Here is a 922,746-nt window from a genome sequence, read left to right on the forward strand (position 1 = left end):
TTGCAAAAACTGGATAAAATTGAAAAGGCGTTAGTTTTCTATCATTTAGAAAACTACTCTCACAAAGAAATTGGCGACAACCTTGGTATTTCCGAGGGAAATGCAAGAGTGAAATTAAACAGAGCAAAAAACAGATTAAAAGAATTGATTAAAGAACAAGGTTATGAATTTTGACGATTTAAAATCAGCATGGAATAACGATTCCGACAATAATATAGAAGTCCCTAAAAATTTAGATAGTTTAAAAGGTGCACAATCTCCAATTGATAAGGTTAAGAAAAACCTTCGATCAGAGTTTTGGTTAAATGTGGTATTTATTATACTTTTCTTTGCCCTACCATTCATCATTGATCGACTGGTTCCGATGTCTACCGTATTATATTATACGATCCTAATACTGACAGCTCTTCCAATGACCTACTATCTTATCAACTTCTACAAATTTTACGGAAGGATCAATAAGTTGGAAGTTAGTACAAAAGATAGTCTGAATGAGGTTTACTTTGAATTAAAGCACTTTATAGAGATCTACAAAGTAATGCAACACTTTATCTCGCCTAACTTCCTACTGATGGGGTTCATTATTGGAATTGGACCGAAGGTTGGCAAACTGTTGGATAAACTAGTTACCATTAAAGACCTGCACAGTGATGGCGTTTGGCTGGGAGTAGTAATCTTAGGGGCCTTTATTGTAGTAATGGTTGGCTTTTACTTTTACATTAATGCCCATATCAAATATTTTTATGGAAAGTATTTAACAGAACTAGGGAAAATAAGGGATGAATTAAAAGAAGATTAATTATGATTTATAAAAAGGGACGAGGTTATTGTTATCATTAACCTCGTTTTTTTATGCCTTTAAGCAGTTAATAAATATAGCAATCGCCGCAAATTATGCGGTGATTATTACTTTGTTTAAAACAGAAATTCTCTTTTTAATTACACAATAACCATCCCTTTCATAGAAATACTAACTACAACTTAAATGAAGGAATATTCCAGGGGTCATAAAGGTTATTAAAATCCATTTTTCCTACTTTTGCAAAATGGCCGGAATTTATATCCATATCCCTTTCTGCAAAAAAGCTTGTTATTATTGCGATTTTCATTTTTCAACCAACTGGAAAGTTAAAACTGAATTATTAGCTGCTATTGAGCAGGAACTTGAACTGCAACGAAATTACCTGAATGGAGAATCTGTTGAAACGGTCTATTTTGGAGGTGGAACTCCTTCTATTCTGACCGGGGAAGAAATAAATGCTATTTTGGACAAAATAAACACCCTCCATCATGTTGCTGCTAGTGCTGAAATCACTTTGGAAGCGAATCCTGATGATTTGGATGCAGCAAAAATTAAAGAGTTGCGCCAAACCGCTGTTAATCGTTTCAGTATTGGCATTCAGTCATTTTTTGATGAGGATTTGCAATGGATGAACCGTGCGCACAATGCTTCAGAAGCTAAATCGAGTATAATGCGAGCGCAGGATGCTGGCTTTGAGAATATTACTTGCGATTTGATTTATGGTTATCCGTTGCTGACCAACAAAAAATGGAAGGAAAATATTCAGACATTAATCGACTTACAAATTCCTCATATTTCTTCCTATTCAATGACTGTTGAGCCGCAAACGGCTTTGGCTTCGTTTATCAGAAAAAATAAACAACAGCCAATGAATGAAGAGCAAAGTGCTGAACAATTTCAGTATTTAATCGAAGAACTATCCAAGGCTAACTTTTTGCATTACGAAATCTCCAACTTTGGAAAAGAGGGCTGGCTTTCTAAGCACAATTCCAATTATTGGTTCGGCAAAAAATACCTGGGAATAGGACCATCTGCTCATTCTTTTAATGGAGAAACACGCCAATGGAACATTGCCAATAATTATAAATACATCGACTCATTAAGTCAAAAGAAAATTCCGTTCGAAGAGGAACTATTAAGCCCTGTTCAGCGTCTTAATGAATATGTAATGACTGCGTTGCGAACCATGTGGGGTATTGATCTGAAAAAAATTGAAAACAATTATGGAAAAGAATTCCTGGAAGAAATTATGCACACCGCTGAAAAATATATTGATAAGCAATGGGTAACCAATAATGAAGATAAATTAATATTAAGCAAAGAAGGTAAACTCTATGCAGATTTAATCGCTTCAGAACTATTTATTACCTAAAAAGTTCATTCCGTTAAAAACAACTTCGTCAAAATTACATTATATATACCACGCTTAACATTCATTGAAGTTATATTTGCATTTTCTTAATCGATTCTTAACATGGGATTTATACTTGAACCTATTGAGCGGATATCAAACATTAGCAAAGAAGAATTCGAAGAAAAATACCTTAAGCCCCGTAAGCCTGTTGTGATAACTGCCATGGCCCAAAATTGGCCAGCCTATGAAAAGTGGACTTTTGATTATTTAAAACAGGTAGTTGGCGACAAGGTAGTTCCTTTGTATGACAATGCTAAAGCGGATCCGTCTAAACCTATTAATGCGGCAGCCTCCGAAATGGCATTTACAGATTACATCGATCTGATTCAATCACAACCTACCGAACTTCGCATCTTTTTATTCGATATTTTCAAGCATGCTCCAAAGCTGCTGGATGATTATAAATGTCCGAAGGAACTTATGGGCGGTTTTTTAGATCGTTACCCTAATATGTTCTTTGGAGGAAAAGGCTCTGTTACGTTTTTACATTACGACATAGACCTTGCTCATATCTTTCATACGCATTTTCACGGACGTAAACATATTATTCTATTTGACTATAAGTGGAAAGACCGTTTGTATTGCATTCCGTTTGCCACTTATGCACTCGAAGATTATGATATTCTTAATCCAGATTTTCAAAAATTCCCAGCCTTAGATGGCATTCAAGGTATCGAATGTTATCTTGAGCATGGAGAAACACTATTTATGCCCACCGGATGGTGGCATTGGATGAAATATTGGAATGGCGGCTTCTCTATTAGCCTAAGAGCATGGGACCGCTCTCCAATTATCAAAGCAAAAAGTTTATACAATCTTACGGTTCAGCGCAAGTTCGATGATTTCATGAAAACCCAATTCAAAGTTAAATACATGAACTGGAAAGAGGAACTTGCCATTAAACGTGCCGAAAAAGCCCTGGCAGAAGGGTTGCCGAGATAGAAAAAGTCCATGGACCATAGTCCATAGTCCATAGTGAAGTAGATCGTAATATGATCCTTACTATGGACTATGGACTATGGACCATGGACTATGGACTATGGACTATTGTCCTACATTCTCCGCAAACGGAATTGGGAATGCTGGCCAAACATCATCACCTGGTCTATCCAAAGGCAGTTCTGCCAATCTGTTATACCTGCGCATATCTACCCAGCGATGTCCTTCACAGAATAAGGAATATCGACGTTGTTCAAGCATCTCATTCGTTAAAGCTGCAGCGGTAACCCCTCCGCCATAAACTACAAGATTATTACCTGTTCTAATTCGATTGATAGCAACAACTGCGTCTGGTAGCACATTTGTCTGAATCTTAGCTTCAGCATAAAGTAGAATCAATTCCTCATTTCTGATAATTGGAATTGGAGCCACATTGCTTTTATATACGGCTACATCATAATTACTAGAAAGCCCACTTTGTGTTGCCGGAGCATTTCGCAATGATGCTTTTTGCAAGCGAGTATCACCTGCTACACCATCCGTTATGAAATCCGGATGTGCAACCCTTACCTCACCGGTTGCATTAGGAGCTAAAAAGAACCTGTTTAGCTGATCTCCGGATGCGGTAGAAAAAACATGAAACACGCCAGTTTGAAAGCTCCCATTAAGATTAAAAAAAGATGCATTCAAATAGGTCAAGACATCAGTATATAATCCCCTGTAAGCCGCCACCCTCGCAGCTAAAGCCCGGTTAAACTTTTGAAAATCAGCAACACTGGGCGCCAGTGTTGTGGTAAATGCAAATTCTGCATTCGTTAACTGCGTGTTTCCTTGTTCTAAAAGGCCTGCAATTGCAGTTAAGGCATCATTGTAAGGAACTATAGGCCCAAGATTATTTGGATCTGCTACTTCTATTCTAACTCCATTGCTGCCTGTAAGGTTCAATGCTATTAAAAGTTCATATGCTTTGATTGTGTTAGCATATCCCCTATAGCCTTGTTTTTGAGCATCAGTAGGAGCTCCTGTATTATCAACTGAGGCCAATAATATATTACAATTCTTTACCGCACGATAAGTAGCATGCCATTGACGAGTCGTATAAAATGCATTATTATCCAACGTAGCGTTTTCCTGTCCAAGCAAATCTTGAGTGTAACGAGGTTCTGATCCGGCAAAACGATACATCTCACGACCAACTACTCCAACATCATCAAGGTAATACTCAATTGCATCACGCATTCCTGACTCACTACCAATGACAATATTATTAAGCTCTGAGATTGATGCATTAGAAAGCACTCCATTCAAACTCGGGTTATTAGGGTCAACTTCGTCATCGAGACTACACCCCGACGGTACGAATAACAGTAAGCCTAATAAAAAACTTAGTGTCAACATTTTATTTATATGACGTTTCATAATTGATTCTGTTAAGGATTAAAAGTCTATGCTAACGTGAAAAAACATACGTCTTGAAGAAGGGTAAGGAGTTACCTCCACATTGGTTGAAAAACCGGCCGAACCGAAGTTAGATACTTCAGGGTCATAACTGTCATAATTAGTTATTGTGAAAAGGTTCGTCGCTGATACTCCTACTTTAATACCTGATACAACTCCATTGAATGCATTCTTAAGCACATTAGGAGTAAAGGTGTAGTATAGTCCAATGTCTCTCAATCTGAAGAATGAAGCATCCTGAACAAATATTCTTGATGAAACACCTACTGTACTTATTCTGTCTAATGCATCAGGAACTCCATTGCCATTGGCATCACTATCATAATCATGACTAGTTCCTCCTAAATCATTTAAGAATTGAGAAAGGTTAATATTATCTCCTTTGTTTTTCCAGTGAAGCGTGAAGTTTAAAGATATATTTTTATAGATGGTAAAATCATTTATAAAATTCATCTGGAACTTAGGTTCAGCATTACCAAGTACGAAAACTCCATCCGAAGCCCCATCACCATCTATATCATCCAACCCTACAATCTGAGTTGGTGATTTACCCTCTTCAATACGGAAGCTACCTAATGTATTACTAAAACCACCCACGTTAAATGCAGGAATATCCAATTCCAGCATTTTTGCTCTGTTCATCCAGTACGCCGTCCTAAAATTCCACCTGAAGTTTGGACTAGTGAAAGGAACAATAGTCAACCCTAATTCAACACCTTGATTTTGAAGCGTTCCACCATTGATAACTTTTTGAACAAAACCCGTTGAAGGTTGAACATTCTGGGTAAATATTAAGTCGAATGCACGTTTATTATAATAAGTGGCATCAAAAGAGACCCTACTTTCCCAGAAACTTAGATCAAAGCCTGTTTCAAATTCTTTCTGACGCTCCTGCTTAATTTCGTCATTACCTTGTTGAACTGAACCTTGACTATTGATTACACCGATAAGTGTACCCCCCTGGCCTCCGATATTTGAGGCTGAAAACGAAGTGAATTTAGAACCGAATGGAGGGAAATTACCCGACTCGCCATATGCTGCACGCAATTTAAGCTGGGTGATTGAGTTAGATTTCCAGAAATCAAAGTTCTGTAAATTAACGGCTATTGATCCCTTAGGGAATGCCTGAAACTTATTTACATCTCCGTTATCGGAAGATTTGTCAAAACGAACACCTCCGGTCACAATCACTCTGTCAGAAAAGTTTACTTCTTCTTGAATAAACAAACCCCTGTTTTTACGTGGAGCCCTGTACTGAACTGCTGTTAAAGCAGAAGCCTGATTGACGTTGGTTTGAGTACCTATCAATTTCGTTGCGACATCCAAAATCTGATTCTGGTCAAAGTTTTCGGCTGTTGCTCCTGCTGATGTTGTAAAATTCCACTTTGTATCGCTCGTAGAATAAGTGTTAACAAGCATTGCAGAGTAGTTAGTATTTAAATTGTTTGTATTTCCTTGTATGGACGCACCGTCTGTACCATTACCATTCGATTGGAATTGCAATGAATTTGGAAATATTCCTTTTGTATAAAGGTTATAATAATCCAGCCCTCCTCTTAAAATGAGCTTAGTTGTCGAACGGTTATTCTGTTGAATAAAGGTTGTCAATGATAAGCCTCCAACAAAACGATTAACCCGCTCATTATTGGTCATTAACTCACGTGTTTGAAGTGGGTTAGATGCAGAATAAGGGTTATTAGGAAAAATACCTGATGCATTAGGATACAGGTTGGCATATGTTGGCGTCGATGAAAGAGCTACCCCATATGAAACACTATTATTATCATTATTGGTTAACCCACGGTCTGTAGAAGAATTAATATAATTAGTGGTTAACTGCACATTAAACCGATTGGATATCCGATGATCAACGTTTGCTCGTATTGAGTATTTTTGATAACCGCTGTTTTGGATAATCCCCTCTTCGTTTTGGTACAATCCTGAGAGATAAAAACTAGTCTTTTCACCTCCTCCTGAGACACTCAAAGCACTTGTAGTTAAAAATCCAGTTTCTCCATACATCTCTTGCTCATAGTCATAGATTTGACCAGCTGAAGAAGCTGTTCTAAAGGCTGATTTCTGAGCATCAACAGCAGGCTGATTGGTTACATTTCCATCATCATCTACTGTTTGGAAAAAGCTTTGGATTTTATTTTCATCCCATTGTCTAACCCCCAAAAGCTTTTGAGCTTTGGCCATTCCTAAATCTTGAGAGAAGGAAACTTTAGTTTTACCTTGCGTTCCTCGTTTAGTGGTTATAATAATAACACCTGATGAAGCTAACGCCCCATAAATAGCGGCTGCAGATGCCCCTTTAAGCACCTCCACATTTTCAATATCTCCAGGATTCAAATCGGCTATACGATTGGATGGGTTATCCTGGTTAGATGTTGCGCTACCATTTCGAGAAGCTGCCGTCACCACATTTAACCCTCCGGAAATAGATGAGTTATCCATCATTACACCATCAACAATATACAAAGGCTGCATTCCACTATTAATAGATGTTAAACCACGCAAACGAACAGACATCCCGCCCCCAGGGGCACCAGAAGAGGAAATAATATTAGCTCCCACTAATTTTCCGTTCAATGCCCCATCGAGCGTTTGCATAGGAGCATTCCCTGTAAGTTCCTTGGATGAAATTGTGGCTACAGCATTGGCTAGATTACTCCGTTTAACACTTGTTGCCAAACCAGTAACAACTACCTCCTCTAAACGGGCAACGTCTTCAATTAGTTTAATGTTTACTGTTTCACTTGCTGTTACAGTTTGCGGTTTGTAGCCAATTGAGACAAACTGAAGTTGCGAACCACTTGGAACATCTTTAAGTGAATATTCACCAGTGGCATCTGTGCTGGTTCCTTTTGTTGAGCCTTTTACTGTAACGGTTACGCCGGGAAGTGGCTCGTTTGTTCCCGCATCCGTTACCTTCCCTTTCACATTTAGTTGTGCAAATGCTAATTGGGGCGCTATTAACACCAATAAGAAAAATGAAATTAATAGCTGAGAACGTAAATGTCTTATTATCATAAGAATAATTGGTTATTTATATTAAGTTACTTAAAATAACTTAATATTAAATAATCACAACTTACTCATTATCAAAGATTTTACATCAGCACCTAAATCAATGCTAAAAAATGTAAATAAAGTCTGTTTTTTGACCTAATTACATTGATTTACTTGAACTTAGCATTATCATCTTGCCTTTGTTAACAATATTGTGCAATAGTCAGTCGATTTGTCTTTTTCTTGTTGCAATTTATGATTGTCTTAAGGGTCTAAAATCTATTTAATAGTCATTAATCCAGAGGTGTTTTGTAATTACCCTTAACGTTTAAGCGCCATGGCAGAAAATTATTTAACCAGACTTCAACATCATCTACCGTTTTAAAACATTAAATTTAGATATGCGTTATTCATCATTACTAGAATGTCGTGATTACAAATAATCACAACCAATAGCTATTAAATTCAGACCGTTATGAGAGGCTACGCTTTTACCAAATATATTCCGGAAAATTTACCCAAGGGTGGATTTGATAACTTGCTAAAGCTATTCATTCAATTGCTAAACTATACTGCAGGAGATGCTAATGAAGCCCTTTCGTGGATGAATGAACTTGACAAGCAATATAATCTTACCAATGACGAATACGGAATTGGTGATTTTATTGAAGACCTAAAGAAACGAGGTTATTTAACGGACGACAACGAAAAAGGCGGCTTTGTAATTACAGCAAAGTCTGAACAAGTAATTAGAAGGTCGGCTCTGGAAGAGATCTTTGGAAAGCTGAAGAAATCCGGTAATGGTACCCACCAAACTAATTATTCTGGACAAGGTGATGAACCCAACGCTGAACGTCGCGAATATCAGTTCGGCGACAACCTGGAACAGATTGACATGACTCAATCTATTCATAATGCCCAAATTAATCATGGTTTAGGTGATTTTCATTTAACAGAGCGAGATCTGGAAGTAGAAGAAATGGATTACAAAACATTAACCTCAACTGTTTTAATGATTGATATTTCTCATTCTATGATTCTGTATGGTGAAGATCGTATTACCCCTGCCAAAAAAGTGGCAATGGCATTGGCTGAATTAATTTCAACTAAATACCCTAAAGATACCTTAGACATTGTTGTTTTTGGTAATGATGCCTGGCCAATATCGATTAAGGATTTGCCTTACCTGCAGGTTGGCCCATATCATACAAATACTTACGCTGGCCTGGAATTAGCAGTAGATATTTTAAGAAGAAGAAAAACGCAGAATAAACAAATTTTTATGATTACTGATGGTAAACCGACTTGCTTAAAGGAAGGCCTGAGATATTATAAAAACAGTTTTGGTCTCGACAGAAAAGTAATCAACAAAACGCTGACGATGGCAGCCCAATGTAAAAAACTAAAAATCCCTATCACCACATTTATGATAGCAAAAGACCCTTATCTTCAGGCATTTGTTAGACAGTTTACGGAGGTAAATGGCGGTAAAGCTTTTTACAGTACATTATCGGGTTTAGGAGAATACATTTTTGAGGATTATATAAAAAATAGAAGAAAAACCGTACGCTAATTTGAGAATTGGGACTGAAGAATCCGAACATTTGAAGCAACATGTAACCCGAAACTCGCAATCAATAATAACATGATCAAAACATTAGGTGATTTAAAAGCATCAGGATATAAACCCAAAGGAATTAAGGACGAACTACGCGATAATTTAATTAAGCGACTTAAAAGTGGTCAGAAATCTTTTGAAGGAATTATTGGATATGATGAAACTGTAATTCCTGATTTATTTACATCTATTCTTTCCCGTCATAATATTTTACTGTTAGGCTTACGCGGACAAGCAAAAACCCGTATTGCCCGTCAGATGATTGAATTACTGGATGAGTGGATTCCATATGTAGATGGTTCAGAATTGTATGATGATCCATTAAATCCGATCAGCTGGTTTGCCCACAATGAAATAAAAGAAAAAGGAGATGATACTCCGATTGCATGGTTACACAGAAACGAACGATACACCGAAAAGTTAGCAACACCTGATGTTACCGTAGCCGACCTTATCGGTGATGTTGATCCAATTAAGGCAGCAGCATTAAAACTTGCTTATTCTGATGAAAGGGTTATTCATTACGGATTGATTCCACGCACTCATCGCCAAATATTTGTAATAAATGAGTTGCCCGATTTACAGGCTCGCATACAGGTAGCACTTTTCAACATTCTTCAGGAAAAAGATATTCAGATCAGAGGATTCAAACTTCGTTTACCATTAGACATTCAGTTTGTCTTTACGGCCAATCCTGAGGATTATACCAATCGCGGTTCGATTGTTACTCCATTAAAAGACCGTATAGAGAGCCAAATATTGACTCATTATCCAAAAACTACGGAGATATCAAAACTAATCACTCATCAGGAGGCGCGGGTAACAAAAGACCAATCAGCCAAAATTGAGGTACCTGAACTTGCCAAGGATCTTATTGAGCAAATTGCTTTTGAAGCACGTAGCAGTGAATATGTCGACAAGAAAAGTGGTGTATCAGCTCGCTTAACTATTTCAGCTTTCGAAAACTTAATGAGTACTGCTGAACGTAGAATGTTAATTAACAATGAAGATAAAACACATATTCGTTTGGCCGACTTTATTGGGGTGATCCCGGCAATTACCGGCAAAATTGAATTGGTTTATGAAGGAGAGCAGGAAGGTCCGGCTAAAGTAACACATATTTTAATAGGTAAAGCCATTAAAGCACTTACGTCCACCTACTTACCTGACCCTGAAAAAGCTAAGAAAAGCAAAACCAATAATCAGTACGCAGCCGTAATTGACTGGTTTGGAAAAGGTAATTCACTTACAATATCGGACGGTTTGAGCAATAAGGAATATGCAGCTGTTTTACGTTCCGTTCCAGGACTGGAAGCTCTTATTAAAATCCTTTATCCAGACCTCGACGAAAGCAACCGTTTATTATTGATGGAGCTTGCATTGCATGCTTTGTCTGAACATTCATTGTTAAGCAAACATTACATGAGCAATGGTTTTGAATTCAAAGATATGTTCAGTAGCCTGTTCAATGCATCTATTGATGATGAAGATGAACATGGTTATCAGGATGACAGATATTAACAAAAAACCTCTCCAAGTGTACAAGGAGAGGTTTTTCTTTTATTATACTTCCAAGGTCATTTCGTATTGTCCAATTATCGATTGCAATCCTTTTTTCTTGAAAAAGCCATGGATTTCAATATCAGAAACATCAACATTAAAAATGGAAATTTCACCTTCAAACTGCTGTTGAATATGGCTTAACAATACTGAACCATACCCATTCTTTCTATAGACCGGAGCAATTGCAAATAATGCAATACGCCCATTTTCCGGATTAAAACTTGCAAAACCTACCAGTACTTCATCAACGTAAGCTCCAATAGTTTTACGCTTACCCTCTGCCCTCTTCACTGATTCAATACTATTTTGCCATGAAGGTTGTAGTGTAAAGAAAGCTTGTAAATGTACCCAGTCAACATTTTCTAATTCTTTGAATGACAGACCCTCAATGTTTGGAACTGATTCTACACTCCCTTTAAGGCAATCCAACTCACGCACAATTTTAAAACCTACATTTTCATAAACCTGTCTAGCATAATTATTTCCAATAATGAATTCGAGTAAATGAGTGGTGATACCGTCATTATCGGCAAGTCTTTTTATGATGTAATGATAGATTTGCTGTGTTATACCTTTTCCCCGATGAGAGGGGATCACTCCAGTACCTCCATTATAGACCACCTTCTTCCCGTCGATTTCATCATAAGCATTCAAAATAAACCCTACCAATTTATCGTCATCAAACATACCGACTGAATGATTAAGTGATGTTCCTTCACTTTGCATTTTATCAATCAGTTGCTGCTCGGTCAGATGAAATTTTACAATATAATCAGAGAATGATTCATTAAAAGTATCCAGAATAGTCGTAACAGGTACATTTTCAAGGGTTCTTATTTCCATAAGTGTTAATTGATTGAACCAGCAAGATAATATGGTTCATAGACTAATATGGCTTATTTTATGTAAAATTCTTGTAAGAAGTATATATACTTTAAATGTCAAAATTATGCTGGAGTAGAACTTTTTAACTTTCACAATTGTACATTTATAGCTTGTGTTTTTTTAACGATTAATGTTCCATTTGGAACTGACTTAAATAATAGTATGAATTCAGGACGAATTATTTTTTTAATTGTATTTAACTTAATAATAATTGGTGCCGATCTGTATGTTTTTCAGGCATTCAAGGCCATGTTAAAAGGCAGATCGACTCAAAAGCAAAAGTTTTTACATTATTTATATTGGATTATCAGTATAACCTTTTTCATTGCTGCCGGCATTAGTATTTTCTTTAATGTACCACGTACATTCCGAACAGTTGCAATGGTTGGCTTTATATTAATCAACTTCTCTAAGCTATTTGCTCTTCCTTTTATTCTTTCTGATGATCTACGACGCGTTTTTATTTGGATTAAGCGTAAATTTCAAAGAGAAAGACTCCCAGCAGAGCAAGAAGCCACTCTTGTGGAGACTTCGCAGGAATCGAGTCCAACTAAAATTTCACGTTCTGAATTTTTAAGTAAAGCGGGGATTATTGCTGCTTCTATTCCTTTTGCGACGATGACCTTTGGAATTATTGAGGGCGTATATGACTACAGAATTAAACGCGTAAAACTTAAACTCCCTAATCTTCCAAAGTCATTTGAAGGATTAAAAATCGCACAGATATCAGATATTCACTCCGGTAGCTTTTACAACAAAAGAGCTGTTCAAGGTGGTATAGATATGCTCCTGGCCGAAAAGCCTGACATGGTATTTTTTACAGGTGATTTAGTTAACGACGAAACACCGGAAGTAAAAGACTATGTTGATATTTTCAATAAAGTTAAAGCTCCATTGGGTGTTTATTCAACCCTAGGAAATCATGATTATGGCGACTATAAACAATGGCCTTCCGCTCAGGCGAAAAAACAAAATCTTGAGGACCTTAAGAATGTCCACCGCAAAAACTTTGGATGGGATTTATTAATGAATGAAAACCGCATAATTGAGCAAGGTGGAGATAAAATAGCGATTGTTGGAATTGAAAACTGGGGCAAGGGGCGTTTCCCTAAATATGGACGCATGGATTTAGCAACCCAGGGAACCGAAGATGCCGCTGTTAAACTTTTGCTCTCGCACGATCCAAGCCACTGGCGCATGCAGGTTTTACCAGAATACAAAGACATTGATGCAATGTTCTCAGGCCATACACATGGAATGCAATTTGGCGTACGTTTAGGTAATTTCCAATGGAGTCCAGTGCAATACATGTATCCGGAATGGGCCGGCTTATACCAGGATGGCCAACAGCAGCTATATGTAAATGTTGGTTATGGTTTCTTAGGATATCCTGGTCGCGTGGGTATTTATCCTGAGATTTCTATTTTTGAGTTAACCAGAGGTTAAGATACAAGGAAGAACAAAGAGAAAAGACTACTACGTTTCATCTTTAATCTTTTCTCCTTGTTCTTTGCTCTCAATCTCATATGAAAAAAGCATTCGATTTTTTTGTTTTTGCTAATTTTTGGGTTGGACTTTGTGCGGTAGCACAAGGGCTCATCACCTACATTTTTATCAATACTACTCCATCACCTATTGCTATTTCAGTTCTGTTTCTGGCTACTTTCTTTATTTATAATATCCGTATCGTATTAAATTATCCGTTGATTATAAAGAACAAAGACAATTATACCTCCGACCGGATGAAATGTGTAGCTGCACATGTTGATCTTATCCGATTACTTACCATTGTTTCTGTCATTATTCTTATTCCACTATCTCTTTTACTACCCATACAAGCAATCATATCATTATCAGTTGCGGGGATTTTGGCACTGGCTTACTCACTTCCGATATTCAAGAGTAAAAAAGGCGGCTTACGACAAATCCCAGGGCTCAAAACACTAATTATCGGGTTGATATGGGCGTCCAGCACCGTTTTGGTTCCCATGATGGCATCAGGAGAAGTTATTACCCAGCAGCTTACCATATTGTTATTCATTAAACGCTTTCTACTGGTATTCTCGTTAGCGCTGTTATTTGACCTGCGCGATATGGAAACAGATCAAAAACATAATTTAAAGACCATACCGGTAGCATTAGGGGCCGTAAAAACAAAATGGCTATGCTTTTTCCTAATCTGTATTCATTCAATAATCATTTTCTTTGCAGACATTCCCGTTGTAGCTCCAGATCTGATCGTTATTATGCTCATATATATTGCCATTAACATATACCTGATCATACAGAGCTTTCCGCGTAAGAGTGATTATTTTTATTTGTTTTGGGTAGATGGAATGTTTGTACTCCAATACTTCTTATTTTACTTTATCAAATACATGCCATAAAAAAAGCTCCCGAAGGAGCTTCTTTATTAGTTTGCTGTTCCAACCAAAACCACTTTTGATTTATCAGCTTTTGAGATTGCTGTAAGAAACTCAAACAGCTCATTATATTTTTCGGCCGAAAAACGCCCTGCATTTCTGACAAACTTCCGGGTATAAATTAACTCATTGTTTTCGAGTTTTACCGAACTTGAAAACTCTCCGAATGCAGTTTTTAGCACTACATCATTGGGTTTGCTTTCTAAGGTATAGCCGGCAGGTATTTCGTAAACAATTTTATCTTCATCAGTACTGCCAAAATGAAATAGCATATCAGACCGGCGCTTTTCTATTTTTTCTGGCCCCGAAGTCATACGATTTAACAGATTTGGCTGAATAAAAATCCGTTTACCCGAAATATTTATATAATTAGAAAACTCCAGTTCCAAATGCTCATTAATTACAGGTTTACTACCTTTTTCCGCTTTATAATTAAAACTCTTAATTCGTAAACTCGGAATATTGATCGTTTCATATAAATGCTTCTCCACCCTTCCCTGGCTCACCATATTTGTCCAGTCACTTAAATCATCCTGACGAGTACATTTATACTTCGCATCAACAGTTGCTGCAACAGTTCCAGACAGATCAAATTTAACCTTTGCACTACGTATCAATGAATTATCAGCGGCGTTATATTCCGGTGTTTTAACCAATTTCCCACCTTCAGGAGTAAACAATAAGGCTTGTCTGTTACCCGTAAATTCACCCATATAATTAAATGAATTATACTGACTTGTACATTCTAACCAAACTGTCTCTTTTTCAGTTGGTATTGCTAGCACAACGTGATTAAAAGGATTATTGACAAAATCCTGATAAATGGTTGAAGGTTCATATCCACCATAGATCAGAGCCGCATGAGCTGTCACTCCGGCTTCTTGTAATAATGACTTCATGTAATTTGATAGAGCCTTACAATCTCCGTAGCCACGAGTGGCCACATAGTTAGCATCAAACGTTTGAAGCCCTCCGATTCCTAACTGAACACTTATATAACGAGTGTTCTTTTGCAGATAATCATACAATATCTGTGCTTTCTCAATTGGATCTTTAGCCGCATCCGTCAACTCATGGACTTTAGCCTTTACATTATCCGGTAATTTATCACGGTCTTTATTGATTTTGTAGATCCAATCGCCAAAAGACTGCCATGAATCCATTTTACCATCATAACCTTCATAAGAAAAGTCAATTGGTACACATAAAATGCCAGGTCCCTGTTCAAATATCGGAACACTATAAGGCTCTCTTTTGATTGATTTCAGATTGGAAGCACTCCATGTATAGTTATTTTTACCGTTAATAATTTCCTTTTTTACAGGAACGGCAAGATTGAATTCCTTATATCGTATATTCATGTCTTGCGGAAATACAACCGTGTAGCTACTGTTTTCTACACTGGTTTTATAGCCACTTAAACCGCTCCATCCGGGATAACTTACTAGACCTACATACTCATATTCGTACTCAAATTCAACTGTATACGGAAAAGTATGATGAGTAAGCGTAGCAACCTTTACTCTGTTATCATCATATAAACTAATGTCTTGGGTAGCTTTATAATCTTTAATCTCACTACTCTTCAGTTTTCTAACCACATTACCTGTAGAATCATACACTGTTCCTTTAAATGCTTTAATTGGACGCAGCTTATCATAGGATAATACTTGTTCTGACCAATGTTCACCATTAGAATTCAGAATAGTAACCATGAAATGGTTTGTAAACTTTCCTGAGCCTTTATTTACGATTGTAAAAACGGCATCATCAAAACGTACCACTGCATCAGCATCTTTTCTTAACTCTGCGGATATATCCTTTGTCGGATATTTTTTGCCATCATCTGCCCATGACTGAAATATAGTTAATGAGCAGAAGATAGCGATAAGGAATAACTTCTTCATCAATTTTTATTGATTAGCTTTTTTGAGAACAATCTGTTCTGATTGTTTGGAAATAATACCAGCGTAAAATGCCTTCAACCCTTCATACTCTTCTGGTAAGAACATCGTTTTATTAAAACTAACTATAGTTCTCACCTGGATTTTAGTTCCCACCTGACCGATTGTATAAGAAAATTTAGCACCACCTTCTGATAGATCAAAACGTGCTGATTTAGGCAATTCATCAACAATATAACCTTCCGGAATATCAATGGTAACCATGTATGAGTCTTCCTTTGCAGTTGGAAAACTTACCGGATATTTTCTGTCTTTTGCTTTAAAAACATTCTCAGTAAATGAACCGAATAGTATAGGGTTTATATAAATAATCGAATTGTTATTTAATTCTTCTTCTGATTCAAATGAAAGCTTAGTAACTAAAGTCGTATCAATATTTTTTAAATTATCAAAACTGTGCTTAGAGATTACAATACCATTTGTTTTAAATGCCTTTTTAAAATAATCATCTTCATTAGTAATCTCCGCAACTGAGCTTCTCATATTGGCAGCCTCGTAATCTTTTGCATAAACAATAATATCTCCTGCTAATTTTCCATCTTTAAGTCCTAAAGACGCCACAGTCAATCTTTTAGCTTTTAAATTATCATTCTCCAACTCAACCCAACGACCTTCACTTTTTTGATTAATTAAGCGCCCTTTGCCATTTAAACAACGCTCCGGGAGTAGGTATGATGGTCTGTGTGCATCGGTTGCGTCAAGTAATAAATCAGTGCTATCTAAACGAACAGCTGCAATTACATAGTTAAAATTATCAACCATAGGGTAGTATTGATTCACCCTTCCGTTTCTCCGGGTACTTAATAAAATCGGATTAGCCTCTAAACCGGCTTCTCGTAACATACCCACTAATAAAAGGTTAATATCAGCAGCACTTCCTGTTTTCTTTTCAAATACTGTTTTAGGAGTTTGTGACGCTAGGTATCCATTATTGCCATTCCATTTAACATTGCTTTTAAGAAATGAAGCAATAGCTACCGAACGTGTTGCCATGTCCGGATACTTATCCGCAATTACTTTAATTTGATCTTTTAAAAACCCTGTACGATTCATTGAACTTGCAAAACCGTCGGTATTGTAAATTGCTTCCGTAACTTTCTCCCATGTATTCAATACCCCATGATAAGCCGATTGTGGATATTGATAGCCCTGAAGCTGAAACTTGATTTTCGAAATATAATCATCTTTGGTGGTGATGAATTTATCATCGGAAAAAGCAGGTACATCTTTCATAACCCAACGATAATCTGTAGTACGTGCAGAAACACTTGCAGAACCTGCGCGATTTCCTTCGTTGCCTTGGGTAGCGATGTTTGAACTCCACCTGATCATGAATTGTTCATTACCATCTTTCTTCTCGTTAATAGCAAATGGGTTATACCCTTGCATTTCCAGTTTATAGAAATAATACTCAGGAATACGGGCTGTGTATTCACTCCATATTACCGGATATTTCCCCTGAAACTCCCATTCTTTAAAAAAGGTAGTACGATCTGTTTTGATAGTATAGATAAACTCAATAACTGCACCCTCTTTAACATTAGGTAACGTGAATTTCCTATTGTTTAAGTTGTCAGTTATCTTTTCATCAAAGATTCCTTTACTGTCTAGCTTATACTCATTGATTTTACCATTTTCGAGCAGATAGGTAACCCCTTTTAGCTGAGTGATCTTTTCTTTGGAATAAGCTCCACTATAATATGGGATCTCAAATGTAGCATCATCAAAAGCTGCTTTATTAAAAATTTTGATGCGACAGTGACGTTCATGTACTAATTCAAAATCGTCTTGTCCCCATACAAAATAAGAGTTCCCGACGTCGGCTAATACTACAGCATTGGCACTTGAATCTAATGAATAAATGGGCATGGTTAGTTCTTCCATGCTTACTTTCCCGTATTTAACGGGTGTCTTTTGAGCAATTGTAGATAACGGCAGTATAATGCATAGGCAAAATGCGCCAATCAATCTAATAAAAGAATTAGTTAGGTAAAAATTGGACATAAAAGTGTTAGTTTTCAGATTAGTTGTATTTATATTCTTAGGTAGCGAGGTAAACTTGAATGATCGAAAAGTAGTAAATAATTTGCTAAAAACTACTGATAAATAATTCCTTTATTAATATCGCATAACCAAATTGGTTTTAAGTAGAATTGACAGGTTAATGTTCTATTCGGGGCCGAAAGTAAAAATTAAAATGATAGACGCAAAAAAATATATAACTAAAAACTGCTAGTAAAATTTAATTAAATAAAACTTACAAACCTCAATAAACAAGAAAACCGGCATGCACCGGTTTTCTTATTAGTCAATATTAAATTTATATCCTATACCTCGTACAGTTTGAAGCAACTGCGGATTTTCCGGATTGTCTTCAATTTTCTTTCTCAAACGCACAATATGCATATCGAGGGTTCTGGTATTAACATCAGAGTTATACCCCCAAACCACCTGCATTAATTCGTCGCGATTAATCACTTTATTTGGGTTTTTAAGGAAATACAGCAAAATTCTATTTTCAAGAATAGTAAGCTCTATCTTCTTATCATCACTTGTAATAAGCGAATGAATGCTTGGGTGATGTTCCATATTGTGGAACTTATGTACTTCGCTCTTATCCTGTGTAAGCAGGAACTTCACTTTATTATCCAACAAAGCCAACATTACATCCATGTTGAATGGTTTTGTAATATAGTCAGATACGCCAAAGTTATAAGCGTCAATCTTATCAACATCCTGAGCTTTGGCAGTCATCATGATAATCAGGTTTTCAAAATTCTGCTGACGCAATGATGCACATACTGCCGAACCTTGTTTACCAGGCAACATCCAGTCCAATAAAACCACTTCGGGTTCTTCACGTAAGATTAAAGCCTCTCCGTCAGGGCCATTGGCTGCTTCAAATACTGTATATCCTTCTTTTTCTAATCTACTTGCTACTAAAAAGCGGAGATTTTCATCATCCTCTACAACAGCTACTTTTATTCTTTTCTTTTCCATAGAGCTATCTGTATTATATGGTATTTAATTCTTTCTTAAAGGTAATACAATTTTAAATTCTGAGCCTTTACCAGGCTTACTTTTTACGTTTATCTCTCCATTCATGAAATTAACTATTTCTTTGCAAAACGCCAGACCAATTCCGACGCTTCCGTGCCTGTTAAATTCATTTTCAACTTTATAGAACTTCTTGAAGACATTTTCAAGTTCCTGCTTTTCAATCCCAATTCCCTGATCAATAAACCTGAACACTACTGATTTCCGCTGCCTTTTAACATTAATATTTAAAAACTTATTGCCCGGAGGAGAATACTTGTAGGCATTGTCCATCATGTTTGTAAAAACACTGTTCAGCAAAACCGCGTCTGTCTCAAAGTGTTCAATATCTTCAATGTGATATTCAACGTTAAAATCAGGGTATTTAATATGATAAGCATCTACTAAATTCTGACAAAATACTTCAAGGTTTATGGTTGAATATTTGAGTTTTATTGATTTATTTTCTAATTGCGTAAAAGACAGCAACTTGGTCATTAAATCATTCAGTTTATCAGCTTCCTCATTTAATATCCTTCCATAATTCAATCTTTCCCTATCGGTTAAAGAATCACTACTCCTTATATTATCGCCCGCTATTTTAATAACACTTACAGGTGTTTTAAATTCATGCGTAAGGTTATTAATAAAATCATATTGAAGTTTAAATAACTTTTGATTAATATTTAAGTTTCTGAAAATCAGAAAAGCAATAAATAAAACTAATAAATAAACTACAATAAAACCGATAGCCAACGGAGTAAATATGCGGTATATTTCCCTATTGAGAAAATCTCTGCTGGAGATAAAATACAATTGATAATCCGAAAATGCCCCAGGCAAAGAAATGCCTGTAGTGTAATAATGTCTTCTATCAGTACTTAATGAATCAAACATAAAGGAATGAATACTTATATGTTGATACAACTGAGGGTTAGTATTCTCAATCCTTAATGCTGCAGGGTTTAAATTAAACACCATCAAATCCTGCTCATAAACCGCCGATGGTGCTTGCTTTTCACTGCCAAAAAATTCTTTATACGTCCTTATCTCTTGTCGTCGTGGAACATTCAAGAAGCTGATCTTATTATCGTTAATAGAGTAATAAGTATTAAATATTTGACTAGTTTCGGTTACTCTATTTGTATCTACTTCTTCTACGTAAGAAATAAACTTTAACAACGCACTGCTAAAGTCGCTTTCAATGACTGGTGCGTAATTAAACACCCGATCTTTTCTACTGTATAATAGTTCAGTTGAATGGTGTTTATTGAACTTATAAATAGACTTAAATTCAGCGGAAAAATGATCTTTAGTTAAGCCCGTAATAATTTTATGGTTACTTATTTCCAGGTCATAAAACACAAGTGAATTAACGAAAGAATAACGTCTGAAAAGATCTTTGGAAACCTTAGCAATCGATACAGAATCAAGGAAGCCTTGATAAAGTGAAAACTTAGGTATTTCAGAATTCACGAACTCATTGTATGGCTCTATTGTTTTATCCAATACTTTAGCTTTTTCACTATCAAACTGGCCTTCAACAAATCGTTGAGTAAACTTGTAAGCTAAAAAAAGGGCAAGCAAAAAAGATAACGAAACAAGGATAAAAAAGCTGGTAATTAGCACCAGGTTTTGTCGATATGTATTTTTTTGTTGCGGTTGTTGTCTTGTTTCCAAATCGGCAAAAAACTTATTTCTTTAAATTTTCATTAAAAAACTCTTCCATTGCATTATAAAATGCCAGCCTGTTCTCCTGTTTTGTAAAATAAGCCCCTTCATTTTGCTTAAGAATGTATTTTACATCCACACCACGCTTTTGAAGTGTTTTCACCAATTGGTTGGTTTCCTCCACATTTACACGAGGATCTTTAGCTCCTTGCGCTATCAGCATAGGCGTGTTTATTTTTTCTGCGTGAAATATCGGGGATACATCTCGCAATGCATCTGCATCCGATTCCGGATTTCCAACCAATGCATAATACATACCTTGCATGGATTTATAATAAGGAGGAATATCTTTTAAATAAGTGAAAAGATTTAACAGTCCACAATATGAAACTCCACATCGGTACAATTCTGGAGTTTTTATACATCCTATAAATGCACTGTAGCCGCCATAACCATTTCCATAGATGGCAATACGATTAGAGTCTGCTACATTTTTCTTAATTAACCATTTTACTCCGTCAGTAATATCGTCCTGCATTTTACCACCCCATTCTTTAAAAGAAGCTTGAAAAAATGCTTTTCCATATCCGGTAGACCCCCTGTAATTAACTTGTAAAACAGCATATCCTCTATTGGCCAAAAATTGTACTTCAGAATTATAGCCCCATTTAGTACGCGACCATGGACTAGGTCCTCCGTGAGGAATTACTACTAAAGGCAATTTTTCTGATTCCTTGCCTTTAGGAAGAGTAAGGTATCCGTTAATGGTTAGTCCGTCCCTTGATTGATAAGCAATTGGCTTCATATCAGCCATTTCAGACTCATGAATCCAAGGAGAAACATCACTAAGTTTGGTTAACTTATCGGAATTGTTTTCATATAAATAAAAAGTTCCGGGATTTTTATCGCTATAAGTACGAACAAGAAATTTTTCTTCCTTTTTGTCGACACCTGCTATCCATAGATCTTTACCCGGAAGCTTTTTGGAGATATTTTCATAAAAACATTGAGAAGGCTCATCCAAAAAGTGTACTTCATACTTCCAGGTAGTAAATCCTACCCATAATAATCTTTTTAATACTTTAGAGTATCCAATTTCTGCTACGTCAACATCTTTATTCTCATAGATTGTTTTTATTTCCTTTCCGGTTTGCAGGTCAATCTCTACCAAAGCCATTTTATCACGACCAATGTTCGAAAGAGCATAAATGTGTTTATTATTTTGGAATGAGAAGCATTGTGGATCAAGTGTTTCATTAAAGCCGATGCTGGTTACAACTTTAAAAGGCTTATCTTCTGATGGCCTGTATAATAATCGCTCATTAACACCGTCAGTTTCAATTGCTAATAATAATTTCCCTTCGTGGTCGGCCTGCCAGAAATTAATATTTCCTGGGTTTTCAGCAATTATTTTGGACTCACCTGTTTCAAGATTCATTCTATAAGCGTCGAACTTTTTAGGATCACGCTTATTCATTAGCATTAAGATATTACCATCGTCTAAAATATCAATCAAGCGAACAGTAACTTCCGGGTAAGGAGTAATGTCATGACTATTTGAGCCATCCTTATTTACAGCATATAAGTGATATTTCTCATCGCCATTATTGTCTTTCAAGTAAACCAGTTGATTATTTCCACCCCACCAATATTTCAATACAGCATCTTCACTTTCAGCTGTTACCTGAGTAACTTCATTGGAGCTCAGCTTCTGAACAAAAATATTAAGCCGATTATTATATGGTTGCAAAAACGCCACGTATTCACCGTCGGGTGATAAGCGAAAATACGTTCGTTCAGGATTTCTGAAGAAATCAGCAATAGGTATTTCCCGTACTGCAGTTTTTTTATCACACGCACTTATCACAACAGCAAATAAGAACAACACGTATTTACAAAATACCTTCATAAAGTTTACTTCTTCTCTCTTTTATTTAAGTTAACGTGTTAAAAATAGTTAAAATTGAAGGCCCTGAAATGGGCTGTAACAACAATTTTACCCCCTAAAAACAATAATATTACGCTGTTTTAACGGTTGTAACAAAGAAACGATATAAACTCGCATATTATTTAATATGCGTTCCACATTGACTACCGTAGAAGAGGTTTTATTCTCAATTAATCAGCAGTTTGCCCCATCAAAACGTATTGTTCGTATTGATTTAGCAGACTCATTAAATATGTTTTTAGCAGAAGACCTGCTATTGCCGGAAAAGCAAAACATATATGAGCACAGTAATTTTGCAACATACGAAACTACTTTGAAAAAAGGTACATTGTTGCGCCCTTATGAATTAGGTATTTTACACAAGGTGGATATTGAACAACTTAATGTTTACAAACCTATTGAAGTTTGTATTCAACCGGTTTATACCAATCTTTATCCATCAAAGCCTATTATTTCGCCTATCATTAAGAGTCTGATCAAGCATTTCGAAGGAGTGAACACTACCTTAGAACCCATGCTTATAAAAGAAAATCCGGATGTGGATTTTCAGATCAAGACACTAATTGATAAGTCTGATATTATATTAATTACTGGATATGATCATCACATGCTTGCCCCTAAATTTGAACAGTTTGGTATAAAATTCACCACAAACAATATCGATCAGACGCCAGGCAACAAAACGCTGGTGGGCTTTGATGATCATAAAATTGTTATGTTTTTACCAGAAGAACAAACCGGTGCTTTGCTAAATGCAGAACTTTATGGCCGTGCAGCTATTTTAAAAGCCTTAGGAAGACCTTTTGAGTTTATTAAAGCAATTTCTGCAAGCATTTATGAAAATGATACTCATAATACTCATTTTTCAATAGGTCGTTATTCAGTATTTGATAAAGATGTAATTGTTAGCTTTCAACAGAAAGTAGATGAAATTATTCTCACCGATTACGCCTCTGCAAACTGTTATGTACGAATATTACCTAACACCACTATTGCAAAAGGCGCCACAGTTGAAATACTTCCATTCATTGGAAATTAGCCTATTAGTTACGAGCAAATTATTATTAAATACGGCAAACAGTTTGTAGTGAGTGTAAAACTGCAAACTGTTTGCTATTTTTACGATATGCGTCGAATCATTTTATACCTTTTGTTCACTGTTGTTCCTGCCCTCTCGTTTGCTCAGAAAAACGTTGATGAAACATTGGCGCAAGATTTTTTGCGTAACGGAGAGTATCAAAAAGCAGCAGATCTTTATGAAGAGGTATTTAATAGTTCTGGCTCAGAAAACAGCTTTAATAATCTAATGAGCTGCTTGCTGAAACTTAAACAGTTTGACAGAGCTGAAAAGATAGTTGCAAAGCAGATCAAGAGAAATCAGAACATCCTTCGCTATCAGATAGATTTAGGAAACATTTATAAGCAAAGCGGGAATTCTAATAAAGCAAAAGATGCTTTCGGCAGGGTTATTAATGAAATAACGCCCGATATGTTATCCATTACTGATGTTGGTCAGAAGTTTTACTCTATTGCTGAATTTGACTATGCGATCGCTACTTTTAAAAAAGGGCGGCAATTAATGGGTAACAATACACTTTTCACCTATGATCTCACCCGTTTATACAACATTAAGCAAGATAAAACATCCATTATTGAAGAAACACTTACTCAATTAGCAGAAAATCCCAGTTTTTTAAGCCAAGCAAAGGCGATTCTATCCAGTTCACTTCAAGAAAAAAAAGATTGGGAAAATTTCAGAAGTATCCTTCAAAAGAAAATTAATAAGGATAATAAAAATCCGGAACTGGCAGAGCTAATGATCTGGCAATATTTACAAGAAAATAATTTCAATAAGGCACTTGACGCAGCAATTACTTACGATCGTAATTTATTTGAAGACGGTGAGAAATTATTCACGGTTGGAGATGCTGCATTAGAAGGCGAGGATTATGACTTAGCCATTAAAGCGTTTAACAATGTGGTTAACCGTAAACCATTAAGTCCGTTGTATGGTGAAGCTAAAATGGCCATGATCAGTGCTAAAAATAAAAAAATAATGAGTGGCAAATACACTCAGGAAGATTTAATATCACTTGAAAGCGATTACCAGCAGGCTATACAAGAATTTGGAAAAAGCAATGAAAGTTTATTCCTAGTAAGAGAACTTGCCAGCCTAAAAGCATATTACCTTCAGAAAGTACCGGAGGCCATTCAACTATTAGAAGATGCCATTAAAACACCCCGTATTTCGTATACGTTGCAAGCTCAATGTAAACTTGATTTAGGCGATGTTTATGTTTTATCCGGAGAAGTATGGGAAGCTACTTTATTGTATGGTCAAGTTGATAAAGCATTACGAGATAACCCAATGGGCCAAGAAGCACGATACAGAAGTGCTCGTTTATCATTTTGGAATGGAGATTTTGAATGGGCAAAAGCTCAGTTGGATGTATTGAAGGCATCAACCTCACAACTATTTGCTAATGATGCACTTAATTTATCACTGGTTATTAGCGATAATATGGGACCCGACAGTACCAACATTCCTTTAAAAATGTATGCTCGGGCTGATTTACTTTTATTTAAAAATCAGTTTAAAAATGCCACAGCAACACTCGATAGTCTAAAGACTCAATATCCCACACATGCATTAATGGATGACATCCTAATGTCGGAATCTAAAATTGCAATGAAGCAAAATGATATTGACAATGCGGTTAAAAAACTTACTGAGGTTATCGAAAAATACAGTTTTGATATTTGGGGCGACGATGCGCTATTTACGTTGGCTGAAATAAATGAAGAAAAACTAAACAATAAACCAAAAGCTCAAGAGTTGTATGAGCGTTTATTAACCCAATATCCTGGAAGCTTATATGTTCTCGAAGCCCGAAAACGATTCAGGGCTTTAAGAGGTGATATTGTTAATTAAGGAAAACCGTTGCAAGCAGATCCATATTTACGTTTTTAAAACGTTGTTTCCCTACTTTCGCTCTTCTTTCCATTACTTCTCTCCAAGTAGTAAGTATAAAGCCCTGATCTTCTAAAAATTTGCGGAATTTCGGATCCATCATGGCTAACATATCACCTTTTCTACGGTTTCCTGAACCGGAAAATTCTTTAAAGAGGTCAGTCGTTTTTGTACAATGCATAATCACCATAGTCAGACCTGGTTTAAGCCTGCTCAAACTTTCCTGATACTTACCGGAAAACCATTCTTGAAGAGTACTATCCGTTATCTCCATATCATCCGGAAATTTCCAATCCTGGCTCATTCCATGTAAATCATCTAAAACCGGCAATCCGGCATTCCAAACTTTTTTACCGAGTGTTTGAGCAAGTTTCATCATTTTCATCAATTTGGCTGACGCCTGATCATTTGCATATATGAATTTGGCCTTATCTAACTCTGATAAATCACGTGTTTTAACTTGCTCTAAAAGCATCGAATTATGTCCGCCTGGAAACATTATTGGAATTCTTTCTTTCTTACCAATATGAATATACTTAAGCAAATAGCCCGGCTTAGAAAAGACTGTTCCCATATGCGTATCAAGGTGAGTTGGATAGAATCCCATCTGAGAAGCACGTTTAAGCTGAGCTCTTATTTCTCTACCAACTTCTTTGGATGAAGCATGTTTACGTACTTGTCCAACGTCTTCCCAGAAACAGCCATCTTTATCTGTTAAGCCTGGAACCCGTTTTTGTCCGGCTAGTGGTCCCCATCGGTAGGTTTCCCATTCTGAAGTTAATGTAATGTGAATACCTGCATCCACCGTTGGATTTTCTTTTATGTATTTAACCATCGGAGATACCCAGGGACAGGGCATCATCACACTAAAAGAATTGGCTACACCTTTTTCCAGGGCCTCAATAGTCCCTTGGTTGGAGTCAAATGACATACCGGCATCATCAACATGCAAGATCAATACTCTGGAGCCTTTAGGCCAGCCTAATCTTTCAGCATATGTTGACTGTGCAACTACTTCCTGTACTGAAAATGCAATAACTATTGCTATCAGGGATAACTTTTTAATATGAGAATTAAGCGCAAACATAAGGCAGTGGGGATAAGGAGGGATTAGTCTAAATATACTGATTTTTAAACTATTATGCTACAAAAAGCCCTACAATGATCATATATTTTTTTCTACAATTCACATCTTTTCTCTTTTTTTTCCAACCTTTGTTTCAAACTACATGGATATGATACAATATAATGTAACCATTAATATAGAGAACGACGTTTTAGAGGAATGGATGCAATGGATGCGTACCGAGCATATTCCAAGTGTTATGAAAACAGGAATTTTTCTTTCATACCGAATTGCTGAACTACTCGCCCCAATAGATCCAGAGCAAGAAGGAAGCACCTTTTCATTTCAATATTTCTGTCATTCCATAGAAGACTACAACCGCTACGAAAATGAATTTGCTCCAGCCTTGCGTGCAGAAACAACAGCAAAATATGGCAATAAAATAGTCGCTTTCCGGTCAATTATGCAGATTTGGGAAGAAGGATCTGCTCAATAATTTAACATCTTTTTTAAAACCTAATTTGCCAGTTGTTCAACTGGTTTTATTTCTAAATGAAAATTACTACAACACCCATTAAAGACTTATTGATCATTGAGCCTCGTGTGTTCGCCGATAATAGAGGATATTTCTTTGAAAGTTTTAATAAAAACAGTTTTACTGAAGCAGGAATCACAGATGAATTTGTGCAAGACAATCAATCAAAATCTTCAAAAGGAACTTTAAGGGGATTGCATTTCCAGGCCCCTCCTTTTGCACAGGGGAAATTAGTTCGTGTAATACAAGGTGCTGTTTTAGACATTGCAGTTGACATCAGAAAATGCTCGCCAACATTCGGACAATACTTCACAGTTGAATTGACTGCTGAAAATCAATTACAGTTCTGGATTCCACCAGGTTTTGCCCATGGATTTCTAACCTTGGAAGATGAAACCATTTTTACTTACAAGTGTACCAACTTTTACAATAAAGCATCAGAAGGCGGAATCATCTGGAACGATCCGGATGTTAATATCAATTGGGGAACTACCGATGTATTGGTTTCAGAAAAAGATATGATATTACCTAAGCTAAGCGAGTTTACAAGCCCTTTTTAATTTTTATATAAGTAATAAAGGCTCGAATATCCGAGCCTTTATTGTAAGTTATTATTCTAAATATTTGTTAGGAATTGGGTTCTCCGAACTTTCTGCATTCCAGGTAATGTTCATTATCTTCCAATCAACACCATCATACATTAACTGAAAACTATTAATACCTCTTTGAAAAGGTTCTCGATCATCAGCATTGTGAAACGATTGGTAAGTTGATAATACCTGGGCCATATTTCCAAAGATGTCAGTCTTTCTGAAAATCTCCTTTTCAAAAAAACCTTTATCCTTTGTTAACTTGACCAAACCTGATAAATATTGACTAACGCTTAAAACCCGATTAACAATTTTTCCGTCTTTAACGCCAATCGGACAAAGACGACCATCCGCAATAAACAATGTACGAATAAGTGTCGTATCTCGTACCTGTCCCGCACCACCTGAAATAGATGCATAGAGCGATTTTATAGTCTTATCCAGTTTTTCTTCTTTCGACTGAGCAAAAATTGTATTGGAGCAAAATATTATTAACAGTATAAAAATTAAACGTTTCATACTTAATTAGTTTTTCTGAAGTAAATTATATAATTCATCCAACTTAGGAGAAATAATAATTTCAATTCTTCGATTTTTGCTCTTCGCTTCGGCAGTCGATTCCTGTGTAATCGGCATGAATTCACCGCGTCCGGCAGCCTCAAGTTTAATTGGCTCTAGTTTTTGAACTTCCGTTAAATACCTGACTACTGAAGTTGCTCTAAGCACACTTAAGTCCCAGTTATCTTTAATCTGACCCAGGTTTCGTACACGTGCATTATCAGTATGGCCTTCAACCAGAATATTAATATCCATTTGTGTTTTCAATACTTTAGCTAATTCATCCAAAGCCTCTTTTCCTTTACTATCGATAACGATACTTCCTGTATCAAACAAAAGTTTATCTGTTAATGAAACATACACCTTACCATCCTTTACAGAAACCGTTAAGCCGCTCTCCTGGAAACCCAACAGTGCTTTTGATAGTTTTTCACGCAATGCATTAGTTGCTTCTTCTCTGCTCTTTAAAATGACCTCTACTTCTCTTAAATTCTTTTCCCTTGCAGCTAAATCACTGCTTAACTTTTTAATCTCACCACTGCTATTATTGCGTAAAGCAGAATAATCTTTAAAAAGCTGATCGTTCTGCTCCTGAGATAGTCGAAGCTGATCTCCAAGATTTGATGTATCACCCTTTAATTTATTGGCAACAGCCATTAAACTGTCGCCATGGGTAAAACAATTTACAAGTGCATTTTGTAATGAGTCGCGTTCACCAATTAGTTTTTTATAATCCTTTTTACTGAGGGCCACACATGACGATAAACCAATAACCGAAGCAACAAATAACGATGGAACGAAAGTATTCTTGATCATTTCTTATGATGTTTAATGCTGCCAAAATAACGAATGCCCAATTGTTAATCGTATAAACACGAAAATATTACCCATAAAAAAGCGACAGATAATTCATCTGTCGCTTTTAGAGCTTTTTAATATTCTTTAAGACGAAATAGCGTTTTGTAGAAATTGATTTAGCAAAAACAACTCACTAAAAATATTTACAATCTTATCAACCACTTTATTGTCCAACAGTTCTTTAGCATTTAGCTGGGTTGAAGCCGTATAACTTTTCAGTTTTAGCAACTCAATATCAGGATGATCTGAGGGGTATCCTTTAGGAGCTGTTTTTAACTTCTCTTCTACATCCAGCTCTTTGAAATACTGCTTAAAACCCTTCCCTCCAATTATTGATTTAAATTCTTCGGTATTATAATCAATCTCCTGACGGATAGCTTTCACATGATCTGCAGGTGGCATCCAATATCCTCCGGCTACGAAACATTGTCCGGGCTCAACATGAAGGTAATAACAAGGGCCATTAACCCCCTTTTCTGTTGTCCCCAGTACTATACCAAAGTTCTTTTTGTAAGGAGACTTATCTTTACTGAAGCGTACATCACGATAAATACGCATAACGCTTTTCTTGCCGGTAAGACCAGCAACCGCGGGATCAATTGTTGCAAGTTTCTTAATTATTGCGTCAACCAATTCTTCTACGTTTTTTCGTGCAGTTTCATAACGTGGCTTATTAGCCATAAACCATTCACGGTTATTATTAATGGCTAATTCAGCTAAAAAATCAAAGGTAGTTTGATGTAACATATCAGCGTTTTGAATAGGATGGATCATAATGCACCGGAGCAAAAAGGTGCAACATCAAAACCCGACCGAATCTAAAGTTAAGAGGCATAAATAAAAAAATTGCTCCAATAATTATAGTTAAATAAACCCATGCAGCAGGATTATTAAGAAAATAGTAGGTAGCAAAACCCAATACAACGCTTTGCGCTACATTCAAAGCATAACTAAAATACATACCACCCCAAAAAAAACCTGGCTCAATTTCATAACGTAAACCACAAACCGGACAGTTTGTATACATCTTTTGATAATTGGCCAAATTATAAGTAGGATATTTAAACATCTCACCCTCCCTACAGCGTGGACATTTTTGCTGAAGGATAGCTTGTGTTTTTGAAATAGCCATAATTACTATGTTTTTATCAAAACTCTATAAATGATAGTTTTGAGTTTTTTTATTAATGTAGATGAAGCTTATATCTTCTATTAATTCAGATTAAGTTTCTGATCCGGAATATCAATATTTACGTTTTTACGACGATAATTTCTATACCATAGAAATCCGACGCCAGCAACTGCAAAATAAGGAGCAATCAATAAGTAGATAATCCCATTATTTAAACCTCTACCCTTTTTACCACCCTCTGAAATTGATGATTCTACAGATGATTTACACATTGGACACTGTGCATTTGCATCTTTTGGCATTGCTAGTAAAAACAGGCCGAACAAACTCAAACAAGCAACTAACTTCTTCATATTTACCTTATTTACAGGTTACAAAATTAACGTTTTTAGCGTTTACTTTGTTTTTATTAACTGATATAATACTGAGAGATCATCAGGTACACAACCACTCCGGTTATTGTTACATATAACCAAATTGGGTAAGCCCAACGAGTAATCTTCCGGTGTTTTGTTACTTCCATTTTTAATCCCCAGTAAAAGGATAATAATACCATTGGAAGCACCAATGCGGCCAAAATAATATGGCTAATTAAGATTATCAGGTAAATTACACGTGATACACCTGCTGCTGTAATTTCAGAAGGATCGACTATACCATCATGATTTAAATCCCCAAATCGAGCTTCTTGCGGAGCTAACCAATGATAAGCTATATACGACACTAAAAATAAGCTCGACAAAAAGAAAGCGGTCAAGTTTAACTTTTTATGTGTAGCTATGTTCTTTTGCCTAATGAAATACAGTGACAAAAGAAGTAAAACCGTACAGGTACCGTTAATAATAGCGTTTATCTTAGGTAGTATTAAAATAGCAACCGGATCAACAGCCGGTGCCGGAAGTATTTTACGGTTCAATATAACAACTACCGCAAATACAAAAATGGATACCCCTGCAACTATTCTAAAAATTGATTTTTCCGACATTTTACTTTAATTTTTTATCATCCTCTTCCCGAATCAACTCAACTGTTAATACCTTAACTTCATCCATCAACGTATCAATATTAAAACGATTTTCCATCTTATACATTCCTCGTATCCGGTGATGGCTATCAAGCATCACATATCTGCGGGCTGCAGTATACTTTTTGGTAATACTATCTAACTGAATCTCGCTAAGTAAATACTGTTGCTTTGCAATCGCTGCCAGCGAATCTGCCGGAGCGTAAACAACTTTCCAATTATCGTTTTTGCTACTATCAGCCAACCATTTAGTATCACCGGTATAAGTAATGAATGAAAGCTTCGGATTCTTTTTAAAATACTGAACCAAACGCCATGTTTGCTCATTCATTGCCTTATTCCCGAATGAATCATCGGTTAATAGGAAATTAGCCATTATGATTTTCCCTGTATCAGCTGCGGGATAAAAACTAATGGTGTGATAAATGGTATCCTGTATTTTTCTGCCTTTCTTAGTATGAAAAGTAGAAGCCACTTCCTTAGGTCCTAGAACCCGAAGTGGCTTGTACATATTTTGGCCTGTTTTTAACCAGAAGAAGGTTATAGCAGGTAAAGCAAATACGAAAAACAGGATAGCCAATTTTTTCAAGAGACTACGCCTTTCTGACATACTTTATTTTACTCCAAGTAATAAATGATTGCCCTCAATAATCATCAAGGAAACAAAATAGATTAAGAAAATCATCGGTAGTACAATAGCCAAGATAAGTCCGATCTTTTCAAACTTTAAGTGCATAAAGTACGCTACGATATAAGCTGCTTTAACAATTGTTAAGGCAATATACAGGAAGTTGGCAACTTCCTGAGAAAACCATGCATGTGGAAGACAATATAACGCAATAAAGAATTCCAGTACAGTAACTCCTAACAAAATGAAGAATACTCTCCAGATCTTGCCTTTGCTCATTGTTTCGTGTTCGCCGTGATGCTCGTGAGCGATAGCGTGTTCGTGTGCTGACATTTTATATTAAAATTCAGAGTTAACAGATTAAACTAAATAGAATAAGGTAAATACGAATACCCAAACAAGGTCTACAAAGTGCCAGTATAAACCAACTTTCTCCACCATCAGGTAATGACCGCGGCGTTCATAAGTACCAGCAATTGCATTGATCAGAATAACAAGATTGATCACAACTCCTGTAAATACGTGGAAACCGTGAAAACCAGTGATAACAAAGAATAATTGCCCAAATTGAACAGCTCCGGTAGATCCATCAGCGTTCATAAATGGATTGTGGTGTAGAGTCATACCTTCATGAATAAGGTGCGACCACTCCCAAGCCTGACAGCCTAAAAAGGTAAATCCACCAATTACGGTAAGAATTAACCATTTAACTACTTCGCTTTTAGAGTTACGGTGACCAGCTTCAACAGCTAATACCATCGTAACAGAACTAAAGATGAGGATAAAAGTCATAATACCCACAAACACCAAAGGTGCTCCATGAGGTATACCTGGCGCCGACTGGAAAACTACGTCAGGATCAGGCCAGCTAAGGCTTTTAAAGCGCATTGCGCCATAAAAAATCAATAAAGCTGAAAAAGTGAAAACGTCTGATAAGAGGAAAAACCACATCATCAGCTTTCCGTACTCAACAGAAAACGGAGATTTTCCACCACTCCAAGGACCCGATTTAACTTCTTCTAATTGTGCAACAGTACTCATCGATTAAATTATTAGTGGTTCAAAAGTAAAAAAACGTATAAATAAATCCATAAAATATCAAGAAAATGCCAAAATATAGAGGCTAACTCTAATCGTAACACGTTCTTAACCTGAGCGATATTGCGATATACTCCAATCAATGCTGCGAGTAAAAATGCAATACCTGCAAAAATGTGAACTCCATGTAAGCCTGATATTACATACAAAAATGATCCTGAAGGATTACCAACAAAAAACACTTTCTCTGCAACCAATTGCTGCCATGAAATATATTGACAAACCAAAAATGCAAGCCCTAATAGCATGGTTAGCCATAAGCCTAATTTTTGACTGCCGAAATTTAATTTCTTACCCGAAAGGTATGCCCAATGCATAGTTAAACTACTTGCTATGATTATAACTGTAGAAACCATAAACATGCTCGGCATCTCAAATTCAACCCAGTTTCCTTCAGCTCTACGAACAATGTAACTTGATGTAAATGCAGCAAACAACATAATGCTTGCTACAATGAACAACCAAAGTACAAACTTTATAGGTCTGATATTGAGTTTAGTATTTTCGGTATTCATCGCTATATTTTGCATACTTAAATCTTATCTACTAACATCATCACTTGAATTACCATAATATACAGAAAACCTGTAAGCATCACCTTCTTTGCAGAGACAACATCGCAATTCTTAATTAACTTGTAAGCAGGAAATAATCCCCAAATACCCATAATGATTGCTGAAACAAGATAAATCTCTCCAACATAATTATACGTATACAGAAGGATACTTACCGGAATCTGGATAATAGAAGAAGCCATAATCCAATAAGCACTTGCTTTAGTTGTGCCCGACAGAGATGGTAGCAAATAAAAACCCGCCTTATTATAATCCTCATTCAATAACCAGGCAATTGCCCAAAAATGAGTGAATTGCCATACAAACTGAACGGCAAATAATAAGCCTGGCTCCATTCCAAAGTGATTAGCACTTGCTACATACCCTAATAATGGCGGCATTGCTCCTGGTATAGCTCCAACAAATACAGCCAAGCGAGAAACTTGCTTTAATGGCGTATAAATAAAAGCATACGATAACAATGAGAATATTCCAAAGAACGCGGTTAAGTAATTAACTTGATATCCTAACAACAACACTCCCGAAACACCCATTACAATGCTGGCAATCAATGCTTCGGTAACCGTCATGCGACCTGATGGAAGCGGACGGTCTTGCGTGCGACGCATAAATTTATCGAGATTTCTCTCCAGTATTTGATTAAATCCATTGGCTGAACCTGTTACCAGAAATCCTCCGATGATTAATGAAATAAACTTTGACCAATCCATTACCTCAACACCTTTATCGGCGTAGAGATAAGAAATAGCAGCCGTAAACACGACCAGAGAGCTCAAACGCATTTTTACCAACGAAGCATAATCAGCGTACTTGGCAGAAATAACGGTTGATATATCGGTTTTAACTGTTTTTTCTAAAAACACTTTCTTCTTTCTTAAGCGGCAACTGTTACGGTCGCCTTAATTCTAAACAAAAACAAAATGGCCCAAACCTGAACTCCGAACATTAAGCACCCAAAAACAAGGTGCAATGTTTGAAACACTGGAGGAAGTGCCAATTGTGCTAATACAATTCCTGTGACTATTTGTAATCCAACAAGAATCGTATTGTAGTTTACCAACTTCACAAGTGTTGTTGATGAAACTTTTCTTAGCAAATAATATAAAAATGCAGTTAAAACAGCCACTCCTATTGCCAGTTCTCTGTGAGTAAAAAATAGTGAACCTACTCTGCTTACCCACTGATCTCGTGCGTTGTCATTTAAAACAGCAGCAATTTCGTCAATCACCTCTCTAACCTGAGTTCCTATAAGAATTTGCACAATGGTTAAGATCAGCAATAAAGAGGTTGTCCACTTTACTTGTTTAAACTTAACGCCTTCAAACTCCGAAGATGAAAACTTTCTAACCTTGGCCAACTCATATATATAAATGAAAAGAGCCAAAATTACCAAGGCAATCAGCATGTGAATCGTAACCATATAAGCTTTCAGATTACTCTCCACTACTTTAGCCCCCATCCATCCCTGAAAACCAATAAGAAAAAGATTTAACAGACTTAATGCAAACACATTACCTTTTCCCAGTTTAATATAACTGAATGAAAAAATCACGGTTGCAATTGCGCCAAAACCTAAAAGAACACCTGCTAAACGATTTACATATTCAGTCCAGGTATGATATACATTGAATTTAGCATAATCATGCTTGGTATATTTTTCCCAGTCGCTCGGAATAAATTCTTTGCCTGTTGTAAAATCGCTTTTAGCTTTATAAAGGGCTTCATTCCAAATTACTACGTAACCTTTTTTGAAGAACTTCCCTTCAGAAAAAGTAAGCTCATCAATTGTAGTAGGTGGAATATAATGACCGAAACATTTAGGCCAATCGGGACAACCCATCCCAGAACCTGTACTTCTTACCACACCACCTGCAAAAATTACAAGGTAAGTGAGCACAATTGTTATAAAACAAACGGATAAGAATTTTTTTTCGGATTTACTCTGCATTTCTGTATAAAAGTTGAGTACCTGATCAATAAATGATCAGATACTCAATTTTAATATTAATTAGATTCCTGAGCTTTTTGCTCTTCTGAAACCGATAAAGTTTTTGATGAATAGTGCTCATGTGTAAACTGAGCCTCATCTCCATGATATCCAAAATCATGAGGAGTATTTGAACTTACGGTTTCAGCCAATGTTACAGTTTGAGGGATGAAATCTTTTTCAGCTCCAGGTTTACTGTAATCATATGGCCAACGATAAACAGCAGGAATTTCACCTGGCCAGTTACCGTGGAAGTGCTCAACCGGAGTAGTCCACTCTAAAGTATTAGAGTTCCAAGGGTTTTGAGGAGCACGTTTACCTTTGAAAATGTTTACAAAGAAGTTATACAAGAATAAAACCTGCGCAATAGCACCTAAAATAGCTGCTAAAGTGATGAACTTATTCAATGATAACCATTTAGTGAACATTTCAAATTCAGTAAAGGTATAATAACGACGAGGAACACCGTCTAAGCCCATAAAGTGCATTGGGAAGAATACCAGGTAAGCAGAAATAAAGGTTAACCAGAAGTGTAAATAACCTAATTTGCTATCCATCATCTTACCAAACATTTTAGGATACCAGTGGTAAACACCCGCCAACATACCAAAGATTGCAGAACAACCCATTACGATGTGGAAGTGAGCAACTACGAAATATGTGTCGTGTAAGTTGATATCTAATGAAGGGTTTCCTAAGAACAGACCTGTTAAACCACCAGAGATGAAGAATGACACCAATCCGATAGCGAACAACATTGCAGGAGTAAAGTGAATATTACCTTTCCATAATGTTGCAAGGTAGTTAAAGGTTTTTACAGCAGAAGGAACCGCAATGATCAACGTAGTAAACATGAACACCGAACCTAAGAATGGGTTCATACCGGTTACAAACATGTGGTGTCCCCAAACGATGAACGAAAGGAACGAAATACCCAACAATGAACCGATCATTGCACGGTAACCAAAGATTGGTTTACGTGCATTAGTAGCGATGATCTCTGAAGTAAGACCTAAAGCAGGCATAATGATGATATATACCTCTGGGTGACCTAAGAACCAGAATAAGTGCTGGAATAAGATCGGGCTACCACCTGTATTAGGTAAAGCCTCTCCACCTAAGTAAATATCAGACAAGTAGAAACTTGTTCCGAAGCTGCGGTCAAAAATCAAAAGAATTACTGCTGCAAATAATACAGGGAATGACAATAGACCCAAAACAGCAGTTAAGAAGAACGCCCAGATAGTCAATGGCATACGAGTCATTGACATTCCTTTGGTACGCATATTTAATACAGTACTGATGTAGTTGATACCACCCATCAAAGATGAAGCGATGAACATTGCCATTGAGATCAACCACATTGTCATACCCACACCTGAACCAGGCATTGCTTTAGGCAAAGCAGATAACGGTGGATAAATTGTCCATCCCGGACCGGCAGGACCGGTTTCCACGAAGAATGAAGCAACCATCACAACGCTTGCCATAAAGAAGAACCAATATGAAAGCATGTTCATGAAAGGCGAAGCCATATCACGAGCACCAATTTGATAAGGGATCAGTAAATTTGAAAAGGTTCCACTTAAACCAGCTGTCAATACAAAAAATACCATGATGGTACCGTGTATTGTAACCAATGAAAGGTAAAACGCAGGATCTAAACGCCCACCAGCTCCCCATTTGCCCAAAAGTACTTCGAACAAAGGAAACTCTTTATCAGGCCATGCCAACTGGATACGGAAGATGATAGATAATATCATCCCGATTACACCCATAATAATACCGGTGATCAAAAACTGCTTGGCAATCATCTTGTGGTCCATACTAAAAACGTATTTCGACAAGAATGATTCATGGTGATGCCCGTGAGCATCGTGGCCATGAACATCGTGATGATGAACTGCCTCAGGAGAACTTATTGCTTGAGTAGCCATGGTAATACTATTTTTCTCTCTAATTATTTAATATTAATTGCCAATGATTTATTTGCCGCTACAGTATCTGCTTTTGTTGAATCAGCAGGAGCCGTTGCCGGAGTTGGAGCAGCAGGAGTTGGTTTTTCGTGCTTTTGAACCCAGAAAGGTTTTTGCTCTTTTAACCAAGCTCTGTATTCTTTTTCACTTACTACTTTGATTACAAACTTCATATTGAAGTGAGATGCACCACAAATCTTGTTACAGTACAATAAGTAATCAAATTTAGCATCGTTTACTTTTGAACGCATTTCATTAGTCGTAATGGTTGGAGTAAACGTAAAGTAAGTGTTCATACCAGGTACACAGTTCATCTGCACGCGGAAATGCGGCATATAAGCTGAGTGAATTACATCTTTTGCTCCAAATTGGAACTGTACCTGTTTATTTACTGGCAATACAATTTCTTGAGGGAAAAAGTCGTCGTGAGAAGTGCTGTCTTGATCAAACTTAACACCTAACACGTTATCACCACCAATTAAACGATAGTTACGAGCACCTAACACATTGTCTTTACCTGCATAGCGCACTGTCCATTTAAACTGTTCTGCAACAGCCTCAACTTTAATAGTGTTCGCTAAATCGCCTGGGTACATAATGGTTGTCCAGGTTTTCCAACCAAAGAACACCAAAATACTTAATACGATAGCAGGAACCAATGTCCAGATTTTCTCTAAATTGTCGTTGTGAGGATAGTAATAGGCTTTATGTCCTTTGCGATTTCTATAAAGGAAAACATAAAGGAATAATAAAACGTGAGTGATTACGAATACAGCGAAAGTGATGTAAAACGTAACATGCAACAGGTTATCCGTATCAACACCATGCTTTGAAGCAGGCTCTGGTAAAATCATTTTACCATGGTGAGCAAACTCCCAAAAAGCACCATATAAACCTAAGAAACCAATTGTAAGGAATAATGTTGCGTTGATTGAATTCCAGTTAATGCCTTTTTTCTTTCCGGTAGCAGAGGCTGTAAGTTCATACACTTTTAATGCACGACCAACTACACCAAGAATAAAACCGGCAGCAACAAACATTAATATGTAGAAAGCAACAGAAAGCCACATATCTGAGCGTGCAGCTGCCTTTGTAGCTTCAGCGCCAGCGTCGGTAGCTTTATCCTGCGCCATTGCTACATTAGTGATTAATGTAGCAAGAGCGGCAGAAGTAAAGAATGTTATTTTTTTAAGTATCGACATAGTTATAGGATAACGATTAGATATTTGGAATATGGTGGTGAGTACTCTCCTCGAGGTACGGATGGTTTTTAGGTGCCAAAGGTGCTTTGCTCAAACCTCTCAACATAAAGAATGTGAACAAACCTGCAAAACCGATCAAAGTACCAAACTCATAAAAACTGAATCCGCGTTCTGCACCAACAGATCCTGGCATAACCATTAAATAATAATCTAACCAGTGGCCCACAAGGATAATGATTGCAGCCCACTTCATAGTTTTGAAGTTACGCTTGCTATCGCTGGTCATTAACATAAGGAATGGAATCAAGAAGCAGATCACAATATCTAACCAGAATAGGAATTTATACTCAGGGGTCCAACGATTCACGAAATACGTTAACTCTTCCGGAATATTTGCATACCATATCAATAAGAACTGAGCAACCCAGGTATAAGTCCAGAAAATAGTAAAACCAAACATCAGTTTACCTAAGTCATGCAACTGACTTGTGTTAAACCAAGGTAAGTAACCATTTTCTTTTAACAGAATTGCCACTAAAGCAATTGCCGAAAGACCTGTAACCCATAAAGCTGCCAAATTCCACCAGCCAAACATTGTCGAGAACCAATGTGCTTCAACAGACATCATTGCATCGAACGCGAACAATGGGAAAGTGAAACCAAAGATCACTAAAAAGATAGCTGATACTTTAATACTTTGACTATAGTTGTTCATTCCACCCTCTAAGTCTTCACGTAAAGTGAATTTTCTCAAAAAGTAAACGAACGCTCCCCAAACGATCACATATAATGCAATACGGGTAAGGAAGAATGGCATATTTAACCATGCTGCTTTACCAGCGATCAGGTGATCATAGTGAGGACTATTAGGATCAGTAATTCCTTCTGCATGCCAGTGATGATATAATTGGTGAGTATATAATCCACCAAAGATAACCGCAAACAGAATTACACCCGCGAAAGGAATAACTGTAGTGAAAGCACTTGGAATACGCAATATGCTTGTTGCCCATCCTGCATTTGCTACATACTGAATTGCAATAAACATTGCACCAGCAAAACTTAAACAAGTCATATAGTATGCACAAACCAACAAGTTAGCCCAAGTACGTTCAGTATTTGTTGCAAAGCCAATACCTACACACACCACTCCAATAATAATTGCAGCAATGCTTAATGTTTTGGCTTTACCTGAAAACTCAAATTGTTTTGAAAGATCTAGTTGCATTGAATTTTAATTTAAAGTCCAAAAATTATTGTTTTTGAAGGAATTGAACATACTGAATTACTTTCCAACGCTCTGTAGCACTTAACTGAGAAGCATGAGAACCCATCGCTCCTTTACCATAAGTGATTGAATAGAACATTTTACCTTCTGACAAATCTTTCAGCTGAGCTGAATTATATGCCGGAGGAGCCGGAAATCCACCGTTTTTAACTACTTGTCCGTCAGCCATACCAGTTTTACCGTGACAGTGAGAACACATATTTAAAAACAACTGTTTACCTTCTGCTAAGCTAGCCTCAGTATGAGCAATAGGGCTTTTCAATTCAGCACCGGAAGCTTCATAACCTTCTGGTGTATGAGGATAATGGAACGATTCAAAATTTTGCGGAATAGTTCCGGCAACAGGAGTTTGAGCAGTTTTACCATCAGCAAAAGCAGCATTCTTTTGATCCGGATTGTAAGCAACAGGACGATACATCTGTGGAGCGTATTCAAATCCCGGATCACGTTTAACCTTTGAGCAGGAAGTCAAAGCAACTGCGGCGGTTAAACCCATTACTAAAACGCCTCTCATTTTATTTTTTAACATAATCATTGGCAATTAAAACGTTTTGTATTTAACCTCTACAGCACCTGACTGTGTAAATAAATTAGCTAAAGCTTCTTCGTTGTTTGTATCTACTTCGATAGCTACAACAAAACGATCGTCTGTTGCACGCTCATCCATAACTCTTGGAGTAGCCCCAGGAATTAAACGATTAGCCATGAAGAAGGTGAAACCCATACCGAATGAAGCAAACAATACGGTCCACTCAAACAAGATTGGAATGAAACTCACAATTGGGAAATTTGGTTTACCACCAATATCCATCGGCCAATCATAAGTGATCATGTACCACATCATCAGGAATGCCAATGAGAAACCTAAACAACCGAAGCAAAATGCTGCGATAGGCAGGCGTGAACGTGGAACAAAAAATACGTTCTCTAAACCGTGAACAGGATAAGGAGTGTAAACGTCGTAAATCTTTTGTCCTTTGTTCTGAATTGATGTGATGCCTGATTTCAGTACATCCTCATCGTCGAATAATCCGATGGCGAATTTTTTATTCTTCATTTGACTCTCCTTTCTTGATACTAGCAGTTGTAGCTATTACAACGTGCTCAGTAGCATGTGAGTGGTGTTTTGCTTTTAATTTTGCCTCTTCACTTGAGTGTTTCAATAATAACTTCACCTCTGCCATCGCAACCGAAGGAAGGTAACGGATGAACAATAAGAATAAGGTGAAGAATAAACCTATCGAACCAACGTATAAACCAACGTCAACCACTGTAGGAGTAAACATTGCCCATGAAGATGGTAAGTAATCTCTGTGAAGTGAGGTTACGATAATTACGAAACGCTCGAACCACATACCAATGTTTACTACAATTGAAATAATGAAGGTAAACACTAAACTGGTACGTAATTTTTTGAACCACATTAACTGAGGTGAAATTACGTTACAAGTCATCATTGTCCAGTATGCCCACCAGTAAGGACCGGCAACACGGTTTAAGAATGCATATTGTTCGTATTCAACACCTGAGTACCATGCGATGAATAACTCAGTAAGGTATGCAACACCTACGATAGAACCCGTTACCAAGATGATGATATTCATCAATTCAATGTGATAAAGGGTAATATAGTTTTCTAGTTTTAATACTACACGAGCAATCAATAACAGGGTTTGTACCATTGCAAAACCAGAGAAAATCGCACCAGCAACGAAGTAAGGAGGGAAAATGGTCGTGTGCCATCCCGGAATTACCGAAGTTGCAAAGTCAAATGATACAATGGTGTGTACAGAAAGTACTAGTGGAGTTGAGATACCAGAAAGAATCAAAGAGATTGACTCAAAACGGATCCAACTGCGAGCTGATGAAGTCCAGCCCATACTTAAAACTGAATATACTTGTTTGCGAACACCTGTAGCACGGTCACGAACAGTAGCGATATCAGGCAACAAACCAACAAACCAGAATAAACACGATACCGAGAAATAGGTCGAGATCGCGAATACGTCCCAGATAAGTGGAGAGTTAAAGTTTACCCATAATGAACCGAACTGATTCGGTAAAGGGAAAGCCCAGTATGCCAACCATGGACGGCCCATGTGAGCAATAATATAAGTAGCAGCACAGATAACGGCGAAGATAGTCATCGCCTCTGCTGAACGGTTAATTGAGTTACGCCAACTCTGACGGAATAGTAATAGTACCGCAGAAATCAAGGTTCCCGCGTGACCGATACCAACCCACCAAACGAAGTTGGTAATATCCCATGCCCATCCTACGGTTTTATTCAAACCCCAGGCGCCAAGACCAACCCACGTAGTGTAACCAAAACTGATTAACCATAAAACCAACCCTGCGAAGGCCAGGGAAAAACCTATCCACCACGCCTTTGTTGGCTTGTTTTCGAGCGGGCGGCAAACATCTTCGGTAATGGTATGCATGGTTGGCGTACCGGTTACCAAAGGCTTTCTAATAATTGACTCGTGCATAATATCGTGAGTTTAGAAACTTTAAAATTATGAATGACTCTCTGCTTTAGCCTCGTGACCGTGACCTCCATGACCATGTTCCGAAACTTTTTCTTTGTTACGAACAGCGGTTAAGTAGCCGATACCAGGTTGAACACCGATTGATTCTAATACGTAGAACGTACGCTCATTGTGAAGTAATTTCGATACTTCACTGTTTGGATCATTGATATCACCAAAAATGATAGCGTTTGAAGGACAAGATTGCTGACAAGCAGTTTTGATATCTCCATCTTTTAACGGACGGTTTTCCATCTTAGCTTGTAGTTTACCAGCCTGAATACGTTGTACGCACATAGAACATTTTTCCATAACACCACGTGAACGAACGGTAACATCAGGATTTAACACTAATTTACCCATTGGATTGTTCATATAGTAATCAAATTTGTCATTATCAGCGTAGTTGAACCAGTTGAAACGACGAACTTTGTATGGACAGTTGTTTGCGCAGTAACGAGTACCGAAACAACGGTTATAAGCCATTTGATTTAAACCTTCTGAAGAGTGCATGGTTGCCAATACCGGACAAACAGTCTCACAAGGAGCGTGATCACAGTGCTGACAAAGCATCGGCTGGTGAATTACTTCAATGGCCTCTTCTTTGCTGTCTTTGCCCATGTAACCTTCTGTACCTTCTGATACTTCTGAATAGTAGCGGTCAATACGTAACCAGTGCATTTCACGACGACGGCGAACCTCATCACGACCAACTACTGCAACGTTGTTTTCAATGTTACAGCTGATGATACATGAACCACAACCTGTACAAGCGTTCAGGTCGATAGCCATACCCCAGTGGTGACCTCTTTTCTCTTTGTCTTCCCACAGGTTTAATAACTTAAGGTTACCATGTTTATCACGTTTAGCATTACCTTTTTCATCAGTTTCAGCCAAAGTTGATAGATCATGATGACCGTGACTTCCAGCTGAAGGATCTTTAGCATATTCAGAAACTGTAGTTTCTCTTACGATATCACGACCTTCAATTGAATGGTGAGTTTGAGTTTGTGCTAACTCATAAGAATCACCAGTTTTTCTGATTGTAACTGCGTTAAAGTTTTGCAAGCTTCCATTAACAACACTTACAAATGGGAACGCATTCTTACCCACTTCGTTACCTGCCTTACCTGCATCAGTACGACCATAACCTAAAGCGATAGAAGCTGTAGCATATGCCTGACCAGGTTGTAACAACACTGGTAAAGTTACGCTATATCCAGCACCTTTAACCTCTAATACATCACCTTCTTTAATACCTTGCTCTTTTGCATATTTAGGAGAAATAGCAACGTAGTTATCCCAAGTAACTTTTGAAATAGGATCAGGACATTCTTGCAATAACGGATTATTAGCATTGCGTCCATCACCAAGGTTCGTATGTTTATAAACAGTTAACTCTACTTTGCCTGCTTCAGCTTTGCTGTTACTGGTAATAGTTGAAATAACTGTACTTAAGTCTTTAGTGAATGTATAAGGTTGAGCCGGAGCACCTGCAGTTTTAACAAAACCTGCACGTAACAAATCGTCCCATTGAACCTGGAATACTCCTGCACCTACCTGAGGGAAAATAGTGGTATTCCAAACATTTTTCACATAATCAATATACTCTACTGTATTGTTAGCCCAAACTAATAAGCTTTTCTGAGCTGAACGAGTATCATAAATTGGATTGATAGTTGGCTGACCAATCAAGAACACACCTTTGCGAGGCTCTGCATCAGTCCACGCTTCTAATGAGTGGTGATCAGGAGCAATTACGTCAAAACCTTTAGCTGTTTCATCTTCACGCTCAGCAAAAGAAACTTTTAAAGCTACTTTCTTTAAACCTGCTGCGAAATCAGCTGCTTTAGGATACGAGTAAAGTGGGTTAACACCGTATATAAATAATGCACCTACTTCGCCTCTGTTCATTTCATTTACTAATTCAATTACTTCAGCATCACTACCTTTATATAATTGACTAGCATTATCTAAATCGATTGTTGTACCGTAGTTACCCAACAATGAGTTAATAGCATTTACAAGGATTTGAGTAGAAACATCATTTGAACCTGCAACAACTAGTGATTTTCCTTTGTTATCCCAAAGTTCTTTAGCTGTTTTAGCAATGATGTTACCTGCAAATTCAGGAGTTTCAACACTGAAAGACTGAACTCCAGCCAATTTTGCAATGTTGTTGTATAAACCGATAAGTGCTAAACCTGATTGTGAAGGACGAACAGGAATACGAACGTCAGCATTAGAACCAGTCAATGACAATTCAGTTTCAAACTGAATGTGACGTGACATAGCTTTATGCGCTTTTAAGTAAGCAGCGTTACGTTTTGAAGCATATTGACGAGCAAATTCTACCGGTGAAATCCAGCTACCTAAGAAATCGGCACCGAAACTCACGATAACATCTGCGTTCTCAAATTTATAAGTAGGAACTACTGCTTTCTCGAAACTGTTTTTGTTTGCGTTGATAATACCAGAGTACGAAACTGCATCATAAGTAACTTGTTTTGCAGTTGGGTACGTTTTGATAAAATCAGCAATAACAGCATTTGTAGTAGGGCTGTTGATTGAATCTGTTAAGATAACAACCTTTTTGCCACTTGCAGCAACCTTGGTTAATTGCTCTTTAACAAAGGTATCAACATCTTCCCATGAAGATTCGCGACCTTTTAATAAAGGTGATTGTAATTTAGTAGAATCATAAAGGTCAATTACTGAAGCATGACCTGCTGCATCAACACCACCCTGACCGATTGGACAGCTTGGATTACCTTCTACCTTGATCGGACGACCTTCGCGGGTTTTAACTAAGATACCATAACCATCTTTTGCGATACCAGTATAGTAGTTAGGAATACCCGGAGTAATTTCCTCCGGTTTAATTAAGTAAGGAACAGCCTTATTTACAGGAGTTTTGTTACATGCAGCTAATGCTACCGCACCTACACCAAAACCCAGTGACTTTAAGAAATCGCGACGAGGCATAACCGAGTTATCACTCGCTTTACCTGAAAGGATCTCTTCAATTGGTAAGTCTTCAGCAAATTCTCTTTTCTGTAAAGCTTCAAACTCAGGCGTAGGATTCAACTCCTCTAAACCTTTCCAGTATGTTTTGTTATTGCTTTCCATTTATAATCGTAAGAGTCTTTTAATAATTAATAATGACATTTAGCACACTCAAGGCCACCCATTTCGGCAACGGTAACTTTCTCACCCTTCTTGATTCGCTCATGAAGTTCAACCATACCGTCATAATAGTGGTTCTTAGGAGCATGTTTCATTTCTGTACTACGGTGACAGTCAACACACCATTTCATGGTTAACTGAGATGCCTGGAATACTTCGTCCATTTTGGCAATTTCACCATGACAAGCATAACATACCGGATCTTCTGCTTTTAATCCTTTCGCAGCACGAATTGACTCTTCAGCAACTTTTACGTGTTGTGAGTGATTGAAGTAAGCAAAGTCAGGTAAATTGTGAATACGAACCCATTCAATAGGACGTTGATTAGTGCCATATTTCTGAGTACTTGGATCATAATCTAATGCTGCATAGATTTTTTGGATCTCAGCAGTTCCATCGATTTTCTCACCATCAGCATCAAACAAAGGCTCGCCTTTATATTCGCTGATCTGATTGTGACAATTCATACAAACATTTGCAGATGGAATACTGGCATTTTTACTTTTCCAAGCTCCTGAGTGACAGTACTGACAGTTAATTTGGTTAACACCAGCGTGTACTTTGTGGGAGAATTTAATTGGTTGAGCAGGTTGATAGTTTTGAGTTATACCTACATTCCACATTACGTTCCATGACCATGCAGAACCTACGATCAAAACAAGAACTACAACTAATGCAATTACCTTTTTATTTGAAGCAAGTTTCTTAAACGTTTCAGCAAATTTTGAAGGCTGTTCCTCTTCTTCTTCTTCTTCACCTTCCTCTGCAGTTAATTCTGCTTTTTTACTTAATACTAATTGCTCTAAAGTTTTAATAACACGGTTTAACACCACAATTACTAAAAACAATACAACAACAAGACCTAATAAGCCGATAACAGTGTATTTATCATTCCCTTTTTCAGCAGCACCTTGGGCACCAGCAGCAGGACCAGCTGCAGCAGCTTTATCCAGTGCTTCACTTTCTTGGGCAACGTAAGCCAAGATTGACTTCACGTTATCTTCAGAAAGATTAGGAAATGCGGTCATTACCTGTTGATTGTACTCATTAAATATTTTCACTGCTTCAGGATCACCGGCTTTCACCAATTCCTGTGAGTTGTGAATCCATTTAACTAACCACGCTTCATCTCTGGTTTTGTGGATATCCTTTAATGCAGGACCTACTACACGTTTGCCAATGGCGTGACAAGAAGTACAGTTAGCTTTAAAGAGCGTTTCCCCTTCCTTAGGGTCGGCAGCAAAGGCTTGCGCAACGCTTAAAAAGGCGATTGTGAGGATTAATGCACCTTTTTTCAGACAAGTTTTCAAAAAAACGTTCGAGTTCTTACTCATGCTCTATGTAATTCTACTATATATTACGAACTTATAATCAAAATGTTAGCTCAACGAAAAATGATTTCACTCCTAATTAACATTTAGCGCACAAAAATAGGTATAAAAGTGTGTCTATGGCAATAGTGTGACACTTTTTATCAATTTATAACTATTCTAAATAAAGCTATTTCCATATAAATAAACTACTTACAATCAACACAATAGCCGCCATGAAGCAGCTATTGATATATATCAGTAAATAATTTACATGTCTAATAACCAGGCAAAAATGAGGGGAGCAACAATAGTGGCATCCGATTCAATGATGAATTTTGGTGTATGAATGTCCAATTTTCCCCACGTAATTTTCTCATTTGGAACAGCGCCTGAATACGATCCATAACTTGTGGTTGAATCAGAGATCTGGCAGAAATAACTCCAGAATGGAATAGTTTCCATTTCCATGTCCTGATATAGCATTGGAACTACACAAATTGGAAAATCTCCTGCAATACCACCACCTATCTGGAAGAAGCCTACACCTTTACCTCCTGAATTCTTGATGTACCAATCAGATAAGTAGGTCATATATTCAATACCTGACTTCATGGTCGAAGGATTTAGCTGTCCTTTTATACAGTATGAAGCGAAGATATTACCCATTGTAGAGTCTTCCCATCCTGGACAAATAATAGGAAGGTTGCGTTCAGCAGCTGCTAACATCCAACTGTCCTTAGGATCAATTTCATAGTATTGTTCCAAGTCACCAGAAAGTAGCATCTTATACATGAACTCATGTGGAAGGTAGCGCTCACCTTTATCTTGGGCAGACTTCCATTGATGGAAAATGTGTTTTTGAAGGCGACGGAATGCTTCTTCTTCAGGAATACAGGTATCAGTAACACGATTAAACCCATTTTCTAATAAATCCCATTCTTCCTGAGGGCTCAGGTCACGATAATTAGGAACACGTTTGTAGCTATTATGAGCTACCAGGTTCATAATATCTTCTTCTAGGTTGGCACCAGTACAAGAGATAATATCAACCTTGCCTTGACGGATCATTTCGGCTAAAATCTTACCCATTTCAGCTGTACTCATCGCTCCCGCCAGCGTGATCATCATTTTACCTCCTTCTTCAAGGTGTTTTTCGTAAGCCTTTGCCGCATCTACCATCGCCGCAGCGTTGAAATGCAGGTAGTACTTTTCCATAAACGATGAAATAGTATTACGTTTCTTTTCCATGCTGTATAAATTTTGCCGCAAAGGTAGAATAAATAAGGTATCAAACGAAGAATTGTATGATGTAAGTCATTTATAATAAAAAAGGTTGCCACATAATGTGACAACCTTCTTAGTTATAGTGTTAGAAATGGATTCTTATTGGTCAGCTTTATCCCAAAACAGTTTGGTTTCAACTTTATCACCACCAATTGCTGCAGAAGCCTCATTATATTTATCAGTGTTCAGATTTTGTTCTTGAGCAGGATAAGTATAACGAACAGGTATTCCAGAAATAGCATCAACCGCTGGAGAAATTTTAGGATAGTCTAATCTTCTCCACTCAGTCCAAGCATCATAGCCTCTATTATATAATGCAATAAATTTCTGCATACCAATTTTTTGCTTGTAATTACCGGCAGCTGTTGAATATGCTACATCTGGATTACTTAGATAAGCACTAACATCATCAGTACTTCCTCCCCAATAGATAATTGAAGCTCTAATTGCATTATTATAATGTTCTTCTGCTGTTCCAGTAACCAAAGTCCAATTAAGCGCCTTAGCTTCTGCTAAATAGAATTCAAGCTCTGAATAATCTAATAGTAATGCAGGCATTGTTGGATCAAAGAAAATTTCACCAGCATGTGAAAATGAATCGTAGTTACTGCTTGCACCAGGAGTAGCACCTTTGTAAGCGCCTCCAACTGTTGAGAAGTAGAACTGACGACGAGGATCATTTAAAGTATTCATTTGATCAACAATTGTTTTTGCCGCAACAAAATCATAACGACCGCTTCTTACTAAATCTTCCCAAATAGGGTTTGTATTAGGATAGGCTCCAAGATACTTTAAAACAGCGTTATCGGCATTTGACGTGAATCCTTTATTGTAAGCTGCTTCAACTGCTGCTTTAGCCACTGCAGGTTCTACATCTACAATAGTCATTGCAATTTTCACTTTAAGTGTATTGCCAAATTTGATCCATTTTGATGCATTACCGCCGTAAATAATATCACTATCGTCAAAACCAGCACCTGCAGCATTCATTGTACCTAATGCTTTATCGATACGTGCTAATAAATCAAGATAAATAGTTTTTGCATCATCATACTTAGGATGAGGATTGTTTGTATCAAAAACTTGAGAATATGGAACGTTACCATACGTATTTACTAATACAGAATAGGCATATACTTCCATTAGCTCAATTTCCGCCAGCTTATTAGTTTTAGCAAGTTGATCAGTGTGAACATCATTATCAGCAGCTACTAACTTCTTACATTCTGAAAAGTTTTTTAGAACGTCACGATACATAATATTCCAAAATGTTTGAGGAATATTTCTTGTAGTCAGATCATAGTTACTTTCATCAGTATAAGTAGTTTCCTGCCATTGCTGAGTTATTAACCTAAAAACGTTTCTGTTAACGTTAGAGCTGGTCATAATATCCGTCAAACTTTTTTGAGCTGAGGCAAATATTGTTTCCGCCGGTACTGTTGATGGGTTCTTCGTATCATCGTTTAGATCGTCTTTAATACAAGACGTTAGCATAATAACCGAAGCAACCACTATATAGATTTTTTTCATTTTCATAATTCGTACTATTAGAATTTCAATTTCACATTAAATCCAAAGGTTCTTGCTGTTGGATAGCTACCAACCTGATAACCTTGAACGTTACCTGAACTCATACCATCTTCTGGATCTGCATTCGGAAGATTTTTGTGGATAATCCATAAGTTTCTTCCAATTAATGAAAGGTCAATTCCTTTAAATGGAGCAATACGAGAAACTACACTTGCAGGTAAAGAATAAGTCAACGACATCTCTCTTAACTTAACAAAACTAGCATCGTAAACAAAGGCAGCAGCAGGATTACGACGGTAACCAAATGTTCCAAAGTTAGTAGCACTAACTCTGATATCGTTTGGAGTTCCATCAGGCTTAACACCAGGAAGTATAACACCTCCACCCTCACTCTTAGGATTTCTAACAGGATTTCCTAAATCATTTAAGCCAGCAGTTTCTTCATACATACCAGTAGCCAATCCGTAATACTGGTCTAATGAAAATACTTGACCACCTTGACGAACATCAATCAAAAAGCTAAATGCCAAGTTTTTATACCTGAAACTATTAGTCATACCGCCAATCCAATCAGGATTAATATTTCCAATGATTTCATTTGAAGTTGCTGATGCTTGGTAGAAACCATTTAATGCATCATTATCAGGATTGTTGTCTTTAGAGTTATCAATAACTACTTTATTGCCGTTATCATCAAATACGAAGTTACCACCTCTGATAGTACCGTAAGGCTCACCTAAAGCTGCATTAATTGAAACACCACCTTGCATACTTGCTAACAACAAGTTATCAACACCAGGTAATTCAACAACCTTGTTTCTATTTCTTGACCAGTTTAAGTTAATCTGCCAAGAAAATGAAGGAGTTTTAATTGCAGTACCGAATGCAGACACCTCAATACCTTTGTTTTCAATATTACCAGCATTTACATACATACGATCATAACCTGTTGCTCTTGAAACTGGAAGAGGTACAATCTGATCAACAGTATTTTGCTTGTAATAGGTTACATCAAAACCTAAGCGTTGATCAACAAATGACATTTCCAAACCAATTTCAGAGCTCTTAGTACGCTCAGGTTTTAAATCTCCGTTATTTTTAGTAGTAGATACCACGTACAATGGAGTAGAACCAAAGCTGCTATATGGATTACCATCATTATCCAAAGGCTTCTTATAAACATCAACCAAGCTGCTTGCAGGAGCACTCGCACCTACTTCAGCATAGTTTAATCTTACTTTACCTAATGAAATCCAAGGAGCTGTGGCAGCTGTGAACTTAGAGAATACAAAGCCCAACGAAGCTGATGGATAATAATAAGTATTATTAGCCGAAGGCAAAGTTGATGACTGATCACGACGACCGGTAAGATCTAAGAATAAGAGCTCTTTATAGCCAAAAGATGCACTAGCGAAAATACCATTTACCTGCTCTCTAGGAGCTGTTTCTAAAGGAGGTTGTACTGGACTTGCCGAGTTTGACAATGAATACAATCTAGGAACAACTAAACCACCGTTAGTAGTTGCATCAATTGTTGAAATATTGGTTTTTCTGATATTACCACCTACTAATCCTTTGAATGTTAAAGCAGGTGAAATATTTTTATTAAAGTTAACTAATAAGTCATAGTTATACTCGTCAAAATTTCTCTTAAAGTTCGAATAAGCTGAAGTAGTAACACTACCATAAGCCTGTCTTTCTTCTTGAGTTTCTGAATAAGAGTCGATAGCGGCTCTTCCCATCACATCCATCCAACTTGTAAGCTTGTAGCTTAGGCTAAAATTTCCGTTGAAGCGGGTGCGACTATCATTCTCATAGTTTTCATAACGAGAAAAATATGGGTTATCCCAGAAAATAGGTTTTAAGTTAGTTGCACTAGCCCAGTTCCAGGTAACATTATCTCTGTTTCTGAAATAAGCATCTTTTTGCTCTTTAATATCAACGTTATTTTGCCACCACTGTCTGAAGTTGTTTGCAATGTTTTTATCATCATAACCAGTTCCATAACGACCAGTTGCAGCAGTTTTCGATGCATTAATAGTAGCGGTTGTGGTTAATTTATCAGTAATTTTATAAGACGCTCCAAAGTTGAAGATATTCTTATCTATTTTACTGTTAGGCAGCATACCATTTTCATGGTTATTTACATAACCAAATTTATAGTAGCCTTTTTCACCACCACCATCAACCATGATACTATTGTTAATAGCTACAGGGTTTTCAAAAAATGTTGTGGGATCGTTAGCCGCAGCAACCCAAGGACGAGGTTTACCATAACTTGAAGAAGTTGGGTCAAAAGATGCCCAATCATAAACCATTAAATTTGAATCAAACTTAGCGCCCCAAGAAGCATCTTCATAAAAAGGAACAATAAGGTCAGTTACTCCATCTCCGTTCACATCACCTTCATTGAACCATTTAGGGTCATTATCAGGATCTGGACCATAATATTTACCATAACCAGCACCATACTGTTTTTGGTATTTAGGGAAAGTACTCTTATCCAGGCTACCTACAGTAACACCTGAATTAATTGTAATACCCATACCTTTGGATCCTTTTTTGGTGGTTACCATTACCACACCATTAGAAGCACGAGAACCATATAAAGCTGTAGCAGCCGCACCCTTCAAAACGTTAATTGATTCAATATCATCCGGGTTTATATCAGCAGCAGCATTACCATAGTCATAACCACCTCTACCAGTTTTTTGGTCAGTAGTATTCGTATTTGAGTTATCATAAGGAACTCCATCCACAACGAATAATGCTTGGTTATTACCAGTTAATGATTTAGAACCGCGCAATACGATGTTGGTAGAACCTCCCATTGTATTGTTTTTACGAATCTCTAAACCTGCTACTTTACCAGAAAGTGAATTAACAAAGTTTGCATCGCGTGCTTTACTAATGTCTTCACCCTTTACCTGTTGTGCAGCGTAAGGCAACTCATTTTTCTTTCTTTGAACACCCATAGCAGTTACAACCACTTCTCCTAATTGGCGTTCATCAGATTCCATTGCAATGTTAATGGTAGAAGTAGCACCTACTTTTACCTCACGCGATTGAAAACCGACATAAGTAAAAACGATTGAGCCTCCATTTGGTACACTGATAGAATACTTTCCATCAGCATCTGTTTGAGTACCTAATGAAGTACCTTTTACTACCACACTAACCGCAGGCAGAGGCAATCCATCGGATTTTGCTGTTACAGTACCCGATACTTTTTTCTGCTGTGCATACGTGCTCAAGGTAGCCAGCGAAAAAAGGAGTACTAAAAATTTTGTAAACTTCTCTTTCATACTTTTAAAATTTATGATTTTAAGTCGCCAAAGTAACAACTTTAGTACACTAACCAAATATGATGTAATTTTTTTGATCTAATTCATTTACACAGACTTAACATTGGGATAATTATAAAAAAGCGTGTCAATTACACCAAAAATTGCAATCAAATAGGACTATCAAAGAAAATATCATAATTCAAATTATTAATACTAAACACAATTATATGCCGAAAAGCATCAAATACTGAAAATAATATTTCACGAAGTACCAAATAAATACAATTATTTATCACAAAAACGAGACATTATTTCCACTTTCAATTAGATCCAAAATTTACTTAATAAAAAAAGGGGCGTGATTAGCGCCCCTTTTTTAGTTATAAGAAGATGGATTATTTTACAACTATTTTAACTTTTTGATTAGCAGCCACATTGTCCTGTCCAATTGTCAAAGTTTCTCCACTTTCTGTAACAGCTTTAACTAACGTTAATGTAGATTCCGACCCAACAGCCAATTCAGCTGGAACCAAAATTGATATAGAAGCGGTTGTTTTATCCCGTTCGATAACAACTGTTTGGTCGTTAAGCTTAATAGCCCCATCAACTTTATAAGTTGCAGTTACTTTTTGCTGCAAGCTTGTTCTCATTTGTAAGTTTACTGTAGCAGACTCTCCTGCCACAACCGTTACAGTCTTTAAACTTTGAATAGTAACATATGGTGGCAGTGTATTAGTAAATTCATAGTTATCTCCAGGAGAATCTTTTTCACAAGATTGCAATAAAACAACTGAAATAACTGAAAACAAAAACAATATTTTTCTCATAATTAATCTCTTATAAATCAAACCACATTTTCTCATGATACTTTATTAATTCTTTAGGAGCACTAGGGTTTGCCGATAGCTCAGTTGTTGGATATTCGTATCTTCTGAATAAACCACCAGCTGGCGCGTTAATTGGCAACCCTAACATTGGCACCTCGTGTCCTTCGGAACCAGATCTCCTCCATTGAGTAAATGCATCAACTCCACGATCCATTTTATCAACCCAATGGTGCATATTGATTAATGCAACTGGTGTAGGAACCGTTGAAAGATTTGGCAATGCTGTAGCAAACGTTGCAGCAGATGTTGCATCAATTCCATAAGACTTACAAGATTCTTCCACAGCCTTTTTATAAAGTGTGTTTGCTACTGCAAGATCAGTAGGAACACCAAGTCCTCTTGCGTGAATTTCAGCTTCATAAAACAATTCTTCCTGGTATGTAAAAATTACCTCTGGAGCATCAGCAGCTTGCAATGCATTTGAAATACGAACATCATGTTTATCATCACCATCTGCGCCTGGTTCAATACCATAATAATTATCTGCTTCAGCTGGCTTAGAAAAGAACTTAGGAAGTCGAGGATCGTTAAGATTACGCATAAAATCTACAACGTATTTAGATCCAAAAAAGAAGTTTTGTCCTCCATTATATTGCTCATTAATAGCAAACTTTGGATTCTTTTTACCGGATGTAGTTTGATAAGCAATCTTTAAATTATCACCTGATGAATTTATCAAACCACCTTCCGTTACCATCTGACCAATTTTAGTTGCAACAGACGGATCTTTATCAACCATGGTCATCAAAGTTCTAAGCTTTACCGACTTAGCCAGTCTTTTCCATTTAGAAAGATCTCCTTTATAAAAAAGATCATAATCAGAAATCTTTAAAGAACTTGCATCATCAAACTGAGCCAAAGCATCGTCAATTAAAGCAATTGAACCATTTAAAACAGATTGTTGTGAATCAAACTTAGGATAGGTAATATCCACATTCCATGCTTCCGAAAAAGGAATATCACCATAAACTGTGGTAATTTCATAAGCAACCAATGCGAGTAAAATCTTACACTGAGCTGCAGCATTATTATTTTTTGGAGAAGCACTTTCTGCTAAAGATATAGCTTGCTTTAAGTTTGCACCAATAGTTGTGTAATAAGCTCTCCAAGGATTACTTAAACTAAATGTTGAAATCTGGTATTGTTCTTCACTTGGAGTACCCCAACCAGTTGGATTATTACCTCCAGTGGTGATGGACTGACCAGCTAAGGCCATCGGGATATACAAGTCACCACCTGACCTTAGGTTTATATAGGATGTACTAGCAAACGAAAACAAAAGTTTGGGATCAACCCTTTCTGCTGTATTTGGATTCTGATTGATATCTAAATATTTATCGCAAGAAGGAAGTGTCGTAGCACATGTTAAAACACCCAAAAAAACATATAAAAGTTTTCTTTTCATACCTTAAATTCTATTAAATTTTAACACGTAAATTAAATCCGAATGATCTTGTTGATGGAGCTGAGTTAAATTCGACACCATCAGCCAAACTACCAGGTCCGAAGAAATTTACTTCAGGATCTACGTGAGGCACATGATCATTGATAATCCACAAGTTTCTACCTTCAACACCAATATCTAAGCCTTTAATAAATTTGGCTGTTTTATCAAGAAATCTAGCTGGAACCTTATAGGATAATTTTATCTCCCTTAATTTCACGTATGAAGCATCAAATATATTCGCCTCTGTGTTTGAAGTTGAAAATTGGCCCCAAAAATCTTGCATACTTTGAACTGGAACTGTATTTGGCACATATTCATTGCCTTGTTTAACAACTCCTTTATCAATAAAGATACTTCCTCTGTTGGCTAAGGTTTCTTTTGCTAATCCTAAAGTTCTAAGCGTTGAAACAGTATTAGAATACACTACACCACCTTGTCTAATATCAACCAAAAAGCTCAAGTTAAATCCTTTATAATCGATAGAGTTGTTAATACCCAACATCCAATCAGGATTAATACTTCCTAAACGCTGATCTAATTTGGTTTTTCTTAAACCAGTAGCTGCATCAATTACAATATTACCATCAGGATCTCTTTCCCAAGCCGATCCGAAAATACCGAACGACTCACCTGTGCGTGTTTTAACCACTAAACCACTCCAACCACTTTGTAAAGTATAGGCAGTTACCTCACCAGGAAGCTCTGTAGTTTGCTGATTTTGAGAAAAATTAAAATCAACATTCCAATTCAATGATCTTGATTTTAAAGGAACAACACCTAATGAAACTTCAAAACCTTTATTTATTAACGACCCCGCATTAGTTCTTTTGGCGGCAAAACCAGTTGACTGAGGAAGTGTTAAAGCAATAATTTGATCTTCTGTTTTAGAATTATAATAAGTTACATCAAGCCTAACACGACTGTTTAAGAATCTTAACTCAGTACCCAGCTCAGTTGTAACCTGATTTTGAGGTTTCAAATTAAAGTTTGGAATTGTACCAGGAATGCTAAATGCTAAAACTCCATTGAAAGGAAATTGAGATCCATAACCATACTGCGCAAACGCTGAGGTAACAGGAGAATAAGTAAATGCTAATTGGTATGGCTCAGTTCCGCTACCAACATTTGCCCAACTCGCTCTTAATTTACCATAGTTTAACCACTTATTTTGAGGCAATATTTCCGTAAATACAAAACCACTACTTACTGATGGATAGAAATAAGAACGGCTTTCAACAGGCAAAGTAGAACTCCAGTCATTCCTACCTGTTACGTTTAAGAATAAGAATCCCTTGTAAGACAAACCAACATCCCCATACAAACCAAGGATTCTGGCTTTATTTGAGGTATTGGTAGTAACCACTGACGCAGCGTTGGCAAAATTATATAATTGATCTACGGTTAAAGTTTGGGCATCAGACTGCTCTCTTTGATAATAAGTTTCGTACACGTTAGTACCTGCAATAACTTTAATATCTAGATCTTTTGTAATCTGATGATCCGCTGTAGCAATAAAATCATTATTAATAAGTCTATTATATATGTTTGCTGTAAAGAAGTTACCAGTTAATGCCCCAATCGTTCCATTTCTGGTATTTCCTTGACGGAACTCATTATAATAGTCAACACCAAGGTTATCTGAAAGCGTTAACCAGTTCAATACTTTATAACTTAAGATTACATTACCGTAAACACGATTAACATCATTAGAGAAGTTATTATTATTGACTACCCAGAATGGATTGTTACCATTTCTTGAAGGTGTAAGTGTAATTTGCTGACCCGTTTCAGGATTAATGGAATTATTTCGCAACAAGTCCATATCTACTGTTCTTGGCACACCATAGATCAAAGGCATAATTACATTGGGATTATTAGAACTTTGAACCGGACGACCATCACCACCCGATTTGGCGTAATTAATAGTTGTTCTAATATTAAAGTCCTTACCAATTAACTTACCTGCATTTAATGAAATGTTATTTCTATTAAATTTTTGATTAGGAATTATACCTTCTTGACTAGTATTAGCATAACTAAAACGATAATCACCGCTTTCATTACCACCCTCAAACGAAACTGAGTTTATGTATGATTTACCAGTTTGGAAAAAGTCTTTAATATTACCATCAAAAGCCTGTAACTTAACCTGTTGATTTAGGAAATTAGGAAAGGTTTTATCCTGTACTTCACTAATTTTAGGTCCCCATCCATTGGTATTAGCAATATTATAGGTCCCTTGAACACCTTGTGCATATTCATTTTGAAACTCCGGCATTTTCAGAATATCATCAAAGCGAAAAGAAGAATTTAAGGTTACAGAAGACTGGCCTTTAACTCCTTTCTTTGTTGTAATCACAATTGCACCACTCTTAGCACGTGCACCATAAAGTGCAGTAGCTGCGGCTCCTTTTAGAACTGTCATTGTTTCAATGTCTTCAGCGTTGATATCTGCCGCTCTGTTACCAAAGTCTGCACCCGCTGTACCCTGAGGAACACCACTCGATACAGTGGAAATCTGAGGAGCACCATTATCTACTGGCATACCATCAATAATGAACAAAGGTTGGCTACTACCATTTAATGAAGACTCACCTCGAATGATAATTTTCGAAGATCCTCCTAAAGTACCTGATTGAGAACTAACTTTTACCCCGGCAACTTTCCCTGCCAATGAATTAATAACGTTAACTTCTCTCGCTTTTGTCAACTCCTCACCTTTAACAATTGGAGCCGAGTACCCTAATGATTTACTCTCGCGAGTAATACCCATTGCTGTTACTACAACCTCACCCAATTGTTTTTCATCGGACTCTAAACTGATATTAACAACAGTAGAAGTTCCAGCTTTTATTTCCCTAGTTACAAAACCGACATAGGAAAAAATAAGTACTGAGTTTTCTGGAACCAGAATAGAATACTTTCCATCTTTATCTGTCTGGGTTCCTAAAGTTGATCCTTTGACAAGAATGCTTACTGCAGGTAATGGGATACCGTCAGATTTTGCAGTTACTGTACCAGTTATTTTTTTCTGTTGAGCATTTGCACCCAATGTTAAAATGCAGAAAATAAAAAGTAACAGTTTAGTAAACTTTTTCTTCATAGTTAATTATTTAATTTTCTTAACCGCAAGGTAATATTTTTGCTATTAGATTACAATTGATCGTAACTTTTTTTTAACATACTTGCTTAAAAGGCCGAAAAAAATTCTTTTTTATTAAATAAAATAATGAATAATTAGCAGCGGATTTAAGGATTATTTTACATTATTCTGCATCCTCATACTCTACAACAAATTTTAACTGGATTTAATTTATAGACAAAATTTTATTTCACACGACCGTGTTTTATGCCAAATTCCCAAAACAAACTTTCCCACAATCTCCAAATCAATGTCATTTTTTAGATGTAGATAAAAATGTAAGCCTCAGTAAAAGATTATTAATGCTATTTTTAGTGCTTAATTTTCACACTTATAGATGCGCGCATTATTTCTTTCACTAACTATATTTACTTCACTTTTCTGTTACCATTCATTTGCTCAAAACAGCACTCCTCAAACTGATTCGATTTCATCTAAACTTAAGAATAGCTTACTTCCTATTCCGGTTATAGGGTCTTCACAAGAGCGGGGATTTGAATTTGGAGTCGCTTCGGTTTATTCATTTTATTTGGATAAGTCTTCTATCGACCAACGTAACTCTACTTTGGGCTTAATTGCATCTTACACTACTAAAAACCAATCAAAAGTTAGCTTAAATGCAAACTTGTGGTCTAAGGCACACAAATGGCATATTACTGGAGATATAAAGTATTATGATTTTCCTAATTACTATTATGGAATCGGTGATAATACCAAAGAAAGTGACAAAGACTTGATTAATGATCGAAAACTGAGGGTAAATATTGATGCAGAAAGGGCTATTAGCAAAAATTTCTACTTAGGAATTGGGGCTTGGTTTTTACATGAATTTATTAGTGAAAAAGATGAACTCGGTATTTATTCAACAAGTGACCTGGAGGGTAAAAGTGGTGGAAATGTAACATTTCTCTCTCTCTCTGCAACTTATGATAACCGTGATATTGTTAACTATCCAAGTAAAGGAGCTTTCCTCCGTTTTTATATTCAGAACTCCTTTAAAGCATTAGCTAGTAATTACAACTTTGTCCTACTTACGTTGGATGCTCGTAAATACTGGAAAATTCACCCTACCACAATTGTGGCTATACAAGGATATGGACAATCATTACAAGGGGCCGACCAGCCTTTTTTTATGATACCGCAAATGGGTAATGATCTTCTAATGCGGGGTTACTACACGGGAAGATATAGGGACCAAAATTACGTGGCAGCTCAAGCAGAGGTAAGATACAGACCTTTTGCTAATCGCCAGGATAAAGGATGGTTTTCATTATCAAGAGGTGTAATTGCCGTTTTTGCGGGAGGCGGAAGTGTATTTAGTAATAGTGGGTTTGACGCTAATTCATTAAAACCGAACTACGGTATTGGCGGACGTTACATATTTGACCCGCGGAATAAATTAACCTTGAGAGTGGATTATGGTTTTGGCAGTAAAAATCCTGGAGAGAAACGCAGTCAAGGTTTTTATTTATCACTTAATGAAGCATTTTAAATCATAAGATTACACTTACTATGTATTGTAATAAGCACTTAAGCGATTATTTCCGATCATTATTTAAAATGAAGTAAATAGCGATCGGAAATAAATACGTTATCGGGAAAACTAATATTTAATTTTAAAGTGCTCTTTTCTTTGCCCTTCTTTAAAGAAGACTAATCCTATTGCAAAAAGGTCTATCGTAACGGTCACTTTCGGATGATTTTGAATAATCTTCCAAGCTTCTTCCATTCCCTCAGACCAATGAATGTCATCAAAAATGAAAACACTATGCTCGTCGGCCTTTTTTAAACACAGTTCAAAATAGTTTAAAGTAGCTTCTTTCCGATGATTACCATCAAAGTAAACAAAGTCAAGTTTCTCTTTTCCTTCTACTAACTCGGGCAATACAACATCAAAGTTACCTACTAACACTTTCACATTGGAGTTATTAGTTGCATTTATACTTTCCCGTGCAACAGCAGCGGTTTCCGGGCAGCCTTCAATAGAAGTAACCGAAGCGTTGGGAACTGCTTTAGCGAGATAAGATGTTGTTACTCCTAAACAAGTACCTAATTCGATAATTGAAGTTGGTTTCCTCCATTCAGCTAGTCGATGAATTAACTGGGCCCATTTTGGAGCCTTAAGTGCATTGGCGGCAATTGTTTTTACCAATTTTTGTTTATTATTGTTATAATGAGAACCTGCACCCAAATCTGTTAATGTAATAACACGATTATCACTCAGCAACTTTTGGCGTTGGTTTTCTATTTCATTGTAAACAATTCTTGGACTTCTATTGTATATGATCTCATCAACCAGGTTATAAACAAATGGCGAATGTGTTCCATGACGTGTTTTTGCTGTTAACTGATGAGTGATATAAGCGGTAAGGAGTTTGCTATTAAACATATTGGCAAAAGTACAATATTTAACTTATTGCCGAACATTTGAACTAAACGATGTCGTATATAGATATGGGGAATACATTGAGGGGAGATGAATTTATGATTGATAGAAATGAATTAACTTCATTGGTAAAACTTTTAGATGATCCAGACGAGCACGTTTTTGAGCACATCAAAAGCAGGCTTGTTTCTTTAGGGCCTGAAATAATTGATTTCTTGGAAGATGTATGGCAGCAATCGTTAGATGCTTTATTACAGGAACGGATTGAGAATATTATCCACAAGATTCAATTTAATGAAGTAAAGAAAGAACTGAACCTGTGGCTGCTTGGTGGAGCCTTTGATTTACTTTCAGGCATATTGGCTGTAAACAAATACCAATACCCTGATCTGGATGAACAAAAGATCATTAACCAAATCGATACTATAAAGCGAGATACATGGCTTCAATTAGGCTATGAAATGAGTCCGCTTGAAAAGGTGAAGGTTTTAAATCATGTGTTCTTCCATATACATGGATTCAGTGGCAACACTGTCAATCATCAGGATCCGCAAAACTCCTATATCAATCTTGTTCTCGAAAGCAAGAGAGGAAATCAAATTTCTCTGGCAATTATTTATTCATTAGTTGCTCAAAAGTTGGATATTCCTATCTATGGTGTTAATCTTCCACAACATTTCATTTTAGCTTATGTGGATGAGCAGGAGCGATTACTTCCGGGATTTGAAGCTGTAAATGGCGTTATTTTCTACATAAATCCGTTCAACAAAGGATTTATCTTCGGTAGAAAGGATGTTGACTTCTTTTTAAAGCAACTTAAGCTACCCCAACGTGATGAGTATTATGAACCTTGTTCAAATATTGAAATTATAAAGCGTGTTTTCAGAAATCTAATCAGCTCTTACAATAAGTTGGGTTATTTAGATAAAGTAGAAGAACTTGAGGAATTGTTGCAGGTAGTTGAAAGTCACTAATTTTATCACGAGATATAGATTGAGGGTTACGAGTTCATTTTTACTAAACAATTGTTCAATCGTAACCCCAAATCCATTAAAACTCCATGAGATAGGCCTTGATAAAATCATCAAGTTCTCCGTCCATAACAGCTTGTACGTTCGAAGTCTCCTCCCCTGTGCGTAAGTCTTTCACTAATTTATAAGGATGGAATACATAATTCCTGATTTGTGATCCCCATTCAATTTTCTTTTTAGTCCCCTCAACAGCCGCTTTGGCTTCATTACGCTTTCTTAATTCCAACTCATACAATTGAGATTTAAGCATTTTCAATGCCTTTTCTTTATTCTGCAGCTGTGAACGTTCCTGTTGACATTCAATAATTATACCCGACGGAGCATGCTTCAATCGCACCGCAGTTTCAACCTTGTTCACATTCTGACCGCCTTTTCCCCCTGCACGAAACGTGTCCCATGAAACATCTGCTGGATTAATTTCCACACTAATAGAATCATCCACTAAAGGATAAACATATACCGATGCGAATGAAGTATGGCGCTTAGCATTTGAATCAAATGGTGAAATACGCACTAAACGGTGAACGCCGCTCTCTCCTTTCAAATATCCATAAGTAAAATCGCCTTCAAACTCAAGCGTACAGGTTGTTATACCTGCTACATCTCCCGGCTGATAATCAATCTCCTTTACTTTATATCCATGCTTCTCGCCCCACATAATATACATACGCATCAGCATTTCGGCCCAATCACAGCTTTCTGTTCCACCCGCACCAGCATTAATCTTAAGCACTGCATTAAGCTGATCTTCTTCTCCACTAAGCATGTTTTTAAACTCGAGTTCTTCAACAACTTTAATTGTAGTGTCAAACTGTTGTTGCATTTCCATTTCAGAAACATCACCTTCTTTATAGAAATCAAAAAGCACATAAGTATCTTCTGCCGATGTGTTTACTATTGCAAACTCATCCGTCCATACTTTCTTGCTTTTAATATTGTGAAGGATTTTTTCAGCAGCCTTAGCATCATCCCAAAAAGTTGGGGCTAATGTCTGCTCTTGTTCAGAAGCTATTTCGTTAAGCTTATTGTCGATGTCAAAGATGCCTCCTCAGGGAAGCTATTCTATCCCTTAAATCTTTTATTTGTTCAATTGTCATGATACAAAGATAAATTTATGATGTGTAGTTGTGAAAATGAGCACGAAATTACTTAACACGTTTTAATCCAGCTTTGGCTTTTGCGTCAATGCTACTTTTATACTCATGACCTTTCATACCTAAGCACAACTGATAATATTGTTTAGCTTTCGGAGTATTATTCTGGCGTTCATATATTTTGGCCAAAGCTAATGATGAGTTCGCTGCAAAATACCATTGCTTACCAGATCCAGCATTAATAGTCTGCGAGTAATATTGAATAGCTTTAGCCTCATCCTGCAAACTGTCGTAAATCCGACCCATTCGGTAAGTATATTCCAGTTTATCTTTCTCGTCGGCTAACTCTGTGGTTTTTTTTGCCCTCAGTACACTTAAAGCTCTGTCGTAATAACCTCCATCATACAATAACCTTGAACCTAATAAATAAAGATCAGGCACTCCATCTTCAATTTCTTTCAGTGCGTGCTTGTCTTTATCATTAAAGCTATAACCTTTAGATTTTGCCTGATCAGATAATTCATTATATCTTTTTAAATCGCCTTTTAACAGAGCAGCCCATGCCATTCTGAGGTATGAATCTTTAATATTAAAAACACCCTGGTAATTATTGAGATATTTCTGGAAATAGGCAGCCGCATCATCATCCATCCTATTAAGCTTAGCTGTTGCAAGCAAATAGTCGATGTGTTTAAAGGATGTATAACTACTACTAACAGGCCGTGACATAAAAACAGAAATAGCCTCCGTATTATGTGCGGTTTTCATACTTACAAATCCTAAAACAAAGCTTTTTAAAAGGCAGCTATCACTAACCGGCTTAAGATACCGCATTGCCTTAGAATAGGCATTTTCGTCAGCAACTACATCATTCAACACATAGCTTAAATAGAGGGCAGTTTCGTCATAGAAAAACGAATATTCAGATTTAGGCATTTGGGCTAACGCTTGCTCCATAAGACTAACACCTGTTTTAATATCAGCATTTACACCTAAAGTATTCAACACCGTTTTTAAACTGGATGGCACATTACCCAAAACGATATTTAGTATACCTAAATCTTTATTATTAGGCAAAAACTGAGGAAATTTAGACCTGTTCTCTTTTAAATAACTATAAGCTCTGTTAATTTCCAGTGCTGAAGTATAATACTCTCCAAATCGAGCCCGCGTGATTGCCCACTGCATATTCACCTCTGCCTGACAAAATAGGTAATACGGAGATTTTTCGTCTTCTTTCTCTAAACGCCTCAATCTGGATGATTTATTACCTTTTAAGCGATTAAAATCAGCATGGCTTTCTGAAGTGAAAATAGTATAGAAATCCAGGTAATTTTCGAGCAACGCAGATATTGCATTGGTCGGACGCTCACGTTTTTCTTTTTCGATCAAAGCCTTTCCATGTTCCAGACGTAAAGAAACTATAGCCTTGTAAGCTTCAACACAATTAGCATTAAAATCGAAATTAGCTTTAGTGTGGACACTAATACTTAAGAGTAAAACAAGCGCAAATATTTTCTTCATAAATAATACAAAGCTGTGCCGCAAATTTAGCGGTTATAAGAAAGGAGTAGCAGCTGAAATTGTAATATTTCCAATAAGTTGGCACCAGATGTAAAAAAACACCCAGACGATTGGTCGCCTGGGTATTTATTATTTTTTTCTGATCTTAAATTAGATCGCTACTTCTTCCAAAGTAAATCCTTCATCAACAATGATACGTCCACAGTGTTCGCAAACGATGATTTTTTTACGTTGACGAATATCAGCCTGACGTTGAGGCGGGATTTTATTAAAACAACCTGAACATGAATCACGAGAGATCGTTACTACAGCAAGACCATTTTTAGCGTTTGATCTTAACTTTTTGTAAGCAGTAAGCAAACGATCTTCGATTTTAGCTTCTTGTCCGTTAGCTTTGTCTAACAAAACATCTTCTTCTTTTTGAGTTTCAGCAGTAATGCTATCCAACTCATCTTTTTTAAGAGAAAGATCTTTTTTACGTTCTTCTAAAACTGTAACTGCACTATCTAATGCAGTTTTCTTTCCTTGGATATCAGCCTGATGCTCGCGAATGCGTTTTTCGTTTACCTGAATATCCAATGACTGAAGCTCGACTTCTTTGCTTAACGCCTCAAATTCACGGTTATTTTTTACGTTATTTTGTTGCGTTTCGTATTTCTTGATGAGACCTTGCGATTCTTTAATATTGTTCTTACGCGTTACAATAGTATCTTCTAAATCATCAAGTTCATGCTTCAATTTATTGATACGCGTTTCTAAACCAGCCACTTCATCTTCTAGATCATTTACTTCCATAGGAAGCTCGCCACGTAACGTGCGAATTTTGTCTATTTTAGAATGGATAGTTTGTAAGTCCCAAAGGGCCTGAAGTTTTTGTTCTACTGTTGCTTCCATGTATGGCGAAACAAAAATTTGGATATGTTACAGATAGTTAACCGGGTTTGTTTTTACCCTGCTTAACAGAACGGCAAAGGTAGGAAATTTTTTTGACAATTTTTCAAGCAATAACTCTGATGTAAACTGCTCACTTTCAAAATGCCCGATATCAGCAATAACAATCTGACCATCGGCGTCAAAAAACTCATGGTACTTATAATCTGCTGTAATAAAAACATCTGCACCTGCTCGTATTGCATCTCTTAAAAGAAACCCTCCGGCTCCTCCACAAACGGCCACTTTTTTAATTCGTTCTTTTACCGGGTCTGTGTACTTTACTACACCAGCTTGCATACTTTGTTTTAGATGACGTAAAAATTCAATAAGATCTACTTCTTCCTCCAACTCAGCAATCATTCCTGAACCAACTTGAGGTAATACATTACTTATAGGGTAAAGATCATAAGCTACTTCTTCATATGGATGCGCTTTTAACAATGCTGCTATTATTTTTTTTTCCAGGTGAATTGGGTAAATAGTCTCAATTTTTACTTCTGCTTCTAATTGTAATTTTCCGGGAACTCCTGCAAAAGGAGAGGTATTATCATCGCCTTTAAAGGTTCCTGTTCCATCAACATTAAAACTACACTCACTGTAATTGCCAATCCGTCCCGCTCCGGCTACAAACAAGGCTTCTCTAACCTCAGCGGCTTGGGCAGTCGGACAAAAAGTTACTATTTTTTTTAACGTACCTTGTTTGGGTGATAAAATTGACTGGTTTATTAACCCTAACCTATCGCAAATCCTGGCGTTTACTCCATCCATCACGCTATCTAAATTAGTGTGAATTGCATACAAGGCAATATCATGTTTAATTGCCTTCATTACCACTCTTTCTACGTAACTATTACCATTAAAACGTTTCATCCCTTTAAAAACGATGGGATGATGCGAAACTATGAGATTCGCTCCCACTCTTATAGCCTCATCAACTACAGCTTCTGTACAGTCAAGGCTTATAATGGCTTTTGTAATATCCTGATCAAAATTTCCAACAATTAACCCTGCATTATCATATTCTTCCTGATAACTTAGCGGCGCAATTTGCTCAAGATAGGATGTTAAATCAATTAGTTTCATTCTAAATAAACTATATAAGTAACTGAAAATCTAAGAAGTAATTTAGTTTTTAAATAAAAAATATATCTTCGTTCTATCGTTAACAAAAACCAATGGACTACCTGGCGTTTATAGACAAATATGGACTTTATTTAATTCCCGCTTTGGTAGTGGCAATTATTAATTATAAAAATACGGCACAAAGTTATAAACCTATTTTATGGTATATCTTTTTTCTTGGTTTCTCACAATTAGTTGAAATAATTCTGTTAGAAATATATCGAAATAACTTACCTGCTTATAACATTAGTAGCTTAGTTGTCTTTTTACTTTTTCTTTATATCCTAAACTCATGGGGTTATTTAAATAAAAAAAACAGAAAGCTTATTGTTGCTTTAATAATAGTTTCAACAATTCTTTTTATCGTAGAGGTTATTTATAAGGGTAGCTTATTTATTGAAATCAATTACTCTAAAGCACTGTATTCATTTTTATCTATCCTTTTTGCCCTTAACGCTATCAATCAAACCTTATTTAAAGATTCTAGTTTGAGTATTTTGAATGCTAAAAATTTGTTTTGCATAACTATTATAATTGAATCTGTATTTTGGATTTACCTTGCCATTTTCTTGAACACAAGCTTCAATTTTACCTCCGATTTTTTAGAAGCTATTTATTTAGTTTACCGATACTGTAAGATCTTCGTAATTTCCTCTCTTTATTTCTTCACCTGTCTAAAAATTCCAAAATTAAATTCAAATTTTATAACTTTTAACAATTAATCTTCGTATGAAAAATTCAATTGACCCGGAAAAAGCAAAAAAAATAATTGAAAAGTTTCAAAAACAGTTTGGCAAATCCGATAGAAAAGTAGACAATTTTGACTTGCCGAATTCTGTTAGGCTTAGCCGTAAAGATGTTGAAGATATTCTAAAAGATGACTCTGTTGATGGTTTATTACTCTATTTTGCTATCGGAGAGGTAGAGGTTGATAATATTAAACGTCAATACTTAAATGTAGTAGCCACTGGATTACCTTCAAAAAAAACTGACCAAGAAGCTGCTGCTTTAAAAATAGCTTCCGAACCAACCTATTCGGAGGGAGGCTGCCCCTGCCCTGTTGTTAAAAGCTGCTGCTAATAATAATTTATAAAAAGGCCATGTTTGCACTCCATGGCCTTTTTTAAACTATTGGCTATACAAAATCAATTATTACTCAATTCCAATCAGTCGCCCGACTACTTTTTATTTATTTATAACTGATGCCAATACGCCAATAAAATTCTAACTTGCACCCACCAATCTAAAAAAATCTAAACTAATAAAACCTGATGGAGTCGATAAGTGCATTCGAAATCATTAAAGTGGGTATTGGACCATCCAGCTCACACACAATGGGACCTTGGAAAGCAGCAGAGCTTTTCATTGATGAAATTAAACAATCACAACCATTGGCTAACATTAGCCAAATCAATGTTCATCTTTACGGATCATTAGCCAAAACGGGCCACGGTCATGGTACTGATGTTGCGGTATTAATGGGCCTTGCTGGTGAAGATTACACCCAGATTAATACAGATACTATTCCAGAGAAAGTTAACGCTATTAAAAGCAGTAAAACTATTTTGCTTGGAGGTGTACATACCATTTCCTTTGACTACGATAAAAACCTGGTCTTTGAGTATGAACAAACCCTTCCTTTTCATGCAAATGGAATGGAATTTATTGCCATTTTTAATACTGGGGAACTTTTAAGTAAAAAATATTATTCAGTAGGTGGTGGTTTTGTCGCTACTGAAAATGATAATACGATTACTCAAAACGCCATTGTTACACCTTACCCTTGTCATCATGCAATTACCATTGCAGAAAACTGTGCAAAACTAGATGTTCGTGTATCAGATTTGGTAATGATTAATGAACAAGCATGGAGAACTGAAGAGGAAATTCGTCAACAAGCATTATACATTTGGAACGAAATTAAAAACTGTATTTTCAGAGGAGTTAACAAAACAGGTATACTTCCAGGTGGTTTAAATGTTAAACGCCGTGCCGCCGAAATGAACGAAAAACTTCTTGCAGGCCGTCACTGTGACAATGTTGATGAGTGGATAAGGGCGGTTAAAGCTTCGGATAAAAGTTTCACGTCCATTAATAAATGGATCAGCTGTTTTGCGCTGGCTGTAAATGAAGAAAATGCATCATTTGGCCGCATTATTACAGCACCTACCAATGGAGCTTCCGGAGTAATTCCTGCCGTATTAATGTATGCATGGTGTTTTGTAGATGGTTTTAATGAAGATAAAGTAATCCGGTTTATCATTACAGCCGGTGAAATTGGCACCATCTTCAAGAAGAATGCGACCATATCTGCTGCAATGGGTGGTTGCCAGGCAGAAATCGGTGTTTCTTCAGCAATGGCTGCTGCTGGATTAACGGAGTGTCTGGGAGGAAGTCCAGAACAAGTATTAATGGCGGCTGAAATTGCAATGGAACATCACTTAGGCCTAACCTGCGACCCAATTGGCGGTTTGGTTCAGATTCCTTGTATCGAACGCAATTCTATGGGAGCAATTAAAGCCATTACAGCTTCAAATATTGCTATTGAAAGCGATCCTAAATCGGCAAAAGTTAGCTTGGATGCAGTAGTTAAGTCGATGTGGGATACCGCCAAAGACATGAATAACAAATATAAAGAAACCGCAGAAGGTGGTTTAGCCATAAATATTCCGGTTAATAATGCGGAGTGTTAGATAGGATTACACTGATAATTGTGGGATTACACTGATTAGTTTTGCTACTGCTATTATTAAGATTTAATATTTGAAGCAATTACGATTTTGTATGTAGAACGATAATGTTTTATCTTACAACAATCTTAAAATAATCGGTGTAATCACACTATCATTGGTGTAATCATTTCTTATGAAAATTATCGCTATCTACAATCTGAAAGGAGGAGTTGGAAAAACAGCTACTGCTGTAAATTTAGCCTATTTAGCTTCTATTGAAGGAGCTAAAACCTTACTTTGGGATCTCGACCCGCAAGCATCAACTACCTTTTACTACCAGGTCAAAGCAAAAATAAAAGGTGGAATGAAAAAACTGATGGGTAATAAGTCAGAGATTGAAGAGGCTATCAAATCTACTCATTACGACAATCTGGACATTTTACCTGCCGATATTTCCACACGAAATCTTGATATCATCCTGGATGACATGAAGTCTTCTAAGAAAAGACTTAAAAACATTTTAAGTGAATTAAGCGGTGACTATGATTATGTATTCATCGACTCCCCTCCCGGTTTTTCAGTGCTTTCTGAAAATATTTTTTCAGCAGCTGATTATCTTCTTTTACCGATGATACCAACAACGCTCTCTGTAAGGGCTTTTGAAACGATCACTGAATATTTTCAGGATAATGGCCTTGAAAAGAAAAAAATAATTCCCTTTTTCTCAATGGTTGATTTGCGAAAAAACATGCATAAAGACATTGTTGATGAATATCAAAACAATAAGCATCTGCTTAAAACCAGTATAAATTATTCATCAGAGGTGGAGAAAATGGGCATTTTCCGAGCACCGTTGTCTGCATTTGCTCCCAGATCAAAATCAGCTAAAGCTTATCATTCCTTATGGAAAGAATTTAAATCATTGATTACAACAAAAAAATAATCAGAATCCCCGAAGTAATTTAATTTTTCTTAAAACAAGGGCAACAATGCTTCTGTTACTATTATTGAAAATTCTGTTAATTAAATTCTACTAATAACGATCTTTATTTATCCTCAAAAAACGATTATGAGTTACTTAGAAAAAGCAAAAGCCCTTTATGTAATGGTTGGTGAAGGTAAAATTCTTGAAGCCTTTGAGAAATTTTACTCGGATAGAGTTACAATGGAAGAATTAGGCGAAGAGCCTCGCAAAGGGAAAGAAATAAACCTCAATTATGAGAAAAATTGGCTCGCAGGAATAAAAGAGTTTCATGGTTCGGGTGTTGATGCCATTACTTCCAATGAAGAAGAAGGTGTAACAATGGTTGAAAGCTGGATGGACTTAACTTTCCAGAATGGTCAGCGAATGAATCTTGAACAAGTTGCAGTTCAGCGTTGGGAAAACGACCATATCGTTTATGAAAAATTCTATCATAAATAAGAAAATTTCACACACAGAGCTGCAAAGTATCATAAGAAACTTATTCTTTGGCCTCATTGCAGCTTTGCGTGTAAATTGTCACCTATCATCTTAAATCCTACCGATTCTCTAATTATTAAATTCCGATTATCTTTGCTGATAAGCAATGCAAACTATTCAGGAAATTCTTTCTCTCTATCAGAACGATCCTCGCTTACAGCAATTAGGATCGTTGATTCAATTACAGCAACAACGAATTCATTTAAAAGGATTAATTGGTTCGTCAGATGCAGTATTGTCAAACGCTCTTCATGCCTCTACAGAGCAAACTTTCATTTTTGTTCTGCCAACTTATGAAGAAGCGGTTTACTTTTTGAATGATATTGAAAACATTAGCGGTAAATCAGCGCTATTGTTTCCTGCATCGTATCGAAAACCTTTTGAATTTATTCAACCAGATTCAGGCAATGTTTTGCTAAGAGCAGAAGTTTTAAATGAAATAAAGTCAAAAAGTCGTTTATCAAAACTAATTGCTACTTATCCGGAGGCGTTGGCGGAGAAAGTTATTAGCAGAGAGACTTTAGAGAAAAATACGCTTGACATCAAAGTAAATGATAAACTCAGTATTGATTTCATCAATGAGTTTTTACACGAATATGCTTTCGAACGTGTTGATTTCGTTTACGAGGCTGGACAATACTCTGTGCGTGGAGGAATTGTTGATATTTTCTCCTTCTCTCATGATCTGCCTTACCGTGTCGAGTTTTTTGGTGATGATGTGGAATCCATTCGAACTTTCGATCCGGAAGACCAGCTTTCGGTTGCTAAAATGGACCGGATTACCATTGTCCCTAATGTTCAGTCTAAGCTGTTAACAGATAACAATACTTCGTTCTTAGATTATATTGATGAGAATTCGGTGCTTTGGTTCAAAGATGTAACGTTTACTTATGATATAATTGAAAAAGGTGTCAAAAAAGCGAAAGACCTTTATAAAGCACTTCCTGATGAAGAAAAAGGCATTCATACCGAATGGATGGACCCTAAGTATTTATTCGATGAAAGTTCAGCTGTAAAAAGAAACATCGACAGGTTTACAGTCATTGAATTTGGCAAGCAGTTCACTTATGAGCCAACTTCGGTATTCAATTTCGACTTAAAACCTCAGCCTTCCTTCAACAAAGATTTCAACCTACTTCAGCATAATCTTAACGAAAATATTAACGAAGATATCCATAACTTCATTTTTGCAGATAGCGCCAAACAGGTTGAACGGTTATATGCAATCTTTGCTGATCTTCCAAAAGAAGAAGGTGCTAAAACAAAAAGTTCCGGATTAAATGAAGTTCCTTTTACGCCTATAAACCTTTCCATTCATGAAGGTTTTGTAGACAAGGAATTAAAAGTCGCTTTTTATACAGATCACCAGATATTTGATCGTTATTATAAATATAAATCCCGTAAAACCTATACCCAATCCCAGTCGATTACACTTAAAGAACTTCGTGAACTAAAACCGGGAGACTTTGTTACGCACATTGATCATGGAATTGGTAAATATGCCGGTTTGCAAAAGATGGAAGTTAATGGCCAAATACAGGAATCTATCCGATTGGTATATGCCGACAATGATTTATTGTATGTTAACATCAATTCATTAAACCGAATTTCTAAATATACCGGTAAAGATGGCACTCAACCTAAGTTGAATAAACTAGGAACGGATGCCTGGGACAAACTAAAAAAAAACACTAAAAAAAAAGTTAAAGACATAGCCCGTGATCTTATTAAGCTTTATGCCCAACGGAAAGCAAAAGAAGGATATGCTTTTATGCCAGACACTTATCTTCAAAACGAACTAGAAGCTTCGTTTATTTACGAAGATACTCCAGACCAGGAAAAATCAACTGCTGATGTTAAAAAAGACATGGAGGCCCCTCATCCTATGGATCGATTGGTTTGTGGAGATGTCGGTTTCGGTAAAACTGAAGTGGCAATTCGTGCAGCATTTAAAGCAGTTACAGACAGTAAACAAGTAGCCGTTTTAGTACCAACTACTATTCTTGCATCACAACATTACCGAACTTTTAAAGAACGTTTAAAGGATTTCCCTTGTAACATTGATTATATCAACCGTTTTAAATCAAGTAAACAGATTAAGGAAACACTTAAAAAACTTGAAGAAGGTAAAGTTGATATTATCATCGGAACACATCGCTTGGTAAGTAAAGATGTGAAATTCAAAGACCTTGGCCTTCTGATTATCGATGAGGAACAAAAATTTGGTGTTACAGTAAAAGAAAAACTAAAATCGATGCGGGTAAACGTGGATACGCTAACGTTAACGGCTACTCCTATTCCCCGCACCCTCCATTTTTCATTGATGGGAGCCAGAGATCTTTCAATCATAAGTACTCCTCCAGCAAACAGACAGCCTGTAATAACTGAACTTCATGTTTTTAATGAAAAGATCATTAAGGATGCTGTTGAATTTGAGGTTGACAGGGGCGGACAAGTGTTCTTTGTTCACAATAGGGTAAGTGATATTCATGATGTTGCCGGGTTAATTCGCAAACTGTGTAAAAATGTAAAAGTTTGTGTTGGTCACGGACAAATGGAAGGAGAAGATCTGGAGGATGTAATGGCTGATTTTATTGAAGGCAAATACGATGTTTTAGTGGCCACTACTATTATCGAAGCCGGATTAGATATTTCCAATGCCAATACCATTTTAATTAATCAGGCTCATAATTTCGGTTTAAGTGATTTACATCAGATGCGCGGACGGGTAGGTCGTTCAAACAAAAAAGCTTTTTGTTATTTGTTGAGTCCGCCATTATCTGTTTTAACCCCTGAAGCCCGCAAACGATTAAGTGCCATCGAAGAGTTCTCCGATTTAGGAAGCGGCTTTAATGTGGCTATGCGCGATTTAGATATTCGCGGAGCAGGAAACCTGTTAGGCTCTGAACAAAGTGGTTTTATTGCAGAAATTGGATACGAAATGTATCATAAAATTTTGGATGAAGCTGTTCAGGAGTTAAAAGAGGATGAGTTTAGTGAATTATTTAAAGATGAAAAACCTCGTCCTTTTGTAAGCTTTACCACAATTGATACCGATCTTGAACTACTTATTCCAACCGAATACGTAAGCAGTACACAAGAGCGCTATAATTTATACAATGAACTAAGTCGTGTTGAAAATGAGACTGAACTTCAGGCCTTTTCAGATCAGTTAATCGATCGTTTCGGTCCTTACCCGCGCCAGGTGAAGGAATTACTAAACACGATGCGTTTACAATGGCTTGCAAAAGATATTGGATTTGAAAAGTTAATGCTAAAGAATAAAACGCTACGTGGGTTCTTTATCGCCAATCAGCAATCTCTTTATTACGAATCGGATCAATTTACCAAAGTGCTTAATTATGTGCAAACACACCAAAGGGAAAGCCGATTAAAAGAAGGAAAGAATGCACTTTCTATTACATTCGATAGTGTTCAAAACATTGAACAAGCAATCTCGATACTGGCCGAATTAGTTGGCGTGGAAGTATCCTAAATCTTTTACAAATTATTTTATTCCAAATTGTTTAATTTGAGGTTAATAAACTTTATACTCAGCCCGAAAGTAATTAACCTTAATCAAACATATTTTGAATTATAGATCGCATTTCATGACTAAAACACTCTCTATTTCATTATTTGCATTGTTAGCGAGTTCTGCCGCATTTGCACAAGCTCCAACACAAGCACCTGATAACTGGTTCAATCTTGATCCTAAATTGGATAAAGTACAAGGTGTCAGCACTGAAAAGACTTACAAAGAGCTATTAAAAGGCAAAAAATATCAATCAATTGTTGTTGCCGTAATTGACGGTGGGGTAGATACTACTCACGAAGACCTTAAATCAGTTTTGTGGAAAAACAGCAAAGAAATTCCGGGTAATGGAATTGACGATGATAAAAACGGGTACATTGACGACGTTTACGGATGGAATTTCATAGGCGGTAAAGACGGTCGCAATATCAACCATGAAACGATGGAGTTAACCCGTTTATATGCACCATTAGCTACAAAATTTAAAGACGGAAAACCACTCGATGCTTCATTGCAGCCGGAGTATGAAAAATACCTGAAGCTTAAATCAGACTACGAGAAAGAATTTAACGAAACTAAAGAGCGTTATGCTAACTACGAAGGATTTTTGCAGCAGTTAAACAAGATCAACTCCATGCTAAAAATGCAATTAAAAGTTGAAAAGCTAGATGTTGCTACTTTATCGAAGGTAAATACAGGAGATGAAAACATTAATAAGCTTGCCGGCAATCTAAAAAACATGTTGGAAGCCAATGGTAGCCCTGATTTGGATGACCAGATTGAAAAATTAGGTGAAGCCGTAGATGATTTAAAGGGACGCCTTGATTTCGGCTTAAATACAACCATTAATGAGCGTACAATTGTCGGAGATGATCCTACCAATTCAAGTGAGCGTTATTACGGAAACAATGATGTTACCGGCCCTGATGCAGGTCATGGTTCACATGTTGCAGGTATTATTGCAGCAGCCCGGAACAATGGAATTGGAATGAACGGCGTGGCAGATCATGTTAAAATCATGGCTGTTCGTGCAGTTCCAAACGGTGACGAACGTGATAAGGATGTTGCCAATGCGATCCGTTATGCTGTTGACAATGGAGCCAAAGTAATCAATATGAGTTTTGGTAAATCCTATGATTATGATAAAAAAGCAGTTGATGAAGCTGTTAAATATGCAGCATCAAAAGATGTTTTATTAATTCATGCTGCAGGAAATGACGCTTCTAACAATGACACAGTTGGTAATTACCCTAATAAAAACTTTATCAGCGGCGGAAGCGCAGCCAACTGGATTGAGGTCGGGGCACTTTCTTGGAAAAGTGGAGAAGAGTCAGTTGCAAACTTTTCAAATTATGGCAAAAAAACAGTTGACGTATTTGCACCTGGTGTAGATATTTACTCAACAGTTCCTTTCTCAAAATACAAATCGAATAGCGGAACAAGTATGGCCGCGCCTGTTGTTGCAGGTATTGCAGCTGTAATTCGTTCTTACTTTCCTAAGTTAACTGCCGAGCAGGTAAAAACTATCATTGTTAATTCAACTGAGAAATTCCCAACACTGCAGGTTGTTGCACCTGGTGCTGAAGATAAAAAACAAGTTAAGTTCAGTGACTTATCTATAACAGGTGGAGTAGTTAATCTTTACGATGCTGTTAAATTAGCGGCTACAATGTCAAAGAAATAGAAAACTAATTTCTTATAAATAAAGGAAAGACGATCATGTACATGATCGTCTTTTTTTGTGAGACACAGTCAATAACTATTGAATATCAGTTATTTATAATGTATTTTTAAGTAACATATTTAAACCATTGACTATGAACGCTCTTTCTCTCCTACCCAAAACTTTACAAGCCGGATTGGTGTTATTGCTTCTTTTTAGTTTGTCAACTTCAATATCTTGTAAAAAAAGTGATGATGATAATAATCCCACTTCCACAACATATGATAAACTTAAAGGTAAATGGACGGTATTATCCATAAATGAAAAGAAGTACGAGAATAACGCTTTAGTAAAGGAAGAAAATCAACATCTTCCGTCCGGAGCTTATACAATTGAATTCAAGGAAAAGGAAGTAACATTTGTTATTCCTAACGGAACCTTTACCCATCCAATTGACTATAATAAAGATTTAAATGAATTCGAATATGATGATTCGGGATTGAAAATAAAAAGCTCAGTAACTTTTAATGGAGATAAGGCCACCTTTATTGCTACGGAGGAACATACAGATGACGGAGTAGTAAAGAAAGAAGTGATTACTACCTTGTTGCAAAAAATATAAACTTAATAAATGGAAGACACTATACTGTCTTCCATTTATTGTTTATCCAGACATTTATGAAATTCATTTACCTAGCCTGGTTGGACTGATTTAATTATGGGGAGTTCCGGCGGAAAACTGGCTGCCGGAACTGTTTTATTTTACCACATAAATATCTTTATAGTTTCTTCCCAATCCATCATAGTCTAATCCGTAGCCTACAATAAAATCATTAGGAATTTCAAAACCGGTATAATCTACTTTAATCGGATATTTTAATGCATTAGGTTTTAACAATAACGAAGCGATTTTAACAGATGCAGGAGTATGTTTAAATAACTCATCTAAAAACACACTTAATGTTTTTCCGGTATCTACAATATCTTCAAGGATAATTATATCCCGTCCTGATAAATCAACATCAATACCAACGCTTTGGGTTACTGTTCCTGTACTTTCTGTCCCGTGGTAAGATTTGAATTTCACAAAACTTACTTCACAGTTTCCGTCATAATTCTTGAGCAGGTCGGCTGTAAACCAAAATGCACCGTTAAGCATTGAAATAAATACAGGTGTTTTTCCCTTATAATCATCACTTATCTGTTCTGCAATTGCGTTAATTCTATTTTGAATAGCAACCTCCTTAATATAAGGTTCAAAGCTTTTATCGTGTAGCGTAATTATCATATCGTTTATATGTATTCTTTTATGATAGTATAAGTTAAAAATAATTCGTGTATCTATTGTCGTTATTCTGTTACACATTCTTTATCAACCATTAAGCAAATGGCAAAACCCGATCAAAAATTAATCCTCCAACCTAAATATGTATCTTTGCCGGTTCAAATGGAATATAGTTTAATAACACTCAAAAACGGTATCAGAGTTCTGCATAAGCCAGCTCAGGAGTCAGGCATTATGCACATGTGTTTGGTGGTTAATACCGGTTCGCGCGATGAAACAGCCGAAAAAGCAGGCCTTGCGCACTTTATTGAACATCTATTATTTAAAGGCACAAAGAAACGCAATACTTACCAAATTTTAAACAGACTGGAAGTAGTTGGTGCAGATCTGAATGCTTATACCACAAAGGAACAAACCTGTATACACGCCTCCTTCTTAAACGAACATTTAGAACGTTCGTTAGATTTACTAACGGATATTATGTTCTATTCAACATTTCCGGAAAATGAATTGGAAAAAGAAAAAGGTATTGTACTTGATGAATTAGACTCTTATAAAGACACACCTGAGGAACACATACAGGATGAATTTGATGAAATAGTCTTTAAAGGACATGTGTTAGGGCAAAACATCCTCGGTACTCCTGAAACCATTAAGGCATTTAAACAAAGTGACATTTTCAACTTTGTGAATGATAATTATAACACCCATGAAATCGTATTAGGTGTTTACGGAAACATTTCGGAGAAGAAACTTCAGAAACTCACAGAAAAGTACTTGGGCTCGATCCCTGAAAATAATCATAAAAAAAATCGGGTTGAAGCAAATGGCTATTCTCCTCAAATAATTCAATTAGAAAAGAACTGTAATCAATCTCATTGTATAATTGGTTCCAGATCGTATAATCTTACAGACTCGCACAAAATGGGCATGCTGTTACTGAATAATTTATTGGGCGGTCCTGGCATGAGTTCTAAGCTTAATCTTGAAATCAGAGAACGTTTCGGAGCGTGTTATACAATTGAATCCAACTTTGTTCCAATGACTGACACAGGAATGTTTTCGATCTATTTTGGAACAGATGCAGAGAAAACAAATCGTTGTATCAAGCTTATTCACAAAGAATTAAAAAAACTTAGGGAACAACCATTAAGTACCCTGCTACTTCAGCAAGCTAAAAGACGTTTTAAAGGACAAATTGCATTAGCTGAAGAATCCCGTATCTCAGTAATTATTGCCATGTCTAAAAGCTTATTAGATTATGGTCGCGTTGATAGCCTGGAAGAAATCTTTAATAAGATAGATGCAGTAACCTCTGTAGAATTACTCGAAATAGCCAACCAAAATTTTGACCCGGCACAGTTAAGTATGTTAACATTTATGCCAACAGAATAATTACGAGTTACGAGTTATTTATTACGTGTTAAACGAATTCGCAACTCGCAACCCTTAATTCGCAATCAACAATGGAAATTATCAATAAAAAAATAGACGCATATATAGATGCTCATACAGATATAGAACCTGAAGTTCTAAAAATTCTCAACAGAGAAACCCACCTGAAAGTATTATTACCCCGTATGCTGTCGGGGCATTTCCAGGGACGTGTATTGAGTATGATCAGCAAAATGATAAAACCTCACCGCATTCTGGAACTTGGAACTTATACCGGTTATTCAGCTATTTGCCTATCAGAAGGATTAGCTGAAGAGGGAAAGCTCACTACTATAGACATTAATGCTGAATTGGAACCATTTGTACGTTCTTTTTTTGAAAAAGCTAAAGTGGATCACAAAATCGAATATATTATTGGTGACGGCACACAAGTAGTACCTGAACTGAATGAACTATTTGACCTTGTTTTTATAGATGCCGATAAGAAAAACAATGGTACCTATTATGACCTTGTATTTGATAAAGTAAAACCAGGTGGATTCATTTTAATTGATAATGTATTGTGGAGCGGCAAGGTTATTGACGAGAATCCTGATAAGGACACCAAAGTTATTCTTGCATTTAATGAAAAAGTGCAAAACGATGAACGTGTAGAAAATGTAATGCTACCTATCAGAGACGGCGTTTTATTAGTTCGCAAGAGATAACAATTACCTAAAAAAACCGTTCAATAGGTTGTTTGTGTTCTAACTACTTGTATTTTCAAATAAAATAATAGTTATTTATAGCAATAATTAAAACTTATAAGAATTTTTATTAACTAAAATTTAGCTAATGAAGAAATTAAAGCTCTTTTTGTTGCTTTCAATAATTAATATATATGCATACGGACAAAATCGTTTGGCAACAACGTATGCAAAAAAATATGGAGAACTTGCCGTTTCAGAGATGAAACGTACCGGTATTCCGGCAAGCATAACACTTGCTCAGGGCATAATTGAGTCTGGAGGAGGAACAACATCACTTGCCAGAAAAGCTAACAATCATTTCGGAGTAAAAGCCGGTCGTAGCTGGAAGGGTAAACGCCATGGAAATTTTAGAAAGTATGAAACCGCTGAAGAAGCGTTTGACGATCGTTCCGATTTCCTTTCTCAAAAAAAGACTTACGCTTCTTTATTTAAGCTCGACCTTTGTGACTATAAAGGATGGGCCAGGGGTTTACAAAAAGCCGGATATGCCACAAGTAAGCGATATGCAACTGATCTAATTCGTTGCATTGAACAAAATAATTTACACGAGTGGGATAAGCTGGTTTGTACAGATAAAGAAGACAATAATGAGTTAGTTGTCCCAACCGAATTAATTGCGTCGGTTGACAGTGTGGCGGTAACGACGGCCTCAAAACCTACAGTTCGTGCTAAATCTGCGCATACTTACCATAAGATAAAAAGCGGAGAGTCTCTTTATACAATCGCGAAAAAATATAAAACTACCGTAAATAAGCTTAAATCATTAAATTCGTTGCAATCTGCAAAAATTAAACCCGGACAACGTATTCGCATTAACTAATGAACAATTGGAAAATTTTTACGCTGTGTATTATCACGCTCTCACTTGCATCATGTTCAGCAAGCAAAACTTCAGTAAACTCTCAATCAAAGGCAAGTGTTACTAGCAGTAGCGCTGGAGGAGGTTCAGTAACTTCTTACCCTAAATCAAACAGTACCCAACAATACATCAATAAATATAAACAAATCGCAGTTGAAGAGATGCGACGTACGGGTATACCTGCAAGTATCACTTTAGCTCAAGGTATTTTTGAGTCTGCAAGTGGTAATAGTGATTTAGCTATTAAAGCCAATAACCATTTCGGAGTTAAATGCACCAGTGACTGGAATGGAGAAACCTATCATAAAGATGATGATAAACCGAACGAGTGCTTCAGAAAATACCCTCATGCTGAAGGATCGTTTCACGATCACTCTCAGTTTCTTCAACGCCCTCGTTATGCTTCTTTATTTAAACTTGACCCTGCCGACTACAAAGGATGGGCAAATGGATTAAAAGCAGCCGGCTATGCAACTAATCCTCAATATGGCCCTAAACTAATCGAATTAATTGAGCGATATGAGCTGAATAAATTCGACAAAGCAGGACAAAAGGATATGGTAGTTGCCTCAACCAATAGAGGTAGCTTATACTTTGAGCAAAAACCGGTAAATGAAGAAGGTTATGTAAAAAAAACAGCCTCAGTTCCTTCAATTGTTGAAGAAGTGGTACCGGAAGGCTTTTACAGAGTTAAAGCAGGAGATACTTTATACGGTATCGCTAAAAAATTTAATGTAAAAGTTGAAAATATTGTAACCTGGAACAGCCTTGAGTCGTATTCAATTGAAGTTGGTCAAAAACTAAAAGTTTCTAAATAATATTTCGGATAGCACTTTTAATAACATAAGTTAATAATGATTCTTCATGTGTTAAATGGCGATGCGCTACTTCCAAATTTCAAGCGCTGTAGCTTTTTAGGTGATGTAATGATTTGGCGAGAGTGTCTCGTAGAGGGACCGGTGAGCGCTAAAACGGATGAAGAATTTTGGGAGCAACGTAGTAATTACATTTGCGAGACTTATCAGGTTACTAATGAGGAGTATCACCACCAGGTTATTGAGAAGCTATATAAAATTGAAAATCCTGCCAGATACTCCGAAATAAATCTTTGGTTTGAATTTGACCTCTTTTGTCAGGCCAATCTGTTTTTTATTCTTCAACGCCTGGCCAAACATACTTTAAACCATACTACTATTTACTGGGTTCAGCCGGAACAACAATCGGTTAATGAATATTTCAGTGGATTTGGAAACACGAATAATCAGCAGTTAAGAACCTATTTTTCAAACCGTTTGCTGCTTACTTCTACTGATCTGGGATTTGGAACGCAAGTTTGGGAGGCCTACGCGCAAAACAAAAAAAACCTTCTCCACGAACTTACTTCTAACCCTCCTCCAAATTTTCATTTCTTTGCTGAAGTATTCAGGGCTCATCTGCAACGAAGCAATGACGACGAATCTTCTGCTAACAGAATAGAGAAACGATTATTGGAAGCGATAAAAAACGGCGTAGATTCTGAAATTGACTTATTGCATCGCTTTTGGGAAACGGAGAGTATTTATGGACTGGGTGATTTACAAGTTGTAAATTATATTAATAACCTCCAACAAAAAAACTGGATCGACGGACTTGAGCTTACTTCTGAAGGAGAAATAGCACTTAACAAAGCTTTTTAATGATTTAAGCCTTTATTATTTTTCTGTATAAACCTTTCTTTTCAATAAACTCACGCACTCCATCAGTAACTAAAAAACGGATGCTTTTATTCTCAGCAACGGCCTTGCGAATAAATGTTGCTGAAATATCCATTTGAGGTGTATCCGTAATTATTACTGCCGGATGATTAGCCCACTCGCTCACATCTGCTCCCGGACGAGGATAAACAACTATTTTATAGTATTTGAGAATAGACTCGTAATTCTTCCATTTTTTCAGCGATTTCAGGTTATCGGCTCCCATAATTAGCCAAAACTCATGCTGTGGATATTTCTCTGATAAATAAGTAAGCGTATCAATGGTATACGAGGGCCGTGGAAGCTTTAATTCAACATCGCTCACTTCGATCTCATCCGTATCTTCGGTTGCAATCTTAGCCATTTCCAGCCTATCGTGGACATGAATCAGATCGCCTATCGCTTTAAAAGGATTATGCGGAGACACCACCAACCACACTTTATCCAGTTCAGTATAATTAGCCATATAACTGGCAATCACCAAATGTCCTAAATGAATAGGATTAAATGACCCAAAGAATAATCCGATTTTCATGATTGATGGTTCATAGATCATGGTTCATAGATCATGGCAACTATTGGCTATGATCTATGAACCATGAACTAACTCGCTATTTCACTTCCCTTTTTCCAAATTTCATTTTATCCTTCAGGAAATATTTAACGAACACTTCTGATTCTTCACAAGCTGTTTCGAGTTCGTAATTTTCCAGGATTACATCAAATTGAGGGGCGTAAGCTAATTCCTTTTCAGCTTTTGCATAACGTTCTGCAAGTTTTTCAACGCTATCAGTACCGCGACCAGCCAAGCGCTCTCGAAGAACCTCTATTGACGGCGGTTGAACAAATATGGCGATAGCCTGTTCTGGATATTTACGTTTTAAACGCAAACCTCCAATTACATCTACATCAAAAATAACATGCTTACCCTCCGCCCAAATCCGTTCAATCTCAGCCCGTAAAGTACCATAAATAGTCCCATTGTATACTTCTTCAAACTCAACAAACTCATGATTAGCAACCCGATGAAGAAACTCTTCCTTACTTATAAAATAATAATCTTTATTATTTACCTCTTCACCGCGAGGCTCCCTAGTTGTCGCCGATATAGAAAACTGCAAATCAGGGAATCTGGTAAGCAAGTGTTTTACAATGGTAGTTTTACCTGCTCCTGATGGAGCTGAAAATATGATAAGTTTACCTGACATTTTTTTATTGTATTGGCTATTAGCATTTAGCCACTAGCCATTAGTATTCTTTATTAAAATTAATTGCTAATCACTAACAGCTAATGGCTGATAGCTATAAAACATTCAATAACTGCTCTTTAATTTTTTCGAGTTCGTCTTTCATTTCAACTACCAGTTTCTGAATACTGGCATCGTTCGCTTTTGAACCCATTGTATTGATCTCACGACCAATCTCCTGGCTGATAAAACCTAATTTTTTACCTCCTGCATCCTTACTGTTCAAGGTAACCAGAAAATAATCACAATGACTGCGTAAACGCACTTTTTCCTCCGTTATATCAAACTTCTCAATGTAATACACAAGTTCTTGTTCCAAACGATTTTGATCGATATTCTCAGTACCAACTGCATCTTCCAGGTATTTGTTAATACGCTCCCGAACAACAGGCATACGACTAGGCTCAGCAAGCTCTACATCTGCTAAACGATTCATAATAGTAGAGATACGCTTTACAAGGTCTTTCTCAAGCTCAGCCCCTTCGGTAGCCCTAAAATCATTAAAAGCATTTACAGAGGCCTCAAAGGTAGTATAAACTGCTTTCCACTCCTCTTCATCAACATCTTGTTCATCCTGCTTAATTACTTCAGGCATTTGTACCGCTAAAGCAAATAGATCTGTGGTATTAGCATTTAACTCATTTGCACCCTGCAGCAGCTGTTCATAATATGCTTTTAGTAAGGCCTGATTTATGGAGACAGGTTTACGTTCAGCACCTGCGTTATATTCAATAGAAATAGTAAGATTGACCTTACCACGTTCGATCAATCGATTACAATCCGTTCGGATTAATAACTCTTTATCGGAATGCGCTTTAGGTAGCTTTAAGGTAAGTTCCAGAAATTTACTATTTAATGACTTGATCTCAACGGTAATTTTGGCTTTGCTTGTTTCTTTGGTAGCAATTCCAAATCCGGTCATGGATTTAAGCATAGTTAAACGGTTAGAGAGTGACACTATTACAATTTAGCGTCATACAAATGAATATACAATTAAGGATGAAATAGAATTAATTTGCTACTGCAACCTTGGGCCTTAGACTCACCAGATAAACTCCGGCAAAAATCATTGCTGCAAAAATAAACTTTTGCAACGTTATTTCATCTTTTCCAAGTGCAATGGCGATAATAGATGCAAGAACCGGTTGCAAATAAATATAGGCTCCAACAACTGACGAGTTCACGTATTTTAGGGCCCATCCATTGAGTAAGTACGTGAGAAACGTGGTACAAACTATCACAAATATAATAGCTATCCAAATACTATATGGAATATGCAACCAATCTACCTTTAAGATATCTGTTATCCCGAAAGGAAAAACCAATACGGCTCCCAGGATAAAAGTCCATTTTACAATATGAATTGCCTGGTACTTCTGAATCAGTGGTTTTGCTATAATCAGGTAATAAGCATAAATAATTGCATTCAGGATAACATAAATATCGCCGAGAACAGTCCCACCACTCAATGAGAAATCAGGCCAAAGAATCATAAAAACGGCACCAGATAATCCTAATATCAATCCGCCGATTTTCAGCACTGTAACCTTTTCTTTCAATACCCAAAAAGCAAGTAAAGCCACAAATAGTGGGGTACAAACCATTTCAACGGCAGCCTTAATAGGCGTTGTTAATGATAATCCCTGAAAAAACAATAACATATTTGCGCCCACTCCCGTAACTGCCGACAAGAATAAAAGTTTATAGTCTTTCTTTTCAATGGGTTGTGATACACCTCCAGAAACCTTGCTCATTAGAATAAAAAGCAATGCTGCACCCCAAACGCGGATCACAATAAAACCATACGGTTTTATATAAACAGGCATTACTTCTTTAGCGATGATAAATGTTGCTCCGTAGATAAATGATACAATAAAAAGTGCGAAATGCACTTGTAAAGTTTTATTCATAAGATTGTTTAAGGCGGAGCAAATATGGTGTTTTAAGTTGACTTACAGTACTATTAAATCAACTTTGGAAGCACAAATGAAGTAGGAGCAATTAATAATTTCTCCATGGATTGATAAACATGTTCTTTTAAATAAGGAAGATCATCCATTGTTAATCCGGCTGTCTCAACTACGTCAGCATACACCACTTTAACTATACCAGGCTTAATAGCTAAAGGGTTTTTACGAGGCAATAGTTGTTTCGAATTTACAATCACGACAGGAGCAATTGGAGTTTGCGTTTCAATAGCGATACGAAAAGCGCCGTCATAAAATTCAGTCAGCGGTTGATCAGTCTTGTTCATCGTTCCCTCCGGAAAGATTAAAACCGACATTCCATTATTTAGTTCCAGCTTAAGATCTTCAACACATCTCTGACGGCTTTCCTTACTGCTTCGATCGATCATCACTACTAACCGCTTATAAATAATATCAAACAAAGGAACTTTAGCCATCTCAATCTTGCCTAATGGCTTAAAAGATTGATGAATACCTAACACAACAGCAAGTGAATCAAGATACGAGCCATGGTTGCAAACATATACATAGGCGCGATTTTCAGGTGCTTTATACTTATTGAATGACTTAAATAGAATAAGTGAACCCAATGAAGCTAACAAGGCCCAAATACGAAGAAAGATGAATGATACATCTGTTCCGGTTTTCCCGGGAAGAATTAATGTGGCTAATACAACAAAAGGCAATGCTGCAATCAAGCCAACAACAAATGCTACTAATCCTAAAAACAACTGAACTACAGCAAAAACCTTACGCATACTTCTTTATTACTAAGTGAAAGACACAAGAATAAAGATTGATTTTAGCATTACAAAGTTTTTTTAGCAATTGGCAGTGAGCTGATCAGCAATTAGTAAGAAAATAGAGAATGGTTGATTATGTCCCGGATAATGGGATATTAAATATTCAAGAATGTGCAGGCTCTCTCTGCAGCGGTTTTCTCTGCATTCTTTTTGGTAAAATCCTGACCGGTACCGCATTCATCTCCATCAACAAAAACTTTTACCGTAAATAATTTTGACTTACTGCCTTCTTCATTCGGCATCAGTTCAAATAATACTTCTTTGCCGTGGCGTTGGCACCATTCAATAAGTTTGCTTTTAAAGTTAGTTTCTGTTTGCTCAAGTGCATCTACATCAACATGTGCTTTTAGAATTCGCTTTAAAATAAATGATTTGGTAAATGCATAGCCCTTATCCAAATAAACAGCACCGATCAACGCCTCAAAAGCGTCACCCATTAACGAGCCTTGCTTAATTGGATTATTGATCATTCGGGTATCATAATCCATAAGATCACCAATGCCAATTTTTTTGGCCAGCTGATTTAAATGATTACGATTTACGATTTTGGAACGCATTTCGGTAAGGAAACCTTCGTCCCTAAACGGATACTTTTTAAATAACATCTCTCCCACCACTGCACCCAAAACAGCATCGCCTAAAAATTCCAGACGTTCATTACTGTTTTTCAATCCTTCTTTTAATTGAGGAGCTACAGACTTATGGCGAAATGCCAGCTTATATAAGGTGAGATTTCCAGGAACAAATCCCAGCATGTTATTCAAAGCTCTGACATAATTTCGCTCACGAGAAATATAAAGCCTGTATAAACGCATTGCGGGCATTCTGTATCCTAATTATTTGTAAAGAATGGGAGATATAAATAAGTTACAGGTATTCCAGCGGAAGGCACTTCCGTAAAAACCTGTAACTTATTTTTGGTATTATTCTTCAAATTTCTTGAAAATTACCGAAGTATTATGGCCACCAAAACCAAAAGTATTTGATAAAGCAGCACGTATAACACGTTTCTGAGCTTTATTAAATGTAAGGTTTAATTTCGGATCAATTGCCGGATCATCGGTAAAATGATTAATAGTAGGAGGAACAATATCATTAACAACAGCCAGGATAGAAGCAATTGCCTCTACAGCACCGGCCGCACCTAACAAGTGACCTGTCATTGATTTTGTTGAGCTAATATTAAGCTTGTAGGCGCTTTCGCCGAACAAATTAACAATAGCTGTAGTTTCACTAATATCGCCTAATGGAGTTGAAGTTCCGTGAACGTTGATATAATCAATATCATCAACACTCATACCAGCATCTTCAAGCGCCGCAATCATTACATTACGAGCACCTAATCCTTCAGGATGTGGCGCAGTAATATGATTAGCATCGGCACTCATACCGCCACCAACAATTTCAGCATAGATTTTAGCACCGCGTTTCTTAGCATGCTCATACTCTTCCAGAATGATAGCACCTGCACCCTCACCGGCAACGAAACCGTCGCGGTCAAGATCAAACGGACGAGAAGCCGTTTCAGGAGAATCATTTCGGGTTGACAATGCATGCATCGCATTAAATCCACCGATACCGGCCTCATTAATGATCGCTTCTGAACCACCGGTAATAAACATATTAGCTTTGCCTAAACGGATATAGTTAAAGGCATCAATAATAGCATTATTAGAGGAAGCACAAGCCGAAACTGTTGCAAAATTAGGGCCGCGTAAGCCATATTTGATAGAAATGTGACCGGCCGCAATATCAATGATCATCTTAGGGATGAAGAAAGGATTGAGACGCGGAGTTCCATCGCCTTTAGCAAACGTAGAGACCTCATCAAGGAAAGTTTTCAGACCGCCAATTCCGGCGCCCCAAATAACTCCGATACGATCGGTGTCAAGTTCTTCAAAGTTTACTCCCGAGTCTACAACAGCCTCGTGAGTTGCAGCCATAGCGTATTGAACAAAAGGATCTACCTTACGGGCTTCCTTTTTGTCCATAAAGTCTTCAGGGTTGAAATTCTTTACCTCGCAGGCGAACTTCGTCTTGAATTTTTCGGTATCGAACTTTGTGATCATGGCTGCGCCACTCACGCCATTGATCAAACCATTCCAGTACTCTGGAACGGTATTACCCAACGGCGTAAGTGCACCTAGCCCTGTAACAACAACACGTTTAAGTTGCATTAAATACTTTTAAGATGAAATTTTCTTATTTAACGTTCTTTTCAAGGTAGGCGATAGCCTGACCTACAGTAGCAATTTGCTCAGCTTGTTCGTCAGGAATAGCCACGTTAAATTCTTTCTCGAATTCCATGATAAGCTCAACTGTATCAAGCGAATCGGCACCTAAATCGTTAGTAAAGCTAGCCTCAGGTGTAACTTCGTTCTCGTCAACACCTAATTTCTCAACGATAATCGCTTTTACTCTTGATGCAATATCTGACATAGTTTTTTGTGTTTAAAAGGTTATTTTTCTAAAATTTTCTGCAAATAAAAGTAAATTAAGGGAACTATTCAAAACTTTTTTTCGTTGTGGCAAGTAATCGCTCATTTATATAGCTTTGCATTAAGTTTAGCTCCTCTTGAATAAAAAAATATTAAAGGTATCATTTGACTACGATTTTACGCTGATCGGCATTATTGCTCCGGCCAGAGACTATCGTTTCTGTTGGTTCTTCAATAAAGAATTGTTTTTCAATTTAGTAAAAACTGATGAGATTATTCTTACGAATAAATTAAATCAGGAAGTTTATTTTTCTAAATACCACCAATTTTTTGAAGAAGGCGAACAAGATTTTTACGTGCTGGCCAATAAAGGTTCGGAAGGATACCTTGTACCCGAAAGAAAAGAAGTCGACTTTTTTCTTCTTATCCATAATATGAACTATAAAGCCGACAAAGAGACCTTATTAAGCCGTATTAACAAAATGAGCATCACGCAAACTGCCTTTTTTATAGATGCCAATCAACTAAAATCGAGAGATAATTTGCTCTTTTAGACTATTAACATATTATTATATTGTTGATATAAAAGTTAGCATACAGTTATAGAAACAAATTGTATTTTTGCCCCCGCAAACTCGAAACTTATTATGAACGAATTACACAACAGAACAAAGATTGTGGCTACCCTTGGGCCTGCTTCCGCAAAAAAGGAAGTACTGCTGCAAATGATAAAGGCAGGCCTTAACGTTTGTCGAATTAATTTCTCCCACGGCAAACACGAAGAACACCTCCAAACCATCAACCTCATCCGCGAAATCAATCTAGAAAATAATTTTAATGTGGGAATACTTGCTGACCTTCAAGGCCCTAAGATCCGTATTGGTGATATGGAGAATAATGGGGTGGCGTTTGCTGCAGGTGATATCGTTAACATCATTACTACTCCTAAAGTAGGTGATAAGGAATCTATCTACATTACTTATACAGCTTTTCCTAAAGATGTTAATCCGGGTGAAATTTTCTTGTTGGATGACGGTAAAATGCAGATGCGTGTTTTAGATACCAACAAAACTGATACCGTTAAAGCTGAAGTAATTTATGGCGGCATCTTGTCTTCTAAGAAAGGTGTTAACCTTCCGTTTACGAAAACAAGTACCCCAAGCTTAACGGAAAAAGACCGTGAAGATCTTGAATTTGCTTTAAAGCATAATATTGACTGGATCGGACTTTCATTTGTTCGAGAAGCAAAAGACATTATTGATCTTAAAAAGATCATTGCTAAAAGTGGCAGTACAGCTAAAGTTGTTGCTAAGATTGAAAAACCAGAAGCTATTGACAACATTGATTCAATTATCGATGTTACGGATGGTGTGATGGTTGCTCGTGGTGACTTGGGTGTTGAAATGCCAATGGAAGAGGTTCCATTATTGCAAAAGCAAATCGTTAGAAAATGTAATGCCTTGGCAAAACCGGTAATTATTGCTACTCAAATGATGGATTCGATGGTTGCTAACCCTCGTCCAACACGTGCAGAAGCAAATGACGTTGCCAACTCAGTATTAGATGGTGCTGATGCAGTAATGTTAAGTAACGAAACCTCAGTTGGTTTATACCCTGTTATTGTTATTGAGGCCATGAGCTCTATTGTCCGCAATATTGAAAACGGAATGTACCCTTATTATAATGATTCTCAGATTGAGGAGCATCCTGAGACTTTCTTAGCGGACTCAGTTTGTAATTCAGCCGTTTATCTTGCTGAGAAAACCAGTGCAAAAGCAATCGTTGCCATGACATTCTCAGGCTATTCAGCTTATCAAATTGCAAGTCAGCGCCCTAAAGCACGTACCTTTGTCTTTACTGGTAATCGTGATTTAATGAACAGTATAAGTTTAGTATGGGGTGTAAAAGCATTTTACTATGATAAGTTTGAAACCACTGACCAAACAATCAAAGAGGTGAACAACATTTTAAAAGAGAATGGATTTGTTCAAGAAGGTGAAGTGATCATCAATACTTTCTCTACTCCTATTGCTGAAAAAGGAAGAACAAACACGATCAAAGTAAGTGTAGCTTAATAGCTGTTCTCGACGTATAAATTTTAAAAAGGCGACTTCTGCAGAGTCGCCTTTTTTATGTCTCCCTCACTAAGTTTTCCACATCCTTACTTCCTCAATTTCAGGCAATAATATTTCACCTTGCGCCTCTGGTAAGGCTCTGTATTTTTTATGTGGAAAACTGTAAATCACATTCTTATCATAGCATCGTTAAATTTAATGTACGGCTCTCCTGCTTAAAAATGCAATCGTTTGACTGTGGAAAACGTGTTCATTTTTTATAGCACTTACTGTCATGATCTTAAAGATCAAACTTATGAAACCTGCACAATATCATGCATGCAGGATAGAGCAAAACCTACATTTAAACAATAATAATTGATTCGTATGAAAAAGAACACTGACCAACGTAGAGGGTTAAAAGTCAACCGGCATTTTACCCAGGAAGGCATAAGTCCACTCGACATGTTTAGCTATGAAAAGCGATCATCAGTAATCAGAAATCCGGCAGGCGATGCCGTTTTTGAGATGAACAATGTTGAAGTGCCTACTTCGTGGTCGCAAGTGGCTACCGATATTCTTGCTCAAAAATATTTCAGAAGAGCCGGCGTCCCTCAGCCTGATGGAACATTAGGATCAGAAACTTCAATTAAACAAGTAGCACACCGTATGGCCAATTGTTGGATGGACTGGGGTAAACGCTACAACTATTTTGCTTCTGATGAAGATGCACAAGTATTTTATGACGAATTAGTGTACACCCTTACAGCACAAATGGCAGCACCTAATTCACCTCAATGGTTTAACACCGGACTTTATACTTCCTACGGCATATCAGGATCGCCGCAAGGACATTATTATGTTGACCCTAAAACCGAAGAGTTAAAAAAATCTACTTCTGCCTATGAGCGACCTCAACCTCACGCATGTTTTATACTATCTGTTGATGATGATTTAGTGAATGATGGTGGAATTATGGACCTGTGGGTACGTGAAGCACGCATTTTTAAATATGGATCAGGAGTTGGAACCAATTATTCTAAGATAAGAGGTGAATATGAAAAACTTTCTGGCGGCGGAACTTCATCAGGCTTAATGTCATTCTTAAAAGTTGGAGACAGAGCTGCTGGAGCAATCAAATCAGGAGGAACAACCAGACGCGCAGCCAAAATGGTATGTCTTGACCTTGATCATCCAGAAATCGTTCAATTTATCGACTGGAAAGTTGAAGAAGAAAAAAAAGTAGCCGCCTTAATTGCAGCCGGATACGCATCTGACTACGAAGGTGAGGCTTATCGAACAGTTGCCGGTCAAAACTCCAATAATTCTGTTCGCATACCAAATTCATTCTTCAAAGCATTGGAGCAAGATCTGGACTGGGAAACAAAAGCCCGAACCAATGGTAAAACAATGAGCAGCATACCATCCAAAAAACTTTGGGATAAGATTGGTTTTGCGGCCTGGGCTTGCGCAGATCCGGGCGTTCAGTACGACACCACCATCAATGAATGGCATACCTGTCCGGAAGGAGGTAGAATCAATGCATCTAATCCGTGTTCGGAATACATGTTCCTTGATAATACAGCCTGTAATTTAGCTTCAATCAATTTACAACACTTCTTTAATCCCGAGACATTAACTTTTGATGTTAAAGGATTTGAACATATTTGTCGCCTATGGACCATGGTACTCGAAATATCAGTATTAATGGCTCAATTCCCATCTAAAGAAGTTGCTCAACTATCTTATGATTACCGTACACTTGGACTAGGTTATGCTAACCTTGGCTCTATGTTAATGGTAGCAGGCATTCCGTATGACAGTGAGAAAGCTCGCGCCATTGGAGGAGCTCTAACAGCTATCATGACTGGAACAGCTTACGCAACTTCAGCCGAAATGGCTCAGCATTTAGGCGCATTTAAAGAGTTTAAAAAAAATAAAGAGCACATGATGCGCGTTATGCGCAATCATCGTTATGCAGCTTACAACACAACTGATGCCTACGAAAATTTAGAGATAGCTCCACCGGGTATTGATCCTAAATTCTGTCCGGACTATTTATTGTCAGCAGCATGCAATGCGTGGGATAAAGCAGTTGAACTGGGTGAGAAATATGGCTACCGAAATGCACAAACCACTGTTATCGCCCCTACCGGAACCATCGGATTAGTAATGGATTGCGATACCACTGGAATAGAGCCTGATTTTGCTTTGGTAAAATTCAAGAAACTTTCAGGTGGTGGTTATTTCAAAATCATTAACCAGGCCATTCCAACTGCTCTTAAAAATCTTGGATATCAGTCTCATGAAATTGAAGGAATTGTGAATTATGCCAAAGGTACAGGCTCTATCCAAAATGCACCGCATATCAACTTTAAATCATTAGCAGCAAAAGGCTTTACTGATGCTGATCTTGAGCGTTTGGATAAAGCAATTCTTTCAGCATTCGAAATCAGTTTTGCTTTTAATGTTTGGACCTTAGGAGAAGAGTGCCTTTCGCGCTTAGGGTTTAAGTCGGAACAGTACAGTGATTCATCTTTTAGTTTATTGAAAGCACTTGGCTTTAGCAATCAACAAATTTCGCAAGCAAATGATTTTGTTTGTGGAACCATGACTATAGAAGGTGCACCTTATTTAAAACAAGAACATTACCCTATTTTTGATTGTGCTAACCGATGTGGAAATATTGGTAAACGCTATATACATGCACATGGCCACATCCGCATGATGGCATCAGCTCAGCCTTTCTTATCTGGAGCCATTTCTAAAACAATTAATCTTCCAAATGAAGCTACAGTTGATCAAATTTTAGATTGTTATCAATTGAGCTGGGAATTAGGTTTAAAAGCCAATGCGCTTTATCGGGACGGTTGTAAACTTTCGCAACCATTGTCAACCAAGTCTGATGTTAAGGAAGAAGAAAAAATTGATGCTGTTGAAGATGCTTTAGGTAGAGCTGCTGAACTAAAAATACAAGAATTATCACCTGAACAGGTGTTGGAGGCAGCAATCCATATTCTAAATAAATCGGAAGATACCGTATTTAAACGTCAGCTTTCGAGCATAGTGGAACGCAAACGTTTACCACAAAGGCGTGGTGGATTTACTCAGAAAGCACATGTTGGAGGCCAAACTATCTTTGTTCGCACTGGTGAATACCAAGATGGCACATTAGGAGAAATCTTTGTTGATATGCACAAAGAAGGGGCTTCTTTCCGTTCGTTGATGAACTGCTTTTCAATAGCTGTATCCCTTGGACTTCAATATGGGGTTCCTCTGGAAGAGTTTGTAGATAAATTTACTTTCACCCGTTTCGAACCATCTGGAATGGTTATAGGCCATGACAATATTAAAAGCTCGACATCGGTAATTGATTATATTTTCAGGTTACTGGGTTATGAATACCTTAACCGCACAGATTTGGTACATGTTATTACTAAACAAAATGCATCCTTAAATAATCCTCAATTAATTGATGAGGATATTAATCCAGATAAAAACAATGTGTTTGAATCATCCGTTATTAATACAAGAGTAACTTCTGATTCTTCAGAAATGAAATTTAAGTCACTTGATATCAGCGGTGGAGTTCAATCAGATGCACCTGCTTGCAACACTTGCGGACATATTACTGTTAGATCAGGTACTTGTTATAAATGCTTAAACTGCGGTAATTCATTAGGCTGCAGTTAATTAAGAGAAACCTTATAGAGCGTAAATATAGGTTTAAAATGGAATAAGCCGGTCGGGAGATCGGCTTATTTCGTTGTGTAAGTTTTAAATTAGTTAATTATAGAGAGAGGTAACATTAAGATATCTGTGTTACAATAAAAACCTTTTTAAAGTTACTTGGAATATCTTTGATACAGATTTAAAACAACTTGTATGCCAACGATATCTGGAACATACGGTTTTTAAATTCCAAACCGTCATTTTCAACCTTGCTTAAACCCCAAACATAACGGGCATCCAGTTGAATGTTTGAAATAGACACACCGGCACCAATTACAGCTCCCCAATCGCCGCTTTTAAAACTGTCAGCATTTAAAGCACTGGTAAAATCACTTGGACCACTGATTTTGTCAGCTAATTTAATTGACACCTGTGGACCAGCAACAAAATGAAGTAATGGTAATGGTTTGAACTTAGCTAATAAAGGAATATCCAGGTAATTCATCTTTACTTCAGCCTCTTGCCCAGTCTCATTAGTGGTTTTAAAACCTTTACGAGAATACAACAACTCAGGCTGGAAAGAAATCGTAGGAATACCCACTTCAGCCCAAACACCTAAATGATAACCGGTAACTCCGTCAGCTGTTTGTTTATAGGAGTCACTTAAATCTCCTGTAAATTTAATGTCATTTGCACTCGCAAAGTTCACCCCACCTTTAATACCGAAATCTAATTTCTGAGCACTTGCAGATAATGATATGAATGCTACTGTTATAGCTAAAAGAATTCTTTTCATATGGTTTTTTAAGTTTAATTATGAACAGGGCGAAAATAAACAAAAGGCATTCCACTTTCCTATATATTATTGTAACGCAATGTTGACAATTGTATACTTCCTTGAATAGAATTGAACACAATGACATAAAAAAAGCTATTAGGTAAAACCCCTAAAACAGCTTTAAAACAAAGAATCCAAAATATTGTCACACAGTTTGTTATTAACCATAATTATGTAACATATTTATCAAAAAACCTTATTATTTACGCTCTATGAAATTAAAAGCAGTAATGGCCTTAATGGCCATTGGCGGCCTCATTGCCGTAGGAATGTACAGTTGTCAAAAATCGGAATCAGATGTAAAAGAGAAACCTAAATCAGTCAGTTGCGCAAACTACAAAGACACTGGAACTGAAGGTGTTATCAATCCATGCTCAACCCCGCAAGAGTATCCACTTTATGCAGGTAACCCAGCAAACAATCCGGAAGACAAGTTAATTGGAAGTATTAAAGTTTTCAGAGATGAAAATTATTTATACGTTCAATACTCTGTTAACAAAGAAGGATGGAGTTTACATCTAACTCACACTTATGTAGGCCCTTGTGATGAAGTACCAAGCACTAGAGGAGGTGCAACTCCTGGCCAGTTTGATAAAACTGAGTGGGGTGTTGCCACAGAACAACCTGATTGTGGTGTTACTTGCTGGGTAGAAAAATTCCCATTATCAAAATTCGCAGGGTTAGAATGTATTTGTATTCTTACTCATGCTGAGGCTTGGAAAGATTGCAAACCAGCAGAAACAGCTTGGGGCGGTAATGAAGAGTTCCCTGGAAACAATTGGGGTCGTTACATCAGCTGCTTCCAAATACCTGATTGCGGTAATGGAAATGACTAATTCCAATAAAGAAGTCAACTAAAAAAAGTCCCGTCTAGGTTGAACCTAGACGGGACTTTTCTATTATAATTCATACCTAAACGTGAGTAGCAGATTTTGGTACTTGCCTGATTTATCAAAAATGTTGGTAGCCGGATCAAAAGTTTTAGCAAAAGACATCTTATAGTTTAAGCCGATGCGGAAATACGAAACCTTATAATCAACCAACGTCGATAAACCATAAGTAAAATCGGTAAAATTAACGACATCATAACGATCACTCTTTGTCCGTATCAGATAATTAACTTCAGGACCAATTCCTACCCTAATTTTATTAAAAACATATTGTACAGTAATCGGTAATGCGAGGTAAGTATTCTTAACCTCATAGCCCACCTTAGCACCGGCAGTTCCAACGGTAAGTTGTTCGGTGAAATTATTCGCTATAAATCCGAAGCCAGGCTCCAATACCAAATGCTCAGTAAAGAAGTAATTATAATACCCAATAATATGTAAACAAAAACCCGGATCATAGCTATGCTCAAAACCGTCACTTGATTGGGCGGGAGCAATTGTACTGGCACCAACCGCAAATAATACTCCCACCTTATTATCGGGTTTATCTTGCGCACGGCAAACGCCTGTGATTAATAAAACAACTGAGACTGCGTATATAAATTTTACCATAAGTTTAGATGTATTGCTATACATTTTTACAAATGCCTAACTATCAAAACATATACCTTAATAAGAACAAGCCTGCAGTTAACTAAAAAAAGCCATTTTCAGCATCAATTAACTAATTTTCGGCAACTATGGCTTTCCTTAAATTGATTAGAACTGTATACACATAAACAAAAAACCGTCCCGGTAAACTACCGAAACGGTCCATTATTGCTTAAAACTTAGTTATATCAACTATAGGTTAGAAGTTAAACCCTAAGGAAACCTGAATATTATTGTTTCGGGCTTTAACACTAGCATCATTTTTATCCAGCTTTTGTAGTCCAAAATTGTAACGGGCTCCCAGATTAAATTTTCCAAAATCATACTCGCCTCCAACAACTCCCCCTATATCAGCTTTACGAAAATTATCCTCATCAATTACCCCATCTCCAGTTTCGAAGCTACCATCATCTCCACTGTCTTTAACTTTTCTATCCATCAAAAACGAAACAGCTGGCCCGGCGAAAACATTAAAGCCTGTACCGGTTTTTATTTTTGCCATAAATGGGATATCAAGGTAGTTGTAGGAAACAGTTGTTGTTCTGTCGACTCCTAAAAATGAATAATTGGTTCTATACCCCTTTTGAGAATAGATAATCTCAGGCTGGATAGAAATCAAATTGTTAATTCCAATATCAGCATAAACACCTGCATGAAACCCCGGCTTATATTCAGTTGACACCGCCTGCTCAGAGGTTCCGTTGTTTGTTTTGTAACTAAAAGAACTAACCTTTGAAAGATTTAAACCACCCCTAATACCAAATTTTACATTCTGGGCTACTACATTTCCTGTAATAAAAACACCCATCGCTATAGCTAACATCAATTTTTTCATATGCATATTAAATTTGTTACTAAAGCAGAAATGACAAAAGCATGCCACTATAAACAGTATATTTGGGGATTTAGGAGTTCCTTTTTGACATTAAGCACTAAATAAGAAATACTTACAGAATGATTCTTAAACAGAAATTATTTTTCACTACCCTAGTTTTTTGCCTATTGGCTTGCTTCGGAGTAAAAGCTCAAACGGAAAACATTTCCCCACTTCGCGCTTCGGCTTCTTCTTTTTTCCACCCAACCGGGGCTGATTCGGCTTGGGTTGATTCGGTATTCAGAAAAATGAGCCGTAAAGAGCGTTTGGCGCAATTATTTATGGTACCGGTTTATTCACGGGACCCGCAAAATAAACAAGACTCCGTTATTAACCTGATCCATAAATACAAGGCAGGAGGAATTATAACCTTCCAGGGTGGACCAGTAAGAAATGCCATACTAGTTAATCGAATCCAACAAGGTTTGGATGTTCCTGCATTGGTAGCTACGGATGGTGAATGGGGATTAGGAATGCGATTAGATAGCACAGTTTCGTACCCATTCCAAATGACTTTGGGAGCTATTCAGGATAATAAACTGATTTATGAAGTAGGACAGCAAATGGCAACTCAGTTCAGACGAGCAGGGATGAATGTAAACTTTGCTCCTGTAGTGGATGTGAACAATAACATTAACAACCCGGTTATCAACTTCCGTTCTTTCGGCGAAAACAAGTACAACGTAGCTGCTAAAGGAATTGCAATTGTTAAGGGTATGCAGGATGGAGGATTATTAACCACCGCCAAACACTTTCCGGGCCATGGTGATACTGATGTGGACTCTCATTATGATTTACCACAACTTAAGTTTACTCGTGAGCGACTTGACTCATTAGAGATGTATCCTTTTAAGCAACTAATCATTGAAGGAATAAGTGGAGTAATGGTGGCTCACATGAATATTCCGTCGCTTGATACAACCAAAAACCTTCCTTCTACCCTTTCACAGCCAATTGTTACCGATTTATTAAAAAACAAACTCGGATTTAAAGGACTGGTATTTACTGATGCCATGAACATGAAAGGTGTTGTGAAATATCATCCTAAAGGAGAGGCTGCGGTTTTAGCTATTAAGGCAGGAAACGACATGCTTGAAATGGTTGAAAACCTACCTGAATCTATCAATGCGGTAAGAAAAGCAATCAGAAAACGCGAAATACGTAGAAAAGATGTTAACGCTCGTTGCAAGAAAATTTTGGCAGCAAAATACTGGGCAGGATTAAATAATTATCAACCTGTGTACCTTGAAAACCTGACCAAGGACCTTAACCCTGCATCAGCAACCGATCTGAATACCCGTTTGGCAGAAGCGGCCGCTACAACATTAGTAGCTCCTGCAGACACAATTATTAAAACAACAGAAAAAGTAGTAGTACTTTCAATTGGATCAGTGGATTTAACTGTTTTTCAGAAAAGCATTTCATCCAATAACCAGGTAACACTTTTAAACCTAGCTAAAGATGCCGATGCAAAAAAGGTGGATGCAATCCGTAAACAATTACAAAGTGCTGATAAGATCATCGTGGGAGTACATGATTTAAGAGAGCGTCCACGCAGTGTGCTAGACCATAACTCTGCAGTTATTAATTTCGTAAATGAACTGGTGCTCACCAACAAAGCTTACATCAATATATTGGCCAATGCCTATGCTATGGCAGGATTTAAAGACCTGGAGAAAAGCCGTGGATTGTGGGTGTATTACCAGGATTCACCTTTTACTGAGCAAGCAGCAGCCAAAGTAATGCAAGGGGAGCTTACTACATCAGGAAAGCTTCCGGTAACCGTTAATACTACATTCTTATCCGCCCAGGGATTATAAAAATAAAGGCAGACCTTAAAAAGTCTGCCTTTATTCGTAAATTGGAACTACAAACTTCCTATTCATCTATTCTTAAAAGCATAAGGTCATGTTCGGATCAATTGTTCTTGATGTAGTTATAGGGCTTGTTTTTATCTATCTCCTATACAGTCTACTCGCCACCATTTTGCAGGAAATTATTGCTACCTGGTTAGGGTTCAGGGCAAAAATTCTTGAGCGTGCGATTATTCGAATGCTTAGTGATATTAGTGAAGGAAACGCAAAAGGCTTTTGGGCACGATATTATGATCGCATAAAGAGTTTCGTCGCGTTGTTTGTTCCGCCCAATCTTGCTCCCACGACTAAAATTGTAGAAGGACATAATACTACCCTGGCTAACGCTTTTTATAAACATCCGCTAATAAAATACCTTGCTGAAGATACCTGGCACGATAAACCCGGTTACATTAATGCACAGAACTTCTCTAAAGTTATTGTTGATCTTTTAAAGGGAATTGATCATGATTCCGATGAGAGTCAGATGTTACGGATTCAGAAAATCCTCAAAACCGGAAAAGTTCCGATTAAAACGAAAGATGGCGAAATCGAGATTCAGCTGGATGAAGAAACATTGAGTTTTTTAAGGGGATTGGTAGAGGATGCAGAGTTTGAACTTGAAAAATTCAAGCATCTGTTAGAGGGATGGTTCAATGATACGATGGAGCGTGCCACCGGTTGGTACAAACGACACATTCAACTGGTTCTACTAATTATTGGATTCAGCATTTCATTCGCGTTTAATGTCGATTCTATTCAGATTGCCCAAAAGCTTATGAAGGATAAAGATGCGCGGGATAAAATGGTTGAACTTGCCGGCAATTTTAATGAAAACGCACAGCGAACTAAATTTGAAATTTATAGAACAATTAGAGATACCGTTACTGAAGATACAGCAATGGGCAAAAGAATGGATACGTTACTTGTAAACAGAGCCACTAGTCTTGTTAAGAAAGCCGACTCGTTGTTAAGCACCGATCTCAACAAAGCGCATGAAATATTAGGGCTAAAGAAAGGTATTATTGAATGTGAAGGAGGACACTTTTGGGGCAAAATCGGGTGTTACCTGAAAGCTATTCCCGGCTATTTGATCACAGCCTTAGCTTTGTCATTAGGAGCACCGTTTTGGTATGATTTGCTCAATAAGCTTATGCAATTAAGAGGCGCCGGAAAGAAACCGGAGGAAACCACAGGAGCTTCTATTTCTGCAACCATACAACGAAAGGTAAATAAATAAGTTAAGGCCGATTCATAAAGCGAAACGACCTGTAACCATCACTAAGAAGAAGCTCTTTAATTCATTTGCATTGCGGGAATTGAATTCTTAAATAAATTGGTCATCCCTTCTGCATATTTGTCAATCTCTGCTGTTAGTTGAGCCACTAATGCTTTTTTAGCATCACCTTTTCCATCAACTCTCACTACCCACTTTACTTCAGCTTTATCATCAACAGCTTTGGTAAAAACTGCAATATTAACTTGGGTGATTCCTGCCGGCAATGAGTTTTCTTTAAATTGATAAGCCATAAACTTATATCGTTGATCCACCTGATCAATTTGTTCTGTTCTCTTAGTGCCGTCTGCAAAAGTAATTATTCGATCAAATGGCAACTCTGAACCTTTTATTTCAACATCGCTGATATATCCCTTTGTATACATTTTGATCTCCCTTAAATTAGAAAGCAAGCTCCAGGCGCCGTCCTGATCAGCTTTTACGACTGCTACTTTTGTAATATCCCACTGAATCGTTTGAGCTGCTCCCATTTGTGCATGTGCATGTTTAGGAGAAGCAATAACCACTAGTGAAAGTATAAGTGCAGAAAATAGTATTTTTTTCATAATGAACTTTTTTAGAAGATTTTAGGATAAGGGGCTTTTAGGAAAGCCCCCATCGCTGATTTAGGTTATATGAAAAAGAAGAATTAAAATCCAAATAGCTCTTTAAGTTTCTTATCAAGTGTTTCACCTCTAAGGTTCTTTTCGATGATTTTTCCATCTTTATCCACTACTACTAAGTAAGGAATACCACTAAACAGATAAGAACTCATTACTTCCTTAGATTGAGGAGCATTAACTTGTGGCCAAGTCATCTTTTCCTCATCTAACGCTTTTTTCCATTGATCAGCCTTTGCATCAATTGATACCGCAAGTATGTCGAGACCTTTCTCTTTGTATTTTTTATACACCTCTTTTAAGTGAGGAATTTCCTGACGACAAGGACCACACCATGAAGCCCAAAAATCGACAATCAGGTATTTACCGCGGAAATCTTTAGGCCCCCATTTCTTACCACTCAAATCAGCGTAAGCAAAATCAGGTGCTGGCATACCGTTGGCAATTTTTTTGGTTTGAGCCATGTTGTCCAAAATTTCCTTTTTTTGTTTTTTAACCTGTGGCATGTTTGGATATTTCTTCTCCAATGCATCCAGTGTTTCCATAATTAACGCTCCATCACGTTTCCAGTTCAGCATTTGAAGTGGATATAAAACAGTAGGCCTGTCTTTATACATTTTAATCAGGTAACGGATTCTTGAAGTAAAGTCGGTAGAAAGACTATCCGTATTTCTTGTCGCACTTTCTATCCAAAGTGAATCTTTGGCCTTCTGAGCTTTGTACAATTGATTATAGAACAATATTTGTCCCTGATAATGTCTATAAAGTGCAAAATTGGTGTGATTGATCACATCATTATCTGCTGATCCTTCAATATGTATGTGTGGAGGATTCTTGATCTTCATTTTTGCGGTATCAATTCCTCTAAAGGAAATTGACAAGTCGTCTTTATCTGCCCAAATATCAATTCTGTCCATATAATACACACGGATTTGATAAAAATCAGGGTTTGTGGTATTAATCTTAAACTTAAAAGTATTATCAGCAGATAATGTTGCACTATCCATTGGTTTAAAGGCTTTGTTGAATCCTTCTCCAACATATTGCCCTAAATAGATTTTATCCTTTCCGGTAGGGTCTGGAAACTTCACCTTTCCGGTTACAGTAATTTGCTTACCAGTCTGAGCATACAGAGACCCTGCTGCCATTAGCATTGTCATTACAACGCCTAATCCTTTTTTAATTGTCATTTTCACGTTTATTCCTTTGGTTTTCATTCTATATTAATCTTTCATTAGTTGAGGCGTCATGCTTCCTTTTTGAGCGGCTTGCTTTCTAAGGCTTTCTGATTTGGCTGCAAAAACCTGTGCTTCCTCCTTCTTCCCTTGTTTTTTGCTTACCATTTTATGTAAATCACTGATCATGATTTGAGTGTACAAGTCATTTTCCTGTTGTTCATAATGAGCAGCCCATGCCAACACTTTAGTACAATAACTTGCAGGTGCTTCTTTAACCATTTCCATTCCGGCCCATAATAATGTCGAAGGATTTGATTTTCTGGTCTCCGGAGTTTCTTCCTGAATAATTTTATCGATCAGTGCACAGTAATTATCCCATTGTTTAGTCCCTGCAAACTGAGTTAGATGCAGGTTAAGTAATAAGCGTGTTGATGCTTTGAACGACTCATTTGGAAGCAACTTCTCAATTGCTGCAATTCTATCCTTAAAGACATCCACATTTTCTTTCTTGCCATAAGCACGTTTAAGTGCGTAAATCGTAGTTCCAAAAACCTGGTTATAATACATATCTACTTCCCCTGTTCCGTAAGCCGTACCTAGTTCTTTACTATGGTTGAAGAGATAGGCAAAAGCCTTCGAACTTGGGTCCATTAAAAATCGCTTAGCCATATCCCAGTTTTTACTTTCGATTAGCGTTGCTTCTGGGAGTTTATCGAAATACACTTTGGCCACCACTCCCATTTTATCGTTTTCATATGCAGCTTCAAGGGCTGTCATATAAGCAATGCAAGTAGCATCCGAATGATCGCCTGCATTAAATTTCTTTGCCAGACCAAAAACTGTTTTCTCCGGATCTAAGGCCTTGCGAGCCTCAGCCATAAATTCTTTCACCGGAGCTGAACCAACCATTTTATGCACCAGATTTCCATCACCATCAATAAATAATAAAGTTGGGTAAGCACTTACTCCAAATCGTTGTTGTAATGCCGGCCCTTCTCCTTTTTCCATATCTACTTTAAGGTTCACAAAAGTTTGGTTAAAGAAATCGGCCACACTATCAGTTTTAAAAACTGTATTTGCCATTACCTTACATGGACCACACCATGACGTGTAAGCATCAAAAAAGATAAGCTTATGCTGTTTTTTGGCCTCAGCAAGAACCTCTTTAAAAGGAGCATCATGTTTAAAATTAATCTCACGGGTTTGTGCAAATGCACCCAGAGATATCGAACAGCCAATGGCTGCTGACAAAAGAAACTTGTTCATTACTTTTTCCTGTTAGTTAACAAATTAGCCAAACGGCTACTGATCAAGTAAAAATGTTCTATAGGCCTCTTTAGCTAGTTTAGTAAAGTAACGGGGCCTTTAATCCACGAAGCGGCCCCGTACTTTATAGTGTATTGATTGGTTTAGGTTTAATAGCCTGAATTTTGCTTGATCAATCCATTAGTGATATCGATCTCACGCTGTGGAATTGGCAATGCATATTTATTAGCAGGTAATGTTGCATTAGGCTGTCTTCCGGTACGGATGAAATCGTATCGATCATGACCTTCAAAAGCCAGTTCCCATCTACGTTCCTGTAATATTCTGTCGATCAAAGCTTGCTTTGAAGAAAAGTCGCTAACAGTATATGGTAGTGGTTTTTTATTATCAGGAAAAGCACGCTGATAAACCTGATTTAATAGATCAACAGCAATTGTTGTTACACCATTTTGATTAGCTTCTGCTTCTGCCTTGTTCAATAAAACTTCTGAAAGGCGGATCATCATCAAATTATCTACAGAACCCGGACTTGAGAACTTAAGAGTTCTGTTTTTATTAGTTGGATCAACAAAAAACTCTGTTCTTCTCATATCATCTGCATTGTAGGTTTTTAAGAAAACCGTTGTATCAGGCTTCAGATAACCAAAGTAATAGCCAATATTATGCTCTTTGTATTGTGTTACATCCTTATTCCAGCTGAAAGGAAACCCGAACAACACTTCTTTGCTAAAAGGAACATCTTTAACACCTTGATTATAGATTGGAAAAACAGACTTCAGAGAACTCTCCAAAGAAAAACTCGCATCAGCTAAAACCTCATTACTATAATCTATGGTTGCCGTATAGTCTCTTTTATAAAGACTCACTCTTGATGCCAATGCGCGGGCTGATGCTCTGGTTGCACGTGCATGTAAATCAACATTAGTGGTAAATGTTGCATTTAACTCAGGAATTGCCTCGTTGAGATCTTTTAGGATCTGGCTGTAAACCTGCCCATTAGTTGATCTTGGAATATTTTGCGAACCATCATAACCATCAAAAGCAGATAATCGTAAAGGAACACCTAAGTTCTCCATTTTGCCTTCCAAAGCCCCTTCTCCAAACAATTTGATAAGATTCAAATAAGAAGCAGCTCTTATAAACTTGGCTTCAGCAATAAATTGTTTTTGTATAGCCTTGTCATAAGTTGCATAAACAGGTAATTTATCAATGATAACATTCACCAGATTAATGGTAGCATAATTATCAGACCACATAGCTCCTGTAATGCTATTACGAGAATCAATAGTTCCGTTTTCATAATTCTTTGAAAAACCGGTTGATAATTTGGTGGTCATATCACCTATGATGTAGGCATCTCCTTTAGATGCTTTCATTAGATTGATATAAGCATTTGCCAATAAACGTTCCGATCCTTTCTGATAGGTTAGCGCATCCTTTTCTGTTATAATGGATTCAGGAGCAAGATCGATTTGTTTATCACAAGCGGTAAATAACATCAAACCTGATAGTACTGCCGCAAACAATGTTTTATGAAGGGTTAACTTGTTCATAATTAAATTTGATGGTTAAAAATTAAAGCCCAACTTGTAATCCTAATCTGAAAGTGCGCATTGGAGGCAAGGTTAACTCATCGTAACCTGTATTAAGCGCTGATGATCCGAATGCACTTACTTCCGGATCTAATCCGGTGTATTTAGTAATGGTGAATAAATTATTTCCTTCAACAAATACTTTAACACGATACAGATTTGAAGCCCACTTTTTCTTAAGTGTATAAGCAAGTGTTAAGCTGCGTAATTTTATATAAGAAGCATCCTCCAGGAATCGTGAAGTGTAACGTCCTTGTGTATAATCAGTTGAACTACCAAAACCACCTACATTATTTGAAGGATTTACCAATGATGGGATTTCAGTTTGATCTCCTGCATTTTTCCAATAAGCTAACATGTCTGTTGAAAGATTAACAGCATTTATTCCTGTCATTGTTCCTTCTGTGTAATTCATCATGGAAGCTTTTGCACCGTTGAATAGTTTATTTCCATAAGAGAAAGACAGAAATGCATTTAACTCAAATCCTTTGTAGATGAATGTATTACCCAATCCGCCAAAGAATTTTGGCAAAGCGTCTCCTAATACCTTGCGTTGGCTATTAGGATTGGTTGTATAAGCAACTGGTATTGGTTTATCACCTTTGTTCCCATCCTTATCGATCCAAGCCGGATTACCTGTTTCGCTGTTTACACCACCCCATTCATACATATAGAACGAAGTAGCTGAGGCGCCTGGCATCCAGTAACGACCACCGTTAAGTTCTATATCTCGAGCATTTTGCTCCGGATCAATAGCATGCAGTTTATTAATGGTATTGCTGTTTCTTGAAATATTGAATGTGGTAAACCATCCGAATTTCTTGCCTTGAATGTTTTGAGAATTTACTGTCAACTCCCAACCTTTATTGGTAAGATCAGCCAGATTTTGTTGTTGATTGCTGAAGCCCATAAAGCTTGGCAAAGGTGAACTAACAATAGAGTTACGAGTATCCTTTTTATAATAATCAACACCTAAAGTAACTCGTGAACGAAGCAAGGTCAGATCCATACCTACGTCAATCATAGTAGTAGTTTCCCATTCCAGATTCGGGTTATTCGGAGAGGTTACTTCCAGTGGGCTTAAGGTTCCGTAAGTTGCACTATATGAACTAGGTTTATAAGTTCCCTGGTTACCGTAATATCCTGTTCCGCCATCATTTCCGGTAAATCCTAAACTACCACGGAACTTAAGTTGATCAATCCAGTTAACATCTTTCATGAAAGTTTCTTCACTAGGTATCCATCCTAAAGAGAAAGAGGGGAAACCTACATAACGATGATTCTTTCCAAATTTAGAGGAGCCATCCAAACGATAAGTTACTCCCGCCAGGTAACGATTATTGAATTGATAATTCAAACGACCGAAATACGATACCAATGCCCATTTTTGATCTAATGAATTGGTTACTTTTTTGGTTGTCGCGGCATTTATACTTAAAATATCATCACTCTGAAAACCTTCTCCTACTACACTATTTATACCTTCAACAGATGATTCGAATGATTGTCCAAGTGTAGCATTAAATGCATGTTTGTAGTTAAGCACTTTATTAATGCGTAACTCATTACTAATTACCCAGCGACGATTATTATTTGTCGTCGAAACCGCCATTCCTTCACGAGTGCTAATTTTATCAGCTTCACGAGAATAAGCCTTTCCATCGATCCAGTCTACACCAAAATCGGTATGCCAGGTAACCCAAGATGCAAATTTGATATCCGCATAAATATTTCCAAGCACACGTGTATCGATACGACTATTTTTGCCTGTATTGGCCCAGGCCACAGGATTAGTATCCTCATTAACACCTTGAGGGTTACTGCCGTAACGCCATACATATTTACCTTGTCCATCCATAATTGGTGTATTTGGAGCCCGCAATACAGCATTACGATAAATACGTTGTGTGTTTAATGCATTATTATCAACATAAGACATCCCTATATTGGTACCGATCTTTATGCTTTTTGAAAGATTACCCTCCAAATTCACGCGACCTTGATATCGGCTAAAATCATTATTAACGATATAACTTTGTTGGTTGTCAAAACCACCGCTAATAGAGTAGATCATATTATCAGAACCACCTGATATTGCCAGGGCAGCGTTAGTTCCTAATGCTATACGGGTAACTTGATCCAGCCAGTTGGTACTTATTCCTTTCGGAAAAACAACTGTCGAAGCCGGATTCTTAGCCTTTAAATAACTGGTATAAAACTCGGCGTATTGATCACCATCCATCATTGAAGGTGTTTTTACAGGATCACTAACTGAAGATGATAAAGAGAAATCAACTTTCATTTTACCGCTCTTACCTTTTTTAGTAGTAATTAAAATTACACCTGCCGCGCCACGAGAACCATAAATGGCCGTTGCATAAGCATCTTTCAATACCTCAATGGATTCAATATCGTCCGGGTTAATACTTGCCAAAGGATTATTCTCAAAAGAGCTTTCTGCACCATTTTTATAATTTTCATTTACACCCGTGCCTCCAAACGTAAATTGAGGAGCTTTTGCGCCACTAAAATCGGTGGTATTATTATTACGGTCGATGCTGTAAACCGGAACTCCATCAACAACTACCAATGGAGTATTGCCATTTTTATTCAACGTACTTACACCGCGAATAATAATTGCAGAAGCGCTTCCGGGTATACCTGACGATGGAGCAACCTGAACACCGGCGATTTTACCAATAAGTGCATTATCGATTGTCATTGGCACTTTACCAACCTCTTCCAGAGGTTTATAGGTACCAATAGCACCTGTAAGATTACGCTTTTCTTGAACACCGTAACCTACAACCACTGCTTCTTGCAGGTAAGCAATAGAAGGTTTCATACTGATGTTTATCTCGCGAACTTTGCCATCTTCTACTACCACATTATCAACTACACGGGTATCGAAACCAACAAATGAAAATACTAAACGATACTTACCAGGAGATAAACTCAATTTATAGTTACCATCGGCATCTGTTGAGGAAGCCATTGAAGAACCATCAATACGCACGGTTACTCCAGGAATTGGTGTGCCATCTGAAGAATTTTCTACAACTCGGCCCTTAATAAAACCTGTTACTTTATTATTTTCCTTCGGTGCTTTGACAATCAGAATGGTATTGTTCTTTACTGAAAAAGTTAAACCGTTTGAGGATAAAAGGGCATCTAAAATCTGATCTAATGACTCATTAAAGAAGCGGTGCGGCGCTACTTTAATATTTTTTAACAAATCGTAATCGTATGCAAACCCGATCTTACTCGTAGTTTCGATACGCCTGATAGCAGATTCGAGAGATCCACTTTCAATGTTAATACTTACTTTTCGATCCTTCAGCATTTGGCCCCAGCTTTTTTCAGCTTTGAGCACTCCGAAGGTCATCATAACAATGCTTACTACAATTACACTGAGCCTCATAGTTTCCCAGATTAGCTTTGTAAACGTTTTCTTCATATATTTGAACTGTTTTGGGTTGAACACTAAAACACAAAGCCATCCCATTATAGTTGCGAAAGCAACCATTCATAATGGCTTTAAAAAACACGACATTTTTGTTCGTTCAGCGCTTGTTGCAGCAAGCGCTGATTTTTTATTCTTTATTACAGCCTTTTGTACTTACTGTTACCTCATTGCCTTTGATCTCATACTTTATTGTGTGAATTCCATTTACAATTTCCAGTACCTCTTCTACCTTTAATCGGGTGTTAAAACGAAGGTTGAATTTGCATGCTTTGAACTGGGCTGTATCGTATTTTACGTTTACCCCATATACATTATGAAGTGTGGTAAAAAGTTCATCAAATCCTGCTCGTTGCATCACAATATCTCCGTTAACAAAACCGGCAGAAGCCGCTGTATTAAACTCTTCTATCTCAGCCTTTGCAGAAGCTTTATGATAGGTTAGCCTTTTATTAGGAGTAAGTTCTCCGATTACATTTTTATCATGACTCACACGTACCCGGCCGGTAAGTAACTCAACTTGCACATCCTCCAACTGTTTGTAAGTTTTGACAACGAAGGAGGTTCCCAGCACTCTCGTGTCAATCTGAGGAGTATGTACTATGAATGGCTTACTTTCATTATGAGTAACTTCAAAATATGCCAATCCATCTTCCAGGTATACTTCCCGGCTGGTATCGCTGAATCTTTTCGGATATTTCAACGTGGTTCCTGCCTGCAACCAGATGGAAGTGCTGTCGGGTAAAATCACCTGCATTACTTTTCCATTAGTTGCAGTTACTGCAACATACTCTATTGCTTTTACATCGGGTTTAGCTACATATTTATATGCGGCCCAACCAATTACAGAGATCAATGCAACGGATGCAGCAATCCTTAACCATGGCCAACTTATTTTTCGAACGTTTGTACTGCTGTTCTCCTGCTCTCTTTCATTGATTCTGGTCAACACATTATCAAAAATGTGCTGCTTTAGCATCTCTTTATCAGCTTCATTTACAAAAGGCTTAGTTGATTCATTGGTATTTAATGAATCAAACCACTCATCAAGACGCTGCTGCTCTTCGGCATTGGCCGGCAGGTTCAGGTTTGACTTTGATTGATTAATATCCTTTTGTACCACTTTATTTCGGTTTTCAGTCATAAGGACAATTATGAGAATAGATAGTACTATAGAGGTGTGAAATTTTTTATAGATTTTATATTCGAATGCAAAATTTTTATTGGCTGAACGCTTATTCAGCCGAATAATTACCGCCAAACTTTGCGCGCAAACGCTTAATCGCATTACTAACCTGGTTTTTCACGGTTTGCTCTGAAATAGATAAACGGCTGGCAATTTCACTCACAGGCAACCCGTCTTCACGACTTAACATAAATATCTCACGCATTTTTTCAGGCATGGCATTTATTTCTATTGCCAAGGATTTGTTCAGCTCATTAAAGTTCAATTGGTTCAAGGTAGATTGATCTGAATCATTATGAGTAGCCTTTACATGATCTTTGTGCTTTTGTTTTACTTGCGTATGCTTGTAAAAATTAAACACCCTGTGCTTAAACATTACATTTAAATAAGACGAGACAGATTCAGAAATAACAATCTCTTCCCGCTTCTCCCAAAGCAGGAAAAACAGGTCTTGAAGCAAATCGATAGCATCATCTTTTGAGGGAAGTTTTTGACAGGCAAGAACAAATAATCGTTCCCAATGTCGCTCATATAACTCCCCAAAAGCATTTTTGTTACCTTGCTTCACTAGTTCAAAGAGTTCTATATCTGAATACTTATTCACCGGAAAGCATTAAGCAGGAGGTGAATATAGAAAAGAAATTTAAAAAAGTAATAAGTGTGAATTTGATATTTCTCCGATGTCCAACACTTTATAAAGGCCATTTCTTGTCCATTTTGATCAAAAAAGCTTAAAAATCATGATCACAACAAATGATACTTTTTTCAAAAAAAAGGCGATCAATTTATGACCGCCTCCCAGCTTAACTTGAATATCTTATTTTCCAGTATAAGACTTAGGATCTAATGCCTTCGGACTCCATTGTTTAAAGAACTCCATAACTTTTTCTTTGCTGTAACTTTTATCCTGTTCGAGATAAGCGCTATTCTGCGTGTGAAGCCTATTTCCTTTTCCGTCTAAAATTACAAATACCGGAAATCCAAATCGTTGTGGATAACCTAAGCCAGCTAATACCGCTTCGTTTTTATTTTCTTTACTATAGTTGAGATGATAGATCACGTAATTTGCATTTAGTGTAGAATCAAGCTGCTTATCTTCTGTAACCATTTTATTAAAACGAAGACACCAACCACACCAATTACCTCCAATTTGTAGCATTACATGCTTACCTTCCTTTTCAGCTTTAGATACAGCAGCTTTCACGTCGGCTTTGGCATCTGCAGCCGGGTTATAGATTTTAGGAGCAGCATCTTGCGCATATGCTGTAACAATACCGCCGATAATGATTAACGTAATTAAAAAACTTTTCTTCATAGCTTAACTTTAATTTATTGCAAAAATAACCAAGAGGTTTATTATTTTATCGTTTCAAGTTCATATATTGTATACTTAATCAACGATCTTCTGCAGTGTTCCCTTGTTAAAAAATTCTAAATGGATAATTTAACTAAATACAAAGCTTTCTGTGATGTAGAAGACACCTTACCAATATATTCAACTTACTGGTGGCTCGACGCAGTATGCGGCACAAACAATTGGAACGTATTAATTATTGAACGCGATAATAAAATTATTGCGTCATGGCCAATTTACATCAAAAAGAAATTGGGTTTTAGAATGATTACTTCACCCCTACTAACACCCATTTTAGGTATATGGCTGAAAGATCTTCCTAATATTTCTCTTACAAACAAAATTAGCCACGAAATTGAAATCTGTAATGAGCTTATCGATATGCTACCAAAACATGATTTCTTTTTTCAGCGATTTGGCTATCAATTCACCAATTGGCTGCCCTTTTATTGGCATCATTATAAACAACAGACGCATTATTCTTATGTTATCAATAACATAAAAGACTATGAACATGTTTTAAAAGGTTACCCTCAAGAAAAAAGAAGAAAAATCAGACGGGCAGCAGAGCTGCTTTCCATTAAATATGATTTATCGGCACATCAGTTTTATGAGTTCCATACTAAAATACTCCAACAAATAGGAAAAACCATTTCATATCCATTTGCTATTTTTGAAAGATTATATAATGCTTTATATAAGCATAATGCTGGAAGAGTTATTTATGCAGTAGATAAAGATGGTAATATACATGCTGCACTTTTTATTGCCTGGGATAAAATGAGTGCCTATGGAATTTTAAGCGCAATTGATAGAAATTTTGGAAGTGTTGGAGGAGCGAGTCTATTAGCATTTGAGGCCATAAAAATGGCATCTTCATTTGTCGACACCTTTGACTTTGAAGGAAGTATGATTCCAAAGGTTGAAGAAGTAAATCGACGCTCAGGAGGAATTCAGACTCCTTTCTTTGAAATTAGTAAAACACCTTCAAAGATTTTAAGTTTAGGATTATTTCTATTTAAAAACCTATATCTGAAACGGAAAGGTTTTTTTCAATAAAGCACTTCACCGTACCCACTCTTTTTTCTTATTTATTAATGATATTTACTTTTGTAAAAACGTTACGACTGCAATCCCAAGTTCGCTCAAGGTTATTACAGTCAGGAAGGTTCTTACTTACCACTTTAGAGTTATCAGATGTCATCACAATATAATCAACAATTTCAACAGGCTCTTGAAAAATTAAACCAAAAACAACGAGAAGCTGTTGAAACCATCGACGGACCTGTATTAGTTGTTGCAGGGCCGGGAACAGGAAAAACCCAAATATTAGCCGCACGTATAGGTAAAATTTTGAAGGATACAGATACGGATGCTCGTAATATTTTGTGTTTAACGTTTACCGATGCCGGTGCGATTAACATGCGCAAGCGTTTGGTTGATTTTATTGGCCCCGATGCCTACCGGGTGAATATTTACACCTTCCACTCATTTTGTAATGAAGTAATCCAGGAGAATCTTGAATATTTCGGAAAAATTAATCTGGACCCGATTTCTGATTTAGAAGAAGCTGAATTACTAAAAGAACTAATTGACGAATTTCTAAAAGACAGTCCGTTAAAAAGATATACCGGCGAGGTTTATTTTGAACGTGACCGCTTACGAAATCTCTTTGCGTTAATAAAAAAGGAGGGCTGGAAAACAGACTTTATCAATGAACGCATTGATGAATATATAACAGACTTACCTCTCCGTGATGAGTTTATGTATAAACGTAAACATAAGCATCATAATCCGGGAGATCTCAAAGAAGATAAAATAGCCGAAGAGATCCATAAAATGGAGATTTTCAGAGCGGCTGTGCAAGAGTATCCAAAATATCAGGCAAAAATGCGCTCACGAAATCGCTATGATTTTGATGATATGATTGTTTGGGTATTAGAGGCGTTTAATAACGATAGCAATCTGTTAGCACGGTATCAAGAACAGTTTCAGTATTTACTTGTGGACGAATATCAGGATACTAGTGGTGCTCAAAATGAACTGATTCAATTATTGATTGCTGACCGTGAAAAACCTGATATTTTTGTTGTTGGAGACGACGACCAATCTATTTTCAGGTTTCAGGGAGCGAATATGAGCAATATCCTTGATTTTGCTTACGCTTATCAGAGTGACCTTAAAACAATTGTTTTAACCGAGAATTATCGGTCTACACAAGCTATTCTGAATGCTTCACGGCAATTGATCAATAATAATATTGAACGACTAACCAAAGCCCTTAATCTGGATAAAAACCTGAATTCGTCTAACCCAGCAATTTCAGAGCTAACGGTATTACCTCAAATTATTGAATATAGCAATACAGACCATGAGACGGTGGGTGTTGCCGATTCTATTATTGAATTGTTGGATGACGGAGTTCCTGCGGAAGAAATTGCTATTATTTACCGCAACCATAGTCAGGTAGAGGAATTGGCAAAATACCTCGCTTCTAAAGGTATCCCGATTAATACAAAGCGGAAGATTAACATACTTACTTTGCCATTTGTCGAAAATATCATTAATATTTTGCGTTACCTGGCAATGGAGACTGATACGCCATATAGTGGTGATGAACTGCTTTTTGAGATCATGCATTATGATTTCTTTAAAATACCGCCTATTGAAACAGCTAAAATTAGTGTGGAGGTTTTCCAAAAGAACTATACCTATAACAGCAAAGAGAGTGAAATAGCATTTGGTAAATCTTCCATCCGTCGCTGGATTGCCGATATGGCTAATCCTAAAAAATTGACCTTATTTGATCAATATACAGCAGTTGAAATTAAAGAGCTAAGTAACAACCTTGAGCTCTGGATAAAAGAGTCGCAGAATTTAACACTACAAGAGCTTTTTGAAAAGATCATTCTTCGTGCAGGAATTTTAAAATACATTATGCATTCCACTGAGCGAAACTGGTATATGGAAGTTTTAACCAGTTTGTTCGATTTCATGAAGGAAGAAAACCGCAAGAAAACAGACCTCACTCTTCAGCAGTTTGTGGACACAATTGATTTAATGAACCTGAACAATATTGCCATTGATCTGAATAAAACACTATTCGCTGAAAAAGGAGTAAACTTTATGACTGCCCACGGAGCCAAAGGATTAGAGTTTGAGTACGTTTTTGTGATGGGTTGTACGAAAAAGATTTGGGATACCGGTAAAAAGAATGGAGGAACTAAAAATTACAAATACCCCGATACACTGACGCTAAAAGTGGCTGAAGGTTCTGAGTTGGAAGAATCACGTCGATTATTCTACGTAGCCTTAACCCGTTCTAAACACTCTTTATTTGTTTCCTATCCTGCTGAAGATAAGAATGGAAAAGAACAAGAGCATTCACAGTTTATTTATGAAATGCGCCAAGAGTCATCCTTGAGCATTGATCGTAAGCAAATAAACGATGATACTATGTTTGATTTCATTGCAGCTCAATTCAGTAGCGATAATAAACCAAACATTCAGTTAATTGATAAAAACTACCTCGATCAGTTATTACAAAAATATACACTAAGTGTTACCCACTTAAGCAGTTATCTAGATTGTCCGTTGCGGTTTTATTTCCAAAATCTTATACGTGTTCCCGCAGGCAAGAGTCCAAGTGCCACATTTGGTTTGGCCATTCACTGGGCACTAAACAGGTTATATTTACGCATGCATGAAAACAATCAATTCCCTGATGAAAACTATCTCTTTGAACAGTTTGAGTGGTTCATGAAGCGAAACCGCGAATCGTTTACCAAGGATCAGTTTAAATTACGAATGGAGTACGGTCAACGGATCATTACTCCGTATTATCTTAAATATGTAACTACTTGGAATAAAGTGGCAGTTACCGAAAGAAGCATTAAAAATGTGATCATTAATGATGTTCCTATCAAAGGTAACCTAGATAAAATCGAGTTTCAAGGAAAACAGGCAAACGTTGTCGATTACAAGACCGGAAAATATAAAAATGCTAAAGATAAATTTAAGCGACCTGACGAGAAGCATCCTACTGGTGGCGATTATTGGCGCCAAGCTGTTTTCTATAAGATATTGGTAGACAATGACAAAAGCAATGATTGGGAAGTGGTAAGCACCGAATTCGATTTTGTTGAACCGGTTAATGACAATGAATATCACAAAGAAAAAGTAATAATAACTCCTGAAGATATTGAAATTGTAAAAGAGCAGATCTCCAGCACCTACTCTAAGATCATGAACTATGAGTTTTCACAAGGCTGCGGAAAAGAAGATTGCCACTGGTGTAATTTTGTTCGAAGCAATTTTGAGCAGCAAGATATTTTAATAGCTGAAGAAGAGAAGGAATAGTTTTAACTTAGTATTGATGAAATTTAAATTAGATAGAAGCCAGTTTCAGGCTTATAATTATGCAGAATCGAAAAAACATTCTGTGTATTATAAGTATTTACCTTGGCAAGAACGCTTAAGAATTGCTTTTTACCTAAACAGTATTGCTTACAATTATCCATTAAACAATCCACCACAAATGGATAAATCCGCCTTTACTATAAAAAAACGATAGGTTGGGAAATATTTTCAATGATGACTTTAGAGAATTTATTCAATGCTTTACGAAAGCAGTGTTGAATATATTTTAGTTGGCGGTTATTCTGAAGCTGGTCAAAGCCTTTCAATTTCATATGCCTGTGTTTGATATGACATTGGAAAATTACCTATATCATCCATCTTGGGATGTTTATTCATTTGGAATTCCTCCCGTTTCAATTGACATCATGACTAGTGTAAAAGGGTTGAATTTCGATGAATGCTTCAAATCATCGGTATTGTTTAAGGATGATGATCTTACGATAAGAACCATTAATATAAATCATTTATTAGCTGCGAAAAGAGCTTCATCGCCCCAAAGATTTGCATGATATCGAAAATCTTGAAGATTAAGCAAATAAGTAAAATCGCTAAGAGATACTGTAAATTGCTTTGCATTTGATATATTTGCCACGCTTTAACTACGACCATAAGGTTTAGGTTTAACAAACACACAAACATAATGAGAGAAATACAATTCCGTGAAGCGCTTCGCGAAGCTATGAGCGAAGAAATGCGCAAAGACGAGAACATATTTATTATGGGTGAAGAAGTAGCTGAATACAATGGCGCTTACAAAGTTAGCCAGGGTATGTTAGCCGAATTTGGCGCAAAACGCGTTATTGACACCCCGATTTCTGAACTTGGCTTCGCCGGTATTGGTGTAGGAGCTGCAATGAACGGCTTGCGTCCGATCATCGAGTTCATGACTTTCAACTTTTCGTTAGTTGCTATTGACCAGGTTATCAATGCTGCTGCTAAAATGTACTCAATGAGTGGCGGTCAGTATTCTATCCCTATGGTTTTCCGTGGCCCAACAGGTAATGCCGGACAATTAGGAGCTCAACACTCTCAAAACTTTGAAAACTGGTATGCAAACTGTCCAGGCTTAAAGGTTGTTGTACCTTCAAACCCTTATGATGCAAAAGGTTTATTAAAAAGCTCAATCTTAGATCCAGATCCGGTAATTTTCATGGAGTCGGAAGTAATGTACGGCGAAAAAGGTGAAGTTCCGGAAGAAGAATATTACTTACCAATTGGCAAAGCTAACGTTGTTCGTCAAGGAACTGATGTTACTTTAGTTGGTTTTGGTAAAATTATGAAAGTTGCTATTGCTGCTGCTGCTGAACTTGAAAAAGAAGGTATAAGTGCAGAAGTAATCGACTTACGTAGTGTACGTCCGATCGATTATTTAACAGTAACTGAATCGGTAAGAAAAACTAATCGTATGGTATTTGTTGAAGAATCTTGGCCTTTAGCTTCTATCTCGTCAGAGGTAGCATTTAAAGTGCAAAAAGATGCATTTGATTATTTAGATGCTCCGATTCTTCGTGTTACAGGCGCAGATGTACCTCTTCCTTATGCCCCTACTTTAATTGCTGAGTATTTACCAAATCCAGCTAAAGTAGTAAAAGCGGTGAAAGAAGTTATGTACATTAAAAAATAAGCACCCAATTTATCTATTTCCTTATAATGAACCTCAGTCCGAAAAAGACTGAGGTTTTTTATTGACTATCTCAACTACTTCTTTAAGTTCCTTTTAGAAGTATTTTTTAAGATGTTGTTGCTATCCACCTTCAACTTTCGCTGAACTTTTTTAACATCTTCATCGGCAGGAAGATTCTCTGGTTTGATACCACGTCCTAATAACATTTGTCTTACTGCATTACTATTTTCTATATGCTCATTCTCAATAGGATTATGTTTCTTCAAATCTTTACTCTGAACATTTAAGCTTGTCATTTCTGCTGCTAAATCCTTGGCTTTAATACTAATTGTTGGTAAAAAATCAGCAATTGGTCTTTTTTCAGGAATGCCTAATTTATTTTTCAGTTGTTGAGTTGATAAAAGAAAAAGAGGTCTTATCTCCTTTGAACGAATTATAGCAAAACCTTTTTCAATAAGTCTGAGCAAACGCTATCTCGGATTTACGGCTATCTCCATTTTGAGCAACTAAGTAACAAGCATAGCGTGTTAATGCAATGTCATTGACTAATTGTTGTGCACCTTTTCCTGCTTCTATCACTTTCCTGACGTCAGGTAAGTGATCCTCTGCTGATCCTCCAACCTGCTTGCAAGCCTCTTTAGCTTTTTAAGATTACCTTTTCAAAGTTTTCCCATTTACTATAACCCTAATAAGAATTGTAATTCTCTTGCGCTCCAGCATTCAACATCTTCTACTATTAGGGTAGCTTGCTCAAATCGATTAAATAATTGTTGAATTTCTTCATTTTTCATAGCTGCTAACGTTTATGTGATTTTTAACCAAAAACAGGTCACCTATAAAGGCAACCTGTTTAATTTATTTTCTAATATTTGCTTATTGATTGATATCTGCCGAATCGAGGCTATCATGGATGCCGTTTTTTAACGAGTCCATTTTACTGCTATCATCTAAAACCTGAACAACTGTATCGCTATTCAACACAATCACTTTTCCGGCAGATGTATACTTCCACATCTCTACCATGATTAAATTGGTTTCTTTTTCGGGCTTACCTACCAATTTAATCACTTCACTTTTTGTCATTCCTTGTTTAACAGCAGAGAAGTCTTGCTTGTCAGCTGTTTTATTTGAGCAGGAAATAACAATGCTAGCTAATACCAACAGACCAAAAACTTTTTTCATTTATCATACAATTACTTCTCGTTATCAAGCAAGGTGATCTGACGTTTTATACTTTCTTCCAACGAAATGAAAGTTTCTGTACGCTGAATACCTGAGATAACTTGAATCTTCTCATTTAATACTTCACGTAAATGTGCCGTATCACGACAGATAATTTTTGCGAACATACTGTACAAGCCAGTTGTATAATGCAACTCCACGATCTCCTTTACTTCATGCAGGCGGTTAACCGCATCATGATATTGAGAACCTTTCTCAAGGAAAATCCCAAGGAACGCGCATACATCGAAGCCGATACGCTGTGGATTAACAACAAGATTAGATCCTATTACAATACCCATTTCCTGGAGTTTTTTCATACGTACGTGTACGGTACCGCCAGAGATGATCAACTCTTTTGCAATATCGGTGTAAGGAATAGTAGCATCATTCATTAACATCGATAAGATTTGTAAATCGAGTTTATCAACTTGTAAAATTTGAAGCTTCTTTTCAAACATAAATTTTTATTTTAATACCGAATCAGTTATTTATTTGTTAATATAATAATTTTTAAAGTTTTTTCATAAAAAATTTGCAACAAATCACACTTCCTTCTATATTTGTATCAACAACAACGGCAAAGAAGTTGAAACTTTAACAGCCGAAGTTATTTAACAATGTAGGGTGGTGAAATTGGCAGACACACCTCCTTGTCTCGGTGGCGGAGAGTCCGGAAAATCAAGCCTCGGCTTGGCTAACCGCTCCGTGAAGGTTCGACTCCTTCCCCTACAGCAAACTTCATAAGGTTTATTGATTGGTACTAAAACAACCTGTCTCCCCGGCAGGGTTTTTAGTTTTATAAACCTTATTGCAAATAATCTACTATTTTAGCAATTATTATTTTATTTCTGCAACAAAAATTATCATTTTTTTAAAATAAAGCTCAAAAACTGCATCTATGTTAAAATTACAACGGTTTTTAAAAATCGTGTCATTTTGAATTATTGCTTCTTTCCTTTAACCATAAGTCACAAAAAGGAAAAATTAACATCAGAGGCTGATTTTCTAAAACAAACAATCCGTTCAGCTTGTGACTGAACGGATTGTGTTTTCAAAAATTAGTTTATTACTTAAGACTGTATTTATCAGCAAATTTTTGCATTAACTGTTTTTGCTTATTAGTCAGGTTGATTTTTCGACCTTGAATATAAGCTTCGTCAGTTACACTCTCTTTCATATCCAGCAAATCACCACTGGTAATAAGTAAATTAGCATCTTTTCCAACTTCTAAACTCCCAGTGCTTTTATCAATTCCTAAAATCCTTGCGGTATTTAATGTAACTGACGATAATGCTTTTTCTCTATCAACACCATAAGCTACGGTTGTTCCGGCCATAAATGGCAAATTACGCTGTTGCCAGAAGCCATCCATACTTAAACCATATAAAATTCCCGCTTCATCTAACTGCTTAGCGAGCTTATACGGTTGGTCTACATCATTATCTTCTCTCCCAGGCAGAGAATGTACTCGTTGCACCAATACTTGCACATCATTTTCTTTCAAAAATGACAACAAAAGGTAGGCGTCACTTGCTCCAACAATTACAGGCGATATACCATAAGACTTTGCAAAATTAGTTGCCGCTATGATTTCTTTGGCCGAATTAGCTGAAATAAATAATCTCTTTGATCCAGTGAACAATCCTCGCATCGACTCAAATTTTGGATTCTTAACTGAATAAGATGCTACTTCTGCATAAGCTTTTGCCTGCTTGAAATAAGAGTTAAGCAACTGCAGATTCTTCTCCCTTTGTTCTTTCTGTTGCTCTGCCGGCGGTGCAAACGGACTATTAAAATTAGTCATCGACGGCCAGTTAAGATGCACTACATTATCGGCAGCATAGGCTGCATCTTCCCAGTTCCAGGCATCCAATTGTACAACAGAAGAGGTTCCACTAATTAAGCCTCCCTGAGGTACAACTTGGGCAAGTAAAACTCCGTTTGATCGTACCGTTGCAGGAACGTCAGAATCTGTATTATAAGAAACTAATGAACGCACGTTTGGATTAATATTGCCCACTTCTGCATCATCATTTGTGGAGCGAACGGCTTCTACTTCCACCAAACCAAGCGTAGTATTAGGTGCTATAATCCCAGGGTAAACGTGTTTTCCACCGGCATTAATTACCGTTGCATTAGTTAAGTCGAACTTTACAGTAGTTGCATCAGCTACTATAGTCAGCTTTCCTTTATCGAACACAATCAGCGAATTATTGATAACTGTTCCATTGCCAATATGGGCAATTGCTCCCATTATTGCCACGGGCTTGCTTTGGGCTGGTGCCGGAGTTGGCGTTTGGGCATTAACAACGCCAATAAGCGCTATCGATGATATTATTGATAGAAATACTTTTTTCATGTTAATTAATGTTGATTTTCCGAGTGGTCTAAACGATACTGGAAGTTATATTCTGCATCACCTTCATTTCCTCCAAAATGATAGTCAGAATCACAGTGATAATCGAATGCAATTTCGCTTGAAGGCTTTTGTGTCTTTGCTCCCTTAGATTTTGCTTCAATCATTTTTTGGATAAGGCGAGCCCGTTCTGTTTTTACTTCCTGTTGCATTTGCTTATCCTTCTCGATATCGAAATAGGCAATTCCATCCACAAATGTTTTTTCAGCTTTTGCATAAATAGAAAGTGGATGATTACTCCACAACACTAAGTCGGCATCTTTTCCAACTTTAACACTGCCTACTTCATTATCAACATGAAGCATTTTTGCCGGGTTAAGTGTCACAAACATCAGCGCTTCTTCTTCAGAAACATTTCCATATTTAACCGCTTTTGCTGCTTCCTGGTTTAAGCGACGCGCCATTTCTGCATCATCTGAATTAAATGCAGTTAACAGACCCACATTATGCATAATTGCCCCATTATAAGGAATCGCATCTTTCACTTCCATTTTATACGCCCACCAATCAGAAAAGGTAGAACCGGCAGCTCCATGTGCCTTCATTTTATCGGCAACTTTGTAACCTTCCAAAATGTGGGTAAACGTGTTTACTTTGAAACCCATTGAGTCTGCCACATGCATCAACATATTTATTTCCGACTGAACATAAGAGTGACAAGTAATAAATCGTTTTTTGTTCAGAATTTCAACTAAAGCATCTAGCTCTAAATCTCTACGAGGACTCAATCCGTTTTTAGCTTTTGCGGCAGCTTCGTTTAGTTTTTGATATTCCTTAGCCCGTTGAAAAGCATCTGTCATAACCTGCTCAACACCCATACGGGTTTGAGGAAAACGATAACGCTGATTTTCGCCCCAGTTTGCTTGTTTAACGTTTTCGCCTAATGCAAACTTGATGAAACCGTCGGACCCTTCAAATTTCAATTCTTCAGGAGCTTTACCCCAGCGAAGCTTAATCAACTGACTTTGCCCTCCAATCGGGTTAGCAGAGCCGTGCAATAGGTGCGAACTGGTTACTCCTCCAGCCAGCTGACGATAAATATTGATATCTTCAGAATTAAGCGCATCACCAATTCTAACTTCAGAAGTAACTGCTTGCGTACCTTCATTTACTCCACGAGTAATTGCAATATGTGAATGCTCGTCAATAATTCCTGGAGTTAAGTGCTTACCGGTTCCATCTACTACTTTTGCTCCTACAGCTGAGAGATTCTTTCCAACCTGAATAATTTTACCACCATCTATTAAGACATCGGTATTTTCTAGTTTCCCTTCTTTTTCGTTGGTCCATACCGTTGCATTTTTGATTAATACCTTTTCTGCTTTAGGTTGTTCGCTCCAACCGAATGCTACAAATGGATAAGTAACTTTTCCTAAATTCTGATCTGCTTTTTCTGCCTCTTTTTTACCGTTCTCCTTACCGGCTTCTTTCCAATCAGCAACCCAGTTTACAGAATTTCCATTTGGAAGAACTGCTGTTCCTTTTAACTGAGCAGGCTGACGATTAGCAACATACCCACTTAACGAAACAGCCCCCTGAGTAAGGTTTTTGAGTGAAAAACTAAGGGTAAGCATGTCGTTTAATCGAGTACTTGTTACCTTGCCTTTAACAGTATCCAATTGAACACTCCACTCCGCTGCAAAAGGAGAATTTCCTGAAGCAGTTAACTTAACCGGCTGCATCCCATCAATTTTCAACTCATAAACTCCACGAACATCAGCCAATGAGGCATCATTAATCACCAATCGCTGACCTTGGGACCAGTTTTCCAAAATCAAATTATCCTTTTTAAATAAGTTTCCTGATGAAATAATAAAGTTAGCGTACATGCCTGTTTTAAGGCTACCGACTTTATCAGAAACTCTTAATAGCTCTGCAGGTGTTTCTGTAAGTGCTTTTAAAGCCTGCTTTTCAGTTAATCCATATTCAATTGCTTTCCGGATATTATCCCAAAAATCCTGTCCGTCGCCCGCTGTAATTGCAAACTTTATCCCAGCTTTTTCCAATTGTCCAGGATTGGTTGGTGCCAGCTCCCAATTTTTTAACTGAGCAAGACTGATCTGGAGAGCATCATACTGATCCTCCACATCAAACGCTTTAGGAAAATTAACAGGAACAATCAACGACCCGTTTGTAGCCTTTACATAATCCAACCGTTTGTATTCATCTCCTGCAGATTTGAATATATACTGAATACCAAATTCGTCACCTAATTTATCTGCACGCAACAAATCAAGGTCGTTATCTACTTCAAATAACTGCGGAATGGCCTGTTGCTTATTTAATTCATCTAAAGAAATATTGTACTCTACCTTGCCTTCATTAGTTTTATACCAACGGGCGTCATAATTAGTTTGACGTAACAAAGCGATACATCCCATTAATGAACTTGGGTAATCTTGGGTAGAAGTTCCTTTATTAAAAGAATAATTTGACGACGATTTATCTTTTACAATTACTTCATTCTCTTTACCCGCTGCAAGATTTACGAATACTGAAGTCCCCCTCGCTATACCATCCTTGTTAACCACATTCACAGCACCGAAACCTAGTTTACGAAGTTCATTTGCTTTTTTCTCATCTACCTGAAAAGTTCTCTCTGCAGAAAACTCAGGGACAATAGCCTCATTCCAGTTATAGGCTCCTTTTTTATTAGAAAGGAACTGAGGGTTCCCTCTGAAATTTCTTGCTGTAGCCTTTACTTCCGGCAATCCATAAGCGCTGTATGCATCAATTAAGGCTGGATAAATATATTTGCCTTGCAAATCTGCAACAACGGCTCCTTTAGGGATGGCTACGTTTGGACCAATGGCCTCAATTTTTTTATCGCGCACTATTAACGTGGCGTTTTGTAAGACGGTTTCAGCATTTACCACAATGGTTGCATGGGTAAATGCATACAAATCCGGCCGCTTGTCGTTAACACCATTTACAGGAAAAGTTACCTGTGCCATGGCCCAGGTTGAACTTGCCGTAATCAATGCAATGAGTAAACTTTTCTTCATATAACAATATTTTATAAGACCTAAAGTAATTATTTACAAAATGAAATTTTGATTTTTTAACTGTCATTTTTCAGCTGGTCTTTAACATCTTTGATACTAGTAGCCACTCTCATCAGTAAACTGTATATTTGGCTGAATTAAATTCATAAAATATGTATACCGGACTATTACATCTTCACTCTTTTATGCGCTGGATAGCGCTGATTCTGCTGATCATTGCAGTAGTAAAAGCTGTTAGCGCATGGAATAATAGCAGCAAGCTTTATACAGAAGGAAATCGCAAATTAAATTTGTTTACCTTAATCTCTGTTCACTTACAGTTGGTTATAGGCTTTGTACTTTATTTCGTAAGTCCTAAAGTTCAATTTGGTGCTTCTACAATGAAAGATGCTCTTATCCGTTACTTTTCGGTTGAACATGCATTTATGATGATTATCGCAATTGTATTGATCACAATCGGATACTCAAAAGCTAAACGTCTTGAAATCGGTTTCGAAAAACACAAAAAGATAGCTGTGTTCTATGGACTTGGTTTATTGGTAATTTTAGTGAGCCTTGCATTAGCACCTTATAACATTATTACCAAGCTTTATTAAATTTTATTTGGAAAGCTCGTTTGAGTTTTTCATTTTTGAATCCATGAACAAAATCAACTCAAATAATTTTGCCTGGTGGCGTTGCAATAATTAATTGCGACAAGGGCTTTTATTTGAGTTTATGATATAACCATCACAATAAGATATTATGAAGCTTGTCGCACTGCGGCAAGCTTTTTTTATGCTCTTTCCGCAGCAACGAGTAATAGTAATTTGTTATTGATGAATTAGTTAACAGATTTAAAACATTTTCTTCAATCAACAGAAAAAACACAATTATGAACTATAGATCAGAAACAACCTTTAAAAAACTATTAGCAGATACGGCCACTCCGGTTAGTATTTACCTGCGTTTACGGGATGAGTTTCCTAACAGCGTACTGCTTGAAAGCTCAGATTACCATACCCGACAAAACAGCATGTCTTACATCTGTTGCAACTCCGTAGCAGAAGTAAGAATTGAAGACGGAATTTATACAGAACAGTTTCCGGATGGCTCATCCACTCGTTTCAGTGCAGCTGAAGAGAGTATTACCAAACGTTTAACTGCATTTTGTAATCGGTTTGAGTATGATAATACACATAAGTTCAACTTTATAACTAACGGACTTTTTGGTTATTTTAATTACGAAATGATTGAGCATTTTGAAGACATTAAGCTTCATAGCGCTCCCCGACCAGAACGAAAAACACCTGAATTATTATACAATGTTTACCAGATTGTAATTGCCATCAATCACTTCAAAAACGAATTATACATTTTCAATCACAACTATGCTGATCATCAAAGCAAAACAAGTATTGAGCGCATTGAATACTTAATTCGTAATAAAGATTTTCCTCAATATAAGTTTAAGGCATTAAACCATGAAACCTCTAATTTTACAGATGAAGAGTTTCTGTCGGTATTAGAAAAAGCCCAGAATAATGTATATCGTGGTGACGTTTTCCAAATTCAGATATCAAGGAGTTTTTCTCAAGAGTTTCAAGGCGATGATTTCAATGTTTACCGTGCATTGCGTTCGATCAACCCTTCTCCATACCTGTTTTACTTTGATTATGGAAACTTCAAACTTTTTGGTTCTTCACCGGAAATCCAACTTGGAATTAAAAATGGAGTAGCCTCTATCCACCCTATTGCAGGCACGTTTAGAAGAACCGGAGATGACGCCGCAGATGCAGAATTAGCTGAAAAACTAAAACAAGATCCGAAAGAAAACGCCGAACATGTAATGTTGGTTGATTTGGCTCGGAACGACTTAAGCAGACATTGCGACCATGTTAAGGTTGATCGCTTCTGTGAAATTCAGTATTACTCTCACGTAATTCACCTTGTATCGGCTGTCACCGGAAAACTTAAAAAACATACTGAACCGTTAAATGTGGTTGCCGATACTTTTCCGGCAGGTACACTATCAGGTGCGCCAAAATATCGTTCAATGCAATTAATTGATGAATACGAAAACGGACAACGTGGTTTCTACAGCGGTGCGATTGGCTTCTTAGGCTTTAACGGAGAGTTTAACCATGCCATTATGATCCGTACCTTTATGAGTAAAAACAACACCTTAAACTACCAGGCTGCTGCGGGAGTTGTTGCAGACTCGGTATTAACGAGTGAACGCCAGGAGGTATATAACAAGATGGCCGCATTGAAAAAAGCAATTGAATTGGCGGAGGAAATATAACACCTCACCCGGCCTTCCTCAAGGAGAGGAGTACTTAGCAAACGGGAATGGCTTAGGTGTAATCACACAAGCAATCAGTGTAATCCACTCAAATAATCGGTGTAATCACATAAAAAACAATGAAAATATTAATTCTAGATAATTACGATTCGTTTACTTACAACCTAGTTCATTTGGTTGAAGAAATTGGGATCGGTGAAGTTTCTGTATTCAGAAACGATAAGATCTCATTAGCTGATGTGGCTAATTATGACAAAATAATTCTTTCTCCTGGTCCGGGTTTACCGGAAGAAGCAGGGATTATGCCTCAGCTGATTAAAGAATATGCGGGCAAAAAACCGATTTTCGGCGTTTGCTTAGGTCATCAGGCAATTGGCGAAGCTTTTGGAGCAAAACTTTTTAATTTATCACGTGTACTACATGGTGTTGCTTCACCCATCAACATTACAGATGCTAATGAACTTATTTTCAAAAATGTTCCTCAAGGTGTAAATATTGGTCATTATCATTCTTGGGCTGTTGCGAATGAGGATTTGCCTGATACATTAACCGTTACTGCGGTTTCTGGTGATGGGACAATTATGGCAATGCGCCATAAAGAGTTTGACGTATGCGGTGTTCAGTTTCATCCCGAATCTGTATTAACGGAGCATGGTAGAACGATGCTTGAAAACTGGTTGAAAAATTAACAAAAAAATGACCATTCTTGATAAAATAGTTGCCCGGAAACGGGAAGAGATAATTGAAAACAAAGCGCGCGTTTCAACTGATGAACTGGAGCAGGCTGAGTTTTTTGACCGCAAATGTTATTCATTGCGGGAAGCATTAACTCAACCCGATAAAGTGGGCATTATTGCTGAATTCAAACGCAGATCGCCTTCGAAAGGAATTTTAAACGCAACTGCTGATGTGGTGGAAACCACACAAGGTTATGTAAATTCAGGAGCATCGGTGCTTTCCATTTTAACAGATATCGACTTTTTTAATGGCAGCAACGAAAATGTAATAAAAGCACGCAGAGCTAATGAAGTTCCTATCCTAAGAAAAGATTTCATTGTTGATGAATATCAGATTCTGGAAGCAAAGGCTATTGGAGCCGATGTTATTTTGCTTATTGCCGCTTGCCTTAATCCTGAAGAACTGAAAAGATTAGGCGCATTTACGCATAGCTTAGGAATGAGTGTTTTGTTAGAAGTACACGATAAGGAAGAATTATTACGAAGCATTAATCCGCATATTGACGCTATTGGTGTTAACAATCGTAACCTTGCCACTTTTAATGTAGATGTACAAACATCATTCGAACTAGCAGACCTCATACCAAATGATTTCGTCAAGGTTTCTGAAAGCGCCCTGTCACAAGCCCAAACCATTATCGACCTTAAAAAGGCCGGATTCGGTGGCTTCCTGATCGGCGAAACGTTTATGAAAACTAATGATCCCGCGAAGGCATGTAAGGAGTTTGTGGAGGAAGTAAAGAACCTATCATAAGGACCATAGTACATTTATAACGTTTTATAATATCCGTAAATCAGCTAAAAGTTTACATGGGGTTTTAAGTCTATAGTTCGTAAACAATTATAAAACGTTTTATAATCAGGCAGTAAAGAGACTATGGACTTTGGACCATGGACTATGGACTGTAATTTTTTCCGTAACTTTGCACCCTCTAAAATTATTGATGGGAAATTACAGTACAGCAAGAAAACAAGAACGTGCAGTTTTAGTGGGGGTGGTTACTCCTGATGAGACTGAATTGCAGGAAAGAGAATACCTTGATGAGTTAGCGTTTCTGGCAGAAACAGCCGGGGCCGAGACCATTAAAATATTTATGCAGAAGTTACAACGACCAGACAGTAAAACATTTGTCGGAAGTGGTAAACTGGAAGAGATCATTGAATATGTGCAAGCTGAAGAAGCTGATATGGTGATCTTTGATGATGAGCTTTCTCCTTCGCAATTAAGAAACCTTGGACGTGAGTTTAAGGAAATAAAGATATTAGACCGAAGTAATCTTATCCTCGACATATTTGCTAATCGAGCCCAAACTGCTCAGGCTAAAACACAAGTAGAGTTGGCTCAATATCAATACCTGTTGCCAAGATTAACTCGTATGTGGACTCACTTGGAGCGTCAGCGTGGTGGTATTGGTATGCGTGGGCCAGGTGAATCGCAAATTGAAACCGACCGTCGTATTATTCTTGACAAAATCGCTCTATTAAAAGAACGGTTAGAAAAGATTGACAAGCAGAATGCTACTCAACGTAAAAATCGCGGAGAATTAGTACGTGTTGCCTTGGTAGGTTATACCAACGTTGGTAAATCAACGATCATGAACATGTTGAGTAAATCCGAAGTTTTTGCAGAGAATAAACTTTTCGCAACACTTGATACAACGGTTCGTAAAATGGTGATCAACAATTTGCCATTCTTACTTTCGGATACGGTTGGTTTTATTCGTAAGCTTCCTCACCATTTGGTTGAATGTTTTAAATCAACATTAGCAGAGGTTCGTGAAGCGGATATTCTTATTCATGTGGCCGATATTTCTCATCCAAATTTTGAAGATCATATTATCACCGTTAATGAAACGTTGAAGGAGTTAGGCGCTCGTGACAAAGAAATGATCACGGTATTTAACAAAATTGACGCTTATAAAGGAGAAGGGGATACGACTTTATCTCTTGAAGATTTTAAAAGCACCTGGATGGCTAAACACAACTCTCCGGCAATATTCATTTCGGCGAAAGACCGATTGAATATTGATAGCTTGCGGAAGGAGATTTACGAACGTGCAAAAGCGATTCATTTAAGTCGCTTTCCTTATGACGGATTACTGTACAACATGGATTACGTTGAAGAAACTGAATAAAATCTCCAACGATAATTGTAATAGATCTTTGACAATACAACTCAGAGATCTATTCTTTTATATATCAACCACTTGAATAAGCAAACGAAGGTTTTTAATCTTAAATGCTTTTTATCACCAAAACTACTGCAACCCTTTTCTTATCTCATTCATCTACTAAATAGATTAATCCTTACAGCTATGAACAGTAATTACCTTAAAATAACAGTCGCTCTTTTTCTAAGCTTTATTTCTATTAATACTTTTGCATTCAACCAAACAGTAACTGTTTCCTTATCGAACAGAGAATCAATAATTGTTGAAATTGACGGTCGAGTTCAGAATTCAAGACCACAGCGACAAGTGATTATCTCTTCTATGAATCAGGGTGTTCATTCGTTAAAAGTGTATAGAAGTTCATCCAACTCCTCTCGTCCTGTTGCCATTAATAACCAAAAAGTGCTTTATACAGGCAACTTTTATTTAAACAATAACAGATCTATGGCAGTTACTATTGATAACTGGGGCAGAGCGTCATTTGTTGAAGTTGACACTAGAAGCAATAATAACGACAATTACGATCGCTATCCTGACAATGATTATGATCGTTATCCTAATAGCAATTACCACGACTGTATCCCAATGACTTCAGGAGAATTTGATCAGTTAAAAAACTCTCTTAAAGACCGTTCATTCGACGATAAAAAAATGGATCTTTTAAAAGTGGTGATCAACAACAATTACTTCTCAACAAATCAGGTGAAAGAAATTGTAAAACTATTTTCTTTTAACAATAATCAATTGAATGCAGCGAAGTTACTATACCCTTACACTGTTGACCAGGAATATTATTATACTGTTGGAGATGCATTTACGTTCAGTTCATCAAAAAATGACCTGGATAAGTTCCTTGCCACTCAATCTCAAAACAGAAAATAGATTCAATAATATATAAACAAGAATCCCATGATTATAAAAACTCATGGGATTTTTTTATGTAATTATCGTTTGTATAACACAAATACTGTTGGTCTTTTATGTAAATCAGGCTTATCGGCTTTCCATTGAGCAATTGTTTTGGTTTTCAAAAACTCTGTATCAAGGGTTAAATCACAGGCAATACATAACTCTGTACCTGACTGGCAGTTTTTTAACATATCGTCTAATAGCTGATTATTTCTGAAAGGCGTTTCAATAAACAATTGCGTTTGCTTTAGTCGCTGCGAAAGGCTCTCCAACTCTTTTAGCTTGCGTGAACGTTCTCCTTTATCAATTGGTAAGTATCCATGAAAAGCAAACCCTTGTCCATTAAACCCTGAACCCATTAAAGCTAGCAATAATGAACTCGGACCAACAAATGGAACAACCTTAATGCCTTTTTGATGAGCCAAAGCAACAATATCACTTCCCGGATCAGCAATCGCCGGACAACCAGCCTCGGATAACAAACCAACGTCTTTACCCTTTTCAAGTGAGGCTAAAAATTTGGCTTGATCTCCATCTCTTGAATGTTTACCATAATCATGCATGATCAGTTCACTTTGAGGCTTCGTAATTCCGACCTCTTTCAAAAACTTACGAGCCGATTTCTCATTCTCCACGATAAATTCATCCAACTGATTAATAGTATCCTTTAAAGCTGGAACTATAGATCGATCTATCACATTTTCACCTAACGAACACGGGATAAGAAAGAGGGTGCCTTTCTGCATAATTGATAAATAACTTAATTTTTAGTAATTTTTACTAATCAAATTTGATGAGTACAATTGACGCAAAAGTACATATTATTGATATTTATGTTCAATTGCAATACAGGCGAGTTACTAATGAGATAACGTTATGAAAACTTTAAACGACAATTGGTTTACCGAAGGTCGGATCGATTTTGAGTTAAAGAAGTACACACTTCTCTCCTACCTGCAAGACATCAACCTGCATTTTCGCAAAAACAAACTCTACCCACCACTTTCCGACCTCATCTATCACTATGGCAAGCTTATTGAATTCAAGGAGAATAAAAGTTCTTTCTTTAAACTATTTCCCGAACACCTGATCGATATTAATCTGAAAGAGCTACAATTTACTTATGATAAAATAATTGCTGATGACCAGTTAATGCAGGAGATTGAAAACATTATTTCTTATGCCATTGCAGAAATGAACAAACCATTGCAAGACGGCAAAGAAATCTATGATTTTGTGGAAGAACAGCTAACTATTGAACCAGTCGGAGTTATACCAATACATAAAGATGAGGGCTATCTTTTCATATGTGATGGTAATTTCAGGGATGTCAAGGTGTATCAATATCGCATCACTTTAATCGAAGATGCCAAAGAAAGACTAAGAGGCATACACACCTCTTATATTATGTCTTATGCTAATACTTTTTTTAACACACTTGAAAACATCAAAATTGACCTGATAAAAACCCGAAAAACGTTACCGATTCCGGCAGTATACCGGATCGAAACCGATTTAACATTTCCGATCGAAGAAACATTATTACCGGTTGCTAAAAGAACCTTTGTAAAATACATATCTGCGGCATAAAAAACGCGGCACAAAGGCCGCGTTTTAGTAAGTAAACAAGTCTTATTATTTATCCCAGAACAAACGATCGTCGAGTTTTACCTGCGGCATATTTTTAGCATTGGTTGCAATCTCAGATGAAGGATAGGCAACTCTTCTGATAAACCCATTAATATTGGTGTTCACATTAAGCGGCAAGGTAAAATTGGTGTAATTATAATCATATCTGCGGGCATCTACCCAAGCCTCCGGATTTAAAAACATGGCCACATATTTTTCTTTAAAAATCAAATCTAACGTTAACCCAGCAGCGCCTACTCCAACAGATGGATTTTGGAAGTAGGTAGTCCCATCAACCGTTAATCCTACTTTCGCAAAATTTGCCTTGATACCTGCTTCATAGGCACTGTAAGCTCTGGTAGAATTACCAGCTCTAAAAGCGGCCTCCGCCTCAATAAATTTTAATTCAGAAAAAGTGATAATCGTTAATGGCGAAGTGTCAAGGGCATAAAAAGTTGAATTTTGTAAATAACACTCATCATCACCCGTTCCACCACTTACGCGACCTGCACCATTTCTGGTACCCACATATAATCCATTTTTATTGGGCAACGTAACAGCCGTAAGTCGAGAATCAACCACGGTATAAGTGGTACCGTTCATAGCGTTCAGAATAGTGCTTGAAAGCCAACCTCCCAATAAATTACTAGCATTATCAACTGCTACCTGAGCCCATGGGTTCCGATTTAGAAACTCGGCTACCTGGGCATCCTCTATATTAGCTACATATGCCTGATCAATTTCTGCAAGAACAGCCGTTGGATTATACGAACTTTGCTTACTAAAGTGATTTAATAATCTTGCTTTTAACGCGTGCGCAGTTTTGGTCCACCGGGTAAGATTAGCCTGATGAATAAAATCATTAGTGGCAGTTAAAAACTTATCAGCATCAGGTTTAGCAAACTCTACAATGGCCTCATCTAACAAACCAAGCATTGTATTATACAGCTGCTCTTGATTATCGTACGCGGGGCGAAGTACCTCCCCTCCAAAAGCCTGGCTATACGGAACATCTCCCCACACATCAACTACCATACTTAAGTTCATCACCATCAACACATCTGCAATTCCTTTATGACCAGGCGATTGTTTTTCAATAGCCATATTTTTTAGGTCATATATATCTGCCATGTTGCTGTAAAATGCTTTCCATGTGGTACTATAGTCCACTTCATCATATATATCCGTTGGACTTGCTTCATTCGGAGATGCTAAATATTGAGTAAAATAAGATGTTATTACTCCGAGTTCATAAACATTCTGAGCTGTGTTATAAGTAGCCGAAGCCAGTAAACCATTTATTGGTGGCGTGGTCGGTCTGTTGGGGTCAGTATTAATATCTAAGTAATCATTACAAGACGAAAATGCCATTAAAGAGAAGATGACAATACTGATTCTATATAAATTGATTCTCATGATCTTCGGTTTAAAATGAAACATTCAGGTTAAGGAAATAGCTGCGTAATCCGGGATAGGTGAATCCAGAAAAGCCGTCAGCATTTGTTTCAGCACCAGTACTACTTGACTCAGGGTCAAAACCGGTATAATCAGTGTGTAGCCACAAGTTATTTCCGGTTATGGAAAGACTCAATCCGGAAATTGGCGTATTGGTAAACCATTTTCCAGGCAGGTTCCAATTTAATGTAACCGTTCTTAGTCGTACCCACGAAGCGTCTTCTACAAACTCTTCAGTTACACCTCTGAAAATATTCCTGTAATACCCGTTTGTATAATCTTTTCCATCCGGACCAACTCCCTGACCTAAGTAAACCATTTGGGTATTAGGCTGACCATTTGCGATTACACCATTAAATACCTGGCTTTGGGTTCTGTTTTCAGTGTATTTTGCAGTTCCGAAAGCAGCCATGAAATTGGCAAATTGATTATACTTTTGAAATCCCTGACGTGTGTCTAATAGTACATATAAACTAAAATTCTTGTAAGTAAAAGTATTGGCCAGCCCCCCAATCCACTTTGGTTGTGTATTACCCAAAATTTTCTGATTAGGATCTGTATTTCGTACCGGAAAACCATCTGAAGTTGCCGAACCAGTACCACTCTCAATTAATAATGGCTTATCCTTCTCTGCGAAAGGAGACCCTGAATCGCCATAACGAGTCCAACTGGTACCATAAATATTTCCATAAGCCTGACCAGGAATTAATTTTAATGTGGCTGTACTGCCTAAATAACCGAATTGCTCACCTACTGTAATTTCATCACTTCCTTCAATAATCGATATTACCTTATTTTTATTGCGCGAGTAAGTAAGCTTAATATCCCAGCGGAAATCATTCGTTTTTACCGGTTGAGCATCGAGCATAATTTCAAAGCCCTTATTTTCAATTTCACCGGCATTTGCTACAATCGTTGAATAACCGGTAGCATCTGAAACAGTAACTGGAATAATCTGATCAATGCTATTTGATTTATACCAGGTAAAATCCACCCCTAATCTGTCTTTTAAAAATCTTAGTTCGGCTCCTGTTTCAAAGGTTTTTGTACGCTCTGGTTTTAACGTATTTTGTCCTTTTTCATCACTGCGAGTCCAGCCAATTGCTGAGGCAGGCAGATCAACATCTTTTTCATAGTAAATATTTGTTCGATAGGCGGTCGTTCCCTTTCCCACCTCTCCATATGAAATCCGGAATTTACCATAGTTCCAAAATTCAGGTAACTTAAATTGGTCAGAAAACACATAACCCAAACTAACAGAAGGGTAGAAAAATGAATTATTCCCTTTAGGCAATGTAGACGTCCAATCATTGCGACCTGTGATATTTAAAAACAAGAAATTCTTATACGCCACCGACAAATCTCCATACAAACCCACCAAACGTTCTTCCGTTGACGTTTGGCTACTTGTTATAATCTTAGCATTATTCATACTAAAGAGATTATAAATATCCAGTTCCTCACCTTCTGTACTTAAACGATCAAACTTCTTCTGAAAAATATCATTACCCACTCGGAACGAAGTGACAAAATCTTGTCCGAAGTCTTTTTTAAATGTAAGGTTAAGTGTAGATGTAAGATCTCTGCTTTGGATATTATACTCATTATAAAAACCTAGCTCATTATCTGAAAAAGGTACTTCATCCGGTAATCCTGCAGGAGCTGGTCCATATCCTTTTCTAAAATCTGTATAATAGTCCATCCCAACGCGATAGGTTACATCAGCCCACTTAAAGGGTGAATAGGTAAAATGCAAATTCCCCAAAAAGCGATTAACATCATCTTCATATCTGTTAGAATGAACCCCAAATACTGGATTATCCGTTTCTCCATAGGCTTTCATTGTTCCATCCACCTTTTGATAATCCGTTACATCCAAGCGAGGAGTCCAATAAATCAGTTGTTCGTTAAAACGATCAGCATTAACCCTGTCTCCTCCAGATTTTATATAGTTTACGGCAGCGCCTAATCTAAATTTTTCACTGAAATTTTGATCTCCCGACAGCCTTATTGAAGTATTTTTATATGAACTAACTGGCAATACGCCATCCTGATTGAGGTTTGAAGCAGAGAAGTTAAAAGTTGTTTTATCATTGCCTCCGCCAAAACTTATATAGTTTTTAAATTGATTACCTGTTTCATAGGCATTTCTAAAATTATCATAGATGTTATTAGGATGAGAAGGGTCTATCTTCTTCGCATCAGCTATAGATGGGCCCCAGGAAGGCCAAAAACTCTCCGGATCATATTCCCCACCAAACCCTTGAGTAAATGTTCGTTGAACATCCGGATATTTATTAACCTGATCAAAACCAAAGGTGCTTGAGAAATCTACTCGAAGGCCTCCTGATTTTCCTTTTTTAGTGGTTATAACCACAGCTCCATTAGCCCCGCGAGAACCATAAAGTACCGTGGCTGCACCTCCTTTTAAGATTGATACCGATTCAATATCCTCCGGATTAATATCCGTAGCCCGATTACTTAACCCTCTGGTTCCTGCAATAGTTCCAACTTCTGTAGTAGAGTTATCAATAGGAATACCGTCGATTACAAAAAGAGGCTGGTTATTAGAGTTGGGATCGAGTGAATTTATACCCCGAATAATAATCCTTGAACTTTGTCCCGGAGCCCCTCCCATACTCGATATTTGTACTCCTGCAAGTTTTCCCTGCATCGCATTCAGCAGGTTGCTTTGCTTAGATTCCATTAATTCCTGGCTTTTCATATTCTGGAACGAATATCCAAGCGATTTTTTTTCCTGAGCTGTGCCTAATGCTGTAACAACCACTTCATTCAAAACACGCTGATCTGTCTCAAGTACAATAGTTAATGTTTGTTGGCTACCTACATTGATTTCTTTAGAAATAAAACCAACTAAAGAAAAAACCAAAACTGAGTTTCCTGCTGGTACATTTACTTTAAAATCCCCTCCACCATCAGTATTGGTTCCTTTTGAACTGCCCTTAATTAATACAGTTACTCCGGCCAATGCGCTTCCATCGGCGGCAGATGTTACTTTTCCACTAACCTCTCGGTTTTGGGCTAAAGACGAGAAATAAAAAAGGAAAATTAACATCAAGAGCAATAAAGTAGATTTTTTCTTCATATCCTTTATTAGGTTGATAATGTTAATTCTAAGTTAATTTTTATTTCTCAAATTTCAAGATTTAAAAGCGGGAACTTTATACACTAAAATCCAAGTTATGAACACGTTACAAAACAAAAAAACGCCCGATTTTTAACAAATCGGACGTCCTCTCTTCATAGACTATTTTCCAAATATCGGTTCATTATTGGAACTGTAATTTTAGAAATATTTTTTCTGAAAACAGAAATAGTATGCATGAATAACAATCAATAAAAATGCAAATAACTCATTTTCAGTTAATTAATTTTAGCAACAATTAATAAAAAAAGCGAAAGATATGATCTTTCGCTTTTTAAATAATTAAAAATTAACTATTTAAGCTTAGCTAATGCCTCTCTGAAACGAGGAATACCTCCTTCAATATCTGCTAATGATGCAGCTCCGATCGATGAACGGAACCAAAAATCATCTTCAGATGTACCAAATGCAGAAAAAGGCACTAACGCCATTCCTGCTTCTTTTATCAAATAAAAGTTAACCTCAGAAGCAGTATTCAATACTTTTCCATCCGGAGTGGTTTTACCTTTCATGTTTACTTTTACAGTGAGATAAATTGCACCCATTGGTTCGATAGAATCCACATCAAAACCTTCTGATTTTAATTGCTGAACACCGTTATGCAATGCAGATAAACTTTTCTGAACTTTTTCTTTGAAGTTGTTCATATAAGTATCTACGTTGTCTTTTTGCAGAAGGAATACTCCAGCTGCTACTTGTTCTGCTTTAGGTGCCCATGCTCCCATGTGCCCAACAATTGGTTTCATTTTAGAGATAACGCTCTCAGGACCGAATCCCCAACCAACGCGTACACCTGTTGCAGCAAATGCTTTTGAGCTACCATCAATATAAATCACATAATCTTTTAACTCCGAACGTAGGGAAACCGGGTCATAGTGAACATGCTCTCCAAAGGTTAGCATCCAATACATTTGATCGAACATAATGTATAATGGTTTTTCACCTTCTTTGCGCGATTTATTTTCTGCAATCACCAAATCACAAATCTCTTCCAGGTCTTTCTTAGAGAACATGGTTCCGGTTGGATTTAACGGAGAACACAAGGCCAATAAAACAGCACCTTTCACATGCGGGGCAATATCAGCTGCTGAAGGCATGTAATTGTGCTCTGGCTTGGTTTCCAACATAACCGCATTAGCCTGCGTTAAATAAGAGTAGTGGTTATTGTTCCATGATGGAATCGGGAAAATAACTTTATCTCCAGGATCAACAATGGCCAAATACGTAGAATAAATTAGCGGACGGGAACCTCCTGCTATCATAATTTCTTTTTCAGCAGAATAATCTAACCCCAAACGCTCCCTCAAAAATGAAGATACTGATTGACGTAATGATAAAACGCCATCAGCAGGAGGATAATTTGTATGCTTTGCCTGGTAAGCTTTTGCAATTTCTTCTTGAAATGCTTCAGGAATAGGAAAAATAGCTGGATCAAAGTCTCCCACAGTTAAATTACTAACTTGTGCGCCTCCTGCTTTTAATGCATTTACCTGTGCGGCAATTTTCAATATCTCTGAACCGATCAGGTTTTCTGCTAATTTAGATACAATCATGGTTGTTATTGATTTGTAAAACGGCCAAAGATAGCATTTCTCTAAGGTTGAAGTCAATGAGTTACTGTAAAAATGACGACAAATTTAAAAAAAGAAGGCCCCTATTGGGGCCCTCAAAAAACAATCAACTAGCATCGATGATTAGGTTCGATATTTTAGTATCCCGTATTATTTGGCTTTAAGCCGGGAGCAAGATCAATTTGAGATTGTGGAACAGGCAGTTTCATTAGTTTGTCATACCATGCTCTGGGCTCCACTGTTTCGTTTTCTAAGTTTACAATGGTTTTCATCACATTTTCTCCAATACCCCAACGACGGATATCGAAATATCGATGACCTTCAAGAGCAAGTTCAACGCGGCGTTCATTTCTAATTAAACTGCGTAAACTTTCTTTGGTGTTATACGTAGTTCTGTCGATAAGAGGCATGTCCACACGTTCACGGATTTTATCAAGCGCATCGTAAATGATAGCATCAGGACCACTTAATTCGTTTTTGGCTTCAGCATAAGTAAGTAGTATTTCAGCATAACGAATCAGAATAACATTGTTATTCCCTGACCAATCACGTACTGTTTCTGTTGGATCAACCAATTTTCTAAAGTTATATCCTGTTTGAGAGCAGTTGTTCCCGCCTTTAACCCATTCAAACACATAACCCGATTGAATAGCAGCCCATGGATTACCTTCAAACTGTATGGTAGCGTAAAAACGAGGATCACGGTTTTTATATTCATTATAAAAAGCCGGATCAGTTTGCCTTGCTTTATAACGGGTAGCACGTGTTGCAGGAGAAATTGCAGTTGGTACTCTTCCGTCTTTCATTAAATACGCATTTACCAATTCTTGTGTTGGTGCTACAGAACTCCATCCACTTTGTGCATCAGTACCTAACAATGTATATAAACCATTAACGGTAGATCCCCATGCCTCGCCAGCCATATACTGACGATCAAGTATTACCTCTGAATTACCTTCATTGACAGCATAAAACAATTGCTCATAACTACGAATTCCCAATCTGAATTTTTGGCGATCGGCATCATTAGTAAAATCAACCCAGTTATCATAGTTATCTAACTTATCCGCATCCGATTCGCTGTTAACTTTAAATAACTGATAACCCATACCCATTACTTGCTGAGCAGCTTCAGCAGCTTTATCCCATTGTCCGTAGTACAAATGAACACGAGCTTTAAGTGCCAATGCTGCTCCTTTAGTAATTCTACCTTTTTCATTTGCAAATCCTCCAGAATAACTAGCAGGCAACAAACTACTTGTTTCTTCAAGTTCCTTTAAAACAAAAGCCAAAACAGTTGCTTCTTTTTCACGGGTTACTTGTTTAGCTTCGTCGGTAGTAAGTGTTTTCAATATTAAAGGCACATCTCCATAGGTAGAGATCATATTAAAGTAGCGAAACGCTCTAAGGAAACGCGCTTCTGCTTTATAACGTTCTTTCAATGCATTGTCTTTAAAGGAAACCTTATCTATGTTTTCCAATAAATAGTTACAACGTCCGACAGAGATAAAATCCCACCCTTGATTAAAAGCGACAAATGCATAATCTTTCGGACTTTCGCTAGACGGACTTACATCACCACTGGCAATTAACCCCGAAATACTTTCCCAAGGATACTGAGCATGAGCATTATCAGTAGCCCCATCTCCATAGATAACACCATCCCCTCCGTCCAAATAAGCATAGCATCCGTTTAGAGCTAAATAAACATCTTTTTCAGTGGACCAAAAGGAAGCGTTAGAAATAGTAGAAAGTGGTTCTTTATCTAGAAACTCTTTTTCACAACTTGTTAATGACAATGTTGCGGTTAACAAGGTTAGTATATATGTATTTCTTTTCATTTGTTTACTCTTTTTTGTGACACTGATTACTAAAACTGTACATTCAATCCCAATGACCATGTTTTTGTAGCCGGATAGTTAGCACGGCCCGATGGTGCTTCCGGATCATAATCTTTCAACCGGTCATCAAACATAAACGTATAGGGGTTTTGGGCGCTTATGTAGAAACGAGCTGATTTTACAGGAGTCTTACTGATTAATGTTTTAGGCAAATTGTACCCAAAAACGATACTCTTAATTCTAAAGTAACTTGCATCAAATAACCAGAAGTCAGAAGCTTTGGTATTGGTCGTTTTACTATTGTCAGCCGAAGGCAATAAACGAGGATACGCTGCATTTGGATCAGGATTCTCTTTAGTCCAGCGTTTTAAATGTAAGCCTTTAACACCCGAGCCATTAAAAAAGGCAAAAGAAGCTTCGTTATCTAAGTAGATTTTAACATCATTAGCACCCTGTCCCATTATTGCAAGATCGAAGCCTTTGTAAGATGCTCCTAAATTGATACCATAGGTAAAATAAGGCACATCATTTCCAATAATTACGCGGTCTTCATCATCAATTTTATTATCACCATTTTGATCTTTATATTTTATATCACCAGCTTTGGTGGCAGCACTTTGAAATGCATGTTTCGCAACCTCTTCGTCGGTAGCAAACAACCCTTGCGATTCATATCCGAAAAAAGAACCTCTTGCAAACCCCAACCGATCGATATAACGACCATCAATTTGCTGATTATCACCGTTTAGGTTGGTTACCTCATTAGCAATCTTCGCTAAGTTTACACCGATATTATAATTGAAACTGTTGATTTTGTTATTATAATTAAGTCCCAGCTCAAACCCTTTATTCCTAACTGCTCCGGCATTAATGTATGGTGGATCCTGATAATAGGTATTCGGTAATGTTTTCTGTTGAAGAAGAATATCAGTTGTATTTTTAATGAAGTAATCGGCAGTTACATCCAACTTTCCATTAAAAAATCCGGCATCAATACCAATGTCTGTAATTTCAGCCTTTTCCCAGGTAGTTAAAATATTAACCCCTTTACCAGCCCATACTCCATTTACAGCACTACCATCAAAGTTGTATGCATATCCGGTTTCTAATGCTTCAAAATAAGGATAGTCGTCCGGTTCATTATAATCATTTTTGGTAATTAAAGGTTGATTGGCGATGTTACCCAATTTTCCCCATGATGCTCTTAACTTTAAGTTACTTAACCATGAGATATTCTTCATAAAGCTTTCTTCACTCATTCTCCAACCGGCAGATACTGAAGGAAAATATCCCCAACGATGATCGGGATGAAAAATAGAAGACCCATCGGCTCTTAAATTTGCTTCGATCAAGTACTTATCTAAAAACGCATAGTTAAATCGGCCAAAAAATGAAGCTTGTGCTGTTTCAGAAGAAAATCCGTTAGAACCAACAGCATTTATTGGGGTGGCACCACCATCAACAACATGCGTATTGTTATTTACAAACTCTTGTCTATTGGCGCCTATAAAATCACCACGGTAAGTTTCATATGACCCACCGGCCATCACCTTTCCATAATGATCTCCGATTTTTTTCTCATAATCAGCAAAACCCTGCAAGGTTATTCTATTCTTTTGCGTCCAGTTCTCGTTATACTTATTAGGAGTTGATGCCGAACCAGGAATTTCAGATCCGTTTAAATAATTGATAAGCGGTTTAGTCTCATTTTCGAATTTGCCATATCTGCGCTGGAAATAATTCAGGGAAGCAATACCATGGATAAACAATCCATCAATAATCTTAAAATCTGCATTTAAGGAGGTAATTAAACGATAATCCTTACGAAAATCCAATCCCCCTTCTTCTTGCAATCGCAATGGATTGTCTTTTGCTAAGGTTGCATCAAGTTTTCCTCCATTGATTGTTCCCCACTGCCAGCTTCCGTCAGTCAACGTTTGTTTGGCAGCCATACTTGGCACCATACGGTTAAGAGAAACAAAAGAAAAGTCACCACCGTCATTCTTTAAATTTTCATATACAAACGAAGTCTTTGTTCCGATCTTTAAACGGGCTCCAACTTCTGAATCAGTATTAATGCGGAGACTATAGCGATCAAAGTCTTTTGACACCTTTAAAGATTGCTGATCCATTACACCCATTCCAATGTAATAACTTGTTTTTCCGCCTCCGGAGATATTTAACTGATAATCCTGTATTCCGGCATTTTCACGTAATGCCAGGTCATACCAATTAGTGTTTGGGTATAAATTAGGATCCGAACCCGATCTGAATTTCTCTATTTCATCGGCAGTAAAACGAGCAGCCTGACCGGCATTGGTTCTGGCTTCATTGGTTAAGGTAGCATAATCAACAGAACCTAAATAATCAGGTAAAACTAACGGATTTTGCCATCCAAATGAACTATTAAATGATACAGATGCTTTACCGTTTTTCCCTTTTTTAGTGGTCACCAAAATAACTCCATGTGCCGCACGGTTACCATAAATAGCCGCGGAAGCTGCATCTTTTAATACTGAAATGCTTTCTATATCATTAGGATTTATTGCGGTAAAATCACTTGTTGTAACCGGAATACCATCCACTACATAAAAAGGAGAAGATGTCCCAAAGTTTCCTCGACCACGAATTGTTACGGTTACATTTGAGGCATCAGTACCTACATCACCCGGACGAGAGAGTACCGTAACACCCGGCATGGTACCTTGCAATGAGCTTTGCAATGACGAAACCGGACGACTGGTAAGCATTTCTGTTTTAACCGTTCCAATAGCTCCGGTAAGATTTACCTTTTTCTGTGTGCCATAACCAACTGCAACCACCTCTTCTAGTTGAGTTATATCATTTTCAAGGGTTACATTAATTGTGGTTTGTGACCCAACCGTAATTTCTTTGGTACGGTAACCGATCATGGAAAAAACAAGGGTTTGCCCCGTGTTTACTTTGATTGAATAACTTCCGTCAGCAGCCGTACTTGTTCCTAAAGATGATTGTTTAACGCTCACACTAACACCCGGAATTGGTCCATCCTTGTCAGAAACAATCCCTTTAACCGTAACCTGGTCCGAAGCTTCAACAGAACTGGAAGTAAGATGTTGTTCCTGATTTTGGGATGATCTAAAAATAACAACCCCATTTTCTCCTTCTTTATATTGAAAGTTTGTACCACTCAAAATGGAATTTAGTACCTGCGATAATGGTTCATCGGTAAACGTTAATTGTTTAGCAGAAAGCTTACGGAGCTCATTGTGATTATAATTAAATGGTACTTCCGAAACCTCGCTCAAACGTTTCATAGCTTTTTCGAGTGTTTCACCATGAAAGCTGATTGTTACTTTAACTTGCTTAATATCCTGGTACAGCTCGTTGGCCCAGGCATTAAGTGAAACAACAGATAGCATGGTCAATACACCCAGTTGAGCCATCTGCCGTTTAAACAATAGTTGTAATTTTTGCTTCATATAATATTTAGGTTAGGATGGATAGATTTTTCTTATCTGCACGGTTTTCCTGTAATTAATACAGAATCGTTCTTGATGGTATATTTAATTCCCTGAATGTCTTTCAGGAGTTTCAATACATCTGTTAATGATTGCTTTTGAGTGAATTGAATGCTATTCTGACAATTACTAAAAGCTTTGGCATCATAAATCATTTTTACATTAAACCGGTTTTCTATTGCCAGCATCATTTCATGGAAATAAACTCCTTGTAGTACAAACTTCCCTCCCGTCCACGACGTTGCATCTTCCGCTACCACCGTTCTATTGATTGCTGTATAGTTGGCTTTATTTACGATCAACTGCTTATTGGGAGTAAGCAATCCCAGGTTATTGTTCTTCTCATCGACCCGTACCTTGCCTTGCTGCACTGTTACAGTTATCGAAGGCAATTTTTTGTACGCTTTAATATTAAAGGCGGTTCCGAGTACTCGGGTACTTACACTACCTGTGTGTACAATAAAGGGTTTGGATGCGTCATGCGATACATCGAAAAAGGCTTCTCCTTCGAGGTAAACATCACGAGTATTTTTAAATTTTACCAGGTATTTTAATGTACTGGCTGCGTTCAGGACAATTCGACTGCTATCGGGAAGCAGAAATTCCATCACTTTACCTTTAGGAGCACTAAGGGTTATGTAAGCTCTCTTATCTTCTTTGAAATAATAATTGTAACTGATAAATAAAAAACTAGTCACCGCAATTAAAGCAGCAGCTACTTTGTAGTTTAACAACGACTTAACAATACCTCTTTTCTGAAGCTGTTGTGAGGCAATGCTCTGTTGCAAACGCTGATGAATCTCCTCTTTGATTTGTGCTTTTTCTACTTCACTTTCAAATGATAAAGGATACTCAGGCACCTGAAACTCATTATATAAATCTTTCTTTATCGACATTAACTTTTTGAATTATTGACGTAAAGACGAATGATTATTAAACTGGTACTAGGGAAAGTTATTTTTTTAGAATAAAATTGTCATCATGTGCTGAACCACCTTTTTACGCAAAAACTTCAGCGCATTACTAATCTGATTTTTAACAGTTTGGGGAGATAATAATAACCGATCTGCAATTTGATTAATCGACAGACCTTCTTCACGGCTTAAAAGATAAATCTCCCTCATTTTTTCAGGAAGTAAATCTATTTGTTGATTGAGGAAAGTATTGAGTTCATTATAATTTAACTGCTCGTTAACTGCATCGTACACCTCCGACTGCTTTTGCCCAATTTCCGTATTCTTCTTTTGACGGCTAACTACCAATCGTTGTTTATCAATGATTTTATTTTTTAAGCTGATAAATAAGAAACCAGAAAATGACTTGTAGACATGTAGAGAAGCCCGGTTGTTCCAAAGTTGAAGGAAAAGGTCATGAACGATATCTTTGGCGTCATCTTTATCATGCAGTTTTTTGCAGGCAATATCAAAAAGCATCTCCCAATAACGACTATAAAGCTCATCAAATGCGGCCATGTTATCGCATCTTAGTAAGTCTAATAACTCTATGTCGTTATACAGTTTCAACTTTGTTTTATTGGATTAGAATACCAAAAAAAACAAAATTGAGATTATATACAATTTGATAAATACTGCTTAACGCATAAACCTAATTCTAGGGCTAAATCAACCGTTTGCGTAATTTTCACAATTTCAAGAAAAAAATCAGGGTTGTATCAAAAAAGGCATTCATTGTTAAAATTAATCATGGATAAACTCGTTGTTAACCAATTGATTTATGACTTAGCTTAATAGTTTACCAACAATCGTTTTTGCACTTCTTACAGAAGCCTCCATAAATCCGCGGTAAGAAGTCAGGTAATCACCACAAAAATGTAATCGATCATGCCACTCAAGATCAATTATGTTATCCATATCTAATGCACCATATGAAATCATTTTCGATGCATCTAAACCCGCGTAATAGTTTATTGAAGAGATATGACGAGTAACATTACCCAAGGCCGGCATTAAGGTTGAAACTATGGCTTCTTTACGTTCCCAATGATTCATCCGAAGTAAATGCTTAGCCTTATCCCCTGCGGCTGCAAATGTCAGGCATTTATCATCACCTTGACCACCGTCATATACATAAGGCAGATCAAGATCGGAAATCATCTGAAAATCACTATTGTCCCATAATCGCTTATCAAAATTCACTACTATTTTAAGGCAAGTTTGGTAATCGGCTTGTGCAATTGAATGAACAGTATCTGATGGTAAATCAGGTTCCCATCTAATTGACTTAATAAAAGGTGCAGGCAATGCACAAATAACAGTTGAAGATTTGTACACTTTTCCATCTACACACCCAATAATAAACTCTTTACCCGTATCAATCACTTTCGCGACCTTGCGTCCTGTCTTTATTTGTGCTGAGCTTAATTTGCCAGCAATACTTTCTATGATGCGATAATTCCCTCCATCAATCTTAAAATCCATTTCATTATTCGGGTTACTAAACACAGATGAAGATCTTAAAGCAGGCAATGAATTAATACCGTCATCATTGTTTATCGGATATCTGCCAGGTTTGCAATAAACTCCATTCTGCAGTCTGTGCAAACTGAAACGATAATGAGCTAGTTGAAGTTGAAGTTCATCACATAATTTTCTTACGGATGAATGGCTAAAACCAATCCATTCCGCTCCCATTTCAGTTATACCCCATTGATTACATGTTGTAACGATACGACCACCCAACCGATCAGATCCTTCCAAAAGCAATAAATCAACTCCGGCTTTTCTGAGTTCGTAGGCCGCGGTTAGTCCAGCTAAGCCTCCACCTATAATGATTACTTTATCAGGCCTTCTGACAACTTCTTTAAACCCTTTTGACGGAGCTACCAATAACCCTGCGGTAGTGATACCCGTTCGAACAATAAAATCATGCCGATTCATCAGGTATTGATTTATGGAAAAGATCGAAGAAATATACCTAGGAATGCTGGTCTTTTGATGATGCAAATAAGAATAAAATGGATGTAAATCTATTCCATTAGGATGCTGATCATTTATAAATTTAACAAAAATGCTTCAATTACTACGAACTAATTTCATAAAACATTTTCCAACAGAAGTGTGTTTTTGCTTTTAGTTAACGAATTATGGGAAAATAATTAGGTAAATCTTTTGACTGTTAATAAATATACTCTATCTTTGCAGTCCCAAATTTTGGGAAAAGAGTATTAAATCATTATTAATCAATTAATTATTCACAAGTGAATACGTTAAGTTACAAAACTGTCTCTGCAAACAGTAAAACTGTTAAAAAGGAGTGGGTCGTAATTGACGCCAACGCAGAGATTTTGGGGCGCTTGTCATCGAAGATCGCAATGATCATCCGTGGTAAACACAAGCCTGATTTCACCCCTCACGTAGACTGTGGAGATAACGTAATCGTTATCAATGCAGACAAGATCAAATTAACCGGTAACAAACTTACTGAAAAACAGTACGTACGTTACACTGGTTATCCAGGTGGTCAACGCTTTATTTCTCCAAGAGATCTGATGGCAAAGCATCCAAAAGCAGTAATTGAAAAAGCTGTACGCGGTATGCTTCCTAAAAACAAATTAGGAAATGCGTTAATTAAAAACCTGTTTGTGTATGCTGGTAATGAGCACCCACACGCAGCGCAGAACCCAAAAACCATTAAATTTTAATTTCAAGGAGAATGGCAACTACAAACACCTCAGGTAGAAGAAAGACCGCAATTGCGCGTATCTACTTAAAAGAAGGTAGTGGTAACATTACCGTAAACGACAAAGATTACAAAGTATACTTCCCTACTTTACCTTTACAATACATCGTTAACCAGGCGTTAGAAACTTCTAATCAGGCTGGTAAATTTGATATCGCTGTAAACGTTAAAGGTGGTGGTATCACTGGCCAGGCAGAAGCTACTCGTTTAGCTATTGCTAAAGCGTTAGTTGAGCTTGATCCTGAAGTTAAAGCGGCTTTACGTGCGAAAGGTTTAATGACCCGTGACCCACGTATGGTTGAGCGTAAGAAACCAGGACGTAGAAAAGCTCGTCGTAGATTCCAATTTAGTAAACGTTAATATTTTTGGAGGAACACTAACATGGCAAGAACTTCATACAACGAATTGTTGGACGCAGGTGTACACTTTGGTCACCTTACTCGCAAGTGGAATCCAAAAATGGCTCCGTACATTTTCATGGAGAAAAATGGAATCCACATTATCGACTTGAACAAAACTTTAGTTAAAGTTGAAGAAGCTGCTTCAGCAATTAAGCAGATCGTAAAATCAGGTCGTAAAGTATTATTTGTAGCTACTAAAAAACAAGCTAAAGACATCGTTGCTGCACAAGCACAAAGCGTAAACATGCCTTTCGTAACTGAACGTTGGTTAGGTGGTATGTTAACTAACTTTACTACTGTACGCAAGTCAATCAAAAAGATGACTAACATCGATAAATTGACTAAAGACGGTACTTACAGCATTTTGTCTAAAAAAGAGCGCTTAATGATCAGCCGTGATCGTATTAAGTTGGAAAGAGTGTTAGGCGGTATTGCCGACCTTAACCGTCTTCCTGCTGCATTGTTCCTTATCGACGTTAAGAAAGAGCATATCGCTGTTTCTGAGGCGTTGAAATTGAACATCCCTACTTTCGCGATGGTTGATACTAACTCAGACCCTACTAATATCGACTTCCCTATCCCAGCGAATGATGATGCAACTAAATCAATTTCATTGATCACAGGCGTTATCTGCAAAGCTATCGAAGAAGGTTTAGAAGAGCGCAAGCGCGAGAAAGAAGAAGAATCTGATAAAGAAGCTATCGCAAACGCTAAAGCTGAAAAAGCTGAAGGCGAAGCTCCTAAAGCTAAAAAAGCTGAGAAGAGCGAAGAAGCTGCTGAATCAGCAGAATAATATTCTTTAAATTATCGGGTTGCGGGTTACGGATTACGGGTTAAAACTCGCAACACGTAACCTGCAACCCGTAATTGTTTTAAAAATTTTCAAATTAAAGAAATATGTCAACTGTACAAATTAGCGCTGCAGACGTAAATAAATTACGTTTACAAACTGGCGCGGGTATGATGGATTGCAAAAAAGCATTAACTGAAGCTAACGGTGACTTTGAAGCAGCTATCGACTTATTACGTAAAAAAGGTCAGAAAGTATCTGCAGCTCGTTCAGGTAATGCTACTGCTGAAGGTATCGTTTTAGTAAACCTATCTGCTGATGGTGCTAACGGTAAATTAATTGCTTTAGCTTGTGAAACTGAGCCTGTATCTAAAGTAGAAGATTTCCGTAACTTAGGAGATGCTATTTTAGCTGCAGCTGTTGCTAACAACCCTGCGACAACTGAAGAGTTAGAGCAAATTAAATTAGCTGATGGCCGTACTGTTGCTGAAACTATAACAGAACTTACCGGTAAAATTGGTGAGAAAATCGTTATTCAAAGCTACGAGAACGTTAGCGGCGAAGCTGTTACTTCTTATATTCACTCAAACGGTAAAATGGGTGTATTAGTAGTATTTGGTGGTGCTCAAGGCGCTGATCTTACAGAGGCAGGTAAAGATGTTGCAATGCAAATTGCTGCAATGAGCCCTATCGCTGTTGATAAAGACGGTGTTGACGCAAGCACTATCGAGCGTGAGTTAGAAATTGCGAAAGACCAAATCCGTGCAGAAGGTAAACCTGAAGACATGGTTGAGAAAATTGCTCAAGGTAAATTGAACAAATTCTACAAAGAGTCTACTTTATTGAACCAAGAGTTCGTTAAAGACAGCTCTAAAACAATCGCTCAAATGTTAGACGGTGTTAAGAAAGGCTTAACCGTTACTGCATTCAAACGTATTGCAATCGGTGCATAATTAATCGCACTTTCTAGAATATTAAAGCGGCTGCTTCTTAATTGAGGCAGCCGCTTTTTTGTTGTTAATTTTGAATAATATCTATAGGAATACTCCTAAAATCTCATTGGTAGAAATATTAAAAATCAGACAAATTGCCAATTGTAATTGGACTTTTTCCGGTTTCTAACTCTTGGTAGGTACTTTGCACAATATCTAATCTCATAGCCATGTATTCCTGACTAGAATTTAGCTCCTCTCTGATTTTACGTATGGAAAGGCCTACTTGTTTTGAAACGTCCACGATGGTATTTTGCTCATTTGCTGGATAAATTTTGGCTGTCGGTTTGAGTGTAAAATATACACCAATATGAATGTAATTATATTTGAAGAGCATGAAGCAGGCAAATCCATTTTAGAAGTAAATACAGAGAAATTATGGCAGGCTATTTCAGATTTACGTTTCTATCTATTAGTGTATTTTATAGCACAACAGGTCTTGCTCAGCAAAAATTTAACGTTACTATACAGTGGCCAAAGAGATTAGTTATCAATAAAATGGGGATATTTTAATATAAGGGGATTAAAGGCTCTCAGATACAACCTCTTATCAATAGAAATAAAATTATCATTTCAGATATTTTTATTTCTAAGTATGCCACAGTTTCAATTATGACAGATAGCAACAACTATCATTTACCTGCCTATAGTCGATTTTATGTCGGGATGCAAACCCTGCGCTCCAATTGATTGTGCATCCGGAGTTTGCGCCAATTGGATATCCCCTGGGCATCCCATATGTGGAACAGGTAAATTTTGTTTGTAATCTACTAATGTGCCCCTAGGGGGCACATTAGTAGAAATTCGAATAAAGCATTATTTAGAAAGTAACTTAAATAATGCTATTTGCATTTTGAAAGTGAGTGAACATGCTTGTCGATTTCATGTCACAGATCGAAAAGTAATATTGATACAAGTTCTCTAACAACAATAGGTAAAGGCGAATAAGACATATGACGACATATGAACATTAAATTAACTTGTTTTACAGATAATAATATAGCATATTAAACTGAAAACCATTGTGTTAAAAATGAAACGAATTCGATATCCAATTAGTTTATTCGAATAGTAAAATTAATAGTTTGCTTATAACTTGCTGACGTTTAATAAACAAACTATTGAGGAGTAAGTAAACATATCCCCTACCTACCAATGAAAGTATGAATACTTATTCCTCTTTTTATTTAGATGGCCTGGATAAGCACTATATGGATTGTCCTTCATTTAGATCAGTCAAAATCATTTTATCTATTTTTTTAGCACTTGCACATATCAACCTTAATTAAAAAAATCAATTTTTCAGATATTATTAAGGAAACGTAAAATCATAAATTCCATTAAAGGTATTTTTTCCTATTTTTGCCCAGTTTTTATCTTATCCCATGAACTATAAAAGAATTCTACTCAAACTTAGCGGAGAGTCTCTAATGGGCAACAAGCCTTTCGGCATTGACCCTGAGCGTGTTAATCAATATGCAAAAGATATTAAAGAGGTTGCCGATAAGGGTGTAGAAGTGGCCATTGTTATTGGAGGTGGAAATATTCACCGTGGACTCGATGCTGAAAAAGGAGGGATGGACCGCGTGCAGGCTGATTATATGGGAATGCTTGCCACTGTTATCAATAGCATGGCTTTGCAAGATGCTCTTGAAAAGGCAGGTATTAAAACCCGTTTGCTTTCTGCTATCAAAATGGAACAAATTTGTGAACCATTTATCCGTCGCAGAGCTGTTCGTCACCTTGAAAAAGGACGAGTGGTAATTTTTGGCGCAGGAACTGGAAATCCATACTTTACTACTGATACTGCCGCTTCTCTTCGCGCTATTGAAATCGAAGCTGATGTTGTATTAAAAGGCACCCGAGTTGATGGTATTTATACCGCCGATCCTGAAAAAGATCCGAATGCTGTTAAATTCGAAAAAATCACTTTTAACGAAGTGTATAAAAAGAATTTAAATGTGATGGATATGACTGCGTTTACGCTTTGCCAGGAAAATAAACTTCCAATTATTGTATTTGATATGAATAAACCAGGCAACTTTATGAAGATTGCATTAGGTGAGCCTATTGGAACTTTAGTTGAAGGATAGTATTGATTGAGATATCAAATTTGATATTGAGACTGAAGTGAACAACAGACCCTCAATTCACCTTATCTAAATAAAAATTTGATTATTATTTTTGATTGACATATCCCGATTAGCACCGGGACTAATCACTTATCTAAATAAAAAAGTTATGAACGACCTGATAAAAAAACAGTTGGATGATGCTAAAGAGCACATGGAAAAAGCTGTTAGTCACACAGATGCTGAATTATTGAAATTGCGTGCTGGTAAAGCAATGCCCTCAATGGTTGATGGCGTACATGTTGATTACTATGGCAGCCCTGCTCCTATCAGTCAAATTGCAAATGTGAATACTCCTGATGCTCGTACAATTGTAATTCAACCTTGGGAAAAAACCATGATCAGCCCGATTGAAAAAGCAATTCTTGAGGCTAACTTAGGTTTTAATCCTCAAAACGATGGTATTATTATCCGCATTAATGTACCTCCTTTAACTGAAGATCGTCGTAAAGACTTAGTTAAAAAAGTAAAGGCTGAAGCAGAAAACGGTAAAGTTACCGTTCGTAACATAAGAAAAGACGCAAACGAAAAGATTAAAAAATCAAGTAAAGACGGCGTCTCTGAAGATGAAATAAAAGGTGGTGAGGCTGAAGTTCAAAAACTTACTGATGCATACATCTTAAAAATCGATAAGTTGGTTGAAGTAAAAGAAAAAGAAATCCTTACCGTCTGATCCACTTTCAAAATATCAATCAAAGGCTTCCCTCTTAGGAAGCCTTTTTTATTTATTGTCACTATTCATCACCCTCTATTTGCGGTTTTCAAACATTACTCGCTATCAAATCAGTAAAAAGTACAATAAAACAGTTTTTAAAGTCAATCTAAACGGCTCATTAATTTGCACCTTTGTATATCAATAATACCTTAACTAAAAGATGGAGATTATAGGATATCTGGGAGCAATTATTATGGGTTTAACCTTAGGACTTATTGGAGGTGGAGGTTCCATCCTAACAGTTCCTATCTTGGTGTACTTGTTTCATGTTGACACAGTGCAGGCCACAGCCTATTCATTATTTATTGTAGGTCTGACGAGCATGGTTGGTTCTGTGAGTCATTTTAAACAGAACAATATAGATTGGCGAAGTGTTCTTCTTTTTGGAGTTCCTTCTGTATTGTCTGTATTTATCACCCGTACATACTTGGTTAAACTTATACCCGAAACAGTGGTATCCTGGGGAGATGTAACGGTTAACAAATCCTTGTTTCTGTTATTGGTTTTTGCTGTAGTAATGTTATTTGCGGCATTTTCAATGATTAAAAAACCAAAATATCAAACGATAGAAAATCAACAGCCAGAGCCTAATAATACCTTACTAATTGCTCAGGGGTTATTTGTGGGAGAAGTTACCGGACTTGTTGGCGCTGGTGGTGGTTTTTTAATTATTCCGGCATTGGTTATTATGGCTAATTTACCAATTAAAAAGGCTATAGGCACTTCACTCGTAATAATTGTACTGAATTCGCTAATTGGATTCCTTAGTAACCATGTTGGGGTGCAACCATCTGATTGGAGTTTTATGTTGAAGTTTTTCGGTATTGCTTCAGTAGGAATATTAATCGGAAGTGGATTATCGAAAAAGATTAGCGGAGAAAATCTCAAACCAGCTTTTGGTTGGTTTGTTTTGATAATGGGCTCATTTATTATCATTAAAGAATTACTGATAAAATGAAGAGGAAGGATAAGTATAAAGCAATTTTCCTATTCATCTTAATAAACCTATTATTCTGGGGAACGATGAGTTGGATACAGGCAAAACATAAGCCTAAATCTGATAAAACAACTTCCAGCACTGTTAAAACGCTGTAATAAAAAAGAGAGGATTAAATAATGGCAACATTTTCAGAAATTATTAATTCAGATAAACCGGTCTTGGTTGATTTTTTTGCGACCTGGTGTGGACCTTGCAAAATGATGGCCCCAATTCTGGAAGATGTAAAAGGCCAGGTAGGTGATAACGTCAGCATCATTAAAATTGATATCGATAAAAATCCGGCCGCTGCCGCTGCATATAAAGTTATGAGCGTGCCCACTTTAATGATCTTTAAACAAGGAGAAATTAAATGGAGACAATCGGGTGTTGTACAAGCAGGCCAACTAAAAAGCTTATTAACAAGTTTCATCTAATGACAAGCTCATCATTAACTAGTTTAGATGCCGCATTTTGGGATACTAATTATCAAACTCAAAATACTGGCTGGGATTTGGGAGTAGTTTCACCCCCTCTGAGCAGTTATATTGATCAGCTTGAGGATAAATCAATTTCCATATTAATACCCGGCTGCGGAAATGCCTACGAAGTGGAGTACTTGCTGAATGCTGGCTTTTCAAATGTTACTGTAATTGATATTTCATCAGTTTTAACGGAGCGGTTAAAGGAAAAATTACAACCAAGTGTGGGGAAAGAACTCAAAGTTTTAACAGGTGATTTCTTTGAGCATACAGGTCAGTATAACCTCATCATTGAACAAACTTTTCTCTGTGCCTTAGATCCTGAGTTAAGGATTAATTATGCAAAAAAAATGATTGCACTCTTAGCTCCTGGAGGAAAACTAACCGGCTTACTTTTTAACCGGACATTTGAACAACCAGGGCCACCATTTGGAGGCGACAAGAAAGAATATGAAGCCTTGTTTTCTTCCAATGTTAGAATAAAAAAAATGGAAACGTGTTATAACTCTATTAAACCAAGAGCAGGTTTCGAATTATTCTTTCAAATAATTAAAGACAATTAATGTTAACAAACATAAAATTAAACAAAATGAAAGTCGAACAAATATATACCGGGTGTTTAGCACAAGGTGCTTACTATATTGAATCTAATGGTGAAGCGGCAATAATTGATCCGCTTCGTGAGGTAGCTCCATATATTGCAAAGGCAGAAAAAGAAGGTGCCAAAATTAAGTACGTTTTGGAAACGCACTTTCATGCCGATTTCGTGTCAGGACATGTTGACTTGGCTAAAAAAACAGGCGCAACCATCGTTTACGGACCAACTGCCGAAACTGGTTTTGAGTCACACATCGCAAAGGATAATGAAGAATTAAAACTTGGTAATGTGACAATTCGTGTATTACACACTCCTGGCCATACAATGGAATCATCAAGTTATTTGTTGATTGATGAAAATGGCAAATATCACAGTATATTTAGTGGCGATACCCTGTTTATCGGAGATGTAGGCCGTCCGGACTTAGCGGTGAAATCTGATCTTTCAAAAGAGGATCTGGCAGGCTTACTCTATGATTCATTACGTAATAAGGTTATGCCATTACCGGATGAGCTGATTATATATCCTGCCCACGGAGCAGGGTCGGCTTGTGGTAAAAACATGAGTAAAGAAACATGGGATACATTAGGCCATCAAAAGGAAGTGAATTATGCGCTTCGTGATATTAGCAAAGAACAATTTATAAAAGAAGTATTGGATGGTATAGCGCCTCCTCCTCAATATTTTCCAAAGAATGCTTTAATGAACAAGAAAGGTTATGACAGTATTGATAGCGTTTTAAGTCATGGGGCAAGGTCTTTGGATCCAGCAGAATTTGAAGTTGTAGCAGAAGCAGAGGAAGCTTTGGTTTTAGATACACGTAAACCAACGGATTTTTCTAAAGGTTATGTCCCTAACTCCATCAATATTGGTTTAGACGGTCAGTTTGCTGCTTGGGTTGGAGCTTTAATTACAGACTTAAAACAACCAATACTATTAATTACTGACATTGGTCGTGAAGAGGAAGCTGTTACACGTTTAGCGCGCGTAGGTTACGATAATACAATTGGGCATTTAAATGGCGGCTTTGATGCATGGAAAGCTTCAGGAAAAGATATTGAAACAATTAAGAGTATTACTGCTGATGAATTCTCAAACATCTTTAAAAAAGATGAAACGATTGTATTAGATGTTCGTCGTGAGAGCGAATACAGAGCCGAACATGTGGAAGAATCATTTAATAAACCATTGGATTTCATTAACGACTGGATGAGTACAATTGACCATAAGACTCATTATTATATTCACTGTGCAGGAGGATATCGATCAATGATCACAGCTTCGATCCTGAAGGCCCGTGGTTTCAATAACTTCACTGAAGTTGCTGGTGGTTTTGGAGCAATAGCTAAAACAAATGTGCCAAAAACCGATTTTGTTTGTCAAAGCAAGCTGCAAGGATAATGAGTTTTTCACGAAAAGAACATTGGGAAGGCATTTATGATACAAAGAAATTAGAAGAAGTAAGTTGGTTTCAACCCAAACCAACTACTTCCTTGAGTTTCTTTGAGGAATTTGATGTTCAGAAAACTGCCTCCATAATTGACATTGGTGGAGGAGATAGCTTCTTAGCTGATAATCTTTTAAAAGAAGGATACAACCATATTTCGGTGCTTGACATTTCTGCTCGTGCATTGGAGCGTGCTCAAAACCGACTTGGTCCGGATTCGGTCAAAATAACCTGGTTGGCAGAAGATATTACTCTTTTTAAGCCAGATCAGAAATTTGATGTATGGCATGATCGTGCGGTTTTTCATTTCCTAACCGACGAGGAAGATATTAATTCATACATCAATACAGCATATCAGGCTATTAACCCAGGTGGACTATTAATCATCGGGACTTTCTCAACTGATGGTCCTACAAAATGCAGTGGCATCCCAATAAAGCAGTATTCCGATACTACGCTAACTGAAATGTTTAGCAATGGGTTTACTAAAGTAAATTGTTTTTATATCGATCATTCAACGCCTTTTAACACTATGCAGAACTTTGTATTCTGCAGTTTTAAGAGAGATAACCATTAAATAGAAATGTTAGAGTTTATTAAACAACCATGGCCCTGGTACATAGCCGGGCCATTAATTGGACTTACGGTCCCTTTATTACTTTTGATTGGAAATAAATCGTTTGGGATCAGTTCTTCCTTGCGTCACATATGTGCAGCATGTATGCCGTCAAAAATCCCTTTCTTTAACTATGATTGGAAAAAAGAAGCATGGAACTTATTCTTTGTTGCAGGAATTGCAATTGGGGGTTTTATTGCAACTTTCTTATTAACAAATCCTGATCCAATAAAGCTAAACCCTCAAACTGTTGCTGACCTTCAGTCGTTAGGTGTTAAGGACTTTACGCATTTATTGCCAACTGATATATTCAACTTTGATAATTTATTCAGTTTGCAAGGCTTCGTATTTATGGTTCTTGGCGGTTTCCTTGTTGGCTTCGGAACTCGGTATGCGGGAGGTTGTACATCAGGACACTCGATTATGGGGTTATCTAATTTACAATGGCCTTCATTAGTAGCAACTATTAGCTTTATGGCCGGGGGATTTATTATGACGTGGTTAATTCTGCCTCAACTATTTAAACTTTTTTAACATGGCGAAAGAGATTATTGAAAGAGAAGAGTTTGTGATTGAGCACCCTATAGAATGCGAGGCTCCTAACGAACAAACATCATTTGAAGGAGTAGGTTCAAACTTAAAATACCTGGTAGCAGGTGTATTATTCGGAATCGTATTTGTTAAGGCTGAAATTGTTTCATGGTTTAGAATCCAGGAGATGTTCCGCTTACAATCGTTCCATATGTACGGCGTTATTGGCTCAGCTGTTGTTGTTGGACTAATTTCGGTACTCCTGATCAAACGATTTAATATAAAAACGATGTCGGGTGAAAAGGTAATTTTTCATGACAAAACCTTTAACAAAGGTCAGATAATCGGTGGATTGCTATTTGGATTAGGATGGGCCATAACCGGTGCTTGTCCGGGACCATTATTTGCTCAAATAGGCAGTGGATTTTTAGCAATCACTATTACTTTATTAAGTGCAATTGGCGGCACCTGGACCTATGGTTTGTTAAGAGACAAATTGCCTCATTAATAATATAGAAAATCGATTTTTAATGAATAAGATTCCAACATATAGTATTTGCAATTTATTCGGAGCTGAGAATTGTACTAAAGACTTTATGGCCTGTGGTCTGCGTAGATTTTTGGATAATCAGTCGAGGCTTGTTATGCCTCATCGACATAGTTTTTACCAGATCATGTACATCTCAAACGGTTCAGGCAAATACATAGTCGATTTTACAACTTTTGAAATTGAACCCGGTCAGATCTATTTTTTATCACCGGGTCAAATTCATTCGTGGGAGTTTAGCGACGATGCAGATGGCTTCATTATTAATTTTGATGAGAGTTTTTTCACAGCAGTATGTTACAATCCTTATTTCTTAAATGAGTTTCCTTTTTTCAATTCGATGACCCAACGCTCTATGACGTTATTAAAAGAGGAGATCAAGCCGACAGTATTAAGTCTTTTTCAGCACTTGAAAACAGAGCATGAAGCAGATAATGATTTTAAAAATGATTATTTAAGAGCCTTGTTACTCCAATTACTTGTTGTTTTAGCCAGAGCTTGTCAGCCCGAAAAACAAACTGAAGCGACGCGGTACAATTACACATTATTGAGGAGTTTTGAAAAACTGATTGAAAGTAACTTCAAAACCAAAAAGTTACCAAAGGAATATGCTGAATTACTGTTCATTACGCCTAACCACTTAAATGCTGTTGTTACAAGTATTACTGGAAAATCGGCAGGTGAACTTATCCGTGATCGTGTTCTATTAGAAGCCAAAAGAATGCTGGTAAACTCTGGACAAAGTATTAGTGAGATTGCATGGGATTTAAATTTTGAAGATAATGCCTATTTCAGCCGATTCTTTAAAAAATATACCGGTGCCAGTCCTGACGAATTTCGAAGACAATTAGCTTAGAAAAGAACTTTTTTTGCTAAAAGCAAAACAATTTTAGCTCAGATTTTTTTATTACTCTGTATTTTTAATCCAAAATTACAGTCGATATTAAAATCTGTTAGCAAAATAAATGAAAATCCTCTACTCATACCTTAAAAACTATAAAGGCTTATTAGCATTAGCTCTTTTATTAGCCACAATTAATCAGGGCTTTTCCATGATGGACCCCTATATCTTCGGAAGGCTAATGGATGATTATGTAACCAAATTCAAAACGTTAAATTCCGACGAATTTTTCCACGGGGTAGGATTATACTTATTGGCAATTGTGGGCGTTGCATTTGTGTCTCGAGTTGCCAAAAACTTTCAGGATTATTTCGCGAATGTAATTGTTCAGAAAATGGGAGCTCAAATGTATAGTGATGGCTTGGCTCACTCCCTTGAATTACCCTACCAGGTTTTTGAAGATCAACGAAGTGGCGAAACGTTAGGAAAACTTCAAAAAGTAAGAACCGATGTTGAACGACTGATCACCACTTTCATCAATGTGTTGTTTACTTCCATCGTCGGAATTGTTTTCGTAACCGTTTATGCAATTAAAGTGCATTGGATCATTGCTCCGATGTTTATACTTGTTATTCCGATATTGGGTTTTCTAAGTTCAGTGCTGAGTAAACGCATCAAAAAAATGCAGAAAACAATTGTTTCAGAAACAACTGCATTAGCCGGATCAACTACTGAATCCCTCAGAAATATTGAACTGGTAAAATCATTGGGGTTGGCAAACCAAGAAATTGATCGTTTAAATGGCACTACTGTTAAAATATTAGGGCTAGAACTTAAAAAGGTAAAATACATCCGAAGTTTAAGTTTTATCCAGGGAACAACAGTAAACCTTTTACGTACCTCTATTATCTTCCTAATGATGTATCTTATCTTCCGGGAACAAATAACGGTAGGTCAATTTTTCTCGTTAATGTTTTATTCATTCTTCATTTTTGGACCACTTCAAGAGTTAGGAAATATCATTAATATTTATCGGGAAGCAGAAGTATCGCTTAACAACTTTGAATCAATTTTAAACACGCCAAAAGATGTGAAACCTGATCGTCCGGCCCATTTACCGAAAATTCAAAAATTAGATTTTGAAGAAGTAAGTTTCAAACACCAGTCGGCCAACAGAAACGCCATCTCAGATATTTCGTTTAGTGTAGAGCAAGGAGATACCATCGCATTTGTAGGTCCGTCCGGGGCAGGAAAATCAACCCTAGTGAAATTGTTGGTTGGTTTGTATCGTCCACAGGAAGGACAAATCCTCTACAATAACATTGATAGTAACAGAATAGATTTAGATGAATTAAGGGAGAAAATAGGATTTGTAACCCAGGAAACTCAATTATTTGCGGGAACGATCCGAGAGAACTTGAAATTTGTCCGCCCTGAAGCAACTGATGAAGAATGTATGGATGTTTTATATAAAGCTGCCTGTCATACTTTGCTCGCAAGGGCCGATAAAGGACTTGATACATTAATTGGAGAAGGGGGCGTAAAAGTATCGGGAGGAGAAAAACAACGATTATCAATAGCAAGAGCTTTATTACGTCAACCAGATTTACTTGTTTTCGACGAGGCAACCTCCTCACTAGACTCATTAACTGAAGAAGAAATTAGCAAGACAATTAGAGAAGTTTCTGAAAAAGCGGAACATATTACCATTCTGATCGCCCACCGATTAAGTACAATTATGCATGCTGACAGAATTTATGTATTAGAAAAAGGAATCATCACTGAGGCAGGAGGGCATCATGAGCTGCTAGACCAGAAAGGCCTTTATTACGCCATGTGGAGACAGCAAATCGGTGAACGACTCGAAGTATTAGATTAATAAGAAAATACAGTATATTAAGGGTAATTATGTACTATAACACATAATTACCCAACACTATGCTGCATGACTAATAGTACTCGCCAAAAACTTACTGCTTTAACAAAAAATGCAGCTTTGGCTAATAAGTTAGCGGCATTACAAGCTATCGACATTGAATTACCCACCATTTTTATTGTTCATGACCTGAACACGATGACAGTTGAATACATGTCACCCAGAGGAGAACAATTTTTGGGCTTTACAGTTAATGACCTTAAAAGCTTAGGCTCCGAATATTTCTCAAAGTTTTTTAACCCTGATGACGTTGCCGATTATCTTCCAAAAGTGTTAAGCTTATTACATGATAATGATAATGACGAAAAGCTGGTATGTTTCTTCCAGCAAGCAAGAGCATCAGAAAAACATGAATGGAAATGGTTCTTAAGCAGCACCAAAATTTTCCTAAGAAATGAACAGAATGTACCTTCTCACATTATTACAAATGCTACCCCTATTGATCCTCAATATCATATTACATCCAAGGTAAATCGATTGCTTCAGGAAAAAGATTTCCTTAAAAAGAACGAAGCCTTTTTTAACATGCTTACCAAACGAGAGATCGAAATTCTTCGATTAATTGCATTAGGTAAAAACTCTATTGAAATAGCTTTCATTCTTCATATCTCTGAAAAAACAGTGGTAACCCACCGAAGAAATCTTCGCTCCAAGCTTAATGTGCAAACATCTTATGATATTACCAAGTTTGCTCAGGCTTTTGACCTCATTTAATCACACCTATTGCATATACCCTAATTTTTGAATAACTTAAAAACAGTTAAGATTTATGCTCAATGATTTCTATTATTAAATTTAAACCGCTATTCTACTGCTCGGTAATTCTTGTTTGTTGCACATTGTTGGCGAACGGCCAGACAGTAAAAGTTTACCGAGATTCAACCTATAATTTTACTAATGACAGCACTTATAAGTTCAGGAATGGGAAAGTAATAATTAATAGAGACACGGTCGACAGAACACAGGCAAACAGCAACATGCAAGCGGTTTTTGAAGCCAATTATTTCCAACATCATCTAAAATTAAATCCTGTTAAAGGCCAGCTTATTTTTACGTTCTTAGGAGGGATTCAAAATCAAACTAACCTTGCCACCTATGGGCAACAAATAAGATTACCCAAAGGAGTAATAAATAGTGCTACTGAACAATGGCAAAGTGATGAACGACCCGAAGGCGTTTTAGTTTTAGCGCTTATCAATCCTAAAACAAACAAACCGGTTTGGGCGGCCGTTGGGTATGATCGCTTTTTTACGCGTGATTCTCAGAAAATAATCGATGCAATGTTTAAAGAAGCTTTTGAAAATTTCCCAAATAAAGGCACTTACTTTCCGGCAGATTACTATAAGAAACCTACTGTAAAAAAAACTCCGGCTTCGCCTAAGAAGCAGAAACAATAAACGGGTTATTTAAACTCTTTCCCAACCAAACGTATTGGCAACAGAGATTTTGTTTTAGCAAATGTTGCGGCAACGATTAACACTGTCATACAACCGCCAAATATCACCGCTCTGGTGGTCCCCATTATTTTTGCAGTTACCCCAGATTCAAAAGCGCCTATTTCATTAGATGACCCTATAAACATGGTGTTTACAGCAGATACTCTGCCACGCATATGATCGGGAGTAAGCATTTGAAAAATGGTCGACCGAATAATAACACTTACACTATCAAAAGCTCCCACCAAAAACAAAAAGACAATAGACAAGTAAAAATTCTTAGAGATACCAAACAAAATAGTGCAAATGCCAAACCCGGTTACGGCAACTATTAAATTCCGCCATGGACGAACAGCTGGTGTATATCGGGTCATTATCAGCATGGTAATTACAGCACCAGCAGATGGTGCCGCCCGCAATACGCCTAATCCCTCTGCTCCTACTTTTAAAATATCATTGGCAAATACAGGAAGTAAGGCAACGGCCCCGCCAAAGAAGACAGAAAACATATCAAGAGTCATAGCTCCGAGCATCATTTTCGTGTTAAAGACAAATTTAATTCCCTCTCCTAAACTACTCCACATCGACTCTTTCTTCTCTAATACATTAACAGGTTTACTTTTCAGCATTAAAAGGCTAGAAATAGATAATACCATTAATAGCAATACAATACCCATCGTAACAGACATTCCATAAAAACCATAAATCAGACCACCTGCAGCCGGGCCGGCGACAGCGGCTAACTGCCAGCACGAGCTGTTCCAGGAAGATGAATTTGGATATAATTCGCGCGGCACCAATGAAGCCATTAAAGAAAAAGCTGCTGGGGCAAAAAAACCTCTGGCTAATCCGTCTAAAAAAACAACCACATAAACAATTGCTATCAGTAAATGGGTGTTAATAGATTGATGCATTGAAGGCATTGTTACAACAAAAAGTAATGTAGCAGCCGTTAATATGGTACTGATGACAATGATCAGCATACTTCTTTTATTGGACCTGTCGGCTACATATCCCCCAAACAAAGCAACACAAAGTGCGGGTATCGCTTCAGCTAAACCAATCATTCCTAATGAAAGCGGATCTTTGGTTACACTATAAACAAACCAGCCCACAATAACAGCCTTCATTTGAAGAGCGAATGTTAAAAAGAAACGAGTACCTAAGTAAAAACGGAATTCAGGATAACGCAATGCAGCAAAGGCATCGGGTTTTACGGGAGAGTCAACTGTTTCTGACGGCACTTAATATTAATAGCTAAGAATGAAAAAGGGAATTAACCGGAACAAAGATAAATAACGTGCATTAAAACAACGCGTAACCAAAACAAAAGAGTTACCTAAAATTTGGTAACTCTTTAGACTGGCTATGTTATTATTAATTTAATTAAGACCGTTTTGATCGATAAGATAAACTAAAGTTGCCATTGCTGCGGCGCCAAGCTTTAACTCTCTTTCGTTTACATTTTCAAAAACATCTGTTTTTGCATGATGATAATCAAAGTAACGTTGTGAATCCGGTCTGAAACCGAACAAAGCTGTTCCCAATGATTTTAATGGACCAATATCTGATCCGGCACCCCCTCCTCCACCTATCTCTTTTAATCCATACTCATCAAATATCGGCGACCAACTCATTATTCTGTTTACGACTTCCGTGGATGCGTCAATAGAAAAACCACGAGGAGTTAACCCACCGGAATCAGATTCGATGGCTGCATAATGCTGTTCATTTGTTACTTTCGCATTTTCTGCATATTTAAGTCCTCCTTTTGTACCGTTCTCTTCATTCATGAACATTACAGCCCTAACAGTATGCTTGGGTTTAATACCCAATGCTTTAATGGTTCTCAATACCTCTACAGATTGCATAGTCCCTGCACCATCATCATGAGCGCCTTCAGCCAAATCCCATGAATCAAGGTGCCCTCCAACTGTTATTATTTTCTCTGGTTGCTCAGATCCTTTTATCTCGCCAATTACATTGTATGACAGTACATCTGGCAATGTTTTACAATTCATTTGATAGAAAAATTTAAGTGAAGGATCTGTTTTAAGAGCAGCACTTAAACTATTTGCATCTTTTGTACTGATAGCAGCTGCAGGAATTTTAGTAAGCTTTTCATCATAACGCATGGTACCTGTATGAGGAAACTCATCAATTTTGGTTGTCATAGACCGAACAATTACCCCTATTGCTCCATATTTTGCGGCCTCAATTGCACCTTGTACTCGCTGATTAACTGCTGCTCCATAAGCATTAAAGGTATGCAGTGTTTTAGGATTCATTGGACGATTAAAAAAAACTATCTTTCCTTTAATCTTCTCCTCTCCTAATTCCTTAAGTTGATCGAAGTTGAACACCTCAATAATAGTCGTTTCAATTCCCTTTTCAGAAGTTGCAACAGAACCGCCAAGAGCAGCTATTTCCACATTTATTTTTTTTCCGCCTGTTGCAAACCAGGCTTTTTCTTTAGCACCACGCTCCCAGTGCGGAACCATTACTTCCTGCAGATAAACACGGTCAAATCCGTACGATTCCATTAATGATCTGGTCCATTCTACTGCATTTTGTGCATTTGCTGAGCCGCTTAATCTCGGACCAATATTTTTACATAAATAATGTAGATTTTCATAGACTTTCCCATTTCCTAATACCTCTTCATAAATTTTACTTACAACCATAGAATCTGGATTGGAAGCATAGCTGCCTGTAGTAAACATGGCTACTGCAACTAAAAACAATAAACTTTTCTTCTTCATATATTAACCAAAAGTAATTCTCGACAAAATAATTCAAATAAAAACCCGGCAAGATTAAATCGGCCGGGCGTATATCTGGATTATTCCATCATTGCATATCGGGGTTGTTCAAAATACCAATTTGGTTTTGGTAAAGGCAAAATATCATCAAAACGTTTCACAAAGAACTTCCCTACATTTCCATCCGTTAACGTTACAATGTTAAGGTGCTGGTCAGAAACCTGCATTACCTGAACTAATACACAATCAAATGTTGTATCTACTCTGGATAAGTAGATATTATCATTGGTTACAACAATATCAGGCCCTTTTTTTGATTTCTTGTCTTTTTTATCAGCTTCTGTTGGTTTATAGGTGAGTCTAACAGGAACCTTTACAAAGTCTTTTCCATCACTATATAATTGTTGGGCCTTGTCCCATTCTGCACTTAAACTATCACAGTTCTTAGGCGTTAATTTCTTTAAAAAGCCCTCAGGAGTATTCAGGTACCAATTTTCTGCCTGTTGAATAATTCCTTTAGTTTGGGCAAATGAGAGATGAGCGGTAAATAAAGAAATGATAAGAACGACTAATTTCTTCATAAATTTATAACAGAATGTTTACTGCTGATAAATATATCAATTATTACGAAATTTTATCCCAAGTTATTTCCCTTTTACTTTTTTTCTCAAAATAAATACGAAGAGTTTTATTTTTTTCCATATTTAACATAGGATCCTCCTCCAATATCTGTTCTACACACCGACGCGCTTCGATCAAAATTTGCTGATCTTTTGCCAGATCTGCTAACCTTAAATCAAGCACACCACTTTGCTGAGTTCCTTCCAAATCTCCTGGTCCGCGTAACTTTAAATCCACCTCAGAAATCTCAAAACCGTCATTAGTCCTTTCCATGGTATCTAACCGAACTTTAGCTTCAGAAGATAATTTATGACTACTCATCAAAATACAAAAAGATTGTTCTGCTCCACGCCCAACACGTCCTCTCAATTGATGCAGTTGAGATAATCCAAATTTCTCTGCATTTTCAATAACCATTACGGAAGCATTAGGAACGTTTACCCCAACTTCAATAACTGTTGTAGCCACCATAATATGAGTTTCCCCATTTTTGAAACGATTCATCTCAAAATCCTTTTCAGCAGCTTTCATTTTACCATGAACAATACTTACCTGGTACTGAGGCTGTGGAAAAGATTTAGTGATGTGTTCATAGCCATTCATCAGATCGAGGTAATCCATTTTTTCTGATTCCTCAATTAAAGGATAAACAATATACACCTGTCTCCCTTTGGCAATCTCTTCTTTCAAAAATCCATGCAGGCGCAACCGGTGATTTTCGAATTTATGTAAGGTTTGAATAGGCTTTCTACCGGCAGGAAGCTCGTCAATTACAGATACATCTAAATCTCCATATAACGTCATTGCTAGGGTCCTGGGAATTGGAGTAGCTGTCATTACCAAAATGTGTGGAGGGCTACTATTTTTTTGCCACAATTTTGCACGTTGTTCTACACCAAACCGATGCTGCTCATCAATAATAACTAACCCCAGGTTTTGAAACTGAACTTTATCTTCAATTAATGCATGCGTTCCTACCAGTAATTTAAGTTCTCCGTTTGCCAATTCTTCAAATAACTTCTCACGTTGCTTCTTTTTAGTAGAACCGGTTAACAACTCAACCTTAACAGGCATATCTTTCAGCATCATTGAAATGGAATGAAAATGCTGAGTGGCAAGAATTTCTGTTGGAGCCATCATACAAGCCTGAAATCCATTGTCGATAGCCAATAACATCGACATTAACGCCACTACCGTCTTTCCGCTTCCAACATCACCCTGAACCAGCCTGTTCATTTGCATACCAGAGTTGGTGTCTCTCCTGATTTCCTTAATAACTCTTTTTTGGGCACCGGTCAGTTCAAAAGGTAAATGATTCGTATAAAAACCATTAAAATTATCACCCACTACTGAAAATAAGCTACCATTATGTAGACGTTTTTTGATTTGCTTATTAAAAAGTAATCGTAACTGAATAAAGAATAGTTCTTCAAATTTCAAGCGCGCTTGGGAACGCTGTAACAGCTTAGAGTCTTTGGGAAAATGAATTTGAATTAATGCATCTCTTCTTGACATTAATTTATATTGTTCCAAAGGAGCTTCAGGCAAATCTTCGTCTATAAAATTAGCACCCTGTTCCAAGAGATTATACACCAAACGCATAATACCTTTGGTGTCCAGGAAAAATAGCTTTAATTTTTCTGTAGACGAATAAACGGGTTGCAAAGCTGTCTGAAATTCTTTTTTAGCTTCTGAAACTAATTCCAGATCTGGATGAGGAAGATTCGCTTTATTATTAAAAAAGTTAGGCTTCCCGAAAGCAATATACTCCTTCCCTATATGAATATGTTTCTCTATAAATTTAATACCTTGAAACCATACTAATTCGAGATGAGAGCCTCTTTCATCCTGCAACGTCGCAACCAATCGCTTACGACGCTGCTCTCCAATTAATTGCTTGTCGACGATAATTCCTTTTAACTGGATATACTGAAGATCAGGCGTTATTTCTCCAATTCTATAGAACCTGGTTCTATCAATATAACGAAATGGGTAATGCCTGAGGAGGTCACCATAAGTATAAATATTCAGTTCTTTTTTGAGCACATCTGCTTTTGAGGGCCCAACGCCTTTCAAGAATTCAATAGGTGTATCAAAAAATCCTTTTCTTTCCACTAAAGCTAAAATAGTTAAACTTCCTACGCCATTTTGGGAAGTATTCTCTTTAAATATTCCCAATTAAAAAGTACCACGGCAACCCCTAACAAACTGTAAGATATTAGCTTTTGTGTTGTAAAGCCTTCATTATAATAAAAGTAGGCCACTGCAAATGCTATTATCGGATTAATGTAGATCAGAATTCCAGCAGTAGATGCAGGTATCTTGATCATGGAGTATAAACTTAAAAATAAAGGAATAATAGTAAATACCACAGCAAGTATTAAAATATTAACCCAAAAGCCAATTGTTACGGGAACTGTATGATGATTGATTACCTCAAGTGGGATAATAAATAAGCAGGATAGTAACAACTGTAAACCGAGGAGATTAAGTTTATTAAACCCTTGTATACTTCGCTGTACGATAAGATAACCAGCAAACAAAATAGCGACAAAGAAAGACCAAAATACTTCCATCGGGTGTCCCCATCCAAGTATGATTGCACTCACTATACTGATGCTTATCGCAATCCATTTTAGAGAACTAAGCTTTTCCTTTAATATAAAGAAAGCTCCGATAGCTGTTAATAGAGGGCAAACCATGTAAGCAAATGCCCCTGCCTGAACACTGATATAATTGACCAGATAGATATATGACAACCAATTACCAGTTAACAATACACTTGACAAAAATAATATCCCCCAAAAGTACTTTTTGTTCGAGGTTTGCTGTTTGTAATAAGCGAGATCTTGCCTTAAATAGGCTTTCCTAAATACTAATACCACTAACCACAAAATGGATAATGAGGCAAAAACTCTATAATTTAATATTTGATTGGGGGGATAACTTTTAAGATTTCTTACTAATACTGCCATAAATCCCCATATTACAGGAGAAATAATGGCAGCAATAAAGTATTTTAAGTTGGACTGATTTCCGTCTTCTTTCAAGATTTGTTAAAATTTAACGGCAACAACAGATATTTCAACACTTACATTTTTGGGAAGGCCTGCTACTTCAACAGTCTCACGAGCAGGGTAATTTCCGCTTAAATAACTTCCATAAATCTCATTCACAACAGCAAAATCGGCCATACTTTTTAAGAAAATTCCGGTTTTAACAACATTATCAAATGATAAACCTGCTTCTTTTAGAATTGCTGCCAGATTTTTCATTACTTGACGAGTTTCATTAGCAACATCACCGGTTAAAACTTCATTTGTCTCCGGATCAATAGCAATCTGTCCGGATACAAACAGTATATTACCTGCCCATACAGCCTGACTGTATGGACCAATCGGAGCAGGTGCATTTGTGGTATTTACAATTACTTTCATTAGAATATCTGTTTATTATTTGAGTATTTGATTTGAAGTTGATAGCCAAATCCGCTTATTTACGCGTTAGCAAGTCGATGATCTTATAAATTACCCCTGCCAAGAACATAATAATTGCGATTCGGTTAATCCAATGCATCACCCTTAGATTAAAGTTAATTGGACGATTGGGGTCTTTTTTACGAAAGAAATACATGTTTAGCTAATAATTAACCTTAACCACAAAAATAGAACTTTATCAACTATAAATTAGTACCAAATAAAAAAGGAGTCCAATTGGACTCCTTTTTTTTAATCATATCGTGTTACGATTATTGTTGTTTGAACTCAACACGACGGTTTTTCTGACGACCTTCTTCAGTATCGTTAGAAGCTACCGGACGAGTTTCGCCGTAACCTTTAGTAGTGATGTTACCTGATTTTACACCAGCTTTAACTAAAGCTTTCTTAACTGAAGTTGCACGACGTTTAGAAAGATCCATGTTATAAGCTTCAGTACCTTCAGCAGAAGCGTGACCTTCTAACAATAATTTACCGTTAGATGATTTTAATTCGCTAGCTAAGTTTTCGATAGCTGGAGCTGACTCTGGACGTAATTTATCAGAGTTAAAGTCAAACTGGATAGTATTGCTTGGTGCTTCAGGAGTTGGAGCAACTTCTTGTTTAGGGAATACAATAGTACGACCTGCACCGTCAACAACATTACCAGCTGGAGTGTTAGGCTCTTTGTCAAATACATCAGATACACCGTCACCGTCAGAATCTTTCTTAATATTAGAAACATCACCTTCGGTAGCAGCTACACGTGATTTAAGAGCTTCAACTTCTTGACGTAATTCGTTGTCTTTCAACTCATCATACATCAAAGCATATGGATTAACCCAGTCTAAGTTTTTCTTAGATTTGTTTCCTAATGCAAAGCTTAAACCAGCATAACCGTATGACCATTTGTCGTTAGTAGGACCAAACCAAGTTCTGTCTAAGTTGTCAGCATCTAAGAAATTCATGGTATAACCTAAATCTAAGTTAATACCTTCAGATAATTTGAATTTCAAACCACCGCCAACAGGGATAAACTGCTCAGTACGTTTTGCACCATCACCTGGATCGTATCCGGTTAAACCGTAACCACCTTGTACATATAACGCAACTTTGCTATCACGTTTTAATAATAAGCTGGTTAAATCAATTTGAGCTTGTAATGAAGCTGCATAGTTGATAGTAGTTTCGAAACTAGGAAAACCAGGATTAACTTGGCCGTTTGTGTTACCATTATAAGTACCAGAAACTTTACCACCTTGGTAATCTAATTTCAAACCGAATGCATGAGTAATTTGCTTTTGAATGTAAGCACCGTAACCGAAGTTAGCATCCCACTCATTGTAATCATTATGGCCACCTAAGAAAATAACTGGAGCAGCAACTCCACCATTGATTCCTATTGACCATGTTCTGAACTGTTTGGCTCCTCCAAACACTTTAGCGCCCCCATCCTGGGCAAACGCTGATAGCCCGCCAAACGCTGCAACCAGCGTCAATGCTGCTACCTTTTTAAAAGTAGATTTGTTCATAGTCGATCAAATATTAATTAGAATATATATTGTTCTGATAAAAAATTAGCGTAAATGCCATGCAAATATAGAACTTTTTCCTTAATTACATAACTTAGCCAAAAATCGTTCCAGTTTTACTTACGGTTATAATTACCTAAAAAACAAATAATCATTATGAAATATACAAATATTAATAACAATTTGTTTATCGAAAACAGAAAGAGATTTAATAAAAATTTACGCCCAAAATCCCTTGCTATATTTAATGCAAATGATGAGTGCCCTCAAAGTGGCGATCAGACATTCCCTTTCAAACAGAATGCCGATTTATTTTACTTGTGCGGAATTGACCAAGAACAAACAATATTGTTACTATTTCCCGATTGCCCGAATCCACTCTATAAAGAGGTTCTTTTTCTCAAAAAAACAAGTGAACATATAGCTATTTGGGAGGGTCATAAATATACGAAGGCGGAAGCTCGTGAAACATCTGGAATATCAACAATATTTTGGCTTGAAGAGTTCGAAGGATTACTCCCATCAATTATACATTATGCTGATAATGTGTATTTAAACACAAATGAAAACGACCGGTATGTTCATACTGTTCCGTATCGTGATCTTCGATTTGCTCAAGAACTGAATCAGAAATATCCTCATTTTAATTATCTCCGTTCAGCACCGATTATGTGTGATCTCCGAATGGTAAAATCAGCTATCGAAGTACAGCTTACACAGCTATCTTGTGACATTACAGAAAAAGCATTCAGAAGAGTTTTAAATTTTGTCAGTCCGGGTGTGACAGAATATGAAATTGAGGCAGAAATTATACATGAATTCATCAGAAATAGGGCAACAGGACACGCCTATAACCCAATCATTGCTTCAGGGAAAAATGCATGTGTGCTCCACTATAATGATAATAATCAAATTTGTAATAATGGAGATGTGATCCTTTTTGATTTTGGGGCTACCTACGGAAATTACAATGCTGATATGTCACGCTCTATTCCTGTAAATGGCAGATTCTCGGCACGTCAAAAAGCTGTTTACAATTCTGTGCATCATGTAATGAAGGAAGCTACTAAACTTCTGGTTTCAGGCACAATATGGAATGATTACCATGAAGAGGTGGGTAAAATAATGGAAGCTGAACTCGTAAAGTTAGGACTTATTGACAGGCATGATATTGAAAAACAAGATCCGAAGAACCCAGCTTATAAAAAGTACTTCATGCATGGAACCTCTCACCATCTTGGTTTAGATGTACATGACATCAGCAACCGTTACACACCTTTTCAAGCTGGAAACATATTAACTTGTGAACCTGGAATTTACATACTGGAAGAAGGATTGGGCATTCGTCTTGAAAATAACATTCTAATTACCAAAGAGGGCAATATTGATTTAATGAAAAATATTCCGGTTGATGCAGAAGAAATTGAAGAATTAATGAACGTTAATTAAAAACAATAAAGAGATTGAGAACTCCTTAACTCTCAATCTCTTTATTATCAAATTGTTTAACAAATCTATACAGGTTAAAGTTATCATTTCCCAGATTTGCCAATATCGATTTTAATAGGTCAGCTCTCCGGATGTTTCTCATCCTGTTTTGCTGTATTAATTTAAATGCCTTTTCCACTAATAGAAAAGGTTTTTTTGTGTTTTCTGAAACAGGATGATGTTGCTCGATATGTGCAAACAATTCCCCAATGCCTTCGTTTTTGTCTGCTATCGTCTTTACAACAGGAACACTCCAATTCGACTGAGGACGCTGATGTAGGAGTTTTTTAATATTTCCTGCAAATTCGTCTGCACCAATATGGTCGGCTTTGTTTACAACAAAAATATCTGCGATTTCCATCAAGCCCGATTTAATTGTTTGGATTTCATCGCCAGCTTCTGGGACAAGAACTACAATTGTTGTATCAGCCAACCCAACAATTTCTACTTCTGACTGTCCAACTCCAACCGTTTCAACTAAAATATAATCGAATGACGCCGCTTTCATGATATCAACAACTTCAATGGTTTTAGTAGACAAGCCACCTAAGGAACCTCTTGTAGCAAGTGATCTTATGAAGACGCTATCATTATTGAAATGCTCTACCATTCTAATTCTGTCGCCTAATAGAGAACCGTAATTAAAGGGGGAAGTTGGGTCAATTGCTACTATTCCTACCTTTTTACCCGCATTAGTGATATGACGTATTAACATATTAACCAATGTACTTTTACCGGCTCCTGGAGGCCCCGTAATACCAATTACAGGCACTTTCTTCGAAAAATCAAGCTTTAACAACAATTCTCTTGAACCTTCAGATTCATTTTCAACTAAACTTATCGCTCTTGAAATTGCACGAAAGTTTCCTTTAGTGATTTCGTCCATGAAGGTATTTTCTTTCATCGATTATTTGTTTTGTTTTCAAAATAAATAAATAATTACGATTCACCGTCATATAAGGAGTACCAGAATATCCTCTCAAACTGTTTTTAATTTTTACCTTTGCGCTTTAAAAGTTTTTTAAATACTCTATGCATCATAAGTTAAGTGCAGTAATAATAACATATAATGAAGAACGCAATATTGAGCGGTGCATTAAAGCATTGGTTGATTGGGTAGACGAAATTATTATTGTTGATTCACAAAGTACTGATAACACTGAAAATATTTGTAAAAGATATCCAGTAAAATTCTATTCCACTCAGTGGTTGGGATATGGTCCTACAAAAAATTATGGATCTACTTTAGCTACGAATGAATATATTTTATCACTTGATGCTGATGAGGAAATTTCTGAATTATTAAGAAATAACATAATTGAGGCACGCAAAAATGGATTAGACGCTGTTTACCGTTTTAACAGGCTAACCAATTTCTGTGGAAAATGGATAAAACATGGCGATTGGTACCCAGATACAAAAGACCGTATCTATCCTCGAAATATAGAGTGGAACACAGCAGCAGCTCACGAAGAACTTTTAATACCTGCAGATATCAAGCGCATTCATCTGAAAGGTAACTTATTACATTATTCGTATTATAGTAAAGAAGATTTAGTCAGAAAGTACAAGAAATATGCAGAATTACTTGCTGAAGACAGAAAAGATAAATCCAAGGTTTTTCTTTTTTTAAAAACAGTATTTAGTCCCCTGGTATATTTTATTAAAAACTACTTCTTAAAAGCTGGCTTTTTGGATGGCAAGGCCGGCTTTATTGTTTATTCTCAAGGCGCCTACTATACTTTTTTGAAGTATAAATTGGCATTAAAAAAATCTTCTGTTAACTGATTTATCACTATTAAATAATGAAGACCTACCTTCGTTTACTTTCATTTGCAAGACCCATTGGAAAATTTGCAATTCCCTATATACTTACCACACTTCTAGCTGTAATATTCGGAACGCTTAACCTTGCTCTTTTAATTCCGCTTTTAGAAACATTATTCAAAAGTGGGGCTGATACAATTCAGCACATACCATTGCCAGAGTTTAGCCTTAGTACAGATTATTTTAAAAATCTGTTTTATCATTACTTCAATGAAGCTGCTATTACAAAAGGTAAATTCGGAACTCTTGAGTTTGTATGCATAATCATTATTTCTTCAGCATTTTTAGCCAACTTATTCCGATATATTTCTCAACGGATTATGGAAGAGTTAAGAATTCATACGATTGAAAACTTACGAGTATCTGTTTTCAATAATATTATGAACCTTAATATTGGTTACTTTAATAATGAAAGAAAAGGAGATATAATTTCCAAAGTAGCTTCTGATGTGCAAGTAGTGCAATTTACAGTAACCAGCACATTACAGGTTATTTTTAAAGAGCCCCTTCAGCTAATTGCATTCTTCTATGCATTATTTGAAATATCTACAAGACTTACGCTGTTTTCATTACTTGTTGTTCCGGTTTCCGGCTTGTTAATTGCCGGCATTGTGAAAAGACTACGTCAACAGGCTAAAGAGTCACAAGAGCGTTTTGGCAATATGATAAGTTTCCTGGATGAGGCATTATCCGGCATTAAAATTATTAAGGCATTTAATGCAACTGCATTTATCAAAGATCGATTTACAAATGAGAACAAACAATATTCTAAGCTTTCAAGATCAATGGTGAAACGCCAGCAAATGGCATCTCCCCTTTCCGAATTCTTAGGTATTGCAACTGTGGCGGGAATACTCCTATATGGAGGGAATATCATCCTGAACAGTCAAGACTCAGGACTTACCGCATCTCAGTTTATCGTTTACATTGCTATTTTTTCACAAGTAACCAGACCTGCTAAGGCTATCTCTGAAGCTTTTACACAAATTCATCAAGGACTGGCTGCCGGAGAAAGAGTGTTGGATCTTATCAATACTCCTATTCCGATTGTTGATAAAGAAAATGCACTTATTGCTGATGCATTTAATAATAAAATTGAATTTAAGAACGTCAGTTTTTCTTATCATGAAAAGTTAGTTCTTGACAATGTAAGCTTTACTGTAGAAAAGGGGCAAACAGTTGCATTGGTGGGCCCATCAGGAAGTGGAAAAACTACAATTTGTGATTTAGTTCCTCGTTTTTATGATATTAAGGAAGGATCAATATTGTTTGATGGAACTGATTTACGAGAATTACAAGTAGATTCGATTAGAGGCCAAATAGGCATTGTTCCTCAGGAATCATTATTATTTAATGACACAATCTTCAACAATATAGCATTTGGCAAACTTGATGCAACAATGGAGGAAGTTGTTGCCGCAGCCAAAATCGCCAATGCGCATCAGTTCATTGTTAACTCCGATAAAGGGTATGATACCAATGTAGGTGATCGTGGTGCAAAACTATCCGGTGGGCAACGCCAACGCTTGTGTATAGCTAGAGCTGTTTTAGCCAACCCGCCAATTATGTTGTTAGATGAAGCTACATCTGCTTTAGATACAGAATCCGAAAAATTGGTTCAGGACGCATTGAATAATTTGATGCAAAATAGAACTTCATTAATTATTGCACATAGATTAAGTACGATTAAAAATGCAGATAAAATTATTGTTCTTGAACAAGGCAAAGTTCTTGAAGAAGGATCCCATAATGAACTTATAGAAAAAGAAGGCCTTTATTATAAATTGGTTAACATGCAATCATTCACAACCGAGGCTTAATCTCTCATAAATGCAATAACTAACCACCAAACCACGCATGGAAACTAAATTAAGTGTCATAATTTGTTGTTATAACAGCACTCATTTGTTAGAACCAACATTAAAGGCATTAGCATTACAAGAAAAAACAGAGAGCTTTAAATGGGAAATAATACTTGTAGATAATAATAGTAATGATAATACAACTGCTTTTGCTAAGAATGTTTGGGACAAGTTAAATTGTCCATTTACATTGAAGGTTGTTCAAGAGCCAAATCCAGGATTAATTCATGCAAGAGAAAAAGGTATCTCAGAATCTTCCGGAGACTTTCTTATCTTTTGCGATGATGACAACAGGCTCTCTGCACACTATGTACATACTGTTGTTGATGAGTTTGAAAAAAATGAACGTATAGCAGTTGTTGCCGGACGAGGTATTGCTGTTTTTGAAATCGATAAACCCGATTGGTTTGATGAATTTGCAATGAATTATGCTATTGGAAAACAAAAGGGTGCATTTTCAAAACTTAAAAATATTTATGGCGCTGGTATAGGAATAAGAAAATGTCATTTAGATACCCTTTATGCAGGTGGGTTTAGTCCGCTTTTAGTTGGACGAACAAAATCAATTCTGTTAGCAGGAGAGGATACTGAAATGATCTTTGCTCTTCAATTATTAAGAGTAAAAATCAGGTATAATAATGATTTAACATTTGAACACTTTCTTACAAGAAAACGTTTAACCTTTGACTACCTATGTTCCCTTAGAAAAGGAATCGGAGCAGCTAGACCTATTCTAAGATTATATGTTTTGGCACACAAAAACAGGTCCCTAGGGCTTTTCTATTTTCAACGTCAATTAATGAGTTGTTATTTAAGAATTGTAAGACAATACTTATTTCATTTTAGCAAGTCAGGAAGAAAAGCTCGCTTAGCTTACAATTTAGGTTATTTACATTCACTGAGAAGTTACAAAACTGAATTTTTGAATATGTATAATAAAATAATGATTCTTAAAGGGAATTTAAGGAAAATCCCTGATCATAAAAATAAATTGAAAAGTGGTTGATGGGATTATCAACCATTTTTCAATTCAATATCTATCTTAGTTTGTAATTTGATCTAAGAAACGCTGTTCTACGTTCTGAGGAAATTTACTTTCAAATAATTCAAAACTTCTTTTCCCCATTTTTTGCAAGTTCATTTTGTTGAGCCACAACAGCTCTAAAACTCTATCAATTTCATCATAGGAGGTATCTTCCGCAATCCATCCATTTTCATTCTCCAATACCCATTTAGGCATATCGCCAATACGGCTCGCAATTATTGGTCTTCCTACTGCCATGGCTTCTATAACTGCAATTGGCATCGCATCCTGACGTGTTATCTGTAATAAAACATGTGCATTATTTATCACTTCTTGTACATCTTTAGTAAATCCACGTAAAAACACTTTATTACCAAGTTCTGCCTTTGCAATCATTTTTTCTAACTGCTCTTTATCCGGCCCATTACCATAAAACTCTAATATCCAATCACGTTTTTTCCATTTCTCAGAAGACAATACTGTTATTAAACAATCCTGTGACTTGGTAGAAGAAATCAGGGCTGCCAGCATAATCATTTTTAAACTTTCATTCTCTGAAACTGCCAAATCGGAATATTTTGACTCAAAAGCTATTGGATTATAAATTAATTCAGAATTAGGAATAGAAAAGTTCAATTGTTTGGAAAGTACATGATGCATATGATTGGCAGCAAACAAATTGTGAGAAACAGCATTAAGTCTTTTTCTCATTTTATCGGCCTTTGAAGTTGAAAATACATACTTCTCAATGTAGTTATGGTATACTAATGAACTAACCTTACATTTAAAATCTATATCGTTCCATGGATCATTTACAATGTCCATAAATCCAGATTGATTAATCACAATATAGTCGTAATAATGTTTTTTTAAATCATTTACAACTTTATTAAGTTTATAGTTAGTTACATGTTTGGAGAATAATTTATAATATAATTTTTTAAAAAACTGTCTTTTCTTTTCACTAAAAGGAAGTAAAACAATTGTACACCCTGCTTGTCGTAAGACATCCAGCTTATCTTCCTTCCCTTTTAAATCAAAAATCGCACAACTTACCTGATACCCATTTTGAGCAGCATACAATGCTGTTTTATACCACAATTGCTCACTACCGCCCCAAGATGCGCCTTTTAATAACGAAATAAATAAGATTGATTTGTTACTCATTAACTGCTTTATTATTTAATACTTGATATCCAATCATTAATATTGGTAGAAAAATTACAAGACTTAACTAACTACAACTCAACCTAACTGTTTTTAGAATCCAGTCCTGATCATTTTTGTTTGATGTCGCTTCGTTCTGCCTCAGGCTCTAAATAAAGCCTTATTTAAACATGGAATGTCATGTGTTTTATTTTACATAAGCGAGACTTCTCCTAAAACAACATAACATTTCAATTTCTTTTTTATTTCTTTGCATAAAAATTTACATGGTTCTGAAAAGATAATCAGCGCCTAAATTAGTATGAATTATCCACTTATTTCAATTGCTCTTTGTTCTTACAATGGTGAAAAATATATTTCGAAACAGCTTACAAGTATAATTAACCAAACTTATAAAAATTTAGAGATTATAATTGTTGATGATTGTTCAAACGACCAAACCGTTAGTATTATAAAGGCTTTCCTTTCTTCCGATCCGCGAATCAAGCTATTTGTAAACGAAAAAAATATAGGTTTTAATAAGAACTTTGAGCAAGCAATAAATCTCTGCACTGGTGATTTTATTGCAATTAGTGACCAAGATGATATTTGGTTACCTAATAAAATAGAAACACTTATTAATTCACTGGGAGATAAAGGCATGGTCTTTTCTAATTCATTATTTATAGATGAAAACGATATCTCATTAAATACTCTCCTAATTGATCAGGACAGAAAAAAAGAAACGTATGAAACTTATAGAAATATCTTATTAAGCAATTTCGTAACCGGACACACAATTCTATTTAGAAAGGAAATGTTAGCCTATTTCCTGCCCTTTCCTCCTAATATTTTCTATGATTGGTGGATGGGATTCGTTATGCTATACGAAAATCAACTGGTTTATTGTCCAATGGTTCTGACAAATTATAGGATACATAAATCTTCTGTCATGAATAAGGAAACCGTAAAAATCCAGGAGAGTAGAAAAAATAAGTACAGGATAGAGACTACAACTATTTTCAATCAACTTAATAGCTTTAAGGAATACAAAGGTTTATCAGTAAAAGATCAGGCTTTTTTGAATAGATTGACAGAAGCTTTCAGAAAAAAAATGACAGGGTATTATTCTGCAACATTGTTTAGAATTATTCTGAAAAACTTTAGTGATTTATTTCCACTTCATATATCATCAAGACTGAAAAAAGTCCTGTTCCTGCAACGCTATTGCAGGGGCCTTAAGTTAACTGACATTGTTAGTCATTGATAAATATTAATCCTGATTTAAAGGCATTAATCTCACCCTAAAAAACACATCCCACAATCACAGCTATTTGAGGCATTTTTACCTTCAATTTTAATAGATTACAATCTCAATAAAATGAACAATAAAATAAAACCAATTGCAATATATTTACCACAATTTCATCCAATAAAAGAAAACAATGAATGGTGGGGACAAGGATTTACAGAATGGACAAATGTTACTAAATCTCTGCCGAAATTTAAAGGTCATTATCAACCACATTTACCTACAGATTTAGGGTTTTATGACCTAAGATTACATGACACGTTAATTGAGCAGGCCAAGCTTGCACAAGAGCATGGTATTTATGGTTTTTGCTTTTATCATTATTGGTTTAATGGTAAACTTCTATTAGAAACTCCATTACATAATTTGTTAAAAAACAAAACACCTGATTTTCCTTTTTGTCTTTGTTGGGCAAATGAAAATTGGACCAGAAGATGGGATGGGCTGGAAGAAGAAGTGTTAATTAAACAAGATCATACCATACAGGATGATTTAGAGCACATTAAATACCTCATCACCTTTTTCAAAGATGACAGATACATTAAGATTGAAAATAAACCTGTTCTGTTAGTTTACAGATCAGAGCTTCATCCACAAATAAATGAATGTACAAAGATGTGGAGAGAAGAGGTCCGAAAAGAAGGATTTGAAGATATCTACCTAATTAGAGTTGAGAATTTTGTAACAAATGTAAATCCTGAATCTCATGGATTCGATGCTGCAATGGAATTCGCTCCCAGTTTTTCAGGACAGTTAAAAAAGACATACAAAAAAAATGTCGCAAAATATCTTACAACTAAGGTGCTTGACAAATTAAAGATTCAAACAAGAGCAGATTTAAATAATAATATTTATGACTACAGGGATTTGATTGATTTAATGACCAATAGACCTGTTCCTACATATAAAAGATTCCGAGCGATTTGCCCTGGTTGGGATAATTCTGCTCGAAGAAAATCTAACGCCACGATATTCATTAATTCGAGCCCAAAATCTTATTCCGTGTGGTTAAAAGATATTATTGATTATACCAAAGAAAATTTCAGTGATGGGGAACAATTGTTTTTTATAAACGCTTGGAATGAATGGGCTGAGGGTTGTCATTTAGAACCTTGCATTAAATGGGGTAAAGCCTATTTAGAAGAAACTAAAAAAGTTGTTGAATCGAGATAACTCCAATTTCATTATCCCTATATCAAGACAAAATAACCATGAAAAAACATAAACTGCTAATAATTTCTCATGGAAGTACTTTAAATGGAGCCGAAAGAGCACTTTTTGAAACCATAAAAGCTCTTTCCTTGCGAGGCTATGAATTGTATGCGCTATTCCCTTATGAGGGTCCTATTATAGAAATGTGCTTACCTTTTTTAAAAAAACATTATATCACTAATGAAGTTGAGCCCTGGTGGCTATGTCGAAAGAAACTCACATTTTTACATAAGATAAAACGCTTTTTTGTTTTATTAAAAAATATTTGGATTAATTACAAATATATCAAGCTAATAGATCCCGACATTGTTATAACTAACACATTAACGACACCTTGCGCAGCCATAGGAAGTAAGTTTGCACAAAAAAAACACATCTGGTATTTACATGAACTTGGTGACGAAGATCATGGATTTCATTTTTTATTGGGAAAAAGGTTTTCATTACGAATGGTAAATTCATTATCCCAATCTGTTTTTTTGAATTCTTATTTTTTAGATTCAAAATTTAAAAGATGTATTGAGCAAAATAAGCGTTCTGTTGTCTATCAATCTGTTGAATTTACAAGTACTATTCCATCAAATAAAGCTAAAGAGAATTCATTAAGATTAATTCTCTCTGGACGTTTTGCTCCTGGGAAAGGTCAATTAGACGCCATTAAAGCGCTGAATATATTAAAGCAAAACAATGAAAATATAACACTTACATTAATAGGTTCAGGGGAAGACAGCTACTCATCGCAAGTAAGAGAGTACATTAAGAAGAACTCTCTGGAAGAACATGTTGAATTAGTTAACTTTGCGAAAAACACGTCACCTTACTATTCGCGTGCAAATGTTGCCCTTGTTTGTTCACGGTGTGAAGCTTTTGGTAGAATTACAATAGAGGCAATGAAAATGGGTGTAGTAGTTATAGCTTCGGACACTGGAGCTAACACCGAATTAATAAGAGATAACTTTAATGGCATACTTTATCAGTATGGCAATATTGAAGATTTAGCAAAGAAAATAATTTTAACAAAAGATAGTAAACTAAGAGAAAGATTATCTGAACAAGCAAATAAATGGGCCAATGATACCTTCAATTTAGAAAAATATTCATATAAACTAGATTCAGAAATTAAGAGGGTACTTGAATTACCACTTTAGATATCATTAAGATTTTGACTAATCATAATAAATTCTGCATACATCCTAGACATTGGCAAGATTGGTCTTGACACTCCCATACGATGCAACAGGACCCTACATTGCAATACACACCTTCTGCAAAATGGTAGTAGACTAATGCCTACTCCCATTTAAATTGAAATGTATTAGTTACTAAGCATGAGCCTAGTGTTTTAAGAAGAATGTTACTAAATAATAGCCTTTATAATTGTGGTTTTGCATAATTAATTACCCAAACTCCATCATTTTGTTTTACACTCAAATTAGCTTTTCCATCGCCGTCGTAATCAGCTTGTGCATTATGCGACATAGAATCGCCAAATCCATAGGCTACAGCATTAAATTTTCCAAATTGATCTTTTGCGTAGTCAATATACCATTCACCTTTGTTATTTCTAATTGCTAAATCTGCCTTTCCATCGCCATCATAATCGGCTGGACAAGGTTTATCCGATGAGCTTGAACCATAACCATTAAATGACATATCCCATGCCCCAAATCCATTAGATGCATAATCAATATACCATATTCCATTAGTTGAATTCTTAATACTCAAATCTGCCTTGCCGTCGCCGTCATAATCCGCAGGAACTGGAAATTCTTGACCTGTGAAGCCGTAATTACTATAATTGATATCCCATTTACCAAATCCATTTGATGCATAGTCAATATTCCATTTACCTTGGCCATTTCTTATGGATAAATCTGCTTTCCCATCGCCATCATAATCGGCAGGACAAGGAATATCAGTTGAGCTAGATCCATAACCACCATAAGAAACATCAAATCGTCCAAAACCATTGGATGCATAGTCGATATACCATATTCCGGTATTTGAATCTTTAATACTTAAGTCAGCTTTTCCGTCTCCATCGTAATCTTCAGGAACCGGTACTGCCCCAACAGATGTACCATAACCAGAAAAAGAAGAGTCCCAATTCCCGAATCCATTAGAAGCATAATCAATATACCATACGCCAGCTTTATCTTTAATACTTAGATCAGTCTTTCCATCTCCATCATAATCGGCTGGTACTGCAATTGCATCAGATGAAGATCCATAATTCGGAAAGGATCTTATTGTTGAGGGATAAAAACTCAAAACATCAATCTGGCAAAATCCACCTTTAATTGTATGCGGTTTAGGGTTTGGCTCAATATTAGGATCATACGTAGTATAGGTACACCGAACCTCGACATTTAAAGGTCCTGTTATAGGATAAGGAATTTTTACGTCTGCAACATTTTCGCCATGAGTTGTTTTATATATATAAAAGAAATCACCCGTTGGTCCGATAGAGAATTGCCATTCTGTAATACCTGGATTAGGCGCTTCATAGTTTAACTTAACACGATAGGTATAGTATTCCAAATTAATTCCGATTAACTCAATACTGGGATAAATTGTACCATTAGGAAAGGAACCAGGTATTCGTTCTATACTTTTACTATCATTAACAGATAAAGAATCAATATAAGCGTTAACTATTATTCCTTTATTGTTGGTGTTATTAATTGTTTCCCTAATTGGACCTATTTCCTCTTTCTTACAAGAAACAAAAGATAGACAAACCATAAGTAGCCCTAAAAGGCTCTTTAATGAAATTTTCATAAAATGTGTAATTAGATGTTAATATGTTTTTCCCGGGAAGATTTAAACTGTTGCTATGTTACTTAATAAATCAATATTGCCCCAAACTGCAATTATTTTTGTTACACAAACTCTTAACGAAGGCCTATTGTCGATCTTTTTGTTGCAACAAAAAGAGTGGAAACAAAAAATGCCCGACTGTTAGGTCGGGCATTTTATATCTGAATGAAGAATGATTATAACTTACGTTTTACTTCTACTTCTTCGTATGCTTCGATGATGTCACCTTCTTTGATGTCATTGAATCCTTTAATATTCAAACCACATTCGTAACCGGCAGCAACTTCTTTTACGTCGTCTTTGAAACGTTTTAATGATTCAAGTTCGCCATTGTGAACCACTACTCCATCACGCACTATGCGGATTTTACTATTACGGTTGATCTTACCATCCAATACCATACATCCTGCAATGGTACCAACTTTACTAATTTTGAAGGTTTCACGAATTTCAACGTTAGCAACCACTTTCTCTTCAATTTCAGGAGAAAGCATGCCTTCCATCGCCAACTTGATTTCTTCAATAGCTTTGTAGATAACCGAGTACATGCGGATATCGATTTGCTCTTGTTCTGCAAGCTTACGCGCACTGGCAGAAGGACGAACCTGGAAACCAATGATAATCGCGTCTGAAGCTGATGCTAACAATACATCAGACTCTGAAATCTGACCAACCGATTTGTGAATGATATTAACCTGAATCTCTTCAGTTGAAAGTTTCAGTAATGAGTCTGATAATGCCTCAACAGAACCATCCACGTCACCTTTAACGATAATATTAAGCTCCTTGAAGTTACCGATAGCCAAACGACGACCGATCTCATCCAATGTAATATGTTTTTGAGTACGTAACCCTTGCTCACGCAATAACTGCATACGTTTGTTTGCAATTTCTTTTGCGTCCTGCTCAGATTTAGCCTCAATAAACTTATCACCCGCCTGAGGAGCACCTTGCATACCCAGTACTAATACTGGCGCTGAAGGGCCTGCCTTCTCAACCTTAACACCACGCTCATTGAACATTGCCTTAACTCTACCATGATAAGAACCTGCTAAAATAGGATCTCCCATGTTCAATGTTCCTGTCTGAATAAGCACTGTAGTAACAATACCACGGCCTTTATCCAAAGCTGCTTCAATTACTGTACCGACAGCTCTTCTATTAGGGTTAGCCTTTAATTCTAATAACTCTGCTTCGAGTAATACTTTCTCTAATAAAAGTTCAATGTTTAATCCTTTTTTAGCTGAGATCTCTTGAGTTTGATACTTACCACCCCACTCCTCAACTAAGATATTCATTGCTGAAAGTTGCTCACGTATTCTGTCTGCATTAGCTCCTTCCCTATCAATCTTATTGAACGCAAATACAATAGGAACCCCTGCTGCCTGAGCGTGATTGATCGCCTCTACTGTTTGAGGCATTACGGCATCGTCTGCAGCAATTACAATAATCGCAATGTCTGTAATCTTGGCACCACGTGCACGCATGGCTGTAAATGCCTCGTGACCTGGAGTATCAAGGAAAGTAATTTTCTTGCCGTTCTCTAATTTCACTTCATATGCTCCGATGTGCTGGGTAATCCCTCCTGCCTCACCAGCAATAACGTTAGCCTTACGAATAAAGTCAAGCAATGAAGTTTTACCGTGGTCAACGTGACCCATTACAGTAACAATTGGTGAACGATCAACTAAGTCTGCCGGATCATCAACATCCTCTTCTAACTCTTCCTGAACATCTGCAGTAACAAACTCTACAGTATATCCGAATTCATCGGCAACGATTGTTAATGTTTCAGCATCCAGACGTTGGTTAATTGAAACGAACATACCTAATGACATACATGTTGCAATAACTTTTGTTACTGGAACATCCATCATATTCGCTAATTCGTTTGCAGTAACGAACTCTGTTACTTTTAATATTTTCGATTCAAGTTCGTCTTGCATCATTTGCTCTTCACGAGATTGTGCATAGTCATCACGTTTCTGACGACGGTGCTTACGTCCCGCTGCAAATTTGCTTTTACCGGCTCCGGTAAGTTTAGCAAGCGTTTGCTTGATTTGTTCTTGAACTTTTTTCTCGTCAATTTCTTCTTTCTCCGGACGAGCATTGCCTGTTCCACGGTTATCGTGACGATTTGGTTGATTTCTATCAAATCTTCTTTCACCGCCGTGACCATGACGCTGTCCTCCTCCGTGTTGGCCTTGACCCTGACCCTGACCTTGACCACCACCTTGATGTTGGCCTCCGCCTTGTCCTTGTCCGCCGCCTTGACCCTGACGTTGTCCGCCTTGTCCTTGACCACCTTGGCGATTGAAATGACCACCCTGACGTTGTCCGCCTTGTCCTTGTCCTCCACCTTGGCCCTGACCACCTTGTCCTTGACCTTGATTGGTGCCCTGTTGTTGGCCATGACCACCCTGCTGACCACCATCTTTGCGCTTACGTTTACGTTTATGGCGATCATTGTCAGAAGATGACGCTACTGGCTGACTTTTACGTTCAACTGGTAACTGAATTTTTCCAACGATGTTTGGTCCGCTTAACCGTTGTGCACGGGCGCGAATTACTTCATCTTCCGAAGCTGCCGCTTCCTCTTTAGCAGGGGCAGTTTCTGCTTTTGGCCTGTTCTCAACCTGAACTGGTTTCTCAGTTTGCTTGGTCTCATGAACAGGAGTTTTTAATTCTTGCACAATTTCCTGTTTTGGTTCTTTAATTTCCACCGGCTTTTCAGTTTTCGCTTCAACTACCGGCTTTTCTTCAGAAACCTCAACAGGTAAGCTTTTTTCTTTTTCTTGCTTAACTGTCTGTTCTTCATTCTGAACCTGTTTTTCTACAACTGGTTCATCTTTGACAAGCTTTTTCTTAGGATTTAAAGCGTCAAGATCGATTTTTCCGACAACTTTAACACCTGGAATATCTTCGTTCTCTGTAACCGGAGTAATTTCCGGACCCGAAGTAGTTGGTTGAGCCGGAGTAGGTTCTACTACTCTGGATTCTTCTTTTTGTTTTTCGACAACAGGCTGAGCATGAGTAATATTTTTAATTAAAATCTCCTCTGTCTCCTCCTCTTTAATTTTTGGCTTTTCTAATAGCGTTTCATCGATAGATACTTCGTCACGACGTACCTTTCCCACATGAATATGCTTAGCCTCTTCCTTAATAATTTTTCCAAGCTGGAACTCCTTCTGCAACACAGCATACATCTCGTCGTTGATCTTGGTTGTAGGTTTCCCATCCACCGCATAACCTTTCTTATTAAGGTGATCAACAGCTGTATTAAGGCCGATATTGAGTTCCTTTGCTACTTTAAATAATTGATATTGTTTGTCTTCTGACATTCCGTACGTTTAGAATTTCGACTGTAAAAATAGTTATAAGTTCTCAGTTAATATCTATTAAAGCTTATTTAACTGATTATCTTATTATTATAGCATTGCATGTTGATTAACAGAGGCAACTTTAACAAGGTTATCATCACAACAACCGCAACAAATATGCTAAAATCCTTTGGCTTTAGACTAAGTTTTAAGGATTTAGAATAGAAAGCCTATTCTAAATCCTTAAATATTATGATTTATTCAAATTCTGAACGAAGAACCTGCAATACTTCTTTAATAGTTTCTTCTTCCAGATCTGTACGTTTTACAAGCTCAGCTACAGAAAGTGCCAATACACTTTTAGCACTATCACAACCAATTGCTTTTAACTCATCAATTACCCAGCTATCAATTTCATCTGAGAATTCTTCTAAGTCAACGTCTTCCTCATCTTCATCTTCCGCATCACGGAATACATCTATCTCATATCCCGTCAATTTACCGGCCAATTTAATGTTATGACCACCTTTACCAATTGCCAATGATACCTGGTCTGGTTTTAGGAATACTGAAGCATGTTTTTTGTCTTCATTAATCTTAATAGTGGTAATTTTAGCTGGACTCAAAGCACGAGTGATATACAATGACGCATTATTGGTGTAGTTAATAACGTCAATATTCTCATTTCTTAATTCACGAACAATACCGTGAATACGAGAACCTTTCATACCTACACAAGCACCAACCGGATCAATACGATCATCAAAAGATTCAACTGCGACTTTAGCGCGCTCTCCCGGCTCACGAACAATTTTCTTGATACTGATAAGTCCGTCAAAAATTTCAGGGACTTCCAGCTCAAATAAACGCTGTAAGAAAGCAGGAGCTGTACGAGAAATAATAATTTTCGGGTTATTGTTGATCATTTCAACCTTTGCAACAACCGCACGGATACTATCTCCTTTTTTGTAGAAATCGGCAGGAATTTGCTCCGTTTTAGGAAGCAACAACTCATTACCTTCTTCATCAAGTACTAAAATTTCTTTTTTCCATACCTGATAAACCTCACCCACTACTATCTCTCCAACACGATCTTTATATTTTTTGTAAATATCGTCTTTCTCAAGCTCCATGATTCTCGAAACCAAGGTCTGACGAGCCGCTAAAATAGCACGGCGTCCAAAACTTTCAAGAGTGATCTGTTCAATGGCATCATCCCCAACCTCTAAATCAGGATCAATAAGTTTTGCTTCAGCAAGCTCTACTTCAAGTGCATCATCTTCTGAAAACCCATCTTCCATTACTTTACGTGTACGCCAAATCTCAAGGTCTCCATTTTCGGTGTTCAAAATCACGTCGCAGTTTTCATCGGTACCATATTTACGACGTAACATGCTACGGAAAACGTCTTCCAACACGCTCATCATCGTTGGTCTGTCGATGTTTTTAAATTGCTTAAACTCCGAAAAAGAGTCGATCAAATTGATATTACTACTCATTTTTTTTAAAACTTATCTGTAATTAATAATCCTCGCGGACTACTCAATATGTCTTTTACTTAATTATATTCTATTTAAAGCTTACAGTTACCTTAATCTCAGTAATTTGATCAAAAGTATATTGATTTTCAACCTGTAGCGCTTTTTTGCCTTTCTCTTTTACAGTTTCTTCAATTGTAACTGCTGAATCTGTAGCTGCAATAAGTTTCCCTTCTTTCTTAGATCCGTCATTGAACTTTATCACAACAGTACGCCCAATATTTTTCACAAACTGACGATTAAGTTTTAATGGATAATCTAAACCAGGCGAAGAAACTTCTAAGGTGTAAGCGTGATCAATTAAGTTTTCTTCTTCAACATGAAAACCAACATGTCTGCTAATTGCTGCACATTTATCAATCTCTACCCCTTTATCACCATCTATAAGGATCATTAATTTATTGTTTGGCAACATTTTAATGTCGACAATAAACAAATCTGTACCGGCAATTTTTTCCTCAACTAAGGATGTTACTCTATTAATTACTGCACTCATCTAATTGCTTAATAAACAAAAGAGGGGACTCTGTCCCCTCTTTTTTCTCTTTTGCAGTGCAAAGATACTATTTTTTTAGTTCAATGCAAAACCTTTTACTTTCAACGGCTTACAAAGATTATTTAGTGTTCAGTAATTGCCTTGCGGTTTCTTCTACCATTGGTGATTTATCTTTAGTGGCTTCAGTATATACTGTTTTGTTATCCTTTGATTTATACACTTGTGACAGAATGCCTAATGCTGCAGCACGAACGTAGGATTTACTATCGGTCTTAGCCAAATTAACCATAAGAGGATAGAATTGTTCTTTAGCTTCAGCTGTTAATCCGGCAACACTTTGAACAGCAAAAATACGAACACCCCAAACTTTATCGCTTAATGCCTTTCTAAGAATTTCCTGTACATCAGAAAATGAGCTGTAATATTCAAGATTTGAAAGCGCTTCTATTTTATCCATAAATAAGGGCGCATTATTGTATAAAGCTATCCACTCTTCGCGTGTTTTAGTCTCGCGTTTCAAGCCTAGCAACATTTTCTCGGCATCAAAGTTTACTACCAATGGCTTTTTATCATAGTTGAAGGTAAATTTCTGTGCTGCTTTATTAATAACAACTCGTTTACGTTCAACCTTTCCATCAACATAAAAATCAACATCTACAGGAAGCTTATACAATGGTGAATTATCAAAGTTTTGCAACTGAGCAACATTAATTTCCACCTGTTTTGTTGCTTCATTATAGGTTGTTGCTACACTTAATTCTGGATGACCGGCCGCTAAAAACCATTGATTAAAGAACCAGTTAAGGTCTTCACCCGTAACTTTTTCAAATGCCATTCTCAGATCATGAATCTCAGCAGTTGAGAACCGGTGGTCGTTCAGGTAATTCTTCAGTGCCGTAAAGAATGCATCATCACCAACATATTTGCGAAGCATGTGCAAAACTCGACCACCCTTTTGATAGGAGACCAAATCAAACATTTTTTCCCGATCATCGAGATTAAAGCGAATCAAATCCTTTGATGCATCATCCTTTGAACTAACATAGGCCATCATATCCATTTGGCTCTTAATATCAGCTTCAGCTCTTCCATACTTATATTCATACCACAAGTATTCTCCATAGGTCGCAAACGACTCATTTAATGGCAAATTTGGCCACGATTCACATGTCACAAGATCGCCAAACCAATGGTGAAATAATTCGTGACAGATAATATCCTCATGTGTTTCATCTAAGTACTCACGATCTGTCATATTTAGGCGATCAAAATGGACAGTTGCTGAGGTATTTTCCATAGCTCCAGAAACAAAATCGCGGACTACAATTTGTGAATATTTATCCCACGCATAATCTACACCCATTTTTTTTGAATAGAATTCTATCATTTCTGGCGTATTGCCAAAAACGAGCTTTGCATACTTTTCGAACTTCGGCTCCACATAGTAATTCACCTCAATATTTCTCCATTTATCCTTTACAACTGCAAAGTCACCTACAGCTATCATTGTAAGATAAGTACTGTGCATTTTATCTTGTTTCCAAGTATCAGTATGTGTACCATCTCCATTGTCTTTTGAAGTGATCATTAATCCATTTGACAGTGTTACATATTTTTTGTCAACTGTAAGTGAAATTTCCTGTGTGTGCTTTTCTTGCGGTCCATCAATTGTAGGAAACCAACACGAATTAGCTTCAGTCTCACCCTGAGTCCATATTTGTTTAGGTTTCTCAGGATCTTTACCATCATTATTGATAAAGTATAACCCTTTGTCTTGAGTAATAGCTTCACTTCCCTTCACAATGATCTTGTTAGGCATGGCTACGTAATCCACAGCAATCGTGTACTCATCATTCCGTGTATAGGTTTTATCCAATTTTACCTTAATCGATTTACCATCGTAATCGTACTTAAGAGACTGCTTCCCTCCCGATGTAATTAATGCTACTTCATTAATTTTAAAACCCTTGGCACTTAATTTCAATGAATCCGTTGGATAGAAGTATGGTTTAAATTTTAACTGGGCTTTACCCAAAACAAAGGCACTATCCCAATTAAACTTTAAATCTAGCTTAGTACTGATCAAATCATTGATGGATGTGTACGTCGCAAAATACACTCTATTCTTGTGAAGAGAGTCAGTTTTTGTCAAAGTTTGATTAGAATTCGCACTAACAACCATTTCTGGCAACTGTATGTGTTTTGTTGATGAACATGCTGCCAGTGAAATAAATATCGCACCAGTTACTAATAAATGTTTTTTGATCATGCTTCTTATATCTATTTAAGTAGAAATCTATACTAAAAATAAAAATCCCATTGGTTTTCGGAAGAAACAAGTATAAGTTCTTTATTCCGAAAACCAACGGGAAGTGATAAAATAGTTACGCTGGTCTATGCTGCAGTTTTTACAGGTTCAGCAATAAGTTCATCAATATATTTAGTGAATTCTTTTACAAAGTCGTCATAATGCTTACCGGTCCCAGGTCCACTAAAACCAGTATGTATTTTGCGAACTTCGCCATTCTTATCAATAATAATGGTAGTTGGAAAACCCATAATTTTGTCAAGCATTGGCAAAGCTTCGTTGCGTTGTTTACTATCACTGGTTTTGTTAGTTACTAATAGGTCATACTGAACATCAAATCGATCTTTAAATTTCATGATTGATTTTTTTGAACGTTCAAAATCTGCTGTACGTTCAAATGCTAACCCAACAATTTCCACACCTTTGCCTTTATATTGTTTATAAAAATCTGACAAAAATTTCGTCTCATCCATACAATTCGGACACCAAGAGCCCAAAAGCTGTACAATAACCACTTTGTTTTTAAATTTCTCATCTTTTGAAGAAACAATGTGTTTATTTAAGTTAGGATAAGCAAAATCAAGCTTTTTCTGACCTTCTTTCAATTTGGTTAACGAATAAGCATCAGGCAAAACAGCACTATCGTTTTTAACTGCACACCAGTCTTCTACATGATTTAATCCGGCGTAGAATTTTCCGTTTACAATTTTATCTTCTTCAATTTTCCCTGTAAAAAGATAAGCATGAGTACCGTCGAAACATGATAAATAAAACTCATTATTGGCTACTGTACCTTCGAGAAAACGATAATCACCTGTAGTGGTTAAAAATGTGCCTGTTAACTTGCTCCCTTTCTGAACAAACTCTCCTATTGCGAAACTTGAATCTTTATCTGAAGCAAATGTGGTTGCCCATCTTCCGGTTACATCAGCCTTCGCCTTTATTTTTGATTCAATAAAGCGCCAATAAGTATCAGGCTCAGCAACAAAATTCATTGCGACATCTTTATCAGCAAGATGTTTTACCCAAACACCTTTTATTGCGTCTCCTTCAAAATGCCCCCGAAATTCAGAGTCGAAAAATGGCATTTTAATAAGTACAGAATCCTCCTGAAAAACAATATCATCAACTTTCAAACGCTCATCACCGTTAATAATCTCTATTACAGGTTTTTGATCCTGACTGTTAGTCAATCTAAAATTAAAAGGGATCTCCTTTCCTGATTCAGTATGCAAAGTAGCACGCCAGGTGCCTTCCTGCATTATTGTTGTACCTACACCTTTGCAGCCAGAAAGCAACAAAACTGATATAAGTAAATAAAACAATCTTCTCATTTCAATAAATTAAAATAATTGGCGGTTAAAAAATGTGGTGCAAAACTAACTAACCTGTTAACAAAAATCTTATAAAGTTCAAAAAATTAGCAATTTGCCAAACCGACAAGTTAACAAACTATTTAAACTACCATTTTAGTATAAAAACCATCTTAAAAAGTCAAAAGTTTTAACAATCTGTAACATTCACATTGCCAGAAATAAAAAAGGCGATAAAGATTTCTCTTTTTCGCCTTTCCCATTTATTGATTTGTATATCTGCTTTTCAGCAGTATTTTATTTTAAAACTTCGCGAGCAATAACTATTCGTTGAATTTCGGAAGTTCCTTCATAAATCTGTGTAATTTTTGCATCACGCATCAATCGCTCAACATGGTATTCTTTAACATAACCATAACCACCATGAACTTGAACCGCTTCAACCGTTGTTTTCATTGCTACTTCGGAAGCAAATAATTTAGCCATAGAACTTGCCTGAGCATAAGGCAAATGTTGATCTTTTAACCAAGCGGCTTTTAAGCAGAGTAAACGTGCTGCTTCAATTTGAGTAGCCATATCAGCAAGCTTAAATTGAATTGCTTGATGATCAGCAATTGGCTTTCCGAATGCTTTTCTATCTTTTGCATATTGCAATGCCAGTTCGTAGGCTCCGGATGCAATTCCTAATGCCTGAGAAGCAATGCCTATTCTTCCACCCTCGAGAGTCTTCATTGCGAACTTGAAACCAAATCCATCTTCGCCAATTCTATTAGCCTTTGGAACCTTTACATCTGTAAACATCAAAGAGTGAGTATCAGATCCGCGGATTCCTAACTTATTTTCTTTGGGGCCCACAGTGAAACCAGGCATACCTTTTTCAATAATAAAAGCATTAATTCCTTTATGACCCTTTGCTATATCAGTTTGTGCAATCACTAAATATATTGATGCACTATTTCCATTAGTGATCCAGTTTTTAGTACCATTTAATAAGTAGTGATCACCCATGTCAATTGCAGTTGTGCGCTGAGATGTGGCATCAGAACCGGCTTCCGGCTCAGATAAACAAAACGCACCAATTACCTCACCTTTTGCAAGGGGAACCAGGTACTTTTGCTTTTGTTCTTCAGATCCATACTGTTCTAAACCATAACAAACTAATGAGTTGTTTACTGAAACAACTACCGACGCAGACGCATCAACTTTTGAAAGTTCTTCCATTACCAATACATAAGACATCGCATCTAAACCGCTTCCTCCGTATTTAGGATCAACCATCATCCCCAAAAAGCCCAATTCACCTAATTTTTTTACTTGTTCTGCTGGAAATTTTTGGTGTTCGTCGCGTTCAATTACTCCAGGCTTTAATTCATTCTGCGCAAAATCTCTTGCAGCCTTTTGTATCATCAAATGTTCTTCTGTAAGCTCGAATTGCATATAGCTCGTTTTAGTTTTCTTATTTTAAGGTTAATTGATTGGTTCTCAAATCTAATAGGAAAACAACGTTTATAAAATAAAATCAAAAAAAATATACTATTTTAAAAAACGGTCTACCTTTATTAAAAAGTTATAAAAGAATTAACAATTAGTTTAACAAGTCTTTACTGTATGGAATAACAATGACCTATCTGGATGCCACACATAAAATAAATGTAGTAAGCTGATTTAGGATGTTAGGGTGTCGATTATGCTAAATATAGGAAATAAAAAATGTCCGAAGAACTCCGGACATCTACAAGAAGTTAAGTATTTTAAGTTTTATTGCTGACGGATTTTTTTCTCAATAGCCGAAGTTGAATAACCATCAATATAATTAATGGTTTTTACCTCTCCGCCTCTACCCAATACAACATCAGCACCAACTATCTTATCGATCGTATAGTCGCTTCCTTTAACTAAGACATCAGGCTGAAGAAATTTTATTAATTCAAATGGGGTTTCTTCATCAAAAAGAACTACTGCATCAACAAAACCTATTGCGGCCAATAACATTGCACGTGAATGTTCGTCTTGAATAGGTCTGTTAGGTCCCTTCAAATTTGTTGTTGAAGCATCCGAATTAAGACCAATCACTAAATGATTACCCAAATCTGCAGCCTTCGACAAGTAATCAACATGACCAAGATGTAGCAAATCAAAACAACCATTAGTAAACACAACCTTTTCATTAAGAAACTGCCAGATTGCGATCTTTCTCTTTAGCTCTTCTTTAGTTACTATTTTAGAAGAAATGAAATGATTATTGTCCATATTCAGGTTGTGTTTTTCGGGTATTTGAAGTTAGTAAAAGCCAAACAAAACCCAAAGCTCCAAAAATAACGATCATTAATGTTTGTGTTCCATGAGAAATGGTAGCATAAGCAAGTCCATCTAACTCAGCAATCCCATATAAAATCAGTCCTTTCGAAACAATCCAATGGAATGCGCCTAAACCACCCTGAACCGGCGCTGCCATTCCTAAACTACCTACTGTTAAAACGAAGAGGGCTGTTAATAAAGTAAGATTTGCTGTAGGTTGTAATGCAAAGAACATCGTATAGGTTGAAAGCAAATACAAAACCCATAGTAGCACCGTGAATAATAAGAATTTTCCTTTGCTTTTAAGTTTTGATATGCTCGTTAAACCATGAGAAATACCTTCAAGTAAACCCATAATTTTTTTACCTAGACCAGACTGATAAATACGATCCTTATTTTTCTTGAAAACATATAAGGTTCCTGTTATCCCAACAACTACTAAAATTATTGAAATCACCATCGCGGTAGTATTCGCACTGAGTTTCTCAATAATTCCTTTTAATAAATGATCATAAACAAAGGTACTGATACGATTAAATTGTAATAAAACCGTGAGTACAAGAATTATAATCAAGGATAGTAAGTCAACAACCCGTTCAACAATAACAGTACCGATTAGCTTATCCATAGGAATATTATCTGTTTTAGTTAAAGTACCGCAACGGGTAACTTCTCCTAATCTTGGAAATGCAAGATTTGCCAGATAACCGATCAAAACAGCAATAAAGGTATTGCTATTTTTAGGATGATAGCCCATTGGTTCAATAAGCATGTTCCAACGAATTGCACGTACCAAATGCGCAACCATTGTAACTATTGCAGCTACAGCAACCCAATAGAAATTTGCTGATTTTAACTGTGAGGTTAAACGAGAAAAATCTTGTCCTTTAAATGCAAAATAAAGCATTACTGCTCCTAAAGCTACAAAGACACAAAACTGTATGGCTGATTTTAAACGACTGTTCAAATGAAAGTTATTTAATTAAACGGTTCTGCTGGTCAGGAAAAATAACGTTGGGCTTGTATTTTTTAGCCTCTTCAAAATCCATGGTAGCATAAGAAATAACAATTACAATGTCTCCTACCTGAACTTTACGTGCTGCAGGCCCGTTTAAACAAACAGTACCGGTTCCTCGTTCGCCCTTAATAATGTACGTTTCAAAACGCTCACCATTGTTTATATTAACAATCTGAACTTTTTCATTCTCAATCATGTTTGCTGCATCTAACAAATCTTCGTCGATTGTGATGCTTCCAACATAATGCAACTCCGCCTGGGTTACTTTAACCCGGTGTATTTTAGACTTTAATACTTGAATTAGCATAAGGCTGGCAAAATTAGTAAATGTATTTGGATGAAGAAAGCTAATGAACAATTGTTCAGTGAATAAAAATAAAAATGGCTCCATGTCTGGAGCCATTTTTATTTTTACTATTAATTATCAATTATCTCAAAATTTCAATGTAACCTGCATAGCTTTCTAAATGACCATCTTTATCCTTCACTTTAAGCACATAATAATAAGTACCTTCAGGTAATTGAGATCCATCCCATTGGTTTCGATAATTATTGCATTTATACACCTCATTACCCCAACGGTTATAAATATAAATGGAGTTCTCAAACTGATCGATTCCCGCTATTTCAAACAAATCATTAACATTATCACCATTTGGTGTAAATGTATTTGGAATTGTAAAGCCAAAAATCAATCGTCTGTCAGTTGCAGCATTATTTGTTAAATCCGGGTCATAGTGATCACCCTTAACAGAAGCAATATTGGTTACATATCCTCCTTTTGTTGATCTGACCTTCAACGTAATTGACTCACTTTCATTAACATTTACATCGCCAACATTCCAGTTTATTGTTTTTGTAACCTGATCAAAAGTAAAGTTTCCTTTTGTGCTTGAAGCATTGATAAACTCTAATGTCGAAGGTAGAATATCAACAACCTTTACTCCGGTTTCATCATTAATACCTTTATTATTAACAGTAATCACGTACTCAAACTCTTGATCTTTACGAATATTCTTACCTACAGATACTTTAGTAATCGCAAGATCTGCTTGGATCCTATCGACATTCACAATAACATCCGCAGTTGTACATGCACCTGCAAGATCACAAATTCTAAATGTGAATCGATCCTGACCAAAGAATCCCGGATCAGGAGTATATATTACTCTATAATCAGGAGATATTGTAAACGAACCATTTACAGGCCCACTTACTATAGCCAGTGATGACTTATCAAGGTTATTGTTAGGATCAACAACATGACTGATGACATCAACAATAACGGAAACATTCTCATGTGTATTCACAACGATAGTATTTGCTGTAGGCGGAACATTTGGAGAAGCAGTAACATTTATGATTACTGTAACCACATTGCTATTAACCTTTCCATCATTTGCCATATAGGTAAAGCTGTCGGTTCCAACAAAACCTGCAGCTGGAATGTATGTGAATGAACCATTCGAATTCAATACTACATTTCCGTTTGAAGCATTTGATACCATTATCGCTGTTAATACGTCCGAATTAGCATCCGTATCATTTGACAATACTCCAGGAGCATTAATAACTAACTGGGTATTCTCTATTGTTGAATAAACATCTGCTACTGCAACAGGAGCAACATTACTTGGCACTTTAGGATCGATTCTGAAAGTCACATTCGCAGTAGCTGACAAACCACAAGGATCACTAACCACATAGGAATAAACTTCCGTTCCAGTAAATCCTGCTGCTGGAGTATAAGTAATTACTCCATTAGACTGCATCACCAGTGCTCCTAGGTTACTATTAGGCTGAACCATGTAAGTCAACACAGCACCTTCAGGATCTGAATCATTAACCGCTACTGAACCTGTTATTACATCATCAGCCAAACCAGAGAAATTGTCGTTTACTGCGATTGGAGTTTGGTTGACTACCGTTACAGTAAACGATTCTACATCCGTATTGCCTGCTGCATCCGTTGCGGTATAGGTTACCGTGGTCATACCCAATGGGAAGGTATCCCCTGGGTTGTGGCTCGACGTAACCGTTACCCCGCAGTTATCGCTGGCCGTTGGTGCCGTCCATGTTGCTACCGCATCACAGCTGCCTGCATCGCTTGCTTGAGTGATGTTCGATGGCATGCCGGCCAATACCGGTGCGGTGATATCTTTTATGACTACGTTTTGGGTCTGAGTGGTCGTGTTGCCATTTCCATCGGCAAACGTCCAAGTGATCACACTGCGTGCCTTGGCTGCTATAGGTTAAGGCATCGCCCGTGGTGCCGGTGATCACCCCTGCACAGTTGTCGGTGGTGGTTGGGGCAGTGGCCGTTGCGCTACACTCGCCTGTCACATCCGCCAACACTGGCTGAACCGGTGCGGTGATATCTTTTATGACTACGTTTTGGGTCTGAGTGGTCGTGTTGCCATTTCCATCGGCAAACGTCCAAGTGATCACATGCGTGCCTTGGCTGCTATAGGTTAAGGCATCGCCCGTGGTGCCGGTGATCACCCCTGCACAGTTGTCGGTGGTGGTTGGGGCAGTGGCCGTTGCGCTACACTCGCCTGTCACATCCGCCAACACTGGCTGAACCGGTGCGGTGATATCTTTTATGACTACGTTTTGGGTCTGAGTGGTCGTGTTGCCATTTCCATCGGCAAACGTCCAAGTGATCACATGCGTGCCTTGGCTGCTATAGGTTAAGGCATCGCCCGTGGTGCCGGTGATCACCCCTGCACAGTTGTCGGTGGTGGTTGGGGCAGTGGCCGTTGCGCTACACTCGCCTGTCACATCCGCCAACACTGGCTGAACCGGTGCGGTGATATCTTTTATGACTACGTTTTGGGTCTGAGTGGTCGTGTTGCCATTTCCATCGGCAAACGTCCAAGTGATCACATGCGTGCCTTGGCTGCTATAGGTTAAGGCATCGCCCGTGGTGCCGGTGATCACCCCTGCACAGTTGTCGGTGGTGGTTGGGGCAGTGGCCGTTGCGCTACACTCGCCTGTCACATCCGCCAACACTGGCTGAACCGGTGCGGTGATATCTTTTATGACTACGTTTTGGGTCTGAGTGGTCGTGTTGCCATTTCCATCGGCAAACGTCCAAGTGATCACATGCGTGCCTTGGCTGCTATAGGTTAAGGCATCGCCCGTGGTGCCGGTGATCACCCCTGCACAGTTGTCGGTGGTGGTTGGGGCAGTGGCCGTTGCGCTACACTCGCCTGTCACATCCGCCAACACTGGCTGAACCGGTGCGGTGATATCTTTTATGACTACGTTTTGGGTCTGAGTGGTCGTGTTGCCATTTCCATCGGCAAACGTCCAAGTGATCACATGCGTGCCTTGGCTGCTATAGGTTAAGGCATCGCCCGTGGTGCCGGTGATCACCCCTGCACAGTTGTCGGTGGTGGTTGGGGCAGTGGCCGTTGCGCTACACTCGCCTGTCACATCCGCCAACACTGGCTGAACCGGTGCGGTGATATCTTTTATGACTACGTTTTGGGTCTGAGTGGTCGTGTTGCCATTTCCATCGGCAAACGTCCAAGTGATCACATGCGTGCCTTGGCTGCTATAGGTTAAGGCATCGCCCGTGGTGCCGGTGATCACCCCTGCACAGTTGTCGGTGGTGGTTGGGGCAGTGGCCGTTGCGCTACACTCGCCTGTCACATCCGCCAACACTGGCTGAACCGGTGCGGTGATATCTTTTATGACTACGTTTTGGGTCTGAGTGGTCGTGTTGCCATTTCCATCGGCAAACGTCCAAGTGATCACACTGCGTGCCTTGGCTGCTATAGGTTAAGGCATCGCCCGTGGTGCCGGTGATCACCCCTGCACAGTTGTCGGTGGTGGTTGGGGCAGTGGCCGTTGCGCTACACTCGCCTGTCACATCCGCCAACACTGGCTGAACCGGTGCGGTGATATCTTTTATGACTACGTTTTGGGTCTGAGTGGTCGTGTTGCCATTTCCATCGGCAAAACGTCCAAGTGATCACATGCGTGCCTTGGCTGCTATAGGTTAAGGCATCGCCCGTGGTGCCGGTGATCACCCCTGCACAGTTGTCGGTGGTGGTTGGGGCAGTGGCCGTTGCGCTACACTCGCCTGTCACATCCGCCAACACTGGCTGAACCGGTGCGGTGATATCTTTTATGACTACGTTTTGGGTCTGAGTGGTCGTGTTGCCATTTCCATCGGCAAACGTCCAAGTGATCACATGCGTGCCTTGGCTGCTATAGGTTAAGGCATCGTGCGTGGTGCCGGTGATCACCCCTGCACAGTTGTCGGTGGTGGTTGGGGCAGTGGCCGTTGCGCTACACTCGCCTGTCACATCCGCCAACACTGGCTGAACCGGTGCGGTGATATCTTTTATGACTACGTTTTGGGTCTGAGTGGTCGTGTTGCCATTTCCATCGGCAAACGTCCAAGTGATCACATGCGTGCCTTGGCTGCTATAGGTTAAGGCATCGCCCGTGGTGCCGGTGATCACCCCTGCACAGTTGTCGGTGGTGGTTGGGGCAGTGGCCGTTGCGCTACACTCGCCTGTCACATCCGCCAACACTGGCTGAACCGGTTTCTCATTATCTACTACCGTTACAGTGCTAGAACAATTAACACTATTTCCGGATGCATCAACGGCTGTCCAGGTAATAGTAGTTATTCCTTTTGGTAATATAGCATTTGCTAATGTTGTGTTACTTGGTGCTCCAACAAGATTATGTGTTAAAATAACTCCTGAACAATTATCTGTAGCTGTTGCATCAAGTTCATTACCTAAAACTGTGTAATCACATTTTCCTACGTTTGTGTTTCTGGTTGTATTAGATACACAAGTTATTGTAGGATTAATTTTATCCTCGTAAGGAACTATAATATCTGTTTCTAAAAAACACTTGCCTACTCCGTTATTTGCTTGAATACGGACATGATAAAGACCAGGTAAAATAGGTCTGCCATCCTGAGTAGCATTTAAGGTTGTAGGAGATGAATCGACATAAGTACTTCCATTAGGGAAAGTCCAGGTTGCATTATAAGCGGTAGCTCCTGCAATATGGAGTTCAACTTCTGCGTCTCCTACATTAATACAGCTAGCTTTCTTTTTAACAAATGGAGAACCACTTTGCCATGCTAATAAATCATCATCAAGTGAAGTATATACGGCACTCGAAATTCCAAGCACAATCGGATCTGCTACAGCACTCTTTGCTAATGTAAATGTTAACTGTCCATCATTCTGGCAAAATACATCAGGCTTAATCCCTATCGGAATCTGGATAATTAATGGTGTTGTTGTATAATCTCCCGCAGGGATCGTAATTATAATTGGAGAAGGTACGTTTATAAAAGAGGTTCCATCAAAATATTTATAGTTGCTATTTCTAACAAATCCTGAGCTAGGTGTTTCACTTAACCTAATAGTATAACTTTGTGTTAATACAGCTCCAGACACTGTAATATTAAATGGTTGTACCGGACTAGCTCCTGTTGAAGGTATCAGAACCTCGGTTCCGACACCATGATCTGTTCCTTCCGGATTTTGAGCCGCAGCAACATTAAATCCTACCTCTACTTTATCGTCATCTAATATGGTACCCGTGGCGCTTACTACACCTAAAACGGCGTTTACTGAAGGGGTCGATAATGTTATAGTGAAATTCTCGTTAACTTCAACTAAATAATCTCTATTAATACCTACAGATAACGTTCCTGCCGTTTGACCTGCCGGTATCATAAAAACACCACTCAAAGAGGTTGTAAAGTCCGAATTATCAGTACTTCCATGAGTAATAGTATAATTAACTGTTATATCACAGTTACTACTGCCTCCTGTTGTTGAAATAGGAAAGTTCATAGAAGTAGTACCTGCCCCGGTTCCTTCCGTTACAGAAGCATTTCCAATTGAAACCGTTACAGCTACTGGTTCACCTAAAACAACGACCTTTTTAGGACTTGTTCCAGGTGGACAAACCTGAGCATATAGTGTATTTACTGATAACAGCAACATCATGACAAGGTTTGCCATGATATTTTTTATTATTAGCTTTTGAGTTATGTAGATTTTATTAATCATCATAATTGTGTTTTTATAGAGTAGCGTAATTTTGAGAACGATCTGTCGAGTGAATAGCAAATGCTATTGCAGCTGATTGACCCACATCGCACAAAGGATATAAAGCACTTAGCCATAAGCCTAGTTTATGCTTAATCCGAGTTTTCAATAACAAGATTTCTTCTGCAAAAGGTGTTGCCCCAGGCTTATAACCGCAAAGGGCATTTTTTATAATTATGCCAACGTCCAATATTGAATGGACAGTTACAGAAGATGTTTTATATGTAGCACAAACATTAGTGTTCGCGACAAATATTTTCTCAATTTTTAACGACATAATCTGTACTGAGTTACCTACACCCTTGTTTTCAGTTCTATTATCATTAATAGAACCGATTGTTGTTGTCCTGCTCATAACTTTCATATATAATTTTGAACAACTTAAACTTATGGTAACTGACATGGGAATGCTGTGCATCCATTTGAATCTCTTACAATTACATTATACGTCCCCTTCAACAAATTAGAGAAGGAATATATAGGTGTATTTGTAGGAACTGCCGGAAAATAATTGGCTCCATCGTTAATTGTAAACTGATATGGAGGTTTTCCGCCAGAAACAGTTAGCGTTATCTCTCCATCACTTCCACCTGTACAACTAACATCTTTGGCAACCATGGTAAGTATCATAGTTGGGTATACGGTTACCGAAACTGTTACAGGATTACCTGAACAACCATTCGCAGAAGCAGTAATAGTAAAATCAACCACTTGAACGGAATTAGTTGTGTTAGTTAAAGAACCCGTAATTGAGCTTCCACTTCCTGAAGCTGCAATACCCGAAACTTCAACAGTTTTGTTTCTTGTCCATGTGAATGTTGTGCCTGATATACTATTAGGGTTACTAATAGATATCGCAGAAATAGCATTCCCGTTACACAATGTTTCCTGTGTAAGTGGTGTTGCAGCAACCGTAGGTACTAGATTAATCACAACAGTGGTGGTTGTCACAGTTGTACAACCCGATGATGTGACCGTATAGGATACAGTATAGGTTCCTTGCGTACTTGTTGAAGGTGTGATCTGACCACTCGAACTGTTTAATGTAAGTCCTGCCGGAGCTGAATACGTTCCTCCTGCAGTACCGGTAAGAGTTACAGACTGTGGCACAGAAACACTCATACAGAATGGAGAACCTGCATAAGAAATTGTTGCAGCAGGTGCCGGCGTAATAATTACAGATGTTGTTGCTGTAACTAGTGGACAAGATCCAGTTGCAGCAATAATATAAGTTACAGTATAGGTATTTGGAGTACTCAGTGATGGATTTATATCTCCTGTTACAGAATTAATACTTAAACCTGCAGGAGCTGAATAAGTGCCGCCAGTGGCTCCCGTTTGGGTAACTGTTTGAATTGTTGTGCTGTTAGAACAAAAAGGTGATCCACTATAAGAAATTGCAGCTGTAGGCACACCTGTAATTGATATGGTCAAAACATTACTTTCAAATGAACATCCTCCAGAGGTTGCAACCCGCTTAAAATAAGTTGTTTGAGTAAGAGTTCCTGGAATATATTGTTGTCCTGTAGCTCCTGGGATACTTGCAAATCCAGCAGCAGGACTTGTTACCGAGCTAAACCATTGGAATGAATAGGTCGAGTTATAACCTCCCGAAGGAAAATCCCCTTCAAGCGACCAAGGTGCTACGCTTGTACATCCTGATGACGGACCATTTACAGATATTGTGTTGCTTGTAAATGGATTAGTAGTAATTGTTATTGAATAAACATTACTCATAGAACTACAACCGCCAGAAGTAACGATTCTTCTGAAATATGTTGTTGAAGTAATCGTTCCGGTAGATAAACCTTGTGAATTAGCTCCTCCTATTGTAGTCCATGCACTATTATCAGGTGAACTTTCCCATTGATAATTATATGATCCATTTCCACCAGAAGGAGTTGTTGCTTGTATAAAAGTACTTGCCCCACAATTTTGTGTTATTGGACTATCGGTTATCGAATTATTAGTTATTAAAGGATTTACCGCAATCGTCGCGGTATTTGAATTTGCCGTTGCACAAGATCCGTTCTGAACCACTGCCCTATATAGTGTTGTTGCAGTTATATTGACATAATTTAAAGTTGTTGAGGTATTAGTTATGTTATTCCAACTTCCCCCTCCATTTGTAGAAGACTCCCATCTTACCAAATTACCGGTATGTCCTGATAAAGTTAATGTGCCATTGTTAGCGCCTGTACAAACTGCAGCACTTGTACTTACTGTCCCACCTACTGAAACAGGATCAATGGTAATTGTTGCTGAAGCTGAGTTAGCCTCTGCACAAACTCCACTTTTAACAACAGCTCTATATAAAGTATTAGCAGTTAAGTTCGTATAAGTCTGGCTGGTAGTGGTATTTGCTATTGTATTCCAACTTCCTCCTCCATTTATTGAAGATTCCCATCTTATCACATTTCCTGTATGGCCAGCGAGCGTTAAAGTACCACTATTAGTTCCTGAACATACAATTGTGCTTGTATTGACTGTGCCTCCTACAGAAACTGGGTCGACAGTGATAATTGCGCTACCGTTCATAACCAGATTGCAGGTTGTTGTGGTATTAGTTGCTAAAACAGTGTATGTCCCTCCTACAGCAATATTACCAAAGTTCAAGGCAGCACCAGTTCCAACGATTGCAGCCCCCACATTACTGTTAGCCGCGTCTTTTAATTGATAACTTACTCCGGTTTGTGATCCACTTAGGCTAATTGGGGTACCAGCACCTCCTGAGCATAGTGTTCCTCCTCCTGTAACATTAAATACAGTTGGCAGTGGATTCACCGTAATGTTTATAGTTCTAGAAGTACTTAAACCACAACCATTTGTAGCAGTAACACTTAAAGTACCTGAGGTCGCGGTACCATCAAAGCTAATTAAGGCCGAGCCACGGGTATTTGTAATTGTTGCTCCGGTTCCCCCATAATTCCAGATATAATTCACAGTTGGATCATCAGGTACGATAAAGGCAACATTCGATTGTCCACTGCAAACATTCGCACTTGAAGTAGTAAATGCAGCTGGTTGTGCGGGTAATGGTGTTACATTTATCGCGACCGTCTGTGCAGGGCTAGTACCACAGGTGTTAGTTGCGGTAACACTTAAAGTTCCTGAGGTTGCTGTTGTAGAGAAGCTCAGATTTACAGATGTTCCTGTTCCTGATATTGTAGCACCCGTTCCTGAATAGGTCCAATTGTACGAAGTTGCTCCTGAAACAGCAGGAATAGTATATGTTACATTATTTTGTCCCTGACAAACAGTTGAACTTGATGTTGTAAATGCTCCTGGCTGAGTTGGTAATGAGTTTACAGTTACGTTAACAGTACGTGCTATACTTGTACCACAAGCATTTGAAGCAGTTACACTTAATGTTCCTGAAGTGGCAGAATTCGAATAATCAATGGTAATTGAATTTCCTGTTCCATTGATTGTAGCCCCTGTTCCGCTATAACTCCAAGTGTAGGTTACTCCTGCTACATTCGGCACTGTATAAACAATATTATTAACACCCTGACAAACTGATGCTGTTGAAGTTGCGAATGCTCCTGGTTGAGAAGGAGCGGCTCCTGTGGTAATCACAGCTGAGCCAATCATATTTTCGGAACAACTTGTAGAAGCATTCGTTGCTATTATTGTATAGGTACCTGCGACTGTAAGATTATTAAATGTTAACGCAGATCCTGTTCCAGCAAGTGGAGATCCAGTGTCGGCACCACCAATTCTTAGCTGATAATTTACTCCTGCTTCAGATCCGCTTAGTACCACGTTTACTCCAGCACCTGAACAAGATACGCCTCCGCCCCCAACTGTAAATACAGTTGGTAAAGGATTAACAGTTGCAGTAACTGGAATTCTTGTACTCTCACAATTACCCGTAGCATTATAAATAGCAACATAATAGGTAGCTGTTCCAGCTATTGATGGAGTTGTAAAGTTCGGGCTTGCATTTGTTTGCATTGGTGTATTTGCCGCATCATACCATTTGTAGACTTCTCCGGCTATTGCGCCAGAAGCTGATAAAGCAACTGTTCCGGTTCCGCAACGATTTGCAGCAATTCCAGTTGGAGTTGAAGCTCCAAGCGTTAAATCTACATCATCTGTGTTTGTACATGTACCATTACTTACTGCCCATATTAAAGTGGCTTTACCAACACCTGTTAATGTTACAGTTGCTGTTGGTGAAGTTGTATTTGAAAAGCTTACTGCTGTTACTGTTGCGTCCTTAGATCCTACAGACCAAGAACCTGCTCCTGAAGCAGCCATTGTGAACGTTCCAGAACATTTGCTTTGATCAGGTCCAGCATTTGCTGTTGGTGAGGCACTAACATTTATCGTTCTGTTTCCATTACTACTTGTACAGCCATAGGTATCGGTAAGTCGAATTCCAAATGTTGTTGGTATCGTTGAAAAAGGAATGTCCACAGTAACAGAACTAGTTCCTTGTCCGGAAAGAATTGTCGCAGTGCCAGAAGTGATAGACCAAGTGTAAGTATGTCCTGTCACATTAGTTACTGAATAAGTCTGAGTAGTACCCGAACAAACCGGTGATGCTCCTAATATAGTTGGGGTTGCAGGTGTTACACCTCTACCAACAACAACATCACTAGTAGTAGTTCCACATCCATTTGTCACGGTCCATCGGAACACACTAACTGTACCGTTACTAATGCCTGTAATTGTTGTTGTATTTGAACTTGCTGTAGTAATTGCAGGAGGACTAGGGTCTGTTGTAGATATTCTAGTCCATGCACCAGAGCCTGAACCTGCTGAACTAGCCGCCATTGTAACAGAATTATTAGTCGTACAAATATCAGGGCCTGCATTTGCAGGAATATCAACCCTTATCAAAACGGAAGCAGAATAAGCATAACCGCAGGTCCCTGAACTGACACCACGACGATAATAAGTATTCGCAGTTAAAGTTGGTGGACTGAAGGTAGAACCATTGGCGCCACCAATATCTGTCCAAGTAGAGTTATTAGGAGACGATTGCCATTGGTAAGCAAAAGTTCCATTACCCCCAGTTGGAGCTGTTACCTGTATTAATGTTGCAGGAGCACTTCCTGAACATATAGTTTGTGCAGCTCCAATAGAACCCGCAACTACAGCAGGAGTAATTGTAACTGTTACCACATTCGTATAATCAGTCCAACATCCATTTGTACCAGAGGTTACTCTTCTTTTATATTGAGTTGTTGTAGTAATGTTAGGTGCATCATATGTTGGTAATGTTGCACTTGCAATATCAGTCCATGTGGTACCACCATTTGTTGATGATTGCCATTGATAGTTATAAGAACCTGTTCCTCCTGAAGCTGCTACAGTCTGTGAAAATGCAATTGGATTTCCATTAGCGCAAAAAGACTGATCAGCAGATACCTGACCGCCTACTAACGGCACTACGTTTACTGCCTTAGTTGCTGAAGTTTTTGAATTATTTGCAGGAAGCTTATCAATCTGGACTCCCAAAGAGGAAATACTCGCTGTAATACCTGCAAGTGGACTTGTAGCAGTTGATAAAACAGTAAAACCAACGTATACGTTGGCAGTTGCATTAGTATTTAAAGCTGAAGTTGATAAATCCCAGGTTACTGTATTTGTACCTGAGTTATAAACACCTCCGGGAGTACTTCCTGTTGTTGAATAGGTAGTTCCCGGTGGTAATGCCACTGATACTCTATAACCGGGAGGAGCAGGAAGATCATCTCCGTTATTTCTTATCCCAATCGATGCTACGTAATCATTACAAGCAATTAATGTTGCCGGACTTGCCGGATAGTCTACTGCTGTAACTTCCAGATCAATGTGTTTAATATTGGTAATAATATATGAGACATTATTCAACGGATCCGGATCTGTATAAGATGCGGGAAGATTCTTTAAATATGCGGTGTTCTTTACAGACGTTACAGTACCAAGAACATTAACGGTTCCGTTAATTGTTGCCGTAACACTTGATCCCGCCGGAAAACTTGTAATGTTCACATTCATCTGCGGATTTACAGCTCCACTTGTCAATGAAGCAGTAGCACCACCTGTTGTACTTATAACGATGTTAGATATAGTAATTCCGGAAGGAACTGTATCTCTTATTGCTCCGGAACTGAGTGCAACTAAGGAAGAATTATTTGCAGTAATCGTGTAACTAATTGGATCACCATTATATAACTGAGTTATGGCAGTTTTTGCTATATCCGGGTTGGCGGGTGTTCTTACTATCACGTTTCTCACCTCGTGGATACTGGTTGACCCTCCGGTTGAAGCAGCAAAACCTAGTTTTAGGTTAGCAGGAGGAACCGTTCCAATACTAACATGATTAATAATTGTATTATAAGCTCCTGTTGGAGAAGTTTGAAGAAAAACCGAAACAAAATAATTGGTATAAGTTGCATCCGGCTCAATTAAAACCTTTGCTTTTCTATAGTAAGTTGCATCAGCTGGACGCGTTGTAGTTGCAGTGGTATAGTCTATGCTTGTTCCTGCAAGTGCAGTACCTCCTAATTGAGGGCCGGTACCAGTAATGTAGTTATATCCGGTCGTTCCATTTCCAGGGCCACGGACAGAAATTGCATCGGCAACACCTGTTCCATTAAATCCGCCTGGTTTGGACTCGGTAGAAGCTCCAAAGTTTCCATACTCATCAATACCAACCCCTAAATATCCTCCTGACACTCCAGATTCAGCATTCCTTCTTGAATACCCTAATGCACCACCAGCTGCACCAATAGTAAACGTTGGGGTGGCTGCATCGAATAAAAACACTGAAAACCCATCAGCCCCACTACTGCCATAAACTTTGAATTCAAATTCAAATTCTACTCCTAGCTTAGATGGGAACGATTGATTCATTACCACATAACCTACTTTATTACCAAGATCCGGTGTTAAGCGTAACCATCCTGAACCTGTTGGGTCGATTCCTGGTGCAGTTAAACTTGCATCCCCAAAAATGGTCAGCTTAGTGTTATCATAGGTCGAATTCTTGAAAGGCTCGTTTATGGTTGTAAACTGAGCTAGAGATGTATTGCTTATTGCCACTAACGATAACAAAAAGATAAATGCTTTTTGTATACAACTCTTCTTAATCTTACTTTTTAAGGTAAAAGTTTTACTCATACTTTATCCGTGTACAGGACCGTACTGGCCTGAGCTTTTTATAAAAAAACTGGGTGATTGGAGAGAGTAAATTAAGAAGTATATATTGTGGCTAAAATTCTACACCTTTAAGTTTAAAATTTTAACACAAAGGAAAGCGTGTTGTAGGGGCATATTTTGTATTAATTTATTGGAAAACAGGCAGCAAAGATATAAAATTGACTTCTTATTAAACAAAAACTAATTCAAAAATATTCCTCATTTTTAATAATTTTAATTGACTTATAGTTACTTATACACTATCACTTTAAGTGTATTTTTCTCCACACATCAATAATTATTCCGATTTTACTTATGTAGTAACAATTTGAAATTAACATCAAGTAACATGTTAAAACATGTATACAATAACCATTAAGAAAGTTCTACATCAATATTTTCATTAACACTGCCTATTTTTCAATACGCTTACAAACAAAAAAGGCGAATTAACTCATGGTTAACTCGCCTTTAAACGATAAAAGATTTCTTTATAAAAGCATATTATCAATTAATCTTGTATTACCTGATTTAGCAGCAACTAAAGCTACAGGTTCTTTGGATTGTGATAACGCAGTAATTTCATCCAATGTTTCACCATTAGCTACCACTAAATATTCAACTTTAATTAATGGAGAAGCTTCCAATAAGTCTTTTGCTTTTTCAATCAATTTCTTTAAATCCTCATATTCATTATGATTCTTTATAGAAAGCAAAGCCTTAGAAAGCAACAATGCCGCTTCGTGCTCATCATTGTTCAACCGAACATTCCGTGAACTCTTAGCCAACCCGTCTTCATCTCTCAAAGTCGGACAGCGAACCAGCTCAACCGGCAGGTTAAATTCTTTAATCATTTTTTTAATGACTAACACCTGTTGAAAATCTTTTTGTCCAAAATATGCCTTATCTGGCTGTATAATATCAAAAAGCTTTTTCACTATTTGAGTAACTCCTTGGTAATGTCCCGGACGAAATGCTCCTTCCAAAATATTCTCAAGGTTACCTAAATCCATATGCCATGTTTCGCCCTCCTTATACATTTCGGCCACTGAAGGAAGAAAAAGCATATCACAATCGACCGATTTTAATTTTTTAATATCAGCTTCTATTGGTCGGGGATAATGCTCAAGATCCTTAGGATCATTGAATTGAGTGGGATTAACAAAGATACTGCAAACAGTAATATCAGTATCAGCTTTAGAGCGAGATATGAGTGCAAGATGACCTTCGTGCAGTGCTCCCATTGTAGCAACAAAGCCAACTTTTTTTCCTGCTGACTTCAGCTGAGCAATTTTTTGCTGAATATCTGCACGCGTGGTGAAAATCTGTAACAAGGTTTAATGAATTAAAATCCGCAAATTTTGCAAAAACAAACGCTATTTACCAAACGATAATATGTAAATCCTTTATAATTAATAAAATATTCGTATATTTGCAACATTATTGGCTTAATACACAAAAGTTTAAAGCATTAGACGAGCATGGCAAAGAAGAAGGTTCTGTACATCACCCACGAGATGTCGCCGTTTTTAGAGTTGACTGAAATTTCAAAAATCACCCGCCAACTTCCACAAGCAATTCAAGAACAAGGTTACGAAATTCGAGTTTTGATGCCTCGTTTTGGCTGCATTAACGAACGTCGTAATCGTTTGCATGAAGTTATACGGTTATCAGGGATGAATATTGTGATCAACGACAACGATAACCCATTGATTATCAAGGTTGCTTCTATACAAGGAGCAAAAATGCAGGTTTATTTTCTTGACAACGAAGAATATTTTCAACGGAAGCACGTTTTTACTGATGATAAAGAAAAGTTCTTTGATGATAACGATGAACGTGCCATTTTCTTCAGTAAAGGTGCAATCGAAACTGTTAAGAAATTAGGTTGGACTCCAGATATCGTGCACTGTCACGGATGGATGAGCAGCTTAGTTCCTGCCTATTTAAAAACTACATATAAGAATGACCCAATGTTTAAAAACACTAAGGTCGCTTACTCTGTATATGAAAACAGTTTTGAAGGAACGTTAGATCCAACGTTCAGCACAAAAGCAGTAATGAATCAAATGACTGCTGATGACCTTACTGTTTATGCACCTGCTACAAATTCAGCTTTACATATGGGCGCCGTAGGCTTTGCTGATGCTGTAATTAAGGGTGATGAAAAAATTGATTCGAAAGTAGAAGAATTTATCGCAAAAAGTGGTAAACCAGTCATGAATTATACTAACTTTGACGACACTGAAGCTTTCGCCCAATTTTATGAAGAAATGGCTAACGAAGAATTAGTTTCAGCTTAACAACAAGTAATTAGCTATCAGTAAGTCATATATGAAATTTTTAAAACTAGACTTATTAATTTTATTAATAAGTCTTTTTATTTTTTCGGGTTGCGAAAACCCTGACGGAATCGGGTTAGACGGTACCGAATATCAGAACGGAACACAGGCCGATGGCTTTGTCGTTACTTCTCAATTGGTAACTGATGCACATATCAGAACCGATAATAGGTTTACTTATAACGGCAGTAACACTAACACAAACCTAATGAAACTTTTGGGGTACATGAACGACCCTGTTTTTGGAAAAACTGAAGTAGAAATAAACTCGCAGTTAATAAAACCAGATACAGCCGCGTTTAAGTTCCCTGCAGGAGCTATTTTAGACTCTGCAGTATTAGTACTTAGTTATGTGGACACATCCGACATTAAGAATACTTATTATGGAGATGCAAGCACAAAATTTAAAGCTGTAATCGAAGAATTAGGTGATCCATTACGAATTGACACCACTTATTATTCGGATAAATATTTTAATACTGTAGCTACAATGGGTACCGGTTTCTTTGTAGCCTCTCCTAGGAAGAATATCTATGTATATAATTTTATAGATGGAGCTCCTGATACATTGGTAAATGTTGGCCCGCAGATACGCATTCCTCTGGATAATAATTATGCTTATCAGAAGTTTGTAAATGCTCCTGCAGGCTCATTTAATTCTGTCGCTGCCTTTAACGCATACATTAAAGGTATTAAACTTCGTATTGATCCAGCTTCAGTGCCTGGTGGAGGAGGGGTGGTTTACCTTAACATGAACACTTCTGAGAAGTCAAATATCTTTTTGTATTACCATAACTCTACAGATACAAGCTTTAAGAAAATTGCTATTTCTGGTGCAATTGCTCAGACCAATTACTTTAAGCATGATTACTCGGGAACTCCAGTTGCCGACGCATTAGCAAATAATAACCAACAAACTATTTATGTTCAGGCTTTAGCTGGAGTTAAAACCCAGATAAAATTCCCTGATGTTAAATCATTAACTGCTAATGGAAGAAAAGCTATTAATAAAGCTGAGCTAGTTGTAAGTTTAAACAGTGGAACTGATGCTACATTTGCAGCTCCTAAAAGAATCATCCTTAACCAGGGTGTTGATAAAGCAGGCGCTTATGTTCAGATCCCTGACTTAAACTATTATGATTCCAGGATTTCTCCTACAGGATCAGTATTAAGTGGTTATTATAATACTTCTAAAAAGAATTATAGTATAAACGTAACTAAATACATTCAGGATATCTTAGATGGTAAGGCATCAGATGACAATTTATTCTTAACATTTGATAATCCTGCTCAAATTGCTGAAAGAGCCGTTTTAGGAGGCCCTTCGGGACCAGGAGTTACCATGAAACTAAGAATCATTTATTCTGATATTAAATAAGAAACAGATTTTATAATAAAAAAGACCGGAACGTTCCGGTCTTTTTTATTATATGGACTATTGTAGATGTAAAAACCCAGCCATAAATGACTGGGTTTTTACATCTACATATTTTGAATGTTAATGTTATTTAGCTTTCGCAAAACGCTCTGCTACTGCATTCCAGTTAATCACATTAAAGAATGCTGAAATATAATCAGGACGACGGTTTTGATATTTTAAATAATATACATGTTCCCAAACATCCATACCTAAAATTGGAGTGCCTTTAACTTCAGCAATATCCATTAATGGGTTATCCTGGTTAGGAGTTGAACTAACCTCTAATTTACCTTCTTTATTTACAGTTAACCAAGCCCATCCCGAACCAAAACGAGTAGCTCCGGCTGCAGCAAATTTCTCTTTGAATGCATCAAATGATCCAAACGCAGCATCAATAGCAGCAGCTAACTCACCTGTAGGTTGGCCACCTGCATTTGGACCAATTACAGCCCAGAATAAAGAGTGGTTATAATGACCTCCACCGTTATTACGAACAGCAGCAGGGTATTTAGAAATATTTTTGCAGATATCTTCAACGCTTAAGCTTTCAGCGTCGGTACCTTTAATTGCATTATTTAAGTTAGTAACATAAGCCTGATGATGTTTTCCATGGTGAATTTCCATGGTTAATTTGTCGATGTTAGGCTCTAAAGCGTCTGATGCGTAAGGTAACGCAGGTAATTCAAATGCCATCTTTTATAGATTTTTATAGTTAAACAACAGATATTTATTAGTAACCATCGAAGCGATCAATGGTTTGATGTAAAATTAATCCTTTAACATTAATTAATCATTGGCTTATTGCAAGATTTTCATAATTAGAACACACATAGGAAGATACAGATTTATCTATTTATCTTTTCTTCTTAAAAAAATCCTTTATTAATTGGCCACATTCATTTTCTAATACTCCTCCAACATATTCTGTCTTAGGATGCAAAGGGCTCGGAATCATTCTCGAAAAACCTCTTTTAGGATCAAAAGCGCCGAATACTATTTTCCCTACTTGTGCCCATTGAAGCGCCCCCGAACACATTACACATGGTTCAAGCGTTACATACAGTACGCATTCATCTAAATATTTACCTCCTAAAAAGCTTGCTGCTGCAGTGATAACCTGCATTTCTGCATGCGCTGTAACGTCATTCAAGCGTTCTGTAAGATTATGTGCTCTTGCAATTACACGGTTCCGGCAAACTACTACGGCTCCAACAGGAACTTCGTCAGCATCAAAAGCAATCTGAGCTTCTTTCAATGCCTGCTTCATGTAAAACTCATCCGTGGAAACTGATGATTCTTCTCCAAAATTATATAGCATAGTACAAAAGTAATATTATGGAAGATTTCACCGACTGAAAATTGCCCAACAGTTTCATTAGTTATCGCCTTCACCCAAAAATGTAATCCTATATTTGTACCATGAAAACCATTCAACTAAAAGCAGGAAAAGAAAAAGCGGTTAAACAGCATCATCCTTGGGTTTTTTCCGGCGCGATCGATCATATAAAAACAAATCCGAATGCAGGTGAAATTATCAAACTGGTTAATAGTAAAGGTGATTTTTTAGCTTACGGATATTACAATGATCAATCCAAAATAACAGTAAGAGCTATCGAATGGAATGAAGAGCACATTGTAGACGATAATTGGTGGAAAAACAAACTTGAAAGAGCAATAAATCGTCGCAGTGATTTATTCAAATCTACTGATACAGATTCTTTTCGTCTCGTTTATAGTGAGGCTGATGGATTACCGGGTTTAATAGTTGATAAATATGCTGATTATCTTGTAGTACAAATTTTAACTGTTGGGATTGAAGCACGTAAAGCCATTATTGTTGACGCATTAAATGCTATCCTAAAGCCAAAAGGAATCTATGAACGTAGCGATGCTTCGGCAAGAAGTCTTGAAGGATTAAAGGCATCAAACGGTTTATTGGCTGGATCTGAACCTGAAGAGTTCACGCAGATAAAAGAGAATGGATTAACCTTCGTTGTAAATATTCCAGATGGTCAGAAATCAGGCTATTTTCTAGATCAACGAGTAACGAGAAAAGCTATTGCGGAATATTGCAAAAACCTTGATGTGTTGGACTGTTTTTGCTATGCAGGTGGTTTCACTTTAAATGCTAAAAAAGTAGGAGCTAAATCTGTAATCAGTGTTGATTCATCTCCTTTGGCGATTGAGATGGTAAAAAGAAATCATCAGGCAAATGAAATTGGGTTTAAAGAAGAAGATTTAGTGCGTGGTGATGTAAATACAACACTTCGGCGTTTTCAGCAGGAAAACAAAAAATTCGATCTTATTATTCTCGACCCGCCAAAATTAGCGCCAAATCGTTCAGCAGTTGACAGAGCGTTGAGAGCCTACAAAGATTTAAACTTACAAGCATTAAAAATACTAGAACCAGGTGGCTTATTGGCAACCTTTTCATGTTCGGGAGGAATAGAACTTTCTATGCTCAAACAGGCAGTTGCCTGGGCGGCATTGGATGCCGGAAAAGAAGTTCAGTTTGTTGAACAATTTATACAACCGGCAGACCATCCTGTACTTGCCTCATTTCCCGAATCAGAATATTTAAAAGGGCTTCTTTGTCGGGTTTTATAAAATCAACGCGCAAAATCAACCTGTTTGAATTGTTTAAACCAGAAATACGTTTACTGCTATTTAAAGAAACATTTTAATTAATATTTATGAATACATTTTTACGAAAAACAACCCTGACAATTGCCAGTGCGGTATTGTTAACAAGTTGCGCCTCAAGTTTTAAATCAATTTCTCCTGAAACACTCAATTTTCAAAGTGAAAGCAGCAATAAAAATGTTAAGCTATCCTATTCTTATAATGTACTCCAAGAGAGAGGAAACGCTAAATATGCAAGAAGGGAATTAAAAACTCAAAATCATTTTGTCGCAATTAAGATTAAAAACAACTCTGGGAAAAATTTAGTATTTAATGAGGATATTAAACTTTTATCTAATGAAATCCCTGCTACGATTGTAGATCCGGAAATAGCATTCAATGAAGTTAAACAAAGCGTACCAATTTATTTGTTGTATCTCTTATTAACACCTACTAAACTAACTATAACTGAAGATGGAGGCCAAAAGACTTCATTTCCTTTAGGTTTCATGTTAGGCCCTGCAATTTCTGCAGGTAATATGATTATTGCCGGCAGTGCAAACAGTAAGTTTAAAAGTGAATTGACCACCTACAATATTTTAGGAAAGAATATTAAAAACGGAGAAACTGCATATGGTCTAATTACATTAAAGTCTGCTGGATATACCCCATTAACCCTACAAATACTGGCACAAACCGATAGTACTAAAGTTTCGCAGAACCAGTAGGAATCATATAAAGGAATCACATCCTAATAAATGCAAAAGGTCCTGATACATTATGTATCAGGACCTTTATGTTTATGTTATATTACTTATTACTTAGCCCTCAATTTTAGGCCCATGTAAGTGAACTACAGTACCTTTTTTTCTCAAACGCATATTTAAAAACTCTACACCTAAGGAGAAGGCAATTGCAAAGTATAAATAACCTTTAGGGATTGCTCCTACTTCATTTCCAAGTACTGAAAGATGTGCTAAGTGTGCTGATTCAGTAATCAACATAAAGCCAATCAGAATTAGGAATGCCAATCCAAGCATTTGGATAGTTGGGTGTTCATTCACAAAGCGTCCAACCGGCGTTGCAAACGCCATCATGATAAGCATTGAAATTACCACCGCAATAATCATTAACGTTAGCGCATTAGGCAAACCGTTGGTCATACCTACAGCTGTTAAAATAGAGTCGAAAGAAAACACAATGTTAATAACCGTTATTTGAACAATAGCAGCTCCTAAAGTATTAACGGCTTTTTTTGTAGTTGAAGTTTCAGTGTGTTCCATTCCTTCCAACTTATGGTGAATTTCGGAAGTACTTTTATAAAGAAGAAAAATACCACCAGCCAAAAGAATGAGGCTTTGTCCGGAAAAGGCCCCATGAAACCAAGAAAGGTGAAACTCAATCCAAGGCTGTTTCATGGAAATAAGCACATTGATGCCCAATAAAAGAATAATTCTCATGATCATAGCCAGAAACAAGCCAACATTTGTTGCTTTTGCCTGTTGCTCACGAGGTAATTTGCCAGCGGCAATAGATATGAATATGATATTATCCACACCTAATACAATTTCAAGAAAGGTTAGGGTTAATAGTCCCAACCACGCGTCAGGATTAGAGATCCACTCCATAGAAGATTTTTTTAGTTTAAATGACCGCCGAAGATAAATATTATGCTGAAATTGTACACAGTTACCTTTGCGAAACTTTTATATGATTTCAAAGTTTTATGAGCATGATTGATCTTAGGGGAATCCCAGTGCATTCGTTAGGGCAAGATATAATTAGAACCTTTAATCTAAGTGGCTCTGCTGGTATCTCTTCATTAGAACCGCATCGGCATGAGTTTTATGAAATCATCTACTTTGAAAACGCCCAAGGCTCACAACGACTTGACTTTAATGACTTTGAGGTATATCCTGAAACATTAACATTTATCAGCCCGGGTCAGATTCATCAACTTAAAACAAAAAAATTCGAGGGGATTATTATCACTTTTACAGCAGCCGCCTTTTCCCGAACGGATGAAGAGATAGCATTTCTTCAACAATACACTCTATTTCATAAATCCGGAGCTAATACAAGCATGATACCCATGGGTGAGGATAAAGAAGTACTACTTTCACTCATAAAAGCTATCAATAAAGAGTCTCGACGTGCCGATTCTTGTCAAAACATTCTAAAATCCTACCTAAAACTTTTTCTTGAAATTGTGGCAAGAGCTTATCGTGTTACACATAAGCTTTTTGACTCAACTTCCCATGATGCTGAACGGATCAATAAACTACAGAATCTTATTGAACTTAATTTCACTCGTGAACATTTAGCACCATTCTACGCATCGTCACTAAATCTTACTCCAAAAAGATTGAATGAAATATGCAAAAAGATCGTCGGAAAAACCGTAACTTCTCTTCTGGCTGAAAGGATCAACCTGGAGGCCAAACGATTAACAGGTTACAGCAATCAAACTATTAAAGAGATCGCTTTTCAACTTGGCTTTGATGACCCTTCCTATTTCAGCAGGTTTTTTAAAAAGAAAAATGGACATACCCCCGAGGAGTTTAGAAGTCAATGTTCAAATAGTACCATTCATTAAGCATTCTGTCCTTCATTGCTTTAAGTAGATTGTTTCACCTTTGTATTGTTAATTTTTCAATGGTATCACAATAAAAATTAATGACTTATGGCAACAACATGGAATTTAGACCCTAACCACACTGAAGTAAAATTCAAAGTAAAACATTTGGTTATTTCAAGCGTTACGGGGTATTTCAGCAATTTTAACGGCACAGTTGAAACTACACAAGCAGATTTCAGTGATGCCAAAGTAAGTTTTGAAGCTGATATAAACAGTATCTCTACCAAAAATGAACAGCGAGACGGGCATTTAAAATCCGCTGACTTTTTTGACGCCGCCAACCACCCTAAACTCACCTTTGTTTCTACCTCCATCAGTAAAAAAGACGATAGAGATTATCAATTAAATGGCAACCTTACCATTAGAGGAGTAACCAAATCTATTACACTTGATGCGGAATATAATGGAACCGTAAAAGGCTTTGGCGTTGACGATGTAGCAGCCTTTGAACTAGAGGGAAAGATTAACCGCAAGGATTTTGGATTAATATGGAATGGATTAACCGAAACTGGAGGTGTTGTTGTTGGCGATGAAGTAAAACTGGACATCACCGCAGAATTAGTAAAATCATAACAAACATATCATGAATATTGCATTAATAGGGGCTACAGGGTTTGTAGGCTCTGCTATTTTAGTTGAATTATTAAACAGAGGTCACAAGGTAACTGCCATAGCACGTAACACCCACAAAATTACCCCGCAAGCTAATCTAAGTATTGCGGAGGCAGATGTTTTTGATGAAGGTAAACTTGCTCAACTTTTAGCTGGTCATGAGGCTGTAATCAGTGCTTATAATGCCGGATGGACAAATCCCAATATCTACAATGATTTTATTAACGGCTCTGATGCAATTACAGCGACTGTGAAGCAATCTGGCGTAAAAAGATTATTGGTTGTGGGAGGTGCAGGAAGCTTAGAGGTTGCACCAGGTGTGCAGTTAGTTGATACACCTCAATTTCCTCAAGAATGGAAGCAGGGTGCATTAGCAGCACGTGAGGCATTGAATACATTAAAAGAAGAAACCCAATTAGATTGGACTTTCCTTAGTCCGGCTATACTTCTTCAGCCTGGTCAGCGTACAGGTGTTTTTCGTACTGGTACAGATCAACCCGTATTTAATGATAAAGATGAAAGTAAAATCTCCGTTCAGGACTTAGCAGTCGCTATTGTAAACGAAATTGAAAAACCTCAGTTTATCAAAAAGCGTTTTACAGTAGGTTATTAATTCAGTTTTAGTAGGAATAATGTCATAAAAAAGGAGTTATGTTTTACCATAACTCCTTTACTTATCTATACTATAAACTTAATTAAACTTCACACTTCCGTATTTAGCACTGATTGATATCTTACCGTTGACTGCACCAGTACCGTAACGTCCGCTGAAACTTTTAGAAGGTTTCCACCCTTTTTCTTCATCATTACCTGATTGAGAAACATTCGAAGCTTTATTACGATCATAGCCAAAATCTCCGTAAGATACATTCACAGAGAAATCAAATGCCGCATTCTCTGCAAATCCCAAATTCACACCTGAATAAGCTGAATTAATGACTAAACTTTTCAAGCTTCGCGAAACATTTGACAGCTTAACACCACTCGAATATTTACTGTCAATAGTTCCCGATTGATTAATCGTATTGATTCTTATACTCGAATAATCAATATTGGCATTGATAACATCTACCTCATTAATATCCAAAGAACCATAACGATGAGATACTGATAACTCGCCACCTTTCTGAATATTCAGTTTTGAATACGAAACATCCAGGCTACCCTTTTTTATACTTTCCATAGTGGCACTACCATACCTTACTGTTAGTGAGTTTTCGGTACTTCGAAGACTCCCTCCTGTAAAACTTCCATAGGATAAATCAAGTGCAAACGGGCCACTAAAATCAGGAATTATCACAGACCCATATTTATTGGTAATACTTAGTTGGTTGCTTTTAGGCATATTTACCACATAGTTGATTTCCAAACCACGCTTATCGTCACCTTTGCCTTTCCAGTTCCAGCTATTACCACTCGCTATATTGGTTACAAATCTAACCTCACTACCACTCTTACTGTCAGAAATTGTAACACGGTCAAGTTGCTTTTGAGCCTTCTCATCATTATCGTCATTGGCAACAACGTTAATTTCTACTTTAAATTCGTTTTTGTCCCAAGTGTTAATCGTAACCGAGCCGAATTTATTATCGATGTAAAGTGCGTCCTTTGAATTAACCTGATACGTTCTTATAATTTTCTTCACTTTTTGAGCTGCCATTCCCCCCACGAACTCTCCGTTCGCAAAAGCATTCCCTCCGAGCAATAAAAAAGCTATCAGAAAAAAATTAAAGTGTAATACTCTTGTTCTCATACTGCTTGTTCTTATTATTAATGCGTTGAATTATTATTAACTGTTGATTTAACAGATCGATCTGCAATTGAAGATTTTGAATCATGGCTTCCACCAGTTTTTCCTGGTCAGGAGCTGCACCCAATTGTATTTTCATATTTTGATAATTGTTATCCAGCTTTTCGAGATCTTCCGAAAACTCCTGGTACAACTGAGGTTGCTCTTTTTGAATCCGTTTTAGCTCACCACGCTTAATTTCGATCAATGATGCCATATGATAAGCCGTTTCGGCATATTCAGGATTAACCTGTGCCAATGTTTCTTCAGGTTCAGCACCACGATTTGCTAGTCTGAAAACAGTAAGGCCAAAACCAATTATCAATGCTATAGCCGCTGCAATTCGCCAGTTAAAACTTACTTTAAGTTTTTTGGGCTCATTCCGCATAGTTTTTTCGATTGACTGCCAAACCGCAGGACTAGGTTCATAAACATCAAACTCCTCACGGTGTTCATCTACAAAGCGTTCCAAACGATGTTTCATTTTTATACAAGTTTTAGAATTCAGGCCGGATTTGAGATATGCTCTCCTCCCTTCTTTCATCTGGTTATTATTCTTCTTTTTTATTTATCAGTTAGTTTCAATTTCACTTTAGCAATTCGAGCAACCTTTTTTTAGCTCTTATGTACTGAGTTCGGGATGTTGATTCGCTTATTCTAAGGATTTCTGCAATCTCTTCGTGATCATATCCTTCCAGCAAATACAACGTTAAAACCGTTCGGTAACCATCTGCAAGCTTTTGTATGGCCGCCCTTACCTCCTGTACTTGCAAAACCAATTCTTCTTCATCAAACACTTCATCAACAACATCTACATTAGGATGTGCGTCTATATCCTCAAACTTTACCCTGCGAGCTCTCAGGTAATTAATTGAGTTATTGATTACAATACGTTTCAGCCATGCGCCAAAAGTAGATTCGCTTCGAAACGATTCTAGCTTATCAAAAGCGTCAATAAATGATTCCTGCAACACATCTTCCGCATCTCCTGTATCATTTAAAATCCGCATTGCCACGCTGAACATGCTGCGCGAATACAAGCGGTACAACTCATATTGAGCTTTACTGCTACCCGTCCGGCATTTCTCTACCAGGTCGAAGTGTTTATCAAGTGTTAATGTTTCCAATTGGTTTGTATTTCGTTCTAATGACATGATCACCAAATCAAATGTTGCATACAATAGAATCTTTTTTTTATAATATGTCTAAATTTATCATTTTACTCATTAAACAATTTGATCAGCTCTATTATATCCATCAGCATATGAATTGATTTCCCCTATCTTTGGCGCCTCTTTCGTGAGCTTAAATTTAAATATGAACATAGACTTAACCATTGAAATAGTCGCATCGCTATTCAGCATTCTGTACTTATGGTATTTGATGAAAGAAAAAGTAATTGCATGGCCATTTGGCATTCTGGCGTCATTACTTAGTATTTATCTGTTTATGACATCCAGATTATATTCTGAATCCATTTTAAATTCTTACTATGTATTAATGGGATTTTATGGCTGGTGGCAATGGAACAGGCCCAAAACAGATCCGCTCCCCGTTTCTGTATGGAATCTGAAGACGCATATTATTTCTATTGGTACAGGTTTATTGTTAAGCGCCTTTTTAGGTTACTTTTTTCATACACAAACGAATGCCGATTATCCTTATGTTGATGCCACAATTACGATCTTCAGTTTTATCGCTACTTATAAGGAAAGTCGCAAAATTTTATCAGCATGGCCTTACTGGATAATCATTAATACTTCAGCCATTATGCTTTACATTATTAAGGGACTATATATTTATGCCGCATTAATGGCATTATACGATGTAATGTCTGTTTTTGGTTATCGTTTTTGGCTAAACAGTTACCACCAGCAACAACAAAAAGTGGCTTTAGAAACCATTTGATTACATTTTCAAAAAGAAACCAGAATATTCGACAAACCCTTTTCTAATCGGGAATTTTTCAGCACAAATAATTACTTTTGCGCCTCAACAGACTGCAAAACACAAGCATATGCACAGAACACACACTTGCGGAGAGTTAAACATAAAAGATTTAGGGGTTGAAGTTACCCTTAGCGGATGGGTTGCCAAATCTCGTGATTTAGGCGGAATGACATTTATTGACCTGCGCGATCGTTACGGAATCACTCAATTGGTTTTTAACATGGATGATAACGAACAACTTTGTGCAGAGGCCCGCAAACTTGGACGTGAATTTGTAATTAAAATTACCGGTAAAGTAATTGAGCGTTCAAGCAAAAATTTAAAGATTCCTACCGGCGAAATCGAAATCAAAGTTTCAAAACTTGAGATATTAAATGCTGCTAAAACAGTTCCATTCTTAATTGAAGATGAAACCGATGGTGGCGACGATTTGCGCATGAAATATCGTTATTTGGACTTGCGCAGAAGTGTAGTACGTAAAAACATGGAGCTGCGTCATAAAATGGCTCATGAAACGCGTAATTACTTAAGCGGAAATAACTTTATTGAAGTCGAAACTCCTGTTTTGATCAAGTCAACTCCTGAAGGAGCGCGTGACTTTGTGGTTCCTAGTCGTATGAATCCTGGAGAGTTTTATGCTTTGCCTCAATCGCCTCAAACCTTTAAGCAATTATTAATGGTTTCAGGGTTTGACCGCTATTTCCAGATTGTAAAATGTTTCCGTGATGAGGATTTACGTGCTGACCGTCAACCTGAATTTACTCAGATCGACTGTGAGATGAGCTTTGTTGAGCAAGAAGACATTTTAAATATGTTTGAAGGTTTATTCAAACACTTATTTAAATCGATCAAAGGCATTGATGTTAATGAAGTTCCTCGCATGACCTATGCGGATGCGATGAAATACTATGGTTCAGACAAACCGGATATTCGTTTTGATATGAAGTTTGTTGAACTGAATGATGTTGTAAAAGGAAAAGATTTTAAAGTATTTGATGACGCTGAACTTGTAGTTGGTATTTGTGCTAAAGGCTGCGCTCAATATACTCGTAAGCAGGTTGATGAACTAACGGACTTTGTTAAAAAACCTCAAATCGGGGCAACTGGCTTGGTTTACTGCAGATATAACGAAGATGGCTCTATAAAATCATCTGTCGACAAATTTTATTCGGAAGAAGAGTTACAAAAATGGGTAAATGCTTTTGGTGCTGAAAAAGGAGATTTGATCCTTATTCTTGCAGGAAAAGCTGATAAAACACGTAAAGCATTAAACGAATTGCGCTTAGAAATGGGTAATCGTTTAGGTTTCCGTGATAAAAATACATTCGCCCCTCTTTGGGTACTTGATTTTCCATTATTGGAATTTGATGAAGAAAGCGGAAGATGGCATGCAATGCACCATCCGTTCACATCTCCAAAACCAGAAGATATTGCGTTATTGGAAACAGATCCGGGAGCCGTTCGTGCAAATGCTTATGACATGGTGTTAAATGGAACCGAAATCGGAGGAGGATCTATCCGTATCCATGATAAAGAACTTCAGGGCTTAATGTTAAAACACTTAGGTTTTAGCAAAGAAGAAGCTCATAAACAATTTGGATTTTTGATGGATGCATTTGAATTCGGAGCTCCACCACACGGTGGTATTGCATTTGGATTCGATCGTTTATGTTCATTGTTTGCTGGCTTGGATACCATCCGTGACGTTATCGCCTTCCCTAAAAACAATTCGGGTCGCGATGTGATGATCGATTCACCGTCGACAATTGCTATTGAACAGTTAGATGAATTAAAAATTGCGACTAAATAGATGTGAGATGTGAGATGTGAGACATCTTGCGATCGAAAATAATAGAAATGGCGAACCAAATTCAGGTTCGCCATTTTTATCTTCAGCCTTTATTCAGGCCATAAAATCAATCTCTTATCCCACATCCCACATCTCAAATCTAGCATCAAATCTAAAGACCTACTTCTTAGTAACTCGTAGATCGATACGTCTGTTCTGAGCCTTGCCTTCCTCTGTTTCATTAGTTGCCACAGGGAATTTATCACCATAACCTTCAGCCGACAATCTTTTTGCATCTATGCCTAGTTTTACAAGCTCTGCTTTAACATTGTCAGCCCTATCAGAAGATAACTTCTGATTTGCCTTAGCATCGCCTACGTTGTCTGTATAGCCCCCAATTTTAAGTTCAACTGCCGAATAAGCTTTTAGTATCTCTGCGATATTGTTTAATTGTTCTTGGGATTCTGGTTTAAGCGTAGCGCTACCTGTTTCAAAAGTTAAACGATCAAAAGAAAACCAGGTGGTTTTATCTACCGGCTTGCTTTTATCTTCAATAAAAGCAATCAGTTTATTTTCAATTCCAAACTCCGGAATATTCAATTCAACGCCATTAGGTAATTTTTTCTTAAAGAAATTACCCAGCTTAGCCATAGCATCAGATACTTTTGCAGCTGCTGTATCTACCATTTGCTCTGCAGTATCGACCACGGTATCAACAGTGGGAACTGTTGCTGTATCCGGTTTTTTATTACAACTTCTCCACAAAAAGAATATTGCCAGTAAGGCAACAGCTGCTAACAATAGATTACGTAGCCAATTGGAACTTCCAGTAGGTGGAGGAGTTGAGTAGGCAGTTTTGGCTGTATTAACGGTATCCCGAACTCCACTACTGATTGATGATCCAAGATTAGTTAAGCTACCCAAACCTAACAGGCTACCTAATCCGGAAGGAGCTGCACTTACAATATTATCTTTCTGACTCGACAAAAAATTAGTTAATCCGCTCAGTCCCCAACCCTCATCACTCGCTTTTTTTCCAAGGAAACTCATTATTAAAGGAGCAGCTAAAGTCAATATTGAAGCAGCAGAAGAACTTTTAACCCCTGATGCTCCTCCTATAAGAGTTGACAAATCAGCAGTTTTGTCACCAAATAATGAAAAAAGTAAACGTTTACCTTGATCAATCAACCCACCTCCTGCAGTTCCACTGGTACCCAGGCCAGACAACAGATCTGAAGGGTTTGAAAGAATATTACTTGATGCGGCTGACCCTTTTATTAGATCAAAGATTCCACTCATCGATGATGAATCAGAAGATTTATTAAGTAAACCTGCCAGAATACTTGGAAATGCAGCACCGAAAGCTCCTGTTATACTACCTGATGATTCACCTAATGTAGAAGAAGCCTGAGAGACAAGGTCAGGCGTTACAAACCCTTTTAGGGTATCAATAATATTGGCCATAAACTTAGATATTTGGTTATAAATAGAATGTTAACTTTCTCGGTTTTATTAAATTTAAGATTTTAATTTGACTTATAATCAATAACTTATAACAAAAAAGCAGATTTTTTAAAAAATCTGCTTTGACTATAGATAAATAGATGTCTTTGACTTAAAACTAAAAAGGAAGATCATCTTCAGCTGAGTCCTGGCTTGCTGAAATTGCTGCAGGAATATGTTCATCCATTTTTCCTGTATTGTGAACAGGCGACTCATAAGAACCTGAAGATTGATAACTACCCGGAGATGCGCCACCTGGCTCGTTATCACTTTTACGTCCCAACATTGTAAAGTTATCAGCAACAATTTCTGTTTGGTAACGTTTATGGCCTTCTTTGTCTTCCCATGAACGGGTGCGGAGTTTTCCTTCAATGTAAACCAATTTACCTTTTACAAGGAACTTTTCCGCAATGTCGGCCAAACCTCTCCACATTACAATATTGTGCCATTCAGTTTGTTCAACCTTTTTACCATCCTTTGTGTATGTTTCGGAAGTTGCTAAAGGAAAACTTGCAACCTTTACGCCTCCTTCCAGGTGTCTTAATTCGGGATCCTTGCCCAAATGACCTACCAGAATAACTTTATTAATTCCAGACATAGATAAATTGTATTAACGTAAATTTAGATTTATCAGAATAAGTTAAAACTTTTTTAAGTAATTATCAACTATTTTTGGGACCGCGTACTGATCTATTTCATCTTCGTTTACCCAAAAAACGCCATTAAACTCATCTAAAAGCGTATTTTCCATTCTTATTTCCCAAAATCTGGCATAAATTATTTGATGCGATAAAACATGTTTTTTCTCATCAGAAACAGATTTTATATACAATTTTGTATTTTTTTTAAATTTCTCAAAATGAGACGATTGAATCAACTCACTTTCAGTAAGTCTTTCCGCTGTCTCAATGAGTGGAAAATCATACATATTTTGCCAGATATCTTTTGCTATTCGTTTATTTAATAAAACCTTGGTACCATCTTTAACCACCAGGTAATTAAAAAAACGCTCTTTCACCTTGGTTCGCTTATCCTTGACAGGCAGTTTATCAACCATTTCATGCTGATAGGCATAGCAATTTAACCTCAACGGACAATTTGCACAATTGGGAGATGACGGCTTACATTGTATAGCTCCAAACTCCATAACCGCCTGGTTATAGAGAAATGGCTCCGCTTGCTCTAACAACTCATATGCGAGTTTTTTGAACTCCTTTTTTCCTATGGTAGAATCAATCGCCGTTTCAATTCCAAAGTAACGGGAAAGTAATCTGTAAACGTTTCCGTCTACAACAGCGTGCTTTTCATTAGCAGAAAACGAAGAAATAGCTGCCGCTGTGTACTCCCCAACTCCCTTTAACTTCAAAAGCGTTTCATAGTTGCAAGGAAAAACACCATTATGCTCATTTTTTATAATTTTAGCCGTTGCATGCATATTCCGGGCTCTGGAATAATAACCTAAGCCTTGCCAAAGCTTTAGGATTTCATCCTCACTTGCATCTGCAAATTCTGTAACGGATTTATAACGTTCAAGGAATTTATGAAAATACGGAAGTCCCTGTTCAACACGGGTTTGCTGCAATATAATTTCGGAAAGCCATATAATATAAGCATTTTTTGTATCACGCCAGGGTAAATCCCTTTTATTAATTTTGTACCACTTTGTAACTTCTTCAACAAACACTGTAAAAAAATATTTTTTTGATTTTTATAATCGGTTTAAACACATAACTTTGCAACCCCAAATTAATGAAGACGTTAGGAATTTAAAAAGAAAAAAGATGACTAAAGCTGAGGTAATTGCAGAAATTGCACAAAAAACTGGAATTGAAAAAGTTGACGTATCTGAGACCGTTGAAGCATTTTTCAAGGTGATCAAAAACGCAATGATCGAGGGTGAGAACGTATATGTTCGCGGATTTGGTAGCTTCGTTATCAAAAAGAGAGCTGAAAAAACCGCCCGTAACATTTCAAAAAACACTGCCATTATCATTCCTGAACATTTTATCCCAAGCTTTAAGCCTGCAAAAGTGTTTGTAGAAAAGGTAAAAAACAGCGCTGCTAAAGCTAAAATGGCTGCTGCTGCTGAAGAAAAAATTGAAATGTAATTCTTAATCCCTTTTTATGTTGTCGAGAAAACAAATAATAATCATTCTTTCAGTAGTTGTACTAATTGGTGCACTCTATTCACTCGACATCAAAGGGCTGGTAAACCCTAAAGAGGGCAAGAAACCTGATTCTGAGCAATCAGCTTCAGGTGTTTCAACAGAAAGCATTTCAAAATCAGCTAAGAAGCAACTATCGGCCGGAGCTGTTAAACAAATTGAGGGATTAGAAGGACAATTAGCCAAAGACCCGAAAAACATTGAAGCTCAAAAGGCTCTTGCAAAACAATGGGAATCTATGCATGTTAACCACGTAAGTGGCTTATACATGTACCAGATTGCCCAGCAAGACCCAAATCTTCAAAATTGGTTAAATGCAGGCGACAAATTACAAACAGGAATTGCCACGGTGAGTGATAGTACTGAAGTAAGTTTTGTTGCTGAAAAAGCAATTGATTCTTATCAGAAAGCTTTAGCTTTAGATCCTGAAAGCCTTGACGCTAAAACCGGTTTAGGTATTTGTTATGTTGAAACAACTCAAAACCCTATGCAGGGCATTACCTTGCTTAGAGAGGTCGTTGAGAAAGATCCTGAAAATCTGAAAGCAAACATGAATTTAGGTTTGTTCTCTATGAAAACAGGACAATACGATAAAGCTGAAAAACGCTTTTTAACAGTATTGAAAAAGTCACCAAGCGCTGATGCTTATTTTTACCTGGGCGAAGCTTATCGCAACATGGGACAAAAGGCAAAGGCAATTGAAGCCTATCAAAAAACAAAAGAATTCATGGTTGATCCGCAGTTCACTGCCCAGATCGATATGATTATAAAAGAGCTTAAATAATTGTAAAACTTTAAACGACTTTGAGTTATGCCAAGCGGTAAAAAAAGAAAAAGACATAAAATGGCTACCCATAAGCGCAAAAAACGCTTAAGAAAAAACAGACATAAGAAGAAATAATTAACTTCTTTTCGCTATTATTACAACAAGGACATAAAGGGCAAATTATTGCATTTGTGTCCTTGTTTTTCATTGGTTTTTCATAGAGAATTAATCGTATTTCTAACCAATCCCTTATTTGCCAGCTCTTTTTGATGACAAGTATTGGATTTATCAAGGATTTATTTTTTGGTAAAGGAACTACTAATCAACTCAACTCCAACCGGAGTTACCATCGCCTTATTAAAAGATAAACAACTTATAGAGCTACATCAGGAACAGCGTAATAAGAATTATGCTGTTGGCGATATTTATCTTGGCCGTATAAAAAAAATAATGCCAGGTTTAAACGCAGCTTTTGTTGATGTAGGCTATGAGAAGGATGCCTTTTTGCACTACCTCGACCTTGGGCCGCAGGTAAGATCGTTATTGAAGGTAACCAAAGATGTACGAAACGGAAATCAAACCTATCAGGATCTTCAAGGTTTTAAAGCCGAAGAGGATATTAATAAGAGTGGCAAAATTTCCGAAGTTCTCAGCAAGAATCAGTTAATTCCTGTTCAAATAGCGAAAGAACCTATTTCAACTAAAGGCCCTCGGTTAAGTTCTGACATTTCACTTGCCGGACGCTTTGTTGTGTTGGTTCCCTTTTCCGATACAGTTTCTATCTCCAAAAAGATAAAAAGCTCTGCAGAACGCATGCGCTTAAAGAAACTGATTGAAAGTATCAAGCCTAAAAACTTTGGCGTAATTATCCGTACGGTATCAGAAGGAAAGGGAGTTGCTGAGCTTCATGCCGATTTAAGTGAATTAGCGAGTAAATGGGAAGAATTTACACGCCGCCTAAAATCAACGGAGCCTACCCGCAAAGTTTTGGGAGAAATCGACCGTACTTCAAGCATTTTACGAGACATCTTAAATCCTGATTTCCAAAACATTATTGTTGATGATCAGGGTATTTATGAAGAGATCCGTTCTTACATTCATAACATTGCTCCGGATCAGGAGAAGATCGTAAAACTGCATAAAGGCCGTGATGTACTCTTTGAACATTATGGCATCGAAAAACAAATAAAATCTTCATTCGGCCGTACAGTAAACTTCCACGGAGGTGCTTACCTAATTATTGAAAGCACTGAAGCCATGCATGTTATCGATGTTAACAGCGGCAACCGTAATGCCAGTGAAGATACTCAGGAAGAAAATGCATTATTAGTAAATATCGAAGCCGCAAAGGAAATTGCCCGTCAATTACGGTTGCGCGATCTTGGTGGAATTATTGTTATCGACTTTATCGATATGCATAAGCCTGCCAATCGTAAGGCTTTATACGATGCATTGCGTAGGGAAATGTCGGAAGACCGTGCTAAACACACCATCTTACCTCCAAGTAAATTTGGTTTAGTACAGATCACCCGTCAACGTGTTCGTCCTGAAATGAATATTGTAACAGTTGAAAAATGTCCAACCTGTAATGGAACAGGTGAGGTAAAAGCAACCATTACGTTAATCGACGACGTTCAGAATAACCTTCAATATATTCTTGAAGAACAAAATGAAGATAAAATAACTCTTTGTGTTCATCCGTATATTGCTGCGTTTCTTACCAAAGGATGGTATTCTATTCGAATGAAGTGGTTCTTCAAATATCGTAAATGGGTTAAAATCAAAGCTGTTACTTCGTACACATTGACTGAGTATCATTTCTTCAACCCAAGCGAAGAGGAAATCTCTTTTTAATTTGAAAATTAGTTAATTTGAAAACCAATAAATGAAGGAGAATTATTCGCTCTTTCATTTTCATTTTTTCATACCGGTAGCTATTAGAGCATACTATTTTCAAACTAACTTCGTGTCAAAGCTTAAAACCACTTATTTCTGTCAGAGTTGCGGTTATCAGTCTCCCAAATGGTTGGGTAAATGCCCATCCTGTTCCGCATGGAATACATTTGTTGAAGAGATCATTGAGAAGCCGAATGCAAGTATTCCTAATTGGAAAGCTCCCACCACTACTACAAGCACTCAACGATCGCAAAAACCACAGGAGATTAATTCTATTGCTTACAATGAGCAACAACGTATTTTAACTAACGACAGCGAACTTAACCGTGTATTAGGTGGTGGAATCGTTCCCGGATCACTTGTACTGATTGGTGGGGAGCCTGGTATTGGAAAATCTACCTTAATGCTTCAGCTGGCATTAAATCTTAAAGGACATCGTGTATTATATGTTTCTGGTGAAGAAAGTGATCAGCAAATCAAAATGCGTGCTGAAAGAATTGAAGAAAACTCTTCAAAAGGCGAATGCTTTATCCTAACGGAAACGTCTACTCAAAATATCTTTAAGCAAATTGAGGAGTTAGAGCCCCGTATTGTTATTATCGACTCCATTCAAACTTTATATTCGGCACATATTGAGTCAACTCCGGGAAGTGTTTCGCAAGTGCGTGAATGTACGGCTGAATTACTCCGGTTTGCTAAGGAAACAGCAACTCCAGTTTTTTTAATTGGCCATATTACAAAAGACGGTATGATTGCGGGTCCAAAAATATTGGAACACATGGTTGATACCGTTTTACAATTTGAAGGCGACCGACATTATTCCTATCGTATTTTACGTGCTGTAAAGAATCGTTTTGGCTCCGCCTCAGAATTGGGCATTTACGAGATGCAGGGAAGCGGACTTCGTGAGGTATCCAATCCATCGGAAATATTATTATCGCAGCGTGACGAGCCTCTAAGTGGCGTTACCGTGTCAGCAACAGTTGAAGGAGCTCGTACAATGCTGGTTGAAACCCAAGCATTGGTTAGTCATTCGGCATATGGCACTCCACAGCGCTCTGCAACTGGCTATGATACCCGTCGAATGAATATGCTGCTGGCAGTTCTTGAAAAGCGAGGTGGATTTAAACTAGGTGTTAAAGATGTATTTGTAAATATTACCGGAGGAATACGAATTGAAGACCCTGCAATTGACTTGGGTTTAGTTGCAGCCATTATTTCTTCCAATGAAGACATTCCTGTTTCTTATAAAACCTGTTTTGCTGCAGAAGTTGGATTATCAGGGGAAATAAGAGCTGTAAACAGAATTGAGCAGCGAATTGCCGAAGCGGAGAAATTAGGATTTGAACAAATCTTTATTTCAAAATATAATCAAAAGGCGTTAGACTTAAAACGTTTCAATATCGAAATTGTTAGTGTTGGTAAGATTGAAGAGGTTTTCAATTACTTATTCGGATAACACATGAAAACAGTCGCAGCAGTTTTTATTGAAAATATAAAGTTCCTTTTTTCATCGCAGAAAACATTAGGAGATAAAACATTTGCACAGCTATCTGAAGTCGAGATGCATTTTACTTCTTATCCTGATACGAACAGCATTGCTATTATTATTCAGCATATTGCTGGTAATATTGAAATCAAGATTCATTGATTTTTTTACTACGGATGGAGAAAAACCTGATCGCGACAGGGATAGAGAATTTGAAGAATTACACTTAACTAAAATTGAGCTGCTGAAAATTTGGGAAGACGGGAGGTCAATTTTATTTGAACTGTTGGATAATCTTTCGGAAGAAGATTTGCTAAAAACTGTTCATATCCGAACCGAACCGTATACAGTTTTAGGAGCTTTGAACAGACAAATAAATCATTACGGATACCATACAGGGCAAATTGTACAGCTAGGCAAAATGATTAGAAAGAGTAACTGGCAATAGCTAAGCATTCCTAAAAATCAATCTCAAGCGTACAATGATGAAAAAAAATTAAATGCCTCATTTCATTATTATTTATAGTTACTCTTTTAAACCTTTGCGATTGTTATTTATCTAATAATGAGTGCGTATATGTACGTAAAATAATATTGTTACAACGAATTAATATGTAGTTGATATAAAAAGAGATACATTTGTAATATAAAGTAGCTAAGCCTATGAACTATAATTTAGACTCTCAACTAACAAAAGAAGTAAAAAGTAAAGCGCAGGAAGAAAAAATACCTACGGTATCTCGCCTTTCTAAAACATACGCTTATGAAATTACTGAAGAAGACATCGCTGAACAATCTGAATCAAAAATATTCAGAAAAGAAATTTTGTTACCATTATCATTAATGATTATCACACTGATTGTTGGTAGTTATACCGGTATATCTATTCCTGAACTTATCATGATTGGGATTGGCTGTGTATGGTACATAATCTCTTGCTATAAGGTCTTCAGAGAAGATGAGAAGAATTAATCTTTAATTTTTATATTTTGAGCAAAAAGTAACAGGCCGGCAATATAATTGTCGGCCTGCTTCTTTTATACAAAGTTGATACGAGTACTTAATTTAACGATCTGAAGTTCTCATCATTCAGGATATTCTTCCCTTCGGCTGTATATAAAGCCTCTATACGATTTTGATAATGATCGGTTATTTTACCCCTCACCATTTTAAGTGTACTGTTAAGGAAGTGATTCTGCTCTGTAAAGCCTTCCGGTAAAATAGCAAAAGTGGCCGGCAACCATCGCTCCGGAAATATTCCGGCAAATTTACCCTGACTTTTATATTCGTTTACTTCGGCCTGTAGCATTTTAATTGCTTCTTTTTTACCTTCTTCTGATTCCCAATTCAGCCCTTTTTGACGCAAATATGATTTTAACGATTCCTTATTGGGCACAAGCAAGGCTGTTGTATAGGCATCCTGATTATTATGCAACATCACCTGATCAATAAACTTTGAGTTTTCAACCAACGATTCCTCAATACCTTCCGGACTATATTTTTCTCCGTCACTTCCAATCAGCAAACTTTTAAACCTGCCTAATACATATAAAAAGCCATCGCTATCCATATAGCCCAAGTCGCCGGTATGAAGCCATCCATTTTTAATTGTATCAGCAGTGGCTGTTTCATTCTTCCAATAACCCATCATTACATTTTCACCTTTGATAACAATCTCTCCTTTTTGTCCGACAGGAAGGGAATTACCTTGCTCATCACATATTTTTAACTCCATTGGCTTAACTAGATAACCAGAAGAGCCTAGTTTATGCTTCTTAAGCGAGTTAGAAGAAATGATCGGCGTAGCTTCCGACAACCCATAACCCTGAAACATTGGCACGCCTATAGCGTAGAAAAAGCGCTGTAAATCGATATCAAGCAAAGCACCTCCTCCGATAAAGAAACTTAATTCTCCACCAAATGCGTTACGCACTTTCGAGAACAAAATCTTATCATAAAATGCCAACAAAGGCTTGTACACAATACTAGCTCCTTGTCCTTTGTTGAAACCTTCACGGTTATAAGCGTAAGCAATTTTTAAAGCGTGATTAAACAATTTTTCGGTTATTCCGCCCTTCTGCTTAATTGCACTTTCAATATTCTTTTTAAAATTTTTGGCCAATGCCGGAACGCTCAACAACAAATTCGGCTTAATTTCCTGCATATTCACAGGGATATTCTTAAGCGTATCCATCGCGTTCTTACCCGGATCAACAGTCGCCACGCTTGCACCCGAAGCCATAAAACTGTAAAAACCTGCCACGTGTGCAAAACAATGATCTAAAGGAAGGATAATCAGCGTTTTCCAGTTAGCAGGAATATTCATCAGGCTTAGTGCCTGCTCAACATTGGAAGTATAATTTCTATGAGAAAGAATGATTCCCTTTGGGTCTGCCGTTGTCCCTGACGTATAGCTGATATTTGCATAGTCATTTCCCTTAATCGATTTGAAGCGCGATTCAAATTCAGGCATTCGTTCTGCAAGAAATTCTTCACCACGTTTATTTATTTCTCCTATATGAATTTCCTTGGATTGATAATTATCAAGCTCATCAAAAACAATTACATTTTTAACATTAGGTAAGTTCTCGATGATGGCGCGGATTTTAGGGAGATTACGCGCCGACACCATAATGTACTTCGCATCAGAATGCTGAATACGGAAGATCAGATCATTGCTTTCTTCCAGTTTTACTGATAATGGTACATTTACGGCACCTGTGTATAAAATACCAAGTTCACCAACTATCCATGCATTACGACCCTCTGCAAGAAACGCAACCTTATCATTTTTTTCAACGCCAACAGCTATCAGTCCGGCAGCCAAATGATATACCTGCTCGCGAGTTTGCATGTAAGAAAGTGCTACATACTCTCCCTCTTTCTTTTCCCACAAAAAAGGATTATTACTGTATCTATTTACACTTTCTTCAAATAAATCGATGATCGTTTTCATAACTTTTCCACAAAAAAGACCGCAAAATAAAACTTCTTTACTGAAATCAGTAAATTAAGGGTACAAAAAATCCGAATGCTATGAATGGAAGCGAAAGCCTTTATCTAATAGCACTCCTACCGGATGCTACAGTTACCCAGGAAGTAAATGAATTAAAGGTATTATTTGCTGAGAATTTTAATACCCGAAAAGGCCAGCACATAATTCCTCATATCACCTTACAGCCACCCTTTGGAATGACGCATGAAGCAATGAGCCAGTTGATTAATAATTTAATACAGTTTTCTGAAGAAGAACAGCCGTTACAAATTCAATTGGATGGTTTTGGTTATTTTCTGAATCCACGAAGTGATGTGATTTTTATAAAACCAGTACATAATCCTTTGTTACAAAGATTTCACAGGCATTTGATGTGCTTTCTACGAAAGAATGGATTTTCTGTTAGTGATACTTCGAAACGGTTTAATCCACATATTACAATTGCATACAGAGATCTAAAACGAGAAGAAACATTGAAAGCTTGGCCGCTTTTAGAAAACCAACCGTATTTAAGAGAGTTCGATGTTAATGAGTTTTATCTATTAAAACATAATGGGAAAACATGGCAAAAATATGCTTCATTTCCTTTAAGCAATATCAGTCTTTTAATTAATTAAAAAATGCCATTCCCATAAAGTCAGGAACAGCATTTTTCACTATTATAGAGAACAAGATTGATTATTGACTTTTCTTTTCTTCTTCAATAATATTTTTAGCCTTGTCTTTGTGTAAATAAATCTGGAAACCCACATTTAAACTTACTTGATTGGTAGTTGTAGAGCTACCAAAACCAAGAGTGAGATCATATTTTAATAAACCTTCCAAGCCAATATTTGGCGTAATGAAATAAGCAAGGCCTGGACCAAAACCTAGCCCTAAACCATTAGTATTATCTCCGGCAGCATTTACACCCTGAATACCTGCATTTGCTTCTAAAAACCAGGTGCTCCTTTTAGAGAACTCAATACTTGGGTCGTCAAAATACTTACGTCCAAAAGCGCCAACGCTCCAGGTAAAGAAGTTTTCATCATTAGCATGTGTATAATCGAAACTTACATTAGGACCAACCGCCAGATTATCCTGAATAAAGAAACCAACCATAGGAGTAATGCCAAATGTAAATGAACTGCTACCGCTTTGGAATACGCCGCCAATATTGGCCAGCTGAGCCCCAATGAGCAAATTGCCCCGTTGGGTTTGTGCTTTAACAGTAATCGTTACTGCTAATAGCAAAATCAAAAGTGTAGAGAGCTTTTTCATAAAGAATAATTTAAATAGAGTGCTTAAGTTTTTTGCAAAATTTAGATGATACCTCTAATTTAAATAAGTTTCTTTAGATAACAAAGACTAAATACTGTGTTTCAATTTCTTAAATAAAGAAAAACTCCCATTTGAAATTTTCAAATGGGAGTTTCATATTGTTCCTGACTAATTATTATTTAGAAAGATACATTGATTTTTCTTTTACAAGATGACGGAAATAAGGATCTTCCAGATCTTTGATAAAGCGAATTGCTTCACCAGTAGATTTCATTTCAGGTCCTAGTTCTTTATTCACCTCAGGGAATTTATCGAATGAGAATACCGGCTCTTTAATTGCGTAACCTTTTAACTTCTCTTCAATTGTAAAGTCCTTTAATTTATTAACTCCCAGCATCACTTTAGTTGCAATGTTGATATAAGGAACATCATATGCTTTCGCAATGAACGGAACTGTACGTGAAGCACGAGGATTTGCCTCAATTACATATACATTCTCATCTTTAATTGCGAACTGAATATTTAACAAACCTCTTACATTCAGCGCTTTTGCAAGCTTAATGGTGTACTCTTTCATCTTATTCTGAACGTTTTCAGATAAACTGAACGGAGGCAATACTGCGCTTGAATCACCAGAGTGAATACCTGCAGGCTCAATATGTTCCATCAAACCAACAATGTGCACATCTTCCCCATCACAGATTGAATCTGACTCAGATTCTTCAGCACGATCAAGGAAGTGGTCGATCAGGATTTTGTTATCCGGCATATGGCGCAATAATTTTACTACAGCGCGTTCTAATTCTTCATCATTGATTACGATCTCCATACCTTGTCCGCCTAATACATAACTAGGACGAACCAATACAGGATAGCCAACTTCACTTGCAACTTTAATTGCTTCGTCAGCAGAGTGTGCAACTCCATATCTCGGATAAGGAATATCAAGATCTTTTAACAAGTCAGAGAAACGACCGCGATCTTCAGCAACGTCCATATCAGGGAATGTAGTTCCGATGATCTTAATGTTGTTTTTATGTAACAACTCAGCCATTTTTAAGGCCGTTTGACCACCTAACTGAACAATTACACCTTCTGGCTTCTCTAAGTCGATGATCTCACGAACGTGCTCCCAGAAAACTGGTTCAAAGTATAACTTATCAGCCATGTTAAAGTCGGTAGAAACAGTTTCAGGGTTACAGTTAACCATGATTGATTCATACCCTGCTTCTTTTGCAGCCAATAAACCATGAACACAAGAATAATCGAACTCAATACCTTGTCCGATACGGTTTGGACCAGAGCCTAACACAATGATCTTTTTCTTATCAGAAGGAATTGATTCATTCTCTCCTTCGTAAGTAGAATAGTAATATGGCGTTTGCGCCGGGAACTCAGCAGCACAGGTGTCTACCATTTTGTAAACTCTGCGGATACCTAATTCTTTACGTTTATAGTAAATAGCATCTTCATCAACTCCTAACAAATACGCTAACTGTAAATCAGAGTACCCTTTTTGTTTGGCAGTGATTAACAAATCTTTTGGAAGATTCGCTAATGAATAGCGCTTGATTTCTAACTCTAAATGAACCAGATCCTGAATCTGCATCAAGAACCAACGATCTATTTTGGTTGCTTTTTGTACCGATGAAACTGGAACGCCTAACGCTAATGCATCTTTAATGTGGAACAAACGATCCCAACTTGGATGCTCAAGGCTATCCATAATCTTGTCAAGATCTTTCAGTTGTTTTCCATCAGCACCTAAACCGTTACGACTGATCTCTAATGACTGACAAGCTTTTTGAAGTGCTTCGGTAAAGCTGCGACCAATTGCCATTACCTCACCTACCGACTTCATCTGTAAGCCTAACTCTTTATTTGCACCTTTGAATTTCTGAAAATTGAAACGTGGGACTTTAACGATCACATAGTCAAGTGATGGTTCAAAGTATGCAGAAGTAGTTTTTGTAATTTGATTTTCGATCTCATCCAAATTGTAACCAATTGCCAATTTAGCGGCAATTTTAGCAATTGGATAACCAGTTGCTTTAGAAGCTAATGCCGATGAACGAGATACACGAGGGTTAATTTCAATCGCGATGATCGACTCATCGTCAGGACTTACTGAGAACTGTACGTTACAGCCACCAGCGAACGTTCCGATAGCACGCATCATTTTGATTGCCTGGTTACGCATATCCTGGTAGCAACGGTCTGACAGTGTCATTGCCGGAGCAACAGTAATTGAGTCTCCGGTATGGATACCCATTGGGTCGAAGTTTTCGATCGAACAGATAATGATCACGTTATCATTGCTGTCGCGAAGTAACTCTAATTCGTATTCTTTCCAGCCTATTACCGCTTTCTCTACCAACACTTCATGAGTTGGAGAAGCTTGTAAACCACGATTTAACGCTGAGTCAAAATCCTCTTTTTTATGGACGAAACCACCACCTGAACCACCAAGCGTATAAGAAGGACGTATTACTAGTGGAAAACCGATTTCCTGAGCTGCCTCTTTACCTTCAAGGAAAGAGTTAGCAATTTTTGAAGGGGCTACTCCCACTCCAATATCAATCATTAATTGGCGGAACTCTTCACGGTTTTCTGTTTTCTCGATTGCGGCAACATCCACACCGATAACTTTAACACCGTATTTAGCCCAAATTCCACGTTCTTCAGCCTCTTTTGCAAGGTTAAGCGCGGTTTGTCCACCCATGGTAGGTAACACAGCGTCAATTTTTTGTTCTTGCAAAATCTGTTCGATACTCTCACAATTAAGCGGCAGCAGGTACACATGATCAGCAATAACCTTATCGGTCATAATGGTAGCCGGATTCGAATTAATAATCGAAACCGAAATACCTTCTTCTTTTAACGATAAAGCTGCTTGAGAGCCTGAATAATCGAATTCACATGCCTGGCCGATAATAATTGGGCCAGAACCGATGATGAGGACTGATTTGATACTTTCGTTTCTTGGCATTCTATGAAGGGAGTCTAAAAATTGTGCAAAGGTATCATTTTTGAAATTAATTTAAGGATTTATTTTCGTTTTTTGGATAGTTGGATATAAGTTCATAAAAAGATATTAAATATAGTTCTTATAATTTAAAGGATTAATCCGCAATCATAAAGATTTTAGCCCCATACTGTAATTAAGTATATTCGGGTACATTCGGTAAATATTTCGATTTTGCTGAATAGTGTGCAACTATTACCAACTTGAATGACAGTTGATTTTTTATACGAATTCATCTCAAAAAACAAGTACGCAGTTTTATCGACTGTAACAGTTGATGGTTTGCCTGAATCAGCAGTGGTTGGCATTGCTATTACAACAGACCTCAGAATTATTTTCGACACATTAAGTACATCCAGAAAATATCAGAATTTGATCAATAACCCTTCAATTGCATTTGTAATTGGTTGGGACGGTGAGCAGACGATTCAATATGAGGGTACTGCCAAAATTCCTGACGAAAAAGAACTTGAAGAACTACTTCAAATTTATTTTAACGTTTTCCCTGACGGCAAGGACCGGAAGGAAAACTGGAAAGATATCGCCTATTTTTCCGTTTCACCTAGATGGATTCGTTATTCAGATTTTAATGTTCCGGTTACGATTGAAGAGATTAGATTTTGAAAACTGGGTAAGATTGGAAGGATGTCACTCTTTCTTAGATTTAATTTATCACCAATACTATTACAATGAGATTAATAAATGGTAGAGTTTTTGGGCATGCAAGAAACACCAAAAAATGAGAGAGCCGTCCCGGTTTAACCGGGACGACTCTACTCGCCTGGAATAAATATAGCTGGGATTTTTATTGGGCCAATTTAATTTCGCCAACGTTTACAACTTTATTTTCAGGTACTGAAACATCAAATTGTACGTCTTTTAGTGGCTCTACCGCATCTACAACAACTTTGTAGTTGCCTGCTTTAATGTTACTGAACTCAAATGCACCAGCAGATACAGCAGATTTTAATGTATCTGTACCAGCAATTGCCCAAACCTGACTTGCACCTTCTGCTGGAACTACCGTACCTTTAATACCTGAGTTTTCAGCTGCGGTGAACGCGAAAAGTCCCGCTGACAATCCCGTCAACGCAACTAAACCTAACATTACTTTTTTCATACTGTTTTGATTTTTTAGGTTCTACAATAATTTATTAGTCAGGTAAAAGTTTTTCTATCTATAGTTCAGTTTTTTGAATTAACAAACATTGCCATTTCCAATTGTAACCCAAATGATGTGCCGATAACAGTTTAATACCTGAAACCATACAAAAACCTTACTCAATAGCTTTCTAAGCAGTTTTTGAATTGTAACCGAACTGTTGCAATTGTGGAAAAGCTTGCAGAGCATGGATATTTTATTCCCGATTTCTATATAACTGTTACACAGCAATCTTCTGAGAAATTCGGTACTTTGTTACTTTTAAAGTATAAAAACTAACCCTGATGAATATCAACAAAAGCAAATTATTACTAATCAGTGGGCTTGCTATTGCTACAATCTCCTGTAACAAGCAAAATGCTTCACAAAAAAAAGATTTTGTTAAAGAAAATATTGACACAACAGCCAAACCAGGTGTTGACTTCTTTCAATACGCTAACGGAGGCTGGACCAAATTAAACCCGATCCCTTCGGCTTATAGCCGTTGGGGAATTGGCAACCTGGTAAATGATGAGATTTATGATAAACTCAGAAAGATCAACGAAGATGCTGCAAAAGCAAAAGAAGCTGAAGGTAGTAATAGCCAAAAGATCGGAGATTTCTGGCACACAGGAATGGATACTGTCGGCATTGAGAAACAAGGCATTCAACCAATAAAAGCTGATATTGATCGTATTGCTGCGATTAAAGATATTAACGGAGTATTAAACGAGATTGCTTACCAGCATACATTAGGTGATAGTCCGTTATTCTCGATGTATGTATACCAGGATACTAAAAATAGTGAGGTAATGGCTCTTTATTTAAATCAAGGCGGTATAGGCTTACCAGACCGGGATTATTATTTCAATAAAGACGGACGTACAGCGGCAATCCGCCAGGATTACCAACAGAAGCATTTGGTCAACATGTTCAAACTTTCAGGATTTGATGAATCAACCGCAAACAAAGCTGCTGAAAATACCTACAAAATTGAAGAATCGCTGGCAAAAGCATCCCGTAAACTTGAAGATCTTCGTGATCCTTATAAAAACTATAACAAATTATCAGTTAGCGATCTAAACAAGTTAACGCCGTCAATCAACTGGAATGACCTGTTAACCAAAATGAAGATTAAGAAAATCGATTCTGTGATAGTTGGCCAACCTGAATTCTTTAAGCAAATTGAAGTAAGCTTAAAATCTATTCCTGTTGATAGTTGGAAAGAATACCTACGCTGGAACATGGTAAGCTCAAGCGCATCTTACCTTCACAAAGCATTGGATGATGAAAACTTCCGTTTCTATGGAACGGTTCTTACGGGTAAAAAAGAACAGCGTCCACGCTGGAAACGTGTGTTGAGTTCTGAAGAAGCTGTTATGGGCGAAGTACTAGGACAGCTTTACGTGAAAGAATATTACTCTGAAAAAACCAAGAAACGTTACGAAGATTTGGTTGAAGCTATTCGCGATGCTTACAAAGAGCGTATTAAAAAACTGGATTGGATGAGCGAACCAACCAAGCAGAAAGCCTTAGCTAAACTTGCGAGTATGACCAAAAAAGTTGGATATCCGGATAAATGGAAAGACCTTTCAAGCTTAAATATTGATCGTTCATCATACCTTGCCAACATAAAACGCGGTAGTGAGTTTTGGTATAAATACAACGTAGATAAATTAGGAAAGCCGGTTGACCGTAATGAATGGGAAATGACGCCTCAAACTTACAATGCTTATTACAACCCATCTAACAACGAAATCGTATTACCTGCAGCAATTTTCCTGGTACCGGGCTGGAATGATGAAAATATTGATGACGCAGTTGTTTATGGCTATGCCGCTGCATCAACTATCGGACATGAAATTACCCATGGATTTGACGATCAGGGTAGCCAGTTTGATGAAAAAGGTAACTTAAAAAAATGGTGGACTCCTGAAGATGAGACTAAATTTAAAGAACGTTGCCAAATGATCATCAAGCAGTTTAATGATTACAAGGTCTTAGATAGCTTACATGTAAACGGGGATGCTACTCAAGGTGAAAACATTGCCGACTTAGGTGGTATTTTACTTGGCTGGGACGCCTTCGTAAAAACTGAACAGTATAAGAAAGGTAAAAAAATCAACGGACTTACCCCGGCTCAACGATATTTCTTAGGCTATGCAATGGGTTGGTTAGGTCATCAACGTGATGAAAACCTTGCCAATCAAATCATGACCGATGTTCATGCGCCAGCTAATCTTCGCGTTAATGGACCATTTGCTAACATCCCGGCATTTTACGAAGCTTTCGGTATTAAACAAGGCGATGCCATGTGGAGACCAGATAGCTTAAGAGTGAAAATCTGGTAACTAATTTTACCGCAAAGACGCGAAGACGCAAAGTTGTTAATTATCTTTGCGACTCCGCGTCTTTGCGGTTTATATTAATGAATCAATCTTCCATCCTAAAAATTGCCATTATTGGCCCTGAGTCTACGGGAAAATCAACAATGGCTCAATACCTTGCTGAATATTACAACACTGTTTGGGTTCCTGAATATGCTCGTGAGTATTGTGAAGGCTTAGATCGTGATTGCACGCTGGAAGATGAAATCAATATGTTTTATGGACAGTTGGCATTAGAAGAGAAATTATTGCCTGAAGCAAACAAACTATTAATTTGCGATGTAACCGTAATGACTGTTAAAGTTTGGTGTGAAGAAGTATTTGGTTCAGCACCGGATTTTGTAACTGAAGAAATCAAGAATCGTCATTATGACCATTACCTGCTAATGTATATTGATAATCCATGGGAAGACGATCCTCAGCGTAATTTTCCTCATAAACGAGAATACTTCTTTGATATTTACAAACAAGAGCTCGAAACCCTAAATGCTTCTTATACCATCATAACCGGGCTTGGACAAGAGCGTTTTGACAATGGCATAGCCGCTGTGGAAAAGGTTTTAGGCACACAAAGAAACTAAGCTTAAGCAACAATTAATATTCATTTAAACTATGTGTCCTTGAGGCTTTGCGAGCCCTTTTTAACTTCCAAATTCACAGTTTTCTCAAATTCTCAAATTTTAACCTACCTTTGTCTTATTCTTAAGGGGTGCCTTAAAGAGTAATAAGTTCTAAGTTTCGAGTTTTAAGCGCTGACCGCATGTTCAGCTTCTTATAACCTTTAACTTCAAACCTGATACTCTAAAATACAGGCTGAGATTATACCCATCAATGTTAAAACGTCTCAACAGTTGACACATTGAGCACCTGATCCGGATAATGCCGGCGTAGGGAGGTAAAAGTTAAATTTAGCGGGAGTACACCCTTTGCTTTCGCATTGTTTAACAACATATCAAATACAAAAAATGAAAAAAGTTTTACTTATGGCCTATTTAGCCATGGTAACTCCTTTATTAGCTCTTGCACAAATGCAATTGAGCGGAAAGATTTTTGACAAACAATCTAACCAAACTTTAGCGGGAGCTACGGTGAGCATTAAAGGAACAGTGCTCGGAACTCAAACCAATTCTTCAGGAACCTTTGAATTCAACAAATTAAAATCAGGCAAGCATACGCTTTTGATTACGTTTGTCGGTTACACAGCCCTTGAACAAGAGGTAAATTTATCGTCTAACCAAACAATTGAGATCAAGCTGGATCGCAGTACTGTTATTGCCGACGAAGTAGTGGTAAGGTCAACCAGGGCAAGTGCAAATGCTGCAACTACTTTTAAGAATATCACCAAAACTGATCTTGAAAAACAAAATCTGGGACAAGACCTTCCATTCTTACTCAATCAGACCCCAGCGGTTGTCGTAACCTCTGATGCAGGAAACGGCATCGGTTACACAGGTATCCGTATTCGTGGAAGCGATGCTTCTCGCACCAATTTAACTATTAATGGTATTCCTGTAAATGATGCTGAATCACAAGGAACATTTTTAGTAAACCTTCCCGACTTTGCTTCATCGGTTGATAATATCCAAATTCAGCGTGGTGTCGGAACTTCAACAAATGGTGTAGGTGCATTTGGAGCAAGTATTAATGTGCAAACGAACACGTTAAGTGAAAAAGCCTATGCAGAAGTAGCAAGCTCAGGCGGTTCATTTGGCTCCATTAAAAACACGCTTAAAGTGGGAACTGGTTTAATGGGTAAATTTGCCTTTGATGGCCGCTTATCCATGATCAATTCAAATGGTTTTATTGACAGGGGATCATCTAACCTCCGTTCATTCTTCCTATCGGGTGGTTATTATGGAAAGAAAAGTCTGTTGAAGCTTAATGTAATTTCCGGCAAAGAGAAAACATATCAGGCATGGAATGGTATCCCTGAAGCTAAACTTTTCGGAACACAGGCAGAGTTGATGGCGCATTATGAACGCAACCCAGATACTTATCCAACTCAACAGGATTTGCTCAATTTAGTCAATTCCGATAAGCGTACCTACAATTACTTCACGTATGACAATCAGACAGATAATTATCGCCAAGATCATTATCAGGCATTTTATACGCAAGAACTGACCGACAACTTTAGCCTGAATGTAGGCTTACATTTTACGCATGGCGAAGGTTATTATGAAGAATACAAGTACAATGCATCACTTGCTGAATATGGCTTAAACAATGTAATAATTGGTGGTGAAACCATTACCAACTCAAATTTAGTCCGCCAAAAATGGCTGAATAATAATTTCTACGGAACGGTATTCTCTTTGCAATATAAACCTGTAAATGCACTTGAGCTTACTTTGGGGGGCGCATATAACCGATACGATGGTAACCATTATGGAAAAGTGATTTGGGCTCAATATGCTTCAAATAGCACTCCCGACAATCGTTATTACGACAATGACGCGACCAAAAAGGATTTCAACATTTATGGTAAAGCAACTTATGGCATTAACGAAAAGCTCCATGCTTTTGCCGACTTACAATTCCGCAATGTTAATTATTCATTCTTAGGATACGATCAGGAGTTGAACAATGTTCAGCAGGATGTAAAACTGAATTTCTTTAATCCTAAAATTGGATTTACCTATCAGCTTAACAATTCCAGCAATGCTTACATCTCGTATGCGCATACAGGTAAAGAGCCTAGCCGCGACGAATACACCCAATCGACTCCTAAAAGTCGCCCACAGGCCGAGAAACTTGATAATGTTGAATTAGGTTTCCGCAATCAAACTGCAAAACGCAACGTTGGTATAAATCTGTATTACATGAAATACAAGGATCAACTGATTCTTACCGGCCAGATTAATGATGTGGGTGAAGCGATCCGTGTAAACACACCAGATAGTTACCGCGCAGGAGCTGAACTTGATGGATCTTTAAAGTTAACGAATTTCCTTACCTGGAACTTAAATGCTGCCGTTAGCACAAACAAAGTGAAAAACTTTAAGGAATATGTCACTAATTATGATGATGCCGACGGAATGGATACGACTTCTTATAACAAAACCGATATCTCATTTTCTCCGGCAATTATAGCAGGCACTCAATTCATCGTAGCTCCAGTTAAAAATCTTCAGATTGCCCTATCAGGTAAGTTTGTCGGAAAACAATACCTGGATAATACATCAAATGATAATCGCTCGTTAAATTCATTCTTTGTGAATGATTTGTTAATTAACTATAATCTTCAATTCAAAGGAATCAAAAACCTTGGTTTCAGTTTAATGGTAAATAACTTATTCAATACTAAATATGTATCGAATGGTTATACATGGGGGTATGTTGCAGGTGGCGAAAGGGTGATAGAAAACTTTTATTTCCCTCAATCAGGAACAAATATTTTGGCAGGTATAAATCTTAAATTTTAGTGGTTTATTAAGAAGGCTGTAGAAAATCTACAGCCTTTTTTAATTAAATTCGGGCATCTATTTACACTAAATTCTTAAGTATATGTACAGAACAATTGAAGACTTTACTACTGATTGGAAGTATGAAATGCAAGCAACTGAAACTCTATTGCGCCAGCTTACAGACAAGTCATTAAATCAAAAGATTTATGATGAAGGCCGTACAATGGCCCAGTTGGTTTGGCATATTACTGCTTCAATTTCCGAAATGCTGAATAGAGCCGGTTTGGAAGCGACTGAGATTGATGGTGATGCTGATGCTCCAACTTCGGCAGATGAACTTCGGATTGCTTATTCAAATGCTTCCGATGAAGCTTTAGAGCAGGTCTCATCAAAATGGCTCAACTCTGACTTGGAAACCCCGGTAGACATGTATGGTGAGCCATGGAAAAGAGGCAAAGTGCTATCCGTACTTATTCTACACCAAACACATCACCGCGGACAGCTAACAGTACTAATGCGTCAAGCCGGATTAATCGTTACTGGCGTATATGGCCCTGCAAAAGAAGAATGGTCATCATATGGCATGTCGGCTGCTAAATAAATTTTTGTTGGGATTACACAGATTTTATTATTTGATTACACCGATTAGATTACCTGATTCATCGATTTTTTTATGATTCACTAATTTTATTACTCATTCAATGTATTCTCATGAACAATCTTTATAATCCCAACATCTAATCTGTGTAATCACAAATAATGAAAAAACACATCGAAAAATTCCATTACTTAACGCTTGACATGGAGAACTTCAGCCACTTACAACAGGCTGAAATGGCTTGTAAAGCGGGGGCTAAATGGATTCAATACAGAACAAAAAATAAAAGATCAACTGAAGCATGGATTGTGGAAGCAACTCAAATCGCGAATATTTGTGATGATTGGGGAGCAACCTTAATTGTGTGTTCAAATGTTGACGTAGTTGAAAAGGTAGATGATGCACAGGGTGTTCATATTGAGATGGCAGACATGTCGGTGGAGCAAGCTCGTGAGATATTGGGCGATGCAAAAATCATTGGCGGATCGGCACATACTTTTGAACAAATAAAAGCGGTATATCATTCCGGTGCAGATTATGTGGGTGTTGGTCCATATAAACCAACCAAAACTATTATGTATAGTGTTGATCATCTTACGTTAGATGATTACAGAAACATAATTGAACGCATGAAAGAAGAAGGCATAGACCTTCCTGTAATTGCAGCCGGAGGAATAAAACCCGAGCATGTTGATGAGCTAATGAAAACAGGTATTCACGGAGTAGCTGTTTGTTCTGCCATTAATCTTGCAGAAAACCCGGAAGCAGTCTATAAAGAGATTTACAAGAAATTATATTAATCACTGCCCCTTCATCCAAGAGGGGGCTTTATTTTTTTACATATTAACGGTAAACCAATCCACGATCTTCTGCTGAGTATCCGTCAGGTTGGTTCCAATCCAGGCATGACCTTCATCTGGATAAACTATTAGCTGATTCATTACACCTAGATCTGTAAGTCTGGTCTTCAGATTTTCGCTCTGAATGGGATAAACAATATCATCCTTTCCACCTACAAATAAAATGGTTGGAACCGATGCAGCCGTTGCCCTAAAATATGGACTGGCATTTACCCAAAGCACCTGGTCTTCATCAAAAGACTTTCCAAGAAAATAATTAATGGTAGTGATTGCAGCTGTGTTTCCGGAATTAGCCGCTTGTACAAAATCTGTCGGAGCTGATAATGCAGCTACTGCCTTCACCCGCTCATCAATATCGAAACCATAAGCATACAACAAGGCTAGATGCCCTCCGGCACTATTCCCTGTAAGTCCAATTTTATCTGAAATAACATATTCATTCCGTCTGGCCAACACCAAATCAAGCGCCGATCTTATGTCTTCCATCTGTGCCGGATGCTTATCCGAATTATCTTTTGCCAATCGATAATTCATGTTGATTACGGCAAAGCCTTTATCAACAAAATAAGTGAATAAAGAGGTATACTGACTTTTATCTTCATCACGCCAACTTCCTCCGTGTAAGAATACAATAACTTTAGTGGCAGCAGTTCTATTTGCAGGCAGGTAAACATCAAATTTCTGCTGATCAGCAGATCCATAGGCAACATCAAGAATCTGTTTGGCCTCAAGATCACTAACAGGAGGAACTAAATTTTTCTTACAAGCAGAAAAAAGGAGCAGCAGACAAACACCGATGGAGAGCGCGTATTTAGTCATGATCGTTAAAAAATTAATAGTTGATGTTACTGCTTTTCACATCAACTATTTAAAGATAAAAAATATTGCTCATCTAATTATTCCTTTATTCATACATGCTAATTGACGTACATATTCATCCATTTAATTACATTTTCACGTGTATCGGCCAAATCAGCACCCAACCAAACATGTCCGGCGTCGTATTCAATAAACTTGGAAGGAACCTTTAATTCCTGCAAGCGTTTTTCAAGTTTAACACTTTGATTATAGGGAACCACCCGGTCTTCAGTTCCGTGAAACAAAATAGTAGGAACAGCTAATTTAGTCGCCATCCAATAAGGACTTGCCTGAATCCATAAAATCGAATCCTGTTTAAATTTCTTCCCTAAAAAATTAATAATTGGATTAAGATAATCAGATCGATCGGTCCTCCCTGCCTCTGCCAGATCGGAAACAGGTGCTAAAGCGGCAACGGCTTTAACCCGTCCGGAAGTGTTAAAGTGATAACTGTACAATAAAGCCAGGTGACCACCTGCGCTGTGCCCCGCGAGCCCTATTGTTTTCATATCGATACTAAGGTCGCTTGCTTTACTAACAAGAAAGTTAATGGCCGCAGTAATATCATCCATCTGCGCAGGAAACTTGTTTTTATTCTTCTCCGCGAGTCGATAATTCATATTGACAATTGTTATGCCTCGTTCGGCAAAAGATCGTAATGCGGAGTTATATTCTGATTTATCACCACGTTTCCATGAGCCTCCGTGCAAAAAGATCAGTACCTTCGTATGTTCATTTCTTTCTTTGGGCATCAGAATATCTAAACGCTGTTCGGGATCACTGCCGTAAGCAATATCTTCGATTACCTGTAATGGCATTTCGGAGGTAGCTTTGGACCTGCCGATACGGCTACAGGATGCAAAAACTGTTAGTACGAGTAGCAGTGAGGAGAGATGTAGAATTGCTTTCATATAGGAAGGATTTGGTATAAATAAATTACAAAAAATAAACCATATTTAGCTGATTTTCAGCGAGATTTATCAGTTAAAAAGGCCAAATAATCGATTAAAAAACGGCTATTTTGAGCTTAAAACCCAAATAGAATTTTGAATATATGTCGTCGCATCACATCGTGAGAGAAAAGCAAGAACCGGCTCTTATAATTATGTCTTACAATGACTTTAATGATGAGTATTTAGGACAACTTTTGGAATGGAGTCCTACTGTCTTTGTGTTTGAAAATGAATGGGACCTGATAACATCCAAAGGAATAAAGATAGATGCAATGTTTGCTCCTTCAGACAACATTAATGAAGAACTTCAGGAATTTACCCGCGTAATTCCACTACAATCTTATTCGATAAAAGGAGCCATCGATCACTTAATTTCAGAAAGTTTTCCTTCTGTAAACATTATTGGATCTCCGGATCTGCTTCAGGAAATTATAGAGCGTGTACATGCAATTGATATCGTACTATTCTACGAAACTCATAAATATTTCCCTGTAAAGGAAATTTTAGAGAAATGGTATGCTAAGGGAGAAGAATTGTCCGTTATCAATCTGGTTTCTTCAAATCAATACTCAGTAGAAGGATTAACTACTGTGAACGATAACTTGTTTGTAACTTCTGAAAATGGAATGGTAAAATTTAAAACCACTAATCCGTCCATTTTTGTGGTTGAAGAACTGAAATAAATCGTAATTAAACACCTTTAAATAAAATGTACACCTATAAAACTGCTTTACCTCAAGACATCGCAACCATTGTTTCTCTGGCCGACAGAACATGGAAGCAAACTTACCGTGGCGTTATTTCTGATGAACAAATTGAATATATGTATGGACAAATGTATACGCCGGAAGCACTGTTGGGGCAACAACAAAATGGGCATACATTTATTATAGCCTTGGAAAACGATGAACCGATGGGATTTGCCTCTTTCTCTACTACTGAACCTTCCGTTTATAAAATTCATAAGCTATATGTACTTCCTGAAACACAAGGAAAAGGTTGTGGCAGGTACTTGGTTGATGTTGTTGCTGAAGAAGTAAAAAAACTAAATGCCACTATTCTTGAACTCAATGTAAATCGTTTCAACAAGGCCAAACACTTTTACGATAAAATAGGATTCATCATTTACAAAGAAGTAGATATTCCTTATGGCGATTTTGTGTTGAATGATTATGTAATGCGAAGGGAGCTCTAGGGTTGAAACCGCCAAGACGCAAAGACGCTAAGTATCTTTGCGCCATAGCGTCTTTGCGGTTTACTGTTCTTTCTTTTTTCCTTTTCCGAGGTCAATATTTAGCTTCACAGCCACACCGGCTGTTTTCAGCTTAACCCTTGAATATCCCACTCCATCCAAAGGAATTTTAACAAATGGTTGAATTCCGATACTCATAGTCGAGTTGATTTTCCGTTGGTATTCAACTGATGCATTTACAACCCCCAACCAATGCTTATTTTCATTGTTTACCTCATACTTCTCCGGATAAGACGGATTAGAGTAGCTGTAATTAAAGTAATAATCTTCCTTTAACATCATATAGGAAGATAAACCCGTACTCAATTTTACCGTATTCTGTTTCTTGCTAAATAATTGGTAGTTAATGTTAAGCGGAATATCTAATACCCGGCAATCCGCATCAATCGATGTAGGACTGTAAGATACCGGAGGGGGATTAACCGGATTATAGTTTTCGTAACCTGTTGAGTAAACTTTTTTCGCATAGATAACACCAGTTGTCACACTCCATTTTTTCGATAAACCTATTGTTAACGCCATTCCAAGATCGCCACCCCAGTCGCCGCCCTTCAATGTGTTTACTCCATTTAGAGCAGGGGCAGCCCCCACACTAAAGGTTAGTTTACCCAAGTATGGATTTCTTTTTTGATTAGCATTAACCTGAGCTATCGAACGGCTTAAATTACCGGTTAGCTTTGCTGTATCAATTAATGGCATACCAGCAACCTTACGCTGCGATACCCCTCCATTGTTGATGGGACTTAACACAGTCGGATTATCAGATTTTGAAAAAACATTATCAGCTAATGGAAAGCCCTGTATTTTATTAGGTGTGCTCTTAGCTACTTCGATCTGATTTTGAGCCGGAATGGCATCCTGCTGAACAACCTTTATGTCCTCTTTATGGTCAAATTTATCTTTTCTACCTTGTTGAATGATGCTATTCTTTTGTTCAGGAGAAACCTTTTTTGTGATATCCTGCGCAGGTTTTGTAAGCGATGACGATTCAAATTGCATCCACACAAATACCAATGCCAAAATAGCAGCAATGCCACCTGCAGTTGCAAGCCACATTACCGGAATTCTGTTTTTCTTTTTATCTAAACGACGTTCAAGCTTATCCCAATCACTTTCATTAAAAGCAATACGATCTTCTGCGCTCCCAAGCCCCTCCTTAAAAAGTTCATCTAAATTTTTAAACTCTTTCATTATTGCTACTCTTTATTCCATTGATTGATTGATAGTCACAGTTAGTACCGTTTGTGAATCAACTCTATCCAGGCCGTGGGGAAAGTCGACAAGCATTTGTTGTAGCTTCTGCCTGGCTTTAAACAGATTTGACTTTGAAGTTCCGGATGAAATATTGAGCATTTCAGCAATTTCATCATGAGTGTAACCATCAATGGCAAACAAGTTAAAAACTGTCCGATAAGCTGCCGGCAATCGTTGAATAATTGCAAGCAGGTCCTCGTAAGCCAATTTATCTTCAATCTCAGCTTTTATTTCTATTGTTTCGGCTCCATCTAATTCGTCAGTTAATGTTGACTTTATGTTCGATCTATAATAGTCAACGGAAACATTGTGCATAATCTTGCTTAGCCAAGCTTTAAAAGGACGTTGCTGATCATACTTTTCCATATGCGTATAGATCTTAAAAAAACCTTCATTAACAACCTCTGCCGCATCATACCGATTATTAGCGTAGCGTAAACAAATGCTCATAGCAAAGCCATAAAATGCCTGATACAGCATTTTCTGACTTTGGCGGTCATTATTAATACAGCCCCTGATCAACAGTTGTAGTTGCTCTTCTGTCATTAATTAAAATAGAGCTATAAACGCTTTATACTTTCCCTTTTCTCTCTAATACACTTATCATCAACCTACCTTTGTTTATTCTCTTTATGCGACAGTGTAAAAACTCTGGATATATTAAAGCCCCAGCGAAACTCTCCTTTTGTCCATGAAGTACTTGTACTTGGAATAAATTGTGTATCCAGTAAGGCCGTTGAGTTGGTGAAACTCAGATTAAACACATGCCCTCCTGTTTCTATTTCCAACGCAATACCTAAAGGATGATAAAAATTAAACTCTTGTACATCTCTAAAATAATCTTTGCTTGCTGAAGTTCTGAACGGAAGAAAATAATCAACCACTAAGGCCATTCTTTTCGAAAACTTTAATCGTCCTCCTGCTCCCAAAGCAAACATATCACCCATATCCATAAAAGTCACATAATTGCGGTGTATATAGGTAGGAAGTAATGCAAAGGAAAAGTTGCGACTAAACTTTCGAGTCAAAATCGTCTGCAAAGTAAAACTCATCCTATCACCAAAATTCTGAAAATCAGCATCTGATGTTTCCAAGTCAAGAGATTCCATTCCACTGATTACCGTATTTCCGTATAATGTTACTGAAAGTGGCATTTTATCATCTGTTGTTTGTTGTAACAATTTATACTTCAAACTCAAGTAATACAACTCTTTCTGATAAGTATTTACGCCATTAGGAGCACCTTTTGCCCTTCCCCCTCCTATCATCAACCGATCGGTAATTCCATACTTAAGCGAAATCAAAATATCAGTTGAATTGTCAAGTCCATAGAAATTATGTGAACCTCCATTTTCACCTGCAATATCTCCGAATCGGTGTGCAATATCTACCAGCAAATCGTTCTTGTGTAGTGTTTCGTTTGATTGAGCATTGATGATCAGCCCTGACTTAAAAGTGGAGGTAACAGGAAAGCGTTCTACCGCAACTGCAGAATCTGGTGATGTTTTTATGGAATCCGTTTGTGCCATAACAATGGAGGTATAAACACACCCAAGGATAAGTAAATATACGGCTTTCATTTTATTGGTCTGAATCTTAAATTGTTCTTAAATCTTCTTATTAGCATCGGCATAAACTACTGAAACAGACACATCCACCACCTCTGCAATGTTTTTGATAAGTAAGGTTGGAATCTTTATTTTGTGATCTACCAACTTTACTTTAAAACTAGAAGATGCACTTACCCGCCCCTCCTTTACCTTTATGTCGGCTTTTGTGGTATAACTCTGGGAAACATTATGAAGTAAGAGATCCCCTTTTACAGTAACCTGATAATCTCCGTCTTTCGAGAGGTCTATTTCATCCACAATTTTACCTTTATATTCAGCATAAGGATATCGGTCGCTTTCAATGTAATTTTCATTAAAATGCTCTTCCATTAATCCTTTCCTAAACTTAAAGGTTCGCATATCTACTTTGAAATATACCGTTTTCGCCTGCATATCCATTATTGAATATCCATTCTTGCTACTTGCTTTAATGTCTTCAATAGGTGCGGAAGAATAAAAGCTCAACTCCGCATTGCGAGATACTAACTGAGTTTGAGCTTTTAGTTCTACCGCTGCCAAACTTAAAACACCTACTATAAGCAAAATCTTTTTCATGAACCAAGTCATTAATACATTAATTTTCAGGGGCACAATTCTTCACCCATATATTTAATGAATCACGAACAGCTTTAGGTAATCGAACTCCTCCTTGTGGCATATCCGCATTATCGGATATTACTCTTAAAGGGAACTGATCAGCGTATGGTTTCACCCCGGCATAGGTTGTAAAATTACCTGTACCTAAGGAATTTCCACCTTTATGACAGCTTTGAGTACAGTTAAGTGTGATAATATTTTTCACATACCCATTGTATGTAACTTGCTTATCAGGGAATTGGGGAGTACATCCGGTGGGAGGATTACCCGAGGGCTCTTCTGGTGCCGTCTTTGAACATCCCCAACTACAAAAAGCTAGTATGATCATCAAGAAAACGGTGTTCTTCATCATAATTGTTGAATTTTAATTAGTATCCAGGTGATGGAGATGGGTTAGAACCACCGGTTTTGGTCAGTGTAGCTATTACTTCTCCTCCTGGAAAGTTCACTGTGTGAATTTGAACGTAAATCTTTCCACCTCCTAAATCTGTAACCTGACCAGCTGTCAATGTGGTTTTTCCTGAAAAACTGCCACTTACAGTTGTTGGAAAACCTTCGATATGAACGATAATTGGTCCGTTATCATGGAAATGCATATCACCAACAGCACTGGTCAGATTGTTCCATGAAATAGAGTATGAAAGTTCATTATTAGAAGTGTTAAGTTCTGCTGAAACTGCACCAGTTGCAGTAGTTGTAACTGTATTGTTTGATTTAGCAAAAGTTCCGGAATAAAGAACTTTTGTATTGCCTGGCGAAGGATTATCATCATTACTACTTGAACAAGATGAAAATCCGATAAAAAATGCAAGTACGATTAAGGTAAGCGCACTGCTTGCCTTTGTAATCAAGTTAGGAGTTTGTTTCATTGCCATAAAGCATTAATGTTAATCATTTACTCTTACGTAAGAATTGTTTTAGCGCTTTATAGGGATTACGGAGAGAAAAACGAAATGGTTGCCTAGACAAGAAATAAATTTTACTTAAATGAAAGAGGCCGGATTCCTTTATATGGAAATCCGGCCTCTTCTATTCATTAACTATTTTCTTTAATGACCGCTGTTTTGTGCCCTTTTAATATTACGCGGACTGCTAGGATCATCTTTGTAATTTGAGATTTTTGAAGGGGTAAACACACCTTTTATTAAATCATCCGAAACAAATGCTACAGCTTTAATGATTTCTACCATGTTTTCAAGCTCGATCGTATTCATGTCATCTCTAACCGAATTAAAATAACGATCAATATCTATCTGAATGGTTGAAAATGTATGCGAAGGAACTCCCATCATACCCAAAGGAGTATTTGCAGCCTGATAAAACAACCCTTTATCCTTATAAGGATCGGCCTTAAACTTAAATTTTATCTGATTGGCCTTCTCCGCAAAATGTTCACCTAAATTGCTTTTATCAAATCCAGTGATAAATGTCGATCGAGGGCCGAATTTAGATTCTTTTCCGATGGCGTCCAGGTTAACTACGGCAACAACACTATTGCCATCGATATGCTTAGCAAAATATTTAGAACTTAATGAAGAAACCGTTTCAGCACCATAATTCACGAAAAGCAAGGTTCGCTCATTATCATTTTTTTCTTTAAAATATTTGGCAAGAGCAAGGACTGCCGTAACTCCCGAAGCATTTTCATCGGCTCCGTTTGCGATTGAATCACCTTTATTTACCCCAATAACTCCGAGATTGTCATAGTGCGCTGAGTAAATCACATACTCATTTTTCTTACTCTTTCCGGGTATTACACCTATCATATTGTAAAGTGGAACATACTCAATATTGGTTTTAAGATGAATATTGTATTTAGGGAGTGTTGTCTTATCTGTTAATATGAAGACATATGAACTTTTTGACAAGGTAGCACTATCTGTCTCAAAACGATCACGCCTAAACTTTGATCGGTAAGCTCCAAAGAACTGGCGCAGAGCTACATCAATCAAAATTATAGCATCATCTTTTGTTGCTTCAACTATTTTTAATCGGGAAAGGATATCGTCCTTGGGTCCAATATGTACCACTAATGGTTTTTTTGCTGAAGTATCGCTCCAGGTAAACTCAGACTTGTCTGAAACAAATATGACATTTCTACTGTCAATAACTGAATCGCCGATTTTTACGGTACCGTCTAGTGATTTCAATCTTACGGCTGATAATCCTTGTCTGTACCCTTTTACGGCCGCAACATTCCAGGTTTCAAGTCCGATTTTCTTATATTCCCCTTCAATAAAGTCGGCCGCCTTCATCGCTCCGTGGTTATATAATCCACGTCCCAACATGGAGTCGGCAGCAAGCGTTGAGATGATACGCCTCACTTCATTTTCCTGGATATTAATTTTATTAGTTATCTTTTTATAGGCAGTGTCTACTTTTTGGGCATAACTTAAATTGACTACAAAAACTGCTACAAGTACGAAAAATATACGCTTCATGAAGTTACTTAATATACTTTTATATGTGGATCGTAACAAGTAATGGTCAGTTTAAGCTAACACATAACTAATTACTTAACTGTTCATCTTTCCAACGCTCAATTTCGGCTAAGCCGGTATCTGTTTCGGCCTTTGACTTTTCGGTCCTCAATACTTCTTGTTTCTTTAATTCAAGATCGATTGCGGTTTCCTGTAGACGTTCCCTGACTTGTACAGATTTCTCTGCATCTTTTATCAGTTCATTCATTTTTACCGATTCTATGGCAAAAACTTCTTCGTCATATGGACCTTTTGTTGTAAGCAATTTAACGATTACAGGCAAACATTCAAATGCAACAAACAGTAAACTAATAAATAAAACTGCTGTCGCGGTTGAACCATCATCTTTTCCATTTCTCAATACCGAAATCTGTGCCAAAGCCCTGTTTCTATCAGCAAAACCCGCTAAAGTGGCCAAACTATCCAACGCTTTATCATCTAAAATAACCTGTCGGTTTAAGCCGTCAGCCTCCTTCCGCGCTGCAATTAAGCTATCTAGTTTTATCCCCTCAGCTCTCAAAGATGCTAAACGATTTTCTTTTTGAATAATTACATTTTCTTTCATCTTCGCATACGGACCATAACCCATTCTTCCTGAAGTCTGGTTAGTCCTGTCGCCAAAGATTTCCTGGTTTAGTACATATCGTAAATTTTTTATTTCCTTGTCTAAACTATCTACCTCTTTTTGAATTACGGAACGTTTGTTTAATTCGATACTGTATTTCTTATTAAAACTAAGATTGATGGTATCAATTCTTGATTTGTGATCCGACAGATAGTTTTCTTTAAGCTTAGACTTGATCTCTTTATCAAATATTTTAAGCTCCAATGGGCGAGCAATAACAATGGCCACCAAAATAGCCAGAATCAATCGAGGTAGGGCCTGTAGCAACTGCTTCCACGCAGAACCATGCTTACTGATACTTGATACGATGTACCTGTCGAGATTAAATATTGCAAGCCCCCACAACATTCCGAAAACAACCGCATATACTACAGCCATGTTGCTCCCTGAAAAAACAAACCAGAGCGCATAACCTCCGGATAGTGCTGCAAAAACTGCCGTAAAAAACACGGTCGCACCAATACTTAAATATTTGTTATATTCTGTCGAATGTTTCTGTAAAACATCTTTATTTACTCCGGAACAGAACCAGAAAAAGTTTTGTAATTTTTCCATTGTTATGCATGGTTGTATGCAATACAAAGGTTGCTGTTTTTGAGGAAATTATTTGAAATATTTTTGTTGCAGAAGGTAAAAAAATAAAAGCGACCACTAAAGATTTAGTGATCGCTTAAAAGCATCTCAAGAAACAATTTTTAAAGCTCCAACTTTAATTTACAGCGTTCAATGTCTTTCCTTATTCCTTCGAAACGCTCATCATTCAACGCTAATTTCGCTGCATTTTTAAAATGATCCATTGCTTTATAAAAATCCTGGCGCAACTCGTACATTATTGCAAATCGAACTTGTACCGTACATTTATCAATCGCTGCCACTTCTTTTGCTGTATCTAACAAAAGTTCAAGTTCTATCCAACGCTCCATATCTGTAAGCAAAATAGATAAGTTTATATAGGGATGAGGATATGACGGTGCATACTTAATCGCGGCTCTGTAATGTTTTTCAGCTTTTTCATAATCATCTAGCTGAGATTTATACAACCATCCCAAACAATTATGTGCATGGTGCGAGGTTGGATCATCCATTAACATTTGCTCATATAACTGTTTAGCTTCTAAATAGGCACTATTTCTTATTGAGGCATCTGCTTCAAGACAAAGGTCTTCTAATCGGGTATTCATTATGATGTATTAAGATTTGGCGCAAAAAACCACAAAAACACTATTTCCTTAAAGGCTTTTTACATTTTCGATAAAACGTAAAAAAAGCAATTATGTTACATTTAGCAAGTAATATAATTGTTTATAGAACCAAAAAAAGGACCAGCTGTTTCGACAACTGGTCCTACTAATACGTTTTTATAAGCAGATCAATGATTTAAAAAACCGGTCCAGGCAAATATTATATAGAGGGTAGCCCCTACAAAAAACATTACCGTAATTGCAAAAGCAAATCCATCATGCCCATAATTATACCACTCTCTCACAATCAATCCAGGAAGCAAAATAAGATAAGCCAATAGTATTGTCCACCGGTAATCATGGAATACTCCGGAGAACAAACAAACAAGAGCTAAAGCTGCGCATACAAAGAAAATTGCCCAAGAGGCCCTGTTAAATTGTCGATCATTGTGGGTGTCAAAGAATAATGTTTTCATCTGATTAAAGGGGTTTTAATTAACAGATTGAAAATTTGCTCCACATAAATATAAACAATTAATTTTTAAATATTTACAAATATATCAGGCGAGTTAACGAGATTGTCATTCTTTCTAAAACAAAACAAGATCATTGAAATTAAATGCGATTTAAATGTCATAAATTAATAAAAATGCATTTTTTATTTTTTTTACTTGCAATTTTTAAATATAAATGTGAATATTTGCAAAAAATTAAGATTAATTCAAACTCCTGTTTATTAAATAAATAAATGAAAAAACAACTTTTATCATACGTAACCGATATGATAAACGCTTCGAAAGAAGTGGTTTTTTCTACGCTTATGTGCGTAGTTTTTGTTCACCCAACCCCGGTTGCTTACTTCCCGCGACGCTGATGCGTCCATTTTAATACAGACCGCTTACGTAGTGGTCATGCCTCAAAATTCCAGAACATTTAACGTTAACTTAACTATTTAAAGCGATTTTTGTAAAACAAGAATTACTAGGTTTCGTTACATTTTTGTCATCCAATCATTTTTTTAGAAAAAGTGCAACTTTCTGATTTTGATATAATTGTTGCTTCCGAAAAACATATTTCTTATTCGGAGCAAATTGTGGAGGAGATGGCTGAGTCAGCCAAAGCCAGGGGAACGGGTATTGCCAAACGTTCACCAGAATATGTGGCAAATAAAATGCGGGAAGGAAAATCCGTTATTGCGCTTCATAAGGACGGCACATGGGCAGGATTCTGCTATATTGAAACCTGGAGCCATGAAAAGTTTGTAGCTAATTCCGGACTTATTGTTAATCCCGAATTTCGTAAAGTGGGTTTAGCAAAAGCCATCAAACAAGAGATCTTCAGCCTTTCACGCAGCAAATATCCTGATGCAAAGATTTTTGGTTTAACAACAGGGCTTGCCGTGATGAAAATTAACTCTGACCTAGGTTATGAGCCTGTTACCTATTCAGAACTTACTACAGACGAAGAATTCTGGAAAGGATGTCAAAGTTGTGTGAACCATGAGATTTTAATGGCAAAGGGTCGCAAAAACTGTTTGTGTACTGCGATGCTTTATGATCCTGTTAATCATCACAAACCAGAAGAAACGGCCGAAGATTTTAAACAGCATTCAAAACTGTATGAGCGTTTCATGCGTCTTAAACAGTCTAAATTTTTAAAATTATTTCTTAAAAAAGAAAATGGTGGAGGTAGCTCAACTAATAGCGGACGCTCCTTGTTTCGATTTTTTTAATCAGAATATATCGGCTTTAAAACCGACAAGAAAGTAATAAAGTGAATAATTTAACCAACATACAACGTATTAAAGGACACGGAAAGAGTCTTCCGGATCATTAGTGCCTGTAATTTTATACCCTTAAAAGCAAAAATGAAAAAAGTAGTTTTGGCATTCAGCGGCGGCTTAGATACCTCATATTGCGCCGTGTACCTATCAAAGGTAAAAAACATGGAAGTGCATGCCGTTACGGTTGATACCGGCGGTTTTAGTAAAGAAGAATTAGTTCAGATCGAACAAAGAGCCCTCGCCCTGGGCGCCAAAAGTTACCGATGCATCAACGAAATAGACAACTATTACGAGAGCTGCATCAAATATCTCATCTTCGGAAACATCCTTAAAAACAATACTTATCCATTATCTGTAAGTGCTGAGCGTATTGCACAAGCGATGGCTATTGCCACCTTTGCAAAAGAGATCGGTGCTGATGCCATTGCTCATGGTTCTACCGGAGCAGGAAACGATCAGGTCCGTTTTGACATGGTATTCCAGATCATGGTTCCTGAGGTGGAAATCATTACACCTATCCGCGACATGAAATTATCTCGTGAAGCAGAGATTGAATTCCTTGCTGAGCACGGCGTAGTTTATAGCGCAGAAAAAGCTAAATACTCCATTAATAAAGGTATCTGGGGAACTTCAGTTGGTGGTGCAGAAACATTAACCTCTCATGGATTTTTACCTGAATCTGCATGGCCTACACAGGTTACCAAAACAGAACCTGAAAACATCGTACTTCACTTTGAAAACGGTGAACTTAAAGGTATCAACGATGAAAAATTCGCTAAACCTTCAGCAGCAATATTAGCACTAACGGCTATTGCTGCTCCTTTCGGAATTGGTCGTGATATTCACATTGGCGACACTATTATAGGCATCAAAGGCCGTGTTGGTTTTGAAGCTGCAGCCCCTCTTATTATTATTAAGGCCCACCATACGTTAGAAAAACATGTGTTAACCAAATGGCAATTGTATTGGAAAGATCAACTTTCTATGTTCTACGGCAACTGGCTACACGAAGGTCAGTTACTTGATCCTACCATGCGCGATATCGAGGCCTTCTTACAAAGCACTCAAAAGTTTGTAAGCGGTAAAGTATTCGTTAGCCTTAAACCGTATCAATATATCGTTACTGGTATTGAATCTGATCATGATTTAATGAGTGCCAAATTCGGAAGCTACGGTGAGATGAATAACGCATGGACCGGAGAAGACGTAAAAGGCTTCACCAAAATATTCGGCAACCAGGTGAGCATTTATCATAAAGTAAATAATTTGTAGCATTTAGACGTGAGATATGAGATTTTAGCTGTGAGATAACAAATCGGTTATCTATATCTTAAATCTCAAATCCCACATCTCATATCTGATAACACATGTCTCAAAAAATTAAAGCGGGCATCATCGGCGGAGCTGGATATACAGGAGGCGAATTATTACGCATCCTGATCAACCACCCTAATGTTGAAATTGCCTTCGTACATAGTAACAGTAATGCAGGGAACTTAATTTCAGATGTTCATACCGATCTGTTGGGTGATACAGACCTTAAGTTTGCTTCTGAAACTTCTCAGAATATTGATGTTTTATTTTTATGTGTTGGTCATGGCGATGCAAAGAAATTCTTAGCTGCCAATCCGTTCGACGTAAAGATCAAGGTTATCGATTTAAGCCAGGATTTCCGATTGAAGTCGCATGCCTCTATTGACGGCCATGACTTTGTTTACGGACTACCTGAACTTCAACGTGAAGAGATTAAGAAGGCTGCCAACATTGCTAATCCTGGTTGTTTTGCTACCTGTATTCAATTAGCATTATTACCATTAGCGGCAAAAGGCCTGTTGACTGATGAGGTTCACATTTCGGCAACTACAGGTTCAACCGGAGCCGGACAATCATTAAGTTCAACCTCTCATTTTTCGTGGAGAAACAATAACCTTTCTGTTTATAAGGCTTTCGAGCACCAGCACTTAAAAGAGATTGGCCAAAGCTTAAAACAATTGCAAAATGGTTTTGAGAAGTCAATCAATTTTATTCCTTATCGTGGTGATTTTGCACGGGGCATTATGGCTTCGGCTTATCTTAACTTTAACGGAACTCAAGAAGAAGCTGTTCAGCTTTATAAAGATTATTATGACGGTCATCCCTTTACGCATGTTTCGGATAAAAACATCGATTTAAAACAGGTGGTGAATACCAATAAATGTTTAGTGCATGTAGAAAAACATGGGGATAAGCTGATGGTATTAAGCATTATTGACAACCTGCTAAAAGGAGCATCCGGGCAAGCTGTTCAAAATATGAACTTACTGTTTGGACTTGATGAAACAGCGGGCTTAAGACTGAAACCGGTAGGGTTTTAAGATTCAGATGTGAGATTTTAGATATGGGATTTGAGAAAAATCCTTTACCAAAGTCTTTGAGTTTATCAATTAGATTGGGGATCGGTGATAGCAAAAATCACATATCTCAGATCCCAAATCTCAAATCTATTAATATGACATTATTCGACGTATATCCATTATTTCCCTTTGAGTTAACAAAAGCAGAAGGCTGCTACGTTTGGGATGAGAATGGCAATAAATATTTAGATCTATATGGCGGACATGCGGTTATTTCAATCGGACATACGCATCCGCATTATGTAAAATCGATCACTGATCAGTTGAATAAAATTGGTTTTTATTCAAACTCCGTTCAAATTCCTATTCAAAAAGAATTGGCTCAAAAGTTAGGTGCGTTAACTGGCGGCTATGAAGATTATAGCTTGTTCTTATGTAACTCAGGTGCAGAAGCAAACGAGAATGCACTAAAACTGGCGTCATTCCATACTGGTCGCAAAAAGATTATAGCTTTCAGCAAATCGTTTCACGGCCGTACATCCGCTGTGGTGGCTGCTACCGATGATAAATCAATTATTGCTCCTGTTAACGAAACATCAAACATCATTTTTGTTCCGTTTAATGATGAGGCGGCATTGGAAGTAGTGATGAATGATCAGATTGCGGGTGTAATTGTTGAAGGGTTACAAGGTGTTGGTGGCGTTCAAGTTCCTACCGATTCTTTCTTGCAAAAGATCCGTTCGTTATGCGATAAATTTGGCGCTTTAATGATTATGGATGAAATCCAGTCGGGTTACGGTCGCTCAGGTAAATTCTTTTCGCACCAACATTCAAATGTTAAAGCCGATATTATCTCAATGGCTAAAGGTATGGGCAATGGCTTCCCTATTGGCGGGATCATCATTGCTCCACACATCGAACCAAAACATGGAATGCTTGGAACAACTTTCGGTGGTAATCATTTAGCTTGTGCTGCTGCAATCGCTGTTTGTGACATTATCAAGCAGGAAAACCTCATGCATAATGCTGCCGAAGTAGGCACTTATTTAATGGTCGAATTAAAAAAAATCAGTGCAATTAAAGATGTTCGTGGTTATGGTTTAATGATAGGTGTTGAATTGGATAACTACGCCGACGTTCGCAAAAAATTAATGATCGATCATAAAATATTAACCGGAGTGTCGGGTAAACAGAATACAATTAGACTGCTTCCTCCTTTAAATATTACTAAATCGGAAGCCGATCATTTCTTAAAAGCATTTGCAGAAGTAGTAAATTAGAGAAACCGCAAAGTTGCGAAGACACAAAGAAATTAATAAAACTTAGCGCCTTAGCAACTTTACGAAAAAATATAAATTAAAACTTGGCGCCTCTGCGCCTTTGCGGTAAAATAAACGATGAAGCATTTCACATCTGTACACGATATCCCCAACCTCAATCAATGGGTAAATGAGGCCTTAAAGATCAAAAGTGATCCATTGGGTTTTGTAGATATTGGCGGACAAAAAACATTGGGATTAGTATTTCTGAATCCAAGTTTACGTACTAGGATGAGTACGCAAAAAGCAGCCATGAACCTTGGAATGAATACCATGGTAATAAACATGGATAAAGAAGGATGGCGTTTGGAAATGAACGACAATGTGATCATGGATGGTTTCACTGTTGAACATATTAAAGAAGCGGCTGCCGTTTTGGGTCAATATTGTGATGTACTTGGGTTGCGCTGTTTCCCTAATCTTAAAGACAGAAATGAAGATTATAGTGAGGAGGTTCTTAACAAATTCATCAAGTATTGTGGTGTTCCGGTGGTATCATTGGAAAGTGCTACCCGTCATCCCTTACAAAGCTTTGCCGATTTGATTACCATTAAAGAAATGGCAACCAAGTCAAAACCAAAGGTTGTTCTAACCTGGGCTCCACATGTTAAACCTTTGCCTCAAGCTGTTTCGAACTCCTTCTCTGAATGGATGATCAAAGCTCAGGAATTGGATATGGTTGACTTTGTGATCACCCACCCTGAAGGTTACGAATTGGCTGAAGAATTTACCAAGGGAGCCAAAATCACCACTAACCAAAATGAAGCGTTGAAAGATGCTGACTTTGTTTACGTGAAAAACTGGTCGAGCTATAGCAAATACGGTGAGATATTAACTGACGGCAAAGGCTGGATGATAGATAACGAAAAGCTAAAACTCACTGATAATGCTAAAGTATTGCATTGCCTTCCTGTACGCAGAGGTTTGGAACTAGCGGATGAAATCCTCGACGGACCAAACTCTTTAGTAATTCACGAAGCTGGCAACCGCGTTTATGCTGCTCAAACAGCGTTGAAAAAGCTTATTGAAATCAACAGAATTTAGGGCCTTCAGTTTGTCATCCTGAAGAATGAAGCATCTGTAACCACAATGCAGTGATGGACAGATCTTTCATGCCTCAGGATGACACAAATAATAATTATTAATGGATACTTTATACGTTATAAAAGTAGGCGGAAACATTATTGATAATGAAGAAAAACTTGCTTCGTTTCTGAATGATTTTGCTCAGCTAAAAGGATTGAAGGTACTGATTCATGGAGGAGGAAAAATAGCAACGGAAATCAGCAAAGGATTAGGTATTGAAGCTAAAATGGTGGATGGCCGGAGAATTACAGATACTGAAACCTTGAAGATCGTAACAATGGTATATGCGGGTTTGATCAATAAAAACCTTGTGGCCAAATTGCAAGCGAAAGGTTGTAATGCAATAGGACTAACCGGAGCAGATGCCAATATTATTCCGGCTAATAAACGTCCGGTAAAGGAAATTGATTATGGTTTTGTTGGTGATGTAGACAATGCCAAAATGAATGGTACTACATTAAGCCTGTTGTTAAAAACCGGCTTAGTTCCAATTCTGGCTCCTTTGACACATGATCAGCAAGGAAATATGTTGAATACCAACGCTGATACCATTGCATCATCGATTGCAGTCGCCTTGTCAGCTAATTTTGACGTAAACCTTATTTATTGTTTTGAGAAGGAAGGTGTTTTGGACGGGGAGGAAAAAGTAATTCCTTCCATTACTCACTCTTACTTTAACGAATTAAAAAATAACGGTGTTGTTGTAGCCGGAATGATTCCTAAACTTGACAATGCTTTTGCCGCGATCGGCAAAGGTGTTTCTTCTGTTTACATCATGCACGCTGATGCATTACCAGCACTAATCAATGATAAGAAAGCTGTAGGAACAAAGATTTCATAAGGCATAACAACATAAAACACACTCCTACTCCTTTCTAAAGAAGTGCTAAGGAGTTGAATCTCACAATACATTTTATCCCTACCAATGGATAATAAACCGGCATGAGGTCAATGATTTAATTTGAACTTTAACAACCTGAACATGCAGAACAATCTAAAGATCGCCATTTTGGGCGGAGGAAACATTGGCTTGGCGCTTGCCAAAGGACTTGTACAATCCGGAACTTACCAACCAGAACAGATCACCATTACCCGTCGTAATCAAGGCGCCTTGCAACCCTATGCGTTACAAGGATACAACGTTACCAATGATAATAATGCAGCCGTTAAATCAGCTGACATTGTTGTATTGGGAATTCTCCCCCAGCAGTTAAACGCATTACTTGCAGAAGTAAAGGGCCAGGTTAACGAAAGCCAATTAATCATTTCATTGGTTACCGGTGTATCTATTCAGGATATCAAAGATAATTTAGGTAAAAAACCGGCCGTTGTGCGTGCAATGCCGAATACCGCTATTTCTGTTGGCGAATCGATGACTTGTATTGCTTATGATGGGGTAAGTGCTGAACGTAAAGAGTTGGTGAACACTATGTTTAACACCGTTGGTATTACACAGGAAATCAAAGAAGAATTGATGACTTCCGCAACTGCTTTATGTGCTTGTGGCATTGCATTCTTCCTTCGTTCTATCCGGGCAGCCATGCAAGGAGGTGTTGAAATCGGGTTCCATTCGGAAGAAGCATTAAATATGGCTGTGCAAACCGCTAAAGGTGCTGCAGCTTTATTGGCTAAAGAAGGTGCCCACCCCGAACAAGAAATTGACAAAGTAACTTCTCCTCGTGGTTGCACCATTGCTGGATTAAATGAAATGGAGCATCAGGGGTTCAGCTCTGCATTAATAAAAGGAATAAGAACTTCTGCCATAAAAGCTGGTGGACTATATTCGAAGGATTCTTAGTTTTGCAATCCCTTAGGGGACCAATTAAACTAACTAAAGAAACCAATTTCGAATTAGATATTCAGTACAACTAACCACTGAATGCTATAGAACACAACAAAATGAATCATCAACTTAAACACGATGCAATAGAACTGCTTAAAAAGCTGATTTCTATCCAATCGTTCAGTAAGGAAGAGAATATTACGGGTGATGTAATTGAAGCTTTTTTAAAAGACAGAGGGGTTTATACATTTAGAAAGATCCATAATATTTGGGCTTTCAACAAGCATTATGATCCTAAAAAACCGACTGTATTATTGAATTCGCATCATGATACAGTAAAACCAAATAAAGGATATACCAAAGATCCATTCAGCCCGATTGTTGAAGATGGAAAATTATATGGATTGGGCAGTAATGATGCAGGTGGATGTCTCGTTTCATTAATGGCAACCTTCTTACACTATCATGATCAACCTGACCTTAACTATAATGTAGCTTTTGCAGCTTCTGCTGAAGAAGAAATATCAGGCTTTAACGGTATTGAACTTATTGTACCAAAACTAGGTCCAATTGAGTTTGCCATTGTGGGAGAGCCTACACAGATGCATTTAGCGATTGCTGAAAAAGGATTAATGGTATGCGACTGTATTGCTTACGGAAAATCAGGGCATGCGGCTCGAGAGGAAGGCGATAATGCCATTTACAAAGCATTGAAGGATATTCAATGGTTAAGCACTTATCAGTTCCCAAAAGTTTCACCTTTTATGGGACCTATTAAGATGAGTGTCACCATTATTCATGCAGGCTCACAACATAATGTAGTGCCCGACAGATGTGAATTCACAGTTGATGTGCGTGTAACCGAACAATATACACATGAAGAATTATTGGAAACAATAAGAGCCAATGTAGGTAGTGAGGTAACTCCTCGCTCAATGCGTATGCGATCTTCATCCATTCCGGAAACCCATCCTATTGTTCAGGCAGGTCTTTCTTTAGGAAGAACTACGTATGGTTCACCTACTACATCAGATCAGGCGCTGATTCCAGTTCCATCTTTAAAAATGGGACCCGGAGATTCGGCCAGATCGCATACCGCTGATGAATTTATTTATCTGACTGAGATTGAAGAAGGAATTGACCTCTATATCGATGTGTTAGGGAAAGTGATTTTTTAAGGATTTCGGGTTGCGTGTTACGAGTTACGAGTTTACTCTAAGTCCGTGTCATGCTGAGGCACGAAGCATCTGTGAGATTAATGCTGAGACCCTTCGTTCCTTGAATAACAATCCTATAGATAATTTCTTAAATTAGACTATTAACTCGAAACCCGCAATTACCTTATGCTTAAAGAAAAATACTTACACGGCTTTTCAAAAACTGAACAAGAACGCTTGATGCGCCAAGCTAGATTTCTTGAAAATTATGTATATGCAGATATCGACCTTTCTTCTGTTGACAATATTCTAGAGGTGGGCAGCGGGGTTGGTGCGCAAACTGAAATACTACTCCGCCGGTTTCCGAATGCTCAGTTAAGCTGTATTGACTTTTCTGAAAGCCAGATTGCTACGGCAAAGCAGTTTTTGAGTGACAATCCGGTGGCAACAGGTAGATACGAAATCAACCAGATGGATGCAACAGATATGGACTTCCTTTCAAACGATAAGTTTGACGGTGCTTTTTTATGCTGGGTATTGGAACATATTCCAAATCCGGTTAAAGTTCTTTCTGAGATAAGAAGGGTATTAAAACCAGGTAGTGTAGTTTATTTAACAGAGGTATTAAACTCAAGTTTCTTCCTCGACCCATACTCTCCGAATACATGGCAATATTGGATGCGCTTTAACGACTTGCAATATGACATGGGAGGCGATCCGTTTATAGGGGCTAAACTGGGAAATATGCTACAAAGTGTTGGCTACACGAACATTCAGACTACTGTAAAAACTATTCACCTGGACAATCGTCAGCCGGGCAAACGCGCCGAGATGATCACTTTCTGGGCGGATCTGTTAATGAGTGGCATGCCAAACTTAATTGAAGCAGGTTACGTAGATCAGGAAACTGCCGATAAAGTGAAAGAAGAAATGAAAGCGGTTTCTAAGAATCCAAATGCGGTTTTCTTTTACTCATTTGTGCAGGCGAAAGCGTATACGAGTTAATCTCATCCCCTGCCCTTCTCCTAAAGGAGAAGGGAGCGCTCGGAATGTATAAAGGTTTTTTTAACGCATTAATTAACCCCTTGACAACAGGATACCAAATAATATCGGTCTAAACTAACAAATCAAAAAATCGGTGTAATCACACTAGCCGGATAGTTAATCCGAATCAGTGTAATCTAAAAAATAATGAAACTCTGGGCTAAAAATACTGACGTACAAAAAGAAGTAGAACAATTTACTGTTGGTAATGATCGCGAGCTGGATATGTATCTTGCTCCGTTTGACGTGTTAGGATCTATTGCGCATATTACCATGTTAGAAAGCATTGGTTTATTGAGCAAAGACGATCTTTCTACCTTAAAAAAAGAACTTGTAAAAATTTACGGAGAAATTGAGAAAGGTGAATTTAAGATTGAGGATGGCATTGAAGATGTCCATTCTCAAGTTGAATACCTTTTAACTCAACGTATTGGTGAGGCAGGTAAAAAGATACATAGCGGACGTTCTCGTAATGATCAGGTTTTGGTGGATATCAAGCAATATCTTCGTCATGAATTAAAGCAGATTGTTTTTCTTGCAAAACAACTTTTTAATACGTTCCAGAAATTAAGCGAAGAACATAAAAAGAAGTTATTGCCAGGGTATACACATTTGCAAATTGCGATGCCTTCTTCATTTGGTTTATGGTTTGGAGCCTATGCCGAGTCGTTAGTTGACGATATGGAACTACTTTTGGCAGCTTATAAAATTGCCAACAAAAATCCGTTAGGTTCAGCAGCCGGATATGGATCATCATTTCCCCTAAACCGTACCATGACTACCAAATTATTAGGTTTCGGAGCATTAAATTACAATGTGGTTTATGCGCAGATGACCAGAGGCAAGTCGGAAAAGGTTACTTCTATGGCACTTGCGTCGGTGGCAGCAACATTATCAAAATTTGCTTATGATGTATGCTTGTACATTAGTCAGAACTTCGGGTTCATTAGTTTTCCGGATCATTTGACTACTGGCTCCAGCATTATGCCTCACAAAAAAAATCCGGATGTTTTTGAACTTATAAGGGCGAAATGTAATAAACTCCAGGGATTGCCAAATGACCTGACTTTATTGACCAATAATTTGCCATCGGGTTATTTCCGCGATATGCAAATTACCAAAGCACTGATTATTCCTGCATTTGAAGAATTAAACGATTGCTTGCAGATCTGCAATTATATGCTGCAACACATCACTTGTAAAGAAGGAATTACACGTGATGAAAAGTATAAATACATTTTTAGTGTTGAGGTGGTTAACAACCAGGTTTTAGAGGGTGTTCCATTCCGTGAGGCTTATAAAAACGTAGGATTAGCGATTGAGGACGGTAACTTTGAAGCTCCTGAAACCATTAACCACACTCACGAAGGCAGTATCGGAAACCTTTGTACGGAAGAAGTTAAAGCGGAAATGGAGAAAATTATAGCTTCTTTTGATTTTGAAAGGATAGAAAAGGCTGTAAAAGACTTGTTAAAATAATAATCACGCAAAGCCGCTAAGAAATAAATCTTTGCGGCTTTGAGTGATAGCTTAATTCGATTGTTTCACTTTACTCCCTAACCAATCCTCCCTTAGTTTTTTCATTTCTGCCGTAACCGGCTTATTTGCGTTCTCATAGGTTACTACTTCCAATCTTGGATTTTCTTTCAGCTCAACCGAAACTGTTTTCGTAATCCCTCTATGATCAAAATCGATTGTTATTTTATCACCGGGTTTGTGTCTTGCCAGCAGTTGCTGAAGATCGGCTGGAGTTTTCATTAGTTGTTCATCAATAGCGATAATGATGTCATTAATATCCAATCCAGATTCATACAATGGAGAACCAATTTGTGTTGCCGAAGCGATTTGCAATCCTACGTTTTCTATTGGTTGGAACATAACATTGCCTAACCATGCTCTTCCCGGACCTGCTTTTCTCAATAACAATCCAGCATTCCCAAGTAATTGCTCATAATTATTCTTTTCTGAAGCATAAATAAACCGGTTGAAGAAATCATCTGCAAAGACTTTATTGCCAGTAAACTGAGCTAACAGATTTTGGATATCAGCATTAACATAGGGGATTTCTGTTTTGCCATGCTTTTGCCATACCAATTGCATGAATTTATCCAGATTTAGATTTTTAAACTCAGTCCTTAAACGAAGATCCAGTGCCAACGCGGTCGCTTCGCCATAAGGATAATAGGAAACAAACATGTTTGAATAATTGGTTTCGTCGATAGCTACACCGGCATCAACGAAAACAGCCTGGTTGCTCATTGTTACTGGAGAGTATTGCTTAGCACCTGGCATTACTAAAACGCTGTTAATACAGCTATTTAGCTTCTGCGCATATTTATCCAATGAATAAAATCCGGAACGTTTAAGCAATAATATTCCGTAGTAATTGGTAAAGCCTTCTGCAAACCACAACTCATTACTCATATTAGCATGCGTAAAATCAAAGGGCTCCAGCGTTTTAGGCCTTATGCGTTCAACGTTCCATTGATGAAAGTACTCATGCGAAACGGTACTCAATAGATCTTCTTCCTTTCCTCTAAATAGTTCCTGTTCTGTGATCATTGTCGAGTTACGATGTTCCATTCCATCACCGTTAACAAACAGATTTACATTTTGAATAAAAGTATAGTTGCCAAAATCATAATCAGGAAACTCTCCAAACACCATTTGTTGTTCAGCTACCACCTTCTTAAGCATTCCGGCATAACGATCAACTTCCTGATCATTGGCAACAGCATGTAAGGCCAGCTTAATCGTTTGTTCCTTTCCATCCGGGTTTTTCACCTCCCAACTGCGCTGAAAATGGTTACTCAACTCAGTCGGACTATCCATAAAATATTGAAAATTTGGAGCGTAATAGGTGTTTTTCTCCGCTAATGGTTTTAACTGTGTTGCTACCTTCCATTTTAACTTTTCAGGTATTTCAAACTTAACTTCTATCGGATTCGCATCCTTCCCAACCACCCACATAAAAGAAGCCGGAATATTCAAGTGAGCTTGGGTCTCATCAATATCAGCATATGTTCCATCGGCATGAGTACCATATAGCGTATAGGAAATCTTAATCGTTCCCTTATGCTCTGCAACTTCATAAAGATCGCCCTGAATTCTCACCAGTTTTAGCTTTTGACCATTTGCATCAAAGGCCTGAACGTTATAAACGTTTTTTCCAAATTCATGCGTAGCATACCTTCCCGGAGAAGATCTGCTCATTCTGAATTGCACTGGACCATCTTTTAATTCACTTGCTGTTAATGAAATTTCTGCTTCATGATGTGTATAGTTTGGAAATGATACTTCATACCTGATCGGCTTTTGTGCAAATGCAACCGAACCAGACAATATTGCAAAGCTAAATGCAGTTAATAACTTATTATTCATTGATTATATGGAATGTTTATGATGCAGCGTTTTGTTTAATCACAGCTGATTAATAACTTGTATCTTTGTGTTCCTAAACTAAAAAATAAAACGAGATATTATGAAAGAAATAACCGTACAGGACCTTAAAAAGAAAATAGACAACAACGAAGATTTTCAATTGATCGATGTTAGAGAAGAATTTGAATACCAGGATGCCAATTTAGGTGGAGTACTTATTCCTCTTGGAAATATTTTGTTAGAGTCCGACAAGATCGCTAAAGATAAAGATGTTGTGGTACATTGCCGTAGCGGAAAACGTAGTGCAGCTGCTATAATGCAGTTGGAACAACAATTCGGTTTTACTAATTTATCAAACCTGCAAGGCGGTATTTTGGCTTGGGCCGCCGAGATTGACCCGAGCATGAAAGTAAGCTAATTGATATGGGGAAGAAAATTCTTTTGAACACTTTCATTACCATAATGCTATTTGTCTCTTTTTTAACGATGATATTTGCATTTGAAGCTAAAAACTGGTTAAATGTGGGTGGTGCCGCCATTGTGTTTATTGGGCTTATGATCATTAAAATCATGTATATGCGCAATGTTCATCGTGAATTTAAAAGAAAGTAATTTCGAATATATTTTTAATTAAGGGCAAATCTTTAAGGATTTGCCTTTTCTGTTTGTACCTCTCCCTAACCCTCTTCGCAAAGAAAGGGAATAGCAAGAAACAGGTTTAATAAAGGCTGAAAGTTCTTTATTTTCGTATTATGTCCACTTACACTATTTCTATTCCGACACCGCCACTTTTCAGCTTTAATGAATGTCTTTGGTTTCTTGACCGGAACTATGATGAGTGTTTGCATACAATCAATGGAAATGAAGTAAGAAAAGCTTTATTAATAAATGGACACCCCTTATTGATCAGTGCGAAGGAAACTGAAGGACATCTAGCAATAGACATTCTAAAAGGCCCAAATAATGATGTAACCGTTTCATTGTTGAAGGAATACGTTGCAGATTGGTTTGATTTGAACAATCAACTCGACCCCTTTTACGATATGCTTCAAGAACATTCAGTTTTAGCATATATGACCAAGGATTACAAAGGGTTACGATTGATGGGCATTGAAGATATGTTTGAGGCGATTTGCTGGTGTATTATCGGACAACAAATTAACCTCACTTTTGCTTATAAACTAAAAAGACGCCTGGTAGAACGCTATGGCACAACTATTTATTTTGAAGATCAGCGCTATCATCTGTTCCCTCATTATAATGTTCTTGCAACAGCCTTATTTGATGAGTTGAAAGAAATGCAATATTCAACTCAAAAGGCCAATTATATTATCAGCACAGCAAAGGCATTTGCCAATGGTGAAATAAGCAAAGAAAGGATTAAGAGTTTACCTGGTCTTGAGGAAAAGCAAAAAGCCCTTACCAATTTAAAAGGTATCGGCATCTGGACAGCCAACTATGTGCTGATGAAAACATTGAAGGAGTATACATGCATACCTCACGGAGATATCGGGCTGTTAAATGCTCTGGCCAATCATCAAATTATCACTGACCGCAAAGACATTGCAGCAATCAATCGTTTCTTTGAAGATTTCAAAGGATGGGAAAGTTATCTAACCTTTTATTTGTGGAGAAGCTTAGCCCCACAAACAATTACACAATAATCCTGAAGGTAATATTAATCCGACTTCCTATTGTTCGTGTTGTTTTGGGAATCTGATGTTCCCAATGATGTTGGGTTGCGCCGCTCATAAGCAACAAGCTACCATTGGATAATTCAACAGAGCGTGTTATGCTTTTGTCTTTATAATTTCTAAATTGAAATGTTCTGGTGGCTCCGAAACTAACAGAAGCGATCACCGGGTTTATTCCCAGCTCTTTTTCATTATCACGATGCCAACCTACACTATCCTTTCCATCACGGTATTGATTAAGTAAAGCACTGTTAAAAATTGCTCCAGAGATGGACTCTACTCTTTGCTTTATCAAAAACAGATCGTCGGTCCATTTATTAGGATGCATGGTAATTCCTGAATAGCTGTAGGTCTTGTTATCATCACCATACCATGCGGTTAAACGAGGCTGCATAACCTCGCGTCCGTAAATGGTAATTGGCTCTTGTTTCCAGTTTATTTCTTTAAGCAGATTATCAAAATAAGTGTTGCTCTCCTTAACAGTAAACAGCTGAGGGAATAATAACACTTCTCCATTAAATGGCAGAATTGGATGGTTTTCTGTATTGAATAATGATTGTTGCATTCACCTACAATTGCTGATCTGTTTTCCATTTCTTAAACTTATGGTTAAGGCAATGACCACAGGGACGATAACCATGCTGAATAGCCTCCTGTCCAGAACTAAAAAACACCCTGTTTTCTGTTTTCATTCGCTTACCCGATGCACAAGTTAAAGTTCCATATATCTTCAGTTTTTTATTCCCACCCAACATTACAACCTGATTATCTATTAACTGTTTTAGCTTTCTGTTAGCAGCAAATGTTTCCGTCCCCAGCGATAAATGAGTGATCATATCAACTTAATGCATCATGAAAGATAATTCCCAATGTATGCCGTTTGCCATCATAAACCTCGCTAACTCCATGTTTCATGTTAACCCGATAATATCCATGAGTTCCTTTTACCGGTCTGAAGTTAGTTGTAAATAATAACATATCTCCCCTTCCCGGTTGTAAAACAATTGCTTTCGATTGAGCTCTTGGAACTTGCTGAGTTAAGACAAACTCACCGCCTGAATAATCTATTCCCGGCTCATTCAAAAACAACACCAACTGAAGAGGAAAAAACAAATCTCCGTACAAATCCTGATGCAAAGTATTATGTCCTCCTTCACCGTATTTAAGTATTAAAACGGTAGGCTTTATTTGACCATTCTCATGACAAAGCTGTCGAAATTCAGCAAAAGTATTGGGATATCGCTGTTCAATTGATAATACTTGCATCCACTTATTAGCAATAACTGCCAGCTTAGGATAAACAGTTTCACGAATAGTTTGAATTAAAGCAGGCAACGGATACCTGAAATATTTATACTCTCCCAAACCAAAACGATAACGTTCCATAGTAATCGTTTTTCTGTACATAACCTCATTTGAATAATTACCGATTAACTCCTCACATTCATCTGCTGTAAGAACACGGGGTAACTGGGCAAATCCTTTTTCATTCATTTGCTCCATCACATTGTGCCAATCAATATGGCTTAACCGTTCTTTGATATTTTTCTCTGCAATCAGGTTCATAACAATTATTTGATAAACAAAGCTATCCCATTATCCTACGCCTTAAAACCCGATTCTTGCGCAATAAAACTTAGCTCCTTATTCCTTATCAATCAATAAAATACTTTCAAAATTTTCTTTATATTTAAGGGAAGCGCATTAAATCTCATCTAAAATTACACTCAACAATGAAAAAGAATCTCTTCAAAATACTGGCCTGTCTATCAGTTATCTTCATAGCTATTTCATGCAGTAGTTCTAAGAACGCAACTGTTTACAATACCAAGTGGGAACTCGATGAAGTAAATGGAGTTATCATTGATTATTTGGTTGACCCCAAACGGGACATCTATTTAACGTTTGATGAGGGTAAAAACAAATTTGGCGGTTCTACAGGATGCAACACTATTGGAGGAAATCTGTTGGTTGAGGGTAATAAATTGATTCTTTCAAGTATGATTGCCACTAAAATGGCTTGCAAAAATATGCGGGCCGAGCAGTTATACCTAAGTTTGCTAGAATCTGTAGATAATTACAAATTAAAAGGTTCACGCTTAATTTTATATCAGGGCGATAAAGAAATTGCTTCATACAGGCGAAGCAAAGAGGCTGCTCCACCAGTGGCGGCTAATTGATTACAGGAGTGCTAAACCTTTATAACAGTGGCATGCAAATGATAAAATGCAAAGACCGGAACAATTACCAAGAGATAACTAAACAAAATAGGCCGAGCTTGATGTTCGGCCTATTTTGTTAATAATTGTTCCCTTATTTTGAACAACAATTCACAATAAAAACCTTTACTAACCCAAATTATAAATACTGTTTGTTGTTAAATGCGATAAGCAGAAGTAGATTGCCTTACTGGAGAGATTTAATAGCTGAAGTGCCGTAATACATTTTCACAGCATAAACACACATGAGCGTTACCGTAACACCAATAAAAGAACCAGTACTTACGTCGCTCAAGAAATGTTGAGAGAGATACACGCGAGAATATCCTGCAAGGGCTGCAAGCAATACAAATAGCATACTCCATCTCTTGTTGTTAACAAAACAAGAAAGGATTAATGCCATACTAAATGCTGTTACTGTATGTCCTGACGGAAATGAATTGGACTGATGCACATTTACCCACGACAATAAATGTAGATGGACTTTATCATGAAAGTGCATATACGGACGATATTCATGTACCACTAACTTGATCAATTGCGCAACAATTGTAGTAGCTGCTAAACTCAGAAGCGATGTATAAAACCACTGCTTGTTCGTAAATAAGAATACAAGGATAAGGATAACAAAACTGACACCATCGCCAAGGTAAGTTAAACAAAAGAATAGCTTATCTAATAATGGTTTATTATGCTGATTTACCCATAAAAAGGTGCCTTCTTTACCATATAAAGCAAGAAAGATTAAGGCTATAACTACCAAAAATGTATAGAATCCAAAGAATACTTTATTACTTTTTAATAGCTGCTCCATGACTATTGTTTTTTAAATAACACTGTAATAGGAGATTCAAAAATATCTTTTCCTGCAAACACCCTTTTTAATCCTAGTGCTTTCAACACCCCTTCATGCTCTTCTCTTGCTATTAGGGTTAGATCCGGATGTTCACTTATAAATTTTCTAAGAGATGTAGTATCCTCAAAACGTACAATATTTTTTCTTAAATAGAAATTATACCCTGGATTATACAATTTATATGCCGCAATAGCTTTTTGCTGGTCGATTAGATTTAAGGATCGGTTTATTGGATTTTCATTATATGCTGAAGGGTAAATCCATCCCATAAAAACAATGTTCATGAGTATAAAAGTTCCTGCGATTGAGTAGACCAGGTGATTCCATCTGCTATAGATAAAATAACCTGTAGAGATTATTGCCCCCACTGTTAAAATGCCAAACCAGAATGCCAAATGTGATAAATGAGCAATGGGTTCTTCTTGTTTTATTACAAGAAATAAAGCGACGGGCAATGCCACACATAAAAGCACATAAGCAATCATTGAACGGGTAAGTGAACGTCGCGTCGTATCAGTTAAAACAACCAGATAGTTTCCTATCAATACTGCATAAAAAGGATACGATGGCATGGTATAGTTAGGCAGTTTTGTTTTTGAAATAGTAAAAAATACAATAAATACAATTGCTACTACAGTACTGAACTGAATAAACGGATGTTTAATTTGTTCATAGGTCTTGAAAAAAGCCTGAATGCAAAAAACTGCAAATGGCAACAGCCCAAGTAACACAAAAACGACCGTCAACCCCCAAAATCCTCCATGCCCTTCCTTTATCGCTGAAAACCTGTCGAAGTTATGCTCAAGGAAAAAACCACGAGTCCAGGCTCCGTCCGTGGCATTGTGTACCGCCAGATACCAGGGTGCTGCAATTAGTAAAATAATCAACAACCCAATAAATGGTTGCATTTCCCCAAAAAGGGTTTTTATCGAAATCCGCCATTGACACAACAAATACAGTAGAACTATTAAGCCGGGTAATGCTATTGCTATTGGCCCTTTGGTTAAGGTTCCAAGTCCAAGCAAAGCATAGAAAATCCATAACCATCCTTTCTTGCCGGTTTCTAAAAAGGTGTAAACAGCAAACAGAGCGGTACTTATAAAAAATATGAGGTAAGGGTCAGGAACTGCGAAATGAAACTCAAGATTAATATTAATGGAGGCCAGCCAAACAAGCGTGGCAAACAGCGCTACCCTGCTACCCAAAAAGCGACGGGTAAACCAAAAGAGTGAAATCACTGTCAATACGCCAAATACAGCTGAAAAAAAACGGGCAGAGAATTCACTCACTCCAAACATTTTATAGGCTGCAATCATAAAATAATAATGCAAAACCGGTTTATCTGTCCTCAATTCGCCATTAAAAGTAGGAACGATGTAATCTCCACGTTCAAACATTTCACGGGCACATTGAGCATTCTTGGCTTCGTCAAGAATATAAATCGGAGGTTTTCCCAGGTTGAAGAAATAACAAGCAGCAGCAATCAATACTACTAACGGTAAGACATACCTGTTATTAATTCTATTTTTAAGTAAAGGTTCTGACATTCGGTTTATATTTGACCAAAATATTTCACAAACGTTTTTATGAGAGATATTCTTATTACCGGCGGAGCCGGATTTATCGGCAGCAATCTTATCAAAAAGTTGTTAACAGAAGGCAAAGTTAATATTACATGTGTAGACAATTTCGATGATTTTTATTCACGGAAAGTTAAAGAACATAATATAGCTTCATTTATTAATCACCCTAACTTCAAACTTTTTGAATTCGATCTGGCTGATTATAAAAACATTAACCATTTTTTAACCAAAAAGTTTGATACAATTATACATTTGGCCGGCAAGGCAGGTGTGCGACCCAGTATTGAACAACCTCAGGCTTATCAACGTGCAAATGTTGATGCCACTCAAAATTTATTAGAATTTGCAAAAAATCAAGGGATTAAGCAATTCATTTTTGCTTCCTCGAGTAGTGTGTACGGCATTAATCCTAATACCCCCTGGAAAGAAGATGAACCGCTAATGCCGATCAGTCCTTATGCGAGCACTAAGTTATCATGTGAGCAGTTAGGACATGTTTACAGTCATCTTTATGATATCCGATTTCTGGCCTTGCGTTTCTTCACCGTTTATGGCCCGGCACAACGCCCTGATTTAGCTATTCATAAGTTTTTTAAATCGATATTAAACGAAGCGGCAATTCCTGTTTTTGGAGATGGTAATACAAGTCGTGATTACACCTATATTGATGATATCCTACAAGGCATTATTGCTTGTATAGATTATGACAAAAGCAATTACGAGATCATTAATCTTGGGAATAGTGATACGGTAACGTTGTCGCATTTGATTGAAAGTATCGAAAAAACTTGCAACAAAAAGGCAATCATCAATAGAATGCCAATGCAGCCAGGAGATGTTCCCAAAACCTTTGCAGATGTAGGTAAGGCTCATCGGTTATTAGGATATCGGCCAACTACCAAACTAACCGAAGGACTGAAGAAATTCTATGAATGGTATACGAGCACTAACTAATTATTGCATCCATAGTATTCAGTTGGCTAAAGCCAACGGCAATGAAGTCTCTTCTTTTCGGAGATTCCATTTTTACTATAGATTAACTAAAATGCATTGACTTCATTGCCGTCAGTTTTAACTGACTGATTAATTATCAATACCATAGGATTTAGTCAAACCAGCTATTCAATTCTCCGTTGGCTGAAGCCAACGGCAATGAAGTCTCTTCTTTTTGGAGATCTCATTCTTACTATAGATTAATCAAAATGCATTGACTTCTTTGCCCTCAGTATTAACTGACTGATTAATTATGAATGTCGATATGCTTTAGTCAAACCAGCTATTCAATCTCTGTTGGCTGAAGCCAACGGCAATGAAGTCTCTTCTTTTCGGAGATTCCATTTTTACTATAGATTAACCAAAAATGCATTGACTTCATTGCCGTCAGTTTTAACTGACGGTATTTGATTGGACAATGGTTTAGCAAAGGACCCTCCCTCTCTAAAACCTTTATTACATAAGAAAATTCATTAATAATTCATTCTGAACTTAGTACCTTTGCGCACCTAACAAATACTACTATGCCAGGATTTGAATTTTTCGGCGCGGAAGAGCGCAAAGAAGTAAATGATGTTCTCGAAACAGGGATCTTAATGCGTTATGGCTTTGATGGCCCTCGTAAAGGCATTTGGAAAGCAAAAGAGCTTGAAACTGCAATTCAGGATAGATTTGGTGTAAAATACGCCCAATTAACCTCAAGTGGAACAACTGCCTTGACAACTGCTTTAGTAGCGCTTGGTATCGGAGCGGGAGACGAGGTGATTATGCCTACGTTTACCTTCGTTGCCAGTTTTGAATCTGTAATCGCTGCGGGTGCAATTCCTGTATTAGTTGATATTGATGAGTCATTAACTATGAATCCTAAAGCCGTAGAGGCCGCTATCACTCGCAAAACCAAATGTGTAATGCCGGTGCATATGTGTGGCAGTATGGCTGATCTTGATGCATTAAAAGCAATTTGCGATAATCATAAACTAATTTTATTAGAAGATGCATGTCAGGCTATCGGTGCAACTTATAAAGGTAAAGCCTTAGGCTCTATCGGTCATGCCGGAACATTCTCATTCGACTTTGTTAAAATTATTACCTGTGGTGAAGGTGGTGTGGTACTGACGAATGACAAAGATATTTATACTAAATGTGATGCTTACACCGACCATGGACACGACCATTTAGGCGTTGACCGTGGAGCTGATTTACATCCATATTTAGGTTATAATTACCGTATTTCTGAATTACATGCAGCCGTTGGTTTAGGACAGATCCGTAAACTGGATACGTTCCTTGACATTCAACGTAAAAATAAAAAGGTATTAAAAGATGCTTTAGCTAAGGTTGAAGGGGTAACTTTTAGAGTACTACCTGATGCAGATGGTGATAGCGCATCGTTCTTATCATTCTTTTTACCAGATGCAGAAGCGGCACAAGCAGCAGCTGATGCAATGAAAGCGGCTGGTCTACCTGCATTTTATTGGTTCAATAATAACTGGCACTACATCCGTAAATGGGACCACTTCAAAAACAGTCACTCACTATCAGCATTAGCGCCTGAAATCCGTGAGCGTATTTCGGAATATGCAACCAAGCAATTCCCTGCTTCCGATGCAATCATGAGCCGTTGTATTTCTACTCCTATTGGCTTATTGTGGACAGAAGAAGAAACCGCTGAAAAAGCAACGAAACTGGTTGAAGCAGTGAAGTCTGCCTTCGCTGTAAAAGCATAAATTATTACCGGTTACAGGTTGTGAGTTAGGGATCAATTAATCTAATAACTTACAACTTGTAAACCTTATTAATCAATCCGATAATTATCTTAAATCGGTCTAATAAAATCTGTGAAATCATATATGAAGAAAGCAGCCCTTATTCCTGCCCGCTATGGAGCAACCCGTTTTCCGGGTAAATTATTAGCCGATCTGGGAGGAAAATCTGTTATCCTAAGAACTTATGAAGCTGCACTTAACACGGGACTTTTCGATGAAGTTGCCGTTGTTTGTGATAGCGACCTTATTTATAATGAAATTGTAAATAATGGCGGTAAAGCCATTATGAGCTTAAAAGAGCACGAATGTGGCACCGATCGTATTGCTGAAGCGGCTCTCCAATTGGATGCCGACATTGTAGTGAATGTTCAGGGAGATGAGCCATTTACCAAACGTGAGCCACTTGAAAAACTGTTACAAGTTTTTGAAGGTGAAGAAGGTAAAAAAGTACAGGTGGCTTCTTTAATGCAAGTTTTATCAGACGAAGAATCCATCAAAGATCCTAATTATGTAAAGGTTGCAGTCGATTTAAAGTTTAACGCATTATTCTTCTCGCGCTCACCAATTCCTTATCCTCGTAATAAAGCCATTGATCCGGTTTACTATGAGCATATTGGGGTATATGCCTTCCGTAAACAAACACTCTTAGATTTCACTAAATTACCGGTTAGCCCGTTAGAAGATGCGGAAAAAGTGGAGTGTTTACGCTATTTGGAAAATGGCATCCCAATGAAGATGGTGGTAACCGATTATATGGGTGTTGAGATTGACACTCCTGAAGATCTTGAAAAGGCACTGAAACTTCTCTAAATTTAGCGCAAACAAATATAACACGAACGAACACTAAATATTACTAACACAATAATTTTCATATAATTATGAAATTCAGAAATTTTAAAATGGTTGATTACGTGGTTTATGGCCGCGGTTCATTTGACCAAGTGGATGAGATTATTGCTCCTCGTCGTAAAGACGGACAACCAATGGTTTTTCTTGTTGACCATTTCTTTGAGAACAAAAATGAACTAATCAGCCGCATTCCTTTACGCGGAAATGATAAAATCGTATTTGCAGATGTAACAAATGAGCCTAAAACAACTTATGTTGATGCATTAGCAAAAGAGTTGAAGGATACTTACGGTACTGTTTCAGGTATTATCGGTATTGGTGGCGGTTCTACGATGGACTTAGCTAAAGCGGTTTCATTAATGATGAACAATCCAGGTTCATCTGCAGATTACCAGGGATGGGACTTAGTAAAGGTTCCTGGTGTTTATAAAGTTGGTATTCCTACTCTTTCAGGAACTGGCGCGGAAGTTTCTCGTACCACGGTATTAACCGGTCCTGTTCGTAAATTAGGAATGAACTCTGACTTCACTCCTTTTGACCAAATCGTTCTTGACCCTGCATTAACTCAAGGCGCTCCTAAAAATCAGGCTTTCTACACCGGTATGGATTGCTATATACACTGTATTGAGTCGTTGGAAGGAACTTTCTTAAACGAGTTCAGTAAATCTTACGGTGAAAAAGCATTAGAACTTTGTCGTGAAGTTTATTTGGGCCGTGAGGTTTGGGATGATGATTGTGATGATAAATTAATGATGGCTTCGTATGCCGGTGGGATGAGTATCGCTTACTCACAGGTAGGTGTTGCGCACGCTGTTAGCTACGGTTTAAGTTTCTTATTAGGAACTAAACACGGAGTAGGAAACTGTATCGTTTTTGATCATTTGGAAGAGTTTTACCCAGAAGGTGTTAAAGAATTCAAAGAAATGGTAGTGAAACACCAGATCGACATTCCTAAAAACGTTACCAAAGGCTTAACTGATGAGCAATTCGATAAAATGATCGATGTGTCTTTAGGTATGGCTCCACTTTGGGAAAATGCCTTAGGCAAAAACTGGCAAGAACAAATGACTCGCGAACGTTTAAGAGCGTTGTACGAGAAGTTTTAATTGGACCATGGACCATAGTCCATAAACCATAGACTAGATTATCAAAAGAGGCTTTCCAAATCGAAAGCCTCTTTTGTTTTTTATGGATAACAAGTACTATCGACTATGGACTATCGACTATGGACTATCGATTATGGACTATCGACTATGGACTATCGACTATCGACTATCGACTATCGACCAATCTTTTCCCATTAAACACATAATAAATTCCAGCGAAGGAAATCGCGGCCGTAATCAAGTAGAACCAAAGACTGATTGTTACCGCATAATGCATATCCAGCATGAGGTACTGAGATCCAAAAAGGAAGACCAGTTCCCTTGCTCCTAAGCCTCCGATTGTGAAAGGTAATACAGCAATTACTGATGAAATCAGGAAGATCAGCAAATATTCTTTGTAATGATCGGTTATTCCCAGGGCTTTAAGGATAAAGGCGACACAAATAAGTTGAGCTACTTGAACAAGTATACCCTGAAAGTTGGTTAGCCAAAAGCAAGACAAAAATTCCTTGAAATAATAACGGTAACTTAAGTAAAATGCGCTCAAAATTAAAAAGGCCAAGCCTGTAGCCGACCAATAAAACGTGCTTTCACTTATTTTCTGAAAAAGAGAAGGAGGCAAATGAACAAAATAGAGCAACACTACGGTTAATATCCCTAAGGCTACAAGTCCGCTTACTCTATCTAAAAGTATCGCCCAGAACAGCTTTTTAGCAGGATAGTTAAAGCGGTTATTGAGCCACCATATCTTATACCCATCACCACCAATTCCGCCGGGAAGGAATAAATTATAGAACATCCCCAGCCAGTACAACCGTAAATTAACGATTCCGGAAAGCGCTAATTTAATGGCGTTAAAAAAGATATTTAAACGTATGGCGGAGATAAATTTAGATAGAGAGAAAAATAGTACTGCAATTAAGATGTACCACAGATTGGTATGCTTAAAGGCATCAGCCACCTCAGCAAAATTAATTTTCCTTGCTACCCACCATAATGAAAGTACTGTGATCAGGAGTTTAAGCAATAGCTTAATAATGTTCAGCCACCTCTTGTCGTTGCCCATTGACTATAATTCTTCTGATTTGATAGGTTTTCTTGTTTTGTGATTCGTAATACGTACGAATGCTGATTTCAGATAAAATACCGATAGTTATAAACTGAATTCCACCGATGAACAATATAATTCCGGCAATCAATAGTGGTTTACCCCAAATATCATGTCCCATGATTTTAAGAATAAGCAGGTAAACATTTATCAAAACACCAATAAATGCGGAAATACATCCAATTGTACCGAACAGGTGCATAGGTTTCTGCAGGTATTTTCTGAAAAACACCATTAATATGAGGTCGCTCAGCACCTTAAAAGTACGATCGATCCCATATTTTGACTTTCCAAATCTACGCGGATAATGTTTTACAGGCACTTGAGTAATTGTGGCTCCCTGCAGCTTGGCCAGCACAGGTATAAAACGATGCAACTCCCCATAAATACCCAAATCTTCTGCAATCTCTTTTTTAAAAACCTTTAATGTGCAACCATAATCTTTGATATGCACACCAGTCATGCTACGGATAAAAGCATTGGCCAACTGACTTGGAATTTTACGCAGCAACATTCCATCCTTTCTATTCTTCCGCTCCCCTGCTACCACATCCCAGTCTTCTGTTTTGAGTTTTTCGAGCATCGGAGGAATATCAGAAGGGTCATTTTGGAGGTCGCCGTCCAGCATGGCGATATAACGTCCGCTTGAGTTATCAATTCCGGCCGTCATAGCAGTGCTTTGACCATAATTTTTACGCAACTCAACCAGCTTAATCCGATGGGTAGCATTTGATATGATTTCTTTTCTTGTACGGTCGGTAGATCCATCGTCAACAAACACCACTTCGTAGTCAATCCCCTCGAGTGCAGCAGACAAAGCTTCGATAAGAGGTTTGATGTTCTCCTCCTCATTCATTACCGTAATAACTACTGATAATTCTCTCATAGTTAAAAAGTTCAACTTAATAACTCCAAAACTATCCAACCAGTTTTACCGCAACGTTAAGTTATTGTAGCCAGTTTATTTGCGATTGCAGATGTCCACCAAAATCTTGTTGGATAAGTAATTCAAACACTAATTAATTTAACCATTTTATTGATATTATTCACAACATTGTTGGTCTCAAAACTATTCGCTATCGTCAGATTCTTCTGCATGCCTGTTATAGTTTGAAGGTCCCCTTGGGTTAAAGTCTGCATTTAAAAGCGATTTATAGCTAACAGAGAACCATTTATTTCTGAGCTCTTCCTCCGGTTTTCACCGCTCAACATAGTATTGAACTATCATCTGCCCCGTCAGAACTAAAAAACTAATGCCAATAGCTGCTATTAATTTCTCACGACAGTATAAGACAAAACTAACCATGACAGAAATACTCAAAATGATGCTCATCATAATATAGGGCTCTACAATTTCGATAATTACTGCTTCGGAGATTAGGTTTGATACTAGTTGAAACTTAGTCTGATAAAAAACGATCAGATTGGTTACAATAAATATTAATTGGGCTAAAATTAAAACCCGGGCCACTTTTAGTTTCTGGTTCTGATCTTTAAATATCATGTATAAATAAATCCATTAGATCTTAGGAATTTTAATAGCATCACATAAGTTCATCACTTCGCTTGTAATGAAGTTGTACAATGTATAGAATTACTTTTCTAGTGTTTTTCATTGTATAATGTAAGTACTGTTAATGGTTATGGCTAACGATTAAAATCAACTAACTGTTGTATACCCTCACAAACTACCAAATCTTCCACCATGGCTTTTTTATAACATTAATCGGCACTTTCGTTCCATTGGGATTTGACTGCTTCAAAGAAAGCTCTTTTGTCCATAACTTAAATGTTGTAGCATTGGGCTGCCACTTTTCATTAAGGGGAAATGGCAAACGCATTTTTTTCATAAAATCAAGCAATTGCCAATCTTCCTGAACAAACTCATCTCCTTCATAGGCCTTTTCACCTGTTTCAATATCTAAGTCCCATCGAACTAAATATTTCTCAATGTCTTCCGGCTTTACAAACTCTACATACTTATTAATAATCGTAGCGCTCCCTTTCCAACTTTGAATTTCATCATCACTAATATTTCCATCCCAGTAATCTGGGATCGGATTAAATTGGTCAACAATTTCACCATTAACAAATAAGACATACATCCATAGATCACCATCATGAATATGAAATGAAAACACCGGAGTATTTAAATCTTTGGATATAAACTCAGAAGATGTATCCCACTCAAGATAATTATTCGGATAAATTATTGTTGTATTACCATTGACGCTTTCAATTATACTACAATTGTAATTGTCAGTAGAAAGCACCTCTTTCTCCAGTCCACCTCCGACGGATTTCGCATATTTTGTTAAACTGCTTAATACCTCTTCTTGTGCTTTACCAATAACACCTGTTATTGAAAGAAACATTCCCATAGTATATATAATGTTAATTGTTACTTCATCAGCCTAATCTTCCCTAACTCCTCGCAATATTCCATATTTTTGGCTGTTCCGCTTTTTCGTTTATGATCGGAATTGAAGTCGATTGCAATAAAATGAGTGCACTTTTTTATTACTTCATGATCTCTTTCTTGATCGTTTTCATATCCTCCCAAAATCTTCCAACCACCCACTTTTGTGTTAAATTTATCAGGTAAGTACCTTGCTCTTTCTCCAATGTGATAAATCGAAACATTTGAAGTTTTACATTTCAAGAGTTCCATTATTAACGTATCAACTCCTCTAAAATCGCATAAAAGAAAACTCACTTCTTCATTATTCAGATAAGGATTAATTACTTCTTCGTAATGTTTCTTAAAGTCATCAAAACTGATATTTCCATTACCAAATACATAGATATTCATAGGTTCGTTTTATAATGATTTTAGGATGTCGTAGTTTTTTATCTTCTCCGCCAATTGTTTTATTTGCTCAGTGTGTTGCCCCCTAACTTTTTCTATATCAATTGTTCCTCCTAATATGATCATTTCTTTATGATTGAATCTTTTGCCGAGCCGATCATCGAGCATCACATTTTGCATACTTTGGGCAATTCCTATTTCATATAAAAACTCATTGGGGTGTCCGGCTGTACATATTACAAGTCCGTATTTTAGGGTTTTCATTTTAGGAAACCAATCTGTTTGCTTATAAGCATAACCAACCGAATAAACTCGATCGAACCAACCTTTCAATTTCGCAGGACAATCGCTCCACCAAACAGGGTATAAAAAGATAACACAATCAGCCCATTCTAATTTTTGCTGTTCATTTTTCACATCGTCTGAAACTGGTAATTCAAATCTTGCAAACCCTTCCCTCTCATATTCAATCTCGTTCATATCCGTTTGAAAATCTATTGAATACAGATCAGAAACTTTCAATTCACAATCTGGCCACGTCAATTCTTGTTTTAGCTGTTCTAAAACCTGAAAGGTGTAGGAGTTCTTACTTGGATGGCTGTAAACAATTAAGATATTCATTCATCAGATAGTATAGGAAATGTTGTTGCACTGAAAGTACAAAGTTTTTTTATTTTCAAAAGTTGTATGCTTTTGTGTTCCCTTATTTGGCATTAATTGAAGTATATATCTTACCCTTCCAATACATAGGTTCTTTAGAGGACTCCTGATGGTTAAATTCAAAGTCGAATTCTGCTTTTAAAACTCCTTTATCCCACATATTCTTATCTATTTTTATTGCTCCTCTTTTATAAGAGTATGTCTTGGTCCCTGCGTTGGTAATACTATTTAATTCAATTGTTGGAATACACTTATCATTAGCAATTTTCAAGTTCAAACTAGTATGTGTGGCAGCATTATTAGCTGTAAAACAGGCAACTGTATCTACACTCACTTTATTTGCGGAAATAAAATTCGTTCCTGCCCATTCATAACACCGAGCTTCAGAATGAATTGAGTAAAATTTATGCGTTGTGTCTACCAACCGATAAAATGCTGTTAATGAATCTCTGAGTATTTTACCGTTTTCGTCTTTCATTCTGTCAGTTTCCGGCGGACAAATTCCGTCACAACTTAATTGTCCAAACTCGTTCATGTAAACACCTTCCGGGTAATCCCAGTTGTTTCTAAACGAAAAGTCACCCGACAAATTCTCAACCCAGGTAATTTTGACTTCGTCCTTTCCTATTCTTTCATTTTTATGAGTTATCTGTCTACAGGAAAATAGTCCTAGTATCAATAAACTAAATGTTAAGCGTTTTATCATTTATATAATGTGGCGAATTTCATGTAAGGTAAGGTAATGTGGAAGATGCTAGATCATCCAAGCAAATCTAAAACAAATATATAAACAGTAATTGTATCGTATTGCCCTCATTTATGGATTAGAAAACTTAGATCACTAGGTTCTATCAGCAGATAGTAAATTCACTTCAACTTGCTCCAGATTGAAGGTTTTAACAAAACGATCTTTAATACCCTTCTTAGCAAAGTAACCGAACATCAGCATTACAATTGGAGCCATAAAAGTAAAAACCAGTCCAACAATCAGTGCTTCATTTTTGTCTCCATTAACATTATTAATTGTTAAGCCGAATAGGCCAAACAACGGAAATGCAAAGAAGAAAATCGCAAAAATTGAGTTGGGTCTAACTGTAAACTTCACTCTTGTTCTTTTTAGCTCATCTTGAAATATTCGTCCATTCAGATATGCTATTTCACTTTCAAAGTTTCTTATGTGTGTGAATTGCCACTTTGGGGTCATTTGAAATCCAAAATCTGAAGTGAATGCTCCTGTCAGGTTAACTGAAAAATCCCAGCCGTTAGTTTTATCGAACAGGTGTTGAATGTCTGATCGTAAGTCGTTAACTGATTTCTTTGAGTAGTAGTTGTACTCCTCTTTCCATATTGGTTTTGGTAATAAACCCATTTTAATGTTGCTAATTACTATTTAATATTTCAGGATTTAAAAATTCGATCGGATGTTTTCGTTCTTCATGCAATGTTCGTAAATATCATTGTTGCGGCCATTCAAAAGCTGTCGGGCAATGTCGTTACACTTTTTGCTGGGGTACAGGCCTTCATAAACCCCAACTACTAACAAATTATCAAGTTTTTCATCTTCTCTGTCTCCAAGCAAATTGAAGAATTGGAAGCACTGTTTGGTAAGATCTGATATCACAGTATTCGTAGTGATGTCTTCAACTAACCTCAAACTTAATTCACTATAAACTAAATAATCGAGTTCATCATTTAAATGATCTGCAATTTTGCTAAATTCCGGCACATTATCGTACAACTCTTTAACCAAAGGATGTTTAATGGTCTCAAGCTCCCCAGTTATCTTATCTAAATAAACCATTTGACCATGGCTATTACAATCAATGAAGGTTGTTCCGTCAAGGTCAGCATTTTTGAACACTACATTTTCAAAGGAACAGTTTTCAAAAGTGGCATTTGTTAGGTCGCAATGAGTGAAGTCACATTTCTTTAGATTACAGTTTATGAACTTTACGTTTGTTAAGTCTGTATGTGAGCAATCAACCGAAATGTTGCAATTATCAAAAATTGAGGCAACAAGAATTTGCCCTGTCATTTTGGAAAATCCCTCAAAACTCAGGTTTATAAAGTATCGATGTCCTTTTTTATACTTTTCGATAATGTTTTGCATAGCATTCAGGTAATGTAATAAGGTTGCAGAAATTTTATATCGTTAGCTTACCATTCAGCAAATCACCGTTTTCCTCTTTTTTCCTTTCTTACTATAGGTAGTAACTTCTACCAGCTTACCAGACTGATTATATCTTTTAAATTTTCCAATTGGAATACCATTACGAAATTGTGACTCAATTCGAACTTGTCCGTTATTAAATCGGTCAATTTTATATCCTTCACAAGGAGTGAAATCACAACAACAAAATCCTATAAATCGTGGTCTTGTTGTAGGTTCAAGACATTCAATAATTTCATCTGCATTCAAAGTGTCACAATAACTTTTATAATCTTGAAAATTCAATTCAATAACATCACTAAAACTGGCCGACCTTAAAATGTAGGCCCCTGCCTCAGGTAACCTTGTAACTCCATTTGTATCAGGGATATAATTGCTACCCCCTTTTTGAAGTGTATAAAAAATATCCTTAACTATTGTGTTGCTGCATTTATTTTTAATACAAAGGCGATAATTAAGGTCCTGAGCATAACTCAAACCAGATAAGGTTAATACAAATAAAATAACAGTTATCAATTGCTTCATAGATCAATACATAATTTGGGATATAACTTGGCTAATTTGCTAATTAACTGGCTTAGCTCTCATTGTTCCAATAATCTGCAATACCAGCTCTTGTTGTTCTCTTGATACGGTTGCTGCTGTTAAGGTTAAACCCAAATAATTGTTTATGTTTTGATTATAACCAGTAAGTTTATGAACATGAACACCTATTACATTATTTGGTTCATACTTCTGGGGATAGACGATTTTCCGGTAGATATTATCAAGAGTATCTATTATGAAAATTTTATTTTTTGTTTCAACCGCCAAAAAGATGGGGTAATCAAACTTTTGTTTTTTGTATTCACATATTGCAACGTAATCACATCCCTGACCTAAAGTGCTATCATGTATTGTCGCCTGTCTAAGTTTTAACAATCTCACTTTGGGCCAGTTATTTTTATCATAGATAATTCCCGGTTTCGTAAACTTTTCTCCTGCATGGTAGGTTATTAAATTACTGTCTAAGCAATCCTTAGGTGTTTTAGTTAATTGGGAAGAATAGTATCCAAAATCATAATTAAAAACTAAGCTATCCCCTACTACCCTTCCCACATTCGAATCAACTCCCTTGTCCTTAACAAGCTTAAAATCTGAAGGAAAGTCAAAAAGGAAATCACCTATTTCGATTGTTTTCCATTTTAGATCTTTATCCTTCCGGATTGGGTTACAACCATAAAGAAACAGAAGGAAAAATAATAAATACTGCTTCATAAGAGATGATTAGATGCTACAGATTATGTTTTGCCACCACGTGAAATAGCTATTTCCACATGTAGATTAATCTGCCGTGCAGTAAAGATATTAATTACATTTTCAGAACCTATTTACCCTTAATCATTGTAAAAATTTTTCAATCATTGGGATCACAAAATCTGTTTCCTTGTAATTCCCTTTTATCGTTGTTATTTCGCCAATGTATTCGCCATGTGCACCCGGAATTATTGCTAATTGTGAATTGGCTATTAGCTGGTGCATTTCGAGAGCATGTTCAGGTGTGATGACATCTTTGTCGCCGATGATAATTAAAGTTGGGGCTTTAATTGAGCTGATCTTTTCGTCTGTTATATCTTTAAAATTTATTACTCTTTTTGCATCCTTATCGTGCATTACTTGCAGGCCATTACTGTCTGGAGCAACTTGTTTATAGGCTTCTTTCAATTGTTGGGGCATGTTTTCTAATCGTGCTTGCTTCATAAACCCCCAAAATTGTTCAGGCACTCCATTGCGTTTAGCAAGAGTGGAGCCTAGTATAATCTTATTAACTATTTCGGGATGGCGAATGGCAATTTGCATGGTGGTCGTACCGCCGTTGCTAAACCCGAAAAAATCTGCTTTATCAATTCCAATGTTTTTGAGCAGCGCGGCCACATCGTCGGCATCTTGTTCGAATGTCAAATCTGCGCTTCTGTCGCTTGTCCGTCCATGTGCCTGCAATTCTACTGCTATTACCTGTCTGTCTCTAGCCAATTGAGGAATTACTCTCCCAAAGGTTGTCTGGATAGTTGAGCCGCCTCCGTGAATTAAAACTAATGGGCTTCCTTTTCCATAAATCTCATAATACATTTTAATCCCATTGACGTCTGAATAGCCTCTTTTGAACGTTAGAGAATCTTTAACATTTGCACTAGTTTGGGTAACGTTTTCTTGTGATTTGTTTGCTTTATTGCACGACTCCAGGATCAGAAGCACGAAAACAGCATAGATGATTGTCCTTTTCATGTTATCAGTTTTAATTAAGTAATGCTCGCATGTTATTTAGCATTTGCAACCAACTTGGGTATGCACCGGTTTTCTTAGCTAATTCTTGCGAAACGGTTTGTCGTAACCGCAAGGTTGTCATTCCACCTTCTTCAGTTAGTGTTACTGTAACAAGTGTTTCACCAGGCCAATCCGGATCCATTCCAATTGCAGCCGGGTTTATAGGCTCGCCATTTTCATCCGCATTAATCATTGTGAAGACGATTTTTGAGTTAGGCACAAGTTCTTTGTATTCTCCAATACACCAACAGTCTCCATATTGAGGATTAGAAATACACGAGTGAAATAGTCCACCGTTCTCAATGTTTAGTGTTTTGAAATGGATAGTGCAGCCATCAGGCGCAAACCATTTCATTAATTTTTCAGGATCGGTCCAAGCATTGAACACCCTTTCAACACTTGCGTTAAAGGTTTCTTCTATAAAAACCTCCTTGTTTTTTACACGATTTTCCATAGCTTATTTTTTAGATTTATTGACGTTCTTATTTATTTTCTTATCGACTGCTTTTGCACTCTTAGCTTGCAGTTCTTCTTGTTCTACAAAGTCTTTGAGTGCCTTTAATCTTCCTGTCCATAGCTTATGATACTGTTCAACCCACTCATGCACCTCATTTAATTTTTCAAGCTTTGCTTCACATAAGCGCTCTCGGCCAATTTGCTTGATGTTTAACAAGCCACATTCGGAAAGAATTTTAAGGTGCAGGGAAATAGCCTGGCGACTAACATCAAATTGCTCTGCAATGGTGTTAACATTCACAGGTTGTAGGGCTATCATACCTATTATTGCTCGTCTTGTAGGGTCGGCTATTGCCTGAAAAACATCTCTTCGCGCTTCCATATTATGCAAGTATTTGCTTGCAAATATAAATGCAAGCATTTACTTGCACAAGTATTTTTAAGAAAAAACTCATCCTTGGTTTTTGAATGAATTCCAAGGATGAGTATAAGTACAAAATATGTTCTGTGCTGATTACAGAGAAGGTATTTATTTGACGAAATAGCGTGTTAATAGTGATTAAGAATGAGTGTCGATGCTTTTTTGAATCATTTAGTTGCTTTTAACAGGCTCAAAAATGGAAACATAAGTAGATTTTAACGCGATCCTTTTTCTCTTATTCGCTTTGCCTCTCATAGTTACTAATTAATCAGTTGTCAACATATAGAGCTAATGTATTTAGAGAGAACCAAAATAAAATAACGATGACCGATTTTATATTTTTCTATGATGTTTTGGATATCGGGAACTTTGGTCATAGGATTTATATGACAAACACTATTTTATCTTAATTTGTCTGGGCAAAATAAACCGCGTTTAACGGTTACTACGAAACTAAAATATGTTGATTCGGTAGAACAACCAAGTTGCATGTTAGCTTTCATTAAACTTTCTAAATATGAACCCCGATACTATAGTTAATGTTGTCCACACTAAAAATGCTCCAAATACAATATTAATTGTGATTTTCTGTCTCCAAACAGGATCTTGCGTCGTGAGTTTATACTGATAATCTTCTCTTTTCTTTCGTAAGAATTCAATCTCATCCCGAAAACTACCAAATCTCTCATAATTAAATCTATAGATTTCAGCTATTAATTCAGGATGAGAGTCATGAACACATACTAGAGGTCTACTTCTGGAACAATTACTTATTTCGATCTTTTGATTTATGTAACTCCCATACACTAACCAAACCTCCCCTTTGGGTAAACTTCGAATTGTAGAGCACGCAAGAAATGAAGAACCCTCAACTGGGTTGCCAATTGTCCCTTTAAAATGTTCAATAATTTGAAATTTATATGTTGAGTCCGTTGATTTTATGACTTTCCCTATAAAAATCAGTTCAGCTTTTTCAAAGTCTGGATCAATTGCCTTTCCTAACCGAGTTGCACAAATGCATGCGAATGACCCTGAGAAGGTCATAGTCATTAAAATTAATATTAAAACAATTCTTAGTCTAAGGTAAAGGTGCATTAAGCTCTTTCTTGATGAGTGCTATAAGGTTAGATATTTTGAAATGTGATGAAATATAAATCCTCCAATCGAATTTATAACAAACAAGTCCTCTCAAAATATCAAGTCTGTTTGCGCATCACAATATTAGCTACTTAAATACTTGTTCGGAACATTTGCCGGAAAATAATCTATTCCGCAATTCGCTTTTAGTAATATCGATACAACTTCATAAATCTGCTGCTCAGTTCTTTGAAATTGTCGGAGCAGACCCATCATCGCATAGCTTATTGGATTAACAGAAGGAATAAATGTTTCCCATTCGTATCCATTACCCCAAATTAGTCCTGAAACAGTTAATGAGAGGTCGGGATTCTGAGATACTAGAAAATTCATTACATCAATACAAGCATTATCATGTTGATTGACCGTATGAAAAATTGGAGTCTGCCCACCAAAACCATTATTATCAAGCCCAGCTTTTGTGTTAATATCAACACCCAACTTTACTAACGATTTTGCACATTTCAAATGATTATACTCTGCACAGATATGTAAAAGAGACACTTCATAAAGTGGAGTAAAAGTGCAGTCTAAGGAATACTTTTTAGCCATTAACTCCGGATTTCCAGTTAGTAGTTTTTCAAGTGTTGCAGCGTCATCGAGCAAAACGGCCAATAAGACCTTATCATCGAATTTCAAACCAAAATCTACGAAAACTTGAATACATTTTTTGAACTTAGGACCACGCAAATACATACTTATCATTTCGTAGATAAGGGGTTTACCTTTATGAAGCCGATTGGGACCAACACCATTTTCAAAGCATTCTTTGATTCCTTCAACCGAGTGGATTTCAAAGTCTCCGATTATTTTTTGCAAATAGTCCATTTAAAAACGATGAAGTGTCAAATAATAAACCGCTATCGCTGTCTATATGAGGACGTTTTTACTTATAAGCTATTGCAGCACTAGTAGGGCCGGCTAATGGCAGTAATGAAGTCGATCTGAAACCTATTTCTTTTGCCCATTTATTAAAATCAGCAAATGTATAATCAAAGCCGCTTCCTGTTTCAATAAGCATATTAATGCTCATCATCAAACCAAAAGCGTTTTTGTTTCTATCATCATCTATAATGCCTTCAATAGCCACAAATGCACCGCCCTCGGGTAATGCATCATAGGCTTTCCTGATAAGCATTAATTTAGTTTTTTCATCCCAGTCATGCAGAATATTTCCCATCGTTATCACGTCAGCTTGGGGGAACTGATCCTTAAAGAAATCTCCATTGGCAGTTTTTACACGATCTTGCAGTTGAAATTGCTGAATCGTTTCAATTGCAACCGGAGCAACCACAGGTAAATCCCATGAGATACAACTCATATGCGGCTGTTGTTTAGCCACCAGCAATGAAAGTAAGCCCGCCGACCCTCCAATATCTACTAATGTTTTATAGTTTGAAAAATCGAATTTTTGAGCCAGTGCCATAAAAGCCCCCATTTGGATTCCGCTCATTGCGTGTATAAATTCCTTTAGCCTATCAGGATCTTCATACAGTTTTTTGAAAAGATCGTCTCCTGCTTTCGTTTCATTTTGTTGCTGTCCGGTTAACAGTCCTTCTTCCAGGTTACCCCAAAAGCCATACAGCCTGTTGTTTAACATTTCGAGGAGTCCACCAATATAGGTTGGCTTCTTTTTGTCTAAGAAGAAATCAGTATTAGCATTGTTTGAATATTTCGCGGTTTCTAAAATATCCTCGCGATTAAGAAAGCCAAAAGTAGTCAGGGCATCTAAATAATCGAACACATTTCTATCGGTGCATTTAAATCCTAAATGAGATTTTATTTCGGCTGCGGTCATCGTTTTTCGTTCGGCAAGTGTTGTAAACAGTTGAAATCTTACAGCGCTCAATAGAATTTTTGAGGCCCAAAAACCTGTACCTATTTGCATGATACTGTCAGGAGTAGGATGATTAACTTGAGTTTCCATAAGCATTTTTATTGATTAATTGCCTACTCTATCCGGTTTTCGGCATCTCCGTTAAATGTTGACTAAAATTTCCGCTTGGGTTTCGGTAGTTGGTTTTATCTTCAAGTTTAATATAAGCATTAAATTCCATGTTTGCATAGCTTGTCAGAGTTGACAAAGGAGAGTGTTGGAATTAGCCCGTATAACGCCGAACCTTATATCACGCAGCCATTTTTAGTCTTATTTATCTACGGGATGATATTAATGGCAGTTTGCTGAGCTTACCATTAAGCCCTTGTTTTCTGCTACATTTTTTCTTTTATATACCACATTATATACTCTTCCTTTAGTTGATTCAGATCAACTGCTTGGCTGATCAAAGAATCCTCCGGAACGATTCTTTGAATACTATTATTAATTTCAAGATTAATAAATCTTTTGCCATCACTATAGTTTTTGTTTACATATTTTGATACCGGTTGTCCAAGCAGTTCAAAAAACTGACTTCTGTATTCAATTGTATCAGTGGTTCCAATGCAAGTAATTGAAAGGCTGTTCCAGGTATCATTAATAACAAGATCATATTCAAGGTTTGGTTTTTTCTTTAGCAGAAATGTATCGAGTAGTGAAAATCTATTTATGTTTTTAAATAATTCCCTTCTATCCTTTCTGTCCGAATACTCATTGTCAAACTTCCATATCAGATCATGTTTTTTGCTACTGAAGTAATTTCGTTTTTTGCAGGAGCATTCAGAAAAGGCCTAACATAAGTCGCATTAAAATTATCTCTGGAAATATTTAATTCCGTCATTAATTTCTCTGTTTTGTTAAATGGTATTGGTGCCTTTAGGCTTTTAAGTCTTATCGTATCAATTATTATAGACTTAGTTTCTGAGTGATAATATTTTTTAAGTTGAATATGGCTTATAATCTGAAAGTTAGCATTATTCGATTTTGAGTATTCAATTATTTCACTTATTGAATAGTGTCCCGAATGACCAAATGTATAAAAGCCTTTATCGTAACAAAATGTAAATTTTGAGATTGAATCAACAAACTGTCCAACAGCTGTTTGTCTTGAAAAAAGTAAAATAAAAAGAAAAAGTCGTGACATAATGTTTGAATGATGTACTAGCTACATCCCTTCTGACCCAAATTCGTGCAACATAGCAGCTTTATTTGAAGTCGGCATATTCTTTTGTTGCTAATTCACTGATATTTAATGGCTGTTTTATATAATTCTTCTCGGGTTTATCCAATAACTGCATTTCTTCACCCATTGCAAAACCAAGTTTGTATCCGATATTATCAGTTGTCGTCAAGAAGACATTATCATACTCGGTGTCAAAGTCGCTTATAAATAGCATTACATTTTTATTCGCACTTTTTTCAGTTACCCAGCTATCAGTTGATTTTGTAGTGGTCCAGCCAATAGTTTTAAATTGTCTATCAAATCCTATTGGATAATTTAAATAGTTGATGAGATAACAGTAGATTTCAAAGTCTATGTCGTATGGGAAAGTTATAGCAAACTTCTTGTCTGATAGTTTTGTCAACCTTGGAATAGCCTGATACGTTTCTTTGTTATATGAATTACAAAGCTCTTGCAGTATTTTTTTAATGTCATTCTCACTGATATCTTCAATTATTACAAGTTTGTCGTTAGTCACTTTGGCAGTTGGAAAAATGTTTTCCGAAGGTCTCCTTGTATCTGTGTCTGGTTGGGGCTTTTGATTTTTCAGCTTATTCCAAGCCAGGATTAAAACAATTACTCCAATTGCAATAATTCCGAAAATTATATACTGCTGGTTCATCTAGTGTCTTTTTTTATTTAGTGTTTTAAAATTGCTGATAACGGTTTGGGCTGTTTTAGCTACTTCTTTCGTCTGTAATGCAGTTGTGTTAAACCTGTGTCGAAAGTTTTTGACTTTACAAATTCAAGCAACTGTTCGGGTCTGCCGTCCTTGAAAAGTCGTGTTCCGTTACCAACCAATACCGGAACAATTGAAATAATAAATTCATCAATCAAATCGTCTTTCAAAAGTTCGTTCACTATTTCGGCACCACCATCACAATATATATTCTTACCGTTTCCTTTTTTAAGTTCTTGCACTAATTCAGCTAGGTTTCCTGTATAAAACTTGGTTCTACCAACACCTGGTCGTTCGTTCCTTGTGATAACATAAACATCTCTTTCTCCATTATCGTAATGAGAAGCGCCAATTTCTCTAAGCACCCAATCGTAAGTTTTTCTGCCAAGAATTATGGTATCAATGTTCGCAGTAAATTCCGCATATCCATAATCTTCCCCTTCTTTTTCTACTAGCTTCAAAAAACTAAGGTCATCATTTGGCTTTGCAATATAACCGTCCAAACTTGTTGCTATGAAAAGTGATAGTGTTCTCATTGTTCTTTGTTTTTATTGTCTATTTTGCTATTGCGAGTGCAAAATATGTGTTTTACTTCAATAAGAATTTTGTTGCATCTTCAACATCATGCCCTATATCTATAAAAAAAGTTTTTAGCAGTTTATACATTTCATTATCTCCATTAACATGGTGGAACTCTTTTGTAACCATGTATTCACAACTCAAGCACACATGTAGAGTCGATACGATTTCCGCTGCTTGATTATAAAACACAATTGCATCTCGATAAATTGGGGCACACATCCACATTGGTATATTTCTTACCTCAGTTTTTAGGATATTTATTAATTGTTCCACAATTGCGTTCCCATTTTGAAAAGAGCTTGTCTTTTTGCTTGACGGATGAAACTGACCCTTATCATTAATTAGGAGCATGAAACTTAAAAGGGACTCTAATTCAGAAAAACGTAGTTGTTCCCTTTCGGTTAAATTGTTCCTTCTTTCCTTTCTAACTTTTAATCTGTTGTATTCTGACTTAATTACTTTTAGGTTTTCTTCATAATCAGATCCACGTTGAAAGGAATAGGTTTCAACATAGTCAAATGTTAGGTTGTTAATGTAATCAACAGAAGATATGTATGTGTAATTTGTCATTTATATTGCAAGTAATCAAATACATCAAGCTAACAACCACATTCTCCATAAAAAGTAGTTGTGATTATTTTTCCATTTTTATCAGATAGTTTGATAGTTCCTGTTTTCAGCCAAGTTTCATCACCATTTTGAATTCCATCTTTAGATTCAATTATCATTTCATAGTTGTCACTTTCATACTTTGCTTTTACGTTTAAAGAATCAATCTCCTTAAACTCAACCTGTGTGAACTTTGTAATAACTCCATTTATTGTTAGAAACGATGTTTGACCAAAGTCATTCATATAAATATATTGCCTTTTCATGTACGCTACTGAATCTTTGGCAAAGCAACAAGAACAACCTTCAATTTCCGGAGGAAATGAAGAGAAAGAGTCTAAGGTTAATGATAAGCTGTTTGATTCTTTGCTACCTTCCTCTTGCTCATCTTTGTTAGAGCTGCTCCGGGTCATGATAGCTATTAGGCAAGTCTTCTGATACTTCATCTTAAAGTTCTAATGATATTATCTTTTAGCTCTCTTCTCTCCGGGAATATTAACCAGTCCACAACCATCAACTAACCACTTTCCACTTGCTTCTGTTATTTTCATTGTCAGCTTAAATTCAGGCCAATCCTTTCCTTTTACAGTTAAGTAATTTGTTTTTTCATCAAATGATTCAAGATCAAAACCATTGTTTGGATTATCCTGGGCGTCAAATATCGGGTCAGCATCAAGTCCTAGTTCCGGATCTTGTTTGTTTGCCTCATCGACTATTCTTTTTACTTCTCTTTTAAAACGCTTTGTCGCTAAATTACTTGAGTTTACCCATTCGACTAGATCGACTGACTGATCCATTTTGTTTACGTTTTCAACATAACCATTTATAAATGACAATGCGTTAGCAATCTTATCCTTCTTTGAAATCTTCGTTGATGAAGTCTTAACGGAAAGACTTTTATTTGAGGTTTCGCCGTGTCCGCAAGCGCTGAAAACAATAACCGTTAGAATCAATATTATTCGGAACATTTTCATAAAATCATAGGTAATGGTTAGCAATATTTGGTTATATCTGTTATTTGCCAACATCTATCGATGTAAGCTTATTTTTTATTTATCCTAGTCCTGTATTTCATTTATTGTATTTTCCCTCTTAAACTATCTAAATACTCATCGTTCAAGATAATATTTAACTTATCAAGGTCATGCCATTCATGGCCACATATTCCCTTACACCATTCCTCTCTTCTTTTTTCGTCCGACACTTTAAATAATGAAATCAAAGTAATAAATGCCTTTTTCATTTCGGCATCAGGCAATTCAACTATTTTAGTTAATGCAATTTTGAAAGATTTTGTATTCAGCAAAACAATTGGTGTGAATGTCGATTTAAGAGGTATTTGTTTTATTCCTGATTCAATTAATTCATTGTCAGGACGTGATTGCTCTAAAAGAATCCTCGACCAATAGACTGCTTTTCTTTTGTCAATTATTGCCAAGGTATCAAACCATATTAATAGCTTTTCAAGGCCGAGTTTGTCTTGCGCAAAGCTGTTAATTAATATATCAATCGGTCTTAGCATTAATTGATTCTTTTCATAGTATTGCCTGTAGCAAATAAGTGCATTAAATAGATGTCAAATTTAGAATTTCTCTCATTACATGACAGCTCAAATGTTATAAAAACATAAGTACTGAAACTATCTATCAATAAAAATAATTATCGTCACCTTTTCATTTTCTGAACAGCCTTTTCACCTTCTTCTGTAATTCCCATTATTTCTGTAAAAACGCCAGTGTCTTTAGAGGTGTCGAAAAAAACAATCTTGGCAATCGGATGATTAACACTAGTAACAACATGGAAACCTTTAGCAGCCATTTCGGAAATAACTTGATCTAAGTTGGCAACAGGCAAACTATAGGCGATATGGTGTACTCCCCCTGCAGGATTTTTATCAAGATAGTCCTGAAATATACTCCTTCCGGAAATAGGTTGAATAAGTTCGATGAATGTTTCGCCTGTGTAAGCTATCGAAACGAGACTTTCAGCGTCAGATGGCTCTCCATAATGGGTCCCACCAAAATCTCTTAAACGAATAATTTCCGGACTACTAAAATTAGCTATTCCCATAGTTTCCCTGAGAACTTTTTCAGTAACCTTGATATCTTTTACAACCCAAGCAATTTGCGTGAATTGAAGTTCAAAATTTTTTGTCTTCATAACACAGCCTTTTTATTTCAAACTTAAAAGGTATGGTTACGACAAATTTAAAAATTGTTAACATCAATGCCTGTTAATCAGGTCCATAAATGGTGCCTTACCCTAACTAGTCGAATTAGCATTTCTGTATCTGTTTTATATTGATTTTCGGTCCAAATAGGATCACTCAGTCCTTCATTTTCATCCTTAACTCTCTTTTTCCACCAATTATAAAGTTCATCTATTTCACTTTTTACTGGCGAACTGTTTTCATCTTGTTCCCAAACACCATGTCCATCCAGCAGATTTTCTTTTTCTACGCAATCAGTTAACAACTGAAAACAGGCATGAAGCATCACGATGTCATTATCTCGCCATTCATCAGAAAGGCTATCGATATATAGAACATTAGGATTTTGCATTGTTATTTATTCTAATTTTCTCTGTTTCTTTATTTTGTAATTTAGACAAGTCCCAATACCCAAACTCAGCTCATTAAATGAGTCTAATTTGTAGAACTTAATAAAGCAACTAAATCCTTTATGTCCACCCTCTATTTCTGCTTGATACTCAATTTTGTCTTTGTAAAGTGAAATTTTCGCCACTGCTTTGGGGTAAAGCGGTATGTTAAAATAAGTACCAGCCCCTATCACAGCCCCCGAAAATATCTCATTATAGTTTGTTTCAACTCGTTTAAAATTGAGATGGCTATAGCCGGCAATAAGCGTTAAGTTTCGAAAATTGAAATCTGACTCAAAAGAATTTGCCTTAAAATTCAACTCATTGCTAAATAACGCTTGTCGATAGCTCCATCTAAAATCAAGGTCAAAGTTGCAGTTTGAAATATAATGAGCCAGCTCAATTTGGGCCCTTTCATATTCATTCTCATTAAGATTTGTCTGATAGCTATACATGCCTTTAACGACACCGCCAAGAATCCACGGTGAGGCAAAATTAATTTGTCCACCTACCGGGTTATTTATTACGCCACTATTTGCGTAAAACAGTACCTTCTGTGAATCAAAAAAGTCTTTATGACAGTCCCATTTAGCTTTTACAACTATTTGTTTTTGTCCTTTTAGTGGAAACTCTTGAGTTATCATTCCAATAAATGAAAATATCAATGTTGTATTGGGATCGCGTACTTCTAAGAAAAATGTTCCATCCTGTGTTGTTGTCGTTCCATTCTGCGTTCCTTTCTCAACAACATTAACACCTTGAATAGGCAAATTATCATCATTTGAAATAACTTTTCCCGTAATTGAAATTTGACCCCATGTTGTTAATGTGGAACCCAAAAGGGTCAGCATTAAAATCAGTCGTTTTATCAATAAGTAAATCATCTATAGGTAAATGCAATATAATCTGATTATATCGGCGATGTAGAGAACAATTTGGTCGTCTTAAGTTCACCAGTTAAAGATATTAATTAGATAGAGAGATTGTTCTTCTCAGAGCTTTTTACAAAGATGGGTTTTGTCAGTATTCCGCTCAATTGTTCACTTATATATTATTCCCCTGTTGTAAATAAAAGTCCTGTACAGCAAATATACAAAGGTCAATCTGCGAGGATAGTTCCTTGCTAAATGAAAGCTCTATAAAGATAATGTCAGTATTATCATCGTCACGAGCAAAGCATAAATCAATAATCTTGTTGCCAACAAATTGGTACGTCCACCAGATATCTTTCTCCTGAGATGTAGATGTCAGACCATATATTATAGCGTTAAGGTCATCGCTATCAATGTCATATTTAGCAACGTGGGCAATTAAGAGAAGTGTACAATTAAGATCGGGCTCAAAAATCCAAAATTTTCTCTTTATCGTTTCTGCCATAAATCAGTATTTATCCACTTACTAAGGAATATAAATAGTCCCACCAGGGTTAGGATTATTCCATTTGTAATGAATTTATATTGAAGCCCAAAGTGAGCCGCCAAATTGCCAGGTGAAAAAAAAATCGTATCAATGATTTTGTTGTTAAACAGACCAAGTCGATTAAGCAGGAATACCATAATAAAAACAATAATTGCGTTTGCCCAAAACACTTTCCTTTTTATTGTCAAGATTAATGAAATTACAAATGCGAGCATTACTCCAATAAATGAAGACAAATTTGTCCAAAGTGAAAAATAAACAAGTCGAGTTGGAAAATTGTCTTCCTTGGCTAAATGTTTAAGACCATTGTCAACTCCATATTTGTCGAATGATTCAATAAAGCCTGGGTCGTTGAGTATTGCAAATTGTCTTGCCGCAATAATGATAAAGAAAGTAGCAACAAGATGAGTTATTATGAGTTGCCAATTAACTTTACTTATGTAGTAGGAAAATGTCATCTATAGGTGTTGTTTGTTGTGCTAGCAGTAGATATTCGCCATATATACAGGCATTCTTTGTCCATAATTATCGTCCAAATAGTTTTGATAAAAGTCCCTTGTTAGTAGGCTTCTCAATTCCCCAGATTAATTCCGTTTCATGTCGTTTGGCTTTATCAATGTTAGGTCCAAATTTGCCCCATGCAAAACCTGTTTGGTTAGGTTTATTTCGCAAGTCTGCAATTGCAAAGTTATCAGGAAGAGATAACGCAAATTTTTCTAAGATGGCATCACTTGATTGCCTTGCGGTTTCAGTGTCAATAAAGCCATTGTTCTGATTCCAAATGTCTATCACTACTTTTTCGTGAATTATATCAAGGTTAGAGTTGCTGTCGTTCTTTCCAAATTCGTTTATGTGCTCAATAAATTGGGATAAATTGTCTGAATGCTTAACAATAACTGCAGGGCTGTGGCACACATAAAATACACTTCCCCAATTTCCATTACTGTCAATATCTAAAATCCAAAAATTACCAAATCCGTCTCCCATAAGCTGAACTGAATTTGGGAAAAACTCCTCAAAACCAAATTCCCCAATACCGTCAAAAGTTATTTCTTCAAGTCCGTAAAATTCAAAACCACATGCAAATTTTAGTAGCTCTCTGATTTCTGCAGGAATTTGCCTCATCGGAACTCTTTTTGCTAAGTCGTCAATTTGTTGGTCTGTAAGGCCTTGTTTAAGTTCAATTTTATATTCGTCTCCGTCTTCTGAAACATACTGTTCTGTTAAAATGGATTTTAGTTGTTGTATAGGCGTCATACCTTTTTTGTTTTTCAGTTATCTAGTAATAAGATATGGTTTCAAAATGTTCGTTCCGCTAATTGCTGTAGGAAATCTTACATAATACTCATCAACCACGTTTATTCTCCAACAGTACCAGTCTTCACTTTTCCCGCCCGCTTATAACTGGCAATAATAACCCCCGTTGTTGTAACAATACTCTCGGTTAATGTAAATGCTGCCGGTATAGTACCACTGTCAAACAACTTTTTCCCGTCGCCAAGAGTTAACGGGTGAATTTTGAGTCGAAGTTCGTCTACAAGATCATGCTTAAGTAGTAGCTGAACGAGCTGACTACTACCCCAAACTTGAACGTCAGAGCCTTTTATTTTTTTGAGCTTTTGGATATCTGCCAGGCTTTTTATTATTACTGAGTTTTTCCACCCGGTAACTATTGGGTCCGTATTTTTCATACTTTGGGAAAATACATATTTTGAGCCTTCATTAATACCTGGCCAAAAGTCTCCATGTTCGGGCCAGTAACCGGCCCAAATCTCAAATGTTTTTCTCCCCAAAAGATAGTCAGCAGGTTTTAGCTCTTCTTGGACCACCTTGCCATAAACTTCGTCAGCATAAGGAGCCACCCAACCTCCATATTTGAAATCGCCTGATGTATCTTCCTTTGGTCCACCGGGAGCCTGCATCACGCCATCCAATGTGATCATTGATAAAACAATTATTTTTCTCATACTATTTCAACTAAAAGATCATTAGAAATGTTAGCTCCAAGTTGGTACGTCAGCTATTTATTGGCTTAACGAAAATCCTATTTTTAGCGTAATCAATAAAGCTACTATTCGGCTTTAGGAAGTCAAAGCCTAAGATTCCTTGGATTTCGTCTTGTACTCCATGAGCTTCTAATGCTTGTCTTATGGTGTCAAATTCCATAGCATAAAATTCATGGGAAAATTTAATCGTTTTATAAAAGAACGTTATAGCCCCTGTACTGTAAGTGTCGAGAGTAAGTCCTCCTGCTCCACCACCTTTTTGACCTGTTGAGGTTAAAGGAAATCCTCTTGTTTTGCAAAATTCTAAATCCAAAATATTACTCGCCGCTCCAGTGTCGAGAAGAAAAGTTACTTGTTCATCATTAATTGTAAACGGAATTGTTGGGTGTCCGGCACCATTAAAAGAAAAAGAAATTTCAATGTAATTTTCTTTTTCGAATGCTTCTTCCAGAATAGTCATATCGAAATAGTTTAAGAATATAACAATAATTACCGTTTCCTTTTCGAATTGAATTGCCCTGCCAGAATGCTGGACAACGGTCTTACATGGGTGTTTGTAGCAAATTTGAAATCCGACTGACCGTAACCGCTTTTGAATAAAGTTATAAATGTTGATTGAAAATTCTGTTGTTTAATTTTTATTCATTTCGCGGGACTAATAACTGAGTACAGAGTTAAGTTCCTCGTTCTTCGCTGCCACCGGACAGAATCCTCAGTTTTATTTTAGTACGTTAGTTTTAATGCGGCCGATTTCGTCATCCCCATATTTATCCCAAAATACCCAATATTCCGATTCTATTTCTGAGTCCTTTGCCAGTCTTATTCTAATGGTTCTAGTCTTTGACACAATCTCGAGCTCAGTCATTTCGGTAGGATGTGAATGATGGGGAGGCAAATCTTGAATTTTCTTTAATTCACTAATTATTTTATTGCCATAAGTACTATCAATTATTTCCTTGTTAACTCTTACAACTAATTCAGGTTCATGCAAAAATACCTTTACTTCATTGCGAGCATTTGTTTCTATTTTTGAGTGAACTCCCATTAGAATAAAACCACTTATAAATGTTTGCCCAAAAAGTACAATTCCAATCATCATAAATCTTGGGTTCTCAGGTTTAATAACACGAACAAAGAGAAGAATGATAACTCCTAAAAAGCCAAGTCCTAATGAAATTGGAAGCCAAGAGCTTAAAATTGATGCAACGGATTCATTAAATTCTGTCATTTTAAAATGGTGAATATTGGGTTTAACTGCACTTATCGATGGAATGATGCAAACAACTTCATTTTAATTCTAATTAAATTCAGCTGTGTTTCTCCTAAGTCAGTTTATAAATAAATTCTTCTATTTCGGCCTGTCGTGCATTGGCAAAACCTCGGTCTCTACCGATTCTCACAAACCCACATTTTTCTAGAACTTTTTGTGAACCAAAGTTGTCAAATGCTACTCGCCCCAAAATGGGTCTGGTGTTTTCAATAGTTAGAAAGTTTTTAAGTGCCGTTGTCCCAACACCTTTGCCCCAAAAACTTCTGTCAATCCAATAGGTAATTTCTGCTTTGCCTTCTATCTCAAACTTTGAAATACTACCCACAATACTATTGTCAACTAGTATTGTCTGCATATTTATAGTTGGGTCGTTCAGTAATTTAGTATATTTCTGAAGATATGCTGTTTTGTCTGTGGGGTCCTTTGATGTGAATGCTGCTAAATGGTTCGCTTCATCATCAAGTTGAAAGATAAAGAAGAACTCTAGATCGGCAATTTCTGTCTTTCTTAATATAACTTCATGATCGTTCATCATTTTCGTTTTTTTTGTTGTGTTAGAATGAGGTTTCTATCAGGCATCATACACAGAAGATTTCACTCATTTGTATAAGTTTCCTCCTACTGACAAGTCAAAATCAATTGAAAGGTTCAAATTGGCCATTCGCTTAATACTTTCATTGTCAATAAATGAACCACCAATCATTGTGTTACCAATGTGAAATACTTGAGCCACCTGAATACAAGCGTCTGCTTTTTCAACAAGTTGTTTAATACCTTCTTTATCCGTTTCCAAAACATCAAGAAGTTTTTTAAGCTTATCTTCAAATTCATCCGGTTCAGGATTGGGTTCAAAGCAAACTTTACTATACTTCCAATAAGTGCTACCGTTTTTACCTCTTTTATCGCCCTTACAATGCCCTTCAGTAACTTTTAGTTTTGTCATTTCAGTTAGTTCTTGCATACTGAACATTTCTGAACAAACACCAAGATAAACACTATTATAATTTTCCGTTCCTATACTCCTTACGGAAACTTGAGGTTTTGTATCAAGATAAATTACTAAATAAAATTTCTCGTCTTTGACAGGGAAATAAACAATGGCTGACCCATCCTCTTTTTCTGTGTCAACCCTTGCAACTCTTGGTTGGTCATTTTCATAAACAACTTGATGAATGTCTAAGAGTTGTTCAGTTACACCAAAGGTCTTAGTTTCAATTTCTTCTATCGCTTTTTGAATGATTAAGGTGTCTGTCATACAATTGTTGGCAAGGTTCGGCCGCAAATCGAAGCATAAAAGCTACGTTTATTACTATCTCCAAAATAATCACAAATATTGAGCTTTAACTTTTAAAGCCGCCCGACGCAAATTTTTTAGTTGTTAATTCTAAATTCATCAATTTTCCAACCATTCTGCTGTTTAGTCATTACAAATTCCACTTTGTATTTCACTTTACGACTTGTAGAAGATCTTATTTCCCAAACGTCGCTCATTGTTACAGACTCTTGAGAAAATTTGTCACTTCCACTTATGAAACTTACTTCTTCAATTTGATTATCCAGAATTGGATGTACCTCTATCTTTTCAATCATTTTATGTGTGCAATAGTCTTTAGCAACATCTAATTGCTTATTTCTGAGTGCATACATAAAACTACTTGCGGTTTCTCTTGGACTTAATTTGGAAATGAAACCAATAGAATTATTATCGGTAATGAATTTACAAAGAATCATCCCATTTTCACTTGTTACTTTCACTGAATTGGCTTCATAGACAGCTTGAATAATGGATTCTTTGTTTTCCTCTTGATTTTTACGCTCAGTTCTATTGATGATTTTTATGACCCTGTTTCTATCATCAAATTCGTTTATGATAATTTGAGCTTCCTTGTAATTATCGCCAACGAATACTTTTTCGTGCCGACTCAAAACAAACCCTTTCGAATTATAAACAGTCTTTATTTCTCTCCATACTTCATAAGCACCAAATTTTTTATACGTTTCAACCATTGTACTGTCAACCCATGTATAACCGTATTTTTCATCCTCCTTTTTATAAGTGGCAGAGGTTTCCTTTTCTATTTCATCCCAATTTTTTTTATAGCCGAAATAATTATTCAAATCGGTTTTCTTGTAAATAGTTCCATTTATGACTTCAACTAAAGTGTCTCTTTCTTTAAAATCTAAAAATTTGTTTGTCTTAAAAACTGTATAGGCATCTACAGATAACTTTTTACTTTGAGACAATTCAAATGGCGCCATTTGAGTTTGTCCAAAAGTCGACTTGGTTGTAAATAGGATTATAAGTAAAACTAGTTTCTTCATTATTGATATAGGTTGATATTAAATTGCCCACATAGCGGGTAGAAGCTTTGAGCAGCATTCATTTGGCTGAATCGTAGCTGAATAATAAAATAATATTATTCAACTTTATAGTCCCCATTAATAAATTTCAACTTAAACCTTGGCAGCATATTTCCTTCAACCGAAATCTCGTTTAAAGTACCCTTAAGTGTAATCAATTTCCCCTCTAACTCATTCTTAGACTCTTTAATCCCTTTTTCTATTTTAACATATTCAAATGAAAATATTTGTGTCGCCGTGCTATTATTTACACCTGAAAAGAACGTATTATTATCCTCCTCGGTAATATGGATACAATTGGTGTAACAGTTGCTGTTAAACGGATGAGCTGGCATTATCATTTCTTCGCCTCGCAAATATTTTGTCCTTTTTAAGGCTTCTTCTTTTGTTATCTTTCTTTCGTTTAACAGTCCGGCATTTGAATAAATATAAATATACCTGAGTACTCTCTTCTCAGTTTGCATTGAGTCGACGGATTCGGCATATTTTAATAAGTCTTTACAGAATTGTTCGGATTTTACCCAATTTTCAGACTCCAAATTCTCCATTAATGTATTGTACTTATTCTCAAAATCTATACTCTGCGAGAAACAAGTAACCGAAGCAAAAAGCAAAAAAAATGTTGTAACTAAACTTTTCATGAAGATTTTATTTGTGTTTGGTATGGTATTAAGATTATAGTTTTCTATAATATACTTTACCGACTGAATACGTGATTTGAACGTCAATTCGGATAGTAGTTGTTTTTCCGATTGACTAAAGTCCGGAATTTCAATTGCTTCCATAGATAAACAATTTTTACACTGAATCTTCATGTACTAGTTACCTGACTTTTGCGGCTCATAGTAAAGTAATATTGCACCAGAGCTAATAAAGGTTTTTGTTTTTAGAAGTTTGAGATTTATTCTTTCATGAATATGTTCGAATAAAGGCAAACCCTTGGCTGTTATAACTGGATGAACGCAGAGTTGGAATTCATCAATTAAGTTAAGGTTCATTAAAGTTATTATCAGACTTCGGCTGCCCACTAAAATATCCTTACCTGCTTGTTGTTTGAGTGCTAAAATTTCCTCTTTAATGTCGCCCTTTGCCAACTTCGCATTTTTCCACTCCACATTTTTCAGCGTGTGTGAAAAGACAATTTTGGAAATATTGTCTATTAATACTCCAAATTCATCTATTGGCCCATTACCAGTAGGATTTTTTACTACAGTTGGCCAATAACTTTCCATAAGTTGGTAAGTTATCCTTCCGTATAAAAGGGTGTCAACACTCTTTAATAACTCATTGTAATGTTGATGTACTTCATCACCCACAGTTAGCGCCGTGTGGTCGCAAAAACCGTCAAGGGTCGTATTGATGGCTGCAATTAATTTTCTCATTTGATTTTTGCTATGTTGAGCTATCGTTAATTTCGATAAGCATCCATGCTCCATTTATCTTTTTGAACAAGTAGTCTACCCTAATACCATTTTCAATTCCGCGAATTTCAATCGTTGCTGATGTGTTATTTTTGTCCACTACTATTTTTTGTTCCCATTGATCCAGATGACTCGCAAGCGTTTTCTTCCGAAAATCCATCACTTCAAAGTCCAATCTATTTCTATAAATTAAAGAGTCTCTGTCATTGAAAATGTCATACCATTTGGTCTTCAAGGGAAACTTTGTCCTGTTTAATTGAAAGGCAGAGTCGGTACTAAATTTTTCGATAAAGTCATTGAAATTATTGTCAACGGTTTCCTTGGTCGAAATAATAGCGGTTTCGTTTGAATGCTGACTTTTAGTATTCGTTGAATTACTTTCACATGAGGTTAACATTGTGGCAAGTGAAAAACTTAATATGAAATGTCGTTTGAGCATGTTTTTATAATTGATGATAGGGTTTTCAAACTTTAAGGTTCCTGCTTTTGTAAAATGAGAATGCTCTTTCTACAACAAACCCATAAAATATGCAATTGATTAAGAGTCCAACAAAAAACACAGAACCGTTCATAAACCGAAACAACAACGCATGTGTTGGAAAACGAAAGATGTAAAATAATTTTTCAAAAGTTTTCACTAATACTCCATGTCCACCTGTTCCTTCATCTCTTGCTGCTGTTGCAACTAGTGTAACAAAAGTCAGGGCACAACAAAAAATAGTCGCAATCAAGAAGGTTTTGAAATTAAATTTCATAATTGTCAATGAGTCGTCTGGATATAAATCAACAACAATCTTGAAGTACACGGTCATGCACAATTACAAATGTCATCCATAACACGACCTTGATTGATAGCAAATTAATAATTGTGAGTGTTATATAATAATTTCTTTGAAAATCGTCGGACTTGCTAATGATTCTTTTAGCGTAAAACTTTGAAGCAATCGGAATCAGTGCCACTAACAATAACACAATAATCCCCGGATAGAAACCAGTTACTGCAACCCCAATAATGCTAAGCACTGCTACTGTAAGGGTTAATACCATTGACATGGACGTAACAACGCTAAATGATTTTGTTTCCATTTTGGCAATAGCTTAAGTTTTTAAAAATGACTTGTGAAGCTAAAAGTTTAAAAAGCACTTTGAATAACAAGGTTTATTAAATTGCGCTTACCACACACTTAGCGATGCTCTTCGAGAACCTCTTTATCTATGTTTACTTAGATTTATAGCTCTTTCTATTCGTGGGCGATTGTAGCGTTGAAGTAAAACAGGATATAGGTTTAGTAATATATTCAGGATTAACAACCACAAAGACTGGAGCACTCCAAATTTAAATGCCACGACAATATTGAACCCAAGAACTATGATCAAAATAATTATATGTCCTAATTCATCTTGTTTTGTTCGGTAATGTAGATTTATTAACACCTTAGTATTCTTTTCTACTGGTTTAGATTTTTTGTTTAGCTTTTCCCAACCAACCCAAACCAATAACTTCCTGTAAAAGTTTATTCCAAAAGACTCGTATACTTTCCCTCTCTGTTCCCATGCCTTTTCGTTAAAATAAGGAGAAGTAAATTGGCTTTTTAGCGCTTCAGTAAAAGTAAGCACACATGCCATCAACAAAAAGTTAAGACTGAACGCGAAAGGAAAACCTTGCATTCCAATAAAATGAATCAGGGTGTAAATTAAGGCAATTGTAGTTAGTACAATAAAAATTAGAATTACAGTTTTTCTCATTGCATTATGTTTGTTTAGGTTCTAAGATGTCGCACTGGGTTGTGACTTTGCTTTCGGGCAGGTTTTCGAGCACAAAGCTTCAATTTATTATTAAAGTTTAAAGTAGCACAAGCTACAAGTTGAGACGTCAGCCCGCATGATGAACCCACTTGCTGTATATAAAAATTTCATCTATTATTTCTGTCGTTTTCTAAGCTGACCGTTAACGGTTCGTTGTTTCTTTGTCACTAACGTATTCCAAAATGTCACCTGGTTGACAATCCAATGCTTTACAAATTGATTCTAAAGTGCTAAAACGAATTGCTTTCGCCTTTCCTGTTTTTAAGATAGAAAGATTAGATAATGTCAGATCAACTCTTTCAGAAAGCTCATTCAGAGAAATTTTTCGCTTTGCCATCATCACGTCTAAGTTTACAATGATTGGCATAGCTTAAACAGTTAAATCGTTTTCGTTTTGAATATCTATTCCTTTTTTGAAAATAGTCGCAATAACATAGATCACAGCTGCCATCAAAATAAATGCTTGACTGTCTGCCCAAAACTGGCTTAAGTTGTCGGTAACAAAACCACGATGCAGTAAATTTTCAGATGACTGTCTGGCTATATAACTTAAGAGTCCGATTGAAAGAGTGTAGTAACTAATTTGTGAAATTTGTCTCGAAACAAAACTGTTGAATGGTTTTGACAAATCAATTTTGCTCACTAATATGATGACTATATAAAATAGGACAGCTTTCAAAATAGCTATGACAAGTATAAAACTATACATACTGAAAAAGGCCCATTTACTACGTTCATACATTTCACTTAAGTCCAACTTTTGATATAGATTTTGGACAAATTCCGGTTTGTAGAGACTGAAAATAAAATTGACTATCAAGCCTCCAGCTTCAATGCACAAGCCAACGAAAATGACCCAAGCCACAATCTGTAGGCCTTTAAATACGAAATTGTTTGCTTTTGACATAATTGTTAATATTTATCTATATAGTAAACATAATAAATATTTATTGAAAAACAATAAAAATAAGCCTATATTCAAAAAATTTCGCTACCAAACTAATGGTGGTCGCCCGCCGCCATAGCACCAACGCGCCTGTTATGCGTAGACTTTCAGCATGTCACAATATCCAGTAAAATATTTTATAAGCCCAATATTGATTGTCAGGAGTTTTGTCTTTGATAATTTGTCTGATTCCAACGTCTTTTAATGTAGTATCTTTAAAATGACCTGCTCCAAATACACTAAAACTATCTGTTCGAAGAGTTGGAGTATTCATAGTTTTTTTATTTCCTGTAAACACTATTGTGTCTCCTAAAAGGTACTCAGTAAACTTAAAACTGTTTTTAGACACATTTTCAATTATTGGCTCGTTGTCTGTAATTGTTGGCTTATCAATAAAAAAATTTATTCCATAAGTTTTGTAAACTTGGGTATAGTCATATTTGTTTGAAATGTTTACCGAATAAGACGTGTCTGCCAGTTGTTTATAAAACTTCTTCTTTGCTGCCACAATTTTTTCGTAGTTGTCATAGTTATAATCAAGGAAGTAATCGTTAATTATAATTTTGTCAAAGTTGCGAGATGTTACCAACATTTTCTGAATGATTGTAATTGGTCTGTCTTGCGATGGGAAAAGATAATAGCTTAGTAGTATAATTGCAATGCTTCCAATCCACTGATAATATTTTGAGGTTGCTTGTTTCTTTTGAAGTTGATAATGGATAAATGTCAAAATAAGGCTTGTTACCGCAATTATTGGAACTGTCAGCATAACAACTATTGAACCACCATATTCACCCCAATGGAATGAATTGAATAAAATGTGATTGAAAATAAAGGCTATGATTGGATATGTCCAAATACGCATAAAGTATCAATTAAGCTTACGTAGAACGGTTCAAAGCCTGCGTTTGTCAGTATTTGAAAACCATCAGCCCTAATGTAGCTATAATGTTTAGTAGTAGCACAACAGTTGAATGAGCTCCGTCAGCCGAAATAACGTCAAATCGATGTTATCAGCACAGGCTTTTGTCTGTTATTATGTTGTCAGGAATTATACTTTTTAAAAATTGTCGTGGCAATGTGTCCGCCAAAACCAAAGGTGTTGCTCATTGCGTAGTTCACTTGTCGTTGTTGTGCTTTCTGCAAAGTCAGGTTAAATATATCTTTAAATTCGGGCTCAATATCCACCGAATTGATTGTTGGCGGAACAATATCATTCTGAACCGCTTTAATACAAGCAATCGCTTCAACAGCTCCCGCTGCACCTAACAAATGCCCTGTCATTGATTTTGTTGCACTAATGTTTAATTTGTTTTGTCTGCCAAAAACTCTTTCTACCGCTTTCATTTCACTAATGTCGCCTTGTGGTGTTGATGTGGCATGTGTATTCAGATAATCAATATCCTTTGCAGAAATGTTTGCATCTTCCAACGCTGCAAGCATACCTAAATAGGCGCCCTCGCCCTCTGGGTGTGTGCCTGTTAAATGGTAAGCATCGGCAGCCATCCCACCACCAACAATTTCGGCAATGATTGGTGCGTTGCGTTTTACAGCATGTTCGTAGCTTTCCAAAATAATTGCTCCCGCTCCTTCGCCCATTACAAAACCTTCCCTGTTTATGTCAAACGGACGTGATGCGATTTGTGGATTTTCGTTAAGTGTTGATAATGCTTTTGAAGCATTGAAACCACCAACAGAACTTTCGTTAATTGGTGCTTCTGAACCACCTGTAATAATCATATCGGCTTTGCCCCAGCGGATATAGTTAAAAGCATCAATTATTGCAGTGTTTGAAGTGGCACAAGCCGAAACAGTGGTAAAATTTACTCCCCTTAAACCATACTTAATTGAGATAACACCTGAAGCTATATCAACAATCATTTTTGGAATAAAGAATGGATTAAAACGAGGCGTTCCGTCTCCTTGTGCGAACTCGGTTACTTGTTGTTGAAATGTGCCGATACCGCCATTTCCAGAACCCCAAATAACACCAATCTTGTTCTTGTTCAAGGTATCAAAATCGATGTCCGCATTTTTAACCGCTTCTGCCACAGAAATTAGTGCGTACTGTGTAAACAAATCGTATTTTCTTGCTTCAGCTTTTTCAATATGGTTTAATGGGTCAAAGTCTTTAAGTTCACAAGCGAATTTGGTTTTAAATTTACTTGTATCAAATTTTGTAATGGGTGCCGAACCGCTTACACCATTGATAAGTGATTGCCAAAAATCATTTACATTATTTCCAATGGGCGTTAAAGCACCCATTCCTGTTATTACTACTCGTCTCATTATGACTGCTGTGTTAAATCCTTGATTATATTTTCTTTAATTTCTTGAAAATCTTGCTCATTGGTAAGTCTTGTGAGTTGAACTGCGGCAAGCATATTGGTTATTATCATCAATGCTTTTGTTCTTTCATTGATATCGAACCGAAAAACTTTTTTATTCTTCCCATCCTTTAAAATCTCAATTACCCATTCCAAGATATTGTCAGCTAATTTTTTGAGTTCGTTTTGAATTTCATGCTCAACCGTATAAAAGTCTGTCGCCAAAGAACCCACAATGCAAATTTTGTTCTCTGATTTTGCAACAGAATAAATAGTTAAAAATGCCTTTAGCTTTTCAACAGGGTCTTTGCTTTCTGTTTTAGTTTTTAATTGTTCGAGTCGGTTATTATGTTCCTGAACAATAGCCAATCCTAATGCTGTTTTTGTTGGAAAGTGATAATGTACAGAAGCATTTTTAATGTTCAGTTGCTTTGAAATGTCGGTAAAGCTAAAAGCGTTATATCCTTTTTCTCTTATCAGACTATCGCCAAGTCTTATTATTTCTGTTCTTGTATCCATTTCACTTGCGAAGATAACAAAAAAACTTACCTACTAATAAGTAGGTAAGTTTTTTTTATAAAAATCATTGCCTGAAAAGGCTGAACGGTTGTCTGTCGGGAGAATTTCTTCGAAAAGTCAGTGAAGGAAAGAACCACCGTCATTGTCCGCAGTGAGTAACGAGTTTAATTAGGAATTAAGGACCAAGTTGCAGGTCGCCAGCGGTTTTGGCAAGTGTTTGTTATCGGTTACAGTTAATTTTACATTTACAGGTAAAGTATATTCAACGATTACATTGACAAGGTTTATCATTTAGAAATTACAACTATCTGCTCTCACGTTTGTGTTGCATTACTTCTTTTTATTGCAGTAACTTCCTGTGCAGGATAATGGGGTAAAGATGCCTGAAATTATATACCAGTTATCATTTTTGAATCTCCACATTATCCAATACTTTCCAATAATCTGCGATTTTGATGTGTCTCCTTGTTCAGTCCATGCCTCTGTCCAATCACCCGTTTCATAAGCAACATTCCATTGTTCATTAATCTCAATTTTATTGGATTTGTTTGTCCAGCTAATATCTGGTCGTCTTTTATAAAGACCTCTGCACAACCTTTTACATTCTTCAGCTCCAATCCATCTTCCTCCTGCTGAGCTTAGCACGGCAAGACTATCAAACAATGTATAAAAGCGTAATGAGTCGCGACTATTGTAAGCTTTGTTCCATAATTCACTCCGTGTTTCAATTTCCTGAATGGAGTGTTTCTTAACATTTTGAGCATTTACCTGAATGGAAAGGACAATCAGTATTGCCCCACAGACTAAAGAGTTGTTTATCATAAAAGGTGTGTTTTATTTGATGATAACACTAAGAAAATCCAAATGCAATCTACTGCCTGCTCAATTCTTAATAAACTCTATTAAAGGCAGTTGCTTTGCATCGACAGGTATTGTAAATATAGTTTAATCGGCTTAATAAGTAAAACATCTTGTTAAGCTCATTTCACCGGACAGAGTCCTCGGTTTTATATTCACCCGAAAGTGACGCTACGCTCAACACTTTCGGGACAGGGTGCTGAGTGTCACTCGTGCTTTGCAGAACTAAACGTTATTATCGAATTCCTTTCGGTCAATTTTATACCAATTGTGTTTAATTCCGTCCAAATCAAATGTTTCAATGAATTTGAGTCCAACTTTTTTTAGGATTTTATCTGAACCATTATTTTCACAGTCAGCGATAGCATAGACTTCGTTTACATTCAATTTATCAAAAGCATATTTCAGCGAAGCAAATGCTGCCTCGACGCCAATTCCCTTCCCCCAATACTTTTTTATTAGCCGATAACCTAGGTCGTAATAATTAATGTGGTTGTTAGTTTGAATGGTTACAAATTTCAGTCCTGCCCAACCAATAAATTCGTTAGTTGTTTTGTCAATTATAGCCCAACGTCCAATTCCGTTATCAATATATTGTTGTCTAATAAAATTAATCACGTCAGCAATTTGGTCTTTGTTTGTTATAGGTTTGTTCCCTAAGTATTTATGAACTTCAGGATCAGAGTCAAGCTCATACATCCCGTCAATGTCTGTCGGAAGTATCTCTCTTAATATTAATCTTTCTGTCTCTACGAATATTTTCATCATTTGTTTCTTAACATCTTGAGTGAGTATTGCCCCGCAGATTAAATGATTGTTTATCACACGATACTATTTTTTGAGTCCCTTGTCTAAAAAGTCAAGAGACCCTTGCTCTACTATCTTTGAATATTGTTTGGGTTTACCTTCTTTGTCTGTAAAAGCTATAACTACTCCTTTACCCCCCTAAAGTATATAACATCCGAAAGTTACCTTGTCCAATGTAAATATCTGCAATGTATGAAGCAGGTGCCCATTGCCAACCATCCTTATTTTTATTTCCCCATTCAATTATTTTTTGATACTTGTCGGCATTCACAGCAATTTCAAAATTTTCAGAAGTGGTCAATCCCGTTGAATTATCCCTTTGATTAATGGTCATTTTCAGTGGGGCATTTTTGTCGATGTATTCATTTATATTAATGTCAGTTCCACAACCCGAAAAAGAGGAAGTCAGAATAAATAGTCCCGATACTAAAATAAATGAATTTAATTTCTTCATTGACCTTTACGTTAGTACATAAGTCGTTAATGCGGCTATTATCGCAATAACGCCAATTGTTGTCACTAGATATTTTTTGTCAACGAAGTAAATTTCTCGGATATGCTCTCTGCAAATTGTCCAAAGTGTTCCACCAAAAAATAATAGTATCAAAATATGTATTATTGGCGAAGTCTGAGGAAATATTGCGTCAAGTGCTGAGGGATGTCTATTAAATGTCAAAATAAAAAGTCCAATAGAATTGACCGTCGAATAGGTTAAGAAGATTGCTAAAAGTGTCCAACCAAGCTTTTTACGTTTGAAAAACAAAACAGTCGCTATCGGAACGATGAGTAACGGCAAAAAATACAGCAGCATACTAGAACCCCATTTTGCCTCACTGTCAGTAAACATAAAACTTATCATTCCCAATTCTTTGTAAAGTTGAAAAAGGAAAAGTCCACTGAAAACAATACTTATAATTTTAATGATTTTGTCTGAACTTGGTGTTTCGGTTTGAATTGGGTTAACAATAGCTAAAACGGAAGCTCCAATGTTTTTTACTTTGTTTTCCAAGTTCTTTGTCTTTGCTTCCTTTTCTTGTACAAGTGCAGCAAGTTCTGCTTTGGCAATCTCAATGTCATCGTCGCTAAGTTGTCGAGATGCTATTATTGTTTGTGCTGCCACTATTGCCAATGGTTGATAGTCGTTCGGACTGTCAATAATTCTTAATAGTTCACTGTTACTGAATGTGGCAAATCTTTTTGTAAAATCGGTCATTGATGTTAATTGTTATGTTGATAGAAGTCCTGTCCAGCGGTTGCCGATAACGTTTTGCGGCGTGGCAAAGGGAGGGATTTTTAGTACTAAAGTTCATAGGAAGAACAAATGCTGAACCTTTCACAAATGTTTCTACGAAGCACGTCAGCCCGTCTTTTGCCAAACCGATGTTAGTGGCAGTTTTTTTTGTTAATTTCTGTCAAATGTTTTCGGAATTATATTTTTGTCCGTTTCTCCACAAAAGGTCCAAGAGATAATATACCAACGATTATTATCAAAAATTAGCTGAATGCTATTTATTCCTCTTCTTTCAACTTTTCCGCCTTTTTCTAGTCTCGTTTCATAAGTACTCCAAACGTGTGCAATATTGCCAAAAATTCTAACTTCTCGATTAACTTCGCTTTCATAAAAAGCTGTACCAAAAACCATTTCATCAGTTTCTTTATGAAACTCTTCCAACGTCATAGTTGCTTGGTTTTTCTGTTCTCTGTCAAAGTATGAATATACTGCTTTGGGATGATGTAAATAGTTATCTCTTTCCCATTGTCGTTTTGCTCCCTTTTCGCCTGAAACAACCTCATAACTTGCTTTCATTAATGCGTCAATTGTTTTTACATCATTTTCGAATGGTTTGTCTTGTGCTTTTAAATTCCCTGTTGTCATAAATGCCATAGTTGCTAAGTAAAATAAAAATTGTTTCAGAATCTTTTTTTACAAAGCAACTCAGATAATTTTGCCCAAAAAATAAGTTATTTAGTTCGTTTAAGGTTTTATGTAATCGATCAAATTTCTTATTTAGAGTAGCAATTTGTCAATACTACTTAACAGACAATCTTTGTAACTTTTTGCTATTGTAATTTTATGTTCGCCAATAATTAAATGATTATCTTCTATATATTCCACATTTTTCAAATTCACAATGTTTGAATTATGAACCCTCATAAATTCATCAGGCAGTTTGTCAATAAGGTCTTTTAAAGTTTTGTAGTAGACATACTTTTTGTTGTTTTTTACAAAAATCTCGACATAGTTTCCCAATCCTTTTACAAACAAAATGTCGTCAAAATTTAATTTGATTAATTTTTTGTCTGTTTTTATGAAAGTAAAATTTTGTTGATATGTCATTTTACGGTTGGTCTGTTAAAATTGCCACTAACGTTTAGGGCTTTGCGTTCGTGGCGGTATTAGTATTCCGTCAGCCCAGGTTTAGCACAAAAGTTTATTAGAATTTGAAATGATGAGTTTTGTTCGTCAAGCCGCCATGACGCAAAACCCATGTTGTGCGTTCGCTTCTTGCCCTACAATAATTGATGTTGTTCAAGCCTGAAATTCTTAATCATACTTTCTGCACTTGGTCTCTTTTCATTGGTTAAATTTATGTCTGCACCTGTTGTAATGAGTTTTTTAAATATTTTTCTAAGTTGTTGTAGTAAAATTCCGTTTGTTAACTCGGCACTTGGATTGTCAATCATTTGTCTTGCATCCATAATTGCTCTATGTAAGCAATTGTTTCCATAAGAGTCTATTGAGTTTGGATTTGCTCCTTTGTCTAACATTAGTTGCAGAAGCGAAAATGCTTTGTCAAACTGGCTCGTATCTTTTTGAACCGTATAAGAATTGAAAATTGTCGCTCTGATACTGTCGTGTAAAACAGGTGCTGTCCATTCATTGATTTCTGATGTCTCTTTAAAATTTATGTCTGCGCCTTGCTCAATTAATAGCTTAGCAATGGTAAAGTTCCCTGTCTTAAATGCTACTTGCAGTCCCGATTGTCCGTCATCTTTTTTAGGCGGTGCAACATTGCAAACTGTCAAATATTCTTTGTCAGAATTTATACGCTCTGACACCTTATTTATATCACTGTTTGCAATGGCTTTAAAAAATGTTTTTATGTCTTTCTTTGTCATAGTGAAAGATGTCCGTTAAAGTGACGCACAACATCCGAATGTAGGTATTTCGTCCATCCCTGCTTTATAAACTTCGTCTATCCATTTCCAAACAATCGGCTTAGCATGTGTATATTCACCTAACTATCAACTCTTTAAATCGATTACTAAAAGTTATGAATATTTGGATGTACGGAATAGTTTACATGTTACCTCCACCTCAATCCCAACCCAGGTTCATTTGGCAACACAATCTTCCCTTCCACCAGTTCCGGATCATATAAAGGTTTATTAATCGTTAACCATGGACCATCCAAATCAGCATAATCACATAACGGTGCCAAAGCTGCAGCGGCCATAATAGCGCAGGAAGTTTCGCTCATGCAGCCGATCATGATTTTCAAATCCAGCTCACGGGCACGTTTAATCATTCTACTGGCTTCCCACATTCCGGTGCATTTCATTAGTTTAATATTAACCCCGGTATATACACCTTTCGCCCTATCAACATCAGCAAAACGCTGCACCGCCTCGTCGCCAAAGGTTGGCAGCGGACTATGTTCAGTTAGCCAGGCGTTTTCATCCACCATCGTTTTAGGCATGGCCTGTTCTACAAATACAACACCATGCTCTGCGAGCCAATGCATCATATCCAGTGCTTCATGTTTATCTTTCCATCCCTGGTTAGCATCTACGTATAATGGTTTATCCGTCATCGAACGGATGGTTTCAATCATTTCTTTATCATTGTCGCGGCCAAGTTTCACCTTCAAAAACTGGAAGGGAGCTGTTTCAGCCACTTTCTTTCGCACCACTTCTGCCGTATCAATACCAATGGTACAACTGGTGGCCGGCATTGTTGCCGGATCAGCATTGAACATCTTATAGCAGGGTTCGTTTTTAAGCTTACCCAACAGGTCATGCAAAGCAATATCTACCGAAGCCTTTGCTGCAGGATTTCCCGGCGCTATAGCATCTACATAAGCTAAGATTTCATCATGATTTTCGGGTGATGAAAATTGATTCAAGTCTATCTTTGAAAGGAAATTTGCTGCCGATTCATGAGACTCTCCTAAATAGGGTGGCATTGAGGCTTCTCCATAGCCTTTCAGTCCATCATACTCAATTGTCGTCATCATTAAAGGGGTGGATGTGCGCGAGAAATTAGCAATCGTAAAAGGGTATTTTAACTGTAAATCGACTGCTTTAAAACTTAACTTCATACAAAATTAGCAGAATTCTTAAATTCGAATTAATGGTTACATTTGTGCAATTACGGCACATAATGGTTCTGCCAAGTTAACATTTATATGAGATTTTCAATTTGTATTTTATTTATTGCCGCCATCGTGTTTGGATGTGGATCTGCTCAAAAATCTTTTGAAAAAGGTGACTACATTTCCGCTTTCGAAAGAGCTGTAAAAGAGCTGAGAAGCAAACCCGAAAGCAAACCGTTGAAGGATATTTTACGTACCTCATATAAAGAAGGCGTTACCCGTTTATTGGACCAGGTTAAAGCGCAAGAGGCCAGTACTGATCCTTATCGTTACGAAAAGGTGGCCGCTACTTATAGCACCATCAATAGTATGTATGACCAACTGCAAACGGTTAATTGTTGTGATAAGTTCAAAGAGAATTACCGTGACTTTAAAGCGGAGCAGAAACAGGCAACTGCTAATGCAACAGAAGCGCGTTACAGTTATGGAGAACAGGCAATGGCGCTAAACACCCGCGAAGGTTCAAAACAGGCATATGGTGAGTTTATGCGTGCCAACCAGTTAACACCAGGTTATAAGGATGCACTAAAGCTGGCTCAACAAGCAAAGGAAGAAGCAACCATCACTGTTTTTATTCAGGACTTCGGGAATATTCAACCGATGTATGGACTTAATTATAATCCTTTTTATAATCAGGTGACGAATTATCTTTTTCGGTTGAACAGGCCAAATAGCTTTACCAACTTCATAAATGGTTCCTCTCCCGGTTATAATTATAATTCTAAGCGTCCTGATCAGGTTATTCAGATGAGTTTTCCATCTATCTATTTTAGTCGCCCGTTTATTACCAAACAAACGATTACCAATAATCGCGAGGTTTCTACCGGAAAAAGAGGAACTGATGGCAAAGAAATTATGCAAACCGTAACTGCAAAAGTTACGATTTATACCAAAACGGTAACTGCCAGAGCTGAGTTATTTTATCAGATTTTAGATAACCATACCGGAGCGTTTGTTTATTCGAATCGTGCCTACGCAGATCAACCCTGGACTTATTCATGGGCTGTATCCGAGGGCGACGGTCGCGCGTTGGATAAAACCAACCAGGAGTTAGTCGGCCGACAAGAGATTTACCCTCCTCAATATCAGTTTATCTTTGATGAGCTTACCAAGCGCATGTATGATGATTTTACTGCGCAAATCAGTCAGTTTTACAGAGATTATTAATAAACCCGGGGAGTCTGAAAACTAAACATTAAATAGATCGTTAATACTTTTTTACTTTTGCGGTCAATATTAATTTATAAAAGTGCTTCATACTCCATTCGATAATTTCAATTTCGGTAATAAAACTTGCTACTTAAGTGGCGAAACGCTTGCTACAACAGAACAAAAAACAGCAGTTTTTCCACTGTGGCTACAAAATCGTTTCGACTTACAAGACAAACCTTTTCGTCATTTAAATGAAAAATATACTACGTACGGAAAGTTAAAGGTTCCCGTAAGCCCGGGCCTGCAGCAAGATGTACTGGATTTATTTGAACGGAAAATTGAAACGGCTTTCACGGCGGGTTATGATACTGTGCAACAGTTAACCGATCAGGAGCTTTTTTACTGGTTCGGGAAAATCATGTACGGCATTATCTTTAATGAGATCCAAATTGCCTTACTGGAGAAACCGGCCGGAGAACCGCTTTCTTTTTCATCCACACTGATCAATAAATTTTCTAACCATTTACGGTTTTTACAATCGCTTTTTGTTCCTACCGAATTTGAAGAATTTACTCCTTATAGTGTCAGTGTGTTTAAGGTAAAACAAGGCGAAGATCGTTTTGATTACCGTAATGAAATGAACACACTGGTTGCTTCTTTACAAATGAACGGCTTCGGCATCATTGTTTGTATGCAAGATAACGGTGAGAACAAACGCCTGCATCGCCCGGCTCTGGAATTGGTTGAGGGCAAGGAATTGCATCCCGCTCAATTCCAGGAGTTAAATGCCCGTTTTTACTATTCAGCTTACTTGTTTAATCGTATCCCACAGTATGTAAGTATTCCTCCTTCAGAAACTACTAAATCTTATACCATCAGTGCAATGCCTTTACATGGAGGTGAGGGCAAAGCTTTATTTGATCAATGGAATAATAAAACTTATTCGCAGGTATTAGAAGCTTTCTGGAAACCCTGGGGTTTTGTGATGTTCGAGATTTACAAGGATCCGGAGAATCCAATGACCTTTTTAGCGCATGAAAATGGCGAGTTTAACACTGCCGTTGAGTTACCTTATTAAGTTTATTTAACCGCGAAGGCGCGAAGGAGAATTCCCCCTAACCCCTAAAGGGGAACTCATATCGCTTGAAAAAACTACTCACTGCATTAATCAGTGTTAATAATTAACAGGTAACTCAGCCATATGCTCAACTCCGCCTTGTACAGTTCGGTAGAGTTGAATTAAATCCTCGCAGAAACTGCGGGAGAACTGTACGCAGCGGCGGCGTTTTTTGCTTACTTTTTTTCGCTGCAGAAAAACATGCGAAGCATTCTTGAATACCTTTGAAATGAAACACTTCATGAAAAAAGTAAGTCTCGCGGAAAGCGACCAAAAGAAAATACAGCATGGCTGAATACCCAAACGAGGCATTTTTGACACTACTGTCAATAGCTAACCTGTTTCTCTACCACTATCATTTTCCCGGCTTTCACTTATAAATACTCCCCTTTAGGGGTCAGGGGTAAAAACTTTTTTAAATAAAATTTGCACAATTGAAACTATTAATCGTAATATTGCGATATATAAATAAAGAAATGGGAGTTACTCGTACAGAAATATTTACCAAAGAGCAAAACGAACTGGCGACAATGATGAAAGCATTGGCGCATCCGGCTCGTATTGCTATTATACAGCAACTTCTTAAAACTGAAGCGTGTATTTGTGGTGACTTGGTAACTGAAATAGGTTTGGCCCAAGCAACCATCTCACAACATTTGCGTGAATTAAAAGCGGTGGGAATTATTCAGGGAACTATTGAAGGCACCAGCGTTTGCTACTGTATTAATGAAGAGGTTTGGAATCATTATGCAGAAACGTTTAAGAATCTTTTTACCGACTTAAAATCATCCAAAAACTGCTGTTAAAAAAATTTAATCTTATTTATCGCAATATTGCAATTAATCTATTAATTAATATTTATTATGAAAACGAATAGAAGAACCCAACAGTCGATAACCGAAAACAACAACGCAAACGAAAAACAAAAAAATGCTTGTTGTTCGCAACCGAATAACCGCTACATGTCTCGTTCCATTTGGAACCACTATGCCGAAACGTTCAGGAACCTTTATGCAGATTTGCAGCTAATCAATAAAAGCTGCTGTTAATCCTAATAAAGCTAGAATTTATAGAAATCAAAAATTGATAACGATATGAAAACAAATGAAGAATTAAAACAACTGGTAAAAGAGAAATACAGTGAGATTGCTCTTCAGGATAAAGAAACCAATATGAGTTCATGCTGCGGCTCGGGCTGTTGCTCAGACGAAGTTTATAATATCATGAGTGAAGATTACACTAAACTCGAAGGGTACAACAGCGATGCCGATTTAGGTCTGGGGTGTGGCCTGCCTACAGAGTTTGCTAAAATCAAAAAGGGAGATACCGTAATTGATCTGGGTTCTGGAGCCGGCAATGATTGTTTTGTGGCTCGCAGCCTTACCGGAGACACAGGAAAAGTAATCGGTATTGATTTTACGGAAGCGATGATTAACAAAGCCAGGGAAAATGCGGAGAAATTAGGTTTTAATAATGTGGAGTTTCGCTATGGAGACATTGAGAAAATGCCTGTAACCTCAGCAGTTGCGGACGTGATTGTAAGTAATTGCGTGCTCAACTTGGTTCCGGAGAAACAAAATGTAATTAAAGAGATGTATCGTGTGCTTAAACCGGGTGGACATTTCAGTATTTCGGATATTGTATTAGCGGGTGAATTACCTAAGAAAATGAAGCAAACAGCCAAAATGTATGCTGGTTGTGTTTCCGGTGCGATCCAAAAAGATCTTTACTTAAAGTATATTGATGAAGCAGGATTTGAAAAGATCACCATTCAAAAGGAAAAAGTAATTACTATTCCGGATGATATTTTAAAGAATTATTTATCTGCATCAGAAATTGAGGAATTTAAAAACAGCGCAGCAGGCATTTACAGTATTACCGTATACGCAGAGAAACCTGACTATAGTTGTAATCCAGGTTCAGGTTGTTGCTAAAACTAAATTACTATGTCAAAAATTCTCAACATGCTTCCCATTCATTGGAATGCGGTCAAAACTATTTATGAAGCTGGCATTGCAACTGGTAATGCCACTTTTCAACAAGCTGCTCCCTCTTGGGAAGAATGGGACGCAGACCATTTGCTCACATGCCGCTTTGTAGTGGAAGAAGATGGGAAAATTCTGGGTTGGGCAGCCTTAAGTAAGGTTTCGGGTCGGTGCGTTTATGCAGGTGTTGCTGAAGTAAGTGTTTACGTTAGTCCGGCAGCACAAGGTAAAGGAATCGGCTTATTACTCTTGAATGAATTGATTAATAAAAGTGAACAAAATGGTTTGTGGACATTGCAAGCCGGAATTTTCCCTGAAAACATTGCCAGCGTAAGACTTCATGAAAAAGCCGGATTTAGGCAGGTAGGTTACCGTGAACGCATTGGAAAAATGAATGGCATTTGGCGAAGCACACTTTTACTAGAGCGCAGGAGTTCCATTATCGCGCAAGATTAGATACCTATGCAAAAGAAAAAATTATCATTTTTGGATAGGTATCTTACTTTGTGGATATTCCTTGCGATGGCCATTGGTGTAACAATTGGTCATTTTATGCCTAACACTCCAAACTTTATCAACCGTTTCAACTCGGGGACCACGAATATTCCTATTGCAATTGGGTTGATCCTAATGATGTACCCTCCATTAGCAAAAGTGAGATATGATAAGCTTCCGGATGTTTTCAAAAACAAGAAAATCCTTGGTCTTTCATTATTTCAAAATTGGGTAATTGGTCCGGTCCTGATGTTTATTCTCGCAGTCATCTTTTTAAGAGACTATCCTGAATACATGATTGGATTAATAATGATCGGCATTGCCCGTTGTATCGCAATGGTAATTGTATGGAATGATCTGGCTGGGGGCGATCGAGAATATGTAGCCGGACTGGTGGCTTTTAACAGTATTTTCCAAGTTTTGTTCTACAGCTTATTTGCTTGGATATTCGTCACTAAACTTCCGGCATTAGTTGGTGTACAAACTGCAATTATTGATATAAAAATTGCACAAATTGCTGAAAGTGTTTTTATCTATCTGGGAATTCCATTCATCGCCGGATTTCTTTCCAGAACCTTTTTAATGAAACTAAAAGGCAAAGAGTGGTATGAACATACTTTTCTTCCTGCAATCAGTCCGATTACACTGATAGCTTTATTATTTACCATAACGATCATGTTTAGTTTAAAAGGCGAACTTATTGTCAAGATTCCTGGCGATGTGTTCCGAATTGCTCTCCCCCTTTTACTATACTTTGGAATTATGTTTTTCTCCGCATTCTTCCTTTCCAAAAAAGCCGGAGCCGACTATGCCAAGTCCACTTCTTTAGCTTTTACCGCTGCCGGCAACAATTTCGAACTCGGTATCGCTGTAGCCATTGCAGTATTTGGCATAAACTCAGGAGTTGCCTTTGCTGCTGTAATAGGCCCGCTGATAGAAGTCCCGGCCTTAATCCTATTAGTCAACTTTGCATTAAAACAACAACATAAATTCGAAAAAGCTACAACAAAACTAAGATGAAAAAAATACTTGTCCTTTGTACCGGAAATTCATGCAGAAGCCAAATGGCTCATGGCTACCTTGAGCATTTTGCTAACCGCAAGGCTGAAATATATAGCGCCGGAGTAGAAACACATGGCGTTAATCCAAAGGCTATTAAAGCAATGGCTGAAGACGGTATTGATATTAGCCATCACACCAGTAACAATGTCAGCGAGTATGAGTCCATCGATTTTGACTTTGTGATTACGGTTTGTGATAATGCAAAAGAACGTTGCCCTGTGTTTCCGTCAAAAGCAATAAAGTTTCACCATAATTTCCCTGATCCGGCAAAGCTCCCTGGTGATTATGAGCAAAACAGGGAGGCTTTTATTCACACCCGCGACCTGATCAAAAATTACATGAAAACATTTGTTGAAAATAATCTGGTGTAATTGCATGCTAATTGTGATTAGCTGTTTTTCATAATCTTATCGGCAAGTTCGGGAGATCGTATTGCTTTGAAGACACCTCAAACAATTTTTATAGGATCTCCGAATGCGCCAAATTCCAGTTTATATTGACGTTAACGGACGATTTATTTATCGAATTTGCTGAAATACATGTACCAATTCCATTCCCAAGAATCTCCGTTGTCATCAGAAAACGCTTGACTCCAAACCGGATTTTGTTTGTTTCTTGCATCCCAGCGAAAGACTACCAATATCTCCTTGCCGTTGAATGTATCTTTAGTAAAAAAATGAGCAACCTTGTCTTCAAATGAACCAAGAACTGGCGGGTCGAGTTTCCCTGTAGTAGAATCGGCCCAATAGATGCTCCATAATTTTGTTTTAGGATTAAAGAGCCTCATGGACATACCTTCAAAAGGTTGTCCGTCAAAAGTGGCAAGAAAATTATCAATATTGCCAATACCGTTAAGTATCTTGTACATTTCCTGAGTTGACTCAAACTCCTCCCATTCATTACAATTATCCAATCGCGACTTTAGTTTTCTATTTTTCAGACTCCATTTCCCCTGAAAGAAATCAAAATCATCCTTGGACGACGTTGTCGATGCAACGATTACTAAATCACCATTGTTGTCAAAATGTACTTTAGGAATTTCCAGCGTCTGGTTATTTGTCATGTTGTGATGAAAACTTAGGTTAAAATAAGCATTAAATCTTTTTAATCCTTATTTATGAATCCCAACCAACTACCGATTAATAAAGTGCCTTTCGGTTATTCAATTTGCTATTAGCAAGTTGGGGTAATTTTACAGATACAACTGATGACGATGGGACATCTGTAAGTGTTTTCATAAAAGCCACCAGATTCCTTTTCTCCTGAGCTGATAAATTTAACTTATCAAAAGGAAGGGTTAAGTAAGGCAGATCAGCACCAATACCAGCAGCTCCTCCTTTATCATAAAAATCAACCACTTCTTCAAGCGTTTTAAAAACACCATTATGCATGTAAGGAGCTGTTAATTCAACATTCCGTATCGTTGGCGTTTTAAAAGAGAATTTGTATTGTTCGTAAGCAAATAATCCGTACTTCCCTAAATCATTGTCAATACTGGTTTGCTTAATGGTAGCCGGAACTCCAATAACTTCCGACTCGCTTTTTTCATAATTGGGCGGTACGGTTCCATTAAATAAAGGAGCAAAGTGACAGGTTCCACACTTCCCTTTTCCCATAAAAATATTGAAACCTTCAATCTCCTGCTTACTCATTTTCGACTTATCTCCCCGAACATATTGATCAAAACGGGAGTTAAAGCTTTTTAATGACCGAATATAGGAGGCCAATGCATTTTTTATTGTCTCATCAGATATAGGTTGTTTCTTTTGAGGAAATGCTGAAGCAAAACGCTGTTGATACTCGTTACTTTCCGACAGTTTTAAAACAGTTTTTTCAAAAGAGCCATGCAATTCAGCCTTGTTATTAATAACGGCTGCCGCCTGATCTTCGAGATTTGCAACACGACTATCGTAAAACTGAGCTTTTTGAAATCCTGCGTTCAATAAAGTAGGTGCATTTCTTTCAATCGAGGTTTTTCCCTCAAAAGCAATACTTTTTTCCAAACCATCAGAAAAAGCTTTTTCAGGTTGATGACAGGATACACATGCCCTGTTTCCGTTTCCGGATAATACAGGATCGAAAAACAACAACTTTCCTAACGCTACTTTTTCTGCTGATGAATGTGCTTCAAAATCAGCTGTAAAAAAGTTAGCATCAAAAGCCTCTGGGACAAACAGATTTTTTGCACTTGTATTGACTGCTCTAAGGGCTTTAAACGGTGTTATCCCTTCATTTAATTGTAGCTGAAGTAATTCTTCTGACAAGTGATTTGCGAACTGAGTAATAAATACCATTCTGTCGAAAGAATTAAAATCGGCATTGTTTTGAAGATACTTTATTGCCTTGTCGCCCCAGGTTGCATTATTTTTATAACGTACTAAAGTCTGTTGCATCCCTTTTATAGACGCAGCTGCTTCCAAAACTGAATTTTGTGATTCAGGAGTATCAAACCCCGAAATACCCATGGCTATGATTCGATAAACCTCCAGGCGCATGGCATCAAAAAGATGCTGAGAAGTTATCGGGGTAGTTTGTGCCTGCTCTGTTAAGCGGTTCATTGTCATTAGTAACGAATGAACATGCGCTATTAACTCGGTTTTTCGAGATTTATCATAAACAGGAAATAAATAGGCTTCGATTACCTGAAAACCTTCAGGTGAAATGACCTTATTATCATATACTTCAATTTCATCCAATGGCGCTCCATTAATAAAATCGGCTGTATAGGGACTAAAGTATTCAACCAGATATTCGATCTTTTTATATCGTAAACGTGCTGCACGTAAATTCTGTTGAAGGGTCTGTTCATCAACACCAATCCTGGTATTTTCTTCAAGCACTGCTATCGACGAACGTAAACTGTCGATATCAGTAAGATACTGCTCCCTGACATCTTGCTCTATGTTTTCTTTTTTAAAACAAGCCTGAAAACATCCGACAATTGCAGATAACAATACAATAACAATGATTTTTTGCATGATGGAAAATTTAAAAACCCTCCGGCCTTGGCTCGGAGGGTTTAAACTTTATATTGAAAGAATTACTAACGAGGAAGTCCTTTTAAAATAACAACTTCACTACCCTGTTTTTCTGTTTTACGTTTGCTTCCGCCATCAACTCCTGCAAATTTATCGTCTTTCCAGGTATGCGGCTGAATACAAAGAACAAATGAATCCGGAATACCGATTACATCTGAGACATCGATTAAACCTCCGTATTCCCAATCACCAAACTTTGACAATCCGTTTACATTGTAAGTCGCGGCATCAGGAGCTGTACGGTGATGGTCTAGTTCAAATACTTTTTTAAGTTCTTTAGTTGCGATATTGTATTGATAGATATAAGCATCATGTGTTTCGGTTCCATAACCGTTCGAATCTTCCTGAACGTACACATAGTTTTGAGTAACGCAGATATTGTCAGGATTTTGGAATTCTTTAGCTGGTCCCGTTTTATCGTCTCCATCCAGAATAACTTCAAGCTTACCCTTTAATGGATTTGAAGCATCTAAAGTAATTTTATAAACACGGCCCCAAACAGTACGAGAATGATCAGCGTTATCGCCGCTTGCATCTTGTCCTGTTACGTTAAAATATACTTCGTGTGCATTTGCTGCACTTCCCTTGCGATAATCAACATCCTCTACACGACCAAATTTGATTGCCTTTAACGGATTAACTAATTCCTGGATTTGTGCTCCGGTAAGGTTTAAATGGTTATCAATTTTTGCAAACTCAACATCATATTGCTTTCCAACGGTCATGTCGGTTTCTTTTTGAACACCATCAACACGCTTAAGCATGTACAATGAGCCGGAAGTAAGATCACCGGTATTAGCTACATACATTGCAACCTGTCCACCTGTAGCATCAGAAGCATCTTCGCCCATTACAATTACTGTTTTACCAGGATAAGCGTTCTTGTTCAATGGCACAGAGTTTTCACCACTCCAATGACCTAAAGCAGGAATTCCACGGCTGGTGCTGTTAGGCAAAACGGTACTTTGGAAAGGGTCGATTTTATGAGTCATTGCCTCTACATTGCTTTCTCCCACAGAGAAATAATACGGGCCAAAACCATGTTCTTCCGGAGTAACCATTGTACCCGAACAAAGTCTCCATTGTCCGCCATCAGAGTTTAACGCATAAGAGCCTTTTACAGGTTTCAATGTTTCATCAAACTCTACGCGAGAAACGGCATAATTATCTTCGTTATTTACAAACATAACATATCCGCCATTAGGATTTTTAATCATCCCAACACCATCTGCTGAACCACCGAAGCGATAATTGGTAAATTCATCGGCGCTGCTGATTAAAGTATATGCTTCGATCTTTTCGAAGCCAGAAAGTTTCTTAAGAAAAACCGGAGTAGTGGAGTGATTTTTTAATACCACTTTACTTATTTCAGGTGTCTCTTTCTTTGTGTCATCATTTTTGCAAGCAGTAACTCCAAAGCAAACTGCTGCTGATAGTAGGCTGAGTTTTGTAAACTTGTTCATCAGGTAATTATTTTCTGCCACGAAACTAGCAGCCCAATATAACCTTGGTTTTAGCCCGCCTTTAAATTACTGTTAATGAATAATTTGTAATCATTACAAATAGGATGTACTAAAAACAAAAAAAGCCGGTTGAAGAACCGGCTCTTGTATTACTCTTATTCAGCTTATTCTCCTCCGAGAAGTGAACTTATGAAATGTGATAAAACACCAGGGAACGTCAGGATAGTGAATACCACTCCGGTTAAAGCTCCATAAAAGTGAGCATCGTGATTTACGTTGTCCTGCTGATTTTTAGATGCGTACACACAGTAGGCCAGATAAAGCGGACCAAAAATAAAGGCCGGAATACCGATTGGTATAAACATCATGCTGATCTTCATTTGGGGCATAAACATAATCATGCTAAAAAGTACAGCTGCAATGGCTCCTGAGGCACCTAAACTATAGTATTGAAAATTGTTCTTATGTTTTATGATGGATGAAATATCACTAAGCACCAATGATACCAGGTACAAGCCTGCAAACAACCAATGCCCCATTGGCCCTTTTGCCATTACAAATATGGTTTCTAACGGAAAGGCAAAAAAGTAGAACGTCATCATATTAAACAGTAAGTGCCAAAAATCGCCGTGCACAAAACCGCTTGTTAGAATGGTATAGTACCTACTTCCTCTTTTAATACTATAAGGATGGAGACTTAATGCATAATTAACATCATGATTGAAATACAAAGCGTAACCACTGGTAAGTAAGGTAAAGGCAAAAATTATTGACGCCACAGGCGTATTCTGAAGTGCTTCCTGCATATCTACTATTAAAGGGGCCTAAGATAGTTGTTTTGAACGAAATCAGGACTGATTAATGGGAACAACATTTAAATGTTCACGCTGAAGCATGTGTTCAGGAACCACCTTATTTATCTCAGCCATTAAGGCATCAATCAATCGTTTTTTTACATAAGTCCGGTGTGTTACTGCACTCACCTCCCTTACTGGCACAGGACCACTAAAGTTTCTTACTTGGGCTTTCTTTTCTTCCGACAGATCATTTACAGCTAACTCTGGTAAAATGGTAATTCCGTTGTTAAGCTCCACCATCTTTTTCAGGGTTTCAATACTACCGGCCTCGTATTCAAAATTGTTATCCTCTTTTAGCTGATTATGTAAATGACACAAATTCATGATCTGTGAGCGCATACAATGACTTTCCTGTAATAGCCAAAGTTTCTTTATATCGATATCATCAGCTAAAACATATTGTTTATTCATGAGCTCATTGGCCTTAGAAACATATACCACCAATTCTTCATAAAACAACGGATATTCATAAATGCTGCCATCATTTAAGGGAGTAACCAAAATTCCGGCATCTAAGCGGTTATGCTTTAAATGATCTACGATATTTTCGGTGGTTTCTTCCCAAACACTGATCTTAACTTTAGGATATTTTTCAAGGAATGAATTTAAAAACAAAGGCAGCAGGTAAGGGGCCAGGGTTGGAATAATTCCTAATCGTAAATGGCCTTCAATCTCACCAACCTTATTTTTAACGATTTCTTTCAATCGCGCTGATTCCTGCAAAATCACTCTTGCCTGAGCTATTACTTCTTTTCCTGCTTCGGTAGGCAATACCGGTTGTTTACTCCGGTCAAATAATCTTATTCCCAGTTCCTCTTCCAGCTTTTGTATTTGCATGCTTAATGTAGGCTGCGTTACGAAGCAATTATCTGCAGCGGTTGCAAAATGTCTGAAGGTGTCTACTGCTACTATGTATTCTAACTGTGTAAGTGTCATTTCAATAGCAAAGTTAATAGAATTTATCTATTGCGTTATAAAAACAATCAATTTGATTTATACAGCACATAGGAATAACTTTGGAAATAATGAGTAAATTAATGAATGAAAAACATTCATAATTAACATCTTATAATCAACACGAAAATCTAATAATCAGATAAGCCATGGAAGAAAAAAAGAAATTAACCACTGCATCGGGTCGACCGTTTGTCGAAAATGAAAACACCCAAACCGTTGGTCCACGCGGTCCGATTTTAATCCAGGATTTCATCTTACATGAGAAAATGGCGCATTTTAATCGTGAGCGTATACCGGAGCGTGTAGTGCACGCCAAAGGCTCGGGCGCCTATGGCACTTTTACAGTTACTAATGATATTTCTAAATACACAAAAGCTAAAGTTTTCAATGGCATTGGAAAACAAACCAAAGTATTTCTCCGCTTCTCAACCGTTGGAGGCGAGAAAGGATCGGCAGATACTGAACGAGATCCACGCGGATTTGCACTTAAATTTTATACCGAAGATGGCAACTACGACTTGGTTGGAAACAATACTCCAGTATTTTTCATAAAGGATCCCAAAAAGTTTGGTGACTTTATCCATACACAAAAGCGTGATCCGTTTACCAACTGCAAAAGCGCTACTATGATGTGGGATTTCTGGTCGCTGAATCCGGAGAGCTTACATCAGGTATTAATCCTAATGTCTGATCGTGGCACTCCTTATGGTTATCGCCACATGGATGGATTTGGGAGCCATACATTCTCTTTTATCAATAAAGACAATGAACGTTTTTGGGTAAAATTTCACTTTAAAACGGAGCAGGGTATTAAAAACTTCATCAATGATGAAGCCGTGAAGATGAAAGGTGAAGATCCGGATTTTGCCCAGCGAGACTTGGTTCATGCAATTGAAAATGGCGATTTTCCAAAATGGAAATTGAAGATTCAGATCATGACTCAGGAACAGGCAAAGACATTCCGTTGGAATCCATTTGACTTGACCAAGGTTTGGCCTCATGGCGACTATCCGTTAATTGAGGTTGGAGTACTGGAACTTAACCAAAACCCAGATAACTATTTTGCCCACGTAGAGCAATCAGCATTTGCTCCTGCACATGTGGTCGACGGAATTAGTTATTCTCCGGATAAAATGTTGCAGGGCCGTATTCTATCCTATCCGGATGCCCATCGTTATCGTTTAGGAACCAATTACGAGCAGTTGCCTGTCAATCGTTGTCCGTTTGCAGTGAACAATTACCAACGTGACGGTTCTATGCGTGTGGATGGAAACGGAGGAGGTGCTCCTAACTATTTCCCTAATAGCTTTGATAACATTGTTGCTGATCCAAGTTATAAAGAACCTGCTTGGGAGTTGGAATCTAACGTTGCCGACTGGTACGATCGTAACGCCCCTGGCGATGATGATCATTTCACTCAACCAGGAAATCTGTTCCGTTTGATGACGGACGAAGCTAAGAAAAATACCATTAGCAATATTGTTGGCGCCATGAGTGGCATTGACGGTCCAAAACGATTGGACATCATTAACCGTCAGCTTTGTCATTGGTTCCGTGCCGACCCACAATTAGGTGCAGGTATAGCAATCGGCTTAGGTGTTGATGTTTCAGCGATGATGCCTAAAACAGAAGCAAGTAATTAGTCCGATACTAAATAATAGGTTGTGTTAGTTAAGAGGAGCCTTTCGGGGCTCCTCTTTTTTGTATTATTCGATTATTTTGCATTTAAGTGTAGATAAGGAGGTTCTATATTCATTAGCATTTTCAAAACTGGACCAGCTATTAGTTAAGTTGAGGAATAGTTTTGTATTTGATTTTGTAAGTAATCTTGTTTTTAAACGCTTCATGTGTATTAAATCTAATACCAGAACGGGTTTCACAAATTTCAGTCGGATAACCATCCTCGTTGAATTTACCTTTATAATCGAATGTTTCTAAAATTTCAACATCATAACTATCCTTTTTCTTAATACAAATTTTTGATGGATTACTGTCAATTGGATGTAGTATTGAAGAAAGTATTAGCATTAAAATATCTTTATTCTTTATGTTTTTGCCCCAATAGTTTTTGTTGTCATAGGTATACGTTGTGGCCCCCATAAGTTCGAATGAGCTGGGACTTTCCGGATTTATAGAAGCTAAGTCACCATTCACATAGCTAAAGTTTAATTTTCCTATATGATTTTTAAATGATATTAACCTGTTATTGCTCCAAACAAATTCCGTACTATCTGAAAGTACTAAGTCCCAATAGATAGGAGCTGGAGGATATTCTCCATTTTCGTCAGGAGGCACAGTTGGCCAGAATGGGTCTACGTAACCAGCCAAGTTTTCCGTTCGATAACCGCTCGCCTTATCAGTATTAAAACTAAATGTATATATCGGTGGCCCCCAAAGATCACTTCCCTGATCTGTTGTGTTAACAGTATGCAACTTGTTGCTTTTATAATCGAATGTGTACCCATAAAATGACACTCTGGAATCGAAATAGGAGGAAATATCAATTGAGGACAAATCTCCCTCATCATTTAAATAGGAAAAAAATAACTTAGTTGAATCAACCCCCTCCTCACTCTCGGGGAATAAAGTCATCTCTGTTGGTAGATACTTGAGATTTGTTTTCCCTTTCTTAAGTGCAGGATCATTTTCTGAGGGGATATCTTTCTGACAGCCAATGACAGAAAAACATAGCATTAGTAGATAGAGAGCGTAAGTTTTCATTGCTTTAGCTATTCGTTAGATTGAGGGATAGTTATATATTTGATTTTATAGGTAGTATTAATTGTAATCGGTTCATTGGTATTATACCTGACACCAGAATATGTTTCACAAATTTCAATCGGATAACCATCCTCATTGTACGTACTCGTGTAGTCATTAGTCCCTAGAACCTCAGTATTATTGTTACCCCTCCATTTAACACATATCTTTGTTGGGTTTTGTTCTACCGGATCAAATATCCTAAAGAGCAATATTAAAACATCCTTATTCTTTATGTTTTTAGCCCAATAGCTTTTGTTCTCATAAGTGTAAGTTTTAGTACCAAATTGCATCTCAAATGAACTTCCACTCTCAGGCTGAATAGATGTTAAAAGTTCATTGTCATAATTAAAGGTTAATTTGCCGTATTGATTTTGAAGAAATGCTAACTTATTGTTGCTCCATGCAATTGTTGTAATGCCGTCTGAAAATTCTACGTCCCAATAAATGGGAGCCGGAGGATATTCTCCATTTTCATCCGGCGGCATTGTGGGCCAGAAGGGATCTACGTAATCAGCCCAATGGCCTGTCTCGTAGCCACTAGCTTTATCGCCATTAAAATTAAATTTGTGTACAGAAGGACCCGATAATTCAATATATTCACCTTCTCTACCAACAGTGTGCAACTTATTGTTTTGATAAGTAAAGTGATGTGTGTCGTTTGACTGCCCTGAAGGAAAATAATAGTTTTCACTGATAGATGCTAAATCTCCCTCATCATTATAATATGAAAAAGCAATTTTTGCAGAATCAGCATTTTCCTGTTCATCATACAGGATAACCAGTTCAACTGGCAAATATTTCAGATTTGTGTTTTCTGTTGTCTTAAGTACGGGATCATTTTCACCTATTATATCTTTCTGACATCCAATGACAGCAAGACATAGAATTAGTAGGTAGAGAGTGTAAGTTTTCATAGAATTAGTGATTAGAATTAGTGATTAGAATTAACTTTTTTATAGGTAATATTAACATCAGTACTATCAGTCAATGTTCCGGACATATCACTATAATACTCCATCTTTTTATGAGAATATAATGGAAAGCCGGATGGGTTATAGATGGTGTTATGATAAGACAAGTGTCTACTCTCTCGTTCGATTCGACGATTATCACTTATAGAAAGATTTGTTATATCATTTTCAACTGGATATATCCAAGGAATGTCTATTATACCCGTAAGGAACAGTAACTCTTTGCTTTTAATATCATTTGCCCAGTACTTGTTAGCATTAGTGTTAAAACTAAAAATTAAAGACGCCTTGTCATAGTCATTGCCACCCCCAACAAAGTAATGATCCAACACATTATTTGAATTATAATGAAACCATGCAGTGTCATTGGATGCTCCATTGATATTATAATTGAAGTATATCTCACTTAATCGTCCATTTTGTCGCTTTATTTTATAATCTATTACTTCGTTACCTACATAGTTGATTTCAGTAAAAGCACATACTTCTTTTTTGTTATAAGAAAACCTATATTCTATAGACAATTGATTCCTACTATAGAACTTGATGTTATCAACCTCTTTATTTCCATTGTAGGTAAAACGAAATTCATATCGCCCCCAAATTATTCGGTCTAAATTGCCTAGATCATCCTTGTAGTAAAAAGATAGAGAGTCCCATTGTGAATTTTTATAAACTAATGGCAGGTAGCGGTCCTTTTTACATTTACAATTCTTGTCTTTTTTTGCTGCTAATTCAGCTTCCGTTTCACCTATATCTTTCTGACATCCAATGACAGAAAAACATAACATTAGTAGATAAAGAGCGTACGTTTTCATAGAATTAGAGATTAGAATTAGTGATATTACATACTTCATTATTTTTTGTATAAAAGTTAATCTTTGACTTTATTTCTTTACAACAATCTTCCGGTAGGTAATTCTTTTTTCGGAAATCTGGACGTTGCGTTAATTGCTTACTATTTTTTGATAATAGATTTTGCGTTGATCATTATAATATTGTGGACCACTAGCATCTAAAGTTGCTACCATTGAACTCTTGAGGAAAATCGGATAATTTGCATCATTGTACTGTATTTCGGAATAACTGGCACGCTTATCCAATACAAAATCAACTTGCTGTATACTTATAATGTTATTTTTTGTAGGAAAAATATCCATTAGCTCTGAAATACTTATATAGGATAAAAGCTCCTTCGATTTTACATCTTTGGCCCAATAGTTTTTATCATTACTGATGAAATCATAATAATATCCCCAGCCTGCATCATCTTTGTAACTACGAGCTAATGCTTTAGCATTATTAATATCTTCATAAAGAAAATACCTGGGTCTAAATTCTGTAGCATCATAGAATCTTTCCAGAACTACAATGGTATCATTTTCAGTAGAATTAAAGATTAAATCAAAATAAGGAATGCTAGGTCTATTAGTTCTGAAGAAAGAACATTTAGCTAATTTACCCTCTTTATTGGTAATTAAATAATAGCCCTTGTCATAATAATCCACTCGATGGAGTTCATTATCACTGTTATAATGAAATTTAATAACTCCGTTTCTTCTGCTTGACGTTACACAAGAAATATTGCCATTGTTGTCATGATAGCTGATTCGAATGGTGTCTACTAAAGAATTGTCTAAACTGCTATCAACTATCATTACAGGCAAATAGCGTTCTTTGTTGTATTTACCATCCTTATCATTTTTAGCTGCTAACTCAGCATCACTTTCACCTATATCCTTCTGACATCCCATGACAGAAAAACATAGCATCAGTAGATAGAGAGCGTAAGTTTTCATAGTTGTTGTAACCCAAATTATTTGACGATTATCTTTTCATAGAATGTTTTGATAGTGGAATTATACTTCTCATAAAACCATCCATCGCCTTCCCAATGAATGGCTTGCTCCTGAACAGTTCGAATAGGATAATCATGTTCATTGTATTCCGCTTCAAGTACTCGAATTGTATCGTATGTGAAGTCTATGGAACGCCTGAAAGATGACATATTGTTGATTTCTTTTTGCGAAGGAACTATTCGTGCTGGATTAACATTTCCGCTAGGATCTGAGAAGATCAAAAAATACAATTCCTTATTCTTGATATCTTTTGCCCAATAATTTTTCTCATTCGTTTCATACAAGGCATTAATACTATTCCATGGGTGAACTACACTCCAACTGAGTATTTTGTTGGGTTCCTTAGGATTTAAGTATTGATATTTCTGCTGAGCGCCATAAGTCGGTTCAATAATATTTGTTTCAATAACTTCTTTTAATGCATCTTTATTCCAATCTAGCGTCCATTCAAGCTGAAATTCTGAACTTCCATTTTTTAGTTCATATTTTTTACACTTGTAAATTTTATTGTTTTTATAAGTAATTAAATACTCATAGCGTAAACCATACCATTCAAAGTATTCAACTTTGGTAATTTCGGTTTTATCATTGTAGTAAACTTTAAGATACGGGCCACCATCCTTACCCATTCGTATTAAACTTAAATTGCCCACCTTGTCATGATATTCAAAGCGCATTACTAAAGCTGTTGTATCTTCAAGCGTTCTTTTAACAGGCAGATACAAAATCTTACATTTACAATCCTTGTCTTTTTTAGCTGCTAGATCAGCTTCATTTTCGGCTATATCTTTTTGACATCCGATGACAGAAAAACATAGAATTAGGAGATAGAGAGCGTAAGTTTTCATAGTATTTAGAGGTTAAATTTGATTTCTATTTATCCACTAGACATGATACATAGTATAAATTTTAATTAATCACTTTTCTGTAATAAACGTGCGTTGTAATCGTAGGCTGGGGAGAAACATATTCTCCTTCATAAAAAACAGACTCCTTTTCCCAATAGGTTGGATATCCCGCTACGTTGTAAGTCTTATTAACGTAGTTTGTTGATATGATAATGGGATTATGGCTTAGATTATCAAGATAAGATGCTGAAGAGATATCTTTTTGGGCAGGAAGTACTTCAAAAAATTGCACGGCTTGACCAAGCAATTCTTTATTTTTTATATCCTTTGCCCAGTAGTTCTTAGCATCACTTACATAGTTGTTATTTCCACCTGTCTCATATTGATTTAAGTAATTATAAGCATACAATGTACTATCATTATAATGAAACTTACGGACTAATGTATCGCCAAAAACAGGATGCATTACCCCTTCTATCTGTGTATAGTTGCTATAGTAACTAAACCTTCCTACTTCATAGCCATTTGCAAACTTCCACGGTTTGTTGTCTTTATAAGTGATAAGGTATTCTGAAAATAAAGTAGAGTCGCCATTGCCCTTTAACTGAACTTTTACTATTTCATTATTACTGTTATAAAAAAATAGCAAAGTAGACCATGAGGATTTTATACTACTTAAATTTCCGATACTATCCTTGTAGCTGAGATCATACGTTTGAGCATCAATAATGATTTTAACAGGTAAATAAAGGGTGTCTTGTGTTATAACATTCGATGTATTATTACCGGAACCGCCAGAAGTAAGCCAATCCATTTCTTTCTGGCAGCTTGTACAGAAAAGAGATAAAATCATGAAGTGGAAAAAGTGTTTTTTCATAAAAGATTTATAGATGTATAATTATTACTTTTCAAATTGGTGCTAAATGCTAAAGGCTAATGGCACATTAACAGATTTTAAGGAACGTGCAATGGCCTTTTATTATTCTAGTTGGGAGAAATTAGGAGACTTTTTCCATATCGCGGTAGGTTCTTTACGATTATCGTGGCAGCCAACAAATAAAATAGCAGAAGCTATAAGGTAGATAGAGCGCATTTTCATAGTTAGTCAGATTTTTTGTTTTAAATAGCAGTACATTAAATTACAAAAAATCTGACAAACAATTACTTACATTTTTTATTTAAGCAAAATTACTTCAAATAAACAGGTTGCAACAATCTCATAATGGGGTAACGGTTATGCGTTGGTTCGTAATATGGAGATTGCTTATAGATAAAATCAAGCTGAGCGTAGGCGCTTTGCGCAAACTTTGGATCGGTCTGGCGTTTTGCATCTAGCCTTGCTTTTAAACTCGGGTCTTTCTTTAGCATTTCAGCAGCCATGTCTTCAAATAAGTAATCAGAAAAACCTTCTTTTTGACCTAAGACACTATCAAAAAAATTCCAGTTAAAATAGGAATCGATAGCTTGTGGCTCCAATGTTTCAACAATGTATCTGTTTACCGGTTGATCGACTTGAACAACATAATCGCCCTTATAGAACTTAACGCTCATCGTATCTTTTCTCAATTGAACAGCTGAGTGATTATAATGGCCTTCGTATGGACGCTGAGCTGTTTTATAATCGGTAATTCGATACATCTCGCCATTTAGAGTCATGTCTTTACCTAGTTGCTTCAGCTGAACGCCATTCAATTTTAATAACTCAATAACCTTATGCCATGATTGCGGTATTACATAGGCCCATGGTTTCTCAATCGACTGAGTCGGCTTAAAATCATTACAGTAATCGATTGTTTTTTCGTACGGTTGATTGTGGTCGTAAAACAAACGATCAAGTCCGCTTACTTCACTTGATTTGTGAACACCTTCAAATCCTTTGAAAGTAAGTGTCGCTTTTTTAGCTGTATCCAGCTCCCAATTAAGTGGAAATGTTTTCTGCGTTTTTATCGATTCATCTGCCTTCCTCTTCGTCTCAACTATCTGCTTGGCATCCTTCTCCACTATATTCATCAGCTCATCCATAAAACCATAGTTTGCCCATACACGTTGATCAAAAGGTTTCCACATATGAGTTTCAACCACAAAACCTATGCTATTGAATAATGTACTATAACCGGTGCTATAACGAGGTGAATCATTGAAACCTTCGTATCCTTTATCAGGAGTATCGCCCCAAACATTTACATAAGGAATCATTTCAAACTTACGTTCTTTCATCTTATCCAGTAAAACCGGAATGAGTTGTGTATTCATATAAGCAGAAACGGCAGGATTTAATTTGTCTTTCTGAGTTGCGATATAGGTCATTATGTATTGATAATCGGCACCATTGCTAGTATGATTATCCACAAAAACTTCGGGTTTCCACTCCTGGAACAGCTGTTGGAACGATTGTGAGTTACGTGAATCAGTTTTGATGTAGTCGCGGTTAAGATCGAGATTCCGGTAGTTGCCTCTGAAACCGTACTCTTTAGGTCCATTTTGATTCACCCTTGAATATGGACTACGGTTCAACATTCCGTCAATATTATAGACTGGAACAAAACACAGTACCACATTCTCAGGGAGTTTCTTTTTCTCTAAGAGATCACGGATAAGCATCATGCTAGCATCGATTCCTTCGGGCTCTCCGGGATGTATTCCATTGTTAATTAAAACAACAGCTTTCCCTTTGGCACGTAACGATACCGGATCAAAATCCTTTGATTTTGAGAGAACAAGCAGATTTAATGGTTTACCGATATCTGTGGTGCCATACTCAAGAAATTTAGCTTCAGGGTATTTTTGAACGATCTGCTTGCAAAACCCGATGAGTTCCTGGTAGGTTGCAGTTTCAGTTCCTCCACTTTTTTCGAAAGGAGTTTGTTGTGCGTAACTATTTAATGAGAGGGCGCAAACAGCTAAAAATGGAAGGACTTTCTTCATAAAACCTATGGATCGAATAAAGCCCTAAAATAGAAACTTTTGAATATTGCCCCTCTTTTTTTCTTACATCAGCAACCTGTCTATAGCCAAAGCAAGCTCACGATCTTTATTTGTCACCGTATTTCCGGAATCATGAGTAGTAAGGTGGATTTCAACTTTATTGTATACGTTGGACCACTCAGGATGATGATTCATTTTTTCCGCTAATAAAGCAACTTTAGTCATGAAGCCCCAGGCTTCCACAAAGTTTGAAAACTGAAAAGTTCGGGTTAGTTTACTATCAACTTCAGCCCACATAAGCGTTATGAATTGGTGTAGCCTAAATTTAGCAATTTCATGTAGCAACATTGCTATAATGCATTCATTTCTTCGCGAATTTTCTTAGGCAATCCTGCCACCACCAGATCATAGGAGTCATTAAGCCAACTGGCAATATCATTATCACTCAGGCTACCGTCAAACCGAACAGCGTTCCAATGTTTTTTGTTCATATGATAAGCGCCCTCAACCTCTGCAAATTTTTCCCTAAGCTCTATGGCTTTCTCCGGCTCACACTTCAAGCTGCAAACAGTAGGATTACTAATGCTGATAAGACAAAACATTTTGCCCATTACTTTAAATACCAACGCATCATTATCAAAAGGGAATTCTTCAGTAACTCCTTTTTTGCTGACACATAACTCTCGTAATAGTTCAATATTCATAGGGTATAAGATTTTAAGACTTGCGCAAAGTGTGCTATTTCCGTTTATAAAAATACAATGTTGGAACCAATCCTTTACGGCTTTCTATTTCACTTATTGTATAATAACCGCTATTATCGTTATTAAAGCCCACCGCTTCTCCCTGCATTTCCCTTTGATAGGGTAATAATTCGGGAGTTGCTGTTAATGCCTCGTTTATCGATTGCCCTTCCAATCGCTTCCAATAATAAATGCGGTAATAATCTTTGATGATTATTTCTTTACCATCAGAAGAAATGCTTCCTCCTGTGGCCTGACTTATTGGCAAAGAGCCTATATACTCTAACTTTGTTGATTTGATTGAATTTTGCGGAAATTTTGCTCTATAAATAGTAGCCGTTTTCCCCTTAGTAACGATATACAGATCTTTTGTTAGCGGATCAAGAAGTAAAGTTTCCGCATTATGCCTTCCATCGGGGTATTGAAAACGAAGCTTGTCTGGCCGATAAACCTTACTTTTTATAGGTAAGGAAGCATTGGTAAGATTAGGTTCTTCAAAGCGATATACAATGGCTGCGTTCATTAATTTAAAGTTATCGCCTATATCTCCTACATAGATGTAATGTTTACTTTCTTCAGGACCTCCTCCAACAGCAATATCTTCCCAATCCCAGTTTTTTCGACCTTTAAGCTTTAAGCTGCCCTGATATTCGCCCTTTGTATTGAGCAGATAAACTTTATTCGGGCAGAAACTATCTTCATGAACATATAAAAGCTCTTTATTGGTTCTGCCGGAAGCAATACCTGAGATTTCTTTTAGTGCATTATTGTTAACTGCAATCTTAGCATCAAATACAAACCGGTTATTCTCCTTTAGTCCGGACCAAGAAGTAACTGGAGTTGGACTTGTTTTCTGGCTTTTACAAGAAGACAGGCCTAAAAAAGTAATTGCTGTTATTCTTACTATTAAAGATCGCATAAATGTATTTTTTACCCCATCCCCGACCCTTCTCCTAAAGAAAACCGAAGAGAGCTCCCTTCTCCTAAAGGAGAAGGGCCGGGGATGAGGTCCTCCTTTTATGACAATAATTGATGCACTGCCGTTTTATCCAGTTGCTTTATAAAATTATCCTCAGCCACTATTAACGATTCAGCTAAATGGCTTTTACTTTGCTGCAGGTCGAGGATTTTCTCTTCAACGGTATTTTTGGTAATAAATTTATAAACCATCACCTGATTTTTCTGCCCGATGCGATGTGCCCGGTCAATAGCCTGAGCTTCAGCCGCCGGATTCCACCAAGGATCGATCAGGAAAACGTAGCCTGCTTTTGTAAGATTCAGTCCTGTTCCTCCGGCCTTCAACGAAATAAGGAATACTTTTACTGTGTCATCATTCTGAAAACGATCAACCTGGTACTGTCGATCTTGTGTCTGTCCGTCAAGATATGAATAGGCAATCTTTTGTTCTTCCAGGTATTGCTTCATCAACTGCAGATGCTGAGTAAACGAACTAAATACCAACACCTTGTTTCCTTCTCCTGTTACCGTTGAAAGCATTTCCTTTACCTCTTCAAATTTACCTGAATCACCTTCATAACCACTATCAGCCAAAATAGGATGGTTAGCCATTTGACGAAGTTTCATTAAGCCTTTTAATAGCATAAATCGACTTTTATCCACACCGAACTCATCCATACTCTCAAAAATCATTTTCCGGCAATCGGCTTTGATCTTTTCATAGGCATTTTGTTGTTCATCGCTCATTTCGACATAATGAACATTTATTACCTTATCTGGCAACTCATTAGCCACTTGCGACTTCATTCTGCGAAGAATAAACGGACTTATCATTGCCTGTAATCTTTTAGCTTTTTGTTCGTCTCCTTTCTTTTCGATCGGCTGCAGGAACTCTTGTTTAAAGTAAGTTTGGGTACCCAATAAACCCGGATTGATAAAATTCATTTGCGACCATAAGTCCATTATTGAATTTTCTACCGGTGTTCCGCTCAAAGCCAATCTGTGTTTGCACTGTAGTTCCATTACGGCCTTAGTAATGGCAGATGAGGGATTCTTTATTGCCTGCGCTTCATCTAATACAATATAATTAAAGTAAAACGACTTAAACAGATCGATATCTCTTGATAAGATTGGATAAGAAGTAATAACCAGATCATAAGCTGCAAAATGCTTGTTTTGTTTACTTCTTTCAGTTCCGGCATGCAATAAAATCTTTAAACCAGGAGTAAACTTATAGGCTTCCAAATGCCAGTTATAAATTAACGATTTAGGCAGTACCAGTAATGAAACATGCTGATCTGCATTTTCTTTCACACTTTGCAACAACGACAATGTCTGCACTGTTTTCCCAAGCCCCATGTCATCTGCCAGGCATCCACCCAAACCATACTCATTTAAGAAACGCATCCAGTTATAACCCGCCTTCTGATAAGAGCGAAGCTCTCCGGCAAAACCATGAGGCATTGTATAATCTTCAATCTTAGCAACATCCCGCAGTTTCTCTAAACGATCCGTCAGCTCAACATTAACCAGCTGGCCTTGTTCCAGCTCCTTTACTAAAGCATAATGATGTTTTTGCAAGATCATTTCCTGGTTATCGGTTTCCTGCATAAAATTCATTAACCCTGAATAATGCTCAATCCATTTCTCAGGTATAACAGCTATTTCTCCAGTAGGAAGCGAAAACTCCGTTTTACCACTGGTAATCAAGTCGTAAATCTTACGAAAAGCGATTTCATATTCTCCAAAACGAACACGGGCTTTAACTTCAAACCAATCGCGCTCCTCATTTACTGAAAGCTCAATGGTTGATTCGCCAAGAAAATACTTCTTAATCCCGGCTTTAGTTCCATGAGGTTGTTTTAGTTCAATACCATGTTCAGCAAATTCAGCGTGGAAACGATCGATCCAACCAAAGGCTTTATCTTTTGTCCATGCAAGCTTCTGTGCACCAAGCATAAGACCTCGTTCGGCAAGCCATTCAACAACTTTTTGCTCAAAGCTGCTGTTCCGGTTTACTTTATAAAAAACAGGACGGGTTGTATTGTAATCAAGCTTCACAGTGTTTCCTCCCAATCCAGCTCTAAACTGAAACTTATCGTATAAAAAATGAAGCTCAAAAACCATTTTAGATTCCGACTCTGCTTTTACTACAGCAAATAGGTCTTGTTGAGCAGTTGCTTCTTCTTGTAACTGCAAAACCGGCATCGGTTTATCTGTTGCATAGTTTACATCAAATCCGTCCGCTTCAATATCTCCTGATGCAAGTACCTTAAGCACAAATTGTTCAAAATATTCCTTTTCCTTTTCAGCAGGAACCACAATTGATGATTTAGTAAGAAATGGCTGAAGCTTTTTTCCATCAACAGCTCCCTCAAAATAATAAACCAAATTTTGATGGATTAAAACAGTTGGCTCGGTACTGAACAAGAAGGTTTGCGGTAAACTCAAATCCAATTCCTGTTTATCTGCACTTACTTTCAGCGAATATGAAAGTTCGGCTTCATTTCTTTTAAAGGAATAACCAACCATTGCTTTATTTTTTGCAAAGGCTAATTGTGACCACAACGGAGGCCCTTCTTTTGTAAAAAAGCAAATGATCTTGTTTAATGCCAACTCCAGAAACTTAAGCCGCAAACGATCTAAATGCTGACGAATATGTATTCTTACAGGATCTAACGTCTTATTCGTTTTGCCCGTTTCGTAATACTTAGTGATGAACTGCTGAAGGTTCTTTACGTCTTTATCTTTAAACTTTTTGACAATTTCCTGCGGATTCATTTGCTCTGAGAGCACCACTAATTCTTTATCATTCGTATCAGCAGTTGAGAAAAAATCAGTTAAGTTTTTCGATGTAATTCCACGATAGGTATAACTGCGATTTCCTTCCTCATCCAGTTGGATTAGGTAAGGTTCTACAAGAAATCCAAATTGAGGGTGACGAACTAATGTATAAATAAGTTGTTGGGTTTGGCCGGTATTTGTCATTGTATAACAAAACTACACAGAGTTTTTTCTAACGCAAAGTCCATGATACCCTACATACTCTAACCAGCTTTGTTTCTTGCAAGTAATTTATTTGGGCGCTCTGTAATAAATTTTTGTCGGACCAAAATAATAGTTAACCCCCAGCCAAAGGGCACTGTACCAGTCTGTCTTTTTATTTCCGGGAGAACCTTCATAACCGTCCAATATATCACTAAAGCTAAAATTGAACTGATAATGAAGATTGATTGCGAAGGGAACCTTTCCTTTTTTGGTACGATACTTAAAATTTATCCCGGCTTGCACCGGAAATGAATACTCCGTTCCGTCAAAATTTTCACCTTCTGTAAATGTGCCATCAGAAGTGGTATAATCAAACGGCTTAATTTCTGCAACATCATTCTTAATTAACGTAACCCCGGCCCCTATGTAAATATCATTAATAACCCTGCGCCACGTTGTTGCATTATTTCGAAGAAAATCTCCTAGCCCCAAATTATAGGTTACCGAATAAGAAGAGTAGTTGTTTTTGAATTTGCGCAAATCAGCATCTTTTCCGGCCTGCAATGTGCCTACCTGGATATCAAGCGCAACAAAGCTAAAGGGAGATGGATTATAATGCAAAGCTCCACCAAAAACCGTACTTAGGTTATCATTCGTTGCATCCATATACGAGGTGGTAATCCCTCCAAATGCTTCTATGCCAAATCGGTTATATTCAATCTGAGCTTTAGTATTCATTGTGAAAATCAAAAAAAAGAGCAAGAGGAAGGTGCATTTTTTCATGGATATGAATATTAGCTATTTAACCTATAATTTATGAAAATTATTCGATGTTTCAGAATGTGAAAATTAAGATTGAAGGGGATCATATGTGTCATGCTGAGGAACGAAGCACCTGTTTCTTTTAAGCGTTAGAACTAACAGATCCTTCCTGCGTCAGGATGACAAGCTCATGTTACATAAAGTGAAGTCTTTACACTATAAAATTAGAGGCCCCTTATATTCACAAAACAAAAAGCCCAAAACTTCATATAATCTTCATTATCCGAATCTAATATTGTCAAGGTTTAGATTCCTCTCTGAACCTTAGTTTAGTGACTGATTAATGCCAAAGTTGTTTCGGCTAAGCCGGGACAACTTTATTTTTATGAATGCATTTCTATCTGTCGGTTCATCATTTTTTTTCGCAAATTTGAGGAAATGTCATTCGAACTGCTTTTACACAATATTTCTCAGCACATCGATCTTCAGGATGAGGAGAAAGCCTATTTTACTTCCCTATTGCGTATTAAGAAATTAAAACGTAAACAATTTTTGTTACAGGCAGGAGATATTGAAACTCACCAAACATTTGTGACATCCGGATGTCTTCGAAGTTATTCAATTGATGGAAACGGATTTGAACATATCTTACAATTTGCTCCTACCAACTGGTGGATCGGCGACATAAATAGCGTTATTAATAAGTCACCGGCTACACTATATATAGATGCCCTTTTTGAGAGTGACCTTATACTGATTTCAAGAGATGATTTAGAAAAAGTATATAAGCAGATCCCTTCTTTTGAACGTTACTTTCGAATCCTGGCCGAAAATGCATTAGTAACTCATCAGCGCAGATTACTGGATAATCTTACCCTTTCCGCTAAAGACCGTTATACCAATTTTTGTTTGCGTTATCCATCGTTAATTCAGTGCTTACCGCAGAAATACATTGCTGCATACATTGGGGTTACTCCTGAATTTTTGAGTAAGATGCTTAACTCAAAGCAACTTTCTAAGTAAATTCTTAATCTGTATTAATTATTTCTCTTAATCTAGATTATTTGTTACAACATCAATTCAAAGTAAATTTGTATTACAACAAAAAGGAGAACAGTATGAAAAAGGCAATCGAAAGAATTATTCAACGTCCGTCACGACATGGAATGGTTGGTGACGGTTTCAGAGTATACAACTATATACCGGGAGCAAACATTGAGCAAAGAAGGATTAGTCCTTTTTTGATGCTCGATTTTAACCCTGAATTTGATTTCGGACCGTCTGAGAAAGTTAAGGGTGTTGACGTACATCCGCACAAAGGTTTTGAGACAGTAACCGTAGCTTATAAAGGAAGCGTGGCGCATCACGATAGTAGTGGCAACAGTGGTGTAATCAATCCCGGAGATGTACAATGGATGACAGCCGGAGCAGGAATTCTGCATAAAGAATACCATGAGAAGGAATTCTCTAAAAAAGGTGGTCCGTTTGAAATGGTTCAGCTTTGGGTAAACCTGCCCAAAAAGGATAAAGGGGTTGCTCCGCATTACCAAGCAATAACTGCAGAACAAATGAGCAAGATCGATCTGCCAAATAATGCAGGTAGTATTGAGGTAATTGCAGGATCTTTTAACGAAACCAAAGGACCGGCTTCAACTTATACACCGGTAAACCTGTCAAACATTAAGCTGAATAACGGTGGTGAAGTGACTACATCAACACCGGCAGACTTCAACACTGCTTTGTTAGTAATAAATGGCAAGATTACTGTAAATGGTGAAGCTGTTAACGAGCATAATTTTGTTCTATTTAAGAATGAAGGTGAAGAAATTCACATCAAGTCGGAAGGAGAAAGTATAGTGTTGTTATTAAGCGGCGAGCCTATTAACGAACCGATTGTAAGCTACGGACCATTTGTAATGAATACCGAAGCTGAAATCAGAGAAGCTATTTTAGACTTTCAAGCTGGTAAGTTTGGTACGTTAGATTAATAAAATTTAGCTATTGACAGTTATATCAAAAGTATCACGTTTAGCTTTAGACTGAACTTTATTTTCTGTCGTCGCTTTCCGCGAGACTTACTTTTTTCATGCAGTGTTTCATTTCAAAGGTATTCAAGAATGCTTCGCATGTTTTTCTGCAGCGAAAAAAAGTAAGCAAAAAACGCTCTCGGCTAAGCCGAGACTGCATACAGTTCTCCCGCAGTTTCTGCTAGAATTTGATTCAATTCTGCCGAACTGTACAAGGCGGAATTGAACATATGTCAGGGTTAATTGTCAATTATTAGCCCTGATTAATGCAAAGGAGTAATTTTTCAAGCGATAGGATTCCCCTTTAGGGGCTAGGGGTATAACCTATGGACAAAGGAAACTTGCCTTTTTCTACAAAAACTCCGATAACCATTAGATAATCAGGCACATTTCTTGGTTTATTATTTATCTTCCAAACAATCTCATTTTATGAAGAAATCCATTGAACATATTCTTCTCGGACGTGAAAAGCACATAACAGAAGAAGAAACGGTATTGCAACCCTTGCCACATAAAGATTTCCGCTTTGCGAATCCATTTATCGTACTCCATCATATGCGTCCGGCAGAAATTCCGGCGGGTTCGGTCCAACGTATTCATCCTCATCCCCATCGGGGTTTTGCTCCGGTAACGTTTATGCTTCAGGGTGAAGGTTATCATAAAGACAATGCTGGTCATGACGAAACTGTCAAAGCAGGAGATGTACAATGGATGTTTGCTGGAAAGGGATTACTACATAGTGAAGGTCCTTCAGACAACATTTTAAAAAATGGCGGCACACAGGAGTTCCTACAGTTATGGGTAAATGTTCCAAAAGCGCATAAATGGGATGATCCCAGTTACCAATCTGCCACCAAAGATCAGCTACCGCTTGTATTTCAGCAAGAAGGGTTAAACCTGCGATTGGCAAGTGGTACTTACGATGGTTTAACAGGTCCTATAAAAAGCTTTACACCTGTTATCTCTATTTTCGGATCCGTTGCTTCAAACAAGCTGTTTCGCTTTCATGCAACTCCGGGATATTGGACTTTACTCTATATCGCCAAAGGCTCAGTTACCATTAACGATCTTCAGAAAGTAGAACAGCATAATCTCATTGTTTTTGAGAAAGACAATGACGAAATATTTATTACAGCTGAGGAAGATACTGTTTTGCTGTACTTATCGGCTGAGCCAATTGATGAACCTGTTGCCGCAAAAGACAATTTTGTGATGAACACTGCAGAAGAAGTAGAACAAGCTATTACAGACTATAAAAACGGCGTTTTTGGTAGTTTGAGTTATTGATCACAGCAATCTGTATTGATAGATCTTTTTAATAAAACTCCAAAACTTCATGGGGTTTTATTAATTTAAACCCATGAATCGAATTGATCGCATCTCGGCCATATTAATCCAACTTCAATCCCGTAAAGTAGTTAAAGCACAAGACATTGCTGATCGCTTTGGCATAAGCTTGCGTACCGTTTACCGCGATGTAAAAACGCTTGAGGAGGCCGGAGTGCCGATTATCGGCGAAGCTGGTGTTGGCTACAGTATTGTGGATGGATATCGTCTTCCTCCTGTTATGTTTACCAAGGAAGAGGCTACTGCTTTTCTAACTGCCGAAAAACTGATCGAGAAGTTTACCGATAGCTCTACAGATGCGATGTTTAAGTCGGCTATGTACAAGGTTCGATCGGTATTAAAATCTACTGAAAAAGACCTGCTAGAAAGCATGGAAGATCATATCGAAGTTTTACGAAAATATACTCCTTTTCATGCTTCATCTCTTGGCAATACTTTACAAACCCTGCTAAAAAGCATCTCCGAGAAAAAGGTAATTCAATTGGAATACAAAGCCTTCGCTTCAGTTGACAGAACGGTCCGTAAAATTGAGCCTGTTGGTATTTTTTATTCGAGCGGATATTGGCATACTATTGCTTTTTGCCGTTTACGCAATGATTACCGCGATTTCAGGACGGATCGTATGTTAAAGATCAATGTTACCGATGAATCATTTTCTGGTGCGCACCCCACTTTAAAAGCCTATTTCGAACAATTGGCAAGGGAAGAAAACTTGGAAAAAGTGGTAATTAACATCGACAAATCAACTGCACGATACCTTACTGATGTAAAATATTATTATGGTTTTGTTAGTGAGATTGAGTTTGATGATCATATTGAGATGACCTTCCTTACTTCACAGTTGGAGATTTTTACCCGGTGGTTTACCACTTTCGCTGATCGCGCAGAAATCATCTCTCCAGAGCGACTTCATGACTACCTGAAGGACTTTATCGAAAGAATTTCAAAAAAAATCAACACTCAGTTTTCCTACTGACATAGGGCTGTCACATGGTGTTTGTTCCTTTGAATAAACAAACACTAAAGCTATGATACTAACAGATTTTCTTACCACTGAAAGTGAAATTAAACTATCAGAACAAACCAATGATTTAGTTATTTATAATCACTGGGCCAACGACCGTCTTATTGACTGGCTGGTGAGTAAACCTTCTAATCTGCTTGAGATCGAAGTAGCATCCAGCTTTGCAGGAATTAAAAACACTTTGCTTCATATCTGGGATGTTGAACGCAGTTGGTTTGGCCATTTAAAACAACAGCCTGTTAAAGCATTCCGTTTCGAAGGTTTTGACGGAACATTAGCAGATATCATTTTCAATATTGTTAATCAGTCAAAACTGCTGATGGAATACATAGGCTCACTTTCGGATGAAGAGCTGGCTGAAGAGTGTTTCTTTTCCATCCCTTACGTTGGCGATCATTACGTTCCACGCTACCAAATTATACAACACATCATATACCATAGCACCTACCATCGTGGGCAATTAACCACGATTGGCCACCATGTTGGATTACACGATGCGCCAATGACGGATTACATGTTTTACCTTTTGAGGGTTAAGGGCAAATAGTACTCTCTCTTTAGTTTATCGAACTCCTTTGTCCGTTTTGGACCAAAGGAGTTTCGTTATTTTAGTATGATCTTATGTATTTTAGTTTCTTTTCAGCATCGCATGACAAATCTCTTCTCATCAATTTAACCAAGCGCATGAAGTGGTTAAATGGTTTGGGGGCATCCAGGCACAGGACTATCCAGCCGCTAAATGGGCACTTGGTTTACGCCTTAAGAACATTACCCAAACTCAAATTGAGAGTGAAATTGCTGCTAAGAAATTTGTGCGCACCTGGATGTTTCGCGGAACACTTCATTTTATTGCTGCGGATGACGTAAACTGGATGCTGGATTTAGTTGCACCGGGGATTATTTCCAAATTCAAAAGCCGCCACAGAGAATTAGGACTTACTCCGGATGTGTTAGCAAAAGCGGAGAAAGTTATTGTTACAATGCTTAGTGGAGATAAAGTGATTAGCAGAAAAAATCTTTTTGAAGAATTGGAACTAAACGGTGTTGCAACGAAGGACCAAAAAGGAATTCATTTAATGCTTTGGGCCTCGTACAATAAACTAATCTGTCATGGTCCAACTGAAGGAAAGCAGTTTACTTATACATTGTATGATGACTGGATCGCAAAAAATGGAACAATTCCGAGAGAAGAAGCTCTCGCTAAACTAGCCTTAAGGTATTTTACTGGTCACGGTCCCGCAACACTGCAGGATTTTATGTGGTGGTCGGGTTTGGGTGTTAACGATACAAAAAAAGGATTAGAGGCTGTAAGATCACAACTATTGATTGAAACAGTTGAAGGGCAGGAATATTTCATGCAACCCGAGCTTCCGGAACTTAAAAAGACCTCAGTCAAAGCATTTCTGCTCCCTGCTTTTGATGAATTCTACCTGGCTTACAAAAACCGCAATATTTCACTTGAATCGCACCATCATTCTACTGTTGCTTCTGTAAACGGAATCTTCTTTCCAACCATTGTAGTTGGCAATCGCATTGTAGGTCTCTGGAAAAAAGAAATAAAGAAGAACTCCGTTTTGATTGATTTAAAGGCTTTTATTGAACTGAAAAATAGTCAAAAAGACCTGATCGCTAAAGCCGCTAAAGATTATGGTCGTTTTTTAGGAATGAAAACTGAAGTTATTGAATAATATTTACGGCATGTTCGAAAAGGGACATGCCGTAAATAAATTAGAGAAAAATAACCCTAACCCCTAAAGGAGAACGAAGCATTGAATAGAACTCTCATAGAAATTAAGACTTACAGAAAACAACAACGCAATTCCAGATAATGTACAAACGATATAAATCCCCCTGTAGGGGTTAGGGGTTTATACAAGTGATTGCCTTGCCATTTCTCTATCAGGCGTTTGATATAACTGTTCATCAATTTTAGCCAAATCTGACTCATGTACTCTCTCTCCCAACCCATAAAACTCCTGAAAGCTCATTATTAAAGGACGCCATTTATCCGGATCAACTTTATCCGGGTTTGCTTTTTGAATAGATTCATCCAAATAAACTTGCTTGATCACTAATTCAAACGTTATGATCTTGCCTTTCATTTCCGGGTCGTTTTGTGCAAATTCATGAATACCTTCTACAACTGCTTCCAGCTGAATCGGACATTCTTTTACACGCGGAGGTTTTACAAAATGAGAGTCCTGTCCAGTTAGGCCAGCAATGGCAAATTTATCGGGTTCATGCCTGTATCCTTTCTGAATTTTTCCCTGAGGAACCGGAAAGCTTCCGGTTGTTCGGGCTAATCTATTTACAGCTGCAACTTGATTAACAGAAGGCATATTAAGCACGCATTGCTTAGTTCGTATAAGATTCGCGGTGGTTTTCGATGAAGCAGCCAAACCAATCATACATCGCCAACCTAACCAAAATACAGAGGATATAGGGGCCAGATTCGCCGTATTATTTTCATTCATGGTGCTAACAATCACCACTGGTGTTCCAAAGTAAAGAATTGAGGGATGTGCTACAGTGTGCATGATAATTAATCTTATGCTGGCAAATTTAATTTGACATGCAAGCAACTAAAACCTGATTCTTGCTGAATTATAAACTGACCTGAATTGGCTTAATATTAGTGGCAGTTATATAAGGGTTTACAGCATCATGAAAAATGCAAATATTCATATCGGGACATCAGGTTGGAGTTACAAAGACTGGAAAGAATTGTTTTACCCCAAAGAACTTAAAGCTACTGAGTGGCTCACCTATTACGCTCAAACTTTTTCCGTAACCGAGATAAACACAAGTTTCTATCATTTGCCTAAAAAACAAACGGTAGAAGGCTGGGTTCAAAAGGTTCCTTCTGATTTTTTATTCTGCCTCAAAATGAGCAGATACCTGACACATTATAAGAGATTAAAAGAACCAGAGGAAGCACTTGAAAAATTTTTTGATGTAGTTGAGCCCATGCGTAAACAAATGGGGCCCGTACTGATTCAACTTCCCCCGACCTTACAATTTGACCATCGGATTGCAGAAGATTTTTATTATCTCTTAGCAAAAAGTTATGCTGACTATTCTTTCGCCATGGAAGTACGCCACAACTCCTGGATGACTGATGAAAGTTTTGAATTATTGAGAAAGTACAATATGGCTTTTGTAATTTCTCAATCAGGCCGGGGCTTTCCATATGCTGAAAATATCACCGCTGATAACATCTATATCCGGTTTCACGGCCCGGGTAAGTTATATGCATCTTCTTATTCGGATGAAATGCTTTCCAAATTTAGCTCACTTTTTAAAAAGTGGGTTGAAGAAAAGCATGTTATATGGGCATTTTTTAATAATGATTACTTTGGTTATGCTATTAAGAATGCAATAACATTGGAGAAACAGCTGGGCTTGTTGGTTGGAAGTTAAACTAAAAGCATTGTCGAGGAATATCAATCGGCTTTAGTAAGTGACTGCAATACTCTTAAATTGAAAATCATCTTTTATAAAGAATATATAGAACAGTACAAGCAACGATCAAACTTAGCGTATACCCAGTCCAAATGTTCCTGCTTTCGTACTTTTCACTAAATTGATTGTTTAGTTTTCCATTAAATCCTTTCAAAAACCAGAAAAAGAATCCACCTATCCAAATGGAGGTTAGTTTCGCAGCAAAAGGTTCTTTAGCCATTTTTAATTTATCACACAATAGTATTGAACTTTCAACCAAAATTTCTCTTTGCTAAAAGAAATAAAAGTCCCTTAAACAGGTTTAAACGATTTTTGACAACGGTCTATTCCATGTACGTTGGTCTGATCGGACTAAATTTTCAAAAATAGAACAACTGTTGCTACTATCTTAAATCATGTTCTGCTTAAACTCAGAAGCGTTTCTACAAAGTAATTATCCACAATTTCCATTTGCAATAACCGATATCTCAACTACTTATAAATACAAATCATTAAACATTTTGTCCAAAAGACTAGCAGATATTTGGTTTATTTTTATTTTTGGGATGCAACACCGACAAGTTTTGCTTTATTGTATGAGATTTTTCTTCGTTTGTTTTCCTTTATAAATTAATTGTCGGTTAGCTGCGCTTTTTATTATGAAGTTTACTTGTAGGTTTTTAGTAATTCTTTTTTCGTTAAGTTTTTCGTTATCCTCTTTTCTCTACGCAACCGACATTAAGAATATCGGTATCCCCTACGTTCAGAATTATACCAAAGAGATTTATAAATCCGGCAACCAAAATTGGTCTGTTACTAAAGACAAAAACGGAGTTATGTATTACGGAAACTCCGAGGGACTCCTGGCTTTCGACGGAAAGTACTGGCAGCTTTATAGCATGCCCAACAACCTTATTGTAAGGGCGGTTGCCTCAGATAACAAAGGTAAAATATACGTTGGTGGGTTCGGACAATTTGGATACTGGTCAAACAATCTTAAAGGCGTCTTCTCCTATACTTCATTAATTCATCTGGTTCCGAAAGGGCTAATGGACAAAGATGAAATCTGGAAAATTTACGTTGATGGCAACCGTATTTATTTCCAGTCGTTTGGGTGTATTTATATCTATGAAAACAATAAAATAACGACCGTTAAGGCGACCAACCATTTCTTATTTATGTATAAAGTTGGGAGTCGCTTTTTTGTTGAAATCTTAAAAGAAGGATTATTCGAACTTAAAAATAATAAGCTTGAATTTATTAAAGGCTCTGAGGTCCTTGGTCATACTGGGATTCTGTCCATTCTTCCATATAAAAATAATAGCTATCTGATTGGAACAGGCAAAAATGGTTTATTCATTTACGATGGTGAGCAATTTACACCTTGGATCAATCAGGCAAATGATTTCCTGAAAACATACCAGTTAAACAATGGCGTGGCAATGTTTAATAAGTACTTTATTTATGGTACTATATTAAATGGTATTGTTATTCTGAACGATGAAGGTAAAATTGTTCAGCGCATAAATAAGGCAAGCGGCTTACAAAATAACACTGTATTAAGTCTCTATGCCGATAATGAACAAAATCTGTGGATGGGCCTCGATAACGGTATTGACCGTGTTGAAATCAACTCTCCACTCTATTTCTATTTTGACAAGAATGGTATTTTCGGAACTGTATATTCTAGTCTCATTCACGACAACAAAATTTATCTGGGCACCAATCAGGGACTTTTTAGCAGTAGCTGGTCGATGAATAATGAAAACCCTTTCCAGTCATTTGATTTTAAACTGATCAATGGCTCACAAGGACAAGTGTGGGATCTTTCGGTAATTGATGGTCAGCTATTGTGCGGGCATAACGACAAAACGTATAGGGTTGATGGTACTCAACTGATAAAAATATCGGATGACGGCGGAGGATGGACCATTAAAAAACTAAAAACCAATCCAAATTTCCTGATACAGGGCACTTATACTGGCTTGATCATTTACAAAAAGGACAATGCTGGGAAATGGGTGTTTTCTAACAAAGTACAAGGATTTAATGAACCATCACGTTATGTTGAACAGGATGACAAAGGCCAAATCTGGGTTGGACATCCATATAAAGGCATATACAGACTAACATTAAGTGATGATCTTTCCAAAGTAACAACTTCTAAGTATTATGATTCTCATAACGGACTTCCCAAGGATTATCAGATCAATATTTTCAATTTCAACAATCGGATTGTATTTTCATCGGATTTAGGTATCTATAATTATGATGAATTAAGTGATAAGTTTATCCGATATGATCAATTGAACAACCGACTGGGTTCATTCTATTCGGCAAATAACATTATAAAAGCTAGCGATAAAAAGTACTGGTTTATTGACCATGGTCGGGTAGCGCTTGCGGATATTTCTCAACCTGGAAAATTCAACATCGACTCTAGTCGCTTTAATATATTGGAAGGGCGAATGGTTAATTATTATGAGAATATTAACAAGATCAACAATTCCATTTACCTGATTAGTGTTGATGATGGTTTTGCTATTTATAATTCAGATGTTCCCCCCCCCGAAAAAATCGCGTTACCACCGGTATTAATCCGGAGAGTTGAAAACATCACCGACACTGTTCTTACCGTTGCAGAAAGTAACTCTGCGGTGGAGGTATTAGAAATTCCTTATGAGCAAAACAATATTTCCATTACGTATTCACTTCCTTACTATCACCAGGCGAATGTTCAGTATCAGTTCTTTCTGGAAGGATATTCAAGGCAGTGGTCGGGATGGACATCCCAAAACAGGAAGGAGTTTACGAACCTTAAACCAGGGGAGTATAGATTCCTGGTGAAAGCACGCGTAAATGAAGGAGCAAGTACAACAGCCTCTGTATACGAATTTGTGGTACTTCCACCATGGTATTCGACTATTTGGGCTTACCTCATGTATTTAGTAATGTCAGTTTTAATCGTTTTATACATCAGACACCTGTCTCATTTAAGATTACTGAAGCAACAGGAGAAAATGAAGCACAAACTTGAACTTGAAAAAGAAGAGTTTTTGCAACAGGAGATGAAGGCTAATGAGCAACGTATTATCCAGCTAAAAACGGAGCAATTAGAAGCTGACCTGGCAGGTAAAAACCGTGAACTTGCCAACTCAACTATGAACATTGTGTATAAGAATGAGTTGTTGCAAAAAATAAGCGAAGAAATTATTCAATTAAAAGATAAGGACGGCAAAAAACTTCCTGCTGAACAATTAAGGAAAATTCAAACCGTTATTAATGAAGGAATGAATGATGAGCGTGATTGGAACTTGTTTGAAAACAGTTTTAATGAGGCGCATGAGAACTTCTTCAAAAAACTTAAGGCAAAACATACTGATCTTTCTCCTAATGACCTTAAACTCTGTGCTTATCTCCGGATGAACATGAGTAGCAAGGAGTTAGCTTCAATCCTGAACATTACTTTACGAGGTGTTGAAATTCGCCGTTATCGATTAAGAAAGAAACTTAACCTCGAACATGATAAAAATTTAGCTGAATTTTTAATGGAACTATAATATATTGTATACAACATTGCCTCTCATGAGAAGAAAAAAGTCTATGTGTTGATAAAAAACCATAGGCTTTTTTCTCTTATAAGTAGCTGACAATAAGATCTTTTTCTTCTCTAATTTAAACTTGCTATTTTTTATTAAAAAGTGTGAACTAAAGTAGAGGTGATTTGCTTGTTAATAAGGTATGCTCCTGAGAAATTGCCTACCAATTAACATAATTAAAATTACCGTTATGAATTATCTATTTACGTTCATCATCTCGGTATGCTTAACTTTTTCAGTTTTTAACCAGGCAAATGCTCAACAGATCGCCGTAAAAGGTTCTGTTACAGACGCAGCCTCGGGAGAAACATTACCAGGAGTAAGCATACTCATTAAAAACACAAACCAAGGAACCCAGACGGATGTCAAGGGGGAATTTAATCTGAAAGCACCAGGCAATGCAACTTTAGTATTCAGTTATGTGGGATACGTTTCAAAAGAAGTTGCGGTAAACAACCAATCAACACTTAAAGTAAAACTAGAGGTATCAGCAAAAGAGCTCGAACAAGTAGTTGTAGTGGGTTATGGTACAACCAAAGTTAAAGATTTAACAGCACCGATAACCACTGTTAAAAGTTCAGAATTAACGAAACAACCCGTGTCAAACGTTGCACAAGCGCTCCAAGGTAAAGTTGCTGGAGTCATAGTCAGCAATAGTGGTCGCCCGGGCAGTTCTCCAACCATGATGATCAGGGGATTGGGTACTGTTAGAGGAGGTGTAAGCCCATTATTTGTAGTGGATGATGTCTTTATGGATGATATCGGCTTTCTTTCTTCTAGTGATATTGAAACAATGACTATTCTCAAAGACGCTTCTTCTTCAGCAATTTATGGCGTAAGAGCTGCAAACGGTGTTGTTATCATTACGACTAAAAAAGGAAAACTAAACCGACCAATGCAAGCCTCATTTAATGCATATACTGGTTTTCAAAGAGCAACTAACCTTTTACCTATGGCAGATAGAGATGCTTACATCTCTCTTACCAATGAAAAAATGTATGCCGCGTACCTAAGAAATATGGATCAAAACTCATATCAACCTCTTGATCCTTCTAAGTTTACAGGTAATACCAATTGGATGGACCAGGTTTTAAGAGGTAATGCATGGATGCAAAACTATGATGTAAGTATAAATGGAGGTAATGAAAAGTCTACCTATTATTTTGGGCTTGGATACTTCAAGCAAGACGGCTTACTGAAAAAAAATGACTATCAACGTTTTACCCTAAGGGGTGCTCAAGACATTAATCTCAGCAAGTCTGTTAAAACCGGATATAATATCACATTAAGTGGATGGGATCAAAACAGTCCAGCCGGTGTATTTGGTCAGGCATATATTACCCCACCTGCATTTAATCCCAAAGATGCAAATGGAAACTTTAGCGATCCTATCTTAATGGGGCTGGGTAATTTTGCAAACCCTTCTGCTACGGTTGAATATTTCAATGAAGAAACTAAAAATTTACGCGGGTTAATGAATGTCTATTTAGATGTAAAACCCATTTCAAATTTAACCATACGGACTTCATTTACCCCTGACATAAGGACAACCAATTTAAAGAATTATACACCTAAGTTTTTTGTTTCATCAACCCAAAGAGATACCATTGGGCACTTGAGAAAAGAAAACAACTATAATACTAACTACGTTTGGGATAATACGGCTACTTACGAAAAAAGATTAGGTCAACATAACCTAAAAGCCATGGTAGGTTTTTCGGCAACACACTACTCAGGTGAACTGCTTAGAGTAACCGGAGAAAATCCGCGTGAATATGGGGCTCCAACACAATATCTTGATTTGGGAAATCAAACAGGTTTCCGCGTTGAGAACAATCCGTATGACAAGGTGAATGCCTTATCTTATTACGGACGATTAAATTACTCATTTAAAGATCGGTACCTGATGACTGCTACACTTAGACGCGATGGCTCTTCTAAGTTCCCAAAAACAGATCGTTGGGCGACCTTACCATCACTTGGTCTAGGCTGGATAGTAACTGCTGAAGACTTTATGAAAAATGCAAAATGGCTTGACTATCTGAAACTGCGTGCAAGCTGGGGTATGTTAGGTAATGACAACATTCCACAAAATGCTTATACCTCAACCATTACCACAGACGCAATGTATTCTGCCATTTTCGGTCCTTATGGTTCTACACTTGTTGAACAAGGGTATAATGATTTAGGTAGCGCACCAGAAAGATTAAAATGGGAAACCACTTCAGAGTTTGACTTTGGTTTAGATGCAAACTTACTTGGCAATAAATTAAATATCGTTGCTGACTATTATAGACGCGTAACAAAAGATGCCATCTTCCAACTCTCGGTTCCGGCAACCGATGGAGCTGGAGGTTCTACACGGTTTGGTAATAATGCAGAGGTATTAAACCGCGGTTTTGAGTTTTCTGTAGGATGGTCTGATAAAATTACAAATAACCTATCTTATAATATAGGAGGAAACATTACCACTATCCATAATGAAATACTCTCATTACCTACGGGAGTTGCGCCGGTTTGGAGTGGAAATGCTTATAATGGTTATCAGGCTACTTATACACAAGCAGGCCGACCCATTGGTGAATTTTATGTTTTAGAAGTTGGTGGAATTTTCCAAAACTGGGATGATGTACATAACTATGTGAACAAAGAAGGACGAATGATCATGCCAAACGCTGTTCCCGGCGACTTTAAATATGTTGACAGAAACAATGATGGAATAATTGACAATCTAGATAGAAAAGGCGTTGGTAATTATATCCCAAAAGTAGTTTATGGATTTAATCTAGGCCTGAATTTCAAAAACCTTGATATATCAGCTGATTTTCAGGGTGTTGGCGGAAACAAGATTTACAACTTAAGACGTATAAATCGTTTCAGCAATGAAAATTATGATGTTAACTTTTATAATAACAGCTGGCATGGAGAGGGAACATCCGATTCCTATCCATCTGCAGACATTGCAGGAGGTCTAAACAATTATCCTAATACTTTCTTTATTGAATCCGGCTCTTATTTCCGTATCCGAAATGTGCAACTTGGATATACACTACCAAGTGAGTTAGTTAAAAAAGCAGGTGTAAGTAAATTAAGAGTTTATGTTACTGCTCAAAACCTTGCTACTTTCTTTAAATATAACGGTTATACGCCTGAAATTCCAAACGGAACAGATGTAAACTCTACCAACATGGGTATGGATGAAGGTATTTATCCGCTATCAAGAACCTTAAACTTCGGGGTCAACGTTAACTTTTAATCATTATTAACATGAAAAGATTTTTTATATCAGTACTTGCAATTACCATTTTAGGTGCAGTTGCAAGTTCCTGTAAAGATTATATGGAGTTTCCTCCTGAAGGGCAGGTTCCACAAGTATTAAACTATCAAAATGCTAATGACGCTGAGGCTGGAATGGTTTCTATGTACGCCTATTTGCGTAGCTGGGATATAGCAGGCGGTATGAATTACCTAACACTAAGTGAATTAACCTCCGATAATATTATTAAAGGAAGTGCTCCTGGTGATGGTTCATGGGCCAATGCCTACAACATTTATCAATTCACAAAAGATGAAGGTCAATTGCGTAGCTTTTGGAGGGGGCGATATCAGGCTATTGGATTTAGTAATCAAATAATAACTAAGGTGCCTTCAATAGCAATGGACCAAGGCGTAAAAGACAGATACATTGCCGAAGCTAAGTTCTTAAGGGCTTACCATTATTTCAATTTGGTACGTGCTTTTGGTGGGGTTCCAATTGTAGATCACGTTCCGGTTGGTCCCGAAGGTAATATTCGTAGATCTGCTGAGGAAACTTGGGATTTTATTGAAAAAGATCTGAATGAATCAATTGCTGTATTACCGGATGCGGTTCCTTCAGCTGAATTGGGAAGGGCAACCAAATGGGCAGCAAAATTTTTGTTAGCCAAAACGTATTTGTATCGTGAAAAATGGTCACAATGCAAATCATTAACAGATGAATTTATAGCAAGTGGTAAATTCTCTTTATATCCTAACTTCTACAAATTGTTTAGACCAGAACAAGAGTTCTGCTCTGAGTCCATTTTTGAAATTGTAAGTACACACATAAGTGGTAACGACAGGCTATCAAACTGTCAATATTCAGAAATACAGGGAGTAAGGGGCCAATATGGATGGGGATGGTATGTTCCATCAGATAATTTGGCTGCTGCATTTGATGCGGCAGGAGATGTAGTAAGAAAAAAAGCAACCATTTTATACAGAGGGGATGTTACGCCAGACGGAGATGAAATTAAAGGTATTGAGATAATGGATGGTACTTCTATTCCAAGATATAGTGGTAAAGCTTATGTTCCTTCACGCTTTCCTAGTCAATATAGCGGCAGAGACCAAAACATAAGAATAATGCGCTTTGCAGAAGTATTATTGATGAATGCAGAAGCTGCAATACATACCAGCAGTGATGCTGCAACTTCATTAAATAAAGTACGTACACGAGTAAGTTTACCTGCTATTTCCAATCCGACCCTTCAGCAAATATGGAATGAACGCAGACTTGAACTTGCCTGCGAGCAAGATCGCTTCTGGGATTTGGTACGCACTGGTCAGGCAGCTAGTGCATTGGCAACTCAAGGCTTTTCAGCAGGAAAAAATAAATTATTCCCAATCCCTCAAGAAGAGGTCAATCTAAGTGCTGGTCAGCTTAGCCAGAATCCTGGTTGGTAATTTTTTAACCAAAATGTAAAACAATGAAATTAACATACATTAATTTAATTAAAACGCTTGTCTTTTTGGGAGGATGCATTGTAGCATCGGCTTGTGAAAAGGACACTTTGGACGCAAACAGAATCTCTAATGCTCCTACCACTCCAATAAATATCCCTGATGCAACGGTTTATCCTGTGGTTAATCAGGCTCATCTGGTAGCCTATTGGAACTTTAACAACAATACAAGAGAACAAATAGGTAATAGGCCTGCAACAATAAATAAAATGGTGTTTAGCCGTGACCGTAACGGTTATAAATCATCCTGTTTTAACGGAGATGGAAAAGATAACTGGTTCACAGTTCCTGCAGATAATAAATTGAAATCAGGCAGTGTAACGGTTTCTGTCTGGGTAAAACCAGAGGTGTTACCCGGAGGGACAGGATTTATTGTTTCCCTAACACAAAAAGAAACATGGGAACGAGGTTATTGTTTATTTATGGATGGAGCAGGATCCAACTTTAGATTTAAAGCAACCGATTACCATACAATGGGTTCTGGTTACGGTAATAACTGGTTTGACAAAACCGGTGGATATCCGGAAAACCAATGGTTCCATCTGGTATACTCATGGGATGCCTCTTCGAATACTCAAACAATTTATGTGAATGGCCAAGAGTTCTTTAAAAATGCTGTTCCTTCAACTGGTCCTAACGGCCCTATTATTTATGGGAATGCAACCGCAAATGCTGAAGTATTATATATATCCAAAAACGGAGGAGCAGATTCATGGATAGCTCCATACAAAGGATTAATGGATGATTTACGTATATATGATGTTGAGTTGTCGGCTTCAGATATAAACCAGATTTATGAAAATGAGAAAGCCAAGTAGGTTGCATTCACTTAAAAAAAGCACAAAAAGATTTGAACCCTAACCTATAATTCAAAACTAAAAACCATAAAGTTAAAAGGCAGTCATTTTAATTTGACTGCCTTTATGTTTTGATAAGCGGGTGAAACTCATATTGCCAACAGGTACTTCCTTCTCCTCCTCCTGCAAACTTCATTAAAGGGTACAAACCAATTCGATATTTATCGCAACTTAAAGCCCAGTGCAAACGTTGGTTCTCCCTGTCAAACATGCTATTTATACTACATCATTACCTCTCTCAAACTCAAAATGTGTACTTCATTTTCAAATTTTATTCCACATAATTGTCAACCTAAAAATCTGATAATAAAATAATTAAGCAGAATAACCAGCACTAATTATATTTTCTTAATAAGCGTGTAAAGATGTAGAGGTGCTTTTTTTGTTTTTGCATCCGGATGATAGCATCTTGGCATCGACCAATTAACAATAACTTAATTATACCGCGTTATGAATAGACTATTTACATTCATCATGGTATGCTTATGTCTTGTTGGTTTCAATCATGCAAACGCCCAACAGTTGGGTGTTGTTAAAGGTACCGTTACGGATGCCTCAAATGGTGAAACTTTACCAGGAGTAAGTATACTCGTTAAAGGAACCAATTCTGGAACCCAATCAGATGCAAAAGGAGAATTCAGCATCAAAACTGCAGGAAATGCAACATTAGTATTTAACTATGTTGGTTATTTATCAAAAGAAGTAGCCATAAACAATCAAACAACACTTAATGTAAAACTTGAAGTTTCTTCAAAAGAACTTGAGCAAGTTGTGGTTGTTGGTTACGGTGTACAGAAAAAATCAGATGTTACAGGTGCAGTGACCCAGGTAACAGCTAAAGACATTTCTTACCAGGCATCGGCAAACCCAGCACAATCATTACAAGGTAAAGTTGCTGGGGTTACCGTTACAAACACCGGAACTCCAGGCAGTCAGCCAACGGTACGTATCAGAGGTCTTGGTTCTGTAAGTTCAAACTCTAACCCTCTTTATGTTGTTGACGGTGTTTTAACAAGAGACATTACTTTCTTGAACAACAATGACATCGAAACCTTCAACATTTTAAAGGATGCGTCAGCGTCAGCAATTTATGGTGTACAGGCTGCTAACGGTGTAATTATCATTACCACTAAAAGAGGTAAAAGCGGAAAACCATTGATCACTTATTCTGGTTATATGGGCTTCCAAAAACCTACCAACATGGTTGATATGACCAACGGCAGTCAATATATCGAATTATTGAATGAAAAAGGTCAGATTATGGCAGACAGAGCTGGTCAATCTTATTCACCAATTAATGGTGGTGCTTATCCAGCTTCAACGGATTGGTATGATCAGATTTTACGCAGTTCTGCAATGATCCAAAATCATGAGCTTAATTTTTCGGGAGGAAACGAAAAAACTCAATACGCTGTTGGCGCAAGTTACTTTAAACAAGAAGGCTTAGCAAAGGAAAATGATTATGCACGCGTAAACTTAAAAACAGCCGTTGATACATGGGCTACTGATTTCTTAAAAGTAGGTGCTAATATCAACTTATCGTCTGCGACCTCTAATAATGCTCCAGATAACATCTTTAAAGATGCTTATGTTGCTCCATCAGCAATTGGGGTTACAAATCCTGATGGTTCATTTACCAGCATGATGGACTTTGGTTCATTCCCAAACCCAGCAGCAAAGCTTTACTATAACAACAACAAAACGAATGCATTACGTTTAGTTGGAGGTGCTTACCTTGAAGTTCATCCAATTAAAAACCTTTCTGTTAAAAGTGCTCTTTACGTAGATGGTACACAAAGCACTAACAGAAAATACACTCCATGGTATCAGGTTTCTTCTGTACAAACTGATACTACTTTAACTTTAGCTAAAAAGATTGAAGATCCATTTAGCTATACCTGGGATAATACAGCGACTTACAAATTTGAGATTAACGAAAAACATTCGTTAACAGCAATGTTGGGTACCAGCATGTTACAAGACAGATATCATTCTATGACGGCAACTCGTCAAGGTGTAAAAGACTATGGTGATGGTAGCTGGTACTTAGGAAATGGCTCTGATAAAGGCCAGTCGAATGGTGAAAGTGTTGATTTATACAGATCATTCTCATTGTTTGGTCGATTAAATTATTCGTACTTACAACGTTATTTATTTACAGCTACTTTAAGAAGAGACGAAGCAAGTATCTTCCCTAAAGATAACAGAGCTGATTTCTTCCCTTCAGTTGGTTTAGGATGGGTAATTTCTCAGGAAAGTTTCATGGCTAACCAAAATGCCTTCCAAAACTTGAAATTAAGAGCTAGCTGGGGTAAAATGGGTAACAGTCGTATTCCATTAACAGTTGTACCTGGTTTATCAACTGGTGGTAATTATTCTGGAGTATTTGGTGGAAATATTATCACTGGAGCAAACATAACTCAAGTTGGTCCACGTAATCTTTTATGGGAAACTACCGATGAGTTCGACGTTGCCATTGAAGGTGCTACCTTAAGAAATCGTTTAACATTTGAAATAGATTACTATAATAAGAAAACGAAAAATGCAATTTTCCCAGTAACTACTGTAACAACCATCGGTGCGTCAAACACCAGTTACCTTGATAATAATGCAGACGTTGTAAATAAGGGTCTGGAACTTAGTTTAGGTTGGAAAGACAGAATCGGTGAGTTCAGTTACTCAATTGGAGGTAACATTGCTACCAATAAAAACGAAGTTACCCGCCTTAAAGAAGGTACTTTAGGTATATATGGTGGTTCGGTTAACTACATTAATACTACCTATACAACTGTAGGTCGTTCTATCGGTGAGTTTTATGGTCGCAAAGTGGTAGGCGTTTTCCAAAACCAGCTTGAAATTGATAACTACAAAAACAAAGAAGGTATTGTTATTCAACCTCAAGCTCGTCCAGGTGACTTCATTTACCAGGATACTAACGGTGATGGTAAAATTAATGATTATGACCGTGTATTCTTAGGTACTGCAATTCCTACTTACTCATTCGGTATTAACTTAGGTGGTTCTTACAAAAACTTTGACCTTACAGTAGATATGTATGGACAAGGTGGAAACAAAGTTTATAACGCTAAACGTTTCAGACAGTTAGGTAACGAAAACTACGATCTTGACTTTTATAATAACCGTTGGCATGGAGAGGGTACGTCATCCACTTACCCATCAGCTGACGTTGTTTCAGAAACCAATAAACTGGCTAGCTCATTCTATGTTGAATCGGGTGACATGTTTAAAGTTCGTAATATTCAATTAGGTTACACCTTCCCTCAAAAAGTAACAAACAAATTGAAGATCAATGGTTTAAGAGTGTATGCAAACGTTGCAAATCCATTCAACTTCTTCAACTATAACGGCTTTACTCCTGAGGTTACCAACATTGATCTAACCAAATCATATAACGAGCAAATCAATGCAACTTCTCAGGGAATTGACTTAAATGTGTACCCAATGTCAACTGTTTACAACTTTGGTATCAACTTGACTTTATAGTCCTGAAAAAGAATTATTATGAAAAAGAATTTAGCGAAAGCACTATATATCACACTTCTTTCTACCTCACTGGTTTCTTGTCAGGAATACCTTGACAATAATAATGAGGGAAAGATTCCTCCTGTTGAGTTTTACAAAACACAGGAAGATGCATTTAAAGGCGTTGTTTCAATTTATGCTCAAATGCGTAAATGGGAAATGGTTGGTTTCAACTATATGATCATGTTAGAAATCACCTCAGACAATGCCTTGAAAGGTTCTGCTCCTGGCGATGCAGCGTTTATCAATTCCTATAAAAACTTCTCCTTCACTGCAAACGAAGGTCAGATTAATGATTTTTGGAAAGGTCGTTATCAGTTAATCAACTTGTGTAATCAAGTGATAAGCAATGTTCCGGCTATTCCAATGAATGATGGATTAAAAGCCCGTTACATTGCAGAAGCTAAATTCTGCCGTGCAACCTTCTATTTTGATTTAGTAAGAGCATTTGGAGATGTTCCTATGCCAACTTCAATTGAAAACGCACAAGCAGAAGCATTAAAAAAGACCTCAAAAGCTGATGTGTATGCGCAAATTGTAAAAGATTTAGAAGATGCTGCAGCAGTACTGCCTGCAAGCACTACCGGTTCTGAAGCCGGACGCGCTACTAAATACGCTGCTCATGGTTATTTAGCTAAGGTTTACTTATATCTTAAAAACTGGGATAAAGCGATTGAAAATACTCAAACTGTTATCTCATCAGGCAAATACGGTTTAGAGCCTGATTTCTACCAAGTATTTCGTGTAGAAAAAGAAAACGGTATGGAATCCCTATTTGAAGTACAAGCATCAGCGGTTGCCGGAAGCGGCGATTTAAGTAACTGCCAGTACTCTCAAATCCAAGGTATCAGAGGTACCGGAGGTTTTGGCTGGGGTTTCTGCATCCCTTCTGACAATTTAGCTAAAGCATTTGATGATGCAGGTGATGCAATCAGGAAGAAAGCAACTATCCTTTATAAAGGAGAAACAACTCCTGATGGTGATTTAGTTCAGGGTGTTGATGTTTTAGAAGGCGTTACGGTTCCTAGATATAACGGCAAATCATATTGTCCAAAAAGCAAACAAGTTAATGGTGTTAATGAGGGCTCTGAACAAAATGTACGTAAGTTACGTTATGCTGAGGTTTTATTAATTGATGCTGAAGCAAAACTTAATAAAGGTGACGTTTCTGGTGCTGCTACATCTTTAAACTTAGTGAGAAGCCGCGTTAAACTAGCTGCTAACAACGCTCCAACCATGCAAGACATTTGGAATGAGCGTCGTTTAGAGTTGGCAATGGAAGAAGACCGCTTTTTTGACCTGGTTCGTATAGGACAAGCTCCTACGGTATTACAGGGCTTTGCAGCAGGTAAGAATGAGGTATTCCCAATTCCGCAAAGCTTAATAGATATTTCGCAGGGGTCAATTAAACAAAACCCTGGTTATTAATTTTAATTCGGTCAAATACATAAAAGGGTCTCCGGACCCTTTTATTTTAAATAAGAGCTAATGCTAACTTTTTACTAATTATTAAACTCTCTATTATGATGCAGAAACTTATGATTCTGGCTTTAACCATGGCAATGCTACTTCCCACAACAAGTGAAGCCCAGGTAATCAAACCAACCTCCTCTTTCACCTTTAAACCGGCGCCTCGTCAAAAAAACCTTTCCGATACTGCTCTCCTTGAATTGGTTCAGAAACAAACTTTTAAGTATTTCTGGGATTTTGCTCATCCTTTGAGTGGCCTTGCGCGCGAAAGAAGTAATGTTTCTTTTGATTATGGCAATGAAGTAGTAACCACCGGCGGAAGTGGATTTGGAATTATGGCCATTATTGTTGCATCAGAACGAGGCTGGATTACACGTGAGCAAGCTGCTAAACGCATGAATAAGATCGTTAGATTTTTATCAAAAGCAGATAGTTATCACGGCGTTTTCCCTCACTGGTTAAATGGAGAAACGGGAAAAACTATTCCATTTGGCAGAAAAGATGACGGAGCCGACTTGGTTGAAACTTCGTTTTTATTCCAGGGATTATTATGTGCCCGTCAATATTTTAATCAAAACAACGCTACAGAACAGAATATCCGTAACCGCATTAACTGGATGTGGAATGAAATCGAATGGGATTTCTTTACCCGCGACAATCAGAATGTTTTATACTGGCACTGGAGCCCTAACAATGGATGGGCAATGAATTTTCCTCTCTACGGGTGGAATGAATGCTTTATAACTTACGTTTTAGCTGCATCTTCTCCTCGTTATCCAATAAACGCTGATGTGTATCACAAAGGATGGGCATCTGAAAAGAGCACTCATTTTAAAAACGGTAAAGAATTTTATGGTATAAAACTTCCTTTAGGTTTTGACTATGGAGGTCCGCTCTTCTTTACTCATTACTCATTCCTGGGTCTTGATCCACGTGGATTAAAGGACCAATATGCTGATTACTGGGAATTAAACAGAAATCAAACCCTTATTAACTATGAACATTGCGTCCGTAACCCGAATAAGTTTAAAGGTTATGGCTCTAACTGCTGGGGATTAACCGCCAGCGATAATTATGAAGGTTATAACGCACACTCTCCTACTAATGATTTAGGCGTTATTACCCCTACAGCAGCTTTATCTGCGTTTCCGTACACACCTGAACAGTCAATGAAAGCCCTCAAACACTTCTATTATGATTTAGGAGACAAAATTTGGGGAGAGTATGGTTTTTCAGATGCTTTTAGTGAAGAAAAAAACTGGTATGGCACTTCTTATCTGGCAATTGACCAAGGGCCTATCGTTGTTAATATAGAAAATTACCGCACTGGACTATTATGGAAACTGTTCATGAGTTGTCCTGAAGTTCAGCAAGGGCTAAACAAATTAAATATTCAATATACTATTCAAAAATAGCTTCACTATTGGTATATTAAGTATCTGAAAATAAACACATTCCGATACTTTAATATAATTATGGTGAGCAATAGTACTTAACATGGTTATGATAAAGAATCTCTTCATTGCGCTGGCAGTTGGAGCAGTATGCACTACAGGTTCTACCGCTGTAAATGCACAGACGAAGCAAAAAACCTACTGTAATCCTATTAATGTTGATTACGGATATTGCCCGATCCCCAATTTTACTCAATGGGGAAAACATAGAGCGACTGCCGATCCTGTTATAGTAAACTACAAAGGCGATTATTACCTGTTCTCGACCAATCAATGGGGTTACTGGTGGAGCAGTGATATGTTAAACTGGAATTTCGTATTCCGTCATTTCCTGACTCCTGAATTAACGAAAAAGTACTCTGGATTGTATGATGACTTGTGTGCTCCGGCTGCCTGGGTACAAGGTGATACCTTAATGGTGTTTGGATCAACTTACACGAGCGAATTCCCCATTTGGATGAGTACCGATCCTAAAGCTAATAAATGGGATAAGGCGATTTCTAATCTTGAAATCGGCGGTTGGGATCCGGCCTTTTTTACCGATGATGATGGAAAGCTTTACATGTACAACGGAAGTAGTAATGTTTATCCTCTATATGGTGTAGAAATGAACAGAAAAACATTTCAACCGATTGGCACTCGAAAAGAGATGTTGTTAACAGATGACCGTCGTTATGGATGGCATCGTTTCGGTGAGCATATGGACAACACTTTCCTGAAAGGATTTATGGAAGGTGCCTGGATGACCAAGCACAACAATAAATATTACCTGCAATGGGGCGGCCCCGGAACAGAGTTCAGCGGATATGCTGATGGTGTAGCCACTAGCGACAGTCCGTTGGGCCCATTTGTGCATGAATCTCTTCCTTTAAGCTATAAACCGGGAGGTTTCGCAAGAGGTGCCGGGCACGGCGCTACTTTCCAGGACAAATGGAATAATTACTGGCATGTTTCAACCATGGTTATTTCGGTAAAAAACAATTTTGAACGTCGCATTGGTATTTGGCCCGCAGGATTTGATAAAGACGGAACCATGTATACTAACACCGCATGGGGCGACTATCCTCATTACACCCCTTCCGAACAAGCAGATCATTTGAAAAGCCAGTTTACGGGATGGATGCTTCTTAATTATAACAAACCCATACAAGTTTCATCAACATTAGGCGGTTTCTATGCCAATAATGCCGTTGATGAGAATATCAAGACATACTGGAGCGCAAAATCAGCCAACAAAGGAGAATGGATTCAGACAGACCTTGGAGAAGTTAGTACTGTAAATGCCATTCAGATCAATTATGCTGATCAGGATGTTGAATTTCTTGGAAAACAACAAGGCACTTATCATCAATACAAAGTGTATTACTCAACCGATGGTAAAAGCTGGAAAACCCTAATTGATAAAAGCCAAAATAAAAAGGACGTACCGCATGACTATGTTGAGCTGGACCAACCGGTGAAAGCGCGCTTTATAAAACTGGAAAACATTCACATGCCTACAGGAAAGTTCGCCATTTCAGGCTTAAGAGTATTTGGATTAGGCAGTGGATCTAAACCCGATGCGGTAAATCAATTTATTGTATTACGTACAGAAGCGGATAAACGTAGTGCATGGCTGAAATGGGAACCTGTTGATAACGCCTATGCCTATAACATTTATGTAGGAACCTCACCTGATAAGTTGTACAACTGCATTATGGTTCACAATGCTTCTGAGTACTACTATAAGGCAATGGATAAAGACAAAACCTATTATTTCGCGATTGAGGCTATCAATGAGAACGGTGTTTCATTGCAGCAAACAAAAGCAAAAGCGGAGTAATGGTTTACGTGTTTCACGTTAAGCTTTAACAAGTATAGAGATAATAAAATATGAGGGTGGATGGATTATATGCTAAAAATTCGTAACCCGTAACTCTCAATCCGTAATTAAAGAACAGAACAAACTATAAGATCATGAATAGAAAATCAGGATTGTTACTTCTGGCAGCGGCAACATTGGCTAGTCCTACTTTTGCTCAAAACAAAGCAAAGGTAAAGGTTGCCAAATCAACTGTCATTGTAAACAAATCGCAGATGGATGTCTTCATTGATAACTTAATGAAGAAAATGACACTGGAAGAAAAAATTGGTCAATTAAACCTTGTTACCCCTGGCGGAGCCGTAACCGGATCTGTGGTAAGTAGCGATGTTGACAATAAGATAAAAAGAGGTGAAGTTGGAGGGCTGTTTGGTATTACCGGAGCTGCAAAAATCCGTAAAGCACAGGAAATTGCTGTCAATAATTCCAGATTAAAAATCCCTTTGATCTTTGGTCTGGATGTAATCCACGGACATAGAACCATTTTCCCTATTCCTTTAGGCCTTTCATGTTCATGGGACATTCCTATGATCCAACAAAGTGCACAAGTTGCAGCTAAGGAAGCTACAGCCGATGGTTTGGCCTGGGTATTTTCTCCAATGGTTGACATTTCGCGCGACCCGCGCTGGGGGCGCATCTCCGAAGGTTCAGGCGAGGACCCTTATTTAGGTTCTGAAATTGCCAAAGCCATGATTAAAGGCTATCAGGGTGATGATCTTTCTAAAAACAATACGGTAATGGCTTGTGTAAAGCACTTTGCCCTATATGGTGCGGCTGAGGCTGGAAGAGATTATAACTCAACTGACATGAGTCGTATCCAAATGTTCCAGAACTTTTTACCACCTTATAAAGCAGCTGTTGATGCCGGTGTTGGAAGTGTAATGACCTCTTTTAATGAAGTGGATGGCGTTCCCGCTACAGCTAATAAATGGTTGATGACTGATTTATTGCGTAAGCAATGGGGCTTCAAAGGAATGGTAGTTACCGATTATACGGCTATTAATGAAATGATTGATCACGGTTTGGGAGATTTGCAGCAAGTATCTGCAGAATCATTAAAAGCAGGTGTAGATATGGATATGGTTGGCGAAGGTTTCTTAACGACTCTGCAAAAATCATTGAAAGAAGGCAAGGTAACTGTACAGCAAATTGAGAATGCTTGCCGTAATATATTGGAAGCAAAATATAAATTAGGCTTGTTTGATGATCCTTATCGTTATTGCGATGAGAAACGTGCTGGCGATATCTTCACTGCTGAAAACCGTGCGGCAGCCCGTGACTACGCAACTCGCTCAGCCGTTTTATTGAAAAATGACAATGTACTTCCTCTGAAAAAATCCGGATCAATTGCATTGGTTGGGCCTTTAGCCAACAACCATAACAATATGTTAGGTACCTGGAGTGTTTCAGGCGATTTTGTTAATACCGTTTCAGTATTACAAGGAATTCAAAATGTTGCAGGAAACGTTAAAATCAATTATGCTAAAGGAGCTAATATTTCTGACGACCCTGAATTTGCCAAAAAAGTAAACGCATTTATGACTGAGATCGAAATTGATAAACGTCCGGCTCAGGAAATGATTGATGAAGCAGTAGCTGCTGCCCAGAAATCAGATGTTGTTGTTGCTGTTTTGGGTGAATCAGCCAACATGAGCGGTGAGGCTTCAAGTATGTCGAATATCGACCTGCAACCAAGTCAGAAACGTTTATTAGATGCATTGAAGAAAACAGGAAAACCAATCGTGATTGTTTTGATGAATGGTCGCCCAATGACAATTGCTGAAGAACACCAAAAAACAAATGCCATTTTAGATGTTTGGTTTAGTGGTACAGAAGCAGGAAATGCAGTAGCAGACTTGTTATTTGGAGATAAAATTCCTTCAGGTAAACTAACTGCTACCTTCCCAATGAATGTTGGCCAGATTCCAATCTATTACAATCACAAAAACACCGGTCGTCCGTACGTAAAAGGAGGTCCAACCAAGTTTAAATCAAATTACCTGGATATTAGCAATGATCCTTTATACGAATTCGGTTATGGATTAAGCTACACTACCTTCAAATACAGTCCGGTTACTTTATCGGCCAAAAACATGACTAAAACCGGAAGCATTAAAGCTTCAGTGACTTTAAGCAACACTGGTAATTATGATGCGGAAGAGGTTGTTCAGCTTTACATCCGAGATATGGCAGGTTCAGTAGCGCGTCCGGTTAAAGAATTGAAAGGGTTCCAAAAAGTATTCCTTAAAAAAGGTGAAAGCAAGGAAATTTCATTCACTATTACTGAAGAACAATTAAAATTCTTTAATACTGAATTAAAATATGTTTCTGAGCCGGGAGCATTCAAAGTATTTATTGGTACAAGCTCAGCAACTACCAATGAGGCTGATTTTGTTTTGAATTAATACTTTACCTCCCCCGGCCCCTCCTAAAGGAGGGGGGATCGCACGGGTTTTTGCCGTTATATTCACTCCTCCTTTAGGAGGGGCCGGGGGGAGGTAAAACCCAATCAAAAGATGAAGAAAATATTTACATTGCTAATTAGTTCTGCTATTGCCATATCCGCTTTGGGGCAATCAACAGACGAAAAGATGGATACATTCATCAAACAACTGATGAATAAAATGACCTTAGAAGAAAAAATAGGTCAGTTGAATTTGCAGGGTGGCTGGTACGATCCCAACGGAAAAGTCGACCCTCAATATGCAGAAAAAGTAAAAACAGGCCAGATAGGAGGCTCCTTCAATATTCCCAATCCTGAAAAAAACGCTAAACTAATTCAGGACCTTGCCAAACAAACCCGATTAAAAATTCCAGTTCTTATTGGTGGAGATGTGGTTCAGGGGTATAAAACCATTTTTCCTATTCCTTTAGCTGAAACCATGAGCTGGGATCTGAAAGGAATGGAGAAATCTACAGCAATTACAGCTAACGAAGCAAGCTCGCAAGGTATTTCATGGACATTCGCTCCTATGATCGACATTAGCCGTGACCCTCGCTGGGGCCGTGTTTCTGAAGGCGTTGGAGAAGACCCTTATTTAGGCAGTTTAGTAGCAGCTGCCAGGGTAAAAGGCTTTCAGGGTAATGATTATCTGAAATCGCAGAATATGATGGCTTGTATGAAGCATTTTGCCATGTACGGTGCTCCTGAAGCTGGCAAGGACTATACTGGTTTGGATATGAGTAAACGCCTAATGTATGAGGTCTATTTAAAACCTTATAAAGCTGCTGTTGAAGCCGGAGTAGGCTCGATAATGTCATCATTCAATGATGTGCAGGGGGTTCCTGCATCTGGCAATAAATGGCTCTTAACTGACCTTTTACGTAATGATTGGGGCTTTAAAGGTCTACTTATTTCTGATTACACCTCCATTGCCGAAATGAAGCATCATGGCGTAGTTGCAACTGACGCAGATGCAGCTGCATTAAGTATGAATGCAGGCATGGATATGGACATGATCAGTGAATATTTCCTTAAAAACCTTAAGAAACTGGTTCAGTCTGGAAAGGTTTCAGAAGCGGATATCAATCGTGCCACTTACAATGTTTTAGCAGCTAAGTATAAGCTGGGTTTGTTTGAAAATCCGTATCGTTATATCAATGAAAAAAGAGCTGCGAAAGATATTATGTCTCCTGCTCATTTACAGCATGCCCTTGAAATGGCTCAAAGGTCGATTGTATTGTTAAAGAATAGCAATCAAACACTTCCGCTGAAATCACAGGGAACTATTGCGTTGATCGGACCATTTGCCCGTACAGAAAATGTACAAAATATTGGTGCTACCAATGCCGCAAGACCGCTTAATATTTACGAAGCATTAACTGAGCAGTTAAAAGGTAAGGCAACTATTTTATATGCAAAGGGTGCTAATATCTCTGAAAATGATCTGCTAATGTCGCGGATCTATCAGAAAAAAGATGCTCGTTCTGCTGAAGAATTAAAAAATGAAGCGATCAACACCGCTAAGCAAGCTGATGTGATCATTGCTGTAATGGGTGAATTTGCAGGAATGACAGGCGAAGCAGCAAGCATGTCTGACATTCAAATGCAGGAAAACCAACGCGACTTACTGAAAGAACTAAGAAAACTAAACAAGCCAATTGTTTTAGTATTGAAAAGCGGTCGCCCAATGGTGATCGACTGGGAGAACGACAACCTCGACGCAATTCTGGCGACTTGGTATCTTGGAACTAAGGAGGCTGACGCGATTGTAAATGTACTTTTAGGAAAATTCAACCCTTCAGGTAAAACCACCATTACTTTCCCAAGAAGTATCGGACAGATTCCTATCTATTATGCACATGCTAACTCAAGTCGCCCTGAGATTGAAGGAGATAAATACACTTCGAAATACCTGGATATTTCAAGTGAGCCTTTGTATCCATTTGGTTATGGCTTAAGCTATACTTCGTTTGAATACTCTCCTGTTACGTTATCGGCAAATACCTTAACCAATTCAGGAAAGATCACAGCTTCTGTTACTGTAAAAAACACCGGTAATTATGATGGTGATGAGGTTGTGCAACTGTACATACAGGATGTGGTAGGAAGTATTAAACGTCCCGTTAAGGAACTAAAAGGCTTTGAAAAGATCTCTTTAAAAGCCGGAGCGTCTCAAATCGTAAACTTTATGATTACAGAAGACATGCTTCGTTTCTATAATAATCAACTGGAACTGAAATCAGAACCTGGATTGTTTAAAGTTTACATAGGAACCAATTCATCTGTAAAAGAAGCAGCTGAATTTGAGTTGAAATAAAGATAGTTTAATCACTAATGTTAAGGCTGATCCATTATGGGTCGGCCTTTTTTTATATTGCAATGGGATAGACAATACTATTTATTTAAGGGAATAATATCGAGAAAAACTAACATTAGCTTGTCATGCTGACGAAGGAAGCATATTTCAAGCAATTAGCGAACAGATCCTTCCTTCGTCAGGATGACAAGAAATGGGAAAGGGTTTAACTAAATAAGCCGTTGACTAAAGTCAACGATAATGAAATTGATCGGTTTATTTCAAATAAATCAAAAAACCTGTCACGTTTTCGATCACCTATTAGTCTATACAGTAAGAATTATTTTTCAACATTTTAAATCTTACAATTATGAAAACTGTGAAAGTAACCTATACGGTACAACCATCATTTGTTGAGCAGAATAAAGTGAATGTAGCAACCTTTATCAATGATCTGAAAAAACTAAACAATCCTAACTTGCGTTACGGAGCATTTCTGAAAGAGGATGGAAAAACATTTGTCCATATTTCTTCTTTCAAGAATGAGGATGTACAAAAGGTTTTGTTTGAATTACCTTCATTCATAGAGTTTCAAAAACAGCGTGATAACAGTGGTCTGGAGCTTGAGCCACAGATAGAAACATTGGACCACATTGCCACCACAGCTCCAACACTCGATTAATTTGTTTGTAACCCTCAATTTATTCCGGATTAAACTGAGGGTTGTAAACAAATTTTCAAAAACGGTATTATTGTGTTTATAAACAACTCACTTGAAAGACTACCATAAACTACTTTTCCCCTACGCCTATAACATCTTAGGATCTTCTGACGACGCAAAAGATGCCGTACAAGATGTATTGGTTAACTATGTTACATTACCTAAAGAAGTCATTCAGAATGAAAAGGCCTTTCTTGTAAAAAGTGTGGTTAACAGGGCCCTTACTATGCGCACAAGGAGCCGCAAGTTTACCCACGAAGATGTTTGGTTACCAGAACCTATCGCTACTGAACGAGCAGATACAAATACCAATTTGAAAGATATATTATCTTACTCAATGCTCATTCTATTAGAGCAACTAACGGCAAAGGAAAGAGCCGTATTTATTCTGAAAGAAGCTTTTGATTATTCTCACCAGGAAATATCTGAAGTATTATCAAGCACAGTCGAGCACTCAAGAAAGTTGTTTAGCCGGGCTAAGAATAAGATTAAGCCTAATGAGCATCCTCGCCTGACTGTTACAGCCAAATTATCAGCTAATTTATTGGATAACTTTATTGGAGTTATCAGAAACAGAGATATTGCAGGATTAGAAAGTCTTATAACAAAAGATATCGCATTTTATGCAGATGGTGGTAAGACATTGAATGTGACCAAAAAGCTTTGCATTGGAGCCAATGCTGTTGTCGACCTTTTGCTCTATGTTTATCATACCTATCAGGCGGGTTTAACCATCATTCCTTCAGAAATAAACCATCAGCCTGCATTATTATATTACGACAATGACAAACTTATCAACTGCCAGGTATTTGAACTTACAGATGATAATTCAATCCGTCAGATCAGCAATATCCTTGATCCTGAAAAGATAAAAAGAATTATATAATGTAAAAGGAGAGAACCAGTTCAATGTTCCCCTCCTCCCATTTGTATCCGGGTTATTTAAGCGATTTCATATCAATTACATACCTAAACTGAACTTTCCCGTCCAGAATATGCTGATAGGCTTCATTAATCCGCTGAACCGGTATGACTTCTACCTGAGCATAAATATTATTCTTAACCGAATAATCAATCATTTCCTGTGTTTCACGAATGCCTCCTATCAGGGAATGATACATTTTTCTTCTACCAAAAAGAGCCATAACATTTACAACCGGAATCTGATCATGGGCCGGCACTCCGATTAATACCATTGTTCCGTCTGTCTTTAACATTTGCAGATAAGGCTCAACTTTAAAGGAAACCGGAATTGTGCTTATAATGAGGTTATATTTTGAATTTAGCCCGTCCATTTCCTGTGTATTAGTAGTATTCACGTATTTGGCAGCACCCATTTCAGATGCGGCTTTACGCTTATCCTCGGTGATGTCGAATACATCCACCTCTGCTCCCATTGATTTTGCATACTGCACAGCCATATGTCCCAAACCGCCAAATCCTGCCACCGCTACCTTATCACCTTTTTTAACTTTATTATATCGTAAAGGCGAATAAGTTGTAATACCGGCACAAAGTAAGGGTGCAACTTTGGCTAAAGGTGCATTTTTAGGAATCTTGATTACAAATGACTCTTTTACAATTATATTAGTAGCATAACCTCCTTTAGTATAGCTGTCTCCTTCTGCACTTCCGTAAGTCCACACCGGTCCGCCATTACCTGTACAAAACTGCTCTTCACCAGCCTTACAGTATTCACATTCCCCACAGGAATTAACCATGCAGCCAACTCCGGCAATATCGCCAACCTTAAATTTATGGACGTTCTTGCCGATTTGTATAACCCGGCCAACAATTTCATGCCCCGGAACACAGGGATAGGGAATTTGCCCCCAATCGCCTTTAACTGTATGAATATCAGAATGACAAATGCCTGAATAAAGTATATCGATCAATAGATCGTTATCTCCCACTGATCTTCTGTCAAATTCATAGGGAGCCAGCTTACCTTTTGCATCCATTGCAGCATAAGCTTTTGTGTGTATTTGAGCAGGCGCAGCTGGTCCGCTTTGCGCCTTGCATACATAACTGCCCGTTAAGACAATTATAAAGGTGAGTAAATGAGAAAATGGCTTTTTCATCTTTAGATTTGTTTGGTGACTTTATTAAATCTATAAGATGTTTAAAGAGAAAAACCTTTCGAAAATCATAAAAACAAGCTTTATTTTTTATTATTATCTAGGGCTTTAACTAACAAAGGGAAATAACTCATTTACTTCCCTTTGCATCTACTAATTGACCATTCTCTTTTCGGCCAGTCCTTTTACTTTCATCAGTGCCTTATCCCATGCTTTGGCCATTGAATCATAATACTCTTCACCCATATCTGAAGTAATATCAAGGTGTGTGTGCCCTGATTTTTCAGAAAGTTTATAGGTCTCATGGCCGCCCATCATACTTTTAGCGCCTTCGCTTTCGTAATCTTCCTTACCGTTCATTATAAAGCCAAGGTACTCTAATGAAAGATATTCATTAGGCTTGTTGGCATCAACTTTGGATATCATGCCTTCACCCTTTTTATCGGTAAACACTGCTCTGCTACCTACTTTCCAGTCGGTTTCGGCATGCGAACCTTCGGCGAACTCTTCGTACCAGATTTTTGTGTACTCATCGCCAAATAATACATCCCACACCCTATCCCGAGGTGCATTGATGTCGATCGATTTTTTAATAGTGCGCATTTTAATTTAGATTATCAGGTTTTCAATTTTGATTATAATCGTAATTAACCATCCATTGTATCCCAAATTTATCGGTAAGAATACCAAAATAAGCGCCCCAGAACATATCTGCTAATGGTACAGAAATCGAGCCACCATTGCTTAATGCATTAAATAATTTATCGGCCTCCGGTTTACTGTCTGCACTAATAGAAAGGAAAAAATTGGTTCCGGATGTAACCTTATGGCCCATTTCTTCTAATGCATCAGTCGCCATAAGAATGTTTCCTTTCCCTATTGGCATTGCCACATGCATGATTTTATCAAGCAAATGCGGTGGAACTCTGTCGGCCTCGGGTGTATCCCTGAAGCGCTGAATAGTGATAAACTCACCACCAAATACCGATTTATAGAAATTGAAGGCATCTTCGGTTGTACCGGGAAAATTTAAATAAGGATTTACAGTTGCCATAGTATTGTGTTTTATTTTTAACAATTGATTATATCGTTTCCTTTTCGACAAGGGCTACCCAATCATTTACCACTTTTTCAAGTGCTTTACTTTTGGCGATTACATCATCCATACTGTAAAACCTTGCTTCTCGCCTGTCTACCCACTTACCTTCAAGCAAACCCATGCTCTCCTGTATCATATCACCATTATAGAATACAAATATGAGCTGGACATATCCTTTTGCCCTGAGGTTAAATGCTGCCATATCATTTATGTAGTAATAACTGGGTGCATTCCATTTAATTCGCTCTGATAGTTTACTGTTGGCATTAACAATAATGGACCTTAATGCATTGATTTCTGCTATAAAAGGATGTTCCAGTTTCTGCATGTAGTCTTCTACCTTTTCCTTATCGGTTACTTTTGGCATCATTATTTTATCTTAAACAGTGTTCTATAATTTTCGCGGTAGTAATAAGCCAGGAATAAATCTCCCAGTAACAGAAGTATTGCTACCAATAATCCTTCAGGCGCCATGAAAGCATGAAATAATAGGATATTGATAATGATCGGAAAGATCACAACTGCTGCCAGTGTAACAAAACGTCCCGTAACAAAGGCTATTCCGCAAATCAATTCTGTAATTTTTAAAAACGGAAAGAAATAACCTGTTACCGCCATGCCCATCGTAAACGTTTTTACATCACCGTGAAGCTCCGGCTGAGGCATTAATTTGAACAATACTGTTATGGAGGCGAATAAAAACATAAGTCCCATTAGTGTGCGGACAATGATCATTGCTATTTTCATGTGTTTAATTGTATTTAGATGGATGAATGTATTATTGATTCATAATTTTCACCCAATTGTTAACCACTTTCCCTAGGTTGCTTTGTTTTGCTTTAACATCTTCCATGTTGTGGAATTTCGCATCACGCCTTTCAGGGTGATCGCCTTCAAGCAAACCTGAACCATCATCTAATAAAACTCCTTTATGAAACACGATCTGAACATATTTTTTTGCCTTAGGAGCAAACGTTGCCATATCATTTTTATAAAAGAAGCTAGGCATTCCCCATTTAATATGTTCGCCGATACTGGCGTTTGCCTTCATGATGATTTCTCTTACCGCATCCATTTCTTCTTGTAATGGATGATTAAATTTTTGCATGAACTCGTTTACTTTTTCTGTTTCAGTTTTCATTTTTTAATAGGTTTAGTTGTTGATCAATAAGTTGTATTTAGAGTAAACAAACACTGTAACAATTTGATTCACTTTTACTTACAATAAACTATCTTGTTGTATCTTTCTATTACAATTATCTATGCGAAAGCGATTAATACAAACTTAGTTCAATAACAGTTGTTCTGTGAGGTGTATGTGCGCCAATCAAAGGGGTTGATTGCGACAATCCGATTAAATATTTTTAAGCTATGAAACATATATCGATTTTGGTTCCCCAAGGGGCCATTTTGGGAAGCATTGAAGGACCACGCCAATTATTTGCTCAAGTAAACCAATTTGTAAAGGCTCGTGGAGATAACCCTTTGTTTAATATTCAACTGATTGGAATCACCCCCGGAACTCCGGTAAGTGGAGGACTCTACACAATCCACAGTGACGCGATGGTACATGATATTGCTAAAACCGACCTCGTGATCATTCCTGCGATTGATGGAGATCTGCAGCAAGCCATAAATAACAATAAGGAGTTTATTCCATGGATCAAGCAGCAATATGAGAACGGTGCTGAAGTAGCAAGTCTGTGCATTGGTGCGTTCTTACTAGCTTCAACCGGATTATTGAATGGCAAGAAATGTTCTACACACTGGATGGCTGCCAATGATTTCAGAAGGATGTTTCCGGATGTAAATCTTATTCCTGAACGTGTTGTTACCGATGAACGTGGATTATACTCAAGCGGCGGTGCTTATTCATACCTTAATCTTATTTTATACCTGATTGAGAAATTCACTAACAGGGATATGGCTATTCTTTGTGCCAAGGTATTCGCTATTGAGATGGAACGCGACAGCCAATCGCCGTTTATGATCTTCCAGGGACAGAAAGAACACGAGGATGAACCTGTTAAGAAAGCTCAGGAGTTTATTGAAGCTAACTTCCAGGAGAAAATTACGGTTGATCAGTTAGCGTCATTGTTTGCTTTAGGGAGAAGAAACCTGGAGCGTCGTTTTAAGAAGGCCACCAGTAATACGGTTAATGAATACATTCAGCGTGTTAAAATAGAAGCTGCTAAAAAAGGATTCGAAACCAGCAGAAAGAATATCAACGAGATTATGTATGATGTTGGTTATTCTGATATTAAAGCTTTTAGAACCACGTTTAGAAAAGTTACCGGATTATCGCCTTTGGAGTATAAGAATAAATACAATAAGGAAATTATGTTGGTGAATTAGCACCTCACCCTAGCCCTCTCCTCAAGGAGAGGGAACGCTTTGAATGTATAATGGATCAAGCAAGTTCCCCTCTTGAGGGTAAAGGCTTAGAAAAAGACAGTGTGTAAAGAAATGTAGGTAATACCCCAAAGGGAATCCTTATTGCTTGGAAAAACTACTTTCAGCAATAATAAATGACGCTAACTCTGACATATGTTCGAGTCCGCCTTGTACAGTTCGGCAGGAATAAATTAATTTCTGGCAGAAACTGCGGGAGAACTGTACGCAGCGGCAGCGTTTTTTGCTTACTTTTTTTCGCTGTAGAAAAAAGGTAAGTCTCGCGGAAAGCGACTAAGTGAAATAAAGCACTATTGAATCCTAAAATGAGGCATTTTTGACGCTATTGTCAATAGCTAAGACTTTAACCCTTGAGAGGGTTTGGGGTGTTTTATTAAATTATGGATTGTGAAACACCCTGCTATGTCACAATCCCCCCTGTAGAAAGACGCAATCTCCCCCTGTCTCTTGCTTTTGCGTACATTAACTTTGTCGGTATAGTTAACATCTTTATTCCAAACCTTTTAGAACATGATTATGGTAGAAGTTTTCAAAACCAATGTCAGCAATCCGGTTCATGCAACTAAGCTCATTGAACAAATACGAAGAAACTTTGTTGGCTACCAGGCAAGTTTTGATCTGGAGGATTGCGATCGCATTATGCGGGTAAAAAGCACAAATGATGTTGTACATGCGTATCAACTTATCAGTTTTCTTAAAAGCTTTGGTTTTATGGCTGAAGTGTTGCCCGACAAACTGCACATTTCCACCTCTGATATCCCAATCGGAGATTTTCTAATTTAAACTAATTTCTAAATACATACGCTCATGGAACTTACCAATAAAACAGCAGTTGTTTATGGTGCAGGAGGCGCCATAGGAGGAGCTATCGCATCAGCTTTTGCAGTGGCGGGAGCAAAGGTTTTCCTTGCCGGGAGGAAACCTGAATCGCTGCAAAAAGTGAGGGATATAATATTGAAAAATGGGGGAAGTACAGAATTTGCCTCCGTAGATTCATTGGATAAGGATGCGGTTGATAATCATTTGGACAACATCATCGCTAAAGAAGGTAAAATCGATATTTCGGTAAATGCAATTGGTATTTTCCATGTTCAGGGAATTCCTCTCGCAGAATTATCATTGGAAGATTTTAACCTGCCAATTACCACCTATATCAATTCAAACTTTATTACAGCAACTGCTGCCGCGCGACACATGATCGAAAAACAATCCGGGACCATCTTAACCATTTCAACGCCAGGAGCATTATTAGCCAATGGAATTGCCGGAGGTTTTGGTGTTTCTTGTGCTGCGGTAGAAGGTTTAACGAGGCAGCTGGCCGGAGAGCTTGGTCCATATGGTATACGTGTGTTGTGTCTTCGTCCCGATGCAATTCCGGAAGCAAGTTATGCGGGATCACATAGCTTTGAAGTATTTAGTCATCGAGCCAAGTTATTAGATGTGTCATTGGATGAATTATTCAAACGATTATCAGGAACCGTTCTTCTGCCAAACGCTCCAACTCTAGCTGATGTTGCAAATACTGCAGTGTTCTTAGCCTCAGATAAAGCTAAAGCGCTAACTGCTACAGTTGCTAACCTAAGTTGTGGTTCTGTGGTGGGATGAGATGTCTGTCGATTTTTTAAAGAGTGTTGCCTGAGGCACAAAGGTAGAGGCCTAAAAAATGACAGTGTTTAATTCACAGATAATTTTACAACTGTGCAAACTCCGCCTTGTACAGTTCGGCAGAGTTGAACTAAATTCTAGCACTAACTGTCGAAGAACTGTACGCAGCGGCGGCGTTTTTTGCTTACTTTTTTCGCTGCAGAAAAACATGCGAAGCATTCTTGAATACCTTTGAAATGAAACACTGCATGAAAAAATAAGTCTCGCGGAAAGCGACTAAGTAAAATAAAGCATTGTACTATGTTCAATATTGTGGTGCTTTAACACTGACAATACCTAAGCTTATTAACTAAGCACGAAGAATCTGTAACATAGCAGCATCTAAGTTCCAGACCCTTCGTGCCTCAGGGTGACACACCTTTATATACTTAAACTATTTCTTCAACTCAACTAAAACCGCCTGTCCAACTCCTTTTGCTGATTGTGGATTTTGTCCTGTCACTAATCGCTGGTCTACTGTAACATGCTCCTGCCATAAACCGGATTTTTCATATTTAGCGCCACGTTCTATAAGCTTATCCTCTAACAGAAACGGAACCACTGTTTCCAGTTTAACGGCTTTCTCTTCTTCATTTGTAAACCCGTTTACTTTTTTACCGCTTACTAAGTAGTTACCCTTGCTCAATTTAATATTAACCAAACCTGCGGGACCATGACAAACAGCGCTTACCACACCTCCGTTTTCATAAATTTTAGCCGCTAGTTGAGCCAATTGCTTATTATCTGCGAAATCCCACATTGCACCATGTCCTCCAGCATAATGGATTGCTACATAATCAGCAGGGTTAACCTGAGAAGGTTTTAAGGTGTGTTCAATCTTATTATGATACTCTTTATTATTCCAGAACTCTTTATTATCAGGGTCAGACAGATCAAAGCCGTCGACCGGAGCTTTACCACCTTTCGGACTAACAAAATCGATCTCATAACCGGCTTCTGTTAATACTTTCCAGGGATGAGTAACCTCACTCAGATAAAACCCCGTAGGTTCGCCTGTATTACCTTTCTTATCATGACTGGTTACCACAAACAGGATTTTCTTTTTTGATGCACCAGCATCTTGAGCCTGCACATTTGCAGAAAACGCTCCTATTATCAGGGTTGCTATTACAGTCACTTTACTTTTGATTGTATTCATCGTATTAAATTATTATTTGATCAGGATTTAATTAGCTTGTACTTCCTTATAAACAGGATAATCAATATAACCTTGTGCTGCTCCACCATAATGTAAACTCCGCTCAGGCAGCGTTAATGGCCAGCTGTTTCTTAAACGTTCCACTAAATCCGGGTTGGCAATAAATGGCTCGCCAAATCCGGCCAGATCAATCACCCCTTCTGCAATAAGCTTTTCAGATTTAGCCCTGTCCATACCTCCGGCAAGAATGATCACCCCTTTATAATGTTCCCTGAAACGAGCTAAGAAACCATCAGGTAATGCGAAACTTCCACGAGATTTCTGATCCATCAGGTGGATGTAAGCAATATTTCTTTTCGCGAGTTTATCAGCGATATAGAAATAATCCGATTCTATCTCATCATAGATTGGCATATCCTGCAATCCACCGTAAGGAGTAAGTCGTATTGCCACTTTATCTGCTCCGATACGATCGATACAGGCATCAATTGCTTCCAGTAAAAAGCGACTACGGTTTTCTATACTGCCTCCGTATTCATCGGTACGATTGTTCACCTTCGGATTTAAAAACTGTTCGATCAGGTATCCATTGGCTCCATGTAACTCTACCCCATCAAAACCTGCTTCTATTGCGTTGGCTGCAGCATTTGCAAAATCCTGCACCACCTGCTTTACTTCAGCAGTTGTTAACGCACGAGGAACCGAAGCTTGTACAAATCCTTCTTTCCCATCTTCATCATATCCCCAGGCTTTAGTATCAGCCGCGATAGCTGAAGAACTTACTGGAGCAGCTCCGTTCGGTTGATTTGTAGTATGTGAAACTCTGCCTACATGCCATAATTGGGTAAAGATCAGGCTTCCTTCAACGTGTACCGCTTCCGTAACTTTTTTCCATCCTTTAACCTGTTCTTGTGTAAATAATCCGGGGATATATAATACTCCCATTGCCGTATTTGAAATGGCAGTTCCTTCAGTAACAATCAGTCCGGCCCCAGAACGCTGCTTATAATAAAGCGCGTTCATTTCATTGGGAACCCCATCCGGATTGCGGGCTCTGGTCATTGGAGCCATTACAATTCTATTTCTTAGCTCAAGATTTTTAAGCTTAAATGATTCAAATAAAAGAGACATATTTTTAGTTTTTATAAAATGAATAATCAGTATATCCGACAGTATTTCCACCGAAGAACCTTGTTTTATCTGGTTCGTTTAAAGGAAGATCATGTTCGATCCGGTAGGGAAGATCAGGATTGGCGATAAACGGACGACCAAAAGCGATAAGGTCAGCCCAGCCTTTTTCAATAGCTTCTAAGGCTCTTTCCTTTGTGTATTTTCCGGCATAGATCAGGGTTCCCGTAAACGTCTTACGGTAAGCTTCTTTAAAAGCAACAGACATAATGGGAGCATTATCCCAGTCGGCTTCAGCAATGTGTATATAGGCAATACCAATTTCGTCCAACACTTTAGCTGCCGCTATATAGGTTTCTTCCGGATTATCATCAACTGCACCCATCAACGTAGTTAACGGAGCTTGACGAACACCTACTCTTTCTTTCCCAATTGCATCAGCAACTTCTGTTACTACTTCTTTCAGAAAACGAAGACGGTTTTCTAATGAGCCTCCGTATTCATCCGTACGCTTATTGGTTTGCGAGTCGATAAATTGTTCGATCAGGTAACCATTTGCCCCATGGAGTTCAACGCCGTCAAAGCCAGCTTCAATTGCATTTTTTGCAGCGTTAGCATAATCCTCAACAATTGCTTTTATCTCGGGAATGGTTAATTCGCGGGGCATTGTGTGTTGGAGCATCTCTCCTACTCCACTCTCTGGTCCTTGTCCTTTTACATCGACAAATACTTTTACTCCATCAGACAAGATTGCTGAAGGGGCAACGGGTGCATTTCCATTTCCCTGAATAGAGGTGTGTGAAACACGGCCAACATGCCATAACTGGGCGAATATCAATCCACCTCTTTTATGTACTGCATCGGTAACTTGCTTCCAGCCTTTTACCTGTTCGGGTGTATATATGCCGGGCGTCCAGGCATAACCTTGTCCCTGCTTACTAATTTGTGTTCCTTCAGAAATGATCAGTCCGGCGGTTGAACGCTGACTGTAGTATTCAGCCATTAATGCTGTTGCTACCTCTCCTGCCGTTGAACGAGAGCGTGTCATCGGAGGCATTACGATACGATTTTTAAGCGTAATTTTTTTTAGTTTATATGGTGTGAATAACATGGTTTTTCTTTTTTTGCTTTGATAATTTTATGCATTGCTGCTAACTATCTTTCTCTTCATTTCTTTTGCTTGCCCAAAAGAAACGAAGCAAAGAAAAAGGCACAAAATCCGAAAGCTTCCACCGCACAAGGCCTGCGCTTGGCCCGCCGGATTTTGTTTCCCTCCGCTCTTTGTATAGATTCTATTTAGCTTCATTCTCTGTTCCTATAATTATCTGGGTATACCAATCACTTACAATTGTGTTTATCATGCTGACGAAGGAAGCACCTATTACAACAATGCAAGGAAACTAACAGATCCTTCATTCCTCAGGATGACACTATTGATCTATAGTTTTCCTAATTCTGTATTTATTGTTTTCAGTTCCTCATTAGAAAGGTCGAAACTCATTGATTGAGCGTTGACGGTTGCTTGTTCGGCGTTGCGGGCTCCGGCTAGGACGATGGTGATTCCTTTTTGCAGGGTCGTCCAGCGGAGTACGAGCTGTGATAACGTTGCGTTTTTGCTTTCGGCTATCGGGGTGATCTTTTCTAAGAAAGTCTTAACTTTTTCAAGGTCGAATTGCCCGAAGTAGCCGTTACGGTGATCGTCATTTTTTAACTGGCCATCTTTGAAGTATTTGCCTGTTAATAATCCTCTTTCCATTGGACTGTAAGCAATAATGCCGATGTTATTTTCTACAGTGTAAGGAATGAGATCGTTTTCAATAGAACGGTTCAGCATGCTGTACGATACCTGGTTGGATGCTAACGATATTGTTTGCTCCGCATGTTGCATTTGTGCAACACTATAATTGCTTACACCGGCAGCTTTTATTTTGCCTTGTTTAAGTAAAGTCGCCAGCGCTTCCATTGTTTCATCAATTGGTGTAGTACTGTCGGGCCAATGTAACTGAAGCAGATCGATATAGTCTGTGCCCAATCGTTTAAGACTTTCTTCTACTTCTTTGATTACGTTTTCTTTTGAAGCAAATCTGTAAACGGGTAGTTTTTGTCCATTATCATCCGCATCAAAAAAGTATTCACCTTTTCCATTAGTACTTCCGTCCCACACCAAACCGAATTTGGTAAGTAACTGGATCTTGCTTCTGTCTTTTCCCTTAATGGCTTCGCCGATCATTTCTTCACTAAGACCGAAACCATAAAATGGCGCTGTGTCTAAACTGGTTACTCCATTATCTATTGAGGCGTGTATTGCGGCAATAGAATCTTTCTTTTCGTTACCGCCCCACATATTACCGCCAATGGCAAATGCACCATACGTTATTGCTGATAATTTCAAGTCGGTGTTTCCTAAAAATCTGTATTCCATGTGCTTTATTTATTTTGATAAGACAAAAGTAGCGCGACCTGTACTATTATCATAATAAGATAAATTGTACATTTGTATCATAAAAATAATAGATCATGATGTTAAATCTGGAATGGTTCAGGACGTTTAAGGCGATCTATGAAACCGGAACATTAACTGGCGCTGCCCAGGCATTATATATTTCTCAACCAGGTGTAAGTCTGCATTTAAATTCGTTGGAGGCTTATACCGGATACAAATTATTTGACCGTTCAGCTAAAAAGATGGTTCCTACTGAGCGAGGGAAAGTGCTGTACAATTTTATCCTTGAACCGGTAAACAAGCTCGAAACAGCCGAGCAATTGTTTCATAAGAGTTCAAAAACCGATCGTGCTACCATCAGTATCGGGATGTGTTTTGAAACGTTTCAGTTTACGTTGGAGAAGCATATTTCTTCCCTGCCTTTTAATGTGATCATTAAGTTTGGCGAATATCCCAGCATGATCAGCGATTTGGATAAAGGTGTTCTCGATCTGATCATTACTCCGCAGAAGGGTAATGAAAAGAACCTGGAATTTAAGCCTTTTTCAAAGGAACAGATAGTGATGGTTTGTGGGAACAAAACTGATACATCCGAATTAGAGCCATTATTAAAGAGTAAAAGTCTTGATGCGGCTAAAGACTGGCTGAAGCATCAGATATGGTATAGCACCGCCGCGGATATGGAACACCTGAAGAAATTCTGGTTCAATAATTTCTGTGAGCACCCTGATTTTAAACCTAATTACATTGTTCCGAATATCAGCTCAATTGTACGTTGCTTGAGTGATAACGAAGGCTTTTCAATCATTCCCGACTTTTTATGCAAGGAAGCCATTGCCGAAAAGAAAGTGAAACTGGCCTGGGAAGGACATAAGATCATCGAGAATACACTCTATTTCGGCACCCGTAAGAAGACGATTTTTGCGGAAGAGATTAATCAGATACAGCGGATTTTTGAAGAGAAAATGATATTGGAAGAAATCTCAATATAATTTGGTAATCCATCCGACAAGTGCATTAGCAATCACGTGTGTCATGCTGAGGAACGAAGCATCTGTTACAACAATGCTTGTGAACTGCCCGATCCTTCGTTCCTCAGGATGACACTTGTGAGCGCTCTTAACGCTTTATGAATATGGCCAACTTTATTGAGTAATGAACTTATTTAAAACCAAAGACCGATCTGTACTTAAACAAGCCGTTACCAATAACACAACCACTACTACTGCAGCAACTGTACGAATTGTATGCAAGTTAACCCAGGGACCTTCGAAATTGATTCGTGCTGCTGCTATATCACTTGCTGAAGCAGCTGACAGGTTAAATGCTGCTAAGGATTCATTCAAAGGTACATTTCCAAAGGCTGTTACGCCGAACACTCCTACCGCATATACAATGGTTGCTGCAAGCAACAGCCAGAAACGAAGGTTGGTTGGGTTGGTGTAATTCATAAATGTGCTGACTGGCAGCAACACCAATGCTCCCATAAACACTGCGAAAAAGACAGGATTCAGGATTGCTTTGTTAAAGGATTGCATAGCCAGAATGTATTCCCGGTCAGCCATTTGGGCTAATCCCGGAATAACGGAACAGGACCACGCAAAGAAAACGCCTGCAGATAATGCAGCGGCAGTAGCGGTTATGATTAGCAAGAGGATTAACATATATGTATTTTTCATTAGTGCAATTGAGTTAAATTAATAAAGGTAATTGATGGCCTGTTATTATTGTTTTCGTAGACCTTTCACGTAGTACATAACCTGAAGCATTTCTTCCTGATTTAGCTTTTTCCGAAACGAAGGCATAAATCCACTCCCCTTCCTAATTTGTTTTACAATAGCAGAATCCGAGAGCTCTGCTTCCCTTAAGTTTCTTGCCCCGAAAAGCCCCTTGGTTCCGTCCTCCCCATGGCAACGCTTACAATTAGCTGTGTATAATTCTTTGCCGCTGGGCACTGGTTTAAATGCTATTGATGTAATGATGACGAATGCTGCTATTACGACTGTTATTATGGTTGATGTTTTCATCTTTTCTTTTTTTATTCAAAGAAAGATGATGAGAGAGGTAAAAAATAGAATAAAACCGACAGAGGGGAGGATTATTAGGAAAAGATGAAGATTAAAAATGTCGATCTATTTCATCTCTTCTAACATCCATTTATTATCCAGCTTCTTTAAAACAAACAAGTCAGTTGAAACAGCTCTTTCCTCTCCATTCCAAACATGAAACAAAACCGCTATATCACCAGACTTATTCATTAAAGGTACTGAATACGCGTGCAGACCACTAGGTCCATATTTTTGGCGAAAGAGATGCCATGATAATTTAATTGATCTACCTCTAAATATCTGTATCGCATCTTGGAAGCTAATGCACCTCACGTTTTTCAATTTATTGCTATCCCATTGAAAAATTGCTCTTGAAACAGGAACCTTAATTCCTAGTGAATCTAATAGATTTAAATTATTCTTGGACAAATTTTCCTTTTTAAAACATTCTGCTGTTAGTATAATTAGTTTGACTTTTAAACTATCCTCAGTTACATTATTCTCTGAAATAAGGACGTTTAAGATTTCATAGGCGTCCTTATTCCTTAAAACATCATATATTTTCGTAGAATCAGAAAGAGCTAAAGTTAGTACACCAAACTCAACTAGTTGAGGAGGATTTGTTAATAACTGCTTGTTATCAGGATTTTGCTTACAGGAACTGGTAAGGAATATCAGGAAAAAGTATACGTATTTCATAAATAGAGACTATAGGTCGAAATCAAGGTAATAAGCCTTCCTTGTTTTTTGATCGTACCAGAAGTATTTGTAATATTCATTATCGCCTTTCCAGCTATACCTTGGCAGTTTTTTGATGTCATTACACTTCCACCATACAAATTCTTTCTGCAACTCAGCACTAAACCCATAAGAGGTAGCTGTATCAAGTCTTAATTGATGCTTTTGAAGAATCCGAATGACGGTTGACATGTCGCAATTAAAAGAAAACTGGTAGTTTTTATCTATTCCCATCTCATCTGCATAGCAATAGATATTCTTTACATCGGAGGTTAATTCGATTTGTAGAAAATCTTTAAATCGCCTTCTATTATGCTCAGTATCTGATTTATAACTATCAAAAGTTGGAATCACTTTGTCCACAAGTTTATCCGACTCATTATTAACCACTTCCTTAACCTTCTCAATTGACTTACTTGTGATCGATCTTATTCTATCACAAGAATTAATCACAATAGCTAGAAATAACAGGCCTAAATTGATTTTCATTTGTAGACTCATTCAGAACAAGGTAAGGAATTTAAACTTTAGGCTTAACGATAAACCGACATTTCGATCTCCATTCCCAAATCGGCTGCTACCCTCAATAATTCATTGGGAAGTCGCATTGTTTGCGTAAACTCATTATTATTGTCGTCAACACCAAAGTCCAGGGTTGCATGCTGAATTTTTTTTGTTGCCGAAATAAGTTCCAACTTTGATTTATTATTCTTTAGGAAGTCTATCGTGTCTTTAATTTATTTCTCCAGGTTGTCAAAATCTGCATCACTAGCTACAATCGAAATTAAAGAATAAGGGAGTTTCTCTTCGGGCTTAAAAGAAAATCTTGGTTGTCCTTTATTGCTCCTATCCATTTCTATCTATATATAATGAGCTATCTTTTCTTAAGATCACCTTAAAATACTATAGCCCGATTCAGGCTATATTCAATTTAGTTGTGATAATTCAAAAAGACTACAGATACGTTAAAAAGAATTCTTAATTTGATGAATTTGTAAAGTCAAATATTAGATGTTTTAGTGTTCCTATTTCTGTATGTTCAGATTCGTAATAAATTTTGTGAAACTTACTGATCTTGAGATTTAAGGTTTCGGTATTCCTTTTGTCTTTTTCTAACAGGGTATTAATTCCATTCACTGTTTCATTTGAGCAACCTTCAAGTAGATAACCCACCATACAACCTAACGGATATTTTTGTGAAACAAACCTATCCATTCCATCGTTTATGTAAGCTCTCTTTAAACCGGAGTCTTTTTCCTTTAACCTCTTTGCTTCCATAAAACACTCAAATCTTTGTCTTTTCCAATGTTTTGTGTAGATGAAATCAATCCTTGGTAGTTTATCAGCAAATCCTTTTGTCAAATTATCTACTTGGATAAACAACTTATTCTCTGTTTTACAAGTTATTCCCTTATCTAATGATAGTCGACCCTCATTGACATAATTTCCCAATAGTTCGGAAAAATCATTCTCTAACCAATTCAACTCATACTTCTTTTCTTTAAATGCTACTGCATAAGCATTAGAAATCAACTCAATACAATTAAGTTCAAAAGATTTTCTAAAAGCATTAATAATATTCGAATTCAATGCCATCGTTAATTCTCATTTAGAATTTCAAGAATCAACTCGGATGCATCTTCTATTGCCATAGACTGCGACCAAAACCTGCGTTGGTTCGGGCGAATAATATAAATATCATTCTCTTTTTTGTAATTCAGTTTTTTTCTAAAATAGATATTGCTTGCATTTTCTTCCCAAAGGTACTTATCCATTTTTTTTAACTCTTCATCAACAAAGTCCTCAGAGATCACAACTGTATTTTGTTCTATGGCAAAGGAAAGTTTAATCATCATTAGTGGAGAGAATCTATTGATGCAGTAAACTGTCGCATTTGTAAATAAGTCCTGACCATCAAGAAAATTATTGAGTTCATCACTAATTAATTTTCCGTATTCAATTGTTTGTTCTAGTAATACAGGATAAAGAGCTTTTGATTTTTCTTGTTTAAGAAACAGATCAACTGAAAATTCGACAAAATCTTTTATTAATTGTTTTTCACCAGATTTAATATTATAAAGATTAAATACCTTTTCGTTGATTTCCTTTTCAATACTATTAAAATCGATGTATGAAAGAGCATTTTTTATTTTTACTTCTATTGCATCATGAAGTTTAACTAAATCTTTGAAAAGCTCAATATCATTCGTGATTGGAAATTCATATATTTCATTTGGCTTAATTCTTTCCCTTTCAACTCCCCACGAATTTGATATCAGCAATAAAAAATAAGTAGCTAATTCTGAGTTTAAAATACTAGATAAAAATTTTAATATTTCTTTATTACCAGTTTTAAACCCTAAAACAGTACTATTATATGCTACAGCACTATCAATATAGCTAAAACAAAGTTGATTATTTTTTAAACCTTCTTTTGTTAGTAACATTGGGCCACTAAAAAGATTTTTTCCTGTTATTCTTCTAAAAACATTAATTGGCGGCAAATCGTAAACTTTATCTACAGAATAATATTCTAAATATGACTCTATAGTTTCTTTATTTTTCAATAAAGCATTGATGGTTGAAAAGTTGCTTTTATTGGTATAATAACGTTCGATTTTTTCTGGCCTAATAAAAGAAAGTTTAGATATTTCATTATCAACAATCGGTTTTTCCGTCGAATTGTTTAAAGGTTGTAATCCGACACTATAATCTATTTTATTTTCTCTTAAATAAGCACCGACATTCTTTTCTGTTTCTAATAATTTTAGTACCAACTGCCAATCTTTTATGCCGCCCCACATTGCAACCTTCCAAATTTTAGTATCTGGTTTTTGACATTCTTCTAGTGGCAAGTATTTTAAATCTGTAAAGTCGATATTTAAACCTTCGACTATATTAGATTTAATATAGGTTTTGGGAGCGTAGTATGCGATTTTATCAGAAAGATTTTGGGGAATTCCTTTTCTATAAAAGACAATGCTTATCGGTCCTGTTGCATCACCAAATAGTTGTCCGCCAAAATTTTGTTTTGCATTTCGAAGTACAGAAAAATTATATACTTTCTCAACACAGCACTCATTGAATAACCATTTTCTGAAGTTTTGATAGGTCCCACTTGTATTGGTCAGAACTTTAGTATTAAATATTAGAACTATTTCACCATTGGGCGCAAACATTGTTGCTTTATGGAGGAATGGTAAAACCATTTCTTTACCAAAACCGTATTTGCTGCAATAATTTCGAATCGACTCTGATAAGTCAGTTGTGCCAAATGGGGGATTTCCGACTACCAAATCAAATTCAATATTCTCAATCTCCTTATTTTCTAGAATTGTGTCTCTACAAAACAAATTTTTGCCTTCAGCTGATAATGACTTATCATTAGGATTATTAATAAGGTTCGGCAATCGATGATTTTTATTTTGCCAAATAGTTTTAGGACTCAGATTATCTAGCAGAGCCAAATACAAGCTAAATGCCGCAACCTTTATGGCTTGTGGATGTAGTTCAATTCCAAAAATATTATCGGTCAGTAATTTTTTTAGTTTAACAAAATCGGTAAGTTTTTCTTTGTGTTGATTTTCATAGCGTTTTACTAAGCGTTTAAAACTTTCCACCAAAAAAATTCCGGAGCCACATGACGGATCTAAAATTTTTATGCTATAGTTTTTTTCATCTTTACCAGTAGGTAGTTTCTCATTAAGAATAAACTCAACTAATGAAGGAGGGGTGTAATATGTTCCTGTTCTTTTCTTTAATTCAGGATCGGTTTTGAATAGGAAATTTTCATAAATCTCACTCAGCAACTCAATCTGTATAATACTGAAATCAAATAATCTCCAATCATCAAACAGTTTTATTTGAGGGATATTATCATTTCCACTAATGAAGCATTTTTTAATAAGCTGAAGTTGTTCAACAGATATTTTTTCATCCTCTCCTACTGTAAAAACATTACCATTAAAATGCCCTTCTAATACTTCAAATAATTTTTTAGTAGCATTTACGTCGTCCAAAATTTCAAAATAAGATTTTGTTCCATTTTTTATTTTGGAGTATAAGTTCTCATCCGTAGCTCCTCTGTCTTCAAGATATAACAAGAATAAAGATCTAAGGATTAGCTTATGAATTAAGTTTACCGCAAGCCCCTGTTGTTCAAGAAGTTGCGCTGTATTTATCAGACTTGCTACGAGATATTTATCAACTCTGCGCTGTAGGTTAATTCTATCTCTGATAAACTGAGCTTCTTCCAAAGTCCAAATAATTCCCGTATCAATGGCAATTCTTGAGAATAATCTATTAAGTTCTTCAAGCTGTTTATTGTCAGAAAACTTGTATACTTTTATTTCGATATTTTGTAGCTCTTTTTCATAATTGAAATCATTTTGAGTTACGATAAGCGGTTTTTCAGAACAGTTATATATTCGAATCTCCGTTTCAGAATAAACATAAAAAAAGAGTACCTTTTTGTAATTCCATATTTTCTTTTGAGCGTCTGCAATCTTTTCTAAAGTTTTTGAATCAAAAGATTCTACTTTTTTAAGAAACACTGCAGGAAAACTATTCTCATTTTCATCCGTATTAAAATATACAGCATCAACCCCAAATTCGCCAACCTGGTTTAAAACGATAGACTTACTTTCGGTTAGATTTTTATCAACCGAACTTATTGAAGTGGCTCTATCCAAGCCAATTAAATCTATTACATCTTGTCCCGTCATTCTTTGATTACGAATGCTAATTTTTTTCGTAAAATACAAATTTATCGGTTTGAAAAACTAATTATTTTCAGAAATTTTGAGCCAAAAAAGTTCTTTACTTTTATTAAAACGAAGAAGCAATTGAGTTTAATCACACTATTAACCGATCAGAAATTCCCGAATCATTTTTGGGAATGTTATCGAATAATTAAATTCCTTAGTATTGAGCCACGTACCTACCCTTAGATTGTATGATTAATCCATTGCGTTTAAAAAGGAATTTGGCATTTCCTTGTGATTTGCGGGCTTTGGACCAGAGTAAATAAACAAAAATCAAAATCCTTCACAAATATTGCCCTTATTTCATCCCTATCACGAAAAAGCTGTCGTTTTACATTGAAAACAGACAATGTTAGTGGTTCTTACAGGAATTGAATGTGTACATCGAGAATCGTCCCTACAGGAATCGAACCTGTACATCGAGAACCGTCCCGGCTAAGCACGGGATCAAATTCTATACATTAAACTAAAAAAGCACCAACCATTTTCTGATTGATGCTTTGTAGCCCGGACGAGAATCGAACTCATATCTAAAGTTTAGGAAACTTCTATTCTATCCATTGAACTACCGGGCCATTTATTACTGCTGTAGTATATCTAAAGTTTAGTCCCGGCTCAGCCGGGGTATCCATAACTACCAATTGTGGTAGTATTAAGTGGTCCCTACAGGAATCGAACCTGTACCATGAGAACCGGAATCTCACATTCTATCCATTAAACTAAGGGACCATTATTAATCCTTTGACCTCATGAACCGCCTCGGCTCAGCCGGGATACCCATTGAACTACCGGGCCATATCCTCAAAAAAGAATATATCTTTATTTCAGCGGCAAAACTAATGTTTTGAACCCGTATCTGAAAACTTTCAGTTAATATGATTACCTGATTTCGCTACCATTTTTTACGGCTGCGGTTGGGGCGGCAAAACAGAGTTTACCGTCAGCATCTTCTGCCATCAGGATCATTCCCTGAGATTCAATGCCTTTGATCTCTCTTGGTGCCAGGTTTACCAAAATACTCACTTGCTGACCAATGATGTTTTCAGGCTCGAAATATTCTGCAATACCCGAAACAACAGTACGCTGATCGATTCCTGTGTCGATGGTAAGCTTTAACAATTTCTTGGTTTTTGCCACTTTTTCCGCTGCTAAAATGGTTCCGACACGGATATCCATTTTAGAGAATTCATCAAAGGTGATGTTTTCTTTTGCAGGCGTTACCGTTTTTGAAGCAGCTTCATTGGCTGCTTTCGAAGCTTCCAATTTTTGTAATTGCTGTTCGATCACGCTGTCTTCCACTTTCTCAAATAACAAAGCCGCTTCAGCAATCTGATCACCTTCCGGCAATAAATTAATGTCTCCCGTTTTATCCCATGCAGTTTCAGCAAGGTTTAACATATCTGCTAACTTTTTAGCGCTAAATGGAATAAATGGCTCTGCTAAAACAGAAAGGTTGGCAGCAATCTGTAAACCAATGTTCATAATGGTTTTTACTCGTTCCTCATCGGTCTTAATCAATTTCCATGGCTCGGTATCAGCCAGGTATTTATTTCCTAAACGTGCAAGGTTCATGAACTCTTGCATTGCTTCACGGAAACGATAAGCTTCAATTGAGGCTCCGATCTTAGCCGGATAGCTTTTCAACTCTTCAATAACTTCTTTATCAAAGTCGGTTAATGTGCCTAAAGCAGGAACAACACCTTCGTAATATTTGTGCGTTAATACCGCAACGCGGTTAATGAAGTTTCCGAAGATGGCTACCAGCTCATTGTTATTACGAGCCTGGTAATCTTTCCAGGTAAAATCGTTGTCTTTTGTTTCAGGAAAGGTTGAGCATAAAACGTAACGCAATACGTCTTGCTTATCTTTAAAGTCAACCAGGTAATCATTCAGCCAAACTGCCCAGTTACGAGAGGTTGAGATCTTATTGTTCTCCAGGTTCAGGAACTCATTAGCCGGAACATCATCCGCTAATGTATAAGTACCATCAGCCATTAACATCGCAGGGAAAATCAGGCAGTGGAATACGATATTATCCTTACCGATAAAGTGCACCAGTTTGGTATCTTCCGATTTCCAGTGTTCTTCCCAATTCGCTGCACCTGACTGCGGCTCACGAACATTCAGGTAATATTCTTCTTTCTTAGCAGCAGGATAACCGGCTTCTTTCGATTTGAATAATTCTTTAGTTGCAGAGATATAACCGATAGGAGCATCAAACCAAACGTAAAGCACTTTTCCTTCGGCTCCTTCAACCGGAACAGGTACTCCCCACTCCAAGTCGCGGGTTACGGCACGAGGCTGTAATCCTTGTGATAACCACGATTTACACTGTCCGAATACGTTGGTTTTCCAGTTTTGATGGTCTTCCAAAATGTATTTTTCCAGCTTAGGCTGATATTTGTCCAATGGTAAATACCAGTGTTTAGTTGATTTTAATACAGGAGGCTCACCACTTAAGGTTGATTTAGGATTGATGAGTTCTGTTGCATTTAATGTTGATCCACAGCTTTCACACTGATCTCCATAAGCTTTATCGTAACCACATTCCGGACAAGTTCCGGTGATGTAACGATCGGCTAAGAATTGATGTGCTTTTTCATCAAAATACTGTTCACTCTCTTCCACAATAAATTCGCCTTTATCATATAATTTCTTAAAGAAATCAGCTGATGTTTCATGGTGAGTTTGTGAAGATGTACGGTGATAAATATCGAATGAAATACCAAAATCACGGAATGAATCGCCAATGATTTTATGATACTTATCTACTACTTGTTGAGGGGTTACGCCTTCAGCCTTTGCTTTAATGGTAATAGGCACTCCATGCTCGTCTGACCCACAAATAAACACTACTTCCCTACCTTTTGAACGCAGGTAACGAACAAAAATATCAGCAGGTAAGTAAGCTCCTGCTAAGTGACCAATATGAACCGGACCATTAGTATATGGCAACGCTGAGGTAACAGTATATCTTTTGAATTGCTTCATTCTTTAGATTTGAAATATGGGGTTTTGGATTTGAGAATCACAAAAACTCGGCAAAGATAAGGTTTTCGTTGTAATGATTCCGGGTTACGTGTTACGAGTTTTATTATTCATGACTTGAAATCTGAAGTTTATTTATTTTACCATTTCTCAAATGCAATTCGCAACCCGAAACCTCTAATTTCCTAATCAATTCTTTACTTTGCGTTATGAACAAAATTCCGCCTTATTTACAAGCTGGTGATACGATTGGTATCTTGTGCACAGCTCGTTATGTAGATATTGAACAACTTCAGCCTGCTATTAAGTTATTTGAAAGCTGGGGATTAAAAGTAAAACTTGGTAGCACGATAGGTGTTGAGTGGAATATTTTCGGTGGAGATGACACCTTAAGGGCACAAAACCTGACTGACTTTTTCAATGATCCTGACGTGAAGGCCATTGTTTGCGCAAGAGGCGGCTACGGAACGGTTCGTATGATTGATTCGGTTGATTTCTCCGGATTGCTTGCTAACCCGAAATGGTTGGTGGGTTTTAGTGATGTCACCATTTTGCATTCGCATATTAACAGCATGTACGAAATCCCAACCTTACATGCTTCAATGCCGGTTATTATCGACAATAAAACTCCTGAAGCTATCGATTCGTTGAAGAAGGCATTGTTTGGAGATGAATTGGCTTATACGTTCAATAACAGTTCTCCTTATAATCGTTATGGTGAAATTGAAGGTGAAATTGTTGGGGGTAATTTATCGTTAATTCATACGATTCAGAATACCGTTTCAGAATTATACATGTACGACAAAATTTTGTTCATTGAAGAGGTAGGCGAATGGATGTATAACCTCGACCGGATGATGTGGAACCTGAAGCGTTCGGGCAAACTGCAGAACATCCGCGGACTAATTGTGGGTAGTTTTACCGAACTGCAGGATAATGAGATTCCGTTTGGGTTGAGTTATGAAGAGATTATCTGGGAGAAAGTGAAGGATTATGATTTCCCTGTTTGCTTTAATTTTCCGGCAGGACATATTGCCGATAATCGCGCCATTAAGCTAGGGCATAAAGCCACTTTACGAATTGGCGATACTATTAGTTTCTGGCAGGAGTAAAGAATTCACTCAAAGTCGCAAAGAAATAAACTTAGCGTCTTTGCGACTTTGTGTGAATTTATCTAATCATCATAATTAGTGATCATCTTCTGCATAGCGTGTTCTTCCATAACCTGATAATGTGTACACAGTACCTACCGGATCATCATCAGAGAAAGAGATTTTGAAATAAATAGAATCCGTTACTGATTTGGAAACCGGACCTTTTGCTCCTTCCTTGATTACTTTACCTTCGGTAATGGTAAATTTACTATCATAGTACACATTCTGAATATCACTTCCAGAAAACGAAAGACTGTTTTGATCAGTGTTTATTTTTCCTTTTACTTCCCAGAAAGTTCCTTGATCGTCAAACCACATCTCTGAAGCAGAATTAGCAGAGGTATTATAGGTTACAATATGGAAATATACACCTGGCAACTGATCCCATTGCACCCACCATTCTCCAGCCAAATTTTGAGTTGCTGTTCCTCCCGGATCTGGATTATCCCTTTCACAGGAAATCATAGTTGAGGAAACAATGGCCGTAAATGCTACAATCAATACTTTTATATATGTTTTCATATCCAGTCAATTATTGTTTAATGAATGTTCTTAATGCTGTTCCGTATCCCGGATTTAGGATTACCCATTTGTACGTTGCTGGAGGGCCTAGCGAATAAACTTCATCGGACGATGAGGTTGGAGAACCATCGCTTGCTGCCTGCTCAGGAATTTCAATTTCGGTTCCCGTTGAATTCACAACAACAACAGTAAGATTGGTTCCCGGAGCCCCTCCCGGATTAAATACGGTATAAACCCCAGGTGCTATTCTTGTCCAGACAGCTACAGAACCATTCGTATTTCTTGCATAGTTTCCAGAAAAATCATTATTCTCAGCACTGGCATCCACAGTGGCAATAATAACAGTCCTATTAACTGAGGCAGAGAAACCGTCGCTATTAACAGCGGAATAGGTTAATGTATACACTCCCGGGGTAGAACTATCCACTGACCCGGTTACAGTAACTGGAACATCTTGATCACCCGCTTTAGCAGTTGCGCCAGGGTCTACAAAAGTACCACCGTTAACAAACGCCATATAGCGGTCTCCATTTAAAGTAAGGATTGGATACTGAGTGATTTTAGAGGTTCCCACATACCCTTCCGGATATGTTGTATCGTATTTTTTGCATGATAACCCTACCATACAAAGAAATAATATCATGAGTTTTAGATATGTCTTCATAGTTATTATTGTTTAGCCCACCATACATTCGTATAAATCGGAACTTCAGCAGGAGTATTACTATTACGTGTTTGCTCATAATCTGGAAATACCAATCGTTTTGGAAAACGTCCTTGAGTAAATCCGTTTTTCGCATAAACCCATTGCCCCTGGCGGTCTTCACCAAGATACCTTGGATCTGTTGAATAAACCGGACTTATTCTAGGATATCCCGTTCTACTTTGCTCAAAGAATGCTTCCAACGCATGCGAACCTGGAAATGCTGCCCATTTTTGAACAATAATTGCTTCTAGTTTTTGCTCAAACGTTCCTGTCGGATAAGCATAGTCACCTGTCAAAAGAGTTCCCGGAGTTAAACCAAGTTCAGCGAATGCCTCTGTAACACCTGTATCATACTTATCTTTAGCACCTGCGCCACCAAAATATCTTTCAAGAGCCTCAGCCTGCATAAGATTTGACTCGGCAGCTGAAATAAACCACACCGGATCTGTAGCATGCTGAACAAAAACGCTGGCATTACCATATGTTGGTTGCTCCTGAACAGTTGCATTAAAGTCGCCCTGATGAATGCCAATTGGATTGGCATTTCCGAAATAAGATACTGCTCTAGGGTCTTTATGAAGTGTTAACCAACTTACAAAGGTTATACTGGCTCTGATGTTTGTGGTAGTATTCAACCTTCTGATATTAAACTCGTAAAATGGATTACTCTTATTCGGAATGTCTTCAAAAGCAGTTACCCCGGCCCCCTCAGAAAGAAAACTGGCATCTGCCTGATACAATGCTCTGATACCTGCTTCAGCTTCCGCTGGTTTAGCGTTTACCATTCGCAAATACATTTTCAATTTTAATGTATTGGCAAATTGTTCCCATTTATCCATATCTCCACCAAATACAAAATCAGACTTTTGTTGAGCTGCATCTAACGGTTGACTTTTAAAGTCTTTCGACAGTGCATCGTCAATTTGGGCTAATGATGCTACATAAATACTATAGCCATCATCAAATTTAGGCTGAAGATTCCCTGCGCCTTGAAATGCTTGGGAATAAGGAACCTGATCATATAAATCGGCCACAACCTGGAATGTATAGGCTTTCATTACCACCGACATCAGGTAATAACGCCAATCACTTCTTTCTAGTGATTTCTGAATTGACAACTGATAATCGGCCAAAGCTCCTGCCATTAACTCTTCGTAAGGAAGGTTTACTTCTTCGTTTATACGGGTGAGGTTATAGGAGTCGATTTCTTTATACTGATTAGAAAAAGAAGACTGCGCCCAATACTGTGACCAAATACCCCCTACAATTGTTAATTGCCCCCCTATCATACCTGCACTTGACATAACAGCAGCCGGAAATAACACTTCTGGGGTTGCTTGCTCAATTGGAGGGTTATTAGGATCCTCGTTTATATCAAGCAAGCTATCGCAACTCACCAAAAACAGGGTGGCTGTTGCTAGAAAAATATGCTTATAATTGAATGAAATTTTCATGATACTTTTGATTAAGATTTAGAACGACACTCTTAAGGATGCACCAAATGAACGGGTTGAAGGGCCTGTTCTGAATTCACCAAACTCACTGGTTAAATCATTACCGAAGTTGGATACTTCAGGGTCAATAGTCCTGTTTTCAGATGGAAGCCACATCCAAAGATTACGTCCAAATAACGAAATAGAAGCACTTGAAGCTTTTACCGAGCTAACCCAATTTTTAGGCAACAGATAAGTAAGCGTTACTTCTCTCAGTTTAATAAAGGACTTATCAAAAATCCGGTTATAATAAGAAAGGGCCTTATTACTAGTGTGATAGTAATAATCATCCACAGTATTTTCAGTAATAGGAGTTGTATTTTCTACATAGCTGAATGTACCGTCGCCGTTATCGATCTCGTTAACTGAATTTGGAATAATAAATGGCTTACGATCATTGTAAGTGGTATTATTCGCATTACCTGTAAAGTTTAGCAAGTCGGCAGTGCCTGAGTAGAATACTCCACCCTTGCGCCAATCAAATACGAAACCTAGAGTAAAGCCTTTATAAGAGAAACTATTCGTTAAGCCCATTGTGAAATCACGTTGGCTGGTTCCGAATTCTGCATCATCTGGATTAGGAACTGCGTACCCATTGTCAGGGTTAACGATAATTCTTCCATCAGGAGATAATTTTGGAACCGGAGCGGTAAGTACTCCAAGGGGCTTACCCACCATAGCTAAAAACTTAGCGTCATAAGCGTCATTTAGTTGAATCTGAGTTAAACCCTCAGGCAATTCCAATACAATGTTCTTGTTCTGCGCAAAGGTGTAACCTATGTCCCAGTTAAATGCGGCTGTCTTTACCGGAGTTGCATTAACCGCTAACTCAATACCGCGATTTCTAAGCTTACCAAAATTGACAATTCTCAGTTTGTATCCAGAAGATGGAGCTGCGTCGATTGGCAAAATCTGATCCTTACTTACTTTATTATAATAAGTAAAATCAAATCCTAATCTGTTATTCAGAAACTTCATTTCAGCGCCTAATTCTGTTTCGGTACTGATCTCAGGTTTCAATTGTGGATTTCTCAATGTATTATCAATACTGAAACCAGAAACACCAGCTACAGGGAATGTAATGGTTGTTCCTGTTCCGCGTACAGGTACGTTTGCCGCACGCAAAATATTATATACATAATAAGGAGTGGCGTCATTACCTGTTTGACCCCAACTTGCCCTGATTTTCAAAAAGCTAATTTGAGCTTTAGTTAAGTCAGTCATATCTGATATAACAAGGGATCCACTTACACTTGGGTAGAAGAAGCTATTGTTGCCTTTAGGAAGCGTTGAACTCCAGTCATTACGAGCATTTAATGTTACGAATGCATAATTCTTATAGGCAATTGTTGCCGAAGCATACAAACCAATTAGTCGTCTATGGCTTTCACGTTCAGTACTTACCGGCTGATTCAATGAATTGGATATATCATAAAATCCAGGAATAGTAAGGTCTTCCACGGAAGTATAAAGCGTTCTGTATCCTCTGTCATTATAATTCAAACCAACTAAGCCGTTAATACCGAAATCGGCATTGATAGTTCTTTCAAAGTTGGCATGCAATTTTGAATCATATTCGAAATATTTCTCAGAACCTTCCACCACGTTTCCTACGTCCGCCTGTCGTTGAGCACCTTCAACATTGGCTCCATCATTCCAGCTACCTGGAGAAGGAGCATTTTTAGCATGCCAAATCTTATTAGTTGAGTTGGAAATATCAGCTCCCTGCTGCAGCATAAAACTTAGCCAGTTGGTAGCTTGCAGTTTAAGTTCAACATTACCGTAAATACGGTTAGTTTTGAAATTAGAGCTATTTTCTGCTAATGGATAATATGGATTCTCTGCAAATGGAGTAAAATAATTATCTACATTAAAGTAGGTGTTTTGGTAATCCTGTAATTGTTCAATGGGAATATCAACAGGAATTTGCAACACATCTTCATAAAAGTTAGCCGCAATACCCGATTGAGCTTGTCCTACCTCAACAAATTTTTGGTTTTTACCCACATAATTAAAAGTAGCGCTTGCTGTAAAGTTTTTAACCTTTGTTGAACCATTCAGGGAAATGTTATTTCTATTGTAAGAGTCATTATCACCTGGCATCATACCATTACTGGCAACGTTTCCGTATGACAGGTAAAAATTAGAATTCTCATTTCCACCGGTTAGTGAAATAGTATTATTAAACTCTCCTCCTGTGTCGAATGCATTTCTAAAATTATCTTCAACAAAAGAAAATGGCTTTATTAATTGGGTATTATTCACGATAGCTCCCCAAGGACGAGTGACTCCATCCATTTTAGGTCCCCAACTACCATTTTCTGAGAGAATAAACGTTCCATCCCAACCTTGTCCGAATTTTTCTTGAACAGCTGGCACATAAGATACTTGGGTGAAAGAGGCTGCTGATGTAAAATCAACTTTGAATCCACCTGCCTTTCCTTTTTTAGTGGTGATTACCACAACACCATTAGCACCCCTTGAACCATACAGCGATGACGCAGCAGTGCCCTTTAGAATGTTTACACTTTCGATATCATTTGGATTGATATCGTTCATGGCATTACCAAAGTCATAATTCTCCGTTAAAGTGGTGGAGGTTCCTCCGGCGCGACTATTGTTTACCGGTACTCCATCAATAACAAATAATGGCTGGTTACTACCATTAATAGAAGAGAATCCTCGCAAAATCACTTTACTTGAACCACCGGGAGCACCTGTAGTTGACGAGATATCAACCCCGGCAACTTTGCCTTGTAAGCCCCCCATAATATTGACTGGAGAAGCCCGGTTAATTTCTTCAGATGCTACCTTAGTAGCAGAGTAACCTAATGATTTCTTTTCACGACCAACACCAAGGGCTGTTACCACAACCTCACCCAGCTGACGGGTATCTTGATCCAATGCAATGTTATACACACTGCCTGTACCTAAAGTAACCTCCCTGGTAACATAACCAATGTACTGAAAGATGATTGTTTTGGCGTCAGTAGGAGCAGAAAGAGAATACTTTCCGTCAGAGTTAGTTTGAGTACCCAGGGCCGTGCCTTTAATCTGAATGGTGACCCCCGGAATGGGCTGACCGTCGATTTTGTCCGTAACCGTACCAGTAATGGTGCGGTTTTGCGCCATGCTAACAAAAGCATACATTACTAGCCAGGCGACTAATAGTAAATTTTTCTTCATGAGAGCGAAGTTTAGTTGATTGAATTACACCAATTTAACAAAAAAAATTGGTTTATAAATGCAAATAATCGCTCCAAAAAAAGATGAAAAACAATTAAAATTGAGCTTTGGGATGAAAAAAAAGAAGGAAAGGAATGAGATAGGTAGGTTTGTTACAAAAAGAAGTAGATTTGTAACTTTTTTAAAACAAATTGTAAATAAAAACGCCGTTCTTAATTAAGAACGGCGTTGTAATTAGTAAATACTAATAATGTGGTTCATCTTCACCAAACCCAGTACGTTGATGCCCTGACAAAATAAATGTCTTGCCTGGAGTATCTGAGTATTGAACTTCAATGTAGATACTATCAACCGGATTTCCTGAAAGTGATTTACCTTGACCTTTTAAAATTTTAGAATTCAAAATAGTAACCTTAGGAGCCACCGTTCCGCTAGCTACATTTTTGCCTTGTGCAATAGAAAAAGTTAAAGCATTGGCATCAGCAATAGATTTAACTTTTATCGCTTTAGTTCCAAATCTTACAGGGAAAGTGTTTTTATCAGCATCTTGATATGTTAAGTTTACTGATTGTACCCATAAAGAATCACCTTTATTAACATCATTAAAAGTTAATAATTTAGCGTATGGCCTAACACCTGTAAGTGCACTAGTTCCACCATCTTTTAATGTAACAAACCACTCGCCGGCTAATTTGCCGGCTGGAGCTACGTATTCAAATTCGTCGCTCTCAGTTTTATCACATGATGTTATTGCGACAACTGAACTTAAAACAAGCACAGCTGATAATATATTTTTAAATTTCATACTTCCTATCCATTAAATTATTTAACATCCCACCATACCTTAGTAGTAAGTGGTACCATTGCAGGAACATTTGGATTGCGTTGACGATCTCTATCAGAGAAAATTAAACGTCTTGGGAAAACACCTCCAGTTATTCCTTCTTTTGGATAAACTAATTGACCTGGAACATAAGCCGCATTGTCAGAATAAACACTACTAGTTACAGGATATCCAGTACGATTTTTCTCAAAATATGCCTCAAGTGCATGTGATCCAACCATAGAAGCCCACTTTTGAGTGATAATAGATTCTAATTTTTGCTCAAAAGTTCCTGCTGCAGGATACGCATATTTACCGCCAGCTGCTACAAAGCTTGTACCGTCTACCGAGTTTTGAGCAAATGCCGCAACTACCGCTTTATCATACATAGATTTTGCTGCAGGAGCGTTTGGAGTAATTCTTTCCAATGCTTCAGCCTGTAAAAAGAAAGATTCAGATGCAGAAATAAAATAAACAGGAGCCAATGGTAAAATATTAGCAACCGACACATTTGTTCTGTCCGCCTGTGTTGTATTAAAATTACCCTGATCTAAAGGGATCCAAGTAGTTGTAGCTGGCTTAGTTGATGGGAACTTATAATAAACCGATAGTCTTGGGTCATTATTTGCCTGCAACCAAGACATCATTGTTTTACTAGCACGTAAGTTCAATGATGTATTCAAACGACGGTTGTTAAACTCAAATAATGGATTTGACTTATCAGGTGAATCCTGAAAGTTCTTCATCGCCGCATCAACTTCTAAGAAGTTTACTTTATCTGTGTACAATTTATTAATACCAGCTAATGCTTCAGCAGGCTTAACATTGATCATACGCAAGTACATTTTTAATTTCAATGTATTTGCAAAACGCTTCCAATTATCAACACTTCCAGACAAAACGATGTCAGGACCTGCCGGAGTTGAGTTTGAAGCTGCTGTAAAATCTTTTTGCAATGCATTATCGATCTCAGCAATTAACCCTGCATACACTTTATCTCCATCATCATAAGCAGGAGTTAAGTTATCTAATCCTTGGAAAGCTTGTGAATAAGGAACTTTGTCATACAAGTCAACCATTACTTGTAATGTATAGGCTTTCATTACTGTTGCAGCCAAGAAATAGAACCAATCTTGCGATGCTTCAGATTTTTTAATGATAAATTGATAATCATTAAGCGCTCCTGCATACATTTCATCAAACTGGTTATTTAAGCTTGACGCTGTAAGGTTGTATGAGTCAATATCTTTAAATTGATTTGAAGTAGCAGCTTGAGTCCAATGCTGACTCCAGATACCACCTAAAATTGCATATTGAGCTCCAATAGTACCGCCTGTAGAAGCTACAGCGGCAGGAAATATTGAAACCGGCTGACCTTCAGAAACCTCTGGATTACTTGGGTCTTTGTTTACGTCCAGGAAGTCCTGGCATGATGTTGTCGACAGCAATAATGCTGTAGATAACAATATAGTTGATTTAAATAAGAATCTTTTTTTCATCATTCAAAATATTAGAAACCCACTTTTAATGATACACCGAATGAACGAACACTTGGGCCACCGCCAAACTCACCGAACTCACCAGATAAGTCATTGCTGAATGTTGAAACCTCAGGGTCGATAAATGAGTTTTCTTTAGGAACCCAAACAAATAAATTACGACCAAAAACAGACACACTAGCATTACTTGCAGCGATTTTACTTACCATTGATTTAGGGAAAGTATATGTCAATGAAAGATCACGCATTTTAATAAATGATTTGTCAAGTACGAATTCTCTTGACATACTATTATTATTTGTCTGGTTGAAGTAATCAGCAATGCTCGCCATACCAATTGCTGTAGTATTTTCTACATAACCTGTTACTTTACCATCCGAACCAATAACCTCATTAACTGAGTTTGGAACTAAGAACGGCTTACGATCATTAAGCGTAGTATTTACTGCATTACCCACAAAGTAATTTAAGCGCGAGGTGTATGAGTACATTAAACCACCTTTACGGAAATCAAATGAGAAACCTAGAGCCCAATTATCATAAGTAAATTTGTTTACTAAACCCATAGAGAATTTACGGTTGATATCACCATAAACAACTTTATCCTGAGCTACCAAAGGAAGACCATTAGAGGCATTCACAATAACTCTACCATCAGGAGTAGTTTTCGCAGCATGACCTTTGATCAAGCCTAACGGCTGACCAACCATTGCTACTAAGTCTACACCATATGCAGTGTTCAATTGTACTTCAGTTAAACTATTTGGAAGTTCTAATACTTTATTATTGTTTTTAGAATAAGTATAAGTCAAATCCCATCCAAAATGCTGTCCTTTAATAGGAGTTATATTAAGCGCTAACTCAACACCTTTATTTTGGATTTTACCAAAGTTAGTAATACGGCTTGTGTAACCACTTCCTGCTGAAATAGGAACTGCTAAGATTTGATCTTTAGTAGTTTTATCGTAGTAAGCAACATCAATTCCTACACGGTTGTTAAAGAAACGTAAATCAGCACCTAATTCCCATTCTGTAGTTAACTCAGGGCGTAATTGAGGGTTACCAATCTGATTGCTTACTTCAAACGAACCAACACCATTCATTGGGAAAACAAGGTTACCAAACCCTAATCCAACATTACCTGCTGTTAAGTAGTTTGCAACTGAATAAGGTTGGGCATCATTACCTGTTTTACCAATACTTGCACGAAGTTTTGCAAAAGAAATGGTAGAATTTTGTAAACTTTTGAATGCATCAGTAACTACAAAACCTAAGTTAGCTCCTGGATAGAAGAAAGAGTTTTGATCTTTAGGAAGCGTTGAAGACCAGTCGTTACGAGCATTTAAAGTAAGGTATAAATAATCTTTATACGACAAGTTTGCCTGTGCATATGTACCAACTAATCTACGTTTTGAATAGAACGAAGATGAATTTGGAGAATTTGCAGAGTTAGAAAGATCATAGAAACCATCTAAAATTAATCCTTCAACACGAGTATTTACAATACGATTATCGCGTTGATTAACGTTTATACCCACCAAACCGTTGATTGTAAAATCACTATTGATCTTTTTCTCAAGGTTTACAATGAAATCAGTATTTAACTCAGCGCTGTAATTACTGTTTTCCTGAACACCACCTACTAATGCTTTTTTGCTTGCATTAGGAGTACCTGCTTTTGGAGCTGCCACAGCTTGCCAGTCTTTTAACCTACCGTTGGTAATATCTACCCCTAATTTCCAGCTTGCTGAAATCCAATTAGCAAATTTATAATCTAAAGCAGTGTTTCCATAGAAACGGTCGCTTTTGAAATTATTACCGTTTTCGTTTACAGTAAAATAAGGATTTTGCGCATAAGGGGTAAAGTAGTTATCAACATTATAGTATACATTTTTGTAATCCTCTAATGACGAAATGTTGATATCAACAGGTGTTTGAATAAGCTCCTGGAATAAAGTAGCACCAGTGGTGGTTCCTTGTCCTGTACTTACTGCTTTCGCGTTACGATTAACATAATTCAACGATGCCGAAGCTTTTAAACCACCTAACATAGTAGATCCTCTTAATGCAATCGTATTTCTTTTATACGAATCTGCATCCGTTGGAACTATACCGTCACTTGCAATATTACCGTAAGATAAATAGAATGAATTTTTTTCAGTACCACCACTGATCGCGATAGTATTATTGAATTCATTTCCTGTTGTGTAAAAATCTTTGAAACGATTAGTATTAGCAACATAAGGCTTAGATAGTTGCTCTCCGTTTACAGCATTACCCCATGGACGATTAACTCCATCTAATGCTGGACCCCATGAACCATTTTCATGGCTATCAAATGCACCACTCCATCCCTGACCATTTCTGCTTTGTAATGTTGGTGTAAATAAAGCATTTGAAAACGTTGAAGAAGTTGTGAAATCAACTTTAGTTTTACCAGCCTTACCACTCTTAGTTGTAATAACAATAACCCCACTTGCGGCACGAGAACCATATAGAGAGGTTGCTGCTGCACCCTTAAGGATGGTCATTGATTCGATGTCGCTTGGATTGATATCGTTTGAACCATTACCAAAGTCAGTCGTTCTAGAAATTGAAGTACCAGTAGATGCTCCTGCTGCCACTCCTAAAGCATTAGTAGAAGCTGAGTTACTAATAGGAACTCCATCCACTACATATAACGGTTGATTGTTACCCGTTAGTGAAGCATAGCCACGTAAGATTACTTTTGAAGATGCTCCTGGCGAACCTGATTGAGAAGAAATTTCAGCACCAGCAACTTTACCCTGCAATCCATCCATCATACTTACAGGAGAAGTTTTGGTAATGTCTTCTTTAGAAATTGAACTTGCTGAATAACCTAAGGCTTTTTTCTCACGAGAAATACCTAAAGCGGTTACAACAACCTCACCTAATTGTTTTGAATCTGCTTCTAAAGCAACATTCACAGTATTTGACGAACCTAAAGTAATTTCCTTTGAGGAATAACCTACAAACTTAAATACTAAAGTTCCACCCTGAGGAACCGCAATAGAGTATTTACCCTCTGCGTTAGTTTGGGCTCCAATTGAGCTTCCTTTTACTAGGATGCTCACGCCGGGGATGGGGCCCCCGTCTAATTTGTCAGTTACCGTACCAGTAACAGTACGGGTCTGAGCCATCACAACATTTGCGATAAATACAAATGCCATGATGAAATAGAGTAACCTTTTCTTCATATAACTAAATTTTAAGGCCTCTAAACTATTGGAATATTTAGAGTAATACAAGTGCATGCAACATACTCGTTACATTCTTTTTTGTATACTAAGCACAAAATAATATTTTACATGGAACTAAAAAAAGCAATAATAAGCAATCAAAAAGCTGATTTATGGACAATTACAAAACAATATTTAGAGACAAAAAAGTCTGAAAATAGAGTAACTAACGGTTATTTTGTTACAGGCGAGATCAAAATGAATCAAGTTTGTTACACAACAAATGTGTTAAAAGATCGTAACTGACGTACTCAAAAATATTCAATGACTTTTATCATGGGTGAGCTTTTAATCAGCAAAAAACCTGAAAGATTTTTCTTTCAGGGTCTGAATAAAATTAGTTCTAAGTTAAATGACTCTTAACCAATACAAAAACTGTGGCTTGCTACCTAGTTCCGCCGGCCCACCAAACATTTTCCGTTTTTACATATTGGCCATTACCATAAACAGCTCTTACATTAGGATTAGTAGTTACATCGCTGTTTCCATAAGTAAAACGTAAAGGGAAAACAAAAACGCCTTAAGAAAAATATTCTTAAGGCGCTTTTAAAAAATTACTACAATCTATTACTGTGCTTGCACTGAAGTTGAATAGTTTTTATCCAAGTCCCACCATAAGTTAGTTGAAACTTTGTCTGCTCCACCTAGCAATTGAACACCTGCTGCATATTTAGCTTGATTGTTCAATGCTTCACTTTGAGGGAATATCTGACGGCTAATAAAGTTCTTAGCATCTTTGATATCATTTCCAGCAGGGAATGTACCAGCTCCCGGATCACGGTATTTAGGAACATCAAATGCAGGCAAGTTCAAACGACGTTTGTCATTCCAAGCTTGATAAGAAACATCAGGATAGTTAGCAATGTACTTTTGGGTAATGATTTTTTCTAAACGAGTGTTACCCGCACCAGTATTATCATCATAATTAGCCGAAGTACCCCACCCATTTTTAGCATTAGATAATAAGTAGTTATCTGCTCCTTGTACGCTCCATGCTGCGAATGAAGCTTTTACACCTGCTTCATACCATTGCTTAGCGTTTTGTGAAACAAAACCACGTTCCGCTGCTTCTGCAACCAAGAAACATACCTCAGGAAACAGGAACAAGTCAATCTTTTTCTTATCATTAGGAATCACATAGATCTCACTGATATAAGAATTGTTTGGGCCGATATTCACATGCTCATCACTTGGTAAACCTGGATAAACTCCAGTCCATTTTTTCCCGTTAATGCTTGGATCAAAATATCTTGAACCACGTGGGTCAACTACTGCAGGAGCGGTAGTTGCGCTTCCATCATATGCAATACCACCTATTCCTGTAAGAATTTTTGCAAAGGTAGATGTCATTGACATTTTTTCTCCCCAGCTAACCTGATACATAAAATAATTATAAGCATTACCCCATCCACTGGTACCTGCAATGCGCGCATCACCACCAGCTTGCATTAAACCGCCTGATGCAGTAAGTGCTGCTTCTACTTGGGCCTTACATAACTGAGGGTTTACTTCCGATAATTTCATTGCTAAACGAAGACGCAAAGAGTTTGCAAATTGCTTCCATTTAGTCATGTCACCAAAATAAATCTGGTCTTCAACAGTAAGGAAATCCCCGTCTGGATTAAACTGTTTTACAGCTTCATCAAGTTCGGTGAAGAAGAATGCATACTGCTTCTCTAGTGATTCATAGTCTGGCGTTTGATCAGCTGGACTTTTAGGAAAAGGAATCGGACCAAAGTAGTCTGTTGCCTGAGATTGAACATACACTCTCCAGATTCTTGCTAAAGCAACACTGTTCTGACGAACCGCAATGTCTTTACCTTGAGCAATAATTGTGTTTACTGCGCTTAACCATTGGTAATGACCTTTCCAGAAATCAGCATTCCATCCATTATTTGGAGTGTAGTTTCTTGTTGTCCAACCACCAGATGGATTGATATATTGTGAGTAAAAGTCGATGTTAAGGTTTTTAATACGCTCATGTAAATGGGCAGCACCAGTCATACCTCCATCACCACGAAAGTTTAAATCAGCGCCATATCTTAATACCGTTCCTAATGCAGATTTGTTAAAATCATACATATCCGGAGTCGGTCTGTTAGGGTTATCATTCAGTCCATCAAGGCCTTGTTCACAGCTTGCTAAAAATACAGTGCAAGCTAAAAGCCATTTTGATATATTATGTTTTTTCATGTTCAATTCTCCGATTAAAATGTTACGTTAAGGTTAAATCCTAGGCTACGTAAAGTAGGCATGCTACCAAACTCAATACCTTGAGCGTTACCATTTGAGTATCCTGATTCAGGATCAAAACCTTTAGTTTTGCTATAAATCATGAACAAGTTACGTCCAACAAGACTTAATTTAGCAGAAGCAAAAGGAGATTTGCTCATTAATCCTTTCGGGAAACGGTAGCCAAGAGTTACTTCACGTAAACGAACGTTTGTTGCATCGTAAATCCAAGGCTCAGCACCACCATCTAATCTGTTCCAGTAGTTTTGAGATGTTGTTTCAACCGTGTTTTTAGCTCCAGTTGATGTAACACCATCAACAAGCATTTTATCACGACCCTCAAGAGTTCCTGCCAATGTACCAGCAGTCATACCACTTCTGATAGAACCCATGTAAACACTACCTCCATAACGCATATCAACCTGGAAACCTAAACTTACATCACCAAAATTGAAGTTGTTATTTAAGCCTGCCATCCACTGAGGATTGAAATTACCTAACTTAACAAATTCAGTAGTGAAAGTAGGTAAGCCTGTTTCGTCAACAACAATGTTATTTTGTGCATCACGGATATAAGCCCTACCGTATAAGTCACCATAAGCACCACCTTCTTTAGCTACAATTTGAAGGAAACCTCCGGTACTGTTATCGTTTAAGAATTGAACTTTACTTTTATCTGTTAGCTCTACAATTTTGTTAGTATTCTTAGCAAAATTTAAGCTTACATCCCAGTTGAACTTACCAGACTTAACAGGGTTAGCAAATAATACGGCTTCGATACCTTTGTTATTTACCAAACCTGCATTCATGTACTCATACTCATAACCATCTGCACCTGAACTTTGTACACGTAGAATCTGATTTTTTGAATCTTTGTTATAATAAGATATATCTAATCCTACACGGTTTTGAAGAGCCTTTAACTCTACACCAAACTCATAAGATTCGATTGTTTCGTTTTTCAAATCATACAATGCTTTTGTGTTTGAAGCATTTGCATTGATTACTGGGATAATGTTACCGTTTGGATCGGTTGTTCTGTCAACTGCAATATCCATGTAGTTTAACAACTGGTAAGGTAATGCATCATTACCAACCTGTGCCCAAGAAGCACGAACTTTAGCGTATGAGAATGGACCTAAATTGCTTCCTTTACGCTCTAACATTTCTGAGATTACCCAGCTAGCACCAACCGATGGATAGAAATAAGAACGGTTATCAGGGCTTAAGGTTGAAGTCCAGTCATTTCTTGCAGATAAATCTAGATATAAGTAGTTGTTGTAAGACAACGATGCAGTTGCATATAACGAATTGATACGTTTACGTGCTTCTGTATCTGCTACTCTTTGATTTAAACCGTTATTTAACTTAAAGAAGTTAGGGATAAATAAACCGTTTGCATCACCAACCATTAAGTTACTTCTTTGATACATGGTGTTACCACCTGCAGTTGCAACAAAACCTAATGCCGGTGAAATGTTTTTATTTAATGATACTAAGAAATCAGTGTTTGATTCATAGAATTTCTCATCATTAACGATATAAGTACCTGATGTTTCCCAGTAAGGAGTGTTTGTAGCCTGACGCATATTATACTGCGCATTATACATATCCATACCTTGACGAACTTGTACGTTTAACCAACTGTTTAAGTCATATTTAAACGACAAGAAACCCATAAAACGGTTACGACGGTCGTTATTGGTGTTGTTGTAAGCAGCCCAGTATGGATTTCTTACTAAACCAGCATAGTTTGAGGTCCATGATAATGGTTTACCAGTAACATTAACGCCATCCATTTGAGCACCCGCCGGGAAAGCATATCCATCGGTTGAACGCAAATCAGAGAAGTGAACTGAACGAGGCATTAAAAGGTAGTTTCTGAAAATGTTATCAGGGTCACCAGCAACCTTAATACGATTTTCAGTTTTTTGATTAGAATAAGAGATTTTGGCATCTGTTGAGAATTTCTCATTCAGTTTACCAGTACCTCTTAATGTAAATGAAGTTTTATTAAATCCACTGTTAGGAACAATACCCTTATTATCAACTCTCATTAATGAAGCACGGAAAGTGGTGTTGTCATTACCTGTGCTCATTTCAAAGTTGTTAGTCCAGGTATTACCTTTTTCGATAAAGTCATTTAAGTTATTATTTCCGGCTGAGAAAGGAACACTTTTACCAGTATAATCAGTAACCTGTTGACCTTCCATTTTAGGGCCCCAGCTACCAGTTGCATTAGCATTAAACACACCTAAAGTACCTTGCCCATATACATTTTGGAAGTCCGGAGTTTGCATTGGGTTATCTACAGTTAAAGACGAGCTCAATGATGCAGAGAATCCTTTTTTACCTTTTTTGGTGGTGATCATGATAACACCATTACCAGCTCTTGATCCATAGAGTGCTGCAGCAGCTGGGCCTTTCAATACAGAAATTGATTCAACATCATCAGAAGCAACGTCGTTGATACCAGAACCTTTGTCAATTGATTTGTTACCCCAGAAATCGGCAGTATTACCCGAGTAGTTATCAATTGGAACTCCATCCACAACTACTAATGGTTGATTGTTGCTTCCTAAAGAGTTGTTACCTCTTAAAACAATGCGAGTAGAACCAGTTGGTCCGGTTCCGTTTTGTTTAATTTGCAAACCGGCCACTTTACCAGAAAGAGCATTCACCATATTTGGGTCACGGCTTTCAGTTAAAGCATCTCCTTTCAATTCTTGCATAGAATATCCAAGAGCTTTTTTCTCTCTCTTAATACCAAGAGCGGTTACTACTACCTCACCTAATTGCTTAGAGTCAGTAACTAGTTGAATGTTAATGGTTGCTGATGAACCTAATTTTACTTCACGTGCAGTATAACCCACAAACGAGAATACTAATGTGCTGCCTGCATTTGCTTTGATAGAATACTTTCCATCAATATCTGTTTGTGTAGCAGTGTTGGTGCCCTTAATTAAAACGGTAACCGAGGGCATCGGTTGATTGTCTTCTGCCGAAGTTACCGTACCGGTTATGGTACGGTCTTGGGCATACGCTGCGGTTGTTAATAACAACAGCAGTGACATGAGTTTAAGTAGAAACTGTTTCATACGATTGGAAATATTAATGCGAGTAAAATTATATTTTTTTTATACTCAGCAAAATAGAATTAAAATTTTTGCAATGAACATTTGACAATTTAATATTTTTTATAAGAAACATTATACATAACTAATTAATTTTCAATAGATAAGATGCAAATAATTTTTTTTGATTGTGTAGTATGTACACTTTAAACTGATTATCAAATATTTACAATAACAGCATTTTTAATATATTATTTTCAATAAAAACATTGTTTTAATATCTTTTTTGCATTGGAACTTTTGGCCATTTTTGCCGTTTTAGCAACAAAAGATGCAAAAAAATTGCAATTTCTAAATTTCATGCAAAATAATTTAAGCCTCGGCTATTTATGACCGGGGCTTAAATTTGATTTAAAACAGGTGACTAAATTCTTTATCAACACTAGTATTCTTTAAAAAACTTGAGTTATTCCGGAAACAAAATGCACAATATGCACTACTAAAAAAGGCTGCATAAATGCAGCCTTTTCTCATTAAAAGTTGTACATCAATAATTATTTAGCCCACCAGATTTTTGTATTTTCTTTGTCAAGACATTGACACCTATAGCTGTATCAACCTTTGCTTTATTCAACTAAGTTCTGTAGGATGCTCCATTCAATCTGCATGCTGCGTAGTGGATAAACAAAGAGGCTGCCTTTTCTAGACAGCCTCTTTAAAATCTATTAAAAGAACAACTTATTTATCCCACCAAACCCTGCTCGTAAGAACATCTCCTCCTGTTAAAGCCGCTACCGCAGCCTGATAATTAGCACCATTCACAGACTGTTCAGCGACAGGGTAAGTGAAGCGTCTTGGAATAGCCGCACCAATAACTGATGTTGGATAATCGGTTGGCGTTAATGCAGGAATACCTGTTCTTCTCCAGTTGGCGTATGATTCATAGAAGTTATAGGTTGTTCCGCAAGTAGCCCAAATTTGCTCATTAATATCTTGTTCCGGATTACTTAATGTTAAACCATTAGCATAAGTATCAGCAGCGGCTAAGTCAACAGCAATGCCATAATGAACAAAGGCGCGAATTCCCAAAGACACTCCTTTCCTGAAATAGGTAGTGGCATCACCAGAAACATAACCACGCTGAACTGCATCTGCAGCTAAAAGTTGTGCTTCAGATGCCGTCATAAAAAAGGTTGGGCTGTTAAATAATAAGGTTTTAGTGGCAGGTTGAACGTAACCATCTAGTGATCCTGGATAGCCGGGGGCTGTTTCAATACTTTTAACCCCACCCAAGTCGTAACCGTTAGGCATACCTATTGAGGTTGCGGTTGCAGGACTTCCCGTTGCTGGGTTTTCGGCAAATAAAGCTAAACGAGGATCACCCTTAGATTTCAACCAATTAACAAAAGTAGCAGAAACCCGATCAGCGGTGCGCTCATACCCTTGCAATATTACTTGCGACACCCTGTTTTTTGTTAAGCGATCACCTGCTTCATCTCCAAAAACAATAGCATCTTGGTTCTCATTGTCTAAAATTCCTCTTCCAATTGCTTTAGCGGCATATGCTTTAGCATTGACAGCATCAACTTTAACCAAACGCATTGCTAAACGCAGCTCTAATGAATTAGCTAGTTTTTTCCAGTTATCAATATTGCCCTGATACACCAAATCATTGACTACAGCACCTCCAGCAGAAGCATCCAAAGCCTGAGAGGCCTCATCAAGTTCCTTCAGCATATCCATATAGATATCTTGTTGCTTATCATAAACAGGTGTTAAGACCTGATCATAATAACCACGACCCGCCTGAAAATATGGAACATCTCCATATAAATCGGTTATGCGATGAAAGGTAAAAACTTTCATTATGCGAGCGACCTGATACAAATTGGCATATTGAGGTTTGTCTTTAGTTAACGCTAATAAATCAACTACAGCTTTAACTTGTTCGGAATATGATTTTTCCCAATAGGCAGATAAATAAGCATCATTTCTTCTGGTTTTATCTCCTACCCAGTAACCATTTACCGATGCAAGTTGCTGTGTCATCATAGAGCAATAGATCAAATTGGCTCGCCAAGTTTCATAAGAAAAGTCGGTTGAACCAGTATAAGTTACTTGAGCATTTGAAAGTATCAGATTGGGATCAACTGTTTGCCCTGACGCTCCTGTTGGATCTGTATTTAGATCTACGAAATCACTAGTACAACTAGCCGTTACAACAGTAATGGAAGCGACTATAAAGAACAGTTTTCTATATATATTTTTCATGAGAATTTCAATTTAAATAAGTCATCACCTACTGCTAGAATTTGAAGTTTAAGTTTAAACCAAAACTTCTGGTTGATGGAACTCCTGCCAGTTCCAATCCTTGTGCAGCCGAATTGTTATAGTTTGATTCAGGATCAATATTGGAGGTATGTTTCATTAATACCGCAAGGTTACGTGCAACGAAACTGATCTTTAACCCTTGAATCTTATTATTGAACATTGAAAGAGGGAAGTCATAACCAAGAATTACCTGACGTAATTTTATAAAACTTGCATCCTCCACAAATTGTCCGGATACATTGGAACCGAAATTGGCATAATAACTTTGAGCATCAAAACCCGATTTATCCCTGTCAATTAGTGTTGCCTGGGTTAAGCCAGCTCCTGTTGCATAAGCATTGGTACCTGAAAAGATCTTAGCACCCCATTTACCATCTATCAAGAATGATAAATTGAATCGTTTATAATAGAACTCATTGCTTAAACCGGTATTATATTTATAATTACCCGAACCGTAAGCAATTAAATTTCCACGCAAAGGCACGCCATTAGCATCTCTCAAAATATTTCCACTTTCGTCTCTGCTATAATCAAAAGCCATAACCTGTGAAGCTTCCTTACCAACTATTTGTTGAATAAAAGCAGTTTCAGTACGTCCAATACCTATTTGTATACTCGTTAAATCACTAGCAAGGCTTACTACTTCACTATTATTCACTGATCCGTTAAAGGAAACATTCCAGGTGAAATCATTATTTTTAATTGGTGTTCCGGTTAACATTAATTCCCATCCGGTATTCTTCAATTTACCAACATTTAATACAGCTGAAGGATAACCTGTAGAAACTGAAGTAGTAACAGGCACAATGTCATCATTGATCTGTTTGTTATAATAAGTAAGGTCGATTCCCAAACGATTTTGGAAGAATTTAACTTCAGTACCTGCTTCAAATTCCTTGATCGCTCTTGGTTTCAACCCTGCATTTGGAATTGAACCGTTAGCTATTTGCCCGATCGGAACTCCATTAATAGTACCGGCAATGTTATAGGTAAGTGTTGTTTGATAAGGCAGTTCTCCACCACCTCCAACTTCAGCATAACCTACCCTCACTTTACCATAACTAAGTGTATTTGATTTCAGGAACTCTGAGAAAACGAATGAGCTACTTACCGCAGGGTATAAGTAAGATATCTTATCTGATGTTGGAGAAGCTAATGTTGAATACCAATCATTACGTAATGAAAGGTTTAGGTAAAGGAAGCTTCTGTATGCCAAATCAGCTGTAGCATAAACTGAATTAATTCGTGAGTTAAAATCAAAGTAAGCGTTGGTTTTACTGGTTGTATTAGGAATAGTATATAAGAAAGGAATTGAAAAAGTTGACCCGGAAAGATTGGTTAGTTCATTACTGCGCTTCATCATGTTTGCGCCAACAGAAGCGTCTAATGTAAGATCTTTCGCTATTGTGTGACTTATACCTACTAATGCATCTGCATTTAACTCTGAGAACCGCGCACTGTTATCTCTCATGTCACCAAATTCACGGTAAGCGGTACCAGTTGGGGTTACATTAGTAAATCGGTCATTATATGCATCCTGAACCACGCGGCCTTGAATATACAGCCAATCTAATATATTCCACCGTAAACTTGCATTAGCAATAATGCGATTACGATGTGTATTATTGACAAATTTTTCAGCAGCAAAATAAGGATTGGTAGTAAACGTATTTCCGGTAAACTGAATTTCACTGCCGTCTGGATGGTAGCCTGGCGCCAGCACTTGACTTGCTTGAATACTGTTAGCAACAAAGGCAATACCGAAGTTAGAGTTACCCGGCGCATCAGACAAGTTTGGCCTGTTTTTAGCGTCTTCAACTGTATAATTTACTACTACATTGGCTGTTATTTTTTTGCCAAGTTTAGCTGTTGATCCAAGGTTAAAGCTCCATCTGTCTAAATATGAATTAGGAATAACCCCAGTATTATCCATTTTACTTGCTGAAAACCGGAACGTAGCTGTTTCAGTTCCTCCTGTTAAAGCGATGGTGTTGGTAAATGTTCCGCCTGTCCTATAAAAGTCTTTTATATTATTTTTTTGAGCTACATAAGGTCTTGACACACCATCTAATTGAATTACATTTGAACCATCAAGTCGGGCTCCCCAACTTGAAGCTCCATCATTAAGTGCTTCTTCAATAGTCGTTGGCTTTAAGCCTTGATGGCCTGAACCATATTCGTATTGATAATTGGTAAAATCATTGATTTCATCAATTTGGTAAGTTGAGTTGAAATCAACCCCAATACCCTTTTGAGCTTTACCACTTTTTGTAGTGATCATAATTACTCCAGCGCCTGCTCTTGATCCATACAATGCAGCAGCTGCAGCTCCTTTAAGTACACTAATAGATTCAATATCATCTGGATTAATATTTGAAATACCATCACCTAAGTCGGCACCACCATATTGTCCCGCAGAACCTTCAGAGCTGGCAGCTCCTGTTACTATTGCACTACCTGAATTGCTATTATTCATTGGAACTCCATTCAAAACATACAATGGCTGTGATGAACCTGTTAATGAAGAAGATCCTCTGATAATTACGTTGGCGGCCCCCCCGGGGCCTGAAGCCGGACTCGCCACACTAACACCAGCCACTTTTCCTGCTAGTGCATTTGCAACATTAACCTCACGGGCTTGTGTCAATTCATCCCCTTTTACCTGACCAGTAGCATAACCAACGCTTCGGGCTTCTTTTTTTATACCCAAAGCGGTAACTACGACCTCTCCGATCATACGGCTATCGGTTACTAACGTAACGTCGATCACATTAGATGAACCTAATGTTACCTCACGGGTGGTATAACCTACATAAGAAAAAACCAGGGTTGCTCCATCTGATGTTTTGATACTGTACTTGCCCTCCAAATCGGTTTGGGTGGCGATATTCGTCCCTTTTATTAGCACAGTAACTGATGGCAATGGCTGCTTATCATCAGAAGAGATTACAGTACCGGTTACGGTACGTTGTTGTGCGAGTGCTGTTGCAGAAATTACAAGCAGCAGCACTACAAGCATTACTTGTAGATACTTTTTCATGTTGAGAGCGTTTAGATACTAGAATAAATTTAGCATTATTATCTGATTTTCAAAATTTTATCCACCTTAAACTTCTAGCCCATTTTTTTTAGTTACGATTAATTAATAGTGTATTATTTACAATAATTATAAAATTGTTGCCATTTTGATAACATTATCTAAAAAGGAGAACCGCCAGAAGAAAATGCGAAGTTTTTTGACGGATCATACCGACTTTTCATTATGAAGTTTTAAAATTATAGCTAATAGTTAACGTTACTAATGAAAAAATGGCAACAGAAATGGCATTCCTTCATATAACTATCAGAAATATATTTCTTTGTATACAAAATGAAATATGCATCATTTTGTAAAATGCATGTTACATTTAGTACTATGTATTGCAAAGTATTATTAAAGACATATATCTTTGTAATATGATAATCGAAAACACGCAAACCCAAATGAGGAAAGGAATACTTGAGTATTGTATTCTTTCAATTATTTCCCGAGGGGAAATATATGCCTCTGATATTATGGAGGAGTTGCGTAATGCCCGTCTGCTAGTTGTGGAGGGCACGCTCTACCCTCTGCTAACGAGATTGAAAAACAATGGCCTGTTAGTTTATAACTGGGTGGAGTCAGCATCAGGTCCTCCAAGAAAGTATTATAAATTATCCGAAGATGGTCAGAAGGTTTTAGATCAGTTAGATGTAACATGGCAAGAACTGGTTTATGCAGTAACAACCACCACATCAAAAAACGGAATGGTAAATCAACCCCACAACAACCAAGAAACAGGAGAAACAAACTAACCGAACAACCTATAACTCTACAGAAATGAACAAGACGATAATTATAAATATAAGTGGCATTATCTTTCACATAGAGGAGGATGCTTACGAAATACTCAAATCCTACATCAATGATGTTAAAAGGCACTTTGCCTCATCATCTGATAGCTTCGAGATCATAACCGATATAGAAAATCGTATCGCTGAGCTTTGCAATGAAAAGCTGAAAAGTGAAAATAAACAGGTTATCGTGTTAGCGGATGTTGAAGAGGTTATCGCTAAAATGGGCAAAGTTTCTGACTTTGATATTGATGAAGAACCTGCTAGCTCTTCAGCATTTACTGATGCTGGTATCAATGATGCTTTTTCAACCAAAGTTAAACGTCGCTTATTCCGCGACTCAGACAATCAAATTGTAGGGGGTGTTTGCGCCGGTGTTGCCAACTACCTCGAAACGGATCCAACCTGGATTCGTTTAATTTGGGCCTTATTAACTTTAACATGGGGATTCGGCTTGGTAATTTACTTTATCTTATGGCTGGCTGTTCCTGAAGCTAAAACGGTTGCCGATAAAATGGCAATGAAAGGTGAAGCTGCTACCTTGGCTTCCATTAAAAAAGCTGCCAGCGACAAGCTGAATGAGGTTCAGAACAACTCTGGTGTAAAAAACTTTCTAAACCGTTTTTTCGAAGTTTTTGGAGGTATTCTTAAATGGGGACTCAAGGCATTTGTCGTTCTTATTGGGATAGTCGTAATTGGTTCTGCAATATTAGCGCTATTTGCCATTGTTACCGGATCTGCGGCTGTACTTTTTGCTGAAGCATTCGGACTGGAGAATATTCCTCCATTACGCTTTATCGAGCCTACCTTCAGATTGCCTTTATTACTTTCTATTTTCTTTTTAGTGTTGATCCCGGCAATCTTTATAATCTGGCTTGGTGCTAAAATCATTTTTAACAGAAGCTTCCTGAATAAAACTGCAGGTTTTACAATGCTTGCTGTGTGGGTAATAGCACTACTTGTATTTGGCGTGTACGCTGGTAAATCAGCAGCAGGATTTAAGGAAGAGGCTTCTATCCGTCAGACCATTGATTTAGCCCCGGTAAAAAACAACGTGTGGTACTTATACGCTGACGATAAGAAATGGTTAACGGGCTCGGATAGCATTCGCTTTAATATCACCTTAAAAAGCGGAAAAAGCATTTCTCATTATAGTGATGATTTCGACTTAGACGAAGTAAATCTTCGCGTCGAGAAAAGTCCTGACAATAAACCTCATCTTGTTAAAGTCTATAAATCTAAAGGGAAGAACTTTGATAACGCTATAAGCAATGCACAAAATATCTTGTATAACTATCTGCAAAAAGATTCTTCAATAACTTTTAATCGTCATTACGAGTTAAAGAATGAAGGATTGTGGAGAGTTCAGGAAGTAGAACTTATTCTTCAATTACCTGTAGGACAAAAGATCGTTGTAGAAAAGCATATGAACTCTATCTTACGCGATCCATACTTCTACGAATGTAACGAAGACAGAGATGAAGATCAAATGACTACTCAATCATGGATTGTTACCGAAACAGGTATTAAATGTTCAAATGGTTATGACCCAACGGCATTTAAACGTTCTGAAGATCTTGATGACTTTATCAAGCGTATTGCCAGAAATGCAATTGACGAACGTCTTAAACAAAAATCAGTGAGTGGCACCATCACAATAGATAGTAACGACCAGGATATTAACGAAGAGTATAATGGTGATTATACAATAAGAACCCAGGTTACGATTAAAGATGGAAACAATACTGTTTCTGAGCCTTATGAGATCATCATCCGTAAACGAAAAGATGCAAAAGATCCATATAGTAAGGACACCTGGAAAGTTGAAAAATATAAAAAATCAAATGGTGAAGATTTTTAATAAAGAGAACTAACCACCTTCATTATACATCAAAAATGGCCGAATGAGTATTTCTTGTTCGCTCTTCGGCCAAATTTTAAAAACAAGAATAAAAAACTACGACAAAGTGCAACTCGCAAGTTGTTCATTGCGTCATAGCTAGTGATAGTGATTAAAGAAGCGTTTGAACAAAATATTTTAATTAAACTAACACAAACAAAATCATCCCATGAAAACCTATCTTATTTATAAGCTCTCTTATTTTTTAATGATGGTTTCTTTTGGATTTATTGCGTCTGCTCAGGAACAATCATTTGAAAAACAAACTCCCAAAACGGCTGAGTCTGTTGCAAAATCAGTTGCGCAGAAATATACGTTAGAGAAACTAAAACCATACACCACCATATTGGAAGTTCCTTTAGATAAAATGATCATAAAGGATTTAGGCAATGGTCGATATAAAATTACTGAGTATATAAAAATTGCCTACAACTCAATACCTGAAAAGTTAATTTATGAAGTATATTTACACTATTCAGGAAATGATTTAAACAGTTCGGTTATTGATAGCTTTAAACGAATTGAAAAATAAGTGTCTCTTTTACTATATATATTAACAACAAAAGGGTGACCAAATGGCCACCCTTTATTTATTTTATAAGGTAACTTTTTATTCTTGCCCTACCAAAAACACGGCATTACTAAATAATAGTTTACCACTTTCCCAGAAACTTCTGAACAAAGGATTGTCTGCCAAGTACACAATCTGTCCCCTGCCAGACTCTTCTACACCAAAAATCAACGTATTTTTAAGTTTGCTTTTGGCTTTATAACCTACGAAACCACTTACTAACCCATTCTCCCCAATAACTCCTACATTCCAGTTTCCTTTTGGCAAAAACTGATAGGTGTTTACATCTTGTCGCAATGAGAAATAAGCATCCTTATACCCAAAAGCCAAAGGATGAGAATTATCTAATTTGATCTTATAAATACTACCAATGCTTGTCTCTGACAAATCCCCACGAGCACGAGATTGATATTTGATTACACTTACATCTTCGGTTTTGGCCGTCTCTTCAGCCTCAGTTTTTGTTTTCAATGATATCCCCGTCTTCCCTGCCAATTGCGCTACAGCATATTCCATTGCGATTAATCTTCCGCCACCATTTAACCAGTCTTTTATCTTTCCAAACTCTTTATCCACAGAAAGGAACGAATAACTGCCATTTGGCAAAATCACTACATCATAATCTGAAAGTTTGACACGGCTAAAGGTCCCGGCATCGATCACATCAATGGGATAATTCAATTGCTGATCAAAGAAATGCCATACTTCACCAAACGCATTTTCAGAAACATCATCACCCATCAATACAGCAACCTTTGGCGCTTTAATCATATGTACCGATGAAGATCCTAAATCGGGCCCTTTATTAACAAAGGCTGTTAATGTCATGTTCAACTCCACCCCAAAGTTTTTTGCATTTTCTTTAACAATATTGTCAAACTGATCACCAACACCTTGATTTCCCGAACGTGTAATAATTAATGTACCGGGAGTATACATTTTGTCATTAACCTCGAACTCTGTCTCCGAAAAACGAACATTCACTTTGTTCTTAAGCAACGCTGAAAGAAATTTTGCAGATGCGGAACTATTCCATTCGCATAAATAGGCAACCGGCTGAACCTGAATCATCATTTTTTCTTCCTTGCTGTAAGTTTTGCTTGCAGGTTTTAAAGACGCGGATGATGCATAACTATGCAGCCCCCATGAATAAGGCAAGGCCCATGAGGTAAGGTCATAGGTTATTGAATCAACCAATTTAGGCTGAGGCTCGAACAATACATTCAGAAAAACAGATTTAGGCTGATAACTACTTATTACCATATCATTCTTCTCAATAGAAAATGATTCTGTTTTGCCGGTAATATAATTTAAACCCGATGCCGATTTAACAGCGGAGCCGTATCCGTATTCTATTCCATTACGATCAAGCAGTTTTGCAAAATCCTGAAGTTTTGCAAAATTATCTCCCTTTATTACGTATGATTTATACGGGCCTTTAGGATTGCTTTTCGCCGAAGCAAAGTAGTTTTTAAATTCTTTTACTGCTTTACCCGCATTTTGTGATGCTATTTCAATTGTTGATAAACTGGTAGTAAAATGGTGATCGATACGTTTTGCTAATGTGAGCGTATCACCTTCACGGGTAATTACACCTAATCCTGCCCGCCCGGATCCACCTTGCTCATAGGTCATACCAATTGCTCCATTGAACATCGGATAGGTATCTCCATAACTTGGATAAAACAAATCGAACACTTCTTTGGTAAAGTACAACCAATTATTCTGGTCAAAATACTTAGCATTATTCTTACCAATCATTACCTGAAAATCACGTTGCCAAGTAGTTAAGGCTTCATGATAAGGGGCTGCTGCAGGTGCAAAGAAATACGGTTCATTAATTCCCATTTCATGAAAATCAACATGAATTTGAGGCAACCATTGATTGTACAATGCCATGCGATGTTGTGTTTCCTGTTGCGTTTGCCAAGCCCAATCACGATTTAGGTCGAACAAATAATGGTTGGGGCGACCTCCCGGCCAAGGTTCCTGGTGTTCACGGGTAGCTATGTTAACATTCGCCTCTTTGCCCACACGTTCTGTATAAAAATTCACATAGCGATCATGCCCATCAGGGTTTAAACAGGGGTCTATAATTACAATTGTATTCTTGAGCCATTCTTTAGTTTGCTTATTAGCCGGATTAATCAGTTCATATAACACACGCATTGAGGCCTCTGTTGAAACCGCTTCGTTACCGTGTACGTTATAGCTTAACCAAACAATGATAGGCTGCGTTTCAGAAGCAGTTCCTTGTTGAATACCGGCAAGTTTGAGATTATTCATTCGGATATCCTCAAGTTTCGAGCTGTTTTCTGCGGATGCAACAATTGCCACTTCCAAAGGACGGTGTTCATAAGTTTCTCCATAACGCTGAATTTTAACACTTGAAGAAGCTTTTGAAACGTAATCAAAATAAGATATTACTTTATGTTGTGGAGTAAATCGGGATCCCAAAGGATACCCCAAAAATTCATCCGGCGATTTTATGCTCTGAGCTTGCCCAAAAACAGCACAAAAAAGCAAAGAAAATAAACTAAAAAGCGTTCTATTCATGTTGATATCAATTGCTGCTGAAATTTAATAAATATAACCTTTTGAGCAGTTATATTTTGATAATAAAACCCGCCTCGGCTAAGCCGAGACGGGTCGTAAAAAATATAGATTCAGAAATTAATTTCCGTAACCTTCGTTTTGCTGACCTTTTAAGGCAGGATTTGCATCCATCTCACGTTGCGGAATAGGGAAAACAAGTTTAGGAGAGTTCCACTGAATTCCACCACCTATAGAACCTTTAGTTCTTTTAAGATCAAATAATGATTGTCCTTCAAAAGCAAGTTCTAGTACACGCTCATTTAGAATAACACCCAAGTCAACAAGCATTAATGGTGTTGCCTTTGCCCGCTCCCTAATAATATTTACATCATCAAGAGGCGTTGCTCCTATTGCTGTACCATTCCTGAAATTGGCCTCTGCTCTGATTAAATACATTTCAGCTAATCTAATCGTTTTTACGTTTCCATATTGATTGTTGTATTTGTCACAGAAAGCCTCATCAAAAAATCCATCATCATCATAGGAAATAGTAAATACTTTAAGGCGATCATCAATCTCTTCATATTTTGAAAGAAAACCTTCATTAATGGTTATATCACCACGTCCCGCAAAATCAGAAGTCCCATACACTTCATTCAAGGCGTTAAATCCTTGTTGCAATGTTATCTGTGCAGCAAATACATCTTCACTTGTATTGGCCACAGGGCCTGCTGGATCTGGCACCGGGAATTCATCAATATAGTCCTTTACAAGAGAGAACCTATCGCTCGCTATAACATAATCAGCCTCTTCGGCGGCTTCTTCCCATCGTTCTTGAGTAAGGTAAATTCTCGCTAAAACTGCAGCTGCCGAATAAGTGGTCGCTAAAGAGCTTTTACTTGATGGCAATCCTTCCTTGGCATCAATAAGATCTTTGATAGCCTGTTCATATACTTGAGCAACAGTACTCCTTTTTACATAGTTTTTTTCCGATACAATGGTAGTTGGCTCTAACACAATTGGAACACCCAAATTTGTAGCAGGATTTCCATCATTCCATGCTTTACCATACATTCTAGCCATTTCAAAATATACCGTTCCACGTATAAATTTCGCACCGGCTTCAATCTCAGCCCTCGAATCTTCATCAGCAATTATTGCCAATTTTGCCAATATATTATTAGTAGTATTGATAGTTCTGTAAGCACGAAGCCAGATATCTGTAGCATAATCATTAGTTACAGTCATTGCTTTATTGTACAGTTCGATATAACCTGAATAAGTTCCTGAAAACCTGAGGTGGGCATCGTTTCCTAGTAAATCTGTACAAAGAGTAGTTCGCCCGCCATAGAAGTTGCTACTTCCTAAATCTGCGTAAGCTCCGATTAATGCCGCCTTAATATCCTTTTCTGTTTTAAAGGCCTTTTCCTCATCTACGTTATCATATGGATCCAACTCCAACTTATCTGAACACGATGACAACATAGTCGTAAAGATCAGCGCTGCAAACAAATATTTTCTATATCGTAATATCATTTTATTCCTTCTTTAAAATCCTACATTAATACCAAAAGTGTACGTTCTAGCTTGTGGGGCCGAATAAAAATCATACCCCTGGACAATATTCGTAGTAAAGGCGTCCGAACTCACCTCTGGATCCCAACCACTATAATTGGTTACCGTTAATAAGTTAAGTGCTGATACATAAAGACGTAAACTTGATATATTAGCTCTTGACAACCATGCTTTCGGCAGATTATATCCTAATGTTACGTTTTTAATACGCATGTAAGAAGCATCCTGCAGATAACGAGAAGAAGTTTGCGTTCCGTTACTAAAAAACTGTCGGGCTTCAGGTACCATGGTAACATCACCTGGTTTTTTCCACGCACCTAACTGATCTGTGGTTTGGTTATCAAAACCATTACTTCCGTTTGCAGCATAAAAAGGAGCTCCACCATTATAAACTTTATTGCCCTGAACACCTTGCAACGTGATTCCTAAATCAAATCCTTGATAAGTGAAGTTATTGGTCATCCCATAAATAAAGTCAGGATTAGGACTTCCGACAACCACACGAGATGCCAAGTTATAATCATTGGTTACACTACGATCGATAGTTCCATCTGCATTTTTTGTATTCTTATACCAAATTGCATCGCCGTTAGCTGGATCAGCTCCGGCAAACTCTGGCAAATAAAACACACCTAAAGCCTGACCTTCCATTGCATAGTTTACAGCGTCCCTTCCGGCAGCAATCAGTTGTCCTCCCAAATCGGAAATCTCATTATTATTAATAGCAAAATTTAAGGAAGTATTCCATTTAAATTTCCCAATCAGGTTTTGAGAATTTATCACAAGCTCAAAGCCATTGTTCTTCATTTTACCAACATTCTTGTAATTAGTCTCGAATCCAGATGTTGAAGGAATTGGCACATCTAACAATAAATCCCGAGTATTCTTCTGGTAATAATCAATCTCTCCATTAATTCGGTTTTGTAGTAAACCAAAATCTAAACCTATATCAAATTGAAGAGTGCTCTCCCAGGTAAGATCAGGATTAGCTATTTGAAGCGGTTGTTGTCCTGGGATTCCGGCATATGCAGTTGCTTTCCATAATCCTCGGGATGCATAGTCGCCAATTCCGGAATTTCCTGTAAGACCATAACTTGTCCGCAGTTTTAGAAAGGAAATTGTTTTTGAATCTTTCAAGAAGTTTTCTTCAGAAATAATCCAACCCAATGAACCGGCAGGAAACACACCATATCTATTATTGACTCCAAACCTGGATGAACCATCGTAACGTAAGCTCAATCCTGCAAGATATTTACTGTTGTACTTATAGTTCAGTCTGGTAAAATATGATAGTAGACTATTTTCATACTTATAAGAAACACCTATAACCTTTTGAGCTCCGCTGTTTAACTTCTTATAAGCATCACTAGGAAACAATTGGGCCTCTACACCGTTTTTATCCGTTGAGTTTTTCTCATAACTCATTCCTAAGATAGTTTCTAAGTCATGCATCTTGTTAAACACAGCTGCGTAACGCAAAAAGTTATTTGTTGTAAATTTTGTACTGGTTAAGTAATGGCTTTCTCCATAACCATCTTCTGTCCCTGTATTCCTAAATGTTAAACTACCATAGTATTTATCCTCATTCTGGTTAAGCAAATCATATCCACCTTCTGTCCTAAATGATAAGTTATCAACGATATTCCAACTCAAATATAAATTCCCTGTATTACGAAAAACACGGGTTTTATTGGTTGTATTATCAACACTTAACAACGGATTATAATAAATTGGATAATTAGATGCAGGACCTGGTAAGCTTCCACTTAGCAAGCCGGTGCGAGGATCAATAATAGGAGTAATTGGAGATAATGCCACAATTTGCAATGGGGTAGAAAATGCATTATCGTCAGATAATCTGTTGTTTAATGAATTAGCTACATAAATATTTGTACCAATCTTCACCTTTTGACTTAATGAATGGTCAATATTCAAACGACCACTAATTAAATCATAAGAGTTATTGATAAGTATACCGTCTTGCTTATTATATCCCCCTCCAATGTAGAAGGTTGTTTTCTCATTTCCTCCGCTAAGAGAGAGGTTATAACTACTTAGTGGTGCACGTTGAAAGGCTTCATTCTGCCAATCTGTATTAACTTTATAAGTTTGATAATCAGTATTACCAGCCGAATAACGAGTCAACCGAGATTCAGCAAAACTTACATAATCATCAATTGCCTCTTGCTCCGACCCATATCCGGTAACATCCATTCGGTAATCATAAATACCACCACCAACTGCTGCCTGACGGGTATAGTTTACGAATTCCTCCGAATTCATGAATTTCATTTTTCCGGTTGGTTCGCTCAAACCAAAGAAAGTGCTAAAGTTAACCTTAGTCTTACCAGCCTTCCCTTTCTTGGTTGAAATTAGTACGACACCATTAGATGCTCTTGATCCATAAATAGCTGCGGCACCCGCGTCCTTAAGAATTTCTACAGATTCGATATCGTTCGCATTTAAATCGGCCATTGGATTGGTTGGCGCAGTAGTACTTGAAAAGTCATCAGTGATCATTGGAATCCCATCGATAACATATAACGGTTGGCTTCCAGCTGTAATTGATGAGGAACCGCGAACACGTACCTTAATACCTTGCCCTAATTTCCCGTTCTCCTGCTGTACAAAAACACCGGCAGCACGCCCTTGAATCGCCGACTCCATGCTGTTAACAGGTAAATTTTCAATATCTTTTGCACTAACTTTTGCAATAGAACCTGTTACATTCTGTTTTATTTGCGTACCAAAACCAACTACAACAACTTCCTGCAGTTGTTTTTCATCGGCTTGCATGCTAACGTTAACGGTAGAGCCAGATACTTTTACTTCATAATCTTTAAACCCTAACGAACTAAATGTCAGGATTGCACCGGTCTCCACTTTGAGAGTAAATCGTCCGTCACCATCGGTTTGTGTACCGCGAGAGCTCCCTTTAATAATCACATTAACTCCTGCCAATGGTTCTCCATCAGCTTTAGAAGTAACTCTTCCTGTTACCTCTTTCATTTGTGCCCAGACAGAAAAGCACATTAGATTGAGTAGAATAAATAGTAAAACTTTCCTCATATATGTATTAAATTAAATTCAGTAGCAATCTGCTATAAATGAAAAAATCATCTTATACACAACAACCGTAGTTATTGAACAAAGCCATTCATCACCATCACTGTTAACCTAACAAGCACATTAAAATCATCCCTTAACCATCACCTGACTATTGGATAGAAACGGGCAAAAAAGGAAATTCTCTGTATGAGATATAGAATTATAAGTAGAGAATAATATTTTATTATAAAGATACTTTCCGAATCTTTATTCTAATTATTTTACAATATATAAAAATTTATAATGCAAACTAAAATTTTTTGGCAATTTGATTAATAAAAAAGCCGTCCCGGTTGAACCGGGACGGCTTTTTGTTATCATTTTAAGCAGAAACTTTTATTTGAATGCTATCATTACCTGATTTTTCTCAACCGTCTCTTTTTCTTTAATTTTCACGCTTTTAACAATGCCATCAGATGGTGACTTAATAATATTCTCCATCTTCATTGCTTCTAAAACAACTAGTGCATCATCCTTTTTCACCTCAGATCCGTCTTCAACCAAAACCTTCAGCACAAGCCCAGGCATTGGAGCTTTAATATCATTTATTTTATGCGAACTTGCCCCATCCATCCCTAAGCTTTGCAACAGTTCATCAAACTTATCTTTTAACTCAACCGTGTATTTATTGCCGTTAATACTTACAACAGCACTTTTTTGAGTGGCATCAAACGCTATCAGCTCGGCACTGTAAGAATGTCCGTCTTTTGTTATTATATGATAATTATCCGCAGATAGTTCTTTTATATCAGCCTTATAAGCAGTATCATTAATGATGAACTGGTCTTTATCTTGTTTTATAGATAAGGTTTGCTTTTTATTGATCGTTGCTTTATACATCTAAGGTTATTGAATATTGAAAGAGGTCAAACATACTGAAAATTCCATTAAAGCCAATTAGTTTGACAACGCGTACTGCACAAGGTTTGCTCCCATCTGTAGTGCTTTCTGATGTGTTTCAGGAGAGTCACCTGAATAAATACCCTGATCTTCCCAGCCATTACCCAAATCACTCTCAAAATCATAAAAACACACTACACGACCCTGAAAAATCAATGCGAAAGCCTGTGGCCTTTTGTTATCATGTTCATGTATCTTGGGTAATCCGTTTGAAAATTTATACTTCTGGTTAAAAATTGGGTGATTAGGTGGTAATTCTACAAATTCAAGCTCCGGAAATACTTTCTTCATTTCCAAACGAACAAACTTGTCAAAACCATAATTATCACAAATATGAAGAAAGCCGCCCCCCATTAAATAATTACGCATATTTTGTGCTTCCTGGGTTGAAAAAATAATATTTCCATGCCCTGTAACGAACACAAATGGATAGTTAAATAACTCTGAACTTCCTGGTTCAACTATGGCTTCATCTGGATAAAAATTTGTTCCTATGTTATCATTACAAAAACGTATTAAATTGGGTAAAGCCGTTCTGTCTCCATACCAATCACCGCCTCCATTGTATTTCAATCTGGCTATTTTATAAGAAGGAGGAGTAAAGCTTGTTAAAATAAGCAAGAAACATGCGAGTAAAAACCCTGATATAAATCGAAACAACTTACAATGCATAACCATTTGTTATATTTCATTAATAAAATTAAGCTGGGTACAAGCCACCACTCCCGCAGTTTCTGTACGCAACCTGCTTTCTCCTAAAGTTACAGGTACAAATCCGTTTTGCAAAGCTAATTCAATTTCAGCTGGTGTAAAATCTCCCTCTGGCCCAATCAGGAGTAAAACTTCCTCATTTGCCTTATACGATTGTCTAAGTGACTGGCGATCATTTTCTAAGCAATGGGCAATATATTTGCTTTTTAGTTTTGATTGAACTATAAATTGTTTAAAATCCGTACTTACATTTAATTTCGGCTTAAAGGCTTTTAAGCTTTGTTTGATTGCAGACACAATAATTTTATTCAACCTATCTGTTTTTATCTCTTTTCTTTCGGAACGCTGGCAAATAATTGGGGTAATCTCATCGATTCCGATTTCGGTTGCCTTCTCCAAAAACCATTCGATCCGCTCTATATTTTTGGTCGGCGCAATAGCAATATGCAGGTAAAAATTTCGCTTGCCGAAATCAGATTGCTTCTCTAACACATGAAGTGTACATCTTTTAGGATGGGCATCAGTAATTTCGGTTTTATAGAATCCTCCTACACCGTCAATCAAATAAACAATATCCCCATTGTTCAATCGCAACACACGAACACAATGCTTACTTTCTTCTTCATTCAGTTGATAATAATCGGCTGAAATATCCGGAGTATAAAAGAGATGCATAAGAAAAATCAGTATAAAAAATTACAGGGAAATACAACATCGTGTATTTCCCTGTTCAATATAGTAACAAATTATAATTTAAACTTCAGGTTCGCCTGGTTCCTGGCTTAGCATTACCATGCGAACAGATTCAATCATTCGGTTGGACTTCTTTAATATGGTAAAATTATAGCCATAAGCATCCATACTGTCTCCCACATCCGGAATGCGTTCAAATATAACATTCATCAAACCTGCAACTGAATCATAATCATCATCTTCAGGGAGTTCTGATGGTAAATATTCATTTACATCGGTAATTGGGGCCGAAGCATTAACGATCCATTCTTTGTCATCAACCTCTTCAACAATCGGAGCTTCCTCATCATATTCATCCTGTATCTCTCCAACAAGCTCTTCTACAATATCTTCCAATGTAACCATACCAGCAGTGCCACCAAACTCATCCAACACAATAGCCATTATTGGTTTATTCTCTTGACGTAATTCAGTAAGCAACACACTAATTTTTTTTGATTCCGGTGTGTAAAGAGGAACTCTTAACATATCCTTCAAAACAATTGGCTGCTTTTTAGAAACCCGGGCTAAAATATCTTTAGCATGAAGAATACCTATAATATTATCAATTGTTTTATCATAAACCGGTAAGCGGGTATACCCTTCCTGAACAATTGTACTTATAGCGTCCTCAGGAGAAGTATTAATGTCTATAGCCTTAATTTGCGTCCTTGGAATCATGATGTTTTTCACAATTCTTTCCTGGAAATCAAATACATTTTGAATTAGATCATGCTCAGATTCTTCCAACGCACCGCTTTGTTTTCCCTGCTCAAGGATTAATTGAAGTTCTTCAGAACTGTGTGTTTCATGACTATGAGCCGGCTCAATGCCCATTCCTCTTAATATTAAATTGGCAAAGCCATTCAGCACCCAGATAACAGGTCTGAATACAATATAAAAGAAATGTAAAGGGTACGAAACGGCAATCGAGGTAGCAATTGGTCGTTGAATTGCAAATGATTTTGGCGCTAATTCTCCAAATACTATATGTAGAATTGTAATTACAGCAAATGCAATTGGAGCAGCAATCGTATGGCTTACCAGCTCAGGATTTGAAAACTGAACGTGAATCAAATCAAAGAATCCGATAATCAGTTTTGACATTGTTGATTCACCTTTCCAACCTAAACCTAAGCTGGCAAGAGTAATACCTAATTGAGTAGCTGCCAGATAGCCGTCCAGGTGACGGACGATGTGCTTAGCCATTTTTGCAGCTGCACTTCCTTCTTTTGCCTTAAGGTCTATTTGCGAAGAACGGACCTTCACTATTGCAAACTCTGCTGCAACGAAAAATCCGTTCAGAAATACCAGAAAGAGGATAACAACAATGTCAAATATCGTGACGGGGTCTGTCGCCATATATCTTAGTTCTTATTCCTAAAAGTTTTATCGTAAAGCTCAATCGCCTCATTAATCACCTTATAGGCATAACGTTTGCCTAAGAAATGCTCTACTTTTACGTTTTTTTGTTCTAATGCTTTGTAATCCTGGAAAAAGCGTGTGATTTCCTTTTCAGTGTGTGGAGGTAAATCCGAAATATCATTGATGTGGTTTACCGACATGTCATTATTAGCCACAGCAATGATTTTGTCATCACGCTCGTCGCCATCGATCATGTGCATAACACCAATAACTTTAGCCTCTATGATCGAAAGAGGGATCACCTCTTCTGAACATAGTACAAGAATATCTAACGGGTCATTATCGTCACAGTAGGTTTGTGGTATAAAGCCATAGTTAGCAGGATACATAACTGATGAGAATAACACTCTGTCCAATTTTAGCAGACCTGTTTTCTTATCTACTTCATATTTAGCTTTAGATCCTTTAGGGATCTCAATAATTGCATTTACAATTTCCGGACGCTTATCTCCCGGTTCTACCGAATGCCACGGATCAACTCCCATCTTATATTTATTTATTTAAGTTTTATTTAACGTTCGACTTTTAATCACAGTTTATGTAAAATATAACCTATCTGTATGAACACTAGTTCATGAGATACACTACACTTCTGTTTCGGCTTTTTTTGAGCTTGCTTTAGATTTAAGATATCCTAATACCACCGGGACTGTTGTAACAACCACAATTCCGATAACAATGATTTCTAAGTGATCACCAAGCCAAGGAAATGCCATTCCTAAAAAGTAACCGCCCAATACCATGGAAACAACCCAAGCTACGCACCCTACAACATTGTAAAATGCAAACTTTTTTGAATCCATTTGAACAATTCCTGCAACAATCGGAGCAAATGTACGAATGATTGGTAAGAAACGAGCAATTACAATCATACCAGCACCCTTTTTCTCGTAGAAATCCTTAGCTGCTTGTAAATGTTTTTGCTTAAAGAAAAAAGTGTCTTTCTTTTTAAAGAGTGTCGGACCGGCTTTTCTTCCAAACCAATATCCAACAGTATTACCAATAATACCCGCTAAAATCACCCCTAATACTACCACAGCAACACCTACTTCGAGTCCATCCATAACTCTCATAGGATGTTTTGCCAAGTGCATTCCGGTAATAAAAAGTAAACTGTCTCCGGGAAGGAAAAAGCCGACAAACAGTCCGGTTTCGGCAAATACGATAAATAACAATAACCAAAAAGCTATTGGCTGACTAAGAATCCACGTGGGATTCATAATATGTTGAAAAAACTCTATTATTTCCTGCATGATAAATTGTAGGTACGCTTTCGTTTATAAAAGTAAGGCTTTAGCTAAGCACCTACAAAATATTTGTGATGAAGCCTGGAGCAATACCAAGCAGAATAGTGATCAACAAGCAAAGCATCAAAACAAACTGATATGAGTTGTTTAGTCGAATGGTTGTTGCATTCGCTTGAGGCTCTCTTAAGTACATTGCGATAATTACACGGAAGTAATAATACACACCTACCGCCGCCATTAATACAGCAATAGCAACAAGCCATGTATAGTGTAACGAAATTGCAAGTCCAAAAGTATAGAATTTACCAAAGAATCCAGCAGTTAAAGGAATACCTGCTAAAGAGCACATGGCAACGGTCATAATAAACGCCAATACCGGGTTAGTCCGACCCAAACCGTTAAAAGCTGATATATCATCCGAACCTGTTTGTGATTTAACAGCAATTAAAACTCCGAAAGAAGCTACAGAGGCAATTGAATAGGCAATAGAATAAATTAATACTGCGCTTGCAGAAGCATCAGCTAATGTCATAATAGCAATCAACATATAGCCAGCGTGCGAAATACTTGAGTAGGCCAACATGCGTTTAACATTCTGCTGATAAGCCGCCGTGATATTACCAACCAATAAGGTAAGAACAATAATAACAGCGAAAGTAACCGTCCAGATAGGAGATACTGATGAAAAGGCAAGACTGAACAGACGCAAGAATGCAGCAAATCCCGCAGTCTTTACAACTGTTGACATAAACGTAGTTATCAATGTTGGAGAACCTTGATACACGTCTGGTGTCCAGAAATGAAAAGGAGCAGCACCAACTTTAAAGGTCATCGCAATCAACATAAAGATTACACCGGTATAGAACAACACAGGTTCTTGCGCTGCGCTACCTGCAATCTGGCTTAAATTAAAGCTACCAGTGGCTCCATAGATTAATGCAATACCAAACAATAAAATACCTGTGGTAAATGCACCCATCAATAGATACTTTAATGCGGCCTCATTTGATGCAAGGCTAGTCTTTTTAATACCTGCCATAATGTACATACTTACCGATAAGATCTCAATTCCGATAAATAGCATTGACATGTTTTGGAAAGATACCATTACAATTCCTCCCAACAACGCGAAAAGTAAAATCGTATAATATTCAGCAACATTATCGCTGATCTTTTCAAAATAATTTACTGATAACAAGAATATCAGTATAGTGGTAACAATTAAAACAACACTAAAAGCGATTGCATAATTGTTGAACAACACCATATCGTTAAAATAAGATTTGTTGGTGCCCCACTCACAAATAAGAGAACCTGCTGCCCCCAACAGTCCCAATACCGAAACCGGCATTAAAGCGCTTTTAGCCTTATACAAGCCAAGGAAAAGAACTACGATTGCGGTAATTGCTATAATGATAATTGATGCCATTCTTTGTTTACAAACTTCTTACTACAATATTTTACTATTAATGAACAGACTAAAAGCCTATTGCATTTTTAATCTTATAATCTCTAACAGATTGTTTACAGATGCTTCGGAAATATGAAGAATATATTTTGGCTGGAAACCGAAATATATCACCATTGCACAGATAACGTACAGCACGATTTTCTCAGAACCAATTAAATCTGTCACGTTAGCAGTTGTGCTATTAGCTGGACCTAACATTACATTTTGGTACATTCTGAACATATATACAGCACCAAAAATAATCGTTAAACCTGCCACTGCTGCATACCATACATTATACTCGTATACACTGTTTAATAATAAGAACTCACCCACAAAACCGTTTGTTAACGGAAGTGCAACTGCTCCTAATATGATTATTAAGAATGTCGCAGCCAATTGCGGTGCCGATGAGGCGATACCTCCTAATAAATAATTCTCTCTTGCTTTGGTTCGATCAAAGATGATTTCAACAATGAAGAAAAGACCAACCACATTGATACCGTGACTCACCATCTGAATCATTGCTCCTTGCATTCCTTGAACGTTTCCTGTAAAAAGACCAGCTGATATTAAACCAACGTGTGCAATTGAAGAATAAGCAATCAGACGTTTAATATCTTTTTGGGTGAAAGCAATAATTGAGGCATATACGACACCAATAATTGAAAGGATCAATGCTGTTTTTCCCCATTCCATAACTCCTAATGGAAGCACAGGAAGTAACCAACGCATAACCCCATAAACCCCCATCTTCAACATAATACCTGAAAGTAACATCGTACCAATTGTTGGAGCGGTAGTATACGTGTCGGGCTGCCAAGTGTGAAATGGAAATACAGGCATCTTAATCGCAAATGCTAAAAAAAAGCACCAGAATAACCATGATTGTGAACCTCTGTCTGCAGCAACCTGATAAAACTGGTTAATGTCAAACGAGTGAATATATTGTGCAGTTCCAGGAGTATGTAAATACAAATAGATAATACCTATCAGCATAAACAAACTTCCGAACATGGTATACACAAAGAATTTGAAGGTAACGCGGATACGATCTTCGCCACCCCAGATTGCCGAAATAAAGTAGATTGGAATCAAAGCTGCTTCCCAAGCTACATAAAACAAGAAGGCATCTAAAGAAGTAAATACGCCAATTAAACCAGCTTGCATAAACAACACTAAAGCATATAATGCATGTGGTTTGCGGAATTCTTTACGGAAAGAAGAAAGAATGATTAATGGAGTTAAAACAGTTGTTAATAATATCAGTAACAAACTGATACCATCCATACCAACTTTAAAGTGAATTCCTAATGAGTCTACCCAAGTTTTATCGTAAATAAACTGAGAATCAGGATTAGTATAATCAAACTTTGATAATGCAATGATTGATAAACCTAATTCAACTAATGAAAACAAGAGGGCGAGTTTCTTAACCTGTTCGCCACGCACCTGAGAAACAATCACAGATGCCAGGATAGGAAATAGAACTAATAATGCAGTTATATATGTAATCATCTCTCCCTAAAAAATCAAAAAGTTAAATACAAGAATTAAAATAATACCAACCACCATCATAAACAGATAGCTGCCGATGTTGCCGGTTTGTATCAAACGTATCTTATCAGCACCCCATTGAGTAAGCTGTCCAAAGCCATTTACAACACCATCTATCACGGATTTATCAACAATTCGATAGAATAATTGAGATAAATTATCAAGCGGACGGGTAAACACAGCATTATAAATCTCATCAACATAGAACTTATTGTATGAAGCTTTCTCAATGCCTACACGACGAGCAATATCGGCAGCAGGAATAGTAGCTTTCTTAACATAAACGAAGTAAGCATATAAAATTGAGATTACCACTCCTAATACAGAAGCCGCTATTAAGGCATACTCTGTTGAATGTGATAAATGCCCATGATGAGATGCTTGCATAATCTCTGTTGATCTGGCAAATACAGGAGACAAGAACTCATTTAACATATGAGAACCACCTAAAGCTTCAGGTACACCAACGAAACCACCAACAACTGAAAGAACAGCTAAAACGATCAACGGTATAGTCATTGACGCAGGTGATTCATGCAAATGATGATGTTGATGGTCAGTTCCGCGGAACGTTCCGTTAAATGTTAAGAAGAACATACGGAACATATAAAATGCAGTTAATAAAGCACCTCCTACTCCGATAATCCAAATGGTAGGGCTAACTTCATAAGCATGAGCTAAAATTTCATCTTTTGAGAAGAAACCAGAGAAAGGAGGAATACCTGCAATTGCAATGGTACCCATTAACATGGTGATCCATGTAATTGGCAAGTGTTTCTTCAAGCCACCCATCTTACGCATATCTTGCTCACCACCCATAGCGTGGATAACGCTACCAGCGCCCAAGAACAATAATGCTTTAAAGAATGCATGAGTCATTACATGGAAGAATGCTCCAGTAAAAGCTCCAACGCCTAAACCTAAAAACATATAACCCAACTGACTTACTGTTGAGTATGCTAAGACTTTCTTAATATCATTTTGTGTTAATGCGATAATCGCAGCAAAGATGGCCGTTGCTAAACCAACTCCGGCAACTACTGCCATTGAAATTGGTGATAATACATATAACACATTTGAACGTGCGATCATATAGATACCAGCTGTTACCATGGTAGCAGCATGGATTAGTGCAGAAACAGGAGTTGGACCCGCCATCGCATCTGGTAACCAGGTAAATAAAGGTAACTGTGCACTTTTACCCATTGCACCTACAAAAAGCAATAAGGTAATAGTTGTCAATACAGTTACACTAGCTCCTTCGGCTTTCGGAAAGATATCCGCAAAACTTGTGCTGCCAAATGTTGAGAACAGCATGAATATTCCTAAAAGAAAACCTAAGTCACCGATACGGTTCATTACAAATGCCTTTTTAGCAGCACTTGCATACTCGGTTTTCTTAAACCAGAAACCAATCAATAAGTACGAACATAAACCTACACCTTCCCAACCGATAAACATGATTACATAGTTAGAACCCATAACGAGTAATAGCATGAAAAATACGAAGAGATTCAGGTAAGCAAAGTATTTTCCGTAACCTTCGTCATCATGCATGTATCCTGTTGAATACACGTGAATCAAGAAGCCAACTCCGGTAATAATCAACAACATGATGGAAGTAAGTTGATCTACCAGGAATGAAAAAGGAATATGTAAGGAGCCCACAGAGATCCAGTCATATAGATCAATTGTTTTTGCTCCGTTAGCTTTAATATCAAAAAACACCAGTATGCTCAGGATAAAAGATCCCAAGACAGTGGCACAGCCAACAAGACCTACTAAACCTTTAGGATTTTTTTTGTAACCCAATCCATTGATTAGGAAACCGATTAAGGGAAGTACAGGTATCAGCCAGGCTAATTGTTCCGTCATTTCTTAGTTCTGTTTGCGTATTTGTATAGTGCTCCCGGGTGATCCGTTAACACACCAATCATTCTTAATTTTTTAGTTTGCTTAACAAGTCAATATCTGTCGAACCTGTGTTACGATAGATCATTACGATAATGGCCAGCCCAACCGCAACTTCAGCAGCGGCTACAGCCATAATGAAGAATACAAAGACTTGTCCGGCAGCATCTCCACGATAAGCAGAAAAAGCTGTGAGTAGCAAGTTAACAGCATTCAACATCAATTCAATTGACATGAAAATAATAATGGCGTTTCGACGTGTCAGTACGCCAATAATACCAATGAAGAAAATGATAGCACTTAATAATATGTAATGATTAAGTGGAACCAATGTTATGGCGTTTGTTATATCTCCCATAGCTTTATTTAGGCTCCTTTCTTGCTAAAAGTACGGCACCTACCATTGCCGAAAGGAACAATATAGACACAATTTCAAAAGGCAAAAGGAACTGGCGGAACAAGACTTGTCCCAAATTTTCAACTAATCCTAAGTCTGCATTCTGTATAACGATGGAGTTAGATGGATCAGTAGCTTTTAATGCTGCTGTTAATACCACCAAGCCAATACCACCGATTATTATTCCCGCAAACCTTAAAAGATTGTTTTTTTGCGGCTCATATTCAACGTTCAGGTTTAGCAACATGATTACAAAAAGGAATAGTACCATGATAGCACCTGCATAAACGATAATATTTACTACAGCGATAAACTGTGCGTTTAATAACACGTATTCACCTGTTAAGGCGAAGAATGTTAAGATAAGATACAGTACGCTATGTACCGGATTTTTGACTAATACCACCAACAGTGAACTGAAGACAGCTACAAAAGCCAAAAAGTAGAATAGTGATTGTGTGATTGTCATGATAAAAACGTCGCGAATTTAATCAATTTTACTTTTTGTGAACAGATTCAACCAATCGGTCTTTACCATATATGAAATTATCCCGCTCAAAATTTGAAGGAGGAATGTCACCATCCAGATAAATTGCTTCTTTCGGACAAGCTTCCTCGCAGAAACCGCAGAAGATACAGCGCAACATATTGATCTCATATTTTGCAGCATATTTCTCTTCCCGATACAGGCCTTCTTCCCCTGGCTTACGTTCCGCAGCAATCATTGTAATTGCTTCAGCCGGACAAGACAGTGCACATAGTCCACATGCGGTACAGCGTTCTCTACCCTCTTCATCACGCTTCAACGAATGAATACCTCTAAAGTTTTGTGAAAACTCACGTTTCACATCAGGATATTCAACGGTAGCTTTTTTCTTAAAAAAGTGACTCAAAGTAATAGTCAAGCCTTGGAAAATTGCAGGTAAATACATTCTTTCCCAAAAGTTCATTGGCTTTTGCTCAAGTACTTTTTTTCTGTTGGTTAATGATTCCATTTTATCCTTTATACTCTGCCGATTATTCATCAACAGAATGTTGTAGTTTTTTAGTTAATATGCCCAGTGAAATACATTACAAGTCCTGTAATACCAATATTTGCAATTGCTAAAGGAACTAACATATTCCAGCCTAAGCGCATTAATTGGTCGTAACGGAAACGCGGGATTGTCCAACGTACCCAAACGAAGAAGAACAGGAAGAAAGCAATTTTTAAGAAAAATGCTACTACACCTAAAATAGCGATCCAGTTAGTATGAATGCCTGTTGCTGCTAATGCTTCTTGACCCGGGAAGTTATACCCGCCGAAGAACAAAGCTGAAACAACAGCTGATGAAACAAACATGTTAATGTATTCAGCAAACAGGTAGAAACCTAACTTCATACTTGAGTGCTCAGTGTGATAACCTGCAACCAACTCCGACTCACACTCAGGTAAGTCAAATGGTGTACGGTTACATTCGGCGAACATACAAATAAGGTAGATCATGAATGCCAAAGGTTGATAGAACACATTCCACCCTAAACCTTGAGTTCCTGAAATACCCCATAAGGTTGACGATTGACCTTCAACAATTCCGCGTACACTTAATGTTCCGGTTACCATCAACAAGGCAATAATTGCCATACCCATCGCAATTTCGTAACTGATACTTTGTGATGCGGCACGAATTGCTCCCATTAGTGAATACTTATTGTTAGAGGCCCAACCTCCAACCATCATTCCATAAACACCTAAAGAAACAACTCCGAAAATATAAAGTACGCCAATATTAATGTCTGCAACTTGCAAAGAAATGGTTCTATCACCAAACGTAAGGTCTTTACCCCATGGAATTACTGCAGACGTAATTGTTGCGGTGAACATTGCTAATGAAGGACCTAAAACAAACAGCAATTTGTTTGCGTTTGTTGGTAATATTTCTTCTTTCGTAAACAACTTTACACCGTCTGCTAAAGGTTGTAATAAACCAAAAGGTCCCGCACGGTTAGGACCTAAACGATCCTGGAAAAATGCGGCAAAACGACGCTCAACCAAAGTCATGTACATGGCAACCACTAAGCTTACCAACAATACAATGGTGATCAAACTAAACTTCTCAATTATAATTGCTAATTCCATTTTTCTTAGCTTGTTATCTTGCGAATAATTCCGCAATTAACGGTCTTAATATTATAAAATCTTTCTGTCGATAACTGGTAATAACTCTTTCTCATCGTAGTGATTTGATGAAATCACCGAATGACGGTCAACCTTTGTTGGACCTTCAATCTCCCAGTCGCTTGTTTTCTTTTTATCGAAGCGACAAGTATTACAGATGAATTCGTCAACCTCGCCATACTGATCTTTACGACCAGTAACACGAATTACATCTTCACCTTTATACCAAAGGGTTACTTTTCCACAACACTTATCACAATCGCGATGAGCATCAACAGGCTTCGTAAACCAAACACGGTTTTTAAAACGGAATGTCTTATCGGTTAAAGCTCCAACCGGGCAAACATCAATCACATTGCCTGAAAAATCATTATCGATTGCTTTTGAAATGTAGGTACCGATCTCTGAAGCGTCACCACGGCCTAATACACCATGAACACGTTGATCAGTGATCTGATCTGCAGTAAATACACAACGATAACATAAAATACAACGATTCATGTGTAGTTTGATCTTATCACCGATATCTACCATTTCAAACGTACGACGTTTGAATTCATAACGGCTTTGATCCTTACCATGGTCGAAAGAAAGGTCTTGCAAATGACACTCGCCTGCCTGATCACAAACAGGGCAATCGAGAGGGTGGTTAATTAATAAGAACTCAACTACACCTTTACGAGCTTCAATAACCTCAGGAGAAGTGATGTTTTGTACCACCATTCCGTCCATTACCGTAGTACGACAAGAAGCTACCAGTTTTGGCATAGGACGAGGATCTTTTGCAGAACCAGCAGCAACCTTAACCAGACAGGTGCGACATTTACCGCCACTTCCCTTAAGTTTGCTGTAGTAACACATAGCAGGCGGAACAACATCGCCGCCGATCATACGAGCAGCTTGCAAAATGGTTGTTCCTGGATCAACCTCTACCTCAATGTTATCAATCGTTACTTTTATCTTTTCAGACATATTCTCTTCTTAGATTTGAGATTTAAAATGATGGTTTTGAGAAATCAAACCCCCTCACTCTTATCTCATTTTGTATTCTTTAATATGTTTTACTACGACATGAGTCTCCTATCTCATATCACGAATCACATATATCTACTTTGCTTCTTCAACAACAGGAATAGGATCTGCATAATTTGCCAATCCATAATTACGTTCCATTGCTAATTTTGGCTCTTTAACGTGCCATTCAAATTCATCACGGAAGTGACGGATAGCACTTGCAACAGGCCACGCTGCAGCATCACCTAGTGGACAAATAGTATTTCCTTCGATTTTCTTTGATACATCTACCAACAAATCGATATCACTCATTTTTCCGTGACCATACTCAATGCGGTGCAGAACCTTTTCCATCCATCCTGTTCCTTCACGACAAGGCGAACATTGTCCGCACGACTCATGGTGGTAGAAACGAGAGAAGTTCCAGGTATTACGAACCACACATGCATCTTCATCCATTACCACAAATCCACCTGAACCCAACATAGTACCGGTCACAAAACCACCTTCTGCTAATGATTCATAACTCATCAAACGAGGCTGACCGTTAGCCAATTTTAGAATAAGATTTGCAGGTAAGATAGGAACTGATGATCCGCCGGCAACAACAGCTTTTAAGCGTTTGCCATTTGTAATACCACCACAATATTCATCAGAATAGATAAACTCTTCAACCGGAACACCTAATTCAATCTCATAAACCCCAGGCTTATTGATATTACCTGAAGCAGAAATTAATTTGGTACCAGTACTTCTGCCTACACCGATTTTTGCATACTCATCACCCCCATTAAGGATAATCCAGCTAACAGCAGCGATCGACTCTACGTTATTAACAACCGTAGGGCAGCCATATAAACCCGCAATCGCAGGGAATGGAGGTTTGATACGAGGATTACCACGTTTTCCTTCCAATGATTCAAGTAAAGCAGTTTCTTCACCACAGATGTACGCACCTCCACCTGGTTGAACATAGATTTCAAGGTCATACCCAGTACCCAAAATGTTTTTTCCAAGGAAACCTGCATTTTTTGCTTCTGCAATGGCGCGTTCAAGGATACGAATCTGAGGCATCATTTCACCGCGCACATAGATATAAGAAGTATTTGCTCCTAATGCAAAACTTGACACGATCATACCTTCAATTAAAGTATGAGGTGTGTGTGTCATCAGATAGCGGTCTTTAAATGTACCAGGTTCTGATTCGTCAGCATTACATACCAGATAGCGAGGAACACCTTCCGGTTTAGCAAGGAAACTCCATTTCATCCCGGTAGGAAATCCGGCACCACCACGTCCACGTAATCCGGACTTTTTAACCTCTTCAACAACATCATCCGGCGACATGGTTTTCAGTGCTTTTTCAACAGCTGCATAACCACCGTTTTTACGGTACACTTCAAAAGTGTTTATCCCGGGAACGTTAATATTGTTTAATAATATTTTCTGAGCCATACAAAAACTCTCGTGTTAATTCTTGTTTTTAAGCTGGGTGATCAATTCATCAACACCTGCCACTGTTAAGTTCTCATAAAAGGTGTATTCAGGGCCAATTTGCAATACTGGTCCGTATCCACATGCTGCCAAACATTCAACGCCTTTGAATGAAAACAATCCATCAGGAGTAACTTCTCCTTCTTTCACGCCTAATTTCTTCTCAAGATGATCAATAATTTTCTCAGCTCCAACCAAACAACAGGGACCTGTCCGGCAAACTTCCAATACATATTTACCTGAAGGTTTTAAATGGAACATAGTGTAGAATGAAGCTACCTCATACACTTCAATGGGATTGATGTCCAAAAATGAAGCTACATAATCCATTGTTTCAGTACTGCACCAGCCAAATTCTTCCTGAGCCAAATGTAAAAGTGGTAACAAGGCTGATTTTTGTCGGCCTTCCGGATAGCGCGCAATTATTTCATCAACCTTTTTAAGCGCTTCGGCGGAAAATTTTATTTCTTTTACTGCTAACATTCTTTTTATTTAGAAGTGAGAACTATGATTTGAGACAGAGTACAACCTTATCTTCATCTATTCTCGTTTGCAATATTTTTATTTAGAAAGGGATTCTATATCACAATTGATCTGATGTCCCGTTACTATTATCTCAAATTCTTTATGCGTCAAGCTCCCCAGCGATCACATTCAAACTACTCATAGCCAGAATCGCATCCGAAATCATTCCTCCTTTAGCGATATCTGTATAGGCCTGATAGTTAATAAAACTTGGGCGACGGAAATGTAAGCGGAAAGGAGCACGACCTCCATCTGTGATCAGATAGAACCCTAACTCTCCGTTACCTCCTTCTACTGCGTGATAAATTTCTGCTTTAGGAACTGGAATTTCACCCATCACAATTTTAAAGTGATAAATCAATGATTCCATGGTGCTGTAAACATCTTCTTTAGGAGGAAGGCAATAATCAGGAACCTCTGCATTGAATATTCCTTTAGGTTCTTTCTCCATTTTATCCAATGCCTGCTTAATCAAGCTTAAGCTTTGCCACATTTCTTCATTTCGCACAAGGAAACGATCGTAGATATCGCCTGAAGTTCCTACAGGAATTTCAAAATCAAACTCCTCGTATGAGCAATAAGGTTTTGCAACACGTACGTCATAATCAACACCACATGCACGAAGAATTGGTCCTGACCAGCTATATGAAAGGGCTTTCTCAGCACTTACAGCTGAAACACCCACACAACGGTCGATGAATATCCTGTTACGGTTAAATAAACTCTCAAATTCTTTCAGAATTGCAGGAAACTCTGCTATAAATTTCTTGATCTTAGCAATTGCTTTATCGTTGAAATCACGCTCAAACCCACCTATACGGCCAATATTTGTTGTTAAGCGTGCTCCACAAATTTCTTCAAAGATTTCGTAAATATCTTCACGCTTTTGGAATACGTACAAGAAACCGGTGAAAGCTCCAGAGTCAACTCCAATTACTGAGTTACAAACTAAGTGATCGGCAATACGACTCAACTCCATCACAATAATACGCATGTAATCTACACGCTTAGGAGTTTGGATGCCTAATAGCTTCTCTACTGTCATATGCCAGCCCATATTATTAATAGGAGCAGAACAGTAATTCAAACGGTCGGTTAAAGGAGTGATTTGATAGAAAGGACGATGCTCCGCTATCTTCTCAAAGGCACGGTGAATATAACCAATGGTCGATTGAGCACTAACAATACGTTCACCATCCAACTCCAAAACGTTTTGGAATACACCATGCGTTGCAGGGTGTGTAGGTCCCAGGTTAAGGGTGGTGGTTTCCTTCTCTAATGAATTGTCTCCTAATTTAATGTGAGCCATTCTTTTGTTTGAATTATGTTTTTATGTAATGTAAATCAGTATAATTTACAATTACAGGAAAATACTATCTATCGATTATAGCCAATTAACTAGCGGCCGAAGTAATCATCATTCTTATCCGTACGATTTGGATCTTCCAATGGAAACTCTTTTCTCATTGGGAAAGCAACCATATCATCAACGTTTAAGATCCGCCGAAGATCCGGGTGACCTTCAAAAATGATCCCGTAAAAATCATACGTTTCACGCTCCATCCAATTAGCCCCTAGAAATAAACCGGTAAGAGTGGTAATACGCGGAGCTGATTCAGGTAAAAAGACCTTAATCCGGACACGCACATTTTTTGTTAAGCTATGAAGATGGTAGATCACCCCTAATGCTAATTCTTGCTCAGGATAATGAACTCCACATATATCAGTCAAGTAACGAAACTTCAATTCTTCATCATTATATAAGAATTGAATCACGTTAAGTATATTCTCTTTTGTAGTACTAACAGTTAGTAAGTCGTGAGGTTCGCTTACGTCAAAAATAGCGTCTGCAAATTTATTTTGCAGTTTTTCGAGTATTAGTTGGTTGGTAACTTCTGCCATACTATTGAATTCCGTACTTTGCTAACAGTTGTTTGTATTCATCAGAATCTCTGCGTCGGATTGATTCATTCTGAACCAACTCCTGGATACGAGTTAATCCGTCGATAATTCCTTCAGGACGCGGAGGGCAACCCGGTACATAAACGTCAACCGGAATGATTTCATCAATACCTTGCAATACGCTATAAGTGTCAAACACACCACCACTTGAAGCACAAGCTCCTACAGCCATAACCCAACGAGGTTCTGCCATTTGCAAGTATACCTGGCGCAGAACAGGTGCCATTTTTTTGGCAATCGTTCCCATTACCATCAGTAAGTCAGCCTGACGAGGAGAGAAACTCAAACGTTCAGCTCCAAAACGGGCTAAATCATAGTGAGCACCCATTGTTGCCATAAATTCAATACCGCAACAAGAAGTAGCGAAAGGAAGTGGCCATAAAGAATACGAACGGGCCAAGCCCACTGCTTTATCCAGAGAGGTTGCAAAGAATCCAGCGCCTTCAATGCCCGGAGGGGCTTCAACCAATTTAATATCGCTCATACGATGAAATTTTTCTCAAAAACCTCTTTTAACAACTAAAAGAGTAACAAAAATACAACAATATTCAGACTATAATTGTTCTAGAGAACATAAAGACCTTTTTAGAATGATTCTAAGAAGGCTATTCCCATTTAAGGGCACCCTTTTTGATGATATAAATGAACCCTACAAGCAAAAATGCCATAAAGGTGAACATTTGCATCATGCCAATAAAGCCCAACTCTTTAAAGTTTACGGCCCATGGATACATAAAGATTACCTCTACGTCGAACAAAACGAATAAAATTGCCACCAGGAAGTATTTAATAGACATTGGTTGACGAGCATTTCCCTGAACCTCAACACCCGACTCAAATGGGGTTAATTTATCAGACGTTTTGCGTTTAGGACCGATAAGGTGTGTTGCCAACATTGTAACTGCCACAAATCCAATTGCTACAAAAAATTGGAATGCTATAGGCGCGTAGTTTAAAGGCAACTGCTCGAGTAATAACATAATGTACGTTTTTATGGATTTTTTGCAAAAATAAGAAAGAGAAGGTAAGTTTAAAACAAACCTTCTCTTTAGTTGAATATTTTATTGAGAAATTTTTACTCGAAAATGCTTATTGGCTGATTACTTGTTCTTTCCGCCTGGTTTATTTAAAGCATTTAATACCTCCTGAGCCTGCTTATCATTCGGATCTAACTCTAGAATCTTGCTAAAGTATCCTTTTGACGCCGTAATATCTTTCTGAATGGTGTATGTATAATCACCCATATAGCGATAAGCTTCAATTAATGACTTAGCATTTTTAGCTTTATCTGCCTCCCCTAATTCAATAACTTTCTCATAGAAAGGCTTTGCTAATGCTTCCTTGTTAGACTCGTCAAGCTTATAATTTGCTTGTCCTCTGTATAAATAACCCGGAACATAAGTAGGGCTTAACTCATTTACTTTAGCAAATGCACTATCTGCCTTTTTATAATCCTTCGAGTATAAAGCTGCTAAACCATAATAAAGATAATCAGTTGGAGTTTTCTTAGCTGGAGTAGCAATGTATTTTTCGTAGGTTGAAATAGCTAATGGGAAATTTTTGGCCGTAAAACTCATTTTACCTAACATTGGGTACAAATCAACTTTAGAAGGATCTTTTTCTAATGCTTTTTGCAAATAGTTGATCGCCAATGAGTCCATTTTATTTTCAGACAAAATTTTTGCCATGTACTCATAATCAGAAGTAATTACACCTGATGCTGCTTGTTTTTGGAAAAACGTATTCATTGCATCATAGGCTTCTTTAGGCTTCTTGATCTCATAGGCTGAATAAGCTAATAAACGATACATCACCGGTTTAACCTGGCAAGTTTTCATCAACATATTGATCTCATCGTAAGCAGATTGATACTGTTTAGCCAAGAATAATGTTGAAGCATAGCGAGTCTGTGAGTTACAAGAAGCATCAGTCAATGGCATATACTTGTTCTTGTAAATATCAATAGCCTTGCTATACTGAGCTGATGAATAATATAATTCAGCTAACTCACGGTAAGCAGGAGCATATTTATCATCAATTGAAAGTGCCTTTTCTAAAGGAGCCATTGCCGACTCATAACTTTGAGCACCGCGGTAAATATGTGATTGAGCTACATACGCACGCAGATAATTCTTATCTAAATCAAGTGCTTTGTTATAATTCGCGATTGCATTGTTAGCATCCTTTTTTAACAAATAAGCATCACCTAAAGCTGTATAAACTTCAGCACTTTTGGGAGCAATTTTCTTAGCTTGCTCTACATAGCTGATTGCAGTTTCAATGGAAGCTGCATCACCATCTTCACCTGCTAATGCATAAGCTCTTGCAGTTTCAAGATACGGGCGATAGTCCTTTTCCTTCTGACCTAAAGCAATAGCTTTATCAAATAAAGGTTTTGCCTGTGCAAAATTTTTATTCAAAATATTCAACTTTCCTTGTCCCACATAATTTAGTGGAAATTGGGGATTTGTTGCCACACCTTTATCAAAAAATACTTGAGCTGAGTCTAGCTCTAACGTTTTTAAATAAACGTCACCTAAGTAATACTGACTCTCAGCTGCAGTTTCAGGGTTTTGAGCAAGTTTACCCAAAATCGCCTTTGCCTTTTCAAACTGTTCTACTTCAATGGCTTTTCTGGCATCGCTGATCGACTGAGCATATACTACTCCGGTCATAAAAAACAACGCCGCAGATATGTTCAAAGCCCTTTTAATCATTTTCATAATAACTAATTATTTTACTGAAACAAACTATTATCAAGTTGAACCAAGCGAATTGGCATTGTAACAGGAACCAGTCCAGACTTTAAAACAATTCGCTGCCCCTTATCACTTACTACAAAAGCTACAAAACCTGTACCTAAGCCCATGTGCGACTCTCTACTCAAAACATAAACCCTTCTTACTAAGGGATAAAATTTTTGAGCAATATATGCCTGGTACGGTTTTCTATACTCTCCAAAGCCTGGTTGATCCGGATCCGGTGAAACAGCTACAACTTTAATTTTCTTAAGAAATCCATTAACAGTTGCATCATCTGCATCACTAATCCAATTCACACCAATTACACCCAATGCATTTTTGTGTTTGCTAACGTAATCAATTACTTCAGCATTCGTTTTCATAGCAAAGAAGTTTTTTGCAGAAAATTGATCTTTTCCTGCTATCTCCTTCATGTAGCGTACAGTACTTGAATTTGGATTATCAAATACTACAGAAATTTCGTCTTTTGATAGCTTGTCATTAAGGTCACTCCATTTAACAGCTGAACCATTAAACACATCTCTGACATCATTCATTGAAAGTGTAGAATCATTGTTTGCAGGATTAACAATTAAAGCAACTGCATCAATGGCAAACTTATGGCTTCTTACTACAATATTATTTGCTTTTAGAGGTTTTAACTCTTCATCTGTAAGTTCTCTTGTAACAACAGCTACTCGGGCTGAATCCTTTAACAAATCATTTATTGCGTCGGTTTCCGACTTATAATGCGCATTGATTTTAGCCTTAGGGTAAATTGAGTGCATCACATCAAGTTCAGCTTCAATAATCGGCTGAAATGTTTCATCTACCGAAATACTGATTTCGCCTGATGTCGTAGTATCAAGAGGTTTTTGCTTATCTTTTTGATTGCTATTTGTACAGCTAAAAGTAAAAATTGCAACCAGCGCGAACACCAACCCAGTGCTTTTCTTATTTAAAAGAGAACTATTCATATTCGGAATTCTTTTTGACAAGTCGATAACATCTGAACGCACCATACAAAATAAGGGCGCATCCCAAGATTAATTTTCTGTCTTTAGGCAACCCGGCAAGTACTGTAGGCATAAAAATGACCATTGCTCCCAGTACGAAATAAGCTGCGATAAAGGCTACCCCTAAAATTAGCAAAAATCGCTCTTTCGGCGATTTTTGCTTAAAGTTATTCTCAGATTTCTGCTCCATCAGAGCTTTCAAATTTGATTTAATAATTAGTCCAAACGGAACATAATTGGTAAGTTGAAGTGAACCCTAACGGCTTTACCATTTTGCTTACCTGCTTTCCATTTTGGCATGGCTTTTACCACACGTACCGCTTCTTCGTCGCAACCTGAGCCAATACCACGCAATACTTGTACGTCAGTGATTGAACCATCTTTCTCAACAACGAAAGAAACAGTTACACGACCTTGAACACCGTTTTCACGAGCCATAGGAGGGTAACGAAGGGTTTTACCAATGAATTTACCGATCTGATCCATACCGCCTGGGTACTCCGGACTTTCTTCTACGTGGTAGAAGATTTCTTGAGTATCCTCAACAGCTTCACCTCCACCTGTTCCTACTACAGGTTCTTCAATTTTAGGCGGAGCATCATCGTTACCTTTTACGGTTTGAGTACTAACTTCAGCCTTAATTTCCTCTTGAACCGGAGGTGGTTCATCCACTACCTTCTTATCCTCAACAACTACTGGTGGCGTAAACTTAATAGTTGAACGTACCGGTGGTGGCGGTGGTTCTGATGGTGGTGGTGGTGGTGGTGGTTGAGTTTTGTCCACCGGAGGTGGAGCCATCAACTCGTTGGCCTGTACCACTTTTATATCGTTATCTTCAGGCATTACACCTGAGATTAACTTAGCAATTACTGGAGCAGCAACGCAAAGAGAGAAGAAGACAATGGCCAATACAGTCCCTTTCTTCATGTTTTTAGAGTACGACTTACGAAGATCGTAAGCACCATACGCTTTATTACGTCCCTCAAAAACGTGCTCGCACCACCTGCTATCTTCTAAATCAATTTTTCCTGCCATTTTTTGACAATGTTTTTATCTTACTTTTTAACGTAAGGATTTTCATTAATCATTTTCAGATCACCAGGTGCAATATCAACAATGGCATAACGACCAATGTTGGTAATGTTCATCTCATCCAAGATGTCCACAAGGTTTTTATACCTTGATTTATCGTCTGATTTTATCAATACGATAATGCCATCTTTAAATGCCTTAATTCTGGATACGTTCTTTTTGTAAGTCTCTTCATTTATCCTCTTCTCCTTCAACATAGTTCTATAAATGCTGATTGAATCAATTGAAGGGTTACGTTTTTTACTTTCTTCTAATAATATTTTACGAATACCATTACGAGAATAGTCCGTTACCAAAGGATTTTGAACCTTATCACCTATACCAAAATAGTAGACGATCTGATCTTTGCCTGTTAAAAGGATAGTCATAGCCTGAGATTCTTTGATCTTAGTTTGATCATCGACATTCATTTTCTCATCCTTGAAAGGCATATTAATCTCCATTGTTGAGGGTTTACTCATTGAAGTGGTCAACATGAAGAAAGTAATCAGTAGGAAACCCAAGTCAACCATGGGAGTAAAATCTACCCTGGTTGAAAGTTTCTTGCCTCTTTTCTTTCCACCTTTATGTTTGCCACCGCCCCCGGAGGTATCTATATCTGCCATTGCTCAAATTTCTTTTTAAGAGTTCAACACTATTGTGGAGCTTGCTCCATATTGGTAATAAAGTTAAAACGGTTTGCTTTTTGAGCCTGCAACGTAGAAATGATGTTTTTTACAACAGGGTAATTGGCATCACGGTCGCCTTTAATAGCAATAACTGCGGTGCTATTAGTTACACGACGTGCTTCAATTAACCAGTCTTTCAATTCATTTGTCGCATTTTGAGTAGAGTCACAAGGAACACCTTTTGCTTGTTCATTGTATGCCTTGCGTTGATCTTTGTTCATTGCTAAATAACTTTTTAACTCGTTAAGTGGAGTTCCAAAGTTAGCTAACTGACCAAATTCCTCTTTCTCTTGTGGCGTGAAAGTAATCTGTCTTTTAGAAGCTATATTATCCAGTAGGGCTTTTCTAAATTCAATTCCTTCTAATCCAAAGAAGATTCTGCCATTTTTGTCAAGCGTAATCTGAATTACTTTGGATTCAGGAAGTTTTATTTCCGACGTAGAAGACGGGGTATCAACAATCACTGCTTCCTCAGGCTTAAACTGTGTTGCCAACATAAAGAAGGTCAACAACAGGAAAGCCACGTCGGTCATAGCGGTCATGTCGACATATGTACTTTTACGTGGAACTTTAACTTTTCCCATCTATTTTTCTATTAATTAACGAATAAATATTGTATTAATTGTCTGGTTACTAATACCTAAACAAGAATTTCTTATTTATGTTTAGCAGCAAAAGTTTGAATAATGCTATAACCAGCTTCGTCAATTGCGTAAGTAATAGTATCGATACGAGTTGTAAAGTAAGCGTAGAATACAGTTGCAAGAGCTGAGTTACCGATACCTAATGCAGTATTGATAAGTGCCTCAGAGATACCAACCGCTAGAGCTGCTGAATCTGGAGCTCCACTGTTACCTAATGCCGAGAACGCTTTAATCATACCTAATACAGTACCTAATAGAGCGAATAGAGTTGATACTGATGCTAAAGTTGCAGTAATAACCAAGTTTTTCTCTAACATAGGTAATTCAAGAGTAGTTGACTCTTCAATTTCTTTCTGAATAGCTAAAATTCTTTGGTCAACATCTAAACCAGCTTCGTTTTCCATCTCTTTGTATTTAACCAAAGTAGATTTAACAACGTTAGCAACTGAACCTTTTTGAATGTCGCACTCTTTGATAGCTGCGTCAACGTTACCAGCGCCTAATAATGAGCGGATCTTAGAAACGAAAGCCTGAGCTGAACCTTTACCTGAAGCTGCAGAGATTGTAATTAAACGCTCAATTGCTACGGTTAGGTTAATTAATACCAATGACAATAGAATTGGAACTACATAACCACCCATGTACACAAGACCCAAATAGTGTCCAGCACCTTCTGCTATAGGATGTCCACCTACTACTCCACCCTCAAAGTTTGACGGGTTACCTAAAACGAAAATGTAAATCAAGATACCTACCGCGATACAGGTAGGGATTACCCAAGCCGCAAAATTTGAATTGAACTTAGCGTTCTCTACTTTTTTAGCTGTTTGTTGTGCTGCGTTTGCCATTGTTTTTAAAAAATTTAATTAATCTTTAATTACTTAATTAAGTTTCAATTATGCTATTTATTTTTTTGAGCGTTTGCAAAAATATTAGTTTTTCGATAATAAAAAATTTTTTTTCAACGATTCTTAATTATTTAACATTTAGCCAAAAGCCTCGTTGTCAAAATTATATTTTTCCGAACCGTGAAAAAAGCGATAAAAATAGCTTTCCTACTATTAACGAATCATTAACAATTGCATTGTGTTAAGTTAAAGATTCAATTAACAAAAATAAACCATTTAATATCAATAATTTACACTATTCTATTTTATTTACATTATTTTATTTCTATTAAAATCAGCATCCTTTCTAGTTGAGTGTCTTTCAAATTTTACCAATCTTACAAATTTATGTTTATGTGAAGATGGCGAAATTTAATAACAATTACATCCTTTTCGTCTGACAATAGTCACAAGATATCTTTTATATTTTGATATTGTACCGCTTGCAGGCAATAAATTTTGTATAAAATTTAGTTTTTATACATAAAAACAAAGTCCCGGCAAGCCGGGACTTATTGCAAACACAAACTATTATAAAAGATTAAACTTGAACAGATACTACTGGTAATGCTTCTTTCATTTCATTACTAGCAACATCTGCAAATTGTTCAAAATTTTTGATGAAGCGATTTGCCAAATCATTTGCTTTTTGGTCATATGCTTCTTTATTTTCCCAGGTATTACGCGGGTTCAACACTTCAGAAGGTACATTCGGACAAGATACTGGCGTGTGAAGACCGAATATTGTATCCGTTATGTATTCAACATTATTAAGCTCTCCTTTTAATGCCGCTGTGATCATGGCACGTGTGTAAGAAAGCTTCATACGGGAACCTATTCCATAAGGACCTCCTGTCCAACCTGTATTAATCAACCATACATTTACGTTGTGTTCATCCATTTTCTTTCCTAACAGATCTGCATAACGTGTTGGATGCAATGGCAAGAACGCCTTACCGAATCCAGCAGAGAAAGTTGCCTGTGGTTCAGTTACTCCAGCTTCTGTTCCGGCTACTTTTGCAGTATACCCCGAAATGAAGTGGAACATTGCTTGTGATTTGGAAAGCTTTGAAATTGGAGGTAAAACTCCAAATGCATCAGCTGTTAAAAAGAATATATTCCTAGGTGTACTTCCTACAGAAGGTTTTACCGCGTTATCAATATAATCTATAGGATATGATACACGTGTGTTTTCCGTTACTTCAATATTAGAGAAATCGACAGTCGAAGTACCTGCAAAGCAGCGTGTATTTTCTAATAGTGATCCGAATTTAATGGCATTATATATCTGTGGTTCTTTTTCTGCGGTAAGGTCTACACATTTAGCATAGCAACCTCCTTCAAAATTAAACACCGTATCCCCTGCCCAACCATGCTCATCATCACCGATAAGCGCTCTTTCCGGATCGGCAGACAAGGTTGTTTTACCTGTACCGGATAATCCAAAGAAAATGGCAGTATCTCCATCTTTACCAATATTAGCAGAGCAATGCATTGACAGCACTTGCTTCTGATGTGGTAAAATAAAGTTGAGTGCAGAGAAAATTCCTTTCTTGATCTCACCTGTATAACCGGTACCACCAATAATGATCATTTTGCGTGTAAAGTTTAATACAGCAAAATTGTGTTGGCGAGTTCCATCGATTTCAGGATCAGCTTTAAATCCAGGAGCAGCAATGATTGTCCATTCCGGATCAAATTTTTCAATTTCTTCTTTGGTAGGGCGAAGAAACAAGTTATTAGCGAATAAACTCTGGTAAGCTGTTTCAGTAACAACACGAATATTCAGACGATAATTTTGGTCTGCACATGCATAAGCATCACGAACAAAAACCTCTTTGCCTCCTAAATACGCTTGTAAGCGATGCAATAAATGATCGAATTTTGTTGGCTCGAATTTGATGTTGATATCACCCCACCATACGGCGTCCTCAGTAATATCATCACAAACGATAAAGCGATCTTTGGGAGAGCGTCCGGTAAATTCGCCGGTGTCAATTGATAATGCGCCAGAATCCACCAAATGTCCTTCCCCGCGACAAATGGCCTCTTCAACAAGTTCGGCTGGTGATAAGTTCCAATAGGCGGCGGCTACATTACTCAAGCCAATAGCAGACAATGTAGCATGCGGAGCCTTGAATCCTAATTCATTCTCCATAAAAAAGTTATTTGATTGATTGGTAAGGCAAAAATGTGCAAAATAGGCTAAAAAGCCAAATTCACTTTGTCTATAAAAGGTAGATAGCGTTTAAAATACACTATTTAAAAAATGCCTTTAAATTAAATAGGAGAAGAATTTAGAAGTGAATATTAACCACCAATTTTTTTTACTTTATAATTAAGTTTTTGCAGAATTTCCATAATCTTTTCTCGGAAGTCACCTTGAACAAGAATTTCTCCGTCTTTTACTGTCCCTCCGACACCACATTTTGACTTCAACATTTTACCTAAATCCTGAAGATCAGTATCAGTACCGATAAAACCTGTAACTAATGTGACCGCCTTTCCTCCTCGTTGTTTTTTATCTAGTTGTACTCGTAAATTTTGTTGGTTCGGAGGCAGTGTTTCCTGAACTTCGTTATCCTCAAACTGGTATTCAAAGTTTGGATCTGTTGAAAACATAATCCCTGAAATATTCTTATTCTTTTTCATCTCAGTATAGTATCAATACTTTCGTTTATGATGCCCTTCTCTGGGGTATACTATATAAATATTGGTTATTTTTGTTTCTTTAAAGTGCTATTAGAACTTTAAAGAAAAGGGCTTATTTGCCTATCAGGTTAATAATCAAAACTATAATGAAGGCACCAAGACTTTAAGTGAAAGTGGCCTTATTTTAATATCGATTTGCCCATTTAGCATTTTAGGTTCCCCATCAAGGTGAACAGCGCCATTTTCTTTCCGTATTACTTTTATTTCTTTAGCCTTTATAACTTCCACAAAAGCCGACCGATGTGCGGTGCCTGACATAAGTCGCCATGCTAACATCGGGAACTGATAAAATGGAAACGGCTTAACGATTGCCACATCTAATAGTCCGTCAGAAATATCTGCCAAAGGCGCAATGTGTGCATTGTTACCGAATTGAGTTGAATTAGCAAAGCTGATCATGAATGCCTTTTTACTCATTGACTTTCCATCAACTGTTAACTCATAGTCATCGGAATTGTAATTATTCAACTCCCTGAAAACAGATTTAACATAGCCTGATAATCCACGTTTTTTATTATGAGCAAACATGGCACTGATATGAGCATCGAAACCAACACCTGCCATATTAAAAAATGGCTCCCCATTTAAAGTAGCTGTATCAATAACTTTTACAGTGTTCTGGTTTAAAACATCAATCGCCTTTTTCACGTCCATTGGAATGCGAAGGTGACGAGCTAAACCATTTCCAGAGCCAAATGGAATTATTCCTAATTCGGCATTAGCATTAATACTCATTATGCCTTTCGCAACTTCATTAACGGTTCCGTCTCCTCCAACAGCAGCAACTGTGTCAAAGCCTAAATGAACAGCCGAACGAGATAATTTTCGAGCATGATCAACGGCGTTTGAATAAGCCATTTCATACTCGTACTTTTCATGATCTAAATTATCAATGATGAGTTGCTCAACACGTTTCTTACTTTTACCTCCTGAAATGGGGTTTATTACAAACAGAATATTTTTCCGCACTTTAATGTTGTTAACAGATTACAAAGATGAATAAAATATACCGTGTTTTGAATACTGACTTATGTGTAAAAATGAGTACCTATTTTATATATCTATCAATCCTATAGATTAAATATTTTATAATTAATTATTCGGATATAAAATATTTACTAATTTTGCGCCAGTTAGTGGACTGATTTGATTGCTTGCAACCACGTTAAAAAAATGCTAAAAACTAATAATCTGCATTTTTTCCTCACAAGAAGCACATCAGTTAATAAAATTTACCAAATAGATTTTTAGAAGTATATGGCTTATTTATTCACTTCGGAGTCAGTATCAGAAGGACATCCGGATAAAGTTGCCGATCAAATTTCAGATGCTTTAATTGATAACTTTCTGGCTTTTGATCCGAATTCGAAGGTTGCTTGTGAAACACTTGTTACCACTGGTCAGGTTGTTTTAGCAGGAGAGGTTAAATCTAAAACGTATTTAGATGTACAGCAAATAGCCCGTGATGTTATTCGCAAAATTGGTTACACCAAAAGTGAATACATGTTCGAAGCCAATTCGTGCGGTGTATTGTCGGCTATTCATGAGCAATCAAGTGATATAAACCAAGGTGTTGAGCGAACAAAACCTGAAGATCAGGGTGCGGGCGACCAGGGAATGATGTTTGGTTATGCCACAAACGAAACCGATAACTATATGCCTTTGGCGTTAGATATTGCTCATCAACTATTAATTGAACTTGCTGCATTGCGTCGCGAAAATAAGGATATCACTTATTTACGTCCAGATGCTAAATCGCAGGTAACGATTGAATATTCGGATGACCACAAACCTGTTCGTATTGATGCGATCGTTGTTTCAACTCAACATGATGAATTCGATACAGAAGACGTGATGGCTAAGAAGATTACTGATGATATCATTAATATTTTGATTCCTCGTGTTAAGGCTAAGCAAAAACCGGAGATTCAAAAGTTATTCACTGATAATATCAACTACCATATTAATCCAACCGGTAAGTTTGTTATTGGCGGTCCACATGGCGACACCGGATTAACGGGCCGTAAGATCATCGTTGATACTTATGGTGGTAAAGGAGCTCATGGTGGCGGCGCATTCTCGGGTAAAGATCCATCAAAAGTTGACCGTTCTGCAGCTTATGCAACTCGTCATATTGCAAAAAACCTGGTAGCATCAGGTGTTTGTAGTGAAGCTTTGGTACAAGTATCTTATGCTATTGGCGTTGCAAAGCCAATGGGATTATATGTAAATACCTATGGATCTGCTAAAGTTGGCTTAACTGATGGTGAAATTGCTAATAAACTGAGTGAAATTTTTGATATGCGTCCTTATTTTATTGAAGAACGCTTAAAATTAAGAAATCCAATTTACCAGGAAACTGCGGCCTATGGTCACATGGGTCGTAAGAACGAAGTGGTAAGTAAGTCGTTCTCTTTACCTGATGGAAGATCAATTTCCAAAGAAGTGGAATTGTTCACCTGGGAAAAACTCGACTACGTAGATAAAATAAAACAAGCTTTCGGCTTATAGAAAATTGAATCCCTCCACTTAACTTGGAGGGATTTTTTATTTTTGCGCAATGCAAGAATCGATTAACCCATGGAAAACATTGAACTCAACCGAGATTTATGATAATCCTTGGATAAAATTAACAGAACACAGGGTGATAAATCCATCCGGTGGAAATGGGATATATGGTGTTGTTTCATTCAAAAATTACGCTATCGGCATTGTTCCAATTGATGGTGAAGGTAATATTTGGTTGGTGGGACAATACAGATATGCCACTAATGGTTATAGCTGGGAACTGCCGGAAGGTGGAGGACCGCTAGGAGTTGATCCTCTTGAATCTGCCAAACGTGAATTATTAGAAGAGACGGGGCTAAAAGCTGAAACCTGGAGCTTGGTTCAGGAGTTACATTTATCTAATTCAGTTTCTGATGAAAAAGCCTTTGTCTACCTTGCGCAGGGTTTAACCCAACATGAAGCCGAACCCGAAGAAACAGAGCAACTTTCAATAAAGAAAATTCATTTTAATGATGCTTTTAATATGGTAATGACCGGAGAAATCACCGATTCAATTACAGTAGCTGCCATCTTAAAAATTAAACACTTACTTTTTTAAATTCTTTTACAAAAAGCATGAAGAAACTATTCGGATATATATTAACCCCCATCTTTTATTTAGCTTTTGGCCTGATGTTAGGCATATTTCATATTGTTCAGATAATTGCTCTAAAGGTTTTTGGGAGAGAAGCTCATAAAAAATCGGTTGATATTCTTAACTTTTTCCTTTTATACAGTTTGATTATTCTTGGAACAAGAATAAGCGTAAATTTTAAGTTTACACCTCCAACTGATCGCCCTATAATATTTACTGCCAATCACCAAAGTATGTTTGACATACCTGGCATCATCTGGTTTCTCCGTCATTATTATCCCAAATTTGTTTCAAAAATTGAATTAGGAAAAGGTATACCAAGTATTTCTTACAACTTGCGACACAGCGGAGCTGCATTAATTAATCGCAAAGATTCTAAACAGGCATTAACAGAAATCGCCAAACTAGGAAAACTCATTTCACAGCATAACTATGGCGTGGCCATTTTCCCTGAAGGAACACGTTCCAAAAATGGAACAATGAAACGCTTTGCAATTGGCGGAATAAACGTATTGTTAAAGAAAGCTCCAAATTCCTTAATTGTTCCGATTGCCATCAAAAACACTTGGAAACTAAATCGTTGGGGTAAATTCCCAATGTCGGTTGGTGAACATGTAAGCTGGACTGTACTTCCGGGCATTGAACCAGAAGGAAAGGAAATGGAGACTATTGTACAAGAAGCCGAAGATGCAGTAAAAGCAGAGGTTAACTAATTACAGGTATTGGATTGCACCTTATTAATTATGTAATCCAATACCCAAAATACCTAAATTAATCTATTGACTATCAGTAAAATATTTTAGTAAATTAGGTTATTCAATCTAAAAAAAGAATGAAAAACCTATTCTTACTAATTGTACTGCCTATAATTCTCACGGGCAGCTCATCTTCTGTAATTATCTCTAAAGAAAGCCTTCAAACTAAAGCACCCTCATCTATTCCGCTTTGCTATGGGTTTTCAATTGACATGGCAGATACTTCGAGGCCAGCCTTATACAATGGCTTAGGAATGCATCATTTAAAGGTCAGTACCAAAAATGATTTTGCAGCCAAATATTTCAATCAGGGAATCATTCTTTACTATGGCTTTAATCACCCGGAAGCTTACAGGTCATTTAAAGAAGCAGCCCGATTAGATCCTGAAATGGCCATGGCTTATTGGGGACAGGCATTAAGTATGGGTCCAAACATTAATATGCCAATGGATCCCACAAAAACTGAAGAGGTTTATCAGCTAGTTCAAAAGGCATTGTCATTAAAAGGCAAAAGCACTGAAACGGAGCAGGCCTACATTGATGCAATTGCTAAGCGCTACAGCAAAGACCCCAAAGCAGACAGAGTGCAGCTTGATAAGGATTATGCCGCCGCAATGAAACTCGTGAAAGAAAAATATCCTTCAGATCTTGATGCATTAACCTTATATGCCGAATCGCTAATGGATATTCATCCCTGGGATTTTTGGACTGCTGAAGGAAAACCTAAACCTTGGACAAATGAAATAGTTGAAACATTAGAGACCGTGCTCAAGAAAGATCCAAGTCATGTCGGCGCCAATCATTTCTACATACATGCGGTAGAAGCATCTGACAAGCCGGGCCGGGGTCTCGCTTCCGCAGATCGTCTTCAAACATTGGTTCCAGGTGCTGGACATTTGGTACACATGCCTTCACATATTTATGTGCAAACCGGACAATATGATAAAGGGTCTTCTGTAAACAGAGAAGCTATATCAGTGGATACTAAAAGCCTTAAGGATGGTATGAAAAGCGTTGCTTATCCGGAGCATAATATTCATTTTTTATACACCACCCTGGCATTGGAAGGAAAAAGTAAAGAAGCCCTGGCCAATGCAAGATTACTACAAAAATCAATTCCTCCGGAATTTCTTGACGATCCCCTTTTCTCCGGTTATGCACAGCATCTGTATTCAACTTATTACTTTGCAATGGTACGATTTGGTTTATGGGATGACATTTTAAAAGAGAAAGCTCCAGCCGAAAAATATAAATACCTGCAGGGTCTGTATCATTATGCAAAAGGCATGGCATATGTAAAAACCAATAAGCCAGATAGTGTTCTAAAAGAACATTCGGAATTACTGGGGCTTATTGCCGCAAAAGAAATGCAAGAGTTAGCCATATGGCAAACCAACACTGCATCCAAATTACTCCAGATTGCTGCTGATGTGTTAGAAGGTGAATTTTATGCTGCAAAGAAAGATTATTCAAAAGCACTCTTACCCTTACAAAAAGCCATAAAACAAGAAGATGCATTAGTTTACAATGAACCCTTTGACTGGCCTAATCCGGTAAGAAATAATTACGGGGCAATTTTATTGGAAAACAACAGATTTACAGAAGCTGAATCAGTTTATAATAAAGCGTTAAAGAAATATCCCGATAATGGTTGGTCTTTATTTGGTTTATATCAAACTCTTAAAGCTGAAAACAAAACATCAGAAGCCGAAATCATAAAAAAAAGATATGATAAAGCCTTTGCCAATAGTGATCTTAAACTAACTAGTTCGAGATTTTAATTTTTTTTGAATTAACATGCAACATTCACAAAGATGAGTGCGTCTGATAGAAAAATAAAACTAATACAGCATATGAACCTATTAAAGAAATCACTTTTTGCACTAGCGTTAACAGTATCCACGTCAGCAGTTGCGTTGGACTCCTTTGCAGTTTCCGGAACCCATTATATCAATACTCCCCTATCTGAGAAAACAGAAACCCGTGAAGTTGAAGCGTTCAATGGAATATCAGTTTCAACAGGAATTGATGTGTTTATCGCTCAGGGAAATGCTGAAAAAGTAACCGTTACTGCCGATGACGATATTATTTCATCCATCAAAACTGAAGTAAAGGGCGGAATATTGAATATATATGTAGATAAGAAAAACAACAAAAGCTGGTCATGGACACGAAACAACACCATGAAAGTTTACCTGACAGTAAAGGAATTAAACTCAATAACGGCATCAAGCGGCTCGGATGTTTCGACTACCAATACACTAAAATCAGCCAAATTATTTGTTCAATCATCAAGTGGTTCTGATATAAATCTTGCACTTGACGCAGGTGATCTTATTTGTGAGTCTTCAAGCGGCTCCGATATGAAACTTAGCGGAATTGCGAAGTCTCTTAATGTAAAATCATCAAGCGGAAGTGATATTTCTGCTTATGAACTTACTTCTGAAGTTTGCGTAGCAAATGCAAGCAGCGGCTCAGACATCGAAGTAACTGTTACCAAGCAGCTAACAGCTCATGCTAGTAGCGGAGGCGATGTATCCTATAAAGGGAACCCGCAGAATGTGGTAAAAAATGAATCCAGCGGTGGCGACGTAAGTCATAACTAAGCACAGCAACTATTTAAATTACATATAACAGAAAACGGGCGACAATGATTGTCGCCCGTTTCTTTATATTTTAAATCGTTGGTGTCTGTATGGAATCTCTACCTGGTTAAAGCCTTGCAAATGAAGTTTTTCTTTAAATTCTCTCTGCACTTCATATTCTCCATGTACCAGAAAAACCTCCTTCACTTTTGAAGGATTCTGACATGAAAGAAACCTGGAAAGATCTTTATAATCACCATGAGCACTTAATGAGTCGATTTTCCCGACTTCAGCTTTCACCTCAAACCGACTACCAAAAATCCTCACAACCTCCTGATTATTTAATAAACGCCCCGCCAAAGATCCAGGCTCACAATATCCAACCATCAATATGGTGTTTCTACTATCGCTAATGTTATTTGCGATATGATGCTTAACCCGGCCAGCTTCTGCCATACCCGAAGAAGAAATAATAATGCACGGATTTTTACGGGAATTTAATGCCTTTGACTCTTCAACATCCTCGATAAAATGCAATCTTAAAAAGTCGAATGGGTCTTTATCGTATTGAAGTGTTCTTCCTACATCTTCATTATAATACTGAGGGTAGCTTTTAATAATTTTAGTCGTTCTTTCTGAGAGAGGACTATCTACAAATACATCAACAGGCGGTAATTCGCCTAGATTCTCAAGATTATTCAGTACATACAGCACCTCTTGGGTTCTCCCCACACTAAATGCCGGAATAATCAACTTACCACCTTTGTCAACACAGGTGTGCCTAATGTATTTTAACAGTTCTCGTTCGGTTGGAGCAGCATCCTCATGCAGCGAATTCCCGTAGGTAGATTCCAGCAAAATATAGTCAGCCTGCGGAAACGTCTCAGGAGATCGTAATATTTCAGCACCATAGCGACCAACATCCCCACTGAATGTTATTCTTGCGGTTCTCCCTTGATCTTTAATTGTAAGATGTACAGCAGCACTGCCAATAATGTGACCAGCATCGGTAAAAAGCACTTCAATATCCCTGTCAATTTTATTATGGACGCCGTACTCAATAGCAACAAACTGATCGAAGCAGGCCTCTGCATCCTGTGTGGTATAAAGGGGCTTTAATAGCGGTTTTCCTTCGCGTTTCCTTTTTTTATTAAGATAATTGATATCTGCTTCCTGAATCCTGGCCGAATCTAATAGCAACAATTTTGTTAAATCAACGGTAGCGGGTGTACAAAATATCTTACCGTTATATCCCTCTTTAACCAAGCGGGGAATTAGTCCACAATGATCAATATGTGCATGAGAAAGTATTAAATAATCGACATCCTTGGGGTCAAATCCAAAGTGACTATTCATAACCTCCGTTTCAGCTCCACTTCCCTGAAACATTCCACAGTCCAAAAGAATTTGTTTTCCTGATTCTGTCCTTATTAAATGCTTACTCCCTGTTACATTTTGAGCAGCTCCGTGAAATGTTATATACATAGAAAACGGTTGAGTGTATTTTAAATTTAAGTTATTCAACAGGACAATGCAATATGCATTATCCTGTTGAATAAGTATTATTGGCGTAAGGGCTTAGGAAAAACAATTAAGCTTTCATGTCCCTTATCATCCACGGATTGGACACCAAAGAAGTAATTGTCTTTTGAATAAGGCAGTTTAACCTGATTGGTTTCAACGAATAATTTTTTCTCCCAAAAAGGGCTTGTTGTTTCGCGCAGTAACACGTAATAGCCTTTAGGTTTTTGTCCTTGTGGTATGCCCCAGGCCAATTCGGTAAAATTAGTAAGTTGCTTTGTTAGAATGCTTACATTCTGCGGTTCTTGTGGCGCCTTTGCTAAATTGGCTAATGTCGCAGCATTAATGCCGGTTACTTTTTTCAAATAACCAAAATCCACAAATTCAGAAAGGTCCCCATAATTTCTTCCATTTTCAGTTCTTAAGTCCTGATGCTGACGATCGAAGTTTTCATTCATCTCCGTAAACCTGATCGCAGCAAAGCCGGCATTGCTAAATGGAGTATGATCGCCACCGCGCAGATAACGATCTTTTCTAAAGATAAGTTTAACCTCCATATTATCAACATAACGTTCACCTACCTCCTTCACATAACGTGAAAACTGCCGTGCCGGACTATCATTTTCACCTCCTGCTTGCTGACGTTGTAATGCCATCGGCCCTGTTTCTGCTGCAGGAACACCCTCACTAAATACTCGCAGTCTCAGGTTATCTTTCAGATCTGTTTCAGCACCATAACTATTGCCAACAATATCATTGGTAATCATTCCCTTTATTTCCCATTTCTCTTCAATCGCTCTTTTCGCCAGGTTTGCAGAACCCAACAGCCCTTGCTCTTCGCCAGTTACACAGGCAAAAATGATCGTAGCATTAAACTTATGCTTACTCATTACCCGTGCAAGCTCCATTACCGCCACTGTCCCTGATCCATCATCGTTCGCGCCAGGGGCTGTAATCGTATCATTATTGACATTCGATGCCCTTGAATCAAAGTGACCACTAACAATAAAAACCCTTTTATCGGCAGGGTCTGTTCCCGGCAAAATGGCAAGCACATTTTTTAATTCGGCTTTCTTGGTAATCCGGTTACCATCAGGTTCAACAAAGAACGTATCGTACTCAACCTTAAGCCGTCCTCCACTCTCTTTTGAATACCGTTGAAATTCAGAAAATATCCACCGCCTTGCAGCACCAATTCCCTTTATTGCAGAAGTGGTATCACTTAAGGTATGTCTTGTCCCAAATGAAACCAACTTATTGTTTAAAGCTTGCAGATTTTCAACAGAAATTTCATCAACAATTGATTTGATTTCCGAATCACGAACAATAATATCTTGCGCCTGTCCCCAAAGTGCAACAACAGAAAACAGGAATGAAAAACAATACTTCCTCATTACTCAATAACTGTTATATGTAAACCAGACGACGCATTATTCTGATGCATCACACGGATAGTTGCCTTTTGAAAATCATCATCATTGGCCTGATAAATATTCTCAACAAACTTCTGTGGATTTCTGTCGACCAGTGGAAACCATGTACTTTGTACTTGAACCATGATCTTATGTCCTTTTTTAAACGTATGCATTACATCCGGAAGGTAGAATTTAACTTGCTCTGTCTTACCTGGCGTTAATGCTTCAGGTTTCTCATAGCTGTTACGATATCGAGCACGCATTACCTCTCCACGTACCAACATTTGATATCCGCCAATAAGAACTTCTTTGTTGTTTAATTGATAGCTTTTCAAAGAGTCGGGATATACATCAATAACCTTTACAATAAAATCACCGTCGGTGCCAGTGGTAGAAATAAACAGATCAGCATTCAATGGTCCTGCAAGCGTAATATCCTTCTCTAATACATTTGTTTCGTACACCAATACATCCGGACGACGGCTGGCAAAACGTTGATCGTCGATCATGTATTCCCGGGTACGTTTTATTCCGACACCATCCTGATAGGGCACAGGTTTTGACGGATCACTAATATATTCGTCGGAACCGTTTGCTGTTGTTGGTGCATCAAAGGCCAATTTTCCATTAGACTGGAAATAAAGAGTTTTCTGTTTGCTCTCAACCGGAGGCCATGCAGCGAATTTCTGCCATTTGTCGGCTCCGATGTCAAACGTTAATGCTTCCGGTATGTCCGGACTACCGACTCCTTTAAGGTGATATACAAAGAATGGTAGTTCCACATTTTGTTGATACCAAATACTTGTTGCCGATCCGAATTTTATATCACCAAAATAAGAACCATCACTTCTCATCCAACCACCATGAAACCAAGGTCCCATTACTAATGTATTGGTGGTTTTTGGGTTATTCTTCTCAATGGTTTTGTAAGTTTCAAGAGCTCCCCAGCAATCCTCCGCATCGAAAAAACCACCCACTACAAGCATGGCCGGTTTAATATCTTTCATAAACTGGCGAATATCCCGTGCTTTCCAAAAACTGTCATAATCAGGATGTGCCACCATATCTTTGTAAAAAGCTACATTCCCTTTAAACATTTCCGCTTCAATATTCTTCAACGCCCCTTTACTTAAATAGAAGTTATATGCATCCGAACTTTTCATTTGGTAACCCCTTGGCCATTCTGTTACAGGTATAGGGCGAGGAAGGCCAAATGACGAATAAAAAGCAAAAGCATCCATCATGAAGAATGCTCCGTTGTGATGAAAATCATCTCCCAAAAACCAATTTGTAACCGGGGCTTGAGGAGAAACCGCTTTTATAGCCGGATGTCCGGACAATGCAGCTGTAGTTGAATAGAATCCTGGATAAGAAATACCATAAACACCTATTTTTCCATTATTATTTGCTACATTTTTCACTAACCAATCGACGGTATCATACGTATCGGTTGATTCATCAATTGCCGTTTTTGATTTTGTGGTCAATTGAGGACGGATATTTTCATATTCTCCTTCTGACATGAACTTACCCCTTACATCCTGGTAAACGAATATGAATCCTTCACGTAATGCAAACGGAGATGGCCCCAATGTAAGCTTATATTTTCCCTCACCATAAGGACCAATAGAATAAGGTGTTCTGTTTAAAAGGAAGGGATACTTTTTGGTTTTATCCTTTGGAGAGTAGACAATAGTAAACAATTTCTTGCCGTCTCGCATGGTGATCTGACACTCTTTCTTTTCGTAATTATTAATAACAAACGCCGAATCTGATTCTTGTGCAACAGCTGAAAAACTAATTGACATAAACAGAAAAAGCGCCACGAACAGGTAGTAAATCTTCTTCATATAACTATTTAAGTTGTGCTTGAAAAGTAAATATAAAGGGTAATCGCTAAATATTGATCAATAGTTAAAATGTAACAAAATTGTGATTAATTAGCCTTTCAGCTGTTAATCTAAAACCATCGTTATGCATTTGATTATGAATATTTATAATCTGTTTATGGAAATTTCGTACTAGAGCATCTGAATAAATAAAGAAATTATGAAAATGAAAAATCTCATCTGCTTAACAATCGGTTTATTTATATGCTTAAATGGAATGGCACAGGAAAAAGACTCTTATTTGTTTTCCAGTCAAATAAAAAAGAAACTGGAAAAAGATTCTGTAAACTGGAAATATCAAATAGCGGCATGGGATTATTCATTTATTGGCGAGTATCATGAGGCACTAAAATGTTGGGATATCCAGAGCAAACCTCAACAAGATACCCTAAATCATAATGACCAACTCCGCTTCATTAACTATCACCCGGTAAATGCACAAGACTATATTATTGCAAAGGCCCAAACCGAAAGAATTCTAATTATAAATGAAGCTCATCATATTCCAAGGCACCGAGTATTTACAACCTCCTTGCTTGAAAAATTATATGCGCAAGGGTACAGATTTATTGGATTTGAGGCACTGGATTCAAAGGATACATTAATTAATGAGCGAAAATATCCTGTTCATATTAGCGGTTTTTATACAGAAGAACCACAACTTGGAAATCTAATAAGAGCAGCTTTAAAAATCGGCTTTACTGTTTTTAATTATGAAGCCGAAAACGGGAAGAATGGAAAGGAAAGAGAAATTGAAGAAGCTCAAAACATTAAAAAGATAGTAGATAAAAATCCAAATGCCAAGCTAATTATTTATTGTGGTTTTGATCATCTAAAAGAAGGTTATGTGAAAAATTGGGATAAAGCTATGGCAGGCCGATTGGCGGAATACACGGGCATTAATCCATTTACTGTTAACCAAGTGGCTTTAACTGAGAAGAGTGATAGTAATTATGAATCTCCCTTATATCGTTTTATAAATGCTAAGGAATCATCGGTATTCGTTGATTCGGAACAATCCGTTTTTTGCGACCTTGAAAACGCTAAACAATTTGATATTGCTGTTTACCACCCAGTAACATCCTATATCAACGGTCGACCAGATTGGTTGTATTTAAATGGGAAACGACAGAAAGTGCAAATTCTCCATTCATCTTCCCTAATTTTTCCAGCACTAGTCTATGCTTTCCATATAGGGGAAGATATCAATACTGCCATACCCGCTGATTTAATTGAGCTAAAAAATGAAAAAGATAGGCGTCCATTGGTACTTGATGTTGGAAGCTATGTAGTAAAAATCAAAAGTATAAATGGACGGGAGGAATATTTTAATGTTACTTTAAGGCAGGCACAAAATTAACTAACTATGGAAATTAAAGAACTTGCCAAAGCTTTTGTTTTTTGTTTAATTCCTTGTGGAATTTTGCATTTTTTTCATCATACAACAAAACCTTTTGTATTATGATACCATTCAACGATTCACCCAAATGGATTTTCTGGAAATACCTAATTCATATTTGCCTGGGACTAATCCTTATTTATGCTGCTTATAGTGTTAAGAAGAAAGCTCAAAACACACCTAGTATCAACGCAAGAAGTGTTCAATATCTGCCTGAGCCTTTAATTGAAAAGGATACCTTAACGAATCCGGACATCATTATTGATTCAAAAGAGTCTAAGCCAAATGCAGATACTTCAAACCCATTGTCTCAGGAAATTTTTAATACTTATGAAACTCCTCCTGAATTTCCGGGTGGAAATGACAGAATAGCAATCTTCATGAAGAAAAACATCCAATATCCGAAAGAGGCTATAAAAAGCAATATTGGAGGAAGAGTTACGATTTCGTTTACAATTAAGGCAAATGGCAAAATAACAAACATACAGCTGCTTCGGGGGATTGGGTATGGTTGTGATGAGGAAGCTCTGCGGCTTGTTAAACTAATGCCAAAATGGAAGCCAGGGACAATAAACAATGTTCCAAGAGAATGGCATTACAATTTGCCTATAATATTTAATTCAAGAGATATTAAATAGTCAAGATTGCTTAATATTTAACTTTTTCAATCGTTATAGGGCCAATCTACAGCTCGATAGCATGCTACTAATCTATAAACAAAAAAAACGGCAGAGGATTCTGCCGTTTTTCTATTCTATAAATTGCACCAATTAGTGTGCTGCATTTGCTGTTAAATAATCGCGATTCATACGAGCAATGTTCTCTAAAGAAATTCCTTTAGGACACTCAACCTCGCAAGCACCAGTATTGGTACAGTTACCAAAACCTTCTTTATCCATTTGAGCTACCATGTCTTGTACACGACGATAACGCTCAGGTTGGCCTTGTGGCAATAATGCTAATTGAGAAACTTTAGCTGAAACGAATAACATTGCAGAAGCATTTTTACACGTAGCCACACAAGCTCCACAGCCAATACAAGCAGCTGCTTCAAATGATTTATCTGCGTCTTCTTTTGAGATCGGAAGAGCATTTGCATCTTGCGCATTACCTGTATTTACAGACACGAAACCACCTGCTGCAATAATACGGTCAAATGCAGAGCGATCCACTATTAAATCCTTAATTACCGGAAAAGCAGTAGCTCTCCATGGCTCTACTACAACCGTTTCGCCATCCTTAAATGAACGCATATGCAACTGGCAAGTTGTAATACCTTCTTTAGGACCATGTGGGCGGCCATTAATATACATTGAACAGGCACCGCAAATACCTTCACGACAATCGTGATCAAATGCGATAGGCTCCTGACCCTTCTCTACTAAGTCTTCGTTTAACACGTCGAACATTTCAAGGAATGACATATCAGGCGATACGTCTTTAACAGGGTAAGTAACCAGTTCTCCTTTTTGATTTCCGTTTTTCTGACGCCAAACTTTCAGCGTCAGGTTCATATTTCCGTCACTCATTTTTATAGAATTTGGAAATTTGAAAATTTGAGGATTTGAGGATTACCCCCTTACTCAAATGATCAAATCGAAATGATTTAATATTAACCAATTGGCAAATCTGATAATTCTCAAATTCACCTATTCTCAAATTTTATTTATAGCTACGTTGAGCAATTTTAATGTTCTCGTATTTTAGCTCTTCTTTGTGAAGTTCCCAATTGCTTTCGCTTTTGAACTCCCAGGCAGCAACGTATGCATAATTTTCATCATCACGCATTGCTTCTCCTTCTTCAGTTTGGTATTCTTCACGGAAGTGACCGCCACAAGATTCATTACGTTTCAACGCGTCCATACACATCAACTCTCCTAGTTCAAGGAAGTCTGCCACGCGACCAGCTTTTTCAAGCTCAGGGTTAAGCTCATCGGCCGAACCAGGTACACGAACATCTTTCCAAAACTCTGCACGAAGCTCACGGATTTCCTGAATTGCTTCTTCCAATTCTTTAGCGTTTCGAGCCATACCACATTTATCCCACATAATTTTACCTAGTTTTTTGTGGAAATGGTCAACCGTTTTAGAACCGTTAATCGTTAGTAAAGTATTGATTCTGTCGGTAACTGCTTTTTCTGCTTCAACAAAAGCCGGGTGATCAGTTGGAATTGCTTTAGTACGAATTTCGTTTGATAAATAAGCACCAATAGTGTAAGGAATCACGAAATATCCATCAGCTAAACCTTGCATCAATGCAGATGCTCCTAAACGGTTCGCGCCGTGATCAGAGAAGTTAGCTTCACCTAAAGCATACATACCAGGAACTGTTGTCATCAGGTTGTAATCAACCCAGATACCGCCCATGGTGTAGTGTACCGCCGGATAAATTTGCATTGCCTCATTGTAAGGATTTACTCCGGTAATTTGCTCGTACATATCGAACAAGTTTCCATATTTCTCCTTTACAACAGCCTTACCTAACTCAACGATCTTAGCAGCTGATGCGTCGATATTATGTTTGGTAGCTTCAATTTTGCCATAACGCTCAATTGCTGCTGCGAAATCCAAATATACAGCCTGACCTGTAGCATTTACGCCGTAACCGGCATCACAACGCTCTTTAGCAGCGCGTGAAGCAACGTCACGAGGAACAAGGTTACCAAATGCAGGGTATCTTCTTTCCAAATAATAATCGCGATCGTCTTCAGCTATATCATTAGGGCCTTTTTTGCGGGTACGCAAAGCTTCGGCATCCTCTTTTTTCTTAGGCACCCAAATACGTCCGTCGTTACGTAACGACTCCGACATAAGGGTTAATTTTGATTGGTGATCACCCGAAACCGGTATACAAGTTGGGTGGATCTGAGTGTAGCATGGATTACCAAAGTAAGCTCCTTTTTTGTGGGCTTTCCATGCTGCTGTAACGTTACAACCCATCGCATTGGTTGAAAGGAAGAAAACGTTACCGTAACCACCGGTACATAATAAAACTGCATGACCGAAGTGACGCTCGATCTTACCGGTTACCATGTCACGTGCAATAATACCACGGGCTTTACCATCGATAATTACCACATCTAACATCTCGTGGCGGGTATACGATTTTACAGAACCCATACCTACCTGGCGTTGTAAACCAGAGTAAGCACCTAACAGTAGCTGTTGGCCGGTTTGTCCTGCCGCGTAAAAAGTACGTTGAACCTGAGTACCACCAAAAGAACGGTTACTCAATAATCCACCGTATTCGCGGGCAAATGGAACACCAGCAGCCACGCACTGATCAATGATGTTACCACTCACTTCCGACAAACGATGAACGTTTGCTTCGCGTGCACGGTAGTCACCACCTTTAATAGTATCATAAAACAAACGATAAACGCTGTCGCCATCGTTTTGATAATTCTTTGCTGCGTTGATACCGCCTTGTGCTGCAATTGAGTGAGCACGGCGGGTAGAATCCTGGTAACAGAATACTTTTACTTTGTAACCCATCTCTGCCAATGAAGCAGCAGCTGAGGCACCAGCCAAACCTGTTCCAACAACTATGATTTCAAGGTTACGCTTATTTGCAGGGTTTACCAATGGTACGGTTGAACGGTATTTTTTCCATTTTTCCGCCAATGGTCCTTCAGGTATTTTTGAATCTAAAGCCATATGATGATCAGATTTTACTTGTTAATAACGAAATAAACGTAAAGTGGCATTAAAGCAAACAATACAGGAACAATGATTGAGAACCATTTTCCGATTGATTTAATTGCCGGAGTGTATTTATAATGATTTAGTCCTAAAGACTGGAATGCACTTTGAAAACCGTGCATTAAGTGGTATGATAATGAAATCATTGATAACACGTAAACCACAACTAGGATAACATTGCTGAACACATGTTTCATTTGAGCAAACATATCATGAGAACCAGGTGTTGCTCCTTCCGGAATTTCACCGCCGATTCCTAATCGTGCTTTAATCCAAAAGTTATCCAGGTGAATGATAAGGAAGATCAGAATTAAAGTTCCTAATAAACCCATTGATCTTGAATACCATTTACTGTTAACGTTCGATCCTGACACAGCGTAATCGTCTGGACGAGCAGCCTTATTACGACGTGTTAGAATAATAGATTGAACAATGTGCAGGATAATGCCCGCGAACAGAACAAATTCCATTGAACGGATTACCCAATTTGTACCCATAAAATGAGCCGCTGCATTAAATAGCTCACCCGAACTATCTAGAAAAACCATAGAGTTGACCCCTACGTGCACTATTAAAAAAGCGATCAGGAAAATGCCTGTGAAGCCCATCACAAACTTTCGCCCTATGGATGATGTAAAAAAAGATGAAGAACTACTCATTTTTACGAGATTTTATTTTTGGAACACAAATGTATCTAAAAATTGAAAAGAAGCTCAAAAAACCCATTATTTAGATTCGTTCTTATCATTTTTTTACTAATGGGATAGGCATTTTTACTTTGAAACTTTTCTCCGCATTCCAGACACATTTCATTAATTACACTCTATCAGTTTGTTATATCAGTTTTCGTGTATTTGTAAGGCTATCGATTCATGATATAACCCGTTTATTTACCAAATAACGTTTTTTGAACTGTTTAGATCCCGAAAAGGCTTACCAACAAAAAGCCTACGGCCACTGAAACAATCCAGGCGACCAATCCGGGTAGCATAAAGCTATGGTTTAATACATATTTTCCTATTCTTGTTGTTCCGGTTTCATCAAAACCAATGGCTGCTATCAATGTTGGATAGTTAGGAATGAAAAAATAACCATTAACGGAAGGGTACATCGCGATTAGTGCACCTCCTGGAATTCCTAACGACAACCCTAATGGCATCAACGCACGTACAGTGGCAGCCTGACTAAATAACAATATTGACATAACAAACAATGCTATGGCAAATGTCCATGGGTATTGCGTTGCCATACCTTTAAGTCCGCCTTCTATAAATGCATAATTACCCTCTATAAAGGTATCCCCCATCCAAGCTACCCCAAAAATGGCAATTACCGCTTCGGAACCCGCTCTAAAAATATTTCCGGTCGAAACCTCAACTACTTTACGCACTTTTCCTACTATTAATATTAACGCTGCAGCGCTAAGCATTACCATTTCTATTAAACTTGTCATTGACATCGAAACTCTATTACCTCCTTTGTTTATCCATTCCGGGCGAAGAGAAGCATTTGCTCCGAATATTACAATGACTAAAACCGCAAATAAAAAAACTAAGACCGATAATTTCGCACTCTGAGGGATTTTACTCATGTCGATCGGTTCTGTTGTCTTATTAATTGATTCGACAAAATCAGGATCCTCTAATCGTTCATTATAGATTGGATCATCTATCAGTTCAACACCTACTTTTGTTGATACTAAAGCCGCAGCCAGTACTCCTGCTAATGTTGAAGGAATACAAATCATCAAAATAGAACTTAGTTCAATGTGTTGAGGAGCTAACAATACTGCCATTGCTACTGTTGCGGCGGTAATCGGACTGGCCGTAATTGCCTGTTGAGAAGCAATCACTGAAACCCCCAATGGTCTTTCGGGTCGAATACCTGTTTTCGTAGCTAATTCAGCAATAATAGGAAGAATGGAGTACGCAATATGCCCTGTGCCTGCCAAAAAAGTAAACACATAACAAACTAATGGGGCTAAGATGGTTATTCGTTTGGGGTTTTTACGAAGAATTTTTTCAGCAATTGCTACCATATAGGTTAGCCCTCCTGAAGCTTGCAGTGAGGCCGATGCCGAGATTACTGCAATAATAATAAGCATTACATCAATCGGAGGAGCAGTTGGACGTTCATGAAAAACAAATGTTAATATACACAATCCTACTCCGCCCATTACTCCAAGGCCTATCCCTCCTATTCTGGCCCCCATAAAAATAGCGGCAAGAACAACTAATAATTCAATATAAAACATAGCGATGCTTTAATAAGCCTTTCATAAAAATTAAGTGTTATAAACAAAGAATGTTTGCAGCTCGGTTCTGCAAACATTCCTATTATGAGTGTTAATATTGAAAGAAGATATCTTGAAGCTTAGCCTTGTCGCTGGTTTTTGTCAATGCTAGCATCAACAAGATCCTGGCTTTTTGTGCATTCAAGTCATCCGATACAATTGTTCCGAGTGCGGCATCATCTACCTCATCATGAAGTGTAACACGACCACCTGGTGTACGAGTAGCTCTAACCACAATAACACCTTTATCTGTAGCAGCCTTAATTGCATCGTAATTTTTCTTGTTCATATTACCATTACCCACACCTGTAAAAATAATTCCCTTTGCTCCCGCCGCAACAAATGCATTAAGCGCTGTAGGATCAGCATCTGCATACATATAAGCTACATCAACTCTTGGTAGAGAGGTGGTAGAATTTACATCGAAAGGAGTGTCCTTATTTCCTTTGCGTACAGGATTATAGTAGTATTCTACTTTCTGATCATAGATCAAACCTACCGGACCAAAGTTGGTCGACAAGAAAGTCTCTAGTGCTGTAGAGTTGGTTTTGGTAACCGAACGTGCATCAAACACTCGCTCATTCATAGCAAGCATTACGCCTCTACCCTGACTTTTAGGATCGGCAGCAACAACTACTGCATCCAGTAAGTTTTTGGGGCCATCAGCACTAATTGCTGTTGCTGGACGCATTGCTCCAACTAAAATTACTGGCTTATCATATTTCACTGCCAAATCCAGAAAATAAGCTGTCTCCTCTTGAGTATCGGTACCGTGGGTAATAACGATGGCATCCGCTTCATTTTTTGCAAATATTTCATTGATACGTTTGGCCAATTTCAACCAAACCTCAATAGACATATCCTGACTACCGATTGAAGCTACTTGTTCACCAGTAATTTTAGCAATTTTGTGAATCTGCGGAACTGCATTCAATAACTCATCAATTGGCAGCTTTCCAGCAGTATATGCAGCACGGTCTGCTGCCGCACCTGCACCCGCTATTGTTCCTCCGGTTGCTAAAATCTTTACCCTCGTGTTTTGAGCATACGCTACGGTCGTAAACGTTACCGTAACCAAAAGCAAAAAGAAATTTGTTAAAGAGCGTTTCATATTAACATTTTTTTTATTTGAAAGACATTACTATTCCTTAATAAATTTAGGATGTATCATATTCTCAATACTATAAATCTCATCCCATTTTTCCTGGGTAATCAGCTTTCTGTCTTTTACCACAATATCATGCACTGATTTTCCGGTATTTAATGCCTCTTTGGCAATAGAAGCAGATTCCTCATAACCTAATATTGGATTCAAGGCTGTAACAATACCGATGCTATTCATTACCAGGTTTTTGCAGACATCAACATTTGCCGTAATTCCGCTGATACATTTAGAAACCAACGTATGAATTGCATTAGTCATGTACTCAAGTGAAGTAAACAGGCTAAAGCCAATTACCGGCTCCATTACATTTAGTTGTAATTGCCCTGCTTCTGCAGCAAGCGTGATAGTAACATCAGCACCAATTACATAATAGGCGGTTTGATTTACCACCTCAGGAATAACCGGATTTACTTTACCCGGCATAATTGATGATCCTGGTTGCATTTTAGGAAGGTTGATCTCATTTAATCCTGTACGCGGTCCAGACGAAAGCAATCTCAGATCATTACAAATTTTTGAGATTTTGATTACACTTCTTTTTAATGTTCCTGAAATTTGAACATAAGCGCCAGTATCTGAGGTTGCCTCAATTAAATCTTCAGACAGCGTAATTGGAATACCCGATATTTCAGCTAAGTATTTTGTACATAATTCTGGATAACCTTCCGGCGCATTGATCCGTGTGCCAATAGCGGTTGCTCCCATATTACATTCGCAAACCAGTTTTTGTGATTCGCGCATGCGTTGTATATCTTCACCAATTGTAGTTGCCCATCCGTGAAACTCCGAACCCAATGTCATTGGAACCGCATCTTGCAACTGAGTTCTACCCATCTTTAAAACCTCTTTAAACTCCTCAGCTTTCCTTGAAAAAGAAACTTGAAGCGCCTCTAAGGCTTTCACATAAATGTCGATCTTCTTATAAAGTGCAATACGGAATGCTGTCGGATAGGCATCATTGGTAGATTGAGAACAGTTCACGTGATTATTAGGATGCAGGAAGTCATATTCTCCTTTCTGTTTTCCCATGTATTCCAAACCAATATTCGCAATTACTTCATTGGCATTCATGTTACAGGATGTTCCTGCTCCTCCTTGAATAAGATCTGAAACAAACTGATCATTGTATTCTCCTGCGATAAGTTTATCGCTTGCATATACAATTGCTTCTGCAACTTTTGGGTCTAAAACATCGCAATCACGATTGGCCAATGCTGCAGCTTTCTTAACATACCCAAATGCTTGTATAAATAGTGGTTCTTTAGAAATTGGTATTCCGGTAATACTGAAGTTTTCTAATGCTCTTAATGTTTGTACTCCATAGTAAACTGAATTAGAAATTTCTTTTTCCCCAAGGAAGTCGTGTTCAATTCTTGATGATGACATAACTACAAATTTTAAAAATGATTGGTTCTGTGAAATGGATTTATTACAAGAATACTAACGGAGTGATTATTCCGAAAGTAAATCTATTATTGCTGTAATTGGTTTTATTTAAAGTGCTCTTTGCAAAATCTGTAAATCTGTAGTCGTGCCCTACATAACTCACAAAAATCTTTAAGTTAAGGTCTTTGGAAGGAAGAAACTCAACACCTGGTATATAACAATATCCTGTATAGATCTTCTGTTTTGACTCCGCATTGTCATAATAAACATCTGCTTTATTCCAATTTCCCTGATCGATGAAGCCCACAAAGAACAAGTTTACTTTAGGAACAACACGAAAGTCAAGACGGGTCCAATAACTATTATATACGGTGCCTTGAGCAACACGATCATCGTAGTTTGCACCATCCGTAATGTAATTGGAAACAATCCCTTCACGATCTATTTGCTCGCTACACCATTTATAATCAAACTGTACCCTGAATTTATTTGAAGGTGTTACCTGCACACCAATCGATGCATAATTAATATAGTAGTTTTTTGCTTCATTGAACAAACTGTAAGACCAGATCGTTTGAAGTTTGCCATCAAACATACTTCCACGCCAATTGGCTATATAAGCTAAAGGAGCCTTGCTTTGTTGAATGAAAGCTGTATCATTTGGATATAACTCTTCAAACGTTTTTGTTCTGGTATTTAATACCTGGAAAGAAAGTGAGTGATTTTTACTTAAGGTAAATCGGGTGCCAATACCGGTTAAGAAGTTATCAGCAGCATCAATAAAATCAGTGTATTGATAAATGTCAATTGGGTTGGCGTCAAACTCATATCCACCCCAATCGGCGCACATTTTACCTATTGACATGTACCAAAATTCAGAATCCTTTTTCATTTGAAACTCTACAAAAGCAAGGTCAGTTGAGCGACTGATATTATCTACCGACTCAGAAGTTGCCGGACGAGTATATCGATCCCTAAATCGAAAAAATGTCCTTTTACTAATGTTTCCCTTGAATTCGAGCCTGAATTGCTCCATTTGAAACCTGAAATTATTAAACCCATCCTGATCGAAATAAGCATTACCTGCTGCTCTGATATTAGCTATTAGGTTTACGTTTTTAAGTAGCTCTTGCTTTTCGATTGGAATAATTGACTTGGCAATTGTTGAATCTATTTGCTTCTGGGCAAATGAGATAAACGGGATGAACATTAAATAGAGTGCGTAAATTAATTTTTTCATGGCTTATTAATTTATAGAATATTCATGTTGAATGATTAATTATTAAGCAACACATAATGCAGACAGAATGAAAAACTAACTTAAATTTCAGAAAAGATGACGCTTTATTCCATTCAAGTTACACAATTAAATTAAAAGTAGAAAGACGATAGTCATTAAACAATGATTAAAAACAAAGGGGATTAACATTTCTGTTAACCCCCTTTGTAATAACTAATTAAATTTAAAACTATTTCGCAGCAGGGAATGAGAAGCTGTAACGAGATGATGGCTCATCCGGATAAATACCTTCAATATTTACCATGCCATTACGGCTACCATTTAGTGCTGATTTAACCTCTTCTTCAGACGAAACTACTTTGCCATTAACACGAGTGATTACAAATCCTTGCTGAATATCACTTTGTGCAAGGATGCCGTTTTCTTTTAATCCTGTAATCTTAACTCCACCCTGAACCTTATACTTTTTCTTCTCAGCATCATTTAGAGGACTGAATCTTCCGCCCAATGCATCAAATGTTGCATTTGAAGTTGATTTAACCAATGATGCTGTGTTTTCAGAGTTTTTAAGCACTACTTTAATGCTCTTTTCTGCTCCACCACGCAAAACGGTTAAATTAACCGCATCGCCAGGACGGTGTAATCCGATTTGCTCTTGAAGATCTGAGCCAGACCTAATATTTGCACCTTCAATTTTAGTGATCAAATCACCTTGTTTTACACCCGCCGCTGCAGCAGCACCACCTTCTAAAACCTCTTGAACATATACACCGTCAATAGTTTTGAGGCCTTTTTCTTTAGCAAAATCAGCGTTGTTTTCAGTAAAGCTAACACCTAAATAACCGCGCTGTACAGCACCAAAGTTTAAGATATCATTGATAACTTTTTTAACAAGGTTTACCGGAATAGCAAAGCCATACCCTTCATAAGCTCCTGTTTGTGAGGCAATTGCGGCATTAACGCCTATTAATTCACCATTAGTATTCACTAAAGCCCCTCCAGAGTTACCTGGGTTAATTGCGGCATCCGTTTGGATAAACGCTTCAATCGGGCGAGAGTCAGGATCATTACGGTCGCCTAAAATACCGATATTACGTGCTTTTGCGCTGATAATCCCTGCGGTAACGGTTGATGTTAAGTTAAAAGGATTACCTACAGCCAAAACCCACTCTCCTACTTTAACTGCATCAGAATTTCCATATTTTACAAATGGAAGGTCTTTTCCATCAATTTTTACTAATGCCAGGTCTGTGTTGGGGTCTGCACCGATCAACTTTCCTTTAAAAGAACGTTTATCGTTCAACACCACTTGAATTTCATCGGCATTTTCTACTACGTGATTGTTGGTAACAATGTAACCATCCTGCGTTACAATTACCCCTGAGCCCGAAGCGCGCTGAGGCTGACGACTGCGTCCTCTTCCGCCACCGCCTCCAAAGAAATCATCAAACATATCCCCAAAAGGATTATATTGCTGACCTCTGTTAGTTGAAGTATATGTAGTTTTTATGTGCACAACAGCCGGAGTAACCATGGCAGCAGCACCTGTAAAATCTACATCACCTGCTGATCCCACCATCGAACTCTTCTCATTGAAACCAACAAACTTTACATTCTGCTTGTCTTCAATCGTTTGCTCTTGTTTGCTTTCAAAAACTTTATATGCCCCAACGGCTATCATTCCGCCCACACATGCGGTCAATAAGGTTAAAGCTGTTTTTTTCATGTTACTATTATTTATTCCTAAATTTCTACTTTTTTACTCTTTTATTCCAAAAATAATACTCATTTGCTTCAAAAACCAGTTGGCTTTCTATTAGTTTTGTAAAATTGAACTTACAAACTACGAAACGGTTCGTATTCAAAATTATTATAACAAAATGAATTTTTAATGAAGCTCAAGTTTTATAAATATCAAGGTGCCGGTAATGATTTCGTGTTGATCGACAACAGAAATAAAACATTAACTGTTGATGTAAAACTATTCGCTCACCTTTGCGACCGTCGTTTTGGTATCGGAGGCGATGGCATTATGCTACTTCAAAATCACCCCGGGTTTGATTTTGAAATGATCTACGCCAATTCCGATGGTAGACCAAGCACTATGTGCGGAAACGGTGGCCGCTGCATTACTGCATTTGCTAATCACTTAGGCATTTTTAATGCCGAAACTAATTTCATTGCCGTAGATGGACCACATTATGCCAAATTGACCGAAAAAGGGGTAAGTCTGGAAATGATTGATGTGAGTGAAATTGAGTCCAACAGTGATTTCTTTGTATTAAACACAGGTTCTCCTCATTACGTAAAAGAAGTAAGCGACGTTAAAGATCTTAATGTTTTTGAGTCGGGCAGATCCATACGATACAATGATCGTTTTAAAGCGGAAGGTATTAATGTAAACTTTGTTGAAGATAAAGGCGATCATCTTATTGTCCGTACCTACGAACGCGGGGTTGAAGACGAAACGCTTGCTTGCGGTACCGGAGTTACCGCTGTCGCTTTGGCCATGATGAAGAAAAAAGGATTAACCGGAACCCACACAACACATATTAAAGCAATGGGTGGAGATCTTTCTGTTACGGCAACCACATCTGATGGAAACGCTTTCACTAGTGTATTCTTAGAGGGCCCGGCAGATTATGTTTTTGAAGGTGAAATTGAAATAGAAACCGTTTAGCTGTATATCACTTATGTCAAGCGGAACTTTATTGATAATTGATGACGAAGAGAAGCTTCGAAAACTGTTAGCCCGTATTCTTTCACTGGAAGGCTATACTGTTTTGGAGGCAGCAACAGGTAAGGATGGCCTTAAAAAACTGGAGCGAGAACACGTTGACCTTGTTTTGAGTGATGTAAAACTACCAGACGCAAACGGTGTTGAATTAACACAAACAATTCATACCCAATTTCCTTCTGTTGAAATTATTGTTTTAACTGCTTACGGAACGATTGCCGATGGGGTTAAGGCAATAAAAAACGGTGCTTTCGATTATATTACCAAGGGAGATGATAATGACAAAATCATTCCTTTAGTGGCAATGGCGATGAAACGCTCGCTAGATCGCCAGGAGATCACTCGCTTATCAAAGAAATCAGGCGAAAAATATAGCTTCGACCAAGTTATTGGGAATTCGAAGCAAATAAAAGAAGCCATTTCACTTGCACAAAAAGTAGCAGGAACAGACGCCACCGTTTTACTTTTAGGCGAAACTGGTACGGGAAAAGAGGTGTTTGCGCAAGCAATACATGAGGCTGGCAATCGAAAAAACAAAGCTTTTGTAGCCATTAATTGCGGTGCATTTAGTAAGGAGCTGTTGGAAAGTGAACTGTTTGGCTATAGAGCCGGTTCGTTTACAGGAGCAACTAAGGATAAACCCGGATTGTTTGAAGAAGCGCATGGAGGAACCATTTTTCTGGATGAGATTGGTGAAATGAACATCGACCTCCAAGCTAAACTATTACGAGCCCTTGAAACCGGAGAATTTTTAAAAATCGGTGATACCAAACCCACTAAAGTTGACGTACGAATTATTGCTGCAACTAACCGGGATCTAAAAATTGAAAGTGAGCAGGGTCGTTTCCGGTCGGATCTGTTTTATCGATTAAGTGTATTTCAAATAAAACTACCGCCGCTGCGTGAGCGTACAAAGGACATTGAAGAAATTGCCAATTTCTTTTTACGTTACTTTTCTGCAAAGAACAACAAGAAAATTGCTTCAATGAGCACGGATTTCCTGGAGAAATTACACTCGTACTCATGGTTGGGCAATATCCGCGAGTTGAAAAACATAATGGAGCGCGCTGTTATTCTTAGCGATTCCGACCAGCTTACAATGAATGAGCTTCCTTATGAAATTCTATTTTCTACCGATTCTCCTAACGGTGTAACCTCGACTTTCGACCTTGCGACAGTAGAAAAAATGCATATTCAAAAGGTCCTTCAACACACCAAGGGCAACAAAACAGAAGCTGCTCGATTATTAAATATCGGCTTGACTACCCTTTACCGAAAAATTGAGGAGTATAAATTATAATACCCGGTCTATTGTAAAGGGCTGAACAACTGTGTTAAATCAGAATCGGGTATTAAGCACCACATGAATTATATTATTTACCAATGTTGATCCGCTTTTTTGCTTTACCAATTGATTCATATAGCCGGCCTCCACATCAATTACATGATTAATTCGGTAACCGATTGCTGCATATGCCCGGTTTTGATCAAAAAAGCTATTATTGGTTGTTTCCTTATTGATGTAATTAAACATTATTTCCTCTTGAAAGGCTCCGTAAAAGCCTTTAACAAAAGAGGAATCCTTTCTAAACGGCAAAACACCTCTTACGTAATACCGAAATCGTTGTTGCGATTTATAATCATCGGGAGCTGCAACCGAACTGATCCATCGTTGTTCTAACCGAAACCGATGATTAAATGTTACTCGTCCGGCTTTATGATTAATTATTAATTGTTCCCAAATCCTATGCTCATCAACTCTGTCATTTTCCCCATCTATAATCACATGATTGGAAGCGTAAGCGTATCCTAAACCTGTTTTTAAGTGATTATTGATCTTATAAGAAATACCCGGACGAAGAACAAATTGCTGAAGTTTTTCATAACCGTTGGATGAACGGAATTGAGCATCAAAAGTAAACCCCCATTGAGTTTTTTTAGGTTGGACAGAAGTTGCCAACGCTACCCATCCTGAGTGTTGACTTTGTGCAAGCACTGGCTTAACAAACCATACCGAAAGGACAATAATTAATACCGCTTTTTTTTGTATTTTCATTAATAACTGGACTGATTTCGCGAAGCTACGATAGTATACAATAATTCTCCGAACAAAAATAAAAGAAGTAAATTCAGTATAAAGCATTATATCTTATACCATGAAACGAATCTATGGATTAGTCTTTCTACTTATTGTGCTAATTAAACCTCTTTTGATACAAGCTCAGGAAACTGAACGGATTTATATGCTTAGTGGTGTTATGGAAACTGCCGCCGGATTTCGCTTACTCACGGATCATACATTTGAATACTTTTTTTCTTACGGAGCGGCCGATAAATGGGGCAAAGGAACCTGGAAAAGGGTTGACAGCCTGATTATCTTTACAAGCTATCATCAACAACCTGAACAAGATTTTATACTGAAAGAAGCAAAAAAAACGAAAAACGACTTTCTCCAGATAACAGTTGCCGATTCTATACATAATCCTTACAGATACGTTGCTTGTCTTTTAAACGACAACGAACGATCAACCAATGAAAACGGCATTGTAACCTATCCTGCAGACTCAGCTCGTTACCTCCGCATGTATCATCCTATCTTTAGTATCCGGCTTACCACCATCAACCTGCCAAAAGACAAAAACGACTTCATCATAGGCCCTTCTTGTGATCTTTCCGAAGTCTTTTTTAATAACCTGGTTTTTACCGCCTCTCCAAACGAAATAACCTCAACTATTCTTCCTGGCTCTCCAGATCAGCCAATTGGCTCAAAAACCTTTCACTTTAAAGCTGAACAATAAACACGTAAAAACTGAAAAGTAAATGATATAAACCGTAACTTTATCTCTATAAATAGTAATACAAAAAATAAACTTAACCCATCGTTTTTGAGCTTTAGCTTTTTTCGATAAGCTTTCACCATCATTCCTCACCTCAATATTTATTGAAAACCACTTTTTATCTAATATAAACCACTTACAAAGGAGGTATTTATGAAATGGTATTCACTCACCAAATTGTTATTAACGATAATAGCACTTTCGCCTTTTTATGCGGTTAAGGGACAAGACGCACCCAAAGGACAGTTGTATTTAATACATGAAGACAAGGTAATCCCTTCTAAGGTTACTGAATATGAAGGCGCTGCAAAAGGCCTTGCGGATGCTTTTGCAAAATACACCAATGGCTCGTTAAAATATTGGGTTGCCAGCCGTGATGACTTTTCTTATATCTATGTTATTCCGGTAGGTAATTATGCAGGGGTAGACATGGTAGATAATACTTTTGCCGAACTGTCAAAAGCAATGGGAAAAGAAGCGATGGAAGCAACTATGAAAAAATTTGATGGCACATTTTCGACCCATCGCGATTACATGGTAAGCTTCAGGGCTGATCTTTCTTATTTACCTGATTTTCCGCCAGAAAACACCTTTAGACATTGGGACATTTATTATCTTGATCCTGACAAAGAAACGGAAGCTATGGCCATTGCTAAAGAATGGAAAGCCTTATTTGAAACCAAAAAGATTACCAGCGGTTACCGTTTTAGCATCGCCAACATAGGGCTCGAACCCGCATTTATTGTGGTACTCTCCGGAAAGAATGCCGCAGATTTTTATACGCAAAGACAAGAAGTAAATAAAATGCTGGGAGAAGCAGGTGCCACGTTGATGCAAAAAACATGGACGGTTGTAAAGCGAATTGACCGTAAAGATGGAAAACTACATTTGGATTTATCTTTTATGCCTGCTACAACAACCAAAAAATAAATAATCCTTTCTTTCATAATGATAAAAACCCTTCCAAAATGGAAGGGTTTATTTTTGCGCTATCCTATCTTCAATTTAATTTTTTCTTCCTTTTGCGCTCGATAAGAGACTCTTCCTGTTATTTCACTCCATAGCTACCACGTGCGGAACAACTTTTGGCATTAGCCTCACCAAAGAGTATTAATCAAATGAACTTAAACATTAAACGAACGGGCATAAAGGCCCTTAATCCCTACCAAATCTTAGTAGCCGGTTTTAGCCTGCTAATCATCATTGCATTGCTCATTCGCTTTATCTAACAATTACCAAAATGACCATTATTCTAATTCTAACCGGACTACTTTGTTTCTGGGTGTTTTTTAAATCAATAGATTTTTTTGAAAAGATCTAATTATTGGGGGTTAACAATAACAAACATGACAGCTTTATTCATTTTATCAATAGCGGTATTTATTTACCTCATTTATGTGCTGCTGAAGCCAGAAAAATTTTAAATCATGAACACAGAAATTATAGGAGTAATTTTTACTTACGCTATTACCGTATTACTTGCCATTCCATTAGGTAAATACATTGCAAAAGTATTTGGCGGTGAAAAAACCTGGTCAGATTTTATGGCACCAATGGAAAGTTTGTTCTTCAAACTCTCGGGAATCAATCCAAAACAAGAAATGAACTGGAAACAGTTCTTAAAGGCCCTGTTAACAATCAATATGGTTTGGTTTGTTTTTGGCTTTTTGCTTTTGTTGTTTCAGGGGGCACTTCCATTAAATCCAGACGGCAACCCAAGTCAAACACCTGATCTTGCTTTCAATACCATTATCAGTTTTATGGTAAACTGCGACTTACAGCATTATTCAGGCGAAAGCGGAGTAACCTACTTAACGCAGTTATTTGTAATGAACTTTCTAATGTTTGTAAGTGCCGCAACAGGTATAGCAGCACTAGTTGCCTTACTTAATGCCTTAAAAGCTAAAACAACAAACAACCTGGGAAACTTTTGGGAGATTTTTGTTAAAACAAACACCCGTATTTTGTTGCCCTTGTGCGTGGTAGTTGCTACCATTTTGATTTTTAATGGAACCCCGGCAAGTTATGCCGGTAAAGATGCTATCGTAACTCTTCAGGGTGATAGTGTGCAGGTGTCCAGAGGTCCTGCCGCAGGAATGATCGCTATTAAACACATTGGAACAAACGGCGGCGGTTGGTTTGGTGCTAATTCTGCCCATCCACTTGAAAACCCTAATTATATAACAGCGGTAACAGAGTTGGTAGCACAAGTATTGATTCCAATTGCAATGATCTTTGCCTTGGGATTTTACTTAAAACGCAAAAAGCTTTCCTATGTAATTTATGGCGTAATGACCATCGGAATGCTTTGCCTGGTTGTGCCAACGGTTGTTTCGGAGATAAACGGCAGTCCGGCTATTGAAAAATTGGGCATTGCTCAACCATCCGGAGCAATGGAAGGCAAAGAGGTGCGCTTCGGACCTGCTCTGTCGGGCTACTGGAGCACTGTAACAACAATTATTTCGACAGGATCAGTTAACTCAATGCACGACAGCAGCATGCCTGCATCTGGTATGTTTCAATTATTGGGCATGATGATCAACTCATTCTACGGAGGTTGCGGGGTTGGCATTCTCAACTATTTCATCTATATCATAATTGCAGTATTTATCTCAGGATTAATGGTTGGACGAACACCTGAGTTTATGGGGCATAAAGTAGAAGCCCGTGAAGTTAAGATTGCTGCACTGATCACTTTATTGAGCCCATTCCTAATTTTGGCTGGCACAGCTTTATCCTCATTTATGGTCACGCATCATGCCGAAATTGGATGGGCGACAAAACCGGCCGCATGGCTAAACAACCCTGATTTTCATGGATTCTCAGAAATGCTGTACGAATACACTTCAGCAAATGCCAACAACGGGTCGGGTTTTGAAGGATTAGGTGATAATAATATATTCTGGAATGTTACCACCGGGTTTGTGTTGATCCTTGGCCGTTTCCTTCCAATCATAGGCCCCGTTGCCATAGGTGGTTTATTAGCGGGTAAGAAATACATTCCTGAATCTGCAGGAACACTAAAAACCGACTCACTCACTTTTGGTGTGATGACCTTAACGGTGATTATCATTATCAATGCATTATCGTACTTCCCTGCATTGGCTCTGGGACCTATTGCTGAATATTTTACAATGAAGTAATCCGGAAACTAAAATGAAAAAATCTAGAAATATTCCATTGTTTGAAGCAACGCTTGTAAAAGAAGGCATTAAACAAGCGTTCGTCAAACTAAACCCCAAAACAATGTTCCGTAATCCGGTGATGTTTACCGTTGAACTTGGAACAGTTGTTATGCTTTTTGTGACTGTTTACTCCTTAAGCAATACTTCTCAAGGTTCGTTTTTATACAACCTTTCAATTTTTATCATTTTGTTCTTAACCGTGCTGTTCGCAAATTTTGCAGAAGCATTAGCAGAAGCACGTGGAAAAGCACAGGCAGATACATTAAGAAAAACCCGTGAAGAAACACCAGCGCGTCTGATTAAAAAATCCACCGATTCTTTAATTCAGGCAGAGCAAATAGTTTCCTCATCACAACTCAAAAAAGGGGATGTTTTTATTTGCGAAGCTGGCGACGTCATTCCTACAGATGGTGAAATTATGGAAGGTTTGGCTACCATTGATGAATCGGCAATAACTGGTGAATCTGCACCGGTAATTCGCGAAGCCGGGGGAGATAAATCTTCGGTAACAGGAGGAACAAAGGTATTATCAGATAAGATTATTGTGAGAGTTACCACCGAACCAGGCGAAAGCTTCCTTGATAAGATGATCGCCTTGGTGGAAGGGGCGTCTCGTCAGAAAACACCGAATGAAATCGCATTGACCATTCTGTTGGCCAGCTTCACATTGGTGTTCGTAATTGTATGTATTACGCTAAAACCATTTGCAGATTATGCAAACACGCCAATTACCATTGCAGCATTAATTTCATTATTTGTTTGTCTGATTCCAACCACTATTGGAGGATTGCTTTCTGCCATTGGAATTGCAGGAATGGATCGAGCATTACGCGCCAATGTGATCACGAAATCGGGAAAGGCTGTTGAAACTGCAGGCGATATTGACACGTTATTATTGGACAAGACCGGTACGATTACGATTGGTAATCGTAAGGCAACGAATTTCTGGCCAATAAATGGAACTGATCGTAATTTATTAGTAGAAACGAGTGTTTTAAGCTCCTTAGCCGACGAAACACCCGAAGGTAAATCGATCATTGAATTGGCAGGAATTAATATTGCTACTCTTAAACCTACTCATGCCGAATACATTGGCTTTACAGCAGAAACTCGTTGCAGCGGTGTAAATATTGGTGATGATCGGAGGATCCGCAAAGGCGCTTTTGATGCTATCAGAAACTTAGTTACAGCAGCGGGTAATAATATGCCAGTTGAAGCTGAAAATAGGGTAAAAGAGATTGCTTCCAAAGGGGGCACTCCGTTGGTTGTTTCGCAAAACGAGCATGTTATGGGGGTTGTTGAATTGCAGGACATTATTAAGCCAGGTATTTCAGAACGTTTTGAGCGTCTTCGCAAAATGGGTGTTAAAACCGTTATGGTTACAGGTGACAACCCATTAACCGCTAAGTTTATTGCAGAGAAAGCCGGCGTCGATGATTTCATCGCAGAAGCTAAACCTGAAGATAAAATGAATTACATCAAAGCTGAGCAAAACCAAGGAAAACTGGTAGCAATGATGGGAGATGGAACCAATGACGCACCGGCTCTTGCCCAAGCAGATGTGGGAGTTGCAATGAACAGCGGAACCCAAGCCGCAAAAGAAGCCGGAAACATGGTAGACCTCGACAATGACCCCACCAAGCTAATCGAGATCGTTGAAATTGGTAAACAATTACTAATGACTCGTGGTACGCTTACTACCTTTTCCATTGCCAATGACGTGGCAAAATATTTTGCCATAGTACCAGCCCTGTTTATGGCTTCAATTCCAGCATTGCAAGGATTAAATATCATGAAGCTAACCAGTCCTGAAACAGCCCTCTTATCAGCGGTTATTTTCAACGCAATCATTATCCCGTTGTTAATTCCATTGGCATTAAAAGGAGTTGCGTACAAACCAATTGGAGCAAGCAAATTACTACGACGCAATCTATTGATCTATGGTTTGGGTGGTATAATAGCCCCTTTTATCGGCATAAAATTGATCGATGTTTTGTTAACAATGTTTATGTAAGTAAGGCCCTAAGATGCTGTCATCCTGAGGCACGAAGGATCTGTTACGAAAGAGCTACAATGCAACAGATCCTTCCTTCGTCAGGATGACAATAAAGGGGCAATCTAAAATCTAACTTAAAATGAAAAAATATCTTCTTCCCTCAATAATGATTACCGGAATACTATCAGTATTACTAGCCGGATTATATCCATTATTTCTTTCGGGAATTGCAAAGTTTGTTCCCGGCAATGGTGATGGTGAAAAAGTAATGGCAAAGGGCCGTGTTGTTGGTTATGCCAATGTTGGACAAAAATTTACCGACGACAAATACTTCCAAGGTCGCCCTTCTGCTGTTGATTATAACGCAGCTGGATCGGGAGGTTCAAACAAGGGACCATCTAATCCTGATTATTTAAAAACCGTTCAAGAGCGCATTGACACATTCATGGTCCATAATCCTACTGTAAAAAAGGAAGATATACCTGCGGAATTAGTTACAGCTTCTGGAAGCGGCCTTGACCCCGACCTTTCACCTGCAGGCGCGAATGCCCAAGCTCCACGCATAGCCAAAGTTAGGGGTGTCGCTGTTGAAAAGCTTTACAAGCTTATTGACCAACACACAGAAAATCAACTTTTTGGATTGGGCCCGCAGAAAGTGAATGTATTAAAACTAAATGTCGCATTAGATGAATTGAAGTAGTCTTTCCAGGTGTAAGGCTTTGATTCGGGATATAAGAAACTGTTGAATACGCTAAGTAGTTAAACACAACTAATTATCTCAAATTCAAAGTCTCACATCTCATATTTTATAAAATAACAATGAAAAAACTTTTAACTATATCAACCCTTTTTGTTGCCGGCAATGCCTTTGCACAAACTAATGAACCTTCTAAGTTTTCTGTAAGTGGCTATGCGGAGATTTATTATAACTACGATTTTAACAAGCCTGAAAATCACACCATTCCGGGATTTTTATATAATCATAACCGTTCAAACGAGGTGAATATTAACCTTGCTTTTATTAAGGGCGCTTATAATGGTGAAAATATACGCGGCAACCTGGCGTTAATGGCCGGAACTTATGCACAAGCAAATCTTTCAACAGAACAACCAGTTATGCAGCATATTTATGAGGCAAACGCTGGGGTAAAACTGTCAAAAACTGCTAATTTATGGATTGATGCAGGAATCTTCTCGTCACATCTTGGGTTTGAAAGCGCAATAAGTCGAGATTGCTGGACGCTAACCAGAAGTATACTCGCAGAAAACTCGCCTTATTATGAAGCAGGTGCTAAAATATCTTACACTTCGCCAAACGAAAAATGGTTACTTTCTGCATTGTATCTTAACGGATGGCAACGCATTAAACGGGTAGACGGGAATAATACACCAGCATTTGGTGCTCAAATTACCTTTAAGCCTTCTTCAAAAGTAACCCTGAACTACAGTAACTTTATTGGAAATGACAAACCCGATTCTGTAAAACAAATGCGTTACTTCAACAATTTCTACGGAATTTTTCAAGTAACCGACAAACTAGGCCTGATTACTGGTTTTGATTATGGATTAGAACAAAAAACAAAGGGCTCTTCCGATTACAATACCTGGTTTAGTCCGGTTTTAATAGCAAAATACGCAGTTTCGGATAAGTTTACCATTGCAGCCCGAGGTGAATATTATCAAGATGAAAACGGCGTCGTTATTTCAACCGGAACACCAAATGGCTTTAAAACCTTTGGCTATTCCTTGGGTGTTGACTATGCCCCGCTCAAAAACATTTTGTTTCGCATAGAAGGCAAAAACTTCAGTAGCAAAGACGATGTTTTTAGCAGAAACAACGAACCTGTTAGCAATAACGGTTTTGTAACTGCGTCAATGGCGTTGGGATTTTAAAAAGACCATGGACCATAGTCCATAGTCAATAGATAAATGTGATTATTAAACCGAATCCAAGATCATGGTCTATGGACTCTGGACCATGGTCTCAATAAAATATGAATTACAACTTTCTAGATCTCATTCAGCGCTCGAAACGAGGTAAATTTAAAATTTACATTGGGATGAGTGCGGGTGTGGGAAAAACATATCGCATGTTACAAGAGGCACATTCGCTGCTCAAAAACGGCATTGATGTAAAGATTGGGTATATTGAAACTCATAACCGTAAGGAAACCCATGCTTTATTGGATGGCTTGCCTACAATCCCGCGTCGTTCGTTATTTTATAAAGGAAAAGAGCTGAATGAAATGGACTTAAACGCTATATTAACTATTCATCCGGAGGTGGTTATTGTTGATGAACTTGCCCATACCAATATAGAAGGCAGCAAGAACGAAAAACGATGGCAAGATGTGGTGGATATATTAAATGCAGGAATCAATGTAATTAGCGCCGTAAACATTCAGCACATTGAAAGTATAAACGAAGAAGCCCAAAAAATCAGTGGAGCCGAAATTAAAGAACGTGTTCCGGATAGCGTTTTGCTTATGGCTGACGAAGTGGTGAATATCGACCTGACAGCTGATGAGCTTATAAGCCGATTAAAAGAAGGAAAGATTTATGATGCCAACAAAGTTCCAACGGCGCTAAGCAATTTCTTCCAAAGCGATAAAATACTCCAGCTCCGGGAACTTGCATTAAAAGAAGTAGCAAGGCAAGTGGTGCGGAAAATTGATACAGAAATCCCTAAAACTATTCGACAACGACAAGAAGTGTTTTTGGCTTGCATCAGTACCCGGGATACTTCTGCAAAAATGATCATCCGTAAAACAGCTAGGTTAGCAGCTTACTATAACTCCAAATGGATTTTGTTATATGTACAAACTCCGAACGAAAGCATGGAGAAAATAAAGCTTGATTTGCAACGCCATTTAATTAATAACTTTAAGTTAGCAACCGAATTGGGAGCCGAGGTCATTAAATTAAAGCATGATGACGTCGCAGAAGCAATGTTAGAAACAATTGAAAAATACAACATCACTACCCTGTGTTTGGGTAAACCCGAATTCAGTTGGTGGAAGCTTTTCATGGGAAAGGCACTTTTTGAGAATCTTCTCCAAAAAATCGAGAATAAAGATGTTGATATCGTGATACTAAGTTAATTAACCGCAAAGACGCGATGACACAAAGATTAAATCCTTAGCGACTTGCGGTTTATCTCAATAAAAAAGATGAAAACAAAAACGAAATTTAAACTAGGACTGTGGTTCTTGTTTATAATCATCTTAACGATGGGTTTAGGTGGAACCCGCTATGTTTACAACATGGGGCAAGAATCTAAAGCAATTCTGAATGACAATTACCGGTCAATTGGTTTTGCCAAATCGATGATGCAACAATTGGATGCAATGCACGGCACCGATTCGGTTCAGGCCCAAAATGCGATAGTTTCATTTAAAAAAACCCTTCAACAAGAAGCAAATAATATCACTGAAATTGGTGAAAAAGAAGTAGTAGATCAACTTCGTGCTGATTTTGAACTTTACCAAAAGGGCAATCCAACTCCGGAACTTGCAGATTCTATGCGTGCAAAAATTTATCGTATCAGCGAAATGAATATGCAGGCATTGGAAAAGAAGAACATGGAAGCCCAAAAATGGTCGGATTCGGCTATTATCTATGTTTCATTGCTATTCGCTTTTGGTATATTGATTTCCTTTAGCCTGATCTTTAATCTTTCTAGTATAACTGAATAAGGAAGAAACAAGCCATTATCATACATTCGCAGCAACATTTAATTAGTACTGTGGGCAATGTCTGCAATTGGCAAATATTCCCCTGGTAGATCTCTCTGAAAATGAAAACAAAAACAAAGCTTACGCTTGGCATCTGGTTCTTATTCATTGTCATCTTAGTAATGGGCCTAACCGGTACTCATTATATTTACAAGATGGGGGAAGACGCTAAATCAATTCTAAAAGACAATTATGAGTCGATTGAATATGCTAAGGCTATGATGGAACAATTAGATGAACTGCATACAGCGGATGCTGCAAAAACGCAAACAGCACTTGCATTGTTTGAAAAGTACTTAGTCCTCGAAAAGAAAAACATTACCGAAATAGGAGAAAAAGAATTGGCCGAAGAACTAAGCCTGAGTGCCGAACAATTGAAAAAGAACCCTGCCTCCACAGAGCTAATGTTAAGCATCCGGGAGAAATTATTTAAACTGAGTGAAATGAATATGCAGGCATTGGTGCGAAAAAATAATGTTGCTCAAAAAAACGCCCAACAAGCCGTTATTTATATTTCATTGCTATTGGCCGTTTGTGTGATGATTTGTTTTAGTTTCATTGTCAACTTTCCGGGTTACATAGCCAATCCAATCCGCCAACTTACCGAAGGAATAAAACAAATTGCTAACAAACGTTATGATCAACGATTGCATTTTCAGGCGGGCGACGAATTCGGTGAACTTGCCGAAGCGTTTAACAGCATGGCCAAACAATTAGATACCTATGAAAATAGTAATCTGGCTAAAATCCTTTTTGAGAAGAAGAGAATTGAGACGATTATTAACAATATGCAGGATCCTATTGTTGTTTTAGATGAAGCCAATAGCATCTTGTTTGTAAATCCGCAGGCCTTAGCCGTTTTAGGAACAAAAGACGAAGAAGTAATTGGTAAACACGCTTCAGATGTTGCTTTGAGTAATGATCTAATGCGTACCTTATTAAGTGGACAGTTCATTAGCAAAGAGCTGAAAATTTACGCAAACGGTAAAGAGAGTTATTTTGTACAGGAAGTTTTTGATGTTTCCAATGAAAATAAGAAACTGGGAAAAGTGATCGTATTGAAAAACATTACCAAATTTCATGAGTTGGATGAAGCCAAAACTAATTTTATTGCCACTATTTCTCATGAACTAAAAACACCAATTTCTTCAATTAAAATGAGCGTTAAGCTTCTTGAAGATGATCGAATAGGCCTTGTTAACCAAGAACAAAAACAACTAATTAGTAATATAGCTGATGACACCCAACGACTGTTAAAAATAACCGCCGAACTTCTTGATCTTGCGCAGGCCGAAACTGGGAATATCCAGTTAAGCTTTCGTAAAACAGCTCCAAAAGCCATTGTTGATTATTCCATTGACGCAGTTAAAGTAATGGCCGAGCAAAAACATATCAAACTGGAAGTGAATTATCAGCCTAATCTCCCCGAGATTAATTCCGACATGGAAAAAACAGCATGGGTGTTGGTGAATTTTCTTTCAAACGCGATCCGGTACAGCCCCGAAAATGAGACTGTTACTATAACTATCTCTTCCGAAAAGCATAATGTTGTTTTTTCTGTAAAAGATCAGGGGAAAGGAATTGAGGAAAAATACCGAACAAAAATCTTTGAGCGATATTTTAAAGTTCCAGGGTTAGATAAAAACCAAAGTGGCACAGGCTTGGGGCTGGCTATCTCCAAGGATTTTATTGAAGCTCAAAACGGGACCATTTGGGTTAACAGCGAATTAGGTGAGGGCTCTATGTTTGCATTTAAGTTACCCATCGCCTAATTTTAATGAATATATCAATCTGCAATGAACTTCTTTAAAATTAAAACCAGCTGGTCGAATGCTGAATTCATCCCATTTAAACTGTGTATTGGAAGTGCCTATTTAATCATAGGAGCCTATTTTCACAATTTTTTTCAAAGCTATTATGTTCTAATTCTGGTTCTGTTTGGCATAACAGTCATTTGGACCATGGCGGCGTGGATCAAAAAGATGAAAGATCATTATCGAGTTAACCCTGTAACAAAAGAAAATGACAGCCGTTAAATTCAGTAACTACTAGCAGAAAAACAATTGGAACTTATAACTATCAAAACATTTGACAGTGCGATAGATGCCCACATTCTTAAATCAAAACTAGAAAGTGAGGGAATAGGATGCATTATCCTAAATGAAAATTCGGCAACCTTACACTCACTTTATAACATAGCATACGGCGGAATAAAATTACAAGTAAGAAAAGAAGATGCAGAAAGTGCTTTTGCAATAATGGCTGAAATAGATAACAGGCCACTAACTAACGAAAAGAACGAGGTGATTTATTGTCCTGAATGCGGCTCTGATGAACTATACCCAGGTTTTAAGTCTGTAAACAGTGTACAGGGAATATTGGCAACTATTACTTCATTTCTGCTTTTTTTAATGCCATTTTATTACAAAACCGTTTACAAATGCAAAAAGTGTGGAGCGGAATTCAAGGCAAAATAGGCTATCCCCTTGCTAAAGCAAGGATATCCTTTACCTCAATAATGTTTTTGTTGTACCCTTTAGCAGCCGCGTTGATCATTGCTAATCCTAATTCCTTTAATGAAGAACCTCCATTCGGGAACAGTAATTTAATAATGGGATAAAGCCATCCAAAGTATTTATAATAAGGAAGTGTGTTTTTCAGACCAACAGTAGGCTTAAGAATTCCCGGACGAAATGCATACACACTTTTGAAAGGCATTTTCATCAGATCGCTTTCTGTTTTTCCTTTTACTCTTGCCCAACCCATTCTTCCCTTTTCGGAACTGTCTGTGCCGGCTCCTGAGATATAGCAGAAGGTCATCTCCGGGTTGTTGTCCCATAGGATTTTCGCAAACTTCATCGTTAACACATAGGTGAGTTGATAGTATTCTTCAGCGCTGATTCCTACAGACGAAACACCCAGACAAAAGAAACAAGTGTTATATCCTCTTAATTGATCTTCAATAACCGATAAGTCATAAAAATCCTGATGAATAATCTCCTTTAGCTTAGGATGAGTAACTCCAGAGGGCTTACGATTGATAATAAGCACTTGCTCGACCGACTCATGTTGAAGACATTCATGAAGAACACCCTCTCCTACCATTCCGGTTGCTCCTGTTAGAATTGCACTGATTTTCATGGCCCAATTTTTCTGTAGTCAGTAATAATCCTTATTAATATTACGAGTGTCATGAAGTACTTCATAACACCCGTAACATAGTTCAAATTACAAATTAAGTGTTTGATCTTTTGGATACTTAACGCTGTAACTCATGGTAAACTCACGTGTTTCTCCTGGCTTAAGATCAAACTCCCAAGTTAAGGTTCCAACCTCGGCATTTACATGCGCTTTAGCTGACTCCAATAATTCAACTTCTATTTCTTTTTGAGTTGATAATGGATACTGATCTTTAAGAATCATTTTCACAGCAGAATTCTTGGTATTTTTTACTGTCAATTTGTAGGTGAAAACTTGTTTCTTTTCACTTCCGATTAACTTCGTACTGCTGTAGTCTTGCATTTTTTCGCGCTTAACAATCACCCGTTTATCATTACCCAACGTTAGGTTTAATGTTTTTTGTGTTGAGAACGGATCAATGTAAGATTTACCTACATAAGTTCCTTCAAATGTTATATTAGCTTCTCCCGGTAAAAGGTTCAGTTTTTCCCAATCGTTTACAGTTGCGAGCAAATAGGTGGTTTTATCCATTTTTGGAGCACTGTAAAACTTGTACTCAGCAGGAAGATCGTAGTTCTTCAATGTCACAATTTGCTCATTTCCTGAACCCAAAACCTCATAAGGCAAATCAATGTTGTACGTAACATCAATTGGATTTTCATTTTCAGATACAAAATCCGTTGCCTCCTTAAGCGTTATTACCACAACACCATTTGAAGCGCGACTTCCATACACTGACGTAGCTGATGCATCCTTTAAAATGTTAATATCCTTAATTGAATTAGGATCTATAGATGTGGCGTCATCCCCGCTCATCTCCTGTCCATTTACAATGTACAGTGGGGTTAAATTCTGTTTCTTTACAGTACCATAACCTGTAACCACTACTTCACTGAGCTGTTTAGATTCTTGCATTACAGGAGCAGGAGCATAAGACAAAGAGTTCTGTGTGGCTACTCCAGGAACCTTTCCTTTTAGTGCTTTATCAAAACCTCGATTATAAACATATTCTAAAAACCATGATTGAAATATCGGAGCCATTTTTCCGTTTCCAGGAGTTGAAGTAGAAAGAGTTAGTTTTACCTTTTTCCAATCTAATCCTGTGGTTTGAACAAACTTAGCTTTGTACGTTAGTTTGATCGGTTTATCTGCCGATGATGCTTGCAAGTCATAATAAGGCACCCAATAAGCGGCATTAGTATAATAAGAAACTGTAAAGTCATAAATTCCGGCTAATGGGCTGCTTAATTGGAGCTTTAACCGACCAAAAGCCTTGTCGTTTTTGCGTGATTCCTCTTCTATTTGCAAATTCAAACGGCCGATCGATTCATTGATCTTTTCAAGCTTGGTATTATAAACACTCTTTTCATTTTCCAACTCAGTTGACTTAGCCTTATAATAATCCATCATCTTCATTAACTCTGCTACGCTCAAACCATTTTGAGTTCCACCAATGTTTTTGTTAGCTTTTAAGAGGCTTAAGAGTTCATCGTTCGTTTTTAACGCTACCTGAATTCTGATCTGCTCTTTTCCATAGAAATCAACGGAATCTTGCAACTTTTTAACAGCAGGAGTTGGGGTTCCAGGCGTTAAATAATCGGTAGAGAAAGCAGAGGACATAACCGTTACTCCACCAGAACATTTGATCTGTAAACTGTTTACATCTATACTTGAACTAAGGCCTTCGATCCATAATTCGTTATTGCCTTTGGTTAATGTAGCCTTTGCGGTATGTGTTACTTCAGCCCCAACACGTAAAATCATGGCCGATTCTAGCTTAGCATTAACTGTATTTTTTCCGTCGTTGGCAAGGGATTGTGTACACCACAGAGCAGTACACGCTATTAACAGGGGTTTAATTTTCATCGTGAATTTTCATTGTTTATGTATTGATGCAGATGTTAGCAATATTCCATAATCCATCATAACGAATAAAATATGCTCACATTGCAAATATTATAAACAAAAAGCGACGAAACCTAACTATAGATCAAACCTATTAACTTTTTTACCATTCTCCAGTACTTCAACTGAAGCTACATTCTTTTTATTAACTGCAATCAGAATGGCTGGTTTCATGCTATAGCTTAAGTTTTTTCCAGTTGATTGTATTTTATAGAAAACTTTGGCTGTTTTATTTTCGTACTCAACCGCATCAATAACTATTTGTCGTTCTTCAGTTCCGGCTGGCAATGCTATCCCAACAGCAAATTCTTTTGAAAAATCAGGCGATTTTAATTTTGTTCCCATTGTTGCTGCCGGATGGAACGCTGTTGCCATCGATGCAGAATCGATAAAAAATAGTTGTACGGCTGTATTTTCCTTTACCATATCATTTCCAGGAAAAAACCCCTTGATTTCCCTGTACTTCATTTGAGAAACGGTGGAACATGCTGCTACTCCCAGTGTAAAAGTAAGTAGGTGTAAGTTTTTCATCAGATTATTTTTTTGTTAAAATAGTGCATTTTTTAACTCATCTCTATCTCTTTTTAGATTTAATTGTTACTTTTAAAATTTTGTCGATGAGCACACGCTGCACTATTTTGAAAAAGGGAACACTATGTTAAGAGTTGACAGCAACAAGCCTTCCAAAATCGTTTATTCGCTACTTCAGCACGAATTTCTTGGTTTTTTGTTCGAGCCGCACGCCGTTCAAATGAACCGGGAATACACCTATTCGCTTGTTCACAAACGCTTATTCTCGCATACTGCTTCTGAGTTTTCGCGATACCTTGATGAAACTGACATAAAACTCATTGCCCTTTTGGAGCAAATCGAGCAGGAAAATATCATCAAACGGTTTCACAAACAACCGATCCGTCCACGTGAGTTTTTTACCAAATTTTGGAATGATGCGCTAAAGGCAAAGGTGCAGCCTTTTATCGATAGTGTTATTGGTGAGGCTATCGAACTGATGCGCGATAAGGCTGTTTTTGAAATGGGTAAAGAAGGTAATCCGACTTGGTTACCCGTAATTATTGCTGACCAAAAAGCTTCTGTACTTTTCCATTTCAGAAGAAACGAAGAGTCAACACGGTATTTTCCAACGATAAAATACGGCGACAAGCGTATCGAATTTATGTTCAAGGATGCGCAGATCATTTGTAATCAACCCGCTTGGTTACTATTGAATGAAACGCTTTACAATTTCGAGGGCGACCTGGAAGGGAAAAAGCTAATTCCCTTCTTAAATAAACGATACATTGAGATCCCAAAAACTTCGGAGAAAACCTATTTCGAAAAGTTTGTTGCCCCACTAATAGAAAAACATAATGTTTACGCAGAAGGCTTTGATATCATTACTGAAAAATACGAAGCCTCACCGGTGCTAAAGATCAACCAGAAAAAAGAACGTCCTTGTCTTGATCTTCAGTTCAGGTACGGAAAATATAAGTTTGCATATAATGAACATTCGACAGTTTCGGTTACTGTTGAAAAGAAAGATGACAATTACATTTTTCACCGGGTAAAACGCTCAGCAAGCTGGGAACAGAAAAAGGCAAATGAGATTCTGAGTTTAGGTTTAATACTCGAAACACCTAATCATTTCTTGTTGCCAAAACACGCTGATGAGGAGGACGAGTTCTCTCTGCACGACTGGCTTAACGATCATTTTGATGTATTGGAAGAAAAGAACTTCGCAATTGATCAGTCACATGGCGAAAAGAAATACGTTTTCGGGAAATCATCCATCAACCTTACATTCAAAGAAAACAACGACTGGTTTGATATTCATGCCATTGTTAGGTTTGGAGCGTATGAAATTCCATTTATCGACCTTAAAGGCCATATTCTTGCCCGTAAAAGAGAATTTCAGTTACCTAATGGCGAAATTGCTGTAATTCCTGAAAGTTGGTTTAATACGTACGGCAATCTATTTGCTTTTGCAGAAGGAGCTAAACACCTGAAGCTTAAAAAGCATCATGTGGGTTTAATTCAGGAGTATGCCAATTCAGAATTAGCCGAGGTTACCATGGACCGCAAACTTCAGCGACTGGAGCATTTTGAAGAAATTGCCGATACCCCAACGCCTGTTCACTTTAAAGGAGAACTTCGGCCTTACCAAAAGGCCGGTTTTAACTGGTTTAACTTTTTAAGCAGTTATAATTTAGGTGGATGTTTAGCCGATGATATGGGTTTAGGTAAAACCGTGCAAACGCTTGCATTACTTCAGAAGATAAAAGAACAAAGCGAAACTCAACTTACCTCCTTATTAGTTGTCCCTACTTCGCTAATTGACAATTGGATTGCTGAGTCCAAGAAATTTACACCAAAACTTAAAATACACGTTTTTACAGGTGCGGCCCGTGAAAAGGACCCTGAACTATTTATAAAATACGATCTGATCATTACCACCTATGGTATTGTCAGGATAGATCATGAATTGCTTCAGAAATTCTACTTCAATTATATTATTCTGGATGAAAGCCAGAATATAAAAAACCCGCATAGCAAGAGCGCCAAAGCAGTTAAAGCGTTAAAATCAAAATACAAACTAATTCTTACCGGAACCCCGATTGAAAACACCGTTGCCGACTTGTGGACACAACTTTCATTTGTAAATCCGGGATTATTGGGAACCCATACTTATTTTCAGAATGAGTTTATCATTCCAATAGAGAAGAAGCAGGATGAAGATAAGCTTCGCCGTCTTCAGGCATTGATAAAACCATTTATACTTCGACGAACCAAAGACCAGGTTGCTAAAGAACTACCGCCAAAAACGGAGCAGATTTTCTATTGCAACATGAGCGAAGAGCAGGAGAAAGTGTATGAAGAAACCAAATCGTTTTACCGGAACGAGTTACTGCGTTTAATTTCCGAGAGTGGGGTTGCTAAGTCGCAAATACCCGTTTTACAAGGATTAACTCGTTTACGCCAAATCGCGAACCACCCTAAAATGGTGGATGAATCCTATAAATTTGATTCATGGAAATTTTCTTTGGTGGTGGAATTACTGCAAAACACCTTGGTAAAGGGCCATAAAGTGCTGGTTTTCTCTCAGTTTGTAAAACATTTGCAATTACTAAGAAACGAGCTCGACCACCTGAATATCCGTTATGCTTACTTAGATGGCGCCACACAAAACCGAAGTGCCAATATTAAGGAGTTTAAGGAGAATGATGATGTTCAGCTTTTCCTTATCTCCATTAAAGCAGGAGGAACAGGTCTTAACTTAACAGAAGCGGATTATGTTTTCTTGTTAGATCCGTGGTGGAATCCGGCAGTTGAGCAGCAGGCAGTAGACCGTGCACATCGTATCGGACAGAAGAAAAACGTGTTCATTTATAAATTTATCACCAAGAACTCAGTAGAGGAGAAAATCCTTAACCTGCAAAAGCGTAAACGTTCGCTTTCAAACTCGCTGATCACAGTTGAAGATTCCTTTGAAAAGTCTCTTACAGCTGAAGATATTAAAGCTTTACTTGAATAAGAGTTAACTATCAAGCTAAAACAGCTAATGAATTTTATAGGAAACATCATTTGGTTAATTTTCGGTGGCATTGCCATCTTTATTGAATACCTGGTATCAGGTTTTGTTATGTGCTGTACCATTATCGGTATTCCCTGGGGATTACAGTGTTTTAAACTGGCGTTCCTTGCTTTACTTCCTTTTGGCAAACAGATTAATGTTACGGCTGGCAATCCCGGTTGTTTGTCTACCCTTATGAATATCATCTGGTTTTTCATCGGAGGAATTTGGATTGCGTTAACACACTTGCTTTTCGGGATACTATTAGCCATAACGATCATTGGGTTGCCTTTTGCAAAACAGCATTTCAAACTGATGAGTTTGGCATTAACTCCATTCGGGCGAGAGGTTGTATGAGGATTTTAGAACTCACCTCCAATTCTTTCATACGTGTGTCATGCTGAGGCACGAAGTCTGTTTCTTTTAAGCACTATAACTACCAGATCCTTCCTGCGTCAGGATGACAAGTTTATGTTAGTTCTTCAATCTTTTTAAGCCCAAAGGCAAGAACCTAAATCATTTCTTTTCTCAATTCCTTTTTATAACTTACCTGAAATCAAAAATATACACTTATGAATTTAATTATCCGCCTTATTATTACGGCTGCTGTTGCATTCGGTCTATCTTACATTTTACCCGGAATTCATATTGATACATTTGGCACTGCATTAATTGTTGCTGTTGTTTTGGGACTTCTTAACATTATTATTAAGCCCATTTTGGTAATTCTTACATTGCCGGTAACAATCATCACTCTTGGATTATTCCTTTTTGTGATTAATGCATTGATAATAATATGGGGAGCAAAACTGATTGATGGATTTAGTGTAGATGGATTTTGGTGGGCATTGATATTCAGTTTCTTGTTATCGCTGGTTACTTCAATCATTAGCGGCGGCGAAAAATCATAACTTATTAAACTAATCAACTCAAATTGCTAGTTCAATAAGTTGTCCGGAATGACGCAGCTACTAGGTTAAGTCCTTAGAAAGAATTCATTGCCTTACTAAATGATATTACTACCCGCTCTTTTGCTCGATAGAGTACTCGCTGGCTAACCAGGTTAATTATAATAATATAAGAAAAGGAGGTCGATTGACCTCCTTTCTCATTTATGTTTGATCGCTATTATTTTTGGGCTTTTAACGTTCCTTTTAAAAGTTCCTCAACAGCCTTTTCCAACTGCTGATCTTTTCCGGTATCTAAAACCGACGGATCATTTGCTACTTTAACATCCGGTTCAAGTTGATTGTTTTCCAAATATTTGCCATTCATATCCAGCATACCTACCTGAGGAATCCCGAATACTAACGTTGGATCAATCTGAGTTTCCCACCAAACGGCAGTACCAGTTCCCGGAACAGGCATCCCTATCAGCTTTCCAATACCGTTTGCACGATAAGAATAAGGGAACATGTGAGCATCCGAGTAGTTACCCTCTCCCATTAATACCACCGAAGGTTTTGTCCATTTGCGGAAAGGCTCTTGTCCACGGTGTTTTTCGCGAGGATAAATATCAATGTACTTCTTGCCGCTCAATAAAGTAACTAGATCGTCGTGCAGCCAGCCTCCACCATTAAAACGTGTATCCACGATCAATGATTCTTTCTGGCTATTTTTACCTAATACATCTTCGTAAACCGTCCGGAAACTCTCATCGTTCATTCCGCGAACGTGTACGTAACCCACTTTTCCACCGGAAAGCTTTTCTACTTCTTTGCGACGATTTTCCACCCAACGGGTGTATAACAATTCATTCTGTTCTCCCAATGAAAGTGGTTTAATACTTTCTTCCCAACGAGCTCCGTTTGATGGATCATAGAAGGAAATCAGCGTTAATTTACCCGCTTTTCGATTCAACAATTTGTTATAATCATCATTAGCTGTTATGGCTTCTCCATCGATCTTCTCAATAATTGCTCCGGCTTTAACTTTTGATTTAGCTGTATTAAAAGGTCCTTTCAATAACACTTCAGAAACTTTTAAGCCGTTCCCTGTAAAGGATTCATCATACAATAAACCCAATACAGCAGTTTTATCTCCACCATCAGCTTGAGGAAAATAACGACAACCAGTATGTGAGGCGTTCAACTCTCCCAACATTTCACTCATCATTTCTGAGAAGTCGTAGTTATTGTTGATGTAAGGAAGGAAACGACCATATTCTTTACCATAATAATCCCAATCAACATTATGTAAGTTGGTTACATAGAACTTCTCTTTTACCTGGCGCCATGCATGGTTGAAAATATATGAACGTTCTTCATAAGCATTCAACATCATTTCTCCGTTAATTCCAACAGGAGTTGTTTTACCACTTTCGGCATCTACTTTAGTAATACGGCCATTAGAAACTACAAATAATGATTTCCCATCATTGGTAATTTCAATTCCGGCTGGACCACCATCTAATTTGGCCAATACTTTAGTGTCTTTTGTACGTGGTTCTGTAACCCATAGATCATATCCTTTTTCAAAACGCGATAAGTAATACAATTTTTCGCCGTCAGGAGACATAACTGCATCCGAAAGATTAGATGAATTAATTGTTAAACGTAAACGACGATCTTCAATACCATCCAGCTCAATTTTTATCGATTTGTCTTCTGGCTTAACCGATTTATCATCTGTCTTTTTATCCTTCGAAGTAGCATCCTCTTTTTTTGCATCTTTCTTCTCTTTGTCTTCCTGCTCCTTAACTAAAGTAAAATCGCTCTTATTCAACTTAAAGCGATCAAATGCTTCTTGTGTAAAGAATAGACCGTAAATATCAGACTGAGCGCCCCAGCTTGCATGATTTTTCATTCCGTCTCTATCAGCAAAATAAATCATCATTTTCCCGCCCATCATCCATCTTGGCGATCCTTCATTATAGCCGCTTGGTGTCAGGTTCACAATCTTCTGTTTTCCGTCTGCAGAAATCAACGCCACATCACTATTAAAATATTGATTGGGTTGATTGTAACTTGCCAATATCCATTTACTGTCTGGAGACCATGTATAATACTGGTCGCCATCTGAGTAAGAATAGTTGCTGTCGTCTGTTAATAAGGTTCTGATTGATTTAGAAGCAAGATTCATTACACGAAGAACGGTGCGATCTTCAAGAAAAGCGACTTCTTTCCCATCTGGTGAAAATGCGGGTTGAAACTCGTCTTTCTCTTTGGTCGCAACAACAGGTTCTTCATTTAACAAGGTTGAAGAATAAAAATAAGCTTCATCTTTACGTTGAATAGACGTTTTATAAACATCCCATGAGCCATTTCTCTCGGCTGCAAACAATAGGGTTCTTCCATCCGGACTAAAACTTACTGACCGCTCCTGGGTTGGAGTATTTGTAATACGTTTGGTAACGCCTCCTTCAACAGAACTTACAAAAATTTCGCCACGAAAAACAAAAGCAATCTCTTTTCCATTTGGAGAAAGGGCCATTTCTGTTGCACCCGACGCTACTGGCAGCACTTTTTCGGTATTGTTACGACCATCTGTCATGATGCGAACCAATAATTTCTGAGGCTGCCCTCCAGATTTCTGCGTATAAATCTCGCCATTGTAGGTATAACACAGCTGATTATCGTTTGAAATCGTTAAGAAACGTACTGGATTCTTTTCAAAAGAAGTGATCATTGTGCTATTTCCTCCGGTTACCGGCATCTGATGCACATTTATCGTTCCGCTTTCTTCACTTAAATAAAAAACCTCGTCATTAGGGCCAAAAACCGGGTTGCGGTCTTCTCCAATAAATGAGGTTAGTTTATTATACGATTTGGCTTCCGTATTATATACCCAAATGTCTTTTGTTACTGCAGAGGTATGGTGTTTTCTCCACTGATCTTCATAACCTTTATAATCCTGGTAAACAATCTTTTTTCCGTCTTTACTGTAGCGAGCCAACTCCATCGAATTAGAGCTAACCATTGAAGTCTTCCCTCCTACTGCAGGAACCGCGTAAAGTTCAGGCATTCGACCATAAGGGAATTGAGCAGAAGTAAACATATCCTGTCGCACCGAACTGAAAAGAACGGTTTTATCATCAGCAGAGAAATCTGACGGTAGGTCATTTGATGAATGATACGTTAAACGTTTTGCTTCACCACCTTCAGCCGGCATGATAAACACATCAAAGTTGCCATACCTGTCGGACGCAAATGCAATAGATTTTCCATCATGCGACCAAACCGGCATAAAATCATGTGCTTCGTGTAAAGTCAACGGAATTGCTTGTCCACCACCGGAAGACATGCGGTAAAGATCTCCTTTGAAACTAAATACGATTGTTTTTCCATCTGGCGAAATTGCCGGATAACGAAGCCATAGCGGATTATCTTGTGCTTGCGCACCTTCAAATAATCCAAGGAGACATAATGCTCCAATAATTTTCTTCATAATCTAGGTTTTATGGTAGTTCAAATTAAATCTATAAAATTTTTAAGGGGCAACAAAAATGTAATAAGCATATTACTCGTATGTGTGACAACCAACTTTACAAAATGTTGCATTAAACAATACCAATCACCTACTGTTGATTATATATTTGAATATGGAGACACAACCGGAAAAATATGATGTAATTATAATTGGCGGAGGGCCGATTGGCATTGCCTGTGGCCTGGCAGCAAAAAAGTCTGGTTTAAACTACCTGATTTTAGAAAAAGGGTGTTTAACCAATTCGTTGTATAATTATCCGCTAAACATGACCTTCTTCTCAACTTCTGAGAAACTGGAGATCGGAGGCATTCCATTTGTTTCCAACAGCGCAAAACCCAATCGTGCAGAGGCCTTGGAATATTACCGGAGAGTCGTCTTTTCAAACGAATTGCCCATACATTTATTTGAAGAGGCAAAAAAAGTGGCTTCTTTTGATGAAGGCTATAAAGTAACAACTAATAAAAAAAGCTACCTTTCTACTCATTTAATCATTGCAACCGGCTTTTATGACATTCCAGTAATGATGGATGTTGTCGGAGAGGAACTCCCAAAAGTGACTCACTACTATAAAGACCCTCATTTTTATGCGGGACAAAAAGTGTTGGTGATTGGTGCTAATAATTCTGCTGCTGATGCTGCGCTAGAAACATGGAGAAAAGGAGCTGAAGTAACCTTGGTTATTCGTGGACCTGAACTGGGCCGTATAAAATATTGGACCAAACCCGATCTTGAAAATCGCATCAATGAAGGCTCGATTAAAGCGCTCTTCAACTCAACGGTTAAAGAGATTAGGGAAAAAGAAGTAGCTATTTTAACTCCGGAAGGGGCTAAAATAATCGAAAACGATTTCGTAATTGCAATGACCGGTTATCAGCCTAATTTCCCTTTCCTAAAAAGTATTGGAATCAACCTTTCTGATGACGAAAAACTTTATCCTGCCTATGACAAAGAAACCATGGAAACCAATTTAAAAAATGTTTACCTCGCCGGAGTAGTTTGCGGGGGTATGGATACACACATTTGGTTTATTGAAAACTCAAGGGAACATGCCGACAGAATTATCGAAAAGATAAAGGGAGTACCTGTATAAATGCACAAATTTACTCATCACATGCAAATGTGAGTTTCTACCTTTCGTTGAGGGTCGGCCCTTTAGTGATGTAATCTGTGTTTACGTTGCTCTTCAACAATTTCCCAGATAAATGCCATAACTGCTGCACCTGCAATAAAACTTAATCCCATAACGATGAGCAATAATGTTGAGTTGAGGATGTTTCTTGTGTTCATTCTCATCTCATCATAAGAATTACCTTCTGGTAGTAATGTCTGGATAGCAAAAGCCTGATAAACAAAAGTCACCAACAGAATCATCACAACGGCTGTGATAATTATTCTTTTCATCTCCTTTTTAATTAAGTCGATATATTAAATTTACTCAAAATCAAGCAATTATACGAGAATTATATTCTGACCGATAACTTACCCAGTGCCCAAAAGAAAGAATGATTACTCGTTGGTTAAACTTATGCGCTTAAGCAATGTCAAACCCGACAAAGCTTGCTTATGGAGAAACTATCTGCAAAACAAATTCAGCACTTATACACACGGGCGGGGTTCGGTATCAGTTATACAAAACTTAGTGCTCTTTCAGGAAAATCAATTTCCAAGGTCATTAAAGATCTTTTTGAAACGTCTAACAATTATCAATCACTTGATCTAGACTTGGATTTAACAGTAGTTAAAGGAAAAGAAATGATGAGTGAGGAAAACCGGAAAGAGCTTCGAAAGATCTTTAAGCAAAGCACTGAAAACCTGAATACACACTGGTTGCAGCAAATGTGCATTACAGATGCCCAATTAAGGGAAAAGATGACGTTGTTTTGGCACGGACATTTCGCTTGCAGAAGTTTTAACCCCATTCATAATCAGCAACTGAACAATATTATGCGTGATTATGGTCTTGGCAACTTTAGAGATTTACTTACAAAAGTTGCTAAGTCTCCCGCAATGCTGGCCTTCCTTAACAACCAGCAAAATCGTAAAAGTAGTCCAAATGAAAATTTCGCACGCGAACTGATGGAACTGTTTACCATTGGACGGGGCGACTATACAGAAACCGACATTAAAGAAGCTGCACGCGCTTTTACCGGATGAAGCTTTAAACCTTTAACTTCTGAATTCTTATTCCGCATCAATCAACATGATTTTGGGTCAAAAACATTTATGGGCCAAACCGGAAACTGGACTGGAGACGATATTATTGATATCATTCTTAAGAGAAAAGAAACGGCTCTATTTATCTGCTCAAAACTTTACAAATTCTTTGTTAATGAAAACTTGGATCAGGAGCGTATTCATCAGCTGGCTGACCATTTTTATTCAAGCAATTATAACATTGGAAGTACTATGGTGTTGCTTTTTTCGTCGGCCTGGTTTTATGATCCTAAAAACATCGGAGTCAATATTAAATCACCCATTGAATTTATTGTTGGATTAACCCGCCAGTTTAATGTGAGTTATGGCGATACTTCCATGTTGTTGTTTTTACAACGAGCTCTTGGACAAATGTTGTTTTACCCGCCAAACGTTAGTGGTTGGGCTGGAGGCAAAAACTGGATTGATAGCTCCACGTTGATGTATCGGCTTAAAATTCCTTCTGTAGTGATAAACGAAGGGATTATTGATCTGGCAGGTAAGGCTGACCCGGAAGAGGAAGCTCAAATCGCCATGATGGAAAAGTACAGCACACAAATTCAACGGCGCGTGCAGGCTACTGCCGACTGGAATTTGTTTTTAAAGGATCTTCCCGAAAAGATAAGTAAAGAACAATTGATTGATTATTTGCTAGCTCCCGACTTGGAAACGCGAAAGCAAAGGTTATTGTCGGACTTGTCTGATAAAACTATTAAAGAAATGGTTGTACAGTTGGTTTCTATGCCGGAGTATCAGTTGTGTTAAACCTCATCCCCGGCCCTTCTCCTAAAGGAGAAGGGAGCGCTCGGAATGTTGAAGAGGCTATGAACACTTAAGCTTTTTTAAAGAATCTGCTTCTTTAAGAAAATTTAACAGAAAGCACAAAACCGGTCCACTTCTCCTTCAGGAGAAGGGCTAGGGATGAGGTAATATGGGAGCGCTCGGAATGTTGAAGAGGGCTATAAGCAGTAGCTTTTGAAGGATCTGCTTCTTTAAGAAAAACTAACAGAAAGCACAAAACCGTCCCCTTCTCCTTGAGAAGAAGGGCTAGGGATGAGGTAAAAAATTATGAACCGTAGAGATTTTCTTAAAAATACAGCCCTGGCATCAGGAGCTTTGTTAATTCCATCCTTCTTAAAACCGCTGGAATTGTTAGCGGCCGACAAAATTGGGTTTAAACGGTTGGTGATTATTCAACTTTCGGGTGGAAATGACGGATTAAACACTATTGTTCCCTTTGGTGATGACCTGTATTATCAAAAAAGACCTTCGTTGGGAATTGACCAACAAACGGTCATAAAACTTAATGAATTGCAAGGGTTCAATCCTGCAATGCAATCATTACAAGAAATTTATGATCAAGGCTGGATGACTATTTTGAATAGTGTGGGCTACCCGAATCCGGATCGTTCGCATTTTCGCTCTATGGATATCTGGCATACAGCCAGTCGAGCGGATGAATATTTGTCAACTGGATGGATCGGCAGGTATCTCGACTCCAATTGTGCCACTTGCAATTCTCCTCATACAGCAATTGAAGTAGATGATTCATTATCTTTAGCACTCAAGGGGCAGTCGCATAAAGGAATTGCCGTTAGAAACAGTGAGCAATTGTACAGGACTACACGTGAACCCTTTTTCAAAGATGTAGTCGACGATGCCAAACAATCTATGCTTTCAGAAGATAATTTGGGTTATTTATATAAAACAATGATCGAAACCTACTCGTCGGCAAAATATATCAATGACACTTCGAAGCTTTATAAAAACACTACCCTTTATCCTGTGTCAGCATTTGCCAATGAATTAAAAACCGTAGCAACATTTATTAACTCTGGATTGAACACTAAGGTTTTCTATGTTTCTTTAAGCGGTTTCGATACGCACGTTGCCCAACGCGGACAGCAATCCCGTTTATTAAAAACATATGCGGATGGAGTAGCTACCTTCATTAAAGACCTAAATGCTAGCCATAACCTCGATGACACTTTAGTTTTGACGTTTTCAGAATTCGGCCGACGTGTTTCACAAAATGCAAGCGGAGGAACCGATCACGGAACGGCCAACAATTTATTTCTATTCGGAGGAAAACTAAAGAAAGCCGGCTTTTTTAACCCAGGCCCGAATCTTAAAGACTTGGATAACGGCGATCTGAATTATGAAATCAACTTTAGAGATGTTTATTCGTCTATTTTGCAAAATTGGCTTAAAGCCAGTGATCCTTCTATTATAAAAAGCACTCGTGTTAAGACGTTAGATCTGCTGAAAATTTAATTATCAACCATTACTCTTTACCAGTCCGAATGAATACGAGATATGTAATCCTCCATAGGAAATGTCTCCTGCTCGTTCAACCTTAAAGGAAATACCCAAATTGTTTTTCTTTTGAATTGGTGTGACTAATCCTATTGATGGGGAATACAAAAGGGTGGTTTTTGCGTCACCATTAACAACAAGGCCTGCACCTGCATTAAAACCAGCAAAGAAATTAGGGCTAATAAAAAACTTGGCACCTATCGAAAGAGGAATTAATGCAACCCGATCGCCCAAATTAACCCCTGATAGTTCTTTTTGCTTAAACCCTATGTAACCGATTGATAATCCAGCTAAGATTTCCTTAGAAACCGGTTTTTCCAATGTTAGATTTCCTCCGAAACCTGTAGTATATCCATCTGCAAAATCAGAAAAGGGAATGCCTGCAAGTATATCTATGCCAAGCTGAGGTTTCAACTTCTTATCAACCACTTCAATATCCGGCCTGTATTTTTGTATGCGCTGGTTATCACGATCAGGATAAGGATAGTTGCCGGAAAGCTGAGCTTTTGAAGATGACACGAAAGACAATAGAATAATAACTGCTAATACTGTTTTAAAAAAATTATTTTTCATTAGGTTTTTTTTATTAACCGAAAGTATAAAATGTTGGCCAATAAAAAAGGGCCTTTTCTCATTGGCCCCACCGCTTGCGCGTATCTGGATTTGTCTCGATGGCAATTATTCACTGCTTTTACAAATGTACTGTAAATCATTGAAATAATTGATGTTTTCCCAAAGTAAATTTGCTGTTAAAGTTCTGGTTCTAGTCGCAAGTCATGAGTCCAGAATTCTGAATCGTTAGTTATCTGTTTAACTTGCCACTATGGACCAGGGTTCTAAGAACTAAATACCTACTTTAATCTCAGATCGTCAAAATTGTCAAAAAGATCGTCCCATCGTTCATGAAGCTTATCGCTAAAACGAATAGAACTGCTTCTATCCGAATCCTCATTAGTTTGGTTTAGGAAACGGTTCTCTCCGATATGAAAGAATAATTTCGACCCGGCGTCAGCCACAGATACCCTTCTTGGGTTTAATGATTTGTTGTTTTTCTTTACTAAATGTTTCATGAGCGTATTCATTTTCTGCAAAATATAATGCTTACTTAAACTCGCTAATAAATTTCTATTAACAATCTATTAAGTTTAGCCAAGCAATTATATTTTGCATGATGATAAAATTTACAAACTTTCTATCAAAAAGATTTGTCTTTTTAAACTTTTGATAACAATTTACAAGCGAAATTAGTACCATCATTTTGGTGCGAACAGATTTGACCTCCAATGAATAGTAAAAAAGTTTATGTTGCCGCTCTCTTTAGTTTGTTTTGTTTGAAAGTTGCCGCTATTAATCCAGATAGTACGGCTGCTGCTAAACAGGCATTAGATAAAGAGCGGTCTTCATTGTTAGCCAATAAAGAAATAAAGTCTGAGCCAAAAATTGAGCGCATGCTTCAATTAGGTTTATGGAATGAAGCTATTCCATTGCTTACTGCTGATAAAAACCCAGGGGTCGACATGAGATTATTGAATGCAGAATACTTTTTGCTTATCAATGACTTTAAAAAAGCCGATTCTCTTGTTACTTCTGTTCTTTCTCGAAGAAAAGACCATCAAAAAGCGCTACTACTTAAAGCTCAACTAGATGTTTGGGCCTGGAAACTAAATGACGCTGCCCAAACCTGCGAACGGATAGCGGCTGATAAAGACAAAACTCTTTATGAAAAAGCAATGCTTCAGCTTGGCCGTGTTCGTTTATTGCAAAAGAAATACGATGAAGCACTGAAGATTGCTAAAGATATTCAAACCCAATACCCGAAAAATGCAGAGGCGTGGCTTTTAGAATCGGATGTACATTTCTGGAATCAAAAACCGGAATTGGCAGAGGCTCCGTTAAAAAAATCTCTTGAACTTGATCCGTTCAATGCAGATGCCCGTTTTAATTACGGCTATGCAATATGGCGCCGCATTGATGCAACACAACTGAATAAGATGACAGCTCAATGGCAGTTGGCCACAGATATAAATCCTCTTCATTTTCAAACACATTGGCATTGGGGTAACGGACATACTACTCAAACGTATAATAACTACGCTGAAACAAATGACAATGAAGTAAGAAAAGAATTAGCCACAGCTGAAAACCTTATTCGTTCTCATAAACTTACTGAGGCGATTGATTATACGAGAGTTGTTCAAAGGAAATATCCGTCATCAGTATTGCCGGCCATGATGCGTGGTTCTATTTATTACATGGCATTCGATATAAATCGAATAACCCGTCTGGATTCAGCACAAGCAATTTTCTTGCAGATTTTAGCTAAAAAGAAAAACTATGGGCCTGCCCATAATGGCCTGTCGGCAGTCATTAAGTCGAAACGAATTCCATACCTGGCAAGCTATGACTCCATAGAAACAGCACTTAAATCACAGAAAGTTGCCGACGAGAAAAGCTTCAATAATGTTTTCCCAGAGATCAATTATTATTCGGGCGAAACTGTTAAAAACTGGGTTATAAATCAGATGTATACCTCTGCTGCTTATTTTCCCTTGTTAGCTAAGCAAGAATTAAGCTTTTCCATTCCGCCTTTGCATACAGATTTGGCAACTGCCATGAGAAGTAATTATTTCCGAATGGCGACAACTTTTGACAACCGCCAATGGATGGATATCAGAGGTGTTGGAAGTGGAGCTGCAGGAATAGAGTATGTAGAACGTGGTGCCTATCAGGAGCGAAATGTTTTGCTACATGAATTTGTTCATCTTTTCCATCTTAAGGCATTAACTGATGCAGAGATAAGAGCCATCCGTTCTCTTTATTTAAAAGCAATGGCCGAAAACAGAACACTCGATTATTATTCGGCAAATAATGAGCATGAATATTACGCACAGGCCTACCCTGCTTACTTTGAGGCAGAAAAAGTTCATCCCCTCGATTTTAAATCGATGAATACAACTGCAGATCTTAAATTGAAAGATCCAGCGCTTTATCAGTTCATTGATAAAATGGTTGCTAAAGAGAAAACTACCTTAGGCGGTAATGCTTCGGCCATGAAGAGCAATTGGGCGCAGGTTTATCTCAATATCTTTAATGAAGGAAAAAGTGAGATCAAAAACGTTGCCTATCTTGATACCGCTTTAGCTTATGATAAGGATTATCAACCCGCATTATTAACCTACGCTACTTATAAAGCAATAGCCGGCGACTTTTCAACAGCTCAATCATTTGTAGACCGTGCAGAAGCTGTTAACGCCAATTATGCCCCTTTGTATATTGCTAAGGCACGCTTACTTGAAGCTCGTGCTTTGAAACAGGGAAATAATGCCTCTTCATTAGCTGCAGAAGGTGATTTGTACAAAAAGGCGTTGAGTCTTGAAACCGACCCAATGATAAAAGCAGATATGATTGGTGACATAGAAAGTTTTTATACACGCAATGGGTTAATTGCGGACGCTGTTTCTGTAGCCGAAGAGTACTCGAAATCGGCATCTACTGTTTCTACTTACTTACGAGATGCAAAGGATGAGCAAATTGCTTATGCTGCGTTATTAAGAGCACAATTAGGTTATAATGATGCCCTTGAAGTTTTAAAGAAACAAGTGGAGCAGAAACCTCAGAATTATGAATTAAAAGGCCAATATGCAGATGCGCTTGCTGCCAATAAAAAATATGACGATGCCATTGCTGTTTTGCAATCTTCACAAAAGATCTTAAATGCCGCCGGCACTCCCCGCCCCGATTACACGCTGCGTATTGCCGAATACTATTATCAAAGCGGGGATGCTGATTCGGCTGCTTTCCTGATTGAGCCATTGTTGAAAAACAACCGGGCAATTTCAGGTTATCAGACACGATTCATCCGCTTGGTGGCTAACCTAAACAGAACCAGCACTGCTGAACAGTTATTCCAGGCATTACCACAAAGCACCGATAATTTCTCTAAGGCTGATTATTATTATACTAAAGCAAAAGTTCGCGAGAGTAAAGGTGAAATGATTGAAGCTGCCGATGATTACAAACAGGCAGTAACATTAAACCCTTACCATTTTGCTGCAATTTTTGATTTGATGAAATATTATCGGGCGATGGGCTATTCGAAAGAAACAAATGCTTTGTACGAAAAGATGATGAACCTGAAAATAAAGCCGGGACCTGCGTTCCGATAAAAAAAAGACCTTGGTGAATAACCAAGGTCTTTTTTTATTCTTCAGAAGAGCTCGATTTGGGTTGCTTTTCAATCTCTTCAAATAGCTTATTCATTTTAGACACATACTCTTGAGTATCGTCTATAAAAAACTCAAGTTCCGGAATTACCCTTACTTGATCTTTGATACGCTTTCCTAATTTATAACGGATCTCTCCTTGTTGCGCTTTTACTGAATTTATAGATTGTTGTGCTGTTGTTGTATTCAGGAAACTTAAATAAATACGAGCCAATCCTAAATCAGGGGTCACGCGAACTTTAGTAACTGTTACAAAATTATTAGGAAAGAAACTGCTGCCCTCCTGTTGAAAAAGGTCTGCCAGGTCTTTTTGTATCTGTCGTGCGAATTTCAATTGTCTTTTCGATTCCATCTCTTCAATTTCTTTAAATTAAACACAAATTCCAAATCTGAGTTTGCAGATCAAAGGTAATGTTAAAAAAATAATTCACGTAAAATCAACAAAGGTTCATGGGGACTTATAAATCACATCTGCCTATCATGGATTTACAATAAAAACTATCTTTGCGTTTAAATTACTCCAGATGAACACATTTAAACTTAATACCGAATTCATTGAACTTATAAAACTCCTGAAAGCCGTTGGTATTGCCGAAAACGGTGGACATGCACAAGCGCTTGTTGAAGCTAATGAAGTTAAAGTAAATGGTACGGTTGAAACACGTAAACGTGCTAAATTAAGATCAGGTGATAAGGTTGAAACACCTTATGGGTCCGTTTTGATTGAATAATCATTAATTTTTATGGCCTGTAGGGCTTATATGCTTCACGCAAGAGTTCAGGATACTCTGTTTTTTTTTGATAAGGCATGCCAAGTAACCATAGTTTTAAACCCTGCAGGTGAATAAGAATTACCACCTTAAGTGTAACAAACGGATGCTTAATGCTTAACCAGGCTAAATTGAATCCACTAAGCTTTCTTTTGTTACCAATCAATGTGGTCACAAAAAACTTCTTGCCTTCCTTATTCTGATCATCAATTTTAATGGAAAACTTTTTAGAAGGAACCTCAAGGTTAAAATGAAAGTTTACATTATGATCTATAAAAGGTAAAACATCAAAGTATTTAGGTGTATCCAGGTAAAAACGATGTCCGCGTAAGTTTTCCTTCCCGATAAAGTAGGGTTTTTGTTCTTCAATTGCATTTCCCACTTGCACCAATGCACAAACGGGATCATTATACTCATCAATAAGAAAATAAAAAGAAACAGGGTTAAACTGATAGCCCATTGTACAAACGCTGGTGAGTAACATGATCCGTTGATCACCTGTTTCAATTCCGTTTTCAGCAAAGTAAGACACTATATTCTCTTTAACAGGCCTGCCCTTTTTTATTGCAGGAGAAGTAAAGTCAAGGTGATCACTATCTCTGAAATTAAACACGTTGAACCTATTCCGGCTAAATAAAATTCGTTTTTGGGCTATAAAATCAATCTCGTCAAGATCAAGGTAGAACATAAAAATCCTGTAATAGAACCTGTTTCTGCGGGGTTCTAACCTATTATGCATTACTAAACATTCATACAAACAGGAATTCATAGGAAATTTATTCTAATTTAACTTATTTTTGCCGGGGCTTTTTTATTTTTGCCCCTAAATACTTAGAAAATTATGTTGTCAATTTTAGCTGCTTATATCGCGCCTGCTCAGTACGTAATTCCATCGTTGATCTGCACGGGTTTAATTTTGCCAATTTGCGTAATCTTGATTTTCGAGAAACAACGCAAACATGAGTTAGAAAACCCTTCACACAACGAAGAAGATCATCATTAATATTTAAAGGGTTGGGTATTTTATCTTATACAATATCCAACCTTTTAAGTTTAATTGGCGGCTACTTTTTTCTGTAAGCCGTTATGTCTTTGTATAAGAACAATCAATGTGTCTATAATTTAGCGATTTTAGCCGTGTTTGCGCATACTTTAATTGCATTTGCACAATTGAGTCCTGCTGTGTAAGCATCTTCATGAAAACCATACTTAAAATAACTCCCGCAATAAAAAGTGGTTTTCTCCTCTCCGTCTATTTCCGACAACTGATTTAACTTATATAACTGCTCTTGAGCGGCTATCGCTTTAAGGTCGAACAATGGATGTTCGTATTCAATTAAATTAATTATTTTCTTTTCGTTAATCAAGCCCGGATCGTTTAAAGAGACAAAATAATTTACATCACTTGATACATCTTGTAGCTTATTCATCCAATAAATGGTACTGGTTTTACCTAGCGACTCAACTCTGCAATTCCAGGAAGACCATACTTTCTTATTAGTAGGCATAACCGCCTCGTCGGTATGAACAGTAGCAATATTCTTTTCATACCTGAAGTTCCGTAGCAAGCTGTATTCCAAATTGGTGGCCTCATCTTCCAAAATGCGCAAAGCCTGATCAGAATGACAAGCAAATACCACTTTATCAAATTTTTGAACAGAACCGTCTTCAAAAAACAAGACAACTTCAGGGCGTTCGTATATCTTCTGTCTTTTTATCCCTACAACCCGTTTGTTAATTACGATGTTTTCTTTAAAAGATTTGATGAGTAAATCACGATAAGAATGACTTCCATTTTGTAAGGTATACCATTGATGCTGTGTATTTAGTCCTAAAAAACCATGGTTTTTAAAAAACCGGATCAATGTTACGGCCGGGAAGTCGAGCATTCTGTTGGCAGACGTTGACCAGACCGCTGAACTCATTGGAATCAAGTACTTATAAAGCATTTCATGTCCGTAACCCTTTTCTTTCACATATTGACGAAGCGTATAACCTGCAAATTGTTTATTCTCCAGGTCCTCAATACTTTCTTTATTGAAACGATCAATCTGCATCAACATTTTAATATACTCTACATTGAAGATATTCTTACGTTGAGCAAATAAACCATTAAATCCCGTGCTGCAGTACTCCAGACCCGATTCACAATGTTGCACACTAAACGAAACATTAGACTCAATAACCGGAGCTTTAATCTCGTCAAACAAGCGGCAAAGATTTGGGTAAGTAACTTTATTAAATACGGTAAAACCTGTGTCAAAACGAACAATCTTGTCATCTTCGGCAAGCGTAAGCGTATTGGTATGCCCTCCTACATAATTATTTTGTTCGAAGAGTGTGATACTAAAATGATCTTTAAGATGATAAGCGGCTCCCATACCAGCAATACCGGTTCCTATAATTGCTATTCTCTGCTTCATTTATGATCTGTTTTTGCTAACTACCGAATGGTTGTATGACTAAAATACCTTATATGGAGCATCTTTGTTTCTACTTTTTTGATTTCACGTATAAGTACGTTTTTTGTTACATAACCAAAAAGTGGATTGTATTAAAATGATTAAGAAGGGAAAATGATAGAATTAATAATCGATAGTTTTAATAGGATTTGGACATATAAGAGCATGTCGTAAGGCATGTTCGCCTTCGATAAGAAATCCTGAACCCAAAAAGTAATCCCGGACAATAATTAACAATAAGGATTATACAGTAGTTATAATCGCTGTTGCTTCGATTTCAACTAACAAGAACTCATCAATTAGTGCTTTAATTTCAACCATAGATGTAGCTGGTTTAATCTCTTTAAAGAACTCAGCATGAGCACGGCCGATTTCTTCCCAATGGCTGATATCGGTAACAAACATCCTGGTTCTTACTACATCTTTCATAGAAGCACCCGACTTAATTAATGTTTCTTCAATTTTTTGCAGAATACACTTAGTCTGTTCATAAAAATTATTAACGCCGACAATATTTCCATCCACAATGGCCGTTGTACCTGATATTTCAATTGTATTTCCAACTTTAACAGCACGGCTATAACCAACAATGTCTTCCCATTTGGCACCTGAACTTATGTTTTGTCTTTTCATGCTTAAAAATAACTATTAGTCGTAAGGGATGAAAACTTATAAAAAAACGACCCGTCTTTTCAGATCGGATCGTTAAGTTAAAAGGAATTGTAAAAGTGTTAAATCCTGAAGCCAAGCACCCAATAATTTTCGAGGAATTTAATGTGTTGGCTTGCACCATCAATTTTGTTGCGCCCAGTGGTATGGATGTTATTCATATCTAAATAACCGGCCTTAATATCTGACTGAAAATAAAGCCATTTTAAAATATTGAACTTAATACCGGCGCTTGCGCTGATACCCCATCCGGCAACATTAAAATGATTGTTCTCGCCTGTCTCAAATAAACGCACATCACTTCTAGGCAAAACGATTCCTGCACCAAGTCCGGTTACCACTGTTAAGCCTAACTTCGGATGCCTTTTTGATTGCCAAAGTTGGTCATATCGTTCACCTGCAACACTGATATAATTTAGGCCATCTGTATGTTCAAATGTTAAGAAATCCGGAAAAATATTAATTGGATCATTATTATAATCTCCTGCATAATTACCTGAAGGTTTATTGGTTGGAATCCCGGGACTAGAAATTTCCTCACCAATATGTCCGGATATTTTAACTGTTTGCGGAACCTGCATTACGTATTTCATATGATCCCATCCTACCGAAATGCTGTATTTATCGGAAATAAAGTACCCTAAGCGATAATTGTATTGCGGAACAGAGAATTCGGTAATATTCAAATACTGCCACGATAAAGATGACGGTCGGTCTTTTGCTACTACATCATGCAGTGTGAAATTATAATTAGGACCAGAAAAGTTAATGTCACTTTTGGCAAACCAGGCACGGTTATACCCCCAATAAAAATAAAATTGTCCTTTTTTTTGAAGTTTGAAATCTGTACTTAATGAAGACGGCATGGTTTGAGCGTTTGCTGTGAATGCTGCAAACAATAGGGAAAGACTAATAATAAATGATCTCATTACAATTGTTTAAATACTTGGAAATAGAGATAATAGGTTGGTTTTTTTCGGAGTGGAGGCGAAAGTAGATATAAAAACCAATGGTATTAGCCGTCAAAAAGGGATGTATCAGGATTGATTGAGAAGAACTAAGTGTAAAGATGACACTACTATGATATTAACAAAAAAGCCCCCCAGTCGCTCTTCTGAGAAGTTTTTGATTTACAGGAAACTATGTGTTTAAACATTTGTTTCCATTGATTCGATAACTTTAGGAAATAAAAAAGCCCCGAAATTTCGGAGCTTTGGCGTATCTAAGTTGTTACTTTTCGTAATTGAATAATTCTTACCCAATGCATCACTTTCATCACAGGATAGACAGGATCAAACTCCCACCATTTTTTTGCAAAGTTGGGGCTATTTGGGTATTTATGGTGGTTATTTTGGAACAACTCACCTAGCATCAAAAATTCAACAGGAGTTGTATTTTTTGATTTATCACCATTATCATAGTTTGCATATCCGTATTTATGGCCACACCAGTTTACTACTGCACCGTGAATAGGTCCCATTAACCAGTGAATAGGTAATAACAAATAGAAGAAAGGTGAATAACCTAATCCAAAAATGAACCATGTATAAATAGCGACATAAATTAAGCCGATGCTAACTCGGGTAATCATTGAATCACCAAATTTATCTAACCAAGGCCATTCAGGATAGTTTCCTTTAAACTCATTTTCCGGTTCTTTCAATCGCATAACATAACTGTTGTAAATGCGGCGGGTTTCCAACATCATTGACCAAACATCATCAAAAAAGTGAGGCGAATGCGGATCCTTTTCCGTATCAGAATAGGCATGATGCATTCGGTGCATAATTGCATAAGCTCTTGGATTCAGAAATGAAGACCCCTGAAAGAAGAAGGTCATGAAGTAAAATGTTTTCTCCCAAAACTTATTGGTTGTAAACATTTTGTGTGATGCGTATCGGTGCAGGAAAAATGTTTGGAAAAACAATGAAAGAAACCAATGACACAAGAAGAAAATTAAAATCGGCACAATAGTAAAGTTTATTGGTAATTAAAAGCGTTTTTGATAAAATTATTATGCAAGCATAATATATCTTAAAATGGCAACGGTCTTTACAGTGAGAAAACCCCATCAGCAAAGACCGTTATCTATATGTATAAAATCGTATTTACAAGAACTTACCCCTTTTTTAATCTACTGACAATGACCGTTCAAAATCATTATATAGATTAATTAAAGATTGCGGCAAAAATACTGAAAACTTCCGATTATAAAAGGCTATCAGACAGAAACAAAAAAGCAGGCCCAAAAATAGGCCTGCCCGATCCTAACACCATTTACTAAACTTATTTAGTCTTAGATGTCAGTACCTGAACCTCTCCAAGCAGTTGATCCAATTTCTTTCTGTTAAACAATTTGCCTTTGGTTATTACGGCATAAATTCTTTGTGTATTTGAAATGTTTTCTAACGGATTTTCATCTAAGAGTAAAACATCTGCAATTTTTCCTTTTGCAATTGCCCCGTAATTATCTTTATTAAGAAAAGCCGGCGAGTTAACCACAGAAGCTTGTAATGCTTCAAGCGGAGTTAGACCATACTTTACTAACAGCTCCAGTTCCTGATGCAAACCTAAGCCGGGATAATCATAAGAGTTCAGGAAACCTGCATCGGTTCCAGCCAAAATTTTCACGCCTGCTTTCTGTAGCAAGGGCAAAATCGAAGCGGTTTTTTCAAAAACCTCATGCCTGAACTCAATTGCTTCTGCATTATCTTGCGCAGCTCTCTTTGCGCGCCAGTCGTAGGTTCGCTGTAATCCTTTGCCGATGTATTTTAAATAATCGTCACTCTTATGATCGTTTTTATCTAAGTATGCTACTGTATAACTAATGTTTAACGTAGGTGTAACGGCTGTTCCCTTTTCAGCCATTTTCTTATAAATGGCAAGTGCAGATGCTTCATCAAAGTTTTTAAGTATCTCTTTTGAAATTGCTCTTCCTTTTAGCTCTCCTTTAGCAATTTTCACCGAAATCTCTTTTTCGTTTTTTGTTCCGGCTTTCCATACATAGCTTAAATGTTCAACAGAGCTCAAGCCCGCATCAACCACTTCTTCCATCGTTAAGGAATAAGGAACATGACCTGATATTTTAAAGCCTCTGTCTCTTGCCGCTTTAATTGCCTCAAGATAAAGCTCCGGCTTAATTGCGTTATCGGTGATTTTAACAAAATCGACTTTTAACTTTTGAAGAGAGTCCAATGCTTTACTCAACTCTTCGCTTGTTGTTATCTCAAGGTCCCCTGGCCATATTGATTTATAGCCTTCCAGCTTAGGTCCGGAAGTAAAAATGGTTGGGCCAAGTAATTTACCATTATTGATAGCTGTTCGCCATTGAAGAACGCTTGGGGTGATATCAGCTGCAGCATCTCTTACAGTTGTTATTCCATAAGCGATAAATAAGGGAAGAAGATTTTTGTTCTCGGTAATTAATGTGTCTCCTCCACCAAAATGCATATGCATGTCCCATAAACCAGGAAGCACATACTTACCATTCGTGTTTACAACCTCTTTTGCTTGATATTTAGAAATCTTTTTGCTATCAACCACATCGACAATGACTCCATTGTTAATAACAATTGATTTACCTGTTTCTATCTTTCCTGTTTTTACGTTGATGATTTTTCCTGACTTAATAATCAGGTCAACTTTGGTTTTTTGAGCAAAAGCCGAAAAGCCTACCAAAACCAATAAAACTGTAATTATTCTCTTCATCCAATGTAAATTATCTGGCTCCTGCCTTTTCAAGAATGACAACAATTTCTTTAAAACCTCTCTGTTTTGCATGTGCAAGTGGTGTTATTCCGTCATTATCGGGAATGTTTACATCACAACCGACATCCACCAATAATTGAACAATTTGAACATGAACCGGACCTCCGTTGCTTAATACAATTGCCTCCATCAAGCCCGTCCAACCAAGACGGTTAACGTAATCTTTAGGAAACGATTTGTCTTTCAATAATTCCTTCACTATTTCTATATGACCTCTTTCACAAGCCGGAATTAATGCGGTTCCTCCATATCGATTATAAACTTTATAGTCGGGGTTAGCTGTAAGGCACATTTTGAGGATTTCTACGTACCCACTTGCTCCGGCGTACAAAAAAGGACTGTTCAACATCTTGTCCTGCGCATTCACATTGGAGCCTTGCGCTATAAGCAATTTTGCCGCTTCAGTATTGTTTTCGTATGTGGCAATCATAAGTAACGTTTCACCCTTATCATTTTGTTCTTCCAGATTTCCACCAGCATCAATCCACCTTTTTAAACCGGAAATATCATTCTTCTTAATCATTTGAAAAACCTTATCTGATGTAATCATTGTTTCTTTTTTGTGTTGCGAACAAGCATTAAAACTGATTGCAGTTATCAACATAAAAATGGCAAGCCCATATTTCATACAAAATGAATTAATGAACAAAATTAAACGTGAATAAGGTGATATTATGGGACAGATTAGAGCAACCCGGGTGTTTTTCCCTTCTTATCTCTGAATTCTAATGGAGAAAGTGAAGTGTGTTTTTTGAAAAATCTTGAGAAATAAGAGCTGTCGCTAAAGCTTAGTGAAAAAGCGATTTCTTTAATATCCAGATTGGTAAGGATAAGCATCCGTTTAGCCTCAAGCATAATCCGGTTACGGATAAACTCCCCTGCTGTGTAAAACGACTCCCGTTTACAAACCGCATTAAGATAATTGGCTGAAACATTTAACTGACTGGCGTAAAAAGCCACTTCATTATGTTGATGATAGTATTTCTCTACCAGGTGCTCAAATTGGTTTATCATACGGACATCAGAACCCGATGAATGGAAAGGAAACTGCTCAACATACCATCTTTTCAATAGTAACAATATAATCTGAAGCCGATGCTGGAGAATTTGAGTTGAAGTATGTTCTTTTCTTTCAAATTCCTTTATCATCAACCTGAACTCTTGCTGAAGCTCATCGTTTTGTTCAGCATTTAATAATAATACAGGTGTTGACGATGCATTAAAAAAAGGCAATGAAATTGTTTTAGACAGGAAAGCATCGGAAAAGAGCACCTGAAATCCAGATGTGTTTTTTGAAAGATTCCATTGATGCGCCTGTCCGGGAGCTAGAAAAAACAAGATGCGCTCTTTTACCTCGTACTCGTTAAAATCAATGGTATGAGTTCCTGAGCCGGAATTAACCAACAATAACATAAAAAAGTCATGCTTATGCGCATCATCAATTAATGGCATATTTATGGGAGCATGCTCAACGATTTTGAACTCATTCGCCAACGGCATCTTTACGATCTGATCAATTCCAATGGTTTTTAACATTTTCTTATGCACTGCGATAAAAGTACTTTTAGCTGACTGTCGTTGACAAAAGCTTTCTGATAAGCTAAAATTAGTTTATTTTCCGCTTTCAATTTTACTTGCTTGTACGAATTTTCCTTTTACCTGTTTGTTGGATGCTGGGGAGCTATCCGTTACTATTATTTTTTTAAAAAGAATCATGATGCTCAATACGTCGAAGAATCATTCAACGTAACCAGCCATCAAAACAAATTACTACTCCAATATTTTCCCTACTACCGCCAGCTTTCTGAGAAAGGAAAGAAACGCTTTGTATTGCGGACACAACAAACGATAAAATCAATCATAATTCAAGGCAAGGAAGGATTTGTTGTAACAAACGATGTAAAGCTTTTGGTCGGAGCCTCCATTGCTCAGTTAACTTTTGGTTTCTCCAAGCCTCGCCTTAATGAATTAAAAGCTGTTCTGATTTTTCCGGATGCCTTTTATAGTCGTTTGCTGCGCAGGTGGGCCAAGGGTTTGGCGTTTGAGAATGGCAGTGTTTGCTTAAGCTGGAACCATTTTTTAAACGGCTACGAAGACTCTTCGGATGCCATTAATCTCGGTTTACATGAATTTGCACATATTCTTCGCTTTGAAGTATTTGAAGAAACTAATGAAGGTTTGTTCTCCAATCCATTTGTCGATAATTTTAAAGAGTGGGAAGATGCCGGAATGCCTGTTTTCATGAATGTAAGAAAGGGCAAGGAAGATTTTTTCAGGTCATACGGCGGAGCTAATACCATAGAGTTTTTTGCTGTTTGTATTGAGAACTTTTTTGAGAAACCTGAAGTGTTTAAAAAAGAACTCCCCTATTTATACGACAAACTATGCTTACTTATGCAGCAGGATCCATTAAACACTAGCAAGGATTACTCTTTTGATGAAATCGATGAGTTTTCTTTAAGCCCATCAAGCGAACAAGGATATGAACTGTGGTGTTCATCGATAGAACAATCGATATGGAATTCTGTCAAGTCATTAGCTTATGCCACTACATTCCTTATCATTTTTGCACTAACCAATCATTTTATAGCAAATCCAACTATTGCTGAGCAAGGAGGGTTTGTTTACCTGCGTTTGTTTTCAGCGTCTGTCTTATTTTAGTTTCAATACGTTGGAGCTACTATGATAAAGAATATGCTTCCATTAAAAACCGTGAATTCCTAAATCATCTTTTCAGAACCGTTGTTCCTTTGCTACTTGTGGTTATCACAGTGTATTTTATTGTTTTCTTTAGGGAATTGACAGCATAAACTGCTTATAAGATTTCATACTTAATTAGTTTTTGAGGATTAAAAAAGTGATTCAAGGGACCATTTCCCTCTCCGGTTCTCACATCCTTTCCTGCTTCAATAACTTCTTTGATATAATCCCGGGCCAAGCTTATGGCTACATTTAACCGTTCGCCTCTGGCCAGGTAAGCGCCAATGGCTGAAGATAACGTACAACCGGTTCCATGTACATTATTACTTTGAATAAATTCCCCTTCAAACACTAGTTCATTTCCGTTTGCATCAACAAAAACATCGTATAAAACTTTGCTCTTTAGATGGCCTCCTTTCACTAAAACAGATCTACATCCGGTTTCCAATAACTTAATGGCTGCTTTTTGCATGTCATCTACATTATCCAACTTCACACCTGTTAATACAGCCGCTTCATCCAAATTTGGTGTAATGACTGTTGCCAATGGAAAAAGATGACTTGTTAAAACATCAACCGTTTCATCTTCGATCAGTTTATGTCCGCTTGTCGAGATCATAACCGGATCAAGCACTACAGGAATAGAGGGCTCTTTTAGCAATATTTCAGCGATTCCCTTTGCCAATTCAGCAGAATGTACCATCCCGATTTTTATGGCCTGTGGCTTAAGATCGTCAATAACTGCTTTAATCTGTCCTTTCACAATATCTACTGGGATGCTGTGAATAGCTGTTACTCCAAGGGTATTCTGAACAGTTATTGCTGTTATCGCAGAAGTGCCAAAACAACCCAATGCTGAAAAGGTCTTTAAATCGGCCTGTATTCCAGCTCCTCCTCCACTGTCGGATCCGGCGATTGTTAGCACAACAGGATATTTATATTGTTTCATGTTGGTTGACGATAATTATAAACTCTGTTCGATTAACGCTCTTATCTCAGCCGCAGCCCTATAAGGTTCATTTGCCGAGCAAATTGCGGAAACCACTGAAATGCAATCGGCTCCTGATTTAATTACCGCCGAAATATTACCTTTATTCATATTTCCAATAGCCACAATCGGCTTTTCAGTTAAACCTCTTACTTTTTGCACTCCCTCCAAACCCCATTCAGTAATGGTATTTGTCTTAGTTGTTGTAGAAAAGACCGGGCTCAATGCAATATAATCCGAAGCTGCAACTTCATTGCTTTTCAGTTGTTCAATCCACTCCAATGAATAGCCAAGAATTTCACAAGTATCCCACTGTTCTTTAATTGTTAATGGCGACAGATCGTTAACCCCCACATGAATCCCTGCTGCACGACATTTCATGGCAATTGCCAATCGGTCATTTACAATCAACGGAACCTTATAGTGATCCAGCATTTCTTTCAGCTGTATGGCTTTCCCAAGAAACTCTTTGTCCGAAATTTCCTTTTCACGAATCTGAACCACATCCACGCCGCCCTTAACTGCTTCTTCTGTTACCCATAACAGATCTCGTCCAAGACAAGCCTTCATATCTGTAACCAGGTATAATCGGTAAGGAAACTTATTCATAATGTTCGGTTAATTTCATTTCTTCCAACATTATTTCAGGTGAAAACTGATACAATGCGTCGATAAAGTTGACTTGTAAGCTGCCCGGACCATTTGAGATTTCGGCAGCAATTTCTCCGGCAATACCCATGGTAACCATAGCCGCTGCTGTAGCTTCAAAAGGAATTTCTGGATTGGCGGCACAAAAAGCACCTACTAAGGCCGTAGCAGTACAACCCATGCCGGTAACTTTTGGCATTAATGAATGGCCATTCTCAATAGAAATCATTCTATTTCCTTTTATTACAAAGTCAACTTCTCCCGAAACACAAACTACTGACCCCGTCGACTTACTCAGTAATCGGGCCGCCTCTACTGCTTCATTACTTTGATGAATGCTGTCGACTCCCTTTGTTTTACTATGCATATTTGCTAATGCCATTATTTCAGAAGCGTTTCCACGAATTACGGTTGGTGCATGCAAATCGATCAACTTTTTTAGCATTGCGTTTCTAAAGCTGGTTGCTCCCGCACCTACAGGATCAAGAATCCATGGTTTATTTAGTTCTCTAGCTTTGCCAATGGCTAGTTCCATACTTTTAACCCAGTATTCATCCAACGTGCCGATGTTCACCACCAGTGCTCCGGAAATCGAGACCATTTCGTCTATTTCGCTATGCGAATGCGCCATTATGGGCGATGCTCCGATTGCCAATAATGCATTTGCAGTATTATTCATAACTACATAATTGGTAATACTATGCACCAATGATCCCTGCTGTCTTAATGCAGACAAACATTTTACCAATTGATCTTTAATCATTGCAGTAAATAATAAATGAAGTAAATGGCTTAGCAGTCTCCGATTAGAGCATGTGAAGAATTTCTTCGCTTTTCCCTTCGTCGGTATTACCCGAATCAGGTTCAAAGGGTTTAATCTCAGTTCGCTCGGAACACCCCTAAAGCCAATAAATATGTTTAATAAACGCTAAAGATAGCGTTTATGTTTTTTAAATAGCGGGAACCTTTAGCCCATTAATTCTTTCATCAGCTTATCAAAAGCCTCTTTCATATCAGCAAGTTCTGTTTCAACTTTAACTAAACGTTCTTCCAGTTCAGCTACCCTGCTAACCGGCATTTCTGGTTGAACATCTTCGTCATCTTCAACAGATGGAGTTCCTCCAAATAAATGCATGTAACGAGCTTCTTTTTGTCCGGCTTTTTTAGGAAGTTGAACAACAAAAGGCAATTCAGGCGAAGAAAGCTTATCCAGCATTTCTTGTATCTCCTCTAGCGATTCGTATTCATACATTCTCCCCGAGTTCGTATTCAACTCTCCCAACGTTTGTGGACCGCGAAGCATCAGTAAACAAATCAGTGTAACTTCTGCCGGAACGATTGGAAAAACAATCCCCAAATTATGCTTGTATTTAACGGCTCTACTAGATCCTCCGGTAGCAGTTGAGATTAGCCCTTTCTTTTTTAAGGTATCTAATGCGGCAACGATAGTACCTTCATCATAATTAACCACCGGTTTACGAGAAGACTTTTGATTGCAAGCAGCCGTTAAACTATTCAGCGTTAACGGATAATATTCAGGAGTGGTTTTACTTTTTTCGATTAATGAACCTAGAACACGTTGTTCTACGGCATCTAAAAGAGGTAAAGATTGAGTTGCTTCCATTTCGTAAATATAATTTATCTGAAGAAAATTTGATCAAAACATTACTTCATTACTACAAGAGCAAAGATCACGGAAAATAAAAGTATTATCAGAGATGCAATTACACTTGCTTTTGCAATCGAAGGTTTGATTTTAGCATTTGATCTGAAATCCCATAAAGTAATTACCCAACCCCAGATCAGGGGTATAAGAAACAGAATAAATTTAATTACAGGTTTTTCTCCTAATTGAGCCGCGTAGTGTCCTTTGCCAAAAATTAGCCAGAACCCATAAAACTCCGCCACCCACACAAAAAGGACAACCATTAAAGCAAGTAGTGTTCTTAATATTAACTGAAAATAGCTGGTGTTGCCAGTTAAAATGGTTTTTAATGTGTTCAGCATTATACTATTCAATTACTTTTCTTTAGTTCAACTAGCTTTTCGTTTGCAAAGTTCATAGCTCCTTCATCTCCATATTTTAGAACCAATTCATAATACTTAATTGCATTTAGCTTATCCTTTTTCTGATAATAACACCAGGCAATATTGCTTAATACAATGTAATCTTTAGGAGAAAGTTTTTCTGCTTTCAATAATGGGATTAAAGCATTATCATATTCTTTTTTAACTAAATAAGTGATGGAAAGATTTGATAAACTCTCAACATGATCCGGATATAATTTAAGCACCGATTCTGCAATTGAACCTATGTAAGGTATGATATTATCATCTTTTACTTCATAAAGTTGAAAAACATAATCTTGAACAGAACCAAGCATAAAATTCTTAGCATCATTCAACGGTTTGCTTTCTGACCATTTCCATTGGTTATTTATCTGGCCAGAATATTCAACGGTCTTAATAATTTCCTCCGTAAACGCCCTATAGTTTTCAGTTAAACCAAGAACGTAAGTCTTACCGAAACGCATATCCAGCCGGTCAGGAAATTTTGAGATGCCTTTGTTGATATAATAAAACCCTGAATCAAGATCATTCGATTCATAGATAACTTTTCCTGTCAAGTAACCGACTGCCTCATTAGCCTGATTCTTCATTTCTATTGAGCTCCCGGCTTCCTGTTCTTTCTTCAGACTCAACACCTCTTTTCGACTCCTTTGAACATAAAAATTAATCGCAGCTACGTATAATTCCGGGTCATCCGGATTAGCCACTTCCCATTTCTTCAGTAACTTATATTGTCCAATTGTATCTTTTTTCAATACTAACTCTTTAAATTGACTATAGTAAGCCTGACCAAATAAGTGTAGGTTAGAAACAAGAACTAAAGAGAGAAGTGAAATTTTTCTGAGTATCGTAGTTTTTCTCATTCTTAATTCGATGACTTATTGGTTTACAAATAAACATTCGGATTGAACTTCTCCATATAGCGCTCAGGTTTTTCAACCGCATTAAAACCATATTGCTCATACAGTTTATGTGCATCCAATGTTAATAAAATCCATCTGCGCAAACCCTGCAGATTTGGATGGCTCATGATTGTTTCCATCAACCATTTCGACAAACCCTGTCCTCTGAACTCTTCATCAATAAACACATCTCCTAAATAGGCAATAGTTGTATAATCAGTAATTACACGGGCATATCCAACTTGGTGATCTTGATATAAAACAGCAAATGTTAAGCTGTTTTCAGCCGATGACTTAACTTTTTCAAAAGGAATCCCTTTTGCCCAATACGACTGATTAGCTAAATATTCATGAACAAACGCTAAATCAAGCTTTGATTTATCTGTTGTTATACTAAAGTCATTTTGGGTGACGGTAATGTGTTGCATAGACTGATAGCTTTTTGAAACTGTAATATTACAGATTTTGCCTGTTTTAGCATAAGATGCGACTATACTGTTTTATGATTTTTTGTTAACTTTCTGTATGCGTCAGCTTGCAGCCATATTATTTGCCGACATGGCAGGCTATACCAGCCTGATGCAGGAGAACGAATTGCTAGCACGAACGAAACGAAAACGCTTAAAAGAAGTGCTCGACTCTTCTGTTTCACGCTTTAATGGGAAAGTTCTTCAATACTACGGAGACGGTTCTCTAAGTATTTTTTCCAGCGCTAACGACAGTGTTGATTGTGCCATCGCCATTCAGCAGCAATTACAGGAAGACCCTAAAGTTGACCTTCGGATTGGCATACATACAGGCGATGTAACCATTGAAGATGAAGCAATTTATGGCGATGGTGTTAACATGGCTTCCCGTATAGAATCATTGGCAGTTCCTGGGGCAATTTTTATTTCTGAAAAGGTTTATGATGAGATAAAAAACCAGGATGCAATTTCAACTGTTGAGATGGGTTTCTTTGAACTCAAAAATGTTAAACAACCTATTCATGTTTTCGCTATTGCCAATAATGGCATTGCCGTCCCTTCAAGAAATGAAATAAAAGGAAAAACAAAGCAACCCGGAAACCGGCTTGCCGTTCTGCCTTTTGTAAATATGAGTTCAGATGTTGACAATGAATATTTCAGTGACGGCATTACAGAAGAACTGCTTAATGCCCTGACTAAAGTGGATGGCTTACAGGTAACTTCACGGACTTCTTCATTTGCTTTCAAAGGGAAGAATCATGATATCAGGGATATTGCCATGCAGCTGAATGTCGACAAGGTTTTAGAGGGAAGTGTACGTAAAGCTGGAAACAAGGTAAGAATAACCACTCAATTGATTAATGCTGTGGATGGCTATCATATCTGGAGTGAAACATATGATCGCGATTTAAATGACATTTTTGAAGTTCAGGATGAAATAAGCGGCATTATTGCCAATAAACTAAGAGAAAACCTGAATAGTAATCCAAAAGAAGAATCGCTGGTACATCCAACTACCAACAACTATACGGCTTATATTCATTATTTAAAGGGGCTTCATTTTTGGAACAAACTCACTCCCGCCGATACCTACAAGGCTATTGAGTATTTTGAAAAGGCCATTTCAATTGAGCCTGATTATGCCCAGGCTTATGCCAAGACGGCCATGGCTTATGGTTATTTAGGCGCAAAGGGGCAGATTTTGCCTAAACAGGCTTTTGAAATTGTCCATCAGTATGCCGATAAAGCCATGCGAATTGATCCAACTGTTGCGGAAAGCTACAGTGCTAAAGCAGGAGCTTATATTTTTTATGATTGGAAATGGAAGGAAGCTTATGAAGCACTGCAAATGGCATTGAAGCTAAATCCGGCAACTATGTCGACTTATGAGATGCTGGGTTTTTACCATATCGTAATGGGACAAAAGGAAGAGGCTGTTAAAATTCTTGAAAAAGCTGCCCAGATAGATCCTTTGTCACCGCTCATTATTCAATCGTTAGGAAACGCCTATATTATTGCAGAACGTTACGAAGAAGCAATTCGAGAGGCAGAAAAGTTACTCGAAATGAACCCCGAAATGCGCAGTGCCATGGAAATGAAGGCTTGGGGAATTGGTATGGGCGGCGACTGGCAATCATCATTAAAATGGTTTGAAGAAGTTCACAGGCTTACCAACCATCCGTTAAAAGGCTTGATGGGATTAGGGTTTGCCTATGCAAAATTAGGTGAACGGGAAAAGGCACTGGATTGCATCAAAAGAATGGAGCAGCGAAGCAAAGAAGAACCGAATTCAGTAATCGACGCTGATATGGCGGCCGTTTGGTTTGCCTTAGGTGAAAAAGATAAAACCTTTGAGCATTTATTCATCTGCATCGAAAAACACATGGGACCAGTTTGTTATTACCTTGAATACCCGCCTTATAAAGGAATAAAAGATGACCCGAGGTACATGGAGATTAGGAAAAAGGAGTTTTCGATCGGTTAAAGAATTTAAAACAATGTGTCACCCTGAGGCACGAAGGGTCTGTATCCGACAGTGCTACTATGTTTCAGATTCTTCGTTCCTCAGAATGACACAATTTTGTTGTTTCCTGAGATTGCCTTCTAAAAACACACCCCTAACCCCTCTCAAGAGGGGAATTTCTCTGCATGACGCATCAACATAGTTGATAAGATCCCCATCTTGAGAGTAAAGGCTTAGCTTATTGACAGGAGTGTCAAAAATGTCTCATTTTAGTATCCCATTTGTGCTTTATTCCACTTAGTCGCTTTCCGCGAGACTTACTTTTTTCATGCAGTGTTTCATTTTAAAGGTATTCAAGAATGCTGCGCATGTTTCCTGCAGCGAAAAAAAGTAAGCAAACCCCGCTCTCGGCTTAGCCGAGACTACGTACAGTTCTCCCGCAGTTTCTGCGAGAATTTACTTCAACTCTTCCGAACTGTACAAGGCGGAAATTGAACATATGTCAGGGTTAACTGCTCTAATTAATATAAAGAGTCGTTTTTTTAAAGCGATAAGGATTCCCCTTTAGGGGTTAGGGGTATTCTCGATGCATTGTCTATTTCCAAACCTTCATTCTCAAGAGGGGAATTTCTCTGCATGACGCATTAGCGAGTTGATAAAATTCCCCTCTTGAGAGGGGTTAGGGGTGTGTTATATATCCTTATAATTATTCCGGCTGCAAGTCAGTGCTGATACCAATCCGGTTCCAAGCGTTAATTGTGTTAATTGCCATAATGATTTGCGCCAGGTATTGCTCATCGAACAATTTAGCTGCACGTTCATAGGTTTCATCCGAAACATGATTAGCAATCAGCGTTACTTCTTCTGTTAATGCTAAAATGGCTTGTTCTTCTTCTGTGAAAAAAGGCGTTTCTCTCCACACACTTAAAACACCTAAACGACGTGGTGATTCTCCCGCCTCCAAAGCTTCTTGAATGTGCATATCAACACAATATGCACAGCCATTGATTTGCGACGCGCGTACCTTGATGAGCTCTTTTTGAATTGGGGTTAAACGAGATTGACTTAAATACTTCTCTAAAGCCATCATGGCTTTATATGCTTCAGGATCAGCAATGTTGATTTTGATTCTATTTTTCATGTTGATTTATTTTTCTTTCTAAATCAAAGGTCAACATTCACTAAACCAAAAATCTTAATCTAGTTCAAGAAATGAAACGCACTTTATTTTGCCCTGATCTTACTTAAGAACTCCGGCGTAAAACCGAGATAAGAGGCAAGCATGTATTGTGGTACTCGTTGTATAAATCCGGGAAAGCTGGTGGCAAAGTGATGGTAACGTTCTTCTCCTGTTTGGGTAAAGATAAACTTGATTCTCATTTGTGATGCCGAATAAGCTCGTTCTAAAACCAGTCGGAAATAACGCTCAAGTTTAGGAATCTTCTCAAACAACTCTTCCTGCACATGATAATCAATTGCAATTACTTCTGAATTTTCAAGTGCCTGAATAAAGAATCCGGAAGGAGTTTGTGTTACCATGCTGTTATAATCGGTTATCCACCAATTTTCGATGGCAAACTGAGTTATTTGCTTCACCCCTTTGTCATTAATAAGGTAATTACGAAGACATCCTTTAGCCACAAAATAATTGGCTTTACAAATTTGTCCTTCTGTAAGGAGGTATGCTTTCTTTTTTAGGGATTGATGTTTTAATAAGGATAATAAAAGATTTTCTTCTTTTTCGGAGAGTTTTACATATCGGTTGATGTGATTAAGAAGAGTTGATGAGGCGAGGTTTGTCATAAAGTGAAGTTAAGGTAAAAGTTGCTTGCTAAGGAATTAGATTTACTGTGTCATCCTGAGAACGAAGGATCTGTCCGTTTCAAGCATTGTTGTAGCAGATGCTTCCTTCATCAGCATGACAATTACTAACTTAGTTTTAAAACTCCGCCTCCACCTGTATCGTCATTATTTCCTTACTGGTTGGGTGTTTAAACTCAATCCACTCGGCATGGAGATGTAATCGTTCTCCTTTGTTTCCGTAAAGGTCGTCGCCAACGATGGGAGAATTTAATCCCATTGGATGCGCAGCATGAACCCGAAGCTGGTGTGTTCGTCCCGTGATGGGATAAAAATGAATTTTTGTCTTATTATTCTTTCGCTCAACCACTTCCCATTTTGTACAGGCGGGTTTTCCGTATTCATAACAAACCAATTGATGCGGACGGTTATCCAAATCAACACGTAAAGGAAGATCTATAAACCCTTCTTCTGATTCAACAACTCCGTCCAACAATGCTATGTAACGCTTTTTAATGGTGCGCTTTATAAATTGTTCTTGCAATACTTTATGTGATTCCTTGGTTTTGGCAACAAGCATAATTCCCGAGGTCGACATATCTAGTCTGTGTACAATCAACGGACCAGTTGCATTTGGATATTTTAATCTCATGCGTTCATAAACAGAATCCTGTACATTCTTGCCCGGAACCGATAAAAACTCAGCAGGTTTATTTACCACAACCAATGCTTCATCTTCATACACTATCTCCACATCTCTTCCCTCAGCAGGGTTCGTTAGCATTGGATTTTCATCCATTTCAACACCTTCCAACATGTGCGCCAAAATGGGTTCGCACTTTCCACGACATGCCGGGTAAAACTGGCCATGAATTCTGATTTCAGATTTAGGTGATTGTCCCCACCAAAACTCAGCCATCGCAACCGGCCTTAGTTTATGCAAAAATGCGTATTGCAGTAGTTTAGGAGCGGCGCACTCCCCCGCCCCAGCCGGAGGCCTTGCTTCTGCCGTGTGTTCAAATATTTCACAAAGGTTTTTTTCGTTCCCATATTGATTCAAAAAGCTGTATTGATCAAACAGTTTTTGCTGCAAGGAAGCCGACATATATTTTCTTTCTTCCTTTAGTAGAATTATTGCAGATTGATGTTCATCTATTTCCAACTGAATTTCTGCAAGGCGGTTTTTCCAATATCTTGAAAGTTCTTTCAACTGATACTGTTCCCGAACACTTTCCTTGCGTAAGCTCTCCAATAAATCAGTCAGCTGTTCTTCCGAGCTATCAGCAGGTTGCTCCCGCTGAATTTTTCGAGCCAATTTACCCTCTTTAATTTTTCGTTTATGCTCTTCTAACTGATTAACCGACTGCTCTAATTCAGATTGAAACAACTCGTTAAGAACAAAGAATTTAGGGTCGTTTTCTAACGTTCCAATTTTCGCATTGATGTGGTTAATAACTTCTTCCTCTTTTCTAAAAAAACCATCTTCGGTTAAGATGTCAAAAACAGGAGGAACAAATTTAGCATGATGATTTTGTCCGGCGAGTTTACCCGAAAAAGCAGCCAGGTAGCCCAACTGACCGTTTTCATGCTGAACCACCAATACGCCAAACATTTTCCCAATGATCAGTCCTGTTTTTCCTTCTTCTATACCAAAGTTATGCTCCCAATCCGTTTGGGTTTCGAGGTGTTGCTGAAGCTCCTTTGCCGCTAATAAACAAAGAGGATGAGGCTCGTAATAAAAAGGAAACGTGAACCGCTGAGGTAATGAGTAATTATGAATAGAACCCTTGAAAAGTGTAAAACAATTTTCGTTTAACTGTATATCCTTATTTATCACCAATTCCTCTGTATTCAATATGTTTCAATTAGTTAAAAAATGAAAGGCGCAAAAATACAAAGGATTGTGAGAATGCGAAAACTGATTATTTTATCCCAATAAATTTTGCGGGAAGAGTTGGAAGGCGTGTTACTCCAGAAGTAAAACCTAAACATCCTGATCTAAAACCGCACAAACATAAACCTTGCGACTCGAAATAAATCAAAAGAGGCTGTCTCAAAAGGGACAGTCTTTTTAGTAGCTGAGAATTGGCTTAATAACTAACCTCTTTAGTTCATTTATTTCCCGTTGCTAAAACTATGGTCTATGGACTATCGACCATGGTCTAACCCGAACTATATAACCCAACCTTCACCTTATCCATCACTACATGCGTGTAAAAATGTTTCACATTCGGATTATCCATTAGCCATTTTTTCGAAAACGACTCGTAATGTTGCATATCCCTGGCACTTACAATTAAAACAAAATCATAAGTTCCGGTAACGAAATAACATTGCATAACTTCTGTACATTCACGCATTGAGGTTTTAAATTTTTCCAATGCCTTTGAGTTTCCGTCTTCTAAAATTACATCCACAACACAAGTAATGGTATAACCTAATGCTCGATGCGAAACAATAGAAACATCTGCTTCAATGATCTTTTCATCCCGCAACCTTTTCAATCTCCGTTGTACAGCACTTGCACTTAAACTCACCAATTCACCCAGTTCTTCTGCAGTTGTTTTATTATTTTGCTGAAGCAGTCGTAGTAGCTTTTTGTCGTACTCGTCTAAGTCTTGCATTTTTTACCCGTTTTGAGTTCTAAAAATAGTTTAAAAGTGCGTCTATACAATCTATTTGCAGAAATTATGCAGCAGATCAACTCTAATTTTATAGCATAAATACTAAAGAAATGAAGATCATTTATTCAAACAATGCTCCCGAAGCCATTGGCCCCTACTCACAAGCGATCAGAACAGGCAACCTGTTGTATTGCTCCGGACAAACACCGATCGATCCCACAACTATGAAAATTGTAAGTACTGATGTAAAGGAACAAACAATCAGAGCAATCCTGAACTTAAAAGTTGTGCTTGAAGAAGCTGGACTTAACCTGAGTAACATTATCAAAATGAATGTTTACCTAACCAATATGGAAAACTTCCCCCAAATGAACGAAGCCTATGCGATCTGTTTAGGCTCACATCGTCCGGCTCGCACAACAGTTGCCGTTTTGGGACTACCATATAATGCTTTAGTCGAAATTGAGTGTATTGCGGAGTTTAATGAGAATTGAAAATTCATTATCTATAAATTAAGACAACAAACCTATTCATGAACAACCTATTTTCTACTGAAGAAATCAACAGTTTCAGAAATGACACTGCCGGATGTAAAAACGTCATTCACCTTAACAATGCCGGGGCCGGGCTTATGCCTGATGTGGTTACACAGTCTATTTTGGACCACATCAAACTAGAATCGCAAATTGGGGGTTATGAAGCTTCGGCTTTACGTGCAGAAGAAATTCAACAGTTTTACGTACAGGCTGGAAAACTGCTAAACTGTAAGGCTTCCAACATTGCCTTTACAGCAAGCGCCACTGATTCGTATACACGCGCATTGTCGGCCATCCCTTTTCAGCCAGGCGATATTATTCTTACGGATAACGACGATTTTATTTCTAACCAAATTCAGTTTTTATCTTGCCAAAAAAGGTTTGCAATAAAAATTGTGCGAATAAAGAATGCCCTTGAAGGCGGTGTTGACCTGGAGGATTTGGCATTACAGCTGCATAAACTTCAACCCCGATTATTGGCGATCACTCATATTCCGACTAATTCCGGATTGATACAACCCGTTAAGCGGATCGCTGAAATTTATAGTGATTATTTAACGAAACATCCTGACAAAACTTGGTATATTTTAGATGCTTGCCAGTCAGTTGGTCAAATGAAGCTGGATGTTCAGGAGCTTAAATGTGACTTTTTAAGTGTAACAGGACGAAAATTCTTACGAGGTCCGCGGGGGACTGGCTTTCTGTATATTTCGGATAAAGCAATAGCTCATGGGCTCGAACCGCTATTCATTGACATGCGGGGTGCGGAATGGGTAGAAAAAGACCTGTATCAACCACGACCAGATGCAATGCGCTTTGAAGACTGGGAATTTGCCTATGCACTTGTATTGGGAACCAAAAATGCTATTGAGTATTGCCTGAATATAAGTGAAGACCGGATTTGGCAACAAGTAAAAACGTCGTCCGATTATTTGCGTAGTGAATTATCGGCCATTAATAAAGTGCGGGTTTTAGATCGGGGGCCGGAAGTTGGCGGATTGGTAACTTTTCATGTGGAAGGCTCTCAACCTAAAATTATTGTCGATGAGCTGCTGAAACGAAAGATTAACGTGGTGCCAAGTTACCGGAATTTTGCAGTGATCGACTTCGACGAAAAACAGGTGAAATGGGCTGTTCGTGCTTCACCGCATTACTATAATACGAAAGAAGAATTGGATACTTTTTTGGATGCAATGAAGCAAATTATTTAAAACATTTATAACTATGAACTTATCATACCGATCAGACCTAATTCCCGACCCAAAACAAATAATTGAATTGTATAACAACGCTGGCTTACCCAGGCCGACAACAGATATCGACCGGATTGCAAAAATGTACGAAAATTCCGATTTGGTGATCTCTGCTTGGGACCAAAACATATTGGTTGGAATCTCTCGTTCTATAACCGATTGGGTTTGGTGTTGTTATCTTGCCGATTTAGCAGTTAGGGATAATTACCAAGGCAAAGGCATAGGTAAAAAACTGATTGAAATTACCAAAGAGAAAGTTGGCAATCTATCTACTGTTATGTTGTTATCCGTGCCCACCGCTATGGATTACTATCCAAAGGTTGGAATGGAGGCAATCGATAATGGATTTATTATAAAACGAAAAGAATAAAGCTTATTTGACATTTCATAAAAACGGGCAAATCTTACAAGCTTGCCCGTTTACTATATTAAATAGCTTCCTCGTTAAATTAACTAAGCACTCAAGAGATCGGCTAATGTCCCGTTATTTTTAGCTTCGATTAGCTTTTTAAGCTCCTTTGTTTGCTTCACCTTGTTCTCTTTATGCTCACAATAGTTAAGCAATATTTTATAGCCGTTTAATTTTACCACTTTTGCATCCTGTGCATTTGACGGGTTTTCTAAGACATACTCAGTTAGTGCAGTCATATAAAGCGCCAATATCAAATTTATAATCTGGTGTTCCCGACATCCACTTAATGATAACTTGCGTAGCAATTAGCCGGTTCATATTCTCTTCGTTTGGAGTAGATAACAAATAGCTAGCACACTCCAATGCTTTCGGTTCAAATGGTTTGTAGTCTTCTTTGCTTTAAGTTCTACACTTTTCAGCGAATTAAAATCTTGTGCTGATAATGCAACAGAAGATCCAACTGTGTGACTAATAATAAAAATGCTTCTTATTGGTTAATGATTTGTTTTATGAATGGCAATTCTTCTTCCCTGCTTCAAAGCTATACCAACCGTTTTTACTGATAATGATGTGATCAAGTATATTAATTTCGAGGAGATTTTCCGGCTTGTTGAACTATTCAGGTTTAAGTACAATTGTAAATTCTTTCTTTGTAAATAAAAGCCGGTTTCCCTCTCTACTTTTTAAAATCCAGTCAACTTTATCAACATAATTAACACCAGTTATATCAAATTTTGTGGTATCGATCGGATTCATCTGATAACTATATATAGTATCCTTATCCAACCATTTAATAATTCCAGCTGTTTCATCAAGAGAGAAATTTCCCCAGTCTTTTACTACATTTCCGTTAATGTCTAAATCCGTTTTAACAAGAAGATAGTTTTTGTTTGAGGAGAACTGTAAAGAAGCTGTCTTGAATTCACGTACACCATCAGGATAATAAATATCCAAAATTAGAGCCCACTTTCTACTGGTTAATTCATTTAGTGTAAGTTTAGTAGCAGGAATTGGTTCATTATTTTCTTTTGAACAACTACACCAAAGCAGTGCTATAAATGCTAAATAGTTAATTGATTTCATAGGTGTTGTTTAAATATTTCAAACTACAGTTATGCAATATATACAAATCGTTAACTAATCTTCGCTTCTTCAAAGCTTGCTTTAGTTTTTGGGTGAGGTGTTTATCGCTGACGCTTGGAGAAACATTGCAGGAAGGATGGTTGTGGCAGAGTATAATGCCGGAGGCTCCTGCTTTTAAAGCGGCAGCAAAAATTAGTTCTGGATCAACTAAGGCGCTGGAAATTCCGCCGCTGGTTACTTTATAAAACCCCAACACTTTATTGGCTCGGTTTAGGAGCAGAATTTTAAATTCTTCAATAAACTCGATCAGTTCCATGTCCCACACTTGCATAAAGAACTCATAAACGTCTTTTGAGCTGCTGATGCGTAAGGCTTCGCTTAACTCAAGTGCAGGTTTATATTTTAAAAATACTTCGGCTATTTGTTCAGGAACTTTGTTTTTCATAGCTAACGCATAACTCCCCTGGCGTTCCACACAGGGGTTTTTAAAAACCAAAAGCGTGGAACTGTAACCATATCTGCTGCAGGAAGGCTCTGGTAAGCCGGTACAAACAAACAGGCACAGCCCACGCTTTTGGGCATGAGCTGTTAGTCCTATTTATTCTTCCTTGCTCTATAATTTAGCTAACGCTTCGTAATCTTTTATTTAGTTAAACTGTTTTTCTGTGTTGTTTGTTAGTTTTTGTGTTGTGAATGGCAAAAGTCAGAAACTTACTTTGTTGGTTTAATTGAATCTTTAAATCGATTATAAAGTTTTCTATTAAATGTGCCAACGGCAACATCGTTAAGTCCAAAAAAATCACTATCATGTGTAATTATAGTAGCATTGTGTTCTTTTGCTACTAAATAAATATAATGATCATTATAATCTGATTTCCTTGCATCAAATTTTGTTAGGCTATCAAAGTCATTTATTGCAATGTCTTTTATCTCTACATTTGATAGATAACCTTCAATATCATCTATGATTATATCATATTGTTTTTTGAAATTATCGCTTTTTCTATATTCCTCTTTATAATAATTCTTAAACTCAGGAACACTACCGGTTTTAGATTTATACTTTTTGCTATATTCTTTATGTGCATGAAAACGCAGTAAGCGATTAAGAATTTCGCTTAATTGAAGCGGACACAATAAAATTCGGGATTGCTTTGTTTTTAAAATTTTGTCGAAGAATTCTTTGTAATGGACGCTTGCTTGTTCATCCAAACCAAAAATTGGCAACCAAACATTGGTATCTAAAATATAATAGCAGTCTTTCGGACTGCTATCACTATGTAAAATAAATATCTTCAAAATGGTTAAGCAAAAGCTTCCTCTCTATAGGCTTGATAGTTGTCGCGGTTAATTACATTATCCCACATGTCATTATATTTATCCATAAAGGTTAAAATTTGATTATAACCAATTGGATGAATATATTTTCTAACTGTTTCTTCTCCGTACTCTGCTAACAATTTACCGAATGAAGCATTTAAGAATAATGTTGAACAACGTTTAATGGCTGAAAAATCAATTTCAATATCATTGGGTTCAGCAGATTTAAATTGTTTTTTAACCTCTTCATAAATCATCAAGCCATCATCATGCAATGATGCGTTAGGACTTTTTAAAATATCTATGACGTTAATTTTCATTTCAAAATCATTGTTAATCAACATAATAACTAAGGTAGAGTGTAATTTAATAGAGTGCAAAAATATAATAAAATTTTATATTGCTATTTAAGTTAGCTTTTTTTTGTTGAATTGCAAATTAATAGCTGCACCAATATAATTGCTATCCAAGGTTTTTAACCCATCAGGATATAATACAGTTCCCTTGGTTTTACTACACCATCCGGCATCGCCAGTATAAATTTGTAGTCCACCGTTAGTTAAGTCAAAATATGTTCGTAAATTTTTTAAACCAAGTCCGCCTGAAGCATCCGGTTTTGTGGTATTTCCCTCAACGGCCCACAAAATAGCCTCGCCGCAAGTTGTCACCTTATGTGGTACACATTGATTTATTTTTTTGAAAAAGCCAACGCCTATATCACTTATTGTAAAGTTTATAACTTCTCCTTTCGGGAAATACTGTCCGCATACAAAAAATGGGTCTGTTGTTTCTGCATGTTTATCAATATTGCCATAAACTTCAATAAGATCATCCATTAATTTCTCTTTTGTTTCATAGCTGAACTTTGGCATTGAACCGTGTGTTAAAAGCTCATCCTCTATATAAGCAATAAATTCATCTTTTTGTTTAGGCATAAATCCTTTAAACGGAATGCACGATTGCTTTTTATATAATGCATAATTTTGTTCAACTGGCAAAAAATCATTATGAAACAAAATATTACATTTCCTTATTACTTGTTCGGTATCAATGGTAAAGCTTAGTGAATTATCTTTTTTTAAGCGATACAGCAATGCTCCTAAAAAAGCGCACAGGTTGCCGTCTAACCAATTTAAATTAGCCAGGTTAATTTTAATACTGCAATTGTTATACCTTTTGCATTCATCATAAAAGTTCAACAATTGCTTAAAGCCAGAAAAGTTAGTGTAAATGTTATCGCTTCCTAAAAGCACCTCCTTCATTACACTTCTCCCTCCACAATTTTAATTTCTTCTTCGGTTAAACCGTAAAGTTGATAAACGAGTTGGTCGATTTGATCTTCGAAAATAGTTGTATCGGATTTTGAGTCTTGTTTTTTGATAAAAATGATTTGATCTATTAAATCAATAAATGGTTGTTGCTCATTTATTTTTCTAACTTTTATAGGGAATTTCCTTAGATCATTTAGGATAATTTTAGGAAACATTTTTCTCACAGATTTTGCTGTGTTTTTAATAAAAAAGTATGATAATAGTTTACTTGAAATTAAAGCAAGGATGTATCTTAAATCAATTTCCAGAAGCTTAGGCAAAATGGCAATATTACTCATATTAAACAAATAATCCTCTTCTGTATAAGAAGCTATCAAAGATTTAGGATATTTACTGGTAATTTCTCTAAGAATAATTTTTTTACCCCTAAACATTCTAGGTTCAGCTAAATGCTCACCGAATTTCAAATAGCTTCCTTGCCAATTAATAGAAAAACGATTAATATTTTTACCGTCCAAATATTGAAAAGTGCTTTCATCAAATTTATAATTATAATCAAATGGTCGATTTTTTACATCTTCCTCAGTTTGTTTTGGCTTCCCTTTTCCCTTTTGATACGCTTTTAGTCCAGCTTTTATGTAAACAATATTATCCAACAGCACCGAATCCATTATTAACTTTTTAGTCAAATCATCGCTTTCTTTTTTAGAAAATACATTTAATGAATAATCACTATTCGATTTGAAAAAACTTTGTTTCTTTAAATGAGAATTATTAATCTGGCTATTCGTTCCAATTGAAATCTGTATGTCATTTGATTTCAAAGTGTTTTTAGTACCTGCAATTGTTATTGTTTCAACGTTTACCCCATCAAATGATTCCCCCATAAAATTCACAACTTCAGTAAGCTGAGATGTTTTCATTAAACATTCTCTGCTCTTTGTTGTCGATGATACCATTAAGAAAGAGTTTGGAACAATTAAACTATAGTCTCCCTTATGATTTAAAACATTTAAACTTCTTTCAATAAATAAAACATATAGGTTTACTTGATAGTCAATCGTTTTATAATTATCATAGAAATATTTCTTCGTTGAGTCATCAAAATTCTCTCTTGCAAAAACATACGGCGGATTTCCAATCACAACATCAAAACCAACAAAATCTCCATCATTGTTTAATACCTCAGGAAACTCGAAGCGCCATTCAAAAGCATTTTCATAAATTTTGTTACTTTTTATTTCTTCAACTTCAGTTTCAAGTTTATTTACTTCAGTTGTTTGCAAACTTATTTTTTTGTTCCATTCTGTTTTTTCTTTTTTTCCCATTTCAAACAAGCCTGTTTGTTGAGTAAGGTTAAAAAGTTCGCCTTTAAGTTTGTAAAGCCTAACTAGTTTGGGGTCGTTTTTATTAATCTCACTCCTAAAATCTCTTTTAATAGTTTCGATTAACTGTTCCATTTTTCGCTTTTGCTCCTTACTTTCTGCATTTCGGTAAGTGTCAACTGCTGAACGATACATTTCAACATCCCATTTGCTTTTTTTAAGGGCCTGTTTTAAATCAGCATCTAAGGCAAAACGGCTAATTAATGAGTTTCCGCATTTTATATTAATATCAATGTTGGGAAGTGTTTCAAGAACATTTTCAGATTTATAATAGGCGTTTTTCAGCAATTCAATCCATAAGCGCAAGCGGCAAATTTTTACTGAATTTGGATTTATATCAACACCAAAAAGACAGTTCTCAACTGTTTGCTTTTCATGAAAAAGCATTTCTTGTATGCGCTGGCTTTCCTTGTTTGTTGGATTATATTTGAAAAGTTCGCCATTTTCATCGGTAATTGCCAGTTCATCATTTTGAACCTCAACATGATATTCTTTTAATCGTTTCCCTTGGCGATCTAGTAATATTTTGAGGTCATTTTTTATAGCAATGATTTCATTTAAAGCCGACACCAAAAAGTGGCCAGAACCAACTGCGGGATCACAGATTTTTAAACTATTGATGATTTTGTTGGCTTCTTCACGGTTTTCAATTTTATCGTATAAGTCATCAATCGTTTCGCACTTCCAGTCTTTTGCTTCATTAAATTTTTGAACCACCGCCCTCCTAATGGTATCACGACACATGTACATGGTAATAAAACCTGGCGTAAAAAATGACCCATCTTTATAACCGTTAATCTTTTCAAAAATTAAACCAAGAACCGAAGCATTAATTAAGGTTTTATTGTCTTCCTGAATTTCCTCTGAACCTTCACTAGCAAAATCGTATGAGTCAAGAAAATCAAACAAGTATTCAAGCGTGCTTGTTTCACCTGTTTTCTTTTTTCCGGTTGCGTCTTTTAAAACAGTATTTGAAACACATGGTAAAACGCCCCTATCATCCAAATTGCTAACAAACAAGGTTAAGTGCTCAAGTTCTGTTGGCTCAAATAAGGAGCTATTTAAATAAGGAACATTGCCAAATCTTTTAATTACTTCTTCATCACGTTCTTCAACTTTTCTGGCTAAAACCTGAAAAAACAACCCATTTAAATCATCAAAATCACGAATCTTATTTCGATTTAAAAAAGCATACGACTTATCGCTCTTCTGGTAGCTAATTAATTGCGCTTCTAGTAACTTTAGAAAAAGTATTCGGTTAACCCAAGTAATTACCAGTTCTAAACCAACATTAAACAATCTGTCTTGGTGATTATCTCCGTATTGAGAAGGTTTATCTAACCTGGGAATTTTATCAAGTGAATCAAGTTGTTTAATCGTATTTTCCAATAAAGAACCTGCATTTCTCTCGCCCGCCTTTTTACGTTCAATTAGTTTTTTACTTCCTTCTTTAGTTTCAGTTAAACCAATAATATGTAGCAACTCAGTATAAAAGCGTTTATCTAAACTATTGCTATCATTAGTAAAAGGAAGTTTTAACAAGTGCTCTGGCGATAGCAACTTGAATAATGCAATTAGCTTTGTATCATCCTTTTTGTCATTGTTTCGAAGTGGTTTGCTGTAATCCTGAAAATTGAAATAGGTGTATTCAATATTTTCAATTACAGCCTGAATGGCATGTTCGGCAATTTCCTTGTAAAAGAACTCTGTGTTTGTACCTGCTAATCTTTTTTCTTCAAAGTCCGTAAATTGATTTACTAAGGATTTATTTTGAGCAAATAGTTTTTCAAAATGATTGGCATCAAAAATATACCACTCATTAATATTTGTTACAACAAGATGCCTAATTTCAAGGTTTTTATGGACAACCCTTTCACGTAAGTAGTAAAGTAATAGCTCCTGAAATGCTTTGGTATTTACATTTTCAACCCTTAACATTTCTGTTCTATTAGTTGGCTTTTTTGCTTCTATAAGAACGCCGACCGTTGATTTGGCATCCTTACCGTTATGAATAACCAGATCATTTCGCCCTTTTGTATTTACAAAGTGGTTTGGGCAGTAATACGTGTTTTTTTAAAAGTCAGCAACCAAATTTTTATGAAATTCTTCTGATTCCTTTTCATTGATTTGATCAATCAATTGAATAAGGTTCACTTTGAACTTCTCAATTTCAATACGATTAGGCTTAACTTTTAAAAAGGCTTTATTTAATGCTTTTCTAGGATTTGTTATTTTATTAGCGCTCACAATCCACAAGATTTAGTCTTCAATAAGTATTTAATACAATCTTACTATTTATTCATTGCTCCCTAAAAAATAAATAGAATGCAGCGGGAGCATATTCTTATCCTCATCGGTAAGTTTACTATAAAACTGTTGCCATAATGATATAAAATTATCAATATCCAACAGCTTAATATGTCTGTGGCTTTCACGTGCGGAACGTTCTGCTTCAGAAGTAAATGTACCAGATGTTACAAAAAGGCCAATATCACCATCCTTGTTTAATAATCCGGTTAAGCTTCTGATGTCGTCAACTGGTATGCTTGAATCAGGACGGTGTTTAACCTGAACTTTTAATCGCGGGGAAGTTGCACCTAAAGGGTCATTATAAGCAATTATATCCAAACCGCCGTCTTTTCCTTTTGGGGAAATAAAAGGTGTATGATAATTCATCGCACGCAACAAAGCCGCAACCATATCCTGAAATTCATAAGGGTTTTTTGTTCTGATGAAATCCTTTATTCCCGATAAAGCTAGCTCCATTAAATAATCAAGATTCGCTTTCTGGGTTTGAGGTTTGTTTTCTTCTAATTCTTCGATCTCTGTCTTGCTCTTCTTAATCTTATTAACATTATTGTCTACTGCCCAGTTTCTATATAAATCGCCGGCTGTTTCCAGTAATTTAACAGGTCCCAAAGAAATCGCCTTTTCACCTTCTTCAGTTAAGTACCAAATACCTTTATTCTTTCGCAAGAACCCTGCTTTAATACAATCTATTGTATAAAAACTTAAAATGGATTCCCACCGTACGTACCCTGTTTTCTCATAAACCTCTTTTTCCCAATCAGTGAACTGAATGCTGTTTCTGATTTTTTCAAACACTTGCTTTCCAGGAAGCTGTCCACCGGATTCCTTAAGAATATTAAATGCTGCAAAAATAGTTTTAGCCGCTGAACGTTTTGATGGTGCTAGTTTTTCTAATTCTTTATCCATGTTCTGGTTAGATGCTGATTGGTAATTAAGATGATTTGAGTTCTACTTAAAAAATTACAGCTAACTTTAATTGATTGATATTATTAAGCAAACCCATTCTGCCAAAATTAACACGTTTTTACAGATTCAACAGAAATCATTTTGTTTTTACACATTTTCCCCCACTCCACTCAAAATCTCCACCACCCTTTCCTGCTCTTCAAAATTCAACGAAGCAAAACCAAAACGTGGTGCATTATAATTAAAATTCTTGCGTGTTTCTGGTATCATTAAGGGTCTGTTCTTTTCTAGTGGCTTTTTCACCCCCTTATTCTAGGTTGCGATTATTAAACATTGCCTATACAGCATTGTAGTGGTTTATTAGCTTTTTTTATACAAAAACCCCCGTAATCAATAACTACGGGGGTTCTATTCATTTTTGTTGTATCGGCTATTTGTATGAAATGTCCATTAATATCAATAAACGAGAATTCTTTCCGGTTATCGGTAATTGAACTAGCTATTATAAATTCCGAAACGGAACTCTAATCCCCATGCTCTGCATTAACCATCTTGATCTCATTGTCTGCAATATCTATCAATCTCTCTTTGTAAAGTGCGCCGATGGTTTTTTTAAACACCTTTTTGCTCACTTTTAATTGATCCATAATTTCATCGGGGGTGCTTTTGTCGCCCAAGGATAAAACGCCTTTGTTTTTTTTGAGTTCGGCCAACAACGTGTCTTTAAAGTCTAAAATTTGTTTGTAGCCAATTGCTTGTAAACTCAAATCAATTTTATCGTCGTCTCTAATTTGCTTAATAAAGCCTTTTCTTACATCGCCAGGTTGTAACGATTCAAAAACTTCATTGTAGTAAATAAGGCCCATATACTTTTTGTTGATAATTGCATTGTAACCCAAATCGCTTCTATCAGCAATTATTAATTCAACTTCGTCACCTTGTTTAACATCATAGTCAGAAATTTCAATAAAGTTTACCAATTTGGTTGATCCTATAATTCTACCATTTACTCTATCTAAAGAAATGTAAACCAAATATTGCTCGCCAATTTCCATAGGTGTTTTTTGCTCACGCAATGGAACAAACAAATCTTTTGAAATTCCCCAATCGAGGTATGAACCTCTGTCATTTTCACTTACAACAGTTAAGGTTGCAAACTCGTCAACACAAGCAAAAGGCTTTTGTGTGGTTGCCCGGGGTTTATCTTCATTATCCAGAAATACAAAAAGATTCAGAACATCATTTTCTTGTATTCCAGCAGGTACATCTATATAAGGTAACAAAGCTTCATCTTTTCCGTCACTGAAATAAAGTCCGTTGCCGGATTTTTTTATAAACTTAAGCTCATTATATTTTCCTATTTCCATCTTATTAAAGGTTATTGAGCCAATAGGTTTTGGCCCATTTTACAAAGATAGTACTAAGTGTATAGCATTTTGCTTTACATGCATCATAAGGGAGTAGATTTGACACTCAAGAAGAAATATCTGTAAGGGCTTCATTATTGGAGGGCTCACCTTCAGAGAGCATAAAGCTTTAGAAGCATTTTGTAGGTAATAAGATTTAGCCTTTTCCCTAAACCGTAGGTAGTAACCAGGGGTTTTATTCATCTGTTCCTTCGGCAACACGAATATAATAGCCATTAATGTCAATAAAAGCGAATTCCTTTAATTCATAAGGATAGGATTTTAATTCACTAACGATTTCCAGTTTTCGGTTTTTAAACTCTTCAAAAATTTCTTCAATGTTATCTACAAACCATAATAGGTTAAATCGTTTTGTGCTATTATTGATAAGAGTAACGTAATCAGGATCTTCTCCGAACAACAACCTCAACTCATTTCTTCTTATCCCACCATCGGAATTTCCCCAGGTCCATTCATCATAAAAACCTAAAACATCGCGATAGTATTCAATCGTTTGCTGTAGATTTTTAACTGGAAGATGGGCACCTGATCTGATGAATTTTGGTGTTTTCATTGTTCATGAACCTAATAGATTAGTGGTGAGTTGCTAACTTATATCCGTCAAATTGTTTGTTTTCTATAGAAAAATAACCTCTCCCGTATTAAGGTCATAATAAGCCCCAATAATTTTGATTTCACCTTTATCGGCCATTGCTTTTAGGATTGGACTTTTCCTTTTAATATTCTCTATAGTAGTAAGCACATTGTTTTTTGCGACATACTCAACGTACTCTGCGTCCTTTGAAGTTTTGTCGCCTTTAAAATCCGTTGACCTATTAACAGCTGGCGTTATTTTAGTAAGCATTGCAGTTATGTTCCCCAATTTTACCTGATCAATTGCAGCTTTAATTGCACCACATGATTCGTGTCCTAACACAAGAATAAGCTTGGCTCCTGATATTTTACAGCCAAATTCCATACTGCCCAAAATATCTTCATTTACAAAATTTCCGGCTACCCTTGCCACAAAAAGATCACCAATTCCTTTGTCAAATACATCCTCAACAGGTATTCTACTATCCAAGCACGAAAGTATTACTGCTTTCGGATATTGCCCAACAACTGCTTCCCGTACCATTGCCGAATGATCTCTGGCAGTTAGGTCATTATTCATAAACCGTTTGTTTCCATCCGCAAGGATTTTTATCACCATATCTGGAGTCAACGCTTTTTGTTCTTCTGCTGTCAAAACCTTTTCTCTCAAAGGTTTTAGTACTGCTGACGTATCAATTGATTCATTTTCATCAGAAGTACTCTTATCCTTGTTTTCAGTAGAATGGCGACAAGAATAAATTGCAGAAATAATTAATAATGACGTAATTAATGCTGCTGCTGAGTTTTTCATTGCTTTCGTATGATTTAGATAAAAAGACGAGAAAAATTAGTTGAATTAAATCGATGGGGATGTTACTGAACTTCGCTATCTATTTATAAAAATTACGCAATAACTTCCATATTTCATAAAAGGATAATTCGCTTTTTAAAGTAGGATTGGTAGAAGGTAAAGTAGATAAAGTGTTATTTTTAAAAAAGAAATCTTATTACTATTTAAAAAATAGGGTACTTGGACTTAAAACTTACTCCGGCACCCCATTTTGATATCTTATAATGTTCTGCTATTTCGGCAAACTGTAAGTAACCTTTCCATGCTCATCTAAAAAGTTCAGTTTAGCTGTACCGTTAGAATCAACCAGCATCTGGAGCCGAGGCTTACCCATCCGGTCTGCAAGTGTTACCATGGCAGTTTTGTTAACATCCTTGCCAACAAAAACACGTTGTGCAACAGCCTTCACACCTGGTGTAGGCTCCATTAGTTTCTTCAGCAAAGAATCTTTTTTTGGGCTATCTGGCATTTTTTGCGCTTTTTTATATTCAGCACGAAAATCCCAGAACAGTGGTGAGGTTTGCCAATCATCAACATTTAAACCAGTTTTTTGAGCGCCATTCTCATCGGAATAAGTGAGATATAATACCTGGTTTTGATTATACTGATCAAAAGAAAGGTGTCCGGTAGCATGATATTTTCCGGTACTGTCTTTACCTCCCATGAAAACCAATCCTCCGTTTTCTGTACCTTCATCGTTATAAAAAACCAATCCTGGTCTGTTGGCACCTGGAATTGGAGGTGTTAAAGGTTTTCCATAAGCAAGTACTTCCGGAGAACGCTCTTTGTTAGCAATTACCATCCGTAGTTGGCCATTGCTTTCGACGATGTTAATGCGTTCAGCGGAAATTTCTTTGAAACGAGTTATGCCAGAATCAGTAAAAGCGAGGAAAAATACCGCTACGAAAACTAAGGTCAGGCTACCAGCATACCATTTCAATCGCACTAAATCTTTCTGCATTTTAGCCAGTTGTTTTTCCAACGAAATTTGATTTTGAGATGGGTTATTCATTTGTCGACAATTATATAGTGTTAGTTTTAGTTTATGATTTGTATTATATAGTAAGGACAATGCCTATTCGTTATTTACTATATAATATTGGTTAAAATTAACTATAAGACCTGGGATAAATAAAAGACGAAGAGTTTATTTGACTTTACTATAACTTATACTGGGCTTGCTCTATTACATGATCAGTTCAAGTGATAAAAATGCCCTTCCAATTCGTGAGCATTAGCTACTGAAAATGGAATTAAAATGTAAAAAAATAAGTCTCCCGGATACCAGAAGACTTATTTTTTAAAAGGAGAAGATCAACTCATCATTCACCTTGTTTCACTTTAATAATATAAGCCGGCAATAAACCATGTGCTGCTTTATGTGTTTTTAATATAGCGGTTGAATCAGCAGCTTCGGATAAACAGAATACAACACCGTTTTTTTCGTCGACCCAATAATTAATAAAGTTTACGCCGTATTTGCTTTCCACGGCCAAATCTTTAGCATGCGCTTCGGCTACATCTTTTGCGGTTACTTTGCCAGGACCCAGTTCATGAACATCAATGAACAACTGTTTTTTACCAAGCATTGCGGATGCTTGCCCTTCAGTTACTTCGTAAATCGCGGAAGGCAGCAGACCGTGTGCTTCTTTATGGGTTTTCGTTATCGATTCTTCATCATTGGCTTTAGAGAGGCAATACACCTTGCCTTGTTGTTCATCGACCCAAAACTTAATAAAGTTAACATCGTATTTGCCCTGGGTGGCGAGGTCTTTTTTATGTGCACCTTCTACATCGGCTAATGAAACCTTGCCGGGCTCAAGGTTATGTACATCAATATAATAATGTGTTTTGACAGAATCGGAAACAGTCGCAGGTTCTTTGGCGGTGTTTAAATTTTTACCATTAGTGCTGCAGGCAGCAATAAAAAACAATCCAATAACTTGGAGAAGCGAAATGAAAGATTTCATGGGTTTAAATTTTAAGATGAATTGATGTGAATAAATGACTTTATTCGTTCCTTGTTAATTTGTTTTAAGTTCAAACTTTTGATTAACTGATATAAAATTAAGAGGAACTATGGTGGCGGGCTTTCATATTTCATTCAAATGCTAGCAATTTTGGATCATGCCTCATCCCAGCCTTCACTCTGTAAATCAAGTCATTACCAGTTACTTTTTCGTCAAGAAGAAGGAATACTATTAAAGCGACAGTTCTGTTAATAGATAACTCTGCCACATCATATGGCTGATTATGGATTACATCTAAAATCTGCGCATGAAATTTTCGAGAATGCTAGTTATCTGAGGTGTTACCGCTGTGCTTGAGTAGGCAATATCCCAAAACGGTTTTGGAAACTCTTTGTAAAATAAGATGGACTGCTAAACCCCACTTCGAAGGCAATTTCGGCTATGTTGCCTGTTTTCTTCTTAATCAATTTTAGGGCTTTTTTTAATCGTTGTTCCTGGATAAAATAGTTGGGAGAATGGCCTGTTAACGATGTTGTTTTTCGGTAGAGTTGAGCTTTACTCATGCCGATGCTTTTGCTTAGACTCTCAACACTAAATGTTGAATTGCTTTCCATTGATTCAACAGCTTCAACCAATGCATTTACAAATTTTTCATCAACCGGAGTAATAATTCTTAATACGCTGTTTTCGTTGTCCGGTGTAATAAGGGTACCTTTAGTTAATTCCTTGACTTCTGTTGAAGCAATAATTTGATTACTTTGCGCTATATCACATAACTTGTTTGCAAGTTTAATACTGTTGCCAAAAAATTCACTCCCATCGCTTACCGGTCCACCAGCACTAATACCAATACGCACTTCTACACCCTCTTTATTTAAAATCTCGGATTCAGCAAGGATAGCTTTCGCGCACTCAATTGCTTGTGAACTGAAATTAAAAACACACATTATCCTATCCCCTCCATGGTTAGCCTCTCTGCCTTCAAATTTTTTAAAAGTGCTTTTAATTTGATCATAGAGGTTTTGGTCATTAGCTGGCGCGATTACATCAACCATCAAAATGACTCTAAAGCCTGTATCCAATGTCCCATCTGGGTTTTCAACTAAATCAAATTCATTTTTATTGCTTTCATTACCCATATACGCGTTGTAATCGCCGCCTTGCAGTTCAATTATATTACACGCCATATTACCGTGAGCTTCCTCATGTACAGCCATACATGATTCCTTATCAGGACCTTCCATCAAACAAAAGAACATTCCTGCTTCACTATTAATCCAATATTGTATAAATCGCACCCCATACTTAGCTTGTATTTTCACATCGGCCATATGACAGCGTTTTATCTCTTCAATGCTAAGTATTCCTTCATCGCCCTCGGAAGCTTTATGCAAATCCATAAAAAGTGGCATAATAGGTATTGTTTTGATTATTACTAATTTAATGAAAATCAGCAGTTTAATTTTATTTAACGGGTTTTACATTATTAAGTTTTATTAGAAGACTAGTTTTCATACAACTGCTCAATTCCTTTCAACAAATACGCGTTCCAAAACAGCATATTTAAAAACTACAAAAACGGGGAATGTCTATGACAATTTATCTAAAGCCAAAATCCAACCTGATTCCAATTGGCAACTTTAACTTTACACTTCGCAAAAGATCAACTAATTGTCCATGAACCGTAATTCTTGCATACAGCGATGCATAGCCATTGTTTGATTTATACTTTTTAAGGAGAAAGTAATGCTAGATGAATTGTAGTTTTCATATGATTTTGAGCTATTAAGAAACATAACCAAAGCATTGATTAATTTATTACAAAAAAGGGTGTGAATGAGGGCATTATTAACTTGATAATATTTGATTTCGAGGCATCAAAAAATAACAAAACCCTCTAAGCATTATCACTTAGAGGGTTTTGGGTGCATTTTGGACACATATTGTCGGGATGGCCGGATTTGAACCGACGGCCTCCAGCACCCCATGCTGGCGCGATACCGGGCTACGCTACATCCCGAAGATGTTGATAAGTATAACCTTTTATTGGTCTTCTAAAATTAAAAAGTTTAATAGTTAATTCTTAAAGAACTTTATAAAACTAAAGGCTAATTGTTGCTTATTAACATCAGAAGTCTTCATTGCTATAATAACAATAAAGACTTCAATCTCATGATATTAATTTAATGGAAGTGCATAGAAACAAACTCCTTCAAATGCCCATCCAGTATATCCACTAGTAGCGTTTCTGTTTGTTGAATAGTAATGGGAAGTATTAGCACTATTATAAAACTGATAAACAGGAACTGTTCCAGATACTTGAGTATTATACGCATAAAATGGAATGCCCTCAGCAACCCAATCGGCAAGAGTTATTTTAGTTGTTGTGTATGCATGATCACCCGTTTTATTATTAACATATGAATAAATCGGCTGTGCGACTGAAGGATTATAGGAATAAGTTTTAAAGGCCGCATTGTTATTAATCCAGCCTTGATAAATTTGAGGAAGGTTAATATTTGTGCTTAATGCATAATCCTTTCGGGCAGAATTTTCAAAAATATATACAACATCAGTTGTTAATGAAACTTGATGAGCTTTAAAATATTGGGTAATATAGCTCTGAACCTGACTTTTCTTTATCGGATCTGTAATCAATTCATATAATGGAATTACATTATTTATAGTAATAAGCTTAAGGTTCGAATCTGTAATTCCCGAGCTCCATCCAGAAATATTTATTGTTTCACTTGGTTGCCCATCAGAATTAATTGTTATTCCTTTAATTGTTTTTTCAAATGCACCCCCTATTGTTCTTGCTATTACTGTTTGGTTATAATTGCTTTTTGCTAAGGACGATGAACCCTCAAATGTATTATACCCACTCACACCAAATATCTTAGTAAATGCAACTTCTGTTCCTGATGAAGCAGCAAGAGATCTGGTACTACTGCTGGTTTCTGCTTGATAAATTATTTCTATTTTACCTCCCAGATTAATATCAAGCAAAATATGCGTTCCATATATTCGTACTATTTCGGAAGGTGTTAAACTTTTTACATCAGATATAAATTGTGTTTTTAAGTATTCCTTTAAAAGGTTAACATTTCCCATCATATAAAGTCTTCTTTTAGAAATATATTGGGTATACGAACCATATACATATTTTGAAGACCATTTATTCTCATTGGAAAAATTATTGTCAATAGCTCCTTTATATAAATTTTCTGTTCCTTCATTTAGCGTTTTCCTGTTTGTAATTTTTCTTAAGAAATCTTCAGATGTTTCACCTGTTTCATTTATAGCGAATGAGGATTGTGTAGTTGCTAATTCAACAGTGGTAGGATGGTCGATTTTTAATTTTTCTATATCAACAATAGCTGATTTTGCATAACTAGAATTTGGAAAATCTCCTGTAAGATCATATCCGTACCCAAGTAAATCCCATTTACCATCTCCAGCTGAATGAACAGTTTTATCATCCGATCTACCTGTTTTCATTTCATCTTCAGAATTCGGAGAGATAATCTCTTGTTTACAAGAAGCCATTAAAATGGATACGCTAAAAAATAAAAGAAGTGCTTTTTTCATGGAAATATGTTTAACGATTTTTTCGCAACTAACGATACTATCGAATTCTTTATGTTAAAAGGGCTAATCCTATAAAAAATGAGTCGTATTGGATAGTTTACTATTATACTTTTTCAAAAGGTTAAAGTTGCAGCCAAAATTAACACCTTTTAACCTATTCAAAATAATTAGGTGTAATTTTATTGATGCTGAACTACTAAATAATTCCTCCCAATAAAATCTTTTAAATTTTTGATCACACTCCAAAACAAATTCAGTTTCAGAAAAAATAATAGTTAAATTTGCTATAAGGCATAGTATGTTCTGCTTGAAAGAAAAACGAGACAGAATATAAAGCCCCGATTGCCGTTAACAGATAACCATTATTAATGAAACAACATACCAGCTACGAATTACTGATCAGCAAGCTTGACGAGTTTATCCGGAAATATTATAAAAACCGGTTAATTCGTGGGAGCCTGTATGTGATTGCAATTTTGGCGGCCAGTTACCTGGTGCTGGCAGTTACTGAGTATTATTCGTTTCTGAGTACGACGGCGCGTACTGTTATATTCTTTAGCTTTTTGTTGGTAGCGCTTGTGGTACTAGTGGTTTATGTAGCAAAACCATTATTGGCGTTTTTTAAACTTGGCAATGTAATTAACCATCAACAAGCTTCTGAAATTATCGGCAGTCATTTCCCCAATGTAAAGGATAAACTGTTAAACACCTTACAGTTGAAATCAATGTCGGTTTCGGCTGAAAATAACAGCTTGATAGAAGCAAGTATCAACCAAAAGATTGAACAACTAAAGCCCATTCCATTTGCTTCGGCCATTAATCTTTCAGAAAATAAAAAATACCTGAAGTATGCACTTCCTCCATTGGTGGCACTAATTGTTTTAGGAGCGGCAGCACCGGCCGTATTGAAAGATGGAACTACGCGATTGGTTAATTACAATACTCCGTTTGCCCGTAAAGCTCCATTTTCGATTGATATTCAAAACAAAGCCCTCAAGGCTTTACAAAATGAAGACCTTACGGTAAATATTAAACTTTCGGGAGATGAAATTCCGCAGGATATTTACCTCATAGAAGGTGAGAACCGCTATAAGCTGGATAAAAAGAGTATTCTCGAATTTTCTTATACCTTCAAAAATCTGCAGAAAACACAAAATTTCAGATTCTTTGCAGATGGCTTTTATTCACAAGAATATCAGCTTTCGGTATTGCCCAATCCGATGTTGTTGAATTTTGAAGTAACGATGGTGTATCCTTCCTATACTAAAAAACAAAATGAAGCCATCCAAAATACTGGGGATCTTTCTGTTCCGGCGGGTACGCTGATCAGCTGGAATTTTAAAGCGGCCAACACACAAGAATTGGATATGGTTTTTGACGGGACGTCTCAACCTTCAGAGAAAAAATCGGAATCTTCTTTTTATGTAAGCAAAAAGTTGTTTAAATCTACTCGCTATGCAGTTGAAACTCGCAATGGCTTTGTGAAGAAAAAAGATTCATTGAATTATTCGATCAATGTAATTCCAGATGCTCATCCGTCAATAAATGTTATTGAACGCGGCGATTCGCTTACTAATAAACAGATCTATTTTGCCGGCGAGTTGAAAGATGATTATGGTTTTTCGAAACTAACTTTCAATTACCAGATTCTGAATAAAGACAAAAAGAAAATTTACAGTAAATCAGTTCCGATCAGTACTTCACAAACAGACGAGCGATTTTTCTATGATTGGGATCTGGATGAAAGTGGTATTGCTGCTGGCGATGAAGTAAGTTATTATTTTGAAATTTTTGATAATGATGGTGTGAATGGTGCCAAATCGACTAAGTCGGCTATTAAAACTATTCAAACACTTTCGAAGTCCGAAATTGATAAACAATTGGATAGCAAACGTGCTGAGTTAAAAGATAAAATGGAGAGTGCGCTACGCCAGGCTTCTAAAATTCAGCGTGATGCTAAAAAGTTGAATGATAAACTGGCCGATAAAAAAACACTGACTTTTGAAGAGAAGAAACAGATTAATGAACTGATTGAAAAACAAAAGCAGTTGGAAGAAAACATTCGGGAAATTCAGCAGGAAAATAAGTTGAACAACCAACAAAACAGCGAAATGAATGAGCTTGACCAAAAAATTATGGATAAGCAAAAACAGCTGGAAGATATGTTCAACAATGTGCTGGACGAAAAAACCAAAGAGATTTTACTGAACCTCCAAAAAATGATGGAGGAAAACAATAAAAACCTTACCCGTGAGCAATTAGATAATATGCGCATGGACAATAAGAGTTTGGAAAAAGAATTGAATCGTATGCTTGAGTTGTATAAACAGTTGGAATTTGAGCAAAAATTTCAACAAAGCATTGATAAACTTGATGATATCTCGAAGAAACAAGATAATCTTCAGGAAAAAACAAAGGATAAAAATTCGGACGCACCGAGTCTCAAAAATGAACAAGATAAAATCAATAATGAGTTTGATCAACTTCAAAAAGAATTAGACGACCTTCAAAAGAAAAATGAGGAATTAGAGAATAAAAACAACATTGAGAACACTGAGAAAGAACAAGAAGATATTAATAAAGACCTGAATAACAGTTCGGAACAACTAAAAAACGACAATAAAGGCAAGGCTTCTGAGTCGCAAAAAAATGCTTCGAATAAGATGAAAAAGCTTTCGCAAAGCATGAAAGATGCTCAACAGCAAATGGAAGGCATGAAACTTGATGTTGATATTGAAGGATTGCGTCAGGTTTTAGATAATCTGTTGAAAGTTTCCTTCGACCAGGAAAAATTAATGCAACAATTTAAAGGTCTTGGAATCAATGATCCTGGCTTTAATTTGCTGGTTCAGCGACAAAAATCATTAAAAGATGATGTGTCGATGATACGCGATAGTATTTTTTCTTTAAGTAAACGTATCCTTCAAATACAAAGTTTCGTAAACAAGGAAACGGAGACTATCGATCAATACATGGCAAAGACCATGGAGAGTTTGGGCGACCGAAGAACTGGTGAAGCCGCAGGCTATCAGCAATATGTAATGACCTCTGTCAATAATTTAGCTGTAATGCTTAGCGAAGTTTTAGATAATTTGCAAAATCAACAGTCGAGTGCCGGAAAAGGTAAATCGAAAAGCAAAAGTAAAAATCAAAAGCCAAGTCTTTCGATGCTAAACAAAATGCAGCAGGATCTGAATGATCAAATGCAGCAAATGAAAAACGGCATGAAACCTGGGCAAACACCTCGCGGACAGCAAAGTGAGCAGATTGCTAAAATGGCCCGTCAACAACAGGCTATACGAAATGCGTTGCAGGATATTAACCGGGAGCAAAATAAAGATGGCAAAGGAAAGTTAGGTGATTTAGATAAGTTGGGTAAAGACATGGAACAAACCGAAACTCAACTTTACAATAAACAGCTCACGCAAGAAATGCTCAAGCGTCAGCAAGAAATAAAGACCCGTTTGTTAGAAGCTGAGAAAGCTGAACGTGAACGTGATCAGGATGAAAAACGGGAGGCTAAAGAAGGTAAAGATCAAACAGCTGATTTTAAAGCCGTTTTTGAACAGTACCAGAAAGCCAAACAAAAAGAATTGGAATTGCTAAAAACACTTCCACCGGGAGTGAGTTCATTTTATAAGACAAAAATTAATACTTATTTTAATTTGTTGAATACTGGAAAATAGTGTTATGGGTCAAATTACTACAGATACAAGCAAACTTTATACGTTACGGTTGTCTTCTAAACTGGAAAGCATAATAGAACTTGAAAATTTTTTAGAGTTGCTTTTGGAAGAACATCACGTTTCTAATGAATGTTATGGCAACATTATGACTTCATTAAATGAGGCCACAATGAATGCGATAGTTCATGGAAACAAATGTTTGGAAAACAAGATGGTTTACATTAACGTAGAATTGGTAAATAAAAGTAAATTCATTTTTACAGTTGCCGATGAAGGTGATGGTTTTGATTTCAGAAACTTGACTGATCCAACGCTTCCTGAAAATCTTGAAAAAGATTGTGGACGTGGTGTATTTATTATGAAACACCTTTCTGATTATTTTATTTATAACGACAAAGGAAACGAAGTAGAAATGCACTTCAAGTTATAAGTTTTAAGCCCAATCAAACTTAACCGAGAACGTATAAAAAGTTATTTGTTAATAGCTGATCAGCTAAAACAAATAACTTTTCTGTTATGCCCGTCTGTATAAATATCTTCTGTTCAAAAACTTCACTTTAATTATCTTTGCAAACTACTTACATGACTGTAATTGCAATTAAGCAATTTACAGAAAGAACTCATTTTGTATAATGGCTATAAATTTTTTCAACGAAGAAATCGATTTTAAACTCAATCATAAGGCAAAACTTAAAACCTGGATTAAGAATACCGTAGAAGAAGAAGGTTTTAAACTGAAGGATGTTAATTTCATTTTATGTTCTGATGATTATTTGCTGGAGATCAATAAGCAATATCTTAATCACAATACCTATACAGATATCGTAACCTTTGATAATTCAGAAAAAGAAGACCAGATTGTTGGCGATATTTTTATCAGTGTAGACAGGACAAATGAAAATGCCTCTAAATTCGGTGTTTCAGGCGATACAGAGCTACATCGGGTCATTGTCCATGGTATTCTTCATCTTTGTGGTTATTACGATAAAAAACCAGAGGATAAAGCCTTAATGACGGAGAAGGAAAATTACTACTTAAGTAAATTTAAGAGCTTGGGAAGTTAAAAATTTGAGAATGATCAACATTTAACAATAAAAAATGCCGTCTTTATAGCAAAGAACGGCATTTTTATTATTTAAGATCGAATTATACAATTTCAAAAAAAAGGAAGTTGAGGTGCTTCCAAAATTCACACCTCCTCAAATTCCTAAATTAAAATTAGATTACTTCAACAATCTCGCTAATTGGTCTTCTTACTTTTTTAGCGTGTTGCATACCATCTTCTTCAGAACGATAACCAACCGGAGCAATTACTACTGCATGTAAACCTTTCTCTTTCAATCCTAAGATTTCATCAAAAGCATTTCCATCGAAACCTTCCATCGGACAAGCATCAATTCCTTCAACAGCACAGTAAGTAAGTAGATTTCCTAGTGCGATATAAGTTTGACGAGCATTCCAGTAAGCTGCAGCATCTTCTGTTAGATTATTAGCTGTACCTTTCATTACATCTTCAAAACCACCTAATGCTTCACGTGGAACATCTCTGGTTGTAGCAATATTGTCAATGTATTTTTCAATGAAACCATGATCCATTGAAGTTTTGTGAGCAAACACAATTAAGTGAGATGCATCGGTAACCTGAGTTTGTCCGAATGCGGCATTTTTTAATTTTTCGCGAACTTCAGGATCATTTACCAAAATGAATTTATAGGGTTGTAACCCGAATGATGATGCACTTAAATTCAAAGCGGCTAAAATATTGTTAACCTGCTCTTCAGTAAGTTTTTTTGAAGAATCAAACTTTTTAGTAGCGTAACGAAAATTGGTTAAACGCTCAATAACATCTACTTTTTCTACTATTTCCATTTTTGAAATACTATATTTTTAAATTAAAAATTCATTGGAACTTCTATCAACAACAGCTCTGTATAAGTATTTGTTTTAACATCTATTTTATTGGTTTCCCAAATACCTATTGCATCACGCTCACCTAAAGTATTACCATCTACCTCAACTTCTCCGCTCAACACAAAAACATATACACCATTGCCCTCTTTTTTAAGGTCATAGGAGATTGTTTTATTTTCATCAAAGTTTCCTAAAGAGAACCAGGCATCTTGGTTAATCCAAACTCCACCTTCTTCCTTATTGGGAGAAACCACCGTCGATAGTCTATTTTCACGGTCTTCCGGAAGAAAAGTTTTTTGCTCATAACGAGGTTCAATATTCTTTTCATTAGGGAACACCCATATCTGTAAGAATTTTACTTCTTTCTCCCGTGAGTTATTAAATTCAGAGTGGGTGATCCCACTACCGGCCGACATGATCTGAACATCATGTGTTTTAATAACTTCATCTCTACCCGTACTGTCTTTATGCTTTAATTCACCCGAAAGTGGAATACTTACAATTTCCATATTATCGTGAGGGTGTGCGCCGAAGCCCATTCCAGCTGAAACAGCATCGTCATTTAACACCCTTAATAAACCGAAGTTCATTTTTTGAGGGTCATAAAACTGACTGAAACTGAAAGAGTGATAACTTTTTAACCAACCCAGATTATTAAATCCGCGCTCTTTAGCGCGATGAAAAATTGTTTTCATGTTTGTGTCCTTTCTTATTGACGATACAAATGTACGTAAAAACATTTAATGTTTAAACATATAATTTAATAATAATTAATTTACTAAATAATTAGGGTTAATAATGATTTTATTTAAACTAATTAAAAGACTAAAACCTACATGGGAAACGCTATTTTAACACATCAACGACAATGGAAAACTTTGTGAGGAAAAATTTGCAAGACCATAACTTTTAATAGTGGCATTAATGCCGTTTAATCAAAATCCTAATTATTATTACACCATTTAATAGGGCATGACGATAATAGTTATGCCTTATTTTTTAAGCCATTAATTAGTCCATCCGTCCTATTATTCATGGCTTCTGTATTCTGGTGAGTATAATAGACTTGCTATTATATTAATAATCCCATTTATACTAAAGTCTAAACAAGAAGGATAAGTTAAATGCCCTTATTAGCATTGTAATTAGCCATAAAAAGAATATTGCATCAATAATAACCATTACGAAAAGATCTAATAATTGGGCTGGAGTAATATATCTACAGCATTAAGTGCAGGTACTAACATCCCCAAGTTTTATGAGGTGCTGATATACTTGAAATATTAATAATTAGTACAACAAACCAGATTAGGTTAATTAGTACAGACGTATAATAGAGTTACCAAACATTTTATTTTATATGCAAACCCATTGATAGCAAAGGCAGCTGACATTTTCCTTTTAATACTACTATTTAGCATAAACTAATCTCAAAACCTACACTGCAAATACACCTTAGTCAAACTGTCTGAAGCAGTTAATTAGCAACAAACAATATTCTAACCAGTAACTGTTATTGATTAAATTAAACGGTTATATAATAAACTAATTAGAGTTCGACACTTATACTGCAGTAGACTTACTAATAAATTAAATTTTGAGTGGCCTGTTCAATCAAATAGAATCCTATTCAATTTCAATACGGATAAAGGGTTTTCAATCCGGATTTATAAAAGAACTGAGTGTATAATCCAGGTAAAATGACCCCCAATATGTTAAATCATACACTAATTCTAACTTTAATTAGCCTGAATAATTTAACTAACAAATAGCTATTTTATCTGTAGTATTAAGCATCATACCTCCTGTAAATAACCTTTTTGCAAGAAAACTACATTTATAAACTACTTACGGTTAGTCTATAATTCCGTATTGGATAAATTGATAGTTAATACCATTAAACCAATTACAGTATCAAGTATAAGACCTAATATAGATTTTGGGTTATTCAGATAATGTTGCAACAGGTGTATGTATGTTATAATTACACCAATGAAGTATATTTTTAGTTAGAATACCTCTTTTAATAGGTTGTTCTTAAAAACTGTTTTCAAAACATAAATTGTTAATTGAAACGATACTATTGACCTATTTAACTACGGCACAAAGGGAAAAATTCAAAAAAATGGATTATAAAACCGCTGGAAATAATTAATGCTATTGCAGAAGAGTATTCTGTTTTTCTAACGGACCTTATCCATTATTTACCTTTATAAAGCCTTTTTTATATTCAATAGAAAATTAGAAACCAAATTACACTGATTCTAGTGCAAATACTGTTTTTAGCACAGCTGCCTATTGAATAAGTCTCTTAAAACCAAATGATGTTAAGAAAGTAGTATCACCTAATTAATCATTCTTTTTATCCTTGATTCCAATTTTACACGCTTATAAAGCTTAAATCAATTAGTTCAGTAGTAATTTTACTTTTTCCTGCATTACTAACCTCCAATGAATAATAGTATTCATACTTACCCTCTCCTACCAATTACTTAACATCTGTACGATATAATCAAGTAGATATGTAATCAAAAGATTAAATTCACAAAAAACATTATTGTATGAAATCAGCATTAATTATAGGTGCGAGCGGTTTGGTGGGTACAGATTGTCTGCATTTAGTTTTAGAGAATCAAAATATTGATAAAGTAACCATACTGGTAAGAAAACTGCTTCCTATCTCTCACAAAAAACTAACTCAGTTAATAATTGACTTTAATTTACTAGAAAACTATAAAAATGATATAAAAGCTGATATTGTTTTCTGTTGCATTGGCAGTACAATGAAAAAAGCAGGAACAAAAGAAAATTATGAACTTATAGACCGAATATATCCGAGAGAAATAGCTAAAATAGCATTAGTGAACGGCGCAACTCATTTTTTACTTGTCAGTGCAATGGGAGCTAATAAAGATTCAGCTATATTTTATAATAAACTTAAAGGTTTGGTAGAAAACGACATTAAGGAACTTGGGTATAGAATAGTAAGCATATTTAGACCTTCATTATTGGTTGGTGACAGAAAAGAACATAGAACGGGCGAATCCTTTTGGATCAAACTAATGAATATTATTAATCCTCTCCTACTAGGCTCATTAAAGAAGTATAGATCAATAAAGACAATAGATGTGGCAAAAGCAATGGTTTATTCTTCACTAACTCTTAAAGAAGGTATCACTATATATACATCTGATAAAATATTGGATTTAAGCCTACTTTATAGAAAATAATATGTTTCACATGGAACATGAATAAACCAGGCTGCACTTACATGCAAATTCATAAATATATAGACATTAAGCATTTTTTACTATTACAGCAGATGATGTAGGTTTTTACTATTAAAATTCTGCAATAATAAAGTTTCACGTGAAACTTTAACCAAATACAAATATTTCAATTATCTATTTACCTAAAAAGTAAAAGCAATACTGACACATCAATTAGTCTACGGTTATACTGAACATAATTATCCTATCGTCTATAAAATATCTATTTATAAGGTTGTTAACTTATGTCTTTCGCATTTACAATCATATATGTCATTTCAAATAATATCTGATAACAAATCAATAAATCTAACCTTCATAAACACTATTTATATATACTTATCACTTACTATAATTATAGCGTATTATTCTTAATAACTAATTTTCCAAGGTTATTAAATAAACCTTCTGCATATAACCAATGTAAATAAAACGCATAGAAAAAATTCTAAGCGTTATGTTTCACGTGGAACATTTACTTAAGGAACTATAAATAGCTGTTATTCTAAAAGCTAGCGATTAAACTAACTGACAGTTATAATTATAAAACATGGTCATTGAATCAAAACAGTTTTACAACATCAAATCACAGGTAAAGCAAGCTATGAATTACTCTCATCCTATAATCAATATTTCACGTGAAACATTTCCTTAACAGGCGATAAATAACTTTTATTCCAAAAAAAGAGATTAAACCACCTACCAGTTTTAATTATAGTAGAAAGTATTGACTAAAACAGTTATCCAACATCCAATACAGGTAAACAATTAATAAACAACTCTCAATCAAAAGACGATTGATTAAACTCCTACCAATTGTTATTACAATATATGAACATTGGGTTAAAATAATTAAATACCCTATAATCATAGGAAAATAGGTAATGAACAACGTTGATACTTCTACCATGTTCCACGTGAAACATTTCCATAACAAGTAATAAATAGCTCCTAAGCCAAAAGACGAGCGATTAAACTAGCTGCCTGTTTTAATTATAATCCATAAACATTGAATTATACAGTTATATAAGCATTCACTCACAGGTAAAACAAACAATAATTAAATACATACTATGATTAATGTTTCACGTGGAACATTTATTTAAGAAACAATAAACAGCCTTTAATCAAAAAACGAACTCTTAAGCTACTGCAAGTTTAATTAGAATATATGATCCTTGACTTAAAACAGCTATATAACATCTTTCAAAAGCAAAAAGTTATAGATTAACTAATATATTCACATAAAACATCAATTAGTAAAACAATAGCAATAAAAACTAAGATTCAAACAAAAGATTTAAAACCCTCTCTATTCTATTATATAGTTGAACATACAGTATGATAAGCCTAATGCATACAAAAACCATTACAAGGAAATCTATAGCACATTATAGGATTCAACTAGATAAAAAGGGAACATAAATCAGCTATTTAGCACTATTATCAAACTATACCTTAAAAGAATCCATTACAATGTTTCACGTGAAACATTGTACTAATAAAGTGCTATTGAATGGATACCAGGATTTTGATTATTATAATTAAAATAACACATAATGAAACTAGCTACAGCATTTAACACCAGTTAAAAGAAGCTTATTGATTAATATTTAAAAACTACATACACATATAACGTTTCACGTAAAACATTACTATAAAAGCCAATACCTAATAATATTATCATAATTAGGTCTAATTACTAGCAAATAAGATATCGCTTAAGAAAATAATAGCCTAATGCTTATATCCTACTAAGATAGTTTACTAGTCGTAGTTAGGATTAACTATTCCAAAAGCATAACTCTAACATCCAAAGTTGCTTTAAAATCACTACCCGCAGTTTCTTGCTTCAAAAATAGTTGCTTAATAACTGATAATTTGATTTAACTAAATAAGATACTAATTCAATCACCCTTGAATTTAAATTCAAAATGACGTGAATATGTGTATCACTAAACTATATACGCTAAAAAAACCTAACTAAATCCACCTCGGAACAATAATACAGGTATAATGTTTCACGTGAAACATTATAGTAAGGTATAGTGCATTCATTATAGATATAAAAAATATCATTTATTAAGAAATTCAATAATAGTTATCACCTTACAAAATATGATCCTACAGACCAGAACAGGATATTCACCTAAAAATAAACAGCTATATCCAAGCTATTCTCGCTTTAAACATAATAATGAGCTCTCCTACTACCAAATTGATTTTTCGTAACTTTGCAGATTCAAATAAATAGCACGAATATAAAGAGATGTTCCACGTGGAACATGAAAGAAATATGTTTCCAGAGTACGATATAATAGTAGTTGGTGCCGGTCATGCCGGATGTGAAGCTGCTGCTGCAGCTGCAAACTTAGGTTCAAAAGTTCTACTAGTAACCATGAACATGCAAACTATTGCCCAAATGTCATGTAACCCAGCCATGGGTGGCGTAGCAAAAGGTCAAATAGTTAGAGAGATTGATGCAATGGGAGGTTATTCAGGTATTGTTAGTGATAAAACAACAATCCAATTCCGCATGCTTAATCAATCAAAAGGCCCTGCAATGTGGAGTCCTCGTTCACAAAACGATCGCTATAAGTTCCATGAAGAATGGCGAAATATGCTTGAACAGACTCCAAATATTGATTTCTTCCAGGATATGGTAAGCAGTTTACTTGTAAAAGGTAATACTGTTTATGGAGTAAAAACTTCACTTGGACTAGAAATTAAATCGAAAGCTGTAGTACTTACAAACGGAACTTTTCTTAACGGAACCATCCATATTGGCGAAAAAAGATTTGGTGGTGGACGTATGGGTGAGAAAGGTGCTACTGGTTTAACGGAGCATTTAGTTGAATTAGGATTAGAATCCGGCAGAATGAAAACAGGTACTCCTCCAAGAATTGACGGAAGAAGTATCAATTATTCTGTGATGGAAGAACAACAAGGTGAAGAAAATGCAGGACGTTTCTCCTATTTAGATTTTCCTCTTCCTACTGAAAAAAGATCGTGCTACATTACCTATACCAGTCCTGAAGTTCATGATATATTAAAGGAAGGCTTTGACCGCTCACCAATGTTTACCGGAAGAATCAAAGGTTTAGGTCCAAGGTATTGCCCGTCTATTGAAGATAAAATCAACCGTTTTGCTGAAAGAGACAGACACCAATTATTCGTTGAACCTGAAGGTTGGAATACAGTTGAAGTTTATGTAAATGGTTTTTCTACCTCACTTCCAGAAGATGTACAGTATAAAGCATTGACCAAAGTTCCAGGATTTGAGAATGCAAAATTCTTCCGCCCAGGTTATGCAATTGAATATGATTTCTTCCCTCCTACTCAATTACATACGACACTTGAGACAAAGAAAATTTCAAATCTATTTTTTGCGGGACAAATAAATGGTACAACTGGTTATGAAGAAGCTGCTGCGCAAGGATTCTTAGCTGGTATAAATGCTCACCAAAAAATCAATGATAAACATGAAGTGATTCTAAAAAGATCGGAAGCTTACATTGGTGTACTCATAGATGACTTAGTGACGAAAGGTACCGAGGAACCTTATCGAATGTTTACCTCAAGAGCTGAACATCGGTTACTATTAAGACAAGATAATGCGGATATTCGACTGACTAAACTGTCGCATGATATAGGTTTAGCATCTCCAGAACGTTTGGAAAAGGTAAATGAGAAGATCAGTAAATCAGATGAAATTGTGAAATTCATGAAATCTAAATCTGTAGAACCAGGAGAAATCAATGCGTTCTTGCAAGAAAAAGGAACTTCAACAATTCCACAAAACACAAAATTGTTCAATTTACTATCACGTCCACAAATTGATTTAGTTGACTTAGTTGAGGCTTATCAACCATTAAAAGAATTCATCAACGGAAATAAAAAAGAAATTATTGAACAGGCTGAAATTAAAGTTAAGTATGAAACCTATTTTGAGAAAGAATTAGAAATGGTTTCTAAACTTCATAAAATGGAAGACCAAGGAATTAATCCAGAGTTCAACTATGACACGCTTGTCTCTCTTTCAAAAGAGTCACGTGAAAAATTGAAAAAGGTAAAACCTCGCACTTTAGGTCAAGCTTCACGAATTTCTGGTGTTTCACCAGCCGATATTTCGGTTTTAATGATACATTTATCTAAATAACTGAATTTCAGTTATTTAGATAAATTATTAGTTACAAAAACTGACTTATTATAAAGCTATATAAGACACTATCTAATTTTTTTAATATCATTACTTATAAACACAATTAAATTAAACAGAGGGCTTAAAAACGTGAAATTTTACAAAAGACAGTTTTTAAAGGATAATTTACACCTATTTTTTCTATCAACATTATTTTTAAGTGCATGTGCTAACATTGTTAGTCCAACCGGCGGTCCAAAAGATATAGCACCGCCAAAACTTCTAATCGAAACGCCAAAAAATAAAACGCTAAATTTTAAAGACAAAAAAATAGAAATTGAATTTGATGAATTAATCCAACTAAAAAATCAGTTCAAAGAAATTAGCGTATCTCCGGAAATGGATCCGGCACCAGATGTTGTCGCGAAAAAAAATATCATCCAAATTAAACTTTTAGATACGCTTGTAGAAAATACAACGTACTCTATAAATTTTGGAAACTCAATTTCTGATGTTACTGAATCGAACCCAGTAAAAAATTACCGTTATGTATTCTCAACTGGAAATTACATCGACTCTTTAAAAATATCGGGTACTGTAAATTACGTGATCGATACATCAAAATTAAAAAACGTAATTATTGCCTTGTATCCTACCGACAAAGAAACACTTTACAAACAAAAACCAATTTTATATACAAGCATTACAACCGGAGGAAAGTTTGAACTAAACAATATAAAAAATGGATCGTACAACATTTATGCAATTGCCGACGATAATGGTAACAAACGTTTTGATGAAGAAGAATATTTAGGATTCTTAGATAAACCTGTCGATTTACAAAAAGACAGTACAACTCTGAATTTTACAATTTCACCACAGATTCCTAGGAAAACGAGAGTAAGAGAAAATAAATATTATGAAGGAAAAATCTTAGTCAAATTAAATTATCCTGATGACTCTGTAAAATACAATGTGCTCTTCCCGGAAGATTTCAAAAATAAAATCAGATTAGAAAAAGCAACATCAGATTCTGTGTCTATTTGGTTGCCTAGCACTAAATTTGATTCAACAAGGATTGAGCTAACCAAACAGGGAAAACCATTCGATACAATCTTAGTGAGAAATTTTAATCAAGATCCTAAAATGGCTCCGATAAAAATTACAGATAATTTAACTTCAGAATTATTAAAACCTGGTGATACCTATAACCTGATTTTTTCACGTCCTTTAAAGGATTTGGACAAAACCAAAATTGAATTATTGGAAGACAGTGTAAAAAAAACAAACTTTACAGTAAGCCTAAAACCTAATGCAATAAGAGAATACATAGTAACTTATAGTTGGGATACAACTAAAACTTACGAAATCAACATTAAGGAAAATCAACTTGCCGACGTTTTTGGAAAAACTAACTCCTCTTATAAGCGAAAATTCATACCAGACTCAACGGCAAATTATGGAACTGTATCAGCTAATTTTTCTATTGCTCCTGGTAAACAATATATAGCCCAAGTCTTAACATCTTCAAATGAAGTTGTAAGAGAACTACTTATTTCTGAAAACAAAGTTTACTATTTTACTATTGTAAATCCAGACAGGTACAAACTTCGATATATCGAAGATGTCAACAAAAACGGAAAATGGGATATTGGTCAGGTAGAAAAAGGAATACAACCAGAACCCGTTTTTTATTATAAAGATGAAATTGCAGTTCGGGCAGGCTGGGAAATTGAAATAAATATTAACCTTAATTGATTTCTGTCGTACAATAAAGAAATACTATTAACTACTTATATGCATCCCATTCTTTCAAAGAATCAGTTCTTCATTAAAGAACATGTTGGCATGTTCAAAGCCGCTAACAATTTCGACATCCTGGACCTTGAAACGCAAGAAACATTAATGTTATGTCGCGAACCAAATTTAGGTTTCTTTACAAAAATGTTTCGTTTTACTGATTACAAACGCATGACTCCGTTTGAAATCAAAATTACTGACAACTCTCAAAATGAATTAATTACTATCAAAAGAGGGGTTTCAATATTCCTTTCAAAAGTTGATGTACTAGATCAGAGCGGAAAAGTTATTGGTAAATTCAAACAAAAATTCTTTTCTATTGGTGGAAAATTTGATGTATTAGATTCGGATGAAAGACCAATCTGTACACTCAAAGGAAAATGGACTAGCTGGGATTTTTCATTTATGAAAGGTGATGTTCAGTTAGCAAAAGTGACTAAAAAATGGGCTGGCTTAGGAAAAGAATTATTTACTAGTGCTGATAATTATGTTCTCCAAATCGAAGACCATGTACCACAAAATTCAGACGAAAGAAAATTAATTCTTGCAGCCGTAATGTGTATAGACATGGTTCTTAAAGAATAATAATGCATTAATGTAAAATAAAAAACTCCTGAAAATTTCAGGAGTTTTTTATTTATTCTCTAAACCAATCAGAATACATTATATATCTGCCTGGTAATGTATCTAACAATAGACGCTGCTCATCAGTAATTGGTTTTATTTTTTTTGCAGGAACTCCGGCATATAAATATCCCGATTCACATACTGTATTTTCCAACACAATTGCTCCAGCCGCAATAATACAATATTCATTTACAACAGCATTATCCATTACAATCGCACCCATTCCAACAAGCACATGATCTTTTAAAATACAACCATGCACTAATGCATTGTGTCCGATGTTTACATTATTCCCGATAATAGTTGCAGCTTTCTGATAAGTACAATGGATAACTGCTCCATCCTGTATATTACAATTATCGCCTACTGTAATAAAATTAACATCTCCCCTAACAACTGCGTTAAACCAAACACTACAGTTTTTCCCCATTTTAACATCACCGACAATTGTAGCATTATCAGCTAAAAAACAATTGTCATCAAATTGTGGATGCTTTCCTTCAACTGGTTTTATAAGTGCCATAACTTTATATATGATTACACAGATTATATTGATGATTACACAGATTCTTATTTGATATCACAGATTTATAAGGATTAAATCGGTGGAATCAAAACTAATCGGTGTAATCTCAAAAATTAAAATATTGAATCAACTAAATTACCATTATCTTTTTCAGGATAATCAGTTGTGTAATGTAGGCCGCGACTTTCCTTACGTATTATTGCACCTTTAATCACTAAAAAAGAAATCTGAATTAAATTTCGTAATTCACAAAGCTTCATAGAAATCTTAGTACTCTTGTAAAATAATTCAGTTTCGTTATACAATAATTCAAGTCTTCTTTTTGCTCTGTCTAAACGAAAATCAGAACGAACAATCCCCACATAATCACTCATTAATCGCTGCATTTCTCGCAAATTGTGAGTAACTAAAATATCTTCGTTAGATTTTACCGTATTAGTATCATTCCATGAAGGAATTCCTTCTTGAATAGTGAGTGACTCAATATCCTTAATAGCTGATTGGTAACTACGCTCTGCAAAAACTAAAGCCTCTAATAAAGAATTGGATGCTAAACGATTAGCACCATGCAAACCAGTTGAAGAACATTCACCGCAAGCATACAATTGTTGAATTGAAGATTTACCCCACTCATCAACCAAAATTCCTCCACACATATAATGAGCAGCCGGCACAACCGGAATCATATCTTTACTCATATCAATTCCTATACTTAAACATTTAGCATAGATATTTGGAAAATGTCGCAACAATTCATCTTTAGCTACATGACGAATATCCAGGTAAACGAAATCATCACCCGATTTTTTCATCTCTGCATCAATTGCGCGTGCTACAATATCGCGTGGAGCTAATGATTTTCGTTCATCATATAAATGCATAAACTCATCACCGTTCCTGGTTTTCAACACACCACCTGCACCACGAACTGCTTCTGAAATTAAAAATGAAGGATATTCACCTGGATTATACAATGCAGTAGGATGAAACTGAATAAACTCCATATTTCTAACCTTGCCTTTTGCACGATAAACCATTGCAATTCCATCGCCAGTTGCAATAACCGGATTTGTTGTACTTGAATAAATATGACCCGCTCCACCTGAAGCCATCATAGTAACTTTCGAAAGAATTTTTTCAACCTTATTATTTTCAGTATTTAAGGCATAAATACCATAACAAGTAATATCAGTTGATTTCTTATCAACAGCTACACCTAAATGATGTTGAGTAATTAAATCGACAGCAAAATAATGAGTGAGAATTTCAATGTTTGGATGTTTGTGGATTTGTTCGAGAAGGGAGCGTTCAATTTCAAAACCTGTAATATCTTTATAATGTAGAACTCTATGTTCAGAATGTCCGCCCTCTTTCGCTAAATCATAATGTCCTGACCGATCTTTATCAAAATTTGTCCCGTATTCTATAATCTCATTGATTCGATCGGGTCCTTCTTTTACGACTATTTCCACAATACTCTTATCACAAAGCCCATCCCCGGCAATCAATGTATCTTGAATGTGTTTTTCAAAAGAATCAGACTTATCAACAACTACTGCAACACCGCCCTGGGCATATTTTGTATTTGATTCATCTTCATTAGCCTTTGTAACGATACAAACAGTACCATGTTTGGCAGCTTTAAGTGCAAACGACAGTCCGGCAATTCCCGAACCGATAACTAAGAAATCTACTCTCTTCATTTATTAATCGCTAAGTACCAGATACACAGAATAATTACGAAGAATACTGTTGATTTATACCTAAAAAACATAACAACATTCTGTTTGTTTATTCTTCTACCGTGATTCTATTTATAATATGTTAATAAGTATAGCAAAGATGTTAATTTTGTGTTTGAAAAAAGTAAGCAAGTTTTAAAAAGAGGGTAAAACTTCAAGTTTTGAACAACTACCCTATAATCTTTCCCAAGTGTGTTCAAAGATATCAACACGATATACTATAATCCACACTACACAAATAATAAACATGAAAACTGTTTACTAAAAAAGTTGACTTTAATAATATCCATAAAATCAGTAAGTTGACTTTAAACTAATGTTAAAAGAATGTTAGTAACTAATTAATAACAAAAAAGACAACGATAATTAATAAAACTTATTCACCAAACTAACACTATAATAAGAGGCAACATTTTAAAAATTTTAAATCTTTTATTTTTATTTAGAATGTTAGTTAAACAACAATAAAAAAAATGACAGGAACCGTGGCCCCCGCGAATTCGCTTGAAAAAGGATATTTGGATTATCAGGTTGATCCTACGTTGGATTTATTTGAAGAAATTGAAAAACTGAAGAAAGAGAAAAATGCTGTAATTCTTGCGCATTATTATCAGGAACCAGATATTCAGGATATTGCCGACTATATAGGTGATAGTTTAGGACTTTCTCAACAAGCTGCAAAAACAGATGCTGACATTATCGTTTTTGCGGGTGTGCACTTTATGGCTGAAACTGCTAAAATACTTTCTCCACATAAAAAGGTGTTATTACCTGACTTAAATGCTGGTTGTTCACTGGCCGACACTTGTCCGGCCGATCAGTTTGCACTTTTTAAACAAAAATATCCAGATCATACAGTTATTATGTATGTAAACTCTACAGCTGATATTAAAGCAATGAGTGATATTGTTTGTACATCAACCAATGCGGTACAAATTGTGGAAAGTTTGCCAAAGGACGAAAAAATCATTTTCGGTCCGGATAAAAACTTAGGTGCTTATGTAGCTAAAAAAACGGGCCGCGATATGGTTCTGTGGCAAGGATCATGTATGGTACATGAAATTTTTTCACTAGAGAAAATCACTAAACTTAAAAATCGTCATCCGGAAGCTGAATTTATTGCTCACCCTGAATGTGAAGATGCAGTACTGAAACTAGCTGATTATATCGGATCAACAACAGGATTATTAAAATATGCAATCAATAGTCCGAAGAAAGAGTTTATTGTAGCAACAGAATCCGGAATTATTCATCAAATGCAAAAAGCTGCTCCGGATAAAGTATTTATTCCAGCTCCTCCAAATAACAATTGTGCTTGTAATGATTGTCCACACATGAAGTTGAATACGTTGGAAAAGTTATATTTATGTATGAAATATGAATTACCTGAAGTTAAAATGGATGAAGAGCTAATTAAAAAGGCTGTGAAACCAATTGAAAGAATGTTGGAAATTTCTGCTAAATATGGGTTATAATTATTTTAGAATATAAATAATAGTTAACAAAAAGATATTCAAACAAGGATATCTTTTTGTTTTAATAGAGGTATTTTTATTTTTGATAATAGTTGAAGTATATCTGATAATAAACCTTCGGTATATTCCTACTAATTAACCAAACAAAAATACTTTCATGAAAAAACTACTATTACTCTTAGGAGCAGGCATTTTATTTGTTTCTTGCAGCAAATTAGATGAAACAAAGCCGGATGAAACAACATTACCTGTAGAAAAAAGATTAAAATTTAACATTTATGCAGGTACTGATTATAGTGATGCTAAATATGATGCAACAACAGCTTTAATCAAACTGCAAGCTATAAATAAAAAGAGAGCAACTGGAGTTGAACAGATATTGTGGGAAACAACAGTTGAGGAGCGTCAGATTAAATTATATCCATTAGCTAATAAACCTATAGTTGTAGAGAAATCGATTACTAATGTAATTGACAAGGACGATGAGATCCGTTACTACTATAAAGTAACTTATAAGTACAATAACGGAGCAACGACCAGCAACTCAGAAAAATCTGAAGTTTTCGAAAATGGAAATATGGCTAAGCAATTAGGAATTAGTCTGTAATCCCACTTAGATAAAACTAATTTTGAAAAGGAATCATTGATTATCGATGATTCCTTTTTTGTTTTTAAAGAAATGAGAAAACCTGATTACACTTCTTTTGGATTATCAACATCAATGAATCCGAAATTAAGATCGGTTGTTGAAAAACACCTTTTAATAGACCTACACTATTAGTGTAAAAAAGAGAACCTGAAATTTGCTTGGTCGCAAAGTTGTATAGGAAACAATACCATTTATTTGGATGGAGTATTGGAAAACTTTTCCGGGATATTACTGTATGATATAAATGATAATCTAATTATTAACGGTTGGATGGAATTTATTCATTCAGGCGAATTCTTTATTAATAAACTAATTTATAAAGATGAGCCTGGAATACCTGATCATATTTGGAATAGGATTCATACAGCTATACGACCATTATACCTAAGAGGAAGACGCTAAATTTTCAAAATTTTTTTCCCGCTTCGCGGATTATATGTGATGAATAAAGAATTGATTATAGAAGAAACAGTAGCTTATGTAAAAAGTGAGCTGGTGGGTACAGAAAGTGGCCATGATTGGTGGCATATTTACCGCGTGTGGAAAAATGCACAACTTATAGCATCAGGCGAAATTGCGGATGGGTTTGTAATTGAGCTTGGCGCTTTGCTTCATGATATAGCTGATGCAAAATTTCATAATGGTGATGAGGAAATAGGTCCACGAAAAGCAGAGTCATTTTTAAAAGGAATGGGTGTTGATGAAGCTGTTATTGAGCATGTGAAAAACATCATCCGATTTATTTCCTTTAAAAATGGTGATCAGCGACACCTGTTTAATTCAAAGGAATTAGAAATTGTGCAGGATGCTGATAGGCTGGATGCAATTGGAGCTATTGGTGTGGCAAGAGCATTTAATTATGGAGGTTTTAAAAATCGTACAATCTACGATCCGTTTATAAAACCTAATCTATCAATGACGAAGGAAGAGTATAAAAAAAGTGAAGCTCCCACGATCAATCACTTTTATGAAAAGTTACTCTTGTTAAAAGATAAAATGAATACAGAAACCGGTAAAAAACTTGCGCAAAAGCGTCATGAATATTTAGAAAATTTTCTGGATCAGTTTTTTGATGAGTGGGAAGGTAAAAGCTAAAATAGAACACGCCCATCTCCAGAGAGATTAGGACATTGTAAAAACATATTTTTCGTTCAATTGTCTATCTGTAAACCTCTTTCATATGAAAATAATTATTGTTGGTGCAACAGGCACAATAGGAAAAGTAGTAACCGATGAATTAAAGAAACGTCATGAAGTAATTTCAGTTGGTTCAAAAAGTGGCGATTTTCAGGTTGATATTACTTCTTCAACAGCCATACAAAATTTATTCAAACAAACCGGAAAATTTGATGCGTTAATAAGTACTACAGGCTCTGCATTTTTCGGCCCATTCAATGAATTAACGGAAGAAAAAATGAATGATAGTATTAAAAGCAAATTAATGGGTCAGGTTAATCTGGTTTTAGAAGGAAGAAAATTTATCAATCCAAATGGGTCGTTTACTTTAACTTCCGGAATATTATCAGAAGATCCGATAAAAATGGGTGCTGCATTGAGTTTGGTGAATGGTGCAATTAATTCATTTGTAATTGGAGCAGCAGTTGAAATGGAGAACGGAGTAAGAATTAATGCGGTGAGTCCGGGTGTTGTGGAAAACTCACGCGATTATTATGGACCGTATTTTCCGGGGCATGTTCCAGTGGCAATGGATAGGGTTGTTGCGGGATACGTTAAAAGTGTAGAGGGAGCAATAACCGGACAAGTGATTAAGATTTATTGAGGTCGGATTTTAAAAAATTTTCCCGCTTCGCGGATATGCAAACAGCTTTATGTATTAATCGTAAAGCTGTTTTTTTATTAATGAGGCAAAGCCCCAAAATAAAATTAGTATTTCCTAATTTTTAATAGCATTTTCAATGTCCAAAAAACCTTAAATGAATAATAAGTTTAAAAACATTTTACAAAGTTACAGTAGTATCATTCTTTTATTAGTCGGAATTTTGTCGGGGAGCGTTGCCGGATTAATTGCCGGAAAAGAAATTGCCATTATAAAACCCATTGGCGATATATTCCTGAACTTACTTTTTACTGCAATTATTCCTCTAATTTTTTTCGCGATTTCTTCTTCAGTTGCCAATATTGAACAAATGGGTTCCTTTGGCAAAGTAATGCGATCAATGTTGTTGGTGTTTTTATTTACCACATTGGTTTCAGCATTTATGATGTTCATCGTTGTTGGCTTTTTTCCAATAAACGATAAGTTTAAACTTACTATTCCGGAAAACGCATCAACAAAAGTAGCGGGCATTGGGGAGCAAGTAACCGTGTTACTAACTACCACTGATTTTTCACAGTTACTTACACGTCAGAGTATGTTGGCGCTGATCATTTTTTCGATCCTGGTAGGTACGGCCACTTTGAAAGCGGGAAAGGCCGGCGATGCATTTAAAAATTTCTTAAATGCCGGAAATGAAGTTTTTAAAAGTTTGATTGAATTAATTATGAAAGCAGCTCCATTAGGTTTGGGTGCTTACTTCGGATATTTGGTGGGTGTTTTCGGCCCGGAACTTTTTGGATCTTATGCACACTCATTGGGATTATATTATGGTTTCTCCACAGTATATTTCTTTGTAATGTTTTCGGTTTATGCATTTATGGCCGGCGGACGGAATGCGATATCTGCTTACTGGAAAAATAATATTGTACCATCATTAACAGCTTTAGGTACCTGTAGTAGTGTGGCAACAATTCCTGCTAATATGGTGGCGGCAGAAAAAATGGGCGTTGCAAAACCAATAAGTGATGTTACTATACCATTAGGAGCTTCTTTACATAAAGATGGATCTAGCATTGGAGGTGTGATAAAAGTGGCAATGGTTTTTGCCATTTTCAATAAACCATGGACAGGTATAGATACCATGTTTATTATTTTAGGCATTGCCTTAATGACAAGTATTGTTGAAGGTGGCATTCCGAATGGCGGCTACGTTGGCGAATTGTTTATTGTTACTGCTTTTCACTTACCGTTAGAAGCACTGTCGGTGTTGATGGTGATATCAACATTGATAGATCCGATGGCAACATTATTAAATGCGACCGGTGATACTGTGGCATCAATGATGGTAGCCCGGCTTTCCGAGGGAAAAGATTGGATGAAAAAACAGTTTGCATAAGTTAGAGGTAATGGCTGGCAATCAAATTTGATATAAGATTCAGCTTCGTTTAGAAACAAAATTTTGGCAGACAGAAAATGAACAATAAATAGCTGCTCCGATGGCATCAAATAAATAAAACACATGAAGAAAGCTTTATTAATTTCTTTTTCAGTATTAGCAATTTTCACTCAATCTTGTAAATCACAAAAAGTGAATCTAACAAAACAGTTTCAGTCAGAACAATTGATTGTTGTTACTGCTGCCGATTGGACAACTATACAGGCCGAAATGAATGTGTATGAACTTGAGAACGGCCAATGGAAATCTGTTATGGAGCATATTCCGGTAACATTAGGACGTACTGGTTTAGCATGGGGTAAAGGACTACATGATGAAAAGCTGAATGTTGGTGAACTGAAAAAAGAAGGTGATGGTAAGTCGCCGGCAGGTATTTTCAGATTGAATGGGTTGTTCGCCTATGACGACTTTAAAACCAAAATGCCGTTGCTGAAGGTGGATACCAACACATTTTGTGTAGACGATAAAACCTCTCCATTTTATAATCAGATCGTTAGCACTGATACGACAGCAAAAAACTGGAATTCTGCTGAGGAAATGAGAAGAAAAGATGATTTTTATAAATATGGAGTTTTTGTTGGTTATAATACCGATCAGATAGTAGCTGGAGCAGGCTCATGCATTTTTATGCACCTGTGGCGCGGTAGCGACCGGCCTACGGCCGGATGTACAGCCATGATGGAAGAAAATATGGTGGCGCTTTTTGAATTTTTAGATCCGGCGAAAAAACCTATTCTGGTACAGGTTCCAAAAAATGAATATGAAAATATAAAGGAGATCTATGAGCTGCCTTAATCCGGATTGGATATAAAGGGTATAGCCAATTGTAAAAACACTTTTCTACCTTTGCGGTCTAAAAGAAATGCTAAAAATTTAGCTCCCGAATTATGAGTGAAATATTTGAGAATAGTGGAAGAACTGAATTATCACAATTAGGTGAATTTGGTTTAATAGAGCATCTGACCAAAAACGTAAAACTATATAACGAATCAACGATCAAAGGAATTGGTGATGATGCAGCCGTTGTTAGTCATGGCGGCAAGAAAACCTTGATTTCGACGGATATGCTTATTGAAGGTGTACATTTCGATTTAATGTATGTTCCTTTAAAACATTTAGGGTACAAGGCCATTATGGTTAACCTGTCCGACATTTGCGCGATGAACGGAATACCAACTCAGGTAACAGTTTCTATAGGTATTTCAAATCGCTTTTCTTTGGAAGCGGTCGAAGAGTTGTACGCAGGAATGTTATTAGCTTGTGATAAATGGAAAATTGATATGATTGGCGGAGATACCTGTTCTTCACAAAAAGGATTGATCATTAGTATAACCGTTTTGGGCGAAGCTGATGAAGATAATATTGTGTATAGAAAGGGAGCACAAAAAGGTGATTTGATCTGTGTTTCGGGTGATTTGGGCGGCGCATATATGGGCCTGCAAATGCTCGAGCGCGAAAAAGCTGTATTCCTTGAAACACCAACAGCACAGCCCGATTTAGAAGGAAAGGATTACATTATTGAACGCCAGCTGAAACCGGATGCACGAATGGACGTGGTGGAGTTGTTAAAAGCGCTTTCAATTAAACCATCTGCCATGATCGATATTTCTGACGGATTGGCTTCTGAGATTCTCCACATCTGTAAACAATCAAACGTTGGTTGTAAACTATATGAAGAGAAAATCCCGATTGACACATTAACCTATGAAACAGCAAGAGAGTTTAATCTTGATCCAACGGTATGTGCATTAAACGGCGGAGAAGATTACGAGCTATTGTTTACCGTTCCGCAATCGGCTTACGAAAAAATTAAAAATCAACCTGATATTTCAATAATTGGGCATATTGTCGACGAGAGTGAGGGTCATTACCTGATCAGTAAATCAAACAATGCCCATGAAATAAAAGCCCAAGGTTGGAATGCTTTTAAAGGTGCATAAAGGGGGACCTCACCCCGGCCCTCTCCTTTAGGAGAGGGAGCCCTCGGAATATATTAAGACAAAAAAAGAGCTTTAATCATTAGATTAAAGCTCTTTTTTTATAACCACTACACACTCCGAGCGCTCCCTTCTCCTTTAGGAGAAGGGCCGGGGATGAGGTAAAAACACATGCTAAATTCTCCTCAAAATTTCTTAAGTTAACTACTAATAAATCGCCCTCAACGTTCTACTCCGTCTTTAGCATTTAAACTTCCATAAGCAGGCGAATAAAAGTCAGGCTTTTGACAGTCGACACCTCTTAATTTATTCAGATGCATGCAGATTAGGAAAACGTTTACACTTCTTCTTTTTTTATTATTATTTCCTTGTTTGATCTTCGCGCAGAAGATCGATAAGATTCTGTTGGATAATGGTGACATGCTTACCGGAGAAATCAAAGGATTGCGCTTTGCCATGCTCACTTTTAAAACAGATGCAATGAGTACCATTCAAATAAAATGGGAGGAGATCGTTTGGTTACAATGTGCAAAAAACTGTGAAGTAAAGTTTCGGTGGGGTGAACTTAAAATAGGCAGATTGGATTCAATCATTTATTACGACAAACTTGCCAATTTGAACAATGTGGTTGAGATTACACCGATCAAGGATCGATTTTTTAAACAAATAACCGGAAGCATTGATGCCGGATTTAATTATACGTATTCGAGCAAGGTTGGTCAGTTTAATATGAGTGGTACTGCCGATTATCGCAAGCCTAAATTTGAAACCATTGTAAAAGCAAGTTCTATCATCACGAACCAACCTAACGACACCGCACAAGCGGTCACAAAAAAGCAAGATGCCTCCGTACAATTTATTCGATTATTGAAAGATAATTACAGTATTGACATGAAATTGTATTGGCAACAGAATACAGCCTTAGGTTTACGAAATCGCTTTTCGACACAGCTCGGGGCCGGAAAAGATTTGATTTATGACAACCACAACAAGCTAGGAGTCGGAATAGGGATAGCGGGCAATCGTGAACAATCAGACGGGCAAGAAAACTCTACCTCCAACCTTGAAGCATTGGTCGGAATCGGTTTTAAAAAGTTTTATTATTCATCTCCCAAAATTAATATTGATGCCGCTTTGGTAAATTTTGCCGGATTATCTGAGCTGGGCCGATTCAGGGTGGAAGCTAACATAAATGCGAAAGTTGAAATATTTACTGATTTTTTTATTGGAATAACATTTTATGATAACTACGACAACAGGCCGCTTGCGGGCGCTACAAGCAATAATGACTTTGGTATAGTGACTTCCTTAAGTTATTCTTTCTGAGCTCAGTTTAAACTTTTTACAACAGTTTCAGTATAAAAGCGAAATTGTATACTTTATGAACTTAAGCCCAAAGCTGTTAACACTTTTCGCTGCAGTTGCGTTATTGACCTCTTGCTCAAAGTCATCTGATGAACCTCAAACAAATGGACCCAGATTAATCTTTAAATTTAAATTCGACTCTACACAGGTTAGGTTAGGAAATTTGGGACAGCCGTCAACCATTGCTGATGGAAATGCCGCGCAATCGCCAAAATTTAACAGCATGAGTTCGCATTATATTGAGTTGGCGCCAACAGCATTTACGAAATTAGGGGCAGGAACAGTTTTATTTCATGCCGCAGAAACCACCCAGGGAGGAGAAAACGCCATTGACTTCTCAAAGAATAAGGCCGTTGGAAATGGAGAAACATTTTTCAGTATACCGTTAAATGAAGTAAAAACAGGAACCTATGAATGGTTACGTGTTAGTCTCGCCTACCAGAATTATGATATTGTGATAAAAAATAAGAATCCATTAGACCCAACTAAAACAATCACTGCATCCGGAACATTAGCGTCTTTTATTGGATTTAATACTTACATTGGCTCGTTTTCAATTAAGAATACTTCAATTACCTTAAATGCAAATAAGAAACAGGGATTTTGGGCTTTTGAAGTAATTAACCAGAATTTCTCTGGTGATGCATCTGCTACAACTGTTGTGAATCCAATTGAGAGCACCTCTCCCATTCCTAAAGGAAGTTGCGTGGTAACAGGAGCATTTGATAATAAACTGATCATAACCGGACAAGAAACTAAGGATTTGGTAGTCGAAGTGTCATTATCTACAAACAAGAGTTTTGAATGGAAGGAAGTTGTGAAGGATGGTTATTTTCAGCCGGATGCCGGAGAAATAGTACAAGATATGGGAGTCAGAGGAATGATACCCCGAATTAAATAACAATCGAGGAAAGTTACCTAATTAGCGATAAGATGAGAACGGAAGAAATTATACATAAACTAAGTTTGGTGCCACATCCGGAAGGTGGTTTTTATAGAGAAACATATAGAAGTAAGGAAGACCTTATTACCGAAGAAGGAAAAAGAAGAAATGTGTGTACGGCAATTTATTACCTCCTGAAAGGAAACGACAAATCATTCTTTCATCGACTCAAATCGGAGGAAGCTTGGTTTTTTCATGAAGGAAATGTGCTTGAAATCAATGTACTTATTAATGGTGAGATTGAGCGTTATGATCTGGGAACAGATATTCACAATGGAGAGTATCCGCAAGTAATTATTCCGGCAAATACCTGGTTTGCTGCTAAAGCAAAATCAGCAACCGGACATACGCTGGTTAGCTGCACCGTAGCCCCTGGTTTTGATTTTGAAGATTTTGAGTTGGCAGCAAGAGAAGAACTCTTGCGTAGGCATCCACATTTAGAGGAGGTCATCAAAGAATTTACTAAAGCGGATTTTTAAAAAAATTTTCTGGGCCCTATGGGCCCTTTTTTGTGAAAAATAAATAAGCTACTAGCGTTAAAAACGTAAAATGTCTGCATCAGGGGGAGTGTAACCCAATATACGACCCATTGACATCACTTGTCCTTTGTGATGAAACTCATGAGTGATTACATGTGTAAAAAGTTTTAAAACGCCGAAATCATAATTTGTTTCGTAAAGTGAAACGTAGCCGGTTATTATTTCTTCGGGATCTTTAAAAGCGTTCAAGAACTCTACAACGACTTCATCGGCTTTCAGGAAACAAGCAGTCAGATCTACTACTGAGTTTATATCATCGGGCTGATAAAAAGTTTCTTCTTTATTCAAGGCAAACTGTGATAGCCAATACAGGTAAGTATTGCACACATGCAACAACGTCGTTTTAATACTTCCCCGCCCGAAATTATTAACAGGAACATTGAAATGCTCGTCGGTCATAGCTGAGCAATAATGCAGCACAACCTGGCGGCTGTCTTTCACGAGATCATATTGATGGTGAAGAATATCCATGCATTAATTTAAAAAGTATAGCACAGATTGAAAAATAAAAAGCCGGTCTTTTTTCGTAAATTCCATTAACCAATTTACGCTTTATGGAACAGCAATCATCTCCTGATCCTTCTCGGATTATGCAAATCGGGATGGGATTTTGGGCTGCTAAAGTAGTTTTAACAGCCGTTAGCTTTAAGCTATTTTCAATTCTCGCAAAAGGGCCGCTAAGTGGCCAGCAACTCAAAGAAAAATTAAAACTCGGAGCAACCGACCGCCATGTATACGATTGGCTGGATGCGTTAGTGTCTTTGGGCTTCCTTCAGCGAGAAGGAATTTGGGACAAGGCAATGTATAGCAACTCAGCTGATGCTGATACGTTTCTTGATGAGCAGAAGCCCGCTTATTTAGGAGGAATTTTAACAATGGCCAATAGTCGGCTGTATAATGTTTGGTCAAAACTGGACAAAGGGTTAAAAACCGGTAAGCCTCAAAATGAAGAAGGAAAAGGTGGCAACATGGAGATTTTTGAAACGATGTACAAAGATCAGGAAAAGTTGCAGTTGTTTATGGATGGGATGAGTGGAATCCAAACGGGAAACTTTAACGCATTAATAAATAAGTTTGATTTTAATAACTACGATACGATGGCCGATGTGGGCGGAGCCGACGGATGGTTGAGTATTTTGGTTTGTGGGAAACATCCGAAAATTAAGTGCATTAATTTTGACCTTGCTCCTGTTGAACCTTTGGCGGTTAAAAAAATTGCCAAGCACAATCTCTCAGATCGAATAGCACATCATAGTGGAGATTTTATGAAAAATGAACTTCCCCATGCGCAATTGATCACTATGGGAAATATCCTGCATGGATTGAATGAGGATTTAAAACACTTCATGCTTCAGAAAGTTTATAACTCATTACCAACTGGAGGGGCTTTTATTGCAATTGAAAATGTTATTGACAACGAGCGTAAGCAAAACACATTCGGGTTGCTGATGAGTTTGAATATGCTATTGGAAAATGGTGATGCTTTTGACTATACTTTTTCAGATTTTGAAAAATGGACAAAGGATGTAGGGTTTAAAAAAACCGAACTAATGCACCTGAATGGTCCATGCAGTGCAGCGATTGCCTATAAATAAAAAGCAGCCCGAACTTTCGGGCTGCTTTAGTTTTTTAGCTAGTAAAGATCGTTCCTGATAGACACCAGAAGTTCATTGACTTTGCCTTCGTCGGGGCAGTTAGGCAAGGAGGACTTTCTAAACAGGTCTTCTATTTTTTGTACCTTTTCGGAAGCCATTTTTAGTAATTCTTCGTACGAAAATGCCCCTGTTTTTATTCGAAACAAAAACTCGCGATCTTTTCGATGTACGTTTATTTGTTGTTCTGTTGCAATTTCTTCGGCCATGTTCAATAACCTGAAAGTGTGCATCATATTTTTTGTGTCGTAGTTCTTTCCATTTTCAAGCGTGTTTTGATACCTGTTTTCATTTCTGTTCTCCACACAGCTCCAGTATTCTTTATAGGTTTTGCAATAAACAGAATAGCCATCTTTATTGAAACTCAAAAACGCCAATGGTTCTAATCCTTTCGGAACAGAACTTAATGAGACATCATTTGCATTTTCTCCTGAAAAAACACCGAATGGTTTTAATTCAGACGACTGAGATTTATGGAATAGCGCATACATGTTTTGAACATGTGAAATATTTACCAGAGCACAATCACGTTGATCATAATACTTTTCGGTTAACCAATGATTCAATGTGACTGTTTGACTACCCGCAATTACAAAACAGAAGTCCAGAACTGTTTTGCGCGCCTTATCCATTGGATTAAAGATCTTTTTGTTTAAACTTCTAGCTTTTTTGATTTGGGAAAAAGCATATCCGGCAAAAGTTTGATTACAAAGTTTTGATATAAAAAGATCAGGCTTAATGCGTTCCATTATTTCATGTCGGTATAAAATACAGTTTTCGGGTGTGTTTAAAAGCTCAAGTATGTTTGGATTGTTCTTTAAGAGAAGGTCAAAGAAACGGCGTAGCTCATAATACACAATATCATTTCTTTCACTGGCAACTTGCTCAGCAAAAGCTAATCCGAAGAAAGCATTTTTGGGTAGCAAATAAACCCCTTTTATATCTGTATCAGATTGTGGAGTATCCAAACCATAAGCCCTGCTGCCACTTATGCATTGTAGTAACAGGACGTCTTTGTTATTATGTACCTGATGAAAATCCATTCAATTGTTTTCTAAAAAATTGATTTAAAAGAGCTGTTGAATAGCCACTCTTGTCAAATGTGGAAGCAACAGACTTATAATTTTCAAGCCCTGTAGTTATAAATGAGTGCAGTAGTGGTACCTGTTCGGTTAACGATTTTTCATCCGCAGCTTTCTTTTCCACCAACAAACTATCAATTGCCGCATCCCAGTTTTTGTCATTTACCAATGTTCGCAATACGGAAAACTCCATTGGAGGAAATTCATTTTTCTCAGCAATCCACTGAGCTGCCAATAAGGGTCGTAATGTGTAAAAGTATTTTTTTAGTTTAACCCTTTTTGACTGAAGATCATTTTCAAAGCAATTGTTTGCCATACTTAAGTAATGATGCATACTTGCTCTTGGTGAAAAATAAACAGGCATCAACTGCTTTAGCTCGTTTAAAAAATGGGCGTCTTGCTTGTAAACAACCGGCGACTGAAGCCATTCAAATAAAGGCATGTTTGATTTGCGAAGCAACTTTAAAGCCTTTCTCAAATCCCATCCGTTTATATCTAAAACGTCATTTATGGGAATATCAAGTGTGTCTTTAGGCTCATCGATTTCTAAGTACACTTCTGGTTGCTGTAGATAAATAAATCGAACATCATAATCGCTATCGGTAGATTCAAATCCCCATGCCCTGCTGCCCGACTCACAAGCGTATAGTATTTTTATCTTGTGTAAGTTTTCAAGTTCTATAAGTTTTTGTTGTATAGTAGTAAACATAAAAATCCTTTAAAATTAAATTAAACTAAAAAGGTGCCTGATCAATCAAGCACCTTTTGTTAAGAGAGTCGTTTAATTGTGTTAAACTGTCCGTTGTGCTTTTTCTGCTTCTTCAAATTTTGCCAAATCGCGCGTGTTCTTTTGAACTGCGATAGCTGCAAAAAGTGTTAATAAGAAGGCCATTCCGTAAAACCCTTTTTCGCTTAATGTTAGTGATGCGTTCATTAATCCAACAACAAGTAACAAAATGGAAAGAAGAACCGAGAACCAACTTAACCCATAATAAATTGGAGTTACAGGAATACCCTCTGCTTTATCGCGAACGCTTTTCTGAACAGAAATCGCTGAAAACAGTCCATACATCATCAATGTAAAATAATACCCTTTTTCGCTTAAAGCCAGATCGTTGGTATCTGCGTTCCATAAACCAATATTGTAGCTTACAAGTCCGATTATTAAAGCGGCCCACGAAGCACCAACAAAGGCAACTGATGGTTTTTGATTCATATTTAAATGTTTTTGTAAATAATTGTGCCGTAATATTAATTAAAATATCCAAACGAAGAATTATTTATTATTGGAATAATGGCCATTTAATGGTTATTTTTTGAGCAGTAAATCGAATTCTCGGGTTGGGTGGGATTATAATTATCATTAACTTGTTGTGATTAACCCTAAAGTCATGTTTAAACTGTTTGTCATTAGTCCGGAAGAAACTAAAAATCATGAAGCCAAGATTTTTACCAGTTTGCTGAATGAGGGCGTTCATTATATTTACTTGCGGAAACGAGCAGATTATTCAATTGATGCAATAAAAGAACTAGTGGAAAACATTCCTGTTGACCTTCATCCACGGATTATTGTTAGCAGTTCGCATTACACCTTGAAAAGAGAGTTTGCTGTACAATTACATTTGAAAGGTATCGACAGAAATAAATTAGCTGTGGGGAATAACTGGTTTTCTACCTCAGTACATTCTGTTAACGATTGGCTCAACTTGAAAGAACAGTATAATTATACCTTTTTAAGCCCGGTGTTTAACAGCATTAGCAAAGCAAATTATTATTCAGCATTCAATCTAAGGGAGCTGACAAAAGAAATTCGCCAACATAAATTCGAAAAAGATAATCTATCAAAACTGGTCGCATTAGGAGGGATAGATGCAGAATCCATCACTAAACTAAAAAACTCAGGGTTTGACGGAGCAGCTATTCTTGGATCGATTTGGCAAAGTAAAGATCCTGTTGAGGCGTTTAAGCAGATAAGGAAAGCCTTGAACGAGGCCTTTCAGGAGTAAGGCGTAACCCTTATTCTTCCCAATCAATTCTTTTTTAAAGAAAAAGCATTCTGAAATCCAACCTCTTTTAAGAACTGAACGGCAACGACACTTTGAATTCCCGACCGGCAACTACAAATAATCGGCTTATCGTGTGGAAGTTCATCAGTTTTATCTAAAAGGGTAGCTAACGGAATATTTATTCCGCCGTTGTTGTTTAGCACAAACTCTTCTGCAGACCGAACATCAACTAACAAATAATCATTTAACAGATTAAGTTGATCTTTTGTAATCTCAAAAGGAATGCTGCAGTTAGATGACAATGAAGGTCCCAAAGTGGAAATCTTTTGGTTCGCCGGATTGCTTTCAAATTCAAATTGATTAAAATTCATGGATAAAGCATCTGCAACTAACAATTTCCCTGATAATACCAGGCCCTTTTCACTTATGATTTTAATAGCTTCGGTTGCCATCATTGTTCCAATAATTCCGGTCAATGTAGCTAACACACCAACTTCGCTGCATGTGGCAATGTCTCCAGGTTCGGGGTACAGGCAACGGTATGTTGGTCCGTTGCGATAATTAAAAACGCTTAACTGCCCTTCAAACTTAAATACAGCTCCTGAAACAAAAGGCTTCCCGGTTATTACACAAGCGTCATTAACTAAATAACGCGTCGTGAAGTTATCGCAGCCATCCAACACTAAGTCATAGGCTGCAATAAGATCCGTTGCGTTTTTCTCATCAAGCAAAAATGGATAGGCAGCAACAGTGATAAGAGGATTTTGATGTAGCAACTGCCGTTTAGCAATTTCAGCTTTTTTCTTTCCTACATCATGTGGCGAAAATAAAATCTGGCGTTGGAGATTGCTTTCATCTACTTCATCGCCATCAATAATGCCAATATGCCCCACTCCTGCGGCTGCGAGGTATTGCAATGCGGGGCAACCCAGGCCTCCGGCCCCAACAACCAGAACTCGCGCCTGTTGAAGTTTTTGTTGCCCAGAACGTCCCATTTCTTCCAAAAGCAAATGTCGACTGTATCGTTTCATTTTATTGAGGTTTACAATGCTTTATCCCAATCTTTCCAAACAGCTTCGTACCCGGCTTTTTGAATTATCGCTGCCATTTCGTTCGCCTCTCTTTCATCAGAAATTTCAAATTGTTCAAGTGATTGAGGCGCCACAACGTATCCTCCGGGATTTGTTTTGGAAGCCGCGCTGATAGCGGTGATACCTAACTTTATTGCACTATTTCTGAATTTTTCAGACTCTCGTGTAGAGAGGGAAAGTTCCACTTCTTCATTAAAAAGACGGTAGGCACAGATCAATTGAACCAACTCCTTGTCGTTCATAATTACTTTGGGTTCTAAAATACCTTCTGCTGGTCGTAGCCGGGGAAAAGAAATGCTGTACTTTGTTTTCCAATAAGTTTTTTCCAGGTAAGAAAGATGTAAGGCGGTAAAAAAACTATCTACCCGCCAATCTTCTAAACCGATTAAAACACCGAGTCCAATCTTGAGAATGCCAGCAGCACCTAAGCGATCCGGTGTTTCGATCCGGTAATCGAAGTTTGATTTTTTTCCTTTGGGATGATGCAGTTTATAGTCGTCTTTATGATACGTTTCTTGGTAAACAAGTACTGCATCAATACCTTCGTCAATCAAAAGCATGTATTCTTCCTGCTCTAATGGCTGAACCTCTATAGAAATATGCGAAAACAGAGGTTTCAGTAATCTGACGGCATTTTTTAAATAGTCGACACCTACCGTTTGGTTGGCCTCACCCGTCACCAATAAAACATGATCGAAGCCCATGGCTTTAATAGCCGCGGCTTCTAACATGATTTCTCCATCGGAAAGCGTTCTTCTTTTTATTTTATTATGGTAGCTAAACCCACAATAAGTGCAAATGTTCTGACATTCATTCGATAAGTAGAGCGGAATGTACATCTGGATGGTTTTGCCAAAACGCTTTTGTGTTAGCCGATGACTTAAGGTGGCCATTTGCTCTAAAAAGGGCTGAGCCGCAGGAGAGATCAAAGCCATGAAATCATTAAGATCCCGCTTGGGACTTTGAATGGCCGCCAATACGTCTCGCTCGGTTTTTGAGTAAATAGTGGCTTTAATAGCTTCCCAATTATAATTCGTGAATAATTCGGTGAACATTGTGTTTGATTAATGATGTTTTCTTATTCATTCGATACCCTGCATATTTAAGTTTAACCTTACTCGTCTAAAAAAGAGGTTAACGGACTGCTTGCAATTGCGTGTTGCCCTGAGGTTGCCAACCGGGCTTCGTAAGCCATTCGTCCGGCCTCAACGGCTAGCTTAAATGCTTTTGCCATGTTAACCGGGTCGCCGGCGACAGCAATGGCTGTGTTTACTAATACAGCATCTGCGCCAATTTCCATAGCAGCTGCTGCATGTGACGGAGTGCCAATCCCAGCATCAACGATCACCGGTAGATTGCTTTGTTCAATGATGATTTGAAGAAAGTCGATTGTTTTAAGGCCTTTATTACTGCCAATGGGTGATCCTAACGGCATGACTGCCTGAACACCTTTTTCTTCCAATCTTTTGCATAGAACCGGATCGGCATGAATGTATGGCAAGACCACAAAACCTTCTTTTACCAATTCTTCCGCAGCTTTTAAGGTTTCTATTGCATCAGGCATCAGGTATTTAGGGTCCGGATGAATTTCGAGTTTGATCCAATTCGTTTGCAATGCTTCACGAGCCAGTTGCGCAGCATAAACAGCTTCTTTAGCTGTTCGAACGCCCGAAGTGTTAGGCAGCAAGTTGATCGAAGGATGATTCAAGTGTGCAAGAAGATCGTCATCATTATTGGTTATATCCACCCGCTTAAGAGCTACGGTCACTAATTCAGACCCTGAAGCTATAAGCGCTTCTTCCATTTGACGAGCTGAGTTAAATTTTCCGGTGCCGGTGAATAAACGAGATGAAAAAATCCGGTCGGCTATTTTTAGTTTATTCATGTTGTTGGAGTTTCGGAAGGATGGACAGTTAACAATTCTGTTGTAGTGGACAGCGCAAGCAATTTTTTAATTAGTACCTCCCTGTTTTCAGCATGGGTAATGGTTCCTGAAACAGCAATACCCCATACTCCGGTTTTCATAAGGTCGGGAAGATCTTCGGGCTGCAATCCTCCAATGGCAATAACCGGAATGTGAATCTTTCTTTCTTCACATCGCTTTAAAATTGTTTGGTAGCCGTTTAAACCAAGTATCGGGCTTAATTTTTCTTTTGTTGAGGTAAAGCGGTACGGACCCAGGCCGATATAATCGGGCAGGGCAACAGTTAATTGTTCAATATCTTCGATCGTATTAGCTGTGGAACCAATGATGAATGCATCTCCCAATATTTCCCTGGCTTCAGCAGGAGGCATGTCTTCTTTTCCTAAATGAACCCCATCGGCATTTATCTCTTTCGCCAAATGCACATGATCATTAACTATAAATGTAGCCCCGTATTTTTTACAAACCGCCTGAATGTCCAATGCTACCTGCTTCCATTCGGGGAACGGAGTGTTTTTTAATCTCAACTGGATCCATTTTATTCCTGAACGGCAAGCATCTTCCGCTTGCGCAGCAGTAGTGCAGATATATTGAAGTTTATCTATTTTCATAATCCCTTAGCTAACCTGAGTTTTACAAATACAATTCACTTCCTCTTTCTTTAAACGTTGTCGATTTTTCAGACATCCCTTGCTCAACAGCCTCTTTCTCATCCAGGCCATTTGCTGCAGCATAATCTCGAACCTCCTGGGTAATTTTCATTGAACAAAAGTGTGGTCCACACATAGAGCAGAAATGCGCGACCTTTGCTCCTTCAGCCGGCAATGTTTCATCATGAAACTCTCGGGCCGTATCCGGATCTAAGGCGAGATTAAACTGATCTTCCCATCGGAACTCAAAACGAGCTTTACTTAATGCATTGTCGCGGTATTGTGCTCCCGGGTGGCCTTTTGCCAGGTCAGCTGCATGGGCGGCGATTTTGTAGGCAATGATTCCGTCTTTTACATCTTTCTTGTTAGGTAAACCCAAGTGTTCTTTAGGTGTTACATAACACAACATGGCGGTACCAAACCAACCGATCATCGCAGCACCAATCGCCGATGTGATATGGTCATAACCCGGAGCGATATCGGTAGTGAGTGGCCCTAATGTGTAAAACGGCGCTTCATTGCAAGCAGCAAGCTGTTTGTCCATGTTAGCCTTGATCATGTGCATAGGAACATGACCGGGTCCTTCAATCATTGTTTGTACATCATGTTTCCAGGCAATTTTGGTTAGCTCACCCAAAGTCTCCAGTTCTCCAAACTGCGCCGCATCATTGGCGTCGGCAATGCTGCCGGGCCGAAGTCCGTCGCCAAGCGAAAAACTCACATCATAGGCTTTCATAATTTCACAGATTTCTTCGAAATGGGTATAAAGAAAGTTCTCCTTGTGATGTGCTAAACACCATTTGGCCATAATACTGCCTCCTCGGGAAACAATACCCGTAACACGTTTAGCTGTTAATGGCACATACCGCAGCAATACACCGGCGTGAATGGTAAAATAGTCCACCCCTTGCTCTGCTTGTTCAATCAACGTATCTCTGAATAACTCCCAAGTTAGGTCTTCAGCTTTTCCGTTCACTTTTTCCAAGGCCTGGTAAATAGGAACAGTTCCAATCGGAACGGGACTATTGCGAATGATCCATTCACGGGTTTCGTGAATATTTTTTCCGGTAGACAGGTCCATTAGCGTATCTCCTCCCCATCGGAAACTCCATACAGCCTTATCTACCTCTTCTTCAATGCTGGAAGTAATCGCCGAGTTGCCAATATTAGTATTGATTTTTACCAGGAAGTTTCTTCCTATAATCATCGGTTCGCTTTCCGGGTGGTTTATGTTTGCCGGAATAATGGCCCGACCAAGCGCTACTTCTTGGCGAACAAATTCAGGCGTGATAAAGGAAGGTTGAATGTTTGCCCCAAAGGTTTGTCCTTTATGTTGTTTCCATAATTCATTGTTGCTGCTGAAAAGTTCATCCATGCGTTGGTTTTCCCGGATGGCGATGAATTCCATTTCAGAGGTGATAATTCCCTTTTTAGCATAATGCATTTGGGTAACACTTGCTCCTTGTTTGGCCCGGTAAGGTTTTTTAATGTGGTCAAACTGCAGGTTCGACAAAGCGGGGTCACTCATACGGCGTAGCGTATAGTCAGATGAAAAGCTGTTAAGTTGCTCCACATCGTTTCGATCCAGTATCCATTGTTCTCGTAATCGAGGTAATCCTTTTTTTAAATCGATATCGATTGCAGGGTCAGTATAGGCACCACTCGTATCATAAACAGTGACCGGATGATTAGGAATTCGTTCCGTGTCAAACGTGTTTTTAGTGATTGTGTCGGTCAGCGTAATTTCACGCATTGGCACTTTTATAGTGTGAAGCTTGCCAGAAATATAGATCTTTTTGGAGCCAGATATCGGTTCACGAGAGATGATAGTCTTGTCGTTTTTAGGCGTATTCATGAGTCAGATAAATTTGTTTGAGTTAGATGAGAAGAACAGAAATAAAGCGTAGATACTTTATCCTCCTTGTGTAGCTTGAATGATAGTGATTCGATCCCCTTCTGAAAGAAACTTTTCAGGCCATTTGGGTTTAAGAATAATGGAATTGTTAATGGCTACGGCAATACCTTTTTTCTCCTGCAAGTGCAGACGAGTAAGCAAGTCGCTTAAAGATGCCGGCGGATCATCAAAAGTTTGAGGATGGTTGTTAATGAAAACGGTCAGATTTCCCATGTTTATTTATCAAAATACAATAAACACTTTAGGGGATTGAACGTGAAAAATTAAAGAAAGAGGAACACAAGAAATACTTGGCAACTTTTCCCTCCGCATGCATGATCCTGTTCAGGTTCAAAGGGTAATTCTCAGCCTTCCGGTTTATTCGGAAGACACCCCTAAAGTAATGGCCCAAATATATAGATAAAGAAATTACAAATGCAAATAGCCGGCTTTGTTTACAAAGCCGGCTATCTTACGTATCCATTTTAACAATTTTTGGATAGAATAATCCCAATACTTCTACCAGATCGGTTTGCGCTTTCATCACATCCCGAATGTCTTTATAGGCGCGAGGGTTTTCATCTAAACCGCCCCCGATAAGCGTAATGCCCTCATCCGTCAATAATTTATTGAGTTCAGGACGGGTAATCGATTTTTCCGCTTGTGTGCGTGATAAACGACGTCCGGCTCCATGAGAAGCTGAATTGATTGAGGTTTCATTACCTTTTCCACGGACAATAAAACCGGGTGCTGTCATCGAGCCCGGAATAATTCCTAGTACGTTTTTACCGGCAGGCGTGGCCCCTTTACGATGTGTGATCACCTCTTTTCCGTTCCATGTTTCTTTCCACGCAAAATTATGGTGATTCTCAATCACAGCTATTGGGTGTTCTCCTAAAGCTTCAGCCATTTTTTCATGGATACGATGATGACAGGCAGAGGCATAATCACCTGCAAGGTTCATCGCGATCCAGTATTCCTGTCCTTCTTGTGTATTCAGGTCTAACCATGCCAGGTGTTTTGCATCTTGAGGAAGCACACATTTTTGCATGGCCACTTTCGTATAATGGTTGGCAATGGTTGCCCCCAGTCCGCGTGAACCTGAATGCGACAAAGCCGACAAATAATTTCCGACCGGAATTTTAAATTCATTATTAGGATCAGTAATTTCAACAATACCGAATTCCACAAAGTGATTACCCGAACCCGAAGAGCCCAACTGTTTGGCTGCTTTCATCTGTAAAGATTTTAACAAAGGGTTTTCATTAAAAGCCTTGTTATCCAACACTTCATGATCTTTGTTGTTTTTAAACTCTTGTCCGGCGCCAAAAAGCGTGTTCTTGTCCAAAATGGTTTTTAAATGATCCTTTTGGTCCGAAACCAATCCTGCAGGAAGATCATAAATGCTTAAGCACATACGACACCCTATATCAACACCAACACCGTATGGAATAACTGCATTTTCAGTGGCCAAAACGCCGCCGATTGGCAAACCATAGCCTTGATGAGCATCGGGCATTAAAGCTCCGGCAACAGTAACAGGCAGGCGAACCGCGATTTCCATTTGGTTGATGGCACCTTGTTCAATGAATTCCTTGCCATATAATGGATAATCGACTTTTTCTTCATTTAGGCCTTTAACATTTTCATTTCTTAAAGAGCGAAGCTTGTTCAGCAGCTCTTCTGAAACCTCCGCATGTCGGGTCGCTGATTTTTTAAGATCGTATTGATGCTGTTCGATCAACGCAGCAGCCGTAACAGCAAAGCGTTCATCCTCCAGGAAATCAAACGGGTTTTCAACAACCGGTTTCAACAAGTCTAGCACCGCATAGTGCGAAACTTTTTTGAATCTGTTTGGCAGATCATTTATAGCGATTTGAACACAACGTCCCTCCGGAAATCCAATGGAACGTAGGTCTTTTCCTGTAATTCTTAATTTTCCCATTTTGTTCTTCAGTAATGGCGATCGCCCCATTGCGACCGCCGCTTCTAATCTTTCTATTAATTTAATAACACAAAGAAAAGCAGCTTGTGCGCAATGTTTTTGCGCAGCAAAAAAATAGTTTAAAAAAGTTGAGGTTACTAATTTACTATTATGGTATTAAGGCAATAACTAAGTAAACCCTATGGACTTAATTTTTGCAATTGCTTTTATGTTGCCAGAAAATTTGAGGATGCAAATAATGTAGCGTGTTGTTGAAGATGATCAACTAATAAAGCCGATGTTTTTGCATCGGCTTGGAGAATTAGTTAAAAAGGAAAAGAGGGTAAAAGGCGATAAATGGCTTTTATTATTGCTCTAACCAATTGAGCTACTTCTTTCGAAGACGGGACTCGAACCCGCAACCCATAAGCCCACGAAGTATCACTTATCTACGACACCCCTTTAAGAGTTAAGTATAAGAAAGAGTAACAGGCAGTAAGAATTCATGCCTGATTCGAACAGGCAAGCTTATTAAGCTTTCTACCGGACGAAGTAATTCTTACTTACGACATCTTTCTATTACAACAAGAGCAAAAAGCGAGAAGGGAAACGGGGCATGTCGAAGCCGGAGTCGAACCGGATAGCCTCATTGTTATTAACAATCTCGCTATTCCTCCCCTAAAAGTGGACGAAGTAACCCATTTCTACGGCATCTTGTTATGTATTAAAGAACTAAGAATTGTAAAGCAACAAAGCGAGAGGGGAGCTTTTTGAGAAGTAACCCTCATTCCACGACACCTACAATTTAAGAAGCAATAAACGTTTTAAGTTGGTGTTCAATTAAAAGTAGAAGTAACTCAAAACTACGGCATTCTAATAATTTTGAATGATTCCGGATTATTTGCCGGAATCATTTTGTTTATAATTCGATCGCATTGATTTCACTCAGTGCATTTTGACCATCTTCTATGGCTGCAAGTACATCAAATAATTTATCTGACCAACCTGCGATCAAGAAAACATCGCTAGAATCGGTCTTCAAAGGAGTTGTTCCGTATCCCGCTAAATCAAACAAATACATTTTTGCAGTTGGAGCTATTCTTTTGTAATCACTCCAAAGCTGTACAAGCTGCGTAGTTGCTGAATTATTGTTCCATAATTGACAATCGGTAAAGAAAAGCACCTTATCGACAACTCTTTTTGAGTTGATCAGGTCTTTTAATACCAGATAGCCGTTTGTCGCATAACCCACTTCTCCTTCTCGTTTATAAAAAGCATCTACGTTTGCCAATACAGAGGCAGTAGGCACGTTAACCACTTTCCATTTGTCGCCAAACATGCCAGTTATAGCATTCTTGCATCTACTTTTCATTAGCATCGCCAACATCAAGCCTATATCATAAAGCAATATTTTACTTCTTGCAGATACTGGTTTTTGCATTGACCCTGAAACATCGCAGGCAATCAACACTTTTGTGTTTTCATTAAAACCTTTGATGTTTGCGGCACTTAATGTAACCGCTTTTTCCAAGGCGTCAAGTATTACAGATACATGTCCGTTTTTGTTCGCTGACAATTCGCGATAAGCCGCCAGGAAACGGAAGGGCAACTGTTTTGATTTCGCTACTTTTTCTGCATTACTTAAATAAGCAGCGGCTTTTTTAACATGAATTAATGAAATTTCAGCATCCAGCATATTACGCAGATTTCTCAAGAGCGCCATATAACCTACTTTTTCACTATCAATCAATTCTTCCCATTTATGTTTAAAGGCAAGAGCCTTTTCTTCTTCGGTTGCAAATAATTGCTGTCCAAGGGCCGATAATTCAGTTTCCCAGGTGTAAGGAGTTGCTAATTCTTCTGCAGCTATTTTATTAAATAATAACTGCTGATCTTCATCCTTTGCTTTTGGATGGGTTAAAAACAACGCATCTCTCAGCTTAATAGCAACTCCGGTTCTGTTATATTTTGCAAATTGATATTCATCAAACTTATTAAATGATGAAGCAATGCCCTTTTGTACTTGCTTTGAAAGTTTTCCTAGTTTCTTCGTGCCAGTTGCCTTATTCGCCAATTGGTAACAAGAAAGAAGCTCTGTGATTTCGTCGGCTCGCTGAATAACTCGGTCTACAACTTTTCCTATTAGGGCATTGCCCGAATTGTTCTTTGCCAACTCAACAGCAAGCATTAAAGGAACTGAGCGCAAATGCATCTTCTCCCGTGTATAAACTGCAAGTTTTGCAACAAATAAAGGATCATTTGCTTTGATTAGCCCACGGATTCTCTCCACTCTCTCGTCTTTTGCCTCATAAAATGTATTTTCCAATGAAGCTGTAACAACGCTGCTGTAAAGCTCCATTTCTGGGGTTAACTCGAAAGCAGGAGCATCTTCGTAATTAAATTTGCCCACCCATTTTGTTATGTTCATGTTAAATTTCATAGTCGTTGTTTTTAATTGACAATACAAAGGAATAAAGCATATGCGCAGTCTTTTTGCGTAGTAAAGGAACAAGTGCACTTTTTTAATAGCACCAATAAAAAGCCCTGATTATCAGAGAAATAAAAAAGAAGTTTTTTGAGAAAAAATTAAAAAAGAGGAAAAAAAGAAAAATCTTTAGTAAAACAAGGCAACAAGCGAAAAAAGAAACCGCTCCGAAAAGCGGCGGACGTTCTTATCCAAAATGGACAGTGAACCGGCATTCAACATCTCAGGGAGACTTTCATTCTGTTGCCAAAACTTTGCCCTGTTGGTTTTCAACCCAACTTTGCGTATTACACAGTTGCCCGTGTTACACTACCTTAGGCCCGTTAGAAGTAGCTCTTTCCTACGGCACTTGTTTTACTAAAGAACGACAAATATAGATAGTTTTTAAAAGGATTAAGGAATTTGAACAATAGCGGAAAGGTTCACTTAGCCGAACAGAATTAGTAATATTTGCCGAGTTGATGCAGCTTTAACAGCGGTTCATAGATTTTTAATAATTGGAAATGGTTGGTGGAGTACTTAATCGTTTGGAAAAGATGCTGGGAATTTTCTCTGAATAGGTTGGTTTATGCAGAACAGATGAACACTAACAGTATTTAATTTTTTTCTACTGCTTCTTTTAATCTGTCGATCAATTGTTTTCCGATATATGAAGTGAATTTCCAATAACGTTGTCGATAGTATTCATCCCAATAACTGATTACCCTGTTTTCTGTAAGTCTGAAGTATGTCGGGTTTTGCGTAATAAAATAAGCGTAGTTATGAATTGTGTTATCATTGATATGCATATTCAAATCAAAAAGGATTTCAATTACTGATTCACCTAAGAGCTGAAATGTATAGGGTGTTATGAAAAACTCATTATTCATCAACAGTTTCCTTAGTCTTTTCTGTCTGATAAATCCATTGTGGTGCCTAAGAAAGATACAATTAAGAATAGTCTTCTGTATTTCTGAAAGACTTATCTCATCTATACCTGTTGGCTGATTAATATATATCCGCGTTGGAATTTTTAGGGTCTGATTTTCCATTTGAACGACCTGAAAATGATCTGAGACCCAACGATTATTTTTATCGGGTAGAATATTAAAAACCTGAATAACGTCATTTGCTAATTCCTGGGGAAACATCTGGAGTAATATTTTCTTGTTCGTCGATTGCATAACGATTATTTATTGTTTGATTCAGCACTGATAGACGGGTTGCTAATTCATCAGTGTTATTCTAACAGCTAATGCTCCTCAAAATACGGACGTTTCATAATGTCCTTTTTTATTAGCAACCCCTCCTCTTGTTTCCATAAATAGATGACCATTTGTTTCATACACCCATCGGATGTTTTTCATAGTCGTTGTTTCTAATTGACACTACAAAGGAATAAAGCATATGTGCAGTCTTTTTGCGCAGCAAAAATAAAGGCCTTTTTTCAAAAATTTTTTTTAGCTCCTTCGGAGCATTTAATTTTTGAACGGTACTTTTAGTGTTCATTTCTAAATTAAGTTATGGATAAGGAAAGTGTTAGGTACATTATTAATCACTATTCAAAATGGATGTTGCCCGAAGAACGGGAAGCGCTAAGGCATATGCATTCTTATTTGAAGCACGATTTTACTAATCCGGAATTGAATCTCGCCTCATTGGAAAAAGTATATAAGAAGGTAGGGTGGCTATCGGAAAAAGAATCAGTCTTGGCTTTATTGAAAGATGGTCCTGAAAATTTCGAATTGCGTATGGCGATTCGCATTTTCAATGAACACAAGAACGAAATCTTTATGAATAATTGTCCAAATTGCGGAAAATTACCCAGAACACCCTTAGCGAAACAATGCCGTTATTGTGGATATGATTGGCATTAACTGGTCTATTATAATAACTGCTGCATTTGAACCGCTGATAGATTTCTATCGGCGAAAGGAAAGTTCATCGACCTACGGCAGCTCTTGCGGCGGAGGTTGTGGTGGTTGTGGCGGCGGAGATTAAACGATCTCTCAAAATGTGTAGATTAGTCATTCTAAAAACGCAATGCAATGTCAACTACAAATAATCCGTTCGTCGCTAAAGCCGAAATGCTGATTAGGAAACCCGTTACGGAAGTTTTCGAAGCTTTTGTGAATCCTGAAATAACTTCAATGTTTTGGTTTACGAAAAGCTCGGGCCGACTAGAGGAAGGTAAAGAGGTCACATGGACTTGGGAAATGTACAACGTTTCAGTTCCGGTAAATGTAAAGTCGGTTGTTCCGAATAAAACGATCTTAATTTCATGGGGAAATTATAAAGAGGAAACAACAGTGGAATGGACTTTTACAGAAATGAAAAACAATTCTACATTTGTGAGTATCGTGAATAGTGGTTTCAAGGGGGATAATGAACAGTTAATCGCCCAAATCAGGGACGCTACAGAAGGATTTACGTTGGTTTTAGCTGGCTTGAAAGCTTACCTTGAACACACCATTCAGCTTAATTTAGTTGGCGATCGTTTTTCGCAGGAATAATGATCCGTTTGTTTTTATTTTACAGAATAACATGCCTATCAATCGGAATGCCCTTATACGTTACAAAACATTAGATAATTGCCTAAGGAATAAATACAGAAAATGGACGCTGGAAGATTTGATTGATGCCTGTTCTGAAGCATTGTACGAATATGAAGGAATCGACAAAGGGGTTAGTCGCCGAACCGTGCAGATGGATTTGCAGTTAATGCGCAGCGACAAGCTGGGCTATAATGCGCCAATTGTTGTTAAAGAAAAGAAGTATTATTCATACGATGATCCCGATTATAGTATCACCAATATTCCCTTAACCGACCAGGATTTAGGAACACTTTCTGAAGTGGTCCAGATTTTAAAGCAATTCAAAGGCTTTTCTCATTTTGAAGAGATCGGCGGGATGGTGAATCGTTTGGAAGATAAAATTTACACCAGCAAAACTCAATCAACATCAGTAATTGATTTTGAGAAAAACGAACGGCTTGCAGGATTACATCACCTGGATACACTTTATCAGGCAATAATTAAAAAACAGGTTATCGACCTTGATTACCAATCTTTCAAAGCGAAAGAATCACGGGTTTATAAATTTCATCCTTATTTATTGAAGGAATACAGGAATCGCTGGTTTATTTTACGTGTTGCCGAGGGCGTAAAGGTTCATTTGACCTTGGCGCTCGACCGGATTAAAGATATTCGGCATAATCATTTATTGACTTATCGGGAGAATAATAAGTTTGATCCCAACACATTTTTCGGTAATGTGCTCGGGGTGACTAAAAATGCCGGACAAAAGGCAGAGCATGTTATTTTTTGGGTAGATACAAAGAATGCGCCCTATGTAATAACAAAGCCTATTCACTCAAGCCAGATTGTACTTCGAGAGCACGAGCATGGCGTTGTCTTTCAAATCAAAGTTATTATCAACTTTGAGCTGGAGCGAGAGTTGTTGGGGTTTGGAGATTTTCTGGAAGTTATTTCTCCAAAGGGGCTCAGAAACAGAATTGCCAATAGAATGAGAAATTCATTAGCTTATTATGAAGAAGAGGGTTAACGGCTCATACAATTGGCGATTCTGGAACTAAAGTGTCTTCGGTAAGCCCACATTGTTCCAAGAATTTATTGTTGAACACTTTTCGGCATTCAGGAGTTAATAAAGCGTTACGACTCGCCAGCCATTTATCAACATTTTCATTGCCATACATTTTCCGTACACGTTCCGGAGAAAGTAAAAAGTTAATTTTTCCCCAGTGTAAGGTGTAAGGAATACCTAGTTCTTCCAGTCTTTGCCATACTTTTTTAAAGAAGTCACGACTACCGGGTGCATCTACCCCATCGAGTTCGAGGACACAGGTTTGTGGAAAATGAGTAAATCCTAACAATGCTCGTGTTCCTTTTACAAACCGAAGCGCAATTGCTCCGGCAAATGGAGTGTTTTTGTTGATGTCGAGGGCAACATCAATTACCGCGGTTGCATGTTTAATGTCAATTCCGATGGCAGCGCTCGCCACCTTTCCCCTAAATTTAGTGTTTGTAAATATTTCGCCTATCGTTCCGGTTATTGGCTCTCCCGGTTTAAAAGCTAATGGAAACAACTTGTTAACCAGTTTGGGAACCACGTTTAATGTAAATCCTGTATCGTCCATTAAAAATTCAATCACTCCCAATGTATGGTTGCCATAAGTAAAACCATCGGTATCTGCAGGTCGTTTTGTATAATCTCCGTAAGCTTTTTTATAGATGGTTTTCATGTATACACCCCACGCTGCATCATCTGGCTTAAAGTGGTGTGGATTTACGATAAGCTCGAAATGATAAAGTTGTTTTTCTGCATCGTCTTTTGGTAAATCCAGCGTTTCAAACAGGTCTGTCAGATCAAGGGAGTTAATGGCATTTTTTAATTGTTCAGAATAAGCAATTTGTCCGGAACGCTTTTCTTCCAACAAAAAGATGGGTTCCGTTTCGAGTAAAATGCCGTGTATAATGCCGAAGCTTCCAAAGCTTACAACGGCAGCATTAAAAAGATCGTCGTCCTTTAGTAATTCGGCTCCGAGCCAGTTTATAAATTGATCCGATGCAACGGGGTAACTTTTTCGTTCTAACCAAACATGTCGGCTGGGTCCAACAACAAGGTGTAAGCCAACAATAGTATCGTGCACCGCCCCAACTTTAAAAGCCGAACCATGTGTTCCGGTGGATGTAGCTCCTGCAATGCTTTGTCCGTTGCTGGCCCCCGATGCCCGTAAGCAGCGTTTGATATCCCCGCGTTCTTCCAGCATTTCATTTAGTTCATCAATACTGGTCCCGCATTCTACAAGAAATAAATTTTTATGATCTCCGGAATAGTCACTGCTAACAAAGTTCTTTCCGATGTTGAAAGCGAGATTAAGTGATTTGGTGTCGATAATCCCACCTTCTGACACCGCCACTTCTGACAACGACCAGCCGCTGCCCATTGCTCGTAATGGCAAACCGTTGTCAATGGCGTGTTGAATCAGCCACTGCATATTAGCCGTTACTCCACGATAATTTTCTTCATCAGAAGCATTATTATCAGGCATTCGTAATTTGAAAGATGCATCTTTTTTAAAGGCATGCTTAAAATTCTGATGACAGTTTTCCCACTCAGTAAAGTTGGGAATAACTTCTATTCCTTTAGGATATGTAGCAGGCATAGTTCAATGTATTATGAATACTCATTTTTGATCTCCTCCAATTGTTCCGGGATCTCTTTTTATCGGAGAACAGCACCATTCCGTTTTTTGCGGAATAACTATTCCGAGTGTAATTGCTGAAAGAATAATTGTTCCGGGAGTTGTTTTCACTACTACTTTGTTCATTTTGCCACTTTCACACTTTGGGTTAACATCCTTAGGTTGTTTTAATCCCCAGAAATAGGACCAGGTAGTTTTCTGATAGTTAGGATTGTTTACAAAGGTGTCGTATTTATAATCGCTAACAATGGTGGTTGTTGCACAACCTTGAATTAAAAACGAAACAAGAAATGTAAACTTAAGAACGGACGATTTCATAAGTGAACAGTATGTAGATACTGTAATTTACTAAAAATCAATGTGTTTTTAAAGGATGGTTAGCGTTTAGTGCTAAAGTAGATACAATGAAAAACTTTCATATTAACTTCGGGTTTATTTAGCGATATGACACTTAAAAAATTTGGCAGAAAGCCTTCCGGGGCGCATCTGCAGAAAATATATCAATCACCCAATTATAAGGACGGGTCATTTAAGAACCTTTCTCCCACTGAAGTAATGGCTGCAGAAAGTGGCTCCATGTTTAAAACACTGATGGAGTTTATGAACAAGCCCAAGAATACTGTTCCGCCATCCAGATTACCATCAATAAAGACAGAGCTTAAAAACCTGAAATCAGATAAAACAGCGCTTGTTTGGTTTGGTCATTCATCTTATTTCATCAGTATGGAAGGAAAAACCATTTTGGTTGATCCTGTTTTTAGTGGAAGCGCATCTCCCCTTGGATTGGGCTTTAAAAGTTTTGATGGAAGTGACGTATATAAAGTGGAGGATTTTCCGGAGATTGATGTGCTGATTCTTACGCATGATCATTACGATCACCTTGACTATGATACTATTCTAAAGCTTAAGCCCAAAATAAAACATATATGCACTTCATTAGGTGTTGGCTCTCATCTTTCCTACTGGGGCTTTGATGCATCAATTATTCGAGAATTTGATTGGTGGGAAACGGACGACATTATTAATGGAATTTCACTCACCGCAGCGCCTGCAAGGCATTTCTCTGGTCGGGGAATCAAAAGAGGACAAACACTTTGGTCGTCATTCATCTTGAAAAGCAACGATTGGTCAATTTACATTGGAGCAGATAGTGGATACGATTCACATTTTAAAGAGATCGGCGAAAAGTTTGGCCCGTTTGACCTTGCTATTTTAGAGGCCGGACAGTACAATGTAAAGTGGTCGGCAATTCATATGATGCCCGAAGAAACAGTTCAAGCCACAATCGATTTAAATGCCAAAGTTTTATTGCCGGTTCATTGGGGCAAATTCACACTGGCACTACACGCCTGGGACGAACCTATAGAAAGAGTATTGCTAAGGGCCGAAAAATTAAACGTAAAAGTAAGCACACCATTAATTGGTGAAAAGGTTGTTTTGGGCGAGAGCTATCCGAACAAAAAATGGTGGAGATAAAAAATAACGACCCCGATTAAATCGGGATCGCTGTTGAATATATAAAGAAGTTTTAACCAAAGAATCTGGCAAAAAAGCCTTTTTTCTCTTCTTTTGGTGCGCATGCTGTGATGATTTCTTCAATATAATCATCATAATCTTTACCCTGCTCTTCCAGAAAACCGTAAAAGTATTTCTCGCTAGCGTCTACCCCACTTGCTTGTTCGATTTGAAGCAGTTTTTCATACAAAGGTTCAATGTTACTGTTAATTACCTCCTGAGGTACTGCACGACGTCTTCCGTAGTAGTTAACAATTTCTTTGTTTTCATATTTAACTTCAAAATCGGTAATTACCCAGTAGTAGCGGCCACTTTTAGAAAGGTTTTTAACAACGGCGTGCATGTTTTTACCTTTTTTTAGATTTTCCCAAAGAATTTTAAAAACGACTTTAGGCATATCCGGATGGCGCACAATATTATGAGGCTGACCAACTAATTCATGCTCCTCATAACCCGAAACCTCAATAAACGTCTCATTTGCATACTCAATAACACCGAGAGAGTCGGTTTTACTCATAATTACCTTTGTTTTGTCCCAGGCAACTTCTTTGTTTATTGGTTCCGGTTTAGTAATAGATCTGATCATTATTTAACAGTTGATTAATCTGCAAAATTAGCAAAAATGCCTGGAATGGATGGTTTGTCATGTTTCTGATACATTTACATAAGGTCCGTTAGGCAATAAAAAAATAATGCTACATATTTATAAAAGGATCAATTCTCCTCAAACTCCATTTGACGCTCTCCAATTTGTTGGCGCCACATAGCATAATATAACCCTTTTTGTTCTACTAATTCATCATGATTTCCTGTTTCAACGATTTTGCCACGTTCTAAAACGAAAATCGTATTTGCATGCATTATTGTAGATAAGCGATGGGCAATCAGAATAGTTATCTGCTCATTTTTTTCTGACAGTGTAATGATCGTTTCTGTAATCTCTTCTTCTGTTAAAGAATCAAGAGCAGAAGTTGCTTCATCAAAGATCAATAAGCGTGGATTTCGGATAAGTGCTCTGGCTATAGATAATCGTTGCTTTTCTCCACCCGATAGCTTCATTCCTGATTCGCCCAACTTGGTGTTCAAGCCTTTTTCAGAGCGTTTAAGCATAGGGAGACAAGCAGCTTTTTCAAGTGCACTCATTATTTCGTCATCAGTAGCGTCGGGTTTAGCGAAAAGCAAATTCTCTTTAATAGTTCCGGCAAATAGCTGAATATCCTGTGTAACAAAACCTAACTGTCGGCGAGCTTCATTATACCGAATTTCTTTAATGGAAAGATCATTGTAATAAATTTCTCCACTAATGGGTGTATATAACCCAACCAATAATTTAACCAACGTGGACTTTCCAGAGCCGGAAGGGCCAACAAATGCCAGGGTATCACCAATGTTTGCTTCAAACGATAGTTGATCTATTGCATTGTATTTGGCGTTTTTGTGCCTGAAAACAACATTCTCAAAACGAAAAGTCTGCAACGGTCCAATTTTTACAGGGGATTCCGGCCGATATTCCGGTTCCTTCTTCATCAATTGATCAAACGTTTGCAGAGAGGCGGACGCCTCACGATAGGTTAAAATAATATTTCCAAGTTCCTGCAACGGACCGAAAATGATATTGATGATCACTTGCATGGATACAAGTTCCCCGGCCGATAATACATTTCTGAAAATAAGCCACAATAAAATGAAGAGAATAGATTGGCGCAATAGATTAAGCGCTGTTCCTTGAAGAAAGGAAAGAGTTCGTACTTTCTTTACTTTAGCAATTTCCAGATCAAATATCTTTTGAGTGTGCTCCTTCAATCGACGAATTTCAGGATAGGTTAACCCCATACTTTTAACAAGTTCAATGTTTCTCAGGGATTCAGTTATTGCTCCCGACATTTCAGCGGTTTCACGAACAATAGAACGTTGAATGGTTTTTATTTTCCGGCTTAACAGGCCTGTCAATCCGCCTAAAACCAACACTCCTATTAAAAAAACAGGAATCAACGACCAGTGTGTTGTAAATGCATACCAAACCAAAAAGCCAACGCCTACAATGGAGGAAAACAGAATATTGATAAAAGAACTAATAAAACGTTCTGTATCCGTTTTTACTTTTTGAAGGATAGAAAGTGTTTGTCCGCTTCGTTGTCCTTCAAATTCATGGTAAGGGAGTCTGATAGTCTGTTTAAGCCCATCATTAAAGATTTGCATCCCAAATTTTTGTACAACCAGTTTCATCACATAATCCTGAAACGTTTTTGCGAGTCTGGCTAAAAGAGCGACAACAACTGCTATTAACAGCCACAACATTATTCCTTTTATAGATTCTTGTTCTGAAAGTTTTGCGGGATTCAATGCATAATCATCAATGATTTTTCCAAAAATCAGTGGGTCAATTAATGATAATATTTGTGCAGCCCCGGCAAGCAATAGTGAAAGAATAACCCAAAATTTATGAGGTTTTAAGTAGAGCCAGAGTGTTTGCATAAAAAATCAAGTGTAGGTTTCTAATTTACTGATAAAAAACATGAGACATGGTTTGTTTCGTTAAAGAAACGAACACACTATCTTTACCAACATTATGAAATCTAAATACACCTTAGTTGCGGCCTTTGTTTTAACCGCAATGTTTATCGGATCGTGCGCTCCAAAAATCACAGAAAGCGGTCGGGCATCTTATTATGGGAATAAGTTTGAAGGCCGGAAAACCGCAAGTGGCGAAAAATATAAAGCTGCTAAATTAACGGCAGCGCATAAAACACTCCCATTCGGAACCACAGTTAAAGTTAAGAACCTTGATAATGGGAAAGTGGTTAAAGTAGTTGTTAATGACCGCGGACCATTTGTCGCCGGTCGTATTATTGACGTGTCGGGAAAGGCCGCCAAGCAATTGGATATGCAAAGTTCTGGAACCGCCAAAGTTGAAATTAAATATAAGAAGCCCAGACGTAGCAACTAAAGAATGAACGACAATTACTGTTGGGAATGATAAAAAATTAACATTTAGGTTAATTAGTGTTTATAGTTTTGATAGAGGCAAAGACAATAGAAGCAGTGAGTCTGTAACCAAACTTTTTGAAAAGAATATAACTAAGCCAATACGAAGTTACCAGTAATAAAGTGACAAGTATTCAAAAAAATATTCCACACAAAAATTGCGTACCGCTTTTTAACTAAGGGGCTCATTTCTATTTATTAATTGCGTTTTTAACGGTTGGAAAATCGAGAGAAGTCAAGAAATGGAAATTGTTTGTTGATAACTCTTGGAAGAACATAACGACAATCTTCTCTATTATTGCTGATAATTCTGGTCTCTTGTTCCGCAGACTCGCCTATTAAAACAATTTATAACAGCTAAGGCTAATTAAATAAATTTCTAATCGACTATAGATCAATGTTGTTGAAATATACTTGATCTTTCATACGGCATGTCTTGAACAAAACCTGAAATGTTGTGTTTTTTACAAGCACAAAGCGGAACCTCCTTCTAAAAGCAGGGGTTTCATTTTTTTAAATTTTCCGGAGTTCAATTTTTAATTTCTAAATATATGCCCATCTTCGACAAAAGGATAAACTATAAACCATTTGAGTACCCTGAAGTACTTAAGTTTACTGAAGCGATCAACAAAACCTATTGGGTACACAGTGAAGTCGACTTTACTGCAGATACACAGGATTTTCATTCACACCTTACTCTTGCCGAAAAAACAGCGATTAAGCATAGTCTTCTTGCAATTGCTCAAATTGAAGTAGCGGTTAAAAGCTTTTGGGGCAATATTTATGAACATTTTCCAAAACCAGAGTTCAACGGTTTGGGAAGTACATTTGCTGAGTGTGAATTCAGACACTCTGAAGCTTATTCGCGTTTATTAGAAGTATTAGGTTACAATAATGAATTTGAAAAGCTTTTAACAGTTCCTGTTATTATGCGTCGTGTAAACTACCTTTCAGAAGTACTTAAAGACGCACGCTCTCAAGACAATAAAAAATACATGGTATCGCTGATCCTATTCAGCATACTGATAGAAAATGTTTCCCTTTTCAGCCAGTTTGCCATCATTCTTTCGTTCACCCGCTTTAAAGGGTATATGAAAAATGTAAGCAATATTATTGCGTGGACATCTGTTGATGAACAGGTTCACGCTAATGCCGGAATCTACATTGTAAATAAAGTCAGAGAAGAGTATCCTGAGTTTTTTAATGAGGAAACTATAAATCTGATTAGAAGTAGTGTAAAAGATTCGATTAAAGTTGAAGCCGACATTCTGGATTGGATTTTTGAAAAAGGAGATATTGAAATTATCAAAAAGGATGACCTCATTAACTTCATGAAGTTCCGAATTGACGAAAGCCTTTCACAAATAGGGATTGAAACAATTTTTAACGTGAGTCAGGAAGATTATCGTGCGATGTCGTGGTTTGAAGAAGAAGTTTTTGCCAACAGTCTTGATGACTTCTTTGCTAAACGCCCAGTTGAATACACTAAGCATGATAAGAGCATAACGGCGAACGATTTATTTTAATTTCAGGGTTTACAAAATTACGGACTATTATTTATGTTAAATATTTCAACTGATACAGAAGCTATTCCTAATAATGAATTAAATAATAAGCTTTGGTGGAAAAACACGGAAAGTGAACAGATACTGAACAGAGGCTATTTATTAAAAGGGGAAACGGTTGAAGGAGCTATCGATAGAATTTGCTCAGCTGCGGCTCGCAGACTTTTCAGACCTGAACTTAAAGAATCATTTCAGGAAATGATTGAGCGAGGCTGGATGAGTGTAAGTTCTCCGGTATGGGCAAATATGGGAACCGAAAGAGGCTTGCCAATTTCATGTTTTAATGTGCATGTTCCTGATGACATTGAAGGAATTACCCATAAGCTTGGCGAAGTAATCATGCAAACTAAAATCGGCGGAGGTACGTCGGGATATTTTGGTGAATTACGAGAAAGGGGCAGTGCAGTAACCGATAATGGTAAAAGTAGTGGTGCGGTAAGTTTTATGAAACTTTTTGACACGGCGATGGATACCATTTCACAAGGAGGAGTGCGTCGTGGTGCGTTTGCTGCTTACTTGGATATTGATCATGCAGATATTGAAGAGTTTCTGAAAATTAAAAGTATTGGAAATCCTATTCAGAATCTTTTTACGGGAGTTTGTGTTCCTGATTATTGGATGCAGGAAATGATCGATGGTGATGTAGACAAACGTAATATTTGGGCTAAAGTGCTTGAAAGCCGTCAACAAAAAGGGCTTCCCTACATTTTCTTCTCAGATAATGTCAATAAAAACAAACCACAGGTTTATAAAGACAACAATCTTCGTATTAATGCAAGTAATCTTTGTAGTGAGATTATGCTTCCATCGTCGAAAGACGAATCCTTTATCTGTTGTTTATCTTCCATGAACCTTGAGCTTTATGACGAATGGAAAGATACAGATGCAGTTAAATTAGCCATCTTTTTCCTTGATGCAGTATTACAGGAGTTCATTGAAAAAACTGAAGGCAATTACTACTTGGCGGCTGCCAATCGTTTTGCGAAAAGACATCGTGCGCTAGGATTGGGTGTGTTAGGATGGCATTCTTATTTGCAGAAAAACATGATTCCATTTGAGGGTCTTGAGTCAAAGATGAAAACGACGGAGATTTTCAAGCATATAAATGAGAAAGCGGATAAAGCCACTCAGGAATTAGCCAGGATTTATGGCGAACCAGAATTGCTTAAGGGATATGGCAGACGTAATACAACAACTTTAGCGATTGCTCCTACAACTTCCTCTTCGGCAATTTTAGGCCAAACGTCTCCAGGAATTGAACCGTTCAGTAGTAATTATTACAAAGCAGGATTATCTAAGGGTAATTTTATGCGAAAGAATAAATACCTTAAGAAACTGCTGGAGGCAAAAGGGTTAGACAATGAAGAAGTTTGGAGAGAGATTATGCTTAATGGAGGTAGCGTTCAGCATATGACTCAGCTTACAGAGGAGGAGAAAGCCGTGTTTAAAACCTTTAAAGAAATAAGCCAGTTGGAAATTATCCAACAAGCATCCATCCGACAAAAATATGTTGACCAGGCGCAGAGCCTTAACCTAAACATCCCTTCAGACCTTCCAATTAAACAAGTTAATGGGTTGTTAATTGAAGCATGGAAATTGGGTATTAAAACATTGTATTATCAAAGAAGTCAGAGTGTGTCGAAAGAGTTTATCACGAGCCTGGTAAGTTGCAGTAGTTGTGAGTCGTAAAAAAAAGAATATATACGTTAATAAAAACGGGCTTCTCATTTGAGAAGCCCGTTTTATTTTGAAGTCGTTTCCTGATTAAAGACCTTTATTTTGGTCGTCAATTATAATTGGAATAACTTTTTTCTCAAGTTGAATACTTTCAACGTATTTCAATCCTTTGGTTGACTCTACTCCTTTTGTTGATGCAACTGTACTTCCATCAATAAGGTTTAGCGCTTTTGCCAATAATGGATCATGTATATCTCCCAACGGGTATAATGATTGGTCCAACTCGTTAATGATATATTGGGGACTTAATCCGGATTCATAATCACCAAAACCATCTTTATTGGCCAGTTTAAACATTATAGGTTGTATTGCCCACGAAATTCTTTCCGGTTTTCGCTGATCATAAATAGTACTGGATGCTTGATTTTTTCCAACAGTAACTTTTCCAATATGCACTACATTGATAAATGGGCGCAGGTTATTAATGACTAATTCACTTGCTGAGGCCGAGTAGTCGGTAGCCAGTATATATACTGTCGGAAGGTTAAGATTAGCTGACTTGATCGCTGGGAAAGACGAGCTGTTAAAAATATCGGAATAACGGTAATTGGTTTTTCCCATGTTTTTATTGCCCTGGAATTGCACGAAAATATTCTCTTCAAGAAATCCTTTCTGAATTAAGGCCGTAATAAGTGCCGCTGAAGAGACTGAACCTCCCGGATTATACCTTAAATCAAGTACAAGCTGTGAAATTCCGGCTGATTTGAACTTTTGGAATGTTTGCAATAAAGCCTCATTATGCTCTTTTATGAATTGAGAATAATATAAATAACCAACTTTGGTTCCATTTGGAGTGTTGTATACTGTATCAAGAGGCAATGGATTTTGGCTAATGTTAGTACAAATGGATTGTTTTCAAATAAAGCTGTGATTGCTGTTTTGTAATTACTAAGGGTTATTCTCGTACCATTGATCTTTATGAACTTCTGTCCTCTCTTTATTTTTAGATTATTTGCAGGAGACCCAGGGACAACGTATTTAACCAATCCATTTACGTTATTTGGATTCAGTCTGTCTTGTTCTAAGTAAAAATCAATACCAGAGGTCTTGTATATACCATTAAGGTTTTTTATAAGTTCTTCTTTTGGCTGAATCCAAGAGAAGCGATCGTGCTTACTAATGATCGATGCAAAAAAACTTTCCGGGTCCTGGTTAAAGTTCGGTTGACTAGGAAGTTCATCATTCCAATAATAATACACCCTCATGCTGTCCAAAACCCATTTGTTTATTTCTGAGTTGGAGACTCTGGGATCAGTGTCACTTTTTTTACAGGAAACTGATACAGCAACCAGTAGTAAGGTGTAAAGCGAAATATTTCGCCAAAAGCTTTTTTTCATAAGAAACTGATGTTGTGTATAGTTAATAATTTTATCGAGGCCTAAAATAAAGGAATGTTAGTAAATAGCAAGGCGCATTGGCTTATTATGAAAAGATATTGGTCGTTGAGGGACAAACAGCAGTAGTTCTTAACCCTGAAGAAGTTCTTGACAAACGACAAAAAGTCTGTTGAAATTCCGGAATCTGATCCACAAATGAATAAAAGTGTAGAAGAATTGAATGTGACAATGCAACAGTCAGATCTTCAAAACCTGGTTATAAGCAGGACTACCATTCTTAGTGGACATTTAAAGGAAACTGAGCAAAAGAGATTGCTTTTAATGGAAGATTATAGCAATGCTGAAGCTATTTTGCTAAACGAAAAATATAACCAGGAAGCCTTATTGGCTAAATCTAGTAAAGGGCGTAAGGCAATTAACGAATATAGAGCTGCTTGTGATAAAGCAGAGGAGAACTGAAAGATCGTTTCACAGAAGAAATTGAAGAACAATTTGATCAAAAGCCCGCTGAGGTGAAGTCGTACAAACTTATTCAGCAAGGACTACGACATGAAGAAAAAATAGTCAGGTGGTTTATCAAACTGACTTTACCATAAATGGTTGGGTGAAAAGAGCTGGGAATAACTATATGATCGATATTGGTAAGTTTATAGGAGGTCAGGTAAACCTAACTAAATCAGCTGAAAGAGACAGAAAAGTAGATGTTTACATGCCTTTTGCAAGAACCTTTATAACTGTTATTTCGTTGGAAATTCCACAAAATTATGCTGTTGAAGGTGTTAAGGCGCTTAATAAAAGCCTATCAATGAAGCCGTTGATTTCGGTAGCAAGAAAGTTTTGATTAAAAAGGGATCAAGTCTTTCTATGAAGTAATATTTTAAAAACAAATCCCGCAGAAACTCATGCCGGATTTGTTTAAAACAGACTATTCGCTTAATTCATCTCCGCCGTTAACCAATAAATATTTTTCATCCAATTGTTTCCCGGTTTTTGCACCTAATTTCTTCAGTTTTTCTGCGGTAACGGTTAAACTTCCCCTTCCGTTTGACAGCTTGTTTATCGCTTTATCATACGACTCTCGAGATTGACGCAAATTCTTATCGATTTGTTCCATATCTGTTATAAAGCCGACGAACTTATCATACATATCGCCACTTAGGCGAGCGATTTCCATAACGTTTCGGTTTTGTTTTTCTTGCTTCCAGATGGAGGCAACTGTTCTCAGCGTAGCTAATAAAGTGCTCGGACTAACAATCACCACCTTCTTATCCCAGGCATAGCCAAACAGATCGTGGTCCGCCTGCACGGCCACGCTAAAAGAGGACTCAATTGGAACGAATAACAAAACAAACTCAGGGGTATTTAAACCATTTAATTGCGAGTAGTTTTTGTTGCTCAATTCAATGACATGGTTTCGCAGCGAGTTTAAATGCGATTTCTTGAAACGATCGCTGTCTTCATCATTTTCGGCATTAACCCATTGTTCGTATGCCAGCAAAGAAACCTTTGAGTCAATTACCAAGTGTTTGTTTTCAGGCAAATGGATAATAATATCGGGATGATACCTATTTCCGTCTGTTCCGCTTAATCCCATCTTTTTTGCCTGTGAGGTGTAACTCTCTCCTTCAATTAATCCGGAACGTTCTAGCACCCGTTCCAAAATAAACTCACCCCAATTTCCCTGTTTTTTAGTATCGGACTTTAATGCCCTGGCCAGATTATTGGCTTCCTCACTTATTTTACTATTTAGGTCGAACAGTTTTTTAACTTCTTCTTTTAGGCTGATTTTGTCGCGAAGTTCCTGATCGTACGCCGTTTCCACTTTCTTTTCAAACGCATCAATCTTCTCCTTTAATGGATGGAGCAGTTGATCAAGGTTCTTCTGATTTTGATCTGTAAACTTTTGCGACTTTTCTTCTAAAAGTTTCCCTGCAATGTTTTCAAATTGCAACGCAAATTTCTTTTGTATCTCTTCAATATCTTGGCGCTGTTCGTCAACGCGTTGCAGCTGACTGTTCAGGTTCTCGCGTAAACGGGCCAGTTCAACACTTAAAACCCGAACTTCATGCCGTTCTTTATCAAGTTCTGTGTACAGGCTAGCCTGTTCTTGCTTTGATTGCGTTTTCAGGGCAACTAACTCAACCTGAGCCAACCTTTCACGTTCTTCCAGTTTTGATTTATCGATGTTGAGCAAATGGAGCTGCTTATTTGAAATGATGCGGGCTGCAAGAAAGCCACCAAAGGCTCCCGTTGCCAATCCAATAGAGATAGTCGTAATATCCATGAAATACTATAGAATTTGAGATAAGTGTAAAGAAGCACAATAATTATTAGCAAAACAAAAGCAAGCAATCAACCTGAAAATAATGCAGACTAAAAGGTATATTGAGTAATGAACCTGAAATAATGTCGTGCCGGAGATGTAAAAATCCTAGCACAAAAGGGTTAATCTTCGGCTTGGAATATTTTTTGAGTATTTTAGAGGAAATAAATTAAACAAACTATGTACTGGATTTTAATAGGTGGAACATTTTTGATTAGTATGTTGGTAAGCTGGCGATTTAAAAGCAAGTTTAGCAAGTATTCGCAGGAACCGCTAAGCGCTGGATTAACAGGACGCCAGGTTGCTGAAAAAATGTTACAGGATAATGGAATTACCGACGTACAGGTGGTTTCAATTGAAGGAATGCTGGGTGATCATTATAACCCTGCTAATAAAACTGTTAATCTTAGCCCAGATGTTTATCATGGTGCAAGTGTAGCGGCCGCTGCTGTGGCTGCACATGAGTGCGGACACGCTGTTCAACATGCACACTCTTATGCCTGGTTGAATTTCCGTTCGGCAATGGTGCCAGTTCTTACCGTATCATCACAATGGATGATGTGGGTTATTATGGGTGGTTTACTAGTGTTGAACTTTACTCATAACCCTACGGTGCTTTGGATTGGAATAGGCCTTTTTGGGGCGACCACGGTATTCAGTTTTGTAACACTCCCGGTGGAGTTTGATGCAAGTAACCGTGCTTTAGCTTGGTTGGATAACGCAGGCATTACCCGTTCTCGCGAGCATGAAGATGCAAAGGATGCTTTATGGTGGGCTGCAATGACCTATGTAGTAGCAGCTTTAGGATCATTAGCTACCTTGATCTACTATATCATGTTAGCTACCGGAGCCAGCAGAAGAAACTAATAAGCAATAAAACTCATTAATATAAAAATGGCGGTTGAGTAATCAACCGCCATTTTTTATAATCAAATAATCAAATAATCAAATAATCAAATAATCAAATAATCAAATAATCAAATAATCAAATAATCAAATAATCAAATAATTCGTAACCCGTAATCCGCAATCTCCCTTTAATTCAACCGATAAGGACTGATTAACTGAAATTCGGGAATATTTACTTCGAACTGAACTCCATCTACTAATCGAGTCATTCCATAAGTTCCTTTCATTGAGCCTATTTCTGTAGTTAAATTGCAACCAGAAACATATTCGTGTGTTTCTCCTGGGTCAATAACAGGTTGCTGACCAACAACACCCTCACCTTCCACTTCACGGTGTGTGCCATTTGAGTCAAATATATACCAATGTCTCCGCATTAGTTGTACCGTATAATCCGTAAGATTTTCTATGGTGATTTTATAGGCAAACATAAAATGACTGTTTGCCGGATTTGAATATTCCGGTTGATATACGGTTTCTACCGAAATTTTAACACCGTCTGTAATTTTAGTAACCATACCAGTGTTCTTTTTTGATTGAGGGCAAATTAGAAAAAAATATCATTTACATGCATGAAATTTAAATCTGATTTGTAAAAAACTGAATGCGTAGTTAATTAATTAAATAAACGGTATAAGTATCCGGTTATCAATTTATTAGTTTCTTTTTCAGTACAATATTTACGCCAAAACAGAAGAATAAGTTTCAGAGATCTCGTCTAAAACAGCATTAATTTCATAAACGGAGTTTAAGGTTACAAGCTGACTACGCAGATCTTTGCTGTTTGGAAGTCCTTTAAAGTAGTTAGCATAATGACGACGCATCTCAAAGATTCCGGTCTTCTCCCCTTTCCACTCAACCGACTTAAGGAAGTGTGTGCGGCAAACCTCTACTCTTTCAGAAATTGTTGGACCCGGAAGTGTTTCTCCTGTTTCAAAATAATGCTTTACCTCTCTAAAGATCCATGGATAACCAATTGAGGCTCGTCCAATCATAATCCCATCTACTTCGTATTCCTTTCTCCAGGCAAATGCTTTTTCGGCTGAGTCAACATCACCGTTTCCGAAAATTGGAATTTCAATATTCGGATTACGCTTAATGTCTCTGATCATGGTCCAGTCGGCCGATCCTTTATACATTTGAGCGCGTGTACGACCATGAATAGTTAGGGCTTTGATTCCTACTTCCTGCAATCGCTCTGCAACCTCATGCACATTTTTGGTATTATCATCCCATCCTAACCGTGTTTTTACAGTAACCGGTAAATGTGTAGCTTCAACAACAGCTTTAGTCATCTTCACCATCTTGTCAATGTCTTGTAACAAGCTGGCACCGGCACCCTTACAGGCAACGTTTTTTACAGGACAACCATAGTTGATATCAATAAGGTCAGGTTCAACTTTGGTAGCAACAATCGTCGCCTCGCGCATGCTTTCAATGTTGCTTCCGAATATTTGAATACCAATGGGTCGTTCGTATTCGAAAATATCAAGCTTTTGAAGACTTTTTGCAGCATCCCGGATCAAGCCCTCCGAAGAAATGAATTCAGTATACATCAAATCTACCCCGTTTTGCTTACACACATAACGGAACGGCGGATCACTGACATCTTCCATTGGTGCCAACAACAAGGGGAACTCGCCCAACTCAATATTTCCTATCTTTACCAAAACTCAAAATTTTCGCAAAATTACTAATTTACAAGCAGCATATCAATGTTTAGTAGTGTATTGTGCTGTTGAATAGCCAATTACGAACATATTGCTATAGCTGCAAACGTTAATTATCACTATATTAAACTATAAAATAAACGAGTGAAAAAAGGACTTTTACGAGAACTACCCTTAGTAATAAAATTGCTGGCGCTTGTGACAATTGCATTTTTCAGCATGTCATTCTTTACTGCAATTTCAGCTTTACTTCTTCAACCTATTTTTGGGATTAACATAGTTCAGGACCCTAATGCGTTAACCAATTACGATCATGCAAATACGTTGGCGGCTTTTAAATTCCTGCAGGTCGTACAGGCCATCACCTTGTTTATTGTGCCAGCGCTTGTATTTCCATGGTTGTGTGGCGAAAACACAACTGATTACCTAAAAGCAAGGAAAGCTCCGACACTTTCTTTAGTTTTTTTAGTGTTACTGATTGCTTATTTCTCGTCGCCACTATTGGAGTTAACCAATCAGGTTAATCAGAGAATGGATTTTCCGGATTTTTTGAATCGTGTGGAAGAGTGGATGCGAATGAAAGAGGATCAAATGGCTGGATTAACGAAGGCCTTCCTGAAAATGGATACAGTCCGGCAATTAATTTTTAACTTATTTATGATAGCGGTACTTCCTGCCATGGGCGAAGAGCTGCTATTCAGAGGGGTACTTCAAAAATTATTGATAGATAGCTCTCGCAATCACCATGCAGGTATCTGGATCGCAGCCATTATATTTAGTGCACTGCATTTCCAATTTTATGGATTCTTGCCTCGAATGTTCTTGGGTGTTTTGTTCGGTTATTTGTTTTATTGGAGCGGAAATATTTGGTTGCCAATTATAGCTCACTTTATTAATAATTCGACTGTGGTGGTAGTTTCGTACCTCTTTCAACATAAATTCATAAATTTCGATATAGATAAAGCCTCAAAAGTTTCTATTGAAGCTTACGTGGCTTGTTTTGCTATCAGTGTTTTACTGGTTGTTACTTTTTATCGTAATACACGCTCTTCTACGACAAGTAATTATGGAAACGAATTGGATTAAGATCTATACAACACATGAATGGTACAAGGCGGAGTTGGTTAGCCATTTGCTGGAGCAGGAAAATCTGGAAGTAGTTTGTCTTAACAAGAAAGACTCTTCTTATTTAAGCTTTGGCGCCATTGAGCTGTATGTTCACCAGAAAGATTTTACCAAAGCAATCGAAGTTATTGTGCTGAATGAAGAAAATCCGGACTAAATTCAATTATTCTTTTTTTCTTGTATAAAGACTATTTTTCTAAACTAAACCTAATTTTGCGCCATAAACTAACTCATGAGTAATTTAGTACAACGTACCATCACCGGCTTCTTTTTTGTAGCCGTCCTAGTTTTTTGTGTCTCTTATAACGGCTACTCGCTGTCGGCATTATTTTTTATTATTTCTGTTTTAAGCTTGTATGAATTTTACGGCTTGATTAAACAAGGTAATTATAAACCTAATATTCCGTTGGGAATGGTTGTGGGAGTAGTTGTTTACCTAGTTTTTATGTTAAGAAACTATAGCCAGATCACCAGTAGTACGATCTCTTTAGTGTTCCCATTGTTGTTCATTTTCTTTTTAGTGGAACTGTTTCTAAAACATCAAAAACCTTTTGAGAATGTTGCGATGAGTATTTTGGGTCCGGTGTATGCAGTTTTGCCATTTGCTATTTTTACTGGGTTGGGCTTTATGCACGGAATGATCTATAATTACCAGCTGCCATTAGGGTTTCTGATATTATTATGGAGCAATGATACTTTCGCTTACCTGTTTGGGAGACAATTTGGAAAACATAAGTTGTTTGAACGTATCTCTCCTAAGAAAACTTGGGAAGGATTTTTTGGAGGAATGTTATCAGCGGTAGCAATTTCACAAGTTCTTGCTCATTATTTTCCTACGTTAAGCGCATTGAATTGGGCTGTTGTAAGTTTGATTATCGTGTGCTTCGGAACATTAGGCGACTTGGTTGAATCAATGTTCAAACGTAGCTTAGATGTTAAAGATTCAGGAACTATACTTCCCGGACATGGCGGATTATTGGACAGATTTGATGGATTGCTCGTTTCTGCACCGTTTGTGTACGCATATTTAATTTTTCTTGGAGTTTAATTGAAACTAACTAAAAAAGCATTATTAACAATGTTGGTAATGCATTGTTAAATGCTATTGATTATCAATATTGCAATTTGAGAGAGCGTTCAGCCATTTGCTGGACGCTTTTTTTTGTTATTTCTATAAAGATTGCAACATTTGCAGACCAATTATTGATAAATACCTTATTTATGGAAGTTAAAGAGAGTAAGCTCGCAGGGCATTCTAACCCATTCGAGTCCATGATGTCACGTTTTGATGTGGCAGCAAAAATCCTTGGATTAGACGAAGACACCTATAACATGTTAAAATCACCTGTAAAACAGGTAATGGTTAATCTTCCGGTAACGATGGATAATGGAAGAATCAACGTGTATGAAGGTTTCCGCGTAATTCACAATAACTATATGGGTCCGGGTAAAGGCGGTATCCGTTTCGCAATGGATGTTGACCTTGATGAAGTAAAAGCACTTGCAGCCTGGATGACTTGGAAATGTGCGGTTGTAAACGTTCCTTTTGGTGGAGCAAAAGGAGGTGTTAAATGTGACCCTCGTACAATGTCAAAAGGTGAACTAGAGCGCTTAACTCGTGCTTACACCCAGGCAATGGCAGATGTTTTCGGTCCGGAAAAAGATATTCCTGCACCTGATATGGGTACTGGCCAACAAGAAATGGCTTGGTTAATGGACGAATTCTCAAGAATTAAAGGATTTACCAATGCTGGTGTTGTTACTGGAAAGCCATTAGTTTTAGGCGGATCAAAAGGTCGTGTAGAAGCAACTGGCCGCGGAGTAATGGTTACATGCCGTGCTGCTTTAAATAAATTGAAAATTAATCCTGCAAATGCAACTGCTGCTGTTCAAGGTTTCGGTAACGTGGGTTCAATCTCCGCTAAGTTATTAGAGAGCCAGGGAATTAAAATTGTAGCTATTTCAGATGTTACCGGAGCTTATTATAATGCTAATGGTATTAATGTTTCGGAAGCAATTGCCTATTCACAAGCCAACAAAAACTCTTTAGAAGGATATAAAAACGCAGAAAAAATCACTAATGATCAGTTGTTAACTTTAGATGTTGATGTATTGGTTCCTGCTGCATTGCAAGATGTTATCACTAAAGACAACGCACCTAATATTAAGGCTAAATTAATTGTTGAAGGCGCAAATGGTCCAACATCTGCTAATGCTGATGCAATTCTTAAGGAAAAAGGAATCATGATCGTTCCGGATATTTTGGCGAATGCAGGTGGTGTAACTGTTTCGTACTTTGAGTGGGTTCAAAACCACCAAGGGTATTATTGGACAGAAGAGCGCGTAAATCGTCGTGCTGATCGTACTATGAAAGAAGCTTTCGAGCAAGTTTATCAGGCATCTATCAAGTTCAATGTTGACATGCGTATTGCCGCTTACATTGTAGCAATTGATAAAGTTGCCAGCACACGTAAATTATTGGGCGGATTCTAACACCTAAACCAGGTTTAAAAGTTTGCCACTGACAAACTTTATATAAAAAGGTTGTAAGGTTGATAGGCTAAAACTATTAACTTTGCAACCTTTATTTTTAACTTTGATTTATGAAATTTCACCGTGAAGGCTACGCAAGCCTGGCTCTCGTAATAGTTTTTAGTGCTGTACTAATCTGGGCAGCTCGTTTCTTCTTTCCTGAGACCACATTTGTGCATTATATTGCTTATGTGTTGTCGGGAGTTTTGATCATAACCATTTTACAGTTTTTTCGTGATCCTTCTATCGCGATCAACAAGGGAGAGAATTTCGTTCTTTCTCCTGCTGATGGAAAAGTAGTAGTTATAGAAGAAGTTGAGGAAAACGAATATTTTAAAGATAAACGTTTACAGGTTTCTGTTTTTATGTCGCCGGTAAACGTGCATATTAACCGTAACCCTGTTGCAGGAACTGTTAAATATGCTAAATATCATCCAGGTTTGTATTTGGTGGCATGGCATCCAAAGTCATCAACGGAAAATGAGCGCACCACCATTGTAATTGAAAATAAACCTAAAGTGGAGGTGTTATTCCGTCAAATCGCAGGAGCTTTAGCTCGTCGGATTGTTTTTTATGTAAAGGAAGGCGATAAAGTTGAACAAGGTGGAGAAATGGGTTTTATTAAATTCGGATCTCGTGTTGATGTTTTCTTGCCAATTGGCACTAAAATCAATGTAGAATTAAACCAGGTTGTTAAGGGCGGTAGAACCGTTTTGGCAGAACTTGGAGCTTAATTGCTTGTCTTTGAAATCAATTATTGATATACTTGAGTTTTAAACACTGAAATTATGAAGAAATTAATGATGATGATTGCTCTGGTTGGAGTAGTTTCTTTTGCTACTGCACAGGATGGTAAAGAAGCAACCAAAAAAGAGACAGCTAAGAGCTGTTGTTCAAAAGACGCTAAAAGTACAAGCTCTGCAGATAAAAAAGCTTGCTGCCAAAAGCCTGCTGCGGGAGAAAAGAAAGCTTGCTGCAAAGATGGCGACAAAGCAAAAGCATCAGCTACAAAAACTAAATAGTTATTGGTTAGCGTATAAAATAAAAGGTCCCGAAATTTCGGGGCCTTTCTTGTTTCTAGTCTACAGGTGTTATCTGTGGCGATGATGAACCATCTATTGTTTCGTGTAAAACCTTTCGTGTTGGAAAGGCGATCTCGGCTTTGTTTGTGTTTACGATCGCTAATATTTTATAAGCAATCTCTTCTTTTAGCTTCACGTACTCTGTGTTTGGAATCATTTCGATAAAATAGGAGATTACAATATTCAACGCTGATTCACCGAAACTGTCAAATGCAACGGTGATGTCGTCTGCTACATTTGGTGTGTTTTTTAAATAAGTATCGATTTCGGAAGTAATGGCTTTCATTTGTGCCGGACTAGTCGAGTAATCAAGCCCCAGGTTGAATTTAACACGTCGGAGGCTCTTCTCTGTGAGGTTGTCCATCGGATTGTCCACAATGCGCTTATTTGGCATCGAAACAAGGCTTTTCTCGTTGGTTCGAATGCGGGTGCTCCTGAAGCCTACCTTTTCAACAGTTCCTTCTACACCGCCTACGTTTACGTTGTCTCCAACAATAAATGGCTTATCAATAAAAATGGTAAATGCGCCAAAAAGATTTTCGACAGTTTCTTTACCGGCCAACGCCAATGCCAATCCCCCAATTCCCAGACCACTTACAATAAGTCCCACGTTTAAATTGAAAACGGCACTCATAATAACAAAAAAGCCAAGGGAACCAATAAGGATTTTTACCAGTTCACGTGTAAAAGGGATCAGCTGTAAGCCGGCTTTTGATTCGCTTTCGGTGGCTTTGTTCATTAAAACAAATGCGATAAAGTCGATTATTCTTAATAGCATCCAGAAAAAGGTTCCTAAAACCAGAAACAGGAAAAGCTTATCAATAATATCAGCATAAGTGACTATGCTCTTGCTTTCGGCAGGAGCAATATTTTCTTTTGCTTTTGCATTGAACTCATTTAATGAATTTGCTGCTGCAGCCGTAGGAGTAAGAACTGTTTTTTTCGCCGTGTTATTGTTTGTCGGAGCTTCTTGCTTTACGGTTTGGGTAACTCGTGGAGCTCTGTTAAAAACAGGCTTGTTTAAGGGATGATCGAGTTGATTTACGGCCAGATAAATTGCACAGAAAAGGATTAACAGTTCAATAGGTCTTATCATTAAATCAACAAACGTTCCGGCCGCACTGTCACCAGAGAACTGTTTAAATAAACGGAATAGAAGCTTGCTGAGCAGCTTTGAAATAATTCGTTTGAATATTATCCCGAAAAATAAAATTCCTCCCAACCAAATATAGTTAGAGAGTGGGTTTCCCCAGAATACACTGTCCAAGAATTGCAGAATGATCATATATAAAAATAACGATGAAAAGGGACATTATAGGTGTCCCGAAAAACTCAAACGGTAAAAGCTAACCGCTTGTTGTAAATGAATGGCGGATGCTAACAAAAAACCCCCTTAGTTGTCTAAGAGGGTTAAAACGTATGTTATGAAAACAATTAAGATCTTTTTTCTTTGATACGTGCTTTCTTACCGGTCAGACCACGTAAGTAGAATAATTTAGCACGACGTACAGCACCGCGGCTATTAACTTCAATTTTCTCGATATTAGGCGAGTTTACAGGGAAAATACGCTCAACACCAATTGAGTTAGAAACTTTACGAACTGTAAAGGTTTCAGTAGCACCCTGGCTGTTACGTTGGATAACAACACCTTGGTATAACTGAATACGCTCTTTGTTACCTTCTCTAATTTTATAGTGTACAGTTACAGTATCACCTGCTTTGAACGAAGGGATTTCTTTCTTCGCTATACTTTGCTCTTCAACAAATTTTACTAAATCCATCTTATTAAGGTCTTTAAACGAATTTTAGTCGTTTAAAATTCGGATTGCAAGTATAGAGAAATTATTTTAAATATGAAAGTGAATTTTCAAAAAGATATTTTTCCACATCTGCCCATTGTTAAATACAGGATAATATGACTATAAATTAGTCGTTTAAGGCAGGTTTTAATAGTCGTGATTAAATGTTGATAAACTTTTTATTTAAGGCCTAACCCCAGATTATAAACTTTGCTTAACCATTTTATTCGCTGACTATCGGTTGATTTTTTTACTATCGCTATAATAGTAGATTTTACTGGGCTGATTCCGCAGAATTCCAGCACGTTTTTTTGGAAGGAATAAATGCCCGCATTTCTATAAACCAGTTTGTAATACCACGAAGGTGTATCCATGGTGGTGATAATACGAGCAGTTTTTTGAGTTAACAGCTTATCCCAGAACAAACTGTTTTCACGATACTTGAATGCAAATCCCGGAAGGAATACACGATCTAGAAACCCTTTTAACAGAGCTGGAAATGTGCCCCACCAGGTCGGATAAATAAATACCAGGTGTGAGGCTTCACTTATTAACTGTTGCGCCTCTTTAAGATAAGGCTCCAATTCTGTTCTTTTTCGATAACCAAATGCAAGTACCGGTGAGAATAATTGATCAGAAAGATGCAGGGTTGTTGTTGTTGCCCCTGCTTTTTCAGCGCCTTTTGCATAATTAGCTGCTAATGCTGTGCAAAAACTTTCCGAATCGGGATGGCCATTAATAATGAGAACTTTTTTCATGATGATTTTGTCAAAATAGTAAAACAAAGCTATGATGACCCAGAACTAAAAAAGTTACCCTATGTTAAGAAACAGCAGTCTTGACGAGATTCTTGCGGATACGACTAAGGCTTTCAGGAGTTATGCCTAAATAGGAAGCGATGTATTTTTGAGGAATTCTTTGGAGTAAGTCAGGTTGAGTGCCTATTAATTGAAGATATCGGTCTGTGGCAGAGTCTGAACGTAACGAACGGTCTCTTTCTTCTTTGGCTAAATATAGACCTTCAAGCGATAACCTTCCAAGGCGTTCTGCATTTTTCGAACGATCATACAAAAAATCAAGATTAGACTTACTAATGTACATCACCTCGCTTGTTTCAAGTGTTTGTATGGAATAGGAAGATGGTGCTTGAGAAAGCAGGGAAGCACAAGAAGTTACAAACGAATTTTCAAAAGTAAACATTGTGTCCACCTCTTCTCCATCCTTTTCATAGAATAGTCTCACTGCTCCGGATGCAATCCACCACATATTCCTCTCAATCTCTCCAGCTCTTAACAAATAGTCTTTTTTGTCGAAATGCTTACTTCTTACAATAGTAGACATTAACGCTTGCTCTTCAGTGGGAAAGCCAATTCCATATTTGTTGAATATCGCTGTAAAGAGAGAGTGTGTCATTATTCATCCAATAAATCAGGGCGGCGAGCTCTCGTACGTTCCAAGGATTGCTCATATCGCCATTTTTCAATCGCCGGAGTATTTCCGCTTGTTAATATATCGGGCACTTTCCATCCTCTGAATTCGGCGGGGCGTGTATATACAGGCGCATCCAATAAATCACCTTGAAACGAATCCGACAGGGCCGATGTTTCATCTGAAAGTACACCAGGTATTAAACGAATAACGGCATCAACCAATATGGCAGCAGGCAACTCTCCGCCAGACAGGACGTAATCGCCAATTGAAATTTCCCTGGTTACAAAATGTTCTCTGATGCGATTGTCGATCCCTTTATAATGTCCGCAAAGAATGATAAGATTCTTTTGAGTAGAAAGCTGATTGCAAATCCCTTGGTTTAAAACCTCACCATCTGGGGTCATAAATATTATTTCGTCGTACTCACGGTCGGATTGAAGCTTCTCGATGCATAATACAAAAGGTTCAACCATCATAACCATTCCTGACCCTCCCCCATATGGATAGTCATCAACCGACTGATGCTTGTTGGTTGAGTAATCGCGCAGGTTATGAACAACGATCTCGGCAATCCCTTTACTTTGCGCACGTTTTAAAATTGAATGAGCAAAGGGACTGTCGAGTAACTGTGGCAGAACGGTAATAATATCAATTCGCATGGCGCAAAGATAGGGGAACAATTTGGGAATATGAGAATTTGCAAAATTTGGGAAGTTTCTTAACTAAGAAAGGTTCCGCTTTTAACGGAACCCTTTTTTTATACTATTATGAATTTTCAAATTTTCACATCTTCCAATTCCCAAATTATTTACTGCATTTTCGGAATTTCTTCTCCATCCTTTTCCGCTTTCTCTACGCGTTTTTTATGTTTTTTCTTGTCGGAGGCGTTTTTGATAAATGGTATTTCCTTTAAAACCTCACTTGGACTTATTCTTATTCCTACCGGAGGCGGAAGCTTAAGTTCTTCTTCGGTTGGAACTATTTTCGGATTAACTTTATATGCATAAGCATTCTCAGGGATCTCAAGTTCAAGGAACGCCCGTTTAAAGTTCTCCTTGGTGAGTCCATAAACAGTTACGCCTTTCAGCGTATAAATCTGAGGACGCATGCGGATATTCATAAATAACTTGCCGGAAGGAACATCGTCTTGCAGGTAAAATTCAAAATTCCCATAACCTAATGCGGAAAATACCAACGTATCTGATTTATACATTGGAATGGAAAAGTATCCATTAACATCACTCACAGTTCCTCTTCTTGAGTTTTTTACCCGAATGTTTACAAAAGGTACTTTTTCATTAATAGAGTCGGCAGAGTAAATAGTACCCGAAAACTGAACAACTTGCTGCTTAGGTTGATCTTGGGCATAGAGCGCAGGTGCGGCCAGCACCAGTAATAACAATGCACACAGATATCGCAATTTTTTAGCCATGCTTAAATTTATCGTTTCTTATCGATTTTTAAAACTATTTGCTTAGATAAATGTCGAGCAAACCGTCGGGCATAGATACTATTATTTTTTTGTTTTTAACATCGATACTCTTAATGATGTCTTCATTTAGTGGTAAAAGTACCTCTGCATCATTAACTAAAATTGCGGCAACAAATTGTTTAGGGTATTCAAATACTTCAAAAATTTCGCCTAAATCACCTTCTTTTTCATCTGAAACAAAAAAGCCGACAAGGTCTTTGTAAGTTAGGTCGCCGGTTTTGCGTTTAGGACGAAGCTTTTTAGGAATTAAAACTCTTTGACCAACCAGGGTTTTGGCCTCTTCAATAGAGTTCACATCCTCAAAGCAGAAATAGGCAACACTTTTTTGAATGCGCATGTTTTCAATAAAGTACGGAACCGCTTTGTTGTTGATTTCAAGAAACAATGTGCCATTACTAAAGTAGTTGTCAATCACATCTTCCTCTAAATAAACCTGTACTTCCCCCTTTAATCCCTGGGTTTTAGAAATGTATCCTATTGAAAAAAGATCTTCTGGTTTCATATTATTAACACGTAATAAATGTATTGGATGTAAATAAAAATAGCGAGACCAAAGCCTCGCTATTTTATAAAATGTTTTGAAGTGATGCTTATTCAGCAGCAGCTTCGTTGTTTTCTTCAGTTGCAGGAGCTTCAGCTTCTTCAGCAGCAGGAGCCTCTTCAGCAACTGGTGCATTTTTAGCAGCGATAGCAGCAGCTTTTTGCTCTTTTAATTTTACTTCTTCAGCGAAGCGAACTTTTGCTATTTCAGCAGCAGAGTTAGCTAGGCCAGTTTTTTTAGCGTTAATTTTGGTTTCTTTAGCTTCTAACCAAGCAGCGAATTTAGCATCAGCTTGTTCAGCAGTTAAAGCACCTTTAGTAACACCGCCTAAAAGGTGTTTTTTGTATAATACACCTTTGTAAGAAAGGATGCCACGAACAGTGTCAGTAGGCTGAGCACCGTTTTGTAACCATTGAACTCCTTTGTCTACGTTAAGGTCAATTGTAGCTGGGTTGGTGTTTGGGTTATAAGAACCAATTCTTTCAATAAATTTACCATCCCTCGGAGCACGTGAATCCGCCACCACAATGTGATAAAAAGCATTACCTTTTTTACCGTGTCTTTGCAATCTGATTTTTGCAGGCATTTTTTTAAAGTTTTAAAGTTTAAATCCCCTTTATCTCCGCTAAAGGGACCGCAAAAGTAAGAATTATTTTTCTTTCATTATATACTAACAGTAAAAAAATTAAGCATTTAAGAAAAAATGGAACAAAGCCACAAACCATTTCGAAATGTAATTGTATTTTTAAGTGAGCTACTTATGTACCTTTCTGCTGTAATTATCAGAACCTGATTTCTAAAATCAGTGCTTTTTATAAAGCTTTCGATTTAATAACCTAAATCTAACATGCCCTAAACAATAAAATTTTGTCGGTAGGGTTATATTTATAATACTAAAAATCAAATATGTTAAAATTAGCGATTGACATGGATGAAGTGATGGCCGACACATGGGCCAAATTCATTCATCGTTTTAAAGAAAGGGAAGGATTTGAAATTACCACTGAAATGCTCATTGGTAAAGAATTGAGTCAGGCCTTGCCTCACGAATTAACTCCAAAAGTTAAAGAATGGATCAATGAAAAAGGATTTTTCAGGGATTTGCCTGTAATGAAAGATGCACAGGAAGTTGTTAAAGAGCTTAGCAAAAAATATGAAGTGTTTGTTGCAAGTGCAGCATCTGAGTTTAGAAACTCTTACGAGGATAAATATGATTGGTTAGAAGAGCACTTCCCGTTCATTGACTGGAGGCACATTGTTTTTTGTGGCGATAAATCAATTATTGGTGCAGATATTATGATTGACGACCGTATTCGCAATTTTGCTCAGTTTAAAGGACGTCCAATTTTATTTAGTTCGCCTCATAATCATTTTGTAACAGATTACGAACGTGTGAATACATGGGAAGAGGTAGCTGGGTTGCTATTATAAAATGCAAACGCTAAAAAGACAAAGGTGACACCGGTATCGATGCCACCTTTTTTTATTCCTGTAGTTACCAACTAAACGTTATTGTTTCTCCTTTCCTCGTTTCTACTTCAATTGTTTCTTTAGCGACTGATGGTATTTCTTTGGTTGTTTTCATCTTTTTATTAGATGGATTTTTGATCCGAAGCATCCCTCCTCGTTCTGAATGAACGTTCAGGTATCGAACTTCTCCGTTTCTCATCTCTGCTGAAATGAGAAATGCGCCCTGCGCTCTTAAATTGGTGAAGGATGCATTTTTCCAGTCTTTAGGCAATGCCGGAAAAAGTTGTATGGTTGGAGTATGGCTTTGAAGCAACATTTCCTGAAGGCCCGATGCAAAAGCAAAATTACCCTCCAGGGTAAAAGGCCTGTAAGTAAATTTTGAGAATCCTTTGCCAGACTGGTCTCCATTAACATGGAAACTATTTGACAGACAGAACGCCTTTGCAAATGTATTAAGGGCCGCCGCCGCTCCATCCCCGTTAAAAGCTCGGGCTTTTAAATTACCAAGCCAGGCAAAAGAATAACCTACCCAGTAATCAGAACCGAATTTGTCTAATTCAGCAATACTTGCATCTATGCGTTGTCTATCCTCTTTACTAGAGGAATAATCGATGACTCCCAAGGGGTAAATTGCCAATAAGTGAGAAAAGTGTCGGTGTGACTGGTCATAAGGTGAATTCGAGGTAACCATAAGACCTCCACTTTTTTGATTTATACTGAAATCGCCCCAGTCATTTAGTATACTGTTCCATTTTGTTGCTTCATCTGTGTAGTTAAGTGCCGTAGCCATCTCCCCGACAGATTTATACAACCAACGAATTAGGGCCAAGTCGTAGTTGGTGGTTTTATAAGACCATGCAGTAATATCATTGTCATTATATTCTGGACTAGAGGAGAGCGGTAATTTTCTTTTTCCGTTTTCGTCAAGTTGTGCTATAGCATCGAGGTGTATTGCTACTGCTTTAAGCCATGGATATGCTTTTTTCTTTAAGAAAACCTTATCTCCAGAGAATTTCCATTGCCAATAGAAATATTGGGATAACCAGGCCGAAGTGGTTGGAGACATAGCATACTGTGCCCATCCACCCATGGGGCTTCCGGTAAGCGTACTTACGCCGGGAACATTAAGGCCATTATTCTGATAAAACGTTTTGGTGTACTTTTCTGCCTCCCCTTTTGTGTTCCAAAGCCAATCGGTAAAGGCCGAGGCTTCTTGCAAATGATTGGAACTATAGGCAGGCCAATAACTCAACTGGGTATTTAAATCATGGTGAAAATCTCCTTTCCATGGAGGAAGTCCCCCATTGTCAGCTGTCCATACAGCTTGCAGGGTGATTGGTGGGGCTCCTTTTCTAGATACAGAGCCAAACTTGTACTGCTCCAAGTACCATTGTCGCTCTAATAGAGTATCCGGAATAGAGATAGCAGAGCTTTTCCAATAATCTGTCCACCATGTACCGTGTGTCTTTAAATCACTGCCAAAACTTCTTCGCATGGCTTGTTTCAATATCTTCGAAGCGGTTGCCCTTGTAGAATAAGGAGATCCTTGACTTATAATAGTCCAGCAGCCTTCCAGCGTGTCCTTGTCAGTATATTTCCACGTTACTGCAATATCGTAAGATAAATTTCCCCATGCTTGCTGATGATAAAGGATAAGGTTCTGTTTAGTTATTGGCATCCCCTTTTCATAACCAAGTCTGCTTAAGCTTTGACCACTTACAACGCTGGTGTTGTTTTTTGATAAACTAGTAGTTCCGTAGTTAGGCGCCTCAATAATTGGTTGAATCCCTTCAGGCAATGATTCAAATTTAAACCAGCCAATAGGAAGCGTTGCGTGTACAAATGTTTTAAGTTTAGTCCCGTTTTTCCATTGCACACTACAAATAGCAGAATCAATAGATAGATCAACACGCTCAACCTGTCCTAATAAGTTAATATCAAACTCAAGTGCGCCTGCAGGAATTTTTGAAGGACCAGGATAAGTGTCATAAGGCTCATCAAGCATTTTTTGAACAGGTCCATAGTCGCCGTTTTTAACCTGCTCACATACCCATTTATAATTAAAGTTGGGATTATTAAACTCATGGGTCGGCCTTAAGTCCCAAAGGTCGGCTCGGTCAAGTGAGAATCTAATCCGGTCAGCCTTTTGCCATATTAGTGCGCCAACCATTCCATTTCCGAGGGGAACGGCTTCATCCCAATGTGAAGCCAATCGATCAAAGTGCAAAGCATGTTTTTTTACCGTTTGATCCTGTGCAAATGCATTCCAGTTGTATAGAAAGCCAGTTAGTAAGCAGAATAATAGTTTTTTCAAGATAAACTTGTTAATAAGATGAAAAGCTAATCTTTTTCTTAAAGACGAACAAGGATGAATGAAGTACTAATTCCACAAGTGTTAATAAAACTTTAACATAACTTATTGGTTTTTAATAGTTAAAAAGCTATATCTTTATAAGACCTCAAAAAAGTTCATCATTCAGATAGAACGGGTCTGCACTAAAAATCTATAATTATGTCTTGGCGAAAATTTAACGGGGAGATTATTCATTTACCCATTCTCGATGAAGTTGAATACGCGATTGAGCGGGAGTCGTCACTAGGGTTTAAGTTAAAGGTTTGTGTGGGGACAGACTCTCAAGTGAAAGGAGAAACAATTGATTTTGCAACGGTAATTGTTTTTTTGCGTGAGCACCATGGCGGATTTATGTACATTCACCAGGAGCGCTCCATGAAAAAAATGGGAATCCGTGAGCGGATGTTAACCGAAGTTCAAAAATCAATAGATATTGCCTATGCACTGTGTCCTTTACTAGAATTACATGATGTGGATATGGAAGTTCATGCCGATATAAACACTAATCCACATTTTAAATCAAATATAGCCTTGCATGAGGCAATGGGTTATATTTTGAGCATGGGTTTTGTATTTAGGGCTAAGCCAGAAGCCTTTGCCAGTAGTAACTGTGCCAATAAAATTGTACAGTAACTAAAAACAAAAAACGAGATGCACTAATCGTGCACCCCGTTAAGCATACTTATTGTTCGTTTTATTCTGTTACTTTTAAAGTAGTTGACAGCTTATACCTGATCTGCTCGTATTTAACGGACTGATATTCTCCGGGAGTTTTGTTGCTGTAACTGTATTCAAGTACATAATTACCGGTCCAAAGAGGCTCTAAATAGAACTCTCCATATTCATTAGTGGTTACCTCTTTACTCCAGCCATTTGGAGCAACAATGGTTATCGTTTGTTTTACCTGAGGTTTGCCTTGAAACATCAACAGAAAACCAATATTCTCCTCTTGTTTTAATGAAGCCGAATGCAAAGGCTTGATATACATCTCGGAGGTTTTAGACCATGATTTTTTTTCAGTAAGATCATTATCAATTATAACGATTGAATTACAATAGGTATTGGGTTTTACAATTCCTAAGCCATGTTTACTCAGATCGGAAACCGGTCGTTCAGATTGGTCCAACCAAACAGTATAAACACCTTTTTTAGTTGGAATAAATTCAGCCATCATGCAATTGTCTCCTGAGATAAATTGCAAATCAATCACATTTCCATCGGAAGCTACAACCCAAGCCCTAAATGGTTTCATGTAGGCATATTTGTTAAAATCTTCTTTAAGTTTTTCAGAATATTCACCAAAGTATACTTTAACTATCTGTTTTTGTCCTACTTTAGTAGCGCCGGAAACCTCCATCCATAATGAATGAGCAAAGCTTAAGGCGGGGAGGTAAAATATTGCTATTAAGGCAATTAGAGCTTTTTTCATGAATAAATCGGTTTGAGATTAGCAATAATAGTGTTTTTTAATTTTATTTAATCTGATTAAAAACAGTATTTTTTTAAATAATATTCCTTTAACATAAGTTCCAAAAAAATCGATCATCTTAGAGGCGCTTATGAAAACGATCAAGAATGCTTTTTTTCTGATGTTTTCGCTCTCTATGACTTCCTGCACTTTAACTAAGTACTTTCCAAGTCCGGTAACATCCCCAATGTTAAGCGAGAAAGATGAAATTAGAATGACAGCAGGAATGCCTGGTTATATTTCTGTTGCATACTCTCCTGCGGAAAACGTGGGTATTTATGCTAGTTCTTTTTTTACCCGCGAAATGTTGATAAGCGAATCAAGGACTCAAAAAGGAGATCATTTTACTATGGAGTTTGCCGGAGGATATTATAAGAAAGATCCAGATAATGATGGGATAGTTGAAGTATATGGAGGGATAGGGGTTGGTAAGTTTAGCATTAAAGAAGAAGGCCTTGCGGGCAATTTTCGATTTAAAAGCCCAACTATGAAAATATTCATACATCCAAGTATCGGTTGGAAACGGAAAAAGTTTGAAGCAGCATTCAATTTTAGAATTACAGGCTTAAAGTTTGGTAATTATTCTACTAATTTTTCAAATGAAAGTATTGTTGAAAACAGACTGGAAGATTTAAACAGAGGAATGGATTTCTTTATTGAACCTGCCATAACATTGAGATTTGGGCTAAAGAATGTGAAATTTGATTACCAGTCAGGTGTGTCATTGCCATTTCGGAAGAGTCCATCCTATAGCTATTTGCCAGTATTAGGAACATTTGGGATTTCCGTTAATCTTACCAAAGACTTATTTAAAAAACAAGAGTAAATATTCTAAGACCGGGAATAACAGATATAAAAAAAGGATGGAGATTAGACCCCATCCTGTAAGAAAATAGTATCAATACTTAAGGATTATTCTGCAATTTCCAGTGAACGATGAATAAAGCCTGTTAATGCTTCTCCTTTTAGCATTCCTTGTGCAAGTAATGCCAAATCGTAAGCTTGTCGTGCTAATTGAGTTTGTTTATCTTCCGAAACTGTCAGTAATTTCTGAATTAAAGGATGGTTTCCATTCACCATAACCTTTTCAGCTCCAAAACCATTAAAGCCAAACATACCCCCATTTCCTCCGCTTAATTCTTGCATTTCCATCATTCGGCGCATAAACTCAGGACGAACAATGGTTACTGGCATTTCATCGCCACTCATTGCAGCAACTTCAAGATCCAGTTTATCGTTGTTGGTAGCCTTTTTAAAGATTTCATCAACTTGTTTCTTTTGGTCATCTGTTAATGCAACGTCTAATACTGTGTCGGTTTCAACCAATTTATCAACGGTGTCAGCATCAACACGTTTCATTCGAACTTTTTCAAACTTATATTCAACATTGCTGATAAAGTGATTATCGATCAATGAATCCATTTTCAACACATCCAGTCCGCGATTCTTTGCTGCACGGATAAAGATATCCTGTTGAGCCGGGTTTGAAGTATAAATTAAAGTGAAGTTACCATTTTTATCTACTTGATTATCCTTGATCTTTTCTTTGTACTCATCAAGCGTAAAAAATTTGCCCTCAAGTGTTTCGTACAAGCAGAATTTCTGTGCTTTTTCAAAGAATTTCTCATCAGTAACCATTCCGTATTTAACAAACAGTCCAATGCTTTCCCATTTTTGCTCAAATAATACTCTATCGCTTTTGAATAGTTCTTCTAAACGATCGGCAACTTTACGGGTTATGTAGTTGCTGATTTTTTTAACATTTGCGTCTGACTGTAAGTATGAACGAGAAACGTTTAATGGAATATCAGGTGAATCAATCACACCATGCATCAAACGCAAAAACTCAGGAACTATATTCTCTACATTGTCGGTAATAAATACCTGACGAGAGTACAGTTGGATTTTGTCTTTATGAAGCGTAATGTCATTTTTTACTTTAGGGAAATAGAGAATACCCGTAAGATTAAATGGATAATCAACCTTTAGGTGGATCCAGAATAATGGATCTTCAGCCATTGGGTATAACTCACGATAAAAATTGAGGTAATCTTCATCTTTTAACGATTGCGGATCACGAGTGTATAATGGCTGAACTGCATTAATAACATGATCTTTTTCGATTGTTTTTTCCTCTTCCCCTTCTTTTACTTTTTCAGCATCTTTACCGAAAACGATTGGGATTGGCATGAAGCGGCAATAGCGGTTTAGGATCTCGTTAATACGATGATCTTCTAAAAATTCTTCTGAATCGGTATTTAAATATAAAACAACGTCCGTTCCGCGTTCAGCTTTTTCAATCTCCTCTGTGCTAAATTCCGTTGAACCGTCGCACGTCCATTTAACAGCCTTAGCATCTTGATAAGACTTCGTAATTAACTCCACTTTCTCAGCAACCATAAATGCGGAGTAAAACCCGAGTCCGAACTTACCAATGATGGAAGTGGTATCAACATCTTTGAATTTCTCAACAAATTCAGTAGCTCCTGAAAATGCAACCTGATTAATGTATTTCATCACTTCGGCTTCGGTCATACCTAAACCTTTGTCAGAAATAGTAAGCGTTTTTTTGTCTTTGTCAACACTGATTTTAATCGTTAGGTCTCCCAGTTCTCCTTTAAAATCTCCAATTCCTGCAAGTTTTTGTAATTTCTGGGTAGCGTCAGTTGCATTTGCTACTAACTCGCGTAAAAAAATATCATGATCAGAGTAAAGAAATTTTTTAATAATAGGAAAGATGTTTTCCGTATTTACTGAAATCGATCCTTTTTGTGCCATATCTAATTAAATAAGTAAGTTTTTCGAATACTTCCTTATCAAGTTATATACCACATCGTCTGAGAGTGCAATTTTGTCAGTTTATTAAAATATCCTTTAAAATACTTTTTTGCTTTCTCATATACCAAAAACTTAATTGAGCGTAATCGGAAATCTGAATGCCTGGTGTATTCCAAAAAACGATTTGCTTTTTCAAGCATTATCGATGAATCAGCGATTGTCCCTAAAACATATAACTGCCAAATGTGCAATGAATGATAACCCATGCTGGCCAGATAATGGTTACCATCGTCACGAACTCCGTACCAGCTCCACCAACCACAATCAAATGAAGGAAGCGCATCCTCAATGCTCTTGACGCCTTTTTGATACAGATCATGTATGCTTTCGGACTTGGTAAGTTTAAATAAATCAAACAGTCCCAACATTGCATACATCATCCCATTAAGCACATGTAGGCAAGGAGGCTTCACAAACTCTTCGTACCATAATAAATGGTCAGTGCCATAGGTAGACACAACACCGTTAGCGTCAACATTCCTATAAAAGCAAGGAATACATTTTAGGGCCGCATCCAGGTACTTTAAATCATTTGTAGCTTCAAAACACCGGCAAAAAACACTGATTGCCTGGCCTTGGCTCATTGACGAAATTTCACCTACGTGTCCCTGGCCGAGAATCTCTTTCCGAAGGTTTACTTCGTTATTATAATGATCAGCGGTTCTTAAGAGGTAATCTGCTACATGTTTAACCTGTTCTAAATATTTTTCATCATTTGTTTCGTAATAAAGATTCCAGTTGCCGATTGCATATCCGCAAAGCCTTGTATTATTGTGAATAACATTTCCCCAAACAGGCTTCACAGGAAGGCCCTCCTTATCGGATAGCCAATAGTAACCATCTTTTACAATGGTTGCATAATCGAGAGGATATAAGCCAAGGGATGTTTCCTGATTTGAATAATTAGTTAAATCAAGATTAGGGGGAATACGCCAAAAAGCATTCACTCCTTTGAAAATTAAAGACGAGCGCTTAAAAATTTCAGACGTATGCCCCAGCGTAGATAGAATACGTTGAGAGAGCATTGGTTTTTAGTTTGGTTTTTGAGATAAAACGCTAAGATAAAGAAAGATATATTTTAAATCAACGCCTTTTTAACCAGACTGTTATAAACTATTTTTAATAAAAACCTGATAAAAATCATGTTTTCTGCAACTTGGTTTTAGTCCCTTTGTAGTTAAATTATTGAAAATGCAAACCAAGCCAATTCACAGCTTTCATATTCCGGTAATGGGCTTAGCCTACACCATTGATTCTCCTGTTAAAGTTGCCCGCTATGGTATTTCTTCTGTTGTGTCAATAATTGAAGACAGACTAATAGAAATGATGCGGGGTTATTATTATAACCAGATCAATGAACCTTATGAACCAATTGACGAAAAGCAAGCGGATTATAGGACCAAACGAATAACTGATTATCTGAATCTTCTAAACAAGATTGTTAAATCCCAATTTGAGGAACTCAGAAATTCGGCGTTTGAAAAAGGTTCTGAGTTAGTGAAATATTTTGAGATGTTACCTGATAACAGCTCATTGAAATCACTTTATGATAAGATGCTCACTACAAAGGACGAATTTGAGAAGCTGAATATTCAGGATAAGTTACGTCAACTGATTAAACCAGGAAGCATTGATGTAAATATTATGACCAAGCTTGATAAGAACAACTTTGATAAGCAAGGGAACATAATTGAGAACGGTTCTGATGCGCTCACTTCTTTACGCGCTTATGCAGAAAGTGACCTTCATGATTCATCTATTATTTTTTCCGCTGGGATGAACCCTCGTCTCTTTAATTATATTGATCAGTTCGAGGACTTTAAGCAACAGCCTGATGGATCTTTTAAAAAGAAGGTAATCATTAAAGTAAGTGATTTCAGATCAGCTTTGATCCAGGGGAAATATCTTGCTAAAAAAGGAATTTGGGTAAGCGAATTCAGAATTGAGTCTGGATTGAACTGTGGCGGACATGCATTTGCGACAGATGGCTTTTTATTAGGACCGATTCTGGAAGAGTTTAAGACCAGACGAAAAGAACTTATTGACAGCCTTTTTGATCTATATAGCAAAAGCGTAAAAGAAAATACTCCAACAGATATTCCTCCTGTGAGGATAACCGTTCAAGGCGGTATTGGAAATGCTCAAGAGCAAGAGTTTTTGCTTAACTATTATGAAGTAGACGCTACCGGTTGGGGTTCTCCATTTTTGTTAGTGCCAGAGGCAACCACGGTGGATGCTCATACTCTTGATCTGTTAGAAAAATCAAAAGAAGAAGACATAACATTAAGTCATAACTCTCCACTGGGCGTTCGATTTAATTATTTACGTCGTACAACTTCCGAAATTGAAAAATTGCAACGTATTGCCTTTAACAAACCGGGAAGTCCTTGTACTGAAAAGTTTTTACAGACCAATACTGAATTTACAGATAAACCAATCTGTACTGCTTCGATTGAGTATCAAAAGACGAAAATTGAAGAGATTAAAAATCAAGACCTTTCATTAGCCGAAAAGGAAAAACAGATTGAAGCCGTGCTTTCGAAGGAGTGCTTATGCATTGGGTTAAGCAATTCAGCTGCCCTGAATTATAATACGTTCTTTCTTAAAAATCTAACTGCAGTAACAATCTGTCCAGGACCGAACATTGCCTATTTTGATAAAAAAGTTTCATTGAAGGAAATGGTAGATCATATTTATGGTCGGATTGATTTGTTAGCTAATAAATATCGTCCAGACCTTTTCACCAAAGAGCTTCAACTATATGTTGACTATTTTAAAGAGCAGGTTGATGAGCTTACCGAAAGTTTCCAGGAGAAAAAGCAGAAATATGTAGTTGAATTCAAAAAGAATCTGGAGGAAGGCATCGATTATTACAAAAAATTAGCACCAGCCCTTTCTGAATACAAAATCGGGAACAAGTTTGAAGAAGGCTTGAAAAATGCAGAAAAACAGCTGCAAAAGTTATTCAGTAAAGAATTATCAGTCTAAATTGTCATAAATAAAGCCAACGGTGGTAAGCAATTACCGCCGTTTTTGTTTTTTGGGTATAACAGATTTTAGTGATTTTAATTGATCAATTTATAATTGTTAAACAAGATTGAATCAGCTAAAATTATTTCAATCGATTGCTCCATAAATAGCAATAAATAGCCAACTCGCAATCAACAATTTGCAACTCGCAATTATGCGCGTTACAACGCGCTGCCCTGCACCACCCCTCTCTTTTCTAAATAATTCTCGAAGTAAGTCTGAATGCCTGATTTGTTCATCCCCCACTCCGGAGCAATAAGAAACTCACGGTCGGAGATGCCAAATAAACGCTGAATAACAATATCTGGACGAAGGCGTGGGATTAGCTGACAAAGAAACTCCGCATATTCTTCCATGGTGAACAGTTTGAACGGTTCTCTTTTGTATTTAACACCCATAATGGAGCCTTCAACAATATATAAATGGTGGAGTTTAACAAATTTGATCTGCGGATGGCGATTGATTTCATCGGCATAGGCTAACATCATTTCATGCGTTTCGCCAGGCAATCCAAAGATGGAGTGAACACAAACATCCAGTTTGGAACTGGTGAGCAACCCTAGCACATCAACAAGTTCTGCATGTGTACACCCACGGTTTAGTTGCGCCAATGTTTCTTCATAAATGGATTCCATACCCATTTCTAAATCTACATCCACATGATTGGTATAACTTTCGAGCAAGGCAATTTTTTCAGCATCAATACAATCAGCACGAGTTCCTACAGACAAACCCACAATATCCGAAGTGTTTATCGATAATGCCTCATCATACATCGATTTCAGGTAATGCGTAGGAGCATAGGTATTGGTATTGGGCTGAAAGTAGATAATAAATTTATCTGCTCTGTACATGTGGCGAGCGCGTTCCATTCCCAATGAGATCTGATCACGCATGTTCGGAAGTGCACGAGTAAGTTCAGGAGTGAAAGAATCTACGTTACAATAGGTACATCCTCCATAGCCTTTACTCCCGTCTCTGTTCGGACAAGTAAATCCTCCGTCCACAATCACCTTAAAAACACGCTGACCGTTATATTTTTCTCTCAGCCAAGCGCCGTAATTATTATATGTAGTTATCCCTGAATCTGTTGACATCGGGGCAAAGGTAAGAAAAAAAGGCTGTACCCAGTGGTTACAATGGGGAAATGCTGGTATAGGGTATATGATTAATGATAAAAAACGAGTTTAAGCACGTTCTTTTGTCAATGTAGCTGGTTGAGTAATATTTTTTCTGAATAGGCGTCTAGTATTTAACCACAATCTGTTCATAAATCCATTTACAGCAACTGTTTTACCTTCGATCATTGAATGGAAGCCAAACTCTGCCACTTCCCAATCTTTTGGTAGTTTTCTGCCTCGCAACAACTTATTTACTTCTATTTCTGCGAGATGCTGTAAACCTGATTGTTGAGGGTCGGGGCAAAGAGCTGTAACGGTGATACCACTATTCTTCAATTCATTGGCTATGGCTTCCGAAAATGATAGCACAAATGCTTTTGTGGCATAATAAACCGCCATGCTTGGTCCTGGTTGAAAAGCAGCAGTGGAGGCAACATTTAATACCCTGCCTTTACCATGAATTACCATGTCATTTACAAAAAGCTTTGTTAACTGAACAAGGCTGACCACATTTAAATTGATCATCTCTCGTTCTTTCTCCCAATCAGTTTCATGAAAAAAGCCATAATCACCAACGCCGGCGCTGTTTATCAAATAATCGATCCGAAAGCCGTCTTTAATAATATCATTGTAAACAACAAAGGGAGCGTTAGTTTTACTAAGATCAAAAGGGATAAACTTTACCCGAACTCCATATCGCTGATAAAGATCGAGGGCAAGATCCATCAAGAGGTCTTCGTTCTTATCGATGAGAACCAAGTCGACTCGGTTTCTAGCCATAATTCTTGAAAAGTAATAACCAATGCCTTGGGTGGCACCTGTTATTAAAGCGGTACGTTTATTCATGAGAGAGCTTTTTCTTGAATTTACCATTTTTTAGGTATAAAGACACAAAAAATAAGACAAGAAGAATACCACTGTTATAAAAAAGGTAATGGAAGGATATTTTCTAATTTTTCTGAATGAATTCTTTAATAAGGTTTGTATACTTATTCGCTCTGCGCCCTGCAAACTGATCACTCGCAAATAGAATCAACGCCTGAAAAAAGAGTCCTGCTCCTACTCCAAGCCAGACATTTTGCTTCCCATAATTTAACCAGATCAAGACAATGGATGCAATGAATAAGGCAAGTTCGACATTTCTATAAACAACAAAGTTCTTATTCACCCTTTCCATGCGTGGTAATTCTTTGTTTTTGAAATAGTCAGGGTTCATGTCATAGCTATAAATCACATCACTTACTTGTTTGTCGGTTCTTGAATATACGGAATAGCCTACCATCAACTGAATGACACCAAAGACAACCAAAGGAAAACCGACACCTATGTAGGTTTTTGACTTTAGAAAGAAAAAAGCGATTCCGGCTATAATGGTTAATATGCCGATTATCATAAAAACTAATGTGGCCGATTTTTCTGCTTCAAAGTATGATCGAATATCCTGATGTGTCATAAAGAGTTGTTTTCAGTAGTTGCTTATGCTAAAGCCGTAAGTCATAAGTTAAAAATGTGACATTTAAATCTACCAAAACATTGGTACATATTATAATACATACCCTTTGAGATGAAGCAGGGCTGAAAAAATTGTCTAAATTTGACCATTCAATAAACCGATGATGGATACAGTAGAAGTTTATAAACCTAAAAACAAGATTCGTTTTGTTACGGCGGCAGCTTTGTTCGACGGGCACGATGCCTCGATAAATATTATGCGCCGTATCTTACAATCGTCAGGAGCTGAAGTAATTCATCTTGGGCACAACCGCTCGGTTGAAGAAGTTGTGAATTGCGCGATCCAGGAAGATGTACAAGGTATTGCCATGACCAGCTACCAAGGTGGCCACGTGGAGTACTTTAAATACATGTATGATCTGTTGAAAGAAAGAGGCGCCGGACATATCAAACTATTTGGTGGTGGTGGAGGCGTTATTCTTCCAGAAGAAATCGACGAACTTCACACCTATGGTATTAACCGGATTTTTTCTCCTGATGATGGTCGTACAATGGGTTTACAGGGAATGATCAATTTCTTGCTTGAGCAATGTGATTTTCCTGTTAAAACCGCATTAAACGGAGAAGTTAAAGGCATTGGAAAGAAAGAGGTAACATCTATTGCCCACGCTATTTCTGTGGCAGAAAACTTTCCGGAAGAAGCTGATAATTTCTTAAAAGAGGTAAAAAAATTAATCGGACAACATAAGATACCTGTTTTGGGTATTACCGGTACTGGTGGTGCAGGTAAATCATCCCTTGTGGATGAATTGGTACGCCGTTACTTGTTAGAAACGGATAAAACCATTGCCATTATTTCTGTTGATCCTTCAAAACGTAAAACCGGAGGAGCATTACTAGGTGATCGTATCCGCATGAACGCAATTAATAACCCACGAGTTTACATGCGTTCATTAGCTACTCGACAAGCGAATCTTGCCTTGTCTAAATATGTGCAGGAAGCAATTGACATTTGTAAGGCGGCGTCTTATGATTTGATTATTGTTGAAACTTCAGGTATTGGCCAGTCGGATACTGAGATTACAGAACACTGTGATGTATCATTATACGTTATGACGCCGGAATTTGGTGCGGCAACCCAGTTGGAGAAGATCGATATGTTGGATTTTGCCGACCTTGTAGCCATCAACAAATTTGATAAACGTGGCGCATTGGATGCTATCCGTGATGTAAAAAAGCAATACAAGCGTAACCATAATTTATGGGATGCCAATGATGATACGTTGCCAATTTTCGGAACCATTGCTTCTCAGTTTAATGATCCGGGGATGAACAATCTGTTCATGGCATTGATGGCGAAGATTAAGGAAAGAACCGGCGTTGATTTTCAGGCTCATTATGAACTAACCCCCGAAGTTTCTGAGAAGGTTTACATCATTCCACCAGATAGAAATCGCTACCTGGCTGAAATTGTAGAAAACAACCATGAATATAAAAGCTGGGTTAACGAACAATGCGTTATTGCTCAGAAAATGTTTCAGTTGAAGGGTACGATCGATTTGTTGAAAGCGCCCAATTCTACCGATCTGGCAGCGGAATCAATAGCACAACTTGAAGGACTTTACAATCATTTGGAAGATAATCTTGCAGGTGAATGTAAGCGTTTGTTGCGTGAATGGCCGGAAACGGTAAAAAAATACAAAGAAGATAACTTTATCTATAAAGTTCGTGATAAAGAGATTAAACAAGCACTGTATTACGAATCGTTATCGAAGCTTCGTATTCCTAAAATCTCTTTGCCAAAATATGAGGCTTGGGGTGATATATTGCGTTGGTTGCTGACCGAAAATGTTCCGGGAGAGTTTCCATATGCAGCCGGCGTGTTTCCACTGAAACGAGAAGGCGAAGATCCAACTCGTATGTTTGCTGGAGAAGGTGGTCCGGAGAGAACCAACAAGCGTTTCCATTATGTTTCATTGGGTCAACCGGCACATCGTTTATCGACTGCATTTGATTCAGTTACACTATATGGCGAAGATCCTCACGTTCGTCCGGATATCTATGGAAAAATAGGTAATTCAGGGGTTTCAATTGCGACGCTTGATGACTGCAAAAAACTGTATTCAGGTTTTGATCTTTGTCATCCGAGCACCTCTGTTTCTATGACCATTAATGGCCCTGCTCCAATGCTGTTAGGCTTTTTTATGAACACGGCTATCGATCAGCAATGTGAAAAATATATTCACCAGCATGGATTGGTTAAGGAGGTAAAAGCTAAGATCGATGAGATCTATAAAAAGAAAGGCTTGGAAAAACCTACGTACAATGGTGAACTTCCCGAGGGTAACAATGGGTTGGGTTTAATGCTGTTGGGTGTTACGGGAGATGAGGTATTGCCGGCCGATGTGTATGAAAAAATAAAAGCACATGCTATTGCGACGGTTCGCGGGACAGTACAGGCCGATATTTTGAAAGAAGACCAGGCGCAGAATACTTGTATTTTCTCAACTGAATTTGCTTTGAGAATGATGGGAGATATTCAACAGTACTTTATTGACGAGAAGGTTCGCAATTTTTATTCAGTATCAATTTCAGGGTATCACATTGCAGAAGCTGGTGCCAACCCGATTTCTCAGCTTGCATTTACATTAGCGAACGGATTCACGTTTGTTGAATATTACCTAAGCCGGGGAATGCATATTGATGAGTTTGCGCCAAATCTTTCGTTCTTCTTCTCCAATGGCATCGATCCGGAATATTCTGTTATTGGTCGTGTTGCCAGAAGAATTTGGGCCAAAGCGATCAAAAATAAATACAAAGGAAATGATCGTTCACAAAAGTTGAAGTATCATATTCAAACCTCTGGCCGCTCATTGCATGCGCAGGAAATTGATTTTAACGATATCAGAACTACATTACAGGCGTTATATGCAATTTACGACAACTGTAATTCTTTGCATACGAATGCATATGATGAAGCGATCACCACTCCAACAGAAGAATCTGTTCGTCGGGCAATGGCTATCCAGCTTATCATTAACCGCGAATTGGGATTAGCTAAGAATGAAAATCCAATTCAAGGTGCGTTTATTATTGAAGAACTGACTGATCTGGTAGAAGAAGCGGTATTGACGGAATTCAAACGGATAAATGATAGAGGTGGTGTTTTAGGAGCGATGGAAACTATGTATCAACGCAGCAAAATACAGGAAGAATCATTGTATTACGAAACGTTGAAACATACTGGTGCCTATCCGATTATTGGGGTTAACACCTTCTTAAATAGTAAAGGATCGCCTACGGTTGTTCCGCAAGAAGTTATTCGCGCAACTGAAGATGAAAAACAGTATCAGATTGCCGCACTTCATGCTTTTCAAAAACGCAACGACGCCCAAAGTGTTCAACTATTGAAAGAGTTGCAACAAGCAGCAATTCACAATGAGAATATTTTTGATAAACTGATGGAGGTATCGAAATGCTGTTCTTTAGGACAGATTTCTGCTGCACTTTATCAGGTGGGCGGACAGTACAGAAGAAATATGTAGTATTTTCGAAAATATAATGAAATGAGAAGGGCCTGCAAAACAGGCCCTTCTCGTTTTTATAAGTAAGCTGAACTTTTGGTTATTTCAGCATTTCGTCAATTGTTACTTGAGCCACAGAATGATAGTTAGCACGGGCGCTTGCATAAATACCCTTTGCCATTTTCTTTCCTTCTTCAGTTGAGGCGAGCGCTTTGTAGAGTGGTATTAAGAAGCGACGACGGCCAACGTGTTCCAAAAAGTTGTTTAGAGAAGGATAGGCATCAACATAATGATTGTTAATGGCCAGTGTAAGCCATGCCGCTAAAACTTCACTATTGCCACTTTCTGTAAACTTAAATGTTTTGTCAAGTTCTTTCATTTGCTCAGGCGTCATACTATCTGGCAAATGACGAACAAAGTGAAGCCATTCGTGCGAACTCCAGTTTTTAGTAGTTAATGAGGATGCAGGCTTTCCTTTGATCCATTGTTCTAAGGCAGTATCTACTGCATCAAAACGTGTTGAGTTAAACTTAGGACAATTTGCGGGTAAGCCCGGCTCAAATACCCATTTCTCAATTCCTATCTTTTCTGCAAGGGTTTTATCATTGCCAATCAGTTCTTTATAATAGTAATCGATAAATTCTTCACTTGTGATTGTTTTAAAGGCATGAGTGTTGAAATAGTTGGTTACAAAGGCGTCAAATCGCTGACGGCCAACCGCATTTTCTATAGTTTTTAACAAGCAAAATCCTTTTTCATAAGCAATATCACCTACAGCATCATCAGGATTCCTACCTCTTAAATTTAGTTTCAGTTTGGTGTCTTCATTTGTTGGTCCCAAGTCTGTAATTGTTGCCTGTAGTTCCTGAAACCCTAAAACAGAAAGCATGTCTGCATAATCTTTGCCTTCCATTTCCTCCATAATTCTGCGTTCAAAATAAACAGTGAATCCTTCATTCAGCCACATATCATTCCAAGATGCATTGGTAACAAGATTTCCACTCCAGGAATGAGCCAACTCATGAGCCACCAGGCTAACTAATGAGCGATCACCCGCAATAATAGTTGGAGTTGCAAAGGTCAACTCCGGATTTTCCATTCCGCCAAAAGGGAAACTAGGAGGAAGCACTAAAACGTCATATCGGCCCCATTGATAAGGTCCATATAGTTTTTCAGCAGCTATCATCATTTTAGGCAAGCCTTCAAATTCAGCGGCGCATTTTTTTATCATGCTGTGTTCTGCGTAAACCCCTGTATTTGGACCCAGTTGTTTATACTCCAGGTCGCCAACAGCAAGGGCCATTAAATAAGATGAAATAGGCTTTTCTTGCTTGAATGTGTAAACGCCTTTACTGTTTTTGGCCGTCGGATTAGTTGCACTCATGAGTGCAATCAGGTAATTAGGAACACGGACTGTCGCATTATAGGTAAATCGAATGGCCGGACTATCCTGGCAAGGAATCCAAGAGCGAGCCAATATTGCTTCCGACTGGGTAAATAGGAACGGATATTTTTTGTCTGCCGTTTGCTGCGGATTAAGCCATTGTACAGCCTCTGCCTGAGGGATCGTCCTGTACCAAATTGAAACCTTTTTTGCGGTTGGTTTGATATCAATGTCTAATGGTCGGCCAAGGTATTTTTTTTCATGACCTAAACTGAATTGCACCGAACTTCCATCAACTTTTACACTGTCGATCAATAAACCATTGGTGTCAAAAATGATTTCATCCGTGTTTTCTTTGGTTTCAATATCCCATGTTGCAAGACCGCTTATCTGTTTCTTTTCAAAATCAACTTCAAGATGGAGGTCAAGGTGTTTTACTTTCGCTTTATTAGGTTTTGCAAAGCTATGCATATCATCCTGTCGGACTAACGGCAAAGGTTCTTTTTCAGTCGTTTGCTTCTTAGGTTCTTGTTTACACGCAATTATACTAAAAGATAATAATGCGATATAATGAAACTTCATAATTATATTTAAGGAGGTTTAACTAGTGTTCTTAAAAAACGCTGTAAATAGAGAACGGTTTTTATATACCTAAATATGTATAAAATTGACGTAATGGTGCTGGCGACTTTTTACAGGTTTACCACTTTTTAAGGCTGGCAACCATTTTGGTCCATTTTTTAGCACCTCAACCGAAGGATTGTCGAAATCTGCACCCATGCTACGCAAAACTTTAAAGTCGCTCAGCGAGCCATCCGCATTTACAGTAAATCCAACTTCAACAGTTCCTTCTCTTCCCATTTCAGTATATGCTTTGGGGTAAGCAATATGTTTGTTTATATAAATTTGATAAGCTGATGCACTAACGGCAAGTTTTGCTTCATCAGTTTTGTTATTTGTATTCGCCAGGTAATCTTTAATTGCTTTTTCTGCCATTAATCGTACATCGGGCAATAATCCAACCGTAAGTTTACCATCTGTTATTTCGGTTGCCTTAATGGTTAATGATGAGTAACCTTTTTTCGACAACTCCAGTTGTTGTTTATCGTTTGGTATACTAATGTTGAAAGCTCCCTGATCATTGCTTTCGGTTTTGACTTCGGTTCCTTTTACAATTACTACTACATCAGGAATGGGATCTGAACTTAAAATGTCAATAACATTGCCATTAACTTGTATCGCAGAGGAGAATGCTTTTGATAATGCGGCTCTTGAGTTTGCGTTAGTAAGATCTTTTGAAACCTTTCCTGCCAAGTAATTGGAATCACTAAGCGCCACTTTTGCCGACTCCGCTAATGCAGGAGCAGCAGCAACAACAGCTACGGGTTTTTCATCTGCAACAATTAAGCGTTCTGTTTTTTTATAGTCAGCCTGAATTTCATGTTGTGGGTTGAATCGTTTCAGATCACTTTTGGCAATCTGTGCTGTATGAATTATACGTTCATCCGGCAGATAGATCAACAATGTATCATTCTTAGAAAGCATTTTTGGAACCTCAAAACGTTCGGCGATCAATTGCTTTTCGTGCTGCTGTTTTTTTATGATGTAAAATGCACCAATACAAACTACAGCAGCAACTGTTGCTGCAACACTTAATTTTTGCCAAGGTAATTCCCTGAATCTTTCTTTATTCTTTATTTTTTGGTTGAGTTGATGTTTAAGGTCAACAAGAACCTTATCATTATTGATTCCGGCCTTTTTCATAGCAATAAAACCTTCGAGTGCATCGCGCTCAAGGTCCGAATCCAATAATAAATTTACTTCTTCAGGCGAAAGCTCGCGCCCGGCCAGTTCTTTTAATTCTTGAACCAGCAAATCAGGATGAATATGTTTCTGCGACTTAGCCATTGTTTTTCTCAACACAAATTTTAAGGTTACGCTTTCCGTTTTGTATGTAACTCTTCACTTTTGAAGTGTCGTAACCAGTTATATCAACAATTTCTTTATAGCTTTTTTGTTTTAAATAAAAAAGATCAATGCATATTTTTTGCTCCTCGGGCAACTGATGAATACACTTTTCCATTGCCTGTAGCGTAAGTTCTTTGTCATTTATACCATTATGATGCTCATCCGATACAAATTCCATATCGTCGTCATCATCTTTTAATGCAACCATGCTTTGTTCCACATGGTACTTCTTAGATCGAAGCTGCATCAGGCAGTAATTTTTGGCAACAACATGAATCCACGATTTCCAATTCGTAACATGTTGATGAAGCAAATCGTGGGTAATTTTCTCAAAGATATGCATAACTGCATCCTTGCTTTCCTCTTCGTTCTTAAGGTACTTAAAGCAAACGGCAAAAATGAGTTCCATGTAACGACCATACAATTCACCCAAATGCGCAACATCACCTGTTCGGCGGTACAGCGCAAGCAATTCCGAATCATCTTTCGGTTTGGGTTTATTAAATAGCTTTACAAACATTCAGGTAAATAAGGGCTCAAGTTAGAAAAATTGATTTTATTTATGAATAGGAAATGGAATTTCATTCCCGTTGACTGGAAGTCAATGCCCTTTAACTTTTGGTTTTCAGTTCATTCCGGAGAATGAATAGTCTGTTGCCGAACTAGTAAACATTCACAAGAATGACACAAATTTTGAACACACCCCTAACCCCTCTCAAGAGGAGAATCCCTTATCAACGTAGTTGATGCTCTCCTCTTGAGAGGGGTTGGGGTGTGTTTCAACCTATCGAAGATAACTGCATTACTCTGCAATCCAATTTATTTTGAAGCCCCATTTCCTGCTATCGGAAAGTCCTTTAAAATTGTCGCGATCGTCTGGTCGATGTTTTTTTGTATTTGTTCAGTTTTTTCAGGCAAAATACCATCGGCACTTACCTGCCATAACGGTGTTTTTAGTTTTCCCTCGATAAAGTCTAATGTTACAAAACCTTCCCTGTATCTACCGGTTTCAACAGTTTCACTTTTCCATGAATAATTTCTGGTTCCCATATATTTGGGACGATCAGGGTCCGTGAAACTTGTTTCGCGGGTTTGTACCTTTTCTTTTACTACCAAACCTATATTAATCAGTAAATCGGGATTCTCATTATTTTGTACAAGCCCTCTGGCTGTTAAATTCTTAGCAATGGCAGTTTTTAGTAGATCAGTTCTTTCTTTAAAAACAGCACTAACGGTATCACCGCTAACATCAAGCTTATAGAAATCGAATGATTTGTAATTGTTCCAGTTGGTTGTTGCAGCTTCGTTTTTAACAGTAACTTTTGGGCTTGCACATGCCATAATAATTAAGGGCAAAAACAATAAAATGTATTTTCTCATGAGCGATTTATTTAAATGTATACTACAATATAATTGATTCAATTATATTTTGGATAGTTTAAGGAAGAAATGGTTTAAAACAACAAAGCCTGTACGCGGTTTTGCGGACAGGCTTTGTCTATATTTTTAATGTGCTTATTTGCGCATTTTAGGCATATTACGCATCATTTTTGCTGCTTGCCCCGGATCTGAAAATACCTTCATCATCTTGCGCATGTCTTCAAATTGCTTCAATAATTTATTTACTTCGGCAATAGAAGTTCCGCTACCGTTTGCAATACGCTGACGACGGTTTCCGTTGATTAATTCAGGGTTTTCACGTTCGGTCGGAGTCATTGACTGAATGATCGCTTCAATGTGTTTAAATGCATCATCATCAATGTCAACATCTTTAATTGCTTTCCCAACCCCAGGAATCATACCCATCAAATCTTTAATGTTACCCATTTTCTTGATTTGATTCAATTGAGAAAGGAAGTCGTTAAAGTCAAATTTGTTTTTACGGATCTTTTTCTGAAGTTCAGCAGCTTGTTTTTCGTCAAACTGCTGTTGAGCACGTTCAACAAGGGAAACCACGTCACCCATTCCCAGGATACGCGAAGCCATACGATCAGGATAGAACACATCAATTGCGTCCATCTTTTCGCCCGTACCAATAAATTTAATGGGTTTATTAACTACAGACTTAATTGAAAGTGCCGCACCGCCACGAGTATCACCATCTAATTTGGTTAATACAACACCGGTGAAATCCAGACGATCATTAAATGCTTTTGCCGTATTTACAGCATCCTGACCCGTCATTGAGTCAACCACAAATAAAATCTCATGTGGCTTGGTCGCAGCTTTAACATCAGCAATCTCATTCATCATTTGCTCATCGATCGCTAAACGACCGGCAGTGTCAATGATGACTACAGTATTACCATCTGCTTTTGCTTTTGCAATACCAGCTTCTGCAATTTTAACCGGATCTTTAGATTCATAGTCCGTATAAACCGGTACCCCAATTTGTTCTGAAAGAACTTTCAACTGGTCAATCGCCGCAGGGCGGTAAACGTCTGCAGCAACCAGGAAAGGCTTCTTCCCTTTTTGGGTTTTAAGGTAGTTGGCAAGCTTTCCGGTGAAAGTGGTTTTACCCGCACCGTTTAAGCCCGCAATTAAAATGATCGACGGGTTTTGTTTAATATCGAGCTCAGAGACGTTACCGCCCATTAACTCTACCAACTCATCATTTACAACTTTTACCATTAACTGCCCTGGAGAAACAGAGGTAAGCACATTCATGCCTAACGCCTTTTCTTTAACAGTGTCAGTAAATGCTTTTGCAGTTTTATAGTTTACGTCGGCATCAAGAAGGGCTTTACGCACCTCTTTAACGGTTTCAGCCACGTTAATTTCTGTAATGCTGCCGTGGCCCTTCAGAACTTTAAATGCCCTGTCGAGCTTATCGGATAAATTATCAAACATAATTTCAGTAATAATCTGATTTCAAGGGCTGCAAAGTTAGTATTTTTTTACTAATAGCCACCCGTTGCATTGTTATTGATGGGCTGAATTTATGGTTTATGAGATTTTTTTGTTATGAATTACTGGTAAAAAAACGCACATTTACTATAGGCTTCTTAAAATTAGTGATATGAAACTACTTCGACATTTTTTTCAGTTAGTTTTTCTCTCCTTTCTTCTTTCCTCTTGTTACGATGCTGTCCAGAAGATTGACTTTGCTGAAAATGGCGGCGGTAAAGTGATATACAGTGTTGACTTTAGCAAAGGAATAACTATGATGAAGGTCTTTATTCCGGATTCGATCCAGCAATCGCCCGACTTTAAAAAAAGCATTGATACTTCGATAACGATGTTGCAAGCAATGCCTGATTCCATTAAGCGAACCAAGGATGCTGAAAGTCTTGAAATGTATAAAAATACGATGATGAATGCCCAGATGGACATGGCTAATAACAAACTAAAGATTGTGTTTTCCGGGGATGCAACAACCGAAAAAGCGTTGATATTCAGGTTGAAAAACTTTGAAAAAGAGCTATCAGAATCAGGTTCGTTTATGGGAAATTCAGGAAATCAGAATATGACCGGAGGCATGTCGCCTATTGATGTTAACTATTTTATTTATGACTATAGAAAGGGATACTTTAAGCGATCGGTTGATACAGCAGTATTTTCAAAAAATATTGCACAAAATGCTTCTATGTATGATATGATAAAGGACGCTGGTTTGGATGCCAACTTTACGCTCGATCTTAACTTTCCTAAAGCGGTTAAAAAATGTAAGTCGTCAAAAGTGATTTTAAGTAAGGATAAGAAGAATGCAACCTTAAAATACTCCCTGAAAGAAGCAATAAAAGATCCATCTATCATGGAAATTGAAGTTGAGTATTAATGAATCCTCGGTGCTCAATACAGATACATCTTTTTTGGGATTGATGCTATCGTATTAATCAGGAGAATTATAAAAAAGAAAAGCTCCGGGTATTCCCCGGAGCTTTTTTACCTTAATAATATTGATGGATTTCTATTATTCTCCTTTTGGCCAGTACAAATAAAAGGCAATTGCAAATGGCTCGATAGCAAACAAGGTTAAGAATACTTTACCGCATGCTTCAACAAATGTTACCTGCGCTGCATGATCGCCAACGTTAAATGTAATAATTGCAATAACTAATAAAACGATGGCAATGATCAAATTGATTGTCATCAATTTTGGAATCAACTGGTCTTTTCTATTTCTTTCCATTTTGAAGTACTATTTGCTTTTAGAAGCTGACTGAAATAACGTGTTTTAGGACGTTGGGTTTCTGCAGCAAAAATAAAAAAAATACCCAAAAAGCAATTAACCAACCAATTATTTATTCATCCACCTGTAAAAGCGATTAAATAACGTTCTTACAGGAGTAATCAACTTTTGTAATTCGGTAACCATCATCATCTTTCCTTGTTTCGTATATTAATAACGGTGCTTGGTCTATGATTAGTATAAACCTTAATGATCTTGAGTGTTTTCAATTCTTTTGACTTCCTTTAGTTCGCTTTTGCCTTCTTTTGTGCCAATTAAATACTTACCAACCCATGCAATGGTAAAGGTTGGAATAATATCTGTTCCGGGTAAAATCTCTTCAAGGAAATTAAAGGCACCTCCAATTAAACCGATCTTCCTTCTAAACAAAAGAAAGAACACAATGGCAGAGAATGGAGCCCAAAGAAAATCAATTGATTCTCCTAAAACAGGAATGGAATAAGTTCCCATTCCCGCCAGATCCATTACTAAGCAAATAACTAAATCGAAATATTTTCGTTGTGTACTGGTCATGCCTGTTGTTTCAATCAGAAAGCAAGTTATAACTTTTTGATGTCAATATAATAAAGGTCTTCCGCTACAACAATCTCAGAAACTGCTTTAACAGGCAGTGACTGCCAGCTTGGACTCGGAACAATGGTTTGCCATTTGCCGTTATTAAGAGAAACTTTAATTGGCATGTCAAACCCCGGAACATCTGCCTTCCAGCGGTAAGATACAACATTGTTATCTTTCTTAAGTTCTAATGTTGGGATGTGTGTATATTTTAAATACTGATAGAAAACTTTAGTCAGATCCTTACCTGTTTTCTTATTAAAGAAATCAATAATATCATTGGTGGTTACTGTTTGATGTCTGAACTTAAGTGCTACTCCCTTCAAGGCACCAAAAAACACTGAATCGCCCACAATACTTCTGATGGTGTGAAGCATTAAGCCTCCTTTGTAATACATGTCGCCAGAACCTTCCGCATTTACACCATAAGAGCCAATAATTGGTTCGTCATTTCTTACACTGTGCTTATAGCCATTGATATGTTTTAAATAATCGTCGTGACCAAACTCACATTCAGCATAAATCGACTCGGAATAATTGGTAAAGCTTTCGTGGATCCACATGTCGGCAATATCTTTTGATGTTACACTGTTGCCGAACCACTCGTGCCCGCTTTCATGAATGATGATAAAATCAAATTTAGTGCCTACGCCAGAGCCGGTTAAATCATTACCAAGGTAACCGTTCTTGTATTTGTTGCCATAGGCTACGCAACTTTGATGCTCCATTCCTAAATAAGGTGTTTCTACAAGTTTGTAGCCATCTTCATAAAATGGATAAGGCCCAAATCGTTTTTCGAAACAAGACATCATTGGCTTCACTTGCTTAAACTGCTCTTTTGCTTTTTCAAGATTTTCACGAAGCACATAATAATCAAGGTCAAGATCGTTGTACTTGTCGCTAAAGTGAGCATATTTTGCAATGTTCACCGAAACATCGTAGTTGTTAATTGGATTGCTGACAAACCAGTTATACTTAGTATATCCGTTATTTAGGTCTGCCTTCGATCTTAACCGCCCATTCGACACATTCATTAGTTCACTAGGCACGGCAATGCTGATCATCATACTATCTGGTTCGTCGCTTTGGTGATCTTTGTTAGGCCACCATAAACTAGCTCCGGTTCCCTGACAGGCCACTCCAATCCAAGGATCTCCCGCTTTATCTTTGGTCCATACAAAACCACCATCCCATGGGGCTCTTTTAGCAACTATGGGTTTTCCGGAATAATAAAAACGGATGGTTTGAGAAGAAGGGGTTTTAACAACTTCGGGGAATTCGATAAAAACAGCGCCAAATTCTCTTTTGTAAGTAAGTTCTTTACCGTTCCAGGTGATCTTTTCAACTTTCATGTTAGGAAACAGATCAACCTGAATTCTTTTAAAATTTTTTACAGTTTTAAAAGTGATGTCATTATATCCTTCAATAGTTTGATCTGTGGGATCAATTTTAATATCCAAGTGATAAAAACTAACATCATAACAAGCTCGTTCAGCACTTAGGGTACCTCGTAGTGTGTCGGCTCGGGTGAAATGTTTATTGCCATCCATTAATTGAGCATGAACTGATGTAAGGCAAAAACCTGTTAGTAAAACAGGAAAAAGGGCTTTCTTCAATGACATTGGTTATTTATATGGTTAATAATTATGCAAAAATTACTGGTATGGTCTTTGAAATAACTATACCCCAAGGCTCAAATTTAAAAATCAGGGCGACTTAATGGTCTTTACATCAATATAGTTACGTGTCGCCCATTAAAGTTTAAAACTAAGCCAGCTATTTTTTGTATTTTAATTACACGTAATATCGAAATTACATGCATATTCGTTTTAAAGAGTGTAATTTCACATAAATATAGATTGTATATCCTAACACCAAACAAATGATAAAAAAATTGATGCTGGAAGCCGTAGCGTTTTCGTTTGTGATCAGTTCTTGTTCGGCAACTCCTCCTCGTCTGACTACCGATGTTGGCTCCGGAAAGTTTGACCTGAAACCGGAACCCAAGCATTATACGGTAGCAAAAGTTATTACAAGTGCCATCGAAGAGTACCACTATAAAAGTGTAAAGCTCGATGATTCTCTTTCTTCTCAGATTTTCAATAAATACTTGAAAGATTTGGACGGCTCAAGAAGCATGCTTTTGGCCTCCGACGTAAAAGATTTTGAACAATTCCGTTATCAAATTGATAACCAATTAGACGCTGGCGACCTTACCGCAGGGTATTATATTTATAATCACTATGCTGATCGTTTAAGTCAACGGGTTGATTATGCCTTAGCATTATTGAAAACCAAGATGAATCTTGATTCAACTGATACCTATGTACTTGATCGTGAAAAAGAGCCTTGGTTTGCAACAACAACCGACCTTAATAATTATTGGAATAAACGCATCCGTTATGAACTGATCAACCAAAAATTAATCAGTAAGGACGATAAGAAAGCATACGATATTATTACCAAGCGTTACGAGAATTTAAAGTCTCAATTGGCGAAACTTAAAAGTGAGGATGTTTTCGAAACCTACATGAATGCGTTTTCGTCAACAGTTGAACCTCATACTGTTTATCTTTCTCCAAAATCATCAACAGACTTTAAGATTGATATGTCGCGCTCCCTGGAAGGAATTGGCGCCACTCTTCGTTCAGAGAACGAATACACAAAAGTGGTTCAACTAACCAAAGGAGGCCCGGCAGAGAAAAGTAAACAGATGCAACCAAACGATCGTATTATTGCTGTTGCCCAAGGAAAAGACGGTGAGTTTGAAGATGTGGTAGGTTGGAGAATTGACGACGTAGTGGGTAAAATACGAGGTCCTAAAGGAACAACCGTTCGTTTGCAAATTCTACCTGCTGGTGCTGACGCTAACGCTAATCCAAAAACAGTGGTACTGATAAGAGATAAAGTGGTTTTGGAAGAGCAAAAAGCACAAAGTGAAGTAAAGCAAGTAACGTATAATGGCAAGCCCTATAAAATAGGTGTAATTACAGTTCCTGCATTTTATATCGATTGGGATGCAATGCGTAAAGGAGATCCTAATTATACCTCAACTACCCGTGATGTAAAAAACGCATTGGTGAAATTTAAGGCTGAAGGAGTAGACGGTGTTGTTATGGACCTTCGCAATAATGGAGGAGGCTCTTTGAAAGAAGCAATAGAACTTACGGGTTTGTTTATTAAAACAGGTCCGGTTGTTCAGGTGCGTGAGGCAGGTGGCAAAGTAACGGTTAATGAAGATAAAGATCCGGAGATTACTTATACCGGACCGTTAACAGTTATGATTAACCGCTTTAGTGCGTCTGCTTCAGAAATTTTCTCGGCAGCAATACAAGATTACCATAGAGGATTGATCATCGGTTCTCAAAGCTACGGTAAGGGTACTGTTCAAACTGCTGCTGCAATTAACGAGTTAATTAATAAGCCAGATAATTTAGGTCAGCTTAATTTGACTGTTGCTAAGTTCTATCGTATCAGCGGTGGGAGTACGCAACACAAAGGAGTAATTCCAGATATTACTTTCCCAAGCATGTTCCCAGCAAGTGAATTTGGTGAAAGCTCAGAGCCAACAGCACTGCCTTGGGATCAGATTGCACCAGCGCAATATGCACCACTTGGAAAACTTGACGGAATTAAATCGGTTGTTGTAACCGATCATGAGAAACGCATGGAAGTTAGTCAGGAGTATAAATATATTCTTGAGGATATAAAAGAGTTTGATAAAAACCGTGCTCAAAAAACAGTTGTTCTTAACATTGATCAGCTTAAAAAAGAACGTGATCAAAAAGATGACGAAGAACTTGTACGATATAATCAGCGCCGCTCAGCCTTAGGTGAAAAGCCTGTTGCAAAAGGTGCCGACAGAGTTCCTTTAAACAATGATTATGTTAAGGATGAGAGTTTAGAAATTACTGCTGAATATGTTAGTAAGGTAACTCCAAATACCATCGCCGAAACACTTCAAAAGAAGTTTTAACAAAAGCATTGGATATAAAAAAAGGAGGGCTATTAGCCCTCCTTTTTTATTAATGGCTTACCGTATTTAGGTAAGTTATTTAAGGGCGAAAGTCAAAGATGATTTCAATGAATAATTTCAGAATAAATCATTTTCTTTGCTCTCCTTCTTTACAGAAGAGATTAAATTTAAACCAGGCAATCAATGGAAGAAATTTCAAGATCTCCAATTAATAACAATGAACTAGCAGATTTTATCACTGCAAAGGATTACACCGTAACTGGCAAAAGCTTTACCATAAAGATCGATGAAGCAACCGGACTTTTAGTTACTACCCCTCGTCCTAAAGAAGAGGATTTGGGTAAATACTATGAAAGCGAAGAATACATATCTCATACAGATGGTAACTCATCCTTATTTGAGAAAATTTATAATCGTGTTAGGGCTTATTCATTAAAGAGAAAATTGGCATTGGTTGAGTCGAAACATGCTAAAGGGTCTTTGTTAGATGTTGGTTGTGGTACCGGTGCATTTCTTCAAACCTGCAAAAATGCCGGATGGAATATCTGTGGAGTAGAACCCGGCGATAAGGCGGCTTCATTAGCCAAAACAAAGGTCGGCGATGAGATTTATGCTTCCTTGTTTGATGAGGCTTTAAATAGCCAGCAGTTTGATGTGATAACCATGTGGCATGTGTTAGAGCATATGCCTGATCTGCATAAAACGATTGAGCGATTAAGAAGTTTGTTAAAGCCGAACGGAGTGCTTGTAGTGGCTGTTCCCAATTATAACTCTTATGATGCACTGCATTATGGCGAATATTGGGCAGCTTATGATGTTCCGCGCCATTTGTATCATTTCTCGCAGCAATCGATTAAAGAGTTGTTTGGATCTTTGGGAATACAGTTAATGGAGACCAAGCCGATGATTTTTGATTCTTTTTATGTGAGTTTGCTAAGTGAACAATATAAAACCGGGCGAAAAAAATGGTTCTCGGCCTTCTTAATAGGACTAGAGTCCAATATCAAAGCACAACAAAATGGTGAATATTCCTCGTTGATCTATATTTTAAAAAGATAGTAGAAAATATAAAGCATTACAGTTCCTTAACAACTATTAAATATTAGTTGCGGTAATTTGCAGTGTAATTGAAATGCGTTTAGGGTAAAGAGATTACTTCAAAAAATTGGATTGGATAGCCGGTTTGTAAATAACAAACCGGTTTTTTTATCTATAAAACCTGTCGCCTTAGTGTCGAAAATACGCGGCCTGTTTTTAGTTAAAAATGTGGTGAAAATTCCCCGTCAAAATATTAATTCGAGAACAAAATAAAATACCAAAAACTGTACGGCTAAATCGAGTTTGTGGCGAATAACTAATGTTAAGAATTTCAAAAAATCACGACATTATTACATCAAGTTAACAATTAACTAATAGCATTGTTTGATATTTGTAATGTAAAAAATCGAACAACTTTTCTTCATATACATTGGATTGGATTAGAGCCGGCTGGGAAGCCGGCTTTTTATTTTCATTCCTTTTCTGCTAAAAATCAACAGTAATTATTCTATGACTTTTATCATGTTTCCGCAGAATTAATATTTATTCTTTTGTGTTAGTATTAGTAACCAAAAAATCAATCAAATGCCAAAATTTAAAATAGTTACATCTATTTGCGTAGCTCTATTATCCTTTAATGTAAATGCCCAGCAAGCTCCATTAAAACTGGCCGAGAAAGAAAGTAAAGTACTTATTCACGGAACCTCGAGTGTGCACGATTGGACTGCACAGTGCGACCAGAGAAGTGGGGATATGGTAGTGGTATTTGATAAAGGAGCAGTTAAAACAATTCAATCGTTAAATCTTAAAGTTAAATCAAAAAACATCAGAAGTATTGACGAAAAAGGTGCTTATTATGACGATTTGATGGACAGTAGGATCTGGAAAGCATTAGAAACGGACAAATTTGCGGATATCAGTGTAGGTTTGAAGCAAGTTAAGTTGGTTAAACCAACCGGAACCAAATCTGAAATTGATGCAATTGCTGTGGTTTCAATTCATGGGGTTAAGAAAGAAGTTCCTGTGAAAGTTTCTGCAGAAGCAAACGGAACTGGAGTTTTGATTAAAGGAAAAAAAGAAATTAAAATGTCTGACTATGGAGTAAAACCTCCAACCATCTTGCTTGAATTTTTAAAAACAGGAGATGATATTATTATCGAATTTGAACTGAATTATAAATAAAATTTAGGTTGTTGTCTGCAGGCGCACTGGGAAATCCGTGCGCCTTTTTTATTAAAAGATCAATTTATACCCACGCCCGTGGACGTTAATAATTTCTACCGAGTCATCTCCTTTTAACAATTTTCTTAGTTTACTTATGTAAACATCCATGCTACGAGCATTAAAATAATTGTCGTTACCCCAAATTGCTATTAATGCCTGTTCCCTGCTTAATACATCATTTTTATGCTGACACAGTAAGTGGAGCAGTTCCGATTCTTTAGCCGATAATTTTTGTGATTGATAACCATTGTGAATTTCCTGAGTCATGGGATTGAAAAGAATTGATCCCACCTGGTATTTATCGGGCTGCTTCTCTTCCTGAAGAGTATTACTGCTCCGCTTAAGTAATGCATTTATTCTTAGCAGCAGTTCTTCAATGCGGAACGGCTTGGTAATGTAGTCATCTCCACCAATATTAAAGCCTGCAATTTTATCTTCCAGCATTGATTTTGCCGTAGCGAAAATAATTGGCACCTTTTCATCTAATTCTCGGATTTCTTTGCCCAATGTAAAGCCATCTTTTTTAGGCATCATAACATCCAGAATGCAAACATCAAATGTATTGCTTTTAAATACATCAAGTGCCTGAACTCCATCGATACATAACTTTACGGTATATCCTCCTTTAAGTTGCAGGTACTCCTGCAAAATCATTCCCAGGTTCGGATCATCTTCAACTAACAAAACTGATTTGCTCATAGTTAATGTTCAATATTTATGCAATAGAAAAGCTTAGTTCGAAAGTGCTTCCTTTTTGAGGTTCGCTCTTAATGGTAATATTACCTTTTAACAATTTAATAATCGAATACACATAGTTAAGCCCTAAACCAAAGCCTTTTATATTGTGAAGGTTGCCTGTATGCGCACGATAAAACTGGTCAAACACGCGACTTTGTTGCTCACGAGTCATTCCAATGCCATTATCGTTGACTTTAACGATTAATAAACTTCCCAAATTTTGAGTTGAAATTACAATTTGAGGATCATCCGGAGAATATTTTAATGCATTATCCAACAAGTTGTAAATCACATTCGACAAATGCAGTTCATCTCCAATAATGGTAGCAGTTGTAGCCTGAAGGTCTATTGAAACAGCAGCCCCTTTTCGTTTGAATTGTAAGTTCATGCTATCTGCAACTGCAGAAATAAGGTCGTGCATGTCAACAGGTTTTTGTTCTAGTTTGAGGTCACTCTTTTCAAGTTTGGCAAGATTCAATACTCGTTCAACATAGCTGCTCAACCGAAGGTTTTCATCGTAAATGATTCCGGCGTAGCGGTTAACCATATTTTTGTCAGCTGCCATTTGCTCATCTCGCAAAGCTTCACTTGCAAGCATAATAGTCGCCACCGGAGTTTTGAATTCATGGGTCATGTTGTTGATGAAATCACTTTTCATTTCGGAGAGCTTTTTCTGACGCAATAGGGAGAGGATCGTAACTCCAAAACACGACATAATGACCAATACAATTAATGATGACGCCATAATTAATACCAGCATTTTATTCATGAGAAAATCGGACTTTCCAGGGAAAATAACGGTTAAAGTGCCTGCGGTATTTAATACATCTTTAGGGAATAGTGCTGCCTTATAAGTATTGTCTTTTGCAGTTGTTCCTTGTTTATAGGATGCGGACCTAAAGACCGTTGAATCTTTACCCGATTCTATAGCGTAAAAGTAGTCAATGGAAATTCCGGCCGATGTAAACTCTGCCTTTAATAAAGAATCCAATAATTTAGGATTCACACGATTAATCAATGAAAGTTTCTTGCGATCAGCCTCCACTGCCAGTTTTTCAAAAACTTCTATTCTTTTCTTAAATCGAGATACAGAATCAAGCCATGTTTGAACTAACACATCCTGTTCACTTGGAGGCTCATCAGCTACAACAGATACATGTTTTTCTATTCTGACTTCCGGACGAGCCACTTGTGCTGTTACGGGTATAACTGTAGAAAACGATGAAGCATGCCGAGTCTTATACTTAATTGTATCAACATTACCATCTGGTCCTACCCTGATAATAAAACGATCATTCTTATCTCTTTTGATTTTTATCCTTTTAGCAAGTTCTTCCCGGTTAATTCGTGCCCCCGAAATGTCCTGCGGCGAAAGAAATAGAAGTCGGCCACTTAATAGACTGTCGTTTAAAATAATAGGCTCGGGAGGAGCAGGAACAGGTGAATTGGTTATTCTGATTTCATCAACTGTTTTTCTAACTTTCTTCTTTTTATGCCTAGCCTTTGGAAGTTCAGGAAATGTGGGAATGGATATTTTATTTCCTATAAATTGAAGAGCCTCACTCTTCTCGATCTTTTCTGATACTGTTCGTAATGAGCTTTCAACCGTTTGATCAAACAACTGCGACTTTAGTTTGTATGAATCATATATAAAATATGCTTGCACAGTCATTAAGCTCAGGAGCCCAATGCCAATTGCTATAACCGTAACAATAAAACTCTTCTTTTTCATTACTAAAAGATAAAATCCATACAAAACTAACCAGCTAATAATTAGCATCGTAACATTTAACACTTTTTAACAAGTGTTTAACATTTTTTCACTAAACAGTCAGGTAATTTTGGATTATTAAAATGATTGATATGCAAAAAATAGTATTAACAGCAATTCTTACCAGTTTAAGCGTGCTCACATTTGCTCAGGAAAAATCTCCGAAAAAGGAGATTGTTTACCGGAAAATTGAGATAAAAGGTAATGACACAATTGTTGACATAACCAAAAATTACGATCAACTTTCGGAGGTAGAACGCAAAGAGTTAGATAATTTTAGAAATGGCGATGTGTTGTTCGCAGCACCTAAGCGAATAAGGGTTAAGAAATTAGATTCTGCTGCGGTTGGGATGTGGAAAGAAGATAAAAACAAAGAAATTGTGATCATGAGCGATGATGCAGTTTTTGCTCCAAACCCTAAACACCGTTTCGAGAAACGGATTTCGGTAAGTGGCGACAGTACCAAACGTAAAAAAATAATCGTGATTGAGGCAGATGGTGACGAGCAAATGATCATGCCAATGAGAGATGAAAATATGATTATTGAACGTGAACCTATGCCTGGTAAGAAAATGATGCTCAAAAAACGTTTTTCCCCAGCATATGAACTTAATTTCGCTCTTCCGGTAAAAGGTTCTGTGGATGTAGTAATAAAAGATGAAGAAGGAAAAGAAGTTTATAAAGAAACCGTGAAAAATTTTACAGGCAATTTCAGTAAGAAAATAGAATTACTGCCTGGAAAATACACCGTTGTAGCAAGCCAAAAGGGCAAGCAATTAGTAAGTTATACCATAGAAAGATAACGACCTGGTAACTTCATATAACTAAAGGCAGCCGGAAAACATTTCCGGCTTGTTTTTTATGATATAGTCAATAATTCACTAACCGCTCTTTCTCCTGATCTAACCGCCCCGTCAATATAGCCATTCCAAATGTCTGATGTCTCCGTTCCTGCCCAATGGATATTTCCACATGGCGTTCTTAAAGTTTTCCCCACACTGGTCCATGCGCCAGGGGGCATAATTCCGGCATAACAACCCCGAGTCCACTCCTCATTAGCCCATGCCTGATCAATATACAGGTCATAATTTCTGGCTTCCGGCCCTAAAAAGGCAGCAAAACAATCAATAGCGGCTTTTTCACGCTCAAGAGGATTAAGTTCTAAAAACGATTTAGCCTGATTGGCAAGTGCAAATCCCATAAGCATCCCTTTTGAACCATCTTTGGGCGAATTATCAAATGTAACAGTGATTAACCCTTTATTTGATGCACAAAGTCCATTTAGACCTCGTTCTCGCCAGAACGGTGTTTTATAGATTGCATAACATTTTACCACACTACCCATAAAAACGCGTTGCATTAATTGATCGCGATTTGGAGGAAGAGGTTTGTTGTATTCAATTCGTGAAGCTAAGGCCGGTGGAATGGCAATAATTACCTTTTTCGCGGAATACTTAAAGCCTTCGCCGATCACATCAACGCCGTTTTCATCCTGATCAATATGCCTTACCGGTGAGTTTAAGCGTAACTCATCTTGAAGCTCTTTAACCATTCGGTTTACTAACTCTTGAGCACCTCCGACAAATCGTTCTTCCTGTGCCCCATTTTTTATATTCATAAGGCTGTCCAGGTCTTTTCCCGACTTTACATAAAATAATGCATGGAGCAATGATATTTCAGCAGGGTTAGCTGCAAAGATTGCTTCAGACGCGACCTGGAAAAAATCTCGCGCAGTTTTCGAACTCATTTGCTGTTGCATCCAACTATATAAAGTTATTGAATCTAGCTGCTGAGCATTCGGAGTTAACCAAGGTTGTTGAAGATTGACCGATTTAGAAAGCTTATTCATTTTCTTAATGGCAGCATCCAGGCTCAAAAGTGAGTATATTGGTAAAGGGGGTATTATTCCATTGTATGCTTTTAACCTGTTGTTGAAGAGCAACGTACTTTTGCCTTGGTCATAAGATTTAAAGGTTTCCACCCCAAATTCTTTTGCCAAAGCATAAATACGATCTTGGGTGGGACCAATCCATTGACCTCCCAAATCTACATAAGAGCCATCATCGAAATATTTAGTTTCAATACGTCCCCCTACTCTATTACGGGCCTCCAGCAGCAATATTCTTTTGCCTGCACGTTTAAGGTTTAATGCCGCGGTTACTCCGGCATACCCTGCGCCAATAATAATAGCATCATATTTCATAATGGTAAAAGCGATTCTAAATGTCAAAAAAGTGACAATACAATATCTGTTTTTTAGATTAAAAATCAAGTATGGAAAAAATCTTCTTTAATGTCTGGTATACAATATATTATCTTATTGTAATTAAAACAATAAGCCAGCGGGAGGCGTGCGTTTTCTTGCATTTTTTGTATGAAACAAGCGAAAAAGTAAAATTTCTGTAGTTTAGTAATAAAATGAATATGGAAGATATTATTGTTTTACCTCAAGCTATTGTTTGTAAATCCACAGCTCAAAAGCCAATAATAATACATAATTACACGTCGTATAAAAATCTCCAGAAGAGCAAAGTTCTACTCCAATATAACCTCATCACTTTTTTAATTAATGGTGAAAAGAGCTTTCAATATGCCAATAACTCAACTTCGATCGACAACAAGAAATTGGCTGTTTTATCATCGGGTAATTGTTTAATGACCGAAAAACTTTCAAATGGAAATAACTACAGCAGTATCGTTTTGTTTTTTGACAACGCTGTACTAATGAACTTCTTTATTAAATACCCTGTAGTTAGTAATAAAGCACCCTCGAAAAATGAGGCTAAAGCACCATTTATTATTCTTGAAAAGGATGATTTTGTAAAGAATTTTTTGATTTCAATAGATTTAATAAAAGCTAATACTACTGAAATATCGGATGGAATGTTATTGTTAAAGTTCGAAGAAATCATGCTGTATCTACTTGAAAAATCACCTGAAGTGATCCTTTCTCTTCAAGCTTCCCTTCAAACGCAGCAATCGGATTTTGAAATAAGAAAGTTGGTAGAGCAAAATATACAATCCAATTTGACCATTGAAGAACTGGCTTTTTTAGGTAATATGAGTGTATCAACTTTTAAAAGAAGATTTGCAAAAATTTATAATTGTTCACCAAGTCAGTTCTTTTTGCAAAAGAGAATGGAAATAGCAGCTGATTTATTGGTGCATAATCAGGAAAATCCGAGTGAAGTTTTTTATAAAGTAGGATATGAAAACCATTCAAGTTTCTCTCTGTCCTTTAAACAAATTTATGGAATGAGTCCTAAGCAATATCAACTTAAAAAATTGACCGATTCTCAATAGTCTTTGAACGTTTTGCTCTCTTTGACAGTTCAATGTCTGTATATTTTTGCCTCAATAATCATCACATTAATTCACATGAGAAAAACTGTTACAGCAATTGTCGTTTTGATAATTATGAGCTCCGGAATGCTACATGGCCAAACTTTTACGTTAAAAAGCAATGAGCTAAACGGACAGTTTACAAGTAAGCAATACGGAAATGATTTTGGATGCAATGGGGGAAATATCTCTCCTGACTTAGTTTGGGAAAACGCACCCAAAGACACAAAAGCGTTCGCTATAACAATGTATGACAAAGACGCTCCTACTGGAAGTGGCTTTTGGCACTGGGTGGTCTACAATATTCCGGCAACAACTATGGAACTTAAATCGGATGCTGGTAATTACTCTCAAAAGAGTTTACCACAAGGAGCTGTTAATGGAAACAATGATGCTGGCACCCCTGGCTATGTAGGCGCTTGTCCTCCTCCCGGACCTGCACACATGTATGTAATTACTGTTTATGCACTTAAAAGTAAGCTTGAGATTGATAAGAATGCCAGCGCGGCCTTGATCGGCTTTATGCTCAATGCCAATACAATTGCAAAAGCATCCATTATTGCATATGGACAACAATAACAATAAGGTTTAAAAAAACAAAAAGCCTTCTGTTTAATACTGAAGGCTTTTTATCAATTGATTAAGAATTTTACTAGAAAGGAAGATCATCTTCTTCTCCCGGAGCATTAGAAATATCCGGAGGTGTGAACGACGACGGTGTTTCTTCCATTGGAGCTCCCATTGCGTTAGCTCCTAATGTTGTTACTCTCCAAATTTGCAATGTGTTAAAGTAATCGGTTTTGCCGGTTTTTGGATTGTTCCATGCACGACCTTTTAAATTAAACGACACCTCCACCATATCACCCACTTTACATTTATCCATTAGTGATACACGATCCTGAATGGCTTCAAACTTTATAAACTCAGGGTATGAAGGATTTTCAGCATATTCAATTACCAATTCACGCTTACGGAATGAAGATGTTACCTCCATTACTTCCGAAATTTCGTGTACTTTACCTTTAATGTCCATAATATTGACGAATTTAGCCCCCAAAATTAATAATCAATCCTTAAATAACAGATGTCTGTTTTCAACACTCCGGAAAAAATTATTGTTACTTGTCCTAAATATATCTCAACGTATCTAAAAAGAGAAATGTTGTATCTCGGATTTGAGATAACTGACCAGGGACAAACCTATATAGAAACAGTTGGTACATTAACTGACTGTATGAAATTAAACCTCAATTTACGCACTGGAAACAATGTTTTATATCAATTGAAGGCCTTTAAGGCAATGAATCCGGATCAGTTATATGATCAGTTGGTTGGTATGCCTTGGGAAAAATGGATAGATGAGGCAGGGTATTTATCCATTACCTGTAATGTTAGTAATCCGTTCATTGATAACACGATGTTTGCTAATGTGCGGGTAAAGGATGCTATTGTTGACCGACTGATGCAAAAAAGAGGACGCCGGCCTGATTCTGGTCCGAAACGCGATAAGGCGGTTGTTCATTTACATTGGAAAGAAGACAGAGCTGCAATTTATATTGACACATCTGGTGAAACATTATCGAAGCACGGTTATCGCAAGCACCCTGGTTTAGCTCCAATGCAAGAAAATCTTGCAGCGGCCGTAATAATGGCAACCGGATGGAATGGCGATGGAAACTTCGTTAATCCTATGTGTGGAAGCGGAACATTGGCCATTGAAGCGGCATTGTTTGCTTTAAAACGTTCAGTTGGGTTGTTTCGTGATAATTTTGGCTTTATGCATATCAAAGATTTTGATGAAGCTATTTATGTAGCCGAACGACGTAAGGCCCGAGAGCTAGCACAAAAACGCATCAACGGAAGAATTATCGCCACAGATATTGAGCCTATTGCCATTGATTTGGCAAGAAAAAATGCAGTTACCGCTGGCGTTGACCAATATATAGATTTTCAGGTTTGCGATTTTCGTGAAACAGAGGTTCCTGAAGGTGATGGTGTAGTTATTTTCAATCCGGAATATGGTGAACGATTAGGTGATTTTGACGAATTGGTAGATATTTATAAAGCTATTGGCGATTTTATGAAAAAAGATTGTCAAGGCTACAAGGGGTACATCTTCACCGGCAGTCCAAACCTAGCCAAAAAAGTAGGGTTGAAAGCCACTAAGAAAATCGAGTTTTATAATTCTAAACTTGAGTGCAGATTGTTGGAGTATGAGTTGTATGGCGGTTCGAGAAGAACGGAAGATGAAAGACCCCAAAAAGGTTAATTTCAGTAAATTAGTTAATTAGGGATCACAACGTTGTCATGCTGAGGAACGAAGCACCTGAGATTTATTAGCACTAAGCATACAGATTCATCCTTCTTCAGCATGGCTAGAGTATATGAGTTTCATTGCCGTTGGTTGAAACCTAAAGGCAATGAAACTGAAATAAGCCTCTATCCTAGTTTTTAAGTTTCTCTACAAACATCAATAAGTAAATTGGATTCAATAGTCCTTACACCTATAGGCATTATTCATTCTCCTTTCAAGGAGAAGTTCGGAATCCCCAGGCAGCCGGGATTAGCACCGTCGTCTTACGCGGTAGTAGAGTTGATAGCTCCATATAATTCTGCTGATGTAATTCTTGGTTTGGAGCAATTTTCTCATCTGTGGATCATTTTTCAGTTTCATGAAACAGCACACAAGAAATGGACTCCCACCGTTCGTCCGCCGCGATTAGGAGGAAATAAGCGAATGGGCGTTTTTGCCACGCGCTCAACTCATCGACCAAATCCTATTGGAATGTCGGTCGCTGAGCTCGAGAAAATCGAAACAGAAAATAATGAAGTAAAAATCTATTTAAGAAATATTGATTTGATGGATGGGACTCCGGTTTTAGACATTAAGCCATATATTCCCTATTCAGATGCAATTCCAACAGCTACAGCCGGATATGCAGCTATTGCACCAGAAAAGCCATTGGATGTGCAGTTTGATCCGGAAATAGGCAATGAGCTATCCATTCAACCAGAATTGAAACAACTAATCATAGAAGTACTAAGTTTCGACCCTCGTCCGGCCTATAAAGCCACAAAAGACGATACGAAAATCTATGGTGTTTTACTGGAAAATGTAGATGTTAAATTTAAAATTGATGGTTCAATAGCTACCGTTATTTCCTTAGAACGTAGTGCTTAGTGATCATTTAGTAGATCGATAATCCTTTTAATCTTCCTCGAAAATTTCAATTACCCGCCCAATCTGTCCATCTTCTAATCGTACTTTTATTCCCCGATGATGGAATGGTGCTTTTGTCAATAGGTCCTTTACAAACCCTCTGGTTCGCTCACCAGACCGTTGGTCTTTCTTTAAAATTATATCAACCTCTAATCCTGGGTAAATATTGCTGCGTGTTTTGCCATCCATAAGGGCAAAGATATAAAGATCTATAAGGATGCATGCAATGACCTTTACATCGCTCGCCTTCACTTAGAAATTTTCTTCCTAATGTTATGGAATCCTTTTCACTCCTGCATCATTAAGGAAAATAAGATCGCCATGAGAACGTCAATTCATTTCTTCTTTCTGATTCTGCTGGCAATAGCAAGCAGTTGCAGTCAATCACGTACCGTTAAAGGACGAGTTACTTCTGCTGAAAATGGTAAGCTGATTAACAGGGCCGAAATACAATTTGAAGGATCAATTGTTAAATCGCACACCAATAAACGAGGCGTATTTTTTATTAAAGCGACGGATTCTGCCCGAAAGTTAACGATAAAAGCGAAAGGGTATGAGCCAAAGGAGTTAATAATTGGCAATGATTCAGTTGTTGATGTAGCCTTGGTTCCTGAAGGATATGTAATGTATGAGATCGCAATGCCAGTGAAAGATAGTAAAGTGAGGGAAGAGGATCAGTGTAAATTAAAAGTTGCTTCCCGCACAATGGTTATTGCATACGATCGACATGCCGAAAACATTAATACTGAAGATTACTCCCCGATTGCCGAAAATGGATTCAGACTGACTTCAAGGAATGCGCTTTCGACATTTTCTATAGATGTTGACAATGCATCCTACAGCAATATCCGCCGGTTTATAAATACGGGTCAAATACCTCCTGTTGATGCCGTTCGTATAGAAGAAATGATCAATTATTTCAATTATGATTATGGTCAGCCTAAGGGGAAGGATCCTGTGGTTATTCATACAGATGTTGCAGAATGCCCATGGAATCCGGTACATAAATTAGCAAGAATTGGAATTCAGACTAAAAATATTTCAGCTGAAAATTTACCGCCGTCTAATCTGGTCTTTCTTATAGATGTCTCTGGATCTATGGAAGCAGCCAATAAGTTACCTCTTGTAGTTTCCGCTTTTAAATTGCTGATAAATCAAATGCGTTCTCAGGATAAAGTTTCAATTGTTGTATATGCAGGAGCATCGGGAACTGTACTCAATGGAGTGTCGGGAACAGAAAAGATGAAAATTAGCGATGCTCTTACTCAATTGAAAGCCGGAGGATCTACAGCTGGAGGTGAAGGTATCCAATTAGCTTATAAGGTTGCACGTCAAAATTATATAAAAGGAGGAAACAACAGGGTTATTCTGGCTACCGACGGAGATTTTAATGTTGGTGTTTCAAGCGATGGTGAATTAGTGAGCCTAATTGAGGAAGAGCGTAAGGATAATGTTTTCCTTTCTGTTTTAGGATTTGGAATGGGGAACTATAAAGACAATAAACTTGAGCTGCTTGCCAATAAAGGAAATGGGAATTATGCCTACATCGACGGATTTTCTGAAGCTAGGAAAGTGTTCGTGAATGAGTTTGGGGGCACGTTGTTCACCTTAGCGAAGGATGTTAAACTTCAGGTTGAGTTTAATCCGGCAGTTGTTAAGTCATATAGGTTGATTGGCTATGAAAACAGATTATTAAATGATGAGGACTTTAATAATGATAAAATTGATGCAGGTGAAATAGGTTCAGGTCAAACAGTTACTGCATTGTATGAGGTCATTCCTGTTGGAGTAAAGAGTCCGCTCCTACCTGATATCGATTCATTAAAATATCAGAAAAATCAAAATAAGGCATCCTTAAATACAACCGACTTGCTTACGGTTAAGCTGCGCTACAAAGAGCCAACAGGTAATGAAGGTAAATTAATGACTAATGTGCTGCTTGATAAAAACATCCCATTCACTAATGCAAGTGCGGATTTCAGGTTTGCAGCATCAGTTGCTGAGTTTGGGATGCTCTTAAGGTCGTCACCTTATAAAAAGGGTGCTAATTATGATCATTTAATTTCCTTAGCCTCAAAATCTTTAAATAATGACAGCGAAGGGTATAAAAGTGAATTCTTGAAGCTTGTTAGATCAGCTAAATCACTTTCAACCAATAACTGGATTTCAGTGATCGGGGAGAAGTAAAGTGATGTTTAAATTAAAGAATAACTGCAAATGAATATAAAAATGATGGTTAAACGTATTGGTGCTCACCCGCCGCCCGTGTGGGATGCGCGAGGCCTACCTGTCGGATTGTTTGCTAAGCGAACGAAACGAGGATTTATTTTTTGAGCTTGCTCCGAACCCTTGATCTGCGTCAGGGGTTTGGGCGTTTTATAGGAATACAGATTTGTAAATCACGTAAGGCGTTTTATTTTTAGGCCGAAATACCGTAGAGACAAGGCATGCCTTGTCTCTACCCGGATACGAACCACGTTAGCAACAATTATAAAAACAGCGGAAAGCCGCAAACACCTATGGATCTATACAAAAATAAATACCGCATTGCGTCTACGCGGTTGCAAAATTGGGATTATCGTCGTAACGCCGCATACTTCATTACCATCTGTACCCAAAACAGAATTCATTATTTCGGTGAAATAATTTCACAACAAATGCAATTAACAGACATTGGCCAATTGGCAGAAAAATTTTGGTTGGAAATACCGAATCATTTTCCGTTTGTTGAATTGGGTAATTTCGTAATAATGCCCAATCATATGCACGGCATTTTGATTATTAATAATTCGATTGACGTGGCGGTAGAGACAAGGCATTGCCTTGTCTCTACGGGGTGCGATATGTCACGAAAAAATTCAATATCATCCATTGTTGGATCCTACAAATCGGTTGTCACAAAAAATGCAAGAATACAATTTGATACACGATTTGCATGGCAATCACGTTTCCATGACCATATTATCCGCAATTCTGATTCATTCGGTCGTATTCAACAATACATTGCAAATAATCCGGAAAATTGGAATAAGGATAAATTTCATCAGTAAGATATCAGAATGGCAATATTTACAAATACTGCTTTAACCATTCCTTGGCATCTTCCTCATTCGAAAACGTTCTCATGGGAATAGATGGCTTCTGAAATTTAAAAATGAAATTAATGACGAAACTGCCTAAAGAAGAATTTGAAACGATAGCCATTGCTTTGTAAATACTGCTAAGTTGCTGCGCTACAAAATCACGGGTTTGTTTATCTGGTTGAGGAGAACGGGAGAGGTAAACCAAAATACAAACAGGAGTATTATTGGAGATTTTCTTGATCAGATTAATATTGGATTTAACATTATCTAATGTTCTTAAGATTTTATTGGAAACGGAACATAAAATACCATTTTCGTCAAACCAATAAGTTCCCAATTCACCTTCAAATCTCTCGACATTTTCTGGAATCTGCTTCATTGCAATTATTTAAGTCAAAAATAGAAATTGTCGATTATTCACAAAAAGGAATAAAAAAGCCTGGTAAGAAATAATTCCTACCAGGCTAGTAAAATATAAAAGAGAGATTAATTGTTATTTCCAGCCACCGCCCAATGAACGGTATAATTCAACAGCTAGCGCTAAACGCTGACGTTGAATATCCGCCAGGTTTAGTTCACCTTGCAATGCACTTCCCTGTGCAATTAAGACTTCAAGATAATCAGCCATTCCACTGTTAAACAATAGTTTGGCATTTACAATGGCCGATTTCAGAGTATCCACCCTAGTTCTTTCGATGGTTTCCTGCTCTTGTATTTTATCAATCCTTACTAAAGCATCAGAAACTTCTCCAACCGCTATAAGTACCGATTGACGGAAATCAAGGGCAAACCTATCGCGATCAATTTTTGCCAACTCATATTGAGTTCTCAATTGTTTACGCATGAAAATAGGTTGAGCTACAGAACCAGCTGCAGTTGCAAACAACGATCCCGGAATATTGAACCAATTGCTTGCCTCAAATGCATTTAATCCTCCGGTAGCGGTGATCGTCAATGAGGGATAAAGCGCAGCCTTAGTAACACCAACTCGGGCATTTGCACTAACGAGGGCAAGTTCACTTGACTTTACGTCGGGTCTGTTACTTAGCAATAATGCTGGAACACCTGAGTTATATTCCGTTGGAAGGTCAACACGGTAAAGATTTTGTCGACGTGTAATTACTTTGGGCATCTCACCGGTTAAGAAGCTAAGCGCATTTTCCTGAATGGCAATGCTTTGTTCCAGTTGCGGAATTAATATTGCAGAATTCAGCCTTTGAGCCTCAGCCTGCTGAACAGCCAATGTAGTTGCCTGTCCGGCATCTCGCTGTAAACGAATGATAAACAATGTGCTATCATTTAGTTCCACATTGTTTTTGGCAATGCGGAGTTGTTCATCTAGCATCAACAGGTTATAATAACCTTGTGCAACGGCCGCAACTACTTGCGTTTGTACAGCTTTGGCAGCTTCCTGGCTTTGAAGGTAGGTAGCTAAAGCAGACTCCTTTTGCGATCGGATTTTTCCCCAGATATCAGCTTCCCATGAAAGGTTCAAGGTTGCCTGATAATCTTTTACATATTTTGAGCCTAAAAATTGTCCAGCACTGATACCATTTAAGCTATTATCAGAAGGACGAGTGATTGATGCCGCAATTTGTGCCGATAATTCCGGGATGTTTCCCATCTTCGCCTGACTCAATAATCGCTCTGCACTTTCTATGTTTTTAACCGCCAGCTGAAGATTGATATTATTATGTATTGCACTGTCAATAAGTGATACTAACTCTTCATCTTTAAATAACGTTCTCCATTCTAATTTTCCTATGGAAGAACTGGTATCAGCTGAAGAAGTATAATCGCGGTATTGTTCCGGCATTTTCTGATCAGGACGCGCATATTTTTCGCTTACGCGGCAAGCATTAAAGCTTGCCGATAAGGCCAAAAGAGCTACACCTAACTGAAATTTATTTTTCATCATTAGTTGATTCTTGATTATCTGTTAAAAAATTAGTGTAATACAGGTTCTTCTTCACCCTCATCCACGTATTTCTTGATGTAAGCTTTTCCGGTTATCATTTCCTGAATGTATTGGAAAACGATAAATAATACAGGGATAATAAATACACCTAATACTACCCCGGCAAGCATACCCCCTGCCGCACTGATACTGATGGAGTGGTTACCAATAGCAGATGGACCTGTTGCGCGCATCAACGGAATAAGACCTACCACAAATGCAATTGAAGTCATGATGATAGGACGTAACCTAAGCTGGGCAGCCTCAATAGCAGCGCCCATCAGGCTCATTCCTGCCCTACGGCGTTGAATGGCATATTCAACAATTAGAATGGCATTTTTGGCTAACAAACCGATCAACATGATCAATCCTACCTGTACATAGATGTTGTTTTGAATACCCGTTAGATTGATAGCAATAAATACCCCAAGCATACCTGTTGGAATAGATAGAATTACTGCCAATGGAACAATATAACTTTCGTATTGAGCTGCCAATAAGAAGTAAACAAACAATAAACAAAGAGAGAAAATAATCACCGATTGTCCGCCTGATTCCTTTTCTTCCTTACTCATTCCGGTCCACTCGAAAGAATAACCTTGAGGTAATTTACGGGCAGCCACCTCCTCTACACGATTTAATGCATCGCCGGTACTGAAACCTGGCTTAGGCATTACGTTCACTGTAATAGAGTTAAACATGTTATAACGGTCTAAAGATTCAGGTCCGTAAACACGTTTTAGTTTCGCTACAGTATTTAAAGGAACCATTTCACCTTTGTCATTTTTAACAAATGCGCCTGTTAAAGAACCTTCTGTCTGACGGTAAGGCGCGTCAGCTTGCATCATTACACGGTAATATTTACCGAAGCGATTAAAGTCAGAAGCCATCATCCCTCCATAGAAAGCCTGCATAACAGTCATCAGGTCTTTTACGTTAACTCCAAGTTGTTTTGCTTTCACTTGGTCAACTTCCAACTCAAATTGTGGATAATCGTTTTTGAAGGTGGTATAAGCAACTGCAATTTCTTTTTGTTGCATTAGCTCCATGTTGAATGCAAAGGCTGTTTGGCTAAACTTATTCAAGTCACCACCGGTACGATCTTGTAATACCATCTCCAAGCCGTCAACGTTACCAAAACCAGGAACGGTTGGTAAAGTAAACACAAAGAATGAAGCTTCTTTAATGCCGGCAAGTTTCTGGTTCATAAGGCCCATAATACCATTCACATCTTTTACATCACCACGATCCTTTAAGTCTCGAAGATTGGCAAATGCAACGCCGAATGAAGGACTCGAAGAGTTACTTAACAAGTTGAAACCACTGATGCCGATCACATCACTGATAGCAGGAATTGCCCTTAATGCACTATCAGCTTTAGCCATAACTTCATTGGTTCTTTCTAAAGATGATCCTGCAGGAAGTGAAACCGCTACAGCTGCGAAACCGTTATCCTCATTCGGAATAAATCCCTTAGGGGTTGAAATCATGAACCAAATAGTGGCAGCAGTAATTATTGCAAGTCCTCCTAAAGAGATCCATTTATGACGAACTAAGAACTGAAGACTTTTTATGTACTTGTTTGTCATTGCGGTGAATCCAGCGTTAAATGCGCTAAAGAATCTACCAGCAAAGTTTTGCTTATGTTGAACGCCGTCGCCTTCTGCATGTGTGTTCTTTAGGAACAAGGCCGCCAATGCCGGACTTAAAGTCAATGCATTTACGGCTGAAATTAAGATGGCGATTGCTAAAGTAAAGGCAAACTGACGGTAGAATACACCGGTTGGTCCGGTAAAGAATCCAACAGGCAGGAACACTGCCGACATAACCAATGTAATCGAAACGATGGCGCCAGAAATCTCACTCATTGCAGAGAAAGTTGCTTTACGTGCCGGCCAATGTGTCTGCTCCATTTTTACGTGCACGGCTTCCACTACCACAATGGCATCATCCACCACAATACCGATTGCCAATACAAGTGCGAAAAGGGTTAATAAGTTGATGGAGAAACCAAACAACAACATAAAGAAGAACGTGCCGATGATCGCTACCGGAACTGCAATAGCCGGAATCAATGTCGAACGGAAATCCTGCAAGAATAAGAACACCACGATGAACACAAGGATAAATGCCTCAACCAGAGTACTTACTACCTGATCGATTGATTCATCTAATTGTTCTTTTGTACTATAAATATTATCATAGTGAACACCCTTAGGGAAAGCCTTTTCGGCTTTAACCATTAGTTTGTTGATTTGTGTCTGAACCTCGTTCGCATTAGAACCCGCAGTTTGGAATACCGCAACCATTGTGCTCTGACGGCCGTTATTTCGAGTATCACCAGCATAAGTGAAAGAACCGAACTCTACTCTGGCAACATCCTTAAGACGTAGAATTGAGCCGTCGTTGTTAGAACGGATAATGATGTTTTCATAATCCGTTGGTTGGCTCAGTTTTCCCTTGTATTTGATCACATATTCGAAAGCTTCTTTACTACCTTCTCCGAATTTACCCGGAGCAGCCTCAAGGTTTTGGTCTTGAATGGCTCCTAAAACTTCCTGAGGAGATAATTTATAAGAAGCCAATTGCTGAGGGTTTAACCAAATACGCATTGAATAATCCTTATTACCAAAGATTAGCGCCTGGCCTACACCCGGAACACGTTTGATTTCCGGAATAATGTTAATCTTTCCGTAGTTCTGTAGGAAGGTTTCATCATACAACTTATCGTTATCAGAATATAAGCTGATAAGCATGATAAAACTGTTCAACTGTTTTACCGTAGTGATACCAGATTGTACAACCTACACAGGAAGTTGGTTGGTAACACCAGAAACACGGTTTTGAACGTTTACCGCAGCTTGGTCGGCATCAGTTCCTAACTTAAAAAATACGCTTACTGATACAGAACCATCGTTACTTGCAGTTGACTTAATGTAAGTCATGTTTTCCACACCGTTGATAGCCTCTTCAAGCGGAATTACCACTGAACGGAGAACCGTTTCAGCGTTGGCCCCCGGATAGCTTGCTGTCACCTGTACGCTAGGAGGTGCGATATCCGGGAATTGCGTAATAGGCAAGGTATATAACCCAATGGCACCAAGCATCACTAATATCACCGATATTACTGTTGCCAGAACGGGCCGTTCTATAAATTTCTTTAACATGTATTTAACTATTGAGCGATAATAATGATCTGTTAAATGCCGCGTAGCTCATGGTTTAAGCAGCATTTACGAGCAATTGTTATTTCATTGAGAGCTGTGCCTTGTAAACACTGTCAGTGTTTATAGGCTTAGGAATGATCTTCATCCCGTCTTGCAGACTGCCCAATCCGGTGAAAACGACTTTGTCGCCTTCTTTAACGCCTGTTTTTACTACATAAGCGTTTCCACTTTTTCCACCAACGGTAATTGGCGTAGCCTTAACTTTATTGCTGTCGGCCAAAGTGTAAACGAAGATTTTATCTTGCATTTCTAAGGTTGATTCCTGAGGAACAATCAGTGCTGATGGATTTTCTTCCGAGATTCTGATCTTACCGGTGTTTCCAGAACGCAAAATGCCGCCACTATTAGGGAAGGTTGCACGTAGGCTGATAGAGCCGGTGGCTTTATCAAACTGACCCTCGCCCATTTGTACTTTACCTTTTTGTGGATATTCACTTCCATCGGCTAAGATTAAGGTAACACCTGGCACATTTCTCAATTTTTCCTCCAACGTTTTGCCAGGATAACGTTCCTTGAAGCGAATAAATTCAGCTTCACCAACAGAGAAATAACCATAGATTTCCTGAACGTCTGATAAAACAGTTAATGGTTCAGCAGTTGACCTTCCAACCAAACTACCTACACGTTGTGTAAGACGGCCAATATAACCACTTACTGGAGCTGTAATGGTTGTATATCCAAGATTGATCTTTGCAGATGCCAATTGTGCTTTTGCTTGTTCAACATTAGCTTTAGCAGTTTGATAATTGGCTTTTGCTACTTTAAGCTGTATCTCTGATACCACTTTATTTTGAACCAAAGGAGTTAATTTGTCAATCTCAACCTGAGCGTTTGCTAAGCCAGCTTCTGCAGACTGAATAGCGGCCGCCGCTGTATTTACCTGTTCACGGTAAACGCGATCGTCTATTTTAAATAAAGGTTGACCAGCTTTTACATATTGTCCTTCATCCACCAATACTTTCAATAGGGAACCATCCACCTGGGCTCTGACTTCCACATTTACCCTGCCTTGAAGAGATGTAGTATATTCGGTAAACATTGACGCCGGAGTAGATTTGATAGTAATCACGGGAAGTTCCTGAGCAGGCATTTGTTGTTGCTGATCTTGTTTAGCAGATGAACCACAACCTGTCAGCAGTACTCCTCCTAGCAATAGAAACGGAAATAAACGAGCTGCTTCTGATATTTTCATATCCATAAGTTGTAAAATGATTTAATTATTATATAAGAATGTGTTCGCAAAGAAACTACCCAATGTTGTCGAAAAACTGTTGAAAACGCTGGGCAGGAATAGAAAAAAATAAGACTGATAGACTTTTAGAGCGTATCTAACAATGAAGTTACAAAATAAAGCAAAAAACAAAACGCCAACTTTTCTCTATATTAAAGAAGTTACTTAAGCTCTGTCATCTGTCTGTGATAGGAAGCTTAACACAAGAAATAGCATATTTGTTTTCTTTTTTTATCCGCAAAAAGTCTGAAGACTCAGTGTTACATATGTCTTTTTTGATAAATGCTCTTTTAAAAAGAAGTTTTTGGTATTGTTAAAAGTCAAATTAAGCAATTTAATTTCGTTAAAGTAAAATTTGGTCTGATTTCTAGTATTACAGTACTATCTGCAGGTGGAGGTTAAGTTAATTTATCTTTATTGTAAAGGAATGTAGATTAGTCTGCGAAGAATACTCACAAGTGAAATGCAATGTTTCACAAATTGCTTCCACAATGGCCAATCCTATTCCTAACCTTCCGCTATCCTTCGAGCTGGTGTGGTAACGGCTAAACATGTCCTTACCCGGCATTGGGGCTTCAACTCCCGTATTACAGATTTTAAAACCTTCTTCAGAAACCTGAACCGCAATTACTCCCTCATGGTAATTATGTTGAATTGAGTTACGTATTAAATTATCAACTAGAATTTTTATAAGTTCGATATTGGTTGAAAGGGTAAGCTGCAAACTTTCTTCTATCGTTACAGAAATTTCTTTGAAGGCTATAAGTTCCTCATAAATTTCAAAGCTATCTTTAATTGCATCGTTGATGTTAACATTTTCTTTGTCATAATATGAACAGCATTGAATACTCTTGATGCGGGAAAGCAGACTTAAGCCTTTATGAACGCCGGAAAGACGTTGAATAATCTGTTTAACTTCAATTAACTCTTTTGCTTCTGCCGACCCTAGGTCTTTATGTTTTAAGATCAACTCTACCTTTGTTAATAAGATAGCCAAAGGTGTTTGCAATTCATGAGATGTGTTTTCAACAAACTCACGTAACTGTTCGTAAGACTTTTGAGCATTTCCAGTGAAGCGTAAAATGGCCTCATTAAAAAGGTTGAACTCGCGTATATCTGTATTAACTAACTGTAAGGGTCTATTGCTGCCAACATTATAGGCATTTACCCGCCTAAGATTACTGTAATAAGGCTTCCACATATTGAACGTCAACCGTTTAATACTTAAGCGGAAAAACAGCCAGTTCAGGAAAAAGAATAAGCCAGCAGAAATTAACAAAGCGAATATAATTACCCCTGTTCCCGGCCCATCATTGCTTTTATAGTAGCGATTGATCTTTACTTCGTATAACTGATCGTGTAATGTTACTGATGAGTAATATGAAAGTACTGCCAATTCATTTTTGTCAAAACTAAAGGTTTCAACGCCATAGGTTTTTGGTATGGTTCCATAATCCAGTTTCTTATAATGAACATTTTCAATTTCAGGCAGTTCATGATAAGCTACAATGTGTTCATTTATTGCTTTAACGGTTCGCTCAAACTGAAGTGGATAAATGCATTGATAGTACGTACGGATTGAAACATAATTACATAAAATCGCAAACGTGAGCATTATGGGCAATGCTATTATATAATTTCTCTTCAGGCGATTATCGAAACGTCTCCTGTATAAATTGTTATTCTTGCTCAATCTTTTTTCTTTAAAGTGTACCCTAGGCCATATACAGATTCAATGGTCACGTCGCTGTCGGCCTTTTTTAATTTTTGGCGAAGGTTTTTAATATGTGTATAAATGAAGTCAAGGGAATCCACCATGTCGATATCATCCTTTAAAACATAATCGCATAATGATTCTTTTGAAACCACCCTGTTTTTATTTGCCAAAAGAAAATACAGGATCCGTAATTGACTCTTGGTAAGTTTAAGTTCGCTGCTATTAACAAAGACCTTCTGTCCTTCTAAAGTGTAAGCAACATCAAGAAAGGATAATTCGTTTGCTTCCTGCGGATATTTACGCCGGATAATACTTCTAACCCTAGCCACTAATTCACTAATGTTAAATGGTTTTACCAGGTAATCATCAGCTCCGAGGTTAAGTCCTTTTAGTTTATCATCAAGATTACTTCTTGCAGAAATTATCAGAACACCTGGCAATGCATTTTTTTGGTCATTGATTGTTGTGAATAGGTCAAATCCTAATCCTCCGGGAAGATTAATATCAAGTACTACCAAATCATAGATTTTATTGGTTAGCTTACTTTCTGCATCCCTGAATGTATATGCGGCCTCACAATCGAATCCTTCATCTGTTAGGACAGCGATTATACTTTCAGATAATTGTTTCTCATCCTCAACAACCAGTATTTTCATTTTTTGCAACTCATGGTTTAGTACAAAATAACAGATTAATTCTGTCGAAAATCTGCCGGAACGGAATTCTAAAATGATAAAGGCCAGAAAACAAGGATCAATCCTGCTTCTGGCCTTTATCATTCTTGTTTAAGTGTTGACTATCCGAACATGTTTCCGAAGAAACCTCCAAGGCCACCCGAAACAGATTTTAAAATGTTTTTATCAATGCCAATAAATGAAGCGAAACCATCAAGGTCTGCAGTATTACCAGACTCTTTAAATTTTTCTACAATTTTTTCAATTGCAAAAGGAACTGTAAAGTCGGTGATTTTTTGCGCTTGTGCGTCATCCATGCTCATGCGAGAGGTGAAACTTTCAATCAGGCCGCTTGATAAAGCACCCATTAATGGATTGCTTGCATCAGCAGTGTTTGCGCCGGTTAATAATCCGATCACGTCATCCAGCTTACCTCCAAATACTTGTTTTTTAATGGTATCCACTAATGATCCGCTTACACATTTTAATGTTGGTTCTATTTGAGCGCTCTCTAAGCCTAATACAGACTGTGCTTTTTCTGCAAACTCCCCTTTTATGGCATTTACTATTGGTTCGAACATATTATTTAAGAGGTTAACAATTTTGATCGGTGAAAGTAGAAAAATTCCCTGAAAACCTATGCGTGCAGAGGGATTGATTTTAAGAATATTATGTTTTTAACCCCTAACCCCTAAAGGGGAAACTCTTATCTGATTGATCATTACAAGTCCCCCTTAGGGGTTAGGGTGTATAATACTGTATAATTTTAAAGGTTTATCTTTCTAAAACCAGCCTGTCGTTTTCTTCTTACGGGTTGTAGACGATAACCCCAAAACACCTAATAAACCTCTGGTTACTTCACGAATGATTGTTTGTCCGGCGCGACTGTTGATGGCTTCTTCTACAAAGCTTTTCTCATTAGCGCTTTTCTTTTCTTCTTTTTCTTGTTGTTTTGCTTGTTCTTCAGTTTGCTGTTGATTTCTAACCTGTTCTAATTTTTGAGTAAGAATCTCAAAGGCACTTTCACGATCAAGTTCTTCATTATATTCACGTGCCAAAACAGATTTATCCACAAGAGCATCCATTTCAACAGGAGAAATTACATCCATTCTAGAAGAAGGAGGAGCAATGAGTGTATGCGCTAAAGGTGTTGGAATACCTTTTTCATTTAGCACAGTTACAAGCGCCTCACCAATACCCATTTGGGTAAGAATATCTTCTGTTGTATAGAATTCAGTTTCCGGATAGTTTTGGGCCGTTAACTTAATGGCTTTGCGGTCTATGGCGGTAAAAGCACGGAGTGCATGTTGTATTTTCATCCCCAATTGCCCTAACACTTCATTAGGAACATCTGTAGGATTTTGGGTTACAAAGAAAATTCCAACACCTTTTGAACGGATTAGTTTTACCATAGTGGTGATCTGGTCCAACAAGGCTTTGCTAGCTTGGTCGAAGATTAAGTGGGCTCATCAATAAAGATGACTAATTCAGGCATGTCTGCATCACCTCGTTCCGGAAATTTCTGGTAAATCTCAGCCAGTAAACAAAGCATAAAGGTAGAGAACAGGCGAGGTTTACTCTGTAGGTCTGTCAGTCGGATAATATTTACGTAGCCATAGCCATTTTCGTCTTTGCGAAGCAAGTCTTCAACTTCAAAAGATTTCTCTCCAAAAAATTTATCGGCACCCTGTTCTTCCAGTGCAATTAATTGACGCAAAATAGTGCCAACCGAGGCTGGACTAACGGCACCATAAGATGATTCAATTTCTTTTTTTCCTTCGGCGGTAATGTATTGCAAGACTTTACGTAAGTCTTTAATATCCAACAAAGGCAGATTCTGATCATCACAGTATTTAAATACTAAGGATAGAACGCCTGATTGTGTATCATTTAAATCAAGGACTCGGGAAAGTAAAACAGGGCCGAATTCGGAAATAGTAGCGCGTAAGCGAACACCTTTTTCATCTGAAATTGACATCAATTCTGTTGGAGCAGCTTTGCCCTTCCATTCAATGCCAATTTTTGTTGCACGTTCAGTTGCTTTTGGATTTTCAGTACCAGCCTGACTAATTCCGCTTAAATCACCTTTAATGTCCATTGCCAGGATAGAAACCCCTTTTTCTGAAAGTTTTTCACAAATTACCTGTAATGTTTTTGTTTTACCGGTACCGGTTGCACCTGCAATCAGTCCATGTCTGTTGAATGTTTTTAATGGGGCTTTGATCTGGTTGTTTTCCAGCACCACACCGTCAAGGATAGATGTTCCAAGAATTATACTGTCACCAGAAAAGGTATATCCATTTGTTACTACTTCGCGGAATTGATCTTTTTTGTCCATTGGGGAAAACGTATGTTTAATGTAGAAATTTCAATTTGTTTAGCAGATAAATTTACGTCAATTTGAATGAGAAAAACCAAATTCTTGAAAGATGAAAAAAAATAGCTGCATATTGGCTTTTGCAGGTATATGTTTGACAAGTTCGGCAATAGCTCAAACAAAGTCATTAATAACGTTTACTCCAGATACCGCCACAAATATTAGAGCAATTGCAGTAGTAAATGACTCAACAGTTTGGTTTGGGGGAAGCAATGGTAGTTGGGGATATACAACTACAAATGGCTCAGATTGGAAGATGGGAAAAACAGAGCTTGGCTGGCAAAATACCGATTTCAGAAGCATTGCCGTAACTCCTGATAATGCGGTTTTGATTGCCAATATTGCTTCTCCCGGATACATTTTGAGAACAAATGATATGGGTAGCAGTTGGCGACAAGTATATAAAAACGAAAATAAGGAGCAGTTTTTTGACGCTTTAGTTTTTTCTGACGACAAAAATGGATGGGCACTGGGCGATCCTCAAAAAGGATGCATTCAGTTGTTGAAAACCGTTGACGGAGGTTTAAATTGGTCTGCTGTTGATTGTGCTTTTTTGCCAAAGATCGAAACAGGTGAAGCCTTTTTTGCTTCTTCTAATACCTCAATAGATGCAAAAGAGCGTTCTGTATGGATTGCAACAGGTGGTCCGAAAGCCAGAGTGATCTATTCCAGTAACCGTGGTAAATCATGGAAGGTGTCCGAAACGCCATTGCAGCAAGGTGAAAAAATGACGGGCATTTTTTCATTGGCGATGTATAATGAAAAACTAGGGGTTGTTGCCGGCGGTAATTACGATAATAAAGCCAAAACTGATAATACCATAGCGATATCAGTTGATGGTGGAAAAATCTGGAAGAACAAATTCGATAAACACGGACAAGAAATAAAGGACCTTCCGTTTGTATCTTGCATTCAATTTGTTCCTAAGTCGAAAGGAAAGAAATTGATAGCAGCTTGCCTGCCCGGGATTTATTATTCGGATAATTATGGACGTACCTGGGTAAAGATTAACGATGAAGGCTTTTATACTTTTCGTTTTTCTCCTTCCGGAAAAACAGCTTGGTTTGCAGGTGCAAAAGGAAAAATTGGCAGGATGGATTTTTAAACGAAATTAGATGTTCAGACATTCAGGAAGCAGAAGAACTCACAGACACAATATGCGGCTTGCGTCGTTATTATGTCTCACAGCAGGATTTGTAAACGTATCTGGTTTTTTAGCGTTCGCAGTTCTTACCACCAATGTAACCGGACATGTAGCCATCTTTGCTGAGAAAATTTCAAATGGAGAGTTTGCTTCGGCCCGAATAGTTGGTTTATGGATGTTGCTTTTTTTTCTGGGCGCTTTCTTCTCCAGTCTTTATAGTTTCTTAATGAGCCGTTATGAACGGTTTTACCACACAATCCCAATAATAATCGAAATCATTATTTTGAGTTTGGTTGGCTTTTATGGAGCTAACTATGATAAATCACTTTTAAAGACTGAGTTGTTTGCCGGAGCTCTCTTGTTTGCAATGGGTATGCAAAATGCGATGGTATCAATGGTGTCCGGATCGGTAGTAAGAACGACTCATTTAACCGGCATATTTACCGACCTTGGAATAGATCTATCCGCTCTTTTTAAAACTAATAAAAGCGAACGATCGGAGCTCATCAAAAAAATAGGTTTAAGATTAACGATCATCTCTTTCTTTTTCATCGGAGGGATTTCCGGTGGGTTGCTCTTTAAGAAGTTGTCTTATGCAACCTTTTACATTCCTGCGGCTATTTTGGTATTTGCTATGTTTTATGACATCTTTCGTGTTAAAACGATCCGGTATGTCAGAAGCATTGGGAGAAAAATCCGCGTTCAGTAAAATGAGATAGCTTATTTCTTTTTTAAAGGTTCCAAAAGATACTCTAATCCATTCAGCTTTATTTCATACATTGTATGTAACAACATACCGAGTTTGCCTTCTGGAAAACCTTTGCTATGGTACCAAACTAGGTAGGGCTCAGGAATATTGCAAATAATAACGCCTTTATACTTGCCGTATGGCATGCGCATCGTAACGAGTTCTGTAAGTATTTCAGGATTCAAATTGAATAGATTTGGAAGGCAAAGATAAACTTTGATTAAAATATCGGGCAAGATAATGTGCGACACCAACGGATTTATCTCGTGCTGTCTTTTACCCAAGGGGTACATTCTGCCCAATTAAATTCGACGTTCGTTTATTGGCAAACCAACCTGTTCTTGCCTATTTAGTCAATCATGGTTTACGCACAGGTATTTTTGAGTAATAACGAACAACAAAAGAGAAGGTTTAGCGGTTCATTGTAATTAAAATAATAGAAAGTATTGGTAGTTATGGCTAACTATAATACAATTAGGAAACAATGAGCAGAATTTAGCAGCTTCAATCATAAAATTCACAAAAAATTAACTGCTAAATCCATATAGTTTTTGCCATTTAAGCAGATTATCTCGATTTTAGAAAAATCAAACCAATAGTAGAATGAATCGACAATTTATCAAAACTTCGCTTTCTGTTTTGCTAAGTACGATAGTCATGAGCTTGCATGCTCAAAAAATCACAAAGTATGTTGATCCGTTTATAGGTACAGGCGGACATGGCCATACCTTCCCTGGGGCAACCTTGCCTTTTGGCATGGTTCAGGTGAGTCCTGATACCGGTACCGAAGGTTGGGATTGGTGTTCCGGTTATCACAGTTCGGATAGTTCAATCATAGGGTTTTCTCACACCCATTTAAGTGGCACTGGAGGGGCAGATTACGGCGATATACTGCTGATGCCTACTATTGGTGCATGGAAAATACAGCCGGGTACAAAGGAAAATCCGTCTTCAGGTTATCGATCTCGCTTTCGTCATGAAACGGAAGAGGCATCTCCCGGTTATTACGGTGTCCTTTTAGATGATTACAAAATTAAGGTTGAGTTAACAGCTACTACGCGTACTGGATTTCATAAATATGTTTTCCCACGTTCCCCGGTGAGCAATATAGTTGTGGACTTGGGTCATGGTATTTCCGATCAGGTTCGTGAAAGTTTTATGCAGATAAACGGGAACGATGAAGTGGTTGGTTTGCGCAGATCAAAAGGATGGGCAGATGATCAATATGTGTATTTTGTAATTAAGTTCTCAAAGCCTTTTAAAAAGTTTGCCGTAGCTGATGGCGATGATATTGAAGTGGATGGACGGAAAATGGAAGGCAAAAAGGTGAAAGGGATTTTTCGTTTTTCAACCAGGGAGAATGAAATCATCTATGCAAAAGTGGCCATTTCAAGTGTAAGCATTGAAGGCGCCCGAAAAAATCTCGCTGCCGAATCTCCGGGTTGGGATTTTGACAAAATAAAACATGCAGCCGACAGTACCTGGGAACAAACATTAGGTAAAATAAAGATCAATGCTCCGGTAGATTCTGTAGATGCCTCCATGGTGGATCAAAAAAAGATCTTTTATACTGCTCTTTATCATTGCTTCATTCATCCTAATATTTACAATGATGTTGACGGTCAATACCGTGGAATGGATAAACAAATTCATACCACCAAAACTAATCATTACACGGTATTCTCTCTTTGGGATACATTTCGGGCATTACACCCCTTGTTCACTTTAATAGCTCCGGAAAAAAACAATGAGATTGTACAGTCATTGCTTGATGATTATCAGCAATCAGGAAAATTACCAATTTGGGAATTGGCGTCGAATGAAACCGGCACAATGATCGGTTATCATGCGATTCCTGTGATAAGTGATATGATTTTAAAAGGACTGGGCGATTTTGATGTAAATACTGCTTACGAGGCCATGAAGAAAAGTGCAATGGAAGATGATCGAGGCCTTAAATACTATAAACTGCATGGTTTTATTCCACGTGAACTTGAAAATAATGCTGTATCGAAACAATTGGAATATGCTTATGATGACTGGTGCATTGCTCAGGTTGCTAAAAAGCTTAATAAGCAAAATGATTATGAATATTTCCTCGGCAGAGCATTAAGTTACCGTAATATTTTTGACTCCTCTGTTGGCTTTATGAGAGGGAGAAATATCTACGGACAATGGAATCCTGATTTTAATCCTTCTCAAGTGTCGATTTTAGGGAACGGAGATTTCACTGAAGGCAACTCCTGGCAATACAGCTTTTTTGTTCCTCAGGATATAAATGGGATGGTTGAGATGTATGGCGGAGAACAAAAGTTCGCAGATAAACTAGACAGCCTTTTTAGTCAGAAGCCGGTGGTTGATAATGAGCACGCTCTGGATGTTACTGGTTTAGTCGGACAATATGCACAGGGAAATGAACCAAGTCATCATGTTGCTTATCTATATAATTATGTTGGTCAACCCTGGAAAACGCAACAACTGGTAAATAAAATCAGGGAGACTCTTTATACGACCGGTCGAGATGGATTATGTGGCAATGAAGATTGCGGACAAATGTCGGCCTGGTATGTTTTCGGTGCTCTAGGTTTTTATCCGGTTAACCCCGCCTCCGGTCAATATATAATTGGAACGCCCATGTTCGAGTCGGTTACGATTAATGATGGGAAACCTAATCAGTTTACGATTAATGCAACGGGGATAAGTGAGGATAACCGATATATTTCATCGGCAACATTAAATGGCAAGCAGCACATACAAAGCTTTGTCACTCATGGTGACCTTACAAAAACAGGTGAGTTGAGTTTTAAAATGAGTTTTCAACCTAATAAGGAGTGGGCTCAACAGCTGTTAGGTCGTCCGGTGCAGGAAATCATTACTCCGGGAAAAGAAATAAAGACGGGTCAGTTACTTTTTATGCCCTATGAAGTTTCCGGTAAGACATTATTCTACGGCAAAAAGCAGGTCACATTAAAAACAGAAACGACCGATGCAAAAATCTATTACACATTAGACGGCACAGTTCCATCGACAACTTCGAAGCAGTATAATGGTCCGTTTTCCTTAACTAAAAGCGCAACGGTAACAGCGATAGCAATAAGTAAGAATGGTGCTCAAAGTGAAATGTCGACTTTAAATTTCATTAGAGCCATTACGAAAGGGCCCAAAGCTGCTTATCCAAAGATCACTTCCAATATTACGATCGGAACAACTTACAAAAGCACTGCTGAAGTTTTATTGGATGGCAATTTTGGTTCTTATAATTTCAGAGATGGTAATTGGGTGGCCACAAACAACAGCCTTACCAACATTACAATCGAGCTGGACAAGCCAATGTGGGTAAAGGAACTGAAAATGCGCTTTATGGAAAATACCGGATCATGGATATTTGTTCCGAGAAATATTCAGTTTAGCGTGTCAACAGATGGAAAAACCTATCAGCAGTTGGATTTGATTGAGAATGAGATTCCATTAAATCATCAGGAAATTGCTATTAAAGAATTTTTACGTCCATGCAACACTAAAGAAAAGATCAAATTTATAAAGGTTGATATCACCAATATAGAAAAATTGCCAGGATGGCACCCAGGTGCAGGAAACCCTGCGTGGATGTTCTCCGATGAGATTATTATAGCCTATTAAACCAACAATATAAAAATGAATAGTACTAATTTGTATCACCAAAATACCGGTGAGTATGAACTTGAAATATGCTGTTATTCTGCGGATTCTGTAATTGAAGCAGCAAAAGGCGGTGCCAACAGGGTTGAATTGTGTGATAACATGCAAGATGGAGGAACAACCCCAAGTGCCGGAACAATTGCACAGGCCCGAAAAGTGGAAGGAATAAAACTGTATGTAATTATTAGACCTCGAGGAGGTGATTTCTGCTATAATGATATCGAATTTGAGGCAATGAAATATGATATCGGAGAAGTTAAAAGATTAGGAGTAGATGGAATAGTAATTGGATTATTAAATCCGGATGGCTCTGTTGATACAGAAAGAACGAAGGAGCTTGTAGAATTGGCAAGACCTTTGGATGTTACTTTTCACCGTGCATTTGATATGACTGCTGATCCTCATAAAGCGTTGGAGTCAGTAATTGAATGTGGCGTTTCAAGAGTATTAACATCAGGAACTTATAATACAGCTGTAGAAGGAGTTGAATTGTTGGGAGAATTAGTTCGTCTGGCAAATGGACGAATTGCAATTATGGCTGGAAGTGGAGTAAATGCAGGCAACATCCAACAATTGCAGCAAGCAGGAGTTCGGCAATTCCATTCTTCCGCAATGAAGTTTGTTACCACAGCGATGCAATACCAAAATCCTAAGATTAAAATGGGTAAGGAAAGTCAGCATTCTGAATTTGAAAAAGGAATTGTTGATGAAGAGAAAGTAAAGGCGATGAAGGAGATCTTAATAAATCTTCATCGGCAAAGTGTGACCAGTTAAACAATCGAAAAGAACAAGCAATGAAGAAATTACTTAGGAATTTATACTCAATTTCGATAATACTTATGTCAACTTCAACAGTTTTCGGGCAAGCACCTAAAGTTGTTGAACTGAACTCCGGATGGAAGTTTAAACAAGCAGATGCCGGCCAATGGCTACCGGCCAGTGTCCCGGGAACGGTTCATACAGACCTTTTAGCTAATAAAGTGATTGACGATCCTTTTTACAGAAACAATGAAAAGGAAGTCCAATGGATTGAAAAGAAGGATTGGGTGTATGAAACCACTATTCAGGTGGATGACCAACTCAATGCGTATGACAACATCGACCTTAATTTTGAAGGATTAGATACCTACGCAGATGTCTATATAAATGATTCAATTGTTGCCAAAACCAGCAATATGTTTATTGGCTACCAGGTTCCTGTAAAGTATTACCTGAAAACTGGAGAAAATAAATTGAAAGTATACTTCCATTCTGCGGTTAATGTGGGTGCTCCTCAGGCGAAAGCTGCAAAATTTAAGTATCCGGCTGATAATGAACAATCGGAAGTAAAGACCAGTATTTTTTCCCGTAAAGCACCCTATCATTATGGTTGGGATTGGGGACCTCGCTTAGTTACTTCCGGAATTTGGAAACCGGTTAAACTGATTGCCTGGAACGACGCCCGCATTACTGATACTCATGTACAGCAATTATACCTGAGCAATGCAATGGCATCTCTGGAGGCAATTATGGATATCGAATCTGACCTTGACGAGAACGTTCAGCTAAAAGTCTCAAGTCCTGATAATAAGTTCGAACCTGTTTACATGTCGCAATACCTAACACCGGGTAAGCAAAGTGTAAAGGTCTCTTTCCAGATTAAAAATCCTGAACGTTGGTGGCCAAATGGATTAGGCGAACCTCATTTGTACAAGGTTAACATGGAGGTAATCACCAAAAGAGCAAGTGATCAGAAATTGCAAAAAATTGGGTTAAGAACATTGCAAGTTGTTAATGAACCCGACGCAATGGGCGAAAGCTTTTATGTGAAAGTTAATGGAGCTCCGGTTTTTATGAAAGGAGCCAATTATATTCCTTCCGATAGCTTTTTACCTCGCGTAACGCGCGATCGTTTGGCTAAAACATTTGAGGATGTAAAAAAATCAAATATGAATATGCTTCGTATTTGGGGTGGCGGAGTTTATGAAAGCGACGAGTTTTACGATCTTGCAGATGAAAACGGGATTCTTGTTTGGCAAGACTTTATGTTTGCCTGTACCATGTATCCTTCGGACTCTTCATTTTTGGCCAACGTGAAAAATGAAGCGGAATACAATATTAAACGTCTACGTAAACACCCAAGCTTGGCCTTGTGGTGTGGGAATAATGAAATTGGTGTTGCGTGGAAAAATTGGGGCTGGCAAAACACCTATAAATATACACAAGCTGATACTGCGGAGTTAGCAAACGGCTACAGAAAAATCTTTAATGAAGTGCTGCCTCAAGCTGTTCAACGTTTTGATGCCGATCGTTTTTATTTCCCATCCTCTCCTATCAGTAATTGGGGAAAACCTGAGGATTTCAAAAAAGGAGATAATCACTTCTGGGGAGTTTGGCATGCCGAAATGCCTTTTGAAGATTACAACACCCATGTGCCTCGTTTCATGAGTGAGTATGGCTTTCAGTCGTTCCCGGATATTGTAACCATAAAACGTTTTGCCAAAACAGAAGATTACGATATTCAATCGGCTGTCATGAAAACCCATCAAAAGAGTTATAAGGGTAACGGTTTGATTAAGGTTTACATGGATCGTTACTATCGCGAACCAAAAGACTTTCAATCATTTTTGTATGTGGGACAAATATTGCAAGCAGAAGGAATAAAAATGGCAATTGAGGCTCACCGTCGTAATATGCCATATTGCATGGGAACATTGTACTGGCAATTAAACGATTGCTGGCCGGTTGCTTCATGGAGTAGTATTGACTATTATGGTAGATGGAAAGCTTTACAATATTTTGCGAAGGATGCTTATAAACCAATCATTGTTGATCCCGAGATAGAAAAAGGAAAACTGAATATTTATGCTATCTCTGATTTAAGAGAAGCGAAAAAAGGAGAGCTTAAGCTGAGATTAATCGACTTTAAAGGAACTGAGTTGTGGTCTAAAAATCAACCGGTAACCATTGAGGGAAATAAGAGCCAGGTGGTTTACACCGAATCTGTTGCCGATCACCTAGACAAAGCAGATAAAAAATCAAGTCTCTTGCTAGTTGAACTGGTAACAGCTGATAAACAGTCGGCTAAAAATATCCTTTACCTGGATACTCTTAAAAACATCAATTTGTCAAAACCAACAATCAGTTCAACAGTAACAGAAAATGGTAAACGATTCCGTGTTCATTTATCAGCTGATGTTTTAGCAAAAAATGTTTATCTCCTATTGGCTAATGATAATTCTTCAGCCTTTGATGAAAACTATTTTGACTTGTTGCCAGGTGAAAACAAAATTGTTGAGTTTAATTCGTCGTTGAGCCTTGAGCAGGTGAAGAGTAATCTTCAGGTCATTTCCTTGTACGATAGCTTTAAACAAAAGGAAAGCACTACCGATAAAGAACATAAGGATAAACAAAACATTTTTGATAAAGCGTCAGGATTATTTAAAAAGAAGTCAGAAAAAGAAGCTAGTTCCGACAAGCCGGTGGTTCCGGAGAAAAAGGAAGTAAAACCGGTACAGAAAACGGAAACTGTTAAAGAAAAGGACACGACCAAAAAAGGCGGAGAAGAAAAGAAGAAGAGCATTTTTGATAAGGCATCCGGTTTATTTAAGAAAAAAGATACAGGGAGCTCTTCAACACCTTCCAATTAAAATTTGTTAAAACACTATGACGAGTATAATTAAGATTGCTGCAGTAACATCGTTTTTCTTTTCTGCTTATGGACAAGCATTTTCTCAAGATTCACCCCTTTCTGCTACTTATGATTGTCGTAAGGCCACCTCATCGGTAAAAATTGATGGTGCTGTTAACGATAAGGCTTGGCAAGACGCTGCTTGGACACCTTATTTTATTGATATTGAAGGAGACAAAAGACCGGCTCCTTATTATAAAACACGGATGAAAATGCTATGGGATGAAAAAGGACTATACATTTTTGCAGAACTTGAAGAACCGCATTTACAGGGAACAATAACAAAGCATGATGCAGTTATTTTTCAGGATAATGATTTTGAGGTCTTTATTGATCCGGATAATGATGAGTTAAACTATTATGAAATTGAGGTAAATACATTGAATACTATATGGGACCTAATGCTTAGTAAGCCTTATCGTAAAGGAGGTAAACCAGATAATAGCTGGACAGCTACCGGCTTAAAAACTGCTGTAAAATTAAACGGAACACTTAACAATCCGGCAGATACAGATAAAGGTTGGTCCGTTGAGATGATGATTCCTTGGAAAGCTTTTAAAGAGAATCGTGTTCCTGCAATTAATGAAATCTGGAAAATGAATTTTTCACGTGTTCAGTGGGATTTTGAGGTAAAGGATGGAAAATACGTTAAAAAGAAGGACCCGGAAAGCGGAAAAGAATTGCCTGAGTATAATTGGGTTTGGAGCAATATGGGCGTAATTAATATGCATATCCCTGAAAGCTGGGGCAAAGTCACCTTTGTAGAATAAAAAATTAAGGAATTTCAGTGGAGAAATGGACCATAAATCTCCACTGAAATTCTATTACAGAATTTACGATCCTGTCACTAAAATGATCCTCCCCCAGCTCCCCATAATCCATAAAAATCAACACACATTCACTTAATCCCTATAATCATTTCTCACAATCGGTGTAATCCAATATAATACGGAAGTAAAAATTTAAATAATTTAATAACAGATCGCTAACACTTCCCTAACTTTGCGGAATTTCAAAATTCGCAACTAAATGAATTATATAAGAAGCTCAAAGGCTGAAGGTTACAATTTATATATGGCATTGTTACTCCGTTTATTGGTGATAATGCTTTTGATGTCGGTTTGTAGGGTGATTTTCTACCTGGTTAACCGCTCACTTTTCCCGATAGACAGTGTCGGGCATTTTTTTGAGCTGATGGCTGGTGGAGTTAAATTCGATCTTGCAGCGGTATTTTATACTAATGCTTTATATATAGTTGCATTTCTACTTCCTTTCCGATTCCGTTATAATACAATCTATCAAAATGTATTAAAATGGATTTTCTATGTGTCTAATGGTATTGCTCTTGCGGCAAACTGTATAGATTTCATTTATTTCCGATTTACATTACGCCGCACCACCTGGACAGTTTTCAATGAGTTTTCGAATGATAAGGGAAATAGCCGCCTTGGCTTACAATTCCTGATCGATTACTGGTACGTGGTCCTAATATTCATTGCATTGGTAGGAGTTATGGTCATACTTTACAGAAAGATTATCGTTCGACCTACCCGTATCGAAAGTAACTGGATTTATTATCCTACTGCTGTTGCTCTTTTAGCTTTAGGCGCAGGTTTGTTCATAGGTGGTGTAAGAGGAGGCTTTAGACATAGTACTCGTCCAATCACGTTGAGCAATGCAGGTGAGTATGTAAATACACCGGTTGAGATCGGAATTGTAGTAAACACTCCTTTTTCTATTTACAAAACGATGTCGAAACGCTCACTTAAAAAAGTGAATTATTTCGGATCAGAAAAAGAACTGGAAAGCGTTTATAGCCCGGTTCACTATCCGAAACCCGACAGCGCCTTTAAGAAAGAGAATGTTGTTATCATTATTTTAGAAAGTTTTAGTAAGGAATTTTTCGGAGTATATAATAAAGACTTGGATGGCGGGACCTACAAAGGTTATACACCATTCCTGGATTCATTGGTTGGAGAAAGCAAAACCTTCAAATGGTCATTTGCCACCGGTAAAAAATCAATCGACGCAATGCCCTCTGTTTTAGCAAGTATTCCATCAATTGTTGAACCTTATGTTTTATCGAATTACTCAGGAAATAAGATCAACAGTATTGCAAGTTTATTAAGTAAAAAAGGATACGATTGTTCATTCTTCCATGGTGCTCCCAATGGTTCTATGGGTTTCAGCTCTTTTGCTAAACTGGCAGGATTCCAACATTATTATGGGAAAACAGAATACAATAATGACGATGATTTTGATGGAATGTGGGGAATCTGGGACGAACCGTTTTTTAAGTTTTTTGCAACTACATTAAATCAAAAACAACAGCCTTTTATGGCTTCGATTTTTTCTGTTTCATCACACCACCCATTTAAAGTACCGCAGCAATATGAAGGTAAATTCCCTAAAGGAAAAGAAGAAATTCACCAATGTGTTGGTTATACAGATAATGCATTACGTAAATTCTTTGCAACAGCTTCAAAAATGCCTTGGTTTAAAAACACATTGTTTGTTATTACGGCCGACCATACCAGCAACCAGGTAACGCATGATGTTTACAATACCAGTGTAGGCTCATTTGCGATTCCGATTATTTTTTACAAACCGGGAAGCGATCTTAAGGGAATGGATAATAAATTGTTTCAGCAGATTGATATTATGCCTTCAATTTTGGGCTATTTAAATTATGATGAGCCTTATTTTGCTTTTGGTTCGGATGTGTTGAATACTCAAAATCCTGAGCATATCGGGATTAATTATACGGGTGTTTTTCAGTTATACCAGGGCGAGTATGTATTACAATCTGATGATAAAGGACCGATTGCTTTATTCAATTATCAGAAAGACCCGTTGTTAAAAAACAATGAATTAAAAACTAATAATGTCGAACGCGAAAAATTGGAGAAATACATGAAAGCGTTCTCGCAACAATATAATAACCGAATGATTGATGATCGGTTAACCGTTCAAAAATGAGCCGATGTTGATACTAAAAAAGAATCCCATCCAGGTTCAACCGGGATGGGATTCTTTTTTATCGCTATTATATATTAGTTACAGACACCATCGGTAGAGCACATGCCTGCCGGATCAGTATCATTATTAACAAGTGTAATTGGATTTGCTTCATTCCATGCTTTGTTTAAAGTTTCTGTGAAAACTTCTAATGGTTGAGCGCCCGAGATTCCATATTTGCGGTCAACAACAAAGAATGGAACACCTCTTACACCTATATGTTGAGCTTCCTGCTCGTCAACACGAACATCATAGCCGAATTCATCTCCTCCCAGCATTTGCTTTATTTCTTCTGCTTCCATGCCGAGCTCAATACCTAATTCAATTAGTTGCTCATGATTGCCAACGTCTTTTCCTTCGGTGAAGTAAGCTTTTAGCAAGCGTTCTTTTGCTTTATCCTGCAATCCATGCTTAGCTGCCAGGTGAATCAAACGGTGGGCATCAAAAGTATTTGCCGGAACCGCTTTGTCGAAGTCAAATGTTAAACCCTCTTCACTAGCCATTTGAGCGACATTAGCTCCCATTTGAATGGCCCACTCACGGTCTTTTCCATATTTGTCTGCAAGAATGTCATGAATATCTTTATTGCTTTCATAGTTTGAATTAGGATCTAACTCAAAGCTATGCCATACAACTTCAACATTTTCTTTGTTAGAAAATTGATTTAGTGCGTTTTCAAATCTTCTTTTACCGATATAACAAAACGGACACATAATGTCCGACCAAATTTCTACTTTCATTTCTATAATTAATTATTATTCAGTCTGTTTTAAATCAAATGGAGTGCCGTTGTAGTTTTGGCAGTGTTTAGCTCCGATTATTGAATGTTATAACAACTAGTTTTTCATTCTGTTTTATTTTGCTTATGATTTATCGTATAACTGTTCACTGCATGACTAAGCGACCAGGCTTTCTGTTAAAATTTCTATTTTTGCACAACGCTAAAAACTACTATTACCTATATCTTTTATGTTTTTCACCCATTTTACTTTTACAAAAAGGAACGTAACATTTTTTTACACGCTGCTAATTTTCGTTGTTACAAGCACAACAACATACGCTCAAAAAACAAAAGCCTGGGAAATTACGTATGCATCTTCATTCGAAACGTTGAACAATACTGAAAAGCTCAGCGAAAAAGATGCTGCAGCCTTGGAATTCTTAAAAGCTTTATCGTCAGGAAAAGACGACAAGCCACAACTTCTTTGCTATGTAACTGCTGATAGATTACGAGTAGAACAGAACGCGCTTATTTCATCAGTTTACATCGGCAACAAAGTTGATTCGACTTGTTATGTATATTCCGGACATACTAAGACTGCTTATAAAACTCTGTTGGCAGCGCCAGCATTTATTGATCTAGGCGATTCCATTACAGTGTTAACTGCGGATGATTATAAGATAAATTTTGAAGCGGAAACTAAGATAATTGCAGGCATTACCTGCAAGAAAGCGGTGATTGACATTGGAGCGAAAATGACGGTATGGTATGCCGAACATATTCCACAATTGTATTGGGACAAGTACGCTTATCTGCAAAGAATTCCGGGATGTGCATTGGCTATTCAGACTGAGCAAAGTGAAATGCTAATCGGAATAAAGGCGGCGTCCGTTAAAGAGTTGGAGGTTGATGAGCACTTATTTAAAGTGCCGGAAGGCTATGAAATTATTGAATATTAGTTGAGATTAGTCCTTAAATAAATGAAAAATGCACCGTAACAGGTGCATTTTTCGTTTTATTTAATTTGTAAAGAAAAGTCGGTCGATAGTTAGTTCTTGATCTCCTCAATTCTGCCACTTCTTCCGTAACTATCAAATACACAAAGTTTTATTAATCCTTTTTCTGTGATTGGATTCGTGTATGTTTTGCTTTTTATAGTTGGAGTTGAACCATTTGTGGTGTATTTTATGATAAAACCAGGTAATTGAACGTTTGCTTTTACTGTTCCGTTTTCAACAATTGCTCCGGCCGTAGGAATTCTGTATTTGAATCCTCCGTGATAAAAACTTAAGCGAGGTAATTCACGTTTGCTAACGGTATTTATAAACTCATTCCAAGCTTTGGTATAGGAAGTGGTAAATGAAGCTTCGTCTTTTTCGTTGGCCCATTCAGGATCTTTAGCCCAGGCTCTTTCTGCCAGTCCTAGAAGTTTTGGGAATAGCATATATTCTAATCTTTCCGGACCGACCATTGTCTCCGACCAGATCAAGCCTTGAACGCCTACAATGTTTGATTTTCCGTAATCGGTTAGACGTTCTTTTCCTTTGAAGAAATCTTTGGTAAGAGCATTCCCCATCCGGTCTTCATTTGAATTCTTATAGTAATCAAATGGAATAAATTTGAAAGGTTTGTCGACGTCAATAAATCCGCCCCAGTAGTAACCTTGCTCATCAAACGATTTATTGTAAGACATATCGAAGTACACGTTACTCACCGGAGAAAGAACAACCTTATAGCCGGCATTTGCCAGTTTATAGGCCAGATCTTCCGCACCCCAGCCTAACAAGTTATTCCAAACATCAAGATGAATATTTTCATTGCTGAAATCAGGATTAGGAATATAAACTTTATTTCCATCAAGCAGGGTCTTCCGCATTCCTACTTCTTCCCAACCATATAAGAATAAACCACGGTCTTTAAGGATGTTGTTTACTTTGCCGAAATAGTAATACCAAAGGTCGTCGGTGTTTTTAATTGAACTGTTTTCCTGTTTAAGTTTTTCGAATGCGGGTGATTTTTCCCATGAGCCCGCTGGAACTTCATCTCCTCCCATGTGGATAGTTTCTAACGGAATTCCAGCTTCTTTGTACATTTCAATAAATCCGTCAACTACTTTCGCAAGGAAATTATAGGTAGATGGCATAGATACATCCATTACGTTGTCGGTCCAACCCTGTACAGAGCGGTGGATCGATTGATCGCCGGGAGCACGAAGTAAATATCTTTCCGCTTCCTCTTTTTTGCCTTCTTTCATCAACCTGTCATAACGTACCTGCATTGAAACCACAGCTGCCCGCGCATGCCCCGGAGTCTCAATTTCAGGAATAACTTTTATGTGACGCTGGTGAGCATATTTCAGGATCTCAATAAACTCAGCTTTTGAATAGTGTCCGGTTCCAAAGCTGTTATTGTCTGGTCCGGAGCCGAATGATGGAGGCAACTGGTTTTTGTCAAAATCTTTATGACCGCGTTTCGCTCCTACTTCGGTAAGTTCTGGTAATCCCGGGATTTCGATTCTCCAGCCTTCATCTTCACTAAAGTGGAAGTGAAACACATTGATCTTGTAAAGCGCTAAAACATCAAGTACTTTTAAAACTTGCTCTTTCGTTTGAAAATTACGCCCGACATCCAACATGAAGGCTCTCCATGCAAAACGTGGTTCATCTTTCACCTCAACGGTTTGTATTTGAACTGATTTTTGAACGGAAGCCCATGCATTTGCAGGGAATAATGATTTTAGTGATTGGATCGCATAAAATGCTCCGGCAGGAGTTGCAGCAGTAATGATAACCTGGTTTTTGTCGACAGTTAATTCGTAAGCCTCAGCGCCCATTTCTCCTTTTTTGAAAACAATGCTCGCTGAACCATTAACGATCGCAGGTTTCTTTCCTAAAATGGGTTGCAATTCAGCGGCCAATAGTTGAGCTTCTTTTGCAAAAGCATTATCTGTGCTTATGGTTAAAGCAGCAGTGAGTTCAAAAAAACCTTGCTTCTCCTTATATTCAACTGGCGACGGGAAAATCTTGGTTAGCTTCTCTGCAGGAATATCAATGATTTCCTTATTCTTTTCGTAAACAACTTGCGCCGTAGTTATAGGCATAATGTCAGTGTTGTTACGATTCATTTGTTTTCCTTCAGTTGAAGGGATTATTTTATAAGTGGGTAAAATTTGAGCGTTTTGTGGTTCATCATCCCAAACTAAATACAAGCCAGACGGTGCATCAGCACTGTTTAGTGTCCAGTCGCTTGCCTTCATTTGTATGGAAACAGATTGCCCCGGTTTTAAACCTTGAAATCCAGAAGTTGGTACGATGCGACTAAGATCTCCGTTGATGCGATCAAATTTTAATTCTTTATAAGCAAAGGCTGTATCAATAATTCTTGGCAGGTTAAAATAAATACTCCAGCCTTTTGTAGGTAACGTATTCTTTGAATTATTGGTAATTGTAAATGCCGAAATGTAGCCAGATTTACCTTGGTAATTATTTTCAATTACCTGCCACTGAATACTAATGTCTTTTGGTTGAATAGCATGTTTGTTGGTTTGCGCATTTGCCTGATGCAAAATACTTGCACAGACAAGCAAACTAAGTGTGAAATTTTTCATGAAGCGTTGATTCTTTATTTCAATAAAATTGGTTGTTTCTTAAATCGGTTTAAAAATTTACACCAATGAATCGCTGAAATGGTGTAATTTTCAATAAAAGCCTAGCAATGTTAGTGATAAATTAGCAAAAAAGCGCTTTTACCTGATATAATATAAATGATAAGTATGCAACATGTTTGATAGGAGATTAAAAAAACAAAAAGCCCGAAGGCAGTTTTTAACTGATTCTTCGGGCTTTTAAAGTATCCGCTAAACGGATTATTCTATAATAACTTTTCCTCTTGAGTTCGCAAATTCTTTGGATAGTTGCAAAATTTTTGCAGGCGTTAAAGCTAAGACAGATGGGTTGGTACGTATGCTGTTTCGAAGTTCAACCAAGGCCGGCTCTGTATACATTAACTTTACTTTCTGCTCTCGGATAGTATTGCCATTTGGTTTTGAATAAAGAACAAAACTTGTAAAGGTTTCAGCGATATCTTCAACAACATTTGTAGCAGCATACGGAGTCACAAATCTGTCCTGGTATTTATTGTAAAAACCGGCTAACGCATCATCGTCATCTGCTGAAATAAGAGTGTTTTCAGCCAGTATATCTGTCCACCCTAATTTATACTGATTAAAAATATATGACTTGTCTCTTGGGCAGCCTTCACTTAATCTAAATGTTTTGCAATTTTCGGATGAAGTTGATGGATCAAGCTGTTCTTCGTTTAACGTCAATACATGGCCAAGTTCATGAATAACAGTGTAAGCAAATCCCTGATTACGCAGATTGATTTTGTTTAAATCACCTGAATATTCAATTGCCAGTGCAAGTTTCCACTCGTTGAGTTTATTACTTAATGGTGATACATATCCGGTCACTTTTTGATTTCCGTAAACAATATCAAATTGTTTTATGCGAGTGCGGTATTCAGCCGGGATGAGCGTGGTAAAGTATTGCCACATTTTTTGATGTGTGTATTCATCATTCTGATATTTTACTAATGAATCAGGAACTTTATAGTTGGCCACTTTAATAAGTGACTCTCCAACAACTTTGTATTTGGTTATCGATATTGCTGATGCAAGGTTATTCTGTTCAAGAGTTTGTACAGAAGTTGCTGATTCGCGTATGATTTCTTCTTTTTTGCAGGCTCCGTTTACAAGAGCCACAGAAAGCAATGTTATTGCTAAGAGGCGTTTTGAGGTCATTTACTGTTTGGTTTAACAATTGCGAAGAAACGTAAAAAAAATGTTCACTACAAAATCAGGTGGTCTATTATTAATTGTTAAAAGTATCTGCCGATATTAGTAGGATAATTTTACCGTAAGGAAATGGACCATATCCGGTGTGCCAGGTCAGGGTGCCGGAGCTAATTAGTGTCTGCTAACAGTTTTCGTAAGTATATTTTTTGATACGTCATATATATGAAAAGTCTTTGTGTTTTTTGCGGCTCAAGCTATGGACAAAATGATAGTTATCGCAAAGCAGCTCGTGAGTTGGCAATGCTGTTGGTCGATAAAAGAATTACCCTGATTTATGGTGGAGGAAATATTGGTTTGATGGGAGAAGTTGCCCGCACTGTACGGGATTTAGGGGGTAGAGTAGTCGGTATAATCCCGGAGTTTTTAATGATAAAAGAAGTAGGCATGGTAGAAGGTTGTGAGCTGCATGTAGTGGAAAATATGCATCAGCGAAAGGCGTTGATGGCCGAATACTCGGATGGTTTTCTGGCATTGCCTGGTGGTATTGGGACTTTTGAAGAACTGTTTGAAGTACTTACCTGGAAACAGCTTCGTTTGCATCAAAAACCGATAGGGTTGCTTAATATTAATGGATATTATGATCATCTGTTAGCATTTTTAGAGCGCACCAAAAGGGAAGAATTTTTTAAGGATTGGGGGCTAATGAAAGTTGCCGAAAAACCTAAAGAACTACTTGACCTGTTACTTCATGAACATTCAGGAATTAGTACTAACTATGATCTGATTTAAACGTTGATCGTTGTGCCGGAATAAGTGAATTAAACTAAAAATATAGAAGAATGAAATTAGCCATTTTATCGGACTCGCACGATAATGTTTGGAATCTTGAAGCTGCACTAAAGTATGTACAGCATACCGACGCATTAATTTTTTGCGGAGATATTTGTGCGCCATTTATGCTAACGCTATTGGCGAAAAATTACGCAAAACCAATTTATATGGTTTTTGGCAACAATGATGGCGACCGTTTTAACTTGGCGGCCAAAGCAGCACCATTTGATCATGTTACATTGTTTGGAGAAGTAATGAATAAAGAGTTGGGGGGAAAGAAATTCTATGTGAACCATTACCCTGAAATTGCGTTAGAAGTTTCTCGTTCAGGAGATTTTGATGTGGTCTGTTATGGGCACGATCATGAATATGCAATTCTTCAGAATGAAGATTATTTAGTAATTAATCCGGGTACGGTAATGGGCTTTGCTCCGCGTAAATTGGCTGCATGTGCTGCAACTTTCGTAATATACAATACAGTAAGTAATCGGATTGAGAGCTTTGAAATTGTAAATGGAGAAAATGGGAAAGAGATAGTTGCTTATGGTAACTGAGAAGAATCCTGATCTATTGATCGCTGTTTTATGATAGCGTTATGACTCTTGATTATTTTTTCAAACCTGCGGACAATACGATCGCGGTTAAATCGGGTGTCGACAAGTAACGCAATCAGCATTCCAACGATCCAAACGGCAATAGCTGATAACAACTGGAACTTGAATGCCCAGATGCATAATGCACCCATTGCACAAAAAATAAAACCGGCAAAAGAATAAAAATTTGATTGTTTTAATTTTAGGATTGCACCATCCTCCTGAAAGTTTAATTTAAAGGGAAAGGTTAGTATTGGGACCCAACAGAAATAAAATAAGCTTTTTAGGAATAGCGAAAGTTCTTCGTGTATGTTTTTCTCAATGTATAACTCCGCCTTTCGATATTTGGTCGCCACATAATCTTTTATGTCTTGCTCAGAAAGGTGCCTCCGTTTAACTTCACAAGTAGCAACATTTACTGCGAGTTCGGTGTATGATTCCCTGTCATTCAAAAGATCAAGTAATTGTTCATTTGAATAATCAGTGTATCGTTTTTCCAACTCCGTTTTACTGGGCATATGTTTGCTTGGTGAAAAAGTGCTTTGACGAAAAATTGCAAAACTATTAAGAATGCTCCATGGAGGCCTGTAACTGTAAACTAATAACCGTTATGCTTACTTACAGATTCTTAACCATTAATTTATGAATTTATTTTTGAAATTCAATTTGTTTTCCTAATAATTTTAGGACAAAATGGTATTTTAATAGAAATTTTACGCCATGATAAAACTTATCAAAGACGATCGCATTACCATTACCTCTGGGAAGAACTTTAAACTTAAAAACTTTGACACCGACTTTTCCCTTGACTTCGTTTCAAAGGAAAGTGCAGGTGTGATTATGCAAGAGCATATTCAACGAATAGCAGCACTGCAAGAACGACTATATGCTTCCGATAATCATGCCATATTAATGATTTTCCAAGCGCGTGATGCAGCTGGGAAAGATAGTACTATTAAGCATGTAATGTCTGGTATCAATCCTTCCGGTTGTCAGGTGGTAAGTTTTAAAGTTCCCACTTCTACAGAGATTGAGCATGACTTTTTATGGAGAACAGCCGTTCAGCTTCCTGAACGTGGCCGAATTGGCATTTTTAACCGTTCTTATTACGAGGAAGTGTTAGTAACGAAGGTTCATCCGGAGATTATTCTCAACCAACGCCTGCCATCTGTTTTAACTGAGAAAGATTTAGACAAGAAATTTTGGGAGCATCGTTATGAATCGATACGTGATCATGAAAAGCATTTAAGCAGAAACGGCTTTGTGATTCTGAAGTTCTTTTTAAATGTTTCTAAGAAGGAACAAAAGAAACGTTTCTTAGAACGAATCGATCAACCCGATAAAAATTGGAAGTTTAGTTACGGTGATATTAAAGAGCGTCAATATTGGGATCAGTATGAAGATGCCTTTGAACAGATGATTGAGGAAACAGCCGAAGAGCATGCGCCTTGGTTCGTTATTCCTTCAGATAAAAAGTGGTTTGCACAATTGGCTGTAGCTCGTATTTTATTGGAAACTCTTGAATCGCTTGATCTGAAGTTTCCTGAATTAGGTGATGAAGAAAAAGCTGTGCTTGAAAAGGCTAAAATGGAATTAGAATCGGAAAAGGATTAGGTAATTTCGGGTTACGAGTTACGAGTTTCGGATTATCCTAATTAACTCAAGTTGTAAGTTCAATAATGTCGTATCGTGGATAATAGGTCGGTAATAAATGCTGCTTTTTTAATTTTTTTGCTACCGATCTTTTGCTCCGATGGAGTATTCATTTAATAACTGGCAACTTGAGTTAACTATTTAACTCGTAACCCATAACCCTCAATCCGCAATATTAAAAGGCAACCTTATCCCCTTCGGCAACACCAAATTTATCTGAAAAGCCACCAATAACCTCAATAACGTATTGTGCGTTTTTCTCTGAATTGAGGTTTTGATTCTCCTTTAAAGGTTCTGCGTTTTTGCAGATCTTGACAATCTCTTTGTTTTCATTTACATAAATAATATCAAGGGAGATATACGTATTGTGCATCCAAAAGCTTTGGGGTTCTGCTTTGTCGAATTTAAACAGCATTCCTTGTGTGTCTGCCATTGACCTTCTATACATTAAGCCTTGTGCGCGTTGCTGTTCATCGTCAGCAACTTCAATTTCAATTTTTTTAATTTCTTTTCCTTCTTTATTTAAGAACGATAGTTCACCTTCTTTCAGGAATTTAGGCTCCGGAATAGTAGTAAGATCTTCGTTAGTTTTAACGTTCGATTTGTTAGAGCCACCATCACAAGCGGCCATTAACAGGCTAGTCGCAATTAGTAAGGTAAATGCGGTACGTTTCGCTTTATTTTTCATAAAAAATATCAAATGAGTTAATCCAAACAGGTTGGGGAATTTAGTAAATCCTATAACGTATGTAAAACTAAAATATTTGATAACAAATAGCTAAATTGTGTAATCAATTAATCTTGCCACCATTTGCTTTTCTTTCTTATCAGTAAGGAGATCGTTAGGGAAATAATAATTCCGATAAACATGGTACTAGCAAAAGATTGCTGCATATAGTTTTTCATGGTAAAAAACTGGGATGCATTTTTAATTGCCCGAGCAATATTTTCCCCGCTTTCGGCAGCTTTTTGCGCTGCATGAGCGATCATAAATGCCGCATAGTCAGGGTTGATAAATTTGAAGTAAATAATGATGCTGAATATGCTTAATACTGCGCAGATAACGGTAATAAGAGTTCCACACTGCATTGATTGCCAAAAAGTTATTCGCCCATTATAGTGATAATCCCGCTTTTCTCCAATAGCCATTCTCAATCCGACAATTGGAATAATAATTGAAAAAATAGTAACGTACGGAAGTATATCAACATACCGATTATGTAAGCCGGTAACGTACTCAGCACATAACCATACAAAGTTTAGAACACTTATAATTATTGACCACTTCAATTCAGTTTTCATAAGCAATAAGCTTCTTTGATAAAACCAGATTTGTCTGTCTGAAGTAAAAAAATGAAATATGTGAGTTTAGGATAGGAATGATGACCATGCCGTTTTATTCGGCGATTTATTTTTAATAAATTGCTTCATTCGCAAAGATCATCCCTTTAACGGTAATTTAACAAAATCTTAGCCGTTATGATAATGAACAGAATCCTATACTTACACAAAATTAATTTACGCATATGGCAAAAAAATCAAAACAAACCAACGCCATCGGCTTGGATACAGACAAGACAAAACAACTTGCAGCAAAACTTAATGACCTGTTAGCGAACTACCAGGTGTTCTATCAAAATACACGAGGGTATCACTGGAATATTAAAGGAGAAAAGTTCTTTGAGTTACATGTGAAATTTGAAGAAGTATATACAGATTCTCAGCTAAAGATTGATGAAATAGCTGAACGTATTCGTACCCTTGGTTATACACCAATGCATTCCTTCTCCGACTATGTGAAGAATTCTGATATTAAAGAAATAACAGGAGTTTCAGATGGTTTAAAAGGGGTAGAAGGAATTTTAAATGGCTATAAGATCCTATTGGAAAAAGAACGTGAGATTCTTGATCTTTCAGCCGATGCCGATGATGAAGGCTCTAACTCTTTGATGAGTGATTACATTTCGCAACAAGAAAAATTGGTGTGGATGTATTCGGCCTATCTCGCCAGATAAACGAAACTCTTGCGGACGATCTTGTATATTGAATAGAAAAGCTCTCCTGGTTTTGACCGGAGAGCTTTCCTGTTTTTTGACTGTGTTGAAATTACTTAAGTATTTCAACAATAACAGCTACGGCTGCATCAGAGCTGTTAACTGGAGTTTCAAAGGCGATCTTTTGTCCTGATGAAAAATTAACGCCACTGGTGTTCATGTTACCCAATGTATTCTTAAGCTTTTCGGCATAAGAACCTCCGGAGCTTTGATTAATACGTTGGTTAAAGGCTTTGAAATCTAAAGGTTTTTTTGTGACAACAACGGCCATAATATCTTTCCCTCCAACTTCATCGATTTGCATAGAGTAATCTTTGGGAAATAATCGAGCACCGGTAATACCACAATAGGGAGAATGTTTAGACGTATATGGGAATAAAACGGTGCTTTTTCCTAATGAATCCTGGAAAACATAAGTATAACACTCAATGCTATTGTTCACTTCAATTTTAAATTTTGTACCCTTTCTAATGGCAGAATTTGTACTGAACACATTTCCGTTTTTCTGACTCAGCGGAATGTAGCTTTTAGTATTATTATCAACTAATGCTACGCTCACTTTCAGCTCATTTGATTTGGCTTCATTTCTGGCTCCCATCGGATAAACCCCGTAAGCCTCCTTGGCAAAATGGATGAAATCGTTATACCTTACCCATCCAAAGCCATTCTCGCCCCATTCTGGTCCCCAGCTGTTCATAATCTGGAAAGCTCCTCCTTCCAGGTAATCGTCATACCCAACAATGCACATGGCATGTCCACCAAAGCCTCGCATTGAATAATCAGTATTTGTTGGATGCCATACTTTCTGCCCCATCATGTCTTGCATAAAGCTGCCACCTACCATCATTCCGATTACGACAGGAGCTCCTTGTGCTAAATTTTGGCGCATGGCATTTAAATCAATCGTATAATCATCGCCTCCCTGAGTAAGTCGGTTGTAACCCAACATGGTGTACTGGTTGGCATCTGAGATTTGAGAAGAATTTGGTTGACGACTACAATCCTGGTCGTTATAAGGGAATTGACTGAAGGGAAGAGCACCTACATCTTTCATTGATTTCATCGCACGAATAATATAAGAACCCTGACAGCCGTCAAGTTTAATCTGGTTATATAAAAATGCAGGGCTGAAAGCAATCTGATTCGGATCTGCACCTGTTTTTCTTGATTCTAAAATGGTACGTGCACCATAAGCACTTGACCAGGCTACGCAAGAGCCTTGTTCTCCCTGATTTAAACGATTAGGACAAAATTGCTGAAGAGTTATACGTTCAGGCAGCGGATTTTTGTTTTTATCATAAGCCAAAGGCTCAAAAACTTCTGCTTTGTCATATTGCTTCAGATCGAAGTTGGCTCCGGTACTTAATACCTTTGACGCAATTTGTGCAATATTGCCTCCTCCGGAGCAGCCGCCTTTAAAAAAATAAAAGGCACCCCCGATAACCAGTGCGACTAACAATAACTTCGGATTTTTTAACAGCAGGCCAAGTAAGAGCGCTAAAAGTCCGCCACCGCCGCCGCCTCTTCCGCCGCCGGAAAAACCTCCGCCTCCTCCACCTGGAGGGCCTCCTTGTGATGAGTCGTCCTCATCTTTTACCATTCTGATAGGCATAAATGTAAGAGTATTGATTTATTCTAATTTATTGATTTTTGACGATTAAAATATGGCCTAAATGATGTTTGCCATGCCATGCATACATTAAAACAACTTCTGCCAGTTTAAGTGACGACTTTTTTTCAGGATGGAAAAACGTACGTTCAAAATCTTCCGGTTTCATCGACTTTAATAACATTACCCATCGTTGGTGCAACGATTTTAATAATTGAAGTGATACTTCGATCGGAGTGTTGCTTGTATCGGCAAGCTCGGCCCATTTGTCTTCAAAGTAAGGCCTGATAGTGGGATTATCTTCTGTAAGGGCTAGTTTACAACGGATATAAGCATTCATGTGACTATCGGGCACGTGATGAATTACCTGTCTGATAGTCCAACCCTCGGGTCTGTAGGGTGTATTTAACTGGTTTTCGCTAAAATTTATTAATGCGTTTTCAATTTGAGCAGGCAAATTTGCTATTTCTTCAATAGCGGAAACAATCATTTCGGGAGTAATGGTTGTTGGGGGTTGAAATTTTCCAACCGGGTATTTTAACGCGTCTAAGCCTGCAATCATAGTGAATTTTGTATATAATTTGAAGTTATAAAGATTTTAAAGAAATCACCCCAATGGGGGCCCAAAGTGTAGAATGATTTCCCTTTAAATTTTAAAGAAATTAATAAAGGTTAAATTAAACGTTTAAATACGCGGTCATAAAAGTCAAAAACAAATCGGAATAACTTTTGAAGATTCTTTCTGTAACCTTCATATATAGAGCGTATTTTAGGTATTTACGAATCCCTTTGATAAAAGATCGAAGGGATTTTTGTTATAACTAGGATGCAAACTTTTTTGTCATTATCTACCTTATAACCTAACTTGGAACAAGCCTAATAGTTTAACCTCATTTGAACAGTAATATGAACATTTTCCTCTATCTGTTTGCCTTTGTTATTGGCTTAATCATTCCACTTCAAACGGCAGTTAACAATCAGTTGCGAATAACTGTGGCAGGAAGCCCGGTTGTTACGGCATTTATCTCTTTTCTGGTTGGAGCAATAACACTATTGATAATAGCTTTGGTAACGGGTCAGAAAATGGATCAGTTTTTTAGTCAGCAAATAAGCTGGTGGAAATTTTCGGGTGGGGCAATGGGTGCTTTGTTTGTTTTTGGTTCAATTGTGTTGGCTCCACGGATTGGGATGGCAGGGATGATTAGTTTGATTATTGCCGGTCAAATCTTTTCATCACTCATTTTTGATAAATTCGGACTTTTAGGGTTGGCCATAAGAGAGATATCATGGGCTCGAATCATTGGAGCGTTACTGGTAATTATTGGAGTTGTGTTAGTCAACTTTTCCGACCAATTATTTAAATCAAAATAATATTCATCAACATAATGAAAAAAATCACGTCAATATTCTTTCTGGCGGTTATTGCTGGAGCCTGTAATCAGTCGCCTAATAAGAGTGCAAAAACAATCGATAAAACAGATTCTATCATTTTTCATAAAATGCTCGATAATTATTGGGATGAACGCATGCAGCTTTTCCCTTTGGAAGCAACGACTAATGGAGATAATCGTTTTAATGACCAATTAAGAAATGATGGAAGCGCAGCATTTCTAAAAAAGAGCAAAGACTTTTTCACCAAGTATAGTGAGTATTTAAAGAAAATTGACCGGAACACGCTAAGTGATAACGATAAAATTAGCTTCGACATATTTAATCGTGAAATGAGTATTTCGTTAGAAGGGTTTAATTACCATCCGGAATATATGCCCATAAACCAGTTCTGGAGCTTGCCTTTGTCGTTTCCTCAGTTAGGTTCCGGCGAGGGTAATCAGCCATTTGTAACGGTTAAAGATTATGATAATTTCTTGGGCAGAATCACAGGCTTTTCAATCTGGACAGATACTGCAATTGCCAATATGCGCACAGGAATTAGAAAGGGATATGTTTTGCCAAAGGCATTGGTGGAGAAAATCATACCTCAAATGGAATCTATTCCGGCTGATGATGTAACAAAAAGCATTTTTTATGGACCAATTAATAAAATGCCTTCGAGCTTTAGTGATGCGGATAAAAAACGCTTGACGGAGGCCTATGCTAAAGCAATTAACGATCAAATCAACAAAGCATATAAAAAGCTGGGAGAGTTTTTTAAGGATGAATATTTACCGAAAGCCAGAACAACTTCAGGTATTGATACTATTCCACAGGGTAAAGAAACTTATCAGTACTTGATTAGGTATTGGACGACAACAGATAAAACTCCTGACGAAGTTTTCAATTTAGGTTTACAAGAGGTGGCAACGATCAGGGCTGAAATGGAGAAGGTAAAAAAACAGGTGGGCTTTAAAGGCGACTTGAAGGCATTTTTCAACTTTGCAAATTCCGATAAACGTTTTATGCCATTTAAAACTCCTAAAGAAGTTATTGATGCATTTTGGGCCATAAAAACAAAAGAAGATCCGCAACTACATAAAATGTTTGATCATACACCAAAAATGAAATTTGAGATCAGGCAAACAGAAGCGTTCAGGGCAGCATCGGCCAGTGCAGAATATCAACCGGGAACAGCTGACGGATCAAGGCCAGGTATATTTTATGTTCCGATTATCGATGCTACCAAGTTCAATACAGTTGGAATGGAGACGTTGTTTTTGCATGAAGCAATTCCGGGGCATCATTATCAAAATGCACTGCAGATAGAGAACACTTCTTTACCAACATTCCGCCGTTTTGCATGGTATGGAGCTTATGGCGAAGGTTGGGCTCTTTATGCTGAAAGTCTTGGGAAAGAATTGGGCTTGTTTTCAGATCCGTACCAATATTTAGGACATTTAAGTGATGCGATGCTTCGTTCTGTTCGTTTAGTGATTGATGCCGGTTTACACTCAAAAGGCTGGACACGTGAGCAAGCGATTCAATATATGCTTGACAATATGCGGATTTCAGATGCTGAAGCAACATCAGAAGTTGAGCGTTATATGGCCATTCCGGGGCAAGCATTATCTTACAAAATCGGACAGCTAAAAATCAGGGAGCTGCGTACAAAATATGAGAAGCAATTAGGAAAGAAATTTAAGTTGGCCGAGTTCCATGACCAGGTATTGAATGACGGATGCTTACCGTTAGAAGTTCTGGAATCTAAAATGGATGCCTGGGCAGCTAAAAAGTAGGGACCTCACCCTAAATCCCTCTACTCAAGGAGAGGGATTTGAAGACAGTGCAAGAATGCTCAATTATACACTCAAAACTTTTGGACAAAACAAAGGTTATTCAGCCGTCATTCCGAGCGCTCCCTTCTCCTCAAGGAGAAGGCCGGGGATGAGGTGACTTTTAGTACTTCTTATACAAATTATACAAAATAAGCTTTGTTGAATCCGTCAGTGCCGGAGTAACATCCGACTGAATAAAATGCCTTTTAAAAGCAGTTATCGCAGCATCGCCATTTCGAGTATCGTAACCGATAATTCGTAAGGCCTCTAACGGTTTAAAATCAGTTGGGACAGTATCTAAAGGCATTGTGTACCATAACCCGAAACCTTTATCAGCAAGTTTTTTCCAGGGGAATTTTTCGCTTGGATCGGGTTTGCGAGTTGGAGCAATATCGGCATGTCCGATAAAGTTTGCCGTTGGAATGTTATAGTTGGTTTTCAATTTACCAAGTAAAACCAGCAGACTATTTATCTGTGCATCCGCAAAAGGCTCTTTGCCATTGTTGTCTAATTCAATACCAATAGAGTTAGAATTAATATCAGTGCAATTTCCCCATTTTGCGTTTCCCGCATGCCAGGCACGCAGATAATCATTAAGCATATGCACCACTTTGCCATCTCTACTCACCACATAATGAGCGCTTACTTGTGTGCGAGTAAGTGTAAATGTTTTTAATGTTTGTGCTAATGAGTCCTGTGCTGTATGATGGATAATTACATAGTTTGGCTTGCGCAGGTTATAGTTTACGGTTGCAACCCATTGCGATGCCGGCACCGAATCCGGAGGTAAAACAGTCGGTGTCATTTCTTTTAAAGTCTGTATATATGTTTTTAACTGTTTTTTATAAGCTTTCCGACTGGCAGCATAAGGGTCATTACTGCAAGAATTCAACAACATAGCCGTGGAAAACAGGTAGAGCGCATTTTTGAAAGTAAACCTCATTAGTAAATCTTTTTATCAATGTCGAAAGATAATGAATCAAAAACGCCAATAAGAATCGATAATGTAAAATAGCCGGCAGACTAAAATGAAGGTCATGAAACCTTACAATAACAGCCAACGTCTGCAGGAATTTTACATATCGACCTTATATTTCTCAAATTTTGAAAACCTATGATTGCTTGGAAGACAATCTAAATTGTTTTTCTGATCAGGTAATGTAGAGGAGGTAGCATTGCTGATGTAAAAACTAAGACATTTAACTTCTGATGCCCATAGAAGTTACCGGGAAATAGGATTTTTTTAAATAACATTTATAACTCCCTGAATCTTAGTATTGAAAAATGAGACTAACGTAACATTTCCTTGATGATGACAGGAAATATAAAGAATGCATTTATTTTTCGGCTTCTTCACTATTAACTAAAGAAGCTGTATAATGAATTTAAAGAGACAATTACCTGCTATGATAATGGTATGTGGAATGTTAGTGGCTGTGGAGGATAAAGCTTTTGCTCAAAATGCTAATCCTTTACTAAGTGATTACAAAACACCATTTGGTGTACCCGATTTTGAAAAAATCAAACCGGAGCATTTTATGCCTGCTTTTGAAGAAGGTATGAAATTGCAACAGCAACGTATTGCTGCAATTACAATGCAACGTTCTGTTCCGACTTTTGAGAATACAATTTCCGCGCTAGAGGGTAGTGGCGAGGCACTGGGTAAAGTATCGACGGTGTTTTTTAATCTTACTTCGGCCAATACAAATGCCGAAATTGAAAAGATCTCCCAACAAATTGCTCCTAAGTTATCACAACATAGTGATGATATTTACCTGAATGCAGAACTGTTTAAACGTGTTAAGACCGTTTATGATAACAGATCGAAGGCTAAACTAACTCCGGAGCAAACCCGCCTACTGGAAAAAACATACAAAGCATTTGTGCGTAGCGGCGCAAATCTAGATTTGGCTAAGCAAACAAAAATGCGCGAGATCAATAAAGAGCTATCCGTGTTAACAGTTAAGTTCGGTCAGAATTTATTAAAAGAGACTAACGGATTTGAGTTAATTATTGATAACAAGGAAGATCTCGCTGGTTTACCAGAGTCAGCGATTGCCGCTGCTGCTCAATCGGCAAAAGGAGCTGGTAAAGAAGGAAAGTGGCGATTTACTTTACACAATCCCAGTGTGATGCCATTCTTACAATATGCTGATAACCGCCAGTTGCGTAAGAAAATGTACAATGCGTACATCAATCGTTGTAATAACAACAATGAGCTTGATAACAAAGAAGTGCTTTCAAAGATCGTTTCGCTACGCGCTGATAAAGCTTCATTATTAGGTTACAGTGATCATGCATCATACGTTTTGGAAGAAACAATGGCTAAATCTCCGGATAAAGCTTATGAGTTGTTGAATGGTCTATGGCAGTCTGCTCTTCCTGTTGCAAAACGCGAAGCAAGCGAAATGCAATCGTTAATGAACCGCACCAATCCAGGACAACAATTGGAGGCTTGGGACTGGAGTTATTATGCTGATAAAGTACGTAAGGATAAGTACAATTTCAATGCTGAAGAAATGCGTCCGTACTTCAAACTTGAAAACGTTCGTGAAGGTATTTTTGAAGTTACCAGAAGGTTATACGGTTTAAGTTTTACAGAGATTAAAGACATTCCTAAATATCATCAGGATGTTATTGCATATGAGGTAAAAGAAGTAAATGGTCGTCATGTAGGTGTTTTCTATATGGACTTTTTCCCTCGTGCATCTAAACGCAGTGGTGCATGGATGACTTCGTATCGCAAACAAGCGATAAAAGACGGTAAAATGATCAGTCCTGTTGTTTCAATTGTTTGCAATTTCTCACAACCAACAACAGACAAGCCTGCATTATTAACCGCTGATGAGGTAGAAACTTTCTTCCACGAGTTCGGACATGCATTACACGGGTTACTTTCAAATGTGAAATTCGAGAGTTTATCAGGAACCTCAGTGCCACGAGACTTCGTTGAGCTTCCATCACAAATAATGGAAAACTGGGCGTTTGAACCGGAAGTATTGGGCTTCTATGCTAAACATTACCAAACTGGTGAATTGATCCCTACAGCATTGGTTGAGAAAATGAAAAAAGCTTCTAAATTCAATCAGGGGTTTGCTACAGTAGAATACTTGGCAGCGTCATTGTTGGATATGGGTTATCATACTACGCCTGCCGGAAAACAAATCAACACCACTGCATTTGAGAAAGAGCAAATGGACAAAATCGGTTTAATCGGACAGATTGCACCACGTTACCGCAGTACTTACTTCCAACATATTTTCTCAGGAGGATATTCAGCGGGCTATTACAGCTATATATGGTCTGAAGTGTTAGATAGCGATGCTTTTGCCGCATTTAAAGAAACAGGAAACCTGTTTGATCCTAAAACGGCTGCCTCATTCCGTAAGAACGTTTTAGAGAAAGGCGGAACCGAAGATCCGATGACACTTTACAAATCATTCAGAGGCGCTGAGCCTAATGTGAAGTATTTGTTGGAGAAACGCGGGTTGGATAAGGCGTTGTAGGGTTAGTTAACTCCACTGCAAAATAGTTGAAAAATAAAATATAATTTTAAGCAGTAGTAAGCATCGGTTTACTACTGCTTTTGTTTTTATACAACCAAGGGTTTGACAATTGAACGCTAAAGCTGATCTTTTGTCTCAATCACTATTATATTAGAAGATAATTACAGTTTTTGGGAAAGTAGAGTATAATAAAATGTATCTAAATGAATTGAGCGAAAGCTCTTATGAGTAACAAAGGAGTAAGAGTAAACATTATTCTTTGACAATTTCTACTATTTCATATGGCTTGAAGCAGCTAACCTCAAATCATTCCTATGCGAATTACATTAACCGTTTTTTTAGTATCGCTGACATTGTTGGTCCATGGGCAACAAAAGAAAACCTATTTTCCTGCCTGGACCTTTCAGCAAAAGAATATAAATATCTATGGTGTTTCAGCGGGTTTGTGGAACTTTACGAATGATCCACAAAATACATCCAGCAACGGCCTTCGTTTTTCGCTAATTGGCGAAGGCATTGTGGTAGCCTTAGCTCCCCGAAGTCCGATCGCAGAGAGTGACAATTTGTTCCAATCTATTATAGATGAACCCATTTCGGAGCGAGTTAATGGCATTAGTTTACCCGGAACAGGTAATGCTGGCAGCTATGAAATTAATGGAGTTGCCATAGGTTTAGTTGGGCATCTGCATAACAGCGTCAATGGAATATCTGTTGCTGCGATGATAAATGCGGCGCAGCGGCACAATGGTATTCAAACCACATTATTTATGAATCAATGCTATCAAATGAATGGAATTCAGGTGGGTATTTTTAATACCAGCAAAAAGACACGAGGCTTTCAAATAGGTCTTTGGAATGTAAATGAAAGAAGAAAACTTCCGCTAATTAACTGGAATTTTGGCAGTAAAAATAGTTAACGTGTATATGAAAATCCTTTTAGATGTGGAATGGAGAAAGCTCTGAATATTTTATAAGGCAAATAACACAATAACAACAATTCTGTAAAAACTTATATCAACTATGAATATCCAAACTCATTTAATAAATAATACGAAGGTTGCAGAAGTGATTTCGGATGAAATGATTATTAGGACAGCTGAAGACGGTCTCGGTTTGTTAGGAGATATTTATTATCAGGGTTTTGATAATCTGATTATCTATGACCGAAATATTACGGTCGATTTTTTTGACTTGAAGAACCGGATAGCCGGAGAAATTCTTCAAAAGTTCTCCAATTACCGCGTTCGACTGGCTATAGTTGGAGATTTTACTAATTATTCAGGAAAAAGCATTAGGGATTTTATATTCGAAAGTAATAAAATGGGACATATTAATTTTGTGAGCTCTCTTTCTGAAGCATTGGCCAAACTTTCAAAAAGATAATAGAAAACCATGTGGGAAGACTTATTGTTTTATCCAATTTGGCTAAATCATAGGTAACCGTTAACAAAAAGGGACTTTTATATAAAAGTCCCTTTTTGTTTTATTGCAACTGCCCTAAAGCAATTCTAATCCTTTCAATCGTCTCTTCTTTGCCGATCATCTCAGCAATATCAAAAACTGCTGGTCCGAATTTACCACCCACCAACATAATCCGTAAAGGAAGCATAATCTCCCCCACTTTCAATCCTTTTTCAGCACCTAATGCTTTAAATTCATTTTCAAGATCAGTTGCGTTCCATGATGGGGTTTGAGAGAATGCTGCGATCAAATCATTAAAGAAAGCTGTTTTTTCATCATTCCATTTCGGTTTTACAGAGTCAATATCTAATTCGTGCGGACGGCGGAAAAAGAACGAAGCTTGTTGCCAAAAATCAGGTAAAAGCACGCAACGATCTTTTATCAATGCAATCACTTTATTTAGATAAGTCTCATCAGTTACATTGATGCCGTTTGATTCTAATACCGATAATACGTGTGGGCGTAAGGTTTCGGTATCAGTCTTTTTGATCCACTCAGCATTGAACCATTTAGCTTTTTCGAAATCGAATTTTGCCCCGGCTTTGCTAACGCGTTCGATAGAGAATTTTTGGATCATTTCATCAAGCGTAAATAACTCCTGGTCCGTTCCGTCATTCCAACCCAACATCACCAATAAATTGATAAAAGCTTCTGGCAAGAAACCCAATTCACGGAATCCTTTGGTTAGATCACCGGATTTTGGATCTGTCCAGTTCATCGCATACACAGGGAATCCTAAACGATCACCATCGCGTTTGCTTAGTTTACCATTTCCATCAGGTTTTAAGATAAGCGGTAAGTGAGCCCACTCAGGCATCTCATTTTCCCAACCTAAATATTTCCACAACAAAATATGGATTGGCGCAGATGGCAACCATTCTTCACCACGGAAAGCGTGCGAGATTTTCATTAGATAATCATCCACTACAACCGCTAAGTGATAAGTTGGCATACCATCAGCTTTCAAAAGCACTTTATCATCAACGAGGTTAGTATCGAAACTTACTTCACCACGAATCATATCGGTAAACGTTACGGTTTCATCGGCAGGCATTTTTATCCGCACCACATGAGGAATGCCTTGTTCGATCAATGATTTCGTTTCATCAGCCGAAAGCGAAATTGAGTTACGCATTTCCTGGCGAAAAGTATGTCCATATTGAAAATTTGGAATAGCTTCACGTTTAGCCGTTAACTCTTCAGGGGTATCAAAAGCATAATAAGCGAAACCGGCATTTACCAGCTGCTCTGCATACTGACGATACATTGGTTTACGTTCGCTTTGGCGATATGGAGTATAGGGGCCACCCAGTTGCGGACTCTCATCCGGATTTAGGCCGCACCATTTCAAACACTCAACAATATATTCTTCAGCACCAGGAACGTAACGGGTTTGGTCAGTATCTTCAATACGCAACACAAACTCACCACCATGATGCTTTGCAAACAAATAATTAAATAATACGGTACGAACACCTCCGAGGTGCAAACCTCCGGTAGGGCTTGGTGCAAAACGAACTCGAACTTTATTAGCCATAATTTTTTAGAAGGATAAATGGATTGAACATCTGCGTCTTAACCTGATTAGGAAGATGGTGTTCTTTTTCCAGATCGGCGCAAATATACCTTATTTTACAATCTTGTCGTTTTATAAATAACACGCTGTGTTTTTAGCAAGGTGATCATGCTTAAAATTGCATTAAGCTCAATGCAATTAATTCTAAAATTGTACATTTAAAATCACCATGTGTAATAATTTATAAAAATTAAATGAATGTTAGCTTGTGACTGCTTGATGACCATAAAAAAACAAACTAACTTTCAGAAAAATTGTATTTGACTCTGTATTGCCGTCGATGAGAATGGATGTTTATGCGCAAAAAAGGCGCTGGAAATTGTTATTGTTAATATTTGCGTTGTCTATAGGTGCTATCTCACTAGTTTATACTAATTATCTCGTGAGTTTGATGGCAGAAAGCGAACGTAGAAATGCAGAATTGTGGGCATTAAGTACCAAACTTAAAATTGAAGTGGAAGATGAGCATTTCCTGGATTTCCTAACCGACGTACAAAATAAGTATACACAAATCCCTGCTATACTTACAGATTCTAAGAATCAAATCCTTTCTTATAAAGGTCTTGATTCCTTAAAGACAAATATTTCTACGGATAAAAGCCGAACCTATGATCCGGTTTACTTTAAGGAACAGTTGGAAATTATGAAGGATCAACATCCTCCTATTATAGTGAAGGTGGGCTCTGATGATGCTTTTTATGTGTATTATAAAGACTCACAATTGCTTAATTCAATCAAGTATTTTCCATACCGTCAGTTAACAGGTATTGCAGTGTTCTTGATTCTGGCATACCTGGCCTTTAGTTCATCCCGTCGATCCGAGCAAAACCAGGTTTGGGTAGGTATGGCAAAAGAGACGGCGCATCAATTAGGTACGCCTATTTCATCAATGATGGCCTGGATTGAAATATTGAAAGACAAATACGGTGAAAAGGATGCAGAATTGTTGGAAGAAATGGAGAGTGATGTTGGTCGGCTAGAGGTTATTGCCGAACGTTTTTCTAAAATTGGGTCGGCCCCGGTACTTGAAAAGCATAATGTAAAAGATGTAGTCAGAAATTATATTGATTATTTAGAGAAACGAATATCTAAGAAAATCAGTTTTAAAGTTACCGGAGAACCTGTAGCAGCAGAATTAAGCGTTCCGTTGTTCGAATGGGTAATTGAGAATCTTTGTAAAAACGCAGTAAATGCCATTGGTACCAATGAAGGTGAGATTACGTTAAATGTCTCTCAGAATAAAACACACGTGTATGTGGATGTTTCAGATACGGGTACTGGTATCCCTAAATCAAAATTTGAAACCGTGTTTCAGCCTGGTTATACAACCCGGAAACGAGGTTGGGGCTTGGGACTTTCACTTACGCGTCGTATTGTAGAGAATTACCACAAAGGTCAGGTATATGTTAAAGATTCTGAATTAGGAAAAGGAACAACATTCAGAGTAGTTCTGAATGGATAAGTTGCTGCTCAAATAGTATTTTTGCTGCCTGTAAATGCAAATTGACCATGGAAGTTATTGTAGAGAATATTGATGGACTTTCTGATGCCGCACAAAAACTGATCGAGTTTGCTGCTGACGATCGTGTTATAATTTTTAATGGTGATTTAGGAGCAGGCAAAACTACTTTTATTAAAGCTGTATGTAAAGTATTAGGCGTTGAAGAAGTGGTTTCCAGTCCTACTTTTTCATTGGTGAATCAGTATGAAACGGATGGTCCTGTGATTTATCATTTCGATTTTTACAGGTTAAAAAATGAAATGGAAGCTTTTGATATGGGCTATGAAGAATATTTCTATAGCGGGAGTTATTGTTTTGTTGAATGGCCTTCAAAAATCCCTAACCTACTTCCTGAGCATTATACTGAAGTAATTATTGCAGAGGCCGAAAACGGACATCGAAATATTCGCCTTGTTAAGCATATAAATTAGTTTAATTGAACACGAACAAATTTCTGATATAAAGGTTTAAAAGAAGAGCAATACTTTAAAGAATGCACATCCTTGAAGTAATTTTTTTGCTATTTTTGAAAAACACGGTATTATCCACACGTATTATTAATGAGTTCTACAACCATGCAGGGGTTTAGTGAAGTAGCCAAGCAGGCGCTGATGCAGCCACAAGAATCATTGTTGAAGCTTAAGCATAAAAAACGCGAGCTTGTTATTGCCATTCCTAAAGAAACTTATTTCCAGGAAAAACGGATCGCAATAACACCATCTTCCGTTGAAGTATTAGTAAACAATGGTCATGATGTGCATGTTGAAGCCGGAGCTGGCGAAGGTGCCCGTTTTTCTGACAAGAAATACAGTGAGGCTGGCGCAAAAATCATTTACGATCGTAAAGAGTTGTATCAGTCGGATATCATCATGAAGGTGGCTCCTCCATCAATGTCTGAGATAGAGCTCATGAAACCCGGACAAACTCTCATTTCAGCCCTTAATCTTGCTAATTTAAAAGAAGATGCCATCAAAGCATTAATGCATAAGAAAATTAATGCATTAGGCTATGAATACCTGAAGGATGACGATGGCAGTTTTATGGTGGTGCGTTCAATGAGTGAAATTGTAGGGAATACCGCTATTTTAATAGCCGCTGAATATTTGAGCAATAGCAAGCATGGAAAGGGAATGATGTTTGGAGGCGTGACAGGGATACCTTCTACAGAGGTCGTTATTCTCGGCGCAGGAACAGTTGCCGAATTTGCAGCTCGTGCAGCTTTGGCTCTAGGTTGTGAAGTTAAAGTTTTTGATGACTCCTTATATCGCTTACGCCGTTTGCAAGGTGCACTAAGTCAACGCATTTTCACTTCTGTTATTCAACCCAAAGTACTGCTAAAAGCATTAAAAACCTGTGATGTGGCTATTGGTGCCATTCGCGCAAAGAACGGTCAGGTTCCATGTGTGGTAAGCGAAGAAATGGTGGCCCAAATGCCTGCAGACTCAGTGATTATTGATGTAAGTATTGATCAGGGCGGATGTTTTGAAACCTCAAAGGTTACAAATCATGACACCCCGGTTTTTATGAAAAACAACGTAATTCATTATTGTGTTCCAAATATTGCTTCCCGGGTAGCCCGAACAGCCTCTTATGCACTTACCAATATTTTTACACCTATTTTGTTAGATATTGGTGATCATGGAGGGATAAAAAATATGCTGTGGAATAAAACGGGCGTTAGACACGGTGTTTATGTTTACCAAGGACATTTAACAAATAAATACCTGGGCGATCAGTTTAATATTCCTTATAAGGATCTTGATTTATTGGTTGCCGCACAGGTTTAATCTTCTTCGAATGAATAAAAGACACTACACCTTTTTTCTTGCACTCAGCTTCTTGTCTTTCCATGCATTTAGCCAGATGGCTAAGCCGAATAAATATGGACTGAAGATAGTTTCGGATGTTGAAAGCTATAAAGGACAAGTAAAACTGGATTCGAATAAAACGTTGGTAGAGATCAATAAATATATTCCCAATGTTGCCCTCGATATACGTTATGCAACAACAAAAAATTTCATGGGCGAGCAAATGTATGCTTCTGCCGCCGCGTTTACCCGTTTACCTGTTGTTAGAGCATTACAAAAAGTGCAAAAGGAGTTAAATGAAAAAGGTTTGGGTTTGAAAATATTTGATGGTTATCGACCTTATACTGTAACTGTCGCCTTTTATGAAAAGCAAAAAGATTCAGTTTTCGTTGCTGCACCTTGGAAAGGTTCGCGTCATAACAGAGGTTGTGCAATCGATCTTACTATCATCAATTTAAAAAATGGTAAAGAACTCAAAATGCCAACGGGCTTTGATGACTTCACCACAAAAGCCTATGCTGATTCTCCCAATGCTTCTAAAAAGGAAATAGCCAATAGGGAATTGCTAAAATCAGTAATGTCTAAAAATGGTTTTACCGTTTATAAAGAAGAGTGGTGGCATTATGATTTCAATAATTGGAAAGACTATGACCTTACCGACATCAGTTTTGAAGAACTTTATCGGTTACAAGTAAGTCAGTAATGCATTTGCCAACTGCTCTACATCTTCTTTAGTGTGTGTACTGTTTAATACAACACGAGTTACCGGTTCACTTTGAGGAGTTGGGTAAGGAAATGACGACAACAGGATATGATGATGAAGCAGTTTTTCTGTGATCCCGTTGTTGTTAATGTTAAAAACCGGAAGTCCTTCAGAAGTGATTGTTTTCTTCAATGAATCAATCAGGATAGCAAAATGAGTCCTTATCGTTCTTAATTTTTGCCTCTCGTCTTCATAGATCGATTGCGCATTTACAAATGCATGTAAATAAGCAGGTACAAGCGGAGAGCCTCCAACAAACACCCCATCAGATTTAATTTTATTGACCCGATTCTCACTGCCGGCTATAATGCCGCCCGGTAATCCAAGTGCTTTTCCCATCGATGAAACCATGATCCGCTCGATGGTAGGTGATTTTGGAAGTTGCGGCCAATGACCTGCCCCTTGTTCTCCTATTAATCCGAATCCATGTGAATCATCAATTACTATAATTAGTCGTAGGTCGTTAGGCAAGTTTTGCAACCAACTTAAATCATAGCGTTTGGCTTGCAGAATATCAATAGTGTTAAGAAAAATAACAGCTTCCGGAAACTTGTGCGATTTTAACTCTTTTAACACATGATCGGTCCAGTGTTCATAGGTCTGAATCCGCGATTGGTAATTTAATGGCCTTAAAGCCGGATGTATTCCGGGAGAAATGAATAAATGTGCATGATCTTCAAACTGTCGTAATACCAGTTGTCCGGCCAGCATACCCGAAGAAACAGTTAAGGCTGAGTCGCTACCGACCATTTCTGCAAGCTTAGCTTCTGCTTCTTCATAAATGTCGAAAACCACATTCCCGTTTCTGGAGCTCCCATAATTGGTTCCAAAACGTTCGAACCCTTCCATTAGTAACTTCCTGAAAACTTCGTTCTGAGGAATGCCTAAATAGGCAGTTCCCGCGAAAACAAGAAACTCTTCATTGTTTCGTAAAACAGTACGTCCTGTATGAGATGAAATAATTAGTTTTTCCGGCATCAGCCTAAAGATAGTAGTAATGTGTTAAGTTGGAAATAGATGGGTTGAAATTAGGTATTAATTACCTTCAAGGTGCGTGTAAATCAGATGTTCCTATTTGGACAATAGATCGGCAACTCCCGCATTATAGATAGTAGCAATGTGTTAGGCTGGGAAATCGATGGTTGAAAATAGTTGCCAGTTCAATAAGATGTCCCGATAGGGACAATAGATCGGTAAAAATATCTTGTTCCCCTTATGTCTATAGCCCTGTTAAGGGCTAAACAATTGCTGGAAGTTTTGCACCTGACGGCGCAAAAGCTGTTTTATAATCGCTGAATTACCGACTTTTTACTCCGATGGAGTATTCATTTTATAACCGACGACTTTGGTTGGTTAACATTTAAAAACCTTTACTATAAAACCTCAACTAATTGTGACGAAAAATTCCCGATCATTTATAGAACGACCGGGAACTTACTTCTAAAGATCCAATCGCCATAAAGCAATTCAGATCCTTACTCTCTCATTTTTATTTAACGACTAATTGATATAAAGGTTGTTATGAAAAAAAAGTATGTATTGTAGAAGGCTCAAACTATGGAGTATTCGCGCTTTAATGGGTAGTGAGGGGATCTAATGAGAAGTATGTTTAACCAAGTGAAATGAATTTCCGAATATATAAATACTACTTGTTAGTTAATTCCTATCTAAAAGGCTTAAAGGTAATTTCTTCAGGAATCATTATAACGATTTCATAGCTCACTAAGAAAAATAGTAGTAAGAATTTCTCCTTCCATCTCCTAACAAACCCTTCCGAAAAACAGTATAATTCATTTGGGTTAACCGTTGTTAGACATTTAAGGAATTTAAACAGCTATGCTTGTAAAAACATTTGGCAGCGCCGTGTACGGTGTTCAGGCCATAACCATTACTGTTGAAGTAAACGTTACTGCCGGTACTAAATATTTCATCGTCGGTCTACCTGATAATGCAGTAAAGGAAAGCTATCAGCGTATCGAAGCGGCTTTAAAGAATACAGACTTTCACCTGCCACGCATGAAAATCGTGGTAAACATGGCTCCGGCAGATATTAAAAAGGAAGGATCCGCTTATGATCTCACTATTGCTGCCGGAATTTTAGCAGCTTCGGGACAGATTGTTGACGTAGAAAATGTGGGTCGTTACATTATTATGGGTGAATTGTCATTGGATGGAGGATTACAACCAATAAGAGGAGCGTTACCCATCGCTATTCAGGCTCGGGAAGAAGGCTTTAAGGGGATTATACTTCCCAAACAAAATGCACGAGAGGCTGCGATTGTAAGTGATTTGGATGTTTATGGTGTAGAATCAATAAAAGAGGTGGTCGAACTTTTAAATGGAAATTCGACGCTAGAACCTGTAAAAGTCAATACGCGCGAAGAATTTTATAAAAACATCAATAACTATGAGTTTGACTTTGCCGATGTTAAAGGGCAGGAAAATATAAAGCGAGCCTTGGAAATTGCTGCAGCTGGTGGTCATAACCTGATTCTGATTGGTCCACCGGGGGCAGGGAAAACAATGCTGGCTAAACGATTGCCTACGATTCTTCCTCCTTTAAATCTTCATGAAGCGTTAGAAACAACCAAAATTCATTCTGTGGCCGGAAAGCTTTCTGCTAGTGATGCCTTGTTGACAATTCGTCCTTTCCGATCTCCTCATCATACTGTTTCTGATGTAGCATTGGTTGGAGGAGGCGGAAATCCTCAGCCGGGTGAAATTTCTCTGGCTCATAATGGTGTTTTGTTTCTGGATGAACTGCCGGAGTTTAAGCGAACGGTGTTGGAGGTAATGCGACAGCCGCTGGAAGAGCGTCGAGTAACTATCTCTCGTGCTAGAATTTCCGTGGAGTATCCGGCCAGTTTTATGCTGGTAGCGTCTATGAATCCTTGTCCTTGTGGTTTTTATAATCATCCGGAAAAAGAATGCGTTTGTGCACCGGGAGTGGTGCAGAAATACCTGAGTAAAATATCAGGACCCTTACTCGATCGTATTGATATTCATGTAGAGGTAACTCCGGTTGCATTCCATGAGCTTTCGGCTGAGCGTTTATCCGAGAAAAGTGAAGTGATTCGTAATCGTGTAATTGTGGCGCGCGACTTACAGCAAAGGCGTTATGAAGACAAAAAAGAGGTGTATTGTAATGCCCAGATGAGCTCAAAGATGGTAAGGGATCTTTGTAAGATCAATGAAGAAGGTCTACAGCTATTAAAAACAGCGATGGAGCGTTTAGGTTTATCGGCGCGTGCTTATGATCGTATTTTAAAAGTAGCCCGTACAATTGCAGATCTTTCAGATACAGAAAACATTGAAGTGGAGCACCTGGCCGAAGCAATTAATTTCAGAAGCCTGGATCGGGAAGGCTGGGCCGGATAACAAAAAATGGAAGAGCATATAGTTACGCTCTTCCTTTCCTTCTGTTTAGTTGGATGCTGATTTTTTTGAATTATAATGCTTGAAGACCTTCCTAAGCACGAATACGATTACAAAAAGCCAAAAAGCGGCGTGTAAGGTAGTCCAGATAACTAACATGGAAGATGGCGATTCTATACTCATAAGTAAATAATAATTGAAGTGCTCAAAATTAATAAATACTTAATGATTAAGATCACGCTTTAACAATCATTTTGCCGGTATTGTTGCCTGAAAATAAGCCCAACAATGCTGCTGGTAATTGATCAAATCCTTCTACGATTGTCTCGGTATACTTTAGTTTTCCCGTCTTCACCCATTCCGCTAATTGTACTATCCCTTCTTTAAAGCGACTTGCATAATTACCAACAATAAATCCTTGCATCAGCACACTACGGGTTAGTAAAAAAGGTTGAATACGAGGACCAAGAGCTACCTCAGTATTGTTATACAGCGCAATTTGACCGCAAAGAGGAATTCTTGCATGAAAGTTCAGCTGTTGAATAACCGCGTCAGAAATTTCTCCGCCCACATTATCGAAGTAAATATCGACTCCATTGGGAGTAGCATGCGCAATTGCTGCGCTTAGATCAGTTGTTGCTTTGTAATCAACAACTGCATCAAAACCGAACTCATTTAAGAGCATATTCGTCTTTTCCGGTCCGCCTGCAATGCCTACTACACGGCAACCCTGTATTTTGGCGATCTGTCCGACCAAAATTCCTACAGCTCCGGCTGCTCCTGAAACCACCACTGTTTCTCCAGCCTTCGGTTTACCTATGTCCATCAATCCGAAAAAAGCAGTTAATCCAGGCATCCCCAGAATACCCAGGTAGTAACTTGCAGGAGCTAAGTTGGTATCTATTTTTTTTAAATCTTTAGCCTTGGCAATTATGGTTGTTGACCACGGTAGGTAACCTAAAACAACATCTCCTTTGGCAAATTCCGGAGAGGTACTTTGTACTACTTCCGCTACTATCCCTCCATGTATTGGTTGGTCGACTTCGTATGGTGCAGCGTATGATTTTGCTGCACTCATTCTTCCCCTCATATAAGGGTCAACAGAATAATAAAGGCCTTTTAATAAAACCTCTTCGTTCTGTAAGTCAGGGAGTGTTATTTCTTCGGTTCGGAATGTCTCTACGGTTGGCATTCCTTTGGGGCGAGCTGCCAAAACGATTTGTCGAGCGTTCATAATTAAGATTAATTGTTTGAAACGTTTAATTCAACTGTGATATTTCCTCGGGTAGCATTTGAATAAGGGCAAACCTGGTGCGCCTTTTCTACGAGATTTTTTGCAAGCTCTTCACTTACCCCTGGAACATTTACGTGTAGAATTACGCCTAGGCCATATCCTTCTGCTTCATTTTTACCAATGCTCACATGTGCAGTAACGTTGGTTGGGCCGGCTATTTCTACTTTCGCCATTCGTATAACAAGACTTAATGCACTATCAAAACAAGCCGCATAGCCTGCAGCAAATAATTGTTCAGGGTTGGTGTACTCTCCTCCCGAACCACCTAATTCTTTCGGAGTTCTTACCTCAAGGTCGAGCACATTGTCTGATGAGGTTACTTTACCATTTCTTCCGCCGGTTGCAAAGGCTGTTGCTGTATATAAAGGCTTAATCATGTTTAAATTTATTTGTTGATTGTGTTTAATAATTCTTTAGCGGTAATTTCTGAGGATGCAGGGTTTTGACCTGTAATTAATAATCCATCTTTGATCATGAAAGGGGCGAAATCTTCCTTTTTTGAATAATTGGCTCCCAGGTTTTTCAACTCAGTTTCAAGTAAAAATGGAACTACTTTGGTAAGGCCAACCAGCTCTTCTTCTGTATTGCTGAAGCTGGTAAGGTTTTTACCCTTTACAATTGCATGGCCATCTTTATCCCTGAGAGGAATCAAACCGGCTACTCCATGACAAACAGAGCCGATTGGTTTTTGAGCGTTATAAAAATCCTCCAGTAATAACCTTAATTCATAGTTGTCTGAAAGGTCCCACATTGGCCCATGTCCGCCCGGTAAAAATGCAGCATCAAAATCTTTCGCTTTTACATCTTCAATCTTGACAGACTTGGCAAGTTGTAACAAAGCCTCACGATCATTGCTGAATCTTTTTGACATTTCTGTTTCTGAAGAAGCATCTTCGCTCTTTGGATCAAGAGGTACCTGCCCACCTTTTGGAGAAGCGATAGTTATTTCAGCTCCTGCATCCTTAAAGATGTAATAAGGAGCAGCAAGTTCTTCCAGCCAAACACCTGTTTGGTGGCCAGTATTTCCCAATTCGCTATGGGAGGTTGTGATCATTAATACTTTAAGAGAGCCCATAATTTATACGTCTTTTAGTTTATTTAAGAGTTTGATTATTTGCGAACGTGTAACCACTATATCTTCATCAGAAAGACTGAGGCTGCATTGGAGTTTATTCGGAACCTCGACGGCTTTTTCTTGCAATTTTTTTCCATCCGGAGTTAACGAAATAAGTACGATTCGTTCATCTTCAGCACTTCTTTTTCTTGACACAATTTTCTTTTGTTCTAATCTTTTTAAAAGAGGAGTCAGCGTTCCGGAGTCGAGCATCAGGTGATCCCCTAATTCTTTAACAGATAATGTTTGATGTTCCCATAACAAAAGCATGACCAGGTACTGCGGGTAAGTTAAATCCAGTTCATCTAATAATGGTTTATAGTGTGCTGTTACTTTTCGTGATAACGCATATAGTGGAAAACAAAGCTGGTTTTCTAACTTCAGAAAGTCCATAGTTTTAATTTGATGATGCAAAATTAAATTGTGCACAATTTAATTGCAAATAAAACCTGTCATTAAAATGTAAGTTTTTGTTGATTGAATTGGTTAATAATAGAAAAAGCACCCTTGAGTATATTTAAGGGTGCTTTTCAGAATATTAAATACTGCTTAAAGAGTTGCCATGTCAATAACAAAGCGATAATGAACATCCCCTTTGAGCATTCGTTCGTAAGCTTCGTTAATATCTTTCATAGCGATAACTTCTACATCAGACATAATGTTATGCTCCGCACAGTAATCCAGCATTTCTTGTGTTTCCGGAATGCCTCCGATTAATGAACCGGCAAGTCGGCGACGTTTTGCAATAAGGTTAAATGCCGCTATTTGCGGAGCTTCAGGAGGAACCCCCAATAAAACCATAGTTCCATCTAAACGCAATAAGTTCAGATAAACATTCAGATCGGTAGGTGCCGAAACAGTGTTAATAATCAGATCAAAATAATTATTAACGGAGGCTAATGAATCTTCGTCTTTGGTAACCACAAATTTATGAGCTCCCAAGTCTTTCGCGTCTTTTTCTTTAGAAGGAGAAGTGCTTAATACGGTGACTTCGGCTCCCATAGAAGCAGCCAGTTTAACTGCCATATGTCCTAATCCTCCAAGTCCGACAACCCCCACTCTTTCACCTTTGCGCACTTTCCATTGACGTAATGGAGAATACGTTGTAATTCCGGCACATAATAAAGGAGCAACACGTTTAAGGTCTAACTTTTCGGAGATGCGTAATACAAAACCTTCGTCGACAACAATTTGATTTGAATAGCCACCATAGGTTGGTGTTTTCATATCCATTTCAACACTGTTATACGTGCCAACCCAATGTACCTCACAATATTGTTCTAATCCTTGGACACAGCTAGTGCATGTCCTGCATGAGTCGACCAGACAGCCAACGCCGGCAAGATCTCCTGCTTTGAAGTTCTTAACATGCTCTCCAACTTTAATAACTTTTCCGACGATTTCATGCCCGGGAACCATTGGAAAGATAGATCCTCCCCATTCATCACGAACCTGGTGAATATCAGAATGGCAAACACCACAGTATTGAATTTCGATTATCACATCGTGCGGACCCGCTTCACGACGCTGGAAATTAAACGGAGCTAAAGGAGCTTTCGCTTGGGCAGCTGCGTACCCTTTTACTTGAATCATATTTTTAGCGATTTATTAGATGATTTACTTGAGGTCTTTAACACACCGTAAGCCCACATGGTTTGAGGCAGAGCGAAATTCTCCTTTCCCTCTTGTTCCGACCATATAACGGGTGCAGTATTGATCGGTACAAAGAAATGAGCCTCCACGTTGTACTTTTTTCTTTTCGTTGGGTTCCATCGGGTCAAATGCTGAATCAGGACCTTGTGGGTTGCGAGCAACATCTCTATGGGCAAGTTCTTCATAATAATCGGGGCGATACCAATCTTCACACCATTCCCAAACATTTCCGGCAATATCATATAGTCCGTAAGTGCTGGCAGAAAATTGTTTAATGGGAGCGATACCCACAAAGCCATCTTTTCCTTCGTCACTTACGGGAAATTTGCCCTGGAAAATATTGGCCATCCATTTTCCGTCCGGTTTAAACTGATTTCCCCATGCATACATCTTTCCAAAGTCGCCTCCACGTGCTGCGAATTCCCACTCTGCTTCTGTTGGCAAGCGTTTACCCGCCCATTTTGCATAGGCCTGTGCATCTTCCCATGCAATATGTACAACCGGATAATTGTCTTTCCCCTGGATGTTACTTTGTGGACCGAGCGGATGTTTCCAATCAGCACCTTTTACATATTGCCACCATTGATAGTGGTCGTTCAGTGAAACATCATGATCCGGCGGTGTAAATACAACTGATCCGGCAACAAGATTTTCTTCAGGCGCGCCTGGAAATTCTTCTCTTGTTGGTTTTCGTTCGGCAATGGTAATGTAGCCGGTTGCTTTTACAAAAGCTGTAAATTCGGCATTAGTCACTTCGGTTTCATCCATGTAAAAACCATCCACATAGACACGATGGATAGGCCTGGCATCATTCATATTTTGTTGGCCGCCGTTTTCCATCCCGACAGGGTTAACCCCTCCCATGCTGAACTCGCCTCCAGGAATGAAAACCATTCCTTTAGGAGTAGGCCCTTTAGGTTTTACTGTATTTACCTTTGATTCATAAAATTCTTTTCCACCACCTTCCATATATAAAGCACTATCCACAGGAAAGAGTCCGTTGGAGGTACAGGAAACTATGCCATCAACTTTTCCATTGACAAATAATTGGGAGGTTTGAGAACTCTTCGCCTTATTGCATGAAACGAAAAAGAGGACTGCGGGAACTGCTGAAAACAGAAGTAAATAGTTTTTGTGATACATGTAGGGAGCATTTTTTATAAGCGTTAAATTATGAATAAGTTGACTGTTTTGAAACCTGTTTTTCATAATAAAATAATAACGCCACTCGATTACCAAACATGCCCTCCGTACATTCCTACATTGATGGACGGCGTAACCATTGGTCCGTAAGGACCGCCAGCAAAGTTGACACCGTAACCAACCCCTACTGACATTCCTGAACAGGCGGTTAAAAAAAAGATAACAAATCCAATTACCACTATTTTTAAGAATGCTGATTTTTTCATTTGGAAAGCGATTTTAGTTTAAAGGTGTAAATTCTTGTAAAACGATTGGTGCCCGTGAGGGATCAAGTATAATAGCCACCGTACTGTTTCGAATGGTTGGAGAAGGTGTAAGCATAATAGTTGCCCCGGCAGCTTTGGCTTTATCTACCATTGCAGAAACGTTTTCTACCCTAATATAGGGCATCCAATGGGTACGAACATCTTTACTGGGGTTCTTTAATAAAGCAGCGTAGATCATTCCGTCTTTTTTAAAGGCCGTGAAAGGAACAGACGAATCCTTTATTTCTTCGGCCTCATAGCCAATCACTTGTTTATAGAAACTTTTGGATGCTTCAGGGTTATTGGTCCAGAGCTCCATTCCCAACCAGTCATTAATTTCGGGAGATTTGATAAGTGGATCGCCTCCCGTGGCGCGCATATAGGCTAATATACCACCTTGTGGATCTGCGACCAACGCCATTTTTCCTCTCCCATCAATATCTTTTACACCTCTTAAAACTTTGCCACCATTTGAAGTTGTTAGGTTAACTGCTTTTGCAACATCGGAAACCGACATTGATGCAACCCATTCTCCAGATGTGACCTTTACGTCTTTAGGTATAGGAAAGATTCCTCCGATTGTATTTCCGGATCTTTTAATAAGGGTATATTCTGTATCTCCTGATCCAGAAGTTTCGAAAGTCCAGCCAAAAACAGCGCCATAAAATTGTTTAGCCTTTGCAACATCGGGAGTTACCAGATCGTGCCAGACAAAACGTCCGGGAGTGTAAAGATTGGTAGGTTCTTTTGAAATGGGTGGTAAGGAATGCTGCGAATGACAGCCAAACAGGCAACCGCAAAGAAAAGTAAGGATAAGAGAGCGTGATAATAGCATTTAAATAAAAGTTAAGAGATTGTATGTTATTGAATTTAACAATTATCTATTAAAAATTAACAGAAAAGAAAAAAGAATAGCACTCTTTATTGAAAATTGAATGAATAGATTTTTAGCACGGAAAAATTAACTTCAATCGCATTAACATTTGCAAATTTTACCTTAAATTAAAGTCAGCATAGGCTCTACTCTTTACGCTCATTCATCCGGTACCTATCATCGCCTATAAATTATTCGAACTTTTTATGGAAACATTACAGCACATTATTAAACAAGCTCCTGAGTTTGCGGTATTTTTTTCGTTGGCGTTGGGCCATGCAGTCGGGCGTATTAAGATTGGCAGTTTTAGTCTGGGTGCGGTTGCCAGTACGTTAATTTTTGCCTTACTGATCGGGCAGCTTGGAGTAACTCTTTCTCCTGTTTTTAAGGCAGCATGTTTTGCCTTATTTGTTTATTCAATAGGGTTTAAGAGTGGCCCTGAGTTTTTCGGAAGTCTAAATCGAGGAACGGTTAAGTTGCTGATACTTGCGGTAGTGGTCTGCGTTACCGGGTTAATTCTGGTCATTGGTATTGGACATGCACTGCACCTCAATAAAGGCTTGGCTGCAGGTCTGGCCGCCGGCGCATTAACTGAATCTGCAACGATGGGTACCGCCTCAGATGCCATTAATCGTTTAGGGCTAAGTGCGGATGAAACTCAAAATCTGAGTTCAAACATGGCGGTGGCTTTCGCCATAACCTATGTGTTAGGAACCATAACAGTGATCATCTTTCTGCGAAATATTGCTCCATTGTTGCTAAAAGTTAATTTAAAACAGGCTGCTAAGGAGTTGGAGGAATCATTGTCAGGTGATCAGGGAAAAGAAATATCCGGAAGTATTAATCCCTATTCCCCGGTTATTGCCAGGGCGTATAAACTCGTTTTTATTCCGGATAGTGTAAAGACCACTGGTGATATTGAGCAATTATTAGGCGACCGGACTTCTGTATTTAGAATTGTTCATGAAGGGAAAATTATTGATGCGGATCGTAGTACCCCTGTTGTTAAAGGCGATATTGTTGCTTTGATGGGAAATTACACCACTATTATGAATGCAGAACATATCATTGGGCCCGAAATCAACCATCCGGAAGCTTTAAGATTTACCGGAAAGATAGTTAAGGTAGTTCTGACTAATAATAAATACCATAATAGAAGTATTAAGGAGATTGCTGAAGGTGCTGATCCGCATGAGTTACGTGGGGTTTTTCTGGTAAGCATAAAACGTCAGGATAATGATTTGCCCATGTTTCCATATACTCAATTGCGTCGTGGTGATGTAATTCAGTTGATGGGTGATGAAGAACAGGTTGACAGAATTTCCGAACGAGTAGGGTATGTGGAAAAATCCAGCGAAAAAAGTGATTTGGTAATGCTTACTGCGGGTATTGTAGCTGGAATTTTAGTTGGGTTATTATCTGTTGACGTAGGTGGTGTGCCAATTACATTAGGTGTTGGTGGAGGATGTTTGGTTTCCGGATTGTTTTTTGGTTGGCTACGATCTAAATATCCGGTTTTTGGTAGCTTACCGGGAGCCGCACAGTGGGTACTGGCAGAGTTTGGACTAAGTGCTTTTGCTGCCGTGGTCGGATTGTCTGCCGGTCCTGATGCAATTGATGCTTTGCATAAATCGGGCCCTGTGTTAATTATTTTAGGAATTCTTGTCGCGCTTGTACCTCAAATGGTCGGGCTTTTCGTTGGACATAAATTTCTGAAGCTTAATCCAGTGATTTTATTGGGAGGCCTATGTGGAAGTCAAACGGTGGCAGCCGCACTTTCAGCAATTTCGGATGAAGCGGAAAGCACGACTCCGGTTTTGGGTTTTACAGTTACCTATGCAATCGGGAATGTATTGTTGGCTATCTGGGGGCCAATAATTGTGAACCTTGTTTAGGCAAAAAAGATTATACTTGACAATTCATTTATGCATTGAAAAAATCCCTATGGTTATCAGAAGAATTGAAAGTGCTGAATATAAAATAGTAGTTCCCCTTTTTAATAAGTATAGGGTGTTTTACGAACAGCCATCCGATATTGATCGCGCCGACCGGTTTATAAAAGAACGGATGGAAAATAATGAGTCGGTCATTTTTGTTGCTTTTGACGGTGATGATCCTGTAGGTTTTACGCAACTTTATCCAAGCTTTTCATCTGTACGGACTATACGTAATTATATTCTGAATGATTTGTATGTGGATGAATTTAACCGTAAAGGTGGTGTAGGGCGATCTTTAATACATGCGGCAATCGCATTTGCCCGACAACACCATGCAAAGGTACTTACATTGGAAACCGCAGTTGATAATTACAATGCGCAACAATTATACGAGAAAATTGGTTTTGAACGTCAAAGCGAATCTGATGGTTTTTATTTGTATGCCTACACACTCTAATTAATCTTTCCGGTTTTCACCTTTATGTTTGGATGATAGGTAAATCCGGAATGTTAAACCAATAGCGCTGAGTTCGCCAATACTGGGCTGGTTAGCAAATTGGAAGAGGTAGTAAACTTCAAAGTCGGTCTCCAACGGTTATGATCAGCATCTGCAAAATCAAGGAAATATTCTCTATATAAGTAAGAAGAAAAAGTGAGGTATTCCGTATGGAAATCTTTGCTGAACCTTACCCGTGGTCGATAGCGTGGTTCAACGTCTCCATTATTTATCGACCAATCGAAACTGTTTCTGATTTCTGTTTCTATTCTCCACTTTAATGGAAAATAGTAATCACCTTGAGTTACAATAGTGTGCTCTCTAAAAGTATCAGTTGAATTGGGAGTATTTACTCCGAACAAATAGCCAAATCTGATTCTTAGTGTTCGTTCCCTTAATGAATCAGCTTTTGTAACTTACCCTTAAAATTTTGTAAGTAACCCTGCTTTTCCTTCGGTATAATAACTCCTGTTAAGCCGTGTTGCTGATTGTGCATGCAACCTGAAATGGGGATTAAAGCTGTAAAATAGCTTAGCTTCGGGCCATACCTCTTGTGTGGAAACAGCTTCCTGTGTTAGTAAATATAATGGCTCAAATGTTATCACTAGTATGAAAATAAGTTTTCTGGCCCATAATTGTAAATAATTACATCACTTGTTCTTTTTATTTACAGCATGGAAGTAAGCTTTTAGTACAAGTCCAATGGCGTTTACTTTTCCAACATCAGGTGAGTTTTTAAACTGATATAAGTAATACCATTCAAAATTTAGGTTCCGGCTAACCCTGATCTCGGCTCCTCCGCAGAGTCTCCATCTATTAATGTTGGGTTTCCCGAAATTCAAGAAATATTCGCCATATAGGTAGGCATTAAATGTTAGGTAGTGGGTTTTGCAGTCGCGCTCTATTGTTAAGCGAGGCCGGTAACGTGGCAAAAATTCGCCGTCTCTGATACGCCAGTCGATTCGGTTCTTGGCCGTAATCAGTAATTGGTAAGACAATGGAAAAGCATGGATGGTTTCAGTTAGCAGGGTGTGCTCCTTAAAAGGATCTTCGGCACTGGGTGGTGTAGTCCCATACATATAACCCACTCGAACACGCAATAAACGATTTTTTAAACTGTCGTATTTACCGAGTGCTCTTTTAGCTTGATAAGGTTTAAAATAATCGAGGTGGATACCAAATGCCCCATCAGAGTAATAAGATTTTTCAACCTTAGTACCAGATATCATCGTAAATAAGCGGTATTTTGAATTAAAGGAATAAAAAGCATTCAACTCAGGCCATACCTCTTCACTGGGGGGAATTTCGTCTTGCGCTAAAACTACCTGAGTAACAAACAGCAGAAAGAAAATAGCGATCGCAAGAAATTTCATCAGCATTATTTAGGGATCTCATTTTTTCCTGAGGCTATATTTCGGCCTTTTATACCAAATCGATAGCCAACAGAAAGCATGAATTGTTGTTTTCTATAAGCACCACCAGCTTCACCTCTAAACTGCCAACGCTTATTTAATTGCCATTGAGCCCCTAATGAAACATGCCATGGAGTAGCAAGGCTTTTGCTAAAGTGATAGCGAACATATCCGTTTTCAATATTGTTTGCAGCATTATCAAATCCTTCGCTTAATTTGGTATACATATTTTCGTAGAGCTTTTGTTGCGCGGGTGACAAATTATTATACCAGGTATCTAATTGTGTGCTAAATTCTTCAAATTTGCTTCCCGTTAGTCCTAATTCTGAAAAGGATATCTGACCATCGGTTTCATTGAATATTTTTTGATTTTGCGTAGCTACCCAAAATGCGATGTTTTGCTGTGGATGTTTATTAAAATTAAAGGTGCGACCAAATCTTATACCTGCTACGCGGGTTTTTACAGGATGATCCAATAGGTCAAGATCTGTCCATGCAAAGTTGATATCTGAAGTTATCCAGTATTTCCCAATGCCACCGGCCAGCATCAACCCGAAACCATAATATTGGCCCGGATTGCTGGTTGTAGTAGAATATTGAATTGGCTCAGCAAGGGCTACGCTGGTATTTCCGTTCATGGTACCTGCGAGGAAATAAACATTCAAAAACGGGAAAATATAAGTGTCAAATCTGAAATTGGTTACAATGCCTTCACCCGTTACATGGTCAAAAACCACAATTGAATCAATATTTGTCAAGTCTGTGGTATTAAACCCCACAGAAAGGTCGGAGAGTTCAATATCTTGTTTGGTATAAATAGAGTTAAGCATTACTCCATGAGGAAGAATTATATCAAATCCCTTTTTCTGAGCTTTTGCCCCTAAGGCCGGAAATACAAAGGGATACTTTACATTTTTTAAACTGTCGAGGTATTTTTCGCGTTCACTTTTTTTAGGAGGAACAGTAGTGTATTGTGCTCTGGCAGAAATGCAAATAAGAATAAAAGAGAGTAGTAAGAGCGTTTTTTTCATGAGCGTATGATTCTTTGGTAGTTATTGGTACATAGTATATAGTTAGTGTCGAGAATAAATTATTAGTCTGAATTATGAAAACGAAGCGGTTTTCAATATTAAGTTAGTATAAATTAAGCGATTAAACAACGGGTATGCCTTAGGTTTTTGCTCCATGTTGTTATTTAAATAACAACAGATATTTTTGAACTAATAATAAAATCGATATGAACTTAGCGCGGTCTAAAAGAGAAATTGCTGAAAATGGCTTTACCATTATTAATGATGTATTTACGCCAGAGGAAGTTAGTGTTATTCTTCACCTAATTACCTGGGCAGATACCGCTAAAGATACGTTCAGAAAATCGGATGATCTTTTTGCCATCAGGCAGTTTCTAAAAGAAGTGCCCGATGTAGCGGGTACAATCTTATCGGAGAAACTTAGGATGCTGATTAAAGAATTATTTGGTCCGGAGTATTTCCCTGTAAAATCTATTTATTTCGATAAACCGAAGCAATCTAATTGGTTTGTAGCTTATCATCAGGACTTAACCATATCTGTTGAGCATAAAGTGGAAGTTGAAGGTTTTGGCCCCTGGACGGTTAAGCAAAATCAGTTTGCTGTTCAGCCTCCATTGTCAATTTTGGAAAATATTTTTACCTTTCGAATACATCTGGACGACACCGATGAAGGAAACGGTGCATTAAAAGTTGTTCCTGGTTCACACGCAAAAGGTATTTACCGCCCTGAAACAATAGATTGGACGGTAGAGAAAGAAGTATTTTGTAATGTGCAAAAAGGTGGTATAATGATTATGCGGCCGTTATTATTGCATGCTTCAAACAGAACAACTACTGATCACCAACGCAGGGTAGTGCATATTGAATTTAGCGATAAAAAATTGCCAGTGCCCCTAAAATGGGCTGAGTTATTGACTAATGATTGTGATAATGAAGTTGCAATCAGCCGTTAACCACTAATTAACCTTAACTTCGCCTTCGCTTTTTAAAGACACATTTACAATTTTTCATGAAGAGATTAGCGTTTGTAATTATATTATTAAGTATTGGAAGCTCTTTGTTGGCCCAGGAACGAAAGCCTAAAAGATCGACTAAAGAATTGAATCCAGATACACTGTTAAATTTTCAACTAGACTCTGCAATTACTGTTACAGGAAAATATGGATTAAATGTTGATGATTTCATTAATGAGATATTAAATGACAGCGTTTTTTACCAAGGGTTTAAAAAAACAAAGAATTACAGTTTTTATGCTGAAAATGATGTTATAACCTTCGATAAGAAATCCCGCAGAAATGCTCATATCTATAAAAAGATTTATCACGATCAAAGCGGACCGAAATATAAACAGGTTGTATTAAGCAAAGTGGATAGTGGCGAGGTATTTAAGAGAAACGGCAAGTATGAGCTTTATACAGTACAGATGTTCAGCTATATTTTTGAAAACATGAAAAGTACGGAGTTCGGTGGTGAGGTTGGAAAAGGGGAGAAAGGTGAAGAAGGTTACAAAGACAAACTGAAAACGTTGATATTTAGTCCGGGAAAACCGGTAAAGGGTGTGCCGTTGGTAAGTGGAAAAACAGCCATTTTTGAACCCGACATGCGTGAATATTATGACTATAAGTTCTTTAGTGGAACCTACATGGGAAATATTCCGGTTTACAGATTTAAATGCATCGTAAAGCCTCAGTATAAAAATACCAGTAAAGTAATGATCAATGAACTGACAACCATTTTCGATAAGCGTAATTTTCAGATACTGGGTCGCTACATTGATATGAGTTATGACAATTTTGCCTTCAGTTTTGATGTTAAAATGAACATTGAGATGAATTATTTTGGTGATGATCTGCTGCCGGTCAATATAAGTTATAACGGAAACTGGGATGTTCCTTTCAAAAAGAAAGAAATAGCTGCCTTTAATGTTAAACATTACGGTTATAAGAAATAAGGTAAAAGTTAAATCAGTTTCAATCCTAAAACCCTCATTTTACCGTTAAAATCCATATTCTCGGAAAGGTATTTTGTTGATACAAGGTAAATCAGTATTTTAAGTTTTGAGTACTGATTAAACGCATGAAACAGTTTGTCTTCTTAGTTTTATTTCTATTGCTGTTGCCTTTTTGTGCTAAACTGAGTTTTGCTCAGGGAGAGGTTGATACTCGCACTAAGCTGAATTTCTTGTTTACATCTTCCCGGAGTGGAAAACAGGAAATTTGGAAGAAAGAGAATGGCGTTTATACGCAGCTTACGAAAGAAAAAAAACAAGAAAGTTGGAGAGCCAGAATATCCCCTGACGGCAAAAAGGTGCTGTTTTATAGATCTCCATCCGGAAGTTTTAGTAATACAACAGAAAAGGCCTCCTTGTGGGTAATGAATATTGATGGCTCAGAGCAAACCCTTTTGATAAAACAAGGCGATAATGGTTGGGTTGAACAATCGGGTGCAAACTGGTCGCCTGATGGCCAAAAAATCATTATGGCTGTTGCTGTCGAAAAGAATGGCCCGTTAACTATAATGGTTACGGATAATCAAGGGAAAAATCCTCAACAATTAATTAAACGTAAGGGCTATTTTGCAGATCCTGCATTTTCACCTGATGGCAATTGGATAGCCTATGTTGCCTGGCCCGAAGATTATATTGGAACCAGCCTTGGTCATTTAGAGATTTTTGTGATGAAGGCTGATGGTTCAGAAGAAACCCGCTTAACGTATGATGAGTTTCGGGATCATGATCCAGCCTGGTCGTTAGACAGCAAAATGTTAGTATTCGAAACAGCTACCCGTCCTGGGAATATTATTGTTGGAAAATGGGGAATCAGGACGATGCCAATAGCCGCAGAAGAACCTAAAAATGTCGTGTTCAACGAAGCTGTTAATTTAATGCCGCAATGGTTGCCGGGAAGAAACGGGTTAATATTCCAACAAGTGACTTACCTTAAGAACCGGGCTCAGTTATTAATTGTTAATACTGACGGAAGTAACCCCATACCTATCACAGATGGGAAGTATGACGATAAAGAAGTAAATCTTCTTCCTTGATTTTACCAGCTTTTTCAAAAAACTTAGCACCTTTGTGCATTGATTGCATGAGCAATTAATGTTTACTACTTACAAAAAATACTGGATTGATAACGAGAGAAACGATAGATAGGATCATGGACGCCGTCGACATTGTTGAGGTGATCGGCGAATTTGTGCATCTTAAAAAACGAGGGGCAAATTACGTTGGCTTAAGCCCTTTTGCCAACGAAAAAACACCATCGTTCACTGTTTCTCCCGTAAAACAGATCTTCAAAGACTTTAGTACCGGAAAAGGTGGAAGTGCGGTTACGTTCCTGATGGAATTGGAGAAATTCAGTTATCCTGAAGCACTAAAATGGCTGGCAGATAAGTACCAGATTGAGGTTGAAGAAATCAAAAAGAAGGAGAATTCTCCGGAAAATGATGAACGAGAAAGTCTTTTTATCGTTAATGAATTTGCCCGTAATTTCTTTGCACAAAATTTATTAGAACGGGAAGAAGGCATCAACATCGGACAAAGCTATTTTAAGGAGCGTGGATTCAGGGAAGAGACTTTGCAAAAGTTTCAATTGGGTTATTGTCTGGATAAATGGGACGACTTTACTCAATCGGCATTAAAAGCAGGTTATAATGAGGAATACCTGGTAACAACGGGCCTAACCATAAAAAAAGAGGACGGAAAAACCTTTGACCGCTATAAAGGTCGTGTGATTTTTCCCATCCATAGCTTAACTGGTCGAGTTATTGGATTTGGTGGGCGCGTTTTAAAAACAGACAGCAAGACTGCCAAATATGTAAACTCACCAGAGTCGCTGATCTACCATAAAAGTCAAACACTTTATGGGATTTATTTTGCTAAGAATAAGATCCGCGATGAAGGCAACTGTTTTCTTGCTGAAGGTTATACAGATGTAATTTCCCTACATCAATCGGGTATTGAAAACACCGTCGCCTCCTCTGGAACATCCTTAACGGTTGAACAGATCCGTTTAATCAATCGTTTTACGAAAAATGTAACCATTCTTTTCGATGGAGATGCGGCAGGGATCAAAGCTTCCTTAAGAGGCATTGATATGATCCTTGAGGAAGGATTGAATGTTAAGATCGTTCTTTTTCCTGATGGTCATGACCCTGACTCCTTTGTGAAATCAGTAGGTGGAACCGCTTTTCGTGAATATGTTAAGGAAAAGCAACAGGACTTTATTCTCTTTAAAACTTCCATCTTACTCCAAGATGCTCAGAAGGATCCGTTGAAACGGGCTGAAGTTATCCGGGATATTATTGAGAGTATTGCTAAAATTCCGGATACCATAAAAGCGTCAGTCTTTGTTTCCGAAACCAGCCGATTATTGCAAATGGATGAGGCCATTTTAATGGCTGAATTAAATAAGCTGAAACTTAAAGGAGCTAAAAACAAAGAGAAGGAAAAGGAGAAAGAGAGTACGCTGCCTCCATATGATCCCTCCTTTGGTTATCCGCCAGAATTGCATGGTTTAATAGATATTGAACCGGAACCTGAAATCGCTGCCGACAATGATGATCCGCAGGAGCAGGAAATAATTCGCATGTTGATTACCTATGGGAACGAGATCTGGGAAGAGGAAACAACCATCGCTCAGTTTTTGATTGAAGCCATAGATGATATTGAATTTGGAAACCGATTGTTTGCCACAGTTTTTGAAGAAGCAAAGTTTAAATCTGGCGAAGGCGAATTAATCGACGATCGCTTTTTTATTCACCATCCCAATAATCAAATACGTGACCTTGCCGCAACGTTGTTAAGCTCGCCGCATGCACTAAGTGAGAATTGGGAGAAAATGCACGAAATCGAGGTTCCTGACGAACGGACGAAATTAAAACAAGCTATTCTGAGTCCTATCTATCATATTAAAATGCGAAAAGTAATGCGCTTGATAAAGGAAAATCAGGAAAAACTTAAGGATGCCAAAACGGACGACGAGATCATTGAAATTCAAACGATGCACGTTCAACTGAAACAAGTGGAAAAATCCATTGCCTCAGAATTAGGAGCAGTGATCATTAAATAGCTCAAACCTTATCTGAACTTACATAGGCCAGCATGTATTCTTCAAACTCCTGGTAATGTATTTCAAAATCAGCATCGCAGTTGTTGAAAAGTATATTGGCTTGAACTACTCCTTGCGAATTAAATTTAAAGGGTTTAAGTCTGATATTTTCTTGCAGACTCACTCCCTTTCGTCCATAGAGTTTGTACACAGCTTCTTTTGCAGCCCAACATGCATATAGATGTTTCACTTTTTGGTTTGGATCAATAAATTCTTGTTCCTCAGCGCTCAAGAACTTCTTCTCCACTTTTAATATCTTGTCTTTTACCAATTCGATATCAATTCCCACTTTTTTGTTCTTGCTGATCATTACAGCGGCATAATCAAATGAATGACTTAATGAAAAGTGATGAGGAAGATTTACCAAAAAAGGTTTGTGGTGTTCATCTAACCCGGTTTTAATGAAATCGGGCGTGTTAATCAGATTACGTAATAATACACGACTGCTTAACCAATGCAATTCTCGTTTTCCTTTGCCCAAACTTTCATAAACGGCCTTTTCCGTTTCATCTAACTTAAGTTTTGAATAAAGCAGCTCGGCCGGTTCTTCAATCTTCCAAACAGCAAATTCGGTGTCGGTATCAAGGATCTTATGGAGTGTTATTGGCATTGTTTGTTAGTATTACGAGTTGCGGGTTACGAGTTATAGGTTAAAAAGATACACTTTAATTAACTCAAATTATTCTTAATCTACTGTTAGATTTGAGATGAATTATTCCCTTTAATAACTGGTATCTTGGTTTAATTGTTCAGTTTTAACGCTCGGTACGAAATAATAAAAAAAAACTATATTAGCCCACAAAACTCTCATAAATGATTCTTTCTGACAAACGCATTCTCGAAGAAATAGAAAAAGGAACGATTGTAATTGAACCGTACGATCGCAAGTACTTAGGAACAAATTCATATGATGTTCATTTAGGTAAATACCTGGCAACTTATAAGAATCGTGAGCTGGATGCCCGTAAACATAACGAAGTTGAGCACTTTGAGATACCTGAAGAGGGATTTGTGTTGCAACCTAATACACTATATCTGGGTGTAACGCTGGAATATACCGAAACACATGCTCATGTACCTTTTTTGGAAGGTAAATCTAGCACCGGCCGTTTAGGTATCGACATTCATGCAACGGCGGGAAAAGGCGACGTGGGTTTCTGTAATACATGGACGCTGGAAATATCATGTGCACAACCGGTTCGTATATATGCCGGAATGCCAATTGGCCAGTTGATTTATTTTGTAGTGGAAGGTGATGTGGAGAATTTTTACAATAAAAAACAAAATGCAAAATATACAGATCGAACCGTTAAACCGGTAGAATCTATGATGTGGAAAAACAGCTTTTAGTGTTAAATCACTAAAAGCCGTTTTATTTTCTTGATAAACTTGTAAAACTTTATTGTACAGAGTTTTATAATGTTTTTTTTACACTACAACATTTCCCTTCCTGCTTTATTTTTCGTAAATTTTAATTAAGAAATAAGTGATTTAACTTATGGTTTCGAATAACCATGGTTTTTTCCTCTATTCCTGATAGCTCTTGTCAATTCATACGTACTTTTTACTAACCCGTTGACTATGAAAAGGACCCTCTTCTCTGTTTTGTCACTAGCTGGTTTAGCGATCTTAGCTATTGCTTTCCATGTACCAAGCGATGGTGATCCGTTGATCAAAAAAATTGCTAAAAATCTTGAGGAGCTTTACCTGAAAACTCCACAGGAGAAAATATACATTCATTTTGATAAGCCCTATTATGCGGCCGGCGATGATATGTTTTTTAAGGCATACCTGGTTAATGCAAATGATAACACCCCCTCCGAACTGAGTAGGATCATTTATGTGGATATTTTGAACGGAGAGGAACACGTAGTGAAGCAATTACTACTAAAGAAGGACCGCGGTGAGTTTAATGGAACGGTGAAGCTTACAGATTCATTGGCTGAAGGTACTTACCGGCTTCGTGCCTACACTAGCTGGATGAGGAACTTTGGTGAAGAATACTTCTTTACAAAAGAGCTCAAAGTAGGAAATGCGCGACTTACCAATGTGTTTACCACAGTTGATTACGAATATGATAAGGCAACGAAGAATGACGAGGTAATGGCGGTGATAAAATTTGTTGACGAGAAGGGAATGCCTATCAAAAGTAAAAATGTGTCTTATGATGTGATAATGGTGGGTAGATCGGGTACAAAAGGAAAAACAGAAACTAGTGATAATGGGGAGATCAGAATTCCGGTTACAAACTCTAATAATGCTAACTATACACATAAGCGGATTGTGACCACGATTAATTACGATGGACTTCCATTTGTAAAAACATTTTACCTGCCTTATTTTTCATCGGATGTAGATCTGCAATTCTTCCCTGAAGGAGGTTATTTGGTTGAAACTATTCCAAATATTGTAGCCTTTAAGGCAATTGATGTTCATGGAAAGGGTGTTGATGTGGAAGGATTTATTACCGACCAGGATAATAATAATGTAACAGACTTTAAGAGCCGGCATTTAGGAATGGGTAAAATTGCCCTTATTCCTGAGCCTGGCAAGAAATATACAGCACACTTTAAAAATCGCGGTGGTGTCGAACAAACCGTTGCCTTACCGGTGGCCAAAGCCGAAGGCATTGTGCTTAATATCCGAAATCAGACTAAAGATCGCTTGCAGGGAATGATTATCGCTTCCAAAGCATTACAAGATGCCAAAAAAGAAGTGGTTGTTGTCGGACAAGCTTATGGAACCATTTATTATACCGGTAATGAAAAACTGGAAGAGAAAGCTTATCAGATCAATATTCCTAAAGACAGGTTCCCGACCGGAATTGCTCAGATTACCGTTTTTACCTTGGACGGAACCCCTTTGGTTGAGCGCTTAGTGTTTATTAATAAAAATGATGAATTAAAGTTTAATATAAATAGCAGTAAACCTGTTTATACCTCAAGAGAAAAAGTAGATCTGAATATTTCAGTAAAAGATGCCGAAGGAAATCCGGTTCAGGGAGATTTTTCAATTGCAGTAACAGATGACCAATCCGTAACAATCGACAAGCATGATAATAACATTTTGTCGCACTTGCTACTTACCTCAGATTTAAAAGGTACTATTGAAAAACCGGCTTATTACTTTGATGCCAATGAGACCAATGCACCACAAGATCTGGATGTCTTAATGCTCACTCAAGGCTGGAGGCGTTTTGAATGGGGAGATATTGTTGCTGGAAAAGCGCCTGAAACCTCATTCCCAATCGATTTAGGAATGGAAGTATCGGGTAAAATCACTTCTTTGTCAGATAAAACACCTATAAAGAATGGCTCTATTGCTTTTTTCAGTGCTAAAAACAAAGAAATATTTCAAACAGCCAATACAGATGCAAAAGGAGTATTTACTATAAATGGTATTGAATTCCCAGATAGTACAAGATTTATTCTTCAGGCTCGTAATGAAAAGGGAGGTAAAGGAGTTGATATTGAAGTTAATGATCCATTTCATCCTGCTCCTTTAAATCATTTAGTGATTCCTGAAAATGTAAATAATCAAATAGCCAATTATATTAAAGCAAACCGTAAGAAATTTGACTATGATAATGTGAAATATGGCGGTTCTAAAGGCGTTTTATTGAGCGAAGTTGTGGTTAGAAGTACTAAAATAGACCCTAATGAGCCATCAGTAATGAAATTGTACTCACATGCCGACGCTGTTATCACGGCAGATGATATTGCAAAATCATCAGCGATTAGTTCCGGTAATCTATTGGATGCAATTAGGGGTAGAGTTGCTGGAGTGCAAGTGATCGGCAATGATATATTAATTCGTGGTCCGAATACATTGTTTGGAAGCACAAGTCCATTAGTAGTACTTGACGGAACGGAAACAGATGTTGGTTGGTTATCGATGTTAAACCCAAATGATGTTCAATCTGTAGAATTTTTGAAGGGACCAAGTGCCGCTATTTATGGATCCCGGGGCGCAAATGGAGTGGTAGCTGTTTACACTAAACGCGGTAAATTTTTGAGCGGAGCGTATTATAAAAAGGGAATGTTAAGTTTTTACCCTGTAGGTTATCACGTAGCCAAGGCATTTTATGTTCCTAAATACGAACAGGAGAATAAACCAAATATTCCTGACTTCCGCACTACAATTTATTGGAACGGATTGGTGAAAACAAATGCAGATGGTCATGCTTCAGTTTCATTTTTCACCGCTGATAATGCGACCAATTATACCACAATTATTGAGGGTGTTTCTACTAAAGGTAAAGTGGGGCACGGAGTTCATTCAATAACGGTGGTTACGAAGAATCCTTAGAAAACATTAAATAGTAACGATCGAGTAAATTTGCGATCGCCATATCTGCAAGAGGTGTGGCGGTCGCTTTTTATATAGCACATGCCTTGGTTACATCAGTTTTTTGAGTTTGAAAGGAGCATTATAAAATAATGCTGAATGGTTAGATTTAAAAAGAAAAATCCCGCCCTGATTTAACCTGAACGGGATTTTTTATAAGTTTTTAAAAATTAATATTTCGGTGTTGTTCCGGTGTTCCAGAACATGAATGACCAAATGTCGGCAGCTTCATCAATTAATTTCGATGTTGGCTTACCGGCACCATGTCCGGCTTTGGTTTCAATACGAATTAAGACAGGATTATCACCTGATTGTTTTTCCTGCAAGGTAGCTGCAAACTTAAATGAGTGAGCAGGAACTACACGGTCATCATGATCTCCGGTGGTAATCATTGTTGCCGGATAATTTACACCCGATTTGATGTTATGCAGCGGAGAATATTTCAATAGATAATCGAACTGATCTTTTTTCTCACTTGAGCCATACTCAACAGCCCAGCCCCATCCAATCGTAAATTTGTGGTAACGCAGCATGTCTAACACCCCAACAGCCGGAAAGGCAACCTTAAATAAGTCGGGACGCTGAATTTCACAAGCTCCTACCAGCAAGCCTCCGTTAGAGCCACCGGCAATAGCAAGCTTCGAAGGAGAGGTGTACTTCTCTTTAACCAGGTATTCTCCAGCCGCGATAAAGTCATCGAATACGTTTTGCTTATTGCTCAGCATGCCTCCTTTATGCCAGTCTTCTCCATATTCACCTCCGCCACGCAAATTGGCAAGAGCGAACACACCACCATTTTCTAATAGAATTAGGCGAGAAACGCTGAAAGATGGTGTAAGACTGATGTTGAAGCCTCCATAAGCATATAAATAAGTAGGGTTATTTCCGTCTAACTTCAATCCTTTCTTATGAACAATGAACATCGGAACCTTAGTTCCGTCTTTGCTTGTATAGAATACCTGCTTAGTTTCATAATCGGAAGTATTAAATTTTACTTCAGTTTTGCGGAACACCTCAGACTTTCCGGAGGTAACATCGTAACGGTAAATAGCTCCCGGATTGGTAAAGCTGGTGAAGGTGTAGAAAAACTCCTTATCTTCTTTTTTACCCGAAGGTAAGCTAGCCGTTCCTATGCTCTCCAATTTAATTTCTCTGGTCAGCTTTCCTCCCATCTCATATTCATACAATCGAGTACTTGCATCTTTCAGGTAAGAGGCAAACAGTTTACCTCCTCCGGTTGAAACGCTATTTAACAAATCTTTTGACTGAGAAATCACTTCTTTCCAGTTTACAGGATCAGGATTGGTTGGGTCCACGGAAACCAGGCGGAAATTAGGTGCATTGTTATTGGTATGCACCAACAATCGATCGCCAACATTATCGATCACATCGTAATCATATTCAAACCCCTTGAATAATAATTTAAAATCGCCACCTTTTTGCAAGTCTTTGTAATAAACCTCACTTCCGTGTGTGCCTTCTGCAGCTACCACAAACAAGAAACGCTCATCTTCAGTAACGCCGGCTCCGAAGTAGCGTAAAGGATGATCCTTATCTTCAAATACTAATTCGTCTGCCGATTGTGCTGTGCCTAATTTATGGAAGTAAACTTTTTGAAATTGGTTTTGGTTGGAAAACTCCTTGCCTGCAACAGGTTCATCATAACGACTGTAATAGAATCCATCACCTTTCCAGGTTGCTCCCGAGAATTTAACCCATTTGATTACATCACCTGTTGGTTGCTGTGTTGCTACATCAATGACTTTAATTTCTACCCAGTCAGAGCCCGAAGCTGAAGTTCCGATGGCGGCATATTTATTATCTTTTGAAAAGGTAATATTGTTTAATGCTACAGTGCCGTCTGTTGAAAGTTTATTAGGATCGAGGAAGACTTTGGGTTCTCCATTTAGTCCTTTTTGAACATAAAGTACAGCCTGATTTTGCAAGCCATCATTTTTATAGAAAAAGTAATTGTCGCCTTTTTTAAAAGGTGCCGAATATTTCGGATAATTCCAGAGCTCTTTCAGGCGTGCTTTGATCTTATCACGATACGGAATTTGTGAAAGGTAATCTTGTGTAACCTTATTTTCTTTAATCACCCAATCTTTTACAGCTGCTGCAGTATCATTTTCCAACCAACGGTAAGGGTCGGAAATGGTAGTTCCATGGTAATTGTCGGTCGTATTGTCCTTTTGGGTATCGGGGTATTTAAGCATTGCTTTTTGTTGCGCACTCGCCGATACAGCGGCAAAAAGTGCTGTCATTAATAAATAATTTTTCTTCATATAGTTTAAGGGTTGACTAAACGGTTCTAAAATATAGATTATTGACACTTTCACCTATTACTGTAAGGGAAAAGTTACGGCAAGCAATAAAGCGACCCCCTCAACCCTTCTCCACAAGGAGAAGTGGGGTATTATCAGCTTTTTATATTTTATATACCTTTGCAAAAAATTAAACAGACATTTTGGAGGAAAATAAGAAGATTTATTTTGCATCAGATTTTCATTTAGGAGTACCCACTTATGAAAAAAGTCGTGAACGTGAAGATCGTATTGTTCGTTGGCTCGATTCAATAAAGCATGATGCTGCAGAGGTGTTCCTTGTTGGCGATATCTTCGATTTCTGGTTTGAATATAAAACGGTTATTCCTCGCGGTTATGTCCGTTTATTGGGTAAACTGGCAGAGCTGAGTGACAAAGGAATTAAGCTTACCTTTTTTAAAGGCAACCATGATATGTGGATGTTTAATTACCTTGAAAAAGAGCTTGGAGCAACAATTATTTCTGATGAGAAGGTCATTGAAATAAACGGCAAACGGCTGTACATTCACCATGGTGATGGCCTGGGGCCTGGTGATAAAACGTATAAATTGCTTAAGAAGTTCTTCAGAAGCAAGGTTTGTCAATGGCTCTTTGCTCGCCTTCACCCTAATCTGGGGATTGGCATTGCCGATAAATGGAGCCGAAGCAGTCGTATAGCTAATGATAAAAAAGAAGTATTTCTGGGCGAAGAGCATGAATGGTTGGTGATCTATTCAAAAGAAATTTTGCAAAAGGAACATTTTGACTATTTTATTTATGGTCACCGTCATTTACCATTAGACATACAGTTGTCTGAAACAAGTCGTTACATTAATTTAGGTGAATGGATTCATTTTAACACTTATGCAGTGTTTGATGGTGAAAACGTGGAACTTAAATATTTTGAAAAAGAAGAAAAAGAACTTGCTGAAGTTTAAGTTTTGAAAAAATAGTAACCAGCTAAACATCAGATACATTTCGGTGTTTAAGTATAAAAGCGTAATTTTGCAGCCCTAAATTAATCCCGAAGGATTTATAGTTATGATTGATAAACTGGATGCCATCAAACAACGTTGGCAAGATGTAGAACAACAATTGTCGAGCCCTGAAGCAATGAGCGATATGAAACGCTTTGCTGCGCTTAACAAAGAATATAAAGAATTAACGAAAGTAGTTGAGAAAGCTGAAGAATATAAAAAAGTTGTCAGCAATATCGATACTAATAAAGAAATGCTGGCCACTGAAAAAGATGAGGAGTTAAGAGAGATGGCCAAAATGGATCTTGATGAACTGCTTCCTAAAAAAGAAGAGTTAGAAGAAGAGATCCGTGTAATGCTAATCCCTAAGGACCCTGAAGATGCTAAAAATGCAATCTTAGAGATTCGTGGTGGAGCAGGTGGTGATGAGGCAAGTTTGTTTGCCGGCGACCTGTATCGTATGTACATGCGTTTCTGTGAAGCAAAAGGCTGGAAAACTGAACTGGTGGATGAAACCCAAGGTACAGCAGGCGGTTATAAGGAGATTGTTATTAATGTTAGTGGTGAAGATGTTTACGGTCAGCTGAAATACGAATCAGGGGTACACCGTGTACAGCGTGTCCCTGCTACCGAAACTCAAGGTCGTGTGCATACTTCGGCAGCATCAGTAGTTGTGTTGCCTGAAGCAGATGAGTTCGACGTACAGATCAATATGAATGACATTCGTAAAGATTTATTCTGTGCATCTGGTCCGGGCGGACAGTCAGTTAACACGACTTACTCAGCGGTTCGTTTAACGCACATTCCGACAGGTGTTGTTGCTCAATGTCAGGATGAGAAATCGCAAATCAAGAACTTTGAGAAAGCGTTAGGTGTACTTCGTTCACGTATCTACGAAATGGAGTTACAGAAACATTTGGAAGAAACAGCAAAGAAACGTAAAACAATGGTTTCTACAGGTGACAGATCTGCTAAGATTCGTACCTACAACTTCCCTCAAAGCCGTTTAACTGAGCACCGCATCGGGTTAACTATTTATAACTTGAATGCTGTTATGGATGGAGACATTCAGGACATTATTGATGCACTGCAGTTAGCTGAAAATGCAGAGCGCATGAAAGAAGGAACAATTGCATAATAATTATGCTGAATGATAAAAAAACGGAGTCGGTAACTTACCGACTCCGTTTTTTTGTTATCCACTAGTTGCAATCTTCTACTTACTTTAAACTTCATTGGGTATTCAGGTATTTATGCGATTACTATTAAATGAAGTGAAATTATTTGCTGTAAACCAGGTTGTTAAATAATAGTGTTTAAACATTCTTTGAAGTTTAATAAAAATCCTATATATTCATTTTAATGATTTTCGCTTACTCTCTCTGAGTTTAGTAAACGGTTGTTTTTTAAATTATGAGTAGAAGATTAAGGAAATTAATTGTAGTATCCGGACTGATTGTTATAACCGGAGCCATTGCCGGCCTGTTTTGGTACAATGAATGGGTTTACAGTCTTCCCACTCCTATCCCTCCTAATTATCAACCCGTAAAAACAGGAGAGTTTGTTTACTTGGATGAATCATTTAAAGTCTATCAACGCAAATTTTTACCCTTAATCCACCGACCCAACAAAGGACCGAAAAGAATAGTGTGCTTAAGAAATTTATGAATAAACCATTAGGTGAAGATAAATTAAAAGAGATTTACAGGCTTTACAATGAAGCCTATTTGACAGCCGAGGAAATATAAAAAGCCAGGGCCCTGATATTAATAATCAGGGCCTTATTTTTGAATGTAGATTTTTTTTAAAATTCTTCTTGCAAAGTAAAAGAAACGCGCTATATTTGCAGTCCCAAAAACAAGGGAATATTTGAAAAGAAAAGCTGAAGCAGAAGGTTGAGGCTACGAAAATAAAGATTCTTGGATCGGTAGTTCAGCTGGTTAGAATGCCGCCCTGTCACGGCGGAGGTCGCGGGTTCGAGTCCCGTCCGGTCCGCAGCTAAAAGAGCAAGACGCTCAAAATGATTGAAACAGAAGGTTTCGATTAAATAAATAAAGATTCTTGGATCGGTAGTTCAGCTGGTTAGAATGCCGCCCTGTCACGGCGGAGGTCGCGGGTTCGAGTCCCGTCCGGTCCGCAAAAAGCTTCACATTAAGTGAGGCTTTTTTTGTTTAGGCCTCATTACATCTACATTTTACGAAGTCAACAAGACGGAACCTATTACAAAGGTTATACAGAAAATTACTTACGCCGGTTAGCCGAACATAATAACGGAAAGTCAGAGTTTACTTCCGGTAAGATCCCTTGGGAGTTAATTTATGTGGAGGAACTTCCTGATATACGTTCTGCGTTAATTCGAGAGAAGAAGCTTAAAAAGTGTAAGAAAGAATACTTTGAATGGTTGGTGTTGCAGTCATCGAATGTTCTGAATGGAAACAGTTAGAATGCAGCCTTGTCACGGTCTCGGTTGAACCGACACGCTATCTCCCCTAAACTCCCCAACATCGAACTCCAAAATTGGCCTTTAATCTGATAATATCTCCTATTGAAAGGTAATCGATATGAATAGTATTACTCTGACTAATATTCCGGCAATAACGATTCAGACTTTCATCTAATCCATAGTGTAATAATAGATCAGGCATTAGATTATGGGCCGTCTTTCGAACTTCCCTAAATACATCATCTAATAATTGTAAGGTATTTTTAAATACTGATGAGTCTTGAAACGTGGGGTCTCCTTGTTGTATGGTGCTAAAATTCATTTTTATAACCGCTAATGTACCGGCGATACCGTCATGAAGGTCTTTAGCAATGCGACTGCGTTCTTTTTCTTCACCTTCAATTAACGCTTGCAGAATCTGATACTCTTTCTCCAGCTTTAAGGTTTGATATCTCCGTTGACTTGCCCGTTTCTTTTGTCGGTAAATAATGTAGGCTATAATGCTTAAGATAATGAGGATAGTAATACCGATTTTGAAAAGGTTAAAAACCAAAATCCTAAAGTTGTTTTGGATTTTCGCCATCAGTTTTTTTTCTGCCAGTTCTATGTCCTTTCGTGCTGAATCAACTTTAACCTCTACTAGATGACTAGAACTCATACTCGTATATGGGGATTCTATTGCATAATATTTTTTTCCTTTTAAGCTCTGTTGGAAAATCGGAAAGTAATGCTTAATGGCTGCGACTGGTTGATTCAGCCTTTGATAATCCAGCGTTTTATCCGGCAGACGAACAAGTGGAGATGAAGAGTAAAAGTTATTGAGTAATAAAAATAACACTAAGGAGAATTTTACCATCATTGAATTATTTGCCTTGTAGCAAAAGTAAAGTAAATAATAGACTGATAACTACGTGGTATAACGGAAGCGCTGTAGGTACTTCTACTGATTTTTTCAATTCAGTAATTGAACAGGTGAAAGGTTGATAAATCCCCAATAGTTTTGCTTGAACAAGGTCAATTAACAATTGAATAGAAATCCTTGGCTTTCTAATAAAGACATTTCTATTAAAAGATCATTTTTTCAGCACTGATTTAAAAATTAAGAAGCACATGACAAGATTATTATTCATAATCAAACAGTTAAAGCAAAAAACAATATTTCAATTATTTACCATATATACCCGGTATTTACTTGGATGTGCCTTTGTTATTGCTGCAATCGGTATGGGCAAGATTTATGGCGCTCATTTTCCTGCATCAGGTGAAAATAATAATTTTCCAGGCAATGCAATAACACAAGTTTTTGCAGTATTCTCCAATTCCAGTGTTTACTGGGAATTTATTGGATGTAGTCAAATAATTGCAGGCGCATTACTGATGACTCAAAAGTTTGCCAGATTGGGGAGTGTTGTTTTTCTGCCCATCATAGCAAACATTTTTATCATTACTGTCGCCTATGGCTTTAGAGGAACTCCTATTATAACCGGGTTAATGTTGTTGGCCAACATTTATTTATTAGTGTGGGAAGCGCCAACATTGCAGTATCTGGTCATCAACCCTACTCCAACAACGTTGCCAATGCATGACTACGTAAAGCCTAAAAACTCAAATCTATGGATTGTCACAGGCTTACTATTACTTATAACTATTGTAATTGGTATGAGGTTAATTAAGATCCATACTTCTATTATCATGCTGATTTGTCTGGGAGAGGGAATCATTGCATTCATTTTTAACCTTTTTATGCAATCAGACAAAAAGTCTATTTCATTTAATTAATATAAAACGCTTTTTAACCACATGCTAAAAATGAAAAAACACATTACACCAATTCTCAGAACAGCCTTTATTGGCTTGTTAACAGTAATGGTAACATTAGGTTGTAAGGAAGAACCGTCTAAACCTGTTAAAAAAGCAGAAGCAATAATTGCAGCTACTAATTCTGAAACTCCGGTAACAGGAACGCTGAGTTTTGTTCAAAACGGTGACGGCCCTGTAAAGCTAGAACTTGAAATTACGGTGCCCAGCCGATCCAATCAGAGTGTTGCAGTACACATTCATGAACACGGCGACTGTGGTGAAGGTGGAAATATGACTCATGGTCATTGGAATCCTACAAGTGCAACACATGGTAAATGGGGTAGCTCTGCTTTTCATGCGGGCGATATCGGCAACATTGCACTTGATGCTGCAGGTAAAGGAAAACTAACGCTGGAAACCAACCTGTGGAGCATTGATGGCGATAATGCTAAAAATATCCTAAACCGGGGCATTATTGTGCATGGTGGCATTGATGATTATGCAACCCAGCCTACCGGAAATTCAGGACCTCGAATTGGGTGCGGAGTAATAATTAAGAAGAATTAAACCATCATTATCTATATTTCTTTTTCGTTGTAGGATTAAAGCTGTCTCAAAATTGAGGCAGCTTTTTTATTTGTAATGCATCCTGAAAAATAGCTCAGTTTTACAATATAACCCATTCAATTCTAAGGTGGGCATTATTACAAAGAAACGTTAACGATTTTAGCGTTCAATGACTAAAAAATACCCTTTAACGTGTGATTTATAATGATGATCAAATACATAAGTGGAGTATAACACATTTAAGTATTAAGAGCACAGTTTTGTTTGTAATGACTGGAAAGCAAGCTTAAGCAGTGTTGAGATTTTTATCGACCTAAAGGTAATTTTAAAGGGAAATAGTCTTTACCCATTCAGATATGCTGCAAAAAACTTCAAGATGCCCAAGCAGAGCATCTTGAAGTTAATGGTTCTTAGGTAATTAGCGTTTTACCCTAAAATGCCCTTCAATTCTATGAATGCCAAGTTGACTTTCTCCATTATTTTCACCGGATTTCTCTATCACAAATGAGCCTATCGCAAAATCATTTTCAGCATTTGGTACTTTATCAACTGAAAGGAAACCAGGGCTGTCAAATTCGTTATCGTTTGGACCATCAAGAAACGTGGCGGTATAAAAATGATTATTGGGCGTAACGTACTCAAATATTGTCATCGGGAATCCTATCCATCTTCTCCAAAGATAATAACCTGGATCATTCGTATTCCAGTCCACATATATAGAGCCCAACGCAGGGTCTTGGCCCTCTATTTGATCCCCAATGGAGTTGTATTCAGTGTGATCTTTGTCAAAGTGAATCCAAGGACCATTATCTATTCGGAATGTAATCCCTTCTTCCAATATGGTTATTCTCGAAAATAACAAAACCTGACTGTTGTTAATAGTTAGGGATACACTTACTGTAACAGGGTTAGGGTTGGGTATCTGTGCGGGAGCGATATATTTAGCTGTATTACCTTGCGGACTTAATTGTCCGCCACCTGAGAGCTTCCAATTCTTTATTGATTTTGTATTTATTGGTACATTTTCGCCAATAGGCGTTCTGCCGCCAGCAGGTAATAAGGAAGGTAGCCATTCGTCTTTTGTATAACGTACGGCCTTAAGCTCTACACTTTCCTTCGTACCAATAGTTACTCTTATTGGCGTTATTTCCAACGTTTCGAAAAAACTCCAATCGCTGAAATGTGTTGTTGTTACGGATATTTTCTTTGCGGCAGCATTCATTTCAACACCAGATAGTGCCTGCCAGACACCCTTTTCGTCTTGATAAGCAATTCCCAGTGCTTCAGGAATAGTTCCTAACAAATCTTCTTCGGTGTAGTTCACAGTAATTTTTACCGGTTTGGCAAACTGTTGTCCATGCGGTGTTAGACGATATCCTATGCCTTTTCCGGCAGGGTTAGTGTTAGAAATTGGCTGAACAATGATCGTAGTTTCATTGGTAAGAGCGCCGGCCGGAATGTCTAGTTGGATACGGTTATCAGCTGATACTACCGTTCCTCCTTGTGGTCCAATTGTGGCGGATACCGCGGGACCCTCAGGTTCGCCAGCAGGCTTTACTGCTCCGATAATATCTGTTGTTTCAGGTAAAGTATGCACTTCGGACTCTGTGTGTTTGCAGGACGCAAGAGTAATGGCTAAAGCCATTACTGCTATCCAATGCCATTGAAAATGTTTTCTTGTTGTGGTATTTCTCTTCATTTATGTAGGGGTTTAAATAGGGAATGCACGTATTGGTACCTGAGATCAAAGCAGTAAAATGCTCTATACAGGCTGCAAAGACGTACTTCTTTTCATGAAATGTTTTTACAAAAAAAATCATGAATTAAGAGCCATTTGTCAGTACTAAAACAGATTTATGCAATTACGTACTACTACGCAGATGCAATAAATTGTTCGGACAATTAATAGTTATGGGTTAAGTAACAGACAGGGTAGAGCGATGAAGTGTGTTGATGTGTTAAACTTCTGCGTTATCATAATACCAATATTCTTTAATACCATTCAGTTTTATTGTGTATTAAAATAAAAAAGAGGTAGTGAGGCCGAAACAGTCTCACTACCTCATCAAGATCCATTAATGTTAAAAGAAAACTATTGCGCAAAGCTGTATACAAACACAGGGTCTTCCTTGTTGACATCTTTACTGTCATAAATATAAAAATAGGGTTCCCCTGATATTTGTTTAATTTCCCATAAGTAGTCTTCCGGTTTTAATTCTTCTGCCGTTGCTTGTCGCTTGGTAGTACCATCGTTTGAACAGCCTTTTTTAACTGTTCGAAAATTACCTTCTACCGGATGGAACGTAAATTTGTCTGTACCTTCAAATACCACTGTACCCTTCTTTAATGTATAAATTTCAGTTACACAGTTGGAAGCATTGCGGGTTCCAAGATATTGAATAAACTCTAGTCGGCCTTTTCCATCAACTTCTGTAAAACTATATTGTCTGGCAGCCTCCCAGTCGTTGCCTACTTGGTGACCATCACGGTCATAATAAGAAATTGGACTTAAACCACCCCAAAACCATAGCCCGTTCTTTAATGAAGCCGGAATAGGTGTTGATGGTTTATTCTTATACAAATCTTCGGTGTTTGCAGTGGGCCCATCATCTTTTTTGCAGGATACAATTCCAATAGTTAGGGCAATAAATAATGCTGTGAATAAATGTTTTATAATTTTCATCTGAATTTATGTTTAAAATGATTTAACAGTATATCATCGATTTAGGACAGGATTACTTCACCAATCTCTTTGAACTTTGAATACTCCATTGATGCTGCTTACCTTCTTTTGTTCTCCACCAATTGTTTGTTCAAAATATCCGACCTGGTCTTCATTACTTAGAACAGTTGACATATGAATAGTCATATCTTATCTGGCTATTTGCTCTTTTTTCAACAATTGACTGAGGGTAATTACGTTCAGTATAAGTGATATTGGTCGTAAAGCTTACACTTTCGTCAACAACGAAAACTGGTTCTTCTTCGCCAAGAGAACGAGGGGCATAATGGGTGTAATTTGTTAGATTGTGTAGTGATGGAGGTAACAGTAAATCTAATTGCGTTTGATGATTCTGACTCCAAGTAAAAGCAGGCCAATGATTAGGAGAAGGTTTGTTGTCATAAACATATTCGCTAATTCCCGTTTTTAACTTATAGGTTGGATCAGTTGCGCTTACATCGAAAATTTCAGAACGAATGATTTCCGTATTGTTTCCTGTTTTATAGGTGTATTCTATTACTTGAGTTATTTTTTCATTATGATAATAGGACAGTTTTGTGATGTTTCCCTTATTATCATAAGTATATTTATAGCTGCCCATGATAGCAGGTGTATAATTGGCATAATGAATGTCAACGCTTGTTATCCATCCATTTGCATCGTATGTAAAATTGTACTGAGTTAAAAGTTTATTATCCTTGTCGTAAAAGGTAACAGTCGTTGCCTTCGCCTTGTCATAAGTAATACGACGATATCCATCTGCAACTCCCCTTGTCTTTGTATCTATTCTGGTAATTAAAAACCCCTCATATGTAAATGTGAGTTCTTTATAGGGTACAGTAACACCGGTTTCATATTGATTCAACTGTGCTATTCGACAGTTAGGTTCATTAAGAATATTTGGTGTCGGCTCGTCTTTACATGAGATCATGGTTGCCATTAATAACCAAACTATTTGGTAGCGTAATATTTGTTTCATTGAAGTAATGTTATAGCTTAAAAATCACTGCAAATGACGTAAGGATTAGCAACTGAAAATTCCGTGGTATAACTGAATTGTCTAATTAAGTAGTAGTACTTAAAACGGAATGGTGATTATGTTTTTGTTTTGTATCGAGTATATTCTCAAATAAATACATTTTCCACTATTCAAATTGTTTAAAATGAAAACTAGATTTTCAATAACCTCAATAGCGTTTTTACTCTTCGGCTTTTCGTTTTTTCTATGTTGCAGTCCGGTTTATTCTCAAGGGTCTCGTTTTGAGGAAGGGATTTTAGCTACTCGGGTTAGTTTTCCCGGTACCCCCTTAGGCGATTATTTTTCTAAACTAGCGCTGAATGAATCTGGGGCTGGCCAAAGCAAGGAAACTCAGAAAGATCTAAAGCTTCAAGAAGGTAATTATCAATCATTGTTAGAAGGACTTACAGAAGAAGAAAAAGCCACTGCCGGAACAATGATGCTTTCGGCAATGATGACACCTTATTACGCCAAAATTTACTACAGTAAGGAGAAAGTATTGGCTAAAGCAGTTGCTCTTAACTATCGCTTAGAGAGCTTTATGAATATGGCTGAGAAAAAAGGAATGATGACAGCCTTTTCAAAGGATGAAACAAATAGTTTTGGTATCACTTTTTCAGCTGAAGAGATCAAAAAGGTATGGCAAAAAGAAGAGGTAAAGCCAGAAAACTATGCTATACAACAGTCGCCTAATCGCGAACCCGTAATTGGTTATCAGTGTATAAAAACAATATATACCTACAAAAAAGGGAAACAAGCATCGAGTTACCCATCTGCTAATTTACCCTATAAAATTATTGTTTGGAGCAGCCCTCAGTTTGATGCCTCCCTCAACTTCTTACATCCTTTGTATCTTGATATACCACATGGCATCCTGAAAATTGAAATTCAATATGATGTAAAGGCAAAATTCAGGATGGTCTATGAAGTGACCAATGCAATAGCTAAAAAACTTGCTGAATCGGACTATCAGATGAAGCCTGTAGAAAACATTGTGGATTGGGGTGAAAATCCCATGGCCGCTTCAACAGGAATGTTATCCATATTATTCTCTGGGAGCGAAGAGGAGTAATTATAAGCATCAAGCCTGCTGAGTGTCACTATCAACAGTTTACTATACATCTCAACTGAAAGTTTTCCCTACTTGCTGACGGGCGGCAGGAGGAAAGTTTTCATTTTCTATATTTGCTTGGTATAACTTTGTAGTTAATCCACTTATGAGATTTGTATTCCCGTTTTTTACTGCTCTGCTCTTACTGATAGGATTAAATTCGTTTGGTCAGGATCTTGTTTATCAAAACTTAATGGCTGGTAAAGATGATTCAGCCAAGATCATCAGGTTAGCAAACTATGCTCAAAAGTTTAAGGACGCCGATAAAGTAAAGGCCGTTGAATTATACGGTACATTACTAAAACTTAGTAAAAAACTCGGATATCCTTACTGGGAAGGAATGAGTTGGTTTAATTTCGGCTATATTCATGCCAGAGAAGCGAAGGATAGCTTGGCAATAGTAGATTTTCAAAAGGCGTTGACTCACTTGAAGAAAACGGACAGACAAGATCAAATAGCTAGTTGTTACATTAATATGGCCGCTCTATCTGGTCGGATGGGTAAGATTGACCAGCAACTGCAATTCAGCCAAATTGCTACTCAAATTTTAGAGCCGACTAAGTATAAAAATCTGCTAATGTATGTGTACAATAGTTTAGGCGCCACATTTTATAACCTGGATGAGTACGATAAGGGGCTATATTATTTTCGAAAAGCGATTAATCTGGGCAGGCAAATAAATAATACTTCCGAAATAGTGAATTCATTTTTGGGAGTTACTAATTGCCTTTCCTCTAAAAAACGTTTTCAAGAAGCATTAAATAATGCAAATGAAGCTTTAAAAATAGCATCAACCACTAAGGATGACTTTGATCTTTGTGTTGCTCATACAGCCTTTACGCAATTGTATCTTCAATGGAAAAAACCTAATCCTCTTATTAAACATGCAAATGAAATCATTAAGCATTCCGTTGCATTTGGTGATGTACAATATCAATTGATAGGTCTAATGGCATTAGCTGATGGATATGGATTGGCTAATGAACATCAAAAAAGAATATACTATTTAGACAAAGCTTTAGCCATTGGAAAGGAAAGCAAAACCGTTCTACAACTAGATGACATCTATAAAGGTTTATCCGAAGCTCATAATGGATTGCAAAATTATAGTAAAGCGCTTGGTTATTATAAACTGTTTGTAGCACATCGGGATAGTGCCAACAATTTAAAGACAAAAAAGAGTGCAGCAGAATTAGATCTTAAATACCAAACAGTACAAAAAGAAAAAGAATTATCTAATCAACGTTTACACATAGCGCAAAATGAAGTATTAATTCAAAAAAACAGACAGTATGCTTTTTATGGTCTTGCTACTGCTATTATTTTATTATTACTTTTCATTTTGGGTTATCTTTTTTACAGAAACAAAAGGAAAGAATACATCAGAGATACAGAAGCACTGAAAAAGGATAAGGAAATTCAGCTTTTGCAAGCAGTTATGCAAGGAGAAGAACAAGAACGCAGCCGGGTAGCCAAAGATTTGCACGATGGAGTTGCAGGAATGTTAACTGCTTCCAGATTGCATTTCAATAGCCTTACTCCGCAGTATGATGTGCTCATTAAAAGCCCGGCATTTCGACAAGGGGTTCAACTATTGGACGAAGCTGCTGCCGAGATCAGAAAAACTTCACACAATTTAATGTCCGAAATATTGGTTCACTATGGACTTGATTATGCTATTCGGAAGTATTGTAATAATATCAATAATAGTAATGCAATAGAGTTTGTGTACAACTCTTGGGGAGAAATTGGAAGATTCAATGATAGCTTTGAATTATCGGTTTATCGGATTGTGCAAGAATTACTAAACAATATCTTGAAACATTCGAATGCATCTCAGACTTTGGTTCAGATGAATCAACAAGACACCAATCTTTTCATTACTATCGAGGATAATGGTATAGGAATACAAGAAGGAAGTAAGACGTTAGACGGTACGGGTTTAAAAAACCTGACCTCCAGAGTTGAAGTGTTAAACGGTAAGATAGAAATTGAAAGCAGCCCAGGTAACGGAGTCAGTGCTTACCTTGAATTTGATGTAACATTGCTACAAAAGTTCAACTATATATAAGTACTTTGTTGGTGAGAACAAAAAACAGTTCGAACAACGGCTTTTACAGGATTTATCCGGGAGGCGACGAGTTTGCTTTTGTTATTGAAGGCGATCAGGCTGATTCAGTTGGGTTTGCTAATCGCTTGGTGGATCAATTTTTCTCTTTGTCTGAAAAAGGCTCAGAACTTTTAGGTCATCATAACAAGCTTTCTTTTTATTGTGCCATCATTGAAATGGACCCGAGAGATAGCTATAACGATGTATTGAAAAAGGTCGAAGATTGTTACCAAATCGCTAAAGAAGAAAAATCTGGTTTCAATATTTGTTGGCCCCCTATCCATAAAGAGTCAACGCTTTCAAAAGATCCACTCAAAAAAGGCATCTATAAAAGATCACGAGAACTCTTTGAAGTGTTAACGCTATCTGATGCTTAACAGTAAAAGACGTTAAAGAATACTCCCTGAACATCTACAAATAATCCTTTACGTGGGTTTGTCTGCGCTCTCTAATGTAGCGTTTGGACAAATTATTAAAGAAGAAAACGGGAAGGTAAATAATCAAACATTTTCATATTCCTATATTGAACCAGCACAAGAAGTTAAAGGTGTTCTTTCTTTTGCCTGGTTGGGGTGAGAGCCCTCAAAGTATTTTTGGAAAGACCAAGCTTCCTTTTGTTGGAAAAGGGTTTTATACCATAGTGCCTCAACTAAATCAAATGTTGTTTGCAGACGATTTTAGAATTTCTCCAATAAATGAAATAATTAAAGTCCAATCAAAACGGTACAATTAAATTGAACTTAGTTTTATTATTGGAGGACTTTCTGCTGGAGGTGCAATCGCAATCAATTATGCAGAACATGTCTTAGCCAGGGATGAAAGCACAACGTTAAAAGCTGTTTTTGCGATCGACCCTCCTCTGGATTTAAGTCGCATGTATACTTCTGCAGAAAAAAAATCAGGTACAATTGCAAAAGTAAGTTAATAAAGAAAGAAGGAGATTATATCAAAAAACACCTTCTTCATGCAATGAAGGGTTCTCCCCAAGAAAGACCTGAACAATATTTAAAATATTCGGCATATTCAGCTACTACACAAGACGGAGGTAAAGCAAAATTTCTTAGAAATATAGCAGTTCGGTTATACAGTGAACCTGATTTGGATTTTGTTAGAAATACATATTGTGCCGAATTGCAGTATGAAGACATTAATGCAGTTGATTTAGAAAAATTAAGTAAGTTTCTAACAAGTATTGGCAACAATAAAGTCGAGTACATCACCACAAAAGGCAAAGGCTTTCATAGTTGGAATATTATTGACCCTGCTGATTGTACTAATTGGATTTTAAAAATTAATGAGGAGAAATAAAGTTGCATTAAACGGTTTACAGCAGCCTTCTAATCTCGATTTAAAATTCGGAATTACGACAGTTCAAATTATTGTTTTGATAATCCTAAAACCCTTCCTTCACAATAAACTGTTCATCAATGCCCAATGAGGCTAGGTGTTTTTCAACTGCATCCATCATTGGAGGTGGACCGCATAAATAAACATACTTGTTATTATTCGTTATGTATTTTCTTAAAAGTTCTTCTGTTATAAATCCGTTTTCATAGCCTTCAATATTTTCTTTCGCCAACACATTGATGAAATTATTGCCTAGTAGCTGGTTAAATTCATCTTCGTGAATAATGTCGGCTTTAGTATTGTTTGCAAAGATGAGTTGGTTATTCCCTACTTGTTGATGTGCCTGTAAATTTCTGAATATGGCCAGAAAAGGAGTAACACCCGCTCCGCCAGCTATAAACAACCCCTCTCCCTTATAGTTTATATCGCCAAAAACATCATGTAAAATCAATGAATCGCCCGCCTTAAGGCTTAATAACTGATTAGTCACTCCATTGCGTGCCGGATACGTTTTTATGGTAAATTCAAGATGTTGCTGAGTTGGTAAAGAGGTAAATGTAAATGCTCTTAATTCCTCTTGCCAGCCATCTTTATTTACTGAAACATCGGTGGCTTGTCCGGGAGTGTAAATATAATCAGCAGGCTTTTCAACAACTAACCGAAGTACATCATGTGTAACATGACCTATTGAATCAATTTTAACGATATGCTCCATTACGATTTTTTTGTTTCTAAGAAGAGAAAGTTTTTCATTAAGATTTACGCTTAAATATAGTCAAAATCGAAATGCTTTTGCTTTCAAATCATTTAATTAACAGGCGTTTAAGGTTATCGTTAATTAATTGTAAAATGATTGATTACTGATCTTGTTTGACTTGAAAATTTTTAAATTTAGTTATCTAAAAAAACACTCACAATGGAAAAGATAAGCGCAAAAACGAATGCTCTTAACTGGTTCGAAATACCTGTTGAAGACACTGAGAGGGCTAAGCAATTTTATGAAAGCATCCTCGATATTAAAATGGAAACACAGAACATGATGGGAATGGAGATGTCGTTTTTTCCATTTGACATGGAAGATGGATCCGGGAAGGTATCGGGGGCATTAGTGAAGAGTAATATGCATAAACCCGGAATGGACGGAGCTATTATTTATCTGAATGCAAATCCCACTATCCAAACAGTAATTGACAAGATTGAACCTTCTGGAGGGAAATTGCTAATGGACAAAACCCAAATTGATGAAAACATTGGTTACATGGCCTTCTTCGTAGACACTGAAGGAAACCGAATGGCAATTCATGCCCAGAATTAACGTATGTTATGATTTAGAAATGCATAGCTTCTGCTATGCATTTCTAAATTTGAATAAGCCTTAAAAAAGAGCTGACTATTTCTTATCACAACCACATTCCCAAATATAAGAACCCTTTATGGTAAGTGTGATTTGAGCAGTTTTTTCTCCCCGCATAAATAGAGAAGAGGCTATTTTCATAGTTGCCAGTTTTCCTGACAGCCAGGTGATTTTCCCGGTTGCTGAATTGTATTGATACTTACCGGTTTGTCCATTGTCAAGCCATTTATAGGTGCCGTTTGATTTCAGCTCAAAATAGCCTTTGTATTGATGGGTGAAACTTTGTCCGGCTGACGAAGCTCCATTATAGATAGTTTGATGACAAGTATAATTCCCAAATGTTAGTGCTCCACCCTTCTTTTCAACTACAACTGGTTGGTTAGTAGACTTACCTTCTATCTTATTGGTATATTTCTGGTGGCTAGCTTTAGCGGTAGCCAAATCGTTAGCGTAACGGCTTTTAAGTGCTGGTGCTAGTTGAATAGATTTATCTAAGTAAGCCTGACCTGCTTTATTTCCTTGTGCCAACACGGAGATACCAAGCAGATAATTACAGTAAGCATTGTTTGGATCTGCTTTTATGGCAGTTTCAAATCTGGTTTGAGCACTCCCATAAGTGCCCTCTTCAAAATATTCAATACCCGACAAAATGTAATTTCCTGGGGTCATAAAACGTGTGTCTTCCTGATTGTTCGCTTTTGAATATTTCAAATGCTCGATATAGCTATTTAAATCATTATAGCCAGTTACAGAAGAGCTACTTGGTTTTTCTGATACAGGAACATCAGCTTGATATCGTTGCTTTAATGATGCATTTAATTGGTAAGCTTTAGCCAGATACTCCTGTGCTTTTTGCGTTTTATATTTATCATTTTGTTTGATCAATGATATTCCTAATAAGTAATAGGCATATGGGTTATTGGGATCTTTATTTATGGTGTTTTCAAAATACATGGAGGCCATATCATATGACTGTTTTTCATAATAATTATAGCCTGATAAGAACTCTGCTCCGGCAGACATAAAAGCAGTTTCCTTTCGATCTCCTAACTGATCGGTTCTTAATCGTTGAACATAACGATCCAAATCATCATCATCAATATAAATGCTATGAATGATTATTGGTCTGGCAATAGTGCTTCCGGCTGAAAGGATAAATAAGCTAGCTGTAAAGAATGGAATTAGGCTGATTTTCATAATAACGGACAATCCGACAATGTTTTAGTTTGATCGAAAACTTTTATAAAACAGTATAAATGAGGAGAGGTAATCTGATTTTTGAAATTACTATTTTCTCATAGATCTCTAAATTAATATAGAAATAAAACGAAAAAATGTGCGATATTGGTTTCCCCAAAATAATCAATAAACACACGTTCTCACTTATTATTAAACATTTTAAAAAACATAAAAAATGGCACAGATTAATCCTTATCTAAATTTCAAAGGCAATTGTGAAGAAGCATTTAACTTCTACAAATCTGTTTTTGGTGGTGATTTTCCTTTTGTTGGTCGCTACAAGGACATGCCGCCTTCTGAGAATTCAGGAGGTATTGACGGTGAAAAGATCATGCACATGTCATTGCCGATTAGTAAAGAAAGCACATTAATGGGTAGCGATGTTGGCGGTGAATGGGCCAGCCATATTGTTGAAGGCAACAATATTCAGTTATCTGTGAATGCCGAGACAGAAGATGATGCGAAAAGAATCTTTGACGCATTATCTGCCGGAGGCCGTGTTTCTATGCCTTTAGAGAAAACATTCTGGGGTGCTTTGTTTGGTATGTTTACCGATAAATTCGGAATTAACTGGATGGTTAATTACGATTATAATCAGCAGAAATAATACATAAAAACTTTATTAAAGTCCGGCAGTAACATCACTGCCGGACTTTCTTTTACCGATTGAAAATTATTTTATTGATTGTCAACTAGATATATCTTAATCGTAAAATAGTGCATCAGCTACCCAACCTTTTAGTTTGCTTAAGTTGTATATGCCAGTACAACGGCCTTGTATAAAATACTTAATTGAAAAACTAAAAGATGTTAAGATGAAAAAAGCATTATTAATTTTAAATGCGTTAACAATTGCTCTGGCAATGGTAACCTTGCACGCATGTAATAAAGATGTGGTTATTGCTCCGAAAGATGATGTTAGGGCACTGAATGTATCTACTAAAGATACTACTGGAGGATACAGTTCGACAACGGTTGCTTTAACGGGCGACCAAATAAGAATTACTCCATCTCTGGGTAATGATACAACTACGTTTATTACGCTTACTGCCGAGACGGTTAATAGTTATGATTGTTTAAATAACATACTTGTTAACACGTCTAGTTTTGATGCCACCTCGTTAAGCATTCATTATACAGGAGTTGATATTCCTTCAAGTTCTTACTGCACCGCAGGACAGAAAAAAGCTACCGCAACAAATGTTTTGTATGCACCTGTAAACGGAACTTATGGGTTTACTGTAAAATTAAACGGAACTACATATACAGGCTCAATAGTGAAAAACGGTAGTAATTATACATTTAACTGGCCATATATCAGTGGAGTTATTGTTGCACCTCTTTCGTTATAAAAAATAATAATCCATTCCCGTCTGTTAAATGCAGGTGGGATTTTTTTGATTTTGAAGAGCCTCGTAGACATAGTAAAGGGTTGTAAGCGTAATGAGCGAATAAGCCAGGAGAAGCTGTATCGTCAGTTCTATCCTGGTTTGTTTGCATTGTGCCGTAAATTCTTTGACGATGAGCAAGATATTATAACAGCATTAAACAATGGGATGTTGAATGTTTATAAGAATATTGATCAGTACGACAGCGCAAAAGGCGAACTTTTTACCTGGGCCTATACCATTGTAAGAAATGCCGCCCTCACCCACCTTAGAAATAATTCCAATAAGCCATTAAATGTTGAAATAACTGGAGCTATCGAAAATGCCATCGGACATAATCCATTTAAGGAATTGGACTGGGGGGATATTTATTATTTTCTCGGAAAACTCCCGCCGGCTACACGTGCTGTATGTACACTGTTTTACATTGAAGGTTTTATGATAAAAGAAATAGCAGCTCAAATGGAGTTAAGTGAAGGAACAGTTAAGTGGCATTTGAATGAAGGACGAACAATACTAAAGAAATTGCTTACAAAGAAGGATATATACTAAAAAGTGCAAAACACGAATAATGATATTGACCAACTAAACAAGAATTATCCTCAACCGGATATTTCTGTGGAAGAAGCATGGAGCAAAATGCAAATTCAGCTCAATGCCGAACTGCCTGTAAAATCGGGAGGGGTGTCTTCTGTTGTTCAAAAATTGGCTAAAAGTACTTTAGGAAAAATTAGTATAGGTGTAATTGTGGTAACCTCAATAATAGGTATTTGGTTGTATTCCTCAAAAGATAATCCGGCAGGAGTCAATCAAATAAATGTTTTGCAGGAAGAAGGTGTTCAAAATGTCGGGGGCATCAAAACTGTTGATGGCAATGATTCCTCACAAAATGATCCAACAGAAAACGCTCCTAGTGAACAGAGAAACAAAAAAACAATCAGTGCAGAAGATTTAGTAGATTCTGATAGAAGTAATGTAAAAAGTAGGCCTCAATCTAACAAACAAATCCAGAAAAATCAGGAGGTATTCAATCCAGGTTTATCTGAAAATGAACAATCACAAAAAAATAATGCCATTCACAAGGGTGTTCGAAAAGGGGGTGCCATTCCCGAAATCGATGTAAGACAAATGACGCTTACAAATAAAGTGAAGAATCGTAAGTATGAAGATCGTAAAGATGGTAAGTCAGTTAGCTCGACTACAATGGATGAGCTGCTTACCCAAAAAAATAATAAAGAGTATAAGGAAGCTTTAGCAAGAATAAATAGTTCATCAACAAACCACGTTGTAAAACATAACAGCGATTGGGATAAAAAGAAAGAAGACGATTTTTGTCCTCTAATCCCTTCACTCTCATTGAAACCTACAAAATATGTTTCAATGGAGATAAAGGAAAAGTCATTTATCAAATCAACATTAAAGATCGATTCGGTCAATAAGAAAGGTTCCGGTTTAAGTTTCCTTCATTTTGTCGACGCAGGTTTGCAATGGAATATTCCCATGGTTACTAACGCCAATGGTCAGTATTTTACCGGAAGTAATGGTGAGCAGCAAGTTTATAAAACTTTTGTTCCCTCTATTTGGATTTCAAAACGATGGAATAAAAATGAGGTTTTTTTAACTTTTGTTCCCTTTCAACAAAACTTTATCAATAATAAACCATTATCCGACTATACAGATCAAAGTGATCTGTCCGATTCATTGACCATCATTAATCATAAAACATTCTTGTTTAAAACAATGGGTTTTGGAGTAGGAGTTCAGTACAATTACCAAATAACACCAATGTTCGCTGTAGGTGCTGGTTTAAATTATAATCAACAGGGCACCGCAGTAATCCGACAAACAGATACGCGCCTTATGAGAAATCTATTGCTTAGAGACTCTGTTTACACTGTTAAGTCGTCAGATTTCATTAAGCCGAATTTCATTGCGGCTAAGCTTGAATTAATGTATTGCAAAAGACGATTTGATGCGGGACTAAATCTTCAGCTTCCTTTAACTGACCAGAGTGCTAATCCTGATTTTTCTATAAAATCAATAAACGGACAAGTATTTTTTAGGTGGCGGTTGTGGACAAAGTAGTGGTTATAAAGAGAATTCTTTAATAACTTGGTGTAAATAATGGATTTACAATGCATCTCTACGCTAATAGTCGGAATTCAGGTGTGATTTCTTATAACATAGGAACCGATTATATTGTGGTGCGGTTTAATACCGGAGGAACCTATACTTACAGTTACAGAAAGGCTGGGATTGATCACGTTGAGCGGATGAAGGATCTTGCACAAAAAGGGAAAGGCTTGAATACATACATCAGCAGATTTGTAAAAGATCTGTATGATTAACACCCTGTTTTTCAAATTTCGTATATTTGCAGCTCTTCGCCTGACACGGCATTTCTAACCGGGTCTGTTTTTCCCCTGAACGAAAAACCATAACTTTTTCATTAAGCTAAAATTATGGCTTGGATTATTCTGTTTTTGGGTGGACTGTTCGAGATCGGTTTCACCACATGTTTGAAACTATCTAACAATTTCACCAATCTCAAATGGAGTGTGGGATTTTTTGTGTGCATTATTATCAGTTTTGCTTTGTTAAATAAAGCAGCACAATCCATCCCAATGGGAACCTGCTATGCCGTTTGGACCGGTATTGGAGCTGTAGGTACAGTGTTGGTAGGTATCTTTATTTTTCAGGAGCCAAGTGACTTCTGGAGACTTTTTTTTATTGTCCTCTTGATTGGGGCAATCTTGGGACTAAAACTTGTTTCAAACTAAGTAATCTATCGTCCTTATAAAACTGACGATTCAACATATTCCCGATAGTGCAAACTATCGGGAATTTTTATTTATATGACTTATGATGCTGATTTCTCGTTGCTGGAATCTGCATCTTTATTATAATGGAATGCTAATGCTCCCGACGGGCACTTTTCGATCTGTTGGCGTATTCGTTCAGGACTTGCTCCGTCAACCTTGATCCATTTCTTCTCACGAGGATCAAAAACCTGCAACATCTGCGACCAGCAACGGGTTGAATGTTGGCAAAGCTCCGGACGCCATTCCACAGTTATATCATCGTTCTTATAATCGATCACCTTTTCTGTTTCAAATGTATCCCTGAAAACAAATGTCCTAACCTGGGCGTTTTGCTCTAGTATCTTAGAAATGGGGCACATTTTGGCAATTTCCACCAATTTGGTTTTCACATCTTTCTCAACACGGCTCAAAAACTGAATGTCTCTGTCAATAATAGTAGTGGTAATACCGTCTTTAATTTCCTGGTACATATTTGCATTCACAGCAATGCGTGGAATGTCTAGGTTCTTACGATCAATGTACATTCTAAGAGTAATTAACGTGCAAGAGGCTAGGGAAGAGAGTAGTAAGGTAAACGGATCGGGCCCTTCATCCTTGCCTCCTGTTGATTCAGGTTCATCTGAAATAAATACTCCGTTTCTCCATTCAATGGTACACTGATAGTTAGCTGTGCCAATGAGCCCATGTACAGGTTTCTCTAGTTTATATTTCATAATAAATTATTTCTGTGACTATTCATGCATTCTTTTTTTTGCTTCCATGCACCAAATCAGTTCTCCGATAAACCCTTTCGCCAGCTTATCTGTTAGTTCCTTGTTGACAGGAACACCGTTCTCATCATACGAATCCTGAACTTTTGGCACCGCAAACATGGCTGGAACTAGCCAGAATCCTATTTTCCATAACGTAAAAACAAGAGAGGTGGTAACCTGAGCTCCTCCAAACGGTCCTGCTGATGCAGTTGCCAATGCCAACGGTTTACGTTTCCATTCATCGTAAAGCAAATCGATCACATTTTTCAACGCAGCAGGATAACCGCCATTGTATTCCGGTGTTACGATAATTACACCATCCGCTGCTTTAATTTTATCGGTAAACTGTAATATTTGTGGCGAAGGATCTTTCATAAATCGTAATCGTTCATCAAATACAGGAAATTTGTATTCATTCAAATCAAGAATTTCCACAGTTGCCAGTTTGTTTTCTGTTATATAATTTTTGAAATAAAGGGCCACCCGATGACTGTTACGGCCAATTCTTACGCTTGATGAGATAATGACTATATGCATGCTATTAATTTACAACAACTTATTGAAGTTTTGTTTTATACACCAATTAATTTACTGTCTATTTAATAATTGCCACCACAATTCAATTTTTTATCTTTGCCACAATTCTTGAATAATGAAAGGCTTTTACTCCAGAAGAATCTTCTTTCATGAATTGTAACCATTAGGGAATTTATTTTACATGAACATTTTACTCCTCGGATCGGGCGGCCGCGAACACGCCTTCGCATGGAAAATCTCGCAAAGCGATAAATTGAGCAAATTATACATAGCTCCCGGAAATGCTGGGACATCGCAATGTGGTGAAAACGTAGCTATCAAGGCAACTGATTTCAATGCTATTAAAACATTTGTACTTGATAAAGGCATTGACATGGTAGTGGTTGGTCCTGAAGAACCGCTGGTAAAAGGTGTTCATGATTTTTTCCTGGCCGATGATCAATTGAAAGATGTTCCGGTTATCGGACCGCAAAAATTAGGTGCTACGCTCGAAGGAAGTAAAGATTTCTCAAAGCAGTTTATGCAACGTCATAATATTCCAACAGCTGCTTATGAAAGTTTTACCGCTGAGACGTTAGCTGAGGGTTTAAGCTATTTGGAAACACAATCATTGCCAATTGTGTTAAAAGCTGATGGATTGGCCGCTGGTAAAGGAGTGTTGATTTGCGAAACACTTGAAGATGCAAAGCAAGAATTAACAGCAATGCTTGCTGATGCCAAGTTTGGTGATGCAAGTAAAACAGTTGTGGTAGAGCAATTCTTAAAAGGGATTGAACTTTCAGTATTCGTATTAACTGACGGGAAAAACTATAAATTGTTACCATCTGCCAAAGACTATAAACGAATTGGCGAAGGCGACACTGGTTTAAATACAGGGGGTATGGGTTCAATTTCTCCAGTACCTTTTGCAAACGAAGAATTCATTAAAAAGGTTGAAGAACAAATTGTTATTCCTACCGTTGAGGGTTTAAAGAAAGATAACATCCCCTATAAAGGGTTTATTTTTATCGGACTGATGAATGATGGTGGTGATCCATATGTGATTGAATACAACGTGCGTATGGGTGACCCTGAAACCGAAAGCGTTTTACCACGTATTAAGTCAGATCTTGTTGATCTGTTTTTAGGTGTTGCGCAGGAAAATCTTTCAGAGAAATCATTTGAAGTGGATGAGCGCACAGCTACCACAATTATGTTGGTGGCGGGTGGTTATCCCGGAGATTATGAAAAAGGAAAAGAAATTACCGGATTTAATGCAACGGAAGGTAGCATTGTTTTTCATGCAGGTACCGAGCAAAAAGGTGGAAAAGTGGTTACTGCCGGTGGTCGTGTGATTGCTGTTACCACATTAGGAAATGATATTCCTTCTGCGTTGGCGGTTTCCAATGCAAATGCACAAAAAATAAACTTTGAAGGAAAATACTATCGTAAAGACATAGGTTTCGACCTTCAATAGGTTTTGTAAATACTTCCTTAAATCCCATCCGGTTTAGCTGTGATGGGATTTTTTGCATAAATCAAGAAAAAATGCTTAGATTAATGATGAAAAATGTTCATCATAACTGATCTATGCGGATAACCATCATCTTCCTTGTAGCATTTTTGTTTTCTGCATGTTCCCGTGACATCCGTTTTGTCCGGGTAAACGAACAGCTTCCCCAACGCCCTCCTTCATTGGAATGTATTTCTGTAAAAGATCTTGAAGCCACTGTGATTGAAAAGACTATTATTGAACAGGAAGTAGCTCCACAGGTAGATGATGAGTTACCGATCATTCATCCTGAATATCAGAGCAAAAAAACGATTAGGAAAGTAGAGATGCCGGATGAATATTCCCAAGGATCACTCACACAAATTATAAGCGCAAAAAAAAATCAGCAACTGAGTGTTAAGCAGCAGGAAAAGCTGAACAAACGAATAAATAGTTTGTCGGAAAAATATAAAGCAGCTTCTCCTCCACCTCCACAAAAGGCAAAAACTTTTACAGGGGCCTCATTAATGATAGTAGGTGCGTTCCTTTTAGTAGCCGGAATCTTTGCTATATTCGGTAGTCCGATCGGTTTATGGGCTATCTTACTGGGAGGCGCTTTGATCCTTATTGGAGGTGCAATTCTTGTCTCAGGATCAATGGGCTCCAGGCATCGAAAATGACGCTACAGAAATCTTATATAAGTTTTTGAAATGTTCTCCACCATCTGTCAGGAACTTCTCCATTGCTTGCAGTCTGATAATCCGAATAACTGCAAGGAACCAAGTAAAAGCGTTCATTTTTTGTATTGTTTGGAAAAGGAACCTGCATCCACCATCTCCCGGTTTTCGGGCTTTTATAGAAAATTACTTCGTGACTGTCATTGGTAATGAAAGCACGGTACTTGGTCATGTCTTCCGTTGGGTTGAAAGGGTAATCTTGTTTACGATTATAATAACCTTCAATAAAACACCAGATCATTTGAGCAATCAAATGTGAGGTTTGTCCGTGACGGTCAAATTTTGGATTGATCTCATAAAATCCAATCGACAGCAATTTGTCGCTCATCCCTGCATAACGACACATTTGACAAGCCTGCTCACCATAAAACCCGTTAGGTGTTGTATTGGCATTTCCCGGAGCATCGCTTTGGCGAATGGCAGAAATATCAAATGAAATCATGTTTGCATTCCGGATAATTGGTTCGGTATTCTGTAAATTTTGAACCATTTCTCCTACACGATGTGTATCGAAATACATCTTATCCATCAACCGCAGACTCTCCTGGTTTACAAAATAGGTTTGATAACCAATATTGCTATAGTTGAATAGATTGTTGGGTTCATGAAGAATAATACTGTTTAAGTAAGATTTAGAATTGTTCTGAAGATCTTCCGCTGCTGCGTCCAGATCAAAATGATTATCGATAGCTACCAGATCTACTCGTTGTTCAATTCCCTCATAAGCGAGATATTGTGCATAGGTTAGATCTTGCCCACCACCCAAAATAATCGGGACGATATTCAGTTTCATCAACTCTTCGCACACAACTTTGAGGGCAACATAAGTGTCGCGTACTGATTCACCGGGCTTAATATTGCCAAGATCCACAATGTTACTCTTGAAACTGCCTTCATTTAAAGCATATAAATAGGCTCTGATATGATCAGGTGCTTGCGAGCAGCCCTCATTATTGATAGAATAACGGTCCTCCTCCACTCCAACCAGTGCCAGGTTAATGCCTTCCAGCTCAGGAAAAGATCCGGGCTCTTCATAAATAGAAAATACAGCACCAAAACTGGCAGACTGAAATCCCTTTTCAGGTCTTAGCGAATCAAGATTAACGGGAGCTAAAAAGTCGGAAAGGTTCATTGAGTACGGGTTTTTGCAGCAACAAAGTAACGAAGGAAAAAGGAAAAAGGAAATCTTTGACGGAAGGAGTTATTAACAATGCTCCATCTTATATAGAGTTTTTTTTAATTGGGATGAATCCATAATCTTAAAATCTGTTGTTTAAATAATGCTGAAACTAGAAAATCCGTATCTTGCAGTGCTAAAAAAGGAAAACAAGGTACATGATTCTTATTACTGGCGCTACAGGCTTTCTAGGTTCTCATCTTGCGCTTGATCTTATAAATTCCGGACAGAAGGTACGTGCAATTAAACGAGCCTCCGCTGAAATTCCGGAAAATATTAAACAGCTTGCTATAGAATGGGTAGATGGTGATGTGCTGGATTACTTTTCTCTTGAAGATGCGTTGCAGGGTGTTTCAAAAGTTTACCATTGTGCAGCTAAGGTAGCCCTCAATCCAAAGTACAAAGCTGAAATGTACAAAACCAATATTGAAGGCACGGCAAATGTCGTTAATGCATGCCTTAATATGGGTGTAGATAAATTGGTACATGTTAGCTCGATAGCAGCTATTGGATTTGGTAAGCCTGGTGAAATTATTCATGAGGATCACAAATTCGAATATGCGCCTACAAATTCAGCTTATGCGGTTAGTAAGTATGAAAGTGAAAACGAAGTTTGGAGGGGAACTGCCGAGGGACTAAATGCCATTGTGGTAAATCCGTCAATTATTATTGGAATGGATAATTGGGCTAAGGGAAGTGGCCGGCTTTTTGGGATGATTGATAAAGGCAGTAAAATTTATGCCGAAGGCGGTTGTGGTTATGTGGATGTACGGGATGTGACTGCTACTATGATCAGACTGATGGAAAGTGATATCATCAATCAACGATTTATTATTAACGGTGGCAATCTCAGTTTTAAAGAATTGTTTTCCCTTATCGCTAAAAACTTAAATAAGCCAGCTCCATCAATTTTAGTAAAGAAATGGCATCTGTCAATTGGGTGGCGATTAGCCAAGTTTATTTCATTGATTACCGGGAAAGAGGCTTCGTTAACGAAGGATACAGCCGTTGCTGCACCTGTTAAACAATATTATTCTAATGAAAAATTGCTAAAGTCGATCGACCACCACTTTATACCTCTCGATGAATCCATTCGTTATATCTGCGAAAAGCAGAAAACACTAAGAGGCTAGATTAACTATTTGTAATTTTGATTCCATTTTGTTTGTATATTGCTATTTTATGTGGAAATACGTTGTTAATTTTGCATTTTTGATGGCAAATTAAATTGATTTCATTTTGAAGAACCGATATATAATTGATTTCGACAGTACGTTTACTCAAGTAGAGGCACTGGATGAATTGGTAAAGATTTCATTAAAAGGTCACCCTGACAAGGATAAAGTGCTAAAGCAGATTGAGGATTATACCAATGCTGCAATGGAAGGAAGGATGTCGTTTACTGATAGTTTGCGCGAACGAGTTAAATTACTGGGTGCCAATAGTGAGCATCTTCAGAAGTTGGTTAAGGTTTTAAAGAAAAAGGTTTCTTCTTCATTCTCTCGCAATCGAAAATTCTTTGAGAAACACGCCGACGAAGTTTTTATTGTTTCAGGTGGTTTCAAGGAGTTTATTACTCCGGTGGTAAGCGATTACAAGATCAAATCAGAGAATATTTACGCGAATACATTTGAATTTAACGAACAGGGAACTATTATAGGTTACGATATTACCAACCCACTTTCTCAAGAAGGTGGAAAGGTGAAGCTTTTGAAACAACTTAATTGGGAAGGTAATCTTTACGGAATAGGTGATGGTTACTCAGACTTTCAGTTAAAAGAGTCTGGTCTGATCAAAAAGTTTTTTGCTTACACAGAAAATATTGAACGCTCAAACGTAGTGAAAAATGCCGATCACGTTTTACCTAGCTTCGATGAATTCTTGTATGTGAACAACCTTCCAATGGCTATATCGTATCCTAAGAACAGGATATTATGTTTGTGCATTGGCGATATTCATGAAGAATCATTGTCAATCTTAAAAAAGGATGGTTTTTCAATCAGACATAAAACATCATTCGAAGAAAAATATGTGGCAGATGTTGGGATGTTGCTTTTAGGTAACGGTGTAACGGTTGAAAATGAAAAGTTAAGCAGAGCGATTACTTTAAAAACAATTGGTTGTTTGGGAAGCGCCAAAGATAAGATCGATCTGAACTTATGCACGCGAATGGGCATGGTTGTTTTTGACGACCGCAAAAGCAATCCAAGAAATAGTGAGTTTATTCCTAAACGCATGGCCGATTTCATTAATAAAGGCTCAAGCTATTTAAGCTGTAACTTTCCAAATATTCAGTTGTTAAAGCAGGAAAAAGCGCACCGATTGATTCATATACACCATAATGTGCCTGGAATAATGGCGCAGATCAATAGTGTGATGGCTGATCATGATATAAATATTTTAGCGCAGTACCTGAAAACAAACGATCAGATTGGCTATGTGATCACAGATGTTAATACCGAATACGACAAGAAAGTGATTAAGGCCCTGAAAAAGATCGAGCATACAATTAAGTTTAGATTGCTTTATTAATTTTAAAGGAACACAGCTGTTAAATTGGAGACAAGAAAAGCCCAGCTCAGGAAATTATTTCTTGAAAAACGCAAAGCATTAGGTGAATCTGAATTCAGGTTGATTAATACAGCTATTCTTGAGCAGTTTAAACAGATAGATCTTGCTGGAGTTAATGTGCTGCATCTATTTTTGTCTATTGTGGAGAAACATGAGATAGATACCTCCTTGATGGTCGATTATCTTCACAAGAAGTATCCTCATATTAAAATAGCTGTTCCACAAAGTAATTTCTCATCACTAACCCTTACTCATTTTTTAATCGATGATGATTTGGTTATTGAGAAGAATAATTGGAACATTCCGGAGCCTGTGAGCGGTAACAAAATTAGTCCGGAGAGAATTGATATGATATTGGTCCCTCTGCTGGCGATTGACAAAAAAGGGTTTCGTGTGGGATATGGGAAGGGGTTCTATGATCGTTTTTTAATCGAATGCCGATCAGATATTAAAACGATTGGTTTGTCTCAATTTGAACCTATTGAAAGAATAAATGATACAGACGAATATGATTTTCCATTAAACGCCTGTATCACTCCTTCTGGAATTATTTACTTTTAGCAGGCGGACGGATAGCCTTCATGAAATCAGTGATCAAATAAGCAATAGTTTTTGCTACCCTGTTATCTTCCGGATTTCCACTTAATGATGGAGCTCCTTCTGCTATATGCAAATAGGCCGGATCTAATAAGCAACCGGCACGATGAATATATTGTCGGGCATTATTTACCAAAAAGCCACTTGGCGTTTCAGCACTTGATGGCATCATCGTAAGGGCATCCATATCTATTTCGATACCGGCGGGTCGATCCTTAACAAAATTAATCCCATCCATTACTGCCGAACCGAAATCAGTCTTGTCTAATAGCGTTATACTTTCAAAAGTGATATATCCTAAATCAGGATGCGTTTTAAGAACGCTCAACACTTCTTGTGGTTGATAGTTTTGATGTATACCAAGAATAAAATAGCGCTTCAACACCCCTTCATTATGAGCATAACTGAATCCATTGCCACTGTGTCGGCCTTCAAGAGGTCTGAAATCCGAATGAGGGTCAAGGTTAATACAATTGATCGCTTTTTCTGCACTACTTCCACCTTCATGTAAACCTTCTGCAACAGCCTTAATAATTGGATAAGAGTTATTATGACCACCACCAATTATAATGGGCAGCTTTCCTGCTTTAACAATCAGTTTTACAATTTTAATTACCCGCTTATCAACTTCTTCAACCAAGTTTCTGAGTTGTGTGGCTTGTTCTTCAAATAATGGATTTAGTTTCTCAGCTTGCTCGAGCAAATCAGCGAAATCAATATGACCTAAAACTAAAGTTTCACTTCCTGATAAGTAGTCATTGCTCTGTACATTTAAAAAAGATTTTAATGCTTGTGTCCAGGCTGATCTTGCACCTGTGCGTCCGAAGTTAGCCTTCACTCCAATATCTTCCGGTAAACCCAACAAAACAAAACGAGCTGGAGAATTAACAAGATCTTCAAAAAAAGTATTAATGGATGAAACGGTTAAAACTCGTTCACCAAGTTTTACTTCATTATCACGTACAGAAGTCAGGCTTAAAATATAGTCTTCGGAGTAAGTTTGTAATTTCATTGTTTGAGGGGATAAATTTAAATGTACTTAAAAAAAGCAAAAAGTCGTCGGTGTTTTAAATAACCAAAATCTAAATCATGTAGATAGGCTTCGCGTTCGAAACTTATGGCATAATAGGCATTGGTGAAATCCTTCTTTTGTGCTAAACGGACTAAAAATTCGATCAGGTACCAAAGATAAAAGCCGATTAAAAATAACTCCAGTTGTTGTCGTAAATGAATACGTTCATGGTTTATTAACGACCTGTCAGTGCGTAGTTCTTTTGATTTTAATATGATAAAAGGCCAAAGCGTTATTGCTTGGGCAAATTTCCCAGTAATTAAGTTTAAAAACCTCCTTGATACTAAAATCATTTATTAAATTGTTTTTTATCAGTAAGTTAATATTTTTTACCATTGATAAAAATTGTATCTATATGGTTCGACCCAAACGAATAAGGCATAAAAGTAACTGATGGGATCTCTTTGGTTAGCATAAAATTAGCTTGTTTTCCTTTAGAAATACTTCCATAAGATGAAGAAAGATCCATTGCGTATGCGCCATTCAATGTGGCAGCATTTATTGCTTCGGCTGGCAACATTTTCATTCGCATGCAGGCAAGAGCTACTACCAGGTTCATGTTGCCCGAAGGTGTGGTACCCGGATTAAAATCAGATGCCAACGCAACCCCAAGTCCTGCATCTATCATGCCGCGTGCATTGGCAAAAGGAATATTAATGAACAATGAACATGAGGGTAAAAGCGTTGCAATTGTTTCCGATCCTTTCAAAGATTCGATCACAGCATCATCGGTAACCTCTAAATGATCTACAGAAAGAGCACCTTTTCTGACACAAGCCTGTACCGCTCCGGTATTCGTAAATTGGTTAGCATGAATCTTTGCTTTTAACCCGTATTTGGCTCCCGCGTCAATTATTTGTTCAGTCTCTTCTATTGAAAAATAATTTTGTTCACAAAAGGCATCAATATAATCTGCCAAGCCTTCATCAGCTATTTGTGGTAAAAGTTTAGTTATTAGTAAATCGATATAACCTTTGTGATCTTGTTTGTATTCTGCAGGAAAAGCATGAGCCCCTAAAAAGGTAGCTTTTACAGGAATAGAAAAGTTTTCTTTTAGCTTACGGATAACTCGGAGCATCTTTAACTCTGCGTCATAGCTTAAACCATATCCACTTTTAATTTCAATGGCTCCCGTTCCCAGGCCGATTAATTCATTTAGCCTTTTAGCAGCCGAATTATATAACTCTTCTTCTGGTGTATGTGCCAGCTTTCTTGCTGAATTTAAGATTCCTCCACCTGCCGCTGTTATTTCCTCATAGGTTTTGCCTTGAATTTTCATCAGAAACTCTTCCTCTCTTGAGGCGGCAAATACCAGGTGAGTATGTGAGTCGCACCATGTTGGAAGAATTAATTTTCCGGTGGCATCAATAACTTCATCAGCATTTTCAAAGGTTGCAGGGTCTAGTTCGGTCATTAAACCAAAATCTGCGATTTTTCCATCGGTTACTTTTAACCAAGCATTTTCAATGGAGGGTAAGTCAGTCATTTCTTTCCCCTGTAACAAGCGTTTATCTGGAGATTGAATGCCGCAAAGTTGTTTTATATTAATGATGATCATGGTCTGTTAAATTACGAGTTACGAGTTAGGTATTACGAATCGTTACACGCATTAAAAAACGAAAAATTCAATTCGTAACATATAAACCCGTAATAAATACTAAATCTCTACTAAAATCGGACAGTGATCCGAATGTCTTGCATCTGGTAATATTGTTGCACGTTTTAGTTCCATTTCCAGTTCTTTGGTAGCCATATGATAATCAATACGCCACCCTAAGTTTTTGGCTCTTGAATTTGCTCTGAAACTCCACCAGGTATAATTATGAGGTTCCTGATTAAAGTGTCGGAATGTGTCTATAAAGCCTGCGTTGATGAATTTTTCCATCCATTCGCGTTCTTCAGGTAAGAAACCTGAGGAATTAGCATTTGATTTTGGGTTATGAATATCGATAGGTCGATGGCAAATATTATAGTCGCCAGAAATAATGAGTTTTGGGTATTTCCAACGGGTCTGTGTAGCATACTCCATAAAAAATTTCATAAACTCAAATTTTATCCCTTGTCGCTCCTCGCCGCTTGATCCTGATGGCAGATAAACACTCATGACAGAAACGTTCGGAAAATCAGCACGCACCACACGCCCCTCGAAATCATATTGCTCATGGCCACAGCCAAACTCAACCGATTCAGGCTGAATACGTGAAAGAATCGCAACGCCACTATATCCTTTTTTCTGCGCCGGATACCAATATTGATATTTGTAGCCCATATCTTCAAGCAGAGTGATCTCCTCAGGTATATTTTCGGGATGAGCCTTTATTTCCTGTAAACAAACAACGTCTGCATCGGTTGCCTGGAGCCAGTTTAACCATCCTTTTGAAATAGCTGAACGGATGCCATTAACGTTATAGGATATTATTCTCATTTTTTCTTTTCCTTTTCTTTTTTAAGCTTCTTCTCTAATTTCCTTGTTTCCTTTTTACTTAGCAACTCCACTTTCATCCTCATATCCTGAATCGGACGATCATTTCCATCCGTCTTGGTAGCTGCAATCTTATCAACCAATTCAATGCCTTCAACCACTTCACCGTAAACCGTATAATTACGGTCAAGAAACGGAGTTCCCCCAATGGTTTTATAGACCTCACGCTGTGATAAAGGGATTTTTTTGCCCTGTAAACGAGTTTGCTCAATCCGATCAAGGTCAGCTTCTGTATATTTCTTACCCTGTACAATATAGAACTGACAACCGCTTGAAGCTTTTGCCGGATTATTATCGCGTGCTGCAGCTAATACTCCTTTTTTGTGGAATAAACTGTCATTAAATTCTGCCGCAACTGTATAACCAGCATCTCCATTACCAAGCATTTTACCCGCAGGGGCATTTTTTGAATCAGGATCTCCACCCTGAATCATGAAATCCTTAATCACTCTGTGAAATAACAAACTGTCGTAAAAATGTTTTTCGGTGAGCTTAATGAAATTGTCCCGGTGCAAGGGTGTTTCATTATAAAGTCGGATGGTACAACTGCCCGAGTCAGTACTTAATTTAACGTAATAATTGGTTGGTTTCTTTTGTGCAAATGATGAATTGGAAACAACGATTCCAGCGATTAATAATAGGCAGTAAAAAACTTTCTTCATATGGTTTTAGTTAAAAGCTGATATCATATAATTGCTCAAAATAGTGAACAATTAAGGATTTCATTAGTAATTCTTGCTCTAGTAATGTATAGTTAGGAAGATTTTTTGTTTTTTTCCAATGCGGCCATCCATCCTGATCAAGGCCTTCGAGCTCATAAAATCCCATTTCACTAAACAGGCGACAAGTGGCAATATGCATTAATTCTTCTTTCTGTCGTTTGGAAAACTTTTGTGGACCTTTTCCAAGCTCTTGTACTCCAATTAAAAAAAGCATCACTTTTAAGTCTGGAGTATCGTTGTCAAAATCGTCAGCAATCTTTTGCTGTAGCTTCGACCATTTATTATTGATTTCTGCAGGGGTCATTTATATAATTTTTAACCTGCTTGCGTTTGCAAGCAGTTGTATCAATCTGCTAAATTATCAATTACCGTCGACTATTAAAGCTGCGTGCTATTTGGATTAATAATTGCCTTGTATAAGTAGCAATATATGAATGCCTTAACTTAATTAATACTTCTATGGAGAAAAGAACTAAAAGAAAATTTTCAGGTTTTTTTGACAGATTTTCTACCAAGATTACGAAAGTAACTGGCAGCCCAACTGCATTTATCGTTGCTCTTGCAGTAATAATTGTTTGGGCTGTTAGCGGTCCAATTTTTAATTATTCTGATACTTGGCAATTGGTCATAAATACAGGAACAACAATTATTACTTTTTTGATGGTTTTTGTAATTCAACAAAGCCAGAACAAAGACACAATGGCCCTCCAATTAAAATTGAATGAACTTATTGCTTGTACCAAAGGAGCTAGCAATCGGTTAATCGATATTGAGGATCTGACAGAAGAAGATTTAATTGTGCTAAAGAGATTTTACATCAAACTTTCCGAACTCTCAAAAACGGAGGGAATACATGCCACTCATTCAATTGATGAGGCTAAGGTTAAACATGACGCCAAGCAAAGGACGGACAAACAGGCCGGAAATGCCGAACGAAATAAAGTTTAAACAGCGTTTTATTTTTTGGGTAAATTGACTAAATTGTATCTCCTTCAAGCGATCATCCCGCCATTTTTTTGTACAGTATCACAACTAATAATCAATGCAAACTTTTCAAAAAACAGGAGGTCTTTATGCCAAAATTTGTTATTGAAAGAGAGATACCTAATGCAGGAAATCTTTCAAAAGATGAGCTAATAGGTATTTCCCAAAAATCATGTAATGTTTTAAGGAGTATGGGTCCTGAAATCCAGTGGGTTCACAGTTATGTAACGGGTGATAAATTGTATTGTGTTTATATTGCACCGGATGAGAAAACAGTGCAACAACATGCTGATCAGGGAGGATTTCCGGCGAACAGTATTGCCAGAGTTTATAGTATCATTGATCCCACAACCGCTGAAGGATAAAATAAAAAAGACTTCTTATATACCGTAAGAAGTCTTTCTGTTAAATAGGTTATTTGAACCTATAGCCAAGCGAAACATAAGGAGCCCTGAATCTTGGTTTGTAGCTGAAAATGCCATCTCGGTCTTTGAAGGGAGATATAAAACTTTCTTCATAAAATACGCCCAACTCAAATTTTTTATACTCTATCCCCAAACCAAATTGAATTCCTGCATCAAATGAGTTGAAAAGCTCTTTTTCTTCCTTTTTTGTTGATTTAGTATAGTTTGAGCCGAGAAAGTAACCAGTTTGAGCATCATAGTAGCTGTTTCTTAACTTTGCTTGAGTTTTTACTGCCAGTCCGATACTAGGTCCAGCATAAATATTCAGATATGGAAATGGATGATACCTAAACAGTAGTGGCATTTGTATGTAACTTAGATCTATGGTCATTCCTTCGTAGTATTGAATGGTACTCATAGATTCATCTGTGTAGAAACGCGCATACACAGGAAGGAACATGTCACGATTGGTAAAAGTCAGATTCGGTTGAAATGATAAATTGTTGTTTAGGTTCTTTTCAAGAAAAACAGACAAAGAAAAGCTATTTCTTTCCGAAGGAATATCGCCAGAGCCTTCACGTTCTTTTAATCCGAATTTTGAATAGTTACTTTTCTGATAAGTAGCTTTAAGTCCCCAGCCAATTTTTTGTGAATAAACAGCTGTAATTGAAATAGCCAAAAAACAAATGATAAGTAGAGTTTTTTTCATTGGAAATTGCATTAAGTAAATAGGTGGGCGAAGATAAGCTTAAAATGGGAAAAAGGTGATATAACCATTGGAAAAGGGCCTTTTGTAATTTATTTCGTTCGATCTTTTTCTTAAATGCGTAGTACTGTTATTAATTGTATCGGAATTTTTTGTGGATTGTTTCAGTTATGAGCATGCAGCGCTTATTTTTGCTGAACCAATTTAATCAGTAAACTAAAGGTCATTAATACCACTATGACATTCAAAGAACAAGTACTTCAAGGCATTCCTGTTGAATTGCCGGCAAAAAAAGCATACGATACAGCTGTAAGCCATGCGCCAATTAGAAAACAACTATTAAGCAGAGAAGAGAAAAAACTGAGTCTGCGCAATGCTTTACGTTATTTTCCTAAACAGTGGCATAAAGAACTGGCTGAAGAGTTTTTAGAAGAGCTGGAAACTTTCGGTCGTATTTATATGTATCGTTTCAGACCTGATTATGCGATGTATGCACGGCCAATTCATGAATATCCTTGTAAGAGTATTCAGGCGGCAGCAATCATGCTCATGATTCAAAATAATCTTGATCCTGCCATAGCGCAGCATCCTCACGAGCTAATAACTTATGGAGGAAACGGTGCTGTGTTTCAAAATTGGGCTCAATACCTGTTAACTATGCAGCTGCTGGCAACGATGACTGATGAGCAAACGTTGAATATTTATAGTGGTCACCCACAGGGTTTATTCCCTTCCGGGAAATCTGCTCCACGTGTGGTTGTTACCAATGGGATGATGATTCCAAATTACTCTTCACCTGATGATTTGGAGCGTTACAATGCTTTAGGCGTAACCCAATACGGACAAATGACGGCTGGTTCTTACATGTATATTGGTCCTCAAGGGATCGTTCATGGTACCACCATTACCGTAATGAATGCTTTCCGGAAAAAATTGGGCAAGGACGCTGATTCTAAAGGAAAAATTTTCCTGACAGCAGGTTTAGGTGGCATGAGCGGAGCGCAGCCTAAGGCAGGCAATATTGCCGGATGTATAACTATCTGTGCCGAAATAAATCCGGCGGCAGCAACCAAGCGCCATTCACAAGGCTGGGTTGATGAATTAATCGAGGATATGAGTACGCTTGTTGCTCGTGTGCGAACAGCCAAAGACAATAAAGAAACTGTTTCGCTAGCTTTTATCGGAAACGTAGTTGATGTTTGGGAGCAATTTGATAAAGAAGGCATTTTTATTGAAATAGGTTCAGATCAAACCTCACTGCACAATCCATGGTCGGGAGGTTATTATCCGGCAGGATTGAGCTTTGATGAATCGAACCAAATGATTGCGGCCAATCCCGAGTTATTTAAAGAAAAAGTACGTGAATCATTGAGAAGACATGCGGCTTCAATTAATAGTCATTGTGCTAAAGGAACTTACTTTTTTGATTACGGTAATGCCTTTTTACTGGAATGTAGCCGAGCCGGCGCAGCAGTAATGGCCGAAAACGGAATCGACTTTAAATATCCTTCATATGTTGAAGATATCTTAGGCCCGATGTGTTTTGATTATGGCTTTGGTCCGTTCCGTTGGGTGTGTACTTCAGGAAATCCTAAAGATTTACAAACAACTGACCGCATTGCAAGAGAAGTTTTGGAAGAAATTAAAGCACAGTCTCCTGAAGAAATTCAGCAACAAATGCAGGATAATATCATTTGGATCAGAGATGCTGAAAAAAATAAACTGGTTGTGGGCTCGCAAGCACGTATTCTTTATGCCGATGCAGAAGGTCGGGCTAAAATTGCGTTGAAATTTAATGAGGCAATTAAATCTGGTGAATTGTCAGCTCCGGTAGTTTTAGGTCGCGACCATCACGATGTAAGTGGAACAGATTCTCCATTCAGAGAAACCAGCAATATTTATGACGGTAGTCGTTTTACAGCCGACATGGCAGTACATAATGTTATAGGAGATAGTTTCCGTGGTGCAACCTGGGTTTCCATTCATAATGGAGGCGGTGTTGGCTGGGGAGAAGTGATAAATGGAGGGTTCGGAATGGTGCTCGATGGAAGTGATGAGGCTAAACAAAAATTGCAAAACATGCTGTTTTTTGATGTTAACAACGGCATTGCCCGTAGAAGTTGGGCGCGCAACAAAGAAGCAAACTTTGCAATAGCCAGGGAAATGGAAAGAACTCCATTACTAAAGATAACAATGCCAACTATTGTTGAAGATGAAGTAATAAACGAGTTATTCTAATAGTTATTTAGGGCACAAAAACTTGTGCCCTTTTTTTGTTTTTATCTTCCGGTTTTAATAAGAAACAAAGTGTTGTTTTCAGTCTAGTCCATTTTGGACCAAATTGACACCAATCCATCCTATTATCGTGATGCAGTTGCTTATATAATTTCAGGATATTGTAATCCGGTCAGTTTTCAATGGTGTTAAGCGTATCCATTAGATAAAATTTTAATTAAGAAAGATTTATTGACTATTTTTGGGACATCAATGTTAGTAATAAAGGCAAAAAACAACAAAATTAAGCAGTTGTTATCGGGCTGGCTGTTGGCTGTGTTCCTGATAACCCTGACGCCTTTTTCTGCATTTCACCACCATAAATCAGCAACGGAAAATGCGACGCATGAAACCAAACCTGTAAAGGGATTTGTGCTAAAAGCTTCTGACGGATCGGAGTCATGTTTGATCTGTAGTTTCCCTTTTGTAAAGAACTTTCTGGTGGAAAATCAACTGCACTTAAGCTATTACAGTGTAGTTGTAAGATTTTTTGCAGTAGAGAATGTAAAGGCGCAGCTTTTTATAAACTCTTTAAAGCAGTTACGCGCTCCTCCATTCCAATCCCCTCCTTTTTAATATACCTTAGTTTAACAGGGTATAAATTTCCTTATCGATTTATTATTCGCTGATTAACATTCCGTCTTATCGGAAATGTCAAACAGTTATTATTTACGTATTGATTACTCGCATTTAATTCATGATGCGCAGGTTAATCAGATTGTACAATCATTTCAGATGAAAGCTAAGTTTCTATCATTCATATTTATACTCTTCTCTCTTGTTGGTCTTACGGAAAATGTAAATGCTAATGCAGTTTCAAATTTATCCGGACGGGTAACAGATAAAAAAACCGGGCAGCCAATTGCGGGCGCCGTAGTTAGTGTTTCTGCATTGCGTGTAGGCGTTTCGACCAATTCGAATGGAGAATATTCATTGCCCAATCTTCCTAAAAAGAAGTTAATGATTGATGTAAGCCAGTTGGGCTATAAAACAATTACTCAAGCAATAGATATTTCAACAACAGTCATAGTAAATTTTGAAATGGAAATTTCAGTGATTGAGGCGAATGAAGTTGTGGTAACTGGCTCTCCTATTTTGGGTAAAAACTCAAGAAATAGTACACCAATAGAAGTTGTTTCAAGAAAAGAAATTACACAAAGTGGAGCTACGAATATTGTTGACGCTTTAAGTAAGGTTCCGGGAGTATCGCAAGTTACCACAGGTGGGGCTATTTCAAAGCCGGTTATCAGAGGGCTGAGTTATAACCGCGTGGTTACCTTAAGCAATGATGTTAAACAAGAAGGTCAACAATGGGGAGATGAGCACGGGATTGAGATCGACCAATATGCTGCGGCAAAAGTGGAGGTATTAAGGGGGCCGGCAAGTTTATTCTATGGTTCAGACGCATTGGGAGGTGTTATTAATATTATTGATCCCGTTGTTACTACACATGGAAATATAAAAGGGCAATTCAATACTAATTATTCGCTTAATAACGGTTTAACAGCTAATAATATCCAATTTGAAGGTAACACAAACGGTTTTGTTTACCGCCTAAACGGCACCTATAAAAACGCCATGTCCTATAAAACACCTACGGAACGTGTCTATAACAGTGCTTTTAAAGAGGATGATTTAAGTGCTATGGTTGGCATGAATAAGTCGTGGGGATTTGCTCATTTAACTTATTCACGTTTTAATACAAAATTAGGGTTAACCGAAGGTGAACGTGATGATAATGGAAGTTTTGTTGATGGAGAAGGAAATCCGGTTTCTGCGGATGATCTTAAAAGCAGATCTATGTTTTTGCCATTTCAGCATATTACTCACCAGAAATTGGCCTTAAATACTAACATTTCGCTTGGTAAGGGATTTTTGAAAACTACCCTTGGTTTCCAGAATAACCAACGGAAAGAATTAGAGGAATCAGCAACTGATCCTGCCACTTATTTTTATCTCAACACCTATTCATTGGATAGCAAATACTATTTCCCAGAATATAATGGATGGGCACCTGTAGTTGGTATTTCAGGTACCATACAAAATAATGAGAATAAAGGGGAAGAAGCATTAATCCCTGCTTATGACATGTATTCGGCTGGTATTTTTGCTTATGTTAAGAAAGAATGGGAGCGATTAAGTTTTGATGCCGGGGTACGGTTTGATAACCGCAAACTAAACGGAAAACAAGAGTTTCAGTTTAATGAGTTTAGTAATAATTTTTCGAATATATCAGGATCTGTGGGTATGACGTATCAACTTACGGATGCACTTAACTTTAAAGCAAATATTGGGCGTGGATTCCGCGCTCCTAATATTGCAGAATTAAGTGCAGATGGAGTTCATGAAGGGGCCTTCCGTTACGAAATCGGAAATACAAATCTTAATCAGGAAACCAGTACACAGTTTGATGCTTCTTTGGACTGGGAAGGTAAATACTTTAGTGCAGGGTTAAACAGCTATTATAATCTCATAAACGATTATATCTATTATCAAAATACCAATAACGAAGAAATAGAAGTTGATGGCGGTTTTTATCCAGTTTATCGTTATGTACAGGGAAATTCATCAATTCGTGGGTTAGAGGTTAGTTTTGATGTACACCCGGTTAATGCATTGCATTTTGAAAACTCATTTGCTTATACCCGTGGCACAAATAATGACGCTAAAACTGATCTTCCATTCATTCCACAAGCAAAAATGATTAATACCCTTCGATATAATTTCGACAATAAAAAAGATGCATTAATATCGAACTTGTTTGCAAGCGTTGGGTTAGAGACCAGTTTTAAGCAAGATAAGGTAGATCCTTTCGAAACAACCTCTAGCGGTTATACAATATTAAATGCTTCTGTTGGTGCTTCTTTGCGAAGTAAAACAGGACGTGAAGTCCTTACTGTATTTGTTAACGGAAAGAACCTTACGGATAAAAATTATATTGACCACTTAAGTCGCTTCAAAGAAATAGGTGTTTCAAATATTGGAAGAAATATCACTTTTGGAGTTTCTGTTCCGTTCTCAAACAATTGATAATTAAAGAATAATACTAATTTTTGTAGTCGATAAAAGCCCTTCGTTTTTCGAAGGGCTTTTTAGTTGGGTGTTATTTCTTAATCTCCGTTTTTTTAATTTAAATTTAATTAACATTCATATTAGTAATTATTATAGCCAGTTATGAAATTACGATTAACCTTAATTTAATTAACTTTAGATTGTATACTAAAAATATTACAAGTATTTATTCCGGATTACAAGGCATTTTAGTATATTTATTGGTAACGCTCTCGGTAATTGTTTTTTAATTGACAAAGTCCGAATCTCAACCAATTTCAAAATGATTTGTTACCCTAACATATCATTTCATCTATCAACGTTCTCAAAGAGTTTACTGTTGAGTGTGGCACTGCTTTTTTGCAGTTTTCATGCATTCTCCCAATATCAGTTCAGAATAACAGAAGGTAAAAAAGGTCAGATAAATATGCCTTTTGAATTTCAACGCAATCTGATCATTCTTCCTGTATACATAAACGATCACGGACCATATAACTTTATTCTGGATAGTGGTGTAAGCATTATGCTGATTACTAATCCGGCTTTAAAAGACTCCCTTAATTTGCAATTAGGCCGAAATGTTACCATAAAAGGTTTGGGAGAAGGGGATGATCTTACGGCACAGATCGTTACCGGAATAAAGATGAAGATCGGTAAAACCCAATGCACTAATATGGCCGGAGCTATCATTCCAAAGGATGTGTTGGACTTATCTGCTTATGTGGGAATGCCGATTTATGGAATAATTGGATTTGATTTCTTTAACAGCTTTGTAGTAAGAATAAATTACGTAAGCCAGTTAATTACTGTTTATGATACAAGTGATTTTAAGCAACCTCGTAAATGCAAACCAATTCCACTCATTATCGAAAATCAACGTGCTTACGTGATTGCTGAAGTGACTATGAATGATACAAAAATAGTAAAAACTAAATTAATCATCGATACCGGTGCTGGTCATCCTGTTTCATTAGAGCCTTCATCGAACCCGGATATTAAGGTTCCGGATTCAACATTGGATGCTTACTTGGGAAGAGGGTTAAGCGGACCTATCGACGGACATATTGGTCGGATCAAACATCTTGCTTTTAGCGATATTGAAGTTAAAAATGTGATTACATCGTTTCCGAACTATTCTGATGTTGGGGCAAAAATAACTAACAATAATAACCGAAATGGAAATATCGGGAATGACCTGTTGAAACGATTTACTGTAACTTTCGATTATTCGAGAGGAAGAATGTTCTTAAAACCAAACGTATATTTCAATATGCCATTTGAACATGATATGAGCGGACTGGAGCTTGCTTCTGATCCGACGGTAAAACGATACTTCATTTCATTGGTTCAGCCTGGTTCTCCAGCTGATCAGGCGGGTTTGCAAAAAGATGATGAAATTATTTCTATTAACTTAAAACCTGTGTCAGAAATGCCTGTTTCTGAGATTGATGGTTTATTACGTTCAAAAGATAATCGTGGATTATTGATCCAGTATCATCGTAAGAACACCACCAATTACGTTGTACTTACGCTTAAGCGTAGAGTTTAGGCAGTCAATTCTCCTCGAATCTTCCCCCTTTTTGCAGCAGGGTAATTGTAAAAACTCTGTTGTTCTTAGCCTTTTCACAAATTAATTCAGCTGAAGGTGTAGTTTTGCTTCAACCTTAACAAAAGAAAAATTAGAAAATGTTTATTCAATCACAGAAGTTAAAGCTGGCTGGAATGCTATTGCTTGCAGGTACTTTTATTGCACCTGCACAGGCTCAGCAAAAAAAAGCTCCGCAAGGTATGCCTGCAGGTGCTCCTTCGCCTATGCCAGGACAAGGTGGGCAGCAGAAGCAAGGAATCCGCCCATATTCAGAAGTTATTACAGCAAAAGCGGTATCAGACAAAGGTCTTTTTACGGTTCATAAAGTTGATGATCGTTATTTTTATGAGATTCCTGATTCATTAATGAATCGTGATCTGTTATTAGTAACCCGTACAGTTAAAACGGCTAACGGTCTTGGCTACGGAGGGGAAATCCTTGATTCAAAAGTTCTCCGTTTTGAGAAGTATGATAAAAAGAAAGTATTTCTGAGAGAGATTTCTTACGATGTAGTGGTTGATAAGAACTCAGATATGTATCAATCGGTACAAAACTCAAACGTTCAGCCTATCATTTCGAGCTTTGATGTCAAGGCATTAGCGAAAGATTCTGCTGGGGTAGTAATTGATATTACTGACCTGTTTGCAAAAGATAATTCTTCGTTCTCATTCCCTGAAAACTTACGTAAAAAATACCGTATCTCTGGTGCTGATGATAGCCGTTCATACATTAGCAGTATAAAAAGTTATCCGATTAATATCGAAGTTAAAAACGTATTTACCTATCGTATCACTGCTTCAAATCCGATGGAAACCGGAGGTGTTGCAACGGTAGAAGTTAATAACTCCATGTTATTATTGCCTCAGCAACCAATGATGCCACGTTACTTCGACAATCGTGTAGGGTATTTTGCACAAAGCCAGGTAGATTACAGTTCTGAGGAACAACAGGCAGGAAAAACAACCTACGTTCGTCGCTGGAGATTGGAGCCTAAAGATATGGAGGCTTATAAACGCGGTGAGTTAGTGGAGCCAAAGAAACAGATCGTTTATTACTTAGATCCGGCTACGCCTGCTAAATGGCGTCCCTATTTAATCGCAGGTGTGAACGATTGGAACAAAGCGTTTGAAGAAGCAGGCTTTAAAAATGCAATTGTTTGTAAAGAAGCACCAACTCCGGAGCAAGACCCGGAATTTAGTACTGAGGATGCTCGTTATTCAGTTATTCGTTATTTCGCTTCTGATATTCCTAATGCTTATGGACCGCACGTTGCCGATCCGCGTTCAGGAGAGATTATTGAAAGTCATATCGGATGGTACCACAACGTTATGAAATTGGTTCGTAACTGGTTCTTCATCCAAACAGCAGCAGTTAACCCTGAAGCACGTACCATGAAGTTTAAAGATGAAGTAATGGGACAATTAATCCGCTTCGTTTCTTCTCATGAGGTTGGCCATACCTTAGGTTTACGTCATAATTTCGGTTCAAGCTTCGCTTACCCTGTTGACTCATTGCGTTCAGCGTCATTTACCAAGAAGATGGGTACAGCTCCATCAATTATGGATTATGCTCGTTTTAACTATGTAGCTCAACCTGAAGATAAAGATGTTTATTTATATCCGGCAATTGGTGTTTACGATCGTTATGCAATTGATTGGGGTTATCGTGTACTTCCGGATGTTAAGTCTCCAAAAGACGAAGAAGCTATCCTCAATAAAATGATCGTTAAGCATTCAGGCGATCCTATGTATTTCTTTGGAACAGAGATGAATCCGGCTGATCCTCGCTCACAAAATGAGGATTTAGGAAACGATGCGGTAAAAGCGAGTGCTTATGGGATCAAAAACTTGAAAAGAGTATTACCTAATCTAACCAAATGGACCTATGAAGAAGGCAAGGATTATGGTGATCTAAAAGATATGTATGCTGAATTAACTAATCAATGGAGTCGTTACATGGGTCATGTGGCTAAAAACATTGGTGGAGTATACGAAACACCTAAATCTTACGATGAAAAGGGAGATGTATATGTTCCAGTATCCAAAGAGATGCAGAAGAAAGCAATAGCATTTTTGAATGAACAAGCCTTAACAACTCCAACCTGGTTAATTGATCAGAATATTCTTCGCAAATTCGACCAGTCGGGTGTGGTAGATCGTATTCGTTCGTTCCAAACTAACGTTTTGAATAATATGCTTGGTGTAGATAAATTAAGTAGAATTATTGAGTTTGAAACAACCAATCCGGCTACAGCTTATAGCTCAGCTGAGTTCTTGAGTGATGTTAGAAAAGGAGTATGGTCAGAATTAGCTACTGGTAAGAACATTGATACTTACCGCCGTAACTTGCAACGAGCATACATTGAGCGATTTGCTGCATTGCTAACACCTCCAGCCAATCAGGATGCTTTACCTCCAAACATGCGTCGTCCTGATCAAACATTGACTGATATTCGCCCGATTGCTAAAACTGAATTGAAGACTATTCAGCGTCAGATATTAGCAGCGATGCCTAAATATACTGCAACAAACAAGGCTCATTTAGAAGACTTGTCACAGCGTATCAAAGAAATCTTGAACCCTAAAGGATAATATGAAAGGGGTTGAGCATCTGCTCGACCCCTTCTTATTTATCAGGGAATGATATTTTTCCCATGGTAACTTTCGGTATTTCTCTGGCAGGATTGCCAAATAATGAATCTTCTTTTCCTGCTACCAGTTCATTTGCTAATACTGCAAATAAAACAGCTTCTTTTGCATCCGGAGTAATTCCCAATTCTTCAGTTGAATGAAAAATACAGTTTGGCAGTTCAACTTGAATTCTCCTCATTAATTCCTTATTATGAATGCCACCACCACTTGAATAAACATGTAAGGGCTTTTCTTCTTCAAAACAACTCTTAATAGAGGTAATGATCGAGTCGGCCGAAAGTTGTGTTAAGGTGCTTAGTAAGTCTTCAGGGTTTATGTGTTGATTTTTGCTTTCTTGTAAAGCTTTTTCAACGTAAGCAACGCTAAACAGTTCTGGTCCTGTTGATTTTGGGAAATCTTCAACAAAGAAAGAATGACTTTTCAGCTCTTTCAGTAATTCAATATTAACCTTTCCGGAACGTGCAATTTCTCCATCTTTATCATACGTATACTGAGGGTAAAACTTCCTGACAAACACATCAATCAATGTATTGCCTGGACCCACATCCGTTGAAAACACCTTGTCGGGATCCAAATCAGCTGACAGATAAGTGAAATTAGCAATGCCACCAATATTCAACATAATGCGTTCCTCTCCCCGTTTTGAAAAAATCAGGTAATCCCCATATACTGCCAGGGGGGCTCCTTCCCCTCCTGATGCAATATGTTTTTGCCGAAAATCACTTACAGTTATAATTCCTGTTTTTACTGCCAGATGATCCCCATCGCCAATTTGTAACGTACTGTTACCAAAGTTGCTTTGTTGATGTAATCTTTTTGGGGCATGGAGAACAGTTTGTCCATGACTGGCAATCAGGTCAATAGAATCAGGTGTTATCTGCCATTTTTTTAAACATTCATTTATCAAATGCCCGTGCTGCAAAGCAATCCATGGGTTTAATAAACATAAATCCTGAAAGTTGATCTGTTCTTTAGCAAATATCTTTCGTACCTCAGCTTTTAAGCTGTCATTAAACGGCTCTGTTTCAAATTTCAGAATCTTGACCTCTGTTTCAGGCCCCGAATTGGTGATTCTGCACAGAGCTACATCTAATCCATCTAATGATGTTCCGGACATTAAGCCAATGATCAGGCGTTCCTTTTTATTAGCGATCTTGTATAGTTTTTCGATTTGACTATGCATTGCTTACATTGCTGAGTGAAAAGGTAAATGTAATTACAAATTATTGGAGGTTCCATGATTAAAAATATATTTCAGTTTGTTTAAATTAAAACGCTAGGATGATATTAATCAGTCAATATTAGTTTCAGAGATACTACAATTGATTTGATGTGCTATTATAAGGAAAACGTTGAATAGAGTATTAAAACACGATTTTCCTTCAAGTCATCAAACAAAATTACTTGATATGTGGATTGTCCGGAGTAATAAAATGAGCTTTTGTATTAGTGTACTTTTTACACTTTTAAATTTTTTTTAATAAGTTGTTTTTAAATTTCTCTTTATAGAAAATAAAAGCCTATTTTTGAATCCGGTAAAAAAAGCAATAATAGCTTGCCAAAAATCTACACTTTGGCCAATTTATTTAACGAATATTCAAATATGACTTATAGTTCAGCAAATCAGGGAAGAGCACGATTTGAGCGGATTCCTACCAAGATTTTCAACAATTCGCAGATTGCTTCAGCAGCCGTTGCCAAAGAGATTGCCGACTTGATCCGTCAGCGTCAGCAAGAAGGTAGAAGTGTTGTATTAGGGCTTGCTACAGGCTCTACCCCAATCAAAGTTTACAAAGAATTAATTCGTTTACATAAAGAAGAAGGCTTAAGCTTTTCAAATGTTTACTCATTTAACCTGGATGAGTATTACCCAATGCAACCTGACTCTGTTCATAGCTATGTACGCTTTATGGAAGAGCAGTTGTTTAATCATGTAGATATCCCGAAAGGAAACTATAATATCCCTAATGGTACGCTTGCTCAGGATCAGATCGCAGCATTCTGTGGTGATTATGAACAAAAAATTGAAGATTTAGGCGGCCTCGATTTCCAGTTATTAGGTATTGGAGGAAACGGTCACATTGGTTTTAATGAGCCCGGATCACTTGAAAACTCAAGAACTCGCTTAATCACTCTTGACCATGTTACGCGTGCTGCAGCTGCAGGTGAATTTCAGGGTTTAAGAAATGTGCCGCGCAAAGCAATTACAACAGGTATTTCAACCATTATGAAAGCTCGTCGTATTGTATTGATGGGTTGGGGTGAAGGAAAATCGCAAATTGTTGCCAGTGCAGTTGAAGGCCCGATTACTGATCAGGTTCCTGCTTCTTACCTGCAATTACATTCTAATACTACATTTGTAATTGATGAGGCTTGTTCAAGCGAGTTAACTAAAATTAAAACTCCTTGGTTGGTCGACAGTGTTGAATGGGACAATGCAATGACTAAAAAAGCAGTTTGTCACTTAGCATTAACCTTAGGCAAATCTATTTTAAAACTAACTGATAAAGATTATAACGATAATGGTATGGGTGATCTTTTATCGAAATACGGTAAAGGACACGATCTAAATATTGATGTATTTAATCAATTACAACATACTATTACCGGTTGGCCAGGTGGAAAACCCAAAGCGGATGACACTACACGTCCTGAACGTGCTGAGCCTGCAAGAAAGCGTGTAATTATTTTCTCTCCACACCCTGATGATGATATCATCTCAATGGGAGGAACCTTCCAACGTTTGCACGATCAGGGACACGATGTACATGTGGGTTACCAAACATCAGGAAACATTGCCGTAGCAGATGATGAAGCACTTCGATTTGCGGAATTTGTGGTAAACTTTAACAACAAATTTGGCTTTGATAATACAAATGCCGGTAAAATTTACAGCGATATTTCATCTTATTTAAAAGCCAAAAAAACAGCACAAATCGATCCGCAAGAACTACGTCAGATCAAAGGAATGATGCGTGTAGGTGAGGCAAAAGCGACTTGTCGTTTTGTGGGAATTCCTGAAGAAAATGCTCACTTCATGAATTTACCTTTCTATGAAACCGGTGCTGTTCAGAAAAACCCTCCTACCGATGCTGATATTAATATCACCATGGACTTAATCAAGTCTATTAAACCACAACAGATTTTTGCTGCCGGCGACTTAGCTGATCCGCATGGTACACACAAAGTTTGTTTGGATGTTATTTTTGAAGCATTAAGACGTTTAAAAGCAGATCCTGCGAATGCAGAGTGGATTAAAGATTGTTGGTTATGGTTATATCGCGGAGCTTGGGCTGAGTGGGATATTCATGAAATCGAAATGGCTGTTCCGATGAGTCCTGAACAAGTGCTTATCAAGCGTTTCGGAATCTGGAAGCACCAATCACAAAAAGATGGTGTTGTGTTCCAGGGACAAGATGCCCGTGAGTTCTGGCAACGCGCAGAAGAGCGTAACAGCGCCACCGCTCAATTATATAATCAGTTAGGTTTAGCTGATTATGCAGCGATGGAAGCCTTTGTAAGATGGCATTATTAAGAGTTTATGTAAACAAGATTTATATTCCAATGCCCTCGTTGTTATAACGAGGGCATTTTTAATGTTAATTAATTGTTTTATTATTAACCAATTGGTTATTATTGATAAAAATTTATAATTATAATTTCAAAGACAATGCAAGCATCCGCTTCAGAACCAAAACCCAGACTGCTTTCTTTGGATGTATTCAGAGGTGCCACTGTGGCTGCCATGATACTAGTAAATAATCCAGGAAGTTGGTCAAACATTTACGCGCCGTTAGAACATGCAAAATGGAATGGTTGTACGCCTACCGATCTTATTTTTCCATTTTTTTTATTTATTGTAGGTATTTCAATTGCTTATGCCTTATCCGGTAAGAAAAGCAGACCCGAAGAGCACAGTGCAGCTATCAAAAGCATTACCATCAGAAGCCTAAAGCTTTTCGGCTTAGGACTAATACTTGCCCTCTTTCCGATTGTTTATTTTGACAAGTTTGGAGAAGTTGACGTTTGGGATCAAATTGTGATGAGATTTTCGGGCGTTAGAATTATGGGCGTGTTGCAACGTATTGGCATTGTATTTTTTATTGCCGGAATCATCTTCATAAAAGCTAAACCTAAAACGATTGCATGGACTGCGGGAAGTTTATTAGTGATTTATTACCTGCTAATGACCTTTGTTCCGGTTCCGGGAGTTGGTTATGCTAACCTTGAGCCTGAAACCAATTTGGGAGCCTGGATAGATCGATTAATTCTTACTACCGACCATTTATGGAAACAGTCAAAAACTTGGGATCCTGAAGGGTTATTAGGCACGATCCCTGCTGTTGCTACAGGCCTGTTGGGAACACTGTGTGGTACCTGGATGAAAAAGCCAATGGATAATGCGCTAAAAATAACTTGGTTGTTTGTATTCGCCGCTTTTGGTATTGCTGCCGGATTAGTCTGGGATCTATTCTTTCCAATCAACAAATCACTTTGGACAAGCTCTTTTGTATTATACACAGCCGGATTAGGCTCCGCTTTCTTTGCTGTATTATACTGGCTTATTGATGTGCAAGGTTATAAACGTTATACCACTCCATTTGTAGCTTTCGGGGTTAATGCTATTACCGCATTTTTCTTGTCAGGGATTTTGGTAAAAACACTAAGCCTGATCAAATTAAAAGATGCCGCAGGAAAATTGATAAATCTTCAATCTTATTTTTATAATACCTGCATTGTTCCATTCTTTTCTCCTCTAAATGCATCATTAGTGTATGCAATTGTATGGGTGTTATGTTTTATGGCATTGATGATGTACATGTATAAAAAGAAGATCATCATCAAGGTTTAATAGTTATATTCCTCAAAATTGAAGCGGCTGATAGTTGTTTAATTATCAGCCGCTTTAATTTTATTTTCTCAATAATAATGGCTAAATTTTCTTACATTCTTTTTAGCCATGAAACGTTTATTCGCTCTTTTTTTTGCGTTTCTTTTTTTAATTAATATAGGCAAATGCCAGGTGGTCATCTATGGATTTACTTTTAATTCAAAAGATAAATCCGTGGTGCCTTACGCTAGCGTTGAACTGTATGACCAAAGCAAGGGAACTTTGAGTAATGATAACGGTCATTTTGAACTTCATATAGATAGCTTACCCACTGTAATTAAAGTTTCGTGCCTGGGTTTTGAAAGTAAAATCATCCCTATTCCAGATACTTCATTTCTAAGTATTTCATTAGTTCCAACAGTAATCCGGTTAAAAGAAGTACAAGTACACTACACCGATGTTATTTCCAAGTTAGTTGATAAGGCACGTGAGAAGGCGCTTAAGACGCGACGGAATCAGCTAACCGGACGAGCATTTTATCGTCAATTCAATAATAACGATTCTGTTTGCACGGAAGTTCTTGAATCATTCTATAATATCTGCACAAACAATAACGGAATTAGAGGTTGGGAACTCACCCAAGCTCGTTATGGAATAAAGGACGTAGATACTGGTAATAGAGTTTACGTATATAACCAGTCGACACTGACCCGTTTCCTGAAAGTATATTCTGATGCCACCTATGGATTGGAAATCACTCAGCCTGTTGTTAATACACGAAATGAAAGGGTGATCTATGAACTGCTCAATCAATACAATGATCCTGTGAGTGGACAAAAAATATCAGAATTAGGATTCCATTCCGCTAAAAACAAGCATGATAGTACTTATGGGAAGATTTATATTGATGAAGATAGTTATGATATTTTAAAAGTAGTCGGGACATATATCGACAAAGACAATAGATTGATTGAGCCGAGCGGTTGGGAGCGTGAATATATGGAAACGATAAAAAACACCCGTTTTGACTACGAAGTAAGGTTTAAAAAGATAGATGATTTTGTTGTACTGGATTATCTGAAAACTAAAGTTTCCTTATTTACAATTTACAAGAAGCGTAAGATAAATCTTGTCTCCGAAGGTTTTCTATATGTTTATGAAATTGATCCGACATTGAGGTTTCATGACATGAATCCTGAAGCACATGATTATGAAAGCATAAAAAAAACGCCTTATGATCCGGTATTTTGGTTTAATAACCCGATCATAAAGCGTAATCCACTCGAGCAAAAACTTATTTCAGAATTCGAAAAAGAAAATATTATCGGTAATCTGCTTAATTGACCGGCAAGGATATAACACAGTAGTCTGTACTTTCATTTTGCATACGGTCTAAGCTCGTGACGATATAAATATAATTTTGCTTGGTTTTAGGCTCTGTATCAATGAACGTTGTTTGATCGTAAACAATTCCAATGATTTTACGAGGATCATTTGCATCAAATGGTTCCCCTTGCGTTATTCTATAGATCACATAACCCCTTGCAGTGTCACCATCGATCGCTTTTTCAGGAGTTTCCCAGGTTAATTTAACGACGCCTGGATTCGTTTGTTCTGCCGCAAGGTGCTGAGGGGCATGCGGCGGTATGCTATCTATCCAAGGCATTGTTGGAAGTAATGCCGGATAACGGTAATAATTTTTTCGCAATGTATCGGTAAAACCCATTGGATTTCGAATCAGTGATTTTGAACTAAAGTACACCTGTCCATAGATATCTTCATACTCTCTTGTAAATTTTATCTGATCAGACATATGCATTGGCCTTCTCCAAGCAGGATCGCTTCCAATTCTATAGGCGCCAATTCCGATATAGATATGCCTGCCAAAAGCGTTTGCTGCCCACCATTCACTAATGGTTTCAAAATCAGCCCTAGGATGCCCTATGTTGAAGTAAACTTGTGGAACCATATAATCTATCCAGCCTTCTTCAAGCCACTTGCGTGAGTCTGCAAACTGGTTGTAATAAGATGCTCCTCCCCGGGTATCAGAGCCATCCGGGTCCTGAGTTGAGTTTTTCCAAATTCCAAACGGACTGATTCCAAATTTAACGTATGGTTTTACGGCTGCAATACTATCATGTACCATTGCTATCAGCAAATCCACGTTATTTCTGCGCCAGTCTTCAATAGTAGAGAATCCGTTAGGGTATTTTTTAAAAGTGTTCCAATCCGCTATGTATTGTCCCGCCTCTGGATAAGGATAAAAGTAGTCGTCAAAATGAATTCCATCCACATCATAGTTTCTCACTACGTCCATGATAACAGAAGCAATGTACTGACGGACTTCAGGGATACCTGGATTAAACAATAACTGACCGCCGTAATTGAAAAACCACTCTGGTTTTTGTTTGGTGATATGATTATAGGCTACACTCTTGGCACTTTTGTGAGTTGCCCGATATGGGTTAAACCATGCATGGAGCTCCATCCCTCGTTTGTGACATTCATTAACCATGAACTCCAGTGGATCGTATGCAGGGTATGGAGCACGACCTTGCTGACCCGTTAACCATGATGACCAAGGCTCTCTACTTTTAGCATAAAAAGCGTCAGCAGCAGGCCTTACTTGTCCGAAGATTGCATTTATCCCCGTTCTTTTATGATGATCCAACAGGTATTTGAACTCATCCTGTTGTTCCGTTGCCGATAAATTGCTAGTACTTGGCCAGTCAATATTGGCAACTGTGGCTACCCAAACGCCACGAAGTTCTCTTTTTATTGGATAATTAGTTTGTGAAAAAGCTTGTTTAAAATTACAAAATGTTAAAACCGCTATTAGGACAGGTATTAGTATTTTCTTCATTATTATCTCCTACGTTCAATCGGGTAAGTCATGTTTTCCGGCTCTACACACTGCGTGGAAAACATTGCCCAATTTATTGAAACCTTGTTAGTAAACAACAGTATAAATGCTTAAAATGCAATGGCATTAAACTTGTAACACCTCTGTAAGCTCAATTTAAACTTTAAAAAAGTGCATTTATTGTTGAGTCGCAAAAGTATGCAAACATTACGAGTTTTATTTTGATAATTAATACTAAAAAAAGATAAACAGTTAGCTTATTAAAGAGGGAACCACTAAAACTAATTTATAATGGAAAATACAATGACTACTGACGAATCAAAATCTAAAAATTGGATTTACATTCTTGCCGGCATTATCGTTCTTTTACTTGGAGCAAATGCCTATTTGTTTTTGAATAAGAATGAGAAAGAGGCGAAATTAATTACTATCACTGATGAAAAATTATCACTTCAGTTAGAGCTTGAAAAACTTAAGACAGAACTTAATACAGTTAAGTCTTCTAATCAGACTTTAACAACTGACTTAGAGGCAAAAGAAAAAGAACTTACTGCTAAGATCGATGAACTTGAGGTGGCTTTACGTAACGGTAAGTTATCAGCAGCTCAGTTATCTAAAACTAAGAAAGAAATCAGCGCATTGAGAGAGACTATCAATCAATATGTTGCTGAGATCGAAACTTTAAAGCAGGAAAAAGAGCAGTTAACGGCAGAGAATACCACGCTTAAAACTACTGTTGAGGAGTCCAATAAGAAAAATACGGACTTAACTTCTCAAAACACTGAGTTAAGTAATAAAGTTACTTTGGCTTCAATGTTGAAAGCTTCTTCTGTAAATTCTAAAACTTTCAAACGCAAAAGCAGCGGACGTTTTGTTGATAACGTAAAAGCTAAAAACGTTGATAAGTTAGTTTCTGAGTTTGCGGTAGCTCCGAATGATTTAGCAGCTGAAGGCCCTTATATGGTATTCATGCAAATTGTTGACCCAAGTGGAAAGGTACTTTCTACCGGTGCTGCAAGCGAAACTCCTAAAGATTTAGTAATCGGTGGTGAAAAAGTTCAATACACTACTTCAACCACAATGGTATATGCTAAAAATAATCCAAACTATGCTATTGAGTATTTGAATAGCGAAGGATGGGGAGCAGGTACTTACACTGTAAACTTATATACTGAAGGTTCAAAATTAGGTTCATCAACCTTCACCTTAAAATAAAGTTAACTAAACCTGGTATAAAAAAAATAAGCGAGCTATTTAGCTCGCTTATTTTTTTTATACCTTTTCTATTTAAATATGTCCATTCTTAACAACCGGAAGGTTAATGTAGAATGTTGTGCCTACTCCTGATACTGAATTGAAGCGTATCATTCCACCTGCATTTTCAATCGAGTTTTTAACAAAAGCAAGTCCGATACCCATTCCTGAACTCTTGGTAGTAAAGTTTGGCGTAAATACCTTTTCTCTCATTTCATCAGCAATACCACTTCCTGTATCAGAGATCGTAATAGAAACTTCATTTTCAGAACCGGTTAAGTCGATCATAATTATGCCTTTTTCATTTGTAGGCATTGCTTGGAGTGCATTTTTTACCAGATTGTTAAATGAGCGTAACAACTGATCTTTATCGGCATATACATTTGTATTAGTGTAATTCCAAGATCGGAACGTTACATCGGCACTATCGGTTTCCTTGAATATATTAACCGTTTGTTCCAATATTTCTTTAACATCAAACACTTCATTTCGTGTTTCGGGCATCTTTGCAAAGCTTGAAAACTCTGAAGCAATGAACGAAAGACTGTCGATTTGCTGGATAAAGCTTTTACTAAATTTTTCAAATTTTTGATCAAAGTTCGGATCCTTATCCCTCCAGGAACGCTCTAGGTGCTGAATGCCCAAGCGCAAGGGTGTAAGAGGGTTTTTGATCTCATGTGCTATTTGCTTGGCCATTTCCTTCCAGGCGTTCTCCCGTTCAGACATAGCCAGTTTATGGGCGCTTAACTCCAACGCAGAAATCATATTGTTATATTCCTGCACCATCGCCCCTATTTCATCATTACTCTCCCATTCAATAGGTGTATTCTTACCTATTTGGGTAGTTTTAAAATTCTGCAACAGCATGGCTAGAGGGGCTGTAATAGAATTGGCAAACACAAAAGCTATAATACCAATGGCCAGGAATACAAAGGAATAGACATTGATAATGGAACTCAAAAACGATGAGATTTTCGTTTTGTAATCTTGTTCATTCTCAAAATAAGGGATGTTGATATACCCTAATATCTTATTACGCGAATTAAGAATTGGGGCATACGCTGATATGTAATTTAATTTGCCCAATTGTTCTTCTTCTGTAATGTATTCTGTGAAACCGTTTTCATCAATGTCATAAAAAGGTTTGGGGTTGATGTATTCGGAAACAAGTCCCCTGTCGAATAACTTTGGTTGTGTTGAACGAATCAGGTGTCCATCAGGACCGTATAGATTAACGTCGGAGGAACTTACTTCTGCAAACGACGCGAATTTCATTGGGAACTCATCATTAATTACCAAGGTGTCATTTTGAATCAGTTGAGCGTTAAAGTTCACATTAGCCAGATTTATCCGTTCAATAATTAAACGCGTCTGTTGATCCTTGTATTGAGCCCTAACATTTGAAAGTGTTACCCATCCAATAACAACAATTGAGGCCATTACAGCTATAATCATTGATAATTGAATCCGTGTTTTAAAAAGCAGGTTTAGAGAAGTAAGAAACTGCTTAGGATTTAAGGTTGAAAGTTGATCATAATTAGTGACAGTGAAATTAAAAACGCCCCGGAAAAAGAAAATGAGTGATGCATAGATGATGGCAAATCCTAATACATAAGAGAATATAGCCAAATCTGTAAAGAAGTTATTGTTCTTTCGGCTGACAACGATTTCTGTGTTTTTCCCTGCTTTGTAAATTAAGTGATTATAGCCTTTTAGATTGAAAAAATAACTATCCTCAGATTTAAAGTTAGTCTTAAATTCAGCGTTGTTAACCCTGTATGAATAAGTACCTTTATTTGTTAAGAGTTTCCCATTGTTATATAATGCATAGGAGTAGTTTTCCAGCTCCTTGTTAACGTTTATATTGCCTTCAAGGAGTAATTGAGGAAACCTGCTTCCATGTTCCGCAAGTTTAGAATGAATATCAAAAAAGAGCTTGGCGTTTTTAATTCCATTTACTGACACCACAGCAATATAGCGTTGAATACCAGGGATCCCTTTGGGCTGAAATAGTGTGTCGGATGATCTGAAAAGTTGAGCTGAATCTATTCCACTATCTTTTATTAATAATTTTATACCACTTGCCTCATTGTCTTTTTGTAAACGTACTGTGTCAATAAGTGGAAACGTATTTACTTCATACCTTGAAAAATATCCGCCAAAATAGATTTTTTGAAGGCGTTCATTTAATAGGAGCCTGTTTTTATTGTCTGAAAGAAAGTAATTTACAACAACCGGATCTGTCTTTATTTTTTTGCGTATATCGGTAAATAAAAACTCAGCAATCGGATCATTAGGGTCTTCTAGTTTTAAGGCAAGTAGCTTACGGTTTTCCTTTTCCTTTTCAGCGAGAAAATTGTTAAGACTAGAGGCAACTATTGTTGAGAAGATAAGTAATACAAGTGTACGTTCCGGAAAGTCGAGTACAGGTTTTCCCGAACGAATGCTTCGCTCAAGTATGATGATAAAGAGCGCTATCAATAAATAATAAACAGTAAAACTTTGTCGGATTATAAGATAAATGGTAATTATCCCAAGAGCTATTAAGAAAATGCTGAGTTTTTCCTTCTCAGTAAAATTAAACTGAACAAAAAAACGAACGATAAGAAAACAAATAAGGAAGAATGTATAAATGATCAATCCCACGATTGCTAACCCAACTATACTGTAGCTCGTAAGGTCTAGCACTTTAGACAAGTCAAACTCAATCCTCGAGTTGATGATCAACCCTTCAAATATTGAATACTGTAAAACGCAGAGCTTATAAACCGCAAAAAGTCCAAACGCAGTAACAGCATAAGCAATCGGCTTTTTGCCATAAGAAAGGTCAGTCGGTTGAAGTTTTCTGGTGAAATACCAGGTGATTCCAAATGCTAGCAAACTGTTCAGCAAAAGATCGCCTAGTGAATTATTTGGGTAGGCGGAAGCATAGATGGTTGGTCCGAATAGTTTAGTTCGGTAAAATTCTCCTGGAATGCTGAATTCGAGCATTAAAAAACGCAAACCAATCGGAATAATAACTGCAAAGATGATGGAGAGCCATTTTCTATTCTGGTCAAAAAAATGATTGGAGATGGTTAACAGTAATAAGAAGATAATTATGATAATTAAACTCTCGATGGAGGGTGGAAAATAAACTGTGTCAAAGGTTAGAAAGAATTAAGACCTTTAACACAGTTTTTTATGGAAACACCAGAATTTGATTTAGAGTTTATTAAGAAGAAAGCCTTGGAGCAGTTTCGCTCAGGTAAGTCTCTGTACGGCAAAGAAGGGGCATTCGCACCATTGCTGAAACATTTTTTAGAAGCCGCCTTGCAAGCAGAGTTAGAGGGCCATTTGGATGAGGAGGAACGCAACTCGGGCAATCGGAAGAATGGCAAAGGCCAAAAGCAACTCAAAACGTCCGATGGAACGCTGACCATCGAGACTCCCCGCGACCGAACCGGCACCTTTGAACCCGAACTGATCCGAAAACGGGAAACCATCCTGGCCGAAAGCCTAGAGTCCAAGATACTGGGGATGTACGGCCTGGGGATGAGCTTCCGGGACATCTCCAAACACATCAAGGATATGTATGACACGGACATCTCCCACGCCACCCTGAGCGCCATTACCGACAAGATCCTCCCGCAGATAAAAGAATGGCAAAGCCGTCCTTTGGAAGAACTGTACACTATCGTTTGGCTGGATGCCATGCATTATAAGGTGAAAGAAGATAACCGGGTGGTATCGCGGGCTGTTTACAACATTCTGGGCATCAATCGTTATGGTAAAAAAGAGCTATTGGGCATGTACGTCTCGCAAAGTGAAGGCGCCAATTTCTGGCTGGGCGTACTGACCGATTTAAAGAACCGTGGAGTCAGCGACATCCTGATCGCCTGCATTGATAACTTAAAAGGCTTTGCAGAAGCCATTAACGCTGTTTTTACCGAAACAGAAGTACAAACCTGCATCGTTCATCAAATCCGCAACAGTCTGAAATACGTGGCCTCTAAAGATCAAAAAGAGTTCATGAAAGACCTGAAGCCTGTTTACCAGGCTGTAAACAAAGATCTGGCCGAATTACGGCTGGAGGAACTGGAGGAGAAATGGGGCAGGAAGTATCCGGTGGTCTTGCAGTCCTGGCGCCATAACTGGGAAAAGCTTAGTACGTATTTCAAATACGATGTGGCTATCCGACGTTTGATCTATACGACCAATACCATTGAAGGCTTTCATCGGCAGGTACGCAAAGTGACCAAAACCAAAGGCGCCTTCACCTCGGACACGGCCCTGATCAAATTGATTTATCTGGCCCATGGCAACATCAGCCAGAAATGGACCATGCCGCTGACCAACTGGGCCCAAACCGCCTCTCACCTGGCCATTTGGTTTGATGGAAGAATGAAGTTAGATTTGAACTAACAAACAAAGGTGTTGAAATATGGAAAACTCGAAAAGAGTTTACCACATTCCAACTCCTCAACAATAACAATAATAATGGTTGACACAGTTTATTTTACAGACCCTCTCGATGATGATCTTAGCAATTGAAATATCCTGATCTTTCAGTATAGAATCGATCTTTAAACCGAACAGCACCATGTCTCCTCCATCGGTTACGTAAACTATGCCACTTTCATCAATATCTGCCAGTTTAAAGTAGTTGGGAATTTCCAACTCCGGAGAGAAGGTATTCTCCAGGTAATTGTTTTGAAAGGAGTATTCATTCTTTACCAAGATAAAGAACAAGCTTATCAGGTCTCCATCCTTTTTTTTATCCACAAAGTACCATCCATTGGAAAGCTTCATGAATGAATTTCCTGTTTTTATTGTGGAAGGATCATTAACAATGATCTGGTTGGAGCTCCAAAAAACTAATCGGTTCTTCTTAAATTGTAATAAGTTTACACCTTGTTCGTTTAAACGGTTGAGTATTTCTGTTGTATTAATGTTTGAGTTGCCGAGGTTACTTCTTTTGATAATATTGAAGTAAAAATTGTCAATAAAGGCAGACTTTTCAGAAAATATACTGCTAGTACGGCCCGCCACCATTCTTAGCTCAGTATCTGGCTTTGAAAAATAAGTAACCGCAAAATTGACTATAAAGAGTAGACCTATTAGAGTGAGCGTATAAAAAATGAGCTTAGCGTTGTTTTTTAGCATGCTAAATGAAAAAAAATCATATCTAACCTACAAGATTTTAAGCATAAAAAAAACTCCTTTTATCAGAAGGAGCTGCCATAATAATCTGTATACAAAAAAAGCAGTCTAGGCTCGGCCTAAACTGCTTTAATATTTTTAATGCAATGTATTATTTTTTGCTTGTGTCTGCTGATGGAGTTGCAGCAGGTGCAGCATTGTTTGCAGCAGGAAGTTTTGCCGGACTTTGAGCAGGCATAGTGGTGTTGTTCATTTGTTTTTGAATTGCTGACTCACCAGCTTCACCACCGCTACGGTTAATGAAAAAGTTGGTAGAAAGACTTACCACTAATAAACCAATAGCAAGCGTCCAGGTTGCTTTCTCAAGAACATCTGAAGTTTTCTGAACACCCATCATTTGATTACCACCACCAAAAGATGAGCTTAAACCTCCTCCTTTTGGATTTTGAACCAATACGATCAATACCAATAAAATGGCTACAAAAATTGCTAAAATCACTAATGCCGTATACATCTTTTTATAAATTATAATTCGTTTTGTTTAATTGCTGTCTGAAAAACCTTAGCCATTTTGCCTAAGTTTCTCAATTTGAGCCGCAAAGTAAGTATTTTTTTCGGGATATTTCAAACTCAATTTTTCATAAACTGAAATGGCTTTGTCAAATAAATGCTGATCGACATAAATTTTTGCCATTGTTTCACTTACAATGCCCATATTATCGGATGTACTTTTTTCCGATTTATCCTCAAATGAAATCTCATTGATCTGTACAGCCCTTATCATTGGCTCTTCACGGATGAATTTCTCAATGATCTGATCTTCCTTTTTTGATAAGTCGAACTCAATAACAACCTTTTGTTCAAGATCATTAAGGTTGGATACGTGTAAAGCATTCTCCAGAAACTCCTTTCCGATATCTGAAGTAACCACACGCTTTATGGGCTTGGTTGTATCCAGCTTAATACTATCTGCAGCATTATTTACTTCCTGTTGCATACCGCGAATACGGCGTAACCAGAAAGTAAATGTATGAGGTAACTTATCATCAATGCTTAACGCAATGTTATTATCACCTTTGATAATTGCAGGAAGAGGTTCAAACACCTGGAAAGTTGGTTGTTTTGATTCTTTAACTTCTTCAATAGTTTCAGATACATTTTCCTTCTCCATTTCTTTTGCCACAACATCATCTGCTTGCAGCTTTAATGGTACAGGGGTTTCCAGGCTATCTTTCCATCGATGAAATTCGGGAGGAGTTTCGTATTCCTCCTCTTGAGCACTAACCTCCTCATCATGTTTTAGTGCTTCTGAATCACTATACTGGGTATTCTTTGCTGAAATAAATTCAGCTGGAATTTCGTCTTCAACTTCAAAGTAATCATCAGGAATGTATATAGGTTCAGGTGTTATCGATTCCTGTATTACTTCCTCTTGTTTAGTCTGTGAGATTCTGCTTTCTCTTTCAGCAAGAATCTGATCAGCTATACTCAATGGTTTTGCAGGCTCTGTAAAAGACTCTTCAACGAATTGTTCCGCTGAAATAGGAGCCTCATTTGCTATTGTTTCATTTTTTGCAAATGGATCAACTGGTATTTCCTCAACCTCTGTTAACTCATTTTGTATGGTAACTTCTTCAAAAGGAGTGAAAGCAGAAACCTGGTTATTGCTTATAGGTGCAGCAAAATTCGTTTTTGGTTCAGAATACAGTACAATCTGTGGCGGGTTTAGATAACAATATAAAGCTTCTCTAGTTGTGGCATAGGCTGCAGCCATATCTCTGATGATCAAATGATCATGGCTGTGTTGATGCTTTGAGAGTTTAGCCAGCATAAAGTGTAAAGAAGCACAATAAGGATACTTTTGCAGTTCCTTTTTTAAGGTTGCTTCTGAAATATGTTCCAGTTTTGATGACTGGATAAGTGAAGTGTTAAAATCTTCTGCGTTCAAATTTTACCAGTTTGAGAAAGCTCTGTTATAAATATCTGTTGTTAAAAGATCAATAATCTCGCCATTTAATTGTTGCTGTACTGAAGCAAAGTTGTTTCCCTTAGGAAAGTTCTTAAACTGCGAGAATGATTGTTCAAAACTTAATTTTTCGTCTTTTGTGTTGGTACATTTAACCTGCACGGTTATAGTTAAACGGTTTTGCTCAGCTTCACCTCTGTCATCGTTGCCGGCAGAAGTAAATGATACGGGTTCAACGCGGTAACCAGTAATTGTGCCTTCAAAATTTACATCACCAAAACCTCTTGTAATGCCCAACGGCGATTGACGTGAAATCCGGTCTTTTAATCCTTCTGTAAATTTCTGACTTAATGTTGGGTCAACCAAAGGAGCTCGATTCTCAAAAAACTGCACAGAAAATGTTTTTACAGTCGGAGGAATTGAAGCTCCGGTAAAAGAATAACATCCTGTATCTATTATGTTTAGCAGTAAAAAGCCTGCTATGTAGATCAATTTCTTCATTGTATGATTATGTTGCCTGCTTGTAGGAACGCGCTTAAATAACCTATAAATTTAACTCTTTAATTTTACGATACAGCGTCCGTTCAGAAATTCCTAACTCTGAGGCTGCATATTTGCGTTTGCCTTTGTGTTTTTTCAGCGCTTTTTTAATCAGATCAGCTTCCTGATCATTTAAGGATAAACTTTCTTCCACTTCTTCAGCAAAATTGATCGGGTGATATTGTGGCTGAGGAGTTGGACTTACAGTTACCGGCTGAAGATTTATAGCAGGTTGTACGATATCATTATCTAATGGCTGAACATCCTGGTATAATTTGGTAACCAACTGAGCATTCGATTGAATAACATGCCCCATTGATTCGGGGTGTTGAATGATTTCGACCACTAACTTTTTAAGGTCAGAAATATCTTTTTTCATATCAAACAATACCTTGTACAGTATATCGCGTTCAGAGAAATCATTTGTCTGCTGATCATCTTTACGAATCATTGGCAATGTAGTGGATTGCTCAACAGGCAAATAATGACGCAATGTGAGGGCATCAACTTCACGATTTTTCTCTAATACAGCAATTTGTTCTGCAAGGTTACGTAACTGGCGCACGTTACCGGGCCATGGATACGCCTCCAGCACTTGTCGTGCATCTTCTGTAAGCTGAATCGAAGGACTACGGTATTTCTCGCTGAAATCCGAAACAAATTTCCTAAAGAGGAGATAAATATCCTCTTTACGCTCGCGTAATGAAGGAATACGTAAAGGAACCGTATTTAAACGATAATAAAGATCTTCACGGAATTTACCTTTTTGTACGGCCTCAAACACATCAACATTTGTTGCCGCAACAATACGTACATCTGTTTTCTGAACTTTTGATGATCCTACCCGGAGGTATTCACCAGTCTCCAAAATACGTAATAAACGAGCTTGGGTTCCCAAAGGAAGTTCGGCAACCTCATCTAAAAAGATAGTACCGCCGTTAACTACCTCGAAGTAACCTTTTCGGTCGTCAACAGCATTGGTAAAAGAACCTTTTACGTGACCAAAAAGCTCTGAATCAACTGTGCCTTCTGGAATTGCACCACAGTTTACTGCTATAAACGGACCGTGTTTACGATGACTTAAATTGTGTAATACGTGCGAAAACGCCTCTTTACCCGAACCGCTTTCACCAGTTACAAGAACAGAAATATCGGTAGGTGCCACCTGACGGGCAATATCGATTGCTCTGTTCAAAAGTGGGGAATTACCAATTATTCCAAATCGTTGTTTAATTTCCTGAACGTCCAAATGAGAGAAATTTAGTGTTATGTAAAAACCAAAAAGACATTAAGTCGCAAGGATGAATCTTGGCGACTTAAGGTCTTTGCAGAATAAAAATCTAAACTACTGTACCGATTAAAGTCGCCGTTGTACAACGATCAACAAAAACGTTTACATAATCGCCAGGCTTAATGTTGTCAGAAACTGGGAAGATAACCATTGCATTCTGGTCATTACGTCCACAATAATCTTTATCAGATTTTTTAGAAAAACCTTCTATTAGAACTTTCTGAACTTTACCCACCTGTTGGTCAAGACGAACCTTTGAATGATCCCGTTGCTTGCTAATAATCTCATTTAAGCGACGATTTTTAATATTTTCGGGGATATCATCCGTTAGTTTTTTAGCTGCAGGAGTTCCCGGACGCTCTGAATACATAAACATGTAAGCATAGTCATAGATAGCAAAATCCATAATGCTTAACGTATCCTGATGTTCTTCTTCAGTTTCTGAACAGAAACCGGCAATAATATCTGTTGAAATTGCGCAATCAGGCAAAATACGGCGAATGGCATTTACGCGCTCCATGTACCACTCACGGTCGTATGTACGGTTCATCAAATCAAGGATTCGGCTGTTACCCGATTGTACCGGTAAATGAATGTATTTGCAGATATTATCGTATTTATCCATGGTATAAAGCACTTCATCGGTAATATCTTTCGGGTGCGAAGTTGAGAATCTGATACGTACGTCGGGACTAACCAAAGCGACACGTTCCAGCAGCTGAGCAAAATTAACTTTTTCAGTTCCATCCTCACTGCTCCACTTATAAGAATCGACATTCTGCCCCAAAAGTGTTACCTCTTTATAACCATTATTATAAAGCTCAGTTACCTCCTGCACAATTGAATGAGCGTCCCTGCTTCGTTCTCGTCCACGGGTAAAGGGCACCACACAGAATGAACACATATTATCACATCCACGCATGATTGAAACAAATGCGGAAATTCCGTTGCTTGTTAAACGCACCGGATTAATATCTGCGTAAGTTTCTTCACGAGAAAGGAGTACGTTAACAGCCTTGTTTCCTTCATCAGCACTGTTAATAAGATTTGGAAGATCTCGGTAAGCATCAGGGCCAACAACAATATCTACCAATTTTTCTTCTTCTAAAAATTTGGCTTTTAAACGTTCTGCCATACAGCCCAAAACACCAACCATCATATCCGGTTTACGAAGTTTTGCTACTGCAAAATCTTTCAGGCGGTTACGTACACGCTGTTCCGCATTTTCGCGGATAGAGCAGGTATTAATAAAGATAACATCAGCCTCCTGGTAAGTGCCGGTGGTAGTAAAACCCATATCCATCATTATGGACGCTACGATTTCTGAATCAGAAAAATTCATCTGGCAACCATAGCTTTCTATATAAAGTTTTCGGCCGTTATTTTTTCCGGATTTACTATCCAATACTAACGCCTCACCTTGGCGTGTTTCATCATGCTCTTTAACTGTAATCCCAGGATTAAACATATCTTGCTATAAAAATTAATATGAGTTTACCGACGATAAATACAACTGCTGTTTAATAACGAAATAGTAATCAGCATAATTGCATCATTTATTTGGTTCTATCGCCTAAAATAAAATCAGAGCGCAAAAATAAGCAATAAACCCGATAAATGACACTTTGGCAGTAAGTTTGTCTTAATAATTAGTAATTTGATGTTTTTATCTGCTTATGGCTGCCGGAAAGAAGAAATTGATTTATTGGATAGGAGGTATTTTAACCGGATTGTTAGTAATAATCGGCGGATTTACACTCTATGTGGCTATCCGATTTGAACCAATTCTTAAGGATCAGCTACAAAAGCAAGTAACTAGATCATCCAACGGGCTATATTCTTTGAAGATGGATGGTCTTAGTATTAGCTTGTTTTTAGGGAGAATCTATATTCAAAATCCAACATTCATCCCGGATACGATCTTGTACCAAAAACGGAAAGAAAATAATATTGCTCCTCCCTCATTATATACTTTCTCCTCTGAATATATAAGGCTGAGTTCACTTGATTTCTGGAGTTTTTATATGCACAGGGAGCTAAATGCAGGATTGTTCTTAGTTCATCAGCCTCAATTATTGCTTGTTAAGGATCTGGATGTTAAACAACCTGATCAAAACAAGAAACCGAAGGATTTGTACCAGTTGATATCGAAATTGTTCAGGTCGATTAATATTGATGAAATTAAAGTAGTAAATGGCAATGTTATTTACAAGCGGGTAAAAGGGTCTAAAACAACGACAATAGAAATCAATAACTTTACGATCCTGATGGATGAAGTGCTTGTCGATTCGCTTTCGGATATTGATACTTCCCGTTTCTTTTACGCGAAAAATATCAGGGTTCAGGTCGATAGCTATAAATATTCAACACCAAATAAACAATATGATCTTAAGATCGGCCAATTTAATTTATCAACCAAAGACTCATCCATTTTACTGCAACATGTGGCAATGGTTCCCCGCTATGGTAAACTGGAGTTTGCAAGAAAAGTAGGAGAACAGGTCGACCGGTTTAACATTACTGCTGATACCGTTGCAATAAAAGGACTGCATTTAAAAACACTTTTGTTTGATGAGCGGATAGTAGTGGATGAGATCGATATTATGAAGCCATCTGTTGAGTCATTCAGAGATAAAAACATACCCCGCAAAAATCTGAAAAATAAGCTGTTGTTTCATAAAATGTTACAAGAGGTACCTCATGAGGTATTCGTTAAGAAGGTATTGATAACTGATGGATATATTGAGTACAGTGAGGTGCCGGAAGGAACCAGGTATTCAGGTACTGTTTATTTTTCGAATCTGAAAGGAGCTTTCAGAAACGTAACCAACAGTATTGATTCTCAACGACCGTTTATTACTGTAGATGCCCAGGCTTTTCTAATGGGTTCGGGAGTACTTAACGCTGAGTTTAAATTTCCCATCGATCCCAAACGATCGACATTTACAGTTACAGGAGGAATAAGATCAATGGACCTGCGAAGAATGAATCCTGCAGTAGAAAAACTTGCCTTTGTAAGGATCAAAAGTGGCTCACTGCAGCGAATGGATTTTACGATTAATGCAACGCCTGTTTCTTCAAAAACATACATGAAGTTTTTATACAATGATCTTGAAGTTCAATTATTAAACAAAGAAACAGGAACAACAGCCAATCAAGGATTAGCTTCTACAGTTGTAAATGCATTGATTATTGATAAAAGTAATCCGATACAGGGTCTATCTCCTAGAATTGCGGATGTAAATTATACAAGAGATCAGTCTCGCTCTATTTTTAATTTTCTTTGGAAAAGCTTATTCTCTGCATTAAAACCTTCTGTTGGGGTGTCAGGAAAAAAAGAACTGAAGATTAATGAATTGAAGGACAGGATCAAAGCAAGTAAAGAACGGAAAGCGTTAAAACGAAAAGAACGCCAGCGACAACGTGAGGAAAAAGAAAACAGTATCCCTAAAAAATAAAAAGCGTCCCGATTAAATCGGGACGCTTTTATATAGAATTGGTCACTATTAAACTTTATAAATCCAGCCATGAGGATCAGCAACAGTTCCTTTTTTTATTGCGTCAAGCTCCTTGTGAACTTTATTTGAAAATTCACGATTTGCAGGATCTGGCAGGATATAATCCTTAGTGCCGTTGGTAATTTGAGCAATCTGGCTGATAGTAGCAGCGGTACCTACACCGAATGCTTCTGTCAAACGACCTTCTTCAATTGCAGTCACTACTTCACTTACACTAACCGGACGTTCTTCAACAGCCATACCCCAATCACGAGCTACAGTTAGAACGCTATCGCGGGTAATACCCTTTAAAATGGTGTCTTTTGCCGGAGGAGTAATTAATTTGCCGTCAATAACAAACATTACATTCATTACACCTGATTCTTCAATGAATTCATGCTTGCTTGAGTCGGTCCAGATCACCTGATCGAAACCTTCTTTCTGTGCCAACATAGTAGGATACATAGCACCGCCATAGTTTGCAGCAGCTTTTGCAAAGCCAATACCTCCAGGGCATGAACGAGAGTAAGTAGTTTCAAATTTAACTTTAACCGGTTTGCTGTAATAAGCACCTACCGGACAAGTAAAGATGATGAACATGTATTTAGCCGAAGGACGAACCCCAATGAACTCATCAGTTGAGAACATGAATGGGCGGATATATAATGCATGATCCGGCTTGTTCGGAACCCACTCGTTATCAATGTCGATTAACTGTGACATACCTTTCATGAAAATATCTTCAGGAACAGTTGGCATGCACATGCGCTCTGCGGATAGATTAAAACGCTCGAAGTTTGCTTCCGGACGGAAAATTACTGCTTCGCCTTGCTCGTTTTTGAAAGCCTTTAATCCTTCAAAAATAGCCTGACCATAATGTAAAGAAGCCATTGCCGGAGTAAACTCAATTGGAGCGTAAGGTTTGATGGAAACATTTTTCCATTCGCCGTCACTATATTCGGCCACTAACATGTGGTCTGAAAAAACTTTGCCGAAAGGTAAATCGCTAAAATCAACAGAACTGATTTTAGATTTTGCAACTTTCTGAACATCAATATTCAATGTCTCAAGCATCTTTTTATTGTTAATGGGTTAATTATCTGCAAGATTACTCATTTTTTGTGAGACTTGCCCGATTTTTTTGATCATCATTCTGTTAAAATAAAGGCCTAAAAGCAACTTTATTATGACAAAATCATACTACATTTCGCGTGGTTGTACATTTTCGTCTACCCATTTTTTACCCCATTCATCAACTTCTTCCTGAGTCCACAATTCCGGATAAAAAACAAGTTTTTGAAAACGTGGAGGCAAATACTTCTGCCAGTTGGTTCCACCGGTAGCTTTAATATCTTCGGGGTCGCGTTGCATATAGCGAACGGCTGAACGGTAGTGCATCAACTTCCAATTTACATTAACGTGTATGTCGAAACTACGAAGGAGTTGCTCTAAACTACTAACGTTTTCACCTTTGCTTTTAAGCGCTAAGTACTGTTGCCAGAAGTTTTTCTCCTTCAAGGTTTCCGCTAAACTAATAAACTGTTTACTGTACTTTTCTTCAAACTGTTTTAAGGTTAATGTCTTCTTTCCTGTAGAAAGTTCTGTCGCTCCGGTTTTCCAGTAAAGGTTTTCGAAGATTGCCGATGCCGATTCTCCTTTTAATGCATCACGTTTTTCTGGTGGCACAAGTGTTAAAAAGTCGGATGCATAAATTTCAATCATCCGGTATTGGCCAGACTGAAATCCACTTGCCGGTAATAGTGACATACGGAAAGCAAGGAATTGCTCTTTTTCCATCCCATCAACCATTACATCAAAGGAATCAATTAATGTTTCAAAGTAACGATTGATCCGTTTTAAGCGTGCTTCAAAGAAAGTGGCCGTCAGGTTTTCTTTATGGGCGATCTGTTCACATTCATGTAAGATCAGGTTCAGGTATAATTCTGTAATCTGATGATACATGATGAAGATTTTTTCATCAGGGAACTGCGTTTTAGGGCGCTGCAAAGTTAATAAAGTATCAAGATGAATATAATCCCAATAAGTTAGAAAATCAGCATAAAGTAATCCATCGAGGTATGAATTCATATCTTGCCCCATCGCATCATACTTTTGCTGCAATTGTTTTAATCGCGTTAAAAGATCTTCACTTAATTCCATAATAATTGGTTATTGATATAAGGTTAGGCACTTCAAATGTACTTTAATGACTTGAAAAACTACGCATTTAAAGGATTTTTCAGTAGTCAATTTTTTTATCTTCGTTCAGTTAAAAAAATCGTCAGGCACATTATGCTAAAAAATAGTTACCTCAATAAGATTCCGGCTTTAAAAGAACAAATCCTGTTAACGGGTTATCTATTTAAGTGGATCTTATTATGTGTGATCATTGGTGTATTGGCGGGCACAGCTTCGGCTGGTTTTTTATTATCATTAGAGTGGGTGACCAATTGGCGTGAGCATCATTTTTGGATGATTTACTTCTTGCCTTTAGGAGGATTATTGATCGGTTTGATTTACCATTATTATGGTCAAGATGTTTCAGACGGGAATAATCAATTACTGGAAGAATTTCACCATCCTAAAAAGATCATACCTTTTAAAATGGCTCCCATGATATGGTTTACAACAGTTCTTACGCATTTTGTGGGAGGATCTGCTGGTCGCGAGGGAACTGCAGTACAGATGGGTGGATCAATTGCCGACCAGTTGACTCATATTTTCAAATTTAAACCGCGTGATCGAAAAGTGCTATTGATCGCAGGTATTGCAGCAGGATTTGCTTCCGTTTTTGGAACACCATTAGCTGGAACAATTTTCGGTTTAGAAGTGCTCATTATCGGCCAACTTTCTTATTCAGCCATTTTACCAAGCTTATTATCAGCAATAATTGCCGACCAAACTTGCCGTGCCTGGAAGGTGGGTCATACTCATTATCCTATTGAATCAATACCTTTTTTAGATCAATGGGGTGTTTTGAGTGCTATTGTTGCCGGAATACTATTCGGAATAACGGCCATGTTGTTTTCAAAAGTGATGCATAAGATATCGGCCTTTTTTAAGCAAAAGATTTCATATGCTCCGTTACGTCCGTTTATTGGAGGAGGTATTTTAGTAGTTGTTATTTGCTTATTAAAATGGGTTGTCCCTGCTTACTCCACCCGCTATTTAGGTTTAGGGATTCCGGTCATTGTTGAGTCATTTGGCCAACAGCTTTCTTTTATTGATTTCGCTGCCAAATTGCTGTTTACTGCATTTACATTAGGAGTAGGATTTAAAGGAGGAGAAGTTACCCCGTTATTCTTTATCGGCGCCACGTTAGGAAGCGCATTGTCCATTGTTTTACCATTGCCGGTCGGTTTGTTAGCGGGAATGGGATTCGTTTCTGTATTCGCCGGGGCTGCCAACACTCCATTGGCATGTATTGTAATGGGCTGTGAGCTTTTTGGGATTCAGGCAGGCGTATTTATTGCAATTGCATGTATTGTTTCTTTCCTGTTTTCAGGTAATTCAGGAATTTATTCTTCTCAACGAATTGGTAATTATAAGCATCCACTATTGAGAAGATATTCTAATAAATAGCTATTAAAAATGAAAAGCGCCTTTGTAATCAATTACAAAGGCGCTTTCGTTATATACAGTTGAAAATTATTCTTTTACACGCTCAATGTAATCCCCTGTACGGGTATCGATACGTACTTTATCTCCTTCATTGATGAATAAAGGTACACGAATCTCAGCTCCTGTAGAAACAGTAGCTGCTTTAGTTACGTTAGTTGCCGTATCACCTTTAACAGCTGGCTCAGAGTAAGTGATTTCCAATGTAACGTGACTTGGCATGGTAGCCATAATTGGCTCATCATTTTCAATTGCCACCGTTACCTGCATTCCTTCTGCTAAGAAGCGAACAGCATCACCGAACATAGCTTTTGGTACGTAAATCTGATCGTAAGTATTGTTATCCATTACCACCAGGTTTTCACCGTCTTCGTATAAGTATTGATAGTTTTGAGTTTCAACGCGAGCAATCGTAACCTCTTCATCTGTACGGAAACGGTACTCAACCAATTTATTGGTTTTTACGTTACGCATACTTGCCTGATAAAATGCGCGAAGGTTGCCCGGAGTACGGTGAATAAATTCTTCTACTAATACTAATTCGTTGTTAAAACGAAGAATATTACCGGTTTTTACGTCTGAAGCCTTAGCCATAAAAAATATTAATGTTTGAAATTGAGGTGCAAAGATAATAAAAAAGTTTTTCAGTCACTATGTTTGGTTATTGTATGAAATTGGCCTTGAAGTTGATTTGGTGATGTTAACCATTTATAAATTTTGTTAAATAGCCATCAGCAGTCTAGAGGTTTTGGGTGTTCTTCAATAAAAGTTGCTTTAGACTAGGAGTAAATTGTGAATTGAAATTTACCGCTGGGTCTTATAGTTAATTTTGAAGTGAAAGCAGTCGATTCATTCAACTTAAAATTATTTTTACATCGCTAAACGCTTATGGATAATTTAATGATAGTACCTTGCAAAGAATGTTACTCTAATACACTACCAACAACAAGGCAAACCAATGAATGATAACGAGACAACAAGACTCTCAAGATTAACGGCCATACTGATACAACTGCAAACCAAACAACTTATCACTGCGACAATGCTCGCTGATAAATTTAGTGTTAGTGTTAGGACAATCTACCGTGACATTAGAGCTTTGGAACAATCAGGCGTACCCATTTTGACAGAAGAAGGGAAAGGTTATTCATTAATGGAAGGTTACCGAATCCCTCCAGTTACTTTTACTGAAAGTGAGGCAAATGCATTAATTACGGCAGAGCAATTTGTGTTGAGAAATAAGGATGCCTCGTTTGTTAAAGAATTCACTGGAGCCATAAGTAAGATAAAATCGGTATTGCGACAAACTACAAAGGAGAATGCAAACCTACTTTCAGATCGGATTGCTGTTAGTCAAAATAGCGGACTTGACAGAACCAGTAATTACCTGGTGAGTTTGCAGTTAGCCCTAACCAACTTTAATCTGGCTGTAATCGATTATCAAAAGCCGGATACCACTGAAGTAAGTAAAAGAGTTGTTGAACCGTTTGCCTTATTAAGCACCCAAGAAAATTGGCTATTAGTCGCTTGGTGTCGTTTGCGCAAAGAGTTCAGAATTTTTCGCCTCGACAGAATTACAAGTTTACTTATCCAAAACGAAAAGTTTGAACCGCATAAAATTACCTTACAAGATTTTTTTGCACTTTCTCAAAAATAAAATTTACCCCTGACATAAGGCTGTCATATCCCTGTTCTACTTTTGTTAAACAAATAATATAAAGCAAAATCAACATGGAAAACACACACGTATTAAGAGGTTTAGCAACAATTAATTTTTATGCAACTGATCATGCTGCAGCAAAAAAATGGTATAGCGAATTCTTAGGTGTTGAGCCTTATTTTAACGTTCCGGGTTATACAGAGTTTCGTATTGGCGACTATCAACATGAATTAGGAATAATAGATAGCAGTTATGCTCCGGAGGGATACTCGACCAAACCATCGGGTGCTATTGCACATTGGCATGTTGACGATTTAACAACAACCCTCACCCAACTGATTGCAATGGGAGCAAAGGAATATCTGCCAATTACAGACCATAGTCAGGGAAAAGGAACATTTGTTACAGCATCAGTAGTTGACCCTTTTGGAAATGTTCTTGGGTTGATGACAAACGTACATTACCTTGAAATCTTAAACCAAAAGAATTCTTAAGCAATGGAAACAAAAGATGGGAAACAAGCTATTTATGCCATGTCGAGGATGGAATGGCGGAGATGGTTGGAGCAAAACAGTCAAACGGAGAGATCTGTTTGGCTGATCCTATACCACAAAAAAAGTACAGTCCAAAGTGTTAATGTTAATGATGCTACTGAAGAAGCATTATGCTTTGGCTGGATCGATAGCCTATGCAAAAAACGGGATGCTGAAAGTTACTATCTGACCTTTTCTCCACGTAATCCCAAAAGAAGCAAATGGAGTAAACCCAATATAGAACGAGCGGAAAAAATGATAGAACAAGGCCTTATGACTATACAAGGACAACGGCTCATTGACGTTGCTAAAAGCACAGGAAAATGGGAATTGGTACTATAGCGGTAACGATATCTGAGTAAATAGTAAAGAAAATAAGGAAGTCGAGATATTAGGGAATAACAGTAGCCTTACTTAAAAGCAAATCTATTTAATTGATTTTAACTTACAGACATTAGCCTATCTGCTTGCGAATTAAAGTATAAAGCCTCTGTCGTATACATAACAAAGCTAATAACCCAATGAAAGCATTTTTTAAAGAGTTATTTGAATATAATTTCAACTTCAACCAGAAAACGCTGACTATTTTAACTGAAAACCAAGGTTTGGTTTCTGATAAGTTAATAAAACTACATAGTCATGTCGCAAATTCTCACGGTATATGGAATAGTAAAATCAGACCGTCAAATAGAAGTTATAAACCATGGGACATCTACAGCGTGCCAGAATTGATTGAACTTAATCTGGATAATTTTAATACTTCAATGGCTATAATTGATGAATTCGATTTGGACTTACCGATCAATTACTCATTAAGCACTGGCAAAATGTTCACACATAGTATCCGTGATATTTTATTTCAGATAATCAATCATTCAACTTATCATAGAGGGCAAATTGCCACAGAATTCAGACAATGTAATATGGAACCTATATTAACCGATTGGATAGTTTATAAAATGAGCTAAATTCCAAAACTGTAGCATTTATTTAATGAAAAACGTATGGTTAATAAGCATCTGCTATAGTTCTGAATTGTAGTTATTTGAATGCTGCTCTGCAAGAACTTATTACTATTCGTTAACAATAAATCTAAAGTAAGAAATGAAAACAATCAGGTTCTTTATCCTTATTCTCCTGATCGGATTATTTGCATGCGATAAAAGCGATAACAACAAAACAACACTTCTTAAGAATTATAATGAGAGTTATGTAAAATGGACCAAACTCAAAGCCCAAAACGGAAATTCTTATACTTACCAAACGACGTTTGGCTCCTGGACCGGAGGTGGTAGCACTACTGAATTAAAAATTGAAAATGGTAAAGTAACAGGTAGGAACTATCATCGGTTTATCCTCAACGGCTCCAATGGAAAAAAAGATACTGTGGCTTCATATGTTGAAACGGTTGGCGACCTTGGTAGTCATGAAAGTGGCGCAAAACTTTTAACTATCGATGAACTATATCGCTCTTGTATTGGCGAATATTTAGTGGTGGATGAGGACAATAATCAGCTGTTCTTCGAAAGTAATACAGAGGGTGTAATGTACTTATGTGGATTTGTACCGGATGGCTGCGTTGATGACTGTTTTAATGGAATAACAATCGAGAACCTTAAGTGGATTAAGTAATTGCTAATGGTTTTTTGCGGAAAATCGATTATTTATAATCGACCACATTTAGTCTTTCCTCACAAAACTCATATTCGTGAAGTTGGTTAGAGCAAATGATTGTTAAACGATCTTTGGAGAATTGTTGGATAAGATCAAGATACCACTCACTTCCTTGCGTATCCAGATTGGCTGTTGGTTCATCCAATAATAATAATGGGGTATCAGAGCAAAAAGCCAAAGCAAGTTTAACACGTTGTTTCATCCCAGATGAATAGTTTTTGATCTGGCGATGCAGGTATTTCTCAAAACCTAATAACTCAACTACCTTTTGTTTATTAAATCCCGGAAGTAGTTTCTTGAATTTGAAGTGAAAATCGATGGTTTCGTCAAGAGAGAAATCTTGAACCAGTTCAAGGTATGGAGAGGCAAAACTCAAATGCTGAAATATCTCTTCTGCCGGAATATTCTTGCCTTTATTAGAATGATTAATTGAGCCTTCAGAAGGACTAAGGCTTCCTGCGATTACTTGTACAAGGGTAGATTTGCCTGAACCGTTTGGTCCGAGAATGGCGTAAGAGTGACCTTGTTCAAAGTCAAAGTCGATTCCGCGAAAAATCCAATCACGGTTAAATCTACGTCCAATGTTTTGCAGGCTTATTCTCATAGCTATAAAAAAGACAGAGATATGAGATCAAAGCTGTTATTTCTCAAATCTCATATCTCATGCCTCAAATCTAATTGCTTGAAAAGCCTTTCATAATTCCGCGGTTTGAGTTGCGAATGAAATTCACAATTTCATCACGCTCTTCAGTAGGGGCAATTTCTGCATCAATAATATCCAGTGCTTTCGTCGTATTATAGTTCTTCATGAACAGGATACGATAAACTTCCTGAATCTGGTTGATCTGTGCAGAATCAAATCCGCGACGACGCAAGCCAACAGAATTAATACCTACATAAGAAAGAGGTTCGCGCCCGGCTTTCGTATAAGGAGGAATATCTTTTTTAACTAATGAACCGCCTGAAACCATAACGTGAGCTCCGATTGATACAAACTGGTGAACGGCAGAAGTTCCACCTATAATTGCCCAGTCATCAACGGTTACGTGTCCGGCAAGTTGAACTGCGTTAGCCAGAATACAATTGTCGCCAATGATACAATCATGAGCAACGTGTGTATAAGCCATCAATAAACAGTTTTTGCCTATTCTTGTTTCCTTACGGTCATTTGTACCGCGATTTACAGTTACACATTCACGAATAGTAGTTCCATCCCCAATTACAGCAGTAGTGTACTCACCGCCAAACTTAAGATCTTGAGGAACTGCGGAGATAACTGCACCAGGGAAAATACGGCAGTTTTTTCCAATGCGGGCACCATCCATTATGGTAACATTTGATCCAATCCAGGTACCTTCGCCAATCTCCACATCTTTGTGGATAGTTACAAATGGCTCGATCACTACATTTTCTGCAATCTTAGCCTGTGGGTGTATGTATGCTAATGGTTGAATCATACGTTTGGTTTTCTTACAATTTGAGCCATCATTTCGGCTTCGGTAACAACTTTGTCGCCAACAATTACTAAACCTCTCATTTGACAGATACCGCGACGAATTGGGGTCATCAAATCACAGCGAAGTACTAACGTATCACCCGGAAGAACTTTATCTTTAAAGCGAACGTTTTCTATCTTAAGGAAATAGGTAAGATAATTTTGAGGATCAGGAACGGTATTTAATACTAAAATTCCGCCATTTTGAGCTAATGCTTCAATCTGTAACACCCCTGGCATTACCGGGCTACCTGGGAAATGACCTACGAAGAATGGCTCATTCATCGTTACATTTTTTACCCCAACTACATGGTTCTGACTTAATTCAAGAATTTTGTCAACCAATAAGAATGGAGGACGATGTGGTAAGCGGGCCATAATCTCGGTAACATCATATACCGGCTTTGCATTTGTATCGTAAAGAGGGATTCCTTTACCTCTGCGCTCTTTCTTAATTAATGCTTTAATTTTCTTAGCGAATGCCACGTTTGCAGCATGACCTGGACGAGCCGCCATGATGTGTGCCTTTAATGGCATACCTGCTAAGGCAAGATCACCGATTACATCCAATAGTTTGTGACGAGCAGGTTCGTTCTGATGACGCAAAGAAATGTTATTTAAAATACCTTCTTTGGCTACAGAAAGTTTCTCACGATTGAAAACGTGAGCCAAATGAGATAATTCAGCATCATTAACCTCTCGGTCGACAATTACAATTGCATTATTAAGATCTCCGCCTTTGATTAGGCCATGTTTTAATAATGCCTCTAATTCGTGTAAGAAAACGAAAGTTCTGCACGATGCAATTTCACTTCTAAAATCAGAGATATGAGTGATATTGGCATGTTGAGTACCTAAAACAGGTGAGTTATAGTCAACCATAACAGTTAAACGATAATCATCTGCAGGCATTGCAATCATTTCAACCTTACGGTCAGATTCAGAATAATGGATATTTTGATTGATCGAGAAGTATTCACGATCAGACTTTTGGTCTTCAAAGCCAACTTTTTCCAATGCTTCGATGAACTGTATTGAACTTCCGTCCATAATAGGCGCTTCAGGTCCGTCCAGTTCGATTAAAACGTTATCAACTTCTGATCCTACTAAAGCCGCTAAAACGTGCTCAATAGTACTAACGCGACCTCCGTTTTGTTCAATGGTGGTTCCGCGAGAAGTATCAACAACATTGTCTACATCTGCATCAATAATAGGATTACCAGGCAGGTCGATTCGTTGAAATTTGTAGCCATGGTTATCAGGTGCGGGCTTAAAAGTCATGGTAACACTTGCACCAGTGTGTAGCCCTACCCCTGAAACAGTTACAGGAGCCTTAAGGGTTCTTTGCTTAACGTTCATTCAGAGTAATTTTATTCGGCTGTTGCCATAAATAATATAAATATGGCCTTTATGTTAAGACAGCGTCTTGTTAATCAGCCTGCAAAATTACTAAAAACTGGCTTTTTAGCAGCCTAATTTGAAATTTTTAGAAAATAAGGGATATACTATTTTAGGTTTTGGTATAAAAACAGCCTATTTGCCTTCTTTTAATTCCTTTATTGTTTTCTCGAGCTCATGAATTTTACGCTCAAGTTCAGGAAGGTGAGATAAACTATTGATTGTTTTTAATGAACTTAAATAGGGAACTATTGGAGAACCGTTCCATTTTTTGTTTTCTTCTGTGATACTTTTGTGTATGCCAGACTGAGCTCCGAACTGCGAGCCTTTGGCAATGTTGATATGTCCTACAATACCTACCTGTCCTCCGATAATACAGTTTTCGCCGATTTTGGTACTTCCCGAAACACCTGCCTGAGCAGCCATTACTGTGTTTTGACCAATCTCAACGTTATGTGCTACCTGAATAAGGTTATCGAGCTTAACACCCTTACCAATAACAGTTGAACCCATGGTTGCACGGTCAATTGTAGTGTTTGCGCCGATCTCAACATCATCCTCAATTACTACATTCCCAATCTGAGCAACTTTTGAATAACTTCCGTCTGCCTGAGGGGCAAAACCAAAGCCATCACTTCCAACCACTGTTCCTGAATGGATAACTACATTTTTGCCTAATACACAATCAGAATAGATTTTTACACCTGCATAGATCACTGAATTGTCGCCAACTGTTACATTGTCGCCAATGAAAGCCTGCGGATAGATCTTTACATTCTTACCGATTTTGGCATTGTTACCAATATAAGCAAATGCGCCAAGGTATAAATTATCTCCTACGGTAGCCGATTGACTGATGTAAGAAGGCTGTTCGATACCTGATTTATTTTGCTTGATGGTATTATATTTTTCCAACAAAACTGAAAATGCAGAATAGGCATCGTCAACACGAATTAGCGTGCATTTTACTTCAGCAGTAAGCGCTAAATCTTTATTGACAATTACGATTGACGATTCAGTTGTGTATAGATGTGGCAAATATTTAGGATTTGCTAAAAAAGATAAAGAACCAGGGGTTCCTTCTTCAATTTTAGCAAGTTCTGAAACTGCAATATCCGGATTGCCTTCAACAACCCCATTTAATAATAAACTTAATTCCGCTGCGGTAAACCGGATCATGTAACGCTGTTCTCTAAATTTAAAAATTTTACAAAGGTGAATAAAAATACACCATATTAACAAATGTATCTTTTAGATTAAATTAAATTAAAATCAGGAGTTAATCTAAATAGCTGATACCATGCTACAATAATATTGACAGTATGCCGTTATGTATTATTTGTTTTTATGAGATGCTAAACAATTTTAAAGTTTAACACTGCATAAATAATACTTTTCGACAGTTTTGGCCAGCGCTTCAATATTAAAGTTGTCGGAAGCTTCGGTAATATCCACTACAGAGCCATCTTTTCTTAAAATTTCTATTGTATCAACTTTTTTATAAGCACTATTAGAAATGGTGTCAGTAAATACAAAGTAATGCATGTCTTTTTCCTCAAGATCAAAGCGTTCCTTTATCTGTCGTTTAACTTCTTCCACTTTAATCTTTCCTATTGGTTCTTTTTGGATCTCGACTCTATATAATTTACGATTTATAAACGACTGACATAGGTAAGATAAAATTTTGTCTTCGTGGTCGGCCCATATTTTAATACAGGCATTGATATCATGATCGTCTAACTTTACAAATTCCTTCAGGTATTTTTCATCCGATACAAAACGGTTTTGCGTTATTCTGTTATAAAGGAAAACTTTGAAAGGAGGGGTGGTAAATAATTCAACTCCTTGTAACGCTAGTTCTTTTGCTCTTCTCAGAATTTTGGTGAGCATGGTTTCTGCAGCAATTACCGTTTTATGTAAATACACCTGCCAATACATTAATCGGCGTGCTATTAAAAACTTTTCTACAGAATAGATGCCTTTTTCTTCAACAACTATACGATCATTAACAACATTCAGCATTTTAATAATGCGGTCGAAGCTAATTACCCCTTCTGAAACACCTGTGAAAAAACTGTCGCGATTCAGGTAATCCATCCGATCAAGGTCGAGCTGACTGGAAACAAGCTGATGCAAGAATTTTTTGTGGTACCGGTCGTTAAAAATTTCAATCGCTAAACTTAAACGGCCGTTAAACTCTTCATTCAACTTGTCCATTATAAGCGCCGAAATAGTTTCGTGGTGTACATTTTCAATGATGCAATTTTCCAATGCATGAGAAAAAGGCCCATGTCCAATATCGTGCAATAAAATTGCGGCTGTCACTGCTTCTGCCTCTTCGTCAGTAATATCATGCCCTTTAGATCGGAGGGTTTCCAATGCAAGGCACATTAAGTGCGTGGCACCCAGTGCATGATGGAAACGAGTATGCATGGCTCCCGGATAAACGAAATGAGTCATGGCACACTGCTTGATATTACGTAAGCGCTGAAAATAGGGGTGTGACAATAAATCGAAGATGATTTCGTATTGTATATTAATAAACCCATACACCGGGTCGTTAACAATTTTCTTCTTATTGAGCATATCTACATTAAGGCTACAAATTTGGTAAATTTACAGGTGAAAACGCATACGCCTTTTCATTGTTTAATTTATAGCTCCTTTTTAATTAATAATAACGCTAACAACACACAATATGCAGGAACCAACTATTCTTTGGGCTGATGACGAAATTGATTTATTAAAGCCACATATTCTTTTTTTAAAAGATAAAGGTTATTCTGTAAAAACAGTTACGAACGGAAGTGATGCTTTAGATGCATTTAAATCTGAGCATTTCGATCTAATTTTCCTAGATGAAAATATGCCCGGCCTAACCGGCCTTGAAACGCTTACTGAAATAAAAAATATAAATACCGATGTTCCCGTTGTTCTTATCACTAAAAGTGAAGAAGAATACCTTATGGAGGATGCTATCGGTGCTAAAATAGCGGATTATCTGATAAAACCGGTTAATCCTAAGCAGATTTTGCTTACAATAAAGAAAATACTAGATAATAAACGCTTGGTTGGAGCAAAAACAGCCTCAGCTTATCAACAAGATTTCCGTAATCTGTTAATGACCCTAAATGATAATCTCAACTTTGAGGAATGGGCGGATGTTTATAAAAAATTAGTGTATTGGGAACTTGAACTTCAAAACCTGGAAGATCAGGGAATGCATGAAATTCTGACTCAGCAAAAGCGTGAGGCCAATATGCAGTTTAGCAAGTTTGTTGAGAAAAACTATGTGAAATGGCTTAATGATCCTGAAAATGCGCCAACTCAATCGCATCAACTGATGCGGACAAAGGTTTTTCCTTTTATCGATTCAGCACCTACATTTTTTGTACTTGTCGACAATTTAAGGTATGATCAATGGAAAATTATCAGTCCCATTATTGCTGAATATTTCAGAATTGAAAGTGAAGAAACTTATTACAGTATTCTTCCTACAGCAACCCAATATGCCCGTAATGCAATTTTCTCAGGATTGCTTCCTTCGGAGATGGAGAAACGTCACCCTAATTTGTGGCAAAACGACGACGACGAGGGTGGAAAAAACCTGTATGAAGAGGAGTTTTTGGTTGAACAACTTAAGCGACTACGTCGTGATCTGAAAATATCCTATAATAAAGTGCTGACGTATGATCAGGGTAAAGAATTGGTAGAAAATCTTCATTTGTTGATGAATAATCAGCTAAATGTGATGGTATACAACTTTGTCGATATGCTTTCTCACGCCCGTACAGAAATGGAGATGATCAGAGAGCTTGCATCGGATGAAAAGGCCTACCGTTCGCTTACATTATCGTGGTTTGAAAATTCTCCGTTATTGGAGGCTTTGAAAAAAATATCCCAAAAGAATGTGAGAGTGATTATCACTACTGACCACGGAACGATAAGGGTGAAAACGCCAAGTAAAGTTATCGGCGACAGGAATACCAACACCAATCTGCGTTACAAACAGGGTAAAAACCTTGCTTACGAACCCAAGGAAGTGTTTTTAGTAAAGAACCCTGCTGATGCCTTTTTGCCAAGAGTAAATGTAAGCCAGAGCTTTATTTTTGCTAAGGAAGATGAGTATTTCATCTACCCGAATAATTATAACCAGTTTGTTAATTATTATAACAATACGTTCCAGCATGGTGGTATTTCTCTGGAAGAAATGATTATTCCTTTTGTGGTGCTTACTCCGAAAGGATAGTTCTTTGATTATAACACACCCTAACCCCTCTCAAGAGGGGTTAGGGTGTGTAAACCTTGTTAAAACAACATAGTTTCCCCATCTGAAGGAATCAGCACCTTATCCAGATAATCTTTTGCAGAAAGTTCTTTCCTCAAATCAACTCTGCTCACTTTTGCATGACTTACGGTATCCATATGCACTGCAATTATTTTAGTGGAAGGCAGATGATTGGCAACCTGCATAATGTCATTAGGAGTCATCGTTATGGGATCGCCAACCATGTATTGGGGAGCACCGGCATTTACAATGGTGATAGTTGGATTGAAATTGTTTAACGCCTCTTCTACTTCTTCACACCAAATAGTATCCCCGGCAACATATACTTTGGTTGTTCCATCGTTTAATACAAACCCTGAGACAATACCCATTTTTTTACCTATTTCGCCTGTTCCGTGTTGTCCTCCTGTTCTATTAATGGAAACGCCATTATAGGTTAACTGATCATTTACTGCCATTACGTTTTTAAAACCCTGTTGCTTTAGCAAGTCTAGGTCGGTAGGTTGACATAGCAAAGGCTTGTCTTTGGGAATAATGGCTTGTGCAACTGTATCCCAGTGATCATTGTGTATATGTGTTACTAAGACAGCATCCACTTCATTAATTATTTGTTCGATTTCCGACTGATCAAAAGGCAATCCTACCATTGGGTAACGAATGTTATTGCCTGAGTGTGGGAGCGGATCATAAGCATCCTTTTCGGCAAATAACGGATCAACAAGGAATTTTGTATTAGCTATTTCTATTGTTAGTGTAGCGTGTCTCAACAGACGAACTTGTACGTCGCTTTTCATATTATATCCTATTTAAGTGATACAAATATGGAAAAGAATCAGCTGGTACGCTGTGCTGAAAAGTTTTACTTATGTGCTGAAAAGCTACTCCTGAACAGCCAATGAAACACGTGAAGTCGTTGGCGTTTCACCGTATTTTAGCTTGTATACGCGTGAAAAATGAGAAGTGTTTTCAAATCCGCATTCATAAGCAATTGTGGCTACAGAATCTGCAGATTTGTTTAGTAAGTAATGGGCGCGTTCTAATCTTTTGTTAACCAACCACCGCTGTGGCGATGTTCCAAAAAGTTTGACAAAATCCTTTTTAAAGGCGCTTAAACTTCTTCCGGTTAATTTTGACATTTCTTCTAAACTCAGATTTTGTGTGAAATTAGTTTCCATAAAATAGCTAAGATCGGCTTTTCGATCCTTTATCAAAAACCTTAAATAGGCAATGAATTGTTTGGAGGATTCTGTAGAGAATAATTGAAAGAATACTTGTAATGCAGTAAGTTTAACAATGCAAGGTGAAAAGGTTTCATAGTTAATGATCTTCTTTAAAGCATGGTCCATATTATTCTTAATGAAATCAGAGCTATTGAAAAGAAAAAGAGGACGATCTGCTGTAAGTGTAGGTGCAGGTAATCTTTCTACTTCTTTTATAAAATCGACAATAAAATCATCATCGATGAAAAATAATATTGCGGAATATTGTTCATCGGGCTCCAACTGATAATTTCCTCTTTTTTTGAATAGAATGTCATTCTGTGTTATATCCTGGTATTGATCATTAAAATGCACCCGCATAGTTCCTGACAGCACTAATTCAAGACAATGTTTAGTTTGAAGAACATTCCCGCCTTTGAAAGAACCATCAGCGGGAATGGTAACAGCATCCATTTCAGCATGTTTTAAACCAACATGAGCATAAGTGGCAATAATGTCTTTTGGAAATGAGATCATAACCAAATTTAATGATTTGGTGATAATTCATTAGGATAAATCAGGGTCCCAGTTTCTGAATTTAATCTTCAATCCAAAATTCAAACCAATGCTCTTTCGGAAATCTCTCATATAAGAATACCACACCGGCTTAGAAAGAATAGTAGCTCCATTTTTGTATAAAATTGAGCGTCTTTCTTTAGAATACTTGGTGTTTCCGGTGGCGGTTTTATTAGTTGAATAAGATCGGAATGCCGACAATGGGCCTGGATGAGAAACAATGGGACCGTGATTTAAAAGGCGCAACCATAAATCAAGGTCCATACAATAATGGAGTTTTTCATTTAATAGGTTGTTGGGTTTTAAATACTTGCTGTTATAAAATGATCCGGGTTGTACAACACTTGAATCCTTATGAACCAAATGTGCCTTGTTTGGAATACTAAAGGTCTTGGAATTAATTTTCTTGCTGTTTGAATTAATGTAGTCAATTTTCTTTCCATAAATTATGGAAGCCTCCGGATGTTGCAGGTAGAGATCGACTATGTTTTTTATGCAATCACTGTAAAGAATGTCATCAGAGTTAATCCAGCCAATTAGCTCTCCCGTAGCCAGCTTAAAACCTTTGTTGATTGCATCACTTTGGCCGTTATCCTTTTCAATAATTGCACCATGTAACCGATGTCGGTACTTCTCAATAATACTTATTGAGTTGTCTTTTGAATCACCGTCAACTACAAAGTATTCAATGTTAGGATAGCTTTGATTAAGAACACTGTTGATCGTTTCTTCGAGATACTCGCCTTGGTTATACAGGCATTAGCTTTTTGATCATTTCGATTCCGTCATTTTTGTTTCTGCCAAATGCATCTCCGATAAAGGGAAATAAAGATTGATTGACAGGTTGGAAGAAAATTGCTCTAATTACACCAATTAACTTTAATGCTGCTGTATAATAACCAACGTGTACCACCGACTCAAATAGCCCTAAAATGATAATATTGGTTGTTGAATAAAGATTGATCGTTACCAGTGAAAGAAAAATCATTCGCCCATCAAATAGCGTCTTTTTAACAGCACTGAAGTTAAATGCAGTGAGTTTTATGCCATACCATTTAAATGCCCAGTAAAATGAAAATATGCTGACAAGTAACTGTGACCCACTAACGATTAATGGCTGCCATATATAATCATTTGCATGCCTAATGATGAGAACAATTGCAACGGTAAAGAATAGTTTGGTGAATAGATTGAATAAGGCAATTTTAGTAAGGTCTTGTAAACCTTGATATAACCAATTGGGAGTAATTACCCATGCAAAGCAGATCAAAAATGAAAATACAGCAACTAGCTTTTCGTCTTTTAGATTTGGAAAATAGAATAGTAAGGGGATAAAGCAGATGGTAGAAAATAAGACTAGTAATGCCTTGGCATAAAATACATTTGAAAATATGTGATTAAGCATTTCTTTGTTATCCTTGTTTTGGGCAACCTCCCGAGTGGCAGTCATGTCGAAGCCATAGTTGATGATTAAAACAAAATAAGCGATAACAGAAGAAGCATAATTAATCACTCCGAATTTTTCAGGTCCAATTATTCGGGCTATAAGTGGTAAAGTAATGAGTGGGAATAGTAAGTTTGCCACCTGTACTATCCCCAGCGATACTATGTTTTTCTTGACAGATTTACCACTGTTCATGAGCGCATTTTAAGAGTTGTTAATATTCGTTTTCTATTCCGTTTTCCTAATAAATTTTGCTGGATTACCACCCCAAATTTCATCTGCAGGAACATTCTTGGTTACAATACTCCCAGCTCCAATAATTGAGCGTGCTCCAATAGTGACTCCTTTTAAGATGATGCTATTGGCTCCAATAAAAACGTCTTGCTCAATTACTATTGGCTCTTTTTTTATGGTCTCCAACTCATTATTTCTCCTTGATAAATATTCTAATGGATGAAAATCTGTATCCCAAATTGATACATTTCCTCCACAATTAACATTCTCGTGTATAGTTATGTGCTCTGAGCAGAAGATGGAGATTCCTGAGAAACCGCAATTATCTTTGATAATTAATGTAGCAGTTGGCATTACCGCAATGGTGCAAGGCTTGAATAGGCCAACAAAATTTGATTCTATTGAAGAGTTGAATTTTACATTTCTTTTAATTTCGAATTTCCCCTGATTACGGATTTTTAGTACTCCACTTATGGTAGGTAATGTCTCGTAAACAACTTTGTTGTGCTTTAAAGTGTAGTGATTGATAATTTTATTGTAATGAGATAATATTCTTTTTCTTACTGACTCAATAAACCATATAATACGCATCATAGGTGCTATAGATATGGCATTTGTTTAACAATTTGAGTACCAAATATTTAAATTCAATTAGTGATAGGGGATTTTTAAAGAAATTGCTAAAAACCTAGTCCAATAATCTTAATAAAATGAAAATTTGGGTAACTGATGTATTCTTAGAGCTACAGTTCAAACAAAAAATGGGATGCTCTGTAAAGCATCCCATTTTTATAATCTGATATATCTTAGCTAATTATTTGCCTTTTGCTTCAGCAATTAATTTATCATTTAGTGCTACGTAATCATTGTTATTAGCTTTAGCTGCAACAGCTTTTGACTGTTCAGCAGTAGTAATAGCACCTTTGTAATCTTTCATTTTGTATTGAATCTTAGCTTTTAAGTGCATCACCCAAAAAGCATCAGGTTGAGCCTTAACTGCTTCATCAGCCCAAGTTAATGCTTGCTTAAGATCACGGTTGGTTTCGTAGTAATAAGTAGCAGCTTGGAAATAAGGTTTTTTCTCACCTTTCATCGCCTCATCAATAGAAGCCATAATTTTTGAGTCGATATCAGCAGTCACAGTGAAGTACATCTCAACGTTATCCCACATTAGATCAATATCGGCTGAAGTAGGCTTAACATTATCAATAGTCATGGTTAATGTTTCAACGCTGAAAGGCAGTTTGCGTGTTTTAGCTTTAAAGCGGGCAACATCTTCCTCTTGTTTGTATCCGTCAATTCCCCAGTTTTTCAACCCTTTATTGATAACTACTTCCCAATCGCCTTCAGTAGGAATTGTGTAAATAACATATTCACCGGCAGGAACTGCTACGCCGTTTAATTTAACATCTTCTCCGAATTTGATCTTTGTTGCCGCATTAGCTCCTGTTCTCCAAAGTTTGCCAAAAGGAACCAGGTCGCCATAGATCTTACGGCCTTTCATACTCGGACGAGAATAGGTTAATTCAATAGTAGAAAGTGCAAAGTCTTGCTTTAGGGTTTGCGTAGGACTAGGAGCAGGCATCTTTATGCCTTGAGCCATAACATCCGAACCAGCTGCAGAAATAAGAATAGCTGCCAGAAGAGTAATAATCGTTTTTCTCATGATATATATTTGGTTAACTGCATTAAAGGTAATAAAGTATATTATAGTGAAGGTTAATTTTTTTGTTACGTAAGCAACTAAAAATTGCTAGCAAGAGTCGTTTGTAATAACATGTAAATTAGATTGTTCCTGCTTATTGCTCTTTACCCAATAATCCGTCATGTTCTCTAAAATAAGCTTCTGTTGAGTAATAGATTTGGCCGATAAACTTTCCCTGCGGGTCATATCTCTTTTCTAATATGATTTTCTGATCGGTATCATCGGTAAGAGGTTCTCCACTGGTCCATAATTTTTTCTTTGCCAAATAGTCGTTCTTTTTAAGTATAAAATATTGTGAAACTGAAAGATTAGAAATTGCGGGTAATATTCCTGCTGGTTGTCCTTCTGCATTAAAGAATGACCGTTTATACAGATCTCCATCTTTATTATATTCAGATAGCTCAAAGACTATGTCTGATTGAAATGGGATTAGTTTGTTATTAAAGAATCTAAATCTTAATAGTTGTCGACTGGTATTATAGAGGTCAATTGCTGCAGTATCGGTAGTTTTAATCTGACTACCCTTAAGTGTTAATTCAGTTAGCTTAAACTGCTTTATCTTTTTCGCTTCGTTGACATACTTATTGTCTACAGCCTGACACCAGCCATAAAGGTTTATGAATGTAAACAATAGTACAACGACTACAAATTTCATAAAATCAGCGCAAAGTTTAGTTTAGGTATTTTCCCTAAAGTTTAGCACTTTAAGGTGAAAATTCATATTTGGTGGTGGAGTATCGAAAACCGCCTATACAAAATCTATATACTTAATATATGAAAAAAGCTCCCTAAAAGGAAGCTTTTTTGTATACAATTATTAGTTTTTTAATTACCTAATTCTTTTACTGCAATATATGCCATCAGCCCTGTACTGGTTTCCAAAGCTTTCTCATCAATATCAAATGTTGGGGTATGAACGGAAGAGGTAATTCCTCTGGCTTCATTACGAGTTCCTAGGCGATAAAAACATGCATTGGTAACTTGTGAATAATAAGCGAAATCTTCTGCAGCCATCCAAATATCAAGGTCCTCAACGTTTTCTTTACCTAAGTATTCTTCAGCCGATTTACGTGCAGCCTCCGTGATTTTTTCTTCGTTAACCAAAAATGGATAACCATTAGCAATCACAAAATCACAACTTCCGCCCATGCTTTCTGCAATTCCTTCTGCAATTTTCTTCATGCGCAAATGAGCCTCTTTTCTCCATTTTTCATCAAGTGTGCGGAAAGTACCTTCCATTTTTACTTCATTCGGAATTACATTTGTTGCTCCGTTTGCATTGATCTTTCCAATAGAAAGGACGGAAGGTAAACGAGGATCGGCAATACGACTGACTACTTGTTGTAATGCGACAATAATATGTGCTGAAATTAAAACAGGATCAATATTCATGTGAGGTTGAGCTCCATGTCCACCTTTCCCTTTTACGGTTATGTAAAGTTCGTCTGTTGAAGCCATGTACTGTCCTGACCGGAATCCAACTTTTCCTGCATCTATCAACGGCATTACATGTTGCCCGATGATTCCATTTGGTTTAGGATTTTCAAGTACTCCTTCCTTTATCATTATGCTTGCACCACCCGGCAATAATTCTTCTCCTGGCTGAAAAATCAATTTTACAGTTCCGCCGAATTCAGATTTTAAAGAAGAAAGGATTTTTGCTGTGCCCAAAAGAGATGCGCTATGTACATCGTGACCGCAGGCATGCATTACACCTTCGTTCATTGATTTATATTCAACATTATTGGCTTCGATGATTGGCAATGCATCCATGTCTGCCCGTAAGGCAATAACTTTATCTGAAGTTTTCTCTCCTCTTATTAAGCCTACAATACCTGTTTCAGCTTTTTTCTCGAAAGGAATTCCCCATTCCGTTAGTTTTGAGGCAATAAAATCTGATGTCTGATATTCTTTGAAAGAAAGTTCGGGATTGGCATGTATATGACGACGATTGGCAATAGTTTCCTGATGGATATCTTTTGCCAATGCCTGAATTTTTTCCTTTAACATATAATTAGGTATGGATACATAATTCAGGTACCAATGATTCTTAAAAAGAAACTAGAGGTTATGAATTATTAACTGTGGACTATTTTACTGAGGTAATTCCGTTTCTCCTTCTTGATAAACCTTTTGTTGGTTTAGTTTGTCAGAAACGATAAATGCTACATCAAAGTCTTTATCAAGTAATTTTTTTACGCGTTCTGCATCTGTACGAGTTGCAAAGTCGCCAACCCTTAATTTATAATTTGGGACTTGATAACTCAAATAACTTCCTAATTCAGGGTATTTAAGGGCAAACTTTATTTGCAGGCTATAAGCCTCATTTCTGTTAGGTCCAGAATAAATTTGTAAACGAAATCCAAAAGCTGGTGGTTTTCTGTTGATCTCAATGCGTTTTGCCAGTAGCTCATTGATTCCTGGTTGAGCCACCACTTCCACATTTGATAATAAGATTGAGTCTCTAACAATTGAAGTGTTTTCAAAGCCAGAATTATCATCAATCAATGGTTTTTTAGGAGCTTCAACAGGTGATTTTTCTGGTTTAACAGCAGGTACCGTAGTTGGTTTAGCCGGAGCGTTTTGTTTAGCTGGAGTAGTGGCCGGTTTTTGACCCGGTTTGTTGGTAGTAGTAGAGGGTTTGGTAACCGGTTTAGTGGGTTTCTGTTGTGCACAAACCAGTACCGGAACTGCCAGAAGCAGTGAGAGCACTATAAAAATCCTTTTTCCTGTCAACATTGAACAATGAATGATTTTAAATTAAAATATAAAGGTACAATTCCGAATGCTCGGAATTGTACTCTATAGCTGTTTTTTTAATTTTTTTATGCCATTCCGGCTCCGTGGCAGTTTTTGTATTTTTTGCCACTTCCGCATGGACAAGGATCATTTCTGCCGATTTTTGGATCAACTCTAACAGGCTGTTGTTTTACTGCAACATCAGCTGCAAGGTCTGCAGGTAAATGGCCTCCATTATCTTGATATTCTGGGTGACTTACTTTTAAGTTACTCAAATCAGTACGTTGAATCGGAGCAGCTTCACGAACTTCCTCTGGCTCATTCATTGGAATAGTTCCTTTGAATAAGAAGTCGATCACATCTTTATTAATGCTTGATAAACGTTGCTTGAATAAATTGAATGATTCAAACTTGTACACCAATAAAGGATCTTTTTGTTCGTAAACAGCGTTTTGAACGGACTGTTTTAACTCATCCATCTCACGCAAATGCTCTCTCCAAGCATCGTCAATCGTATATAGCAATACAGAACGTTCGAATGCTCTAACTACTTCAGCGCCATGAGTATCATATGCTTTCTTAAGGTTTACCGGAATCTGAACTCCACGAACGCCATCAGAGAAAGGAACAACAATGTTTTCAATCACTTCTCCTCTGGTTTCAAAAACATCTTTAATAACTGGGTAAGCAGTATTTCCGATAGCTTCTGATTTACGACGATAGTGATCGGCTAATTGTTGATATACAGTTGACACCGTACTTGCCGAATTTCCATCCAGAAACTCTTTTTCATCCATTTCTGTATGGTAAGCGAATAAACGAAGCAATTCAAGTTTGAAACCTTCGTAGTTACGGTCTTCTTTATATTGTTGAACAAGTTCTTCAGCTGTATCGAAAATCATATTGTCGATATCAACCTCCAAACGCTCACCAAATAATGCATTATGACGTTTGCTATAGATAACAGTACGTTGTGAGTTCATCACATCGTCATATTCTAACAAACGTTTACGAGTACCGAAGTGGTTTTCTTCTACTTTTTTCTGGGCGCGTTCAATAGATTTGGTGATCATTGAATGCTGAATTACTTCACCTTCTTCTAATCCCATTTTATCCATTAAAGAAGCAATACGCTCAGAGCCGAACAAGCGCATCAACTCATCTTGTAAGGAAACGAAGAATTGTGAAGATCCCGGATCTCCCTGACGACCTGCACGACCACGTAACTGACGGTCAACACGACGCGATTCATGACGTTCGGTACCTATAATTGCTAAACCTCCGGCATCTTTAACGCCTGGGCCTAACTTAATGTCGGTACCACGACCAGCCATGTTGGTGGCAATAGTTACTGTACTAGCCTGACCAGCTTCAGCAACGATTTCAGCCTCACGTTGGTGTAATTTTGCGTTCAGTACGTTGTGCTTGATGCCACGAAGCTTAAGCATACGGCTTAATAATTCCGAAATTTCAACTGAGGTTGTACCTACCAGCACAGGGCGACCTGCCTCGGTAAGTTTTACAATCTCATCAACAACGGCATTGTATTTTTCACGCGCAGTTTTATAAACTAAATCTTCCTGGTCTTTACGAGAAATTCCTCTGTTTGTAGGCACCTCAACAACGTCCAGTTTATAGATTTGCCAGAACTCACCCGCTTCTGTTGTAGCTGTACCGGTCATACCACAAAGTTTGTGATACATACGGAAGTAGTTCTGTAAGGTAATAGTAGCAAAAGTTTGTGTTGCGTCTTCAACTTTAACATTCTCTTTTGCTTCGATCGCCTGGTGCAAGCCATCCGAATAACGACGACCCTCCATGATACGACCTGTCTGTTCGTCAACGATTTTTACTTTTCCTTCATCAATGATGTATTCAACATCTTTTTCAAATAAGGTATAAGCTTTTAATAATTGGTTGATCGAGTGGATACGCTCTGATTTAACAGAGAAGTCACGCATTAATTCATCTTTACGTGCAATTTTCTCTTCATCAGAAAGGGTTGATTTCTCAATTTCAGCGATTTCATTACCAACATCAGGCATAATGAAGAAATGAGGGTCTTCACCGGTAGCGGTGATCATTTCAATACCTTTTTCAGTAAGCTCAATTGAGTTATTTTTTTCGTCGATTACGAAGAATAGTTCCGCATCGGCTTTTGGCATTTCTTTTTGTTGATCCTGCAGATAATAGTTTTCAGTTTTCTGCAACACCTGGCGCATACCTTGTTCACTTAAGAACTTGATTAACGCTTTGCTTTTTGGTAAACCACGGAATGCACGTAATAAGGCTAAACCTCCCTCATCAGATTTGCTCTCAGCAAGGGCTTTTTTAGCTTCGGTGATAAATCCGTTTACTGCATTTTTTTGAGCATTAACTAAGCGCTCGATACGTGGTTTTAAATCATAGAATTCATGTTGATCTCCGCGTGGAATTGGTCCTGAGATAATCAAAGGAGTACGAGCATCGTCAATTAAAACGGAGTCAACCTCATCCACCATTGCATAGTGTAATTTACGTTGAACCAGCTCTTCCGGATTACGTGCCATATTGTCGCGCAGGTAATCGAAACCAAATTCGTTATTCGTACCGAAAGTAATATCTGCCAAGTAAGCCTGACGACGTTCTTCTGAGTTAGGTTGGTGTTTATCGATACAATCAACAGTTAAGCCATGGAACTCATACAGAGGGCCCATCCACTCACTGTCACGACGAGCTAGGTAATCATTCACGGTTACAATGTGAACGCCCTGGCCTGCAATTGCATTTAAGTAAGCCGGTAATGTTGCCACAAGGGTTTTACCCTCACCGGTAGCCATTTCCGAAATTTTACCCTGGTGTAAAACCGCTCCACCCAATAACTGCACATCATAATGAATCATGTTCCAGGTTACTTCATTGCCAGCAGCTAACCAGGTGTTTTTATGAATGGCTTTGTCACCGTTGATGATCACATTGCTCTTACGAGCCGCCAATTCACGGTCAGCTTGTGTAGCAGTTACCTCTATTTGAGTGTTTTCAGTAAAGCGACGAGCGGTTTCTTTAACAACAGCAAAGGCTTCAGGCAATAATTGCAAAAGAACCTTTTCTAACTCCTGATCTCGTTCTTTTTTTAGTTTATCAACTTTTTCATAGATGCCTACTTTTTCAGTAATGCCAATCGTTAGGTCTTCACCTTCTTTTTGAAGACTGTCGATTTGCTCATCTATGCTTTTAAGATGATCCGCAATTCTCTGTTTAAACTCAATGGTCTTAGCACGAAGTTCATCATGGCTAAGACTCTGTAATTTGGAGTATTCTGCCTTCGTCTGCTCAACTAACGGGAGCAAGGCTTTGATATCTCTTTCCGACTTGCTGCCGAATAGTTTTGTTAAAAACCCTAACATTCTTCTAAAATTTTACTGCAATAAAAACTCAAGTATCGAGCCAAATGATTTGTACAGACATTTTGACACAACCCGAAGCGGTAAAGTTAATGTTTTTTGGGAATTGGAGTTTACAGACGCTGAAAGTTTTACATTAGAAAAGGATTAGAATTTCAAAAAATCATAGTTCTTCTCTCTATCGACTTTGTGGAATATAATATTTTTGTTACTTTGCGGGTAACCCAATGTATCAATATATCCTTCTCTGAGGTTAAATCGTTATCTTGTTAACCGTTAAACTGTAAATTATGAGAAGTGTCGTAACTCTTTTTACTTTTTTGTTGCCAATAGCTTTTGCTAAATCGTATGCTCAAACCAAGCTGAAAGTTATTACTTACAGCATAAAGTATGGTGAGAATCCTTTTGAGAATAAATCCAATATCGAGGATGTTGGTAAATTTCTTTATGATATGCAAGCAGATTTTGTTGCTCTGCAAGCAGTAGATAGTGTAACAACACGATCCGGAAAAGTGAATCAGCCTCAGGAATTTGAACAGATCACTAGTTTATATAAAGTGTTTTCTGCGTCACAACAGATAGATAATGGTAAGACCGGAATACTTTTGCTATCAAAATGGCCGATTACTTCTACGCGGATTATAAAATTACCTGACAATAAGTTAGGAACTCCTCAAACTGCAATAATAGCTGATGTTAAGATGGAGGGAAATAAGAGCATGACTTTCATTTGTGCCAATCTTGATGATAAATATGGGGCCAATCGGGAAAATCAGTTGAATGCAATTACCAAAGCCGCAAATACGGATAATCCGGTTATTTTTGCTGGCAATCTGAATATTGATCCTGCCGATCTTGAATTTGATAGTATCAAGAAAAAATGGCAAGATACCGGTAACTCTGCTTACACCTATGATTTTAACGGAACTCAAAAACGGATTGATTATATCTTGCTTTCAAAGAAGAATACATGGAATGTGGTAGAATATAAAGTATATCCACAACGATATTCTGATCATTTTCCGGTAGTGACGAAGTTGGAGGTTTTTTAGTCGAGAGCCTTGAGTCCGGAGTCTTGAGTCGCAAACTATAACGCAGAGAATTAAATAGTATAAAAGAAGAAGGCTTTCATAATTGAAAGCCTTCTTCTTTTATACATTCCGGACTCTTGACCCCAGACTCTTAACTCCAGACTCAGGACTAAATTAATGCGCTTCTAACCAGTTTTGGCCTAAACCACTTTCTACAAGGATTGGAACTTCCATTTTTATAGCTGACTTCATCAATTCTTCAATAACAGGGCGAACTCGTTCTACTTCTGTTTTAGGAACATCAAAAACCAGCTCATCATGCACCTGCAATATCATCTGGGTTTCTACTTTCATGGATTTTAGTTCGCGATGAATATTAATCATGGCGACTTTGATCATATCGGCTGCAGAGCCTTGAATTGGGGCGTTAATCGCATTTCGTTCGGCGAATCCACGAACCACCGCGTTAGCAGAGGTAATGTCGCGCAGGTATCTTCTTCTACCTAAAATAGTTTGAACGTAACCGTTTTCGCGAGCAAAGTTCATCGTATCACTCATGTATTGTTTAATACCTGAATATTGGCGGAAATACTCGTCAATAATCTCAGCGGCCTCTTTACGGGGAATGCCAAGGTTTTGAGACAAACCGAAAGCTGATTGACCGTAAATGATACCAAAGTTCACCGCTTTTGCATTTCTGCGTTGATCAGAAGTAACTTCATCCAATGTGACGCCATAAACCTTTGCCGCAGTAGCCCGGTGAATATCGTATCCTTTCAGGAAAGCATCTAACATACCTTCGTCTTTACTGATTTCGGCGATAATACGAAGTTCGATCTGCGAATAATCGGCAGAAAGAAGAATGAAATCATCATTTTTAGGAATGAAGGCTCTTCTTACTTCTCTACCCTTTTCGGTTCTGATCGGAATATTTTGCAAATTCGGATTTACTGAACTCAATCTTCCTGTTGCTGCTACAGCCTGGTTAAACGAGGTGTGTACTCGTCCCGTTTTAGGATTGATCATCAACGGAAGTGCATCTACATAAGTAGATTTCAGTTTCTGCAATTGTCGGAAATCCAAAACATCCTGAACCATTTCGTGCTTGGGTGCCAAAGCCGTCAACACATCTTCGCCAGTTTGATATTGGCCGGTTTTGGTCTTTTTAGCTTTAGGGTCGAGTTGAAGTTTCTCGAATAATACTTCTCCTAATTGTTTTGGAGAAGCAATATTAAAACGTACGCCTGCTTTTTCGTAGATCTGACGTTCTAAACGGGTGATATCATTTTGTAATTCCTTAGAATAATCTGCAAGGCCTTTTTCGTCAATTTTAATGCCCTCTTTTTCCATGTCGGCTAAAACATAGATAAGTGGATTTTCTACTTCGCGAGCTAATTTATCAGCATTTAGTGTTGGAAGAATAGGTTCAAAGGCATGTTTAAGTTGAAGGGTAATATCGGCATCTTCAGACGCATATTCACCGGCTTTATCAACATCCACATTGCGCATGTTATCCTGACCTTTGCCTTTTTTGCCAATCAGTTCAGTAATGGAAATCGGGGAGTAATTCAGGTAAGATTCAGCCAGAAAATCCATGTTATGACGAGTGTCAGCATCGATCAGGTAATGAGCGAGCATGGTGTCAAATAATACCCCCTGCACTTCAATTCCGTACCATTTCAGGATCAAAATGTCATATTTTATATTTTGACCAATCTTTTCAATCGCTGCATTCTCAAAGAAACTTCTAAATTCGTTAACAATCTTTTGCGCTTCGATTTGATCTTCTGGAACGGGAACATAAAAACCTTCACCAGTTTTCCACGAGAAAGAAAAACCAACAAGTTCTGCATTATTAGCATCAGTTCCGGTGGTTTCAGTATCAAAACAAACAGACTTTTGCATTAATAACTGCGAAAGAAGTTGCTGTCTTTCCTCGGCGGTGTTAAGAACTTGGTAATTGTGTTCAGTATTGGCAATCGTTTTAAAACTGGTTGGCGTTTCGTAGGCTTCCTCTTCCGCTTCTTCAATCTGCACAGCTACCGTAATTGCCGGCCCGCCAACCGGATTTCCAAACAGATCTGTTTGCATGTTGCGATTTTGCATTGCCTGACCGCCAGTTACAACAAATTGCTCACCGAAAACACGTTTTCCTATAGTTCTGAATTCAAGTTCAGCAAAAAGAGGCTCTAACAATTCCTTGCTTGGCTCCTTAAGTTTTAGGGCATCATCATCAAGTTCAATCGGAACATTAACAAGAATGGTAGCTAACTTTTTAGAAAGTAATCCTTGTTCTTTAAATGTTTCCAGATTTTCTTTTTGTTTTCCTTTTAATTCGTGTGTATTGGCGAAGATGTTTTCCATTGAGCCGTATTTCTGGATCAATGTTTTTGCCGTTTTTTCACCAATTCCAGGAACGCCAGGTATATTGTCAACTGCATCGCCCCATAAACCTAATATATCAATTACTTGGTCAACACGCTCTACCTCCCATTTTTGCAATACTTCCTTAACCCCCATAATTTCCATTTCGTTACCCATACGTGCAGGTTTATAAATGAAAATTTTATCAGTTACGAGCTGTGCAAAATCCTTGTCAGGCGTCATCATATAGGTAATGAATCCGTGTTGTTCAGCTTTTTTTGCTAAAGTTCCTATAATATCATCTGCCTCATAACCATCAAAAGTGATAACCGGAATATTGAAGCCTTCAATAATTCGCTTTACATATGGCAATGCAGCTGAAAGATCCTCGGGCATTGCTTCGCGATGCGCTTTATAATGTTCAAAGTCAGTATGACGTTCTGTTGGAGCATCAGTATCAAATACTACAGCAATATGTGTAGGTTGTTCTTTTTTAATCACCTCTAACAAGGTATTCGTAAAACCCATCATTGCCGAAGTGTTGAGGCCGGATGAAGTGAAACGAGGATTTTTGCTTAATGCAAAATGGGCGCGATAAATCAGCGCCATACCATCTAACAGGAATAATTTTTTAGTCAAAACGGATATGGTTATGAGACGTACAAATGTAAAGGTAATTTTTAATTGGAGATATACCTCATCCCCGGCCCTTCTCCTTAAGAAGAAGGGAGCGCTCGGAATGGTATAAAGGTTTTATTGCTTAATAAAATCATTTTAGAGTGGAAACTCTCTTTCTTGAGGAGAAGGGTTGGGGATGAGGTGTTAAAATCTTTTTCTATTTTTGGGCATCAATCAATAATCAATAAACCAAAAGAATGAAGGTACATCATATTAGTACAGCTCCCATTACATTGGAGCTGATTAGCTCAATTGTGGAGAATGGACAACAATTGGCACTTTCTCCTGAATCTGCTCAAAAGATTACGGCGTGTTTTAATTATTTGCACGAGAAAATTAAGGAGAGCACTGAGCCTATATATGGCATTAATACAGGTTTTGGATCATTACAAAATGTTTCTGTTGATAATGATAAACTGGAAACCTTACAAAGCAATTTGTTGAAATCACATGCTTGTGGTACCGGGGATGAGGTTCCACAGGAGATCGTGAAATTAATGTTGCTATTGAAAATCCAATCGTTAAGTTATGGTCATTCTGGTGTGCAACTTTCAACAGTTGAACGTCTAATTGATTTTTATAATCATGATGTATTGCCTGTAGTTTATACACAGGGCTCATTAGGTGCTTCCGGGGATTTAGCGCCACTTGCTCATCTTTCATTGCCATTATTAGGTTTAGGTGAAGTTTATGTAGAAGGAAAGAAAAAAGCTTCTTCGGCTATGCTTCAGCAATTCGGCTGGGAACCGTTGCATATGAAAGCAAAAGAAGGTTTAGCATTGATCAATGGAACTCAGTTTATGAGTGCTTATGGTGTTCATTGTTTGTTGCTTTCTAAGAAACTTTCACGTGTTGCAGATGTGGTAGCGGCTACATCAATTGATGCGTTTGATTGTCGAATTGATCCTTTTAATGAACTGATTCACCAAATCCGTCCGCATAAAGGCCAGTTGGAAACAGCCAAATTTATTGCTGAGATTTTGGAGGGAAGTGAATTAATCAGCCAGGGCGGTAAACAGACACAAGATCCATACTCATTCCGCTGTGTGCCGCAGGTACATGGCGCATCAAAAGATGCGATTAATTATGTGGAATGGGTTTTCTTAACTGAGATCAATGCTGTAACTGACAATCCAAACGTTTTTCCAGAAGCCGATAAAATTCTTTCAGGAGGTAATTTCCATGGACAACCACTGGCATTGGCATTAGATTTCTTGTGTCTGGCATTGTCAGAACTTGGAAGTATTTCAGAAAGAAGAACATTTCAATTGATTTCAGGTTTACGCAAATTGCCTGCCTTTTTAGTGGCAAAACCAGGTTTGAATTCAGGTTTAATGATTCCTCAGTATACAGCGGCATCAATTGCAAGTCAGAACAAACAGTTATGTACTCCTGCATCTGTAGATTCTATTGTTTCTTCAAACGGACAAGAAGATCATGTAAGTATGGGAGCCAATGCTGCAGTTAAAGCTCATAAGGTTGTAAAAAACCTGGTTTCTATATTAGGTATTGAATGGTTGAATGCCACTCAGGCATTAGAACTGCGCAAGCCGTTGAAATCCTCACCTTTTATTGAGAAATTATTAGTGGATTTTAGAAAAGAGGTAGCATTCATTACTGAAGATCGTCAACTATCCATTGATATTGAGAAATCGAAAGAATTTATCGTTGAGCGGATTGTTATAGAATAATCTACTTTAAACAAAAAAGCGTGTTGTACAAAATTTTGTACAACACGCTTTTTTGTTTACTTTTGTTCAAAAATACTATTGAAGATGGAAATTACAACGTACTCATACTTCAGGCAAAACCTTAAGACATTCCTTGATAAGGTTTTATCAAGTCATTCGCCCTTATTTGTTACGAGGAATAATGGTGAAGATGTAGTAGTTCTGTCAAAGTCTGACTATGAAAGCATGCAAGAAACTTTTTACTTGCTTAAGAGTCCAAACAATGCACTCCGACTATTAAAAGGCATAGATGAATATAATAAAGGCATGGGGCAACAGCGGGATTTAATTGAAGAATGAAGATTGTTTTTTTAAGTGACGCATGGGATGATTATCTGTTTTGGCAATTGACAGATAAAATAATCCTCAAAAAAATTAACAACCTGATAAAAGAAATTGAAAGACAACCTTACGATGGCAACGGAAAACCTGAACCATTAAAGCATAATTTGGCTGGTTGGAGGTCTCGTAGAATAAACCTGGAACATCGTCTTGTTTATCGGATAGACAATGATTCTATAATCGTTTTACAATGCAGATATCATTATTAATAAAGAAGGCTGGAATTTCCAGCCTTCTTTATTTTATAAAACATTTCGTTCGATATAATCAATTAAGGAGTGAATGCATTTGATGTGGATCTCCTGCGCTCTATCAGCGTATGTAGAATGTGGAGCCCTGATCTCTACATCGCATTCAGCCGACATTTTTCCACCATCTTTTCCAGTAAGTCCAATAATAGAGATTCCTTTCTCTTTGGCAACTTTAATGGCATTCAGTACATTCTCAGAATTTCCACTTGTACTTATTCCCAATAAAACATCACCTTTTTGTCCGATAGCTTCAAGATACCTTGAAAACACATAAGCATAACCGTAATCATTACCAACACAGCTCATATGTGAGGGATCAGAAATCGAGATGGCAGCCAATGCCTTTCGGTCATTCCTGTAGCGGCCCGATAGTTCTTCAGCAAAATGCATTGCATCACACATAGAGCCTCCATTTCCACACGAAATGATCTTTTTGCCACTTTTTAATGCATCAACCATTAATTGTCCGGCAGTCTCAAGTGCTTCAAAATTTTTATCATTAGTCAGAAACGCTGTTAAAACGTCATGCGCTTCTGAAAAGTGTTGTTTTATTTCGTTCAAGACTTATTAATTTTGAAAGCCCAAAAATAGGTTTTAAAAACAATACTTTTCACAGACTGCGGACTAAGACAATAATTAATCGCTTGCTATTAATTTGTAAACAGCTCCCGTTGGACTTAATGGTTGTGTGTCTAAACTCGTAAGCACATAAAGCTGATGATCCATGTCCTCTCCAAAGCTTAATACACGCAAATTTTCCGGTTTATTTTTAACCTCCAGTTTTTCTCCACTCCATGTTGTTCCGCTACCCGACAGTGTGAAAAAAACACCTGTCCAATCAGCAAAAACATACTTGTTTAATAGTGCAGGAACCGCCTCACTGCAGGCAAAATAGCCTCCTGTTACACTTACTCCGTTGTCATGGTCATATTCATAAATAGGAAGAGTTAGGCCGGTTTGATCACAGTTTGTAGCAGGGTTATAGCAATGAGATGCTTCCATTATCCGCCATCCGTAATTTTTTCCCTTTTCAACTATATTGATTTCTTCATATTTGTTTTGTCCCACATCCGCGCAGAACAGGCGACCAGTGTTTTTTCTGTCAAAAGAAAACTTCCAAGGATTTCTGAAGCCATATGCCCATATTTCTTTACGTTGATTAGGGCCTGAAAAAGGATTGTCAGCTGGGATACCGTAAGGATCGCCACTGTTTACATCAATTCTGATTATTTTTCCTAAAAGTGTATTCAGATTTTGGCCGTTTCCTATTGTTCCATGTTCATCACCGGCACCACCTCCGTCACCTAATCCCACATATAAGAAACCATCAGGACCAAACTCCATATGCCCTCCGTTGTGATTCGATTCTGGCTCTTCAATTTCCATTATTATTCGCTCTGAAGCATCAGCTACATTGGCGTTTGAGGAGACTTTATACTCGGCTAAAATACTTTTGTGATCACTCCCGGCAGCAGATGAGGGGGCTGAGTAATAAATGTAGAACTTCCCATTTGTTTTATACTGAGGATGGAAAGCTAATCCGAGAAGTCCACGTTCAGTGTACCTATCGTTCATTTCTACCATTTTACTACTTACATTCAGGAAAGGAGTGGAGATTAGGCTTCCGTTTTCAATAATTTTGATCGTTCCTTTTTGTTCTACAATGAACAATCGTTTGGACCCATCATCCGGGACCGCCATTTCAACGGGGGATTCCAGGCCTTCAGTTACTAATCCTAATGCTACAGAACTACCCGGTTGTTGGGGGGTACCGTCGCCCGAATTGCTCTTCCCAGAACAATTCACTAAAAGCGCAAGGCTCATTAGTGCGACAAAAGCGAGATATATTGGTTGGTTTTTCATAACCATAATATACACTTTTAATCGTTAAAATGAGCCTAACTATTTGATTAAATGCAGTTTATGTTTTTTAAAGAAAAGTTAAGAGGCTAATATGCCAACCATTCTTAGCATTTCCACATCCATTTTTGCTTCGTCTTTAATTGCTTCAGCAAAAGGAGTATAAACGATTTTTTTATCAATCTTACCTACCATCACACCTTTTTGACCGGCAATTAAAGCTTCCACAGCATGAAAACCCAATTCACTAGCCAGCATGCGATCGAAACATGATGGAGACCCCCCACGTTGGATGTGACCCAACACAGAAACTTTGGTATCAAATTGAGGAAACTTCTCTTTTACCTTTTCAGCTACTGCAAATGCGCCACCGGCTTCATCGCCTTCAGCTACAATAATGATCTTTGCAGATTTGCGACGTCCTTTTTCCAAACGATCATATAGTCTTTCCAGATCAAATTTTACTTCAGGTAATAAGATGGCTTCTGCACCAGTTCCAATTCCTGTTGCTAAAGCAATTTGACCAGAGTCTCGGCCCATAACTTCAACAAAGAATAAACGGTCGTGTGATTCAGCGGTATCACGAATTGCATCAACTGCCTTGATTACGGTATTAATAGCAGTGTCGTAGCCTAAGGTAAAATCAGTACCTGATAAGTCATTATCAATTGTACCCGGAGCTCCAACTGCAGGAATTCCGTATTCCTTTTCAAATACAGTAGCGCCAGTAAATGTTCCGTTGCCACCAATTGCTACCAACGCATCAATGCCTTGAGCTTTTAATTGTTCATAAGCTTTTTTACGACCCTCAGGAGTCATAAAATCCTTACTCCTTGCGGTTTTAAGAATAGTTCCTCCTCGTTGAATAATATTAGCTACAGATTGAGTTTCTAATGGTACAAACTCGCCATTGATCATTCCTTCGTAACCACGCATTATTCCAACAACTTCAATATTATGATATATAGCAGTACGTACTACTGCTCTTACACATGCATTCATGCCAGGAGCGTCACCTCCGGAAGTAAAAACACCAATTTTCTTAATCATTGTTCAAAAAATTTTAAGCGCTATTAATTTTTAGGTAAAATACTCGTATACCATTAAACTAATGTGGCAAATGTATATAAATTTTGTAATCTACTTTATGACTTTGGTTATAGATTACGATATTCAAGATGCAAAAATAAGAAAGGCCTTCTGAAATATACTCAGAAGGCCTTTCTTATGTGTTATTTAATTTTTATTTCATTGTTAATTTCTGATTCTCAAATGCTTGTTTTCCGCTATCGAGGAAACGAACGTAGTTTTGAATATCAGGGTTGTAAGCCTGAGGTTGTACTAATGCTTTACCAGCATGATCTATTAGCACATAATATGGTTGAGAGTTCGTATTGTAGGTTGAAGCTTGTAAATCACTCCATTTTTTTCCAACAGTTGTGATTTTTTTACCGGTTGTTTTTGAGACATATTGTTCGCTTTCCGGCAATTCGGTTCTATCATCAACGTACAATGAAATCAATACATAATCACCTTTTAAGCGCTGTAATACATCCGGATTTGACCAAACATTTGCTTCCATCTTACGACAATTTACACAGCTGTGTCCGGTAAAGTCGACCATTACAGGCTTGCCAACCTTTTTCGCGTAAGCCAACCCTTCTTCATAATCAAAGAATGCATCAATTCCGTGTGGAGCGTGGAAAATACCTGCATATTTTTTTGCGGTATGAGCCGAAGCCTGATTATTGTTATTAGACCCGCCACCTACAGTAAGAACTGACAGATCGAAATCTTGAGTTCCCATTGGAGGAGCAAAAGCACTGATCGATTTTAAAGGAGCACCCCATAATCCTGGGATCATATAAATTGCAAATGCAAAAGAAGTTAGCGATAGAAACAGACGAGGAACAGACACATAATGCAGGTCGCTATCATGCGAGAATTTGAGTTTTCCTAATAAATAGAATCCTAACATGGTGAAGATCACGATCCATAATACAAGGAATACTTCTCTGTCTAAAATACCCCAGTGATAAGCAAGGTCTACATTCGATAAGAATTTCAATGCGAATGCCAACTCAATAAAGCCTAACGTAACTTTTACTGAGTTTAACCAACCGCCTGATTTAGGCAGATTTTGTAGCCAGCTTGGAAATATTGCAAACAAGGTAAAAGGAATTGCCAGCGAAGTAGAAAAACCTAACATTCCCATTGCAGGACCTAAATACTGTCCTTTTCTTGCTGCTTCTACCAACAAGTTACCAATAAGTGGGCCTGTACATGAAAACGACGCTAATGCTAAAGCTAATGCCATGAAGAATATTCCCAGTATTCCTCCTTTATCTGCTTTTTCATCCGCTTTAGTCGCCCATGAGCTTGGCAAAGTAATTTCGAATGCACCAAAGAATGAAGCAGCGAAAACCACTAATACCACAAAGAATATAAGGTTTGCAATTGCGTTACTTGCCAGTTGATTTAATGCATCTTCTCCAAGCGCAATTGTAATTCCTAAACCAAATATCACATAGATACCTATGATAGCTAATCCGAATATGATTGCTTTGCGGATACCTGCAGCACGTGAAGGACTGCGTTTGGTAAAAAAGCTAACTGTTAACGGAATCATAGGGAATATACAAGGCATTAATAAAGCCACAAAGCCAAATAAAAAGCCTTCTATGAAAATTCCCCAGGTTGACGCTGATTTAATTTCGGTTGGTCCGCCATTTTCATGAGTGGTAATTGGAGTTACTCCACTTTTTGAAACAGTATCATTCGCAGCTGTATCAACAGTTGTTGCATGTGCGGCTGTACTAGTGCTATCAACTTTTGTAGTTGCCTGTGCTGTTTTAGGATCTGTTACAGCAGGAGCAACAGTTGCATCTGCAGTTTTTGGAGTTCCGGTTGCTGAAATGGTGAATTCAACCTCTTCAGGAGGTAAGCACTGTTGGTCGTTACAAACCATGTACTCTAATTTACCGCTGATTTTCGCTGAAGGAACTTTTAGTCTTATTTTTTGTTCAAAAACTGCTTTGCCTTCAAAATAAGCGATGTTCATTTGAAAGGTCTGATCAAATCCTTTGTGAGCAGGAGTTTTCTCGTCAACCTTGCCAACTAATTCATAATCCTTTGAAGGGGTGAATTTAAAGGAAGTCGGAACCGGGCCTCCATCAGCGATGAACTGTGAATACATATGCCATCCACCATCGATTTTTGCAGTAAGAATCAATACGGCCTCATCACCTTTGGTATTCTTGCTAGAATACGACCAGGTAACCGGTGTTTCGATCTGTGCATAAACAGCAATGCTACTTATCAGCATCGCTAACATTACTAGTACTCTCTTCATTCGTTTATCTATGTTTAGGTTAAGCCAACTGAGCATCGGCAATCGCAAAATTAGAAAAATATTTATGCGTAATTGTAAGATTTACATTACTATATAAACTCTATTTCTTTAAAGGAGAATGACTTAACCTCATTATTTATATCTACTTGAAGCTGACCGCATTGGCTAACTCCAACTATTTCACCATAAAAAACTTCGCCATTAGCCCTATAAAGGTCTCTTACGCCAAGTCTGTATAACTGATTAAGATAATCAGTATTTAATTTATCTAGTGCCCCATTCTTTAGTTGTAGATATCGGGCTTCAAGATATACGCTTAATGCATTTAAACAGTTTTGTAACAAGTAATCTTCATTTTTTATCAATTTAAATGAGATGGCTTTTACAGCTTGAGGAAAATGACTTTGATTGATATTTAAACCGATTCCCACTATCGATTGTTTTAGGTGAGTGCCCGAAAGAAAATTCTCAATTAAAATACCTCCAAGCTTATTGTCTTCCCAATAAATATCATTAGGCCATTTTATGCTAACTTTACCCCCTAGAAAATGAACTGCAAAGTCAGCAACGCCTAAACTAACTGCTTTATTGAGATCAAATTGATCAACGGCTTTTACAAAAGTTGGACAGAGCAAAAAGCTAACAGTAAGGTTCTTTCCCGGCTCTGCAAACCATTTGTTCTGCATTTGCCCCCGCCCGCTATGCTGGTTTTCTGCCATAATAACAGTACCTTCGGGAGGTGGCGTAGAATTTGTAAGTAAATTCTTTAAATAATTGTTGGTCGAATCAACTTCGCTTAATGCAACGAGATTTTGACCTATAAATAATGCAGAATTAGTAGTAAATTGCATTTTAGTGAGTATTAAATCAAGTTTATAAATTTTCAAAGTTAGGTTTTTGAATGGTAAAAAACAGAAGAACGGATGAATCCCAAATGATTTCAGATGTTATCATTCACGGAATTCAGGAGAAGAAAGGAAATGAAATTGTGAGGCTTGACCTCCGAAATATACACAGTTCTGTTACCGATTATTTCATCATTTGTGATGCAGAATCGACTACCCAGGTAAGAGCCATTGCTAATTCAGTGGAAGCAGAAGTGTATAAAGCATTGAAAGAAGAACCCTGGAGAAAAGAAGGGTTAGATCATTGCGAATGGGTTTTGTTAGATTTTGTGAATGTGGTTGTACACATTTTTAAAAAAGACAAACGTTTATATTATGGTGTTGAAGAATTGTGGGGTGACGCGGAAATAAAGACCTACCAAAGCGCCTAATTGTTTGGTTAGTTATCACGTAGCTATGTAACAATAGTTTGTTATTGACAAACAGATTATTAATTATGTAATTATTTGATTATCTCGCAGCAGAATAAAACAAACTTGCAACCCTCAGGTTATAAAATCTATTAATTACAACTTTAATGAGAGAGAACAATTCCGAACCGAAAAACTCACGGGATAAGATGCCAAAGAAAATTCTTCCTAAACCACCAAAGTTTAGCGGATTATGGATTTACGGAACTATTCTGGCATTGATTATCGGCTTTAACCTGTTCTATTCAGGTTCTTCGCCTAAGCCTATCGATGAGAAAGGTTTTTTAAATGATGTGCTGAAATCACACGATGTAGACTATATCAATGTTTACAAAAGCAATGATACATATGAGTTCTATATATATATTAAGAAAGACAAATTGTCTACTGATAAATATAAGGATGTAAATGGTAAAGGAACTTTTGGCTCTAATACCGGCCCTCAATATGTACTTACTGTTTATGATTACAAAGATCTGAAGAGCAAAATTGATGCGGTACAAAAAGATTGGTCAGAGGCAGATCAAATAAAAATCACTGATAAGAAGAAGGAAGAAAACTATTTACTGACATTCTTCTTGCAATGGATTTTACCGATTGCCTTGGTGGCAATTTTCTGGATCTTCATTATGCGCCGTATGACTGGCGGTGGAGGTGGTCCGGGTGGACAGATCTTCAATATCGGAAAATCTAAAGCGACTTTATTTGATAAAGAATCACAAGTAAACATTACATTTAATGATGTAGCCGGATTAGAAGAGGCGAAACTGGAAGTTATGGAAGTCGTTGATTTCCTTAAATATCCTAAAAAATACACCAGTTTGGGTGGTAAAATTCCTAAAGGCGTACTTTTAGTAGGCCCTCCGGGAACCGGTAAAACGTTACTAGCTAAAGCAGTAGCAGGTGAAGCACAAGTGCCTTTCTTCTCACTTTCAGGTTCAGATTTTGTTGAAATGTTTGTGGGTGTGGGTGCATCTCGTGTTCGTGACTTGTTCCGTCAAGCTCGTGATAAAGCTCCTTGTATTATTTTTATTGACGAGATCGATGCGATTGGTCGTGCACGTGGTAAAAATCAAATAATGGGAGGAAATGATGAGCGTGAAAACACCTTAAATGCATTGCTGGTTGAAATGGATGGTTTCGCTACAGATTCAGGAGTTATCATTATGGCGGCTACTAACCGTCCGGATGTATTAGATTCTGCTTTATTGCGTCCAGGACGTTTCGACAGACAAATCTCAATTGATAAACCGGATTTAAATGGTCGTGAAGAAATTTTCAGAGTTCACCTTAAACCATTGAAGTTAGCTCCGGATGTTGATCCTAAGAAGCTTTCGGCTCAAACTCCAGGTTTTGCAGGTGCTGAGATCATGAACGTTTGTAATGAAGCGGCATTAATTGCGGCCCGTAGAAATAAAAAGGAAATTGATTTAAAAGACTTCCAGGATGCTATTGATAGAGTTATTGGTGGCCTTGAGAAGAAAAATAAGATCATTTCACCTGAAGAGAAACGAATCGTTGCCTATCACGAAGCAGGCCACGCAATTGCTGGCTGGTTCCTTGAACACGCTGATCCGTTAGTAAAGGTTTCTATCGTTCCTCGTGGTGTTGCTGCCTTAGGTTATGCACAGTATCTGCCAAAAGAGCAGTATTTATATACTACAGAGCAGTTGACCGATGGTATGTGTATGACAATGGGTGGACGTGTTGCAGAAGATATCATCTTTGGTAAAATTTCTACCGGTGCACAAAATGACCTTGAGCGCATTACCAAACTTGCTTATGCAATGGTTACCATTTACGGTATGAATGAAAAAGTTGGTAATGTTTCGTTTAATGATCAGCAAAATGAGTATGGTTTCAGTAAGCCTTACTCTGAAAAAACTTCAGAACTGATTGACCATGAGGTGCGTGATTTGATCAACAATATTTATGCGCGCACTAAAGATCTGTTAACTGAGAAACGCTCAGGATTAGAAGCATTAGCTCAAAAACTATTGGAAAAAGAAATTTTATTCCAGTCTGACTTGGAGGAAATTTTAGGTAAACGTCCTTTTGATACCCGAACTACTTATGATGAATTTGTAAATGGTACTCAAAACGGAGCAGAGCATCCTTTAGCAGAAGGTAATCAAAGCTTACCAATTGAGGTTACAAATACTGAAAGCTCTGAAGAAAAAGCTTAACTATAGATGATCTATAATTAATAAAATAAGGAAAACGTCTCAAACGCTATGTTTGGGACGTTTTTTGTTTGTAAAGTTCATAAATTATTATTTTTGCAAAATGAATAAAAAACCGATCACCACTCCTCGTGAAAGGATGCTAAAAAATATCCGTAAAGCATTGTTGGAAAAACGCGATAATCCTTATCCTAATTATGAAGATTCGCCAGTTTATCCTCCCAATCATGAACTATTGGAAATTATTTTTGCAGAGGAATTGAATAAAATATCGGGTCATTTTTTGTTTTGTGAAGATGAAATTCAATTTATTGAAAATATACTTAATCTTGCTGAGGAGAAAGATTGGTTAAAGATTATCTGTTGGGATACCAAACTTCAGCAATTACTGAAAAAATACGATTACCCATATATAGGAGATGATTCAGGTTTTGTTGACGCAGAAGTGGGTATAACAACCTGTGAAGCATTAATTGCTCGTAATGGAAGCGTTTTGGTTTCGAGTGCTCAGCAAAGCGGACGACGATTAAGTGTTTATCCGCACACACATATTGTATTAGCTTATGCATCACAATTGGTAATGGACCTGAAAGATGCTTTCGCCTTATTAAAAGAAAAATATGAGGAGCATCTTCCAAGCAACATTACGGTGATTACAGGCCCCAGTCGAACGGCAGATATCGAAAAAACATTGGTGTTGGGTGCTCACGGTCCCAAAGAGTTTTATGTTTTTCTGATTGACGATTCAACGATGCCTACTGAGGATCTTGACAAAAAAGAATAAACTGATAACGAGAATCACTGAAATGAGTGTGCATTAATTTTTTTGATGGGATATCTTTCTCATCTTGGAAAAAATGCATCTTCAATATGATGTACCTGATAGCTTTTTCCATCGGTTGAAAAAGTGATGGAAACTATATCAAATCGGCACTCTCCGGTGTGCGCGCTTCGATAGATAAATTCGTCGGCCGCCAATCCAAACAATTTCTCTTTCCGGCTTGTTACAAATTCTTCAGGGAATCCAAAGAAATTTCCGGTTCTCGTTTTAACTTCAATAAAAATAAGTTCGTTGTTTTTTTGTGCGATAAGATCAACTTCTGAATGCTGGTATCGCCAGTTGCGTTCAATAATCGCATAGCCGTTTTTTACAAGATGATCGAATGCAATTTGTTCACCTGCTTTTCCAAGGTCGTTATGTGTTGCCATAGAGAGATGTAATTAGACGGTGGCAAGTTATAAGATTTAGTTAATTTTGGCAAAATTGTCGGATTTGCACTGATGCTAATGTGTAAATCTGGTTTTAATAAAGTATGAAGTATGCAAGCGGATAACATAAATCAGGTTTCTTCGGATGAAGCAGGAATAAAAAAAGTTCAATTTTTAGATTGGGGACTTATTGATTATAAGGAGGCTTGGGATAAGCAGGAAGCATTATTTGATGAAACCGTTCGCATCAAAACGTTAAATAGAGATAATAAGGACGGAATACAACAACCGACGAATGATTACCTTATTTTTTGCGAGCATCCGCATGTTTATACATTAGGAAAAAGCGGTAAGCCGGAGCATTTGTTGCTTGACGAACAAGGACTGGAAGATAAACACGCTACCTATTATAAGATAAATCGTGGTGGTGATATCACTTATCATGGTCCGGGACAAATTGTCGGTTATCCTATTTTGGATCTTGATCATTTCTTTACAGATATTCATAAATACCTTCGTTTTCTGGAAGAGGCCATTATTTTAACGCTCAAGGAATACGGCATTACTGCTGGAAGAACAGAGGGACAAACAGGTGTATGGCTTGATGGTGATGATCCATGGGCTGCACGTAAAATCTGTGCGATGGGAGTTCGTTGTAGCCGTTGGGTTACCATGCATGGTTTTGCTTTTAATGTAAATGCAGATCTGAATTACTTCGGTAATATTGTGCCTTGTGGTATTCAGGATAAAGCGGTTACCTCCTTAAACAAAGAGTTGGGTCGCGATATAGATATCAATGAAACAAAAGAAATTTTGAAATCTAAGCTTTGTCAACTTTTTGAAATGAATCTTGTTTGATCAATCACTTCACGCAGCTAAGGCAAACCTATGCTTTGCGGTTTTGCGTGACAATATCTTACCATGTCGAATCAACAACTTACTTATCTCGCTTTAGGCGATTCCTATACAATTGGTGAAGCAGTAGAAATCTCTGACCGTTATCCGGTTCAGCTGGTGGAACTCTTGAAAAAAGATGGAATCGATGTGGATCATCCCGAAATAATTGCCACAACTGGTTGGACAACAGACGAGCTGATGAAAGGCATTGAAAAAGCAAAACTTAGTACCACATTTGATTTTGTAACACTGCTCATCGGCGTTAATAATCAATACCGTAAACGAAGTACAGAAGCATACCGAAGCAATTTCAAAAGGTTGTTGCGGACTGCGAAACAGTTTGCAAAGGGCAATAAAAAACGTGTTTTTGTGCTTTCAATTCCTGATTGGGGAGTTACGCCTTATGGTAAAGACAACTTGGAAAAAATTACGCCTGAGATTAACAGATTTAATGCGGTAAACAAAGAAGAAAGTGAAGCATTCGGAGTGCATTATATTGATATTACCCAGACATCCTATGCTGCCCTAAATGATTTAAGTTTGATTGCAAGTGATGATCTCCATTTTTCGGGTAAACTGTATGCTCAATGGGCTGAAATGGCGTTGCCGGTGGTAAAAGAGGAACTGAAGTAATATAAGAAAAAACGCTCTGATTGTCATCAGAGCGTTTTTTAGTTTAACTTTTCTTGAGTAATAGCTTTAAGTTATTCTTTTCGTCGTCCGACGATTTAGTTGAAGGAATTAAATAGTTTTTGATGGTGGCTGTTCCAGAATAAATTTTACCGCTCAGCACCTTCTCTTGTCCATTCCGGTTCACTACAATTGAAATCTCGGGATACTCCGTATTCATATTGAAGAATTTATTCCAAACTTCATCGATATTATTCGAGTCAACCATCATATTGTTGATCTTTACCAGTGTATCATTCTCTTGAATACCTAGTGCATTTTGTTCTACCTGAGAAAACAGGAAATTATTGTTTTCAAATTTTAACCCAACTCTTCCAGGATAATAAACCTGAATTTTAGTTTCTGGGGTATAGCTGTAACCTAATTTTGAAAAATAGTATTGATAAGGAAGGGGCTTGTTGCCAGTTATGTAATCATTAATAAAGGCAGATACATCCGGATGTGAATACGAAACGAGCTCTTTTAGAAGATCACCGTCTTTAAAAGGCTTATTAGGACCGTATTGTGTTGAAAGATACTGTACAACAGTTTTTAAATCCTTTTGATTGTTGGTTTTTTCGCGGATGCATAGATCTAACATTAAAGCGATTAATGCACCACGATTATAAACTGATTGATACTTAGGGTTGTATTCTTTCGTTAGCACATTCTTGCTCATTTCGGTCATTGAGAAATCGCCAAACTCCTCCGCTTGATTTATTTTATCGCGCATATTCTTGAAGAATTCTTCTTCTGTGAGTAAGCCATTTTGCGCCTGTACCAGATTTGCAAAATATTCTGTTACTCCTTCATACAACCATAAGTGCTGAGACATTTTTGGATTAACAAAGTCGAAATTTTCAATTTCTTCGCTATGTAAATTTAACGGCGTTTGTATATGCAAAAACTCATGGCTTGAAACCTCATTGACCAATGATTTAAGTTGTTTCTCCAACTCCATCTCAGGTAAAAAGTACAACGAAGAATAGTTGTGTTCTAATGCACCGTAACCGCCTAACCCTTTTCCTGTTAACGCACTCTTTGGATCTTCAAAATAATAAAGGAACTGGTACGAGTCTACCGGGAACCCATTGAAAAATTTCTCCAGTGCAGCAGCCATTGGTTTAAGGTATTCAGCGATCTGAGCACTCTTAACCTTGCCATTAGCCGAATAAACAGAAACGTTTATTTTACTTTTGCCTACATTAAACGATGTGGTGTCTGGGGTGGCATATATAATCGGATTATCGGCCAAATAAACAAAGTCCTTGGCTTTGATGATATCAAGATTAGGACTTTTTCTGTCTACTTCTAAATGTGTTGATGCATATAACTGTTCAGGTTTGGTTATGGTAAGTTCAAATGGCAGCATTCTGTATCCTTCGAAATAACCAAAGAATGCAAAATTATTGATGACAAAATTCTTATCCGCTTCAATATTAGAACCTCCTGGTTGGAAGATGAAATCAGGTCTTTTTTCATCCCAGGTATCATTCACTCGATATTGAACCTGAGCAAGTTCTTTTGAATTACTGATTTCGTATTGATTTTCATTGACCTTAGCGATTTTTAGTTTTTTACCATTTTTATCGATGGCTGTAAAACCTTCAATGAATCTGCCGTAATTTTTCTCACTATAAGAACCCGGTATCACTTTCGGGAATGAAAATACGATTTGGTTTTCAGCAATAGGAGGAGTTGTCAGGTTGATCTGTACCTGATCATTTTTAACGGTTTTTAGATCGACATGGTAAACGTATTTACTTTGTGCCGACAAACTAAAAGGGATCGCAATTAAAGCGAAAGTGGTTTTTAGAATGGCTTTCATGGAATAAGGATTTTTCATAGTTGAATGTTTCAACTTGCGTGAACTAAATTTGCTACAAGTATATAAATAGTTGTTGAAATAATATTTTTAAGTTTAAACCCAGAAATCTGCGTAATGAAAACATCATGAGTAAAACATTTCATAATTATCCGGTTGAACAGTCGATGAAACTTGCGGTAGATGCAGTTGTTTTTGGTTATACGAAAGAAACTGGGCTCTCTGTACTCTTAATAAAAAGAAAGATTGCCCCATTCGCACATCAATGGGCTATTCCCGGAGGTTTTGTACATAATAATGAGAGTTTGGAGGATGGAGTGGTAAGAGAGTTACAGGAAGAAACGGGTTTAACAGTTAATTATCTTGAACAGTTATATACGTTTGGCAATCCGGACCGTGATCCTCGCTACCGTGTTGTTTCAGTTGCTTACTATGCATTGGTAAAACCTGATTCTTTTGTTACCTCTGCAGGCAGTGATGCGGAAGATGTTTCATGGTTTGCTGTGAATCAGCTGCCATCATTGGCTTTTGATCACGTTGATATTATTAACTCCGCGATCCAACGACTACGTGGGAAGATAACTTACGAACCTATTGGTTTTGAGTTGCTGGATGCGAAATTCCCTTTTTCAGACCTTGAACACCTTTATGTAAATCTTCTTGGAAGAGAAATAGACAGAAGGAATTTTAAAAGGAAAATAAAACAGTTGGATCTTTTGATTGAACTTGATGAAACCGCGCCGATGAGCTCAGCAGGGCGTCCGGGCAAATTGTATTCCTTTAATAAAGAGAAGTACTTTAGTTTGAAAAACCGAGGCTTTCTTTTTGATATGTCCTTTTAGATTCAATTATTTTTATTGATAATCAATGATTTAGTGTGATGAATTTAATTTGCGTCAAATTAACGCAAATTAAATTTGCTCCTTGTTTTTTATTTGTTTTAATTTGTGTCATTAAGACGCAAATAGATATGAAAACCACAGGAGTAATCATTGCACGCTTTCAGACCCCACATTTACATGAAGGACATCATAAGATCATACGTCACGTTCGTGAGCGCCATAACAAAATCGTTATCCTCTTAGGCGTGGCTCCTACAAAATTAAGCAGAAAGAATCCGCTTGATTTTTATACTCGCGAACGTATGGTAAAAATGGCGTACGCAGATCTTACCATCCTGCCATTACCTGATATGAAGTATGATGAGGTTTGGTCGGCCAATCTGGACACACTTTTACAGGCCTCTTTCCCAAATGAGAAATTCGTTTTATATGGAAGTCGTAATAGCTTCATTCCCTACTATTCGGGTCGGTTTGAGACAGAAGAAATTCCAGAAGAAGGAAATCATAACAGTACAGATCTACGCGAACAGATCAGTGATAGAGTTAAAGGAAGTGAAGATTTCAGACATGGAATTATTTATGCAGCTTATAATCAATATTCAAAAGTGTATCCAACGGTTGATATTGCTGTTTTTAGAAATAACAAAACGGAATTGTTATTAGCTAAACGTGACAGAGAGGGAAAATGGAGATTCCCCGGTGGTTTTGTTGATCCAAGTGATGATAATTATGAAGCAGCAGCCAAAAGGGAATTGACAGAAGAATGTGGCGACATTGAAGCAGGTGAAATGCGGTATATAAAATCATTCAGGGTAAATGACTGGCGGTATAAAAACAGTCCCGATCAAATTATAACTACATTATTTAGTTGTGAATTACTATTTGGCTCGCCTAAAGCAAGTGATGATATTGACCATGTAAAATGGTTTAAGAAAGAGGAAATAGCCCAACTATTAGATAAAAAACTAATCGCAGAAGAACACGTTGAGATGATAAATCATCTTAAATTTTAAAGCGCCTCTAATAACAAGTAAATCATAAAACCGAAAAAAACACAATCAAATGAAAAATCATAATCTACTATTACTCGCTGATGCTTATAAATATTCTCACCATAAATTATACATGCCAGGCACCACTTATGTGTATTCTTATTTGGAAAGCCGTGGTGGTGAATTTGATGAAACCATTTTCTTTGGACTTCAGTATTTCCTGAAAGAATACCTGCAAGGCAAAGCATTTACCAAAGAAGATGTTGATGAGGCGGAACAATTCATGAATGAAGTTTTTGGAAGAAATGACGTTTTTGACCGTAAGATCTACGATTATATACTTGAAAAACACGATGGTTATCTTCCTGTAAGAATCAGAGCGGTTGCTGAAGGAACTGCTGTTCCTAATCTTAATGTATTAATGACCATTGAAAACACAGACCCGAACTGTTATTGGTTAACCAACTTTATCGAAACCTTATTAATGCAGGTATGGTACCCAACCACAGTTGCTACACTGTCACATGAGATCAAGAAGGTTGTTTTGAACTATTTTAAGCAAACCGCATCTACTGAAAATGAAAAATCGGTTCAATTTGTATTGAATGACTTCGGTTTTAGAGGAGTGAGTTCGGTGGAGAGTGCTGGTTTAGGCGGGGCCGCACATTTAGTTAACTTTAGCGGTAGTGACACCATTGCAGGTTCCATGTTGGCGAAAAAGTATTACTATGCAGCCAAAGCTGTCGGATTTTCGATTCCGGCAACGGAACATTCAATCGTAACATTATTGGGTGAAGAAGGTGAATTGGAAGTGTTTAAACAGGTGTTAAATACCTTTCCAACAGGAACCATTGCTTGCGTTTCAGACTCCTACAACATCTTCAGAGCTTGCGAAGAATACTGGGGAGAGGAGTTAAAAGAGCAAATATTGAAACGTGATGGCACATTAGTTATTCGTCCGGATTCAGGAGATCCGGTGAAAACATTACTTAAAGTATTTGAAATCCTGATGGACAAATTTGGGTACACGGTCAATGATAAGGGGTATAAAGTGTTGCCGCCACAAGTGCGCGTTATTCAAGGGGATGGCATAAGCTATTCATCCATTAAAGAGATCTACGAAGCATTAAAACAAAATGGAATTTCTGTAGAGAACCTTGCATTAGGGATGGGTGGTGCGCTGCTTCAGAAAGTAGATCGTGATACGCAGAAGTTTGCGTTGAAATGCTCCTATGCCGAAGTGAATGGTGAAAAAATAAACGTAATGAAGTCACCGGTTGAGTTAAGTGCTAATGGGGAATTATCGATTTCTTATAAAAAATCTAAAGCCGGAAAGTTCAAACTGATTAAAGAGAATGGTGCGTTTAAAACAGTTACTACTGAAACTGTAGAGAAAGACTATTTAATCACTGTTTTTGAGAATGGAAGGATCGTTAGGGAGTATACGTTTGATGAAGTAAGAGCTAATGTAGCACTTTGAAAAATAGGTTGGAAACCAGAAACACCCTGCCCCCCTCCCAAGAGGGGAGCCTAAATCAAGGTAGTTGATGGAATCCCCTCTTGAGAGGGGGCCAGGGGTGTGTTAATCTTCCTAAAAAAATAATTTATCATGATCACAAAAGCCATACAAAACGCTTTCAACACTGCCCAACGAAAAAACTGGGATCATACCTATTGGGCTTTCGACATTCACGGAACTATTGTTTATCCAAATTATTCCGCAACTAAAATCCCTACAACATTCTACCCTTATGCAAAAGAGTGTCTCCAGTTAATCAGTGGAAGAAAAGATGTTGTAATGATCCTATATACTTGCTCTTATCCACATGAAATCGAACAGTATTTAAAATTCTTTAAGGAGCAGGGCATTCATTTTAGGTTTGTGAACCAAAATCCTGAAGTGGTAAATGAAGCTTACGGATTTTATGAGCAAAAATTCTATTTCAACGTATTATTTGAAGATAAATCTGGTTTTGATCCGGAACAAGATTGGGAAAAGATTTATACTATGCTAAAGAATAATAAAACTGAAGCGTGTATTTTACCTGAGATGCCAGCCTTTATTAATTAATAATCGCTTACATTCTTTGCAGAATTCTTTTTCTTCATTGGTTGGATTTTTGCCTTCTGCATCTCGCATAAAACAAGTTTTAACAGCGCAATGAGGAAGTCCCTGAGTATGGCCAAGTTCATGAATAGCTACCTTGAATAATTGATCTAATTTTTGCTCTTTAGATAGCCTGAATGTCGAGGCGATGCAAGCATTTCCCGGACAAAACCCTAATCCCATGACACCCCAATCCTTATGTTCGTCTTTGGTTGCACTAATGTCTTCATCTGTCAGGCCTATTGTTACATGCTCGGATGATGATTTCCTGCTTAGATAGTTAATCAATGAATCAGCCCTGTATCTTTTCCTGTCTTTCTTATATGCGGAAGAAGGAAAATCCATTGGCAGCATTATTTCTACTTTCGGATAAGCTTTTTGTATTTCTGAGGCGATGTATCGAGCGTCATCGTCAGAAAAGTTGCCAAATGGTTGAATTGCAATTGTTATCTCTTTTACTGTTTCTTTTGTTGGTTTATTGCATGCAGAAATGCTCGTAAATAGCGTCAGTAATAAGATAGTTGTTTTTGATAGATAGCTGTTCATTAATCCAAATATAGGAGACGGATGTTGGAATTTTAAACGTTTTCCGGTTCTATTTAATCTGGCAAAGCATTAGAGTATTTAAATTTCTAATTTAGCGGAAACAATTATTCTATGCATTTACTTTTTCCGGGCAGACATCATTTGCTGACCGATTTCCAATTCAAATACCTTAATCAATTAATTCAAACAGAACTCCTAAATGTTTCTGATGTTGAAGGAAATTCTCTTCAACAATCAAAAGTAGAAAGTGTGATCTTTGCTGTTACCTCTGCTAATCATTCTAACACACGACGAAATCCATTGCCATTTTACCTTAGAGCGTTGGCAATTGAAGATTTTGCCCGTGATTTAAATGTTCCTGTTTATATTTTCGGCATTGATGACGTGGGAAAATTGGAAGACTTTGCTTCGTATACAATTAAAAAGATTAAACATGAAAGTGATGGCTTGTTGAATTTGAATGCGACTAATTGTGCTGTTATTTGTTCTACTCCGGTAATGCAAATGTATCAGCAACACGGTTTTCGGATTTTACCTGCTGAATTAAATGTTCAATCGAATTCATTTGATGCAGAGCAACCATGGGATCTGGTAGAACACATTGCTAAAACCCCTGAATGGAGTGCAGATGGGTTTACGCTAAATAAGGTTCATACATCCTCTTATAAGATTTGGAAGCGGTACCAGCTGGGATCAAAAGTGCAATTACTCTTTAATGATCATATTATTGGCGAGGATGGTGATTTAACAGCTACAAGAGACTATAACTCTTATGTTCGTCAAATGGATGAAATTGCGGAGATGAAATATCATGACACGTCTGAATATATTCGTCAGGGGCGAATTGGTGATATAGGATGTGCTGTTGGGTCGTGGATAAAACTTGCAAGTAAAGATGAGCGTTTTCGAGAATCCGATTTCTTTGGAATCGAGGTTTCACGCCATCTGTTTGATATTTGTCAACAGCGCAAACACAACGGTGAGTTTGCCAATCCTTATGTGTTTTTTGCACAAAAAAATGCAGTTACAGGTTTAGTGTTTGAAGAGAATTCGATGAATTGCATATTTACTTCATCCCTTACACATGAAATCGAATCTTACGGAGGTCGTCAAGATCTATTGAACTTTATCAGCAATCGATTTTCGGAGTTAGCTCCAAGTGGAGTTTGGGTAAACAGAGACGTTGTTGGCCCAGAAAATGGCGACAAAATAGTTTACCTAAAATTAAACAAGCAGGATGGGGTTAATGAAAATTCGGATGGTGATTTTGCCACAAGAAATGAATTAACCGTGTACTTAGATGGTTTATCCACTTACGGACGCTTTCTTCGTTTTGCGGTTGACTTTCGTAAGAAAGAAGGGTATAAATTGGAGTATAAAGAGGAGATTATCAATGATGAATCCTATATAAAGCTTTCTCTTTCTGATGCCTGCGAATTTATGTCGAGAAAGGATTATACGGATAATTGGGAAAGTGAAATGCATGAAACGTTTACGTTCTGGTCCTTTGAAGACTGGAAGTCTCACCTGGAGGAAGTTGGGTTCACCGTTATGCCCACATCATCTGCCTATACAAATGATTGGATCGTCCAGAACCGTTTAATCGGAAAATGTGAGCTTTTTGAAATGGGTGGAGATACCTTGAAGCCAATGAACTATCCGGTAACTAATATGTTAATGATTGCTGAGAAAAAGATATAAAAGAAGCCTTAACTATTTGAAAATGAAAAAGGAGCGATTGAAAGCTCGCTCCTTTTCTATCACGGTATAAAAATCTTATTCTTTAACTATTCCGCTTTTAGTACTTACCAACGAGGCTCCGAAATAACCTACCGCTTTCTTAGCCGATGAAGCATTAACGTTTTTGACATTAGTACGAACATTTGCAGGAGGATTGGCAAAAATACCTCCATTGCTTACCTGAATGCGAAGCTCATCATAGAAATGATAAGCATCCATCGTAATTGACCATGTTTCAATTGTTACAGAATCCTTTAACTGGAATGGTTTCTCTGTAAAAAGGCGTACCTTTTTAAAGTTTGCACTGTCAACAAACTCGTCATTCATGTAGTTCAGATCTTCAATTTTGTTTAGATAAATCCCATTCTTCTTGATTTTCATCCTACAAGCATCGCCCATTCCCTTCAGTTCTTTGCCGAAGAATTGTAATAGATATCCATCTTCATCTTGTCCAAGAGACTTTTCACGATATTCAAATGCAACGGAATCCACCAAAAAGCTTTGACGCATTGCTTCAGTCTGTGCCTCATATACTTCGCCATCGTATTCAATCCTAAGCAGGTATTTTTCACCTTCTATACTTCTGATATTTTTTATCAAAAACTTTCCGGTTGAAAATTCTTGGAGCGTTTCCGATTCACCGGAAACTGTTGTTAATGTTACTTTGGCACCGGATATCCATTGTGGAGTGGTATTAGAGAAGTAAGGAGATGTTTGCGCCAGTTTTATGGTATCTGGAACAGCCCTGTTTGTTAACCATCCGTCAACACTTAATAATGGTGGTCCAGCATCTAATTTTACATCCACAACATCTTCGCAGGAACTTAACATTAGCGCTGCAATGCACAGAGTAAATAATATATGTAGTTTTTTCATGCTATTATCTGAAATTAAAGTTGTAAGTAACCGATGGAATTGCTGAACCTATAATTGCTAATCGTTTTGCCTCAGTAACTTGTGGATTGTCTTCGTTTGGTTGGAAATAAATGGTATATGGATTTTTATGGAAATAGATATTATATATTGAGAACACCCAATTACTACTGAATTTGCTACCCGGTTTATGACGTGTATACAGCGTTGCTGATAAGTCTAAACGATTGTAAGATGGGATGCGGTAATTATTTCGCGTATTTGTTGTGTTGTGTGGTACAACGATACCATCAACTTCGTATCTGCCGTTCGGAAATGTGGTACTCACTCCGGTTGAATAGGTGAAAATAGCAGAGAAGTTCCAGCGCTTACTCATATCATAAATACCAACTATTGATAGGTTATGGGTTTTGTCGTATTTACTTGGATAATATTCGTTATTGTTAATTCCGTCTATTTGGCGCTCAGACTTAGATAAGGTATAGCTAATCCAGCCATTTAATTTTCCTGTGTTTTTCTTTAAGTAAAACTCAAGTCCGTAAGCTCGTGCATTTCCAAAAAGTAATTCACTTTCAAGGTTCTTATTCAGGAATAGTTCTGCTCCATCAATATAATCGATCTGATTCTGCATTTTCTTGTAAAAACCTTCCACCGAAAATTCGAACATATCGTTTTTGAAGTTACGGAAATAGCCGAGAGCCAATTGATCTGCCAATTCTGGTTTAATATTATTAGTGGTTGGCTGCCACACATCAAGTGGTGTTGCGGCTGTTGTATTTGAAATTAAATGCAAATATTGTGTGGTGCGATTATAGCTGGCTTTGATTGAAGATGCATCATTTAAGATATAACGCAATGAAACACGTGGTTCAAGATTGATATAGGTTTTAATAGCATCGCCTTTGTTATACGATTTCGGATTTACAGGGTCTTTTCGTTGTCCGTTAATGCCTTCGTATTCATAAACAGTGAAATTATCTTGACCACTCACATAGTCAAAAGCCGATAAACGCAAGCCATATTGAGCTGAAAGGTTATCCGTTATTTTTTGTTCATTGTCGATATATGCTGCATATTCCCGTCCGTTTTGTGTAGCTAATGCAATGTTGTTGAAAGAAGTGTTTCCCTCAGCTTTCTTTGCTTCACCTGGCTTAAAACGGTAGAAGGTAGCATTTGCTCCGAAACTTAATTTGTTGGAAGCACTTATGTAATAAGTAAAATCACCCTTTAAGGTTTGATTGATAATTCTTGAAGTCCAATCGAACGCATTTGTTCCAGTTGGTATACCTAGTGAATAATCATAATTGCTATAAACCCCGGTAAAGTTTACAAACAGGCTTGGATTAAAAGTGTGGTTCCAACGTAAGGTACCGGTTCCATTACCCCAATCCATGCCAAAACGATCATTAAATCCGAATTTATCCTTGCCAAAATAACCTGAAAGGTATAATCGGTTGTTCTCGTTAATTGTATAATTGGCTTTTCCGCTTAAATCATAAAAATAGGCGGTGTTTTTATTCAGGTTTTCATCAGATGATAGCTTTAGAAACAAATCTGCGTATGACCTACGTGCTGCAATAACGAACGATCCTTTTCCTTTTACGATAGGAGCCTCAGCCAGTAATCGTGTAGAAACCGTTCCAATACCTCCTGAAGTACTAAAGTTGTTCACATTTCCTTCCTTCATGCGAACATCAAGGATTGATGAAAGGCGTCCACCATACATAGCGGGAATACCTCCTTTGATTAGTTTTACATCTTTTACCGCATCCGGATCAAAAACAGAAAAGAAACCAAACAGATGGGAACTATTATACACTGGTGATTCATCCAATAAAATAAGATTCTGGTCAACACCACCCCCTCTAACATTGAAACCCGATGAACCTTCACCAACTGTGCTTATTCCTGGCAATAATTGAATGCTTCTTACAATATCAACTTCTCCCATCAAAGCAGGCATCTTTTGGATAGATTTCATCTCCAACTTATTAACACCCATTTCCATGCTGGTAACGTTTTTCTTTATTCCTGCTGAGCTGACAACAACTTCATCAATTTGTTTACCATCTGATTCCAGGTTTATATTGATGGTGGTAGCTGTTGTTACGTTGATTTTTCTTTCAACAGATTTAAAACCGAGGTATTGAAATACAACCGTATAATTTCCGGGAGTAACACTTAAGGAGTAAAAACCATAATTGTTTGTGGCAACTCCAACTCCGTTTTCTTTAAGAAATACCGAAGCGCCAATAATACTTTCGCCGTTTGCACTTTGTTTAACATAACCGCTGATGGTTGTTTTGTTTTTCTGTTGTGCAAAAGCAGTAGTACACCATACAAGCAATAGAAAAACTATGCATGGCCTTTTTAAATTAGAATATAACATACAGGTGTAGAAAGTAGACTTGTTTAGTTTGACAGTTTAGTGTTTGACATAATAATCGTTGCAAAGCTATTACAACTTGTTAAAGCTTTTAAACGTTGTATATTAAATAATTGTATAATGTTTGATACAGGAGTCATAACTATTTTCTTTTTTGTTTTTAAGTAAAGACAACTCAAATATACTTTACCCCTATCCACCGAACAGGAATTTTTATACGAAACGTATATTCTAGGGGTTAAACTAAAAGAAAACTTATACGAAGCTTAATTATGTATTTAAAAATAGATCTCATTTTATGAGCTGACTACTCTTTTAATCTTTTCATTCTTATTTCTAAGATCAATTCCGCCTTCAGTAACGGATTTTAAATTTGCGAGGTAAAAAGTCCATCCTTCAGAACAACCCAAATGATAATACACTCTTGATTGTTCATCTGTAGGAATCTCTGATTGTGTTAATTCCACAATTGTTTCCCCTTCTTCCTGTTTTAACGTAATGCTTACAATTCCCGCCTTACCAAAAGTGAATTTTAAAAAATCTTTTCCATTTAAATCTACTACCTGGCCATGCTCAACGCTGTCATCATCATATCCAAACCACATCCACTCATAAGTATCGTTAACCTTAATCGGCTCATCCCGATCCCTGATAATATTTTCTGTTGATTTAAATTCAGCTTTTCTAAGGAAAAAGTTTTCCAATCCTTCCCGAGTAGTCCATGCTGAATATAGAGTGTTAATACTGGCATTAACAGGGATTCTTTTAGTGAACTGAGTCCAGTTGTATGTTTCCATAGTGATAAGTTAATATTTTATTAGAAGTGTATTCAAGATTATATAAATATATGAAAATTGTGTATGCTGTTGAATATTAGTATATTCAATAATAGGTTTCGAATATTTATTTAATCGTAAAGAAAAATCTTATGAGTATTTCACTAGACTTTAAGCAAGAAATAATAACGCTTTTTATTGACAAAAAAGAAGCGATTTTGAGTGAAGTAAGCGAAGATCAGGAAGATAAAATTATTGGAGCCGAATCAGAAGAAGATAATCCCGACACCTATGAGAGTACCGCAGAACAGGTACTAGATGAGGCAGATTTGGAATCTAAACCTATCGGATTTTTAACTGAAGAAATTAATTCACTGAAGTCGATAAACCTGGAAGTTGCTGTAAATGAAGTTAGTTTTGGGGCCCTGGTACATACCAACTATGCCTATTTTTTAATTGGGGCGGCACAAGAACCGTTTATGCATAATGGAAGTAAATTTATCGGGCTTTCAACAGAAGCACCTTTGTTTCAAAAGATGGAAGGATTAAAAGCAAAGGCGGAATTTCATTTTGGAACTATCGAGTACATTATCTTCGACATTATATGAGAAAAAACAAAGGCTTCCGATTAGGGAAGCCTTTATTTTTATTATTGAAAGCTAATTAAAGCTATCGTGATATTACATCATACCACCCATGCCGCCCATACCTGGAGCACCACCATGAGCATGACCTTTATCTTCTTCAGGCTCATCAGCTAATACACACTCAGTTGTTAACAACATAGATGCAATTGAAGCTGCGTTTTCTAAAGCAACACGTGATACTTTAGTAGGATCGATTACACCGGCAATGATAAGGTTTTCGTAACGGTTTTCACGAGCGTTGTATCCGAAGTCATCAGCACCTTCTTTAACTTTTTGAACTACGATAGAACCTTCAATACCTGCGTTTTCACAGATTTGACGTAAAGGCTCTTCAATAGCGCGCTTAATGATAGCGATACCAGTAGTCTCGTCGTCATTATGGCCTTTTAAGTTTTCTAATGCAGCGATCGCACGGATAAATGCAACACCACCACCAGCAACGATACCTTCTTCTACAGCAGCACGAGTTGCATGTAATGCATCATCAACACGGTCTTTTTTCTCTTTCATTTCTACTTCGGTAGCTGCACCAACGTAAAGAACTGCAACACCGCCAGCTAATTTAGCCAAACGCTCTTGTAGTTTTTCTTTGTCGTAATCAGAAGTAGTAGACTCAATCTGAGCTTTGATTTGGTTAACGCGAGCAACGATATCTTCTTTCTTACCAGCTCCGTTGATAACAGTAGTATTATCTTTATCGATAACTACTTTCTCAGCCTGACCTAAGTAAGTTAAATCAGCGTTTTCTAACTTGTAACCACGCTCTTCAGAAATAACAGTACCACCAGTTAAGATAGCGATGTCTTCCAACATAGCTTTACGACGATCGCCAAAACCTGGAGCTTTAACAGCGGCAACTTTTAAACGACCTTGGATTTTATTTACCACCAAAGTAGCTAAAGCTTCACCTTCAAGATCTTCAGCGATGATCAATAAAGGACGGCCTGTTTGAACTTGTTTTTCCAAAATTGGCAACAACTCTTTCATTGAAGAGATCTTCTTGTCGTAGATCAAAATGTAAGGGTTTTCCAACTCAGCTTCCATTTTGTCAGCATTGGTTACGAAGTAAGGAGAAAGATAACCACGATCAAATTGCATACCTTCTACAACCTCTACAGTTGTATCAGTTCCTTTAGCTTCTTCAACAGTGATAACGCCTTCTTTTTTAACTTTTTCCATTGCTTCAGCGATCAATGAACCGATAACCTCGTCATTATTAGCTGAAATGGTAGCAACTTGCTTGATTTTGTTGTTATCATCACCAACTGCTTTAGACTGCTCTTTTAAGTTAATAATAACAGCAGCAACTGCTTTGTCGATACCACGTTTTAAATCCATAGGATTTGCACCGGCAGCAACGTTTTTAACACCAGCAGTAACAATTGCCTGAGCTAATACAGTTGCAGTAGTAGTACCATCACCTGCGATGTCTGCAGTTTTAGAAGCTACTTCTTTAACCATCTGAGCACCCATGTTTTCTAAAGCATCTTTCAGTTCGATTTCTTTTGCAACTGAAACACCGTCTTTAGTGATTGAAGGAGCGCCAAATTTTTTATCAATAATTACGTTACGGCCTTTAGGACCTAAGGTAACTTTAACAGCGTTTGCTAAAGTATCAACACCGCGCTTTAAAGCGTCACGTGCTTCAACATTGTATTTAACTAATTTTGCCATGTTCTTTTAACTTGAATAATGTGTTAATTGGATTTGAGATGTATGATAGGAGACGTGAGATTGAAAAAGTCTCAACTCTTTTGTCTCAAATCTCAGCTCTAGATTTAGATAACCGCGTAAATATCAGATTCACGCATAATTAAATACTCTTTACCTTCATAAGTGATCTCGGTACCAGCATATTTGCCATACAGAACGGTATCGCCTACTTTCACAGTCATTGGTTCGTCTTTTTTACCGTTACCAACAGCTACAATAGTACCTTGTTGAGGTTTTTCTTTAGCAGTATCAGGAATAATGATACCACCTGCGGTAGTCGTTTCTGCAGGAGCAGCTTCTACTACTACTCTATCTGCGATAGGTTTAATATTTAATGACATAGTTCTATGATAATTATTAATTTATTAACGTCCCATTTTCAACAGAGATTGTGCCAAATTGAATAAGACTGTTTGTAAGGATTCTTTTGTCAGTTTTTATGTCAGTGTCGGTTAATATTGATTTAATACAAGTGAAATTTTGGCAGTTTCGGTGTTAGTACGTAGAAAAACGTAACAAAGTTGTTGTTATTTGCATGCAAAGGCAATGAGCTGTAAAAAAATAAATACCTTAATGTTTTGTTTCTATTGTTAACGCTCTCCAGAAAATAATTAGTTAATTAAATAGTAAACATTTACCCTTGAGAAATCGAATTATTTTAACACTGACTTTAATAGTTAGTTTTTGTGGTTTTTCTTTAGCAGCATTCGCTCAAGCCTCGCTGGATACCACTATGTCTGATTTTTTTCAAAACTCTATAGCAGAAAAAAGCACTATTTATGTTGGAAGGTTTTACAAGCCTTACAGTAAGTATAAGTCAAAATCAAATGCCTTTTTCGGCTCCGAAGAATGGTATGAATCATCTTTGACCTATAATGAAAATCAGTATTCTGTAAAACTGAGATATGAATTGGTTTCTGACAAAGTTCTCACTCCGGGTATTGATGAAACTAATTCAATTGAACTAACGAATGAAAAAGTAAACAGTTTTAAGATAGACGGTCATTATTTTATCAATCTTAATGAAAATCTGCCGGATTACATGAACCCAGGATTTTACGAAGTTATTTATGATGGTCAATACTCCTTTTTAAGCAGAAGGAAGAAAAAAGTCAAAGAAATTATTGTGGACCTAGAGCTGCAGTATGAGTTTATTGAAACTGTTGAATATTTCCTTGGAGCCAACAATAAATTCACAAAAGTTTCTGGACTTAATAAATTGTTAAGTCAATTTCCGGATAAAAAAGGGAAGATTAAAAAAAATCTATCGGATAATGATATCAATTTTAATAGAAATAGAGAACAAGCCCTTAAAGCAATAGGAGCACTTATCAATAACTAATCAATCAATAATGAAGCTCTACCGTTTATCATTTTTAGTAATTACAATCTGTTTGTTTAGCATAACAGCAAGGAGTCAACAACAAATATTATTTAGCATTTCACTGAAACAAACGCCTTTTATGGAGTTGGTTTCCACTATTGAATCGCAATCTTCTTATAAGTTTTATTATGATGAATCACATTTAGATACATTAAAAATAATTGTTGATGTAAATGAGCAGCCGCTCTCTATTGTGCTCGAACAGGCATTAAAGCATAGTTCGTATAATTATGCTATAGATCATCAAAATAGAGTTTATATAACCCAACAGCAAATTGTCACGTCCTTGCCGGATGGTTTTTTACAAAATAAAGAGGGACGTGAACAGGAGATTGCTTCACAACCGCGTAAGGATGGATACTCCTCCCCAAAAAACAAAAAAGGTATTTCCGGTTCAGAGAATAAACTTTTTGAAATTGGGTATCGCACTAATGCATTGAAATCCGGGAACGTTAGGGTGTCAGGATATGTTAGAGATGCCGGAAATGGCGAACCTGTTAACCGGGCAACAATTTATATTGATGATACCAAAAAGGGAGTTGCAACGGATCAGTATGGCTACTATTCGCTTATCATCCCAACCGGAAATCATATACTACGCATTTCGAGTATAGGCATGGAAAGTACTAAACGAAATGTAATGGTTTATGAAAGCGGAAAGTTGGATATTGAGATGAAGGAGTATATTCCAAGTCTAAAAGAAGTTGTTGTAAGCGCTGACCGTATTGCCAACATTGCCAGTACAAACATGGGGGCGCAAAAAATTACCATTAAAACTATAAAACAAGTACCTGCATTGTTGGGAGAAGCGGATGTTTTAAGAGTTGTAATGGCGTTACCTGGTGTAACCTCTGCCGGAGAAAGCAGTACCGGGTTAAATGTACGCGGGGGCTCTGCATATCAAAACCTCACGTTGTTTAGTGACGCAACAATTTATAACCCATCTCACTTCTTTGGATTTTTCTCAGCATTTAATCCAGATGCTGTTAAAGATGTGGAACTCTATAAGAGTAGTATTCCGGAACGTTTCGGAGGGCGATTGTCTTCTGTCCTGGATATCAGCCCCCGAGAAGGAAATAACAAAAAGTTTATTGTTTCAGGAGGAATTGGTCCTGTAACGGGTCGTTTAACAGTTGAAGGACCTATTGATAGTGGCCGAACTTCATTTTTAATGGGCGGCCGGTCAACTTATTCGAATTGGGTATTAAAAGCTTTAACGAATGAGCAGTATAAAAATAGTTCAGCTAACTTTTATGATGTAAACCTGCACTTAAGCCATAAAGTAAATAGCAATAACAGTATTTACCTCACTGGTTATATTAGTACAGACGGGTTTAGATTAAATAGTGATACTTCTTATAAATACAACAATCAAAACTTTAATATAAAGTGGAAGCATGTGTTTAATAATAAGTTATATGGAGTTATTGCAACAGGTGTAGATCACTACAGTTTTAATAATTCGAGCGATTTTAACCCTGTAAATGCATATAAATTCGACTTTAATATTAATCAGTTATGGGGGAAGGTCGATTTTGCATATTTACCGAATAATAGGCACTCCTTTAAATTTGGTATAAGCACATTAAGATATAAGCTAAATGCAGGGACATTGTCTCCATTTCACTCAGAATCGTTAGTGCAGAATAAAATTGTAGAGCCTGAACAAGCACTGGAATCTGCAGTATATATTGGGGATGATTTTAATATAACGGATAATTTGTCACTAAGTGCCGGAATCAGGTATTCTCTTTTTAATTACCTCGGCCCTAAAGATGTTTATCAATATTTAGCAGGTCAGCCGCGTGAAACAGTAAGTCTGATAGATACGGTGAGTTACAGGAAAGGGGCCGGAATTGTAAATTATCATGGTCCAGAGTTTAGATTATCAGCACGATATTTATTAGGATCATCCGCTTCTATAAAGGCTAGCTACAATACCCTAAGACAGTATATTCAGATGTTGTCTAATACAACAGCTATATCCCCAACGGACATTTGGAAGCTTAGTGATCAATACGTAAAACCACAGTTAGGTGACCAATTTTCTTTAGGTGTTTATAAAAACTTTAACTCAAATGTTATAGAAACATCCATAGAGGTGTATTATAAACGTCTACAAAATGTGTTGGACTACAAAAGTGGAGCAAACTTAGTGCTCAACCAGCATATTGAAACGGACATCATGAATACATCCGGTAAAGCCTATGGCTTAGAAGTTATGCTAAAGAAGAATTCGGGTAAATTAAATGGTTGGATTAGTTATACCTATTCAAGAGTATTCCTTAAGACCGATGATAAACTAATAAACGAGCCTACGAATAAAGGGGAGTATTACCCAAGTGATTTTGATAAACCGCATATTTTCAACTTTATCGGAAACTATAAGTTTTCTCACAGGTATAGCATGTCAATAAATATCAATTATAGCACTGGACGTCCAATAACTCTACCAATAGCTCAATATTATCTTGGAGGTTCCTACAGAGCCTATTATTCTGACAGAAACGAATACAGAATTCCTGATTATTTCCGAACAGATTTATCATTTAATATAGAAGGTAATCATAAAATAAAGAAACTAGCGCACTCGTCATGGACAGTTGGGGTATATAACTTAACAAGTCGAAAAAATCCATATTCCGTGTATTTCGTTTCTCGCAATGGAGTATTAAATGGATATAAGATGTCAATTTTTGGGAACGCGATACCGTTTCTGACTTATAATTTTAAGTTTTAATGTAATGAAGAATGTTTACTATAGCATATTAGGTTTAGGTTTTTTATTGTTTTGTTTAACACTTTGTACTGAACCATACACTCCTCCCGAGATTCAGGGAAAACATAATTACCTGGTAGTAGATGGATTTATTAATAGTGGAACGGATTCATCATTTATAACCTTATCTCGAAGTAAGAATATTGGAGATGAACGCCTAATTGAGTACGAGAACACTGCACAGATGCAATTAGAGGGAGAGGCAGGCAGTATACATCAATTTGTTCTTTTAAAGAATGGAGTATATGCTCTTCCTGTATTAATCTTAAACGCTAATGCTAATTATAGGCTTCGTATTAAGCTAAAGGGGAAAGAATATTTGTCAGAGCAATTCCCTGTTACACAAAGTCCCGAAATAGATAGCATTAGTTGGAAGCAAGATAAGAATGGCGTTAGAATATTGGCAAATACACACGATGTTACCGATAAATCAAGATATTATAAATGGGACTTTGTAGAAACCTGGGAATACGTTTCAAAGTATGAGTCTTTATATAAATATGAGAACGGAAAGTTAAAAAGAAGAAATTTAGCAACAGAAGATATTAACCGTTGTTGGAAGACTGAGGTCTCTCATTCGGTAAATTTAGGAACCACAGCAGGCCTGACTAAGGATGTTATTTATGAGGTTCCGATACACACTATTCCTTTTAGTTCTTTTCGTTTGTCGAGAAAATATAGCATTCTGGTTAAGCAGTATGTGGTTACACCTAAAGCATTTGACTATTGGCTAAATATGAAGAAAAATACGGAACAACCGGGCTCAATATTTGACCCTCAGCCTTCACAAATATCCAGTAATATACACTGTTTAACCACTCCTGAAGAGCCAGTCATTGGATACATTGGTGCAGGGACTATCAAGAAACAACGAATTTTTGTTGATAAGACTCAATTATTGCCCCATTTTAGACCTAATGAGTACGATGCATGTAAAATTGATTCGTTTTATACCGTTCTGCCTCCTTGGCTAGGCCCGGGGCCTGATAAGGATCCTGATTGGGTATGGCATCTTTTTTCTAATGGTAAAAGATTGCCGATCAGAGTCACTTATATACCGGATACCAGAGACACTATTTGCATTTTGTCTTTAAAAGAATGTGTTGATTGCCGTGAAAAAGGTGGTGTGACTAAAAAACCTGATTTCTGGCCATAATCTTATGAAAAATATGAATAAGTGTTTTAAGAAAAATGCTTTAATGCTTGCATGTCTTTTAAGCCTTAGCTTAATAGGGCTGCGCACTTACGGACAATCGGATAGATTATCCATAATCAGTCAAAAACTTATAGATAGCAGAAATTTATATTCATCAGAGAAGCTATTTCTACATTCTGATAAGTCGTTTTACCTTGCCGGGGAATTGATTTGGTTTAAGGTATATGTCGTAGACGGAATCAATCATCATCCTTCCAAGATAAACAAACTTTCCTATGTAGAACTATTGGATAGTAAAGGAAAAGCTGTAGATCAGGCTATGATTGCACTTGATAAGGGCTTGGGAAATGGTTCATTTCAATTATCTTCTTCATTAAATTCCGGCGAATATGTTTTAAGGGCTTATACCAACTTAATGAAGAATGGTGATGAGGATTTCTTTTATGAAAAAAGAGTTATCATTGTCAATACACTTAAGTCGGCTGAGACTGCCACAACTTTAAAAACGGATTATGACATTCAGTTCTTTGCGGAGGGAGGGAACTTTATTGCAGGGGTTAAAAATAAGGTAGCTTACAAAGTTGTGGATAGTAATGGCAAAGGGGTTGGTTTTTCGGGACGTATTACCGATGGGCATAGCAATGTAGTGATTGATGGTTTTCGTCCTTTAAAAGATGGGATGGGAAGTGTTTCGTTTACTCCTGTTGAAAATGAAAAATATAGTGCAGAGCTAAGGATTGGCAATGAAGTAATCACAAAAGAGTTGCCTGTGGTTCAATCAAGAGGGTACTCGATGTTTTTAACGGAAAGTAATGACGTTTTGGCTATTACAGTTTCTGCAAAAAATGTTTACGATGAAGGGGCAATTTCTTTAATCGCACATACTCGTATGGATGTAAAGATTAAAGAATCCAAGTCTCTTTCAAATGGGTCGGTTGTGTTTAACCTCCCAGTAAGTATGCTTGGTGAAGGTATTTCTCATATAACCATTTTTGATCAGAATCAGCGTCCTGTAAGCGAGCGGTTATATTTTAAACAACCAGAGCACTACCTTTCTTTATCGGCTACAACAGATAATAGTTTATATCAATCGCGTCAAAGAGTGGCTGTCAATATCTCCTCTCTTTCTGAAAGGAATAAGCCGCAAAACGCTAATTTATCAATGGCGGTTTTTAAAGCTGACTCACTCCAACACATTGATGCTGCCAATATTGTGAACTATTTATGGTTGAGCTCAGACTTAAAAGGAAAAATTGAGTCACCTGATTACTATTTTTCTTCAAATTCAACAGAGGTAAAAGAGGCTGCAGATAATCTGATGCTTACCCAAGGTTGGAGAAGATTTGAGTGGAAAACTGTTTTAAACTCAAAATCGCCAACTATTACTAACTTACCTGAGTATGAGGGTCATCTTGTGCGAGGTGTTGTTTTAAACAAACAAACAGGAGCGCCCGGGAGCGACATTACTGTTTACCTTTCAAGTCCTGGTAAATTCTTTAGGGTTGCTGTAGCCAAAAGTGATGCTCAAGGAAAGCTGTTATTCAATATTGGAGATTTGATTGGATCAGAAGAGCTAATTGTGCAGGCAGTTGATGAAAATTATCGTGTAGAGATAGAAAGTCCTTTTATAGAGAAGTCGAATGCTTATGCACTTCCATCTGTAAATACTCACATTGAACGTTTTCAGTCACAACTATTAGATCGTAGCATCAGCACACAAGTTCAGCAGGCTTTCACCAATGAAAAACAATTAAAATTCTCACTTCCTGCAAAAGTTGACACTTCGCTGTTTTATGGTCAACCGGAGAAATCTTATTTCTTAGATGACTTTACAAGATTCCGAACATTTGAAGAAGTGTTAAGAGAATACGTTTCGGAGGTTTCTATTTCGAGGCAACAAAAAGGATATCAATTTAATATGACGAATTCAAATTTCGAGATGTTACCCAAGAATCCTTTAGTTTTAATAGATGGAGTTCCATTTTTTAAGACAGATAGTGTGGTGGCTATTAATCCTATGAAAATTAAAAAGCTTGAAGCTATAAACAGAATGTTTTCATTCGGGTACCTTACTTTGAATGGAATTATTAGTCTTTCAACCTACAAATATGATTTGGAAGGCATACCCCTTGACCCTAATGCTCTCATCGTAGAGTACGAAGGATTACAGCTTCAACGACAGTTCTATTCACCTGTATATGAAACGTCAGCTTCACTTAATAGTCGGGTTCCTGATTTCAGAAACGTTTTATATTGGAATCCAACAATCATAACAGGTTCAAACGGTAATGCCTCTTTACAGTTCTATACAGGCGATGAACAAGGTGAATATAAGATAGTTGTGCAAGGAATTACGGCTGAAGGTAGAGCTGGGTATAAGGTAGTCGACTTTAAAGTACAGAATGATTTAGTAAAAAAATAGGCAAAAAAAACCGGCATCAATGCCGGTTTTTTTATTATTCTTTAATTAGTTTGACACCAAGGTCAGATATTTCTTTTAATGGATCATCGCGCATAAATTGCTCGAATTCAATTCTGTAGCTGCCTGGCTTTGAAAAGTCCAATGCATTCGTGATGTACGTTTCCTGGGAAATGAGTTTGCCAGATCCCGAACCTCGCCATTTACCATCCTTTTCAGCTAGCTTAACCTCTAATACTCTTGTAGGCTGCATTTTGCCGTCAGGATTCTTTACATACATCCTCAAAAATAAATTGGAGTACTTATAATCATCCGTATGACGAAGATCTAGGTAAACAGCAAGTTTCCCCGGATTGTCAATTTTTACATCGAAAACGGCTTTGTCGTTAGAAAACCACCCTTTATCACTAATGGTAGTTGTATTATTATATACAGAATTATCTGTACATGCCATTAAGAGTGTACAACTTAAACTGAATAAAAAAAGCTTCGAAAATAAACGCGTTGATCTGAACATCTATTCTTTATTAGAATTATTATTAGTTGGTTTTTGATTGTTATTATTTTTGTTCTGATTACGGCGTTGATTTCCCTGATTTTTATTGCCTCCTCCGTTTTGTTGCGGACGAGTTTGTGCATCAGGTTTTGCTGGACGCTGTTGACCCGCCTCTTTATCCCTTTTCTGTTGTTGTTGACGTTCCTGTTGTTGAGGCTTATTCTGTTGCTGTTGACGCTCTTGCTGCTGAACAGGTTGAGCAGCACGTGGTTCCTGACCTTCTCCTGAATTCCCTTTGCCTTTTTTCTTTTTCTTTTTCTTTTTGCCGTTCTTCTCGTCAAGTCGGGTTAAAGAGTCTTGACCCACTACGTTTTCGTAGTCAAAGGCAACCGGTTTTGGAGCTGTAACAGTACTAGTATATTCTAATCCTTTTAGATCCGCCGGTTTTTGACCTTTACTATTCATCGACAGGAGCTCACGAACTTTATTCACCTCAAGAGGAATCCAGTCGGTTACATCAGCGTAGCTAAACCACATGATCTTTTTAAAGATATCGGTTTTTTGCAGACGGGCAAAGCCTCTTTCTGTTTGTAATCCGGTTACATTCTCCGGAATATCTTTCAATGCGTCGATATAAGTATCTAACTCATAATTCAAACAACATTTTAATTTTCCGCATTGTCCGGCTAATTTTAATGTATTTAATGAAAGATTCTGGTAACGTGCCGCCGCTGTTGAAACGGTACGGAAATCTGTTAGCCAGGTTGAACAGCAAAGTTCACGACCACAAGACCCAATACCACCTAAACGGCTGGCTTCTTGTCGCATACCTATCTGACGCATTTCGATACGAATCTTAAATGCTTCGGCCATTTTCTTGATCAGCTCGCGAAAATCGACCCTGTCATCGGCTGTATAATAAAAAGTAGCTTTAGTTTTATCGCCCTGATAATCAACATCACTTAACTTCATTTTTAAGTTAAGCTCAAGGGCTAGCGTGCGGGCTTTATGCATAGTCTCATATTCAAGACCTTTTGCAATCTTCCATTTATCTATATCAGCCTGGCTGGCTTTTCTGATAATTTTCTTGAATTCGGCACTATCCTTAACACCTTTTTTCTTCATCTGCATACGCACCAGTTCACCTGTCAAAGAAACATGACCAAGGTCAAAACCACCCTGATTTCCTTCAACGGCTACCATTTCTCCCATTTCGAGGTAATGATTGTTTGTGTTTACGTAAAAATCTTTACGTGAACCTTTAAACTTAACCTCAACTATGTTAAATGGTTTATAGTGAGCTGGCAAATCCATATCAGACAGCCAATCATAAACGTCCAGCTTACTGCATCCTCCGTCAGTTAAGCACGATCCGTTGCTTTTGCAACCCGCCGGCGTGCAACCTCCGGTTGAACAAGTACTACATCCCATATTTTTTTCTCTCCATATATAATGAAACCATGCCTTTTATGCGGCTGGTTGTGTTCTCAAGTAACGGTTAATTTGCAAAGATACATCTAAAAATAAAATTTTCGGGTTAGCATTTCGTTCAACATGATAAATAGCCTCTTCAAACGTTTTTATCAGTAATTCACCCTTTTGCAAACCCACCAGTGCCGAAAATTTAGTAACAAACTCCATTTCCTCACCTTCTAAATGTATCATTTCTTTCGCCCCGTCCGAATATAACAAACAATCGCGGATGATGTTTAATCCGTAGCGTATAAAGTTTTTTTGACGCTCCCTTCCGATCTTTGCAAAATCTTCCACCCATTTTACGATGCCGGTGCCGTTCCCGGTATAACAGAGTCGCATCCAATCGGCAAAACTGCCTGTGTCTTTGTTTTCCTCTTCGTTAAATATCGCATAAGCTGCCGACATATTCCCGTTAGCCAAATAAGCAATGCGGTTCGCTTGTTGTGAATCGCAGTTATGCTTATCCATAAAATGTTGCTGAATTTCTTTGTTCGACAGCTTGTTGATCTTTATCAGTTGCGTACGAGATAAAATAGTGTTTAACATTTTATCGCGATTCTCAGCAACTAATAAGAATAACGTTTTATGAGAAGGTTCCTCGATGATCTTTAATAAAGAGTTACCCTCATTACCCAGAAACTCCGGCAACCACATGATCAGGACCTTAAACTCCGATTCAAAGGGCTTTAAACTTAGCTTTTGAATAATGGCGTGACATTCTGCGATTGGAATATTTGGCTGTTTATTCTCAACATCCAGGTGTTTTAACCAGGCATTTAAAGAAAGATACTGGTCTTCCGATAATGCTTTTCTCCATTCCTCAATCACATCTACACTTGTTTCCACTTTATTGGTTTTATTGGCAATAAAGGGATAAGAGAAATGAAGATCCGGATGGATAAACTTCTGATATTTTCTACAAGATGCACATTGTCCGCAAGAATCGTCTTCCTGCTTATTTTCACAGCCGATAAATTGAGCATAAGCAATAGCCAAAGACAGTGCTCCCGAGCCCTCCGGTCCAAGAAATAATTGCGCATGACTGATCCTATTCTCTTTTGCAGAGCGAATCAGTTGATCTTTAATGTGTTCGTTTCCTACAATTTCTTTAAACTGCATGCTGTAAAGATAGACTAAGTTATATATAATGCGAATAGACCATGTGTTTAATTATTTTGGTTTATTGTTCATGCTAGAGATCCGTTTAAGCTTGTGGAAAATGTTGAGTGTTATGCACCCAAACATTCTTATTTAGGCACAAAAATCTTCACTTTTGTAATCTTAATAATGATATATGGCAAGATTGATGGCCTTTGATTTCGGAACCAAAAGAATCGGTATAGCTGTTACAGACCCTTTGCAAATTATTGCAACGGCGTTAACAACTATTCATCCTAAAGATGTAATCGATTATCTTAAAGAATACCTACTTACCGAACAAATTGAAACTTTTATAGTGGGTGAGCCAAAACAAATGGATAGCACTCCATCAGAATCTGCTCGCCATGTAGAAGCCTTTATTAATCTTTTAAAAAAACAATTTCCGACCATCCCGATTGATAGGATGGATGAACGATTTACATCTAAAATGGCAAGCCACACCATTGCAAATAGCGGATTGAAAAAATCGGATAGAGAAAAAAAAGGATTGATTGATTCTGTTAGTGCTGTTATTATTTTGCAGTCATACATGGAAAAACGCTCATTCGGCTTTTAAAGGCTTTTTCCGTATTTTTGCCAATCTTGAAGAAGAGGTTAGCTATCAGGCTGTACAAAAATCAGATGCCTTATGACTAGCTACTAAGTACTAATAACTTTTAGCATAAATGATATTACCAATTACCGCCTATGGCGATCCTGTTTTATTGAAGAAAGCTCAACCTATTGATAAAGATTATCCGAATTTATCAGGCTTGATTAATGATATGTTTGAAACCATGTATAATGCCAGTGGAGTTGGAATTGCTGCTCCTCAGGTAGGACTTTCAATTCGTTTATTTGTTATTGACGCAAAACCTTTTGCTGATGATGATGACGATGAAGTGAGTGAAGCAGAAAGCAAACAATTGAAAGCTTTTAAACGAGTGTTTCTTAATGCTGAAATTCTTGAACAAACTGGTGAGAAATGGGCGTTCACAGAAGGATGTTTGAGTATTCCTGATATCCGGGAAGAAGTGATGCGTCCGGCAAATATTAAAATCAAGTATTATGATGAAAAATGGGTGGAGCATATTGAAGAATACACAGGATTAGCTGCCCGTGTTATTCAGCATGAATATGATCATATTGAAGGTAAATTATTTACTGATTACTTAAATCCGCTAAAAAAAGCAATGTTAAGAGGCCGATTGGATTCAATTACCAAAGGTGCCATTAAGGTGGATTATAAGATGAAATTTCCTGCTAGAAAAAAAGGAAGAAGGTAAACAGGATAGTTAATGAAAAAGAAAAGGGTTCCGTTTGAATAAAACAGAACCCTTTTTATATGGTTAAGACACCGCCATAGATGGGGAATCTTGTAAAAGTTTATTATTGAGCATTTACCGTATTTGGCATTACTGCATTAGGATCATCAATATCGGTAATATTGGTAGCTTCAACTGAAACAATTTCAGGAACTTCACGCATTACAGCTTGTTCGATGCCTGCTTTAAGTGTCATGATACTCATTGGACAAGATCCACAAGATCCAAGCAATTTTAGCTTTAAAATATTATCGTCGGTAACCTCCAACACTTCAACATTTCCCCCATCGGCCTCTAAATAAGGGCGAATCTGGTTCAATGCTCCTTCAACTTTTGTTAACAATTCTGCGTTACTCATGCCAAAATCCTCTGTTTAGTCTAAATACAAATATAGAAAAATTATTCTACAACTGTCTCTTTATTAGCGAGTGCGTTTTGTATAGCAACTTGCTGTGCTACTTTTTCAGCAATATCAGCAAATGCTTCAGCCACCAGGTTATTGTCTTGAAGAGCAACCGGTTCACCTTTGTCTCCTCCTTCACTAACCTCCATTACCAATGGGATTTCTCCTAAAAATGGAACGTCAAATTGGGTAGCAAGTACATTTCCTCCGCCCTTGCCAAAAATGTAGTATTTATTAGTTGGTAGTTCTGCCGGGGTGAAATAAGACATGTTTTCAACCACACCAAGAATCGGAACCTTAACGCCCTCCATTCTAAACATTCCTGCCCCTTTTTTGGCATCAGCCAATGCTACGTTTTGAGGTGTTGTTACAATTACCACACCTGCTATTGGAAAACCTTGCGCCAATGTAATGTGTACGTCACCGGTTCCTGGAGGAGTATCAACCAATAAATAATCTAACTCTCCCCAATGAGCGTCATTAAATAATTGTTTGATAGCCGATGAAACCATCGGGCCTCTCCACGGAATAGCTTGATTAGGGTCTGTAAAGAATCCTATCGACAATAATTTTATTCCGTATTTTTCAATCGGTTCTATTTTGTTCTGGCCATCTACCTGCGTCATGTAAGGCTTCGCTCCTTCTAATTGGAACATGATAGGAATAGACGGGCCGTAGATGTCGCCATCAATTAAACCAACTTTAGCACCTTTTTTCGCTAAAGAAATGGCCAGATTTACAGCAACAGTAGACTTTCCTACACCACCTTTGCCAGAAGCAACAGCTATAATGTTCTTAATATTACTGAAGGTATTGGTGCTCTTAGTCGTAACGCGTGAGGTTAAATTAACTTCTACTTCCGCTTCTTTATCTACAAAATGCTTAACTGCATTTATACAGGCATTTTTGATAAGGTCTTTCAACGGACACGCTGGAGTAGTGAGGACAACTGAAAAGCTAATTTTTTTGCCTTCCACTTTCACATCCTCTACCATTTTCAAAGTAACTATATCTTTTTTCAGATCAGGCTCTTCAACGTTCTTAAGTGCAGTTAAAACTTGTTCCGGTGTAATCATTTAGTGTGGATATGTTAAAAAAAAATCAGTCAAAATTAATTAAAAAACACAATAATTTGACTTTTGTTTAGATTCGCAGAATACTATATATTTATATAATTACTAAAATGGCTACGGTAAATCTTTGTGTTAGACCCGAGATGAAAGATAATAATGGTTTAATGCCAATTTATATGATCTTTCAGCACAGAGGGAAGCGTTTTAAACACTTCACTGGGTTAAAAGTTCCGCAAGAGAGCTGGGATGCCAAAAAACAAGAAATTATAGAGTTTAACGGTAATACTGAAAAGTGGAATCACACGCTAAGCACTCAGAAAATTAAACTATTAAATGCCACTTATCATATCCTGAGAGAGCATGAGGATGCAGATGTGCAGGAAATAAAAGAGGCATTTTACAAGGATCTTTTTAAAGGAGGAAGTGAATTCTTCGAAGAATTAGCCGAGTATATTGAGGAATCCAAGAAAACAAAAAAGGAAAGCACTGTCTTTGTGTATGAAACGCTGATAAAAGATTTGAAGCTTTTTGAAGATGCGGCCGACTACCATATAAGTTTTAATAATCTTAATACAGAGTTTTATGTTCAGTTTACGGGGTTCTTAGAAAAGACACTGAACAATACCAACAATACGATCAGTAAAAAGATAAAAGCCTTAAAAGCATTTTTACATTACGCTTCGGGGAAAAAGCTGGTACAAACATCGGAGTTTGAAAATTTTGACACCAAAACAGTTGAATCGGTAAAGCTTTCTTTAACGGAAGAAGAAGTTCAGCGTTTATATACCCTTAATTTAAGTTTAAATAAAGAGCTTGCTCTTATCCGCGACATTTTTATGTTTGGTTGTGTTACAGGACTCAAACATTCCGATATTATTAAGCTAAAAGTAGATGATGTTGCTGATGATAAGCTTTTGATCATTAATCAGTATACATATATTAAAACGCGTATTCCGATGAATAACTATGCGCGTTTTATTTTGAAGAAATATGGTGCGGAGAAAGGTTATTGTTTCCCGATGGTGCAAAATGTTTATGCTAACAAACATCTAAAAACATTGGGGAAAATGGCGGGAATAAACACCCCAATTAATGTTAGTATCCACAAAGGCAATCAGATTATTGAGAAGTCAAAACCCAAATACGAATTAATTACCACAGATACTGCCAGATATACCTATGCCGCATTATCTTTGCGAGCAGGTATGCGTCCGGAATTACTCATTCAGGTACTGGGGCAAAAAACAGTAAATGCCCTGTTAGAATATAATTATTTCAGTAACCCAATGAATGATTTCGAGATGCTGAATTGTTGGAACAAAATATTTTTGTAGGTCTTGAAAAATTTCCTGAAGAAGTACTGGTGGATATTCGCCATTATCATTGTATTGGTTGGAATAGCAGGTGGAATTCTTTTCTCTAAGCGTGAACAAATTCTTAATAGTACGATTGAAAAAATTGTAGCCTCTCAAAAGCAACAAAATCAACTTGAGATAAAAATTGAGCAAGCCCATTTTGCAGGGTTAAGTACCGTTCATTTTGGAAAAATTTCTGTTGTTCCATTAAAGAAAGATACATTGCTCTCAATCCGCGACTTTGAGGTGAAGGTTAAATTATTGCCACTGCTTTTTGGCGATGTTAAGCTAGCAGCTGTTAAGCTATTTGACGGTAAGCTAACATTTGTTAATCGTCATGGAGTAAAGAATTATGATTTTTTGTTTAAAGAGCGTAAGCGGGATACAACACAGAAAACAGAACTTGATCTGGCTAAATTTGCCAACAAACTGATCAATAAGGTTCTTTATAAAGTTCCGGATAACCTGGAACTTAAAAATTTTGAAGCTTCTTTTGCTGAAACCGACAGCAGTCGGAACGTAAGTGTGTTAGCCAAGAATGTGTCTATCAACGATCAGGAGTTAACATCAACCTTCATTCTTAATAATGGTGAAGCCACATGGCACTGTACTGGTATGATTGATGGTGGTGCTAAAGAAATGGATGTTAAACTTTTTGCTGATGGGAGAAAAGTTGAATTCCCATACCTTGAACAGAAATTCGGCCTGAAAGTAAATTTTGATACGCTGGCACTTAAGTTAGCAGGAACAAAATATAGTGGTGATGAGCTAACCGTAAAAGGAGCCTGGGGCATTAAAAACCTGCTTATTAATCATAAGAAGATTGCAAATAAGGATGTTGTGGTTGACAACGGTTCTATTGATGCAACAATGGTAATTGGTAAAAACTTTCTTTCTCTCGACAGTGCTTCAACAGTTCATCTTCGTAATCTTGAAGCTCATCCTTTTATAAAATTTACGCTTAAGCCCGCTAAGGTTTACGAGCTAAAGTTGAATACGGATTGGGTAAATGCACAAGATTTCTTTGATGCATTTCCTGCAGGTATGTTTGAGTCGCTTGAAGGGATAAAAGTTGCAGGAAAAATAAAGTATGGGTTAAATTTTTATCTTGAAGATAAACATCCTGATGACTGTAAGTTTGATTCAAGATTAGACAAGAAAGATTTTAAAATACTGCATTTTGGAGCTGTAAACCTCCAAAAAATAAACGGGCCGTTTGTGTATACACCTTATGAATATGGTAAGCCAATGCGCAATATTACAATTGGTCCACAAAATCCGAATTTTACTCCCTATAATCAGATTTGTAATTATCTAAAAAATGCTATCTTAACAGCCGAAGATAATGCGTTCTTCACACACAAAGGGTTCTTTGAAGAAGCAATCAGAAAGTCGATTGCAACTAATTATAAAGCGGGAAGCTTTAAACGAGGAGGAAGCACCATTTCTATGCAACTGGTAAAGAATGTTTATTTAAGCAGACAAAAGACAATGGCTCGTAAACTCGAGGAAATGTTGATTGTTTGGTTAATTGAAAATAATCGTTTAACCAGTAAAGAGCGGATGTTTGAGGTTTACCTCAATATTATAGAATGGGCGCCAAACGTTTACGGAGTTAGTGAAGCATCACGTTTTTACTTCGCTAAACATCCTTCGGAGCTAAATTTGGGAGAGTCAATGTTTCTGGCTAGTATAATACCTAGCCCCAAACGATACCGCTACCAATTTTATCCGAATGGAGCATTAAAGCAACGCATTAGTGGCTATTACTTTGACCTTATTAGTGGGTTAATGTTAAAGCGTGGAATGATTACTGAAGAAGACCGCGCATCAATGTATAATGTGGTTTTAAGAGGTCCGGCTCGTAACTATGTAATAACGGATACAACACAGGTTGATACATTATTAGATGTAGATGCTCTTCCTCAGCAAATTATAGATGAAAATCCAAACACAGGAAAAGCGCTCAATCCTGTGCAACAAGAAGAGACCCAGCCGGCTACTATTCAGGAAACCGAAACTCCTGAGAAAAGTAAAGCCGAAATAAGAAAACAAGAACGTGAGGAACGTAGGAGAAAACGCAAAGAAGAACGAGAAAATAGTTAGCAATAAAATAAACCAATAAACGTAAAAACCAACCTTGCCCGTATGAGAAAATGTTTACAACTGACATGGCTGTTTTTAGTACTTATTTGCGCCACTGCCAATGGCCAAAACATAACCTTAAAAGGAAAAGTTGTTGAAGATGTTCCAGAAGCTTGCCCGGTTTCAAATGCAACCTTAACAATTACAAGTACAAAGCTGATTTATTCAGCAAATAAAAACGGTGAATTTGCAATTAGTATTCCTGAAAAGAACAAAGTGGATAGTTTGGTTGTAACAGCCTTAGGTTATAAAGCCAAAACCATCAGTGTTAAGGAATTAATTAAAAACCAGTTTACAACCATTAAATTAAAGTCGGCGTATTACCAGCTTGATGATATTGTGGTAAATGCAAAAAGAGCACGTAAGCTGTACGTTGGTAGTGAGAAAAAATCGAGTTTTGGCAAATACTGCCCATTCCCTGAACTAAAACATGCGTTTTATGTTCCTAATGATAATAACACAACAGGAGTGGTTCGCTCGGTTAGATTCTTTATCCGTGAATGTGAAAATGGGGTAATTGATGCTCCTTTCCGTGTTAAGATCTACGGTAAAGCGAATATGCGTGATTTTCCAGGAGATGAATTAATTCAGGATGCGATTATTGCCCGTGCACAAAAGAATAATGAGTGGTTATCAGTTGATCTTTCACAGTATAACATCGAAGTGCCTTATGATGGATTTTTTGTAGTTCTGGAAATTCTTCCTTTACAGTATTATTCATCGGAGGTTACCAGCACAGAAACAACATTTGACGGAAAAAATATAACGTTAATGCACTATCCGGCACCAGCAATCGGATATGAGAAAATCGAAGAGAAAGCTATTACCCGTTCGTGGAGACGTTATGGCATCAACAAATGGGAGAAAGTTGAACAGTATAACTATATGATCGGTGCTAATATTAGTGCTGACTAATTAGAGAAATAATATTTATAAAATAAAAACGAGACTAACTGAAAAGTATAGCCTCGTTTTTATTTAAAGAACACACCCCTAACCCCTCTCAAGAGGGGATTATCAACTACGTTGATTAAGGGTTCCCCTCTTGAGAGGGGTTGGGGTGTGTAATAAATTATCTATTTACCTTTAAAAACTTATCCCTGATAATTTCCTGAACAGGCTTATTATACATCTTGCTTTCTAACCAAGAGATAATATCCAAATACAAGAACGGACGTTTTTCGTAAGGATGGTTTTCGTAAGGTACGAGTCGATCATGCAAACGTTTAAATTCCCGCTTAATGTCTGTAGCATAAATATTCCCAAGATTCTTTAAGAAATTGATAATTTCCGTTTGAACCTTGTGCAGATCATCCATCTTTACTAAGAAGCGATAAACAGATTTAATCTGATATTCAAGATTAGCATCATTCCCAGCTTCATAATTGGCAATTAAATTAAGAATGCGAGCAAAACATTGGATATCCGAGCGAACATCGCTGTCGCGGGTGCTGATGATTTTATTTAAGTAAACGATTGCATTTTTGTTATCACCACTACCAAAATACAGGCAAGCGATCTTATAATAAAATACCAATACGTGGTGCTCGTCAATACGTTCACTGTGGTGTGAAAGAAAGCTTTTTAGTTCAGGAATTAGCGCTAGTCCTTTCGTAAAACTTCCTTCCATATAATGCAAGTTCACTTTGTGAGTCAATATGCACGATTGAGCAAGCATTTCCGAATTATCGTCAAAGATTTCAGCATCCGTCTCAATCTCCTTCTGCAATTCGGTAAGCACTTCCCAGAACTTGGAATAATAGCGCATATAGAATAGAGATTCCAGTAAATAATTGTAAGCCTTAATGTAAAAGCTAACCATTCCCTGCTTCAATTGAGGGTGTTCTTTAAACAAGTCTACCCATCGTTGCGCGTAGCGATAACACGAGACAAAATCTTGAATGATCGAATAATACCAAACGTAGGCTTGGTAGAGATACATCTTTTCAGAAAAGCCTAATTTTTCCGGGTCATATTTAGGGAGATTATGCTCAAAAAATGTTTGAACGTAAGCAACGTCCTTACTGTTGCGGGCATATCCTACCTTTAAGTACAAACCATAAAGCTGCAATGCAAGATTCGAGAACTCATTAGTCGTTTGAATACTGTTATTTAATCCAATTGCTTCACTTGTTAAAATGTCAGCCCGATTTGAAATACTTCTAGTGATGTATTGGGATTCAATCATTTTTTCAAATTCTACAATTTCCAGCGCAATAGTATTCTGCATCAGTTGAATAGCCATTTGCTTGGCTTTGTCCAAAATCTTTAAACTTTGGCGATATAAGCCCTTGTTGTAAAGAATCTTGGCAAAATCGACCTGTTCACGCAATTGCAGATCGGGGTAATGCTGCACATTCATTAAGCGCAGACTGATAAGGATTTGTTTGTACAAATGCGCCTTCATATTAGAAAGCTGTACTTTTTTAACGGGAGCTCTTTTTAATACTTTGTCCTCATCAAAGGCGTCCATTCCGTCAATCGCATCAAATAATGCCAGAAATTTTGCATCCTGATTTCCTTGTAATCGGGTAGCAAAAAGCTTAAAGTTTCGCTTTTCTGATTTCGACATCGATTTTATCAGTTCAAATACCGGCTCGTTTTTTCCATTAGCCATTGTATAAACACCTCCTTTAAAATTCTGATTTACAGTAAGTTGCTAAAAATGTACTAAAATTGAAAATAGTACATTAATAGTAATAGTGGTTTCCCAAAGCTAATCTTAGTGAATACTTTAGAATTTCCAAACACAAATCTAAAAATGTCAGGAAGAAAGATTCAGATATTCGACACAACCTTACGCGACGGTGAACAAGTACCGGGTTGCAAGTTAAATACCCCGGAAAAAGTGGAGATCGCACGTAAGCTTGAACGCTTAGGCGTTGACGTGATCGAAGCCGGTTTTCCTATCTCTAGTCCAGGAGATTTTAAATCGGTGGTGGAGATCGCAAAAGCCGTCACCGACCCAATTGTTTGCGGTTTGTCACGTGCTGTAGAAAAAGATATTGAAACAGCCGCTGAAGCTCTCAAATATGCTAAACGTCCTCGCATCCACACTGGAATTGGCACTTCAGATTCTCACATTAAACATAAATTTAACGCTACCCGCGAACAAATTATTGAGCGCGCTGTAGCTGCCGTAAAATACGCAAAAAGTTTCGTAGAAGATGTTGAGTTTTATGCTGAAGATGCAGGTCGTACCGATAATGAATACTTGGCCCGCGTATGTGAGGCTGTAGTGGCCGCAGGCGCAACAGTATTAAATATTCCTGATACAACAGGTTATTGCCTTCCGCATGAATATGGCGCTAAAATCAAATACTTGTACGAAAATGTAAAAGGCATTGATACCAAAGCAATCCTTTCAACTCATTGTCATAATGATTTAGGATTGGCAACTGCCAATTCAATTGAAGGGGTTATTAATGGTGCCGGACAAATTGAATGTACCATTAATGGAATTGGTGAACGCGCCGGAAACACTTCATTGGAGGAAGTGGTGATGATTATGCGTCAGCATCCTTACTTAAACCTGATTACTGGTATCGATTGCAAAATGTTGTATCCGATTAGTCAGTTAGTTTCTGAGAAAATGCAGATGTTTGTGCAGCCTAACAAAGCGATTGTTGGAGCTAATGCATTTGCCCACTCATCAGGTATACACCAGGATGGCGTGATTAAAAACCGTGAAACGTATGAAATCATTGATCCTGCAGATGTTGGTGTAGATCAATCGTTGATCGTTCTTACAGCTCGTAGCGGTCGTGCAGCTTTAGCCTATCGTGCTCACAAAATTGGTTATACGTTAACCAAAGATGCACTGGATGAAGTTTATGGTCAATTCTTAATTGTGGCTGACCACAAGAAGGAAATTCATGATACCGATATTCATGAATTAATGCGTAATGTAAACATTGAACTTTCTGCTTAATCATAGAAGGTAATTTAAGATTGAACAATTAACCAAGCCGATCCTATTGGGTCGGCTTAACCGATAGAAAGAGATGGGGAAAACCTTATTTGACAAAGTTTGGGATGCACACGTTGTAACAACTGCCGAAGGCGGAATTGACGTGCTGTATATCGACAAGCATTTGATTCACGAAGTTACTAGTCCACAAGCTTTCTCCGAATTGGAGAATCGTGGAATTAATTTATTCCGTCCTACTAAAATGGTAGCCACTGCGGATCATAACGTTCCTACGATTGATCAGCACCTGCCAATTAAAGATGATCTTTCAAGATTCCAGGTAAATAAATTAACAGAGAACTGTAATAAGTTTGGTGTTGAACTTTATGGCCTTGGACATAAATACCAGGGAATCGTACACGTAATTGGTCCTGAGTTGGGTATTACACAACCGGGCATGACGATTGTGTGTGGTGATAGTCATACGTCAACTCATGGTGCTTTTGGTTCGATTGCGTTTGGTATTGGTACCAGTCAGGTTGCCATGGTGATGGCGAGTCAATGCTTGCTTCAGGCAAAACCTAAAAAAATGCGGATCAATGTTAATGGTAAACTTCCAAAGGGAACGCTACCGAAAGATGTTGTGCTATATATTATTGCAAAATTAAGTGCTAACGGAGGTACAGGCTATTTCGTAGAGTTCGCAGGAAACGTATTTCGTGAAATGTCGATGGAAGGCCGTATGACCGTGTGTAATATGAGCATTGAGATGGGTGCACGAGGAGGAATGATTGCTCCTGATGATACTACTGTTGAATATGTTCGTGGTAAGGAGTTCGCTCCAAAAGGCGAGGCTTTTGAAAAAGCAGCGGCTTATTGGAAATCATTAGCAACGGATGCTGACGCAATTTTTGATGCAGAGTACTCTTACAATGCTGAAGATATTGAAGCGATGATCACTTATGGTACTAATCCGGGCATGGGTATTAAAGTTACTGATTCGATTCCGGTTGAAGATGCGTTTTCAGGTAAGGAGAGTTTCAGTAAGGCTTTAGATTATATGGGATTGCAAGCTGGAGAGCAAATGATCGGTAAACAAGTGAATTATGTGTTTATCGGTAGCTGTACTAACTCACGTATAGAAGATTTGCGTATTGCAGCACAAGTAGTAAAAGGTCATAAAAAAGCGGCTAATGTTCATGCCTTTATTGTTCCTGGCTCAAAGCAAGTGGAAGCACAAGCTAAAGCAGAGGGATTAGATAAGATTTTTGAAGAAGCAGGTTTCCAATTAAGAGAGCCTGGTTGTTCAGCTTGCCTAGCAATGAATGACGATAAAATTCCTGCTGGTGAATATTGTGTTTCTACGTCAAACAGAAACTTTGAAGGCCGTCAGGGACCAGGTGCTCGTACCTTCCTTGCAAGTCCGTTAGTTGCGGCAATTACTGCTCTTGAAGGTAAAATTGCAGATGTGAAAGCGTATTGTTAGATATGAGATCTCAGATATGAGATTTGAGAATCTCTTGTCTGAAACTCAAATATTTGATTAAGAAGATGTAAGGCTATCTCAAATCTGATATCTTACATCTCAAATCTCAAAAAATGAAAAAAGACTTTATAAAATTAACATCGACAGCGGTTCCGTTGCCGATAGAAAATATAGATACCGACCAGATTATTCCCGCGCGCTTTTTAAAGGCCACAAGTCGCGATGGTTTTGGTGAGAATTTGTTCCGCGATTGGCGTTTTGACAATGCCGGTCAGCCTAAAGCAGATTTTGTTTTAAATAATAAGCGTTACAGTGGACAAATATTAGTAGGAGGCAGAAACTTTGGTTGTGGATCGAGCCGTGAGCACGCTGCATGGGCAATTTATGACGCGGGGTTCAGAGTAGTTGTATCAAGCTTCTTCGCTGATATTTTTAAAGGTAATGCATTAAATAACTTCTTATTGCCGGTTCAGGTTTCTGAAGAGTTCTTGCAAGAGATTCTATCAGCAACTATTGACAACCCTGCTACTGAGTTAGCGATTGACCTTGCAACACAAACAATTGAATTAGTGGGTGCTGGTAAGTCTGAGAATTTCGCTATTGATGGATACAAAAAAATGTGCCTGTTAAACGGTTTTGACGACATTGATTATTTATTAAGTCTGAAGGATAAAATCGAGGCATACGAAGAACGAGCCATCAAATTCTAAACAAGCATCATCATAAGGTTAATTGATAGGCAGGGGTAACACCCTGCCGCCCGCAAGGGTTAGTCACTGCTCCCCTAAATGGGAAACTAAGCAAAACAGAAACAACTGACAATCAATCATCTTAATCCAAATTGATAATCCTTATCAACTAGTCACAAAACTAAATCAGTGTAATCACTTTATACTAATCGGTGTAATCACAAATAAGTATGAATAAAAAAATAGCCGTTCTTTCAGGCGACGGAATAGGACCTGAAGTTATCGCACAAGCAATTAAAGTGCTTGATGCAGTAGCTCAAAAGTTTAATCACACATTTGAATATACCAATGCATTAGCTGGAGCAATTGCAATAGATAAAACTGGCAATCCAATGCCTGATGAAACGCTGCAAGTTTGCTTAGAGGCGGATGCGATTCTGTTTGGTGCTATTGGTGATCCGAAGTTTGATAATGATCCCAATGCCAAGGTTCGACCGGAACAAGGATTATTAAAGATTCGTAAGGAAATGGGCTTATTCTGTAATATTCGTCCAGTAACAACTTATGATTCATTAATTAGTAAATCACCTTTAAAAGAAGAACGTATTAAAGGTGCCGATCTGGTTGTTTACCGCGAGTTAACCGGAGGTATTTATTTCGGCGAAAAAGGAAGAAAGAATGATGGTGTTGTTGCATTTGATAATTGCGAGTATTCAGTTGAAGAAATTGAGCGTATTTCAAAATTAGCTTTTGAAGCTGCACAAACCCGTCGTAAAAAGTTAACTTTAGTCGACAAGGCAAACGTTTTAGAAACCTCACGTTTATGGAGAGATGTTGTTAAGAAAATGGCACCTTCTTATGCAGATGTTGAAGTTGATTTCTTGTTTGTTGATAATGCTGCTATGCAGATGATCGTTAAACCAACTCAGTTTGATGTTATTTTAACTGAAAACATGTTTGGTGATATTATTTCTGATGAAGCCAGTGTAATAACAGGATCGTTAGGATTATTAGCATCTGCTTCTATTGGCGCAAAAACAGCCATGTTCGAACCTTGCCACGGTTCATATCCGCAAGCTGCGGGTAAAAACATTGCAAACCCGGCTGCTACTATATTATCAGCTGCAATGATGCTTGACTACTTCAAGTTATTTGAAGAAGCTAACTTGGTTCGTGAAGCCGTTCAAGATTCAATTGATAAAGGATTATCAACAGTTGATGTAAATCCTGAAAATCCGCAAAGCACCTCTGCTGTAGGTGATCTGATTGCTGCTTATATAGCAAAAGCGGCAGTTACTGTATAATATTTTCATTAATTATTAGATAACTTCTGATCCTGCCCTCAACCAGCAGGATTTTTTATTGAATTGTGCTTTAAACTTGGTCAATAAGCATTTTATCTTTTTCTTTGGACATTTTTTTAATAGGTTTAAAACAAATGGGAGATAATTTACTCAAAACACTGGCAACAGGTCTGTTTTTATTAATTCAACTTTCTGCATCGGCTCAACAAAACGGTAACTTAAAAGGTAAAGTTACAACAGTAGACGGTAAGCCAGCCGAAGGTGTTACTATTAACCTTAAGGAAGGTAAAGTGAACACGCTTTCAAATTATGAAGGTGAATATCAGTTACGGGTTAAACCGGGCAGTTACACCGTGCGTGTTTCAGCTGTTGGCCTTTCAATACAGGAAAAATCAATCACTATTATTGGTGGGCAAACTGTAACACTTGATTTTGTTTTAAATGAAAACTCCCAACAATTACAAGAGGTTATTGTAAGTGGTAATGCAGTAAATAGGTTTAATAAAGACGCAAGTGATTATGTTGCCAAAATGCCAATGAAGAGGATGGAGAATCCTCAGGTTTATTCGTCCATTTCAAACCAATTAATGGAAGAGCAATTGTTGTTTTCAGTTGATGATGCAATAAAAAATGCCCCGGGTATCACAAAATTATGGGAAGCTACTGGCCGTTCTGGGGATGGTGGGAGCTTTTATTCCTCAAGAGGTTTTGTTTTGCAAAGTCAATTGAGAAATGGTATTGCCGGAAATGTTTCTAGTAAAATTGATGCAGCTAACCTTGAGCGCATAGAAGTAATAAAAGGTCCATCTGCTACATTGTTTGGCAGTACACTAACATCGTATGGCGGTCTAATTAATCGTGTAACGAAGAAACCTTATGATCATTTTGGTGGTGAAGTCGTTCTATCCGCCGGAAGTTTTGGTTTTAACAGATTGTCGGCCGACGTTAACACTCCTTTGGATAAAGATAAAAATGTGCTATTTCGCTTAAATACGGCGTATAGCTATGAAGGCTCTTTCCAGGATAATGGTTTTATAAAGGGTTTCGTTTTGGCTCCTAGCTTATCTTATAAAGTGAATGATAAACTTTCCTTTAATGTAGATGCTGAATTTAACAATGGTCAAAATACAACAAATCAATTCTTCGTTTTTGCTTGGGGAGCTAACGTTACGGATTTGGGTGCGTCAAGAGCTGATCAGCTGAATTTGGATTACCGACGTTCGTACATGACCGAAGGATTAAATCAGACCTCAAGAAACACCAATATCTTTGGACAAATGGATTATAAAATGGCTGATAATTGGACGTCTCAATCCAATTTTACTTTTACAAACAGTTATTCAGATGGTTTTAGTCCCTATTTCTATTTATTGACAGATGCTATGGTTTCCGGAAATCCATCTGATGTTGGCAATCACTATATTTCACGTAACGACCAATCAACAGCTAATAGTAAAGACCAGGTAATCGAATTACAGCAGAACTTTATTGGAGAGTTTAAGTTAGGGAATCTTAAAAATCGATTTGTTGGTGGTTTAGACGTTTATATGCGAAATTCAGATCAATTTTTCTTTGGCAGTACTTTAGATACCATTCCTACTCAGGGTGAAATATCAGGATATAATAATTTTAATGCTGTAAATATGGACGGGTTGTATGCCACCAGACCTCCTGATTTTGTCTTTTCAGATATTTATAAAACAAATACCTATAGCAGTTATATTTCAGATGTATTAAATATTACGGATAACCTGATAGCCACCGCTGCACTTCGCCTTGATTATTTTGATTATAAAGGAAAATACAATCCTAAAACAGGGGTTACCAATGGCGAATACGATCAGTTTGCACTTTCTCCAAAGTTTGGGGTAGTTTTTCAACCTCTAAAAGATAAAGTAGCTCTTTTTGCAAATTATCAAAATGGCTTTACTAATGAAACAGGATCCGATTTTGATGGAAATGCATTTAAACCGGAGCAGGCGAACCAAATTGAAGGAGGTGTTAAACTGGATGCTTTTGGAGGAAAACTAAGCAGTACGATCAGCTACTATAATATTAAAGTTAAAGATATAATCAGAGCTGATACACAACATTCAACTTTCTCTATACAGGATGGAACGCAGATTAGCAGAGGTTTTGAAGCGGAAGTAATTACAAATCCTATTGACGGATTAAATATTGTAGCAGGTTTTGCTTACAATGACTCTAAGTTAGAGAAATCCGATTCTGAGGTGGAAGGTCGGAGACCTGTTGCTGCCGGATCTCCTTATTTAGGCAATTTATGGGTAAGCTATCGCCTAACAAAAGGACAAGTTAAGGGTTTGGGGTTTGGTGTTGGAGGAAATTATGCTAGTGATAACGCTATCATTAACAGCGTTAGTGAGGGTGAATTTGTATTGCCAGCGTATACCGTTTTAAATGCTACAGCATTTTATGATCGTCCAAAATTCAGAATAGGCGTTAAGCTCGATAATTTAACCAACGAACAATATTGGATAGGTTATTCTTGTATAAGTCCACAAAAAACAAGAAACCTGTCGGCCAGTTTAACTTTAAAGTTTTAATCGAAATTTTATAAATACATTAATAGAAAATCCCGTATAGTTACGGGATTTTTTTTGTTGTTATCTATTTGTTTTACAAATAGATATATTGTAAATTAAAGGAAAGTTGTTACACTCAGCTTCTACAACACCTCTAAAAAATCCAATTAATCACCTTTAAAAACAAACAGCAATGAAATTTTATGCGCTCTTTAAAGCAATGCTGCCGGTGTTATTCATGGCTTGCATTGTAAGCTCGTGTAAACGAGATGATGAAGCTATTAAAAAGAATAGCCTGCAGGTTGAAAAACAAACCAATCAACTACAAGCTACCTCTATAGGAGCCTCTGAAAAAAATGACAACACGGGAGTTCCTATTTCAAACAAGTACATTTTGATTGCAAGTTCAGAAATCAGTCTTCCGACAGGAATTGATGGAGAATTGTCGGGTATGGGAGCCACGATTGATAAGAAACTTGATCAGGTTGGGTTAACATTTGTCTCTTCTAATGATCCTGATTTTAAGGCAAAAGCTAAAAAAATCAAAGGTATACGATCAGTGATAAACGACTACAGAGCCCGATGGTATGATCCGCAAAAGGAAAAAACTGTAGCAGCTCAAAACCTTGCTGAATCCCATGAAATTGGTCCAGTGGCTGATAATGATTTTTACTTTCCGCTTCAATGGGGAATGTTAGCTGTTGATGCAAGAGATGCATGGGCAAAAGGCTATACCGGCCAGGGAGCTTCTGTGGCAATTTTAGATACAGGTTTTGATCTTGACCACCCTGATTTGGTCCCCAATATTGACCTGGCAAACAGCGCCAATTTTGTTCCCGGAGAAGTGTTGCAGTATAACTTACCCGACCCGTTTAGCCACGGCACACACGTTGCAGGTATAGTTGGTGCAGCAGATAATGCATTTGGAGTTATTGGTGTAGCTCCACAGGCAAAACTAATTTTGGTTAAAGTATTAAACGATAATGGTAATGGTGACTTTTCCTGGATCATGCAGGGTATTATTCATGCTGCGGATCATGGAGCTAATGTTATCAATATGAGTATTGGTGCATTTATTCCTCATCATTCTCAAACTAAAACTCCTGATGGAGTAATCAACGATACCAATGAAATCCAAGAATTGTTGGTTGCTATGAACAGGGCTACTAATTATGCCTATAAAAAAGGTGTTACCATTTTAACCTCAGCCGGAAACGAAGCGGTAGATCTAAATCACATCGCAGATTATGACCATTATCCATCGGGATGTAGTAATGTAATTAGTGTAGCCGCCACTTCTCCAGTTGGATGGGCTAATAATTTTGCTACTGATTTGGATATCCCCACAACCTATACAAATTTTGGTACCTCGGGAGTAGATTTAGCTGCTCCAGGTGGAGATTTATATAGCACTGTGACTGGCAACTGTACTGTAGGTCCTGTTGGTGGCGTTCCGTGTAATGTGTTTGACCTTATCTTCAGTACGGGGAATAATGGCTGGTTTTGGGCCGGTGGAACAAGCATGGCTTCTCCTCATGCTGCGGGTGTGGCCGCTTTAATCGTCGGAAAACACGGAGGCAATATTTCGCCGTCTCAAGTTAGAAGTATTCTTCAACGATCAGCAGAAGAAAAAGGTAAACCTGGAAAAGATGCCTTCTTTGGCTTTGGAAGAGTGAATGCTTCTCAGGCAGTAGATTATTAAAAAAGTTATCCCGGCGTTACTTGCGCCGGGATTTTTATTATTCAATTTTCTTAAGCAATCTATCCCATCGTATGCCATCAAAAAAACAACCTCTGTCATTGCTCGACCAAAACACAAATAATGGTTTGCCAACAATATGATCTTCCGGAACGAATCCCCAGTAGCGAGAGTCTAATGAATTATGGCGGTTGTCGCCCATCATAAAGTAATAATCCATTTTAAAGGTATAAGAATCAGCTTTTTTATTGTTTATATAAATAAGGCCGTTTTCTGTTTTTAATGAATTTCCTTCATAACGTTCAATAATAGCTTTATAAATGGGAAGATTCGCTAAATCAAGCTTTACACTCACTCCTTTTGCCGGAATGGTAAGCGGTCCAAAATTGTCGCGATTCCAGATGGTTGTTGAAGGTTGTATCACATTATCTTCTCTCTTCTCTTTTGGAAGTATATCTTCCTGCATAAACTTTACAATTGAATTTTTCGCAACGGCGTCGGCTTGTGTTTGCGATAAGAACATATAATACTGATTTTCCTGAATCATTATTATGTCATTTGTTGCAGCCGGATCTGCATTGTATGGCCTCACTCCAATCTCTTTCAAGAAATCGCTGTTAAAGGCAGAACCATCAGTCACTACAATATAACTTGATTGATCCTGGTTATGAATAACAGCTGCTTTATGGTTTACGTAAAGTTTTCCTTCTTTTATTTCCATTACATCATTAGGAAGGGCTACACATCTTTTTACATAGTTTTCTTTTTTATCAACCGGATGATAGTCGCCACTTGCGTCTTTGCTTTCAGGCCAGTTAAAAACGACCACATCTCCGCGGTCGATCGTCTCTAATCCAGGCAAACGGAAATAGTTTAATTCAATCAGTCTGCTATAAGAATTAACAGGCGCATTTTCAGTAAATGGGAGCGTATTATGCATAAGTGGTAATGCAATTGGAGTCATCGGTAATCGTGGGCCGAAATTCAGCTTGCTCACAACTAACCGGTCTCCCACCATAATGTTTTTTTCCATTGACGGTGTTGGTACAGCATATAATTGTATAAACAACGTGTTTATAATAAATGCCATCACCAATGCAAATAGCATAGCCCCGGCCCAATCTTTAATGATAGCTTTAAGTGTAGGAGGTTGATTATTATTTACAACCTTTTTCCTTTTGAAGATGTTCATAAATCTCTTAGTTAGTGTTAGTTTATGGTACAATAACTCATTGCTGATCTACTTAGTATCAAACGATTGTAAAAACTTAATTATATTAAGTGGATCAATCCTTCATTATGTTGGACTGCCAGAGATTCAGTAACAAAAAAACTTTTCACTTTTGCTTACCTTTGCCCTACCATGAGAGAAATCTTTGATACCAAGCGTAAAGCGCTGAAAATAAACCTTAATTCTGCTATTTATGGCACATTTGCCGAAATTGGTGCCGGGCAGGAAGTTGCAAGAAACTTTTTTATGGCAGGTGCTGCATCTGGAACTGTTGCTAAAAGTATGTCGGCTTATGACATGGCTTTCAGTGATGCTATTTACGGAGCCGAAGAATGTGGAAGGTATGTGACGCAGTCGCGTTTAGAGAAAATGCTTGAGCATGAATATAATTTGTTGCCCGAGCGTTTAACTTCTGAAAAATATAAAGGACGTACATTCTTTGCTTTTTCCAATACAGTAACTACCTTAAATTATGCAAAAACCAATGAATCTCATGGTTGGATTGGATTAAGATTTCAATTAACACCAAAAGCTGAGCCGAATGAGATTCTGTTCCATATTCGTTTGCTCGACAGTGATGCAGGTTTGCAGCAAAATGTTCTCGGCATTATTGGTGTTAACCTGGTATATGCTGCATTCTATTATCATAAAGATCCCAAAGAAATGATCGAATCTTTGGTCGATAACATCTCATTCGGTTCTGTTGAAATCGATATGATAAGTGTTAAAGGTCCTGATTTTCAGCATGTCAATAATCTGTTGTTAAACTCTTACCTTATTTTAAAAGGGTTTTCAACAGCAGCTATTTTTGGCCCCGACGGAGAGGTTTACCAAGCTAAAAATCTTCTTTATAAAAAGGATGTGATTATTTATCGCCGTCGTTTTGGTCAAAAAGCACCGATTGACAAAGAAAAGCTTGCTTCTGCAATTGAATACATTAAACAAAATGAAAGTATTCAGGACGATAACCTGGTTGTATTAACCGAAATCACTTTAAACAATACTATTCAGGAGGTTGATGGAGAGTTGAATTTGGATGAGTTTGTGAAACGTGCCGAAGAATTATTGGCTCGTAAACGGACAGTGATTATTTCCAACTTCTCCCGACATAATTTATTAGCACAATATGTTGCCCGCTGTAAAGCAAAAAGGGTTACTATTTTAATGAATATCGCCAATCTGGTGAATGTTTTTGATTCAAGTAACTATGGAGAGGGCTATAGCGGACAATTACTGGATTACATTGGAAATCTGTTCCGCAAAAATATCCAAGTTTATGCCTTCCCTCATTACTCTGAGAAAGAAAAAGCTGTAATCACGACAGAAAATATGCCGACTTCTCCGGAAGCAAAACCATTATTTGACTTCCTGATAGCAAACCGGTATGTAGTTGATGTAAAAGTATAATCTCAAGTATACTAAAACTAAGAATCGCATATTCTTTGATATGCGATTCTTAGTTTTAGTAGTAACTCAGTTTGTTCTTGCTATCCGTTTTAACTGACGATTTAATGTTTGACCACACTAATTAGCTATTCTAACCCCATCTCCAATAGTGCTTTTGAAAACAGAACAATCATACCCAACCTTTTCCTGGTAATAAGCGGAAAGACGATTGGCAAAGTCTTCAAATTTGTTGGTTTTAACCAAAGCGATGGCACAACCTCCGAATCCTGCACCTGTCATTCGTGCTCCGATGACGTTTGAATCAGTTTTGCAATAATCAACAATAGTGTCTAATTCAAGACCGGTTACTTCGTAAAGGTTTTTTAAAGAATCATGAGAACCATACATAAGCTTGCCAAATGTGGTTAAATCACCGTTACTTAAAGCCGCTACCGATTCTTTTACACGCTCATTCTCGGAAACCACATGTTTTGCTCTTTTAGCAATCGTAAAGTTCTTAATTAAATCAAGATTAGCGTCGAGTTGAACAGCGTTAAGATCACACAGGTGTTGTATTTTCAATTCTTTTTGAAGTTCAGCTAATGCTGTTCTGCATTCAGTGAAACGCTCATTGTATTTTGATTCGGCTAATTTTCTGGGTTTGTTAGTATTGATGATCGCTAATGTATATTCCCCCAGGTCACAAGGAATGGCTTCATACTCGACCGTGTCACAATCTAAAACTAACGCCTTGTTTTTTTCTCCGAAAGCCACCGCAAACTGATCCATTATTCCACAGTTTACACCTATAAATTCGTTTTCGGCTCGTTTGGCAATTTTTACAAGGTCGAGTTTACTAATTCCGGTATTATAAAGCTCATTGAAAGCAAAGGCTGTCAGCACTTCAATTGATGCGGATGATGAGAGGCCAGATCCGGTTGGAATGTTGCCGTAGTACAAAAGGTCGTAACCTTGTTTGCTTTGAGAATTTCCAAGGAAATTAATTACGCCCAACGGATAATTATACCAATCCTTACCTTGTTTCGAATAGGAACCATTAACCTTAATCTCAGCAGCTTCATTAAAGTTCAGACTTTTAAACCGGAACACATTTTCATTGTTAGGAGTCACTAATAGATGTGTTCCTAATGTGATGGCACATGGCATTACTTTGCCGCCGTTATAATCAATGTGTTCACCAATAAGATTTACTCTGCCCGGACAAAAGAAATGATACTGAGCGCTATGATTAAAAACTTTTTCAAATTCCAAGGATAGATTGTTCTCCATTTTGTTCTTTATTAATTAGCTTAGGTTCGAAAAAAATCCACTTTTTTAAGCAGATTGTAACCTGACTAAAATAAAATATTTCAGCATAAATAAATATGAAAATTACACGCGAACTCAACGGAAAAACATCAGATGGTCAACAACTTGAATTAGTAACACTAGAGAACGACCATAAAACGATTGTAAAGGTTACAAATCTTGGTGGAATCATAACTTCAATGATTTTTAATTCAAAGAATGGTGAGCCTGTTGATATCGCTTTGGGTTTTGATAATTCATTAGATTATTTATCGCCTGAGTATTTAAAAACTGATCCTCATTTTGGTGCGGTAATTGGCCGTTATGCCAATCGAATAAAAAATGCAAAATTCCAGATCGATGGAGTTGAATATCAGCTGGCTCAAACAAACGGAGCAGATTGCCTGCATGGTGGTGTTGAAGGTTTCGATAAAAGGGTGTGGGAAATTGTAGAGATTATCGAATCTCCAGAACTAAAGGTTAAAATGAAATATGTGAGTCCGGATGGAGAAGAAAACTTTCCAGGAAATTTAACAGTTTTCTTAACTATCGGACTAAATAATAAAGATGAAATAAGCATTGCTTTTGATGCCGAAACAGACAAGGCTACTGCTGTAAACTTGACGCATCATGGCTACTTTAACCTGAATGGAGGAAAAGGGCAAATAGGAGACCATCTGCTGACCTTGAATTCCTCTAATTACCTAGAGCAGGATGCTAATTATGTTACAAATGGTAACCTGGTAAATGTAAAAGGAACTGCTCATGATTTCACCAGTGAAAAACCAATTAACCGAGATTGGGATGAAAAAGAAGGTTACGATCAATCATTTGTGATTGATGATAAAGCTGACGGGTTAAAATTTGCTGCAAAAGCCAGCTCGAAAGAAACCGGAATCGTATTTGAAGTATTTACTACTGATCCGGTAGTGCATCTTTATTGCGGTTTGTACATTCCGGAAATTGAAGGAAAATATGGAATTAATTATGGCCGTTATTCTGCATTTTGTCTCGAAACACAGATTCACCCAAATGCAATTAATGTTCCTTCATTCCCAAATACCGTTTTGCGTCCTGGAGAGAAAATGCACAGTGAAACAGTTTACAAATTAAGTTATGCTGATTAAGTTAAAACGCTGCGAATTACGTCCCTGGCAATCGGGAGATGAGCAGTCTTTAATTAAGAATGCTAACAGTAAAAAAGTATGGGACAACGTTAGAGATTATTTCCCGCACCCGTACACGTTAAAGGATGCTGAAGAATGGATAGTTAGAAACCGTGATGTAGATCCTGCTGTTAACCTGGCAATTGTAGTTGATGGACAAGCTGCAGGTGGTATTGGTATTGTTGTCAAAGAAGACGTTTCAAGAATAAATGCAGAAATAGGATATTGGCTAGGTGAAGATTATTGGAACCGAAATATTATGACAGAAGCAGTTTCTGCCATGGTTGATTATTCGTTTGACAATTTTGATGTTATAAGAATTTATGCGGAAGTATTTGAAAAGAATTACGCATCAAGAAAAGTACTTCAAAAAGCCGGTTTTTTAGAAGAAGCCATATTGCGTTTCAGCGTGATAAAAAATAATGAAATAATGGATTCCTATGTATATTCTATTCTAAGGGATTAAATAAATTCCGGCTCCTCTGTTCAATCTGGTCAGAGGAGCCGAAAAATTTATCTTAATTAACTCTTTATTATTCAAGGTTCAGGCTATTGCCAATCGGAACAAGATGTAACTCTTTTCCTTCTACAGCAAACAATTGTTTCGAGGCCTCGTGGTCAATTTTAATGAATCCGAAGGTATCATAATGTACCCCAATCACTTTGTCACAATTAAGCATTGATGATGCCACTGCAGCTTGTTGTGCGTCCATGGTGAAATTATCTCCAACAGGTAAAATAGCCCAGTTAATGGCATGTAAACGACCAAACAGTTGCATGTCTGAGAATAGTGCAGTGTCGCCAGCGTAATAAACGGTTTTGCCATTGGAAGTAATGATGAAACCTCCCGGCTCGCCGCCATATGTTCCATCGCCGAAACTGCTGCTATGCAAGGCCTGTACATATTTCACCACTCCGAAATCAAAGTTCCATTTTCCTCCAAAATTCATTGGATGACCGTGAAAGCCTTTTGCTTCATAATAACTTACGATTTCAAAATTGGATATAATTTTGGCGCCTGTATTTTTAGCTATAAATTCAACATCAGCCGTATGGTCCGAGTGGGCATGTGAGATAAGGATATAATCAGCCTTAATTTTACTTACATCGATATGTTTAGCCAACTCATTCCCTGTAATAAAAGGATCAAATAATAAGGTTTTGCCACCTGTTTCAATGGAAAAACAAGAGTGTCCATAATATGTAAATTTCATTTCTATAGTGTTAGCTATTCTTCGTTTAATTCATCCCAATATTCAACAGCTCTGCGGTAATGCGGAATAACAATGGAGCCTCCCACCAGCATGGCAATCATAAAGGTTTCATTCATTTCTTCATGATTGACACCTGCCTCTTTGCATTTGCCTAGATGATATTTAATACAATCATCACAACGTAAAACCATTGATGCAACTAAACCCAATAATTCCTTGGTTTTAACATCTAAAGCCCCTTCCGCGTAAGAGGTAGTATCAAGTGCATAAAAACGCTTTATGTTAGTATTGGCAGTTTCCATCACACGCTCATTCATGCGTGTGCGGTAATCATTGAATTCGTTTATTAACTTTCCCATAAATTTTATTTGGCGATTACACCGATTTTTCTTGTTAGTGGTGTTATAATGGATTACACCGATTTTTATTTAAGCTCTTGACTACAATAACTCTACTTCCGGATCCCAGTAATGTGTCTTGAAATTCTGAATTTTATCGTTTACTACGGTAATTCCTTCTTGATTTAGTAAATCTTCCATTAATGAAGGAGGTGTGAAAAAGTGCTTGCCGGATAGTTCTCCATTTCTGTTTACAACTCGATGTGCTGGCACGGGAGGTTTCAAACTACCTGCGCCATTCATGGCCCAGCCCACCTGTCTTGAAGCTCCGGGAGCCCCCAGGAATTTCGCAATTGCTCCGTAAGAGGTAACCCTTCCCGGAGGAACTAAACGAACAACTTCATACACCTGTTGGAAAAAATTTTGATTATCCATTAGTTAACAATAAAAAATGATGAGGGTTTTAGGAATTGAAATTTAGGAAAAAAGAAGGAAAGATTCTATGGTGCCGGCGCAAAGCCGCTAAGACGCCAAGAATAATTTACGATATGATTTTAGCCAGATCGAATACTAATCCATAAAATAGATATCCTTAGCGACTTTGCGAGTCCCCATTTTCTTAAACTTATCTCAAGATTAGATTATTCTTATCGTCTTTGCGACTTTGCGTGCATTTATTCCTTTTAGTCTTTTATTTTTGCCCTTCATGAAAATATTAGTAGTTGCCGCCACCGAGGCTGAGATCCGACCCTTCCTTGATACTAATCCCGCTTGTGATGTATTGATTACCGGAGTGGGTATGGTCGCTACTACTTATCAGCTTACCCGTAAACTATCCGCTGAAAAGTATGACTTGGTGATAAATGTAGGTATTGCCGGAAGCTTTGATGGCTCTATTGAGTTGGGAAGCGTGGTTGAGGTGATTTCAGATGGTTTTCCTGAATTAGGAGCCGAAGATGGAGAAAACTTTATCGACTTGTTTAGCATGGGCTTTGTAAGTCCAGATGATGCTCCATTCAAAAACAAAAGACTTGAAAATTCCTTTCTTATGGAGGAACTGCCAAAAGTAGGAGGCATAACCGTTAATAAGGTACATGGAAATGAGGTGAGTATTGCTAAAGCGTTGAAGCTGTTTCCGGCTGAAGTAGAATCCATGGAAGGAGCCGCCTTTTTTTATGTGTGTTTAAGCGAAGGAGTTAAATGTGTACAACTGAGAAGTATTTCTAATTATGTTGAACGCAGAAATCGGGAATCTTGGAACATTCCGCTTGCTATAAAAAATTTAAATGCAGAATTAAAACGATTGACAGATCGTTACATACAGATAAAATAACGACAATGAAACTAACATTAGGGTTTTCTCCGTGTCCAAACGATACTTTTATTTTCGATGCACTGGTAAATAAAAAGATCGATACAGAGGGGCTGGATTTTGAAGTGTTTTTTGATGATGTTGAAACGTTGAATCAAAAAGCATTCAGAGGTGAACTGGATATTACGAAATTAAGCTATCATGCTTTTGCCTACGCTGCCGACAAGTATGCGTTGCTTGATGCAGGTAGTGCGCTTGGGTTTGGAGTTGGGCCGTTGTTAATCTCAAAAACGGATGTTTGTGAAGAAACAATGACGGATAAAGATCGGATTGCTGCATGCAGTGGCCGCGAGCCGGTTACTAAACTCGTGCAACGTGTTTCTTCTGCAGTGAATGAACGTAAAATTGGTATTCCAGGTAAATATACAACAGCCAACTTTTTGTTAAGCCTGGCATTCCCTGAAGCGAAGCAAAAGCAGGAATTAGTTTTTTCGGAAATAGAGCCTCAATTGCTGAATGATGAAATTGATCTGGGATTAATTATACATGAAAACCGATTTACCTATCAACAAAAAGGGTTAAAGAAAGTAATTGACCTAGGTGAGTATTGGGAACAATTAACGGGTTCGCCGATTCCGTTAGGTGGTATTTGTGTAAAAAGAGCGCTCCCTTTAGAAATCCAACAAAAGGTAAATCGCTTGATCAAAGAGAGTGTTGAGTTTGCTTGTAAGAACCCTAAAGCACCGTTGGAATTTGTCCGCGCTCATGCGCAAGAAATGGATGAAGAGGTGATGTATAAACACATTACAACTTATGTAAACAAGTTTTCCATCGATTTAGGAATAGAAGGACGCAAAGCAATTCAAACAATGTTTGCTATTGCTGCCGAAAAAGGAATCATTACAAAACCACAAGAAAATCTTTTCGTTTCATGATAGTATTGGTCGGAGGGGCAGGACAGCCTGGAGACAATCTGGTAACTGCATTAAATGCTGCAAATTTCAATGATTTGGTAATAGTGTTTGATCATAAAAATGATAAAGGTGCATCATCCCTTAATGGAAAACGCTTTACAAAGAAAATTAGGTACAAAGAGTTAACACGTTTTCTGGATGTTAATCAATTGCATGTACAGTTTGTTATCGTAACAAGCACTGATGGTTTTCAACAAGCAGAACCTATATGGAATACCTGCATTCAATGGGGCTTACCATTAATTGTTGCATCGACAGAGAAAACTGCATTTGATGATTTGGCTGATAAGAGTGAATTGAAGCCCTATTATTGGTCGATAATAAAATATAACGAGAAGGATATCACTGAACTTCCACGAGCAATTTTGGAGCGAATGCACGATCGAAAGCAGCCTGGAGTTTATGAATTAGCAGGAGTGTAATCCAGGATAAAATCTTCGGTTTTCTTCACTTTGATGAACATTTAGTATTTTGAATCTAAAATAGGAAAGGGGGCTGTTTATGATTGCTGATATACAAACATTAAAAACAATTCTGTTAAATACCAAGAAAGCATCTGTTGTTGATTTCGATCCCACTTCTGAAAAGCTATTTCAAGTTAGTTTTCAAAAGATAAATGGCGAGTTGACTTTAGATGTTATTGCTGATATTCACAAATTCTCCGATTGGGTGGATGCAAAACGCATAAACTCCGGTTCGAAGTTTGGTATTGGTGGTTATGACGAGTACAGAGAGATTTATGGCGTTAGCAGTCACTTTGACACGGGCGAAGAACCACGAAGATTACACTTAGGTATTGATATTTGGGGACCTGCCGGAACTGTGATCTATGCTCCTATTGACGGTGTTGTTCATAGCTTCAAAAATAATGACAATTTTGGTGATTATGGTCCGACAATTATTCTTAAGCATCAGGTTGAAGGTTTTGAATTTTATTCATTATACGGACACCTTTCCCTTGAAAGTCTTGCTGGATTAGCAGAAGGAATGCACATAAACGCTGGGCAGAAAATAGCCAGTTTAGGTGATTACACGGTTAATGGCGGCTGGCCTCCGCATCTTCATTTTCAATTAATTATTAATATGGAAGGTTATTATGGCGATTATCCCGGTGTATGCAAACTGTCCGAAAGAGATAAATACCTTGCGAATTGTCCTGATCCGGCCTGGCTTCTGGCATTTTAGAAAAAGGAAAATAATATAAGAAAGGCGTTCTGATTAACTATGGCTTTTAAAAGAGTATAAGAACGAAAAATGTCGCTCTGTGGCGACATTAACTTTTGTTAGAAAAATTTTTAAAATAACTTTAAAAATCTGCATTTAGTTTATAATTAGTAGCTTATACTTCAAACTTTTCTTTCATCATCGTTTCCAAAGCAAACATTTCATCACGTAACTTGGCAGCCAGCAAGAAATCCATTTCTTTAGCTGCTTTCTGCATTTCTTTACGTGTATTATCGATTGATTTTTGAAGTTCAGGCTTGGTCATGTATTCAACTATCGGATCAGCAGCAAGGGTTGGTGTTTCATTCTCCACATAAGCTTGTTGAATGCCTCCTTTAAAATCAATTACCGAAGTTTGTTCAATGATAGCCGCTTTTTCTTTGCGAACAGTTGTAGGAATGATGCCATTCTCTTCATTGTATTGAATCTGCTTTTCGCGACGACGGTTGGTTTCTGTTATGGTGCGATCCATTGAATCGGTAATTGAATCGGCATACATAATCACACGTCCATCTTGGTTCCGGGCGGCACGACCAATGGTTTGTATCAACGCGCGGTCAGATCTTAAGAAACCTTCTTTATCAGCATCTAAAATGGCCACTAATGAAACCTCTGGTAAGTCAAGTCCTTCACGAAGTAAGTTGATACCAATTAATACATCAAATTCACCAAGTCGTAATCCTCGTAAAATTTCTACTCGTTCCAATGTTTTAACCTCAGAATGGATGTAACGACACTTGATGCCCAGTTTATCCATGTACTTAGCCAGTTCTTCCGACATTCGCTTGGTAAGGGTAGTAACCAAAACACGGTCACCTTTCTTAACAGTGATGTCTATTTCATCTAATAGATCATCCACCTGGTTTTGAACTGGTCTTATTTCGATTATTGGATCTAATAAACCAGTCGGACGAATAACTTGTTCAACCACTACACCTTCAGTTTTTTCAAGTTCATAATCTCCAGGTGTTGCACTTACGTATACTGTTTGACTGGTTAAACTTTCAAATTCATTGAAATTTAGCGGACGATTATCCAAAGCTGCTGGTAAACGGAATCCGTACTCAACCAATGAGATTTTACGTGAACGGTCGCCTCCGTACATAGCCCTTATTTGTGGAACGGTAACGTGACTTTCATCGATCACCAATAAAAAGTCATCCGGAAAATAGTCCAGCAAACAGAATGGACGCATGCCCGGTTGTCTGCCATCAAAGAAACGAGAGTAGTTCTCAATACCCGAACAATAGCCCAATTCACGCATCATTTCCAGGTCATAGTTCACCCTTTCTTCCAATCGTTTAGCTTCCAAAAAGCGCTTATCTTCGGTTAACTGGTGAAGACGCATTTGAAGTTCATCCTGAATCGACCAAATAGCCTTGGTCATTTTCTCCTTGGGCGTAACGAAAAGATTAGCCGGAAATATGGCCAAATGATCCATACGTTCCAGCGTTTTTGCTGAAATAGGATCAATAACACTCAGTTCTTCAATATCATCACCAAAGAAAGAAATGCGATATGCAAAGTCAGCATAGGCAGGATAAACATCCACAGTATCTCCTTTTACCCTGAACGTTCCCCGCCTGAAATCAGCAGTAGTACGTGAGTAAAGAATTTCTACCAAACGATGTAAGAAAGCATTCCTGCTGATGCGCGTACCTACTCCTATTCGAAAAACCGAATTCGCAAAATCTTCGGGATTTCCCATACCATAAATACAGGAAACAGAAGAAACGACAATTACATCTCTGCGTCCGGACATTAAAGCAGACGTAGTTCTCAGACGTAATTTCTCAATCTCTTCATTAATCTTCAGGTCTTTTTCAATATAGGTATTTGTGGTAGGCATGTAAGCCTCCGGTTGGTAATAATCGTAATAAGAAACAAAGTAATTAACAGCATTACCCGGGAAGAACTGTTTAAATTCTCCATATAATTGTGCTGCCAGTGTTTTATTGTGGCTGAGAATAAGCGTCGGACGTTGGGTTTGCTCAATCAAATTGGCAACCGTAAACGTTTTTCCCGAACCGGTAACTCCTAGTAACGTTTGAAACAATTCACCGTTGTTTACACCTTCGACAAGCTGACGAATTGCTTCCGGCTGGTCTCCTGTGGGTTTATATTCTGAAGTAAGTTGAAATTTCATGTAAGTCAAATATAAGCAGAACAATAAATAATCATTTTTGATTTACAACGATTAGTTAATCGTGTAAATCTTTTATCAATCCATTAAAATTTGATGGACAGGGCAAAATTGCACAAGGGGTGTGACAACCGTATGTCAGCAGAAAATCAGCGTAAATTAAGTTTTTGTTTAATTTTCAGAAAATTTATTGCCGAATCTTTCAGAAACCTGTCTTTCCTCATTTTTGGTTTGCTTACTACATGTTTCTTTTGTAGGGTGAGAAATACTATTTCGTTTGAAAATTAAGAACATTAATACAACACTTTTTTCATTAACTTAGACCAATAAACGCTCATTATGATTACTATATTCAGTAAAACTAACTCAATAGCCAACCATTTTTTAGCGGAGCTGCGTCATATTGATATTCAGAGTGACCGCATGCGTTTTCGAAAAAATCTGGAGCGTTTAGGTGAGATCTTCGCTTATGAGATAAGCAAAAAGATGACTTACACCAGTGAAGAAATAGTGACACCACTCGGAGTAGCTACAGTTCCCTTACTAAAAGAACAGCCGGTTCTTGCTACTATTTTAAGAGCTGGATTGCCCATGCATCAGGGTTTTATGAATTATTTTGATAGAGCAGACTCTGCTTATATTGCTGCATACAGGAAAAATAAGAAAAACAGTGAGTTTGAGATAAAAGTAGAGTATTTCTCCACACCTGATATGGCCAATCGCATAGTAATTGTATCGGACCCTATGTTGGCTACCGGTAAATCAATGGTGATTGTTTGTAAGGAGCTAATGGCTCGCTTTGATATAAAAGAACTACACTTGGTAAGCATTATTGCCAGTATCGAAGGAATTGAACATGTGCGCGCTCATTTGCCAAAGGCCAATCTATGGTTGGGTGCTGTAGACGAAGAACTAACTTCTAAAGCGTACATCGTACCTGGTTTAGGCGACGCCGGTGATCTTTGCTTTGGCGAGAAACTTTAATTCATTTAAGAATTCATTACGGGCTTCGGGTTGCGTGTTATAAGTTGATTGCATTTGGAGTTAATTATAATTCTCAATTAAGCAAAGAATTCGTAAACCCTAACCCGAAATCCGTAATTAAAAACCCGAACCCCGCAATAAGTTAAAGCCTAAATCTTACATAATTGATATTTTTTCCTTGTGACAGGTACTTGCGTTCGTAATATGTTTTTATCTGAAGTACATCATCCAATAATGCTGAATTATATACATCATTTGTGTTTGCCAATAGGTCCAATTTATTATCAGCAATAACTTCTAACGTGTATTCATATAACTGATCGTTATCGGTTTTTAAGTGAATAATGGCATTCTCCTTTAATATTGGTCGATAAACTTCCAGGAAACGCATCGAAGTCAATCTTTTCTTTTCACGACTTACCTGGGGCTGAGGATCAGGAAAGGTTATCCAAATTTCATCTACTTCATTATGTTCAAAATAGGATTGCAAATGTTCGATCTGAATACGGAGAAATGCAACATTGTTAATTTGCTCTTCTATAGCCATTTTAGCACCCGTCCATAGTCGGTTCCCCTTAAGATCGATACCAATAAAGTTCTTCTCCGGAAATTTTTTAGACAGATTTACGGTATATTCGCCTTTACCGCAGGCGAGTTCAAGTACAATTGGATGATCGTTTTTGAAAAATTCGGTGCTCCATTTACCTTTTAGGGAGCCATCTTTTTGAAACACGTTATGAAACGTATCTAACTCTGCGAATTGACGTAATTTATTCTTTCCCACGGGCGCAAAGATAGCAACATCGAAGCTATAAAAAATTCATCTTTATCTTTGCAGCAGAATCAGCGGAACTTTCGGCAATTAATAATTAACAGTTAAAATCTGAAAAACAGCTTTCATGCATACATTAGAAGAATCATTACACTATATAAAACAATATCCCAAGGAAGCAGGTGTCGACGAATTAGTTGACCTTGTTGATGCAATACGCCCTCGAAAAGTAAGTGAATCTGCCTCTTCCCAGCTTGCCCTAAACAAGATAATACAACTGTTTAAGAATAATAAAGAATTACTGGATCATTTTAAGCTGTTTATTAAGCGGGTTGTTCATTCTAAAAACCAGATAAGATTATTCACTGAACTTGGAATATCAGCAAATCAGAGTTTCTTTTCTGAATTATTCAGGCGCTTTAATGAAAAGATATTACCGGCAACAGTTGATAAGGATGAATTATTGAGTGTTGTTGTAGATGTGTTTCACCGAAGTGATGATTACATCTGGATTGAGGCAATTGATCCAAAAACCTGGAGAGAATTATTTGAGTTGTTGGGTTTTGAAACCAACAAGAATAAATTTGTAGCAGATGAATTTTATCCTTCATTGTATTCTTCAGTGCAGATCATTGCCAGTAGAATTACTTCGTTGGGTTTGGAGCCCGAAATCATTGTTCGGTTGCCACATATTGAAAGCTACAACTCATCATTTCAGGCAATTTCTTATGAAGTAAACAAGTTTGTGGAAGAGGCCACTACACCTGATGCAGAAAAGGAAACAGTGATTCAGCATTGCAAGCATATTAAAGTGTTGTTAAATCAATGCCGAAGTGCTGTTGAACAAGTGCGACGAAATCAGAAGAAAGAAGGTGTAAGTATTAGTCTTGCTTATTTATTACTTCGTATTGATCAAAATATTGAGCGATTGCTGCGAATTCTAGGATCGATGATGGCCGAAAAGAAGGAAGAACGTTTAACCTTTTCAGTACAGCTGTTTACCGGCATGGTGCGTTATGAAAATCAGAAAAGAGGAATTCGTCGTCATATAAGGGCAAACACTGAAATGTTAGCCTACCAAGTTGTTGAACATACGGGGCAAACCGGTGAACATTACATTACCAATACACCTAAAGAGTATTTTCATTTCCTCAAGCAATCCATGGGAGGAGGACTTATTATTTCATTTACAACATGGATTAAGTTCTTACTTCATTTCAAGGTGGCGCCATTAGTTCAGGGTTTGTTATACAGTCTGAATTACTCGTTGAGTTTTATTTTGATTTTCGTTACACACTCAACACTTGCAACAAAACAACCATCTATGACAGCATCCGCTCTGGCAAGTGCATTGGATGATAAAAAGCACCAGTCAATAGATCTTGAGAACACTGCCGAACTGATTGTCAAACTTTCCAGAAGCCAGTTTGTTTCGTTTCTTGGGAACCTAATCATTGTAATCCCATTGCCTTATTTTATTGCATGGGCATATCATTATTTAACCGGACAGCTGATTGTTAATGAAGCGACAGCTATAAAAACAATACAGAGCATTGATCCGGTAAATTCGCTTTCGGTTCTTTATGCAAGTATTACAGGCATGTTCTTATTTGTCTCTGGAATTATTAATGGTTATTACGACAACATGATTCATTATGGAAATGTTGCTGAACGTATCCGGAATTATAAGTTATTGCAGCAATATTTTTCTAAAGAAAAACTGAACAAGATCAGTTTATATGTAGAGAAAAATTTTGGAGGATTGATGGGGAACCTATTTTTGGGCTTCTTTTTAGGTTATGCCGGTGTTTTTGGAGAGATAACGGGATTGCCATTTGATATCCGACATGTTACCTTGGCTGGAGGCGGCTTTGCAATGGCATTCTATACGGTA

The 922,746-nt window shown here is 37.5% G+C and carries 823 protein-coding genes, 6 tRNA genes, 5 pseudogenes and 2 riboswitches (2 of these 836 only partly in view); of the genes and pseudogenes, 350 read left to right on the forward strand and 484 right to left on the reverse strand.

Going from position 1 to position 922,746, the window contains the following annotated elements; all coding sequences use genetic code 11:
* From SOLCA_RS16305 to SOLCA_RS16320, 4 genes are all read left to right on the forward strand, one after another.
* Positions 1–174: the 3' end of an RNA polymerase sigma factor gene (locus SOLCA_RS16305; protein ID WP_014681559.1), read on the forward strand. 336 nt of this gene lie to the left of the window's left edge; 174 of the gene's 510 nt are visible here — the last part of the coding sequence; the start codon falls outside the window, past its left edge; the stop codon is at positions 172–174.
* The gene (locus SOLCA_RS16310; RefSeq protein ID WP_014681560.1) at positions 164–799 is read left to right on the forward strand and encodes a hypothetical protein; all 636 of its coding nucleotides are present in this window, start codon (positions 164–166) and stop codon (positions 797–799) included. Before SOLCA_RS16305 ends, SOLCA_RS16310 begins: the two co-directional genes overlap by 11 nt.
* 247 nt (positions 800–1,046) lie before the next feature.
* A complete protein-coding gene (gene hemW, locus SOLCA_RS16315) occupies positions 1,047–2,174 on the forward strand; it encodes a radical SAM family heme chaperone HemW (protein WP_014681561.1) in 1,128 nt (375 codons plus the stop codon).
* A 102-nt stretch (positions 2,175–2,276) separates the two neighbouring features.
* On the forward strand, positions 2,277–3,158 hold the full coding sequence (locus tag SOLCA_RS16320) for a cupin-like domain-containing protein (protein ID WP_014681562.1): 882 nt from the start codon (positions 2,277–2,279) through the stop codon (positions 3,156–3,158).
* Between the two features lie 102 nt (positions 3,159–3,260).
* Here SOLCA_RS16320 and SOLCA_RS16325 read toward each other — a convergent pair whose 3' ends face one another.
* Both SOLCA_RS16325 and SOLCA_RS16330 read right to left on the reverse strand, forming a co-directional pair.
* The gene (locus SOLCA_RS16325) at positions 3,261–4,574 is read right to left on the reverse strand and encodes a RagB/SusD family nutrient uptake outer membrane protein (protein ID WP_014681563.1); all 1,314 of its coding nucleotides are present in this window, start codon (positions 4,572–4,574) and stop codon (positions 3,261–3,263) included.
* Between the two features lie 18 nt (positions 4,575–4,592).
* On the reverse strand, positions 4,593–7,646 hold the full coding sequence (locus SOLCA_RS16330; RefSeq protein ID WP_014681564.1) for a SusC/RagA family TonB-linked outer membrane protein: 3,054 nt from the start codon (positions 7,644–7,646) through the stop codon (positions 4,593–4,595).
* A 454-nt stretch (positions 7,647–8,100) separates the two neighbouring features.
* Here SOLCA_RS16330 and SOLCA_RS16335 point away from each other — a divergent pair, with 454 nt between their 5' ends.
* Both SOLCA_RS16335 and SOLCA_RS16340 read left to right on the forward strand, forming a co-directional pair.
* Entirely contained in the window at positions 8,101–9,198 is a 1,098-nt protein-coding gene (locus SOLCA_RS16335) for a vWA domain-containing protein (protein WP_014681565.1), read from the forward strand.
* Positions 9,199–9,270: 72 nt separating this feature from the next.
* Positions 9,271–10,764, forward strand: a complete 1,494-nt coding sequence (locus SOLCA_RS16340) for a MoxR family ATPase (protein ID WP_014681566.1) — start codon at positions 9,271–9,273, stop codon at positions 10,762–10,764.
* A gap of 42 nt (positions 10,765–10,806) precedes the next feature.
* On the opposite strand, the gene SOLCA_RS16345 is transcribed toward SOLCA_RS16340, so the two are convergent.
* A complete protein-coding gene (locus SOLCA_RS16345; protein WP_014681567.1) occupies positions 10,807–11,649 on the reverse strand; it encodes a GNAT family N-acetyltransferase in 843 nt (280 codons plus the stop codon).
* A 204-nt stretch (positions 11,650–11,853) separates the two neighbouring features.
* Here SOLCA_RS16345 and SOLCA_RS16350 point away from each other — a divergent pair, with 204 nt between their 5' ends.
* Together SOLCA_RS16350 and SOLCA_RS16355 are read left to right on the forward strand one after the other, a co-directional pair.
* Positions 11,854–13,137 carry a metallophosphoesterase gene (locus SOLCA_RS16350; protein ID WP_014681568.1) on the forward strand — a complete coding sequence of 428 codons (1,284 nt, stop codon included), beginning with the start codon at positions 11,854–11,856 and terminating at the stop codon, positions 13,135–13,137.
* An 80-nt stretch (positions 13,138–13,217) separates the two neighbouring features.
* On the forward strand, positions 13,218–14,078 hold the full coding sequence (locus SOLCA_RS16355) for a UbiA family prenyltransferase (RefSeq protein ID WP_014681569.1): 861 nt from the start codon (positions 13,218–13,220) through the stop codon (positions 14,076–14,078).
* Positions 14,079–14,104: 26 nt separating this feature from the next.
* On the opposite strand, the gene SOLCA_RS16360 is transcribed toward SOLCA_RS16355, so the two are convergent.
* From SOLCA_RS16360 to SOLCA_RS16380, 5 genes are all read right to left on the reverse strand, one after another.
* Positions 14,105–16,021: a DUF3857 domain-containing transglutaminase family protein gene (locus SOLCA_RS16360; RefSeq protein WP_014681570.1), complete on the reverse strand. Its 1,917-nt coding sequence runs from the start codon at positions 16,019–16,021 to the stop codon at positions 14,105–14,107.
* A 6-nt stretch (positions 16,022–16,027) separates the two neighbouring features.
* Positions 16,028–17,962, reverse strand: coding sequence for a DUF3857 domain-containing protein (locus SOLCA_RS16365; RefSeq protein ID WP_042480004.1), 1,935 nt, complete (start codon positions 17,960–17,962; stop codon positions 16,028–16,030).
* Between the two features lie 420 nt (positions 17,963–18,382).
* Positions 18,383–19,078 (reverse strand): response regulator transcription factor, encoded by a 696-nt coding sequence (locus SOLCA_RS16370; protein ID WP_014681572.1) that lies wholly within the window; start codon positions 19,076–19,078, stop codon positions 18,383–18,385.
* 24 nt (positions 19,079–19,102) lie between these two features.
* On the reverse strand, positions 19,103–20,794 hold the full coding sequence (locus SOLCA_RS16375) for a sensor histidine kinase (protein ID WP_014681573.1): 1,692 nt from the start codon (positions 20,792–20,794) through the stop codon (positions 19,103–19,105).
* Between the two features lie 13 nt (positions 20,795–20,807).
* Complete coding sequence (locus tag SOLCA_RS16380; protein WP_014681574.1) at positions 20,808–22,694, reverse strand: S9 family peptidase; 1,887 nt, start codon at positions 22,692–22,694, stop codon at positions 20,808–20,810.
* 166 nt (positions 22,695–22,860) lie between these two features.
* Between SOLCA_RS16380 and SOLCA_RS16385 the strand changes: the two genes are divergently transcribed.
* Positions 22,861–23,772, forward strand: a complete 912-nt coding sequence (locus SOLCA_RS16385; RefSeq protein WP_014681575.1) for a molybdopterin-binding domain-containing protein — start codon at positions 22,861–22,863, stop codon at positions 23,770–23,772.
* A gap of 87 nt (positions 23,773–23,859) precedes the next feature.
* Entirely contained in the window at positions 23,860–25,665 is a 1,806-nt protein-coding gene (locus tag SOLCA_RS16390; RefSeq protein WP_014681576.1) for a tetratricopeptide repeat protein, read from the forward strand.
* Here SOLCA_RS16390 and SOLCA_RS16395 read toward each other — a convergent pair.
* Positions 25,658–26,791 (reverse strand): polysaccharide deacetylase family protein, encoded by a 1,134-nt coding sequence (locus SOLCA_RS16395; protein ID WP_014681577.1) that lies wholly within the window; start codon positions 26,789–26,791, stop codon positions 25,658–25,660. The two genes, SOLCA_RS16390 and SOLCA_RS16395, sit on opposite strands and share 8 nt — an antisense overlap.
* A 148-nt stretch (positions 26,792–26,939) precedes the next feature.
* Here SOLCA_RS16395 and SOLCA_RS16400 point away from each other — a divergent pair, with 148 nt between their 5' ends.
* Together SOLCA_RS16400 and rfbC are read left to right on the forward strand one after the other, a co-directional pair.
* Positions 26,940–27,266 (forward strand): DUF4286 family protein, encoded by a 327-nt coding sequence (locus SOLCA_RS16400; protein ID WP_042481502.1) that lies wholly within the window; start codon positions 26,940–26,942, stop codon positions 27,264–27,266.
* Positions 27,267–27,322: 56 nt separating this feature from the next.
* Entirely contained in the window at positions 27,323–27,865 is a 543-nt protein-coding gene (gene rfbC / locus SOLCA_RS16405; protein ID WP_014681579.1) for a dTDP-4-dehydrorhamnose 3,5-epimerase, read from the forward strand.
* Between the two features lie 51 nt (positions 27,866–27,916).
* Here the strand turns inward: rfbC and SOLCA_RS16410 are convergent, their stop codons facing one another.
* From SOLCA_RS16410 to SOLCA_RS16535, 26 genes are all read right to left on the reverse strand, one after another.
* Positions 27,917–28,414: a hypothetical protein gene (locus SOLCA_RS16410; RefSeq protein ID WP_014681580.1), complete on the reverse strand. Its 498-nt coding sequence runs from the start codon at positions 28,412–28,414 to the stop codon at positions 27,917–27,919.
* Positions 28,415–28,420: 6 nt separating this feature from the next.
* Positions 28,421–29,269: an OmpA/MotB family protein gene (locus tag SOLCA_RS16415; RefSeq protein ID WP_014681581.1), complete on the reverse strand. Its 849-nt coding sequence runs from the start codon at positions 29,267–29,269 to the stop codon at positions 28,421–28,423.
* A 126-nt stretch (positions 29,270–29,395) separates the two neighbouring features.
* Positions 29,396–30,058: a DUF2461 domain-containing protein gene (locus tag SOLCA_RS16420; protein WP_042481504.1), complete on the reverse strand. Its 663-nt coding sequence runs from the start codon at positions 30,056–30,058 to the stop codon at positions 29,396–29,398.
* Position 30,059: 1 nt separating this feature from the next.
* Positions 30,060–30,443, reverse strand: a complete 384-nt coding sequence (locus SOLCA_RS16425; protein ID WP_014681583.1) for a DUF983 domain-containing protein — start codon at positions 30,441–30,443, stop codon at positions 30,060–30,062.
* Positions 30,444–30,523: 80 nt separating this feature from the next.
* On the reverse strand, positions 30,524–30,796 hold the full coding sequence (locus SOLCA_RS16430) for a hypothetical protein (RefSeq protein WP_014681584.1): 273 nt from the start codon (positions 30,794–30,796) through the stop codon (positions 30,524–30,526).
* A 56-nt stretch (positions 30,797–30,852) separates the two neighbouring features.
* Entirely contained in the window at positions 30,853–31,428 is a 576-nt protein-coding gene (locus SOLCA_RS16435) for a DUF420 domain-containing protein (protein ID WP_014681585.1), read from the reverse strand.
* A gap of 1 nt (position 31,429) precedes the next feature.
* Complete coding sequence (locus tag SOLCA_RS16440) at positions 31,430–32,077, reverse strand: hypothetical protein (protein WP_014681586.1); 648 nt, start codon at positions 32,075–32,077, stop codon at positions 31,430–31,432.
* Between the two features lie 3 nt (positions 32,078–32,080).
* Entirely contained in the window at positions 32,081–32,428 is a 348-nt protein-coding gene (locus SOLCA_RS16445; protein WP_014681587.1) for a cytochrome C oxidase subunit IV family protein, read from the reverse strand.
* A gap of 27 nt (positions 32,429–32,455) precedes the next feature.
* Positions 32,456–33,136, reverse strand: a complete 681-nt coding sequence (locus tag SOLCA_RS16450) for a cytochrome c oxidase subunit 3 (RefSeq protein ID WP_014681588.1) — start codon at positions 33,134–33,136, stop codon at positions 32,456–32,458.
* An 11-nt stretch (positions 33,137–33,147) separates the two neighbouring features.
* Positions 33,148–33,723 carry a cytochrome c oxidase subunit 3 gene (locus tag SOLCA_RS16455; protein ID WP_014681589.1) on the reverse strand — a complete coding sequence of 192 codons (576 nt, stop codon included), beginning with the start codon at positions 33,721–33,723 and terminating at the stop codon, positions 33,148–33,150.
* A 2-nt stretch (positions 33,724–33,725) separates the two neighbouring features.
* The gene (gene cyoE / locus SOLCA_RS16460; RefSeq protein WP_014681590.1) at positions 33,726–34,631 is read right to left on the reverse strand and encodes a heme o synthase; all 906 of its coding nucleotides are present in this window, start codon (positions 34,629–34,631) and stop codon (positions 33,726–33,728) included.
* A gap of 11 nt (positions 34,632–34,642) precedes the next feature.
* Positions 34,643–35,716, reverse strand: coding sequence for a COX15/CtaA family protein (locus SOLCA_RS16465; protein WP_014681591.1), 1,074 nt, complete (start codon positions 35,714–35,716; stop codon positions 34,643–34,645).
* A 56-nt stretch (positions 35,717–35,772) separates the two neighbouring features.
* Entirely contained in the window at positions 35,773–37,692 is a 1,920-nt protein-coding gene (locus SOLCA_RS16470; protein WP_014681592.1) for a cytochrome c oxidase subunit I, read from the reverse strand.
* A gap of 23 nt (positions 37,693–37,715) precedes the next feature.
* Positions 37,716–38,933: a cytochrome c oxidase subunit II gene (locus SOLCA_RS16475; RefSeq protein WP_014681593.1), complete on the reverse strand. Its 1,218-nt coding sequence runs from the start codon at positions 38,931–38,933 to the stop codon at positions 37,716–37,718.
* 16 nt (positions 38,934–38,949) lie between these two features.
* On the reverse strand, positions 38,950–40,161 hold the full coding sequence (locus SOLCA_RS16480) for a hypothetical protein (protein ID WP_014681594.1): 1,212 nt from the start codon (positions 40,159–40,161) through the stop codon (positions 38,950–38,952).
* A gap of 25 nt (positions 40,162–40,186) precedes the next feature.
* The gene (locus SOLCA_RS16485) at positions 40,187–40,750 is read right to left on the reverse strand and encodes a c-type cytochrome (RefSeq protein ID WP_014681595.1); all 564 of its coding nucleotides are present in this window, start codon (positions 40,748–40,750) and stop codon (positions 40,187–40,189) included.
* A 12-nt stretch (positions 40,751–40,762) separates the two neighbouring features.
* Complete coding sequence (locus SOLCA_RS16490; RefSeq protein ID WP_014681596.1) at positions 40,763–41,278, reverse strand: DUF3341 domain-containing protein; 516 nt, start codon at positions 41,276–41,278, stop codon at positions 40,763–40,765.
* Positions 41,268–42,710 carry an NrfD/PsrC family molybdoenzyme membrane anchor subunit gene (nrfD, locus tag SOLCA_RS16495; RefSeq protein ID WP_014681597.1) on the reverse strand — a complete coding sequence of 481 codons (1,443 nt, stop codon included), beginning with the start codon at positions 42,708–42,710 and terminating at the stop codon, positions 41,268–41,270. Before nrfD ends, SOLCA_RS16490 begins: the two co-directional genes overlap by 11 nt.
* 27 nt (positions 42,711–42,737) lie before the next feature.
* Entirely contained in the window at positions 42,738–45,878 is a 3,141-nt protein-coding gene (locus SOLCA_RS16500) for a TAT-variant-translocated molybdopterin oxidoreductase (protein WP_014681598.1), read from the reverse strand.
* Between the two features lie 26 nt (positions 45,879–45,904).
* On the reverse strand, positions 45,905–47,269 hold the full coding sequence (locus SOLCA_RS16505; protein WP_014681599.1) for a c-type cytochrome: 1,365 nt from the start codon (positions 47,267–47,269) through the stop codon (positions 45,905–45,907).
* A gap of 246 nt (positions 47,270–47,515) precedes the next feature.
* Positions 47,516–48,496: a deoxyhypusine synthase family protein gene (locus tag SOLCA_RS16510; protein ID WP_014681600.1), complete on the reverse strand. Its 981-nt coding sequence runs from the start codon at positions 48,494–48,496 to the stop codon at positions 47,516–47,518.
* Positions 48,497–48,631: 135 nt separating this feature from the next.
* Positions 48,632–50,062 (reverse strand): SusD/RagB family nutrient-binding outer membrane lipoprotein, encoded by a 1,431-nt coding sequence (locus SOLCA_RS16515; protein WP_042481521.1) that lies wholly within the window; start codon positions 50,060–50,062, stop codon positions 48,632–48,634.
* Positions 50,063–50,079: 17 nt separating this feature from the next.
* Positions 50,080–53,367 carry a SusC/RagA family TonB-linked outer membrane protein gene (locus tag SOLCA_RS16520; protein WP_014681602.1) on the reverse strand — a complete coding sequence of 1,096 codons (3,288 nt, stop codon included), beginning with the start codon at positions 53,365–53,367 and terminating at the stop codon, positions 50,080–50,082.
* A gap of 377 nt (positions 53,368–53,744) precedes the next feature.
* Entirely contained in the window at positions 53,745–54,176 is a 432-nt protein-coding gene (locus tag SOLCA_RS16525) for a hypothetical protein (protein ID WP_014681603.1), read from the reverse strand.
* A gap of 10 nt (positions 54,177–54,186) precedes the next feature.
* Positions 54,187–55,641, reverse strand: coding sequence for a SusD/RagB family nutrient-binding outer membrane lipoprotein (locus SOLCA_RS16530; RefSeq protein ID WP_014681604.1), 1,455 nt, complete (start codon positions 55,639–55,641; stop codon positions 54,187–54,189).
* Between the two features lie 13 nt (positions 55,642–55,654).
* A complete protein-coding gene (locus SOLCA_RS16535) occupies positions 55,655–58,786 on the reverse strand; it encodes a SusC/RagA family TonB-linked outer membrane protein (RefSeq protein WP_014681605.1) in 3,132 nt (1,043 codons plus the stop codon).
* 376 nt (positions 58,787–59,162) lie between these two features.
* Here SOLCA_RS16535 and SOLCA_RS16540 point away from each other — a divergent pair, with 376 nt between their 5' ends.
* Positions 59,163–60,317 carry a BamA/TamA family outer membrane protein gene (locus SOLCA_RS16540; RefSeq protein WP_014681606.1) on the forward strand — a complete coding sequence of 385 codons (1,155 nt, stop codon included), beginning with the start codon at positions 59,163–59,165 and terminating at the stop codon, positions 60,315–60,317.
* A 111-nt stretch (positions 60,318–60,428) separates the two neighbouring features.
* On the opposite strand, the gene SOLCA_RS16545 is transcribed toward SOLCA_RS16540, so the two are convergent.
* A complete protein-coding gene (locus SOLCA_RS16545) occupies positions 60,429–61,214 on the reverse strand; it encodes an O-methyltransferase (protein ID WP_014681607.1) in 786 nt (261 codons plus the stop codon).
* Between the two features lie 50 nt (positions 61,215–61,264).
* Here SOLCA_RS16545 and SOLCA_RS16550 point away from each other — a divergent pair, with 50 nt between their 5' ends.
* Positions 61,265–62,185, forward strand: coding sequence for a transglutaminase-like domain-containing protein (locus SOLCA_RS16550; protein ID WP_014681608.1), 921 nt, complete (start codon positions 61,265–61,267; stop codon positions 62,183–62,185).
* A gap of 76 nt (positions 62,186–62,261) precedes the next feature.
* Here SOLCA_RS16550 and prfB read toward each other — a convergent pair.
* The 4 genes from prfB to SOLCA_RS16570 form a co-directional block, all read right to left on the reverse strand.
* Positions 62,262–63,339 (reverse strand): peptide chain release factor 2 gene (gene prfB / locus SOLCA_RS16555; protein ID WP_014681609.1). Its coding sequence is split into 2 segments (ribosomal slippage): positions 62,262–63,278 and positions 63,280–63,339, totalling 1,077 coding nucleotides; the frame shifts between segments, so codons are not numbered across the junction.
* A gap of 48 nt (positions 63,340–63,387) precedes the next feature.
* Complete coding sequence (locus tag SOLCA_RS16560; protein ID WP_014681610.1) at positions 63,388–64,860, reverse strand: tetratricopeptide repeat protein; 1,473 nt, start codon at positions 64,858–64,860, stop codon at positions 63,388–63,390.
* Positions 64,861–65,010: 150 nt separating this feature from the next.
* Positions 65,011–65,754, reverse strand: coding sequence for a zinc ribbon domain-containing protein (locus SOLCA_RS16565; RefSeq protein ID WP_014681611.1), 744 nt, complete (start codon positions 65,752–65,754; stop codon positions 65,011–65,013).
* Positions 65,755–65,781: 27 nt separating this feature from the next.
* Positions 65,782–66,876, reverse strand: a complete 1,095-nt coding sequence (locus tag SOLCA_RS16570; protein ID WP_014681612.1) for a Nif3-like dinuclear metal center hexameric protein — start codon at positions 66,874–66,876, stop codon at positions 65,782–65,784.
* A gap of 92 nt (positions 66,877–66,968) precedes the next feature.
* On the opposite strand from SOLCA_RS16570, the gene SOLCA_RS16575 reads away from it, so the two are divergent.
* The 8 genes from SOLCA_RS16575 (at position 66,969) to SOLCA_RS16610 (ending at position 76,869) form a co-directional block, all read left to right on the forward strand.
* Positions 66,969–67,637, forward strand: a complete 669-nt coding sequence (locus tag SOLCA_RS16575; protein ID WP_014681613.1) for a hypothetical protein — start codon at positions 66,969–66,971, stop codon at positions 67,635–67,637.
* Between the two features lie 7 nt (positions 67,638–67,644).
* On the forward strand, positions 67,645–67,995 hold the full coding sequence (locus SOLCA_RS16580; protein WP_014681614.1) for a tRNA (guanine(46)-N(7))-methyltransferase TrmB: 351 nt from the start codon (positions 67,645–67,647) through the stop codon (positions 67,993–67,995).
* A gap of 191 nt (positions 67,996–68,186) precedes the next feature.
* Positions 68,187–69,608: an L-serine ammonia-lyase gene (locus SOLCA_RS16585; protein WP_014681615.1), complete on the forward strand. Its 1,422-nt coding sequence runs from the start codon at positions 68,187–68,189 to the stop codon at positions 69,606–69,608.
* A gap of 172 nt (positions 69,609–69,780) precedes the next feature.
* Complete coding sequence (locus SOLCA_RS16590; protein WP_014681616.1) at positions 69,781–70,530, forward strand: ParA family protein; 750 nt, start codon at positions 69,781–69,783, stop codon at positions 70,528–70,530.
* Positions 70,531–70,656: 126 nt separating this feature from the next.
* Positions 70,657–71,010 carry a SnoaL-like domain-containing protein gene (locus tag SOLCA_RS16595; protein ID WP_014681617.1) on the forward strand — a complete coding sequence of 118 codons (354 nt, stop codon included), beginning with the start codon at positions 70,657–70,659 and terminating at the stop codon, positions 71,008–71,010.
* Between the two features lie 145 nt (positions 71,011–71,155).
* A complete protein-coding gene (mfd, locus tag SOLCA_RS16600) occupies positions 71,156–74,545 on the forward strand; it encodes a transcription-repair coupling factor (protein WP_014681618.1) in 3,390 nt (1,129 codons plus the stop codon).
* 115 nt (positions 74,546–74,660) lie between these two features.
* Positions 74,661–76,268 carry a S8 family peptidase gene (locus SOLCA_RS16605; protein WP_014681619.1) on the forward strand — a complete coding sequence of 536 codons (1,608 nt, stop codon included), beginning with the start codon at positions 74,661–74,663 and terminating at the stop codon, positions 76,266–76,268.
* Positions 76,269–76,401: 133 nt separating this feature from the next.
* The gene (locus SOLCA_RS16610; RefSeq protein ID WP_014681620.1) at positions 76,402–76,869 is read left to right on the forward strand and encodes a hypothetical protein; all 468 of its coding nucleotides are present in this window, start codon (positions 76,402–76,404) and stop codon (positions 76,867–76,869) included.
* A gap of 135 nt (positions 76,870–77,004) precedes the next feature.
* On the opposite strand, the gene hpt is transcribed toward SOLCA_RS16610, so the two are convergent.
* Positions 77,005–77,535, reverse strand: coding sequence for a hypoxanthine phosphoribosyltransferase (gene hpt, locus SOLCA_RS16615; RefSeq protein ID WP_014681621.1), 531 nt, complete (start codon positions 77,533–77,535; stop codon positions 77,005–77,007).
* A 99-nt stretch (positions 77,536–77,634) separates the two neighbouring features.
* Here hpt and SOLCA_RS16620 point away from each other — a divergent pair, with 99 nt between their 5' ends.
* From SOLCA_RS16620 to SOLCA_RS16640, 5 genes are all read left to right on the forward strand, one after another.
* Entirely contained in the window at positions 77,635–78,927 is a 1,293-nt protein-coding gene (locus SOLCA_RS16620) for a M16 family metallopeptidase (RefSeq protein ID WP_014681622.1), read from the forward strand.
* A gap of 71 nt (positions 78,928–78,998) precedes the next feature.
* Positions 78,999–79,634, forward strand: coding sequence for an O-methyltransferase (locus tag SOLCA_RS16625; RefSeq protein ID WP_014681623.1), 636 nt, complete (start codon positions 78,999–79,001; stop codon positions 79,632–79,634).
* A 127-nt stretch (positions 79,635–79,761) separates the two neighbouring features.
* Positions 79,762–80,496, forward strand: coding sequence for a glucosaminidase domain-containing protein (locus tag SOLCA_RS22495; RefSeq protein ID WP_014681624.1), 735 nt, complete (start codon positions 79,762–79,764; stop codon positions 80,494–80,496).
* Complete coding sequence (locus SOLCA_RS16635; protein ID WP_014681625.1) at positions 80,496–81,353, forward strand: glucosaminidase domain-containing protein; 858 nt, start codon at positions 80,496–80,498, stop codon at positions 81,351–81,353. Before SOLCA_RS22495 ends, SOLCA_RS16635 begins: the two co-directional genes overlap by 1 nt.
* Before the next feature lie 36 nt (positions 81,354–81,389).
* Positions 81,390–82,211 (forward strand): hypothetical protein, encoded by an 822-nt coding sequence (locus tag SOLCA_RS16640; RefSeq protein ID WP_014681626.1) that lies wholly within the window; start codon positions 81,390–81,392, stop codon positions 82,209–82,211.
* Positions 82,212–82,215: 4 nt separating this feature from the next.
* Here SOLCA_RS16640 and nadD read toward each other — a convergent pair whose 3' ends face one another.
* The 8 genes from nadD to SOLCA_RS16680 all read right to left on the reverse strand — a co-directional run bounded on the left by nadD (position 82,216) and on the right by SOLCA_RS16680 (position 88,724).
* The gene (gene nadD, locus SOLCA_RS16645) at positions 82,216–82,803 is read right to left on the reverse strand and encodes a nicotinate (nicotinamide) nucleotide adenylyltransferase (protein ID WP_042481548.1); all 588 of its coding nucleotides are present in this window, start codon (positions 82,801–82,803) and stop codon (positions 82,216–82,218) included.
* A 76-nt stretch (positions 82,804–82,879) separates the two neighbouring features.
* On the reverse strand, positions 82,880–83,476 hold the full coding sequence (gene gmk, locus SOLCA_RS16650; protein WP_014681628.1) for a guanylate kinase: 597 nt from the start codon (positions 83,474–83,476) through the stop codon (positions 82,880–82,882).
* A gap of 94 nt (positions 83,477–83,570) precedes the next feature.
* Positions 83,571–84,449 carry a YicC/YloC family endoribonuclease gene (locus SOLCA_RS16655; RefSeq protein WP_014681629.1) on the reverse strand — a complete coding sequence of 293 codons (879 nt, stop codon included), beginning with the start codon at positions 84,447–84,449 and terminating at the stop codon, positions 83,571–83,573.
* Between the two features lie 76 nt (positions 84,450–84,525).
* Complete coding sequence (locus SOLCA_RS16660) at positions 84,526–85,425, reverse strand: DMT family transporter (RefSeq protein ID WP_014681630.1); 900 nt, start codon at positions 85,423–85,425, stop codon at positions 84,526–84,528.
* A 53-nt stretch (positions 85,426–85,478) separates the two neighbouring features.
* Positions 85,479–86,240 (reverse strand): lysophospholipid acyltransferase family protein, encoded by a 762-nt coding sequence (locus SOLCA_RS16665; RefSeq protein ID WP_014681631.1) that lies wholly within the window; start codon positions 86,238–86,240, stop codon positions 85,479–85,481.
* A gap of 140 nt (positions 86,241–86,380) precedes the next feature.
* Positions 86,381–87,109 carry a ribonuclease III gene (gene rnc, locus SOLCA_RS16670; protein ID WP_014681632.1) on the reverse strand — a complete coding sequence of 243 codons (729 nt, stop codon included), beginning with the start codon at positions 87,107–87,109 and terminating at the stop codon, positions 86,381–86,383.
* Between the two features lie 99 nt (positions 87,110–87,208).
* Positions 87,209–88,462 (reverse strand): beta-ketoacyl-ACP synthase II, encoded by a 1,254-nt coding sequence (gene fabF, locus SOLCA_RS16675; RefSeq protein ID WP_014681633.1) that lies wholly within the window; start codon positions 88,460–88,462, stop codon positions 87,209–87,211.
* Between the two features lie 25 nt (positions 88,463–88,487).
* Positions 88,488–88,724: an acyl carrier protein gene (locus tag SOLCA_RS16680; RefSeq protein ID WP_014681634.1), complete on the reverse strand. Its 237-nt coding sequence runs from the start codon at positions 88,722–88,724 to the stop codon at positions 88,488–88,490.
* 136 nt (positions 88,725–88,860) lie between these two features.
* Here SOLCA_RS16680 and SOLCA_RS16685 point away from each other — a divergent pair, with 136 nt between their 5' ends.
* The 3 genes from SOLCA_RS16685 (at position 88,861) to SOLCA_RS16695 (ending at position 94,470) form a co-directional block, all read left to right on the forward strand.
* A complete protein-coding gene (locus tag SOLCA_RS16685; protein WP_014681635.1) occupies positions 88,861–89,277 on the forward strand; it encodes an IPExxxVDY family protein in 417 nt (138 codons plus the stop codon).
* 93 nt (positions 89,278–89,370) lie between these two features.
* Positions 89,371–90,798 (forward strand): pyruvate kinase, encoded by a 1,428-nt coding sequence (pyk, locus tag SOLCA_RS16690; protein WP_014681636.1) that lies wholly within the window; start codon positions 89,371–89,373, stop codon positions 90,796–90,798.
* Between the two features lie 366 nt (positions 90,799–91,164).
* A complete protein-coding gene (locus SOLCA_RS16695; RefSeq protein ID WP_014681637.1) occupies positions 91,165–94,470 on the forward strand; it encodes a vitamin B12-dependent ribonucleotide reductase in 3,306 nt (1,101 codons plus the stop codon).
* Between the two features lie 178 nt (positions 94,471–94,648).
* Here the strand turns inward: SOLCA_RS16695 and SOLCA_RS16700 are convergent, their stop codons facing one another.
* A complete protein-coding gene (locus SOLCA_RS16700; RefSeq protein WP_014681638.1) occupies positions 94,649–95,245 on the reverse strand; it encodes a porin family protein in 597 nt (198 codons plus the stop codon).
* Between the two features lie 254 nt (positions 95,246–95,499).
* Here SOLCA_RS16700 and SOLCA_RS16705 point away from each other — a divergent pair, with 254 nt between their 5' ends.
* Entirely contained in the window at positions 95,500–96,123 is a 624-nt protein-coding gene (locus SOLCA_RS16705; protein ID WP_014681639.1) for a hypothetical protein, read from the forward strand.
* A gap of 63 nt (positions 96,124–96,186) precedes the next feature.
* Here SOLCA_RS16705 and SOLCA_RS16710 read toward each other — a convergent pair whose 3' ends face one another.
* The gene (locus SOLCA_RS16710) at positions 96,187–96,789 is read right to left on the reverse strand and encodes an outer membrane beta-barrel protein (RefSeq protein WP_014681640.1); all 603 of its coding nucleotides are present in this window, start codon (positions 96,787–96,789) and stop codon (positions 96,187–96,189) included.
* A gap of 238 nt (positions 96,790–97,027) precedes the next feature.
* Positions 97,028–97,663 (reverse strand): porin family protein, encoded by a 636-nt coding sequence (locus tag SOLCA_RS16715; RefSeq protein ID WP_014681642.1) that lies wholly within the window; start codon positions 97,661–97,663, stop codon positions 97,028–97,030.
* A 119-nt stretch (positions 97,664–97,782) separates the two neighbouring features.
* On the opposite strand from SOLCA_RS16715, the gene SOLCA_RS16720 reads away from it, so the two are divergent.
* On the forward strand, positions 97,783–99,522 hold the full coding sequence (locus SOLCA_RS16720) for a glycoside hydrolase family 3 protein (RefSeq protein ID WP_014681643.1): 1,740 nt from the start codon (positions 97,783–97,785) through the stop codon (positions 99,520–99,522).
* An 88-nt stretch (positions 99,523–99,610) separates the two neighbouring features.
* Entirely contained in the window at positions 99,611–100,795 is a 1,185-nt protein-coding gene (locus SOLCA_RS16725) for a hypothetical protein (RefSeq protein WP_014681644.1), read from the forward strand.
* A 56-nt stretch (positions 100,796–100,851) separates the two neighbouring features.
* Here the strand turns inward: SOLCA_RS16725 and SOLCA_RS16730 are convergent, their stop codons facing one another.
* The 8 genes from SOLCA_RS16730 to SOLCA_RS16765 all read right to left on the reverse strand — a co-directional run bounded on the left by SOLCA_RS16730 (position 100,852) and on the right by SOLCA_RS16765 (position 111,451).
* The gene (locus SOLCA_RS16730; protein WP_014681645.1) at positions 100,852–101,397 is read right to left on the reverse strand and encodes an SRPBCC family protein; all 546 of its coding nucleotides are present in this window, start codon (positions 101,395–101,397) and stop codon (positions 100,852–100,854) included.
* A gap of 83 nt (positions 101,398–101,480) precedes the next feature.
* Positions 101,481–102,668, reverse strand: coding sequence for a TlpA disulfide reductase family protein (locus SOLCA_RS16735; protein WP_014681646.1), 1,188 nt, complete (start codon positions 102,666–102,668; stop codon positions 101,481–101,483).
* 6 nt (positions 102,669–102,674) lie between these two features.
* The gene (locus SOLCA_RS22500; protein ID WP_014681647.1) at positions 102,675–103,895 is read right to left on the reverse strand and encodes a thioredoxin family protein; all 1,221 of its coding nucleotides are present in this window, start codon (positions 103,893–103,895) and stop codon (positions 102,675–102,677) included.
* 149 nt (positions 103,896–104,044) lie between these two features.
* The gene (locus tag SOLCA_RS16745; protein ID WP_014681648.1) at positions 104,045–105,448 is read right to left on the reverse strand and encodes a RagB/SusD family nutrient uptake outer membrane protein; all 1,404 of its coding nucleotides are present in this window, start codon (positions 105,446–105,448) and stop codon (positions 104,045–104,047) included.
* A 22-nt stretch (positions 105,449–105,470) separates the two neighbouring features.
* Positions 105,471–108,944: a TonB-dependent receptor gene (locus SOLCA_RS16750; protein ID WP_157604595.1), complete on the reverse strand. Its 3,474-nt coding sequence runs from the start codon at positions 108,942–108,944 to the stop codon at positions 105,471–105,473.
* Between the two features lie 136 nt (positions 108,945–109,080).
* Positions 109,081–110,094 carry a FecR family protein gene (locus SOLCA_RS16755; protein WP_014681650.1) on the reverse strand — a complete coding sequence of 338 codons (1,014 nt, stop codon included), beginning with the start codon at positions 110,092–110,094 and terminating at the stop codon, positions 109,081–109,083.
* 91 nt (positions 110,095–110,185) lie between these two features.
* Entirely contained in the window at positions 110,186–110,740 is a 555-nt protein-coding gene (locus SOLCA_RS16760; protein ID WP_014681651.1) for an RNA polymerase sigma-70 factor, read from the reverse strand.
* Between the two features lie 213 nt (positions 110,741–110,953).
* Positions 110,954–111,451: a thioredoxin family protein gene (locus tag SOLCA_RS16765; RefSeq protein WP_014681652.1), complete on the reverse strand. Its 498-nt coding sequence runs from the start codon at positions 111,449–111,451 to the stop codon at positions 110,954–110,956.
* 120 nt (positions 111,452–111,571) lie between these two features.
* Here SOLCA_RS16765 and SOLCA_RS16770 point away from each other — a divergent pair, with 120 nt between their 5' ends.
* The 5 genes from SOLCA_RS16770 (at position 111,572) to SOLCA_RS16790 (ending at position 117,533) form a co-directional block, all read left to right on the forward strand.
* Complete coding sequence (locus SOLCA_RS16770) at positions 111,572–112,549, forward strand: GNAT family N-acetyltransferase (protein ID WP_014681653.1); 978 nt, start codon at positions 111,572–111,574, stop codon at positions 112,547–112,549.
* A gap of 138 nt (positions 112,550–112,687) precedes the next feature.
* Positions 112,688–115,849 (forward strand): ATP-dependent DNA helicase, encoded by a 3,162-nt coding sequence (locus SOLCA_RS16775; protein ID WP_014681654.1) that lies wholly within the window; start codon positions 112,688–112,690, stop codon positions 115,847–115,849.
* Between the two features lie 16 nt (positions 115,850–115,865).
* The gene (locus SOLCA_RS23355) at positions 115,866–116,063 is read left to right on the forward strand and encodes a hypothetical protein (protein WP_014681655.1); all 198 of its coding nucleotides are present in this window, start codon (positions 115,866–115,868) and stop codon (positions 116,061–116,063) included.
* Positions 116,064–116,202: 139 nt separating this feature from the next.
* Positions 116,203–116,418 carry a hypothetical protein gene (locus SOLCA_RS23510; RefSeq protein ID WP_217166134.1) on the forward strand — a complete coding sequence of 72 codons (216 nt, stop codon included), beginning with the start codon at positions 116,203–116,205 and terminating at the stop codon, positions 116,416–116,418.
* Positions 116,419–116,549: 131 nt separating this feature from the next.
* A complete protein-coding gene (locus SOLCA_RS16790) occupies positions 116,550–117,533 on the forward strand; it encodes a pyruvate dehydrogenase complex E1 component subunit beta (RefSeq protein WP_014681656.1) in 984 nt (327 codons plus the stop codon).
* Positions 117,534–117,607: 74 nt separating this feature from the next.
* Here SOLCA_RS16790 and SOLCA_RS23515 read toward each other — a convergent pair whose 3' ends face one another.
* From SOLCA_RS23515 to SOLCA_RS16805, 3 genes are all read right to left on the reverse strand, one after another.
* Positions 117,608–118,000, reverse strand: coding sequence for a hypothetical protein (locus SOLCA_RS23515; RefSeq protein ID WP_217166136.1), 393 nt, complete (start codon positions 117,998–118,000; stop codon positions 117,608–117,610).
* Between the two features lie 406 nt (positions 118,001–118,406).
* Positions 118,407–118,715, reverse strand: coding sequence for an outer membrane protein assembly factor BamE (locus tag SOLCA_RS16800; protein ID WP_014681657.1), 309 nt, complete (start codon positions 118,713–118,715; stop codon positions 118,407–118,409).
* 11 nt (positions 118,716–118,726) lie between these two features.
* On the reverse strand, positions 118,727–119,215 hold the full coding sequence (locus tag SOLCA_RS16805) for an Lrp/AsnC ligand binding domain-containing protein (RefSeq protein WP_014681658.1): 489 nt from the start codon (positions 119,213–119,215) through the stop codon (positions 118,727–118,729).
* A 160-nt stretch (positions 119,216–119,375) separates the two neighbouring features.
* On the opposite strand from SOLCA_RS16805, the gene SOLCA_RS23250 reads away from it, so the two are divergent.
* A tRNA-Asp gene (locus SOLCA_RS23250) sits at positions 119,376–119,489 on the forward strand.
* Positions 119,490–119,823: 334 nt separating this feature from the next.
* Here the strand turns inward: SOLCA_RS23250 and SOLCA_RS16810 are convergent.
* A complete protein-coding gene (locus tag SOLCA_RS16810) occupies positions 119,824–121,116 on the reverse strand; it encodes an amidohydrolase family protein (protein ID WP_014681659.1) in 1,293 nt (430 codons plus the stop codon).
* 5 nt (positions 121,117–121,121) lie between these two features.
* On the reverse strand, positions 121,122–124,178 hold the full coding sequence (locus SOLCA_RS16815; protein WP_014681660.1) for an amidohydrolase family protein: 3,057 nt from the start codon (positions 124,176–124,178) through the stop codon (positions 121,122–121,124).
* Positions 124,179–124,330: 152 nt separating this feature from the next.
* Here SOLCA_RS16815 and SOLCA_RS16820 point away from each other — a divergent pair, with 152 nt between their 5' ends.
* The 6 genes from SOLCA_RS16820 to SOLCA_RS16845 all read left to right on the forward strand — a co-directional run bounded on the left by SOLCA_RS16820 (position 124,331) and on the right by SOLCA_RS16845 (position 130,252).
* Positions 124,331–124,774, forward strand: a complete 444-nt coding sequence (locus tag SOLCA_RS16820; RefSeq protein ID WP_014681661.1) for a hypothetical protein — start codon at positions 124,331–124,333, stop codon at positions 124,772–124,774.
* 278 nt (positions 124,775–125,052) lie between these two features.
* Complete coding sequence (locus tag SOLCA_RS16825) at positions 125,053–126,462, forward strand: anthranilate synthase component I family protein (RefSeq protein WP_014681662.1); 1,410 nt, start codon at positions 125,053–125,055, stop codon at positions 126,460–126,462.
* Between the two features lie 119 nt (positions 126,463–126,581).
* Positions 126,582–127,151, forward strand: coding sequence for an anthranilate synthase component II (locus tag SOLCA_RS16830; protein ID WP_014681663.1), 570 nt, complete (start codon positions 126,582–126,584; stop codon positions 127,149–127,151).
* A gap of 7 nt (positions 127,152–127,158) precedes the next feature.
* Positions 127,159–127,953 carry an indole-3-glycerol phosphate synthase TrpC gene (trpC, locus tag SOLCA_RS16835; protein ID WP_014681664.1) on the forward strand — a complete coding sequence of 265 codons (795 nt, stop codon included), beginning with the start codon at positions 127,159–127,161 and terminating at the stop codon, positions 127,951–127,953.
* Positions 127,954–128,143: 190 nt separating this feature from the next.
* Positions 128,144–129,334 carry a GTPase HflX gene (gene hflX, locus SOLCA_RS16840; protein ID WP_014681665.1) on the forward strand — a complete coding sequence of 397 codons (1,191 nt, stop codon included), beginning with the start codon at positions 128,144–128,146 and terminating at the stop codon, positions 129,332–129,334.
* 180 nt (positions 129,335–129,514) lie between these two features.
* The gene (locus tag SOLCA_RS16845; protein ID WP_014681666.1) at positions 129,515–130,252 is read left to right on the forward strand and encodes a DUF4476 domain-containing protein; all 738 of its coding nucleotides are present in this window, start codon (positions 129,515–129,517) and stop codon (positions 130,250–130,252) included.
* Positions 130,253–130,314: 62 nt separating this feature from the next.
* Here SOLCA_RS16845 and SOLCA_RS16850 read toward each other — a convergent pair whose 3' ends face one another.
* Entirely contained in the window at positions 130,315–131,025 is a 711-nt protein-coding gene (locus SOLCA_RS16850; protein ID WP_014681667.1) for an SAM-dependent methyltransferase, read from the reverse strand.
* Between the two features lie 130 nt (positions 131,026–131,155).
* Here SOLCA_RS16850 and SOLCA_RS16855 point away from each other — a divergent pair, with 130 nt between their 5' ends.
* Positions 131,156–131,869 (forward strand): hypothetical protein, encoded by a 714-nt coding sequence (locus SOLCA_RS16855; RefSeq protein ID WP_014681668.1) that lies wholly within the window; start codon positions 131,156–131,158, stop codon positions 131,867–131,869.
* A gap of 45 nt (positions 131,870–131,914) precedes the next feature.
* Here the strand turns inward: SOLCA_RS16855 and SOLCA_RS16860 are convergent, their stop codons facing one another.
* The 8 genes from SOLCA_RS16860 to SOLCA_RS16895 all read right to left on the reverse strand — a co-directional run bounded on the left by SOLCA_RS16860 (position 131,915) and on the right by SOLCA_RS16895 (position 146,338).
* Complete coding sequence (locus SOLCA_RS16860; protein ID WP_014681669.1) at positions 131,915–133,324, reverse strand: SusD/RagB family nutrient-binding outer membrane lipoprotein; 1,410 nt, start codon at positions 133,322–133,324, stop codon at positions 131,915–131,917.
* Positions 133,325–133,334: 10 nt separating this feature from the next.
* Complete coding sequence (locus SOLCA_RS16865; RefSeq protein WP_014681670.1) at positions 133,335–136,469, reverse strand: SusC/RagA family TonB-linked outer membrane protein; 3,135 nt, start codon at positions 136,467–136,469, stop codon at positions 133,335–133,337.
* A gap of 353 nt (positions 136,470–136,822) precedes the next feature.
* A complete protein-coding gene (locus SOLCA_RS16870) occupies positions 136,823–138,082 on the reverse strand; it encodes a pyridoxal phosphate-dependent aminotransferase (RefSeq protein ID WP_014681671.1) in 1,260 nt (419 codons plus the stop codon).
* A gap of 155 nt (positions 138,083–138,237) precedes the next feature.
* Positions 138,238–139,941, reverse strand: a complete 1,704-nt coding sequence (locus SOLCA_RS16875; protein WP_014681672.1) for a RagB/SusD family nutrient uptake outer membrane protein — start codon at positions 139,939–139,941, stop codon at positions 138,238–138,240.
* A gap of 29 nt (positions 139,942–139,970) precedes the next feature.
* Positions 139,971–143,402: a TonB-dependent receptor gene (locus SOLCA_RS16880; RefSeq protein WP_014681673.1), complete on the reverse strand. Its 3,432-nt coding sequence runs from the start codon at positions 143,400–143,402 to the stop codon at positions 139,971–139,973.
* 32 nt (positions 143,403–143,434) lie between these two features.
* The gene (locus SOLCA_RS22505) at positions 143,435–144,337 is read right to left on the reverse strand and encodes a FecR family protein (RefSeq protein ID WP_014681674.1); all 903 of its coding nucleotides are present in this window, start codon (positions 144,335–144,337) and stop codon (positions 143,435–143,437) included.
* Between the two features lie 66 nt (positions 144,338–144,403).
* Positions 144,404–144,964, reverse strand: coding sequence for an RNA polymerase sigma factor (locus SOLCA_RS16890; RefSeq protein ID WP_042480025.1), 561 nt, complete (start codon positions 144,962–144,964; stop codon positions 144,404–144,406).
* A gap of 216 nt (positions 144,965–145,180) precedes the next feature.
* A complete protein-coding gene (locus tag SOLCA_RS16895) occupies positions 145,181–146,338 on the reverse strand; it encodes a flavin monoamine oxidase family protein (protein ID WP_014681676.1) in 1,158 nt (385 codons plus the stop codon).
* 320 nt (positions 146,339–146,658) lie between these two features.
* Here SOLCA_RS16895 and rplM point away from each other — a divergent pair, with 320 nt between their 5' ends.
* From rplM to tsf, 4 genes are all read left to right on the forward strand, one after another.
* Positions 146,659–147,102: a 50S ribosomal protein L13 gene (gene rplM / locus SOLCA_RS16900; RefSeq protein ID WP_014681677.1), complete on the forward strand. Its 444-nt coding sequence runs from the start codon at positions 146,659–146,661 to the stop codon at positions 147,100–147,102.
* Between the two features lie 11 nt (positions 147,103–147,113).
* Positions 147,114–147,500, forward strand: a complete 387-nt coding sequence (gene rpsI, locus SOLCA_RS16905; protein WP_014681678.1) for a 30S ribosomal protein S9 — start codon at positions 147,114–147,116, stop codon at positions 147,498–147,500.
* A 21-nt stretch (positions 147,501–147,521) separates the two neighbouring features.
* On the forward strand, positions 147,522–148,334 hold the full coding sequence (gene rpsB, locus SOLCA_RS16910) for a 30S ribosomal protein S2 (RefSeq protein WP_014681679.1): 813 nt from the start codon (positions 147,522–147,524) through the stop codon (positions 148,332–148,334).
* Between the two features lie 104 nt (positions 148,335–148,438).
* Entirely contained in the window at positions 148,439–149,284 is an 846-nt protein-coding gene (gene tsf / locus SOLCA_RS16915) for a translation elongation factor Ts (protein ID WP_014681680.1), read from the forward strand.
* A gap of 118 nt (positions 149,285–149,402) precedes the next feature.
* On the opposite strand, the gene SOLCA_RS16920 is transcribed toward tsf, so the two are convergent.
* Complete coding sequence (locus SOLCA_RS16920) at positions 149,403–149,660, reverse strand: helix-turn-helix domain-containing protein (protein ID WP_014681681.1); 258 nt, start codon at positions 149,658–149,660, stop codon at positions 149,403–149,405.
* Positions 149,661–150,708: 1,048 nt separating this feature from the next.
* Between SOLCA_RS16920 and pyrH the strand changes: the two genes are divergently transcribed.
* The 14 genes from pyrH to SOLCA_RS16985 all read left to right on the forward strand — a co-directional run bounded on the left by pyrH (position 150,709) and on the right by SOLCA_RS16985 (position 161,541).
* Positions 150,709–151,416, forward strand: a complete 708-nt coding sequence (pyrH, locus tag SOLCA_RS16925) for a UMP kinase (protein ID WP_014681682.1) — start codon at positions 150,709–150,711, stop codon at positions 151,414–151,416.
* A 148-nt stretch (positions 151,417–151,564) separates the two neighbouring features.
* A complete protein-coding gene (gene frr / locus SOLCA_RS16930) occupies positions 151,565–152,128 on the forward strand; it encodes a ribosome recycling factor (RefSeq protein ID WP_014681683.1) in 564 nt (187 codons plus the stop codon).
* Between the two features lie 202 nt (positions 152,129–152,330).
* Positions 152,331–153,128 (forward strand): sulfite exporter TauE/SafE family protein, encoded by a 798-nt coding sequence (locus SOLCA_RS16935; protein ID WP_014681684.1) that lies wholly within the window; start codon positions 152,331–152,333, stop codon positions 153,126–153,128.
* Entirely contained in the window at positions 153,125–153,265 is a 141-nt protein-coding gene (locus tag SOLCA_RS23255; protein WP_014681685.1) for a hypothetical protein, read from the forward strand. The genes SOLCA_RS16935 and SOLCA_RS23255 overlap by 4 nt, the downstream gene beginning before the upstream one ends.
* A 21-nt stretch (positions 153,266–153,286) precedes the next feature.
* Entirely contained in the window at positions 153,287–153,583 is a 297-nt protein-coding gene (trxA, locus tag SOLCA_RS16940) for a thioredoxin (RefSeq protein ID WP_014681686.1), read from the forward strand.
* The gene (locus SOLCA_RS16945) at positions 153,583–154,191 is read left to right on the forward strand and encodes a methyltransferase domain-containing protein (protein WP_014681687.1); all 609 of its coding nucleotides are present in this window, start codon (positions 153,583–153,585) and stop codon (positions 154,189–154,191) included. Before trxA ends, SOLCA_RS16945 begins: the two co-directional genes overlap by 1 nt.
* Before the next feature lie 26 nt (positions 154,192–154,217).
* Positions 154,218–155,627 (forward strand): MBL fold metallo-hydrolase, encoded by a 1,410-nt coding sequence (locus tag SOLCA_RS16950; RefSeq protein ID WP_014681688.1) that lies wholly within the window; start codon positions 154,218–154,220, stop codon positions 155,625–155,627.
* Positions 155,627–156,250 carry a class I SAM-dependent methyltransferase gene (locus tag SOLCA_RS16955; protein WP_014681689.1) on the forward strand — a complete coding sequence of 208 codons (624 nt, stop codon included), beginning with the start codon at positions 155,627–155,629 and terminating at the stop codon, positions 156,248–156,250. The genes SOLCA_RS16950 and SOLCA_RS16955 overlap by 1 nt, the downstream gene beginning before the upstream one ends.
* A 6-nt stretch (positions 156,251–156,256) precedes the next feature.
* A complete protein-coding gene (locus tag SOLCA_RS16960; protein ID WP_014681690.1) occupies positions 156,257–156,823 on the forward strand; it encodes a YeeE/YedE family protein in 567 nt (188 codons plus the stop codon).
* Between the two features lies 1 nt (position 156,824).
* Positions 156,825–157,328 (forward strand): DUF6691 family protein, encoded by a 504-nt coding sequence (locus tag SOLCA_RS16965; RefSeq protein ID WP_014681691.1) that lies wholly within the window; start codon positions 156,825–156,827, stop codon positions 157,326–157,328.
* A 22-nt stretch (positions 157,329–157,350) separates the two neighbouring features.
* A complete protein-coding gene (locus tag SOLCA_RS16970) occupies positions 157,351–158,223 on the forward strand; it encodes a helix-turn-helix domain-containing protein (RefSeq protein WP_014681692.1) in 873 nt (290 codons plus the stop codon).
* A 109-nt stretch (positions 158,224–158,332) separates the two neighbouring features.
* Positions 158,333–160,087, forward strand: a complete 1,755-nt coding sequence (locus SOLCA_RS16975) for an ABC transporter ATP-binding protein (RefSeq protein WP_014681693.1) — start codon at positions 158,333–158,335, stop codon at positions 160,085–160,087.
* Positions 160,088–160,153: 66 nt separating this feature from the next.
* A complete protein-coding gene (locus SOLCA_RS16980) occupies positions 160,154–160,858 on the forward strand; it encodes a LuxR C-terminal-related transcriptional regulator (protein ID WP_014681694.1) in 705 nt (234 codons plus the stop codon).
* A 62-nt stretch (positions 160,859–160,920) separates the two neighbouring features.
* Entirely contained in the window at positions 160,921–161,541 is a 621-nt protein-coding gene (locus SOLCA_RS16985; protein WP_014681695.1) for a DUF4136 domain-containing protein, read from the forward strand.
* 5 nt (positions 161,542–161,546) lie between these two features.
* Here SOLCA_RS16985 and SOLCA_RS16990 read toward each other — a convergent pair whose 3' ends face one another.
* The 8 genes from SOLCA_RS16990 to SOLCA_RS17020 all read right to left on the reverse strand — a co-directional run bounded on the left by SOLCA_RS16990 (position 161,547) and on the right by SOLCA_RS17020 (position 169,971).
* Complete coding sequence (locus tag SOLCA_RS16990) at positions 161,547–162,824, reverse strand: MFS transporter (protein WP_014681696.1); 1,278 nt, start codon at positions 162,822–162,824, stop codon at positions 161,547–161,549.
* A gap of 138 nt (positions 162,825–162,962) precedes the next feature.
* On the reverse strand, positions 162,963–164,342 hold the full coding sequence (locus SOLCA_RS16995; protein WP_014681697.1) for a M20/M25/M40 family metallo-hydrolase: 1,380 nt from the start codon (positions 164,340–164,342) through the stop codon (positions 162,963–162,965).
* A gap of 80 nt (positions 164,343–164,422) precedes the next feature.
* Positions 164,423–164,923, reverse strand: coding sequence for a hypothetical protein (locus tag SOLCA_RS17000; protein WP_014681698.1), 501 nt, complete (start codon positions 164,921–164,923; stop codon positions 164,423–164,425).
* A gap of 43 nt (positions 164,924–164,966) precedes the next feature.
* On the reverse strand, positions 164,967–167,090 hold the full coding sequence (recG, locus tag SOLCA_RS17005; protein ID WP_407635816.1) for an ATP-dependent DNA helicase RecG: 2,124 nt from the start codon (positions 167,088–167,090) through the stop codon (positions 164,967–164,969).
* 11 nt (positions 167,091–167,101) lie between these two features.
* Entirely contained in the window at positions 167,102–168,013 is a 912-nt protein-coding gene (locus SOLCA_RS17010) for an EamA family transporter (protein ID WP_014681700.1), read from the reverse strand.
* Between the two features lie 6 nt (positions 168,014–168,019).
* Complete coding sequence (locus SOLCA_RS17015) at positions 168,020–168,400, reverse strand: RidA family protein (RefSeq protein ID WP_014681701.1); 381 nt, start codon at positions 168,398–168,400, stop codon at positions 168,020–168,022.
* A gap of 55 nt (positions 168,401–168,455) precedes the next feature.
* Positions 168,456–168,596 carry a DUF6728 family protein gene (locus SOLCA_RS23840; RefSeq protein ID WP_014681702.1) on the reverse strand — a complete coding sequence of 47 codons (141 nt, stop codon included), beginning with the start codon at positions 168,594–168,596 and terminating at the stop codon, positions 168,456–168,458.
* A 115-nt stretch (positions 168,597–168,711) separates the two neighbouring features.
* Positions 168,712–169,971 (reverse strand): OmpA family protein, encoded by a 1,260-nt coding sequence (locus tag SOLCA_RS17020; protein ID WP_014681703.1) that lies wholly within the window; start codon positions 169,969–169,971, stop codon positions 168,712–168,714.
* A gap of 156 nt (positions 169,972–170,127) precedes the next feature.
* Here SOLCA_RS17020 and SOLCA_RS17025 point away from each other — a divergent pair, with 156 nt between their 5' ends.
* A complete protein-coding gene (locus SOLCA_RS17025) occupies positions 170,128–171,420 on the forward strand; it encodes an aminopeptidase P family protein (protein ID WP_014681704.1) in 1,293 nt (430 codons plus the stop codon).
* 25 nt (positions 171,421–171,445) lie between these two features.
* On the opposite strand, the gene meaB is transcribed toward SOLCA_RS17025, so the two are convergent.
* On the reverse strand, positions 171,446–172,363 hold the full coding sequence (gene meaB / locus SOLCA_RS17030; protein ID WP_014681705.1) for a methylmalonyl Co-A mutase-associated GTPase MeaB: 918 nt from the start codon (positions 172,361–172,363) through the stop codon (positions 171,446–171,448).
* Positions 172,364–172,491: 128 nt separating this feature from the next.
* Between meaB and SOLCA_RS17035 the strand changes: the two genes are divergently transcribed.
* From SOLCA_RS17035 to SOLCA_RS17045, 3 genes are read left to right on the forward strand one after another with little or no spacing between them, the layout of a single operon-like run.
* Positions 172,492–173,247 carry a glycosyltransferase family 2 protein gene (locus tag SOLCA_RS17035; RefSeq protein WP_014681706.1) on the forward strand — a complete coding sequence of 252 codons (756 nt, stop codon included), beginning with the start codon at positions 172,492–172,494 and terminating at the stop codon, positions 173,245–173,247.
* A gap of 17 nt (positions 173,248–173,264) precedes the next feature.
* On the forward strand, positions 173,265–175,106 hold the full coding sequence (locus tag SOLCA_RS17040) for an ABC transporter ATP-binding protein (protein WP_014681707.1): 1,842 nt from the start codon (positions 173,265–173,267) through the stop codon (positions 175,104–175,106).
* Positions 175,107–175,143: 37 nt separating this feature from the next.
* Positions 175,144–176,154 (forward strand): glycosyltransferase, encoded by a 1,011-nt coding sequence (locus tag SOLCA_RS17045; protein WP_014681708.1) that lies wholly within the window; start codon positions 175,144–175,146, stop codon positions 176,152–176,154.
* Positions 176,155–176,190: 36 nt separating this feature from the next.
* On the opposite strand, the gene SOLCA_RS17050 is transcribed toward SOLCA_RS17045, so the two are convergent.
* Complete coding sequence (locus SOLCA_RS17050) at positions 176,191–177,339, reverse strand: glycosyltransferase family 4 protein (RefSeq protein ID WP_014681709.1); 1,149 nt, start codon at positions 177,337–177,339, stop codon at positions 176,191–176,193.
* A gap of 301 nt (positions 177,340–177,640) precedes the next feature.
* Here SOLCA_RS17050 and SOLCA_RS17055 point away from each other — a divergent pair, with 301 nt between their 5' ends.
* The 3 genes from SOLCA_RS17055 (at position 177,641) to SOLCA_RS17065 (ending at position 180,990) form a co-directional block, all read left to right on the forward strand.
* Positions 177,641–178,585, forward strand: a complete 945-nt coding sequence (locus SOLCA_RS17055; protein ID WP_014681710.1) for a glycosyltransferase family 2 protein — start codon at positions 177,641–177,643, stop codon at positions 178,583–178,585.
* 114 nt (positions 178,586–178,699) lie between these two features.
* Positions 178,700–179,803, forward strand: a complete 1,104-nt coding sequence (locus SOLCA_RS17060; protein WP_014681711.1) for a glycoside hydrolase family 99-like domain-containing protein — start codon at positions 178,700–178,702, stop codon at positions 179,801–179,803.
* 38 nt (positions 179,804–179,841) lie between these two features.
* Entirely contained in the window at positions 179,842–180,990 is a 1,149-nt protein-coding gene (locus SOLCA_RS17065; protein WP_014681712.1) for a glycosyltransferase, read from the forward strand.
* Between the two features lie 223 nt (positions 180,991–181,213).
* Here SOLCA_RS17065 and SOLCA_RS17070 read toward each other — a convergent pair whose 3' ends face one another.
* The 16 genes from SOLCA_RS17070 to panC all read right to left on the reverse strand — a co-directional run bounded on the left by SOLCA_RS17070 (position 181,214) and on the right by panC (position 209,516).
* The gene (locus SOLCA_RS17070; protein ID WP_014681713.1) at positions 181,214–182,623 is read right to left on the reverse strand and encodes an FG-GAP repeat domain-containing protein; all 1,410 of its coding nucleotides are present in this window, start codon (positions 182,621–182,623) and stop codon (positions 181,214–181,216) included.
* 215 nt (positions 182,624–182,838) lie between these two features.
* Positions 182,839–186,003, reverse strand: coding sequence for a translation initiation factor IF-2 (infB, locus tag SOLCA_RS17075; protein WP_014681714.1), 3,165 nt, complete (start codon positions 186,001–186,003; stop codon positions 182,839–182,841).
* 236 nt (positions 186,004–186,239) lie between these two features.
* The gene (gene nusA, locus SOLCA_RS17080; protein ID WP_014681715.1) at positions 186,240–187,481 is read right to left on the reverse strand and encodes a transcription termination factor NusA; all 1,242 of its coding nucleotides are present in this window, start codon (positions 187,479–187,481) and stop codon (positions 186,240–186,242) included.
* A 70-nt stretch (positions 187,482–187,551) separates the two neighbouring features.
* Entirely contained in the window at positions 187,552–188,016 is a 465-nt protein-coding gene (locus SOLCA_RS17085) for a ribosome maturation factor RimP (protein ID WP_014681716.1), read from the reverse strand.
* 118 nt (positions 188,017–188,134) lie between these two features.
* On the reverse strand, positions 188,135–190,285 hold the full coding sequence (locus SOLCA_RS17090) for a M1 family metallopeptidase (RefSeq protein ID WP_014681717.1): 2,151 nt from the start codon (positions 190,283–190,285) through the stop codon (positions 188,135–188,137).
* A 125-nt stretch (positions 190,286–190,410) separates the two neighbouring features.
* The gene (locus tag SOLCA_RS17095; protein WP_014681718.1) at positions 190,411–191,658 is read right to left on the reverse strand and encodes a peroxiredoxin family protein; all 1,248 of its coding nucleotides are present in this window, start codon (positions 191,656–191,658) and stop codon (positions 190,411–190,413) included.
* 276 nt (positions 191,659–191,934) lie between these two features.
* A complete protein-coding gene (locus SOLCA_RS17100; protein WP_014681719.1) occupies positions 191,935–193,074 on the reverse strand; it encodes an acyl-CoA dehydrogenase in 1,140 nt (379 codons plus the stop codon).
* Between the two features lie 321 nt (positions 193,075–193,395).
* Positions 193,396–193,887 carry a D-glycero-beta-D-manno-heptose 1-phosphate adenylyltransferase gene (gene rfaE2, locus SOLCA_RS17105; protein ID WP_014681720.1) on the reverse strand — a complete coding sequence of 164 codons (492 nt, stop codon included), beginning with the start codon at positions 193,885–193,887 and terminating at the stop codon, positions 193,396–193,398.
* Complete coding sequence (locus SOLCA_RS17110) at positions 193,877–194,902, reverse strand: lysylphosphatidylglycerol synthase transmembrane domain-containing protein (protein ID WP_014681721.1); 1,026 nt, start codon at positions 194,900–194,902, stop codon at positions 193,877–193,879. The genes rfaE2 and SOLCA_RS17110 overlap by 11 nt, the downstream gene beginning before the upstream one ends.
* Before the next feature lie 7 nt (positions 194,903–194,909).
* Positions 194,910–195,260 carry an aspartate 1-decarboxylase gene (gene panD, locus SOLCA_RS17115; protein ID WP_042481578.1) on the reverse strand — a complete coding sequence of 117 codons (351 nt, stop codon included), beginning with the start codon at positions 195,258–195,260 and terminating at the stop codon, positions 194,910–194,912.
* A gap of 121 nt (positions 195,261–195,381) precedes the next feature.
* Positions 195,382–197,085, reverse strand: coding sequence for an Ig-like domain-containing protein (locus SOLCA_RS22510; protein WP_014681723.1), 1,704 nt, complete (start codon positions 197,083–197,085; stop codon positions 195,382–195,384).
* Positions 197,042–198,715, reverse strand: coding sequence for a hypothetical protein (locus tag SOLCA_RS23660; RefSeq protein ID WP_014681724.1), 1,674 nt, complete (start codon positions 198,713–198,715; stop codon positions 197,042–197,044). Before SOLCA_RS23660 ends, SOLCA_RS22510 begins: the two co-directional genes overlap by 44 nt.
* A 98-nt stretch (positions 198,716–198,813) precedes the next feature.
* The gene (locus SOLCA_RS17130; protein WP_014681725.1) at positions 198,814–200,961 is read right to left on the reverse strand and encodes a Calx-beta domain-containing protein; all 2,148 of its coding nucleotides are present in this window, start codon (positions 200,959–200,961) and stop codon (positions 198,814–198,816) included.
* Between the two features lie 61 nt (positions 200,962–201,022).
* Positions 201,023–201,403, reverse strand: coding sequence for a hypothetical protein (locus SOLCA_RS17135; protein WP_157604597.1), 381 nt, complete (start codon positions 201,401–201,403; stop codon positions 201,023–201,025).
* A gap of 32 nt (positions 201,404–201,435) precedes the next feature.
* Positions 201,436–208,164 carry an Ig-like domain-containing protein gene (locus SOLCA_RS17140; protein ID WP_014681727.1) on the reverse strand — a complete coding sequence of 2,243 codons (6,729 nt, stop codon included), beginning with the start codon at positions 208,162–208,164 and terminating at the stop codon, positions 201,436–201,438.
* 509 nt (positions 208,165–208,673) lie between these two features.
* Positions 208,674–209,516 (reverse strand): pantoate--beta-alanine ligase, encoded by an 843-nt coding sequence (gene panC, locus SOLCA_RS17145; protein ID WP_014681728.1) that lies wholly within the window; start codon positions 209,514–209,516, stop codon positions 208,674–208,676.
* A gap of 147 nt (positions 209,517–209,663) precedes the next feature.
* Here panC and SOLCA_RS17150 point away from each other — a divergent pair, with 147 nt between their 5' ends.
* Together SOLCA_RS17150 and SOLCA_RS17155 are read left to right on the forward strand one after the other, a co-directional pair.
* On the forward strand, positions 209,664–210,485 hold the full coding sequence (locus SOLCA_RS17150; protein WP_014681729.1) for a glycogen/starch synthase: 822 nt from the start codon (positions 209,664–209,666) through the stop codon (positions 210,483–210,485).
* A 31-nt stretch (positions 210,486–210,516) separates the two neighbouring features.
* On the forward strand, positions 210,517–211,902 hold the full coding sequence (locus tag SOLCA_RS17155) for a DUF4270 family protein (protein ID WP_014681730.1): 1,386 nt from the start codon (positions 210,517–210,519) through the stop codon (positions 211,900–211,902).
* 126 nt (positions 211,903–212,028) lie between these two features.
* Here the strand turns inward: SOLCA_RS17155 and SOLCA_RS17160 are convergent, their stop codons facing one another.
* Together SOLCA_RS17160 and SOLCA_RS17165 are read right to left on the reverse strand one after the other, a co-directional pair.
* On the reverse strand, positions 212,029–212,637 hold the full coding sequence (locus tag SOLCA_RS17160; protein WP_014681731.1) for a superoxide dismutase: 609 nt from the start codon (positions 212,635–212,637) through the stop codon (positions 212,029–212,031).
* Between the two features lie 160 nt (positions 212,638–212,797).
* A complete protein-coding gene (locus SOLCA_RS17165) occupies positions 212,798–213,262 on the reverse strand; it encodes a nucleoside deaminase (RefSeq protein WP_014681732.1) in 465 nt (154 codons plus the stop codon).
* Between the two features lie 101 nt (positions 213,263–213,363).
* Between SOLCA_RS17165 and SOLCA_RS17170 the strand changes: the two genes are divergently transcribed.
* Positions 213,364–214,551, forward strand: coding sequence for a class I SAM-dependent rRNA methyltransferase (locus SOLCA_RS17170; RefSeq protein ID WP_014681733.1), 1,188 nt, complete (start codon positions 213,364–213,366; stop codon positions 214,549–214,551).
* Positions 214,552–214,637: 86 nt separating this feature from the next.
* Positions 214,638–215,294 (forward strand): hypothetical protein, encoded by a 657-nt coding sequence (locus tag SOLCA_RS17175; RefSeq protein ID WP_014681734.1) that lies wholly within the window; start codon positions 214,638–214,640, stop codon positions 215,292–215,294.
* A gap of 93 nt (positions 215,295–215,387) precedes the next feature.
* On the opposite strand, the gene SOLCA_RS17180 is transcribed toward SOLCA_RS17175, so the two are convergent.
* Positions 215,388–216,194, reverse strand: coding sequence for a TerC family protein (locus SOLCA_RS17180; RefSeq protein ID WP_014681735.1), 807 nt, complete (start codon positions 216,192–216,194; stop codon positions 215,388–215,390).
* Between the two features lie 104 nt (positions 216,195–216,298).
* Here SOLCA_RS17180 and SOLCA_RS17185 point away from each other — a divergent pair, with 104 nt between their 5' ends.
* The 3 genes from SOLCA_RS17185 to SOLCA_RS17195 all read left to right on the forward strand — a co-directional run bounded on the left by SOLCA_RS17185 (position 216,299) and on the right by SOLCA_RS17195 (position 218,429).
* Positions 216,299–217,162 (forward strand): helix-turn-helix domain-containing protein, encoded by an 864-nt coding sequence (locus tag SOLCA_RS17185; protein WP_042480050.1) that lies wholly within the window; start codon positions 216,299–216,301, stop codon positions 217,160–217,162.
* Positions 217,163–217,249: 87 nt separating this feature from the next.
* Entirely contained in the window at positions 217,250–217,777 is a 528-nt protein-coding gene (locus tag SOLCA_RS17190; protein WP_014681737.1) for a YceI family protein, read from the forward strand.
* A gap of 10 nt (positions 217,778–217,787) precedes the next feature.
* Positions 217,788–218,429, forward strand: coding sequence for an NAD(P)-dependent oxidoreductase (locus SOLCA_RS17195; RefSeq protein ID WP_014681738.1), 642 nt, complete (start codon positions 217,788–217,790; stop codon positions 218,427–218,429).
* 78 nt (positions 218,430–218,507) lie between these two features.
* Here the strand turns inward: SOLCA_RS17195 and SOLCA_RS17200 are convergent, their stop codons facing one another.
* The 3 genes from SOLCA_RS17200 to SOLCA_RS17210 all read right to left on the reverse strand — a co-directional run bounded on the left by SOLCA_RS17200 (position 218,508) and on the right by SOLCA_RS17210 (position 220,786).
* A complete protein-coding gene (locus SOLCA_RS17200) occupies positions 218,508–219,569 on the reverse strand; it encodes a hypothetical protein (RefSeq protein WP_014681739.1) in 1,062 nt (353 codons plus the stop codon).
* Complete coding sequence (locus SOLCA_RS17205) at positions 219,544–220,089, reverse strand: hypothetical protein (RefSeq protein WP_042480053.1); 546 nt, start codon at positions 220,087–220,089, stop codon at positions 219,544–219,546. Before SOLCA_RS17205 ends, SOLCA_RS17200 begins: the two co-directional genes overlap by 26 nt.
* Before the next feature lie 103 nt (positions 220,090–220,192).
* Positions 220,193–220,786, reverse strand: a complete 594-nt coding sequence (locus SOLCA_RS17210) for an RNA polymerase sigma factor (protein WP_014681741.1) — start codon at positions 220,784–220,786, stop codon at positions 220,193–220,195.
* 136 nt (positions 220,787–220,922) lie between these two features.
* Between SOLCA_RS17210 and pnuC the strand changes: the two genes are divergently transcribed.
* Positions 220,923–221,513, forward strand: coding sequence for a nicotinamide riboside transporter PnuC (gene pnuC, locus SOLCA_RS17215; protein WP_014681742.1), 591 nt, complete (start codon positions 220,923–220,925; stop codon positions 221,511–221,513).
* A gap of 109 nt (positions 221,514–221,622) precedes the next feature.
* Complete coding sequence (gene aspS, locus SOLCA_RS17220; protein WP_014681743.1) at positions 221,623–223,365, forward strand: aspartate--tRNA ligase; 1,743 nt, start codon at positions 221,623–221,625, stop codon at positions 223,363–223,365.
* Between the two features lie 159 nt (positions 223,366–223,524).
* Here the strand turns inward: aspS and SOLCA_RS17225 are convergent, their stop codons facing one another.
* From SOLCA_RS17225 to mutY, 3 genes are all read right to left on the reverse strand, one after another.
* Entirely contained in the window at positions 223,525–224,808 is a 1,284-nt protein-coding gene (locus SOLCA_RS17225) for a DUF937 domain-containing protein (RefSeq protein ID WP_014681744.1), read from the reverse strand.
* Between the two features lie 157 nt (positions 224,809–224,965).
* The gene (locus SOLCA_RS17230) at positions 224,966–225,445 is read right to left on the reverse strand and encodes a single-stranded DNA-binding protein (protein ID WP_014681745.1); all 480 of its coding nucleotides are present in this window, start codon (positions 225,443–225,445) and stop codon (positions 224,966–224,968) included.
* 42 nt (positions 225,446–225,487) lie between these two features.
* Positions 225,488–226,531, reverse strand: coding sequence for an A/G-specific adenine glycosylase (gene mutY / locus SOLCA_RS17235; protein ID WP_014681746.1), 1,044 nt, complete (start codon positions 226,529–226,531; stop codon positions 225,488–225,490).
* Between the two features lie 61 nt (positions 226,532–226,592).
* Between mutY and SOLCA_RS17240 the strand changes: the two genes are divergently transcribed.
* The 7 genes from SOLCA_RS17240 (at position 226,593) to SOLCA_RS17265 (ending at position 232,135) form a co-directional block, all read left to right on the forward strand.
* Positions 226,593–226,955 carry an HU family DNA-binding protein gene (locus SOLCA_RS17240; protein WP_281048066.1) on the forward strand — a complete coding sequence of 121 codons (363 nt, stop codon included), beginning with the start codon at positions 226,593–226,595 and terminating at the stop codon, positions 226,953–226,955.
* A gap of 16 nt (positions 226,956–226,971) precedes the next feature.
* Entirely contained in the window at positions 226,972–227,796 is an 825-nt protein-coding gene (locus SOLCA_RS17245; RefSeq protein ID WP_014681748.1) for a tetratricopeptide repeat protein, read from the forward strand.
* 285 nt (positions 227,797–228,081) lie between these two features.
* Positions 228,082–229,632, forward strand: coding sequence for an Rne/Rng family ribonuclease (locus tag SOLCA_RS17250; RefSeq protein ID WP_014681749.1), 1,551 nt, complete (start codon positions 228,082–228,084; stop codon positions 229,630–229,632).
* Positions 229,633–229,744: 112 nt separating this feature from the next.
* Positions 229,745–231,133 carry a DNA repair protein RadA gene (radA, locus tag SOLCA_RS17255; RefSeq protein ID WP_042481587.1) on the forward strand — a complete coding sequence of 463 codons (1,389 nt, stop codon included), beginning with the start codon at positions 229,745–229,747 and terminating at the stop codon, positions 231,131–231,133.
* Positions 231,134–231,136: 3 nt separating this feature from the next.
* On the forward strand, positions 231,137–231,325 hold the full coding sequence (locus tag SOLCA_RS23795) for a DUF1572 family protein (protein ID WP_281048014.1): 189 nt from the start codon (positions 231,137–231,139) through the stop codon (positions 231,323–231,325).
* On the forward strand, positions 231,306–231,611 hold the full coding sequence (locus tag SOLCA_RS23800; RefSeq protein WP_281048015.1) for a DUF1572 family protein: 306 nt from the start codon (positions 231,306–231,308) through the stop codon (positions 231,609–231,611). Before SOLCA_RS23795 ends, SOLCA_RS23800 begins: the two co-directional genes overlap by 20 nt.
* 215 nt (positions 231,612–231,826) lie before the next feature.
* On the forward strand, positions 231,827–232,135 hold the full coding sequence (locus SOLCA_RS17265; RefSeq protein ID WP_014681751.1) for a hypothetical protein: 309 nt from the start codon (positions 231,827–231,829) through the stop codon (positions 232,133–232,135).
* A gap of 88 nt (positions 232,136–232,223) precedes the next feature.
* On the opposite strand, the gene SOLCA_RS17270 is transcribed toward SOLCA_RS17265, so the two are convergent.
* On the reverse strand, positions 232,224–234,119 hold the full coding sequence (locus SOLCA_RS17270) for an AMP-dependent synthetase/ligase (RefSeq protein ID WP_014681752.1): 1,896 nt from the start codon (positions 234,117–234,119) through the stop codon (positions 232,224–232,226).
* Between the two features lie 80 nt (positions 234,120–234,199).
* On the opposite strand from SOLCA_RS17270, the gene SOLCA_RS17275 reads away from it, so the two are divergent.
* Positions 234,200–234,775 carry a 2'-5' RNA ligase family protein gene (locus tag SOLCA_RS17275; protein WP_014681753.1) on the forward strand — a complete coding sequence of 192 codons (576 nt, stop codon included), beginning with the start codon at positions 234,200–234,202 and terminating at the stop codon, positions 234,773–234,775.
* A gap of 61 nt (positions 234,776–234,836) precedes the next feature.
* Here SOLCA_RS17275 and SOLCA_RS17280 read toward each other — a convergent pair whose 3' ends face one another.
* On the reverse strand, positions 234,837–235,418 hold the full coding sequence (locus SOLCA_RS17280) for an outer membrane beta-barrel protein (protein ID WP_014681754.1): 582 nt from the start codon (positions 235,416–235,418) through the stop codon (positions 234,837–234,839).
* A gap of 175 nt (positions 235,419–235,593) precedes the next feature.
* The gene (carB, locus tag SOLCA_RS17285; protein ID WP_014681755.1) at positions 235,594–238,407 is read right to left on the reverse strand and encodes a carbamoyl-phosphate synthase large subunit; all 2,814 of its coding nucleotides are present in this window, start codon (positions 238,405–238,407) and stop codon (positions 235,594–235,596) included.
* A 243-nt stretch (positions 238,408–238,650) separates the two neighbouring features.
* On the opposite strand from carB, the gene SOLCA_RS17290 reads away from it, so the two are divergent.
* Entirely contained in the window at positions 238,651–239,067 is a 417-nt protein-coding gene (locus tag SOLCA_RS17290) for a pyridoxamine 5'-phosphate oxidase family protein (RefSeq protein ID WP_014681756.1), read from the forward strand.
* A gap of 181 nt (positions 239,068–239,248) precedes the next feature.
* Here the strand turns inward: SOLCA_RS17290 and SOLCA_RS17295 are convergent, their stop codons facing one another.
* Positions 239,249–239,563, reverse strand: a complete 315-nt coding sequence (locus tag SOLCA_RS17295; protein ID WP_014681757.1) for a carboxypeptidase regulatory-like domain-containing protein — start codon at positions 239,561–239,563, stop codon at positions 239,249–239,251.
* Positions 239,564–239,889: 326 nt separating this feature from the next.
* Between SOLCA_RS17295 and SOLCA_RS17300 the strand changes: the two genes are divergently transcribed.
* From SOLCA_RS17300 to thiE (SOLCA_RS17320), 5 genes are all read left to right on the forward strand, one after another.
* On the forward strand, positions 239,890–241,935 hold the full coding sequence (locus tag SOLCA_RS17300) for a M13 family metallopeptidase (RefSeq protein ID WP_014681758.1): 2,046 nt from the start codon (positions 239,890–239,892) through the stop codon (positions 241,933–241,935).
* A gap of 77 nt (positions 241,936–242,012) precedes the next feature.
* The gene (locus SOLCA_RS17305; protein WP_014681759.1) at positions 242,013–242,552 is read left to right on the forward strand and encodes an AAA family ATPase; all 540 of its coding nucleotides are present in this window, start codon (positions 242,013–242,015) and stop codon (positions 242,550–242,552) included.
* Between the two features lie 384 nt (positions 242,553–242,936).
* Positions 242,937–245,396, forward strand: coding sequence for a TonB-dependent receptor (locus SOLCA_RS17310; protein WP_014681760.1), 2,460 nt, complete (start codon positions 242,937–242,939; stop codon positions 245,394–245,396).
* Between the two features lie 82 nt (positions 245,397–245,478).
* Positions 245,479–245,979: a DinB family protein gene (locus SOLCA_RS17315; RefSeq protein ID WP_014681761.1), complete on the forward strand. Its 501-nt coding sequence runs from the start codon at positions 245,479–245,481 to the stop codon at positions 245,977–245,979.
* 158 nt (positions 245,980–246,137) lie between these two features.
* Positions 246,138–246,776, forward strand: a complete 639-nt coding sequence (thiE, locus tag SOLCA_RS17320; protein WP_014681762.1) for a thiamine phosphate synthase — start codon at positions 246,138–246,140, stop codon at positions 246,774–246,776.
* Positions 246,777–246,812: 36 nt separating this feature from the next.
* Here the strand turns inward: thiE (SOLCA_RS17320) and SOLCA_RS17325 are convergent, their stop codons facing one another.
* Both SOLCA_RS17325 and SOLCA_RS17330 read right to left on the reverse strand, forming a co-directional pair.
* Positions 246,813–247,655 (reverse strand): alpha/beta hydrolase, encoded by an 843-nt coding sequence (locus SOLCA_RS17325; protein WP_014681763.1) that lies wholly within the window; start codon positions 247,653–247,655, stop codon positions 246,813–246,815.
* 98 nt (positions 247,656–247,753) lie between these two features.
* The gene (locus tag SOLCA_RS17330) at positions 247,754–248,605 is read right to left on the reverse strand and encodes an alpha/beta hydrolase (RefSeq protein WP_014681764.1); all 852 of its coding nucleotides are present in this window, start codon (positions 248,603–248,605) and stop codon (positions 247,754–247,756) included.
* Between the two features lie 143 nt (positions 248,606–248,748).
* Between SOLCA_RS17330 and SOLCA_RS17335 the strand changes: the two genes are divergently transcribed.
* Positions 248,749–249,330, forward strand: a complete 582-nt coding sequence (locus SOLCA_RS17335; protein ID WP_014681765.1) for a hypothetical protein — start codon at positions 248,749–248,751, stop codon at positions 249,328–249,330.
* 26 nt (positions 249,331–249,356) lie between these two features.
* Entirely contained in the window at positions 249,357–249,842 is a 486-nt protein-coding gene (locus tag SOLCA_RS17340; RefSeq protein ID WP_014681766.1) for a GNAT family N-acetyltransferase, read from the forward strand.
* A 60-nt stretch (positions 249,843–249,902) separates the two neighbouring features.
* On the opposite strand, the gene SOLCA_RS17345 is transcribed toward SOLCA_RS17340, so the two are convergent.
* The 10 genes from SOLCA_RS17345 to SOLCA_RS17390 all read right to left on the reverse strand — a co-directional run bounded on the left by SOLCA_RS17345 (position 249,903) and on the right by SOLCA_RS17390 (position 258,122).
* Positions 249,903–251,090: a hypothetical protein gene (locus tag SOLCA_RS17345; RefSeq protein WP_014681767.1), complete on the reverse strand. Its 1,188-nt coding sequence runs from the start codon at positions 251,088–251,090 to the stop codon at positions 249,903–249,905.
* 12 nt (positions 251,091–251,102) lie between these two features.
* Positions 251,103–251,699, reverse strand: a complete 597-nt coding sequence (locus SOLCA_RS17350) for an RNA polymerase sigma factor (RefSeq protein WP_014681768.1) — start codon at positions 251,697–251,699, stop codon at positions 251,103–251,105.
* A gap of 65 nt (positions 251,700–251,764) precedes the next feature.
* Positions 251,765–252,733: a DUF5777 family beta-barrel protein gene (locus tag SOLCA_RS17355; RefSeq protein WP_014681769.1), complete on the reverse strand. Its 969-nt coding sequence runs from the start codon at positions 252,731–252,733 to the stop codon at positions 251,765–251,767.
* 27 nt (positions 252,734–252,760) lie between these two features.
* Positions 252,761–253,318, reverse strand: coding sequence for a YceI family protein (locus SOLCA_RS17360; protein WP_014681770.1), 558 nt, complete (start codon positions 253,316–253,318; stop codon positions 252,761–252,763).
* A 19-nt stretch (positions 253,319–253,337) separates the two neighbouring features.
* Complete coding sequence (locus SOLCA_RS17365; protein WP_014681771.1) at positions 253,338–253,712, reverse strand: hypothetical protein; 375 nt, start codon at positions 253,710–253,712, stop codon at positions 253,338–253,340.
* Between the two features lie 16 nt (positions 253,713–253,728).
* On the reverse strand, positions 253,729–254,229 hold the full coding sequence (locus tag SOLCA_RS22515; protein WP_052308617.1) for a CHRD domain-containing protein: 501 nt from the start codon (positions 254,227–254,229) through the stop codon (positions 253,729–253,731).
* Between the two features lie 180 nt (positions 254,230–254,409).
* A complete protein-coding gene (locus SOLCA_RS17375; RefSeq protein ID WP_014681773.1) occupies positions 254,410–255,801 on the reverse strand; it encodes a M28 family peptidase in 1,392 nt (463 codons plus the stop codon).
* Positions 255,802–255,868: 67 nt separating this feature from the next.
* Positions 255,869–257,020 carry a DUF4407 domain-containing protein gene (locus SOLCA_RS17380; RefSeq protein ID WP_014681774.1) on the reverse strand — a complete coding sequence of 384 codons (1,152 nt, stop codon included), beginning with the start codon at positions 257,018–257,020 and terminating at the stop codon, positions 255,869–255,871.
* 140 nt (positions 257,021–257,160) lie between these two features.
* The gene (locus tag SOLCA_RS17385; RefSeq protein WP_014681775.1) at positions 257,161–257,646 is read right to left on the reverse strand and encodes a tetratricopeptide repeat protein; all 486 of its coding nucleotides are present in this window, start codon (positions 257,644–257,646) and stop codon (positions 257,161–257,163) included.
* A gap of 188 nt (positions 257,647–257,834) precedes the next feature.
* A complete protein-coding gene (locus SOLCA_RS17390; protein WP_014681776.1) occupies positions 257,835–258,122 on the reverse strand; it encodes a hypothetical protein in 288 nt (95 codons plus the stop codon).
* 551 nt (positions 258,123–258,673) lie between these two features.
* On the opposite strand from SOLCA_RS17390, the gene SOLCA_RS17395 reads away from it, so the two are divergent.
* From SOLCA_RS17395 to argH, 10 genes are all read left to right on the forward strand, one after another.
* The gene (locus SOLCA_RS17395; RefSeq protein WP_014681777.1) at positions 258,674–259,378 is read left to right on the forward strand and encodes an acetyltransferase; all 705 of its coding nucleotides are present in this window, start codon (positions 258,674–258,676) and stop codon (positions 259,376–259,378) included.
* Between the two features lie 135 nt (positions 259,379–259,513).
* A complete protein-coding gene (locus SOLCA_RS17400) occupies positions 259,514–260,701 on the forward strand; it encodes an argininosuccinate synthase (protein WP_014681778.1) in 1,188 nt (395 codons plus the stop codon).
* 95 nt (positions 260,702–260,796) lie between these two features.
* Complete coding sequence (argC, locus tag SOLCA_RS17405) at positions 260,797–261,783, forward strand: N-acetyl-gamma-glutamyl-phosphate reductase (protein ID WP_014681779.1); 987 nt, start codon at positions 260,797–260,799, stop codon at positions 261,781–261,783.
* A gap of 134 nt (positions 261,784–261,917) precedes the next feature.
* Positions 261,918–263,042: an aspartate aminotransferase family protein gene (locus SOLCA_RS17410; protein ID WP_042481602.1), complete on the forward strand. Its 1,125-nt coding sequence runs from the start codon at positions 261,918–261,920 to the stop codon at positions 263,040–263,042.
* 117 nt (positions 263,043–263,159) lie between these two features.
* Positions 263,160–264,125 carry a Rossmann-fold NAD(P)-binding domain-containing protein gene (locus SOLCA_RS17415; RefSeq protein WP_014681781.1) on the forward strand — a complete coding sequence of 322 codons (966 nt, stop codon included), beginning with the start codon at positions 263,160–263,162 and terminating at the stop codon, positions 264,123–264,125.
* Positions 264,126–264,225: 100 nt separating this feature from the next.
* Positions 264,226–265,008, forward strand: coding sequence for an acetylglutamate kinase (gene argB, locus SOLCA_RS17420; RefSeq protein ID WP_014681782.1), 783 nt, complete (start codon positions 264,226–264,228; stop codon positions 265,006–265,008).
* A 141-nt stretch (positions 265,009–265,149) separates the two neighbouring features.
* Positions 265,150–265,965: a pyrroline-5-carboxylate reductase gene (gene proC, locus SOLCA_RS17425; protein ID WP_014681783.1), complete on the forward strand. Its 816-nt coding sequence runs from the start codon at positions 265,150–265,152 to the stop codon at positions 265,963–265,965.
* Positions 265,966–266,066: 101 nt separating this feature from the next.
* Entirely contained in the window at positions 266,067–267,128 is a 1,062-nt protein-coding gene (locus SOLCA_RS17430) for a M20 family metallo-hydrolase (RefSeq protein WP_014681784.1), read from the forward strand.
* 165 nt (positions 267,129–267,293) lie between these two features.
* The gene (locus SOLCA_RS17435) at positions 267,294–268,112 is read left to right on the forward strand and encodes a class I SAM-dependent methyltransferase (RefSeq protein ID WP_014681785.1); all 819 of its coding nucleotides are present in this window, start codon (positions 267,294–267,296) and stop codon (positions 268,110–268,112) included.
* 186 nt (positions 268,113–268,298) lie between these two features.
* The gene (argH, locus tag SOLCA_RS17440) at positions 268,299–269,630 is read left to right on the forward strand and encodes an argininosuccinate lyase (protein ID WP_014681786.1); all 1,332 of its coding nucleotides are present in this window, start codon (positions 268,299–268,301) and stop codon (positions 269,628–269,630) included.
* Positions 269,631–269,681: 51 nt separating this feature from the next.
* On the opposite strand, the gene SOLCA_RS17445 is transcribed toward argH, so the two are convergent.
* Positions 269,682–271,532 (reverse strand): M61 family metallopeptidase, encoded by a 1,851-nt coding sequence (locus SOLCA_RS17445; protein WP_014681787.1) that lies wholly within the window; start codon positions 271,530–271,532, stop codon positions 269,682–269,684.
* Positions 271,533–271,632: 100 nt separating this feature from the next.
* Between SOLCA_RS17445 and SOLCA_RS17450 the strand changes: the two genes are divergently transcribed.
* From SOLCA_RS17450 to SOLCA_RS17455, 3 genes are all read left to right on the forward strand, one after another.
* Positions 271,633–271,950 (forward strand): rhodanese-like domain-containing protein, encoded by a 318-nt coding sequence (locus tag SOLCA_RS17450; protein ID WP_014681788.1) that lies wholly within the window; start codon positions 271,633–271,635, stop codon positions 271,948–271,950.
* A 5-nt stretch (positions 271,951–271,955) separates the two neighbouring features.
* On the forward strand, positions 271,956–272,144 hold the full coding sequence (locus SOLCA_RS23670) for a DUF6358 family protein (protein WP_014681789.1): 189 nt from the start codon (positions 271,956–271,958) through the stop codon (positions 272,142–272,144).
* Between the two features lie 140 nt (positions 272,145–272,284).
* A complete protein-coding gene (locus tag SOLCA_RS17455) occupies positions 272,285–273,196 on the forward strand; it encodes a DNA-3-methyladenine glycosylase family protein (RefSeq protein WP_014681790.1) in 912 nt (303 codons plus the stop codon).
* Here the strand turns inward: SOLCA_RS17455 and SOLCA_RS17460 are convergent.
* From SOLCA_RS17460 to SOLCA_RS17470, 3 genes are read right to left on the reverse strand one after another with little or no spacing between them, the layout of a single operon-like run.
* The gene (locus SOLCA_RS17460; RefSeq protein ID WP_014681791.1) at positions 273,186–273,791 is read right to left on the reverse strand and encodes an alpha-ketoglutarate-dependent dioxygenase AlkB family protein; all 606 of its coding nucleotides are present in this window, start codon (positions 273,789–273,791) and stop codon (positions 273,186–273,188) included. The genes SOLCA_RS17455 and SOLCA_RS17460 overlap by 11 nt on opposite strands.
* A 4-nt stretch (positions 273,792–273,795) precedes the next feature.
* Positions 273,796–274,062, reverse strand: coding sequence for an Ada metal-binding domain-containing protein (locus tag SOLCA_RS17465; protein WP_014681792.1), 267 nt, complete (start codon positions 274,060–274,062; stop codon positions 273,796–273,798).
* Position 274,063: 1 nt separating this feature from the next.
* Positions 274,064–274,792: a 2OG-Fe(II) oxygenase gene (locus SOLCA_RS17470; RefSeq protein WP_014681793.1), complete on the reverse strand. Its 729-nt coding sequence runs from the start codon at positions 274,790–274,792 to the stop codon at positions 274,064–274,066.
* A gap of 167 nt (positions 274,793–274,959) precedes the next feature.
* On the opposite strand from SOLCA_RS17470, the gene SOLCA_RS17475 reads away from it, so the two are divergent.
* Positions 274,960–275,406 carry an META domain-containing protein gene (locus SOLCA_RS17475; RefSeq protein ID WP_014681794.1) on the forward strand — a complete coding sequence of 149 codons (447 nt, stop codon included), beginning with the start codon at positions 274,960–274,962 and terminating at the stop codon, positions 275,404–275,406.
* Between the two features lie 226 nt (positions 275,407–275,632).
* Here SOLCA_RS17475 and SOLCA_RS17480 read toward each other — a convergent pair whose 3' ends face one another.
* Both SOLCA_RS17480 and SOLCA_RS17485 read right to left on the reverse strand, forming a co-directional pair.
* Complete coding sequence (locus SOLCA_RS17480) at positions 275,633–276,259, reverse strand: phosphatase PAP2 family protein (protein ID WP_014681795.1); 627 nt, start codon at positions 276,257–276,259, stop codon at positions 275,633–275,635.
* 2 nt (positions 276,260–276,261) lie between these two features.
* The gene (locus SOLCA_RS17485; protein WP_014681796.1) at positions 276,262–277,848 is read right to left on the reverse strand and encodes an ArnT family glycosyltransferase; all 1,587 of its coding nucleotides are present in this window, start codon (positions 277,846–277,848) and stop codon (positions 276,262–276,264) included.
* A 39-nt stretch (positions 277,849–277,887) separates the two neighbouring features.
* Between SOLCA_RS17485 and SOLCA_RS17490 the strand changes: the two genes are divergently transcribed.
* From SOLCA_RS17490 to SOLCA_RS17505, 4 genes are all read left to right on the forward strand, one after another.
* Positions 277,888–278,838, forward strand: a complete 951-nt coding sequence (locus tag SOLCA_RS17490; protein WP_014681797.1) for a GDP-mannose 4,6-dehydratase — start codon at positions 277,888–277,890, stop codon at positions 278,836–278,838.
* A gap of 563 nt (positions 278,839–279,401) precedes the next feature.
* Positions 279,402–280,604, forward strand: coding sequence for a DegT/DnrJ/EryC1/StrS family aminotransferase (locus SOLCA_RS17495; protein WP_014681798.1), 1,203 nt, complete (start codon positions 279,402–279,404; stop codon positions 280,602–280,604).
* 123 nt (positions 280,605–280,727) lie between these two features.
* On the forward strand, positions 280,728–281,453 hold the full coding sequence (gene kdsB / locus SOLCA_RS17500; protein ID WP_014681799.1) for a 3-deoxy-manno-octulosonate cytidylyltransferase: 726 nt from the start codon (positions 280,728–280,730) through the stop codon (positions 281,451–281,453).
* Positions 281,454–281,521: 68 nt separating this feature from the next.
* On the forward strand, positions 281,522–282,598 hold the full coding sequence (locus SOLCA_RS17505) for an iron-containing alcohol dehydrogenase family protein (protein ID WP_014681800.1): 1,077 nt from the start codon (positions 281,522–281,524) through the stop codon (positions 282,596–282,598).
* Between the two features lie 166 nt (positions 282,599–282,764).
* On the opposite strand, the gene SOLCA_RS17510 is transcribed toward SOLCA_RS17505, so the two are convergent.
* The 53 genes from SOLCA_RS17510 to SOLCA_RS17780 form a co-directional block, all read right to left on the reverse strand.
* Positions 282,765–283,664, reverse strand: coding sequence for a lysylphosphatidylglycerol synthase transmembrane domain-containing protein (locus SOLCA_RS17510; RefSeq protein ID WP_014681801.1), 900 nt, complete (start codon positions 283,662–283,664; stop codon positions 282,765–282,767).
* Positions 283,630–284,592: a glycosyltransferase family 2 protein gene (locus SOLCA_RS17515; RefSeq protein WP_014681802.1), complete on the reverse strand. Its 963-nt coding sequence runs from the start codon at positions 284,590–284,592 to the stop codon at positions 283,630–283,632. Before SOLCA_RS17515 ends, SOLCA_RS17510 begins: the two co-directional genes overlap by 35 nt.
* An 802-nt stretch (positions 284,593–285,394) precedes the next feature.
* The gene (locus SOLCA_RS17525) at positions 285,395–286,087 is read right to left on the reverse strand and encodes a hypothetical protein (RefSeq protein ID WP_014681805.1); all 693 of its coding nucleotides are present in this window, start codon (positions 286,085–286,087) and stop codon (positions 285,395–285,397) included.
* A gap of 20 nt (positions 286,088–286,107) precedes the next feature.
* The gene (locus SOLCA_RS17530; protein ID WP_014681806.1) at positions 286,108–286,518 is read right to left on the reverse strand and encodes a hypothetical protein; all 411 of its coding nucleotides are present in this window, start codon (positions 286,516–286,518) and stop codon (positions 286,108–286,110) included.
* Between the two features lie 9 nt (positions 286,519–286,527).
* Positions 286,528–287,136 carry an NAD(P)H-dependent oxidoreductase gene (locus SOLCA_RS17535; protein ID WP_014681807.1) on the reverse strand — a complete coding sequence of 203 codons (609 nt, stop codon included), beginning with the start codon at positions 287,134–287,136 and terminating at the stop codon, positions 286,528–286,530.
* Between the two features lie 82 nt (positions 287,137–287,218).
* Positions 287,219–287,881 (reverse strand): hypothetical protein, encoded by a 663-nt coding sequence (locus SOLCA_RS17540; protein WP_014681808.1) that lies wholly within the window; start codon positions 287,879–287,881, stop codon positions 287,219–287,221.
* Positions 287,882–288,016: 135 nt separating this feature from the next.
* Positions 288,017–288,544: a hypothetical protein gene (locus tag SOLCA_RS17545; protein WP_014681809.1), complete on the reverse strand. Its 528-nt coding sequence runs from the start codon at positions 288,542–288,544 to the stop codon at positions 288,017–288,019.
* A gap of 36 nt (positions 288,545–288,580) precedes the next feature.
* The gene (locus SOLCA_RS17550) at positions 288,581–289,285 is read right to left on the reverse strand and encodes a pentapeptide repeat-containing protein (protein ID WP_014681810.1); all 705 of its coding nucleotides are present in this window, start codon (positions 289,283–289,285) and stop codon (positions 288,581–288,583) included.
* A 54-nt stretch (positions 289,286–289,339) separates the two neighbouring features.
* Positions 289,340–289,870: a toxin-antitoxin system YwqK family antitoxin gene (locus SOLCA_RS17555; RefSeq protein WP_014681811.1), complete on the reverse strand. Its 531-nt coding sequence runs from the start codon at positions 289,868–289,870 to the stop codon at positions 289,340–289,342.
* Between the two features lie 39 nt (positions 289,871–289,909).
* Complete coding sequence (locus tag SOLCA_RS17560; RefSeq protein WP_014681812.1) at positions 289,910–290,602, reverse strand: hypothetical protein; 693 nt, start codon at positions 290,600–290,602, stop codon at positions 289,910–289,912.
* A 123-nt stretch (positions 290,603–290,725) separates the two neighbouring features.
* Complete coding sequence (locus SOLCA_RS17565; protein WP_014681813.1) at positions 290,726–291,610, reverse strand: alpha/beta fold hydrolase; 885 nt, start codon at positions 291,608–291,610, stop codon at positions 290,726–290,728.
* A gap of 10 nt (positions 291,611–291,620) precedes the next feature.
* Positions 291,621–292,103, reverse strand: coding sequence for an SRPBCC family protein (locus SOLCA_RS17570; RefSeq protein ID WP_014681814.1), 483 nt, complete (start codon positions 292,101–292,103; stop codon positions 291,621–291,623).
* Positions 292,104–292,106: 3 nt separating this feature from the next.
* Complete coding sequence (locus SOLCA_RS17575; protein ID WP_322785719.1) at positions 292,107–292,487, reverse strand: ArsR/SmtB family transcription factor; 381 nt, start codon at positions 292,485–292,487, stop codon at positions 292,107–292,109.
* 531 nt (positions 292,488–293,018) lie between these two features.
* Positions 293,019–293,570, reverse strand: coding sequence for a hypothetical protein (locus tag SOLCA_RS17580; RefSeq protein ID WP_014681816.1), 552 nt, complete (start codon positions 293,568–293,570; stop codon positions 293,019–293,021).
* A 177-nt stretch (positions 293,571–293,747) separates the two neighbouring features.
* Positions 293,748–294,491 carry an ankyrin repeat domain-containing protein gene (locus SOLCA_RS17585; RefSeq protein WP_014681817.1) on the reverse strand — a complete coding sequence of 248 codons (744 nt, stop codon included), beginning with the start codon at positions 294,489–294,491 and terminating at the stop codon, positions 293,748–293,750.
* 58 nt (positions 294,492–294,549) lie between these two features.
* Positions 294,550–295,590 carry a methyltransferase gene (locus SOLCA_RS17590; protein WP_014681818.1) on the reverse strand — a complete coding sequence of 347 codons (1,041 nt, stop codon included), beginning with the start codon at positions 295,588–295,590 and terminating at the stop codon, positions 294,550–294,552.
* Positions 295,591–296,269: 679 nt separating this feature from the next.
* Entirely contained in the window at positions 296,270–296,683 is a 414-nt protein-coding gene (locus SOLCA_RS17595) for a hypothetical protein (RefSeq protein WP_014681819.1), read from the reverse strand.
* Between the two features lie 61 nt (positions 296,684–296,744).
* Complete coding sequence (locus SOLCA_RS17600) at positions 296,745–297,383, reverse strand: hypothetical protein (RefSeq protein WP_014681820.1); 639 nt, start codon at positions 297,381–297,383, stop codon at positions 296,745–296,747.
* 59 nt (positions 297,384–297,442) lie between these two features.
* On the reverse strand, positions 297,443–297,976 hold the full coding sequence (locus SOLCA_RS17605; RefSeq protein ID WP_014681821.1) for a dihydrofolate reductase family protein: 534 nt from the start codon (positions 297,974–297,976) through the stop codon (positions 297,443–297,445).
* 52 nt (positions 297,977–298,028) lie between these two features.
* A complete protein-coding gene (locus SOLCA_RS17610; protein ID WP_014681822.1) occupies positions 298,029–298,592 on the reverse strand; it encodes a hypothetical protein in 564 nt (187 codons plus the stop codon).
* Between the two features lie 29 nt (positions 298,593–298,621).
* A complete protein-coding gene (locus tag SOLCA_RS17615) occupies positions 298,622–299,077 on the reverse strand; it encodes a hypothetical protein (RefSeq protein WP_157604598.1) in 456 nt (151 codons plus the stop codon).
* 18 nt (positions 299,078–299,095) lie between these two features.
* Positions 299,096–299,659, reverse strand: coding sequence for a hypothetical protein (locus SOLCA_RS17620; RefSeq protein WP_014681824.1), 564 nt, complete (start codon positions 299,657–299,659; stop codon positions 299,096–299,098).
* A 47-nt stretch (positions 299,660–299,706) separates the two neighbouring features.
* The gene (locus tag SOLCA_RS17625; RefSeq protein ID WP_014681825.1) at positions 299,707–300,153 is read right to left on the reverse strand and encodes a DUF5958 family protein; all 447 of its coding nucleotides are present in this window, start codon (positions 300,151–300,153) and stop codon (positions 299,707–299,709) included.
* A 143-nt stretch (positions 300,154–300,296) separates the two neighbouring features.
* A complete protein-coding gene (locus tag SOLCA_RS17630; protein WP_014681826.1) occupies positions 300,297–300,791 on the reverse strand; it encodes a VOC family protein in 495 nt (164 codons plus the stop codon).
* A 77-nt stretch (positions 300,792–300,868) separates the two neighbouring features.
* Entirely contained in the window at positions 300,869–301,192 is a 324-nt protein-coding gene (locus SOLCA_RS17635) for a hypothetical protein (RefSeq protein WP_014681827.1), read from the reverse strand.
* A gap of 6 nt (positions 301,193–301,198) precedes the next feature.
* Positions 301,199–302,080 (reverse strand): carboxypeptidase-like regulatory domain-containing protein, encoded by an 882-nt coding sequence (locus tag SOLCA_RS17640; protein ID WP_014681828.1) that lies wholly within the window; start codon positions 302,078–302,080, stop codon positions 301,199–301,201.
* Positions 302,081–302,273: 193 nt separating this feature from the next.
* A complete protein-coding gene (locus SOLCA_RS17645; protein ID WP_014681829.1) occupies positions 302,274–302,606 on the reverse strand; it encodes a hypothetical protein in 333 nt (110 codons plus the stop codon).
* Positions 302,591–303,106 carry a hypothetical protein gene (locus SOLCA_RS17650; protein WP_014681830.1) on the reverse strand — a complete coding sequence of 172 codons (516 nt, stop codon included), beginning with the start codon at positions 303,104–303,106 and terminating at the stop codon, positions 302,591–302,593. The genes SOLCA_RS17645 and SOLCA_RS17650 overlap by 16 nt, the downstream gene beginning before the upstream one ends.
* A gap of 67 nt (positions 303,107–303,173) precedes the next feature.
* Positions 303,174–303,905, reverse strand: a complete 732-nt coding sequence (locus tag SOLCA_RS17655; RefSeq protein WP_014681831.1) for an SMI1/KNR4 family protein — start codon at positions 303,903–303,905, stop codon at positions 303,174–303,176.
* A 101-nt stretch (positions 303,906–304,006) separates the two neighbouring features.
* Positions 304,007–304,615, reverse strand: a complete 609-nt coding sequence (locus tag SOLCA_RS17660) for a dihydrofolate reductase family protein (RefSeq protein ID WP_014681832.1) — start codon at positions 304,613–304,615, stop codon at positions 304,007–304,009.
* A gap of 49 nt (positions 304,616–304,664) precedes the next feature.
* On the reverse strand, positions 304,665–305,114 hold the full coding sequence (locus tag SOLCA_RS17665; protein WP_014681833.1) for an aspartyl protease family protein: 450 nt from the start codon (positions 305,112–305,114) through the stop codon (positions 304,665–304,667).
* A 258-nt stretch (positions 305,115–305,372) separates the two neighbouring features.
* Entirely contained in the window at positions 305,373–305,882 is a 510-nt protein-coding gene (locus SOLCA_RS17670; RefSeq protein WP_014681834.1) for a hypothetical protein, read from the reverse strand.
* A gap of 94 nt (positions 305,883–305,976) precedes the next feature.
* Entirely contained in the window at positions 305,977–306,459 is a 483-nt protein-coding gene (locus tag SOLCA_RS17675) for a GNAT family N-acetyltransferase (RefSeq protein ID WP_014681835.1), read from the reverse strand.
* A gap of 63 nt (positions 306,460–306,522) precedes the next feature.
* Entirely contained in the window at positions 306,523–307,179 is a 657-nt protein-coding gene (locus tag SOLCA_RS17680; RefSeq protein WP_014681836.1) for a DUF4279 domain-containing protein, read from the reverse strand.
* A 116-nt stretch (positions 307,180–307,295) separates the two neighbouring features.
* Entirely contained in the window at positions 307,296–308,246 is a 951-nt protein-coding gene (locus SOLCA_RS17685) for a hypothetical protein (RefSeq protein ID WP_014681837.1), read from the reverse strand.
* A 95-nt stretch (positions 308,247–308,341) separates the two neighbouring features.
* A complete protein-coding gene (locus tag SOLCA_RS17690) occupies positions 308,342–309,070 on the reverse strand; it encodes a hypothetical protein (protein WP_042480090.1) in 729 nt (242 codons plus the stop codon).
* Positions 309,071–309,103: 33 nt separating this feature from the next.
* Positions 309,104–309,667 (reverse strand): dihydrofolate reductase family protein, encoded by a 564-nt coding sequence (locus tag SOLCA_RS17695; protein ID WP_042480093.1) that lies wholly within the window; start codon positions 309,665–309,667, stop codon positions 309,104–309,106.
* Between the two features lie 10 nt (positions 309,668–309,677).
* On the reverse strand, positions 309,678–310,145 hold the full coding sequence (locus SOLCA_RS17700; protein WP_014681840.1) for a DUF4348 domain-containing protein: 468 nt from the start codon (positions 310,143–310,145) through the stop codon (positions 309,678–309,680).
* Positions 310,146–310,489: 344 nt separating this feature from the next.
* A complete protein-coding gene (locus SOLCA_RS17710) occupies positions 310,490–310,792 on the reverse strand; it encodes a hypothetical protein (RefSeq protein ID WP_014681842.1) in 303 nt (100 codons plus the stop codon).
* A gap of 123 nt (positions 310,793–310,915) precedes the next feature.
* On the reverse strand, positions 310,916–311,452 hold the full coding sequence (locus SOLCA_RS17715) for a glycosyl-4,4'-diaponeurosporenoate acyltransferase CrtO family protein (protein ID WP_014681843.1): 537 nt from the start codon (positions 311,450–311,452) through the stop codon (positions 310,916–310,918).
* A gap of 202 nt (positions 311,453–311,654) precedes the next feature.
* A complete protein-coding gene (locus SOLCA_RS17720) occupies positions 311,655–311,879 on the reverse strand; it encodes a helix-turn-helix domain-containing protein (protein ID WP_014681844.1) in 225 nt (74 codons plus the stop codon).
* A gap of 3 nt (positions 311,880–311,882) precedes the next feature.
* On the reverse strand, positions 311,883–312,419 hold the full coding sequence (locus SOLCA_RS17725; protein ID WP_014681845.1) for a DUF2975 domain-containing protein: 537 nt from the start codon (positions 312,417–312,419) through the stop codon (positions 311,883–311,885).
* 154 nt (positions 312,420–312,573) lie between these two features.
* Positions 312,574–313,323: a hypothetical protein gene (locus tag SOLCA_RS17730; RefSeq protein ID WP_014681846.1), complete on the reverse strand. Its 750-nt coding sequence runs from the start codon at positions 313,321–313,323 to the stop codon at positions 312,574–312,576.
* A gap of 179 nt (positions 313,324–313,502) precedes the next feature.
* The gene (gene fabF / locus SOLCA_RS17735; protein WP_014681847.1) at positions 313,503–314,747 is read right to left on the reverse strand and encodes a beta-ketoacyl-ACP synthase II; all 1,245 of its coding nucleotides are present in this window, start codon (positions 314,745–314,747) and stop codon (positions 313,503–313,505) included.
* The gene (locus SOLCA_RS17740; protein WP_014681848.1) at positions 314,747–315,304 is read right to left on the reverse strand and encodes a TetR/AcrR family transcriptional regulator; all 558 of its coding nucleotides are present in this window, start codon (positions 315,302–315,304) and stop codon (positions 314,747–314,749) included. Before SOLCA_RS17740 ends, fabF (SOLCA_RS17735) begins: the two co-directional genes overlap by 1 nt.
* A 330-nt stretch (positions 315,305–315,634) precedes the next feature.
* The gene (locus tag SOLCA_RS17745; RefSeq protein ID WP_014681849.1) at positions 315,635–316,126 is read right to left on the reverse strand and encodes a YybH family protein; all 492 of its coding nucleotides are present in this window, start codon (positions 316,124–316,126) and stop codon (positions 315,635–315,637) included.
* A gap of 261 nt (positions 316,127–316,387) precedes the next feature.
* Positions 316,388–316,987, reverse strand: a complete 600-nt coding sequence (locus SOLCA_RS17750; protein WP_245536723.1) for a GNAT family N-acetyltransferase — start codon at positions 316,985–316,987, stop codon at positions 316,388–316,390.
* A gap of 112 nt (positions 316,988–317,099) precedes the next feature.
* A complete protein-coding gene (locus tag SOLCA_RS17755) occupies positions 317,100–317,423 on the reverse strand; it encodes a hypothetical protein (protein WP_014681851.1) in 324 nt (107 codons plus the stop codon).
* Positions 317,424–317,429: 6 nt separating this feature from the next.
* Positions 317,430–318,182, reverse strand: coding sequence for a hypothetical protein (locus SOLCA_RS17760; protein ID WP_014681852.1), 753 nt, complete (start codon positions 318,180–318,182; stop codon positions 317,430–317,432).
* Positions 318,183–318,371: 189 nt separating this feature from the next.
* On the reverse strand, positions 318,372–318,854 hold the full coding sequence (locus tag SOLCA_RS17765; protein ID WP_014681853.1) for a hypothetical protein: 483 nt from the start codon (positions 318,852–318,854) through the stop codon (positions 318,372–318,374).
* 123 nt (positions 318,855–318,977) lie between these two features.
* Positions 318,978–319,307, reverse strand: a complete 330-nt coding sequence (locus SOLCA_RS17770) for a LytR/AlgR family response regulator transcription factor (protein ID WP_014681854.1) — start codon at positions 319,305–319,307, stop codon at positions 318,978–318,980.
* Positions 319,308–319,480: 173 nt separating this feature from the next.
* Positions 319,481–320,089: an ankyrin repeat domain-containing protein gene (locus SOLCA_RS17775; RefSeq protein WP_014681855.1), complete on the reverse strand. Its 609-nt coding sequence runs from the start codon at positions 320,087–320,089 to the stop codon at positions 319,481–319,483.
* Positions 320,090–320,277: 188 nt separating this feature from the next.
* Positions 320,278–321,291, reverse strand: coding sequence for a dipeptide epimerase (locus tag SOLCA_RS17780; protein WP_014681856.1), 1,014 nt, complete (start codon positions 321,289–321,291; stop codon positions 320,278–320,280).
* An 87-nt stretch (positions 321,292–321,378) separates the two neighbouring features.
* Here SOLCA_RS17780 and SOLCA_RS17785 point away from each other — a divergent pair, with 87 nt between their 5' ends.
* From SOLCA_RS17785 to SOLCA_RS17820, 8 genes are all read left to right on the forward strand, one after another.
* Positions 321,379–322,512, forward strand: a complete 1,134-nt coding sequence (locus SOLCA_RS17785) for a hypothetical protein (RefSeq protein ID WP_014681857.1) — start codon at positions 321,379–321,381, stop codon at positions 322,510–322,512.
* An 82-nt stretch (positions 322,513–322,594) separates the two neighbouring features.
* A complete protein-coding gene (locus SOLCA_RS17790; RefSeq protein WP_014681858.1) occupies positions 322,595–323,575 on the forward strand; it encodes a hypothetical protein in 981 nt (326 codons plus the stop codon).
* A gap of 515 nt (positions 323,576–324,090) precedes the next feature.
* Positions 324,091–324,420: an ArsR/SmtB family transcription factor gene (locus tag SOLCA_RS17800; RefSeq protein ID WP_014681859.1), complete on the forward strand. Its 330-nt coding sequence runs from the start codon at positions 324,091–324,093 to the stop codon at positions 324,418–324,420.
* A 57-nt stretch (positions 324,421–324,477) separates the two neighbouring features.
* Positions 324,478–324,663: a hypothetical protein gene (locus SOLCA_RS23260; protein ID WP_014681860.1), complete on the forward strand. Its 186-nt coding sequence runs from the start codon at positions 324,478–324,480 to the stop codon at positions 324,661–324,663.
* A gap of 45 nt (positions 324,664–324,708) precedes the next feature.
* Positions 324,709–325,548: an arsenite methyltransferase gene (locus SOLCA_RS17805; RefSeq protein WP_014681861.1), complete on the forward strand. Its 840-nt coding sequence runs from the start codon at positions 324,709–324,711 to the stop codon at positions 325,546–325,548.
* Between the two features lie 12 nt (positions 325,549–325,560).
* Positions 325,561–326,055, forward strand: a complete 495-nt coding sequence (locus SOLCA_RS17810; protein ID WP_014681862.1) for a GNAT family N-acetyltransferase — start codon at positions 325,561–325,563, stop codon at positions 326,053–326,055.
* A 6-nt stretch (positions 326,056–326,061) separates the two neighbouring features.
* Positions 326,062–327,114 (forward strand): ACR3 family arsenite efflux transporter, encoded by a 1,053-nt coding sequence (arsB, locus tag SOLCA_RS17815; protein ID WP_014681863.1) that lies wholly within the window; start codon positions 326,062–326,064, stop codon positions 327,112–327,114.
* Positions 327,111–327,527: an arsenate reductase ArsC gene (locus SOLCA_RS17820; RefSeq protein ID WP_014681864.1), complete on the forward strand. Its 417-nt coding sequence runs from the start codon at positions 327,111–327,113 to the stop codon at positions 327,525–327,527. Before arsB ends, SOLCA_RS17820 begins: the two co-directional genes overlap by 4 nt.
* Before the next feature lie 143 nt (positions 327,528–327,670).
* Here the strand turns inward: SOLCA_RS17820 and SOLCA_RS22930 are convergent, their stop codons facing one another.
* The 5 genes from SOLCA_RS22930 to SOLCA_RS17845 all read right to left on the reverse strand — a co-directional run bounded on the left by SOLCA_RS22930 (position 327,671) and on the right by SOLCA_RS17845 (position 333,450).
* Positions 327,671–328,219 carry a hypothetical protein gene (locus SOLCA_RS22930; protein ID WP_014681865.1) on the reverse strand — a complete coding sequence of 183 codons (549 nt, stop codon included), beginning with the start codon at positions 328,217–328,219 and terminating at the stop codon, positions 327,671–327,673.
* A gap of 76 nt (positions 328,220–328,295) precedes the next feature.
* Complete coding sequence (locus SOLCA_RS17830) at positions 328,296–330,134, reverse strand: cytochrome-c peroxidase (RefSeq protein ID WP_014681866.1); 1,839 nt, start codon at positions 330,132–330,134, stop codon at positions 328,296–328,298.
* Positions 330,135–330,199: 65 nt separating this feature from the next.
* A complete protein-coding gene (locus tag SOLCA_RS17835) occupies positions 330,200–331,657 on the reverse strand; it encodes a PhoX family protein (RefSeq protein WP_014681867.1) in 1,458 nt (485 codons plus the stop codon).
* Between the two features lie 164 nt (positions 331,658–331,821).
* On the reverse strand, positions 331,822–332,463 hold the full coding sequence (locus SOLCA_RS17840) for a rhomboid family intramembrane serine protease (RefSeq protein ID WP_014681868.1): 642 nt from the start codon (positions 332,461–332,463) through the stop codon (positions 331,822–331,824).
* 42 nt (positions 332,464–332,505) lie between these two features.
* On the reverse strand, positions 332,506–333,450 hold the full coding sequence (locus SOLCA_RS17845) for a hydrogen peroxide-inducible genes activator (RefSeq protein WP_014681869.1): 945 nt from the start codon (positions 333,448–333,450) through the stop codon (positions 332,506–332,508).
* A gap of 167 nt (positions 333,451–333,617) precedes the next feature.
* Here SOLCA_RS17845 and SOLCA_RS17850 point away from each other — a divergent pair, with 167 nt between their 5' ends.
* Positions 333,618–335,114: a catalase gene (locus tag SOLCA_RS17850; RefSeq protein WP_014681870.1), complete on the forward strand. Its 1,497-nt coding sequence runs from the start codon at positions 333,618–333,620 to the stop codon at positions 335,112–335,114.
* Between the two features lie 139 nt (positions 335,115–335,253).
* On the opposite strand, the gene SOLCA_RS17855 is transcribed toward SOLCA_RS17850, so the two are convergent.
* From SOLCA_RS17855 to SOLCA_RS17880, 6 genes are all read right to left on the reverse strand, one after another.
* Positions 335,254–336,192 carry a hypothetical protein gene (locus SOLCA_RS17855; protein ID WP_014681871.1) on the reverse strand — a complete coding sequence of 313 codons (939 nt, stop codon included), beginning with the start codon at positions 336,190–336,192 and terminating at the stop codon, positions 335,254–335,256.
* An 8-nt stretch (positions 336,193–336,200) separates the two neighbouring features.
* The gene (locus SOLCA_RS17860) at positions 336,201–337,148 is read right to left on the reverse strand and encodes a hypothetical protein (protein WP_014681872.1); all 948 of its coding nucleotides are present in this window, start codon (positions 337,146–337,148) and stop codon (positions 336,201–336,203) included.
* 17 nt (positions 337,149–337,165) lie between these two features.
* The gene (locus SOLCA_RS17865) at positions 337,166–338,023 is read right to left on the reverse strand and encodes a hypothetical protein (protein ID WP_014681873.1); all 858 of its coding nucleotides are present in this window, start codon (positions 338,021–338,023) and stop codon (positions 337,166–337,168) included.
* Between the two features lie 129 nt (positions 338,024–338,152).
* Complete coding sequence (locus SOLCA_RS17870; RefSeq protein ID WP_014681874.1) at positions 338,153–339,004, reverse strand: hypothetical protein; 852 nt, start codon at positions 339,002–339,004, stop codon at positions 338,153–338,155.
* Between the two features lie 17 nt (positions 339,005–339,021).
* Positions 339,022–339,912, reverse strand: coding sequence for a hypothetical protein (locus SOLCA_RS17875; protein WP_014681875.1), 891 nt, complete (start codon positions 339,910–339,912; stop codon positions 339,022–339,024).
* A gap of 61 nt (positions 339,913–339,973) precedes the next feature.
* Positions 339,974–340,789: a hypothetical protein gene (locus SOLCA_RS17880; protein ID WP_014681876.1), complete on the reverse strand. Its 816-nt coding sequence runs from the start codon at positions 340,787–340,789 to the stop codon at positions 339,974–339,976.
* A gap of 46 nt (positions 340,790–340,835) precedes the next feature.
* Here SOLCA_RS17880 and SOLCA_RS23265 point away from each other — a divergent pair, with 46 nt between their 5' ends.
* Positions 340,836–340,994 (forward strand): hypothetical protein, encoded by a 159-nt coding sequence (locus tag SOLCA_RS23265; protein WP_014681877.1) that lies wholly within the window; start codon positions 340,836–340,838, stop codon positions 340,992–340,994.
* A 106-nt stretch (positions 340,995–341,100) separates the two neighbouring features.
* On the opposite strand, the gene SOLCA_RS17885 is transcribed toward SOLCA_RS23265, so the two are convergent.
* The 6 genes from SOLCA_RS17885 to SOLCA_RS17910 all read right to left on the reverse strand — a co-directional run bounded on the left by SOLCA_RS17885 (position 341,101) and on the right by SOLCA_RS17910 (position 348,263).
* Positions 341,101–342,837 carry a M14 family metallopeptidase gene (locus SOLCA_RS17885; RefSeq protein ID WP_014681878.1) on the reverse strand — a complete coding sequence of 579 codons (1,737 nt, stop codon included), beginning with the start codon at positions 342,835–342,837 and terminating at the stop codon, positions 341,101–341,103.
* Between the two features lie 63 nt (positions 342,838–342,900).
* The gene (locus SOLCA_RS17890) at positions 342,901–343,134 is read right to left on the reverse strand and encodes a 4a-hydroxytetrahydrobiopterin dehydratase (RefSeq protein WP_042481622.1); all 234 of its coding nucleotides are present in this window, start codon (positions 343,132–343,134) and stop codon (positions 342,901–342,903) included.
* 53 nt (positions 343,135–343,187) lie between these two features.
* Positions 343,188–343,541, reverse strand: coding sequence for an MmcQ/YjbR family DNA-binding protein (locus SOLCA_RS17895; protein WP_014681880.1), 354 nt, complete (start codon positions 343,539–343,541; stop codon positions 343,188–343,190).
* A gap of 34 nt (positions 343,542–343,575) precedes the next feature.
* Complete coding sequence (locus SOLCA_RS17900) at positions 343,576–344,499, reverse strand: hypothetical protein (RefSeq protein WP_014681881.1); 924 nt, start codon at positions 344,497–344,499, stop codon at positions 343,576–343,578.
* A gap of 98 nt (positions 344,500–344,597) precedes the next feature.
* Complete coding sequence (locus SOLCA_RS17905; RefSeq protein WP_014681882.1) at positions 344,598–347,525, reverse strand: DEAD/DEAH box helicase; 2,928 nt, start codon at positions 347,523–347,525, stop codon at positions 344,598–344,600.
* 87 nt (positions 347,526–347,612) lie between these two features.
* A complete protein-coding gene (locus SOLCA_RS17910) occupies positions 347,613–348,263 on the reverse strand; it encodes a hypothetical protein (protein WP_042480123.1) in 651 nt (216 codons plus the stop codon).
* 462 nt (positions 348,264–348,725) lie between these two features.
* On the opposite strand from SOLCA_RS17910, the gene SOLCA_RS17915 reads away from it, so the two are divergent.
* The 6 genes from SOLCA_RS17915 to SOLCA_RS17940 all read left to right on the forward strand — a co-directional run bounded on the left by SOLCA_RS17915 (position 348,726) and on the right by SOLCA_RS17940 (position 354,373).
* Positions 348,726–349,310 carry a Crp/Fnr family transcriptional regulator gene (locus SOLCA_RS17915; RefSeq protein WP_014681884.1) on the forward strand — a complete coding sequence of 195 codons (585 nt, stop codon included), beginning with the start codon at positions 348,726–348,728 and terminating at the stop codon, positions 349,308–349,310.
* Between the two features lie 95 nt (positions 349,311–349,405).
* The gene (locus tag SOLCA_RS17920; RefSeq protein WP_042480126.1) at positions 349,406–350,275 is read left to right on the forward strand and encodes a pirin family protein; all 870 of its coding nucleotides are present in this window, start codon (positions 349,406–349,408) and stop codon (positions 350,273–350,275) included.
* Between the two features lie 468 nt (positions 350,276–350,743).
* Positions 350,744–351,601: a pirin family protein gene (locus SOLCA_RS17925; RefSeq protein ID WP_014681886.1), complete on the forward strand. Its 858-nt coding sequence runs from the start codon at positions 350,744–350,746 to the stop codon at positions 351,599–351,601.
* A 73-nt stretch (positions 351,602–351,674) separates the two neighbouring features.
* On the forward strand, positions 351,675–352,637 hold the full coding sequence (locus SOLCA_RS17930; protein WP_014681887.1) for a helix-turn-helix transcriptional regulator: 963 nt from the start codon (positions 351,675–351,677) through the stop codon (positions 352,635–352,637).
* A gap of 52 nt (positions 352,638–352,689) precedes the next feature.
* Positions 352,690–353,232, forward strand: a complete 543-nt coding sequence (locus SOLCA_RS17935; protein WP_014681888.1) for a DinB family protein — start codon at positions 352,690–352,692, stop codon at positions 353,230–353,232.
* Positions 353,233–353,374: 142 nt separating this feature from the next.
* Complete coding sequence (locus tag SOLCA_RS17940) at positions 353,375–354,373, forward strand: winged helix DNA-binding domain-containing protein (RefSeq protein WP_014681889.1); 999 nt, start codon at positions 353,375–353,377, stop codon at positions 354,371–354,373.
* A 180-nt stretch (positions 354,374–354,553) separates the two neighbouring features.
* On the opposite strand, the gene SOLCA_RS17945 is transcribed toward SOLCA_RS17940, so the two are convergent.
* The gene (locus SOLCA_RS17945) at positions 354,554–355,222 is read right to left on the reverse strand and encodes a flavin reductase family protein (RefSeq protein WP_014681890.1); all 669 of its coding nucleotides are present in this window, start codon (positions 355,220–355,222) and stop codon (positions 354,554–354,556) included.
* 127 nt (positions 355,223–355,349) lie between these two features.
* Here SOLCA_RS17945 and SOLCA_RS17950 point away from each other — a divergent pair, with 127 nt between their 5' ends.
* Positions 355,350–356,105, forward strand: coding sequence for a DUF72 domain-containing protein (locus SOLCA_RS17950; RefSeq protein WP_014681891.1), 756 nt, complete (start codon positions 355,350–355,352; stop codon positions 356,103–356,105).
* Between the two features lie 67 nt (positions 356,106–356,172).
* Here the strand turns inward: SOLCA_RS17950 and SOLCA_RS17955 are convergent, their stop codons facing one another.
* Positions 356,173–356,367 carry a hypothetical protein gene (locus SOLCA_RS17955; RefSeq protein WP_014681892.1) on the reverse strand — a complete coding sequence of 65 codons (195 nt, stop codon included), beginning with the start codon at positions 356,365–356,367 and terminating at the stop codon, positions 356,173–356,175.
* Positions 356,368–356,785: 418 nt separating this feature from the next.
* Between SOLCA_RS17955 and SOLCA_RS17960 the strand changes: the two genes are divergently transcribed.
* The 12 genes from SOLCA_RS17960 (at position 356,786) to SOLCA_RS18015 (ending at position 380,017) form a co-directional block, all read left to right on the forward strand.
* Positions 356,786–359,686 carry a ligand-binding sensor domain-containing protein gene (locus tag SOLCA_RS17960; RefSeq protein ID WP_014681893.1) on the forward strand — a complete coding sequence of 967 codons (2,901 nt, stop codon included), beginning with the start codon at positions 356,786–356,788 and terminating at the stop codon, positions 359,684–359,686.
* A gap of 229 nt (positions 359,687–359,915) precedes the next feature.
* Positions 359,916–362,981: a SusC/RagA family TonB-linked outer membrane protein gene (locus SOLCA_RS17965; protein ID WP_014681894.1), complete on the forward strand. Its 3,066-nt coding sequence runs from the start codon at positions 359,916–359,918 to the stop codon at positions 362,979–362,981.
* 11 nt (positions 362,982–362,992) lie between these two features.
* Complete coding sequence (locus SOLCA_RS17970) at positions 362,993–364,429, forward strand: RagB/SusD family nutrient uptake outer membrane protein (RefSeq protein ID WP_014681895.1); 1,437 nt, start codon at positions 362,993–362,995, stop codon at positions 364,427–364,429.
* A gap of 23 nt (positions 364,430–364,452) precedes the next feature.
* A complete protein-coding gene (locus SOLCA_RS17975) occupies positions 364,453–365,304 on the forward strand; it encodes a LamG domain-containing protein (protein WP_014681896.1) in 852 nt (283 codons plus the stop codon).
* A 489-nt stretch (positions 365,305–365,793) separates the two neighbouring features.
* Entirely contained in the window at positions 365,794–368,847 is a 3,054-nt protein-coding gene (locus SOLCA_RS17980; RefSeq protein WP_014681897.1) for a SusC/RagA family TonB-linked outer membrane protein, read from the forward strand.
* Between the two features lie 18 nt (positions 368,848–368,865).
* Positions 368,866–370,314: a RagB/SusD family nutrient uptake outer membrane protein gene (locus SOLCA_RS17985; RefSeq protein ID WP_014681898.1), complete on the forward strand. Its 1,449-nt coding sequence runs from the start codon at positions 368,866–368,868 to the stop codon at positions 370,312–370,314.
* 95 nt (positions 370,315–370,409) lie between these two features.
* Positions 370,410–371,771: a glucoamylase family protein gene (locus SOLCA_RS17990; RefSeq protein WP_014681899.1), complete on the forward strand. Its 1,362-nt coding sequence runs from the start codon at positions 370,410–370,412 to the stop codon at positions 371,769–371,771.
* 88 nt (positions 371,772–371,859) lie between these two features.
* The gene (locus tag SOLCA_RS17995) at positions 371,860–373,632 is read left to right on the forward strand and encodes a discoidin domain-containing protein (protein WP_014681900.1); all 1,773 of its coding nucleotides are present in this window, start codon (positions 371,860–371,862) and stop codon (positions 373,630–373,632) included.
* Between the two features lie 134 nt (positions 373,633–373,766).
* A complete protein-coding gene (gene bglX / locus SOLCA_RS18000; protein WP_014681901.1) occupies positions 373,767–376,076 on the forward strand; it encodes a beta-glucosidase BglX in 2,310 nt (769 codons plus the stop codon).
* Between the two features lie 111 nt (positions 376,077–376,187).
* Positions 376,188–378,431, forward strand: a complete 2,244-nt coding sequence (gene bglX / locus SOLCA_RS18005) for a beta-glucosidase BglX (RefSeq protein ID WP_014681902.1) — start codon at positions 376,188–376,190, stop codon at positions 378,429–378,431.
* A 349-nt stretch (positions 378,432–378,780) separates the two neighbouring features.
* Positions 378,781–379,092 carry a hypothetical protein gene (locus tag SOLCA_RS18010; protein WP_014681903.1) on the forward strand — a complete coding sequence of 104 codons (312 nt, stop codon included), beginning with the start codon at positions 378,781–378,783 and terminating at the stop codon, positions 379,090–379,092.
* Between the two features lie 91 nt (positions 379,093–379,183).
* Positions 379,184–380,017 (forward strand): sigma-70 family RNA polymerase sigma factor, encoded by an 834-nt coding sequence (locus SOLCA_RS18015; protein WP_014681904.1) that lies wholly within the window; start codon positions 379,184–379,186, stop codon positions 380,015–380,017.
* A gap of 52 nt (positions 380,018–380,069) precedes the next feature.
* Here SOLCA_RS18015 and SOLCA_RS18020 read toward each other — a convergent pair whose 3' ends face one another.
* The 6 genes from SOLCA_RS18020 to SOLCA_RS18045 all read right to left on the reverse strand — a co-directional run bounded on the left by SOLCA_RS18020 (position 380,070) and on the right by SOLCA_RS18045 (position 383,449).
* Positions 380,070–381,212 (reverse strand): NAD(P)-dependent alcohol dehydrogenase, encoded by a 1,143-nt coding sequence (locus SOLCA_RS18020; protein WP_014681905.1) that lies wholly within the window; start codon positions 381,210–381,212, stop codon positions 380,070–380,072.
* Between the two features lie 150 nt (positions 381,213–381,362).
* On the reverse strand, positions 381,363–381,812 hold the full coding sequence (locus tag SOLCA_RS18025) for an SRPBCC family protein (RefSeq protein WP_014681906.1): 450 nt from the start codon (positions 381,810–381,812) through the stop codon (positions 381,363–381,365).
* A gap of 22 nt (positions 381,813–381,834) precedes the next feature.
* Positions 381,835–382,263 carry a VOC family protein gene (locus SOLCA_RS18030; protein WP_014681907.1) on the reverse strand — a complete coding sequence of 143 codons (429 nt, stop codon included), beginning with the start codon at positions 382,261–382,263 and terminating at the stop codon, positions 381,835–381,837.
* A 28-nt stretch (positions 382,264–382,291) separates the two neighbouring features.
* Positions 382,292–382,678: a DUF1801 domain-containing protein gene (locus tag SOLCA_RS18035; protein ID WP_157604599.1), complete on the reverse strand. Its 387-nt coding sequence runs from the start codon at positions 382,676–382,678 to the stop codon at positions 382,292–382,294.
* Positions 382,678–383,055, reverse strand: a complete 378-nt coding sequence (locus SOLCA_RS18040) for a DoxX family membrane protein (RefSeq protein ID WP_014681909.1) — start codon at positions 383,053–383,055, stop codon at positions 382,678–382,680. Before SOLCA_RS18040 ends, SOLCA_RS18035 begins: the two co-directional genes overlap by 1 nt.
* A gap of 31 nt (positions 383,056–383,086) precedes the next feature.
* Entirely contained in the window at positions 383,087–383,449 is a 363-nt protein-coding gene (locus tag SOLCA_RS18045; protein ID WP_014681910.1) for a DUF1801 domain-containing protein, read from the reverse strand.
* A 230-nt stretch (positions 383,450–383,679) separates the two neighbouring features.
* Between SOLCA_RS18045 and SOLCA_RS18050 the strand changes: the two genes are divergently transcribed.
* The 3 genes from SOLCA_RS18050 (at position 383,680) to SOLCA_RS18060 (ending at position 386,325) form a co-directional block, all read left to right on the forward strand.
* Positions 383,680–384,663: a GlxA family transcriptional regulator gene (locus SOLCA_RS18050; protein ID WP_014681911.1), complete on the forward strand. Its 984-nt coding sequence runs from the start codon at positions 383,680–383,682 to the stop codon at positions 384,661–384,663.
* 567 nt (positions 384,664–385,230) lie between these two features.
* The gene (locus SOLCA_RS18055) at positions 385,231–385,503 is read left to right on the forward strand and encodes a hypothetical protein (RefSeq protein WP_245536724.1); all 273 of its coding nucleotides are present in this window, start codon (positions 385,231–385,233) and stop codon (positions 385,501–385,503) included.
* Positions 385,504–385,527: 24 nt separating this feature from the next.
* A complete protein-coding gene (locus tag SOLCA_RS18060; protein ID WP_014681913.1) occupies positions 385,528–386,325 on the forward strand; it encodes an SDR family NAD(P)-dependent oxidoreductase in 798 nt (265 codons plus the stop codon).
* A 433-nt stretch (positions 386,326–386,758) separates the two neighbouring features.
* On the opposite strand, the gene SOLCA_RS18065 is transcribed toward SOLCA_RS18060, so the two are convergent.
* The 4 genes from SOLCA_RS18065 to SOLCA_RS18080 form a co-directional block, all read right to left on the reverse strand.
* The gene (locus SOLCA_RS18065; protein WP_014681914.1) at positions 386,759–387,523 is read right to left on the reverse strand and encodes a type 1 glutamine amidotransferase domain-containing protein; all 765 of its coding nucleotides are present in this window, start codon (positions 387,521–387,523) and stop codon (positions 386,759–386,761) included.
* A gap of 27 nt (positions 387,524–387,550) precedes the next feature.
* Complete coding sequence (locus tag SOLCA_RS18070; protein WP_014681915.1) at positions 387,551–388,654, reverse strand: alkene reductase; 1,104 nt, start codon at positions 388,652–388,654, stop codon at positions 387,551–387,553.
* A gap of 4 nt (positions 388,655–388,658) precedes the next feature.
* The gene (locus tag SOLCA_RS18075; protein ID WP_014681916.1) at positions 388,659–389,762 is read right to left on the reverse strand and encodes an alkene reductase; all 1,104 of its coding nucleotides are present in this window, start codon (positions 389,760–389,762) and stop codon (positions 388,659–388,661) included.
* A 327-nt stretch (positions 389,763–390,089) separates the two neighbouring features.
* Positions 390,090–391,073 (reverse strand): aldo/keto reductase, encoded by a 984-nt coding sequence (locus tag SOLCA_RS18080; RefSeq protein WP_014681917.1) that lies wholly within the window; start codon positions 391,071–391,073, stop codon positions 390,090–390,092.
* A gap of 95 nt (positions 391,074–391,168) precedes the next feature.
* Here SOLCA_RS18080 and SOLCA_RS18085 point away from each other — a divergent pair, with 95 nt between their 5' ends.
* Positions 391,169–392,086: a LysR family transcriptional regulator gene (locus SOLCA_RS18085; protein WP_014681918.1), complete on the forward strand. Its 918-nt coding sequence runs from the start codon at positions 391,169–391,171 to the stop codon at positions 392,084–392,086.
* Positions 392,087–392,239: 153 nt separating this feature from the next.
* Here the strand turns inward: SOLCA_RS18085 and SOLCA_RS18090 are convergent, their stop codons facing one another.
* The 10 genes from SOLCA_RS18090 to metG all read right to left on the reverse strand — a co-directional run bounded on the left by SOLCA_RS18090 (position 392,240) and on the right by metG (position 401,634).
* Positions 392,240–392,773, reverse strand: coding sequence for an anthrone oxygenase family protein (locus SOLCA_RS18090; protein ID WP_014681919.1), 534 nt, complete (start codon positions 392,771–392,773; stop codon positions 392,240–392,242).
* 45 nt (positions 392,774–392,818) lie between these two features.
* On the reverse strand, positions 392,819–393,121 hold the full coding sequence (locus SOLCA_RS18095; protein WP_042480137.1) for a c-type cytochrome: 303 nt from the start codon (positions 393,119–393,121) through the stop codon (positions 392,819–392,821).
* A gap of 105 nt (positions 393,122–393,226) precedes the next feature.
* Positions 393,227–393,841, reverse strand: a complete 615-nt coding sequence (locus SOLCA_RS18100) for a hypothetical protein (protein WP_014681920.1) — start codon at positions 393,839–393,841, stop codon at positions 393,227–393,229.
* Between the two features lie 9 nt (positions 393,842–393,850).
* Complete coding sequence (locus tag SOLCA_RS18105; protein ID WP_157604600.1) at positions 393,851–394,369, reverse strand: hypothetical protein; 519 nt, start codon at positions 394,367–394,369, stop codon at positions 393,851–393,853.
* Positions 394,370–394,413: 44 nt separating this feature from the next.
* Positions 394,414–394,575 carry a hypothetical protein gene (locus tag SOLCA_RS23270; protein WP_157604601.1) on the reverse strand — a complete coding sequence of 54 codons (162 nt, stop codon included), beginning with the start codon at positions 394,573–394,575 and terminating at the stop codon, positions 394,414–394,416.
* A gap of 283 nt (positions 394,576–394,858) precedes the next feature.
* The gene (locus SOLCA_RS18110; protein WP_014681922.1) at positions 394,859–395,476 is read right to left on the reverse strand and encodes a hypothetical protein; all 618 of its coding nucleotides are present in this window, start codon (positions 395,474–395,476) and stop codon (positions 394,859–394,861) included.
* Between the two features lie 2 nt (positions 395,477–395,478).
* Positions 395,479–398,604 carry an HsdM family class I SAM-dependent methyltransferase gene (locus tag SOLCA_RS18115; protein ID WP_014681923.1) on the reverse strand — a complete coding sequence of 1,042 codons (3,126 nt, stop codon included), beginning with the start codon at positions 398,602–398,604 and terminating at the stop codon, positions 395,479–395,481.
* Positions 398,605–399,146: 542 nt separating this feature from the next.
* Positions 399,147–399,218, reverse strand: a tRNA-Arg gene (locus SOLCA_RS18120).
* Positions 399,219–399,300: 82 nt separating this feature from the next.
* Positions 399,301–399,372 (reverse strand) — tRNA-Arg (locus SOLCA_RS18125).
* A gap of 150 nt (positions 399,373–399,522) precedes the next feature.
* On the reverse strand, positions 399,523–401,634 hold the full coding sequence (metG, locus tag SOLCA_RS18130) for a methionine--tRNA ligase (protein WP_014681924.1): 2,112 nt from the start codon (positions 401,632–401,634) through the stop codon (positions 399,523–399,525).
* A 206-nt stretch (positions 401,635–401,840) separates the two neighbouring features.
* Here metG and SOLCA_RS18135 point away from each other — a divergent pair, with 206 nt between their 5' ends.
* A complete protein-coding gene (locus SOLCA_RS18135) occupies positions 401,841–402,743 on the forward strand; it encodes a S66 peptidase family protein (protein WP_014681925.1) in 903 nt (300 codons plus the stop codon).
* Between the two features lie 75 nt (positions 402,744–402,818).
* Here SOLCA_RS18135 and SOLCA_RS18140 read toward each other — a convergent pair whose 3' ends face one another.
* The 7 genes from SOLCA_RS18140 to SOLCA_RS18170 all read right to left on the reverse strand — a co-directional run bounded on the left by SOLCA_RS18140 (position 402,819) and on the right by SOLCA_RS18170 (position 414,232).
* Positions 402,819–403,307, reverse strand: coding sequence for a lipid-binding protein (locus tag SOLCA_RS18140; RefSeq protein ID WP_014681926.1), 489 nt, complete (start codon positions 403,305–403,307; stop codon positions 402,819–402,821).
* A 10-nt stretch (positions 403,308–403,317) separates the two neighbouring features.
* The gene (locus SOLCA_RS18145) at positions 403,318–403,971 is read right to left on the reverse strand and encodes a DUF5011 domain-containing protein (protein ID WP_014681927.1); all 654 of its coding nucleotides are present in this window, start codon (positions 403,969–403,971) and stop codon (positions 403,318–403,320) included.
* A 5-nt stretch (positions 403,972–403,976) separates the two neighbouring features.
* A complete protein-coding gene (locus tag SOLCA_RS18150) occupies positions 403,977–405,467 on the reverse strand; it encodes a SusD/RagB family nutrient-binding outer membrane lipoprotein (protein WP_014681928.1) in 1,491 nt (496 codons plus the stop codon).
* Between the two features lie 18 nt (positions 405,468–405,485).
* Positions 405,486–408,692, reverse strand: a complete 3,207-nt coding sequence (locus tag SOLCA_RS18155; RefSeq protein ID WP_014681929.1) for a SusC/RagA family TonB-linked outer membrane protein — start codon at positions 408,690–408,692, stop codon at positions 405,486–405,488.
* Between the two features lie 244 nt (positions 408,693–408,936).
* Entirely contained in the window at positions 408,937–409,497 is a 561-nt protein-coding gene (locus SOLCA_RS22520; protein ID WP_014681930.1) for a lipid-binding protein, read from the reverse strand.
* A 17-nt stretch (positions 409,498–409,514) separates the two neighbouring features.
* Positions 409,515–411,014 carry a SusD/RagB family nutrient-binding outer membrane lipoprotein gene (locus SOLCA_RS18165; protein ID WP_014681931.1) on the reverse strand — a complete coding sequence of 500 codons (1,500 nt, stop codon included), beginning with the start codon at positions 411,012–411,014 and terminating at the stop codon, positions 409,515–409,517.
* An 11-nt stretch (positions 411,015–411,025) separates the two neighbouring features.
* Positions 411,026–414,232, reverse strand: a complete 3,207-nt coding sequence (locus SOLCA_RS18170; protein ID WP_042480142.1) for a SusC/RagA family TonB-linked outer membrane protein — start codon at positions 414,230–414,232, stop codon at positions 411,026–411,028.
* Between the two features lie 111 nt (positions 414,233–414,343).
* Between SOLCA_RS18170 and SOLCA_RS23275 the strand changes: the two genes are divergently transcribed.
* Positions 414,344–414,520: a hypothetical protein gene (locus SOLCA_RS23275; protein ID WP_014681933.1), complete on the forward strand. Its 177-nt coding sequence runs from the start codon at positions 414,344–414,346 to the stop codon at positions 414,518–414,520.
* 321 nt (positions 414,521–414,841) lie between these two features.
* On the opposite strand, the gene SOLCA_RS18175 is transcribed toward SOLCA_RS23275, so the two are convergent.
* The 4 genes from SOLCA_RS18175 to SOLCA_RS18190 all read right to left on the reverse strand — a co-directional run bounded on the left by SOLCA_RS18175 (position 414,842) and on the right by SOLCA_RS18190 (position 424,951).
* Positions 414,842–416,467, reverse strand: a complete 1,626-nt coding sequence (locus tag SOLCA_RS18175) for a SusD/RagB family nutrient-binding outer membrane lipoprotein (protein ID WP_014681934.1) — start codon at positions 416,465–416,467, stop codon at positions 414,842–414,844.
* A 14-nt stretch (positions 416,468–416,481) separates the two neighbouring features.
* On the reverse strand, positions 416,482–419,604 hold the full coding sequence (locus SOLCA_RS18180; RefSeq protein WP_014681935.1) for a SusC/RagA family TonB-linked outer membrane protein: 3,123 nt from the start codon (positions 419,602–419,604) through the stop codon (positions 416,482–416,484).
* A 714-nt stretch (positions 419,605–420,318) separates the two neighbouring features.
* Entirely contained in the window at positions 420,319–421,851 is a 1,533-nt protein-coding gene (locus SOLCA_RS18185; protein ID WP_014681936.1) for a SusD/RagB family nutrient-binding outer membrane lipoprotein, read from the reverse strand.
* 34 nt (positions 421,852–421,885) lie between these two features.
* Positions 421,886–424,951 carry a SusC/RagA family TonB-linked outer membrane protein gene (locus SOLCA_RS18190; protein WP_014681937.1) on the reverse strand — a complete coding sequence of 1,022 codons (3,066 nt, stop codon included), beginning with the start codon at positions 424,949–424,951 and terminating at the stop codon, positions 421,886–421,888.
* 416 nt (positions 424,952–425,367) lie between these two features.
* Here SOLCA_RS18190 and SOLCA_RS18195 point away from each other — a divergent pair, with 416 nt between their 5' ends.
* From SOLCA_RS18195 to SOLCA_RS18205, 3 genes are all read left to right on the forward strand, one after another.
* Positions 425,368–425,745, forward strand: a complete 378-nt coding sequence (locus tag SOLCA_RS18195; RefSeq protein ID WP_014681938.1) for a PadR family transcriptional regulator — start codon at positions 425,368–425,370, stop codon at positions 425,743–425,745.
* Positions 425,746–425,770: 25 nt separating this feature from the next.
* Complete coding sequence (locus tag SOLCA_RS18200; RefSeq protein WP_014681939.1) at positions 425,771–427,645, forward strand: PspC domain-containing protein; 1,875 nt, start codon at positions 425,771–425,773, stop codon at positions 427,643–427,645.
* A 208-nt stretch (positions 427,646–427,853) separates the two neighbouring features.
* On the forward strand, positions 427,854–428,216 hold the full coding sequence (locus tag SOLCA_RS18205) for a hypothetical protein (RefSeq protein WP_014681940.1): 363 nt from the start codon (positions 427,854–427,856) through the stop codon (positions 428,214–428,216).
* A 78-nt stretch (positions 428,217–428,294) separates the two neighbouring features.
* Here the strand turns inward: SOLCA_RS18205 and SOLCA_RS18210 are convergent, their stop codons facing one another.
* The 33 genes from SOLCA_RS18210 to SOLCA_RS18370 form a co-directional block, all read right to left on the reverse strand.
* Complete coding sequence (locus tag SOLCA_RS18210) at positions 428,295–430,811, reverse strand: M14 family metallopeptidase (RefSeq protein WP_014681941.1); 2,517 nt, start codon at positions 430,809–430,811, stop codon at positions 428,295–428,297.
* A gap of 117 nt (positions 430,812–430,928) precedes the next feature.
* Positions 430,929–432,326 carry a RagB/SusD family nutrient uptake outer membrane protein gene (locus tag SOLCA_RS18215; protein ID WP_014681942.1) on the reverse strand — a complete coding sequence of 466 codons (1,398 nt, stop codon included), beginning with the start codon at positions 432,324–432,326 and terminating at the stop codon, positions 430,929–430,931.
* Between the two features lie 12 nt (positions 432,327–432,338).
* Positions 432,339–435,434, reverse strand: a complete 3,096-nt coding sequence (locus SOLCA_RS18220; RefSeq protein WP_014681943.1) for a SusC/RagA family TonB-linked outer membrane protein — start codon at positions 435,432–435,434, stop codon at positions 432,339–432,341.
* Between the two features lie 375 nt (positions 435,435–435,809).
* Complete coding sequence (locus tag SOLCA_RS18225; protein WP_014681944.1) at positions 435,810–436,313, reverse strand: acetyl-CoA carboxylase biotin carboxyl carrier protein subunit; 504 nt, start codon at positions 436,311–436,313, stop codon at positions 435,810–435,812.
* A 57-nt stretch (positions 436,314–436,370) separates the two neighbouring features.
* Positions 436,371–437,045 (reverse strand): DUF4159 domain-containing protein, encoded by a 675-nt coding sequence (locus tag SOLCA_RS18230; RefSeq protein ID WP_014681945.1) that lies wholly within the window; start codon positions 437,043–437,045, stop codon positions 436,371–436,373.
* A 9-nt stretch (positions 437,046–437,054) separates the two neighbouring features.
* The gene (locus tag SOLCA_RS18235) at positions 437,055–437,759 is read right to left on the reverse strand and encodes a 16S rRNA (uracil(1498)-N(3))-methyltransferase (RefSeq protein WP_014681946.1); all 705 of its coding nucleotides are present in this window, start codon (positions 437,757–437,759) and stop codon (positions 437,055–437,057) included.
* A 78-nt stretch (positions 437,760–437,837) separates the two neighbouring features.
* Positions 437,838–439,178, reverse strand: coding sequence for a hemolysin family protein (locus SOLCA_RS18240; RefSeq protein ID WP_014681947.1), 1,341 nt, complete (start codon positions 439,176–439,178; stop codon positions 437,838–437,840).
* A gap of 5 nt (positions 439,179–439,183) precedes the next feature.
* Entirely contained in the window at positions 439,184–439,726 is a 543-nt protein-coding gene (locus SOLCA_RS18245) for an inorganic diphosphatase (RefSeq protein WP_014681948.1), read from the reverse strand.
* Positions 439,727–439,825: 99 nt separating this feature from the next.
* Positions 439,826–440,494: a DedA family protein gene (locus SOLCA_RS18250; protein WP_014681949.1), complete on the reverse strand. Its 669-nt coding sequence runs from the start codon at positions 440,492–440,494 to the stop codon at positions 439,826–439,828.
* A 52-nt stretch (positions 440,495–440,546) separates the two neighbouring features.
* Positions 440,547–441,917 (reverse strand): NADH-quinone oxidoreductase subunit N, encoded by a 1,371-nt coding sequence (locus SOLCA_RS18255; protein WP_014681950.1) that lies wholly within the window; start codon positions 441,915–441,917, stop codon positions 440,547–440,549.
* A gap of 57 nt (positions 441,918–441,974) precedes the next feature.
* The gene (locus SOLCA_RS18260; RefSeq protein WP_014681951.1) at positions 441,975–443,456 is read right to left on the reverse strand and encodes a complex I subunit 4 family protein; all 1,482 of its coding nucleotides are present in this window, start codon (positions 443,454–443,456) and stop codon (positions 441,975–441,977) included.
* A 6-nt stretch (positions 443,457–443,462) separates the two neighbouring features.
* Positions 443,463–445,370, reverse strand: a complete 1,908-nt coding sequence (gene nuoL, locus SOLCA_RS18265; protein ID WP_014681952.1) for an NADH-quinone oxidoreductase subunit L — start codon at positions 445,368–445,370, stop codon at positions 443,463–443,465.
* A 64-nt stretch (positions 445,371–445,434) separates the two neighbouring features.
* Entirely contained in the window at positions 445,435–445,764 is a 330-nt protein-coding gene (gene nuoK, locus SOLCA_RS18270) for an NADH-quinone oxidoreductase subunit NuoK (RefSeq protein ID WP_014681953.1), read from the reverse strand.
* 4 nt (positions 445,765–445,768) lie between these two features.
* On the reverse strand, positions 445,769–446,272 hold the full coding sequence (locus tag SOLCA_RS18275) for an NADH-quinone oxidoreductase subunit J family protein (protein ID WP_014681954.1): 504 nt from the start codon (positions 446,270–446,272) through the stop codon (positions 445,769–445,771).
* A 28-nt stretch (positions 446,273–446,300) separates the two neighbouring features.
* On the reverse strand, positions 446,301–446,798 hold the full coding sequence (locus SOLCA_RS18280) for a NuoI/complex I 23 kDa subunit family protein (protein WP_014681955.1): 498 nt from the start codon (positions 446,796–446,798) through the stop codon (positions 446,301–446,303).
* Between the two features lie 50 nt (positions 446,799–446,848).
* Entirely contained in the window at positions 446,849–447,922 is a 1,074-nt protein-coding gene (gene nuoH / locus SOLCA_RS18285) for an NADH-quinone oxidoreductase subunit NuoH (RefSeq protein WP_014681956.1), read from the reverse strand.
* Between the two features lie 51 nt (positions 447,923–447,973).
* Entirely contained in the window at positions 447,974–448,933 is a 960-nt protein-coding gene (locus SOLCA_RS18290) for a 2Fe-2S iron-sulfur cluster-binding protein (RefSeq protein ID WP_014681957.1), read from the reverse strand.
* A gap of 135 nt (positions 448,934–449,068) precedes the next feature.
* The gene (nuoF, locus tag SOLCA_RS18295; protein WP_014681958.1) at positions 449,069–450,430 is read right to left on the reverse strand and encodes an NADH-quinone oxidoreductase subunit NuoF; all 1,362 of its coding nucleotides are present in this window, start codon (positions 450,428–450,430) and stop codon (positions 449,069–449,071) included.
* A 15-nt stretch (positions 450,431–450,445) separates the two neighbouring features.
* Positions 450,446–450,952: an NADH-quinone oxidoreductase subunit NuoE family protein gene (locus tag SOLCA_RS18300; RefSeq protein WP_014681959.1), complete on the reverse strand. Its 507-nt coding sequence runs from the start codon at positions 450,950–450,952 to the stop codon at positions 450,446–450,448.
* 142 nt (positions 450,953–451,094) lie between these two features.
* Complete coding sequence (locus SOLCA_RS18305; protein WP_014681960.1) at positions 451,095–452,303, reverse strand: NADH-quinone oxidoreductase subunit D; 1,209 nt, start codon at positions 452,301–452,303, stop codon at positions 451,095–451,097.
* Between the two features lie 89 nt (positions 452,304–452,392).
* Positions 452,393–452,896 carry an NADH-quinone oxidoreductase subunit C gene (locus SOLCA_RS18310; protein WP_014681961.1) on the reverse strand — a complete coding sequence of 168 codons (504 nt, stop codon included), beginning with the start codon at positions 452,894–452,896 and terminating at the stop codon, positions 452,393–452,395.
* 1 nt (position 452,897) lies between these two features.
* Complete coding sequence (locus SOLCA_RS18315; protein WP_014681962.1) at positions 452,898–453,440, reverse strand: NADH-quinone oxidoreductase subunit B; 543 nt, start codon at positions 453,438–453,440, stop codon at positions 452,898–452,900.
* A 121-nt stretch (positions 453,441–453,561) separates the two neighbouring features.
* Positions 453,562–453,936: an NADH-quinone oxidoreductase subunit A gene (locus SOLCA_RS18320; RefSeq protein WP_014681963.1), complete on the reverse strand. Its 375-nt coding sequence runs from the start codon at positions 453,934–453,936 to the stop codon at positions 453,562–453,564.
* A gap of 120 nt (positions 453,937–454,056) precedes the next feature.
* On the reverse strand, positions 454,057–455,679 hold the full coding sequence (locus tag SOLCA_RS18325; protein WP_014681964.1) for a tetratricopeptide repeat protein: 1,623 nt from the start codon (positions 455,677–455,679) through the stop codon (positions 454,057–454,059).
* 14 nt (positions 455,680–455,693) lie between these two features.
* Positions 455,694–456,674, reverse strand: a complete 981-nt coding sequence (locus SOLCA_RS18330) for a PstS family phosphate ABC transporter substrate-binding protein (protein ID WP_042480149.1) — start codon at positions 456,672–456,674, stop codon at positions 455,694–455,696.
* Positions 456,667–456,903: a hypothetical protein gene (locus SOLCA_RS23280; RefSeq protein ID WP_014681966.1), complete on the reverse strand. Its 237-nt coding sequence runs from the start codon at positions 456,901–456,903 to the stop codon at positions 456,667–456,669. Before SOLCA_RS23280 ends, SOLCA_RS18330 begins: the two co-directional genes overlap by 8 nt.
* Before the next feature lie 26 nt (positions 456,904–456,929).
* On the reverse strand, positions 456,930–457,748 hold the full coding sequence (locus SOLCA_RS18340; RefSeq protein ID WP_014681967.1) for an energy transducer TonB: 819 nt from the start codon (positions 457,746–457,748) through the stop codon (positions 456,930–456,932).
* A gap of 20 nt (positions 457,749–457,768) precedes the next feature.
* Positions 457,769–458,410, reverse strand: a complete 642-nt coding sequence (locus tag SOLCA_RS18345; protein WP_014681968.1) for an ExbD/TolR family protein — start codon at positions 458,408–458,410, stop codon at positions 457,769–457,771.
* Between the two features lie 29 nt (positions 458,411–458,439).
* On the reverse strand, positions 458,440–459,057 hold the full coding sequence (locus tag SOLCA_RS18350; protein WP_014681969.1) for an ExbD/TolR family protein: 618 nt from the start codon (positions 459,055–459,057) through the stop codon (positions 458,440–458,442).
* A gap of 71 nt (positions 459,058–459,128) precedes the next feature.
* The gene (locus SOLCA_RS18355) at positions 459,129–459,965 is read right to left on the reverse strand and encodes a MotA/TolQ/ExbB proton channel family protein (RefSeq protein WP_014681970.1); all 837 of its coding nucleotides are present in this window, start codon (positions 459,963–459,965) and stop codon (positions 459,129–459,131) included.
* Between the two features lie 580 nt (positions 459,966–460,545).
* Positions 460,546–462,162, reverse strand: coding sequence for a phosphoenolpyruvate carboxykinase (ATP) (pckA, locus tag SOLCA_RS18360; RefSeq protein WP_014681972.1), 1,617 nt, complete (start codon positions 462,160–462,162; stop codon positions 460,546–460,548).
* 152 nt (positions 462,163–462,314) lie between these two features.
* Entirely contained in the window at positions 462,315–462,656 is a 342-nt protein-coding gene (locus tag SOLCA_RS18365) for a translation initiation factor (RefSeq protein WP_014681973.1), read from the reverse strand.
* A 141-nt stretch (positions 462,657–462,797) separates the two neighbouring features.
* A complete protein-coding gene (locus SOLCA_RS18370; RefSeq protein ID WP_014681974.1) occupies positions 462,798–463,685 on the reverse strand; it encodes a diacylglycerol/lipid kinase family protein in 888 nt (295 codons plus the stop codon).
* Positions 463,686–463,973: 288 nt separating this feature from the next.
* Here SOLCA_RS18370 and metK point away from each other — a divergent pair, with 288 nt between their 5' ends.
* From metK to SOLCA_RS18395, 5 genes are all read left to right on the forward strand, one after another.
* Positions 463,974–465,227, forward strand: a complete 1,254-nt coding sequence (gene metK, locus SOLCA_RS18375) for a methionine adenosyltransferase (protein WP_014681975.1) — start codon at positions 463,974–463,976, stop codon at positions 465,225–465,227.
* 49 nt (positions 465,228–465,276) lie between these two features.
* Positions 465,277–465,822, forward strand: a complete 546-nt coding sequence (locus tag SOLCA_RS18380; RefSeq protein WP_014681976.1) for an NUDIX domain-containing protein — start codon at positions 465,277–465,279, stop codon at positions 465,820–465,822.
* 17 nt (positions 465,823–465,839) lie between these two features.
* Entirely contained in the window at positions 465,840–466,571 is a 732-nt protein-coding gene (locus SOLCA_RS18385) for a lysophospholipid acyltransferase family protein (RefSeq protein ID WP_014681977.1), read from the forward strand.
* A 119-nt stretch (positions 466,572–466,690) separates the two neighbouring features.
* Entirely contained in the window at positions 466,691–468,394 is a 1,704-nt protein-coding gene (locus tag SOLCA_RS18390; protein ID WP_014681978.1) for a tetratricopeptide repeat protein, read from the forward strand.
* A gap of 72 nt (positions 468,395–468,466) precedes the next feature.
* Positions 468,467–469,219, forward strand: a complete 753-nt coding sequence (locus SOLCA_RS18395) for a head GIN domain-containing protein (RefSeq protein ID WP_014681979.1) — start codon at positions 468,467–468,469, stop codon at positions 469,217–469,219.
* Positions 469,220–469,282: 63 nt separating this feature from the next.
* Here SOLCA_RS18395 and SOLCA_RS18400 read toward each other — a convergent pair whose 3' ends face one another.
* The 3 genes from SOLCA_RS18400 to SOLCA_RS18410 form a co-directional block, all read right to left on the reverse strand.
* Positions 469,283–470,683 (reverse strand): MBL fold metallo-hydrolase RNA specificity domain-containing protein, encoded by a 1,401-nt coding sequence (locus SOLCA_RS18400; RefSeq protein WP_014681980.1) that lies wholly within the window; start codon positions 470,681–470,683, stop codon positions 469,283–469,285.
* 77 nt (positions 470,684–470,760) lie between these two features.
* Complete coding sequence (locus SOLCA_RS18405) at positions 470,761–472,113, reverse strand: M20/M25/M40 family metallo-hydrolase (protein ID WP_014681981.1); 1,353 nt, start codon at positions 472,111–472,113, stop codon at positions 470,761–470,763.
* Positions 472,113–473,984 (reverse strand): CocE/NonD family hydrolase, encoded by a 1,872-nt coding sequence (locus SOLCA_RS18410; protein ID WP_014681982.1) that lies wholly within the window; start codon positions 473,982–473,984, stop codon positions 472,113–472,115. Before SOLCA_RS18410 ends, SOLCA_RS18405 begins: the two co-directional genes overlap by 1 nt.
* A gap of 205 nt (positions 473,985–474,189) precedes the next feature.
* On the opposite strand from SOLCA_RS18410, the gene SOLCA_RS18415 reads away from it, so the two are divergent.
* Positions 474,190–475,383: a hypothetical protein gene (locus tag SOLCA_RS18415; protein ID WP_157604602.1), complete on the forward strand. Its 1,194-nt coding sequence runs from the start codon at positions 474,190–474,192 to the stop codon at positions 475,381–475,383.
* Positions 475,384–475,484: 101 nt separating this feature from the next.
* Positions 475,485–476,060, forward strand: a complete 576-nt coding sequence (locus tag SOLCA_RS22525; RefSeq protein ID WP_014681984.1) for an energy transducer TonB — start codon at positions 475,485–475,487, stop codon at positions 476,058–476,060.
* Positions 476,061–476,192: 132 nt separating this feature from the next.
* Here the strand turns inward: SOLCA_RS22525 and SOLCA_RS18425 are convergent, their stop codons facing one another.
* The 8 genes from SOLCA_RS18425 to SOLCA_RS18460 form a co-directional block, all read right to left on the reverse strand.
* Positions 476,193–476,951 (reverse strand): succinate dehydrogenase/fumarate reductase iron-sulfur subunit, encoded by a 759-nt coding sequence (locus SOLCA_RS18425; protein WP_014681985.1) that lies wholly within the window; start codon positions 476,949–476,951, stop codon positions 476,193–476,195.
* Between the two features lie 133 nt (positions 476,952–477,084).
* Positions 477,085–479,079 (reverse strand): fumarate reductase/succinate dehydrogenase flavoprotein subunit, encoded by a 1,995-nt coding sequence (locus SOLCA_RS18430; protein ID WP_014681986.1) that lies wholly within the window; start codon positions 479,077–479,079, stop codon positions 477,085–477,087.
* A 14-nt stretch (positions 479,080–479,093) separates the two neighbouring features.
* Complete coding sequence (locus SOLCA_RS18435) at positions 479,094–479,783, reverse strand: succinate dehydrogenase cytochrome b subunit (RefSeq protein WP_014681987.1); 690 nt, start codon at positions 479,781–479,783, stop codon at positions 479,094–479,096.
* Between the two features lie 257 nt (positions 479,784–480,040).
* Entirely contained in the window at positions 480,041–481,378 is a 1,338-nt protein-coding gene (locus tag SOLCA_RS18440; RefSeq protein ID WP_014681988.1) for an anaerobic C4-dicarboxylate transporter family protein, read from the reverse strand.
* A gap of 91 nt (positions 481,379–481,469) precedes the next feature.
* On the reverse strand, positions 481,470–482,528 hold the full coding sequence (locus tag SOLCA_RS18445; RefSeq protein WP_014681989.1) for a type II asparaginase: 1,059 nt from the start codon (positions 482,526–482,528) through the stop codon (positions 481,470–481,472).
* A gap of 30 nt (positions 482,529–482,558) precedes the next feature.
* Positions 482,559–483,968: an aspartate ammonia-lyase gene (gene aspA, locus SOLCA_RS18450; protein ID WP_014681990.1), complete on the reverse strand. Its 1,410-nt coding sequence runs from the start codon at positions 483,966–483,968 to the stop codon at positions 482,559–482,561.
* 43 nt (positions 483,969–484,011) lie between these two features.
* Positions 484,012–485,208, reverse strand: a complete 1,197-nt coding sequence (locus tag SOLCA_RS18455) for a porin (RefSeq protein WP_014681991.1) — start codon at positions 485,206–485,208, stop codon at positions 484,012–484,014.
* A 229-nt stretch (positions 485,209–485,437) separates the two neighbouring features.
* Positions 485,438–486,934, reverse strand: coding sequence for a Do family serine endopeptidase (locus SOLCA_RS18460; protein ID WP_014681992.1), 1,497 nt, complete (start codon positions 486,932–486,934; stop codon positions 485,438–485,440).
* Between the two features lie 165 nt (positions 486,935–487,099).
* On the opposite strand from SOLCA_RS18460, the gene dapF reads away from it, so the two are divergent.
* A complete protein-coding gene (gene dapF / locus SOLCA_RS18465) occupies positions 487,100–487,888 on the forward strand; it encodes a diaminopimelate epimerase (protein WP_014681993.1) in 789 nt (262 codons plus the stop codon).
* Between the two features lie 13 nt (positions 487,889–487,901).
* Complete coding sequence (locus tag SOLCA_RS18470) at positions 487,902–489,245, forward strand: sigma-54-dependent transcriptional regulator (protein WP_014681994.1); 1,344 nt, start codon at positions 487,902–487,904, stop codon at positions 489,243–489,245.
* A 39-nt stretch (positions 489,246–489,284) separates the two neighbouring features.
* Here SOLCA_RS18470 and SOLCA_RS18475 read toward each other — a convergent pair whose 3' ends face one another.
* Entirely contained in the window at positions 489,285–490,001 is a 717-nt protein-coding gene (locus SOLCA_RS18475) for a DUF2490 domain-containing protein (RefSeq protein WP_042480162.1), read from the reverse strand.
* A 100-nt stretch (positions 490,002–490,101) separates the two neighbouring features.
* Here SOLCA_RS18475 and SOLCA_RS18480 point away from each other — a divergent pair, with 100 nt between their 5' ends.
* From SOLCA_RS18480 to SOLCA_RS18530, 12 genes are all read left to right on the forward strand, one after another.
* Positions 490,102–490,743, forward strand: a complete 642-nt coding sequence (locus tag SOLCA_RS18480; RefSeq protein ID WP_014681996.1) for a hypothetical protein — start codon at positions 490,102–490,104, stop codon at positions 490,741–490,743.
* 192 nt (positions 490,744–490,935) lie between these two features.
* Positions 490,936–491,712: a hypothetical protein gene (locus tag SOLCA_RS18485; protein ID WP_014681997.1), complete on the forward strand. Its 777-nt coding sequence runs from the start codon at positions 490,936–490,938 to the stop codon at positions 491,710–491,712.
* 416 nt (positions 491,713–492,128) lie between these two features.
* On the forward strand, positions 492,129–492,206 hold the full coding sequence (gene kdpF, locus SOLCA_RS23990) for a K(+)-transporting ATPase subunit F (RefSeq protein WP_157604770.1): 78 nt from the start codon (positions 492,129–492,131) through the stop codon (positions 492,204–492,206).
* 3 nt (positions 492,207–492,209) lie between these two features.
* Positions 492,210–493,925 carry a potassium-transporting ATPase subunit KdpA gene (gene kdpA, locus SOLCA_RS18490; RefSeq protein WP_014681998.1) on the forward strand — a complete coding sequence of 572 codons (1,716 nt, stop codon included), beginning with the start codon at positions 492,210–492,212 and terminating at the stop codon, positions 493,923–493,925.
* Positions 493,926–493,938: 13 nt separating this feature from the next.
* Positions 493,939–495,981 (forward strand): potassium-transporting ATPase subunit KdpB, encoded by a 2,043-nt coding sequence (gene kdpB, locus SOLCA_RS18495; protein WP_014681999.1) that lies wholly within the window; start codon positions 493,939–493,941, stop codon positions 495,979–495,981.
* Between the two features lie 121 nt (positions 495,982–496,102).
* Positions 496,103–496,663: a potassium-transporting ATPase subunit KdpC gene (gene kdpC / locus SOLCA_RS18500; protein WP_014682000.1), complete on the forward strand. Its 561-nt coding sequence runs from the start codon at positions 496,103–496,105 to the stop codon at positions 496,661–496,663.
* A gap of 119 nt (positions 496,664–496,782) precedes the next feature.
* Positions 496,783–497,856, forward strand: coding sequence for a porin (locus SOLCA_RS18505; RefSeq protein WP_014682001.1), 1,074 nt, complete (start codon positions 496,783–496,785; stop codon positions 497,854–497,856).
* A 101-nt stretch (positions 497,857–497,957) separates the two neighbouring features.
* On the forward strand, positions 497,958–499,064 hold the full coding sequence (locus SOLCA_RS18510; protein ID WP_014682002.1) for an osmosensitive K+ channel His kinase sensor: 1,107 nt from the start codon (positions 497,958–497,960) through the stop codon (positions 499,062–499,064).
* 69 nt (positions 499,065–499,133) lie between these two features.
* The gene (locus SOLCA_RS18515) at positions 499,134–499,658 is read left to right on the forward strand and encodes a hypothetical protein (protein ID WP_014682003.1); all 525 of its coding nucleotides are present in this window, start codon (positions 499,134–499,136) and stop codon (positions 499,656–499,658) included.
* A gap of 101 nt (positions 499,659–499,759) precedes the next feature.
* Positions 499,760–501,469 carry a HAMP domain-containing sensor histidine kinase gene (locus SOLCA_RS18520; RefSeq protein ID WP_014682004.1) on the forward strand — a complete coding sequence of 570 codons (1,710 nt, stop codon included), beginning with the start codon at positions 499,760–499,762 and terminating at the stop codon, positions 501,467–501,469.
* A 24-nt stretch (positions 501,470–501,493) separates the two neighbouring features.
* Positions 501,494–501,733 carry a hypothetical protein gene (locus SOLCA_RS18525; protein WP_014682005.1) on the forward strand — a complete coding sequence of 80 codons (240 nt, stop codon included), beginning with the start codon at positions 501,494–501,496 and terminating at the stop codon, positions 501,731–501,733.
* A gap of 27 nt (positions 501,734–501,760) precedes the next feature.
* Complete coding sequence (locus tag SOLCA_RS18530; protein ID WP_014682006.1) at positions 501,761–502,174, forward strand: putative signal transducing protein; 414 nt, start codon at positions 501,761–501,763, stop codon at positions 502,172–502,174.
* A 1-nt stretch (position 502,175) separates the two neighbouring features.
* Here SOLCA_RS18530 and SOLCA_RS18535 read toward each other — a convergent pair whose 3' ends face one another.
* From SOLCA_RS18535 to SOLCA_RS18545, 3 genes are all read right to left on the reverse strand, one after another.
* A complete protein-coding gene (locus tag SOLCA_RS18535; RefSeq protein ID WP_014682007.1) occupies positions 502,176–502,838 on the reverse strand; it encodes an NAD-dependent epimerase/dehydratase family protein in 663 nt (220 codons plus the stop codon).
* A gap of 87 nt (positions 502,839–502,925) precedes the next feature.
* On the reverse strand, positions 502,926–504,743 hold the full coding sequence (locus tag SOLCA_RS18540; protein ID WP_014682008.1) for a DUF4139 domain-containing protein: 1,818 nt from the start codon (positions 504,741–504,743) through the stop codon (positions 502,926–502,928).
* A gap of 117 nt (positions 504,744–504,860) precedes the next feature.
* Complete coding sequence (locus SOLCA_RS18545; protein WP_014682009.1) at positions 504,861–505,313, reverse strand: hypothetical protein; 453 nt, start codon at positions 505,311–505,313, stop codon at positions 504,861–504,863.
* Between the two features lie 124 nt (positions 505,314–505,437).
* Here SOLCA_RS18545 and SOLCA_RS18550 point away from each other — a divergent pair, with 124 nt between their 5' ends.
* The 3 genes from SOLCA_RS18550 (at position 505,438) to SOLCA_RS18560 (ending at position 509,261) form a co-directional block, all read left to right on the forward strand.
* Positions 505,438–508,311 carry a DEAD/DEAH box helicase gene (locus tag SOLCA_RS18550; RefSeq protein ID WP_014682010.1) on the forward strand — a complete coding sequence of 958 codons (2,874 nt, stop codon included), beginning with the start codon at positions 505,438–505,440 and terminating at the stop codon, positions 508,309–508,311.
* A gap of 27 nt (positions 508,312–508,338) precedes the next feature.
* A complete protein-coding gene (locus tag SOLCA_RS18555; RefSeq protein ID WP_014682011.1) occupies positions 508,339–508,707 on the forward strand; it encodes a YccF domain-containing protein in 369 nt (122 codons plus the stop codon).
* A gap of 215 nt (positions 508,708–508,922) precedes the next feature.
* Positions 508,923–509,261 carry a phage holin family protein gene (locus tag SOLCA_RS18560; RefSeq protein WP_014682012.1) on the forward strand — a complete coding sequence of 113 codons (339 nt, stop codon included), beginning with the start codon at positions 508,923–508,925 and terminating at the stop codon, positions 509,259–509,261.
* A 217-nt stretch (positions 509,262–509,478) separates the two neighbouring features.
* Here SOLCA_RS18560 and SOLCA_RS18565 read toward each other — a convergent pair whose 3' ends face one another.
* Positions 509,479–512,736, reverse strand: a complete 3,258-nt coding sequence (locus SOLCA_RS18565; RefSeq protein ID WP_014682013.1) for a S41 family peptidase — start codon at positions 512,734–512,736, stop codon at positions 509,479–509,481.
* A gap of 154 nt (positions 512,737–512,890) precedes the next feature.
* On the opposite strand from SOLCA_RS18565, the gene SOLCA_RS18570 reads away from it, so the two are divergent.
* Positions 512,891–513,868 (forward strand): YpdA family putative bacillithiol disulfide reductase, encoded by a 978-nt coding sequence (locus SOLCA_RS18570; protein ID WP_014682015.1) that lies wholly within the window; start codon positions 512,891–512,893, stop codon positions 513,866–513,868.
* A gap of 62 nt (positions 513,869–513,930) precedes the next feature.
* Here the strand turns inward: SOLCA_RS18570 and SOLCA_RS18575 are convergent, their stop codons facing one another.
* On the reverse strand, positions 513,931–514,179 hold the full coding sequence (locus tag SOLCA_RS18575) for a hypothetical protein (protein WP_014682016.1): 249 nt from the start codon (positions 514,177–514,179) through the stop codon (positions 513,931–513,933).
* A gap of 162 nt (positions 514,180–514,341) precedes the next feature.
* On the opposite strand from SOLCA_RS18575, the pseudogene SOLCA_RS23675 reads away from it, so the two are divergent.
* Positions 514,342–515,736, forward strand: a pseudogene (locus SOLCA_RS23675) (DUF1800 domain-containing protein).
* A 303-nt stretch (positions 515,737–516,039) separates the two neighbouring features.
* Complete coding sequence (locus SOLCA_RS18585; RefSeq protein WP_014682017.1) at positions 516,040–517,245, forward strand: DUF1501 domain-containing protein; 1,206 nt, start codon at positions 516,040–516,042, stop codon at positions 517,243–517,245.
* A gap of 3 nt (positions 517,246–517,248) precedes the next feature.
* Here the strand turns inward: SOLCA_RS18585 and SOLCA_RS18590 are convergent, their stop codons facing one another.
* Together SOLCA_RS18590 and SOLCA_RS18595 are read right to left on the reverse strand one after the other, a co-directional pair.
* Positions 517,249–517,860: a hypothetical protein gene (locus SOLCA_RS18590; protein WP_014682018.1), complete on the reverse strand. Its 612-nt coding sequence runs from the start codon at positions 517,858–517,860 to the stop codon at positions 517,249–517,251.
* A gap of 278 nt (positions 517,861–518,138) precedes the next feature.
* Positions 518,139–518,357 (reverse strand): hypothetical protein, encoded by a 219-nt coding sequence (locus SOLCA_RS18595; protein WP_157604603.1) that lies wholly within the window; start codon positions 518,355–518,357, stop codon positions 518,139–518,141.
* A gap of 213 nt (positions 518,358–518,570) precedes the next feature.
* Here SOLCA_RS18595 and SOLCA_RS18600 point away from each other — a divergent pair, with 213 nt between their 5' ends.
* The gene (locus SOLCA_RS18600; RefSeq protein WP_014682020.1) at positions 518,571–521,453 is read left to right on the forward strand and encodes a tetratricopeptide repeat protein; all 2,883 of its coding nucleotides are present in this window, start codon (positions 518,571–518,573) and stop codon (positions 521,451–521,453) included.
* Between the two features lie 34 nt (positions 521,454–521,487).
* Here the strand turns inward: SOLCA_RS18600 and rbfA are convergent, their stop codons facing one another.
* Positions 521,488–521,862, reverse strand: coding sequence for a 30S ribosome-binding factor RbfA (gene rbfA / locus SOLCA_RS18605; protein WP_014682021.1), 375 nt, complete (start codon positions 521,860–521,862; stop codon positions 521,488–521,490).
* Positions 521,863–522,034: 172 nt separating this feature from the next.
* Between rbfA and SOLCA_RS18610 the strand changes: the two genes are divergently transcribed.
* Entirely contained in the window at positions 522,035–522,241 is a 207-nt protein-coding gene (locus SOLCA_RS18610; RefSeq protein ID WP_014682022.1) for an RNA-binding S4 domain-containing protein, read from the forward strand.
* Between the two features lie 10 nt (positions 522,242–522,251).
* Here SOLCA_RS18610 and SOLCA_RS18615 read toward each other — a convergent pair whose 3' ends face one another.
* From SOLCA_RS18615 to SOLCA_RS18650, 8 genes are all read right to left on the reverse strand, one after another.
* Positions 522,252–523,049 carry a DUF1365 domain-containing protein gene (locus SOLCA_RS18615; protein WP_014682023.1) on the reverse strand — a complete coding sequence of 266 codons (798 nt, stop codon included), beginning with the start codon at positions 523,047–523,049 and terminating at the stop codon, positions 522,252–522,254.
* 346 nt (positions 523,050–523,395) lie between these two features.
* Entirely contained in the window at positions 523,396–524,703 is a 1,308-nt protein-coding gene (locus tag SOLCA_RS18620; RefSeq protein ID WP_014682025.1) for an NAD(P)/FAD-dependent oxidoreductase, read from the reverse strand.
* A gap of 282 nt (positions 524,704–524,985) precedes the next feature.
* Positions 524,986–525,375 (reverse strand): RidA family protein, encoded by a 390-nt coding sequence (locus tag SOLCA_RS18625; protein ID WP_014682026.1) that lies wholly within the window; start codon positions 525,373–525,375, stop codon positions 524,986–524,988.
* Positions 525,376–525,473: 98 nt separating this feature from the next.
* Positions 525,474–526,340 carry a hypothetical protein gene (locus SOLCA_RS18630; RefSeq protein WP_014682027.1) on the reverse strand — a complete coding sequence of 289 codons (867 nt, stop codon included), beginning with the start codon at positions 526,338–526,340 and terminating at the stop codon, positions 525,474–525,476.
* Positions 526,341–526,633: 293 nt separating this feature from the next.
* Positions 526,634–527,380 (reverse strand): acyl-CoA desaturase, encoded by a 747-nt coding sequence (locus tag SOLCA_RS18635; RefSeq protein WP_014682028.1) that lies wholly within the window; start codon positions 527,378–527,380, stop codon positions 526,634–526,636.
* Between the two features lie 317 nt (positions 527,381–527,697).
* Positions 527,698–529,119: an amidohydrolase family protein gene (locus SOLCA_RS18640; protein ID WP_042480182.1), complete on the reverse strand. Its 1,422-nt coding sequence runs from the start codon at positions 529,117–529,119 to the stop codon at positions 527,698–527,700.
* Between the two features lie 10 nt (positions 529,120–529,129).
* Positions 529,130–529,807: an ankyrin repeat domain-containing protein gene (locus tag SOLCA_RS18645; protein ID WP_014682030.1), complete on the reverse strand. Its 678-nt coding sequence runs from the start codon at positions 529,805–529,807 to the stop codon at positions 529,130–529,132.
* A 56-nt stretch (positions 529,808–529,863) separates the two neighbouring features.
* Entirely contained in the window at positions 529,864–530,715 is an 852-nt protein-coding gene (locus tag SOLCA_RS18650; protein WP_014682031.1) for a helix-turn-helix domain-containing protein, read from the reverse strand.
* 102 nt (positions 530,716–530,817) lie between these two features.
* Between SOLCA_RS18650 and SOLCA_RS18655 the strand changes: the two genes are divergently transcribed.
* Positions 530,818–531,840: a zinc-dependent peptidase gene (locus tag SOLCA_RS18655; RefSeq protein WP_014682032.1), complete on the forward strand. Its 1,023-nt coding sequence runs from the start codon at positions 530,818–530,820 to the stop codon at positions 531,838–531,840.
* A gap of 154 nt (positions 531,841–531,994) precedes the next feature.
* On the opposite strand, the gene thiD is transcribed toward SOLCA_RS18655, so the two are convergent.
* The 7 genes from thiD to SOLCA_RS18690 form a co-directional block, all read right to left on the reverse strand.
* Positions 531,995–532,828, reverse strand: coding sequence for a bifunctional hydroxymethylpyrimidine kinase/phosphomethylpyrimidine kinase (gene thiD / locus SOLCA_RS18660; protein ID WP_014682033.1), 834 nt, complete (start codon positions 532,826–532,828; stop codon positions 531,995–531,997).
* A 15-nt stretch (positions 532,829–532,843) separates the two neighbouring features.
* Positions 532,844–533,476: a thiamine phosphate synthase gene (gene thiE / locus SOLCA_RS18665; protein WP_014682034.1), complete on the reverse strand. Its 633-nt coding sequence runs from the start codon at positions 533,474–533,476 to the stop codon at positions 532,844–532,846.
* Positions 533,469–534,278 (reverse strand): hydroxyethylthiazole kinase, encoded by an 810-nt coding sequence (thiM, locus tag SOLCA_RS18670; RefSeq protein WP_014682035.1) that lies wholly within the window; start codon positions 534,276–534,278, stop codon positions 533,469–533,471. Before thiM ends, thiE (SOLCA_RS18665) begins: the two co-directional genes overlap by 8 nt.
* Positions 534,279–534,333: 55 nt before the next feature.
* Positions 534,334–534,426: riboswitch (TPP riboswitch) on the reverse strand.
* Positions 534,427–534,482: 56 nt separating this feature from the next.
* Entirely contained in the window at positions 534,483–535,139 is a 657-nt protein-coding gene (locus SOLCA_RS18675; RefSeq protein ID WP_014682036.1) for a YceH family protein, read from the reverse strand.
* A gap of 41 nt (positions 535,140–535,180) precedes the next feature.
* Positions 535,181–535,522, reverse strand: coding sequence for a hypothetical protein (locus SOLCA_RS18680; RefSeq protein ID WP_014682037.1), 342 nt, complete (start codon positions 535,520–535,522; stop codon positions 535,181–535,183).
* A gap of 8 nt (positions 535,523–535,530) precedes the next feature.
* On the reverse strand, positions 535,531–536,448 hold the full coding sequence (locus SOLCA_RS18685) for a tetratricopeptide repeat protein (protein WP_014682038.1): 918 nt from the start codon (positions 536,446–536,448) through the stop codon (positions 535,531–535,533).
* Between the two features lie 23 nt (positions 536,449–536,471).
* Positions 536,472–536,915: a GNAT family N-acetyltransferase gene (locus SOLCA_RS18690; RefSeq protein WP_014682039.1), complete on the reverse strand. Its 444-nt coding sequence runs from the start codon at positions 536,913–536,915 to the stop codon at positions 536,472–536,474.
* 97 nt (positions 536,916–537,012) lie between these two features.
* Between SOLCA_RS18690 and SOLCA_RS18695 the strand changes: the two genes are divergently transcribed.
* A complete protein-coding gene (locus SOLCA_RS18695) occupies positions 537,013–538,938 on the forward strand; it encodes an adenylate/guanylate cyclase domain-containing protein (protein WP_014682040.1) in 1,926 nt (641 codons plus the stop codon).
* Positions 538,939–539,623: 685 nt separating this feature from the next.
* On the opposite strand, the gene SOLCA_RS18700 is transcribed toward SOLCA_RS18695, so the two are convergent.
* From SOLCA_RS18700 to SOLCA_RS18715, 4 genes are all read right to left on the reverse strand, one after another.
* On the reverse strand, positions 539,624–540,058 hold the full coding sequence (locus SOLCA_RS18700) for a carboxymuconolactone decarboxylase family protein (protein ID WP_014682041.1): 435 nt from the start codon (positions 540,056–540,058) through the stop codon (positions 539,624–539,626).
* 83 nt (positions 540,059–540,141) lie between these two features.
* Positions 540,142–540,720 carry a Crp/Fnr family transcriptional regulator gene (locus tag SOLCA_RS18705; RefSeq protein WP_014682042.1) on the reverse strand — a complete coding sequence of 193 codons (579 nt, stop codon included), beginning with the start codon at positions 540,718–540,720 and terminating at the stop codon, positions 540,142–540,144.
* Between the two features lie 136 nt (positions 540,721–540,856).
* The gene (locus SOLCA_RS18710; protein WP_014682043.1) at positions 540,857–542,572 is read right to left on the reverse strand and encodes an RluA family pseudouridine synthase; all 1,716 of its coding nucleotides are present in this window, start codon (positions 542,570–542,572) and stop codon (positions 540,857–540,859) included.
* A gap of 307 nt (positions 542,573–542,879) precedes the next feature.
* Positions 542,880–543,341 carry an Lrp/AsnC family transcriptional regulator gene (locus tag SOLCA_RS18715; protein WP_014682044.1) on the reverse strand — a complete coding sequence of 154 codons (462 nt, stop codon included), beginning with the start codon at positions 543,339–543,341 and terminating at the stop codon, positions 542,880–542,882.
* 110 nt (positions 543,342–543,451) lie between these two features.
* Between SOLCA_RS18715 and SOLCA_RS18720 the strand changes: the two genes are divergently transcribed.
* From SOLCA_RS18720 to SOLCA_RS18730, 3 genes are read left to right on the forward strand one after another with little or no spacing between them, the layout of a single operon-like run.
* Positions 543,452–543,835 (forward strand): Rid family detoxifying hydrolase, encoded by a 384-nt coding sequence (locus tag SOLCA_RS18720; RefSeq protein ID WP_014682045.1) that lies wholly within the window; start codon positions 543,452–543,454, stop codon positions 543,833–543,835.
* Between the two features lie 38 nt (positions 543,836–543,873).
* Positions 543,874–545,088: an aminotransferase class V-fold PLP-dependent enzyme gene (locus tag SOLCA_RS18725; protein WP_014682046.1), complete on the forward strand. Its 1,215-nt coding sequence runs from the start codon at positions 543,874–543,876 to the stop codon at positions 545,086–545,088.
* 13 nt (positions 545,089–545,101) lie between these two features.
* Positions 545,102–545,500 carry a GNAT family N-acetyltransferase gene (locus SOLCA_RS18730; RefSeq protein WP_014682047.1) on the forward strand — a complete coding sequence of 133 codons (399 nt, stop codon included), beginning with the start codon at positions 545,102–545,104 and terminating at the stop codon, positions 545,498–545,500.
* 83 nt (positions 545,501–545,583) lie between these two features.
* Here the strand turns inward: SOLCA_RS18730 and SOLCA_RS18735 are convergent, their stop codons facing one another.
* From SOLCA_RS18735 to SOLCA_RS18815, 20 genes and pseudogenes are all read right to left on the reverse strand, one after another.
* On the reverse strand, positions 545,584–545,778 hold the full coding sequence (locus SOLCA_RS18735; protein WP_014682048.1) for a hypothetical protein: 195 nt from the start codon (positions 545,776–545,778) through the stop codon (positions 545,584–545,586).
* A gap of 271 nt (positions 545,779–546,049) precedes the next feature.
* Positions 546,050–546,136: pseudogene (locus tag SOLCA_RS23995) on the reverse strand (hypothetical protein); the annotation flags it as partial.
* A gap of 21 nt (positions 546,137–546,157) precedes the next feature.
* Positions 546,158–546,625, reverse strand: a complete 468-nt coding sequence (locus SOLCA_RS18740) for a hypothetical protein (protein WP_014682049.1) — start codon at positions 546,623–546,625, stop codon at positions 546,158–546,160.
* Positions 546,612–547,070, reverse strand: a complete 459-nt coding sequence (locus tag SOLCA_RS18745; RefSeq protein ID WP_042480191.1) for a JAB domain-containing protein — start codon at positions 547,068–547,070, stop codon at positions 546,612–546,614. The genes SOLCA_RS18740 and SOLCA_RS18745 overlap by 14 nt, the downstream gene beginning before the upstream one ends.
* Before the next feature lie 2 nt (positions 547,071–547,072).
* On the reverse strand, positions 547,073–547,207 hold the full coding sequence (locus SOLCA_RS23805; RefSeq protein ID WP_281048018.1) for a hypothetical protein: 135 nt from the start codon (positions 547,205–547,207) through the stop codon (positions 547,073–547,075).
* Between the two features lie 129 nt (positions 547,208–547,336).
* Entirely contained in the window at positions 547,337–547,924 is a 588-nt protein-coding gene (locus SOLCA_RS18750; protein ID WP_014682051.1) for a type II toxin-antitoxin system VapC family toxin, read from the reverse strand.
* Positions 547,925–547,929: 5 nt separating this feature from the next.
* Complete coding sequence (locus tag SOLCA_RS18755; protein WP_157604604.1) at positions 547,930–548,265, reverse strand: STAS-like domain-containing protein; 336 nt, start codon at positions 548,263–548,265, stop codon at positions 547,930–547,932.
* 87 nt (positions 548,266–548,352) lie between these two features.
* Positions 548,353–549,207: a hypothetical protein gene (locus SOLCA_RS18760; RefSeq protein ID WP_014682053.1), complete on the reverse strand. Its 855-nt coding sequence runs from the start codon at positions 549,205–549,207 to the stop codon at positions 548,353–548,355.
* The gene (locus SOLCA_RS18765) at positions 549,207–552,161 is read right to left on the reverse strand and encodes a type IIG restriction enzyme/methyltransferase (RefSeq protein ID WP_217166139.1); all 2,955 of its coding nucleotides are present in this window, start codon (positions 552,159–552,161) and stop codon (positions 549,207–549,209) included. Before SOLCA_RS18765 ends, SOLCA_RS18760 begins: the two co-directional genes overlap by 1 nt.
* 15 nt (positions 552,162–552,176) lie before the next feature.
* Positions 552,177–552,848, reverse strand: a pseudogene (locus SOLCA_RS24005) (DUF7149 domain-containing protein); the annotation flags it as partial.
* 48 nt (positions 552,849–552,896) lie between these two features.
* Entirely contained in the window at positions 552,897–553,817 is a 921-nt protein-coding gene (locus SOLCA_RS18770; RefSeq protein ID WP_014682054.1) for a restriction endonuclease, read from the reverse strand.
* Positions 553,818–553,964: 147 nt separating this feature from the next.
* Complete coding sequence (locus tag SOLCA_RS23290) at positions 553,965–554,120, reverse strand: hypothetical protein (RefSeq protein WP_157604605.1); 156 nt, start codon at positions 554,118–554,120, stop codon at positions 553,965–553,967.
* Between the two features lie 221 nt (positions 554,121–554,341).
* Positions 554,342–555,184 (reverse strand): CvfB family protein, encoded by an 843-nt coding sequence (locus tag SOLCA_RS18775; RefSeq protein ID WP_014682055.1) that lies wholly within the window; start codon positions 555,182–555,184, stop codon positions 554,342–554,344.
* Positions 555,185–555,419: 235 nt separating this feature from the next.
* The gene (locus tag SOLCA_RS18780; RefSeq protein ID WP_014682056.1) at positions 555,420–555,797 is read right to left on the reverse strand and encodes a VOC family protein; all 378 of its coding nucleotides are present in this window, start codon (positions 555,795–555,797) and stop codon (positions 555,420–555,422) included.
* Positions 555,798–555,860: 63 nt separating this feature from the next.
* A complete protein-coding gene (locus SOLCA_RS18785; RefSeq protein ID WP_014682057.1) occupies positions 555,861–556,628 on the reverse strand; it encodes a carbonic anhydrase family protein in 768 nt (255 codons plus the stop codon).
* 271 nt (positions 556,629–556,899) lie between these two features.
* Positions 556,900–557,679 carry a hypothetical protein gene (locus SOLCA_RS18790; protein ID WP_014682058.1) on the reverse strand — a complete coding sequence of 260 codons (780 nt, stop codon included), beginning with the start codon at positions 557,677–557,679 and terminating at the stop codon, positions 556,900–556,902.
* Positions 557,680–557,989: 310 nt separating this feature from the next.
* Positions 557,990–558,637, reverse strand: a complete 648-nt coding sequence (locus SOLCA_RS23525) for a DUF4242 domain-containing protein (RefSeq protein ID WP_014682059.1) — start codon at positions 558,635–558,637, stop codon at positions 557,990–557,992.
* A gap of 341 nt (positions 558,638–558,978) precedes the next feature.
* Complete coding sequence (locus SOLCA_RS22540; protein ID WP_052308649.1) at positions 558,979–560,049, reverse strand: nickel-binding protein; 1,071 nt, start codon at positions 560,047–560,049, stop codon at positions 558,979–558,981.
* A gap of 534 nt (positions 560,050–560,583) precedes the next feature.
* Positions 560,584–560,657, reverse strand: a tRNA-Pro gene (locus SOLCA_RS18810).
* A 158-nt stretch (positions 560,658–560,815) separates the two neighbouring features.
* On the reverse strand, positions 560,816–562,228 hold the full coding sequence (locus tag SOLCA_RS18815; protein ID WP_014682061.1) for an MAC/perforin domain-containing protein: 1,413 nt from the start codon (positions 562,226–562,228) through the stop codon (positions 560,816–560,818).
* 368 nt (positions 562,229–562,596) lie between these two features.
* Here SOLCA_RS18815 and SOLCA_RS18820 point away from each other — a divergent pair, with 368 nt between their 5' ends.
* The 3 genes from SOLCA_RS18820 (at position 562,597) to ybeY (ending at position 566,978) form a co-directional block, all read left to right on the forward strand.
* Positions 562,597–565,914, forward strand: coding sequence for a DUF4175 family protein (locus tag SOLCA_RS18820; protein WP_014682062.1), 3,318 nt, complete (start codon positions 562,597–562,599; stop codon positions 565,912–565,914).
* Positions 565,915–565,918: 4 nt separating this feature from the next.
* Complete coding sequence (locus SOLCA_RS18825) at positions 565,919–566,344, forward strand: ATP-binding protein (protein ID WP_014682063.1); 426 nt, start codon at positions 565,919–565,921, stop codon at positions 566,342–566,344.
* A 202-nt stretch (positions 566,345–566,546) separates the two neighbouring features.
* Complete coding sequence (gene ybeY / locus SOLCA_RS18830; protein WP_014682064.1) at positions 566,547–566,978, forward strand: rRNA maturation RNase YbeY; 432 nt, start codon at positions 566,547–566,549, stop codon at positions 566,976–566,978.
* A gap of 154 nt (positions 566,979–567,132) precedes the next feature.
* Here ybeY and SOLCA_RS18835 read toward each other — a convergent pair whose 3' ends face one another.
* Together SOLCA_RS18835 and SOLCA_RS18840 are read right to left on the reverse strand one after the other, a co-directional pair.
* Positions 567,133–567,783, reverse strand: a complete 651-nt coding sequence (locus SOLCA_RS18835) for an NAD(P)H-dependent oxidoreductase (RefSeq protein ID WP_014682065.1) — start codon at positions 567,781–567,783, stop codon at positions 567,133–567,135.
* A 23-nt stretch (positions 567,784–567,806) separates the two neighbouring features.
* On the reverse strand, positions 567,807–568,520 hold the full coding sequence (locus tag SOLCA_RS18840; protein WP_042480197.1) for a pirin family protein: 714 nt from the start codon (positions 568,518–568,520) through the stop codon (positions 567,807–567,809).
* 1,866 nt (positions 568,521–570,386) lie between these two features.
* Between SOLCA_RS18840 and SOLCA_RS18845 the strand changes: the two genes are divergently transcribed.
* From SOLCA_RS18845 to SOLCA_RS18860, 4 genes are all read left to right on the forward strand, one after another.
* Positions 570,387–571,055, forward strand: a complete 669-nt coding sequence (locus tag SOLCA_RS18845) for a Rossmann-fold NAD(P)-binding domain-containing protein (protein WP_014682067.1) — start codon at positions 570,387–570,389, stop codon at positions 571,053–571,055.
* Positions 571,056–573,390: 2,335 nt separating this feature from the next.
* The gene (gene mnmG / locus SOLCA_RS18850) at positions 573,391–575,253 is read left to right on the forward strand and encodes a tRNA uridine-5-carboxymethylaminomethyl(34) synthesis enzyme MnmG (RefSeq protein WP_042481667.1); all 1,863 of its coding nucleotides are present in this window, start codon (positions 573,391–573,393) and stop codon (positions 575,251–575,253) included.
* 132 nt (positions 575,254–575,385) lie between these two features.
* Complete coding sequence (locus tag SOLCA_RS18855) at positions 575,386–576,993, forward strand: Ig-like domain-containing protein (RefSeq protein WP_014682069.1); 1,608 nt, start codon at positions 575,386–575,388, stop codon at positions 576,991–576,993.
* Positions 576,994–577,032: 39 nt separating this feature from the next.
* On the forward strand, positions 577,033–577,620 hold the full coding sequence (locus tag SOLCA_RS18860; protein WP_014682070.1) for a phospholipid scramblase-related protein: 588 nt from the start codon (positions 577,033–577,035) through the stop codon (positions 577,618–577,620).
* Between the two features lie 52 nt (positions 577,621–577,672).
* Here the strand turns inward: SOLCA_RS18860 and SOLCA_RS18865 are convergent, their stop codons facing one another.
* Both SOLCA_RS18865 and nadB read right to left on the reverse strand, forming a co-directional pair.
* Complete coding sequence (locus SOLCA_RS18865) at positions 577,673–578,185, reverse strand: gamma carbonic anhydrase family protein (protein ID WP_014682071.1); 513 nt, start codon at positions 578,183–578,185, stop codon at positions 577,673–577,675.
* Between the two features lie 116 nt (positions 578,186–578,301).
* Positions 578,302–579,891, reverse strand: coding sequence for an L-aspartate oxidase (gene nadB / locus SOLCA_RS18870; RefSeq protein WP_014682072.1), 1,590 nt, complete (start codon positions 579,889–579,891; stop codon positions 578,302–578,304).
* Between the two features lie 512 nt (positions 579,892–580,403).
* Between nadB and nadA the strand changes: the two genes are divergently transcribed.
* From nadA to SOLCA_RS18920, 10 genes are all read left to right on the forward strand, one after another.
* A complete protein-coding gene (nadA, locus tag SOLCA_RS18875) occupies positions 580,404–581,405 on the forward strand; it encodes a quinolinate synthase NadA (protein ID WP_014682073.1) in 1,002 nt (333 codons plus the stop codon).
* A gap of 157 nt (positions 581,406–581,562) precedes the next feature.
* Positions 581,563–582,012 carry a hypothetical protein gene (locus tag SOLCA_RS18880; RefSeq protein WP_014682074.1) on the forward strand — a complete coding sequence of 150 codons (450 nt, stop codon included), beginning with the start codon at positions 581,563–581,565 and terminating at the stop codon, positions 582,010–582,012.
* 483 nt (positions 582,013–582,495) lie between these two features.
* A complete protein-coding gene (locus tag SOLCA_RS18885; protein ID WP_014682075.1) occupies positions 582,496–583,149 on the forward strand; it encodes an HD domain-containing protein in 654 nt (217 codons plus the stop codon).
* Between the two features lie 85 nt (positions 583,150–583,234).
* Positions 583,235–583,834, forward strand: a complete 600-nt coding sequence (locus SOLCA_RS18890; RefSeq protein WP_014682076.1) for a short chain dehydrogenase — start codon at positions 583,235–583,237, stop codon at positions 583,832–583,834.
* A gap of 154 nt (positions 583,835–583,988) precedes the next feature.
* Entirely contained in the window at positions 583,989–585,227 is a 1,239-nt protein-coding gene (locus SOLCA_RS18895) for a dicarboxylate/amino acid:cation symporter (RefSeq protein WP_014682077.1), read from the forward strand.
* A gap of 123 nt (positions 585,228–585,350) precedes the next feature.
* Positions 585,351–586,082, forward strand: coding sequence for a L,D-transpeptidase family protein (locus SOLCA_RS18900; protein WP_014682078.1), 732 nt, complete (start codon positions 585,351–585,353; stop codon positions 586,080–586,082).
* A gap of 101 nt (positions 586,083–586,183) precedes the next feature.
* On the forward strand, positions 586,184–587,227 hold the full coding sequence (gene thiL / locus SOLCA_RS18905; protein WP_042481671.1) for a thiamine-phosphate kinase: 1,044 nt from the start codon (positions 586,184–586,186) through the stop codon (positions 587,225–587,227).
* Positions 587,228–587,542: 315 nt separating this feature from the next.
* On the forward strand, positions 587,543–588,550 hold the full coding sequence (locus SOLCA_RS18910) for a DUF481 domain-containing protein (protein WP_014682080.1): 1,008 nt from the start codon (positions 587,543–587,545) through the stop codon (positions 588,548–588,550).
* A gap of 55 nt (positions 588,551–588,605) precedes the next feature.
* A complete protein-coding gene (locus tag SOLCA_RS18915) occupies positions 588,606–589,490 on the forward strand; it encodes a hypothetical protein (protein ID WP_014682081.1) in 885 nt (294 codons plus the stop codon).
* A 32-nt stretch (positions 589,491–589,522) separates the two neighbouring features.
* Complete coding sequence (locus tag SOLCA_RS18920; protein WP_014682082.1) at positions 589,523–590,011, forward strand: cupin domain-containing protein; 489 nt, start codon at positions 589,523–589,525, stop codon at positions 590,009–590,011.
* 57 nt (positions 590,012–590,068) lie between these two features.
* On the opposite strand, the gene SOLCA_RS18925 is transcribed toward SOLCA_RS18920, so the two are convergent.
* Positions 590,069–590,542, reverse strand: coding sequence for a DinB family protein (locus tag SOLCA_RS18925; RefSeq protein WP_014682083.1), 474 nt, complete (start codon positions 590,540–590,542; stop codon positions 590,069–590,071).
* A gap of 83 nt (positions 590,543–590,625) precedes the next feature.
* Between SOLCA_RS18925 and SOLCA_RS18930 the strand changes: the two genes are divergently transcribed.
* On the forward strand, positions 590,626–591,666 hold the full coding sequence (locus SOLCA_RS18930) for a methyltransferase (RefSeq protein ID WP_014682084.1): 1,041 nt from the start codon (positions 590,626–590,628) through the stop codon (positions 591,664–591,666).
* 38 nt (positions 591,667–591,704) lie between these two features.
* Here SOLCA_RS18930 and SOLCA_RS18935 read toward each other — a convergent pair whose 3' ends face one another.
* From SOLCA_RS18935 to yiaA, 3 genes are all read right to left on the reverse strand, one after another.
* Positions 591,705–592,766, reverse strand: coding sequence for a nucleotidyltransferase domain-containing protein (locus SOLCA_RS18935; protein ID WP_014682085.1), 1,062 nt, complete (start codon positions 592,764–592,766; stop codon positions 591,705–591,707).
* Positions 592,744–593,514, reverse strand: a complete 771-nt coding sequence (locus SOLCA_RS18940) for a nucleotidyltransferase domain-containing protein (protein ID WP_014682086.1) — start codon at positions 593,512–593,514, stop codon at positions 592,744–592,746. Before SOLCA_RS18940 ends, SOLCA_RS18935 begins: the two co-directional genes overlap by 23 nt.
* Before the next feature lie 81 nt (positions 593,515–593,595).
* The gene (gene yiaA, locus SOLCA_RS18945; protein WP_014682087.1) at positions 593,596–594,021 is read right to left on the reverse strand and encodes an inner membrane protein YiaA; all 426 of its coding nucleotides are present in this window, start codon (positions 594,019–594,021) and stop codon (positions 593,596–593,598) included.
* A 175-nt stretch (positions 594,022–594,196) separates the two neighbouring features.
* On the opposite strand from yiaA, the gene SOLCA_RS18950 reads away from it, so the two are divergent.
* Positions 594,197–594,811 carry a thiamine phosphate synthase gene (locus SOLCA_RS18950; RefSeq protein ID WP_014682088.1) on the forward strand — a complete coding sequence of 205 codons (615 nt, stop codon included), beginning with the start codon at positions 594,197–594,199 and terminating at the stop codon, positions 594,809–594,811.
* Positions 594,812–594,834: 23 nt separating this feature from the next.
* Here SOLCA_RS18950 and moeB read toward each other — a convergent pair whose 3' ends face one another.
* The 9 genes from moeB to SOLCA_RS18995 form a co-directional block, all read right to left on the reverse strand.
* Complete coding sequence (gene moeB, locus SOLCA_RS18955) at positions 594,835–595,842, reverse strand: HesA/MoeB/ThiF family protein (RefSeq protein ID WP_014682089.1); 1,008 nt, start codon at positions 595,840–595,842, stop codon at positions 594,835–594,837.
* 11 nt (positions 595,843–595,853) lie between these two features.
* Positions 595,854–596,957 carry a 2-iminoacetate synthase ThiH gene (gene thiH / locus SOLCA_RS18960; protein WP_014682090.1) on the reverse strand — a complete coding sequence of 368 codons (1,104 nt, stop codon included), beginning with the start codon at positions 596,955–596,957 and terminating at the stop codon, positions 595,854–595,856.
* 59 nt (positions 596,958–597,016) lie between these two features.
* Positions 597,017–597,787: a thiazole synthase gene (locus SOLCA_RS18965; protein ID WP_014682091.1), complete on the reverse strand. Its 771-nt coding sequence runs from the start codon at positions 597,785–597,787 to the stop codon at positions 597,017–597,019.
* On the reverse strand, positions 597,784–598,437 hold the full coding sequence (locus SOLCA_RS18970) for a thiamine phosphate synthase (protein ID WP_014682092.1): 654 nt from the start codon (positions 598,435–598,437) through the stop codon (positions 597,784–597,786). The genes SOLCA_RS18965 and SOLCA_RS18970 overlap by 4 nt, the downstream gene beginning before the upstream one ends.
* A 22-nt stretch (positions 598,438–598,459) precedes the next feature.
* Positions 598,460–600,331 (reverse strand): phosphomethylpyrimidine synthase ThiC, encoded by a 1,872-nt coding sequence (gene thiC / locus SOLCA_RS18975; RefSeq protein WP_014682093.1) that lies wholly within the window; start codon positions 600,329–600,331, stop codon positions 598,460–598,462.
* A gap of 57 nt (positions 600,332–600,388) precedes the next feature.
* Entirely contained in the window at positions 600,389–600,604 is a 216-nt protein-coding gene (thiS, locus tag SOLCA_RS18980) for a sulfur carrier protein ThiS (protein ID WP_014682094.1), read from the reverse strand.
* A 71-nt stretch (positions 600,605–600,675) separates the two neighbouring features.
* A riboswitch (TPP riboswitch) is annotated at positions 600,676–600,777 on the reverse strand.
* A 65-nt stretch (positions 600,778–600,842) separates the two neighbouring features.
* Entirely contained in the window at positions 600,843–602,315 is a 1,473-nt protein-coding gene (locus SOLCA_RS18985; protein ID WP_042480203.1) for an RtcB family protein, read from the reverse strand.
* Positions 602,316–603,213: 898 nt separating this feature from the next.
* A complete protein-coding gene (locus SOLCA_RS18990; RefSeq protein ID WP_245536726.1) occupies positions 603,214–604,722 on the reverse strand; it encodes a TROVE domain-containing protein in 1,509 nt (502 codons plus the stop codon).
* 653 nt (positions 604,723–605,375) lie between these two features.
* Positions 605,376–605,942 carry a hypothetical protein gene (locus SOLCA_RS18995; RefSeq protein ID WP_014682097.1) on the reverse strand — a complete coding sequence of 189 codons (567 nt, stop codon included), beginning with the start codon at positions 605,940–605,942 and terminating at the stop codon, positions 605,376–605,378.
* Positions 605,943–606,281: 339 nt separating this feature from the next.
* On the opposite strand from SOLCA_RS18995, the gene SOLCA_RS19000 reads away from it, so the two are divergent.
* The 3 genes from SOLCA_RS19000 (at position 606,282) to SOLCA_RS19010 (ending at position 608,322) form a co-directional block, all read left to right on the forward strand.
* Complete coding sequence (locus SOLCA_RS19000; protein ID WP_014682100.1) at positions 606,282–606,635, forward strand: zinc ribbon domain-containing protein; 354 nt, start codon at positions 606,282–606,284, stop codon at positions 606,633–606,635.
* A 171-nt stretch (positions 606,636–606,806) separates the two neighbouring features.
* The gene (locus SOLCA_RS19005) at positions 606,807–607,271 is read left to right on the forward strand and encodes an SRPBCC family protein (protein ID WP_014682101.1); all 465 of its coding nucleotides are present in this window, start codon (positions 606,807–606,809) and stop codon (positions 607,269–607,271) included.
* A 31-nt stretch (positions 607,272–607,302) separates the two neighbouring features.
* Positions 607,303–608,322, forward strand: coding sequence for a helix-turn-helix transcriptional regulator (locus tag SOLCA_RS19010; protein ID WP_014682102.1), 1,020 nt, complete (start codon positions 607,303–607,305; stop codon positions 608,320–608,322).
* 4 nt (positions 608,323–608,326) lie between these two features.
* Here the strand turns inward: SOLCA_RS19010 and SOLCA_RS19015 are convergent, their stop codons facing one another.
* Together SOLCA_RS19015 and SOLCA_RS19020 are read right to left on the reverse strand one after the other, a co-directional pair.
* A complete protein-coding gene (locus SOLCA_RS19015) occupies positions 608,327–609,943 on the reverse strand; it encodes an FAD-binding protein (RefSeq protein ID WP_014682103.1) in 1,617 nt (538 codons plus the stop codon).
* Positions 609,944–609,964: 21 nt separating this feature from the next.
* Positions 609,965–610,300: a Bor/Iss family lipoprotein gene (locus SOLCA_RS19020; protein WP_014682104.1), complete on the reverse strand. Its 336-nt coding sequence runs from the start codon at positions 610,298–610,300 to the stop codon at positions 609,965–609,967.
* A gap of 126 nt (positions 610,301–610,426) precedes the next feature.
* Between SOLCA_RS19020 and SOLCA_RS19025 the strand changes: the two genes are divergently transcribed.
* Positions 610,427–611,458 carry an MBL fold metallo-hydrolase gene (locus SOLCA_RS19025; protein WP_014682105.1) on the forward strand — a complete coding sequence of 344 codons (1,032 nt, stop codon included), beginning with the start codon at positions 610,427–610,429 and terminating at the stop codon, positions 611,456–611,458.
* A gap of 52 nt (positions 611,459–611,510) precedes the next feature.
* On the opposite strand, the gene SOLCA_RS19030 is transcribed toward SOLCA_RS19025, so the two are convergent.
* Both SOLCA_RS19030 and SOLCA_RS19035 read right to left on the reverse strand, forming a co-directional pair.
* Positions 611,511–612,083 carry a PAS domain-containing protein gene (locus tag SOLCA_RS19030; RefSeq protein WP_014682106.1) on the reverse strand — a complete coding sequence of 191 codons (573 nt, stop codon included), beginning with the start codon at positions 612,081–612,083 and terminating at the stop codon, positions 611,511–611,513.
* Between the two features lie 128 nt (positions 612,084–612,211).
* A complete protein-coding gene (locus SOLCA_RS19035) occupies positions 612,212–613,972 on the reverse strand; it encodes an ABC transporter ATP-binding protein (RefSeq protein WP_014682107.1) in 1,761 nt (586 codons plus the stop codon).
* A gap of 94 nt (positions 613,973–614,066) precedes the next feature.
* On the opposite strand from SOLCA_RS19035, the gene SOLCA_RS19040 reads away from it, so the two are divergent.
* The 3 genes from SOLCA_RS19040 to SOLCA_RS19050 all read left to right on the forward strand — a co-directional run bounded on the left by SOLCA_RS19040 (position 614,067) and on the right by SOLCA_RS19050 (position 617,736).
* Positions 614,067–614,444 (forward strand): septal ring lytic transglycosylase RlpA family protein, encoded by a 378-nt coding sequence (locus SOLCA_RS19040; protein ID WP_014682108.1) that lies wholly within the window; start codon positions 614,067–614,069, stop codon positions 614,442–614,444.
* Positions 614,445–615,033: 589 nt separating this feature from the next.
* Entirely contained in the window at positions 615,034–616,008 is a 975-nt protein-coding gene (locus SOLCA_RS19045) for a ribonucleotide-diphosphate reductase subunit beta (protein ID WP_014682109.1), read from the forward strand.
* 33 nt (positions 616,009–616,041) lie between these two features.
* Positions 616,042–617,736 (forward strand): ribonucleoside-diphosphate reductase subunit alpha, encoded by a 1,695-nt coding sequence (locus SOLCA_RS19050; RefSeq protein WP_014682110.1) that lies wholly within the window; start codon positions 616,042–616,044, stop codon positions 617,734–617,736.
* Positions 617,737–617,811: 75 nt separating this feature from the next.
* Here the strand turns inward: SOLCA_RS19050 and SOLCA_RS19055 are convergent, their stop codons facing one another.
* Complete coding sequence (locus SOLCA_RS19055; protein WP_052308653.1) at positions 617,812–618,603, reverse strand: S41 family peptidase; 792 nt, start codon at positions 618,601–618,603, stop codon at positions 617,812–617,814.
* Positions 618,531–619,121, reverse strand: a complete 591-nt coding sequence (locus tag SOLCA_RS22545) for a hypothetical protein (protein WP_052308654.1) — start codon at positions 619,119–619,121, stop codon at positions 618,531–618,533. Before SOLCA_RS22545 ends, SOLCA_RS19055 begins: the two co-directional genes overlap by 73 nt.
* A gap of 147 nt (positions 619,122–619,268) precedes the next feature.
* Here SOLCA_RS22545 and SOLCA_RS19060 point away from each other — a divergent pair, with 147 nt between their 5' ends.
* Positions 619,269–619,580, forward strand: a complete 312-nt coding sequence (locus tag SOLCA_RS19060; protein WP_014682111.1) for a hypothetical protein — start codon at positions 619,269–619,271, stop codon at positions 619,578–619,580.
* Between the two features lie 109 nt (positions 619,581–619,689).
* Positions 619,690–619,962, forward strand: a complete 273-nt coding sequence (locus SOLCA_RS19065; RefSeq protein ID WP_042480208.1) for a hypothetical protein — start codon at positions 619,690–619,692, stop codon at positions 619,960–619,962.
* An 84-nt stretch (positions 619,963–620,046) separates the two neighbouring features.
* Here SOLCA_RS19065 and rmuC read toward each other — a convergent pair whose 3' ends face one another.
* Positions 620,047–621,405 carry a DNA recombination protein RmuC gene (gene rmuC / locus SOLCA_RS19070; protein ID WP_014682112.1) on the reverse strand — a complete coding sequence of 453 codons (1,359 nt, stop codon included), beginning with the start codon at positions 621,403–621,405 and terminating at the stop codon, positions 620,047–620,049.
* A 219-nt stretch (positions 621,406–621,624) separates the two neighbouring features.
* On the opposite strand from rmuC, the gene SOLCA_RS19075 reads away from it, so the two are divergent.
* Positions 621,625–622,311: a zinc metallopeptidase gene (locus tag SOLCA_RS19075; RefSeq protein WP_014682113.1), complete on the forward strand. Its 687-nt coding sequence runs from the start codon at positions 621,625–621,627 to the stop codon at positions 622,309–622,311.
* Positions 622,312–622,481: 170 nt separating this feature from the next.
* Here the strand turns inward: SOLCA_RS19075 and apaG are convergent, their stop codons facing one another.
* Together apaG and dusB are read right to left on the reverse strand one after the other, a co-directional pair.
* A complete protein-coding gene (gene apaG / locus SOLCA_RS19080; protein ID WP_014682114.1) occupies positions 622,482–622,868 on the reverse strand; it encodes a Co2+/Mg2+ efflux protein ApaG in 387 nt (128 codons plus the stop codon).
* Between the two features lie 162 nt (positions 622,869–623,030).
* Positions 623,031–624,020 carry a tRNA dihydrouridine synthase DusB gene (gene dusB, locus SOLCA_RS19085; RefSeq protein ID WP_014682115.1) on the reverse strand — a complete coding sequence of 330 codons (990 nt, stop codon included), beginning with the start codon at positions 624,018–624,020 and terminating at the stop codon, positions 623,031–623,033.
* Between the two features lie 144 nt (positions 624,021–624,164).
* Between dusB and SOLCA_RS19090 the strand changes: the two genes are divergently transcribed.
* The 6 genes from SOLCA_RS19090 to SOLCA_RS19115 all read left to right on the forward strand — a co-directional run bounded on the left by SOLCA_RS19090 (position 624,165) and on the right by SOLCA_RS19115 (position 628,699).
* Positions 624,165–625,106 (forward strand): CPBP family intramembrane glutamic endopeptidase, encoded by a 942-nt coding sequence (locus SOLCA_RS19090; RefSeq protein ID WP_014682116.1) that lies wholly within the window; start codon positions 624,165–624,167, stop codon positions 625,104–625,106.
* Positions 625,087–625,302, forward strand: coding sequence for a putative signal transducing protein (locus SOLCA_RS19095; RefSeq protein WP_014682117.1), 216 nt, complete (start codon positions 625,087–625,089; stop codon positions 625,300–625,302). Before SOLCA_RS19090 ends, SOLCA_RS19095 begins: the two co-directional genes overlap by 20 nt.
* Before the next feature lie 75 nt (positions 625,303–625,377).
* On the forward strand, positions 625,378–626,193 hold the full coding sequence (locus SOLCA_RS19100; RefSeq protein ID WP_014682118.1) for a phosphatidate cytidylyltransferase: 816 nt from the start codon (positions 625,378–625,380) through the stop codon (positions 626,191–626,193).
* A 77-nt stretch (positions 626,194–626,270) separates the two neighbouring features.
* The gene (locus SOLCA_RS19105; RefSeq protein WP_217166144.1) at positions 626,271–627,638 is read left to right on the forward strand and encodes a Glu/Leu/Phe/Val family dehydrogenase; all 1,368 of its coding nucleotides are present in this window, start codon (positions 626,271–626,273) and stop codon (positions 627,636–627,638) included.
* Positions 627,639–627,748: 110 nt separating this feature from the next.
* Positions 627,749–628,411: a phosphatidylserine decarboxylase family protein gene (locus SOLCA_RS19110; protein WP_014682120.1), complete on the forward strand. Its 663-nt coding sequence runs from the start codon at positions 627,749–627,751 to the stop codon at positions 628,409–628,411.
* A 54-nt stretch (positions 628,412–628,465) separates the two neighbouring features.
* The gene (locus SOLCA_RS19115; RefSeq protein WP_014682121.1) at positions 628,466–628,699 is read left to right on the forward strand and encodes a hypothetical protein; all 234 of its coding nucleotides are present in this window, start codon (positions 628,466–628,468) and stop codon (positions 628,697–628,699) included.
* Between the two features lie 55 nt (positions 628,700–628,754).
* Here SOLCA_RS19115 and SOLCA_RS19120 read toward each other — a convergent pair whose 3' ends face one another.
* From SOLCA_RS19120 to SOLCA_RS19155, 8 genes are all read right to left on the reverse strand, one after another.
* Positions 628,755–630,044, reverse strand: coding sequence for a mechanosensitive ion channel family protein (locus tag SOLCA_RS19120; protein ID WP_014682122.1), 1,290 nt, complete (start codon positions 630,042–630,044; stop codon positions 628,755–628,757).
* A gap of 149 nt (positions 630,045–630,193) precedes the next feature.
* On the reverse strand, positions 630,194–630,541 hold the full coding sequence (rplS, locus tag SOLCA_RS19125; protein ID WP_014682123.1) for a 50S ribosomal protein L19: 348 nt from the start codon (positions 630,539–630,541) through the stop codon (positions 630,194–630,196).
* Positions 630,542–630,738: 197 nt separating this feature from the next.
* Positions 630,739–631,317, reverse strand: coding sequence for an NAD(P)H-dependent oxidoreductase (locus SOLCA_RS19130; RefSeq protein WP_014682124.1), 579 nt, complete (start codon positions 631,315–631,317; stop codon positions 630,739–630,741).
* A 64-nt stretch (positions 631,318–631,381) separates the two neighbouring features.
* A complete protein-coding gene (locus SOLCA_RS19135) occupies positions 631,382–631,972 on the reverse strand; it encodes a Crp/Fnr family transcriptional regulator (protein ID WP_014682125.1) in 591 nt (196 codons plus the stop codon).
* Positions 631,972–632,649 (reverse strand): tRNA (guanosine(37)-N1)-methyltransferase TrmD, encoded by a 678-nt coding sequence (gene trmD / locus SOLCA_RS19140; protein WP_014682126.1) that lies wholly within the window; start codon positions 632,647–632,649, stop codon positions 631,972–631,974. Before trmD ends, SOLCA_RS19135 begins: the two co-directional genes overlap by 1 nt.
* 149 nt (positions 632,650–632,798) lie before the next feature.
* A complete protein-coding gene (locus SOLCA_RS22550) occupies positions 632,799–633,422 on the reverse strand; it encodes a carboxypeptidase-like regulatory domain-containing protein (protein WP_014682127.1) in 624 nt (207 codons plus the stop codon).
* A 34-nt stretch (positions 633,423–633,456) separates the two neighbouring features.
* Positions 633,457–633,984 carry a ribosome maturation factor RimM gene (rimM, locus tag SOLCA_RS19150; protein WP_014682128.1) on the reverse strand — a complete coding sequence of 176 codons (528 nt, stop codon included), beginning with the start codon at positions 633,982–633,984 and terminating at the stop codon, positions 633,457–633,459.
* A gap of 88 nt (positions 633,985–634,072) precedes the next feature.
* On the reverse strand, positions 634,073–634,609 hold the full coding sequence (locus tag SOLCA_RS19155) for a 30S ribosomal protein S16 (protein ID WP_014682129.1): 537 nt from the start codon (positions 634,607–634,609) through the stop codon (positions 634,073–634,075).
* 320 nt (positions 634,610–634,929) lie between these two features.
* Between SOLCA_RS19155 and SOLCA_RS19160 the strand changes: the two genes are divergently transcribed.
* The gene (locus SOLCA_RS19160) at positions 634,930–635,454 is read left to right on the forward strand and encodes a 5' nucleotidase, NT5C type (protein WP_014682130.1); all 525 of its coding nucleotides are present in this window, start codon (positions 634,930–634,932) and stop codon (positions 635,452–635,454) included.
* A 64-nt stretch (positions 635,455–635,518) separates the two neighbouring features.
* Here SOLCA_RS19160 and SOLCA_RS19165 read toward each other — a convergent pair whose 3' ends face one another.
* Positions 635,519–637,807, reverse strand: coding sequence for a glycosyl hydrolase family 95 catalytic domain-containing protein (locus tag SOLCA_RS19165; RefSeq protein ID WP_014682131.1), 2,289 nt, complete (start codon positions 637,805–637,807; stop codon positions 635,519–635,521).
* A 198-nt stretch (positions 637,808–638,005) separates the two neighbouring features.
* Between SOLCA_RS19165 and SOLCA_RS19170 the strand changes: the two genes are divergently transcribed.
* Entirely contained in the window at positions 638,006–638,479 is a 474-nt protein-coding gene (locus SOLCA_RS19170) for a ribonuclease H-like YkuK family protein (protein ID WP_014682132.1), read from the forward strand.
* Positions 638,480–638,540: 61 nt separating this feature from the next.
* On the opposite strand, the gene SOLCA_RS19175 is transcribed toward SOLCA_RS19170, so the two are convergent.
* Positions 638,541–639,275, reverse strand: a complete 735-nt coding sequence (locus tag SOLCA_RS19175) for a DUF4198 domain-containing protein (RefSeq protein WP_014682133.1) — start codon at positions 639,273–639,275, stop codon at positions 638,541–638,543.
* A gap of 130 nt (positions 639,276–639,405) precedes the next feature.
* Between SOLCA_RS19175 and SOLCA_RS19180 the strand changes: the two genes are divergently transcribed.
* Positions 639,406–640,140 (forward strand): hypothetical protein, encoded by a 735-nt coding sequence (locus SOLCA_RS19180; RefSeq protein ID WP_157604606.1) that lies wholly within the window; start codon positions 639,406–639,408, stop codon positions 640,138–640,140.
* 86 nt (positions 640,141–640,226) lie between these two features.
* Here SOLCA_RS19180 and htpG read toward each other — a convergent pair whose 3' ends face one another.
* A complete protein-coding gene (gene htpG / locus SOLCA_RS19185; RefSeq protein ID WP_014682135.1) occupies positions 640,227–642,092 on the reverse strand; it encodes a molecular chaperone HtpG in 1,866 nt (621 codons plus the stop codon).
* A 38-nt stretch (positions 642,093–642,130) separates the two neighbouring features.
* Entirely contained in the window at positions 642,131–643,177 is a 1,047-nt protein-coding gene (locus SOLCA_RS19190; RefSeq protein ID WP_014682136.1) for a D-glucuronyl C5-epimerase, read from the reverse strand.
* A gap of 166 nt (positions 643,178–643,343) precedes the next feature.
* On the opposite strand from SOLCA_RS19190, the gene SOLCA_RS19195 reads away from it, so the two are divergent.
* On the forward strand, positions 643,344–645,140 hold the full coding sequence (locus SOLCA_RS19195) for a hypothetical protein (protein ID WP_014682137.1): 1,797 nt from the start codon (positions 643,344–643,346) through the stop codon (positions 645,138–645,140).
* Positions 645,141–645,343: 203 nt separating this feature from the next.
* On the opposite strand, the gene SOLCA_RS19200 is transcribed toward SOLCA_RS19195, so the two are convergent.
* The 3 genes from SOLCA_RS19200 to SOLCA_RS19210 form a co-directional block, all read right to left on the reverse strand.
* Complete coding sequence (locus tag SOLCA_RS19200; protein WP_014682138.1) at positions 645,344–646,279, reverse strand: TIGR01212 family radical SAM protein; 936 nt, start codon at positions 646,277–646,279, stop codon at positions 645,344–645,346.
* A gap of 90 nt (positions 646,280–646,369) precedes the next feature.
* Positions 646,370–647,149, reverse strand: a complete 780-nt coding sequence (locus SOLCA_RS19205; protein WP_042481701.1) for an SDR family NAD(P)-dependent oxidoreductase — start codon at positions 647,147–647,149, stop codon at positions 646,370–646,372.
* 103 nt (positions 647,150–647,252) lie between these two features.
* Positions 647,253–647,756: a hypothetical protein gene (locus SOLCA_RS19210; RefSeq protein WP_014682140.1), complete on the reverse strand. Its 504-nt coding sequence runs from the start codon at positions 647,754–647,756 to the stop codon at positions 647,253–647,255.
* 163 nt (positions 647,757–647,919) lie between these two features.
* On the opposite strand from SOLCA_RS19210, the gene SOLCA_RS19215 reads away from it, so the two are divergent.
* Positions 647,920–651,300 carry a methylmalonyl-CoA mutase family protein gene (locus tag SOLCA_RS19215; RefSeq protein ID WP_014682141.1) on the forward strand — a complete coding sequence of 1,127 codons (3,381 nt, stop codon included), beginning with the start codon at positions 647,920–647,922 and terminating at the stop codon, positions 651,298–651,300.
* 79 nt (positions 651,301–651,379) lie between these two features.
* Here the strand turns inward: SOLCA_RS19215 and SOLCA_RS19220 are convergent, their stop codons facing one another.
* From SOLCA_RS19220 to ffh, 5 genes are all read right to left on the reverse strand, one after another.
* Positions 651,380–653,245, reverse strand: coding sequence for a M1 family metallopeptidase (locus SOLCA_RS19220; RefSeq protein ID WP_014682142.1), 1,866 nt, complete (start codon positions 653,243–653,245; stop codon positions 651,380–651,382).
* Between the two features lie 69 nt (positions 653,246–653,314).
* Positions 653,315–654,571, reverse strand: coding sequence for a TonB family protein (locus SOLCA_RS22555; RefSeq protein ID WP_014682143.1), 1,257 nt, complete (start codon positions 654,569–654,571; stop codon positions 653,315–653,317).
* Positions 654,564–655,151: an RNA polymerase sigma factor gene (locus tag SOLCA_RS19230; protein WP_014682144.1), complete on the reverse strand. Its 588-nt coding sequence runs from the start codon at positions 655,149–655,151 to the stop codon at positions 654,564–654,566. The genes SOLCA_RS22555 and SOLCA_RS19230 overlap by 8 nt, the downstream gene beginning before the upstream one ends.
* A 299-nt stretch (positions 655,152–655,450) precedes the next feature.
* Positions 655,451–656,011: a DUF4136 domain-containing protein gene (locus SOLCA_RS19235; RefSeq protein ID WP_014682145.1), complete on the reverse strand. Its 561-nt coding sequence runs from the start codon at positions 656,009–656,011 to the stop codon at positions 655,451–655,453.
* Between the two features lie 135 nt (positions 656,012–656,146).
* Positions 656,147–657,481 (reverse strand): signal recognition particle protein, encoded by a 1,335-nt coding sequence (ffh, locus tag SOLCA_RS19240; RefSeq protein ID WP_014682146.1) that lies wholly within the window; start codon positions 657,479–657,481, stop codon positions 656,147–656,149.
* Positions 657,482–657,650: 169 nt separating this feature from the next.
* On the opposite strand from ffh, the gene SOLCA_RS19245 reads away from it, so the two are divergent.
* A complete protein-coding gene (locus SOLCA_RS19245; RefSeq protein ID WP_014682147.1) occupies positions 657,651–658,409 on the forward strand; it encodes a hypothetical protein in 759 nt (252 codons plus the stop codon).
* Between the two features lie 135 nt (positions 658,410–658,544).
* Here SOLCA_RS19245 and SOLCA_RS19250 read toward each other — a convergent pair whose 3' ends face one another.
* The 3 genes from SOLCA_RS19250 to SOLCA_RS19260 form a co-directional block, all read right to left on the reverse strand.
* Positions 658,545–658,763: a hypothetical protein gene (locus SOLCA_RS19250; protein ID WP_014682148.1), complete on the reverse strand. Its 219-nt coding sequence runs from the start codon at positions 658,761–658,763 to the stop codon at positions 658,545–658,547.
* 246 nt (positions 658,764–659,009) lie between these two features.
* Positions 659,010–659,336, reverse strand: a complete 327-nt coding sequence (locus SOLCA_RS19255; protein WP_014682149.1) for a hypothetical protein — start codon at positions 659,334–659,336, stop codon at positions 659,010–659,012.
* 26 nt (positions 659,337–659,362) lie between these two features.
* Complete coding sequence (locus tag SOLCA_RS19260; RefSeq protein WP_014682150.1) at positions 659,363–661,000, reverse strand: M1 family metallopeptidase; 1,638 nt, start codon at positions 660,998–661,000, stop codon at positions 659,363–659,365.
* 260 nt (positions 661,001–661,260) lie between these two features.
* Here SOLCA_RS19260 and SOLCA_RS19265 point away from each other — a divergent pair, with 260 nt between their 5' ends.
* From SOLCA_RS19265 to SOLCA_RS19275, 3 genes are all read left to right on the forward strand, one after another.
* On the forward strand, positions 661,261–663,354 hold the full coding sequence (locus SOLCA_RS19265) for a carboxy terminal-processing peptidase (RefSeq protein WP_014682151.1): 2,094 nt from the start codon (positions 661,261–661,263) through the stop codon (positions 663,352–663,354).
* 183 nt (positions 663,355–663,537) lie between these two features.
* On the forward strand, positions 663,538–664,413 hold the full coding sequence (locus tag SOLCA_RS19270; RefSeq protein WP_014682152.1) for a class I SAM-dependent methyltransferase: 876 nt from the start codon (positions 663,538–663,540) through the stop codon (positions 664,411–664,413).
* A gap of 564 nt (positions 664,414–664,977) precedes the next feature.
* A complete protein-coding gene (locus SOLCA_RS19275) occupies positions 664,978–665,574 on the forward strand; it encodes a YceI family protein (protein ID WP_014682153.1) in 597 nt (198 codons plus the stop codon).
* A 51-nt stretch (positions 665,575–665,625) separates the two neighbouring features.
* On the opposite strand, the gene SOLCA_RS19280 is transcribed toward SOLCA_RS19275, so the two are convergent.
* Both SOLCA_RS19280 and SOLCA_RS19285 read right to left on the reverse strand, forming a co-directional pair.
* Positions 665,626–666,315 (reverse strand): response regulator transcription factor, encoded by a 690-nt coding sequence (locus SOLCA_RS19280; RefSeq protein ID WP_014682154.1) that lies wholly within the window; start codon positions 666,313–666,315, stop codon positions 665,626–665,628.
* Positions 666,316–666,331: 16 nt separating this feature from the next.
* Positions 666,332–668,086, reverse strand: coding sequence for a sensor histidine kinase (locus SOLCA_RS19285; protein WP_052308659.1), 1,755 nt, complete (start codon positions 668,084–668,086; stop codon positions 666,332–666,334).
* A gap of 131 nt (positions 668,087–668,217) precedes the next feature.
* Here SOLCA_RS19285 and SOLCA_RS19290 point away from each other — a divergent pair, with 131 nt between their 5' ends.
* On the forward strand, positions 668,218–668,928 hold the full coding sequence (locus SOLCA_RS19290) for a hypothetical protein (RefSeq protein WP_014682156.1): 711 nt from the start codon (positions 668,218–668,220) through the stop codon (positions 668,926–668,928).
* 56 nt (positions 668,929–668,984) lie between these two features.
* Here the strand turns inward: SOLCA_RS19290 and SOLCA_RS19295 are convergent, their stop codons facing one another.
* Positions 668,985–670,328 (reverse strand): flavin monoamine oxidase family protein, encoded by a 1,344-nt coding sequence (locus SOLCA_RS19295; RefSeq protein WP_014682157.1) that lies wholly within the window; start codon positions 670,326–670,328, stop codon positions 668,985–668,987.
* Between the two features lie 221 nt (positions 670,329–670,549).
* Here SOLCA_RS19295 and SOLCA_RS19300 point away from each other — a divergent pair, with 221 nt between their 5' ends.
* Together SOLCA_RS19300 and SOLCA_RS19305 are read left to right on the forward strand one after the other, a co-directional pair.
* Positions 670,550–671,428 (forward strand): helix-turn-helix domain-containing protein, encoded by an 879-nt coding sequence (locus SOLCA_RS19300; protein WP_014682158.1) that lies wholly within the window; start codon positions 670,550–670,552, stop codon positions 671,426–671,428.
* A gap of 75 nt (positions 671,429–671,503) precedes the next feature.
* On the forward strand, positions 671,504–672,046 hold the full coding sequence (locus SOLCA_RS19305) for a YbhB/YbcL family Raf kinase inhibitor-like protein (protein WP_014682159.1): 543 nt from the start codon (positions 671,504–671,506) through the stop codon (positions 672,044–672,046).
* Between the two features lie 73 nt (positions 672,047–672,119).
* On the opposite strand, the gene SOLCA_RS19310 is transcribed toward SOLCA_RS19305, so the two are convergent.
* The gene (locus SOLCA_RS19310; protein WP_014682160.1) at positions 672,120–672,500 is read right to left on the reverse strand and encodes a DUF3127 domain-containing protein; all 381 of its coding nucleotides are present in this window, start codon (positions 672,498–672,500) and stop codon (positions 672,120–672,122) included.
* A 51-nt stretch (positions 672,501–672,551) separates the two neighbouring features.
* Between SOLCA_RS19310 and SOLCA_RS19315 the strand changes: the two genes are divergently transcribed.
* Together SOLCA_RS19315 and tsaA are read left to right on the forward strand one after the other, a co-directional pair.
* Positions 672,552–673,736 carry a THUMP domain-containing class I SAM-dependent RNA methyltransferase gene (locus SOLCA_RS19315; RefSeq protein ID WP_014682161.1) on the forward strand — a complete coding sequence of 395 codons (1,185 nt, stop codon included), beginning with the start codon at positions 672,552–672,554 and terminating at the stop codon, positions 673,734–673,736.
* Between the two features lie 213 nt (positions 673,737–673,949).
* On the forward strand, positions 673,950–674,648 hold the full coding sequence (gene tsaA, locus SOLCA_RS19320) for a tRNA (N6-threonylcarbamoyladenosine(37)-N6)-methyltransferase TrmO (RefSeq protein ID WP_014682162.1): 699 nt from the start codon (positions 673,950–673,952) through the stop codon (positions 674,646–674,648).
* Between the two features lie 27 nt (positions 674,649–674,675).
* Here the strand turns inward: tsaA and SOLCA_RS19325 are convergent, their stop codons facing one another.
* A complete protein-coding gene (locus SOLCA_RS19325) occupies positions 674,676–674,876 on the reverse strand; it encodes a YwbE family protein (RefSeq protein ID WP_014682163.1) in 201 nt (66 codons plus the stop codon).
* Positions 674,877–675,008: 132 nt separating this feature from the next.
* On the opposite strand from SOLCA_RS19325, the gene SOLCA_RS19330 reads away from it, so the two are divergent.
* Both SOLCA_RS19330 and SOLCA_RS19335 read left to right on the forward strand, forming a co-directional pair.
* Positions 675,009–676,874: a YfbK domain-containing protein gene (locus SOLCA_RS19330; protein WP_014682164.1), complete on the forward strand. Its 1,866-nt coding sequence runs from the start codon at positions 675,009–675,011 to the stop codon at positions 676,872–676,874.
* A gap of 260 nt (positions 676,875–677,134) precedes the next feature.
* Positions 677,135–677,737: a transposase gene (locus SOLCA_RS19335; protein WP_014682166.1), complete on the forward strand. Its 603-nt coding sequence runs from the start codon at positions 677,135–677,137 to the stop codon at positions 677,735–677,737.
* Between the two features lie 19 nt (positions 677,738–677,756).
* Here the strand turns inward: SOLCA_RS19335 and SOLCA_RS19340 are convergent, their stop codons facing one another.
* The 8 genes and pseudogenes from SOLCA_RS19340 to SOLCA_RS23845 all read right to left on the reverse strand — a co-directional run bounded on the left by SOLCA_RS19340 (position 677,757) and on the right by SOLCA_RS23845 (position 688,914).
* On the reverse strand, positions 677,757–678,149 hold the full coding sequence (locus SOLCA_RS19340; RefSeq protein ID WP_014682167.1) for a SpoIIAA family protein: 393 nt from the start codon (positions 678,147–678,149) through the stop codon (positions 677,757–677,759).
* A 114-nt stretch (positions 678,150–678,263) separates the two neighbouring features.
* Entirely contained in the window at positions 678,264–679,688 is a 1,425-nt protein-coding gene (locus tag SOLCA_RS19345; RefSeq protein ID WP_014682168.1) for an efflux transporter outer membrane subunit, read from the reverse strand.
* A 29-nt stretch (positions 679,689–679,717) separates the two neighbouring features.
* Positions 679,718–682,894, reverse strand: a pseudogene (locus tag SOLCA_RS19350) (efflux RND transporter permease subunit).
* Positions 682,895–682,973: 79 nt separating this feature from the next.
* Entirely contained in the window at positions 682,974–684,146 is a 1,173-nt protein-coding gene (locus SOLCA_RS19355) for an efflux RND transporter periplasmic adaptor subunit (protein WP_042481720.1), read from the reverse strand.
* A 442-nt stretch (positions 684,147–684,588) separates the two neighbouring features.
* Entirely contained in the window at positions 684,589–685,800 is a 1,212-nt protein-coding gene (locus SOLCA_RS19360; RefSeq protein ID WP_014682170.1) for a sensor histidine kinase, read from the reverse strand.
* Positions 685,801–685,874: 74 nt separating this feature from the next.
* A complete protein-coding gene (locus SOLCA_RS19365) occupies positions 685,875–686,681 on the reverse strand; it encodes a response regulator transcription factor (protein WP_014682171.1) in 807 nt (268 codons plus the stop codon).
* 17 nt (positions 686,682–686,698) lie between these two features.
* Positions 686,699–687,157 carry a hypothetical protein gene (locus SOLCA_RS19370; protein ID WP_014682172.1) on the reverse strand — a complete coding sequence of 153 codons (459 nt, stop codon included), beginning with the start codon at positions 687,155–687,157 and terminating at the stop codon, positions 686,699–686,701.
* Between the two features lie 201 nt (positions 687,158–687,358).
* A pseudogene (locus SOLCA_RS23845) lies at positions 687,359–688,914 on the reverse strand (helicase HerA-like domain-containing protein).
* A gap of 91 nt (positions 688,915–689,005) precedes the next feature.
* Here SOLCA_RS23845 and SOLCA_RS19380 point away from each other — a divergent pair.
* Together SOLCA_RS19380 and SOLCA_RS19385 are read left to right on the forward strand one after the other, a co-directional pair.
* Positions 689,006–690,058: a WD40/YVTN/BNR-like repeat-containing protein gene (locus SOLCA_RS19380; RefSeq protein WP_014682173.1), complete on the forward strand. Its 1,053-nt coding sequence runs from the start codon at positions 689,006–689,008 to the stop codon at positions 690,056–690,058.
* A 10-nt stretch (positions 690,059–690,068) separates the two neighbouring features.
* Positions 690,069–690,806 carry a YoaK family protein gene (locus SOLCA_RS19385; RefSeq protein WP_014682174.1) on the forward strand — a complete coding sequence of 246 codons (738 nt, stop codon included), beginning with the start codon at positions 690,069–690,071 and terminating at the stop codon, positions 690,804–690,806.
* 11 nt (positions 690,807–690,817) lie between these two features.
* On the opposite strand, the gene SOLCA_RS23685 is transcribed toward SOLCA_RS19385, so the two are convergent.
* Positions 690,818–691,138, reverse strand: a complete 321-nt coding sequence (locus SOLCA_RS23685; protein ID WP_014682175.1) for a DUF3820 family protein — start codon at positions 691,136–691,138, stop codon at positions 690,818–690,820.
* Between the two features lie 310 nt (positions 691,139–691,448).
* Here SOLCA_RS23685 and SOLCA_RS19395 point away from each other — a divergent pair, with 310 nt between their 5' ends.
* The 5 genes from SOLCA_RS19395 to SOLCA_RS19415 all read left to right on the forward strand — a co-directional run bounded on the left by SOLCA_RS19395 (position 691,449) and on the right by SOLCA_RS19415 (position 701,172).
* Entirely contained in the window at positions 691,449–694,484 is a 3,036-nt protein-coding gene (locus tag SOLCA_RS19395) for a GH92 family glycosyl hydrolase (RefSeq protein WP_014682176.1), read from the forward strand.
* A gap of 15 nt (positions 694,485–694,499) precedes the next feature.
* Positions 694,500–695,297 (forward strand): copper homeostasis protein CutC, encoded by a 798-nt coding sequence (locus SOLCA_RS19400; RefSeq protein ID WP_014682177.1) that lies wholly within the window; start codon positions 694,500–694,502, stop codon positions 695,295–695,297.
* A gap of 20 nt (positions 695,298–695,317) precedes the next feature.
* The gene (locus SOLCA_RS19405) at positions 695,318–698,152 is read left to right on the forward strand and encodes a beta-mannosidase (protein ID WP_157604607.1); all 2,835 of its coding nucleotides are present in this window, start codon (positions 695,318–695,320) and stop codon (positions 698,150–698,152) included.
* A gap of 16 nt (positions 698,153–698,168) precedes the next feature.
* Positions 698,169–698,963, forward strand: coding sequence for a carbohydrate-binding family 9-like protein (locus tag SOLCA_RS19410; protein ID WP_014682179.1), 795 nt, complete (start codon positions 698,169–698,171; stop codon positions 698,961–698,963).
* A gap of 259 nt (positions 698,964–699,222) precedes the next feature.
* Positions 699,223–701,172 carry an LTA synthase family protein gene (locus SOLCA_RS19415; protein WP_014682180.1) on the forward strand — a complete coding sequence of 650 codons (1,950 nt, stop codon included), beginning with the start codon at positions 699,223–699,225 and terminating at the stop codon, positions 701,170–701,172.
* Positions 701,173–701,246: 74 nt separating this feature from the next.
* On the opposite strand, the gene SOLCA_RS19420 is transcribed toward SOLCA_RS19415, so the two are convergent.
* Entirely contained in the window at positions 701,247–701,951 is a 705-nt protein-coding gene (locus SOLCA_RS19420; protein WP_014682181.1) for a DsbA family oxidoreductase, read from the reverse strand.
* Between the two features lie 229 nt (positions 701,952–702,180).
* On the opposite strand from SOLCA_RS19420, the gene SOLCA_RS19425 reads away from it, so the two are divergent.
* The gene (locus SOLCA_RS19425; RefSeq protein ID WP_014682182.1) at positions 702,181–702,891 is read left to right on the forward strand and encodes a hypothetical protein; all 711 of its coding nucleotides are present in this window, start codon (positions 702,181–702,183) and stop codon (positions 702,889–702,891) included.
* A gap of 89 nt (positions 702,892–702,980) precedes the next feature.
* Here SOLCA_RS19425 and SOLCA_RS19430 read toward each other — a convergent pair whose 3' ends face one another.
* Together SOLCA_RS19430 and SOLCA_RS19435 are read right to left on the reverse strand one after the other, a co-directional pair.
* Complete coding sequence (locus SOLCA_RS19430) at positions 702,981–705,539, reverse strand: family 20 glycosylhydrolase (protein WP_014682183.1); 2,559 nt, start codon at positions 705,537–705,539, stop codon at positions 702,981–702,983.
* Positions 705,540–705,797: 258 nt separating this feature from the next.
* Complete coding sequence (locus tag SOLCA_RS19435) at positions 705,798–706,733, reverse strand: hypothetical protein (RefSeq protein ID WP_014682184.1); 936 nt, start codon at positions 706,731–706,733, stop codon at positions 705,798–705,800.
* A gap of 216 nt (positions 706,734–706,949) precedes the next feature.
* On the opposite strand from SOLCA_RS19435, the gene SOLCA_RS19440 reads away from it, so the two are divergent.
* Both SOLCA_RS19440 and SOLCA_RS19445 read left to right on the forward strand, forming a co-directional pair.
* The gene (locus SOLCA_RS19440) at positions 706,950–707,516 is read left to right on the forward strand and encodes an LOG family protein (protein WP_014682185.1); all 567 of its coding nucleotides are present in this window, start codon (positions 706,950–706,952) and stop codon (positions 707,514–707,516) included.
* Positions 707,517–707,566: 50 nt separating this feature from the next.
* On the forward strand, positions 707,567–708,112 hold the full coding sequence (locus SOLCA_RS19445) for a metallophosphoesterase family protein (protein WP_014682186.1): 546 nt from the start codon (positions 707,567–707,569) through the stop codon (positions 708,110–708,112).
* Here the strand turns inward: SOLCA_RS19445 and SOLCA_RS19450 are convergent.
* Positions 708,100–708,669, reverse strand: coding sequence for a hypothetical protein (locus SOLCA_RS19450; RefSeq protein WP_014682187.1), 570 nt, complete (start codon positions 708,667–708,669; stop codon positions 708,100–708,102). The two genes, SOLCA_RS19445 and SOLCA_RS19450, sit on opposite strands and share 13 nt — an antisense overlap.
* A gap of 202 nt (positions 708,670–708,871) precedes the next feature.
* Here SOLCA_RS19450 and SOLCA_RS19455 point away from each other — a divergent pair, with 202 nt between their 5' ends.
* Positions 708,872–709,765 (forward strand): polyphosphate kinase 2 family protein, encoded by an 894-nt coding sequence (locus SOLCA_RS19455; RefSeq protein ID WP_014682188.1) that lies wholly within the window; start codon positions 708,872–708,874, stop codon positions 709,763–709,765.
* Positions 709,766–709,979: 214 nt separating this feature from the next.
* Here the strand turns inward: SOLCA_RS19455 and SOLCA_RS19460 are convergent, their stop codons facing one another.
* Positions 709,980–710,492 (reverse strand): DUF192 domain-containing protein, encoded by a 513-nt coding sequence (locus SOLCA_RS19460; protein ID WP_014682189.1) that lies wholly within the window; start codon positions 710,490–710,492, stop codon positions 709,980–709,982.
* A gap of 107 nt (positions 710,493–710,599) precedes the next feature.
* Positions 710,600–711,106, reverse strand: a complete 507-nt coding sequence (locus SOLCA_RS19465) for a DUF4199 domain-containing protein (RefSeq protein WP_014682190.1) — start codon at positions 711,104–711,106, stop codon at positions 710,600–710,602.
* Positions 711,107–711,330: 224 nt separating this feature from the next.
* Between SOLCA_RS19465 and SOLCA_RS19470 the strand changes: the two genes are divergently transcribed.
* A complete protein-coding gene (locus SOLCA_RS19470) occupies positions 711,331–711,819 on the forward strand; it encodes a Dps family protein (RefSeq protein ID WP_014682191.1) in 489 nt (162 codons plus the stop codon).
* A gap of 91 nt (positions 711,820–711,910) precedes the next feature.
* On the opposite strand, the gene SOLCA_RS19475 is transcribed toward SOLCA_RS19470, so the two are convergent.
* Positions 711,911–713,470 carry a C1 family peptidase gene (locus tag SOLCA_RS19475; protein WP_014682192.1) on the reverse strand — a complete coding sequence of 520 codons (1,560 nt, stop codon included), beginning with the start codon at positions 713,468–713,470 and terminating at the stop codon, positions 711,911–711,913.
* A 28-nt stretch (positions 713,471–713,498) separates the two neighbouring features.
* A complete protein-coding gene (locus SOLCA_RS19480; protein WP_014682193.1) occupies positions 713,499–714,029 on the reverse strand; it encodes a YfiT family bacillithiol transferase in 531 nt (176 codons plus the stop codon).
* A gap of 344 nt (positions 714,030–714,373) precedes the next feature.
* Between SOLCA_RS19480 and SOLCA_RS19485 the strand changes: the two genes are divergently transcribed.
* Positions 714,374–714,838: a DMT family transporter gene (locus SOLCA_RS19485; RefSeq protein ID WP_014682194.1), complete on the forward strand. Its 465-nt coding sequence runs from the start codon at positions 714,374–714,376 to the stop codon at positions 714,836–714,838.
* Between the two features lie 14 nt (positions 714,839–714,852).
* Positions 714,853–716,637, forward strand: coding sequence for a DUF885 domain-containing protein (locus SOLCA_RS19490; RefSeq protein ID WP_014682195.1), 1,785 nt, complete (start codon positions 714,853–714,855; stop codon positions 716,635–716,637).
* Positions 716,638–716,797: 160 nt separating this feature from the next.
* On the opposite strand, the gene SOLCA_RS19495 is transcribed toward SOLCA_RS19490, so the two are convergent.
* Positions 716,798–717,619 (reverse strand): N-acetylmuramoyl-L-alanine amidase, encoded by an 822-nt coding sequence (locus tag SOLCA_RS19495; protein ID WP_014682196.1) that lies wholly within the window; start codon positions 717,617–717,619, stop codon positions 716,798–716,800.
* Positions 717,620–718,055: 436 nt separating this feature from the next.
* Between SOLCA_RS19495 and SOLCA_RS19500 the strand changes: the two genes are divergently transcribed.
* The 3 genes from SOLCA_RS19500 (at position 718,056) to SOLCA_RS19510 (ending at position 721,565) form a co-directional block, all read left to right on the forward strand.
* Positions 718,056–720,182: a M3 family metallopeptidase gene (locus tag SOLCA_RS19500; protein WP_014682197.1), complete on the forward strand. Its 2,127-nt coding sequence runs from the start codon at positions 718,056–718,058 to the stop codon at positions 720,180–720,182.
* A 314-nt stretch (positions 720,183–720,496) separates the two neighbouring features.
* Complete coding sequence (locus tag SOLCA_RS19505; protein WP_014682198.1) at positions 720,497–721,099, forward strand: LA_2272 family surface repeat-containing protein; 603 nt, start codon at positions 720,497–720,499, stop codon at positions 721,097–721,099.
* Between the two features lie 103 nt (positions 721,100–721,202).
* Positions 721,203–721,565: a DUF4180 domain-containing protein gene (locus SOLCA_RS19510; protein WP_014682199.1), complete on the forward strand. Its 363-nt coding sequence runs from the start codon at positions 721,203–721,205 to the stop codon at positions 721,563–721,565.
* 100 nt (positions 721,566–721,665) lie between these two features.
* Here SOLCA_RS19510 and gltX read toward each other — a convergent pair whose 3' ends face one another.
* Positions 721,666–723,180: a glutamate--tRNA ligase gene (gene gltX / locus SOLCA_RS19515; RefSeq protein WP_014682200.1), complete on the reverse strand. Its 1,515-nt coding sequence runs from the start codon at positions 723,178–723,180 to the stop codon at positions 721,666–721,668.
* Positions 723,181–723,505: 325 nt separating this feature from the next.
* On the opposite strand from gltX, the gene SOLCA_RS19520 reads away from it, so the two are divergent.
* From SOLCA_RS19520 to SOLCA_RS19535, 4 genes are all read left to right on the forward strand, one after another.
* On the forward strand, positions 723,506–724,681 hold the full coding sequence (locus SOLCA_RS19520) for a sensor histidine kinase (RefSeq protein WP_014682201.1): 1,176 nt from the start codon (positions 723,506–723,508) through the stop codon (positions 724,679–724,681).
* Positions 724,682–724,728: 47 nt separating this feature from the next.
* On the forward strand, positions 724,729–725,151 hold the full coding sequence (gene tsaE / locus SOLCA_RS19525) for a tRNA (adenosine(37)-N6)-threonylcarbamoyltransferase complex ATPase subunit type 1 TsaE (protein WP_014682202.1): 423 nt from the start codon (positions 724,729–724,731) through the stop codon (positions 725,149–725,151).
* 129 nt (positions 725,152–725,280) lie between these two features.
* On the forward strand, positions 725,281–726,507 hold the full coding sequence (locus tag SOLCA_RS19530) for an alanine dehydrogenase (protein WP_174270029.1): 1,227 nt from the start codon (positions 725,281–725,283) through the stop codon (positions 726,505–726,507).
* A gap of 10 nt (positions 726,508–726,517) precedes the next feature.
* Positions 726,518–727,231 (forward strand): M15 family metallopeptidase, encoded by a 714-nt coding sequence (locus tag SOLCA_RS19535; protein ID WP_014682204.1) that lies wholly within the window; start codon positions 726,518–726,520, stop codon positions 727,229–727,231.
* Here SOLCA_RS19535 and SOLCA_RS19540 read toward each other — a convergent pair.
* Complete coding sequence (locus SOLCA_RS19540) at positions 727,214–728,269, reverse strand: aminotransferase class I/II-fold pyridoxal phosphate-dependent enzyme (protein ID WP_014682205.1); 1,056 nt, start codon at positions 728,267–728,269, stop codon at positions 727,214–727,216. The genes SOLCA_RS19535 and SOLCA_RS19540 overlap by 18 nt on opposite strands.
* Positions 728,270–729,127: 858 nt before the next feature.
* On the opposite strand from SOLCA_RS19540, the gene SOLCA_RS19545 reads away from it, so the two are divergent.
* A complete protein-coding gene (locus tag SOLCA_RS19545; RefSeq protein WP_014682206.1) occupies positions 729,128–730,669 on the forward strand; it encodes a YifB family Mg chelatase-like AAA ATPase in 1,542 nt (513 codons plus the stop codon).
* Between the two features lie 232 nt (positions 730,670–730,901).
* On the opposite strand, the gene SOLCA_RS19550 is transcribed toward SOLCA_RS19545, so the two are convergent.
* From SOLCA_RS19550 to SOLCA_RS19580, 8 genes are all read right to left on the reverse strand, one after another.
* Positions 730,902–731,900 (reverse strand): NADP-dependent oxidoreductase, encoded by a 999-nt coding sequence (locus tag SOLCA_RS19550; RefSeq protein WP_014682207.1) that lies wholly within the window; start codon positions 731,898–731,900, stop codon positions 730,902–730,904.
* Positions 731,901–731,908: 8 nt separating this feature from the next.
* Positions 731,909–732,337: an organic hydroperoxide resistance protein gene (locus tag SOLCA_RS19555; protein WP_014682208.1), complete on the reverse strand. Its 429-nt coding sequence runs from the start codon at positions 732,335–732,337 to the stop codon at positions 731,909–731,911.
* Between the two features lie 8 nt (positions 732,338–732,345).
* Entirely contained in the window at positions 732,346–733,014 is a 669-nt protein-coding gene (locus SOLCA_RS19560; protein ID WP_245536729.1) for a type 1 glutamine amidotransferase domain-containing protein, read from the reverse strand.
* 24 nt (positions 733,015–733,038) lie between these two features.
* Positions 733,039–733,467: a MarR family winged helix-turn-helix transcriptional regulator gene (locus SOLCA_RS19565; protein ID WP_014682210.1), complete on the reverse strand. Its 429-nt coding sequence runs from the start codon at positions 733,465–733,467 to the stop codon at positions 733,039–733,041.
* Between the two features lie 156 nt (positions 733,468–733,623).
* The gene (locus SOLCA_RS19570; protein ID WP_014682211.1) at positions 733,624–734,667 is read right to left on the reverse strand and encodes an NAD(P)-dependent alcohol dehydrogenase; all 1,044 of its coding nucleotides are present in this window, start codon (positions 734,665–734,667) and stop codon (positions 733,624–733,626) included.
* 24 nt (positions 734,668–734,691) lie between these two features.
* The gene (locus SOLCA_RS19575; protein ID WP_245536730.1) at positions 734,692–735,936 is read right to left on the reverse strand and encodes a formylglycine-generating enzyme family protein; all 1,245 of its coding nucleotides are present in this window, start codon (positions 735,934–735,936) and stop codon (positions 734,692–734,694) included.
* Positions 735,937–735,959: 23 nt separating this feature from the next.
* Positions 735,960–736,136, reverse strand: a complete 177-nt coding sequence (locus tag SOLCA_RS23295) for a hypothetical protein (RefSeq protein WP_014682213.1) — start codon at positions 736,134–736,136, stop codon at positions 735,960–735,962.
* Between the two features lie 13 nt (positions 736,137–736,149).
* Complete coding sequence (locus SOLCA_RS19580; protein ID WP_014682214.1) at positions 736,150–737,010, reverse strand: VOC family protein; 861 nt, start codon at positions 737,008–737,010, stop codon at positions 736,150–736,152.
* 245 nt (positions 737,011–737,255) lie between these two features.
* Between SOLCA_RS19580 and aspT the strand changes: the two genes are divergently transcribed.
* Together aspT and SOLCA_RS19590 are read left to right on the forward strand one after the other, a co-directional pair.
* A complete protein-coding gene (aspT, locus tag SOLCA_RS19585) occupies positions 737,256–738,944 on the forward strand; it encodes an aspartate-alanine antiporter (RefSeq protein ID WP_014682215.1) in 1,689 nt (562 codons plus the stop codon).
* 49 nt (positions 738,945–738,993) lie between these two features.
* Positions 738,994–739,443 carry a GNAT family N-acetyltransferase gene (locus SOLCA_RS19590; RefSeq protein WP_014682216.1) on the forward strand — a complete coding sequence of 150 codons (450 nt, stop codon included), beginning with the start codon at positions 738,994–738,996 and terminating at the stop codon, positions 739,441–739,443.
* Positions 739,444–739,496: 53 nt separating this feature from the next.
* Here the strand turns inward: SOLCA_RS19590 and SOLCA_RS23300 are convergent, their stop codons facing one another.
* From SOLCA_RS23300 to SOLCA_RS19600, 3 genes are all read right to left on the reverse strand, one after another.
* Positions 739,497–739,844 carry a hypothetical protein gene (locus SOLCA_RS23300; protein WP_157604608.1) on the reverse strand — a complete coding sequence of 116 codons (348 nt, stop codon included), beginning with the start codon at positions 739,842–739,844 and terminating at the stop codon, positions 739,497–739,499.
* A 288-nt stretch (positions 739,845–740,132) separates the two neighbouring features.
* A complete protein-coding gene (locus tag SOLCA_RS19595; protein ID WP_157604609.1) occupies positions 740,133–740,855 on the reverse strand; it encodes a DUF2490 domain-containing protein in 723 nt (240 codons plus the stop codon).
* Positions 740,856–740,860: 5 nt separating this feature from the next.
* Positions 740,861–741,925: a hypothetical protein gene (locus SOLCA_RS19600; protein ID WP_014682218.1), complete on the reverse strand. Its 1,065-nt coding sequence runs from the start codon at positions 741,923–741,925 to the stop codon at positions 740,861–740,863.
* A gap of 206 nt (positions 741,926–742,131) precedes the next feature.
* Here SOLCA_RS19600 and SOLCA_RS19605 point away from each other — a divergent pair, with 206 nt between their 5' ends.
* The 4 genes from SOLCA_RS19605 to dnaG all read left to right on the forward strand — a co-directional run bounded on the left by SOLCA_RS19605 (position 742,132) and on the right by dnaG (position 746,997).
* Positions 742,132–742,878, forward strand: coding sequence for a phytanoyl-CoA dioxygenase family protein (locus SOLCA_RS19605; protein WP_014682219.1), 747 nt, complete (start codon positions 742,132–742,134; stop codon positions 742,876–742,878).
* 56 nt (positions 742,879–742,934) lie between these two features.
* On the forward strand, positions 742,935–743,876 hold the full coding sequence (locus SOLCA_RS19610; protein ID WP_014682220.1) for a hypothetical protein: 942 nt from the start codon (positions 742,935–742,937) through the stop codon (positions 743,874–743,876).
* A 125-nt stretch (positions 743,877–744,001) separates the two neighbouring features.
* Positions 744,002–744,967 (forward strand): TolB family protein, encoded by a 966-nt coding sequence (locus tag SOLCA_RS19615; protein ID WP_014682221.1) that lies wholly within the window; start codon positions 744,002–744,004, stop codon positions 744,965–744,967.
* 86 nt (positions 744,968–745,053) lie between these two features.
* Positions 745,054–746,997, forward strand: a complete 1,944-nt coding sequence (dnaG, locus tag SOLCA_RS19620; protein ID WP_014682222.1) for a DNA primase — start codon at positions 745,054–745,056, stop codon at positions 746,995–746,997.
* A 1-nt stretch (position 746,998) separates the two neighbouring features.
* On the opposite strand, the gene SOLCA_RS19625 is transcribed toward dnaG, so the two are convergent.
* Positions 746,999–747,646, reverse strand: a complete 648-nt coding sequence (locus SOLCA_RS19625) for a 4'-phosphopantetheinyl transferase family protein (RefSeq protein WP_014682223.1) — start codon at positions 747,644–747,646, stop codon at positions 746,999–747,001.
* A 203-nt stretch (positions 747,647–747,849) separates the two neighbouring features.
* Here SOLCA_RS19625 and dcd point away from each other — a divergent pair, with 203 nt between their 5' ends.
* Together dcd and SOLCA_RS19635 are read left to right on the forward strand one after the other, a co-directional pair.
* Positions 747,850–748,386, forward strand: coding sequence for a dCTP deaminase (gene dcd, locus SOLCA_RS19630; RefSeq protein WP_014682224.1), 537 nt, complete (start codon positions 747,850–747,852; stop codon positions 748,384–748,386).
* 231 nt (positions 748,387–748,617) lie between these two features.
* Positions 748,618–751,344 (forward strand): TonB-dependent receptor plug domain-containing protein, encoded by a 2,727-nt coding sequence (locus tag SOLCA_RS19635; RefSeq protein ID WP_014682225.1) that lies wholly within the window; start codon positions 748,618–748,620, stop codon positions 751,342–751,344.
* 209 nt (positions 751,345–751,553) lie between these two features.
* On the opposite strand, the gene SOLCA_RS19640 is transcribed toward SOLCA_RS19635, so the two are convergent.
* Complete coding sequence (locus SOLCA_RS19640; protein WP_014682226.1) at positions 751,554–753,668, reverse strand: prolyl oligopeptidase family serine peptidase; 2,115 nt, start codon at positions 753,666–753,668, stop codon at positions 751,554–751,556.
* A 182-nt stretch (positions 753,669–753,850) separates the two neighbouring features.
* On the opposite strand from SOLCA_RS19640, the gene SOLCA_RS19645 reads away from it, so the two are divergent.
* The 6 genes from SOLCA_RS19645 to SOLCA_RS19670 all read left to right on the forward strand — a co-directional run bounded on the left by SOLCA_RS19645 (position 753,851) and on the right by SOLCA_RS19670 (position 757,106).
* Entirely contained in the window at positions 753,851–754,624 is a 774-nt protein-coding gene (locus tag SOLCA_RS19645; protein WP_014682227.1) for a UDP-2,3-diacylglucosamine diphosphatase, read from the forward strand.
* Positions 754,625–754,727: 103 nt separating this feature from the next.
* Complete coding sequence (gene prfA / locus SOLCA_RS19650) at positions 754,728–755,801, forward strand: peptide chain release factor 1 (RefSeq protein WP_014682228.1); 1,074 nt, start codon at positions 754,728–754,730, stop codon at positions 755,799–755,801.
* A 275-nt stretch (positions 755,802–756,076) separates the two neighbouring features.
* A complete protein-coding gene (locus SOLCA_RS19655) occupies positions 756,077–756,331 on the forward strand; it encodes a hypothetical protein (protein WP_014682229.1) in 255 nt (84 codons plus the stop codon).
* A 253-nt stretch (positions 756,332–756,584) separates the two neighbouring features.
* A tRNA-Asp gene (locus tag SOLCA_RS19660) sits at positions 756,585–756,658 on the forward strand.
* A 68-nt stretch (positions 756,659–756,726) separates the two neighbouring features.
* Positions 756,727–756,800, forward strand: a tRNA-Asp gene (locus tag SOLCA_RS19665).
* A gap of 30 nt (positions 756,801–756,830) precedes the next feature.
* Positions 756,831–757,106, forward strand: coding sequence for a GIY-YIG nuclease family protein (locus tag SOLCA_RS19670; protein ID WP_014682230.1), 276 nt, complete (start codon positions 756,831–756,833; stop codon positions 757,104–757,106).
* Between the two features lie 46 nt (positions 757,107–757,152).
* Here SOLCA_RS19670 and SOLCA_RS19675 read toward each other — a convergent pair whose 3' ends face one another.
* Positions 757,153–757,965 (reverse strand): sensor histidine kinase, encoded by an 813-nt coding sequence (locus SOLCA_RS19675; protein ID WP_042480232.1) that lies wholly within the window; start codon positions 757,963–757,965, stop codon positions 757,153–757,155.
* 251 nt (positions 757,966–758,216) lie between these two features.
* Here SOLCA_RS19675 and SOLCA_RS19680 point away from each other — a divergent pair, with 251 nt between their 5' ends.
* Together SOLCA_RS19680 and SOLCA_RS19685 are read left to right on the forward strand one after the other, a co-directional pair.
* Complete coding sequence (locus SOLCA_RS19680; RefSeq protein WP_014682232.1) at positions 758,217–758,885, forward strand: hypothetical protein; 669 nt, start codon at positions 758,217–758,219, stop codon at positions 758,883–758,885.
* 30 nt (positions 758,886–758,915) lie between these two features.
* Positions 758,916–759,473 carry a superoxide dismutase family protein gene (locus tag SOLCA_RS19685; protein ID WP_042480234.1) on the forward strand — a complete coding sequence of 186 codons (558 nt, stop codon included), beginning with the start codon at positions 758,916–758,918 and terminating at the stop codon, positions 759,471–759,473.
* 418 nt (positions 759,474–759,891) lie between these two features.
* Here the strand turns inward: SOLCA_RS19685 and SOLCA_RS22560 are convergent, their stop codons facing one another.
* The 3 genes from SOLCA_RS22560 to SOLCA_RS19700 all read right to left on the reverse strand — a co-directional run bounded on the left by SOLCA_RS22560 (position 759,892) and on the right by SOLCA_RS19700 (position 763,174).
* The gene (locus tag SOLCA_RS22560) at positions 759,892–761,172 is read right to left on the reverse strand and encodes a hypothetical protein (RefSeq protein WP_014682234.1); all 1,281 of its coding nucleotides are present in this window, start codon (positions 761,170–761,172) and stop codon (positions 759,892–759,894) included.
* 393 nt (positions 761,173–761,565) lie between these two features.
* Positions 761,566–762,156 (reverse strand): hypothetical protein, encoded by a 591-nt coding sequence (locus SOLCA_RS19695; protein ID WP_014682235.1) that lies wholly within the window; start codon positions 762,154–762,156, stop codon positions 761,566–761,568.
* A 154-nt stretch (positions 762,157–762,310) separates the two neighbouring features.
* Positions 762,311–763,174 carry a hypothetical protein gene (locus tag SOLCA_RS19700; RefSeq protein WP_014682237.1) on the reverse strand — a complete coding sequence of 288 codons (864 nt, stop codon included), beginning with the start codon at positions 763,172–763,174 and terminating at the stop codon, positions 762,311–762,313.
* A 184-nt stretch (positions 763,175–763,358) separates the two neighbouring features.
* Between SOLCA_RS19700 and SOLCA_RS19705 the strand changes: the two genes are divergently transcribed.
* From SOLCA_RS19705 to SOLCA_RS19725, 4 genes are all read left to right on the forward strand, one after another.
* Positions 763,359–764,285 carry a hypothetical protein gene (locus SOLCA_RS19705; RefSeq protein WP_014682238.1) on the forward strand — a complete coding sequence of 309 codons (927 nt, stop codon included), beginning with the start codon at positions 763,359–763,361 and terminating at the stop codon, positions 764,283–764,285.
* A 145-nt stretch (positions 764,286–764,430) separates the two neighbouring features.
* Entirely contained in the window at positions 764,431–766,395 is a 1,965-nt protein-coding gene (locus SOLCA_RS19710) for a tetratricopeptide repeat-containing sensor histidine kinase (RefSeq protein WP_014682239.1), read from the forward strand.
* A gap of 11 nt (positions 766,396–766,406) precedes the next feature.
* On the forward strand, positions 766,407–766,811 hold the full coding sequence (locus tag SOLCA_RS19715) for a nucleotidyl cyclase domain-containing protein (RefSeq protein WP_014682240.1): 405 nt from the start codon (positions 766,407–766,409) through the stop codon (positions 766,809–766,811).
* 592 nt (positions 766,812–767,403) lie between these two features.
* Positions 767,404–767,742, forward strand: coding sequence for a hypothetical protein (locus SOLCA_RS19725; RefSeq protein ID WP_042480241.1), 339 nt, complete (start codon positions 767,404–767,406; stop codon positions 767,740–767,742).
* A gap of 85 nt (positions 767,743–767,827) precedes the next feature.
* Here the strand turns inward: SOLCA_RS19725 and SOLCA_RS19730 are convergent, their stop codons facing one another.
* Positions 767,828–768,496, reverse strand: a complete 669-nt coding sequence (locus tag SOLCA_RS19730) for an FAD-binding oxidoreductase (protein WP_014682241.1) — start codon at positions 768,494–768,496, stop codon at positions 767,828–767,830.
* 201 nt (positions 768,497–768,697) lie between these two features.
* Here SOLCA_RS19730 and SOLCA_RS19735 point away from each other — a divergent pair, with 201 nt between their 5' ends.
* Positions 768,698–769,096: a VOC family protein gene (locus SOLCA_RS19735; protein WP_014682242.1), complete on the forward strand. Its 399-nt coding sequence runs from the start codon at positions 768,698–768,700 to the stop codon at positions 769,094–769,096.
* 75 nt (positions 769,097–769,171) lie between these two features.
* Here the strand turns inward: SOLCA_RS19735 and SOLCA_RS19740 are convergent, their stop codons facing one another.
* Positions 769,172–770,332 (reverse strand): tetratricopeptide repeat protein, encoded by a 1,161-nt coding sequence (locus tag SOLCA_RS19740; protein ID WP_014682243.1) that lies wholly within the window; start codon positions 770,330–770,332, stop codon positions 769,172–769,174.
* 217 nt (positions 770,333–770,549) lie between these two features.
* On the opposite strand from SOLCA_RS19740, the gene SOLCA_RS19745 reads away from it, so the two are divergent.
* The 6 genes from SOLCA_RS19745 (at position 770,550) to SOLCA_RS19770 (ending at position 774,542) form a co-directional block, all read left to right on the forward strand.
* A complete protein-coding gene (locus SOLCA_RS19745; RefSeq protein WP_014682244.1) occupies positions 770,550–770,981 on the forward strand; it encodes a VOC family protein in 432 nt (143 codons plus the stop codon).
* Positions 770,982–771,189: 208 nt separating this feature from the next.
* Positions 771,190–771,726 (forward strand): hypothetical protein, encoded by a 537-nt coding sequence (locus SOLCA_RS19750; RefSeq protein ID WP_157604610.1) that lies wholly within the window; start codon positions 771,190–771,192, stop codon positions 771,724–771,726.
* Positions 771,727–771,777: 51 nt separating this feature from the next.
* Positions 771,778–772,314, forward strand: coding sequence for an RNA polymerase sigma factor (locus tag SOLCA_RS19755; protein ID WP_157604611.1), 537 nt, complete (start codon positions 771,778–771,780; stop codon positions 772,312–772,314).
* 3 nt (positions 772,315–772,317) lie between these two features.
* Complete coding sequence (locus tag SOLCA_RS19760) at positions 772,318–773,847, forward strand: hypothetical protein (protein WP_014682247.1); 1,530 nt, start codon at positions 772,318–772,320, stop codon at positions 773,845–773,847.
* Between the two features lie 50 nt (positions 773,848–773,897).
* Positions 773,898–774,110 carry a hypothetical protein gene (locus SOLCA_RS19765; RefSeq protein WP_014682248.1) on the forward strand — a complete coding sequence of 71 codons (213 nt, stop codon included), beginning with the start codon at positions 773,898–773,900 and terminating at the stop codon, positions 774,108–774,110.
* Positions 774,111–774,224: 114 nt separating this feature from the next.
* The gene (locus SOLCA_RS19770) at positions 774,225–774,542 is read left to right on the forward strand and encodes a DMT family transporter (protein ID WP_014682249.1); all 318 of its coding nucleotides are present in this window, start codon (positions 774,225–774,227) and stop codon (positions 774,540–774,542) included.
* An 80-nt stretch (positions 774,543–774,622) separates the two neighbouring features.
* Here SOLCA_RS19770 and SOLCA_RS19775 read toward each other — a convergent pair whose 3' ends face one another.
* Both SOLCA_RS19775 and SOLCA_RS19780 read right to left on the reverse strand, forming a co-directional pair.
* The gene (locus SOLCA_RS19775) at positions 774,623–775,297 is read right to left on the reverse strand and encodes a (4Fe-4S)-binding protein (RefSeq protein WP_014682250.1); all 675 of its coding nucleotides are present in this window, start codon (positions 775,295–775,297) and stop codon (positions 774,623–774,625) included.
* An 18-nt stretch (positions 775,298–775,315) separates the two neighbouring features.
* A complete protein-coding gene (locus SOLCA_RS19780; protein ID WP_014682251.1) occupies positions 775,316–775,873 on the reverse strand; it encodes an NADPH-dependent FMN reductase in 558 nt (185 codons plus the stop codon).
* Between the two features lie 181 nt (positions 775,874–776,054).
* Here SOLCA_RS19780 and purD point away from each other — a divergent pair, with 181 nt between their 5' ends.
* Together purD and SOLCA_RS19790 are read left to right on the forward strand one after the other, a co-directional pair.
* Complete coding sequence (purD, locus tag SOLCA_RS19785; RefSeq protein ID WP_014682252.1) at positions 776,055–777,329, forward strand: phosphoribosylamine--glycine ligase; 1,275 nt, start codon at positions 776,055–776,057, stop codon at positions 777,327–777,329.
* A 113-nt stretch (positions 777,330–777,442) separates the two neighbouring features.
* Positions 777,443–778,024: a DUF308 domain-containing protein gene (locus SOLCA_RS19790; protein WP_014682253.1), complete on the forward strand. Its 582-nt coding sequence runs from the start codon at positions 777,443–777,445 to the stop codon at positions 778,022–778,024.
* Between the two features lie 13 nt (positions 778,025–778,037).
* Here the strand turns inward: SOLCA_RS19790 and SOLCA_RS19795 are convergent, their stop codons facing one another.
* Positions 778,038–779,213 carry a formimidoylglutamase gene (locus SOLCA_RS19795; RefSeq protein WP_014682254.1) on the reverse strand — a complete coding sequence of 392 codons (1,176 nt, stop codon included), beginning with the start codon at positions 779,211–779,213 and terminating at the stop codon, positions 778,038–778,040.
* A gap of 203 nt (positions 779,214–779,416) precedes the next feature.
* Here SOLCA_RS19795 and SOLCA_RS19800 point away from each other — a divergent pair, with 203 nt between their 5' ends.
* The 3 genes from SOLCA_RS19800 to SOLCA_RS19810 all read left to right on the forward strand — a co-directional run bounded on the left by SOLCA_RS19800 (position 779,417) and on the right by SOLCA_RS19810 (position 782,390).
* A complete protein-coding gene (locus SOLCA_RS19800; RefSeq protein WP_014682255.1) occupies positions 779,417–780,391 on the forward strand; it encodes an NAD-dependent epimerase/dehydratase family protein in 975 nt (324 codons plus the stop codon).
* 106 nt (positions 780,392–780,497) lie between these two features.
* Positions 780,498–781,790 (forward strand): HAD-IB family phosphatase, encoded by a 1,293-nt coding sequence (locus tag SOLCA_RS19805; RefSeq protein WP_014682256.1) that lies wholly within the window; start codon positions 780,498–780,500, stop codon positions 781,788–781,790.
* Between the two features lie 24 nt (positions 781,791–781,814).
* The gene (locus SOLCA_RS19810) at positions 781,815–782,390 is read left to right on the forward strand and encodes a 5-formyltetrahydrofolate cyclo-ligase (protein WP_014682257.1); all 576 of its coding nucleotides are present in this window, start codon (positions 781,815–781,817) and stop codon (positions 782,388–782,390) included.
* On the opposite strand, the gene SOLCA_RS19815 is transcribed toward SOLCA_RS19810, so the two are convergent.
* From SOLCA_RS19815 to SOLCA_RS19840, 6 genes are all read right to left on the reverse strand, one after another.
* Entirely contained in the window at positions 782,377–783,438 is a 1,062-nt protein-coding gene (locus SOLCA_RS19815; protein WP_014682258.1) for a formimidoylglutamase, read from the reverse strand. The genes SOLCA_RS19810 and SOLCA_RS19815 overlap by 14 nt on opposite strands.
* 17 nt (positions 783,439–783,455) lie before the next feature.
* Positions 783,456–783,791, reverse strand: a complete 336-nt coding sequence (locus SOLCA_RS19820; protein WP_014682259.1) for a hypothetical protein — start codon at positions 783,789–783,791, stop codon at positions 783,456–783,458.
* A 26-nt stretch (positions 783,792–783,817) separates the two neighbouring features.
* On the reverse strand, positions 783,818–785,056 hold the full coding sequence (hutI, locus tag SOLCA_RS19825; RefSeq protein WP_014682260.1) for an imidazolonepropionase: 1,239 nt from the start codon (positions 785,054–785,056) through the stop codon (positions 783,818–783,820).
* A gap of 99 nt (positions 785,057–785,155) precedes the next feature.
* Positions 785,156–785,923: an exodeoxyribonuclease III gene (locus tag SOLCA_RS19830; RefSeq protein ID WP_014682261.1), complete on the reverse strand. Its 768-nt coding sequence runs from the start codon at positions 785,921–785,923 to the stop codon at positions 785,156–785,158.
* Entirely contained in the window at positions 785,920–786,642 is a 723-nt protein-coding gene (locus tag SOLCA_RS19835) for a peptidylprolyl isomerase (RefSeq protein ID WP_014682262.1), read from the reverse strand. The genes SOLCA_RS19830 and SOLCA_RS19835 overlap by 4 nt, the downstream gene beginning before the upstream one ends.
* A gap of 10 nt (positions 786,643–786,652) precedes the next feature.
* The gene (locus tag SOLCA_RS19840) at positions 786,653–787,006 is read right to left on the reverse strand and encodes a hypothetical protein (protein ID WP_014682263.1); all 354 of its coding nucleotides are present in this window, start codon (positions 787,004–787,006) and stop codon (positions 786,653–786,655) included.
* Positions 787,007–787,161: 155 nt separating this feature from the next.
* Here SOLCA_RS19840 and SOLCA_RS19845 point away from each other — a divergent pair, with 155 nt between their 5' ends.
* Complete coding sequence (locus SOLCA_RS19845) at positions 787,162–787,650, forward strand: low affinity iron permease family protein (RefSeq protein WP_014682264.1); 489 nt, start codon at positions 787,162–787,164, stop codon at positions 787,648–787,650.
* A gap of 125 nt (positions 787,651–787,775) precedes the next feature.
* The gene (locus tag SOLCA_RS19850; protein ID WP_014682265.1) at positions 787,776–788,051 is read left to right on the forward strand and encodes a DUF4242 domain-containing protein; all 276 of its coding nucleotides are present in this window, start codon (positions 787,776–787,778) and stop codon (positions 788,049–788,051) included.
* Between the two features lie 49 nt (positions 788,052–788,100).
* Here SOLCA_RS19850 and SOLCA_RS19855 read toward each other — a convergent pair whose 3' ends face one another.
* Positions 788,101–788,799, reverse strand: a complete 699-nt coding sequence (locus tag SOLCA_RS19855; protein WP_014682266.1) for a porin family protein — start codon at positions 788,797–788,799, stop codon at positions 788,101–788,103.
* Positions 788,800–789,033: 234 nt separating this feature from the next.
* Here SOLCA_RS19855 and SOLCA_RS19860 point away from each other — a divergent pair, with 234 nt between their 5' ends.
* From SOLCA_RS19860 to SOLCA_RS19880, 5 genes are all read left to right on the forward strand, one after another.
* The gene (locus SOLCA_RS19860; RefSeq protein WP_014682267.1) at positions 789,034–791,034 is read left to right on the forward strand and encodes a urocanate hydratase; all 2,001 of its coding nucleotides are present in this window, start codon (positions 789,034–789,036) and stop codon (positions 791,032–791,034) included.
* Between the two features lie 249 nt (positions 791,035–791,283).
* A complete protein-coding gene (locus SOLCA_RS19865; protein ID WP_014682268.1) occupies positions 791,284–791,646 on the forward strand; it encodes a hypothetical protein in 363 nt (120 codons plus the stop codon).
* A 75-nt stretch (positions 791,647–791,721) separates the two neighbouring features.
* On the forward strand, positions 791,722–794,100 hold the full coding sequence (locus SOLCA_RS19870; RefSeq protein WP_014682269.1) for a TonB-dependent receptor: 2,379 nt from the start codon (positions 791,722–791,724) through the stop codon (positions 794,098–794,100).
* A gap of 367 nt (positions 794,101–794,467) precedes the next feature.
* Positions 794,468–795,670 (forward strand): aspartyl protease family protein, encoded by a 1,203-nt coding sequence (locus tag SOLCA_RS19875; protein WP_052308670.1) that lies wholly within the window; start codon positions 794,468–794,470, stop codon positions 795,668–795,670.
* A 137-nt stretch (positions 795,671–795,807) separates the two neighbouring features.
* Positions 795,808–798,300 (forward strand): zinc-dependent metalloprotease, encoded by a 2,493-nt coding sequence (locus SOLCA_RS19880; RefSeq protein WP_157604612.1) that lies wholly within the window; start codon positions 795,808–795,810, stop codon positions 798,298–798,300.
* 34 nt (positions 798,301–798,334) lie between these two features.
* On the opposite strand, the gene SOLCA_RS19885 is transcribed toward SOLCA_RS19880, so the two are convergent.
* The gene (locus SOLCA_RS19885) at positions 798,335–799,543 is read right to left on the reverse strand and encodes an anhydro-N-acetylmuramic acid kinase (RefSeq protein WP_014682272.1); all 1,209 of its coding nucleotides are present in this window, start codon (positions 799,541–799,543) and stop codon (positions 798,335–798,337) included.
* A 420-nt stretch (positions 799,544–799,963) separates the two neighbouring features.
* Between SOLCA_RS19885 and nagB the strand changes: the two genes are divergently transcribed.
* The 3 genes from nagB to SOLCA_RS19900 all read left to right on the forward strand — a co-directional run bounded on the left by nagB (position 799,964) and on the right by SOLCA_RS19900 (position 804,535).
* The gene (gene nagB, locus SOLCA_RS19890; RefSeq protein WP_014682273.1) at positions 799,964–801,895 is read left to right on the forward strand and encodes a glucosamine-6-phosphate deaminase; all 1,932 of its coding nucleotides are present in this window, start codon (positions 799,964–799,966) and stop codon (positions 801,893–801,895) included.
* A gap of 135 nt (positions 801,896–802,030) precedes the next feature.
* On the forward strand, positions 802,031–803,212 hold the full coding sequence (locus tag SOLCA_RS19895; RefSeq protein ID WP_014682274.1) for an acyltransferase family protein: 1,182 nt from the start codon (positions 802,031–802,033) through the stop codon (positions 803,210–803,212).
* Positions 803,213–803,320: 108 nt separating this feature from the next.
* Positions 803,321–804,535, forward strand: a complete 1,215-nt coding sequence (locus SOLCA_RS19900) for a carboxypeptidase-like regulatory domain-containing protein (protein WP_014682275.1) — start codon at positions 803,321–803,323, stop codon at positions 804,533–804,535.
* Here the strand turns inward: SOLCA_RS19900 and SOLCA_RS19905 are convergent.
* Positions 804,528–806,054, reverse strand: a complete 1,527-nt coding sequence (locus SOLCA_RS19905) for a glycoside hydrolase family 10 protein (protein ID WP_014682276.1) — start codon at positions 806,052–806,054, stop codon at positions 804,528–804,530. The genes SOLCA_RS19900 and SOLCA_RS19905 overlap by 8 nt on opposite strands.
* Before the next feature lie 291 nt (positions 806,055–806,345).
* On the opposite strand from SOLCA_RS19905, the gene SOLCA_RS19910 reads away from it, so the two are divergent.
* Positions 806,346–807,269, forward strand: coding sequence for a hypothetical protein (locus SOLCA_RS19910; protein WP_014682277.1), 924 nt, complete (start codon positions 806,346–806,348; stop codon positions 807,267–807,269).
* A gap of 72 nt (positions 807,270–807,341) precedes the next feature.
* Here SOLCA_RS19910 and SOLCA_RS19915 read toward each other — a convergent pair whose 3' ends face one another.
* Complete coding sequence (locus SOLCA_RS19915) at positions 807,342–810,299, reverse strand: sensor histidine kinase (RefSeq protein WP_014682278.1); 2,958 nt, start codon at positions 810,297–810,299, stop codon at positions 807,342–807,344.
* A gap of 192 nt (positions 810,300–810,491) precedes the next feature.
* Between SOLCA_RS19915 and SOLCA_RS19920 the strand changes: the two genes are divergently transcribed.
* On the forward strand, positions 810,492–811,712 hold the full coding sequence (locus SOLCA_RS19920; RefSeq protein ID WP_014681035.1) for an IS256 family transposase: 1,221 nt from the start codon (positions 810,492–810,494) through the stop codon (positions 811,710–811,712).
* A gap of 57 nt (positions 811,713–811,769) precedes the next feature.
* On the opposite strand, the gene SOLCA_RS19925 is transcribed toward SOLCA_RS19920, so the two are convergent.
* From SOLCA_RS19925 to miaB, 6 genes are all read right to left on the reverse strand, one after another.
* A complete protein-coding gene (locus SOLCA_RS19925; RefSeq protein WP_014682279.1) occupies positions 811,770–812,453 on the reverse strand; it encodes a hypothetical protein in 684 nt (227 codons plus the stop codon).
* Positions 812,454–812,601: 148 nt separating this feature from the next.
* The gene (gene secG / locus SOLCA_RS19930; RefSeq protein ID WP_014682280.1) at positions 812,602–812,964 is read right to left on the reverse strand and encodes a preprotein translocase subunit SecG; all 363 of its coding nucleotides are present in this window, start codon (positions 812,962–812,964) and stop codon (positions 812,602–812,604) included.
* A gap of 48 nt (positions 812,965–813,012) precedes the next feature.
* Complete coding sequence (locus tag SOLCA_RS19935; RefSeq protein ID WP_014682281.1) at positions 813,013–814,398, reverse strand: hypothetical protein; 1,386 nt, start codon at positions 814,396–814,398, stop codon at positions 813,013–813,015.
* Positions 814,399–814,401: 3 nt separating this feature from the next.
* Complete coding sequence (locus SOLCA_RS19940) at positions 814,402–814,917, reverse strand: LptE family protein (protein WP_014682282.1); 516 nt, start codon at positions 814,915–814,917, stop codon at positions 814,402–814,404.
* Positions 814,918–814,960: 43 nt separating this feature from the next.
* Positions 814,961–816,205 (reverse strand): sigma-54-dependent Fis family transcriptional regulator, encoded by a 1,245-nt coding sequence (locus SOLCA_RS19945; protein ID WP_014682283.1) that lies wholly within the window; start codon positions 816,203–816,205, stop codon positions 814,961–814,963.
* A gap of 91 nt (positions 816,206–816,296) precedes the next feature.
* A complete protein-coding gene (miaB, locus tag SOLCA_RS19950) occupies positions 816,297–817,715 on the reverse strand; it encodes a tRNA (N6-isopentenyl adenosine(37)-C2)-methylthiotransferase MiaB (RefSeq protein ID WP_014682284.1) in 1,419 nt (472 codons plus the stop codon).
* 208 nt (positions 817,716–817,923) lie between these two features.
* Here miaB and SOLCA_RS19955 point away from each other — a divergent pair, with 208 nt between their 5' ends.
* On the forward strand, positions 817,924–819,705 hold the full coding sequence (locus SOLCA_RS19955; protein WP_014682285.1) for a hypothetical protein: 1,782 nt from the start codon (positions 817,924–817,926) through the stop codon (positions 819,703–819,705).
* A gap of 48 nt (positions 819,706–819,753) precedes the next feature.
* Here the strand turns inward: SOLCA_RS19955 and SOLCA_RS19960 are convergent, their stop codons facing one another.
* Both SOLCA_RS19960 and SOLCA_RS19965 read right to left on the reverse strand, forming a co-directional pair.
* Positions 819,754–820,818 (reverse strand): branched-chain amino acid aminotransferase, encoded by a 1,065-nt coding sequence (locus tag SOLCA_RS19960; RefSeq protein ID WP_014682286.1) that lies wholly within the window; start codon positions 820,816–820,818, stop codon positions 819,754–819,756.
* Between the two features lie 126 nt (positions 820,819–820,944).
* Positions 820,945–821,904, reverse strand: a complete 960-nt coding sequence (locus tag SOLCA_RS19965) for a tryptophan 2,3-dioxygenase family protein (protein ID WP_014682287.1) — start codon at positions 821,902–821,904, stop codon at positions 820,945–820,947.
* A gap of 132 nt (positions 821,905–822,036) precedes the next feature.
* On the opposite strand from SOLCA_RS19965, the gene SOLCA_RS19970 reads away from it, so the two are divergent.
* Positions 822,037–823,326: a voltage-gated chloride channel family protein gene (locus SOLCA_RS19970; RefSeq protein WP_042480257.1), complete on the forward strand. Its 1,290-nt coding sequence runs from the start codon at positions 822,037–822,039 to the stop codon at positions 823,324–823,326.
* A 66-nt stretch (positions 823,327–823,392) separates the two neighbouring features.
* Here SOLCA_RS19970 and efp read toward each other — a convergent pair whose 3' ends face one another.
* Positions 823,393–823,956 (reverse strand): elongation factor P, encoded by a 564-nt coding sequence (gene efp / locus SOLCA_RS19975; RefSeq protein ID WP_014682289.1) that lies wholly within the window; start codon positions 823,954–823,956, stop codon positions 823,393–823,395.
* A gap of 364 nt (positions 823,957–824,320) precedes the next feature.
* Between efp and SOLCA_RS19980 the strand changes: the two genes are divergently transcribed.
* From SOLCA_RS19980 to SOLCA_RS20000, 5 genes are all read left to right on the forward strand, one after another.
* Positions 824,321–825,019: a helix-turn-helix transcriptional regulator gene (locus SOLCA_RS19980; protein WP_014682290.1), complete on the forward strand. Its 699-nt coding sequence runs from the start codon at positions 824,321–824,323 to the stop codon at positions 825,017–825,019.
* Between the two features lie 74 nt (positions 825,020–825,093).
* Complete coding sequence (locus SOLCA_RS19985; RefSeq protein WP_014682291.1) at positions 825,094–825,516, forward strand: VOC family protein; 423 nt, start codon at positions 825,094–825,096, stop codon at positions 825,514–825,516.
* A gap of 3 nt (positions 825,517–825,519) precedes the next feature.
* Positions 825,520–825,897, forward strand: coding sequence for a YdeI/OmpD-associated family protein (locus SOLCA_RS19990; RefSeq protein WP_014682292.1), 378 nt, complete (start codon positions 825,520–825,522; stop codon positions 825,895–825,897).
* A gap of 179 nt (positions 825,898–826,076) precedes the next feature.
* Positions 826,077–826,523 (forward strand): DinB family protein, encoded by a 447-nt coding sequence (locus SOLCA_RS19995; RefSeq protein ID WP_014682293.1) that lies wholly within the window; start codon positions 826,077–826,079, stop codon positions 826,521–826,523.
* Positions 826,524–826,659: 136 nt separating this feature from the next.
* Positions 826,660–827,187 carry a hypothetical protein gene (locus tag SOLCA_RS20000; protein WP_014682294.1) on the forward strand — a complete coding sequence of 176 codons (528 nt, stop codon included), beginning with the start codon at positions 826,660–826,662 and terminating at the stop codon, positions 827,185–827,187.
* A gap of 28 nt (positions 827,188–827,215) precedes the next feature.
* On the opposite strand, the gene SOLCA_RS20005 is transcribed toward SOLCA_RS20000, so the two are convergent.
* The 5 genes from SOLCA_RS20005 to SOLCA_RS20025 form a co-directional block, all read right to left on the reverse strand.
* Positions 827,216–827,833, reverse strand: a complete 618-nt coding sequence (locus tag SOLCA_RS20005) for an ABC transporter ATP-binding protein (protein WP_014682295.1) — start codon at positions 827,831–827,833, stop codon at positions 827,216–827,218.
* Positions 827,834–827,903: 70 nt separating this feature from the next.
* The gene (gene lpxA, locus SOLCA_RS20010) at positions 827,904–828,686 is read right to left on the reverse strand and encodes an acyl-ACP--UDP-N-acetylglucosamine O-acyltransferase (RefSeq protein ID WP_014682296.1); all 783 of its coding nucleotides are present in this window, start codon (positions 828,684–828,686) and stop codon (positions 827,904–827,906) included.
* Positions 828,683–830,083, reverse strand: coding sequence for a bifunctional UDP-3-O-[3-hydroxymyristoyl] N-acetylglucosamine deacetylase/3-hydroxyacyl-ACP dehydratase (locus SOLCA_RS20015; protein ID WP_014682297.1), 1,401 nt, complete (start codon positions 830,081–830,083; stop codon positions 828,683–828,685). The genes lpxA and SOLCA_RS20015 overlap by 4 nt, the downstream gene beginning before the upstream one ends.
* 174 nt (positions 830,084–830,257) lie before the next feature.
* Complete coding sequence (lpxD, locus tag SOLCA_RS20020) at positions 830,258–831,298, reverse strand: UDP-3-O-(3-hydroxymyristoyl)glucosamine N-acyltransferase (protein ID WP_042481743.1); 1,041 nt, start codon at positions 831,296–831,298, stop codon at positions 830,258–830,260.
* Positions 831,299–831,487: 189 nt separating this feature from the next.
* The gene (locus SOLCA_RS20025) at positions 831,488–832,708 is read right to left on the reverse strand and encodes an HD domain-containing protein (RefSeq protein ID WP_014682299.1); all 1,221 of its coding nucleotides are present in this window, start codon (positions 832,706–832,708) and stop codon (positions 831,488–831,490) included.
* A gap of 112 nt (positions 832,709–832,820) precedes the next feature.
* Between SOLCA_RS20025 and porX the strand changes: the two genes are divergently transcribed.
* A complete protein-coding gene (porX, locus tag SOLCA_RS20030; protein WP_014682300.1) occupies positions 832,821–834,371 on the forward strand; it encodes a T9SS response regulator signal transducer PorX in 1,551 nt (516 codons plus the stop codon).
* Positions 834,372–834,430: 59 nt separating this feature from the next.
* Here the strand turns inward: porX and SOLCA_RS20035 are convergent, their stop codons facing one another.
* The 10 genes from SOLCA_RS20035 to secA form a co-directional block, all read right to left on the reverse strand.
* Positions 834,431–835,204, reverse strand: a complete 774-nt coding sequence (locus tag SOLCA_RS20035; RefSeq protein WP_014682301.1) for an MBL fold metallo-hydrolase — start codon at positions 835,202–835,204, stop codon at positions 834,431–834,433.
* A gap of 84 nt (positions 835,205–835,288) precedes the next feature.
* Positions 835,289–836,146: a helix-turn-helix domain-containing protein gene (locus SOLCA_RS22565; RefSeq protein ID WP_014682302.1), complete on the reverse strand. Its 858-nt coding sequence runs from the start codon at positions 836,144–836,146 to the stop codon at positions 835,289–835,291.
* A gap of 30 nt (positions 836,147–836,176) precedes the next feature.
* Positions 836,177–836,941: a glycosyltransferase family 2 protein gene (locus SOLCA_RS22950; RefSeq protein ID WP_014682303.1), complete on the reverse strand. Its 765-nt coding sequence runs from the start codon at positions 836,939–836,941 to the stop codon at positions 836,177–836,179.
* Complete coding sequence (locus SOLCA_RS20050; RefSeq protein ID WP_014682304.1) at positions 836,934–837,824, reverse strand: oligosaccharide flippase family protein; 891 nt, start codon at positions 837,822–837,824, stop codon at positions 836,934–836,936. The genes SOLCA_RS22950 and SOLCA_RS20050 overlap by 8 nt, the downstream gene beginning before the upstream one ends.
* Positions 837,825–837,857: 33 nt before the next feature.
* Positions 837,858–838,457 carry an acyltransferase gene (locus tag SOLCA_RS23690; protein ID WP_014682305.1) on the reverse strand — a complete coding sequence of 200 codons (600 nt, stop codon included), beginning with the start codon at positions 838,455–838,457 and terminating at the stop codon, positions 837,858–837,860.
* Between the two features lie 220 nt (positions 838,458–838,677).
* A complete protein-coding gene (locus SOLCA_RS20060) occupies positions 838,678–839,529 on the reverse strand; it encodes a DUF2911 domain-containing protein (protein ID WP_014682306.1) in 852 nt (283 codons plus the stop codon).
* A gap of 133 nt (positions 839,530–839,662) precedes the next feature.
* A complete protein-coding gene (locus SOLCA_RS20065) occupies positions 839,663–840,223 on the reverse strand; it encodes a hypothetical protein (RefSeq protein ID WP_014682307.1) in 561 nt (186 codons plus the stop codon).
* A 170-nt stretch (positions 840,224–840,393) separates the two neighbouring features.
* Complete coding sequence (locus SOLCA_RS20070) at positions 840,394–841,578, reverse strand: M20 metallopeptidase family protein (protein WP_014682308.1); 1,185 nt, start codon at positions 841,576–841,578, stop codon at positions 840,394–840,396.
* 84 nt (positions 841,579–841,662) lie between these two features.
* The gene (locus SOLCA_RS22570; protein WP_217166151.1) at positions 841,663–842,280 is read right to left on the reverse strand and encodes an SPOR domain-containing protein; all 618 of its coding nucleotides are present in this window, start codon (positions 842,278–842,280) and stop codon (positions 841,663–841,665) included.
* A gap of 113 nt (positions 842,281–842,393) precedes the next feature.
* Entirely contained in the window at positions 842,394–845,693 is a 3,300-nt protein-coding gene (gene secA, locus SOLCA_RS20080) for a preprotein translocase subunit SecA (RefSeq protein WP_014682310.1), read from the reverse strand.
* A gap of 287 nt (positions 845,694–845,980) precedes the next feature.
* On the opposite strand from secA, the gene SOLCA_RS20085 reads away from it, so the two are divergent.
* Positions 845,981–846,742, forward strand: coding sequence for an endonuclease/exonuclease/phosphatase family protein (locus SOLCA_RS20085; protein ID WP_014682311.1), 762 nt, complete (start codon positions 845,981–845,983; stop codon positions 846,740–846,742).
* 153 nt (positions 846,743–846,895) lie between these two features.
* Here SOLCA_RS20085 and polA read toward each other — a convergent pair whose 3' ends face one another.
* Positions 846,896–849,694 carry a DNA polymerase I gene (polA, locus tag SOLCA_RS20090; RefSeq protein ID WP_042480266.1) on the reverse strand — a complete coding sequence of 933 codons (2,799 nt, stop codon included), beginning with the start codon at positions 849,692–849,694 and terminating at the stop codon, positions 846,896–846,898.
* A 266-nt stretch (positions 849,695–849,960) separates the two neighbouring features.
* Between polA and hutH the strand changes: the two genes are divergently transcribed.
* The 3 genes from hutH (at position 849,961) to SOLCA_RS20105 (ending at position 852,044) form a co-directional block, all read left to right on the forward strand.
* A complete protein-coding gene (gene hutH, locus SOLCA_RS20095; RefSeq protein ID WP_014682313.1) occupies positions 849,961–851,454 on the forward strand; it encodes a histidine ammonia-lyase in 1,494 nt (497 codons plus the stop codon).
* 84 nt (positions 851,455–851,538) lie between these two features.
* Positions 851,539–851,793 (forward strand): type II toxin-antitoxin system Phd/YefM family antitoxin, encoded by a 255-nt coding sequence (locus SOLCA_RS20100; protein ID WP_014682314.1) that lies wholly within the window; start codon positions 851,539–851,541, stop codon positions 851,791–851,793.
* Positions 851,790–852,044 carry a Txe/YoeB family addiction module toxin gene (locus SOLCA_RS20105; protein ID WP_014682315.1) on the forward strand — a complete coding sequence of 85 codons (255 nt, stop codon included), beginning with the start codon at positions 851,790–851,792 and terminating at the stop codon, positions 852,042–852,044. Before SOLCA_RS20100 ends, SOLCA_RS20105 begins: the two co-directional genes overlap by 4 nt.
* A gap of 33 nt (positions 852,045–852,077) precedes the next feature.
* Here the strand turns inward: SOLCA_RS20105 and lpcA are convergent, their stop codons facing one another.
* From lpcA to SOLCA_RS20130, 5 genes are all read right to left on the reverse strand, one after another.
* A complete protein-coding gene (gene lpcA, locus SOLCA_RS20110) occupies positions 852,078–852,647 on the reverse strand; it encodes a D-sedoheptulose 7-phosphate isomerase (RefSeq protein ID WP_014682316.1) in 570 nt (189 codons plus the stop codon).
* A 75-nt stretch (positions 852,648–852,722) separates the two neighbouring features.
* Positions 852,723–853,949 carry a PQQ-dependent sugar dehydrogenase gene (locus tag SOLCA_RS20115; protein ID WP_157604614.1) on the reverse strand — a complete coding sequence of 409 codons (1,227 nt, stop codon included), beginning with the start codon at positions 853,947–853,949 and terminating at the stop codon, positions 852,723–852,725.
* A 78-nt stretch (positions 853,950–854,027) separates the two neighbouring features.
* A complete protein-coding gene (gene pfkA, locus SOLCA_RS20120; RefSeq protein WP_014682318.1) occupies positions 854,028–854,996 on the reverse strand; it encodes a 6-phosphofructokinase in 969 nt (322 codons plus the stop codon).
* A gap of 193 nt (positions 854,997–855,189) precedes the next feature.
* Complete coding sequence (locus SOLCA_RS20125) at positions 855,190–857,298, reverse strand: protein-disulfide reductase DsbD family protein (protein WP_042481755.1); 2,109 nt, start codon at positions 857,296–857,298, stop codon at positions 855,190–855,192.
* Positions 857,299–857,387: 89 nt separating this feature from the next.
* The gene (locus SOLCA_RS20130; protein WP_014682320.1) at positions 857,388–858,149 is read right to left on the reverse strand and encodes a biotin--[acetyl-CoA-carboxylase] ligase; all 762 of its coding nucleotides are present in this window, start codon (positions 858,147–858,149) and stop codon (positions 857,388–857,390) included.
* A gap of 50 nt (positions 858,150–858,199) precedes the next feature.
* Between SOLCA_RS20130 and rsfS the strand changes: the two genes are divergently transcribed.
* The 3 genes from rsfS to SOLCA_RS20145 all read left to right on the forward strand — a co-directional run bounded on the left by rsfS (position 858,200) and on the right by SOLCA_RS20145 (position 861,580).
* Positions 858,200–858,574: a ribosome silencing factor gene (gene rsfS / locus SOLCA_RS20135; RefSeq protein ID WP_014682321.1), complete on the forward strand. Its 375-nt coding sequence runs from the start codon at positions 858,200–858,202 to the stop codon at positions 858,572–858,574.
* A gap of 146 nt (positions 858,575–858,720) precedes the next feature.
* Entirely contained in the window at positions 858,721–860,799 is a 2,079-nt protein-coding gene (gene ftsH / locus SOLCA_RS20140; protein WP_014682322.1) for an ATP-dependent zinc metalloprotease FtsH, read from the forward strand.
* 100 nt (positions 860,800–860,899) lie between these two features.
* Complete coding sequence (locus SOLCA_RS20145) at positions 860,900–861,580, forward strand: LutC/YkgG family protein (RefSeq protein WP_014682323.1); 681 nt, start codon at positions 860,900–860,902, stop codon at positions 861,578–861,580.
* Between the two features lie 59 nt (positions 861,581–861,639).
* On the opposite strand, the gene SOLCA_RS20150 is transcribed toward SOLCA_RS20145, so the two are convergent.
* Entirely contained in the window at positions 861,640–862,005 is a 366-nt protein-coding gene (locus SOLCA_RS20150; protein ID WP_014682324.1) for a YraN family protein, read from the reverse strand.
* A gap of 111 nt (positions 862,006–862,116) precedes the next feature.
* Here SOLCA_RS20150 and lipB point away from each other — a divergent pair, with 111 nt between their 5' ends.
* Complete coding sequence (gene lipB / locus SOLCA_RS20155; RefSeq protein WP_014682325.1) at positions 862,117–862,863, forward strand: lipoyl(octanoyl) transferase LipB; 747 nt, start codon at positions 862,117–862,119, stop codon at positions 862,861–862,863.
* Between the two features lie 63 nt (positions 862,864–862,926).
* On the forward strand, positions 862,927–863,535 hold the full coding sequence (locus SOLCA_RS20160; RefSeq protein WP_014682326.1) for an SGNH/GDSL hydrolase family protein: 609 nt from the start codon (positions 862,927–862,929) through the stop codon (positions 863,533–863,535).
* A 43-nt stretch (positions 863,536–863,578) separates the two neighbouring features.
* Here SOLCA_RS20160 and SOLCA_RS20165 read toward each other — a convergent pair whose 3' ends face one another.
* Entirely contained in the window at positions 863,579–865,417 is a 1,839-nt protein-coding gene (locus SOLCA_RS20165) for a M61 family metallopeptidase (RefSeq protein ID WP_014682327.1), read from the reverse strand.
* Between the two features lie 107 nt (positions 865,418–865,524).
* Between SOLCA_RS20165 and SOLCA_RS20170 the strand changes: the two genes are divergently transcribed.
* The 4 genes from SOLCA_RS20170 (at position 865,525) to SOLCA_RS20185 (ending at position 869,301) form a co-directional block, all read left to right on the forward strand.
* Entirely contained in the window at positions 865,525–866,238 is a 714-nt protein-coding gene (locus tag SOLCA_RS20170) for an NUDIX hydrolase (RefSeq protein ID WP_014682328.1), read from the forward strand.
* Positions 866,239–866,366: 128 nt separating this feature from the next.
* On the forward strand, positions 866,367–867,251 hold the full coding sequence (locus tag SOLCA_RS22575) for an NUDIX domain-containing protein (RefSeq protein ID WP_014682329.1): 885 nt from the start codon (positions 866,367–866,369) through the stop codon (positions 867,249–867,251).
* 49 nt (positions 867,252–867,300) lie between these two features.
* A complete protein-coding gene (locus SOLCA_RS20180) occupies positions 867,301–868,710 on the forward strand; it encodes a nicotinate phosphoribosyltransferase (protein ID WP_014682330.1) in 1,410 nt (469 codons plus the stop codon).
* Between the two features lie 129 nt (positions 868,711–868,839).
* On the forward strand, positions 868,840–869,301 hold the full coding sequence (locus tag SOLCA_RS20185; protein ID WP_014682331.1) for a hypothetical protein: 462 nt from the start codon (positions 868,840–868,842) through the stop codon (positions 869,299–869,301).
* Here the strand turns inward: SOLCA_RS20185 and SOLCA_RS20190 are convergent.
* Positions 869,272–869,883, reverse strand: a complete 612-nt coding sequence (locus SOLCA_RS20190) for a matrixin family metalloprotease (protein WP_014682332.1) — start codon at positions 869,881–869,883, stop codon at positions 869,272–869,274. The two genes, SOLCA_RS20185 and SOLCA_RS20190, sit on opposite strands and share 30 nt — an antisense overlap.
* A gap of 111 nt (positions 869,884–869,994) precedes the next feature.
* On the opposite strand from SOLCA_RS20190, the gene SOLCA_RS20195 reads away from it, so the two are divergent.
* On the forward strand, positions 869,995–871,584 hold the full coding sequence (locus tag SOLCA_RS20195; RefSeq protein WP_014682333.1) for a class I SAM-dependent methyltransferase: 1,590 nt from the start codon (positions 869,995–869,997) through the stop codon (positions 871,582–871,584).
* Between the two features lie 75 nt (positions 871,585–871,659).
* Here the strand turns inward: SOLCA_RS20195 and SOLCA_RS20200 are convergent, their stop codons facing one another.
* The 3 genes from SOLCA_RS20200 to SOLCA_RS20210 form a co-directional block, all read right to left on the reverse strand.
* Entirely contained in the window at positions 871,660–872,499 is an 840-nt protein-coding gene (locus SOLCA_RS20200; protein WP_014682334.1) for a DUF4249 domain-containing protein, read from the reverse strand.
* Between the two features lie 4 nt (positions 872,500–872,503).
* Positions 872,504–874,885 carry a TonB-dependent receptor gene (locus SOLCA_RS20205; RefSeq protein WP_014682335.1) on the reverse strand — a complete coding sequence of 794 codons (2,382 nt, stop codon included), beginning with the start codon at positions 874,883–874,885 and terminating at the stop codon, positions 872,504–872,506.
* Positions 874,886–875,178: 293 nt separating this feature from the next.
* Positions 875,179–875,679, reverse strand: a complete 501-nt coding sequence (locus SOLCA_RS20210; RefSeq protein WP_014682336.1) for an SRPBCC family protein — start codon at positions 875,677–875,679, stop codon at positions 875,179–875,181.
* 131 nt (positions 875,680–875,810) lie between these two features.
* On the opposite strand from SOLCA_RS20210, the gene SOLCA_RS20215 reads away from it, so the two are divergent.
* The gene (locus tag SOLCA_RS20215; RefSeq protein WP_014682337.1) at positions 875,811–876,266 is read left to right on the forward strand and encodes a hypothetical protein; all 456 of its coding nucleotides are present in this window, start codon (positions 875,811–875,813) and stop codon (positions 876,264–876,266) included.
* Positions 876,267–876,338: 72 nt separating this feature from the next.
* On the opposite strand, the gene groL is transcribed toward SOLCA_RS20215, so the two are convergent.
* Both groL and SOLCA_RS20225 read right to left on the reverse strand, forming a co-directional pair.
* Positions 876,339–877,979, reverse strand: a complete 1,641-nt coding sequence (groL, locus tag SOLCA_RS20220) for a chaperonin GroEL (protein ID WP_014682338.1) — start codon at positions 877,977–877,979, stop codon at positions 876,339–876,341.
* Between the two features lie 104 nt (positions 877,980–878,083).
* Entirely contained in the window at positions 878,084–878,359 is a 276-nt protein-coding gene (locus SOLCA_RS20225; protein WP_014682339.1) for a co-chaperone GroES, read from the reverse strand.
* Between the two features lie 299 nt (positions 878,360–878,658).
* On the opposite strand from SOLCA_RS20225, the gene SOLCA_RS20230 reads away from it, so the two are divergent.
* From SOLCA_RS20230 to SOLCA_RS20245, 4 genes are read left to right on the forward strand one after another with little or no spacing between them, the layout of a single operon-like run.
* Entirely contained in the window at positions 878,659–879,360 is a 702-nt protein-coding gene (locus SOLCA_RS20230) for a hypothetical protein (RefSeq protein ID WP_014682340.1), read from the forward strand.
* 10 nt (positions 879,361–879,370) lie between these two features.
* Complete coding sequence (locus tag SOLCA_RS20235) at positions 879,371–882,142, forward strand: TonB-dependent receptor (RefSeq protein WP_014682341.1); 2,772 nt, start codon at positions 879,371–879,373, stop codon at positions 882,140–882,142.
* Positions 882,143–882,146: 4 nt separating this feature from the next.
* Positions 882,147–883,337 (forward strand): DUF4249 domain-containing protein, encoded by a 1,191-nt coding sequence (locus SOLCA_RS20240; RefSeq protein WP_014682342.1) that lies wholly within the window; start codon positions 882,147–882,149, stop codon positions 883,335–883,337.
* Between the two features lie 13 nt (positions 883,338–883,350).
* On the forward strand, positions 883,351–885,759 hold the full coding sequence (locus tag SOLCA_RS20245) for a hypothetical protein (RefSeq protein ID WP_052308673.1): 2,409 nt from the start codon (positions 883,351–883,353) through the stop codon (positions 885,757–885,759).
* A gap of 34 nt (positions 885,760–885,793) precedes the next feature.
* On the opposite strand, the gene SOLCA_RS20250 is transcribed toward SOLCA_RS20245, so the two are convergent.
* From SOLCA_RS20250 to SOLCA_RS20260, 3 genes are read right to left on the reverse strand one after another with little or no spacing between them, the layout of a single operon-like run.
* Positions 885,794–886,273, reverse strand: coding sequence for a gliding motility lipoprotein GldH (locus tag SOLCA_RS20250; protein WP_014682344.1), 480 nt, complete (start codon positions 886,271–886,273; stop codon positions 885,794–885,796).
* A complete protein-coding gene (locus SOLCA_RS20255) occupies positions 886,274–887,683 on the reverse strand; it encodes a PSP1 domain-containing protein (RefSeq protein WP_014682345.1) in 1,410 nt (469 codons plus the stop codon).
* 36 nt (positions 887,684–887,719) lie between these two features.
* Complete coding sequence (locus SOLCA_RS20260) at positions 887,720–888,847, reverse strand: DNA polymerase III subunit (RefSeq protein ID WP_014682346.1); 1,128 nt, start codon at positions 888,845–888,847, stop codon at positions 887,720–887,722.
* Between the two features lie 175 nt (positions 888,848–889,022).
* Between SOLCA_RS20260 and ruvX the strand changes: the two genes are divergently transcribed.
* Complete coding sequence (ruvX, locus tag SOLCA_RS20265) at positions 889,023–889,445, forward strand: Holliday junction resolvase RuvX (RefSeq protein WP_014682347.1); 423 nt, start codon at positions 889,023–889,025, stop codon at positions 889,443–889,445.
* Positions 889,446–889,554: 109 nt separating this feature from the next.
* Complete coding sequence (def, locus tag SOLCA_RS20270) at positions 889,555–890,154, forward strand: peptide deformylase (RefSeq protein ID WP_014682348.1); 600 nt, start codon at positions 889,555–889,557, stop codon at positions 890,152–890,154.
* Between the two features lie 103 nt (positions 890,155–890,257).
* Here the strand turns inward: def and SOLCA_RS20275 are convergent, their stop codons facing one another.
* Together SOLCA_RS20275 and SOLCA_RS20280 are read right to left on the reverse strand one after the other, a co-directional pair.
* Positions 890,258–890,551: a NifU family protein gene (locus SOLCA_RS20275; RefSeq protein ID WP_014682349.1), complete on the reverse strand. Its 294-nt coding sequence runs from the start codon at positions 890,549–890,551 to the stop codon at positions 890,258–890,260.
* Between the two features lie 41 nt (positions 890,552–890,592).
* The gene (locus SOLCA_RS20280) at positions 890,593–891,672 is read right to left on the reverse strand and encodes an Mrp/NBP35 family ATP-binding protein (RefSeq protein WP_014682350.1); all 1,080 of its coding nucleotides are present in this window, start codon (positions 891,670–891,672) and stop codon (positions 890,593–890,595) included.
* Between the two features lie 107 nt (positions 891,673–891,779).
* On the opposite strand from SOLCA_RS20280, the gene SOLCA_RS20285 reads away from it, so the two are divergent.
* Genes SOLCA_RS20285 through SOLCA_RS20295 form a run of 3 tightly spaced genes read left to right on the forward strand, consistent with a single transcriptional unit; the run spans position 891,780 to position 896,084 of the window.
* Complete coding sequence (locus SOLCA_RS20285) at positions 891,780–893,003, forward strand: site-specific integrase (protein WP_014682351.1); 1,224 nt, start codon at positions 891,780–891,782, stop codon at positions 893,001–893,003.
* 3 nt (positions 893,004–893,006) lie between these two features.
* On the forward strand, positions 893,007–895,130 hold the full coding sequence (locus SOLCA_RS20290) for a biosynthetic peptidoglycan transglycosylase (protein ID WP_014682352.1): 2,124 nt from the start codon (positions 893,007–893,009) through the stop codon (positions 895,128–895,130).
* 42 nt (positions 895,131–895,172) lie between these two features.
* Complete coding sequence (locus tag SOLCA_RS20295) at positions 895,173–896,084, forward strand: carboxypeptidase-like regulatory domain-containing protein (RefSeq protein WP_014682353.1); 912 nt, start codon at positions 895,173–895,175, stop codon at positions 896,082–896,084.
* Between the two features lie 157 nt (positions 896,085–896,241).
* Here the strand turns inward: SOLCA_RS20295 and SOLCA_RS20300 are convergent, their stop codons facing one another.
* Positions 896,242–897,786 (reverse strand): hypothetical protein, encoded by a 1,545-nt coding sequence (locus SOLCA_RS20300; protein WP_014682354.1) that lies wholly within the window; start codon positions 897,784–897,786, stop codon positions 896,242–896,244.
* Positions 897,787–897,930: 144 nt separating this feature from the next.
* Here SOLCA_RS20300 and SOLCA_RS20305 point away from each other — a divergent pair, with 144 nt between their 5' ends.
* From SOLCA_RS20305 to SOLCA_RS20330, 6 genes are all read left to right on the forward strand, one after another.
* Complete coding sequence (locus tag SOLCA_RS20305) at positions 897,931–899,100, forward strand: 2-isopropylmalate synthase (protein ID WP_014682355.1); 1,170 nt, start codon at positions 897,931–897,933, stop codon at positions 899,098–899,100.
* A 73-nt stretch (positions 899,101–899,173) separates the two neighbouring features.
* Positions 899,174–900,565 carry a 3-isopropylmalate dehydratase large subunit gene (leuC, locus tag SOLCA_RS20310; RefSeq protein ID WP_014682356.1) on the forward strand — a complete coding sequence of 464 codons (1,392 nt, stop codon included), beginning with the start codon at positions 899,174–899,176 and terminating at the stop codon, positions 900,563–900,565.
* 113 nt (positions 900,566–900,678) lie between these two features.
* The gene (leuD, locus tag SOLCA_RS20315; RefSeq protein WP_014682357.1) at positions 900,679–901,275 is read left to right on the forward strand and encodes a 3-isopropylmalate dehydratase small subunit; all 597 of its coding nucleotides are present in this window, start codon (positions 900,679–900,681) and stop codon (positions 901,273–901,275) included.
* A 209-nt stretch (positions 901,276–901,484) separates the two neighbouring features.
* Entirely contained in the window at positions 901,485–902,558 is a 1,074-nt protein-coding gene (gene leuB / locus SOLCA_RS20320; protein WP_014682358.1) for a 3-isopropylmalate dehydrogenase, read from the forward strand.
* Between the two features lie 134 nt (positions 902,559–902,692).
* On the forward strand, positions 902,693–905,122 hold the full coding sequence (locus SOLCA_RS20325; protein WP_014682359.1) for a TonB-dependent receptor: 2,430 nt from the start codon (positions 902,693–902,695) through the stop codon (positions 905,120–905,122).
* A gap of 172 nt (positions 905,123–905,294) precedes the next feature.
* The gene (locus tag SOLCA_RS20330; RefSeq protein WP_014682360.1) at positions 905,295–906,803 is read left to right on the forward strand and encodes a S8 family peptidase; all 1,509 of its coding nucleotides are present in this window, start codon (positions 905,295–905,297) and stop codon (positions 906,801–906,803) included.
* 37 nt (positions 906,804–906,840) lie between these two features.
* On the opposite strand, the gene lepB is transcribed toward SOLCA_RS20330, so the two are convergent.
* On the reverse strand, positions 906,841–907,992 hold the full coding sequence (gene lepB, locus SOLCA_RS20335) for a signal peptidase I (RefSeq protein ID WP_014682361.1): 1,152 nt from the start codon (positions 907,990–907,992) through the stop codon (positions 906,841–906,843).
* Positions 907,993–908,163: 171 nt separating this feature from the next.
* On the opposite strand from lepB, the gene SOLCA_RS20340 reads away from it, so the two are divergent.
* Positions 908,164–909,438 (forward strand): hypothetical protein, encoded by a 1,275-nt coding sequence (locus SOLCA_RS20340; RefSeq protein WP_014682362.1) that lies wholly within the window; start codon positions 908,164–908,166, stop codon positions 909,436–909,438.
* A 117-nt stretch (positions 909,439–909,555) separates the two neighbouring features.
* Here the strand turns inward: SOLCA_RS20340 and SOLCA_RS20345 are convergent, their stop codons facing one another.
* Positions 909,556–910,707, reverse strand: a complete 1,152-nt coding sequence (locus tag SOLCA_RS20345) for a galactokinase (protein WP_014682363.1) — start codon at positions 910,705–910,707, stop codon at positions 909,556–909,558.
* A 95-nt stretch (positions 910,708–910,802) separates the two neighbouring features.
* On the opposite strand from SOLCA_RS20345, the gene SOLCA_RS20350 reads away from it, so the two are divergent.
* Both SOLCA_RS20350 and SOLCA_RS20355 read left to right on the forward strand, forming a co-directional pair.
* On the forward strand, positions 910,803–911,852 hold the full coding sequence (locus tag SOLCA_RS20350; RefSeq protein ID WP_014682364.1) for an aldose epimerase family protein: 1,050 nt from the start codon (positions 910,803–910,805) through the stop codon (positions 911,850–911,852).
* Positions 911,842–912,357, forward strand: coding sequence for a GNAT family N-acetyltransferase (locus SOLCA_RS20355; protein ID WP_014682365.1), 516 nt, complete (start codon positions 911,842–911,844; stop codon positions 912,355–912,357). The genes SOLCA_RS20350 and SOLCA_RS20355 overlap by 11 nt, the downstream gene beginning before the upstream one ends.
* A 67-nt stretch (positions 912,358–912,424) precedes the next feature.
* Here SOLCA_RS20355 and SOLCA_RS20360 read toward each other — a convergent pair whose 3' ends face one another.
* The 3 genes from SOLCA_RS20360 to SOLCA_RS20370 form a co-directional block, all read right to left on the reverse strand.
* A complete protein-coding gene (locus SOLCA_RS20360; protein ID WP_014682366.1) occupies positions 912,425–913,105 on the reverse strand; it encodes a metal-dependent hydrolase in 681 nt (226 codons plus the stop codon).
* 14 nt (positions 913,106–913,119) lie between these two features.
* The gene (locus SOLCA_RS20365; protein WP_014682367.1) at positions 913,120–913,464 is read right to left on the reverse strand and encodes a carboxymuconolactone decarboxylase family protein; all 345 of its coding nucleotides are present in this window, start codon (positions 913,462–913,464) and stop codon (positions 913,120–913,122) included.
* An 81-nt stretch (positions 913,465–913,545) separates the two neighbouring features.
* Entirely contained in the window at positions 913,546–913,878 is a 333-nt protein-coding gene (locus SOLCA_RS20370) for an MGMT family protein (RefSeq protein ID WP_014682368.1), read from the reverse strand.
* Positions 913,879–914,149: 271 nt separating this feature from the next.
* Between SOLCA_RS20370 and mqnB the strand changes: the two genes are divergently transcribed.
* From mqnB to SOLCA_RS20390, 4 genes are all read left to right on the forward strand, one after another.
* Positions 914,150–914,776, forward strand: a complete 627-nt coding sequence (mqnB, locus tag SOLCA_RS20375) for a futalosine hydrolase (protein ID WP_014682369.1) — start codon at positions 914,150–914,152, stop codon at positions 914,774–914,776.
* 5 nt (positions 914,777–914,781) lie between these two features.
* Complete coding sequence (locus SOLCA_RS20380) at positions 914,782–915,690, forward strand: menaquinone biosynthesis family protein (protein WP_014682370.1); 909 nt, start codon at positions 914,782–914,784, stop codon at positions 915,688–915,690.
* The gene (locus SOLCA_RS20385; protein WP_014682371.1) at positions 915,687–916,151 is read left to right on the forward strand and encodes a Rossmann-fold NAD(P)-binding domain-containing protein; all 465 of its coding nucleotides are present in this window, start codon (positions 915,687–915,689) and stop codon (positions 916,149–916,151) included. The genes SOLCA_RS20380 and SOLCA_RS20385 overlap by 4 nt, the downstream gene beginning before the upstream one ends.
* A 79-nt stretch (positions 916,152–916,230) precedes the next feature.
* Positions 916,231–916,914: a peptidoglycan DD-metalloendopeptidase family protein gene (locus tag SOLCA_RS20390; RefSeq protein WP_014682372.1), complete on the forward strand. Its 684-nt coding sequence runs from the start codon at positions 916,231–916,233 to the stop codon at positions 916,912–916,914.
* Between the two features lie 154 nt (positions 916,915–917,068).
* Here the strand turns inward: SOLCA_RS20390 and uvrB are convergent, their stop codons facing one another.
* Entirely contained in the window at positions 917,069–919,099 is a 2,031-nt protein-coding gene (gene uvrB, locus SOLCA_RS20395; protein ID WP_014682373.1) for an excinuclease ABC subunit UvrB, read from the reverse strand.
* 336 nt (positions 919,100–919,435) lie between these two features.
* Here uvrB and upp point away from each other — a divergent pair, with 336 nt between their 5' ends.
* Positions 919,436–920,080, forward strand: coding sequence for a uracil phosphoribosyltransferase (gene upp / locus SOLCA_RS20400; RefSeq protein WP_014682374.1), 645 nt, complete (start codon positions 919,436–919,438; stop codon positions 920,078–920,080).
* 142 nt (positions 920,081–920,222) lie between these two features.
* On the opposite strand, the gene trmB is transcribed toward upp, so the two are convergent.
* A complete protein-coding gene (gene trmB / locus SOLCA_RS20405; protein ID WP_014682376.1) occupies positions 920,223–920,864 on the reverse strand; it encodes a tRNA (guanosine(46)-N7)-methyltransferase TrmB in 642 nt (213 codons plus the stop codon).
* A gap of 115 nt (positions 920,865–920,979) precedes the next feature.
* On the opposite strand from trmB, the gene SOLCA_RS22580 reads away from it, so the two are divergent.
* Positions 920,980–922,746: the 5' portion of a site-specific recombinase gene (locus SOLCA_RS22580; RefSeq protein WP_014682377.1), read on the forward strand. It continues 258 nt past the right edge of the window; the window shows 1,767 of its 2,025 coding nt (coding positions 1–1,767); it begins with the start codon at positions 920,980–920,982; the stop codon falls past the right edge of the window.

This window comes from Solitalea canadensis DSM 3403 (genome assembly GCF_000242635.2).
GTDB classification, from domain to species: domain Bacteria; phylum Bacteroidota; class Bacteroidia; order Sphingobacteriales; family Sphingobacteriaceae; genus Solitalea; species Solitalea canadensis.

Coding starts and splice junctions, on each gene's coding strand:
- SOLCA_RS18245 (WP_014681948.1), bottom strand. CDS start 439,726: ATGGGAGTTGATCCGTGGCATTCGGTAGAACCGGGAGATAAGCGTCCG.
- SOLCA_RS19845 (WP_014682264.1), top strand. CDS start 787,162: ATGGAGAAAAGAACTAAAAGAAAATTTTCAGGTTTTTTTGACAGATTT.
- SOLCA_RS19520 (WP_014682201.1), top strand. CDS start 723,506: ATGGATGTTTATGCGCAAAAAAGGCGCTGGAAATTGTTATTGTTAATA.
- fabF (WP_014681633.1), bottom strand. CDS start 88,462: ATGCAACTTAAACGTGTTGTTGTTACAGGGCTAGGTGCACTTACGCCG.
- SOLCA_RS18355 (WP_014681970.1), bottom strand. CDS start 459,965: ATGGCAAACGCAGCACAACAAACAGCTAAAAAAGTAGAGAACGCTAAG.
- SOLCA_RS19480 (WP_014682193.1), bottom strand. CDS start 714,029: ATGATTGCAGGCTTAGACGCGTTAAAATACCCGGTTGGAAAATTTCAA.
- SOLCA_RS17555 (WP_014681811.1), bottom strand. CDS start 289,870: ATGAAGCAATTGATAACTGTTATTTTATTTGTATTAACCTTATCTGGT.
- SOLCA_RS20240 (WP_014682342.1), top strand. CDS start 882,147: ATGAAGAATGTTTACTATAGCATATTAGGTTTAGGTTTTTTATTGTTT.
- SOLCA_RS16535 (WP_014681605.1), bottom strand. CDS start 58,786: ATGAAGAAAAAGTTTACTAAACTGTTACTTTTTATTTTCTGCATTTTA.
- SOLCA_RS18305 (WP_014681960.1), bottom strand. CDS start 452,303: ATGGCTCACATTAAATTAGGAGACAATTCATTAGAGAAGGAAACCACC.
- SOLCA_RS18025 (WP_014681906.1), bottom strand. CDS start 381,812: ATGCGCACTATTAAAAAATCGATCGACATCAATGCACCTCGGGATAGG.
- SOLCA_RS18055 (WP_245536724.1), top strand. CDS start 385,231: ATGATTATGGTAGAAGTTTTCAAAACCAATGTCAGCAATCCGGTTCAT.
- SOLCA_RS18515 (WP_014682003.1), top strand. CDS start 499,134: ATGAAAACAAAAACGAAATTTAAACTAGGACTGTGGTTCTTGTTTATA.
- SOLCA_RS18185 (WP_014681936.1), bottom strand. CDS start 421,851: ATGAAAAATATATATAGAAAACTGTTCTTTATAGTCGCTTCCATTACT.
- thiD (WP_014682033.1), bottom strand. CDS start 532,828: ATGAAACAATATAAATATCCTGTTGTGCTAACAATCGCCGGATCCGAC.
- SOLCA_RS17205 (WP_042480053.1), bottom strand. CDS start 220,089: ATGAAACATCGTTTGGAACGCTTTGTAGATGAACACCGTGAGGAGTTT.
- SOLCA_RS17170 (WP_014681733.1), top strand. CDS start 213,364: ATGAAAACCATTCAACTAAAAGCAGGAAAAGAAAAAGCGGTTAAACAG.
- pnuC (WP_014681742.1), top strand. CDS start 220,923: ATGAACATAGACTTAACCATTGAAATAGTCGCATCGCTATTCAGCATT.
- SOLCA_RS17730 (WP_014681846.1), bottom strand. CDS start 313,323: ATGCGTATTTGGACATATCCAATCATAGCCTTTATTTTCAATCACATT.
- SOLCA_RS16680 (WP_014681634.1), bottom strand. CDS start 88,724: ATGTCAGATATTGCATCAAGAGTAAAAGCGATTATCGTTGAGAAATTA.
- SOLCA_RS19215 (WP_014682141.1), top strand. CDS start 647,920: ATGGATACAGTAGAAGTTTATAAACCTAAAAACAAGATTCGTTTTGTT.
- SOLCA_RS23795 (WP_281048014.1), top strand. CDS start 231,137: ATGAAAACAGTCGCAGCAGTTTTTATTGAAAATATAAAGTTCCTTTTT.
- SOLCA_RS18030 (WP_014681907.1), bottom strand. CDS start 382,263: ATGGCAACTGTAAATCCTTATTTAAATTTTCCCGGTACAACCGAAGAT.
- SOLCA_RS19880 (WP_157604612.1), top strand. CDS start 795,808: ATGTTTATTCAATCACAGAAGTTAAAGCTGGCTGGAATGCTATTGCTT.
- hutH (WP_014682313.1), top strand. CDS start 849,961: ATGAAGGTACATCATATTAGTACAGCTCCCATTACATTGGAGCTGATT.
- SOLCA_RS18735 (WP_014682048.1), bottom strand. CDS start 545,778: ATGACTGCACTAACTGAGTATGTCTTAGAAAACCCGTCAAATGCACAG.
- SOLCA_RS17025 (WP_014681704.1), top strand. CDS start 170,128: ATGAAATATACAAATATTAATAACAATTTGTTTATCGAAAACAGAAAG.
- SOLCA_RS18545 (WP_014682009.1), bottom strand. CDS start 505,313: ATGAAAAACTTACACCTACTTACTTTTACACTGGGAGTAGCAGCATGT.
- ruvX (WP_014682347.1), top strand. CDS start 889,023: ATGGCAAGATTGATGGCCTTTGATTTCGGAACCAAAAGAATCGGTATA.
- SOLCA_RS16420 (WP_042481504.1), bottom strand. CDS start 30,058: ATGTTACATCAAACTACCTTTGATTTTTTAGCTGAATTAGCCATTAAT.
- fabF (WP_014681847.1), bottom strand. CDS start 314,747: ATGAGACGAGTAGTAATAACAGGAATGGGTGCTTTAACGCCCATTGGA.
- SOLCA_RS17375 (WP_014681773.1), bottom strand. CDS start 255,801: ATGAAGCGTATATTTTTCGTACTTGTAGCAGTTTTTGTAGTCAATTTA.
- SOLCA_RS16450 (WP_014681588.1), bottom strand. CDS start 33,136: ATGAGTACTGTTGCACAATTAGAAGAAGTTAAATCGGGTCCTTGGAGT.
- nagB (WP_014682273.1), top strand. CDS start 799,964: ATGACTTATAGTTCAGCAAATCAGGGAAGAGCACGATTTGAGCGGATT.
- SOLCA_RS19245 (WP_014682147.1), top strand. CDS start 657,651: ATGAAACTACTTCGACATTTTTTTCAGTTAGTTTTTCTCTCCTTTCTT.
- SOLCA_RS19255 (WP_014682149.1), bottom strand. CDS start 659,336: ATGACCAGTACACAACGAAAATATTTCGATTTAGTTATTTGCTTAGTA.
- SOLCA_RS19075 (WP_014682113.1), top strand. CDS start 621,625: ATGTACTGGATTTTAATAGGTGGAACATTTTTGATTAGTATGTTGGTA.
- SOLCA_RS16540 (WP_014681606.1), top strand. CDS start 59,163: ATGCGCGCATTATTTCTTTCACTAACTATATTTACTTCACTTTTCTGT.
- thiE (WP_014682034.1), bottom strand. CDS start 533,476: ATGAATAAGTTTCCTTACCGATTATACCTGGTTACAGATATGAAGGCT.
- SOLCA_RS19180 (WP_157604606.1), top strand. CDS start 639,406: ATGAAAACGATCAAGAATGCTTTTTTTCTGATGTTTTCGCTCTCTATG.
- SOLCA_RS17710 (WP_014681842.1), bottom strand. CDS start 310,792: ATGGAAACAAAATCATTTAGCGTTGTTACGTCCATGTCAATGGTATTA.
- SOLCA_RS16585 (WP_014681615.1), top strand. CDS start 68,187: ATGGAGTCGATAAGTGCATTCGAAATCATTAAAGTGGGTATTGGACCA.
- SOLCA_RS19635 (WP_014682225.1), top strand. CDS start 748,618: ATGAAAAGGACCCTCTTCTCTGTTTTGTCACTAGCTGGTTTAGCGATC.
- SOLCA_RS19615 (WP_014682221.1), top strand. CDS start 744,002: ATGAAACAGTTTGTCTTCTTAGTTTTATTTCTATTGCTGTTGCCTTTT.
- hutI (WP_014682260.1), bottom strand. CDS start 785,056: ATGATCATCATTAATATAAAACAACTTTGCGGCATTCAATCTCCAGAT.
- SOLCA_RS18995 (WP_014682097.1), bottom strand. CDS start 605,942: ATGCAATCGACGAACAAGAAAATATTACTCCAGATGTTTCCCCAGGAA.
- SOLCA_RS18890 (WP_014682076.1), top strand. CDS start 583,235: ATGAAAATAATTATTGTTGGTGCAACAGGCACAATAGGAAAAGTAGTA.
- SOLCA_RS16480 (WP_014681594.1), bottom strand. CDS start 40,161: ATGCAACTAGATCTTTCAAAACAATTTGAGTTTTCAGGTAAAGCCAAA.
- SOLCA_RS20065 (WP_014682307.1), bottom strand. CDS start 840,223: ATGAAATTTGTAGTCGTTGTACTATTGTTTACATTCATAAACCTTTAT.
- SOLCA_RS19920 (WP_014681035.1), top strand. CDS start 810,492: ATGGAAACACCAGAATTTGATTTAGAGTTTATTAAGAAGAAAGCCTTG.
- SOLCA_RS22500 (WP_014681647.1), bottom strand. CDS start 103,895: ATGAACAAGTTTCTTTTGTCAGCAGCCATTGGCTGTTCGATATCTCTG.
- SOLCA_RS23265 (WP_014681877.1), top strand. CDS start 340,836: ATGCTAAAGGCTAATGGCACATTAACAGATTTTAAGGAACGTGCAATG.
- ftsH (WP_014682322.1), top strand. CDS start 858,721: ATGAGAGAGAACAATTCCGAACCGAAAAACTCACGGGATAAGATGCCA.
- SOLCA_RS17280 (WP_014681754.1), bottom strand. CDS start 235,418: ATGAAAAAGCTCTCTACACTTTTGATTTTGCTATTAGCAGTAACGATT.
- SOLCA_RS16845 (WP_014681666.1), top strand. CDS start 129,515: ATGAACAGTAATTACCTTAAAATAACAGTCGCTCTTTTTCTAAGCTTT.
- SOLCA_RS18845 (WP_014682067.1), top strand. CDS start 570,387: ATGAAATCAGCATTAATTATAGGTGCGAGCGGTTTGGTGGGTACAGAT.
- SOLCA_RS23295 (WP_014682213.1), bottom strand. CDS start 736,136: ATGAAAAAATCAGCATTCTTAAAAATAGTGGTAATTGGATTTGTTATC.
- SOLCA_RS17065 (WP_014681712.1), top strand. CDS start 179,842: ATGAAAAAACATAAACTGCTAATAATTTCTCATGGAAGTACTTTAAAT.
- mfd (WP_014681618.1), top strand. CDS start 71,156: ATGCAAACTATTCAGGAAATTCTTTCTCTCTATCAGAACGATCCTCGC.
- SOLCA_RS18550 (WP_014682010.1), top strand. CDS start 505,438: ATGTTAAGAGTTGACAGCAACAAGCCTTCCAAAATCGTTTATTCGCTA.
- SOLCA_RS17085 (WP_014681716.1), bottom strand. CDS start 188,016: ATGAGTGCAGTAATTAATAGAGTAACATCCTTAGTTGAGGAAAAAATT.
- SOLCA_RS17885 (WP_014681878.1), bottom strand. CDS start 342,837: ATGAAGAAAGTCCTTCCATTTTTAGCTGTTTGCGCCCTCTCATTAAAT.
- SOLCA_RS17990 (WP_014681899.1), top strand. CDS start 370,410: ATGATGCAGAAACTTATGATTCTGGCTTTAACCATGGCAATGCTACTT.
- SOLCA_RS20365 (WP_014682367.1), bottom strand. CDS start 913,464: ATGGGAAAGTTAATAAACGAATTCAATGATTACCGCACACGCATGAAT.
- SOLCA_RS19835 (WP_014682262.1), bottom strand. CDS start 786,642: ATGAAGAAAGTTTTTTACTGCCTATTATTAATCGCTGGAATCGTTGTT.
- SOLCA_RS19840 (WP_014682263.1), bottom strand. CDS start 787,006: ATGACCCCTGCAGAAATCAATAATAAATGGTCGAAGCTACAGCAAAAG.
- ybeY (WP_014682064.1), top strand. CDS start 566,547: ATGGCTATAAATTTTTTCAACGAAGAAATCGATTTTAAACTCAATCAT.
- purD (WP_014682252.1), top strand. CDS start 776,055: ATGAACATTTTACTCCTCGGATCGGGCGGCCGCGAACACGCCTTCGCA.
- SOLCA_RS17295 (WP_014681757.1), bottom strand. CDS start 239,563: ATGAAAAAAGTAATGTTAGGTTTAGTTGCGTTGACGGGATTGTCAGCG.
- SOLCA_RS19625 (WP_014682223.1), bottom strand. CDS start 747,646: ATGCCAATAACACTCCATAAGATCCTTGATACCGACACCGAATTTGCT.
- SOLCA_RS19260 (WP_014682150.1), bottom strand. CDS start 661,000: ATGTCATTGAAGAAAGCCCTTTTTCCTGTTTTACTAACAGGTTTTTGC.
- SOLCA_RS16410 (WP_014681580.1), bottom strand. CDS start 28,414: ATGAAACGTTTAATTTTTATACTGTTAATAATATTTTGCTCCAATACA.
- SOLCA_RS17100 (WP_014681719.1), bottom strand. CDS start 193,074: ATGCAATTCGAGCTTACAGAAGAACATTTGATGATACAAAAGGCTGCA.
- meaB (WP_014681705.1), bottom strand. CDS start 172,363: ATGAAAGAAAATACCTTCATGGACGAAATCACTAAAGGAAACTTTCGT.
- SOLCA_RS17765 (WP_014681853.1), bottom strand. CDS start 318,854: ATGGCATTTATGACAACAGGGAATTTAAAAGCACAAGACAAACCATTC.
- SOLCA_RS18045 (WP_014681910.1), bottom strand. CDS start 383,449: ATGAAAACTGAAACAGAAAAAGTAAACGAGTTCATGCAAAAATTTAAT.
- SOLCA_RS16820 (WP_014681661.1), top strand. CDS start 124,331: ATGTATACCGGACTATTACATCTTCACTCTTTTATGCGCTGGATAGCG.
- SOLCA_RS18895 (WP_014682077.1), top strand. CDS start 583,989: ATGAATAATAAGTTTAAAAACATTTTACAAAGTTACAGTAGTATCATT.
- SOLCA_RS19705 (WP_014682238.1), top strand. CDS start 763,359: ATGAAAACTAGATTTTCAATAACCTCAATAGCGTTTTTACTCTTCGGC.
- nrfD (WP_014681597.1), bottom strand. CDS start 42,710: ATGCACGAGTCAATTATTAGAAAGCCTTTGGTAACCGGTACGCCAACC.
- SOLCA_RS19035 (WP_014682107.1), bottom strand. CDS start 613,972: ATGCAAACACTCTGGCTCTACTTAAAACCTCATAAATTTTGGGTTATT.
- SOLCA_RS17755 (WP_014681851.1), bottom strand. CDS start 317,423: ATGAAGAAATTAAATTCATTTATTTTAGTATCGGGACTATTTATTCTG.
- SOLCA_RS19510 (WP_014682199.1), top strand. CDS start 721,203: ATGAATATCCAAACTCATTTAATAAATAATACGAAGGTTGCAGAAGTG.
- SOLCA_RS19420 (WP_014682181.1), bottom strand. CDS start 701,951: ATGAAAGTAGAAATTTGGTCGGACATTATGTGTCCGTTTTGTTATATC.
- SOLCA_RS17870 (WP_014681874.1), bottom strand. CDS start 339,004: ATGAAAACTTACGCTCTCTATCTACTGATGCTATGTTTTTCTGTCATG.
- SOLCA_RS18630 (WP_014682027.1), bottom strand. CDS start 526,340: ATGAGATCATTTATTATTAGTCTTTCCCTATTGTTTGCAGCATTCACA.
- SOLCA_RS18275 (WP_014681954.1), bottom strand. CDS start 446,272: ATGACAATCACACAATCACTATTCTACTTTTTGGCTTTTGTAGCTGTC.
- SOLCA_RS17190 (WP_014681737.1), top strand. CDS start 217,250: ATGGCAACAACATGGAATTTAGACCCTAACCACACTGAAGTAAAATTC.
- SOLCA_RS20330 (WP_014682360.1), top strand. CDS start 905,295: ATGAAATTTTATGCGCTCTTTAAAGCAATGCTGCCGGTGTTATTCATG.
- SOLCA_RS17980 (WP_014681897.1), top strand. CDS start 365,794: ATGAATAGACTATTTACATTCATCATGGTATGCTTATGTCTTGTTGGT.
- SOLCA_RS16800 (WP_014681657.1), bottom strand. CDS start 118,715: ATGAAAAAAGTTTTTGGTCTGTTGGTATTAGCTAGCATTGTTATTTCC.
- SOLCA_RS19110 (WP_014682120.1), top strand. CDS start 627,749: ATGAAATTTCACCGTGAAGGCTACGCAAGCCTGGCTCTCGTAATAGTT.
- SOLCA_RS17200 (WP_014681739.1), bottom strand. CDS start 219,569: ATGAGAACAAGAGTATTACACTTTAATTTTTTTCTGATAGCTTTTTTA.
- SOLCA_RS18590 (WP_014682018.1), bottom strand. CDS start 517,860: ATGAAAAATAATTTTTTTAAAACAGTATTAGCAGTTATTATTCTATTG.
- SOLCA_RS17745 (WP_014681849.1), bottom strand. CDS start 316,126: ATGATAAACAACTCTTTAGTCTGTGGGGCAATACTGATTGTCCTTTCC.
- nuoH (WP_014681956.1), bottom strand. CDS start 447,922: ATGGAATTAGCAATTATAATTGAGAAGTTTAGTTTGATCACCATTGTA.
- SOLCA_RS22550 (WP_014682127.1), bottom strand. CDS start 633,422: ATGGCTAAAAAATTGCGATATCTGTGTGCATTGTTATTACTGGTGCTG.
- leuD (WP_014682357.1), top strand. CDS start 900,679: ATGAAAAAAGACTTTATAAAATTAACATCGACAGCGGTTCCGTTGCCG.
- SOLCA_RS18300 (WP_014681959.1), bottom strand. CDS start 450,952: ATGTTAGCAGTAAAAGAAATAAAATTTTCCGCCGAAGCGCTTAAAAAG.
- leuC (WP_014682356.1), top strand. CDS start 899,174: ATGGGGAAAACCTTATTTGACAAAGTTTGGGATGCACACGTTGTAACA.
- SOLCA_RS18860 (WP_014682070.1), top strand. CDS start 577,033: ATGCATCCCATTCTTTCAAAGAATCAGTTCTTCATTAAAGAACATGTT.
- SOLCA_RS19295 (WP_014682157.1), bottom strand. CDS start 670,328: ATGAAATATGATGCTATTATTATTGGCGCAGGGTATGCCGGAGTAACC.
- SOLCA_RS19200 (WP_014682138.1), bottom strand. CDS start 646,279: ATGTCAACAGATTCAGGGATAACTACATATAATAATTACGGCGCTTGG.
- SOLCA_RS19430 (WP_014682183.1), bottom strand. CDS start 705,539: ATGAAAAATTTCACACTTAGTTTGCTTGTCTGTGCAAGTATTTTGCAT.
- SOLCA_RS16850 (WP_014681667.1), bottom strand. CDS start 131,025: ATGCAGAAAGGCACCCTCTTTCTTATCCCGTGTTCGTTAGGTGAAAAT.
- SOLCA_RS18570 (WP_014682015.1), top strand. CDS start 512,891: ATGGAGACACAACCGGAAAAATATGATGTAATTATAATTGGCGGAGGG.
- SOLCA_RS18780 (WP_014682056.1), bottom strand. CDS start 555,797: ATGAAAACACCAAAATTCATCAGATCAGGTGCCCATCTTCCAGTTAAA.
- SOLCA_RS18690 (WP_014682039.1), bottom strand. CDS start 536,915: ATGCAACACATTACCGTCACCCAAAATGACTTTAGTATAACAACAGAT.
- SOLCA_RS18230 (WP_014681945.1), bottom strand. CDS start 437,045: ATGCATTGTAAGTTGTTTCGATTTATATCAGGGTTTTTACTCGCATGT.
- SOLCA_RS20390 (WP_014682372.1), top strand. CDS start 916,231: ATGATTGCTGATATACAAACATTAAAAACAATTCTGTTAAATACCAAG.
- SOLCA_RS17700 (WP_014681840.1), bottom strand. CDS start 310,145: ATGCTCAAACGACATTTCATATTAAGTTTTTCACTTGCCACAATGTTA.
- SOLCA_RS16895 (WP_014681676.1), bottom strand. CDS start 146,338: ATGAATCGGCATGATTTTATTGTTCGAACGGGTATCACTACCGCAGGG.
- SOLCA_RS18345 (WP_014681968.1), bottom strand. CDS start 458,410: ATGGCAGATATAGATACCTCCGGGGGCGGTGGCAAACATAAAGGTGGA.
- SOLCA_RS18935 (WP_014682085.1), bottom strand. CDS start 592,766: ATGGATTTTCATCAGGTACATAATAACAAAGACGTCCTGTTACTACAA.
- SOLCA_RS19560 (WP_245536729.1), bottom strand. CDS start 733,014: ATGATCACAACCTCCCATAGCGAATTGGGAAATACTGGCCACCAAACA.
- SOLCA_RS20235 (WP_014682341.1), top strand. CDS start 879,371: ATGAAGCTCTACCGTTTATCATTTTTAGTAATTACAATCTGTTTGTTT.
- SOLCA_RS19595 (WP_157604609.1), bottom strand. CDS start 740,855: ATGAAATTTCTTGCGATCGCTATTTTCTTTCTGCTGTTTGTTACTCAG.
- SOLCA_RS17585 (WP_014681817.1), bottom strand. CDS start 294,491: ATGGACTATTTGCAAAAAATAATCGGAGACTTTGAAATCCACTCGGTT.
- SOLCA_RS18470 (WP_014681994.1), top strand. CDS start 487,902: ATGTCAAGCGGAACTTTATTGATAATTGATGACGAAGAGAAGCTTCGA.
- SOLCA_RS18065 (WP_014681914.1), bottom strand. CDS start 387,523: ATGAATACAATCAAAAGTAAAGTGACTGTAATAGCAACCCTGATAATA.
- SOLCA_RS17660 (WP_014681832.1), bottom strand. CDS start 304,615: ATGAGAAAAATAATTGTTTTATCAATGATCACATTGGATGGCGTGATG.
- SOLCA_RS18520 (WP_014682004.1), top strand. CDS start 499,760: ATGAAAACAAAAACAAAGCTTACGCTTGGCATCTGGTTCTTATTCATT.
- SOLCA_RS17580 (WP_014681816.1), bottom strand. CDS start 293,570: ATGACCTTCTCAGGGTCATTCGCATGCATTTGTGCAACTCGGTTAGGA.
- argB (WP_014681782.1), top strand. CDS start 264,226: ATGGATACTTTATACGTTATAAAAGTAGGCGGAAACATTATTGATAAT.
- SOLCA_RS19405 (WP_157604607.1), top strand. CDS start 695,318: ATGAAGAAATTACTTAGGAATTTATACTCAATTTCGATAATACTTATG.
- SOLCA_RS17510 (WP_014681801.1), bottom strand. CDS start 283,664: ATGGGCAACGACAAGAGGTGGCTGAACATTATTAAGCTATTGCTTAAA.
- SOLCA_RS17460 (WP_014681791.1), bottom strand. CDS start 273,791: ATGCAACAATCATTATTCAATACAGAAAACCATCCAATTCTGCCATTT.
- SOLCA_RS16330 (WP_014681564.1), bottom strand. CDS start 7,646: ATGATAATAAGACATTTACGTTCTCAGCTATTAATTTCATTTTTCTTA.
- nuoL (WP_014681952.1), bottom strand. CDS start 445,370: ATGACGGAACAATTAGCCTGGCTGATACCTGTACTTCCCTTAATCGGT.
- SOLCA_RS19415 (WP_014682180.1), top strand. CDS start 699,223: ATGAATTATATAAGAAGCTCAAAGGCTGAAGGTTACAATTTATATATG.
- SOLCA_RS19020 (WP_014682104.1), bottom strand. CDS start 610,300: ATGAAATCGTCCGTTCTTAAGTTTACATTTCTTGTTTCGTTTTTAATT.
- SOLCA_RS18070 (WP_014681915.1), bottom strand. CDS start 388,654: ATGTCTCTTTTATTTGAATCATTTAAGCTTAAAAATCTTGAGCTAAGA.
- nuoK (WP_014681953.1), bottom strand. CDS start 445,764: ATGGGAGATATAACAAACGCCATAACATTGGTTCCACTTAATCATTAC.
- pfkA (WP_014682318.1), bottom strand. CDS start 854,996: ATGATTAAGAAAATTGGTGTTTTTACTTCCGGAGGTGACGCTCCTGGC.
- SOLCA_RS17680 (WP_014681836.1), bottom strand. CDS start 307,179: ATGACAGACACCTTAATCATTCAAAAAGCGATAGAAGAAATTGAAACT.
- SOLCA_RS18445 (WP_014681989.1), bottom strand. CDS start 482,528: ATGAAACGCTCTTTAACAAATTTCTTTTTGCTTTTGGTTACGGTAACG.
- SOLCA_RS16715 (WP_014681642.1), bottom strand. CDS start 97,663: ATGAAAAAATTGATGTTAGCTATAGCGATGGGTGTTTTTATTACAGGA.
- SOLCA_RS18620 (WP_014682025.1), bottom strand. CDS start 524,703: ATGAAGCAGAGAATAGCAATTATAGGAACCGGTATTGCTGGTATGGGA.
- SOLCA_RS16635 (WP_014681625.1), top strand. CDS start 80,496: ATGAACAATTGGAAAATTTTTACGCTGTGTATTATCACGCTCTCACTT.
- SOLCA_RS20350 (WP_014682364.1), top strand. CDS start 910,803: ATGAAAATTACACGCGAACTCAACGGAAAAACATCAGATGGTCAACAA.
- SOLCA_RS17540 (WP_014681808.1), bottom strand. CDS start 287,881: ATGATAAAACGCTTAACATTTAGTTTATTGATACTAGGACTATTTTCC.
- SOLCA_RS16560 (WP_014681610.1), bottom strand. CDS start 64,860: ATGAAGAAAATATTTGCGCTTGTTTTACTCTTAAGTATTAGTGTCCAC.
- frr (WP_014681683.1), top strand. CDS start 151,565: ATGAACGACCTGATAAAAAAACAGTTGGATGATGCTAAAGAGCACATG.
- SOLCA_RS18835 (WP_014682065.1), bottom strand. CDS start 567,783: ATGGAAATAGTAGAAAAAGTAGATGTTATTGAGCGTTTAACCAATTTT.
- SOLCA_RS17095 (WP_014681718.1), bottom strand. CDS start 191,658: ATGAGAAGATTGTTTTATTTACTTATATCAGTTTTGTTGCTTTCTGGC.
- SOLCA_RS19010 (WP_014682102.1), top strand. CDS start 607,303: ATGCCTATCAATCGGAATGCCCTTATACGTTACAAAACATTAGATAAT.
- SOLCA_RS19045 (WP_014682109.1), top strand. CDS start 615,034: ATGCCCATCTTCGACAAAAGGATAAACTATAAACCATTTGAGTACCCT.
- SOLCA_RS19775 (WP_014682250.1), bottom strand. CDS start 775,297: ATGAAATATAAACTAGAGAAACCTGTACATGGGCTCATTGGCACAGCT.
- SOLCA_RS17225 (WP_014681744.1), bottom strand. CDS start 224,808: ATGGCCAATATTATTGATACCCTAAAAGGGTTTGTAACGCCTGACCTT.
- SOLCA_RS16860 (WP_014681669.1), bottom strand. CDS start 133,324: ATGAGAATCAATTTATATAGAATCAGTATTGTCATCTTCTCTTTAATG.
- SOLCA_RS17040 (WP_014681707.1), top strand. CDS start 173,265: ATGAAGACCTACCTTCGTTTACTTTCATTTGCAAGACCCATTGGAAAA.
- argH (WP_014681786.1), top strand. CDS start 268,299: ATGAAACTCTGGGCTAAAAATACTGACGTACAAAAAGAAGTAGAACAA.
- SOLCA_RS16340 (WP_014681566.1), top strand. CDS start 9,271: ATGATCAAAACATTAGGTGATTTAAAAGCATCAGGATATAAACCCAAA.
- SOLCA_RS17485 (WP_014681796.1), bottom strand. CDS start 277,848: ATGTCAGAACCTTTACTTAAAAATAGAATTAATAACAGGTATGTCTTA.
- miaB (WP_014682284.1), bottom strand. CDS start 817,715: ATGTTTAATCCTGGGATTACAGTTAAAGAGCATGATGAAACACGCCAA.
- SOLCA_RS18985 (WP_042480203.1), bottom strand. CDS start 602,315: ATGGGAAAATTAAGAATTACAGGAAAAGACCTACGTTCCATTGGATTT.
- SOLCA_RS16730 (WP_014681645.1), bottom strand. CDS start 101,397: ATGAAAAAAATACTATTTTCTGCACTTATACTTTCACTAGTGGTTATT.
- SOLCA_RS18940 (WP_014682086.1), bottom strand. CDS start 593,514: ATGTTTACTACTATACAACAAAAACTTATAGAACTTGAAAACTTACAC.
- dapF (WP_014681993.1), top strand. CDS start 487,100: ATGAAGCTCAAGTTTTATAAATATCAAGGTGCCGGTAATGATTTCGTG.
- SOLCA_RS20190 (WP_014682332.1), bottom strand. CDS start 869,883: ATGAACAGCTATCTATCAAAAACAACTATCTTATTACTGACGCTATTT.
- SOLCA_RS17050 (WP_014681709.1), bottom strand. CDS start 177,339: ATGAGTAACAAATCAATCTTATTTATTTCGTTATTAAAAGGCGCATCT.
- SOLCA_RS16640 (WP_014681626.1), top strand. CDS start 81,390: ATGATTCTTCATGTGTTAAATGGCGATGCGCTACTTCCAAATTTCAAG.
- SOLCA_RS19870 (WP_014682269.1), top strand. CDS start 791,722: ATGTCAAACAGTTATTATTTACGTATTGATTACTCGCATTTAATTCAT.
- lipB (WP_014682325.1), top strand. CDS start 862,117: ATGCAAGCGGATAACATAAATCAGGTTTCTTCGGATGAAGCAGGAATA.
- SOLCA_RS18280 (WP_014681955.1), bottom strand. CDS start 446,798: ATGGAATCATTAACCAACAGAAAAAAAGTACTTGAGCAAAAGCCAATG.
- ffh (WP_014682146.1), bottom strand. CDS start 657,481: ATGTTTGATAATTTATCCGATAAGCTCGACAGGGCATTTAAAGTTCTG.
- SOLCA_RS19770 (WP_014682249.1), top strand. CDS start 774,225: ATGGCTTGGATTATTCTGTTTTTGGGTGGACTGTTCGAGATCGGTTTC.
- SOLCA_RS19305 (WP_014682159.1), top strand. CDS start 671,504: ATGAGAAAAACTGTTACAGCAATTGTCGTTTTGATAATTATGAGCTCC.
- SOLCA_RS18400 (WP_014681980.1), bottom strand. CDS start 470,683: ATGTATATAACATTTCACGGAGCTGCTCAAAATGTAACAGGGAGTAAG.
- metK (WP_014681975.1), top strand. CDS start 463,974: ATGGCTTATTTATTCACTTCGGAGTCAGTATCAGAAGGACATCCGGAT.
- SOLCA_RS19820 (WP_014682259.1), bottom strand. CDS start 783,791: ATGATTTTAGTATCAAGGAGGTTTTTAAACTTAATTACTGGGAAATTT.
- SOLCA_RS19765 (WP_014682248.1), top strand. CDS start 773,898: ATGCATCTCTACGCTAATAGTCGGAATTCAGGTGTGATTTCTTATAAC.
- SOLCA_RS23280 (WP_014681966.1), bottom strand. CDS start 456,903: ATGGAGCAGAAATCTGAGAATAACTTTAAGCAAAAATCGCCGAAAGAG.
- SOLCA_RS18525 (WP_014682005.1), top strand. CDS start 501,494: ATGAACTTCTTTAAAATTAAAACCAGCTGGTCGAATGCTGAATTCATC.
- SOLCA_RS17725 (WP_014681845.1), bottom strand. CDS start 312,419: ATGTCAAAAGCAAACAATTTCGTATTTAAAGGCCTACAGATTGTGGCT.
- SOLCA_RS17935 (WP_014681888.1), top strand. CDS start 352,690: ATGATACTAACAGATTTTCTTACCACTGAAAGTGAAATTAAACTATCA.
- SOLCA_RS16605 (WP_014681619.1), top strand. CDS start 74,661: ATGACTAAAACACTCTCTATTTCATTATTTGCATTGTTAGCGAGTTCT.
- SOLCA_RS20245 (WP_052308673.1), top strand. CDS start 883,351: ATGAATAAGTGTTTTAAGAAAAATGCTTTAATGCTTGCATGTCTTTTA.
- def (WP_014682348.1), top strand. CDS start 889,555: ATGATATTACCAATTACCGCCTATGGCGATCCTGTTTTATTGAAGAAA.
- SOLCA_RS19360 (WP_014682170.1), bottom strand. CDS start 685,800: ATGCTCACGTTTGCGATTTTATGTAATTATGTTTCAATCCGTACGTAC.
- SOLCA_RS18235 (WP_014681946.1), bottom strand. CDS start 437,759: ATGCATCTCTTTTATACTCCGGATATTTCAGCCGATTATTATCAACTG.
- SOLCA_RS18540 (WP_014682008.1), bottom strand. CDS start 504,743: ATGAAAATTAAACCCCTGTTAATAGCGTGTACTGCTCTGTGGTGTACA.
- SOLCA_RS16310 (WP_014681560.1), top strand. CDS start 164: ATGAATTTTGACGATTTAAAATCAGCATGGAATAACGATTCCGACAAT.
- SOLCA_RS17390 (WP_014681776.1), bottom strand. CDS start 258,122: ATGAAAACATTATTCTTTGACACCCACAATGATCGACAATTTAACAGG.
- SOLCA_RS17950 (WP_014681891.1), top strand. CDS start 355,350: ATGAAAAATGCAAATATTCATATCGGGACATCAGGTTGGAGTTACAAA.
- SOLCA_RS16620 (WP_014681622.1), top strand. CDS start 77,635: ATGGCAAAACCCGATCAAAAATTAATCCTCCAACCTAAATATGTATCT.
- SOLCA_RS16525 (WP_014681603.1), bottom strand. CDS start 54,176: ATGAGAAAAATATTGTTTTTGTTTTCAGTTATTTCAGTTGTTTTATTG.
- SOLCA_RS20130 (WP_014682320.1), bottom strand. CDS start 858,149: ATGCAATTTACTACTAATTCTGCATTATTTATAGGTCAAAATCTCGTT.
- SOLCA_RS18475 (WP_042480162.1), bottom strand. CDS start 490,001: ATGAAAATACAAAAAAAAGCGGTATTAATTATTGTCCTTTCGGTATGG.
- SOLCA_RS22515 (WP_052308617.1), bottom strand. CDS start 254,229: ATGAAACAAACTCCTAACTTGATTACAAAGGCAAGCAGTGCGCTTACC.
- groL (WP_014682338.1), bottom strand. CDS start 877,979: ATGGCAAAATTAGTTAAATACAATGTTGAAGCACGTGACGCTTTAAAG.
- SOLCA_RS19355 (WP_042481720.1), bottom strand. CDS start 684,146: ATGAAAATATCAGAAGCAGCTCGTTTATTTCCGTTTCTATTGCTAGGA.
- SOLCA_RS19475 (WP_014682192.1), bottom strand. CDS start 713,470: ATGCCTATCAGAATGGTAAAAGATGAGGACGACTCATCACAAGGAGGC.
- mqnB (WP_014682369.1), top strand. CDS start 914,150: ATGAAAATATTAGTAGTTGCCGCCACCGAGGCTGAGATCCGACCCTTC.
- SOLCA_RS19190 (WP_014682136.1), bottom strand. CDS start 643,177: ATGCTCTCTCAACGTATTCTATCTACGCTGGGGCATACGTCTGAAATT.
- SOLCA_RS19860 (WP_014682267.1), top strand. CDS start 789,034: ATGACATTCAAAGAACAAGTACTTCAAGGCATTCCTGTTGAATTGCCG.
- SOLCA_RS16755 (WP_014681650.1), bottom strand. CDS start 110,094: ATGACTGAAAACCGAAATAAAGTGGTACAAAAGGATATTAATCAATCA.
- SOLCA_RS17290 (WP_014681756.1), top strand. CDS start 238,651: ATGACAGTTGATTTTTTATACGAATTCATCTCAAAAAACAAGTACGCA.
- SOLCA_RS17350 (WP_014681768.1), bottom strand. CDS start 251,699: ATGACAGAAGAGCAACTACAACTGTTGATCAGGGGCTGTATTAATAAT.
- SOLCA_RS20360 (WP_014682366.1), bottom strand. CDS start 913,105: ATGAAATTTACATATTATGGACACTCTTGTTTTTCCATTGAAACAGGT.
- SOLCA_RS16445 (WP_014681587.1), bottom strand. CDS start 32,428: ATGTCAGCACACGAACACGCTATCGCTCACGAGCATCACGGCGAACAC.
- SOLCA_RS16355 (WP_014681569.1), top strand. CDS start 13,218: ATGAAAAAAGCATTCGATTTTTTTGTTTTTGCTAATTTTTGGGTTGGA.
- SOLCA_RS19300 (WP_014682158.1), top strand. CDS start 670,550: ATGGAAGATATTATTGTTTTACCTCAAGCTATTGTTTGTAAATCCACA.
- SOLCA_RS17775 (WP_014681855.1), bottom strand. CDS start 320,089: ATGACAAAGAAAGACATAAAAACATTTTTTAAAGCCATTGCAAACAGT.
- SOLCA_RS19885 (WP_014682272.1), bottom strand. CDS start 799,543: ATGCATAGTCAAATCGAAAAACTATACAAGATCGCTAATAAAAAGGAA.
- SOLCA_RS19135 (WP_014682125.1), bottom strand. CDS start 631,972: ATGACACACTCTCTCTTTACAGCGATATTCAACAAATATGGAATTGGC.
- SOLCA_RS23525 (WP_014682059.1), bottom strand. CDS start 558,637: ATGAAATCTTTCATTTCGCTTCTCCAAGTTATTGGATTGTTTTTTATT.
- SOLCA_RS19655 (WP_014682229.1), top strand. CDS start 756,077: ATGAGTAGAAGATTAAGGAAATTAATTGTAGTATCCGGACTGATTGTT.
- SOLCA_RS16470 (WP_014681592.1), bottom strand. CDS start 37,692: ATGGCTACTCAAGCAATAAGTTCTCCTGAGGCAGTTCATCATCACGAT.
- SOLCA_RS19325 (WP_014682163.1), bottom strand. CDS start 674,876: ATGGATGGCAAAACACGCAGCAATATTTACCCAGGATTAGAGGTTGAT.
- gltX (WP_014682200.1), bottom strand. CDS start 723,180: ATGGCTAATAAAGTTCGAGTTCGTTTTGCACCAAGCCCTACCGGAGGT.
- SOLCA_RS17380 (WP_014681774.1), bottom strand. CDS start 257,020: ATGGAAAAATTACAAAACTTTTTCTGGTTCTGTTCCGGAGTAAATAAA.
- SOLCA_RS17835 (WP_014681867.1), bottom strand. CDS start 331,657: ATGAACAAGTTTACAAAACTCAGCCTACTATCAGCAGCAGTTTGCTTT.
- SOLCA_RS20370 (WP_014682368.1), bottom strand. CDS start 913,878: ATGGATAATCAAAATTTTTTCCAACAGGTGTATGAAGTTGTTCGTTTA.
- nadD (WP_042481548.1), bottom strand. CDS start 82,803: ATGAAAATCGGATTATTCTTTGGGTCATTTAATCCTATTCATTTAGGA.
- SOLCA_RS17595 (WP_014681819.1), bottom strand. CDS start 296,683: ATGTCACGACTTTTTCTTTTTATTTTACTTTTTTCAAGACAAACAGCT.
- SOLCA_RS16750 (WP_157604595.1), bottom strand. CDS start 108,944: ATGAAGAAAACGTTTACAAAGCTAATCTGGGAAACTATGAGGCTCAGT.
- SOLCA_RS17340 (WP_014681766.1), top strand. CDS start 249,357: ATGTACACCTATAAAACTGCTTTACCTCAAGACATCGCAACCATTGTT.
- SOLCA_RS16430 (WP_014681584.1), bottom strand. CDS start 30,796: ATGAAGAAGTTAGTTGCTTGTTTGAGTTTGTTCGGCCTGTTTTTACTA.
- SOLCA_RS19730 (WP_014682241.1), bottom strand. CDS start 768,496: ATGGAGCATATCGTTAAAATTGATTCAATAGGTCATGTTACACATGAT.
- SOLCA_RS19500 (WP_014682197.1), top strand. CDS start 718,056: ATGAATTTAAAGAGACAATTACCTGCTATGATAATGGTATGTGGAATG.
- SOLCA_RS17840 (WP_014681868.1), bottom strand. CDS start 332,463: ATGCAGGAAGCACTTCAGAATACGCCTGTGGCGTCAATAATTTTTGCC.
- SOLCA_RS20260 (WP_014682346.1), bottom strand. CDS start 888,847: ATGCAGTTTAAAGAAATTGTAGGAAACGAACACATTAAAGATCAACTG.
- SOLCA_RS18290 (WP_014681957.1), bottom strand. CDS start 448,933: ATGTCTGAAAAGATAAAAGTAACGATTGATAACATTGAGGTAGAGGTT.
- SOLCA_RS19120 (WP_014682122.1), bottom strand. CDS start 630,044: ATGATCATTCTGCAATTCTTGGACAGTGTATTCTGGGGAAACCCACTC.
- SOLCA_RS19910 (WP_014682277.1), top strand. CDS start 806,346: ATGGAAAATACAATGACTACTGACGAATCAAAATCTAAAAATTGGATT.
- SOLCA_RS18820 (WP_014682062.1), top strand. CDS start 562,597: ATGAAACAACATACCAGCTACGAATTACTGATCAGCAAGCTTGACGAG.
- SOLCA_RS19960 (WP_014682286.1), bottom strand. CDS start 820,818: ATGCTTGAGACATTGAATATTGATGTTCAGAAAGTTGCAAAATCTAAA.
- SOLCA_RS17185 (WP_042480050.1), top strand. CDS start 216,299: ATGATTGATCTTAGGGGAATCCCAGTGCATTCGTTAGGGCAAGATATA.
- SOLCA_RS20385 (WP_014682371.1), top strand. CDS start 915,687: ATGATAGTATTGGTCGGAGGGGCAGGACAGCCTGGAGACAATCTGGTA.
- panD (WP_042481578.1), bottom strand. CDS start 195,260: ATGCTAATTCAAGTATTAAAGTCTAAAATACACCGGGTTAAAGTAACC.
- thiE (WP_014681762.1), top strand. CDS start 246,138: ATGAAAAAACACATCGAAAAATTCCATTACTTAACGCTTGACATGGAG.
- SOLCA_RS17655 (WP_014681831.1), bottom strand. CDS start 303,905: ATGACGCCTATACAACAACTAAAATCCATTTTAACAGAACAGTATGTT.
- hemW (WP_014681561.1), top strand. CDS start 1,047: ATGGCCGGAATTTATATCCATATCCCTTTCTGCAAAAAAGCTTGTTAT.
- SOLCA_RS20060 (WP_014682306.1), bottom strand. CDS start 839,529: ATGAGAAAAACGATTATTACTCTTCTGGCAGCTATTCTTATTTCTGCA.
- SOLCA_RS16815 (WP_014681660.1), bottom strand. CDS start 124,178: ATGAAGAAAAGTTTACTCATTGCATTGATTACGGCAAGTTCAACCTGG.
- SOLCA_RS17330 (WP_014681764.1), bottom strand. CDS start 248,605: ATGAAAGCAATTCTACATCTCTCCTCACTGCTACTCGTACTAACAGTT.
- SOLCA_RS19330 (WP_014682164.1), top strand. CDS start 675,009: ATGAGAACGTCAATTCATTTCTTCTTTCTGATTCTGCTGGCAATAGCA.
- rfaE2 (WP_014681720.1), bottom strand. CDS start 193,887: ATGGACAATAATCATTTCATTTCTTCTAAAATAGTAACTAAAGAAGAG.
- SOLCA_RS18560 (WP_014682012.1), top strand. CDS start 508,923: ATGAATTTAATTATCCGCCTTATTATTACGGCTGCTGTTGCATTCGGT.
- arsB (WP_014681863.1), top strand. CDS start 326,062: ATGCAAAAGAAAAAATTATCATTTTTGGATAGGTATCTTACTTTGTGG.
- SOLCA_RS17385 (WP_014681775.1), bottom strand. CDS start 257,646: ATGAATACCCGATTAGAAGACCTTTGTCTTGAAGCAGATGCCTCAATA.
- SOLCA_RS17035 (WP_014681706.1), top strand. CDS start 172,492: ATGCATCATAAGTTAAGTGCAGTAATAATAACATATAATGAAGAACGC.
- SOLCA_RS19395 (WP_014682176.1), top strand. CDS start 691,449: ATGAATCGACAATTTATCAAAACTTCGCTTTCTGTTTTGCTAAGTACG.
- SOLCA_RS16510 (WP_014681600.1), bottom strand. CDS start 48,496: ATGGAAAAGAAACGTAATACTATTTCATCGTTTATGGAAAAGTACTAC.
- SOLCA_RS20000 (WP_014682294.1), top strand. CDS start 826,660: ATGAAAACAATCAGGTTCTTTATCCTTATTCTCCTGATCGGATTATTT.
- SOLCA_RS19915 (WP_014682278.1), bottom strand. CDS start 810,299: ATGCTCGAATTCAGCATTCCAGGAGAATTTTACCGAACTAAACTATTC.
- SOLCA_RS22930 (WP_014681865.1), bottom strand. CDS start 328,219: ATGACAAATAACCAGACGCTGGAAATTCCTAAAGTACATTTTGACAAC.
- SOLCA_RS19425 (WP_014682182.1), top strand. CDS start 702,181: ATGTTTTTCACCCATTTTACTTTTACAAAAAGGAACGTAACATTTTTT.
- SOLCA_RS19675 (WP_042480232.1), bottom strand. CDS start 757,965: ATGATGGTAAAATTCTCCTTAGTGTTATTTTTATTACTCAATAACTTT.
- SOLCA_RS18040 (WP_014681909.1), bottom strand. CDS start 383,055: ATGAAAATAGCAATGATCATTGTCCGCACACTAATGGGACTTATGTTT.
- SOLCA_RS20345 (WP_014682363.1), bottom strand. CDS start 910,707: ATGGAGAACAATCTATCCTTGGAATTTGAAAAAGTTTTTAATCATAGC.
- SOLCA_RS17560 (WP_014681812.1), bottom strand. CDS start 290,602: ATGAAGCAGTATTTATTATTTTTCCTTCTGTTTCTTTATGGTTGTAAC.
- SOLCA_RS16530 (WP_014681604.1), bottom strand. CDS start 55,641: ATGAAAAGAAAACTTTTATATGTTTTTTTGGGTGTTTTAACATGTGCT.
- SOLCA_RS18010 (WP_014681903.1), top strand. CDS start 378,781: ATGAAAACTGTGAAAGTAACCTATACGGTACAACCATCATTTGTTGAG.
- SOLCA_RS18325 (WP_014681964.1), bottom strand. CDS start 455,679: ATGAAAATGATTAAAAGGGCTTTGAACATATCTGCGGCGTTGTTTTTT.
- SOLCA_RS17175 (WP_014681734.1), top strand. CDS start 214,638: ATGAATACATTTTTACGAAAAACAACCCTGACAATTGCCAGTGCGGTA.
- SOLCA_RS17860 (WP_014681872.1), bottom strand. CDS start 337,148: ATGAAAACTTACACTCTCTACCTACTAATTCTATGTCTTGCTGTCATT.
- SOLCA_RS16695 (WP_014681637.1), top strand. CDS start 91,165: ATGAAAAAGAACACTGACCAACGTAGAGGGTTAAAAGTCAACCGGCAT.
- SOLCA_RS16400 (WP_042481502.1), top strand. CDS start 26,940: ATGATACAATATAATGTAACCATTAATATAGAGAACGACGTTTTAGAG.
- SOLCA_RS16550 (WP_014681608.1), top strand. CDS start 61,265: ATGTCGTATATAGATATGGGGAATACATTGAGGGGAGATGAATTTATG.
- SOLCA_RS23805 (WP_281048018.1), bottom strand. CDS start 547,207: ATGCCCAAAAGCGTGGGCTGTGCCTGTTTGTTTGTACCGGCTTACCAG.
- SOLCA_RS18220 (WP_014681943.1), bottom strand. CDS start 435,434: ATGAGGAAAGTTTTACTATTTATTCTACTCAATCTAATGTGCTTTTCT.
- SOLCA_RS19540 (WP_014682205.1), bottom strand. CDS start 728,269: ATGCCGGAAAAACTAATTATTTCATCTCATACAGGACGTACTGTTTTA.
- SOLCA_RS16720 (WP_014681643.1), top strand. CDS start 97,783: ATGATTCTTAAACAGAAATTATTTTTCACTACCCTAGTTTTTTGCCTA.
- SOLCA_RS18205 (WP_014681940.1), top strand. CDS start 427,854: ATGAAAACCTATCTTATTTATAAGCTCTCTTATTTTTTAATGATGGTT.
- SOLCA_RS19050 (WP_014682110.1), top strand. CDS start 616,042: ATGTTAAATATTTCAACTGATACAGAAGCTATTCCTAATAATGAATTA.
- SOLCA_RS17640 (WP_014681828.1), bottom strand. CDS start 302,080: ATGCTGACCCTTTTGGGTTCCACATTAACAACATGGGGTCAAATTTCA.
- SOLCA_RS20275 (WP_014682349.1), bottom strand. CDS start 890,551: ATGAGTAACGCAGAATTGTTAACAAAAGTTGAAGGAGCATTGAACCAG.
- SOLCA_RS16360 (WP_014681570.1), bottom strand. CDS start 16,021: ATGAAGAAGTTATTCCTTATCGCTATCTTCTGCTCATTAACTATATTT.
- SOLCA_RS18140 (WP_014681926.1), bottom strand. CDS start 403,307: ATGAAAACATATATAAAAGTATTGATTGTAGCATTTACGGCCATTGTT.
- SOLCA_RS19030 (WP_014682106.1), bottom strand. CDS start 612,083: ATGATCAGATCTATTACTAAACCGGAACCAATAAACAAAGAAGTTGCC.
- SOLCA_RS19205 (WP_042481701.1), bottom strand. CDS start 647,149: ATGAATAAACGTACCGCTTTAATAACAGGTGCCACCCAAGGCATTGGT.
- SOLCA_RS17090 (WP_014681717.1), bottom strand. CDS start 190,285: ATGATCAAAAAACATTTATTAGTAACTGGTGCGATATTTATTTCACTG.
- SOLCA_RS17165 (WP_014681732.1), bottom strand. CDS start 213,262: ATGCTATATAATTTTGGAGAAGAATCATCAGTTTCCACGGATGAGTTT.
- SOLCA_RS17715 (WP_014681843.1), bottom strand. CDS start 311,452: ATGAGAAAAACTGTAATTCTAATTTTTATTGTACTAACTACAATTGCC.
- rplS (WP_014682123.1), bottom strand. CDS start 630,541: ATGGATTTAGTAAAATTTGTTGAAGAGCAAAGTATAGCGAAGAAAGAA.
- rmuC (WP_014682112.1), bottom strand. CDS start 621,405: ATGGATATTACGACTATCTCTATTGGATTGGCAACGGGAGCCTTTGGT.
- SOLCA_RS18705 (WP_014682042.1), bottom strand. CDS start 540,720: ATGACAAACCTCGCCTCATCAACTCTTCTTAATCACATCAACCGATAT.
- SOLCA_RS18225 (WP_014681944.1), bottom strand. CDS start 436,313: ATGTATAAAGCAACGATCAATAAAAAGCAAACCTTATCTATAAAACAA.
- prfA (WP_014682228.1), top strand. CDS start 754,728: ATGATTGATAAACTGGATGCCATCAAACAACGTTGGCAAGATGTAGAA.
- rfbC (WP_014681579.1), top strand. CDS start 27,323: ATGAAAATTACTACAACACCCATTAAAGACTTATTGATCATTGAGCCT.
- SOLCA_RS23840 (WP_014681702.1), bottom strand. CDS start 168,596: ATGTATTTCTTTCGTAAAAAAGACCCCAATCGTCCAATTAACTTTAAT.
- SOLCA_RS18090 (WP_014681919.1), bottom strand. CDS start 392,773: ATGAAAAATACATATATGTTAATCCTCTTGCTAATCATAACCGCTACT.
- SOLCA_RS19445 (WP_014682186.1), top strand. CDS start 707,567: ATGAAATTAGCCATTTTATCGGACTCGCACGATAATGTTTGGAATCTT.
- SOLCA_RS19265 (WP_014682151.1), top strand. CDS start 661,261: ATGATAAAAAAATTGATGCTGGAAGCCGTAGCGTTTTCGTTTGTGATC.
- SOLCA_RS16465 (WP_014681591.1), bottom strand. CDS start 35,716: ATGCAGAGTAAATCCGAAAAAAAATTCTTATCCGTTTGTTTTATAACA.
- SOLCA_RS17605 (WP_014681821.1), bottom strand. CDS start 297,976: ATGAGAACACTATCACTTTTCATAGCAACAAGTTTGGACGGTTATATT.
- SOLCA_RS18965 (WP_014682091.1), bottom strand. CDS start 597,787: ATGAATAAACTAAAAATAGCCGACCGGATTTTTTCATCTCGTTTATTC.
- moeB (WP_014682089.1), bottom strand. CDS start 595,842: ATGAAACGATACAGTCGACATTTGCTTTTGGAAGAAATGGGACGTTCT.
- SOLCA_RS16440 (WP_014681586.1), bottom strand. CDS start 32,077: ATGTCAGAAAGGCGTAGTCTCTTGAAAAAATTGGCTATCCTGTTTTTC.
- SOLCA_RS17140 (WP_014681727.1), bottom strand. CDS start 208,164: ATGAGTAAAACTTTTACCTTAAAAAGTAAGATTAAGAAGAGTTGTATA.
- SOLCA_RS18435 (WP_014681987.1), bottom strand. CDS start 479,783: ATGAGTAGTTCTTCATCTTTTTTTACATCATCCATAGGGCGAAAGTTT.
- SOLCA_RS17530 (WP_014681806.1), bottom strand. CDS start 286,518: ATGAATATCTATGTATTTGGTAATGGAAATATCAGTTTTGATGACTTT.
- trmD (WP_014682126.1), bottom strand. CDS start 632,649: ATGCGAATTGATATTATTACCGTTCTGCCACAGTTACTCGACAGTCCC.
- bglX (WP_014681901.1), top strand. CDS start 373,767: ATGAATAGAAAATCAGGATTGTTACTTCTGGCAGCGGCAACATTGGCT.
- kdpF (WP_157604770.1), top strand. CDS start 492,129: ATGACAGCTTTATTCATTTTATCAATAGCGGTATTTATTTACCTCATT.
- porX (WP_014682300.1), top strand. CDS start 832,821: ATGCAGGAACCAACTATTCTTTGGGCTGATGACGAAATTGATTTATTA.
- SOLCA_RS17910 (WP_042480123.1), bottom strand. CDS start 348,263: ATGAATACTAAAGCTCAGATTGAATATAACCGATTTGGCATAGAAGCA.
- rbfA (WP_014682021.1), bottom strand. CDS start 521,862: ATGGAATCGAAAAGACAATTGAAATTCGCACGACAGATACAAAAAGAC.
- SOLCA_RS19370 (WP_014682172.1), bottom strand. CDS start 687,157: ATGTTCGAACCAATAGTAAATGCCATAAAAGGGGAGTTTGCAGAAAAA.
- SOLCA_RS16830 (WP_014681663.1), top strand. CDS start 126,582: ATGAAAATATTAATTCTAGATAATTACGATTCGTTTACTTACAACCTA.
- SOLCA_RS18675 (WP_014682036.1), bottom strand. CDS start 535,139: ATGGAAGCAACTCAATCTTTACCTCTTTTAGATGCCGTAGAACAACGT.
- SOLCA_RS17275 (WP_014681753.1), top strand. CDS start 234,200: ATGAATGGAAGCGAAAGCCTTTATCTAATAGCACTCCTACCGGATGCT.
- SOLCA_RS18150 (WP_014681928.1), bottom strand. CDS start 405,467: ATGAAAATTTCATTCAATTATAAGCATATTTTTCTAGCAACAGCCACC.
- SOLCA_RS18195 (WP_014681938.1), top strand. CDS start 425,368: ATGATAATCGAAAACACGCAAACCCAAATGAGGAAAGGAATACTTGAG.
- SOLCA_RS18970 (WP_014682092.1), bottom strand. CDS start 598,437: ATGAAAATAGATAAACTTCAATATATCTGCACTACTGCTGCGCAAGCG.
- SOLCA_RS19865 (WP_014682268.1), top strand. CDS start 791,284: ATGTTAGTAATAAAGGCAAAAAACAACAAAATTAAGCAGTTGTTATCG.
- SOLCA_RS17760 (WP_014681852.1), bottom strand. CDS start 318,182: ATGACCGATTTTACAAAAAGATTTGCCACATTCAGTAACAGTGAACTA.
- SOLCA_RS16595 (WP_014681617.1), top strand. CDS start 70,657: ATGAGTTACTTAGAAAAAGCAAAAGCCCTTTATGTAATGGTTGGTGAA.
- SOLCA_RS16805 (WP_014681658.1), bottom strand. CDS start 119,215: ATGTTTGAAAAGAAGCTTCAAATTTTACAAGTTGATAAACTCGATTTA.
- SOLCA_RS18240 (WP_014681947.1), bottom strand. CDS start 439,178: ATGGCGACAGACCCCGTCACGATATTTGACATTGTTGTTATCCTCTTT.
- SOLCA_RS17070 (WP_014681713.1), bottom strand. CDS start 182,623: ATGAAAATTTCATTAAAGAGCCTTTTAGGGCTACTTATGGTTTGTCTA.
- SOLCA_RS18180 (WP_014681935.1), bottom strand. CDS start 419,604: ATGAAACAGTTTCTACTTAAACTCATGTCACTGCTGTTGTTATTAACA.
- SOLCA_RS17900 (WP_014681881.1), bottom strand. CDS start 344,499: ATGCGATCTTTAATAGTAAGAATAACAGCAATTACTTTTTTAGGCCTG.
- SOLCA_RS18925 (WP_014682083.1), bottom strand. CDS start 590,542: ATGGATATTCTTCACCATCAATATGATCTCGTGAAAGACAGCCGCCAG.
- nadB (WP_014682072.1), bottom strand. CDS start 579,891: ATGAAGAGAGTAGATTTCTTAGTTATCGGTTCGGGAATTGCCGGACTG.
- SOLCA_RS19900 (WP_014682275.1), top strand. CDS start 803,321: ATGAAACGTTTATTCGCTCTTTTTTTTGCGTTTCTTTTTTTAATTAAT.
- SOLCA_RS16745 (WP_014681648.1), bottom strand. CDS start 105,448: ATGAACAAGTTAACCCTTCATAAAACATTGTTTGCGGCAGTACTATCA.
- SOLCA_RS16825 (WP_014681662.1), top strand. CDS start 125,053: ATGAACTATAGATCAGAAACAACCTTTAAAAAACTATTAGCAGATACG.
- SOLCA_RS19740 (WP_014682243.1), bottom strand. CDS start 770,332: ATGAAAATCAGCCTAATTCCATTCTTTACAGCTAGCTTATTTATCCTT.
- SOLCA_RS20035 (WP_014682301.1), bottom strand. CDS start 835,204: ATGAAAAGCGACGTACAAGTTCGTCTGTTGAGACACGCTACACTAACA.
- SOLCA_RS16960 (WP_014681690.1), top strand. CDS start 156,257: ATGTTAGAGTTTATTAAACAACCATGGCCCTGGTACATAGCCGGGCCA.
- SOLCA_RS17645 (WP_014681829.1), bottom strand. CDS start 302,606: ATGGCAGAAACGATAAAGAGAAAATTTTGGATTTTTGAGCCCGATCTT.
- SOLCA_RS17895 (WP_014681880.1), bottom strand. CDS start 343,541: ATGAATATTGAACTATTACGAGAGTTATGTGTCAGCAAAAAAGGAGTT.
- SOLCA_RS20295 (WP_014682353.1), top strand. CDS start 895,173: ATGAGAAAATGTTTACAACTGACATGGCTGTTTTTAGTACTTATTTGC.
- gmk (WP_014681628.1), bottom strand. CDS start 83,476: ATGTCAGGTAAACTTATCATATTTTCAGCTCCATCAGGAGCAGGTAAA.
- SOLCA_RS17550 (WP_014681810.1), bottom strand. CDS start 289,285: ATGCAAAACATTATCGAAAAGTATAAAAAAGGACATCGATACTTTATA.
- SOLCA_RS18395 (WP_014681979.1), top strand. CDS start 468,467: ATGAACCTATTAAAGAAATCACTTTTTGCACTAGCGTTAACAGTATCC.
- SOLCA_RS16865 (WP_014681670.1), bottom strand. CDS start 136,469: ATGAAGAAAAAATCTACTTTATTGCTCTTGATGTTAATTTTCCTTTTT.
- SOLCA_RS19235 (WP_014682145.1), bottom strand. CDS start 656,011: ATGAGAAAATACATTTTATTGTTTTTGCCCTTAATTATTATGGCATGT.
- SOLCA_RS17975 (WP_014681896.1), top strand. CDS start 364,453: ATGAAATTAACATACATTAATTTAATTAAAACGCTTGTCTTTTTGGGA.
- SOLCA_RS19005 (WP_014682101.1), top strand. CDS start 606,807: ATGTCAACTACAAATAATCCGTTCGTCGCTAAAGCCGAAATGCTGATT.
- SOLCA_RS19745 (WP_014682244.1), top strand. CDS start 770,550: ATGGCACAGATTAATCCTTATCTAAATTTCAAAGGCAATTGTGAAGAA.
- SOLCA_RS16995 (WP_014681697.1), bottom strand. CDS start 164,342: ATGAAGAAGAAAAGTTTATTGTTTTTAGTTGCAGTAGCCATGTTTACT.
- SOLCA_RS18790 (WP_014682058.1), bottom strand. CDS start 557,679: ATGAATAACCCATCTCAAAATCAAATTTCGTTGGAAAAACAACTGGCT.
- rpsB (WP_014681679.1), top strand. CDS start 147,522: ATGGCAAGAACTTCATACAACGAATTGTTGGACGCAGGTGTACACTTT.
- SOLCA_RS19965 (WP_014682287.1), bottom strand. CDS start 821,904: ATGGAATTAAGTGAAGATCTTTTAACGCGATTAAAACAATTGCAGCAA.
- SOLCA_RS17515 (WP_014681802.1), bottom strand. CDS start 284,592: ATGAGAGAATTATCAGTAGTTATTACGGTAATGAATGAGGAGGAGAAC.
- SOLCA_RS16710 (WP_014681640.1), bottom strand. CDS start 96,789: ATGGTAAAATTTATATACGCAGTCTCAGTTGTTTTATTAATCACAGGC.
- SOLCA_RS16505 (WP_014681599.1), bottom strand. CDS start 47,269: ATGAGTAAGAACTCGAACGTTTTTTTGAAAACTTGTCTGAAAAAAGGT.
- SOLCA_RS19590 (WP_014682216.1), top strand. CDS start 738,994: ATGGTTATCAGAAGAATTGAAAGTGCTGAATATAAAATAGTAGTTCCC.
- SOLCA_RS17160 (WP_014681731.1), bottom strand. CDS start 212,637: ATGGCATTTGAATTACCTGCGTTACCTTACGCATCAGACGCTTTAGAG.
- SOLCA_RS22555 (WP_014682143.1), bottom strand. CDS start 654,571: ATGGCTAAGTCGCAGAAACATATTCATCCTGATTTGCTGGTTCAAGAA.
- SOLCA_RS17930 (WP_014681887.1), top strand. CDS start 351,675: ATGAATCGAATTGATCGCATCTCGGCCATATTAATCCAACTTCAATCC.
- SOLCA_RS20070 (WP_014682308.1), bottom strand. CDS start 841,578: ATGTTAAAGGAAAAAATTCAGGCATTGGCAAAAGATATCCATCAGGAA.
- SOLCA_RS18685 (WP_014682038.1), bottom strand. CDS start 536,448: ATGAGAAAAACTACGATACTCAGAAAAATTTCACTTCTCTCTTTAGTT.
- SOLCA_RS17465 (WP_014681792.1), bottom strand. CDS start 274,062: ATGATCACTCATTTATCGCTGGGGACGGAAACATTTGCTGCTAACAGA.
- SOLCA_RS17150 (WP_014681729.1), top strand. CDS start 209,664: ATGGCAAAGAAGAAGGTTCTGTACATCACCCACGAGATGTCGCCGTTT.
- SOLCA_RS17785 (WP_014681857.1), top strand. CDS start 321,379: ATGAGATTTTCAATTTGTATTTTATTTATTGCCGCCATCGTGTTTGGA.
- SOLCA_RS18755 (WP_157604604.1), bottom strand. CDS start 548,265: ATGAAAATTAACGTCATAGATATTTTAAAAAGTCCTAACGCATCATTG.
- secG (WP_014682280.1), bottom strand. CDS start 812,964: ATGTATACGGCATTAGTGATTTTAGCAATTTTTGTAGCCATTTTATTG.
- rsfS (WP_014682321.1), top strand. CDS start 858,200: ATGGTAAAAAACAGAAGAACGGATGAATCCCAAATGATTTCAGATGTT.
- SOLCA_RS18415 (WP_157604602.1), top strand. CDS start 474,190: ATGAAAAATCTCATCTGCTTAACAATCGGTTTATTTATATGCTTAAAT.
- SOLCA_RS16810 (WP_014681659.1), bottom strand. CDS start 121,116: ATGAAAAAAGTATTTCTATCAATAATATCATCGATAGCGCTTATTGGC.
- SOLCA_RS18555 (WP_014682011.1), top strand. CDS start 508,339: ATGAATTTTATAGGAAACATCATTTGGTTAATTTTCGGTGGCATTGCC.
- SOLCA_RS19285 (WP_052308659.1), bottom strand. CDS start 668,086: ATGAAAAAGAAGAGTTTTATTGTTACGGTTATAGCAATTGGCATTGGG.
- SOLCA_RS16575 (WP_014681613.1), top strand. CDS start 66,969: ATGGACTACCTGGCGTTTATAGACAAATATGGACTTTATTTAATTCCC.
- SOLCA_RS17450 (WP_014681788.1), top strand. CDS start 271,633: ATGAAAGAAATAACCGTACAGGACCTTAAAAAGAAAATAGACAACAAC.
- SOLCA_RS17575 (WP_322785719.1), bottom strand. CDS start 292,487: ATGGAAGCGCGAAGAGATGTTTTTCAGGCAATAGCCGACCCTACAAGA.
- SOLCA_RS17015 (WP_014681701.1), bottom strand. CDS start 168,400: ATGAAAGTAATTGTAAATACCACAAATGCACCTGCTCCGATTGGTCCA.
- SOLCA_RS19545 (WP_014682206.1), top strand. CDS start 729,128: ATGCTTGTAAAAACATTTGGCAGCGCCGTGTACGGTGTTCAGGCCATA.
- SOLCA_RS18785 (WP_014682057.1), bottom strand. CDS start 556,628: ATGAAAAACTCAGCAGCAGCATTAATTACGTCATTATTAATTATTTCT.
- SOLCA_RS20225 (WP_014682339.1), bottom strand. CDS start 878,359: ATGTCATTAAATATTAAACCTATCGCAGATAGAGTAGTAGTAGAAGCT.
- SOLCA_RS18565 (WP_014682013.1), bottom strand. CDS start 512,736: ATGAAGAAAATTATTGGAGCATTATGTCTCCTTGGATTATTTGAAGGT.
- SOLCA_RS18510 (WP_014682002.1), top strand. CDS start 497,958: ATGAATTACAACTTTCTAGATCTCATTCAGCGCTCGAAACGAGGTAAA.
- SOLCA_RS18165 (WP_014681931.1), bottom strand. CDS start 411,014: ATGAAAAAAAGATTCTTATTTAAATCAACTATATTGTTATCTACAGCA.
- SOLCA_RS19450 (WP_014682187.1), bottom strand. CDS start 708,669: ATGCCCAGTAAAACGGAGTTGGAAAAACGATACACTGATTATTCAAAT.
- SOLCA_RS16980 (WP_014681694.1), top strand. CDS start 160,154: ATGACTAATAGTACTCGCCAAAAACTTACTGCTTTAACAAAAAATGCA.
- SOLCA_RS19990 (WP_014682292.1), top strand. CDS start 825,520: ATGGAAACAAAAGATGGGAAACAAGCTATTTATGCCATGTCGAGGATG.
- SOLCA_RS18340 (WP_014681967.1), bottom strand. CDS start 457,748: ATGGCAGGAAAAATTGATTTAGAAGATAGCAGGTGGTGCGAGCACGTT.
- SOLCA_RS19495 (WP_014682196.1), bottom strand. CDS start 717,619: ATGAGGTTTACTTTCAAAAATGCGCTCTACCTGTTTTCCACGGCTATG.
- SOLCA_RS17310 (WP_014681760.1), top strand. CDS start 242,937: ATGAAAAAAGTTTTACTTATGGCCTATTTAGCCATGGTAACTCCTTTA.
- SOLCA_RS17430 (WP_014681784.1), top strand. CDS start 266,067: ATGAATCATCAACTTAAACACGATGCAATAGAACTGCTTAAAAAGCTG.
- SOLCA_RS17055 (WP_014681710.1), top strand. CDS start 177,641: ATGAATTATCCACTTATTTCAATTGCTCTTTGTTCTTACAATGGTGAA.
- SOLCA_RS16590 (WP_014681616.1), top strand. CDS start 69,781: ATGAAAATTATCGCTATCTACAATCTGAAAGGAGGAGTTGGAAAAACA.
- SOLCA_RS18095 (WP_042480137.1), bottom strand. CDS start 393,121: ATGAAAACATCAACCATAATAACAGTCGTAATAGCAGCATTCGTCATC.
- SOLCA_RS17495 (WP_014681798.1), top strand. CDS start 279,402: ATGCCAGGATTTGAATTTTTCGGCGCGGAAGAGCGCAAAGAAGTAAAT.
- SOLCA_RS19280 (WP_014682154.1), bottom strand. CDS start 666,315: ATGAGCAAATCAGTTTTGTTAGTTGAAGATGATCCGAACCTGGGAATG.
- SOLCA_RS19700 (WP_014682237.1), bottom strand. CDS start 763,174: ATGAAACAAATATTACGCTACCAAATAGTTTGGTTATTAATGGCAACC.
- SOLCA_RS19440 (WP_014682185.1), top strand. CDS start 706,950: ATGAAAAGTCTTTGTGTTTTTTGCGGCTCAAGCTATGGACAAAATGAT.
- SOLCA_RS16660 (WP_014681630.1), bottom strand. CDS start 85,425: ATGAATAAAACTTTACAAGTGCATTTCGCACTTTTTATTGTATCATTT.
- SOLCA_RS18210 (WP_014681941.1), bottom strand. CDS start 430,811: ATGAATAGAACGCTTTTTAGTTTATTTTCTTTGCTTTTTTGTGCTGTT.
- SOLCA_RS22520 (WP_014681930.1), bottom strand. CDS start 409,497: ATGAAATTTAAAAATATATTATCAGCTGTGCTTGTTTTAAGTTCAGTT.
- SOLCA_RS20280 (WP_014682350.1), bottom strand. CDS start 891,672: ATGATTACACCGGAACAAGTTTTAACTGCACTTAAGAACGTTGAAGAG.
- SOLCA_RS22505 (WP_014681674.1), bottom strand. CDS start 144,337: ATGTCGATAAAGAAAGATTTATATAATGAGTTTCAGGTGCCTGAGTAT.
- SOLCA_RS17435 (WP_014681785.1), top strand. CDS start 267,294: ATGCTTAAAGAAAAATACTTACACGGCTTTTCAAAAACTGAACAAGAA.
- SOLCA_RS19000 (WP_014682100.1), top strand. CDS start 606,282: ATGGATAAGGAAAGTGTTAGGTACATTATTAATCACTATTCAAAATGG.
- SOLCA_RS19750 (WP_157604610.1), top strand. CDS start 771,190: ATGAAAAAAGCATTATTAATTTTAAATGCGTTAACAATTGCTCTGGCA.
- SOLCA_RS18390 (WP_014681978.1), top strand. CDS start 466,691: ATGAAAAACCTATTCTTACTAATTGTACTGCCTATAATTCTCACGGGC.
- SOLCA_RS18110 (WP_014681922.1), bottom strand. CDS start 395,476: ATGGCATTGAATTCGAATATTATTAATGCTTTTAGAAAATCTTTTGAA.
- SOLCA_RS18915 (WP_014682081.1), top strand. CDS start 588,606: ATGAACTTAAGCCCAAAGCTGTTAACACTTTTCGCTGCAGTTGCGTTA.
- SOLCA_RS18840 (WP_042480197.1), bottom strand. CDS start 568,520: ATGAAAACAATTTTTCATCGCGCTAAAGAGCGCGGATTTAATAATCTG.
- SOLCA_RS19365 (WP_014682171.1), bottom strand. CDS start 686,681: ATGATAAAGGCCAGAAGCAGGATTGATCCTTGTTTTCTGGCCTTTATC.
- SOLCA_RS19695 (WP_014682235.1), bottom strand. CDS start 762,156: ATGAAAATTATAAAACATTTATTCACAGCATTATTTATTGCCCTAACT.
- SOLCA_RS18260 (WP_014681951.1), bottom strand. CDS start 443,456: ATGATTACATATATAACTGCATTATTAGTTCTATTTCCTATCCTGGCA.
- SOLCA_RS16345 (WP_014681567.1), bottom strand. CDS start 11,649: ATGGAAATAAGAACCCTTGAAAATGTACCTGTTACGACTATTCTGGAT.
- SOLCA_RS19925 (WP_014682279.1), bottom strand. CDS start 812,453: ATGCTAAAAAACAACGCTAAGCTCATTTTTTATACGCTCACTCTAATA.
- aspA (WP_014681990.1), bottom strand. CDS start 483,968: ATGTCATCATCAAGAATTGAACACGACTTCCTTGGGGAAAAAGAAATT.
- SOLCA_RS17130 (WP_014681725.1), bottom strand. CDS start 200,961: ATGGCAAACCTTGTCATGATGTTGCTGTTATCAGTAAATACACTATAT.
- SOLCA_RS18145 (WP_014681927.1), bottom strand. CDS start 403,971: ATGAAGACATATCTAAAACTCATGATATTATTTCTTTGTATGGTAGGG.
- SOLCA_RS17600 (WP_014681820.1), bottom strand. CDS start 297,383: ATGAACCAGCAGTATATAATTTTCGGAATTATTGCAATTGGAGTAATT.
- carB (WP_014681755.1), bottom strand. CDS start 238,407: ATGCCAAGAAACGAAAGTATCAAATCAGTCCTCATCATCGGTTCTGGC.
- SOLCA_RS18430 (WP_014681986.1), bottom strand. CDS start 479,079: ATGGCTTTAGATTCAAAAATACCTGAAGGACCATTGGCGGAAAAATGG.
- SOLCA_RS18425 (WP_014681985.1), bottom strand. CDS start 476,951: ATGAGTGACGGAAATATGAACCTGACGCTGAAAGTTTGGCGTCAGAAA.
- SOLCA_RS17800 (WP_014681859.1), top strand. CDS start 324,091: ATGGGAGTTACTCGTACAGAAATATTTACCAAAGAGCAAAACGAACTG.
- SOLCA_RS19710 (WP_014682239.1), top strand. CDS start 764,431: ATGAGATTTGTATTCCCGTTTTTTACTGCTCTGCTCTTACTGATAGGA.
- SOLCA_RS19780 (WP_014682251.1), bottom strand. CDS start 775,873: ATGCATATAGTCATTATCTCATCAAGCGTAAGAATTGGCCGTAACAGT.
- SOLCA_RS18035 (WP_157604599.1), bottom strand. CDS start 382,678: ATGATGCCAAAAGTAACCGATAAGGAAAAGGTAGAAGACTACATGCAG.
- SOLCA_RS17400 (WP_014681778.1), top strand. CDS start 259,514: ATGAAAAAAGTAGTTTTGGCATTCAGCGGCGGCTTAGATACCTCATAT.
- SOLCA_RS16520 (WP_014681602.1), bottom strand. CDS start 53,367: ATGAAAGAGAAGTTTACAAAATTTTTAGTACTCCTTTTTTCGCTGGCT.
- SOLCA_RS19275 (WP_014682153.1), top strand. CDS start 664,978: ATGCCAAAATTTAAAATAGTTACATCTATTTGCGTAGCTCTATTATCC.
- SOLCA_RS18695 (WP_014682040.1), top strand. CDS start 537,013: ATGCGTCAGCTTGCAGCCATATTATTTGCCGACATGGCAGGCTATACC.
- SOLCA_RS20125 (WP_042481755.1), bottom strand. CDS start 857,298: ATGAAGAGAGTACTAGTAATGTTAGCGATGCTGATAAGTAGCATTGCT.
- SOLCA_RS19380 (WP_014682173.1), top strand. CDS start 689,006: ATGAAAAAAAATAGCTGCATATTGGCTTTTGCAGGTATATGTTTGACA.
- SOLCA_RS18730 (WP_014682047.1), top strand. CDS start 545,102: ATGAACTTATCATACCGATCAGACCTAATTCCCGACCCAAAACAAATA.
- SOLCA_RS20305 (WP_014682355.1), top strand. CDS start 897,931: ATGTCAGGAAGAAAGATTCAGATATTCGACACAACCTTACGCGACGGT.
- SOLCA_RS17965 (WP_014681894.1), top strand. CDS start 359,916: ATGAATTATCTATTTACGTTCATCATCTCGGTATGCTTAACTTTTTCA.
- SOLCA_RS18645 (WP_014682030.1), bottom strand. CDS start 529,807: ATGAAATATGGGCTTGCCATTTTTATGTTGATAACTGCAATCAGTTTT.
- SOLCA_RS19580 (WP_014682214.1), bottom strand. CDS start 737,010: ATGCTATTATCACGCTCTCTTATCCTTACTTTTCTTTGCGGTTGCCTG.
- SOLCA_RS16880 (WP_014681673.1), bottom strand. CDS start 143,402: ATGAAGCAAAAATTACAACTATTGTTTAAACGGCAGATGGCTCAACTG.
- SOLCA_RS19970 (WP_042480257.1), top strand. CDS start 822,037: ATGCTAAAAAATAGTTACCTCAATAAGATTCCGGCTTTAAAAGAACAA.
- SOLCA_RS18105 (WP_157604600.1), bottom strand. CDS start 394,369: ATGAAAATCAATTTAGGCCTGTTATTTCTAGCTATTGTGATTAATTCT.
- infB (WP_014681714.1), bottom strand. CDS start 186,003: ATGTCAGAAGACAAACAATATCAATTATTTAAAGTAGCAAAGGAACTC.
- pyk (WP_014681636.1), top strand. CDS start 89,371: ATGAACGAATTACACAACAGAACAAAGATTGTGGCTACCCTTGGGCCT.
- SOLCA_RS23260 (WP_014681860.1), top strand. CDS start 324,478: ATGAAAACGAATAGAAGAACCCAACAGTCGATAACCGAAAACAACAAC.
- SOLCA_RS19210 (WP_014682140.1), bottom strand. CDS start 647,756: ATGACACATCAGGATATTCGATCATACTTTGAAGCAGAAAAATCGGCC.
- SOLCA_RS17770 (WP_014681854.1), bottom strand. CDS start 319,307: ATGACATATCAACAAAATTTTACTTTCATAAAAACAGACAAAAAATTA.
- SOLCA_RS16390 (WP_014681576.1), top strand. CDS start 23,860: ATGCGTCGAATCATTTTATACCTTTTGTTCACTGTTGTTCCTGCCCTC.
- SOLCA_RS20380 (WP_014682370.1), top strand. CDS start 914,782: ATGAAACTAACATTAGGGTTTTCTCCGTGTCCAAACGATACTTTTATT.
- SOLCA_RS18535 (WP_014682007.1), bottom strand. CDS start 502,838: ATGAAAATCAGTGCAATTCTAACAGGAGCAACCGGAATGGTAGGAGAG.
- SOLCA_RS19315 (WP_014682161.1), top strand. CDS start 672,552: ATGTCTGTTTTCAACACTCCGGAAAAAATTATTGTTACTTGTCCTAAA.
- SOLCA_RS19795 (WP_014682254.1), bottom strand. CDS start 779,213: ATGAACCTTTCCGACTTTTTAGCTCCCGTTAATCTTGATTCGCTAAGA.
- SOLCA_RS17525 (WP_014681805.1), bottom strand. CDS start 286,087: ATGGGAATGTTTCTTTCAATAACAGGTGTTATTGGTAAAGCACAAGAA.
- SOLCA_RS16515 (WP_042481521.1), bottom strand. CDS start 50,062: ATGAAAAAAATCTATATAGTGGTTGCTTCGGTTATTATGCTAACGTCT.
- SOLCA_RS19400 (WP_014682177.1), top strand. CDS start 694,500: ATGAATAGTACTAATTTGTATCACCAAAATACCGGTGAGTATGAACTT.
- SOLCA_RS19600 (WP_014682218.1), bottom strand. CDS start 741,925: ATGAAAAAAACGCTCTTACTACTCTCTTTTATTCTTATTTGCATTTCT.
- kdpA (WP_014681998.1), top strand. CDS start 492,210: ATGAACACAGAAATTATAGGAGTAATTTTTACTTACGCTATTACCGTA.
- SOLCA_RS17720 (WP_014681844.1), bottom strand. CDS start 311,879: ATGCCAATCATTGTAAACTTAGACGTGATGATGGCAAAGCGAAAAATT.
- SOLCA_RS16855 (WP_014681668.1), top strand. CDS start 131,156: ATGAAAACTTTAAACGACAATTGGTTTACCGAAGGTCGGATCGATTTT.
- SOLCA_RS17690 (WP_042480090.1), bottom strand. CDS start 309,070: ATGGAAGCAATTGAAATTCCGGACTTTAGTCAATCGGAAAAACAACTA.
- SOLCA_RS19155 (WP_014682129.1), bottom strand. CDS start 634,609: ATGCCTGCAAAAATCAGATTGCAAAGACACGGTAAAAAAGGTAATGCT.
- leuB (WP_014682358.1), top strand. CDS start 901,485: ATGAATAAAAAAATAGCCGTTCTTTCAGGCGACGGAATAGGACCTGAA.
- SOLCA_RS19940 (WP_014682282.1), bottom strand. CDS start 814,917: ATGAAGAAATTGATCTACATAGCAGGCTTTTTACTGCTAAACATAATA.
- SOLCA_RS16665 (WP_014681631.1), bottom strand. CDS start 86,240: ATGCGTAAGGTTTTTGCTGTAGTTCAGTTGTTTTTAGGATTAGTAGCA.
- SOLCA_RS17345 (WP_014681767.1), bottom strand. CDS start 251,090: ATGAAAGAGTTTAAAAATTTAGATGAACTTTTTAAGGAGGGGCTTGGG.
- SOLCA_RS19345 (WP_014682168.1), bottom strand. CDS start 679,688: ATGATGAAAAATAAATTTCAGTTAGGTGTAGCTCTTTTGGCCTTATCG.
- SOLCA_RS18080 (WP_014681917.1), bottom strand. CDS start 391,073: ATGGAATACAGATTTTTAGGAAACACCGACTTGAAATTATCAGCAATA.
- SOLCA_RS18170 (WP_042480142.1), bottom strand. CDS start 414,232: ATGAAGAAAAGGTTACTCTATTTCATCATGGCATTTGTATTTATCGCA.
- SOLCA_RS18485 (WP_014681997.1), top strand. CDS start 490,936: ATGAAATGGTATTCACTCACCAAATTGTTATTAACGATAATAGCACTT.
- SOLCA_RS20050 (WP_014682304.1), bottom strand. CDS start 837,824: ATGAACAGTGGTAAATCTGTCAAGAAAAACATAGTATCGCTGGGGATA.
- SOLCA_RS17000 (WP_014681698.1), bottom strand. CDS start 164,923: ATGAAGAAATTAGTCGTTCTTATCATTTCTTTATTTACCGCTCATCTC.
- SOLCA_RS17995 (WP_014681900.1), top strand. CDS start 371,860: ATGATAAAGAATCTCTTCATTGCGCTGGCAGTTGGAGCAGTATGCACT.
- SOLCA_RS18815 (WP_014682061.1), bottom strand. CDS start 562,228: ATGAAAAAAGCACTTCTTTTATTTTTTAGCGTATCCATTTTAATGGCT.
- SOLCA_RS19735 (WP_014682242.1), top strand. CDS start 768,698: ATGGAAAAGATAAGCGCAAAAACGAATGCTCTTAACTGGTTCGAAATA.
- apaG (WP_014682114.1), bottom strand. CDS start 622,868: ATGGTTACTAAAATTACAGACGGTGTTAAAATTTCGGTAGAAACCGTA.
- SOLCA_RS19490 (WP_014682195.1), top strand. CDS start 714,853: ATGAAAAAAATCACGTCAATATTCTTTCTGGCGGTTATTGCTGGAGCC.
- SOLCA_RS18775 (WP_014682055.1), bottom strand. CDS start 555,184: ATGGAAATAGGAAAATATAATGAGCTTAAGTTTATAAAAAAATCCGGC.
- pyrH (WP_014681682.1), top strand. CDS start 150,709: ATGAACTATAAAAGAATTCTACTCAAACTTAGCGGAGAGTCTCTAATG.
- SOLCA_RS20185 (WP_014682331.1), top strand. CDS start 868,840: ATGATCACAAAAGCCATACAAAACGCTTTCAACACTGCCCAACGAAAA.
- SOLCA_RS19460 (WP_014682189.1), bottom strand. CDS start 710,492: ATGAAAAATAAAGCGAAACGTACCGCATTTACCTTACTAATTGCGACT.
- SOLCA_RS20325 (WP_014682359.1), top strand. CDS start 902,693: ATGGGAGATAATTTACTCAAAACACTGGCAACAGGTCTGTTTTTATTA.
- SOLCA_RS18930 (WP_014682084.1), top strand. CDS start 590,626: ATGGAACAGCAATCATCTCCTGATCCTTCTCGGATTATGCAAATCGGG.
- SOLCA_RS20180 (WP_014682330.1), top strand. CDS start 867,301: ATGAAAAATCATAATCTACTATTACTCGCTGATGCTTATAAATATTCT.
- SOLCA_RS19310 (WP_014682160.1), bottom strand. CDS start 672,500: ATGGACATTAAAGGTAAAGTACACGAAATTTCGGAAGTAATGGAGGTA.
- SOLCA_RS19605 (WP_014682219.1), top strand. CDS start 742,132: ATGAACTTAGCGCGGTCTAAAAGAGAAATTGCTGAAAATGGCTTTACC.
- uvrB (WP_014682373.1), bottom strand. CDS start 919,099: ATGAAATTTCAACTTACTTCAGAATATAAACCCACAGGAGACCAGCCG.
- SOLCA_RS18640 (WP_042480182.1), bottom strand. CDS start 529,119: ATGAAGAGAATAATTACAGTTTTATTGGTTTTGGTAGGCTTTTCGGCT.
- SOLCA_RS16435 (WP_014681585.1), bottom strand. CDS start 31,428: ATGTCGGAAAAATCAATTTTTAGAATAGTTGCAGGGGTATCCATTTTT.
- SOLCA_RS18600 (WP_014682020.1), top strand. CDS start 518,571: ATGAATAGTAAAAAAGTTTATGTTGCCGCTCTCTTTAGTTTGTTTTGT.
- SOLCA_RS16965 (WP_014681691.1), top strand. CDS start 156,825: ATGGCGAAAGAGATTATTGAAAGAGAAGAGTTTGTGATTGAGCACCCT.
- SOLCA_RS18760 (WP_014682053.1), bottom strand. CDS start 549,207: ATGAAGGAGGTGCTTTTAGGAAGCGATAACATTTACACTAACTTTTCT.
- SOLCA_RS20200 (WP_014682334.1), bottom strand. CDS start 872,499: ATGAAAAAACTACATATATTATTTACTCTGTGCATTGCAGCGCTAATG.
- SOLCA_RS23355 (WP_014681655.1), top strand. CDS start 115,866: ATGAAATTTAAATTAGATAGAAGCCAGTTTCAGGCTTATAATTATGCA.
- SOLCA_RS17335 (WP_014681765.1), top strand. CDS start 248,749: ATGTCGTCGCATCACATCGTGAGAGAAAAGCAAGAACCGGCTCTTATA.
- SOLCA_RS17805 (WP_014681861.1), top strand. CDS start 324,709: ATGAAAACAAATGAAGAATTAAAACAACTGGTAAAAGAGAAATACAGT.
- nadA (WP_014682073.1), top strand. CDS start 580,404: ATGACAGGAACCGTGGCCCCCGCGAATTCGCTTGAAAAAGGATATTTG.
- aspT (WP_014682215.1), top strand. CDS start 737,256: ATGGAAACATTACAGCACATTATTAAACAAGCTCCTGAGTTTGCGGTA.
- efp (WP_014682289.1), bottom strand. CDS start 823,956: ATGGCTAAGGCTTCAGACGTAAAAACCGGTAATATTCTTCGTTTTAAC.
- SOLCA_RS17670 (WP_014681834.1), bottom strand. CDS start 305,882: ATGACAGAATTTAATGAATCCGTTGCATCAATTTTAAGCTCTTGGCTT.
- SOLCA_RS16875 (WP_014681672.1), bottom strand. CDS start 139,941: ATGAAAAGAAATACATATATACTAACCTTGTTAACCGCAACATTGTCA.
- SOLCA_RS18610 (WP_014682022.1), top strand. CDS start 522,035: ATGAACACATTTAAACTTAATACCGAATTCATTGAACTTATAAAACTC.
- SOLCA_RS19725 (WP_042480241.1), top strand. CDS start 767,404: ATGAAGGGTTCTCCCCAAGAAAGACCTGAACAATATTTAAAATATTCG.
- SOLCA_RS16455 (WP_014681589.1), bottom strand. CDS start 33,723: ATGCAAAATATAGCGATGAATACCGAAAATACTAAACTCAATATCAGA.
- SOLCA_RS18615 (WP_014682023.1), bottom strand. CDS start 523,049: ATGAATTCCTGTTTGTATGAATGTTTAGTAATGCATAATAGGTTAGAA.
- SOLCA_RS19905 (WP_014682276.1), bottom strand. CDS start 806,054: ATGAAGAAAATACTAATACCTGTCCTAATAGCGGTTTTAACATTTTGT.
- SOLCA_RS22560 (WP_014682234.1), bottom strand. CDS start 761,172: ATGAAGAGAAATACCACAACAAGAAAACATTTTCAATGGCATTGGATA.
- SOLCA_RS17245 (WP_014681748.1), top strand. CDS start 226,972: ATGTTGTCGAGAAAACAAATAATAATCATTCTTTCAGTAGTTGTACTA.
- SOLCA_RS20150 (WP_014682324.1), bottom strand. CDS start 862,005: ATGGCAACACATAACGACCTTGGAAAAGCAGGTGAACAAATTGCATTC.
- SOLCA_RS20340 (WP_014682362.1), top strand. CDS start 908,164: ATGAGAGAAATCTTTGATACCAAGCGTAAAGCGCTGAAAATAAACCTT.
- SOLCA_RS22525 (WP_014681984.1), top strand. CDS start 475,485: ATGATACCATTCAACGATTCACCCAAATGGATTTTCTGGAAATACCTA.
- SOLCA_RS18255 (WP_014681950.1), bottom strand. CDS start 441,917: ATGGCATCAATTATCATTATAGCAATTACCGCAATCGTAGTTCTTTTC.
- SOLCA_RS16545 (WP_014681607.1), bottom strand. CDS start 61,214: ATGTTTAATAGCAAACTCCTTACCGCTTATATCACTCATCAGTTAACA.
- SOLCA_RS18320 (WP_014681963.1), bottom strand. CDS start 453,936: ATGTTATTACTCGAGCAGTTGCCTTTAAACTACGCGCCTATAGCATTC.
- thiH (WP_014682090.1), bottom strand. CDS start 596,957: ATGTTCACCGAATTATTCACGAATTATAATTGGGAAGCTATTAAAGCC.
- SOLCA_RS17590 (WP_014681818.1), bottom strand. CDS start 295,590: ATGGAAACTCAAGTTAATCATCCTACTCCTGACAGTATCATGCAAATA.
- SOLCA_RS18020 (WP_014681905.1), bottom strand. CDS start 381,212: ATGAAAAAGCCATTTTCTCATTTACTCACCTTTATAATTGTCTTAACG.
- SOLCA_RS16655 (WP_014681629.1), bottom strand. CDS start 84,449: ATGCTTAAATCCATGACCGGATTTGGAATTGCTACCAAAGAAACAAGC.
- SOLCA_RS18155 (WP_014681929.1), bottom strand. CDS start 408,692: ATGAAGAAAAATTTACTATTAGTCGCCTGGCTAGTAATGTATGCTTTT.
- SOLCA_RS17475 (WP_014681794.1), top strand. CDS start 274,960: ATGAAAAAGAATCTCTTCAAAATACTGGCCTGTCTATCAGTTATCTTC.
- SOLCA_RS16775 (WP_014681654.1), top strand. CDS start 112,688: ATGTCATCACAATATAATCAACAATTTCAACAGGCTCTTGAAAAATTA.
- SOLCA_RS17490 (WP_014681797.1), top strand. CDS start 277,888: ATGAGAGATATTCTTATTACCGGCGGAGCCGGATTTATCGGCAGCAAT.
- SOLCA_RS19335 (WP_014682166.1), top strand. CDS start 677,135: ATGCCTTGTCTCTACCCGGATACGAACCACGTTAGCAACAATTATAAA.
- SOLCA_RS19685 (WP_042480234.1), top strand. CDS start 758,916: ATGAAAAAACACATTACACCAATTCTCAGAACAGCCTTTATTGGCTTG.
- SOLCA_RS20210 (WP_014682336.1), bottom strand. CDS start 875,679: ATGGAAACATACAACTGGACTCAGTTCACTAAAAGAATCCCTGTTAAT.
- SOLCA_RS20285 (WP_014682351.1), top strand. CDS start 891,780: ATGGCTACGGTAAATCTTTGTGTTAGACCCGAGATGAAAGATAATAAT.
- SOLCA_RS16735 (WP_014681646.1), bottom strand. CDS start 102,668: ATGAAAACCAAAGGAATAAACGTGAAAATGACAATTAAAAAAGGATTA.
- SOLCA_RS18135 (WP_014681925.1), top strand. CDS start 401,841: ATGAACAAAATTCCGCCTTATTTACAAGCTGGTGATACGATTGGTATC.
- SOLCA_RS17810 (WP_014681862.1), top strand. CDS start 325,561: ATGTCAAAAATTCTCAACATGCTTCCCATTCATTGGAATGCGGTCAAA.
- SOLCA_RS16365 (WP_042480004.1), bottom strand. CDS start 17,962: ATGGAAGAACTAACCATGCCCATTTATTCATTAGATTCAAGTGCCAAT.
- SOLCA_RS23255 (WP_014681685.1), top strand. CDS start 153,125: ATGAAGAGGAAGGATAAGTATAAAGCAATTTTCCTATTCATCTTAATA.
- SOLCA_RS16725 (WP_014681644.1), top strand. CDS start 99,611: ATGTTCGGATCAATTGTTCTTGATGTAGTTATAGGGCTTGTTTTTATC.
- SOLCA_RS18085 (WP_014681918.1), top strand. CDS start 391,169: ATGATGTTAAATCTGGAATGGTTCAGGACGTTTAAGGCGATCTATGAA.
- SOLCA_RS19130 (WP_014682124.1), bottom strand. CDS start 631,317: ATGAAAAAAGTTCTCATTATTAATGGCCATCCCGATTCGGAAAGTTTT.
- SOLCA_RS18575 (WP_014682016.1), bottom strand. CDS start 514,179: ATGAAAAGAATAATTATCACAGCCGTTGTGATGATTCTGTTGGTGACT.
- SOLCA_RS19340 (WP_014682167.1), bottom strand. CDS start 678,149: ATGAAGCAGATTCCAGAAAATGTCGAGAGATTTGAAGGTGAATTGGGA.
- polA (WP_042480266.1), bottom strand. CDS start 849,694: ATGGCGCTGATTTATCGCGCCCATTTTGCATTAAGCAAAAATCCTCGT.
- SOLCA_RS19790 (WP_014682253.1), top strand. CDS start 777,443: ATGCGGATAACCATCATCTTCCTTGTAGCATTTTTGTTTTCTGCATGT.
- thiS (WP_014682094.1), bottom strand. CDS start 600,604: ATGGGAAATCTGACCGTTTTCATTAACAACCATCCTCAAACTTTTGAT.
- SOLCA_RS19385 (WP_014682174.1), top strand. CDS start 690,069: ATGTTCAGACATTCAGGAAGCAGAAGAACTCACAGACACAATATGCGG.
- SOLCA_RS17305 (WP_014681759.1), top strand. CDS start 242,013: ATGAATCAATCTTCCATCCTAAAAATTGCCATTATTGGCCCTGAGTCT.
- SOLCA_RS17685 (WP_014681837.1), bottom strand. CDS start 308,246: ATGAAGAAACTAGTTTTACTTATAATCCTATTTACAACCAAGTCGACT.
- dcd (WP_014682224.1), top strand. CDS start 747,850: ATGATTCTTTCTGACAAACGCATTCTCGAAGAAATAGAAAAAGGAACG.
- SOLCA_RS17455 (WP_014681790.1), top strand. CDS start 272,285: ATGTCCACTTACACTATTTCTATTCCGACACCGCCACTTTTCAGCTTT.
- SOLCA_RS18365 (WP_014681973.1), bottom strand. CDS start 462,656: ATGAAAAAGAATAAGAATATTTCAGGGATTATGTTTTCAACAGATCCA.
- SOLCA_RS16380 (WP_014681574.1), bottom strand. CDS start 22,694: ATGAAGGTATTTTGTAAATACGTGTTGTTCTTATTTGCTGTTGTGATA.
- SOLCA_RS17325 (WP_014681763.1), bottom strand. CDS start 247,655: ATGACTAAATACGCGCTCTCCATCGGTGTTTGTCTGCTGCTCCTTTTT.
- SOLCA_RS20215 (WP_014682337.1), top strand. CDS start 875,811: ATGAGTATTTCACTAGACTTTAAGCAAGAAATAATAACGCTTTTTATT.
- lpxA (WP_014682296.1), bottom strand. CDS start 828,686: ATGATTCAACCATTAGCATACATACACCCACAGGCTAAGATTGCAGAA.
- yiaA (WP_014682087.1), bottom strand. CDS start 594,021: ATGAATCAAAAACCATCAGTTGCCTTTGTTGGTGCTTCGTGGGCCGCT.
- SOLCA_RS19220 (WP_014682142.1), bottom strand. CDS start 653,245: ATGAAGTTTCATTATATCGCATTATTATCTTTTAGTATAATTGCGTGT.
- SOLCA_RS16765 (WP_014681652.1), bottom strand. CDS start 111,451: ATGAAGAAAAGTTTTTTAATTACGTTAATCATTATCGGCGGTATTGTT.
- SOLCA_RS22575 (WP_014682329.1), top strand. CDS start 866,367: ATGAAAACCACAGGAGTAATCATTGCACGCTTTCAGACCCCACATTTA.
- SOLCA_RS19015 (WP_014682103.1), bottom strand. CDS start 609,943: ATGCCTGCTACATATCCTAAAGGAATAGAAGTTATTCCCAACTTTACT.
- SOLCA_RS19455 (WP_014682188.1), top strand. CDS start 708,872: ATGATAAAACTTATCAAAGACGATCGCATTACCATTACCTCTGGGAAG.
- SOLCA_RS19465 (WP_014682190.1), bottom strand. CDS start 711,106: ATGAAAACTGAATTGAAGTGGTCAATAATTATAAGTGTTCTAAACTTT.
- SOLCA_RS17620 (WP_014681824.1), bottom strand. CDS start 299,659: ATGTTGGCAAATAACAGATATAACCAAATATTGCTAACCATTACCTAT.
- SOLCA_RS19100 (WP_014682118.1), top strand. CDS start 625,378: ATGAGTAATTTAGTACAACGTACCATCACCGGCTTCTTTTTTGTAGCC.
- rpsI (WP_014681678.1), top strand. CDS start 147,114: ATGGCAACTACAAACACCTCAGGTAGAAGAAAGACCGCAATTGCGCGT.
- SOLCA_RS17470 (WP_014681793.1), bottom strand. CDS start 274,792: ATGAACCTGATTGCAGAGAAAAATATCAAAGAACGGTTAAGCCATATT.
- SOLCA_RS19955 (WP_014682285.1), top strand. CDS start 817,924: ATGGCTGCCGGAAAGAAGAAATTGATTTATTGGATAGGAGGTATTTTA.
- SOLCA_RS17545 (WP_014681809.1), bottom strand. CDS start 288,544: ATGGGTTTATTACCAAAACCAATATGGAAAGAGGAGTACAACTACTAC.
- SOLCA_RS18770 (WP_014682054.1), bottom strand. CDS start 553,817: ATGGATAAAGAATTAGAAAAACTAGCACCATCAAAACGTTCAGCGGCT.
- SOLCA_RS18700 (WP_014682041.1), bottom strand. CDS start 540,058: ATGAAAAATAGAATCAAAATCAACATTGCTGATCCTGAAGCATATAAA.
- pckA (WP_014681972.1), bottom strand. CDS start 462,162: ATGGAGAATGAATTAGGATTCAAGGCTCCGCATGCTACATTGTCTGCT.
- SOLCA_RS17920 (WP_042480126.1), top strand. CDS start 349,406: ATGAAAAAGGCAATCGAAAGAATTATTCAACGTCCGTCACGACATGGA.
- SOLCA_RS17830 (WP_014681866.1), bottom strand. CDS start 330,134: ATGCAAAAAATCATTGTTATTGTATTGTTATCTGCAATTGTCGGATGT.
- SOLCA_RS17820 (WP_014681864.1), top strand. CDS start 327,111: ATGAAAAAAATACTTGTCCTTTGTACCGGAAATTCATGCAGAAGCCAA.
- trxA (WP_014681686.1), top strand. CDS start 153,287: ATGGCAACATTTTCAGAAATTATTAATTCAGATAAACCGGTCTTGGTT.
- SOLCA_RS18885 (WP_014682075.1), top strand. CDS start 582,496: ATGAATAAAGAATTGATTATAGAAGAAACAGTAGCTTATGTAAAAAGT.
- SOLCA_RS17740 (WP_014681848.1), bottom strand. CDS start 315,304: ATGGATACAAGAACAGAAATAATAAGACTTGGCGATAGTCTGATAAGA.
- SOLCA_RS20115 (WP_157604614.1), bottom strand. CDS start 853,949: ATGAAAAACCAACCAATATATCTCGCTTTTGTCGCACTAATGAGCCTT.
- SOLCA_RS23685 (WP_014682175.1), bottom strand. CDS start 691,138: ATGTACCCCTTGGGTAAAAGACAGCACGAGATAAATCCGTTGGTGTCG.
- aspS (WP_014681743.1), top strand. CDS start 221,623: ATGCACAGAACACACACTTGCGGAGAGTTAAACATAAAAGATTTAGGG.
- SOLCA_RS16415 (WP_014681581.1), bottom strand. CDS start 29,269: ATGATCAAGAATACTTTCGTTCCATCGTTATTTGTTGCTTCGGTTATT.
- SOLCA_RS16580 (WP_014681614.1), top strand. CDS start 67,645: ATGAAAAATTCAATTGACCCGGAAAAAGCAAAAAAAATAATTGAAAAG.
- SOLCA_RS20015 (WP_014682297.1), bottom strand. CDS start 830,083: ATGAACGTTAAGCAAAGAACCCTTAAGGCTCCTGTAACTGTTTCAGGG.
- SOLCA_RS17565 (WP_014681813.1), bottom strand. CDS start 291,610: ATGAAAAGGACAATCATCTATGCTGTTTTCGTGCTTCTGATCCTGGAG.
- SOLCA_RS20205 (WP_014682335.1), bottom strand. CDS start 874,885: ATGTTATATTCTAATTTAAAAAGGCCATGCATAGTTTTTCTATTGCTT.
- SOLCA_RS19410 (WP_014682179.1), top strand. CDS start 698,169: ATGACGAGTATAATTAAGATTGCTGCAGTAACATCGTTTTTCTTTTCT.
- SOLCA_RS17360 (WP_014681770.1), bottom strand. CDS start 253,318: ATGAAAAAGATTTTGCTTATAGTAGGTGTTTTAAGTTTGGCAGCGGTA.
- SOLCA_RS17625 (WP_014681825.1), bottom strand. CDS start 300,153: ATGCTAAGACCGATTGATATATTAATTAACAGCTTTGCGCAAGACAAA.
- SOLCA_RS16350 (WP_014681568.1), top strand. CDS start 11,854: ATGAATTCAGGACGAATTATTTTTTTAATTGTATTTAACTTAATAATA.
- SOLCA_RS22540 (WP_052308649.1), bottom strand. CDS start 560,049: ATGCCACTTTTTATGGATTTGCATAAAGCTTCCGAGGGCGATGAAGGA.
- SOLCA_RS19680 (WP_014682232.1), top strand. CDS start 758,217: ATGACAAGATTATTATTCATAATCAAACAGTTAAAGCAAAAAACAATA.
- SOLCA_RS18505 (WP_014682001.1), top strand. CDS start 496,783: ATGAAAAAACTTTTAACTATATCAACCCTTTTTGTTGCCGGCAATGCC.
- SOLCA_RS20160 (WP_014682326.1), top strand. CDS start 862,927: ATGTCGAATCAACAACTTACTTATCTCGCTTTAGGCGATTCCTATACA.
- SOLCA_RS17445 (WP_014681787.1), bottom strand. CDS start 271,532: ATGAATAATAAGTTATTAACTGCATTTAGCTTTGCAATATTGTCTGGT.
- SOLCA_RS19830 (WP_014682261.1), bottom strand. CDS start 785,923: ATGAGAATAATATCCTATAACGTTAATGGCATCCGTTCAGCTATTTCA.
- SOLCA_RS18175 (WP_014681934.1), bottom strand. CDS start 416,467: ATGAAAAAACATAATATATCAAAATGGCTTTTAGCTTGCACTGTATTT.
- SOLCA_RS17155 (WP_014681730.1), top strand. CDS start 210,517: ATGAAATTTTTAAAACTAGACTTATTAATTTTATTAATAAGTCTTTTT.
- SOLCA_RS17480 (WP_014681795.1), bottom strand. CDS start 276,259: ATGGAGCAGCTATTAAAAAGTAATAAAGTATTCTTTGGATTCTATACA.
- SOLCA_RS22565 (WP_014682302.1), bottom strand. CDS start 836,146: ATGATCTCATTTCCAAAAGACATTATTGCCACTTATGCTCATGTTGGT.
- SOLCA_RS18920 (WP_014682082.1), top strand. CDS start 589,523: ATGAGAACGGAAGAAATTATACATAAACTAAGTTTGGTGCCACATCCG.
- SOLCA_RS17270 (WP_014681752.1), bottom strand. CDS start 234,119: ATGAAAACGATCATCGATTTATTTGAAGAAAGTGTAAATAGATACAGT.
- SOLCA_RS16920 (WP_014681681.1), bottom strand. CDS start 149,660: ATGCTCTTCAAATATAATTACATTCATATTGGTGTATATTTTACACTC.
- SOLCA_RS23670 (WP_014681789.1), top strand. CDS start 271,956: ATGGGGAAGAAAATTCTTTTGAACACTTTCATTACCATAATGCTATTT.
- SOLCA_RS18480 (WP_014681996.1), top strand. CDS start 490,102: ATGAAACGAATCTATGGATTAGTCTTTCTACTTATTGTGCTAATTAAA.
- SOLCA_RS18745 (WP_042480191.1), bottom strand. CDS start 547,070: ATGAAAAACAAAGTTCCTGAACAAATAGCCGAAGTATTTTTAAAATAT.
- SOLCA_RS17665 (WP_014681833.1), bottom strand. CDS start 305,114: ATGACTATTCTGGAAGAAGCATTCGAAAAAGAAAATTACATTGAAATT.
- SOLCA_RS19980 (WP_014682290.1), top strand. CDS start 824,321: ATGAATGATAACGAGACAACAAGACTCTCAAGATTAACGGCCATACTG.
- SOLCA_RS17985 (WP_014681898.1), top strand. CDS start 368,866: ATGAAAAAGAATTTAGCGAAAGCACTATATATCACACTTCTTTCTACC.
- SOLCA_RS20170 (WP_014682328.1), top strand. CDS start 865,525: ATGAGTAAAACATTTCATAATTATCCGGTTGAACAGTCGATGAAACTT.
- SOLCA_RS16335 (WP_014681565.1), top strand. CDS start 8,101: ATGAGAGGCTACGCTTTTACCAAATATATTCCGGAAAATTTACCCAAG.
- rnc (WP_014681632.1), bottom strand. CDS start 87,109: ATGCCCGCAATGCGTTTATACAGGCTTTATATTTCTCGTGAGCGAAAT.
- SOLCA_RS18410 (WP_014681982.1), bottom strand. CDS start 473,984: ATGAAGAAGATTTACTACCTGTTCGTGGCGCTTTTTCTGTTTATGTCA.
- SOLCA_RS17570 (WP_014681814.1), bottom strand. CDS start 292,103: ATGGAAAATCGTGTAAAAAACAAGGAGGTTTTTATAGAAGAAACCTTT.
- SOLCA_RS17855 (WP_014681871.1), bottom strand. CDS start 336,192: ATGAAAACTTACGCTCTCTATCTACTAATGCTATGTTTTTCTGTCATT.
- SOLCA_RS18440 (WP_014681988.1), bottom strand. CDS start 481,378: ATGTTTTATATTGAATTATTAGTTGTTCTTGCCGCTATTTTTATGGGG.
- thiM (WP_014682035.1), bottom strand. CDS start 534,278: ATGATTAAAGATCAATTGGTAAAATGTTTGTCTGCATTAAGACAGCAG.
- SOLCA_RS17780 (WP_014681856.1), bottom strand. CDS start 321,291: ATGAAGTTAAGTTTTAAAGCAGTCGATTTACAGTTAAAATACCCTTTT.
- SOLCA_RS20255 (WP_014682345.1), bottom strand. CDS start 887,683: ATGGGATGTAGTACTTGTTCAACCGGAGGTTGCACGCCGGCGGGTTGC.
- nuoF (WP_014681958.1), bottom strand. CDS start 450,430: ATGGCTCAGAAAATATTATTAAACAATATTAACGTTCCCGGGATAAAC.
- SOLCA_RS16945 (WP_014681687.1), top strand. CDS start 153,583: ATGACAAGCTCATCATTAACTAGTTTAGATGCCGCATTTTGGGATACT.
- SOLCA_RS18215 (WP_014681942.1), bottom strand. CDS start 432,326: ATGATATTACGATATAGAAAATATTTGTTTGCAGCGCTGATCTTTACG.
- SOLCA_RS17535 (WP_014681807.1), bottom strand. CDS start 287,136: ATGAATATCTTAATTGTTTACAGCCATCCAAGTAAGAACTCCTACACC.
- SOLCA_RS18190 (WP_014681937.1), bottom strand. CDS start 424,951: ATGAAAAAGTATCTACAAGTAATGCTTGTAGTGCTGCTGCTTGTAATT.
- SOLCA_RS17265 (WP_014681751.1), top strand. CDS start 231,827: ATGAACTATAATTTAGACTCTCAACTAACAAAAGAAGTAAAAAGTAAA.
- trpC (WP_014681664.1), top strand. CDS start 127,159: ATGACCATTCTTGATAAAATAGTTGCCCGGAAACGGGAAGAGATAATT.
- SOLCA_RS18625 (WP_014682026.1), bottom strand. CDS start 525,375: ATGAAAAGACAAAACATAAGTTCAGGTGCCAAATGGGAAGACATTGTT.
- SOLCA_RS17875 (WP_014681875.1), bottom strand. CDS start 339,912: ATGAAAACTTACGCTCTCTATCTCCTAATTCTATGTTTTTCTGTCATC.
- SOLCA_RS16385 (WP_014681575.1), top strand. CDS start 22,861: ATGCGTTCCACATTGACTACCGTAGAAGAGGTTTTATTCTCAATTAAT.
- SOLCA_RS18725 (WP_014682046.1), top strand. CDS start 543,874: ATGAACAACCTATTTTCTACTGAAGAAATCAACAGTTTCAGAAATGAC.
- hflX (WP_014681665.1), top strand. CDS start 128,144: ATGGGAAATTACAGTACAGCAAGAAAACAAGAACGTGCAGTTTTAGTG.
- SOLCA_RS18460 (WP_014681992.1), bottom strand. CDS start 486,934: ATGAAAAAAACAGCTTTAACCTTATTGACCGCATGTGTGGGCGGAATG.
- proC (WP_014681783.1), top strand. CDS start 265,150: ATGCAGAACAATCTAAAGATCGCCATTTTGGGCGGAGGAAACATTGGC.
- SOLCA_RS17060 (WP_014681711.1), top strand. CDS start 178,700: ATGAACAATAAAATAAAACCAATTGCAATATATTTACCACAATTTCAT.
- SOLCA_RS20105 (WP_014682315.1), top strand. CDS start 851,790: ATGAAGATTGTTTTTTTAAGTGACGCATGGGATGATTATCTGTTTTGG.
- SOLCA_RS19470 (WP_014682191.1), top strand. CDS start 711,331: ATGGCAAAAAAATCAAAACAAACCAACGCCATCGGCTTGGATACAGAC.
- SOLCA_RS18060 (WP_014681913.1), top strand. CDS start 385,528: ATGGAACTTACCAATAAAACAGCAGTTGTTTATGGTGCAGGAGGCGCC.
- SOLCA_RS20355 (WP_014682365.1), top strand. CDS start 911,842: ATGCTGATTAAGTTAAAACGCTGCGAATTACGTCCCTGGCAATCGGGA.
- SOLCA_RS17695 (WP_042480093.1), bottom strand. CDS start 309,667: ATGAGAAAATTAATTGCAGCCATCAATACGACCCTTGACGGTTTTTGC.
- SOLCA_RS19195 (WP_014682137.1), top strand. CDS start 643,344: ATGCAAACCAAGCCAATTCACAGCTTTCATATTCCGGTAATGGGCTTA.
- SOLCA_RS17960 (WP_014681893.1), top strand. CDS start 356,786: ATGAAGTTTACTTGTAGGTTTTTAGTAATTCTTTTTTCGTTAAGTTTT.
- SOLCA_RS16395 (WP_014681577.1), bottom strand. CDS start 26,791: ATGTTTGCGCTTAATTCTCATATTAAAAAGTTATCCCTGATAGCAATA.
- SOLCA_RS19170 (WP_014682132.1), top strand. CDS start 638,006: ATGTCTTGGCGAAAATTTAACGGGGAGATTATTCATTTACCCATTCTC.
- SOLCA_RS19435 (WP_014682184.1), bottom strand. CDS start 706,733: ATGACCTCAAAACGCCTCTTAGCAATAACATTGCTTTCTGTGGCTCTT.
- metG (WP_014681924.1), bottom strand. CDS start 401,634: ATGAAGCAATTCAAAAGATATACTGTTACCTCAGCGTTGCCATATACT.
- SOLCA_RS19565 (WP_014682210.1), bottom strand. CDS start 733,467: ATGGACTTTCTGAAGTTAGAAAACCAGCTTTGTTTTCCACTATATGCG.
- SOLCA_RS18405 (WP_014681981.1), bottom strand. CDS start 472,113: ATGAGGAAGTATTGTTTTTCATTCCTGTTTTCTGTTGTTGCACTTTGG.
- lepB (WP_014682361.1), bottom strand. CDS start 907,992: ATGAACATCTTCAAAAGGAAAAAGGTTGTAAATAATAATCAACCTCCT.
- SOLCA_RS16325 (WP_014681563.1), bottom strand. CDS start 4,574: ATGAAACGTCATATAAATAAAATGTTGACACTAAGTTTTTTATTAGGC.
- argC (WP_014681779.1), top strand. CDS start 260,797: ATGTCTCAAAAAATTAAAGCGGGCATCATCGGCGGAGCTGGATATACA.
- SOLCA_RS17630 (WP_014681826.1), bottom strand. CDS start 300,791: ATGAAGACAAAAAATTTTGAACTTCAATTCACGCAAATTGCTTGGGTT.
- SOLCA_RS22495 (WP_014681624.1), top strand. CDS start 79,762: ATGAAGAAATTAAAGCTCTTTTTGTTGCTTTCAATAATTAATATATAT.
- SOLCA_RS19115 (WP_014682121.1), top strand. CDS start 628,466: ATGAAGAAATTAATGATGATGATTGCTCTGGTTGGAGTAGTTTCTTTT.
- SOLCA_RS19610 (WP_014682220.1), top strand. CDS start 742,935: ATGAAGAGATTAGCGTTTGTAATTATATTATTAAGTATTGGAAGCTCT.
- SOLCA_RS17675 (WP_014681835.1), bottom strand. CDS start 306,459: ATGATGAACGATCATGAAGTTATATTAAGAAAGACAGAAATTGCCGAT.
- SOLCA_RS16935 (WP_014681684.1), top strand. CDS start 152,331: ATGGAGATTATAGGATATCTGGGAGCAATTATTATGGGTTTAACCTTA.
- SOLCA_RS19530 (WP_174270029.1), top strand. CDS start 725,281: ATGAGTTCTACAACCATGCAGGGGTTTAGTGAAGTAGCCAAGCAGGCG.
- SOLCA_RS19550 (WP_014682207.1), bottom strand. CDS start 731,900: ATGAACGCTCGACAAATCGTTTTGGCAGCTCGCCCCAAAGGAATGCCA.
- SOLCA_RS16565 (WP_014681611.1), bottom strand. CDS start 65,754: ATGGAAGCAACAGTAGAACAAAAACTTCAGGCCCTTTGGGACTTACAA.
- SOLCA_RS20145 (WP_014682323.1), top strand. CDS start 860,900: ATGAATAAAAAACCGATCACCACTCCTCGTGAAAGGATGCTAAAAAAT.
- SOLCA_RS19855 (WP_014682266.1), bottom strand. CDS start 788,799: ATGAAAAAAACTCTACTTATCATTTGTTTTTTGGCTATTTCAATTACA.
- SOLCA_RS17020 (WP_014681703.1), bottom strand. CDS start 169,971: ATGAACAAATCTACTTTTAAAAAGGTAGCAGCATTGACGCTGGTTGCA.
- SOLCA_RS19555 (WP_014682208.1), bottom strand. CDS start 732,337: ATGATTAAGCCTTTATATACAGCAACAGCCTTTGCAACCGGCGGAAGA.
- secA (WP_014682310.1), bottom strand. CDS start 845,693: ATGTTAGGGTTTTTAACAAAACTATTCGGCAGCAAGTCGGAAAGAGAT.
- SOLCA_RS16490 (WP_014681596.1), bottom strand. CDS start 41,278: ATGAAGAATAAAAAATTCGCCATCGGATTATTCGACGATGAGGATGTA.
- SOLCA_RS18680 (WP_014682037.1), bottom strand. CDS start 535,522: ATGCTGAACACATTAAAAACCATTTTAACTGGCAACACCAGCTATTTT.
- SOLCA_RS18900 (WP_014682078.1), top strand. CDS start 585,351: ATGAAGAAAGCTTTATTAATTTCTTTTTCAGTATTAGCAATTTTCACT.
- SOLCA_RS16570 (WP_014681612.1), bottom strand. CDS start 66,876: ATGAAACTAATTGATTTAACATCCTATCTTGAGCAAATTGCGCCGCTA.
- SOLCA_RS19895 (WP_014682274.1), top strand. CDS start 802,031: ATGCAAGCATCCGCTTCAGAACCAAAACCCAGACTGCTTTCTTTGGAT.
- SOLCA_RS16790 (WP_014681656.1), top strand. CDS start 116,550: ATGAGAGAAATACAATTCCGTGAAGCGCTTCGCGAAGCTATGAGCGAA.
- SOLCA_RS17845 (WP_014681869.1), bottom strand. CDS start 333,450: ATGACACTTACACAGTTAGAATACATAGTAGCAGTAGACACCTTCAGA.
- SOLCA_RS18990 (WP_245536726.1), bottom strand. CDS start 604,722: ATGAACATAACAAAATGGGTGGGCAAATTTAATTACGAAGATGCTCCT.
- SOLCA_RS23275 (WP_014681933.1), top strand. CDS start 414,344: ATGGAACTAAAAAAAGCAATAATAAGCAATCAAAAAGCTGATTTATGG.
- upp (WP_014682374.1), top strand. CDS start 919,436: ATGATTACTATATTCAGTAAAACTAACTCAATAGCCAACCATTTTTTA.
- SOLCA_RS16985 (WP_014681695.1), top strand. CDS start 160,921: ATGATTTCTATTATTAAATTTAAACCGCTATTCTACTGCTCGGTAATT.
- SOLCA_RS18585 (WP_014682017.1), top strand. CDS start 516,040: ATGAACCGTAGAGATTTTCTTAAAAATACAGCCCTGGCATCAGGAGCT.
- SOLCA_RS18825 (WP_014682063.1), top strand. CDS start 565,919: ATGGGTCAAATTACTACAGATACAAGCAAACTTTATACGTTACGGTTG.
- SOLCA_RS16425 (WP_014681583.1), bottom strand. CDS start 30,443: ATGGCTATTTCAAAAACACAAGCTATCCTTCAGCAAAAATGTCCACGC.
- SOLCA_RS17970 (WP_014681895.1), top strand. CDS start 362,993: ATGAAAAGATTTTTTATATCAGTACTTGCAATTACCATTTTAGGTGCA.
- SOLCA_RS19640 (WP_014682226.1), bottom strand. CDS start 753,668: ATGAAGAAAAATTATTTATTAATGACAGCACTTTTTGCCGCTGTATCG.
- SOLCA_RS20165 (WP_014682327.1), bottom strand. CDS start 865,417: ATGAAAAATCCTTATTCCATGAAAGCCATTCTAAAAACCACTTTCGCT.
- SOLCA_RS18715 (WP_014682044.1), bottom strand. CDS start 543,341: ATGCAAGACTTAGACGAGTACGACAAAAAGCTACTACGACTGCTTCAG.
- SOLCA_RS16975 (WP_014681693.1), top strand. CDS start 158,333: ATGAAAATCCTCTACTCATACCTTAAAAACTATAAAGGCTTATTAGCA.
- SOLCA_RS17365 (WP_014681771.1), bottom strand. CDS start 253,712: ATGATGAAGAACACCGTTTTCTTGATGATCATACTAGCTTTTTGTAGT.
- SOLCA_RS19175 (WP_014682133.1), bottom strand. CDS start 639,275: ATGAAAAAAGCTCTAATTGCCTTAATAGCAATATTTTACCTCCCCGCC.
- mnmG (WP_042481667.1), top strand. CDS start 573,391: ATGTTTCCAGAGTACGATATAATAGTAGTTGGTGCCGGTCATGCCGGA.
- SOLCA_RS17230 (WP_014681745.1), bottom strand. CDS start 225,445: ATGTCTGGAATTAATAAAGTTATTCTGGTAGGTCATTTGGGCAAGGAT.
- SOLCA_RS17905 (WP_014681882.1), bottom strand. CDS start 347,525: ATGACAAATACCGGCCAAACCCAACAACTTATTTATACATTAGTTCGT.
- SOLCA_RS18330 (WP_042480149.1), bottom strand. CDS start 456,674: ATGAATAGTTCTCTTTTAAATAAGAAAAGCACTGGGTTGGTGTTCGCG.
- SOLCA_RS17410 (WP_042481602.1), top strand. CDS start 261,918: ATGACATTATTCGACGTATATCCATTATTTCCCTTTGAGTTAACAAAA.
- SOLCA_RS16485 (WP_014681595.1), bottom strand. CDS start 40,750: ATGTTAAAAAATAAAATGAGAGGCGTTTTAGTAATGGGTTTAACCGCC.
- SOLCA_RS22545 (WP_052308654.1), bottom strand. CDS start 619,121: ATGAAAAAAAGCTTTTGGCGAAATATTTCGCTTTACACCTTACTACTG.
- SOLCA_RS17955 (WP_014681892.1), bottom strand. CDS start 356,367: ATGGCTAAAGAACCTTTTGCTGCGAAACTAACCTCCATTTGGATAGGT.
- SOLCA_RS18880 (WP_014682074.1), top strand. CDS start 581,563: ATGAAAAAACTACTATTACTCTTAGGAGCAGGCATTTTATTTGTTTCT.
- rimM (WP_014682128.1), bottom strand. CDS start 633,984: ATGAAACCAGAAGATCTTTTTTCAATAGGATACATTTCTAAAACCCAG.
- SOLCA_RS18950 (WP_014682088.1), top strand. CDS start 594,197: ATGTTTAAACTGTTTGTCATTAGTCCGGAAGAAACTAAAAATCATGAA.
- SOLCA_RS17505 (WP_014681800.1), top strand. CDS start 281,522: ATGAAATTCAGAAATTTTAAAATGGTTGATTACGTGGTTTATGGCCGC.
- SOLCA_RS17195 (WP_014681738.1), top strand. CDS start 217,788: ATGAATATTGCATTAATAGGGGCTACAGGGTTTGTAGGCTCTGCTATT.
- SOLCA_RS17635 (WP_014681827.1), bottom strand. CDS start 301,192: ATGCAAAATCCTAATGTTCTATATATCGATAGCCTTTCTGATGAATGG.
- bglX (WP_014681902.1), top strand. CDS start 376,188: ATGAAGAAAATATTTACATTGCTAATTAGTTCTGCTATTGCCATATCC.
- SOLCA_RS16970 (WP_014681692.1), top strand. CDS start 157,351: ATGAATAAGATTCCAACATATAGTATTTGCAATTTATTCGGAGCTGAG.
- SOLCA_RS17865 (WP_014681873.1), bottom strand. CDS start 338,023: ATGAAAACGTACGCTCTTTATCTACTAATGTTATGTTTTTCTGTCATT.
- SOLCA_RS17915 (WP_014681884.1), top strand. CDS start 348,726: ATGTCATTCGAACTGCTTTTACACAATATTTCTCAGCACATCGATCTT.
- SOLCA_RS18595 (WP_157604603.1), bottom strand. CDS start 518,357: ATGAAACATTTAGTAAAGAAAAACAACAAATCATTAAACCCAAGAAGG.
- SOLCA_RS17315 (WP_014681761.1), top strand. CDS start 245,479: ATGTACAGAACAATTGAAGACTTTACTACTGATTGGAAGTATGAAATG.
- SOLCA_RS18865 (WP_014682071.1), bottom strand. CDS start 578,185: ATGGCACTTATAAAACCAGTTGAAGGAAAGCATCCACAATTTGATGAC.
- SOLCA_RS19570 (WP_014682211.1), bottom strand. CDS start 734,667: ATGATTCAAGTAAAAGGGTACGCAGCTGCCCAAGCGAAAGCTCCTTTA.
- kdsB (WP_014681799.1), top strand. CDS start 280,728: ATGAAGAAAGCAGCCCTTATTCCTGCCCGCTATGGAGCAACCCGTTTT.
- SOLCA_RS17850 (WP_014681870.1), top strand. CDS start 333,618: ATGGAAGAAAAAAAGAAATTAACCACTGCATCGGGTCGACCGTTTGTC.
- SOLCA_RS19250 (WP_014682148.1), bottom strand. CDS start 658,763: ATGGAAAGAAATAGAAAAGACCAGTTGATTCCAAAATTGATGACAATC.
- SOLCA_RS20195 (WP_014682333.1), top strand. CDS start 869,995: ATGCATTTACTTTTTCCGGGCAGACATCATTTGCTGACCGATTTCCAA.
- SOLCA_RS17045 (WP_014681708.1), top strand. CDS start 175,144: ATGGAAACTAAATTAAGTGTCATAATTTGTTGTTATAACAGCACTCAT.
- SOLCA_RS19230 (WP_014682144.1), bottom strand. CDS start 655,151: ATGTTTGTAAAGCTATTTAATAAACCCAAACCGAAAGATGATTCGGAA.
- SOLCA_RS17890 (WP_042481622.1), bottom strand. CDS start 343,134: ATGTGGGCTGAAGTTGATAGTAAACTAACCCGAACTTTTCAGTTTTCA.
- kdpC (WP_014682000.1), top strand. CDS start 496,103: ATGAAAAAATATCTTCTTCCCTCAATAATGATTACCGGAATACTATCA.
- tsf (WP_014681680.1), top strand. CDS start 148,439: ATGTCAACTGTACAAATTAGCGCTGCAGACGTAAATAAATTACGTTTA.
- SOLCA_RS18315 (WP_014681962.1), bottom strand. CDS start 453,440: ATGAGCGATATTAAATTGGTTGAAGCCCCTCCGGGCATTGAAGGCGCT.
- SOLCA_RS16700 (WP_014681638.1), bottom strand. CDS start 95,245: ATGAAAAGAATTCTTTTAGCTATAACAGTAGCATTCATATCATTATCT.
- SOLCA_RS17300 (WP_014681758.1), top strand. CDS start 239,890: ATGAATATCAACAAAAGCAAATTATTACTAATCAGTGGGCTTGCTATT.
- SOLCA_RS18350 (WP_014681969.1), bottom strand. CDS start 459,057: ATGGGAAAAGTTAAAGTTCCACGTAAAAGTACATATGTCGACATGACC.
- SOLCA_RS19800 (WP_014682255.1), top strand. CDS start 779,417: ATGATTCTTATTACTGGCGCTACAGGCTTTCTAGGTTCTCATCTTGCG.
- hpt (WP_014681621.1), bottom strand. CDS start 77,535: ATGATAATTACGCTACACGATAAAAGCTTTGAACCTTATATTAAGGAG.
- SOLCA_RS18910 (WP_014682080.1), top strand. CDS start 587,543: ATGCAGATTAGGAAAACGTTTACACTTCTTCTTTTTTTATTATTATTT.
- SOLCA_RS16500 (WP_014681598.1), bottom strand. CDS start 45,878: ATGGAAAGCAATAACAAAACATACTGGAAAGGTTTAGAGGAGTTGAAT.
- SOLCA_RS19095 (WP_014682117.1), top strand. CDS start 625,087: ATGGAAACGAATTGGATTAAGATCTATACAACACATGAATGGTACAAG.
- SOLCA_RS17925 (WP_014681886.1), top strand. CDS start 350,744: ATGAAGAAATCCATTGAACATATTCTTCTCGGACGTGAAAAGCACATA.
- SOLCA_RS16370 (WP_014681572.1), bottom strand. CDS start 19,078: ATGGAAAAGAAAAGAATAAAAGTAGCTGTTGTAGAGGATGATGAAAAT.
- SOLCA_RS19025 (WP_014682105.1), top strand. CDS start 610,427: ATGACACTTAAAAAATTTGGCAGAAAGCCTTCCGGGGCGCATCTGCAG.
- SOLCA_RS18455 (WP_014681991.1), bottom strand. CDS start 485,208: ATGAAAAAATTAATTTACGCACTCTATTTAATGTTCATCCCGTTTATC.
- SOLCA_RS17415 (WP_014681781.1), top strand. CDS start 263,160: ATGAAGCATTTCACATCTGTACACGATATCCCCAACCTCAATCAATGG.
- SOLCA_RS19485 (WP_014682194.1), top strand. CDS start 714,374: ATGAACATTTTCCTCTATCTGTTTGCCTTTGTTATTGGCTTAATCATT.
- SOLCA_RS18115 (WP_014681923.1), bottom strand. CDS start 398,604: ATGACGGGACAAGATGTAATAGATTTAATTGGCTTGGATAGAGCCACT.
- SOLCA_RS20250 (WP_014682344.1), bottom strand. CDS start 886,273: ATGTTCAGATCAACGCGTTTATTTTCGAAGCTTTTTTTATTCAGTTTA.
- htpG (WP_014682135.1), bottom strand. CDS start 642,092: ATGGCACAAAAAGGATCGATTTCAGTAAATACGGAAAACATCTTTCCT.
- nusA (WP_014681715.1), bottom strand. CDS start 187,481: ATGAGTAGTAATATCAATTTGATCGACTCTTTTTCGGAGTTTAAGCAA.
- SOLCA_RS16610 (WP_014681620.1), top strand. CDS start 76,402: ATGAACGCTCTTTCTCTCCTACCCAAAACTTTACAAGCCGGATTGGTG.
- SOLCA_RS18385 (WP_014681977.1), top strand. CDS start 465,840: ATGAAGAAACTATTCGGATATATATTAACCCCCATCTTTTATTTAGCT.
- SOLCA_RS16475 (WP_014681593.1), bottom strand. CDS start 38,933: ATGTCGATACTTAAAAAAATAACATTCTTTACTTCTGCCGCTCTTGCT.
- SOLCA_RS19535 (WP_014682204.1), top strand. CDS start 726,518: ATGAATAAAAGACACTACACCTTTTTTCTTGCACTCAGCTTCTTGTCT.
- SOLCA_RS17180 (WP_014681735.1), bottom strand. CDS start 216,194: ATGGAGTGGATCTCTAATCCTGACGCGTGGTTGGGACTATTAACCCTA.
- SOLCA_RS18050 (WP_014681911.1), top strand. CDS start 383,680: ATGAAACATATATCGATTTTGGTTCCCCAAGGGGCCATTTTGGGAAGC.
- SOLCA_RS16870 (WP_014681671.1), bottom strand. CDS start 138,082: ATGATTGTATCTAAATTAGCAGAAAACCTGATCGGTTCAGAGATATTG.
- SOLCA_RS17880 (WP_014681876.1), bottom strand. CDS start 340,789: ATGAAAAAACACTTTTTCCACTTCATGATTTTATCTCTTTTCTGTACA.
- SOLCA_RS17610 (WP_014681822.1), bottom strand. CDS start 298,592: ATGACAAATTACACATACATATCTTCTGTTGATTACATTAACAACCTA.
- SOLCA_RS19040 (WP_014682108.1), top strand. CDS start 614,067: ATGAAATCTAAATACACCTTAGTTGCGGCCTTTGTTTTAACCGCAATG.
- thiC (WP_014682093.1), bottom strand. CDS start 600,331: ATGAATACGCCTAAAAACGACAAGACTATCATCTCTCGTGAACCGATA.
- SOLCA_RS19575 (WP_245536730.1), bottom strand. CDS start 735,936: ATGAAAAACAGGTTTCAAAACAGTCAACTTATTCATAATTTAACGCTT.
- SOLCA_RS16955 (WP_014681689.1), top strand. CDS start 155,627: ATGAGTTTTTCACGAAAAGAACATTGGGAAGGCATTTATGATACAAAG.
- SOLCA_RS18250 (WP_014681949.1), bottom strand. CDS start 440,494: ATGCAGGAAATAATAGAGTTTTTTCAACATATTATGAATCCCACGTGG.
- SOLCA_RS17355 (WP_014681769.1), bottom strand. CDS start 252,733: ATGAAAGCCGTATATTTACTTATCCTTGGGTGTGTTTATACCTCCATT.
- SOLCA_RS17945 (WP_014681890.1), bottom strand. CDS start 355,222: ATGCACACTGTAGCACATCCCTCAATTCTTTACTTTGGAACACCAGTG.
- SOLCA_RS18310 (WP_014681961.1), bottom strand. CDS start 452,896: ATGGCAGAAGTTACCAACCAACTAATACTCGAAAAACTGCAAAATAAA.
- SOLCA_RS16705 (WP_014681639.1), top strand. CDS start 95,500: ATGAAATTAAAAGCAGTAATGGCCTTAATGGCCATTGGCGGCCTCATT.
- SOLCA_RS20100 (WP_014682314.1), top strand. CDS start 851,539: ATGGAAATTACAACGTACTCATACTTCAGGCAAAACCTTAAGACATTC.
- SOLCA_RS19995 (WP_014682293.1), top strand. CDS start 826,077: ATGAAAGCATTTTTTAAAGAGTTATTTGAATATAATTTCAACTTCAAC.
- SOLCA_RS19505 (WP_014682198.1), top strand. CDS start 720,497: ATGCGAATTACATTAACCGTTTTTTTAGTATCGCTGACATTGTTGGTC.
- SOLCA_RS20085 (WP_014682311.1), top strand. CDS start 845,981: ATGAGAAGTGTCGTAACTCTTTTTACTTTTTTGTTGCCAATAGCTTTT.
- SOLCA_RS16950 (WP_014681688.1), top strand. CDS start 154,218: ATGAAAGTCGAACAAATATATACCGGGTGTTTAGCACAAGGTGCTTAC.
- SOLCA_RS19270 (WP_014682152.1), top strand. CDS start 663,538: ATGGAAGAAATTTCAAGATCTCCAATTAATAACAATGAACTAGCAGAT.
- SOLCA_RS19160 (WP_014682130.1), top strand. CDS start 634,930: ATGTTAAAATTAGCGATTGACATGGATGAAGTGATGGCCGACACATGG.
- SOLCA_RS19850 (WP_014682265.1), top strand. CDS start 787,776: ATGCCAAAATTTGTTATTGAAAGAGAGATACCTAATGCAGGAAATCTT.
- SOLCA_RS20025 (WP_014682299.1), bottom strand. CDS start 832,708: ATGCTCAATAAGAAGAAAATTGTTAACGACCCGGTGTATGGGTTTATT.
- SOLCA_RS20005 (WP_014682295.1), bottom strand. CDS start 827,833: ATGAGAATAAGCCTGCAAAACATTGGACGTAGATTTAACCGTGATTGG.
- SOLCA_RS19290 (WP_014682156.1), top strand. CDS start 668,218: ATGCAAAAAATAGTATTAACAGCAATTCTTACCAGTTTAAGCGTGCTC.
- SOLCA_RS18380 (WP_014681976.1), top strand. CDS start 465,277: ATGCAAGAATCGATTAACCCATGGAAAACATTGAACTCAACCGAGATT.
- SOLCA_RS18200 (WP_014681939.1), top strand. CDS start 425,771: ATGAACAAGACGATAATTATAAATATAAGTGGCATTATCTTTCACATA.
- SOLCA_RS18075 (WP_014681916.1), bottom strand. CDS start 389,762: ATGTTATTCACACCATATAAACTAAAAAAAATTACGCTTAAAAATCGT.
- SOLCA_RS16770 (WP_014681653.1), top strand. CDS start 111,572: ATGGATAATTTAACTAAATACAAAGCTTTCTGTGATGTAGAAGACACC.
- SOLCA_RS18740 (WP_014682049.1), bottom strand. CDS start 546,625: ATGAAATCAATTAACTATTTAGCATTTATAGCACTGCTTTGGTGTAGT.
- tsaE (WP_014682202.1), top strand. CDS start 724,729: ATGGAAGTTATTGTAGAGAATATTGATGGACTTTCTGATGCCGCACAA.
- SOLCA_RS22510 (WP_014681723.1), bottom strand. CDS start 197,085: ATGCCATCGAACATCACTCAAGCAAGCGATGCAGGCAGCTGTGATGCG.
- kdpB (WP_014681999.1), top strand. CDS start 493,939: ATGAAAAAATCTAGAAATATTCCATTGTTTGAAGCAACGCTTGTAAAA.
- SOLCA_RS18720 (WP_014682045.1), top strand. CDS start 543,452: ATGAAGATCATTTATTCAAACAATGCTCCCGAAGCCATTGGCCCCTAC.
- SOLCA_RS17650 (WP_014681830.1), bottom strand. CDS start 303,106: ATGACATTTTCCTACTACATAAGTAAAGTTAATTGGCAACTCATAATA.
- SOLCA_RS17135 (WP_157604597.1), bottom strand. CDS start 201,403: ATGAGCAGGACAACAACAATCGGTTCTATTAATGATAATAGAACTGAA.
- SOLCA_RS20300 (WP_014682354.1), bottom strand. CDS start 897,786: ATGGCTAATGGAAAAAACGAGCCGGTATTTGAACTGATAAAATCGATG.
- SOLCA_RS18100 (WP_014681920.1), bottom strand. CDS start 393,841: ATGAAATACGTATACTTTTTCCTGATATTCCTTACCAGTTCCTGTAAG.
- SOLCA_RS16625 (WP_014681623.1), top strand. CDS start 78,999: ATGGAAATTATCAATAAAAAAATAGACGCATATATAGATGCTCATACA.
- SOLCA_RS19985 (WP_014682291.1), top strand. CDS start 825,094: ATGGAAAACACACACGTATTAAGAGGTTTAGCAACAATTAATTTTTAT.
- SOLCA_RS17615 (WP_157604598.1), bottom strand. CDS start 299,077: ATGAAGTATCAGAAGACTTGCCTAATAGCTATCATGACCCGGAGCAGC.
- SOLCA_RS23690 (WP_014682305.1), bottom strand. CDS start 838,457: ATGATGCGTATTATATGGTTTATTGAGTCAGTAAGAAAAAGAATATTA.
- SOLCA_RS16320 (WP_014681562.1), top strand. CDS start 2,277: ATGGGATTTATACTTGAACCTATTGAGCGGATATCAAACATTAGCAAA.
- SOLCA_RS19815 (WP_014682258.1), bottom strand. CDS start 783,438: ATGAAATTACAAACTTACTCCGAAGACTATATTTTAAGCCTGACTTCT.
- SOLCA_RS18650 (WP_014682031.1), bottom strand. CDS start 530,715: ATGTTAAAAACCATTGGAATTGATCAGATCGTAAAGATGCCGTTGGCG.